The organism is Tardiphaga sp. 839_C3_N1_4, assembly GCF_051811045.1.
Lineage (GTDB): Bacteria > Pseudomonadota > Alphaproteobacteria > Rhizobiales > Xanthobacteraceae > Tardiphaga.
Map to the genome: position 1 here is coordinate 551,456 of NZ_JBPWQD010000001.1, position 905,662 is coordinate 1,457,117.

A 905,662-nucleotide genomic window follows, 5' to 3' on the forward strand; every position below is an offset into this window, starting at 1 on the left:
GCAGGATCTGCGCTTCGATCGTTTCAGGTGTGATCTTCGCCGAGAAACTATGCGCCGCGATGGCATGGGCAACGCGCTCGAGCCGCTCGGTCGTCCAGCCGAACGGGGCGAGCAGGGTCACCGCGTGTTCGGCAGCGAGGCGCGAGGCACTGGCGCGGAGCGGTGAGCTCTTCTCGACGGCGACGCAGTCGTGCAGCAGCGTCGCTGCCGCCAGGATTTCGGGATCGCCGCCCTCGACTTCCTGGATGGTGCGGACGTTGGACCAGACACGCGCTAGATGCGCGACATCATGCGAGCCGTCGTCGGTCTTGACGTGATGCAGAAGCGAAGACGCCAACGTTTCGAACGGAGCGAAGGCGGCAGCGAGGGGCATGAGATTGGTCATGGCGTCGTTGTTAGAGGGACCGGGCGAATTTGCCAACGCCACAAGCGCGCCGCAGTTCGCGATTAGTTAGCCGCCATCGTCATTTCAACAGGATGTGTGCTTCGATGGATTTCGCCCAGGTGACAACGCCAGTTCGCTTTGTTTTCCGGGAGAAGTTTATCCATGCCAGCCCACATCACTATATCCGATCTGTCTGTCGCGACGCCTGACGGCCGCTCGCTTTTCACCAACCTCAATCTCAGTTTTGGCGCCGAGCGCGCCGGCTTGGTCGGCCGTAACGGCGTCGGGAAATCCACGCTGCTGCGCGTGATGTCCGGCAATCTCGCGCCTCATCAGGGCAGTGTGAGCGTTCATGGCCGGCTGGCGGTGTTGCGGCAGGCGCTGCAACTCCGTCCTGGCGAGATGGTTGCCGATCTGTTCGGCGCAACTGATGCATTGAATCTTCTCGCTCGCGCGGAAGCCGGCACGGCTACGGCCGAAGAGCTTTTGCTGGCGGACTGGGATATCGAAACGCGTATGGCTCGGTGCCTCGGGCGGGTAAGGCTCGATGTTAGCCATGACGTGGCGCTGTCAGCGCTCTCCGGTGGCCAGCGGACACGCGCCGCACTGGCGGCGCTGGTCTTTGCCGATCCGGATTTTCTGCTGCTGGATGAGCCGACCAACAATCTGGACCGTGACGGCCGACGGGCAGTCATCGATCTGCTCGCCGGCTGGCGTGCGGGAGCCATTGTCGTCAGCCATGATCGCGAATTGCTCGACACGATGGATGCAACGATTGAGCTGACTTCGCTCGGCGCGACGCGTTACGGCGGCAACTGGACACGCTATCGCACCCGCAAGGCGCGCGAACTTGCATCCGCGCAGCGCGATCTGTCGGATGCGGAAAAGCGTATTGGTGATCTTGCACGGCGGGCACAGGCGACGGCCGAGCGTCAAGCGCGTCGGGATCGGGCAGGGCGTATCAAAAGTGCAAAAGGCGGTGCGCCCCGGATCGCGCTCGGTGGCATGAAGGACCGCAGCGAGGATACAGGCGGCGAGCACACGCGGCTGGCTGAGCGTCAGCAGTCTCGGGCGGAGGATGCGCTGGCTGCGGCGCGGGAGCACATCGAAATCCTGCAACCGTTGTCCGTTGCGGTTTCGCCGACTGGACTTCCGGCCCACAGGATGGTCCTGCAGCTCGATGGCGTGAGCTTCTGTTATCCAACGGCGGCGCCAATCATTCGCGATCTTTCGTTCTTCATCACCGGGCCTGAACGTGTGGCCGTCATTGGTCCGAACGGCTCCGGCAAGACGACGCTGCTAGGCCTCATCACCGGCGTGCTTCAACCCGTCAGCGGCGCCGTGCGAATGCTGGTCGACTTCGCCATGCTCGACCAGCAGGTCAGTCTGCTCGATCCGTCGCAGACGATCCGCGATAATTTTCGACGGCTTCATCCCCAAGCCGACGAGAATGCCTGCCGCGCCGCACTGGCGCGATTCATGTTTCGCGCCGATGCTGCGCTTCAGATCGTTGGCACGCTGAGCGGAGGGCAGATGCTGCGGGCTGGTCTCGCCTGCGTCATGGGTGGTGTGTCGCCGCCGCAACTACTGATCCTCGATGAGCCGACCAATCATCTTGATGTCGATTCCATCGAGGCCGTGGAAGCGGGCCTGCGTGCCTATGAGGGCGCGCTCGTGATCGTCAGCCACGACGAGACGTTTCTGGAGAATGTCAGGATTACACGGCGACTGGAGTTATAGCCGATGGCGCCTCAGTGTCGCGGTGGCTATCGCTTCAGCAGCTCATACACCACCGGATCGTCCGCACAGGCCTTGAAGCCGCATTCGAGCAAGGTCGAGGCGACGTTCGCGGCCGTCAGGCCGATCGCGAGCCAGACGGCAACATGCGCGATGAAACTGGGCGTCGGGTGAGCAGCGGGATCCTTCTCGAATTGCCGGTCGAACAGCAGCACCAGCGACAACAGAATAATGGCCGCGATGAAGCCGATGAGTGCCCAGGTGTAGTAGTGATAGCCGAACAGCGCGGTGCCGAAGCCGGGATCGCCGGGCATGATGTGCAGCAGCACCTGCCGCGTCGAGACGATGGCGCCGACGACGGCTGCAAGCAGCGACAGCGCATAGTGGCTGGGACCCGGGCCGAAGCGGATGTTGAGGATCGGGCCGATGGCGAGCAGCGCGAACATGATCCGCTGCAGCAGGCATAGCGGGCAGGGCAGGTCGCCGAGCAGCAGCTGTGCAGCAAAGGCGCCGGCAAGCAGCGCGGCGAGGGCGTAGAGTGCGAGGACGTTGAGGGCGATAGCGCGCTGTGAGGTCATGATGGCCTCAGAACGACAGTTTCAGCGCGTCGGTGGCGTGGTGCAGGAAGGTTGCCACGCAGGCGATTAGCACAACGGCGAACAGAGAGAATGTGAGGCTGCGGCTGCCATACCATGCAACGAGCATCGTGATGACGATCGCCAGAAAGAGGGCGGTGAATTCCATGATCGCTCCGGCGCTGAATGTGTCCGGTACCTTACGACAGATTCGCCAGCGACCTGTCGCGTATCATCCGCGTCAGTCGGCGGTCTCCGCCACAGTCGCGCCTGTCTTGCCGGTGTAGTTGGCCACGGCATCGCGAAAGGTATGGACCTCGCTGTTCAGGGCGATCAACCGTTCCGGCGTCATGCCGGCCGCGGCGAACAACGTCTCGCCAAGGCAGCGGGATTTTTCGCGCAGACCCATGCCTTTGGCGGTGAGGCTGACGACGACCTGCCGCTCATCCTCCGGATTGCGCTTGCGCGCGACGAAGCCGGCCTGTTCGAGCCGCTTCACCAGCGGCGTGACCGTGCTCGATTCCAGCGCCAGCCGGTCGGCGATGCCACCGACGCTCTGCGCGCCGCCCTCCCACAATGTGCTCAGCACGAGATATTGCGGGTAGGTGATCTCCAGCGCGTCGAGCAGCGGCTTGTAGGCGCGGCCGATGGCCATGCTGGCGCTGTAGAGCGAAAAACAGAGCTGGTGATCCAGCGGAATGTCGGCGGGCACCACGGCACTCTCCTCACGTCGATATCACAATAACGTATATCGCGATAAATAAATATGGACAAGGCGGCCTGCTCAAGCCAATAAACATATCGCGATATTAGTTATCGTAATATGTAATTTGACCGAAGTTCTTCCGCCAGCCCGGTGGAGAGCGCCAGGTCCCAGCTTCGATGGAGACCAACATGACCGTCCCACAGGGAACCGCCAGCCTGCCGGCCGTAGGGAGCGGCGACCTCGCACGTTATTACCTCGTCCGCGGCATCGTCGCGGCAGCCTGGGTGGCAGCCGCCTTCACCGTTGGCGCCTCGTCGCCCGGGGCCGCCGCCATCCTGCTGGCCAGCTATCCCGCCTGGGATGCACTTGCGAACTGGTTCGATGCCCAGGGCAGCGGGGGCTTGCTGGCCAATCCCTCGCAGGCGCTGAATGTGGGGGTGAGCCTCATTGCCGCACTGGCCGTGGCCATCGCCTTGCGCACGGGGATGAATGCCGTACTCGCGGTGTTCGGCGTCTGGGCGGCATTGGCGGGCCTCGCGCAGCTCGTGACCGGCGTTCGACGCTGGCGCGCATTTGGCGCGCAGTGGGCGATGATCCTGAGCGGCGCGCAGTCGACCGCGGCCGGCCTGTTCTTTGTCAAGCAGGCGGGCGGCGCCACAGTGCCGACAATCGTGGACGTCGCACCCTATGCCGGCTTCGGCGCCTTCTATTTCCTGCTGTCCGCGTTGTGGCTGATCTTCGCGAACCGCAGGCGCACGGCCTGAGATCTGGAGGACAAGCTGATGATGCCGGCCCCAGCATCATCGGCCGCCTCTGTGGATGATCGCGGATTTGCTGTCAGCCGCTGCTGCCTGATCTGCTAGTCAGGTCTGAACGACGATCACTCTGGCAGGCACGGCGACATCTCATGGCCATCACCATCTACGGCATCAAGAATTGCGACACGATGAAGAAGGCACGCGCCTGGCTCGATAGCCACGATGTCGCCTACAGCTTCCATGACTATAAGGCGGAGGGCATCGACAAGGCGCGGCTGCAGCGCTGGGCCAAGGAGGTCGGCTGGGAGACGCTGCTCAATCGCGCCGGCACCACGTTCCGCAAGCTCGATGACGCTGCCAAGGAAGGTCTGAACGAGAGCCGTGCGATCGCGCTGATGCTCGAGCAGCCCTCGATGATCAAGCGGCCTGTGCTCGATCTTGGCGGCAGGCTCGTGGTCGGCTTCAAGCCGGAGATTTACGCAAAAGACGTAAAATAGTGATCAGTCGATCTCGACGACGTCGCCGGCCGCGAGCCGGTGCGGCGCACGATAGGACAGGCTGCGATCGATCACTGCGCGGAGTTTCGGTACCGGCACGCTGTGATGGCCGCGCATCAGATTTTTGATTTCGAATCCACCGTCCTCGCTGATGGTCTTGAGCGATGCGATGATATGGGTGACGCCATCGCCTGATGAGAACGGCATCAGCATCCGTTCATAGGCGACAACACGACCGTTGACATCGTCGATCATTGAGACGGTGTAAGTCGGCAGTTCGCGCGCGATACATTCATGATAGGCCGGCAGCACGACAGGACCGAGGATCGGGCCGAGATAGTCGTCGAGATAGCGGCCCTTGCCGGTGGTACCATAGGCGCTCGCCATGCGGGTGCCGTTGCTGTCGATGATGAGCCGCGGCGGTGCCGTGCTGTGATCGACAATGTAGTCGACGAGATCGGGACGTTCGTCGTCCATCCGATCCGGGCGATAGTTGGCAATGTCGGGCAGGGCCTGTTGCGGCGCATAGAGCCGTAGCCAGCAGTTCAGCAAATCGCGCTGCCGAATGGACTTCACCACGGACGCGTCGGCGCTCTGGAAGTCCACGGCAACGATCCCCCTGATATCGATCGAGGGTAGTATGAGTACAGCGAGCAAATAATCAATGAACGCGGGAAGTCCCCTCGCAATACAATTAACGAGCGATTTTCAAAGCTCCTTGCGGCGCAAACAGATGGTGCGTTCTGCACGGTGGACCGGTCGCAGGCGGACTCTGCTTTCTGTATGCGCAGGGGGCTAACTGCCTACGACTAAGGGCGAAGTCAGTGCGACAGGCAGTCCACCCAATTCTGCCGCATTGCACCTTGCGTTCGCCGTCGCGTTGACGGCATATTCGCGCCACTCGATGTGGCCGCGCGGGGATGACTTTCAGTTTTCCCCGAAATGCGGCTGCGCAAAAAGTTGGCCACTGGCGGAGACACACGCCGGGAAGGTCGATGGGGGAAATTTGCTTGACCGATGAGTTCATTCTCGAAACCAACGGATTGACCAAGGAATTTGCGGGCTTTTTCGCAGTCCGCGATGTCAGTCTCAAAGTTCGCCGCGGCACCATTCACGCATTGATCGGCCCTAACGGCGCCGGCAAGACGACGTGTTTCAATCTGCTGACCAAGTTCATGCAGCCGTCCGCCGGCCAGATTTTCTACAAGGGCAAGGATATCACCGCGACGGCGCCCGCCGACGTGGCGCGCCTTGGCCTCGTACGTTCGTTCCAGATCTCCGCGGTGTTTCCGCATCTGACGGCGCTGGAGAATGTCCGTGTTGCACTGCAGCGTCAGCATGGATCGTCGTTCGACTTCTGGCGCTCCAAGAGCGTGCTGGATCAGTACAATCAACGCGCGGCCGAACTGCTCGACGATGTCGGCCTCAGCGAATTTGCCAATACGCCCGCCGTGGAAATGCCCTATGGCCGCAAGCGGGCCTTGGAGATCGCCACCACGCTGGCGCTCGACCCCGAGATGATGCTGCTCGACGAGCCGATGGCCGGCATGGGCCACGAGGATATCGACAAGATCGCCGCGCTGATCAAGCGCATCTCGGCGAAGTATACCATCCTGATGGTCGAACATAACCTCAGCGTCGTGTCCAATCTGTCGGACATCATTACCGTTCTGACTCGCGGAAAGGTTCTTGCGGAAGGCAGCTATGCCGACCTGACCAAGGACGAGCGCGTCAAGGAAGCTTATCTGGGAGCCGGGCATGGCTGAGATCACAATGGCCGCACCGGCAACGACTGCAGCAACTGGCAATCCAATTCTCAGCATCGAGAATCTCGAAGCCTGGTATGGCGAGTCGCACATTCTTCACGGCATCAATTTCAACGTGAAGCCGGGCGAAGTCGTCACGCTGCTCGGTCGCAACGGCGCCGGTAAGACCACGACGCTGAAGTCCATCATGGGCATCATCGGCAAGCGCACCGGCTCGATAAAGTTCGAAGGCAACGAGATCATCAAGACCTCGTCGGACAAGATCGCGAAGCAGGGCATCGCATTCTGTCCGGAAGAACGTGGCATCTTCTCCAGCCTCGACGTGAAGGAGAACCTGATGCTGCCGCCGACGATCCGGCCGGGCGGGTTGTCGCTTGATCAGATCTTCGAGCTGTTTCCAAACTTGAAAGAGCGTCTCAATAGCCAGGGGACAAAACTCTCCGGCGGTGAGCAGCAGATGCTGGCGATCGGCCGCATTCTGCGCACCGGCGCGCGCTTCCTGATGCTGGACGAGCCAACCGAAGGTCTCGCACCTGTCATCATCCAGCAGATCGGCCACACCATCGCGCGGCTGAAGTCGGAAGGCTTCACCATCCTGCTGGTCGAACAGAACTTCCGTTTCGCTGCCACGGTGGCGGATCGCTACTACATCGTCGAGCACGGCAAGATCATCGACGGCTTCGCCAATTCGGAGCTGTCGGCGAATATGGACAAGCTGCATACGTATCTCGGCGTCTAATATCGAATAACGGACCGAGCCAACGGTCCGACGATAGACACAATCATCAATACGGGTAGGGAAGCACAGAATGAAAAAAGCCGTTTCGACGTCGCTGCTGGGTTTTGCGCTGATGATGAGCGCAAGCTCGCTTGCGTTCGCCCAGGACAAGACCGCCAAGATCGGCGTGTTGAACGACCAGTCCGGCCTCTACGCCGACGTAACCGGTGTCGGTTCGACGCTGGCCGCGCAGATGGCCGTCGAGGATTCCGGCCTTGCCGCCAAAGGGTGGAAGATCGAGGTCGTGGTCGGCGACCACCAGAACAAGCCGGATATCGGCGTCAACATTGTGCGCCAGTGGTTCGACCGCGACAAGGTCGACGTGATCGTTGACGTGCCGACGTCCTCTGTCGGTCTCGCCGTCAACAACGTCGTCAAGGAAAAGAACGGCGTCTATCTGAACTCCGGCTCCGGCACGTCCGATCTCTCCAATGCGCAGTGCTCGCCCAACACCATTCACTGGGCCTATGACACCTATCAGCTTGCCAACGGCACCGGCTCGGCGATGGTCAAGAGCGGCGGCGATACCTGGTTCTTCCTGACCGCGGATTATGCTTTCGGCACGGCGCTTGAGCGCGACACTACCAACGCCGTGAACGCCATGGGCGGCAAGGTGCTGGGCAGCGTGCGGCCGCCGCTGAACACCGCGGACTTCTCGTCGTTCCTGTTGCAGGCGCAGACCTCGAAGGCGAAGGTCATCGGCCTGGCGAATGCCGGTGGCGACACCATCAACTCGATCAAGCAGGCCTCCGAATTCGGCATCATCAAGGGGGGCCAGAAACTCGCTGGCCTGCTGATGTTCATTTCGGACGTCCATGCCCTGGGTCTGCCGGTTGCGCAGGGACTGAGCTTCACCGAGACCTTCTACTGGGACCTCAATGACGGCACGCGGTCGTTCTCCAAGCGCTTCCAGGAGCGCATGAAGAACAAGGCCATGCCGACCACCGTGCAGGCCGGCGTGTATTCGTCGCTGATCCATTACTTCAAGACGCTGGATGCGATGGGCGGCAACTCCCATGACGGGTTGAAGATCGTCGACAAGATGAAGGCGACCCCGACCGACGACATCATCTTCGGCAAGGGCACCATTCAGCCGAACGGCCGCAAGCTGCACCCGGCCTATCTGTTCGAGGTCAAGAAGCCCGAGGAGTCGAAGGGACCCTGGGACTACTACAAGCTGGTGGCGACGATCCCTGCCGATCAGGCCTTCACGCCACTCGACAAGAGCGCTTGTCCGCTTTTGAAGAAGACCTAATTTAGAAGCCCGTCGTCCAAATCATTGAGAGGAAGTCATGAAAAACAAGATTTCAATCGCACTTCTCGGCACGGCGCTTTCGCTGGCCATGGCAGGCATCGCCATGGCGCAGGACAAAACCGTCAAGATCGGCGCACTCAGCGATCAGTCCGGTCTCTATGCCGATCTCGGCGGCCCGGGCTCAACCCTGGCTGCGCAGATGGCGGCAGAGGACTCCGGTCTGATGGCCAAGGGCTGGAAGATCGACATCATTTCCGGCGATCACCAGAACAAGCCGGATATCGGCTCCAACATCGCGCGGCAGTGGTTCGACGTCGACAAGGTCGACACCATCGTCGACGTGCCGAATTCCGGCGTGGCACTGGCGGTGAACAACATCGTCAAGGAGAAGAACGGCGTCTACATCAATTCGGGCGCCGCGACGTCGGATCTTACCAATGCGCAGTGTTCGCCGAACACCGTGCACTGGACCTACGACACCTACATGCTCGCCCATTCGACCGGGCAGGCGATGGTCAAGGCCGGCGGCGACAGCTGGTTCTTCCTCACTGCCGATTATGCCTTCGGTGCAGCGCTTGAGCGCGATACCTCGGAAGTCGTCAAATCCTCGGGCGGCAAGGTGGTCGGCGGCGTCAAGCATCCGCTCAACACCGCGGACTTCTCCTCCTTCCTGCTGCAGGCGCAGTCGTCGAAGGCCAAGGTCATCGGCCTGGCCAATGCCGGCGGCGACACCACAAACTCGATCAAGCAGGCGGCTGAATTCGGCATCTCCAAGGGCGGTCAGAAGCTCGCGGCATTGCTGCTGTTTATCACGGACGTCAAGGCGATCGGTCTCGAAACCGCGCAGGGACTGAGCTTCACCGAGACTTTCTACTGGGACCTGAACGACAAGACCCGCGACTTCTCCAAGAAGTTCGCGGCGCGCATGAAGAATGGCGCTCCGCCGTCGATGGTGCAGGCGGGCGTGTATGCGGGCCTGATCCACTACTTCAAGGCGCTGGAAGCGCTCGGCAGCAATCCGCATGATGGCGCGAAGATCGTTGCCAAGATGAAGGAATTGCCGACCGACGATCCGCTGTTCGGGCAGGGCAAGATCGAAGCCAATGGCCGCAAGATTCACCCGGGCTATCTGTTCGAAGTGAAGAAGCCGTCGGAATCGAAGGCGCCGTGGGATTTCTACAAGCTCGCCGGTACAGTGCCAGCCGATCAGGCGTTTACACCGATCGAGAAGAGCACCTGCGCGCTGCTGAAGAAATAAGATCGTTGGCCCGGCGGCGCCGCGCTGCCGGGCCAAGACTTTCCTGCGATAAAAGTTGAGAACAACATGTCGATCAATCTACAGGCCCTGTCTGCGCAATTGCTGGTCGGACTCATCAACGGCTCGTTCTATGCGCTGTTAAGTCTCGGCCTCGCCGTGATCTTCGGCATGCTGAACATCATCAATTTCGCCCATGGCGCCGTCTATATGATGGGCGCGTTTGCGGCATACTTTCTGCTCAATCTGGCCGGCATCGGCTACTGGCCGGCGCTGATCCTAGCGCCGCTGGCGGTCGGCCTGTTCGGCATGGTGATGGAACGCACCATGCTGAAATGGATCGCCAATCTCGACCATCTCTATGGCCTGCTGTTGACTTTCGGTCTGGCGCTGATCATCCAGGGCGTGTTCCAGAATTATTTCGGCTCGTCGGGCCTGCCTTACGCGATCCCGGATGCGCTGAAGGGCGGCATGAATCTCGGCTTCATGTTCCTGCCGATCTATCGCGGCTGGGTCGTTATCTTCTCGCTGGTGGTTTGTATCGCGACCTGGTTCCTGATCGAGCGTACGCGGCTCGGCGCCTACCTGCGCGCTGCCACCGAAAACCCGACGCTGGTCCGCGCCTTCGGCATCAACGTGCCGCTGATGATCACGCTGACCTACGGTCTTGGCGTCGGTCTAGCGGCACTCGCCGGCGTGTTGTCGGCGCCGATCAACCAGGTGCGCCCGCTGATGGGCGCGGACCTGATCATCGTCGTGTTCGCGGTCGTTGTGATCGGCGGCATGGGTTCGATCATGGGCTCCATCATCACCGGTTTCGCCCTCGGAATCATTGAGGGTCTGACCAAGTATTTTTACCCCGAGGCCTCCAACACCGTCGTCTTCGTGCTGATGGTGCTGGTGCTCCTTGTGAAACCTTCCGGACTGACGGGACGGGCTGCCTGATATGACAACGATCACTGAAAACGCCATTCCGTCACCCCGTCGCACCGTCAAAGACGAGATGGTCGCCTTTGCGATCATGACCGCGCTGTTGCTGGTCGTACCGCTCACCGGCGTCTATCCGTTCTTCGTGATGCAGGCGCTCTGCTTCGCGCTACTCGCCTGTGCGTTCAACCTCCTGATCGGCTATGGTGGTCTGCTGTCCTTCGGCCACGCGATGTTCCTGGGCACCGCCGGCTACTGCACGGCGCATGCGCTGAAAGTGTGGGGCCTGACGCCCGAACTCGGCATCGTCGTCGGTGTCGTCGCCGCCGCTGCGCTCAGCGTCGTCACCGGCCTGATCGCCATTCGTCGTCAGGGCATTTACTTCGCGATGATCACGCTAGCGCTGTCGCAGCTCCTGTACTTCGTCTATCTGCAGACGCCATTCACCCATGGTGAAGACGGTATCCAGGGCATTCCGCAGGGCATCCTGTTCGGCCTGTTCAATCTCTCGAAGCCGATCACGCTGTATTACGTGATCCTGGCCGGCTTCACGCTGGGCTTCCTGATCATCTACCGCGCTATCAACTCGCCGTTCGGCGAAGTGTTGAAGGCCATTCGCGAGAACGAGCCGCGCGCGGTGTCGCTCGGCTACAAGACCGACCAGTATAAGCTCCTGGCCTATATCCTGTCCGGCACGCTGGCGGGCTTCGCCGGCGCGCTGAAGGTGTTCGTGGCACAGAACGCCTCGCTCACCGACGTGCACTGGAGCATGTCCGGTGAAATCGTGCTGATCACTCTCGTCGGCGGTCTCGGCACGCTGTTCGGGCCGGTGGTGGGCGCCTTCGTGATCATCGCCATGCAGCAATATCTCGCCGGCTTCGGCCAGTGGGTGACGGTGATCCAGGGCGTGATCTTCGTGGTCTGCGTGCTGACCTTCCGCCGCGGCGTGATTGGCGAAATCGCGCATTACTTCAAGCGGTCGCTCTAAATCCAGGCACTGCCTCAGGAAAAGCAGGCTGTCATAAAGCGGTGGATGACCGGGTCTAAAAGGTGCGCGATTGCCCGCCTTGACCGGAAATGCTTTATGACATCCGTGTGACACAGGGCCGCCCGGCGGTGGCCCCGCGGGACCATGTCCGCCATCTGGCGGTCCGGTCGCTGCGTTTTCCTGACAGTTGGATGAGATGATGCTGCGCTGGTTCCGGTCCTTTCTGCCCCGGGAGGAAAGGTTTTTCGACCTGTTCGCCCGCCATTCAGTGACCGTGGTCGAGGGCTCCAAGGCGCTTGCGGGGATGCTGGAAGGCGGCGACGAGACGCCGGTCTACTGCCAGCGCGTCAACCAGTTCGAGAACGACGCCGACGCCATCACCCGCGAGGTGCTGACCGCCGTTCGCCGCACTTTCATCACGCCGTTCGACCGCGTCGACATTAAGAACCTGATCACCGCGATGGACGACTCCATCGACCAGATGCAGCAGACGGCCAAGGCCGTGATGCTGTTCGAGGTGCGCCAGTTCGAACCGCCGATGCGCGAAATCGGCACGCTGCTGGTGGAGTGTGCCAACCTTGTCGGTCGCGCCGTGCCGCTGATGAGCGCCATCGGCGACAATGTCGGCCTGCTCACCGCGATCACCGAGGAAGTCGGCAAGCTCGAAGGCCGCGTCGACGATCTGCACGACATCGGGCTCAAGGAGCTCTTTCTCAAGCATCGCGACGCCAACACCATGGATTTCGTGGTCGGCGCCGAGATCTACAAGCACCTTGAAAAGGTGGCCGACCGCTTCGACGACGTCGCGAACGAGATCAACAGCATCGTCATCGAACAAGTATAAGGCAGGGCCATCAGGTGGACGCCACGCTCGCCTTTCCGGTGCTGATCGGCCTCATCGCCATCGCATTGCTGTTCGACTTTCTCAACGGCCTGCATGACGCTGCCAATTCGATCGCGACGATCGTCTCGACGCGCGTGCTGCGGCCGCAATATGCGGTGCTGTGGGCGGCATTCTTCAACTTCATCGCCTTCCTGGTGTTCGGCCTGCATGTCGCCAACACCATCGGCACCGGGATCATCGAGCCGAGCGTCATCGATCCCGCCGTGATCTTTGCGGCCCTGATGGGCGCCATCGTCTGGAACGTGATCACCTGGGGCCTCGGCATTCCCTCGAGCTCGTCGCATGCGCTGATTGGTGGCTTGCTCGGGGCAGGCGTCGCCAAGGCAGGACTCTCGGCAGCCTTGTGGACCGGACTGTCCAAGGCGCTGCTGGCGATCGTGCTGTCGCCGCTGGTGGGATTCCTGCTAGCGCTGGTGCTGGTGGCCATCGTGTCATGGGCCTCGGTGCGCTCGACACCCTTCGCCGTGGACCGCGCCTTCCGCATTCTGCAGTTCGTCTCGGCCTCGCTCTATTCGCTCGGCCATGGCGGCAACGACGCGCAGAAAACCATGGGCATCATCGCGGTGCTGCTGTACTCGCAGGGCCACCTCGGCACCGAGTTCTCGGTGCCGTTCTGGGTCGTGCTGTCGTGTCAGGCGGCGATGGCCCTGGGCACGCTGATGGGCGGCTGGCGCATCGTCCGCACCATGGGCCTGCGCATCACCAAACTCACGCCGATGCAGGGCTTCTGCGCGGAAACCGGCGGCGCGGCGACGCTATTCGCAGCGACATTCCTCGGCGTGCCAGTCTCCACGACCCACACCATCACCGGCGCGATCGTCGGCGTCGGTGCTGCACGTCGTGTGTCAGCGGTGCGCTGGAACGTGGCGAGTTCGATCGTCTATGCCTGGGTGATCACGATCCCGGCCGCGGCGATCGTCGCCGCCGCGACCTGGTGGATCGTGAAGCTGCTGCATCTGAGCTTTATCTGACGCAGGTCATGACACCAGCTTCAGCCCGGCAATGCCCGCCACGATCAGCCCGATACAGGTGATCCGCGCCACCGTCGCTGGGTCGCCGAACAGGTACATGCCCAGCGCTGCGGTGCCGACCGCGCCGATGCCGGTCCACACCGCATAGGCGGTTCCCATCGGCAGTTCCTTGAGGGCGAGTGCGAGCATGCCGACGGACGCAGTCATGCTGATCAAGGTAAGGACGGAGGGGACGAGGCGGGTGAAGCCTTCGGTATATTTGAGCCCGACGGCCCAGCCGACTTCGAGCAAACCCGCGATGAACAGCAACAACCAAGCCATGGAACGGCCTCCTGATGAAAGTACAGGGCCGTCCCTGCAAGCAAAGGTTTCCCTTTGCCGGATGATGATGATTTGGAGGTCGTCCTCGCAGGGGTTATATGGGACCCACGCAGCCGGATCGCAACGCGGCCGATGGTCGCCACTTCGGCCAGTTTCCCGCCCAAAATCCCTTGATTGCGCCCGTTTTCCCTGCCACAGGCACGTTTATGTCCGATATCGCCCTTTCCGCCGACTCAGCCGCGCGTTCCCCGCTTGCCACTGAGGTCGCCCGCCGCCGCACTTTCGCGATCATCTCGCATCCTGACGCCGGCAAGACCACGCTGACCGAAAAGCTGCTGCTGTTCGGCGGCGCCATCAATCTCGCCGGCCAGGTCAAGGCCAAGGGCGAGCGCCGCAACACGCGTTCTGACTGGATGAAGATCGAGCGCGACCGCGGCATCTCCGTCGTCACCTCGGTGATGACCTTCGAATTCCAGGGCCACGTCTTCAACCTGCTCGACACGCCGGGCCATGAAGACTTCTCGGAGGACACCTATCGCACGCTCACCGCGGTCGACTCTGCCGTGATGGTGATCGACGCCGCGAAGGGCATCGAGGCGCGGACGCTGAAGCTGATCGAGGTTTGTCGTCTCCGCGACATCCCGATCATCACCTTCGTCAACAAGATGGACCGCGAGAGCCGCGATGTGTTCGATCTCCTGGACGAGATCGAGAAGACGCTGGCGCTCGACACCACGCCGATCAACTGGCCGGTCGGCCGCGGCCGCGATTTCATGGGCACTTATGATATCGAGACCGGTGGCATCCGCCTGTTAGAGGGCGGCGGCGCCAAGACCGGCGCAGCCGAGAAGATTGCGATTGCCGATCTCGCCGGGCGCAATGCCAATCTCGATGTCAACGAGATCACCGAAGAACTGTCGCTGGTGAAGGAAGCCTCGAAACCGTTCGATCTGCAGTCGTTCCGCGAGGGCCATATGACGCCGGTCTATTTCGGCAGTGCGCTGCGCAATTTCGGCGTCGGCGATCTGCTCGAAGGTCTCGGACGGTTTGCGCCATCGCCGCGCGCGCAGGAATCTAATTTGCGCAAGGTCGAGGCCGACGAGCTCCGGATGTCTGCCTTCGTGTTCAAGATCCAGGCGAACATGGATCCCAACCATCGCGATCGCATTGCGTTTGCGCGGCTGTGCTCCGGCAAGCTCACGCGCGGCATGAAAGCCAAGCTGGTGCGCACCGGCAAGAACATGTCGTTGTCGTCGCCGCAGTTCTTCTTCGCCCAGGACCGCGCCATTGCAGACGAGGCCTATGCCGGCGACGTGGTCGGCATTCCCAATCACGGCACGCTGCGGATCGGCGACACGCTGACCGATGGCGAGGACATCACCTTCATCGGCGTGCCGTCCTTCGCGCCTGAAATCGTGAGACGTGTGCGTCTCGGCGATGCGATGAAGGCGAAGAAGCTGAAGGAAGCTTTGCAGCAGATGTCGGAAGAGGGCGTCGTCCAGGTGTTCCGCCCGCGCGACGGCGCGCCGGCTTTGGTCGGTGTCGTCGGCCCGCTGCAGCTCGACGTGCTGAAGGCGCGGCTCGATGCGGAATATCAGTTGCCCGTGAGTTTTGAAGTCTCGGAATTCTCGCTGGCGCGCTGGATCTCGTCGGAGGACAAGAAGAAGCTTGAGGCCTTCATGTCCAACAACAACTCCGGCGTCGCGGATGACGTCGACGGCGATCCGGTGTTCCTGGCGAAGAACGACTTCTATCTGAACTATACGAAGGAGCGCGCCGAAGGGATTGTGTTCTCGGACATCAAGGACGTGAAGAAGCAGGGGTGAGGGACGACGCGTTGGACCTCGGCCTTTCGTAGGCCGATGCAGCTGTCTCCCGACAGAGCCAGGACGATCCGCCGGGTCGCTCCGGCGGATCTTGACCTGCTAGCGGTACGCAATACATGAACCGCTTGAGTGAACCGTATCGCTGAACTCTTAAAGAAAGATTCCTGCGCGCTAGGCGTGTCAGCAAATCTTGTGGGATGAAGCAACCCAATCGGTCGCTGCCCCAACATAGTTGTTTTGAAGTGGATATGAAGTTTGTGCGGCCTTCAGGCCGCAGCCTCAGGTGCCGAATTCCACGATCCTCTTGATATTCGCCAGCCCCAACTCCGCTTCCTCATCGATCCGCGCAATCATCTCCGCGGTCGGTGCCTTCGGCCGTGCCGGATTGCGTACCGTGCGGGTGAACTTCGTCCCGCCATCCACCACATCGCACACATATTGCACGACGATTGGGCCGGTGACGCTCATATGCGTCAGGCCGATCCAGAGTCGCGGACGCTCGCAGGCGATTACCAGCCAGTCCAGCGCGACCGGGCCCGACCGCGTCGACCAGTGTTCGTGAAACGTGTCGCCGAAGCGCATCGGGCGATCCTCGCACTCGATGTCGTGCGAGGAGGGCAGCCATTGCGGCCATGATTTCGGATTGGTGACGTAATCGAACACGGCTTCGGGCGCAGCCGCGATCACAATAGAATGGCTGCGCTCGAACGGATGCGTCGGTGTCTTGGGTGTGGTCATGGCTGGCAGTTCCTCCGCGGTTTGTTCGTGCAGTTGTGAACGGTCTTGTTTTGATGAGCGCGCAACGGCGCTGCTTATTGTGTGTTGAGGCTTTGTCGGGGAAGATGGGTACGCGGGTCAAGCCCGCGTATGACGTATGAATTGAGCGATAAACTCTCTCCACGTCTTGGCCTCGCGAAGCGCGGCTTCGCGAGATGACCCGGGCATCCATCTTCCCTTGTGAGCCAGGCGGCTGACGATGCATTCGCGGCGTCTGACGTCGGGGCGTGAGGAACCCCGTTCCCGTCAATCGACTCGCATTTGAGGCATTTCCGGTCAAATTTGATAGTGTTCTTTGGCTACGAGGCACTGATGCCCGGGTCGTGCATCACGACGGCCTGGCCTATTGGAAAGTTTGAGCGAGATGGATGGGGTCATCGTCAAGACTACGCTCCAACTGATAACACCGGGAATATTGTTCGTCTTCGGAGCTGCCTTCGTCTGCGCGTGGCTCGTCGAGAAGAAGCGCAACTACCTGCTGTTGCTGGCCGGCGCGTGCGTCCTGTTTGCCCTCGGTGCGATGTCGCAGATTTTGAGTTGGCCGCCCGGCGCGGGGCCCAACGCCATCGTCTCGGGCGCGCTTTACACGTCAGCGGTGATCGCCGCCGTGGAGGGCATCCTGCTGCGTTCGGGCAAGCCGTTCGGCCCAATCATCGATATGGCGATCCTGGCCGTCTTCGTCCTGCTATTCGCCTATTTCTTTTATATCGACCGTAATCTCGTCGCCCGGGTCTACATCCAGAATTTCGGCTACGGCCTCCTGATGGTGATCGCAGCGTGGCGGCTCACCGCTTTGGCGCGCGGGCGGACTGTCGACCGGGCTCTGTTCTGGGTGCTGTTGCTGTTTGGGGTGCACTTTTTTCCGCGAACCCTGCTCACGGTCGGATTTTCCATGCCGGTCGACAGAACCGCTTTCGCCAATTCGATGTTCTGGCAAGCACTCCAGCTTTCGCTCGCCGTGCTCGGCGCCGGCCTGGCGCTGGCCATCCTCGCCGCGGCGGTGTCCGACATGATCGACGATCTCCGTCGCGAACGCGATCTCGATCTGTTGACCGGCATTCTGAACCGGCGCGGCTTTCAGGAACGGGTATCCGCCCATCTGCGCAAACACGGACCGAGCCGTGCTGCGCTCGCCTTGTGCGACATCGACAACTTCAAGAGCATCAACGACACCCTCGGTCATGACGTCGGAGACGATGTCCTTGGGGAGGTGGGGCGCATGCTGCGCAACGCGTCGCGCAAACGCGACATCGTCGGGCGGCTGGGCGGCGAGGAATTTGCGGTATTCCTTCCGGATACGGACGAACAGGAAGCGGTTGATTATGCCGAACGGTTGAGGATCGCGATCGAGCAGAACAGCTTTGCGGTCCCGGGGGGAGCGAGGCAGGTCACTGCGAGCTTCGGCGTGGGGACGCTGCGGCCGGGAGATAGCTGGCAGAGCCTGTACAAGCGGGTCGATGGGCGACTTTACGAAGCGAAGCGGACCGGCCGCAACCGCACGATCTCCCATGCGCTATCGAGCGCCTCCGCCGACGCGCCTGTCGCCGGATCCGGATACGCGCTCCCGCAGTTGCAGAGCCAGGACAGTGCCCGCCTCTGACGTCGAGTTCGGTTCGGCAAAGATAGGGTGGGGTTATCCAGCTTTGCGTCAGACGATTCAGTTGCGATGTATTCCATGGGCCGTGCGAGGCGGCCGCTATGTCGGCAACGACTCGCCGCTCTGCTCACGCACGATATAGTCGGCATACCAGTCCGGCCAGTTCTCGTCATGCTGGCCGCCAGTGCGCTTCTCGTGCTCACCATGCGCGGCCGCCGCCCGTCGCAAGGCGGCTGCAAGGTCAGCAGAGGAGTTGAACGTCGTGGCACTCGCATCGACACGGCCGGGCAGTCGCGCGGTGATCTCCTGAAACAGCCAGCCGTTGCCGTCCGGGTCGCTGAATGATGAGAAGGAGCGATAGCTGGTGCGCGCGGGATCCGGGCCATTCACCCGAAGTCGCCCGAACAAATAGGGCTCATCCGGCCCGACATTGACATCTCCGGCGTGGAACGCGTCGCTCACCTTGACGCCGCGGCCGAGCAGGTCCGCACGGGCCGCGTCGATGTCGGAGACGATCAGATACAGACCCTGCGCCGAACCGGGCGTTGCGGCAGTGACGTTCTTGCCGAAGATGACCGAGCAACCCGACCCCGGCGGCGTGAACTGGATCACGCGATAGTCGTCGCCGACCACGAAGTCGGCGTCGAGCCTCCAGCCGAGGTTTGCGTAAAAACTCTTGGCCGTATCGACATTCGACACGGGAATGACGACGATTTCGAGCTTCATGGTGACGGAAGTATCACGATGCACCTGGGGACTGCTCATGTCGGTCTCCTGAGGTTGGGGTGTGATGATGACGACGTGTGGTGCCGGGCTGCGCGCAGGCACAACAATGTCTGCAATCGGTCGTTCGGCCGGCGTTCCGTTTGTTGGTGTGCTCGTGCGGTTGTGACCCATCCCGATCTTGATGACGCCACACGCCTGTATCATTTCAGGTGAGGGCGCATTTGCAAGGGTGTCCGAATGACACGGAACCTCACGTTGCTGTTGATCGCCGGCGTTCTGGTGGCATTCGCCGGCCAGGCGGAGGCGCGGCGGCTCCGCGCCGGTGATGCAGTGCCTTTTTCGCATAGGCCGTGCAGCGTGCTCGATGGCGAGCCATGCACACCGTCAACCTGCAGCGTGTTCGATCATGGGCCGTGCATTCCCGAAATCGATTATCCGATCGGCCAAAACCTGCAGGTCACGGTGCTAAGCGTGCCGCCGGGCGATCAGCAAGCTCTCTACCGCCGGCCCGATCACGATCTCGATACGATCGGCGACCTGTTCGCAGCCTTGCGGTCGTGCTGGTCGCCGCCCGCGACGGACGTTGCGCGTGAGGGCATGCAGATGTCGGTGATGTTCTCGTTCAACACGGCGGGCAGGCCGATTGCGCCGCCGCGCGTAACATTCGCGAGCAAGGATGCGCCGCAGGACGCGCGCGGCACCTATCTCAAGGCCATCGACGGTTCGCTCGATGGCTGCCTGCCGCTTAAGCTGACCAAGGGCCTCGGCGGCGCGATCGCCGGCCGGCCGATCATGATCCGCTATGTCGATAACCGGGAGCTGCAGAAGCAGTCTGGGAAGTAGCGTATGGCGTGAACCGCTGCGTCTGTCGCCGCGACGAAGGGGAAACCACTTCGGAGGCGGCGATGTTTGGACGCAGGTTCGTATTGATTGCGACGATTGTTGGCGCCGTCGGTGCGCTCACCGGCGGCAGCGCGCTGTTGTTCTGGCCCGAGCCCGACAACTGGACCGAGGAAGCCAAGGCCTGCGTCGGCGACAAGTATGTCGGGTTCTGGCAGGACAACGGCAAGTATTCGTTCAAGATGGATTTCGAGAACAACTGCGCCCGCAAGATCGCCTGCGGCATCGACGTCACGGTCACCAACGCCAAGGGCTCGGTGAAGGACCACGGCACGGTGATCATCCCCGCACGCGGCCAAACGCCGAGCGAGGCGAGCTACAGCCTTCCGACCTCGTCGTCGTCCGGTATGGCGCAAACCGCGCGAAACTGCCGGTTCGTGTGAGGGTCTTTCTTACCTCGCCCCGCCTAGCGAAGCTTGGCTTCGCGCGGGGCGGGGAGAGGTTAGGACGTCCCTCAATCGATCCTGATCTTCGCCGCCTTGATGACCTCCGCCCACAGTGCCTTCTCGTCGGCCATGCGCTTGCGGAGCTGATCCGGCGTGGTCGGTGACGGCGTGATGAGCTGCAGCTTCAGCTTCTCGATCACGGCCGGCTCGGCCAGTGTCTGCGTCACTTCGGCATTGATCGTCGCCACCACATCCTTCGACAGCCCGCCCGGACCGACCAGCGCATTCCACGCGTCGGACTGCACGTCGATGCCGCTCTCGGTGAGCGTCGGCACATCCGGCAGGAACGGCGAACGCTTCGCGGTGGTGACGGCGAGGATCTTCACGGCGCCGGTGGCGAGCTGCGGCGTCACGCCGATGGCGGGGAGGCACGCGACCTGCACATCGCCGCGGATCAGCGCGGTGGTTGCTGCGGGGGACGACGGGTAGGGGATGTGCACCATGTTGGCGCCGGCCTTCTGCGCGATCGCTTCCATGCAGAGCTGCGACAGCGTGCCGACGCCGATGGAGCCGTAGCCGAGGCCCTTCGGATCGGCTTTGGCCTTGGCGAGGAATTCCGCGACCGTATTGACGCCGAGGCTGGTCGGCACCGCGAGCACGCTCGGGAGCTGCGTCAGCAAAGTGATCGGCGCGATGTCGGTGTCGGGATTGTAGGACAGCTTGGCAAACAGCAGCGTGTTGATGGCGAGCGGGCCGCCGAGCGAGATGCCGATGGTCGAACCGTCAGGCGTGGATTTGGCGATGGCGTCGGTGCCGATATTGCCGGAGGCGCCGGGCTTATTCTCCACCACGAAATTGGTGCCGGGATGCCGCGCCTGCAGACTGTCGGCGAGCACGCGGCCGACGATGTCCGGGCTCGCGCCGGCGCCGAATGGCACGATGATGCGCACCAGCTTGGGCGGCCAGACGGGTGTCTGCGCGTGCGCTGCGAAGGGCAGCGTTGCGAACAACAGCGCTGCGAGCGCAAGGCGAAAGCGGTCAGATGTCGTGTCGTTTCGCAGCATTGCGTGCGTCCCCTGAAAAGTGATACCCGGAAGCCGTCTGACCGGCGCCAAAGGCGGCTAAAATCCGCTGGCCGGGCGGGACCATAGTGGGAATTTCAGGGCGGGCAACCCATCCGGCACGCAACCGCCCGGGCGAGAGGACTGGACATCATGGGACTGATCGTGATGATCCTCGGCCTCGTGCTGTTTCTCGGCATTCACCTGTTCATCATCAGGCGCGAGGCGCGCGCGCAGTTGATCGCGCGTCTGGGCGAGAGCGTCTACAAGCTCGGCTTTGCGCTGATCTCCGCCGTCGGCCTCGCGCTGATCATCTGGGGCTTCGCGCAATATCGCGCGACTGGCTGGATCAATGTCTGGACGCCGCCGCTGGCGATGAAGCACATCACCGTCGCGCTGATGCTGCCGGCGGTTATCATGGTCACCGCGTCCTATATCCGCGGCCGCATCTACACCACGCTGAAACATCCGATGCTCGCCGGCATCAAGCTGTGGGCCGCCGCACATCTGCTCGCCAATGGTGATCTCGGCTCGATCATCCTGTTCGGATCGTTCCTGGCCTGGGCGGTGATTGATCGCATTTCGCTGAAGCATCGCGCCGATGCCGGCGGTCCGCCGATCCCGGTGGGCGGTCCGATGAATGACGCGATTGCGGTCGCGGTCGGCATCGTCGCCTATATCGCTTTGGGTTTCGCCTTCCATCCGGTGGTGATCGGCGTTCCCGTGTTCGGAGCTTAAGTTCATGTCAGTTCAGTCGGCCATCAAGCGCAAGACGGCACCAGATATTCTCGCGCGCAAGAACGGCGAGCCGATCGTGATGCTCACCTCGTATCATGCGCATACGGCCTCATTGGTTGATCGCTATTGCGACGTGATCCTCGTCGGCGACTCGCTCGGCAATGTCATGCACGGTTTTGAGACCACGATCCCCGTGACGCTCGACATGATGATCCTGCAGGGCCACGCGGTGATGCGCGGCTCCAAGCAGTCGCTGGTCGTCGTCGACATGCCGTTCGGCTCCTATGAAGCGTCGAAAGAGCAGGCGTTTCATTCCGCCGCGCGCATTCTGAAAGAGACCCATTGCGGCGCCGTGAAGCTTGAGGGCGGCGCCCGCATGGCCGAGACCATTGCGTTCCTCACCGAGCGCGGCATCCCCGTGATGGCGCATATCGGCCTGACGCCGCAGTCGATCGCAGCGCTCGGTTCGTTCCGCTCGCAGGGCAAGGAAGAGGCCGAAGCGATTGCGCGCGGTGAGAACGTGCCGGGGCCGATCCAGAACGATGCGATTGCTATCGCGCAAGCCGGCGCGTTCTCCGTCGTCATCGAAGCGGTCGCCGAACCACTTGCGCGAAAGATCACCGAGACGATTCCGATCCCGACCATCGGCATCGGCGCGAGCCCGGCTTGCGACGGTCAGGTATTGGTGCTCGAAGACATGCTCGGCTTGTCGGCACGGGTGCCTAAATTCGTCAAGCGCTATGGCAATCTCGGACCGATGATCGAGGCGGCCATCGAGGGCTATGCAACCGATGTGCGTTCGCGGGCGTTTCCGGGGCCCGAACATGTCTATGGCGGCAAGCCGAAGGGCTGACGCAGGTTTGACGCAAGACGGACGCAGGATTTCGGCGGGAATTTTGCGGCCCGGCCGGGGTTGAAAGAGCAGGGGCAATGCGAAGGATGTTGATGATGAAGGCCTTGAAGTTGCTGAGCTTTGTCGCCGTTTTGGCGTTGCTTCCCGCGGTTTCCCACGCCGATCCGGCCAAAAAGGAGCGGAAGCCCCATTATCGTGTCGAGGAGCCGCGTCCGGTCGCAAACCCGCTTAACGACACCCGCGGCAATGCGGCGCTGGGCGGTAACAATGCCAATTCGGCCTTCGGCGATAACAGCGCCGGGGCCAATGCCAATGGGCGCACCAGCGGCGGCGCCGGCGGCATGAACTGACGGGCCTAAAAGGCATCGTTCGAAATTAAGCATTTCGGGATAACGCTTTGATCGCGCTGGCTTTGCCTTGCCAGCGCCATAACGCTAGGGTATCGCCGCCGCCATGCCGGAGCGTATATGCCCGGCGCCGCTCGGGGTGAGCGCGGCCCATCGGGGACAGGATACCTTTAAGTGTCTGAATTATTTAATGAAGTCGACGAAGACCTGCGTCGCGAGCAGCTCAAGAAGATCTGGGAGAAGTATTCGCTCCTGATCATCGCAGTCGCGATTCTGATCGTGGTCGGCGTCGGTGGCTGGCGTGGCTACAGCTATCTTGAGGCCAAGAAGGCCGCCGTGGCCGGTGCGGCGTTCGACCGCGCGGTCGAGCTGGCCGAGCAGAACAAGCATGCCGAGGCGGAAGCCGCCTTCACCAAGCTCGCCGCCGAGGCGCCGTCCGGCTACCGCACGCTGGCGCGTCTGCGCGCCGCTGCTGAGGCTGCTTCGCGCGACCCGCAGGCCGCAGTGAAGCTCTATGACGACATTGTCGCAGACCGCACCGTTCCAGCACCTGAGCAGGATCTCGCGCGTATTCGCGCCGGCAGCCTGCTGTTGGAGACCACGCCCTATGAGGCGATGCAGACCCGCCTGGAGCCAGCGACGACCAATACTAGCACCTATCGCCATTCGGCGCGCGAGCTGCTGGCGCTGTCGGCATGGAAGGCCAACAACGCCGTGGCGACGCGGCAGTGGCTGGACATGATGTCCAACGACGCGGAGACGCCGGCGAGCCTGCGCACCCGCGCCGAAGCGTTGCAGGCGCTGCTGCCGCCCGCAGCAAAAAGCTGAGCAAGACAAGAGCCGAATTAAAGCTGACCTGAAGCCGATCGTTCAGATCACGAGTTGAGTGAGAAGTCGTCCATGCGCCCGATGCAACGCCTCGTTTCCGCCGCCGTCCTGATCGCGCTGTCCAGCGCGCTCTCGGGCTGCGGCAGCATGACCGGCTGGGACCCGTCCGACATGCTCGACTTCCTCGACACCAAGAAGAAGCTGCCCGGCGACCGCAAGCCGGTGTTCCCCGACGGCGTCCCCGGTCTTGAGCAGGGCGTGCCGCGCGATCTCTACAAGGAGAATGTCGAGCGCCAGCGCGCGCAGGAGGCTGCGCCCGTCGCAGCCGCCCCACTGCAGCCGCCGCCGGGCGCGCCAGAGCCGAAGGGCCGCAAGGCGAAGAGCCGTGGCTCTGTTCAGGTCGGCACCGTCCGTCAGGACAGCGCAGCTCCCGCCGATCCGGATGCCGCGCCGACAGAGGAAGGCAGCACGGCTGCCGCGCCGCCGCCGCCGCAAGGCAAGAAGGTCGCTCGCCGCCGCAGCACCACCGCGCCGCCGCCGGACGAGCCGGCAGCAGCCACCACGGCCGCGCCGGCCCAGCAGGCCACCACACCATTCCCGGCACCAGTGCCGTCGGGTAGTTTCTCGCGCTGAGTTCGCGCGCCCTCTCATTGACAGGCTGTCCGTAAAGGGCGCACGGATCACCTATGTCCTATACCATTGCCATCATCGGCCGACCCAATGTCGGCAAGTCCACGCTGTTCAACCGTCTGGTCGGGCAGAAGCTTGCGCTGGTCGATGACACCCCCGGTGTCACCCGCGACCGCCGCGAGGGCGAGGGCAAGCTTGGTGATCTCGAATTCACGCTGGTCGACACCGCCGGTCTCGATGAAGGCCCGAAGGGCTCGCTGACCGCGCGCATGCAGGAGCAGACCGAGACGGCGATTGCGCTGGCAGACGCGCTGTTCTTCGTCATCGATGCGCGCATGGGTCTGACGCCGAACGACCGCGCCTTTGCGGATTTCGCGCGCCGCGCCAACAAGCCGGTGCTGCTGCTCGCCAACAAGAGCGAGGGCAAGCACGGCGAGGTCGGCGCGATGGAATCCTATGCGCTGGGTCTCGGCGATCCGATCCAGATCTCGGCCGAACACGGTGAAGGCTTGGGCGAACTCTATGACGCGCTGCGCGTGCTGATGCCGGAGCCGGTCGAAGAGCCGGAAGAATTCGACGATGACGACGTCATCATTCCCGAAGAAGAAATCGAGACGCGGCCGATCCGCGTTGCTATCGTCGGCCGCCCCAATGCCGGCAAGTCGACGACCATCAACTATCTGCTCGGCGAAGAGCGCCTGCTGACCTCGCCGGAGGCCGGCACCACCCGCGACAGCATCTCGGTCGAGCTCAACTACAAGGGCCGCGACTTCCGCATCTTCGATACCGCCGGTTTGCGCCGTCGTTCACGCATCGAGGAGAAGCTGGAGAAGCTCTCCGTCGCCGACACGCTGCGCGCGGTGCGCTTCGCCGAAGTCGTCGTGCTGATGATGGACTCGCAGAACAGGTTCGAGGAACAGGATCTGCGCATTGCCGATCTGGTTGAGCGCGAGGGACGCGCGCTGGTGATAGCGGTCAACAAATGGGATCTCGTCGAAAAGCAAGGCGGCCTGATTGGAGCGCTGCGCACCGATGCCGATCACTTGTTGCCGCAGATCAGGGGGGTGCCGGTCGTAGCGATCTCCGGGCTGATGGGCGAGGGCGTCGAACGGCTGATGAAGGCGATACAGGATTCCTACGCGGTCTGGAATCGCCGCATTCCCACCGCAGGCCTCAATCGCTGGTTCGAGGATGCGATCGACAAGAATCCGCCGCCGTCGGTATCGGGTCGCCGGCTTAAGCTGAACTACGTCACCCAGGCGAAAGCACGTCCACCGAGCTTCATCGTGTTCTGCTCGCGCGCCGATGCGGTGCCGACGAGCTATCTGCGCTATCTCACCAATACGCTGCGCGAGGCCTTCAACCTGCCGGGCACGCCGATCCGCATCACGTTGCGCGAGAAGGCGAACCCGTTCGCGCATAAGCGCAAGCGGCCGAACTGATCGACCAGCAAGAAAAAAACCGCCGGATCGCGGTGCACGCGATCCGGCGTTTCCATTTTGTGTCCTATCGCTCGCCGCTGAGCCCGAACGGATTGGCGTGCCTCTGCGCAGGCGGACGCTCTGATTTGCGCCATGGCAGGATCATCGACACCCGATCGCGGTAGCGGCGATAGTCGTCGCCGAACAACTCGACCAGATCGCGTTCTTCCAGAAAGATCCCGCCGAAGATGTAGGCGGTGGTGACGGCCGCGAACAACAGATGCCCGACCGTCATCATCGGTGTCGCCCAGAAGGCGATGATGAAGCCGAGATAGATCGGGTGGCGCACAAGCTTGTAGTAAAGCGGTGTGCGAAACACCGGCGCTGACGGCTTCTGATCAGACAGATTCTGCACCACCTGCTGCACTCCGAACAACTCGAAATGGTTGATCAGGAAGGTGCTGGTGAAGACGAGAACCCATCCGAACAGGGAAAGCCCTGTCATGGCCATGGCCAGTTGCGGATTGTTGATCTGCCAGACGATCGCCGGCATCGGGCGCCACTGCCAGAACAGCAGCAGAAGGCTCAGACTGGCGAACAGCACATAGGTGCTACGCTCGACCGAAGCCGGGACATATTGCGTCCACCAGTGTTTGAACGACTTCCGCGCCATGACGCTGTGCTGGATTGCAAACAGCGACATCAGGGCGAGATTGACGAGCACAGCTTCCAGCCACGGAACTTGCGTTCCGGCATTGATGTCTTTTGGTACCATCATTCCGTCGACGAAACCGATGGCGTAAAGGATCGTGATAAAGAAGATCGCGTAGGACACGAGCCCGTAGATGAGTGCAATGTAGCGGGTCATGGAACTATCCTTTGCTGGTTGTCTTGTCGATTTGAACCAAGCGTAAGCGTTGTCTCAGCCGGCCCGTCCTGGAGGACCCGCGCGCGCTTCGGGTTGCCTGGCGCGCGGCTGCCTGGGGAGGAGGGATGCCTCGGCCACGCGCTCGCTCGACGGCATGATCGGCGATAGACGAATGAGATTCGGCCGCAGCTGACAGCGCGCGGGGTGATTACGGCGGACTTGTGCCGCATCGTGATTGGGCAGGCTGCCGGAGCAGGCACTCAGGGCGCCGACGGCGACGAGCACGCCGGCCGTCAGGATTCGCATGCGGAAGCTCGCCATTTGTCGGATCGCACGCATGATGGTTTCCCGGTGCAGCGTACCAATCTGCGCGCGATGGTTGTCGAAGGCGATCGAGTCATCTGAGGGACAATGAATCGGATCCGGTTGAGCCAGCGAGACTTGAATCGACGCGCGTGCGGTATCGACGTCTTGCACATCGTGCTGCGCATGCTTGCTACTGAAGAAGCGGTGCGGGTCGGTTCGAAGCGGACTCTCGAGGAACTCGGCCACCGCGGCACGTGATAATCCTGCCTTGGATAGCGATCTGTCGTCGATGTTGATCAGCCGCGCAATGGCGCGCCGCATCAACAGTGCTGCAATCAAGCGGAAGCTACGATCGGCGGCTTTGGATAGCCGTTTCTTGATCATCATCGTCTCCATCGGATACAATGCGCCACATGCCGCGCATGGTTGGGGCAGCGGACGATGGTCGGAGGTTCAGGACCTCGCATGATCGAGACACCGCCATCATTTGCAGCGACGCCGGATATTGATCGCGGTGGGGATTTGCTCGCAGATATGCTGCGGTCGATCCGGCTCAGCGGATCGGTATTTCTGAACGCCAGCCTGACCGAGCCCTTCGGCCTCATTAGCCCGAAACATTTCGACGAACGCACTCCGATGGCGCATTTGCGCCATGTCAGCATTTTTCATTTGATCGCGGCGGGCGAATGCACCGTTGAACTCGCCAGTGGCGAGCGAGGCACCATTGCCGCGGGCGACATTCTGCTGATGCCGTTTGCCGACACGCACAGGTTCTACAGCGGCGACGGTGCGGAGTTGTGTTCCGCGATGGAACTGGTGCGGGCCGGTCCACTATCCGGCATGTGGACGATCGAGCATGGCGGCGGAGGGCGGGAGACCCGCATGGTCTGCGGCTTCATCGAATCGTCGGAGCTGCTGCATTCTCCGGTCTTTCGGACCTTGCCGCCGATGCTGATCGATCGCGCCGGCGACGACAAGGTGAGTGCGGTTCTCGCCACGACGGTGCGCGAAATTCTCTCACTGACCGAAGATGCGACGCCCGGCAGTGAGATCATGCTAGGCCGGCTGATGGAGCTGCTGTTCGTCGAGGTGCTGCGTCGCTACGCCGCGGGATTGCCGCCAAGTGCACACGGCTGGTTCGCCGCGCTGAACGATCCCGTGCTCGGGCGTGCGATGTGGCATGTCCACGGAAATCCCGGTCATCGCTGGACGGTCGACGATCTGGCCCGCGAATGTGGTACGTCGCGCACGGTGCTCGCCGAGCGCTTCAACGAGGTGTTGGGCCAGGCTCCGATCGAATATGTGACCAGCTGGCGGATGCAGTTGGCAGCGGAGCGCATGCGAACGGGTAGCGACAGTCTTGCTGTCATCGCCAGCGATGTCGGCTACGACTCCGAAGCGGCCTTCAATCGCGCGTTCAAGCGCGTGACCGGAATAGCGCCGGGTCGCTGGCGTGACGGCGCGAAGTCGGCGAAGCCGTATCCCAGCCCCATGCGCAGGGGGTGACCTCGACTTGAACCGGCTATTCCTCGCGAAATGATCGTGCAATCTGGTCGCCGATGGGCTTGACCAGAAAAGAGAGGACTGTGCGTTCGCCGGTCTGAATGAAGGCTTCCGCAGGCATCCCCGGAACCAAAGCGAGTTTACCGAGGCGCGCCAGTTGCTGCGGCGGGATGGTGATCCGCACGATGTAATGGGAAAGCCCGGACTTCTGATCCAGCGTCAGGTCGGCGGCGATGCGGCTGACGCTGCCGTTCAGTTCGGGAGTGGTACGCTGGTTGAAGGCCGACATGCGCAGCACGGCTGGCTGGCCGAGCCGTATCTGGTCGATGTCCTGCGGGTTGATCTGTACTTCAAGTGCCAGCCTGTCGCTGTCGGGTACGATCAGCATGACCGTGTCGGCCGGCGAAATCACGCCGCCAACGGTGTGAACCGCGAGCTCGTGGACCAGTCCGCTTTGCGGCGCGACAATATCGATCCGCTTGAGCTGATCTTCTGCAGTCACCTTCCGTTCGACATATTCCGCCGTCTGGCCCTCGATGTCGCGCAGGCTGCTGGCGACTTCGCTGCGGAGATCCTGGTCGACCTGAATCATCTGCAGCTGTGTTTCGGAAATCTTGCCGCCGGATTGCGCCTGCGCTTCGACGAGCCGGCCGCGTTCGCCGTCAAGGTTTGCCGCTTCGCGTTCCAGCGCCATCATCCGCTGAATGGGTACCAGCCCTTTCTCCCAGAGTTCGCGCACGCCTCTCAGTTCGCGTTGGATCAGACCGATGCCGCGAATTTTCGCTTCCTCCTGAGCCACGAGGCCGCGCACTTCCTTGCCGTATTGAAGCGCGCGTTCGCGAAGCTGCGCCTTCTGGCCCAGGCGGGCATCGCGGCGCAGTTCGAACAGCCTGTTCTCGCCTGCCATGAGCTGCGCGATCTCCGGATCGGAGGCGCGCGATCTGATCTCGTCGGGGAAGGCGATGACGCCGGCCTCGTCGCGCTCGGCGCGGAGCCGCGCCCGTCGCACTGCGAATTCGTCGAGCCGTTTGGTTACGATGGCGAGATTGGCGCGCGTCTGCGTCGCGTCGAGGCGCATTACAATGTCGCCTGCAATCACGCGCTGTCCTTCGCGGACCAGAATCTCACCGACCACGCCGCCGGTCGGGTGCTGGACCTTCTTGACGTTGGTATCCACGACGAAGTGTCCTGCGGCGACGACTGCGCCGGCCAGATTGGTCGCCGCAGCCCATCCGCCGATGCCGCCCACCAGCACAACACCTGCCAGCGTGGCGATGCCGAGGTGACGTAGGATCGAGTGGGAGACCGCCGAGACATTTCTATCGGGCATCGCGATCTCCCATATCGTCTTGAGGATGTGTGCTCATTCCCGGCTTGTCGGCGGGATTGGCGATCACCCTCAGCGGCGCCAGAGACCGCGCGGTGGCCGTATGGCTGGTCGTCGTGCCGCTGCCGTGTACTGCGGGGGCGGGAGCCTTCAGCGCTTTGCTGAGAACGTCCGCGCGCGGACCGAATGCCTTGGCACGACCGCCCTCCATCACCAAGACGAGGTCAACGGCGCCGATCGCACTCGGACGATGAGCGATGACGATGGCAATGCCCTTGCGCTCACGTATGGCGGCGATAGCACGGATGACTGCTGCTTCGCCCTCGACGTCGAGATTGGCATTGGGCTCGTCGAGCACGACCAGAAATGGATCGCCATAGAGCGCGCGTGCCAGCCCGATGCGCTGGCGCTGGCCGGCGGACAGGGCAGAGCCGGCTTCGCCGATCCGCGTCTGGTAGCCGTTGTCCAGGCGCAGGATGAGATCGTGCACGCCAGCAGCCTTGGCGGCAGCGACGATGGCCTCGGAGTCCGGGTCGTCTTCGAAGCGGGAGATGTTCTCGGCAATGGTGCCATCGAACAGTTCGACGCCCTGCGGCAGGTAACCGATATCGCGACCGAGCATCTCGCGGTCCCACTGGTCGAAGCTGGCGCCGTCGATGCGCACCTTGCCGCTGGCCGGGCGCCAGGCCCCGACCAGTGCGCGTGCCAGTGTGGACTTGCCGCTGCCACTATGGCCGATGATGCCAAGAGCGCTTCCGGCGGAAACGGTAAAGCTCAGCCCCGTGACCGTCGGCCGTTTCTCTCCGGGCGGCGCGATGGTCATCGCCTCGACGCGCAGATCGACATGGGCGCGTGGCAGCGCCATCGCCTTCGGGGCTTCCGGCAGGCGCGTCAGCAATTCATCGAGTCGTGCCCAACTTTGCCGCGCCATCAGGAACGGCTTCCATGTCGAGATAGCCAGATCCACGGGAGCAAGCGCGCGGCCCATCATGATCGAACTCGCTACCATCACGCCGGCGCTGGCTTCCTGCCTGATCACGAGATAGGCGCCGACGCCGAGCATGGTCGACTGCAGCAGCGCACGCAGCGCGCGGGCGACGCCACCGAGGCCTCCCGCCACATCGCCAGCCCGCCGATTGGCCGCCAGATAATCCGAGTTGGTGCGATGCCAGCGCGCGGCCATCCGGCCGCCGAGGCCCATCGCGCGCACCACTTCGGCATTGCGACGGCTGGCCTCCATCAGGGCGTTGCGAAACATGCCGTGTTGCACTGTCTCGCGGGCAGCTCCCCTGGAGCGGGCATTGGTGAGAAGGGTGAGGGATACGAGGATGACGGCGCCCACGAGCGCCGTGATGCCGATCCAGACATGAAACACGAAACAGATGGCGAGGTAGAACGGCATCCACGGCAGGTCGAAAAAGGCGGTTGGGCCGGGGCCGGACAGGAAGCCGCGCACATTGTCGAGATCGCGCAATGGCTGCAGGCCATCGCCAGGCAAAGGCATCTCAAGCGGCAGGCCGACAACGGCATCATGCACGCGGCCGGAGAGCTGGTGATCGAAGCGCTCGCCGATGCGCAGCAGAATGCGCGATCGAATGATGTCGAAAAGGGACTGAAAGGCGTAGAGCGTGGCCGCCAGCACACCGAGGCCGATCAGCGTCGAAACGCTGCGGCTGGCCAGCACGCGGTCATAGACCTGCAGCATGAACAGCGGCGCGGTCAGCGCGAGCACGTTCACGATGCCGCTGATCACGGCGATCCCCGCGACGGCGGACTTGAATGGCGAGACAACCGCCGCAGCCAATGGCTGCGACGGACGTCGCTGCGGAGCTTTCACCACGACGGCTCTGCTCAGACGGTGAAGTGGCCGTCCAGGATCAGACCAAGCATGTCTGTCCCGACATAGCCATCGAGCTGGATCGAGTTGGCGCCATCGGTAATGGTGAGCACGTTGCTCTGATCCCACCAGTTGCTGTGGTTGAAGAACAGATCGACATAGTTCGAGATGTTGGTCACGCTCTGCAGGTCGAGGACATCGAAATCGCCCGCGGTCGCGTGAAAATCCAGCACGACGTCATTGGCCCATCCGTCGGCGAAAACGAGCGTATCGTTGCCAATATCGCCAGTGAAGCTGTCATTGCCACCGAAGCTCAGCATGACATCGTCGCCGGCCGTGCCGGTCTGGATGGTGCCCTGTTCGGCAAAGTAGCCGTAAAGACTGTTCAGGCTGCCATTCTGCGACAAGTCGGTGATCGCGGCATCGAAGGCCGGCGTCAGCGTTGCGCCGCTGAATCCGATCGACAGACCGGGATCCTGGACCCACAGATCGGTCGATGAGACATAAGCCAGATTGCTGCCGAGTGTCAGGTTGGTGACCGTGCCATCGACGACGCCCGGGGTATAAGAGAAGTCATCACCGCTCACGATGATCGACGACTTGTCGTTATCGCCGCCGCCGACGATGCGTGTGCCGGCATACCATTGGTCGGTGGTGTTCTTCACGGCGTTGAAATTTCCGGTACCGCGATATTCGAAATTGTCGATCCAGTTGTCCAGATAAGCGGGCAGGTTGCTGCTTGCTTCGCTGTAGGTGATGGTCAGTGCCATTGTCGTTCCTCTGAATTTGAGTTGTCGGGACGTCGTGATCCGGCGGCGCGTCGTGATCAGCTTGCGGGTGATCCCGATGCAACGAGCTGACGCGACATCAGCGTCGCGTCAGCAGGTTGGGTGGCCGCCAGTTCGCAGCGAAGCCTGTTAGGCGAAGGCGATATCGCTCCAGTCCAGCGTGCCGCCGCCGTCGAAGTTCACCGTGATGGTGCTGGTCAGCCCGTTCGTCGCGTCGGCATAGGTGATGACATTGCCGGACAGGCTGCCGCCTGCAGTCTGGAATGCCGCGGCATTTGCCCAGCCGAAACCTGTGAACTGAATCTGGTCGGCGTCGTCGAAGAAGTCGGTAATGACGTCGTTGCCCCAGCCCTGTGCAGCGGTGCCCGCGGCAGTATCGTAATAATCAGCGCTCCAGCGGAATGTATCGACCGATGGAGCGCCGTTTCCGCTCAGCACGTCGTTGCCCGCGAAGCTGAGGAGGACGTCGTTGCCGGTCGTGCCGGTCTGGCCCGTGCCCTGTTCGGCGAAGTAGTCGGTCAGACCCGCGAATGACTGACCGAAGAACGTCCCACCATCGACCAGCCCACCATGCGATAGCGAATAGATCGCCTGATTGAAGGTGGTGGTAACGGGCATGTAGCCACTGCTATTGGTGATGATCAGTTCCTGATCTTGCACCCACAGATCCGTGGCCGGCACATATTCAAGATTATGCCCGAGCGTGAGCGATTCCACGTCACCGTTGAATGTACCGGGCGTATAGCTGTAGTCATGGATGTTCATGATGACGGACGGCAGATTGTTGTCGGTGCCTTCGGTATCGACACCTGCCGACCATTGATCCTGGCCGGTGAACGAGGTGGAGAACCAGCCGTTCCCGTTGTAGGTGAAGTTGGCGTCGTACGACGCCAGATAAACCGCCAGATTGCTGCTCGCAGCCGTGAGCTGAATATTTAAGGTCATTCTGAATACCCTTCTCTGCTTGTTTTGCCCGCCATGTGGCGGGCCACCCATCCCCGGCGATGGAGCGGGGAATTACTAGAACTTGTAGTTCAGCGACACCGTCGCGGTGCGACCCGGCGCGGCGTAGAAATTGGCGCCGACCGCCGGCGCATAGGCGAGGTCGGTGACGTTGTTCACGGCGAAGCGGAGCTTGGTCGCTTCGTCGAAGCTATAGGATCCGTAGATGTCGTAGACGCGATAGCCCGGCATCTCGTAGCCGCTGCGCAGCGAGCCCAGGGCAGGGACAGTCTTCGAGACGTCGACGACGCGCGTTCCCAGCGTCAGCTTCTCGTCGAATAGCCGGATGCCGGCATCGAGTGTCACGCGCAGTTTCGGCTGCTCGAAGATGACGGCGGCGCCAAGGCCGCTGTTGATCGGCGTGTCCCGTCCTGTCGGGCTGGTGAAACTGTCGGCGAAATCCGTGTCGATGCGCGTCACCGTGCCGCCGATATAGAGGAACCGCGCGTCGTAGTTGGCCTCGATCTCGACGCCCTTCATGCGGGTGACGCCGTTGAGATTGACATAGCTGTCGTATTGTTTGGCGGCCTCCGCGTTTCGGATTTTTCCGAAGCTGATATAATCCGTGATCTCGCGATAGAAGCCGACGGCCTTGAAGCGGACGGTGTCGCGCTCGGTCAGGATGCCGTTGGCGAGGACATTGAACCCGGCTTCGTAGGTGTCGCCGCGTTCCGGACGCAGGAACGGGTTCGGCGCGTAGCCATTGATTTCATTTGCATCGTGGCCGCCGTTCAGGAAGGACTCCATGACAGTAGGGGGCCGATAGCTCTTGGAATATTTGGCGAAGGGCTGCAGCCAGTCGACCGGCTGAAAGGCAACCGTGAAGTTTGGCAGCCACGCGCCGCCGGATTTGTCGATCTCTACATCATAGCTCGGATAGACGTCGGGACCGTTTATCGGCAGATATTTCGGCGGAACGGCGTCCGAGCAGCCGCGCCTATTGCAGACGGCCGGTTTGCCGGGATCGATCATCCGCTGCCCGATGATGGTGGGCTGGGGGGTGCCATAGATCGTCGCATTGCCAGCGATATGATACCAGTCGTAGCGCACGCTGCCGATCAGGGTCACCCATTCCGCCGGCTTGAGAGTCGCCGTGCCGAAACCGCTGGCGACGTCGCGATCTCCGCTCGGCGTGCCGCCGGTCAGCGTGCTGGAATAGTCGATGCCGTTGGTTGGCGCGATAAAGCCGCGCTGCAGCGTCGTCTTGCCGGTGTCGCTGAACGCTTCGAGGCCGTAGTTGAGCGCCAGCGCGCCGATGCCCGTCTCGAAACGGCTGGTGTTCTCAACGCTACCGCCCAGCGTCGAGAACACGAAATTCGATGGTCCGGTCAGTGCAAACGCGCCGTCGGAGACCGTGTCGTTCTTGAGGTGGTTGTAATAGAGCTTGGCCTTCAGATCGACGATGTCATTGCCGGGATTCCAGTCGAGCGCTGAGGTGAACGTGTCGTTGGCGACCTGCTCGCTGGACTTCAGGATGCCGCCGCGTGCGATCGTGTTATCGTAGTTTCCGGTATTGTACCGGGAATCGTTATGCAGCCAGCCGATCGTGATCTTCACGTCCTCGGTCGTCAGCGCCTCTGCCTTCAGGATGGTGGAAAAGACCTCCTGGCCGGAAAACAACAGGACGTCGCCGGTACCGGTATAGGTATTCGCGGTCGGGATGGTGCCGTTCTTGCCGACGTCATAGGCGCCGATGTTCTTGTAGCTCACGCCGCCGAGCACCGAGAAGCGTTCGGACACGCGGACGGCGGCTGCCGTGGAGCCGTCGAAATTATAGGCGTTGGTACCCGTAGTGGCATTCACCACGCCGCCATATTGATTGCCGGGCTTGATCAGGTCGTCGGCGATGAAGGTGCGGAAATTGACAAGGCCGCCGAGTGCGCCGGCGCTTCCAACGCCCGACGTCGTACTTTTCTCCACGTCGATCTGGCGCAGGAAGGCGGTGTCGACATAGGTCCGTTGCGTCGCACCGTGGCCGCTGCGCTGGAAGTTCTGCCGCGCGCCGTCGATCATGGTGGCAATGCGGTCCTGGTCCTGCAGGCCGCGGATATTGACGCTGATGCCGGGGTTCTGCGCCGCCGAGCGATTGGCATAGACGCCGGCCACATTGTCCAAGAGATCGCGCGCGTTGCGCGTCGGGCTGCTCTCGATCGCCTCGCGGGAAATCACGCTGACCGCGGCCGGTCGCTGATAGACCCAGTCCGGCGTTCCCTGATAGCCGGAGCCCGTCGTATTATCGCTCCTGGCCGCATCGACGACGATCGTATCGAGCTGGACGCCGTCGCCGGAAGGAACGGGGCCCGCGCGGCTCTGCGACGGATCGATCAGCAACGCGGCTTTCGGGCCGGTGATGCGATACGTAATTCCTGTGCCGGCCAGCAGTTGTCCCAGCGCTTGCGCTACCGTGTAATTGCCGTTCAACGGTTGGCTGCGGATGTCTGGCACGAGCTGGATCGTGTAGAGGATGCGCCATCCGCTGCTGGCGCCGAGATCGGCAATTGCCGCTGCAAGAGGTTTGGCGGGAATGTTGAGCGGGTAGGTCGCAGGGGTGGTCGCTGTTGCGTCGACATTGTTTTGGCCAAAGGCCGGTACTGTCGTGATCAACGGCAATATGCCGATCAGCCCGCCCGCCACATGGCGAGCGACGCCCCGTCTACCCCCGAACCGCATTACGCACGAACTCCGCTATCTCGTTGTTTGCTGTGCGCCGCCCCAGCGCCGCGAAGAGCTTCTGCTCTTCATCCAGTTCAACGAGTCACGAAATCAAACCCACATCAGGTCTGTGGGTGTTGCGGTTTAGAATTCCGGTAAACAGCGCAGGAGTTCAGTAGATGACAGTCACCCAAGGGGTGATCTGGGCGATGTTGCCCTCGACCATGCCGGCAATGGCTGTGAGGCTTTCATCGACATTCGTGGTCGGAAACGTGCCGGAGACGAGCAGATCGCTGAAGCGGCCGCGGATGACGATGCGGCTTGATGTTTGGCGCTGCAGCGTTTCGACGACCCGACGCAGCGGAACGCGGTCGAAGACCAGGCGGCCGGATATCCACGCCAGCCTGGCGTCGATGTCTCCGGCTTCCACGGTGCCGAGTTTTCCGCCGGACACGCGCACGTGCTGGTTTGCCGATAGCTTGACGGTCGTATCGCGATCCTCGCCAGCGACTGACACCAGTCCGCGCTGAACTGTCACCTCGACACCATCAGCCGTCCGGTCGATATTGAAGGCAGTCCCGAGCACGCGGATTTCGCCAGCGCCACTATCAACCGTAAAGGCCGTCTGATCGGGCTTTACATCGAAAAAGGCCTGGCCACGGCGCAGAACGACCCGGCGTCGACCATCCTTGAAGTCCAGGTCCAGGGCAGTGTCGGCACCGATGTTCAGGCGGGAGCCGTCCGGCAGGTCGCGGGCGATCACTTGGCCGCGCGCCGTGACGATATCTGCCTGCCAGTTCTCGACCATCGATGGCTTGACGAACCAGATGACGCAGGCTGCAGCGATCGCTGCGGGCAATGCCGGCCACCATCTCATCCGGCGCCGGGCAGCGATGTTGCCGCGACGATGATCGCGTGCAGCCAGCCGAATGGCCGGCTCCTCAAGCTGCTGCCAGATCGTCCCTGCTTCACGATAGGCAAGTTGATGACGATGATCCTCAGCGAGCCATTGCCGAAAGGACGCTTCGTCGGCCTCAGTCGTCGTCCCGTCGCGTCGGATGAGCCAGAGATCAGCGGCGGCGCACTGTGCTTTCGTTGGCCGGTCGCCAGGTTTCATCAGCAATTCCTTCGATCGATCGAAAAGGCGACGCGGGAATGCTCCTGCCGTTAGAAGCGTTCCAGCTACTCCTACCTTTACAACGAGCGACGAGAAAGAACCCACATCCATTTTAGCGGAAATCTTTGCTGGCGAGGTTGAGATGATCGTCCACGGCGGCGCGGCAGTGCTGCATGGCGCGTAGCAGATGTTTTTCGACGGCACTCACGGAAATGCCGAACCGCTGTGCGATCTCGGCATTGGACTCGCCATTGACACGTCGGCGAACGAAGATCTCGCGGGTTCGGGCGGAGAGCTGCGCGAGCGCGCGATCCAGTGCGGCAACGGCTTCGCGCGCCTGCAATGCTGCATCTTCCGATGGCTGTCCGGGACTGAGCTGTTCAGGCAGTACATCGGCGAGCATATGATGCCGCCGCGATGCCGTCAGGTTATGATCGATTGCAGCGTTCCGGGCTGCAGCATAGAGAACGCGCTTGTTGTCCTCGTCCGAGCCATTGGTACCGGCGGCAAGCACCCGGGCGAAGACATCCTGGACGATCTCCGAAGCCACTTCACGATCGCGGACCCGGCGACGCACCAGCGTTTCGAGATGAGCGCGATGTGACGTAAAGAGCCTCGCGATCGTGCTCTTCCAGAGGGTCATGATGTCACGCGTTCGAACAAGACGGGCTTCGATGCGTTGCGGTGATCATTGAGAACGGGGCAATAGCTGATCGATACAGACGATAGGTTGTCTGTATGAGGAGATCGTCGACCATGTCACCGACGGCGCCAATGTCGCTATCGGAAATCTCGCTCATCACCGGTTCCTGCGGTCAGGATGCTCCTGATCTTCCGGCAGAGATAGACGGTACCAGCGTCCAGCTCAAGTTATTGATGAACACTTGATATAGAACGGTTCGAAACTCACGGAAGCCTAGCCACGCGAAGTGTCGGAGCGGGATATTCCGACACTCAGGCCACAGCCACGATCACGTGCGCCTGAATCTTGGCAGCAATCTCGCCATTGCCATGTCTGCGCGCAATTTCAGAGGCGGCGTAGTCGGTTGCAGCTTCCAGTTTTCCTGCGTCTCTGGCCTCGATTTCGTTGCGCAGAACAGTTCCCTGACAATAGGCCACGGCCGGAAGGCGCGCCGAAGATGCACGGCTTTGTTCGGCTCTCGTCTCGATCATCACATGGGAGAAACCTGCGTCCTCCAGCTCGCGATGGATCAGTGCCGTTTCGTGGTAGCCGTGTGGCGTGCGCGCCAGAAAGCGCGGCGGGTCGTCCGGAAAGATCTTTGCGAGAGCATTCGTCACATCGTCAGCAAATACATTGTCCTCGATGCGATCCCATACATTGAATAGAAGATGCCCTCCGGGCTTCAGAACTCGCTTCGCTTCGCGATAGGCGGCTGAGCGGTCGGGAAAGAACATCGCACCGAACTGACAACACACGAGATCGAAGGCGGCATTTTCAAACGGGAGCGCCAGAGCATCCGCTTGTCGCCATGTGATGCGATCGTCGGGAGCTTGTCGCGATGCGGCGTAGTCGAGCATCGGCTGGTTGAGGTCGGTTGCAATATAGCTTGCGCCGGGAGACAGTTTTGGTGCCAACGTGCGGGTGACAACCCCGGTGCCCGCGGCGATTTCCAGAACGGTGCCTGGCGAGAAAGACGCTGCGCGTTGTGCAAGATCTGCGGCGTACGGCTCGAAAATCAACGGCACCATATAGCGGTCGTAGTTTTCCGGAATCGAGCCAGCGAACAACTTGTCGGTTTCCAGCATTGCTATCACCCGTCGTCCGTTTGATGGCGCGCGAGACTAGCATGGATTGTCGGCTTCGTCCCGAAGGGCGAGAGCCGGGCCAGGGCCATTGCGTTTGGCTGAACGTCAGTGATTCAAACTCCCAAACCGGGAGCGCGAACAATGCGGCTGTCCAGATGATGATGGGCAGCTCCATTGTTCGCATGCATCAGCATGGGGCACGCATCATCGGGACCAGAAACAGACGATCTGGCTATATAACTTGTAGCGAAAACTACTTCAGCGCATCCGAGACCAGCTTGAATTTCTGGATGCGCTTACCGGTGTCGACTTCGGCCGTGTAGACATTGCCCTTGGCATCGACAGCCATGGCGTGAATCCAGTGGAACTGGCCGGCTTGGCGGCCATTACGGCCGAAGGTGCCGACGACCTTGCCGTCGTCGCGATTGATGACGCGGATCTCGTTGTTCTCGCCGTCGGCGGTCAAGAGCCAGCTCTGTTTCGGGTCGGGCCACACAGCGAGATCCCACACCGCGCCATTTCCAAGCGTGGCCTTCTCGTAGAACCACTCCTTCACGAAGCTGCCGTCTTTCTTGAACACCTGCACGCGGTTGTTGATGCGGTCACAGACATAGACAAGGCCGTCATTGGCCAGCTTCACGCAATGCACGGGATTGCCGAACTGCTGTGCCACCGGCGCGTTCGGGTCGTAAGCCGCCTGCTTGTCGTCATTCGGCTTGTTGCCATAGGCGCCCCAGTGCCGCTTGTAGGCGCCGGTGGTGGCGTCGAATACGATGACGCGGCGATTGCCGTAGCCGTCGGCGACATAGATCTCGTTGGCATCCTTGTCGATGGCGGTCTCGGCGGGCTTGCCGAGCTGCGTGGTGTCGTTGCTGCCCTTGCTCGGCGCGATCTTGCCGATCTGCATCACGAACTTGCCGTCAGTGGTGAATTTCAGGATCGCATTGTCGTTGTCGAGATTGCCACCGACCCAGACGAAGCCATCGTCGCTGACCTCGATGCCATGCTCGCGGCCGACCCATTCGTAACCTTCGCCAGGCCCGCCCCATGAGCGCAACAGATTGCCGGCGGCATCGAACTCCAATACGGGCGGCGCGGAGACGCAGCACTTCGAACGCGGCGGGTTGAGTGCAGCGCCTTTCTCGTCATCGGTCAGCGAGCGCGGGCGATGGATCACCCAGACATGGCCGTCCTTGTCGGTCGTGATGCCGCCGACCTGGCCGAGGATCCAGTTGTTCGGCAGCGGCTTCGGCCAGGATGCGTCGACCTCGAAGCGGGGGATATCGGCGGCGCGAGAGGAGGGAGGTGCGAGGGACAGCGCGGCGAAAGCGATGGCTGCTGCTGCAAGTGCACGCAGTGACCGCGCGCGATGAGTTGGCGATGCCATAACGACCTCCCTGATTGTCGGTGCGGGTTGTCCCGCTTGGGAGGGAGTGAAGGCTTGAGATTGGGAAGAGTCAATCCTGTGCACTCTCGGTCGTCATGCCCGGACTTGTTCCGGGCATCCACGCCTTGGCCGCAACGTTAGACGTGGATGGCCGGGACATCTAGCGAAGCCGCGCTTCGCGCTTTGCCCGGCCATGACGGAGTGAGGGGCGTTCTACGAAATCGTCACGACGGCGCGTGGAAGCCCATCACCTTGCCGGTCTTGTAGTCGACGAACTTCCCGGTCTCCGTCCAGGATGGCAGACACAACGGCACGATGTGCTCTGCGACCTGCGCCGGTGTATCGAGTGTCTCGGGATCTTCGCCGGGCATCACGATGGCGCGCATATGCGTGCGCACGGGACCGGGATTGAACAGGTTGACGCGGATATTCGTGGTCACGGTTTCATTGGCCCAGACGCGCACCAATGTTTCCAGCGCGGCCTTGGAGACGGCATAGGGGCCGCGATAGGCGGAGGCCTTGCTGGCGGTGCCGGATGTGAGGAACACGGCGCGGCCCGCGTTGGACTGCTGCAGCAGCGGCTCCATGCAGCGGATGAGCTGGAAGTTCGCGGTGAGGTTGGTGGCCATGGTGTCGTTCCAGGCCTTCAGCTCGATATGGCCGAGCGGCGACGACGGGCCGGCGACGCCGGCATTGCCGACCAGAATATCGAGCTTGCCATGACGCTCATGCAAAGCGGCGCCGAGGCGCGACAGGCCGTCGAGGTCGGTGATGTTCAGCGGAACCAGCGTGGCGCTGCCGCCACCCTCGGCGCGGATCGCGTCGTCGAGTTCCTCGAGGCCGCCCTGGGTGCGCGCCACGGCGACGATGTGCGCGCCGGCCTTGGCCAGCGCCAGCGCGGTGGCGTAGCCGATGCCGCGCGAGGCGCCGGTGACGAGGGCGATGCGGGAGGCGAGGGGAAGGGTCATGGCGCGGCTCATAAATCTCAGGCGTCATCCCCGCGAAGGCGGGGATCCATACACGGGAGGGTTATGATGCGGAAAGGTGGTCGTGTCTAATCCAGAGCCAAACAAATTAGATCGTGGCTATGGATCCCCGCTTTCGCGGGGATGACACCCGATAAGACTGCGCTCAGCTCGCTTCCGCCAGCAGCGAGAGCTGCCGCGGGGCATCGATCTCGCTCATATCGGTGAGCGGGGTCGGATAGTCGCCGGTGAAGCAGTGGTCGGCGAATTTCGGATGGGCGGGATCGCGGCCGGGTTCGCCCATGGCGCGGTAGATGCCGTCGACCGAGACGAAGGCCAGTGAATCCGCGCCGATGAGGTCGCGCATTTCTTCCAGCGTGTGCGTGGCGGCCAACAGGCCGGCGCGGTCCGGCGTGTCGATGCCGTAATAGTCGGGATGGGTGATCGGCGGCGAGGCGATGCGGAAGTGGACTTCCCTGGCGCCGGCGTCGCGCATCATCTTGACGATCTTCTTCGAAGTGGTGCCGCGCACCAGACTGTCGTCGATCAGCACGATGCGCTTGCCTTCGATGGCAGCGCGGTTGGCCGAATGTTTCATGCGCACGCCGAGTTCGCGCACGCTCTGGGTCGGCTGGATGAAGGTACGGCCGACATAGTGATTGCGGATGATGCCGAGTTCGAACGGCACGCCCGAGGCGCGGGAATAGCCGATCGCGGCAGGCACGCCGGAGTCCGGCACCGGCACGATCACGTCGGCTTCCACATGGGTCTCGCGGGCGAGCTGTTCGCCCATCGCCTTGCGGGTGTCGTAAACCGAGCGTCCGCCGACGATCGAGTCCGGACGTGCGAAGTAGATATATTCGAAGATGCAGGGGCGCGGCGCTTGCGGCGCGAACGGCTTGTGGCTCTGCGCGCCGTTCTCATCGAACACGATGACTTCGCCAGGCTCGATGTCGCGGATGTACTTGGCGCCGATGATGTCGAGCGCGCAGGTTTCCGAGGCGAGGATCGGCGAGCCGTCAAGTTCACCCAGCACCAGCGGGCGGATGCCGAGCGGATCACGGGCGCCGACCAGCTTCTTGTTGGTCAGCGACACCAGCGCATAGGCGCCTTCGATGGCGCGCAGGGCTTCGATGTAGCGGTCGATGAAACGGTTGCGCTTGGAATGCGCGACGAGGTGCAGGATCACCTCGGTATCGGTGGTCGACTGCATCATCGCGCCGTTCTTCACGAGCTCGCGGCGCAGGGTCAGACCGTTGGTGAGGTTGCCGTTATGGGCCACTGCAAAACCGCCGGCATTGAGTTCGGCGAATAGCGGCTGGACGTTGCGGAGAATGGTTTCGCCCGTGGTGGAGTAGCGGGTGTGGCCGACGGCGGCGGTGCCAGGCAGACGCTCGATCACTTCGCGGCGGGAGAAGGTGTCGCCGACGAGGCCGAGGCGACGTTCGGAATGGAAACGCTTGCCGTCGAAGGCGACGATGCCGGCCGCTTCCTGGCCACGATGCTGGAGGGCGTGGAGACCGAGCGCGGTGATCGCCGCCGCATCGGGATGGCCGTAGATACCAAATACACCGCATTTTTCGCGGAGCATGTCGCCGTCAAGATCGGGATTTCGCATGGTGGTGCTCGCGTCGTCGGAAGGGCTCTGCATCGGATCCATCGCGCCTTTCAGGTGTCGCGAGAAACTAAGAACGCCTAGCGTCCCGCCGGTTTGCCATCGATCAGCTTTTTCAGGCTGTCGCGGGCAGGTTTGGAATAGCCATCCGCGGCGCCGGGCGCTGCGGGCTCGGCGTCGGTCGTATCCTCATCGGGTTTGTTTTTCTTGAACCTCTTCAAGATGGTGTTTTCAGGGTCATCCGGCAAGAGTGCCATTAGCCAATCGCCGGTTCCTTGCAGAACGACGCGCGATTTTGCACCCGTGACCCAGTCCGGACGCTGCTTGTCCGGTACCAGCCAGGAGAAGAACAGGAAGGCGACGACCACGATCAGGAGGCCGCGGGCGAGGCCGAACAGGAAGCCCAGCGTGCGGTCCAGCGCGCCGATGCGCGAATCCAGGATCATATCGGAGATGCGGACGGTGATGATCGAGACCACGATCAGCGTGCCGATGAACACGCCGGCCACCACCACGATGCTGGCGACGGTATCGTTGTTGAAATAAGTTTTAGCGGTCGGGAGCAGCTTCTGGAAAGCAAACAGCGTGACCAGCGCCGCCGCGCCCCAGGCCGCGATCGACAGGATTTCGCGCATGAAGCCGCGGACCATGGCCAGCAGGCCGGAGATCAGCATGACGCCGAGCAGGACAAGGTCGAGAATCGTGATCGGCATCGGCTGGTCAGGTCCGCTCGTGAATCAGAAACCGCGAATCGGCACAGGCTGCCGCTTCAGGTGACGGTGATATGGCACGTCTCGCAAGGCCGGAAAACCGCTATCGGCCGCAAGAGCACACCTGATCACACCATTGTTCCGCTTTCGGCAGAGTGCCTTAACGGAGCGTGTTGCACATCTGCGCAGTCTGTCGCGCGCGCATTCTATAGCGGCCGCAGCAGCACAGGTCACGTCGCTGTCAGCCGTCCTGGCGCTTGAATCGCGCCGGTACGGTATTTTTCTCGGCATCTGTGCTTTTGCTGTTGTCGCGCGTGGGTTTGACGCCGCGGGCAGCGATATCGGCGACCAGCGAGGTCAGGCCGCCGATGGTATTGAGGGACAGTCCGGCATCGCCGCCGGGATCGCCGCGCGCCGATTCCGGCAGCACTGCGCGGCCGAAGCCGAGTTTTGCCGCCTCTTTCAGCCGCGCCGATGTCTGCGCCACCGGGCGCACCGCGCCGGACAGCGAGATTTCGCCGAAATAGACCGCGTCGGTGGGCAGCGGGGCGTTGCACAGCGACGACACCAGTGCTGCGGCCGCGGCCATGTCGGCGGCGGGCTCGTTGATGCGCAATCCGCCGGCGACGTTGAAATAGACGTCGTAGCCCGACAGCTTGACCCCGCAATGGGCCTCCAGCACGGCCAGCACCATGGACAGCCGGGAGGAATCCCAACCCACCACGGCGCGGCGCGGCGTGCCCAAAGTCGTCGGCGCAACCAGAGCCTGCAGTTCCACCAGCACCGGACGGGTGCCCTCCATGCCGGCGAAGACGGCGGTGCCCGGCGAGCCGAGATCGCGATCGGACAGGAACAGCTCGGAGGGGTTGGAGACCTCGCGCAGGCCGAGCCCCGTCATCTCGAACACGCCGATCTCGTCGGTCGGGCCGAAGCGGTTCTTCACCGCGCGCAGGATGCGGAACTGCTGCGAGCCTTCGCCCTCGAACGACATCACGGCATCGACCATGTGCTCGACGACACGAGGCCCGGCGATCTGGCCGTCCTTGGTGACATGGCCGACCAGGATGATAGTGGCCCCGGATTTCTTGGCGAAGCGAATGAGCGCCTGCGCCGAGGCGCGGACCTGGGTGACGGTGCCGGGCGCGGATTCCACCGTGTCGGTCCACATGGTTTGGATCGAGTCGATCACGATCAGCCGCGGTACCGTGCCTTCGGACAGCGTGGCGACGATATCTTCGACCGAGGTTTCGGACGCGAGCTGTACCGAGGCGTCCGCGAGGCCCAAACGCGACGCGCGCAGCCGCACTTGCGCCACGGCTTCTTCGCCGGAGATATAGACGACGCGATGGCCGGCGCGCGCCATCAGGCTGGTGGCCTGGGTCAGCAAGGTCGATTTACCGATGCCGGGATCGCCGCCGATCAAGAGCACCGAGCCGCGCACGAAACCGCCGCCGGTGACGCGGTCGAGCTCGCCCATCCCCGAGGCTATGCGCGGCGCATCGTTGCTCTGGCCAGTCAGGCTTTCGAGATTGAAGGTGCGCCCCTTGCGCTTGGAGCGCGCGCTGACCGGAATCGTGGTGACGCCGGTGGTGTCCTCCTCGGCCAGCGAATTCCACTCGCCGCAGGCGTCGCACTTGCCCTGCCACTTGTTATAGGCGGCGCCGCAATTCTGGCAGACGAAGGAGAGGAGGTTCTTGGCCATTGGCGGAAGGAATCGCGGCTGTGGTTGTTTTTGGTTTGTTCTCTTGGTCTACGCGGTTGAACGGGGCATTTGCAAGTTTCTTCTCGAAGGGGTCGCCAGCCTCGCCGGGGGGACGCATCGACCGGCACATGGGCAAGGTCTATTCGGTTGCCAAAAATTCCGACGCGCGAGAGCTGGTCGGCAATGTCGGCCTGGATCGCCTTTGCCGCGGCGATGCCGGAGGTGCAGCCTCTGCAACGGTCCTTCTTCAGCTTGGCGATTGCTTACGCTCGGTAGACGCGCCGAGAGCAGAATCCAGATGCAAGCACTGGTAAGGAATCGAGGCTGCTCGACCAACCAGCTGAGCCGCAGTCCAGCGCTTCACGAGTCTAATTCATTCCGTGCAGGAGCACGCGTGGAACTGCCATGCGACGAATCCTTCATTAACCTCCGCTCGATAGCCTCACCGCAGTGACGTCAGCGTGAGGTGTGCCGTGCGTATTTTGATGATCGTGCTGGGTGCGGCGACGCTGGCGACGCCGGTACTTGCCTCTGACTACCGCGATGCGCGCTATCGCGCCGGCACGGCGCGCTATCCCATCACAATGGATACCGGCATTCGCGCGCCGCCGCCGCTTTACTATGTGGAAGCGCCGCCGCGTTATGTGCGGGATTTGAGAACGGGCGAACCGGGCCAATGGGTGGTTCGCCAACCGAGTGTGTTCGAGCACCTCTTCGGGCTGCCTCGCGACGGCTATTAGGTTGGCTGCAGAGGCCGATTGATCTCACGTCGCGCTCTGCGGTGAATCCAGGCGCAGTGCAGCTGTGCCTGCCTTGGCATCCTCATATGTTGCCGTCATCAAATCTTAAGCACGTTCATCAAGGTAAATATCAGGACCGCGTTGACCGGTGGTGGTGCTTGGCTAAGTGTCGCGCATCAAAGCGATACGAACCCATTTCAAACAAGCTCGCCACGGGGTCTCATCATGACAAAATTGATTGCTGCTGCGATGTTCGCCACTGTCGCCGGAATGGCGATGCCCAATGCGGCCTCGGCGGGTTGCTATAACTGCTACACACCGCCGCCGTGCCAGACTTGCTATCAGCAGCAGGTGGTGCCGCCGCAGTATCGCACTGTCGAAGAGACGGTGATGGTGGCTCCCGGCCGCACCGTCGCGCGCCGCACGCCGGCGCAGTACGAGACGGTGATGGTGCCGAAGACCGTGATGGTTGCGCCTGCGCGCGTCGATTACGAGCGCATCCCGGCACAATATGCCACGCAGCAGCGCGTCCAGATGGTCGCTCCGGCGCAGGTCTATTACGCACCGGTGCAGCAGGGCTGCTCGACCTGCAATCGCGGCTTCAGCTTCGGCTCAAGCTACGGATACGGCCACTAAGCCGCGGTAGCTCAGATTTTCAGGACTGCGATTGGCCGCCTCAGGGCGGCCGATTTGCGTTTGGGGGAGGGCAGTCGCGGCAGTCAGGACAAATCGCTCTTGGCTTTCACGTATGTCGAGAATATATGTTTCATATACGAATCATATATCGAGGTCCCTGTGGGCGTTGTGAACATCGATGACGATCTGCACGATCAGGTGCGCAAAGCGAGCACAGTCTCGTTGCGTTCGATCAACGCGCAGGCCGCCTATTGGATCAAGATCGGCATGTTGTGCGAGACCAATCCGACGCTCAGTTTCAACGAGATCATGGCGCGTGAACTCAGCTCCGCAGGCGTTTCGGCTCAGCCGCTGGCTGTTAGCGCAGCATGACGAAGCGGCCCGAGGAACTGGCGTTGCTGGCCGAATCCGGGCGGCTGCTGGCGTCCGTCTTCGGGCTGTTGGATCGTAGCTCGCTCGCCGGCCTCTCGACGCTTCAGGTCAATGAAATGGTCGAGCGGTTCATCGTCGACGATCTCCAGGCCCGACCCGCAAGCAAGGGCCAATATGGCTACGGTTTCGTGTTGAATGCGTCGGTGAACGATGTGGTCTGCCATGGCGTTCCATCGCAATCGCACGTGCTTCGCGGCGGCGACATCGTCAATTTCGACATCACGCTCGAGAAGAACGGTTACATCGCGGACTCCAGCAAGACCTATCTCGTTGGTGAAGTGAAGCCGGCCGCCAGAAGGCTGGTCGAGACCACCTATGAGGCCATGTGGATGGGCATCCGGGCGGTTCGTCCGGGTGCGCGGCTCGGAGACATCGGCTGGGCGATCGAACGACATGCCAGGCGCAACGGCTATTCCGTGGTGCGTGAATATTGCGGTCACGGCATCGGCCGGGAGATGCATGAGGACCCGCAGGTTAGGCATTTCGGAAAGCCAGGGACGGGCCTCGCGCTGCGTGAGGGGATGGTTTTCACGATCGAGCCGATGCTCAATCGCGGCCGGCGGAGTGTGAGAACCATGGATGACGGTTGGAGTGTTGTGACCAGAGATGGGTCGCTGTCCGCGCAATTCGAGCACACCGTTGCCGTGACAGCTTCCGGCGTGTCGGTGCTGACGCTGCGTCCCGACGAACCAGGGCGTGGACTCATAAGCGCGTAGCCAAATCCGAATGGCGCTTCCGGAGCTGTGGCCGATGTCGCGCTTCGTTGCAGCAGCGGCGTGGCCTACTTGATCGCCGTTTGAAACGCGGCGGTCATCTCCCTGCGGTGATGACCTCTGCGCACAATTCGCCGTCAGCAGCACCATTTCCAAATGAAACTGCCGCATCGAGGTCGAATTCGGAGAGCGGGACGGGCCGACCGAACAGAAAGCCCTGGACGAGGTCTACGCCTGCAGCCTGCAGATATTCAAATTGCTCTTCGGTCTCGACACCCTCGGCCGTCGTTGCGATGCCAAGACCACGGGCCAGCGCAAGCACCGAGGACACCACCGCTGCGCAATCGCGACGATTGGGAGCGCCTTGTGCGAAGGATTTGTCGATCTTGATCCTGTCGAACGGGAAATTGGTCAAATAACTCGCCGTTGAATAACCAGTGCCAAAATCATCGAGCGCGATGGAGATACCGAGATTCTTCAGCTGCCGTATCGTCCCCAGATGCGCCGTCGCGTTCTCAAGAAGAGCCGTCTCCGTAATTTCCAACTCCAGCCGTTCAGGCGAAAGACCCGTCTCCATTAGAGTATCCAGCATGACGTCGAGCAGCTTTCCCTTACTGACTTGAACCGCAGAGATGTTGACCATGATCTTGAGGTGAGCCGGCCACGACGCTGCATCTGTGCAAGCCTGGTGCAGGATCCACTCGCCAAGAGGAAGGATCAGCCCCGTCGCTTCCGCGAGCGGAATAAATTGATCGGGAGCGATGAGCCCTTTCGACGGATGCCGCCAGCGGACCAGCGCCTCAGCACCGCGGATCTGCCGCGTCTTGGCGTCAACCACCGGCTGGTAGTGCACCTCGAATTCATTTCTCGCGATCGCGTCCCGCAGTTCGTTTGCCAATATCTTCTGCGAGTGGGCAGCCTCGATCATTTCGGACTGGAACAGGCGGAAATCGTTTCGCCCGCCCGTCTTGGCGTCGTAGAGCGCGAGATCTGCTTTTCTCAACAGGTCCTCGGGATCGACGCCCTGTTCCGGAGCGAGGGCAATTCCAATGCTGATCCCGATGCTGGCCTGGTGGCCGTTGAGATCAAATGGCTGAGCAATGGCATCGATGATCCTGAGGGCAAGCACGATTGCACCTTCCTGCGGATTGGGGCCTCCGTCCTGGATGATCGCAAACTCGTCACCCCCAAGGCGGGCCAGCACATCGGTTTCGCGAGTCGATGATTTCAGCCGTTGAGCGAACTCAACAAGCAAGCGATCCCCAGCGGGATGTCCCAGCGTGTCGTTGACGGTCTTGAATCTATCGAGGTCGAGCATGACCACGGCAAAGCCATCGTCATGGCGGCCAAGACGCTGGCTCGCCTCCTCAAGTTTCTCGGTAAACAGTGTTCGATTGGCAAGTCCCGTGAGCGCATCGTGACGCGCCAGATGAACGATCTCGGCCTCTGCGCGCCTCCGTTCGGTGATATCCTCATGCGTTGCAACCCAACCGCCGTCTTTCATTGGCTGTCGGGTGACGAGTATCAATCGCCCATCCGCAAGTTCATCGACCCTGGCCGAGCTTGAATCTGTCGAATGCTGGCCCAATTCAGCTATTTTTTTCCTGATGGCTGGTTCGCTCGTCCCGCCCTTGAGAATGCCACGAGAGACGCGATCGGCGATGATAGCCTCATGTGGCGTCCCGACTTTCAACAAAGCCGCAGGCAACTGGTACAATTCCGCATAACGATCATTCCAGACAACGAGCCGTTTTGCTCCGTCGAACATGCAGAGACCCTGCGACATGTTGGTCAGTGCAATGTCGAAGCGTTCGTTCGTCTGCTCCAGCTCCACGGCTTTCGCGGCCAGCAATTGCTCCCTGTGTTTTTGCGCCGTGACATCCTCATGAGTCGCCAGCCAACCCTCGTTCGGCATCAGATGGCGCGTCATCGAAATGAGGCGCCCATCGACAAGCTCTTGAACTTCTTTCTCCAGTTTCAGTTTGGCGTCGACAAGGACGTCCGCAGCCATTTCGCAATTTGTTCTATTCGCCCGGCGATATTCAATGATTTGCCGCAGCGTTGTCCCTGGCTTCACCTGTTCCTCGCTGAGGTGATAGATTTCCGCATAACGCGCATTTGAAAGAATGATCCTCTGCTCTCCATCAAACAGCGAAAGACCCTGCGACATGTTGTTCATCGCGGCGTCGAAGCGCATGTTGATCCGCTCGAGTTCAGCAGCTTTATCAGTCAATAATCGCTGTGCGCGTTTCTGCTCGGTGATGTCTTCATGGGTTGCGACCCATCCGCCATCCGCAATCGGCCTGCGTTGAATTAAAATCACGCGACCGTCGGCAGACATAAAAATCTGCTTTTGCTTCGTCGGAATCTCCTCAACGTCCCCCTCGATGGACAAATCGTGCTTTCCGCGATCTTTGAGGGCCTGCAGCATGAGAGACAAGGGTGTTCCGGGCCTGACGAGTTCTTCCGGGAAACCATACATCTCGCGGAAGCGGCCATTCGAAACCACCAGATTCTTGTTCGCGTCAAACAGGCAGAGCCCTAGCGACATGTTGCTCAAGGCGGCATCGAACTGCATGTTCGTTCGTTCCAGAATCCTAGTTTTCACGGCGAGACTATTCGTCTGGCGCAAAATCCTAAACGTGCCGAACAAGATGACGGCAACGATCATGGCGACGAGCGGGCCTACCAGGTAAAGATGCTGGCGCCACGGTCCCAGCACCTCGCTGCGGGCATATGTGATGACCAAGACCAGCGGCAGTCCGGGCACAGCCTTGTATCCCGCGAGGCGCGCGATGCCGTCGATAACGCCTATCGTCTCGTAGGAGCCCGCTTCCGATTTTGGCAGATATTCGGAGACGAGCGGGCTATCCGCGAAAGATTTTCCGATGGCTCCTTTTCTCGCGGGCTCTCGCGCAAGAACCCGCCCCGTGCCCGCGCGATGCAGCAACAGCACGGATCCGCCCCTGCCGACATCGATCGCGCGATAGACCTGCGTGAAATGGGTCGGGTCGAGTGGTGCAGTTACAACTCCTGCGAAGCTGCCGTCGGCGTTGCTTAACCGGCGCGACGCCGCCGTCAACCATTTGTCGGTGACAGCCGAGGGATAGGGGGGCGCAATAAACAGCCGGCCATCGGCCTGATCGCGTTGAGCGGTGAAGTGCAACATGTCGGAGATATTGCTTCGCGGCGGCGTGCGATCGTAGGAATGCGCCAGAAGGTTACCGGCGGCATCTGTCCAGCCGACAGCAACGACGATCGATGAGGCCTTCTTGAGAAGACGCAAGGCGGTATTTGCGGCTTCGGGCGTTGCATACTTTCCCGAGAGACTATCTTCGCGAATTCTCTCGGCCTCGAGCAGTGTTCGATCGATACTCTCAAAGGTCAGCGCCGTGTGTTCGGCGAGAATCTCGGCGATGTTCAGTGCCGCTTTTTTTGCCTCAGCGAGGGCCGCATGATGGCGCGCCTGCAGATCCACCAAAAACACAACGATGATCGACGTCGCAAAGAAGACGCCGAGCACCACCAATGAAAATCCTGGCAGCCGGGCCAGTCTTCCATAGAACGCGCGCATGAAGCGTCCACGTAGTCGTTACAAATGAAACAAATGAAATTCCGGATTTTAGCGTGGATGACGAACCTTAATAATAGGTTGGAAATGTTGGCATTACTGTACGTGGCGAGGCAAAGGATTATGTTGCACTGCGCACGTTGGAAATGCGGACTCGCGAGATACTAATACCTGTTGCTGGTTGATCGCCATCTATGAACATCAGTTGCACGTGCTTCTAAGTAATAGATACAACTTTAAACAGCGCAGCATCCAACGGCCTGCTGTCCGGCTTGAGCCTGCAACTCGCGGGGTAGCGGACATACTTACCGCGATTTGTGAGTACACGCCCTAGATCAGCGCCATGCCCGACAGCACCATGCTTGCGCCCGCCAGAAGCATGATCCCGTCCATGACCAGGCGGAACGTCTCGACGCTCAGTTTCAGTACGTAGCGTTTGGCGATGAACGCGCCGGCCATCAGCGAGGCGCCGGCGATCAGGCCTTTCACAAGCACGTCGAGATCGAGCGCGCCAAACCGTTGGAAGGTGACAGACTTGCTGAGATACAGGCCGAGCGAACTCGCGGCTTCGCTGGCGAGGAAGGCGCCCTTGGCGAGGCCGTAAAACAGAAACAGCGGCACGCTGAGTGGACCGCTGGAGACGACGATGCCGGTTAGATAGCCAATGATCGCGCCGCCAAGCGCGAGTTGCCACAGGCTGATAGTGAAGGAGCGCCGCGCCAGCCAGTGGCGCAGCGGCACCATGGCAATGAAGAACAGTCCGATGGTGAGATCGACCACATGCGACGGCAGCACCAGCAGCGTGCGTGCGCCCAGGGCTGCAGCTGGAATGCCGGTGAGCGAATAGGCGGCGGTGGCGCGCCAGTCGACCTCACGCCACCAGGCGAGGATGCGCGACAGGTTGGCCATTACGGCGGCGACCGCCATGATCGGCACGGCTTCCTTCGGGCCGAACTGCCAGACCAGCACCGGCATCAGCATGATCGATGAGCCGGTGCCGACGATCCCGGAAATGGTGCCGGCGATGAGGCCGACCGTGCAGACGAAGATGAAGTTCAAGGCGCGACTCTCCAAGCGCGGGACGTTACAAGAGCGCTCCAGTCGTGTAGGTGCAACCGATCCGATGGGGAGAGGGCGATGCCAGTCACAAGAATTGTCACCGGAGAATGGGCGCGGGGCCGCGAGATCGAGATCATCGAGGCCGTGCAGTCGGCGATGCTGGCGGCGCTCAAAATTCCCGACTGGGACCGCGACGTGACAGTAGACACCTATAGCGACACGCAGCGCATCGTGCCGACCGGGCGTTCGCAGCGTTTCACGCGGGTCGAGATCACGATGTTTGCCGGCCGCTCCATCGAGGCCAAGCGCAGCGTCTACAAGACGATCGTGCAGAACCTTGCGGCGCTCGGCGTGCCCGAACTCGAGATCAAGATCGTGTTGAACGAGCAGCCTTTGGAGAACTGGGGCGTGCGCGGCGGCCTGCCGGCCTCCGAGATCGAACTCAGCTTCAAAGTCGACGTCTAGGACGCGGCAGCGTGTACGGGGACGGCACTGTCGCCGCCCTTGTAGACGCGCAGGTAACGGCGGCCGAGGCTGGTCAGCACCTCATAGGCGATGGTGCCGTAGTGATGCGCGAGTTCGTCGACAGTGATGCCGTCGCCGATCAGTGTGGCCAGATGGCCGCGGCGGGCGGCGTTGTGGGGCAGGTCGGTGATATCCACCGCGAGCAGATCCATGGAGATGCGGCCGGCGATCTGGCAGCGCTGGCCGGCGATGATGACCTCGGCGCCGCGGGTGCCGTCGCTGCTGCCCGCCGCGCGGAAATAACCATCGGCATAACCGGCCGCGATGATTGCGAGCTTGGTCGGACGCCGCGCCACCCAGGTGGCACCGTAGCCGACGCTGTCGCCGCGCTCGACACTGCGGGTCTGCAGGATGCGCACCTTGAGATCGACCACGGATGCCATCGGGTTGTCGGCTTCCGGCGTCGGATTGACGCCGTAGAGCGCAGCACCCGGACGCATCAGATCGAACTGATAGGCTGCGCCGAGATAGATGCCCGACGAATTCGCGAGGGATGCAGGCACGCCGGAGAACAGCGAGGAAGCCTCGCGGAAACTGGAATATTGCCGGGCGTTCATCGGATTGTGCAGTTGTTCGGCGCAAGCGAGGTGGCTCATCACCAGCGTGAAGCCGTGATCGCCCGAGCCGAGGCGCGGGATCAGGCCCTGGACGTCGACCAGGCCGAGGCCGAGCCGGTTCATGCCGGTGTCAATATGCACGGCCGCGCCACCCTTCCAGCCGGTACGGCGGCAGAACATGTCCCATTCGGCAAGTTCGTTGAGATCGCCGATCACGGGCTGCACATTGATGGCGGCCAACGCATCGCCGGAATTCGGCGGAAAACCGTTCAGCAGATAGATCGCGGCTTCGGGCGCGGCCGCGCGGGCGGCGCGAGCTTCGTCGAAGGTCGCGACAAAGAAGGTCTTGCAGCCCGCCTTCGCCAGCGCGCGCACCACGGGGATGATGCCGCAGCCATAGGCGTCTGCCTTCACCGCCGCGCCGCATTCGGCAGGCACGCCGTGTTTTTCGAGCTTGCGCCAATTGGCGACTATGGCGTCGAGGTCGATGGTCAGCATGCCGCTGGCGTCTGCCGGCAACTCCATGTCGGCGGGAGTTGTTGGTTTCGGGTCGGAGACGCTGTTCATCGAAATGTCCTGGCACAGGGATCGTGTGATGGGATCACACGATCGAATTCTGCGCCGCACAATATGCGCGCGTCAGAGACGGTTCAACCGCACGCGCGTCATTCCTGCGGGGCGCGGAACTGGGCGCCACCGGCGAGATCGCTGAAGCGGGTGAACTGGCCTTCGAACTGCAGGTCGACGGTGCCTGTGGGGCCGTGACGCTGCTTGGCGATGATGACTTCGGCCTTGCCGTGCGCAAGATCCATCTCGAGCTGCCATTTCTCGTGTTCGGGAGTGCCGAGTCGCGGCTCCTTGGCCTGCAGATAGTATTCCTCGCGATACACGAAGACCACCACGTCGGCGTCCTGCTCGATCGACCCGGATTCACGCAAGTCGGACAGCTGCGGATGCTTGTCTTCACGATTTTCGACCTGACGCGAGAGCTGCGACAGCGCCACTACCGGGCAGTTCAATTCCTTCGCCAGCGCCTTGAGGCTGGTGGTGATCTCGGTGACTTCCTGCACGCGGTTGTCGGAGCGTTTGCCCGAGCCCTGCAACAGCTGGATGTAGTCCACCATGATGACGTCGAGGCCCTTTTGCCGCTTCAGGCGGCGGGCGCGGGCGGTGAGCTGCGAGATCGACAGGCCGCCGGTTTCGTCGACGTAAAGCGGCAGGTTCTGCAGCTTGATGGTGTAGTCGCGGATCTTGTCGAATTCGGCTTGGGTGATGCCGCCGCGGCGGATCGCGCTGGAGGAAATCTCGGTCTGCTCGGCGAGAATACGCGTGGCGAGCTGTTCGGCGGACATTTCGCAGGAGAAGAAGCCGACGACGCCGCCATTGATGGTCTTCATGCTGCCGTCGGGCTGCACTTCGGACTGATAGGCGGCGGCGATGTTGTAGGCGATGTTGGTGGCGAGCGAGGTCTTGCCCATGCCAGGACGTCCGGCGAGCACGATCAAGTCGGAGCGCTGCAATCCGCCCATGCGGGCGTCGAGGTCGCGCAATCCGCTGGAGATGCCCGACAGTTTGCCGTCACGCTGATAGGCGTTGGCGGCCATGTCGAGCGCGGTGGTCATCGCCTGGGAGAAGCGCTGGAAGCCGCCGTCATAGCGGCCAGCTTCGGCCAGCTCATACAGCCGGCGCTCGGCGTCCTCGATCTGGGCGCGGGGAGCGAAGTCCACCGGCGCGTCATAGGCGACGTTGACCATGTCCTCGCCGACATTGATCAGCTGGCGGCGGATCGCCAGTTCATAGATCGTGCGGCCGTAATCCTGCGCATTGATGATGGTGGTGGCTTCGGCGGCCAGGCGGGCGAGATACTGGCCTACAGTCATGCCGCCGAGATCGGTGTCGGTCGGCAAGAAGGTCTTCAGCGTCACGGGTGTGGCGATCTTGCCGGCGCGCACGATGGCAGCGGCCGTTTCGAAGATGGTCTGGTGGATCGGCTCGAAGAAATGCTCGGCCTTGAGGAAGTCCGAGACCCGGTAGAAGGCGTCGTTATTAACCAGGATCGCGCCCAGCACGCCCTGTTCCGCCTCGATATTGTGCGGGGCCGACCGATAGGCCGGGGTGCCGGCCTCGGGGGTGAGCTTGAGAACGTTCGAATCGAATGCGGCCATGGTCTCTATTGGGTCTTCCGAATTGGGCGGATGAACGGCGTGGTCACGCGGGCGTCGGCGACTAAGCGCCTGACGGTCTCCGAGTGGAAGGACGAAGCGGCCTTATGCACGATTCACACATCAAGGCGGGGGAATTCCGGCCGGTCGCGCGCATTGCGCTTGACGCTTTGGTTGCAGCAAGGGGAGGGGTCTGAATCATTGCTTAAGGAACCCGGAAAAATTGCGCCCCGCGCCTGAACCGGATGGCGATCTCTCGCACTTATAAGAGAGCCAGCCGCTGGCAGGCACGGCAGTGCCGGAACGCCACGGGGAGCCGGGCGTTGGCTTCAAAAGAAGAAGAGGCGAAGGATAGATCCATGGGCCAGCGTCACCAGCATCCCGATGCCGGAACTCAGGCTGCCGGAACCGACGGTTCTGCGTGGTTGTCCACGCTGATCGACACGTTCGAGCGCACCGCGCAGCTCGAAAATGTCCCATGCGATACGAAAGCGCTCTCCGCCGTCAAAGCGCGCCTCCAGCGCCCCGCCATTTTGCGGCCACGGCCTGTCTTGCGCCGCCGGCAGGCGACGCTCCTATTCCAGCACTAAATCAGCCTATTCGCCGGCAATCTGCAGACGCGGTTGCTGGGTCCGTTCCTTGGCTCGAAGCCGATCTTCCTCCCGCCCGATATAATCGCGCGTGAACGGCACCACGTCCTGACGTTTGGTCAGCTGGATCTGGAAGTTCATCACGTTCTGCATGCGAAACGACATTTCGGACGCCGCCAGATAGAACTCCCACATCCGCGCAAAGCGCTCGTCATAGAGCCGCACGGCTTCCTCGCGTCGTGCCATGAAGCGCTCGCGCCATGCCTTGAGCGTCTCGGCATAATGCAGCCGCAGGATTTCGATGTCCGAGACCAGTAACCCGGCCCGTTCGATCGCCGGGAGAACTTCCGACAGAGCAGGGATGTAGCCCCCGGGGAAAATGTACTTGGCGACCCATGGATTGGTGATGCCGGGTCCCTCAGGGCGACCGATGGAGTGCAGCACCATGACACCGTCCTCGGTCAGGAGTTCTGCGCATCGCTTGAAGTAGGTGTCGTAATGGTCGACGCCGACATGTTCGAACATGCCGACGGAGACGATGCGGTGGAATGGACCGGGGATGTCGCGATAGTCCTCGAGCAGGAATTTCGCGCGGTCTTTGAGGTTTTTCTCGCCGGCCCGGGCATTGGCGACCTGCAGCTGTTCGGTGGACAGCGTAACGCCGGTGACATTGGCGCCGGTCATCTCTGCCAGATAGAGCCCAAGCCCACCCCAGCCGGAGCCGATGTCGAGTACGCGCTGACCTTTTTCGATGAGCATCTTGGCCGCGAGGTGGCGCTTCTTGGCGAGCTGGGCGTCGTCCAGGGTCGCGTCCGGTCCTTCGAAATAGGCACAGCTATATTGCTTGTCGGCATCCAGAAATAATGAGTAGAGCCGGGCGTCCAGATCGTAGTGATGGGCAACGTTGTTGCGGGAGCGCTTGCGGGGATTGAACTGCTGGGCGTGGCGCAGGACGTAGCGGAGCCACCATTGCAGCTTGGCCCAGCGGGGCGCCAGGTCGGGCTGGTTCAGGGCGATGGCGAGCAGGTCGGCAATGGTGCCACGCTCCATAACAAGGAGCCCGTCCATGAATATCTCGCCGAGTGCCAGTTCGGGATCGAGAAGTAGTCGGCGTTGGGCGGCTTTAGTGACGAAGCGGGCAGAGACGGGAGGCCCGGAGCCATCACCGAAGGTGAATTGTTGGCCGGAGGCGGTGGTGAAGGTTATTGCCCCTCGGCGAATGTACTGACTCAGGAAGAATCGTAACAGACGGTCCATCGAAATCACCCCAATGATCCGATCACGCGCGAGCCGAAGCAGCAGCGTATCTTCCCGCCGTGCACGAGATCAACTGTCTCCCTAGCTCTTGAGTAGAAGATAGTAGTGGTGCACCGCATGTGCCAATGCGCACGCTGCAATGCCGCTATCCCGATTGTTCCGATCACATCGTTGCGATATGTCGATGCTTCCATTCACGTCACAATCGGATACAAGGTGATCCGCGTGATTAAGCTAGCCACATCAGGAGATTGAAATGTTGAGCCGAGCGCTCAGTTTAGCGACGGTGATGCTCCTGATTAGCTTCGCGGCAGTCCCGGCACAGGCCCAAAATCTCGAAGCCGGAAAGTCACCCTCCCAGATTTTCGCGGGCGGCTGTGCCGTCTGCCATAAAAGTCCGCGCGGGCTGCTGAAGACGGTGGCGCCCGGTCAGTTGCCTGCCTTCCTGCGCCAGCACTACACCACAAGTACAGATATGGCGGCGTCGATGGCCGCTTATGTCGTGTCCAACGGGGCGGCCGACCGCCGCCCGGCCGGGGATAACCTGACGCGTCAGGGCCGTGAACTCACGACCGAGCAGAAGCCGGCCCCGGCCGATGCCAAGCCCAGTGCAGCGCCGCCGCCCGAGGCTCCGCCGCCGGGCCGCCGGCTCCGTCCGCAGGAGGCCGCCAAGCCCGATGCGGATGTTGCACCAGCGCAGGCCGAGCCCGGCACGCGCCAGGGCCGCAATGCGCGGCGACAGGCCCGCCCGGCGACAGACAATCCCGAAGCGAAGCCCGATGCGGCCAAGCCCGTAGACGCACAGTCGCCGGCTGCCGCCGAAGCAGAGCGTCCCGCGCAGAAGCAGAAGCTTGGCAAGAAGGGACGCCGCCATCAGGAAGAGCCGCCGAAGGCCGAACCTGTGAAGGACGAGCCCAAGGTCGAACCCAAGTCTGAGCCGAAGGCTGAACCCAAGTCTGAGCCGAAGGCTGAGCCCCGGCCGGAGCCGGCCAAGACCGAGCCTGCGAAGCCCGCGGAAGAGAGCAAGCCTGAGGCGAAGCCAGAAGCCAAGCCTGAGACGCCGGCACTTCGTCCAGATCCCGTTCCGTCGGTCACGCCGGCACCGAAGGCGCCTGAAGGGGAAAGCCGTCCGGCGCCAGCCGAGCCGGTGCCTCCTGCGCCGGCAGCCCCTGCGTCTCCGCCCGCAGCAACGCCGGCCCCGGCACCCGTGGCTCCAGCGCCTCCGCCAGCCGCAGCTCCGCCGCCAGCGGTCGTGCCTCCCGCAACTCCGCCAGCGCCCGCGCCGACTTCTGTGGCCCCAGCCGCGCCTTCGCCGACACCGGCCGCGCCGCCACCACCGCCTCCGGCGTCGGCTGCATCACCGGCGCCTCCGGCCTCGTCAGGCTCGCCGGTGCCGCCGATCTCGCAGTAGTAGATCAGCCGTCGTTTGAGTGACGATACAAAAAAGCCCGGCCAATCTGGCCGGGCTTTTCTCGTTTGAGCAGAAGCGTCGTGTGGACTTAGCCGTTGTCTTCTTCGGCGTTGCCCTGTGCGTCCGGATCGAAGAACTCGCCGGCGGCGGCGAGTGCTTCGGCGGCTGCGTCCTGATCTTCCTGACGGCTCGAGATGTCTTCGCCGCGGTTGATGCGCTCGGCTTCGTCGGCCGAACGGGCAACGGTGACGCTGACGCTGACTTCGACTTCAGGATGCACGGCGATCGAGATCTTGTGCTGGCCGATGGTCTTGATCGGCGCGTCGAGCAGTACCTGGCTGCGGGCGAAGGTGACGCCGTCAGCCTCGAAGGTGGCGATGATGTCGCGCACCGACACCGAGCCGAACAGCTGACCGGTTTCCGATGCCTGACGGATGATGACGACGTTGCGGCCGTCGATCTTCTCAGCAACCGTGGTGGCTTCCGCCTTGGCCTTGATGTTGTTGGCTTCGAGGTCAGCCTTCATGCCGTCGTACTTGGCGCGGTTGTCGGCGGTGGCGCGCAGCGCCTTGCCACGCTTCAGCAGAAAGTTGCGGCCGTAGCCGTCCTTGACGCGGACGACTTCGCCCATCTGGCCGAGCTTGGCGACGCGTTCGAGCAAAATGACTTCCATGATCGTTCTCCTTTAAGTGTTGAGCAGGTGTTGAGTTGAGGTGAGTGGGTCAGGCCACCGTCGAAGAAGGTGGCTTGCGTGCGAGAAAACGTTGGCGAAATCCGAAGAAGGCATCGGCGAGGCCGAGGCCAACCATGGTGAGGATGGGCCAGCCGAGGACGAGCACCATGGCGTAGGTCAGGCCCAGCACCATCACGCGGCTTTTCATGCCCATGGTCAGCGTATGCAGCGCGGCGAAGCCGGTGAGGGCATAGGCCATCATCAGCGCCGAGGTGACAATCTGCGAAAAGATGCCGACGATGCCGCCTATGAAAGACAGCGCGATGGCCAGACACAGCGCGACCATCGTCATCGGCGGCAGTGCTGCGGATTTCAGCTCCGGCCACGGCCGATTCAGCCGGCCCGATGTCACGATGATGCGGCCGGCGAGCCAGAGATTGAGCGTCAGTGTCATGATCGCGACGATGGCGGCAGCAGCCGGCGCGATCGTCACCAGCGCATTGATGACCTGTTCGGAGTCGCCAGCGCCGCCGCGCGATCCCAGGATGCGGGTCAGAGCGCGGCGCAGCGCCGAGACGATAGTGTCGCCATCGGTGCCGAGGGTCAGCAGCGCGCCCATGGTTGTGAATGCGGCGAAACCCGCTGTCCATAGCAGCATACGGCCGACCGGATACCATTCGACCACGGGCGGTGTCGCGGCCGCGCCATTCACGCCCGGCACTTCTGCAGTCACTGGACGGCCGAGCAATGCGAGATGGCCGAGCCACCAGGCGGGCAGGGCCACGGTGAAGACGAAGGCGGCAAGATAGGGCATGCCGAACAGCAGGCCGAGCGAGGTGCCGGCTGCGATGCCGCCGATGGCAGCAGTCACCGGACCCCAGCCGAGAGCGGCCACCATCAAGGGCAGCGGCGCGAGATAGAACAGCAAAAGGGAGATCAACGCGCCCGAAATGATCGAGGCGAACATCAGCGCTGAGGCAGCGCCGGCGGCAAACGCGATGAGAAGACTTGCGATCATCAGCTGTCCCGCCCCCTTTGAGCGGTTAGAGGCACTTGCCCCAACCATCGGCGACCGGACGACCCGGAAGCCTTATGAGAAATAGAAGCGACCGGCGGCACGAGGCCGCCGGTCGAAAACCGCCTTAGCGGATAACGTAGGGCAGCAGACCGAGGAAACGCGAGCGCTTGATGGCGCGGGCGAGTTCACGCTGCTTCTTGGCGGAGACGGCAGTGATGCGGCTCGGCACGATCTTGCCGCGCTCGGAGACGTAACGCATCAGCAGCTTGGAATCCTTGTAGTCGATCTTCGGCGCGTTCGGACCTGTGAACGGGCAGGTCTTGCGACGGCGGAAAAACGGACGACGTGCACCAGCTTCAGCCATTATTCTTACTCCTCAACCGATGCTGCTTCGTCGTCGCGCGGACGACGCGGACCACGATCACCACGGAAGCCACCGCCTTCACGGTCGCCACGGAAACCGCCGCCTTCGCGGTCGCCACGGAAGCCACCGCCACGGTCGTCGCGCTCACGATCACGATCAGCCTTGCGCATCATCGCGCTCGGGCCTTCCTCGTGCTCTTCGACGCGGACGGTCAGATAACGGATGACGTCTTCACTGATCCGCTCCTGGCGCTCGATCTCGGTGACCGCCGCGGACGGGGCATCGAGATTCATCAGCACGAAGTGCGCCTTGCGATTCTTGTTCATGCGATAGGTCAGGGAGCGCACGCCCCAGTTTTCCATCTTCACGACCTTGCCGCCGAGACCTTCGACGATGCCGGTCATCTGGGTGGTGAGGTCTTCGACCTGCTGTGCGCTCGCATCCTGACGTGCGAGAAATACATGCTCATAAAGAGGCATGGCTGTCCTTTCCAAGGTTAGCGCGTTTCCCGGCGGCAAGCCCTTCGAACCCTTATGGAAAGGACTCGATATTGCTCAGAAGGCGGGAGCACGGGACGACGGACCAACTGGCCCTATCGCAACAAACCTGTGTGTGATTTTGCTGTGACCGTCCGTTCAGCTCCCGGCCGGGATCTGCGGATCGGGGCGTTATACGGATTTTCCCAGTAATGGCAAGCGAAACAGGGGCCAAATGAGCGGATTCCGGGAGCGGGCGGGAACCCGGATCGTGGTGCATCCTGGGCGCTGCGGCTTGACATTCCCCGTCGTGCCAGTGTCTTACGGCGCACGTTTGAACGAGTTTAAGCCAAAAAACATGACGGGGCGTCGATGACCGCAGCATTTACCTTTCCGGGGCAGGGTTCCCAGGCGGTCGGCATGGGCAAGGCGCTGGCGGAGGCATTTCCCGCCGCCAAGGCCGTATTCGACGAGGTTGATTCGGCACTCAGCGAGAAGCTGACCGGCATTATCTGGGATGGCCCGGCCGAAACCCTCCAATTGACCGAAAACGCCCAGCCGGCGCTGATGGCGGTGTCGCTGGCGACCATGCGGGTGCTCGAGGCCGAGGCCGGCATCTCGCTGGCCAGGGACGCCGCTTTCGTGGCCGGCCACTCGCTCGGCGAATATTCGGCGCTGGCAGCGGCGGGAAGCCTCTCCGTCACGGATGCGGCCCGCCTGCTGCGGACCCGCGGTCTGGCCATGCAGAAAGCCGTGCCGGTGGGCGTCGGCGCCATGGCGGCGTTGCTCGGCCTCGATTACGAGACCGCCGTGGCCGTGGCTGAAGAAGCTGCGCAGGGCGAAGTGTGCCACGCAGCCAACGACAATGGCGGCGGTCAGGTGGTGGTGTCCGGCAACAAGGCTGCGGTCGAACGCGCGCTGGAGATCGCCAAGACCAAGGGCGCCAAGCGTGCGATGTTGCTGCCGGTGTCGGCGCCGTTCCATTGCAGCCTGATGCAGCCCGCTGCGGATGTAATGGCGGACGCGCTGGCCAAGGTCACGATCAACAAGCCGGTGGTGCCGCTGGTATCCAACGTGCTGGCCGCGCCGATCTCGGATCCCGATGAAATCCGCCGCCGCCTGGTCGAGCAGGTCACCGGCACCGTGCGCTGGCGTGAATGCGTGTCCTATATGGCAGGCCAGGGCGTCACGCGTTTCCTTGAGGTCGGCTCCGGCAAGGTGCTGAGCGGGCTCGTCAAACGCATTGCCGAAGGCGCCGTAGGCGTCGCCGTCGGTGGACCCAATGACATTACCGCCGCCAAGGATGCGCTCGCAGCAGCGCGTTCGGCGTAAGCGGCCAGAGGAGAAGACAAGATGTTCGATTTGACAGGCAAGACGGCGCTCGTGACCGGCGCGACCGGTGGCATCGGCGAAGCCATCGCCACGGCTTTGCATGCGCAGGGCGCGACGGTGGCGCTGTCCGGAACGCGCAAGGCGGTTCTCGAAACGCTGGCCGCGAAGCTCGGCGATCGCACGCATGTGCTGCCGTGCAATCTTTCCAACGCCGCTGAGGTCGAAGAGTTGGTGCCGTCAGCCGAGAAAGCCATGGGCCAGCTCGACATCCTCGTCAGCAATGCCGGCATCACCCGCGATAATCTGTTCGTCCAGTTGAAGGACGAAGACTGGGATGACGTGATCAACGTCAATCTGACCGCGACCTTCCGCCTCGCACGCGCCGCGACCAAGCTGATGATGCGCAAGCGCTTCGGTCGCATCATCGCCATCACTTCGGTGGTCGGCGTGACCGGAAATCCCGGGCAGGGGAATTACACCGCGGCGAAAGCCGGCCTGATCGGCATGATGAAGACACTGGGTGCGGAATACGCCAAGCGCAACGTGACGGCCAATTGCATTGCACCCGGTTTCATCGCAACGCCGATGACCGATGTGCTCAATGACAAGCAGCGCGAAACGATTCTGACCAAGGTGCCGGCAGGGCGTCTCGGCTCGCCGGAAGATATTGCGGCAGCTGCGGTCTATCTGAGCTCAAATGAGGCGGCTTACGTCACCGGACAGACGATTCATGTCAATGGCGGCATGGCGATGATCTAAGCGTCGGGGAACCCCAACGTCGTGATTTAATTGAGGTTTGGACAGTCACCGGGCTATGTGGCCAAGCCAAATGAAGTATGGTAACCGAACCTCCAACGGTGGGGCAAAGAAGGCCATTGCAGGAATTTGAAACCCTGTATATTGGCGGGGACGAGCCTGCCGTTTTCGCGAGGCTCCGTCCGGGACGACGGGGTCAATCCAGAGACGCGCAACTGCGCAAGGTTTAACGAGTTAAACGCTCCACGATGGCTCGTATCGTCTGCGGACGGGCCCAATGTAACAAGCACGAGGTTGATATGAGCGAGATTGGCGAGCGAGTGAAGAAGATCGTGGTTGAACACCTTGGTGTTGAACCCGAGAAGGTGGTCGATGCCGCGAGCTTCATCGATGATCTCGGCGCTGACAGCCTCGACACGGTCGAGCTCGTGATGGCGTTCGAAGAAGAGTTCGGCTGCGAAATTCCGGACGATGCGGCCGAGACGATTCTGACCGTCGGCGACGCAACCAAGTTTCTCGAGAAGAACGCAAAGAGCTGACACCTTCGCGCGACACATTTTGAAGCCGGCCGGATCGCGTTTGTGCGATCCACCGGCTTCTTGCTGTGACGCGTAGGCATTGCTCAAAGGCATTGGCTCAAGGATGGGCCATGGAGGTACGACAATGAGGCGGGTGGTCGTCACAGGCCTTGGCATGGTGTCGCCACTTGGCTGCGGCGTCGAGCCGACCTGGAAGCGCATCCTCAACGGTGAGAGCGGCGCAAAGCGGATCGATACGTTCGATGTATCCGATCTCACCAGCCAGATCGCCTGTGTGATTCCACGCGGCGACGGCACGGGCGGTACCTTCAATCCCGACCAGTGGATGGAGCCGAAAGACCAGCGCAAGGTCGACGACTTCATCATCTATGCGATGTGCGCCGCCAAGCAGGCGCTCGACGATGCCAACTGGCACCCCGACAATGAAGACGATCGCTGCGCCACCGGCGTGATGATCGGCTCCGGCATCGGCGGCCTGTCCGGCATTGCCGATACTGCATTGCTTCTGAAAGAGCGCGGCCCGCGCAAAGTGTCGCCGTTCTTCATTCCCGGCCGCCTGATCAATCTCGCTTCGGGCTATGTCTCGATCGAGCACGGCCTCAAGGGCCCCAATCATTCCGTCGTCACCGCATGTTCGACCGGCGCGCACGCGATCGGCGATGCCAGCCGTCTGATCGCGCTCGGCGATGCCGATGTCATGGTCGCCGGCGGCACCGAGTCGCCGATCAGCCGTTTGGCGATGGCCGGCTTCGCGGCAGCACGCGCGCTGTCGACCAATTTCAACGAAGCGCCGGAGAAAGCGTCGCGGCCTTACGACAAGGATCGCGATGGTTTCGTCATGGGCGAGGGCGCCGGCGTCGTCGTGCTCGAAGAGTATGAACATGCCAAGGCGCGGGGCGCACGCATCTATGCCGAGATCATCGGCTACGGCATGTCGGGTGATGCCTATCACATCACCTCACCGACGCCCGATGGCGATGGTGCGTTCCGCAGCATGAACGCTGCGATGAAGCGCGCCGGCATTGCTGCGGCCGACATCGACTACATCAATGCGCACGGCACTTCGACGCCGCTCGGCGACGAGATCGAACTCGGTGCAGTTCAGCGGCTGCTCGGCAATGCCGCGTCGAAAGTGTCGATGTCATCGACAAAGTCGTCGATCGGCCATCTGCTCGGAGCGGCCGGTGCGGTCGAGGCCATCTTCTGTGTGCTTGCGATTCGGGATAACATCGCGCCGCCGACGATCAATCTCGACAATCCGTCGGTGGAAACCGCGATCGATCTCGTCGCATTGACCCCGCGCAAGCGCGAGATCAACATTGCCTTGTCGAATTCATTCGGTTTCGGCGGTACTAATGCGTCCGTGATCCTACAGCGCGTGGCTGGTTAGAGAACCTCCACCGTTTCGCCGTATTCCGCGCTAATTCCTACACTGGGCGTATGTTATTGACGGGGATCGTGTTTGTCCCCGTCACGATTGAACCGACAGGATCAGGTACTATCGATGAGTGAGAGGCCGCCCATTTCGCCGAGGAGTCCGCGTGCCGCGCTGGAGCCGGAGCAGGTTCCGCCGCCGCCGAAGCGTTCCGATCATGCGCGTAATCCGCTCGTGGTTGCCGGTAATGCCATCATCACTATCATTATCGTCGCGATGCTCGGTGCAGGTGGCGCGTATGTCTATGGTCGCCAGGCGCTGGAAGCGCCGGGACCGCTGCAGGAAGAAAAGGTCGTCAATATCCCCGCGCGTGCGGGCAAAGGCGACATCGCCGAAGCGTTGCTGCGCGAAGGCGTGATCTCCGCCAATCGCTGGGTTTTCATCGGCGCCGTGTTTGCGCTGAAGGCCAGCTCGGAGCTGAAACCCGGCGAATATCTGTTCCAGAAGAACGCCAATCTGCGCGATGTCATCGGCACCATCGTCGAAGGCAAGGTCGTGCAACACTCCATCACGATTCCGGAGGGTCTGACCTCCGAGCAGATCGTCGCGCGTTTGACCGATAACGACATCTTCACCGGCTCGATCCGTGAAATGCCGCGTGAAGGCACGTTGTTGCCCGAGACCTACAAATTCCCCCGTGGCACGCCGCGCGACCAGGTGATCCAGCGCATGCAGCAATTGCAGAAGCGCGTGCTGGCCGAAGTCTGGGAACGCCGTAACGCTGACATTCCGGCGAAGACGCCTGAACAACTGGTGACGCTCGCCTCGATCGTCGAGAAGGAAACCGGCCGCGCCGATGAGCGCAGCCGTGTGGCCGCCGTGTTCGCCAACCGTCTGCGCCAGAAGATGAAGCTGCAGTCCGATCCGACGATCATCTATGGCATTGTTGGCGGCAAGGGCACGTTGGGCCGTCCGATCAAGCGCAGCGAGATCCAGCAGCCGTCGCCATACAATACCTATGTGGTGGAAGGCTTGCCGCCGGGCCCGATCGCCAATCCGGGCCGTGCGTCGCTTGAGGCGACTGCCAATCCGGCACGCACCCGCGACCTGTTCTTCGTTGCCGATGGCACCGGTGGTCACGCCTTCACCGAAACCTACGACGCACACCAGAAGAACGTCAGCAAGCTGCGCGCGCTCGAGAAGGCCGTCCAGAACGACGCCGTCGAGCCGCCGGAAGAGGCTGCTGCGCCCGCTGGAGCTCCCGCGGATCCCGCTGCTGCGACCGGTACAAGCCCGGCTAGACCCGCACCGGCCAAGCAGCGCGCCCGCACGGCTCCTGCGCCAGCCGCGCCGGCCCGTCAGGGCGCTGCGCAGTCGACGGGTACACCGCCGGTTGTTCAGCAATAGGCCGTACTACCAAGCCTGCGCTGGCTTCTGCTTCGAATTCCCCTTGGCCTGAAAAGGCCCTAACCTGAGCCGGTTCGCACCTTGCGAATCTTACTCGTATTCTTTGGAGACGTTCCGCGATGGCGTTGTCGAGCATGACCGGCTTTGCGCGAAGCCACGGCACCAGCGGGCCTTACAGCTTCGAGTGGGAGCTGAAATCCGTCAACGCCAAGGGCTTCGACCTACGCTTCCGGATGCCCCCGGGCTTCGACGAAGTCGAGGCGGTCGCCCGCAAGCGCGCCACTGAAGTGCTGTCGCGCGGCACGGTTTACGCGAACCTCACCGTTAAGCGCAGCAACGCGGCCTCGACAGTGCGGATCAACGAAGAGGTGCTGAATTCGGTGCTGCGTATTGCCGCCGAATTGGCCAGCAAGATCGACGCCGTCGCGCCGAGCGTCGATGGCCTGATGAATATCAAGGGCGTGATCGAAGTGGTCGAACCCGAGACGGATGAGGCCGAGGACAAGGCGGCGAAGGCTGCCGTGGCCGCGGCATTCGAAGAAGCGCTGACTGCGCTGGTCGCGATGCGCAAGCGTGAGGGCACGACGCTCGGCGAACTCCTGTCCCAGCGCCTGAACGAGATCGAGGCATTGTCGCACAAGGCCGAGGCCGCACCGGGCCGCAAGCCGGACGCCATTCGCGCGCGCCTTGCCGAACAGATCGCGACGTTGCTCGAGGCGACGGATCGTTTCGATTCCGATCGGCTGAGCCAGGAAGCGCTGATGATGGCAACCAAGGCCGACATCCGCGAAGAGCTCGACCGCATCGCGTCGCACATTTCACAGTCGCGCGAGATGATCAAGAAAGGCGGTCCGGTGGGGCGGCGGCTGGATTTCCTGTCGCAGGAGTTCAACCGCGAGGTCAACACCTGCTGCTCGAAATCCAACGATCTGGAATTGACCAGCACCGGCCTCGAGATGAAGAACGTGGTCGAGCAATTCCGTGAACAGGTACAAAATCTGGAGTGACCATGTCCGGGGGCAGCCGAAATTCTCAAGAAGCTGGCTTTGACGGAGTCGAACGGCGCGGGCTGATGTTCGTGCTGTCATCGCCATCCGGTGCCGGCAAGACGACGCTGACGCGACTGCTGATCGACCGGATGCCGGGGCTGCAACTGTCGGTCTCGGCCACGACGCGCCCGATGCGGCCTGGCGAGGTTGACGGCAAGGACTACATCTTCGTCGACAAGCCGCGCTTCGAGAAAATGGCCAAGGGCAATGAACTGCTCGAATGGGCCACGGTGTTCGATAACCGCTACGGCACGCCGCGTGCGCCGGTGGAAGCCGCGCTCTCAGCCGGCAATGACGTGCTGTTCGATATCGACTGGCAGGGTACGCAGCAACTGCGTGAGAAAGCCCGGGCCGACGTCGTCAGCGTCTTCATCCTGCCGCCCTCGGCGGCCGACCTCGAAAAGCGTCTTCATACCCGCGCGCAGGATTCCGACGAAGTGATCCGCGGGCGCATGAGCCGTGCCAGCCACGAGATGAGCCACTGGGCCGAATACGACTACATTGTCATCAACCACAATGTGGAGGAGGCCTATAGCGAGGTGCAGTCGATCCTCAAGGCCGAGCGTCTGAAGCGCGAACGCCGCACCGGCCTGACATCTTTCGTGCGCGGATTGCAGCAAGAACTCGAAGGCTAATACCATGCAGGCATTGTTCTGGAATGAGCGCACGCAGCAGCTCAACGATGGTGCACGGCTGTTCGATCCGCTCGCGCTGACATGGCGTGATGATGCGGTGGAGCAGGGCGGTGAAGCTGTGACGGCTTCCGAGGCGCTGCTGCGGCTCGCAGCGACGCGCAAGCTGCGCCGTGTGCCGATCGGCATCATCGGGCCGCGAGATGCGACGCAGGCGCAATACGATCTCGCCGAGCAGATGGGCGCGGCATTGGCGCGCCATGGCCTGCAACTGTTGTGCGGCGGCAAGAACGGCGTGATGGAAGCGGCGTGCAAGGGCCATGCACAGGAGGGCGGCATGCCTGTTGGTCTGCTGCCCGATGAGGAATGGGGCGCAGCCAATCCGTATGTGGCCATTCCCATCGCAACGGGCATCGGTCCGGCACGCAATGCCATTATCGCGCGCGCATGTCTCGTGCTGGTCGCGATTGGCGGAGGTGTCGGGACACTCTCGGAGATGGCGCTGGGACTACAGTTCAATCGTCTGGTGCTGGCGATGGCCGATGCGCCAGAGGTGAATACGGTCGAGCGCGTCGCTGATGTCGACGGCGTCATCGCTCGCATCGCAACACGCCTTCTCGCAAATGCATAACTTTGCCGCTCTGTCATAAAACTGATATGCCGCCGTTATACTGAGGCGCAGACTTCAGCATCACATTTGACAGGGGACATGGCTCGTGCCGTTCGTCGCGATCGCCTATCTGATTTTTCTCGCGGCGCCAGTCCTGTTGTTGTTCGTCGGCTCTTTTGGAGAAGTCTGGAGCGGCACGCTGCTGCCGTCAGGTTTCACCTGGCGCTGGTATCAGGAAGTCGCCGGCGATCCCAGCTTTCGCCGCGCTTTCACCACCAGCCTGAAGATTGTTGCGACCACCTGCATCCTCAACATCCTGATTGGACTTCCGCTCGCTTACGCCATTCATGCCGGCGCGCGGGGTGGTGTGCGGCTCGCGGCGCGGATCGTCACGCTGATGCCGATTGCCGTGCCCGAACTGGTCCTCGCTTTCGGCTTCATCCTCGTCTTCTCGTCGGATGCATTGCCGTGGCTTGGCAGTTTCTGGCTGCTGGCTGCGGGGCACCTCGTATTGACGCTGCCCTATACGGTGACGGCTCTTGTTGCCGATATGGATCAGCTCGGGCTCGCCGAATATGAGCACGCGGCCGCAACGCTTGGCGCATCGTTTCCGGCACGTATGTGGGACGTCACACTGCCGCAGCTGCATACGAGTCTGCTGTCCTGCATGCTGACAGTGGCCGCGCTGTCGATCGGTGAATTTCAATTATCCAATCTGGTCTCTGGCTTTCTGTCGCGCACCTATCCTGTGGTGCTGCTGCAGGCGTTCTATGGCGCGACGGGCTTTGCCTGCGCGGCCACCGTCGTACTGCTTGGGCTTGCGATGATCGCATCGCTGACCAGCGGGCTGACGGCGCGGGTCACCGGCCGACGTAAAGTGGGGGCAGGCGCGTGACGCTGCGATACGATCAAGTGAGCTACAGCTATCCCGGCACGAGCACTGGTGTGTTCGACATTGCTCTGGAGATCGGCCGCGGCGAATTGCTGGCGATCATCGGGGCGTCGGGGTCGGGCAAGTCGACGATTTTGAAATTGCTGGCGGGCTTCCTCAAGCCCGACACCGGGCGCATCCTGATCGATGGCAAGGACGTCGGCGCGTCACTGCCCGAGGCGCGTCGTCTGGGTGTCGTGTTTCAGAACTATGCGTTGTTCCCGCATATGCGACTTTGGGAAAACATCGCCTATCCGCTGAAGGTGCGCGGTATCGCCAAACAGGATCGGCGCGCACGTGCCATCGAGATGCTCGGACGTGTCGGCATGGGCAAGCGCGCGGAAGACTATCCAGCGGAATTGTCGGGCGGCCAGCAGCAGCGCGTCGCGCTGGCCCGTGCGCTGGTGTTCGAGCCGCAGGGACTGCTGCTCGACGAGCCGCTGTCGGCGCTCGATGCGGGATTGCGGCTGGAAATGCGCGACGAAATTCTGCGCGTGCAGCGTCAGGCCGGCATTGCGACGCTGCTGGTGACGCATGATCAGGAAGAGGCGCTATCGATTGCCGACAAGGTCGTGATGATGCGCGATGGCCGCATCGTGCAGATCGGCACGCCGCGCGAATTATACGAGACACCCGCCGATGCCAGTGTCGCGGCATTTGTCGGTCAATCCAACCTGTGGTCCGGCAGCGTCTCCGGCGATGGCATGGTGACAACGCCGATTGGTGCGCTGGCCTGCGATACGCAGGGCAAGAGCGTTGGCGCGAAGGTTACCGTATTCGTGCGTCCCGAGCGCGTCGAGCCCATCACCGGGCCGGTCGATGCGAGCAATCCCTGCTGCTTCGCGGGCAGCATGTCGGCCGACCGCTATCTTGGTCCCGTCAGGCGGATCGATATGGCCGTCGCCGGCGGCGCCATTCGCCTCGAAACCCATCTGCGCGGGCCGATCACCGGCGTGACCATCCCGCACGATGCCATCCGCCTTCTTCCCCCGACCTCATAAAGGAGATCGACATGAACCGACGCAAGTTTCTGAGCGGCGTTGCCGCAGCTTCCCTCGCCATTGCCATCAGCCCGGCCGCATGGGCCTTCGAAGGCGCCGAACTCTATGCCGGTGAAAAGGCGCTGTACGAAGCCGCGCGCAAGGAAGGCCTCGTCGTGTCGTTCGATACCGGACCGACCTGGGCCAACTGGGCCAATCAGTTCAAGGCGTTCCAGAAGCGCTATCCTGGCGTCGAGATGGTCTATAACGACCTTGGTTCGGCGGCGACCGTCGTCGCCCTCGACAAGGCGCGCAATCGTCCGCAGGCCGATACGGCCTATTACTTTGCAGCGTCCGCTTTGGACGCAGCAAAGGCCGGCGTGGTCGACGGCTTCAAACCAGTGAATTTCGACAAGCTTGCTGATCCGCTGCGCGAGACCGAAGGCCGCTGGTTCACCATCCACACGCTGAGCGTAGCGTTTCTCGTCAACGCCAAGCTGGTCAAGACCGTGCCGCAGAGCTGGGCTGATCTTCTGAAGCCGGAATACAAGAACGCCATTGTGTATCAGGACCCGCGCTCGACGGGGCAGGGCCAGGTGGTGGCCTTCGCCGCGGCCTTCGGCAATGGCGGCAGCATGGATAATGTCACGCCGGGTATCGACTATCTGGGCAAGCTGACCAAGGCCGGCAATGTGCTGCGCACCGTCGGCACCACGCCTTACGCGCAGTTCCTGAAGGGCGAGATCCCGATCTGGATCGGTTACGAGAACGATGGCTTGAAGGCCAAGTTCACCGACGGTCTCGGCGATGGCGTGTCCGTCGTCATTCCGAAAGAAGCTTCAGCCGCCGCGCCTTATGCGATCTCGCTTGTGAAGAACGGCCCGAACCCGAATGCCGGCAAGCTCTGGCTCAACTTCATCATGAGCGATGAAGGCCAGAAGATCTTCGCCGAGGGCTATGTGCGCCCGGCCGTGTCCGGTGTCGCCCTGCCGCCGAGCGTTGCCGACAAGATGCCGGCCGCGCCGCAGGTGCAGGCGATGGATATCGCCAAGGCCACCGCGAAGAAGGCCGAGATCGATGCCGGCTGGGCCAAGGCCGTCCTCGGTCAGTAAGCTGAACTCACACCGGCGATCCTCACGATGGTGTGGGGATCGCTTCTTCGTCACTCTGCAACAAGGATCACGATGAGCGCTCGCGTCCCGACATCCATGCTTGCTGCCTTTGCCGTACCCGGCAGCGTGGTGCTGGGACTGTTCTTCCTGATCCCTGTTTGCGCGGTGCTGGTCGGTGCTTTCGCGGATGGCGGCAGTGCTTTCGGTCGTCTCGCCAGCGATCCTGTGTTCTGGAACGGTCTGCGCGGTACGATGGTGCTGGGCACCGTCGCACCGCTGTTCTCGCTCGTTGTCGGCTTCTGCGTGGCGCTCGCACTGGCACGTTTTGCGCCGGGCCTGCGCACCGCAGCGCTGATTGCGATTTCGCTGCCGCTGACATTTTCCGGGTTGATCGTCGCCTATGGTTTTATCTTGCTGCTTGGCCGCGCCGGCTTCGTGACGCTGTTGCTTGCCAAACTAGGCTTCGATCCTGCTGTCATCGGTGGCTTCATCTTCTCGCCGGTAGGACTGGGACTGGCCTATTCTTATTATCTCGTGCCACGCGTCGTGTTGATCGTGCTGCCGGCGATCAGCAATTTCGATCGCAACCAGATGCTCGCCTCGCGCTCGCTCGGTGCGGGGAGTTTCCGAACGCTCATTGAAGTGATGCTGCCGCAGATCCTGCCGAGCCTGATCGCGGCCTATTGCCTGACGGCCGCAGTTGCCGTCGGCGCTTATGGTACGGCGCTGGCACTGGCCGGCACGCAGGTGAATATCCTGCCGCTGGTGCTCTACAGCAAGATCTCGGAGACGGGGACCGATCTGCCGGCCGCATCCGCTGCCTCGATCGTGCTGGTGGCGATCTGCGCGGTCGTGGTGGCGATCGGCGAAGCGATGCGTCCGCAGCGCAAGTCGTAGTCGCTGCCGCAGATCATTGCTTGCTGGCCGTCCAGCGGCCGGTGCAGCCATTCGACATTTGCATCGAGCCGCCGCCACCGCGGCCGGACAGGCGGCCGGTCATGACCGCGCTCACGCTGCCGCTGCTGCCGACACCTTGCAATACGCCGCTCGGACTGATGCTGCCGCCTCCGCCGACGCTCCCACCGGAGATCGTCAATGTGCTGCTGGCGGTTTTGCCCGCACACACCGACGATTGACCGATGAATGCGATCAGCCAGGTGCCATCGAAACTGGCGGCGCTGCCGCCGCCGTCACCAGAGCCGCGGCGGGCTGGAGCTCCACGCTGCTCGGATCGCGGCGGGCGGGCTGGCTTGGCGGCACGCGGCTCGGAGGATGAGCCGGACAACGACTTACTGTCATTGCCGAGGCTGCCGCCGGTGGCGCCCTGACTCCATGCATCGCTGCCGCCGAGTGCGGTGATCAGCAGACCGGGGAGGATGACGGATTTCGTGATGACCTGCGCGATTGCCATGGGCGGTTACTGCTTGCTTGCGACCCAGCGGCCCGAGCATCCATCGGATCGCTGGAAAACTCCCGAGCCGGTACGGCCGGAGAGGCGACCCTGGCTGGTGACGCGGATACCGCTGTAGTTTCCGCTTCCGCGCACTGTCCCGTTGGCGCTGACCGGGGCGCTGCCGTCTTTGCCGATCATCCTTCCGTTGGACACGACGAAGCTTTCCGTGAACGTGTCGGAACAGCCGGAGGTGCCTACGCTCGATATCGACCAGGCGCCGTCGAAATTTCCGGAGCCTCCCGCGCCCTCGCCACGGTTTCGCGACGTGGTTTGACGGCGCGGCGCGCGGCGCTCGGAGCTTTCGCGTTGGGCAGGCGCCGCCGATCGGGATTCGGGGGAGGAGCCCGACAGCGTCTTGCTGTCATTGCCAAGGCTGCCATCGGTTGCGCCCTGTGCCAGAGCTGCGTCTCCCGTAAATGTCAGAATGGCCAAACCAATCAGAAGTCCAGATCGAAAAATCATGTTCAATAACTTTCAAAAAAAGATCGAACTTACAATTTCGCGTCAGGCCCCATCGTGGCGTTGGCGCAGATGGCGCCGACGATCGGACATGATTTTCCTGTCTTGGTGCATTGATCGATGGCCGCATCGCGCGCTTGCGCAAGCGTGGGCCGCGCGACAAGCGACCAGTTGCCGCCGAGAGCTGCGAAGGCGCCGCAATTCGCTCCGTAAAACGACAGTTCGAGCGGGCAGGGAGCCGTGCCGCATTGGGCGCGTGCCTTGGTCACGGCTGACTTGCGGGACGGCTGATCCCACGACATGCCCCATTTCTTGTTCTTGATGTCGTAGACGATCGAACCCCATTGCTTCTGGTCGCTCGCGCTGCGCAAACGCTGCAGCAGGCCCTCGGTCGCCTCTCCCGTTGGCGGCATGCCGCCCTTGACCTGGAAATCGCGGATCGCAACCGCGATGCCATTCTTGCTATTCAGCGGTTCGGGATCGAAATTCAGCTCATAAAGCCGGTCGCTGATTTCCGTAAGCTTGATTGGATCCGTGATCGGCAATTTGTCGAAGTCGATCCGCGGTGCATCGGGCAGGCGTGCTTCCTGCACAGGCTTCTGCGGCACGACGAGCGGCACGGTGGCGGTTGGTGCCACGAAGTAAAACGTGCCGTCGATCGGCGACGACGATACCCATGGCTGTTGCGAGCCGCCGGTGGCGCGCTTCACGGCAAGGCCGACCTGATTGAAGGTCTGGAAAATATCGAGCCCGGCCTGACGGACAGTACTCGCCAGTGCCTTGGTATAGGGGCTGTTACCATCGCTGCCGTCCTGCGCCACGCTGCCGGGCTGGGTCGCATAGGAGATCAGCGTGCCTTCCGGTGCGCGCATCTGGGCGAGGCCGCCCTCGGAGGCGCGCAGGCCACGCGACCCGAACGGATTGTTCCGGCAGGCATCGAGGATGACCATGTTGAGGCGCGTGCCGGAGCCCTGCATCTGGCGCAGCACCAGATTGATATCGACCATCTGGAAATCGACATCCGCCTCGCGGGTCGGATTGGCGTTCACCGGCACGAGGTAATTGGAGCCGCTGACCTGCACGCCGTGGCCTGCGTAATAGAATAGAGCAACGTCAGCGCCCTGAACCTGTCGGCCGAAATTCTGCACGGCGAGATCAAGTGCGCTTTTGTCCAGGTCTAATTGCGCAGTGCCGCCGATCAGCGTGAAGCCGAGACCGCTCAGCGTCTCCGCCATCAGCTTGGCGTCGTTCTTCGGATTATCGAGCCGGGTGATGTTCTGGTAGCCGGAGTTGCCGACCACAAGCGCGATGCGCTTCTCGGCCAATGCAGCGCTGACCGAGAGCAGCAAAGTCAGGGCGATCAGCGCGGCAATTCGCGCAAGCGACCTGACCGGTTGGACGAAATGGTCCATGAATCCCATCCTGCAATGGGACATATCCTAGCCCGGATCGCATGAAGCGCAATCCGGGCCAGAGCCTGAGTGCAGTCTAATTCAGTTGGTCAGCATGATCCGGCCGACGACCTTGCCGGCGCGCAGTTCATCGATCCACTTCTGGGCATCGCCCATGGGCTCCGGCTTCATCGGCGTCGGCTTGAGCTTGCCGGCGCGGGCCAGCGCCATCAGCTCTTTGGCTTCCTCAAGCGTGCCGACCATGAAGCCCTCGATGGTCATGCGCTTATAGATCCATTGCACCATGGGCAGGCTAAATTCGCCGCCCATCAGGCCGGACACCACGATCTTGCCGCCGCGCGCCACCGTGGCCACCGCGAAGTTCATGGATTTGTCGTTGCCGGCAAAGTCGACCACGCCATCGAAGCCGCCGTCATTTTCCTTCACCATGCGCCTGGCGACATCGGGCTCGGAAGGGTCATAGGCGAAGGCAGCGCCGTTCTTCAGCGCGGCTTCGCGTGCCGCCGGATTGAGATCGGCCACCGAGATCGGCTGCTTGAACATCGCCTGTGCCAGCGCGAGACCGGCCATGCCGACGCCGCCGAGACCTACCAGCAGCAGGTTGCGTTGCCGCGGCCGATCGACGAGACGCTTGAGCGCGCCATAGGCGGTGATGCCCGAGCACATCAGCGTCGCCGCCATGTTGATCGGTAGCGGATCGTAATCGAGCAGATACTTCTCGTCCGGCACCAGCACATGCGTCGCGAAACCGCCGTCGAGCGCTACCCCGAGGAAGCGGTTCTTGGTGCAAAGGTTCTCATCGCCGGCGAGACAATCGCGGCACTTGCCGCAGCCGATCCACGGGAAGACGGCTTTCTTCGTACCGATCAGCGATCGATCGCCATCGGGGCCGACTTCATCGACAACGCCGGCGATTTCGTGGCCGAGTGTGAAGGGCAGCGTCATGCCGCGGGTGGTGTCGAGCTTCTTGCCGCTGCCGAGATCTGCATAGCCGTCCTGGATATGCAGGTCGGAATGACACAGCCCGCAGCATTCGATGCGGACCAGCACTTCCTTGCCCTGCGGCTTCGGCGTGTCGACGATGGTTTCGCAAAGCGGAGCGTCGAATTTCACCAGTGACTGGCGTTTCATAAGAGCCATTTTTGTTTTCCCTAGACTTCGTTGCATCCTAGCAATCACAGGACGGGGGCGAGTTCAAGGGCGCGAAAGAGCGCCAGGTTTGCACCTTCTTGCCCACGTCGCGGTCGTCTTGAGAGGCTCATGTCGCGCGCATGCGGGCCCGGGCTGCACGACGAATGCTGAGCTTTCTAAGGCGCGACCAAGCGGGGGAGACTTGTTCTGGCGCGGGCTCGACCACCGCCTGCAGCAGCCGTGCATAGTCGAGGATCAGGCCGGGCGTCCATGCCATTGCTTCGGCGCGGCGTCGTAATACGCTTGCAACCCACAATTCGGGCGTGGCCACGGCCTGGAAAAATGCGCGCCAAGGCCGATCGGTGCGTCCAAGCACACCTTCGAGGCCTGCATCGAGCGCGTGCGCCACAGCGGTCGAGCAATTGCGGCTGGTGAGGTTGTAGGTCGTATCAACGCGGTAGGTGCGCCAGAAGTGACGGACGCGGACGCGGTCGATGCGCGTGAAGCGGATATGTTCGGTTGCCTCGCACCATCCGGCTGCTTCCTCGGCGTAGCTCGGCTGAAAACGACCCGGAAGATCGTTCTCGACACCGGCACGCAGCACCCGGCCGAACTCGTCCGGTGCCCGGTCGATTTCGACGGCTGGATAATGGCTGACATAAACATTGGGCGCGAGCTCAAGTGCCGCATGGCCGGTAGAAACAATCCCATTGGCGTCGACAGCCGCAATGTAGCGATCCACCAGCGGACGGCGCCGCGCGCTGCGGCCGGGCCCTGTGGGTGTCCAGACATGCACGACGAGATCGTCCTTGCCGGCATCATCCGGCGTGGCGGGCACCCACAATGCGGTCGGAAACGAGCCGCCCACCAGCATCGAGATCGGTGCATCCGGTGGCAATCGCCGCAAGCGATTAGCCAGCAACGTCGTGCTCAACCCCGACACGATCAGGAGCGCGCCGATGTTAAAGCCGATCGTGCCCTCGTACCAGGTCGGCCACGGCTCCAGTGTCGTGGCGGCGAGCATCACCTCGACAGTGCCGGCACCGATTGCCATCCGCCAGTTGTCGAAGCGCACCAGCCAGGCGCTGACAATGCGTGCGCTGCCGTCGAGCAGCAGCACGCCGCCCAGTAGCATCGCAATCAGCAGGTTGGAATGGCGCGGCTGTGCGATGATGATGATCGCTGGCACGAGCAGGATAACGGCCTTGGCGAACTGATACGGTCGGCGCGTGATGGCAAGCAGGGCAGCCATCAGGCTGACAATGCCTTCCAGCAGCAGCAGGTAGCCGAAATAGTGAGGGCGCACGATCGTGCTGCCATCGCACGCGTCGATCACGATAGCGAGGCCCAGGGTGGCCCACAGCACGCCGATCGCGAGCAGCAACCGCCAGCGCCGTTGCACCACTTCCGCGCCCAGCAGGAGTAGCAGCAGTCGTATCATCGGTTGCCCATGATCCCGGTTTCCAGGTCCAGATATAGCCAGCGGATGATTAATGTTTTTATGCGAGGAGCTCTGCGTTCATCGTGGGGGCACGCATGCAGTCTTCAGCCAGTTCCGCATCCGGTTCCACGCTCTGGTCGCGCGCCGCGGTGATCATGGCTGCAATGATCTTCGGGCTGACTTATAGCCTCAGCGCGGCGCTGATTGCGCTGGATCTGGCAGAACGCGGCTCGTCCGACACATTCATCGGGGCGAATGCCGCGATGCATGCGGTCGGTGTGCTGGCTATGGCATTTGTGTTGCCAGGGTTTGCCGCGCGCGTCGGCATGCGGCGTACGGTGATCGCTGCGCTGGCGGTCGCTGCCGTGGTACTTGCGCTGTTCCCGGCGGTGCCGTCGATCTGGCTGTGGTTTCCGCTGCGCATCGTGCTTGGCGCTGCGTCCGAAACCCTGTTCGTGATGTCGGAAACCTGGCTGAACAGCCTGAGCACCGACGCGACGCGGGCCCGCGCCATGGCCGCCTATACTGCCGCGCTCTCGGTAGGCTTCGCGCTCGGTCCGCTTACGCTGTCTCTTGTGGGGACGCAGGGCGGGACCGCCTATTGGATCGGCGCGGGCTTCTCCATTCTGGCCCTGATGTGTCTAGCGACGCCAGGAATTACACAGCCGGTGTTCGATGAACCTGCGGATGGCAATCCGCTGCGCTTCATCATACTGGCGCCAATCGCGATGGCGGCAACGGTTCTGCATGCCGCAGTGGAAAGTGCCGGACTGTCGTTCCTCGCGCTCTACGCGGTGAAGCTTGGCTGGCTCGAGACGGAAGCGACGCAGTTGATGTCGTGCGTGATGGTGGGCGCCATCGTGCTGCAACTGCCGATCGGCTGGCTCGGCGACAAGCTCGACCGCCGTCGCATGATCATTGCCCTGGCGGGACTGGCAGTGATCGGTGCGCTCGTGTGGCCATGGGCGCTGCTGTCGCCATGGACCACCTATCCCTTGCTGTTCGTGTGGGGCGGGGTGTTCGTCGGGATCTACACGATCATGCTGACGATTGTCGGTAGCCGCTTCAGCGGCAGCCAGCTGGTTGGTATCTATGCTGCGATGGGACTAATGTGGGGTGCAGGTGCGCTGATCGGTCCGGTCTTCGCCGGCGTGGCGATGCAGGGGCTGACGCACGGACTACCAATGTTCGTGGCGTTCGTTTGCGCCTGCTTCATGTGCGCGGCGATCTGCAGTCCTGCACGGGACGTCAGGGCGCTGGCATGATGCTCTTTGTCTTCCTGATCTCTGACAATTCGCGCGCCATCGCGACAAAACCCGACACCGGGACAGTCTCTGCGCGCCGCGTAACGTCGACATTGGCGGCGGCGGCCAGCCGTTCCGGATCGGTGCCGAGCGACTTCAGGCTCTGCCGCAGCATCTTGCGGCGTTGGTTGAAGGCTGCGGCCGCCACCTGCTCTAGCAGGCGTCGTTCGCAGGCCTCGGGCTCCGTACGGGGAGTGAGGCGCACGACCGATGACGTCACCTTCGGGGGCGGCGTGAAGGCGGCCGGCGAGATGTCGAACAGGATCTTGGTTTCGGCGCGCCAGTTCGACAGCACACCGAGCCGGCCATAGGCCTCGTCATCTTCGATGGCGACGATCCGTTCGGCGACCTCGCGCTGGAACATCAGCACCATCATGTCGTACCAGGGCGGCCACGGCTCCGTGCACAGCCAGTCGATCAGCAGCTGCGTGCCGATATTATAGGGCAGGTTGGCGACGATCTTGGCGCGCTCGCCTGATAGCATCGGGCGGGGATCGAAGGTCTGTGCGTCGCCGATCACGATCTCGAGCCGGCCAGGATAGTGCGCGGCGATTTCCTTGAGCGGGCCGAGCGCGCGCTCGTCACGCTCGACGGCGATGACGCGTTTGGCGCCCGTCGCCAGCAATGCACGGGTGAGGCCGCCGGGGCCGGGGCCGACTTCGATAACCGTGCAATCTTCCAGCGGGCCGGCGGCGCGTGCGATGCGTGCGGTGAGATTGAGATCGAGCAGAAAATTCTGGCCGAGCGATTTGCGCGCCTGCAGATCGAAACGTTTGATGACGTCACGCAGCGGCGGCAGATCGTCGATCCCGCTCATGCGGATTGCGTCGCAGCCATGCGGGCCGCCAGTTTCAGCGCCGCAATAAGGCTCGACGGATTTGCGCGCCCGGTGCCGGCGATGTCGAATGCGGTGCCGTGATCAGGCGAGGTGCGGATGAAGGGCAGGCCGAGCGTGACGTTGACGCCCTCATCGAAGGCGATGGTCTTGATCGGGATCAAGGCCTGATCGTGATACATGCAGATCGCACAGTCATAGGTCGCGCGGGCCGCGGGATGGAACATGGTGTCGGAGGGCAAAGGCCCGCGTGCGTCGATGCCTTCGTTCTGCAACACGGTGACGGCGTGCATGATGAAGGCCTGCTCCTCGTCGCCCATCGAACCATCTTCGCCGGCATGCGGATTGAGGCCAGCAATGGCCAGTCGCGGCCGCTTGATGCCGAAACGGGTCTTCATGTCGTTGACCACGATGCGCGCGGTGGCAGTGATCAGCGGGCCGCTCAGTTGGGCAATGGCATCGCGCAGCGAGACATGGATCGTGACCGGCACCACGGCCAGCTCGGGCGACCACAACAGCATCACCGGCAGCGGGACCTTTCCGTCGCGAGCGGCCAGCTCGGCGAGAAATTCGGTGTGACCGGGGTGAGTGAAACCTGCGCGATAGAGCACGCTCTTGGCGATCGGATTGGTTACGACGGCGCTGGCACGGCCGGCTTCCACATCCGCGACAGCCTGACGGATCGAGGCGACGGCTGCGGGCGCGCTGGAGGCGTCGGGACGGCGCGGAGGCGCGGTGATCGTCTGTCCGATCGACACCACTGGTAACGCGTCAGCAAACGTCTCAGCAGCACCGGCGGGCGTTGCATCGGCCAGCCTGACGTCGAGGCCGAGCGTCTTGGCACGTTCCGTCATGAAGTCACGGTCGCCAAGCAAATAGAACGGGGGCAGGTCGAGTTCGTGCCGACGCAGCCAGGCAGCGATGGCAATGTCCGGGCCGATGCCGGCAGGTTCGCCCAATGTAAGCGCTAGAGGTTTGGTCATGGTGCCGCCCTAAGCCAGTCGCGGCCTAAGCCGGATCGGAAATTACCGATATTCGATCATCGCCGCTTTGCGCACTTCCTGCAGGTAGGATTTCGACTTCGCTTCGAATTTGTCGGCAAACATCTTATCGCGGACTTCCCGCTTCTTCGGGGTATCGACCTTGGTCGGCTTGCGCGCGCATAGAGCGACCATTTCGACACCCTGGCGGGTCACTTCCGGAGGCGTGAGACGTCCGATCGGGGTCTTGTCGAGCAGTTCTCGCAGCGACGGCGGCAGATCGGCAGAGGTCTTGACGACCGTATCGCGGATGGTCGCATTCTGCATCGACTTGAAGGTACGGTTGGCGTCTTCGCAGCTCTGGATACGCTCGCGCAGCCCTTCGGCTTCCTTGTGCCGCGCTTCCATCATGCCGGACGCCGCACCGCGGGGGACGACCAGCACAACCGGTCGCATCTGATATTCGAACGCTTCGGTCATGGCATCGCCACCGGCGCTCTGGACGGCTGCATCGACTTCCTTTTCGCCGACCTGCAGGCTCTGCTTGAAGCGCCCGCGGACGATCGCGTTCCAGACCATGTCGGCTTTCAAGCGGCTTTTCAGCGTGTCCGGGCGGATTCCTTTGGATGCTAGCGATTGCACGAGCTGATCCGGTGTGAGGCGCATGCGCGAGCTCATGTTCTGGAACGCACCATCGACTTCCGAGGCACCGGGATCAACGCTGTATTTCTTGCCTTCCTTGATCTTCACCTTTTCGCTGATCAACTCCTCGATCACGTCCTGGCGGCTGTTCGTCTTCGCGCCGGACAGTGCATTCAACTTGGTGCGCTGCTCGATATCGAAATTGGTGATGGGCTCGCCATTGACCATGACGGCGACGGACTGGGCCCGAGCCGGTGATCCCGCGCAAATGAGAAGGGTAACTGCCGTCGCCAAAGTGGCTTGCAGAACGCGTCCGGAAATCATCGTACCCATCATTGTCAAAACCGCGGTGTCAAAGCTCTCTTGAAAGCAGAATTCGCATACATCGCGACGGAAAACGGAGATTTCACGGCACAAAGGACCGATATTAGTAAGTGCCGCCGGTTCCGCTCGCAGACGTGGTATTGCCAATTGTCCGCAGGCCAATCTGGAACATGAATGTATGGCTCAGAACGGGCGGTGTGCTCAGGTTACTCACGTAGTTGTAGGACGTGACATAATTGACGCCGAGCACGAAGCAGTCGTCCACATAGCCGGCGCCGATCGTGTACTGGTTGATCTTGTTGGCCTCAAGGTCCCAGCGTGCGCCACCGGTGACCACCCAGTTAGACGCCAGTTTGATCGAACCGGTACCAAGGAGGCCTTCGCGGCGAGTGAGGTAGCCCAATTCCGCCTGCGGTGCGTAGTTGCCATACATCAGGCTGACTGACCAACGGTCGAAGCTCGCGCGACCCTCCGCCTCAAAGCGCGAGATATTGCCGGTCGCCTCGTCGATTCGAGCACGGGTACTGACCGTATAGGTGCGGTTCGGCGAATAGGCGAGGCTGGCGACGTAGTCTGACCGCGAGGTGGCCAGTCCGGAGTTCACGCCAGTATTGGTCGTATCGGCGACTGCGAACGAGTTCAAGCCGAAGAGTTGATAGGACTGACCGAACAAGACTTTGACGGAACCGCCACGATCGAACTGCGTGGTGGCCTGCACGCCTACGTTGGCGCGGCCGCCGCCTTCGACACGGTCGTAACCGGAGAACTTGTTGACGCTGAACAGATTGCTCGCGTCGAAGCTCATGCTCTGCGCGTCTTCGTTCGGCAACTTACCGGCGTAGGTTTCGTTCGGACGAATGATCACCTGAGCGATGGGTTCGAGTGTCGTGGTGCCCCACGGCTGAACGTTGATGAACGGATAGCGATATTCGACGCCCACGGTCGGCATCACCCGCAGCGCGGTCGTGTCGCCGGTCGGCAGGAAGTTGGACACGCCGGGCTGGTTCGAGATCGAGGCATCGATCGCATCGACGCGCAGGATCGCGAACGGCGTGAAGATCTGGCCGAACGAGTCCGTATAAGACCGGCGCCACTGAGCTTCACCGGTCACGCGGGTATAGGTGCCGGGAACGCCATTCATCAGGCAGTTTGTTGGCGTCCGTGAGGCCGTGTCCGCTGAGAGAATATTGCAAGGGCTCAAGCCGGTCAGTGGATCAATCTTACTGTTGATTGCAGTGAACGCAGCCTGATCACGGCTCAGGCTGGTCATGTTGAACTTGTAGCTGAACTCGCCGCCCAGAATGTTCTGGTTAAGGACGTTGTTGTAATCGATCACCGGATGAATCACCGGGACCTGGCTCTGATTACCGGAGAAGCTCAGATAGTAGATCGTGCGTGCATCGAAGAAGCTACGCTTGCCGACGCCTGTTAGATATAGCTGTGAAACGGCTTCGGTCTGCAGATTCAAAAACGAGGCATAGGGATCCCGGTACATCGACAGCCGGTAGTCTTGCAGGAAGTTGTAATCGCTGAGTGCGACCGCGTCCCAGCCCCACACCCATTTGTCGTTCAGTGCGAACTGGCCTTTGGACTCCACGCCGCCGCGCCAGTCCTTGTCACCGACCGTGTTGGCGTATGCATTCCGATCCTGCTGGTTAATGCCATAGGCGCGGATCTGATAAGCGCCGTCCATTAGCCGCTGGCGGAATTCGCCCTGCACCAACAAGCCCTGCTTGCTGGTGTAGCGCGGCGAGAACGTCGCGTCGTAGTCGGGGGCGATTGCCCAATAGAACGGGGTTTCGACACCGAAACCGTAATTGGAGTTTTGCGAAGGCGAAGGCATCAGGAAGCCGGTCTTGCGCTTCACCGTCGGATCGGGCGTCGAAAAATACGGGATATAGGCGAGGGGAACGCCGAAAAACTCGATCCGGGCGTCCTCGAAATACATCATCTTTTCGGTCTGGTCGTGGATGACGCGGGCACCCTTGACCTGCCACAGCGGCGGTTTCTTCGGATCTTCCTTACAGGCGGCGCAGGCCGTGTAGACACCGTTCTGGAACACGGTGTAGTTGCCGGCGGTGCGCTCGGCACGCGTCGCCGCCATGCGGGTCGCATCCGCGGTATCGACGCGCAGCGAATCCACGAAACCGTCGCGGTAGTCGTCGCTGAGATCGAGCAGGTTGGCATAGGTGATCTTGCCGTCGGCGTCCGTCATGCGGACATTGCCTTCGGCGTGCAGGCGCTTGGTTTTCTGGTCGTAGATGACCTTGTCGGCCTCGACCGAGGTGCCGTTGTAATACATCTGCACGCTGCCGACTGCGGCGACGCGCGAGTTGTTATAGTCGTAATTGACCTCGGTCGCCTGGACCAGCATCTGCCCGGTCTGGGCGGCAGGCGGCGGCTTCGGCCGGGTGGCGGGGCGATTGTAGGTGAAACTCTGGGCAGCCGCCGGCGTTGTCGTCGCGACGCCAAATGCAGTCGCGAGACCCAAAACGGTTGCGAGCACCGGGGCCAGTACGCCAGACGTGAAAAACCGGTCGCCGCGCGTGGTCATGCGCAGCTTCCAATCAAATGCCTGCTCACGGAGGGCGGCAAACACAGCCACTATCCGTCCTCCTGGTACAGCAAGGCCAAAAAGCCGGTGAGGCCGCCCACACACACAGGCAGCCACGCCGCAGCAATCGGATGCATCAACTCAGCCTTGCTCAAATCTTCCGTAACTTTCGACAGGACGTAGAGCAGAAAGCCTGCGCCCACGCCACTCAAAACCATCTTCTGGACACCGCCCATCCGAAAGAACCTCAGGCTCACGGAAGCAGCCAGCATCACCATCGCAACCAGCAAAAACGGCTGTGCGATAAGCTTATGATACTGCAAGCGATACCCCGCCGTCGCGAAACCCGAACTCTCGGAGGATTTGATATACGAAGGAAGTTGCCAAAATGACACTGTTTCGGGGGTCGAAAAACTGTTTCTGACCTGCAGCGGGGTCAGGGTCGTGGCCAGGTACATGCTGTCCTGCTCAACCACGGGCGAATCGAGGGTGTAGCGTCGCACCCCTTTGAACAGCCAGCGGCCGGGCTCCAGCGATGCCTCGCGAGCTTCGATCCGTTCCTTGAACTGGGATTCGGTGTCGAACCGGAACACGGTCAGGCCGGTCAGGCGGACGCCCTGCTGCTCGCTGCGGGCGGCATTGATGATGGATTGGCCCTCGCGATTGACCTGGTTGATCCAGAAGCCGGAGGCGTCCTGGACGCCGCCGCCCGGCGCATCGCCGAACATCTGGGCTTCCATCCGCTTCGATTCCTCGCGCAGGTTGGCCGACAGGGGATTGTAGCCCACGGTCGCGAGCACGCCCAGGACGAGGGCGCTGGCCAGTGCAGGGGAAATAAACTGCCAGGCCGAGACGCCGGCGGCGCGAGCGACCACCAGCTCGAGCCGCCGCGACAGCGCGAGATAACAGGTCATGGCGCCGATCAGGATGCAAAACGGCATCATCTTCTCGAGCAACTGGGGCACCCGGTACAGCGACGTCTGCGCCACCATCAGAGCAGAGGCCGAGGCCAGCCCGGACGTTCGCCTGACCATCTCGATGTAATCGACCAGCACCAGCAGCATGAAGATACTGGTGAACACGCCCAAGGCGGCCACCAGGAAGCGACCGGCGAAATACCTGCCGATGGTGTTGGTGATCATGCTCATGCGGCGGCTGGCCGTCGGAAGAGGCGCAACAACCGCTCGTTGGATCTGTTGATTGCTTCCACCAGCTTCGCCGGCGGCTCCACCACAATCCCGGCTGAGATGATCCAGAAGCTGACGCCGATCGCTGTCACCAGCAGGGCATATTGAAGCGGTGCGGCGAAGTCCGATTTCGCTGCCACGACGGAGCAGGCGAAGCCCGCCATGCGTAGGCCGAACACCGCGGCAATTGCGCTGCCCATCGAGAAGTTGCGGCTCTGCCGCGTCGTCCGTGGCGAGCCCAGGAATGCAAAGGTCAAGGCGGCAAAGGCAAGCGGATAGATCGGCGCCATCAAGCGGTCGTGCATCTCGGCGCTGAACTGCCGCGGCACCTGCTTGTAAAGCGGGTCATCCACTGGCGGCACCATCAATTCCCAGAGATATCGTTCACGAATTCCGTAGGTGACGTCCTGGCTGCGATTGGAGAACTTCGACATATCGAAAGCGTAGCGGCCGAACGCCACCATGGCGGGGTCGGTCTTGCCCGTCTCGAAACGCTGCAGATTGCCGTCTTCCAGAATCAGAAACGAACCATCCTTGTTCTTCAGCACCGTGCCATGGTCGGCAATGATGGTGACGCGCTCTTTGGGATCGCGACGATCATCTACAAAAATCCCGACCAGTAATCCGCCGGGCTGACGCTCCCGGACGCGGATAGTCAGGTTCTGGTCGAGCTGAGCGAAGCGGCCAGGCTGCAGGATGTTCGCCAGAACGTCGGCCGTGATCTCGGCGTCCCAGCGCTTTAGCCGGCGCATACCATCCGGTGCCAGATATGAGCCAATGAAAGCCACGAGCAACGATACGACCATTGTCGCGAACAGGAAGGGACGAAACAGCCGTCGCGGCGACAGGCCGGCGGCATTCATCACGATGATTTCGGAGTCGGTCGCGAGCTTGGTCAGGGTGTGGGACACCGCGATCATGAGGGCGATTGGAGCAATGATCAGAACGAGAACGGGAATCGCCAAGCTGGTGACGCCGAGGAAGGTCAGGATGGTCTGACCCTGGCTCGTCATCAGGTCGATTCCGCGCAACGCTTGCGTGATCCAGATCACGCCCGTCAGGCTGACCAGAACCACCGCAAACGACGCCAGCGTCGTGCGGAAAATATACCTGTCGATAGACCCCATCGGTCCGATCAATCCCCATTCCGGCCATTAAAGCCGCCCGCATATCCAATCCCGCAAGGGGACCCCCAAAAGGACATGCCGCGATCCTCACAAGCCCATCATCTCACTTAGCATCCCTTTGATTGGTCAACAAAATGGCCGGGGGATGGCTCGCTCAAGATATGGTTAATTATGTGCCCGATGTGTCCCTTGGGCCACTGAAATGCTTCGCAACTTACTTGGCGGCGAGGAACCGGGTTCGTCGGTAGGGCCCGTTTGTTGGCAAGACCGTCACCTAAGGTCAGAGTCGACACATTCGGACACAGGCAATGCCCGAATCGTGGGTTACGCGCGGTTGGGTTTCCCTCGGGGGAAACACAAGAAACTATCGATCCTTGGCGGTTTCGGTCAGAACCTGTCTTGACGGTTCACGCTGCGACGACAACAAAACACTTGAACCCCGCCGCACTGACCGGATTCCGCGCCGACCCCTGCGACAGCCCTGATCTTCTGGAGGAATTTGCCATGTCCGACGCCGTCAAGGTCGGCTTCGTCCCGTTTGCTAATGCTGCGCGCGGTGCTCTTGTGGTGTTCTGCGACGAAACGTTGAAATTCGGTCCTGCCGCGACCAAGGCCCTCGGGGACGCCGCAGCAACTGTGAAGCGCGCGGCTACAACCAGCAAGTTCAAGGGCAAGAGCGCATCGACGCTCGACATCCTGGCCCCGGACGGCATCAAGGCGTCGCGTCTCATCGTGATCGGCACCGGCAAGCCGGCCGATCTGAAGGAGACCGATCTGCTGAAATTTGGCGGCGTGCTCGCCGGCAAGGTCGGCGGCAGCAATGAGGCGGTGACCGTCATCGCGGAGCTGGCTTCGGGTGCAATGATGCCGGAGCAGGCGGCATCGGTCGCCTCCGGCGTATTGCTGCGCGCTTACAAATTCGATCGTTACAAAACCAAGAAGAAGGAAGCCGATGAGACGCCCGGCAGCGTCGCGGTTTCGCTGGCCGTGAGCGACGTCGCCGCAGCCAAGAGGGCCTTTGCGCCGGGCAATCATATCGTGAACGGTGTCGTGCTGGCCCGCGAGCTCGTGAATGAGCCGCCGAATGTGCTGTTTCCCGCCGAATTTGCGCGCCGCGCAGGTGAGTTAAAGAAGCTCGGCGTCACGGTCGAAGTGCTCGACGTCAAGGCGATGACCAAGCTTGGCATGGGCGCGCTGCTCGGCGTATCCCAGGGATCTGTGCGTCCCGGCCGCATGGTGGTGATGCGCTGGAACGGTGGCAAGAAGGGTGAGCAGCCTGTCGCCTTCATCGGCAAGGGCGTGACCTTCGATACCGGCGGCATCTCCATCAAGCCGGCCGGCAGCATGGAAGACATGAAGGGCGATATGGGCGGCGCAGCCTGCGTCGTTGGCCTGATGCATGCACTCGCGGGCCGCAAGGCCAAGGTCAATGTCGTCGGCGCCATCGGCATCGTCGAAAACATGCCGGATGGCAACGCGCAGCGTCCGGGCGACATCGTGACGTCGATGTCCGGTCAGACCATCGAAATCATCAACACCGATGCTGAAGGCCGTCTCGTACTGGCCGATGTGCTCTGGTATGTGGCGAAGAAGTTCAAGCCGAAATTCATGGTCGATCTGGCGACGCTGACCGGTGCGATCATGGTCGCGCTCGGTACCGAATATGCCGGCATGTTCTCCAACAATGATGAACTCGCTGAGCGTCTGTCCACCGTCGGACAGACCACCGGCGAACGTGTCTGGCGGATGCCGCTCGGTCCGGAATACGACAAGCAGATCGACTCGCAATTCGCCGACATGAAGAACACCGGCACGCGCAATGGCGGCTCGATCACTGCGGCGCAGTTCCTGCAGCGTTTCGTCGACGATACGCCGTGGGCGCATCTCGATATCGCCGGCACCGCCATGGGCGCGCCGAAGACCGAGATCAATCAGAGCTGGGGCTCGGGTTACGGCGTGCGGCTGCTGGATCGGCTTGTTGCTGATTATTACGAGGCGAAGAAGTAGTCCGACACGATGACCGAGGTCCTGTTCTATCACCTGCAGAACATGACGCTGGAGAGCGTGCTGCCGCCGCTGCTCGAGAAGTCACTCGAGCGCGGCTGGCGTGTCGTCGTGCAATCCACATCAGAAGAGCGCGCCGATGCGCTCGATGCGCATTTGTGGACCTATCGTGATGATTCATTTCTGCCGCACGCGACCTGGCGTGTGGCAGACGCGGCGGATCAGCCGATCATTCTCGCGATCGAAGAGGGCAATCCCAATCGTGCCCAGGTCCGGTTCCTTGTGGACAGCGCGGCGGTGCCGGCCGATGCCGACGGCTATGAGCGCATGGTGCTGGTATTTAACGGCGACGATGCCGATGCACTCGCTGCAGCGCGAGCAGCCTGGACTGATTGTAAGGCGAGGGGCTTTACCGCCACTTACTGGCAGACCGATGAACGTGGCCGGTGGCAGCGCAAGAATTAGCTGGCGATTGGCGATCTGCTGCAATTAATGATAATTGTAGATTTCCTCACCGGTATCTACCGCTGTGTCATGGTAGTGCCGCAAATGAATGATGTTACAGGCGCTTATCGCCTGTCTTGGGGTTGCGTAATCGTGCGACAAGAAAAGCTTCATCGAAACGGTCTGCTCGTGCTGCTGCTTGCTGCGCCATTGCTTGCTGGCTGCGCCGGCGTGGGCGGTGACGCATTCTCCACGGATCTGCTGTCCAAGGATGCCGACTGGTTCTCCAAGCCAGGTCGCGTATTCATCAAGAATGTTTCGATCGAGACGCCGCCGCTGTCGCCTGAGCAGGCCGTCAGTCCGCAGGATCTCATCAGCGCTGACGGTGCGTGCCCGGGCATGGCGCCGCGTGATGCCAACGCGCTTGCCGATGGTACCGCAGGTGCGCCGGTTCAAACTGGCGTCGTGGCGCTCGGCCATACCGAATGCGACGTGGCGCGTGGTGCAGGCGCGCCCGACCATGTCAGCCTCTCGACCAGCCCGCGCGGCGATCGCGTTGCCGTGCTGACCTATCTGCGCGGTCCGCGTGCTGGCATCTATACGTTTACCGCCGGTCGTCTGACCGTGGTCGAACGCGGTCCGGAAGTTGAGCAGCCGAAGACCGCGCGTCCGAAGGCCAAGAAGCGCGCCGCGACCTGATCCTTTCGTGATGATGTCGAAGTAAGCGACGGCTGCGTTTCAGCCGTTCGCTTCTTCATGCAGAGAACTCGCGCTCAGCCATTGCTCTTCGGCGCGTTGCAATGCGTCCGCCGCAGCGGCGCGGGCTTTGGTGAGTTGCGTGGCCTGCTTCGGATCCTTCTTGAACAGGTCGGGCAATGCGAGCGCAGTATCGATCTTGGCGATGATGGCGGTGATCCGCTCCATCTCGGATTCTGCTTCGGCGACCTGCTGCTTGAGCGGGACTTTCTTTTCTTTAGGCTTCGCCAGTTTTTCGCGGTCCGTGTTTGCGCGGTCGCGCGTCGGCGCGCGCATGCCGCGGGCTTGCATGACGACTTTGCGATAGTCGTCGAGATCGCCGTCGAAATTGGTGACGGTGCGGTCGGCCACAACCCAGAGCTGGTCTGCGCAGGCCTCGATCAGATAGCGATCATGGGAGACCATGATCACCGCGCCGGGGAATTCGTTGATCGCCTCGGCCAGCGCTGCGCGGCTGTCGATATCGAGATGGTTGGTCGGTTCGTCCAGGATGATCATGTTCGGACCGTAGAAAGTCGCGAGCCCCAGCAGTAGCCGCGCCTTTTCGCCGCCGGACAGGCTTTTTACGATCGTATCCGCGGCCTTGCCGGAAAAGCCGATATTGCCGGCACGCGCGCGGATTTTCGATTCCGGCATGTCGGGCATCAGCTTGCGGACGTGATCATAGACGGAGTTGTCCATCACCAGCTCGTCGAGCTGATGCTGGGCAAAGTAAGCGATCGACAGTTTGTCGGCGCGGGTGATCGATCCTGAAAATGGTTTCAGCTTGTTCGCCAGCAGCTTGACGAGCGTTGACTTGCCATTACCGTTGGAGCCGAGCAGGGCAATGCGATCCTCGGTATCGATGCGGAGTGTCACCTGATTGAGTACCGGCTTGCCGGGCTCATAGCCGACCGACACATTGTCCACCGCGAGAATCGGCGGCGACAGGATCTTCTCGGGCGCAGGGAAGACGATCTCGCGCACGTCTTGCGTTACCAGCGCTGAGATTGGCTTCATGCGCTCAAGCATCTTTACGCGCGATTGTGCCTGACGTGCCTTGGAGGCCTTGGCCTTGAAGCGATCGACGAAGTCCTGCAGCCGCTTGCGCTCGGCTTCCTGACGCTTGACGTTCTTGGCGTCGAGCGCCTCCTTGTTGGCGCGGAACTCTTCGTAATTTGAGTAAGTCCCGCGATAATGCACGAGCTTGCCGCGGTCGAGATGCAGGATCTCGTTCACCGACGTATCGAGCAGGTCGCGGTCATGGCTGATGACGATGACCGTGCGCGGATAGTTGGCGAGATGATCCTCGAGCCACAGCGTGCCTTCGAGATCGAGATAGTTGGTCGGTTCGTCTAGCAACAACAGGTCCGGCGCCGAAAACAGCGTCGCTGCAAGTGCCACACGCATGCGCCAGCCACCGGAGAATTCGGAACAGGAGCGCAACTGGGCTTCAGCTGAGAAGCCAAGGCCGCTCAGAATCGCTGCGGCGCGAGCGGGCGCGGAATGCGCATCGATATCGACAAGGCGGGTCTGGATGTCGGAAATGCGCTCCGGATCGGAGGCAGTCTCGGCTTCCTTCAGCAGCGCGTCGCGCTCGAGATCGGCTTTCAAGACGACGGAGATCAAGCTTTCGGGGCCGTCTGGCGCCTCCTGGGCGAGGCTGCCAATACGCCAGCGGGGCGGGATCGAGATACTCCCGGTTTCTGTGGCCAGATCGCCGCGAATGGCGTGAAAAAGTGTCGATTTACCGACGCCGTTGCGGCCGACGAAACCCACGCGGGCTCCCGGCGCAATCTGTACCGTGCTCTCGTCAATGAGCAGGCGTCCGGCGATCCGGATCGAAATGTCTGTGATGGAAAGCATGCGGGGTTGTCACCGCTGCGACGCACAAAGGCAACCCCGATTTGGTCGCCAACGGTGCGTGGAAGATCAATTCTGCTGTTAACGGCTGCCGGTGTTTTCATCCTGCTGCCGCATCCGGTCGATCAGCATCTGCAGATGGGAGGGCAGGGCATCGTCCGGGCCGACATCCCGGCGCAGCCGTTCGCCGATGGCATTGCAAATCGCCACGCTGGTGGTGCGGTCGATGTGCTCTTCGCCATTATTGATGAACTGGTTCTGCATTGTCTTCCCGGCGCTCGTGGCAGTTGAATGACACTAAGGCAAGTCGCGCGGGCCGAAATTGTTTCAAGATTTATGGATTTGAGGCTGTTTGAGTCAAAATTCCATGAATCGTCTATGGATCTGCCAAGAAAAAGCCCGACCGAGGGAACGGCCGGGCGGTATTTTACTGTTAGTGGAGCGTCAGTAGCAGCGATTGACCAGTCGCCAACGCGGTCCCCACGGGGTCGGAACGACCCGGCGGACGAGACATCCGCCGCCGCCATAGCCGTAAACCGGCCCGCCGACGAAGCGTGGTCCGCCCCAGCCGCGATGCCAGCCGCCGCCATGCCAGCCACCGCCGTGCCATCCGCCGTGGCCTCCCCAGGCGGAGGCCGAGGTGGGAGCCAGCGCCGCGGCGCCCAATGAGGCCGCTGCAACCAAAGTCAGTGCGATCTTGCGGAACATTCTCATCTCCTCTGGTACGGCGCGTGTTGCGCCTGCTGTGAACATGGCGCCGGGGGCAAATGCCGTTGGCCGGGGTCATTGCAGGCAGTCTAGGAGGAGAAAGCTGAACCGGATCGCGCCAGCCCTGTCAGGAATGGTTCATGTGGATGACATCTAGGTAATTTCGAGCGCCGGATCTGCCAAAATGGGGCCTGCGACATTTGGACGGATCGCTTGCCGTTCCCGGATAGCGTCGATATAAGCCGCCATCTTCCAGCGACTGTTATTCAAGGATAAATCATGGCTATCGAGCGTACCTTTTCGATTCTGAAGCCCGACGCGACCGAGCGCAATCTGACCGGTGCGATCAACGCGCTGATCGAAAAGGCCGGCCTGCGGATCGTCGCGCAGAAGCGCATCCGTATGACCCGCGAACAGGCCGGCACTTTCTACGCCGTTCACAAGGAACGCCCGTTCTTCGGCGAACTGGTGGACTTCATGACCTCGGGTCCTGTTGTCGTGCAGGTGCTGGAAGGCGAGAACGCCGTCCTCAAGCATCGCGATGTGATGGGCGCAACCGACCCGTCGAAGGCCGCTGACGGCACCATCCGCAAGCTTCACGCCAAGTCGATCGGCGAGAACTCGGTGCACGGTTCGGACGCTCCGGAAACTGCAGCGATCGAGATCGCACAGTTCTTCTCGGGCAACGAGATCGTCGGCTAAACTTCCAGCCGAATTGACGACCGGTCGGCGCGCGGGGGCGCGCCGGCCTTTCCAATCAAAACGAACAAACAAAGGGGCGCGCTGTGGACTGGTTGCTGCATATTCTCGATCCGGCGACGATCAAGTCGGTTTTCGTTCAGTTTCAGGTCGAAATGCAGCAGCCCGCATTCTGGGTAGCCGTCGGCAAGATCATCTGGATCAACGTTCTGCTGTCCGGCGACAACGCCCTCGTGATCGCGCTGGCCTGCCGCGGCCTCGAGCCGAAGCAGCGCATGTGGGGCATGATCCTTGGTGCCGCTGCGGCCGTCATCCTGCGTATCATTTTCACCGGCATCGTCGCCACATTGATGGAACTGCCCTACCTCAAGCTGGTGGGCGGTCTCGCGCTGATCGTGATCGCGGCCAAACTGCTGGTTCCCGAGCAGGAAGAAGAGGACGGCGTCAAGGCTGCCTCGCATCTGTGGGCCGCTGTGCAGATCGTCGTCGTCGCCGATATCGTGATGAGCCTCGACAACGTCATTGCAGTTGCTGCCGCTGCCAATGGCAGCGTGCCGCTGCTGATCCTCGGCCTGGCCATCAGCGTCCCGCTGATCGTCGCCGGCGCGGCGCTGATCATGGCGCTGCTGACCCGTCTGCCCGTTTTGGTCTGGCTCGGTGCGGCCCTGCTGGGCTGGGTCGCCGGCGAAGTGATCGCGACGGATCCTGCGGTCCTGCCGCTGATGCACAGCTTCTTCAGCGGTTCGGTCGGAACTGGCCTCGACAGCCTGATGTCATCGCTGGGCCTTGGCGTTCGTTTCACCAATGGGGGGCATGGTGGCGAGATCGTCTGCGGCCTGATTGGTGTCGCTGTGGTGCTCGCCGTCGGAACGCTGTGGCGTCGTCGCAGCATGGCAGGGCATGCCGAGCAGGCGGCCTAACTCAATAAAAACGCAAAGCGGGCGAGGGGCATTTGCCTTTCGCCCGCTTTTTTGTTTCTGGAATCCGATGGTTTCTAGAACTTGAATTCGACGCCCAGCGTTCCCTGGTGGGACTGCGAATAGGCGCGGAACTTGCCGTCATAATTGAGATAGAGACGCGCGGTGTTGCTGAGGCTCAGCGACGCCGATGCGCCGGCATCCGCGCCGTACTGGCTTTCGCCGATCCCCTGAACGGTGATGCTCTCGGAACCCAGGCTAACCGTGACGTTGCTAAAGCGCTGATGCACGTTGTCGACGAATTTCGCATAGCCCGACAGATCCAGAATCTTCTGATCGAAGATCCAGTAACGCCCAACTTCGGCACCCATCAGGATGCGCGCGCGCTCGGCTGATGCGCCGCTTGCGTTGACAGGATTGAGGCCGCCAAGCTCCTGCATCGCGCCGGTTGTCGCGCGGGTGTATTCGAAGGCAGCCTTGGGCACGATCCGTGCCTGTTCGTAACTCCAGTAATAGCTCAGCTCGGTGAGTGCGCCGTCGATCCGCGCATTGTAGCCGGCGCTCGCGAGCCCGAGGCCGGTGTCGCGGCGCGAGTTGATGTCGCCGAAGCCGTGCACCAATGCGATTGCCCAGGTCCAGGCGCCTTGGTCGACCGAAGCGTTGACTCCGATTTGCGTGAGGTCGAGCGTCGCTGATTGCAGCGCCAGCGGTACATCGATCGTGGTGTGGCTCTGGTCCACCGACAGCCCGACATTGACTCCCGGCATCAGCAGCGCGCCGATCCCGGCGACGCCGCCGATGGTTCGGCGCTTGTCGCCGACGAAATCCCCGATTGTGCTGGTATGCGCGCCAACGCCGTAGAATTCGGCCCAGCTTCGGAAGCGGGGTGTCTCGGTGGTCTCCGACGCACCGCCGCCGCCGGGATTGGTGCGCGACGCCCTGCTGAAGCCGTAGCTGGCCTGGTCGCCGAGGCGCCGCAGGAACTGGCTACCGAGATCGCCAATGGCAATGCCTGCGGATTGCCCGGCATTGAAGTCGGTCGATGATGGCACCGGTGCGGCTGGCAGCGGCGGTGTCGGCGGAGGTGTGATAGGGGGCGGCGTGGTAGGCGGCGGCGCGACCTGGGCGGATGCAAGCGAAGGCGCAACGACAAGCGCGACGGCAAGGCCGAGTACAATGGTCCGGCGTTGCCGACTGGCAGCCTGGCTCCTGTCCGTTCGGGCGTATCGCGATGGATCGCGCATTGTCACTCGTTTCGAAATTGTCGCTGCAGTGCCGTTCGACTGCGGCAGAGCATACGCGATCCCTTCAGCATTGCCGCTGCGCATTGAGCGCCTCCGGTGGCGATTGACGCGCATTGTTGTGCGATTGCCACAGCGGATTCGTGTCGCTTTTCATCACGTTATGACCATTCACGCAGGGCGGGCCGACGATGTTTCAATCCGGCACGTCTGCTCATGGATCCGGTCAGCGGCTTTCGATAGGCACGCTTGAACGCGGGCGATGTTGCGCCCGTGGTATCAAAACCTCAGCCGCGAAAAGCCAAAGACTTGCGTAGCCAAAATTTTCATGTTGGAATTCTTCCGCAATCGGATTGAGGCCGTTCGACTGTGCGTTTTGTGAGCAGGACATTCAGCAGACACCGGGAAGCCCGCTTGTGGCGTGGTACGCATGATGCGTGACCGCGTCTTTTTTGTATCTAGATTAGGAGACAGACGATGCAGAAGGGCACCGTCAAATGGTTCAACCCCACCAAGGGTTATGGCTTCATCAAGCCGACTGTCGGCGACAAGGATGTCTTCGTGCACATCTCCGCCGTCGAGCGCGCGGGCCTCAGCACCCTTAATGAAAATCAGACCATCGAATACGACCTGGTGGAAAATCGCGGTAAGGCGTCTGCCGAGAACCTCAAGGTCTCATAACCGAGTTTTGACCTGTCGGCCCTGACATATGGGCCGGCCGACTGATGTAACTCCGGTGCAAGCCGGGCCTTTTGTAGCTCCGGTGCGGATCGCGCCGAGCGGGCGAGGCTATGCCTGCATCATCGCTTCTTTGGCTTCTTCGCCTTTTTGGCCGTTTTCTTGGCGGGGACAGCCTTCTTGGGGGCCTTGTCCTTCTCGGCGTTCTGAGCCTTCATCGCTTGCGCTGCTTCTGCGATCTGAAGTGCTTCAACGGCCTTACGCATCGATCGCGCATAGCTATCGGCGGCATTATCGGCGGACATCTGAAGGCGCTTGGCGGCGGCCATGCCTTGCTCCGTCGCGTCCTTCGCCAGTTGCTTGAAACGGTCCTTGGCGGTCTTGTCCTTGGCCTTGGCGGCCAGGCCCGCATAGCGATCGCGTTGTGCCTTGACGGCTGCCATCAGTGTCTTGTTTTGCTGCTTAGCAGTCTGCCGGATGATCACACCCAGATCGGCGCCCGTCATTCTTCATTTCCTTAAGTGACAGCCAGAATAGTCAATTGTTTCAATTATGCAGTTGCCATTAAGGCATTGCAATCGTCGCAGCTCGTGGCGCTTGCCGACGTACTTGACGAGGTGAGCTCATTGTCCGATGTCGTAAGCACGGATCGGGTTTCTTTACCGTAAAGATACTCGGCAATTGCGCTTGCGTGGCGGAATCATGATACCGCGAGACGTCCCGTCCGGCGCAGCTAGGTCTGGCCTGTCGATATGCGGTGCCAGATTGGCTGGCGTGTGGAGCATCCTGCGATGACGGTGCCGGCGAGATCGCGTTTCCGGATTGGCTTTAGGACGTCGATCATTGCCTTGTTCGTCGGCGTCGTCCTGACGGTCGGTCTTGCGCTGGTTTATCTCAGCTTCAGCCGGGTGAATACGATCATCCGGACGGCGGCTTCATCGTATCTCAGTGTGGTCGCGCAATCGGCGACCGATCGCATCGATGCGCAGCTCAAGAGCGTTCACGACAATCTGGATATCCTGCGCGGTATCACATCGGTCCAGTTCGCGGAGCTCAAGAATAACCCGCGGCTGAACATCCTGCTGGCGTCGATGCTCCGCAACAACAAGCAGCTCTTCAGCCTGTATATGGGGTATGAGGACGGCTCGTTCCTGGAAATGGACCTCATCGACCGAACGGGAGCTGGGGTGAAAGCGCGCTTCGGGGCGCCGGACGGGGCCAGATTTCGCCTGTTCACGATCGTGAAAGCAGGCGATTTTGGACCGCTTCAGACCACGACCTCCTATCTCGACGATGCGCTGCAGCCTTTGGCAAGTCTGCCCGGACCGGTCGATTTCGATCCGCGCGTTCGGCCGTGGTATCGCGGCGCCTTCGAGCCCAATGCTAGTCTGCTGACCGAGCCCTATATTTTCTATCAGACCGGTGACATCGGCTACACGCTGCGGATGCCCATTGTGGAGGGGCAGCGGGGTGTTGTGGCCGGCGATATCCTGCTCAGTGAAGCCGAGGCCATGCTGCGCAAGCAGCAGCTCGGGCATTCGGGCGTGGCCTACCTGTTTGATGATGCCGACCGGGTGCTGGCGCATCCCGAGATGTCCCGCTGGCTTGAAGCCACGAGCGTGCCGAACAAACTGTCCGAGCTGCCGCGACTGAGCGATGTCGATACGATCGGCGCTACTGCGGCCATCAAGGCGTGGCGCCAGACCGGCGTTGAGCAACAGTTCTTCGATGACGGAACCGGGCGTGCCTATGCGGCGGCATTCAGGCCCGTAGAGATGGCTGGATCGGCCAATCTTCGTGTTGGCTTCTTCGCTCCGCTCGATGAGTTCTATGCCGAGATCGAGCAAGAAAAGCGCACGCTCTTCATTCTCGCATTTTGTTTCGTGCTCGCGGCCATACCGATTGCATTCTGGATCGGCAACAAGCTGTCGCTCTCCCTACGGATTTTGGCGCGCGAGGTCGACCGGATCCAGAACTTCCGTTTCTCGTCGATGCCGCAGCTGCGTTCGCCGATCCGCGAAATCGACGATCTCGGGCGATCGGTCTTCACCATGCGCACATTAGTGCAGACATTCTCGAATTTCGTCCCCAAGCGTCTGGTTCAGCAACTGGTGGAAACCGGCACGGCCATGCAATTGGGCGGCGAGCGCCGCGAAGCGACCATCCTGTTCACGGATGTCGAGAATTTTACAGGCATGACCGAGAACGAGGATCCGACGCGGGTGATGCTCTATACGTCGCGCTACTTCGCTGCGATTTCGGACGTCATTGCTACGCATCAGGGCACGGTCGATAAATATATCGGCGATGCCGTGATGGGACTTTGGAACGCGCCGATCGAACATTCGAACCATGTGGCACAGGCTTGTGCCGCCGTGCTCGATTCCGTCGAAGCCAATCGGAAGCTCAATGAGGAATTCGAGCGCGAGGGCTGGCCTGTCTACAAGACCCGGTTTGGCCTGCATGTGGGCGATGTCATGGTCGGCAATATCGGGTCACCTGATCGCATGAACTACACGGCGCTCGGAGCCACGGTGAATCTCGCGTCGCGGCTGGAAACCCTGAACAAGGACTACGGAACGAGCGTCCTGGTCAGCGAAGCCGTCAAAGAGCGGGTGGACTCATTGTTTCTTTTCCGCAGTGTCGCCCGGATCAAGCCGAAAGGCTTTGCCGCCGAAGTGCAGATCTATGAGCTGCTCGGCGCGCGAGACCAACATTCCGTCGCCGCGTCTGATCGCCACGCCAATTTCCCTGTTTGATCTATGGGGGCCGCGCTATAGTGAACGCATGGCAGCCGACAGAGAAATATTGCGACGATGACCGACGTGACCCCGGTGCGGCGAGGTCGTCCTCGATCGGTCGAGACCGAGGATGCGATCCTGGACAGCGCCTATCGCATGATGGCGGCTGAGGGGCTCGCTGCGACGACCATCGATGCGATTGCGCGGGATTCCGGCGTCTCCAAGATGACGATCTATAAATGGTGGTCGTCGCGCGAAGCGGTGCTGATCGACGCGTTTCTGCGGCAGGCGTCGACCATGCTGCCGCTTTCCGAGAGCGGCGATCCGTTTACCCGCATCACGAAACATGCCGCCGCCTATGCCCTGGCGCTGAACAGCGATTTCGGCAAGGTACAGCTCGCTGTCATTGCCGAATGCATCTCGCGGACCGGTTCAGCGAAAATCTTCTCCGAACGCTATCTCGGTATCCGCCGGGATATATCGCTGGCGATTATCAAGGACGGCCAGAAGGACGGCAGCATCGTTGCTTCGGAGCCGGCCGGCGATCTTTATGATCGGATCTATGGCACGCTATTTTATGAGTATGTCTTTGGATTTCGGCCGCTGACGGCCGACTATGCGCGCAAGCTCGTCAAATCCGTATTGTCGGCGCAATAGTCAGATGCTGCCTTGCCGCGCGCGACGAAACCAGCGCCAGGTTTCGCGTGTGACGGCCCGGTAACCCCAACCGCGATGCGTGATGCGCTCGTCGATGATGGCATTGAGCTTCGGCAATGCGTGGAAGGGCACCGACGGATAGGCGTGATGCTCGACATGGAATGGCATGTTCCAGGTGAACCATTTCGTCAGCGCGTCGGTATAGGTCGTGCGGGTGTTCTCATAGGCGCTGCGGGTACGCTCGCAGCCGGTGTGTTCGGCATAGAGATAGGGCCGCAGGAAGAGCTGGCCGACATAGAGCGGGACGAGCCAGCACCACAGCAGCATCGTGCTAGAGAGCGCGATAGAAGCGATCAGCAGCGCCAGATAGACGAGGGCATAGATGCGGGCTTCGCGCACCACCATGCCCTGCTTGGATTCCGGGATCCACGGCGCCACAGCTTGTCCGGTCAGAGCACGGCGGACCAGCAGACGGATCCGATTGGTCAGTTGCACGATGCCGGTATAGGCGATGGCGAGTCTGGTGTCGGACGAGGGGATTGTTGCGGTGACGAGTTCAGGATCGCGGTCGGGATCCTGCGTGAAGCGGTGATGGTCCCAGTGAAATAGCGCATAGTGTTCATAGGGTAGAACGATCATCAGCGACGAGACATGGCCGAGGGCCTCGTTCAGCCGCCGGCTGGTGAACACAGTCTTGTGCGCGGCCTCGTGCACGGCCATGAACAGGAAGGCGATGAGATAGCCCTGGATGATGATCAGCGGGATCGCCCACACCACGCCGTAGCGGGTGGCAACCTGCCAGATCAGTGTTCCAACCAAAGCGATCAAGGCATAATGGCTGATCGAGCGAATGAGCCCCGGAAGATTGGCGCGAACCGACAGGTCCTTCAACTGTGCGGGCGTTAGGGCGCGGGTTTCGATCTTGCCATGGCCAACTGCATCCATCGTCATCGGTTTCGTTCCGTTTCTCGGTTCAGGCGTCGGCGGCGAGCAGCGCGGAGACCTTCGTGTTGATGAAGGCTGCGTCGGTTGGAATCTTGATGGGATTGCCGGCGCGGTGTCCGTGCAGCGAGGGGATCGGACACAGTTTTGCTGCGTGCGCGTTGATCAGCAACGGGAGTTCGTCTTCGTTGTCGCCAACCTGAAAATAGTTGTCAGTTTGTCCGGGCATCAGCAGAACGCGCGCCTTGATAGCAGCCATGGCTTTCCGGAAGTCGCCACGGAATTCATCGCAGCGGCTGATATCGCCATTCTGCCAGGTCCAGAGTTGAGCGAGCAGATTGTTGGCGTCACGATGCGTAAAGGCAACATCCCATGATCGTGTCAGATAGTCTTCCAGTGAGGTGAAACCGGCCTCACGCCAGAGCTCATCGCGGTAAAAGCCATGCGACATCGCCCAGCCTGCATAGACGCGTCCCATGGCGCGAAGGCCGGCTGATGGTTTCGAAACAAAGCGGCCATCGACAAAGGCAGGATCGGTGGTCAAAGCGGCCCGCACGCTTTCGAGAAACACGGCGTTGAACGGCGAACAACGGGCGCTGCCGCAGACCACTGCCGCGCGTGCCACCATGTCCGGATAGCGGGCGGCCCAGTGATAGGCCTGCATGCCACCCATCGACCAGCCATAGACGAGTGCCAGACGCGCGACGCCGAATTGCTCGGTCAGCAGGCGATGCTGGATCGAAATAGCGTCGTGATAGCTGATGTTCGGATAGGGGGCGCCAGCCAGAGCTTCCAGCGAATTCGATGGCGATGACGACAGCCCGTTTCCGAACAGATTGGGGATGACGATGAAGTAGCGCTCCGGATCGAGCGCGGCGCCCGGCGCAATCAGCCACTCGGTGTCGTAGTGTTGTGCGCCGAACGACGTCGGATAGAGGATGACGTTATCTTTGGCAGCATTGATTGTACCGTAGGTCTTGTAGGCAAGCTGCAGGCGAGGGGGCCGCTGGCCGGATTGCAGCGGCACGTCACCCACCTCGAAGATCTGGTAGTCGCTCGGCGTATTCATGCTGCAGCTCCGGAAGGTCCGTTGACGCTTGCCGAGGGTGCGACAAGCGATCCGCTCGACAAGATTTAATAACTGTACTATTGGTATATTAATTGGCGAAGAGCGCAATGCCGAAATTTCAGCATTGCCGCCTGAATAGCGTGCAGCTGATCGCCGCCCGTCGGCGGCTCGGCGACATGCTGGTTTTGTATTCGAAACGTACAAGAGACTTGTGTCCCGTTAGTCTATTCACTGGCCTGTCATCGGCGCAGAGGCGGAAAACGGCCAGGTTGTCCGCATAAGCCGCTGTGAATTCGAAGTCGCGCTTGCCCGCAACCCGCTCAAAGGAATCTGGATCATGGGAACCATCACCACCAAAGACGGCACCGAGATTTTCTACAAGGATTGGGGCACCGGACAGCCGATCGTGTTTCATCACGGCTGGCCGCTGAGTGCGGACGACTGGGATAACCAGATGATGTTCTTCCTCAATCAGGGCTATCGCGTCATTGCGCACGACCGCCGTGGCCATGGCCGCTCCAGCCAGACCGCGACCGGCAACGAGATGGACACTTATGCCGCCGACGTCGCTGAACTCACCGACAAACTGGATCTGAAGGATGCCGTCCATATCGGCCATTCAACCGGTGGCGGTGAAGTCGCGCGTTACGTCGCGCGGGCCAAGAAGGGGCGCGTCGCCAAGGCGGTGCTGGTTAGCGCGGTGCCGCCGATCATGCTCAAGACCGAGAGTAACCCGGGCGGCCTGCCGCTCGAAGTGTTTGACGGTTTCCGTGCTGCTCTGGTTGCCAACCGTGCGCAGTTCTACGTCGATGTCCCGGCCGGTCCGTTTTACGGTTTCAATCGGCCGGGCGCGAAGGTCTATCAGGGCGTGATCGACAACTGGTGGCGGCAGGGCATGATCGGCGGCGCCAAGGCGCACTATGATTGCATCAAGGCGTTCTCGGAAACCGACTTCACCGAAGACCTGAAGGCGATCGATGTGCCTGTGCTCGTCTTGCACGGCGATGATGACCAGATCGTGCCTTATGCCGACTCTGCACCGCTGACGGTGAAGCTGCTCAAGAACGGGACGCTGAAGACCTATCCGGGCTTCCCGCACGGCATGCTGACCACTCATGCGGATGTGATCAACCCGGATCTGCTGGCGTTCATCAAGAGCTGATGCACGTACCAGAAGCCCGGCAAGGCAATGCCTTGCCGGGCTTCTTTATTTTTGTACGCCTTCGACCTATCCCGCACACACGCGCCTCATCGCTCCCACGGATTCATAGTCTCCTGCGCACACGCTGGAAGCTCTGGCAAAAAAAAGGCAGCGCGATCCGTTGTACAAGCGACTCTGCCTGCGGTCCGGCGGACCATACGTCGCATCATCAAACTGTTGCCCAGAAGCACTTCTTACGCCAGAATGCAACCTTTGATTGATGTTTGGATTGGGCCGCAATGGCTTGGTGTCGGCGTAATGCGCCTGATGCGCAGCCAGTCGTGGCGAAAGTCATTGGGAGGGGACGTTGGATCGCGACGATTTGGAATCTCGCAAAGACATCGTCTCTACGACGTCGCAGGCGCTGTCCACCCAGCTCGAAAAAATCATCACGCGCAAGGACTCGAGTTTAGTGCCGCCTGCCAGCCGTGCGCGCCGAAGTGCACGGGCGCGGTCGGACAAGCGGTTCGAGATGCGAAAGGAATTGCTGGAGGCTCCGCGCAGCGATCCGAATGCGTTCGAGCGCATGATTGGCGAAAGCGATCTGCTCTCCATCAACTTTCTGGATCGGGGCAGGCGGGCGGCCGATGCGGTATGCCGCATCAAGGTCCCGAGTAACGGTGGCGCCTGGTACGGCACAGGTTTTCTGGTAGGTCCTCGACTGCTGCTCACCAATCATCACGTCCTAGGAGACGCGGATGAGGCCAGTCAGTGCGAAGCCGAGTTCGGCTATGAGCACGACCTCGATGGCGTCCTGCGCGAAGGCGTCAGTTTCAACCTGCGGCCTCACGAGATTTTCTACACCAACTCCGAACTGGACATCACCTTCGTTGCCGTGACGCCACTCTCTGACAGCGGCGTGCCGATCGAGCGCTATGGCCGGCTTCCTCTGCTTCCGCTATCGGGCAAAGTGGTGGATGGCGAGTGGGTTACCATCATCCAGCATCCTGGCAGTGAGCCGAAACAGATCGCGATCCGGTCGAGCCAGATCGTCAAGCTGGATGCGAAAACGTCGGCCGGGATCGACATAAACAAATTCATCCATTACTCGACCGATACCGAGCCAGGCTCATCTGGGGCGCCGGTCCTCAATGATCAGTGGCAGGTCCTCGCTTTGCATCACAAGGCGGTCCCCGCGCCGACGAAGCTGCGAAATCCCGCCAAAGAGCCGGTCTGGATTGCCAACGAAGGTATTCGGGTCAGCGCCATCTATGTACAGCTCGAGCGCGAACGTTTCGAGATTGCGCAGGCTGGACTGGTGCTCGATAGACTCGAGAAGGCATTGGGTCTGCCACCGATGTCGCAGAGCATGGCGCCGGGCGAAACCATGCTGGAAGCCGACCGCAAGCCGTTGCCGGCAAAGCGGTGGACGAATGTCAAAGGCTACGACGAGGAATTCCTGACCGAGAAGGTCGCGCTGTCGCGAATTTACGCTCCGCTCCTCGCCAAGAAGCTGGTTGCGCCGCTGCTCGGTAGGTCGGCGGGCTATGAACTCGACTACCATCATTTTTCCACGGTGATTCACGCCAAGCGAAAATTTCCGCTGATCACCGCCGTGAATATCGACGGCAATAAGCTCGTTCATCCGGGACCGCGCAAGGATACCTGGCGACGCGACGGGCGGATTGCTGACGAATATCAGCCTGCCGGCAATTTCTACGAGAAGGCCAAAGGCGACGACGCAGTCCAGTTCAGCCGGGGCCATCAGGTTCGTTTACTGGACCCTTGCTGGAGCGCGGCACCCAAGGCGGCTGCTGCCTTGGCCGAGTCGAAACTCGCATCCGAAGACACGTTCCACTACACCAACGCGGCACCGCAGGTGCAGAAGTACAACGACATCGACTGGGGCAATCTGGAGGACTATCTCCTCAACAAGGCGCAGACGTCCGAGAAGAAGCTGACGATCTTCACCGGCCCGATCTATCGGCCCGACGATCCTGTTTACGGCAAGAGCCGCGAGAGCGGACCCTGGCAAATTCCGCTGTCGTTCTGGAAGGTCGCGGTTTTGCAGAAAACCGACAGCAGGATCGCGGCTGCCGCCTTTGTGGTAGGGCAGACGGAATACGTGCAAGCCCTGTACGAAGCCAAGGTATTCTCCGGATTGAAGCCCTACACTCTTGATGAGATGCGGAAACGGCGGATCCAGACCACCATCACGGCGATCGAAAACGAAACTGGTCTGGATTTTTCGGCGGTGAAGGATTTCGACGCGCACGGGTCGCTCGAGGCGACCCGCCAGACACGCTGGATCAACGATCTCGGCGATATCATTATCTGACGGAGCACGATGCAAGGTCACGGCAAGGTCTTTGGCGACCAATGAGATGGCTGCGGCGATGCGATTGCAGCGCCGCGCTCGCGCTTAAAGGCGCGTCAGATCACGGTTGGCGAAATCAGCGTGTCGTCGCGGCTGGCGCTGGCGCCGGTACTAGTGGTACAGGTGTCGCCGGTGATAGCGACGCTGTTGGTGGCCAACAGCCGTAATGCCTGCGGATAGATCTTGTGCTCGATGTCGAGCACGCGCGCGGCGAGGGTGTCGGGGGTGTCATCATCGGCTACCGCCACGGCTCCCTGCATCACGATCGGGCCGGCATCGGTCTCCGGAATGACGAAATGCACCGTGGCGCCGGAAATCTTGACGCCGGCATGCAACGCCTGGCCGTGCGGATCGAGGCCGGGGAAGGACGGCAGCAGCGACGGGTGGATGTTCAGCATCCGGCCGTACCAGTGTCGCACGAATTCCGCCGTGAACAGGCGCATGAAGCCGCCGAGGCAGATCAGCTCGATCTTGTGCTCGTCGAGGGCCGCCTGCAGCAGCTTCTCGAAGCCGGCGCGATCCTTGCCGAACGGCTTGCTCTCGATCACCAGCGTCTTGACGCCATTGGCCTGCGCAGTGGCGAGGCCGGGAGCATCAACCCTGTTGGAAATCACCAGCACAATCTCGGCCGGGAAGCCATCTGCGGCAGCGGCCTCGATCAGCGCCGTCATGTTCGACCCGCGGCCGGAAATCAGGATGGCGACGCGACGCATCACGGCCTCACAGGTTGAGTTCGAGATGTCCGTCATAAACGACGCGCTCGTCGCCTGTGGCCTCGATGACGTCGCCGAGCAGCGACACGGTCTCGCCGCCCTCGCGCAGGATGTCCATCACCTGCTGCACAGCTTCGCGCTTGACGATGGCGATCATGCCGACGCCGCAATTGAAGGTGCGCAGCAGCTCAAGTTCGGCGATATCGCCTTCCTTTGCTAGCCACTTGAACACCGGCAGGACGGTGAGGGAGGGCAGGTCGATGCGAACGCCGAGGTTCTTTGGCAGCACGCGCGGGATGTTGTCCGTGAAGCCGCCGCCAGTGATATGCGCGAGGCCCTTCACGGCGCCGGTCTCCCGGATCGCGCGCAAGCAGGATTTCACATAGAGCCGGGTCGGGGTCAGCAGCGCACCGCCAAGCGTCATCACAGGCGAGAACGGCGCTTTGTCGGCGTAAGAGAGGCCCGTGCGCTCGACAATCTTGCGGACCAGCGAGAAGCCGTTGGAGTGGACGCCAGACGAGGCCATGCCGATGACGGCATCGCCCACGCCGATATCCTTGGTCGGCAGCAGCGTGCCGCGCTCCGCAGCACCCACCGAGAATCCGGCGAGGTCGTAGTCGCCGTCCTTGTAGAGGCCGGGCATCTCGGCGGTCTCGCCGCCGATCAGCGCGCAGCCGGATTCACGGCAGCCCTCTGCGATGCCAGCGACGATTGAGGCGGTGGCTTCTGGGTCGAGCTTGCCGCAGGCGAAGTAGTCGAGAAAGAACAGCGGCTCGGCGCCCTGGACCACGAGGTCGTTGACTGACATGGCGACGAGATCGATGCCGATGCCGTTATGGATGCCGGCTTCGATAGCGATCTTGACCTTGGTGCCAACGCCGTCGGTGGCGGCGACGAGAACCGGATCCTTGAAGCCGGCGGCCTTGAGGTCGAACAGTCCGCCGAAGCCGCCGATCTCGGCGTCAGCGCCGGCACGGGCGGTTGCGCGAACCATCGGCTTGATGAGGTCCACCAGACGGTTGCCGGCATCGATATCGACGCCCGCGTCCGCGTAAGTGAGGCCTTTTTTCTGGTCGGTCATGCCGGGTATCCTGCCGGAGCTGCGAAACTGTGTATTTTCGGCTGGTTACGTCGGAATCCCCGCCTGCGCAATGGCTCGTAAACGCTATCCCGATTACTATGTAGGCGGTAAGCCGGTCGGAGCCCCCAAGCTCGGATTGCGAAACAGGCCGGAGCCGGGAAACGCCGCGTGAGTATCCCCAATTTAATCACCCTCGGGCGCATCCTGCTGGTGCCCGTGATCGTCTGGGCGATTGCCTCGAACCAGATGGAAATCGCCTTTGCAATCTTTGTGATTGCGGGGGTCAGCGATGCCGTGGACGGCTTTCTCGCCAAGCGTTTCAACATGGCCAGCGAACTCGGTGCGCTGCTCGACCCCTTGGCCGATAAGGCGCTGCTGGTCTCGATCTATGTCTCCCTGGGGATATGGGGGGCAGTTCCGCGCTGGATCGTGATTCTCGTGGTGTCGCGGGATATCATGATCGTGGGCGCCGTGATTGTGTCATGGTTGTTCGGCAAGCCGATCCCGATGAAGCCGCTGATGGTGTCGAAGCTCAATACGGTGGCGCAGGTGGCGTTCGCAGCCTTGGTCCTTGCTGCTCTCGGATTTGGTTTCAAATCCTCGCCTTACGATTTGATTTTAATGGGCTTTGTGACCGTCTTGACGCTGCTCTCTGTGTCCTTCTATCTCGTCGAGTGGATGCGACACATGAGCACCATCGAACCCGGTCAAGAGCCCCGGTAAACCGGTATTCGTGACGTTCGCCGGCGGAGCCGGCAGGAGTATTTGCGTGGTCGCCCGCGTCCAACCCCGTCAATTGGCGTTCGCGCTGCCCCATGCGGAGAGTCTGTCCCGCGACAACTTCCTTGAGGGCCCGGCCAATGCCGAGGCGCTGGGACTGATCGACTGCTGGCCGGACTGGCCGAACCGGGTCATGCTGCTTGTCGGCCCGGAGGGGTCCGGCAAGAGCCATCTGGCGGCGATCTGGGCCGAGGAGGCCGGCGCACGCTCCACCATGGCGCACAGCCTGACGGCTGCGACGGTTCCGGCTGAGTTGGTGACCAACGCACTGGTGGTGGAGGATCTCAATGCCGGGGCCTTCGACGAGCGGGCGCTGTTCCACCTTCTTAATCTGGCACGTCAGGACAACGCCTATGTGCTGATCACGGCACGGGTCCCCCCCGCCGCGATGGAGGTCGAGTTGCGCGATCTGCGGTCGCGGCTCCGTGCGATTCCGGTGGTCAATCTGCTGCCCCCGGATGACGGGTTGTTTCGGGCGCTGATCGTGAAGTTTTGTGCCGATCGCCAGCTCAGCATCGACGAGAGCGTGGTCAGCTATGTGGCCAGCCGCATCGAGCGGTCATTCGCCGCCGCCCGCCATACGGTGGAATTGCTGGATAGCGAGGCGCTCCGGCTTGGGCGGCCGGTGACCCGTGCATTGGCCGCGGAACTGCTGCGCGACGCCTGACTTAGCCTTGGACGTCAAACGCGGCGCGTCAAACCGTGCCTTGACGACGCAGCAGGCAGGTTCCTCAATGTCATCGAAGCGTCACGCAACTGACGCAATGTCCGCTGTGATTTGCCGGCGCTATAGCGCTGCTTGAACTGGATGGATTGCTGCCTCATGGACTCCGCAGAAGAGATTGTTATTGAAGAGAAAAAGGGCGAAGCGAAGCCGGCAGAGGCGGTCGCGTCGGGTCCCGAGCGCTTCATCAATCGCGAGCTGTCCTGGCTGCATTTCAATCGCCGCGTCCTTGAGGAGTCCGTTAACCCGGGCCATCCGGCGCTGGAACGCGTTCGCTTCCTGTCGATTTCCGCAAACAACCTTGATGAATTCTTCATGGTCCGCGTGGCCGGTATCAAGGCGCAGGTCCGTGAGGGAATCACCGAGCGCAGCCCGGACGGCCTGACCCCCGCCGAGCAGCTGGTGCTGATCAACAGCGCCGTCTCCAAGCTAGGCAGCGACCAGCAGGCGATCTGGCGCGACCAGCGCGGCATGCTGGCCGATGTCGGCATCGTGCTGCTCGACGGCAAGGAAGTCAGCAAGGCAGATCGAACCTGGATCGAGGATCATTTCCTCCACAACATTTTCCCGCTGCTGACGCCGCTGGCGATCGATCCGGCGCACCCGTTCCCGTTCATTCCGAGCCTCGGTTTCACCATCGCGCTGCACTTGTCACGGGTGTCCGATGGCAAGACGATGAACGCACTGATCCGCATGCCCGGCAAGATCGATCGCTTCATCCGCCTGCCGACCCCTGGCAAGGACGGCGCGGTCCGTCTGATCACGCTGGAACAGGCCACCGGCCTGTTCATCGCGCGTCTGTTCCCGGGCTACACCGTGCAGGGGCAGGGTGCCTTCCGCATCATCCGCGACAGTGAACTCGAAGTCGAAGAAGAGGCTGAGGATCTGGTCCGGCTGTTCGAGACTGCGCTGAAGCGTCGCCGCAGAGGGTCGGTGATTCGCCTAGAAATCGAAGCCAGCATGCCGGCAGAACTCCGTGCCTTCGTGCAGCGCGCGCTGGCGACCTCGGATGACGAAATCCTGCTGGTCGACGGCATCCTCGCCATGAACGAGGTCTCGCAGCTCACGCGACTCGATCGGCCAGATCTCGAATTCGTGCCTTATGTGCCGCGTCATCCGGAACGTGTCCGCGATCATGGCGGCGACATCTTTGCAGCGATCCGTCAGAAGGACCTGATTGTCCACCATCCCTATGAATCCTTCGACGTCGTCGTGCAGTTCCTGCAGCAGGCCGCACGCGATCCGGATGTGGTGGCGATCAAGCAGACCCTGTATCGCACTTCCAACAACTCGCCGATCGTCCGCACGCTGGTCGAGGCCGCCGAAGCCGGCAAGTCGGTGACGGCACTGGTTGAGTTACGTGCGCGGTTCGACGAAGAGGCCAATATCCGCTGGGCGCGCGATCTCGAACGCGCCGGTGTCCAGGTAGTCTATGGCTTCCTGGAATTGAAGACCCACGCCAAGCTGTCGCTGGTGGTGCGCCGCGAGGGCGGCTCGCTCACGACCTATGTGCACACCGGGACCGGAAACTATCATCCGGTCACAGCGCGCATCTACACCGATCTGTCATATTTCACATCCGACCCCATCATCGGTCGCGATGCCGCACGCGTCTTCAACTATATCACCGGCTATGCCGAGCCGAGCGACATCGAGAAGATGGCCGTGTCGCCGCTGACCTTGCGCGGACGCATGCTCGAACACATCCGCGGCGAAGCGGCATTCGCCCGCAGCGGCAAGCCGGGTGCGATCTGGCTCAAGATGAATTCGCTGGTCGATCCGGAAATCATCGATGCGCTCTATGAGGCGTCGAATGCCGGTGTATCCATTGAACTGATCGTGCGTGGCATCTGCTGCCTGCGGCCGGGCGTGCCCGGCCTGTCCGAAAACATTCGCGTCAAGTCGATCATCGGCCGCTTCCTTGAACATGGTCGAATCTATTGCTTCGGTATGGGCAACGGCCTGCCGAGCCCGAAGGCTGCGATATACATATCGTCGGCTGACATGATGCCACGCAATCTGGATCGCCGTGTCGAGGTTCTGTGTCCGCTGCAGAACCCCACGGTGCACACGCAGGTGCTCGAGCAGATCATGGTGGCCAATCTCAAGGACACGGAACAGAGCTGGCAATTGTTGCCGGATGGGTCGTCAACGCGTATGAAGGCAGCGAAGGGCGAGGAACCCTTCAATGTGCACAATTACTTCATGACGAATCCGAGTCTGTCTGGCCGTGGAAAGTCGCTTGAGAAATCATCCCCGCGCCGGCTCACCCGCCGTTCGGAGCGTCACCAATCCTCGTAAGGAACCAGCAGCGTGGTAGCGCGTGCCAATCAACGCGCGACCAGCGTCGCCGTCATCGATATTGGCTCCAACTCGGTGCGTCTCGTGGTCTACGAGACGCTGACGCGAAGCCTTGTCACGCTCTTCAATGAAAAGGCGCTGTGCGGTCTCGGCCGCGAAGTGCAGAGCACTGGACTGCTGGCCAAGGACGCCGTCGACAAGGCGCTGACGGCGCTTCGGCGCTTCCGTGCGCTGTGCAGGGTCATGAAGGTCGGTCGCGTCTACGCGATCGCGACCGCTGCGGCGCGCGATGCGAGCAATGGACCTGCCTTCATCGCAGCAGCCGAGAAAATCTGCGGCTGCGAGATCCAGATCATATCGGGGCCGCGCGAAGCGAAGCTCTCGGCGCTGGGCGTAATTTCAGGCGTGCACAAGCCGGATGGCCTGGTTGGCGATCTCGGCGGCGGTTCGCTCGAATTGATCGATGTCAAAGGCAATGCGGTCCGGCAGGGCGTGACGCTGCCGCTCGGTAGTCTCGCATTGCAGGACGCCTCACAAAAATCGCCGAAGAAGGCCGAACGCATCGTCAAGCTGGCGCTGGCTGACGTCGCGCAACTCAAGGCGGGCGTGGGTCGCAATTTCTATGCGGTTGGCGGCACCTGGCGTGCTCTTGCCCGGCTGCACATCATCCAGAGCGGCTATCCGCTACGCGTGATGCATGGTTATTCGATCCCGGCCAACGAAGCGCTCGATTTCGTGCGCCGCTTGCGCCGGCTGGCGACGGCCAACATTCTTGCCAACATCGAAGCCATCGCCGAACAGCGCCAGCCGCTGCTGGTCTACGCGGCGCTCGTGCTTGAATATGTTATTCGCACCGCCAAGCCGAAGACTATCGTGTTCTCGACCTATGGCGTCCGCGAAGGCTTGCTGTACGAAATGCTGCCGCAAGCGCAACGCATGCAAGATGGTCTGGTCGGTGCCGCGCAGACAATGAACGAGTTGCTGTCGCGTTCGGCCCGCCACGCGCAGGAGCTGAGCGACTGGAGTGATCGGTTCGCCCGTGTCGCCAAGCTCAAAGAGACCGATGAGGATCGTCGGCTGCGCCGAGTGGCGTGTCTGTTGTCCGATATCGGTTGGCGCGTCCATCCGGATCATCGCGGCGAGCAGACGCTTAGTCTGATCACGAACGGCAATTTCGGCTCGGTCGATCATCACGGCCGCGCATTCCTCGCGCTCTGTGTGTACTACCGCTACGCAGGATTCGGCGCCGAGAACGAGCCCCCGGAGCTGGTCCGCGCGCTGGTCTCGCCGGCACAGGTCGAACGCGCCCGTTTGCTCGGCGCGCTGTTCAGGGTCGCGCATCTCATTTCGGCGGCGCGCCCAGGCGTACTGCCCGCCACGCATTTCGCCACCAAGGATCGCAAGATGATGCTCGTCTTCGAGCATCGCATGGTCGATCTCGTCGCCGACCGCGTTGGTAGCCGCTTCAAGCAACTGGCGCGACTGGTCGGGAAGTCCGGTTCGATCGTCAGGCGATAGCCACCGCCGGTCATTCCGAATGATACTACTGATTGCAGCGCGGCGTGACTCTCGGTTTCCGTGCGTATACTCTTTTCCGGTGCGGCCGTTTTGGTCCACGCGGCAAGTACATACGATTTCCGGACCGGGAGAATCGAAATTTCAGCCCTTCTCATGAACCTTATAGTTCAATTGATTGGCGGTGCGATTGGCGGAAATGTCGCCGGTGGTGCATCCAAGTCTGTCGATCTCGGCACAATCGGCAACACGATCGCGGGTGCAATAGGTGGCGGCGTTGGCGGTCAAATTCTCGGAATGCTGATTCCTATGCTTTCAAACGCATCGACGACCACCGATATCGGTTCGCTGATCGGTCAGGTGGCCGGAGGCGGTGTTGCAGGTGCGGTGCTGACGGCAATCGTCGGAGCCATCAAGAACAGATCGGCGGCGTAAAGCGATCGTCATTGCGTCTCGCGGGGCGGGATGCTGTACGCCTCGCCCTGCGGCAGGCAATCAGAGCGCTACCTTGGACGACGCAGCCTACGCGCGATCCACCCGGATCACCCGGCCTTTTTCCATCGCCAATGCAAGGCGGCCATGCTTGAGCGCCAGGGCTGCCTCGCCGAACAACTCACGCCGCCAGCCGTGCAGGGCGCCGACATCGGCATTGTCATCGGTGGCGATCTGCTCGAGATCGTCGACGGTGGCGATGACCTTGCTGGCGACGGCGTGACGTTCCGACGTCATGCGCAGCAGCACTTTCAGCAGTTCGACGGTTGCTGCGCCGTTGGAATTGCCGCGTGGTTTCTCGATCTTCGGCAATGTGCTGGGATCGCGGGCGATGCCACGCTGGACGGCGGCGACAATGTCGCTGCCCCACTTGGAGCGATCAAAGCCCTTCGGCAGCGAACGCAGATTGGCAAGCTTCTCCAGTGAGGTCGGCGCGTGGGTCGCGATATCGCCGACGGCATCGTCCTTCAGCACGCGCGAGCGCGGTACATCGCGGCTCTGTGCTTCCTGTTCGCGCCAGGCAGCGACTTCCATCAGCACTGCGAGCTCTTTCGGCTTGCGGACGCGGGTCTTCAGCCGTTCCCAGGCGCGCTCGGGATGGAAATCATAGGTCTTTGGTGACGTGAGAATTTCCATTTCCTCGCTGACCCAGTCGCTGCGGTCGCGCTTCTTCAGATCGGCATCGAGCTTGGCGAACACATCGCGTAGATGGGTGACGTCGGAGACGGCGTAGTGCAACTGCTCTTCGGTCAGCGGACGGCGCGACCAATCGGTAAAGCGGTGGGTCTTGTCGGGGCGGTGGCCGGTAACGCGTTCGACGAGCTGGTCATAGGCAATGCTGTCGCCGTAGCCGAGCACCATGGCTGCGACCTGGGTGTCGAAGATCGGATGCGGCACCACGCCGGCGCGGTGCACGATGATTTCGATGTCCTGCCGCGCGGCATGGAAGACCTTCAGCACGGCCTCGTTGGCCATCAGGTCGAAGAACGACGTGAGGTCGATGCCCTCGGCAAGCGTGTCGATCACCACCGCGTCTTCCGCGCTGGCCATCTGGACCACGCAGAGCAGCGGGTAATAAGTGGTCTCGCGGAGGAATTCCGTATCGACCGTAATGACGGGGTGCTTGGCAAGTCGCTCGCAGGCGGCGGTCAGCTGGGCAGTGGTCGTGATCAGTTCCATGGACGGTCCATAACGCTTTTGCCAAGGCGTTCGGCCGAAAAACCTGTTGAGTCAAGGTGTTTCGGGCAGATTGGAGGTCTACTCCGACAGAATGAGGGTGTTTAGGTGCCGCAGAAGGTCTTCAGTACGCGCTGATCCGGCTCCGGCGGTTCGGCGTAATCCGCCATCTCCGGTTGATCTTCATAAGGTTTCGCCAGCACGGCCAGCAATTTCTCGAACGGCGCGTAGTCGTCGGCCAGCGCCGCCTGGATCACCGCCTCGACGCGATGATTGCGGGGGATGAAGGCCGGATTGATCGTCTGCATGGCCTGATGACGGGTATCGGCGTCCTGCGACTCCTGGCCGAGTCGCAGCCGCCAGTTCACAGCCCAGGCGTCGAAGGCGGTTGGATCGATGAACAGGCCGCGCACGGCTTCGTCATTGCTAGCGTCCAGCGCGGCGGCGCCGAGGCGGCGGAAGGTCAGGGTGAAATCGGCCTGATTGGCGGTCATGGCGGTCAGCAGATCCTGCGCCAATGCGGCATCGTCCGGCTGGCTGGTGAATAGCCCGAGCTTCCGGCGGAGACCGGCCTGATAGGCCGTGTCGAAAATATCAGAGAATTCGCCCAATGCGGCCTGCGCAATCTCGATGGCGGTCTTCTCATCGCTGTCGATCAGCGGCAGCAGCGTCTCGGCGAAGCGCGTGAGATTCCACAGCGCGATGCGCGGCTGGTTCGCATAAGCGTAGCGACCCATCTCGTCGATCGAGCTGTATACTGTCGCGGGATCGTAGGCGTCCATGAAGGCGCAGGGGCCGTAATCGATGGTCTCACCGGATACCGAGCAGTTATCGGTGTTCATCACGCCGTGGATGAAGCCGATATGGAGCCAGCGGGCGACAAGTTCGGCCTGACGGCGGATCACCGCATCGAGCAAGGCGCGAATGGGATGTTCGGCTTCGGCTGCGTCGGGATAGTGCCTGTTGATCACATGATCGGCGAGTTGTTTGACGCCGGCGATATCCTCGCGCGCAGCGAGAAACTGAAACGTGCCGACGCGAATATGGCTTGAGGCGACGCGAGTCAGCACGGCGCCCGGCAGCATCGTCTCACGCTGAACCCGTTCGCCCGTGAGGACGGCGGCGAGTGAGCGCGTTGTGGGAATGCCCAGGGCCGCCATGGCTTCGCTGACGATATATTCCCGGATCACTGGACCAAGCGCAGCACGGCCATCGCCGCGGCGCGAGAAAGGCGTTGGACCGGAGCCTTTAAGCTGGATGTCGCGGCGCACGCCGTCGCGGTCGATGACCTCGCCAAGCAGGATTGCGCGGCCGTCGCCGAGCTGCGCCACGAAATGTCCGAACTGATGTCCGGCATAGGCCATCGCGAGGGGATCGGCGCCATCGGGCACGCGTTTGCCGGCGAGGACCTCGACGCCTTCGGGACTGGCCAGCCAGTCAGGATCGATGCGGAGTTGGTCGGCCAGTGCGCGGTTCAGCTTGATCAGCCGCGGCGCTGTCACCGGCGTCGGTGCAACACGGGCGAAGAAATTCGCGGGCAGGGCGGCATAGCTGTTGTCGAACGGGAAGCGGACTGTCATGGCCCCAAGATGGGGGGCCACGACGTGTTAGGCAACCGCTGAAAGTGGTCTCAGGCGGCGCGAACCGTGTCGAGGAACCGGTCGACTTCGCTCTTCAGGCGATTGCTTTCGAGCGATAGCGACTGCGCCGCGGCCAGCACCTGCGTGGAGGCTGAACCGGTCTCGCTGGCGCCGCGATTGACCTCGGTGACTTCGCTGGCAACCTGGGTGCTGAGCTGGGCCGACTGCTGGACATTGCGCGCGATTTCCTGCGTCGCCGCGCCCTGTTCCTCGACCGCCGCCGCGATGGCCGACGAGACTTCGGAAATCAGTGTGATGGTCGAGCCGATCTCCTTGATGGTCTCGACGGTTTCTGCACTAGCTGCCTGCATGCCGGCGATCTGCATGCTGATTTCGTCGGTGGCCTTGGCGGTCTGCGACGCCAACGCCTTCACTTCGGCGGCGACGACAGCGAAACCGCGGCCGGCCTCACCAGCGCGCGCGGCCTCGATGGTGGCGTTGAGCGCGAGCAAGTTGGTCTGTTCGGCGACAGCCGTGATGAGCTTCACGACGTCGTCGATCCGCGCGGTGGCCTGCGAGAGCTTGGCGATGCTCTCGTTGGTCTTTTCGGCCTGCAGCACGGCGGTCGAGGCGATGCGGTTGGACTCGTGAACCTGACGCCCGATCTCGTTCACCGACGAGGTGATTTCCTCGGTGGCGGCAGCAACCGACTGAACGTTGTTCGACACAACGTGCGATGCGGATGCGGCCGACCCCGAGAGGCTCATGGTGATATCCGACGTACGCGTCAGTGTGGTGGCGGAGGCTTCGAGTTCGGTCGAGGCCGATGACAAGGAGCCCACCAGTTCGCTGATCATCGACTCGAAGTTGCTGGTCGCCTTCGTGATGGTTTCCGCACGGGCGGCCTTGATGGCGGCTTCGGCACCGGCAGCCTGATCCGCAGCACGCTTGGCGATGAGGGCGTCCTTGAAGATCTGCAACGCGCTGGCGATACGGCCGATCTCGGTGCTTTCGCCCTGATGCGGAATGACGGCCTCCAACTGACCATCGGTCAGCTGGCCCATTGGCTTCAGGATCGAGGCGATGCCGCCGGAAATGTCGCGCACCAGATACATGGCAGCGCCGAGACCGAGCACGACCGAGGCGCCGAGAATGATAACCATCATCCAGATCGCGTTGGCATAGGTTGCGTTCGCATTGCTGCCGGCCACTTCGGCGCCCTTGTCGTTCAACTCGACTAGCTTGGCCAATGTGCCGTCCATGGCGCGGCCGGTCGGGACGACCTTCTTGGCATTGATCTCTTTGGCTGCCGTTACGTCGCCCTTGTTGGCGAGGGCCTGGACGTCGTTGCCCGCGGTGATGAAGGCCTTCCATTCCGCGTCAAGCTTGTCGGCCAGTTCGCGTTCGGCTGGCGACGATACCAGCGGGGCGTAGGCCTTCGCGGCCTTGTCGAAGTCAGACTTGCGGGCGGCGAGGTTCTTGTCGACATCAGGACGGTCGGCGTCGGCCACGATCAGGTGGTCGCGCAGCACAGCGCGATACCGCGCCGACTGAACGCGCATCTCACCGATCCAGCGGACGCTGGGGAGCCACTGCGTCTGGATATCCTGGGTTGCTGCGTTGATGGCTCGCATCTGCATGAAGGCGAGGGTGCCGATGCCCGCGATCACGACGAAAAGAAAAGCAACAATGACAAACAGCTTGGTACTGATCGAATATCTGGCGAGCACGAACATATTCCTCGGCGGTTCTAAGGCTGCGACGCCGGTCAGCCGAAATGGCGGCTGCCTTGAGTTGCGGCAGGGCAAGAAGCAGCAAGTTCCAGTTGAATCACCTGCCTTCAAAACGGGCTGGGTTCACGGCAAGACAGTGAATGGTGGTCGTCAACGTTCAGTAAATTTTGACACAAATACCGCTTTAAGTAATTGAATCTGGTGCTGAAATACCGATGCGGCGTATCCGGGTGCCGATGGCGCGTGATCTGAGGTAACGGATTATTGCGTGTGCAATCATGTAGTTCCCGCGTTGCGGGAGGTTTTCCGATCGCTCGATTGCATTTCGAAATGGTAGTCCGAAATTCATCGGTTGGAGGCCTGCGGTGATGCAGTCGCGGCCCGCAAATTCGGGCGATCTGATCGCCGAGCTTTGGTTGCCGCGTCGGGTGCGGTCGGGTAAACCCTGCGCTTCGCGCTTGATCGCGATCCCGATTCCGCCCTCTGACGTATTTCCAGGATACCCATGCATCGCTACCGGTCTCACACCTGCGGCGCGCTCCGCGACAGCCATATCGACCAGACCGTTCGCCTGTCGGGGTGGTGCCATCGTATCCGCGACCACGGCGGCGTGCTGTTCATCGATTTGCGTGACCATTACGGCTTGACGCAATGCGTCGCCGACCCGGACTCGCCGGCATTCAAGGTCGCTGAGACGCTGCGTTCGGAATGGGTTGTGAAGATCGACGGCAAGGTGCGTCGTCGTCCCGGCGGCACCGAGAATGCCGAACTGCCCACTGGCGATGTCGAGATCTATATCGATGCCATCGAGGTGCTCGGCCCCGCAGCCGAACTGCCGCTGCCGGTGTTTGGTGATCAGGACTATCCGGAAGACATCCGGCTGAAATATCGCTTCCTCGACCTGCGCCGCGAGAAGCTGCACCAGAACATCATGACCCGCGGCGCCATCGTCGACTCGATGCGTAAGCGGATGAAGGAGCAGGGCTTCTTCGAATTCCAGACGCCGATCCTCACCGCGTCGTCGCCGGAAGGCGCACGCGACTTCCTGGTGCCGTCGCGCATCCATCCCGGCAAGTTCTACGCGCTGCCGCAGGCACCGCAGCAGTACAAGCAGCTGCTGATGATGTCGGGCTTCGACCGTTACTTCCAGATCGCGCCATGTTTCCGCGACGAGGATCCGCGCGCCGATCGTCTGCCGGGCGAATTCTACCAGCTCGATCTCGAGATGAGCTTTGTCGAACAGGAAGACGTGTTCGCGGCGGTGCAGCCGGTGATCACCGGCGTGTTCGAGGAGTTCGCCAAGGGCAAGCCGGTCAACAAGGACTGGCCGAAGATTCCTTACGCAGAGTCGCTCCGCAAATACGGCACCGACAAGCCGGATCTGCGCAACCCGATCGAGATGCAGAACACGGCAGAGCACTTCCGCGGCTCCGGCTTCAAGGTGTTCGCGCGCATGCTCGAAGACGACAAGAACCAGGTTTGGGCGATCCCCGGTCCCGGCGGCGGCAGCCGTGCATTTTGCGACCGCATGAATTCCTGGGCGCAGGGCGAAGGCCAGCCGGGCCTCGGCTACATCATGTGGCGCGAGGGCGGTGAGGGTGCAGGCCCGCTCGCCAATAACATCGGACCGGAGCGTACCGAAGCGATCCGTCAGCAGCTCGGCCTGAAGGCCGGCGACGCCGCGTTCTTCGTCGCGGGCGATCCCGAGAAATTCTACAAGTTCGCCGGTCTCGCACGCACCAAGGTCGGCGAAGAGCTGAACCTGATCGACAAGGAGCGCTTTGCGCTGGCCTGGATCGTCGATTTCCCGATGTACGAGTACAACGAGGACGACAAAAAGGTCGACTTCTCGCACAACCCGTTCTCGATGCCGCAAGGTGGCATGGATGCGCTGGTCGGGCAGGATCCGCTGACCATCAAGGCGTTCCAGTATGACATCACCTGCAACGGCTATGAGATCGCGTCGGGCGGCATCCGTAATCACAAGCCGGAAGCCATGGTGAAGGCATTCGAGATCGCCGGCTACGGCGAGGAGACGGTGGTCGAGCGCTTCGGCGGCATGTATCGCGCCTTCCAGTATGGCGCGCCGCCCCATGGCGGTATGGCGGCAGGCGTCGATCGTATCGTGATGCTGCTCTGCGGTACGAACAACCTGCGCGAGATCTCACTCTTCCCGATGAATCAGCGTGCTGAAGATCTGTTGATGGGCGCGCCGTCAGAGGCTTCGCCGAAGCAGTTGCGTGAAGCGCATATCCGTCTCAATCTGCAGGACAAGTAGTCCAGCAAACCAACAAGAAGAAACGCCCTTCTACCTAACTTTTGTTTTATGACGCGCGGGAGCACGCATGTCTTCTTCATCCTCCGACGATCTTTCGCGCGCGGCGCTTGCCTATCACCGCCTTCCCAAGCCGGGTAAGCTCGAAATCCAGGCTACCAAGCCGCTCGCCAACCAGCGCGATCTGGCGCTGGCCTATTCGCCGGGCGTGGCGGCGCCGTGTCTCGCGATTGCTGCCGACCCCAATGAAGCGGCGTCGCTGACCTCGCGCGCCAATCTCGTGGCTGTCGTCTCCAATGGCACGGCCGTGCTTGGTCTCGGCAATATCGGCCCGCTGGCGTCGAAGCCGGTAATGGAAGGCAAGGCGGTTCTGTTCAAGAAATTCGCCGGCATCGACGTGTTCGACATCGAGATCGCAGCCGACACCATCGAGCGAGTGGTTGAGGTCGTCGCGGCGTTGGAGCCGACCTTCGGTGGCATCAACCTTGAAGACATCAAGGGACCGGAGTGTTTCGAGATCGAAACGCAGCTCAAGGAGCGCATGAAGATCCCGGTGTTTCACGACGATCAGCATGGCACCGCCATCATCGTCGGCGCCGCGATCAAGAACGCGCTGCTGCTGAACGGCAAGAACATCAAGAACGTCAAGATCGTCTGCTCCGGCGCTGGCGCTGCGGCGATCGCCTGTCTCAATCTTCTGGTGTCGCTGGGCGCGCAGAAGAAGAACATCTGGGTCTGCGATATCGACGGCGTGGTGCATGAGGGCCGCAACACCCTGATGGATCGCTGGAAGGCGGTCTATGCGCAGAAGACCGATGCGCGCGTGCTCGGCGATGTCATCGCCGGCGCCGATATTTTCTTGGGCGTCTCCGCTCCGGGCGTGCTGAAGCCCGAGATGGTCAAGGCGATGGCCGACAAGCCGCTGGTGATGGCGCTGGCCAATCCGACGCCGGAGATCATGCCGGACGAAGCGCGCAAGGCACGCCCGGATGCGATGATCTGCACCGGCCGGTCGGACTTCCCGAACCAGGTCAACAACGTCCTCTGTTTCCCCTTTATCTTCCGCGGCGCGCTGGATTGTGGTGCCACCGCGATCAACGAGGCGATGAAGATCGCTGCCGTGGATGCCATCGCACAGCTTGCGCAGGATCCGCCGTCCGATGCGGTGACTGCCGGCTTCGAGACCGAAACCCAGGGCTTCGGTCCGGGGTCGCTGATCCCGAGCCCGTTCGATCCGCGCCTGATCCTGCGCATCGCGCCGGCCGTCGCCAAGGCGGCGATGGAATCCGGCGTGGCCTCGCGCCCGATCGCCAATTTCGAGGAATACGCCGCAGGTCTCGAGCGTTTCGCATTCCGCTCCGGTCTGGTGATGAAGCCGGTCTTCGCGAAGGCAAAGACCCAGCCGGTGCGCGTGATCTATGCCGAAGGCGAAGACGAGCGCGTGCTGCGCGCCGTGCAGGTGGTGCTGGAAGAGAAGCTGGCGCGCCCGATCCTCGTTGGCCGTCCGTCGGTCGTCGAAGCCCGCATCAAGCGGTTCGGTCTGGCGATCCAGGCCGGCCAGGATTTCGACCTGATCAATCCCGAGGACGATCCGCGTTATCGCTCTTACGTGCAGTCCTATATCGATGTGGCCGGCCGTCGCGGCGTGACGCCGGATGCGGCGCGCACGGTCGTCCGCACCAATGCGACGGTGATCGCCGCGCTCGCCGTGATCCGCGGCGAGGCGGATGCAATGATCTGCGGCGTCGAAGGCCGCTACATGAGCCATCTGCGCCATGTGCGCGAGATCATCGGCTTCCTGCCGGGCGTCAGCGATTTTGCAGCGCTGTCGCTGATGATCACTAGCAAGGGTGCGCACTTCATCGCTGATACGCAGGTGCGTCCGAATCCGAGCGCGGAAGAACTCGCGGAAATCGCGGCGCTCGCTGCGAACCACGTGCAGCGCTTCGCCATGAAGCCGAAGATCGCTTTCGTGTCGCATTCTGACTTTGGCAGCTACGATACGGACTCTTCGCGCAAGATGCGCCGCGCCGCAGCATTGCTGCGTGAGAAGCATCCGGAAATCGAGTCCGATGGCGAAATGCAGGGCGACACCGCGCTGTCGGAAGCGGCCCGCAAGATCGTGCTGCCGCATTCGAAGCTCGAAGGCTCGGCGAATGTCCTCATCATGCCGACGCTCGATGCCGCCAATGTCGCCTATCAGATGATCAAGACACTGGCCGATGCGCTCCCGGTCGGCCCGATCTTGATCGGCCCGGCGCGTCCGGCGCATATCCTGACGCCGGGGGTGACAGCGCGTGGTATCCTCAACATGACGGCGGTTGCCGCCGTTGAGGCGCAGGAGCGGGCAGGACGTCCGCAGGCGAGCCTGTTCGGCTGATTTATACTCGGTCATTCCGGGGCGCGAACGACGCCAAAGGCATCGAGGCGCGAACCTCAGCCACTCCAAGTGGAGTGGCGGGGAATCCCGATGTGTTCATCGCTTGGGAAGACGCTGTAAGAAAAAAGTGCTCATCATTTCCAGATTCCGGGTTCATGCCGGGTCGTTGCGCGATCCGACATGCTCCGGAATGACGATGTTCGTTTGAAAAATGTGATGGAATGATCATACTTGTCACGTATTTCGACAAGTATTCACTGCAGTCCAGCGAGGCCGACCAATGCCAGCGTTTATTACTTTCGGGCGCATTCTCTTTGCCGTGATCTTCATCGCGTCCGGCGCATCCAAGTTTCTCGACCTCAGCGCAACGGCAGATGCGATCGCGAACAAGGTTATCCCGACGATCCCTGCGGTCGTGACGCCGTATGCGACGCAGCTCGAAGGGCTGGCGGGCATGGAATTGAAGCAGATCCTCGCAATCGCCGTTGCAACACTGGAACTGGTCGGCGGTATCCTCGTCGCGCTGAACCTGGGTGCGCGCTTCTTCGCTCTGGTGCTGGTCCTGTTCGTGATGGCCGCAACGTTCTACTTTCACGATTTCTGGAACCTGACCGGTCCTGAGGCCAAGAACCAGATGATCCACGCGCTGAAGAACCTGTCGCTGATCGGTGGCCTCTTCATGATCGCCGGTATCGGTCGCAGCGCGCGGCTACCGGGCGGCTACAACGAAGTGTAGTTCTCGTTCAGGACACCCGCCGCCAAGCCGTCACAGTGACTTCATGTGTGGTGTCGAGGATCTGAACCTCGCTCGCCTGCAAGCCGTGACGGGAGAGAATGTCCTGCGGCGATCGTTCGGGGACGCCAGGGAAGCATCCTTCGCCGCCGGGCAGGTGGACATGCGGCGCCTGCGACAGCCAAAACACGTCGATGCGGTCAAAGAACATCTCGAATACGCTGGGGCCGCCGATGATGGCGACGGTGCCGGCATGAACGCCCGCATGCGCGCAAGCGTCTTCAAAAGATGCGCCGGCCGGATTCCACAGCGTGGCTTTGTTGTTTTCGGGATCGGGGCCTATGGCAGCAATGCTACGGCTGACGATGATGCGCTTGCGCTTCGGTGAGTTTGGCTGATCCTCGAACGAATGTTTGCCGTGCACGATCAGATCGGCGCGGTCGAGACCTGCGGTGAAAAAGGCGAGGTCGCCGGGAAATTTGAGCGTATCGGGCATCACACCACTGGCGTCGGCGAGCATGCCGTCCGCCGAGACGATGACGTAGCCGTTGAAACGAAATGCGGGCATCAGGGGCGTCGACGCGTCCTCATTATTCAGAGATCGTCTGGACGACGCTGTTCACCGGGCGTGAGCTCACGGTCGGCAGCTTGGCGTCCTTGACGATGGCTTCGTCATAGGAGGCGATGGTCTGCACGGGCGCCTTGGCACGCATATGCACGACCTTGTAGCCACCGGCCTTGAGTTTGCGCAGCAGCGTCGGCAGCGCTTCGGCGGTGTGCTTCTGGAAGTCGTGCATCAGGATGATACCCTTGCCGAGCTTGTCGAGCTTGGTCATCACATTGGTGATGACCTGTTCGGATTTGCGCGTCTTGAAGTCGAACGAGTCGATGTCGCAGGAGAAGATCGCCATGTTGCGCGTGCCGAGATAGGTGACGATTTCCGGCGGGTGCTGCAACGCCGGAGCGCGGAAGAACGGTGCGGGGGCTGAGCCGAGTGCCCACTTCACCGCGCTGAAGCCTTTCTCGATTTCATCGATACGCTGCTGCTGGGTCAGTTTCTTGTTAGTCAGCGCGATATGAGCCCAGGTGTGTCCGCCGATGGTATGGCCGGCTGCCGCGACCTGCTTGAGCACTTCCGGATAATAGGTGGCGTGCTTGCCGATCGGGAAGAAGACTGCCTTGACGCATTCGTCGGCCAGCGTCTTCAACACGGTCGGCGTTGTGGTCTGCCACGGGCCGTCGTCGAAGGTCAGCACCACTTCCTTGTCGCGCAGGAAGTCGAGCTGCTTGAAATGTTCGAAGCCGAAGCCCGGACCGCCCGTCGTGTCGATCTCGACCACACGGCTGACGCCGAGCGCATCGGGATTGGCGCAGGTCGATTTGGCGGGAGCAGGTGGAGCCGCGGGCGCTGGTGGCGGCGCGGGCGTTGCCGCGGGGGCGGGCGCTGGGGCACCGGCTTTGGGCGCCTGCGCCTGTGCGCCCGCTGCCCACAATGAGACTGCGCCCGCCAAGATCAAACCTGCCGAACTGCGCATGGTGTCCTCCCGAAACGCAGGTCAGCCGCAATGCCGGCCGACCAAACATGAAATCGAGTGGAAGTTTAGCCCGATTTCAGGCTGTTCCACCATGGGGTTGGACCTTATCCCCAGCGCACGCTGACGGCCGAACCCGGCACCGGTTGCGCGCAACCAGACAAGGGGGGCCGGTTTGCGGGTGTCTTGCGGATTCAACTGTCAAACAGCCACTGCTCTTCAGACATGCGTCATCGCCCCCATTGTTTGCGGCGCGGGGGCGCCGTCGTCGCTTGCATTCCCACCCTCCCTTGAGAGGGCGTGCGGAACGCCAGGTGCCCGTTGCACCCTTGGGCCTGATGCGAATGCGGTCTTCCGCAAGTGAGTGTGCATCAGGACTTTCGGAGGCGCCGAGCCAGTGCCCGACGTTCCGCATACGGTGTTTTTTCAGCCTGCTTGCACTTTGCCTTGGCGAACGGTCCGATCACCAAAATGATGGTCCCACGGCGGAGGGACAGGGAGCCTCAAGCGAGTAAGCCGGACGCGTTTTGACTTGGTCGTCCGTCACACTGTCCAGGGGTTTGTCCATCCCAAGGCCGGCCGTCTCCTTGCCAGTGGCAGTGCTGGCGCAGATCCGTCCTGCCCGAAGACAGACGTCACCCCATGAACCGCGTAACGCCGCATCTCCGGCGTCCACCGCATCCCACCCCGCGAACGTGACGATCGCGATCGCCCCTCTCGGTGGGGCAGGACATGGGGAATATAATCAATATAGGGATGTTGTCAATGGAGAATAGGAAAAAATGTTTGGGCGCTGTCTTGCCGTCCCACACTGTCATTCCCCGGCAAACCAATTGGTTTGCCTGAGGGCGCGGGCGCGCCTTCGCGCACGCGAACCCGGAATCCCGGCATCGGAGTCTCCGATCGCACAAAACACACTGGGATTCCCCGCCACTCCGAGTGGAGTGGCTGAGGTTCGCACTTCGCGGCTTCGCCGCTTTCGTGCGCCGCGGAATGACAGCGAGAAGCAAAACGCATCGTGATCGCGGGCCCATGCCAGCTGCGATGCGGCCGTCCTGCGCCGGAGTGACACTGCAGACGTCGCTATGAGGCCGTGCTCAACGCCCGTCCGACGGCGGTCTTGATGCGTGTGTCGGTCGGTTCGAATTCGGAGGCAAAGGAGTCGGTGAGGTAGCCATCGCGTCCGACCAGATATTTGTGAAAATTCCAACGCGGCAGGTCGCGCGGGCGGGCTTCTGCCGCCCATTTGTAGAACGGGTGTGCGTTCGGTCCCTTCACGACGGTCTTGGCGGCCATCGGGAAGCCAATGCCGAAATGTCCCTCGGCAATGTCGGCGATCTCCTTGGCCCCGCCCGGCTCCTGTCCGCCGAAGTCATTGGAGGGCACGCCGATAATCATCAAGCCGCGCTCGCGGAACTCGGTCCATAGCGTCTGAAGCCCAGCATATTGCGGGGTGAAGCCACACTGCGATGCGGTATTGACCACCATGATCGGCCGGCCGGCATAGTCGGCAAGCTTGATGTCGCCGCCCTTGAGACCGGGAAACGAAAAACCGTAGGCGGTGATGCGGCTCACGGCGCCTTGCGCCGATGCGTAACGCGACAGTGCGGCAGTACTTGCCGCGCCCAATACCGTTGTCAGTATCTGCCTGCGATTGATCATCGCCATTCGTCGTAGCCCAGCCTGTTTCGCGAGCAGAGTAGCGTCATCTCCGAGATGACGCACTCAACAAGCTGTTACAGGGCCGGAGTGGACGAGGCTAGCGCAGCGGCACCACGAATTCGGTGCCTTGGCCGGTTTCGCCGCCGGCGGCAATGCCCTGATCGGACACCACGATGGAGCCGCCGCTCGCGAGCGCTTCGGTGATCTGGGCCATGGCATCCGCCGGGATGCTCAGGCGGTCGAGCGCTTCTGCGGCACTGTTTGGCAGCGGCCGGGTTTTCACTTCAACCGCACCGGTGGACTTGCGGCGACGCGAAACATTGTCGTCCTCGTCGGCGCGACGCGGGACGGCAGGCAGCGAGACTGCGGTCCAATGAAATGCCTTGGCATCATCCTTGTCGGTGCGGGCGGTAAAGATGTGAGTGCCGAGTGGGCGATCGCTGGGCTTGATGGCGATCGGCGTCTCGAACAGCGGCGCGAAATTCTGCCGCACATAGAGCTTGCCGTCCTTGCCGCTGACCAGCACGGCAATCTGGCCGGACCGCTTTGGCGTCGCATCGGCGGCAGGCGCCGCAGGCATCTCGGCCTTGGCTGAATCGGTGGGGCGCGTTTCGTCCTTCTTGACGTCAGGCACACTGGCGGCGATTGGCGTGACGTCAGCTTTTGCGATTTCCGCCTTTGGGGCTTCCGTCTTGGCAGGCTCAAGCTTGGCCGGCGCTTCCGCGACGGTCTCTGCCGATTTAACCTCGGGTGTCGGCAGTTCGACGACTTTGGCAATGGCGGCGTCGAGATCGCGGCGCGTCATGATCTCGGGCTCGGCGGCTTTAACGGCGGTTTCGACCTTTGCAGGTGTGGCGTCCGACATCACAGTCGCAGGAGCCGGTTTTGTCATCGCATTGCTGGCATCGGCGGTCTGGGTCTTGTCCTGAGTCTTGGTGCGGTCGGCGGCGGATGGCCTCAGACCGAGGTCTTGGGGCTTCGCATCTGCCGATGGCTTATCAGCCTTTGGCGACGCCTGGACGTCTTGAGGCGCCGCTGCCGCAACCGGACCCGGCGCGGCCTTCTGAGCGGCGAGCAGAGGATGCGAAATTTCCGCAGGAGAGATCTCGCCGGGCGCGATGATCACGCGGGCGCCCATGCGCGTCCAGCCCCAGATCTTGGTCGCAAAGGCCATCGGCATGCGGATGCAGCCATGGGACGCCGGATAACCTGGCAGCGCGCCGGCATGCAGAGCAATGCCCGACCAGGTGATACGCTGCATGTAGGGCATCGGCGCTCCGCTATAGATGTTGGAGCGGTGCCATTTGTTCTTCTGGATGATGCTGAACACGCCCATGGGCGTCGAATGGCCGCGCATGCCGGTGGAGACCGGCGTTTCCGCGAACAGGCCGTTGGCGTCGAACACCCGCAGGGACTGTCGCTCGATCGAGATGGCGATCACCAGCGGGCCGACGGGCTTCGCGTGTTCCTTGACCTGTTTCTCGAGTTTGGCGCCGAGGCGCTTCAGCTTCTTCTGGCGCTGCTGCGGTTGCGGCGCCGGCGGTTCGATCTCCCGCATGATCATCGGGTTTTCGTCGGTCCAGAACACCGCCGCATCGGCAGGCACCGCCACGGTCATGCCGGCCATGGCGACCAGCGCGATCCGCAGGAGGCTGCCGGAAAAAATCGTGCTGTTCAGAAAACGGCTTTTGTCTCCTGGTTCACGCGACAACTGAATTGCACCCACGTCCAATATCCTCGAATCCATCTGAAAACATTAGTCTCGCAGGCGCGAGATGGGTTCACCAGCATGAGTGGTCTGGCTACCGCCGAGTCGGGATCAGCCTAGCAAAAAAGCCTCACATTGAATTAACAGAGGGGCGTCCTGGCTTCCGAATCCGATTGGAATGCCTACATATTATGGATCGGTCACGGAGAGTTGCATGACGTTTAATGGATCTGGCGGACTCACCAAGATGCTGCGGCGCGGCGTCCTGGCGCTTTCGGCATTCGCGGCGTTGGCAATTGTCCCGGCACAGGCTGCAGACGAGCCGGATCTGATTTTCCGGCGCTCCACCGTGTTCAAATGGCTCAGCCCGAACGACAAGCTGGCGACCTATGGCGTCGATGACCCTGAAGTCGAGGGCGTCGCCTGCCACTTCACGGTGCCTGAAAAGGGTGGCTTCAAGGGCTGGCTCGGTCTCGCCGAAGAAGTCTCGGACATCTCGCTGGCCTGCCGACAAATCGGCCCGATCACATTCAAGGCCAAGAGCGATCAGGGCGAGGATATGTTCCGGCAGCGCCGGTCACTCTTCTTCAAGAAGATGCAGATCGTCCGCGGCTGCGACGCCAAGCGAAACGTGCTGGTTTACATGGTCTATTCGGACCGGATCATCGAGGGCTCGCCGAAGAACTCGACGTCATCAGTTCCGATCATGCCCTGGGGGCAGTCAGACGTTGCCGTCCAGAAATGCGGCGACTTCATCAAATAAGCGATCTATCGGCCGCTAGAACTTAGCCGTGCTTCGCTATTCAGCGGAGTGGGTGACGACGCGTTTCGTGCGCAAGCGGTCCCATGACTGCTGCGGCTGCGGATCACGATAGCCTACGAGCTGGACCAGCTGCTGCGGATAGCACTCGTTGCCGTGCGAGCCATAGCCCTGCTGCGACATGGCGCCTTGGCATTTGGCGCGCGAGTGTACCGTGGAGATCAGTGGCCGTCCGGGGGCGCTGATCGGGGTATCCTTGCCAACGTCGTTGTTGCCGGTTCCCACGACTGCATTCCTTCTCTTCGAGGTGAACAGAAACGCGCAGTCGCCTGAAAAGGTTGCATACGCTCTCCTGAAGTCGCTTTAGCCGCGTTTCGGTTCAGTTTTGTTAAGGGCGTGCGACAGCCGGACGAACTTTCGAGACATCCTTTCCAAGGCGTTCTTTCTAAGCCGTTCGCAGATTTGCCGCCCGGATTGTGTCGTCGGCATGGGCGCCACGAAACAATTCGACGGGGGACGAAACCATTTTCCTCTTGGGCCGCAGACGTGCCGAAACCCGCATTGGCTATCCATTTGCCAACGACGCGGCGGGCAGCGCTGCCGAACTGGAGACGTCAGATGCGCACCATCAGCTTCATCCTCGCTTTCGCCTTCATCCTGGCCGGCCCGTCGATGGCCGGTTCCACTGATGTTAACCTGCCCGGTATCGGTACGTTCGCCTTTACCGGTTCGTCGGTGATCAGCGCTGCTGCGCCGATGGTTGTGGCTTACGCACGCTGAGTTCGATCGCGGGCGGACAACCTGAGAAACAACAAGAAAAGTTTTGAAATGACCCGACCACGTGTTCTGACCGCCATTATCGTAGCTGCCACCCTTGCAAGTTCCATCACGGGAAGTGCAGCGCAGGCGCAGGTCTGGTCGTGGCGGAAGTTGCCGGACCAGCGTGGGGAGTTCGTTCGTTTGTGCTCGCCGCATATGGTCGGGCGCTGGGCGCATCCGGAAGAAGTGTGCGGCTGCCTGCATGACCACGCCGTGGCAACGGTGGAAGACGCCGATTTGCGCGAGGCACTGCTGCGGGGCATTAGCGAGCGCGGCGTGCCTACCATCGAGAAGGACTGGATCCCGGCATCCAAGCAGTCGATGATCAGCGCGACCTTCACGCAGATCGCGAAGCCGACCCTGCAATGCATGTATGATCCGGCGCCGCTGGATTGAACCACTCAGTTAGTTAGCGTGATCTTTTTGCGCTGCGTCGTCGCGCCAAAATGATAGCGGATTTCTGTCTTTCCCTCTCGTCATCCCGTTACGGCCGATGATAGCGTTTTGCTACACCACCGTTAGGTGGGTGGATTCGCTACTAATTGAATTGGTGGGAACCGAGGGATTTTTATGCGATTTGTTTCGATCGGCTTGACGTGTGTCTCGATATTTCTGACCGGCGCGGCGTTAGCTGCAGATGCCAGCACCCAGGAAGCCAACAAGAAAGCCGTCGTTGAATTCTATGAGAAGGGCCTCAACCAAAAGGACTTCGAGGCGGCATCCAAATATTTCGGTCCGCGTTATGTTCAGCACAATCCCAACGCGGCTGATGGTGTCGAGGGCTTCAAAGGTTTTATCGGTTTCCTGCGGGAGAAATTCCCGGACTCGCATAGCGAGATCAAGCAGGTCTTCGCCGACGGCGATTATGTGATCCTGCATGTCCATGCCGTGCGCGAAAAGGGCACGCGCGGCAGTGCGATCATCGACATCTTCAAGCTTGAGAACGGCAAGATCGTCGAACATTGGGATGCCGTTCAGCCGATCCCGGAAAAGTCCGCCAACAGCAACGGCATGTTCTGATGGATATGGCCCGGCCCCAGCGTGACGATCGATTGAAAGGCAAGGTCGCCATTATCACCGGAGCGGGTTCCCGCGGCGATGGCATCGGCAACGGGCGCGCCGCGGCGGTGCTGCTTGCACGGCACGGTGCGCGTGTCGCTCTGGTCGATACCGACGTAGACGCTGCCGAAGAAACAGCGCGATTGATCGCTGGGGAGGGCGGCATCACGCAGATCTATGACGGCGATGTCAGTGATCGCGCGTCATGCGAGGCGATCGTCGAACGCACTGTCGAAGGCTTCGGCCGGCTGGACATTCTCGTCAACAATGTCGGCCTCACGGGGCCGCGCGGCGACGCCATCGAGGTCGACGATCGCGCCTGGGACAGTGCCATGCGCATCAACGTTGCCTCAATGATGCTGATGGCGAAGTATGCGATTCCGGAAATGATGAAATCCGGCGGCGGCTCGATCATCAACCTGACGTCAATCGCCGGCCTGCGTGGTGGCCATCCGAGCTTGTTGTATCCAACGTCGAAATCGGCGGTGATCGGCCTCACCAGAGCGATGGCGGCGCATCACGGTCGCGACGGCATTCGCGTCAACTGCATCGCTCCCGGCACGGTTTATACGCCGATGGTGGCGTCGCGTGGCATGAGCGACGAGATGCGCAAGGCGCGCGCAGCGGGCACACTGCTGGGCACCGAAGGGACCGGCTGGGATATCGGCTATGGTGTTCTGTTTCTTGCCAGCGACGAGGCGCGCTGGATCACGGGGATTACGCTAGCGATCGATGGCGGTGCAAGTGTGGGCCAGACCGGTTCACCGGTGCCGCCAAGCGAGCCACTGCGGCATTGATGAGCATGTCTTGGACTAGCGCGTCTTGGTGCCCGCGCGGGGAACGCATTTACGAACACGCGTCACACCGGACGTGCTCAGCGTCGTGCCGGACACTTCCTTGATCTGGCCGGTGGGGCAAGAGCCGTCATCGACCAGAATGCGCTGGCCGAGGCGGACATCAACGATGTCCTGTTCGCGACTGACCTGATCGATCGCCAGCGCCGGCGTTGCCAACGCAAGCGAAGCCAGAATTCCTGATAGCCAGATTGCCGAGCGCATTGTGCGACCTTTGTTACTTGTTCTGAATCTTGAGGCCGTCGGGGCCGACATTGATCTGCAGCCCGCTGGGTTCTTTCTTGGTCTGGTAGAGATTGTAGCCGAGCACGCCGATGCCGACGATCAGCGCGCCGATGATCAGATAGAGCACGTTGCGATTGCCGGACATGAGGTCTCCGTTGGGGGGCAGATCTGCCTGCCGGGCATTCTGTCTGCCTGGATTGTAGGGATGCGCATCCGATTCTAGAAGCGCAGTGGTCGCCGACATTGAGTGCCAGCCTGCCTTAAGTTTTAGCCCCCCGCGCGTGTTCCACGCGTCTTTGCCGCAGGCTTGCGGTGCGCGCGCAAACTCGCGGCTGAGGCTTTCGCCAGTCTTTCCGCCGATGTGACAAGCTCACGAATGGGATGGCCGGCGAAGCCGAGCACGAAGCCCGGGGCAGGGCGGGCGCGCAGATAAGTGTCAGCCAGCAACCAGCCCTCGACGCCGGCTGCGGCCTTGGCCTCTGCGGCGATCTCAAGCGATGTCGCGGGCGCGAACTTTGCCACCAGATGCAGGCCCTGTGACGGCACCGGAACCGTCAGTTGCCCGTCCGACGCATCCGTCAACGTCGCCGCCAGAGCGTCGCGCGCTTCGCGATAGATGTTCCGCATCTTGCGCAGGTTGGCTGCGAAGGCGCCGGAGTTCAACATGTCGGCGACGGCGCCTTCCATCAATGTGCCGGGAAAGCGGTCCATCGCCGCGCGCGCCGTCGTGACCGGGCCAATCAGGCGTTCGGGCAGGGCGCAGTAGCCGATGCGCAGACCGGGAAACAGAGTCTTGGCAAACGTGCCCATATAGATCACGCGTTGCAGGTGATCGATCCCGGCGAGCGACAGCAACGGCGCGCCGTCATAGCGAAACTCGCTGTCGTAATCGTCTTCGAATATCCATGCGCCGGCGTCCTTCGCCCAGTCGAGCAATTCAAGACGCCGCGGCATCGCCATTTGCACGCCGAGTGGAAATTGATGCGAGGGCGTGACATAGGCCGCGCGCGCAGATGGCGCCGTGGCACGCCCCCTGGCGACGATCAGGCCGAAGTCATCGACCGGCACCGACACCGGCCGGGCGCCGCAATGTTCGATCGATTTTCGTGCGGCGGGGTAACCGGGGTCCTCGCACCAGATCTGTTCGCCTGGCTTGAGAATGGCTGACAGCACGATGCGCAGCCCGTGCTGTGTGCCCGATGTCAGCATGATCTGATCGGGATCGCAGCGCAGCCCGCGCGCTGACAGAAGATGATTGGCGATGGCGGTGCGTAGTTCATGACTGCCGCGGGGATCGCCGTAGTGCAGATGCTCGGCGCCGAAAGCGCGCAGGCGGCGGCCGGCGAAAGCGCGAAAACGGCGCAGCGCCTGTTCGTCGATATCGGTACAGCCGAGAGCGAGCGTGCCCCGCTGCGGCGCGTCGATGGCGATGGCCTTGGCTGGCTTGCTGTTGGTCCGCGTCGGAATCCGCGCGGCGACGAAGGTGCCGGAGCCGACGTGTGCGACGGCAAAGCCATCGGCGATTAGACGCTCATAGGCATTGGTGACGGCATTGCGTTGAAAACCGGTTTGCTTCGCAAGGATACGCGATGGCGGCAGAGCTTCGCCGGGCTTGGCGACGCCGCCGGTGATGGCATGACACAGCGCCTGATAGAGCCGATCCTGCGAGGACGATCCTTCGGTGATATGCGCGCCCGTGAGATCGAGCGGCAGCTCGGGCTTCGAAATTGGCTTCGCCGAATTGGTCGGAATTTTTCGCATGGAATTGGCACTATCGCAGACCAAATGTGGCGGTACAACACATTCGAACGCTTCCAATTGACGGGGAATTGCCGTGACCACAGCCGAACTGAAGACCGATGAACCGACGAACGCAGACATCGCGTCATATCCGCTCACGGCGCGCAATCGCGTGAAGCGACGCCATGACCGCGGCTTCTATGACCACGAGACCGTGCATAAAATTCTGGACGCATCGATGATGTGCCATGTGTCCTACGTGATCGACGGGCAGCCCTATTGCACGCCGACCTTCTTCTGGCGCGAAGGCACGAAACTGTACTGGCACGGCAGTAGCGCGAGCCGCATGCTGAAGAACCAGACCGCGCAGCAACGCGTCTGTCTCACGGTGGCCTTTCTCGACAGCCTCGTGCTGGCACGTTGCGGCTTCAATCATTCGGCGGACTATCGTGCGGTGATGGCATTCGGAAACGCCTATCTCGTCACCGATCCCCACGAGAAGGAACAGGCCGGCATCGCGATGGTTGATCGTTTCTTTCCGGATCGTACGGCCAGTCTGCGCGAGACCACGGCACAGGAGATGAAGGCGACGTCCTTTATCGCCATGGAGATCGAGGACGCCTCGGCAAAAATTCGCGCCAAGGGCGTGGCTGACGATGACGAGGATTACGAACTGCCGATCTATGCCGAGCGCATTCCGGTGAGGACGGTGATCGGTGCGCCGGAACCGTGTCCGCGGCTCTTGCCCGGTGTCGAACGACCGGCCTCCTTGCAAGCATATTCGGAAGGGCGGCTGCTCGAAGATGCGCTGACAGATGCCTATTTTCTGCAGTACCCGGAGAGGTAAGGGCGAGCATCTCAGGATGACGGCGTCGGTGCTCGTGCCGGTTACGGCCACAGCGCCGCGACGATCGCGTCGAGTCCGTCCGTCAACGCTGCTGGTCCTGGCTGCAGGGTCAGCGGCGATTTGATCTCATAGATGCGATTGTCGCGCACCGCAGGAATCGCGTTCCAGCCCGGTCGCTGCCGGATTTTATCGGGCACGACCTTCTTGCCGCACCAGGAGGCGAGGATCACATCGGGTGCCACTGCAATCACATCGTCCGGCGTGACGATGCGATCCTTCGCTGCCTTCTGATGTCGAAGCTGCGGAAAAGCTTCTTCGCCGCCGGCGATCTCGATCAGTTCGGACACCCACCCGATCCCGGTAATCAGCGGATCATCCCATTCCTCGAAATAGACGCGTGGCTTCGTCTTCCGCAAGTCTGCCGCAGCTTTGACGCTGGAAAGTCGCAGCTCCAGCTGCGTTGCGAGCTGATTTGCGCGCTCACCTGCGCCGACCATGGCGCCGAGCGTGCGGATCATCGCCAGAATGCCGGCGATGTCGCGCTGGTTGAATACATGAACGGCGATGCCGGCGCGCGTCAGGTCTGCGGCGATTTCAGCCTGCAGATCGGAGAAGCACAGCACCAGGTCAGGATCGAGTGCGAGGATCTTCGGTACATCGGCCGAGATGAATGCGGACACCCGCGGCTTTTCGCGCCGCACCTGCGGCGGCCGCACCGCATAGCCGGAGACGCCGACGATGCGGTCCTGTTCGCCGAGCAGATACAGCGTCTCCACGGTCTCTTCTGTAAGGCAGACGATCCGGCGTGGCGGGAAGTGGCGCATGACGTCGATATGCCTGTTAACAAAGAGCTTGTCACGGCATGGTGTTGTGTCGTGAAATTTCATCAAGCCCGCACGACGATGGGCGAGACAGGTTGCAGGGAGACGATGCCAGCATGACGCCACTCGACAAGATCCTCAGCCTCGCGATGCCGTTCTCCGTATCGATGGGCGTGACCTTCACCGACGCCGACCTGGAGCGCGTCGTTGCCACGATGTTGGTGCGCGAGGACCTGTGCACACTCGGCCATACGATCCATGGCGGCGCGGTGATGGCGCTCGCCGATGCGGTTGGTGCGGCGGCGACGGTCATCAATCTGCCGGAGGGCGCCAAGGGAACGACGACCATCGAGAGCAAGACCAATTTCACAGGTGGCGCAAAAGCCGGAAGCACCGTCCGCGCGATCGCAACGCCAGTTCATCGGGGCCGCAGAACGCAGGTGTGGCAGACCCGAATCGAGACGGAGGAGGGCAAGCTGGTGGGCGTCGTGACGCAGACCCAATTGGTGCTGTAGAGCGGCGCGTTGCGCTTTAAGGTTTTGTTAATGCTGGATAATTGCATGGCTCACCTGCGGTGGACGCTGGCAGGTGCGGCATCTGAGCCCTTGTATTTCATGGTGCGGCGCACAATATAGGGTGTCTAGGGAATCGACGCTGTCCTCGAGGGCAACTTGAGGATTTTGACCATGTTAGACGCCGCCACCACCATCGCCATTTCGACCCGGGCTCCGGCCCGCGGACATGTGCGTGTCCTTGCAGCCCGCGAGCTGCCGCTGTTCCGCGAACATCTCTTGAGACTGGATCGCGAAAGCCGCCGTGATCGTTTCAACGGTTCGCTCGACGACGAATGGGTCGCACGTTACGCCGAGAAGTCCGTCAATACCGGCACCGTCATTCTCGTTTACTTCGAGGATGGCATCGTGCGCGGCGCCGCTGAGCTGCATCAGGCCGATCTGTCGACGGACTCGCTGCCCGAGATTGCCTTCAGCGTTGAAGCCATCGTGCGCCGCAAGGGCGTCGGCAGCATCCTGTTCACCAAGCTGATCGCGAAGGCGCAGTCGATGGGCTATACGAAGCTGCGCATCACCACCGGCGCGCAGAACGATGCGATGCGTGCGCTGGCCAACAAGTTCGGTGCGCACCTGTCATTCCGCCATGGCGAATCCACGGGAACGATAGACCTGCGCGATCCCATGGGCGCAGGCGTCGCGCCGCAGCCAAAGACCTCGGCGCTCGATGTGGCGCGCGCGGTGGCCGACTATAACCGGGCTTATTGGGGTCTGTGGTTGAAGCTCGCCGGCTGGGGCAAATCGTCCTGAGCCTGGAACTATCGCGACAAATGAAAAAGGCCTCGTGGTGAACGAGGCCTTTTTTGCGTCTGCGGGGAGGGCTGTGAGCGCCCTCAAAATCAGATGCGCTTGTCGTTACCGAATTTGCGTGTCACGCGACGTTCCACGACCACCGAACGCTGAGCGCCTTGCTCGCCTGCGATGACGCGGGTCACGCGCAGCGTGCCGGTCGAGCGATTGGCTTTCTTCACTTCGGCCTGCACGGCATCGAACGGCATGCCCATCAGCGATGCCGCGATCTCTGCCTGCTGATCGAGATCCTCGGTGATACCCATCGCGGCGAAGATGGCTTCTTCCAGGGTCGGGGGATCGCGCCGTACACGCCGCGTTCCGTATTTCGTGTTCCAGTCTTCGCTCATCGCTCGCCTCAGTGTTGATTTGCGATACCTAAGGGAGCGGTTGTTGCATTGCAATATGGAATTACCGCGACAAAGCAGCCATGCAAACTTGTTCCCGGAAAACGAGAAAGAGTTTGGTCAGTAGCTTTACGACAAAGCGGACGGCGGGGCGGTATCCCGCTGAGGCTGCGGCCAGCGTTTCAGCGCCGCGTGGCCGGCGTCGGTCAATGCGTAGGTGCCGCGCGCCGGACTTTCGAACCAGCCATAGACATTGCGATGCAGGATCTTTTGCGCATCCGGATATTCTGGCGTCAGCTCGCGCACTTTGCGCGGACCAACGACAAGCATCGCTGCGCAGGCCAGCGCCTGCTGGCGATAGGCCGTCATGATCGGCGCGCGGGTGCTGCCGCCTAGCGCAGGATCGCCTTGGCGCTTCTTGTGCTCGGTGATCAGGCGTGAGCGCTTCTTCGGATTGCGTCGGGGGGCGACAGTGGCAGGCGCGACGAGAACCTCGACACCGCCGGCTTCCGTAATTCCGAGCATGCCGAAACCGAGTCTGCGGCACAGGTTGCGGTAGCGCGCATCGCTTTCACGGCCTTTGCCCCTGATCGAAAGCTTGGCCGCCACCCAGACTTCATCGCTAGCGCCGGCACGATCGACGGCCTGCAGGATCAGTTCGAGATTGAAGCTGAGTTTGAGCTCGCCGATCACCACGATTGGCGGATCGTCGCCACTCAACGCCACGAGATCGCAGCCTGATATCTCGCCTTTGACTGTAAAGCCAAGGCCTTCGAGGAAGCGTTTCACCGGGAGGTAGAGCGAGGTTTCCAAAAATCGAACGTCCTAGTCGAGGTCCATGAGACGATGCGCCGCTGCAACCGCGACTCACCGGCCGAGTTTATCCGGGTTGGCCCGCGGCGACACCCGAGGCGCCTTAATCCCTTGTGCGATCGGAGACCCGCGGTGAAGACCCTTCTGGAAATGTCGGACAGCTTTCGTCTGTTGCCGCATCTGATCGCTATGTCGATCGCCTATGTTCTGGCGCTGCCCATCGGCTGGAATCGCGAGCGCGCCGAGCGCAGCGCCGGGCTGCGGACTTTTCCGCTGGTGGCGCTTGCCACCTGCGGCATCGTTCAGGCGACCGAGGGGGTTCTGAGCGGTCATCCCGAAGGCACGGCGCGCATCATCGAAGGTCTGATGACCGGTATGGGCTTCATCGGCGGCGGCGCCATTCTGAAGAACAACGGCTCGGTGCGTGGTACCGCCACGGCAGCCAGTCTGTGGGCCACCGGCGCAACCGGCGCTGCCGTGGGCCTCGGCGCCTATGACGTGGCGGTCGTCATCTCGCTGTTCACCTTCCTGACTCTGTGGCTCCTGGTGCCGTTCAAGCAGGAGGGGCCAAAGACCGAAGAGGGCACGACGACGCCTCACAGCGAAATATGAGCCACAAAATACCGGTGCTGGCGCAATTCTGTGAGGGTTAACCTCAATTCGCCCGATTTTGCAGGCGCATGGCAGCAATGATTGGCCTTTTGCTGCGAAGCAGCGTAAAGCTCCGCCGATCCCGATACGCACCGGACTCCTGGACCCGACGTGACCGCCAACTGAAGGGCGGCAGATTCGTTTCCGTTTGGTCCCAAGTATTGATCCCGTGGATCCCCATGAGTCCGACCGCGACGCGGTCCGCTGCAAGCAAGGTTTACATCTGTGTCATTTCTCTCGACTGGTCCGTCGCTCGCCCGCGCGTTGGCTGAGCGCAACTACAATGAATCCACCCCCGTCCAGGCCGCCGTCCTCGCCGACGATGCTGTCGGTCGCGATCTTCTCGTGTCTGCGCAGACCGGCTCCGGCAAGACCGTCGCTTATGGTCTGGCGATTGCCGACAATCTGCTCGAAGGCGCGGAGAAGCTGCCGAAGGCGGGATCGCCGCTGGCGCTGATCGTCGCGCCGACGCGCGAGCTTGCGCTGCAGGTACATGGCGAGCTGACCTGGCTCTATCAATATGCGGGCGCGCGTGTCGTTTCCTGCGTCGGTGGCATGGATCCGCGCAAGGAACAGCGCGAGTTGGCCGCAGGCGCGCATATCGTTGTCGGTACGCCCGGACGTCTATGCGATCATCTGCGTCGCAATCGCCTCGACGTCTCCGAACTGAAGGCCGTGGTGCTCGATGAAGCCGACGAAATGCTCGACATGGGCTTTCGCGAGGACATGGAGTTCATTCTCAAGACCACGCCGGCATCCCGCCGCACGCTGCTGTTCTCGGCAACGCTGCCGCGCGGCATTGCCAATCTGGCCAAGCAGTATCAGCAGCAAGCGTTCCGCGTCGAAGTCGCCGGCACCGAAGGTGGCCACTCCGATATCGAATATCGCGCGATCCGGATTTCGCCGAACGATGTCGAGCACGCCGTCGTCAACGTGCTGCGCTATTTTGAATCGCCGAGCAGCATCGTGTTCTGCAACACGCGCAACGCGGTGAACCACCTGCAGACCGTCCTGCTGGAGCGCGGCTTCTCGGTTGTCGCTCTGTCCGGCGAACTGTCGCAGAACGAGCGCACCCATGCGCTGCAAGCGCTGCGCGACGGTCGCGCACGGGTTTGCGTTGCCACCGACGTGGCTGCGCGCGGTATCGATTTGCCCAATCTCGGCCTCGTCATTCACTCCGATCTGCCGAACGATCCCGAAGTGATGCAGCATCGCTCGGGTCGTACTGGCCGCGCCGGCCGCAAGGGCGTCAGTGTTCTCCTGGTGCCGCCGTCGCGCCGTCGCCGCGCCGAGATGCTGCTTAATCTCGCCGGCACCGACGCGGTCTGGGGATCGGCGCCGACCGTCGAGGAAATCCGCGTGCTCGATCAGCAGCGCATGCTGCAGGATACGCTGTTCACTGAAGAGTCTACCGAGGACGATCTGACGCTTGCGCGCGCGATGCTCGCCGAGCGTTCGGCCGAGGAGATCGCAGCGGCGCTGGCGCGGCTGTATCGCTCGCGTCTGCCGTCGCCTGAAGATGTGCAGGATCCCGGCACGTTCCGCGGTCGCGAGGATCGCCCTGGCAGCCGTCGCCGGGACGAAGAAGGCGCGCCGGTCCGCAAGACGCCGAAGAAGAGCGAACCGATGGGAGAGGGCGCCAAGTGGTTCCGCGTTGCCATCGGCCGGCAGAAGAATGCCGAAGCGCGTTGGTTGCTGCCGATGATCTGCCGTCGCGGCGGCATCGAGAAGGCCGATATCGGCGCGATCAAGATCTATGACGGCAATTCGGAATTCGAGATTTCGGCAGCCGCGGCCGAGAAGTTCGCGACCATGATCAAGCGTCCGGACAAGGAAGACAATATCCACATCGAGCCGCTGGCTAACGGTCCGGAAGGCGCGGTCGCATCGAGCCGCACGGCGCCGGAAGATCGCGACTATTCCAACAAGCGTCCGCGCAAGCCCAGCTTCAAATCCGATGGCGACCGTCCGGACTTCAAGGACAAGGGTGCCTATAAGGAGAAATCCTGGAAGGACAAGCCGAAGAGCGACAAGCCTTATCAGGGCGACAAGCCGCGCTACGAGGGCAAACCGCGTTTCGACGACAAGCCGAAGTATGACGGTAAGCCGAAATACGATCCGGTGCGCGCCGACAAGCCGGCTTACAGCAAGCCTCGCGGTGAAGACACGCGTTATGAAGGCAAGCCGAAGTTCGAAAAGAAGTTCGACAAGCCGCGCGCAGAGAAGGCGCCTTACGTTGCCAAGGCGAAGCGTGACGGAGCTTCGTCCGCTGCCAAGCCGGCTTTCGGGAAGAAGAAAAAGGTCTGGGGCAACGCCGGGTAGTCTGGGCTCCGACCTCATGGTGAGGAGCGCGCTACTTTAGCGCGCGTCTCGAACCATGAGTTGGTGATATGCAATCATCCTTCGAGACGCGGCCAAGCGGCCACTCCTCAGGACGAGGGCGGAGCGTGGGAAAAATAGTGGCTAAACCCATCCGCTTACCGGCAGCAGCGCGCCGGTCACCGCACTCGCCGCATCGCTCGCCAGGAACAGGATCACGCTGGCGAGTTCGTCCGGCGTGACCCACTTTGAAAAATCGGCATTGGGCATATCGCGGCGGTTCGCGGCTGTGTCGATCGTCGACGGCAGCACGGCGTTGACGGTGATTTTCCCCTTCAGCTCGGCGGCGAGCGATTCCGTCAACCGATGGACGCCAGCCTTGGAGGCCGAATAAGGGCCCATACCGGCGCCAGCCTGGATAGCGCCCATGGCGCCGATATTGATGATCCGCCCGGCTTTCGATGCCTTGAGATGCGGGATTGCCGCGCGCGATGCATTCAGCGCCGTGAGCAGGTTGAGCCGGTGCATCGTCTCCCAGCTCTTGTTGTTGCCGTCAGAGATATTCTCGAAGGCGAACGCGCCTGCGATGTTGATCAGCACATCGATCTTGCTGAATTGTTTGACCACCGCAGCGATGGCGGCGTCAGCCTGCGTCGCATCGGAGAGGTCGACGCCGCCGATCTGTAAACGATCTGGCGTTGAGGCCGGCGTCTTGGCGGAATGGTCGATGGCGGCAATGATTGCTCCGCTCGCAACGGCGCGTTCGAGCACGACCTGACCCAGCGCACCGGACGCTCCGGTGATGACGACGATCTTTCCGTTCATGGGAAACTCCTGTTACGCGCGATGATCCTGCCCGGAATTGGCCTTGGGTAATAGCCACAGATAGATCGCGCCGGCGGCGAGCGCCATGCCGGCCATCAGGCCGGTCATCACCAGCGCCGGATGCCCGAACGGTTCGAACACCGCGATCATGGCGCTGGCGAAGGCGCCCATGACCATCTGCATACATCGCATCACGCCGGCTGCCGCGCCTGCCACATGCGGCAGGTTCTGCAAGGCTTCGTGATTGGTGCTCGGTGCGAGCAGGCCAAAGGAAAAGATCGTGAGCGCCATCAGCGGCATTAACGACAGCGTCGTGACGGCGCTTGCTGGCACCAGAGCGACTGCTGCAACGGCGCTGGCGATCATCATCAGCAGACCGGCCATGATGATCTTGCGTGAGGCCACATGGCGGCGGCCCAGGCTCCCGCTGATCAGCGAGGCAACCAGCACGCCGCAGGAGGTCAGCCCGAACAGCAGCGCAAACATCGTTGTGGAGAGGCCGAGGCTGCCGATCAATACCGACGGTGCGCCCGAGATGAAGGCGAACATGCAGGCAAAGGCGAAGGCGTAGAGCAGGGAGAAGCCGACGAAGATGCGATCGGACAGCACCATGCGGTAGCTCTCGATCAGTTGCTTAGGGTTGAGCGAGCGGCGTTTCTCGACCGGCTGGGATTCCTCGAGGCTGATGGCGCCGACGATCAACAGGATCAGGCCGACGGCGGCCTGCGCGGCATAGATGGTGCGCCAGTCGCTAACGGTCATCACCCAGCCGCCCAGTACCGGCGCGATCATCGGAGCGATGCCGAGTACCGCGGCGATCTGCGACAGCTTGTGGCGCGCGGTGCCGTGTTCGAACAGGTCGCGCACGATGGCGAAGGGCAGGATGGCACAGGCGCCTGCAGCGAGACCTTGCAGCAATCGAAACGCGAGCAGCACGGTGAAGGATGGCGCGAGCGCGCAGGCGCCGGCCGCGATCGAGAACAGCAGCAGCCCATCCAACAGGGTCGCACGACGACCGAAGCGATCAGCAAGGGGGCCACAGATTAGCGGTGAAATCGCAAAGCCCGTCAGGAACAGGCTGAGCGTCAGCGGCCCGCGTCCTGCGGCGTCGGCGAAACTCGCCTCGATCGCCGGAAGGCCCGGCAATCCCATGTCGATCGAAAGCGGTGGCAATGCTGTCAATGTGCCCAGAAAGGCGGTGAAGGCGAAGCTGTCGCGCCTGAGGGCCAAAATCGATTCCTTGAAAATGCGAAAAAGTGTTTATGCGATCGCGGCGCTATTCTGCCGGACTGATTTGCGCCGGCAAGATCCGGCGGTCAATGAGACTGCTCAGCGTGAGCCCAAGCCCGACCATGGCAACGAGCGCTGCGAGCAGCGGAAGCTGCGCATAATGCATGCCGGCATTCAGCGCCACGCCGCCGATCCATGCGCCGGTGGCATTGCCGAGATTGAACGCGCCCTGGTTCAGGGTCGAGGCGAGGTTCGGCGCATCCGTGGCGGCATCGACCACCCAGATCTGCAGCGGCGAGACCAGCGCGAAGGCGATACCGCCCCACAGGATCAGCAGCACCAGCGTCGGGAGCGCCATGTGTACGACCAGTGCGAGCGCTGCGAGCACAATGACGAGACAGATGAATGCGCCAATGATGGTCGAGAGCAGGTTACGGTCGGCGAGGCGGCCGCCGATCAAATTGCCGATGGTGAGGCCGACGCCGATCGCCAGCAGTGCGCCGGTGACGCCATGCGGCGTGAGGCCGGTGACCTCTTCGAGCAGCGGCGTGATGTAGGTGAACAGGCTGAACATGCTGACTGAAGCCATGGTCGAGATCAGCATCGGCAGCAGCACCGGCCAGCGGCCCAAGGCGCGAAACTCTTTCGCCAGTCCGCCGCGCGTGCCCGGCATGCCCGATGGAACGAAACGCGTGATCGCGAGGAGCGCAACGATACCGATCACCACGACCGCCCAGAACGCAACGCGCCAACCGGCGGCCTGTCCCAGCGCGGTGCCGAATGGCACGCCCAGCACATTGGCGAGTGTGAGTCCCGCAAACATCAGCGATACGGCCTGGGTGCGCTGCTCACGCGGCACCAGATTGCTGGCAACAACGGCGCCAATTCCGAAGAACGCGCCATGGGCAAACGCAGTGACCACACGTGCGGTCATCAGCAGCCAGTAGTCCGGCGCAAGGGCGCAGCCGATATTGCCGATCGTGAACAGTGCCATCAGCGCGAGCAGCGCCGTTTTGCGGGGAATGCCCGCGGTGGCCATCGCCACGATAGGCGCTCCTATCACGACGCCCAATGCATAACCCGACACGAGATAGCCGGCTTGCGGGATGGTCACCGACAGGCTGCGCGCGACGTCGGGCAGCAGGCCCATGATGACGAACTCGGTCGTGCCGATGCCGAAAGATGCCGCAGCCAATGCGAGAATAGGAAGGGATAGTCGGATGGGTATTCTCCTGAGCGGAAATATTGCGATGCAATATCAGGAGATGTGCCACGACCTCAGCGATTTGGCGACCGCCTCGCGGGGGAGGCAGCATTGCGCCCCTCGGTCATCAAACTGTCGAGAGGCGTTTCGATAGAGTGGCTGTCAGCGGACAATAGGCCGGCTGTGCGACTTCAGCGCGAATGCAGGCAGACGGCTCAGACCGGAGGCCAGCTGCGCATGGCCATGTCGGCGAGTTTTCGCAATTGCTCGCGCGGTGCGCCGCCTGCCGCTTGCACGGCCATGCCCTGCAGGATGGCCGACACGTAGCGCGCGAGATCGCCGGCATCCGCGTCGGCTGGCAAATCGCCTTCGGCGAGGGCGCGTGTGAAGCGAAGGCGCAGATCGCCCTCGCTCTTCGAGCGGCGCGCCATCAGTTCCTGCTTGATCGTCTCTGCGGCATCGCCGCAGCAGAGCGCGCCTTGGACCGCGAGACAGCCGGGATTCTTGGGATCAGTCACCGCCTCGACGGATTCGTAGAGGATATGCTCAACCGCTTCGCGGGCCGTGGGTTTCTCCAGGCCGGTGCGGAAATAGCCGCCGGGGCCATCGACGTAGCGATCCAGCGCCTTGCGGAACAGATCTTCCTTGTTGCCAAACGCCGCATAGAGACTGGGTTTGGTGATGCCCATGGCTTCGGTGAGGTCGGCCATCGACGCGCCTTCGTAACCTTTGCGCCAGAACACATGCAGCGCGAGGTCGAGGGCCGTGTCGGTATCGAATTCACGAGGACGTCCCAGTGCCACGACGGGCCCTCCAAAGTTTTCTACCGTTCAGTAGATAAGTCTCTTGACAGTGGATGTCGATAGTCCATCTATACCGGACGTTACGAATGTGTGCGTTGCAGCGAGAGGCCCGGCGGGACCGGCCAGACGCGCAATGTACAGCTTAGCTACTGAAATGACAGGGCTTTACAAGGCCCACGCAGATTAAATGGGGTTCACAATGGCACATAATCTCCCTCGCAAGATCGCTTTTGGCGCCGGAATCGCGTTGGTGGCGGTCGCCGTTGGCGGCGGTGCGGCGCTGATGAATCTGTCCAGCGTGGCAGCTCAAGCCGAGTCCGGCGCGGTTGTTCCCGCGGCCGTTCAGGCCTCGGTTGCCCTGGTGGAAGCCAAGGCCACGGCGCCTTCGGACGAGTTCTCGGGCCGCCTTGAGGCCATCGAGCGGGTCGAGATCCGCTCCCGCGTTGCTGGCGCCGTCCAGGAGATCCACTTTCGCGAGGGCGCGCTGGTCAAGAAGGACGACCTTCTGGTGCTAATCGATCCGGCGCTCTACGCCGCCGACGTTGATCGCGCCCAAGGGCAGGTGTCCGCATCGCGGGCGCGCCTGATCCTCACCAAGGCCGATTTCGACCGCGGTCAGCAACTGACCAGCTCCAGCATCACCCAGCGCGACCTCGACAATCGTATCAATGCGTATCGTGAGGCCGAAGCCAACCTCAAGGCTGCAGAAGCCGCGCTCAAGACCGCCGAGCTCAATCTCAGCTACACCGAAGTGCGCGCGCCGGTCGCGGGCCGTGTCGGCAAGGTGGAAATCACCGTCGGCAACCTGATTTCGGCCGGCCCGTCCGCGCCGCTGCTGACGACGCTGGTCTCGGTCAATCCGATCTATGCAAGCTTCAATGCCGACGAACAGGTGGTGTCGCGCGCGTTGAAGACGCTGGCAGACGAGAAGACGCCGGGCGATATCGACCGCATCCCTGTTCACATGACCACCGTCACTGATAGCGCACCGGTGAAGGGCCGCATGCAGTTCATCGATAATCAGGTCGATCCGCGCAGCGGCACCGTGCGGGTGCGCGCCATGTTCGACAATGCCGATGGTCGCTTGATGCCCGGCCAGTTCGCGCGGCTCACAATGGGCCAACCGAAGGCAGAACAGACGCTGCTGATTAGCGAGCGGGCAGTTGGCACCGACCAAAACAAGAAGTTCGTCATGGTGGTCGATGCCAAGGACAAGGCGCAATATCGCGAAGTGATCCTGGGGCCCTCGGTGGATGGCATGCGCGTAATCCTCAACGGCCTGAAAGCCGGTGAACGGATCGTCGTCAACGGACTGCAGCGGGTGCGGCCGGGTGTGACCATCAAGCCGGAGATGGTGGCGATGAACGCCGCATCTCTCGCCTCGGTCAAGGCCGTCGCGCAGAACTGACAACGACCGCCCTGTCCGCAAGCGGGCAGGGCGCACTTCCCAATACACAGCACGTCATCGAGGTCGAGCGATCGGCCGCGCAGAGCCCTTGCACCCTGCAGGTCTGGATCATCACGGAATAGCGCCATGAACTTTTCAAAATTCTTTATTGATCGCCCGATCTTTGCCGGCGTGTTGTCGACGGTGATTTTTCTCGCCGGCCTGCTGTCGATGCCGGTGCTGCCGATCTCCGAATATCCGGAAGTCGCGCCGCCGACCGTGGTGGTGACAGCGAATTATCCCGGCGCCAATCCGAAGGTGATTGCGGAAACGGTCTCGACGCCGATCGAAGAGCAGATCAATGGTGTCGAGAACATGCTCTATATGAGCAGCCAGGCGACCACTGACGGCAGGATGACTCTTAACGTCACTTTCCGCCTCGGCACCGATCCCGACAAGGCCCAGCAGCTGGTGCAGAACCGCGTTTCGCAGGCCGAGCCGCGTCTCCCTGCGGAAGTCCGTGCGCTAGGCGTGACCACAATCAAGAGCGCGCCTGACCTCACCATGGTCGTTCACTTGCTGTCGCCGAACGACCGCTATGACATGACCTATCTACGCAATTACGCCGTGCTCAACGTCAAGGATCGCCTCGCGCGCATCGAGGGCGTCGGCCAGGTGCAGCTGTTCGGCTCGGGCGATTATTCCATGCGCGTCTGGCTCGACCCGCAGAAGGTCGCCGAGCGCGGTCTGTCGCCCGGCGATGTGGTGCGTGAGATCCGTGCGCAGAACGTGCAGGCGGCAGCGGGACAGGTAGGCGGTTCGCCCAATGAGCCGGGCCTCGACCTCCAGCTCTCCATCAATGCGCAGGGGCGCCTGCAGAGTGAGGAAGAGTTTGGCGAGATCATCGTCAAGAACGGCGACAACGGCGAAGTGGTGCGGTTGCGCGACATCGCGCGCATCGAGCTCGGTGCCGCGGATTATGCACTGCGCTCGCTGCTGAACAACAAGTCCGCAGTGGCGGTTCCGATCTTCCAGTCGCCGGGCTCCAATGCGATCCAGATCTCCGACAATGTCCGCAAGACCATGAAGGAGCTGAAGGAGAATATGCCGGACGGTGTCACCTACGACATCGTCTACGACCCCACGCAATTCGTTCGCGCCTCGATCGAGGCGGTGATCCATACACTGCTTGAAGCCATCGCACTGGTGGTGCTCGTCGTCATCCTGTTCCTGCAGACATGGCGCGCCTCGATCATCCCGCTGATCGCTGTGCCGGTATCGGTGGTCGGCACCTTCGCCGTGATGCATGTGTTCGGCTTTTCGGTGAATGCGCTGACACTGTTCGGCCTCGTGCTGGCCATCGGCATCGTCGTCGACGACGCCATCGTCGTGGTGGAGAATGTCGAGCGCAATATCGAGCGCGGGCTCGATCCGAAGAGCGCGGCCTATCAGGCCATGCGCGAAGTGACCGGCCCGATCATCGCGATTGCGCTGGTGCTGGTCGCTGTGTTCGTGCCGCTCGCCTTCATCACCGGCCTGACCGGGCAGTTCTACAAGCAGTTCGCGCTGACGGTGGCAATCTCGACGGTGATTTCGGCCTTCAACTCGCTGACGCTATCGCCGGCGTTGGCTGCGCTGCTGCTAAAGGGCCATGACGCGCCGAAGGATGCGTTGACGCGCTTCATGGACAAGACGCTTGGCTGGTTCTTCGTCCGCTTCAACCGCTTCTTTGCCAGAAGCTCCGACGCCTATAGCGGCGGCGTGAAGCGCGTCGTCTCGCGCCGCGCGGCGGTGATGGGAATCTACGTTCTGCTGATTGGTGTCACCGGTTATCTGTTCCACGCAGTCCCGGGCGGTTTCGTGCCCGGTCAGGACAAGCAGTATCTGGTCGGCTTTGCGCAGCTCCCCGACGGCGCCACGCTGGATCGTACCGAAGAGGTGATCCGTCGCATGGGCGAGATTGCGCAGAAAGAGCCCGGCGTCGAGAATTCGATCCAGTTTCCGGGCCTGTCGATCAACGGCTTCACCAATTCGTCCAACTCCGGCATCGTCTTCATCGGCCTGGATGCGTTTGACAAACGCAAGGATCCGAGCCTGAGCGGAAATGCCATTGCGTTGTCGCTGAACAAGAAGTTTGCCGGCATTCAAGACGCCTTCATTGCCATGTTCCCACCGCCGCCGGTGTCGGGTCTTGGTACGATCGGCGGCTTCAAGCTGCAGATCGAGGATCGCGCCGGTCTTGGCTATGAGGCACTGAACGACGCCACTAAGGCTTTCATCGGCAAGGCAATGCAGCAGAAGGAGCTGGCCGGCCTGTTCTCAAGCTATCAGATCAATGTGCCGCAGCTCTATGCCGATGTCGATCGCACCAAGGCGCGGCAACTCAACGTGCCGGTCACCTCGGTGTTCGACACGATGCAGATCTATCTCGGCTCGCTCTACGTGAACGACTTCAACAAATTCGGTCGTACCTATTCGGTGCGCGTCCAGGCTGACGCCAAATTCCGGGCGCGGGCCGATGACATTGGCCAGTTGAAAGTTCGCTCTGACAGCAACGAGATGATCCCGCTCTCGACGCTGCTGCGCGTCAAGGAAAGTGCAGGGCCGGAGCGCGCCATGCGCTACAACGGTTTCCTGTCGGCCGACATCAATGGCGGCGCGGCGCCCGGCTATTCCACCGGCCAGGCGCAGGACGCCGTGGCGCGTGTTGCCAAGGAGACGCTGCCCAAGGGCATCGACTTCGAATGGACTGAACTGACCTATCAGGAAATCATCGCCGGCAATTCGTCGCTGATCGTGTTCCCGGTGGCGATGCTGCTGGTGTTCCTGGTGCTTGCCGCGCAATACGAAAGCCTGACACTGCCATTGTCGATCATCATGATCGTGCCGATGGGCTTGCTGGCGGCGATGTTCGGCGTCTGGTTGACCAAAGGCGACAACAACGTCTTCACCCAAATTGGTTTGATTGTCCTGGTGGGTCTGTCGGCGAAGAACGCCATCCTGATCGTGGAGTTTGCCCGCGAGCTGGAATTTGCCGGGCGGACACCGATCCAGGCCGCGATCGAGGCCAGCCGTCTGCGGTTGCGGCCGATCCTGATGACGTCGCTGGCCTTCATCATGGGCGTCGTGCCGCTGGTGACATCCACCGGCGCGGGCTCGGAGATGCGTCATGCCATGGGTGTCGCGGTGTTCGCCGGCATGATCGGCGTCACGGCCTTCGGCATCTTCTTCACGCCGATGTTCTATGTGCTGCTGCGTGCCATGGCAGGCAACCGTCCGCTGACCCAGCATGGCGAAGCGACGGTCGATCAGGCAGCGCCGCTGGCCCCGGGATCGCACGAAGCAGAATCGCGCCCGCATGCCACGTCGCATTCGTAACGCCCGGGACGGGTAAGGAGACGCCTGAGGAGGGCTGCTGGTCCGCGGATGCGCCGTTTCGACCCATTCCAGGGCGAATTGCGTAGCCGGTGCCCAAGACTGTTGGAATCGCACCCAACTGGCCGGGTGCGCTTTCCTCCACTGCACATCTTCCGCTACAATGCGAAAGGCGCTGCAGGGGAATGACGGGTTGCGGACAGGTTTCTACAAATGCGAATACCGGGTTGATGAGGCGGTTGGTCGCAGCGTGATGTTTGTCGAGCATGGCAGCATGCTCGGCGGCAATTCCGCTTTTGCCCATATCGGCAGCTATGAGCTCCGGGGTGACGAGGTGGTGGCGGAGATCGAGAGCCGCCGCCACATGAACGATCCCAATTATCCCTCGCTGCTCGGCCAGGATGTGGCGACCATCAGCGTCACCGGCCGACCCTATGGCGACACCTATCGTTTTCAGGGCGTGTCGCCGCAGATGCCGGGCGCGAAATTCGAGTCCGTCATGACGACGATCGATGACGGCGAGATGCCTCCGGCCGGACCGATCGGTGCGGGTGGCATCGCCAACGGGCTGTATTCGATCCATCTGCGCACACTCGACGGCATCGATGGCGGGCTCAACGGCGTGATGCTGCTGCATGACGGCCGCATCCTCGGCGGAGATGCGTTCTTCTACTATCTCGGCGCCTATTCCTCCGCGGACGGACGCTGGAAGGGCGAGATGCTCAATCAGGAGCATACGCCGGCAAAGGGCGAGAACCCGGTCTTCGGCGGCTATGAAATCGGCATCGGCTTTTCCGGCACTTGCGACGAAGCCGGCGCCGAACTGGAAGCCACGGCGTTGGCCGGCAAACGGAGCCTGCGGTTACAGGCAGTGCTGAAGCTGATCCGCAAGGCCGTGTAAGTTCCAGGCTGGTGCGCGGCTTGATGGGTTGCGCGCCTGTCCCTAATGTCGCCGGCGAATGACACAGATGGCGACGAAAACCATGACACAGCGTATCGGCGCGATGCCTCTGATCTGCTTGCTCGGCGTCGCCGCTGGACTGGCTGTGCTGTCCGCGCCGTCGCGTGTGCAGGCCCAGTCCGCCGATCTGGTTCTGTGCGATCGCCTCGCGGCCGATCCTGCCGATCCCGACAAGCCTGCCGATGTGAAGGGCGTGGCCGATATTGCCAAAGCCGATATTGCCACCGCCATCAAATTCTGCCGGACCGCGTCCGGCGGGTCGCGCCGCGCGATGTTCCAGCTTGGACGTGCTTACGCGGCAAATGCACAAGTTGCGGAGGCGCTCGCAGCATGGCGCAAGGCGGCGGACAAGGGCAGTACCTCCGCCATGGTCGAACTCGGCGTCGCCTATGGCAACGGAACCGGCGTGGCGCGCGACGAGGCGCAGGCGCGCAAACTGTTCGAGCGCGCGGCCGAAGCTGGCAATCCGCGCGGCGTCAGCAATCTTGCGGCACTATCCGGAGGCGCAGGCGCGGGTTCAGACCCGGTGCGCGCACGGCAATTGTTGGCGAAATCTGCAGAGACGAATGCCGAGGCCCAGTATCAGCTCGGCATGATGCTGTCGGAAGGCATCGGCGGCGCGAAGGACGATGTTGCGGCACGCGGCCTGTTCGAAAAGGCGGCAGCACAGAACCATGCGGGCGCGTTGGAGCGCATGGGCGCGTTCGCGCAAAGCGGCCGCGGTGGTGCGTCGGATAAGGATGCCGCGAAGGCCTATTACGAGAAGGCCGCAGCGCTGGGCGACGACGATGCGAAGAAAGCGCTGGAACGCATCAAGTGCCCTTATGTGCTCAAGGACAAACGGGGCAACGTCGTCAGCAATATGTGCTTCTGATCAGCCTGGCTGACTACGGCTTGTCGCAGACATGTGCGTTCATCCCCGGGGCGAATGTGCGCCGGTCATTCACCGAGGGATCGACAAAATAGGTGATGGCGTTGAATGGCACCGTGACGCGTGACTTGATCCCCTTGAACCACAGGTCGACGCTGAAGCGATCCGCGGTGACGTTCAGTCGCTCGAACTGGTGCTGCAGCACGAACGTCATGTCTTCGGGATATCTGGCGCGCTGGGCATCGGGCACGATGACGCCGTCGAACGAGGTCCTGAACGTGATCTCGTAATAGTGCCGGCCGCGCAGACCGCGTCTGGCGACGTCGGCGAGCGTGGATCGCACCTCGGCATATTGGGCGAGCGGGTCGGTGGTGCAGGGCCGCTGTGCTGCCGCATGCGACGTGAGTGCGGCCAGCATGATCATGGTGGCGACGAATGGTGTGAAGAATGTGCGCAGGCGGCGAGCCAGGGAAGGTGTCATGATCCTTTGTCGCGGCGGGAGTGAGCGGGTTCATGACGCTCGATCATGACAGCGATTTTCTGCCGCATGCTTCCGCAACCATTTGTTTGAAATTGGCCGCCTAAACTCCCGGCTCTGAGTCGCCTTTTGCGTTTTCCTGGAGCCGCCTGTGAACGAGAGCCTGATCGCCATCTGCCAGTTGTTTCTGGTGCCGCTGACCATCATGTTTGCCGCGGTAGGCGTGGCCAATGCGCGCTTCGTCAAACTGCTGGTGTGCTTATTGGGCGTCGGTCTCGCCGGCCTATGGCTCTATCGCATCTATCTCTGGACCGGCCTGTCGGTGATCGATCGGCGCACGGCCTACGGGCTCGCGGGAGCCTTCGCGCTATGCTGGGTGTTGACGCTGTTGCATCAGATCAAGAGCAGCTTCGGCGGCGGATACGATCGCTAGGCTCAGGCAAATCTGAATCAGGCCAGCCCGAGCGAGAAGGCGAGCGTGCCGATCGCGGCATGCGACAGGATCACCGGCCAGATGTTCCGCATCCGCAGATAGGCAAGGCCCCAGACGATGCCGACCAGAAACGTGTTGAGCATCAGGATGCTGTCGCCATAGGCGACATGGATCAGCGAGAACACCGCCGAGGAATAGATCACATAGGTCCATGGCCTGACCTGCAACCGGTCGGTCATCAGTTTCGGAATCGATCGGCACACGACTTCCTGGCAGGGGCTGGAGACCAGGACATAGAAGGGCGCGAAGCTGAGCCAGACCGGCGGTTTGTGGTCGAAGGTCAGAAAGCGAGTCTGCGCCACCATGATTGCCGCGATGCCTGCCGTGATTGCGGCACAGAACAGCCAGTGGCTGATGTCAGAGGGACGGCTGAGACCGAGTTCCGCGACAGAGAAGCCGGCCAGCAGGCACAGCGCGATACACAGCACCGAGACCAGCAGCAACGCGGGGATGCGATATTCGAACGGCAGAAAGCCCCAGTGAATGGCGAGGCCAGGTGCGAGCAGCAGCGCGGCAAATCCCGGCAGCGGAGCGATCAATCGCCATTGGAATCGTTTCTGTCGTAAAACCGTCATGATGTTCTATAGCTGAAATCATGTGGTGGTTTAAGGGCGGAGTGGCCACGCAGGGTGCGAGCGACGAAAGCGTGATCGTCGATATGTCAGGAGTCCGTGTTGGCATTCCCGTCTGACAGTCCGCTCGGCCGATTGCTGGCCGCTCCGATGCGACCCGGGCGGGTGACGTGGCTCGGCCTGCGACCAGCGCGCCGGGCCACAATGCTCACGCCGTCGTCGGTGGGGTTGATCGCGCAACGCGGCATCAGCGGCGACCGGTACGACTCGACTCATGATGGGCCGCGACAGGTCACGCTGATCGCAGCGGAGGACCTCGCAGCCATCGCAGCGTTTCTCGGCCAGACCGGGATTGCGCCGGATCTGCTGCGCCGGAATGTCGTGACGTCGGGGATCAATCTGCTGGCGCTGAAAGACCGCCGCTTTCGCCTCGGCGCAGCCCTGCTCGAAACCTCCGGCGATTGCGCACCGTGCAGCCGCATGGAGGAGGTGCTGGGCCCCGGCGGTTACAACGCCGTGCGCGGCCATGGCGGCGTCACGGCGCGGATCATCGAGGGCGGTGAAGTGGCGATCGGTGATCCCGTCGAACGTGCCGACTGATGTTGTGTCTCACACATCCGTCCATGACGTGAACAGCGCCGCCTGACCGCGTCGCTCTCCGTTCTCGTCTCTCAGTTCCCAGACGATGCCGCCTTCGATCCAGAAGCGCCGACCGGATTTTGCGATCCGCAACCCGCGATAATTGTCGATGAAGCCGTTGTGCGCGACCGCGTCGAGCAGGCGTTGGCGTTCGTCGCGGTTCGGTGCTTCGGCTGACAAGCGCGACGGAATGGTGATGAATTCCTCCCAGCCATATTCGAAGCAGCGCTGTGCGGTTCTATTGGCATAGACGAAGACCGGATCGGCGGCAGTACTATGTGCGAGCACCGCGAATGGTGCGTCGCTGTAGAGCCACGCTGCATCTTGCGCAGGCGCCAACAGGGGCTTCCCGACGGTGCGGAGATAGCTCCCGCTGAGGAGCTTGAAGAAGGATGCATCGAGAGCGAAAGCAGGCGGCGTCGGAGCGGTCACGGGACTCTCTCAGGGATGGGGTATGAGGACATAGCCTGCATGACCCTATACGACATCGGCAGCGAAAGCGGTGCTGACTCATCCGGAATGCATGGAGCAGGCGCTGTCGGACGGCAGGAAGGATCAGGTCGTAATCAACCCGTTCTCGAACGCCACGGCGCATTGATTCAGCGAGAGGGCAGCGTCCCGGTCGTCGATTGCGCGTCCCGTGTAATCCGATAGCTGCCCGGCTTATTTAGTCGTCGCATCGGCTGGGCTCTTGTTTTAGCCTCTCCCGAAAATGTCGTTCCAGGCGAAAGCCCAATGGAGCGGCGCAAAGGGAGAAAACGTGAGCAACAACAAGAAGGGGCGATGGTTTGCTGTCGCCGCGGTCCTTGCAGCATCGCTGTTGGCCGTCGCGCCGGGGCAGGCGCAGCAATATCCCGATCGCAACATCACGATGGTCGTGCCATTTCCGCCCGGCGGAACGACCGACATCGTCGCGCGCATCCTCACTGAACAGCTCGGCACCGAACTCGGCAAACAGGTGGTGATTGAGAACCGCGGCGGCGCCAGCACGTCGATCGGTGCACAAGTCGTGGCGGGTGCCGACAAGGATGGTTATACGCTGCTATTCGCCAGCGCGACGACCTTCACGACCAACCCGCATCTGCTGGCCTCCATCAAATACAGACTGGAGGATTTCGCACCGGTTGCGATGGTGGTGAAGGTGCCGTTTGCCTTCGTCGTGAAGAAGGACTTTCCGGCCGCCGACGTCGCGGCGTTTCGTGCCTATGCGCTGGCCAATCCGAGCAAGGTCAACAACGCCACCAACGGGCCGGGCAGCACCGTGCACCTGATGGGCGAGATCGTGGCCCGCGGGCTCGGCGTGAAGCTGCAGCATGTACACTATCGCGGTGCGGCGCCGGCGATGAACGACATGCTCGCGGGCATCGTCGACAGCAATGTGGAAGCGCTGACCAATACGGTGCCGAACCACAAGGCCGGCATGTATCGCGCGCTGGCCGTCCTGTCCGAGGAGCGCTTGCCGCAATTGCCCGACGTGCCAACGTTCAAGGAGCTCGGATTCCCTTCGATCGTCGGCGCGACATGGTTCGCGGTCTTCGCGCCCGCGGGTACGCCGCAGCCAGCACTGGACTGGTTGAGCGTCGCCATCACCCGCATCGTCAAGACGCCGGAATTTGCAAAGAAGATGGAGCCGATCGGCAATCAACCATGGCCGATGACGCCGGCGGAACTCGAGACCCATGTGAAGAGCGAGCGCGACCGCCTGGGCAAACTCATTCGCGAAGCCAACATCACGGTCGACTGACCGAGTGAACAAGATCAAGGGAGAACATCAATGAATGCAGCTGTCAGCTCACCCGCCGTGAAAGTCGTCCGTTCGGTGCAGGATCAGGTCAGCCCCGAGGAATGGCAGTCGCGCGTCAATCTCGCGGCCTGTTATCGTCTCACGGCGATGTATGGCATGACCGAGATGATCGCCAACCACATCTCCTGCCGCGTTCCGGGAACGGAAGACCAGTTCCTGATCAATCCCTATGGCATGCTCTATGAAGAGATCGATGCGTCGAGCCTCGTCAAGATCGACCTCGACGGCAACACGCTGTTCAACGCGTCGGACTACGCCGTGAATGCCGCGGGCTTCGTGATCCACAGTGCCATCCACATGGCACGTCACGATGTCGATTGCGTCGCGCATACCCATACGGTGGCCGGCATGGCTGTGTCGGCTATGGAATGTGGGTTGCTGCCGGTGGCGCAGACCTGCATGCGCTTCCTTCATGTCGCCTATCATGACTTCGAGGGTATCGCCGACAATCCCGAGGAGCGCGAACGGCTGATTGCGCATCTCGGCAATCACGAGGCGATGGTGCTGCGCAATCACGGCCTGCTGGTGGTCGGGAAGACCATCGCCGCGGCTTTCAACGTGCTGTTCCGGATGGAGCGGGCCTGTCAGGTTCAGGTGGCAGCGCTATCGTGCAACACCAAGCTCATCACGCCGCCGCAGAAGGTCCTGCAGGACACCTATGATCGCATGAAGCCGCGCGACAATGTTCCGGGCCTCAGCGGCGAACTCGCCTGGCCGGCGCTGCTCCGCAAGCTCGATCGGGTCGATCCGTCCTATCGCAACTGAGCTTGCGCTGGAGTCTGATCCATCTTCGATGGATCAGACTCCAGCTATTTTCTCTATGAGAGCATGATCTTGTCCGAAAACCGGTGTCCACTTTTCGGGATCATGCTCTAGCAGGCTCGGCGCTTGCCGGGCTCGCAGACGTGGCATCCACCTGATGAACAGAAGGGATGCGCGGCATCAAGAATGCGGCGCATCATAGGTTCGGCAGTCAGATGCCGCGACCGCAGGTCCGCCTACGGCTTGAAGAACGATACCGGCGTCATCAACTGGTTTTCCTGGCTGATGAGATAGGCGGCCTCGGCGCTGATCTTCAGGTAGTCGGCCCAGGCCGGGTCCTTCTGCAGCGCCTGGCGCTTGGCCTCGCGATCGGCCGCGCTCTCATAAACCCAGATGTGCATGTAGCTGTTGACGTTGCCTGTCTCGGTTTGCGCGTAGGCGAGCGGCTTGCCCAGATGGCGGCTCTGGATCTCGTAGCCGTGCTCGGCATACAGCGCCAAGTGTTTCTTGATCGTGCCGGGGCGGCAGGTGTAGGTGCGAACGTCAAGCAGCATGGGGTTTCCTCGAGCGGTGGCGGATCAATAGGGTCATTCGGCGGTGGCGCCGGACTGCGCGACAAGCACGGCCCAGTGCGCCACCTCGTCGTTCACGTATTTCTGGAATGTCGCCCGATCGTCGCCGACGGGGTCGGCGCCGATCCCTTTTAGCCGCTCCTGGACGGCGGGGTCGGCCACGCTCTGAACGATGACCAGTGAAAGCTTCTCGACGATAGCGGGGGGCGTGCCGGCCGGTACGAACAGGCCGAACCACGAGCGCGCGTTCATGCCGGGATACGACGTTTCTGAGAAAGCTGGCACGTCGGGCAAGGCGGCGTGGCGCGCGCTGCCAGTCACCGCAAGCGCCTTGAGCTTGCCGCTCTGCACCAGAGAGAGAACTTCGGGCAGATTGGCGAACATGATCTGCACCTGGCCGCCGATCAAATCATTGAGCGCCTGCGCCCCGCCTTTGTAAGCCACGTGCGTTATCTTCGCACCCGCCAGTGTGCTGAACTGCTCGCCGGACAAGTGGGACGCGGTGCCAACGCCGCCCGACGCATAGTTAATGCGCGCGGCATTGGCCTTGGCATAAACGGCGAGCTCGCTCACCGAATTGACCGGCACCGACGGATGTACCACCAGCAGCAGGGGCACCGACGCCAGGTTCGACAAGGCCACGAAGTCGCGCGTGAGGCTGTAGCTGAGCTTCTGGTAGAGCGATGCATTGATCGCGTGGCTCGATGTGGCCATCAGCAGCGTATAGCCATCGGGCTCCGAGCGCGCAGCCGCGGCGCCGCCGATGTTGCCGTTGGCGCCGGCCTTGTTTTCCACCACGATCGACTGACCGAGCCGGACCGACATGGCTTGCGCCACCGTGCGCGCGATTACGTCGGTGGCACCACCGGCGGCGAATGGCACGATAACGCGCAAGGGACGATCCGGGTAATCGGCCATCGCGCTGACTGAAGTGAGGGCCAATGCTGCGGCCACGACGAGGCTCCGCAACGGAATGATTGCTTTGTACATTTTGTTTCCTCTGCCTCGTTTTTATATCCTGCCGACGGCGCGCTCCGCAGATGCGGGGCGGTCGTGGCGGTGGGCGTCTTGCCATGCCGACATGCGCATACGAACGCGCAAGTGGCGATAGCTGCGCCCGGTCAGGCGTCCATGCCGAACACTTTATGCAGCCGTGCGGCGGCGGCGCTAGGACAGATCAGACGTTGTGTTGGACTTTTTCGCGTATCAGTCCAGCGGACGGCAATGCTTCCGCCGGAAGTCGCCCGGCGTGAGGCCGGTCTGCTTCTTGAAGAAGCGCGCGAAGTAGGCCGGATCCTCGATATTGAGGCGGAACGCGATCTCGGCGATACCCGTTTCAGTGTTGCTGAGCCAGCGCTTGGCTTCGAGCATCACGCGTTCCTGCACCACCTGACTGGCTGTGCGCGCCACAGTTCGCTTGACCGCATCGTTGAGCTGGCGCTCGCTCACGCCAAGCGCCTCGGCGTACTGGCCGATGGTTCCGAAGCGCAGGTAGTGCGTTTCCACCAGCATCGCGAAACGGCGCGCGAGCGCTTGGTGTGGACCAACGCCACCGGCGGGCTCGTTGTCGGGGCACAGACGACTCAGGCGCGTGAGCAGGATCAGCAGGCAGGCCCGCACCACATCGGGGAATCCCGGCTGGCGATCGCGTGCCTCGCATTCCATCTCGCGGAGCAGCGGCAGCATGTCGTCATGCTGGGCCTGCGTGAGATAGAGCACGCTGTTGCCGCGCGCAGGTTGGAAGAAAGGAAGTTTCGCGACATCGTCGGCGCGCGGAAACATCCGCGCGAAGAAGTCGGTGCTGAAGTTCAGCACGTAGCCGTGAGGCTTGACCGATGACGTCCAGGCATGGACCTGGCCCGGCGAAAGAAAGAACACTGAGTGGTCGCGCACGTCGAAATGCGCGAAGTCGAGTGTGTGCGTGCCGCTCGCGCGGGTCATCCAGAGCAGATGGTAGTAGTTGTGCCGGTGCAGGAAACCGCGCGGGATGTCGTCGCGGTCCTCCAGTCGTACGAGGTCGAAGTAGAACGAGCCTTCGCCCGCGAAATCCGAGGTTTCAAAGGTCGGAAACTCGCCGGAGCGGGCGGAGAGGAGAGCTTCGGGCAAGTGAAGGTGTCCTTGCGGTTTCGGGGCACGGTTATCAGCGTCATCCTATCGCAAAAAGCCGGAGAGTACCGGGTGTTGGCGAATGCGACGCTGGACGGTCTCTCCGAGGAGTTCGACAGCTCTATAAGAATTCTGGGTGCCGCTCCATCGCACCCGGGAAGTTGCGTCGGGGGATGCTCCTGCAGGCATTTTATGGCGTTCGCTCGGAAGGGGACCTGGAACGGACGCAGACGGCGGGTCGTCGCAACTGAGTTTGCGCTGGATCAATTGCAGAACGGATTTCGGGCGATGGCGGTTGCCGAGCTGGCCGCCGTCGCCTACATCAGGGCGCATGACGCAGACCTCCGGCTTCACCAGCTTCCAGCCCTCCTTGAATGAAGAAAATATCGCGCTTCTGGTGCAGACCTTTTACGGCCGCGCACGCGAGGATGATTTGCTGGGGCCGATTTTCAACGGCGCGGTGACCGATTGGGATCATCACATCGCGCAGATCAGCGATTTCTGGTCGTCGATGATGCTGAAGACCGGTCGCTACAATGGCCGGCCGATGCGTCCACATCTCGTGCTGCCGCTGACGGGCGAACATTTCGATCGCTGGCTTTTGTTGTTCGAACAGACCGCGCGCGAGATATTTCCGGCTGAAGTCACTGAGGCCTTCATGACGCGCGCGCGCCGTATCGCTGACAGTTTCGAGATGGGTGTAGCCTCGGTGCGCGGCGAGATCGTCAAGCCGCGGCATAGCGTTTAAAGCGGTAAGTATGTGATGCATAGCCGGTCTTGCGAGAGCCGGTGGTTGCGCTAGGCTGCGGCTCCAACAAACCGGGAGTCGGTCCATGAAACGTCTATCTGTTCTCGTCCTCTTGAGCCTGTTCAGTGCTGCGCCCGCAATGGCGCAATCCTGCAACGCCGTCAGCGGCGACGGCAAGCCGCTCGCAGGCGCCGCCAAGAAAAGCTTCATGAAGAAGTGCTGCGAGGACAACGCCAAGAGTGCCGAGGGCAAGCCACTGGCCGGCGCCGCCAAGACCTCATCGGTCAACAAGTGCATGAAGGGCTGAGGCTGCGGCCTCACGCATCCAGACGTGCAAAAGCCCCGCTCGCGCAGGGCTTTTCGATTCCGGGACGAAGCGATATCAATTCGTGGCCTGCGCCTCAGCTCTGCGCTTCGAGCTTGTCCTGCGTCTTCGTGTCGAAGTCGCTGGCGTCATGGCGTTCGCGCAACTGGCCGGCCGGGTCGCCCGAGGTGCGATTGACCATGCGACCGCGCTTCACGGCAGGTCGTGCCGCGATGGTCCTGGTCCAGCGCTGCAGGTTCTTGTAGCTCTGCACGTCGAGGAACGTGCCGGCATCGCCATAGATCGCGCTCTCCGCGAGGCCGCCATACCAGGGGAAAATCGCCATGTCGGCGATGCTGTAGTCCTTGCCGGCGATGAACTCGTTGTTGGCGAGTTGGCGATCGAGCACGTCGAGCTGGCGCTTGGTTTCCATCGCATAGCGGTCGATGGCGTATTCGATCTTGGTCGGTGCATAGGCATAGAAATGGCCGAAGCCGCCGCCGAGAAACGGCGCGCTGCCCATCTGCCAGAACAGCCAGGACAGGGTTTCGGCGCGCGCCTCGCCGCCCTTTGGAAGGAAGGCGCCGAATTTTTCGGCGAGATGCACCAGGATCGCGCCGGATTCGAACACGCGAAACGGCTTGTCGCCGCTGCGGTCGATCAGAGCTGGAATCTTGGAATTAGGGTTCACATCGACGAAACCCGAACCGAACTGGTTGCCGTCGATCCGGATCAGCCACGCATCGTATTCCGCGCCTGTATGGCCGGCAGCGAGCAGTTCCTCGAACATGATCGTGACCTTCTGGCCGTTCGGCGTCGCCAGCGAATAGAGCTGGAACGGATGTTTGCCGGTCGGGAGCTCCTTCTCATGGGTGGGGCCGGCGATGGGCCGGTTGGTCGAGGCAAATTTGCCGCCGTTTTCCTTGTCCCAGGTCCAGACTTTGGGAGGCGTGTAGGGGGCGTCGGTCATGTCAGGCTGGCTCCGGAAAAAGGGGAGGATTGTAATGGTCGGGGACAGGTAGGGTTGAATGCATCTGCATGCAAGGCTGCGATGCGCCTTATGGGGGAGGCCTGCCTTGCACCTGGCGATAACATGCGATGTAACGATTCAGCACCGCCGTCGCTCCCGATGGCGGGCTTCTCATGCATGCGAAGATTCCCTCCCGATGAGCGACTCCCCAGCGCAGACCGTCGGCGCACCGCCCGCCAAACGATCCTTCGCAGCGCTGCATCACCCGGGCTTTCGCGCCCAGTTCATCACCTATGTGCTGGCCATGATGGCCGACAATATAGAGCATGTGATCAGCTACTGGGTGGTGTTTCAGAAATTCCAGTCGCCCGCGCTCGGCGGTTTCGCCATCGTCTCGCACTGGCTGCCGTTCCTGTTGTTCTCGGTTACCTCAGGCGCGCTGGCGGAGCGGTTCGACCCGCGGCGCGTGATCCAGTGCGGCATGGCGCTGTTCATTCTGGCATCGCTGGGCTGGGGCTATTTCTTCGTCACCGATACCCTGCAGATGTGGCAGGCCATGGTGCTGCTGGTGATCCATGGCTGTGCCGGCGTGCTGTGGCAGACGCCGAACCAGATGCTGCTCTACGACGTCGTCGGCCCGGCGGACCTGCCGAGCGCGGTGCGTCTGAACGCCATGGCGCGCTATCTCGGCGTCATGGTCGGCCCTGCGGTCGGCGGCGTGATCCTGCTCGCGCTGGGGCCGGCCTATGGCATCATGCTCAACACCATCTTCTATCTGCCGCTGGTGCTGTGGCTGATCAATGCGCCCTATGGTCCGCGCTTTCGCACCGGCGCGCCGGCTCCGCAACGCCCCGTGCGTGGCTTTGCGGACATCGTCCAGACCATGCGTGACGTTCGCCATCGGCCGGTGATCGTGTCCATGATCGCGCTGGCCGGCGCGGCATCGTTCTTCGTCGGCAACGCATACAGCTCGCAGATGCCGAGCTTCGCCCACGATCTCGGCCACGGCGATCCCGGCATGTCCTACAGCATGCTGCTGGCGGCTGACGCAGCCGGTGGCCTGCTTGCCGGCCTCGCGCTTGAGGGCAGGCAATTGCTGGCGCCGAAGCCGCGTACAGCGATCGTTCTGGCGCTGCTCTGGTGCGGGGCGCTGGCGATCTTCGCGCTAACCGGTCACTACGCCATTGCGCTGGTGTTCCTGTTTGCGGCGGGATTCCTCGAACTGTCGTTCAACGCCATGGCGCAGAGCCTCGTGCAGCTCGATGCACCCCTCGACAAGCGCGGCCGCGTCATCGGCCTGTTCAATATGGCAAGCCTGGGTCTGCGCGCCTTCAGCGGCATCTCGGTCGGCGTCGTCGGCAGCATGATCGGTATCCACTGGTCGCTCGCGCTGTCGGCGCTGGCGACCATGATTGTTGCTGGAGGCCTGCTGGCGCTGCCCTAGCGAGGGAAAACCTCGGCTCCTACCAGTCGACGAGGCGGTCGTCGCCGCCGAATGCAGCCGGCATTGTGGCATAGTGTGGGAGGCCATCGCGAACCGGAGCGATTGCCTCGCTGCAATTGATGTGCAGGCTCGGCTTGAACGCGTCTCCGAGCAGATAGCCGTTGATGCTGCGCATGCCGATCCCGTCGAGTTCGATAATCAGCCGCGTGGCGCATTTCGCGCAACTGAGGCGCGGGGTCGTCCTCAGTGCGAACGACGTTGTATCGCCCTCAATGACTTCGACACCGTCGGCCGGATAGACGGCCTCTGCCACATAGGCCGCGCCGTGGACGGTCTGGCAGTCGGCGCAGTGGCACCAGAAATGCGCGATGGGATCGGCTGAAATCCTGAGTTTCACGGCGTTGCAGTGGCAAGCGAGTTCCATGGGCGCACCTCATCTGATGCGCAAAACTACCAGCCGACCGCAATCGCCGACAACCGCCGCGGCTTGCGACAAATCGCTCGCCGCGGCGGGTAGTCGCTATTTGCTTGTCTGCAGCGCCGCCGTCTGCCTGGCGAGCTGCTTGTCGAAATCCTGTTCGAGCGTTGCAGCGTAAGTGGCGAGCTCGCCGGGTTTAACGAAGGGGTTTGGCGCGCCGTCCTTCATCGCTGCGCGCTTGGCCTGCATGCCATAGACTTCCGGATGCGGGCCGAGCAGCACGTCGATTTTCATGGCCTTGGCCTTGGCATAGGTCGACCGATAATCGTCGACGATGCCGGCATGGGTTGGATTGCCGACTAGCCGGTTCAGCGCCACGGTGCCGCTGCAGAAGAACAGGACCTCACGGTTTTCGCTGCCGTCCTTCACAGTCATCTCCCAACTCGTACAGCCGGGCGAATGGCCGGGCGTCGCATGCGCCGTCAGCGTGGTGCCGCCGAGCGTGACCTTGTCGCCTTCGGTGACGCTGCGATCCACCTTGACTGGCGGAAAGCCGATATCGGTGTTCTTTTCATCGCCCGGATAGGTGCCACTTTCGAGCAGCGGCTTGTCCCGTAGGCCTGCGATCAGTTGCGCACCGGTGTCCTTCTTGATCTCCGCAAAACCGCCGGTATGATCGAAATGGGCGTGGCTGTTGAGGATGATCTTGATATCGATTTCCTTGAAACCGAGCTTTGCGATGTGCTCCTTGATCATCCCGGTCGATTGCGGGACGCCCGTATCCATCAAGATCAGGCCGTCGGATGTCTTGATGATATAGACCGCGATGCCATCGGTGCCGACGTAATAGATGTTGTCGATCAGCTGAAACGGCTCGAAGGGCGCGGTCCACTTGACCATGACTTGCGCCAGAAAATCCTTGACGGTCTGTGCCTGCGCGTTGCCTGCAAATAGTGCCAGAGCGCAGATGGCTCCTGCGAGCGTCTTCATGATGGCCTCCCGGTCTGATTTTATTGGTTCTTCTGAACGCCAGGATTGAAGCGCGATTTGGGCAGATCTCTCAAGCGGCATTCCTGCATGCCGGCATCGCGCATGACAGGCACGACCGGGCGAATGTTGCGTGCGCCGTTGAACCATCCCCGCCGTTTTGGGTTAGAGTTCACCCATGAAACAACTGATCTGCCCCAATTGCCAGACGCGCGTCTTCTTCGAGCAGAGCGATTGCGTGCAATGCGGCGAGGCGCTGATCTTCGACACCGCGCGGTCCAATGTCGTCAGCGCTGCGTCGGCGATGTCCTGTGCCAACCGCAATCTGATCGCCTGCAACTGGGCCACGGATGGCAGCGATCCGTTCTGTCCGTCCTGCCGGCTTACGCGGACGATTCCCAATCTGGTGTCCGATCGCAATGTCGCGCTTTGGAAGCGGGTCGAGCAGGCCAAGCGACGTCTGACCTACGATCTGATGCGGCTCAGACTGCCCCTTGCCGTGTCGAGCGGCGCGCATATCGCGTTCGACATTCTCTCGGACGAGACTGCCGGACATCCGATCATGACCGGGCATTTGTCGGGGCTGATTACGATGAACCTCTCGGAAGCTGACGATGCCGAGCGCGAGGCGCGGCGCGCGGCGTTTCGCGAACCGTATCGGACGCTGCTCGGCCATTTCCGCCACGAGGTCGGGCATTTCTACTGGGAAGCGCTGGTCGATCAGTCGCAGCTTATCAGCCCGTTCCGTCTGATCTTTGGCGATGAAACCCGCGACTATGGCGAAGCACTCGCGGCCTATCACAATCGCGCCGATCGCTTGTGGAACAGCGACGCCTTCATCAGCGAATATGCGACATCGCATCCGTGGGAAGACTGGGCCGAGACCTTTGCGCATTTCCTGCACATCGTCTCGACGCTGGACACCGCGTCGTCGCTGCCGCTGTCACTGGACGAACGCTCGCGTCATACGCTGGACGATCCCTATCTGGAGCGCGACTTCGAAGCGTTGCTGTCGCTGTGGGATGCTGTGTCCTACAGCATGAACGAACTCAATCGTTCGATGGGTATGAGCGACGCTTATCCGTTTCACCTGACGCAAGCGGTGAGGGGAAAGCTGCATTTCGTGCATCTGGCGATTTTGAAGGCCAGAAGCGAGGCTGCGTGAACCACGCCCGATTGTTTGTCTGCTATCGCGCGTATTGATAGCAGGTAATCAACTTCCAGGTCCGAAGGCCCAGTAAAGACCGAGGCCGATCAGCATGGCGGCAAAACACCAAATCAGCAGGCCCGTCGAAATCGCCTTGGCTTCCGCAGGCGTATGATTGTTGGTCGACATCTCGGTTTTCCTTGCGCTGAGGCTGCATTGTGAAGCCTGCCAAGGAAACGTGTGGAGGGCGCGGGTGTTCCAGCGCCGCTTTTGTCGTTCCCCGACACTCGAATTGGTGTGCCGGGGAACGACAAGCACTTACTGCTCCATCTTGATCCCGGCGTCCGTGATCACCTTTTTCCAGCGCGCGATTTCGTCGGTGACGAAGGCGCGGAATTCATCCGGGGTGGTGCCCATGGGGACGATGCCCTGATCGTCGAGCTTCTTCTTCAGGTCGGGATCGGTGAGGGCTTTCTTTGCCTCCGCCGCCACGCGATCCACGATCTCCTTCGGTGTGCCCGCCGGCGCGATGATGCCGGACCAGGTGCCGGAGACGAAATCCGGCACGCCGGCCTCCGCCATGGTCGGCACATCGCCGGCCGCCGGGACGCGCTCCTTGGCGGCGACGGCGAGCGCCTTGGCATTGCCGGACTTCACCTGCGACATCAGCGGGCCGATGACGTCGAACATCACATTGATCTGGCCACCGACCGTATCCTGCAGCGCGCCGGACGTGCCCTTGTAGGGGATGTGCTGCAGATTGATGCCTTCGCGGCTCTTCAGCATTTCCATGGTCAGATGCGCCGCCGAGCCGATGCCTGACGAGGCGAAATTCAGCGAGCCGGGCTTCGCCTTGGCGAGCGCGATGAACTCCTTCATGTCCTTGGCCGGCAGTGACGGCGTCGCAATCAAAATCAGCGGCGCGACCGAGGTCAGCGACACGTAAGTGAAGTCCTTCATCGCATCATAGGGAAGCTTCGGATTGAGTGTCGGATTCACTGAATGCGCCGCGATCACGGTGCCGAAGGTGTAGCCGTCGGGGGCTGCCTTGGCGACGGCGTCGGTGCCGATGGCGGCATTCGCGCCCGGCTTGTTCTCGATGACGATGGGCTGGCCCAGCGCCGCCGACATCTTTTCGGAAACGAGGCGCGCCATCAGGTCGGTATAGCCGCCCGGTGTATAGGGCACGACCATGCGGATCGGCCGGTTCGGCCAGCTCTGCGCAAAGGCAGTCTCGGCGCTGCCGGCGCAGGCGGCCATAACGGCGATCACGCTCGCGGCGCGGACGAAGCTCTTCATCATTTCATTTCCTCGACTGCCGGCGCGCTCCAAGGCGGCGGGAGCGCCAAAGCGCCTGCCTCGGATCGCAGACCGTTCTTCTTGTTGTCTGCCCGTTCTGCGCCGTGACGGATGTCGCGGGATGCAGAGTCCCGCATGCAGGCTACCGCATCGCATGGTAACGGGGAAAGTAGACGAAAGGCCGCTAACGTCTGCTGCCGCAGCGTGGAATTTGTCGATGTGAGACGCGGATGCTTGTGGCCAAGGTGCATGTGACCTCCCGTGATGACGTTGTCGATCGTTGTGATGGAGGTGAGGGGATGGGCGTGCGCCGTCCTTGCCCGCGCCTGAGCGCGTGAGTGGCAGTCCCGGTGCTCTCCCTCGAAAATGAGGGAGATGAAGCGCCGAAAGGCGCGACTTGGTAACAGTGCCGCAGCGTAGTGTCCGGATCGCCGGACAGCAGAGGCCGCGGAAACGCCTTTCGACGCTCCATCGTGGCGATTTCTGTCCCCGGGACCGTTCTTCCGGGCAAAGGCGCAGACTTCCGCAGTCCGCTTATCCCGACGGTTTCCCGCCGTTCACCAATGCCACGTCCAGCCAGCATGAGTGGCAGACCCCCGTAGTGGGGCCGGACGGTGACCCAAGGCCTCCCGAGTGCGTGAGGAAACGTCTCCCTCCCGCCCGCAGGCGCCACATCCCGCCCCGCGCCAGTCGGCGTCCCGGTAACGCTCCCTCAAGTGGAGCGGGATGGATGGGAATATATACTAGAGGGAAAATGCGTCAAGGATTATTTTCATGATCTCATGGGGCAGGTACATGGCGTAGCGTATGCACGTCGTCATGAGAATGTGATGGGAATTGTCGGGCGACTCTTCGCGATGTGATCGGTTGCGAGCTTTGTTGTTCGCGGCATCAGACCGGATGGTCACAGTTGATCGCTAGAATGGCGCGCGACGTCGACGCGTCGGCGCACTCCGACCTTGGTGCGTGCGCATCCTCAAGCCAATGAGCCCGCGATGCCGATCCAATTCCGCAAGACCTCAATCAGATCTCGCAAGCGAACACTGGGATTGGCCGCGCTTGGCCTGATCGTGGACGCGATTGTCAGCCATCCCCGCGTCGATGTGCCGGCGATGGTGAATGTTGCGATGATGTCGCGCTTTGCCGCTGCGCCTCTGATGGCGTCGCTCGGCAGTTTCTCATGGACGACCGGCACAGGTTCGAGCAACACCCTCGTGCCGACGCCGGTGATGAGCGCGGATGACGTAGCGTGGATGTGCCCGCGGGCGCATGGCAGCGCAAGTTGATCGGCAACCGGATCTCTTAAACAACAACGGCCCGGATGAAGCAGGCGCTTCATCCGGGCCGTGTTGGATCAGACGACGTGTCGGATCAGGCGACGCGCTTGATGGCGTCGCTCAGGATCGAGACGATCTCGTCGATATGGTTCTTCTCGACGGTCAGCGGCGGCGACATTGCGAAGGCATCGCCGCTCTGGCGCAGATAGAGGCCGGTGTTGAAGCAATCGACCATGACCTCGTAGCCGCGGGCACCCGGCGCGTCCTTGCGCGGGGCGAGCTCGACGGCGCCCATCAGGCCGCAATTGCGGATGTCGATCACGTTTGGCAGATCACGCAGCGCGTGCAGGCTGTCGCGCCAGTATTCGGCCATCGACGCGCCGCGGGTCAGCAGGCCTTCGTTCTTATAGATGTCGAGCGTAGCGATGCCAGCGGCGCAGGCGACCGGATGTGCCGAATAGGTGTAGCCGTGGAACAGCTCGATCTGGCCTTCCGGGCCGTTCATCAGCCCATCATAGATCTTGCGGCTGGCGAATACTGCGCCGCAGGGCACGGTGCCGTTGGTGATGCCCTTGGCGGTGGTCATGATATCCGGCGTCACGCCGAAGAATTGCGATGCGAATGGCGCGCCGAGGCGGCCGAAGCCCGTGATGACTTCGTCGAAGATCAACAGGATGCCGTGCTTGGTGCACAACTCGCGCAGGCGCTGCAGATAGCCCTTCGGCGGCGGCAGCACGCCTGTAGAGCCGGGGACCGGCTCGATGATAACGGCGGCGATGGTGTCGGCGCCATGCAGCGCGACCAGACGTTCGACGTCGTCAGCAAATTCGGCTCCGTGATCCGGCAGGTCCTTCGAGAAGGCGTTGCGTGCGAGATCGTGGGTATGGCGGATGTGGTCGACGCCCGGCAGCTGGGCCGACGAGAAGGCGCGGCGGTTATTGACCATGCCGCCGACCGACGTGCCGCCGAAGCCGACGCCGTGATAGCCGCGCTCCCGACCGATCAGGCGCGTGCGGGCGGCCTGGCCGTTGGCGCGATGATAGGCGAGTGCAATCTTCAGCGCGGTGTCGCCGGATTCAGAGCCCGAGTTCGTGAAGAAGATGCGGTCGAGGCCTTCCGGGGCGATCTCGGCGAGGCGGTTGGCAAATTCGAAGGCCAGCGGGTGGCCCATCTGGAAGGCCGGGGCGAAATCGAGGGTGGAGAGCTGCTTCTCCACGGCGCTGGCGATCTCGCGGCGGCCGTGGCCTGCATTGGTGCACCAGAGGCCGGCGGAGCCGTCGATCACCTTGCGGCCGTCTTCGGTGGTGTAATACATGCCCTGGGCCGACGCGAACATGCGCGGCGCCGCCTTGAACTGACGGTTCGCCGTAAACGGCATCCAGAACGTGTCGAGCTGCAGGCTGTTCGGAATCTGATGGACGGTCACGTCGCGCTCCCAAGGATGATGTTCAGGCTGATTTTCGCATCTGGATCATGTTCGTAACATTGCAACAAGTCCTTTTCTTGAGCTGATTAAGCTGTTGATTTTGCTGAGTGGACCGAGCCATATTTGTTCGATCCAGAACACTCGCAACAGGATTTGGGCGTGAGCATCGATCTCGGCGAACGGCTGCGCTTCGTGCGCGGGCGTCACAAGCTGTCGCAGCGTGAACTGGCCAAGCGCGCGGGCGTGACTAATTCGACGATCTCGCTGATCGAGTCCAACCAGATGAACCCGTCGGTCGGCGCGCTCAAGCGCATCCTCGACGGCATTCCCATGGGACTCGCCGAATTCTTCGCCATCGAGCCGGACCGGCCGCGCAAGGCGTTCTACCGCTCGGATGAGCTGACCGAGATCGGCAAAAAACCAATCTCCTATCGCCAGGTCGGCGACAACCTGTTCGGCCGCGCTTTGCAGATCCTGAAGGAGTGTTACGAGCCGGGCAGCGATACCGGGCGCGTGCCGCTGGTGCATGACGGCGAGGAGGGCGGCATAGTGATTTCAGGCCGGCTGGAAGTCATCGTCGATGACGAGCGCCGCATCCTCGATCCCGGCGATGCCTATTATTTCGAAAGCCGTCGCCCGCATCGCTTCCGCTGCGTCGGCAACAAAGCCTGCGAAGTCATCAGCGCCTGTACGCCACCCACGTTTTGAGGATCCAAGCCACGCTAACGGGACGTATCGATCCCTCTCATCAGCAGGTCGATACTGGCATCGGTGAAGACCGCAACGTCGATCTGCCTTCGCGTTCCAAACAACAGGGACCACACGGTCAACAGCAGCGCCGGGCTCATCACGATTTCGGTGAATGTGCTGGCCTGCGACGGGCGGAATTCGCCCGCCGCGACTCCCGCGTCGATCACCCTTCGGAACTGGTCGATGACCGGCCGCATGAACTCGTCATAATGCCGGTCGACGAGGTCGGGGAAGCGGGAGCCGTCGGCGATCAGGAAGCGGAGTGTTTCGCGGAAAGGTCTGTCTTCGGCAATCTTGCGATACACGAAGACCATGAGTGCGCGCAGGCGTGCATTGTATGATCCTTCCAGCGTCGCGGCATAGCTTTCCAGTTCGGGAAAGAACGCCTGGGACTTGTATCGGATCATCTCGTCGAACACGCGCTCCTTGGTTTCGAAATAGAAATAGATCGTGCCCTTGGTGACGGAGGCGCGGGCGGCGACATCCTCCAGCCGGGTCGCCGCATAGCCGTTTTTGGCGAACTCCTCGAAGGCCGCGTCGAGGATCTCGATCGGTCGTTCTGCTTTTCGTCGGGCGCGCTTCTTCAGCTCAGCATTCATGGGGGCAGGATAATCGATCCCCGGCAGGGCTGCTATTGACTTTTGAGTCAGTCAATAATAGTGAGTGATTGCTCACTTAACACGCGCGGTCAAATGCATAGTGCTTTCAAAATGATGTCTCCGTCGCCAGCCGATGCGGCCGGCACCGCAGATCGGCGACGCAAGCTGATCGAAACCGTGGCCACAGCGAAAGCGAAACTGATTGCCCATCAGGCGCCTGACCGGGCGAGGGCTGCATGATGAATGCGGATAGTGACGCATCGCCGCCGCGACTGTTCCGCGGTGCCCGTGTCCGGATGAGCGTTCTCGGTCGTGAGCGGCATCCCAAATACGGCGATCGCCAGGGAGTCATCGTGGGCCGCGGCTCGCCGAGCAGTTGGCGGGTCAAGTTCGACGAGCGCACGACCGTCCAGGCGATCCACCGGGACTACCTCGAACTCGTCGCCCAACCCGCGGCGGCATCCCTTCAGGTCGTCCAGCGACGCGGTTCTCTGGGCGGGGCGTCGAACCCGTGAGCGCTCTCCTGACCGAACATGTCATGCATAGCCCCCGTTGGCGGCCGTCGGTCTCGTTGCTTGTCGTTGCGGCGCTGAGCCTTCTGGTCGCCGGATGTTCGTCATTGCCACGGACGCCGTATGGCGTCGCGGATGCATCCAGTGCGCGCGTCCTCGATCTCACGGACCTGCGCCGTTATGCGGACGAACCGGCCTCGACGTTCCGAAGTGGTCAGAACCAGGTCGCGTTGCGAGGGCCTCGAACCTATCTGGCGCTGTCGGGAGGCGGGGCGGACGGCGCCTATGGCGCCGGCGTGCTCAACGGCTGGACCGAGGCAGGGACGCGCCCGTCATTCTCGATGGTATCCGGTGTGAGCACCGGCGCACTGATCGCGCCCTTCGCATTTCTCGGTCCCGACTATGACGCGACCTTGCGTGACGTCTACACCAGCGGCGTCGCCGCGAGCTTGCTCGATGCACCCAATCCGTTCAATGCGATCTTCGGTTCGGGCCTGTTCGGCAACACGCGGCTACGCGAGCTGGTGGCGAAGTATATCGACGAGACCTTCGTCGCGGCTGTTGCAGCCGAACACGCGAAGGGGCGGATGCTGTTCGTCGTCACGACCAACCTGGACTCCCAGCGCACCGCCATCTGGGACATGGGCCGGATCGCCTCGCTGCGTACGCCCGAAGCACTGAACCTGTTCCGGGATGTTGTCGCGGCTTCGGCGAGTCTGCCCGTGGTGTTTCCGCCGATGCTGGTGACCGCGGAGGCGAACGGCAAGCGCTTTGAGGAGATGCATGTCGACGGCGGCGTCACCGCGCCTGTCCTGACATTGCCGGAGGCTTTCCTGCTGCGCGATGCCACATTCGCCAGCGCAGGGAAGCTGCAACTCTACGTCCTGATCAACAACAAGATCGAACGGGAATTTCAGGTCATTCCCAATTCCACCATCGAAATCGCTGCGCGGGCGTCATCGACCGTGACGAAGATTCAGACACGCTCCATCCTCTACAGCACCTATGCCTTCGCCCGCCGCAACAAGTTCGGATTCAATCTGACCTATATCGAGGGCGATCGACCGCCATCGCCGATGTCCGGCTTCGATACCGCCTATATGCGCGCGCTGTTCCAGTACGGTTATGAGAGGGCGCGGGGCAATCGTCTCTGGTCGAAATCCCCGCCCTCCGACGATCAGGATTCCGTGGCGGCGTCACACACAGCAATCACGCGGCAGGTCGCAAGCGGCAACTGATGTGCGATGCGACTTTCAAACCCGGCACATGCGTGCTGACACAGGAGTGACCTCATGAGATTGTCCATGCTTCGCAACATCGTTTCACCGCGCCGGCTCGCGCTGGTGTCGATCCTGCTCGTCGCCGCCTCGGGTTCGGCGGCGGCGCAGTCGTTGCCGTTCACAGGCCTTACCGGATCCTGGGCAGGCGCGGGAGCGATCTCGCTGTCCGACGGATCCAAGGAGCGGCTTCGCTGCAAGGCGACATACCAGGTCAGCAATGGCGAAAGGCGGCTTCTGCAGAGCTTGCGTTGCGCGAGCGACAGCTACCGCTTCGATCTCAACAGCGACGTGGTCAGCCAGGATGGCACCATCGCCGGGACATGGAGCGAAACCAGTCGCGGAATCAGCGGCAGCATCGCGGGCAGGGAGTCCGGCGGCCTCATCTCGGCCGTCATCGACGCGCCGGGTTTCTCGGCCAGCCTGTCGCTCTCGACGCGCGGCAACAAGCAGTCTTTCTCGATATCGTCCGAAGGCGACATCCGGAACGTCACCATCAACATGAGCCGAAACTGATCCGGATCGCTGCTCCGCCATCGCAGGTGCTTCACAGGGGCACCTTGCGAGGCGAGGTGGCGTGCAAGTGCCAATGGCTCGCGGGAGGTGAGCGTCGACGAAGAACGACGCATTCTCGACCTTGGCGATGCCATTTGTTCGAAGGCCGATGTTGGCACCCGTCCGGTGCGTTGGCCCGAAACCCTGTGAGGTGATCAGAGACTGCATGCCGCCGACATTTCGAGGGCTGCCGCGCGATCGGTTAGCAGCCCTTACAAACGTTTCCGATCATCTGTTTTATTTTTCTCTCACTCTCTTCGTAAGTCCGCCCAGGTGGCCGCGCTCCAAACCGGACAGGCAACTGGATCTTTTGCAGGGCCTCGTCGTCGGCTGAAACTATCGGGAATGGTTGCAGCTTCGCCAGCCACTCCAGCAAATCCTGATCGACCTTCGGAATGCCCGTTCCCTTTTCGACTCTCGGGTTCAACAGTTTACCATCATGGTCGAGTGAGAATTTTAAGAGCACATCGATGGGCAGACGCTCACTTCGTAATTCTGTCGGGAAACCGATCGGGTGTGCAGCCACGTATGTGATGAGTTGTTTCTGGAAGAATGTTGGCTCCTTCGCCAATGCCTGCGTTCCGAGAAAGCCGATCGCCAACAGACAGCAGAACAAAAATCGCATCACGGTCTTCCAGATTTGGGGCGGGGTCCGTCGCGCTTCACGATCAGCTCGGCAGTGAATGCGGCTCGCCCTGCAGATGTGGCGGCCACGTCTCGATGCGTTCCAGAATATCGGCGAGGGTGTTGGTTTTCATGGTGTGAGGGTATCACGGCGGAGACACAACGCCACAGGATAGCCTGAAGAATCCATCCGCCCCGCTTGAATTTGAATGGCTGTCCGCGCGCCAAATCTCTATGCTGTTGGCATGTCGCGATTCATGTGTCTATCGATTGCTCTCGTCCTGTCGCTTACCTCTGCCGCTGCGCTGGCGGCGCCGGTCAAGAAGAAGCCGCAGCAATGGAAGGGCTACGGCTTCCTGCCGGGCTATCACCAGCCACTGAACAACAGCGTTCCGCTGTTCATGCAGAAGCGCGCGGACCTGCGCATGGCCAAACGCGACCGACGCCATTGGTATATCGACCGTACCCCGGTCTATTACCGCTGGTCCGACGGCGAGAAATATTATTTCGGCCGGCCCGGCTTCTATCGCGGCCAGTACAATGGCGGCAGCATGGGCCCATGCTGGACGCGAACCCCGATCGGACCGATCTGGAATTGCGGCTAGGCGAGGCGGCGCATCTCGCAGCGCCGATTCTCGTGAAAGCTTTCGGTCGACGTCGTCGCGCCCTTCGTTAAATCATCGCAGCGACTATCTGTTGCTCCGGTTCGATCGCGGCGGAGTTCAAAAGCGCCGTGAAATCAAAATCAACGAAAGCACATTTCGAGTTCCGGCCACTATCTTCGCCTGACAGGGCTTTGGTTTAGGGGCGGAGATATCAGTGGCTAAGATTTCACGACGTGACGTGTTGGCAGGTGGCGCGGCCATGCTTGGGTCGCTAGGTGCATCCGGGGGGACGTTCGGCCAGCAGCCCACTGAGAATTTCGATCTGGTGATCCGGGGCGGCGAGGTCATCGACCCCAGCCAGAATCTGCGGGGCATTCGCGATATCGGCATTCGCTTCGGGCAGGTCGCCGCCGTCGAGCCGAGCATTCCTGCGGAGCGGGCGAAACAAAGCATTGATGCCAAAGGCAAACTGGTGACGCCCGGCCTCGTTGATCTTCACACCCATGTCTATCCCTATGGTTCGGCGATCGGCATTCCGCCGGATGAGCTGGTGCCGTTCTCGGCGACGACAACCTATGTCAGCGCCGGAGATGCTGGCGCCAACACGTTCGCCGGATTCAAGCGCGACGTGGTCGGACATTCGCGCAGCCGGCTGTTTGCCTTCGTGCACATCTCGACCATCGGCCTTGCGGGCTTTCCCGTCGGCGAATTGCTGAACATCGACTATGCGAATGTCGACGCCGCGGCGCGCACCATTGCCGAAAATCCCGATCTCGTGCTCGGCGCCAAGGTGCGCGAGACGCTGGCTTTCGTCGGCAATAACGGCATCGAACCGCTGAAGCGCGCCATTCTGGCGGTCGAACGCTCGGGCACCAAGGGGCGGGTGATGTGCCATATCGGCAATGCACCGGGCGATCTGTCGGTGCTCGTCGATACGCTGCGTCCGGGCGATATCCTGACGCATCCCTACAGCGCACTCGGCAACAACACGGTGCAGAACGGCAAGGTGCTTCCTGCGCTGTTGGAAGCCAAGAAGCGCGGCGTCATCATCGATGTCGGTCATGGCGCCGGCAGCTTCGATTACGACATTGCCGAGGAGGCGATTCAGCAGGGGCTACTGTTCGATACGATTTCCAGCGACGTCCATGTGGCCGCGGCGAACACGCCCAGCCGTCCATATCTGCCCTGGGTGCTCAGCAAGTTTCTCGCGCTCGGCTTCTCGCTCGACCAGGTGATCGCGGCCGCCACGATTAAGCCGGCCAATGTCATCAACCGTGTGCCCAAGCTTGGCACGCTGCAGGTCGGCGCGCCCGCCGACGTCGCCATTCTCGAACTCGTCGAAGGTCCGGTCGAACTGCTCGACACCTCCAACAAGCCGCGCACCGGCAAAGCCTATCTGAAGGCGGTCCAGACCGTGCGCGGCGGGGTCCCGTTCGGACGGCCGTATTCTTTGCCGTTCTCGGCGAACTGACGAGGGCGGCGCGTAGCCCGGTGAGCGAAGCGTCACCCGGGGCTATGGTGGCCCGGCCATGGTGCCGCACGGCGACGTCCTGCTGGAATTTACCGCCGGCGGGGAGGGTGACGGCAATCGCCATCCGGCACGCTGGTCTGCCCTGCGTCTGCCGCGCGCTCAAGACACCTGCCACGGCTTCCGAAAAAACCGCCATCCGGTCTAGGCTCGCACCAACCGAATCTCGAATTGGACGTGCGACATGACATTGGCGATGAGCTGGGACGAATGGGCCAAACACGACGCAGTGGCGCTGGCCGCGCGCGTGCGCAAGGGCGACCTGACGCCGGCCGATCTGGCGGCGCAGGCCGCCGCAGGCATCGCCAGCACCAATCCCGCACTCGATGCGGTCGTCGAAGTGTTCGACGACGTCATCGCCGATCCTGCCAGGGACGGTATGAATGCCGAGGGCGCGTTCGCTGGCGTTCCTTACCTGATGAAGGACCTCGGCCCGACCCTGAAGGGACGGCTGCAGGAATTCGGCTCCATGATCATGCAGGGGCATCGCCCCGCGCAGGACAGCTTCCTGACCGGCAAGATCCGGGGCGCCGGGCTCAACATCATTGGCCGCAGCACCACGCCGGAATTCGGCGTCTGCAGTTCTGCCGAGAACAAGCTCTATGTTACCCGCAATCCCTGGGACACCGACTACACCACCTGTGGCTCCTCCGCCGGCTCTGCGGCGATGGTCGCGGCCGGCGTACTGCCGATCTCCCATGCCACGGATGGCGGTGGTTCGATCCGCATTCCCGCAGGTGTGAACGGCCTGATCGGCCTGAAGGTCTCGCGCGGCGTCTATTCGCTGGCGCCCGCGCTGTCGGACCTGTCGGGGCTTGTCTCGATCCAGGGCTGCGTGAGCCGCAGCGTGCGCGACACCGCAGCCTTCGTCGACAATTGCCGCGGCGGCGCACCCGGGGAATTCATGCCGTTCTGGTCGCCGGCCGAACCCTATAGCGATCTCATCAAGCGCGATCCTGGCAGACTGCGCATCGCGCTGTCGCATGAGTGGGGCGACTACAAAGCGCCGCCGCATTTCGTTGCAGAGCTGGAGCGTGTCGGCAAAATGCTCGAAGGGCTCGGCCATCACGTGGAATGGGCACTGCCGGAGGTGGATTTCCGCAACGCGTTCGCTGCGCAGACGACCTGCTACATCAGCAATTTCGCGCAGGTGATCGCCGGTCATCTTGCGCGGCTCGGTTTGGATAAACCGACCACCGATCTGCTGGAGCCGATCAACATCAAGATCTGGGAGAGCGGACTGAACACCTCCTATACCGAGCGCAATGCGATGCAGGCGGTGTTCAACACGACGTCGCGCGCTTTCGGCGCGTTCTTCGAGCGCTACGACATCATCCTGACGCCGATCACCGCCAAGCCGACGCCGAAGGTCGGCACATCTGAATATCTCACCACCAGCACCAATCCGTCGGTGCACGACTGGTTCGCCAACCTGTGGAAGAATTTCGCCTATACACCGCTCGCCAATCTGTGCGGCATCCCCGGCATCTCGCTGCCGCTGGCGGCGCAGGAGAACGGGCTGCCGCTCGGCATTCAGGCGCAGACGCGTCAGGCCAATGACGGCCTGCTGCTGCAACTGGCCGCGCAGATCGAACGGGCGATCGATGGTAAGTGGAATGGCGGTAAGCTGCCGGCAAAGCATGTGAGCCGGCAATAGGCGCGTCGGCAGACACTGTCTTCGTCACGCCAAAGTTCCGTGACGCAACGGATATCGAATGGATCGAACATGGTTTCAAGCTTACCGGCTCCCGTGTCCCAGTCGGTCGCTGCCAGGCTGACGCGAGCGGCGATATTCCTGGTCGTGACGATCAATCCCGGACCGGCGCCCGAGAAGGCGGTTCGTGGCTTGTGTGGCGACCTGTCCAGCCTGTTGCGCGGCGTGGGCTTCCGCAATCTCAACGGGCAGTTGTCCTGCATCATGGGGTTCGGCTCCGATGCCTGGAGTCGGCTGTTCGGAGCGCCGAGTCCGAAAGACCTGCATCCGTTTCGCGAAATTCGCGGCGTGCATACCGCCGTTTCGACGCCCGGCGACATCCTCTTTCACATCCGCGCGGCGAGCATGGACCTCTGTTTCGAGCTGGCGACGCACATCATGTCGCGGCTCGCCGGCGCGGTTTCGGCCGTGGATGAGGTGCATGGCTTCAAATTCTTCGACGACCGCGATCTGATCGGCTTTGTTGACGGAACTGAAAACCCTGTCGGTCAGGCCGCTGACGCGGCCACCCTTGTCGGCGATGAAGATCCCGGCTTTGCCGGGGGCAGCTACGTGATCGTGCAAAAATATCTGCACGACATCGCGCGATGGAACAAGGTGCCTGTCGAGGAACAGGAGAACATCATCGGCCGGCACAAGCTGTCCGATATCGAACAGCGCGATTCCGAGAAGAAGCCGTATGCGCATAACGTGCTGACGTCGATTGAAGAGAACGGGGAGCAGCTTCAGATCCTGCGCGACAACATGCCGTTCGGCGAGGTAGGCAAAGGCGAGTTCGGCACCTACTTCATCGGTTACGCCCGTTCGCCGCAGCGCATTGAGAAGATGCTGGAGAACATGTTCATCGGTAACCCGCCGGGCACTTACGACCGTCTGCTGGATTTCAGCCGCGCGGTGACGGGGACGCTGTTCTTCGTTCCCACAGCGACGTTCCTGGACGATGTCGATCCCGAGGCGTAATCGTGTCGGCTTATCTGTTCCCCACCTGCTGAAACAGGAGATTGTGCATGGGCGTCGATCTCTTGAATATCAAGGGGCTCAAAGGGATGGAGCATCAGGGCCCAATCGTCATGGTCAATCTGATGCGATTCCGCGAGCAATCGCTCGACGGCGACGGATCGGGCTGGGACGCCTATCTGCGTTATAGCGCGCTGACCGTGCCGATGATCAAGGCACGCGGTGGCACCTTGCTGTGGACCGGTGACGCCAAGGCCGTCGCGCTCGGCGAACCGGATCACCAACAGTGGGACTATCTGGCGCTGGTGTATTATCCCTCCGTTGCAGCCTTCATCGAGATGATGACGTCACCGGACTATGAAAATCTCTGCGACCCGCATCGAACCAATGGCTGTGCCGAGCATGTGATCATTTGCACGAGCGAGGCCTACAGCAAGTTCAAGATCGACTGAGGGGGATCCCACCGGCTTCCGGCTTATTCGAGCCACCAAACCTCATATCAGCCGGGTGGCGATGAGAACCGATATCGCGAGCAGCACCACGACGATGACCACGACGAAGGGGAGCATCGCGCGATAGGCGTCCCGCTCGTGGCCGGGGGTGCCGGCGAGATTGCAGACGATCGACATCCGCACCGGCGAGACCATGTTGAGCGATAGTGCTGCGGCATGCTGAAGCGCGACGACGGCGGCGACGTCGAGGCCGGCCTCGGTGGCGAGGCTGAGCTGCGACGGCATGAACAATCCGTTGGCAGCGTTCCCGCTATTGGCCAGCGCGCCGAACACGGCCGAGATCATCGGCGTCGCCGTCACCGACCAGACCCCGAACGTGTCGTACATGCCGCGGGCGAGGCCGCCGGCGATGCCCGAGCGCGACAGCAGTTCGGCCATCATCGAGAACACGATCACTGTGAGGACGGCGAGCCGGCCGGTCTTCCAGGCGGCTGCGATCTCCGCAGGGAAGGCCCGCTGATGGCCGTGCAGCAGGGCCGTCAGCACGGCCGCCGTGACCAGCCATGTGCCGGCGTGAAACAACGGCGCCCAGACGGGCGCGCCGGCGAAGGGTTGCATGCTCCAAGTAGTCTGGAGCAGTTGGTTGAGCGGAGGCACGAGGCGCGTCAGCGCGAGCCAGCCGATCAGCAGTGTGAATGGCAGCATGCGCCGTGCCGCAGCGGCGATCGCCGCGCGGTCCGGCTTTTCGTCGATGAGATAACGCAGCACGATGGCCGGCCCGAACGCTGCCAGCATCGCCGGCTCCGGCCCGAGAAACGCCGTCGCGACGATGGCGAGGCCGAGACTGCCGAGCAGCCAGAGCGCCTCGCTGGCCCGCTCGCGCCAGTCGGCATGGATGCCGGCGCGCTCCGCCATGCGCCAGTAGATCGGCAGCCACAGAATGTTGAACACGAGGTAGATGAGGCTGGTGCGCAGCGCGAGCGCCGTGGGATCGGTGCGCGCAAACGCGGCGCCGACCACCGCGCCGCTGCCCATGGCACCCCACACGATCATGGTCTGGCTGATCAGCGAGAAGGCGAGGAGCTCGATCGGCTTCAGGCCGAGGCGGCGGATCAGCACCATCGTTCCCATGATGCCGATGCCGAAGCCCGTCGCGGATTCGGCGAAGGGGCCGATCAGATAGCAGGCGGTGAACAGCAGGCGCCGCCGCGCTCGCGCATCCGGCAGTGACGTCTCGACCGGCATGGCTGCGTCGCCGGGGCGGATCGCCATTTGCCAGAACAGCAACCCGCCGAGAATGTAGGGCACGACGATCCAGCCGATCCATGCGCCGCGCAACAGCGCCGTTCCAGCGTCAGCGATCCCGAACAGTTGCGGGGCGGTGGCCAGCGCGACCGCAAGCGCCGTGGCGAGGCCGATGAGCGAGGCGGGGAGCGTGCCGGCCAGACCGCTGGCGATAGCGCCGATCACCGCCAGCGCGGGCAGCGCCCAGATCAGGTAAAGCACGTTCCGCCCCCAAGTTTCTCGTTGGGGGCTGGATGCGCGGGAAAGGCAGGGACGTCAACCGCGCTGCGCGCATAGGGCGCGTGCAACGTCGATCCGCTCAGCGCTTGCTGAACCGCAACGCGTTTTGCCCGACCAACCCATGGCGAGCGCTATCGAGACGCGGCCTCGCTCAATCAGCCCCGGGAGAATGGACGTGACGTCGAAAGCATTGGTGATCGCGCTGGCATTCCTGGCGTCTCCGGCATTCGCCGCCTGCAACGAGCCGGGGACCGGTACTAAAGACACGCCGATCTTTTCGCCGCCGCTCGGCGCCGTCGTCACCGGTACGGGGCGCCTGCAATTCTATTCGGCGCCAAGCGCGCATTGCGCGATGGCCGGTGTGTTTGTCGTCCCCAGGGATGATCTGGTCGCTTATGCTGAAACGCGCGACGGGTGGACCTCGGTGATGTATGCGCGTGCGACGGGCGGCGGCGTCACAGGCTGGGTCAGATCGTCCCGCCTGAGGCATACCGGCACAGTCGGACCGCAATAGGCGACGCGTCAGTTGTCGAAGCCGACGAACACCGTGGCTTCCTCGACCGACTTGCGTTCGGACACCACCGCATTGGCGGGAAAGCTGTCATCGGGCCATCCGAGCGCAATGCTTTTCATGATGACCTGATCGTCCGCAATCCCGGCATGCTCGCGCACCACCGGCGACTGCATGATGCCCTGGCTGTTGATCACCGCGCCAAGGCCGCGCGACCAGGCGGCATTGACGAGGGCGGTGGCCACGGCTCCGCAGTCGAACGGCGTATCGTCGCTGCCGTCCAGCACGCGGTCATAGGTCACGATCACGCAGACCGGCGCGTCGAACTGACGGAAGCCGCGCAGCACCCAGTCCTGCCGCATCTCCTTGTCGTCCCTGGCGATCCCCATGGCCGAGAACAACTGCTTGGCGACGCCGACCTGCCGGTCGCGGTGATGACCTGCAAACGCGTGACCGGTGCGGAATTCGCGCGATTGCGGGATGCCTGCGATCATCCGTTCGGTATTGCCGGCGCGGATCCTGTCGAGCGGTTCGCCAGTGACGACATAGAAATTCCACGGCTGGGTGTTCATCGACGACGGCGCGCGCATCGCCAGATTGATGATTTCCTCGATCAGCTTCTTGGGGACCGGATCGGGTTTGTAGCCGCGGATGCTGCGGCGACCGAGAATGACGTCATCGAACTTCATAGGTGTGGTGGCTCCCTGGGGCGTTTTTGAATTGGGCCGGATATTCCCGGTTTCCTGACCCGTGTGCAAGATTGACGTGAGGGGCAGAAGGCGGTCGCCGCTCAGTTGCAGGGCGGAATAGCGAAGCGTATTCCGCCGCGCAAACATCTCGATGGCGGCGGATTACGCTTCGCTAATCCGCCCTGCGATTGCTAGTGTCGTTGTTCAATCCCATCATGCCGGGCCGAGGGCGATGAACACACGCAGCGATCATCTTGAGAAGCCAATGACGTTCGACGGCGTGACGCTCACGCCGCAGAAGGAGGTGGTCCGTGCCTTCTACAAGGATATGTGGGACCATGCCGACGTGACTTTGATCCCGCAAATTTTCCATGAGGATTTCACCTTCAGGGGATCGCTCGGACCGGTGCTGGTCGGACATGCTCAGTTCGCCGACTATGTCCGCTGGGTCACCGGCGCGCTGCAGAATTACACGACGGACATTCTCCTGATGATCGAGGAGGGCAATCGCGTTTCCGGCAAGGTCTACTTCCATGGCCTTCAACGCGAAGCGATGTTCGGCAATCCGCCGACAGGAAAGCTCGTTGGTTGGCTTGGAGCGCCGATCTTTTCGTTCGACGGGCCGAAGGTGCGCGACCTCTGGGTGCTCGGTGACATCTACGGCCTGCTCGGACAGATCAGGGCAGACGGCATGCAGGGCAACGAATTTTCCACGTCTCGTTGAGATTGGCCGAAGCGAGCCCAACCCATCCGATTGAGTTCCTCGTCCCGCAGTGACGCCCCGCGATCATGACCACGTGGCCAGACGTCGCGCTTGCCACATTTGCGATCTGGTTGCTCGTTAACGTGGTAACACGCGGGCAATAGGTACCCTGCGCATAACCATGCGTTGTTATATTGTTGCGCATCGACATGAATCGCCGATCCGTGCTACCTCGCTCGCAGAGTTTGAAAGAGAAGCTGAAAGTGACGATTTTCGCCCGCATCTTCCGCCATGGCCTGCTGCGCATCTCGCGCAAGGCGTTGGTGATGGTCGTGCTGGCGACGTATATCTTCGCCGGTGCCATGCACGGTCTATGCGAACTCGATGTGACCAATCCGTCCGGAGCGACGACCGTCTCGCTTGCGGAGAAGGCGATCGGCCATTCCGACAAGGGAGTTGTCGCGGACAATCACTGCCACGGCTGCTTCTCCATGACAGCACAGCCGCTTGTCTTTGCGGCGATGCCCGTCTCCATCGAGACCCGTACTGCGGTTTTCCATGATGTCGAGCGTCGCAGCCTGCCGCGCGGGATCGATCCTCCCCCACCCAAATTCCTGACCTGACCGTCATCGCCGGGCGCATCGCGCCCAGACTCCGTCATTCGTCAGGTTTCCATCATGTTCTCGAAGATCGCCACGCGTATTGCGTGCGCGGCTGTGCTGTTCGTCAGTTCGTCGCTGACGGGGGTAGCTCATTCGCAAACCCTCACCATGGGGGCTGCGCTTCAACGCGCGCTCGCCACCAGTCCGCGTCTGACAGCCGCCGAACGTGACGTCGGGATCGCGCGCGGTCAGCGCATCCAGTCCGGCGCGCTGATCAATCCGGAGATTTCGTACGAGCAGGACAATTCGTTCGGTTCGGGCGCCTACAAGGGAACCCGCTCGGCGGAGACCACGCTGCAGGTCAGCCAGATGTTCGAGCTGTGGGGCAAGCGCGATGCGCGCATTGCCGCCGGTCAGGCGGGCCTCGACGCCGCGGGCATCGGACGCTTGGCCGTCCGCCTCGAAGTGCTGTCAGAGACCGCGATCGCCTTCGTGAGCGTGCTCGGCCTGCAGCGGCGGATCCAGATCCTCGACGAACAGATCGAGGCGATAGACAAGATCTCGCCGCTGTTGCAGCGGCGCGTCGAAGCTGGCGCCTCATCCATCGCAGAGACCGGACGCGCCGAGGTCGCATCGGCACTGGTCAAGGCTGACCGTGAGCGCACCAGGTCGTCTCTCGCGAGCGCGCGCCGTGAACTGGCGATCCTGATGGGCGATAGCGCGCCGAAATTCGCGGCTGTCTCCGGACGGCTGGAAGCGACCGGCAAGCCGCCGACCTTCCAGTCCGTCGTCGCGGCGATCGATGCCAACCCACAGCTCGTCCGCTGGAAGGCGATCTACTCGCAGCGCAACGCCGAACTGCTGCTCGCCCGGTTGAAGCCCTATCCGGACGTCACGGTATCCGCCGGATGGCGCCGCTTTAGTGAGACCGGCGACAACGCGGTTCGGCTTTCACTGTCGGTGCCGATCCCGGTATTCGACCAGAACCAGGGCAACATCCTCTCCGCGCAGGAAAGCCTCGCCAAGACCGCCGCCGAACGCCAGGGCAACCGCAACATGCTGATCGTGGTGGCGGGCCGCGCCTACGACTCGCTGCAGGGCTCGCTGCGCGAACTCACCATCCTGCGCGAGACCGCGATTCCCAAGTCCAGGGACGCGGCAGACGCGATTTCCGAAGGCTACGGGCAGGGACGTTACTCGCTGCTCGAAGTGCTCGACGCGCAGGCCAGTGTCGCGCAGGCGCGCCTGCGCGAACAGGAAGCCCAGCAGAATTTCCACGTCGCCGTCGCCACCATCGAGGGGCTGGTCGGCAATCCGTTTGCACTGGCGCGGGGGAGCGCACGATGAACAAGCCAATCATGGTCCTGGTGAGTGCCGCCGCGATCTTCGCGCTCGGCGCCGGCGTCTATGCCACCGCCCCGAGCAAGTCCGACACGCAGACCGCGGCCGCCTCCAAGGCCGCCAGGCAGGGCGTCAAGGCCAAGGGCGAAAAGGGCCACGACGAGAAAGGCCACGGTGAAGAGGGCGTCGTGGAAATGAGTGACGCGCGCGTCGCCTCGTCGAACATCGAAATCCTCTCCGCCAGAAACGAGACGCTGCACGACTCTCTGGTGCTGAACGGCATCCTTCAGCCCAATCAGGAAACGCTGGTGCAGGTGACCCCGCGCTTTCCAGGCGTCGTGCGCGAGATCAAGAAGCGCATTGGCGATACCGTCGAGAAGGGCGAACTCCTCGCGAAGATCGAGAGCAACCAGAGCCTGAGCGTCTATGAGATGCGGGCGCCGATCTCCGGGACGGTGATCGACCGCCAGATCTCGCTCGGCGAATATGCCTCCGAGCAGAAGCCGGCCTTCATCGTCGCCGACATCTCGACGGTCTGGGTGGATCTGTCCGTCTACCGCCGCAACCTGCCGCGTGTCCGGATCGGCGACAAGATCCTGATCGATGTCGGCGATGGCGGAAAGCTGATCGAGGCCAGCCTGTCCTACATCTCACCCGTTGGCAGCAGCGACACGCAGAGCGCACTCGCGCGCGCCGTTGTGCCGAATATCGACATGCGCCTGCGCACGGGCCTGTTCGTCTCGGCACGCCTGATCCTGTCAGCCAAGCCGGTCGCGATCGCCGTTCGGGCGTCGGCGATTCAGACGGTCGAGAACCGCAGCGTCGTGTTCGTCCGCAGCGGCGACAAGTTCGAGGCGCGTGACGTCGAACTCGGTGCGCGCGATTCCGACAATGTCGAGATCCTGTTCGGACTGCTCGATGGCGACAAATACGCGGCGAAGAACAGCTTCATCGTGAAAGCGGAGCTCGGAAAGGGATCGGCGTCCCATGAACATTGAGTTCGCTCAGATGCGGCGGGACCGCGTCCCCTCATGTCTCCAGCGGTCCCCGTCAGGGATCGTCATGTCGGGAATTAGGTCATGATCGACAGGCTTCTTGCGTTCTCCGTGCATCAGCGCTGGCTGGTCATGATCGCCGTGCTGATGATGGGCGCCTTCGGCGTCTGGAACTTCACACGCCTGCCGATCGATGCCGTTCCTGACATCACGAATGTCCAGGTTCAGATCAACACCAACGCGCCGGGCTTCTCGCCGCTGGAGGTCGAGCAGCGCATTACGTTCCCGATCGAGACGGGGATGGCCGGCCTGCCGAACCTCGTGAACACGCGCTCGCTGTCGCGCTACGGCCTCAGCCAGGTCACCGTCGTGTTCAAGGACGGCACCGACATCTACTTCGCGCGTCAGCTCGTCAACGAACGCGTCCAGCGGGTAAAGGACTCGCTGCCGACCGGCATCGAGACGGCGATGGGACCGGTCTCTACCGGCCTAGGCGAGATCTACATGTACACGGTCGAGGCGAAGGAGGGGGCGAAGAACGCCGAAGGCAAGCCCTACACACCGAGCGATCTGCGGACCGTGCAGGACTGGATCATCAAGCCCCAGCTTCGCAACGTGCAGGGGGTCAACGAGGTCAACACCATCGGCGGCTTCGAGAAGCAGTTCCACGTGCTTCCGGATCCGGCCAGGCTGATGGCCTACCGTCTGAGCTTCCGCGACGTGATGACGTCGCTCGCCAACAACAACGCCAATGTCGGCGCCGGCTACATCGAGAAGAACGGCGAGCAGTATCTGGTGCGCACGCCCGGACAGGTCGCCGATGTCGAGGAGATCCGGCAGATCGTCATTGGCTCCCGCAACGGCGTCCCGGTCCGCATCCTCGACATCGCGGAGGTCAAGGAAGGCACCGACCTGCGAACCGGCGCAGCGACCGTCGACGGGAAGGAAGTCGTGCTCGGCACGGCGATGCTGCTGATTGGCGAGAACGGCCGGACCGTCGCGCAGCGTGTCGGGCAAAAGCTGGAGCAGATTCAGAAGTCGCTGCCGGAGGGCATCTCTCTGCGCGCGATCTACGACCGCACCCATCTGATCGATGCGACCATCGCGACCGTCGAGAAGAACCTGGTCGAGGGCGCGTTGCTCGTCATCGCGATCCTGTTCCTCATCCTCGGGAACTTCAAGGCGGCCTTCGCCACCGCGCTCGTCATTCCGCTGTCGATGCTGTTCACCATCACGGGCATGTTCGAGAACAAGGTCAGCGCCAACCTGATGAGTCTCGGCGCCATCGACTTCGGCATTATCATCGATGGTGCCGTCATCATCGTGGAGAACTGCCTGCGTCTGCTTGCCCATGAGCAGGCGAAGCGGGGGTGCCTGTTGACCCGCGAGGAGCGCTTCGAGACGATCATCGAAGCGTCGCGCGAGGTCATCAAGCCCAGCCTGTTCGGCACGCTGATCATCGCCGTGGTCTATCTGCCGGTGCTCACGCTGACCGGCGTCGAAGGCAAGATGTTCACGCCGATGGCGCTGACCGTGCTGATGGCGTTGCTGGGCGCCAGCATCCTGTCGATGACCTTCGTTCCGGCCGCTGTCGCGCTGTTCGTGACCGGCAAGGTCTCCGAGAAGGAGAACTGGTTCATGCGCGCCGCGCGTCGGACCTACGTGCCGTTGCTCGATATCGCGATCCGTCTGCGCGTCATCGTGGCGGCCGCGGCCGTGGCGCTCATCGTCGTGAGCGGATACGCCGCGACGCGGATGGGCGGCGAGTTCATCCCGAGCCTCGACGAGGGCGACGTCGCGATCCAGGCGATGCGCATCCCCGGAACCAGCCTCACGCAATCGCTCGAGATGCAGATGGCGCTCGAGCGGCGGCTGGCCAGGATTCCAGAGGTGAAGGAATCCTTCGCACGTACCGGTACCGCGGAGGTGGCGACAGATCCCATGCCGCCGTCGATCTCGGACGGCTATGTCATGCTCAAGCCGCGCGATCAGTGGCCCGATCCGAAGAAGTCGAAGCTCGATCTGATGAAGGAGATCGAGGCCGCATCCGAGGAGGTCGCAGGCAGCCTGTACGAACTCTCGCAGCCGATTCAGCTTCGCTTCAACGAACTGATCTCGGGCGTGCGCAGTGACGTCGGCGTCAAGATCTTCGGCGACGACCTTGGCGTGCTCGCAGGGATCGCGGGGCAGGTGCAGTCGGCGCTACAGAACATCCAGGGCGCCGCGGACGTGAAGACGGAGCAGGTCGCAGGGCTTCCGGTGCTGACGGTCAAGCTGGATCGCAAGGCGCTGGCGCGCTTCGGTATCAGCGTGTCGGATGTGCAGAACCTGGTCGAGATCGCCGTGGGCGGCAAGACCGCCGGCCTGGTGTTCGAGGGCGACCGCCGCTTCGATCTCGTTGTGCGCCTTCCGGACGAACTCCGGACGGATATCGAGGCGATCAAGGCGCTGCCGATCCCGCTGCCGCCGCTGGAGGGGCAGCCCAGCCAGAACAAGGCGATGCCCGCGGCGTTCGGGACCTCGCCGCTGGCCCAGATGCGCTACGCGCCGCTGTCGGAACTGGCGGAGATCTCGGTCGCGCCGGGACCGAACCAGATCAGCCGCGAGGACGGCAAGCGCCGTATCGTCGTCTCCGCTAATGTGCGCGGACGCGATCTCGGCTCCTTCGTCGGCGAGGCGCAGCAGCAGATCGCGCAGAAGGTCAAACTGCCCGCAGGCTACTGGATCGGCTGGGGCGGCCAGTTCGAGCAGCTCGTCTCGGCGACGCAGCGCCTGACCATCGTGGTCCCCATCGCGCTGTTGCTGATCTTCCTGCTGCTGTTCATCAGCCTCGGCTCCGTGGCCGACGCTTTGCTGGTCTTCAGCGGCGTGCCGCTGGCGCTCACGGGCGGCATCTTCGCGCTGCTGTTGCGTGACATTCCGCTGTCGATCAGTGCGGGCATCGGCTTTGTCGCGCTCTCGGGTGTGGCGGTGCTCAACGGTCTCGTCATCATCACCTTCATCGCGCGGCTTCGCCTCGAAGGGAAAAAGGTGGTGGAGGCCGTGCGCGAAGGCGCGCTGACTCGGTTGCGGCCTGTGTTGATGACGGCGCTGGTGGCATCGCTCGGCTTCGTGCCGATGGCGATCGCGACGGGGGCGGGCGCCGAGGTGCAGCGCCCGCTCGCGACGGTCGTCATCGGCGGCATCGTCTCGTCGACCATCCTCACGCTGCTCGTTCTTCCCGCGCTCTATATCCTGTTCCGCCGGGAATCGTCGCCTGCCCATGTGGAGGCGAAGCCCGTCCATGCTATCCACGGAGACCATTGATGAAGACAATCCTGCTCGTCCTATCCGCGCTGTTGCTGGCGGTGCCGGCGATGGCGCAGCACGCGCATCAGAAGGGGCCGAATGGCGGACCCATGGAGGATGTCGCCGGCGTGCATGTCGAGATGATCGCTGCGGGGAAGGTGCTGACCTTCAACATCCTCGACGAGGCCAACAGACCGCTCCCGGCCAGCGGCTATTCCGGCGCCGTGCTGCTGACATCCGGAAGCGACCGCGAGACGCTGCCGCTCGTCACCTCCGGGACTGCATTGAAGGCCGAAGCGAAAGGCGACATCGCCAAGGGCACTTCGGTAAGCGTCACGTTGAAAACGGCCCACGGCAAGTCTGGCCAGGCCAGGTTCAAGAACTGAGGGGATCAACCCCGGATGACGCAAGAGCTTCATCCCGGCTGCGCTTGATCGACCCAAACTACGCGCTATTTATCGCTATCGGATGCCATCAGCAGGAACTTGCGCTTCAGCGCGTTGACCCTGGAGACGTAACCCGCAACGGAATGGTCGCCGCATCGCTCATTGGCCGTCATCTGGAAGCGACGGCGTGCATAAGCGGTGGCGGGTCCTCCACCGCACAGATGGATGAAGGCGGCGAGATCCTGCACCTGTTGTGGGGTCGGCGCCACGCCGCCGGTGCGCGCGAGGACCGCGGCGACATTGCGGTCCAGATAGATCGATGCGAGCTCGGTGGCATGGCTCGGGATGGCACGAATATAGGGGCCGAAGCCGCAGCCCGTATCCTGAACCGCGTTCGCCCGGATGCAGAAGCGCGAAACTTCGGCATAGGCCGGATCGGTCATTTGAAAGAGACCGACGGCGCTGGATGCGGGCCGATAGATCGCGAACGGATTGAAGCTGAACCGCCAGCGCCAATAGGTACGGTCCAGGGGATTGCCGGAACTCTCGACCTGCGCCAGCGCAGCGAGCAATTCTGGCGTGATCGACCGCGTCGAAAAGGCGCGAAACAGCGGCCCGTAATGCCGCCACGTCTCGGCCGGCTCCTTGTCCAGCCTGTGGCCGACAAAGAAGAACAACTCGGTCGGCTTGTGGATCACGTGATAGATGAGGTTGGACAGCACGAGGGTGACAAGCACGATTGCGACGGCGCCAGTGATTTGAATGGCGCGCGGCAGTTTCGCGAGCGTCCGTTGCGCCGAGCGCAGGCTGCGCCGCCAGCGACGACGGCATTTGGCGCTGAAGATGAACGGGACCTTCGTCATGGCTGATGGCAGCGCGCTAATCCGCCTGCGGCTGGCTGATGCCGAGCTTCTTGACGCGGGTGCGGACGGATAGCGGTGACCGCTTCAACCGGATCGCGATCTCGTTGACGCTGCGACCGACCGACAATTGCCGGCGCAATTCTTCGTCCTGCTGCGAGGTCCAGACAGCGTCGGATTTCTGGCTTAGTTTCATGAGGACTTATAATAGTCTGTAGCCCGGATGAAGCCAACGGGTCGCGCGTCGCGCGCCCGATGATAAACTCCGCGTAATCCAGGCTACGCTTGCTTTCGCGATACGCAGTCGCCCCGCTTCACAGCGCTGGACGGCGAGCGGCCGGGTTTCGTGACGCGCGGGTCGCGATGGTTTCGCCGGCAGCAGACGTCTCGACGTTGGTGCATCCGACTACTGGTTCTGGATGGAGACGCTCATTCCGCTCAGGTCGAAATCGAACTGGAGGCCCAGTTGCTCGCCTTCCAGCGTCAGGACGACGCCCTTGGCGTTGCGCATCTGGATGGCGCGCCTGCCTGCGCCGACCGCCACACCTGCACCGAGCGCCGTATAAATGCCTTCGATGTCCGAAGCCTGATGCATATTTTGCGCCGCGCCGACCAGATCGGTCGAGGAGCCCCCAAACGTCAGGCCCGCGCTCACGCCGCCGATGCGAAACGGATACATCTCACCACGGAAGCTGAGGATTCCGCTCCCTGCCTGCGCTCCGATGAACCATCCGGCCTTGAAGAACTTGAAGCGGACTTTGCCGGTGTCCGCGTGAGCGGGCAGCGACAGTGCGGCGGACAGCAGAGTTGCGACGGTGAGACGCGTGAGGCAGCGAGCTATTTGAAAGCGCATATTGATATTCCGGTCATCGGGCTGCCGCGTGACGGCCCCGCGGCAACTAGATAGAGCATCGCAGGACTCGTCAATAACGGAGGTCGACGCGCGGTCGCCTCCCAACGGGCGCAACGTCCGACGTCAACGCGTGGGGCAATAGCGAAGCGTATTGCGCCGATACGACGATGGCGGATTACGCAGTGCTCATCCGGCCACCGCTTGCCGATGGACATGCGACCAAAATTGGCCATTATATCGCCAGAATATCATCGCCACCCTGAAGACACTGACGTGACGACGATACAGACCAATCTGCCTAACCTGCGGCACTCATTCGCATTCGAAAGAACACGATGACAGGTCTCTCGCGTAGGACGACGCTGGTGAAGGCGACAACTGCAGATAGGGCGCCGGACGTTTCAGAGCGCACCATGATCGCACGCCGCGAGCTGTTACGTTTTTTCGCCGCCAGTCCTCTTCTCACGGCGAGTTCTCTCGGTGCGATCACCACCCTGTTGACGGCTAACACGCATCAAGCGCTCGCGCAGAGCTATGACGTGCTGCGCGGCTCGCGAAGAGCGTTCGGCCCGGACGGCATCATCACCGCTCCGGCCGATGCGCTGGACGTGTTTGAGTTCGAGCCGGCGGCGAAGAAGGCCGTGCTCAGCCAGGACGCGCCGGCGCACTGGGGCTACCTCCAGAGCGGCGTCGACGGCGACGTGACGCGCGACGCCAACCACACGGCCTTCGCGAAGTACAACATCCGCGTTCAGCGTCTCATCGATGCGCGGAAGATCGACACCAGCGTGAAGATCTTCGGTGAAACCTGGGCCAGCCCCATCTTCATGTGCCCGGTCAGCAGCCTCGGCGCCTACGATCCCGAGGCGGGGGTCACCGTGGCGCGTGCCGCTGCCAAGCGCAACCATCAGATGATGCTCTCGACGGTCGATAATGCGAGCATCGTCGACGTCAACAAGGCGCACGGCCGGCCCGCCTGGTTCATGTTGTATCCGACCGATGACTGGAACGTGACGCGGGCGCTGGTGCAGCGCGCCGAGAGTGCGGGCTCTCCGGCGATCGTTCTCACGGTCGATCGCCAGGGTGGCCGCAATACCGAGACCCTGTTCCGCGAGCGGCGCCAGGATCTGCGCGAGTGCTCGGGCTGTCACACACCGGGCTTCACCAACGAGGTCAGCCGCAAGGCCAACTTCGCGGACATCGACGTTTCCAAAGTCACCAACCTCTACGGCACCGGGATGACGTGGGAATTCGTCGATCGCCTGCGCGGGATCGTCAAGGGCAAGCTCGTGCTGAAGGGCATCATGACGGGTGAGGACGCCAAGGAGGCGCTGCGCCACGGCGTGGACGGCCTGATCGTCTCCAACCACGGTGGGCGCGCGGAAGAGAGCGGGCAGTCGACGATCGGCGTGCTGGCAGAAGTCGTGGATTCGGTGGGCGGCCGCATCCCGGTGCTCATCGACGGGGGCGTGCGCCGCGGCACCGATGTCCTGAAGGCGCTCGCCTTGGGCGCCACGGCCGTCGGCATTGGGCGGCCTTACGTGTGGGGCCTGGCGTCGTTCGGCGAGGCCGGTGTGGACCGGGTGCTGCAGATCCTGGACGATGAGTTCGTCACGATCATGCGGCAGGTGGGTGCGCTGGACATCAACCACATCACGCGGCGCTGCGTCACCAACGCCTAGCCGCGCCCGACCTCCGATGAATGAACAGCGCCTCATGCCTGGACTACGGCTGTCGGCGGCGTGACTGCACACTGCAAGACTCCAAGGGACTAGGGAAAACGCAGCGAGTAGGGCGCAAGTGCGAAGCGTATTGCGCCGATAGGACGATGGTGGGTTACGCTGCGCTAATCCGTTCTGCGCTTGCTGCGATTCTGATGGTTTGGCGCAGCAAGTTTATCCATCGACGGACGAAGTTCGGACGAATAGATCAAGGCAATTTTGCTTCGTCTATTGCTTCGATAATGCAGGCGGATTTGAAGCAGTAAGAAATACCCGAATGACTGCCGTGCATATCATCTCGTCCCCGCAAATGCCCAGCATTTACGCCAACAAGAAGAAGGTCGCGGAAATAGCCGCCGGACAGTCCTTGGCCAGCTTTCCACCCCTTCGCGAGCGCGAATACAGGGCTTCCCGAGGAACCGGCAGAGGAGAATGCCTCATAAGCAATTCGTCGTGCGGGTGACATGTCAATATCTTGGTAATTGCTTTCCGGGTCGCTCGCGATGGTGCCCATGCGCATTATGGGCCTTTCGCCATTCCGGTCGTAGAAGTCTGGATATCCGGGCAGCGCCACCATGTCGCAAATGCTTAAGCTCGCGAGCTGTTTTTCATCCGCAATGCTGTCATAGCTTATATAATTGACCCGCATTTCGTGCTCAGGCGGCTCCGTTGCGAAGCGAACGTTAGTTAGATTGATAGCCGCCACGTCTTCATCGACATTCTCAGGGAAGCCGATAGAAATGTCATCAGCCAATCTCGCGTGCAAATACTTGCCGCCAAAATACCCAGATAGCTCTAGAGAATCGGGCCGATAGCCGGCGTATTTTTCGGCTTTCATTACGGCGTCCACATTGTGGCGGTTTGTGATGAGATACATCTCCGAACCGCGAGTGATGTAAAACGCTGTGCCGACGATTTTGATTGAGTGGCCGTTCGGATGGACGTGCTCTACTGCGAGTTTGTACGCGGTGTATAGCAGGTGCTTGGCTGGACTGTGAAACAACCGCTTCTCTCCCTCTAGTGATATCGAACCTATCAGTTCCGCAATTCCAGAAGGCGAACGTAAAAAAAAAGAGGCCGCTCTTTGAGCGGCCTCTTTGCAACAACAATTCGTTTTATTACGAGCAGCCCGTTGTGCTACCGCACGTATCGCACTTCATGCATGTGCCATTCCGCACCAGCGTGAAGTTCGAGCACTCCCCGCACATGTCGCCCTCATAGCCCTTGGCTTTCGCTTCGGCACGGCGTTCGGCCTTGCTGGGCGCGGCGGCTGCGGCGCTTCCCGCTTTGCTCCAGGCTTGCGCCTCAAGCTTTTCGGTCGGCGAGAGCTGGTGCTCGGGCTCGGCGGTCTTGAGGGCCACCGCGGCATCTCCGCTGCCGTGGCGGGCGGTGGCGCCCGATGCGTTCAGCGAGGTGACGTTGCCGCTCGCACGGGCGTCGGTGGTGTCGACCGGGGCCGGCGCGCGCATGACGACGAGGTTGTCGGTGCGTGAGCGGGTCAGACCCTTGGAGACATACTTGTTCTGGTCGACCGGCGCCTTGCCTTCGTCCTCGCCCTTGCCGAGCGCATCGAAACCCGCTTCCGAGACATCCACATGTCCGAGATCGAAGCGCGACATGTAGGACACCGCGAGTTCGCGGAACACATAGTCGAGGATCGAGGTCGCGAACTTGATGGAGTCGTTGCCCTGCACCGGACCCGCGGGCTCAAAACGGGTGAAGGTGAAGGCGTCGACATATTCCTCCAGCGGCACGCCGTACTGGAGACCCAGCGAGACGGCGATGGCGAAGTTGTTGATGAAGGAGCGAAGTGCCGCGCCTTCCTTGTGCATGTCGATGAAGATCTCGCCGAGGCGGCCGTCATCGTATTCGCCGGTGCGCAAGTACACTTTGTGACCGCCGACGACGGCCTTCTGGGTGTAGCCCTTGCGGCGATCCGGCATCTTCTCGCGGTCGCGCATCACCACGATGCGCTCGACCAGACGCTCGACCACCTTCTCGGAGATTGCGGCGGTGCGGGCCGCCATCGGCTTCTCCATCAGGTTCTCCAGCGCATCCTCGTCCTCGTCCTCATCAGAGATGAGCTGCGAGTTGAGCGGCTGCGAGAGCTTGGAGCCATCGCGATACAGCGCGTTGGCCTTCAGCGCGAGCTTCCACGAGAGGAGGTAAGCGGACTTGCAGTCCTCCACTGTGGCGTCGTTCGGCATGTTGATGGTCTTGGAGATCGCACCCGAGATGAAGGGCTGCGACGCCGCCATCATGCGGATGTGGCTCTCCACCGAGAGATAGCGCTTGCCGATCTTGCCGCAGGGATTGGCGCAATCGAACACGCTGTAATGCTCGGCCTTGAGGTGCGGGGCAGCTTCCACCGTCATCGCGCCGCAGATGTGCACGTTGGCGGCTTCGATCTCGCGCTTGGTGAAGCCGAGCGCGGCGAGCAGGTCGAAGCCCGGAGCGGCAATGGCTTCGGCCTCGATCTTCAGGGTGTCGCGCAGGAAGTCCTCGCCGAAGGTCCACTTGTTGAAGGCGAACTTGATGTCGAAGGCGGTCGGCAAGGCTGCCTCGGCCTTCTTCAGCGCTTCATCGGTGAAGCCCTTGGCCTTCAGCGTCGAGGCATTGATGCCCGGCGCGTTGGACAGCGAGCCGTGACCGACGGCATAGGCCTCGATCTCGGCGATCTCGCTTTCGCGATAGCCGAGCTTACGGAGTGCGGCCGGGACGGCGCGGTTGATGATCTTCCAGTAGCCGCCACCGGCGAGCTTCTTGAATTTCACCAGCGCGAAGTCAGGCTCGATACCGGTGGTGTCGCAATCCATGACCAGGCCGATCGTGCCGGTCGGCGCCACGACGGTGGTCTGGGCGTTGCGATAGCCGTGGAGTTCGCCGAGTTCGAGGGCGAGATCCCAGGCGATCTTGGCGCGGGTGACGATGTCAGCCTGCGGGCAGGAGGCATGGTCGAGCGCGACGGGGGCGACGGCGAGGCCTTCATAGCCGCGGGTTTCGCCATGGGCCGCACGGCGGTGGTTGCGGATGACACGCAGCATATGGGCCGCGTTCTTCTTGTAGCCGGGGAACGGGCCGAGCTCCTTGGCCATCTCGGCCGAGGTCGCGTAGCTGACGCCGGTCATGACAGCGGTGAGGGCGCCGCACAGCGCGCGGCCTTCCTTGCTGTCGTAGGACAGACCCATGGTCATCAGCAGGCCGCCGATGTTCGCATAGCCGAGGCCGAGGGTGCGGAACTCGTAGGAGAGTTCGGCGATCGGCTTCGACGGGAACTGCGCCATCATCACCGAGATTTCGAGCACCATGGTCCACAGACGGCAGAGATGCTCGTAGGCGTGGATGTCGAAGGTGGCGGCGGCGGTGTCGTAGAAGGTCAGCAGGTTGGCCGAGGCGAGGTTACACGCCGTGTCGTCCAGGAACATGTATTCCGAGCACGGATTGGACGCGCGGATATCGCCCGACGACTTGCAGGTGTGCCAGTCGTTCATGGTGGTGTTGAAGTGCAGGCCGGGATCGGCCGACGCCCAGGCGGCGTAGCCGATCTTCTCCCACAGGTCGCGGGCCTTGATGGTCTTCATGACCTTGCCGTCCTTGCGGGCGATCAAGTCCCAGGTGCCGTCGGTTTCGACGGCGCGCAGGAAATCGTCCTTCAGCGAGACGGAGTTGTTGGAGTTCTGGCCGGCGACGGTGAGATAGGCTTCGCTATCCCAATCGGTGTCATAGATGTCGAAGGCGATGTCCTTGTAGCCCTGCTTGGCGAACTGGATCACGCGCTTGATCATGTTGTCGGTGACCAGCGAACGGCGGGCGAGCTTGATCTCGCGGCGCAGCGCCGGGTTCTTCTCGGGATCGAAGCAGTCGTCGCCCGAACCTTCACAGTTCACGCAGGCCTTCATGATGGCCTTGAGGTGCTTCTGGTTCATCTTCGACCCGGTGACGAGGGCCGCGACCTTCTGCTCTTCCTTCACCTTCCAGTCGATATAGGTCTCGATATCCGGATGGTCGGCATCGACCACCACCATCTTGGCCGCACGGCGCGTGGTGCCGCCCGACTTGATGGCGCCGGCTGCGCGATCGCCAATCTTGAGGAACGACATCAGGCCGCTTGAGCGTCCGCCGCCCGACAGCTTCTCGCCTTCGCCGCGCAGCTTCGAGAAATTCGAGCCGGTGCCCGAGCCGTATTTGAACAAGCGGGCTTCACGCACCCACAGGTCCATGATGCCGCCTTCATTGACCAGATCGTCCTCGACGCCCTGGATGAAACAGGCATGCGGCTGCGGATGTTCGTAAGCCGACTTCGACTTGGTCAGCTTGCCGGTCTTCCAGTCGACGTAATAGTGGCCCTGGCCGGGACCATCGACGCCGTAGGCCCAGTGCAGGCCGGTGTTGAACCACTGCGGCGAGTTCGGCGCGACCATCTGTTTGGCGAGCATGAAGCGCAGCTCGTCATGGAAAGCGTGGGCGTCGGCTTCAGAGGTGAAGTAGCCGCCCTTCCAGCCCCAATAGGTCCAGCAGCCGGCGAGCCGGTCGAACACCTGCTTGGATGAGAGCTCAGAGACGAAGCGCTCTTTCTCGGGCAGGGCGGCGAGGGCCTCGGTGTCCGGCACCGAGCGCCACAGCCACGACGGCACGGTCTCTTCCTCGACCTTCTTCAGCTTCGCGGCGACGCCGGCCTTGCGGAAATACTTCTGGGCCAGCACGTCGGAGGCGACCTGCGACCATGAGTCGGGCACTTCAACGCCTTCAAGCTTGAACACCACGGAGCCATCCGGATTGCGGATCTCGGACGTGGTGTGGCGGAAGTCGATCCCGGCATAGGGCGACTGTCCTTCGGTGGTGTAGCGGCGTTGAATCTGCATCGTGGTCGTGCCCCGTCTTAAGCCCGACACCCCATCTGGCGGCATCGGAGATTTCTGTTAGCGACGTCCGGGTTGCCCCAAATTCGCCGCAGCTTGGCCGGGTGAACCGGTCCTGTTTATCTCTGTGGAGCATGTGCTGGCCGTTATCTCGGCCACCCGGGACTGCCGGGGTCATGCTTCCCGGATCTGGCTTTCCTTGCAACTGCAGGTCGACCCGATCCTAACGCCTCACCACGCTGTTTGAGCCGGTTTCCGGCCCGTTTTTTAGTGCTCCAAACGCCGACTTTCCGGCCCGGATTCCAGGACGCAAATCCCCGATCCCGTAGCCTCGACTGGAGGACGGAGCGGTCAATCTGGAACCCGTTTGGGAGCGTCCGGCGGGACAAAAAACGACCCGCGCCGAACAGTTCGAAAACTAGGCCAAACCGATCTCACCCGTCAAGGAGTAGTCGGGGTTCCTGAATCAAATACTAAATATGGTGGAAAGGGTGGATAACCAAGGGGTCGGAGCGCGCCTCGATTGAGGTCAAGTATCAGTGAGTCCTCATGGATTCGGAAGTCAAAAATATTTCTAAAACTGTCCGGAATCCGAGCTGCGCCCACTGTTCACAGCCCAACTTTATTTTGTCATCCAGGGATTGCGTTTGGGGGGACTCAGGCGCAGCGGCTGTTGCCGGTCAGGTTCCCTCCACCGGCAGTGGTCAGACCCTCCAACTGCGCGCATGGTCTCGTCGATTCCTCAGCCGGTTTTCCCCATGACACTGCAAAGTCCGCCCGGGTCGCGCCCGCGAATCGCTCCGCTTGGTCTGCTCTTCCTGGCGCTCACATCCATCGGATGGGGGCTGATCTGGCCGGCCACGAAACTGCTGCTCAGCGAGTGGCCGGTAATGCACTGAGTGGTACTAGTATGGTTGGTTCTGTGCCGATGAATGGCCTCGCACTCGCCCGCAGTGAGAGCCCGGATGAGCCTATGCGGGATCATGGCGGGGGCGGCGTGACAGATCGCAAGATCAACGCCCATCGCGCCGCGGGACTGCTGCTGCCTTGATCTGGCTGGGAGTGCCCGGCCACATGCGCTGCAGTTCGGGATGGCCGTCCCAGAACTGATGTTTCAGCGCGGCGGCGATGTGCAGGCCGACCAGCGCATAGAGCGCATAGGACAGCCACACGTGAATGCCGCCGAAGATGTCGTGCAGGCGTTCCTTGAAGGCCGGCTCGATCGACATGATCCAGCCAATGCGTGGCCACTGGAACAGGCCGAACAGATACATCGGAATTTCGCCAGCCGCCTTCCAGGCGGAATCGTGCATCCAGCCGGACAGCGGCAATCCGATCATCAGCACATAGAGCGCGAGATGCGCGCCATGTGCGGCGGCCCTCTCGGCGGGCGGATAGGTCTCGGGCAGATCGGGCGGCCTGTTCGCCGTGCGCCACAGCAGGCGCATCAGTACGAGGCCGAGCACGGTGATGCCGAACGACTTATGTGCATCGATGACGAAGCGGATGTCGTCCTCGGGAATGAGGTCCACGCTCCAGATCAGCGCGACATTGAGTGTGATCAGAACGGCAATCAGCCAATGCAGGATCATGGCGATGCGGCTGTAACGTTGAATCGGCATTTTCTGTGCGTGCATGGAATAAGTTTAAACAGGATTTGTCCTTTGAGGCATGACGACTTTGTGTGTTCGTCGTGACCGCAATCACGCGCTATTTGACCGCGGCTCCGCAACCCGATCACGATTCACGCGTAGCTGTCGCAGGACCGGTTTGCTCGAACGCGCGATTGAATTGACGGCATGACAATATCCCTTCAGGCGGCCTTCGCCGCCGCATCGCCGCGTATCACACCGCGCCGGATGCCGTTCATCAGCCTGCTGATCTATCTCGCCGTACTCGCGCTCTGGGCGCTGCTGTTCGGCCGGGCGTTCTTCCTCACCAGCATCTGGGCGTGGTCGGCGGGCATGGTCTATATCGCCTATGACACCTTGCTGATGCTCTATGTGGTGTGGCAGACGCTGCCGCTGGCAGTGTCCGCGCGTGGTCCATCTGCGGCGGTTGCCGGGCAATCGCGTCCATCGGTGGGAATCCTGATAGCCGCGCATAACGAGGCGATGAATCTGCCGGAGGCGCTGGCGGCCATCGCGCGGCAATCCGATGCGCCGGATCTGATCCTGATCGCGGATGACGGCTCGCGCGATGCAACCGACACGCTTCTCCGTGACCGTTACGGTCTCGCCATTCCGGCGGTCGGTCAGAGCAGCATCGGCCAGTTCGGCAGTTCCAGGCTGCAATGGCTGCGCCTGCCGCATCAGGGCAAGGCGCGGGCGCTGAACACGGCGATCCTCAAGGCCGATACCGACATCGTCATCACGCTGGATGCCGATACGTTTCTGGCTGATGATGCCATCGCCGAAATGCGTTCGGCCTTTGCAGCGGATCCCGCACTGGTCGCGGCCGGCGGCATCCTCGTGCCGGTCTGCGACGACAGTGCCAGCGGCCGCGTGATGCAGTGGTTCCAGACCTACGAATATATCCGCAACATCATCTCGCGCTTCGCCTGGATGCGCGGCAACAGCCTGCTGTTGATCTCCGGCGCCTTTGCCGGCTTCCGCAGGGAGGCGCTGGTGACCGTCGGTGGCTTCGATGCGGAGTGTCTTGTCGAGGACTATGAGCTGACCCACCGCATGCATCGCCATGCCGTCGATCACGGATTGGATTGGCAGTTGCAGATGGTTGGCACGTCGCTGGCGCGCACTGAAGCGCCGTCTCACGTCATGACATTTCTGCGGCAGCGCCGGCGCTGGTTCGCGGGCTTCCTGCAGACGCAGTACTGGAATCGCGACATGACCGGCAATCGCCGCTATGGCCGGCTCGGCCTGCGCATGCTGCCGATCAAGGCGCTGGATACGCTGCAGCCGATCTACGGCCTCACGGCCTTCGCATTGCTGCTGGCTTTGCTGGTTACCGGCAAGACTGCCATCGCCGTGCCGGTGTTCGGTCTGATCACCGCGAAGATCGTCGCGGATTTCCTGGTCTATCTCTGGACCGTGCATCTCTATCAGCGCCTGACAGGCGGCCGCACACGCACGAGTTTTGCCGCAGCGGTGTTCGCGGCGATCCTCGAACCGTTCAGTTTTCAGTTGCTGCGTCACGCCGGTGCGGCGTGGGGCTGGGTCGCGTTCCTGCGCGGCAACAACGAGTGGGGCTTTGTGCCCGCCGCATCGCCCCGGCGTCAGGCACCTAACGCGGGCGAGTAGTCGCTAGGCCTGGTTCGCCGCCAACGGCACTTTCACAGTGAAATGCGAACCGTGGGTGAGGTCAGACTTTACCTCGATCACATGGCCGAGCGCTTCGGCCGTGCGCCGCACGATCGACAGGCCGAGGCCAAGGCCCTCGCTGGCCGGATTGATCTGGTGGAAGGCATCGAAGATCGCGGTGAGCTGTTCGGCGGGAATGCCCGTGCCGGAGTCCAGCACCTCGATGGTCACCGCGTTGGCGTGCTTGCGACAGCCAACCAGCACACGACCGCGCTCGGTATATTTGATGGCATTGCCGACGAGATTGCCCAGGATCGCGCGCAACATGCCGGGATCGCTGACGACTTGCGCCTTGCTGGGGATCACGACGAGGTCGAGGCCTTTGGCGTCGGCATGCAGGCGCCAGTTGGCGATGATCGACTCGAACACGTCGGAGATCGGGAACGATCGCAGGTTCGGAATCCCAAAGCCGGCATCCATCACCGAGGTTTCGGCAAGACGGTCGAGCTCTTCCGCCATCCGCATGCCGGCATCGATGGCGTAGCCGAGCCGCTCGCGGTCCCTCTCGTCGGTCAGCTTGTTGCGGATGCGGTCGATTGCCATGATCATGACCTGCAATGGCTGCTTCAGGTCGTGGCCTGCCACCGCCATCAGCCGGCTGATATTGCGCTGAAGCCGATCCGACAGATGTAGCGCCCGGCGGAATTCCATCTGCGCCATGACCTGGCGGGCGAGGGCGGCCAGCACCTCGCGCTGTTCGACTGACAGCACGCGCGGCTTGTCGTCGAGCACGCAGACGGTGCCAAGCGGCAGGCCGTCCGGTGTGCGCAGCAGTGCGCCGGCATAGAAGCGCACATGTGGCTCGCCGGTCACCAGCGGATTGCAGTCGAACCTTGGATCCTTGGTGACGTCCTCGACTTCGAGAAAACTGTGTTCGAGGATCGCATGAGCGCAGATCGACTGATCCATCGGCGTCTGCCGCACGCCAAGACCGATCTCCGACTTGAACCACTGCCGGCCGTCATCGACCAGACTGATGATCGAGATCGGCGTCTGGCAGACATAGCTGGCGATCTTGGTGATGTCGTCGAAGGATGGCTCAAAGGCAGTGTCGAGAATGCCGTAGGAGCGCAGCGCCTTGAGGCGTTCGGCTTCGTTGGGATGGAGCCTGGCGATCTTCGGCTTGTCTGACGCGTCCACTGAACCTGCTCACACCCGACGTCGTCGACCCATCGAACCGGTAGATAGGTCCACATGTCCATCAACACTACGCGCGAGTTCCCTGAATGTCCCCCGCCTGCTGCATCCACGTTCTTAGACCTTGAGACGGCAGGCGCAAACCAGAAACGACAAAAGACGATGCCGCGAGGCACCGTCTTTTGCCTAACGCTTAGATCGTCGTGTTACGGGCAGGCGTGACGCAGGCCGTCATAACCGAGATAGGTGCCAGTGCGGACATTGTACGACTTGTAGGTGCGGATGCAGTAGTCAACGTCGCCGCCGCCGGTGTCGGGAGCGACTTCGACCACATCCGGCGCGTCGTCATAATAACTGCTGCCGTAATACGGGCTGCCGCCATAGTAGCCGTAGGAATTCCCGTAATAGCTGCTGGCGGCCAGACCGCTGCCAATGATGGCACCCGCTGCGAAGCCCGGGCCGTAACCGCCGCCACGCCAGCCACCACCGCGCCAGCCGCCGCCGTGATTCCAGCCACCGCCGCCAGGGCGCTGGCCGCCATGCCAGCCGCCACCTCCGCCACCAAAGCGCTGACCGCCGCCAGAGAACGTGCCGATCGTGCGCGCACCGCCGGGGCCAACGCCCACGACCTTGGTGTTTTGTGCGTAGCTTGGGGTCACCGCGAAGGCGGGGATGGCCACAGCGACGGCTGCTGCGACACTCAAGATTTTCAAATTCGTCATTGTTTGCTCCTGTCTGGGATGCATCTTCAACCCCCTGAAGGGACTGCCGTTCCCTGCCGCCACGCGGTTATTGCGCAACGACAGAATGATCGTCCGGAACTGTATGCGGCATGAATGGATTGCGCCGTTTCTGCGACTGCAGGTACTTTGGAGGTAGGGTTCCGGGGAGGCCGATACGAGGCTTGTCACGATCAGTTGCAGGCGGCGATCGGTCGCGGTGGTAACTGGACATTTGGCGGTCCGGATGGCATCAACAACCCGACGAAAACCTCCGAACGGTTCAAAATATGAAACAGTTTCTGCTGAAATTCTTCACGTGGTGGAGCGGGACGACCTTCGGGACGAACCTGTGGACGTCGCGATTCGGCGAACTGGTCGGAACCGACGAGCAGGGCAACACATATTACCGCACCAAGGGTGGCAAGATCGACCCGACACTGGGCTTCGAGCGCCGCTGGGTGATTTACAATGGCTATGCCGAAGCCACCAAGATCCCGCCAGCCTGGCATGGCTGGATGCACCACACGGTGGACGTGCCGCCGACTGAAGAGACCTACACGCCGCGCGAATGGCAGAAGCCGCATCAGCCGAACCTGACGGGTTCGCCAGCGGCCTATCGTCCGTCAGGCTCGACACTGGCCAGCGGCCGCCGCCCCAAGGCGACCGGCGACTACCAGGCTTGGACGCCGGGCTCGTAACAACTCACCCGTTCTGGACGACCGGTTGTGCGGGCCGCTCTGCGGCGCGCGCGGCCTTGCATTTTTTCCAGCCGCCGGTTCTGCGGTGAGACCGGCAAGCACGTCCGGCGTGCCGCCTTGGATGAGCCCGCCTTGTAGGGCGGCGCCGGATTGTACTCGATCGACTGGGTTAGGGCGGATACGATATAGCCGTAACATGTGAGTTCGAGATGTTAGATTTCGAAAGCTCACTGGGCATGATCGGGGACGAGGACGGCTGACGAGATTATTCGTCTGTTCACAGCGACAACTCAGGAAAATCCGACATGACCAACGACACGCGCAGTGAGCACGATCTGTTGGGCAACCGCGATGTCCCGGCCGACGCCTATTACGGCGTTCATACGCTGAGGGCCGTCGAAAATTTTCCGATCACCGGGATTCCGATTTCCATCTATCCCGAACTCATCAGCGCGCTCGCTGCGATCAAGCAGGCGGCAGCACTGTCGAATATGGAGCTGGGGCTGCTCGACAAGATACGCGGCGATGCGATCATCGCTGCCTGCGAGGAAATTCGCGCCGGTCGCCTGCATGACCAGTTCGTGGTGGACGTCATCCAGGGCGGCGCCGGCACCTCCACCAACATGAATGCGAACGAGGTGATCGCCAATCGTGCGCTGGAAATTCTCGGTCATGGCAAAGGCGATTACGGGTACCTGCACCCGAACGAACAGGTCAATATGAGCCAGAGCACCAACGACGTGTATCCCACGGCGTTGAAGATAGCGACCTATCACGGCGTGTTTCACCTGATCGATGCGATGGCCGTGTTGCGCCAGGGTTTCGAACGCAAGGCCGAAGAGTTCAAGGATGTCCTGAAAATGGGCCGCACCCAGTTGCAGGATGCAGTGCCCATGACGCTCGGTCAGGAGTTCAGCACTTATGGCGTCATGATTGGCGAGGACGAGGATCGCTTGCGGGAGGCGGCCTTGCTGATCTGTGAGATTAATATGGGAGCGACCGCCATCGGCACCGGAATCGCGTCGCATCCGGACTATGCGCGGCTGGTCTGCAAGCATCTCGTCGCCATCACGGGAATGCCGCTGGTTACCGCTGTAAACCTGATCGAAGCCACGCAGGATTGCGGTGCGTTCGTGCAGTTGTCCGGCGTGCTCAAGCGTGTGGCCGTCAAGATTTCCAAGATCTGCAATGACCTCCGGCTGCTGTCCAGCGGTCCGCGCGCTGGTCTCAACGAGATCAATCTTCCGGCCGTGCAGGCGGGCTCTTCGATCATGCCGGGCAAGGTGAACCCCGTTATTCCCGAGGTCGTGAACCAGGTCGCGTTCGAGGTGATCGGCAACGATCTCACGGTGACCTTTGCGGCCGAGGCCGGCCAGCTTCAGCTCAACGCGTTCGAGCCGATCATCGCGCACAGCCTGTTCAAGAGCGTCAGCCATATGCGGGAGGCTTGCCTGACGCTGGAGAAGCGTTGTGTCTCGGGCATCACGGCGAACACCGAACGCCTCCGCGCCTATGTCGAGAATTCGATCGGTCTCGTCACCGCGCTCAATCCCTATATTGGCTACGCCAATGCCACCGCCGTTGCGGTCGAGGCCCATGAAACCGGCCGCAGCGTCTACGATCTGGTGCTGGAAAAAGGTCTGCTGCCTGCAACGACCCTTGCCGCCATTCTCCACCCCGACGTACTCACCAAGCCCCAGAGCATGTTGATCCGCGAATGAGGGCCGTATCGGCCCGGCGCGATCAACGCGTGGGCATTTGCGCGACCGCCAGCATCGCTGCGACATAGCCGTACGGTCCGAGACCGCAGATCACAGCGGTGGCAGCCTGCGAGAGCACAGAATGGCGATGATACTTGTCGCGCGCGTGGATGTTCGAAATGTGCAGCTCCACGATCGGTCCCTCGAACGCTTTCATCGCGTCGAGCATGGCGATCGAGGTGAACGAATAGCCCGCGGGATTGATGATGATAGCGTCGGCATCCTGACGGGCCGACTGGATGAGGTCGACCAGAATGCCCTCGTGGTTCGACTGGTGAAACGCCAGCGTCAATTTGAGTTTGACCGCCTGTTCCTCGCAGCTGGCCTTGATCTGGTCGAGCGTGGTGGTTCCGTAGATATGCGGCTCCCGCACGCCGAGCAGGTTGAGGTTGGGACCGTTGAGGATCATCACGCGTTTCATTATCGAACTTCCTTCTAGCCGCCGAGCCACTTCGCCGGCACCATCACGAGCGACGGGAACAGCGTCAGTAGCGCCAGCACCACCAATTGTGCGATCATGAACGGCCAGACGCCGCGCATGATCTCGTCCATGCTCACCTTCGCCACGCCGCACACCACATTGAGCACCACGCCGACGGGTGGCGTGATTAGTCCGATCGCGTTGTTGATGATGAACAGCACGCCGAAATAGACCGGGTCGATGCCGGCTTCGCGCACGATCGGCATCAGCACCGGCGTCAGGATCAAAATGGTCGGCGTCATGTCGAGCGCCGTACCCACGATGACGACGATGATCATCAGCACGATCATCAGCAGCGTCTGGTTGCCCATGAAGGGTTTCGCTAGCTCGACGATCTGGCCGGAGATTTCTGCGACCGTGATCAACCACGACGACACCAGAGCAGCCGCCACCAGGAACATCACGACGGCTGTGATCTGGGCTGAGCTGATCAGGATGTTCGTCAACTGCGCCAGCGTCAGTTCGCGGTAAACGAAGGTGGCGACGATGAAGGAATAGACCGCAACGACCACGGCAGCCTCGGTCGGCGTAAAGATGCCAAAGCGCAGCCCGACGATGATGATCATTGGCAGCATCAAGGCCCAAAAGCCATCGATCAGCGCCCGGAAGATCTGCGCAAAACTCTGGCGAGGCGGGCTTACCGAGTTCTCGTTGCGCGCAACCCACCACCAGGCGAGGCACAGGCTGCCGCCGAGCATCAGGCCCGGCACGACACCGGCGAGAAACAGTTTTGAGATGGAAACTCCAGCGGCCACGCCGAAGATCACGAATCCGATCGAAGGAGGGATCACCGGCGCGATGATGCCACCAGCGGCGACGAGGCCGGCTGCGGAGGCGCGGTTATGCCCGGCCGCAACCATCATCGGGACCAGCAATGCGCCGAGGGCGGCGGCGTCGGCAACGGCAGACCCGGACAGCGATGCCAGAATGCAGGATGTCAGGATCGCGACATAGCCGAGCCCGCCGCGCAGATGGCCGACAAGGGCGATGGCGAAGTTCAGGATGCGGCGGGCGAGGCCACCGGTGTTCATGATCTCGCCGGCCAGGATGAAAAACGGCACCGCCATCAGCGGGAAGGAATCGACGCCATTGATGACGTTCTGCGCGATGATCTGGGAGTCGAAGATATCCAGATAGGTCATCAGCGCGACGCCGCAGATGATCAGGGCGAATGCGATCGGCATGCCGATGGCCATCGCGCCGAGCAGCGAGAAGGTGAAGATGCTGATGGTCATCGGCGGTCGTTCCCGTTGGCAGGGACGGGCGCCGCAGGGACGTGCTCCTCGGATTCGCTGATGGCGATCAGCTCCGATGTGGCGAGCTGGCCGGTGAGCAGGCGATAGAGGTCATGCAGCAGGATCGGGATTGAGGCGACGCCGAAGACGAGACCTGCGGCGTAGAACAGGCCGACGGAGAGACCGGAGGCGGGCGCTGTCGTGTCCCAGTTCAGCACTGTCTGTTTCCATGAGCCTTCGGTGAGCAACACAGAGGCGTAGAGCATCAGCACGTGGCTGAGCGCGTAGCAGATCTTGCGGCCCGTCGGCGACAGCAGCTTCACGAAACTGTCGACGCCGAGATGGGCGCGTTCGCGGAGGCCGACGATGGCGCCGAGAAACACCATCCAGACAAACAGCCAGCGCGACAGCTCTTCGGAGATGGCGATGCCGGAGTTAAAGACGTAACGTAGAACCACATTGCCGAACACCAGGACCACCATGGCGGCAAGCAACACCGCCATGATGACCTTGATCGACGAGTAATAGGCTTCGACGATCCTGCTTGTCGCAGTAGTTGATGAAGCGGACATGGATGCTTTCGCAGTGAGCGTGGGATCGTCGCGTAGTGACGGTTGGTGATGCGCGCGCCTCAGTCCTTGTGAACGCGCTCAAGTTCGCTGTTGAACAGCTTGACGATGTCCTGATCGTAGTCGGCGGAGAATTTGGCTGCGATCGGCTTGGTCTTGTCGCGCATCTTGGCAAGCTCGGCCGGAGGGATGGCGTTCACTTCCATGCCCTTGGTCTTCAGCTCCTCGATCGCCGCGGTGGCCTGTTCGCGGCTGACCTTGCGCTGATAGTCGCGCGCTTCATTGGCGGCATCCTGCAGGATCTTCTGCTCGTCCTTGGACAACTTGTCCCAGAACACCTTGCTAACCAGGATGATGTTGGTCGAATAGGTGTGGTTGGTGACGCTGAGATACTTCTGCACCTCATAGAACTTGTTCGACAGGATCACCGAGAACGGATTTTCCTGGCCGTCCACCGTGCGTGTTTCCAGCGCGGTGTAGAGTTCGGAGAAGCTCATCGGCACCGGATTGGCGTTGAATGCCTTGAAGGTCTCGAGATAGACCGGGTTCGGGATCACGCGGATCTTGATGCCGTCGAGATCCTCGCCCTTGGTGACCGGGCGGCGGCTGTTGGTGACGTTGCGGAAGCCGAGATCCCAGTAGCCCAGACCGATCAGACCCTTCTCCGGCAGCTTGGCAAGCAGGGCCGAGCCGAGCGGGCCGTCCAGCAGCGCGTCGGCCTGCTTCGGCGTCGACACGATGAACGGGAAATCGATCAGCCCGTAATCCTTGACGATGCCGACCAGCGAGGTCGTGGCGGGCGACTGCATTTCCTGCGTGCCGGCGCGCAATGCCGACTGCTGCTGCATCTCCGAGCCGAGCTGGTTGGCGGGATATTCGCGCACCTTCATCTTGCCACCGCTCTTGGCCGCGACGAGTTCGGTGAACTTCTGCACGCCCTTGCTGACGGGATGATCGGTGTTGTTGAGGTGACCCCAGCGGATCGTGCGCTCCTGTACCTGCGCGGATGCAGGGCCGCCGGCGATGGCGAGGGTGGCGGCGATGGCGGCAAGCCAGACGGCGGACTTCGGGTGTACGGACATGTTGAGGCTCCCTTGGATGGTATTTTTACTTCTTGGCGTCACCGTCATCTACGACAAAACAAAAATCAACCGATATTTTACGTTATCTATGATGATTTGTGTCTGAGGCGCGGGGTGATGTATGGTGGCGCAGCGCGACCATTCCTCGTCACCAGGACCTTTCATGCTGGATACCCTCATTGCGGACCGGGCCTCAGAAACCGTTGGCGACAGCGCCTATCGGCGCATCCGCAACGACGTGATTTTCGGCACTCTTGAGCCCGGCCAGAAGCTGAAGCTGGAGAAGATGAGCGTTGCCTATGGCACCAGCGTCTCGACGCTGCGCGAGACGCTGAACCGTTTGTGTTCGGAAGGCTTTGTCGTCGCAGAGGGCCAGCGCGGCTTCGAGGTCACGTCGATCTCGGCCACGGAATTCCAGCAGATCGCCGAATTGCGCGAACTGCTGGAAGGTCATGCCATCGAGCAGTCTTTCAAATCAGGCGATCTCGACTGGGAGGCGCTGGTGGTCTCCGCCCATCACAAACTGTCCGCCATGGAAAAGGCCATGCTGGCCGGCGACAAGTCGAAGACCGAGGCCTGGAAACAGTGTGACTGGCAATTTCACCGCGCGCTGATCGCGGCCTGCGGCTCACAGGTGCTGCTCGATGCGCTGTCCGCGGCTTACGACAAGTATCTGCGCTATCAGATGCTGGCTGTGGTGTTTCGCGGCGAGGTGGCCGCGGTCGAGCACCGCGAATTGATGAATGCTGCGCTGGCACGGGATTCCGCGAAGGCGCGAAAACTGCTGCACACCCACATCCATGACTGCGTGAAACATGCGCTTGGCAATTCGGACTGGCTGAGACCGGCTCATGCTCCGTCGCGGCAGCAAACCGTCCAGCAGCGCAGGAAACTGAAAACCTAGAACGGTTCGTCGTTTGGAGTCCGTTTCTTCTTTCGTCCTGGACGCTCCCAGACGACACCCGGAAAACCCTTAAGCGGGACCAGCGGCTCGCCAGTGTAGGTCCACTCCTGCAACTCCTCGATGCCGATATGATAAAGCGGCTGCCGGCCGGTTCGGCTGCCGAACAATGCGCGGGGAATGTTGACCATGTGCGGCGAGCGGGCACGTTCGTAGAACAGCGGCGTGCCGCATCGCGCGCAGAAGCTTCGGGTGGTTCCCGACGCCTTGTCTTCAAAGCGCGTGATCTCCGCTTCGCCTGCAGTGACGCGGAAACGCTTGCGCCAGCTGCCGACATAGGTGGCGTAGGCGGCGCCATGCGCCTGCCGTGTTGCGCGGGAATGATCGTGCCACGCCCAGCGCGCCGGAAAATCGATTTCGAACTGAACCGTGCCACATAGGCAACGGCCCCTGGCCGGACCGCCGGGTGCGATCTTCTCCGGCTTCTTCATTGCGATTGCTCCCGGGACGCCGCCAGCGCGCTAGCCCAACCCTTTAAGCCATTCCCCCATCTCATGGAGCGCGGTGTTTGCCTTGGGCAGGATCTTGCCCATGGTGATGAAGCCGTGAAACTGGCCGGGATAGGTCTTGTAGGTCACGGCCACGCCGGCCTCTGATAGGCGTCTGGCATATTCGTCGCCTTCGTCACGCAGCGGATCGGCGCCGGCGGTCAGCACATAGGTTGGCGGCAGGCCTGTCAGATTGTCCATCCGGGCAGGTGAGGCCCGCCAGTTATCAACGTCGGACTTGCTGGCGAGATAGTGATCGGCGAACCAGCGGATGACGTTATGTGTCAACAGGCAGCTCGTCTCCGGTTCGCTGTGCGAGGGATGGCTCATGCGAAAATCAGTGGCGGGATAGATCAGCAACTGGCCGGCGAGCTTGGGTCCGCCATTGTCGCGTGCATCGATCGTCACGATGGCCGCGAGATTGCCGCCAGCGCTGTCGCCGCCGACGCTGATCTGCTTCGCATCCACATTGAGCTGCACGGCATTGTCGGAAATCCAGCGCGTCGCAGCGATGGCGTCGTCGATGGCTGCCGGAAACTTGTTCTCCGGCGCGAGGCGATAGTCGACCGAGATCACGATCATCTCGCCTTCATGCGCGAGGATGCGACACACCACATCGTGGCTATCGAGATCGCCGATCACCCAGCCGCCGCCGTGGAAGAACACCAGGCACGGCGACATGCCGTCCTTTTTCCGTAGGGTCTTTGGTGTGTAGAGGCGCACGGGAATGGCGCCGGCCGGGCCGGGCACCGTCATGGATGTCACCGACGCCAGTTCCGGCGGTTCGGGATTGGCGACCGGGCGCGCTTTCAAATACCACTCGCGCGCTTCCTGCGGCGAGATCGTCTCATAGGGTGGACGGCCGGCATCGCGAAAGACGTTGAGAACGGCAGCGGCATCGGGATCGAGAACAACGGGCATGTGATCTGCTCTTGGTTTTCTTGATGTTTAAGCGGAGGTGCGGCCGCCATCGACGGTGTAAGCGGAGCCGGTGACGTAGCTCGCATCGTCGGAGGCGAGGAAGGCCACGATTGGCGCGACTTCCCGGGCGAGGCCGAGCCGGCGCTGCGGCACGCGATCGACGACCTTCTCGACCGGGGCAGGCGCGCCGCGGCCGACGCGGGCATCCACAATCGCACTCAGCATGCGGCTGTCGATCAGGCCGGGGCAAACGCAGTTCACTCGAACATTGGTGCCGGTGCATTCCTGCGCCGCGCTCTTGGTGAGGCCGATCACTGCGTGTTTGCTGGCGCTGTAGACGGCGACTTCGGCCGAGCCGATGACGCCGGCGATGGACGCGGTGTTGATGATCGAGCCCTTGTTGGCCTTCAGCATCACCGGCAGCACGTGCTTCATGCCGAGAAAGACGCCGACCACATTGACGTCGAGCACTCGCCGGAAGTCGGTGAGCGACATCTTCACGATGGGCGTGATCGTGCCCTCGATGCCGGCGTTGTTGTAGAAAATGTCGATGGTGCCGAAGCGTTTCACGGCGGCGGCGACATAGCCGATGACGTCTTCCTCGCTGGTGACGTCGGCGGTGAGTGCCGATGCTTCGGCGGAAGCGGGGAGTTGTTCGACCGCGCGCTGCAATGCGCCGGCATCGCGATCCACTGCGACGATTCTGGCGCCGCGCGCCGCCAGCAACTGGATGGTCTCGGTGCCGATCACCCCGGCCGCGCCGGTAACGACGGCTACCCTGCCGTCCAGACGGATTCCGTCAGCCATATTGAACGCTCTCCCCATGCTCCGGTTTGTTCCGGATTGATGGCCGGTCGCGCATCGCGCGCCTGCCTGATGTGGACTATTTCACGGGGAGAATGACCTGACCAGCCGGGCGGTATGGGGAGCAGGGTGCCCTTTCGCCGCCGCATTCGGCGTGTTAACCGGAGGCGATTACGCGGCCATTCTCCTACAATGTCGCGAGCCTGATTCTCGATTGAGCCGCGCCGCATGTTGCGAACCCTGACCATTGCCGGATTTGCGGCCCTTCTGGCCGCCACCTCACTGTCGCCTGCACCTGTGCAGGCGCAGTTCGGTCCGCTGTTCGGCGACACGCCGCCACGGCCGCCGGGGGCGGTGCCGCGTGGCCAGCAACCCCCGCCGCCCATGGACGACGAGGAAGAGGTGCCGGAACTGCCGCAGGGCCGTCTGTTGCCGACCCGTCCCGGCATGGGCGCACCGCCGCCCGGCGCCGTGCAGTCGCAGCCGCTGGCGCCGCCGCCCGGCAGCAACACCACCATCGTTCCGCAGAACCCGCCGGGGCAGGGACAGGCCCAGCAGCCGGCCGCGCCAGGGCAGCAACAGCCCGGCGTGGCCAACGCGCCACCTGCCGCCACTCCCGGTGGCCGTCAGCCGCCGAAGGTGGCGCCGCCGACGCCTGCCACGCTGCAACCCGGCGACGAAGTCGTCACCGAGCCGCCGGCGCAGAAGATCGTCAACAAGAAGGCCAGCTTCTCGGGCCTCGACAAGATCACCGGCCGCATCATCAATTTCGACGCCGATATCGGCGAGACCGTGCAGTTCGGCGCGCTCCGCGTGAAGACCGATGCCTGCTACACGCGTCCGGCGACCGAGGCGGCGAATACCGACGCTTTCGTCGAGGTCGACGAAATCACGCTGCAGGGCGAAGTGAAGCGCATCTTCTCAGGCTGGATGTTTGCGGCCAGTCCGGGCCTGCACGGCGTCGAGCACCCGATCTACGACATCTGGCTGACCGACTGTAAGCAGCCGGAAGCCACGGTTGCGACGACACAGCCCGACGCACCGCGTGCGCCGCCGCCGGCCCAGAAGCGCGCGCCGCCGAAACAGCAGCCGCGCGCCCAGCAGCAGCCCCTGCAGCCACCGCCGGGCTTCCCGGCGTTCCGGCAGTAAGCACTACGGCGCGTCTACTACGGCGCGTCTTAAGAGGCGCCGTTCCGTCCCGCGATGATGTCCAGCACCGTCGCGCCCTTGAGCGGGAAATCCATCGGCAGTCTGTCGAATTCCGCAATGCCGTCGAGCGATGCGTCGAGCAGCTTGCGATAACGCGCGCGCGGCACTTCCTGTGCGCCGAAGCTCAGCAGATGATCGGTGACATATTGGGTGTCGAGCAGCTTGAAATCGCCGGCGATCAGCCGCGCGACCAGATGCACGAGTGCCACCTTCGAGGCATCGCGTGCATGGTGAAACATGCTCTCGCCGAAGAAGGCACGGCCGAGCGATACGCCATAGAGCCCACCGGCCAGCGTGTCGTCCTGCCAGATCTCGACGCTGTGGGCGTGGCCCATCTCATGGAGCTCGCCATAGAGGTCGCGGATACGCGTGTTGATCCAGGTGTCCTCGCGGCCCGGCTTTGGCGCGGCGCATTCGGCCATCACGCGCTTGAAGGCGGTGTTGACGGTCACGGTGAATACGTCGGAGCGCACGGTGCGGGCGAGGCGCGAGCTGATGCGAAACCGATCCAGCGGAATGACGCCGCGCATCTCGGGCTCGACCCAGAACAGGCCGGGATCGTCGGCGCTTTCCGACATCGGGAAGATGCCGCAGGCATAGGCACGCAGCAGCAGTTCGGGCGTGACCTCGGAAGAGGCGGAGTCGCGTGAGCTCATGCGGCCAGCATAGCAGGCCGAGGCGGCCTGGGCGACGGTCTCTGCGCTCGACAGGTGCTGAGCGGATTGAGGGTGCCTCGGAGGATCGGAACCACGAACCAACCAATGCTTATGCCCGGTATTTGGCTTACTTATTGGATCAGTCCTGGCGGCGCAGGGCACACTGATGCCAACGCGGGCTGATCAATCTGGAACCGCTCAACAACCGGCCTGGTGCGCCCGATTGTTGCTTGATTGTTCGGATGGCGGGCATAGCTACCAGGATGCAGGCAGGGAGCCTGTTCACCATGACGAATATCGTGACAATCGACGGCAAGGCATCGACCAGAACGACAACACCTCATCGCGTGGTCGTTGTTGGCGCCGGCTTCGGCGGGCTGGAGACCGTGTATCGGCTGACCGGTGCCGATGTCAGCATCACCATTGTCGATCGCCGCAATCATCATCTGTTTCAGCCGCTGCTGTATCAGGTCGCTACCGCGTCGCTGGCGACGTCGGAGATCGCCTGGCCGATCCGTTATCTGTTGCGTGGACGCAAGGATGTGACGACATTGCTCGGCACCGTGACGGGCGTGGATGCGGCGGCGCGCCGGGTGCTGCTCGATGACGGGCAGACGCTGCCCTATGACACACTGGTGCTCGCCACGGGTGCCGGCCACGCCTATTTCGGCCATGATGAATGGGAGCCGTTCGCGCCGGGCCTCAAGACGCTGGAAGATGCGACCACGCTGCGCCGCCGTATTCTCACGGCCTTTGAGCGTGCCGAACGCGAGAGCGATCCCGTCAAGCGTGCGGCACTGCTGACCTTCGTGATTATCGGCGCCGGACCGACTGGTGTCGAACTCGCCGGCACCATCGCGGAGCTCGCGCGGGTGACGCTGCCGGAAGATTTTCGCAATATCAATACGCGCGAGACGCGCGTGGTGCTGATCGAGGCGGGGACACGCGTGCTCGCTGGATTTCCGGAGGACCTGTCGGCCTATGCGCAACGCTCGCTGGAGAAGCTCGGCGTCGAAGTCGCGCTCGGACATGCCGTGTCGGATTGCAACATCGATGGCGTTGTCTATGGCGACAGGGCCCTCGGCGCCAGGACGATCATCTGGGCGGCAGGCGTGCGCGCGTCGCCGGCTGCCGAATGGTTGGGCGTTGCCGCTGATCGCGCCGGGCGTCTGCAGGTCAATCCGGATCTCACAGTGCCGGGGCATCCCGAGATATTCGCTGTCGGTGATACCGTGAGCGTTGCTGCCCCTGATGGCAAGCCGGTACCTGGCATTGCCCCGGCAGCAAAGCAGGAAGGGCGCTATGTGGCGTCAGCAATCAAACAACGTTTGCGCGACGAGACGCCCGCACCGTTTCGCTATTCGCACGACGGCAGTCTCGCACAGATCGGCAAGAAGCTCGCCGTGATCGACTTCGGCCGCGTCAGACTGCGCGGCGCGCTGGCGTGGTGGATCTGGGGCATCGCCCATATCTACTTCCTGATCGGGCTGCGTAATCGTCTTGCGGTTGCGATCAACTGGCTGTGGATCCACACGCTGGATCAGCGCGGCGCGCGGCTGATCACGCAGGGGCGTGCCGTGGTCGACAGCCAATCCGTGCCGTCGCATAGCGGCGAGGAAAAGCGCGTTAGTTCGGCGCGCTGACATCCCGGGACGGTTGCCAGGGCGGCTTGGCAAGAATAGAGGCCATGGATGTCCCCAATCGTGGTGGCGGCTGATCCAGCCTGAGAGTGTCGCCTGACTGTACGCACCGGCGAGCTACGCACACGCAATGTGCCGATGACCGGCTGTAGCAGCTTTCACGCATGACCTGTCGTCGGCTTGCTCCCCATGCGGTGAAGAAACCCATCCGATAGACGAGCATTTCCTGCCGCTCCATGTCGCGTGCGGGGCTGCCGGCGCAACGCCGCGCGTGGCCCGGCTGCATGCCAGCGCGACGTATGTTGCGGATGCGAAAGGAAAGAGAGGCGCGCTCTAAGATGGTGATACATGCAGCGCAGATCGCGTTGGCGGTTGCTCGCCGGGCAACAACTGGTGTTACGTTGCCGGACGTATTGTCGCAGGTACGGCAGGTCGGTTTGTCGGGGGAGAAGCTGTGTCGCTGAGCTGGAAGAAGATTGCACCTCTCGCTGTCTGGCTGGTGCTGTACGTCATCCCAATTCCGGCAGGGCTTGTCGCTAATCAGTGGCATTATTTTGCCGTTTTCGCTGCGGTGATTACCGGCCTGATCCTGGAATCCATGCCTGTTGGCGCGGTTGGTCTGATCGGTCTGACCTTTGCGGGCGTGATGGGATATGTCGAACACGATCCCAACAAGTCGCTGCGCTGGATGCTGAGCGGATTCTCCGAAAGCACGGTATGGCTGATCGTCGGCGCCTTCGTGTTCTCGATCGGTTATCGCAAGAGCGGCCTTGGCAGGCGTCTGGCATTGCTGCTGGTTCGCGGCCTCGGGCGCAACACGGTGGGACTGGGTTACGCCGTTGCGCTGTCCGATCTTGTTCTCGCGCCGGCGACGCCATCGAACACCGCGCGTAGCGGCGGCACGGTCTATCCGATTGTCAGCAACATCCCGAAGATCTACGGATCGGAGCCGGGTCCGACAGCCGGCAGGATCGGAACCTACGTGATGTGGACCGCCTTCGCGGCGACCGCGGTGACGAGTTCGATGTTCCTCACCGCGCTTGCGCCCAATGCGGCGGCGCTGAGCATCGCCAAGAAGATCGTGAGCGTGGACGTCGGCTGGTCACAGTGGTTCATCGGCTTCGCGCCGCTCGGCGTGCCGCTGATTTTGCTTCTGCCACTGCTGAGCTACGCAATTTGCCGACCGGAGGTGAAAGAAAGCCCGGAGATCGTGGCGTGGAGCGCGAGCGAACTCGCGTCGATGGGGGCGTTGTCGCGCAGTGAATGGATCATGGCTGGACTGGTCGTGCTTGCGATGTTCCTGTGGATCACCGGATCCAATCCCGACATCTCGCTACCTGGCCTCGGTTCGAACTTCATCAATGCGACCATGGTGGTGTTCGTTGTGATCTCGCTGATGCTCGTCACCGGCGTCATCACGTTTTCCGACATCATCGCCGAGAAAGCAGCGTGGGAGGTGTTTTTCTACTTCACATCGCTGCTGACGTTGTCATCCGGCCTCAACGACATCGGCTTCATCAAATGGGCTGCCGCCGGCCTGGCGGCTCCGCTCGCCACATTCAGCCCGACCATCGCGATGATCCTGCTGGTCTCGATCTTCTTCTGGATCCACTATTTTTTCTCGAGCATTACGGCGCACGCGGCGGCGATGCTGCCTGTCGTGCTGGCGGTGGGGTCGAGCATTCCCGGAATCCCGATGTCGACTCTGACATTGCTCTGCATCTATTCGCTTGGCCTGATGGGCGTGATCTCGCCCTATGCCACCGGACCGGCACCGATGTATTTTGGCAGCGGCTATATCGGCAAGGCCGACTTCTGGAAGTTCGGCCTGATCTTCGGGTTGATCTATTTCGCCGGCTTGCTGCTGGTCGTAATGCCCTGGCTGCTGATGATCAACTGAGCCACAGTCCAAGGAAGTGTCGCGTGGCGGGAGGCGCCCGCGTGTCGGTGCACCTCGCTACCTGGTGCCGTAAGCACGGTCACCAGCGTCACCGAGACCCGGCTCGATATAGGCGTGCTCGTTCAGCCGGTCGTCGATCGCCGCGGTCCAGATCGGGACGTCCGGATGATAGCCGCGCAGACGTTCAATGCCTTCCGGCGCTGCCAGCAGGCAAACGAAGCGGATATCCTTGGCGCCGCGTTCCTTGATGCGATCGATGGCAGCCACCGCCGTATTCGCCGTTGCCAGCATCGGATCGATCACGATCACCAGGCGCTCGTCGAGATTGGTCGGGGCCTTGAAGAAGTATTCCACGGCCACAAATGTTTCGGGATCGCGATAGAGACCGATATGCGCGATACGCGCTGACGGGACGAGGCCGATCATGCCTTCGACGAAAGAGAGGCCTGCGCGAAGGATCGGCGCAAATACAAGTTTCTTGCCGGCGATTTCCTTGCCGGTCATTTTCATGATCGGCGTTTCGATCTCGAGATCGGTGAGCGGAAGGTCGCGCGTCACCTCGTAGCACAGAAGCATGCCGATTTCGTTGAGCAGTTCGCGAAAGCCCTTGGTCGAGCGGTTCTTGTCGCGGATCAGCGTCAGCTTGTGCTGCACCAGCGGGTGATTAACGATCGTGACGCCGTCCATGAACCTCATCCGTTGCGAGAGTGTAAAACCGTCTTTGATCTAGAAAACCGTGCCGTCGCTGATGACCTTCACCGGCGGCGAATGATCCTCGCGGCGCTCGCGCGCCAGAATGCGGCCGGCGGCCCATGTGCCACCTTCGAGCACCTTGGCCAACGGCAGCGACGTCGCGTCGAGCTTCAGTCTTTGTCGCAGGCCGCCGGCGACGCGGTCAAGTAGCGCCACGGTCAGTGCCCGCCATTCCACCACCAGCGGCGACGATACGTCGTGCTCACGCGTGGCGTCAGCGGGATCGCGGAATTTCAGGACGCCACCGTCAACGAAAAGGCCACCATTGCGATATTCGGCCAGTCCCGTGAGGCCGTCGATATCGGTCACATCGACGCCTGCGGTCTGCAGTGGCTCGATCAGCGAATAGGCCAGCCATTGCGACAGCTTGTGCAGGGGCACAAGGCCGCTCGTCGCATCCGAGGTCGTCATCGCTGGATGCTTCCAGCAATCACCGAGCGCGATGCCGTCGAGCGTCAGCCGTGACGGCCAGATTGGGCCGAGCTGCAGCAGCAGTTCCGAGAGGATGGTGGGGGCGGGCAGGCGGCCATTGTCAGCCAGCGATGCCAGGCGGTCGAACAATCCGCCGGGCCGCGGCGTATCCTTCGTGCCGAACACATCGGGCTTCGACGCTACGTGTTCGCCAAGCCGGCGCAGCAGATCGGCGCGGCCGTCGATGCCAACCATTGGATTGGTGTCGGAGACCTGCATGCCACGCTTGAGATCGCTGACGTCGAGCTCTGCGAGCTTGCTGGCATCGGCGCGCAGTGGCTGTGCGGGATCGGCAGAGAACGTGCCGCCAGCGAACATCGCGAGGCTCGCGAGACCGAGACCTTCGGAGCGGCCGATAGCCGCGCCGGTTTGGGGATCGGTATAGCGCCAGGTTGGACCAGCCCCGGCATCGAGGAACACGCTGGTGATGGCGAGATCGAATTCCGCGCGCCCGCGTGCTGCGCGATCAGGCCATGAAATACCGTCCGCGATATCGGCCCAGCGATTGTCGCCGGCATTGACGAAGTGACGCCAGCGCGAATGGAACGGGACATCGAGCGACGGATAGGAGGCGCGCGTCGTATCCAGCACCAGGTTGATCACGTCGTCCATGCGCGTGAGATCGATGCGGAAGTTCGGCAGTTTGTCGTCGAGGCCGAGGGTCAGCATGCGCTGCGCACGGGTGCGTACGGCGTGGGCTGACAGCAAGGAGAGGGCGGCAGAGGATTCCGGGGTCTGGGGATTCACTGCTGATATCTCAATACTTCTCAAGCCCGCGACCGACGGAGTCGATCAGGTCCTGCGGCGTCACCGGGTCCGGTGTGAAGTAGCCGGCCGCTTTCTTGGCGGCGATCTCCACATGCGCATCGGCTGGGATCATGTCGTCGGGGATCGGCACGCGCTCGACGATCTCGACGCCCTGACTGGTCAACGCGTCATGCTTCATGTCGCTCATGGAAATGAAGCGATCGATGCGCTTGAGGCCGAGCCAGTGCACCACATCCGGCATCAACTGCTGGAAGCGCGCATCCTGCACGCCGGCAACGCATTCGGTGCGTTCGAAATACTGCGCAGCGGCGTCGCCGCCCTCCTGGCGTTTGCGTGCGTTGTAGACGAGGAATTTGGTGACCTCGCCGAGCGCGCGGCCTTCCTTGCGGTTGTAGATGATGATGCCGAGCCCGCCGGACTGACCGGCGCGCGCGCATTCCTCGATGCCGTGAATGAGATAGGGGCGGCAGGTGCAGATATCGGAGCCGAATACGTCGGAGCCGTTGCACTCGTCATGGACGCGGCAGGTGATCTTGGTGGTGTGATCCGGCAGCTTGCTGACGTCGCCGAACAGATAGGCGGTAGTCCCGCCGATCGGCGGCAGGAACACCTGCAGGTCAGGCCGCGTCACCAGTTCGGGAAACATGCCGGCGGTCTGTTCGAACAGCTGGCGGCGCAGATTATTCTCGCTGGTATCAAAACGCTTGGCGAGACCGGGCAGATACCACACGGGATCGATAGCGATCTTGACCACGGAGACGCTGCCATTGGCATGCACGACCTCGCCGTCGTGTTTGAGGCGACCGCCAGCGATCGCGGCCTGCAGCTCGGGCAGATCGAGCCGCGCCTTGGTGATCGCAATGCTCGGGCGGATATCGATCCCTTCGGCGATCTCGGGCGCAAAGTTCTCGGCAACGAGATGACCCCAGGGATCGAGCGATACGATCTTCTCGGGATCGGTCCATTGTCCGAAAGGCCCGACGACAGCAGCGGGATGGGTGTTTGTGAGGTCGGGGCGCTTCAGCGGATCAAGTGCGCCGGATGAAACCGCGAGCGCGCGATAGACCGAATAGGAGCCGCCATGGGTGCCGATGACGTTGCGGTCCTGCGGGCGGGAGACGGTGCCGATGACCGGCCCGCGTTCGCGTGCGGAGGGTGCGCCCCACTGGATCGGGAAGTGATGCTTGGCGCCCGGCGCAGGATGCGACGTCAGGCGAATATGATCGATCCGGTTGGAACGGCTCATCGCAAAGGCCCCCTAAAATGGCAACGGCCCGCCTGACAGGACGGGCCTTATTGCTAAGGAAGCAACTAACTATAACTATCTCCCGAATAAATGCAACAGGGAGAAAGACGCGGTAGCCGGCACGGGATGTCTCGCAAGCTCCGGCCCACCCAATATGCGCCGGTTGCCGACAATTTCAGCGTGTTCGGGCCTTGTGTCACGCGATCGTCACGGCGAGCATACGCTTTATCAACCATGTTGGAGTGCCTGATATGCGCGCCGTTCTGGATCATTGCAGCGATGGCGTGAAGCACCGCGTTGCAGCGGGCGATACGATCATCCGGGAAGGACAGACCAGCGGGCATTTGTTCGTGCTGATTGAAGGGCAGCTCGATGTCGTCAAGGGCGACACGGTGGTTGCGAGTTTGACCGAACCCGGTGCTGTGGTCGGTGAAATGTCGGTGCTCCTCGAACAGCCGCATACCGCGACCGTGCGCGCCGCGATGGAGACGCAAGTCTATGAATTCGAGAATGCGACGGATTTCTTGCGGGATCACCCGACCGTCGCGCTGATGATCGCGCGGCTGCTGGCGCAGCGGCTCAATGTGGCGACGAGCTATCTTGCCGATATCAAGCAGCAATATGCCGGCCATGGTACGCATCTGTCGATGGTCGGCGAGCTCTTGGACAACATGGTCAACCTGTCGCCAACGAAGGTGTCACCAGGTTCGGATCGGGGCTCGGATCGACAAAACGATCCACGGATGTGAGCCATGCGGGCGCGGTCTTGATCGGCAACGCCGGACGCTGCAGTGGAGCGTTCAGGTCTATATGGTCAGCGCCTTCCGCCGATAGCCAGAATGCTGTGCCGTCATCGAGGTCGAGCACGATGTAAGTCGGCGGCCGACCGAACTGGCGACCTGCATTGAACACCCAGGTCTCGCCAATCCGGTCGTACCATGAGCCGTCTTTGACAAACGGAGATTCATGCACATGGCCGGAGATCACCATCGCGGGCCGATGCGCCTCGATCCATTGCACCAGTTCGACATCGCCGAAGTAACGCTTGCCGCCCCAGCTTGTGGGTGAATTGGTCGGCGGCGCATGATGGACCCAGATCCAGCGTTTTGCGTTTTGTGCGGATGCTTCGTTGAGTTGCTGCGCGATGCGCTGCTGAACCAGCGGACCGTCCCACCACGGGCAGACCGTAAATAACGTATCGCTGATGGCGAGGCTGTCACCATCGCAGGCAATGCCGAGTTGTCTGACATCGCCAACCCATCGCGCGATCTTCTCGCCTTCATCGTTGCGTTCGTCGAGATCGTGATTGCCAGAGCACAGGATCACCTTGGTGCGTTGGGCAAGCAGGCCGAGATACTTCTTCACTACCAGGATCTGCGCACGGACGTCCACGACCGATGCGACGTCGAGCGCGTCACCGGCGAAGATCACGAGGTCGAATTGCGAGGCAACGCTCAACAACCAGTCGAACTGGGGCAGCGAATAGTGGAGATCGGCTACGACAAGGCAGCGCATATGAAATCCGAGGTCCGGAAAGGAAGGAAAATATCAGCAGCTGAAAGGTGCAGTCTAGGCACGTGATGGAGCCGCGCAAGGCGAACGGGCGCGGCATATTTGTGCAGGTTGGGAGTGTTTAAGGCGCGGCCGCAGCGCAGGCAGGCCTAGCCGGCAGAGCTCACAGGCGGCTTGGCCGCGGGCTTGGTGACGGCGCAGAACCGCAGCACGATACGCGTGCCGGTATGGTCGGGATCGCGTTCGACGGAAGCTTCGAGCTTGCTGGCCATGGCATTGACGATGCGCTGGCCCATGCCGGTGGAGCGCGGGTCGACTTTCACGTTGAGGCCGACGCCATCGTCAGTGATCGACAGTTCGAGCTGGTCGCCCTGCGCGGTGAGCACGACATGGATCGGGCCGGCTCCGTCGGGATAGGCGTATTTGACGGCGTTCATCACCAGCTCGTTGACGATGATGCCGATGGCTACGGCGCGGTCCGGATCGATCTCGACAGATTCGGCTTTCAGCGTCAGGCGCGACATCCGGTTGCCCTCGGCCGAGCGGCGGAGATCTTCCAGCAGGGCTTCGAGATACTGATTGAGCAGCACGCTGTTGAGGTCGTGCGAGGTGTACAGCCGGCGATGGACCTGCGCCACGGCGGCGACCCGGCCCATGGCGTTGGTCAGCGCCACCTTGACGTGATCTTCGTTGGTTGAGTTGGCCTGCAGATGCAGCAGTGAGGCGATGATCTGCAGCGAGTTGCCGACGCGGTGATTGACCTCGCGCAGCAACACTTCGCGCTCGGCCGCGAGGGCTGCATAACGATCGCGCGACGCGTGGACTTCGGCTTCGGCGTCGTCGCGTGCCTTTGATATCAGGGCTTGTTTGATGGCGGTCGTGCAGGCGACATGCAGCAGCGGCAGGAAGTCGCCCTGGGTGTCCTTCACCAGATAGTCGGCGGCACCCGCCTTGAGGGCGGTGACGGCGATCTTGCTGTCCTGCGACGCCGTGACGAACACCACCGGGGGCGGCGAGGGCAGCTTCTGGATCTGCTCAAGCGTTTCTAACCCATCGAGGCCCGGCATGTACTGATCGAGCGCGATGACGTCGATGCCACCCTGCTTGATCCGTTCGATCCCGGCTTCGCCATTGTCGCAATGCTCGACGCCAAAGCCCTGCCGCGTCAGGCCGCGCGACACCAGCCGCGCAAGACCTGCGTCGTCATCGATATACAGCAGCGTTGGCGTCGTCGCAGATATCATGTGGACGCTTGCGGAACCTGAATGACGGAGAAAAACAGACCGAGTTGGCGGATCGCGTTGGCGAAGCTCTCGTAGTTCACGGGCTTGGTGATGTAGACGTTACAGCCCAATTCGTAGCAGCGCTTGATTTCCTGCGCGTCGTCGGTGGTGGTGAGGACCACGACGGGCGCGCATTTGAGAAATTCGTTCTCTTTGACACGCTTCAGGATATCGATCCCGGTCATGTCGGGCAGGTTGAGGTCGAGCAGGATAAGCAGGGCTTCGCCCTTGTGATCGAGGCCAGTGCTATCCTTGCCGAACAGATAGTTGACGGCGTCTGTACCGTTGGTGAACGGGATGATCTCATTATTGACACCCGAGCGCCTGATATTGCGTTCGATCAGACGGGCGTGACCCTCGTCGTCCTCGATCATAATGATGGTGACTGGCTTACTCATGTTTGTTTATCCCGGTTATGCCCCGTCCATCTGGCCGGCAGCGTGACGGTGAAGTTGCTGCCGTTGCCGAGTTCCGATGACACCGACATGGTGCCGCCCATTCGTCGCACCAAAGCGCGCACATGGGCCAGTCCGATGCCCTGGCCGGGCTTGTCCTGTGTACCCGCACGGCGGAAAAGATCAAAGATGCGTTGATGATCTCGGGGATCGATGCCGCGGCCGTTGTCGATGATCTCGAAGATCGCAAAGCCCATCTTGGTGCGGCCCTTGACGAGAATGTCGCCAGGGGTGCCGGGCTTCAGATATTTCAGCGCATTGTCGATCAGGTTGCCGAAGATCTGTTCCATTGCGAGACGATCGCTCTCGATGTCAGGCAATGGCTCGATGCGGATCTGGGTTTCGGTCTCGGCTGCCTGATGCGCTACGGTGGAAGCGATGCCTTCGATGAGTTCGCGGGTGTCGATCTTGACGGGCTTGAATTCGCGCCGGCCCTCGCGGGTCAGATTGAGGATGGCACTGATCAGGCGGTCCATCTTGCCGATCGACGATTTGATGAAGCCGAGCGCTTCGGTGAAATCGGCGGAGAGTTGCTTGTCCTGTTCGGGCAGCGCCGGCTCCGGCAATTCGCCGTTCACATCGGCCACGACCGGCTCTGCATTGGCGAGCGTCGCGATGCGCCTGAAGATGTCGCCGCGCAGCTCCTCGAGCTCGCTCGTGAAGCCCATGATGTTAACCAGCGGCGAGCGCAGGTCGTGGCTGACGATATAGGAGAAGCGCTGCAGCTCGTCGTTGGCCTCGCGCAAGTCGGCGGTGCGCTCCTCAACGGCGGCTTCGAGGTCGATGTTGCTGTCGCGCAACCTGGCCTCCGCCTCATCGCGGGCGTTTGACGAGCGGCGCACGAGGAAGATCGACAGCGCCGCCAGGAGCACTACCAGGCCGGAGCCTGCCACGGTGACCCACGAGGCCCATTGCTGGCTCTGGTCTGCTGTTCGGGTCCGTTCGACGAACAGGCGGCCTTCTTCGGCGCGCATCGCGCGGGTGATATTGGCGATGTCCTGAACGGCCTGATTGGCATCGCCGCGGCGCAGGATATCGATGCTCGACTGGACGTCGTTGTTCTTGATGCGGTCGATACCCCTGGCGAATTCCGCCAGTCGCTGCTCGACGGCTGCGCGCAGTTTGACGGTGTTGGCGACCTGGGCCGGATTGTCGTTGGCCAGGCTGACCAGTCTGTCGACGGCTGGCAGGATGGCCGCCGCCGAGGTTTCGTATTCAGACAGAAACTGCGGACCGGTGGATAGCAGATAGGCCCGCGTGGCGCTTTCGGCGCGGCGGATTTCCAGCAGCAGGTTCGATATCTGGTTCTGGACTTCGACGGTGTGGACCACCCATCTGGAATCGTCACGTGCCTGGTTTACCAGGATGACGGAGGCGGCGCTGATGGCGGCAAGCACCAGCAATCCCGCCAAGAGCAGCAGGATTTGCCAGAGCGCTCGCCTGCGGGCGGCGTCAGCGGTCACGTAATACTCGCTTGGATTGCAGACTGAACTTCAATATGGCCCCCGCCGCCGGACGGCTCCCGGCAGCACTGAAACGCGGATGGAGGCGATTGGTTCCAGCCTGCTGCCAAATACTTCAGGTCTTGGGAGGCTTGCCCGCGAGATACTGTTCCAGCCAGTGGATGTGGTAGTCGCCCTCGATAATGTCGCTTTCCCGGGCCAGGGCCCGGAACAGCGGCAGGGTCGTCTCGACGCCGTCCACTACGATCTCGTCCAGGGCCCGGCGCAGCCGCATCAGGCATTCCGGCCGGTTCTTGCCGTGGACGATCAGCTTGCCCACCAGCGAGTCGTAATAGGGCGGGATCTTGTAGCCCTGATAGACCGCGGAATCGATGCGGACACCGAGGCCGCCGGGGGCGTGATACTGGGTGATCGTGCCGGGCGAGGGCCGGAAGGTCTCCGGGTTCTCGGCATTGATACGGCACTCGATAGAATGGCCGATGATGTTGACCTCTTCCTGGGTGCAAGGCAGGTCGCCGCCGGCAGCGATGCGGATCTGCTCGAGCACGAGATCGATGTCGGTGATCATCTCGGTGACGGGATGCTCGACCTGGATGCGGGTGTTCATTTCGATGAAATAGAACTCGCCGTCCTCGTAGAGGAATTCGATGGTGCCGACGCCGAGATACTGCATGTCCTGCATCGCCTTGGCGCAGATGCCGCCGATCCTGGCGCGCGCTTCCGGTGACAGGATCGGCGAGGGGCCTTCCTCCCAGACCTTCTGGTGCCGGCGCTGCAGCGAGCAGTCGCGTTCGCCGAGATGCAGCGCGCCGCCGCGGCCATCGCCCAGCACCTGGATTTCGATGTGGCGCGGCCTGGTCAGATACTTTTCGAGATAGACCGACGCGTCGCCGAACGCGGCCTTGGCCTCGTTCGAGGCAGTGGACAGCGCCATCAGCAGATCGGCTTCGGTCTGCGCGACCTTCATGCCGCGGCCGCCGCCGCCGGCCGCTGCCTTGACGAGGACCGGGAAGCCGATCTCGCGGGCGATGGCTATGGCATCGTCTTCGGGGCCGACGCCGCCGTCGGAGCCGGGCACCACGGGAATGCCAAGCCGCTTGGCGGTCTTCTTGGCTTCGATCTTGTCGCCCATCAGGCGGATGTGCTCGGCCTTGGGGCCAATGAACTTCAGATTATGGTCGGCGAGGATCTCGGCGAAGCGCGCATTCTCGGACAGGAAGCCGTAACCGGGATGCACCGCATCGGCGCCGGTGATCTCGCAGGCGGCGAGCAGCGACGGGATGTTGAGGTAGCTGTCTTTCGACGCCGGCGGGCCGATGCAGACGCTCTCGTCGGCGAGGCGCACATGCATGGCGTCGGCATCCGCAGTCGAATGCACGGCCACGGTCGCGATGCCGAGCTCCTTGCAGGCCCGCAGGATGCGCAATGCGATCTCGCCGCGGTTGGCGATCAGGATTTTCTCGAACATGGCGTTCCGAAGTCAGAGGACGTTGTGGTGTTACTCGATGATGACCAGCGCTTCACCGTATTCGACCGGCGAGCCGTCTTCGATCAGGATCTGCGTTACGGTACCGGCTCGCGGCGCCGGGATCTGGTTCATGGTCTTCATCGCCTCGATAATGACCAGAGTCTGTCCGGCAGCAACCTTGGTGCCGACTTCGATGAAGGCCGGCTTGCCGGGCTCCGGGGCACGGTAGACCGTGCCGACCATCGGCGAGGGCACAGCGCCGGGATGCTTGGTCATGTCGGCGGCGGCCGGTGCGGCAGCAGCTGCGGCGACAGGCGCGGGTGCAGCAGCCGGTGCGGGCGCATAAGCGGGCACAGCGGCAGCAACGCTGATATTCCGCGCGACGCGCACGCGCAGACCGGCGCGCTCGACCTCGATCTCCGTGAGGTTGGTTTCATCCAGCAGCAGCGCCAGTTCGCGGATCATGCCGCTATCGTTGCTGGCTTGCGGCGTGGCGGTCTGTGTGTCGTCAGGCTTGCGGGCCATGGGAAATCCAATGTCTGAAGTGAAAGACGAATAAAGAGCGAAGCGGGCGCGTCACGCGATGGCGTTGGCACCGATTTTTGCGGCAAGGCCGCTGATGGCAAGGCGATAGCCTTCGATGCCGAAGCCGCAGAGGCTGGCAAAGGCTGCCTTGGCGATGAAGGAATGGTGGCGGAAGCTTTCGCGGGTGTAGACGTTGCTGACATGCACTTCCACGGTGGGAATGCGCACGCCGACAATGGCGTCATGCAACGCGATCGAGGTGTGCGAGTAAGCGCCGCCATTGATCACGATGCCGGCCACGTGTTTCTCGCGGGCCTGATGGATATAGCCGATAAGCTCGCTCTCGCTATTGGACTGCCGGCAATCCGCGGTCAGGCCATATTGCGCGGCGGCGGCTGCGCAGAGCTTCTCGACATCAGCCAGAGTTGCATGCCCATAGGTGTCCGGCTCGCGGATTCCGAGCAGGTTGAGGTTGGGGCCGTTGAGCACGTAGATGGTGTTGGTCGTGGTATTGGCCATCGGACATCCCGGGCAATCGCAATGGGCGCGGGTGGGCGCCGTTCTGCCCGGGGTTATAGGTAACCAAACCGCGGAGGGGAAGCCTCTAGAGCCCCGGTTCCCCCAGCCAAATACCTCACCTAATTCATAAAAAGCCCGGTGGAACCTATGGAAAAAGCTTATTAACCAAGGTTAAAGCCGCTGGCGCCATTTCCGGCAATCTGCCGGCTCACGACAGGGGCGGAGCGTGCCGGATAGCAAACGGGCGGACCCTTTCGAGCCCGCCCGGGTGTTGCATCAGATGCGCCGCCTTAGGCATCGAGGACTGCGACGATCTCGAGTGTTCGCGGGTTCACGACGATGATCTCATCGCGCACCAGGAAGAACTCGTAGCCGCGCCAATCCGGATAGACGGTGATGATCTCAGCCGGAAGCGGGTGGAAGCGGACCTCGCGCGGCACACGGGTGCCGACCGAGATCGAGAAGTTCACATTGGTCACGGGCTGGATGTTCTGCTGTTTGATGACCGTGGTGACCTTGGTGCGCTGCTCGGTGGTAAGCTTGGCGCCTGCGCCGGCCTGACCGGTAGTGGTGGTCGACTTGGTCTCGGTCGATGTCGACTTCGTGTCTGCACCCGCCTTGGTATCGCCAGCCTTGGTATCGGCCTTCATGTCCTTGCCGGCTTTTCCGCCGTCATGGGTCGAATCGGTCGCACGCTTGTCGTCACGCTGCATCTTGTCGTCGGACTGCGTCGACTTCACCGCCGGCTTCTGCTCGGACTTGTTGGTGGTGTCGGTCGCTTCGTCCTTGTTGACGGGTGCGTTGCGTTCGGCCGGCGCAGCACGATCAGCAGCCGCGCCGCCTGCGGGCGCACTTGTTGCGCCGCTACGCGCAGCACCGCCCGCCGGTGCGTCACGGGTCATTCCGGCAGCGCCACCACCCGACGTTGCGGCTCCTGCGCCGCCGGGATTTTGCGCGCTAGCGAAACCCGAACCCGCAATCAGTGCAGCAGCGGCGACGCTCATCAATAAACGGTTGTTCATCTTGGTTCTCCTCGCGATGCATTGCCCGCCGTACAACGGCACTGATAGAGGGATGTTCCTGAGAAAGTATAGTTCCATTGCTTTTGTTATGAGCATAGGTCACGCCGCGTCAGGGCTTGATCTTCGTCTTGTAGACTTCATCGCCGTTGTCATCGATGACGACGACCTTCCGGTCACTGTCGCCTGCGATATCAACTGCGATTTGATGAGCAATATTCTTGGCCACATCCCTGGCTTGCGTGTCGTCGCTACAATCCAGACCTACGGGGTCCTCCAGTCGGAAACCATCGACAATCTCGAAATGATATTTTGGCATTGCTCGTTCTCCTCCTCCGTAAAGGGCAATCCACCACCGTTGGGGATGTTCCTAAGTCGGAAATGGAATGAAGAAGTCTCAGCCGGAACCAAATGGCAGCACGTATATTGCACCATCGAATAACGAAAATGGCGATGCCAGCCTTTGTGGAGATGATCATTCAGACGATCGCGAAAGCGGCGCCGATCGAGAATTCGGTCTCCGATTTCGTCGCCGAGGTACTGGAAAATACGGCAAACAAGCTGTCGCTGCTTTGAGCAGCGCCCGGATGACGGCGAGACGACAGTCGACGGCATCGCGTAACTATCGCTGTGATATTGATCGATTTCAAAGAGGCCGGCTGTTACGCAGCCGGCCTCTTTACTATGCGTTCGACATGGACAGGGCGGGCTCAACGACTAACATCAGGTCATGTCAGTCGGGATCTGCGGAGCTGTGCTTCGATGAGGAATTGGATTGGAGGAATCCTGGCGCTCGTAGTCCTGTCGGTAGCACCTGCTCTCGGATGGGAGCATTGGGGCGGCGACCGCGGCGGCTCGCGCTTCGCGCCACTGGATCAGATCACCCCCGACAATGTCGTCCGCCTGATAGAGGCTTGGCGCTTCCAGACCGGTGATCTCCTGCGTCGCACACCTGCGCAGATGGCGCACACCAAATTCGAAGCAACACCGCTCCTGGTTGAAGACAGTCTCGTCTTCTGTACGCCATTCAACGAGGTGATTGCGCTCGATCCTGCCAGCGGCCGGCAGAAGTGGCGTTTCGATGCGCGGGTCGCAGCGGATGTGCGTCCGGCCAATCGATGGGTGTGCCGCGGCGTCGCCTATTGGCGTGACGATCGCGCGGGAACCGGCGCGACCTGTCGCAGCCGCATCTTCATGGGCAGCAACGATGCCCGTGTCATTGCGCTGGATGCGGCAACGGGATTGCCCTGTGCTGACTTCGGCGCACAGGGCGAGGTCAAGCTCGATCCGGGAATGCCGCTCGATGGCCCCGGCGAATTCCAGATTACATCGCCGCCGGTGGTGGGCCGTGACGTCGTCGTGGTCGGTTCTTCATTGGCCGATAATCGGCGCGTCAACGCACCGAAGGGCACTGTCCGTGCGTTCGATACGCGCAGCGGCGCGCTGCGATGGTCGTGGGACCCGCTGATCCATGCGGGCATCGAGGCCGGTCACGCCAATGTCTGGGCGCCGATGTCGGCGGATGACGAACGCGGATTGCTGTTTCTGCCCACATCGTCGCCCAGTCCCGATTTCTGGGGCGGCAAGCGGCTCGGCAACAATGCGCACGCCAATTCGGTCGTTGCGCTGAAGATCGACACGGGCGAATTGGTCTGGTCGTTCCAGATTGTGCATCACGATGTTTGGGATTACGACGTGCCGGCGCAGCCGACGCTGGCCCGCATCGATCTTGCAAGCGGTTCGCGCGACGTCGTCATCCAGGCCACCAAGCAGGGCTTTCTGTTCGTGCTGGATCGCACCACCGGCGAGCCGATCTGGCCGGTGGAGGAGAGGGCCGTTCCGCAAGGCGGCGTCGCCGGCGAAGCGCTGTCGCCGACGCAGCCCTTTCCCACGCATCTTCCGATACTGCTGCCACAACGCGTGACGCCGGATGAGGCGTTCGGCGTGACATTCTGGGATCGCGGCAAGTGCCGGGATGAACTGGCCGGTGGACGCAACGAAGGCCTCTACACGCCACCCGCGACGGGCGCCGGGACGCTGCTGTTTCCGATGACCGGCGGCGGCGTCAATTGGGGCGGTGTTGCCTTCGATCCCGTCAGCCAGCTGCTCTATGCCAATACGAGCCGCGCTGTGCATCGGGTTACGCTGATCCCACGCGCCGAGGCGCAGAACTACAGGCCGCCGGCCGGTACCGATTTCGGCGCGCAGCGCGGTGCGCCCTTTGCCATGACGCGGGCGCTTGTAGCGTCGCCGCTCGGTATGCCCTGCAACAAGCCGCCCTGGGGCGCGATGGTCGCGGTGGACCTCAAGGCGGGCAAGGTGCTGTGGGAGTCGAAGGTCGGCACCACCGAGGACATCGCGCCACTGGGTCTCGCACTGGCCACCGGCACACCGCTGGTCAACGGCCTCCTGGCCACGCGCGGCGGCGTGATCTTCACCGGCGCGATGGATGCCTACCTGCGTGCGTATGATGCGAAGACCGGCGCTGAACTCTGGCAGGGAAGATTGCCGGTGCCGGGTGTCGCCAATCCCATGACTTACGCCATCGGTGGAGAGCAGTATGTGGTCATCGCCGCCGGTGGCCATTCCGAATCCGGCACCTCGATCGGCGACAGCGTCCTGGCGTTTCGTCTTGCGCGCGACGGAGAGGCGCCATCGCTGCGCTCGCTCTACATCGATCGTCCCGGTGGTCGGCTCCGCGCCGGCGCGATCGCGTTTGGCGCGGTGCTTGTCCTTCTCCTTGCCGGCGGTGTTACCTGGCGTGCAAGGAGTAAAGCGCTGATGTGACTTACACCCAGCGCTTGTCGGCGGTGAAATCGACCGTCAGCCAGTAACCCGGGCTGAGGCCGCCCATCGCCAGTGCGATCTCGGCACGGATGGCATCAAGTTCGGCGAACGTCTTGCTGATCTCGCCCGATGGCGCGACCAGCCCGATCTCGATGAATTGCTGGCGGCCGGAGCGCATCACATGTGAGCTGTAGTCGCTGAAGCCATGCTTATGCGCGATCGATTGGGCGAGTTCGCGAACCTCTTCGTCGAGGTCGCTCGGTGCGACCTGCAGGATGTCGCGCCCGGCGTTCCAGATCGTCGAGAGCGGAAACGGCAGCAGGCAGATCGCAACCACCAGCAGGATCAGCGGATCGACCAGCGGTGCATAGGCCGCTGCTGGAGTCTTCGCCATCACCGCTCCGAGCAGGAAGCTGATGCAGACCGCCAGACTGAGTACACCGCCCATCAGCCAGGCACGGGCATCGATGTCGAGCAGTTGCGAGCCGCGTTCGCCGGCCGAGCGGCGGATATAGATGCTCATGCCGAAGCTGATGGCGCCCGCCACCGCAGCGAAGATGGCGCCGGGGCCGAATTCGATGGCGCGCCCGCCGGTGATCAGTCCGTTAAGGCCGTCGATGAAGGCATAGGCGCAGGCGAAGCTGAGCACCGTGCCGTTGATCAGCGCAAGGATCGGTTCAAGGTGCCAGTAGCCATACTGGAAGCGGTCGTCTTCGCCTCTGCTGATCAGTCGTGCGGTCAGCAATGCAACGCCGGTCATGGCTGCGTCGATCAACGTGTAAAAACCGTCGAAGGCGATAGCACGCGAACTGATGGCGAGCCCGAAAGCGATGCTGGCAAATGAAATGAGAAGCGTGACGTAAATCGAGATTTTCAGGAGCCGCTGCTCCTGTTTGGTATCGGTCAACATTGGGAACTTAAGCGGGGTGCCCGCTGCATCCTTTTTTCCGGTGAGTATGAGTTATTTTATCACAGATGGCGTTCAGCCGCTTTGACCGCCACCGAAAGATAAATAAAAAACCGGCTGCAATGCAGCCGGTTTGTCATATTTCCGCGATGTTCGTCTTAAATCAGGCGGAGGTATCAATCGACCTCGCCGGTTTTGGTACTTACGAACAGATCGCTTTGCCGCAGCGCGCCTGATTGATCTTTTCCTTCAGCGCTTCCGCGCCGACGGCGCCGATCACGACCTGCTTGCCGATGACGTAGCTCGGCGTGCCGTTCATGCCCATGGATTCCGCGAGCTTGAAGTTCTCTTCGATGGTCGCGCGCACTTCCGGACTGGCCATGTCCTTCTCCAGTCTGGCGACGTCAAGACCTGCTTCCTTAGCCGCTGCCATCGCGCGGGCCTTATCGGCCTGGCCGCGGCCGCTCAGCAGCTTCTGGTGGAAGTCGAGATACTTCTTGCCGGTCGGATCCTGCATGCGCACGGCGACGGCAACCTGGGCGGCTTCAACCGAGCCGGGCCCGAGCACCGGGAATTCCTTCAGCACGACCTTGAGTTTCGGATCACTCTTCATGATGCCGACCATGTCATCCATGGCGCGCTTGCAGTAGCCGCAATTGTAATCGAAGAACTCGACGAAGGTGACGTCACCATCCTTGTTGCCGACGACGACGCCGCGTGGCGAGTTGAAGATGGTGTTTGCGTTCGCGGCGATTGCGGCCTGATGCTTCTCGGCTTCAGCCTGGGCCTGACGCTTGGTCAGTTCGGCAGAGACCTCTTCGAGGATCTCCGGATGGGTGATCAGGTAGTCCTTGATGATCTTCTGGATCTCGCCGCGCTGGGCGTCATTGAATGTCTGCGCCGATGCGACCGCGGGCGCGCCACACAGCGCAAGAGCCACGGCGGCGGAGGCGAGAAAACGGAACGAAGGCATGGGCAAATTATCCTTTGGAAAAGGCCGAGTCAGAAAGCCGCGTGTTATTCGGGAAGCTGCTTAGCATTTTGAGGGCGAAATACGCGTTATTTGTGAAGGCGGTCACGCGCAATTCATCATGGTGCCGCAGGTCTCAGAAGCCGGAATGGTGGTGATCCGGCCCGGTCATTGCAGTGAGGGCATGCGGTGCCGGCAATGGAGCGCTTCCGATCTCGTCATCGAAGATCGGTGCCAGCGGCGGTGCAGGCTCATAGAGCACGACCCGGTTCTTGCCGCTGTGTTTGGCCTGATACAGGGCGTGATCGGCGGCCGCCATCAGCCGTTCGGGGGAGGCGATGAGGTCGGAGGACCACTGCGCGACGCCGATGGAGGCGGATAGAGTTCTCACTTTGTGTCCGGCATTGCCAAATTGTCGCGGGCAGGCCGCCAGCACGCGCCGCGCGATCTCGCCGGCCTGCTGCAGGTCAGTGTCGGGCAGCACGATGCAGAACTCGTCACCGCCGCATCGGGCCAGCGTATCGCCGGGGCGCAACTGATCTTGCGCCGCTTGGGCGAATTGCCTCAGGCAGTCATCGCCGGCGCTGTGACCGAAGCCATCATTGACCGCCTTGAAGCCGTCGAGGTCGATCGCCAGCAGTGCGTATGGCCGTGCGGTCCGCCGCGCCATCGCACATTCCTCGTCCATCCGCTGCAACAGGCGGCGGCGATTGCCGGCGCCGGTCAGATCGTCGATCAGCGCCAGTTCGGCTGCGTCGCCACGCAGGCGGTCGATCGCCATCATCAGCAGTCCGTAATTCCATGTCATGGCGAGGAATGCCGCCACGAGCATGAAGCCGGCCTGTACCGCATCGACCGTCACCATGGTCGTCTCGCTGCCGCCCAGATGGAGCAGCGCGGCGATCGCGCGGCAGGCAAAAGCAACAAGCAGGAGAATCGAGAGGTAGCCGGCCATCCGTGCGCCGTGATTGCTGCGCCGATGATCACGCGACAGTAGCAGCGGTAGCGTCAGCGCCACGGGAATGCCCTGGCTCAGCGAGTAGACGACAACGCGCATCGCATATTCGTCGATGACCAGTCTGAAGAACATGAAGCCGGCCAGACTCGCGGAAATCACCAGAGCGGTGGCGATCCAGGATGTAGGCCTGTCGTAAAAGCGGCGGATGCCGACCTCTGACAGACAGAAAGCGAGAACTGTCATCTGCGCGGCGAACAGCAGGCCGATGGGATTGGGAAACAGCAGGCCGAGAGCAGAGCCGGCCGACGCGCTCAATGAGGCGGCGCTCCAGTAGCGGGCCGGGACGAAGTTCGGATAGCAGCGTGCGACATAGGCCCAGACGAGACCTGACGACAGGAAGTTGGCGAGCGTGAACCAGAAGATGGTCATTGTGCTCATTGCCGTCGGTCCCACGTGCGTGTGACGCCGCTGTGTGCGGTTTCGTGATCCGATGGCTGCATTGGTCTCCCCGCCGGACGCGATGAGCGCATCCATTTTCACTAAATGCAGCGAGTTCCGTTAACGGAACCTGACCGCTGCCGGCGAGAAGCTTAGGGTGGTTGTAAAAGGATGAAGATCATAGCGGCGTGCACGGCAGGGCTCGGTGAGGCCGCGCGTCGGTTTGCTGGCGGGCAACCTTTGCCATCGGCCCGTGTCAGCCCGCCCTTGGACGATCTGATATACCCTCCCGTCGGCTGTGCCGGTGGGAGGGACCATGAACGCCAGGCTTGAACGGAAACTAAGGGTCCTCACGACGATTATAGCCGCTGGCGGCGCCGCCGGCGTGGCGTTCAGTGCCACTCACGATCTGCCCATTCTGCCCGGGCTCGTCATCGGATTGGTGATCAGCACGGTTTTGGGCGGCTTCGAAATCATGGTGGCCGATGGTCCGATCCGGATCTGGTTGAGCGGTCGCTCGTTCACCGCCAACCTCCTGATCAAGAGCGCGTTCTACGCCGTCGTGATTTTGGCCGTGCAATGGTTTCGGCTTGCGGATGTGCTGATCGGGCGGACGCTCGAGATCGCGGAGGATACGTTCTGGTCGAGCCTGGTCTATTCGGTCGTCGTCTCCATCGTCGTCAATCTCGCTTTGGCAATCACCAATCTCGTCGGCGGACGCGCGTTGTTGAACTTCTTCACCGGGCGCTATCACACGCCGGTCGAGGAAGAGCGTTTCGTCCTGTTCGTGGATATTGCGGGCTCAACCAGCCTGGCCGAGCAACTCGGTGGCGTCGGTATCCACCGTTTCCTCGATCGGACCTTTCGCCTGCTATCGCTTCCGGTCGTCGACCATCGTGGCGAGGTGCTCGCCTATGTCGGCGACGAGATGATCGTGACCTGGACGAAGCGGGACGGTGCGATCGATTGCCGTCCGTTGCGCTGCTTCCTGGTCATGCGTGACGAACTGGCGCGCAAAGCGAGGCAGTTTGAGCGCGAGTTTGGCACAGCGCCCCGCATTCGCGGCAGCCTGCATTTCGGGCCGGTGATCATCGGCGAAATCGGCGACGTCAAACGTGCGATCGTCTTCAATGGCGACGTCATGAACACCGCCTCGCGGCTGGAAGAGCTCAGTCGTGGTGTAGAGGGCGGTTTTGTCGCATCGAAGGCGGCGATGGATTGCTTTGCCTCGGCACCGCCCTTCACGGTCAGTGCACTCGGTCATCTTCCCATTCGTGGACGTGTGGACGGAATTGTCGCATTCGGTTTGCAGCCGCCGCACGAAACACAATGAAATAAACGCGCAAACAAATGGCAAATCAGTCGTGCAAGAGTTTTCGGACATGGAAACCCGCATGGCCCAGTTTTCAAGATTCACTTTGATCGTTGCAGAGCTCGCGTGATGCCTCGCGCGACGCTTCCCATTATTTGCACGGCGCTGCTGCTGTCGGCCTGTGCGTCGCTGCCGCGCGCTCCGCTGATCGCAAGCGCGCGAGCGACGACCCCGCAGATTCCGTTGGCCAGGATATCGCCCGACGAAGGCTATCGCATCTTTGCGGGATCGCGGCGCGGTGCTGCACCGCTCACCATTCTTGCCTTGTCCGGCGGCGGCGCTGACGGTTCCTATGGCGCAGGATTTCTGAAAGGCTGGTCCGACTCCGGGCTGCGCCCCGATTTCGATATCGTCACCGGCTCCAGCGTTGGCGCCCTTATTGCGCCATTCGCGTTTCTTGGCCCGGGCTATGACGGCCGTCTTGAAGCGATCTTCACCAGCGGCGCCACCGAAAATCTGATGCGTATCGCGGGGATCAACGCCGTTGTTGGATCGGGCGTCTTCAAGGCGGGGCCGATGAAAGACCTTATCTCGAAATATGCCGATGATCGGATCATCGATGCGGTCGGCGCGCGGTATCGTAGGGGCAAGATGCTCATCGTGGCCACCACGAACCTCGACACCCAAGGGACGACGCTCTGGAATATGGGGGAGATCGCAAGCAACGATAGTCCTGGTCGCTATGAGCTATTCCGGAATGTTCTCGCTGCGTCGGCCGCTATCCCCGGGATTTTCCCGCCGGCCCTGATCGCCGTCGAGGCCGGCGGAAACATGTATTCCGAGATGCATGTCGATGGCGGCGTGACGTCGAATATTCTGGCTGTGCCGGAAAGCGTATTGACGGCCCATGCTGGATCGCTGGCTACGAAGTCTCGGGTCTTCGTGATCGTTAACGGCAAGCTGTCGCCCGACGCCTCCTATACGTCGGATCTGACGCTTCCGATCGTGGCGCGCTCGTTTCAGACCTCGGTGAAGGCCAATACGCGCAATGCGATGATCGCGACATACGATTTCTGCAAACGCAACAACTGGGATTTCAAAGCAACGGCCATCGACGCGGGCAAGCTCACCATGAGCGATCCAACCAATTTCGATACTGATTATATGAAAGAGCTCTACGCCTACGGTCGTGCCAAGGGCGGTTCGGCCAGTGGATTTCAATCCAACCTGGAAGGGTTGAGGGGGCAGGGTAGCTAGATGTGTCGCATCGCTCCAACAGCGTCTTTGGAACGGTCCCGAATACGGATATCCGTTCGGCGCCTCTGGTCTCGTACAAAAGACATCGCGTTCCTGAGCGTGGAGGTTGCGTATTATCCGTTGCTCGTCTTTGGGATCGCGATGATCTTGTGGTCCGGCTGAACAGGGGCTGCTTGCCAAGGATTGTTCTCCCGCGATCGTCTGCAGCGGCGACCGTGTGGTCGCATGGCGAGCGCGTCGTTCAGGCTGCGACCGATGATACGTTCGCGATATCGATCTCAATGGAAAGCGTCTGCCTTAACCCGTGAGGTTGCCGGTTCTCGATCTCGAGCGTGCCTCCCTGTCGTTCGACAATTTCCTTGGCGATGGCCAGGCCGAGCCCGGCGCCGGGGATTGACTGGCGGCGGGCCGGATCGGCGCGAAAGAACGGTTCGAAGGCACTTGCCAGGAATTGTTCGGGAATGCCGGGACCGTTGTCGTCGATCAGGACGACAGCGCGGCGATCGTGAACGCGCAGGCTTACGATGGCGCCGCCGCCATGGGTCGCAGCATTGATGATGAGATTGCGTAGGGCGCGCTTGAGTGCGAGCGGTGAGATCTTGACGCTGCTGTGATCGAGTCCGGCAATTGTCACCCGCATCTTGATCAGGGTGAGTTCGGCACAAACGTCCCCGACGAGCTCGTCGAGTCTGACGTGTTCGGTGCCTTTTCCGACGGTCTCTTCCCGAACGAGCTGGATGGCGCTGTCGGCAATGTGATCCATTTCATCGAGGTCATGCAGCCACTCCTCACGCTCTCGTTCGTTGAGAAATTCGGCGCGCAGACGCATGCGTGTCATGGGTGTCCGCAAATCGTGCCCTGCGGCAGCCACAAGTCTGATCTTGCTGTCCATCGCTTTTTTCAGACTTGCGCCCATCATGTTCAGTGCCTGAGCGGTTGCCTTGATTTCGATAGACCCTTCTTCTTTGAGCACGGGCAGCACGCCGTCCTTGCCAACGGACATCGCCATGCTCTGCAGCAATTTAAGCTGGTTCGTCGTCTGATGGGCGACCGTAAGAGCAACCCCGATGACGCCAACCGTGATCAGTACCATCCAGCCGGCGAGGCCCCACCACACTTCAGGAGGCGGCGCGTGCTCGCGTATGGGCCAGCTCAGCCAGCCGGGGCCCATCTTGATGGACGCCCATCGTTGGCCATCCGGCGTTTGCTTGACGAAAATGTCGAAATTGGCTTGCGATTTTTGAAATGCTTCCTGCAGAAGCTTGGTCGGCGCTTCCAGAAGCTTTCCCTCGATGGGCGCCGGCTGAAGATGAAAGACTGCATCGTTTCCGCGAAAGGTGATGCTGTTGGAAAATGCAGCGACGCGAGACGTCAATCCGTCACGAAAATCCTTTTCGACCAGCCCGAGTATCATTTGCGACATCACGGCGCTGGCTAGGATCACCACACAAAGGACCGAGCCCACGAGCATCAAGGAAAATCGAATGCGTATGGAGTTCATGTGTCTGCGCCAATGGTTTCAACGCGTGCCGAGAAAATGTAGCCGCCGTTACGCACGGTTTTGATCAACTGGAAATCATCATTGTCGCCAAGCTTCTTGCGCAACCGGCTCATCAACACGTCGATCGAGCGATCGAACACGTCGTCGGAACTGCGGTTCGTCAGTTCGATCAGTTGATCCCGGGAGAGCAGGCGGCCCGGTCGTCTGACCAGCACGAGCAACAGTTCGAATTCAGCTGTCGTGAGATCGAACGGCTGCCCGTTTTCGTCCAGCAACTGCCGTGCGCCGGGATGGAGTTTAAATCTGCCGAAGTGATGTTCGAGCACCTGGGAGAGCTGGATGTCCTGCGTCACCTTGCGACGAAGCACCGCGCGGATGCGGGCGAGCAATTCGCGCGGATTGAACGGCTTGCCGAGATAGTCGTCCGCGCCGATTTCGAGGCCGATGATCCGGTCGACGTCCTCCTTCAGCGCCGTCAACAGGATGACGGGTATCTCGGAGCCCTCCCGCCGAAGATCGCGGCAGATATCGAGCCCCGACCCATCGGGGAGCAGGACATCGAGAACGATCAGGCTGACCTCGTTGGTCTGCAGCGCTTCCTTCATCGTTCGCTGGTCGGAGGCGATGGATACGCGGTAGCCTTGTTCGGTCAGATAGCGTCCCAGCAGTTTTCGTATTGCAAGATCGTCATCGACGATGAGGATGTGAGACATGGTCTGCATTGGGCGGCATCCGGCTCCAGGCGGTTGTTCGTTCAACGTGACTGCTAATGTCGTAGCATAGCTGTCTTGGGCGGAGGGACGGTAATCACTGTCATGCATGTCCGGTCATTCCGTCACCGGCATCGCGTCGTCGTTCCACTCTGGAGGTGCTCCCATTTTCCCGCCGATGAAGGCGGAAACGCCGGTGCGCCCGAAAGCATCACAGGCGGCGTATTTGGGCTTGCCCCCAAAGGCCGAATTCACGCGCTGCATACTGGGCGTCGACAGCTTCTTGTCGAACGGATTTTCACCGGTAATGAGGAGCTTGCTGAAATCTGCGCCGAACTCGCCCGCCAGATCGTAGGCATCGCCGGATGCCGCAACGCGCGGCGTGCTCGTCAACATGTCAGCATCGCGGGCCCAGACGAATGCCGCTTTCTGCTGGCCTCGTACGTCGCGAGCTTCCGCTTCGACCGACAGGCCGCCCATGCCGTACGGGATCCGGGGGACGACGATAGGAAAGCCTGCACTGATGAACATCGGTGCGGCGGAGGCAACCTTAGCGGCTCCAGCGACATTCGGATCGGTGACGGTCACACGCGTCACGGTAACATGCACCGTTAGGTCGGCGGGTTGCCCGGATGGGACCACGTTGAAGCGGTCGCTCAGTCCGATACAGACGGAACGGTCGACAGCATTCGCGATGACGCGACGTTGCTTGTCGGTGAGGGCGGCTCGAGATGCGGCATGAGAGAACGACGTGGGTATGATGCTGACGCTCCTGGCCGCCAGGACCCCGGCCTTGTCGACGCGCATCTTGGATTTGGTAGTGATGCCGTCGGCGGGCGCGAGGTCGTTATACGAGGCGAGAGACCCTGATGTCTCCAGTTGGGCCGTGGCGCATCCAGCGACAGTTGCTGTCAGAGCGTGCAGGCATATCAGTTTCAACACGTGGTTGATGGCGTTCGCGCGCATAGAGATGTCCCCCAATAGTCACGGACACTGCGTACGGAGACAAATTGTCAGCCACATTGCGAAAGATTACGGATCAGCCGCCATTTGTTGCAGAACATTGCAGAGGGAGGCGCGCTAGTTCTTGCCCGGCATTTTTGCAGCGATGATGTCATCGGCCTTCACCCAGCCGGGCGTACCCACGGCAAACCGCGCCTTGGCGCGCGACGCAAGGTCACGGGCGGTCTTGTTGTCGCCGCGCAGGAAGGCGGCCTGGGCCGAGGCCAGGTCGGCCTCTGCGAGTTCGCCCTTGCGGCCATAGGCCATGGCGAGCTGCATATAACCGGCGGGTGCTTCGCTCTCGCGCGCCACAGCAGTGCGCAGGATGCGGATAGCTTCGTCGGTATAGGCCTTGTTGTCGGAGGCGACGAGCGCCTGGCCGAGCATCATCTCGATCAGTGGCGCGTTGTTGGAGAGCTGCACCGCGCGGCGCAGCGGCGCGATGGCCTCATTGGGCTTGCCGCCTTCCAGCAGTGCCTGGCCCCGCAGCTCGTAGAAATACGGATTGTTCGGCTGCGCCTTGATCAGCGCATCGATCTGCTCGACGGCTACGCGCAGATCGCCATGGCGATAGGTGGCGATGGCGCGGGCATATTGCGCGGGCAGACTGGTGTCGGATGGCGGATAGCGCCGCAGCACCGTGTCTCGCTGCTCCATGAAGCCGGCGGTCTTGGCGCGCATCAGCTCGTGGCGCAACATCAGGGTGGGATCGTCCTTCTTGTCCCAATAGGGACTCGACTTCGCAAGCTCCTCAAGGGCGGCAACGCGCTCTTGGGGCATCGGATGCGACATCATATACGGGTCGCTTCCGCGCGCTGCGAACAGGCTGTCGGTGCCGAAGCGCTGGAACGTCTCGTACATGCCTTTGGACGACTGGCCGGTCTGGTTCAGGAATTTGACACCGGCGCGGTCGGCATTTTCTTCCTGCTGCCGCTGATAGGACAGCATCGTATTCATCATCATCGCTTGCGGCGCGGCGACCGCTGCAGCACCAATATTGCCGGCAGCACCATTGGAGTTGCCGCCGCGCGCTCCGGCCGCCATGGCGCCGACGCCGAGCAGCATCGCCACGATCATCTGGGTTTGTGCCTGCGCCATGCGCTCGCGCAGCTTTGACAGATGGCCGCCGGCGAGATGGCCGGTCTCGTGGGCGAGCACGCCGATCAGCTGGTTCGGCGTCTGTGACTGCATCAGCGCGCCGTGATTGACGAAGATGCGGCGACCGTCAGCCACAAAGGCATTGAAGCTGGCATTGTTGATGATGACGACCTGGATGTTTTGCTTTTCGAGGCCCGCGGCACGCAGGATCGGGCGCGTATAGTCACGCAGCAGCTGTTCGATCTCGGCGTCGCGCAGCAGGCGCGGGGCACCGCCTTGCTGCGCATGGGCCGCCATTGGCGTCAGCGTCAATGCCGCCGCGGTCAGCAGCGTGGTCAGCTTCGAGAACAATCGATATGCAGCCCTTCTAGGCTGCAGCTGCAGGTCTTTCATCATTGGCCGAGGTTCGGATTCGATATAAGCCCTAATAAGTCAAATATTGCGGCGGGAGCGCGGCGTTGTTCCCATGCCGTAACGTGCATAACGCCGCGCAGATAGCAGATTTTTATGCCAGATACGATCCTCAAAGCCCGGGCACACAGCCTTCTTGCAGCCTCCGCCCGCAGCAACGTTCCCTCGTTCATGGTGATGGATGTGATGGCCGCCGCGGCGCGGATCGAGGCCGCTGGCGGGCACGTGATTCACATGGAAGTCGGGCAGCCGGCAGCGCCCGCGCCACAGGTGGCCATTGATGCCGCGCAGGCCGCACTGGCGCACGGGCGGATTGAATATACCGCCGCGCTCGGCACCCCGTCGCTGCGCGCGCGGATCTCCAGGCATTATCGCGACGTCTATGGCTGCACGGTCGATCCGGAGCAGATCGTGGTGACCACCGGCTCCTCCGGCGCGTTCATCCTGTCCTTCCTGGCCCTGTTCGAGCCCGGCGACCGCGTCGCCGTCACCGTGCCCGGCTATCCGCCGTATCGGCATATTCTGACTGCGCTAGGCTGCGAGCCGGTGCTGATCGAAACCCATGCCGACAAGCGCCATGCCTTGACCGCCGAGGATCTGCTCGCCGCGCATCGCGAAAAACCGCTGAAGGGCGTGCTGGTCGCGAGCCCGGCCAATCCTACAGGCACCATGATGTCGCGCGAAGCGCTCACCAGCCTGATCCACGCGGCCGATGATGCGGGCATCCGCTTCATCTCCGACGAAATCTATCATGGCCTCGATTACGCATTCCCGGCAGTGACCGCGGCCGAGCTATCGCCGAACGCGCTGGTCATCAATTCGTTCTCGAAATACTTTTGCATGACCGGCTGGCGCGTCGGCTGGATGGTCGTGCCGAAACCACTGGTGCGGTCCATGGAACGGCTCCAGCAGAACCTGTCGATCTCGGTGCCGACGCTGTCGCAGATTGCGGCAGAAGCTGCGTTCGACGGTCATGTACAGATGGAAGACATCAAGCATGGGTATCAGGAGAACCGCCGCATCCTGACCGCAGGATTGCCGCAAGCCGGTCTCACGGACTTCCTGCCGGCCGATGGCGCCTTCTATCTCTATGCAGACGTGTCGAAATTCACGTCGGACAGCTTCGATTTTGCCAAGCAGCTGCTGGAACAGGCGCACGTCGCCGCAACACCCGGCAGCGACTTCGATCCGATCCACGGCAAATCCTATATTCGCTTCTCCTATGCGAGCTCGACCGAAGACATGCATGAGGCGGTCGCGCGGATCAGCAAATGGCTCGGGCAGGGCGGCCCGAAGTGAGAGAGCCTGTCTTGTCGATGGATTCATCCGTCTCGAATCTGCCCCACGTCTCGATCGCCAGTGTGTGGTGGCCAAGCCGCGGTGAGGGCCTTGCCGCTGCGCGCCGTGCCGTGGTGCTGGCAGCGTTTGGCGTCGCGTTGTTGGCGGTTTCGGCGAAGATCAATCTGCCATTGCCATATGTGCCGATGACCCTGCAGACGCTGGTTGTTTTGATGATCGGCGCCGTCTATGGCTGGCGCCTCGGCACGTTGACGATCATCGCCTATCTCGCCGTCGGTGCATTGGGATTGCCGGTGTTCGCTGGGCCCGTTGGTGGCCTCAAGCCGCTCGCAGGGGCGACGGCCGGCTTCCTGTCCGGCTTCGTCGTTGCTGCGTTCATCACGGGCTGGTTCAGCGAACGCGGATGGGATCGCTCGATGGTCCGCCTGTTCGTTGCCATGGCCATCGGCCACATCGTGATCATGGCCATGGGCTTTGCGTGGCTGGCTTACGGTATGAAGCTCGGTGCCGAGAAAGCCTGGTTGGTCGGCGTGATGCCGTTCCTGGCGGGGGCATTAGTGAAGAACACATTGGGCGCGATCCTGGTACCCGTCCTGCGCGGAATGGTTGATCGCCGGTATCGCTGAACGCTCGGCGCGATATTTGTTCGTTAATCGCCCAAGTAATTCCGCGTGGCGGCTTGCAAGAGGCCGCCCATGTGACTAATGACCGCGGCAGTAAAAATGCTCAGGGAGTTGAAGCGGAATGTCTGCGGTAACGGCAACGGCGGGTCCGGGAGCGGCCGCTCCGGTCAAAAAGCCCTGGTACAAGGTTCTCTATATTCAGGTGCTGATCGCTATCGTGATCGGTGTGCTGGTCGGGTGGCTGGAGCCTCAGTTCGCCACCAATGAATGGATCAAGGCGCTCGGCGATGGCTTCATCAAGCTGATCAAGATGGTGATCGCGCCGATCATCTTCTGCACCGTGGTGTCTGGCATTGCCCATATTCAGGACGCCAAGAAGGTCGGCCGCGTCGGCATCAAGGCGCTGGTCTATTTCGAGATCGTCTCGACCTTCGCGCTGATCCTTGGTCTTGTGATGGGCAACCTGTTCCAGGTCGGCCATGGCTTGGTGACCAAGACTGAAGGCAGCGCGGGCGCAGTCGCCAACTACGTCAAGCAGGCCGAAGCGACGAAGTCGGTCGATTTCGTGCTCAACATCATCCCCGACAGCGTCGTCGGCGCTTTTGCCAAGGGCGACATCCTGCAGGTGCTGTTGTTTGCGATCCTGTTCGGTTTCGCGCTGATGGCGCTGGGCGAGCGTGGCCACAGGTTGCGCGACATGATTGATGAGACGTCGCATGCCGTGTTCGGCGTGATCGCCATTGTCATGAAGGCGGCCCCCCTCGGAGCATTCGGCGCGATGGCCTACACCATTGGCAAGTTCGGCCCGGCAGCGCTCACCAACCTGCTGAGCCTGATCGTGCTGTTCTACGCGACTGCAGCACTGTTCGTGGTGGTCGTGCTCGGCATCATTGCCCGCATCGTCGGCTTCAACATCTTCAAGTTCATCGTCTACATCAAGGATGAGCTTTTGATCGTGCTCGGTACTTCTTCGTCGGAAAGCGCGTTGCCGCAGCTGATGGAGAAGCTGCAGCGTCTGGGCTGTTCGAAGTCGGTCGTCGGCCTCGTGGTGCCGACCGGCTATTCGTTCAACCTCGACGGCACCAACATCTACATGACCCTGGCGACCTTGTTCATCGCCCAGGCGCTTGGTGTGGATCTGTCGTTCGGCCAGCAGGTGACTATCCTGATCGTGGCGATGCTGACCTCCAAAGGCGCTTCGGGCGTCACCGGTGCCGGCTTCATCACGCTGGCAGCCACGCTGTCGGTGGTCGATCCGCGTCTGGTGCCCGGCATGGCGATCGTGTTCTCGATCGACAAATTCATGAGCGAGGTGCGCGCGCTTACCAACATCACGGGCAACGGCATTGCTACGGTGTTCGTGTCGTGGTGGGAAGGCGAGCTTGATCACGACACGATGCACGCCAATCTCAACAAGACCATCGATCCGTCGGATGTGGACTGATTCGCAGTAGATCGCAGCACTAAAAAAAGCCGCCCGGTTTTGCCGGGCGGCTTTTTCGTTGTTGCGTTGGAAGGCGCTTAGTCGCTGCCGAGGACGCGTGACCACCAGCCAGCTTTGCGCGGCTGGGCTTCGGCTGCTGGCGCTGCGGCCACAGGAGCAGGTGTCGGCTCCGGTGTAGTGGCCACAGGCGCTGCAGCGGGCTGCGGCTCCGGAGACGTCGAACCGAAGTTGACCTTCTCGCGCACCGTCGAGCGACGGCGTGCTGCAGCCTTGTCATCTTCCTGCGGTGCCGCAGCTTCCTGCACGGGGGAAGGTGCTGCGACAGGAGCAGGGGCAGCCGGCGCCGGCTCAGGCGCTGCCGGAGCGAACATCGGCACGGCGTCGTGACGGCTCTGTTCGGCCTCTGGCTGTGGTGCGGCATAGGACGTCACGGCGTCCGGAGCTGCGTGCTGGCGCGTGTCCTGACCTTCGAGATCGGCCACAGCATCGCTGGCTTCCGAGCTCTGCGTCGGTCCGAGTTCATCGGAAATCGATCCGGCCAGACCTTCGTCGTTACCACCACGCCGACGACGACCGCCACGACGACCGCGGCGACGCGGACGTCGCTCGCCATCGGCCGGCTGGTCGGTACGGGCTTCACGGGGCTGATCGTCGGTCTCGTCGTCTTCGCCTTCGCTGTCGCTGTCGTCGCCAACGGTTTCGACGTTACCTTCAACCGCGCCTTCAGCGGCGTTCTGGAACTCGCCGCCCTCGCGACCGGGGGCGCCGCCCTCGCGGGCTTCGCCCGAGCGACCACGACGGCGCCGACGACGCTTGCGCTTGCGCCCATCACCGTCTGCATCGCCAGCGGCGCTTTCACCCGAGGTCTCGTCGTCGGTGAGACCTTCGGTCTCCTCGGTCTCGATCTCGGCTTCCGTCTCGAACAGGTCTTCGTCGTCGAAGGGTTCTTCTTCCAGCGGCGGCGGGAAGGCCGCAACCTGCGCCGCGAGCAGCGCCTTGGCGGCTTCAAGCGTATGCACCTGTTCGCCGCGGTCGATCACGAAGGACTGCTGACCGCTGACATTCGGATCGGCGATGACGGCGAGCGTCACCTTGAAGCTGTTTTCGAGATCGCGCAGATGGCCACGTTTGTGGTTCAGCACATAGAGTGCGACATCGGTGCGGGTGCGCACAATCAGGTTATGCGTGGCGCCCTTCATCAGGGTCTCTTCGAGGCCGCGCAGCAACTGCAGGGCTACTGACGAGACCGAGCGGACATGACCGCTGCCGCCGCAATGCGGGCAGATATCGGTGGAGCTCTCCAGCACGCTGGCGCGAATGCGCTGGCGCGACATTTCCAGCAGGCCGAAATGCGAGATGCGGCCGACCTGGATGCGCGCGCGATCCTGCCGCAGGCAGTCGCTCATCTTGCGTTCGACAGCGCGGTTGTTGCGCTTCTCGTCCATGTCGATGAAGTCGATCACGATCAGGCCGGCGAGATCGCGCAGGCGGAGCTGACGCGCGACTTCCTCGGCGGCTTCGAGATTGGTCTTCAGCGCGGTGTCTTCGATGTGGTGCTCGCGGGTCGAACGACCCGAGTTCACGTCGATCGAGACCAGCGCTTCGGTCTGGTTGATGACGATGTAGCCACCTGAGCGGAGCTGCACGGTCGGCGAGAACATCGCGTCCAACTGGCTCTCGACGCCCATGCGCGAGAACAGCGGCTGGCCGTCGCGATACTGCTTCACCGCGCGCACATTGCTCGGCATCAGCATGTGCATGAAGTCGCGCGCTTCCTGATAGCCGGCTTCGCCCGCAACCTGGATTTCGTCGATTTCCTTGTTGTAGAGGTCGCGCAGCGAACGCTTGATCAGCGAGCCTTCCTCGTAGACGAGGGTCGGGGCCTGCGACTTCAGCGTCATGTCGCGGACGGTTTCCCACATCCGGATCAGGTATTCGAAATCGCGCTTGATTTCCGGCTTGGTGCGCGAGGCACCGGCGGTGCGCAGGATGATCCCCATGCCTTCCGGCACGTCGAGGTCCGACACCACTTCCTTGAGACGCGAACGATCCTGTGCCGAGGTGATCTTGCGCGAGATGCCGCCACCGCGTGCGGTGTTCGGCATCAGCACGGCGTAACGGCCGGCGAGCGACAGGTAGGTGGTTAGCGCGGCGCCCTTGTTGCCGCGCTCTTCCTTGACGACCTGCACCAGCATGACCTGGCGACGCTTGATGACTTCCTGGATCTTGTACTGGCGACGCGGACGGAAGGCGCGCTCGGGGACTTCCTCGAGAACGTCGTCACCGCCGACGGATTCGACCTGATCCTCTTCGGCTTCTTCCTCGCCGTCTTCTTCGTCTTCCTCGTCGTCGTGTTCGTCGCTGTCAGCGGCAGCGGTGTGCTCACCCTCGGCACGCTCTTCGTGGTGAACGTCCTCGGCATGCGCCGCGTTCTCTTCGGCGTGAGCGGCCTGAATCTGTTCGTCATGCGCGTGATCATCATGCGCTTCGGCGGCAACTGGCGCCGGCGTCTCCGCAACGACTTCAACCGGGGCAGGCGAGAAGCCTGCCGAAACAGGCTGTTCGGTCACAGGCTCGGATGCAACGACCTCGGACACGACGACCTCGGGAGCCGCAGCTTCGGCAGCGACGCTCTCGGACGCGATCGGTGCGGCGGCGTGATCGTGGTGATCATGGTCGTGCGCATGATCGCCTTCGGCGTGCTCATGCGCGTGGGTGTGCTCGTGACCGTCATGGTCATGATGGTCGTGATCGGCAGCGTGGTGCCCGTCATCATGGGTATGGCTGTGGACCTCGAAGGCCGGATCGCGCGGCTGTTCGGCCTGCGACGGATCGACCGCTGTCGTATCGACGACATCGCTCCGCACCCGCTCGCCACGGTCGCGGCGACGGGAGTTGCGATGACGCGAGCGCTTACGGTTGGAGCGGTTTTCGGTCTCTTCTTCAGCTTCGCGATGGGCCCGTTCATCCGCCTCGATCAGCGCCTGACGGTCGGCGACCGGGATCTGGTAATAGTCCGGATGGATTTCGCTGAAAGCTAGAAAGCCGTGGCGGTTGCCACCGTATTCGATGAAGGCGGCCTGCAGCGACGGTTCGACGCGCGTGACCTTGGCGAGATAGATATTGCCGCGGAGCTGCTTGCGCTGCGCAGTCTCGAAATCAAACTCTTCGACGCGATTGCCGCGAACCACGACGACCCGGGTCTCTTCCGGGTGGGTCGCATCGATCAACATTTTGTTTGGCATTTGGAAGCTCATGGAGGCGGACGGCATGCGTGGCGGCAAGCGCGTGTCGCGCAGCCGGGTGACGCAACGGTCCACCTGATTCGGGGGTGAGGGGAAGGCCGAAACACAGCCCTGAACGCCGTGCCGATCGCGAGGTCAGTGCGGGGCGACGCGCGAGGCTTGGGCCTCGCATCGGCATAGTTCCCACCTGGGTCTCGGTCGGCATCACAGTCTGGCGCATCAAGCGTCGGCCCGTCTGAACATCTTGGCGGCAAAGGCGCCGCCTTTTGCTGACGTCCGGCGCGCCGCAGAACGCGGTCACCGGCTGTCGCATACTCCGCCCGTAAGGCCGGAATAATCGGTCATGAAGTGTCTAAAGCCGCCCCGGGAGCGAGAAAGGACCTGGGACCGGACACCGCCTGGGCTAGGACCGCCTCTCTGGGCAACCGCGCGCTGCGCTGGTTGTAGAGAGGAGGCCGGAAAACGCTGGATCCACCGAGTGATAGTCGGGGGAACGAGCGCTGCACCGGGAGGCTGAACGCGACACAACCGGGAGTTAAACCGTCAGCTCTTCGTACATACGAGGAATGGGGGGCGCATGCAAGGGAAGCGTCACAAGGCTGCAACACTCAGGCTTATTCGATACGGCGACTTAAGCTCCGGTTAACCCTGCAATCCTATTGGGTTAATGAGGGGCTGCTTCGGAGGCAGTGGATTCGTTGACGAGCCGCACAAACCACATCGTCGGGCTGGCCACGGTGCTCTTCAGTGCCGGTTTTGGGCTGTTTTGGTGCCCGAACTCCGCCCAGGCCGCTGGCGAGACGCCACGCGCGGAAGTCGAGGGTGTGTTCCCGATCGCCTCCGACGTGCGGATCGCTGGCGACGAGAAACAGACCCGTTTCATCCTTGATCTCGACAGGAAGATCCCGCTGCGTGCCTTTGCGCTGGCTGACCCATATCGGGTGGTCATCGATCTTCCCCAGGTCAATTTCCATCTCGATCCCGGCGCCGGGACGGTCTCCCGCGGCCTGATCAAGGCGTTTCGCTACGGTTTGGTAATGCCGGGCGGGTCGCGCATGGTGTTTGACCTGACCGGACCAGCCAAGATCAAGAATTCCTACGCGCTCGATCCCGCCAACGGGCAGCCGGCGCGGATGGTGATCGAACTCGAATCGGTCGATCGCACGACATTCGTACAGGCGCTGGCGGTTGAGAATCGTCCGGATCTGCGACCGGCCGTCGGAACGACTGCTGTGGCATCTCCGGCTGCCACTAAGATGGTCGCCAGCGCCGTGCCCGATGCCGCGCCGGACGCCCGTCCAGTCATCGTGATCGATCCCGGTCATGGCGGCATCGACAACGGCACCCAGGCCGGCGGCGAGAGCGAGAAGGGGATCGTGCTGGGTTTCGGTTTGGCCCTGCGTGACCGTCTGGAGAAGCTCGGCAAATACCGCATCGTGATGACCCGCGCCGACGATACGTTCATTCCCTTGGATGAACGGGTGAAGGTGGCGCGCAACCAGTCGGCCGCTTTGTTCGTCTCCATCCATGCTGACGCATTGCCGCGCGGCGAGGGGGATGCGCAGGGCGCCACCGTCTACACGCTGTCCGACAAGGCCTCCGATGCGGAGGCGGAGCGGCTGGCAGACTCGGAAAACAAGGCGGACGCCATTGCCGGCGTCAATCTGACGGAAGAGCCAACCGACGTTGCCGACATCCTGATCGACTTGGCGCAGCGCGAAACCCGGACCTTCTCAAACCGCTTTGCCCGGCTTGTGGTGGGCGAGATGAAGACCACGGCGCGGATGCACAAGCATCCCCTCAAGTCGGCAGGTTTCCGCGTGCTCAAGGCCCCGGACGTCCCCTCGGTGCTGATCGAACTGGGTTACGTGTCCAACAAGGACGATCTCCAGCAGCTGATGTCCGAGAACTGGCGCTCTAAGACTGTCGGGGCGGTCGCCAAGGCGATCGACGGCTTCTTCTCCAAGCGGATGGTCTCTGCCGGTCCGGGAAACTGACGACCGGAACTGAAAATGACAAATCTTTCAGTACGAAAGCCCCGGCCTTCAGTATGAAAGCCCTAGTTTGGCCACAGCCGGAGCTCTATAAAAATTTCCGTGTGGCTGTCAGAATCGGTCAAGACTGACGGCCATTTCGGGTTGTCTCCTTGCTGATTTTTGCCGCGGGACTTGTTGCTGACTTCGCGCCCATGGGGGCCGCCGTATGCTATATTGCGGCACAGCGATTGAAACGGATCGTCGATAATGCGTCTGCTGGTGCGGTTTCTGGGTTTCTTGTTCGCTGCAGGAACCGTGGTGTTCCTGGTGGGCGTCGCCGCCGCAGCCGGGCTGATCTGGCATTATTCCAAGGACTTACCGGACTATTCGCAGCTTCAGGATTATGAGCCGCCGGTCATGACACGCGTCCACGCGGCGGACGGCGCGTTGCTCGGTGAATACTCCAAGGAGCGCCGGCTCTATCTGCCGATTCAGGCCGTGCCGAAGCTGGTGATCAACGCGTTCCTCGCGGCCGAAGACAAGAATTTCTACGAGCATGGCGGCCTCGATTATTCGGGCATGGCGCGTGCGATGGTGCTGTATGCGCAGAACCTCGGCTCCAACCGCCGGCCGCAGGGCGCATCGACGATCACGCAGCAGGTTGCGAAGAACTTCCTTCTGACCAACGAGGTCTCCTTCACCCGCAAGATCAAGGAAGCCTTGCTGGCGATGCGCATCGAGCGCACCTATTCGAAGGACAAGATCCTCGAATTGTATCTCAACGAAATCTATCTCGGCCTCGGTGCCTATGGCATCGCCGCTGCGTCGCTGGTCTATTTCGACAAGTCGGTGAACGAACTGACCGTGTCGGAAGCGGCGTATCTCGCAGCTTTGCCGAAGGCGCCGTCGTCGCTGCATCCGATCAAGAACCGCGACCGTGCTATCGAACGCCGCAACTATGTGGTTGATCGTCTGCTGGAGAACGGCTGGATCAAGCAGGCCGATGCCGACAAGGCGCGCAAGGAGACGCTGAGCGTCACCGGCCGCAACAGTTCGGGTCACATTTTTGCTGGCGAGTATTTTGCCGAGGAAGTGCGCCGCGACATCCTGGAACGCTACGGCGAAAAGAAGCTCTATGAGGGCGGCCTGTCGGTCCGCACCACACTGGATCCCAAGCTGCAGGTGATGGCCCGCAAGACCATGACCAATGGTCTAATCAATTTCGACGAGATTCGTGGCTGGCGCGGTGCAACCAACAAGATCGATATCTCCGGTGACTGGGGCGTGAAACTTGCCGAAGTGAAGGCACTGTCCGACATCGCGCCGTGGAAGCTCGCCGTCGTGCTGGATGTCAGCGATCAGTCGGCGCGGATCGGCTTCCAGCCGGGCCGTGAACTCGGCGGTGCCGTGCTCAAGGATCGCCAGACCGGCATCCTCACGCTGGACGGCGTACGCTGGGCCAAACCCGCCGCCGGCCCGACAAAGGGCAAAACACCGACGGCCGTGTCGCAGGTTTTGGCCGCGGGCGACGTGATCTATGTCGATCCGCTCACAAACAAGGACGGCTCGGTCGTCGAAGGCCAGTTCCGGCTGCGGCAGTATCCGGAAGTGTCCGGTGCCATGGTTGCGATGGATCCTTTGACCGGACGTGTACTCGCCATGGTCGGCGGCTTCTCGTTCGACCAGAGCCAGTTCAACCGCGCCACGCAGGCCTATCGTCAGCCCGGCTCATCCTTCAAGCCGCTGGTCTATTCGGCAGCGATGGACAATGGCTACACGCCGTCCACCGTCGTGGTCGACGCGCCGATCGAGATCGATCAGGGGCAGGGCGCCGGGGTGTGGCGTCCGGAAAACTATTCGACCGGTAAGTATTACGGCCCGGTGACGCTGCGTAATGCATTGATGCGCTCGCTGAACACCGTGACGGTGCGACTGGCGCAGGACGTCGGCATGCCGCTGATCGGCGAATATGCTAAGCGATTCGGCGTCTATGATGAATTGCCGAATTATCTCTCCTATGCGCTCGGCGCCGGTGAAACGACCGTCATGCGGATGGTGACGGCTTATTCGATGTTCGCCAATGGCGGCCGCCGCGTGAAGTCGACGTTGATCGACCGTATTCAGGACCGTTACGGGCATACGATCTTCAAGCATGACCAGCGCGAATGCCGCGGCTGCGACGCGCCGGAGGGTTGGAAGAACCAGGCCGAGCCGCAGCTCGTCGATCGCCGCGAGCAGGTGCTCGACGCCATGACCGCCTACCAGATCACCTCGATGATGGAAGGCGTCGTGCAGGGCGGCACCGCGACCGTGCTCCGCGAAGTCGGCAAGCCGATCGCTGGCAAGACCGGCACGACCAATGATGAGAAGGATGCCTGGTTCATCGGTTTCTCGCCTGACGTCGTCGTTGGTATCTATGTCGGTTACGACAAGCCCCGGAACCTCGGCAACAAGGCCACCGGCGGTGCGCTGGCTGCGCCGATTGCGAAGGACTTCATGAAGCTTGCGCTCGCCGACAAGCCGGCCGTACCGTTCCGCGTGCCTGCCGGCATCAAGCTGATCCGCGTCGACGCCAAGTCGGGCATGCGCGCCGGACCGGGCGATGGCGGCCGCACCATCCTCGAGGCCTTCAAGCCGGGCACCGCGCCGCCGGACAACTACTCTGTGATCGGTGTCGCCGATGCGGATGGTCGTTCGCTCTCGGTGTCGCCGGAAACCGACCGCAGTTTCATGCGACCGGGAACGGGCGGCCTGTATTGAGGTTCATCTGACCTACAGCAGATCCTTGCGGATTGCGCTTTGCCGCGCACGCCGCTACATCCCGATCACCATTCGTATTGCGGCTGATGCCGCCAGATCAGAGTTTCCATGCGCGCTGAAATCGAACGCCTCGTAGAAGAGATCAAGCAGTCAGTCGGGCTGCTGAGGAGGCATCTTTGACGTCGATGCATCCACGGCACGACTGGCTGAGCTGAACGCTCTCGCCGAAGACCCCAATCTCTGGAACGACCCCCAAAAGGCCCAGCGCCTGATGCAGGAGCGCACCTCGCTTGAGGACTCGCTTCAAGGCATCGGCAAGGTCACGCGTGAACTCGACGATAACGTCGAGATGATCGAACTCGGCGAGGCCGAGGGCGACCAGAGCGTCGTGACGGAAGCCGAGAGTGCGCTCAAGGCGCTGAAGAAAGAGGTCGCGCGCCGCGAGCTGGAAGCGCTGCTCTCTGGCGAGGCCGATCGCTTCGACACCTATCTGGAAGTCCATGCTGGCGCCGGCGGCACCGAGAGCCAGGACTGGGCCTCGATGCTGCTGCGCATGTATACGCGCTGGGCTGAAAAGCACGGTTTCAAGATCGAATATCTCGAAGAGACGCAGGGTGAAGAAGCCGGCATCAAATCGGCGACCATCCAGATCTCCGGCCACAATGCCTATGGCTGGCTGAAGACCGAAGGCGGCGTGCATCGTCTGGTGCGTATCTCGCCTTACGACTCAAACGCCCGTCGGCACACGTCGTTCTCGAGCGTCGCGATCTTCCCGGTCGTGGACGACAGCATCAAGATCGACATCAACGAGTCCGATGTACGCGTCGATACGATGCGTTCGGGCGGCGCGGGCGGTCAGCACGTCAACAAGACAGAATCCGCCGTACGTCTGACGCATATTCCGAGCGGCGTGGCCGTGGTCTGTCAGGCCGGCCGTTCGCAGCACAAGAACAAGGCACAGGCCTGGGACATGCTGCGCGCGCGACTCTACGAAATCGAGCTGAAGAAGCGCGAAGAGAAGGCCGCCGCCGATCAGGCTGCCAAGACCGATATCGGCTGGGGTCACCAGATCCGCTCTTACGTGTTGCAGCCCTATCAGATGGTGAAGGATCTGCGTACCGGCGTGCAGACGTCGGACACCTCTGGTGTGCTCGATGGCGACCTTGACGAGTTCATGGCGGCGACGCTGGCGCAGCGCGCCTTCGGCACCTCGCCAGGCGCAATCGACGACGTAGACTAACCCATGCCCCATGTTGCGTTCATCGGTTTGGGACGCATGGGGCACGGCATGGCCGGCCGCTATCTCGAAGCCGGTTTCAGCGTTGCCGTCTGGAATCGGAGCAGGGCGAAAGCAGAAGATCTGATCGCACGTGGCGCACGCTGGGCGACGTCGCCGGCGGATGCCGCAGTAGGCGCCGACGCTATCGTCACGATGGTCGCCGATGACGAGGCTTCACAGACTGTGTGGCTCGGCACCGATGGTGCCGGGCAAACCGCGAAGGCGGGCGCGTTCGCGATCGAATGTTCGACAGTGTCGCACCAGCACGCGCTCGACCTTGCCAGGGCGCTGCAGGATCGCGGCCTGATCTATATAGATAGTCCGGTCACCGGTCTGCCGGATGCGGCTGCAAGCGGCAAACTCACGCTGCTCGTCGGCGCGGATACTGCGGACCTCGACAAGGCCCGGCCGTTCCTGGCGCCGATCGGATCGACGATCCGGCATTTCGGCCCCGTCGGATCGGGGACGGTTTACAAGCTGATCAACAACCTGATGGGCGCAATCCATATCGCTGGGCTCGCCGAAGGTCTGGCGATCGCCGAACATGCCGGGCTGGACATGAAGCTGGTGCTGGAGTCCATCGCGAGCGGCGTTGCGGCAAGCCCACAGGTGCTGCGACATGCGCCGCGGATGGTGGCCCGCGATTATTCAGGTGCATCCTTCACCGCTGCACTGCGCCATAAGGATGCGGCCTATGCTGTGAGATTGGCGGAGCAGCTTTTGCAGGCCAGGCCCCTGGTCGGCGCGGCGGCTGTTGAAGCCTATGAAAGGGCGAAGGCTTTCGCGCCCGACGATGACGAAGCCAAAATGATCGAGCTCATCTCGCAACCGAGAGACGGCTGAGCAAGCTAACCGCCCGCCAAAGTCTGCGGCGTCTTGAAACAGTCGCGTCGCTGCGCGGCCGCTTCCGTTCTTCCTGTCACCCGATATCATCCCCATGCCGGAACTCAATATCCGGCGCTGGCTTATCCCGACGCCGCATATCGCGGTGTCACGAATTCAACGGGGTGTGGGGCATGAACAAGATCATTCCAATTCTTGCTGTTGGCGTTGCATTGATGCTGGGCGGCTGCGGCCGCGATCCCGGACCGGCAGGTCCGAAGGGCGAGACCGGCGCGCAGGGGCCGGCCGGTCCGCAGGGTGCGCAAGGCGTTCAGGGCATTCCCGGCGCGCAGGGACAGGCGGGTGCACAGGGACCGCAAGGTCCGCAGGGCACGCCTGGCGCCAAGGGTGACAAGGGCGATGCGGCACCGGTCAGCTTCCGTGCGGTGCAGGCAGATGGCGCGATTAGCTGCGAGGCGACGGAGACGCTGGTGTCCGTTGTCTGCCCGAGTGGCGGCGCACCGGATGGCACCAAGTGCACCACGACACCAACCGTTGGTCTCTGCCTGAAGAAGTAATTGTGTGGCAGATTGAAATCGGCTGATAGCGAACCGGCCCCTCGCTCGCAGGTGAGCGAGGGGCCTTCAAACTTGCGGACGCGTGCTAGGCCTTGCCGTCGCTGCGTCGTCCGTAACTAGGAGGCACCGAAATCACGAGATAGTATTCACACCGGCGCGCAGTTTTGTTCTCGAACCAGTGCTCGACGTCGACTTCGAAATAGAGCGAGTCACCTTCGTCCAGAACCGTCTCGGTATCCTTGGTTCTCACGGTGACGCGTCCGTGCGTGGCAAGGACATGTTTGGATGTGCCCTGCGGGTAGGCGGGCAATTTGCCGGTCGAGGTTTTCGGGGGCAGGTGATGCAGAACGACTTCGACTGCCATACCGGCCATGACGGGCGACAGCAGGAAGCGCTCGAAGCCCGTCTTTGAATCGCGAAAGATCTGGCGTTGATCCTTGCGCACCACAGCGAAGGCGCGGCGCGGCGCGTCGTCGTCGCCCATCAGCGTCGAGAACGATGTCTCCAGAGCCAGCGCGATACGTCGCGCGACCCCGATCGTAGGGCTCTTCTCGCCACGCTCGACCTTCGACAGCATCGCCCGACTGACACCGGACTGCTTGGAGAACTGCTCCAGGGTCAGGTTGGCCTGTTCACGCAATATGCGAACCCGATCGCCGAATGCGCGACTGACGGGGTCTTCACGAACGACCTTCCGCGTCGCCGGTTTCGCCATATCGGGTGCTGCTCCAATGTTATTCGCGGATGTAATCCGCTGGTGATTCCATCTTAGGCGCCGTTGCCCGCCATGTCACATCCTGCTGCGGCAGATGACCGCGCGCGTCTTCTAAAGAATAAATAGTCCGGATGATCAGCTTGCAAAAATCTTCTATCGAAGATAGGTGTATCTTTAGAAGATGCCGGCGATCCGTGTCGCCGGACAAACAGACATATCAGGAGGAAGAATGCACCTTGTTACTTTCCTGCATGAGGGCCGGGCCACGGTCGGCATTGCAGATCAGGCGCTCACTCAGGTCTCGCCGCTGCCGCGCGACGTTGCCCCCGATATGATTGCGCTAATTGCCAATTTCGATAGCCTGAAGGATGCGCTTACCGCTTCAGCGGGCGCGCCCCTTCCTATCGCCAGCGTCGAGCTTCTTGCGCCAATCCCGCGCCCGGCACGCAATGTGTTTTGCGTCGGCAAGAACTACCATGAGCACGCGAAGGAATTCGCGGGCAGCGGTTTCGACTCCTCGGCAAAGGAAGTCGTGCCGGAAGCGCCAGTCATCTTCACGAAGCCGTCGAGCACGGTGATCGGTTCCGGCAAGTCGATTCCGAATTATCTCGATCCGACCGACAGCACCGACTACGAGGGCGAGCTGACGGTCGTCATCGGACGTGGCGGCCGCGGCATCAAGAAGCAGGACGCGCTGGCGCATGTGTTCGGTTACACGATCATCAATGACGTCACGGCACGCACGCTGCAGCACAAGCATCGCCAGTGGTTCATCGGCAAGGGCATCGACGGTTTCTGCCCGATGGGGCCGGCGATCCTGACCGCTGACGAGATGCCCGACCCGACGAAAATGCGACTGACGACATCCGTAAACGGCGAAAGGCGCCAGGATGCGTCGGTGACCGATCTCATCTTCGACATTCCGACGCTGATCGAGACGCTCTCGGCAGGGATCACGCTGGAGCCGGGCGATCTGATCGCGACCGGAACGCCGGCTGGCGTCGGCCTCGGCTTCACGCCGCCGCGCTTCCTGAAGAAGGGCGACGTGGTTACGATCGAGGTCAGCGGCATCGGCAAACTTGAAAACCCGGTCGGCTGATTAAGCCTTCATAGGTTGCGGTTTTGATGAGGAGGCGCGGGGCATCATCTGCCCCACGCTCAGTTCTGCGAGCTTCAACAACTTAGAGCTTTGAGAGAGCTCCAGGGCGCCCAGGCGCTGTCTCCCGAGATGGCGCGTCGTCCCCTGGATGCGACTGAAACCAATGCGTTGCTCAAAAACAAAACGGGAGACAAGTATGAAACGTCGTGACTTCATTGCAGGCCTCGGGGGTCTGTCGACGCTCGCTTTGACCGGTCAGGGTGTACGCGCGCAGGAAGCCTGGCCGAGCCGCAACATCACCATGGTCGTGCCATTCCCGGCCGGCGGGCAGGCCGACATCGCCGCGCGTCCGGTCGCGAGCTATATGCAGAAGGTCCTCGGCAAGCCGGTCATCATCGACAACCGCAGCGGCGCCGGCGGCTCGCTCGGCAACGCGACCGTTGCCCGCGCCCAGCCTGACGGGCATACGCTGCTGATGACGCTGTCGTCGCTTGCGGTGCTGCCTGAGTCGGATCGCATCTACGATCGGCCGGTGGCCTATGAAGTCGATCAACTGCAGCCTGTCGCGCGCGTGCTCGCGGATCCGACTCTGTTCGCGGTACCGGCCAGTGCGCCGTGGAAGACGATTCAGGAATTCGTCGCTGACGCCAAGGCGCGTCCCGGAGCGATATCATACGGATCGTCGGGCCCGTTCGGTACGTTGCACGTCTCGATGGAGATGTTTGCGATCGCCGCCGGCATCAAGCTGCTTCACGTGCCGTATCGTGGCGCAACGCCTGCGATCAGCGATCTCCTGGGCGGCCAAATCCAGGCGCTGGCCTCGGCGCCGGGCACACTCAAGCAACATGTGGATGCCGGGACATTGCGTGTTCTCGCAAACTTCGGCGGCGAACGCCTCGCTGCCTTCCCGAATCTGCCGACGTTCAAGGAATTGGGCTATCCCGATGTCGAGTTCTACATCTGGGCCGGCCTGTTCGCGCCGAAGGGAATGCCTGCACCGGTCGTGACCAAATTGCGCGAGACAATGAAGCAGGCGATGAGCGATCCGGAAGTTACGAAGACGTTCGAGGCTGCCGGTAACATGCCCGCCTATCAGGACTCGGAAGAGTTCGCGGCGTTCGTGGCCAGGGATAGTGCGCGTCTGGTTGCCGTCGCAAGGAAGATCGGCAAGGTCTAACTGCGGCTGCGTGTCCACTCCGACAGCCAGGCCGTGAAGCGGCCGCTGTCGCGGGTGCCGCCATGCCAGGCGGCAGTCACCTGACCGTCGTTTGCGACCATCAGCACCACGTCGAGACCCGCCGAACGGCGCAGGGTCTCGACGGCCTGCGGCGGCGTCTGTGCGATCGGGCCAGCGACGTTGAATGAGGTATTCACCGACAACTCGACACCGATATGGCGACCGAGCGCCTTGAGATAGGCATGAGTGAGCGGATCATCCTCGGCGCGGACGATCTGGATACGTCCGGTGCCGTCGGCATGGATCACGGCCGGAATTCTCTCCCGTGCATGCGGTTTTGATTGCGCCGTCAGCACCATGTAATTGTAGGCGTTGTAGTTCGCGTCGGATGCGCCCTTCAGCAAATCGAAATACTCGTGCGCCGCGTCAAGCGTCGCCATCGGCGCCAACGGGCGGATCGCCTCGCGATATTTCACGCGTTCATTGAGCCGTTCGCGCGTGCCGGCGTCGCAGGGGTTGGCGAGGATCGACCGATGACCGAGCGCGCGTGGACCGGTTTCTGCCGCGCCCTGATAAAGCGCGATGATGCCGTTCTGCGTGACCATGAAGGCCATCAGGTCGGCAATTGCATCGCAACCCTCAGGCGTTGAGATATTGCCGATCGTCAGTGTCTTGATGTCGTCAGCCTGCAATGCCGCGGTGATGTCGCTCTGTGTCGGCGCATCGCCGCAATAGAAAGCGTGCGTCATCGCGGCGCCGCGTGGCGCGCCGATGAGATGCGCGAACATCCAGGCCGCGCCGATGGTCACACCGGGATCACCGGGCGTCGGCGGGATCCAGAGATGTAGGCGCGCTTTGCGGCCTTGTTCGCGCTCGAACCATACCTCGTCGAAATGTTCGAGCAGCCGCATATTGCCAAGCGCGTTCAGCGCCACGCCGCCGGTGAGGACCAGCCGATGCGCGCCGGTGGTGCGCAGCAGGCCGCCGACGACGTGGATCATCGCATCCTCGAACACGAGCTGAGTGGCAGCGGCCTTGTCGAGGCGATCCTGCGTATCCGGTTGGTGCTGGATGTCCTCGACGCGCAGCACGGAGTCGGGATTCCAGAGTTGATCCGGCGTCAGCGGCTCTCCAAGAATATCGATCAGTGTTTGCTTGTAGGGCGCTTCGAACGGATCGCAGTACCAGTTGCCCATGGCGCGATTGAGCCGGACCTCGCCATCGGTGCTGAAGTCGAGCACCTCGCGCAACCTCGCGTAGTACGGATTGCTGACTCGATCCATATCGCCCCAGGCGGCAGCGCCCATATAGCGGCCTTCGCTGGAAAGCCATGTCCAGCCACCCTGAGTGGAGGAGATGACGCTGTAGAAGGCACCGAGGGAGTCGAAGACGCTGTTGTTGCAATAGAGCTGCCGCATCTCGCCGCTCTCGGCCGCATAGAGCGAGATCGAGCCCTGATCACCGGTGCCGTCGAGGACGGCGATAGCGACTGGCTCATTGCTGTCTTCGAATGGCGACGCTGCAAATGAGAACCAGGCGTGGTTGTCGTGGTGCGGCATCATCAGCAGCGGGACACGCGCAGGCAGGCCGAATTGCTTCCGGAGCAGCTTCGGGGTCCGCGTCATTTGCTCGAGGCGTCGTGCGTCGAAGCTGACGGAGTTCTTGGTGCGCAGCAGCTTCAATCCGTCGGGAAGTTCTTCGACGATGCTTCGCACCAGCGTGCCGAGCAGATCGGGATAGTCCCAGGTCGTCAGCCATGCATCGATATCGGCGACGTCACGGCCCATGGCGCGCAGCGTGACGCGCATCGCATCGAGTGCTGCGCGCGGATATTGCGTGGTGTGCTTGTCGCCCGAGAAGCGCTCTTCTTCGTTGTTGATGACGAGGCGCGGGCCGTGAGCCTGCGTGACTTCGACCAGCGCCACGCCCGAATTGTGCGTGCCGGGCAGTCCGAGGCCGGCGAGCAGAATCGTTTCGCCGCGCGCCAGCTTGGCGCGGAGCTCCGAGATGCGACGGACCGTGAAATGGGAGTCGTTGGCGTGAAAACCTGCCAGCGTCATCGCCCAGGTCGCGACCCGTCGTGTGGCGCGGAAACAGAACCGGCCGAGACGGGGGAAACGGGGACCGATGTGTCGGGGGGATTTCAACGGGCTGCCTCGGATTGACGGAGACCCGCTTCAATCACATCAGGGGCAGGGCAACAATGCCCCACATCCAGTTCAGCCTGCGTTGAGGCGAACGCCGGCGCGGAGAAATTTCTGCGGATCGACAGCTTCGCCATCGATACGGGTTTCATAATGCAGATGCGGGCCGGTGGAGCGACCGGTCGAGCCCACCAGGCCGATCACCTGGCCGATCTTGATGATATCGCCAACCTTGACGTTGATCGCGGACATATGGCCGTAGCGGGTCGACAGGCCGTTGCCATGGTCAATCTCGACCATGCGGCCGTAGCCGCCGGCATAGGCCGCGGAGACGACGCGGCCGTTGGCCGTGGCGCGGATCGGGTCGCCCGTGGCGCCGCGGAAATCGAGGCCCGTATGCATTGCGGGGCGGCCCAGGAACGGATCGCTGCGCACGCCGAAGCCCGAGGTGAATTCGACTTCGCCGACGACGGGCTTGCGATAGGGCACCAGAGCCATGGTCCGGTTGAGCTTGTCCATCTGCGCACGGGTCACGTGGATGCGGTAGAGCTGGCGTTCGAACGGATCCGCGCTCGATGACAGTTTGACCGGCACAAACGGGCCGCCCATTGGCGCGCGCGGTGTGGCGGATTCGAGTTTCGCCATATTGAGCCCGAGGTCCGAGATCGCGCCACGCATGCGACGAACCTTGGAGTCCATGGATTCTTCAGCCGCGGCGAGTGTCGCAATCTGGCGGCTCTCGACCTGATCGAGCGAGGCCTGCAAACGACCGATCACATTGTCGACGCCGCCGAGTTTGGCGAACTGGTTCGGTTGCTGGGCGGTGAGAGCAGGGGTGCGGGACTCAAGCCGCGCTTCGCGGTCCGGCGGCGCTACGAAGGTCACCGTGTCGCTGATCGGCGACGGCTTGGGAATCGATGTCGTCGGCTCGATCGCGGCGCCGCGGGCCGGTGGCTTGCCGATCGAGCCTGTGATTGACAGATCGGGCATGGCGCCGAGCGCCGTGGCGCGCGATTCCAGCGTGGTCTGCCGGCGCATGACCTGATCGAGCTTCTGGTCGAACTGCTCCTGGTCCAGCATCTGGCGGCTGGTGGCGCGGTCGATCTTGGCGCGGAGTTCGGCGATGCGATCTTCGTAGGCATATTGCATGTCCGCCTGGCGCGCGATGAGCTTGGTGAGCACGTCGTCGCGAAAGGCAAAGTAAGTGGCTGTGGCCGCAGACCACGCTCCCAGCACGGTTACCGTGCCGACGACGATCCAGAACACGACAGGTCCGATGCGAACCTGCTTGCCACGATGGGCGATCGTGTAATCGCTTTGATTGGCTTTCGGGGGCGGCGCCTTGACCGGCCCGACGCGGCGAGCCTGTGGCCGTCCATGGTCGTGTGCGTGGTGCTGAGGGTACTCGGCATATTGGGTAGGGCGGTTCGACATCAGCACTCCTGATGCCAGCCGGAGACTCGTCGGCTGGCTCAACGGAGGCGATTTGAGCCCTTCATGGTTAATTTTGAGCAAATGACATTGATCAAATCCGACGTGCTTCTTCGAGCACCGCGTCTGCGTGTCCGTCCACTTTGACGCCGCGCCAGATCTTCGCGACGTTGCCTTTTGCGTCGATTAAAACCGTCGTGCGAAGAACGCCTTCGAAGGTTTTGCCGTACATCGATTTCTCGCCCCAGGCGCCATAGGCTTTAAGCATCGATTGCGTCGCGTCCGACAGCAGCGGAACTCCCAGCGCGAACTTGTCGCGGAACGACTCCTGAGCCTTCAGCGGGTCGGCCGAGACGCCAAGCACGGCGGCGTTGGCTGCCTGAAAGTCGGCGGACAGGCGGGTGAAGTCGATGGCCTCTTTGGTACAGCCCGGCGTGCTGGCGCGGGGGTAGAAGAAGATCACCAGCTTCTGGCCGGCATAGTCCGACAGCGAGACCGTGGCGCCGCCATCGCGCGGCAACTGGAAGGCCGGAGCCTTGGCCCCCTCGGCTGCAACACTAGGCGCCGGTGCGATTTTCTCGGGAGTTGCTTTCGGTGCCGCCACGGAGGGCGGCGCAGGCTTCGCAACTGCTTTGGGCGACGCCTTCGCGGCGATCGTCTTAGTCGCTGGAGCCTTTTTGGCGACAGGAGCCTTCGCGACCTTGGCGGCTGGCTTGGCTAGCGCCTTGGACACGGCTTTCGCCACAGGCTTGGCTTGCTTGGCGGCAGCCTTTTTGGCTGGGGACTTTGCCGCAGCCTTGGCAGGCTTCTTCGCCTTCGAGAGAGAAGCAGTCTTGGCCGTTTTCTTGGCGGCGGCCTTTGCGGGTTTCTTGCTGGCTTTCTTGGCCATGGATGTTCCTTTCTTCGCGTTCAGCGGTTCAATTGGGCGGCGCGCCCGACGAGGCGCTTGGCCGCAGTTTCCAGCGTCAGTCCGGCTTTCGCGCCTGATGCGTTTTCTGCCACTGTACAGATGGCCCGTTTCGAGGGATTCTTGCGCGATTTCTTGGACATACGCCTTCCTTTCGTCGCTTTCGGCGGCTCAGTGTGATGACATTGCAAAGCGCCGGCGACCGGGTGGCAGCACGTTGCAGTGCAAATGCGCTGGCCCAAATATGCTGGTCTCGGAGTATGGTTACAAAGGATTCGACGCAACACACGTTCCGTGCGCCATAGGGGCGCCGCAACGACCGCACGACGAGTGATAATTCAAACCGAGGATTGGCAGCGATGCCGGCAGAAGAGCGCTCGTCGGTTGTCGATGCGCGAAGGGCCGGTGACGATCATTCTCATAGTCAGCGCCAGCACCGAGAGGCAATGGCCAGAAATAAGCCGCCACAAGCGTATCGATCGCACGCCGATGACGAGTCCTTGCAATGGGATGATGCCGATTGGGATCATCAGCATGACGAGGCCGGGCATCACCGTGCGCGCCGCTTGCTGTCCAAGAAAGATAGTGGCTGGCACCGTTTCGGCGATCGGCTGGTTGCGATTCGCGATTGGCTGTCCGGCGGTCGATGGGTCAAGCGGATCGCGGCTGTCGTCGGCATCCTTCTGATTATTTTTGGCGTTTGCTTTGGCGCCTTGTGGGTCCGGCTGGGTGCAGGCCCGATCAATTTCGACATGGCCACCCCTTGGCTGGTCGAGGCGATCCAGGACAATATCGGGCAGGGTAATACGGTCGAAGTTGGCGGCACGCAGATCGAACGCGCCGGGCGGGTCCGGATGGCTGTACGAATCCGCGACATCGTCGTCCGCGATCGTGATCACGCCGTCGTGGCCAGTGCTCCGAAAGCCGAAGTCCGGCTCTCCGCTGCTGCCATGATGATGGGCCGCTTGCGCGCCGAAAGCCTCAACCTGGTCGATGTCGTGCTGGCTGTGCGCATTACGCCGGATGGGCAGGTGACCGTGTCGACTGGCGAAAATGCTCGCCCGATCGCGACGGGTGTCGCATCGCCGCGCACACCAGGGTCGTGGCTCGGTCCGGGCCGACAACCGGAACTCACTTTCCCGCGGCAGCCGCAGCCGCCGGTGGTCCAGATTCCGCAGCCCCCTTCTGACAAGCGCGAGGCATCCACCGGCTTGCTTGCGGGTCTCGATTGGCTCGACAGCCTGACCCTGTCGGGCCTCGACGGACAGAACCTCAACGAGATCGGTCTGAAGAACGGCAAGCTGGTGGTTGATGACCAGCAGCGCGGCAATACGTGGGACTTCGACAATATCAGCCTGACCCTGCGCCGACCGAGCGGCGGCGGCGTCATGATGACAGTGGGCGAAGGCGGCAAGGCCCCATGGACACTCGGCGTCACAATCGGCGCGCCAGCCAATGGCGTGCGTGCGGTCAGTCTGCGGGCCGACAAGGTCTCGACCCGGAATATCCTGCTCGCGCTGCGCATGAAGGATCTGACTTACAGCGCCGATCTGCCGCTGACCGGTGAGTTGAGGGGCGAAATCGGGCGCGACGGCCTCCCGACCTATTTCCGCGGCAAGCTCACTGCAGGTGCCGGCAACATCATCGATAACGACACGCCGGATTATCCGATGCCGATCGATCAGGCGGAGCTGAGCGTCGAGTGGGATGCCGGCCGCCGTGTGCTGCTGGCGCCGTTCAAGTTCGTGTCCGGTGAGAACCGCGTCACTTCGCTTGTCCATGTCGAGCCACCCAATGGCGCGACCGACTCGTGGCAGGCAGGGATCAGCGGCGGCACCATCGTATTGGGTGGAGGTCCGGGTGAAGCGCCGCTGATCTTCAACAGCATCGACATCGGCTTGCGTTTCGATTCCGACAACCGCCGGGTTTTGCTGACGCGGGCGAATATCAGCAACGGCGAGATCGGCGTCGCCGGCACAGGCAGCATTGACTACGCGGGCGAGCCGCGCATGACCCTCGGCTTTGCGGGAACGCCGATGTCGGCCTCGGCGCTCAAGCGCATGTGGCCGATCCTGATCGTGCCTGAAGTGCGCGAATGGGTTACCGAACGCATCGAGGGCGGGCAGCTTCAGAGCATCGAGATCGGGGTCAATTCGCCAACGAAGAACCTGACACGGCGCGGGCCGCCAATCCCCGATGAGGGGCTGTCGGTGAAGATCCTCGCCAATGGCGTGGCATTGCGTCCGGTGGATGGCATGCCGGTGATCCGCGACGGCGATTTGCGCGCGCGCGTCACAGGACGGACCGCGACCGTGACCATCGGTCAGGCGAACTCCGAGACCGCGGGCGGACGAAAGCTCAATCTCAGCGATATCGTGTTCGAAGTTCCGGACATGGCGCCGAAGCCATCGCCAGCTCGCGTGCGTTTCAAACTGGAGGGACCGGTGGCGGCCGTGGCCGATGTCCTCAACTCCAACCGTCTGAGCGAAGTCACCGGCAACATGCTCGACCCGGCGACCACCAAGGGCAATGTGACCGCTCAGGTCACCATGGGCATGCCGATCCAGCACGAACTGACCAAGGCCGATACGACCTACAACATTACCGCGGATCTGACGGCATTTTCCGCCGACAAGCTGGTGATGAACCAGAAGCTCGAAGCCAATTCGCTGAAGGTCACAGCGAACAATCAGGGCTATCAGGTCAAAGGTGACGTCAAGATCAACGGGCAGGCGGCATCGCTCGACTATCGCAAGCCGACCGATGGCGATGCCGATGTGCGTCTCAACGCGACGCTCGACGATGCAAGCCGCGCGCGACTCGGTGTGGACCTCGGACCGGCGGTGGTCGGCAATCTCCCGATCAAGGTTGTCGGCAAGATCGGCTCCGGGGACCGTGACAGCAAGCTCGGGGTCGACGCCGATCTGACGCAGTTGAAGCTCGATAACATCCTGCCGGGCTGGATGAAGCTGCCCGGCAAGAGCGCTCGCGCTGTCTTCAACGTCGTGAAGAAGGGCGACACAACCCGTCTGGAAGACATCGTCGTCGATGGCGGTGGGGCTTCGATCAAGGGCTCTGTCGAAGTCGATCAGAACGGTGACCTCGTAGGTGTGAACTTCCCGACTTATTCACCGTCCGAGGGCGACAAGACGTCGTTGAAAGCTGACCGTGGTTCGGATGGCGTATTGAAAGTCACGATGCGTGGCGACGTGTTCGACGGTCGCGGCTTCCTGAAATCGGCGATTTCCGGCAAGGATGGGGATCCCAAGAGCAAAACCAAATCGGTCGACTTCGATATTGATGTGAAGCTCGGTGCTGTTGCCGGTTACTACGGCGAGGCGGTTCGCAGCGTCGATGCCAAGATTTCACGGCGCAACGGTACGATCCAGAAATTCTCCCTGAGCGGAAAGCTCGGACGCGACACACCGCTGACAGGCGATATGCGCGGGCGCTCCCAAGGTGCCGGCCGTGACGTCATCTATATCGAGACCAACGATGCCGGCGCTTTCCTGCGCGCGACCGACACCTATTCCAAGATGTCGGGAGGCCAGCTCGCACTGGCGATGGACCCGCCGTCGTCGGATACCCGCGCCAAGGAAGGCCTGATCAACATCCGCGACTTCAACGTCAAGGGCGAGGCGCAACTGGCCAGTGTTGCCGGAGGCGGGCAGAACGCGGCGCAGAGCAGCGTCGCCTTCTCGCGGTTGCGTGCCGAGTTCACGCGGCAGAACGGCCAGCTCACCATTCGGGACGGCGTCGTCAAAGGCCCGACCGTCGGCGCGACCATCGAAGGCAGCATCGATTATCCGCTCAACCAGGTTCGGATGAGCGGCACCTTCGTGCCGATGTATGGGCTGAACAACATGTTCGGCCAGATTCCGATCGTCGGACTGTTTCTCGGTGGCGGCAGCAATGAAGGCCTGATCGGCGTCACTTACGAAGTCGTCGGTACGCCCGGTGCGCCAGTGCTGCGCGTCAATCCGATTTCGGCCATGGCACCGGGGGTGTTCCGCAAGATCTTCGAATTCGGCACCGGCAAGCAGAATAATTCGGTCGAATTCCCGAACCAGAATAATAACAGCAACTAACGACGTCTGTGGCTCAAGTGCAGCGCTCGCCGCATTGGGCGGGGCTTAGCTTGACGCCAGTTCGGATGCGAATCTCTGTATCAGCTTCTGGATGATGGCGGCCGTTTCGGGACGCCGCGTCAGGCAGCGCGACGTCGGACCGGCAACCACCAGCGACAACCGGCGATGTTGCACCGGCAAGGGCACGGCGACACCCGCGAGGTCGGCGATATATTCCGATGAACTCTGCTGATAACCGCGCTCGGCGGCCTCTCTGAGTTCGTCTTCGATCGCTTCTTCCGTTGTCGGCGTGGTGTGGGAGAAGGCTTCGAACTTGATCTTGCGGTAGATCGCCTTGCGTTCCTCGGGCGAATGCTGCTCGAGAATGGCGCGGCCCACCGAACTCGCATGGATCGGAACGCGGTCGCCGATCTGGGCGAAGTAGCGCACCGAATGCGCGGACTCGACGACATCCAGGAAGATCGCGGACGTTCCGGCGAGGGCGGCGATGGCCGTCGTCTCGCCGGTTCGGTCGGCAATCTCGGTGACCAGTGCATGGGCCGCGTCGGGGAGCGGCTCGGCATCCGCAACGGTGCGGGCGAGGGTGAGCCAGCGAGGACTGGGATAGTAGCCGTTGCGCACACGGGGCTCATAGAGCCAGCCCTTCTCGGCGATAGTGCCGACGAGATTGAACGTGCTGGAGCGCGGCCAGCCGAGGTCGTCCGAAATTTCGGCCAGCGTCGCGGGGCGTTTACGTCGGGCGAAATACTCCATCAATTCCAGGACGTTGGCAGCTTGTCTGACCAGCATTGAAATTCTCGTTCTTCCCTCTGGGGCGCGCCACGAATGGCGAACTGCCCGCGTGTCCGCACGGTCTGGTTGGTCTCTGTATCGCTGAAATGGCTTTGAAAGCCATCCACATCACCAACACTGGTCTTGACTTATAATTCACGTATAGGTCTTATAAATTCATAAACAAGAATTATTCGCGTGATCGCCGGCAGGCACGTTGCCGGGGGTGAAGCACGGAATTCGTCAGGGGAGGAATAGATGACCATTCGCAATGCTGTTGCCGTGTCCGCCGTGGCGCTGTCGCTCGGGCTGTTGTCCGCGCCGATGGCGTCGGCGCAGACGCCGGTGAAACTCGGCGTTCTCGCCGATATGTCCGGCATCTTCTCGGATATCGGCGGCATGGGCTCGTTCGATGCCACCAAGATGGCTGTCGAGGACTTCAACAAGCTCCCGGGCGCGGACAAGTTCAAAGTCGAAGTGATCCAGGGCGATCCGCAGAACAAGCCGGACATCGCGCGCAACATTGCTCGCAAGTGGTACGAGACCGAAGGGGTCGATGTTCTGGTGGACATTCCGACCAGCGCCACGTCGCTGGCTGTCGCGCCGCTGACGGCCGAACTCAACAAGGTTGCGTTGTTCACGGCATCCGGCACCTCCGATCTGACCGGAAAGTCCTGCACCCCGAACTCGGTGCACTGGACCTACGATACCTGGGCGCTGGCGCACGGCACGGCCGATGCCATGACCAAGGCCGGTGGCAAGAGCTGGTTCTTCCTCACCGTCGATTTCGCGCTCGGCGCTTCGCTGGAGCGCGATGCCACCGCCGTGATCAATGCCAATGGCGGCAAGGTGCTCGGTAGCATCAAGCATCCGACAGACTCGAACGATTTCGCGTCCTATCTGCTGCAGGCGCAGGCATCGAAGGCCGACATCATCGCGCTGGCGAATGCTGGCGGTGATACCATCAAGGCGATCAAGCAGGCCTCAGAGTTCGGCATCGTACAGGCCGGTCAGAAGCTCGCCGGCATGCTGATGTTCATTTCGGATATCCACTCTCTCGGTCTCAACACGGCGCAGGGCCTGCAGCTCACCGAGGGCTTCTATTGGGATTTGAACGAGCAGACCCGCACCTTTGGCGAGCGGTTCGCCAAGCGCAACAACGGCCGCTATCCCAGCATGAACCAGGCCGGCGCCTATTCGGCGTCGCTCACCTATCTGAAGGCGGTCGCCAAGGTCGGCTCGCCGAAGGATGGCGCGGCGGTCGTGAAGGCGATCCGCGAGATGGGTACGTTCGACGATCCGCTGTTCGGTAAGACCACGCTGCGTGAAGACGGCCGCGTGTTGCACGACATGTATCTGTTGCAGGTCAAGAAGCCCGCTGAGTCGAAGAAGCCGTACGATTACTACAATGTTCTGGCGACGATCCCGGCCGATACCGCATTCCGTCCGCTCAAGGACGGCGGCTGCCCGCTGATCAAGTAACGGCTGCATAACGAACGACGAGAGCGCGCAGATGTCGGTGACCCCGCACTGCGCGTTTTTCATTGTCTGAACTGCAATTTCAAAACCATCACAAGGACAACAGAATGCGTCTAGCAAATAAACTCGCCGCCGTCACCGCTGCTGCATCGGGCATGGGACGCGCCGGCGTCGAACTGTTCCTCAAGGAAGGCGCCAAGGTCGCCGCCATTGACGTCAATGCGGACGCGCTCGCGCAGCTCAAATCCGACATGAAGAAGCTGGGTTATGAGCTCACCATCATCCAGGCCGATCTGTCGAAGATCGAACAGATGAAGAGTTCAATCAACGACGCGGCTGCCGCGCTTGGTGGTATCGATATCCTCTGGGCCCATGCCGGCACACCGGGGCCGGCCGGGGTCGAGAATCTCGATCTCGCGGCTTACGAATTCGCGATGGCGCTCAATGTCACCTCCGCCACGCTGGCGGCCGGCGAAGTCATCAAGCACATGCGCAAGCGTGGCGGCGGTTCGGTGATTTTCACCTCATCGGTGTCGGGCATCGTCGGCTCGATGATGAGCCCGATCTATTCGGCTGCTAAATTCGCGGTAGTCGGCCTCACCAAGTCGCTGGCGCAGGCATTCGCTTCCGATCAAGTCCGCGTCAACGTGATCTGCCCGGGTCTTGCGGATACGCCGATGAAGCTCGGCTTCACCGGCCGCTCGGGCGTCGCAGCGGAAGCAGCGGCCAACGAGGCCAAACTCTTGGCAGCCGTGCCCATGGGCCGCCTCTGCAAGGCAGAGGACGTTGCACATGCCGCACTGTGGCTCGCCTCCGACGACGCCTCCTTCATCACCGGCGTCGCGTTGCCGGTGGATGGCGGCTTCACCGCGCGCTGATCGGCGGCAAAGGGCGCGGTCCCTGCTGACCGCGCCCTTCGTGCTTGAGGGATATCTGCGTCAAGCGGCGCGAACGCCGGCGAGGAAGGTTTTGACTTCGCCGGACAGTTGCTCAGCCTGTTTCGACAGGCCGGTTGCCGCACTCAGCACCATGCCCGCAGCGTTGCCGGTCTCGTGCGCTGCCGAGCTGACACCGCCGATATTGGTGGTGACGTTCTGGGTCGCTTGCGCCGTCTGCGTCACGTTGCGAGCAATTTCCGCAGTCGCCGTACCTTGCTCCTCGATGGCAGAGCCGATCGTGGTGGCGATGGCGCTGACTTCTTCGATCGTGGCGGTGATGCCCTGGATCGCGTCGACCGCTTCCCTGGTTGCACTCTGGATCTGCGCGATGCGGGTGCTGATTTCCTTGGTGGCATCGGCGGTCTGCCCGGCGAGGCTCTTCACTTCGGTGGCGACCACCGCGAAGCCGCGGCCAGCATCGCCAGCGCGTGCAGCTTCGATGGTGGCGTTCAGAGCGAGGAGGTTGGTCTGGGCCGCGATGGTTTGGATCAGCTCGACAACATGTTCGATCTGCTGCGCGCCATCCGCCAGCGCGCGCACGATGGTGTCGGTGCGGCGTGCACTATCCACGGCGTGCGACGTGATCTTGGCGGACTGGGCCATCTGGCGGGCGATCTCGGTGATCGACGACGATAGTTCTTCGGCGGCAGATGCGACTGTCTGAACGCGCGTGCTGGCTTCGGTCGCAGCCGAGCTGACCATGGTGGCCTGCTGGTTGGTGCGATCGGCTGTGCCCGTCATGGACTGTGCGGTGGCTTCGAGCTCGGTCGACCCCGATGCCATCAGTCCGACAAGCTGGCCGACGGATGCGTCGAAACGATTGGCGAGAGCGATCAGGGCCTCGCGTTTCTCGGCTTCGCTCATCTGCTTGAGCTTGGCCTGCTCGGCTTCGAGAGACCGCGCCGTCAGCGATGTCTGGCGCAGCATCTCCAGCGTTTCCGCCATGCGGCCGATTTCGTCGCCGCGATCAGTCTCCTCAACCTTGGCGTCGAGCGCGCCGTTGGCGATGTCATGCATGCGTGACTGCAACCGGCGAAGTGCGCCCAGAATGTCGCTGGAAATCAGCCAGGACAGCAGCGCCATCACGGCGAGCACACCGGCGCCGACAGAACCAAGGCGAACAAGCAGGGCATTCACGTCGGCGTCGAGGTCATCAACATAGAGCCCGATGCTGAAGGTGACGTCCCAAGGTGCATAGTAGCGCGCGAAGACCATCTTTGGGACAGGTTCTGTCTGACCTGGTCGCGGATAGTAATAATAGGTGCTGCCGCCGGTCGGCGTCTGACGCGCGGCTTCGATGACAGCCTTGGACATCATGACGCCATTCGAATCCTTGGCACCCGTGTTCTTGTCTTCGAGCTTTGGGTTACCGCCATTCACAAACTGGACGCCATCAGGTCTGTAGGCGAGGAGATAGCCTTGCTTGTTGCCGAAGTTCATGTTGCGGGCCAACTGACGGTAGCGCAGCTGGGCATCGGTGAGGCCCGTCTTTCCGGCGGTGACATCTTCCTGCACGGCATCTGCCAGTGTCACCATCAGTTCGGCCGCGGTCTTGAGCTGCTCCATACGGTCCTGCTGCATGCGCTTCTGGCTGAGCGAAGCGGCGACGGCAACAACGGCGCAGACCGAAGCGACGGACACCAGCACCATACTGGTGAGCTTGGTGCGGATGGTGAAGTAACTGAGCAGACTCATCTGGACCTCTGAATGTAGCTTGCCGGACAATAGTACCGCAAATCTGCTTACCAATGGTGAATCACGGATTGCGAAGCGCATCTTAAAGAGGGGCAGTGAGTGTCACTTGGCGGCAGGCGCTTAAGGCAGAAAGGCGCGGTCATCGCTGACCGCGCCTTTCATACAAGGATGTAGCTGCGTTTTAGGCAGCCCGCACGCCGGCGAGGAACGTCGTGACTTCGCCAGACAATTGCTCGGCCTGCTTCGATAGGCCGGAAGCGGCGTTGAGCACCATACCGGCAGCGTCGCCGGTCTCATGCGCGGCAGCGCTGACGCCGCCAATATTGGTGGTGACGTCCTGTGTAGCTTGCGCCGTCTGGGTCACGTTGCGGGCAATCTCCGCTGTCGCGGCACCTTGCTCCTCAATGGCGGAGCCGATCGTGGTGGCGATGGCGCTGACCTCCTCGATGGTGGCAGTGATGCCCTGAATCGCATCGACCGCTTCCCTGGTTGCACTCTGGATTTGCGCGATGCGGGTGCTAATTTCCTTGGTGGCGTCGGCGGTCTGACCGGCGAGGCTCTTCACTTCGGTCGCCACGACGGCGAAGCCGCGGCCTGCGTCGCCCGCACGGGCTGCTTCGATCGTGGCGTTGAGTGCGAGCAAGTTGGTCTGGCCGGCGATGGTGGAGATCAGTTCGACCACGTGCTCGATCTGCTGCGCGCCGTCAGCAAGGGCACGAACGATAGTGTCGGTGCGGCGGGCGCTATCAACGGCGTGGGTCGTGATCTTGGCCGACTGCGCCATTTGACGCGCGATCTCGGCGATAGATGATGACAGCTCCTCGGCGGCGGCGGCGACCGTCTGCACGCGGGTGCTGGCTTGCAAGGCGGCAGTGTTGACGATGCCGGCCTGGTCATTGGTGCGGGCGGCGGTGCCGCTCATCGACTGAGCGGTGGCTTCGAGTTCGGTGGAACCGGACGCCATCAGGCCGACCAACTGACCGACAGATGAGTCGAAACGATCGGCGAGGGCAATCAGCGCGTCGCGCTTCTCGGCTTCACTCATCTGTTTCAACTTGGCCTGCTCGGCTTCGAGGGAGCGGGCGGTCAGCGAGGTCTGGCGGAGCATTTCCAGCGTTTCGGCCATGCGGCCGATTTCGTCGCCGCGGTCCGTTTCGCCGACATTCTCATCAAGCGCGCCATTGGCAATCGCGTGCATACGAGCCTGCAGCCGGCGGAGTGCGCTCAGGATGTCGCTGGCCATCAGAAAGGACAGCAGTGCCATCACAGCGAGGACGCCGGCGCCGAGCGAGCCAAGGCGGACGAGGAGAGCATTAACGTCGGCGTCGAGGTCATCGATATAAAGGCCGGTGCTAAACGTGATATCCCATGGGGCATAGTAGCGAGCAAAGACCATTTTGGCGGTCGGCTCGGTTTGGCCGGGACGCGGATAGAGATAGTAAGTGCTGCCGCCATTGGCGGTCTGGCGTGCGGCGTCGATGATTGCTCTGGAAATCAGGATGCCATTGGAATCCTTGGCGCCCGTATTCTTGTCTTCCAGCTTCGGGTTGCCGGCATTCACCAGGAGAACGCCATCAGGTTTGTAGGCGACGAGATAGCCTTGCTTGTTGCCGAAGGTCATGTTGCGAGCCAGTTGGCGGTAGCGCATCTGGGCGTCGGCCAAGGTGATCTTTCCGGCCGCGATTTCTTCCTGCATGCTGTCGGCCATGCCGACCATCAGATCGACCGCAGTGTGAAGCTGCTCCATGCGGTCCTGCTGCATGCGCTTCTGGCTCAGCGAAGCGGCCACCGCAATGATGGCGCAAATAGACGCAGCAGAGACCAGCACCATGCTGGTGAGCTTGGTGCGAATGGTGAAACGGCTAAGCAAACTCATGTCGACCTCTGATCGGAGCACTACTGGCAAAGAGATACCAGCGAGTCGCTTACCAATCGTGAAAGCTGACAAACTCAATGAGTTCGCTGTGCGAACTTGCGTGTAGCGATTTAGCGGCGCAAGGCAGGGACGACGAGAAACGGGATCATGCCGATCACGACGCTAATCAAGGCAAAGGCGAGCAGCGAGTTGTAGCTCTGGGTCCAGTCATGCAGCAGGCCGCCGGTCCATGAACCGAGCGCGGATCCAAGCCCGCTGCCGAAGGTGATTGTCCCATAGATCGTGCCGACCCGCTTGCCGCGAAAGATCTTCATCGCGGTCGCGGTCAGCAGCGGGCCGCGCGAGCCGATCATGCTGCCGAAGCAGACGACGAAGCCAGTAAGCAGCGCATAGCTCGGATACCATTGCAGCAGCCAGAGCATGACGATGCCGAGGAGCGACAGGCTGTAGCTGAACAGAATGGACGGCCGTCGACCGATCACGCCGTCCAGCCAGCTGACACCGAGCATGCCGAACAGCAGCACCACACCGCTGAAGCCCCAAGCGGTCGCCGCCTGCAGCGGCGGGAAACCGACATCGATCAGATAGGCGACAACCTGCGGCGAGATCGCATACATGCCGATGGCCGTGAAGAAGAATGTCCCGAACAGTGCCCAGAACGCGTGATGGCGCATGGCGCCGATCAGCGTCCAGCCTTCGTCGATGAGTGTCTCGCTTGTCTGCGGCTTCCCGAGATGCGGTGAGCCCGCGCCGAACCTGCTCCACGGCAAGAACAGCAAGGGCACCAGCAGCGCAAGGACGCCAAAGCCGAAGATGCGATAGGCGCCACGCCATTCGACGTGATCAATCAGCAACTGGGCGATAGGTAGCATCAACAACACGCCGGCGCCGGTTGCCGAATACACGACGGACATCGCGGTCGGCAGCCGCTTGCCGAACCAGCGTCCGAGCAGCAGCGAGTTCGGCACATTGCCGATACAGGCTATTGCGAAACCCAGGCAGAGACCGAGCGCGAGCTGAAATTGCCAGAGTTTCTCTGCATAGGCTGCCGCGAGCAGTGAGCCACCAAGCAGGGCGATGCCGGTCAGGAACACGGTGCGCGGACCGGAACGGTCGAACAGCCGTCCGACCAGCGGTCCCGCAAGGCCGACGCAGAGCGCGATGAGTGAGTAGATCGAGACGACCTCGGCCCGGTCCCACCCGAAGGATTGCGAGATCGGGAGCAGAAAGACAGTGAAGCTTTCCTGCAGACCGCGTCCCAGCACGGACAGTGTGAAACAGACACCGAGAACAGTCAGTCCGGTGCGTTGGGACGTCTTCAAATCCATCTGGCTCTTCTTCACGGCGTTTGCGGCAGCTGCGCCATGGAGCGCGTTTCGCAGTGCATGAACAAGTGCGCTAGACGAATGTGGCTATGCAGGCTTGAGCAGGATGTGCCGCTTCTTCCCGAGTGAGAGCTTGATGACGCCTTCCGTCAGCAGCGCGGGGGTCAGCATCATCTTCTCGTCGGTCACCGCAACATCATTGACGCGCAAGCCGCCGCCCTTGATCTGCCGCCGCGCTTCGCCGTTCGACGCGACGAAACCGGCATTGACGAAGGCCGCGAGGACACCGACGCCTGCTTCAAGTTCAGCTTGGGGAATATTGACGGTCGGCAAGCTGTCGGCGAGCGCGCCTTCCTCGAAGGTCTTGCGTGCCGTCTCCGCAGCGGCATTTGCTGCATCGCGGCCGTGCACCACGGCCGTCGCTTCGGTGGCGAGAATCTTCTTCGCCTCGTTGATCTCCGAACCGCCCAAGGCCGCGAGCTTGGCGATTTCGTCGAGCGGCAGGCGCGTGAAGACCTTGAGGAAACGGCCGACGTCTGCATCTTCGGTGTTGCGGAAGTACTGCCAGAAGTCATAGGGGCTGAAGAGATCGCCATTGAGCCAGACGGCGCCGGAGGCCGACTTTCCCATCTTCTCGCCGGACGACTTCGTCAGCAGCGGTGTGGTCAGCGCGTAGAGCTGCGGGCCGCCCATGCGGTGGCTGAGATCGACGCCGTTGATGATGTTGCCCCACTGGTCGGAGCCGCCCATCTGCAGCAGCGTGCCGTAGCGGCGGTTGAGCTCGACGAAGTCGTAGCCCTGCATGATCATGTAGTTGAATTCGAGGAAGGACAGCGACTGGTCGCGGTCGAGGCGCAGCTTCACGCTGTCGAAGGACAGCATGCGGTTGACCGAGAAGTGGCGGCCGACGTCGCGCAGGAATTCGACATAGTTCAGCTTCAGGAGCCAATCGGCATTGTTGACCATCATGGCGTCGGTCGGGCCGTTGCCATAGGTCAGCATCTTGCCGAAGATCTTCTTGATGCCTTCGATGTTCTCCGCGATCTTCTCGACTGTCAGCAATTGCCGCTGGTCGTCCCGGAACGACGGGTCGCCGACCATCGAGGTGCCGCCACCCATCAGCGTGATCGGGCGATGGCCAGTCTGCTGAAACCAGTACAGCATGGTCACCGAGATCAGATTGCCGATATGCAGACTGGTCGCCGTGGCGTCATAGCCCACATAAGCCGTGACCGGTCCCTTGCAGCAGGCGGCGTCCAGCGCCTCGGCATCGGAGACCTGATGGATCAGGCCGCGGCTCTGCAGGACGTTGAGAAAATCGGACTTGTAGCTGGTCATCGGTTTACGGCTCGGTTCGGATAATTTTACGCTGTCTCAATGGATTGGCGGCAAGGTGGGGCGTGCTGGCCGTCCCAAAGTGCCTGTGGCATTATAAGATTGGGCGCTTCGACACAAGTTTTGACCGGAAATGAGGGCTTTGCCGCGTGCCTGATATGCTGACCGCGATCGGACTAATGAGCGGAACCTCGCTGGACGGCGTCGATGTCGCCCTGATCGAGACCGATGGCGAACGGGTCGGGTCGTTCGGCCCGTCGGGGTATCGGCCATATAGCGAGGCTGAGCGTGCCGTGTTGCGCCAGGCGCTGGCTGAGGCCGTGCAACTGAGCCGGCGCGATATCAGGCCGGGCAGTCTGGCCGAGGCGGAGCGGGTGGTGACATCGGCTCATGCCGAGGCCGTCGAGGCGTTTCTGACTGATCATGGCATCGCACGTGACAGCATCGACATCGTCGGCTTTCACGGACAGACCGTACTGCATCGTCCCGCTGATCGACTTACCGTGCAGATTGGCGACGGGGCGAGTCTTGCCGGGATGCTCGGCCTGTCGGTGATCCACGACCTGCGCGCGGCTGACGTGGCTGCGGGCGGGCAGGGAGCGCCGCTGGTGCCGGTCTATCACCGTGCCTTGGCGCAGGGACTGCATCGCGACGGGCCCATTGCCGTGGTCAATATCGGCGGCGTGTCCAATGTGACTTACATTGATGGCGATATCGCATTTATTGCCTGCGACACCGGCCCGGGCAATGCGCTGCTCGATGACTTCGTGTCGCGCGCAACGGGGCAGCCCTTCGATGCGGATGGCGCACTGGCGGCGCAGGGACGCGTCGATGATGCGTGGATCGCGAAGGGATTGCAGAATCCGTTCTTTGCAGCAGCGCCGCCAAAATCGCTAGATCGTAATCATTTTGCGGCACTCGTGCTGGGAGACGTTACGCCAGCGGATGGCGCAGCGACCTTAACGGCGTTCACCGCTGCGACTATCGCCAGCATTGCGCCGCTGTTGCCCAAGCCACCGCTTAGCTGGATCATTACCGGCGGCGGCGCACGCAATCCGACGATGCTGCAAATGCTGCGGCAGCGATTGCCCGCTGCGACAGTCGAGAGCGTAGATGTGCTGGGTTGGTCCGCCGATGCGATGGAGGCGCAGGCTTTTGCATTTCTGGCAGTGCGTTCGCTCGCGGGCTTGCCGTTGAGCTATCCGGCGACGACCGGTGTGCCCGAGCCAATGACGGGCGGTGTGAAAGCGGACTATCTCGCGAGCTAGTGCGAAGTTCGCCGTAGTCAGGGTGATTCGACTCACCCAACGAATCAGGCTGATCGCGTACAACGGGGTCTATGTCTGTTGTAGTCGGCAAGCTGCCGCAGACACGGATGCGTGATGGCATCACCAAATCTCGTGATGAGTTCGGTACGGAAATGCCGCGGCTTGCCGATTATGTTGCCGAAAGCACACAGCCGGAAAATGATGCTGCGACAATCGACCGCGCGCATTGTTTCGCAACATGATCTTCCACAACTCTGCCTCATGAATGGCACGCCCGGGGCAATCGCGCGTGCCGATACCATCGGTCTGGAGGCAACATGACCATGATGAAGCAAATGATACTTGGTTCCGCAGCAGCGTTGCTGGCAGCGAGAACTGCCCAGGCGGCGGACCTTCCGGTGAAGGCCAAGGCTGTCGAATATGTGAAGATCTGCTCGATCTATGGTGCCGGCTTCTACTACATCCCGGGCACCGACACTTGCATCAAGATCGGCGGCGCGATCCGCCTCGATACGACTTTTAACGGTGGCCCGTACGACGCGCCGTTCTGGCAGGGCGGCGCCGGCGGCAACAATCTCTGGACCAAGGATAACTTCCTCACACGCGAACGTATCAACATCACGACCGATACGCGCACGGCGTCCGAATACGGTGTGGTGCGTACCTATGCGAATATGCAGCTCGACTTCACGCAGAACCGCGACAGCATCGCCGGCGGCTTCACGGAAGTGGATTTCGCATTCATCCAGTTCGCCGGATTCACCTTTGGTAAGGCTGTCTCGAACTTCGATCCACAATGGGCGCTGACCAAGCCCTGGATTTCGTCGGGCTTCCTCGCGGGTTCGAGCAATACGACCGGCATTCCGCAGATCGCTTACACAGCCGAATTCGGCAACGGCTTCTCGGGCACCATCGCGCTTGAGAATGCATCGCCCTATCGCAATGCCGGCCTCTACAACACCGCGACCTTCATCGTCGCACCGGGCGCGGGGTCGTTCACCGGTGCCTTCTACGGCACCAATTCGAACACGTTCTTCGGCAACGCCACGGGCGGCAACCATATTCCTGATGTCGTCGGCAACCTTCGTCTCGATCAGAAGTGGGGCTCGCTGCATTTCGCTGCGGCCATGCACACGTCGACGGCCGGCTTCTACGGGGCAAATGAGTCCTTCGGGCATCCTGACGATGTCTACGGCTTTGCCGTCAGCGGCGCGGTGGAATTCAAGGTCCTGCCCACCGGTGCAAACGATAGCCTGAAGATCGAAGCGTCTTATGCCAAGGGCGCTGCGCGTTACGCCTTCACCGGCGGTTCGCTCGAAACGTCCGGCGGCGGTCGTTTTGCCAAATTCGATGGCAACACGGTGGGCTTCGGCTACGTGCTCGACGGCGTGTATTCGCCCGGAAGCTCGATCCAGCAGAGCGATGCCTGGGAAGTCAGTGCCTTCTATGAGCACTATTGGAACACGGCATGGCGCACCTCGCTGTTCGGCAACTACAGCCATATTTCCTATGGCGATGCCGGCAACGCGATGCTCGCCGCGGCATTCAGTCCGGCCGGCGGCCGCCTGGGAACGAGCAGTTCGTCCAACCCGGGTTCTACGGCTGGCAGCATTACTGGCACGACCAACAACTTTGACTTCGGGATAGCTCAGGTCGGTACGCGAACTGCCTGGACCCCCGTCAAGAACCTGACCCTGTCGGCTGAGTTCACCTATACCCGGCTCGATCAGAACCTCGACGGCACATATACGGGCACGGCGACCGGCAAGCCCAATCAGGCCTATCAGATCAAGGATCAGAATCTTTACAACGGCTCGGTCCAGATCCTGCGCTCGTTCTGATCCCGATCAGGACCCAAAACTGAAACTGAAAAGCCCTCGGCCGATCCGGCCGAGGGCTTTTTGTTAGGTTGGCATGAAGTGACCGGCGCGAGGCCGATCGACGCCTCAGCGCACGTTGGCGAGACGCATGTCGAGATAGCCCGTGACCGATTCCATCAGCGGCTCGAGCTTGTTATCGAAGAAGTGATTGGCACCCGGAATGATGTGCTGATCGATCACGATGCCTTTCTGGGTCTTCAGCTTCTCGACCAGCGTGTTGACGTCCTTCGGCGGCACGACCGCGTCCTTCTCGCCATGCACGATCAGACCCGAGGACGGGCAGGGTGCAAGGAACGAGAAATCATAGAGATTAGCCGGCGGCGCGATCGAGATGAAGCCTTCGACTTCGGGGCGACGCATCAGGAGCTGCATGCCGATCCAGGCGCCAAACGAGAAACCGGCGACCCAGCAGGCGCGTGCTTCGGGATTGATGGTCTGCGCCCAGTCGAGCGCTGCAGCCGCATCCGACAACTCGCCGGTGCCGTGGTCGAATGAGCCCTGACTGCGGCCGACGCCGCGGAAGTTGAAGCGCAGCACCGAGAAGCCGCGATGCACGAAGGCGTAATAGCACTGATAAACGATCTGGTGGTTCATCGTGCCCGCGAATTGCGGATGCGGATGCAGCACCATGGCGATCGGCGCGTTCTTCTGCTTGGCCGGATGATAGCGGCCTTCAATACGGCCTGCGGGACCGGTAAAAATAACTTCGGGCATAGTGATCCTTAGGTCCCGTTCTTGGCGTGATCAGCCGGTTTCGCGCAGGGCTCGGCGAGAATGGCTCGGAGGGGACCCTGCGAGAAAAGGGCGATCGGGCACCGTCAGGTTGATGGCGGGCGGCACCGGGTGAAGTTGAGGCCGCGTTCTACCATGAGCGCAGGGGCGAAAAGCAAGCATATTGAACGTGTCGGCGGCCGTGACATGCGGTTGCCGCGGGCGCATTTGGTGAGCAATTGGGCTAAGAGAGACGGCGCGCGGCACCGGACGACGTCCGATGCGGCTGTCGAGGCTTCAAGTCCTTCAAGGTAAAACAGAATTGACCAAAGACCGGGTCTATCTCGACTGGAATGCGACGACACCGCTGCGTCCGGAAGCGCGGGCGGCGATGGTGGCCGCTTGGGATTTGGCTGGTAACCCGTCATCGGTCCATGCCGAGGGCCGTCAGGCCCGCCGGATCGTTGAGGACGCCCGTGCGGCGGTCGCAGGCGCCTTGGGCGCAGATTCGCGAAACGTCATATTCACCTCGGGCGGAACTGAAGCCAATGTAGTGGCGCTGACGCCTGGATTGGTGCGCAATCCGGGCACGCCCGTGCGGCGGCTGATCGTATCCGCGGTGGAGCACGCCTCGGTGCTGGCGGGAGGCCGCTTCGCCGCGGGAGACCTCCAGGTGCTGGGCGTGGACCGCGATGGCGTCGTGAAACCGGATGAGTTGCGGGTGCTGCTGGCCGATGGGAAGTCCGCGCTGGTTTCCGTAATGCTGGCCAACAATGAAACCGGCGCCCTTCAACCGATTCCTGAGCTTGCCGGCATCGTGCATGACGCGGGTGGCTTGCTACACGTCGATGCGGTGCAGGCGTTCGGAAAGATATCTATCAAGATCAGTGAATTGCGAGCTGATCTTCTATCAATCTCTGCGCACAAGATTGGCGGTCCCAAGGGTGTCGGCGCGCTGGTCCTGGCCAATGGTGTTGCCGGGCTTGATCCACTGCTTCGCGGCGGTGGGCAGGAACTGGGGCGTCGGGCGGGAACCGAGAATGTACCTGGAATCGCCGGCTTCGGCGCTGCCGTGACGGCCGCCATGGCGTCGCTTGATGACATGAAACGGGTCGAAAAACTGCGTCAGCGGCTTGAGGGGGGCTTGCGGCAATCCAGCAACGGACTTGTGTTCGCCCAAGATGTGCCGCGTCTGCCCAATACGGTCCTGTTCGGCGCCCCCGGATTGCGCGCCGAGACCGCCGTGATTGGATTTGATCTCGAAGGTATTGCGGTATCGTCCGGTTCCGCCTGTTCGTCTGGTAAGGTGCAGCCATCCCACGTGCTGGAAGCCATGGGTTTCGGGCCGGAGCTGACCCGGGGTGCCGTGCGTCTCAGTCTGGGCTGGTCGACCACCGAAGCGGACGTTGATCGATGCCTGGAGGCTTGGCGAAAGCTCTCGGGTACACTACTTAAACATAGCGACGAAACACAGCTTGAACGGTTCTAAGAGGGGTGATTTTCCCGCGGGAACATCGTAAAGAACCCCGACAAGCTTTGAGTTTCACGTTTCTGGATTGATCCACCGCGGTCCTTGAAACCGCGAGCGGAGGATAAAATGGCTGCCGTACAAGAGACCGTTGATCGGGTTCGCCAGATCGACGTTGATCAATATCGTTATGGATTCGAGACTGTCATCGAATCCGAGAAGGCGCCGAAGGGCCTTTCCGAAGATACCGTCCGCTACATCTCCGCCAAGAAGAACGAGCCAGCCTGGATGCTGGAATGGCGCCTTGAGGCGTATCGCCGCTGGCTGACCATGGAAGAGCCGAAGTGGGCGCGGGTCGAGTATCCGAAGATCGACTTCCAGGACATCTATTATTATTCGGCGCCGAAGCCGAAGAAGACCATCGGCTCGATCGACGAGATCGATCCCGAGATCCTCGAGACCTACAAGAAGCTCGGCATTCCGCTCCGTGAGATCGAGGCGCTGGAAGGCGTCGTGCGTCCCGAGGGAGAGCGCAGGATCGCCGTCGACGCAGTGTTCGACTCGGTATCGGTCGCAACCACATTCCAGAAAGAGCTGAAGCAGGCCGGCGTCATCTTCATGCCGATCTCGGAAGCCATCCGTGAACATCCCGATCTGGTAAAGCAGTATCTCGGCACGGTCGTACCGACCTCCGACAACTTTTACGCCACGCTGAACTCCGCGGTGTTCTCCGACGGCTCGTTCGTCTATGTGCCGCCGGGCGTGCGTTGCCCGATGGAGCTGTCGACCTATTTCCGCATCAATGAGCGCAATACCGGCCAGTTCGAACGAACGCTGATCATTGCCGACAAGGGCGCTTATGTCAGCTATCTCGAAGGCTGCACGGCGCCACAGCGCGACGAGAACCAGCTCCATGCGGCTGTCGTTGAGCTCGTCACCCATGACGATGCCGAGATCAAGTATTCGACGGTGCAGAACTGGTACCCCGGCAATTCCGAAGGCAAGGGCGGCATCTACAATTTCGTCACCAAGCGTGGTGACTGCCGCGGCGACCGCTCGAAGATTTCCTGGACCCAGGTCGAGACCGGCTCCGCCATCACCTGGAAATATCCGAGCTGCATCCTGCGCGGCGACAATTCGCGGGGCGAGTTCTATTCGATCGCGATTTCGAACGGCTATCAGCAGGTCGATAGCGGCACCAAGATGATCCATCTCGGCAAGAACACGACGAGCCGGATCATCTCCAAGGGTATCGCTGCCGGTAAATCACAAAACACCTATCGTGGCCTCGTCACCGCACATCGCAAGGCGACGAACGCGCGTAACTTCACGGCCTGTGACTCGCTGCTGATCGGCGACCAGTGCGGCGCGCATACGGTGCCGTATATCGAGGCGAAGAACGCCTCGACGCTGTTCGAGCACGAGGCGACCACCTCGAAGATCTCCGAAGACGTGCTGTTCTATTGCGTCCAGCGTGGCCTGTCGCAGGAAGAAGCCGTCGGCCTCGTGGTCAATGGTTTTGTGAAGGACGTGTTGCAGCAACTGCCGATGGAATTTGCAGTGGAAGCGCAAAAGCTGATTTCGATCTCGCTTGAGGGATCGGTGGGCTAAGTCCCGCCATCGCGGATGCCCGCACAGCGGCGCTTCCAGGATGTCGGCAAAATTGAAAGCCATCCTTAGGGGCTCGCCACGATTGGCGAGCACTCCTGCCTGAACCCGAATGCGTTCAGGCGAGGGTGACGATGATGATCAAAGGATAAAGACTGATGACCGCATTGCTTGAAGTGAAGGACCTGCAGGTTCGTGTTGAGGATCGCGAGATTCTCCATGGGCTGACGATGACCGTGAATGGCGGCGAAGTGCATGCCATCATGGGACCGAACGGTTCGGGTAAATCCACGCTCAGTCACGTCATCGCCGGCAAGCCCGGTTATGAGGTGACCGGCGGCGAGATCCTGTTCAAGGGCGAAGACCTGCTGGAGATGGAGCCCGACGAGCGCGCCGCCAAGGGCGTGTTCCTGGCGTTCCAGTATCCCGTGGAAATTCCCGGCGTGACGACGATGAACTTCCTGCGCACTGCGGTGAATGCGCAGCGCAAGGCTCGCGGCGAATCCGAATATCTGGTGCCGGACTTCCTCAGGAAGGTCCGTGAAGTTGCTGCTTCGCTGAACATTCCGATGGATATGCTGAAGCGCGGCGTCAATGTCGGCTTCTCCGGCGGTGAGAAGAAGCGCAACGAAGTGCTGCAGATGGCGCTGTTCCAGCCGAGCCTGTGCATCCTCGACGAGATGGACTCCGGTCTGGACATCGACGCGCTGCGCATCGCCGCCGACGGCGTCAATGCGTTGCGTTCGCCGGACCGCGCCATGGTGGTGATCACCCATTACCAGCGCTTGCTGAACTACATCATACCGGACCACGTCCATGTGATGTCGAAGGGCCGCGTCGTGAAGAGCGGCGGCAAGGAACTGGCGCTGGAACTCGAAGAGTCCGGTTACGCGCAGTATGAAGACGCGGCGGCCTGAGTGAGACAATCATGAATGTAGCTCTCGCAAAGACAACAACGGGCGCAGTGCTGGACGGCACATTCGCCGCTGCGCGCGGCCGGTTGCCGGGCGTCGGCACGGTGGCGGAAACGCGCCAGCAGGCGTTCGACGATTTCGCGCGTACCGGTCTGCCGACCCGGCGCATCGAAGAATGGAAATATACCGACCTGCGCAATCTGCTGCGCGACGTGGCACCGCTCGCGCCGACGCCGGATCAGGCCGCGCTGGCCCAGGCGGGCAGACTGGTCGAGGCGCTTAGCACGGGCGATACGCAGAAGCTCGTCATCGTTGATGGCGTGTTCGCGGCAGGTCTTTCCGATCTGACGTCGGGCGGCGGCGTGACGGTGCATGCGCTCAGTGCCATGCTCGACGATGCCACCAGCGCGACGCGGGCTGACCTGCTGCGCTCGCGTATTGTCGATCCGATGATCGCGCTGAATGCCGCCTTTGCGACCGATGGCATGCTGATCGATATCGCGGACGATGCTGCTCCGGCTAGGCCGCTGCACATCGTCCATGTCGCGACACGTCCGAGCGTGGCCGCATTCACACGGTCGCTGGTGCGTATCGGCAATCGCGCGCGTGTGACGCTGGTCGAAAGCTTCATCGCGACAGAATCCGCGAAGGCGTATCAGGCCCATGATACCGTAGTGATCTGGATCGGCGACGATTCCGATCTGCAACATGTGCGCGTGATGGAAGATGCCGGCGATGCAGCGAATATCGCAACGGCCATCGTCACGGTCGGTGCGCGCACCAAGTTCAACACCTTCAGCCTGACCACCGGCGGTGGCGTTAGCCGCTATCAGAGCTTCATCACGCTGGCTGGTGTGGATTCGGAGCTGTCGACCAACAGCGTTCATCTGCTGCGCGACAAGCAGCATGGCGACTGTACCTTCGTGATCGAGCATGCGGCGCCGAATTGCCTCAGCCGTGAGCTGTTCCGCGCCGTGCTCGACGATCGCGCTCATTCGGTATTCCAGGGTCGCATCAACGTCCATCAGATCGCGCAGAAGACCGACGGCAAGATGATGTCACGGGCACTGCTACTGTCCGACGAGGCCGAAATCGACAACAAGCCCGAGCTCGAGATCTTCGCTGACGACGTGCAGTGCGGCCACGGCGCGACCATTGGCGCGCTGGATGATAGCCTGCTGTTCTATCTGCGGGCTCGCGGCCTGCCGGAGAAGGCGGCACAGGCGCTGCTGATCCAGGCATTCGTGGGTGAAGCGCTGGAGTCGATCGTGAATGACGATCTGCGTGACGTCGCGATATCGGCTGCAGAGCGTTGGCTGGAGACGCGCGCATGACATTGCATCCCGCGGTCTCGAACGGGTCGTACGACGTCGCTCGCGTCCGCGAGGATTTTCCGGCGCTCGAGATGAAGGTCTATGGCAAGCCGCTGGTCTATCTCGACAACGCGGCATCGGCGCAGAAGCCCTATGCCGTGCTCGACCGCATGACCGAGGCCTACAAGTCCGAATATGCCAATGTGCATCGCGGACTGCATTACCTCGCCAATGCGGCGACTGAGGCCTATGAGGGCGCGCGCATCAAGGTGCAGCATTTCCTCAATGCCAGGCGCCCCGAGGAAATCATCTTCACCCGCAACGCCACCGATGCGCTGAACACTGTCGCGGCGGCGTGGGGCGGCGAGAACATCAAGCCGGGCGATGAAATCGTGCTCTCGATCATGGAGCACCATTCCAACATCGTGCCGTGGCATTTCCTGCGCGAGCGCCATGGCGCCGTTATCAAGTGGGCACCGGTCGATGACGAAGGCAACTTCCTGATCGACGAGTTCGAGAAGCTGCTGACCGACCGCACCAAGATCGTTGCCATCACCCAGATGTCCAATGCGCTGGGCACGCTGGTTCCGGTCAAGGACGTGGTGAAGCTCGCGCATGCGCGCGGCATTCCCGTCGTGGTTGACGGCAGCCAGGCGGCCGTGCACATGCCGGTTGACGTGCAGGACATCGACGCCGATTTCTACATCTTCACCGGCCACAAGCTGTACGGACCGACCGGCATCGGCGTGCTGTATGGCAAATATGACCGCCTGGTCGCGATGCGGCCCTATGCCGGCGGCGGCGAGATGATCCGCGAAGTGGCGAAGGAGTGGGTCACCTATGGTGATCCGCCGCACAAGTTTGAGGCCGGTACGCCCGCCATCGTCGAAGCTATCGGCCTCGGCGCTGCGATCGATTACGTCAATTCGATCGGCAAGGAGCGGATTGCCGCCCATGAGCACGACCTCCTGGCCTATGCACAGGACCGGCTGCGCGAGATCAATTCGCTGCGTATTATCGGAACTGCCAAGAACAAGGGCCCGGTGATTTCGTTCGAGATGAAGGGCGCTCACGCCCATGACGTGGCGACCGTGATCGACCGGCAGGGCGTTGCAGTTCGCGCGGGAACCCACTGCGTGATGCCGCTTCTGGAGCGATTCAATGTGACGGCCACGTGCCGTGCATCATTCGGAATGTATAATACCCGCGAGGAGGTCGACCACCTCGCACAGGCGCTGATCAAGGCACGGGAGTTGTTTGCATGAGTGACATTGCAGAAGCCAAGACGCCGGACACCACCCCCGAGACTGAGAAGCCCGCTCACATGCAGACCACCTCGGCGCTCGATCCCGCCGAAACCGAACGCTTGGGCACTGAAATCGTCGCCGCGCTGAAGACCGTGTTCGACCCGGAAATTCCGGCTGACATCTACGAGCTCGGCCTGATCTACAAGGTGGACATCAAGGACGATCGCTCCGTCCAGGTCGAGATGACGCTGACAACGCCGAACTGTCCGGCGGCCGAAGAACTTCCGACCATGGTCGAGAACGCCGTGGCCAGCGTGCCCGGAGTCGGCCTGGTCAAAGTCGAGATTGTCTGGGAGCCGACCTGGACGCCGGACCGGATGACCGACGAGGCCCGTCTCGTTCTGAATATGTGGTGAGTTGCGTCCGGTTTGCTGAATACGCCGATGGCGGCCTTGAACCGCCGAAGGGACTGAACACATGACTGAGATGACACCGAACCCGACGATACCGGCTGCCAAGCCGAAGCCGCGTCCCCGTCCACAGGTGATGCGCCTGACCGATGCCGCTGCAACGCGGATCCGGGAGCTGACGGAGCGTGCGGATTCCGAGATCGTCGGCTTGCGCGTCGGCATCAAGAATGGCGGCTGCGCCGGCCAGTCCTACACCGTTGAATATGCCCATGACATCAAGCCAACCGACGAAATCGTCGAGGACAAGGGCGTGAAGATCCTGGTCGATCCCAAGGCCGTGCTGTTCCTGCTCGGCACCGAGATGGACTACAAGACCGACCGCATGCAGGCCCAGTTCGTGTTCAACAACCCGAATCAGATCTCGGCCTGCGGCTGCGGCGAGTCCGTGCAACTGACGCCGGCGAAGATCGATGGCTGAGGCTGCGGTCGTCAGGCTCTTAAGAAGCAACACCCTTCAAGTTGAAACGCTGTCATATCCGGACCTAATCCGGGCATCCGTTTTTCTGCAGCCCTTCAAAAAGTAAGGTAGATGGCCGGATCAGGCCGGCCATGACGTGGGGAGAGCGAGCGGGTTGGGCGCTTCCGCAATCGCGCGGCTCATCCTACACTTCCTCCATGGACCGTGATTTCCTCAGTGAACTTTTCGCCGGCTTTGGCCCGGTGACGATCCGCCGGATGTTTTCCGGCTTCGGCATTTCCGCCGACGGCATCAACTTCGCGCTGGTGCTGCGCGGCGCGGTCTATCTTCGCGCCGATGAAAACTCGATCCCGCGTTTCGAGAGCGAAGGCACACAGTGCTTTCAGTACGAGATGCGCGGCAAGCTGCGGATGATCGGATCCTACTGGCAGCTGCCGGAGCGACTCTATGACGATCCCGATGAAGTCACCGAATGGGCGAGGGTCGCGCATGCCGCAGCGATCCGAGCGTCGCTGGCAAAAGCAGGCAAGAAGCGGGCAACGAAGAAAGCGACGACCGCGAAGGTCGTGAAGAAAACCGCGGCGAAAAAGAAGGTCGCCGAGAAGCCTGCGGTCAAGAAGATCGCCAGCAAGAAAGCCAGTAAAGCCGCAAAGAAGCGCAAATCCTCATCCTGAGGAGCCGTGCGCTTGCGCGGCGTCTCCCTGCGAATGGTGAAGCCATTCGCAGGGAGACGGTTACAGGAACCGGCGCGCGAGCTCATGGTTCGAGACGTGCGAAGACGCGTTCCTCGCTATGAGGACGGAGTGCGGGGCGTCACGCCACTTGAAACTGCAGCTCCGCCGAATATTCCGGATCGACTTCGCAGATCACGCGGTTGCGGCCGCTGCGCTTCGCGGCATAGAGACAGGCGTCGGCACGGCCGATGAGCGATTCCATATCGTCGCCGATCTGCAGCATCGAGACGCCGACGGAAATCGTGACGCGTCCCAGGATCTCGCCAGTCGATTTTTTCTTCAGCTCCTTTGACATCACGGCGCGGCGGATGTGATCGGCCACCGTGAGCGCCTGACGCAGTGGCGTGTTCGGCAGCACCACGGCGAATTCCTCGCCGCCATAGCGCGCGGTGATATCCTGGCCCTTGATGGTCTGCTTCAGCGACTGGCCGACAAGACGCAGCACCTGGTCGCCGGTGAGATGGCCGTAATTGTCGTTGAAGGACTTGAAGTGATCAATGTCGAGCATCAGGAGCGACAACGGTTCGCCGCGCTTCACCGCGGTATCGATTGCTGTCATCAGCGCACGGTCGAAATATTTGCGGTTGCCGAGCGCCGTGAGGGGATCGGTCAGGCTCTCGGCGCGGATCGCCTCGAGGCTCTGTTGCAGCGTGTAGACCTCGCTCTTCGAGGACAGTAGCCGTTCTTCCAGCGCCTTGTTCGTGTCGTGCACCTCACGGGTAGATTTGACGAGACTCTCGATCACGGCTTTCACCGCAGCAGGATCGTGCGCCCGCGACAAATCCTTGCTGGCACCATCCAGACTGGCATTGAAATTCGTAGTCATGCCCAGAGCATCGGTGATGAGCGCCATCACGTCGTCGATCTCGCCGATGACGCGGGCGCCCACCTGATCGATGCGATCGGTGGTTCGAATCTGTGAGAGATAAGTATCGTGGATCAGATCGAGATCGGCTTCGGTCAGGCGGCCATTGCGGGCCAGCGTTTCATTGATGACCTTGTTGAGCGCCGAATTGTAGCCAGTCGCGTAGACGTACCAGATCTCGTAGTTGCGCGGAATCGCCGTCTGGCGCAGCGATCGGATTTGGCCCAGCGCGACTTCGGCAAAGGCCAAAGTCCGCTCTTGTTCGTCCAGGATTCCGGTCACGTTCTGTGCCCTCGCGGACGGCGGGTATACGCCGTCCTCTGAAATGCAAATTTGTTAAAATATCGCATTCAGATTAGGGGACGAGAGTGAACGGCAAGTAAACGTTCCCGGCGCCATACTACCTATGCGCGTGCTCTGACCGGACGCAACAGGAAGGCCGGCAGGTGCGAATGATCTGCCGGCTCGTTGTCCTCGCGGCGTGGGCGCGGGGCTTCGGCACGGCCGATCGAGGGCGGACGTTGCGGCTGCGGAGCGGCGGCCACCGGTGCTGCGAAAGCGGCCTCCGCGGGTTGCGGCTGCGGGCTGCGCTCGCCGCCTTCCGAACGACCACCTTCACGGCGCGGGCCACGCTCACGGCGCGGCTTGCGATCACGTCCGCCTTCGCGGGGCTGATCGTTGCGGCTGCCGCGCGGATGTTCGGCATTGGCTTCGCGATTGCCGGTGCGGTTGCGCGACTGGCGCGACGCCTCGGCGGTTTCGCCTTCGACAGGCTCGGAGATCGCTATGGAGGTTTCGACCTTGGGGATCGACTGGCCAATCAGTTTTTCGATCGCCAGCATGGATTTCTGGTCGGATGGGCACACCAGCGAGATCGCGGAGCCGGTGCGGCCGGCGCGGCCGGTACGGCCGATGCGGTGCACGTAGTCGTCGGAATGATGCGGCACGTCGAAATTATAGACGTGGCTGACGGCAGGAATATCGAGGCCGCGGGCGGCGACGTCGGAAGCCACCAGGATCGGCAGCTCGCCCTTGCGGAACTGGTCCAGCGCGGCCGTGCGGGCCGACTGCTCCATGTCGCCATGCAGGGCGCCGACACTGAAACCGTGCTTCTGGAGCGACTTGGCGAGCAACGCGACTTCACGCTTGCGGTTGCAAAAGATGATCGCATTCTTGAGGTCGGTGGCTTCGCGAAGAAGGGCCCGGAGCACTTCGCGCTTCTCGTGCGGCTCGCGGCCGACGGCCACTTGCGACTGGGTCACGGTGACAGCGGTGGAGGCGGGCTTGGAGACTTCGATCTTCACCGGATTATGCAGGAAGGTCTCGGTGACGCGGCGGATTTCGGCGGGCATGGTCGCCGTAAAAAAGAGGGTCTGACGGGTGAACGGCACCAGCTTGCAGATGCGTTCGATGTCGGGGATGAAGCCCATGTCCAGCATGCGGTCGGCTTCGTCGATGACCAGCAATTCGACGCCGGTGAGAAGCAGTCCACCACGTTCGGTATGGTCGAGCAGGCGCCCCGGCGTGGCGATCAAGACGTCAACGCCGCGGGTCAATTTGGTATCCTGGTCGCCGAACGAGACGCCGCCGATGAGCAGGGCCACATTGAGCTTCTGGCCGACGCCGTATTTGTCGAACTGCTCTTTGACCTGTGCGGCGAGTTCGCGGGTCGGTTCGAGAATGAGCGTGCGGGGCATGCGGGCGCGGGCTCGGCCCTTTTCCAGCATGGTCATCATCGGGAGAACGAAGGCAGCGGTTTTGCCGGTGCCGGTCTGGGCGATGCCGAGCACGTCTTTACGCGCCAGCACATGAGGAATCGCCTGTTCCTGAATGGGGGTTGGGGTGGTGTAACCGGTGGCCGCAACGGCGGCGAGAACCTTGTCGGACAGGCCGAGATTGGAAAAGGACATTGAGCCTCTGTATGGGGGCATGATCTGATCCGGTATCCGGATGATCACAGTTCGGAATCACGCCTCAGGTGGAAACCGCCGCTTGGATTCTCGGAGAATACTGCAGCGCTTATCCCCGGAGCGGCACGCAAACATGCACGGAGATCGCTGGGCGCTGACAGGCGGCTTACTCAAGATATCGCGCTTCGATACCGGGCCGCGTCGAGCCGGAACATAGGCCGGAATCGGCCAAAGTCAATCCGCCACACCCTGGAACATCCCAAAAAGCTTAATGTTTTAGCGGAAAAGGGCCAAAACCGGGATATTGGCGGGGGCTTGGGGCCCCGCCGGACGGCCGCTACCCGACGTCGCGTGTGACGTCGATGCAACGCTGACCGCTAGTCGACCGGCCTGCGTTCGCGGCCGGGTGGACCGGCAATGGCGATGAGCGCGCTGCTCAGCAACAGCGCGGTCGAGATCACCGTGAACATCGCGATCGCACCGTAGCTGCCGAGCAGCGGCAGCAGCGCGATCGGTACCAGCGCCGATACGACGCGGCCGAGGCCCCATGCGCCAGCGGTGGCCGAGGCGCGCAGATGCGTCGGCAGCAGTTCGACAGCGTAGAGGCTAAGCACGGCGCTGTAGACGGCACTGGCGAGGTTGAACACGATTCCGGTGACGATGAGCGGCGTCAGCACCGTGCTGACAGCGAAAGTCAGCCCGGTTGCGATCATCACCACGGCACAGGCGACCAGAGCGAGGCGCCGCGGGATACGATCGACGAAGGCCGATGCCGCCGCGATGCCGATCGATGGACCGAACATTGTGAGTCCAGCGAACAGCAGGGACTCGCTGACATGAAATCCCTTCTGCACCATTACAGCGGCGCTGAGCAGCGGGAAACCGATCGTGGCCCAGGGTCCGAGTACATAGAGCGCGGCAAGGAGTGCTGTGCGCCGCAGGCTGATCTGATCGCGGGCGAGCGCTCGGAAGCCGCTGGATCTGGTCGCAATAGTTTCAGGAGCGGAGATCGCTGGCGGTGATGGCTGACGCGCGGATGCCTCGAAGCGACGGCAGGCGGCATCGGCCTCGGCGTCGCGTCCGACCGATGCGAGCCAGCGCGGCGATTCCGGCACCAGGAAGAACAACAGGGCTGTCAGGGTCGAGCACGCGCTGCCGAAGATCAAAGCCCAGCGCCAGCCTTCGATGCCCCATGGCGCGATGGGCGTCAGCCAGCGGATCATCAGGATGATCGCCGGTGCGCCGAGAAAGGCGAGCGCGCCGCACAGCATCATCAGGAGGCCGCGGCGCCGGGGCGGCAGCAGGTCTGACAGATAGGCTGATGTCAAAGGCGGATAGCCGCCGATGGCGAGGCCGGAGATGAAGCGGAAGGCCGTCATGGTTGCCACATCGCGACTGGCGGCGACGGCGAGCGAACTTAGCGCCAGGACGGCAAGCGCGCTCTGCAGCGCGATCTGGCGGCCATAGCGATCCGCAATCCAGCCGAACACAGGCGCACCAACGGCGCCGCCGGCAAACACCGATGCCAATAACAGCGAGAGCTCGCCGCGCGAGATGCTGTAAGGCGGTGCGAGGAAGATGCCGGAAAAGGCGTTGCTGAGCGCCACTTCGGCAATGTCAGCGAACAGGCCGAAGGCACAGAGCGCGAATATGCCGAGGTGAAGCGGTGAGACCGGCAGCCCGTCCAGGCGTGCCGCAATAGTCGGCACGGCTGCGCTCGCTGGCGCCCCGTGCGTCCGCACCTGGTCGTTCATCTGAAGCCCCGCATCTCACAGCGGCAACGCGATGCGCGTCATCCGCAGCCCGCGCGGACCATATGTCGATGCAACGCGATGAGTCGAGAGGAGGGTATGTGGCGGCGAACCGCAGCGCCTCAGATCTGCGTCGGCGTTGCCGCGCAGCCATACAGGATCATCTCGCAGGTCTGGCGATAGCGCGCCGAGAAGTCATTCGCTGCGATCGGAGGGAGTGCCTGGTTGACAGCCCGTCCGCCGTCGGCCAGCGCTTGCGCGATCTGTGCGGCCGTAAAACGGCCGGTCAGGATCAGCAGCTTGTTATAGTGGAAATCGACGATCAGCTTTTCCAGCTCGGCCTGGAAGGTGATGGCGGACTCGATCATGAGATCGCGACAGCGCCGAAAGGCTTCCGCATTGAGTTCGACGGTATGCGGTGAGAAGGTCAGCATCCGGCGGGTCTCGCCGTAGCGCAGATCGACGATCGTGGCCAGAATGTCGAGTGCGCTGCCGCCACTTTCGCGGACCTTCTTGCCGGCTTCCAGCGCCTGCGCGACTGCAACCTCGTTTCGATGGGCGACCCCGGCACGAAACGCTTCTTCCTTGTTGCTGAAATAGTAATAGAGCGCGCGCTGCGTGAAGCCGCACTCTCTCGCGAGACCGACCATCGACAGGCCGGCATAGCCGTGGTCGAGAAATGCCTTGTTGACCCGAAGCAGCAACTCGTGCCCGGGCGTAATCATCTTCTTTGCCATTGGTCGTCAGGTATCCAGTCGTAGCAGGCTTCGGGCGGGTGATTAAAACTGCCTGAAATCTTACAGTCTAAAAAATCCCATCCTCAAATCGCCAAGCTACGAGGAACGCAAAGTTCCTGAAGCGCGCTTCCTGACGTTGGTTGCCTGTAGCAGGAGTAGCGGTTTGACCAGCTAGCTCCCCGGATCTAGTCCGAACCTTGATATGTCGCTTAGCATAGTTCAGGGCAAACATGTCGAGGATTTGCCCTGAATCCTTTATCCACAGGACTTCGCGAGATTTAGTGCGCCGTCACTTAGCTCGTTGGTGCGCTCGCCAGCCACGGTTGGCGCATGTCCGTACAAGTTTACCGAATCAGGCCTATCGGCCGGCGTCCGAGGAGATTGTACCAGCGCTGGATCACTTGCCGTAGGTGCCAAGTTGCATGCCGAGATTCTGCATCACGAAAGCATTCATGCGCAGATGCACCTCGCTACCGCTCTGTAGGCGGGCGTCGATCTCATAGGTCGCGGGGTCGACCTGGCGAATAGCGATGATCTGGGTAATGGCCAACACGTCCGGTGTGGTCTGCGCCGGTTTGGCGGCCACCGGTGCGTGTTTTGGTTTGGCGGTCGGTGCAGGCTTGGCTGCAGGAGCGGGGGCTGCATCCTGGGCGAGTGCGATGGTAGGAAGCAGCAGTGCGGCTGCGAGGATCAGTGACTTCACGTCGATCTCCTGACTTTGATTTGGCTCGGGCTAATGGAGATTAAGGCAGAATTTGTGGCAGCGGCTCCGCAATGTGAGGGCAGATGATCTGCTTGTGTGGGCAAGACAAAATTACCTGTAACGGCTAGACCTCGGTTTGAACCGGCCGCCGTTTTGCCTCGACCAAGGCAGACAATCACGCGGTCGAGCCAGCATAGAGATAAATGCGCTGGCGGGGCGGGGATAGAACAATGCGACGGCTTTTGATCCTGCTGGCGGCGCTGGCGGCGGCAGCACTTTCGGCGGCGCCGGCTTTTGCTGGGAAACGCGTGGCACTGGTGATCGGCAACAACGACTACCGCAACGTGCCGAAGCTGCAGAAGGCTGTGAACGATGCCCGCAGCATGGGCGATGCCCTCAAGAGTCTCGGCTTCAGCGTCATGGTGGCCGAGAACCAGACCCGGCAGGCCTTTAGTCAGTCGTTGCTCGCTTTCGATTCGACGGTCGAAAAAGGCGACACAGCCTTTTTCTTTTTTGCTGGCCACGGCTTCGAGATCGCCGGCCAGAATTTCCTGCTGCCGACGGACGTTCCTGCCGCCACCGAGGGTCAGGAAGAATTGGTGCGTGACTCCGCAATCCTTGCCGACCGTATCGTGACGCGCCTGCAGATGCGCGGCGCGCGGACGTCGATTCTGGTGTTCGATGCCTGTCGCAACAATCCATTCGAGCGCGCTGGCACACGTGCGGTGGCCGGCAGCGGCGGCCTCGCCCCGATGACGACGCTCCCGGAAGGCGTCTTCTCGATCTTCTCTGCAGGACCGCGGCAGACCGCGCTGGATCGTTTGTCGAACAACGACACCGATCCGAATTCGGTTTTCACACGCACGTTCATCAAGGAGTTGCAGGAGCCATCGCTGAACCTCGTGCAGGTCGCGCAGCGCACCCGGCGGACCGTCAGCGAGATGGCAGAGACCGTGAAGCACCGTCAGGTGCCTGTGTATTTCGACCAGATGGTCGATGACGTCTTTCTCAATGGTGTGGCGCTCAAGCAGGCCGATGCGCGGCCGGCCGAACCGCTGCAGCAGGTCGCTGCGCTGCCGCCTGTCAACGTTCCGCAACTGCCGCCGGCCAACGATGCGGTGAATGCGCCGATCGCCAGCTTCTCGCGTCACAATGGTGGCTGGACCGTGATGTTCTCGATCGCCGATCCGACGCTGGGCATCTCCTGGCGGATGGGCGAGGCAGGTAGCTTCCGCGAGACCGGCTTCATGGACACGCTCGATCCGCGCACGCGCAAGCGGATGCCGAATCCGGCGATCCAGCTCGATGCTGATGCGGCGGCGGCGACAATCTATCTGCGTTACATCGACGCGAACGGCGAGATGCAGGGGCCGTTTCCGATCCGCTTCGATCCGGAGGCTGCGCTGGTTCGTGATCAGCGCAAGATTCTCGACATGACGGCGGGGAGCTGGCTTGCTTTCGGCGGCTACAACACACCGTTGATGTACTATACGCACCTGATGTCGTATCGCTGTGCCATCCGCGAAGCCCGTGTAGGTATTGACAGTGCCATGCCGGACAAGGTTCTGAAATTCCCGCCTTGCGATCTGCACGACCCGATCGCGACACCATCTGGCGCGGAACCCTACCTCAAGATCCCTGCGACCACGAAGTTTGTTTCAGTCGAACTGACTTTCCGCGACGGCAGCGTATCGGAAATCAAGAGCTTTCGACGCTCTGGAAATCGATGAGCATGATCGATACCGCCCTGCGAACCACGGCATTTCGACTATCGCGAGCTCGCATTCCTTGATCAAAAAATCCGGCTCGCCGGAGGAGAAGCGAATGACGACAGGCGCGAACGAGAGCTCTCTGACCACGCGCTGCTGCATCGTTGGCGGCGGCCCTGCCGGGATGATGCTCGGCTATCTGCTCGGCCGCGCCGGCATCGACACGATTGTCCTTGAGAAACACGCGGATTTCTTTCGCGATTTCCGCGGCGACACCGTGCATCCATCGACGCTCCAGGTGATGGACGAGCTTGGCCTGATCGACGACTTCCTGAAGATCAAGCACGACCGTATCCAGAAAATGGACGGGTTCTTCGGAACGCATAAGCTACGTATCGCCGACATCAGCCGCACCAGCGCGAAATATCCGTTCATCGCCTTCATGCCGCAGTGGGATTTCCTCAATTTCCTGCGCGACAAGGCACAACGCTATCCGCATCTCAAGGTGATGATGAACACCGAGGCAACCGATCTCATCTGGTCGGGCGCGCAGGTGGCCGGCGTCAAGGCCATCACGGAGCAGGGCCCGGTCGAGATCCATGCCGATCTGACCGTGGCCTGCGATGGCCGACATTCGATCGTGCGACCGGCGGCGAAGCTGGAGGTCGAAGACATCGGTGCGCCGATGGACATCTTGTGGTTTCGCGTCGGCAAGGGCCCGGAGACCGAAAGCGTGTTCGCGCGGCTTGAGCCCGGCAAGATGATGGTGACCATCGATCGCGGCGACTACTGGCAATGCGCTTACGTGATCGCCAAGGGGCGCTATGAGGAGATCAAGGCGCGCGGACTAGAGGCTTTTCGTGCCGAGACGTCACGTCTGGCGCCGACCCTGGGCGCGCATATCGGTGACCTCACGAGCTGGGATGACGTCAAGCTCCTGACCGTGGCGATCAATCGGCTGACGCGTTGGACCCGGCCGGGGCTGTTGTGCATTGGCGACGCCGCGCATGCGATGTCGCCGGTTGGCGGCGTCGGTGTGAACATTGCGGTTCAGGATGCCGTCGCGACTGCCAACCTGCTGGCGGCGAAGCTTGCAAAGGGACCAGTGACCGAGGACGATCTCGACGCCGTACGGCGCCGCCGCGAATTCCCAATGCGCGCGACACAGGGCATGCAGGTCGTGATGCAGAACAACATTATCAGCCGGGCGCTGGCTCCCGGCGGTCAGCCGCTGACGCCGCCGCTGATCATGCGTCTCGTCAGTGCGTTTCCGCCGCTGCAGGGATTGACCGCGCGCTTCCTGGCCATTGGCGTACGACCGGAGCACGTACAGTCGCCGGAAGCGTAGGAGAGGCTATCCCTGCACCGAGAAGCCGCCGTCCACGGGGATTGCCGTTCCGGTGACGAAGTCCGACGCGCGCGACGACAGGAACACCGCAATGCCCGCGAAATCACCTGATGCGCCCCAGCGGCCGGCGGGTGTTCGTGCCAGGACCTTGTCATGCAGGCCGTCGATTTCACGGCGCGCATTCTGCGTCAGTTCGGTATCGATCCAGCCCGGCAGAACGGCGTTGCACTGAATATTGTGAGGCGCCCAGGCGACGGCGCAGGAGCGGGTGAACTGCACTATGCCGCCTTTGCTGGCGGCATAGGCCGGCGCGAAAGACGCGCCGAAGATCGACAGCATCGAGCCGATATTGATGATCTTGCCGCCGCCCGCGGCCTTCATCGCCGGATGCGCCGCTTGCGAGCAGACGAAGGCGCTGGTGAGATTGGTCTTGATCACGCTGTCCCATTCGTCGAGCGCGATTTCGTGTGGCGGCTTGCGGATGTTGATGCCGGCATTGTTGATGAGGATATCGATGCGCCCGAGTTCTTTCAGCACGCCGGCGATCATTCCCTCGACAGCGGCCTTGTCGGTCACATCGGCTGCAATCGCGACGGCTTTTGCGCCGCTCGCGGTTAGTTCCGCCACAGCGTCCTTGGATTTGGTCTGGTTACGCCCGACCACGGCGATGGTGGCGCCAGCCTGCGCCAGACCCCGCGCCATGCCGAGTCCGATGCCGCCATTGCCGCCGGTGACGATGGCCACTTTGCCAGAGAGATCGAACAGTCCTGCGGTCATGGTGTTGTCCTCATTGCATCAGCCTTGAACTGAAAAACCGCCATCGACCGTGAGCGCGGCGCCATTGACGAAGTCGGAAGCCCGGCTGGCCAGGAACACGGCCGCGCCCGCAAGATCATCAGGCCTGCCCCATCGCTGCGCCGGTACACGCCCGAGAATGCGATCGTGCAGTTCGGGCCGGATGTCCCTGGCGCGTTTGGTCAGGTCGGTATCGATCCAGCCAGGCAGAATGGCGTTGGACTGGATGTTGTCCGCAGCCCAGGCAGTCGCCAGCGCGCGGGTGAATTGCAGGATGCCGCCTTTGCTTGATGCGTAGTTCGCCGCGCCGCCGGCGCCGAGCGTGGCCAACACTGAGGCGATATTGATGATCTTGCCGCGGCCTGCGGCTTTCATCGCCGGGTAGACAGCCTGCGCGCAGATCAAAGGCGCGGTCATGTTGACGTCGATGACCTTCTGCCAGTCGGCCAGCGCCATGTCTTCGATCGGCGCGGAGATGCTGATGCCGGCATTGTTGACGAGGATGTCAATGCGGCCGAACGCGTTCAACGTTGCGGACACCATCTGTGCGACAGACTTGGCGTCGGTGACGTCAATCGTCAGCGCGAGTACGGAATGTCCGGACTTCTCGAGTTCGGCTTTTGCCTGCGCGGCATTATCGCTGTTGCGATCAGCGATCGCGAGGGTGGCACCGGCATTCGCGAGCCCGCGCGCCATACCGAGGCCAATGCCGGTATTGCCGCCGGTGACTATGGCGACCCTGCCGGTGAGATCGAAGGGATTGCTGGTCAAGATGTCCGCCCCGCATGATTGTTCCTGACGCGTTCTGTGGCGCGTCTGGGATGGATCATCGCAAGACTGGCGGGAAGATGGAAGAGGGCGTCAGCGCCGCGCGAGACCGAGTCCTATCAGGCCGACGCCGACCGCGGCGAGAGCTGCGCCGTAATAGACCCACTGCATCTGGCTGATCATGAAGCTGGATTTCGGCCAGTTCACGAACCCGGTGCCCTGGCCGATCCAGAGGGTGCCGATGAGGAATGCGAGAATGCCGAGGGTGAGGAATGGTGCGCGCATGGGATAGATACAATGAACGGAGCCAAAGGTTTCAAGCGCCAGCTGCGGCGGTGACGAGCCAACTGTTGGCTCGTCGCCGCTGTTCATTCTCGATAGGCGCGATCAGAAGCGCTCGCCAACCATTTCCTCACTCTTGGCCCATAGCGCCTTGGCGCGTTCGGCATCGAGCGCGTAAGCGCGCACGCCTTCGCTGGCCGGATTGATCAGCCCGTCGACGATCTCCGAGACGTGGCAGTTCTCGCAATAGCGGCCGCCGATCTCGTCCGCGCTGGCGACCACGCCGGCCCACACCGAAGTTGCAGCGCCTTGCGGAATGGTCTTCCATTGAAACAGCGGTTTACCCTCGGCAGCAAGCTCAGCATTGATGCCGTCGAGCATGGCATCGATCGTTGCTTCGCCCATATGGCGGCCGAGTTCTGTCTTGATGCCGCCGGGATGCAGTGCGGTGGCACGCACGCCACGTGCCCGGTGCCGCCGGTCGAACTCGACGGCGAACAGGATGTTGGCGGTTTTCGAACGGCCGTAGCCGATGAACGGCTCGTAGGAGCCCTTGGTGAAGTTGGGATCATCGAGATCGACGTCGGCGAAGCGATGGCCGGACGAGGCGACGTTGACCAATCGCGCGGTAGGCGACAGCAGTGACGCGATACGGTTGACCAATACGAAGTGACCGAGATGGTTCGTGCCGAACTGGGTCTCGAAGCCGTCCACGGTGAGGCCGAATGGCGGCGCCATCACGCCGGCATTGGCGATCACCAGGTCGAATGGGCGGCCCGCCGCGACCAGCGCGTCGGCGCAGGCGCGGACACTGGCCAGCGAGCCGAGATCGAGTGCGATCAGTTCGAGGCCACCACCGGCGGCGGCATCGGCGCGCACTTGTGCGGTCGCAGCTTCCGCCTTGGCGAGATCGCGGGCTGCTCCAACCACCTGCGCGCCCCTGGCAGCAAGGCTGCGCGCCGTCTCGACGCCGAGCCCGGCCGAGACGCCGGTGACCAGAATGCGCTTGCCGCGGAGATCGACGCCGGCAAGGACATCGTCGGTGGTGGAAGTGGCATTGAAAGGTGCAGCCATGGAGAACTCCTTATGTTGGGCACGACGCGCCTCCGAGCCGATCGAGCCTTGTCGAACCGCGCTTTGAGAGTATAAGTGGAGGCCGCCTCCGTTTAAATACGGAGGCTCCCTCCGCTTATCAAGGAGTGACCGTAAAATGGCACAGGAGGCCAAACCGAAAGCCGTTCGCGGACCCCGGATCGACGCCCAGCGCAACCGTCAACGATTGCTGGAAACGGCAAAGGCGACATTCGCTGAAAAGGGGGAGGCCGCCGGTCTTGAGGAGATCGCGCGGCTCGCGGGCGTTGGAATCGGGACGTTGTATCGCCACTTCCCGACCCGTGACGCGCTGGTCGAGGCGGTCTACCGCGACGAGACCCAGCGACTTGCCGAAGCCGCCGCAGAACTTGCCGCCACCCATCCCCCGGTGGAAGCCTTGCGCGCCTGGATGCGAATCTTCGTCGATCACATAGCGACCAAGCAATTGATGGCGGGCGTGCTGGGCTCGATTGTCGGCGGCACGTCGGACCTCTATGCGGATGCTGGCGCGCAGATCAAAACTGCGATGGCCATGCTGGTCGACCGCGCCGTTGCCGATGGCTACATCCGCCTTGATCTCGATCCGCTCGACATGTTGCGGGCGCTGGCCGGCGTGGCCAATGTCAGCGCCGGCCCGAACTGGGAAGCCAGCGCGAAGCGGCTGGTCGATATCCTGATCGCTGGCGTACGCACGCCGAGCCGCGAGGGACGGTGACTACGCAGGGAATAAAAGATCGCTCCCGGCACGCGCCGGATGATTTCTGAAGCGTGAGCGCGTCCGAGAAACGAGCTCTTAGACGTCCAGCAATTCCTCGTTGGCGAATTCGGCCTTATCCGAAATGAACGCAAAGCGCGCTTCCGCCTTGGTGCCCATCAGGCGCTCAACGGAGTCGGCAGTGCCGTCGCGGTCTTCCGGCAGCAGCTGCACGCGCAGCAAAGTGCGGCGCGCCGGGTCCATGGTGGTTTCCTTCAGCTGCGCCGGCATCATTTCGCCGAGGCCTTTGAAGCGGCCGACGTCGACCTTGGCATTGGCGTTGAATTCGCTTTTCAGCAACGCATCCTTGTGTGCGTCGTCGCGCGCATAGACGGTCTTGCTGCCATGGGTGAGGCGGTAGAGCGGCGGCACCGCGAGATAGAGATGCCCTTCATCGATCATCTTCGGCATCTGCCGGTAGAAGAAGGTGATCAGCAATGACGCGATGTGAGCGCCGTCGACATCGGCATCGGTCATGATGATGATGCGTGAATAGCGCAGGTCTTCTTCGCGGTAATGCGCGCCGGTGCCGGCGCCGATTGCCTGCATCAGGTCTGATATCTGCGCGTTGGCCGTCAGCTTTTCCTTGGTCGCCGAGGCGACGTTGAGGATCTTGCCGCGGAGCGGCAGGATCGCCTGCGTCTTGCGATCGCGCGCCTGCTTGGCGCTGCCACCTGCCGAGTCGCCCTCGACGATGAACAGTTCGGAGCCCTCGGTGGCCGTGTTGGTGCAGTCGGCGAGCTTGCCGGGCAAGCGCAGCTTCTTCACCGCGGTCTTGCGCGAGGTTTCCTTTTCGGCGCGGCGGCGCAGACGCTCGTCGGCGCGCTCGAGCACGAATTCGAGCAGCTTGTTGGCCTGCACGGGATTGCCGGACAGCCAGTGGTCGAACGGATCCTTGATGGCCTGTTCGACGATCTTCTGGGCTTCGGCGGTGGCGAGACGATCTTTGGTCTGGCCCTGGAATTCCGGCTCGCGCACGAATACCGAGAGCATCACGGCGGCGCCGACCATCACGTCTTCCGAGGTGATGGTGCCGGCGCGCTTGCCCTGGCCGACGCGCTCGGCGTGGTCCTTCAACCCGCGCAGCATGGCGCTGCGCATGCCGGCTTCATGGGTGCCGCCATCGGGCGTCGGCACGGTGTTGGTATAGGACGACATGAAGCCGTCGGCGTCCGCGGTCCACGCCACAGCCCATTCGCAGGCGCCATGGGCGCCGTTGCGGCCAGACTTGCCGGAGAAGATTTCCGGGTGCACCAGCGTATCGGCATGGATCGCCGCGGCAAGATAGTCCTTGAGGCCGCCGGGGAAGTGGAATTCGTCCTCGGCCGGAGTGTCCTCGAGGCCCTTGAGCAGTTCCGGATCGCACTTCCAGCGGATCTTCACGCCGCCGAACAGATAGGCCTTGGAGCGTGCCATCTTGAACAGGCGCTGCGGCTTGAAGGCTGCCTTGGCGCCGAAGATGTCGGTATCCGGCTTGAAGCGCACGCGGGTGCCGCGGCGGTTATGAACCTTGCCGAGATCCTCAAGCTTGCCCTGTGGAATGCCGCGGGCGAACGTCATCTTGTAGAGCTGCTGGTTGCGCGCGACCTCGACCTCGAGCAGCGAGGAGAGGGCGTTGACCACGGAGACACCGACGCCGTGCAGACCGCCTGATGTCTCGTAGACCTTGGAGTCGAATTTGCCGCCGGCATGCAGCGTGCACATGATGACTTCGAGGGCAGACTTCTTCGGATGTTTCGGATGCGGATCGACCGGGATGCCGCGGCCGTTGTCCGACACCGACAGGAAGCCGTCGGCGGTGAGTTCCACCTCGATGAAGGTCGCATGGCCGGCCAGCGCCTCGTCCATCGAGTTGTCGATCACTTCGGCGAACAGGTGATGCAGCGCCTTTTCATCGGTGCCGCCGATATACATGCCCGGGCGACGCCGGACCGGCTCGAGGCCTTCGAGGACCTCGATGTCCGCGGCCGTATAGCCGTCTTCGGCATTAGCGGAGCGGGTGGACGCCTTCGGTGCCGCAGCCGATTTTGGCGCGCTGGCGCTACCAAAAAGATCAGCTTTTACGTTTGATTTCTGTGCCTTGGCCATATGTCTTAAAGTTTTGTCTCGGTTGGCGCCGCGCAAAGCGCGGCGAATCATTGCTGTGACTATGCCACGTTCAGGTTGGCAATGTGGCTGCGACCTCGGGGCTCATGCGGCCGTGCCAGAGCGCTCGGTGCGTAGCACAATCACCACGAACAGGGCCATGGCCGCGAGCATGATCAGTGAACCGATGATTGGAATAGCGATATAGGCGTGGTTGGCGAGCAGGGTGATGCCGATGCCGACGGGGAACATGATGCCGCCGACGATGTGCGTCGTGCCCTGGACCTTGGCCAGTAGCGAGCGTCCGGCCGCGGGAATCAGGCGGTAATACAACCCGAACAGGAACAGCAGCACACCGCCAACGAGGTTGAGATGCGCATGCGCGGGGCTCAGCAGGAAGTCCTGGCGAATGCCCATTACGATGCCGGCGACCATGCCGATCAGCAATACCAGCGCACTCACGCACATCATAAGCGATCCGATCATCTTCAGTCCTTCGCGTTCTTGATTTTGACAGCCGGGCGGGAAGTCAGCCCAATGGCGGTACGGAGTTACTATTGGGTAGGCCGGTCTCCGACTTTGGACGCAGAGGCCAGGAAAAGGTTCAAATTTACCGGTGAGCACCCGTACTCCGGCTATCGGCCCTCAGATGTTGTGACTTGATGTGATCGGTGCCGCCGGATTACCTGTCGCGGGCGTTTGAAGGTTAAAGCGGTTCGCGGCCAATCAGGCCGGGCCAGAGCCGTAAAGGGACACTCTCCATATGGAAGGCTGGATGCACGGGCTGATCGAATTCGTGCGCCAGAACCAGGTCTGGGCGGCGCCGATCGTCCTGCTGCTGGCCTTCGGGGAATCGCTCGCTTTCATCTCCCTGCTGCTGCCAGCCTGGGGCGCGCTGGTGGCCATCGGCGCACTGGTCGGCGCGAGCGGCATCAGCTTCTGGCCGGTGTTGATTGCCGGCGCTCTCGGCGCGGCACTCGGCGACTGGCTCTCCTATTGGTTCGGCTTCAAGTACAAGGACCAGGTCGCCCAGATATGGCCGCTGTCCAAATTCCCTGAGTTGCTTCCGCGCGGCGAAGCCTTCGTCCAGAAATGGGGCGTGCCCAGCATTTATATCGGCCGCTTCTTCGGCCCATTGCGGGCCTCGGTGCCGCTGGCCGCCGGCATTTTCGAAATGCCGTATTGGCGTTTCCAAGTCGCCAACTTCACCTCGGCCTTTATCTGGGCGGGCGTACTTCTGCTGTTCGGCGACGGCCTGTCGATGACCGTGGAATGGCTCTGGAGGCTGAAGTAGTTCGACGGGGAATAACCGCTGTGTCCGGGTGTTCAACGGGCTGACATGTCGCGGTGTCTGCATGCCGCGACATCTCGCAGAAGTCATCGAACGCTGGTAGATAGTTCCGCCAGCCCCCGCCTGTCACTGCTTCACCCCGGAGAACATCATGGACCTGTCACGCCGCCACGCCCTTGCCGGAGCCGCTGCGCTCGCCGCATCTCCATTGCTCACCACAAGCTCTACCAAAGCCTCCGCTCCGCCGGCCGACAAGCAGGCGCCGAGCTTCTATCGCTACAAGGTCGGCGATGCGCAGGTGAACGCGATTTCCGACGGCGCCAACACCTTTCCGCTGGCTGACACTTTCGTGCTCAACGCCAAGAAGGATGAGGTCAACGCCGCGCTCGACAAGGCCTTCCTGCCGAAGGACAAGATGACCATCCACTTTGCGCCGCTGGTCATCAACACTGGCGGCAAGCTGGTGGTGATCGATACGGGCAACGGCCCCGGAGCCCTCGCTGCGACCAAGGGCAATGTCGGCCAGTTCGCCAACAACATGGTCGCCGCCGGCATCGACGCCAAGAACGTCGATATGGTCATCATCTCGCATTTCCACGGCGATCATGTGAATGGGCTTCTAGCCGCCGATGGCACGCCGGCTTTTCCGAATGCCGAAGTCCTCGTCCCGGCAGCCGAGTGGAAGTACTGGAACGACGATGGCGAGATGGCCAAGGCTGCCAATGACCGCATGAAGGGGCTGTTCGCCAGCAACCGCAAGCTCTTCAACGATGGGCTGAAGAAGAAGGTCACGCCCTATGAGTGGGGCAAGGACGTCGCGCCGGGCCTGCTCGCCGTGGAGTCGGTCGGCCATACGCCGGGCCACACGTCGTTCGTGCTGTCGTCCGGCAGCGACAAGCTGTTCATTCAGTCCGACGTCACCAACCATCCGTCGCTGTTCGTCACCAATCCCGGCTGGCATCTGATGTTCGACCAGGACCCGGCGCAGGCGGAAACCACGCGCCGCAAGGTCTATGACATGCTGGTGGCCGAGAAGATGCGTGTGCAGGGCTTCCACTATCCATTCCCGGCCAACGGTTTCGTCGAGAAGGATGGCAACGGTTATCGGCTGGTGCCGGCCCCATGGAGCCCGGTGATCTAAACGAAGCCTGGCAAAATTCCCGGCCAGCGCTGCGGTGCAGGCCGGCTGGCCTCGTAAAGACCCGTCGCCTCCGTCGGTGCGTCGTGCCAGTCTCTGCGCCGGAGTCGCGCCAACAGCGACCATGCAAAGCGGGGGGAGAAGACTTATGGATTTGTCACGACGAAACGCACTGGCGGGCGCCGCCGCGCTCGCAGCGACGCCACTGCTTTCATCGGCCCCGGCAAAGGCATCCGCACCGCCGGCCGATAAGCAGGCGCCGAGTTTCTATCGCTACAAGGTCGGTGATATCCAGGTGAACGCCATCTCCGATGGTGCGGCGACGTTTCCGCTGGCCGATACCTATATTTCCAACGCCAAACGCGATGATATCAATGACGCGCTCGCCAGGTCATTTCTGCCGAAAGATCAGATCACCAACTTCTATGCGCCACTGGTGATCAACACCGGTGGCAAGCTGGTGGTGATCGACACGGGCAACGGGCCGGGCGCCTATGCCAGTAGCAAGGGCAATGTCGGTCAGTTCATTACCAACATGACGGCGGCAGGGATCGATCCAAAGATGATAGACATGGTCGTGATCTCGCACTTCCATGGCGATCATGTGAACGGCCTGCTGACGGCGGACGGCGCGCTGGCGTTTCCCAATGCCGAAGTGCTGGTGCCGGCAGCGGAGTGGAAGTTCTGGATGGACGACGGTGAGATGAGCCGTGCCACCGGCGATCGCATGACCGGTCTGTTCAAGAACAATCGGCGGGTGTTCGAGGCCGGGTTGAAGAAGAAGGTTACGCCCTATGAATGGGGCAAGGACGTCGCGCCGGGGCTGCTGGCTGTCGCCTCGATCGGGCACACGCCGGGTCATACGTCCTATGTGCTGTCGTCCGGATCGGACAAGGTCTTCATCCAGTCGGACGTCACCAACCTTCCGGCGCTATTCGCCGCCAATCCCGGCTGGCACGTGAATTTCGACCAGGATCCGGTGCAGGCCGAAGCCACCCGCCGCAAGGTCTATGACATGTTGGTCGCCGACAGGATGCGGGTGCAAGGCTTCCACTATCCGTTCCCGGCCAACGGTTTCGTCGAGAAGGATGGCAACGGCTACCGCGTCGTGCCGGCGCCGTGGAGCCCAGTTCTCTGAGGTCGTGCTCTGGTGATCTTGACGGATCGCGGGCGCGGCCCTATGACCGCGCCCATGATCAACCTTGCGACCAGCATCATCGCCCGCCGCCGCCGCATTCTCGCGGCAGGTGGAGATATGCGCGCATAAGCGTTTCGATCTCTCACTGCCGCCGGATATGGTCCGCGGCAGTCTTTCTCCCAAACAGCAGCGCGACCCATCCGGCGGCCTTCACTCAGGAAGGAGCCCGTCATGTATACGCCGCCCAAATTTCAGACCGACCGGACCGACGCACTTGCGTTTGCGGACGTGCGCGGCTTCGGCACGGTCTGCGCCTTCGATGGTAGGAAGCCGATTGCCTCCGCGGTGCCTTTCTGCCTCGACTACGGCAATGACGGCACGCCGCGTCTGGCCTTTCACCTTGTGCGACAAAATCCGCTACTCAAGCTCGCAGACGGCGTGACGCCATGGGCCATGGCCATCCTGGGCGCTGATGCCTATGTGTCGGCCGACTGGTACGTATCGCCCGATCAGGTGCCGACCTGGCTCTATCAGGCGGTCCATCTCACCGGACCGGTGCGCATTCTGTCGGGTGGTGAACTGGGCCCGCATCTTGACGCGCTGAGCGCAAGGTTCGAAACACGACTGGCGCCGAAGAAGCCCTGGACCTCCGATAAGATGGCGGCGGGGCGGCTTGAGGCGATGAAAAAGGCGATCGTCGGTGTGGTGATGACAGTGGACGAGGTGGAGGGTAGCTCCAAGCTCAACCAGCACAAGTCAGATGCCGATCATCTGGCTGTCATGAGCGCACTGGCGCTGCGGCCGGAGCCTGCCGCGTTCGAGATTTCAAATGCGATGCGCAAATTGCGGCCGCATTTGTTTGCGGAAGAGACGACACAATTGACTGCTATGGCTGAGGCCGAAGGATTTATGGGATGAGCACGAAGAGGAAAATCGGCATTCTCGGTGCGTCCGGTTACACCGGCGCCGAACTGGTGCGACTGCTGCTGCGTCATCCCAAGGTCGAGCTCGTGCTGCTGACGGCCGACCGGCGCGCCGGGCAGGCGATGGGCGATGTGTTCCCGCAATTCGCACCCTATGAGCTGCCGACGCTTGTGAGCATCGACTCGGTCGACTGGACGACCATTGGCCTCGACCTGGTGTTCTGCGCGCTGCCGCATGCGACGACGCAGAAGGTGCTGCAGGATCTTCTGGCCAAGGCGCCCGAGACCAAGGTGGTGGATCTCTCTGCCGATTTCCGGCTTGAGGATGCGGCAGCCTATGCCAAGTGGTACGGCCACGAGCATCATGCGCTGGAGCTGCAGAAGGAAGCCGTCTACGGCCTCGTCGAGATCTATCGGCGCGACATCAAGAAGGCGCGGCTCATCGCCAATCCCGGCTGCTACACATCATGCGCGATCCTGCCTTTGGTGCCGCTGTTGAAGGCGCGCGCCATCGAGACCGACGAGATCGTGATCGATGCCAAGTCCGGCATGACCGGAGCAGGGCGTTCCGCCAAGGAAGAGATGCTGTTCTCGGAAGTGTCCGAAGGCTTCAACGCCTATGGCGTCGGCCATCACCGGCACATGGCGGAGCTCGATCAGGAGTTCTCGAAGGCTGCCGGCAAGGAGGTTGTTGTCAGCTTCACGCCACATCTCTTGCCGCAGAACCGCGGCATTCTCTCGACCATCTATGTGCGAGGCCGACGCGGCAAGACGGCGCAGGATCTCCACGAGGTGCTGGTGAAGCAGTATGAGAAGGAGCCGTTCGTGCACATCCTGCCATTCGGCAAGACGCCGCATTCGCGGCATGTGCGCGGCTCCAACATGACCTTCATCGGCGTTGCCGCTGACCGTATCCCGGGCCGCGCCATCATCGTCTCGACGCTCGACAATCTTACCAAGGGCGCATCGGGGCAGGCGGTGCAGAACATGAATCTGGTGCTTGGCTTTGCCGAGACGCTGGGCATCGATCAGCCGGCGATGTTCCCGTAAAGAGCGCGCATACACCTCGGCCCGCATTACAGGCCGGGTGACGACAGCGAGAGACAACAGAAAAGGCCCGAATTTGCGTTCGGGCCTTTTTTCTATGCTCTTGTCACTTCGCCGATCCCGGCCTTTGTGCGCGCTCCTTGAACAGCTCACTCAGTGTCTGCGCCGCCTCAATGGCGCGCGGGAAACCCGCATGGACGGTCGTCAGATAGACGATCTCCTTCAGCTCGTCCTCTTTCACGCCGGCGTTGAGCGCGTAGTTCGCATGGATCTTCATGAACGGCCGATGCCCCAGCGCCGCGAAAGCGGCGACGGCTGCGAGTTGTCGCGTGCGCGCGTCGAGAACCGGCCGGGCCCAGACGTCGCCGAGTGCGTAGCCCGTGATCGCATCGGCGAGAAAGGGAAATTCGGCGCGCAGGCCTTCGAGGGTCGGCTGGCTGCTGCCGGCATTGAGCGATCGAACAACCTCGTCGCCGCGTCGCAGGCGTTCTTCCGTCGTCTCTGCGCGAAGGCTTGCCGTGGATGCCAGCACGCAGAAAGCCGCAACGAAAGCGGTCGTTCGATATGACATGATCGCTTCTCCCTGTTTTTCTCGCCGCGTGAATGTTGCGACAGCAGATAAGCATTGGGGCATGTCGCACGCCCGGCGTTAGACCGATCCTGCCGATCTCTTGTCCAATCCTCTAAGGCGGCGAAAGGACGCAGGGGCCAAACAAAACGGCCCGAACTTGCGTTCGGGCCGTTCGTTTTCGATCTGTAAGTGACGCTTACGCGGCAGCCGACTTGGCGGTCGGGACTTCCGAGATGGTCTTCAGGATCTGCGAAGCGATCTGGTAGGGGTCGCCCTGGGAGTTCGGGCGACGGTCTTCCAGATAGCCCTTGTACTCATTCTTGACGAAGGAGTGCGGGACGCGGATCGAGGCGCCGCGGTCCGCGATGCCGTAGCTGAACTTGTTCCACGGAGCCGTCTCGTGCTTGCCGGTCAGACGCTTGTCGTTGTCCGGGCCGTACACGTTGATGTGGTCCATCAGGTTCTTGTCGAACTGGGCCATCAAAGCTTCGAAGTAAGCCTTGCCGCCGACCGTACGCATATATTCGGTCGAGAAGTTGGCGTGCATGCCCGAGCCATTCCAGTCGGTATCGCCGAGCGGCTTGCAGTGGAATTCGATGTCGATGCCGTACTTCTCCGTCAGACGGAGCAGCAGGTAACGCGCGATCCACATTTCGTCAGCGGCCTTCTTGGAGCCCTTGCCGAAGATCTGGAATTCCCACTGGCCCTTCGCCACTTCGGCGTTGATGCCTTCGTGGTTGATGCCGGCTTCGAGGCAGAGGTCGAGATGTTCTTCGACGATCTCGCGGGCAATTGAGCCGACGTTCTTGAAGCCGACGCCGGTGTAGTAGGGGCCCTGCGGCGCGGGATAGCCATCCTCGGGGAAACCGAGCGGACGGCCATTCTCGTAGAAGAAGTATTCCTGTTCGAAACCGAACCAAGCGCCGGCATCGTCGAGAATGGTGGCGCGCTTGTTGGTCGAGTGCGGGGTGACGCCATCCGGCATCATGACTTCGCACATCACCAAGGCGCCGTTCTCACGGGCCGCATCCGGATAGATCGCAACCGGCTTCAGCACGCAATCGGAGCTGTGGCCTTCGGCCTGCATGGTCGACGAACCGTCGAAGCCCCACAGCGGGAGCTGTTCGAGGGTCGGGAAATCTTCGAATTCCTTGATCTGCGTCTTGCCACGCAGGTTCGGAACCGGCGTGTAACCGTCGAGCCAAATATACTCGAGCTTATACTTTGTCATGCGGGTCTCTCATGAGTTGGCGATGCGTAGGGCGTGAGCCCTGAGCTTGCCGGCGGGCGGACGCAAAATCCGCCCCCAGCGGCGCTGCATATAAAGCACGTAGTATGCCAACTTGTCGCGGTGCAACGCTTTTGTGACGAAAAGTGCGGCGCGTCCCCAACGGGGCTGTCATTCGCTGTCTGGAGAGGGCGTCGGAGGCCGGGAATCGGTCCGGATTCGTGGATTTTTCCGAAGAATTCGGCCGCGCGCGAAAATACCGGCTGCCCAATTCCCTTGCAGGCTATTTTCGACCGGAACTTTTCTGCCTTTCAGACGCTCAAATGAGAGGTCAGGCGCTGCTTAGGCGGCTTCAAAACCTGCGCGCCCAAAGCGCATGTCCATCGAGTGCGCATATTGTAGCCATTTGGATGCTTCTTACGAGGCAGTCGGCACAAAAGAAGGGCGCCTCTGTTACAATGATGATCCGAAAGGAAAAAATAGATCAGAGGAAGGAAGAGAAGCGATGCCGACATCTCAAACGCATCACCCCCATACCGCTAAAATCTACCAATTCCCGGTTGGTGGCCGTGCATCGGTTGGCCCGCGGGGACGGCTCAGCAAGCCGTTGGACCTGCGTGCCTCAACCGTGAAAACCGTGGCCGACTATGACAGCTGGTACCACGAGGCTGCCATCCAGGAAGCCAACCGGACCTACGAACATTGACGGTGCCTGGTCGAAAGCAAGGTTCGCCGCCCCAGGCGCGGTTTATCGACGACGATCAAGGGCTGAAACGCGATGTTTCAGCCCTTTTTCATGACCGGAAACCGGTTGGCGTCAGACGCCGAAGATCGACCAGCCGAGCCGTTTCGTGAGCGCCTCGAGTGCAATGCGGCCGAGATGCGAATTGCCGTGCTTGTCGAGACCCGGCGCCCAGACTGCGATCGACGCCTTGCCGGGCGCGACCGCGATAATGCCCCCGCCGACGCCGCTCTTGCCGGGCAGGCCGACGCGATAGGCGAACTCACCCGAACCGTCATAATGGCCGCACATCAGCATCAGCGCGTTGATACGACGCGCGCGCTCCGACGACACCACCGAGAGTCCGGTCGACGGATTGCGGCCCGAATAAGCGAGGTAGCGCGTCGCCATGGCCAACTGCCGACACGACATCGCGATCGCGCAGTGGTGGAAATAGACGCCGAGCGTGAAGTCGACGGGGTTTTCGACCACGCCAAACGACTTCATGTAATTGGCGAGCGCGGTGTTACGAAAGCCGGTGCGTTTCTCGGACACGGCAACGGTTTCATCGATCACGATGGAGCTGTCGCCGGACAGAAACTGCATGAAACGCAGGATTTCGCCAATGGCCTCGCGCGGCTGATGGCCGGACAGGATGACGTCGGTGACGGCGATGGCGCCGGCATTGATGAAGGGATTGCGCGGCACGCCGCGCTCGCGTTCGAGCTGGACGATGGAGTTGAACGGATTACCCGACGGCTCGCGGCCGACATGTTTCCAGAGCCGGTCGCCGACCATGCCGAGTGCCAGCGTCAGCGTGAAGACTTTCGAGATGCTCTGGATCGAGAACGGCACATCGGCATCGCCGCCGGCTGCAACCTGGCCATCGGCATCGATGACCACAAGACCGAACTGGTTGGGATCGACACCCGCCAGTTCCGGAATATAGCTCGCGACGTCGCCGCGGTCCGTTCGCTGCGCCATCTCGTCGACAATTTCCTTGACGACGAGATCAAGACTTGGGGCAGCGTGGTTCATTGCAGATCAATCTGGCGAGAAGAAGCGTTAGTACGGAATCCGCAGGATCGCGACGGCGAGGATCGCCTGGGCGATGAAGCCGACCACGAAGGCCAGCGTGCGGAAAATCGGCAGGCCGAGCGTGTAGACGATCAGATGCACCACGCGCGACCAAAAATAAACCGCGCAGGCCAGAACAGTGGTCGGGGTCGAGACATCGGCGGCATTCAGGATCAGCACCAGCGGCGCGAAGATGATGAGATTCTCGACGGCGTTGTCATGGGCGAACATCATCCGGTTAGCCCATTCAGCCTGCGGCCTGTCGGTACGCGTCGGATTGGCCATGACGCCGGTGACACCGCGGACCATGATGCGGTTCAGCATATAAGGCACCCAGAGCAGGCCGGTGAGAATCACGGTCAGCGTCAGCCAGAACAATTCGCGCGTCATCCGGGTATCCTTTCAATCGAAATTCCCGCGGAAAACGCGGAGATGGTCATGCAAAACACACGCGCCGCAAGCGGATGCGACGCGTCCCGGCTGAAATCATAGACGTTTGCTGTGACGACGCCAAGCAAGCGCGGGGGAGGCGGGTCGTTACGCCCGCACCCGCACATAACTGCCGGGGGCGTCTTCCAGCGCGGGGAATGCGTCGGTGCCGACATGGCGGGCAGGAATTTCCTCACCATCGATGCCGGAGAGCCATTCACGCCAGTTCGGCCACCACGAGCCAGCATGTTCCTGCGCGGTCTTCATCCAGTCGGCGAGATCGGTGGCGTGGGCGTTGTCGTTGGTCCAGTACTGGTACTTGCCGGAGGCTGGTGGATTGACCACGCCAGCGATATGGCCGGAGCCGGACAACACGTATTTCACCGGGCCGCCGAAGAATTGCGAGCCGTAGAGCACCGATTGTGCCGGCGCGATGTGGTCCTCGCGGGTGGCGAGATTGTAGACGGGCACCTTGACCTTGGAGAGATCGAGCCGGGTGTTGTCGAGGATCATGTTGCCGGTCGAGAGCTTGTTCTCGAGATAGCAGTTGCGCAGATAGAACGAATGGTTCGCCGCCGGCATCCGCGTCGCATCGGAATTCCAGTGCAGCAGATCGAAGGCCGAAGGCGGCTTGCCCTTGAGGTAGTTGTTGACCACGTAGGACCAGATCAGGTCGTTGGAGCGCAGCATGTTGAAGGCCATGGCCATCTTGCTGCCTTCCAGCACGCCTGCCGCCTGCATGTCCTTTTCCAGCGCCGAGATCTGATCCTCGTCGACGAACACCATAAGGTCGCCGGCATGGGTGAAATCCACCTGTGCTGCGAGGAACGTCGCCGACGCCACGCGGACACGGCGCTTCTCGGCGAGCCAGGCCAGCGTCGAGGCTAGCAGGGTGCCGCCGACGCAATAGCCGATGGTATGCATGGTCATCTCGCCGGTGACCTGCTCGATCACGTCCATCGCGGTCAGCGGGCCTTCCTTCATATAGTCGTCGAAGGTCTTTGCGCCGAGGCGCTTGTCGGGGTTGACCCAGGAAATCACGAACACCGAGACGCCCTGATCGACGGCCCACTTGATGAAGGATTTCTCGGGCTTGAGATCGAGGATATAAAACTTGTTGATCCAGGGCGGCACGATCAGCAGCGGCGTGCGCAGCACGTTCTCGGTTGCCGGCTGATACTGGATCAGCTGCATCACCTCGTTCTGGAAAATCACCTTGCCCGGCGTCGTCGCCATGTTGACGCCGACTTCGAGATTCTTTGGATCGGACTGGCGAATGCGCAGCGAGCCTTTGCCGGCCTCGATATCCTCGGCAAGCATGGTCATGCCGCGCATCAGATTGCTGCCGTTCGACATCACGGTCTCGCGCAGCACTTCCGGATTGGTCAGCACGAAGTTCGACGGCGCCAGCGCATTAGTGATCTGCTGGACGTAGAACTCCGCCTTCTTGCGGGTATGTGCATCGAGCCCCTCGGCATTCTTGACGAGGTCGTGGGCCCATTGGGTGGTGAGCAGATAGGCCTGCATGACGAAATCGAAGAACTGGTTCGATTTCCACTCGGGATCGCTGAAGCGCTTGTCGCGCGGCGGTGCCTCGATAGCGGGCAAGCCGGCTTCGCCGACCATCCGGCGCATCGCCGAGCCCCAGAGGTCGAGATAGGCTTTGCCGAGTTTCATCTGCAATTCGGCGGCGCGCTTGTCGTCGGACAGCCAGTAATTGGCGACGATGCTGAAGGTCTTGATCAGCTCTGTCAGCTCGCTTGGCGGCTTGTCGCCGGTCTCGCCGGTCTGGCGCGGCTGCAGATAGGCGGCCAGCGCCTTGCCGCCATTCTCCATCGCCTTGGCTATGTTGAGCGCAAAAGCTTCGGGATTGAACGGCTTATCGGTCTTGTCGCCCGAGGTCTTGTTTTCAGCAGCCTTGGCGTCGGTGGCAACTTCGGTCATGGCGCAACAACAGCTTCATTCCAGTCGGGCAACGGTACGTCGCCACGCAAATCGATGATGGCACAGTTCGCGGATTGCCGCAGGATTCGATGTGCTGCACCGCGTCAAAGGTCTTGCTTCCGTCATATTGAAGATCCAAGCCTACATCCTGTTCTCCCGGCGTTAATCGTTTGTGACCAGATTGGTTGGATGGTGCGCTGCGATAGGGATAAAATCGATTCTAATGCGATGTAGGGTTGTGGTGTGACGCGTAGAGGCACATTCATCGATGGTCGCGGCGCACGGGCAGTGGCAACCGCCGCCCTGTTGGCGCTGGGCCTTGGCTTTCCTCTTGGCGGCTGCGCCTCGACCATCGCCGACATGCCCATGGTGGGCACACCCGCAGGCGCTCCGGCGCGTCCGGCCGAGGTGGGCACCTATTTGCCGGTTCACGACCTCCCGACCACCCGCGAAGGCACCGCCATGGCGCCGGCGGACCAGGCCAAGATGCAGGCCGAACTGACTGCCGCCCGCGATCGCCAGGCCGTCGTGCTGCCGGCCAAACCGGCCGCCAAATAGTCAAAACTGCCCGTCGTGACTGGTGTCACCGGGCTTCCGTGATAAAAAGAAACGATTCAACCGCATGCTGAAGCGGTTCTGGAGCCCGATCCCATGGAAGAATTCTACCGCATCCGCCGATTGCCGCCCTATGTGTTCGAACAGGTCAACCGGGCCAAGGCCGCTGCGCGGAACGCTGGCGCCGATATCATCGACCTCGGCATGGGCAATCCGGATCTGGCGACCCCGCCACATGTGATCGAGAAGCTCAAGGAGACCCTGGGCAAGCCGCGCACCGACCGCTATTCGGCTTCGAAGGGCATCACCGGCCTGCGCAAGGCCCAGGCCGGCTATTACGAGCGCCGCTTTGGCGTGAAGCTAAATCCCGACACTCAGGTGGTGGCGACGCTGGGCTCCAAGGAAGGCTTCGCCAACGTCGCCCAGGCGATCACCGCGCCCGGCGACGTCGTGCTGTGCCCGAATCCAAGCTACCCCATCCATGCCTTCGGCTTCCTGATGGCCGGCGGCGTGATCCGCTCGGTGCCGTCGGAGCCGACGCCGGATTTCTTCGCTGCCGTCGAGCGCGCCATCATCCATTCGATCCCGAAGCCGATCGCGCTGATCGTCTGCTATCCGTCGAACCCGACGGCGCAGGTGGCGAGCCTCGATTTCTACAAGGACCTCGTGGCCTTCGCGAAGAAGCACGAGATCTACATCCTCTCGGATCTCGCTTATGCCGAGGTCTATTTCGACGACAAGAACCCGCCGCCCTCGGTGCTGCAGGTACCGGGCGCGATGGACGTCACCGTCGAATTCACCTCGATGTCGAAGACCTTCTCGATGGCCGGCTGGCGCATGGGCTTTGCGGTCGGCAACGAGCGCATCATTGCCGCGCTGACCCGGGTGAAATCCTATCTCGACTACGGCGCCTTCACGCCCGTGCAGGTCGCGGCCACTGCGGCGCTGAACGGCCCCGACGACTGCATTCGCGAGATGCGCGACGTCTATCGCAAACGTCGCGACGCGATGGTGGAGTCTTTCGGCCGCGCCGGTTGGGACATTCCGCCGCCCTCGGCATCGATGTTCGCCTGGGCGCCGCTCCCGGAGAAATTCCGCGAAGTCGGCAGCATGCAGTTTGCAACGCTTCTCGTTGAAAAGTCCGGCGTGGTGGTATCTCCCGGCGTCGCCTTCGGCGAGCATGGCGAGGGTTACGTCCGCATCGCGATGGTCGAGAATGAGCAGCGCATTCGCCAGGCTGCCCGCGGCATTCGCCGCTTCCTTGAAAGCGGTCTCGAAACGTTGCACAACGTGGTTCCTCTCGTCAACCGGCGATAGGCGTGATCCCGAAAACCGGCAACCGGTTTTCGGACCGGTCATCGCTCAACAAGAATTCCGACAGGTCTGAAGCTTAATGATCGCACCCCTCAAAGTGGGTATCGCGGGACTCGGCACCGTTGGTGCCGAAGTTGTCCGTCTCATCGAACAGCAGAACTCGATTTTGGCCGCGCGCTGCGGTCGTGGCGTCAAAGTAGTTGCTGTCACCGCGCGCTCCAAGACCAAGAAGCGCGGCGTCGATCTGCGCGGCATCGATTGGATGAAGGATCCGCTCGCGGTTGCGCAGCATCCGGAAGTCGAGTGTTTCGTTGAATTGATGGGCGGTGTCGGCGATCCCGCGCTGTCGTCGATCGAGGCGGCGCTGCGCGCTGGCAAGTCGGTCGTGACCGCGAACAAGGCACTGATCGCCAAGCATGGTTTGAAGCTCGCGGCATCGGCCGAGAAGAACGGCGGCGCGCTGAACTACGAGGCCGCCGTCGCTGGCGCCATTCCCATCATCAAGACCATCCGCGAAGGTCTCGTCGGCACCGATATCAATCGCGTCTACGGTATTCTCAACGGCACCTGTAACTACATCCTGTCACGGATGGAGCTGGAGGGCCTGTCCTTCGAGGAATGCCTTAAAGACGCGCAGCGGCTTGGCTACGCCGAGGCCGAGCCGTCCTTCGACGTCGATGGCCACGACACGGCGCAGAAGCTGGCCATTCTCGCCAGCCTCGCATTCGGGACCAAGGTCGCGCAGAGCGCAGTGTCAGTCGAGGGCATTTCGTCCATCGCGGCTGAAGATCTGCGTGCTGCTGCAGAGCTTGGCTATCGTGTGAAGCTGCTGGGCGTTGCCATGCGCACCGCAACTGGCATCGAACAACGCGTGCATCCGACCATGGTGCCGCTGTCATCCTCCATTGCGCAGGTCATGGGCGTCACCAACGCTGTCACGGTTGACGGCGCAGGCATTGCGCCGATCACGCTGGTCGGTCCCGGCGCTGGCGGCGCCGCGACGGCGTCTGCAGTTCTTGCCGATATCGCCGATGTCGCACGTAATGTGCGCGCGCTGCCGTTCGGTCGGCCGGTTGAGAAGCTCAAGACCACCACCAAGGCTCCGATGGAGCGCCATGAAGGTGGTTATTACATCCGCTTGATGGCGCGCGATCTTGCCGGCACGGCCGCACGCATCGCAACGCGTCTGGCCGAGCAGAAGATCTCGCTGGAGTCGATCGTGCAGCGCCATCCGAATGGCCGCATCGAGCCGGTTGGCAAGAGCACGAAATCGTCACCGGTGCCTGTTATCCTGATCACCTATGCCACCACCGAGGACGCGATGCGCCGCGCCCTCCAGGCCGTACAGAGCGACAAGGTGATATCGGGCAAGCCGCAGGTTATCCGGATCGAGAAGAACTAAATCCACGCGTTGAGAGTTGTACGGGGACATTCGTCCCACCGTAGAAGGAGCCCGCCAATGTCGACCCATATTACCGTCCCGCCGCAGCAACTGCTCGAGCGCATTCTGACGCTGGAGATCGTTCGTGTGACCGAGCGCGCGGCGGTGTCGGCTGCGCGGCTGCGTGGTCATGGGCAGGAGAAGGCGGCCGATCAGGCAGCGGTCGATGCGATGCGCCGCGAGCTCAACAAGATGCCGATCGACGGCACCATCGTGATCGGCGAGGGCGAGCGCGACGAAGCGCCGATGCTCTATATCGGCGAAAAGGTCGGCATCAATGCCGGCCCGAAGGTCGATATTGCCGTCGACCCGCTGGAAGGTACGACACTGTGCGCCAAGGACATGCCGGGCTCGATCGCCACCATGGCGATGGCCGACGGCGGCACACTGCTGCACGCGCCCGACGTCTATATGGACAAGATCGCGATTGGTCCGGGTTACGCCAAGAACGTGATCGACATCGACGCATCGCCGGAAGAGAACATCAAGCGCCTCGCCAAGGCCAAGGGCGTGCCGGTGTCGGCGATCACCGCCCTCGTGCTTGAGCGGCCGCGGCACGAAGCATTGATTGCAGCGATCCGCTCGACCGGAGCGGCACTGCGTCTCATTCCGGACGGCGACGTCGCCGGTGTCATCCACACCACCGATCCCGCCAAATCTGGCATCGACATCTATCTTGGCATTGGCGGAGCACCGGAAGGCGTGCTGGCGGCCGCAGCACTGCGCTGCATCGGCGGCCAGATGCAGACCCGATTGATCCTCGATACCGATGAGAAGCGCGAGCGTGCGCTGAAGATGGGTGTCACCGATCCGAAGATGATCTATGGCATCGAGGACATGGCGAAGGGCGACTGCCTGTTTGCCGCCACTGGTGTCACCGACGGCGCATTGCTGTCGGGCGTCAAGTTCCGCGGCGACGTCATCGAGACCGAGACCATCGTGATGCGTTCGGTGACCGGCACCGTGCGTATCATCAAGGGCGAGCATCGCCAGCTCGAAAAATTCCACCTGGATTGAGTTCGGTCACATGGCGAAGGCGAATGTTGACATCCGCCCGGTCGGCCCCGATGAACGGGCTGCCTGGGAACCTCTGTGGCAGGGCTATCTGACGTTCTACAAGGCGACGCTGCCACAGGCCGCGACCGATACCGCGTGGAAGCGTTTCCATGACGCCAACGAGCAGATGTTCCTGCTCGGCGCCTATGTGGACGGCAAGCTCACCGGCATCGTGCAGTTCCTGTATCACCGCTCATCCTGGACGCCCGGCAATTACTGCTATTTGCAGGACCTGTTCGTCGACAATGGCGCGCGGGGACTTGGCGTCGGCCGCGCTCTGATCGAAGCGGTTTATGCAAAGGCCAAGGCTGACGGCTGCAGCCGCGTGCATTGGTTGACCCAGAACGAGAATGCGCAGGCCAGAATTCTCTACGATCAGGTCGCGGACAATTCCGGATTTATGCAGTACCGGAAGATACTCTGATTAAAGGCAATCCGAGCGCGCCAACATGCGCTCGGATTAATCGAACCAAAAACCAAGAAAACAAAATGGGGATGAGACCATGAGCGAGACCGATAACGTCAAGGCTCTGGTGTTCGACGTGTTCGGCACCGTGGTTGACTGGCGTTCCAGCCTGATTGCTGACTGTACCGCGTTCGGCAAAGCGCGCGGCATCACCGCAGACTGGACTGCGCTCGTCGATGCCTGGCGGCAGGCCTATATGCCGTCGATGGACGTGGTGCGCCATCATCCCGAGCGCGGTTTCGTCAAACTCGATACGCTGCATCGGCAGTCACTCGATGTGCTGGTCGCCAAGTTCGGCATCAACGGGCTCTCGGACAACGATCTGCATTATATGACACTCGGCTGGCACCGGCTGCATCCGTGGGCGGATTCGGTGAGCGGCCTGACCAGGCTGAAGACAAAATATGTCATCAGCCCGTTGTCGAACGGCAATGTCGCGCTGCTCACCAACATGGCGAAATTCGCGGGCCTGCCATGGGACCTGATCATGAGCGCGGAACTGTTCGAACACTACAAGCCCGATCCGCAGGCCTATCTCGGCGCGGCCGCGCTGCTCAATCTCAAGCCTGCGGAAGTCATGATGGTCGCCGCTCATAACAGCGATCTCGATGCCGCGCACAAACTCGGCCTCAAGACCGCCTTCGTGCCGCGCGTCACTGAATATGGTCCGCATCAGAACCGCGACTTCAAGGCCGAGGGCCCGTGGGACGTGGTGGCTGATGATTTCAACGATCTGGCGAAGCGGATGGGCTGCTGACGGCCTGAGATTTGCCGAAAGCGGCTGCGCGGCCTATTGCTGATCCCATGACGTCACCGACCATAATTCCCGTCGAATCCCAGCAGGCCTTTCTCGGCGTCACCGAATCCGCCACCGGGCGGATCTGGCGTGACCGGGTGGACCAGCGCGGGGCGGCGCGGGCGCTGGCCATGGTGCAGCGTTTTCAATTGCCGGAAATGTTGGCGCGGGTCATCGCCGGCCGCAATATCGAGCTCGACGCGGTCGAAGACTTTCTCGATCCCACCATCCGCAAGCTGATGCCGGATCCGTTCACCATCACGCAGATGGAAGCGGCGGCAAAGCGCATTGCGGATGCGGCGCAGCGCGGGGAGAAGGTGGCGATCTTCGGCGACTACGACGTCGACGGCGCGACGTCGTCTGCACTGCTGGCCTGGCATCTCCGCCATTGCGGGCTCGATCCGCAGATTCACATTCCCGATCGCATCTTCGAGGGCTACGGCCCCAATGTGGATGCCATCAGGGCGCTGGCCGGCAAGGGCGCCACGCTGCTCGTGACTGTCGATTGCGGCACGACGAGCTTCGAACCGCTGGCCGAGGCCAAGAAATTCGGTATGTCCGTGGTCGTCATCGATCACCATCAGACCGGCGAGGAGCTGCCTGACGTCGATGCCGTGGTGAATCCGAACCGGCTCGACGATATTTCCGGTCTCGGTCATCTCGCCGCCGTGGGTCTCGTGCTGATTACGCTGGTCGCTGTCAATCGCGAATTGCGCAAGCGCGGCTTCTGGACCGCCGAGATGCCGGAGCCGGATCTTTTGGGCATGCTGCATCACGTGGCCCTGGGCACTGTTGCCGACGTGGCTCCACTGATCGGCCTGAACCGCGCCTTTGTCGCCAAAGGTCTCATCGCATTGCGTCGCCGCGATCACATCGGGCACACCGCGCTGATGGATGTGGCGCGTTTGAACGGTCCGCCGGAAGCATGGCATCTCGGTTTCATGCTGGGGCCACGCATCAACGCCGGCGGCCGGATCGGGCGCGCCGATCTCGGCGTGCGGCTGTTGCTCGAAGGCGATATTTCCGAGGCCGCTAAGATCGCTGCCGAACTCGATCGGCTGAACATCGAACGCCGCGTGATCGAACAGGCTGCGGAAGCGCAAGCCGAGGCCGAGGCTCTGGCGTCACTGGGGCTCGAAGACAAAGGCTCCGTGATCGTGACGGCCAGCGAAGGCTGGCATCCCGGCGTAGTTGGCCTTGTCGCATCGCGCTTGAAGGAAAAGTTCGCGCGCCCGGCGTTCGCCATTGCACTGGAGCCCGGCGGCATCGGCACCGGCTCCGGTCGTTCGATCTCCGGCGTCGATCTCGGCAAAGCCGTGCGGCAAGCTGTTGCCGATGGGCTTCTGATGAAAGGTGGCGGCCACGCCATGGCCGCGGGCATCACGCTACGCAAGGAACGGCTCGGCGAATTCCGCGCTTATATCGAAAGCGCGCTGGCAGCCGATGTCGGCAAGTCACGCAACGAGAAAGAACTGTTCATCGATGGCGCTGTCACTGCGCGCGGCGTCACGACGGATCTTGTGAACACGCTCAATCGCGCCGGCCCGTTCGGGCAGGCCAATCCCGAGCCGGTGATTGCGCTGCCGGCGCATCAGCTCGCTTATGTCGATGAAGTCGGGCAGGCGCATCTGCGGCTGCGCTTCAAGGCGTCGGACGGCGCCATGGTCAACGGCATCGCGTTTCGCTCGGTCGGACAGAAGCTCGGCAATGCATTGCAGGAGCTGCGCGGTCAGCCCGTGCATGTAGCGGGCTCACTGACCGTCGATCGCTGGCAGGGTGCCGAGCGCGTGCAGATGCGGGTGATCGACGTGGCGGCGCCGGATCCTGGGCCGAAGATGATCAGGTAGTCTCATCGCTCTTAACCTGTCGTCTCCCGGCTTGACCGGCGCACTCATCCATTTGTGTCCTGCCGGCGGAGCAGTCTGGTCGAATACCGATACCGATCTGCCGGATGAATGCTGAGCGAGACCTCAGCCAGCTCGTTTGAGGCGAACAGATACTGCCGCCGAATCGACAGCGCATGCGCGCCAGTCATTGCCTTCAGTGGCTCCGCCATCACGTCCGAGACGCCAACCGCAGAAATGTCCTGCCGGATCTCGACGAAGCGTCGTCCCGAGATTTTCTCGACGAGCATACCGAAGATCTCGTGATGCCCGCCCATCTTCGCGCGCACCTCATCGGCGAAGGCGCCGTCGATATACACGTCCGTCCAGCAGATCGGCGTCTGTGTGACGTCGCCTGGAATTGTGCGCAGACTTGAGATGCACAGCCAGCGGCGGCCGGGTTGGCATCCGAGCTGGCTTGCCAGCTCGCTGTCCGCGACGATGTCGGTGACACGCTGTACGTGTCGCTCGGTCTCGGTGCCGAACTGCTGCACCGCCTCGATCGTATTGAGTGCCTGCGTAAAGCCATCGCCGCCCTTGGCCGGAGAGGTCGCTTCGACGCGCGTCCCGGCATTGCGCTTCCGGCTGACAAGGCCGGACGCCTGAAGCTCCTGCATCGCCGCGCGCACAGTCGACCGGCTCACGGCGAACTGGTCCGCCAGCTCGAACTCTGTCGGCAGCACGGACCCGACCGGATGCCGTCCGTCGGCGATGGCCTCGGTCAGTGCTCGGGCCACGAACGCGTAACGCTTTTCCACCGTTGTCCCTCGACCCCTAAGTCCCTGATCGCACGATGGAAGCCTGATTGGCGGCCATCTCGTCAAGGAAGGAGATTGACACATGGTTTATGTTCGGACAATTTAATATGTACGAACATAATAAGAGGAAGCGTTATGGGCAGCACGGTTTTCGATTCGATCCTGTTTCGGGACATGTTCGGCACCGCGGAAATGCGGGCGGTCTTCGCCGACGAAGCCCTGGTGGGCCGCTACATCGAGGCCGAAGTCGCGCTGGCCCACGCCCAGGCCCGTCTCGGCGTCGTGCCAAAGGAAGCCGCGCAGGCCATCGAGGCTGCCGCCAAATCGATCCGGATCGATTTCGACAAGCTCCGCGCTGAGACCGAAATCGTCGGCTACCCGATCCTGCCGCTGGTCCATCAGCTCTCCGAGGCCGCCGGAGAGGCGGGCCGCTACGTCCATTGGGGTGCGACCACCCAGGACATCATGGACACCGCCAACGTCCTGCAGATCCGCGCGGCGCTGCAGATCGTTGCACGTGATCTGCGCGAGGTCCGCGACATCCTCGCTGCCATGGCAAAAAAATATCGCGACACGCCGATGGCCGGGCGCACCCATCTGCAGCAGGCCCTGCCGGTTACCTTCGGCTACAAGGCCGCCGTCTGGCTCTCTTCCATCGATCGTCACATCGAACGCGTCGATCAGGCACTGCCGCGCATCCTGCTCGGCGAATTCTCCGGCGCCGCGGGGACGCTCGCGTCGGTGGGCGAGGGCGGCCTGGAGATGCAAAAGCTGTTCTGCGAGGAACTCGGCCTGCATCAGCCCTCGATCACCTGGCATGTCGCCCGCGACGGCATCGCCGAGGCGGTCACGCTGCTCGGCCTGATCACCGGTACGCTCGGCAAGATCGCCACCGACGTGATGCTGTTGTCATCGTCCGAATTCGGCGAAGTGTCCGAACCTTTCGTGCCCGGTCGCGGTGCGTCATCGACGATGCCGCAGAAGCGTAACGCGATTTCAAGCGAACTGATGCTCGCCGCTGCCAAGGCGGTGCGCCAGCACGTCGCGACCATGCTCGACGGCATGATCCATGACCTGGAACGTGCAACGGGGCCGTGGCACCTCGAATGGGTGTCGTTGCCGGAGAGCTTCCTGCTCACCGCCTCGTCGCTGGCCAATGCCAAATTCATGCTGGCCGGACTCGTGGTTCACGAGAAACGGATGCTGGAGAATCTGGATCTGACACGCGGTCTTATCGTCGCCGAAGCGGTGATGATGGCAGCCGCGCCGAAACTCGGCCGCCAGCATGCGCATGACGTTGTCTACGACGCCTGCCGCAAGGCGATCGAAGGTGGCGGACAGCTCGCGGACATTCTCGCCGAGGTTCCGGAAATCACCGAAGCGCTTGGCGGCAAGGATGCCATCCGTCGTCACTGCGACCCGGCCAACTATCTCGGCCTGTGCGGTCCGATGGTCGATCGCGCGCTGAGTATGAGCGGACGCTGAAACAACAGACAAAACAGGGGAGGAATTTCGATGACGAAGAACATTTTGACGACCGCATTCGTGCTCGCCGGTGCGCTGCTGGCCGGCCCAAGCCTCGCGCAGGATTATCCGATCCGTACCATCACCATGAACATGCCGTATTCGGCAGGTGGCCCCGGTGACACCATCGCGCGGCTGCTGGCCCAGGGCATGAGCGGGCCGCTGAAGCAGCAGGTCATCGTCGAGAACACGACGGGCGCCGGCGGCTCCATCGGCAGCGCCAAGGTCGCGGCCTCGCCGCCGGATGGCTACAATCTGCTGCTGATCCATATCAGCCACGCGACCAATCCGGCGCTGTATCCCAAGCTCAAATACGATCCGATCAAGGACTACGAGCCGATCGGTCTCGCTGTCGATCTGCCATCAGTGTTCGTGGCACGCAAGGATCTCCCGGCCGCCAATCTCGCCGAGCTGATCGCCTGGATGAAGACGAACAAGGAGAAAGTGAACTACGCGCATGCCGGCATCGGATCGGCCTCGCATCTGTGCGGCTTGCTGCTCAATACAGCGACCGGTACGCAGCCGACCCAGATCGCCTATCGCGGCGCTGGTCCGGCGATGAACGACATGATGAGTGGGCAGGTCGACGTCATGTGCGACCAGATCGTCAACGTGGTCGGTAATGTCGATGGCGGCACGATCAAGGGCTACGCTGTCACCAGCACCGAGAAGGCGCCAGCGCTGCCAAAACTGCCCACGACAGCCGAAGCCGGTCTGCCGGGCTTTACCTACACCGTCTGGTACGGTCTGTTCGCGCCGAAGGGCACGCCCAAGCCGATCATCGACAAACTCGTTGCTGCATTGAACGTCGCGCTGAAGGACGAGACCGTGAAGAGCCGGCTTGCCGGGCTCGGCGTGCAGCCTGTGGCGCCGGAACGGGCCACCCCCGATGCGCTGGCCGCGCATCTGAAATCTGAGATCGACAAGTGGACGCCCATCATCAAGGCGGCGGGCGTTGTCGGCGCGCAGTGAGCAAGAGTCGTGAGTGACGCTCGCATGGAACACGACTCCTTCGGCACCATCGCGGTGCTAAAGGATCGCTATTGGGGCGCGCAGACCCAACGCGCGCTTGAGGTCTTCCAGGTCAGCGATGAGCGTTTCCCGGTCGCGCTTATCCGTGCATTCGCTCTGCAGAAGATCGCGGCCGTTCGCGCCAATCTGCAACTCGGGATAATCGCGCCGGAGATCGCGGCGCCGATCGAAACAGCGGCACTCGAACTTCAGCAGGGCCGTTTCGACGATCATTTCCCGTTGCCGATCTGGCAGACCGGCTCCGGCACCCAGACCAACATGAACGCCAATGAGGTGATCGCGAACCGCGCCAATGAATTGCTGGGCCAGCCGCTCGGGACCAAATCGCCCGTTCATCCCAACGATCACGTCAATTGTTCGCAGTCGTCGAATGACAGCTTTCCGACCGTGATGCATGTGGCAACGGCGCTGGAGTTGCGCGGGCGCTTGCTCCCGGCCTTGCAGACGCTGCGCGATGATCTCCGCGCCAAGGCGGACGCGTTCTCTGACGTCCTGAAGATCGGACGCACGCATTTGATGGATGCGGTGCCGATGACAATGGGCCAGGCGTTCGATGCCTTCGCCCGCCAGGTCGATCATGCCATCGACCGCATCGAAGCAGTGTTTCCGCGTCTGCTGATGCTGCCCCAGGGCGGCACGGCCGTCGGCTCGGGGCTCAATGCGCCAAAGGGATTCGACAGCGCCTTTTGCGAGCACCTGAACGCATTGACCGGCGTTGCGTTCGTCCCGAATCCGAGCAAGTTCGAAGGCATGGGCGCGCATGACGCGCTTGTCGAAGTGTCCGGCACGCTCAACGGCTTGGCTGTGACGCTGCTGAAGATTGCGAACGACGTGCGCTTCCTCGGCTCGGGTCCGCGCTGCGGGTTCGGTGAACTCGTCATCCCGCATGACGGACTGACGTCGTCGATCATGCCCGGCAAGCGCAATCCCACCATCGCCGAAATGCTTGCGCAGGTGTGTTTTCAGGTGACGGGCAACAACGCCGTCGTCACCGCAGCCAGCTCATCCGGCAATTTCGAGCTCAACGTTGCCAAGCCGGTGATCATCTACAACGTCTTGCAGTCGATCCGCATTCTCGCCGATGGCATCGATGTCTTCACGTCCCGATTGATCCGAGATCTCGACGTCGATCGGCGACAGCTCGCTGCGAATGTCGCCAATGCGCCGCTGCTCGCGACAGCCCTCAATCCGGTGATCGGTTACGACAAGGTCGCACTCATCACAGCCAAGGCGCTGGACGAAACCATCACACCGCGCGAAGCCGCGATCGCGCTGGGACTGCTCTCGGGTGAAGACTATGATCGTTATGTCGATCCGCAGCGCATGGCGGGGATTTGACGGAGCGGCTCAGCCGCCTTGCCGCAACCGCGCGAGGACCTTCAGCCCGCCATAGCCATCCGCCGGCAGCAGACCCATCTTCGTCTGATAGTCCTTCACCGCCTTCATCGTGTCGTTGCCGACGCGGCCATCGGTGCCGCCGGTGTCGAAGCCGGCACGAGTGAGGCGGGTCTGCACTTCCTGCACTTCGGCGAGCGTCAGCGCGCGTTCCGAGCCGGGGAACGGCTGGAGGAAAGGCGGCGCGCCGAGAATGCGATCGCCGAGATGGCAGATCGCCAGCGCATAGTTCATCGACGGATTGTAGCTGCGCACCGCATAGAAGCCCTGACCGAGCAGGAAGGCCGGGCCGCCCTGCACAGGCACCCAGAGCTTGGCATTGGCATTCGGCTGCGGGAAAGGCTGGCCGTCGGCACGCGTGACGCCTGCCGAAGACCATGCTGCAAAGCTGCGATTGCTATCCGATGAGGCGGCGCCGTTGGCGCGGACCTCGTAGCCCCAATGTTCGCCGCGTGGATATTTGCCGCGATTGACGAGGAAGCGTGCGCTGGAGCCGAGTGCATCATCGGGCTTGCCGAACGGCGAGACGCGGCCGTCGCGGTCATAGTCGATTCCGACATTGAGCCACACCTCAGGCATCCATTGCGTATGCCCCATCGCGCCGGCCCATGAGCCGCGCATCTCGTCCGGCGTGCCCCAGCCCTTGTCGACGATCTTCAGCGCGTTGATGAGTTCGGTTTCCCAATACGCGCGGCGGCGCGGTTCGTTCCACGCCAGTGCGGCGAGCGACGGAAATACCGGCCGCATATGGTTCTGTTGCACGATGGGATCGCCATAGGCGGACTCGACGCCCCAAAGCGCCAGCAGCGTGCCGCGCTCGACGCCGAAGTCGCGCTCGATGCGGTCGAACACGGCTTCGTTCTTGCGCAGCGCCTCCTTGCCGGCGGCGATGCGCCAGTCGGAGGCGCGGCGATTGATGTATTGCCAGAGCTGCTCGTGAAATTCCGGCTGCTTCTGCATCTTGGTGAACACGGACATGTCCGGCTCGGTGCGGCCCATCACGCGCGAATAGGTCGCGTCGGAGACGCCTTTGGCAATTGCCTTTGCACGAAAGCCGTCGCGCCACGCGTCGAAGCCCGCGGGCGCCGCAAAGGCGGTCTTGGGCAGCGCCAACAGCGCGCCGGCACCCAGGCCGGAACGGAGCAGGCGGCGTCGGTCGATCAGGGAATCGCGCGTGGTCATACCCCATTGTAGCCGCATGACTTGCGCGGCGGCAGGGGCAATGCGTCGCGGCGCGGGGAGGCAGCCAACGTACTGAAGTCACGCATGAAAAAGACCGCCGACAGCCCTTTTGGGCTTCCGGCGGTCTAGCGAAAAAGCTGCGGCAATCCTGCGACGGTCGGGAGCTTTTAGTCCTTGGCGCGTTCGATGTAGGAGCCGTCCTCGATCAGCACCACGATGCGGGTGCCGGTGCCGACATGCGGCGGCACGTTGGTGCGGACGCCGTTGGACAGCATCGCGGGCTTGTAGGACGACGATGCGGTCTGGCCCTTGGTCACCGGCTCGGTATCGACGACTTCGAGGGTCGCGCGCTGCGGCATCTGGATCGCCACCGGAACCAGACCATGCAGCGACAGCTTCACGGTCATGTTCTCCTGCAGATAAGGCTCGGCATCACCGATGACGTCTTTCTGCACCTGAACCTGGTCGTAATTGTCGTTGTTCATGAAGTGGAAGCCGTCGGCATCCTTGTAAAGGTAATTGAAATTCTGGTCTTCAATCGTCGCCTTTTCCACCTGGTCAGTGGTCTTGTAGCGCTCCGAGATCTTCACACCGTCGCTGATTCGGCGCATTTCGATCTGACTGACAGGAGTTCCCTTGCCGGGGTGGATGTTCTCCGCGGACAGAACCACGTAGAGCTTGCCTTCCTGCTCGATGACGTTGCCCTTGCGAATAGAACTGGCGATGACTTTCACAGATATATTTCCTAGATTTCAGGCCCGGGACCGATCCGGACGTGTGTGTCCCGTGGCCAGCGAAGCGGTTTCGGGGGGCAACATACTGATTTCACGCGGCGATGCCAGCGTTTTGCAACCCAAAAGGGCCGTTTGCTGATGACTGGAACTAACCGTCCGTCGCCCTGGTGGAGCCCGGCGCGGCACCAGGACCGCCGGGGCTTCCTGCTGGCGCGGGGTGCGATCACGAAGAGTATCCGTGCGTGGTTCGAGGCTCAGGGCTTCCTGGAGGTCGAGACTGGCGTCCTGCAGGTCTCACCGGGCAATGAGACCCATCTGCATGCGCCAAAGACGACATTGATCGACCGCGACGGCGAGCGGCTCTTGCGGTATCTGCGGACATCGCCGGAATTCGCCTGCAAGAAACTGCTGGCGGCCGGCGAGGCCAGGATCTTCGAATTCGCCCGGGTGTTTCGCGACCGGGAGCGCGGCGACAAGCACCTGCCTGAATTCACGATGCTGGAATGGTATCGTGCCGAAGAGAGCTATGAGGCCGTGATCGCCGATTGCGTGGCGATCATTGCATGCGCCGCGCAGGCGACAGGCACCAAGCAGTTCACGTTTCGCGGTCAGGTTGCCGATCCATTTGCGGAGCCGGAGATGCTGACCGTGGCAGCGGCGTTCACGCGTTTTGCGGATATCGATCTGCTCGCAAGCATTGATGGTGCCGAGGGTGATCGCGCTAAGCTGGCGGCTGCGGCAACTGGCAAGGTGCGGATCAGCGACGACGATACCTGGTCGGATATTTTCAGCAAGATTCTGGTCGAGCATGTCGAGCCGCATCTCGGGCAGGGGCGAATGACGGTATTGTTCGAATATCCGTCACCGGAGGCGGCATTGGCGCGCGCAAAAGCGGGTGATCCACGCATCGCCGAACGCTTTGAGGTCTATGCCTGCGGCGTCGAACTCGCCAATGGCTTCGGCGAGCTGACCGATGCTGACGAACAGCGCCGCCGCTTCACGGAAGCGATGGATGAAAAGGAGCGTCGCTATGGCGAGCGCTATCCGCTCGATGAGGAGTTTCTTGAAGCCGTGGCGGCAATGCCGGCAGCATCTGGCGTAGCACTCGGCTTCGACCGGCTGGTGATGCTGGCGTCCCGCGCGACGCGGATCGATCTGGTGGTGTGGACGCCGCCCGCAGGTGCGTCATGAACCGTCACGTGAAAGTTGCAACAACCCTGCGACAACCCGGCGAGCTCATTGCAAACGGTCTCGCGCCGGCGTCGACGTTGGCTGATCTGGAGAAAGTCGCCGCGCGTTATGCCGTTGCGGTGACGCCGGCCGTAGCCGCACTGATCGACAGCAGCGATCCCAACGATCCGATCGCGCGTCAGTACATTCCGAGTGTGGATGAACTGAACGCGCAGCCTGAAGAGAACGCTGATCCGATCGGTGATCACGCCCACGCGCCAATCGACGGCATCGTGCATCGCTATCCCGACCGTGTGCTGTTCAAGCTGGTACATGTCTGCGCGGTGTATTGCCGGTTCTGTTTCCGCCGCGAGATGGTGGGGCCGGGCAAGGAGACCGCGCTGTCACCCGACGCCTATTCAGCCGCGCTGGATTACATTCGCAGCCATGACGAGATCTGGGAGGTAATCCTCACCGGCGGCGATCCCCTCATGCTGTCGCCGCGACGATTGAGCGAGATCATGGCGGATCTCGCTGATATCCCGCATGTAAAGATCATTCGATTGCATACGCGGGTCCCCGTGGCCGATCCCGGCCGCGTGAGCGCGGAGATGGTGGAGGCATTGAAGGTCACGGGTGCCAGCACATGGGTGGCGCTGCATGCCAATCATCCGCGCGAGCTGACGGATGCTGCACGTGCGGCCTGCGCGCTGATGGTGGATGCCGGCATTCCCATGGTGAGCCAGTCGGTATTGCTGCGCGGCGTCAATGACGATGCGGCGACGCTGACGGCACTGATGCGCGGCTTCGTCGAATGCCGCATCAAGCCCTATTATCTGCATCATGGCGACCTCGCGCCCGGCACCGCACATTTGCGCACCAGCATCGCGGAGGGACAGGCCTTGATGCGCGCCATTCGAGGCAATGTTTCCGGATTGTGCCAGCCGGATTATGTGCTCGATATTCCCGGCGGTTATGGCAAGGCGCCGATCGGTCCCGAATATTTGTCTGAGAATTCTTCAATCAGCCTCAAGCCTGACGGTGAAGCTTCTGCGGAATCGGTCTATCGTGTTGTGGATTACTGCGGCGACGTTCATATCTATCCACCGAAGCCGTAGCGATCGGCTTACACGCGCCACCTGGTGTCGGAGACAAAAAATGAAAACATTGTTCGTGATGACGGCAGGCCTGTTCGTTCTCGGCCATTCGCTGGCTCTGGCGCAGGATTCGTCCCGCAACCTGCCACCCAAGGGCCTGCGCTCGCAGCCGACCACACAGACCAACAGCGGCGGCGCTCTGCCAGAGGCTCCCGTCGGCCATCGCCAGCCACGCCCGGGTGATCTGCCGCCCGAGACCGGCAAGAACGATCCGTCCCGCATTGACGCGCAGGATCGCGAACTTGATCGCATGATCAAGAATATCTGCAAGGGCTGCTGAGCCCCTGCAGACAGTTGGCGGGGTCAGGCCTTCTTGCGGGCGGCCATCGCCAAGCCGATCAGCGAAGCGCCGCCGATCACCAGATTGATGCCGACCATCAAGCCGATGGCCCAGGCTGCCGTGCCGGGCAGGCCCGAGATGATGATGAAGGCGATCACGATATCCATCAGGCCGGAGAAGGCCATCCAGCTCCAGCGCTCCGACAATTCCTTGCGATGCTGGAGCGCGTACATGATGGTCGCTACGCCCTCGGCGAGGAAATAGACGCCAACCACGAATGTCAGTGTCAGCGTGCTTTCGGCCGGGCGCGTAAGCAGAATGATGCCGGCGCCGATGCCGAGGATTGCTGAAATCAGCGACCAGATGAAGCCTGGTGTCTGACGGGCCCAGAAAGTCATCAGCAGCGCTGCAACGCCCGAGATGAAGAACATCCAGCCAAGCATGACGGTAACGGCGATACTGGCCACCTGCGGCACGATCATCGCGGCGAAGCCGAGGATCACCAGCACGATGCCCTCGATCAGAAATGCCTTCCAATGTGCGCGCACGGCGGCGCTCATCTTCGATTGCAACTCGGCGAGGTTGGGCGGCATGGTCATGGCGGCGATGTCCCGATCTGGCCGGCAGCATGCTGGCCGTGCCTCGCATTTATCCGCTCACACGCGGAAGCGTGCAAGTTTGTTGATCGGGTATAACTCGAATGTCGCGCGAGGTCTTGAACGTTACGACTGCATGGTCATGGCCGGTGCGGCCGTGCGCATGCGGTTGCGACCGAGAATATAGGCCGTCGTCGTCAGCACCAGCAGCACTGCCCCGATGGCGATCGATGCCAGACCGAGTGGGATCAGCACCATGGTGACGTTGCGCGCCGGGTTCGTAAACCAGTGATGAATCGAGGTCAGCAAAAAGGCTGTGCCGGCAAAGCCCGCGCCGCCGCCGGCGACCAGCAGCGCCCACATGCCGCGCAACTGGCTGAGCCGCTCGCGTGACACCTCGGTATGTGGCGCATGATGCGCGCCGATCCGCCTGACCAGCCGCGCCGCCAGCGCAATGGTGCCGAAGCCAATCACCACGCCGGCGGCCTCGAGCACGCGGCGCATCACGCCGACGATCTCCGGATGTCGCTGCAGCGTCAGCAAAGGAAGATCGAAACAGGCATGCAGCGTCACCGGCGCGAGAACAATGAGCATGGGTGTGCGAATGAAAGCCCAGCCGTCGCGGCGATGGGCGCCGAGCGCGCGGCCGGAGCGGGTGATGGCGATATAGGCGCCGGCGATGACGCCGAGCGCGCCGTGAAACGGCACGGTCAGTACGCTGCGCAGCACCGCGAGCGTCCGCCACATCTCGGGATATTGCAGGAGATAGACGAGATTCTCGTAGGCGGCGAAGCCGAGGCCGGCGGCGGCGCCGTAAACCACCGTGTCCATTGGATCGGCCGTCCGGGCGCGCTGGGTGGACACCGCGATGATGACGAAGATCTTCACGATCTCCTCCGGCGCGGCGACGCCAAACACGGCGTGGAGCACCATGGCCAGGGTCGGGTTGTCCGTAAGACCCGGAATTGCCGCGAACAGCGCGCGAGCATAGCCGAGCAGGGAGATGCTGGCGGCCCCCAGCAGGAATGACGCCCAGACCAACCCGGGCGGTCCCGGCCGTTCATCGGCAGCAATCACCAGCCACAGCAACAGCAGAGCTGGTGCCACGGCGGCGATACCGATCACGGTGGGGAGCGATTCGAGCAGGTTCATGGAACTTAATTATAGACGGCCGGGCAGACCGGAAAGAGTGACTCTTGCGGGAGCCGCCTGCGACAAAAGAGAAGCTAGCGGGCCCGGGCCAGGGCCGGAACCAATCAGTGTTCGGTCGATTGGGCTGACACAGCTCATACTGCACGGGAAATGACCATGGCCGACGACGCAAAGACCCCCCCCTACATCTACGAAGGCGTCGAGCCCGTGCCTGAGGCCAGGTCGACAATCACAGAAACGATCACGGATGTGAAAGAGGCGGTGACCGAGACCGCGCACCGTATCGGCGGTGCCATCGAGTCCGGCAAGAAGCCAGGGATGCCGTTGAGCATCCTGGCCAATGTCGCACGCGAAGCGCCGCTGGGGTCGCTGCTGGTTGCTTTTCTGCTCGGCGTCGCCGTGGCGCGCCGGCGCTAGGCGTCAACGAATCCGGGCCGGCACCAGATTGACCGGCTTCGTGGTCCGTAGCGATGCCGGCTGATAGGCCGACGCAGGCGCAAAGACCGACTTGCAGCCATCGCTTAGCTGAGACTTGTTGCGGATCATGCAAGCCGTGACGCGATCGACATCCGGGATTTCCGAACTGCACAGTCGCATCGCATCGCCCGTGCAAAGCTGTTCCTGTTCGGCGCTGTAGGCGTGGCAGACGGTGGTCAGCATGCCGAATGCAAGAACGGTGGCGGCGGCGAGCTTCGCGGTGGTGAATGTCATCGTGTGTCCCTCGATCTTGTGTCCATCCGTGCGCCGATCGGCGCGTCGTTGGAGCGATGGGATAGAGGGCGTTCGCTTCAGGCGGTTTGCGCGGAGGCGAGGAAACGGTTTCTTCGACCGCGGTTTTGTTTCATTGCTGGTGATGGACGAAACACAGCGCGCCGGTTCGGAATCTCCTCCCTGATGGACATTATTCAGAAAATCTCGGCGCTAATCGCCGCGCAAGCCGATTGGGCTGGACCGCTTGGCTTCGTCATCGCCTTCTTCGGATGTCTGGTCGGCTCCAGTTTCGTGGTGCCGGCCGCCGCCATCGTGACGGCGACAGGGGTGCTGATCGGCGCCGGCGTGGTGTCCTGGACTTTCGTCCTTTGGGCCATCGGCGGCGCGGTGCTCGGCATGAGCGTGTCCTATGAGCTCGGCAAACGGTGCGGGCCGAGGCTGCTGGAGATGCGGATGCTCCAATCGCGTCAGCAACTGGTGGCGCGGGTACGCGGGCTATTCGAGCGCTACGGCATCGCGGCGATCATGGTCGGCTACCATATCGGGCCGGCGCGCGCACTGGTCACCAGCGTCGCGGGCATCGCCGGCATGCCGCGTCTGAAGTTCGAAACCGCCAGTATCGTGTCCGCAATGGTCTGGATCGTCGATCATGCCTTGATCGGCGTCATTCCCGGCACACTCATCGACGCCGACAGTCCGTGGCTGCTGCCGGTGACATTGGGAGCGCCGGTCGTCGTGATCGTTCTGACCGTGATGTTGCTGCGCAAGGCGTTCTAGCCACAGCGCCAACGCGTCGCATCACGCCGCCTTCGAGATCTTCTTCTTGAGATGTCCGGTGTCGTGATCGCGGCGGAGCTGACTGAGCGACGTGTCGTTGAGCTTCGGCAGCACTTCACTGAGGGTGAGCGTGTCGGGGTGCCCGGCTGCGAAGAACTTGCCGTAGATCTTGCGGAGTGTTGCCAGTGTGGTGCTGCCGTATTTCTCGGTCATCGCGCTGTCGTGCGCGTGAAGGTGATCGCCGCCGTCATGCTTCATGTCTCGCTCCCTGCCGGTATCGCATGATCTCGCACCTTGAGCAGTGCAGATTGCGTTCGGCCAGACAGACTAGGCGGGGTGCTGCGGAGAGTACAAGCAGTTCACGTGTGCTCGGGAGCAATCGCGCGGGATGGCTTAGCCGCGCGCCCCGGGGCGCTTGCGCTGCACAACGATCTTCATCTTCTGACGGCCCTTGCTTGCGGCAGCGCGGGAGCGTGAGCGGCGCGGCTGCTCTCGCGCGGCAGGCTTGTCGTCAGTCGCCGAGGTGCTGGCAAAAGACTGCCGGAGAGTGTCGAGCGTGGAGGTGAGGGCGCCGACCTGCTCGTTGAGCTTGCGCGCTTCGTTCTGCTGCGCTGTCATCAGACGCTGCATGGTCTGCAACTGATCCTGCACGACCTGAAGCTGATCGATCGACTGCTGCTGCGTGGCCTCGATGCCTTTGGTCTTTTCGATCAGCTGTTCGGACGCCTGCGCCACACGGGCCTGTTGCAAGCGCGATGCGGTGAGCCGCTCCGGCTCCGGCGTTGCGCCGCTATAGCTGCGCCACGTGAAGATGCCGCCGATGCCGATCACGACCAGAAACAGGGCCGCAGCCGCAACCATGATCGGCTGCTGGCTAATGCGCCAGGTGTGACTGGGCTCGGACGCGTAACTGTGCTGGGAAGCGCTCGGCATGATTTCGACCATGAAACTCGAAGTCCTATGGCGTGTGATCGTTCCAATCCGCGACAAAACCATCCAGAACGCGTGAATTTCGGGAGGTTCGCGGCCAAGTTCAACGAAAATAAGGCTCGGGTGGCAATAACGTGGCCTAACCCAGGGCAGTGCGCGAATGGCGCTCCCTAGCGGAATCGAACCGCTCTCTCCACCGTGAAAGGGTGGCGTCCTAACCGATAGACGAAGGGAGCAAAAAACCCCGGCCGATCCAGCGGCCCGAAATCAGGCCAAGGATACCGCGGTTCTGCACGGCTATTTCTAAAATCGCCGCAACATCAAAGCTTTAGGGCTGATCTATCGCGGGCGGCACCGACCGAAAGCAAATCAGTTTGGTGCCAGCGGCCGAACGTATAGTGACGTTTGTTCGGGTCGGCAAGTGGGCGGTGAGGGATCAGGTGGATGATCCCCATGCGCGGCGCACGGACCTTGTGCACAGGACATTTCGAACTCTTCTGCACCTCTCAACGGTTCTTAAAGCATGCAGGCTTAAGGCTCTCTCCCGGGGGCGTGGAGTGATGCGATGGCAGTGACGAAAAAACGCGACACACGCCGGTCCGTACACCAGGCCGCATGGATCACGCTGGACGGTGGATTCGCGGCCCGGCAATGCAATGTGCTGGATCTCTCGACCTCCGGCGCGAAGGTCGTCGTCGACGATCCCACGTCGGTCCCCAACAAGATGAAGCTGGCCTTCTCGCGCGACGCACGCACCGGGCGTATGTGTGAAGTGGTCTGGCGCCGCGGCAAGACGCTGGGCGTTCGCTTCATCGCGTAGGGCCCCACGATCGTGCGCCCCGATATCGTCATTCCCGTATTGATGGGCTGCGCGCTGCTGTGGTGGATCGGCCGCGGCATGAACTGGACCATGCGCCTGGTCGTGGCCGCGATCACGCTGGTGGTGATCATGGGCATCCTGCTGCTTGAACGTTCGCTGAACTAACGTTCGAACGAACGCCTGCGTTCAGGAGAGGGGCGGCGCGACATAGGTCTGGAAGCCCGGCCGTGCCGAGATCACCTGATACCAGCGTTGCAGATGCGGAAGTGCAGGGCGCGTGACACCCACGACGCCGAACCAGCGCCGTGCGTAGCAACCGATGGCGATATCGGCGAGGCTGAAATCGTCGCCTTCCATCCAGGTCTGATGGGAAAGTTGCCGGTCGACCATCTCCCACAGTGCCGCATTGGCGTCCGCAGCCTTCTGCAGCGCGGCCATGTCGCGGTCGGCGACGGGCGTCCGCACCAGTCCCCAGAACAACGGGCGCTCGGCCGGCTGCAGTGTCGTCAGTGTCCAGTCGAGCCAACGTTCCATCCCGGCGCGCACCTTTGGCGTGGATGGGTAGAGGCGCGATGTAGCGCCATAGGCCAGGGCGACATAGCGCATGATGGAATTGGATTCCCACAGCACGAAATCGCCTTGCACCAAGGTGGGCACGCGGCCGTTGGGATTCATCGCCAGATAGTCGGCCTCGCTGTTACGGCCAAATTGCATGCCGGCATCGATGCGCTCATAGGCGACGTCGAGTTCATGGCAGCACCACAGAACCTTTTGCACATTGACCGAATTGGCGCGGCCCCAGATCTGCAGGGATGGAGTGGGAGTCTGTGACACGATGAACCTCGCTGGCGAATAAGCGCCGCAGGTTTAGCCAGCAACGCGCCGCCATCGCAAGGCCGGTCTCGTGCTGACCTCTCACAAAGGAGCGAGCCCGCAAACGAAACAGGCCCCGCGTGAGCGAGGCCTGTTCATGGGTTCAGCTTGGGAGGCGTCAGCGACCGAAGAAGAGCCACAGCAGAATGATCACCGGAATCGGTACACCCAGCAGCCAGAGCAGAATTCCACGTCCCATTGTCTCAGCCTCCATGAAATCAGTATCGCATCAACAACGCGGCACTGCTCATGGCGTTCCACCGCGGCACCTGCAGCGATGCGTTTTGTGAGTTACCAATGTCCGGTGTTGGGCATTGACGACCATGGCTCCTGCGGCGGCAGTGCGTCGCCTTTCTGCAGAAGCTCGATGGAATGCAGATCGGGCGATCGCACGAAGGCCATCTGGCCATCGCGCGGCGGACGATTGATGGTGATACCGAGCTTCATCAACCGGTCGCAGGTCGCGTAGATGTCGTCGACCTCATAAGCGAGATGACCGAAATAGCGATCCTCGCCATATTTCTCTTCGTCCCAGTTGTAAGTGAGTTCGACCAGCGGCGCGCCGCGGCCCTTGGTGTTGGCCAGCAGCGCCTCGTCTTCGGCGGCGCACAAGAACACCAGAGTGAATTTCGCCTTGTCGTTGTCGACCCGGCGGACTTCCTTGAGCCCGAGCGCATCGGCATAGAATTTCAGGGCCGCATCCAGATTGCGGACGCGCAGCATGGTGTGAAGGTAGCGCATTGGATTGTCTCCATGGTCGACGCAGGCCTGCAACTGCAAAGGCAGCGGTGCTTGCCATAGCAGCTTAATACGACAAATGGCAGGTATCGTAGCGGCAACGACGGGACATCTGCGGGATTGCGAGGTTAGCTGGCTTTTAAGCGCTCACATCGACAATGGCTGGCGTATCGATCTCCCGCTTTTGCCAGACAGTCAAATCCTTGCGCGGCTTTCCCCACACATATTCGTCACCGCTTTGCCGAAGATGCTGAATAGCCGCCACATGTGCGTCGTCGGCGCTCTTGGCCTCGACAACAATCTCCACGGATTCCTCGACGGAGCGAACGACGACGACGCTAAAAAATTTCTTTGCCATGCGAGTATAACGGGTAGCGTAAGGCTACGTTCCCGCAGGCAACGAGCCGTCGGCTCCCTTGTCGTTTTGCCGGCGATTTTGTCGTGAAGCGGGCAGCCCAAAGGTCAGAATTAGGTTGGAGCGATGCTGAGGTTATAGTCCTCGATCTTCTCCTGCGTGATGTCGACGATGGCGCCGGGAAACCGAACCGCCTTGCCTGACGAATCGAGCGTGCACTTGCCGCGCGCATAGACCCAATGCGTGTCGCCGTGAGAGACGACGCGATATTCACGGGAGAACACCTGACCGGTCGTCAGTGAGCGATTGATGGCGGCGGTGACATCATTGATATCGTCCGGATGAATGGCATCCAGCCAGTCTTGTAATGGCGTGCCCCGCGAGGCCAAATCTGCATTGACGCCGAACAGGCGGGCGAATTTGCTGTCTGCATAGACGCGGTCATTGGCGATGTCCCAGTCCCAGATGCCAACCAATCGATCCTGGATACTGGAATCGCCTTCATGATGACGCACGCCGCTCTGGGCGGCTTCGAGCGAAGCCATCCGCAGGATCTGCGCGAGAACTGTCTGATGGCTCGCCTGCGCCGAGATGGCAAGCTCCCTGCATATCTCCGAGATGGGCCGACCGACAATCATCACCGCTCCCGGAACTTATTGGCCAATTAATCGTAATATTACGTATATTGATGGGCATTCAATTCAACGTACAGGGAAAAGGTTCCGAAACCTTTCTGTACAACTTGGGAGTGTTACTCGTGTGGCGGTTTGGAAGGGCTTCGGACGAGGAGGCCTTAAAAATGGTTGTGACTTACCTCACCATTAACGAGCCGGAGCGCCGTCGCGAAATATTCGAACTCGCTGAGAAGTATGCGAAGGAGACCTGCGCTCCCCCGATCTCGCAGGACAACGTCGATAAGAAGTAACACGCCGAGGAAGTAACGACCGGGCGGGGTCGCTTTACGATGCGGTTCTGTAGTTTAGTTTGATCGCGGGATCGCCGAAAATTAACAGTCCACAACGGCTTCGTTAAAATCCGCTCAGCCAAGCAACCTTCATCGGTTAGGTTAAAACCAGAGTATGATTGCGCGGAAATAAGAGTGAGCTATTCATTTCCCATCGAGGGAGTGACCATGTCCGCTTCGTTTCACAATGCCGACAAGCCGACGCATCGACGGGTGATGCTGGTAGGATTTCTGTTCTGCGCAGCCTTTGTCGCCGTGAGCTTCTTCGCCCGGCCGCAGCTGGCAACGGACCATGTCCTGCTGAAAGCCGACAAGCTCACTCGTACCGCCGGCCAGCCTGTGGCTGCCAACTAGCCAAGCAAGGCGTCAACGCTGGCTCGGCGTTGTGTTCGGGCTAAAGGGCATGATCACGCGCACCGGCTCTTGCGACACAGGTCGCTCATGGGCGACACGCTGGGTGTTTTTGCTTGCAACAGCGGGTGTCGGCTCGAGGAGCCACGGTACGAAGGCGATCATTCCGCAGACAAGCGCGACCGCGCTGAGCAGCAATACGCCATTATCTTCTTCTCTCGGTCCCATGCCATGGAAACACCGCACTGCGGCATTCGTTCCAATGAGCTATACGACCGCATACAAGCGGCGAGGGAAGACCATGAGAATTATCGTTGGACTGCTGATCGCTGTCATCCCGCTGCAGGCCTTTGCTGCGGCGTCGAAGAAGCCAGTGGCAACGAAGCAGAGCATGACGCCGGCACCACGAAAAGCAGATCCGTGTAAGCAATACGGCGCCGGCTTCGTCCAGGTTGAGGGGACGTCGACCTGCATCAGGGTCGGCGGGAGCGTCGGCATTGGTGGGGGTGTTTCGCACTAGAGCGTGGATCGCCGCGGACTGCTGGCTACCTCAGACCTTCTTGTCGAGCTCGACCGGCGCCTCCGGCGGCTCATGATGGTCGTCATAGGCCCGTTTCGCCTGCAACTGGTCCCATGCCCCCGTGCGCAATGACAGCCGACCGTAAGGCGGCGGGTTCGGCCTCAGTTCGACGGTTTGAACGACAAGGGCTGTGGACATCATCTCCCATAATGCCGCGGGTGCGATTGGGTTCTCCGAGCTCTGGAAGTGCAGTTAAAGCCGGGTTGGCGGAATCTCCGGCATTTGAACAATTGCTTGTGTGGCAGGTGAGCGGCGCCCGGAACAAGTCACAGTCGTGCATGTTTTGCACTCACCAAACGGCATATGGGACACCTTGCGTGGACGAAGAATTCAATGACGCCGGCGAGCAACTCGCCACTTACATCAACCAGTTGATTGAAGAGGCCGACGACGATGAACGACCTGAAGAACAAGGGTCAACCGGATCGCAGCAAGATCAACATGCACGAGGCGCATGAGGTGAAATACTGGACCCACCAGCTCGGCGTGTCCCGCGAGAAGTTGCAGGCAACAGTAGAGAAAGTCGGCAATGCGGCTGCGGCCGTGCGCAAGGAACTGGCGCGCTAGAGCCGATACATCGGACTGGGCAAACAAGAACGGCACCCGATCGGGTGCCGTTCCGCTGTGTGGTATATCCCGGGCGTCAGATGCCCATGGGAACGCCGTAGTAATCGTTCACCGCGCGGGCCCGCGATGTGTCAGCCCAATTCCAACTATTGTCATTGCCGTATTTCGGGGCGTTCTCCAGCTGCTGCTGTGTCACGCCGGTGCGATAGCCGCCGAGTGCGGTGTCATATTTCAGCGACTGCCAAGGGAGAGGATAGTGATCGTCGCCGATGCCGAGAAAGCCGCCGAAGCTGAGCACAGCGTAGGACACCCGGCCACTCTTCTTGTCGATCATCACGCGTTCGATCGATCCGATCTTCTGGTCGTCGGCGCCGAACACCGCGGTGCCTTCGACCTTGTCGCTGCCAATGAGGTTGCCTTGTTCACTTGCTTCGATGGGCATAAGCCGTCTCCCTTCTGGTTGTGTCTCGCCAACCGGTGAAAGGGAGAAACGTTCCTGCGTCGTTGCCGCGCGGACGTTTTGGGCACGTCGTGCCGTCAGCGGCTGGCGACTAGGCGCAGACGTGGCTTGAGCGTGTCCTGCAGATCCTCGGCAAGCTTGAGGACCCGCGGATCGCTGGAGCGGGCCGCGCAGGTTGAGAACTGATTGACGGAGCGGACAAGAGCCTTGCGCTCTTCGCGCGTGCGTGTGACATGCGGACTCGACAGGCGCAGAACCATCTGGCCGAGGCCGACGAGCAATTCGTCGAGCGCTTTGTCGATCTTCGCGATCTGTTCAATCATCGCCATTACTCCACTGCTCGCACGCGTGTCCGTGCGACACCGCGTACATTCATGGAGAGGAAAGCGTCGGCTTTGCGAGCCGTTCCGATAACCGGCCCCTCATGGTGAATGAAACGTGAAGCCGGTGTGGGGCGCGTTAAGGCTTCATCCGGAGCTAATCGGCGCCTTGTCGCGGGGGAGCGTAGCGAAGCGACGCGTATAGGGTGACGGTTTCATTTTGCGATGCGTCACGGGAATCATCTTGTCGCGTCCGTTGTGCTCATCGAAAGCGCGAAGCCGCTCTCTGATGAATTCGGGGTGCGCCGCGTGAAAGGCCTGAAGCTGGCGTGCGAGCTGCGCACGGCCATAGCGAATGGGCATCATGACACACTTCCGGTCTGGAACCCGAGCGGTGAAATCTTACAGGCCCTGAAACCAACAAAAAAGCTTGGCGTTATTTGGCCGGTGGTGAACAGAAAGGGTATCACATGAAAAAGGCAGCATTGATCCTGGCCACTGTCGCAGCCATCGGCACGACCGCCATGACGGCGCCGGCTGAAGCGCGCGGATGGGGTAGAGGTTGGGGACCGGGTCCCGCAATCGGCTTTGGTATTGCCGCAGGTGCACTGGCCGCGGGGGCCTATGGCGGCGCGTACGGACCGTACGGATATGGATATGGCCCACGCTATTATGGCTACGGTCCCGGCTACGGCTATTATCGACCGCGCTATTACCGTCCGGCTTATTATGGCGGTTACTATGGTCCCGGCCCCTATGCCTATGGCCCGCGTTACTATCGCAGCTATGGTTATTGGTAGGGCCCAACACGGCCCGGCGGAGCATTGCTTCGGGCCTATTGAGCTGCACGCGCAGTGACTCGCATTCAATAAAAAGCCCGCCAGATAATGGCGGGCTTTTTATTGAATGCTGCTGCGAGCAGATCGTAGCTAGTGCCGCACGCGGCGCTCCTGACGGGGTGTCACGAACTCGTTCCAGTCGGTGGCCCGTACCTTTTCGATCGTGGTCTCGTAATAGTCTTCGCGTTCGCGCTGAAACTTCGCCTGCTTCTCGCGAAATTCTGCCACCCGGCGTTCCATGTCGGCGCGTGCCGCTGAAATTCTTTCTTCGTTCATTCTCTTCTCTTCGTTTCGCTCCCCAAGGAGAGCATCGATGCCGAATGCGGCATCAATCCGATCTTTGCAAGGCGACCGGTGGATAAGTCGCAGCGCGCGACGCTTACGCAAGCTGAGATCTCCCGCACCGAATCACCGGCAAAACAAAACCTCGCATCACCGCGGTGAAGCGAGGTTGGATGTTCCAGCGCAGACGTAACGCCGCCGACGCCAAAGGGTTCCGTTATTCAACACTCTCCAATGCGAGCGCCTGTTCGAAATCCCGCATCCGCGCGTTGACCCAGTCTTCGTCCTGACAACTCAACAGCAGCATTTCTCGTTCTGCCTTGCGGCAGAATTCCGGATCCGGATCGATGCTTTTCCAAAGGTCGATACGTGCCTGCAAATCCATGTCAGTCTCCCTGTTTTCCAGCCGCGTATGCCCCGCCAACCCGGCGATTCCTGTGACGTCGCGATAAAACATTGGCGAATGATGTTCGCTATTTGTTCTAGTTCAGGTCATCAGTTCTGTCCATCGGGATATCGCTGCGGCCGATTGGAATGCACGGAAATTCTGCAGGGGAATGGTGCGATCAGGGGGGCGATTCTGATCGCGATGGAGAGTGTCATTGTCATCAGCTATAAGGCCGCTCGATCGGGGCCTTTTGCTTCGGCGTCTGTCAGGAGAGCTGCATGAGCAAGCAGGCAATGCGCGAAGAGGCCGAGCGTCTGATCCGCGAGACTATGGAGCGCAAGGCGCTGGTGGTGAAGCAGGGCGACACACGGATTATGACGACCTGCGGCAAGTGCGGCGCGGCGAACAAGGTTTCGGCGCCAAAGGGCGTCGCGCGGGTGTCTTTCACCTGCAAGGAGTGCGGTCACGAGCAGGTCACGCTCTGACCCTATACTGAAACCGGAAATCGGCGCGAAAATTACTTTGTGTTTCGCGGTGGTCCGGGGCAATAATTGCGGTAACGGCTCGGGGAGAGCTGACTGCAAAAATTGAAGGGCGTGAACGATTACCCTTGGACCGGTGCGTATTTGCTGCGTTGGGGACGACCATGCGTTTTTGGGTTTTGGGGACTTTTGGAATTTCTCTGGTGGCGTTGGCCACACCTTCCGCCGCTCAGTCCATTCGGACAGCTGAACCGCTCATCCTGGCGCCTTACGAGAGCGCGCTGGTCCAGGACGGGTCATGTGCGGCCGGCAAGATCTTGAAGGTCACCGGCGCCATTCGCGGCCTGCGCCGCAAGAAGCTGTGCATCCCGCTCAATGAGATCCAGGCCTCGCTGGGCTCGGTGGTTCAGTAACCGCTCGCGGCAAGGCTTGCTTTGGCTGGGCGGCTTTCCGAGATTGCATCAATCGCCTGTTAACGTTGGAGCGAGCGCTCGCTTGGGCTGTATGGGCGACGTGTTACCCTGCCAGCATGATCAGTCTCGTGCCAGTCGCCGCCGTCCTGGCGTCCGAACGCGGCGTCCGGCCGGCGCCGGTGATCGATTCCAGTGATGCTTCCCAACGCGACTACTGGGCCTATCGGCTGAGCGTCTCGCCGACCGAATTGAACGCCGCGATCGAAAAGGTCGGCTCGTCGGTTGCCGCCGTGCGGCGACACCTCGGCAAATAACCCGGACCGACAGGTCGTCCCCCTCAAACAGATCGGCTCTCGAGTAGAAGCCCCAAGGCGAAAGCCCCGCCGGGGGAGGACGGGGCTTTCTAAAAACAGAGCATCGGGGAAGCTGCTCCGGCTTTACAACCGGTCGCGCCCGGAATCGTTCCGCAGCGTTGTTCGGATACGCGTCTGCATGGCTTCGTAGTAGACGTCGCGCTCGTGGATCATCTGGGCCTGGCGAGCCTTGAACGACGCAACGCGCTTGAGGATCTCGGCCCGTTCAGATGGGCCCGAATAGAGCGGATCTTTCCGGACAGGAGATGCCGTGTTGGTTGGACCTGCAACAGGAACGTCCTGCGAACTACGCTCCGAGGTTTCAATTGCCGCGTTCGCCGCATGTACAATCAATGCAGGGGCCGTCAAGCGATCGACGTCCGTGATGGCAGGCGAGGTGACGGTTTCCGTTGAATCGGACGCGTACGACGGTGCGTGGCTCGGCGGTTGCCAGATGTTCAGTCGCTGGGCCGCGACCGGATGCGCCGCGGCGACTTCCTGTACGAATGCGAGCGTCTGCGCGACCAGCCGGTCACGCTCTTCTTTCCAGGATGCCATGACGCGTTTCCTCAATCCCGCATGCATTGTCTGCGAAGCAAGAGCTCGACGTCAATTGAATTGCATCCATCATGATGTCTTCGGTGGATGATCGCGCTGCCGCGCTTGCGGCGCATGGATGTTACCGCTAGTTCCGAACAAACGGAGATTTCCATGGCCAAGATCGATCTGGACTCACTGAGCATCGAGGAACTTGCGGCACTGCGTGATCATGCATCCGACAAGCTGGCGGAAAAAGTTGCTGCACGTCAGGCTGAGCTCGAAGCCGAACTCGATAAGCTCGCGCAGTACGGCAAGTCCGTGAAGAAGTCTCAGGCAACGCCGGTAGCAAAGCCGAAGAAGGACGATCTGCCGAAGAGCGAGCTCTCCACCGACGTTTCGCGGGCTGCATAAAGATTTCGCAGATCGGTATTTGAATACTTGAGGGCGGAGCGCATTTCAGCTTCGTCCCGATATTTCATTCAGATGCGGTGTTTTGACACCGCCTACATTTTATTTAATTGACGCACGCTGGCGCATATTTTGCGCGCCTTGGGGAAGGAGTGCGGACGTATTTAATCGGAGCTTATTTATGCCGACCCTTGATATCAAATCTCTTTCGGTTCCCGAACTCCTCGCATTGCGGGAGGACATCGACAAGCAACTGCAGGCCCACCGTGCCGAATTGCAGGCGCAACTCGCACAGATCAGAAGCGTCGATGGTAAAACCAGCCACGTCAAAGGCATCAAGGTTCCACCGAAGTATCGCCATCCCAAGACGGGAGAGACCTGGACCGGGCGCGGCGGTGTCGCGGGGTGGCTCGCGAAGGAGATCGCCGCCGGTCGCAAGCGGGAAGACTTTTTGATCGACAAGCCCGCCAGGAATGGACGCGCCAAAGCGAAATAGATCCAGGAAACGTGGCGACGAAGCGAAACATGCGTTGATCCCGGCATGGCACCGGATCCCGGTCTGCGGCATTGTCGTCGCATCACTTCCTCTCGGACCTTCCAATGATTGCAACCGACATTCGCACTGGCGTGGATCGTCTTGGTGAGATGATCGCCGAGGCCAGAACCATCGTGCCGTTCACCGGTGCGGGGATCTCGACCGAATCGGGCATTCCCGACTTTCGTTCGCCTGGCGGGTTGTGGACCCGTAACCGGCCAATTCCGTTCGACGAGTTCGTCGCCAGTCAGGATGCACGGGATGAAGCTTGGCGCCGGCGCTTTGCGATGGAAGAGACCTTCGCCGCGGCCAAGCCCGGTCGGGGGCATCGTGCGCTCGCCTCACTCTACAAGGCCGGCAAGATTCCCGCTGTGATTACCCAGAACATCGACAACCTGCATCAAGCGTCCGGCTTCAAGGCTGACGCTGTGATCGAGCTGCACGGCAATACGACCTATGCGCGCTGCATTGGTTGCGCGAGGCGCTATGAGCTCGATTGGGTGAAGAGCAGATTCGATTCCGAAAGACAGGCGCCAGACTGCACGGTATGCGGCGAGCCCGTGAAGGCTGCGACGATCTCATTCGGTCAGGCGATGCCTGAAGATGAGATGCGTCGCGCAGCTGAGCTATCGCAGAACTGCGATCTGTTCATTGCGATTGGATCGTCACTCGTCGTGTGGCCCGCAGCGGGATTCCCGATGATGGCGAAACATGCCGGTGCACGTCTTGTCATCATCAACAATGAGGCGACCGAGCAGGACGATCACGCAGACCTTGTCATTCGCCATGATATCGGCGAAACGCTCGGACCATTCGTCGGAAATTGATGCGCATCTGATTCGTTTGAGCGCAAGCTGTTCATAGCTGTCACTGTGTTCGTTTTTTGTCTTTGCTGATCAGGCGACAGTGTTATCTTCGAATCGAAAGATTCGCACCGCGCCATCGTGAATTAGCTTCGATGGGGCATGTGAGATGGCGCTGACAGGGCTGACAGCGCAAATGATAGTGGGATCCGGGGCCATGGGGTCGGACGCATTTGAGTCCAAGCGGTTGGGGGGACTGATTCCCGGAGCGGGTGGTCCGCGACCAGGGAATGAGCTTTCAGGCAACGCAAGCCGCGACGCACTCGACCCCTTTGCGGGTGTCGGCGAAGGCAACGCAGTCGATCTCGTCGAGATCAACGGTGTCATCAAGTGGTTCGATGCCTCCAAGGGTTATGGCTTCATCATTCCTGACAATGGCGCAGCCGACGTGCTCTTACATGTGACCGTGCTTCGCCGCGACGGCTACCAGACGGCCTATGAAGGTGCCCGTGTGGTCGTTGAATGCACCCAGCGGTCCAAGGGCTATCAGGCTTTCCGCGTTGTCTCGATGGACGAGTCGACTGCCATCCATCCCGCGCAGATGCTGCCGCCGCGCACCCATGTCAGCGTGACGCCTACCAGTGGCCTCGAGCGGGCGCAGGTGAAGTGGTTCAACCGGCTGCGTGGCTTCGGCTTCCTCAGCTGCGGCGAAGGCACGCCGGATATCTTCGTCCATATGGAAACCCTGCGCCGCTTCGGCATGACCGAGCTGCGTCCCGGCCAGTATGTGCTGGTGCGCTTCGGGCCCGGGTCCAAGGGCATGATGGCTGCCGAGATCCAGCCCGAAGGCGGTACGCCGGGTCTTTCGTCGCACTAAGCCGTCCATGGTTTTCCAAGTTTCTTGCGGGTTTCATGCCAGCCTTGCCGTCGAGGGCTATCACGCGGCTGTGCATCATGACTGTCTGGCGCTGGCACGCGTCGTCAGGCTAGGGTCGCGCCGCCCGGCATCCTGACCGGGCTCTTCGCGTGGATTGCCCTTCATGAGTCTGTTTCGCTTCGCCGCCCGTTGCCGCCTCTCGATGCTGGCGGTGATCGCCGCTCTGGCCCTTGTCGGCCCTTACAAGCCAGCCGCAGCCGCCGAATTCCAGCCGCTCGAAATCGTCACCAAGTCAGGTGTGCGGATGTTCTCAGTCGAAATCGCCAAGACCGACGAGGAGCGGGCGACCGGTCTGATGTATCGCAAGGAGCTCGCGGATGGCCGCGGTATGCTGTTCGACTTCACCCCCGAGCAGCAGATCTCCATGTGGATGAAGAACACCTTTGTTTCACTCGACATGATCTTCATCGGCGGTGATGGCCGGGTGCTCCGGATCGCGGAGAATACCGAGCCACAATCCCTCAAGATCATTTCATCGGGCGGCCCGGCACGGGCTGTTCTCGAAGTGGTCGCAGGCACCGCCAAAAAATACGGAATCGCGCCCGGGGACCAGGTGGTCCATCCGCTGTTCAAGAAGCGGTAAGTCATTGAATATAATGGGGGATGGTCGGGGCACTAGGATTCGAACCTAGGACCTGCGGTACCCAAAACCGCCGCGCTACCAGGCTGCGCTATACCCCGACGATGCGGTGTCGATACACGCTTAGGCGGGGGGCAGCAAGACACCTGCCGGCGATTTCTCGCCTGTCCCGCACCATGTTCGACAACGGGCCTATTCTGCGGCTTTCGATGGCGATGCCTGCTGTTCTGACGCTGTGGGAGCAGCCGGCTTCGGCAACGGCTTGTCCTGCTTCTTCGACCACGAGATGTAATAGGCTACGCAGGTCATGATGCCGATGCCGGCGGCGCTGACGAATATTTGCGCCAGCAGCGAGCCCGACGACATCATCAGCTGGAAGTGGCCGACGAAGGACAGGAACACGCCGACGCAGAATACGGCGAGCGACTGCTGGCCGCATTTGATCAGCGGTTGGAACACCGGCCACTCCAGGCCTTTCCATTCCTTCGGCACGAAGCGAGTGACGAAGAAGGCGATGATCACGAAGTGCAGCACGCGATAGGGCGCGAGGTTGGTTTTGTCGTTCGGATTGAACGCGTCGAATAACCAGTCCGGCATGATCATGTGGCCGGTGTCCGGGAAGCGGCCGGCCATGGTCATGACAAGCGAGAACAAGAGATAGGCGATACCGAAATACAGTAGCACCTTGGAACGGATCACCGAGCGTGACTCGAGCGCGCCGCCGAGCGCGAACCAGGCGCCGAACACAAACAGTAATTGCCAGGTGAACGGGTTGAAGTACCAGACGCCGTAGGGATAGGCGGGCAGATTCCAGCCGAACTGGCGTGCCGCGAAATACAGCGCCAGCGACGCCAGCATCGTCAGATCCGGCTTGCGCAGCATCATCCACAGCACCGGCGGGAACAGACCCATCAGCACAATATAGAGTGGCAGCACGTCGAGATTGAGCGGCTTGAACTTAAGCAGCAGACCTTGCGTCAGCGTCTGGATCGGATTGTCGACCAGACCGGCAACGTTGAACTCGTTGATGATGTCGGGGTCGTTATAGCGCTGCGCCACATAGCCGATGGCGGCGATGTAGATCACGAACAGGATAACGTGGGCGACATAGAGCTGCCAGACCCGCTTGGTGAGGCGCGTAGCGCCGACGATGAAGCCGCGCTCCAGCATCATCTTGGCGTAGACGAAGGACGCCGTGTAGCCGGAGATGAAGACGAACAGATCGGCCGCGTCGGAGAAGCCATAGTTCCGGGTCGTGACCCAGTTCACCACATTGTCGGGGATGTGATCGAGGTAGATCGCCCAGTTGGCGATACCGCGGAACAGGTCCAGCCGAAGGTCTCGGCCTTTGGGGGGAAGGATGGCGTGAATATCCATGGGTGCCGCTTCAGGAGCCCTTCGTGATGCCGAATTGCGAGATCAGATAGACCGCTTCGTGCCCCGATTGTCACGACGCCGCGGAACGAATATACACAATAACGAAGCCGCCAAACGACGGAATCACGGATCAAATTCGTGACAATTGGATATACCAGCCCCGCCGTTTTCACCAATTTGTCGCAGTGTCGCAGCTGACCAAGGCCGATCCCGAGACGCTAATCCCGAGACGAAGGCCCATCCTTAAAAGGCTATCGCATTCCATGACCGCACGTATCTTCAAAGCCCCCAAGAATGCCATGCAGGCAGGCCTCGCCAAGACCAAGGACTGGCAGCTCGATTATGAGCCGGAGCAGGCGCGGGTGATCGAGCCCCTGATGGGCTGGACGTCGTCCAGTGACATGAAGCAGCAGCTGTCCATCCACTTCGACAGTAAGGAAGAGGCGGTCGCCTATTGCGAGCGCGAAGGCATTGCCTATCAGGTGATCGAGCCCAAGGTGCGCGCGCCCCGGACCATCGCCTATGCCGACAATTTTGCGTTCCGCCGCTCGGAGCCGTGGTCGCACTGACGACCGGTTTGCGGGCAAATCAGCCCCCGTAACGCTTCAAATCTCACCCTGACCAGCACCGAAAGTTAGGGTTGCGTCCCGCCACGACGGGATGACACCATCATGGCAGGTCCGTTGCCGGGCCGCCGTGCAAACAAGAAACAGACCCTGCAGGAAACGGAAGCCGATGTCGCTTCGCTCCACGATCGATCCCACCTCGGCCGAGTTCAAACGCAATGTCGATGTGATGAAAGCGCAGGTCGCCGAGCTCAAGGACAAGCTCGGTGCGGTCGCCGGCGGCGGCGGCAAAGCGTCCCGCGCCAAGCACACCGCGCGCGGCAAGATGCTGGCGCGCGAACGTGTCGATCTGCTGATCGATCCCGGCACGGCCTTCCTCGAACTCTCGCCGCTGGCCGCCAACGGCCTCTATGGCGGCGACGTCCATTCCGCCAGCGTCATCACTGGTGTTGGCCGCGTGTCGGGCAGGGAGTGCATGATCGTCGCCAATGATGCGACTATCAAGGGCGGCACTTACTATCCGATGACGGTGAAGAAGCATCTGCGCGCGCAGGACATCGCGCGGCAGAACAATCTGCCGTGCATCTATATGGTAGACTCCGGCGGTGCGTTCTTGCCGCAGCAGGACGACATCTTTCCGGATGAGCGCCATTTCGGCCGCATCTTCTACAATCAGGCGCAGATGTCGGCGCAGGGCATTCCGCAGATTGCTGTCGTGATGGGCTCGTGCACTGCCGGCGGCGCATATATGCCGGCGATGTCCGACGAGAGCATCATCGTGCGCAATCAGGGCACGATCTTCCTTGGTGGTCCGCCGCTGGTGAAGGCCGCAACCGGGGAGGTGGTGACCGCGGAAGAGCTCGGCGGTGCCGACGTCCATTCGCGGCAATCGGGCGTCACCGATCACTACGCACAGAACGATGGCCACGCCATCGGCATCGCGCGAAAAATCGTCGCGACGCTGAAGCCACCACAGCGGGCCACACTGAACATGCAGGCGCCCCGCGATCCCTTATATGCCGCTGAAGAACTCTACGGTGTCATTCCTGCCGACGCGCGCAAGCCGTTCGACATGCACGACATCATCGCGCGCATCGTCGACGGCTCCGAATTCGACGAATTCAAGAAGCTCTACGGCACGACTCTAATCTGCGGCTTCGCGCATATCTGGGGCTTCCCGGTCGGCATCATCGCTAACAACGGCATCCTGTTCAGCGAGAGCTCGCTGAAGGGCGCGCATTTCATCGAGCTCTGCTGCCAGCGCAACATCCCGCTGGTGTTCTTGCAGAACATCACCGGCTTTATGGTCGGCAAGAAATACGAAGCCGGCGGCATTGCGCGCGATGGCGCCAAGCTGGTGACAGCTGTCGCCACGGCCAACGTCCCGAAATTCACCGTGGTGGTCGGCGGTTCCTACGGCGCCGGCAATTACGGCATGTGCGGCCGCGCCTACAGCCCGCGCTTTCTGTGGATGTGGCCCAATGCCCGGATCTCGGTGATGGGCGGCGAGCAGGCCGCGATGGTGCTGAGTCAGCTGCGCCGCGACAATATCGAAGCCAAGGGCGGTACCTGGTCGACCGAAGAGGAGGAAGCGTTTCGCAAGCCGACACGCGACCAGTTCGAGACCCAGGGCAGCCCGTATTACGCGACGGCGCGCCTCTGGGATGATGGCGTGATTGATCCCGCAGATACGCGCCTGGTGCTCGGACTTGGTTTGTCAGCGTCGGCCAATGCGCCGATCGAGCCGACGCGCTTCGGCCTGTTCAGGATGTGATGATGGCCAAAGCCGAAATTTCAAAAGCTTTATATCGCCGCTTTCGCACGCTCCTGATCGCCAATCGCGGCGAGATAGCCTGCCGCGTCATCCGCACGGCGCGCGCCATGGGCTTGCGCACCGTCGCGGTCTATTCTGAGGCAGATGCCAATGCGCTGCATGTGGCGGAAGCCGACGAGGCCGTGTTGATCGGCCCGGCGCGTGCGCGCGACAGCTATCTCAATATCGAGCGCATTCTCGAAGCTGCAAAGAAGACCGGCGCCGAGGCGATCCACCCCGGCTACGGCTTTCTCTCCGAGAGCGCCGAGTTCGCGCAGGCTTGTGCCGATGCCGGCCTGATCTTCGTCGGACCCACTGCGGAGATGATCACCGCGATGGGCTCAAAGTCGGGCTCCAAGGCGCTGATGGAGAAGGCTGGCGTGCCGCTGGTGCCGGGATTCCACGGCGAAGCGCAGGACGACGCGACGCTGGCCAAGGCGGCCGACAAGATCGGCTTCCCGGTTCTGGTGAAGGCTTCCGCCGGCGGCGGCGGGCGTGGCATGCGCGTGGTGCGTTCGGCGGCCGAACTGGCTCCGGCCATCGTCAGCGCCAAGCGCGAAGCCAAAGCAGCGTTCGGCGACGACCGCATGCTGATCGAAAAGTATGTCGACAATCCCCGTCACATCGAAGTGCAGATCGTCGGCGACAGTCATGGCAATCTCGTCTCGCTGTTCGAGCGCGAATGCACGTTGCAGCGACGGCATCAGAAGGTGATCGAAGAGGCGCCCTCGCCGACGTTGAACGGCGCGCAGCGTGAGGCGGTTTGCGCGGCTGCACGCAAGGCCGCAGGCGCGGTGAACTATGTCGGCGCCGGCACTATCGAATTCGTCTCCGACGGCAAGGACGTGTTCTTCATCGAGATGAACACGCGCCTGCAGGTCGAGCATCCGGTCACCGAACTGATCACCGGCGTTGATCTGGTCGAATGGCAACTCCGCGTGGCGTTCGGCGAAAAGCTGCCGCTGACGCAAAGCGAGATCAAGCTCAACGGCCACGCCATCGAGGCGCGGGTTTACGCCGAGAATCCGCACAAGAATTTCATGCCTTCGGTTGGTAAGATTCGCACCTGGCGGACGCCCGCTGAGACGAACGGCTTGCGCATCGATGCTGGCTATCGCGAGGGTGACGCGGTGTCGCCGAATTACGATGCCATGCTCGCGAAGGTGATTGCCTGGGCACCGACGCGCGATGCGGCGATCAACCGGCTCAACCGCGGGCTGGAAGAAACCGATATTCGCGGCATTGTCACCAATACGCCGTTCCTGTCGGCGCTTGTGACGCATCCGGATGTGCGCGCGAACACCATCGACACCGGCTTTATCGAGCGTGAATTGAAAGTGTTGACGCCGGACTCGGCGGCGCCTGGCGATCTCGAACTATGCGCGGCTGTCGCCGCCATCGTCGCGAGCGAAGAGCAGGCAGCACGGGCCGCCGGTACCTCGCCCTGGCTGACGGCTGGCTGGATGCCGGTCGGGCGTCGCCAGCGGGTGTTCAAATTCAAGTATGGTTCGGACGAACAGCGCGTGACGTTGAATTACGGCAGCGGTCCTGCAACGATTTCGATCGGCACTCGCGAACTGGGGTTTGAGGCGGCTACGGCCGATGACGGGCATTTCGATCTGACTCTGGACGGAGCGCGCTCGCACATCGTTTCGGTGATCGAGGGCCACGAACTCTATCTGCGCACGCGTCACGGCCGTTTCGACATCCATTGGGTCGATCCGTTCGGCGGCGAGGATGAAGAGCAGGTCGGCGAGGACAAGATCGTTGCGCCGCTGCCGGGCACCGTGGTGGCGCTGCTGGCCGAGGAGGGCGCAATCCTTGAGAAGGGCGCTGCCATTCTGACCTTGGAAGTCATGAAGATGGAGCAGACCCTGCGCGCGCCGTTTGCCGGCGTGCTCAAGCGCATCAAGTGCAAGGTCGGCGATATCGTTGGAGAAGGTGTCGAGCTCGCGGAAGTCGAGCCGAGCGCCTGATCTTCTGAGAGACGTGTGAGATTGAAACAAGCATGAGTAATCAGATTCGTATCGTCGAAGTCGGCCCGCGCGACGGTTTGCAGAATGAAAAGACGCCGGTCTCGGTCGAGGACCGCATCGCCTTTGTGAAGGCGCTGGTCGGGGCTGGCCTGCATACGGTTGAGGTCGGCTCGTTCGTGTCGCCAAAGGCGATCCCGAAAATGATGGGTTCGGATCAGGTATTTCTCGGCGTGCGCGATTTGCCCGGTGAATTCCATGTGCTGGTGCCGAACGAGAAGGGCTACGAGGGCGCGAAGGCGGTCGGCGCGAAAGTCATCGCGGTGTTCGCCTCGGCCTCGGAAGGCTTTTCGCGTGCAAACATCAATTGCTCGGTCGCCGAATCCATCGAGCGCTTCAAGCCGGTGATCGAGCGCGCCAGGGCCGACGGCATCCGCGTGCGCGGTTACGTGTCCTGCGTCCTCGGTTGCCCCTATGACGGCGACGTCGCGCCGCAGGCGGTCGTCGATGTCTCAAAGACGCTGTTTGATCTCGGCTGCTACGAAGTCTCGCTCGGCGACACGATCGGTGTCGGGACGCCGTCGAAGGCGCGGCAGATGCTGCGCGCCGTTGCGGGCTCGGTTCCCATGCCGAAGCTCGCGATGCACTTCCACGACACCTACGGTCAGGCGCTGGCCAACCTCTATGCCGGGATGGAAGAAGGCTGCCGTGTCGTAGACAGCGCTGCCGGCGGTCTCGGCGGCTGTCCCTATGCGCCTGGTGCGACCGGCAATGTCGGCACCGAAGATGTGGTTTACATGCTGGAAGGCATGGGGATTGCCACGGGCGTCGATATGAACAAGCTGCTCGCTGCGACCAACACCATCAGCGCTCTGATCGGTCGCCCGCCGGTCAGCCGTGTCGCTTCGGCACTCAACGCGAAGACGCGCTGAGAGCCACCTGGCGGGCGACAGGATACTTCAGGCCGGGACGTCCAGCGCGAGCTTGAGGAGATTCGCGGTGAGCGGCGTCTTGGCGACGTAGTCCTTCCATGCCGTATCGCGCGCGATATCGCGCCACTTGCCGACGGTCGCAGCGTCGAGCGCGCTGACCGTGGCGCCGGCCTTCTCATAGACCCTGGACACTTCGACATCGTCTTGCTGCGCGCCCGCCTTGCCGAAGGCTTCCATCTCGGTGCCGACCGAGACCAGAATATCTTGGTGTGCTTTTGGCAACTTGTCGAACACCGCCTTAGACATCATCAGAGGCTCAAGCATGAACCAGTAGGACGCTCCCGCGCCGGAGGTCAGATGCGTGGCGACTTCGCTCAGCTTGAATGAGATGAGGCTGGTCGATGACGTGATGCCGGCATCGCAGGCGCCGCTCTTCATCGCTGCGTAAATTTCGTTGGACGGCATTGAGAGCACGCGCGCGCCGGCAGTCTGCAACATCATGTTCATCTCGCGCGAGCCGCCGCGTACCGTGAGCCCCTTGGCGTCCTCAGGAACAACCAGCGGGCGCGAGCGGCTAGCTACACCGCCGGCCTGCCAGACCCAAGTCAGCAGCATGATGCCCTTGTCGGCGAGAATGTCGCTCAGTGCCTTGCCGATCGGCAGGTTCTTCCAGCGCAGGCCCTGATCGTAGGTCGAGACCAGACCAGGCATCAGGCCGATATTCGCTTCTGGCAATTCATTGCCGGCATAGGGCAAAGGATAAAGGCTGAGATCGAGAGTCCCTTTGCGCATGGCGGAAAATTGCGCATCCGCCTTGATCAGCGACGAATCCGGATAAACCTCGGCAACAAGGTCGCCGCCACTCTGCTTGGCAATGGCGGCTGCGAAAGTGCGGACCAGACGGTCGCGGAAGTCGCCGTTGTCGATGGTGCCGCCGGGAAACTGGTGCGAGATCTTCAGTGTAGTCGCTGCCAGCGCCGTACCGATACCGCAACGAAGGATCGCAGGCACGGCGAGGGCCGATCCAAGGATGTGGCGGCGAGTCAGCATGCGTAACTCCTGAAAGGGGTCGTCTGGTGCCGGGCGGGACAAAATGCGCCCGCGTCCTGTTGCTCCGTCACCGCGCGCCCCTTCGTTTATACATTCCGAACCGGCGGGCAAGTGATGTTGCGTCGCACGCAATGGCTATCGGATGGATCATCAAGACTTTTTTGATGCGACGTAACAAAACGCGATGTCCGTACGTCTGGTTCATAGCGACAGACGTCGCGCTTCAGAAATGGATCCGAGGAAAAACATCATGACCATCTCCACCAGGTTTGCGCTCGGCGTGTCCGCCGCGCTCGTCTCGCTCAGCCTCGCGCTGGCACCTGCCGCGTTCGCTCAGGACAAGATGAGCAAGGATGACGGCATGAAAAAGGACACCATGTCGAAGGGCGACGGTATGAAGAAGGATGCCATGTCTCACGATGGTATGAAGAAGGACGATGGCATGAAGAAAGACGGCATGATGAAGAAGGAAGACGGAATGATGAAGAAGTAACGTCTTCACCCGCATCGCCGTGACGGGCCCGTCCGTGCGACGGGCTTGTCATGTTGCGCTGCTCGTTGCTGGACCTGAAAACTCGGCATAGCCTCCGCGCACAAGAAAATCCCTGGGGAGGCCACGATGAACAAAGAACGACGCATCGTCGTTGCGGCGACTTGTCTGATCGCAGCAACGACGTTTCCAAGCGTGACGACATGGAGCGCCACCGATGAGATGGGCTTTGTGCGCATCAATCAGGGCGAGGAAGTCTGGAAGAACCCGTTCGGTGTTGGCGTCGAAGTCGCGACACTTTACGGAGATCCCTCAAAGCAGGGCATCTATGTGCTGCGGATCAAATGGCCGCCCGGCATCATGAGCAAGCCGCACAAGCATCCGGAAGATCGTCACGTCGTGGTGCTGTCGGGCACCTGGTACACCGGCACGGGCGAAGCCTTCGTGCCCGAGAAGTCGATCCCGATGAAGACCGGCGGCTACATGGTGCATCCCGCCGGTGCGGTGCATTGGGATGGCACACGGGAAGAGGGCGCGGTGATTCAGATCACCGGCTATGGACCTAGCGGCAACAATTTCGTCAAACCCGACGAGCCGCAATTTGGCAAAACGAACTGACCTCGGACAATCAATTCAGGCAGCGTGCCATCGGATGATGGCACGCTGATCTCGTGTTTATTTGCGCTTCTTGCGGGCGGCGTAGCGGGCGTCGCGGGCAGCTTTCTGCTGAGCTTCCAGCGCGGCCTGGGCAAGCGCGGCTTCTTCCTTCGCGCGCGCAGCCTGGACTAGAGCAGCGGCGGCTTCCTCGGCTTCGCGGGCCTTCTGGACGGCCTTCTCAGCGTCGCGGATGGCCTTGGCTTCCGCGCGTGCGACGGCAGCGGCTTCGCGCTCGGCGGCGCGCGCCTTCACGGCAGGATCATCGGGGCCCGGTGCTGCCTTGAATTTGTTCAGAATGTTCTTCCTGGCTTCGATCGCAGCCTTCTGACGATCTGCGAAGCTGGGTTCCTTAAATGACATGAACGAGGCCTTGTCGCTTTCTTTGGTTTGGGGTGGGGCATTGTCGGGTGCGGCAGCCGGGCAAACATCCAGGCATGGCCGAAACTCCGCTGCGGTTTACAGCCGACAGCGCGGCAACGCATCAACTATCTGCGATTTACGGCAATCTTACGCATGATTTGCCGGCAAGGAGGCCTGCGCGAGGCTGGGGCGGAGCTTGCGCAGGGTGATCCGCGTATATCCGCAAATCTCGGGAATCGGGCATGTTTTGGTCATCCGGCGATTTGGAGCGCGCGGAACAGGCCGCCTGTGCGGCGCGAGGACCGATATGGATGCCCAGAAGACAGCCGTCGATGCCGTGGTCGTTCTGACCGGTTGTGATCGCGACATGGTGACCCACTTCATTCGCGGCCTGTATCTGGCGGGCGTTCGCGACCCCAACCGACTGACTTTCAAAGGGCTGCAATTCGCAGCAGAAGCAGGCGCTTAGCAACATTTGTAGCCAAAATGGCCATGTTACGGCTTTGCAGCGGCCGTGCTGCTGCCTTGAACCTGCGGTGCCCTCCGGCTGACTGATCAGGAACTTTCCGCGAAACGCGGAGTTCCTGTCGCCATCGGGAGTTATCCATGCAAGCAGCCATCGATCGCGTCATCCGCTCGTTCAGCTTCAAACATCCGGCCTCGCTCGCAGAGCCGATGTCGGACAGTCGCTCAATCCAGGCAAGAGATGAGGCGACAGAGTTGGCGACCCGGTTGCTTGAAAATTACAAGGGTCAGCTGGCCCGACGCAGCTCGAAGCCTGACTGAGGGCGGATTCAAGCATCCTCATTGCGATTTCCATGGATCGCGGCTTCGGGATTCGGCATTGCCAGGACTTGCGTTGCGGTGCGATGAGGGGGCATGACTGCGCCGCTCGCAGACCCAACCATCCAGGAGACATGATGCGAAACTCCCAGCGTGCCGTTAGAGCCACGGCCGTCGCGCTCAGTGCGGCCATGATCGTGGCCGTTTCCGACGTCTCCCTTTCTTCCGCCATGGCGCAAGCGCCTCAAAAACAAGCGCCGCAGAAAATGGCGCCAGCCGCAGGAAAAACCATGACCACAGCTTCAGGCCTCAAGATCGAAGACACCACCGTTGGCACCGGCGCCACGCCGGCCAAGGGACAGACCTGCGTGATGCATTACACCGGCTGGCTTTATGAGAACGGTGTCAAGGGCAAGAAATTCGACTCGTCGGTCGATCGCAACGAGCCGTTCGAATTCCCGATCGGCATGTCGCGTGTCATCAAGGGCTGGGACGAAGGCGTCGCCACCATGAAGGTCGGTGGCAAGCGCACGCTGATCATTCCGCCGGATCTCGGCTATGGCGCGCGTGGTGCTGGCGGCGTGATCCCGCCAAATGCGACGTTGATCTTCGACGTCGAACTGCTCGGCGTCAAATAAGCCCGATCAAATGAACCTATGCCTGCGCGATCCTGCGCAGCAACGTCCGTGACGCTTCCTCGCCGGCATAGATGTCGGCGAGGGGCGCTGCCTTTGCGATGAAGGGTGCCTTGTCCGGCTTGACGAATGTCACGCCCATCGCTTCGACCTGCAGGCGCGTTTGCGCCTCGAATGCGGTCCAGAGCTCGTTCATGCGACGATAGGACAGGGCAGCGGCTTCGCGGATGATCTCCCGCTGTTTCGGCGTCATGCTGTTGAGCCGGCCGGCGCCTACCAGCAGCACGTCCGGAATCATGGTGTGTTCGTCGAACGAGTAGTGAGTCGCGACTTCAGCATGCTTGCCGACAATCAGCGCAGCCACGCTGTTCTCTGCACCATCGACCAATCCCGACTTCAGCGCGACATAGACATTGCTCCATGACAGCTCGATGCCTTCGGCGCCGAACAGCTGCATCAGCTTGACCATGGTCTCCGATGGTTGGATGCGGATCTTCATGCCCTTGAGATCGTCGGGATGAAGGATCGGCTTCCGCCCATAGAAGCTGCGCGCGCCCGCGTCGTAAAAGGTCAGGCCGGTGAGGCCGGCCGAAGTGGTCGAGGCCAGAATGTCGTTGCCAACCTCGTTGCTCGTCACTTTCAGCCAGTGCGCGCGATCGCGGAACGTGAAAGGCAGGTTGAGAACCTTGTAGGCCGGATGGACGCGTTCGAGCACGCTGGCGCTGACTTTCAGAAAATCCAGCTTGCTGGCCTGTACCTGCGACAGCAGGTCGACTTCCTGACCGAGCTGCCCGTCCGCAAACAGCGCGATGTCGAGTTCGCCCTGCGAACGCTCGCGCGCCAGGTCGGCAAAGTGCTGCATGGCCGGGTGGACGGGATGGGTGGTCGGCAGACTATGGGCGAGACGCATCTTCAGCGGTTCGGCGCGCAGGACTGCGGGGCAGGCGACGGCCAGTCCTGCAGTCAGCAAAAGGCGGCGCCGTGAAAGCATGGTCTGACCCGTGGTTCTGGCTGGAAAGATGATGCACGCATCGGCGCGTTCTCTGCGCCGGACGCCATGTTACGTCGGAACCGGAGAAGTTTAAAGTCTGCCGCCAGCTACTTTGGGGCGATTGGCTTGGAGCAGGGCGATATAGCGGTTCTTGGCATCGGGCGCGACGGCACCGCGGCTGGCCAGATGATGCACACAATTCAGCGCCAGATCGAACGAGCCGTAGCAATGATGCGCGATCAGCGCGAGGTGCTTGAGCTGCTCGCTATCCATCGCCTCCGCCTGGATGAAATCCCGGACATAGACGACGTCGGCCTCGACGAGTTGATTGATGGCAGCAGCAGGGTGGGGGCCCATCATCGGCGCAATCATCTTCTTGTTGATGGCCGCGAACATGTGCGGAATGAAGCCGAGGCTGCGCAGTTCGAGATCGATGTCGCCGAACACCGGCTGCTTCTCATAGAGCGGCACGAAGGAGACTTCGGTCTGAATGGCGACAGCCTTGGCCAGTTTGCTGTGACCGTTCCTGAACACCGACAGTTCGCCACCCTGAATGTCGATCTTCAAGAGATCGACGTGCTCGATCTCGGCGATATCGTCGAGCCGCCGTGTATCGAGCGGGAGCCTGTCGACGACACGTCCGAGCTCGGTAAAATTCGGAAAGTGCGTGAGTGTTTTGGGTTCAGGCTGCAGCAGGCTGGCAAAGCCGATGCCGCGGCAGATGTTCAGGGTATGGCTGCCGCCATCGCCGACGGCATAAGGAAGATAGGTCTCAAACGCGCCCTTGCGTGCCTGCAGTTGCGCCAATGCCTGCGGATGCGGATCGAAACCGGTCACGCGGCAAAGTCCGCTTTGCAGCATCGGCTTGTAGGGCGGGTCACCGTCAATGGGATTGGCACCGATATCGACGACAGCGGTCGGCCGCGCAGGCTGGAGCAGTGCGGATAGTCCATCATCGTTGCGTCGAATCGCGCCCTGCCGCATGCGTACCTTTCTTGCGAATGGTGCGACAATGCGTGCTTCAGTGGGCGCAGGCAGCGTGTCAGAGTGTCGCGCGACAATTCGAGCGATTGAGGTATTTGGCGCCGGAATGGAGGACGAATGAAAGACGAACAGAGAGACGACGCCGCGCGCCGCCGCCCCATCCATCATTCGCCGCTGTTCTGGATCGGTGTTGTTCTGTGTCTGGCTGCGATCGTCATCTATGTGATGTCCTACGACCTGTCATGGCCGGTCCCCAGATAACGACGCTCACGCTTTCTTTGGCTTCTTCCTGGTTGACGTGTTCAGCGCCGCCGCGGCGCAGATGAGCGCCTTCAGCGCCTTTTCGTTGATCTTGTCGCCTTCATGAATATCGATGGCGCGGCGGGTGTTGCCGTCGAGGCTGGAGTTGAACAGGCCTGACGGGTCATCGAGCGATGCGCCCTTCGCGAAGGTCATCTTCACGACCGCCTTGTAGGTCTCGCCGGTGCAGATGATGCCCGCGTGTTCCCAGACCGGAACGCCGCGCCACTTCCATTCCTCGACCACGTCGGGGACGGCCTGCCTGATGATCTTTCGGACGGAAGCGAGCATCTCACCGCGCCAGTCACCCAGCTCCTTGATCTTCGTGTCGATCAGCGCGGACGGAGAACCTGCCTCGTTGATCTCCGTCGATGTGCTGGGCGTCTTTTTTGCCATGCGCTCCCCTTTCGACGCCCGGAGCCATACAGCTCTGTTAGTGGTGCTTACCTACGTGTCGTGAAAATAACCCGGCCTGTTTCGAGCGTCCAGCCTTCCGCTACAGGCGAACGAAAAACCGCTACGCGCTGCGTATTCCGGATCGCGAACCAATTCCGGTGTCACGCAATTGCGTGTAGCCTTGAACCACCAGCGCATGGCGTGATTCGTAGCGTTTTTCTTATCCAGTTCAGTCGCATTCGAGAGCATTCCGCCCGTCACGGCGTGTTTGCTTTCATCAACTATGTCGCGACGATTCTGCTGAATGGCAAAAGCAGATTTTTAAGATGTGCTGCGCTAGTCGTGACAGTAGCAATCGCCAAGATGACTCGGAGGAGTCCGGATATGACGTATCGCCACGCTGTCGCCCTTGCGGCTGTCCTGTTGGGGGGCGTCAGCGCCGTCTATGCCCAGACCCTGCCATCCTACATGGCGCCGATTTCCGGGTTGACTGCGACAACGCCTGCCGAGACCGCCACCAAGGACATGCTCGCGCTCAATACCGGCATGTTCGAGCTCTATGGCGATGCAGCGAAAGTCTTCCGCGCCAATATCCTCGCCAAACATCCCGTGATCCTCGGTCTGTTCTCCGGCGCCGGCGGCAAGTTCACGTTGTACCAGCCCGGCAAGCCGCCGGTCGATGCGCCTTCGGTGCCAATGGTCTATCAACTGCTCAAGTCGGTCGGCCACAGCACCATGGCACTGGCCGAGGTGGTCGGCCCCTATGTGAACAATCCCGATAACAAATCCTGGCTCGGTTCGATGAAGGCCTATCGCAGCCGCATGCAGTCGGCGCTGGATGGCCTCGATCTCACGCCGATGCAGGCCGATTGGCGCGACAACAATCGCACCATTCTGCAGAACAATCTGGCTTTCATGGACGAATGCATCGCCAAGGGCGTCATTCCCTTCGATGTGCTGGAGGCGTTCGGCAAGAAGCAGGCGCCTTATCTGGCCAAGAACGTTGCCTGGGCGGCGCAGATCCAGGTCAATCACTGGATGACGGTGCTGGGCGACTGGAAGAAGATGCTGGGTCCCGATTGGGACAAGGCCTATGCCGCCAGCAATACGATTTATGTGGCACGCCAGAACAACGTGCTGTTCAGCGTGCTGGCGCAGTTCTTCCCGCCGGAGGCCATCAACGATCGCCTGCTGTTGATCGAGACCGTGTCCTTCACCACCACGCAGGCCGATATGCTGGAGTCGCTGACCCGCATTATCGCCGATCGCTCGGTGGGCTCGCTGTTCTTCGGCAACTATCACCTGATGGATTATGAATTGATGGGGGGCGACGCCCGCGCAGCTATCATCGCCGAGAGCGCCAAGCGCGGCATGACGCCGTTCCTGCCGCCGGTGGTGCCGTTCGGCTCGAACCAGTGGCCGACGCTGATCACCACTGGACCGGGGCCGGCCACCATCGCCGATCTCAAGTAATCGGCGCAGCGGCGGACGGCTGTCGATCAGGGGTGGAAGCATGCGGACTTCGCGTCGCGAGTTCATGAAATGGGTATCGGCGGGCGGTATTTCGCTCAGCCTGTCGCATCTGGCTGTGGCGGAGCCGGTGGCGTTCCCGGCACGCGAGACACTGCCGGGGCGGGGCAAGTTGAATCCCGCTATCGGCGGTGCCGGTCGTGTCGATGGCGTCGCCAAGGTCACCGGCTCGAAACTCTATGCGTCGGATTTCCGGGCGAATGACCTGCCGGGCTGGCCCGAGAAAACCTCGCACGCCATTCTGGTGCGCGCGCCCGATGCCACCCATGTCTATCTTGGCATGGATCTCGCGCGGCTGAGCGGCGCGCTGAAGCCTACGGTGATCGTCACCGCAGCGGATCTCGCTGGGATCAATGCCCGCGTGCCCGCCTTCTATGAGGGCGATCTGTTCTGTCCGGTCGGCAAGACGCCGCTCTATATGGGCCAGCCCGTTGCGCTGCTGATTTTCGAGACGTTCGACAGCTATGACCGCGCTCGGATCGCCTTGCGCGACGGCACCTTCGTGCAGTTCGGCGAAGAGACCGGCCCGATCGAAATGCCGAATTATGCGGCCTATCGTTTCACCCGCGTCGCCGGCGCTACGCCCGATGCGCCCGATGTCTATTCGCCGGTCCTGGCCGGTTGGGTCACGCCCGGCCGCACCCAGGCATCCGCGCTGCCGGTGTGGTCATCGACCGCGCATAAGAACGAGGCCGGTTACGAGAAGGCTGCGGTCTATGGCGACCGGATCCGTGCCGAGATTGCCGCGAGCGAAAAATCCGCTCTGGTGCTGGATCGCACCTTCGATACGCAGTCCGTCGATCCGATGTTTCTGGAGCCGGAATGCGGACTCGGCTGGTACAGCGCAAAAGACAAGGCACTTGAACTGGTCCTTGGCGTGCAGTCGCCCTACGAGGCGGCGGAATCAATTGCGTTTCTGCTCGGCGAGGCGAAAGCGCCGTTCAAGCCGGGCGAGATCAACGCCCAATTCGCCTATGTCGGCGGCGGCTTTGGCGGCCGCGACCATACACCCTTCATTCTGTATGTAACGCTGGCGGCGATCTTCTTCCCGGACCGTCCGGTGCGGCTGGCGCATGATCGCTATCAGCAGTTTCAGGCTGGTATCAAACGCCACGCCATCAAGATGCGCTCGCGCATGTCTGTCGATCGGGCGTCCGGCAAGATCACGGCGTTCGCCGCCGATCACGTGCTCGATGGCGGCGGTCTTGCCAATTTCTCGGCCAATGTCGCCACCTGCGCCGCGACGGCCGCGATCGGCATCTATGACGTGCCCAAGGTCGATGTCACCACAGTGGCGCAGCATACCCGCGGCGTGACCGCGGGCTCGATGCGTGGCTACGGCTCGCTGCAGACCATGACCGCGCTGGAAGTTCTGATCGACGAGGCGGCGCATGCGCTAAAGCTCGATCCCATCGACTTCCGGCGACGCAATGCCCTGAAGCAGGATGGCCGCACCATGACCGGCAATCCCTATATCGTCTCGGTGCGGAGCTTAGAGGTTCTGGACAAGCTCGAGCAGCACCCGATCTGGCAACAGCGTGCGGCGGAGAAGGCGCGTGCCGCGAGCGGCGTGCTGGTCGGAACGGGCGTGGCCTGCGTGACCAAGGATTACGGCACCGGCGGTGATAGTTCGAACGGTCGCGTCGAGCTCAGCCCCGACGGCAGGATCGCGATCTTCTGCGACCATGTGGAGATGGGCAACGGCATCGGCACGGCGCTGGCCAATCGCGTCGCATTGCATCTCGGCAGCATCGCCGACGAGGTGGCGGTGTCGCAGGTCGGCGTGTTCGATGCGCTGGAGCTGGTGACCTCCGGCGATTGCTACACCATGGATCAGAAGACCCAGGACAAGGCCGAGAAGGATCCGCGCTGGGTGCCGTCGATCAGTTCAGCCACCTCAGCCTCGATCGGCGCCCATGTCGGAACGCATGCGGCGGCAGAAGCAGCGCGGGTGATCTTCCGCTTCGGTCTGTGGCCGGCGGCGCTGGCGCTCTGGAATATCGGCCCGCGCGATCCCCGCGCCAGGGATTTTGCCAAGGCGCAGTGGAAGGACGGGCTGCTCACAATGGTGGGCCTGCCGTCGCTGCCCCTGGCGAAACTCGCCGCGACGGCGCATGCGCGCAATCTCGTCACTGGCGCCGTGGCGCACGGGTTCTCGCGCTGGGCGTGGTCACGCGCGCGTTTCCCAATCAATGGTGAGCAGTATCGCGCCGAGATCGACGGGCTCGCGCTGCGTCGTGGCGCTGGCAAGTTCACGCGCATCAACCGCACCAGCGTGCTGTTTCCGCCGACCGACAACAACCGGATGGGTACGGCCTATACATCGGCATGCGGCGCAACGGTGCGTGTCGAGATCGAGAAAGCGACCGGCGCGCTGCGCATCGCCAAAGCCTATACCGCATTCGAATGCGGGCAGGCGCTGGTGCCGGAGGTTGTGCTTGGCCAGGCACAGGGCGGCTTCGCTATGGGCGTCGGCTACGCGCTGCTGGAAACGCTGCCGCCGTTCGAGGGCGGGCCCGGTAACGGACAATGGAATCTCGGCCAGTATCTCGTGGCGCGAGGTTCCGATCTGTCGCTGCGCGACGTCGAGATCGAGCTGATGCCGCCGCTGACGCCGGACGAATTGCCGAAGGGCATGGCCGAGGTGGTGATGATCCCCATCGTGCCAGCATTACTCAACGCCATCCATGACGCCACCGGCAAGCGCTTTCCTGCGCTGCCGGTGACACAGGCCATGCTCAAGGGAGCGCTCGCGTGACGACACTGGGCATCACCATCAACGGACAGGTCCATGCGCCCACCGAGGTGCGCGACGATCTCTCCATGAACGACTTCCTGCGCGAATATCTGGGCATGACCGGCACCAAGTTCGGCTGCGGCGCCGCGCAGTGCCTGAGCTGTGTCGTGATCGTCGACGAGCCCGATGGCAGCTGCCACACCAATCCGACCTGCGTGACCTCGGCGGCAAGCTTCCATGGCAAGGCCATTCGCACGGTCGAGGGCCACGCCAAGAACGGCGAACTGTCGCCGTTGCAGAAGGCCTTCATCAGGCATTTCGCGTTCCAGTGTGGCTATTGCACCGCCGGCTTCCTCAATGAGGGGCAGGTGCTGCTCGAGCAGATGGCCAAGACGCCTGTGCCGCGCGCGGGCCTTGAAGAACGTATCGCCGAAGCGCTCGACGGGCATCTGTGTCGTTGCACCGGCTACGTCAAATATCATGAGGCCGTGCTGGACGTGATCCTCAGCGATGCGAAGCGCTATCTCACGCAGGAGCCGCGCGGATGAGAGCCGAGACGCGTGTCAAAACGCTGGTTGTCGTCGCGACGCTTGGGATGAGCATGCTCACGGCCTATGCGGCCGGGCAGGGCGCGTCGAAAGGGCTGGCGAGCCCGGAGAGTTTCAATGGCATCGCCGATACCAATGCGCGCTCGGCGGCGATCTTCACCGAACTCGGCAAGGTGCTGACGCATCCGCGCTGCGTGAACTGCCATCCCGCCGGCGACGTGCCGCGGCAGGGCGATGCGCGCCGTCTGCATCAGCCGCCGGTCGCTCGCGGAGCCGACGGTCACGGCACTGCGGCGATGCGCTGCAACTCCTGTCACAAGGATGCCAATTTCGAACCCGGCCGCATCCCCGGTCATCACGAATGGCACCTCGCGCCGCGCGAGATGGCATGGGAAGGCAAGACCGTCGCCGAGATATGCGCGCAGATCAAAGACCCCGCGCGCAATGGCGGCCGCAAGGTCGATGATCTCATCGATCATATCGGCAAGGATACGCTGGTCGGCTGGGCCTGGGCGCCGGGCTACGGGCGCGCGCCCGCGCCGGGCACGCAGGCGGAGGCGGGCGCTCTCGTGGAAGCCTGGGCAAAGACGGGCGCAGCCTGTCCAGGCTGATGCCACGACGTCATTTCGCTGGAAATGATGGCGATCCCAGCAGGATTCGAACCTGCAATCCACAGAGTAGAAATCCGCTGTGCTAACGGCACAATCGTAGAGATGCGGTGACCGTTTACTACTGCGCGCAGAGCAGTCGCTCCTTGTCTTACCGATAAGTAGTTTCGCCAGCATTCGCTGCTCTTGCGGCAGCGCTGCCTTAGCGTAGCACCGCTTCAGCATTGGATGCGCAATCCTCTTCGGTACTACAATGTGTCCAGTTACCGCTCGTCCTCGTTCTCGCGCGATTTAGACCGTTCAGAAAGGAAAACAAGGAACTGAAGGACGCACCGTAAGTTTGAAGACCGCTTTTGAAAGTTGGTCATTTTATTCATACGGAGTAACGCTATGTCGAAAAGCGCATTGCTTGCTTGTGCGATTATCTGCTTTGCATCACAGGCTGAAGCCCGCAAGGGAAGTCATCACCGAGCGCGCGCGTGGTGTGGGACCTATCTCAGCAAATACCTTCATCAATCCGATCGACGTCTTGCTCTTGCTCGCGAATGGGCGCGCGTTGGTTCGAGCGCCGGGGGGCCGGGCATTGGAGTAGTAGTGGTCTGGCCACATCATGTCGGCATCATAACGGGGCAAGCTGCCAACGGCGAATGGATAGTACACAGTGGCAACGATGGCGGCGCGGTAAGAACTCGTCCTCGATCAGTTTCGCGCGCTATCGCTTTCCGTCGCGTTTAACGACATGGTCAGCGTTGTTACGCGTTCTTAGCTATTCCCGGTAAGTGGGGTTCTCTTCAGCATTCACCGGCAAAGCGCAGAGCGGCAGTAGTACGCCGTTAAACGACGTGCAGCCGTTGGTGAATGCTGGAGAGCTATCGGACATTTGCTGCCGTTTCAAACGCGAGGCGCGCTAAGAACACGCGATGCCTTCGTGGTGCTTACAAAAGAAAGCATCAAGCAACTTGTACTGTCGACAGTGTTGCGACGGTCGCAGCTTCGTCGCGATGCCATGTGCGATCCGACCGCATTACGTACGCCAGCATGCCTGAGGCGGCCTCGGCTATCGTCGTTTCGAGAAATGGTTCTGGAATATCGTGTTGCGTCCGTCTTGCGCGCACTCGTCGGGACCAAACTGGACAGCTGTAATTTGAATCAGAGAAAACGAGTCACAGCAGATCAAGCCTGACGCGGACGCCGATCAGAGGCCTTGAAAGCACGCCGCGAATCCCGCCATTCGCCCGGTCTGTCCAAGCCATACCGACGATGGTATGACGACGCGCCGGTCCCATAGCTCAACTGGATAGAGTAACGGATTTCTACTCCGTGGGTTGCAGGTTCGAATCCTGCTGGGATCGCCAGTATTTTCTCACAAAATCAAATATTTGGCGCCGTATCGCATTCGCTTTGCATACGGTCAGTGCTGCTGCGTGCCACCCCACCAGTCTGGCCTTTCTCTTGCTGATTGAGCGGCGAACCCGCGATTTCAGCCAGAAAGTGTGCCGACTTGATCCGCTTTTCGTCCCAAAACCGAACGTCCGTCTGTGCCTTTGACGCCGTTTCAGTTCCTGTCCCGTTCGGGGATGCCCGCGCACCTTCGGGGCTGGCAGATTGGCGGGCCCTAAGGCTCCGACGGCGGGGGCCGCGATGGTGGTTTGCCGTCCTTGCCATTGTCACTGGAGATGCCGCGCTGGCCGGGATCGCCTGGCTGGCCGTCGACGTCATCCTCAAATAGCTGCTCCGGGAAGCCGTATTGCCTCGTCACGAAACGGCCGGCCATATAGGAGATCTGACACGCGATCAGACATCCCGTCGTGACCGCCACACCGCCCAGCGCCGAAAATCCCTGACCCCATGTCACGACGGCGGACAGGACAGCGACCAGCACGGTCGTCACGACAATGACCCATACGGGGCCGACGAGTCCGACGGCGAGGCCCGCCAGTGAACTTGTCGCCAAGAGAAGTTCGATCATGATGCGATGCGCCCAGAAGGACCGAACGGTCGGGCGATCGCCATGATCATCCGATGCCGCAAGGCGCACCCATCTGACCGCAGCTGGAAGACTTGGGTACCCGTGATCTCCGATCGTCCCCAGGAGGCTGTTTTTAGTCTTAACGTGTCGCGTTTGATTAAAACGCGTGGGGCGATGACGGGCCGGGCCGGCCGTACATGCACGTATGACCGGTTGTAAAACTGTCACGAAAATCGTCAGAGCGCGCTCGAACCGTTTCTCGCACAGGGGCGACCAATCGGCGGTGACGTGGCTTTGCTTTCGGCATGGCCCGCCGCCATGATGCCCGCGGCTTGCGCGTGGGGCTGCGATTTGAGTTACCCGGGTTCGTCACATGATGTTGCCAGCAATCGTCGTGTCTCGCGTTGCGCCGGTCGAGAGACTCGCGAACAAGCTGGCCATGAGTCCGTCACCGTTTTTACGCACATTTGAATCCAGGCGGCATTCGTCCGTGCAGGGGAGTTGTCCATGATTGGTCTGGTTCGCGCCGTCACTGTCTGCGCCACGCTGGCGTTCGGCCTCGTCTCGGCTCACGCGGCCGACAAGGCTTTCCGACGGGATGACCTGGCGGATTCCGCGATCAAGCTCGAGGCGCAGATCAAGAGCGAGGCGGGGCCTGTCGCCAAGAGCGCGGCAACTTTGCGCACCGACGCGGACGCGGCCTTCAAACGCTCCGATTTCCGCGCTGGTCTGCAGACGCTGGGTCAGATCGTGGCGATTGCGCCCGACGACAGCGCCAACTGGCTGCGGCTTGCCAAGACGATCTTCCAGATCCGCCCGGCAACCTCCTCGGAAACGACGTTCCTGCGCGAGCGCGCCGCGACCGCGGCCTATATCGCCTATCAGCGCGCCGGCAATGCCGGCGAGGAGGCCGAGGCGCTGGCCGTGCTTGGCCGGGCCATGGAAGAACGCAAGCTGTGGCGCCCGGCACTGGACGCGCTGCGCCTGTCGCTCGAGATGCGCGAAGTCGCCGATGTGCGCGGTCAATACGAGAAGCTGCGCGATGATCACGGCTTCCGGTTGCTCGATTACACCGTGGACTCCGATTCCGCCTCGCCGCGGGCCTGTTTCCAGTTCTCGGAAGAACTCGCCAAGCGGGTCGATTTCGCGCCGTTCCTGGCGCTCGCCGGCAGTGACAAGCCGGCACTGACCTCCGACGAGAAGCAGCTCTGCGTCGAAGGCCTCAAGCATGGCGAGCGCTACAACATCAACCTGCGCGCCGGTCTGCCCTCGACGGTGAAGGAGAGCCTGCCGAAGTCGGCCGAGTTCAACATCTATGTGCGCGATCGCAAGCCGTTCGTGCGTTTCACCGGCCGCGCCTATGTGCTGCCGCGCACCGGCCAGCAGGGCGTCCCCGTGGTCTCGGTCAACACCCAGGCGGTCACCGTCAATGTGTTCCGGATCGGCGATCGCAATCTGATCAACACCGTCATCGGCAGCGACTTCCAGACGGCACTGAGCAAGTACCAGCTTGAGAGCCTCGGCGACGAGCGCGGCATGAAGGTCTGGACCGGCGAGCTGGCCACGGCGTCGACGCTCAATGCTGACGTCACCACGGCATTCCCCGTCGATCAGGCCATTGGCGAGCTGCAGCCCGGCGTCTATGTGATGACCGCGGCGGCCAAGGGGCCGGGCTCGGGCGGTGGCGACGTCGACGGCTCGCTGGCGACCCAGTGGTTCATTGTGTCGGATCTTGGTCTCACGGCCTTCTCGGGCAATGATGGCATCCACGTCTTCGTCAATTCGCTCGCTTCGACCGATCCGATGGCCAAGGCCGATGTCCGGCTGGTCGCGCGCAACAACGAGATTCTGGCGAGCAGGAAGACCGACGACTCCGGCCATGTACTGTTCGAGGCGGGGCTCGCCAAGGGCGAGGGCGGTCTGTCGCCGGCATTGCTGACGGTGACATCAGACAAGAACGACTATGCATTCCTGAGTCTGAAATCGAACGCGTTCGACCTGTCGGATCGCGGCGTCTCCGGCCGCGCGGTTCCCGCCGGGGCCGATGCCTTCGTCTATGCCGAGCGGGGCGTCTATCGCTCCGGTGAGACCGTCTATCTCACCGCGCTGTTGCGCGACGGACAGGGCAATGCCGTGACCTCTGGGCCGATGACGCTCGTGGTCGAGCGCCCGGATGGCGTCGAGTTTCGCCGCGCTGTCCTGCAGGACCAGGGCGCAGGCGGTCGCAGCCTGACACTGCCACTGAATTCGGCGGTTCCAACGGGCACATGGCGCGTTCGTGCCTTCACCGATCCCAAGGCGCCGTCGATCGGCGAGACTACCTTCATGGTCGAGGATTACGTCCCGGATCGGATTGAATTTGATATATCTTCCAAGGACAAGCTGATTAAAGCTGATGCTCCTGTAGAACTTAAGGTGGATGGGCGCTTCCTCTATGGCGCGCCCGCGTCGGGCCTGCAGCTCGAAGGCGATCTGCTTGTCAGCCCTGCCGCGAACCGCCCAGGATTCGCCGGCTACCAGTTCGGCGTTGCCGACGAGGAAAGCGCCAGCAACGAACGCACGCCGATCGAAGGACTGCCGGAAGCCGATGCCAATGGCGTCGCGACGTTCCCGGTCAGCCTCGCCAAGCCGCCGTCCTCGACCCGTCCGCTGGAAGCCCAGATATTCATTCGCATGACCGAAGCCGGCGGCCGTGCCGTCGAGCGCAAGTTCGTACTGCCGGTTGCGCCCAACGCGCCGATGATCGGCGTGAAGCCGCTGTTCAAGGACAAGAACGTCGCCGAGGGGGACAGCGCCGCTTTCGACGTCGTGGTCGTGTCGCCGGAGGGAACCTCGCTGGCCCGCAGCGGACTGCGTTACGAATTGCTCAAGATGGAATCCCGCTACCAGTGGTATCGGCAGAATTCGTCCTGGGATTACGAGCCGGTCAAATCGACGAAGCGTGTGGCCGATGGCGATCTTACCATCGCCGCCAATGCGCCCGCGCGCATCTCGCTGCAGCCGCAGCCCGGCCGCTATCGTCTCGACGTTAAATCGAACGAAGCCGACGGCCCGATTACCTCGGTGCAATTCGATGTCGGCTGGTATTCCGACGGCAGCGCCGATACGCCGGACCTGCTGGAGACCTCCATCGACAAGCCGGAATATCTGTCGGGCGACACCATGATCGTTTCGGTCAATGCCCGCACCGCCGGCCTGTTGACCATCAATGTGCTGGGCGATCGCCTGCTGACCACCCAGAGCATCGCCGTAAAGGAAGGCCAGTCGCAGATCAAAATCCCAGTCGGCAAGGACTGGGGAACGGGCGCTTATGTGGTGGCCACGCTGCGCCGACCTCTCGATGCCGCCGCCAAGCGGATGCCGGGCCGTGCCATCGGGTTGAAGTGGTTCGGTATCGACAAAAAAGCACGCACGCTCGACGTGGCACTGTCGCCACCCGCGCTGATCCGGCCCAGCACGACGCTGAAGCTGCCGGTGAAACTCGGCGGGCTCAATCCCGGTGAGGACGCCAAGATCGTCGTTGCCGCGGTCGATGTCGGTATTCTCAACCTGACCAGTTACAAGCCACCGGCGCCGGATGACTATTATCTCGGCCAGCGCCGCATGACGTCTGAAATTCGCGACATCTATGGGCAGTTGATCGACGGCATGCAGGGCACCCGCGGCCAGTTGCGCACCGGCGGCGATAGCGCCGGCGCGCAGATCGAGGGCTCGCCGCCGACCCAGAAGCCGATGGCGCTGTATTCCGGCATCGTCACAGTGGCTGCCGATGGCACCGCGCAGATCGACTTCGAAATTCCCGAATTCGCTGGCACCGCGCGCGTGATGGCCGTGGCCTGGACCGCGACCAAACTGGGCCGCGCCACCGTGGACGTCACGGTGCGCGATCCCGTGGTCCTGACGGCGACGCTGCCGCGGTTCCTGTTGTCCGGCGACAAGGGCACCATGAGCTTTGACCTCGACAATGTCGAAGGTGCCCCCGGCGACTACACTATTGCTGTAAAGACCTCCGGCCCCGTCAAGGTGACCGGCAATCCGGCGACGACGATCAAGCTCGCGGCCAAACAGCGGACCTCGATGGCGCTGGCCATCGATGCATCCGGTGCGGGCACGGCTCAGTTCGATGTCGATATCAAGGGACCGAACGGGCTGACGCTGGCACGGCACTATGTGCTCGACGTCAAGGCGGCAACCCAGGTCCTGGCGCGGCGCTCGATCCGCACGCTGGCAAAGGGCGAGAGTCTGACGCTGACGTCCGACATGTTCTCCGATCTCGTGGCGGGCACGGGCGGCGTCTCGCTATCGGTCAGCCTGTCCACCGCATTGGATGCCGCAACGATCCTGAAGGCACTGGATCGCTATCCCTATGGCTGCTCCGAGCAGATCACCAGCCGCGCGATGCCGCTCCTCTATGTGAACGATCTCGCGGCCGGCGCGCATCTGGCGATGGATACCGGTGTCGATCAGCGCATCAAGGACTCCATCGATCGTCTGCTCGCGCGTCAGGGCTCGAACGGTTCGTTCGGTCTGTGGTCGGCGGGTGGCGACGATGCGTGGCTGGACGCTTACGTGACGGACTTCCTGACCCGCGCCCGCGAAAAAGGTTTTGTGGTGCCGGACGTGCTGTTCCGTGCCGCGCTCGACCGTGTACGCAACTCGGTCGTCAATGCCGATGAGCCGGAGAAGGATGGCGGCCGCGATCTCGCTTACGGCCTCTACGTGCTAGCCAAGAACGGCACCGCTCCGATCGGCGACCTGCGCTATCTCGCGGATACCAAGCTGAAGAACCTGGCGACGCCTATCGCCAAGTCGCAACTGGCCGCGGCACTGGCGCTGGTCGGTGACCGTGCCCGTGCAGAACGTGTCTATGCGGCGGCCGTCGAAAGCCTCGCTCCGAAGCCGGCCATCGAATTTGGGCGCGTCGATTACGGCTCAGCGCTCCGCGACGCGGCGGCGCTGGTCTCGCTGGCCAGCGAAGGCAATGCTCCGCGGGCAACGCTGACGCAGGCCGTCCAGCGTGTCGAGGCCGCACGCGGCCTGACGCCGTTCACCTCCACGCAGGAGAATGCGTGGTTGGTGCTGGCGTCGCGTGCGCTCGCCAAGGAAGCGAATACGCTGGCGCTAGACGTCAACGGTTCGCCGGTGAAGACCGCACTCTATCGCAGCTACAAGGCTGCGGAGATGTCCGGGCAGCCGATCAAGATCACCAACACCGGCGATACGCCGGTGCAGGCGGTCGTCTCGGTATCCGGTTCGCCGATCACGCCAGAGCCGGCCGCATCCAACGGCTTCAAGATCGAGCGCAATTACTTCACGCTCGACGGTAAGCCTGCCGACGTCGCCAAGGCGAAACAAAATGATCGCCTCGCCGTCGTGCTGAAGATCACGGAAGCCAAACCGGAATACGGGCACATCATGGTGGCCGACTATCTCCCGGCCGGTTTCGAGATCGACAATCCGCATCTGGTGTCGTCGGGTGACAGCGGCACGCTGGACTGGATCGAGGATGGCGAAGAACCCGAGAACACCGAATTCCGCGATGACCGCTTCACCGCGGCCATCGACCGTAAGAGCGACGACAAGGCGGTGTTCATCGTCGCCTACATCGTCCGCGCCGTGTCGCCCGGGAAGTACGTGCTGCCGCAGGCCTATGTGGAGGACATGTACAATCCGTCGCGCTACGGACGGACGGGGACAGGCAGTGTCGAGGTCGCGAAGGCGAAATGAGCGAGGGCACGTCCACACCACACACTCCGTCATCCCCAGGCTTGTCCCGGGGATCCACGTCTTCTTGTGTGGATCGTGGCCAAGGCGTGGATGGCCGGGACAAGCCCGGCCACGACGTGGGGAAGGGTTGGGGGCTTATCCGAAAGGCCGTCGCCGCTGCCGCCGTAACTGTAGCCCTGAGTGGTGCAGCCATCGCCGCGTGGGTGGCGTCGCTTGGTGCGCTTCCGCTCGAACAGGCCCGCAAGATCTCGACCACCGTCATTGACCGCAACGGCAAACTCTTGCGCGCCTATGCGATGGCGGACGGTCGTTGGCGGCTTCCGGTTGATGCCAGGACCTCAGTCGATCCCGGTTATCTCAACATACTGCTTGGCTATGAGGACAAGCGCTTCTACAGCCATCGTGGCGTCGATCCACTGGCGCTCGGCCGCGCCGCGCTGCAGCTCGTCACCCGCGGCGAGATCGTGTCGGGTGGCTCGACCATCACCATGCAACTCGCACGGCTGATCGAGCCGCGGCAGCAACGCTCGATATCGGCTAAAATCAGACAGGCCGTCCGTGCGCTGCAGATCGAGCGGCAGATGAGCAAGGATCAGATCCTCGATCTCTATCTGGCGCTGGCGCCGTTCGGCGGCAATCTCGAAGGTCTTCGCGCCGCTTCGATCGCCTATTTCGGCAAGGAGCCCAAACGGCTGTCGTTGGCGGAATCTGCATTGCTCGTAGCGCTGCCGCAATCGCCGGAACACCGCCGGCTTGATCGCCATCCCGGCAATGCCCGTGTGGCGCGCGACCGCGTGCTCGAACGTATGGTCGGCGAGGGCAGGGTGTCGGCGGCCGATGCCATGCAGGCGAAATCCGTCAGCGTGCCAAAGCTGCGCAAGCCGATGCCGATCCTGGCGCCGCATTCGGCGGATCAGGCGACATCACTGCACAAGGATCGCTCGATTATCAGGCTCGCGCTCGATGCCGGCATTCAGCGTGCGCTTGAAGGCCTCGCGCGTGATCGCGCGGCGACGCTGGGCAACAATATCTCCATCGGTCTGATCGCAGTCGACAACGAGAGTGGCGACGTGCTCGCCCATGTCGGCTCGCCCGACTATTTCGACGATCGCCGCGCCGGGCAGGTCGATATGACCCGCGCGGTGCGCTCGCCCGGCTCGACATTGAAGCCGTTCATCTACGGCCTCGCCTTTGAAGATGGCTTCGTGCATCCGGAAAGCCTGATCGAGGATCGGCCGGTGCGCTTCGGCAGTTACGCGCCAGAGAATTTCGACATGAGCTTCCAAGGCACCGTGCCGGTGCGCAAGGCGCTGCAGCTCTCACTGAATGTGCCGGCCATTGCGCTGCTGGATCGTGTCGGTGCCTCACGACTGTCCTCGCGGCTCAAGCAAGCGGGCGGCAATCTGGTGCTGCCGCCGGGCGAGGCGCCGGGTCTCGCCATGGGTCTCGGCGGCGTCGGCATTACGCTGCAGGACCTCGTCCAACTCTATACGGGCGTGGCGCGGCTCGGCAGTTCGAAGCCGCTGCGGGAGATCATGCAGGCCAATGGCGGCGACGATCGCGAGCCCTTGCGGCTGATGGACCCGGTCGCAGCTTGGCAGGTCGGCAATGTCTTGATCGGCACGCCGCCGCCGGAGAATGCCGCGCATAACCGGATCGCCTTCAAGACCGGCACCAGCTACGGCTATCGCGACGCCTGGTCGGTCGGTTTCGACGGACGGATGACCATCGGCGTCTGGGTCGGCCGGCCCGATGGCGCGCCGGTGCCCGGCCTGGTCGGTCGCACGGCCGCGGCTCCGATCCTGTTCGATGCCTTTGCCCGGACCGGCAAGCTGCCGGCTCCGTTGCCGAAGGCGCCCAAGGGCGTGCTGATGGCCAGTAATGCAAAATTGCCGCTGCCGCTGCGTCGGTTCCGCCCAGTCGGCGAGTTGATCCGGACCGGCAGCGATCAGGCCCTGCACATCCAGTTCCCGCTGAACGGTTCCCGGATCGATGCCAGTGGCGGCGAGGGGCAGCTTTCGGCAGTGCCGGTCAAGGTAGCCGGCGGGGTGTTGCCCATGACCGTCCTGATCAATGGCATGGCCGCCGGGGAACTCGACAGCCGGCGCCAACGGCTGGTCGATCCGCCCGGTCCGGGTTTCGTCCGGTTGACGGTCATGGACGCCATGGGCACCGCAGACACAGTTGTGGTCAGAATCCAATAAGCGCGGGCTAACTGGTTGTCCGGTCGGTGGTTTCAGCGTATGCGACAGGCATGGCCGAGACCTATCCAAGACCCCGATTTGGCGCCCCGCGCGAGCCGAAAACCCGTGTCGATCCAGGCAGCAGACTGGTGCGCGTGCTTGATTTCGTCAGCTCCGGCCATGCCCGCGCGGTCGCGTTCCTGACCATTTGCGGGTTCCTGTTCTTCCTGCCTGGCTTCTTCACCATCCCGCCGATCGACCGCGACGAAGCGCGCTTTGCGCAGGCGACCAAGCAGATGGTCGAGACCGGCGATTTCGTCGACATCCGGTTCCAGGACGAGGTCCGCTACAAGAAGCCGGTTGGCATCTACTGGATGCAGGCGGCCGTGGTCGAGACCGCCGAGGCTCTGGGTCTCCAGAATGCCGAAGTTCGAATCTGGCTCTATCGGGTGCCGTCTCTGATAGGCGCCATTGGCGCAGTGTTGCTGACCTACTGGACCGCGCTGGCTTTCCTGACGCGGCGTGGTGCCGTGCTGGCTGCGTTGATCATGTGCAGTTCGGTCTTGCTCAACGTCGAAGCCCGGCTCGCCAAGACCGACGCCATGCTGCTGCTGACCGTCATTGCCGTGATGGGCGCGATGGCGCGGATTTACCTGGCGTGGCAGCGTGGCGAGGAAGCCGACAAGGCCCGCTGGCAGGAGCCGGCGGTATTCTGGACGGCCATGGCAATCAGCATTCTCGTCAAGGGGCCGCTGATCCTGATGTTCGTCGGGCTGACGGTCATTGCACTGGCGATCATGGATCGCTCGGTCGCGTGGCTGTGGCGATTACGGCCGCTGGTCGGCGTCGTCTGGATGCTGTTGCTGGTGCTACCGTGGTTCGTCGCGATCTTCCTGAAGTCGGGACAAGCGTTCTTCTCCAACTCGCTCGGCGGCGACATGCTGAGCAAACTGGCAGCGCAGGAATCCCACGGCGCGCCTCCGGGCATGTATTTCCTGTTGTTCTGGATCACCTTCTGGCCCGGAGCACCGCTGGCCGGGATGGCCACGCCGGCGATCTGGCGCGCGCGACGCGAGCCCGGCGCACAATATCTGCTGGCCTGGCTGATCCCATCATGGATCGTGTTCGAAGTCGTGATGACCAAGCTGCCGCATTACGTGCTGCCGCTCTATCCGGCGATCGCCATTCTCGTCATCGGTGCGCTTGAGCGCCAGGTGCTGGCGCGCAATTGGCTGGCGCGCGGCGCGGCTTGGTGGTTCGCGATCCCGGCGCTAACCGCTGTGGTCGCCGAGATCGGTGCCGTCGCGATCGTCCGCCATCCGGTGTTTCTGGCCTGGCCATTTGCCGCCGCAGCACTGGTCTTCGGCCTGTTTGCCTGGTGGCTGTATGATAACGCCCGCGCAGAACGCTCGTTGCTGAATGCGGTTGTGGCCTCATTGTTTATGAGCGCCGCCTTTTATGGCGTGCTGCTGCCGTCGCTCCGACCGCTGTTTCCAAGCGTGCAGATCGCACGTGCGCTGCGTAACGTGGTTTGCGTCGGTCCCAAGGCTGCGGCAGCGGGATATCACGAGCCGAGCCTGGTGTTCATGACTGGCACATCCACACAACTCACTGATGGCGCCGGCGCGGCGGATTTCCTCGGGCAGGGCAGCTGTCGCTTCGCGCTTGTCGAACTGCGTTCAGAACGCCAGTTCGCGATGCGCGCCGAGGCCATCGGCCTGCGCTACAACATGGCGACCCGTATCGACGGCTATAACTTCTCGCAGGGCAAAGCGATTTCGGTGGCGATCTATCGCTCCGAAGGGACCGAGTGATGGTAGCCCCGGACAAGTCGCAGCCACAAACCTATCTGTCGCAACTCGTTGCGCTGGTCTGGCAGTCGTTCGCACAGCTCGTTCGCGCACCGTCGCATTCCCGGCGGGCCGAAGCTGCTCGTTATTGGGCGCGCCGTTCGCTGGCGCTTGGCGCCGTGACAGCCGTGATCATCATCGCACTGATGTTCATCGTCGATGCCACCGAGATCGGACTGATGCCGGCGCGGGGCACGGCTGGCCTGTGGCCGCTGCGTATCTTCACTGACTTCGGCAAGGACGAATATGTCCTGCTGGCGTTGTTCGCGTTTATGATCGTTCTGGCCCTGCTGGCGCCGCTGCGGCACGGCACGTCGCGCGCCGTACTTGTCAGCTTCGGCACGCGCATTCAGTACATCTTCCTGTCGGTCGCGCTGTCGGTCTTCGTGGCTGAAATCATCAAAGGCATGCTCGGCCGTGGCCGGCCTTTCGTCAGTGGCACAGCGGATCCTTTCCACTTTTCGCATTTCGCCTGGACGCCGGCCTATGCCAGTTTCCCGTCGGGTCATGCGACCACCAGTTTCGCATTGGCCTTCGCGGTCGCCGCGCTTTGGCCGCGGCTGCGCACGGTGATGATCGTCTATGCGGTCGCCATCTGTGCCAGTCGGCTCGTCCTGCTGGCGCATCATGCCAGTGACGTGGTCGGCGGCGGGCTGGTCGGCTGGATTGGCGCCATGACGGTGCGATACTGGTTTGCGGCCCGACATCTGGCGTTCACCATTCAGCAGGACGGCACGATCGACCCGCTGCCAGGGCCGTCCGCAGGCCATCTCAAAAGGGTTGCCCGCGGGACCGCGGCCCCATAATAAGCGGTCTTCGCCGGGCCGGCTGCGACAAGTTCCCGCAGGACCGCCCTCCAACCATGAGCCCCGATTTGTCCGCTCCCGAAGCTGCCCCCGTCGACGTCTCCATTGTCGTGCCCGTGCGCAACGAGCAGGACAATGTCGCGCCTTTGATCGCCGAGATCACCGCCGCGCTCGACGGCCGTTGGCCCTATGAGATTATCTACGTCAATGACGGCTCGACCGACGCCACGCCGGCTCGGCTGGCCGAGCTGATGCAGACGCGCAGCAATCTGCGCCGCATCGACCACGCCGCATCGTCGGGCCAGTCGGCCGCCGTGCGAACCGGCGTGCGCAACGCCCGCGGCGCCATCGTGGCCACGCTGGATGGCGATGGTCAGAACAATCCGGCATTCCTGCCCAACCTGATTTCGGCCATTCAGGATGGCGGCGGCCGTGTTGGTCTCGCCGCCGGGCAGCGCGTTGGCCGCAAGGATACCGGCTTCAAGAAAGCCCAATCGAAGATCGCCAATGCCGTCCGCAACGCGATCCTGAAGGACGGCACCCGCGATACCGGCTGTGGTCTGAAGGCATTCCGCCGCGATGTATTCTTGTCGATGCCTTATTTCGATGGTTTGCATCGCTTCCTTCCGGCGCTGGTGCGTCGCGAGGGCTTCGACATCGCCTATGTCGATGTCACCGATCGGCCGCGCCATTCCGGCGTGTCCAATTACGGATTTTTCGATCGGCTCTGGATCGGCATCATGGATCTCGCCGGCGTCTGGTGGCTGATCCGCCGCAAGCGTACGTCGCCGGTCGCAACCGAGTTCAAATAAATGCTGATTCAATACGGTCAGGCGCTTGGCGACTACATCTACGACGTCTTCGTCGCGAAGTTCGATTTCTGGCTCGCCTTTGGCCTGATCGCGCAGCTGCTGTTTACCGCGCGCTTCCTCGTGCAGTGGATTTCCAGCGAACGCGCCGGACAGAGCGTGGTGCCAATGGCCTTCTGGTTCTTCTCCATGGCCGGCGGGTTTATGACGCTGATCTACGGCATCGCCAAGCGCGAGCCGGTGATCATCCTCGGCCAGGCTTTCGCCACCGTGATCTATGTCCGCAACATCATGCTGATCATCAAGAATCGCGGTAGCGGATCAAAGACGCTCGATAGCTGAGCGTCTTTGTCTGGCGACCCCGCCGATTAGAGCGCCGCGTTGAACGCCGCCAAGCCGCGCTCCAGATCAGCCGTCAGATCATCTACGCTTTCCAGGCCGATATGAAACCGCAGTGCGGGGCCGCCGGGCGCCCACTTAGTCGCGGTGCGGTAGTCCGAGCAGTCGAACGGGATGACGAGGCTCTCGAAGCCGCCCCAAGAATAGCCCATTCCGAATAGCTTGACGGTGTCGAGCAGGGCATCGACCGCTTTTTGCGGCGAGGGCTTCAGGATGATGCTGAACAGGCCGGATGCGCCCGTGAAGTCGCGCTTCCAGATGGCGTGGCCGGGATGGCTGGGCAAAGCAGGGTGTAATACTTTCAGCACTTCGGGGCGGGTCTCCAGCCACCGGGCCATCTCCAGCGCCGAGCGCTGGTGATGTGCGAGCCGCACCGACATTGTGCGTAGTCCGCGCAGCGCGAGGAAGACGTCGTCCGGGCCTGCGCATGTCCCGAGCAGCCTGATGCCTTCGCTGATCAGCGGCCACGCTGCGTCATTGGCGGAGATGGTGCCGAACATGATGTCCGAGTGGCCGCCGATATATTTGGTCGCCGCCTGGATGCTGATATCGACGCCCTGTTCGAGCGAGCGATGATAGAGCGGCGTGGCCCAGGTGTTATCGTCGAGCACCAGCGCGCCGCGCGCATGCGCGATGCCGGCAATGAGAGGCACATCCGGCATTTCGAATGATTGCGAGCCCGGCGCTTCGACCAGGACGGCGCGAGTATTCGGCTTGAATAGCGCTTCGATGCCGGCGCCGATCAGCGGGTCGAAATAGATAGTCTCGATGCCGTAGCGTGCCAGCATGCCGTTGCAGAAATTGCGTGTCGGCCGATAGGCGCTGTCGCTGACCAGGAGATGATCGCCTGCCTTCAGCACCGAGAGCAGGGCGGTCGAGATCGCGGCGAGGCCCGATGGCACGAGCCCCACGCCGGCACATTTCGAGCCTTCCAGCGCTATCAGCGCTTCCTGCAATGCCTTGGTGGTCGGCGTGCCGTGGCGCCCATACTGAAACTCGCCGCGATGCGCGTGGAGGTCGTCGGCGGTCGGATAAAGCACCGTGGAGCCGCGCACGACCGGCGGATTGACGAAGCCCCTCTGCGATTTGGTGTCGCGGCCGGCGGTGACGATCACGGTGTCCGTGTCGAGCGAGGTGGTGCCGTGATTGTCGTTCGAAGCTGTCATAATGGGGCCGCCGGTCTGCAGGTGTTGCAAGGCCATTGGCATCTCGGTTGCCGAATGGCTGGTTCCGTCACTAAGAGGACATGGAAGATGGCCGTCAACCCCTTGACCCGGCTGGCTGATCGTTCTCTGTTGCGGACCTCGTCGATCCCCGCGGCACGTTGAGGGGCCTGCTGCGAAATCTGCGATTTCCTGCTGATTCGTACGGTCTGTTAGATCGTCTCTGCTGTAGTTCGGCTTTCCGGTCGGGCCATTCACGGCTATGGAACTGATCCGTAGGCTCGTCATTCAATTCTTTGCGTCGACCGAGCGTCCTGACGTCCCCAAAGAGGCCTTACATGAAACGCGCAACCTTGATGTTTTCTCTCGCTCTTGCCGCCAGTCTAACCGCGCAAGGCGCATCTGCGCAGACGCTCAAGACCGTGAAGGACCGCGGCATGCTGTCCTGCGGCGTCACCCAGGGCCTGCCGGGTTTCTCGGCGCCGGATGACAAGGGCAACTGGGTCGGCTTCGACGTCGACCTGTGCCGTGGCATTGCGGCGGCGATCTTCAACGATGCCACCAAGGTGAAATATGTGCCGCTCTCGGCGAAGGATCGCTTTACTGCCTTGCAGTCCGGCGAGATCGACGTGTTGTCGCGCAATACGACCTGGACGCTATCGCGCGATACGTCGCTTGGCGTGAACTTCGCCGGCATCAATTACTATGACGGCCAGGGCTTTCTGGTTCGCAAAGCGCTCAAGGTGAACTCGGCGCTCGAACTCAACAGTGCTTCGATCTGCCTGCAGACCGGCACCACCAACGAGCAGAATGTTGCCGACTACTTCAAGGGCAACAATATGAAGTATGAAGTCATCGCGTTCTCGACCGCCGACGAAACCATCAAGGCCTATGAGTCGGGCCGCTGCGACGTTTTCACCGCTGATCTCTCGCAACTTTATGCGGAACGCCTGAAGCTCACCGTGCCTGCCGATCATGCCGTTCTGCCTGAGGTGATTTCCAAGGAGCCGCTTGGCCCATTGGTGCGTCATGGCGATGATCAGTGGCTCGATGTGGTGCGCTGGACGCTGTTCGCCATGATCAATGCGGAGGAGCTCGGCATCACGCAGAAGAACGTCGATGACCAGGCAAAATCCGACAAGCCGGAGCTGAAACGTATCTTCGGCACCGACGGCAATCTCGGCGAAACGCTGGGCCTCACCAAGGACTGGTTCGCACGCATCATCAAGGCGACCGGCAATTACGGCGAGGTGTTCGATCGCAATGTCGGCGCGGGCTCCAAGCTAGGGATCTCGCGCGGACTGAACCAGCTCTGGAACAAGGGCGGCATCCAATACGCACCGCCGATCCGCTGAGCGCATCATCGCCCGTGGCGACGTCGACCGAAGCCAGAAAACCGCCGCTGCAGCTCGTTGCGAAATTGCGACGCGTGCTGGGCGGGCAGGCGGGCTGGAGCGGCTTTGTGCTCCAGATCGTGTTTGTCGCTGCCCTTGTCTGGATCGGCTATGAGATCGTCGAGAATGCGCGCAGCAATCTGGCCGCGCAGAAGATCGCATCCGGCTTCGGTTTCCTGTCAAATACTGCGGGCTTCGCCGTCAGTCAGGCGCTGATCCCGTATTCGGAATCGGATACCTATCTGCAGGTGTTCTTCGTCGGCCTCGTGAATACGCTGGTCGTGTCGCTGATCGGCATCTTCTTCGCGACCATCATAGGCTTCATCGTCGGGCTCGGCCGGATGTCGCCGAACTGGCTGCTGGCGCGCATCGCCGGCGGCTATGTCGAACTGATCCGTAACCTGCCGCTGCTGTTCCAGATCCTGTTCTGGTATCTCGCCGTGCTCGCCACGCTGCCGCAGCCGCGGCAGAGCATCTCGCTGCTGGACAGTTTCTTTCTCAGCAATCGCGGCTTTGGATTGCCGAAGCCGATCGGCACGGAGGCTTTCACGGCGTTCGCGGTCGCTGTGATCGTTGCGATCATCGCCGCGCTGGTGTTGCGCGTCTATGCGCGACAGCAGCTCTTCGCCAAGGGGCGTGTGATAGCCGTCTGGCCAGCGACCCTGGGCTTGCTGGTCGGCTTGCCACTTCTGACGGCGCTCGTGCTCGGCACGCCCGTGACATTCGAGTATCCAGTATTGAGAGGTTTTAATTTTTCGGGCGGCCTGCGTGTGCTGCCGGAGTTCGTCGCGCTGACACTGGCGCTCTCGACCTACACCGCCGCCTTCATCGCCGAGATCGTTCGCGCGGGAGTCCAGTCGGTGCACAAGGGACAGAGCGAAGCCGGCGCATCGCTCGGACTCAGCCGGGGTGCAACGCTGCGACTGATCGTGGTGCCGCAGGCGATGCGCGTGATCCTGCCGCCGCTGACCAACCAGTATCTCAACCTCACCAAGAACTCGTCGCTGGCCGTCGCCATCGGCTATCCCGATCTCGTCTCGGTCTTTGCCGGGACGACAATGAGCCAGACCGGGCAGGCCATCGAGATCATCGCCATCACCATGGCGGTCTATCTCGTGATCTCGCTGGTCACGAGCGCCATCATGAGCGCCTATGGCTGGCGGATCTCGCGGAGCATGGGCGCATGAGCAATACCAGCTTCGTTGCAAGAGAACTGGTTGCAGAGCGCGCCGCACCCGTGCGCAGCACGGGTTTCGTCGGTTTTGTGCAGACACGGCTGCTGAATTCACCGACCAATATTCTGCTGACTGTCGTCAGCCTGTTGCTGCTCTGGTTCACCATTGCCCCCACGGTCAAATTCCTGCTGATCGACGCCGTTTGGCAGGGGCAGGACCGCACGGCGTGCCTGCCGGAAAACGTTGGCCACGCCGTTGGCGCCTGCTGGCCATTCGTGCAGGCCAAATTCACGCAGTTCATCTACGGCTTTTATCCGGAGCCCGAGCGCTGGCGCGTCAATCTCACTTTCCTGCTCGGTGCTCTATTACTTCTGCCGCTGCTGATCCCGCGTCTGCCGGCGAAGAGCGTGAATGCCGGACTGTTCTTCCTTGCCTTCCCCGTCGTGGCGTTTTTCCTGCTGTATGGCGGTGGCATCAATGGCTTCGGAATCAGTTGGGCCGCGGATTTTCTGTCGACCGTTGCGGTCCACATCACGGAGATCGGTCGCAGGCTCAGGAGTATGGGCCTTCTGTCCGATATTGCTGTCTTTGGCGATCTGCTCAGGTTAATCGGCAACGGCATCGTGGCATTCGGCGATGGCCTGCAACTCGTCGCGCTGCCGTTCGACTGGCTGCGCAACGAAGGCGTCAACCGGGGTGAACCCGTCTGGTTCGAACTGGCGGCAACAACGATTACCGTTTCGCTTCTTGTCTTCTTATCGAATGGCCATGTCCGCAACGGCTGGCGCGCGCTCGCAAGCACGATTTTCATCTTTATTGGCGTCGCCGCCGTCATCGCCTTGCTGCGGCTCGATCGCGGCGGATTGCCGATCGTCGATACGCGGCTGTGGGGCGGCTTGCTGGTGACGCTGGTGGTGTCGATCACCGGCATCGTCACGTCGATGCCCGTTGGCATCGCGCTGGCACTTGGCCGACGCTCGACCATTCCGTTGATCCGGCTGTTCTCGATTGCCTTCATCGAATTCTGGCGCGGCGTGCCGCTGATCACCGTGCTGTTCTTTGCGACTTATATGCTGCCGCTGTTCCTGCCTGGCAATTTCACTGTCGATGGGCTGGTGCGTGCGCTGATCGGCATTGCGCTGTTTGCCGGCGCCTACAATGCCGAGGTGATCCGCGGCGGACTGCAGGCGATCCCGCGCGGTCAGGCGGAGGCGGCAAGTGCGCTGGGCCTGTCCTGGTGGAAGACCACGCGTCTGGTGGTGATGCCGCAAGCGCTGCGCCATGTCATTCCCGGCCTCGTCAACAGCTTCATCGCGCTTTTGAAGGATACATCGCTGGTGTCCATCGTCGCGCTATTCGATCTGCTCGGTCAGCTCCGCGCATCCTTTGCCGATCCGAACTGGTCGACTCCGACGACCTTGTTCACCGGTTTTGCCTTTACCGGCATCATGTATTTCGTGATGTGCTTCGGCATCTCGCGCTATTCGCTATTCGTCGAGCACCGGCTCAATGTGCATCGACGGAGTTGAGGTAACATGTCCGTATCCGTGAATCCCATCGTCTCGGTTGCCGGCCTCAACAAATGGTTTGGCGATTTCCACGTACTGCGCGACATCGATCTTGCGGTCGGCCGCAGCGAGCGCATCGTGATCTGCGGGCCATCGGGCTCAGGCAAATCGACGCTGATCCGCTGCATCAATGCGCTGGAGGAGTTTCAGGAAGGCCGCATCACGGTTGACGGCATCGAACTCGGTCCCAACCTGCGCCGCGTCGACGATATCAGGCGTGACGTCGGGATGGTTTTTCAGAGCTTCAATCTGTTTCCGCATCTGACCGTGCTTGAAAACTGCACGTTGGCGCCGATCTGGGTACGGCATATGCCGAAGAAGGACGCCGATGCTGCGGCGATGAAGTATCTGGAGCGGGTGCGCATTCCGGACAAGGCCAATGCCTATCCTGGTCAGCTCTCCGGTGGCCAGCAGCAGCGTGTGGCGATCGCGCGGGCGCTGACGATGACGCCGAAGGTCATGCTGTTCGACGAGCCGACATCGGCGCTGGACCCGGAAATGGTCAAGGAAGTGCTGGATACGATGGTCGATCTCGCCGGCGAGGGCATGACCATGCTGGTGGTCACGCACGAGATGGGCTTTGCCAGGGAAGTCGCCAGCCGCGTCGTATTCATGGATGCCGGGCAAATCATCGAGGCGAATACACCGGACAAGTTCTTCGCCAATCCACAGCATGCGCGGACGAAGCTGTTTCTGAGCCAGATTCTCCGCTGAGGCTTTGCCTCAGACTTTCTCGAACGGCACCGAGATATTGTTCTTCGTCTCCAGCCATGCCGGCACCGGCAGGTTCTTGCTGCGCATAAAGTCGGGATTGAACAGCTTCGACTGATAGCGGCCGCCGGAGTCACAGAGAAGGGTGACGATGGTCTTGCCCGGGCCTAACTCCTTCGCGAGACGGATCGCGCCGGCGATGTTGATGCCGGTGGAGCCGCCGAGGCAGAGGCCTTCGTGCTGGAGCAGGTCATAGATGACGGCGACGGCTTCCTCGTCAGGGATCAGGAAGGCGGTATCGACTTTCGCGGTCTCGATGACCGGCGTCACGCGGCCAATCCCGATGCCTTCCGTGATGGAATCGCCGGGCGTGGACTTGGCTTCGCCATGCTTGAACCAGTTATACATCGCAAAGCCATTTGGATCGGCGCAGGCCGTAACGATGTTGTTGTTCTTTTCCTTCAGGTAGCGGGTCGTGCCGGCCAGCGTGCCGCCGGTGCCGACTGCCGAGATGAAGCCGTCCACCTTGCCGCCAGTCTGCTCCCAGATCTCGGGGCCCGTCGATTCGTAATGGGCTTTGGCGTTGTCGAGATTGTTCCACTGGTCGGCAAATAGAACGCCGTTCGGCTCGGTCTTGCGCAGCTGATCTGCGAGCCGTCGTCCGACATGCTGATAGTTGTTCGGATTGGCGAACGGCAGCGCCGGCACTTCAATCAGTTCGGCGCCGTTGAGCCGCAGCATATCTTTCTTTTCCTGGCTCTGCGTCTCCGGGATCACGATCAGCGTGCGATAGCCGCGCGCGCTCGCCACCACGGCAAGACCGATACCGGTATTGCCCGCGGTCGACTCGACAATGAGACCGCCGGGCTTGAGATCGCCACGCTTCTCGGCTTCAAGGATCATCCATTTGCCGGCGCGGTCCTTCACCGACTGGCCTGGATTCATGAATTCGGCCTTGCCGAGAATGGTGCAGCCAGTCAGTTCGGATGCGCGCTTCAGCTTGATCAGAGGCGTGTTGCCAATGGCTTCGACGACGTCTTTGTTGAAGGTCATGATGCTGAAATCTTCGCTCGGGTTGTCGGTCTGGCGCGACCCTAGTGGAGGCCGCAGGGCCATACAAGGGAGCGTTCGCCTCGCCCATTTGGTGCCGCAGTGCGGAAATTCCAGAGTGCGATCAAGGGGCTTTTGCGAATACGACTTGGCGAACGTCGATATTCCCCGACAGGAAACCGGCCTCGCAATAGGCCAGGTAGTATTCCCACAACCGCCGGAACCGGTCGTCGAAACCGAGGGGCGTCAGGCTTGGCCAGGCCGCGCGGAAACTATCTCTCCAGGTTGCCAGCGTCTTGGCATAATCCAGTCCGAATATGCGCTCCTTGATGACAGGAACGCCGTATCTGGCCCCGAGGGATTTCAGGATTTCCGGCGACGGCAGCATGCCGCCGGGAAAGACGTAGCGCTGAATAAAGTCGACCTCGCGCCGATAGGTCTGGAAGAACTTGTCCTGGATCGTGATGGCTTGGATACCGATCAATCCGCCCGGCAGCAGACGGTCGCGCAATTGTGAGAAATACTGCGGCCAGAACTGTTCACCGACAGCCTCGATCATCTCGATCGAAGCGATGCGGTCATACTGGCCGCGTTCGTCGCGATAGTCCTGAAACTTGATTTCGACCTGATCGCCGAGGCCCGCGTCCTGCATCCGCTTGCGTGCGAAATCGCGCTGCTCGGTCGAGATGGTGAGACCGGTGACATGCGCGCCGTAGTTCTTCGCGGCATATTCGGCAAAGCCACCCCAGCCGCAGCCGATCTCCAACACCTTCTGGCCGGGCTTCAGATCGATCGCTTCTGCAAGCCGGCGATATTTGTTGTTTTGCGCGGCGGTGAGATCCTGCGTACCGTCTTCGAAAATCGCAGACGAATAGGTCATGCTCGGATCGAGCCACGCGGAATAGAACGCGTTGCCGATGTCGTAATGCGCGTAGATGTTCTTGCGAGCTTGCCGCTTGGTGTTGCGGTTGAACCAGTGGCGAACAATCTGCACGAAGCGCATCAGCGGATTGTTGCCGAGCATCGCCTGAATGAGATCGTGATTGACGCAGAACAGATACAGGAATTGCGTGAGATCCGGCGTGTCCCATTCGCCGTGCAGATAGGCTTCCGCGATGCCGATATCACCGCCATTGAGTAAGCGCGACGCGAAAGCGTAACTGGTGATCGTCATCTCCGCGGCGGGACCGGGTTCCATGCCGCCGAGGCGGACACGCCGGCCATCGGGCAAAGTCACGTCGAGAGTGCCGCGCCGCAGACGCGAACCGAAGCCCAATGCCAGCCGGACGATGCGCGGCAGATCCGGCAGCATCTTGTCGACATTTTCCGGAGTGAGAACGATCAGGTCAGACATGCGCAGATCCAGGGGAGTTCGTGGTTCTGTGTCCGCATTCAAGTCGCAGGATTGATGTGGCCGCCGCTCTTTTGTCGGACAGGATCGTCTTTGTGCGTTGCGAAATCCAATCACAGCGCGGACGATTTTGTGGGAGTATAAGCGCGGCTTTGCTTGCTCGCCAAGCCGGTATTTCTTGCAGAGCTTGCTTCATGCGGCACAAATCGGGCGCCCTTGATCCACAGGCGCATCGCCTCCCAATGGATGGCGGCCATAATCTTAACGGTCACCAGCGGAAGCGCGAAGAACGAGCGCAATAGCGCGCCCGAAGTCAGCGCGCGCCGCTTGCCATTGAAGGTCGCGGCGAGGATCGGCCCCTCCGGGTCGGTCTCCAGGATGCGCAACTTCACGTCATCGCCAGGAGGTGAGACACGGAAGTGATAGCGCATCGGCATATCGATAAAGGGGGAGACGTAAAACAGCTTGTCCTGCTCCTGCCGGATACCAGCGTCTGTTTGTTCGCCTGGCTGAATCGGCAGGACGTAGGAGTGGATGTCGCCAAAGGTGTTGCGGACCTCGTAGATGATCAGAGCAAGCTCGCCATCGGCGCGGCTGCAGAAATAGGTCGAGAGCGGATTAAACGTGTAACCGAGCAGGCGAGGGTAACACAGCAATTCCACGCGTCCGCCGGTCAGGTCGATGCCACGCTCCCGCGCACAGCGCTGCGCAAACGCAAGCAGTGACGAGCCATGGCGATCGCCATGATCGGACTCGCGAAAGCTGTACAGCGCGGCACGATTGACGCCGAATAGCGGTGATATCCTGTCCGCGTCATCCAGACGGTCGAGATTGATCAACATGCTCATCACGCGGTAGCTGAAGCGATGGCCCATCGGCTTGAGCCGCGCATGCATCACATTCCCAAAATACAGCGCCGCCGCTGCATCTACTGGGCCCGATTTCGCTGTTGTGCTGGTCACGACGTTACGCATCGTTACTCCGCGGCTTCGGCGAGTTCCGGCGGCGGCGCCCGCCATGGCACGGTTGCACCTAACGCTTCGGCCACGGCCAGACCGGAGCGCAATCCGTCCTCGTGAAAACCATAGCCGGTCCATGCACCGCAGAACCAAGTGTGGCGCTTACCCTGGATCTCGTCGAGGCGCTTCTGCGCCGCAAACGCCTTGGCATTGTATTGCGGATGCTCGCACATATAACGCCCGAAGGTCAGATCGGGATCCGGTGTGAACGGCGGATTGAGGCTGACGAACAGCGGTTTGTCGTCGGCAATGCCTTGCAGCCGGTTCATGCAGTAGGTCACTGCGACGTCGTTGACGTGGCTTCCTTCGCGCTGCCAGCGCAGGAAGTTCCAGGATGCCCAGGCATTCTGGCGCTTTGGCATCAAACGAGCATCGCGATGCAGGTAGACGATGTTCGGCGCATACCCGATGTCGCCGAGAATGGCGCTCTCGTCGGCGCTCGGGTCTGACAACATCGCCAGCGCCTGGTCGCTATGCGCGGCGACGACGACATGGTCGTAGGTCTCGCGGCGACCGTGGCTGTCGTGGACCACAACCCCATGCGCGGTGCGCTCGATCGCGGTCACCGCGCAGCCGAGGCGCAGGTGATCGCCGAATGCGGCCGTGAGCTTCTCGACGTAAGTCTTGCTGCCGCCTTTGACCGCGCGCCAAACCGGGCGATCATATTGCAGCAGGCGGTGATTGCTGAAAAAGGCGATGAAGTTCTCTACCGGAAAATCCAGAATCTCGTCGGCTGGTGCGGACCAGATCGCGGCACCCATTGGCCCCAGGTAGTCGGTCAACAGACGCGGCGCGAATTTGCGCCAGCGGAAATACTGGCCGAGCGACATATCGCCGAGCAGGCCTTCGGCACGATCCTTCACGCTCTGCTCGTTGAAGATCAGAATATCCTTGAGCATCCGCAGATAGGAGGGCGAGAACAGATTGCTCGGCTGTGCGAACAGACCTTTGGCCGTATCCGCCCATGTATCGCCGCCGCCCTTCCATTCGAACCGCCCGCCATCGGCGGTGACCGCGAAACTCATGCAGCTTTCCACGGTCTCGACGCCAAGATGGTCGAACATCGCGGTGAGGTCGGGGTAATTGAGCTCGTTATAGACAATGAACCCGATATCGACGGCGACCTGGGTGCCGTCATAATCGACGCTCACGGTGTGGCTGTGGCCGCCCGGGCGGAGTTCGCGGTCGTAGACCGTGACGGGATAGCGCTTTGACAGTGCCCATGCGGCGGCATTGCCGGCAATTCCCGTTCCGATGACTGCGACGCGCATTCCAAGTCCCCTGTGGCCAATTCGTGACCAAGTTACGGTTGGTATTCCCGGCAGGTTTCAAAATGGCGCAGGGGAGCGCGAACTTGGCGTTAGCAACAAATGAACACATGAAATCTTCGTAAGCCTGACCTGTCGAGCGCTTCTGTCAGCGGCCAAAAAGCTCGATAAAATCGGGGGAATCTGTGCAAATCCGCTCATTCGCGGGTATGTCGCATCTATGCCGCTTGCACGTTGCGACACGTAAGAACACTGTCCGCAGGATGATTGGGCCGCTACAATGCGGGCTCGTTTCATTGACCAAGCATCACCCGGTGAACGTGTCTCAGGCTGCATACCTCAACGCCCCGAATCTCGGCGCAAAGCGCGCTCGGCGGAGCCTTGTCCGGATGTTCGTGCGGTGAATCTTGTGTTCGCGAAAAAGATCGGGCGTTCGGTCGTCGCCTTTGCCGTTGTTGCCAGTTCGGCAGGCTGCATTTTGACCAAGGATCTGCCTGATCCGGCCCTCGATATTCCCGAGGGCTACAAGGCGGCACGGCTGGCCAATCCGAACGGCGCCACGCCGACACTGGACTGGTGGCGCGGCTTTCGTTCCAGGGAACTGACGCAGCTGATGGAGGAGGCCCAGACAGTCAACCTCGATATCGCTGCGGCAACATCGCGAATCATGCAGGCCGATGCGCAGGCCCGAATCACCGGCGCCGCGCTGCTGCCCAGCGTGAGCGGCGGTGGGCAGGAAACCTATTCGCGGACTTCGGGCTCCAGTTCCAGCGGCCTGACCAATGGCGGCCGCGAGGTGGTGACCTATTCGGCCTCGCTCTCGGCTAGTTACGAGATCGATTTCTGGGGCAAGAACCGTGACGCGGCGCTGGCTGCGGAAGAAACCTCGACTGCCAATCGCTTCGACCGCGACGTGGTGGCGCTGACCACCATGGCGGCCGTCGCCAATGCCTATTTCCAGGTGCTGACCTCGCAGGACCGCATTCGTACGGCGGAGCGCAACATCGCCAGCGCGCAGCGCATCCTCGATGCGATCAAACAGCGCTTCAGTGCCGGCACCGGCACCGATCTTGATGTCGCGCAGCAGGAAAGCGTGCTGGCCAATCAGCGCGCCGCGGTGCCGCCGCTGCGGACCACGCTGGCGCAGAACATCAATGCGCTCGCCACGCTGGTGTCCCGGCCCCCTGAGAGCGTGCGCGTGGCCGGCGGCTCGCTGAACACTATCGCAGCCCCGCGCGTCACGCCCGGTCTCCCGTCAGAGCTATTGACCCAGCGGCCGGATATCCGCCGGCAGGAAGCGCAGTTGGCCTCGGCCACGGCCAATGTCGGCAGCGCCCGGGCGCAGTTCTTCCCCTCGATCCAGCTCACCGGCTCGGGAGGCTATCAGAGCGCTGCGCTGGCCTCGCTGTTTCAGCCCAATGCCGCCTTCTTCAGCCTCGTCGGCGGCCTGACCCAGCCGATTTTCGATGGCGGGCGCATTCAGGGCAATTTCGAGCTGACCCAGGCGCGGCAGGACGAGCTGCTGCAGACCTATCGCAAGACGGTCGTGCAGTCCTTTGCCGACGTCGATAACGCGCTGGTCGCGATCCGCCAGACCACCGAGCGGCTGCGGCTACAGCGCGAGGTGGTCCGGGCGTCGAAGCGGGCCTTCGAGCTGTCCGAGCAGCAATTGCGCGCTGGAACCGCTGACATCGTAACTGTGCTAAACACCCAGCTGACGCTGTTCCAGGCGGAAGATGTCCTGTCGCAGGCGCAACTGGCGCGGCTACAGGCGATCATCAGCCTCTATCAGGCGCTGGGGGGCGGCTGGGAGCCGAAAATGGAAAGACCGGTCAATGCTCTTTAAGCCGGAGTTGAAAGAGGCCGCGAAAGCGACGGGCGACGGTGTTGCCAAGGTCGCCGGCAAGGCGCGCCGCCGTACTGTGTCGATCGCCGTGACCCTGCTGATCCTCGGCGGGCTCGGTTATATCGGCTGGAATGCGTTCCAGCAGCGGCAGACGGCCGGCCGCAGCGGCTTCAGGCCGGACATGATGACCGTACCGGTGCTGGCAGCGACGCCGAAGATCCAGGACGTGCCGGTCTATCTCGATGGTGTCGGTTCGGTAAAGGCGTTGAACAACGTCACCGTGCGCGCGCAGGTCGACGGCAAGCTGATCAAGGTCAATTTCAAGGAAGGCCAGGACGTCAAGGCCGGCGACGTGCTCGGCGAGATCGATCCGGTACTCTACAAGGCACTGTACGATCAGGCCGTCGCCAAGAAGGCGCAGGACGAGGCGACGCTGGCCAATGCGCGGCTCGACCTGATCCGCTACCAGCAGCTTGCAACGTCAAACGCTGGCTCCAAGCAGCAGGCCGATACCCAGAAGTCGCTCGTCGCCCAGCAGGAAGCGCTGGTGAATGCCGATCAGGCGGCAATCGACAATGCCGCCGCAACGCTGAGCTACACCAAAATCATCGCGCCGCTCTCCGGCCGCGCCGGTCTGCGACAGGTCGATCAGGGCAACATCATCCACGCCTCCGATACCACGGGCCTCGTGGTGATCACGCAGCTGCAGCCCATCGCCGTACTGTTCAGCCTGCCGCAGCAGCAGATCGTCCGCGCCAATGCCGCTGCTGCCAAGGGCACGCTGATGGTCGACGTGTTCGGCAATGACGGCGTCACCGTCATCGACACCGGTACGCTCACCGGCATCGACAATCAGGTCGATACCACCACGGGCACCGTAAAGCTGAAGGCCGAATTCCCGAACCCGAATTATCAGCTCTGGCCCGGTCAGTTCGTCAATGTGCGGCTGAAAGTCGAGACGCTGAAGGATGCGATGGTGGTGCCGACCTCGGCCGTGCAACGCGGTCCCGCCGGCACGTTCAGTTACGTGATCGAGGAGGGCGACATCGTCAAAGCGGTGCCGGTCACCGTGACGCAACAGAACGAGACCACGGCCGTCATCGCCAAGGGCCTTTCGGCGACCGAGCGTGTTGTCACTACGGGCTTTGCCAATCTCGCAGAAGGATCGAAGGTTTCTGTCGGCACCAACGATCAGGAGCCGACCGCAGATCTCGCGCCGCGCAAGCGGGGAGGTAGCAAGGGCAACGATGCTGGCGAGCGTCGTGGCAAGCGCGGCCAGAATTCGGGTGGAGCGGGTGGCCAGGGCAATCCGCAGGCGCCGATTGGCCAGACGCCGCCTCCAGCCAGCCCGAGCGCTGCGCCATCGGGAGCGAAGTAGCCATGATGTTCGCACGATCGATCGCTTGAGTTGATGATTTCGATACCAAAGAGCGCACAGTCATGAGCGTCTCGGAACCCTTCATCCGCCGGCCCATCGCGACGTCGCTGCTCGGCATCGCGTTGTTGATCGGTGGCGCGCTTGGCTACTTCGGGCTTCCGGTATCGGCGCTGCCGCAGGTCGATTTCCCGACCGTGCAGGTATCGACGCAATTGCCGGGCGCGAGCCCCGAAGTGACCGCGTCGCTGATCACTGCGCCTCTGGAGCGTCAGCTCGGACAGATTCCGTCGCTGTCATCGATGACCTCGACGAGCTCGTTCGGCGTCAGCCAGATCTCACTGCAATTCGATCTCAACCGCGATATCGATGGCGCGACCCAGGACGTACAGGCGGCGATCAATGCGGCCGCCGGTGTGCTGCCGAAAAACCTGCCATATCCGCCGGTTTACGCGAAGGTCAATCCGGCTGATGCACCTGTGATGACGCTGGCGCTGACCTCGGACACCATCTCGCTGCGATCGATGAGCGATCTGTCCGATACATTGCTGGCGCAGCGGCTTAGCCAGATCTCGGGTGTCGGCCGCGTTGCCGTGTTGGGCGGCTTGAAGCCGGCGGTGCGGGTGCAGGCGGATCTGGCGCGGCTCGCTGCCTATGGCATCGCGATGGAAGACCTCCGTACGGCGATTGCCGGCGCCAATGTGTCGGGCCCCAAGGGCTCGCTCGACGGAGCGCAGCAAGCCTACACGATTGCGGCTAACGATCAGATCGTTGCCGCGGATGCGTACAGGCCGATCATCATCGCTTACCGCAACGGATCGCCCGTCACCATCGGTGACATCGCGCAGATCGTCGATGGGCTGGAAAACGACCGCACTGGCGGCTGGTATCAAGGCACGCCTGCCGTCATTATCGAGATCCAGCGTCAGCCCGGTGCAAATGTCATCGAGGTCGTTCGCCAGATCCGCGAGGAAATTCCGAAGGTACAGCGCTCGATGCCGGCCGGCGTCAAGCTGACCATCGTGAGCGACCGCACCGTGACCATTCGCGCCTCGGTCCATGACGTGCAATTCACGCTGGTGCTGTCCGTCATCCTCGTGACTTTGGTGGTGCTGCTGTTCCTGCGATCGCTGCGGGCAACGCTGATTGCCGGCGTGGCGCTGCCGTTGTCGCTGATCACGTCCTTCGGCGTGATGTATTTCGCCGGCTTCAGCCTCGACAATCTCAGCCTGATGGCGCTGACCATCGGCACCGGCTTCGTGGTCGACGACGCCATCGTGATGATCGAAAACATCGTCCGTCACATGGAAGAGGGCGAGAGCCCGATGCAGGCAGCTTTGGCTGGCGCCAGCGAAATCGGCTTTACGGTGATCTCGCTGACGGTGTCGCTGATCGCTGTCTTCATCCCGCTGTTGTTCATGTCCGGTCTTGTGGGCCGCATGTTCCGTGAATTCGCGATGACGCTGACCATCGCCGTTGTCATGTCCGCCGTGGTCTCGCTGACTCTGACGCCGATGATGTGCTCGCGGCTTTTGAAGCACACCAAGGATGAATGGCAGGTGCCCGGCTTGGGCGCCGTCAGCCGCTTCATCGATCGTATGGTGGCATTCTATCACCGCACGCTGTTGTGGGTGTTGCAGCATCAGCCGGCGACGCTGGTCGTCACGTTCCTGACCATCGTCGCGACGCTCGGCCTCTATGTCATCGCCCCCAAGGGCTTCCTGCCGCTGCAGGACACCGCCTCGATCACGGCCGTGACGGAGGCTGGCGCCGACGTGTCTTTCACGGAAATGCAGAGCCGGCAGAGCGCGGCGGCGGCGGCGATCCAGGCCGATCCGGATGTGACAGGAATCATCTCGGTGATCGGCGGCGGCTCGGTCAATCCAACCACCAATGTCGGTCGGCTGGTGATGACCCTGAAGCCGCGCGGCGAGCGCAAGGATGACATGAATGCTGTGATCGCGCGACTCAAGGATCGCGTTGCGGCGATCCCAGGCATGACCGTATATTTCCAGCCCGTGCAGGATATCCAGATCAGCACGCAAGCGAGCCGCTCGCAGTATCAATATACGCTGACAGGGACCGACGCTGCGCAGGTGACCGAATGGTCGCAGAAGCTGGTCACCGAATTGCGCCGCGATCCGATGTTCCGCGATGTGTCCTCGGAAGCGCAGACCGGCGGATTGCGGGCCTCGCTCGATATCAACCGGCAGCGCGCCGGTCAGCTCGGCGTCAATTTGCAGGGCGTCACCGACACGCTGAATGACGCCTTCGCGCAGCGCCAGATTTCGACCATCTACGGACAGGCTAATCAGTACCGCGTTGTGCTGGAGGCATTGCCGTCACAGCAGCGCGATCCCGATGTGCTGTCGAAACTGTATCTGCCGGGTGTGGCCGGCGCGCAGGTGCCGCTGTCTGCCGTAGCTACATTGACGCGTACCACGGCGCCACTGGCGATCTCGCATCAGGCGCAATTCCCTGCCATCTCGCTCAGCTTCAACCTCGGACCTAACGAGGCGCTCGGCGATGCGGTCGACAAAGTGAAGAAGATCGAGACCCGGATCGGCATGCCGACCAGCATTGTCGGGATGTTCTCCGGCGATGCTGCGGAATTCTCCAAGTCGCTGTCAGGGCAGCCCTGGCTGATCCTCGCGGCGCTGGTGACGATCTATATTGTGCTCGGTGTGCTCTATGAGAGCTACATTCATCCGATTACGATTCTCTCGACGCTGCCATCGGCGGGCGTCGGTGCGATCCTCGCACTGATGCTGACCGGACAGGACCTGTCCGTCATTGGCTTGATAGGCATCATCCTGCTGATGGGCATCGTCAAGAAGAACGCGATCATGATGATCGACTTTGCGCTGGATGCCGAACGCAATCGCGGCACGGCACCGGAAGCGGCGATCGTCGAAGCCTGTCTGCTGCGGTTCCGGCCCATCATGATGACGACGCTGGCGGCATTGTTTGGTGCGTTGCCGCTGGCGATCGAAAGCGGCACCGGCGCAGAGCTGCGCTTCCCGCTCGGTGTGTCGATCATCGGCGGTCTGCTGCTCAGCCAGATACTGACACTCTACACCACGCCGGTGATCTATCTGGCGCTGGATCGCATCAATCGCCGGTTCGAGAAGAGTGCACCGCCCGTCGCAGGTGCAGCCGGAACGGCGGGAGCAGGGGGGCCGCCCTAGTGGCTTCCATCTCCATCTCAGCGCCATTCATCATGCGGCCGGTCGGCACTACGTTGCTGGCGATCGGACTGTTTCTTCTCGGCGTCGTCGCTTATCACTTCCTGCCGGTCGCAGCGACGCCCAATGTCGATTTCCCGATGATCCGTGTGCAGGCGTCGCGTCCCGGCGCCGATCCGTCGATCATGGCGGCGACCGTTGCCGCGCCGCTGGAACGACGTCTGGGCATCATCGCCGGCCTCGATCAGATCACCTCAACGAGTTCGCTGGGCTCGACCAGTATCCAGTTGCAATTCGCCATCGGCCGCGATGTCGATCGCGCCGCGCGTGACGTGCAGGCCGCGATCAACGCGTCCATGGCGGATCTGCCGACCGATCTTCCGACGCTACCCACGTTCCGCAAGGCGAATCCGTCAGCGGCACCTGTCTTCATTCTCGCTTTGACGTCGCCAACGATGTCCGCGTCCGCGATCTACGACGTCGCCGACACCGTGATCGTACAGCGGCTGTCGCAAGTGCCGGGGGTCGGCGAAGTCACTGCCAGCGGCGCCGATCAGCCCGCAGTGCGCATCCAGCTCAATCCGGTCGCGCTGTCGAATGCCGGGATTGCCACCGACGACGTGCGCACCGCCATCGTCAATGCCAATCCGCTTGGTCCTGTCGGTATCTTCCAGGGATCGCGGCAGAGCGAGACGATCTCGATGAATCCTCAGATGCGCACGGCGGAAGAGTTTCGCGAGATCATCGTCAAGAGTTCGAACGGCAATTATCTGCGGTTGTCTGATGTCGCCGATGTTCAGGATGCGACGCGCAACAGCCGCTCGGTTGCCTGGTTCAACAAGCAGCCGGCGGTGCTGATCCAGATCACCAAGCAGGGCGACGCCAACGTCATCGACACCGTCGATCGCGTGAAAGCGCTGATCCCCGATCTGAAACAATGGATTCCTGCCGGGATCGAGATTTCGGTTCTGACCGACCGCACCGGTACCATTCGCGCCTCGGTCGAGGACATGGAGTGGACGCTGTTTGCCACGGCCGTACTGGTGATGGCCGTGGTGTTCCTGTTCCTGCGTCGTGGCACGCCGACCATCGCAGCCGGCGTCTCGGTGCCGCTGGCGCTGGCGGGCACCTGCGTTGGCATGTGGCTGGCCGGCTTCTCGATCAACAATCTGTCGCTGATGGCGCTGGCGATCTCTGTCGGCTTTGTGGTCGACGACGCCATCGTCATGATCGAGAACATGTACCGCAATCTCGAAGAGGGCATGGCGCCGATGCAGGCGGCGCTCGCCGGCGCCAGGCAGATCGGCTTCACGGTGCTGTCGATCAGCCTGTCGTTGATTGCCGCCTTCATCCCGCTGATCTTCATGGACGGTCTGGTCGGCCGATTGCTGCGCGAATTCTCGTTGACGCTGACATTCTCGATTATCGTCTCGACGCTGGTGTCGCTGACGGTGACACCGATGATCTGCGCGCAATATATCAAGAGCGGTCTGTCGAGCACCGAAAACCGTTTCGACCGCATTGTCGAAGGCACGCTATCGCGCATCGTGGCGTTCTATGAGCGCACGCTGCATGTGGTGCTGGGTTTTCCATTCCTGACGCTGGTGGTGTTCTTCGCCACCATCGCGCTGACGGTCACACTCTATATCAAGACGCCGAAAGGTTTTTTCCCGAACGACGACAGTGGCTTCGTCATCGGTGCAACGCGCGCATCGGCCGACGTCTCGTTTCAGGCGATGCTCGGATTGCAGCAGCACATGGCTGATCTCGTGCTGGCCGATCCGGGCGTGGCCAGTGTTGGCTCGTCGCTTGGCGGCACTGGCGGCCCGGGCGGCGGCGGCGCCAACCGCGGCACGATGTTTATCGCCTTGAAACCACCAGAGGAGCGCAATGGAGCATCGACTGAAGACGTCATCAACCGCTTGCGTCCGAAGCTCAGCGCGGTCCCGGGTATCCGTCTCTTCATGTTCGCGGCGCAGGATCTGCGTGCCGGCGGGCGCCAGAGCGATTCCAATTATCAATACACGCTGACCTCGACCAATCTCGATCTCCTGCAGAAATGGGCACCGCTGGTGGGCAAACGGCTGGAGAGCGTCGAGGGCATCACCGACGTGTCGAGCGACCGCGATCCCGGCGGATTGCAATTGACGCTGACCATAGACCGCAAGATGGCATCGAGCCTCGGCGTCAAGGTGCAGGACATCGATAACGCGCTCAACAACGCGTTCTCGCAGCGACAGATCTCGACGATCTACACCCAGCGCAACCAGTATAAGGTGGTGCTGGAAATCGATCCGAAATTCCAGAACGATCCGTCCGATCTCGATCGTATCTATGTCGCAGGCCTGAATGGGTCGCAGGTGCCGCTGTCGGCGGTTGTGCGCATGTCGCGCACATTGTCGGCGCTGGCGGTGTTCCACTCGCAGGGGTTCCCGTCCACGACGGTGTCGTTCAACACGCTGCCCGGCGTGCAGCTCGATGCCGTGACAGGCAACATCCAGCGCGCGGTCGACGAATTGCATATGCCGGAAGGCATCCGCGGCGGCTTCGACGGCAATGCCGGTGACTTCAGCAAGACGACGGGGCGGCAGCCGCTGTTGATCCTCGGCGCACTCATCGCGATGTATATCGTGCTGGGCGTGCTCTATGAGAGCCTGGTGCATCCTCTGACCATCATCTCGACGCTGCCCTCGGCGGGACTTGGCGCGTTGCTGGCGTTGCAGATCACCAACACGCCGCTGACCGTGATCGCCTTCGTCGGCATCATTCTACTCATCGGCATCGTCAAGAAGAACGGAATCATGATGGTCGATTTCGCCATCGAGGCGGAGCGGCATCGTGGATTGTCGCCCGCCGAGGCGATCTTCGAGGCCTGCACCGTGCGTTTCCGCCCGATCCTGATGACGTCATTGGCCGCGGTGTTCGCCGCGATCCCGCTGGTAGTCGCGACCGGGCCGGGCACGGAACTGCGCCGCCCGCTGGGCATCACCATCATCGGCGGGTTGTTCGTCTCGCAGGTGCTGACGCTTTACACGACGCCGGTGATCTATCTCCTGATCGACCGGTTGCGTAACCGCTTCCGCCCGGCGCCGGTGCCGGCCCCGGCTGAATAGCCAGATCCGGGCGTTACGGCGGTTGAAGCCTCGGGCCGCGCGGCGTATAGCGGGCAATGTCCAAGAAATCAGATCTGCAAGCCGCCGAGGTCGCCGAGGCGATCCCGGAATGTCCGCATTGCCAAAAGCCGATGCCGCTGTGCATCTGCGACAGCATCACGCCCATCGACAACAAGATTGAACTCCTGATCCTGCAGCATCCGCAGGAGCAGGACAGGGCGCTGGCCACCGCCCGCGTCGCAGCGCTACATTTCAAGAAGGCCACGGTCAAGATCGGCCTGTCCTGGCCGAGCCTCGCCAAGGCGCTGGGCAAGCCGGTCGCCGATCCCGCCCGCTGGGCGATCCTGTATCTCGGCTCGGCCAAGGTCTCCGACTTCGAGACCGACCGGGATATTCTGGCCATCGACCGCAAGGGTCAGGCCGAGGAAAACCAGCGCGCATTGCTGAAAGACATCCAGGGTATCGTGCTGCTCGACGGCACCTGGAGCCAGGCCAAGGCGCTGTGGTGGCGGAATGCCTGGATGCTGAAATGCCAGCGCGTCATTCTTGGACCGGCCAAACCATCGCTCTACGGCAAGCTGCGCCGCGAACCACGCAAGGACGGCCTGTCGACCATCGAAGCCGCGGGGATGCTGCTGGCTAGCCTCGAACGGAAGCCGGATATCGAAGCGACGCTGAACGAGGCTTTCGAGCGAATGTTGGCGAAATATCGCGAAGCCCAGACCGTCATGCCGGAACTGGCGCCAAAGCCCAAACCCAAGCGCGACTGGCGGCGTAAGAAGCACGCCTGATCGCGTTCGGTTTTGATTGATCCCGGCCTATCGGCTGCCGGGCGGTGGACCGACACCGGCTTCACGCTCGTCACTCGATGATGACGGTCTCACGAGCGACGGGAACGGGTTGCGGAACAGTCCCCCGCGCGCTTCTTCCGCGACGGGTGCGGGAGGCGGTGCCGGGGCTGCGGCCTGCGGCGGCACCACCGGAACCGGCAACTTCTCGCACTTCATGGAATAGACCAACTGGCCGTCGGCGGTCCGGCCAATCGGCGCGCAAGGATCGGTGCGGACCGGAACGGGCGGTTTGGCCTGGGCCCAGCCTGGCGAGGTCATCAGCAACGTGGCGATCAAGACCCGGATGTTCATCGTGCCCCCTAGGGTTGGCAGGATGCTACGATCAATACTCCAATCGTGCCAAGCGAAGTGTTGCAGCGCACCACTCATAGCAGTCGCGCCCCGATCGCGGGTCTGGCAGGCTAATTTATTGATTGGATTGATGGAGGCCACGTCGGGAATCGAACCCGAATAAACGGTTTTGCAGACCGGCGCGTAACCATTCCGCCACATGGCCCCATAGCGGGTTAGTTACAGACCGTTCGCCATTTAGGCAATGCCCGGCTGAAATCTTTCATGGGGTCCGACATACCGACACAAGATCAGCAGGAGGCCTGCCAGCCATCCGGAAACGGGATCAGCGGCCAGGGGCCGTCATTGTCGTTCGCAGCGGTCGGAATCGGGGCGAAGAACATTTCCTGGCTGCGCAGATCGTCCCGCACATCGGCCTCGATTTCGGCCCGGACGGTCTCCAGCAGATAGTCAAATTCGGCTTCGCTCATCTTTTAGCTCCCTGTCTTGGGAGCAATCTGACGCAAAGCCTTTGTTGGGCTGTTGAATGGATCGTTCAAATTGTACCGATCCACACGTCAGACCCGTCATGGTTACCGCGGCGTTTACCTCATTGAATCAGGTGTGGGGTTTCCCGGCACTGACCAGATGGTGCGCGGTAACATCAAACTGTTTGCTCGGTAACGGGTGTGTCGGTCTCCAGCAGCGTATCCAGCATCTTGCGGCCCCTGGTGCTGGCCTGCATCAGGGGATCCGCCTTGAAGGTCGACTTCAGGAAGCTCGATACCGCGCGGATGCGCGGCACGAATTGCAGATCGTTATGGACGTTGATCCACAGCTCGCGCGTGGTCGACAGCTTGTCGTGCAGCACCGGGATCAGGTCAGGACGGCGCGCCGTGGCAAAACTCGGCAGCAGCACGAGCCCGACACCGCCGGCCGCAGCGTTCATCTGCGCGCACATGCTGTTGGAATGGAACGAGACCGGCGGGCTCTTGATGATGTCATCGAGCCAGCGCACCGAGTCGAGCTGGATCTGGTCGTCGATATAGGTGACGAAGCTGTGCTCCGTGAGCTCGGATGCGCTCTTGGGCATGCCGTGTGCGTCCAGGTAACTCTGCGACGCATAGAGCCCAAGTTGGAAGCAGCCGATACGCTCCGAGACCATGCCCTGACCGGTCGGGCGGAAGAAGCTCAGAAACAGATCGGCCTCGCGACGATTCACTGAGACGCTCTGCGGTGACGTCAGTAGTTCGACGGTCAGGTCGGGATGCTGTTTGCGCAATTCGACGAAACGGTAGGCGAGGTAGAGCGAGGCGATGCCCTCCATCGTGGCAAGGCGGACCCGGCCAGCCATACGGCTGCCGCCGCATTGCACGTCTTCCCGCATGGCGATCACGGCGCTCTCGATGCGCTCGGCATGGCAGAGCAGGCGGTCGCCGGTCTCGTTGACCTTCAATCCGGACGGCAATCGCTCGAACAACGCCACGCCCAAGGTGCTCTCGAGATGCGCGATCCGGCGGCTGATGGTGGATTGATCAACCCGAAGGCGCTTGGCCGCATTGCCCAGGCTGCCGCCGCGGGCTGCGTGAATGAAGACCTTGAGGTCATCCCAATCGAGAGCTTTGAAATTTTCCATCCAAGACAATCAGCAAGAGCTGTGCCAGCAAACCATACCCGGGACGCGATGTCGCGGTGGAAAAACCAGTCTGCAAGGCCCTTTGCAGGATTGTCTATACCCCGCGCGATCCGAAGCAACCTAGCCTGACGGGAACAAAGAACGATCCGTTCTCTCTCACTTTGCGGACGCGACGCTGCCGGTATTTCGGGTTCAGCGAGTGACCATGAATGAGGCTCCTGCGATGATCTCGCAGGCACCGCGAGAGCCACGGCGGCATCCCGTTCAAGAAACTCAACTTCGCCGGGGCCAGCCCCATCGCAGCTCACCGGCCAATGGCGGCGGTGATCGAACCAGAAGGGTGTGTCATGCAGTTTGACCGTCGACAGCTTTTGCTCGGAGGAGTCGGCACTGCCGCTGGCCTTATGCTTCCAGGCAGCGCGTTCGCACAATCGCCGGCCACTATCGGTACTTTCCCGGAAGGCGTCACGGCGGATTCGGTGTTCGTCGGTCTGACCATCCCGCTCACCGGCGTCTTTTCGGGTGACGGCGGCGACCTTAAGCTCGGTTATGAACTGGCTATCGCGCAGATCAATGCCGGCGGTGATATCGCGCAGAAGTGGGGCCTCAAGGGCAAGGGCGTGCTCGGGCGGCAGATCAAGTACAAGGTCTCCGACACCGAAGGTAAACCCAACCTTGACGTGCAGAGCGCCACGCAATTCATCCAGCGCGACAAGGCGATCATGGTGTCAGGCTCGGTGTCATCAGCCAGCGCCATTGCGCTCGAAGAACTCGGGTCGCGCGAGAAGGTGCTGTACATGGTCGGCATCGCCGGCTCCAACGACATCACCGGCAAGAACTGCCAGCGCTACGGCTTCCGCTCGCAGCAGAATGCTTACATGGCTGCGAAGGCGATGGCGCCGGTCGTCGCCAAGGCGCTCGGCAAGAATGTGAAGTCCGCCTTCCTGGTGCCCGACTACACCTATGGCCACACCGTGTATGACAGCTTCGCCAAGTTCTCGGCGGAGCAGGGCTGGAAGCAGGTCGCCAAGGAAGTCGTGCCGCTTGGCACCACCGACTATTCGTCGGCGCTCCTGAACATCGCCAACAGCGGCGCGGACGTTTTCGTCAACATCGCTTTCGGCGGCGACGCGGTTGCCTCCACTAAACAAGCCGAACAGTTCGGCGTGCTGAAGCGCATGAAGCTTGTGGTGCCGAACCTTTCCTCGTTCCAGGACAAGGAGCTCGGCGCCGAGCTGATGCAGGGCGTCTATGGCAGCTGCGATTTCTGGTGGGGGCTGCAGGACACCTATCCGCTCGCCAAGACCTTCGTCGAAAGCTTCTTGGCGCAGAACAAGTACTATCCGCGCTGGGGCGCGCATATCGGCTACATGCAGACCTATCTGTGGGCGATGTCGGTCGAACGCGCCGGCACGTTCAATCCGGTCGATGTGATCAAGGCGATGGAGAGCTCCAAGGCGCAGCCTTACGAGACGACCATAGGCAAGGTCTATTTCCGTGCCGAAGATCATCAGATGGTGCGGCCGATCCCGATCCTGCGCGGCAAGAAGCCGTCCGAGATGAAGAACAAGGAAGACTTCTACGAGATCGTCGATATCGCCGACGGCGAAAGCGTGATGAACGCACCGGACTTCTTCGGCTGCAAGCTCGGCCCCTACACCTAAGGATCACCATGCCAAGCTGGCCCGTCCTCATCTCGCAGGCCTTCAACGGCCTGGCCCTCGGCACGCTGCTGGCGCTCGTCAGCAGTGGTCTGACGATCATCCTGGGCACGCTTGGCGTCCTCAACTTCGCTCACGGCGCGCTGTTCGCCGTGGGCGCCTATGCCGCTTTCGTGCTGCTGCAATACACATCGTCCTTCGTGCTCGCGATCGTCGTCGGCTGCGGCTTCATGCTGGTGCTCGGCTTCTTGCTGGAACGCATCATCATCCGTTATTTCTACGACCGGCCGCATGAGGATCAGATCCTTGTCACTTACGGCGTGGGCATCGTGCTCGTCGAATGCGTGCGTGCAGCCTTCGGCGGCAATGCACAGCGTGTGCCGGTGCCGTCCTGGGGGCAGGGCGCCACCCAGATGGGCTTCCTGATCTATCCGACTTATCGCCTGCAACTGATCGCCATCATCGCCGGGCTGCTGCTCAGTCTCTATCTCGTGCTCTATCGCACCTCGATGGGCCTCGTGGTTCGCGCCGGCATCGAGAATCCCGGCATGGTCGGCATTCTCGGCATCAATGTGCGCCGCGCCTTCCTGCTGGTCTTCGCCATCGGCGTTGTCGCCGTCGGTCTTGCCGGCATGCTCTATGCGCCGGTCGTGGCCGTGACGCCGGACATGGGCGCCAATTTCATGGCGCAGTCTTTCGTGGTCATCGTGCTGGGCGGCCTTGGTTCGTTTCCCGGTGCCGTCATCGGCGGCTTGATCGCCGGCGAGATCATCAGCCTGACCAGCGCTTTCAATTCGTCCTATTCGGAAGTGATGCTCTACGCGCTGATGGCGGTACTGCTGATCATGCGCCCGCAGGGCCTGTTCGGTTCGGAAGGCCGCGCATGATGCGTCCTCGTTCCGGCGGCTTGCGGGGCTGGCTTCCCGAACTCGCGGTGCTGTGCACGCTGATCGTGGCACCCATCGGGTTCCCGCATCTCGGTTTCTCGACCGATCTACTGACACGTGTGTTGAACTGGGGCCTGATCGGCCTCGGCTTCGACATCCTGTTCGGACTGACTGGCCTGCTGTCCTTTGGACAGGCCGCATTTTTCGGCGTTGGCGGTTTTGTCAGTGCCTATCTGCTGGTGTCCCACACCATCGACAGCGTCTGGCTGGCGTTGGCGATCGGCACCGTCGCAGCCGGCCTGTTCGGCCTCCTGGTCGGCTGGTTCGCCGTGCGCCGGGTCGGCATCTATTTCACGATGATCACGCTGGCCTTCGGCCAGATGGCCTATTTCATCGAGAATTCCCCGCTGTCGGACTACACCGGCGGCGAGAACGGTATCCCCGGCGTGCCGGTGCCGGTGCTCGGCTTCGGCGCCAGTGCGATCCGCATCAGCGCGGGCATGCCGATGTATATCCTGTTCGCGGTGATCTTCTTCCTCGGCTACGTGCTGGCGCGCCGCATCGTGGGCTCGCCGGTCGGCGCGATCCTGCTGGCGATCAAGGAGAACACCGGCCGCGTTGCGATGCTCGGCCACAACGTGCCGGCCTACAAGCTGACGGCCTTCGTCATCGCCGCGCTCTATGCGGGCCTTGCCGGCGGTCTGCTCGGTTCGTTCCAGAGCTACATGCCGCCGGATGCGTTCTCGCTGGAGACGTCGGGACAGCTCGTCGTTCAGACCATTGTCGGCGGTGCCGGCACGCTGATCGGTCCGCTGGTCGGCGCGGCTGTCTGGCTCTGGCTGCGCGACAATCTGCAGCTCATTCCGGGCTTTGCGATCCTGTGGAAGCTGGTGCTCGGCATCGCCTTCATCATTCTGGTGATCGGGCTGCGCCGCGGCATCTGCGGCGAGATCTCCCATTGGTGGAATGAACGCCGTAACCTGGCTGCCGCACGAGCCGCCGAGGCCAAAACCGAAGCCATCGAGGCGCATAATATCGACGTCGCCACCAATCCCGTCGCGCCGCCCAAGGAGGTCAGGCTGACACTTGCCGAACCTGCGACGGGTGATAGCGACATTGCACTCGAAGCCAAATCTCTGGCGCGGCATTATGGCGGTCTCAAAGCCGTCGATGGCGTCTCCTTCAAGGTCCGCCGCGGTTCGATCCATGCGGTGATCGGCCCGAATGGCGCCGGCAAGAGCACGCTGTTCAAGATGCTGCTCGACGAAGTCAGCCCGTCCTCCGGTGAAGTCCTGTTGTTCGGCGAGAAAATCACGGGCGTCGGCGTCAGCCGCGCGGCGCAGCTCGGCATCGCCAAGAGCAATCAGCTCAATCAGCTGTTTCCCAACCTGTCGGTGCGCAAGAACCTGCGTATCGCGGCACTGGCGCGTCGTCGCGGCCCTATGCGCTTTGATCTGTTGCGTGGAGCCGGCAGTATTCCCGACGTCGAAGAGCAGATCGCCTCGATCCTCAGCCTGCTCAATCTCGTCGAGCGCGCCGATACGCCGGCACATATTTTGGCCTACGGCGAAAAGCGCCGGCTCGAAATCGGGATGGCGCTGGCGACCAGCCCGAATGTGCTGCTGCTGGACGAGCCGCTGGCCGGCATGAGCCCGGCTGAGCGAGTCGCCACCTGCGCCTTCATTCGCGATATCGGGCGCTCGCGCACCGTCGTCATCGTCGAACACGATCTCGACGCCATTTTCGAACTCGCCGAGCGCATCACCGTGCTCTATGAGGGCCGGCTGCTGGCGGACGGCACCGCCGACGAGATCCGGCGCAATCCGGCCGTGCAAGACGCCTATCTGGGAGGGCTGCACGCGCATGAGCCTGCTTGAAGTCGACAAGATCAATACGCTGTATGGCGATTCCCACGTGCTGTTCGACCTGTCTATCCGGGTCGAGCAGGGCGAGGTCGTGGCACTGCTCGGCCGCAACGGCGCCGGCAAGACCACGACGCTGCGCTCGATCATGGGCGTGCTGTCACCGCGCAGCGGCCATATCCGTCTCGACGGCAAATCCATCGAGGGCCTGCCGCCCTCGGCGATCGCCGGCATGGGCGTCCAGCTTGTACCCGAAGAGCGCGCCATTTTTGGCGGCCTGACGGTCGAGGAAAACCTGCGCATCGCGGCGCTGACGGCACCGAACGCGTGGTCCTACGATCGCATCTACGACGTGTTTCCGCGCCTCAAGGAGCGCCGCAAATCGGCCGGACGCACACTATCTGGCGGCGAACAGCAGATGCTGGCGATTGCCCGCGCGCTGATGCGTGACGCGCGCATTATCCTGCTGGACGAGCCGTTCGAGGGGCTGGCGCCGCTGATCGTGCGCGATCTCGTCGAGGTCTCGCGCAATCTCGCCGCCGAGGGCCGTACCATGATTGTGGTCGAGCAGAATGTTGCGGCGGCATTGAGTTTCGCCAACCGCGTTTATGGGCTCAATAACGGCCACGTGGTGTTCGAAGGCACGCCGGCCGACCTCAACGCCAGCCCCGACCTGATGCGAGACTTCCTCGGCGTCGGAATTTGATTCCCGGAATCTCATCTCCCGAGACGAGGTCCCCGGCTGCCTGATCCCCTAGATTTCGATCGGCACCGCGAGGCGCCCGATCAGGAGCGCCACCTCGTCGAGGTGATCGCTGTCATGCGCCTCGACGGCTTCGGCGAGCCGGGTGACGCATTCGTCATCACTGATAAAGGGCAGGGAGTTGAGGTCGGTCGGAAGCGCGCGGTCGGTGTGCATGGCTGGCATCGGTCACCTCGTTCGATTCGGAACTTGTTCAACGTCGCGAAGAGCAGTCTTGCGGTGCAATAAGACTAAATAGCGACACGGTTGGAAAGATTATTCTTCGCTCATATGCGACATCGTTCCGGCTGGAACGGGCCGAGCATCAAGAAGATCCCGTAACATCAGGCTTTTTCTGAGTTTTCCCCGATTGGCGGCCTCTGTGGGAAGAGGTGCATTTCCTGCTTTCCAAGCGCGGATCGCTTTGTTATACGCTGCGGCCTGCGAACAAGCTTCGCACGTTCCCTGGTAGCTCAGCGGTAGAGCATTCGACTGTTAATCGAATGGTCGCTGGTTCGAATCCAGCCCGGGGAGCCAAACATCCTTCCGCAAAAATGGCTGCCAGAAACCGCGCTCGGGACTGCCTCGATAGCGCGTTGGCTGCTGTGTTTTTACGAACCTTGCATCCCGCTGTGCGCTGCCGTAATTCCTGCAAAAGGAACTTCCAGCCGTTTGCAAGGGATCGCTCATGTCCGACTTTTCGACCGCACGCCAGAAGATGGTTGATGGTCAGGTGCGTCCCAGCGACGTCACCGATTTGCGCATCATCGACGCCATGCTTGCGGTGCCGCGCGAGGAATTCGTTCCTGCCAGCCAGCGCGCCATGGCCTATCTCGATCTCGACCTCGAAGTCGCCCCGAATCGCTTTCTGATCAAGCCGGTGGTGCTGGCGCGGATGCTGCAGGCCTCCGACGTGAAGGCGACCGACAAGGTTCTGGTGGTCGGTTGCCCCACGGGCTATGCGGCCGCCGTGATCGCCCAGTTTGCCGGGCAGGTCACCAGCGCGGCCGGCATGCCGGCCGATGGCGATGCCGCGAACGGCCCCTATGATCTGATCGTTCTGGCCGGCGCGACGGAAATCGTCCCGACGAGGCTCTACAAGCAGCTGGCCGCCGGTGGCCAACTGGTGGGCGTGTTCGCCCTGACCAAGCCCGCCCGCGCCGTTCTCGTGACCCATTCCCACGAGGATTTTGGCTCCCGCCCCCTGTTCGATGCTACCGCACCGGTTCTGCCGGGCATGGAAAAGCTCCCGGCATTCGTTTTCTAGGGCTGACTGTCCGCCTTATCGGGCATCGGGGCACCGCTAATATCGCCAGCGGTAATTACAAGTGTGGCTTGGATGTCCCATTCGCCAAGTTTTCACTGTCAAGTTTCCACGAGAGGTTCCGTCGCGCCGATGCGCGGAATATGGTGAGTGGAGACTCGCTAACGGACATCATCTGTTCGGTCGCCATAAGTGTGCGCCCGGATCAGTGAACGGCATGAATGGATTACCAAGAATGGGCGGCGTAAAAGCTCTCACCGGTGCTGCAGCTGCGGCCCTTTTGCTGGCATTTGCCGGAGCGTCACCCGTTCTGGCTGACACGATCGAAGCGGCGTTGGTTCGCGCTTATCAGAACAATCCTCAATTGAATGCCCAGCGCGCTTCGGTGCGCGTCACTGACGAGAACGTGCCGCAGGCTTTGTCGGGTTATCGGCCGAGGGTCGCGATCACCGCAAGCGGCGGCTATCAATACACGGACACAGTCACCAGCATCGCGGGTAATTCGACCGCGCTTCACGGCGTGCAGATTCCGCGCGCTGTCGGCGCGACCATCACCCAGAATGTGTACAACGGCCAGCAGACGGCGAACCGCACACGCGCCGCCGAGGGGCAGGTTTCGGCTGCGCGCGAAGGTCTGCGCGTGCTCGAACAGTCAGTGATGCTCTCCGCCGCGACCATCTACATGGACTATCTGCGCGACTCGGCCGTGGTCGAGGTGCAGAAGAGCAACGTGCGTGTGCTCGAGCAGACGCTGAAGCAGACCCGCGATCGCTTCAATGTCGGCGAAGTCACCCGTACCGACGTGGCGCAGTCCGAAGCCCAGCTCGCTGCCGGCCGCACCCAGTTGCTGACCGCCGAGTCGAATCTCACCACCACGCGCTCGAACTTCCGCCGTATCATCGGCAACGAGCCGAGCAATCTGCAGGCGGGTTCGCCCGTCGATCGGTTCCTTCCGAATACGCTGCCTGGCGCCGTCGATCTCGGCCTCGTCGAAAACCCCAACGTCACCGCGGCAATGTTCGGTATCGATGTCAGCTTCCTCAATGTGAAGGTCAACGAAGGCGCGCTGTTCCCGACCGTGACCTTGCAAGCCAATATCCAGCAGGGCTGGGACCAGTCGATCACGCAGCCGCGCGGTTTGACTGCAGCAGGCATCGCTCAGGTGTCGATCCCGGTTTACCAGGGTGGCGGCGAATACTCGCTGATCCGTCAGTCCAAGGAAACGCTGGCCCAGCAGCGTCTGGCCCTGGAGCAGGTGCGCGATCAGACCCGCGCGAGCGTCGTGCAGGCCTGGGGGCAGTTGCTGGCGGGCAGGGCGCAGGTCTCGTCCGCGCAGGCGCAGGTGCAGGCTTCCGAAATCGCGCTGAACGGCGTTCGCGAAGAAGCCAAGGCCGGCCAGCGCACCACGCTCGACGTGTTGAACGCCCAGCAGGCGCTGGTGAACGCGCGCGTCGCGCTTGTCACCGCCCAGCATGATCGTGTGGTGGCATCATACTCGGTGCTTAACGCGGTCGGTCGTCTGTCACCGACGGTGATGAAGCTGAACACCAATGTGTATGACCCCAGCGTGCACTATCATCAGGTGCGCGATAGCTGGGTCGGCGTGCGTACGCCCGACGGGCGCTAACGCGCTCAGATATCACCTGATATCGTATCGAAAGGGCCGCTTGTGCGGCCCTTTGCTTGCAATCAATTTGTCCGATGACGTACCGTTTGCATTGCTGGCTTAGCGATTCGGAATGCCTCTCCTAATTCCTTGGGCATTTTCCGCGCGACAGTTGGTGGTCAGGCGTCGCTTGATCTTGGGGACAAGTCAGGCTTGCGCGCTGAATCGAACGGTCGTCAAAACGACAACCCGCAAATTCAGCCTCGTCTGGTGTAAAATATTGACGAGAGCGTTGATGATGCGGAGTCGGACATGACGCAACCTGCAAAGGTCCAGGAGCCCTCGATGGAGGAGATTCTGGCGTCGATCCGACGTATCATCGCCGACGACGAAGCGAAGCCGGCCGTCGCCGAAGTTGCTCCTCCGCCGCCGCCCAAGCCAGCTCCTGCACCCAAGCCTGCTGCGATGACAGACATCCCGCCGTCGGCGATTCCAGCCGCGCAGGCTGCTGCCGCCAAAGTACCGCCGCCAGCCCCGAAGCCCGCGCCACCGCCGCCGGAGCCTGCTGCCTCCAACAGCCAGGACGACATCGACGCGATGTTGGCCAGCTTGGAAGCCGCGACCACCGAGGAAGAGGTGCGCCCGGCGCAGCCCGACGGTGATGTGTTCGAACTGACCGACGAGATGGTGGTCGCCGACCCCGAGCCGGAACCCGCATTCCAGCATGTCGAGCCGGATGACGACCTCGAATTCGCCGAAGCTGTCGCTGCCAGCAGCCAACGACCCGCACCGCGCTTCGACCCGCCGTCCTATGATCCGCCGCCCGTCGCACCACAGCAGCAGATCCTGTCGCACAGCACCGTGTCGTCCGTGGAGTCGGCCTTCAATGCGCTGGCCAATACGGTCCTGAGCAACAACGCGCGGACCCTCGAGGATCTCGTCAAGGAGATGCTGCGTCCGATGCTGAAGTCCTGGCTGGACGACAACCTGCCGGGCCTCGTCGAGCGCATCGTCAAGGCCGAGATCGAGCGCGTCTCACGCGGCGGCGGCCGCTAGGCCCGCGAGACAAGCAACGACGGCCTTTCGGGGCCTTCGTTTGGCCCTCCGGGGTGGCTAAACAGCCCTATATGTTGACTTGAGCCGCGCTGGCGGGTTTCTAGCGCCGTCGGCTTCCTGCGTTCGCCCCAGGCCTCAAAACCGTAGCCAAAAACCCCTGATTTGATTGAATTGTCATGATCGAAAAGACCTATCAGCCCGCCGATATCGAGACCCGCATCGCCGCTGCCTGGGAAGCCGAAGGCGCGTTCAAGGCTGGCCGAGCGGACCGGGTGGATGCCGAGCCCTATACGATCGTGATCCCGCCGCCGAACGTCACCGGCTCGCTGCATATGGGCCACGCCCTGAACAACACGCTGCAGGACGTGCTCTGTCGCTTCGAGCGCATGCGCGGCCGTGACGTGCTGTGGCAGCCCGGCACCGACCATGCGGGCATTGCGACCCAGATGGTGGTCGAGCGCCAGTTGATGGAGCGTCAGGAGCCCGGTCGCCGCGACATGGGACGCGAGGCATTTCTCGAACGCGTCTGGAAGTGGAAGGCTGAGAGCGGCGGCGTCATTGTCAATCAGTTGAAGCGCCTTGGCGCCTCCTGCGACTGGTCGCGCGAGCGCTTCACCATGGACGAGGGCCTGTCCGAGGCCGTCATCAAGGTGTTCGTGCAGCTGCACCGCGAGGGCCTGATCTACAAGGACAAGCGCCTTGTGAACTGGGATCCGAAACTGCTCACGGCGATTTCCGATCTCGAAGTCCAGCAGGTCGAGGTCAAGGGTAACCTCTGGCATCTGCGCTATCCGCTCGAAGGCAAGAGTTTCGATCCGGAAGATCCGACCTCGTTCATCACCGTTGCGACCACGCGTCCCGAGACGATGCTCGGCGACAGCGGCGTCGCCGTGAATCCGGATGACGAACGCTACACCCATCTGATCGGCAAGAACGTGGTTCTGCCGCTGGTCGGCCGTCTGATCCCGATCGTCGCCGACGAATATTCCGACCCGGAGAAGGGGTCTGGCGCGGTGAAGATCACACCGGCGCACGACTTCAACGACTTCGAAGTCGGCAACCGCCACGGCCTTGCACGCATCAGCATCCTCGATATCGAAGGCAAGCTCGCACTTGCCGACAACGAGGACTATCTGCGCGGACTGCCCGTAGCAGCGTCGGAGCTGGTCGAAGAATTGCACGGGATGGAGCGCTTCAAGGCGCGCAAGACCATCGTGCAGCGGCTGGAAGATTTCGGCTTCCTGGAGAAGATCGAGCCCAACACGCATATGGTGCCGCATGGCGACCGCTCCGGCGTCGTCATCGAGCCCTATCTGACCGACCAGTGGTACGTCGACGCCAAGACCATGGCACAGCCAGCGATCGCCGCCGTGCGCACCGGCGCGACCGAGTTCGTGCCGAAGAACTGGGAAAAGACCTATTACGAGTGGATGGAGAACATCCAGCCATGGTGCATCTCGCGCCAGCTGTGGTGGGGCCATCAGATCCCGGCCTGGTACGGTCCGGACGGCAAGGTGTTCGTCGCCGAGACCGAGGAAGAAGCGGTCGGCAACGCACTTGGCTATTATGTCGAGCAGGAAGTGATCACGGAAGAGCAGGGCCACGAGATGGCGCTCGATCCGGCGAAGCGCGAGGGCTTCATCACGCGCGATGAAGACGTGCTCGACACCTGGTTCTCGTCAGCGCTCTGGCCGTTCTCGACGCTGGGCTGGCCGCAGAGCTCGGTCGATGTCGATCGCTACTATCCGACCAATGTGCTGGTCACCGGGTTCGACATCATCTTCTTCTGGGTCGCCCGGATGATGATGATGGGCATGCACTTCAAGAAGGACGTGCCGTTCCCGACCGTCTACATCCACGCTCTCGTCCGCGACGAGAAGGGCGCCAAGATGTCGAAGTCGAAGGGCAACGTCATCGATCCCCTGAACCTGATCGACCAGTACGGCGCCGACGCGCTACGCTTTACGCTGGCTGCGATGGCCGCACAGGGCCGCGACATCAAGCTCGCGACCCAGCGCGTCGAGGGCTATCGCAATTTCGCGACCAAGCTCTGGAACGCCTGTCGCTTCGCCGAAATGAACGAGTGCGTGCTGCCGGCGGGCTTCGATCCGACCAAAGCCAAGGAAGTGCTCAACCGCTGGATCGCGCATGAGACCGTGAAGGCGACGCGCGAAGTCACCGAAGCCATCGAAGCCTATCGCTTCAACGATGCGGCGGGCGCCGCCTACCGCTTCGTCTGGAATGTGTATTGCGACTGGTATCTCGAACTCGCCAAGCCCTTCATGATGGGCGAGGACGGCCCGGCCAAGACCGAAACCCGCGCGATGGTCGCCTGGGCCCGCGACGAGATCCTGAAGCTGCTGCATCCGTTCATGCCTTTCATCACGGAAGAACTCTGGGCTGTGACGGCGCCGCGCGACGGTCTGCTGGCGCTGGCGCCGTGGTCGCGCAAGGCGAGCGGCCTGACGCGCGAGCAGGAAGCGCTGATCATCGCGACCGCCGCGAGCGATCCGATCGTCGCGCCGATCCTGATGGGCGATCCCGAACCGGTCGCCGACTTCAAGGATGACGCCGCCGAAGCCGAGATCGGCTGGGTCATCGATCTGGTCACGGAGGTCCGTTCGGTGCGTGCCGAGATGAACATCGTGCCAGCGACATTGACGCCACTGGTGCTAGCCGGTGCCTCTGCGGAGACGCAGGCCCGTGCCCAGCGCTGGAGCGATGTCGTGAAGCGCCTCGCGCGTCTCGGCGACATATCCTTCGCCGATGTCGCCCCGCAGGGTGCCGTGCAGCTCCTGATCCGCGGTGAAGTCGCAGCGCTGCCGTTGAAGGGGGTGATTGATTTCGGCGCCGAGAAGACGCGTCTCGACAAGGAACTGGTGAAAGCCGAAGCTGACATCAAGCGCGCTGACGCCAAGCTCTCCAACGAGAAATTCGTCGCCAACGCGGCGGAAGAGATCGTCGAGGAAGAGCGCGAGAAGCGCGAGGCGGCCGAGGCCCGCAAGGCCAAGACGCTGGAAGCGCTGGAGCGGCTCAAGAACGCGGTGTGAGCGATGCTTCTTCGAAGGGCGTTATAGCTACCTCGCAAACGGCTTGCTGAGATAACGCGAGCCTCTCACCCCATAGCGCCACGGCAGCTCGACTGCCTTGGTGATGCCGATGCGGATGCCGGCGACGATGTCCGGCACTTCGGTGCGGGCATGAATCGCAATCGGCGGCTTGTCCAAAGCCAGCCCGTTATGCGCGATACTGATGCCGAGCGCTTGGCAGACCTTGCCGGGTCCCGAGCACAGCATGCGCTCATCCTGCAGCCCGCGCCGCAGCTGCATCTCGCCAATCCCGAAGGTCGGCTGCAGTGCCCGGATCAGCACCGCGCTGGCCGATCCCTCGGCCTCGCAGACGAAGTTCACGCACCAGTGGATGCCGTAGGAGCGGTAGACATAGGCAAAGCCGGGCGGCCCGAACATGATCTGGTTGCGCGGCGTCTGCCCGTTGAAGGAATGGGCCGCGGGCTCGGTGTGATGATAGGCCTCGACCTCGACGATCTCGCCGCCGATGCCATCCACCAGAAGCGTCGCACCAATCAGTTCGGGGGCCACATCGTGCACGCTCCGCGCGAAAAAGCTGCGTTTGAGTGCCTTGCCGAGCTTTTGGGGGATTTGGTGAGGTTTTGGAGCCATTCTGCCTGCTATGTTACGATGCAGGGCCGGGCAAGGCGAGGGCGGGTTGCAGGATAGGGCCCGGCGGATTACCTAAGGCTTCACTCAGAACGGACAGTTCATGGTCGTCGTCCTCGATACCGTTTCCACCACACCGCTCCGCCCGCGTCACCCTGAAAAAGTGAATCGCCCGGATTCGTTCTCGCCGCCGAAGCCGGATTGGATCCGGGTCCGTGCGCCGACCAGCCGTGGCTATGGCGACACCCGCAAGATCGTCAAGGAGAACGGCCTCGTTACCGTGTGCGAGGAAGCTGGCTGCCCGAATATCGGCGAGTGCTGGCAGAAGAAGCACGCCACCTTCATGATCATGGGTGACACCTGCACCCGCGCCTGTGCGTTCTGTAACGTCAAAACCGGCATGCCTAACGCGCTCGACGGCATGGAGCCCGAGCATGTGGCCGAAGCCGTGCGCAAGCTCGGCCTGCATCACGTGGTCATCACCTCGGTGGACCGCGACGATCTCGCCGATGGCGGCGCCGAACATTTTGCGCAGACGATTCGCGCCATTCGCGCGGCATGTCCCACGACCACCATCGAAATCCTGACGCCTGACTTCCTGCGCAAGCCGGGCGCCCTCGAAGTCGTCGTCGCGGCGAAGCCCGACGTGTTTAACCACAATCTCGAAACCGTGCCGTCGCGCTATCTGACAGTGCGACCGGGCGCGCGCTATTTCCATTCGCTGCGCCTGCTGCAGAAGGTCAAGGAACTCGACCCGACCATCTTCACCAAATCCGGCATCATGGTCGGCCTCGGCGAGGAGCGCCACGAGGTGCTGCAGGTGATGGACGACATGCGTTCCGCCGATATCGACTTCCTCACGATCGGCCAGTATCTGCAGCCGACGCGCAAGCATCACGTGGTGTCGCGCTACGTCACGCCGGATGAATTCGCGGGCTATGAGAAGGTCGCCTACACCAAGGGCTTCCTGATGGTGTCGGCGAGCCCGCTGACGCGCTCGTCGCATCATGCCGGCGAGGATTTTGCCAAGCTGCAGGCTGCGCGCGCCGCTCTCGCGCGCTGAGAACGCGACAATGCCGAGATTTGCCAACAAGCGCCGCGTGCGTCACAGCGCCTCCCAGATGTTCGATCTGGTCGCTGATGTCGAGCGCTATCCGGAATTCGTACCGCTGTGCAAGTCGCTGAAGATTCGCCAGCGTACGCCGCAGGAGAATGGCACCGAGGTCATCGTTGCCGACATGACTGTGTCGTTCAAGCTGGTGCAGGAATCCTTCACCAGCCGCGTGACGCTGGATCGGCCGAACCTGAAGATCATGGTCGAATATCTGCGCGGTCCGTTCAGCAATCTCGAAAACCGCTGGACCTTCGAGCCGAAGGCAGATGACGGGGAATGCGACGTCGGCTTCTTCATCAATTACGAGTTCAAGAGCCGCATGCTGGCGATGCTGATGGGAACGATGTTCGATGCTGCATTCCAGCGCTTTGCCGTAGCCTTCGAGAAGCGCGCGGACGAAGTTTATCGCAGCCCGCGCGTCTCGAGCGTTCCGTCTACTTCTTAGTCGTCGGCTTTTTTAGCGGCGCGGTCGGCCTGCGTCGTTTGACGGCGGTCCGTCGCGGCGAACGCGCCACGCGCGGGCGCGCCAGACTCGCTGCTTCGCGCTTCTTGGCCGGCGGCTGTGGCCCACGAGCCAATTCCATCAGCATCCGCAGAGCTTCAAGCACGGAACGCTGACGCACCGCGCTACGGCCGATGGCGCCGAACCGGCATTCCTTGTTGACGATGCGGCCGTCACGCGCCGCTACGGCAAAATGCACGAGGCCGACCGGCTTGCCCGGCGTTGCACCTCCGGGGCCAGCGATTCCCGTGATCGAGACCGCGAGATCGACATCCGCTTCTTCGAGCGCGCCGACCGCCATCTGGATCGCCGTCTCCTTGCTGACCGCACCAAAGCTGTCGAGCGTCGCCGTCTTGACGCCGAGCATCGCGTGTTTGGCGGCATTGGAATAGGTGACGAAGCCGCGATCGATCACGTCGGACGAGCCGGGAATTTCGGTCAGTGCGCCAGCGACAAGGCCGCCGGTGCAGGACTCGGCGGTCGCGATCGTCAGCTTGCGGCTGCGGCAGAGATCGAGCAGCGCGCGGGAGAGGGCTCGTGCGTCGCTCGCTGCCATGTCAGTCCATCCAGGGAAGGCGAATGGTAGCAGCCGCAGTCGCGGCGATACCTTCTTCACGGCCGGTGAAGCCGAGACGTTCGCTGGTGGTCGCCTTCACCGCGACGCGCGATAGCGCCACGCCGGAGATCTCGCTGATCTTCTCGCGCATCGCATCGCGCAGCGGGCCGATTTTGGGCCGCTCGCAGATCAGCGTCACTTCGAGATTGGCGATACGGCCACCGCGTGCGGTGACGCGATCGACGGCGTATTTCAGGAATTTGTCAGACGCCGCGCCCTTCCACTGGGGATCGCTCGGCGGGAAGTGCGAACCGATATCACCATCAGCCAGCGCGCCCAGGATCGCATCTACCAATGCATGCAGGCCGACGTCGCCATCGGAATGCGCGAGAAAGCCCCGCGTATGCGGGACGCGGACGCCGCAGATCATCAGATGATCGCCGTCGCCGAAGGCGTGCACGTCATAGCCCGTGCCCATACGGATATCGCCGAGCGAGGCGGCGAGACGCGCTTCTTCGCGAATGAAATCTTCGGGAGTCGTGAGCTTCATATTTGCAAGATCGCCTTCAAAGGTTGCCACGGTCAATCCCGCCCATTCGGCGAGCGCGGCATCATCGGTGAAATCATCGCGGCCTTCCTTTGCAGCACGACGATGCGCTTCAAGGATGACATCAAAACGAAATGCCTGTGGCGTTTGCGCGCTGCGCAAGCGTGCACGGTCCGGCGTCGCTTCCACGTGTCCGGCCTCGTTGACCTGTTTGATCGTATCGGTAACGGCGACGCCGGGCACCGCAGCGCCAGTGATCTGTGCCGCGGCGATCGCGCGCTCGATCAAAGCAGGGGTCACGAACGGGCGGGCTGCATCGTGAATCAGCACGATGTCCGGCGCGTGATCTGCCAGTGCTTCCAGTCCGGCATGCACCGACGCCTGACGCGTCGCACCGCCATTGGCAGGAACATGATACCTCAGATCGCTGACCGCCTCGTTGAAGATCGCGATGTCGTCGGGATTTGTAATCGGCTGGACCGCAAAGACCTGGGGATGGTTGCAGAACGGCTCCATAGCCCGCGAGATAACGCTGCGGCCTCCGATCATGCGATATTGCTTCGGTCCACCGGCGCCAGCGCGGAGGCCGCGGCCGGCGGCAACGATAATGGCGGCTGTCTTCAAACCGGCAGGATTAGGTGATTTTGTCATCAGGGTCAGGTGATTAAGGGGTAAGCGGTGATCGCACAGCCCTTAGCACGGCCGCGGGCAAAAACAGTATGATTACATTCTCGTGGCTGCATAAGAGTGCATTGCTGCACTGCACTTGCAAAATGAGCGCATCTGTCTAATGTGTAGGCATGACGGTTGACTGCACAACAAATGTGCGCATTATGCGCCCTATGCCCGCAATGCAGCGGACGAGACAACGACGAGCAGGTCTGTGACCACCCCGGACTCAGTATACAGCAAGCCGTTACAAATCGGTGGCATCGAGATCGCCAACCGGGTCGTTCTGGCGCCGATGTCGGGTATCACCGATGCGCCGTTCCGGCGGCTCACCGCCGAACTCGGGGCCGGCCTCGTCGTGTCAGAAATGACCGCCAGCGATGATCTCGTCAATGGTCGTCCCATGTCGGTATTGCGCTGCGAAGCGACCGGGATTGGCCCACATGTGGTCCAGCTGGCCGGCTGTGAGACCCACTGGATGACCGAGGGGGCCCGTGTGGCCGAAGCCGCCGGCGCCGACATCATCGATATCAACATGGGCTGCCCGGCGCGGCACGTCACAGGTGGCCAGTCGGGCTCGGCGCTGATGCGCGACCTCGACCACGCATTGAAGCTGATCGAAGCGACCATCGCTGCCGTGAAAGTGCCTGTGACTCTCAAAATGCGACTGGGCTGGGACGATCGCACGCTGAATGCGCCCGAGCTTGCGAAGCGCGCGGAAGAGGCGGGTGTGCAGCTCATCACCGTGCACGGCCGCACCCGTTGCCAGTTCTACAAGGGCGAAGCCGACTGGAGCGCTGTGCGCCCGGTGAAGGACGCGGTGAGCATCCCAGTGATCGTCAATGGTGACATCACCTCCTACGACAAGGCGGTGAGTGCGCTGAAGATGTCCGGCGCCGATGCCGTGATGATGGGGCGGGGCGCGCAGGGCATGCCGTGGCTGCCCGGCCAGATTGGCCGACGTCTTGAAACCGGCATCGCGGAAGCCGTGCCGTCGCTGCAGCAGCAGCTCGCTTATATCTGCGCCCTCTACGACGATGTGGTCCGTCACTACGGCCTGCGCATCGGCCTGCGCCACGCGCGCAAACATCTCGGCTGGGCGCTCGATGCGGCCGCGGCTACGAGCTGCGCGCCGGCTGAGACCCTGAAGACCTGGCGACAGAAGATCCTTACATCCGAAGATCCCTCCGGTGTGCAGCGATCTCTGAATGACGCTTTTGATGATTTCGCATGGAGTGCTGCCGCATGAACGCCGCAGAGCACCGTCGCCCTGTCCCGACCGACAGTGAGGCCATTCTCAACGCACTACCGAATCCGGTGATCCTGATCGCGCCCGACGGCAAGATCGTCGACGCCAATATGGCTGCAGAATCCTTTTTCGAGATTTCTACGCAGTTCCTGCGCAGGCAGTCTCTGAAAGAGTTGGTGCCATTCGGCAGCCCGCTGCTGGCGCTGATCGATCAGGTTCGCGCCGCCGGTTCGCCGGTGAACGAATACAAGGTGGATCTGGGCACGCCCCGCATCGGCGGCGACCGTCAGGTCGATCTGCATGTCGCGCCGCTCACAGAGCGTCCCGGACATATTGTGGTGATGCTGCAGGAGCGCACCATCGCCGACAAGATGGATCGGCAGCTCACCCATCGCAGCGCGGCCCGGTCGGTGATCGCACTGGCGGCCATGCTGGCGCATGAGATCAAGAATCCGCTATCGGGCATTCGTGGCGCCGCGCAGTTGCTGGAACAGTCCGCATCCTCCGAAGACCGCATGCTGACGCGGCTGATCATGGACGAGGCCGATCGTATCGTGACGCTGGTCGATCGGATGGAAGTGTTCGGCGATGATCGTCCGGTAGCACGTGGTCCGGTCAATATTCACTCTGTTTTGGATCACGTGAAGCGCCTCGCGCAGTCCGGTTTCGCCCGCAACATCCGCTTCATCGAGGATTACGACCCGTCGTTGCCGCCGGTTCTGGCCAATCAGGATCAGCTCATTCAGGTGTTCCTGAATCTCGTGAAGAACGCGGCGGAAGCCATCGTCGATCTCGGCTCCGATGGCGAGATCCAGCTCACCACCGCGTTCCGGCCGGGCGTGCGCCTGTCAGTGCCAGGCAAGAAATCGCGCGTCTCGCTGCCGCTGGAATTCTGCGTCAAGGACAACGGACCCGGCGTTCCCGAAGATCTGCTGCCCAACCTGTTCGATCCCTTCGTCACCACCAAGCCGACCGGAAGCGGCCTGGGTCTTGCATTGGTTGCAAAGATTGTCGGCGATCACGGTGGGATCATCGAATGTGAATCTCAGCCACGAAAGACGACGTTTCGCGTGCTGTTGCCGATGTTCAACCCCGCCAAGAAATTGGACGACAAGACCCTTGATCCGAGCAGCGCCGATGCCTCCGCGGCCTCGACGCACACCTCACAGACGTAAGACGAGGACTAACGATGGCTGCAGGTAGCATTCTGGTTGCGGACGATGATACGGCGATCCGCACCGTCCTCAATCAGGCGCTATCGCGCGCCGGATATGAGGTTCGCCTGACCGGGAACGCAGCCACGTTGTGGCGTTGGGTCAGCCAGGGCGAGGGGGACCTTGTGATCACCGACGTGGTGATGCCCGACGAGAACGCGTTCGATCTGCTGCCGCGTATCAAGAAGATGCGCCCCAATCTGCCAGTTATCGTGATGAGCGCGCAGAACACCTTCATGACCGCGATCCGCGCATCGGAACGCGGTGCGTATGAGTATCTGCCGAAGCCGTTCGATCTGAAGGAACTGATCGCGATTGTCGGCCGCGCTTTGGCGGAGCCGAAGGAGCGTGTCGCCAGCCACGCCGATGACGGTGAGTTCGACTCGATCCCGCTGGTCGGCCGCTCGCCGGCGATGCAGGAAATCTACCGCGTCCTCGCCCGCCTGATGCAGACCGATCTGACGGTGATGATCTCCGGCGAGTCCGGCACCGGCAAGGAACTGGTGGCCCGCGCGCTGCACGACTACGGCAAGCGCCGCAACGGCCCGTTCGTTGCGGTCAACATGGCGGCGATCCCGCGCGATCTTATCGAATCCGAATTGTTCGGCCATGAGCGCGGCGCCTTCACCGGCGCCAATGCCCGCGCCACCGGCCGCTTCGAGCAGGCCGAAGGGGGCACTCTGTTTCTGGACGAAATCGGTGACATGCCGATGGAAGCCCAGACACGTTTGTTGCGCGTGCTGCAGCAGGGCGAATACACGACCGTTGGCGGCCGCACGCCGATCAAGACCGACGTGCGGATCGTCGCCGCCTCCAACAAGGATCTGCGTATCCTGATCCAGCAGGGCCTGTTCCGCGAAGATCTGTTCTTCCGCCTCAACGTCGTGCCGCTGCGTCTGCCGCCGCTGCGCGAGCGCATCGAGGATCTGCCCGATCTGATCCGCCACTTCTTCGCACTCGCGGAGAAGGATGGCCTGCCGCCGAAGAAGCTCGACGCCTTGGCGCTCGAGCGCATGAAGCAGCATCGCTGGCCTGGCAACGTCCGCGAACTGGAAAACCTCGCACGCCGCCTAGCAGCGCTATATCCGCAGGACGTCATCACCGGTTCGGTGATCGACGGCGAACTGGCGCCGCCCGCTGTGGCCTCGGGTGGTAGCGCGCCGACCGGCGTGGATAATCTCGGTGGGGCCGTCGAGGTCTATCTGTCCTCGCACTTCTCTGGCTTCCCGAACGGCGTGCCGCCGCCGGGTCTCTATCACCGCATTCTCCGCGAGATCGAGGTACCGCTGCTGACCGCAGCACTGGCCGCGACCCGAGGCAACCAGATCCGCGCTGCGGATCTGCTCGGCCTCAACCGCAACACCCTGCGGAAGAAGATTCGCGACCTCGACATTCAGGTCTATCGAACCGGCGGCTGATCTCGGCGGTGAGATCGAGCAATTCCAGGGTTTGAGACGCAAAAACAAACGAAAACGCAGGGTATGCGTTTTCGTTGGCTAGTCTGTGCCGTGGATTTGTCGTAATTGGGCAACATTGTTGTATGATTGCATCAGTGCGGTCCGGGCTGTCTCCGGCAGCCGCACGGCGTCCACGCTCACCACATTGTCGGAATGACCAGCGCAGACACGTCGGCTACAGCCTATGAACCGTCGATGGCGGAGCCGCGCAGGTGGACCCTGCGACGGCTGTTCGTGCCATTGGCCGTCGGCCTGGCACTCCTGTCGTCATGCCTGACCTTCCTCGTCCTGAACGGCCTTACGCCAATCGCGCCGACCCATCAGGTCGTCGTCACCTTCCTTCTGATCAATGCCGCCAGCGTCCTCCTGCTGGTCCTGATCATTGCGCGGGAGATCTGGAAGGTTGTCCAGGCGCGTCGCAGGGGCAGGGCGGCGGCCCGGCTGCATGTGCAGATCGTCAGCCTGTTCTCGGTGATTGCGGTGCTGCCGGCGGTGCTGGTCTCGATCGTCGCCAATGTGACCCTCGACCGCGGCCTCGACCGGCTGTTCTCCGGCCCAACCAAGGCGGTCATCAACAATTCGCTCGTGATTGCCAGTGCCTATCTGCACGAGCACGGCCAGTTGATTGGCGGTGATATCCTCGGCATGGCCGACGATCTCGCGCGCATCCAGCCGCTTTTCTATCAGGACCGCGGTACGTTCCGTTCGTTGATGCTGGCAAATGCAACCGCGCGGAATCTGCCGGGCGCCATGTTGATCGACAAGGATCGCAACGTCATCGAACCTGACCAGCCCGGCATCAAACAGGAATTCTCGCCGCCGCCGGCAGACTTCCTCGTCAATGTCAGCGCATCCGAGCCGGCCATCGCTGTGATCCCCGAGGGAAACTACGTCGCCGCCGTGATCCGATTGCGAGCGTTCGACAATATGTTCCTCTATGTCGCCCGCAAGCTCGATCCGCGCGTGGTCGCGCAGATGAACCAGAGCCAGGCGGGTGCGGCCGAATATGCCGAACTGGAATCGCGCAGACTCGGCATTCAGGTCGCCTTCGCGCTGATGTTCACCGTGATCGCACTGACGGTGCTGATGTCCGCCGTGCTGATCGGGCTGAATTTCGCCAACTGGCTGGTGGCGCCGATCCGCCGCCTGATGGGCGCTGCGAACATGGTTTCGACCGGTGATCTTCATGTCCAGGTGCCGGTGATCCAGTCGGAGGGCGATCTCGCCCATCTCGGCGAGACTTTCAACAAGATGACGCAGGAGCTGCGTACCCAGCGTGACGAACTGGTCAGCGCCAGCGACGTCATCGACAGCCGCCGCCGTTTCATCGAGGCGGTGTTATCATCGGCCAGCGCCGGCATCATCGGCGTCGACGGCTCGAACATGATCGGCATTCTCAACCGCTCGGCCGAGAAGCTTGTCGGACATTCGGAGTCCGAGACGCTGGGCCATCCGCTGCACGAGATCATTCCCGAGCTCGACGAATTGATGCAGACCGCACGCGAGGGATCGCAGCGGCTGGTGCAAGGACAGGTGACGATCACCCGCGACGGGCAGGAGCGCAATCTGTCGGTGCGCGTCAGCGCCGAACAGACCAGCCAGTCGCGCGACAGCTACATCATCACCCTCGACGACATCACCGAACTCGTCTCGGCACAGCGCACCTCGGCCTGGGCCGATGTGGCGCGCCGCATCGCGCATGAGATCAAAAATCCGCTGACGCCGATCCAGCTCTCTGCCGAGCGCATCAAGCGCAAGTTCGGCAAGGTGATCGTCGACGACAAGGCGATCTTCGAACAATGCACCGATACCATCGTCCGGCAGGTCGATGACATCCGGCGCATGGTCGACGAATTTTCGCGCTTTGCGCGCATGCCCAAACCCGTGATCGAGGGTGAGGATGTCGCCGACACTGTGCGTCAGGCCGTATTCCTGATGCGGGTCGGTCACCCCGACCTCGACATCTCCGCCGAGATCAAGGAAGAGCCGATGCGCGCGCGGTTCGACCGCCGGCTGATCTCGCAGGCGCTCACCAATATCATCAAGAATGCGACAGAGGCGATCGAGGCCGTGCCGCCAGAGGAACTTGGCAAAGGTCGTATTGACGTCACAGCGTCGCGCGAGAACGACATGATCTTGATCGACGTGATCGACAACGGCATCGGTCTGCCGACCGTCAACAGGTCGCGTTTGCTCGAACCCTATGTCACGACTCGCGAGAAGGGCACTGGCCTCGGCCTCGCGATCGTCGGCAAGGTGCTCGAGGATCATGGTGGAGGCATCGAACTTGGTGACGCATCGAGCGTTCGTCCAGGACAGCGCGGTGCCTGGATGCGACTGCGGTTTTCTATCTCCGGTCAGAAGGCTGACGCGGACAAGAGTGAACCAGAAGCCCCACCTGATGACGAACCGAAGATCAAAACTGCTACCGGCAACTGACAAGAATAAACGTGACCAGGATATTTTGACCCATGGCAAATGACATTCTGATCGTCGACGACGAAGCCGATATTCGCGATCTTGTTGCGGGCATTCTGGACGATGAGGGCTTCACCACCCGCACCGCACGAGACAGCGATTCCGCGCTCGCGGAAATCGCCAATCGCCGCCCCAACATGGTGTTTCTCGACATCTGGCTGCAGGGCAGCAAGCTCGACGGCCTGCAATTGCTCGAGCAGGTCAAACGCGACAATCCCGAATTGCCTGTGGTGATGATCTCAGGCCACGGCAATATCGAAACCGCGGTCGCGGCGATCAAGCGCGGCGCCTACGACTTCATCGAAAAGCCGTTCAAGGCTGACCGGCTGATCCTTGTCGCGACGCGCGCGCTGGAAACCTCGCGGCTGAAACGCGAGGTCAAGGAACTGAAGCAACTCGCGCCGGTCGCCAATTCGCTGACGGGGCGCTCGGCCGCCATGAACCAGCTGCGCCAGACCATCGATCGCGCCGCCAAGGCCAATAGCCGTATTCTCATCGTCGGCCCGTCGGGCGCCGGCAAGGAGCTCGCCGCGCGTACGCTGCACACGGCCTCTGCTCGCTCCACGGGGCCGTTCGTCGTCATCAACGCCGCAGCGATTACGCCGGAGCGCATGGAAGTCGAACTGTTCGGCATCGAACAGTCCAATGGCGAACAGGCGCGCAAGGCTGGAGCCCTGGAAGAGGCTCATGGCGGCACGCTATTCATCGATGAGATCGGCGATCTGCCCCGCGAGACCCAGAACAAGATCCTGCGCGTGCTGGTCGATCAGACTTTCATGCGGGCAGGGGGCACCACCAAGGTCAATGTCGACGTCCGCATCATTTCGTCGACGGCGCGCAATCTCGAAGAGGAAATCGCTGAAGGTCGTTTCCGTGAGGATCTCTATCATCGCCTCTCGGTAGTGCCGATCCGCGTGCCGCCGCTGTCCGAGCATCGCGAGGATATTCCGGAGCTCATCGAATATTTCATGGAGCAGATCTCCATCGCGACGGGCCTGCCGAAGCGGCAGATCGGCGAGGATGCCATGGCCGTCCTGCAGTCCCATGTCTGGCCGGGCAATATCCGCCAGCTTCGCAACAACGTCGAACGCGTCATGATCCTGGCCGGCGGCGGGCCGGAAGTGATCATCACCGCCGACATGCTGCCCCAGGACGTCGGCTCCATGGTGCCGTCGATGCCCACCAGCAACAATGGCGAGCACATCATGGGCCTGCCGCTGCGCGAAGCCCGCGAAGTGTTCGAACGCGATTATCTGATTGCGCAGATCAGCCGTTTTTCGGGTAATATCTCGCGCACCGCTGAATTCGTCGGCATGGAGCGCTCCGCTTTGCACCGCAAGCTCAAAGCGCTCGGTGTCGGCTAAATCACTCATCTCACCTCAAGCTTCAACTCAAGCCTCGGAACGAACATGTCGCGCATCGCCTATGTGAATGGTCAATACGTCAACCTGCGCGATGCCGCCGTGAACGTCGAGGACCGCGGCTATCAATTCGCTGATGGCATTTACGAGGTCTGCGAGATCATCGGCGGCAAGATGGTCGACTTTCCCCGCCATATTGCGCGCATGCAGAGATCATTGCGGGAGCTGCGCATCGCCGAGGCCATGTCGCTGACATCGCTCAAGGTGGTGATGCAGGAAGTCATTCGCCGCAATCGCATCAATTACGGCATTGTCTATCTGCAGATCAGCCGCGGCGTCGCCCATCGCGATCATGGATTTCCGTCGCCGGATGTGAAGCCCAGCGTGGTCGTGACGGCGAAATCGCTCAACTTCGCCAAGAACCAGGCGACTGCTGCCAAGGGCGTGAAGGTCATCACCATGGCCGAGAATCGCTGGCCGCGCGTTGACATCAAGACTGTCGGCCTGCTGCCCAACGTGTTGGCGCGACAGGAAGCCCGCGACAAGGGCGCCTATGAAGCCTGGTATGTCGACGCCAACGGTTTCGTCACCGAGGGGGCGTCGTGCAACGCCTGGATCGTCACCAAGGACGGCAAGGTGGTGACGCGCACGGCCGTATCAGGCATTCTCGCAGGCATCACCCGCGCCGTACTGATCGAGGTCCTGGCCTCGATGCAGCTCAAGCTGGAAGAGCGGAACTTCACACCGGCAGAGGCTTATGACGCCGCGGAAGCCTTCGTCTCGTCGGCGAGTCAGATCGTGATGCCGGTCATCAATATCGATGGCAAACCGATCGGTGACGGCAAGCCTGGTGGTATCGCGACGCGCCTGAGGCAGGAATTCCATAAATTCGCAGCAATTTCATAAAATTTGCCGCGCTTTTAGGCACCAATTCCGCGTTCCGGCTTGCCTAAAAAGCGCGCCTGCCGTCTAATCACGTCGTCGCGCTCCCGGAGGGGGATCTCAGGGGAAAGTGCGGCAGCTTGGTAAGGCCCCGGAGAGGGCTGCGCCGGGTTCAAAAAAAGCAACAAAACAGACTGCGGGATTAAAAAAAATGGCGGCAGACCGCGCACAAAATCTACAGGACACCTTCCTCAACCACGTACGCAAGACCAAGACTCCGCTCACGATCTTTCTGGTGAACGGCGTCAAATTGCAGGGCATTGTCACCTGGTTCGATAATTTCTGTCTTCTGCTCCGGCGCGACGGACACTCGCAGCTGGTGTATAAGCATGCGATCTCGACCATCATGCCGGGCGCACCGATTCAGCTTTTTGAGGGTGGCGAGGATCCGGCTTGAGCGAACTCCTGAGAGACGCTTGATTGGAATTTCGTAGCTTCGAAGGCAATGCTGCCGACCGACCCTCGGCCAGCAGCGAATCGACCGGCCGCGTTCTCGTGGTCGGTCCTTATCTGCGCGAACGGCGGGGCGACGCCGACGCGCAAGCCTATTCTCATGTCCGCGATACGGAAGCCCGGCTCGAAGAGGCGGTCGGTCTCGCACGCGCGATCGACCTCACCGTGGTCGAGGCCGTCGCCGCGCCGCTGAGCCAGATCCGCCCGGCCACCTATCTCGGTAAGGGCAAGGTCGAGGAGATCGCCGGCCTGATCGCGGCGAACGAGATTGGCATCGTGGTGATGGACTGCGCGCTGTCGCCAATCCAGCAGCGCAATCTCGAAAAGGAATTGAAGGCCAAGGTGCTCGACCGCACCGGCCTCATCCTCGAAATCTTCGGCCGCCGCGCCAAGACCAAGGAAGGCACGCTGCAGGTCGAGCTCGCGCATCTCAATTATCAGCGCAGCCGTCTCGTCCGCTCATGGACCCATCTGGAGCGCCAGCGCGGCGGCTTCGGCTTCATGGGTGGCCCCGGCGAAACCCAGATCGAGGCGGATCGCCGCATGATCGGCGACCGCATCGCGCGGTTAGAGGCCGACCTCAGGAAAGTGCAGGCGACGCGCCGACTCCACCGCGCCGGTCGCCAGCGCGTGCCGTATCGCGTCGTTGCGCTGGTCGGTTACACCAATGCCGGCAAGTCGACGCTGTTCAACCGCCTGACCCGCGCCGACGTGCAGGCCGAGGACATGCTGTTCGCGACCCTCGATCCGACGCTGCGTGCGCTGACGCTGCCCCATGGCGGCAAGGCGATGCTGTCCGACACCGTGGGCTTCATCTCCAACCTGCCGACGCAGCTCGTCGCTGCGTTTCGCGCGACTCTGGAAGAGGTTCTGGAAGCCGACATCATCCTGCATGTTCGTGACATCTCGCACGAAGACGCGGACGCGCAGCAGAGCGACGTCGACAAGGTCTTGCGCCAGCTCGGCATCGATACCGATGCATCGGCACGCATCCTCGAAGTCTGGAACAAGATCGATCGTTTCTCGCCGGACGAGCGCGAGAACCTCGCCAATATCGCTGCCCGCCGTCCGCCCGAGAAGCCGTGCTTCATGGTCTCGGCGGAAACCGGCGAGGGCATCGATGCGCTGCTCAACGCCATCGAGGAGCGGCTTGCCGCGGCACGCGTGACGCTGGATCTGCAAATCGATGCCGCCGATGGCGCAGGCGTGAGCTGGCTACATCGCAATGCCGAGATTCTCGTGAAGGAGCTTCACGACGGGCATTTCGACATGGTGGTCCGCGTCGATGAGACGAAGCGTGATGTGGTGATCAGCAAATACGGCGCGGTGTTGCATCCCGTGGACTACTGACGGCTACTCCGCGCCCTTGGCCTCGTTCCACAGCGCATCCATTTGTTCGAGCGACGCCTCCTGCAGCGAGCTTCCCTTCGCCGCGAGCGCCCGTTCGATATAGCCGAAGCGCCGTTCGAATTTCGCATTGGTGCCGCGGAGCGCCAGTTCCGGATCGGCCTTCACATGCCGTGCGAGATTGACCAGCGCGAACATCAGATCGCCGGTCTCGGCTGCCACTTCGCTCTGATCGCCGCGATCGAGCGCTGCTTCGATCTCGTCGGCTTCCTCGCGGATTTTCGCCAGCACCGCGCGTGGGTCGTTCCAGTCGAAGCCGACGCTGGAGGCTTTTGTCTGCAGCTCCATGGCCTGGCTCAACGCGGGTTGCCCGGCCTTGACGCTGGCCAGGAATGAGGAGGGCGGCGGAACGTCCACGCCGCGCCGCGCAGCGCGCTCGGCTTTTTCCTCGGCCTTTATGCGGCCCCACGTGCCCTTCACATCGGTCGGTGCGATCTTGCCATCCTTGCCGGGAAACACATGCGGATGCCGGCGGATCATCTTGCGGGTGATCGCCTCCACGACGTCGCCGAACGCGAAGGCGTTCTGCTCTTCGGCCATCCGGGCGTGGAACACCACCTGCAGCAGGAGATCGCCGAGTTCGTCGCAGAGGTCATGGAGATCGTGCCGGACGATGGCATCGGCGACCTCATAGGCTTCCTCGATCGTATAGGGCGCGATACTCGCGAAATCCTGCTCCAGATCCCATGGGCAGCCCGTCACGGGCGTGCGCAACTGGGCCATGATCTCGATCAGGCCGGCGATATCGCGGGAAGGGGTCATAAGGCACCACAGGTCACAGCAGGAGCTTCTGCTATGCCGCAGGATGACGCGATGGCCCAGCGGAAATGCCCGGTTTTGCCTGTCTTTCACACAGGCCTGCAGAGTGCTATCTGCAGCCCATGAGCGACACTTTTCCAGATCAAACCGCGCTGGTGCTGTTTTCCGGCGGCCAGGATTCCGCAACCTGTCTGGCCTGGGCGCTGGCGCGTTTCAGGCGCGTCGAGATGCTCGGCTTCGCTTACGGCCAGCGCCATGCCATCGAGCTCGACAGCCGCGACAAGCTGCTGGCCGGCGTGAGGGCCTTGAATGCCGACTGGGCCGCCAAACTCGGCGACAGCCACACGCTGGATATCCCGACCCTATCAGCCATCTCCGATACCGCGCTGACGCGTGATGTCGCCATTGAGATGGGTGCCGACGGTCTGCCCAACACTTTCGTGCCTGGCCGCAATCTGGTGTTCCTGACTTTCGCGGCCGCGCTGGCCTATCGACGCGGCATCACCCACATCATCGGCGGCATGTGCGAGACCGACTATTCCGGTTATCCCGACTGCCGCGACGACACCATCAAGGCGCTGCAGCAGGCGCTCAATCTCGGCATGGCCAAGAACTTCACGCTGCACACGCCGCTGATGTGGCGCGACAAGGCGGCGACCTGGGCGCTGGCGCATGAGCTTGGCGGGCAGGGCCTCGTCGACCTGATCCGCGAACATTCGCACACCTGCTATCTCGGTGAGCGCGGCGCGTTACACGACTGGGGCTATGGCTGCGGCAAATGCCCGGCCTGCGAACTACGCGCCAAAGGCTGGCGCGCGTTCGCAGCCACGGCTGTCTAGACGGACAGCGACTCGCGCACCTTGGCCGCTTCAGCAGCGCCGAGGCCCGTCAGCGGCGGCCGTACCCGCAGCCAATTGTCATTGTTATCGCGCTTCGCCAGCAGCACCTTCAGCGAGGGAAGCTGCGCATAGCTGGACACCGCATTGCGCGCCGCGACGATGCGCTCCTGCGCAGTCGCAACCTCGGCCGCCTTGGCCGGATCCTTGTAACCATTGAACACCGTGGCGAGCTCGCGGCTCACGAGGTTGGAGGTCGCCGTGATACAGCCGGCGCCGCCCATCGGCAGTAGCTTGAGCATCAGGGGATCGGCGCCAACCAGCACCGAGAAACCCGGGAAGCGATCGACGATGGCGCTCATATTGGCGAACTCGCCCGCGGAATCCTTGATGCCGACTACGATTTCCGGGAAGCGCTTGCGCAACCGATCGATGACGTCGAGCGAGATCGGCACCGCCGACATCTGCGGGATGTGATAGAGCACGACGCGCAGGCGCGGATCGGCGACGCGCTCGATCACAGCCGTATAGGCATCGACGATGCCATCATCGGACACGCCCTTGTAGTAGAACGGCGGCAGCATCACGACAGCGCCGACGCCATTGGCAACCGCGTGTTTCGTGAGCTCGACCGTTTCCATGATCGACGCAACGCCGGTGCCCGGCAGCAGCTTCGACGGCGCGATCCCCGACTTCACCACGGCGTCCAGCAGCGCCATGCGCTCGCGGGACGACAGCGAATTGGCTTCGCCAGTCGTGCCGAGCATGGCGATGCCGGTGCAGCCGTCATCGAGCAGGCGCTGGCAGTGGGAGGTGAACAGGCGCTGATCCACTGACAGGTCGGCATTGAAGGGTGTGGTCGCGGCGCAGTAGACGCCGGTCGGGAAGGGAGCTGTCATCGTTGTGCTCTTTCGGGTGCGTGTTGCAGGAGTTCTTCTAACGAAGCGCTGGTGTTTCCCTCGCCCCGCTTGCGGGGAGAGGGTGGCGCGGACGAAGTCCGCGACGGGTGAGGGGGACTCTCAGCTTCACTCGCAGACTCCCCCTCACCCGAGGCCTTCATGCTTCGCATGCTGGCCTCGACCTCTCCCCGCGAGCGGGGAGAGGTTAGAACCTCACGGCATGATCTGCCCGCCATTCACCTCGATGACCTGGCCGGTAATGTAGCTGCTCATGGTCTCGTCGGCGAGGAACTGATAGGCGCCGACGCAATCCTCCGGCGTGCCGATCCGGCCCAGCGGGATGCCCTGGCGGGCGCCTTCAAGCTGCTCCGCGGTCGAATAGCGCTGGTGGAACGGCGTCATGATCACGCCCGGTGCCACCGCATTGGCGCGCACGTTGAACGGAGCCAGCTCCTTCGCCAGCACACGCGTGATGGTCGAGACAAAACCCTTGGCCGAGCCATAGAGACCGGCGCCGCCGCTGCCGCCATTGCGGGCCGCAACCGACGTCGTGTTGATGATCGAGCCTGAACGCTGCGTCTCCATGATCTTCGCTACCTTGCGGCAGGCGAAAAACACCGAGCCGATATTGAGATCAACCACGTCGTCATACTGTTCGTCGGTGGCATTGGCGATCGAAGTGCGGCCGAACATGGCGCCGGCATTGTTGATCAGCACGTCGATGCGGCCGAGTTTGGCATGGGCCTCCTCGATCACGCGCGCAGCTTCAGCGCGCTCCGACACGTCGCCGCGGAGCAGGTCGGCCGTGCCACCGCTCGCACGGATATTCGCGACCACTTCCTCGGCGCCTTCCGGATTGCCGTTGTAGTGCACGATCAGCCTGGCACCGAGGGCGCCGAATTTCTTCGCCACGGCAGCGCCGATGCCGGAGCTTGCGCCGATGATCACGATAGCCTTGCCGTTCAGTCCGTTGGTCACGCCTGGTCCTTTCCGATTGAGCGAGCGTTCGACCACGATTTCAGCAACCTGACAAGTTGCCAGCGATTGTGCGATGCAGCACGGTATTTGATTAGATCATGCGATTTAACCTCTACATATCAATGCAATAGAACCGCGGTAGCCCATCCGCTCGACATTGACATGTTGACAAGTTTGCCGCCGCCTCTCATGGTCGCCGAAATTTTTGGGCGAGGAAGTGTTTCCATGCGACAGCGCTCCCGAGCGATCGGACTGTCACACGAAACCTCCGCCGCCATCCCTGTAAGCTGCGGTTTGACCGATCATGAAGCCGATTGATCCCTCTGAATTGCCTGAAGTGCCGCGTCCGCGCGGTGCTGCCGCACGCGGTGCCGCCGGTTCGCTCGTCGACAAGGTCTATGGCGAACTCGCGCAGCGCATCGCCAATGGCGACTACGCACCGGACCAGAAGCTGCCCGGCGAGCACGAACTCGCTGATATGTTCGATGTCTCTCGCCCGGTACTGCGCGAAGCCCTTGGCCGATTGCGCGAGGACGGCCTGATCACGTCCCGACAGGGCGCGGGCAGTTTCGTGCAGATGCGTGCGCAGCAACAACCGCTCGGCTTCGCACGGGTCGAGACTATCGCCGATATCCAGCGCTGCTTCGAATTCCGCATCACCATGGAATCCGATGCCGCGCATTTCGCGGCGCGCCGACGCAGCGACGACAATCTCGGCAAGATGGAAGCAGCACTCGGCCTGCTGCGCGAGGCGACGAAGAAGCGCAAGCATCGCGAAGACGCTGACTATGCTTTCCATCTCGCCGTGTCCGAGGCGACCAATAACCACTATTTCGCGACCTCGTTGAACGCTCTCAAGGACCACGTCGCTGTCGGCATGAAGCTGCACGGCCTGTCGCTGATGGGCCCGCGGCCCGGCCTTGAGCAGGTGTTCGAGGAACACAGCAGTATTTTTGAAGCGATCCGTGATCGCGACGCCGAAGCGGCGCGCACGGCCATGCGTCTCCATCTCGAAAGCTCGCGCGATCGCCTGTTCGAAGGCCGATTGCTCGACCTCTCGTTCCGGTGAGGGAGAGTGAATTGACCGACCATACTGCATTCCTTGCAACACTCGCCCGCATTGTCGGTGACCCCCGTCACGTCATCGGCCCCGGCGGCGATTTCGAACCTTATGTGGTGGACTGGCGCGGCCGCTATCACGGCAAGGCGCTGGCCGTCGTGAAGCCCGGCTCGACGCAGGAAGTCTCCGACGTGGTCAAGGCCTGCGCGGCCGCCGGCATCGCTATCGTACCGCAGGGCGGCAATACCGGCATGTGCGGCGCGGCGACCCCGCTCGGCAAGCGCGACATGATCGTGTTGCGTCTCGATCGCCTCAACAAGATCCGCAGCGTCAGCCGTCTCGGTGACTCCATCGCCGTCGACGCCGGCTGCATCCTCGCCGACATCCAGAAGGCTGCCGACGATATCGACCGCCTGTTTCCGCTCAGCCTTGGCGCTGAAGGTTCGTGCCAGATCGGCGGCAATCTCTCCACCAATGCCGGCGGCACCGCCGTGTTGCGCTACGGTACCACACGCGAACTCGCGCTAGGCCTCGAAGTCGTGCTGCCCGATGGCGAGATCCTCGACGGCATGACGGCCTTGCGAAAGGACTCCACGGGCTTCGACACCAAGCAGCTCTTCATCGGTGCCGAAGGTACGCTCGGCATTATCACAGGCGCGGTGCTGAAGCTGTTTCCGAAGCCGCGGGCGAGGGCAGTGTCCTTTGCCAAGCTGAACAGCATCGACGCGGTACTCGACCTGCTCGCGCAGGCACGTACCGAACTCGGTGACCGCATCGGCGCCTTCGAGGTGATGTCGCGCGGCCAGATCGAGGTGATCGCCGAGAATCTGCCGCTGGTGAATATCCCGTTCGAGCTGGATACGCCGTGGTATGTGCTGATCGAACTCGTCGATACGCTGGTGTCGGTGGATCTGAATGCAGCGCTCGAAGCGTTGCTTAGCGGTGCCTATGAGCGCGAGCTGATCACCGATGCGCTTGTGGCCTCCAGCGAGACCCAGGCCGCAGCGTTCTGGAAAATCCGCCACAGCGTGTCGGAAGGCAGCAAGAAGGCCGGTTACGTCATCTCGCACGACAGCGCTGTGCCCCTGTCGCAGCAGGCGACGTTCGTCACGCAGGTGGAGAAGCGCATCGCCGCCTATCGGCCTGATGCCCGCATCGTGATGCACGGCCATATCGGCGACGGCAACATCCACATTCTCGCGATCATTCCAGGCCTCGAGCAGAACCAGAAGGATCAGATCCAGGACACGATCCGCGGCATCAACACCATCGTCGATGAAGAGACCGTCGCGCTCGGCGGCAGCATCAGTGCCGAGCACGGCATCGGCATCGCCAATCGCGAGCGGCTGGCACGCGTCACCAAGCCCACCGAGCTGCGACTCTTGCGCAGCGTCAAGCAGATGCTCGATCCGAACGACATCATGAATCCCGGAAAAGTGCTGCCTGCGCAATAAGCGCGGCTGCAAGCATTCATCAGAATACCCATTCGAGAAGAGGAACACGCATGAAGATCAAATCCATCCTCATGGCCGCCTGCGTCGCCTTTGGCGCCGTCGGACAGGCGAGCGCGCAAGATGCGAAATACCCCACCAAGCCGATCACCATCGTCGTGCCCTTCGCGGCGGGTGGCACGGTGGACATCATCGCGCGCATGGTGTCGGAGAACCTGCAGAAGAAGCTCGGCGCCACCGTGCTGGTCGAAAATATGGGCGGCGCCGGTGGCAATATCGGCGTCAACCGTGTCGCCAAGGCTCAGCCCGATGGCTATACGATCGGCCTCGCTAGCACCTCGCCGCTGGCGATCGCGCCCTCGCTCTATGGCAGCAAGCTTCAGTTCCAGCCGGATAAGGATTTGGTGGCCTTCGCGCAAGTGAGCATCGTGCCCAACGTGCTGGTCGTGAATCCCGATCGCATCAAGGCCCGCACTGTGCCGGAGCTGATCGAATACATGAAGGCCAATCCAGACAAAGTGACGTTCGGCTCGGCCGGACCGGGCACGTCGCAGCATCTTGCCGGCGAGCTGTTCCAGCAGATGACCGGCACCAAGATGGTCCATGTGCCCTATAAGGGTTCGAGCCAGATGGTCACCGACCTGATCTCGGGTCAGATCGACATCGCCTTCGACAACGTTCCGCTGCTGCTGCCGCATGTGGCCGGCGGCAAGCTGGCGATGCTCGCCACGGCAACGCCGAAGCGCGCCGAGTTCGACGCGAATGTGCCGGCCGTCGCCGAATTCCTGCCGGGCTTCGAGGCTGTCGCATGGCACGGCTTCATCGCGCCGGCGGCAACGCCGAAGCCGATCGTCGACAAGCTCTCGGCGGAAATCCGCGAATTCATGAGCCTGCCGGAAACCAAGAAGAAGATGGCCGAACTCGGCGCAGTTGCCGTGGCGATCCCGCAGGATGAGTTCACCAAATACATCGCCAGCGAGACGCAGCGCTGGAAGGGTGTGATGGAGAAGGCCAACGTTACGATGAACTAGGCGACCGCGCAGGTGGTGACGACGTCACGTTCGTCACCACCCCCAATATCGAGCGTCCACCAAAGGACGCCGACGATCAAAATAGAAAAACACATGGAGGAATGTTCAATGAGACTTCGGTCAATCCTGATGGCTGCCTGCCTGACGCTCGGCACGCTCACGCAAGCGACGGCCCAGGACGCGAATTACCCGAGCCGCCCGATCACCAGCATCGTTCCGTTTGCCGCCGGCGGCACCGCCGATATCTTTGCGCGCATGGTGTCGGAGCATCTGCAGAAGAAGATGAGCGCGACGGTCATCATCGAGAATGTCGGCGGCGCCGGCAGCATCATCGGCGTCACCCGCGTCGCGCGCGCTGCGCCCGATGGCTACACGATCGGCCTTGCCAGCACCTCGGCGCTGTCGATCAATCCGACGCTGTATGGCGCAAAACTGTCCTACAATCCCGAAAAGGATCTCGTGCCGATCGCGCAGATCAGCATGGTGCCGAATGTGCTGGTGGTGAACCCGACCAGGATCGCGGCGCGCACGGTGCCGCACCTGATCGCCTATATCAAAGCCAATCCCGACAAGGTGACATTCGGCTCGGCCGGCGTCGGTACCACGCAGCACCTTGCCGGCGAACTGTTCCAGCAGATGACCGGCACCAAGATGGTGCACGTGCCCTACAAGGGCTCGAGCCAAATGGTCACGGACTTGCTGAGCGGCCAGATCGATCTCGCCTTCGACAACGTACCACTGCTGCTGCCGCATGCGGCGGCCGGCAAGCTCGCGATGCTGGCGACGGCCTCGCCGAAGCGCGCCGAGTTCGATCCGAACCTGCCGGCAGTGTCCGAATTCCTGCCGGGTTTTGAAGCCGTCGCCTGGCACGGCTTCATGGCACCGGCCGGCACGCCAAAGGCCATCACCGACAAGCTCTCTGTCTCGATCCGCGAATTCATGCAGCAGCCGGAGACGAAGAAGAAAATGTCCGAGCTCGGCGCCGTCGCCGTGGCGGTCCCGCCGGATGAATTCGCCAAATACATCACCAGCGAAACGCAGCGCTGGAAGGGCGTGATCGAGAAGGCCAACATCACGATGAACTGAGCTGTGCCGTAGGGTGGATCAGCTTCGCTCATTCACCCTACGGCTGCGTCTCCTTCACCGATGCCAGATAGCGCGACAACCGATCCGCATCCGGCGCGTGGTGGCTATGGCGGTCGCGAAGTTCGGCCGGGGCGCTCCAGCCGGGCTCGATCCCGGTCATGTCCGGCAATTCATGCGCGATGCCCTTGTGGCAATCGATACAGGTGCGCTCGCCGGTGACGAGGAACTTGGCATGGATCGCCGCCGCGCGCGGCGCCTGTTTGGTGAAATCCATCGCGATCGCCGAGTGGCAGTTGCGACATTCAAGCGAGTCATTGGCCTTCAGGCGCGACCATTCATGTTTCGCAAGCTCCAGACGCATGTCGAGGAACTTCTCGCGCGTCGAGATCGTGCCGAAGATCTTGCCCCACACTTCCTTCGACGCCTGCATCTTGCGCGCGATCTTGTCGGTCCAGTTATGCGGCACATGGCAATCAGGACAGGTGGCACGCACGCCGGATCGATTGGCGAAATGCGGGGTTCGCTGCAGCTCTTGATACACGTTGTCACGCATCTCGTGGCAGCCGGTGCAGAATTTCTCGGTATTGGTGACTTCCAGCGCCGTATTGAAGCCGCCCCAGAAGATCACGCCACCGAGGAAGCCGCCCAGCGCCAGGACGCCGAGACTGATATGCGTGGCCGGTCGGCTGGCGATGCGCCAGAACCACAGAAACTTGGATATCAACCACTTCATGGCGTTCACCTGCCGGATGCCTTCATGTCGGTGAAGGTGTTCGGAACGAGCGGACGCGCATCGGTTTGCGGCACGTGACAGGCCGTGCAGAAATAGCGTCGCGGTGTCACATCGGCGAGCATCTGGCCATCGCGATCCATGAAATGCGTAATGCTGATCATTGGCGCGCCGGAGCCTTCGGTATATTCGCGGCGATGGCACTCAAGACAGCGATTGGCCCGCAACGTGAGCTGATAGTTCTCGATCGAATGCGGAATGACCGGAGGCTGCTCCGGATAGTTCCGCATCACGCGCTTGTCGTCGGTGACGGGCCGCGGGAAGGGAGGCGCAGGAACGTCGCCCATCGGCTGCGCTGCGCCGGTGACGCGCGGAACGATCTGCGGCGTAGTCTGGACGGACTGCGCATAGATCGCACCGGACACCAGCACCATGGCGCCGGCGATGATTGCCGCGATGACCGTCTTCATCGCGCTTAAACGGAAACGATCTTGACCGCGCATTTCTTGAAGTCCGCCTGTTTGGAGATCGGGTCGGTTGCATCCAGCGTGACCTTGTTGATCAGCTGGCTGGCATCGAACCACGGCACGAACACCACGCCGCGGGGCATGCGGTTGCGTCCGGTCGTGTCGACGCGCGTGCGGATCTCGCCGCGCCGCGACATCAGCCGGATTTCGGCGCCCTGGTTCAAGCCGCGTGCGCGCGCGTCTTCGGCATGCATGAAACAGCGCGCGCCGGGAAACGCCTTGTAGAGCTCAGGCACGCGCATGGTCATCGAGCCGGAGTGCCAGTGTTCCAGCACGCGGCCGGTCACCAGCCAGAGATCGAACTCAGCATCGGGCGACTCGGCCGGCGGCTCATAGGGCACCGCGATGATGCGCGCGCGTCCGTCCGGATTGCCGTAGAATTCGACCTTCTTGCCCGGCTTGACGTAGGGATCGAGACCTTCGCGGTAGCGCCACTTGGTCTCCTTGCCGTTGACCACAGGCCAGCGAAGGCCGCGCACCTCGTGATAGGTGTCCCAGGGCGCAAGGTCGTGGCCGTGACCGCGGCCGAACGTGGCATATTCCTCGAACAGCCCTTTCTGCACATAGAAACCGAAGTCCTTGGACTCGTGGTTTCCATAGTCAGCAGGGATTTCGCTAACGGGAAATTTGTCGACCTCACCATTACGATACAGCACGTCGAACAGCGTCTTGCCCTTGTAGTTCGGATTGGCGTCGAGGAGGGCGGCAGGCCACACTTCGTCCGTCGTGAACCGCTTCGAGAATTCCATCAGCTGCCAGAGATCCGAGCGCGCCTGGCCGGGCGCATCGACCAACTGGCGCCAGACATGGGTGCGCCGTTCGGCATTGCCGTAGGCGCCTTCCTTCTCGACCCACATCGCCGCCGGCAGCACGCAGTCGGCGGACATCGCCGTCACCGTCGGATAGGCATCCGACACGACGATGAAGTTGGCGGGGTTGCGGTAACCCGGATAGGTTTCGCCCGAACTGTTGGGCGCCGCCTGCACATTGTTGTTCACCTGAACCCAATAGAAGTTCAGCTTGCCGTCATGCAGCATGCGGTCCTGCTCGACGGCGTGATAACCGATCTTGTCGGGCAGGAGGCCATGCGGCACGCGCCAGATTTCTTCAGCGTGCTTGCGGTGCTCCGGATTGGTCACCACCATGTCGGCGGGGAGGCGGTGTGCGAAGGTGCCGACCTCGCGCGCCGTGCCGCAGGCCGATGGCTGGCCCGTCAGCGAGAACGGCGAGTTGCCGGGTTCGGAGATTTTGCCGGTCAGCAGATGGATGTTGTAGACGAGCTGATTGGCCCAGACGCCGCGGACATGCTGGTTGAAACCCATGGTCCAGAGCGACATCACCTTGCGCTTCGGATCGGCATAGAGCTCAGCGAGATCCAGCAGGAAGCCGGGCTCGACACCGGTCAGCTTCGACACCTTCTCGAGCGAATAGTCCTTCACGAATTCGGCGTAGGCCGCGAAATCGATCGGTGTCGTCGCTGCAGCCGTGGCTGCACCCTTGGCTTTCTTCTCCAGCGGATGTTCGGGACGCAGCCCGTAGCCGATATCCGTCGTGCCCTTCACGAAAGTCGTGTGGCTGTTGACGAATTCGGTGTTCACGCGACCGGTCGAGATGATGTGGTTGGCGATGAAGTTGAGAATGGCCAGATCGGTGCCCGGCTTGAACACGATCGGGATGTCGGCGAGGTCGGAGCTGCGATGCGTGAAGGTCGAGAGCACCGCGACTTTCACATGCGGATGACCAAGGCGGCGATCGGTGAGGCGCGTCCACAGGATCGGATGCATCTCGGCCATATTCGAGCCCCATAGCACGAAGGCATCGGCGGCCTCGAAGTCATCATAGCAGCCCATCGGCTCGTCCATGCCGAAGGTGCGCATGAAGGCCACGGCCGCAGACGCCATGCAATGCCGCGCATTGGGATCGAGATTGTTGGAGCGGAAGCCCGCGCGCATGAGCTTGGTCGCGGCATAACCTTCGAGGATCGTCCACTGGCCCGATCCGAACATGCCGATCGCAGTCGGTCCCTTTTCTTTCAGCGTCGCCTTGGCGCGCTGCGCCATGGTGTCGAACGCTTCGTCCCAGCTCACCGGCGTGAGTTCGCCGTTCTTGTCGAACACGCCGTTCTTCTTGCGGAGGAGGGGCGTGGTCAGGCGGTCGGCGCCATACATGATCTTGGAGAGGAAGTAGCCCTTGATACAGTTCAGGCCGCGATTCACTTCCGCCAGCGTGTCGCCATGGGAGGCGACGACCTTGTTGTCCTTGACACCGACCATGACGCCGCAACCGGTACCGCAGAAGCGGCACGGCGCCTTCGACCATTTGATGGACAGCGACCCGACGCCGCCGGCAATCGACTGAGCGGCTGCCGGAACGTTGATGCCAGCCGCCACTGCAGCGACAGCCGCTGCCTGGGCTTTAAGTAGATCACGCCGCGAAAGGGGCATTTCGTCGTTCTCCTAGTCGAGACGCTGTTCGAAGACCATGTTGGCCGAGAGCACACCCGGCCATGATGAGATGTCAGCGAGCATCGCACCCAATGCGCCGCTGCCTGGCCCTTCGAGGACCGCAACCAGCTTGGAGTCCGTCCGGTGATGGATCTCGACGCCAGGAAGGCTCGACAACCGCGCAGATACCGCGTCGATATGGGCCGGAAGCACCGACACGACGGCGCTGGAAATGTGCTCATTGTCGTGCGCGGACGCGCCGGCGGTCGCGCCGGTCAACAGAGCGCGTCTGGTGAGTCTGTCTGTCATGTGAAAGTCCTAGTGAAGCAGAGGCGGGCCGGGCGGGCCGAAAATCAGCTGGTACATCCAGACCAGAAAGCCGTAACCGCCGACCACGCCCACCGCGACGACGGGCCAGATGAGAACGACGATCGTGAGAAAGACGAGCAACTCCGACATACGGCTGTTGCGTCTTTGAGCCTCTGCAGGCCGAGCGATATTCTGGTCCGTCACCATACGCTCCCCCTTCGGTTTGCGGCCATATGCCTGGAGAAGAGGCGAGATTCGCCTAGAGCAAAGGCAATATGCCTGCTGCAGCGCCCACCTTCTTTGCGCTGGATCAAACAACAAACTCTGCGGAGGATTTATTTGATATCGTTGCTCTGATCGCGATGTCGTCGTGCAGAGCCGCCCGCATCAGAATCTTTGATGACAGTTTTATTTGATTGCGACAGCTGCTCGGCGAAATCGCTCGTTCCGGAAGGCGAGCAATGGATCGTGAGATGTGCAAGTCGTTTGGTCAAACGCCGTTTTTTTGCGGGCCTGGACGAGGGCGCACGCGGCATCATCATGGTGAGTGCGTTCCGATCGAACTGAGAATCTCGCGCCAGGAACTGGCCGAACTCAGCGACACCACGCAGTTCACGGTCAGCCGTACCGTTTCGGCCTGGGACCGGATGCTGATCCTGAAAGCCGGTCGCGGCCGGTTGACCGTTATCGATCCCGCCAGACTCGCGGGCCTGGCGGGCGACGCGCGGGCGCACTGAGGCAATTAAGCCGGATCGAGATATGGCTCGAACGCCTCAACCGACACTTTCAGCGTCGGATCGCCATCGGGTCCCCACAGTTCGGCACCGTCGAACACGACGGTGTAAAGCCACTGCGGATTTTCGCCTTGGTCATGCGCCGCAGTGTCGGGATAGACATGCGCGCCGTGTATGCGCTCGATCACGCCGACATGACCGCGGACATAGCGCGGCAAGCGCGTATGCGTGGCCGGATGAATGTTCTTCATCCGCACGCGGTTGCCGATCGCGAATGCGGCAGGCGCCGAAGCAGGGCGCGTGAATGAACCACGGGTCAGCACGCGCTCGACACTATCAACGGTGAAGTTGCCGCGCTTCAGCGGTTTCGGCGGCACGGATGCGTGGCCGGCCTTGACCTCATCCGCCGCGAGGAAGCCGCGTTCGACCAGCATATCCTCAAGGCCGAGAAACCATTTCTTGTAGTAGCTGCTGGAGAGATAGACCTCCGGCGGCAGCGTTTCGCGGTAGAAGCGCGAGGCGTCGATGTTGAAGGCGCCTGCCGCGCCCATGGCGCGCACCATGGCCAGCACGCGAGATTCCCATTCAGCATGAAACATCGGCTCGTTCGGCTCCGGCTCGACCTTGCCGAAACCGTCCATGCCGCCCATGTCGTGGACGCCGTTCATGATGGCGCTCCCGGCGTTCGAACGAGACCCGTCCCGATCATGGAGTCGCGCGTGACGATGTCGGCGAGCTGCGCTTCGCTCCAGCCCTCGGTGCCTGCAGGTCGCATCGGCAACACCAGGAAACGGGTTTCAGCGGTCGAATCCCAGACACGGATTTCAGTGTCGTTCGGAATCGAAAAGCCGAAGTCGGCCAGCACGCCGCGCGGATCCTTGACGGCGCGGGAACGATAGGGCGCCGCCTTGTACCAGACCGGGGGCAGGCCGAGCATTTCCCAGGGGTAACAGGAGCACAGCGTGCACACGATCATGTTGTGGCGCTCGGGCGTGTTTTCGACCACCACGAGATGATCGCCGGTGCGACTGACATGGCCGAGGGTGCTGACCGCCGCTGAGCCATCGGCCAGCAGCGCTTTCTTGAAGGCAGGATCGGTCCAGGCTTTCGCAACCACCAGGGCGCCGTTGTGCGGACCGATCTTGGTCTCATAGGCCTGGATCATCGCGTCCAGCGCCGCCGGATCGATATAGCCCTTCTCGGTCAGAATGGTCTCGAGTGCACGGACGCGCAGCTCGGTATCCGACAATTCGGAATGGTCGTGATCGTGGTCATGATGATGGTGTTCGGTCATGCCATCAGGATAAGCGACGCGCGATTGTTCTGTCGAGGATTTCGGGACTCAGCTAGTCCTGCGACATGGCTGCTCCTCATTATCGCGCGCTGACGCTGTTCGGCTTCGTTCTGGTCGCGCTACTGGCGGCTTCGGGCCATGCGGAGGCGGCCAATGGCGCCTATGCGGTCGATGCGGCTGACATTTCGGACCTCGGCTCCTGCAAGGTCGAGAGCTGGTACTCGATGGCCACCAACAGTGACTTCGCAGCGGTGGCCAATCCGTCCTGCGTGGTGGAGATAACCCGTCCGGTCGAACTCAGCGTGCTCACCAATCACAGCCGCTCCGACGGCGAGTTCAGCACGACGCTGGCGCCAAAGGCGAAGATCAACATCGAACCGACGGGCATCGGAAAATTCGGCGTCTCGGCGCTGGCCAGCGGCACATTCGACGCCATGACCGGCCAGAACACAGCGGTGTTTGCGGAAATTCCGGCGACCTATCGCTTTTCCGAAACCACACGCATCAATCTCAATGCCGGCTGGCTGTGGGACCGTGTGCTCGATCGCCATTACTTCACCTATGGCGTCGGCTTCGACTGGAAATTCACCGACGTGCTGGAATACACGGTGGAATTATACGGGCAGGCGGGCCGCGCCGAATTCGCCAGCGTGATCCAGCCGCGCGTCCAGACCGGCGTGCGCTATCGGCCCAACGACATCTTCTCGGTCGACCTGATTTACGGCCGCAACATCACCGGCGAGAATTCGAACTGGATCACTTTGGGCACCACGATCCGGTTTCCGCCGCCGGGAAGCGTGAGCAAACCCGGCGCGCATTTGTGATCCACACAAGGCCATCGATCGCGGTAAAACCGCGATATCGGCAAATTGCGTGATTTTCCGACAAGTATCTGAAATATCTCGGTGTTAGCGTTCGACCGTGTTCCAGCCCGCTTGCGGAAATCCAGTGTCAATCTTGCGACGATCTTGCGACTTCCTGTCCGTCCTCACCATCGCCGCAGCGCTGGTCACGCCCGCATTGGCAGGCACCAGCCTGCTGACCGACAAGCCTGATCTCAGCAGCTTTTCCCAGGACGGCCTGAACCGCGTCTCTGAAATGCTCGACCGCGAAGTCGGTCAGGGCCATCTCGCCGGCGCGATCATGCTGATCCAGCACCGCGGCAAGCCCGTCTATTATGAGGGCTTTGGCGTCCGCGATCCCGTGACCATGGCGCCGATGACGGCCGACACGATCTTCCGGCTGTATTCAATGTCCAAGCCGGTGACATCGGTCGCGGCGATGATCCTGGTGGAGCAGGGCAAGCTCAAGCTGGACGATCCCGTCGCCAAATACATTCCGGCCTATGCGCATCCGCAGGTCGCGACCGAACGCACGGATGCCAGCGGCAAGCCCTATCTCGACTTCACACCGGCGCTGAAGCCGATCACCGTGCTCGACCTGATGCGGCAGTCATCCGGCATCAGTTCGGCCTTCACCAATCTCGGGCTGATCACGCAGCTTTATCTCGATGCAGGCCTGTTCGACGGCGATTTCGAAAATGCCGATTTCGCGGCGCGGCTTGCGAAACTGCCGCTGGCCTATCAGCCAGCCACGGTATGGGACTACGGCCATTCAACCGATCTTCTCGGCCGCGTCATCGAGATCGCATCGGGCCAATCGCTGTACGATTTTCAGAAGCAGTATCTATTCGATCCGCTGGGTATGACCGACACCGGCTACTACGTGCTCGATCCCGCCAAGGCGCCGCGCATTGCGCAGCCGATGCCAACCGACCGCATCATCGGCAACGAGACCATCAGCAATCCCACACTGAAGCGAAAATGGGAATCCGGAGGAGGCGGCCTCAATGCCACCACGGGCGACTACGCGCGCTTCCTGCAGATGCTGATCAATGGCGGCACGCTCGACGGCGTCCGAATCCTCAAGCCCGAGTCGGTCCAATTGATGCGCCAGAACCAGGTCGCACCGGCCAGCGATGTGAAGCCCTGGGCCTATTACTATCCCGGCGCTGGCTTCGGTTACGGCCTCGGCTTCGGCGTCCGCACCGGACCCGGCGACGACGGCGTTCCCGGTTTTGTCGGCGAGATGGCCTGGGGCGGCGCCGCCGGGACTTACTTCTGGACCTATCCGGATCAGGACATGGTGATGATCCTGATGGTGCAGACGCCGACCCAGCGCGGCCGCATCCAGCCGATCCTGAAGACGCTGGTCTACGACGCGATCAAGAAGTAGCGGGAGCGTGGCCGGGGTCGTGGCTTTAAGAGAACTGTAGATCCCCACATAAGATCGACAAGATAACCGAAATTCCTCAATGTTTTCGGGGGATTGTCCCCACATAAGACAACGCCAATCCCCTCATAAGACCGACATAGTTCGCACTTTCCCCACATAAGATCGACACGGCTCGTGCGGAAATTTCCTCGGACCGTTTCGGCGAGGGATTCGCTGACCTCAGGTTGTAGGCAAGAATGACGTGTTGACCCGGACACGGACCTTATGACCGACCTGCCGCGACTCCTGCAGGTTTGCGCCGGTGATTGCGGACCCTCACCCTTTCTGAGGGGACCACCGAGGATCGGCCATCGAATGAGTGCAAGTTCAGATTACCAGCAGACTGATATGGACTTGGAGTATGGCCGAGAGGAAACGGCCAATGCCAGGGCACACGTCACGCCGTCAGATGAGCAAGCCAAAGCGATCCTGATCGAGTGGGGGAGGGAACGCCGGGAATTATTCCGAAGCTTTCAACCACTGCACATAATGGCCACTTCATCAGCCGATGAAGCCGTGGTGCGCGCCCGGAATTTCATCACGGATTACAAGGTCGAGGATACGCGCCTGAAGCTGTTGCGACAGTCCGTCGAGATCGGAGCGGTTAGGCAACTGCGCGCCAGAATCGCTAACTGGCATGCGTTTCTGTCGGCGTCACCACGTGAGGACGTCAGATCAGAACTGCTCGCACTTCATACAACTTTGGTTTCAATGTCGAAGATAGAAGATCAATCCAATAAGGTAGATTTCGACAAGCAGCCATTTGCCCGGATAGAATTTCTTCTTGAGCTTCTTACCGTGGCCTATGAGATCGGACGACCGGCCAACGTGGCGTTTTACATTCGACGCATCGGTGAGACCCTGATCGGCCCGATGGACGCAGCGCTTCACAATAAACTGGCGGCGGCGAATGAATGGCTACACTGGGCCACAAAGTACGAAGAAATCAACGGGAGTGACAGCCTTCTGAATCGCAATCATCCCGTCTACATAAGGGTTCAAAAGACCCCTCAGTGGCCTAAACAAGATCAAATACTGTAACCCGCGCCTGGATGCTGCGCCATGATTGCGTTCACGAGCACCTGCAAGTCTCCGATTGAATGGGCAGCGGTCGCCCCGTAGCGAAGAAGCTCGCCCCAAAGGCAATCGTTTTCCTCATTTCCGAGCAATACGAGCGATTCATCGTCCGGCGTCAGCACAAGGTACGGCATGAACGGATCCGCTCGAAGATCGAGGGCCAATTCCTCTACTTCGTCCGCTTCGTCACCTGCTGCCAGCGCGGCAGCCAGAGTCGCGAAAAGGCGTTTGAGGAACCGGCCATTTCGCGATCGTCCAACCCAGTATTTTTTGCCGTCAACAAGAACCGGCGCGGCCCTCTCGCCTGCTTCAAGGTAGATGAAAGCCATCGAAAATTCTTCCCGGTTTTATTGGCCTCTATGAGGTCAAAATTACGATTCGCCTAGCGGATGGATCCCACACATTTTTTGTACATCGTTCGACATAGACCCCGCATACATCTCCATTGTCCACATCTCGGCGTGACCGAGGATCGCCTGAACCGCACTCAAATCGGCACCGTTCTTCAGCAGATGCGCGCCAAAGGCATGGCGCAGCGCTTTCGGTGAGATTTTCTCGGCGTCTGCAAGGTTGGCAGTTGCCGCGATCTCCCTGATTTCCAGCCATGCTGACCCTCGGCTCATATGCCGATCGACATGCTTGAGTGAGTGAAACACCCATTCGGATGTCGGAAGACCGGCCATCGTGGCCATCCGTTTCCAATTGATGATGCTCTCGATCGCCTTCGCATTCAGCGGTACCCATCGGCGCTTGCCACTACGACCAACGATCACGACGCCACAGCCGTCCGCCTGGATGGCATCGGCAGGTAGGGCGACCGCTTCACTGACCCTCATTCCGGAAGCGTACATCGTCTCGAGCAGGGCTGCGCGACGCATGAACCCTGCCTGTCGGAGCATTCCAAAGCGGGTCTCGGCTGTCAGAGCGTGGGCGGCATCCAAAATGCGTTCGACGTCGGACATCGACATGAGATATGGCGTCATGGCTAAGCGCGGCAATCGCTCGAACCCCTTTGTGGGGTCAGCATCGGAATGGCCCTCGGCCACCAAGAATGAATGAACTTGTCTGATCGTCGTTCTGAGACGCCTCAGCGTGGATTCTGCCGAGCCATTGCGCTCCAGAGAGTCGAGGAATTCGACAACGTCGGGTTCCTCGACCGTGGCAAGCGTCAGTTTCCGGCATGTCAACCATCCCAGATATTTCTCAAGGTCCGCCCCGTAGGCGGCCATGGTGTTGGTTGAAAGTCCCTTTTCTACGAACAACACGTCGAGCCACGATTTGGCCAACGTCTGGTCGTCCATCATGGACGCCCTCATCACAGCGTGCTCGCAATGGGATGTGCTGCAAATCGCATCTGACGAAAAGCACCGCGCCTCACGTCGAACTTCCGCTCTGCGTTCGCCAGCACAAGATCGCTGATTTCGCTCGGGTAGTTCTCCGGCCTCAGGAAGGAGAACCAATGACCGTACCAGCCATACGCGGTATGCATTTTCGCGACGCCGTTGTGGCCAGACCGTAGAAACTGGTCATAGACGTTGTCGAGCAAGCCATCGAGGCGTCGATGCTTTAGGATTTCGAAGCCCCGCGCTCGCACCTGGACCTCGGGCATATCCAACTCGCGTGCCTCGACCCAGTGGTCGCGATATCCTCCGATATCGAGGGCGCCGATCTGCCCAATGGTGTCGATCGCTTGTTTCAACGGCATCTTGTCGAGAACGGGAAGGTCGACCGTTTTCCCGACGCCAAGTCGGCCGAGCGCCCAGCGATCCATCTCAATGACATCCGGGCTTCCGGAAGACGGGATAACGACGGCGACAGTGCCGCCTGCGCAGCGGACGCAACGTTCAACGCTGACATCTTGCCAGGAAAGGGGGCTCCCGCAGGCACATGTCGAGATCAGACCCACCTCGTGTTTGGGACATGTGGTGATGAATTCGAGGTCGAACCAGAACCGCTGATGCGGCCCTTCGGCGATGCAATGCGGACACAAACGGCGTGCGGAAACCCTAAAGTCGCAATAGCGCCCGAGACGCTCGCCGCGAACCACAAGATGATCTCGCATATCCGCAACAGGGGTCGATCCCATGAATGCCGCGGGTTCGCATCCAAGAATGGAGGCGAGCCGCAACGCGCCGTTGCCTTCGCGCAGGCGAGACGGCGTCAAGTCGGTCATGGACGGGATAAGGCCGGGCATTAGAATTCCGTTACGCTCGGCGAGGCGGAGGAGAATTCCGTGGGCGGGTTCGTCCTCGGCGGGGACGACGACAAGTGGGAGAATGCGTGCGGCCATTGTCAAGCCAGCTTCTTGCTGAGAGTGTTTCGTTTACGCGCCGCTCGTTCGTTCTGCCCCCTGGCAGCCTCATTTAGCTGCGTGCGGCGACGCTCCGCCTTGGCGGCACGGAAGCCCTGAATGTCGAGGGTCTGGTTCTCGAACGGATTTTCCCAAGTCGGCGCATTGGTTTTTCGTGCATAAGCAGTCGCCAGATGCTCCATCGTCATCATGTCGGCACCGCTATCGATCGTGACTTCGGCCGCTTTGGTGACGAATTTCGTCAAGGTGCCGACATAGCCGTCGGACGCCTTGAAGAGACCCATCGCCACCGCGTCGTCATCGAATGCCAGCTTTCGGTCGAAGGGCATCCAATCCGAAAGCGCCGCGAGGAAATCCATGTATTCGCTTTCCCCTCCGAGATCGAGGTCGAACGGTCGCATGGGGTGGTTCTCGTCCTTCAGGGACTCCAGTTCGTCGTTGACGAGCGGAAGATCGCCGGCATGGAGTACTCCCATGCAAGCGACCTGAACACGCGCCTGTTTGATCAGGCACTTGATTACGTTGGCCGCATGAAGAGCCTTCGTCATGTCTCCTTCGGCGATATGATGGCAGTCGTCGAAAATGATCAGACGAATGTCCTGTTCATTGATCTGGTGACGAGCGATTGCCATCATCTGGCCGAAGGTCGTACGGCTGCCGACCCTGATGCCGATGGCAAGGAGAACGTCCCTGAACAAATCTCGACGGGTGCTTGCCTGTACTTCAACTTTAAGGACCGGGCGGACAAGGCCGTGACCGGGCTTCTCGAAGGTCACGCTCATCGTGTGCGAATAGTCTTGATTATCCGCAATCTTTAGATCGTCGCCGTTCTTCAGCGTGCCACGGTACTCTTCGCGGATATCCTCCAGAAAGTCGTTTGCGACCGTGGATTTTCCAGCCCCGGTTCTCCCGACGATGAATGCGCAACCTGCCTGCTGCGAGACGCGGAAATTGCGATACAAGCGCTGAAGGACCGCCTTGGCGTCCAACAGGTTCGAGGTTTGTGCGACGAACCGCCCAATGTGGGTCAGGCGATCATGGGTCGATTTTTCATTCCAAGTCATTCGTCTTCCTTCCTTAATCCAGATGGCTGCGCGGCCTCACGGCAAGCTTCGGCCGTGACTTGTTCTCCATAGGAGGCGGCGAAGTGGGACGCGTCGGCGTGACGGCGCGGGCGGTTTCGTTGAAGGCAGCAGGATCGAGCCGGGTCAGGTTGGGTTCGATCTGTGTGGGGCCGGACGGGACGGACGGGACGGGCGGGCGACCGCGGAACGGACCCCGTTCGTCGGGGGGAGGCGACAGGAGCTTGGGATCTTGGTGATCGTGATACCCGATGGTATTGGTGCTTTCGTCGGGCGCGAGGCGGGATCCGCGGACGTGTTCGCCCGCGTTGCGGCCGTCGGTCATCAAACGGGCGAGCTTGGAGGGCATCTTCTTCGTGGGTCGCAGCTTGCTTTTCACGAGATGAGACATCTCCCGACTTGATCTGGCCTGCTTGAGATGCGTGTCCTTGTCATATGCCGGACGTGCATTGCGCTCGCACTCGAGATAGTGCTCGTACTGATAAAGCGTCATGCCCGCGATATTGGGGTCATCGGTTTCCAGCTCCCCTTGGATCCATGCATCGCGTTCCCCGATGCGAGTTTCGTCCAGGATGTAGATGAAATTCAGATCCATGGGATCGATCCGGACGGTCACTTCGATCGAGCGCTTCCCTTCGAAATGCTTTGACCGACCGATGAGCACCGACCATGCATTCGATTGCCATCGCAGGTGTTTGTAGAAGATGCCGTTGGGAGACAGTTTGCGCCGGATGACCTTGCCCGTGAGCGGAACAAGAAGTTCGTCGGGAGGCGCGGCCGGTTGTCCGTGTTCGCGAATTCCGCGCTCCCACATCACCAAAGGCGCTTCGCCGGTTTCCGAGTGCTCCGTGGAGTGGTGGTGGTCCACGATGAATTTAGTGATGAGCCAATTCGCGTCGTTAAGACTCAACTCGACGTGCTTCATCGGCTTGTAGTTGCGCAGGGCTCTCGGGTTCGACTTCGTCGTTCCCGGCAACAGATGTACAAGCCCTGTGTTCAGCGAGTGGAACCATCGCTCGATCCGGCCCTTGAGCCATCCAGCGGCACGGGGAAGGTCGATGATCTGCATGTTGATCGCGCGCTCGGTTTCCTTCATGGAAGCCGAGCGAAACTCCGGACCGTTGTCGCAAAATAGCCGTTCAATCGAGCCGAAGCACGGATAGGTGAATTCGAAGGCGGCGTCTTTTCCGATGGCGCGGCAGACCGACTCGAGCAAGTGTTCCTTCGGCTGAAGCGCGATGCGCAAAGCCTCCATGACGCTGACCCATGAGGGTGGGGTGAAGGTAAGAGAAAAACCGAGGATCATGCGTGAATAGCGGTCGATAATGACCGTGAGCCAGGGGCGCCCCAGAATGCGTCCTTCGTTGTCGCAAACCAGAAGATCGAGCTGAGTATGGTCGACCTCGGCTTCCTCAAGTGGTCTTGTGACGATGGGACCGACGCGATTTGCCTTGGCCAGTTTGGCGGCTTCCTGAGGACCGTGACGTTTCGCCGTCAGCTCGTACTGGTCCATGCCGTTGATGGTGCGAGAAACCAGATGCTTTCCGATGAGCTTCTTCGCGCCGAGCGTCGGCAATGCCGAACCGACCTCGTTGTTATGGAGTTCGATGATGAAGCGCGCTTCCTTCAGGGCGGCCGCCATCGTTCCCGGCGGACAGCCATTTTCCGGCGCATACTTGTCGGCGATCGCGAGGTGAACGGCGTGCCGCACCTTCGGATCGACGCGGTCCGTCCTGTAGCCTTTTCGACTGTGGTTGTCGATGAGCGCGCGGATGTCACGTCCGGCGGCGATCCAGCGTTTGTACCAATCGCTCACAAGCCTTGCGCGCGGCGTCCCGTCGTAGGGGTATTGACGAGTCCCATTCTCTTCGACGCATTCGATAACTTTATCGATATGTTTGCTTTTGTTTCGCCACGGTTCCGGAAGTGCATGTAGCTCTTTGACGTACGGCTGCTTCTGCAAAGCCGAAGTCCGCTCGATGTCAGAGAATGAACCCCAATCAACCTGGAGGTTCTCCATCACGTTTGCATTGAGGGCGCGATAGGCCGCGTCCGTCGTGATCCGGCCCGTCTTGACCATGTCCAGAAGACCATGACTGGCAAGGAGCATCTCCTTGCCGGTCTCTTTCTCCGTGAAGATCCTGTACTGTTCGCGCTCCGAACCGACGATGTACTGCCGGGCGTCGATCCGGATGACATCGCCGATATGGAAGCGAACGGGGACGATACCGCGCATGTGCAATGTCCTCCCGCTCAAGTCTTCACGAAGTTGGACGTACGGCTGAACCGCGATTTGCGATCGAGTACCACGCGTCCAAGCCAGTCGAGACGCAAAGCCACGACGAAAGCGTCGATCCTGGCGCCCAGCAATTCCTGCAAAGCCGGAACCGAAGATTTCTTCGGCAACTCCTGCAAAGCCTCGATGCCTACCCATTCATCGTGATCGGTCCGGTAGGGGGCGAGGTGACGGCGCATCATCCGCGCGTTCCAGAAACGCGGCTCGACATAGACCTGCTCCTCCGTGGCGAGGCGGAAGCCGTACCCGGCGAGGTGTGCGGCGGATTTGACCGCATCGACGTAGTCGCGGCGGTAGGCACCCTGTTCGGGAGTTTTCCCGTGCAGCCATCCGACCGTGCGCACGATCGCAAGTTCCCGGTACCCGTCCTTGTGATCGAGCATGTACTGGGTCTGACCGAGCTTCACATCGCCGCGCACGTTCACCGCAAGCGGCTCGGGATCCGCGACGATGTCGGTGATGTCGTGCGAGAACGCGTCGACGACCGTGAGGAAGTTGAGGGCGAGCATCGAGTGTGCTCCGACCAGTTTTCGTCCAATTCGCATCATTGGTGTCTCTCCAACGTAATGGTCTTCCTGCCCGGACCGGATTTTCCCGGGCTGGGTGCCGACGCGACGACCGCGCCGTTTGTCGCTGGCTTGCGGCTTTGCGCGCGCAGGTTCGCTGTCCTCCGGAAGGTGCGGAGGTAGCTCGTCATCGTGGTCTGGCTTGGCAGGCGCGGCTCGACGTTGTCGCACTTCGAGGCGCGACTTGCGTGGAAGAGGGGTGGTTTCGTCCGCCTCCCGGCTGGCAACAGGACGCGTGGCGTCCTCGGTGTTTCCGGAATGCGCCGGATCGACCGTTAGCCCGCTATGTGGCAGCTCCTGGAGATGTCAGGGCCGAGAGCACCGAACATGGTTGCGCTATCGCCGCAGGGCGCGGCGTTTTCGGCATCGATGGTGGTGTTGAAGATCGACTTCTTCTTGACTTCGTTCGTCATTGCACACGACTCCTCATCTCAACGCCTGCAAAGCGTTGAGCGTCTTTGTCGTTGCCGGATTTCCGGCACGTGTCAGCGGTGCGAAAGGGTCTCCGCGGGTTTGAGGTTGAACGCTGACATTGAAGACTTCGAGGATTGGATCATCGGGCGCGAAAGAGAGAACGAGTTGATGAGTGTTTGCATCGCGTTTCTCCTTCAGTTGCGACCGTGACTTGTGGGTCGTGGTTGAATTCCCCGCCGGAATGACGAGGACCCGAGCTGAACAGGATTTCGTCCTGCCAAGCGGGCGTCAACAAAGCAGATCTCCAACCGCAGATCCAGATCCTCGAAGGATCGAATCCATCGTGAACTTGCGCGACGGTTACCGAGCGGTTCTTCGATAGTTCAAAAAATCATGACAACTTGTTCGCATCGAACAGCCCTTCGATCTCTGCAGCGCTGATTGTCCCTCGCTCCTGAAGAATTCGCGCAACGCCGCCGAAGAATTCCGAATGCTTCGCGATCACGTCCTTCGCGCGCTGCAGGCAAGCATCCAGCACGCCAGCAACCTGACGACGGAGGTTTGGATCGAGGCGAATTCTTGAAAACACTTGATCCGGCTTGCTCGCCGCAACGTAGACGAGATCGTCCCCAAGGCCGTAGGAGACTTGCATCGCTGCGGCGATCAGCGTGGCGTGCCTGAGGTCGCTGGCATCACCGCCTCCGCCGCTGTCACCGTATTCGTCGTAAACGTGAACCTCGGCCGCGATGCCCGAAAGAAGCACCGTGATCTGCGCGAGGTACGCCTTTTTGGTGAAATTGGCGCTGGGGATTTGATGGAAGACGGTCCAGCCTCCGTCGCCGTTTTGAGATACTTCCCGGAACGCACGAGCTTCGACCACGGTCCGGCGCGTTTCCGCAGCCAGAAGAGTACCGACGACCACATGGCCCGCCTCATGGACGCACGCCTTGCGGAAGGCATCCTCTGATAGCCGGACGCGTGGGGGAAGCCCATGCTCGAGATCGGCAGTCGTCAGCGGACGGCGCTCCGCCCGAGCCTTCCGGCGGGCATCGCGCACGGTCTGCTCGATCACGGCGCCGGACGCTCCTTCGAGACGGATGGCGATGTCCATCAGGCCGCTGAGATGCCGATCCTCGCGCAGATGATGTCTCAGGATGCCAAGCCTTGCCGTCGCGTCCGGAAGCCCGATGCGGATGTGTTTGCCGAGACGACCGGGACGCAGGATTGCGCTGTCGATCTTGTCCGGCATGTTCGTAGCGCCGACGGCCACGACGCCCTCGCGTCCATCGACACCGTCGAGACACTCCAGGAAGGCGTTGATGACCTCGCGCTCGTAAGTCTCATTCTTTCCATTCAGTGTTTCACGATCCCCGAAGCTGTCCAGCTCGTCGATGAACAGGATGCAGGGAGCATCTCGGCGTGCAGCATCGAATGCCCCGCGCATCGCCTTCAAGAGGTCGTTCAGGTACCCTTTGGCCTGCCAGCGGGCGAGCGAATGGATGTGAATGGGCACGTCGCATGTGCGGGCCAATGCCTGCGCGAAAGTCGTCTTCCCCGTTCCCGTGGGACCGCTGAGGAGGACGCCCCGGTCGACGTCCACCCAAGGCAGGTCTCCAGTCAGATAGGCACTCAGGTCCTTAGCAAGTTCGAGCCCCCAGATTGCCGCATCGCCGAGCCCATGCAGGTCCTCGAGACGCGTCTCATTGGGCGGATCGGCCTTCAGGCTTTTCTCGGAGGCATTCTTCAGTTGCTCGAGGCTGCGAACGACAAGATTCGAGTTGCGCCCCTGCCTGATCACCGCACCAAGCAAGGAAAGGGGAACCTCTACGACTCCCTGAAGGAGGTCCGTCGAGATACCATGGAAGCCCACGGCACGACTTGCCGCCAGAATGGCGCTCATGTCGGTCGCCGGGATCGTCACGATACCATCGGCTGCGAGCCTGAAGGTTGCAGGGAAAGCGTCGATGTCGGTCGTAACCCCAAAGACGTGGCTGTTCGCCGCGATATTTTCTGCGGTATCCGCTTCGTCGTCGCGGGAACGATTTGGTTTGCCGCTGTCGGTCCATTGCAGGACCTTGTACCCGTGGACGGAGGTCTCGCGGTGCATCCTCTGCAACATCAATCGACCAACCTTGGCCACGATTTCAATATCACTGGGATTCTTGACGACGATCCCGACAACAAATGGGGCGCCGGTGATGGCGTGATGCATGCCGCCGTGACGGAGAGCGCGAACAAGCAAACACCGGGCGATGGCAATTCCGACGTCCAGAATGGGACGCTTCATGACCCGCCGTCTCGATTTCCTGTTCATCCGTGACATAGACATGCTCCGTCGCCTTCGGCCACGCATCGCGTCGCCGGCGAACCTCTAATTTGAAAGGGAGAGGGCGATCAGCCTCGGAAGGCGGACACTCTGGTGTCGGGGCCGATACGGGCCTCGTCGAGGTCCATCTCGATGAACCGGCGCAGGACCAGCGCGGCGACGACGCCTATGGCGTCGTGTCCATTCCGGACGACTTGAAGACAGGTTGAGAGCGGCACGGAGCCATATTCCTCCAGCAGACCGAGAATCCGGACTCGGTCACCGAGGGATGCTCTGTAGGCGGCGTACTGGACGAGATCGCGTGCGTTCTCGAGTCTGACGTCGCCACGCAAGTCAGCTTCACGACGGGTTTCATAGCCGTAGCCGAGAGCCTGGGCGGCTGAGCTCGCCCATTCAGGAGGAATACGGCTGCGCAGGTTCGGGATCACATCGATCAGGCTTTGGCCTGTAGCCCGTGTGACCACGAAGTCTGGAACGTGCCTTTGAGTTCGATGGCTCAGCACGAGAGGAAGGCACGACCAGGAAGTGACCGCCGGATCGAAATCGAGGAGGACGCCGACGTCGCGCGCAGCCTGCGTCCGGAAGACCGGATAGGCCGCGCACCGAACGACATTCCTCGGCGGGAAGGAAAGGGCGGACGCTTCCTCTCTAATGCTTGTCAGCAACTTCGAGGTGGAGTCTTGCCGATCAAGATTACGCTGGGCTTTGGGCATGAATACGCTCGTCCCGAAGCGGATGAAATCATCCGGGAATCCTTGGAATGCTAAGGTCTAAGGAGTCAGCGTATGCGTATGAGCGATGCACGCGTTTCCGCGGTGCGCAGAAGGCGCATCCAAACGGTCCGGAAGTGGGAGATCACGCTCATCATGAAAAGAACAAATAGCGAACTTTTCCGTCGAGTCAACTCAAAAAATGCGGTCGGGGTCTCTCCAATTTACCTGTCTCATGCTGCATTGTCGGTATGCAACAGATGTGCCCAGCATTCATGCGGGTTTGAGACCTTCAAAGATAGAGCGCCAACGCTCTTCCATAGAGAAGCGCCCAACCAAAAAAATCGAAGGGTGCTGAGTTTGGGGCATAGGCCGTTGCCGTACCGGACATGCCAGGCCGAAGCGCAGTTGGCTCAATGTCCTTCGGACGATTAATGAGAGCGGGATACTCTGACGTCATCGGCAGGGAGGTTACCTTGGTCATCGCTCCCGACGCTGCGATCTGTCCTTCGCCGACGCCGCTTACGACGTCGCCGATCGTTGTGCTGTAAAGGTGCCCAGGATTATTCGAGAGCGCGAACTGGACTCGGACGCCAGGCTTAATGGTCTGATACCCATTTTGTGAGAAGATGCCGATGAGCTGGATGGCATCCGAAACGACGAAAGACAGCGCGGCCTTTGAAGAAGTGGCACGGTCGCCTTTGCTCAGTGCAAGGCTCGCGACATAGCCGTCGGCAGGCGCCCTAATCGTCGTTTGATCGAGATCGTATTTCGCCTTGTCGAGTTGAGCTTTTAGTTGATCGACCTCCGATTGGCGCTCCTCGACGTCAAACGCTCGGCCCGCACTTCCTGCTTGTAACTGCTTCATCTGGGCAAGTCGGAGATCTTGAAAACCGAGTTGGGCCTCTATGAGGCGAACTTGAGCCTCAAAGGGCGTAGGATCGATCTTGAAGAGCACCGCATCGGCCTTGACCAGTTCATTTGCCTTGACAGGAACGTCTACGATTGGCCCGGAGACGTTGGGGGTGACTTCAACCACGCGGCTGATGACAACGACCCGGGCAGTCGGAGCTAGGTAGCTTAGAAATCCCGCGAATATAGCGCAAACGACGATGCCAATCAGCACCGTGACGATCCCGGCGCCCCATCCCCATCGCAGCCACTTGAGCTTCACGAAGAGCAACCAGACGACTAGCACGTAAAGGATAGCGACGATGCCCATCAGCACCCCCAATGTTCAGATGTCAGTCTTGGTCGTTATCCAAATACGGGAAAAGTCGCACCGCTGATCAGAGCGATCAACATCACGCATGTTCTCACTATCATCACGTGATTCCGATTCTGACTATGCTGCCTTTGCAGAGCGTTCGATAGATAGGCGCCCTCCGAGGAGGCCAAACTACGTGTGCCATCGAAGACATCAAAATTTCGATCTGACCGTTCCGGCGCGAACATTCGCGTCCATCGCTATGGGCAGCGATACCGTGAAAAATCCCGCTGTGCCTTCCATCCGATTCTCTGCCGCAAATTCGCGGAAGACCTTGAGGCGCGTTGAAATGGGAAGCTTGCCGACTTCAAATGTATAGCCAAGCGCCCCGCCCAGAGCGACGACGCGCCCTTCAAAAGATCCAAGGCGAGCGCCGCTTCCGGAATCGGCGGTCAATTGCTGATAATAATAGCCGACCAGGCCAAGTGTGAATTCCTTGGTAATGTACTTCGTGGCCGCCCATTCAAGGTGAAATTCGTCGCCGCTCTTGTAGTCCGTAGCGGTGTTGGTCTGATTGAACGTGAAGCCCGCGCTCGCGGATAGATCCCAACCCAGTGTCGGATCGAGCCACGTCAGCGCCGTGAAGACGTCAATCGCAGGGCGGTTCAGCGACGCGTTCGAGAGCTGCCCGGGGACGTAAGTCCCGGACGGGATGACACCGCCGACGCCGACTTGCCAGTGAAAATTTCCGGAACGCCAGCCGACGAAGGAGTTGATGAAAAAATCGCTGAGAGCGAGTTCGGAATCTACTGCGTTGACGCCGATCGGTCCGAAGCGCGGCGAATTCACCAAGAGATTTGCGTTTACGCGTGGCTCTCCGAACGGCGTGGTCAACGAGAATGCCAGGTCACCACCAAAGATCTTGGCGGGCGTCACCCAGATCGTTGTCGGGAGGTTGATCCAAGTCTGCTGCGACACATTTGCGACAAGCAGGCCGCCCGTGGGCAAGGTTCTGCCTCCGCCCAGTTTTCCGCTGTAGAAGTATGTGTCGTCCTGAAAATATACGCCTGGTGGGGGAGTAATTCCGGCGCCAGGCCCTCGTGTCCCCAGCAAATAGGCGCCTGTCGCTCCTTCAGCGGCTCTCGCTGAACGTGGGGTACTCGAGATCGCTATTAACACAAGAGCCGCCGCACCGATTTCACGTCTCACCTGTCACCTCACAGCATGATGGAAACGCCCGCTTCATTGGCAATCGAATGGGCAATATGTAGTCACAGCTTCTGCGCTCTTACAACAGGGTCCAGTTTCCCGAAATGACCAATGATCTGTTCCATCCTCGCAATAGAACGCGCCCAGTTGAATAAAACTGACTACGCATTCGCGCGTGCTTCAAAGGTGCGGCGCGACATGCGGCCTCACGAAATGAAGCGTATTTCCACGATTGACGTCCGAGATAATATGCGCAGACTGGGGCAAATCCGAAGATGACTGCGTCCGGTTGCGGACAAAAGCGATATCCCGAGATAGCTCTCCTGAAGTGTGCTGCATCTTGAAAGGGGTCGAAAATGCATTCGTTCGTGATGGACTCTATCCACCTTATCGGTCGTCCGCCGAAATTTTTCGGTAGATCAACATGCGCAGTCGCGATTGTTTGCGCCTGCGTTGTGTGGAATACTGCACCCGCATCTGCATTCAGCTCAGACACCGGCCTCCAACAGCAAGTTCGCAATGACAGTGACGTAACGCAGGTGCGTGCGCGCGGAGGCGTTGCGGTGCGTACGAGAACGGCGGTCGGCCCAAGAGGCGGCGTGTATCACAGTAGAACGGTTGTTCGCCGAGGAGCCGTGGTGCGTCCCGGGTATGCCGGGGGCGGCGTTCGATGGGCTCGTCCCTACGGCTGGCCGAGGGGCGGTGCAATAGCGGCAGGAGCGGCGATTGGAGTCGTGACGGCCGCCACTGCTGCGGCCTGGGCGGGCACTCCTCCGGCACCCGGGATGTGCTGGTACTACACGGACCCATCGCGCACCCAAGGTTTCTGGGACTATTGCCGATAGATGCCGGGAGCAGCCTGTCATGACACTGTCGGACGCCCCTCCGGAACAGATTGAACGGCCGGTGGACATCTCGGACATGGTCCGGATTCCGGGCGGCATATTCCGAATGGGATCCGATGACCATTACCCGGAGGAAGCACCTGTTCACCGAGTAAAGGTCGAGGGCTTCCGGATCGACCGCACGCCCGTGACGAACCGTCAGTTCAAAGCGTTTGTCAGGGCGACGGGCTACAAGACCTTTGCCGAAATTCCGCCGGACCCGAAGGACTATCCGGGTGCGTTGCCGAACATGCTGTACGCCGGTTCATTGGTGTTTGCGCCGCAGCAGAGTGTGACCAATCTGCGCGACTGGAGCCAGTGGTGGCAATTCATGAAGGGGGCCGATTGGCGTCATCCTTACGGACCGAAGAGCAACATCAACGTCCTCGATCATCATCCGGTCGTGCATGTGTCGTTCGCCGATGCCTTGGCCTACGCGCAGTGGGCAGGCAAAGATCTGCCGACCGAGGCCGAATGGGAATTCGCGGCGCGCGGCGGTCTCGAGGGTGCTGAATTCGCATGGGGCGACGAGTTCACGCCGGACGGCGTCCATATGGCCAACACCTGGCAAGGTGAGTTCCCCCGTCAGAACGTGAACACGGACGGATATGAGCGCACTTCGCCGGTGACGGCATTCCCGCCGAATGGCTATGGCGCTCACGACCTGATCGGCAACGTTTGGGAATGGACGACAGACTGGTATGCGCCAAAGCATGATGCTGATGCGCCCAAGGCCTGCTGTATTCCGGAAAACCCGCGCGGCGCTCGGGAAGAGGGCAGCTACGACCCGGCCCAGCCTAACATCAGGATTCCGCGCAAGGTCATCAAGGGCGGGTCGCATCTGTGCGCGCCGAACTATTGCCGCCGCTACCGGCCAGCGGCGCGGCATGCGGAGCAGGTGGACACATCAACCAGCCATCTGGGATTTCGCTGTGTCGTGCGGGGCATGACATGACGGCTGCTCCTACTTCAGCGTTCGCGCGCCTCCTGACGTCCGCCGCGATCGTGCTGTCCGTCGTCCTCCTGTTGCTCGGCGCCTACCGATACGGGTGGTCGATGGAAATCCACCGTCGGTTCTGGGTGGACATCTTCGAGCGCCTCCACGGACCGATGACGTTCCGCTTCTATCTGCAGCCGACGATGGCGCTGCTGGCGGCACTCCCCGACGGCATCCGGGATGCACGGCTCGGCCACCGCTCGTTCTTCTGGTCGGTTTGGTGGGACCGTAACGCCTCCACGGGGCGGCTGCGGGAAGGTGTAACATCCGTCGCGCGCATCGTGCTGCTCGGCATCAGCATGGACGTGATCTACCAATTCAAAGTGCTCGACCGTTTCTACCCGGTGGAAGCGTTGATGATGGCGATCATGCTCGCTGTCATTCCATATTTCGTCTTCCGATGGATCGTCGAGTTGATTGCTCGTTGGTGGTTCGCGCGAACGGGCACGGGCACGGCTATGTAACACAAGGACGTTCGATGATCGAAAGCGTGTCCTCCAAGTCCCCCGCCGACCAGATATCGGTCGAACTGTCGTCGCGTCGGACCGGGATGTCGTTTCAAAGGACGCGCATGAGCGCGGACCGCACCCTAATGTCGGTGATCCGGACGTCGCTGTCACTGATCTCGTTCGGCTTCACGATCTCCCAGGTGTTCGAAAAGCTGCGCGACCAGAACGTGATCACACACGGCGCCCCCGCTCGAAATTTCGGCGTGACGCTGGTGGCGCTCGGCATCCTGATGCTGATCGGCGGCCTGATCTATCACTTGCAGTTCATGGTGCAACTGCGTGAAGAGAGGAAGATGATGGCTGCCGACGGGCTGATCCACGCCCAGAGCGGCTTTCCGGTGTCGCTGACACTGATCACCGCGGTAATCCTGCTGTTCATCGGCATCGCCGCCATCGTCAGCATGATGTTCCAGGTCGGGCCGTTCGGTTGAAAAGAGGAGCGCCGACGCGTCCCGTCGAGACGACAATCAGTTTGAGACCAGAAGCGACCTCGAATTCGACAGATGTAAGAATGGGAGTTGATCGAATGGCCAAAAGCAGCAAGCCGAACATCATCATGATCATGGCCGACGACGTCGGCATCTGGAACATCAGCGCCTATCACCGGGGCATGATGGGTGGCAGCACTCCGAACCTCGACCGTATCGCGCGCGAGGGCGCGCTCTTCACCGACTACTACGGACAGCAGTCATGCACTGCGGGACGCGCGGCATTCATCACGGGGCAGACGCCGTTCCGGACGGGACTATTGAAAGTCGGATTGCCAGCGGCGAAACAGGGCCTGCAGGATTCCGATCCGACCATCGCCGAATTCCTCAAGCCGCTTGGCTATGCGACAGCGCAGATCGGCAAGAACCATCTGGGGGATCGCAACGAATACCTGCCGACGGTCCATGGCTTCGACGAGTTTCACGGTATCCTCTACCACTTGAATGCAATGGAAGAACCCTACTACCCGGATTATCCGAAAGACGAGAAATTCCACTCAAAGTTTGGCCCGCGTAACATTATCAGTACTGTTGCCACAGACGTCGATGATGCAACGGAGGATCCGCGTTGGGGCCGCGTCGGCAAACAGAAGATCACCGACGCCGGTCCACTGCCGCCGCATCCCGGCATGGATCCGGCCGCAAAGGTGAGCATGGAAGACATCGACGCCGATCTGGTGAAGCGCTCATGCGACTTCATCGAGCGCTCGGTGAAGGCCGAGAAGCCGTTTTTCCTCTGGCACAACTCTACGCGCTGCCATTCCTGGACGCATCTGTCCAAGCAATGGGACGGCAAAACCGGCTATGGCTTGTTTGCCGACGCAATGGCCGAGTTGGACTGGGTCGTAGGCGAACTGCTCGCCAAGCTGGACGAACTCGGCATCGCCGACGATACGATCGTGATGTTCACCAGCGACAATGGCGCGGAAATCTTCAGTTGGCCCGATGGCGGCAATCATCCGTTCCGCGGCGAGAAAGGCACTGTCTACGAAGGGGGGTTCCGGGTCCCCATGCTCGTCAAGTGGCCTGGGGTCATCAAGCCGGGCACCATTATCAACGAAATCGTGTCGGCCGAAGACTGGATGCCGACCCTCGTCGCGGCTGCCGGCGGCGATCCAGATCTGAAGCAGAAGCTGCTCACTGGCTACAAGGCGGGAACGAAAACCTTCAAAAACCATCTCGACGGCTACAACTTCATGCCGTTCTTCCAAGGCAAGGTCACCGAGAGTCCGCGAAGGGAGTTTTTCTATTTCAGCGACAACGCCGACCTGATGGCGGTGCGTTATAACCAGTGGAAAATCACCTTTAAGACCATTGTCGGCAACTTATTCAGCGGCAAGGAGGACTCTACCAACGTCCCGCTTGTAACCAACCTGCGCGTTGACCCGTGGGAGCGATACCAGACCGAGTCGACGTCCTACGGCGAATGGTGGGGGAAGGCACTGTGGGTCATGATGCCCGCCATGGGTATCATGGGTCAGTTCCTAGCTACCTTCAAAGATTATCCGCCCAGCCAAGCTTCCGGATCACTCAGCATTGAGAAGGCATTGCAGGCGTTGCAGGAGGGGGGCCGGAAGAACTGAACAGCGCGCAGCAATCGTGGAGCGACAGCGGACGATGACGGCATAGACATCGTCCGCTCGAAACCGGTCGGGGCGACGTTCAGTCCGAAGCGGGAATGAAGATGCATGAAAGAGTGGCTGATCTATGCGACCGAGAACGCCATCGTCGTCATTGATGCGCTGGCGCTCGTCATCATCGTCGTGGGCACGGTGGAGGCCTTCTTCAGCGGCATGCGTGCGATGCTGGGGTCGCCGTCCGGGCATGAGCGGCGCGACGTCTGGCTGCGCTATGCACGCTGGCTGGTGGCGGGGCTGACGTTCCAGCTTGCCGCTGACATCGTCGAGACTTCGATCACGACCGATTGGAACGCGACAGGGCGGATCGCCGCGGTCGCGCTGATCCGTACCTTCCTCAACTACTTCCTCGATCGCGATCTGGAGGAAGTGCGCGGGCGGCAGCGCGAGACAGGCGCAGCGCCGGCGAAGCCGGTAGGAGGGAATTGACGATGCCCACCAGACGACGCCTGCTGGCGCTCCTGTTCGCGGTCTCGGTTATCGACTTGGCGGCGGCGCAGCCGTCACCGGATCCGTTGCCGTCGTGGAACGAGGGGGCGGTCAAGAAGTCCATCACAGACTTCGTCTCTCGCGTGACGGCCGAGGGCAGTCCGGATTTCGTGCCGGCGACCGAGCGTATCGCCACCTTCGATAACGACGGTACGCTATGGTCCGAACAGCCCGCTTATTTCCAGGCCGCCTTTGCGATCGACCGCGTCAAGGCGATGGCCCCGCAGCATCCGGAATGGAAGACACAGCAGCCGTTCAAGGCATTGCTGGAAAGCGACGGGAAGGCGCTGGCCGCTTCGGGGCAACGGGGCATGTTGCAGATCGTCGCCGCCGCCCACAGCGGCATGACTACGGATGAATTTTCGAACTCGGTCGTCGAATGGATCGCGACCGCGCGGCATCCGCGCTTCGGCCGTCCCTACACGCAGCTTGTCTACCAGCCGATGCTGGAGCTTTTGGCCTATCTTCGGGCCAATGGGTTCAAGACCTTCGTCGTTTCGGGCGGCGGCGTCGAATTCATGCGGCCATGGATGGAAAAAGTCTACGGCATTCCGCCTGAACAGGTGATCGGCTCCAGTGGCGTCGTCAAATTCGAGATGGGCGCGGATGGGAAACCGTCGCTGCGCAAGACACCCAAAATCGAGTTCGTAGACGACAATCAAGGAAAGCCTGTCGGCATCAACCGCTTCATAGGCCGCCGTCCGATCTTTGCGTTCGGGAATTCCGATGGTGATCTCCAGATGCTGCAATGGACGGCGGCCGGTAAAGGCGCGCGCTTCATGGGGATCGTGCACCATACCGACGCCGAGCGAGAGTACGCGTATGATCGTCAGTCGAAGGTCGGCAAGCTCGACAAGGCGCTGGATGAAGGCATCGCGAAAGGCTGGACAGTGGTCAACATGAAGCAGGACTGGAAGACGATTTTTCCTTGATCTCAAAGGCGCAACCCGAGGAGCAAACGAATGTACAGACCGATGCTTGCTGCTATCGTATGCCTTGTCTCTTTTGCCGCGACAGCAGAGGAAGACTCGAAACCTGCGATCAAGAAATGGCGGGCCTGTGCCGACGCCACAGCAACCCGATACGCAAAAAGTACGGAAAGCGCTCTCGTTGTCTCGCGCTTGGCAATATTGTCGTGCCGCGCTGAGAAACAAGCAGCTTGGCAAGCGATGTCACAGGAAAGCGGGGCACACTTTGCGGACGATTACGTCGAAACGGTCGAGCGTCGTTACACCGATTTGCTTGCAATCGATGTCATAGAAATGCGGCTGAAACATTGAATTGACGCGCAAAGCATCTATGAAAACGCCGGAGGCGGGTGTTCCGTACACCATGCGGAATGTGCCTCCACACGACCGTTCTGACGGCATCGTGCGGATGCGGCGCAGTCTGCTTGCGAGGTTTCACGCGAGCAATAAAACGCTCGAATCGGACCGAACTCCGGGGCAAATCGGCGTATTGAGGATTTCCCCTTGAAGGCCACCACCAGACGTTGAAAGTCCCCCTCGAATTTGCGAGACAAGCGTCGGGGAAACGCTTGGGGACTCGGCGCATGGCGCTCAACGACGCCCGTTACATTCTAAATCTGTCGGACGAAGACCTTGAAGCACTCGTCAAGAAGTGGCTCGCACGTCTCAGAAATGACTACGTAGATTTCGAGCAAGTCTCCCGATCTGCAGATATGGGACGAGATGCTGTCGGGTTTCTGTCCAAAGCGCGCTATGACGGCGAGTGGCACAATTATCAGTGTAAGCAACTTGCCGTGTCTCTAGGGATCGGCAAGTTCGTTCTGGAGCTCGGAAAGATCTTTCATCACCACTGCGAGGGTGCTTTCACGATGCCCACCAAATACGTCTTCGTCGCGCCGAACGGCGGGGTAGGGCCGGTGAAGAAATTGATCGCTCGCCCCTCGACCATCGGTCCTCATCTGGTCGCGAACTGGGAAAAGTACTGCTTGAACGGCATTTCGGAATCGTCTCCGTCCCCACTGACGAACGAGATTCGGCAGGCGATCACGGCGTATGATTTCACCAAGGTGGAGCTTTGGAAAGCCAGCGAGCTGGTTGAAAAGCCCCATATGTCCGGCGTGATGTCGCAGCACATCGACATGGATCCCGGTGCAGCGCCGACCGTGAGTGATGCAGAAGTGCCTACCGAGGCGGAGGAGCATGAACACGCTTACATAGCCCAACTCGTCGCCGTATTCGGTGAGCGACGAGGTTCCAGCTTCGCCGACCTCGCGGAAATCGCATCCGATCAACTATTCGGTCCGCAGATGACGACCGCACGCCGACGCTACCTTGAGCATCGCGCGTTCGGCCTCCACTTTCGCGATAGCCTGTCCGCAGATCATGTCCGACAAGTCGATAAGGATGTCTACGACACGGTGGTTGATCACTATCATCAAATGGCCGCGGGTCCGAAGTACGACCGCTTGGCGAAACTGATGAGCGAAGCGTCGGCGGCTGTTGTCTCCGGCCCGCTCGGCAAGCACAATCGGGTCACGGTGAGCGTGCGGCAAGGTGCGTGCCACCACTTTGCGAACACCGGAAAGTTGCCCTGGTGATGAACGTGAGAGGGCAATCCCCGCAACTCTTTAACAGTCCGCTGGAAGCGGGGCTGAGGGCCGTCATCATCCTCGATGCATTTTCGCCCGAGGCCTTCGACCTGAAGACCCTTTGCTTGCTCGACTATTTCCTCGTCCACACGGGCGACGCCGACGGTCCGGAGAGCATTCATCCGGACCTTGAGGCGAGGGAAGGCGAATACTTTATCCGACGGCGTTTGGTTGAGGAGGGAATCGCGCTGATGGTGCGCGGCTTCTTGATCGACCGTTTACATAAGGAGAACGGAATTTCGTTCCGCGCCCGTGACACCGCAGGTGCCATGGTCGATCTCATGAATACGCCTTACAACAATCGACTGAAGACGGCGGCGCAATGGATTGCCGACAGAGCGAGCGAAAGCAGCCTTGAACGGCTCCTCGAAGGAATGAAAACGAGCATCGACCGATGGACGCTAGAGGTCATTGGGGAGCCGCGCCAGTGAGCCGCAAAGCCTCCCACATCCGCATCGATCGCATGGCGATGACCGGTCCCGACAAGCAAACCGTTGATGTTCGCTTCGTCGATGGCTTGAACATTGTCTGGGGTGCATCGAACGCTGGAAAATCGTTCGTCCGGAAATCCATCGACTATGTTTTCGGCGGCGAAAAGGTCGATATCCCGAAAGAGGGCATCGGCTACGACAACTTCATTGTCTGGCTCACCGTTCCGGAAGCTGGTCAGGTGTCTCTGCGGCGGTCAGTGCATGGCGGTGACATCTATCTCGCCCGCGAGCATTCGGAGTCCGTCGATCCAAAATCCCCCGGCTATGAGGGACTGAAGGGAACGCACGTTCAGTCCGCGAACGTCTCGAAGTTCATCCTTCAGGAGAGCGGCTTCCGAGAGGCGCGACTGCTCAAGAATGAGAGGGCCGAGAAAGCGCCGTTCTCCCTGCGTCTCCTCATCCGGTATCTGATCGTCGATGAAACGAGGATGATCGACCAGAAGAGCATCCTGCTTCACCACCACGTCACTGTGACGTCCGAAGACAAAGGACTCATCAAGTTCCTGTTGACGGGGATCGACGGATCGTCCGTCGAACAGGTCAGGTCCGGCGGTGAACTCAAAGCGGCCATGGATGGCAAGATCGAACTTCTCTCCAAACTGGCGGAACGGGTGCGATTCAGGATCAATGGCGAGCGGTCCGACGACGAAGTGGAAAAAGCGCTCTCGGTCAGCAAACAGGAGCGTGACAGCCTACAATCGGTCCTGAACGAGAGACAAGAATCTCTCGACGCGTTGACAGCGAGCGTCAATGCGGAGACGTCCGCACTCCTCACGGAAGAGACCGAAATCTCGGATATCTCGGCCATGATCGTTCGCTTCGAAGAACTGGCAAGCATCTTTGCATCGGACCTGAACCGACTTTCCGGGCTGGAAGAGGGCGGATTCCTGTTGCAGAAATTCGCAAAGATGAACTGTCCCGTCTGCGGGGCCGCTCCAGAACACCAACATCACGATCACGATCTGGGCGACATGGAGCTTCATAGGATCGCAGCCGAAGCCGAGATTGCCAAGATTCGGCGCGATCGAAGCGAACTTACCTATACAATCGTCGATGCGGAAGCCGAGCGGAAACTCCGTCTTGTAGGGGTCGATGCCATACTAACTCGGCGGTCTGAGGCGCAGCGGCTTCTGGATGAAGCAAAGCTCCTCGAAACCAGCGCCCGCTCCGTGTTCTCGGTGGCGGTTTCACGCGTTCAGGAATTGGAAGCGGAGGCGAACAATCGACGACTGCTGGCGTCATACGATGCGGAGATTTCGGAAATCTCCAATCAACCCGTTCAATCACGCCAGCGCGCAGCCGGTCTCGATCTCAATTTGAACCTTACTCCAAGCGAAGCAAACGAACTCTGCAAGTTAATCAAGCAAATCCTGAAAGCCTGGAATTATCCGGGCGGAGAGGCGGTTCACTTCGATCCGCAAGAGCAAGACATCGTCGTTGATGGCAATCACAGGCGCAACAACGGGGCTGGCATCCGGGCAATCCTGCACGCGGCTTTCAAGGTCGCGCTCCTCGTGTATTGCAAGGACACCGGCCGACCTCATCCTGGATTCCTCGTGCTCGACTCGCCGCTGCTTGCCTATCGCCCCGCCGACGAAACCAACACACTTGGCGAGTTGACCGAGGAGGAATTGGCCATCCAGAAAGCCGACCTCGCGAGCCATTTTTACGCTCATCTCCATGGGCTGCGTGACCGTGCGCAGTTCATCGTGATCGAGAACCACAAATCTGACCAACAGGTCGTGGAGCCTTACCCAAACACCCGATTTACCCGAAACCCAGATCTCGGTCGGGTCGGTTTTTTCGGATAGCCCGTCAGACTTCTTCGCTCGGCAGTTGGTTGCGCGTCAATTCATCGAAGGTGAGGGCGCCTCACCCGTTTCGTTTTCCAGACGTTCCCGGCACCGATCTCGCCACTCTTTAGCCATCGAGTTATCCGTCGGCGACAGAATGTCGAGGATACGCTCCGGACAGAAATCGGCATACGGACCTTCGGTTTCGGGCAACGCATCGACCTGGTAGTAATCGGCCCCGACTTCGGGCTTCGGCCTGACAACGACGATTACGCCCTCCACGACGGCTTGGCCCCGGATTTCCGTCTGGACGGCTGCCGCCACGCAACGGTCTCCCAGATGGTTCTCGTAGATTTCGAGATCCAAGACCTCGTCCGTGGTGTCCACGGTCAGATAGGATTTGATCGTCTCCGCGAGATCGCCGGAGATCGCGAGAGTTTGCGCGCCGTCGTATGCACCGTTCATTGCTGGGCTCCTTCTTTCGGAACCTTAGGCAGGCGTGAAGCAAGGGACGAGGCGCGATCCGAGCTGATTGTCAGATTCGTACCGAGCACCATCTAAAGTTGATGCAGGCGATCCGCAGAGGATCATTTCGTGCCGGTCTTATGTGGGGACTGCGTCGGTCTTATGGGGTCGGCGCCGATCTTATGTGGGAGTCGACAAGAACTGAAACTGGGACCACACACGCCACATCTCGGATTCGCATAAGATATATTATGGAATATATTATCCCATAGTGATCCCAGAGACTTAGCTCAAATTGTTGCGATATCCGGTTGACCGAGCAGCCATTCGAACCAATTTATGGCCCCACGTCATTACGCGCATATATGGCCTCAGCCGCCGAAATATCTGACGTGATCGAGGTCCGAGATCAATCCTGACTGCGTTGGTCGCCACCCCAGCTGCTGTTGTGTCCAGTCGCTGGATGCCGGCGCATCCATCGAGGCGAAGCCTGCGAACCAGCCGAAGTGATCGGCGGCTTCGGCCGGCGATTTCGAGACGACTGGCAGGTTCAGGTGCCGACCGATGACCTCGGCAATCTCACGGAATACGACGCCTTGTTCGGCGCTGGCGTGATACCGAATGTCGGCGGAACCGCGCTCGAGGACGAGCCTATAGAGGCGGGCGACGTCCAGCCGGTGTGCGGCAGGCCAGCGGTTGAGACCGTCGCCGAAGTAGGCCGAGGCGCCCTTCTCCCGCGCGATATTGATCAGCATCGGCACGAAGCCATGATCTCCATCGCCATGGACCGATGGCGGCAGCCGGACCGACGAACTACGCACGCCGCGTGCCGCCAGACGTTCGGCGACCTGCTCCGACAAGCGCGGGCTTGGCGACGCGCTCGACGGGCCCATGTCTTCGGTCGCCAGACGTCCGGGCGCGATGAAGGCCATGCCGGACGTCACGATCAAGGGCCGCTCGGAGCCCGCCAGCACATCGCCAAGCGTCTCGATGGCACGCGCGTCGATCGCGCAGTTTTCCTTGAACCTCGAGAAGTCGTGGATGAAGGCCGTATGGATCACGCCGTCTGAATTGGCAGCCCCGGACCGAAGGCTGTCCAGATCTTCCAGATCGCCGCGATGGATCTGCGCACCCACTTCGGCCAGCGCCTTGGCGGATGCGTCCGAGCGCGCGAGACCGAGCACCTGATGACCGGCGCCGATCAGTTCCTGAACGATGGCAGATCCGACAAAGCCCGAAGCGCCGGTAACGAAAACACGCATGTGATATTCCTCTCGTGACTGCGCGGATGTATCGGTCCTGCGCTACACTGCGTGAAGCCGTGACGTTATACGGGTATCGCGACTAACAGGCTGAACATGACGATTGCCGAAACATCTCAGAGCCCAAGCGCCAATCCGCTGGGCGCCTATCTCAGGGATCGTCGCGCCAAGCTCGATCCCGTGGCGTTCGGTTTTTCGTCGGAGCGACGCCGCACGCCAGGGCTGCGGCGCGAGGAAGTCGCGCAGCGCGCCAATGTCAGCGCCACCTGGTACACATGGCTCGAACAAGGCCGCGGCGGCGCGCCATCGGCCGATGTGCTGAACCGCATCTCACGCGCGCTGGAACTATCGGCAGTCGAGCGCGAGCATCTGTTTCTGCTGGCGCAGCACAGGCTGCCGGAAGTCCACTACGAGCCGTCCGATATCGTCACGCCGACGCTGCAGCGCGTGCTGGATTCGATGGAGTTCAGCGCTGCAGTCGTCCGCAACGCAACCTGGGACATCGTGGCCTGGAATCGTCCGGCGCTGGCCGTGCTTGGCGACTATCCGAACATAGCGCCCGAAGACCGTAACGTCCTGCGCATCCTGTTCTGTCGTCCGAATGTCCGCGCCAAGATGCCGGACTGGGAGAATGATGCTCGTTTCGCCGTGGCAGCATTTCGCGCCGACATCACGCGCAGCGGCGCATCACAACGCGCCCAGACATTGATCGACGAACTGTGCCGGATCAGCCCCGACTTCGCGGCCATGTGGCAGGACAACGATGTCGGTAGCTATGGCGAAGGCAAGAAGCATGTGAATCATCCGATCGTAGGACCATTCACGATGAGCTATTCGACATTTTCGGTCGATGGCCAGCCGAATTTGGGCATGGTGGTGTACACGCCGGCGACGGCTGCAGATGCCGAAGGCGCTGATCGCGGCGAAGGCGGGCGGCTAGGCCTAGGTCAAAACAACACGCGTCATTCCGGGGCGCTCGCGCATCTTTGCGCGGGCGAACCTCAGCCACTTCAATTGAAGTGGCGGGGAATCTTGCAGTGTGACACACATCAGGATTCCGGGTTCGCGACCGCCTAACGGCGGTCACGCCCCGGAATGACGAGTTTCTTGCTACGGATATTTCGGCAGCAACCCGTGTGCGGCAAAGCCGCCATCGACATTGAGAACGTGACCCGTCACGAAGCTCGACTTGTTGTCATCCAGCAGGAACATCGCAGCACCCGCAACCTCCTCCGGTTCGGCGTAACGCCGCTGCGGCACCACCTGCATCCAGCCTTCCCGCGTCGCCGCCGTGTGCATCTCCTGCACCATGGGCGTCTCGAACGGGCCCGGCGCAATGGCGTTGACGCGGATCTTCAGCGGCGCCAGTTCGCAGGCCATCACCTGGGTCAGCGTCACGACGCCACCTTTGGATGCGCCGTAGGCCGAGCGCTCGATATTGCCGCGCAGCCCCGACACCGACGCCACGTTGACAATGGCGCCGCCGCCATGAGCCTTCATCAGCCGCGCAGCTTCCTTGGCAACGGCAAAGGTACCAACCAGATTGATGTCGAGGATCTCGCGAAACAGTTTCACCGAGGTCTCGAAGAACGGCACCTGACGGCCGATACCCGCAGAATTCACCAGGCCGCGCACCGGGCCGAAACCGGCTTCGCAATCCTTCAGTCCGGCAATCACGGCGTCTTCATTGGCGACATCCATCACGACGGTTTTGGTCACGCCGGCTTTGATGGCGTCGACCTGGGCCTTGGCGGCATCCAGAGCAGGCTGGGTGAGGTCAGCGAGCAGCACTTTCCAGCCCTCGCCCACGGCCGCCTTGGCGATCGCCAAACCGATTCCCGATGCGCCGCCGGTGATGATCGCTACGCCGTGATCCCTATTCATATGCTGTCCTTGCGTTTCCTCCACCGGTCCTGGCTGCCGGCGGCTTCAGTCGCGCGATGCTTCCCACAAATTCGCGCGGTGCAAAAGCCGTGCGCGGGCGTCCTCTATTGGGTCTTGGCCTTTGGTCGCACGGCGAAAAGGCTTGACCGGGCAGCCCGGGCATGATGACCAGACGGCAAGGGCCCTTGGGCCTCACAAAGGCAAACAAAGAAGTGGTTGGGAGAAACAAAATGACGATTTCACGCCGGACTCTGTTGAAGGCATCGGCCGCTGCGACCGCATTTGGCGGCGTCAGCATGCCGTTCATCGCGCGCGCGCAGCAGGCGGAATACGTCTACAAATACGCGAATAACCTGCCCGATACGCATCCGATGAACATCCGCGCCCGCGAGATGTCGGCGGCGATTAAGACCGAGACCAACGGCAAGGTCGACCTGCAGGTATTCCCCAACAACCAGCTCGGCTCCGACACCGACATGCTGAGCCAGATCCGCTCCGGCGGCGTCGAGTTCTTCACGCTGTCCGGCCTGATCCTGGCGACCTTGGTCCCTGCTGCCTCAATCAACGGCATCGGTTTCGCCTTCCCGAATTACGACACGGTCTGGAAGGCTATGGACGGCGATCTCGGCGCCTATATCCGCAGGGAGATCACCAAGGCCAATCTCGTGGTCATGGACAAGATCTGGGATAACGGTTTTCGCGAAATCACCTCGTCCACGAAGCCGATCAAGAGCCCGGACGATCTGAAGGGCTTCAAGATCCGCGTGCCGGTGTCGCCGCTATGGACCTCGATGTTCAAGGCGTTCGACAGTGCGCCCGCCTCGATCAATATCAGCGAAGTCTATTCGGCCATGCAGACCAAGGTCGTCGAAGGCCAGGAGAACCCGCTGGCGATCATCTCGACGGCGAAGTTCTATGAAGTGCAGAAGTTCTGCTCGCTGACCAACCACATGTGGGACGGCTACTGGTTCCTGGCCAATCGTCGTGCCTGGGAGAAGCTGCCGGCTGACCTGCGTGACATCGTCGCCAAGAACATCAATGCCGCCGGCATGAAGGAGCGCGAGGACGTCGCCAAGCTCAACGCCAATCTGCGCGGCGAGCTGGAATCAAAGGGACTGGCCTTCAATGAGCTCGAGCCCGGCCCGTTCCGTGACAAGCTGAAGTCGGCCGGCTTCTACAAGGAATGGCAGGGCAAGTATGGCGACGAAGCCTGGGCCATCCTTGAGAAGGCCGTCGGCAAGCTCGGCTGATCGGAACCATTATGGCCGTGCATGACATCTCCGCCCTCGAAAGCGGGGCGTCCAGCGTGGAGAGGGTGCCCCTCTCCCGCCGCGACGCGATCCTGACATCCATCGACCGCGCGCTCGGCCATCTGGTCGAGATTCCCGCGGCGCTGCTGGTGGTGGCGGAGGTGATCATCCTGTTCATCGGCGTGGTGGCCCGTTACGGCTTCCACCGCCCGCTGATCTGGTCGGACGAATTGTCCTCGATCCTGTTCCTGTGGCTCGCCATGCTCGGTTCCGCCGTTGCGTTCCGGCGCGGCGAGCATATGCGGATGACCGCGCTGGTAGCGTCGGTCGGTCCCCGGATGTGGGCCTTTCTCGACGTCGTCGGGACCTCTGCGGCGCTCGCGTTTCTCCTGATGATCGTCGCTCCCTCCTTCGAATACGCCTATGAGGAAAGCTACATCACGACACCGGCGCTGCAGATCGCCAACAGCTTTCGCGCGGCGGCGCTGCCGGTCGGCATCTCGCTGATGATCGTCTTCGCGCTGCTGCGGCTGCTGCGCTACGGCCAGGTTCGCACCGTGCTGACGGCGCTCGGCACCGTCGTGGCGATCATCGGCCTGTTCTGGCTTGCCGAGCCGCTGCTGCGGACCCTCGGCAATCTCAACCTGATCATCTTCTTCGTCGGCGTCGTGGCGCTGTGCGTATTCGCCGGCGTGCCGATTGCCTTCGGTTTTGGCCTCGCGATCTTCGGCTATATGGCGCTGACCACACACACCCCGATGATGGTGCTGGTCGGCCGCATGGACGAGGGCATGAGCCATCTCATCCTGCTGTCGGTGCCGTTGTTTGTGTTCCTGGGCTTGCTGATCGAGATGACCGGCATGGCACGCGCCATGGTGGCGTTCCTCGCCAGCCTGCTCGGCCATGTCCGCGGCGGCCTGCATTACGTGCTGATCGGCGCGATGTATCTCGTCTCCGGCATTTCCGGCTCCAAGGCTGCTGACATGGCGGCGGTAGCGCCAGTGCTGTTCCCGGAAATGAAGGCGCGCGGCGCCAAGCCGGGCGATCTCGTCGCCCTGCTCTCGGCGACCGGTGCGCAGACCGAAACCATTCCGCCAAGCCTGGTGCTCATCACCATCGGCTCGGTCACCGGCGTGTCGATCTCGGCGCTGTTCACCGGCGGCTTGCTGCCGGGCGTCGTGCTGGCGATCACACTCGGCGCATTGGTGTGGTGGCGCTATCGCGGCGAGGACCTCAGCCACGTCAAACGGGCTTCCGGGCGCGACATCTTCAAGGCTTTCATAATCTCGGTGCCGGCCATCGCGCTGCCCTTCGTGATCCGCGCTGCCGTGGTCGAGGGTGTGGCGACCGCCACGGAGGTCTCCACCATCGGCATCGTCTATGCCGTGCTGGCGGGCCTGTTGATCTATCGCCAGTTCGACTGGAACCGGCTGAAGCCGATGCTGGTCGATACGGCCTGCCTCTCCGGTGCAATCCTGCTGATCATCGGAACCGCGACCGGCATGGCCTGGGGCCTGACCCAGTCCGGCTTCTCGCGCTCGCTGGCGGCGGCCATGACGGGCCTGCCGGGCGGCGGTGCGACCTTCATCGCGGTGTCCATCGTCGCCTTCGTGATCCTCGGCAGCGTGCTGGAAGGCATCCCCGCCATCGTGCTGTTCGGGCCGCTGCTGTTCCCGATCGCGCGGCTGGTCGGCGTCCACGAGGTCCACTATGCGATGGTCGTCATCCTCGCCATGGGCATCGGACTGTTCGCGCCGCCCTTCGGCGTGGGCTACTATGCCGCCTGCGCCATCGGCCGTGTTGATCCCGCGGAAGGCATCCGGCCAATCCTCGGCTATCTGCTGGCGCTGCTGATCGGCTTGATCATCGTGGCAATCTTCCCATGGATATCGATCGGATTCCTTTAAGAGACAATCTTTCAGAAGGTTATGATCATTACCTCGCGTAATTTTGGAAGATCATTTCTGTGATAATCTGATAGATGAAATATCCGATATAACTTGCTGAATTGAATATAGGAGTCTCAAAAATGATCCCAGATCAAGGCGCCTATAGCATCGGTCTCGACCAGACTCCGGCCAACTTCGTGCCACTGTCGCCGCTGAGCTTCCTCAAGCGCAGCGCGGCGGTTTATCCGGACCTTACCAGCGCGGTCTATGAGGGCCGCCGCTTCACCTGGGCACAAACCTATGAGCGCTGCCGGCGCTTCGCCTCGTTCCTGACCGGCCGCGGCATCGGGCGCGGCGACACCGTCGCGGCGATGCTGCCGAACCTGCCGGCGATGAACGAAGCACACTTCGCGGTGCCCATGGCCGGCGCCGTCCTCAACGCCCTGAACATCCGGCTCGACGCTGCGGCCATCGCGTTCCAGCTCGACCATGGCGGCGCCAAGCTGCTGCTGGTCGATCCGGAATTCTCCGGCGTAATCACCGAGGCCCTCGGTCTCATGACCGGCCCGAAGCCGACCGTGATCGATGTCGACGACGCCTCCTTCGCCGGCGGTCAGCGGATCGGGGAACTGGAATATGAAGCCGCCCTCGCCGAAGGCAGCCCCGATTTCACCAGCGCCTTCCCGCTCGACGAATGGGACGCCATCGCGCTTGGCTATACCTCGGGGACCACAGGCAATCCGAAGGGCGTGGTGACGCATCATCGCGGTGCCTATCTCAACGCGGTCTCCAACATTCTCGCAGCCGGTCTCGGCCAGCACCCGGTCTATCTCTGGACCCTGCCGATGTTCCACTGCAACGGCTGGTGCTTCCCCTGGACCGTGGCGGCGAGCGCCGGCGTCAATGTCTGCCTGCGCAAGGTCGACCCGACCAAGATCTTCGCGCTGATGCGCGAGCACGGCGTGACCCACATGTCCGGCGCGCCGATCGTTTACAACACGCTGATCAATGCGCCCGATGCGCCGGTATATTCCGGCGGGCCTCTCGTGCAGGGCTCGATCGCCGGCGCGCCGCCGCCGATGGCCGTGCTGTCGGGCGCCGAGAAGATCGGCATCAAGCTGACTCACGTGTACGGCCTGACCGAAGTCTATGGCCCCGCCTCGGTCTGCGCAGAACAGCCCGGCTGGGACGCCCTGCCCGCCGATGAGCGCGCCAACCTGAAGCGCCGCCAGGGCGTGCCCTATCACCTGCAGGAAGCCGTCACCGTCATCGATCCCGAAACGATGCAGGAAGTGCCGCGCGATGGCGAAACCATCGGCGAGGTCATGTTCCGCGGCAATATCGTGATGAAGGGCTATCTGAAGAACGAGAAGGCCACCAAGGAGGCGTTCGAAGGCGGCTGGTTCCACACCGGCGATCTCGGCGTGCTCGACGCTGCCGGCTATGTGACCATCAAGGATCGCTCCAAGGACATCATCATCTCCGGCGGCGAGAACATCTCGTCGGTGGAGGTCGAGGACGTGCTCTACAAACACCCGGCCGTACTATTCGCGGCAGTGGTCGCCAAGCCCGATGCCAAATGGGGCGAAGTGCCCTGTGCTTTCGTGGAGCTAAAGACTAATGCCGAGGCGACGGAAGCAGACATCATCGCGTTCTGTCGCGCGCAGATGCCCGGCTTCAAGACGCCGAAGGCCGTTGTGTTTGGCGTGATCCCGAAAACGTCGACAGGCAAGATCCAGAAATTCATGCTGCGGGATCGGGTGAAATCGACGGCGTCGTTTACGGGATGAGGCCCCACATTCGCGATGCTCCCTGTCGCGCCCTCACCTAATCAGAGGTCTATTCATGGAGCAGAACTTCGCCGCAATTGTCCTTGGCGGGACCGGGCAGGTCGGTGGTGCAGCCGTCGCGGAGCTGCTGGCAATTCCTCAATGCCGGGAAGTGGTGATGATCACCAGGAAGCCCATTGCCGCGCGATCGCGCGTGCGCAACATCGTTCTTGATACCGGCGCTGCTGACTTTGCTGAGCACACTGCCGCCCTTGCCCGTGAAGTTTTAAGCCAGGGTCCCGTCAGCGCCGTGAGCTGCGTGGGTGTCGGTTCCGGATCGATGCGCTGGAGCGAAGAGGAACTGAAACAACTTGAACTCGGCGTCGTCGGTGCCTTTGCGCGTGGCTGCCGTGACGCCGGAATCGCGCAGTTTTGCCTGCTGTCTGCGGTAGGGAGCACAGCCCGAAGCCGGTTTCGCTATGTCCGCGTCATGGGCATGAAGGAAGACAATCTGCGCAAGGTCGGTTTCGCCCGCCTCGCCATCTTTCGCCCTGGCATTATCGTCGGCAACGCCCATACTCCGGCATGGGTGGAGTGGCTGGGACAACTCGTGCCGGGCCGGTTCGGCAATGTCGATCAGCGTGACATCGGCCGTTCAATCGCTGCCGAGATCGCCTTGCATCACCGCGAGACCGGCGTCGTGATCCTTGAGAACGCCGCCATGAAAGCGCTCGCCGCGCAGGCTATTCCACCGTCAGTCTGATCCCGTCATAGGCGGGGATCACACTCTCCGGCAGTATCGCCTTTACCGCCTCGTAATCCACATCCGCCGTCATATTGGTGATCACCGTCCGCTTCGGCTTGAAGCGGTCGCGCCAATGCAGCGCATCACTGATGCTGAAATGGCTGGGATGCTGCGTGTAGCGCAGCCCATCGACGATCCAGAGATCGAGACCTTCGAGCGCCAGCCAGCTCTCTTCCGGGATGTCGTTGAGATCGGGCGTATAGGCCGTGTTGCCGATCCGGTAGCCCAGCGCCGGGATGTTGCCGTGCTGGACCAGGAACGGTGTCAGTGTCAGGTCGCCGCCCTTCCCGGTGATGGTTCGGCTCTCGCCGGCCTCGATGCTGAGGCGATCGAGGATCGGCGGATAGTCGCTGCCGGGAGGCGACTGAAAGCAGTAGCCGAAGCGCAGCATGATATCAGTCGCCGTCGAGGCGTTCATATAGACCGGGATACGCTTGCGACGCTTCAGCACGACCGAGCGCAGGTCGTCCATGCCGTGGGTCTGGTCCGCATGCTCGTGCGTCAGGAAGACCGCATCGATGTCATCGACATCAGCGTCGATGAGCTGCTCGCGCAGGTCCGGCGAGGTGTCGATCACCACACGCGTGACGCCCTCGGGCCCGATCCGCTCCGCCATCATCGAACAACGACGGCGACGATTCCTGGGATTGGCGGGATCGCAGGCGCCCCAGCCCAGCGCCGGGCGCGGCACACCCGCCGAGGATCCCGAGCCGAGAATGGTGAGCACGAGCGTCATGCCGGCACGCCAGTGCCAGACGCGCTCTCGGCGGATGCCTTGCTGAACAGGCGGAAGAAGTTCTCTGTGGTCTGCTGCGACAGCTCTTCGAGCGACACGCCTCGGGTTTCCGCGAGGACCTTTGCTGTTTCGACCACATAAGACGGCTCGTTGCGCTTGCCGCGCCATTTGCCGGGCGCCAGATACGGCGCGTCGGTTTCGACCATGATGCGGTCGGCGGGAAGCTCAGCCGCGAGATCGCGCAGCTCCTGTGACTTCTTGAAGGTGATGATGCCGGTGAAGGAGATCGACAGACCCATGTCGATGGCCTTCATCGCCAGCTCCCGTCCGCCGGTGTAGCAATGCAGCACGGCCTTGAACGCGCCCTTCGCCATCTCGTCTGCGAGAATGGCGCCGCACTGTTCATCCGCTTCGCGGGTATGGATCACCAGCGGCAATCCGGTCGCGCGGGCGGCGGCGATATGGGCGCGAAAGCCGCGCTCCTGCGCGCCTGATGAGCCGTGTTCGTAGAAGTTATCAAGACCCGCTTCGCCGAGCGCGATGACCTTCGGATGTTCTGTCAGTTCGATCAGCTCATCCGCGGAGATACCGTCTTCCTCGTCGGCATTGTGCGGATGGGTGCCGACCGAGCAATAGACATTCGGAAAGCGATCGGCGATTGCGAGCAGCGCCGGCAGCCGGCGCACCCGCGTCGAGATGGTCACGAGCGTGCCGACGCCTGCGGCTTCGGCACGCGCGACGATGCCGTCGAGGTCCTCGGCGAAATCGGGAAAGTCCAGATGGCAGTGGCTATCGACCAGCATCACGTCAACTCAGCTCGCCGCCGGCGGCTCGACATAGCGCGGGAATATGCCGGTCGGTGTCGGCAGTTGCGTGCCAGACTTTATGCGGGTCGCAATTGCCGTGAAGTCGCGCTCGCCCTCGGGAATGCCGAGCACGTCGAGCAGCTTCGCACATGACGCTGGCATCACCGGCTGTGCCAGGATCGCGACCTGCCGCACGACTTCGGCGGTCACGTAGAGCACCGTGGCCTGCTTCTTCGGATCGGTCTTGGCGAGCGCCCACGGCGCCTCGCCCGCGAAATAGCGGTTGGCTTCGGCAACTACAGCCCAGATCGCATTCAGCGCCTGATGGATCTGCTGCGTTGCCATCGCGGTGCGTGCGAGCTCCAGCATGCCATCGGCCTGCGCCATGATGGCCTTGTCGTTGTCGCTGAAATCGCCGGGCTCCGGCAGCACGCCGCCATATTGCTTGGCGATCATCGACAGCGAGCGCTGCGCGAGATTGCCGAGATCGTTGGCGAGGTCGGCATTGGTCCGATTGACGATGGCTTCGTGATTATAGCTGCCGTCCTGCCCGAACGAGACTTCGCGCATGAAGAAATAGCGCATCTGGTCGACGCCATATTGCTGCGCCATGCCGATCGGATCGACCACGTTGCCGACCGACTTCGACATCTTCTCACCACGGTTGAGAAGAAATCCATGACTGAAGACGCGATGCGGGACCTCGACACCTGCAGCCATCAGGAATGCAGGCCAGTACACCGCGTGGAAGCGAACAATATCCTTGCCAATCACATGCAGATTGGCAGGCCAGAACCGCTTGAAGTCGTCGCCATCGACATCCGGATAGCCGGCTGCCGTGATGTAGTTGGTGAGCGCGTCGATCCAGACATACATCACATGACCGGGCGCCTCCGGCACCTTGATGCCCCAGTCGAACGTGGTCCGCGAAATCGACAGATCCTGCAGGCCGCCCTTCACGAAGCTCGTTACTTCATTGAGGCGCTCGCGCGGCAATACGAAATCCGGAACACGCGCATACAGATCGAGCAGCTTGTCCTGATAAGCGGATAAACGGAAGAAATAGGTCTCCTCCTCGGTCCACTCAACCGGCGAGCCCAGCGGCTCACGCCGGACACCATCGTCGCCGAGCGTCGTTTCCGCTTCGTCGAAATAGGCTTCCTGGCGAACCGAATACCAGCCGGCATATTTGTCGAGATAGATCGCGCCGGCCTTCTCGAGCGCGACCCACAGCGCCTGAACGGAGCGCTCATGGCGCTTCTCGGTGGTGCGAATGTAGTCGTCATAGGAAATGTTGAGCGCGGTATCCATCTCGCGAAAACGCGCAGAATTCCGGTCTGCCAGTTCGAGCGGTGTCAGGCCTTCCTTGACGGCGGTCTGCTGCATCTTCAGACCATGCTCATCCGTTCCGGTCAGGAAACGAACATCGTAACCGTCGAGCCTCTGGAAGCGGGCAATCGTGTCGGTCGCCATGACCGTATAGGCATGACCGATATGCGGCACGCCATTGGGATAGAAGATCGGCGTTGTCAGAAAATACGCCGGTCGGGTTGCATCGGTTGCAGATGTCATGGCTGACTTTACGGACCTTGAATAAGACGATCTTGGTGAAGCGCGGATCGGCTGAAACCAGTCTCGCAGCGATCAGCGCATTGCTTCCGCGAGCAGTCCAAACACCGAGAAAACCAGCGGTTTTCGCTCGAGATTGTAGGATTCGGTCTCGCGCGCGGCTCGGTTGATCTTTTCCCATACCTCCGCCAGCCGCGCAAGGCGGGGCAGATTGGCGTTGGCATTGGCGTCATCGGCCCGCATGCGCTCGCCGATCCAGCGGTCGACACTGTCGACAAAGGCGCCGAGCGCGACACGGTCACTGGTCCCCAGCGCATCACCCAGCGCATGCAGCTCGCGTGGGTCGACATGGGGCAGCGTATTCAGCAGCGAGGCGGTGCGCTGGTGCAGTTTCAGCGCACCGCCGCCGAGCAGATTGAGAGCACGGGAAACACTACCCTCTGAGGCTTCCGCGACCTCTTTGAGCAAGGGATCGCTGGTTTCGATCTCGGCGGCCTGCGACGTGGCGCGGGTAACGTCGGCGACGGAAAGCGGACGCAGCGCCAGCTTGCGACAGCGCGACTGGATGGTCGGCAACACGCGCGCCTGCGCATGTGTCACCAGCAGGAACAGCGAGCGCAACGGCGGCTCTTCAAGCACCTTCAGCAGCGCGTTGGCAGCATTGGCGTTCAGCTCATCGACGGTGTCGACGATGCAGACGCGCCAGCCGTCGACGGCGGCGGTCGAGCCGAAGAACGACACGGTCTGCCGGGTCTCATCGACGGTGATGACCGTGCGCATCACGCCCTTGTCGTTGAGCGAGCGTTCCAGCGTCAGCAGCCCGCCATGGGATTCGGCGGCGACCTGGCGCACGATCGGATGCATCGGATCGAGACCGAGCAATGTTGCGGATTGCACTTGCGGTGATGCGGGATCGCGATGCGCCAGCACGAAACGCGCCATGCGATAGGCCAAAGTCGCCTTGCCGATGCCCTGCGGGCCGCCAATCAGCCAGGCATGCGGAATGCGGCCGCCGCGATAGGCGTTGAGCAGCGTGGCCTCGGCATCCTGATGACCGAACAGCGCGGTCGTCTCGCGCGGATGCGGAACCGAGATCGTTTGCTCGGACGACTTTGCGCTCATGCCGAAGTGACCTCGTAGTTCGACGGCGTTAGAAGGCGTCGGCGCAACACGCCCCAGATATTGTTCGATACGATCTTTGAATCTGCATTGGCGTCGATCAGTACGCAGCGTTGCGGTTCATCGGCTGCGATCTGCCTGAACGCGTCACGCAGCCCCTGATGAAAGGCGATGCCCTCGGCCTCGAATCTATCGGGCACATCATTGCCACGCCGCGCTGCTGCGCGTCGCATGCCGATCGACACCGGGATATCGAGAATGACGGTGAGATCCGGTTTGAGCCGTCCGATGGTGACGCGCTCCATCGCATTGAGCAGTTCCGGCGAGACATGCCCAAGTCGGCCCTGATAGGCCCGCGTCGAATCCGAGAAACGGTCGCACAGCACCCAGATGCCCTGCTCCAGCGCCGGCGCAATCACCGCATGGACATGGTCGTCGCGCGCGGCGGCAAACAGCAGCGTCTCGGCTTCGGGGCCGAGCAGCTTGCCCATGCCGGACAGCACCACATGACGGATGATCTCGGCACCGGGCGAACCGCCGGGCTCGCGGGTGACGATGACGCGCTTGCCTTCGGCCTCTAGCCGGTCGGCCAGAATCTTGATCTGCGTTGATTTGCCGGCGCCCTCGCCGCCCTCAAAACTGACGAAGCGGCCGCGCGGCGGCGATGTCGTGTGCGTATCCGCCATCTCAGAGCTTCTCGGCGCCGGCGCGGAACAGCCCGATCACCAGTTCACCGGCGCCATCGACCGCGCGCCGCATGGTCGATCCGGTGCCGACGGCCGCCGCCGTATAGAGCGGCGTCTCGACAGCGATGTTGGCGCCGCGCCAGACCTTGATGACGCCGACCGGCTGACCGGGCTCGATGGGTGCACGCACAGGGCCCTTATAGACGACGCGGGCGATCAGCTTGTCGGTGCCGTTCTTCTGCACCATCACCTTGACCGGCTCCTTGGCCGAGAGCGCGACCGAACGGCTCTCGCCTCCGAACACCTTGGCGAAGCCGACGGTCTGGTCGGCCGCGAACAGCGTACGCGCCTCGAAATTCCTGAAACCCCACTCCAGCAGCTTCTTCGCTTCAGTCGCACGATCGTCCGGATCGTCCAGACCGTTGATCACCACGATCAGCCGCATGCCGTCGCGAATGGCCGAACCGACCATCCCGTAGCCGCCGTCCTTGGTGTAACCGGTCTTGAAACCGTCAGCGCCGTCCAGCGTCGCCAGCAACGGATTGCGGTTCTGCTGGCGGATCTTGTTCCAGGTGAATTCGCGCTCGCCGAACAGCTTGTAGAATTCAGGATAGGTGCGGACGATGTGGCGGGCGAGAACACCGAGCTCGCGCACCGTCATCTTGTTGCCGGGGTCCGGCAAACCGTTGGAATTGGCGAAGGTGGATTTCGGCATGCCCAGCGCCCGCGCCCGTGCCGTCATCTTCTCGGCAAAGGCCGCCTCGCCGCCTGCAATGCCCTCCGCCAGGATCATGCAAGAGTCGTTGCCGCTCTGGATGATGGCCCCGCGCAAGAGATCGGCGACCGGCACACGGCTGTTGATCGCGGCGAACATGGTCGATGCGCCGGCCGGCGCGCCGCCCTTGCGCCAGGAATTCTCGCTGACGCGGTATTCGTCCGTGAGCTTGATATCACCGCGGGTCAGCGCGTCGAACACCAGTTCGACGGTCATCAGCTTCATCATGCTGGAGGGCGCGCGGAGCTCGTCGGCATTCTTCTCGAACAGCACGCTGCCGGAGCCGGCCTCGATCAGGATCGCGGTCGGCGCATCGGTGTCGTAACCGCCGTCCTCGACGACCTTCTTGGCGCCCTGCACGCTCTGGTTCGCAGCCTGCGCTGTTGGGCCGAAGGCGACGCCAAACGTCACCAGGGCAGCCAGAAGCGTCCGCCAGCTCCGCGCGGCGAATTGCGGTCGTTTCAAGGGGATGGAGCCAGATGCCATGTGCTGTCCTGAGTGCTCAGGTCTTAACAGGATCACCGATGGCAAACAACGCGAAGGTGCAACGCAGATCAGGACGCCATGCTGCGCCCGTCTGGTGTCTGTCGTGAACGACGAACCGGTTTAGTAGAGACCGCGGCCGGACAGGATCGCCTGGGCGCCGCGCGCATCGACCGTGCCGTCATCCGGCTCGGCAGGCGCAGCATAAGCGGCGTTGCTCTCATATGACACCGCGCGATGGTTCTCGGTCATCCGCGGCGCCGATGCCGTGCGCATGCGACTGGACGCCGACATTTCCGACGTCGAACGGATCGACGCCATATCGGCCGAGGTATTGCCGAGCGAATACGGGCGGCCCTCCGGCAGAGGAATATCGCGGGAGACGACGCGACCACCCTGCATGTCGGGCACGAAGGAGCGCGCCGAGGCGACACGCACCAGCGACGGCGACGGTGCCGGCTCACCGGTGCGCAGCGTGGCAACGAGCTGGCGATCGTCCGACCCTTCCAGCGGCGCGCGGCCGACATATTCGACGCGGACCTTGGCGGTGCCGTTGCCTTTGAATTCGAGCAGTTCGGCGGCCTTGTTCGAGACGTCGATCAGGCGGTTGCCGTGATACGGGCCGCGATCGTTGACGCGAACGATCAGCGACTTGCCGTTATAGACGTTGGTTACGCGGGCATAGCTCGGGATCGGCAGCGTCGGATGGGCCGCGGTGAGCGAGGCCATGTCGAACACTTCGCCATTGGCGGTCAGACGGCCATGGAACGCGTCGCCATACCAGGAGGCGATGCCCTCAGCGCGGTAATTGATGTTTTCTTCCGGCACATAGAGCTTGCCGGCGACGGTGTAGGGCTTGCCGACACGGTAGGTGCCGCCGCCCTTGGGAACCGGCTCGCCCATCCCGACGACCCGAGGACTGCTCGAGACGCCATATTTCGGATCGAGGCGGCTGAAGCTAGTGGTGGAGGAGGAACAATTAGCCAGCGCCAGACAGGCGCTGATGGCCGCTGCTGCCTGAACAGCCTGGCCGAGTCGGTTTGACCCACGAATCCCCATACGCCCCAATACCATTCCAACGGCCGCCTGCCCATCTCCGGGCATCCCCACGGCCAAAATCCCCGATGCGAACCACTTCCGCATCAAGTGGTGAATATATCGCAGCCGGATCGCGGCGGAAATGGGGAGAGCCCCGGTATGGTAAACAGAGGATGTCGTATTTTGGCCCGTACAACGGGTGATCATCTCGCGCTGCACACACCGCGCGTAAGGGTTTGCGCTGTCCGGTGAAATGCCACCGTAACTGTGCCTAACTACTTCCGGGAAAAGCTATTTTTTGCGGGATCGGGACGTACGTATTTACCCAGGATTCAGACGGGGCCTATAGCGTCCGTTCACTATGAAAAACCTCATCAAGCGATTTATCGCAGACGAATCCGGCGCCACGGCCATCGAATATGGACTGATCGCTGCCGGCATTGCCCTGGCCATCATAGCCGTCGTCAACGGCATGGGCACCAAGCTCAATGGCAAGTTCACGTCGATCAACTCGTCACTGAAGTGACGACCTGACGATCCATCATCACTCCCCGCGCCGCCACGGCGCGCGGAGTTCTCCCCCAAATTACGTCTCGCACGATCAATCGTACCACTCGCGGCGGATATACGGGCCGTACAGCACGTCCTGACGCCAGCGATAGACCTGCACCAGCAGGCCGCCGACACCGGCAACAACACTCAGCAACAACAAGGTCTCGATCACCACAAAGCCCCCGGCATTCTCGTTGGGCACAGCAATACATGATGATTTTTAAGATCCCCGCTGCGGTTTGTTTTGAATTTGCGGCCCGCCGCTAACGGAGATTAATTTCCGCAACTCGCCCCCCCCGTCTGTTTCAACTATTTGTTAGTTGAACGATCGCGCACGATCTTGATCTGATAGCAGAATGCGCTGACGCGATTCCTGGCGGGACTCTTGCGGCGGGATGTTGGGGATGGAGATGGACGTTTCAAGGACGGACTGCGGTGGGATCACCGGTGCGGGAGAGTACAGGTTTCGCGATGGCCACCTGATCGTGACGCTCTACCAGATCGCGATCTGGGCCGAACATCCACAAGCGATCTTCACCGTGGTCACATCGCGCTTCCACAACAGCATGAAGCTCTATGTGCTCGGGTCCTGGCGCCTGCCGAATGCTGCAACGTCGAGTGAGCAGCCACCTGCTCCCACTAGTGCGGAAGGAATGTCGCTGCATTGATCACGGTGACGACCGCGAAAGCCATCACCCATAGCGGCCAGACGGGCGCCTGCGCCCGCGGGCGGAACTGTCGGGGAACGCCGAAATTGCGTGCCATTGCCTGCTCCATTGCATCGACCGAACGACACTGAATGTGAGCATGCATTCTGTTAAAATTGCGTCGTGGCTTCGGCTATAATTTGTGCGTCCACGGCAAGCATAGCCTCGGCGCGCGGCGCTTCGTAATGACGCGGAGTGAGCGGCAGCCAAGCTGGACCCCATCGCATCGTGACGATGGATACCTGCCGACGATCAGACGCACATGCTGCCGGTAAGGTTGATTGGTTAGGTTAAACCGGTAATTGCATTGACCGCATCTGCAGCCTTGCTCAATTGCCGGCATGATCGACGATGACGACAGCTATGAGTTGAATGACCAGGGCATCCGGGTGCTGATCGGGCTGACCGTGGAAGAGACTGCGGAATTCACCCGCCTCGACGGCACCATCGGTCACGGCCGCCCGCCTGGAATCTCGCTAGAACAATGGGCCCATGCCGAAGACCGGCGCTGGCTCGAACTCTATCAGAAACACGAAAATGCGCGGCAGCCGTTCCTACAGACCGGCAAGACCAGGCACTGAGCGCACGGAAGCGCCATTCTCCGACACCGCAAACTAGAAGCCTAGGCAAATTAAAAGCCGCGCCAACCCGAAGGTTGACGCGGCCATGGCCGTTCTGTTGCAAGGTGGACCTACCCCGAACGGTTACGCCGCGAGGCGCACTTCGTTCATGCGAACGTTATCGTTTGCATTTAGGTTTTGACCCGATAACGGCGGTATCATGCCGAGCACAATTCACAACTTCTTCGCGGCCATCGATCCTGTTTCGCCCCCGCCTGAGCAGCCCGTGCATTTCACCATCCGGCGAAATCGACCTCACCTGGATGAGATCGCGAGCTGCTGAGGTGGAGGCGCCGGGTACTGCCCCCGGGTCTGCCCGCAGTCCATTGAGAGGTTCAGCGCCATCGTCTTGCGACGAACCAGATATAGGCGCGATCTCAGGCGAAATCTAGGCTCGGTCCGCCCTGCTTTCCGGGCGGAATGCCGCTGGCCGCTAGTCCTTCTTGGTGGAACTCTTTTTGGTGGCGGTCTTTTTGGCAGCGCCCTTGGCCGCCTCTGCCTTGGCCGGCTTTTCTTTAGGTGCCTTGATCTTTGCAGGTTTGGCTTCGGCAACCGGAGCTTCGACCGGCGCCACATCCGCAGCCTGAGGCCCTGACCCCTGCGTCTCGACCGCCAGAACCTCGATAGCCGGCTTCCCGGCAGCCCCCTTCTTCGCCGCAGGCGCGGGCTTGCTCTCCGCGAGCGCGGCGGCCTTGCTGGCCTCCTTGATCAGCCGCTGCGCGGCTTCGAATTTGGCCTCGCGCATCGCACGCAAGGCGTCGGCGCGCGGTGTCGGGTTTGCCATGATGGTCTCCGTCCTCAGAATCGTCAGGCTTTGCTTAGCACGCCCGGCGCCCGGCACCGACCGGCCCAAGGGAATCCCCGCACCGATGATTTCAGCCCCGGACAGCCGCCCCGCCGCAATCCTCTCTTTCCCTCGGCAGGCCGCTTTGCTAAGCGCTGTCCCACGACGGAAAGGTGGCCGAGTGGTTTAAGGCAGCGGTCTTGAAAACCGCCGTGCCTGCAAGGGTACCGTGGGTTCGAATCCCACCCTTTCCGCCAATCGCCATTACAACCTATTGAAATAACAACATTATTACAATCTGTTGTCCACCACCCCACATATTACCCCACGTTTATTTGTTGTCGTCACTTTTGTCCAAAGTGTTGAGAAAACGGGCGGTTCTCACGGGATCGATGCGATCGGCCTGCGCAAGTGCCCAATTCGCCCAGCGTTCAGTCTCCGCCACTGAAATCGAGTTGGTGTCGCCCATTACGATGCTCTTCACCGCCTCAACATAGGCACGAATGTCCATCGACTGTCGCAGCGAGGCAGCCTCATTGAGTAGACGATCAATTTTTGCCTGTTCGAGCTGTTGCTGCCGCTCTCGCTCTTCGTGCTCAATCTGCAGTTGACGATTCCGACGGTCCTGTTCGATCTGGGCCTTGCGGCTCACCCGCCATTCAAATTGCCTGATACAGCTTTCTCGGTAGCTGACCTCAGCTGAGGTGACGACCTCAATTGCCATCTCCTGAATGAGGCTCTCCAGGCGACCCCGCTCATCGTCCTGCCAGGCCGCCCGCTCCTGTTCACCGCCGTATCCGACCAGGATGGCAAAGCGCAGCGGGTCCGATCGGCCGGCGCCCTTACCCACGTCTTTGCCGCGTCCCTTGGGCGGCCGGTCGAGCGAAACGGCGAGATTGGTCTGATGGATGGCAATGAGGACGTCGCGGGCCTCGCGGCCCCTCACCTCCGCTTTACCACCACATCTGGCTACTGCCAGGAAGAGCGTGTTGAGAAGCCGCAACCGACGCTGCTCCAACGGACTATCGAAAAGCGGGGTTTCCCAGGAGAAGGTGTAGGTGCTGGCCGCCTGCTTCTGCCGACGGACGTCATCCTGCGCAATTAGCCGCGCGATGGCCGGATGCGGTGCGGAAAGCGCCTTGGGGACGCTAACCCTGCCGATGATCTTTCTGGCACGGTCGCGAACCAGCGCGAGGTCTTCTGGAAATGAAGGCGGCTCCGGAAGCGGGCCGAGAATCTCCTCTTCGGTAAGCTGGCCGTAGCCGTAGCGATTGCGGCCACCAACGACGATCTGATCATCCATTCCGGCAGCCCTGACCGGCAACGAAACCTGGGTAGTCGGCTTGCCCGCCTGGCGTCTCGCCCAATAGCCCCGCTCCGGGACCGGGATATCGAATTTCGCGCAGGTCTTTTTCAGGCCGACGTCGGAAATGCCGAATTGTGGGGCGAGCGAGCCCAAAGGCATCGACCAGACAGCGTCGTAAAGCTCGGTTCGTTTCATTCTTTTGGGCATCACCGGCACCGCTCAAAGCAACTCTAATTAACTCAAGCCCGATTGTTGGCGGGGCTTTTGCAAGCCGTGATTGCGACGCTGCCCGAATAGTGCCATCTTTCGCTATGGACTGCCAGAATCGTCGTCGTTAGCGATGGGCGACGGCAACAAAACAGCAGACAAGCTGTCTCGTGATTTTGGGGTGGGGCGTTATTGAGTATTCAGTTGGGGAATGCGACTGGCGGGCCGAACGGTGTCGCTGTCGAGAAACAAAAACAGGAAGCCGCGGAGTTGATCCGTCGGTATCGATCAGACATTCGTCCTTTTTTCGAACAGCACGCCGGCGAGCAACTTGCGGCGCTAGATAATGACGCGGAACGGATCGATCGACTCCTACATCTGCCCTACACGGTCACTGCTTGCTTTTTGGGTCACTCGGGCATCGGGAAAAGTACTCTTCTCAATGCCCTGGCGGCCGGGCGAGACCATATCTTGCCGTCTGGTGGCATCGGTCCGCTCACAGCCCTCGCAACGGAAGTTAAATATAGCGCTACTCCTCAATTCTCAGTCCGCTATCACAAGCGCGCCAAGCTCTGGCAGCTCGTATTTGGACTTGAGCGGTCTCATCAATCGACCATAGGCGATCACGGTTCGGCAGTGCCCGTGGGAGAGCTGGATGAGGAGTTACAGAGTGACGTCCAGACCGAGCTCGATGCCGACGCAGAGGGCGATAAATCCGAATCCCGTGCTTCGAGCCTGGTCAAGCAAGCCCAACAAATCGTTACGGGCGATCAATTCAAGACGCGGGGCATTCCCTATCTGATCGATGCCCTGAGAACCGCTTGCGGCTATAAACCACAATGGGCGACCGACTTTACGTCCGACGACGCCGATCGAATCCGACGGGTGCAGAACGCGCTCGAGCTGGCCGAGACCGGCAGACCCTATGAACGTTCCGCTCAGGATGGAAAGCCATTTCAGTCCGAACTATGGGACCACGCAGCTGGCTTCCTCGCTCCTCTCGTGGAGCAGGTTGAAGTTGGGTGGCCCTCGGACCTCCTGAATGCCGGTGTCATCCTTGTGGACTTGCCAGGCGTAGGCATCGCCCGAGATTCGTATCGCCAGATCACTCAAAAATTCATTCGTGATAAAGCGCGTGCGGTCATTTTGACCGTTGATCGAGCAGGCCCTACGGGCGAAACAGTCGAGCTCTTACGATCGAGTGGTTATTGGGATCGTCTCGTCGGCGCAGCCGACGATCCGAACAGCGATCCTTGCAAGCTTGTGATTGCGGTTACTAAGGTCGATGACGTTGCATCGGAAGAATATCGCAACACTCAAGATGTTTCGCCGCGTCCGAAGCGGAGAGATATCTACGCTCGGCTGGTCGCTGACTTTAAATTGCGAATGAAGGCGCAAATCACAGAGCAGCTGGCAAGTTTGACCGGCTCGACGAATCAAGCCCTCGAACAAGCCCGTTCAAAAGCGCGGGAAACGCTCTTGAGCGATCTCGAAATTCATCCGGTCTCTGCCCCCGAATACCGAAAGCTGCTGTTGGATGATGACGAGGATCGAGCATTTCTCCGTTCTGATCAAGAAACCGGAATACCCGATTTGCGGGCTCGACTGGAAGGGATAGCTCAAACTGAGCGGTGGGCACTTTACAATAGCATCAATGGTGTTGCGGATCGTCTCCGCGAAGCCATTAGCGGAGAATTGAAGCGACTTGAAACGTTATGGACGGACCGAGCCCGTGCGGCCGCAATAACGGAAGCTCTTGAAAAGGAACTCCAGGATTTCGTCCAAGAGAAAAGGAGGGAGCGCGACCTTCGGGTTGGCGCATTTCGGGAGTTCCTTGAAACCACCTCCCAAACCCAAATTAAGTATCTTGTTGCAGAAGCCAGAGATGCCGCCGAACAAGACGTAAGGGTTTTTCTCAGAAGACTAAAGACCGCCCACTGGGCAACCCTGCGGGCTGCGGTACGTCGTGGCGGAGCGTTTATTGGGACGCGCCCAATAAATCTGCCTGAGGATATTGCCGGTCGATTTCAGGAGCCGATGGCTGGCGTTTGGAGTACCAAGCTTCTTACGGAAGTTAGAAAGCGCACAGCTCAGTTCGCCAGCGACGAAGTGAAAATCGTCGAAGAGTTCTGCGAATGGGCGAACAGCAAGACCGCGAACTCCCAGGCCGAAGAACTAAATCAACTGAAGCAGCGAATTGCGCGTAACGCGGCTCAGATGACGCAGGCAGGCAAGGAAGCGGTCGGGGATCTGCGCCAACTTGTTAAGACTAGGATTATGGACGTTGTTCGGCCGCCCATTAAGAGAGAATGTGAGAAGTTCGTTGCGAACGGCGACGACATCGGGCGGGGTGTCAAAGATCGTATCCTGAACTTGTTCGAGGAACTCGCAAGGCAGGCAACCAAGTCAGCCGAAAAGCCCGCGGTAAGAATACTCGAAGACAATTTCGCGATCGTTCGATCAGATATCAAATCTGCTTTTGACGGACTAGGAGATCCACTGATCCAAACGGCAGACTTGATACTACAGCGTGAAAAACAAGAGATCGAACAAAAGAGTGAAAGAGAAAGAGAGGCGATCCTAACGAAACTCGCATCCCTAATGCGCTCCCTACCCCAATCTGGCAATGCCGGCCAATCTGCCGACGCCCATGCGCAGTAGCCAGCTTCTAGCAACTTACAACGGGCAACTCCGCGGCGTTATCCGAGAAATCGACGATTTTGGATTTAAAGCCTTTGACCTCGCTGCTCCTCCCCGGAGGCTGCTTGGCTCCGATAGCGCTGTCCCGTTGGTCGAGTCGGGAGTAGATGGGCGACGTGTAGAGTCCGTTCTCTCGCCCGCCGAGTTATTGTTGGCGGGTCCAAAAGAAGAAAGCTGGCTCGGTCTCACGCAAAGAACATTGGCGCGGATGGTCGCCACTTTCCTTGCGGCCGAAGATCCCCAACGCCGTCTAGACGCCAGAAAAGCGGCGACCCTCATGCACCAGGTTAGCTTGGTGCAGCATGTCCTCGAGGACGCGAACCTTCGTCGCGTACTTATTGCAGACGAAGTCGGCCTCGGTAAGACAATTGAGGCGGGCCTCATCATCAAGCGTTTGACGGAGGAGCGACCGCTGTTGCGGATACTCTATCTTGCCCCTGCCCGCCTGGTCCAAAATGTTGCGTCAGAATTTCGGGACAAGCTTGACCTCGATGCGAGAATTTGGGTCGCAGGCTCCGCTTCGGACGCACGTTTGGGCACTGATCGCGTCATCGTCGCCAGCATTCACAAAGCGGTTTTTGGCGAAAATGCACGTCGAATAGTGGAAGCCGGCCCCTGGGACGTCCTCGTCGTAGACGAGTGCCATCATCTTTCCGATTGGGGAATTGGCGGCGGCAAGCCAACGCAATCATTTAGGCTCGTGGACCAGCTCTCGCAAAGCCTTCCCCCTGACGGCCGATTGATACTGATGAGCGGCACCCCCCATCAGGGCAGCGAAGCTCGCTTTAAGAATTTGCTTCGATTGTTGGCTGATGAAAAGCACGACATTCAATCGGCACGTGGGCGGGTCATTTTTCGTTCCAAAGATATGGTCCGCGATTGGAAGGGACGTCCGCTCTTTCCGGTAAGGCAAATCAGGGCGCCGACAGTTGTGCAGCTCGGTTCCGACTATAATGGTTGGTACAACAGTGTTGGCAATCTCTACGACGCTTCAATTGTGCCAGGAGCGCGCGGTCGGGCCGGAGGATGGGCGAAAGGTCAAGCGTTGCAATGGGCCGCGTCGAGCGTCCAAGCGGGTCTCGGATTTCTGGTTCGTCTAGCGATACGGCGCCTCACTTGGGATTTGGCTAGCCCAATTCTCCAATCAGCAATTGCAGCGCTCAGGCCGTATCGTGGTGGCGCGATCAACGAATCTTTGGATTCGCTTTATCTCCGCCTGCGAAAGCAGATAGGCATTTCGAAGGAGGAGGATCCCCTTGACGATGAGGAGGAGCCCGCCACTGACGACTGGATCCCGAATAGCGCGGCTCTCGAGGAACTCTTGAAGCAGGGAGTCGAACTACTTCGAAGCTCTGCTGCAAATGAAAAGTGGAACGCTGTCGCGTCGATCATTGACCAATCCGAAGGCGAAAAGATCGTTCTGTTTGCCCAACCAGTTGAAACGATTGCCGTTGTCGCTGATTTCTTAAGACAGCGGTACGGCGAGAATCCGAGCGTCATTATAGGCGACCAATCGGATGAAGAGCGCCGCCGGCAGGTAGCATCTTTCCAATCCGACAATGGACCGCGATTTTTGGTTTCATCCCGTGCAGGCGGCGAAGGGCTCAATATGCAGAGAGCCCGACGCCTTATCCATCTGGATGTCCCCTGGAATCCGATGGAGCTCGAACAACGCATCGGCCGCGTTCATCGCTTCGGATCGAGAAAAACCATTTTGGTTGACACCGTGGTGGCCTCCGGCAGTCGTGAAATGGAGATGTATCGGATCGCTCGAGATAAGCTTCACCTCATCGCGCGACAACTGGACCCCGAACAGTTCGAGACCCTGTTTAGTCGGGTGATGTCGCTCGTAGCACCAAAGGAACTTGAGGGGGTCATGACCGACCTAGGCGCAGGACCGGTCCCCGCTTCCGCCTCGGCCGAGATCGGTGAACTAGTCCAGAATGGATACAAAGCCTGGCAGACTTTCGACAAGGAATATCGTGCTAACGCCGACAAAATCCAAAATACAGGGGGCGGAGAAGCTTGCTGGGCTGATGTTGAGGCGTTCTTAACTCGGCAAACTGATGCATCACCGGGACCCCAGACGAGCTTGGTTAGCTTTGAGCAGGAGAATGATGAGATCGTTGCGCGGAGCCAGTTCATCGGTACACTCCGCTATAACAACCAATTGTACGTTTGCAGCGATAGCGGCGGATTACTTCCCGATCCGGTAAACGGCGAAATAGTTCATCAGTTAGGCCTCAACCTTCCAACGGTCGCGGCAACGATTCGCAGTGTATTTCTACCTGACCAGGTATGTGGAGCGGGATACCTCAATAGACCGAGCGGATTGGAGCGCGATTTCGGTACTTCGCGCTTCGGCATACTTTGTTTTCTTCGGCAAACTATTCGCTTTGAACAGGCGCGCGCAGCAGAAGAGAAGCTATCCCTCCATAGTTTTTTAATTACGCTGGAAGACGCTACGGAGTTAAGCCCCAGTGCTCAAGCCAGCTTAATCCGCGAGCTCGCGACTGCCGTGCGTGTCAAAGATCCAGTTTGCGGTGATATCGAGCCCATGATGACATCGTTTGAGCGCGATCTCGCTCTTCGGCTTCGTACACCTTCGGAAGCAGACGTAGCTAACCGTGTTCGGCACGTTGTGTGGCCGGTCGGTGCGCTGGTGGTCGTCTAAGCTCCCAAACGGCTAAACCGAAAGCGATCATCTAATGTCAACGTTCTATTCAAGACTTAGGGCTCATCGACAAGACAACGATGAACTTGCTGCCTGCGTTGAGCGCGTCATCAACCAATTGGATGAAACGCGAACGACCTCCGATCGTCCCGGAATGCTCCTAGGCAAAATTCAATCAGGAAAGACGCGCGGTTTCCTGGGAGTCATCGCGCGCGCATTCGACCGCGGCTATGATATCGCCATTGTTTTGACCAAGGGGACCAAGACTCTATCCGCCCAGACAGTCGCCCGCATTACGTCAGATTTCGCAGACTTTGTGAATGATGACGAAGTCGCGGTTTTCGACATCATGAAGATGCCGCCCCGGCTCACGAAATCAGAGCGAACCCGAAAGATAATCATCGTCGCAAAGAAGCAAGCGCAAAATCTTTCGCGACTATTGGCGCTTTTTGCAGAGACTTACCCCGATCTGAGGGATCGCAGAACGCTGCTTATTGATGACGAGGCGGATCTAGCAAGTGTCCGGTTTGTTAAAAACAAAGAAACCGATGAGGTAGAACAGGGACGGATTGCGGAAAAAATGGATGCGCTACGGCGTGTGACGAAGCAAATCGCATTCCTTCAAGTGACCGCAACGCCTTACGCACTTTACTTGCAACCTGATGAGTATGAGACAAGCGAAGGACAGAACTTTGTCTTTTTGCCAAAGCGGCCAGCATTCACAGAATTGCTGCCCATCCACTCGGGCTATGTGGGCGGAAGCGACTTTTTTGGTGACTTCGAGGATATGGACCCCCGGGCCTACATCTACGTGGAAGTAACCATTGAGGAGCAGGATATTCTTCGGCACCAGGACGGCCGTTCTGCACGCGATGACCGATTGCTGACAGGAAATTCGCTAACCCGCTTGCGGTTGGCGATACTCACATTCTTAATTTCAGTATGCGTGCGGAGATGGCAGCAAAAGGATGCCGGCGAAAGATTGAAGAAGTATGCGCTGATCATCCACAACGACACGCGCAAGCAGGCACATGCGTGGCAGATTGAAGTGGTCCAAAAGCTTCAGGATACATTCGCTCAAGCCGCGAAGTCGAAACTTCCAGCACTCCTCGAACAGTTTCGAGATAGCTATCTGGACATCAGTCGTTCCGTCTCTGCGGATCATGGCCGCCTGCCTTCGTTAGAGGCAACGTTCGACATGATGTGCGACGCGCTAGAGAGCGAAGAAGTGGTTCTCATACCGGTCAATTCGGATACCGATGTTGCCGCCCTTCTTGACGACAAGGCAGAGCTAAGACTTCGAACCGCATTCAATGTATTTGTCGGTGGAAATATTCTGGATCGCGGCATCACGATCCCCAACATGATTGGGTTTTATTACGGTCGAAACCCGCGACGTATGCAAGCCGACACGGTCTTGCAACATTCCCGCATGTACGGGGCCCGGGACCGTCGGGATCTGGCGGTAACGAGATTCTATACGTCCCGGCCGGTTTATGATCGGTTACGACGGATCGATGAACTTGAGGTCGCTTTACGGGAGGCGTTCGAGAAAGGGGCTCACGACCGGGGCGTGGCGTTTATTTCGCGGGATGAAACGAACTCAGTGATCCCGTGCGCACCCAACAAACTAATGCTTTCGGACGTGATTGCCGTTCGGCCTGGAGGCCGCCTTCTCCCTGTTGGCTTTCAATCGAAAGCGAAGACGCACATTCAAGCGACCATTGGGCGGATCGACGGGATCATCGGAGCGGAATGGTTCAACACTGAGCGACCGCATCAGATACCCATTTCCACCGTCAATTTGCTGATCGATCTCGTCGAGCAAAGCCTGGACATCAGCAGCATAGCTTGGGACTGGAGAGGATTCCGCGCTGCATTCGAATATTTCTCAAAAACCAGTTCAACAAAGGAGGATGTCGGGAGCAGCTGGCTCCTGGCGGTAACCGGCCGTTCTATTATTCGTATTCGTGAAGGCGGCCGGTTTTCGAACGCCCCCGACACGAAGCAACAACGCGATATCGGGGAGGCTTACGCTCGCACACTGCCGATGTTGATGATGTTTCGGATGGACGGAAGCAAGGGCAATGGTTGGGGCGGTTATCCCTTTTGGTGGCCAGTTCTGGTCGCGCCGCATGATGCCGCACCCGTTGTCTATGCTTCCGTTGACGCAGTTGATGGTGGCGAATGACACAGTATCCACTTCGTCACCTTTCGGTCCGCGTTCCGTGGCACGACGCCGGATGGGCGGGTGTTGTGTGTAATGCGCCACAACTAAACGGTGCCTGTGCAAAATTGAAGCGCATTGCTGGCTCCAAGAAGGACGCCGCCGAGATACCCGTAGCAGGGCGGAGACTCGATGAGATCGCAAGTGCACAGTGGCCTCCCTGTGTTGACGAGCGTGCCACGTTCATGGCGCCATTTGAGATGGAGCAGGTAAAGCGTCACGCCCTGGCAGAAAATAGTCCCCAGCATTACGGTCACTTTCGGCCGACGCCTCAGCGGTATCCGGCTTATTCCGCGGGCGTCGTTCCCTTCTTTTGGATGATGAAAACCAATTTGGATGCGCTAGAGTCGGAGCTTGAACTTGGTGTGGACGTTTCGCGGGAGCCAGAGCTCGGCTACGAGTCCCAGTGGGTGCACGAGGCAAAAAATCAAACAGCATTGCTCGAAGGATTTGCGGCCCACCTGCGCGGTGACGATTCTATTTGTCTGTTTTACGCCAAGCACGTTCCGTTCATTGAAGGGACTGGACGGATTCTTGTAGGCGCGGGGCGCATTAAGGAGATCGGTCCGCTAACGGAATATAACCGCAGCGGCGACGGAATGCGCGGCATGCTGTGGGAGCGGCCGATCCAGCACTCGATCAGACCAAAGGGACAGGACGGGTTCCTGATGCCCTATTTGGAGCTTTTGCGGCTCGCTGAAGCAGATCCTTCCATTGATCACTCATTGTACACTGCTAACGCACCAGCCGAACATTGGAATGAGTTTTCCTACGGGAGTGAACTAGTCACACATGATGGGGCTATCTCGGCGCTTCTTTCGATGGAGCTGGCGCTCAATCGCATGGAACGGGACCTCGGGATTGCGACCGGCTGGCAACGGCAGTGGGTTCACGATGAGCTTGTGCGACTTTGGAAAGTACGAGGCCCCTTCCCCGGCCTCGGGGCCGTTTTACGCGCGTTCGGTCTCTCACGTGGGCTCTTTGTTGCTCACGCATTGCAGCAAATAGCGGGAGACAACTGTGATCCGTGGCCTTTTGTAAGTAAGGCGTTTAGTGATCCAACAGGTACGTTGCCAAAAGACCTCCGCTTGGACATTCAGGAGTTGGCACCTACCTGGAATGGTATGTCGGCCCAACGCCGCGCACTGCTCCGATTGTTGAGTCGATTCGAGCTTACCGTGGAGCAAGCCCAACATTTGTATGATGACGACACCCGACGGAAGCAGGGTTGGTTCGCTACTGACAAGGAGCTGCTCGAAAATCCGTATCGGATATATGAATGCAGTCGAAGTGATCCCGATGGCGTTCAGCTTATGGCGGTTGATCGAGGTGTCTTTCCAGAAGACACAGTGCGGCTTTTGCACCCGCTCGATGCACCGACACGATTGGAGTCCGCGATTGACGTACGTCGCGTTCGAGCTTTCGCTGTACATGCTTTGGAAGAAGCTGCCACAGAAGGCCATACGCTACATTTTTCTGGGAGCCTCGCCGAAGCTATACGCGAAACTGCTGTTTCGCCGGAGTGTCCTGTTACCACGGACATACTCCGTGGCGGAGCGGCTGCTATGGACTCCGAGGTCGTTTCGATTGAGCTGGGCGGGCAGCTTGCCTTACAGCTCCAAAGGTATCGGGCGATTGGCGAGATTATTCGGAAGCAGGTCAATGGCCGAGTGAGCGGTCAGCGCCATAAGGTTGAGAGCAATTGGTCTGCTCTTCTCGCGGAAAAATTTGGTGGATCAATAGACCCAGATGAACTCCGCGCCCGGCACGAAAAGGCTCTCGCGCTGGCCGAACTAGCTGAATCGCGATTTACAGTTCTCGCAGGGCCGGCCGGCGCCGGAAAGACCTCCGTGCTCGGAGTTCTCTGCGCCCAGCCAGAAATTGAGCGGGACGGCCTTTTGCTTTTGGCGCCCACTGGGAAAGCGCGAGTGCGGATGCAACAACTCGCTGCGGGAACCGGGACACTTGCGCTTACCATCGCGCAATTTCTCCATCGAAATGGTCGGTATGAGGGTCGCTCTGGCGCATACCATCTAAGTGACCGGCCCAAGGCATCTGGCTTCGGGACTGTGATTGTGGACGAAGCTTCGATGCTGACTGAGGATATGCTCGGCGCATTGCTCGATGCATTGCAGGGCGTCAAGAGGCTTATCCTAGTAGGCGATCCTGCCCAATTGCCCCCGATTGGCGCCGGTCGTCCGTTTGTTGATATTATCGCGCAACTGAGACCGTCTGACTACGAGAACCGCTTTCCCCGCGTTGCGGCAGGATATGCCGAACTGACCATCGAACGTCGCCAGATTGGCTCAGAGCGTCCAGATTTACGCTTGGCCCGCTGGTTTAGCTCGACGCCGCCATCAGGTGGTGACGACGATATTTTCTGCGTGAACAATGAGGCGCACTCCACGCTTCGCTTTGTTTCTTGGCAGAAGTCCGAGGACTTCCAGGAAAAGCTGATCGACGTCATTACCCAAGAATTGGCGTTGGCGGGTGCGAACGATCAACGCGGATTCAATCAGGCGCTGGGCGCAACACCGACCGGGGAATACGATTACTTCAATGCCACCCGCAATGGAAAGGAGGGCGCGGTAAAGTCAGTGGAAGCATGGCAGATCCTGAGCCCTCTCCGCGGTATGCCGTTCGGCGTAGGTGATATCAATCGTCAACTCCACGAACGTTTCCGCGTTGGATTTGTCGAACTTGCGTCAAGGCACCGGCGATCGATTCCAAAGCCAATGGGGGCCGAGCGCATCGTATACGGCGACAAAGTCATCAACCTGGGCAATCACCGCCGGGATGGACGCAAAGTCTATCCGCAGGAAGGTGCGCTCGGATATCTCGCCAACGGCGAGACAGGAATTATCGTTGGACAGTGGAAGTCCAATGGATTTCCGAAAATTCTGAAAGTTGAGTTTTCGTCGCAAGTCGGATTTACCTACGACTTCTATGGAAATGACTTTCGTGAGGAAGGAGACGCAGCACTTGAGCTCGCATATGCGCTCACTGTCCACAAGGCACAGGGCAGTCAGTTCGGCCTTGTGATCGTGGTGCTGCCCGAAGATCATCCGATACTGTCGCGAGAGCTAATTTATACGGCCCTGACACGCCATCAAAATCGGGTCGTGGTGATGCATCAGGGGCAGTTGAGCCATCTAAAGGCGTTTACCTCGCCCAATCGAAGTGAAACGGCGCGCCGGCGCACAAATTTGTTGGCCGATTGCCAAATGCTGGAATTTCCTCTGCCCAAGGGCAGTGTCTTTATGCAGCAGGGTCTCATCCATCGGACGAGTAAGGGACTAGCGGTACGTTCCAAGTCCGAGCTCATCCTGGCGGAGGCATTCCTATCGGCGGGCGTGTCATTTGAGTATGAGAAGCCGCTCACTCTTGGCGGGAAGACCCGCTATCCCGACTTCACAATCGAAGACGAGATTTCCGGCCGGACGTTCTATTGGGAGCATTTGGGTATGCTTGCCCGTGAAGACTACCGTCAAAGTTGGGAGAAAAAGCTGGCTTGGTATCGCGCAAACGGCGTCCTTCCTCTAGGTGAAGCAAAATCAGGAGCCCCTGTATTGGTGACAACGACCGACTCAGTCGAGAGTGGGCTCGACCTGATGCAGGTTAAGAAGATCATCGCAACAGTCTGTGGTGTTTAGAATGGTCGCTTAGCGACCGCCCTTGCCGTTCCGCCCGCCTCATGAGATGGACCCATGTCTGAGCCATTCTTCGACCACCCCATTCTAAACTCGCCCTACGCCTACCCCGTTAGGCACTGGGAGCTCGACGATTCAGGCCAGCCAACGCAGAAAGTCATTGAGACCCGGCGCAGGGCAAAATTCATCACGCCGATCCCGAAGCCCAAGAAGCGGACGGCCGCTTCGCAGAAGGGCTTTGTGTTTGATGAAGGCAAGGGGCTCTCGACCAAGGAACAGCAATACGACCCGACTTCGATCATTAACGAGGTTCGTGGATATGTTGACACATGGCGGACCCTTCCCAATCCGAACCAATGGCAAGTCACACCTGAGACAGCGCGTTTATTGCAGCATTGGCGATCGGACAAATTTGGCGATGTCCGTCCTTTCTTCTGTCAGGTGGAAGCAGCCGAAACGGCCATTTGGCTGACCGAAGTTGCGCCTCAGTCCACGGTCGGCAAACGGATCCTCGAAAATCTAGCGGCGGCCAACAAGGACGCCAATCCTCAGTTGATGCGTCTTGCGCTCAAACTTGCGACGGGCGCCGGCAAGACCACGGTGATGGCGATGTTGATCGCGTGGCAAACGATTAATGCGGTGCGTCGGCCGGGCAGCAAGCATTTTACGCGAGGCTTCTTGATCTGTGCGCCCGGCCTGACGATCAAGGATCGGCTGCGGGTTCTCCAACCGAACGATCCCGACAGCTATTATGCAAGCCGCGAGCTGGTTCCCGGCGACATGCTCGACGACGTCAATCGTGCCAAGATCGTCATCACCAATTATCATGCTTTCAAACTTCGGGAGCGCATCGACCTGTCGAAGGGCGGCCGCCAGCTGCTTCAAGGACGTCTTGGCGACGAATTGAACACGCAGGAAACCGAAGGCCAGATGCTTCAGCGTGTCATGCCGGACCTGATGGGCATGAAGAACATCCTCGCCATCAACGATGAGGCGCACCACTGCTATCGAGAGAAGCCAAAGGACGCCGATGACGAGGATCTGAAGGGCGATGACCGAAAAGAGGCGGAGAAGAACAACGAGGCTGCGCGGCTCTGGATTTCCGGGCTGGAAGCCGTCAATCGCAAGCTCGGCCTTAACAAGGTCATCGACCTGTCCGCGACCCCATTTTTTCTCCGCGGCTCCGGCTATGCCGAGGGCACGCTGTTTCCGTGGACGATGAGTGACTTCTCGCTGATGGACGCGATCGAATGCGGGATCGTCAAATTGCCCCGCGTTCCAGTGGCGGAGAACATTCCCGGCAACGAGATGCCGATGTTCCGCGACCTATGGGAGAACATCCGCAAGGACATGCCCAAGAAGGGGCGTGGCGGGGGCGAGGAGCTCGATCCGCTCAAGCTTCCGATCCGCTTGCAGACTGCCCTGGAAGCCCTCTACGGCCATTATGAGAAGACATTCGAGCTCTGGGAATGCAAGGGCATTAAGGTCCCTCCCTGCTTCATCGTTGTTTGCCAGAACACGGCGATCTCAAAACTGGTTTACGATTTCGTCTCCGGCTTCCACCGGAAGAATGATGACGGCTCGACGACCCTGCAAAATGGCCGCCACAAGCTTTTTCGCAATTTCGATGAAACCACCGGCAATCCCCTGCCCCGGCCGAACACGCTTCTGATCGACAGCGAGCAGCTCGAAGCCGGCGATGCCCTGGACGACAATTTCCGCGGGATGGCAGCTGACGAGATCGAGCGTTTCCGTCGCGAGATCGTCGAGCGCAGCGGCGACGCCCGCGCCGGCGACAATATCACCGACCAGGAATTGCTCCGCGAAGTGATGAATACGGTCGGTAAGCCCGGTCAGCTCGGCGGCTCGATTCGCTGTGTCGTCTCGGTGTCGATGCTCACCGAAGGATGGGATGCCAACACCGTCACCCACGTCCTGGGGATCCGCGCCTTCGGCACTCAGTTGCTGTGCGAGCAGGTGATCGGGCGCGCCCTGCGCCGCCAGTCTTACGATCTCAACGAAGAAGGTCTGTTCAATGTCGAATATGCCGACGTGTTCGGCATTCCCTTTGACTTTGCCGCGAAACCGACGATTGCGCCGCCGCAGCCGCCGCGCGAGACTGTGCAGGTCAAGGCGATACGTCCGGAGCGGGACGTCCTCGAAATCCGTTTTCCCCGGGTCGAAGGCTATCGTGTCGAATTACCCGAAGAGCGGTTGACGGCCGACTTCAACGACGACTCCATCCTGGTGCTAAGCCCGGACATCGTTGGGCCTTCGATCACACGCAATTCCGGCATCATCGGCGAGGGTGTCGACCTCAGCCTGAAGCACCTCGGCGACATGCGTCCTTCGTCCCTGGTCTTCAATGTTACCCAGCGCCTGCTTTATACGAAATGGCGCGATCCTGGCGAGGAGCCAAAACTCTATCTGTTCGGGCAGCTCAAGCGTATCACCAAGCAGTGGCTGGACACCTGCCTGGTCTGCAAGGGCGGCACCTACCCTGCCCAACTGATGTATCAGGAGCTGGCGGACATGGCCTGCAACCGCATCACCGCAGCGATCACAAGGCAATTCCTCGGCGAGCGGCCAATCAAGGCGCTACTCGACGCTTACAACCCGACCGGCTCCACAAGCCGGGTTAGGTTCAACACGTCGCGGACCGATCGTTGGGACACCAGCGGACCGCCGCCCAAGAACCAGGTCAATTGGGTCATCCTCGACAGCGATTGGGAGGCTGAATTCTGCCGCGTCGCCGAAGCCCATCCGAAGGTGACCGCCTATACCAAGAACCACAACCTTGGCCTGGAAGTGCCCTATCGCTATGGCTCAGGCATGCGAAAATATCTGCCGGATTTCATCGTGCTGGTCGATGACGGCCGCGGCCCCGCTGACCCGCTGCATTTGATCGTCGAAATCAAGGGTTATCGAGGCGAGGATGCCAAAGAGAAGAAGTCGACGATGGAAACCTATTGGGTGCCCGGCGTGAATCATCTTGGCAGCTTCGGCCGCTGGGCATTCGCTGAGTTTACCGACGTTTATGAAATCGAGTCCGATTTCGAGGCCAAGATCAAACGCGAGTTCGACAAGATGATTGCGTCCGCCATGGCGCAGTCGGCGACCAGGAGCAATTAGTCATGGCCAAGAAACCCGCAGCTTCAAAGTCCATCGAAGTGCTCAAGCACGACGAAGCCAAGAGGAAGAACATCCCGACGGCGGAGTTTCAATCCGTCCTCGAGAAAGAGCAGCAGAATCCGAAGAAGGTGCATTACCCCCGCAACACCGATCTCGATCCGCAACTGGTCTGGCGAGGCAAGGATGAGCAGGACTGGAGCGATCTGATCGTTCATGCCCCGCCACTCTATATCCAGGAAAAGGTCCATCCCAAATTTCTGATCAACGACCTGCTGCGCACCACCAGGGAGCGCGAGCATGAGGCCGGCGAGCAGACGCCGGACCTGTTCGCTGACTTCAACGGTATCCCGAAAGATGCCGACAAGACCGACTTCTACCAGCACGACCAGAACTGGTCGAACCGGATGATCCTCGGCGACTCGCTTCAGGTGATGGCGAGCCTAGCCGAACGCGAGGGGCTACGCGGCAAGGTCCAGTGCATCTATTTCGATCCGCCCTACGGGATCAAATTCAACAGCAATTTCCAATGGTCAACGTCCGACAAATCCGGCACAGGCACTGATGCGCGCGATAAGATTAGTCGTGAACCGGAGCAAGTCAGGGCGTTTCGCGACACATGGCGCGACGGCATCCATAGCTACCTCACATACCTTCGCGACCGACTCACCGTTTCGCGCGACCTCCTCAGTGATTCTGGTTCGATTTTTGTTCAAATTGGCGACGAAAACGTTCACATAGTCCGCGCAATCTTAGACGAAATTTTTGGAAGCAAGAATTTCGTCTGTATGATCACCGCTCAGAAGACAACAGGGGCGGGCAGCTTTGCAGGCGGCACAGATGTACTCGCGTCATTGAATGATTACGTACTTTGGTATTGCCGCTCCTTAGAGGCTGTAAAGTATCGCCAACTTTTCATTGAAAAGGCGATTGGAGGACTGGGCGCGACGCTTTACACCCAGGTTGCGCTGCCAGACGGCACCGTGCGTCCGATGTCGAAGTTGGAACGACGCGGGATAATCGACCTGCCTCCAGGAACCCGCCCATTTGGTGTAGATAATCTCACCAGCCAAACGACCCGTGTCGGTCAAACAACCGTTTTTCCAGTCGAAGTTAGTGGATCATCGTTTCTACCAAGAAGTGGTGGCTGGAAAACTAATCGCACAGGAATGGCTCGCCTACAGCTAGCAAACCGCATCGCGAAGGGGGGCAACTCGATTGGATATGTAAGGTATGTCGATGATTTTCCCGCATTCCCTTTGGCAAATAACTGGACGGACACCGTAGGTCAAAATCAATATGGCGGGGACAAAGTGTACGTCGTGCAGACCGCGACGAAGATCGTTGAGCGCTGTATCCTTATGGCCACCGACCCTGGAGACCTTGTACTCGATCCAACTTGTGGATCAGGCACAACGGCCATGGTCGCTGAACAGTGGGGGCGTCGCTGGATTACTGTAGACACCTCGCGTGTTGCGCTAGCCCTGGCTCGGGTTCGCATCATGGGGGCACGCTATCCATTTTACCTGCTGGCAGATTCTCGCGAAGGGCAATTGAAGGAAGGAGAAGTCACCCGTATCGCTCCAAGTTCGCAACCGGTGCATGGGAATATCCGGCAAGGCTTTGTGAATGATCGCATTCCTCACATCACGCTCAAAGCGATTGCTAACAACGCCGAGATCGACGTTATTTGGGAAAAATGGCAGGCTACGCTCGAACCGTTACGCGAAAATTTGAATGCGGCTCTACAAAAGAACTGGAAAGAGTGGGAAGTACCTCGCCAAGTGGACAACGCATGGCCCAAACTGATCAAGGATCTCCACACCGGCTGGTGGAACGGTCACATTGCTCGTCAGAAAGAGATCGACACCTCGATCGCTGCTAAGGCTGATTTCGAGCATCTTTATGACAAGCCTTATGAGGACAAGAAGAAGGTCCGCGTTGCCGGCCCCTTCACCGTCGAGAGCCTCAGCCCCCATCGAGTGCTCGGCGTCGATGAGAACGACGACTTGATCGACGGTTTTCGGGATGATGGCGCCGACTACAGCACCAAGAAGTCGTTTCCCGAAATGATCCTTGAAAACCTCAAGATCGCAGGCGTGCAGCAGGCGCACAAAGAGGATCGAATCTCCTTCACTGCGCTGGCGCCATGGCCCGGCGATCTGGTCTGCGCCGAAGGCCGCTATATGGAAGGCGACACCGAGAAGCGTGCTGCCATCTTCATTGGCCCCGAATTCGGCACCGTGCAGCGTGCCGACCTCGTTGCTGCCGCCCGCGAGGCCGGCGACGCGGCGTTCGACGTGCTGATCGCCTGTGCTTTCAACTACGAGGCCCACACCACAGAGTTCAGCAAGCTCGGCCGTATACCCGTGCTGAAAGCCCGGATGAACGCCGACCTCCACATGGCCAAAGACCTCAAGAATACCGGCAAGGGCAACTTGTTCGTCATCTTCGGCGAGCCGGACATCGACCTGATCAGCGAGGCCGACGGCAAGCTCCGGGTGAAGGTGAACGGCGTCGACGTCTTCAAGCCACAGACCGGCGAAGTCATCAGCGACGGCGCCGACGGCATCGCCTGTTGGTTTATCGACACCGACTACAACGAAGAAAGCTTCTTCGTCCGCCACGCCTACTTCCTCGGCGCGAACGATCCCTATAGCGCACTGAAGACGACCTTGAAGGCCGAGATCGACCCTGAAGCTTGGGCAACTCTTAATAGCGACACCTCACGTCCCTTTGACAAACCGAAGAAGGGCCGTATCGCGGTGAAGGTCATCAACCACCTCGGGGACGAGGTCATGAAGGTTTTTAAGGTGAGCTGATGCCTCCAAGGCCGGAAACGTTCGAAACTCTGAATATCGATATCCCAGAATGGAAGGGCCATAATCCTTTCTGCAAAGATAAAACTCCAAAATTCTACCAGGAGATCAAGGATACGGCTGAAGGAAAGACGGCGCGCACTTCTTTTTTTGAAAAGAACTTAGTCGGTTTGTACTGGGCGTTAGGTCGGCCGGTTCCTTATGCATTTCGCACGAAGGATGGCACGGTCAGGTCGCTGGATGCTGGATGCGTGAAGTTTCTTTTTAATCGTCGCAAGCCTGAACTGGAGCTAATCCGCGATGTGGAGGGCTACATAGTTGCAGTAAAACCCCTTGACCTCCTGCTAGACCGATTTAGGCCAGCACTTAACTCCGTGACTGCCCCTTACGCATCCGTGGCTGCAACACTGGACCTACCATTTGATATCTCAAGCCCAGCTGATGAACGCCGCCGTGTCTTGTCTGAGCAGGTCAGACGGGATGGAACAGCAGGGTTTCGTAACGCTGTGTATCACGCTTGGGCTGGTCGGTGTGCCATTTCGCGCGTAAGCGTCAGCCAGGTCCTAGAGGCCGCGCATATTTTTCCCTACCTCGGCAGCGCGACCAACGATCTTAGAAATGGAATTTTGTTGAAGAGTGATCTCCACATCCTGTTTGACGAACATCTTTTGTCTCTAGAGTATGTCGACGGAGCGTTGACGGTTCGTACGTCGAAGCGGTTGAGCGGCTCTCCTTACGCCAAATATCAAGATAAGGTTATTACGTTACCCCATGATCGAATCCATCGACCCGCTCCCGCGGTTATCCTGCAACACTTTGAGAACTTTCGGGAAGCCGAGGCAATTGGGGCGATCGAGACGCCCCCAAATCAGATCACATAGGGTCATTCGCACAAGAGCGATCGAAGTTGAGACGAGGAAAAGCAGTGGCACCACTTTCTAAGCAATTTGACGACGCGCTAGTTATGCGGCCAGTCTGCACCGCAACCAGGCTAGAAAAGGAAGCGGCATACCCTACCCCGCTCCCTCCTGCTCGACTATCTTTCCCGAGGTAAGCGTCACTGAAACTCACCCCACAGCTATACTCGTGGCACTAGGGAGGGATTCGTGGGTGTCTCACTTTAGAGAGCTCTCTACGGATCTGACGCTTGGCAGCAAGCCGGACCATGAAAGACGCGCTGATCTCTGCGATCTCGGCCCGAGAAGGCTTCGGGGGTCGCTGGAAACGAGACCTGATTGAAGACCGTTATTCCAGCGAGCAAGACCCTTCCGCCCATTGGCTTGCCCCCGTTCATTATTTTTGGCCGACGTAGCTATTGGAATTTTACCTATGCCGCTAACATCAACTGTTTTGTTCGGAGTGCCACAGCAGGAAATATCAAACCTATTGATGGATCGTATTATCAACTCTTCGACAACGAGTATCGTTAGCGGATTTGTGACGCCGGGTGGTCTGGCAGCTATATCAGGCCCTATCAAGACGCGCCCCCGATGCCTGAAGACCCTCGTTATCGGCGCAGCGACTTATCCCGGCTTTAGAGCCTTGGACGAACTGATTGCTGCCGGCGTGCCGGTAAACCACTTGCACGTTCACTTGGGACACAGTGCCGAAACGGGCGGAAGAAAAAATCCTTTTGCGCGCTACCATCCAATGTTGCACAGCAAAATCTACTACATGGAGTTTCGCGATGGGAAAGCATCAGCGTTTATCGGCTCGCACAATATGACTTCGTTCGCGTTGACGGGGCTCAACGGAGAAGCTGCGGTCATGCTGGAAGGTCCGACGAACTCGCCAGAATTTAGGAAGGTTCGGGACCACATCGACGCAGCTCGGAGCCAGGCCGTTACCTATTCCCCAGGGATGAAGGAGGCATATGCCTGGTGGGCGCGAGAATTTATCGACGGGTTGAGGGCAGAGATTCATCTTCCACAGGACTGGACCGTAATTCGGACCATTTTGCTTTTTGTAAGCGCGGCCAGATCGAACCGGCCTAAGCCTGGTGACCATATCTATTTCGAAATCCCCGCAGGCATCGAGCAGATCGAGTCGCTCAAGACAGAGACGCATTTGTTTCTTTTTGATAATCTGCCAAGTGATCCGTGGGAAGCCATCCATGATGCACGCTCTGCAGTGGCCCAATACAACTGCAAGACTCTTGGTGCCGAAAATAGACAGGGAAATCGCGAGCTCACTGCTCATTGGCGTATCGAGGCTACGCCAAATCCTGTTCTTAAGTCTGTTCCCTCTGCGATCTATCGCCCGAGAACACCAAACGGGATGCAGCAGGTGCGCGTCGAGGTAAGCGCCGCTAACGTTGAGGTATTCGAGTATCAATTCGAGCGCGAAGCGAAGGGGTGGGATCCGGACTATTCACACGACCATAAGGTTTTTCCATCTCAAGAGATTGAGAATGAGGTCGCTTTGCTGGAAGCGCAAGGTGATCCAAAATCGCCCCGTGCGTGGAAGCTGGTGAAGGGGCTCATCCCAAGACAAGGCTCAGCCAAGGAAAAGGATGAAGCGGCGCTCATGCTCGCGTCCCCCGATTCAGGCTCCTTTATCCTGGTGTCCCTTCGCAGACGCCGGAAAGACCTGTTTCCTCAAGAAAACGACTCCTGATGGATTTCCGCATCTCCTATACATTCACTGACAGTCTCGCTCGCCTGACGGGGGACGAGCAGAAGGCTGTCAAGACGACGGCGTTCGACTTGCAGATTAATCCTACAAATCCTGGGATGAGCTTCCACAAGCTAGACAAGGCGAAAGACAAGAATTTCTGGTCCGTGCGGGTCAACCGCGACATCAGACTGATCGTTCATAAGAGCGATTCGAGCCTCCTGCTCTGCTACGTGGGACATCATGATGTCGCCTATGACTGGGCGGAGCGCCGGAAACTGGAGACGCATCCCAAAACTGGCGCGGCGCAACTGGTGGAAATTCGTGAGACAGTCAAACAAGTCTTTGTCCCGGTTTACATGCAAACCGAGCCGGCGTTGGCCTCATCCGCAGAAAGGCAGCCTCTGTTTGCTGCCATCTCTGATGATGAATTACTCGGTTACGGCGTCCCGGCCGAGTGGCTCAATGACGTCCAGAAGGCTAATGTGGATACCCTCCTCGTCCTGACGGACCACCTGCCGGCCGAAGCCGCGGAAGCCCTGCTCGAACTTGCGACTGGTGGTAAGCCTCGCATGGTTCAGCCGGACGCAGCGGAGGTGGATCCTTTCGATCATCCCGATGCCCAGCGTCGCTTTCGGGTTATGACGAATGTGGAGGAGTTGCAGCGGGCTCTTGACTACCCGTGGGAAAAGTGGACTATTTTCTTACACCCAGAGCAGAAGCAGTGGGTGGAGCGCGGCTACGCCGGCGCCGTCCGGGTTTCCGGTTCCGCGGGTACCGGTAAGACCATTGTGGCGCTGCATCGTGCCGTGCATCTGGCGCGAACGAACTCTGACGGTCGCGTCCTGTTGACAACGTTATCGGACACGCTGGCGAACGCACTCCGTACGAAATTGAACCGACTTCTCGGCAACGACCCCCGGCTGGCGGAGCGAATTGACGTTCAATCTCTAAATGCCATAGGTCTTCGACTATATAAAGCGCACGTCGGTCCGGCCTCAATTGCTACGGCTGATGTCATTCGAGCGCTGTTGAAGGATGCAGCCATTGCCGTCGAGGGCCACAAATTTGGTCTGCACTTCATTCTCACAGAATGGAACCATGTTGTGGATGCGTGGCAGCTGGAGAGCTGGGAAGCGTACCGTGATGTAGCACGACTCGGGAGAAAGACTAGGCTTCCGGAAGCTCAAAGAAGGATACTGTGGTCGATCTACGATCGAGTTCGCGCAGACCTGAAATCCCGGAAATTAATCACGTTTGCGGGCCTGTTCACATCACTTGCAGCCGAGCTATCAAGGTCCAAGAAGGTGGTTTTCGACTTCGCTGTCGTGGATGAAGCGCAAGACATTGGCGTCGCTCACCTCCGATTCTTTGCCGCCCTTGGCGAAATGCGACCAAACGCCCTATTCTTCGCCGGCGATCTCGGCCAACGTATTTTCCAGCAACCGTTCTCATGGAAGGCTTTGGGGGTTGATATCCGCGGGCGTTCCCGGACGTTGCGGGTCAACTACCGCACCTCCCATCAAATCAGGGCTCAGGCGGATCGTCTGCTCGGACCTGCGGTCACCGATATCGACGGCAACAGTGAGGATCGCAGCGATACTGTCTCGGTGTTCAATGGTCCGCCGCCTACAATTGGCTCATTGGAGAGTGAAAGCGACGAGATCAAGACCGTAAGTGCCTGGATTGCAAACCTGGCAAAGGCCGGCGTCATGGCGCACGAATTTGGAGTATTCGTCCGTTCGGAATCCGAAATAGACCGGGCGAAAGCAGCTGCAACGGAAGCTGGCTTGCCGTCCAAGGTTCTCGATGAAAAGGTTGAGACTGCAAGCGGCTACCTGTCGATCTGCACTATGCACCTGGCTAAAGGTCTGGAGTTTCGAGCCGTTGTGGTGATGGCTTGCGACGATGAGATAATCCCGCTGCAAGAGCGCATCGAGGCAGTGGGTGACGACGCTGACCTTCAAGAAGTCTACGAAACCGAACGCCACCTGTTATACGTCGCCTGCACCCGCGCTCGGGACCATTTGCTAGTTTCGGGTGTCAGTCCAGTTTCGGAATTTTTGGATGATTTGCTTGCGAGACAACGGGCGAATTGAAGGTTACGGCAAGATCTGTAAACATCACATACCGACTGGGTGTCGATCACCGAAGTCACACGGCGGAGACGTCTGCGGACTAAATCAGATTGGGCAACAACAGCGCCGCCTGACTCGCCGACGCAGCGGCTCGCCCTCTTCAGCTCAGCCAATGAGCAACTTCGGTCTCGATCATGGCCCGGTGGTGGTCCTCAGGACCTTTGAATGTTTCCGATAACTGCTTGGCCACCGTTGCGAACGTCGACCCGTTCAATGCGGATTACTTGTGAGCCCCCATTTCGTAACCGACGCAACGTCTCTACCAAGATCGCGAAGCTTCGTGACAAGCGACTTGCCGCGGTAGCCGCCGCCAAGATATGGCGATCTCCGCCATGCCCTCCGCCGACACGGCCAAGGACGGCCATGGTGGCGGAGTGCAGGCATGCCATTTGGACCACGATGGCGCATTCGGTCTCACCCTGGGGACGCTCGCTCTCGATCAAAGCCAATGCGGCGTTCACGGCAATCTCGGAAAGTCCGCTGTTGGGCAGGCGCGCGGCGGCTTGGAGCTGGAACAGGGTGGCAGTGACGGACTCATTCGAGGCGGTGCCGAGAGCAACTTTCAGCCGGTCGAGCCATTCTTGATAATTGCCATCTGGTGGAAGCGATTGCGCGACGTCGCAGTTGATGCGCTCCAGTTTGACTCGGACCGGAGCTTCTTTCCCTACCCGCCCTGACACCTGGTTCGGCGGTACGGTGCTCATGTCTTGTCCACCCTTCCATAGGTGCGAACGATCGACCTCAGCCATTGTCGCTCCTCTTTCGCCTCCACGGTGAACTCGCCGCCCTTGTAGTTGCCGTTGCCGGCTCCCCTCGGCGCCCCCGGGCTTTTACCTCCATGAAGCCGGCACCGGGTGCGGTCGCGAATGGCGGGGCATTGGCAGGACCCGCCCGCTCTCGTTGTTGCACTACAGCGTCTCGCTCCCCTGATGTTCGTCAGCTGCGCCACGACACGTGTCTGGTTCATGGGGTTGTCTCCGAAATCTCGAGCTCCCCCGGGTGAAGTTTGATTGTCTCCACTGCGTTGCCGGCGGACCGAATATGAGTGGGAAGAGATCGGACAAACTGCTCGATTTGCCCTCCCTCAGTCCTGCCCATAGCTTCGTCAAGAACGCAGCTACCGATCGCCTGCAATTCCGCCAATTCTCGTGGCAGGCCACCATCAAATTCGGCAATCCCTGCCCGCTCGTCGAACGATACAAGCCAGTCTTCGGCGGTGAGCGCCGTTTCCGTGGGAGCCAAGATTCCGAGGATCTCCAGTTTGTGGCGGACAAGATCCTTAACAACACCGGCCGGCGGTTCAAATGAAGCGGAAAGCAATAAACCATTGCCGCTGAGTTTAATGGCGATACCGAGATCGCGCGCGGTCTGAAGGGCTTGATTGGCGGTCATATGCGCATTCTCCAAGGCTGAGGGCCGACAGGGGTTAGTGCTGCGCGCACTGCCGTCGGCCCAACGGCAGCCACCTGTTCATCCCCGGAAGTTGCGACGGCATTGTTTCCATCGTGCTCGCCTCCGGCATAGGGGGCATAGGGCGCATAGGACGGTCCCGCCGGCGTCGGTTCCTTTGCTTCGTCCCTGTGCCCCCTATGCCCTCCGTCGTCCACGTTGCTGGAGTTCTTGATCACATACGTTGCCGTACCCCACTTTCCGACGGCGGCCTGTCGTTCGAGAACAAATCCTCCGATCCGAGTGCCGGTGTGTTTTTCGAGCTGCGAAGCAACGTACTGCCGGCCCCGCCCCTGTGGATCAATTGCTTGTCTTACATCTTCGTGAAGTGCGCTGGCTGCCACCGGCTCGTCACCCTGGCGCTCGCGCCAGAGTGTGAACCAATGCGAAACTACCTGCCTGCGACTATCCCGCTGCTTCGCTTCACTCACCCGCTGAGCGGGGTCCTCGCATCCAAGGGCCAGCAACGGATCGCGAACCCAGCGACCCCATGTTTCGAAGCTGCCCAAGCGGGATCCCGCTGGCAAGTTGGTTGCCTGTCTCCCCCAGCGCCAAATGGTCAGCGCAGCAGCGAGCAGAACGGTACGCATAGCGGTTACTTCTGCACGGATGTCGCTCGCAAAGGGCCTTGCCTCCGGATCTTCGGTACGAGGGTCCAGTTCAATGGCGATGAAGCGGCGAGCCAGGTCCTCCGAAACGGTCAATCCGTTTCCCGTCAGAAGAACCAGGGCGGACGCATTGAGGGGCACCATCTGAGATTTGCCCAACAGCCGCACCCGTGCGGGCCGTTCTGTGATGACGCTCGCCAGCAGGTCAGATTTGAAGGCAGTATTGTTCAGATTGTCGATGAAAAGCGCCGGACTACCTTCCATTAACTCAGCGGCAATGCGTTTTTCCAACTCCTCCGAAGTGGCACCCGACGTAACGGCATGCGGTTCGTGTCCAAACGCAACAATGCACATGCAGCGGGCTAACAGTCCCTTTCCTGCTCCTGCGCCTGACATGGGCGCAGCTCGTAGCAGCACGCCAGGTGCAAGGTGTAGACTGGGGCGGCAGACCGCGGTCATGAAGGCTACGAGGAAACCGGATTCGTCCTTTCCTGGCGGCTTTGCGGTATCTACGACAGGTACGCCGTGCAGCCGATCTTCAACGGTCTCAGCGTCGGCAAAACAAAAGGTCTTGAATGTTTCGCGGATCAACAAGAATGAGGCTGCTGCCTGCTCTTTGGTCGGGTTAACCGGGACAAGATTACCAAGATCCGGAACCTTTTCGCACCACATTCCCGAACCGACGTCGTAGCCCTTGAAGGTATTGATCGCGCCGTGATCCGCGAGAAGGGGTGAGGACGCTATACCGTTGAGCGGGGCCAGCCGCCACTCGCCGCGCCAGCCAAGATACATTGTAGCAATGGGCCGAGGCAAACGCGCATCAACCTCCACGACCGACCCATCCGGCAATTTTTTCAACGCGTAGGGGCGGCAAACACCGTGTGCCAAGAGGACGATAGCATCCGCCGTCATCTGTAGCGCTATCACGCCGTCTTGCAACTGATCGAAAGCAAGACGTATCGGAACTACCCGTTCGTAAATGAGGTTGGTCTGAGCCGCGAGAATATCCCGCAGCGCAGCTACGGTTTCATTGGGATTACAATGATCGATCAACAGACGAGGTTTCGATCCTTCTTCCATGTCATATGCTCGAAGCACAAACTCCTTCGATTGCGCGACGACCTCCATGATGAGGCTTTCCGTCATGACGAGCGCCCCTCGATGGTAGGGGCGTCCATAAGAAGCAAGTCGTTGAAATCCTGTCCCTTCGGCGCCCGCGCGATACGTACTCGCCGTCCTTCCCGCACCCAGCGCCGGGCAGCGTATTGCGCGGCTTCTTCTCCAGGCAGGTCGCCGTCGGCTAAAACGACGACCTCTTTGACGTGCTCTGGAATTGCAAGATTGCGTAATCCCGAGGTGGAAAGCGCCGCCCACGCCGGTTGCCCGGTGGCTTGCATTGCGGCCATGCAGGTTTCGATGCCCTCGCCCACCATCAATTGGTCGTTGGCTTCGGCGAGGCGAACGGCACCGCGGCGGCATGTGCCGAGTGTCATCCTCGGCGTGTCAATCGCCGCCTTACCCTTGCCGTCAGCGGCCAAAAATGTCCGGTGCACTGCGCAAGGTCGTCGTTCCGGCCAGACAGTTACCGCAGCGATCATCGCCGGCAGCGATTGATTGCTGGGACTATGCCTGGCGAGAGACAGGAAACGTAACGTCGGCGGTATCGTCGTTACGATGCCACGGCTTCGCAGGTAGATGTCGACTAGCGACCCCTTGGCTGCAGCCGCCTGAATCCAGAGTTCGCGAGCCCTTATGCCAGCGCGCGACAATTCGAGCGGCTGGGTCTGCACGAGGCTCGACTGATTGGTACCAGCACCATGGCGCCAAATGCCGCGGCGGTGAATTGCACCTAAAACCGCATCGGTGTCCTGGCAAGCGTGGCAAAAAACCAGCGGTTGATCCGCTCCATCGCAAACGACAAACGAATCTGAATACCCGCAGGCGGGGCAAGTGCCGACGTAGCGCCGGCCGCTGCGGCGCAGTCCTAGCTGCCTCGCGATGGTCTCTGCGGAAGCGACTGAAAACGGATTGGGAGCCATTACGCGGCTCCCCGGTCGATTAGCTTCCGAATATCCTCGACGCGCCAAGCGGTAATCCGCGGACCCAATTTAACCGGCTTGGGGTAGCGGCCGGACTTAACGCCAGCCCACCAAGTCGATTTGCTGACCGGGATCGGGCCCCTTGGGGGCAAAATGCGCGGGAGACGAACAAATCCCGTCTCAGGAAGTGTGTATTCGTCGGCCAATGGACTTCTCCAAACGTTAGCGTTTGGAGAAGTCCTAAGCGGTGTGAAGGAGTGTGTGACCGAATTGGATTAGCCAAAACCGATTTACAGCTCTATTTTTCACTTCGGTTTTGACGTTGAGAGTTCTCCCGCCTCGCCGAGATATTTGCGGACGGTATCCTCATCTAGATCGATACCATTCTCGGCTAGATCGTCAGTAATGGCTTTTGTTGCGGTGTTTTTCTTTTGCGTTGGATTGTACCCGTAATTCTTCATCGCCATCCCCAAGATCAGCTTCAGCATCGAAGCCCGGACTTTTGGGGACAACGCGTCTACTGGGATCGACGGCGAGGCAGGCTGCGCAATAGCGACGAGTTCTGCGGGAGCGTCGAATCCCACTCCGATCGCCCACTCAATGAACGCTTTCGGATGATCTCTATCTTTGAATTTGCCATCGGCTTTTGCCCTTAACATTTGCTGTCGCAATCGCTCGTATCGGGTTGCGAATGGAGAGTTCTTAACGCTGCGCAGAAGAGGTGATGAAACAACCTCCGGGGCCTTACGGAGCAAGAGAGCCGTGGCCTCGTCAACACTCCAAGAATTTAGCCCGCACCACACTCGAAAATTGGCGGTAGCGCCGGGGTCATTAAAGAAGGCCACCTGATCTGAGCGCTGACCGGCGTCCTCAATTTCAATCGCTTCCTTGCGAGTCTCGTCGATCACGCGTGCGTCCAATTCTGCTGGGAGCAAGGACTCCAATTCGGCGGTATAGACTTTTACCTGCGGAAGTTCGGGCCCTAACACGCGGCGTTCTAAACCTTTCTGAAAGTCGGGAAATTTGCGTCGGACGAGCAGTTGGATTTTTTCGTGATGCTGCATTGAATGAAAAGCCTGTCGGGCGACTAAAAGAAGGATTATGCGGGTGGCCGAAGCGAAACAATGTTGTCATGGGCGGCCCAAATAAACAGTGCCCAAACTGTCATAAGTTGTCGCCGCTTCTCGAACAGGTCACCCCGGCGGTAGGCCGCCTCAGTCTTGTCCTTGACGATGTGAGCCAGCGCAGCCTCGCAAATCTCGCTCGCAAAATTGGTCCGCTCCGACGCCCAGTCCCGAAAAGCCGACCGGAAACCGTGCACAGTGTAAGCCGATTTCAGCCTCCGCATGATCATCAGCAACACCATGTTGGACATCGCCTTGTTGCCGGAGCGCCCGGGGAAGACGAAGTCGCTGCCTGCGGCCAGCCGTTTGGCCTGCGCCAGAAGCTCGATGCAGCGCGGCGCGAGCGGCACACGGTGCTCCCTGCCCGCTTTCATCCTCCAGGCCGGTATCGTCCAGGCTGCCTGCTCAAGGTTGATCTCGTCCCATCTGGCTTCCAGCACCTCGCCGGTGCGAGCTGCCGTCAGGATCAGGAACTCAAAGGCAAGATCCGGAATGGTTGCGACGTCGGCGCCTGCGAGTCCGTGCACGAACGCCGGCACCTCGATGTAGGGTATGGCTGCGTGATGCCCCTTCCGCTCTGACTGCCGCGGCAGTGCCTTGCTGATGTCCTCGACCGGATTGCTGCCGGCGCGGAAGCCGGCGGCCTTCGCCCAATCCAGCACGGTCCCGATCCGCTGCCGGACGCGGCGGGCCGTCTCCTGCTTGGTCAGCCAGATCGGCGACAGCGCCTTGAGGATTTCAGGGGTGTCAATCTGGTCGACCCGGCGATCGCCCAATGCTGGATAGGCGTAGGTCTTGAGAGTATTGATCCACTGGTCGCCATGCTTGGCGTTTTTCCACGCCTTGGCATGCTCCTTGTGGACGGTTTCGGCAGCCACTCGAAACGTCGGCACTACCTCCCGCGCCCGGCGCTTCTCGGCGAGCGGGTCTTCGTCGTTGCGTGCCATGGCGCGGTACTTCCGAGCCTGCTCACGCGCCTCGGCCAACGTCACCGCCTTGAGACCGCCGAGACCGATGTCGCAGCGCTTGCCCCGCACCACGGTGCGGAGCTCCCAGCGTTTCGCACCGGATGAGTCGACCTTGAGATAGAGACCGTTGCCATCGGCGTAACGCCCGGGCTTGTCGATCGCCCTGATGGCGAGGACGTTCAGCGCCTTGTCAGGATGTTTCCTGCGAATTCGAATCCCGGTCGTTCCGCCCATTTAGCACCCCACATTTCACCCCACAAAACATGTGGGATGTCGTGGGTTTTCGCAAGACGTCGGTGGACGAACAGGCGATCATAAGTGCCTGTTAAATGGGGATAACTGGATTTCTTAGGATTGCGCTGGACGTCAAATCGGCGGACACCCTTTCCGCCATTTGCCGCATCATCCTCTGTCGGACGACATGATCGATCAATCCGAGCCAACGACGCCCGCTGAAACACTCGGCGCTCTCAAGCCGCCGCGCTGCGCGATGTGCCGGGCGCGAATGGCGTTGCTGCGAAGCGAGCCGCATCCCGGCGGCGGCGACAAGTGCACCTTCACCTGCCCGAAATGCGAATTCGTGAAGACCAAGATCGTCGGCGGTCCGCCCGATCTCAGCCGTCACAGGCCGCCTAAAAAAACACGACGGCCCCAGACGCGTTAGGCCGCTTAAGGGATCACCGCGGCGGCTGTGCCGCTGCCGGGAGCGGAGCGCCGCCGACCGAGATGGCACCGGCGGGACGATCGGCGGGTCGCTTGCGCGGCGCCGTGGGTGCCGGGCGCGCGGCCATTGGCGCAGCCGGAGCTGCGGCCATGGGCGCTGGCGCCGCAGCGGCTGGAGCCGGAGCTGCGAGAACGCCCCTGCCCTGTAGCGTGTCGATCTTGGCGGTTAGTCCAACGACCTGGGTCGTGAGGCCCTGGATCTGATCCGACAGGCGCTTCAACTCTGTCTGCTGTGCCGTCAGCAGTTCGGTAGCAGCCTGGATCGAACTTCCGGTCTGCTGCTGGAACGCCGCGAAATCAGTCGCGCTGACGCCGCCCTCCGCCGCGCTGGCCAATACCGGGGCGCTATCTCTGGGGCCAGTGCTTCCTGTCACGGCCTGTGCCATGTCGGTCAGTGCGTCGTGGTAGTTCAGCCAGAGATATCCACCGCCGCCAGCGAGGATCAACAGCACGGCGACAACTCCGAACGGGCCGAACGACCTGCGCTTGCGCAGCGGCACAGGGGGCGGCCCGACATTGATCTCGTTATTGAACGTATCGGCCACTGGAGATCCTCACTTGCGACGTTCGATCCTGCGGCTCGGGGAGCGAGACAACCGGCGCGATTCCTTGAAGCGTATGTAAGCAAAAAATCCACTGAGGTGAACTGCTGCGACTCGGTCATCCCCCATGTCGCCTCATCATGCCCGCGCAGATACGCCTTCAGCGCCCGTTAACCCTGCGCCGGGCTGGCGTCGCCTCGCCGGCGCCGCATTGTCATCGCCGTTGCGCCGCGATCACTCCGCGCAACCGCGTAAAATGTTGCAACGACGCATCACTACAGCTCCGAATGAAAAGCGGACCGCGAATCTCTTTGACTGTGCGGCCCCCCGTGCCGTCTGTAGTTCGCGGGGGAATAAGGACCACCACGATGATTGAGACCGTCACTGCACTCTTCGGCTTTCTCAGCGCCGGCATTCTGGCCGCTCACGCCTATGACGGTTACCGCGCCCGCTTCTAAGCGCGCGACGATTTCGCGACGCCGCCGCTCAGCCATCTCGCAACTCAGCTAGTTGGTGCGCCTGCAGCCACTGCGCTGCTCTGATCGAGAGACCGGGCTTCGATGAAAGCTGTCTCCGACGAAACAAGACTGAAACACGATTCTCCAGAACCGCTTTGAACGCGCCCGACGAGGGTAGCGACTGATGGGCAGGGACACAGCAAAGCGCTCGCGCGCCCACCCAATGGAGAAGATCTATGTTTCGCAAAGTAACCCTCGGACTGATCGCTGCAGCCTCGCTCGGTGCAGCCGCCCTCGCCCCCAGCGCTGCATCGGCCCACGGCTGGCATGTCGGTGGCTGGCACGGTGGATGGGGTGGCTACGGTCACCACGCCTTCTATGGCGGGCCCACCTTCTATGTCGGCGGCCTGACCGATGGCTGCCTGCAGCGCCGCGTGGTGGAAACCCGCCGTGGGCCGCGCGTCCGGACCGTCAACATCTGCGCCTACTGATCACATCAAGTTACGGAAAGCCCGGCCGCCCAACGGCCGGGCTTTTTGCTGCCGTACTCAGGTATTGTTCTGCTTCTGTTGCCCACCGGTGACAGCCAAGGTCAGCGTTTCCAGCTAAAGCTTGTGTCGAATTCGCTCAATATCTTCAGAGCGATGGAAGGTCCTGGATGCGAACCCTTTGGCTGGCCGCGATCATCGCAGCGTCGGGCGCGGTGAATGCCGCTGCCGCCGACCTGCAGTCGCGCGTCTGGACCAAGACGCCCGCGACGACCGAAGCAGGCTATAGCTGGGGCGGCTGGTATGTCGGCGGCAACGCCGGTGGTTCCTGGGGGCAGAGCAACGTCTCCAATGCTTTCGTCAATGGCACCGCGCCGATCGCAAACCAGCAGGCGATTGCGGCTGCCTCGCCGCGGCTCAATCCCGATGGCTTCACCGGCGGCGGTCAGGTCGGCTACAATCATCAGGTGGACCGCTGGTTGTTTGGCGTCGAGGCCGACGCGAACTATTTCGGCCTGAAGCAGTCGCGCGGTTTCACCGCGCCTTTCCCGGCCGGCGGTTCGTTCACCACCACAAATTCCGTCACGAGTGATTGGCTGGTCACGCTGCGCCCGCGCGTTGGTTACACGGTCGATCGTACGCTTTTCTACGCAACCGGCGGCCTCGCGCTCACCGAGTTGAACTTCGCATCCTCGCTAATCGACACGACTGGCCAGAACGAAACCGCGTCACTGTCAAAGACCGTGGCAGGTTGGACCATCGGCGCCGGTATCGAACACGCGTTCACCAAAAACTGGTCGGCGAAGGTCGAATATCTCCATACCGATTTCAGCAAGCAATCGGTCTCGGCGCCGACCTTCACCGGACCAGGCGCTGCAACCGGTATCATTGCCCACGATATCGACCTGAAGACCAATACGGTACGCGGCGGACTGAACTATCATTTCGGCGGCCCGTCGGTCGCGCGCTACTGATCGCTGCAGAACACATCCAAACAAAAAGCCCTCGCTAGCGAGGGCTTTTTGTTTGGATGTACGACGGTCAGCCGGTCATCGCCAAAACGCGGCTTTCGACCGGATACGGCTCCACGGTGATCGTCCAGCGCAGTGGCCAGCAGGTCAGATCCGGACGAACGGCGTGCACATAGCCGTTGACGAAAACGCTGTCGGCATCGTCGCTGAATCGCTCATCGATCAACTCGCCATGAAGATGCGCCATCCGGCAACGGCGCATCTGCGCGTATTTCGTCGTTTCGTATTTGGCCAAATCGGGCCTCCCCAACGTCGCAATATCCCCATCGGGAACTCTGGGCGACTCGCGGTTAACAAAGCCTCAAGCGGATCCGCGACGGTATCGGGCTGGAGTGCGCGTATCAAAAATGCGCAAAGCCCCCGACTTTCGTCGATTCGATTCACGGCTGCTTCAAGAATGCAGAACAGTGTGGCGCCAATATTATTGGAGCGTCCCATGTTCATGATCGCGAGCATTCTGACGGTCGCTGCCGGTGTGTTTTACGCAGCGAGTATCAACAACAGCAGATGGGCGATGCAGGTGTGCCACTACGGCGATATATTCTGCATGAACCCGTCATGGCTTGTCATCGCCGCCGTCCTGTCCATCATCTGGGCGTTCTTTTTGCGCGTCGACCGACTGTAGTCGTTCGATCAGCAGACGACCTGGTCCGCAACGAGTTCAGCGGGCTTGAGGTTTTGCCGGCGTGGCGCCAAACGCAGCGATTTCGACGCGGCACAATGTGGACAGCCAAAGGTGCGAATTTCACCGCCCTCGTCGTCCGACTCGATCTTGATCAAATAAACTTGGGTCCTGCAGCCCGAACATTTCAGATGTTCGGTGCGAATGTTATCGTTCAGATGAACTCTGCGGGTGCCGGGCATCTGCAGTCTCCGAAAACCGATGACAGCTTGCCCAGCCTATCGCGTTTTCACGCGTGCCGAGCTCCGAAACAGACAACCTGTAATTGCTTAAAAGAAACCCCACGCCCCCTAAGGAATCGGCGGCGTATTGGACTACCTTGTTCCAACCTTATTATCCAGATTTCCCCAAGCCTATATACGTCTTTTCACGGAACTTGGAACTAATCCAAGTCTTTGATTGCAGTCCGGCGGTACACAACTGTAAATTTTGACGACTGCCCATTTCTACGACTCGGACGTGTCGCAATGCACAAGCGATATCAGCCGCTCAATATCCCCATCGAGATCGTCCGCACCGTGGTGGCGATCGCGGAGACCGGCAGCCTGACCAAGGCAGCCGAACGCCTGGGCCTGAGCCAGCCCGCCGTCAGTTCCCAGATCAAGCGCATGCAGGCCATGGTGGGAGGCAACCTCTTCACCAAAACGGTCAACGGCACGACCGCTACCCAGCTCGGCAAGCTGGTGCTGCATCAGGCGAGACGGATTCTGGAAGCCAACGACCAGATGTTGCGGATTGGCGGCGTGGCCAATCTTCCGCAGCCGATCCGGTTTGGATTGAGCACACTGTTCGTGCAGGATTTCTTCAGCCATCAGACCTCCCAAAGCCTGGCCGATCTGGTCATTCACACTGACAACTCGGTGGGCATCACCAAAGGCCTGATCGACGGCTATATCGATATCGCGTACATTCTCGAAAATCCCGAAATGAGCAGCGAGATATCGCACCTGATCGTCAACGAGGCCGATGAGGAGTTCGTGTGGGTGCGCGCAAAGGACTTCGTCCTCAGTTCGGGCGCGCCGATCCCCATCCTGACATGGCCGGGCGACGATCTGATGATCCGGACCCTGACGCGCCACGGTCTGTCATACAAGATCGTATTCAACAGTCCCGACTATCACGCCAAGCTGGCGGCTGTGGAAAGCGGCATCGGCATCACCGCAATCCCGAAGCGGATGATTCCACCTACACTTGTCTGGGCACAGGAATATTACCTGCCGCACCTGCCGCCCGTCAAAGCATTGCTGTGCGCGCGCTCGAACCTGGAGACGATGCAGAGCACGGAATTGCTCAACCAGATTTCGTCACGCTTTTTCAAATCACCGGCCATGGTGAACCTGTAGTTCGGCAGTCAGCGTGGCACGAGATAGTGTTCGTCCCATTCGCTACGCGGCACTTCAGTGCCGAGCTGATAGGCAAAGGATTTGACGTCGAGCCCGTCAGGGCTGGTCTCGCAGACATAGGACAGTCTGTACCACTTGCCGCCGCTGCGAATGGCGCCACCCGGCGCTTTGATCTCGTTGCCTCGAATGACCGGATCGGCAAACGCGTAGGCAACGAACTCGTCCGGCTTGTATCCCTTGTGCTCGCGGCCCACGGAGCCCATCGCACGCGCATCGCAACGCTGCTCCAGACGGGTTTCCGGTGACAGTTTGAGCATCTGATCGGTCCGGGACGACGCTGCATATACGGGAGATTGGGCAGCGATGCCGATAAAGGCAATAGCTGCGAACACTAGTTTTCTCATTGCCTTAGGCCAGTTACCTTATTTGACTTGAGAGGAGTTTGTGGCGCGAACCTACCATGTTCGCACGTGCAAAAAACCCCGCTCGTGTTACCGGCGGGGTTCCAAATTCGGGAGCGTCAGCCGATCCGTTTGAACGTCAGCAGCTGATGAAATTCCGAGGGCGAGAACCGGCGGCCGCCAAGGCCTGAGATACTCACCCGCCAACCCGCATCGTTCAGCGTGCGGGCTTGCGCGACGGCGACGTCCGGAATGATCCGATGCGTCACCATGCTCTGGTCATTGCGCGTCGCGTGGATGGTGAAGATATCGCCCCGCCGCGAAGCCGCAGGGATATCGGCTGCTTCTAGATCGCTGTCAGAGAACACGGTCGCCAACGCCAGCCTCCATCGTCACCAGTCAAAGCCCGATGTGATTGTGCAGCGCACGTGGTTAATCAATCGTTACGTCGGTGCGCGGTCAGGATTTGAAAACACCCGTGATCTTGTTCCAGAGCGATGAGTTACCCTCGTCGTTATCGTGTTTCGACCGGTCAGGCTGCGTCACACTTACAGGATCCGAAGCCGGGAAACTGTCCTTCAGGCCGGTCTTGAGTTCTTCAGACGTCTTGCGATCGGCGCGCGCTGCTTCCTTCACGCCAACGGCATATTTGTCGTGGGGTGCGGGATCGAATTTCTCAGCCATGATCGTCTCCTTACATCTGATGAAGGAAAAACGTCCCCGTGGCCAAGAGGTTCCTCTCTGCGGCGATTAGTCGAGACCGCGCTCGCGGCTGAGGCCGACCATCTCCTGAATGAACAGTGCCTTCTGCTTGTCATCCAGCGTGGCGAATAGCGGCTCCGCGGCATCGGCAACGGCGCGCTGATCGACCGCACGGTCGTTGAGGAACTGGGCCTCGTTGCGCATCTGCTCAATGATGTCATCCGGCGGATCGCGCTTGGCGCGGGCAATACGCAGTTTCAGGCGCTCCGCACCGTTATTGCCGAGCGTATGCATGGCGTTGCTAAAACCGGCCCAGTTCTTTTCCTGCTCCGGCGTCAGGTTGAGCGACGTCTTGATACGGCTAGTGTTGGCGTCGCTACTCGCGACGATCTGCTCGGCGGTCAGTTCCGGCTCCGCCGCGGGTTGAGCGCCCTTCTTGCCCTTCTTGGCCGCCTTGGTTTGTTTGGCACTCGACTGCCCGCCCACGGGACCGCGAACATTGCTGTTCGAAGGCACACCCAGGACACCGCCGACAACGCCCACGACGCCGCCGATCGCCCCGCCGAGAACGCCACCGATCGGCCCAGCCGCACGATTGCCGCTTCTTGCACCCTGCTGCACGCCCTGCACCAGCCCCTGCGCGTGGACCGCTGCCGAATTTCCGAGCAGCAGAACGCCGGCGACGCACAGCACATGGCGCAGCGGTCGATGCGTGCGCCTGGGCAAATTCATTTTCGTCATCACCGTCTCCCTCAGCGCAATTTCGCGGCGCAGCAAATCACTTGCGATCATCAGCAACCATAGTGGCTTCAACACGGCCAAGTCCACACGCCGCGTCTCCACCAATGGTAGACCTCATCGAGCCAAGCCTGTTAGATAACGCCCGCGGCCATTGGCAGGTCCGCAACAACGTAGAATACTTCAAGGGGTGGAAATGGCGACCAACAAGAAGAAACTTCTGATCACCGAGTCGATGTCGACCCAGGGAATGGACCTGTTCAACGCACGCGATGACATCGAAGTGGTCAAGTTCAGCAATCTGATTTCCGCTGCCGACTACATCAAGCTGATCGAGCAACACGCACCAGTGCACGGCACCGCACTCGGCGCCACGCGGTTCGGCGAGTCCGAACTCGAAGCCTGCATGGACATGAAAGTGGTGGCGCGCATCGGCGTCGGCTACGACGCGGTCGATGTGCCGGCGCTGTCCAAGCGCAAGGTGCCGCTGATGATCGCTGGCACCGCCAACTCACCCTCGGTTGCGGAACAGGCGCTGTTCATGATGCTGACGCTCGCCAAGCGCGCAGTCGAACTCCACGCCATGGTCAAGGAGGGCAAATGGGCGTCGCGCTTTGGAGCGCTGCCATTCGACCTGTTCGGCAAAACCGTGCTGGTGGTCGGCTTCGGCCGTATCGGCACCCGCACCGCCAAGCGCTGCCAGGCGATGGAAATGAACGTGCTGGTCTATGACCCCTATGTCTCGGCCGATACAATCAAGGCTGCCGGCTGCGAGCCTGTCAGCGATCTCGACGCGGCCCTGCCCCGTGCGGACTTTGTCAGCCTGCATTGCCCGAAGACTCCGGAGACGACCGGCCTGTTCAACGCTGCGCGGATCGCCCGCATGAAGCCGTCGGCCTATCTCATCAACACCGCGCGTGGCGGCATCATCGTCGAGGCCGCGCTGCATGATGCTCTGGTCTCGGGCAAGCTCGCCGGTGCCGGCCTCGACGTGTTCGAAGCCGAACCGCCACCGCTCGGTCATGCGCTGTTCGAACTGCCGAACGTGATCATCGCGCCGCATGTCGCCGGCGTGACTCGCGAGGCACTCGACCGCATGGGCGCGCAGACCGCGCGCAACATGCTGAGCGTGCTCGACGGCGAGCCGATCAAGCAGAATGCCGTCAACGCGGACGTGTTCGGCTGAACCGGCGATAGCTGGCGCGGATAATTGATCCGCGCTAGCACTGCTGCAGTCCTCACCAGAGTACCCCGCGATGGCATTCAAGGAATACGGCGATCACGACGCGCTCGGCCTTGCCGGGCTGGTGCGCAGCAGACAGGTCAGCCCGCGCGAACTGCTCGATGAGGCGGTGGCGCGCACCGAGCGCGTCAATCCCCGGATCAACGCTGTCGTGGTGTGCCATGAGGACTATGCGCAGCGCCAGATCGACAGGGGCTTGCCCGACGGGCCGTTCACCGGCGTGCCATTCCTGCTGAAGGATCTCGAACTCCTCGACGGCACGCGCACGACCTTCGGGGCCAGTCTCTACAAGGACTTCGTTGCCGATCACAACACGACCCTTGCCCAGCGCTTCCTCAATGCCGGCCTCACGATGTTCGGGAAAAGCGCAAGCCCCGAATTCGGATTGATGCCGACGACGGAATGCCGGCTGCACGGACCGACGCGCAATCCGTGGAATCCCGATCATGCATCGGGCGGCTCGTCCGGCGGCGCGGCAGCTGCCGTGGCCGCACGGATCCTGCCGGTCGCCCATGCCAGCGATGGCGGCGGTTCGATCCGTATTCCAGCCTCGGCCTGCGGCGTGTTCGGTCTGAAGCCGACCCGCGCTCGCAATCCGACGGGGCCTGACAAGGCCGAAGGCTGGGGCGGCTTTTCCTGCGGCCACGTCGTCAGCATCAGCGTGCGCGACAGCGCCGCGATGCTCGATGCTGTTCACGGGCCTGAACTGACCAGCCCCTATATGGCGCCCGCACCGGAACGTCCCTTCCTCGATGAAGTCAGCCGTGGTCCCGGCAGGCTGCGCATCTTCTTCACCGACAAGTCGCCCTATGGCGACGCGATCGATCCCGAAGTCGCCGCTGCCATCCGCGATGTCGCCAGGTTGCTCGCAGCACAGGGTCATCATGTCGAAGAACGCGCGCCGGTGCTGCCGCTCGACCCTGCGCAAGTGATTGCGGCAATCGTGTCGGCCAATACGGCGGTTACCGTGCAGTTCGCGGAGAAGAAGTTCGGCCGCCCGATGACCTCGGATGATTTCGAGAAACTCACACTCGGCAGCGCACACAATGCCCGCAAGGCAAGCGCCGTTGACTACGTGACAGCACTGCAGAACGCATTCCAGATCTCCCGCAGCGTCACCGAATTCTTTACCGGCTGCGATATCTTCCTGTCGCCGACGCTCTGCACGCCGCCGATCAGGATCGGCGAGATCGACACGATGTCGGACGATCTCGGCCATGTCGCGCCTTTGCTGCGCCGCTACATGCCAGGCACCAGCATGGCCAATATGACCGGCCAGCCGTCCATGTCGGTGCCCCTCGCTTGGAGCAGCAAAGGCCTGCCGATCGGTATGATGTTCACGGCGCATTTCGGCGACGAGGCCATGCTGTTCCGTCTGGCCGGGCAACTCGAGCAGATCCGGCCCTGGAAAGACAGGTGTCCGCCGATCTCTGCCTAAAAACAGCCACAGCGATTACCAAAATGAAACCACAGCCGATTACATATCGGCCTATGTGGACGTTGCGTAATTGCGGGGAGGCGCATTTCAATGACCCAGAACGATCCGACCGATCACGCCCTCGCGGCCATTGCGAGCATTCTCGACCGCAAGGAAGCGGAATCGCAGGTGGCCGAACACGGCGACACCGAGCCCGCTTCGATCACCGTCGTCACTGAAACCGTGGTCACCGAGACTGTATCCGTCATGGTCGCCGCCGAGCCCGAAGCGCCGCTCGTCGAACACGAGTCGCCATCCACGGTTCCAGAGGCCCTTGAGGTCGATGGCTACTCTCGTCTCGGTCCGGGTCCGCTCGATGCCATCCGCTTTCGCTGGACCGCACGCCGCGACGACGATGGCCAGTATTTCGTCGATGAAACCATCGGCAGCTCACGGCCGATTTCGTCAGGCCCGATGCCGCGTGACGAAATCATCGATTTCATCGATGGGCGCGAGCGCGCCGCTCGCGATCGTTTCGAGACGCTGAAGAGCCAGATGACCGTGGGCAGCAGCGCCCCGCGTTACAGCGACTACTGACGAAAGCCAGGCTTCAGGCGACGCCGCCATCCAGCGGCGGCGTTTGGGCCTGTCAGGCTGCCTCAAACAGCAAATGTCCGGCGCATGATTGAACCACTTCTTCAGTCGGCGCCACACACCAAAGCAATTGCAATTCCCCCTGAGTGACGCGGATCACGGTGTTCGGGCGCATCTGCGGCTCGGTTCAGGGTCAGGATTTCAACCGCTTTGGAGGACACATGAAGCCGCTCTTCGCCCTCGCCGCCATCCTGCTGACCAGCACCGCTGCTCAGGCCGGCGACAGCTATTCCTTCGACATCGGCGGCCGCACCATAATTATCGAAGCGCCAAGCGACTGCAATTCGACGGACTGCATCTCGGTTTCCATTCCCGGCGTTTACGAATATGGCACCAAGCGCAGCAAGCGCGAGCGTGACCGCGAGACGCACGAGCAGGCCCCCAACACTCCGCGATCCGAACAGACGGCCAAGCCTGTGGAGACGCAGAAGCCCGTTGTCGCCCCAAAGGAGGCGGCAGCTCCGGCGACACCCACCACGCCATCCGTCGCGGTAGCCCCGCAGCCTGCCCCGGCTCCCGCGCCTGCCGAGAAATCTGCGCCCTCTACGGTCATCGCCAACGCACCGCCCACAGATCCAGTCAACAAGCAGGATGCGCCCGCACCGGTTACGCCTGCCGCCGCGGCAACGCCGCTCGGCATCTGGATGACCGAGAAGAAGGAAGGCAAGGTTCGCATCGAACAATGCGGCGCCAATCTGTGCGGCTATTCGATGAATGCCAAGACCGAAGCCAATGGGGAGAAGGTGCTGATCAACATGAAGCCCGGCAACAACAAATGGGCCGGCAAGATCTTCGATCCGAACAGCGGCAGCACCTACGAATCGACCATCGCCCTGAAGGGCAGTGACACGCTGCGTGTTCAGGGCTGCGCCTTCGGCGGCATGTTCTGCGGCGGCCAGACCTGGACGCGGGTGAACTGATCGCAGCAGACGCACTCGTCGATTGAAAGGTCCGACATCCCCTGTAAGCTGATCGTAACGCGGTGCGCCCCTGAACGGTGCGCTCCGCGATACAAACGGGGGAGACGTCATGATCCGGATCACCGCCGCCTGGCTGGCAGCCTGCCTGCTGTTCGCGGCGCCCTTGCAGGCACAGACGCCGGCCCCTGCGCCCTCACCGTCCCGCCTCGACAATATCATTGCCCGGGGGACGCTCCGTGTCGGATTGACCGGCGACTACATGCCGTTCAGCGCGTTCGATCCTGTCACGACATCGTTCAAGGGCTTCGACGTCGAGATGGCGCAGGCGCTTGGAAAAGCACTCGGCGTCAAGGTCGACTATGTGAAGACCAGCTGGCCAAAACTGTCAGCGGACTTTGCGGCAGACCAGTTCGACATGGTGATGGGCGGCGTGTCGATTACCCTCGACCGGCAGAAGAAGGGTGTGTTCTCGATACCCATCATGCGCGAGGGCAAGACGCCGATCGCGCGCTGTGCTGATACCGGGAAATTCGGCACGCTCGCGGAGATCGATCGGCCCGGCGTCAAGGTGATCGTGAATCCCGGCGGCACCAACGAGCGCTTTGCACGGACGCATATCAAATCGGCCGAGATCACCGTCTTCAACGACAACACCCGTATCTTCGACGAGATCGCACAGGGCCGTGCCGACCTGATGATGACTGATGCGTCAGAGACCCGCTATCAGCAGAAGCTGCATCACGGTGTACTCTGCGCCGTGCATCCCGACACGCCGTTCGACTTCGCCGAGAAGGCCTATTGGCTCCAGCGCGATGTGGCGCTGAAGGCCTTCGTCGATCAGTGGCTGCACATCATGCAGGAAGACGGCAGTTTCCGTGCGACCGTCAACCGCTGGTTCGAGTGACCGAAGACAATCGGCGCGCCGGACACCAAGCCGGCGCACGCGATGTGACGGCACTATCCATTACGGAACGCGTAGCCATATCCATTCAGCGCCGGCGCGCCGCCGAGATGTGCATAGAGCACCTTGGATCCTTCAGGGAAGTAACCCTTCTGCACGAGGTCGATCATCCCCTGCATCGATTTCCCTTCATAGACAGGGTCGGTGATCATCCCCTCAAGGCGCGCGCAGAGACGGATGGCGTCCTTGGTCTCTTCCGATGGCACGCCATAAACGGGATAGGCGTAGTCCTCGATCAGCACCACATCATCCTCGACGAGGTCTTTGCCTAATTTGACCAGCTTGGCAGTGTTCTGCGCGATCTCAAGTACCTGCGCCTTGGTCTGAGCCGGTGTGAAAGATGCGTCGATACCAATCACCCTGCGCTGGCGGTCGTCCTTGGCGAAGCCCACCAGCATGCCTGCATGGGTAGAGCCGGTCACGGTGCAGACGACAATGTAGTCGAACGCGAAGCCGAGTTCCTTCTCTTGCGCCCGGACTTCTTCGGCAAAGCCGACATAACCGAGACCGCCGAATTTGTGCACGGACGCACCGGCCGGAATGGCGTAGGGTTTACCGCCCTTGGCCTTCACATCCTCGATCGCCTCTTCCCAGCTATGGCGGATGCCAATGTCAAAGCCTTCGTCGACGAGCTGCACATCCGCGCCCATGATCCGGCTGAGCATGATATTGCCGACACGGTCGTAGACGGCGTCCTCATGCGGCACCCAGCTCTCCTGTACCAGCCGGCACTTCATGCCGATCTTGGCCGCAACGGCCGCGACCATGCGTGTATGATTGGACTGTACGCCGCCGATCGACACCAGTGTGTCGGCGTTCGAGGCGATGGCATCGGGGATGATGTATTCGAGCTTGCGCAGCTTGTTGCCGCCATAGGCCAGCCCGGAATTGCAGTCCTCGCGCTTGGCGTAGAGTTCGACCTTGCCGCCGAGATGGGCCGAGAGCTTCTCCAGCTTCTCGATATAGGTGGGTCCAAAGGTGAGCGGGTAGCGTTCGAAGCCTTCGAGCATGTGACACCTGTTGTCGTGAAAACTGGCGGTACAGCTAGCATTTTCGGTGCGGAAGGTGCTTTCAAAGATATGGCTGTGATCTGACATATATCGTACTATATCCATCCAAACTGGAAGTAAGGCGCATTAAACTCCAAAAATTCGGAAGATTCTTTCATGGCAGAAAATCTGGATAAAATCGGACTTCGCATGCTGCATTTGCTGCAGAAAGACGGGCGCCTGAGCAATGCCGATCTGGCCGCGAAGGTAAATGTCAGTCCCGCCACCTGTCATCGCCGCACGCAGCAGCTGTTTGACGAAGGCTATATCAGGAACACACGTGCCATCATTGCGCCCGAGAAGGTCAACCGCGGCGCGCTGGTCATGGTCGGTGTCGTGCTCGATCGCTCGACGCCGGAAAGCTTTGCAGTGTTTGAAAAGGCGGTGGCCAAACTGAAATTCGTTCTCGATTGCCACCTGGTCGCCGGCGACTTCGACTATTTCCTAAAAATCCGCGTCGGCGACATGGCCGATTTCAATCGTATCCACGGCACGCAGCTCATCGCGCTGCCCGGCGTCCGTCAGACCCGAACCTTTTTCGTTATGAAAGAGGTGGTGGACAATGCGCCGCTGGACTTTTGAACCCAGCGCTCGTCCCCGTACCCGGCGATACCTGGCCGTCCTAGCCGACCGGCTTCGCATATTGTTCGTCGCTGACCTTCTCCATCCAGTCTGCGGTCTTGCCGTCGAGCGCTTCCTGCATCGCGATATGGGTCATGCCGGTGGTCGGTGCTGCGCCGTGCCAGTGCTTCTCGCCCGGTGGAATCCAGACGGTGTCGCCCGGCTTGATCTCAACGACTGGCTGGCCTTCGGTCTGGAAGCGCCCGACACCTGCGATCACGTAGAGCGTCTGCCCGAACGGGTGGGTGTGCCAGGCTGTGCGCGCGCCCGGCTCAAAGCTGACGCGGAAGGTCACCAGCCGCGCCGGCGCTTCGGCGACAATGACCGGGTCCTGCCAGACCGTGCCCGTGAAGTATTCCTCTGGCGCCCTGTTGGTCGGGCGCGAACCCGCGGGGAAAAGCTTCATGGCACCGTCTCCAATCTCTGGCCCTCATGGTGAGGAGGCGCGCAGCGCCGTCTCGAACCATGAGGGATGAACACTCCCTCGCCCTTCGAGACGCGGCCAAGCGGCCGCTCCTCAGGACGAGGGTATTTGAGTTGGTTGGTTACTTCTTCGACGCGGCGTAACGCGCCTTGGTCTCGGCATTCATCGGATACAGGCCGGGCAGCGTGGCGCCGTTGTTCACTTCGTTGACGATCCAGGCTTCCATGCGCTCCTGCTCGGCGCCTTCGGCCAGGATGAGATCGAGGAAGGCCTTCGGGATCACGACAGCGCCGTCCTGATCGGCGACGATGACGTCGTCCGGGAAGATGGCAACGCCGCCGCAACCGATCGGTTCACCCCAGCCGACAAAGGTCAGGCCGGCAACCGACGGCGGAGCGGCATAGCCGTCGCACCAGACCGGCAGATTGGTGCCGAGCACGCCTTCGATGTCACGCACCACGCCGTCGGTGATCAGCGCAGCGACGCCGCGCTTCTGCATGCGGGCGCAGAGGATGTCGCCGAAGATGCCGGCATCGGTGATGCCCATGGCATCGACCACAGCAATGCAACCTTCCGGCATGGCTTCGATGGCGGTACGGGTCGAGATCGGCGACGACCACGATTCCGGAGTGGCGAGATCCTCGCGCGCCGGCACAAAACGGAGGGTGAAGGCCGGACCGACGAGACGGGGCTGACCGGGGCGCAGCGGCTGGGCGCCGCGCAGCCAGACATTGCGCAGGCCCTTCTTCAGGAGAACGGTGGTGATGGTCGCGGTGGTGACCTTCGACAGGGTGGCAATGGCTTCGGGTGTCAGGGACATACGCAGGGCTCTTCAGGTCAGAGGATGCAGGACGTTGGACTTACGGCGGCGCATCTTGCGGTGGAATGCCAGCGCGTCAAGGGCTGCTGCTTCAAAGCGCCATGCAATGTGATGAAACCTCTGCGATCAGTACGGCTTATCGCCAACATGCGTATTAATTTATTGAAGATGCACGGCTATTTTCAGATTGCGAATTCCACTCGCTGGTAAAACGCGCTATGCATGGTTGTCCAATACTGACGTTGTGAGGCCATGGTCGCAGCTCTCTCCCCGCCCCGCATTCTGCCGTCAGGCGATGCTGCCATCACCGTCGAATTCAGCCGGACCATCGACGAGGAAGCCAACCGCCGCGTGCTGGCGCTCGACAAACTCGTCGCGTCGGCCGGCCTTGCTGCCGTCACCGAAACCGTGCCGACCTATCGCTCCCTTCTGGTGCATTACGATCCGCTGCAGATCGGCTTCGACGCTTTGGGTGAGAAGCTGACCGAACTGGCACTCCAGCCGCTCCCCGAAGCCAAGGCGGCCCGGCGCTGGCGCATCCCCGTCGCCTATGGCGGCGAGAACGGCATTGATCTCGAAGACGTCGCCAAGGCACTGAACATCACACCGGACGAAGTCGTCGCGCGCCATGTGGGCGGCGACTACAAAGTGGCGATGATCGGCTTCACCCCGGGCTGGTCCTATCTCAGCGGGCTGCCGAGTTCGATGCAGATGTCACGCCGGCAGAATCCCCGGCTGCTGACACCGCCCGGAACGATCTCCATCGGCGGCATCCAGACCGGCGTGCAATGCCTCGCCGGCCCCAGCGGCTGGCATCTGCTCGGACGGACCGCCGTGCGCACCTATCAGCTCAGCCGCGATCCCATCTTCCTGCTTGAACCCGGCGACGCAATCACCTTCGCGGCTGTCGATGAGAAGACCTTTGCCGAACAGGACCGCGCGGCCGAAGCCGGTGCATTCGTCGCGGAGCTGATCGCGTCATGAGCAAGCTCATCGTCACTTCCGTGAGCCCCGGCACGTCCGTGCAGGATGTCGGCCGGTTCGGCGCCCAGCGCTACGGCCTGGTGCCATCGGGCGCCGTCGATCGACTGGCGATGGCCGCCGCCAATGCCCTGCTGGGCAACACGCTGTTCGCAGCCACCATCGAACTCGGCCCGCTCAATTCGGTCTTCACCGCCAAAGGCGGCGCTGTTCGGATTTCGCTCACCGGTGCAACGCGGCCGGCCGATATCGCCGGCACGCCCTTCAACGTCAACACATCCGTCACGCTGGCCGATGGCGAGAGCCTCAATCTCGGCGTCGCCCGCGCCGGCACCTTCGGCTATCTCGCCATCGAGGGCGGGATCCGCGGCGAGCCAATGTTCGGCAGCCTGGCCGTGAATGCCCGCGCCGGTCTCGGCAGTCCCTATCCGCGACCGCTGCAGGCCGGCGACGAATTGCCGGTGGCGACGGCCAGCAGCGCCAACGAGAAGCGCATCGACCTGCCCGCGCCGGTCGAGGGTCCAATCCGCGTGGTGCTTGGGCCTCAGGACGACGAATTCGGTGACGCCAAGGATCTGTTCCTGAATAGCGACTGGAAGATTTCGGCGACCAGCGATCGCATGGGCTATCGCCTCGAAGGCCCCGTGATCAAACATCTGCACGGCCACAACATCGTCTCCGACGGCACCGTGAACGGCTCGATCCAGGTACCCGGCAACGGCCAGCCCATCGTGCTGATGCCCGACCGTGGCACATCAGGCGGCTATCCGAAAATCGCGACCGTGATCTCGACCGATCTCGGCCGCTTCGGCCAGACCCAGCCGGGCCGTGCTTTCCGCTTCAAGGCCATCTCCATGGCCGAAGCGCAGGCTGAATACCGCGCCTTCGCCGAACTGCTGCAGAGCCTGCCCGGCCGTGTCCATGATTCCAACATCCTGATGCTGGACATCAAGGCGCTGCTGTCGGCCAATGTCGCTGGCACCGCAGTCAGCGCGATCGACGTCGAGACGTGGCAGGCGCCGCAGCCGGCAGACGCGCAAGACTGATTTCGAACCCTATTTACGAAAGAGCACGACCATGGCGACCATCGATCTCAACTGCGACCTCGGCGAAAGCTTCGGCATGTGGGAGATGGGCAATGACGCCGCGATGATCGAGCTCGCAAGCTCGGTGAACATCGCCTGCGGTTATCACGCCGGCGACGCCGATGTAATGCGCAAGACCGTGCAACTCGCCAAGGCACGCAATGTCAGGATCGGTGCCCATCCCGGCTATCGCGATCTGCACGGCTTCGGCCGCCGCCCCATCGTCGGCCTCACCGCGCTCGAGATCGAAAACCTGATCGCCTACCAGATCGGCGCCTTGCAGGCGATCGCCGCCATGGAAGGCTACAAGGTCACCCACGTGAAGGCGCACGGCGCGATCTCCAACGTCGCCTGCGAGGACGACATGACCGCGCGCGCCATCGCCGCCGGCATCAAAGCCGTCGACCGCAATCTGACCTTCGTGGTGCTGGCGAATTCCAAGCTCGTGACCGCAGGCGAAGCCGCCGGACTCCCGTTGGCACATGAAGTGTTCGCCGACCGCGCCTATGAGGACAACGGCAATCTCGTCTCGCGCAAGAAGCCCGGCGCGGTGCTACACGATCCCGTCATGGTCGCTGATCGCGTGGTGAAGATGGCACAGACCGGCGAAGTCATCTCGATCACCGGCAAGGTGATCAAGATGAAGATGGACACCGTGTGCATTCACGGCGACACGCCGGGAGCCGTGGAGCTCGGCCGCCATGTGCGCGATGGATTGAAAAAGGCGGGCATCGACGTGGCGCCGTTCAAGACGGTACTTTGAAATGAACTGTCATTCCGGGGCGCGGCCGGCTCTTGCTGGACGCGAACCCGGAATCCCGAAATGGAAGTCACCTCTCTGCCGCCCGGTACGTCGAGATGATGAACATGCCCAGATTCCGGGTTCGTCCGCGCAAGGTGCGCGGCCGCCCCGGAATGACGAGGTTGGACTACCTGTCGTTCAACATCCCCTCATGCGGCAGTCCCTCGATCGGGCATTCCTCGACACCGACCGTCGTCCGCGTGAAGGCCTCGACATTCTCGCGCGCCTTGTCGGGATTGTTGACCCAGTTCGCATAGAAATCGAACGGACACGCTGCGACACCCTTGTTGCTTTCGCCGGAATTGATCGTGCCGGTGTAGCCGCGATGCAGCAGCTTGAAGAGATGGTTCTCCGACTGCCCGGTGCGGCGCGCGTCGCGGATCAGCGATTTCGACAGTGCCGCATATTGAATGCCGTAATCTTCCTCGCCGCATTCGCCGAGCGTGCGGCCATCGAAACCGATGATCGCCGAATGGCCGAAATACGAATAGACGCCGTCGAAGCCTGAGGCATTGGCAACGGCAACATAAGTGTTGTTGGCCCAGGCCATCGCCTTGGCCATCAGCACCTGCTGATCCTTGGCCGGATACATGTAGCCCTGGCAGCGCACGATCAGCTCGGCACCCTTCATGGCGCAGTCGCGCCAGATTTCGGGATAGTTGCCGTCGTCACAGATGATCAGCGAGACCTTGAGGCCCTTCGGTCCTTCGGAGACATAAGTGCAGTTGCCGGGATACCAGCCCTCGATGGGTACCCACGGCATGATCTTGCGATATTTCTGAACGATCTCACCCTTGTCGTTCATCAGGATCAACGTGTTGTACGGCGCCTTGTGCGGATGCTGCTCGTGCCGCTCGCCGGTCAGCGAGAACACGCCCCAGACTTTTGCCTTGCGGCACGCCTCGGCAAAGATCTCCGTCTCGTCGCCGGGCACCAGAGATGCGGTCTCATACATCTCCTTCTCGTCATACATGATGCCCTGGGTCGAATATTCCGGGAACACCACCAGATCCATGCCGGGCAGACCGATCTTCATGCCAACGATCATGTCGGCGATCTTCTGCGCATTGGCCAACACCTCAGCCTTCGTGTGAAGCCGCGGCATCTTGTAATTCACGACGGCGACGCCGACCGCGTCCTTGCTGGATGAAATATCGCCGTGATGCATCTGCGCTGGTCTCCGTTGCCGGGCGATGGTGGGCCGACGGAGGGAGACCGGGAATACGTGGATTTACGGATGTGAGAAGCGCTGGCCCCTCAGCACGTCGTCCCCGCGAAGGCGGGGACGACGGTCGAGAGTGCAGAGGGATGCTACAACCCCGCACCCTTCCCAATCGCATCGTTGAACGACCGGTCCACCAGTACGGCGGCGTCGAGCTTCTGCTTGATCAGACCGCTGCGCAGATAGAGATCGATCGTCTTCTGCTCATCGGCGACGACGCCATCATCGACCGGCGCGATCCTGATCTTGGCGCGTGTCAGCCAGTTCAGCGGCACCGACGGCGCCACGTTCATCAGCTTGCCCCAGGTCTGCGCGTAGGCGTCCGCGTTGTTCAGCGCCCAGGCGCGGGCTGCGGTGAGGCGGCGGAGATAGTCCTCGAGCTCAGCATGCTTGTCGCGGATCGCATTCGGCGTCGCCACCACGAAGCTCAGCCCCGATGTCAGGCCCTCGGCATTGAGCAGAACGCGCGACTGGAACAGCACCTCTTCCTGGCTCACATAGGGCTCCCAGGTCGACCACGCATCGACCGAGCCGCGGGTATAAGCGACCTTGGCGTCCGACGGAGCGAGGAACACAATCTGCACATCGTTCGCCGTCCAGCCCTTCTGCTCCAGCGCGGCGAGAATGAGCTGATGCCCGATCGAGCCGCGGCCGGTGGCGATCTTCTTGCCCTTCAGATCGTCGAAGCTCTTGATCGTCGAGTCCTTCGGCACCAGCACGGCGAGACCGTCGCCGGTCTGCCGGATCGCGCCGATGGCCTTGACCGGCACATTGGCCGCCGCGGCAAACGTAAAGGGCGCATCGCCGACCAGCCCGCTATCGAGCGCACCGGCGCCAAGCGCCTCCAGCAGCGGTGCTGCCGCCGCGAACTCCTTCCACTCGATCTTGTAAGGCACGTCCTTCAGCACGCCGGATGCTTCCATCACGGCGCGCGCATTTCCCTTCTGGTCGCCGACGATCAGCGTCGTCTCGGCATGCGCCGAAGATGCGAAGGCCGCGAGGATCAGGCCGGCGGCGAGGATGAGCCGTTTCATGCTGCGACAACTCCCTTGGCGGCGTCACGCGCGGCAATCAGTTCGCGGGTGCGCGGGATCAGTTCACGGCCGTAATCGATGGCGTCGATCAAGGGATCGAAACCGCGGATCAGGAAATGGCTGACGCCGAGATCGTAGTAGTCGGCGAACACTTCGGCGACCTGTTCGGGCGTTCCGACCAGCGCGGTGGTGTTGCTGTTCGCGCCGGTGAGCGCCGCCATTTCCGTCCACAGCCGCTTGTCGATGCGGGTGCCCTGCTCGGCCAGCGCCAGCAGACGCTTCGCGCCGGCGGTGGCATGGCCATCGGCCGGCTTGCGATAGCCGGTCTTGTCCTGCAGCGCGGTGGCGCGGGCGAGAATGTCATCGGCCTTGGCCCAGGCTTTTTCCTCGGTGTCGGCGATGATCGGGCGCACCGACAGGCTGAAGCGCGGCGCCGGCCGCCCATATTTGGCGGCGGCGGCGCGCACGCGGCCGGTGACGTCACGCACCTGCGCGTAGGATTCACCCCACAGCGCGAAGGTGTCGGCGTGCTTGCCCGACACGTCGATGGCCGCGTCCGACGCGCCGCCAACGAAGACGTGGATCGGCACGGTCGGCTTCACCTGCGAGAAGCCGCCCTCAACCTGATAATATTTGCCGGCATAGTCGAATGGTTTCTCGCTCGTCCATTCCTGCTTGATGATGTCGAGCCACTCGCCGGTGCGGGCATAACGCTCGTCCTTGTCGTCAAGCGTATTGCCGTCCTGCCGCAGCTCCTTGGCATTGCCGCCGGTGATGACATGCAGCGAGACGCGGCCGTTGTGGAAATTCTCGATGGTGGCGAGCTGGCGTGCGATGACGGTTGGTGCGGTAAAGCCTGGACGCTGTGCGATCATCACCTTCAGCTTCTCGGTCACGCCGAGCGCATGCTGCGCGACCTGCAGACCGTCCGGCGAGGTCGAATGGAAGGCGAGCAGCGCGCGGTCGAAGCCCGCGAGCTCATGCGCCTTCGCAACGGTCTCGATATAGGCGGGATCGAGGATCGGACCGGAGCGGACGCGGGTTTCGGATGCGTCATTATTGGTGATGAAGCCGATGAATTCGACGGACATGGGTCTCTCCACTTCCTGCTGTTGTTCAGATGCCGAGCGCGATGCGTCCGGCGGAAATCTTGGTGCTGTCGTCTTGCGGCGTGTGCACGCGGCCGCACAGAACGTCGCGATAATGCCGCTCTAGCGGATTGGCGCGGGTCAGTCCGTGATTGCTGGTCAGCGACAGCGCGTCCTCAACGACGGCGACGGCATTGTTGGTGACGGTGAGCTTGAGGATGTTTGCCTCAACTGGCGTCAGCGTAACACCGTCATCGATATCCCGTGCGAAGGTCTCGAGCAGCCGCGCATTCACCGCGAGCTTCGCCTCGATGCCGCCGACGATCTCCTGCGCCCGCGGCAGCGTTGCGAGCGGCGCGCCGAGACTCGATGGCGTGCGGGTCTTGAGAAAGTCGATCAGCCAGTCACGCGCCGCCCGCGCCACGCCGTCATAGACCGCACCGACGAGCACGGCCTGGGTGGTCGCCTGCGACACATCCGGCGCGCCCCACTCGCCGGGACGGCGCAGATCCACCTCGTTGTCGAGCGGAACGAGCACGTCGTCGAACACGACGTCATGGCTGCCGCTGGCGCGGAGGCCAAGATGATCCCAGGTCTCGACGATCTCCGTGCCCGGCAGACCCGCCGGCACCAGAAAGACGCCGACCCGCACGTCGGGCTCGTCCGTCTTCGCCCATACAGTGTACCATTTGAGGATCGGCGACCCGGTCGAATAGATCTTGCGGCCGGTAATGCGCCAGCCGTCGGCGGTGCGCTTCGCTGTGGTTTGAGGCAGACCGCCCCGCGATGGCGATCCCTGATCGGGCTCGACGCGCAATGCGTTGATCAGCGCCAAGCCATTCACGGCGTCGCGCGACACGCGCTGCGCCAGATGCGCAGGCCAATTGCCATTTCGCGTGATGACCAGATGGTGGATATAGTGCATCGCCAATACAAGCGCGGTCGCGGCATCGGCCTTGCCGACTGCGTTCACGACGCGCACAGCCTCGCGCACCCCGGCGCCCGCGCCGCCCAGGGCCTTTGGCACCGGCAGCGCCAGCAGGCCCGCCCCGGACAGTTCCTGAAAATTCTCGAATGGAAAACTTGCCGCACGATCATGCAATGGCGCACGTTCCGCAAAGCCCGGAACGAGCAAATTAACTCTGTCGATAATGCTGGGAACCGCGTCCATATCGTATTGCTTTCGGCTTCTCTAACCCTAGAGAATGCCGTTCGGCAGGCGTTACAAGCGGTACTCGGAAATAACGACAGCGGGACTGATGGGCCTAAGACCCACAGGTGAAAATTCTCTCCGGTGACCTCAGGCGAGAATTTTATTCGCGCGATTTTGAAGCCAGATTCAGGAATCTGCCGCCTTGCCCCGACTGCCGGCGATATGGCTGGTGAGCTTCTGAGTGACCTCGCGCCGCAACGCGTTGAATTCGGGCGATGCGACGTCGCGCGGGCGCGGAAGGTCGACCTCGATCTCGCAATCGATCCGGCCCGGCCCCGCCGACATCACGATGACGCGATCCGCCAACATCACGGCCTCCTCAACCGAATGCGTCACGAAGATCACGGTAAGGCCGGTGGTGCGCCAGATCTCGACGAGTTCCTCCTGCAGCTTGCTGCGGGTCAGCGCATCCAGCGCGCCGAACGGCTCGTCCATCAGCAGCACGTCGGTGTCGTTGCTGAGCACGCGCGCGATGGCGACGCGTTGTTTCATGCCGCCGGAGAGCTGGTGCGGATAGCGATCGGCAAAGGCGGTCAGTCCGACCATGGCCATGAACTTGTCGGTGAGTTCGTTCACGAGTTTGGTGGCAAGACGACGATGCTTGGGGCCGAAGCCGATATTGTCGCGCACGGTCAGCCACGGAAACAACGCGTAATCCTGAAACACCATGCCGCGATCCGGGCCCGGCTTGTCGACCGGAAAGCCGTACATGGTGACCGAGCCCTCAGTCGCTTTCTCGAAACCGGCGACGATGCGCAGCAATGTGGATTTGCCGCAGCCGGACGCGCCGAGCAGGCAAACGAATTCGCCCTTGCGGATCGTGAGGTTGACGCCGCGCAATGCTTCGACCGGGCCGTTGGAGGCCTGGTAGAATTTCTGCACGTTGCTCACTGCGAGGATATCAGGCGCGATTGTGGTCGGTCGATCAAGCATGGTGCTGCGGGCTCCACCGGAGGAAGTAGTTGCTGAGCATCAGCAGGATACGATCCGACACGAAGCCGGTGATGCCGATAATGATCATGCCGGTGATCACGAGATCGGTGCGCGACAGCGTGCGGCCATCCATGATGACCGCGCCGAGGCCTTCGGGCACGCCGGTCATCTCGCCTACGACAATGAGGATCCAGGCAAAGCCGGCACCGAGACGCAGGCCGTTGAAGATGCTCGGCAGCGCTGCCGGTAAGACGACGGAGCGGAACTGCTGCGCGCCGCTGCAGCCGAGCATCTCCGCCGCTTCGAACAACCTGATATCGACGGAGCGCACGCCGAACACTGTATTGAGCAGGATCGGGAAGAACGCGCCGAGGAACACCAGGAAGATTGCCGCGCGTGGACCTAGGCCGAAGAAGATCATCGACAGCGGCAGCCATGCCGTCACCGGGATTGGTCGCAGCAGCGACAGCGTAGGGTCAAGCAGTTTGCGCAGCAACGGCATGCGCCCGATCATCAGGCCGAGCGGAATGCCGATCGCCGCCGCACAGAGAAAGCCGCCATAGACACGCTGCACGCTTTTCCAGAAATGGATCGGCAGGCTGGCGCTGTAGGCGTCGTCATAGATTCCGCCGAAAGCGAAATCCCACATCATCACGGCGACGCCATAGGGCGACGGCACCAGTCGCGTGCCGGTCCAGCGCACCATGACGTCCCAAATCACCATCAGGCAGACCGGCACGATCAGCGCGAGCGCGACTGTGCGCGCACGCTGCACGCCCTTCCCGGCCGCAGGCACCGGCGGGGTCTCCGCTGCCGGCACAAGCTGTACCCTGTTGGACGTATCGTCCATCATGCTTTGCAGGCTCACGACGCGCTCACGTAGCCGCCAGCGCCTTCACGAAGCTGGCGTCGATGAAGGTCTTGTAGTCCGGCAACTGCCGGATCTGCTTCTTCGACAGCATCTGGCCGCCGTAATATTCCGCCTGCTTCATGAACTGGTCGTCGATATTCCAGGTCAGCTCCACATTGGGGGCGGCCTTCTCGATCGACGGCTTCTGCTGGCCGAGCTTCTGCATGGCGATGGCGATAAAGGCCTCGCGGTCCTTCATGGCATATTCGCTGGCCAGGCGGTGGGTCTTGAGCAGCGCCTTGATGAGTTCGGGGTCTTTCTCGATCAGTTCGCGGCGCGTCGCCAGCACCATGTTCAGCGAACCGGTCGGCGTGGTGTAGGGATATTCAACGATCTGACCGACGCCATTGGCGAGGCTGATGCCCGGGCCGGGCTCGGCGCCCACATAGGCGTCGATGTCGCCGCGGGCGAGCGCCGGCGCCATGTCGCTGAACGACAGACGCACCGATTCCACGTCCTTCACCGTCATGCCTTCGGCGGAGAGCCGGTCGAGGATCACGACTTCCTGGGTCGAGCCCGGCAGGATCGCGACTTTCTTGCCCTTCAGATCCTTGATCGTATTGATCCCGGAATCCTTCTTGGCGACGACCGCCATGCCGCGATTGCAGGCAGACGCGATCACGACGACCGGCTCGCCATTGGCGCCGCCGAGCGTCGCCGCAGCAAAACCGAAGATGCCGAAATCGACGGTGCCGGTGACCACGGCGTTCTTGCCGTCAGTCGGGGTTTCGAACGGGATCACCTCGAATTTGACGCCATCCGGCGCGAATTTTTCGTAGAAATACGGCGTGACGCCGTGAATGAGCTTCAGCGTTCCGATCTTGACCACGCGGTCGGCGGCGAAGGCCTTGATGCTGGTCGTGGACAGCGCCGCGGCAATGGCCGTCAGGCGGATGAAATCACGTCGGTTGGTGCTGTACATGTCGTTCCCTTGGGCTGAACCGTGTGTCAGCCCAAAAGGAATGCAATAATCATGCCTCGTATACAGCTATCGGTGGAGCGTACCTTCGCCCGCAACGGACCATATTCGGGAGGAGCTCACCACGTCGCATCCAGCCCGAGCAGCCCCAGAATCTGTCGTCGCAGCTCGGCGAGATGCGGATCGCCGCGATGGCGCGGATAGGGCCGGTCGACCGTGATATCCGCCGTTACCCGCGCGGGACGATCGCTGAACACGATGACGCGGTTGGCGAGAAACAATGCCTCCTCCACGTCATGGGTCACTAGCAGCGCTGTGAAACCGTTGCGTTGCCAGAGCGACACCAGCTCGGCTTGCATGGTGATGCGTGTCAGCGAGTCGAGTTTGCCGAGTGGCTCATCGAGCACAAGGATGCGCGGATCGTTCACCAGCGCGCGCGCCAGTGCCACGCGCTGCGCCATGCCGCCCGAGAGCTGATGCGGATAGGCTTTCTTGAATGCGCCGAGACCGACGAGATCGATCGCCGCATCGACGCGGTGACGCTGCGTCTTGAGAACGCCCTGCGCCTCCAGCCCGAGCGCGACATTGTCCGACACCGTTCGCCAAGGAAACAGCGTCGGGTCCTGAAACACGACAACGCGGGACGGATACGGGCCGGTGATGGCAACGCCATCTTCTTCCAGCGTGCCGGCACGCGGCGGCTCGAGACCCGCCACCAATCGGAGCAGCGTGGACTTGCCGCAGCCGGAGGGGCCGAGCAGCGCGACAAACTCGCCGGGCGCGACGGATATGCTGACGTCGTCGAGCACCGGCAGCACGTTGCCATCGATATCGAAGGCATGGCTGACGCCTTTGACATCCAGCGACGCGCCGGTCGCCGCTGGCTTGAATGCTGTCGCTAGCGCTACCATTTGACGACACCTTTCTGCCAGACCAGCAGGCGGTCGCGCACTTTGAACAGCAGCGTGATCGCGCCCGAGCACAGCAGCGACATCACGATCAGCGCCGCATACATGTTGTTGTAGGACGCCCAGCCCTGCGCCCATTGCAGATAGAAGCCAAGGCCCGCCTTCACGCCGATCATCTCGGCCACGACCAGCACCGCGAAGGATGCGCCCAGCCCCATGAACAGGCCGACGAACACATACGGCAAGGCTGCGGGGATTGCGACCTTGGTCACCAGGAACGACGGCCTGGCACCGAGCGTTCGTGCGACATCGTAATAGGCGGTGCTGACGCTGGCCACGCCCGACCACGTGAGCACCGTCACCGGAAAGCCGGTGGCCAGCGCGATCAGGAACGTGCTGGCGCTCCAGGCGGACGGGAACGTGAAGAACGCAATCGGCAGCCAGGCCGTCGCCGGCAACGGTCCGATGAAGCGCAGGATCGGATGCACCCAGTAACCCGCGAGCCGCGACCAGCCGATGGAGACGCCGGTGAGGAAGCCGACGACCGCGCCGATGAAGTAGCCGCCAAGCTGCAGCTTCACCGAGGCGAAAGCGCTATCGAGCAGCTTCGGCAGGTCGTCAGTATAGACCTCGACGATCGACTGTGGTGGCGGAAAGAACGGCAGCGGCAGCCAGCCGAATTTCGCCGTCGCAAGCTCCCACAGCGTCAGGAACGCTCCCAAGGCAAACAGCCAGGGCGCGCGCCGCTGCACGCCATCGCCGAATTTGCCGAGCGCTGCCTGCGCCGTGGTCGCAATCGCGATGCCGCCAGCAATCGCGAATGCCGTATAGGCCACAGCCTCGGTGCGTGGCCAGTCGCCGATATCCGGCCATCGCAGGCACGACAGGCCGAAGGCCAGCCAGGCGAGCCCTGCCCCGATCCCCGTGATGCTGAAACGAAGCTTGCTGACGAATTGAAGTCCGCCATCGCCAGCAATGAGCGCCGTCTCGCGGTCACCGCCAAGCGGTGCGATCTCAGACGCGGAATACGTCGGCATAGATGCGCTCCGCGAATTTGGTGGTGTCGGTCGACGGTTTGAACACCGAGACCGTCTTGAGATCGTCGGCGTAGGATTTCAGCTCGCGCTTCAGCGCATCGCCCACGGGGTGATGATGATGGGTGTGATACTTCACCATGCCCAGCAGGTCTTCGATGGTCGCGTTCTTCGGCGCATAGGGCTGGAATGACTTCGCCGCCTTTTCGGGATTCTGTGACGCGAACATCGCGGCATCGAGCAATGCCTGCGTCAGGCCGCGTGCGACCAGTGGATCGTCACGCAACAGGCTGCCGCGCACGCCGACGATGCAGCAACTGATATCCTTGTAGGGACCATCGAGATTGGAGCCGACTTCCTTCAGCTCGCCATCCTTGAGCCAGAGATAGGCCAGCGGATCGGACGCCAGCCCGATCTGTGCCTCGCCCTTCTCCACGGCGAGCCGCACGAGGTTGCCGGGATATTGCCGCCACTCGACGTCCTTATCCGGGTTGAGTCCGGCTTTCGCGAGCTGGATCGAGAAGAAGTTCTTGTCGGGACCAGCCATATCGCCGACGGCGATGGTCTTGCCCTTGAAATCCGCAACGCTCTTCACTTCCGATTTCGCCGGCGCCAGCGCGCGCAGGCAGCCGCCATGGGTGCCGGCGACGATCTTGACGTCGAAGCCCTGCTCCAGCGGCTTCAGCCAGCGCAGCGCCATACCCAGACCCGCATCGGATTTGCCGGTGGCGATGGCCTCGAGAAGCTGATCGGTCGAGCCGCTATAGTTCACCAGTTCGACGTCAAGGTTCTGCTTCTGGAAGAAGCCATGATCGATGGCGACCGGCAGCGGCGCAAGGCAGACCGCGCCGGCATTCCAGGAGAGCTTCAATTTGCGCGGTGCACCGGTGAGCGCAGGCGCCTCCGATGCGGTCCTGCAGATCGGAAAATCGGAAAAATCAATGGGTGACGCCTGCCGGAACGGAAACGCCTGCGCGCCCCATACGCCGAGTGGCGCCGCCAATGCGGCTGCTGCGCCGCCGCGCAACAGCGACCGGCGATCCATCAGCGGCTTGCGGTTGTGATCATCGTTCGACATCTGGTCTCCTTGCGATCGGCACAGCGCTGCCCATGGCCGCAACGCATGGTGTTGCGGCTTGCGCTGATGCGATGGTCAATGTGTTGAGTGGAAGCTCAGCCGTGAGAGTCCGCCGACTCCCGCCCCTGTGATTTCGATGGTACGAGGATGCGCAGCGCGGCGGCTTCGGTCAATAAAATGGAATTTTGAATGTCGCGCAGGATGGAGAGATTATCTCCAATGAGAGCAGCGCCGGGAGAGAACGCAATTTATCGCTGAGGAAGCGTTCTACTGATGACGCAGTTGAAGCAAAACAGTTCTCTCGCAAACGCGCGCTCCCTCATGGTGAGGAGGCGCGAAGCGCCGTCTCGAACCATGAGATGCCGGCGCTCCGAGTCTGCGGCCATCCTTCGAGACGCCCGCCAATGGCGGGCTCCTCAGGATGAGGGGTAGAGATATCAATATACGTCGAGCTGAAACCGCCCCTTCTTCTTCAGCTCACTGACGAACATCACCGCTTCATCAGTCGAACGCGCGCCATGCTGGGCGGCGATGTCGACCAGAGCCCGCTCCACATCCTTGGCCATGCGCTTGGCATCGCCGCAGACATAGACATGGGCGCCTTCCGCGAGCCAGGTCCAGACGTCGCGGCCGACCTCGCGCATGCGATCCTGCACGTAGAACTTCTCGCCGGCGTCGCGCGACCAGGCCAGCGACAACCGTGTGAGGAAGCCTTCGGTCTTCATGCCATTGAGTTCGTCGGCATAGAAGAAATCCGACCCGCTGCGCTGATGGCCGAAGAACAGCCAGTTCTTGCCCGACGCCTTGGTGGCCTTGCGATCGTGCAGGAACGCCCTGAACGGCGCGATTCCGGTGCCCGGCCCCACCATGATGATCGGCGTCTCGGGATTTTCCGGCAGCGCAAAACCATGAGCCTTCTGAACATAGACCTTGAGCTCATCGCCGGGCTGGATGCGATCGGCGAGGAAGCTTGAGGCGAGACCATGTCGCTTCCGCTTGCCCACCATGTAACGAACGATATCGACGGTGAGAGACAGTTTGCCCGGCGTCGCATTGTGCGATGACGAGATTGAGTAGAGCCGCGGCTGCAGTGGCTCCAGCGCTTCGATAAAAGCCTCCGGATGCGGCCGCACGCCAGAGAATTTCTGCAGCGCCGCCATCACATCGAGCGTCGCGGCATCGCCATCGGGGTCCTCGCCCTGCGCCAGTGCGCGTGCCTTGGCGCGCTGCACCCCGCCGGTGAGATAGGACATCAGTTCGAACAGCGAGTCCGGTGCCGGGGCCAGCGAGACGTCGTATTGCAGCACCTCACGCAGCGTCTTGCCACGCACTTCCGTCGTATGCGACGCGCCGAGCAGAGCGATGATCTGGTCGACGTGACCGAGATCGTTCGACGCAAAGATACCGAAACTGTCGCCGACGACGTAATCGAGGCCACAGCCCGACAGATCGAAATCGATATGCCAGGTTTCCTTCTCAGAGCCCTTGCCGTTGAGCAGGCGGCGGCCGAGAAACACCGCGGGTGCGGGATTGTCGCGCGAGCGGCCGAGCGTCGACGGATCCGGCGCAGCAACTTCGGCCGGCTCCGCAGCAGCAGTCGTCGCTGCTGCCGCGGGCGCAGCACCCGCCGGTGCCTTGTCGAGCTCTTCATAGAGCGACTTCAGCATCCGCGCGGTCTCCTTGCCGCCCGGCACGCAGAGATTCAGCCGCGCCTCCGCTTTCGAGGCAATCGCGTCGGAATAGTCGTTGCAGTTATAGCCGCACTGGCCGCAATCCTGCTGCGCCATCGCCGCCATCATCTTGCGACGAACCGGCTTGCCTTCGGCGAGCTTCATGCGATCGGCGATCGGCATGGTCTGGTCATGCCAAGGCGCGCCGTCGTCTTCTTCCATGATGGCGGCGCCCTGCTCCGCAGAGAGCGGCGTCGCCGGCGCATCGGACAGCAGGCCGGCGAAGAAGCCGTTCAGCCAGGAGCGTTGCGCTTCCGAGAACGGCGCAGACGCAGGAATGATTTCGAGTTTGGGCGGCGGCGTCATCTGGTTCATGCGGACACCTGTTCATCAGCGAGCTTACGCAACGAAGCCGCGTCGTGACGGCGCGAGAATGTGAGGAAGGTCTCGTCTGGCGACGCGCGGTGGGCGAGATAGGCTTTCAGCAGCCGCTCGACGACAACAGGCGCGTCCGCGGACTTGACGTTCTGATAGACCTCCTGCCCGACATCGGCCAGTGGGCCGAAGCCGCCGCCGGTGAAGATGTGGAAGCCGTCCACGGTGTCGTCGCTATCGTCCAGCGCCACGCGCGCGCCGATCATGCCGATATCGCTGATGTAATGCTGCGCACAGGAATGATGGCAGCCGGTGAGATGGATGTTGATCGGCGTGTCGACCTCGACGCGCGTATCGCACCATTCGGCGACGTTCGTTGCCGTGCGCTTGGTATCCGCATTGCCGAACTTGCAACCGGCGCGGCCGGTGCAGGCGATCAGGCCGGCGCGGATCTCGGTGGTCTTGATGGCAAGGCCGAGGGCTTCGATGGCCGCAGTCGCCAGCGCGACATTCGCGTCTTTCACACCGGGGATGAGCAGGTTCTGCCATACTGTGAGGCGGATATCGCCGTCGCCGAGATCGGCTGCAATCTTCGAAAGCCCCCGCATCTGATCGGTCGTCACCTTGCCCAGCGGCAACACGACGCCGATCCAGTTCAGACCATCCTGCTTCTGCCTGTGCACGCCGATATGCGCCGTGCGGTCGAAGCCCGGGCGCGGCAGCAACGCTTCCGCCGGAACGCGCGTAAACGACGTGCCGAGCTTCTCCTCGACGAGGGTGAGGAACTTCTCCATGCCCATGCCGTCGATCACGTATTTCAGCCGCGCCTTGAGGCGGTTGGTGCGGTCGCCGAGATCGATGAAGACACGCACGATGGCGTCGGAGACCTTGGTGGAGTCCTCCGGTTTCACGATGATGCCGGTATCGGTGGCAAAATCCTTGTGGCCGGTGATGCCGCCGATGCCGAGCTTGAACCAGACGCCAGGCGCGACGCCGAAGCCATCCTTCACTTCGACTGCCTGGAAGGCGATGTCGTTGGTGTCTTCCAGCACGGCGATCTTGCCGGCGCCGTCGAAGGCGACGTTGAACTTGCGCGGCAGGCCGGTCAGCGTGCGGTCATTGAGAATGTGATAGTGCCATTCGCGCGCATAGGGTCGCGTATCCAGCAGTTCCTGCGGGTCGATGCCCGCGGTCGGCGTGCCCGTGACGTTGCGGATGTTGTCGGCCCCGGAGCCGCGTGAGCACAGACCGAGATCCTGGATACCCTCGATCAGCTTCACGGCATTTTTCGGCGGAATCTCGCGCACCTGCAGATTGGCGCGCGTTGTCACATGCGAGAACGGACCGCACAGCTCGTCACTGAGATCGGCAAGACCCGCAAGCTGCCAGTGCTTCATGATGCCGTTCGGGATCCGAAGCCGGCACATATAGGAGTCCTGCGTTGGACCCACATAGAAGATACCGTAATAGCGCCAGCGAAAATTGTCGGCCGGCGATGGCCGCGCATCGATCGCGGCCTGATCGCGCAGCCGCGGATAGGCGTCGAACGGGTGTTCCTCGCGCTTCCATTTCTCCTGCTCGACTAGCTTCTTGCCCGACGCAATGGTGCGGTCCTGCGCCTTGATATGCGGCGCATCCGGTCCGGTCGGCTCCGCATTGGCTTTGGCTGACGCGCCGCCGCCGAGACCCTTGCCGACACGGCTGATCTGCAGCCCGGTCGAGAAGCCTTCGAGGTAGCGCTTCTGTTCGTCAGTAAAGTCGATGGAGAGCGTTTCAATTTTCATGCGGGACGAAGCTCCTGCGGGCCACAGCGTGGCTTCAACGGGGATAAGGATTGCGGACCGCGCAGGCTCAAGTCAGCGCGTCGCGCCGGCTTGAATTCTGGAAGCGATCCGATCAGCCTCGTTGCTGCGGAAATCCATCTGAACTGGCCGGCGAGCATCAGCGAACGCCGGTTGACTAGAGACATTCAAGTCTCGTGCCAGATCGTCCTCGGAGGAAAAACGTCAAGAAATCAGGTGATTATGGTTGAGGCCGGGCGGAACCCGTCTGTTCGGTGCCAGCGTTTGTGCACCGCGCTCAATAAATAGACGGCGGGCACCAACAACAGCTGTCGTTGCTAGGAGCCTGCGCGACGAAGCCATCCAGCCTTGGCTCATGGCTTTTCGGATCGCCGCCTTGGTAAGAGGAAAGCTGGCGAACCAGCTTTCCTTGACCTCATCATGAGGTGCCAAAGTGAGCGCGGGCCTAAGCCGTTAGACCGCCTCGAACGCCGCCAGATCAGCGGCTCCGTCGTCCAGCACTTGCGTCTGCCGCAGCATGTCCTCGATGCCATCTATCGCGCGACCCACATCGACCGTCGACGTGTCGATCCGCAGCTCGACCGTCTCCGGCGCCTGATAGTCGTTGGCGATACCGGTGAAGCCCGGCAGGTCGCCGGCACGGGCCTTGGCGTAATGCCCCTTGGGATCGCGCTGCTCGCAGATCTCCGCCGGCGTCGCGACATAGATCTCGCGAAATGCAGTATCGACCGCGCTGCGGGCCTCGGCGCGGTCGCCGCGCGAGGGCGACACAGCCGCGACGATCGCGATATGACCGTTGCGGGCGAGATGGCCGGCCATTTCCGCCAGTCGCCTGACATTCTCGCTGCGATCGGCGGCGGAGAAGCCGAGGTCGCGATTGAGTCCGGCGCGCAGCGTGTCGCCGTCGAGCAGGATCGGCGAACCGCCTTTGGCGAACAGACGGTGCTCCAGCGCCCGCGCCAACGTCGACTTGCCCGATCCCGGCAATCCCGTGAACCACACCACCGCGCCTTGATGGCGATAGCGCGCCGAACGTTCCTCAGGCCGCAGTGCCGACTGCACCGGCACGATGTCCGACGACGCCGCGCGTTGGGCAGCATCAAAGGAGAGCACGAGACCGCCACCGGCAATCCGGCCACCGACCTCGATCACGAGACGTCCGGTGCGCGGATTGTCGACATAGCGATCAGCGGCGACCGGTTGCGACAGTGCGATCTCGATTTCACCAACGTGATTGCGGGCGATCTGTTTGGTCTCGACACTGGCCAGTTCGCCGGGATCGATCGCCTTCTCGATCGCGACCACACGGCCGCGCACTTCGCGCACGCCGAGCCGCACCAGGATCGACGAGCCCGCTGTCAGCGGCTGGTCGTGCAGCCAGAAAATCCGCGCCCGCAGTCGTCGTGTATCCGACGGCACCGCGCCAGCATGCGCGATCACGTCGCCGCGCTCGACGAACAGTTCGCGGTCGAGCGTGATACCGACGGATCGCCCTGCCCCGTACTCGCCTTCCAGCGGCATCGCCGACCAGCGCTCCACGCTCTTGATCTTCGCTCGCTTGCCAGCGGGCATGATCACCACGTCGTCGCCGACAGCCAGATGACCGGCCTCGATACGCCCGGCCACGATGCGCCGGTCGTCGAACTTGTAGATCGCCTGTACCGGTAGCCGCAGCGGCAATTCATCAAGCGCGAGTGCCGGCTTCAGCGCATCGAGCGCACCCACGACTGTCGGCCCGCGATACCAGCCGATACGGTCGGTATGGGTGGCCACGCCATCGCCATCCCGCGCCGAAATCGGAATCACCGCGGCGGGCGTGACGCCGAGTTCGATGAGATGCGCCGAAATTTCGTCGCTGATCGCCTGAAAGCGCGCAGCGCTGAAATCGACGCGGTCCATCTTGTTGACGACGACGGCGACCTGCTTCACGCCCAACAGATGCAGCAGATAGGCATGGCGCCGGGTCTGATCGCGAACGCCCTCCAGCGCATCGACAATCAGCACGGCGCCATCGGCCTGCGATGCACCGGTGATCATGTTACGCAGAAACTCGGCGTGGCCGGGCGCGTCGATCAGAATGACGTCGCGCAATTTGGTGCGGAAGCGGATCTGCGTGGTATCGATGGTGATGCCCTGGTCACGCTCGGTCTGCAGCGCATCGAGCAGGAACGACCATTCGAATGGCATGCCGCGCCGGGCGCTCACCGCTTTCAGCATCTCCAGCTTGCCATCCGGCAAGCCGCCGGTCTCGTGCAGCAGGCGACCGACCAGCGTCGACTTGCCATGATCCACATGGCCGACGATGACGATGCGCAGTTGTGGGCGCGTGGTGCCGTTGGGCATTCCGAGCGAGGTCGGATTGACGGGTTTGGTCATGGCATCACCTCTACAGATAGCCGGCGACGCGCAGTCGCTCGAAGGCGTCTTCGGTCTCATGATCGAGTGCGCGGCCGGCGCGCTCGGGAATCGTGGTGCCGTCGAGCTCGACCAGGATTTCGGCAATCGTGCTGGCGGTGGATGCGACGGGATTGGTGATGTCGGCATCGCCGAGCGAGCGGTAGCGCTTGCCGTCTTTGGCCAGATAGAGCGGGATGATCGGGATGTTTTCGCGCGCCGTGTAGGCCCAGATGTCCGCTTCGGTCCAATGCAGGATCGGATGAATGCGCAGATGGGCACCGGGCGGCGGCGAGGCGTTGAACTGATCCCAGAATTCCGGTGGCTGGTCGCGCACGTCCCATCCACCCTCGACACCGCGCGGCGAGAACACGCGCTCCTTGGCACGGGTCGCCTCTTCGTCCCGCCGAATACCAGCGATCAATCCGTCGAAGCCGTGCTTCGCCAGCGCAAGCTTGAGACCTTCGGTCTTGCGCGCCGCCGAACGCGCCGCCGGCGGCAGTGTGGGATCGACGCTATCGATCGATGGGCAGTATTCGACGGTGAGGTCGAGGCCCCACTCCTTCGAATAATGATCGCGAAATGCGTACATCTCCGGAAACTTCTTGCCGGTATCGACATGCAGGGCGGGGAACGGTACGTGGCCGAAGAACGCTTTGCGCGCCAGCCAGATCATGACATTGGAGTCCTTGCCGAGCGACCAAAGCAGGGCCAGCTTCTTCAGCCGCGCGAAGCCCTCGCGCAGGATGTAGATGCTCTGTGCTTCCAGTTGATCGAGATGGTCCATCGATACCACGTCCGGTCGGACGCGTTCGAGATTGGTCGACGTCATACGCCTTCTCCAGGTCCTCAAAACCGCCGTGAGATTCGCCGTTGCTCACGAAGCGGATACGCTCGGAGAAAGTGCATCTCTGGAACTCGATTTATGGGGTCAAAAAATCTAAACTGCGCTTCTCAAATAGAAAGAATATTTTTCTATTAAGTGGCGACAAACAACTGATATATAGAATCTTATTCCAGTCAAGCTGGATGTGTTGAGGAGTTCGAGATGTTGTCGCCCGGAGCCGTCGCAAGTGCTGTCCAATACGATCAAGCGCTGCAATCCGCCTCGCCCGCCGAGGTAATTGCCGCGGCGCTTGATCTCGTGGGCCGCGATAGCCTGGCGCTGGTATCGTCGTTTGGCACGGAGTCCGCGGCGTTGCTGAAGGTGATGGCCGATGTCGATCCCGCCATCCCCGTGTTGTTTCTCGATACCGGATGGTTGTTCGAAGAGACGCTCGCCTATCGCGACCAGCTGATCCGGACACTGGGCCTGCGCGACGTCCGAACGATCCGTCCTGCAGCAGAAGTGCTTGCCGCTGACGACGCCGATGGAGACCTGTGGTCGTCAGATCCCGACACCTGCTGCCGGATCCGGAAGGTCGAACCGCTGGCGCAGGCACTGGCGCCGTTCAGCGCATGGATCAACGGCCGCAAGCGATTTCAGGGCGCGTCGCGCGCGGCAATTCCTGTCGTTGAAACCGATGGCGGCAAGCTGAAATTCAATCCATTCGCCAATGTCACGCCGGACGAGATCGGGCTGATCTACGCGTCGGCGAAGCTGCCGCCGCATCCGCTCATAGCCTCAGGCTTTGCGTCGGTCGGCTGCATGCCCTGCACATCCCGCACCGCGCCTGGCGAGGACCCCCGCGCCGGCCGTTGGCGCGGCCGCGCCAAAACGGAATGCGGCATCCACACATCTGCGAGCTGAGCCGCCGTTACGACTTCATATGCGCGATCTCGAACGCCGCCAGATGGGCAGCGATGTTGCTCGGATCGAATGGCGGACCGGCAAAAGCGCCAACCGCGTCGGGCACATCAGTCGGAGCGCTGCCGGTGATACCGAGCGCGGCATCGTAGAGATCAGGCCTGAAGACCGCTTCGGCGGTCTTCAGCGCCTCGGGGCTGATCGCGGCCTGTCCCCAGCGCACCATCTGGGCATAGAGCCAGGCGGCCTGAACGGGATCGGGACGCCCGGCTCCTTCGCGGCCGACCAGCAGATAGCGCCCGCTCTCGCGCATGGTGCCATCCGGCGCAATCTTCAGTCGGCCATCGAGCGTCCGCAGCAGGACCTCCGGCGAGACGCCGATATATTGGGGCTTGGCGAGAATCGCCGCGATCTCGTTGCGGTTCTCCGGGGCCTCGATAAAGGCAGCCGCACTCACATGCGCCCGCGTGAGTGCTGCCACGGTGTCCGGGTTCTTCTCCGCCCAGCTCTGCCTCATCGCCAGCACCTTCTCGGCAGCGCGCAGCAGGATGTCGGAGACGAAATGCAGAATATGGCCGACGCCGAGATCGACCGCGACAGAATTCCAGGGCGCGCCGACACAGAACGCATCGACGTGACCGTTGGCGAGGCTGTCGACCATGTAAGGCGGCGGCAGCACCACGAGACGGACGTCCTCATCGGGATCGACGCCGCCGGCCGCCATCCAGAAACGGAGCTGGTAATTATGCGTCGAGAACGGAAACGTCATGCCGAAGGTCAGGGGATCGGCGCCGGCACGGGCACGCGCGACGACCACGCGGCGCAGCGCCTGCGCGGTGGCCATCGGATCGGTCGGGTCACCGTCGAGTTCAGACATCAGCGCCGCATGTAGCGCCGGCGAAACGGTAATGGCATTGCCGTTGATACCGAGATTGAACGACGCCACGATCGGCACTTTCACGTGCCCGAGCCCGAGGCTGGACGCGATGGCAACGGGCGCCAGCAGATGCGCCGCTTCGAACAGGCCGATATTCAGCTTGTCGCGGACGTTCGACCACGACACTTCCCGGACCAGTTCGACGTTCAGCCCCTCGGCCTTCGTGAACCCCTTGTCGACCGCGACAATCAGGGCGGCAGCGTCGGCCAGCGGAATGAAGCCGATGCGAAGCGGTTGGTCGATCATTTCAGCAACTCCGCTGCGGTGATGATCGACTGCGCGATCTCGCCGATTTTCTTCTTTTCACGCATCGCCGTGGATCGCAGCAATACGTAAGCCTCTTCTTCATTGAGGCCCTTGAGCTTCATCACGATGCCCTTGGCGCGGTCGATGATTTTGCGCTCCTCCAGCGCCGACTTGGTGCGCTCGAGCTCGTCCTGCAGTTTGGAAAAGGCATTGAAACGGGAGATGCAGAGATCGAGGATCGGCTTGATCCGCTCCTTCTTCAGCCCGTCCACGATGTATGAGGATACCCCCGCCTCGACCGAAGCCCGCGCCGACTCGGCGTCGCTCTGGTCGACGAACATGGCGACCGGCCGGCGCACCGCGCGGGACACCTGGAACATTTGTTCCAACACGTCGCGGCTGGGATTTTCGAGATCGATGACGATAACGTCCGGATCCAGCGCATAAATCCGGGCCAGCAGGTTATGCATCTCCCGGATATGCTGGACGTCCACATAGCCAGCCTCCCGCAGCCCTTCCTCAAGGATCGCGGCCCGGATCGGGCTTTCGTCGACAATGACAATTTTGGGCGACTGGTCGGCAGGCATCGGGCACTCACATGGATGCAGCATACCCATAGCACGCCCGCGCACGGCTTAAAGCCTTGTAATTATGGGCAAATGGGACTACCTGCTGCCTCTCAATCAGGCAGATCGAACATGCAACAGGCCGCCGCGCCGAAAATCTCCTTTGTCTCGCTGGGATGCCCGAAGGCCCTGGTGGATTCCGAGCGCATCATCACGCGCCTGCGGGCCGAAGGTTACGAACTCGCCCGCAAGCACGACGGCGCCGACATCGTCATCGTCAACACCTGCGGTTTCCTCGACAGCGCCAAGGCGGAGTCGCTGGGCGCCATCGGCGAAGCCATGGCGCAGAATGGCAAAGTCATCGTCACCGGCTGCATGGGCGCCGAGCCCGAGCAGATCGAGGCCGCCTATCCCAACCTGCTGTCGATCACCGGCCCGCAGCAATATGAGAGCGTGCTCGACGCCGTGCACCGCGCGCTGCCGCCGGTGCACAATCCGCATATCGATCTCGTGCCGCCACAGGGTATCAAGCTGACGCCGCGGCACTACGCCTATCTGAAGATTTCCGAAGGCTGCAACAACCGCTGCACCTTCTGCATCATTCCGAAGCTGCGCGGCGATCTGGTCTCGCGTCCGGCCAACGAAGTGCTGTTAGAGGCTGAGAAGCTGGTGAAGGCCGGCGTCAAGGAACTGCTGGTAGTGTCGCAGGACACCTCGGCTTACGGCGTCGATATCAAATATGCGACGAGCCCGTGGAAGGATCGCGAGGTCCGCGCCAAGTTCTATGATCTCGCCAAAGAGCTCGGCGAACTCGGCGCCTGGGTGCGGCTGCAATATGTTTACCCGTATCCGCATGTCGACGAAGTCATCGGCCTGATGAATGCCGGCAGCAATGTGCTGCCCTATCTCGACATCCCGTTCCAGCACGCGGCCCCGGAAGTATTGAAGGCGATGAAGCGCCCCGCCGCGCAGGACAAGACGCTCGCCCGCATCAAGAAGTGGCGCGAGGAATGTCCCGATCTGACATTGCGCTCGACCTTCATCGTCGGCTTCCCCGGCGAGACCGAAAGCGATTTCCAGTATCTCTTGGACTGGCTCGAAGAAGCGCAGATCGACCGCGTCGGCGCGTTCAAATACGAGTCCGTGGCAGGCGCGACCTCCAATGCCATCGCCAATGCAGTGCCCGAAGAAATCAAGCAGCAGCGCTGGAATGCGCTGATGGAGCGTCAGCAGAAGATTTCCGCGCGCCGCTTGAAGCGCAAGGTCGGCACGCGCCAGCAAATCATCATCGACGAAGTCGGCCCGACCGTGTCGAAGGGACGCTCGAAGGCGGACGCACCTGACATCGACGGCTCGGTCTACGTCACCGCACGCCGGCCGCTAAAGGTCGGCGAGATCGTCACGGCGAAGATCGAGCGCGCGGATGCGTATGATCTGCACGGGACGGTGGCGGGGTTCTAGCTAGAACGCCGATGGCCATGGCATCCCTCCCCCTTGTGGGGAGGGTCGGCCGATAGGCCGGGGTGGGGGTGCCACAAGCGACGCTCTCACGTGTTGCGCCACCCCACCCGTCTCGACCGCTGCGCGGTCGATCCACCCTCCCGCTGCGCGGCTTCGCCGCTTGAGGGAGGGAGAAGAAAGAACCTCACACCTTCAAAATCACCGCGCCGGTCGTCTTGCGTGCTTCCAGGTCCACATGCGCCTTGGCCGCATCCTTCAGCGCATAAGCGTGATTGATCGGCACATGCAGCTTGCCGTCGATCACAGCCGAGAACAGCGTGTCGGCGCCTTCCAGCAATTCTGAGCGCTTGGCGACATAGTCGTTCAGCTTCGGGCGCGTCGCGAATAGCGAGCCGTGATTGTTGAGTTCGGCGATGGCGAATGGCGGCACCGGGCCTGACGCGTTGCCGAACGACACCCACATGCCACGTGGCTTCAGGCATGACAGCGATCCCGGATAGGTGGTCTTGCCCACACCGTCATAGACCACATCGCAGAGTTCGTTCCGGCTGATCTGCTTCACGCGATCGACGAAGTTCTCTTCGTTGTAATAGATGACGTGATCGCAGCCATTGGCCAGCGCCAATTCGCCCTTCTCTTTCGAGCCGACGGTGCCGATCACATGCGCACCCATGGCTTTGGCCCACTGGCAGGCGAGCAGACCGATGCCGCCCGCTGCAGCATGGATCAACACGCGGTGATGCGGCTCGACCTTGAAAGTCTTGTGCAGCAGATACCAGACCGTGAGGCCCTTCAGCATCAGCACGGCGCCCTGCTCGTGGGTGATGCGATCCGGCAGTTTCACCAGCCGGTCGGCGGCAAACACGCGCTCGGTGGCATAGCTGCCGAGCGCCGAATAATAGGCGACGCGATCACCGGGATGAAAACCTGTGACGCCCGGACCGACTTCGATCACTTCGCCCGAGGCCTCATTACCGGCGATGAACGGCAGCTGCGGCGCCTTGTAGAGGCCGCTGCGGAAGTACGTATCGATAAAATTGACACCGATGGCATGCTGGCGGATGCGCACCTCGCCCGCGGCCGGTGCCGGGACCTGCACGTCTTCATAAGTGAGGACTTCGGGTCCACCGATCTCGTGGACGCGGACGGCTTTGGTCATCGTTCAATCTCCCTGAATGACTTTGGTCTCAAGCGATAACCAACACCCGCGTGATGTCAACCGGTGCCCGGCAGGGCCCGCTTTCGGCGGTTGCGCTTCGCCAGCACGTTGAACAGCTCGACCGCCGCCGAGAACAGGATGGCGAAATAGATGTAACCGCGCGGGATGTGGAATTTGAATCCATCCGCCATCAGCGAGACGCCGATCAGCACCAGGAAGGCGAGCGCCAGCATCTTGGTGGTCGGATATTGCGCTACGAAGCGTGCTACGGGTCCGGACGATACATACATCACCGCACAGGCGATGATGACGGCGGCCACCATGATCTCGATGTCCTGCGCCATGCCGATCGCAGTGATGATGGAGTCGAGCGAGAAAACGAGATCAACGACGATAACCTGCAGGATCACCCAGGCAAAGGCGTTCGGTGCCGGCTTCTCGTTGCCGGGTCCCTCGCGCGCCTCGACCTCGGCATGAATCTCGTGCGTTGCCTTGGCGATCAGGAACAGACCGCCACCGATGAGGATCAGATCACGCCAGGAGAATGCGAGGCCTCTCACCGTGATGACGGGTTCGGTCAGGCCGATCAGCCAGACGAGGACACTCAGCAGGATGATGCGGAACACCAGCGCCAGCGCGAGACCGATCTGGCGTGCGCGGGTGGCCTGCGGCTCCGGTAGCCGCGACACCAGCACCGACAGGAAAATCACATTGTCGATACCAAGTACGATTTCAAGCGCGGTCAGCGTCAACAGCGCGGCCCAGGCTTCGGGGCTGGAAAACAGTTCGATCATGATTTGGAGGGCCTCATGAGGCGGATGACGGCGTCACCGCAGACAATGTAAAAAGCGATTGCGCAGAGAGCGACCGTAATAGGCAAAGCAACAGCGAAGTTCTGTATCAGCGTGATGACGGCCAGCACAGCCCAGATCGCCATCAGCGACAGATTCAACCGGCGCAGGCGCGTCACGCGAACGGGATGCAGCACATGCACCGGCACAAAGGTCAGGACGATCAAGGCCAGAATCGCAAGGCTCGCGATGACGGGTGATGGTTGCAGCAAGAACAGATAGAACGCTGCCCCGTTCCACAGCGCCGGAAAACCGCGAAAGTGGTTGTCGTCGGTCTTCATGCGTTTGTCGGCAAAATAGAGTGCGCTGGTGATGACGATCCCGGCACCGAGCAGCACCGCCGTCCACGGCACCAACAGGCCGGAGGCAGCGATCGCATAGGCCGGCACGAACACGTAAGTGAGGAAGTCGACCACAAAATCAAGCGCGTCGCCCGACCAATCCGGCAACACGCGGCCCACGTCGAAGTGTCGGGCGATCGGGCCATCGAGCCCGTCGATGATCAGCGCCAAACCGAGCCAGCCGAACATCACAGCCCATTCGCCGCGCACGGCGCTCATCATGGCAATGAGTGCCACGCCGGCACCGAGCGCAGTAAAGATGTGAACCGAGAACGCCGCCGCGCGCGCGGATCGTGACGACGACGGGAGTTGGTCCGGACTCGAAGCGGTCATATGCCGGGAATTGCTAGCAGGAATCCGCCCGATTTGCACAGGCGCCGATGCGGCCTTCGGCCGCCCGATGACGCGGGAACGATTCCGCAGCGCGTAACGGCTTGAAAATGCCGGGCCAAAAGCCGATGGTCCGCCCATGACCGAGACCTCTGCTTCCACCTCCATTTATGATGTCGCCGTTGTCGGCGGCGGCCCTGCCGGCCTTGCTGCCGCCCTTGCGCTGGCCGAGACCGGCGCCCGTACCGCCCTCGTCGCCCGCCGCGTCCCCTATGGCGACAACCGCACCACCGCGCTGCTGGGCGGCTCCGTCGCGTTTCTGGAAAACCTCGATGTCTGGCACCGCTGCGCCGACAAGGCTGCCGCGCTGACGACCATGCGGCTGGTGGATGACACGGGCCGTCTGATCCGCGCGCCCGAAGTCAAATTCGTCTGCGGCGAGATCGGCCTCGAGACCTTCGGCTACAATATCGAGAACCGCGAATTGATGATCGCGCTCGAAGCGCGCGCCGCGGAATTGACCAATCTCATTCGCATCGATGACGAGGCCGATACGGTCACGCCGGACGAGATGCAAGTTCAGGTGCGCACGCGGCAAGGCCAGGTCCTGGTGGCGCGGCTGATCGTTGGCGCCGATGGCCGCCAGTCCCTGTGCCGCGAAGCCGCGGGCATTTCAGTCAAGCGACGCGCGCTTGAGCAGACGGCCGTCACCTTCAACATCGCGCATAGCCGGCCGCACAAGAACATGTCGACGGAGTTTCACACACCCGCCGGTCCCTGCGTGTTCGTGCCCCTGCCCGGCAATCGCTCCAGCATCGTCTGGGTCAACAAGCCCCGTGATGCCGAGCGCCTGATGGCATTGAGCGACGAGGCATTGTCGGACGCCGCCGAGAAACAATCGCATTCGATCCTCGGCCGGGTTCAGGTCGAGCCGGGTCGACACACGTTCCCGCTGGCAATCGAGCAGCCCGCGCAGCTGGCGAAGAACCGCATCGTGCTGGTCGGCGAAGCCGCCCATGTGGTGCCGCCGATCGGTGCGCAGGGTCTAAATCTTGGCCTGCGCGACGCCGGCGATATCGCTGACGTCGTGCGCGATGCCGGCATGAATGGCGCGGATATCGGGGCAGCGCCGGTGCTGGCGCGTTTCGAGAAGATCCGCCGCAGCGACATCTCCTCGCGTACCTTCGCCATCGACATGGCGAACCGTTCGCTGCTCAGCGATCTCCTGCCGATGCAGGTGATCCGCGCGGCCGGCATGCATGCGATGGGGTCCATAGGCCCGTTGCGCCGTCTTGCGATGCGCGAGGGCCTGTCGCCATCGTGGCGCAAGAGCGCTTCCTAGAGATCTCGCGCGTCCTAAGGAAACGCGATCTGGCCGCTCTTCAGGAAATACATCACCGAGGTGAGCGTCAGCACCGACACGAACGTGCCGAGCAGTACTGCGACAGAAGCCGGTTCGACCCAGCTATCGTACTGCCGCGCGATCACGAACACGTTCAGTGCCGGCGGCAATGACGCGAGCAGCACGGCCGTCGCGGCCCATACCGGCGGGAACGGCCCGAACAACAGCATCAGGCCGAACACGATTAGCGGGTGAATGAGCAGCTTGATGAAGATCAGACCAGGCACTTCCCACGGCACGCGCCCCAGCGGCCGCAAGGCAACCGTCACGCCGAGCGCGAACAGCGCAACGGGCGCAGCAGAATTCTGCAGGAACAGCAGCATGCCGTCGATGGCGACCGGCATCTGGATGTGAAACGCCGCGACGAAAGCGCCGAGATAGGCCGCCACGATCAAGGGGTGCAGCACGATGTGCTTGATGACGATGAAGATCGTCGGCAGCAGCGGACGCTTGTCGCCCGAGGTCAGCGCCATCATCAGCGGCGCGATCGAGAACAGGAAGATGCTGTCGAAACAGAACACCAGTGCAGTCGGAACTGCCGCCTTGGGGCCAAGCACCGCCAGCGCCAGCCCCGGTCCCATATAGCCGATATTACCATAGCCGCCGGCAAGCCCGGCCATTCCGGCCTCGCGCATGGTCAGCCGTCCCAGGAATTTACCGGTGCCGACCGACAGAAAGAACGCCGTTGCAGTCGCCAGCGTGGTGCCGATCACGAAGGGCAGATTGTTGAGTTCCTCGAACGGCGTCTTGGCCATGATGCGGAAGAACAGCGCGGGCAGCGACACATAAAGGAGGAAAAAATTCATCCAGGCGAGGCCCGTTTCGGGCAGATTCTTCACCTTGCCGCAGGCGAAGCCGATGAAGATCAGCCCGAAATACGGCAGTGCAAGATTGAGGACGTCCATCATGTCGAGCGTGTTTTTCTTGGTTCTTGGCCCTACGGGCGGGATAGCGGGGAGCGGCGTCTGTATGTCGTAAATCCGTCGTTTGCCTCTAGCATCGGCCACAATCCTGGTCTATTCGACCAGAATGATCAAAGCGCGGACCGCCAAATTCCAGATTGGACAGATCGTCCGCCACCGGATCTTTTCGTTCCGGGGGGTGGTGTTCGACATCGATCCGGAATTCAACAACACCGAAGAATGGTGGCTGTCGATCCCCGAAGACGTCCGTCCGAACAAGGACCAGCCATTTTACCATCTGCTGGCCGAGAATTCTGAGTCGGAATACGTCGCTTACGTCTCCGAGCAGAACCTGCTTCCCGATGAATCCGGCGAGCCGATCCGACACTCCCAGGTCGCCGAGATCTTCATCAAGGACAAGTCCGGCAGCTACCGACCGCGCAATCCGTCGCTGAACTGACGCCGCTTCACCGTTTTGCAGTTTGACTGTCGCTATCTGCTGACGGTCGATCGACGCATCAGACACTCGTCGCTTCGGCAGCGGCGCTGTGTCTATTTTTTGGGCAACGATTCTGCCTGTTTAATTTCCTTGCACTCGTTTTCGTGATCGTGGAGTCTTGGGGCAGCGAGTAGAAGCGGTCTGAGCGTAGCTCTGGACATTGCTCGGCGATGACACATCAAGGTCCGCCGCATGCTCTGCAAATCTGCCCCAGACGTCCCAATCCGAGCGCAACCACGAGCACTGCTTGCGATGGCTGCCCGAGCCATCGTCTGCTGGCACGCCATTTGCGTTGATCGGCCTGATCGCTCAACCGAAGGATCCCGCATGACCCGTCGCATCTCCAGCGCGTCGTTGGCACTTGTCTTTGGAGTCGTCGCATTTGGCCAGATGGCCGCGCCCGCGCACGCAGCCGACAAAGTCGTCTTTCAAACTCGACTGGCTTCCGGGTGGCGACAAGGCGCCGATCTATGTCTGCATCAATCAGGGCTTCTGCCGCGACGCCGGTCTTGACGTCACCATCGCGTCCGGTCGCGGATCGACCGATGCCATTTCGCGATTGGCCGCCGGTTCGTCGGATATCGGCATGTCCGATATCGGCGCGCTGCTAGCCGCGCGCGCAAATGAAAACGTCAAAGTCACCGGAGTGCTGTCGGTGTTCAACCGGGGACCGCACGCGTTCTACGTTGTCAAGGGCGGCAAGATCGCCAGCGTCGAGGATGTGAAGACAAAGACCATCGCGACCTCGCCCTTCACCTCGTCGAATTTTTATCTGCCGTTGGTGCTGAAGGACAAGGGCTTCGACGTCGCCGACATCAAACTGATCAAGGCCGAGCCCGGCTCGCTCGGGCCGATGCTAATGGCCGGCAATGTCGACGGCATCATCGCCTGGATGACCGACCTGACGCGCTACAAGAACCAAGGCAAGGAAGCCGGCAAGGACATCATCGCCCTGCCTTGGTCAGCTGCCGGTCTTGAACTGTACTCGGCCTCGCTAATCGCCAATGACGATTTCCTGGCCAGACGGCCCGATGTCGCCAAACGCTTCGTCGAAGCCTTCAAGAAGTCGATCGAATTCACCAAGAGCCATCCGGACAAGGCTGCGGCGTCGGTGATCGCCATCGTGTCCGAACTTGGCTCGGAAGACGTGAAGGGTTCGATCGGCGACACCAATCCGCTGATCTTCAACGAGGTGACCGACAAAGACGGCCTCGGCGTATTCGAACCCGCGCGCCTCGCCGAAACATGGCGGCGCGTATCGGCCGCGCAAAACATAGCACCCAGCAAGCTCGATCCCGAAACCGCCATCACCCGCAAATTCATTCCAGCGAAATAGCCATGGTCGCGCCTGCCATTCGCTTTACCCAGCTTGGCCAAGTCTTCCACACCCGCTCGGGCGAGACCGAGGCTTTGCGCGATGTCAGCTTCGACATCGCGCAGCACGAATTCCTGGCGGTCTTGGGCCCCTCAGGCTGCGGCAAGTCGACCTTGCTGCGGCTGATCGCGGGGCTATTGCCGCCGACGTCCGGTACGGTCGAGGTATTCGGCCTGCCGGTGACGGAGCCGCGTGACGACATCGGCATCGTATTTCAAAAACCGACGCTGCTGCCATGGGCCAGCGTCGAGGACAATGTACTGTTTCCGATCCGTCACAAGCGTGGACGGGTCAGCGCCGAAGACCGCGCGCGCGCCGCGGATCTCTTGCACATGGTCGGCCTCGATGGTTTCGCCAACCGGCTGCCTGACGAGTTGTCCGGCGGCATGCAACAGCGCGTCGGCATCGCTCGGGCGCTGTTGCTCGACCCCGACATCCTGTTGATGGACGAACCGTTTTCGGCGCTGGACGCGCTGACCCGCGAGGTGATGGGTTTCGACCTGCTGCGGATTTTCTCCGAGCGGCCGAAGACCGTCGTGTTCATTACCCATTCGGTAAACGAAGCCGCGCTGCTGGCAGACCGCGTGCTGGTGATGACCGGCCGGCCTGGCTCGGTTCTCACCGATATCGTGGTGCCGGTCGGTCGCCCGCGCGGACCCGAGACAGCCAATGAGAGAGCGATCCATGACCTCAGTGCTCACCTACGCGGCCTCCTCCTCCAAAGAGCCGCAGCCTGAAGCCCCGGCGCCGCGCGCCCGCATGGTCGCGAAACGGCGGCTGCTGCGTCTGGCCACCGCGCCCGGATTTGCAACGGCCGGCTCGCTGATCGCGGTACTGGTATTCTGGGAGATTATCGCGAGCGGCCTCGCGATTCCGTCATACCTGTTGCCAACCCCCTCCTCGATCTTGCAGTCGTTTTCCTCGATCGGTGCCGACCGCTGGATGGTTCACGTCTGGGCCACGCTGCGCGTCGCACTGATCGGTTACGTGCTGTCGATCGTGATCGCGATCCCGCTCGCAATCGTCATGATGCGTTCGCCGTTTCTGTCGAAGACGCTGTATCCGTTGCTGGTCATCGTGCAGTCGACGCCGGTGGTGGCCGTGGCGCCAGTCATCATCGTCGCGCTCGGCGCCGGCGATGCACCACGGGTCGTCATCACCTGCCTGATCACCTTCTTTCCCCTCGTGGTATCGACCGCTACCGGCCTCGCTGCGACGCCGCCTGAGCTAATCGAGCTGTCGCGAAGCCTGCGCGCGCCGCCCTGGCGCGAGATCACGCAGATACGGTTGCCCTTCGCGGTGCCCTATATTTTTTCCGCGCTCAAGATTTCCATCACGCTGGCCGTGATCGGCGCCGTCGTCGCCGAGTTCTGCGCATCCGACGCCGGCATCGGTTACTTCATACAGTTCTCGACCTCGATGTTTCGCCTACCGCAGGCCTGGGCCGGCCTGCTTGTGCTCGCTGCGATGTCGCTCCTGCTGTTCCAGCTCGTCCTGTTCACGCAACAGCGACTGTTTCCATGGAGTGTACCGAAGAAGGACTGACGAATTGGCGAGGTATTTGGCCTTGCCTGCTCCGGAGTAGAAGCGGTCGGGCCATGCCCGGACATTGCTCCTCAACCGCCGACCACGTCGGCTTTCTCAGGAAGACCTACCATGAGTGACTACGCCCTCGCCGAGCTAAATAAAGAGACCCGAATCGGTGGCATCGGCACCACTGTCGAGCGCGAGATTCCGGTGATCGATCTGGCGGATTTCGACAACCGCAAACACGAGATCGCAGATGCGTTGTGGAACGCGTCCACCGAGATCGGCTTCTTTCAGGTCTATAATCACGGCATTCCCCAATCCGATATCGACGCCGCCTTTGCTGCCGCATGGCGGTTCTTCGAGCTGCCGATGGATGTGAAGGCCAAGTATCCGATGCCGAAAGGCACCAATGCCGGCTGGGAGTTCAAGGCCCAGGTGCGGCCCTCGACGGGCACGCCGGACAACAAGGAAAGTTATCAGATCACTCAACCCAGCATGTCCGGGTTGTGGCCGAACGAGGACGAACTGCCAAATTTCAAGGCGGAGATGTTGAAGTTCGAGCGCCAGAATTGGGCACTCGGCATGCGCATCCTATCCTGTTTTGCGCTCAAAATGGGCTTCGTGCACGACTTCTTCACCAAGGCCCACGATCCGGACTCGCAGCACTACCAATCGACGCAGCGGCTGATCCACTACATGTCGATGGAAGATGCCAAGCCGCAAGATTTCGAGGCCTGGCGCGCGGGTGCGCATTCCGATTTCGACTGTCTGACAATCCTGCACCAGAAGGAAGGCGAAGGCGGCTTGCAGGTATGCCCGGGCAAGGAGGCCGCAGCCGGCGAATGGACGGATGTGCCGCCGCGACAGGGTTACATCACCTGCAATATCGGCGATATGCTGATGCGATGGTCCGACGACCAGCTGCAATCCACGCTGCATCGCGTGCGAATGCCGCGGCCGGGCGAATATCTTGGCCGCCGCTTGTCGCTGCCGTTCTTCTGCCAAGCCAATCGCGACGCCGTGATGCAGGGGCCGCTTGGCAAATACGAACCCATAACGGCGGGCGACTATCTCACCATGCGGATCAACGCGAATTTCGCGGCAATCCGCGACAAGTAACCTCGCGCACATTCTCGATGAAATGAGCCCTTGCGACGAAGCAATCCAGCATCTCTGTCCCCGCTGGATTGCTTCCCGGCAGCACAGTTGCCCCATGATCCGGAGCGCTCACCATGGATCTTTCGCCGCGACACATCAGCCCAGACCACTTTTCCGGTCGCGGTCGCCTGGTGCTGCGCAACGCCAGATGCCCCGCAGCGCTGTTCGCCGAAACTCTGCCGCCCGTCCTGTCGTGCGACGCCGATGGCGCCGTGCTGGTCGATCTCGTACTGGATGGCGACGTCGTCGCAGCTGTCGTGCCGACGGGCAGCGGTATGGCAGATCGTATCCTCGATCTGGACGGGCGGCATATCTGGCCTCTGCTCGTCGATGCGCATACGCATCTCGACAAGGGGCATATCATCGGTCGCGCACCGGACTCCGGCGGTACGCATGCCGGCGCCCGCGACGCCACGGATACCGATCGGCGCACGCACTGGCAGCGTGACGATCTTTTGCGTCGCATGGAGTTCGGTCTCGGCTGCGCCGAGTCGCATGGCGTCGCTGCGATCCGCACTCATCTCGACAGTCATGAAGGTCAGGCCGAAACAAGCTGGGCCGCGTTTGCCGATCTGCGCGATCGCTGGGCGAATCGCATCGCGTTGCAGGGCGTAGCATTGGTGCCGCTCGACTGTTACCGCGGCGACTACGGAAGGCAGCTCGCCGATCTCGTGGCCAGCCACGGCGGCCTGCTGGGTGGAGTCACGCGCGCATCCGGCGGCGAGCACGGCCAAGGGCTCGACGACCTCGACGCATTGCTCGACACGCTGTTCCGCCTGGCCGGGGAGCGTGACCTCGACGTCGATCTTCATGTCGATGAAGCCGCACGCTCCGGCGCGCTGTTGCACGTCGCCGACGCGACACTGCGCCATGGCTTCGAAGGCCGGGTGGCCTGCGGCCATTGCTGTTCGCTGTCGTTGCTATCCGAGGACGAAGCGGCAAACGTGATCGCCTGCGTGGCCTCCGCCGGCATCGCGATCATCTCGCTGCCGACCGTGAACATGTATTTGCAGGATCGCGCCGATGCTGTGACGCCGCGTTGGCGCGGCGTCACAGCGGTCAAGGAGCTACAGGCAGCTGGCATCCGTGTCGCGGTAGCAGGCGACAACTGCCGCGATCCGTTCTACGCCTATGGCGACCACGACATGCTCGACACTTGGCGCCAGGCCGTGCGCATTTTGCACCTCGATCATCCCTATGGCGACGCCGCCGGGCTGGCAGGGCCGGTGCCGGCTGGGATCATGGGGCTCGAAGCCGGTGCGATCGGGCCCGGCCGCCAGGCCGATCTGATGATCCTTGAGGCATGGACGCTCGACCAGGTGATCGCCCGTCCGCATGCGGACCGCCTGATCATCCGGGCCGGCCGCGCCGCCGCGCATCGGCCGCCGTCGTACCGGGCGCTCGGCATCGAATTCAGATGATGATCCTAAACTGAAGAAGGCGCCCGTTGCGGGGCGCCTTCTGATCGGTGATGCAAGAACGTCGTTTATGATGAAATCACAATCGGGACACTCCGCACTTACTTCGCGGCCGGATTGGCCGGAGCCGCCGGTGCTGCACCAGCTGCCGGTTGCTGGGCCTCGAGCTTGGCTCGGGCTTCCGCAGCGCGCTTCTGCAGCTCTTCCTGCAGCTTCTTCTGGGTTTCCTCGAACACCTTCGGATCGGTCGGCGGGCCGTCATAGGCCTTGGCGAATTCGGCCAGCGGCAGCGGCAGCGTCAGCGGTGCGCCATTGGAATTGATCGCCTGCACGATCAGGTTCTGGCCCTTCTTCAGATTGGCCAGCAGCTCCGGAGTGACTTCGTAATCGGACATACAGCCGTTGGCGAAGCAGATCACATAGGGGCTCTGCGCCGGGGCATTGCTGTCCACGATCACGCGGGTGCCGTGCACGAGCTGCATGCCGAGCGGCAGCGTCACGCGCAGGATCTTCTTCGGTTCACCTTCCGGCTCGATGATGACGGCCGCGATGACGGGCTGGCCCGACTCGATGCGGCCGTCCTTGCCGGTGAAGCAGACCTGCTTGGCATTGGCGTCCTGGCCCTTGAGGCAGAACTTGGTCCACGGCGCATAAATCAGCTGAACCTGCTGATCGGCCGGTGGCGCGCCTGCGGCTGGCGCCTGGGCGGCGGGAGCGGCCGGGGTAGCAGCCTTCGGCGCAGCTTTCGGCGCGGCCTTGGGCGCAGGCGCAGCAGCCTTCGGCGCCGCGGCCGGCGGCGCAGCAGGCGCGGGAGCCTGTGCATGCGCAACCGGAGCGATCATCGTGGCGGTCAAGGCCGTCGCCGCCAGAAGCGCGAAGCCCCGCCCGCGCGGCAGAACCGACGCAGCCAAGAGACGGAAATTCATTTCGGAAAACCCTTTCTGAACGGAGGCGCTCATATCCCGGAGGCGGCGCTGACAGTCACCCGTTGGCGGGTGTCTCGGTGCCAATTACGGCCGTTACGTGACAGGCCGCGCCGTCCTCGTCAATTGTCCGCTTTCAATACAGCGGCGGACGAAAAGATCAATGGCGCCAGCCCTATTTGATCCATGGCACAGGTTCGGGGCGGGCAGCCATGGTAAAGTTCCTCTGTGAACAGTTCCGAATCAAATCGCACAAATGCACGGGGTCTTTCGACCCTGTCCAAACTGATCGCGGCGCTGGCCTGCTGGACAGCTCTGGCCGGCCCAGTGGTGGATTCCGCACAGGCCGATCCCAGCCACGCGATCGCCATGCACGGCGCCCCGGCCCTGCCACCCGATTTCAGGCAGATGCCCTATGCCAATCCCGACGCGCCGAAAGGCGGCCGCATGGTCCAGGGCGTTCTCGGCACCTTCGACAGCCTCAATCCCTTCATCGTCCGGGGCATCGCGGTGCCGCAGATGCGCGGCTATGTCATCGAAAGCCTGATGGCCCGTGGCCAGGACGAGGCGTTCACGCTCTATGGCCTGCTTGCCGAGAGCGTCGAGACCGATGACGCGAGAAGCTTCGTCACTTTCCGGATCAACCCCAAGGCGACGTTCTCCGACGGCAAGCCCGTCCTGGCCGCCGACGTGCTGTTCGCCTGGCAGTTGCTGCGCGACAAGGGCCGGCCCAATCACCGGCAGTATTATTCGAAGGTAGCCAAGGCCGAGGCGCTGGACGAGCGCACGGTGCGCTTTGACTTCGGCGGCCAGGCGGATCGCGAATTGCCGCTGATCCTCGGCCTGATGCCGGTGCTGCCGAAACACGCCGTCAATCCCGACCCGTTCGAGGAAACCTCGATGGCGCCGCCGCTGGGCTCCGGGCCTTATACGGTGACGAACGTAAAACCCGGCGCCGCGGTGACGCTCACCCGCAATCCCGCTTATTGGGGCCGCGATCTGCCGATCAATCGCGGCCTATGGAATTTCGACGAGATCCGCCTCGATTACTATCGCGAGGCCAACACCCATTTCGAAGCCTTCAAGCGCGGCCTCTACGACTTCCGCGTCGAGAACGAGCCGCTGCGCTGGCACGACGGCTACACATTCCCCGCCGCCACGTCCGGCGAAGTAATCCGCGACAGCATCAAGACCGGCCTGCCGAAGCCGTCGGAATTTCTGGTGTTCAACACGCGGCGACCGATGTTCGCAGATATTCGCGTGAGACAGGCGCTGACGCTGCTGTTCGATTTCGAATGGATCAACCGCACCTATTTCTTCGGCCTCTATGCCCGCTCGGCCGGCTTCTACGCGGGCTCGGATCTCTCCGCCTATATGCGCGCCGCGGATGATCGCGAACGGACGCTGCTGCAGCCCTACGCCTCAAATATAGCCGCCAATATTCTCGATGGCAGCTACCGCCTGCCGGTCAGCGACGGCTCGGGCCGTGACCGTCCCGCGCTGCGCACTGCGCTGGCACTGCTCAAAGACGCGGGCTACGAACTTGTAAACAACGTGCTGCGGCGGCAGTCGGACAAAACGCCCCTCGCCTTCGAGATCCTCGTCACCACCCGCGATCAGGAACGCATCGCGCTGGCCTATGCGCGCGATCTCAAGCGCGCGGGCATCATTGCCAATATTCGCTCCATCGATGCCGTGCAGTTCGACCAGCGCCGCATCAATTTCGAATTCGACATGATCCAGAACCGCTGGGACCAGTCGCTGTCGCCGGGCAACGAGCAGTCGTTCTACTGGGGCTCGGAAGCCGCCGACAATCCCGGCACCCGCAACTACATGGGCGCGAAGAATACCGCCGTCGACGCCATGATCTCCGCCATGCTGGAGGCCCGCGACCACGGTCCCTTCGTCGATGCCGTCCGTGCCATGGACCGCGCACTGATCGCCGGTTTCTACGCTATCCCGCTCTACTATGTCGGCGAGCAATGGATTGCGCGATGGAATCGGATAGAACGACCTTCGACCATCGCGCTCTCAGGCTATTTGCCGGAGACCTGGTGGGCCAGAACGCTGCCAGCTTCGCCGCCGAACCGGAAGTGACACCGTGACCTCACCCACGCCGAATGCCTCGCCCACCCTCGACGGCCTGTTTCGCCGCATCCTCAGCCGGCAGCCGCAGGCGCTGGCGCTGGTCGATCCCGCCGACAAGCTGCGCATCACGGCGACGGAACCGCAGCGGCTGACCTTTGCGGATGCCGACCGGGCGATCTCGGCACTGACGGCGCATTTCATGGAGGCCGGCCTCCCTGCCAATTCGGTCATCGCCGTCCAGCTGCCGAACACCGTGGAGTTCGTACTGACCGTGCTGGCTGCGCATCGCGCCGGCCTCGTCGTCGCGCTGCTGCCGCAGCTCTGGCGCCAGGCCGACCTGACCATGGCACTGAATCGCTGCAGTGCGCGTGCACTGGTGACGTCGAGCAAGATCGACGGCGTCAGCCATGCCGACCTGATCATGAACGCTGCGGCTGAAGCCTTCTCGATCCGCTATGTCGGCGGCTTCGGCAGCGACCTGCCGGAAGGCATGACCCCGCTCGACGCTGTGTTGTCCAGCGAGTTCGTGGAGCCCGCGCCCGTGACGCAGGACGCCCGCCGCGCGGCCATCGTCTCCTTCGATGTGATCTCCGACGGCTTCCGCACGGTGCCGCGCACGCATCTCAACCTGATCTCCGGTGGCCTCGCGGTCTTCCTGGAAAGCGACATGCCGCAGGGCGCCACGATCATGTCGGCGATGGTGCCATCGTCTTTCGCAAGCATCGCCTCGTCGCTGGTGACCTGGCTGCTCTCCGGCGGCGTACTCGCTTTGCATCATCCGTTCGACAATGCGGTGCTGGAACGTAGCATCGCTGCCAATGCCTGCGACGTGCTGGTGGCGCCCGCGCCGCTGGCGCAGCGCCTCGCCGAAGGCGGGTTGCTCGATCGGTCTCCCGTGCTGCGTTACGTGCTCGGCCTCTGGCGCGCGCCTGAACAGGTCGCCGCCTCGCCTGCATGGCCGGGCTCGCAGGCCTCGTTCACCGACGTCTATCTGTTCGGCGAAGCCGGCCTGTTCGGCGCCATTCGCGGCGACGACGGCATGCCCGTCGCCATCATGCCGGGCCCGCACGGCGCACCACGCGCCCAGCAAGGCTCCTCCATTGCCGGCGATATCATGCTGACGCCCAGGGGCACGCTGGGCCTCCGCGGCCCCATGGTGCCGGTGCTGGCCTATACGGCCCAGGCCGACGCCAGCAACGCGCTGATCCCCGCCAAGCCGCTCGATTATGTCGATACCGGCTATATGGCCCGGCTCGACCGTGTGACGGGCGCGATCAACATCACCGCGCCGCCCTCGGGCATCATGGCCGTCGGCGGCTATCGCTTCCTGGCGCAGGACCTCAACGAATGGGCCAAGCGTCTCGGCGAGAACGCGATGCTGACAGCGCTACCGGATCGTCTCAGCGGCTACCGCCTCGCGGGCCGCGCCAGCAATAACGGCCGCGCTCGCGACGCCCTGACCGAACTCGGCCTCAATCCGCTGATGGTCGAAGCCTTCCGCGACCGTGCTGCAGCCGACTGAGCGAGCAAAAGCGATCCTGAAAATGCAACGGATCTCATTGACTCTGCATTAAGGACGTCGGGCTAGCCTGCCGCGATCAGTTTCGCGTAGAGGTTCAGCTCAAGCATGTCCGACCAGGCCACGATCGTCGCCGTCTCCAACCAGCAGCCGGCCGCGTTTGCGACAGCCCTGGCGGAGAGCAACATCTTCCCGGTGGTCGATGCGACATGGGCCGAGGCGCTGGATGCGGTGGCACGGGTGCAGCCGGCTGCCGTGATCGTGTCGGCTTCCGCTGACGACATGCCGACCTTCCAGGCGCTGGCCAAGCGCCTTGGCGCCAAGCAGCCTTACGTGCCGCTGATTGCGATCGATCCCGCCACGGACTTGCCCGGCCATGCGATCCCGCTCACACAGACCGCCGGCAATTTCGATCGGCTCAGCGCGCGGCTGCGTAACGCGCTTCGCCTTCGCACGCTGCACGCCACGGTCATGCGACGCTTGACCGCCGAAAACCTGCATCGCATGTCCCTGCAGTCGGACCCGCTGGACGATGCGACGGTGATGCTGATCGGCCGCGGCGGTGGCTACCCCGCGCTGTCGGTTGCGCTCGGCGAACGCATCGGCGTGGTCGGCGCGCTCAGCATCGAGGCTGCCGCCAAGCATCTCAATGCGCGCGATCTCGACGGCATCGTCATCGGCCAGGGCTTCAGCACGCGCGTCGTTGACGCGTTTCTCACTGTCCTCACCGAGGACGCACGCTTCCGCAATCTGCCCGTTGTCGTCACCGTACCCGGCCTAACGCCGAGCTACGATCTCGCCAATCTCGAAATGGTCGTCGGAGACGCCGACACCGTCGCAGCCACGGCGCTGCCGCTACTGCGCCAGCACGCCTTCGAGGCGCGTCTCGGCCGCACCTTGAAGTCGATCGAATCCGACGGACTGCTCGATCCCGCCACCGGCCTGCTGACGACAGCAGCTTTCGAACGCGACATCGCGACCGCCGTCTATCACACGCAAACCCGCGGCGGCGGATTGTCGATGGCCCGGTTCTCATTCGACAATATCCCGCTACGCGCGCAGCGCGACGCTGCGCGGATCATCAGCCGGCTGATGCGGCGGATGGATTTCGGCACGCTGCAGAACGACGGCTCCATCGTGGTCGCCTTCGCCGAAACCGACCAGCGCAACGCCCATATGATCGCCAGGCGGCTCTCCAGCGTGATGAAGCACACCATGCACGGACCCAAGCGCGATGCGCGCAACGATCCCCACGTCACCGTCATCACGATGGAGCCAGCGGATACCGCGAAGTCGCTGCTGGCACGCCTGCATGGCGCGGACGCGCAGCGCGCAGCGTCTTAGTTCCAGAAATAAAATCAGGAACGAAGTATCGATCGTCGCATTGTAGGTGCATCTGCAATGGAGACAACGATAATGAAAAAGCTTGCACTGATCACCGCTTCCCTCGCCCTTCTCGCCACGCCGGTTCTCGCGCAGTCGACAGTCACGACAGGCGCCGCACCTGCCGAAGCGAAATTCTCGACCGTCTCCAAGGAGGAGATGTTCTCGTCCAAGCTCAAGGGCCTGAACATCACCAACCAGAAGGATGAGACGATCGGCGAGATCAGCGATCTCGCAATCAAGAACAACCAGGTCGACGCGCTGATCCTGTCGGTTGGTGGCTTCCTGGGCATGGGCGAACACTACGTCGCCGTCTCTCCTGCTTCGGTGAAGGTGAGCCTCAACAAGGACAACAAGTGGGTGGCGTCGATGAACACCACCAAGGAAGCGCTGAAGGCCGCTCCGGAATTCAAGTATCCGAAGTAAGCGTCGCGTAATTTGACGAACGGCCGCCGGCAGCGATGCTGGCGGCTGTTTTGTTTTCGATGGCTTTAATGAGGAAATACCGTCATGGCCGGGCTTGTCCCGGCCATCCACGTCTTCACTTGTGGCCAAGACGTGGATACCCGGCATTCGCCGGGCATGACGAACATTGATAGCGGAGCTACGCCGCCTTCTTGCTCTCCGCGAGACCCGCCAGCGCGCGCAGGATTTCTGTTGCGCCTTCGAGACGTTCCTCCGGCGTTCCCCAATCCTGCAGGAACACCACCTTCATGTCCGGACGAACCTTCGCCGCCTGACCATATTGCCGGATGAAGAACACAAGTTTTTCCGGCTGTGCGAACGAGTTGTCGCGGAACGAGATGACAACGCCCTTCGGACCGGCATCGACCTTCTCGACATTGGCGCGGCGGCAATAGGCCTTGATGGCTGCGATCTTGAACAGATAGCGGACCTCGTCCGGCAGCACGCCGAAACGGTCGCGCAGTTCGGCGGCGAAGGCAGCGATCTCGTCATCGGTCTCGAGATCAGCGAGCCGACGATACAGCGACAGACGGACCGCAAGATCGGCGACGAAGTCGTCGGGGATCATCACCGGCATGCCGAGCGTAATGGTCGGCGACCACCTGTCGGCGACCGGCTCGGAAATACCCGACTTGAGCGCCAGGATCGCCTCTTCCAGCATCGACTGATAGAGCTCGAAGCCAACTTCCTTGATATGGCCGGACTGTTCTTCGCCGAGCAGATTGCCGGCGCCGCGAATATCCAGATCGTGTGAGGCGAGCTGGAAGCCGGCGCCGAGGTTTTCCAGGGACTGCAGCACTTTCAAACGGCGCTCCGCCTGACCCGTGATCTTGTGTGTCGACGGCAGCGTGAACAGCGCATAGGCGCGCAGCTTGGACCGACCGACACGGCCACGGAGCTGATAGAGCTGCGCGAGGCCGAACATGTCGGCGCGGTGGATGATCAGCGTGTTCGCATTCGGAATATCAAGGCCCGATTCCACGATCGTCGTGGACAGCAGGATGTCGTATTTGCCGTCATAGAAGGCCGACATGATGTCCTCGATGACCGTCGGCGCCATCTGGCCATGGGCCACAGCGACCTTCATCTCAGGCACATGCTTGTCCAAAAAGCTTTTCACCTCAGCAAGATCGTCGATCCGCGGCACCACATAGAATGCCTGCCCGCCGCGATAGCGCTCGCGCAGCAGCGCTTCGCGGATCATCAAGGGATCATGCGGCGCCACGAAGGTACGCACCGCCAGACGATCGACGGGCGCCGAGGCGATGATCGACAGATCGCGGACGCCAGTGAGTGCGAGCTGCAGCGTGCGCGGGATCGGCGTGGCCGACAGCGTCAGCACATGGACATTGGCCCGGAGCTGCTTCAGCCGTTCCTTGTGCGTCACGCCAAAGTGCTGCTCCTCGTCAACCACGACGAGGCCGAGGTCCTTGAACTTGATCGACTTGCCGAGCAGCGCATGGGTGCCGACGACGATGTCGATGGAGCCGTCCGCAAGGCCCTTCTTGGTCGCCGCCAGCTCTTTCGGCGCGACCAGCCTTGAGGCCTGCGCGACATTCACCGGAAAGCCCTTGAAGCGCTCGGTGAAGTTCTTGGCGTGCTGCCGCGCAAGCAGCGTGGTTGGCACCACCACGGCGACCTGCTTGCCTTCCATGGCGACGGCGAAGGTGGCGCGCATGGCCACTTCCGTTTTGCCGAAGCCGACATCGCCGCAGATCAGGCGATCCATCGGCTTGCCATGTTCGAGATCGTGCAGCGCGGCGTTGATCGCGGTCTGCTGGTCCTCGGTTTCCTCATAGGGAAAGCGCGCACAGAATTCGTCATACTGCTCGCGCGGTACGACGATCCGCTCGGTCTCGCGCAGATGACGTTCGGCAGCAATCTTGATGAGTTCGCCGGCGATTTCCTGAATGCGGTTCTTGAGCTTGGCCTTGCGGGCCTGCCAGCCCGAGCCGCCGAGCTTGTCGAGTTCGACATTGGCCGCGTCGGAGCCGTAGCGCGACAGCAGTTCGATATTCTCGACGGGGAGAAACAGCTTGGTCTCGTTGGCGTAGCGCAGTTCGAGACAGTCATGCGGCGCGCCGCCGACTTCCAGCGTCTGCAGTCCGACGAACCGGCCGATGCCGTGTTCGACATGGACCACGATGTCGCCGGCCGCGAGGCTCGTGACTTCCGAGATGAAGTTGTCGAGCTTGCGGCTCGCCTTTCGCGGCCGCACCAGACGGTCGCCGAGGATGTCCTGTTCGCTGATGACGGCGATCTGATCGGTCTCGAACCCGGATTCCATGCCGACCACGGCCAGCATGGTCTCGTTGCGCGGCGTCGCCTGCACCACGCGCCAGGAATTCACCATCTGCTGATTGAGCAGCTTGTGGTCCTTCAGCATGCTCGCCATGCGGTCGCGCGAGCCTTCGCTCCACAGCGTGACGACGACCTTCTTGCGCTCTGCCTGCAACGCCTGGATATGCGCGACCACGCGCTCGAACACATTGACGTTGGCGTCGGCGCGCTCCGGCGCGAAATTGCGGCCTGCCCGTGCGCCGGCATCGACGGCACCTGCCGTGCCTTCAGGCAGCGCAAAAGGCGACAACCGCGCCATTGCGAGATCTTCCAGCCGCTTGTGCCATTCGCTGTCGGTCAGATAGAGCCGGTCCGGCGGCAGCGGCTTGTAGATCGCGCCGCCGCCCGGGATGCCCATGGCCTCGCGGCGCGCTTCGTAGTAGTCGCCGATCTGCTTGAAGCGCTCGGTCGCGGCATCTTCGCCCTGCGGCTCGATGGCAACCGGCGTGCCCGGCAGATAATCGAACAGCGTGTCCATCCGGTCCTGGAACAGCGGCAGCCAGTGCTCCATGCCGGGATGACGGCGGCCTTCGCTCACCGCTTCATAGAGCTGGTCGTCGCGCTCCGGCGCGCCGAACTGCGCGACATAGCCCATGCGGAAGCGGCGGATCGTCTCGGTGATGAGCTGGAATTCCGAAACCGGCACGAGATCGAGCGCGCGCATGTCGAGCAGCGTGCGCTGGGTCTCCGCGTCGAAGGTCCGGATCGATTCCAGACTGTCGCCGAAGAAGTCGAAACGCACGGGCTGGTCGAGGCCCGCCGGAAACAGATCGAGGATGCCGCCGCGCACGGCATATTCGCCGGGCTCCCGCACCGTGCCGGAGCGGGTGTAGCCGTTGTGTTCGAGCCAGGCGACGATGGAGTCCATCGGCACCACATGGCCGGGCGCGACCGACAGCGCCTGCGCCGCGACGATCTCGCGCGCCGGCACGCGTTGCACGACGGCATTCACCGTGGTCAGCACGATCATCGGCTTGTCGCTGCCGGTGAGGCGCGACAGCCGCGCCAGCGTGGTCATACGATGCGCGAGAATGCCCCCATGAGGCGAGACGCGGTCGTAGGGCTGGCAGTCCCAGGCCGGGAATTGCAGCACCGGCAGATCCGGCGCGAAGAATTCCAGCGAGCGCGCGAGCTGCTGCATCCGCGGCCCGTCACGGCAGATCACGGTGAGGCTCACCGCCGGCGGCTTCGGCTTGGCCGCAACGGCGCGTGCCAGATCGGCAACGATCAGGCCTTCGGCACCCTCGGCGACATTGGCAAAGGTCAGCGCACGGCCGGGTGCAAGCTGTGCGGCCGGCGAGGCAACGGGGGATTTCATAGAGGCTTGTCCAGATTCCGGAACAGCTTGATGCGCTCGAACAGCGGCGTGCGGTACTGCTCGTCCAATTGGGTATCGCCGACGAAGGCCGGATAAAGCTCGGGGTCTTCGAGGCCGATCAGGTCTTCGAGCTGCTTGAGTTCGAGGTCCGCCAGAATGCCGATCTCGGCATCCGCAAAGCGGCCCAGAATGAGATCCATCTCGCGCGTCCCGCGATGCCAGCAGCGGAACAGCAGCCGCTTGCGGCGGTCATCCAAGCCATTGCTCGATCGTGTCGTTCCCGTCATCTGTCCATCCCGCCCAAAGCCCGCAAACGCAGAAAGCCCGGACGTGCCGGGCAGGCTCATATAGCCTCCGCTTCCGCCCCTGTCAGCACCTCATAACGCATTGCTTTCGCCTTGAAATGCATCCAACTCTCGCAAATACCGTAGCTCTCTCGCCGTGCTGGCCACCTGAGTCGTCCTGATGCGCCCTGAAGTGCTCAATCCCCTGTTCGTCCCGGTCACCAGCATGTCCGGCATCGGGCCGAAGCAGGACAAGCTGCTGCGCTTCCTGCTGGACCGCGCCGAGACGCCGCGCATCGTCGATCTCTTGCTGCATCTGCCGGTCAGCGTGATCGACCGCCGCGACAGGCCGAAGATCAACGAGGCCGAGATCGGCGCCATGGTGACCCTCGAAGTCACCGTCGATCGCCATCGCGAGCCGCCGCCCGGCCGCTCTCGCGCGCCGCATCTGGTCTATGCCCATGACGACACCGGCACGGTGATCCTGACCTATTTCCGGACCTATCCGGGCCAGATCGAAAAGCTGCTGCCGGTCGGCGAGAAGCGTTATGTGTCCGGCACGACGCAGCTGTTCGACGGCATGCTGCAGATCACCCATCCCGACCGCGTGGTCGACGAGGAAGGCTTCGCCAAGCTCACGGGCATCGACGCGGTCTATCCGCTGACCCAGGGCCTCGCGATCACCTCGCTGCGCAAGGCCATCGCGCAGGCGCTGACCAAGCTGCCGGCGCTGCCGGAATGGATCAGCCCGGAAGTGATCCGGCGCTGCAAGTTCCCATCGCTGGCGGAGGCATTGCAGCGCGTCCATGTGCCGGTCGAGATCACCGATGTCCTGCCGGAAGGCCCGTTCTGGTCGCGTCTCGCTTTCGACGAACTGCTCGCCGGCCAGCTGGCGCTGGCGCTGGTGCGCGCGCAACTCCGCCGTCCCGCCGGCGATCGCAATGCCGGCGATGGTCACATCCGCCGCAAGATCATCGACGCCCTGCCCTACGCGCTGACGCAATCGCAGCAGCAGGCGACCGCGGCCATTGCCGATGATCTCACCAAGCCGCTGCGCATGCTGCGGCTGCTGCAGGGCGATGTCGGCTCGGGCAAGACCGTCGTGGCGCTGCAGGCCGCCGCAGCTGTTGCGGAAGTCGGCAAGCAGGCCGCATTGATGGCCCCCACCGAAATCCTCGCGCGCCAGCATATCAAGACCATCGCGCCGCTGGCCGAACGCGCAGGCCTGCGCGTCGCCATCCTCACCGGCCGCGAGAAAGGCCGGGAGCGCAAGGATATCCTCGCGCGGCTTGCCGCCGGCGAGATCGATTTCATCGTCGGCACCCACGCGCTGATCCAGGACGACGTGGAGTTCAAGGCGCTCGCGCTGGCCGTGGTCGATGAGCAGCATCGCTTCGGCGTCCGCGAACGCCTCACGCTGACCAACAAGGGCAGCGCCGTCGACGTGCTGGTGCTGTCGGCGACGCCGATCCCGCGCACGCTGGTGCTGACCTATTTCGGCGACATGGACATCTCGGAGCTGCGCGAAAAACCTGCGGGCCGTCAGCCGATCGAGACCCGCACCATGTCGGCGAGCCGGCTGCAGGAAGTCATCGACGGCATCGGCCGCGCGGTGGACAACGGCAAGCTGATCTACTGGATCGTGCCGCTGGTCGAAGAGTCCGAAATGGACGGCCCGAAACTCACCAATGCCGAGGAGCGTTTCGAAAGCCTGCAGCAGCGGTTCGGCGACAAGGTTGGCATCGTGCATGGCCGGATGAAAGGCGCCGAAAAGGATGCGGCAATGGCGCGCTTCGCTGCCGGCGAAACGCAGATCCTCGTCGCCACGACCGTGGTCGAAGTCGGCGTAGACGTCCCCGCCGCAACGATCATGGTGATCGAAAATGCCGAGCGCTTCGGCCTCGCGCAGTTGCATCAGCTCCGCGGCCGCATCGGACGTGGCTCGGAGGCGTCGACATGCCTCCTGCTCTATCGCGAGCCGCTCGGCGAGATCGCCACCAAACGCCTCAAGGTGATCAAGGACTCCACCGACGGCTTCCGGATTGCCGAAGAAGACCTCAAGCTGCGCGGCGAAGGTGACGTGCTCGGCACACGGCAATCAGGCATGCCCGGCTTCCGCATCGCGCGCTCCGAAGTCCATGCACAACTGATCACGCAAGCCCGCGACGAAGCGCTGCGGATCCTGCAGGACAATCCAAAGCTCACGGGCGAGCGCGGCGCGGCGCTGCGCTGCCTGCTGTATCTCTATGAACGCGATGAGGCGATCCCGCTGATCGGTGCGGGATAGCAAAGCGCTTTCTTGTCATTCCAGGGCGCGCGTCGCCGGCGAAGCCGGCAGAGCGCGAACCTCGATCCACACTTGTCATTCCAGGGCGCATGAAAGCGGCGAAGCCGCTGCAATGCGAACCCGGAATCTCGAAGTGTTTTGCTGAACATTCTGAGATTCCGGGTTCGCGTGCGCGAAGGCGCGCCCTCTCACAAGGGGGCGGGAATGCAAGCGACGACGGCGCCCCCGCGCCGCAAATAATGGGGGCGATGACGCATGTCTGAAGAGCAGTGGCTGTTTGACAGTTGAATCGGAAATCACGTGACGCGCGCGCTCACAACAAACTCCACGTCATGCACAAGCAAGACGTGGATGGCCGGAACAAGTCCGGCCATGACGACTGATGGAGTTGAGCGTGTGCAGGATGGGGTGAGCGCAGGCGCATCCGCTTAAGCGAAACCCATCATCTACCGGCACACGAAGGCAACGGGGCTTCGCGAAGACGCTCACCCCATACTATAAGCCGTGACGCCTCAATCCACCCTGGCCGGCTGCTTCGCTGGCGGCGCATTCGCTACCCGCGCCGCATTCGCCATCTCGGCCAAAGCCGCGATCTTCTTCTGCGAATCGGAGCCCGGCTGTACGACGCCCGCCGACATGATCAGCGTGGCGGCATCCTCGGCGGACATGTCGATGTCGATGATCTTGCTCTTCGGCACATAAAAGAAAAAGCCGGTGGTCGGATTCGGCGCGCAGGGCAGGAACACCGAGATGTGCTCCTCCTGCCCCGGCAGGCTCTTCGCTACTTCGGTGCTTGGTGGCTGCGAGATCAGCACGATCGACCACATGCCCGGCGACGGGAATTCGACGAGACCGACTTTACGGAAACTCGATCCCGAACCCGAGAACAATGTCTCGAACACCTGCTTCAGCCCGCGATAGATCGCGCGCACCACCGGCATGCGGCCGAGCAGGTTTTCGCCGAGATCGACCAGCGAACGACCGATCAGGTTGGCGGTGAGGAAACCCAGCAGCGTCAGCGCCACGAAGGCGACGATCAGGCCGGAACCCGGAATGCCATAAGGCAGGTATTGTTCGGGCCGATAGGCCTCCGGTACCAGCGGTCGCACGATCGCATCAACCCAGGTGACGAACCACCAGGTGAGGTAAAAGGTAATCGCGACCGGACCGGCAACGATCAGGCCGGTGAGGAAATAGTTGCGGATCCGGGCCATGAAGCCGCGCGGCGCCTCGGGTGGCGGGTCGCCAGCGGGCGGGGTCAACGGCAAATCGGGGCGTTCCATCAGCGTTTCAAATCCATCTGGCGCGGCGCGTGAAACCGCGCCGTCAGTCCTTATGGGTATCCTAGCAGGATTTCGCCAGTGCGGGGGAAGCCACTTGTGCGGCGCCGGCGGCCAAACCGGCCGCCTGCGACAATCTTGCCGCTTGCCGGCCTATTCTACCGTGACCGACTTCGCCAGATTGCGGGGCTGGTCGACGTCGGTGCCCATCACGACGGCGGTGTGATAGGCGAGCAACTGCACCGGCACGGCATAGACCAGCGGCGTGAATGCTGCGTCCATGTCCGGCATCACAATGGTCACCATGGAGTCCACCGTGGCCTCCTCCGCGCCCTTCGCGTCGGTCATCAGAATGATGTTGCCACCGCGCGCCGCGACCTCCTGCATGTTCGACACAGTCTTGTCGAACACCCGGTCATAGGGCGCGATGACGACCACCGGCATGGTCTCGTCGATCAGCGCGATGGGACCGTGCTTGAGTTCGCCGGCAGCGTAACCTTCGGCGTGGATGTAGGAGATTTCCTTCAGCTTCAGCGCGCCCTCCAGCGCCAGCGGATAGCTGGTGCCGCGGCCGAGATAGAGCACGTCCTTCGACTTGGCGATGTCGCGCGCCAGCTTCTCGATCGCCGCTTCGTGCGTCAGCGCGTCGGTCATCAGACGGGGGACCTTGACGAGACCGTGAACCAGTTTGGCTTCGTCGGCGTCGGACAGCTCGCCGCGGGCCTTGCCGGCTGCGATCGCAAGCGTCGCCAGCGCCATCAGCTGGCAGGTGAAAGCCTTGGTCGAGGCCACGCCGATTTCCGGACCGGCCAGCGTCGGCATCACGGTCTCGCTCTCGCGCGCGATCGTCGAGGTCGTGACGTTGACGACAGCGAGCGTGTGCATGCCCTGCTCTTTGGCGTAACGCAGCGCTGCCAGCGTATCGGCCGTCTCGCCGGACTGTGAGATGAAGATCGCCAGATCGCCCTTGCGTACCGGGGCTTCACGATAGCGGAATTCAGATGCCACATCGACTTCGACCGGCACGCGCGCAAAGCGTTCGAACCAGTATTTAGCGATAAAACCCGCGTAGCTCGCAGTGCCGCAGGCGGTGATCGAAATGCGCTGGATGTCCTTGAAGTCGAACGGCAGCGTCATCGGCAGCGCAACGCGCTCGTTCGCCAGATCGACATAACGCGCCAGCGTGTGACCGACGACTTCGGGTTGCTCGTGAATTTCCTTGGCCATGAAGTGGCGATAGTTAGCCTTGTCGACCATGAAGGCCGACGCGCCGGATTTCAGCACGTCGCGCTTCACGACCTTGCCGGATTCATCGTGGATCTCGCAGCCCTTGCGGGTCAGCACCACCCAGTCACCGTCCTCGAGATAGCTGATGTCGTCGGTGAACGGCGCCAGCGCAATCGCGTCGGAGCCAAGATACATCTCGCCGTCACCATAGCCGACCGCGAGCGGCGAGCCTTTGCGGGCACCGATCATCAGGTTGTCGTGATCCTTGAACACGAAAGCCAATGCGAACGCACCCCTGAGCCGCGGCAGCGCCTGCTTCACGGCATCGACCGGCGATGCGCCCTTCTGCAGATAGAAACTGACGAGGTGCGCGACGACTTCGGTGTCGGTCTCGCTGGCGAATTTAGCGCCGCTCTTTTCGAGCTCGAGACGCAATTCGCGGAAATTCTCGATGATGCCGTTATGCACGACCGCAACGCCTTCGGCGGCGTGCGGATGCGCATTGGCTTCGGTCGGCTTGCCATGCGTCGCCCAGCGCGTGTGACCGATGCCGATATGACCTGCGAGCGGCGACTTGCCGAGCTTGGCTTCGAGATTCTTCAGCTTGCCTTCGGCGCGGCGGCGATCGATATGCGCGCCTTCCAGCGTGGCAACGCCTGCGGAATCGTAGCCGCGATATTCGAGGCGCTTCAGCGAGTCCACGATCTGGTCAGCAACCGGACCGCGTCCCAAAATTCCGACGATGCCGCACATGCGGTGAATCTCTCCAAGTGGTATCAAATTGCCCAGAAATACTGGAACTCTCTTAGCGAGAATCGCAAATCGACTGTTACTCAATAATTATTGCCGATTGAGACAAGTTACCGCGGTTGTAGGGGCATTTTGCGCGACGCGTTTAACAAACCATCAACGTGTTTACGGAAGCATCTACGCCTGACCGGAGTAGACGTCCATGTGGGAGGAGCGAGACCCAAGAGCCCCCCGATCGATCGCCGGATCACGGCTGCGACATGTCGAGATGTCGCAGAGCAAACTGGCGCATTGGCCGCCGCCGCAGCGCGATATTGCGGTGAAACCGCATGTCGCCGAGCCCCATACGCCGCAGGAAGAAATTGTCGCCAAGCGTCCGATCCGCCGCGGCTGGCACCTGAAGACCCCGGTGACCTGACGTCACCCCGAACACCGCGCGCTCACCTCGGCTTCTTATTCGCCGCGTTCTTGTCGCGGAAGCGCTTGCCCCAGCCTTCCTTCATCGACACTTCGTTGCGCTCTACCGCAAGCGCATCGTCCGGCACGTCGCGGGTGATCACTGAGCCCGAACCGATATAAGCGCCGGCACCGATCTTCACCGGTGCGACCAGCGACGAATTCGAACCGACAAAGGCGCCGGCGCCGATGACTGTCTTGTGCTTGTTGAAGCCGTCGTAATTGCAGGTGATGGTGCCCGCGCCGATATTGGCGCCGGCACCGATATGCGTGTCGCCGACATAGGTCAGGTGGTTGACCTTCACACCCGCTTCCAGAATGGCCGCCTTGGCTTCAACGAAGTTGCCGATGCGCGCGCCCTCGCCGACCGACGTTCCCGGCCGGATGCGCGCGTAAGGACCGATCGAGGCCTTCTTGCCGATGGCAGCCTGCACGATGTGCGAGAAGGCGTGAATGACAGCGCCGTCAGCGATACTGACGCCGGGCCCGATCACGACATACTGCTCGATGGTGACGTCGTTGCCGAACGTCGTATCGGCCGCGAGATGCACGGTCTCCGGCGCGACGATGGTCACGCCCGCGTCGAGCGCGGCCTTACGCAGCCGCGCCTGCATGATCGCTTCGGCTTCGGCGAGCTGCGCCTTGGTGTTGATGCCGCGGACTTCATCCTCACTCGTCTCGATCACGCTTGCCCGCAAGCCCATGCTGCGCACGATCTCGACGGCATCGGTGAGATAGTATTCGCCCTTGCTATTGGACGTGCCGATCTGCTCGATGATGGCAAGCGCCGTCTTGCCGGCGAATGCCATCACGCCGGCATTGCAGAGATCCACCTTGCGTTCGGCCGGTGTGGCATCCGCATGTTCACGGATCGCGACCAGTTGATCGCCTTCGACCAGGAGCCGGCCATAACCGGTCGGATCGGCCGCGCGAAAGCCGAGCACGGTCAGCGCAGCGCCAGCCTTCAGCGGCGCACGCAAACGCTCGAACGTCTCGGCCGAAATCAGCGGCGTGTCGCCAAAGGCAATCAGCAGATCGTCCGCGCCTTTTGCAATGGCGTCCTTTGCCGCCAGCACGGCATGGGCGGTGCCAAGACGCTCGTGCTGAACGAATGTTGCGGCATCGGGCCGCACCCGCCTTGCTTCATCCGCCACATCTTGGCGATCGGGACCGACAACGACAGCCAGCGCAGAGCCTGCGCCATGAGGCGCTGCCGCGAGCACATGGCCCAGCAGCGACTGGCTGGCGACCTGATGCAGCACTTTCGGCGTCGAGGACCGCATCCGCGTTCCCTCGCCGGCCGCGAGCACGATGGTGAGGCTGGTTCTGCCCGTCATCCGAATCCCCGTTGTGGCGGCGCTTATGCGCCGCGGCCGTCTTAAATGGTTTTGGGCCAATCTGGAAACCGGTTTGGCGCGCCGTGTGGCCCGACAACCTCAGGTTCCCGCCGGTTTCCTGATAATGTTGAACTGTGATTCGCAGGGGCGATGGGGCGACGCAGACGTCGAATGGCGGATAAGCACGACAAGTGGGCCGATACTCTCTCAGCCGAGCATAGCGGCTGGCTGACCGGATTTCTGGCTGAGGAAGACAAGGTCGACCGCCGCTTGATGTGGCGGCTGGGCTCCTGGGGCGTTGCCGCCGTGGGCGCGGTGGTGGTTGCCATTCTGGCCAGCCAGTCGCAGGTCCAGTTGCGCCGCGATCAGGTCACGACATCGGAGGCATTTGCGCGGCAATCGCAGCAGATCCAGTTCGTTGCCAAGGAGACCCAGGCCGAGGCCCGGCGCCTGACGCTGGCCATCGAGACGCTGAACAGCGACCGTGACCGGCTCTATGCCCGCGTCACCTCGGTCGAACAAGGGCTGGATTCAGTCACCGGATCGATCAAGCGCCAGACCATTCCAACACCGACAGCCGCCACAACGACGCCAGCGCCGCAGCCACCTGTCACCGCATCCGTCGTTGCCCCGCCCGCAGCCACCGAGCCAAAGCCGGCGGCAGAGCTTCCGAGCATTCCGTCGACGCCGGTCATCGGTCCCGTGGCTGTCATCGCGCCGCCTGCCGAAACGACACCCGCCAAACCGGCGCAAGCAGCGGCTTCATCGACAATCAATCCACCAGCCTCTACGCCGCTCGTTGCATGGAAATCGATGACGGCACCGCCCGATGCTGCGGCCGCCAAATTGAGCGAACCGGCATCGACCATCGAAGCTTCTCCGGCCGTTCCGGAGACAACGGCATCGGTTCAACCGGCCGCGCCCGAGCCCGCCCCCGCAGCCGTCGAAGCTGTGGCGACGCCGGTCGCCCGCACGGAGTTCGGCGTTGATATCGGCGGCGCGAATTCGGTGGACGGCCTGCGCGCAATCTGGCGCGGCATGTCCAAGTCTCGCGCGCTGAACGGACTGCGCCCGATCATGATGGTGAAGGAACGCCCGACCGGACTCGGCATGCAACTGCGCCTTGTTGCCGGTCCGCTCAGCGATGCTGCAGCCGCCGCGAAGATCTGCGCCGCGCTGACCGAGAGCAGCCGGCCCTGCGAGACGTCAATCTTTGATGGCCAACGCCTTGCTGCGAAAGCCGAGACGGCACCCGCGGAAGCTGCGCCCGTACCAGTCAGGCCGGCGCCACGCAGGCGCGCCGCGCCCAAGCCACAGGAACGCACCGAACAAGCGCCGCCGCCCAAGCCCGTTGAAGAAGTTGCGCCGCCCAAGCCGCAATCGTCGCTGACCTCGTTACTGGGTCTGCGTTAAAGACCAAAAGATCAGATTTTCAATCTCTTGGCGTGCGCGGCTAAAGTGTTATCTAGGTCCGATCTCTCACCGCGACCGCATGCCGGGTTGTTCCGCACCGCGTTTTGAACCATGGTTTCCGCATGAAAAAAGATCCGTTCAAGCTCACCGCCCGTCAGGTGCAATGGCTTCTCATCGTCGGCTTCCTGTCCGTCGGCTACGCCATCTATCTGCGTTATCTGGCCATCGAATTGTCGACGACCGCGCTCGCCTGCGACGCAGGCCTGCAGAGCACCCTGTGCAAGAGCCGGCTGGTGATGACCTATCTGTTCAAGAATTCGGTGTTCGGCATCGCCGCGATCGTCATTGCGACGCTGAATCTTCTGCGGCCATCGATCGTGCTGATCACCGTCGCGCTGATCGCAGCCGGTTTCGGGATCGTGCTCTACAATGTCGCCCTGTCGGGCATCGCGATCGGCCTGCTCATTCTGGGCTTTGCACGGCCCGCGCCCGCCACAGCGTGATGCCGAACAGCAAATAGATCGCGCAGGTCCACAGCGACTGCCAGTTATCCGGCCCTTCGTTGAAGCCGATATACACAGCCGACAGCACGAGCACTCCGGCGAACACCGACTCGGCGATCGGCCGTACGCCTTCCTGCGGACGGTTGACGGCCATCAGTCCGGCAAACGGCACGACCGCCATGGTCAGCGCGGCGAACGGAAAGTCGCGGTAACGCGGATCGAACACGAAACCGAGCGCGGTCTCGGCGCCGATCAGCGCCGCCACAGCCAAGGTCAGCCCGAGCAGGACGGTCGACCACGAACGGGCCAGGAACCGGCTCGGCCCGACGAGTTCGAGGAAGGTTGGCAGCGAGCGACCGGACATCGTCGCGTAGGCGCACAGCAGCGGCGACGCGACACCGGCGGCCATTAGCGCGCTCCACTGGATCCAGCGGCCGACGCCATAGCTTTCATAGATCAGCTTGTCTGCGGCAACGCCCAGCAGGACGCCGGCCACCGTGGCCGATACGGCAACGGTCAGCCAGGCCGACAGACGCGGCGACCATGGCCGTCGACGGAGCGTCAACATGCCCGTCACGAAAACCAGGAAGCTCAAGCCCATGCCGAGCCCCATCTGCAGCTTCCACGACGGATAATTGGTAATCGGAACGCCCGGTGGATACTTCAATTCACGCGGCTCATCGTAGATCAGGCCCCAATAGCCGCCGACTGTACCTTCAAGGTCGCGCTTCCACGGCTGGTCATAGGCTTCGATCAGATTGACACGGAATCCCTCACGCTTGGCCAGATCGAGGATTTCGGACACGACCCGTGCCTGGTTGGTGCGCGACGGCAACGCGCCATCGCGCATCCGCCCGGCGCTCGGCCAGCCTGTTTCGCCGATCAGGATTTCCTTGGATGGAAACGCCACGGCGAGACGCTTGCGGATCGAGTCCACATGGGCGGCGGCGCTCTTCGCGCGAATCGGGAAGTCCTCCCAATAGGGCAGGATGTGGATCGTGACGAAATCGACCGCGTCATAGATCTCGCGATTCTTCAGCCAGAACTCCCAGACATCGGCATAGGTCACGGGGATCTTGCCGACCTGCGCCTTCACCGAGCGGATATTGCCGACGAGATCGGCAGCCGTCATCTCGCCGCGCAACAGCACCTCGTTGCCGACGACCACGCTGCTGATCACGTTCGGAAAGCGCTTGGTGAGGTCCACGACGCCGGCGATCTGCGCCAGGTTCTTGAGCCGGTTGCTCCCGAGCCAGACGCCCTGAATGACCTTCAGTCCGACCTTGCCGGCCAGTTCCGGCACCTGGTCGAGACCGTTGTCGATCGAGTAGGTCCGCACGCATTTGGTGATCTGCGCCAGTTGCGCCATGTCGGCGGCAATCTGGCTCGCCGGAATGATGGCGGTCGAGTTCAGCGGCGTTTGCTCGCCGCGGAACGGCGCATAGGAGACGCACTCCAGTTTGGCGGCGGGATCAATCGGCGCGCGCACCAGCGTGACCGGCGTGGCGAGCCACCACCAAACCGCTGCGATCGTACCAAGGGAAAGGATGAGAAGCGCCAGCGGCGTGCGGGTGGAAATTGGTTCCGTCCTCCAAAGTCGTCCGTCGATTAGCCGGTCATCGCCAATCTGCCAAGTGCATCATGCCGGCAATCACGGACTTGTCGGCCCGAGACGCCACGAAAATCAGACAAACTTCCGGCGTTGCTGGACAAAATCAAAAATGTCCGTCATGGGATTCAGCCGTGGTCGCCGCCGTATTGGGGGCCCATTTAAACGGCATCTGGCGAGGGCGTCAGAACTGCCTGGCAGCCAACTTATCGGGGACTTTATGCGTCGACTGGTGTTCGGGTTCCAATCTGCGGTTCTGCGTTGTCTCGCCGTTCCAGGCCTTGCTCTGCTGCTGGGCGTTGGCTGCGCGTTGGCCCAGAGCGGCCCAGTTCGCGCACAGGATCAGAAGCCTGCGGCAAATGCGCCCGTGACGCCTGCCGACGTTGCCCGTGAAAGCCAGAAGAAATCCGACGAATTCGTCGAGGCGACCCAGGCGATCAATGGTCCTGCTGGCAATCCGGAATGCGTCTGGCTTGGCCGCCGCGTCGTGGTGCTGATGTGGCGCGACGATCTCGACACCGCGTTCCGTCACCTCGATCTCTACGACCGATTCGGCTGCCCCGGCGGTCATGTGCAGGCGACGTTCCGCTGTCTGGTCAAATTCGGACCTCTGATTGATCCGAAAATTGCGGACAGCCTGAACAGCCGCGTCCACGGCTGCTGGATCAATCCGAATGCGCAGCCGCAGCCTGCCGCGCTGAACCAGCCGGCAACGCCTGCACCTGCCGGCGGCGGCGCAGCAGCGCCGGCGGCCGCTCCGCAGCCGGACGCCAAACCGCCTGCTGAAGCGCCGAAGTAATGTGGCGGGCCCTGTTCAGACAGCATTCAGCTGGCGGTGCCTAATCGTGTCTGAATAAGCTGCCGCCCTCAAAAGGCCACGGCAGCGTATGAGTTGTTAATTCGTGTGGCGGATATAGTCTCCGTTACCGTTGTACTGGTCGGACCTCGGGGACGGGTCCGCTTCCCCGGCCACGCTCGCCCCGTTATGGTTCAGTTGCGATGCGCGCTGTCGTCGCCGTTTTATTGTTCGTGACCGCCGTTCATGCCGCCCTGTGGGGCGTATTGCGCGAGAAGCAGGAAGCTCCCGATTTCAAGGGCATGATTCCCAGCCTCTCCTACGCGCCGTTCGAGGGCACGGCGCATCCCGACGTGGACAACATTCCGACCGTCGAGAAGATTCGCGCCGACCTCAAGAAGCTGTCGACCATCACCCGCGCCATCCGTCTGTATTCGTCGACCGGCGGTGTGGAAATGGTGCCCGCCATCGCCAACGAGTTCGGCCTCAAGGTCACCGTCGGCGCCTGGATCGACAAGAACGCGGATCGCAACGAGCGTGAAATTGCCTCCGCCGTTGAGCTGGCGAAAAAGAACCCGAATGTCATCGGCATCGTCGTCGGCAACGAAACGCTGTATCGCGATGAACTCAAGCTTGAGGACCTCGTCGAATATATCCGCCGGGTAAAGCGCCAGGTCACGGTTCCCGTCACGACCGGGGAAATCTGGAACATCTGGCGCGACAATCCGCAGCTCGCCTCGTCGGTCGACTTCATCGCGGCGCACATCCTGCCCTATTGGGAAAACTTCACCGACACCCAGGCCGTCGATCAGGCCGTCCATCTCTATGGCGTTCTGCGCGAGACCTTTCCCGGCAAGCGCATCGTGATCGCCGAATTCGGCTGGCCAAGCGAGGGCTATAATCTGCGCAGGGCCATACCCGGCCCGTTCAAGCAGGCCGTCGTGCTGCGCAACTTCGTGACCCGCGCCGAAGCGATCGGCATGGACTACAACATCGTCGAAGCCATCGATCAGCCATGGAAGTTCTTCGAGGGCGGCGTCGGTCCCTATTGGGGCGTTCTCAACGCGTCGCGGGAACCGAAATTCCCCTGGACCGGTCCGATCGTGAATCCGGACCACTGGAAGAACGCCAGCATCGCACTTCTGGTTGGCATTCTGCTGTCGCTGCCGATCCTGCAGATCGTTGGCGCGACGGCGCTACAGGCGCTCGTGCTCTCGGCCGCAGCCAATGCCGTTGGCGCCTGGGCGGCAACCATCTTCGCCTATCAGCAGACCCACTATTTCGTCTGGGGATCGGCCTTCGCCCTCTCACTCGGCTGCATCCTGCTGATCCCGCTGCTCCTGATCGCGTTAGCGCGCATCGAGGAGATCGCGGCTATCGCCTTCGGCCGGAAGCCATTGCGGCTGCTGACAGCTGAACGCAGCGAAAAGCTACGTGCCGCTGCAGACGCCGAACAGAAATACCCGAAGGTGTCGATCCACATTCCGGCCTATCGCGAACAGCCGGACATGCTGAAGCTGACATTGGACGCGGTCGCCCGGCTCGACTATCCGAATTTCGAATGCGTGGTGATCATCAACAACACGCCGGATCCGGCCTATTGGCAGCCGATCCAGGATCATTGCCGCATGCTCGGCGAACGCTTCATCTTCATCAATGCGGAGAAGGTCGAGGGCTTCAAGGCCGGTGCCCTGCGCATCGCCATGGATCGCACCGCGGCGGATGCCGAGGTGATCGGCATCATCGACGCCGACTATGTGGTGGAGCCGAACTGGCTGAAGGATCTCGTCCCAGCCTTCAACGATCCGCGCGTCGGCCTCGTGCAGGCGCCGCAGGACCACCGCGACGGCGACCGTTCGCTGATGCACTACATCATGAACGGCGAATATGCCGGGTTCTTCGACATCGGCATGGTCCAGCGCAACGAAGCCAATGCGATCATCGTCCATGGCACTATGTGCCTGATCCGTCGCTCCGCGATGGACATGGCGGGCGGCTGGGCCGGCGACACCATCTGCGAGGACTCGGATCTCGGCCTCGCCATCATGCAGCATGGCTGGCTGACGCATTACACCAAGGAACGTTACGGCTACGGCGTGCTGCCGGACACCTATGAGGCGTTCAAGAAGCAGCGCCATCGCTGGGCCTATGGCGGCTTCCAGATCATCAAGAAGCACTGGCGCCGTTTCATGCCCGGCGCGAGCCGCATGACCCAGGACCAGAAGCGCGAATTCGGCATGGGCTGGCTGAACTGGCTCGGCGCCGAAAGCCTCGGCGTCGTGGTTGCGATCCTCAACATCATCTGGGTGCCGATCATCGCCTTTGCCGATATCGCCATCCCCGACAAGATCCTGACGCTGCCGATCATCGCCTCCTTCGTGATCTCGCTGGCGCACTTCATCGTCCTGTACCGGCTGCGCGTGAAGATCGGCCTGTGGCAGATGCTGGGCGCGATGATCGCCGCCATGTCGGTGCAGTGGACGGTATCGCGCGCCGTCGCCGATGGCCTGATCAAGGATCACCTGCCCTTCACCGTGACCTCCAAGGGTGGCAAGTCGACTATGTCGATCGAATTCCAGGCCTTCTGGGAGGCCGTGATCGGTGTGCTTCTGCTGATCAGCTGTGGCGTGCTGGTGTTCTCCAACAACTCCAAGCAGGTCACCGAGATCTACATCTTCGCCGGCGTGCTGGTGCTGCAGAGCCTGCCGTTCCTGTCGGCGGTGATGATTGCCATCCTGGAGAATTCGCGCGCCAATGACTTCCAGTGGTGGCGCAACACGACGGTACGCACGGCCGAGCTGATCGGCCTTCGCCCGGTAGCGATGCCGCCGATCGACGTGTCCCGTCCCGAGGCCCAGCGCGAAGCAAGCTGAACCGCGCCAATGGGGCGCGGTTCATGTCCATAACATCAAGCCCTGCCCTTGACCCCGGCGGACCCGCCTTTTACACAGCCGGTCACGCGATACGCTGCATTGCGGGCGCCATCGCGGCCGTGGCTGATCGGCCTCACCGCGCCCCGCAAGGGTCGGTTTCCTCCGTTTAGCTTCGTCAATACGGCACTTTAGGGCGGGTAGCTCAGTGGTAGAGCATTCGACTTTTAATCGACTGGTCGAGGGTTCGATCCCCTCCCCGCCCACCATCGCCGCAATGAACCGCGCCGGAACTTCCGGTTTTCACACCATTCTCAGCCTCTGAACACCGGATAATCGAACATGCGGATTACCCTCGTCGGCTCCAAACACTTCGGCGTCACGACCCTCGATATGCTGAAGACTCACAACGTCGAGATCGCGTCCGTGGTGGTTGCAGATGCGGAGGACCGTCTCGCCGCAGCCGCCAAGGCTGCCGGCATCCCGGTGACAGTCCAGGCCAATCCGAAGCTCGTCGTGGCCTCCGAGATCGCCGAGGGCACCGAGCTGATCATCACGGCGCACAGCCACGCCCGCATCGGCAAAGATGCACTCGCCGCAGCCAGCCTTGGCGGTATTGGCTACCATCCGTCACTGTTGCCCCGTCACCGTGGCATCGCTGCCGTGGAATGGACCATCAAGGAAGGCGACCCGATTGCCGGCGGCACCATCTATCACCTTGCCGATGTCATGGACGGTGGCGCCATCGCCGCGCAGGAATGGTGCTTCGTGAAAAAAGGCGAAACCGCTCGCGAACTTTGGGAGCGCGCGTTGGCGCCGCTGGGCCTCAAGTTGCTCGGCGAGGTTGTGGACTTCGCGACTGTCCACAAGCGTTTGCCCGCAACCTATCAGGACGAGCAATTTGCGACCAATGCGCCAAAACTGACCTAGAAGCCTCCAAAACTGGTTAAAAAGGCGCCGGAACCCGCCCGAATCAACCAAATCTGTCAATAAAGGGAACCAATTTGCCCGTCGCGGCTTGCATCCCGTGAGTTGTTTTGAGCCTATGCGGCAACGCAGCAAATTTTGGACACATTACCCCCCAATAAGGTGGCCATCACAACATCGAGGATTTGATTCAATGCGTTTTGACCGCATCCGTTCCGCCTTGTCCGCTTCGCTGATTGCCAGCGCAGCGTTGGTTTCGGCAGCTCCAGCTTTCGCAGCTGCCGACAATGCCTATGACGGGCTCTGGAACGTGACCATTGTTACCAAGACCGGCAGCTGCGAGCCGACGGCTCGCTATCCGTTGACCGTCACCGAAGGCCGCATCACTGCGCCTGGCGCCGACGTCAACGGCAAGGTTGGCCGCGAAGGCACCGTGCGCGTGTCGATCGGGCCTGCTTTCGCCAACGGCCAGCTGTCCGGCAACACCGGATCGGGCAAGTGGAACGGCGCTTCGGGCGGCGTCCCCTGCAGCGGCCGGTGGGAAGCTTCGCGTCAGTAATCCCCAACCAGGAATGCTCCCCATGATGCCTAACTCGACCTCTCCGCGTTCGCTCGTTCGGACCGCGGTGCTCTGCGCGGCGCTCGGTCTGACGTCTGCGTCGGCATATGCCCAGTCAGCGCCGTTCGCCGGTATGGCCGGTGTATGGTCGGGCAACGGGACGATCTCGCTCGAGGACGGCTCCAAAGAGCGCATTCGCTGCAAGGCGACCTATGCCGTGAGCGGCGACGGCACGGGGCTGAACCAGTCCCTGCTCTGCGCCAGCGACAGCTACAAGTTCGAGCTGAAGAGCGACGTGAAGGCTAAAGGCGGCGAGCTGTCTGGCAGCTGGGCTGAGACGACCCGCGGCGTGACAGGATCGCTTGAGGGCCGGGCAACCGCTGGCAAGTTCAATGTTGACGTTTCATCGCCAGCCTTCAGCGCGAAGCTGATCCTGACGACGACCGGCAACAAGCAGCAGGTCTCGATCACCTCCGAAGGCCAGTTCAAGGGCGCCAGCATTTCGCTCAGCCGCAGCTGATCGTTCCGCACGTTTGGAATTCGAACCCCGGTTGTTTCAAACAGCCGGGGTTTTGTTTTGCCTCTATGCGCTACGCCGAAGAGCGTCCGGAACCATCCGCCCGCAACGCAGCCCCACCGGATTCGTCCGTTGCAAAGCCCGGCGATGTCGCCGATAGAGCCTGTCCGTAAAGCTACACCGCTGCGTGAATCGTTGCAGCGCAAGAAACTGGTTCTCAGGGATTATGGATCGCCCCCCGTCGAAGGCCCGGGCCGCGCTGTGGATGTCCGGCTGGCTGCTTCTGATGCTGTTCGTCGCCATCGGCGGTCGCGAGACGCTGCGCGAACTCAATGTCTTCCAGGTGATGGAGATCCGATCCGTCTTCGGCTTCGTCATGCTGTTGCCGATCCTGTATTTCAACGGCGGCTTTCGCGCCATGCGAACCACGCGCCCGCTGGCGCATGTATCGCGCAACCTCGTGCATTACGGCGCGCAGCTCGGCTGGTTCTACGCACTCACGCTCATTCCGCTGAGCCAGCTCGTCTCCATCGAGTTCACCATGCCGATCTGGATCGCGATCATGGCGGCGTTCTTTCTCGGCGAGCGCATGACGCTCTGGAAGATCGTCGCCATCGTGCTCGGCCTGATCGGCGTGATCGTCATCGTTCGCCCGACCACCGGCGCCGTCAATCCCGGTCAGCTGATCGCGCTGGCCGCCGCGTTCGGCTTCGGCATATCGATCACATTGATCAAGTCGCTGACGCGGACGGACAGCGCGCTGAAGATCATCTTCTGGATGATCGTGGTGCAGTCGGTGGCCGGCGTTTTCCCCGCGCTCTATGCCTGGCAATGGCCGTCGGCCTATGTCTGGGGCTGGCTTGTCGTGGTCGCCCTCTGCGGCACGTTTTCCCACTTCTGCATGGCGCGCGCGATGCTCTACGCCGATGCGACGGTGGTCGTGCCGATGGACTTCCTGCGCGTACCACTCAGTGCCACCATCGGATGGTTACTCTATTCTGAACGGCTCGACATGTTCACGCTACTGGGCGCGGCGCTGATCCTCGCCGGGAACACACTGAATCTGCTCAGCACCGATCGTCCGCCAATTCGTGCGACTGCCTGACGCATCGGGGTCCATTTCTCGATTTTATTCTCCGAGTGCGTGTCTCGACATTTTGGCGCACGCCCGCAATTGGTACTTTTCCCAATGTGTCTAGGGTCGAATGACCGGATTCGTGGGGGAGATCGTATCGTGCGCCATTTCGCTTTTGCCCTGTCTGCGCTGTCCATCCTGTTCAGCGCGGATGCAGCGCTCGCCGACAAGCGCGTCGCTTTCGTCGTTGGCAATGGCAGCTACAAGAATGTCGATCCGTTGCCGAACCCGCCGATCGACGCGAAGGCGATGGCGAGCGCGCTGCGCAATGTCGGCTTCGACGTCATCGAAGGATCGAACCTGACGCGCGACGGCATGACGGAAAAGCTGCTCGATTTCGGACGCAAGGCGCAAGGCGCCGATGTCGCGGTGTTCTTCTATGCCGGCCACGGCATCTCGGTGAACAACATCAACTACCTACTGCCGACCGATGCCAATCTGAAATCCGAGATGGACGTCAAGCTCGGCGCGGCGATCAATGTCGAGACTACCCTCGATCAGACCATGGGCGACGCCAAGGTGAAGCTGGTGTTCCTCGATGCCTGCCGCGACAATCCGTTTGCCGCCAAAATCCGCTCCAGCGGATCTGCCACGCGCAGCGTCGCTGTGTCGTCCGGCCTCGCGGAGATGAAGTCCGGCGAAGGCACGCTGATCGCATTCGCCACCAGCCCCGGCCAGACCGCCCTAGACGGCAAGAGCGGAAGCAACAGCCCGTTCACCCGCGCGCTGCTCAACAACATCACCACGCCCGGCGCCGAGATCCAGCAGGCCATGACCAAAGTGCGTGCGCAGGTACAGGAAGAAACCAACAAGGGCCAGCTGCCCTGGGGCCACACCAACCTGATCGGTGCGGTCTATCTCAATCCGGACGTGCAGGCGCAGGTCGCCGTTGCGGCGGCCAGCCCCACCGCCACCATGCCAGCAGCCGCCACCGCCGGCTCCGATGTCGAGCTTGAGTTCTGGCGCTCGATCAAGGACTCGAACCGGCCGGAGGAACTGAACGCCTACATCTCCATGTACCCGAACGGCCAATTCAAGCCGCTCGCCCTCGCCCGTATTGCCGCGCTGCAGGAAGCCGCCACCGCGCCGCGTACCGCCGCTCCGGGCGTCGACAAGGCCGTGTTTACCGAGGAAGCCAACCAGCTCACCGAGGACAAGATCGGCCTCGACAAGGTCAAGCGCCGCGACGTGCAACGTCGTCTCAACGGCCTCGGTTTCGACACCAAGGCGACCGGCGCGTTCGACGCGCCAACCCGCGTGGTGATTCAGCGCTGGCAGGCGGCACGCGGTTACCCGACGTCGGGCTATCTCAACAAGGTGCAGCACGCCGCTCTACTCACCGAGGCCGTGACCCTGACCGAGGAACCGGCGCCCGCACCGAAGCCAGCGCAGCCGGTGCGCCGTCAGGTGCAACAGCAAGCTTATGAGGAAGCTCCGCCCGTGCGGCGTAGCGCCCCCGCCCAGCAAGCGGCGCCTGCTGTCGATCCAGCCCTGCCCGGCCGCTTCATCGGCGGTGTCGTCGGCGGCTTCCTCAATCGCTGAGGGCCTGCCTCCCCCCGTCCGGACGCGATGCAGCGCTCAGCGCTACGTCGCCGGGAGGGAGAGGCTCCGGCTGCCCGGGGTTACTTCCCTGCCGCCTTGCGCAGCGCGTCGTTCATGCGGTCCTGCCAGCCCGGCCCGTCCTGCTGGAAATATTCCAGCACATCTTGATCGATCCGCAGCGACACCAGTTCGCGCACGCCGGGAACGGCGGCCTTGGTAACCGGCGCCTCGACCGGCTTCGTGGTCGTCTTCTTGAACGCCGCCTCCGCCTCGGTACGGGCATCCTGGAGCGTGCGCGGGCGTCGCGGGGGCTGTGACATCGGGGTCAGATTCCTTCCAACGTTTCCATCGAGAGATAGCGCCAGCTGAGCGGCTGCACAATCGCTTGCACGGTGTCGCCGAAGATGCGTCCGCACCAAGGGTGCGATGTGGCAGCTACTCGCCTCTGCTGTACGACCGGCAATGTCAGCAAATTTTACAAATGTCATTCATCGTAACCGACGCATTCTTCGTGACGCACGTGGCATCGCACAAAGGTGACCGCGCTGCGGCACAAACATGCGCGACTTAAAAAACTTCAAAGCAACGCATTTGTGTTGCGACACGGTCAAACAAATCGGATTAGGATCGTGTCATGTCCGATGAGACGACGAAGGAGGTCACGATGTCAGCATCAGCTGAAGTCCGTACGACCAAAACGTCCCATCCCGCGCCGCGTGGCAGCGATCTTCCCACCTGCCCGGTTTGTGCGGACTCGATGATTGCTGCCGAGGCGTCGGCCTTTCTCACCGACGACGTCGTCAGCTATCTCTGGACCTGCGATACATGCGGCTATGGCTTTGTGACCAAGCATGCATTTCGCCGGACGGTCTGCAACTAGCGCTGTTCGCGTGGACCCCGCGTAAACCGATCTTGGATTGCTCCGCGATCCGAGGGAGACGCCGATCGCGACTATCACATTCTCCGCTCCTCTGCTTGCCCGTCCAGGTCTGCTTTCCACGCGAATGGCACAACCAATACGCCCAGTAAGGCGAACGCTGCCAGCATCGCCCATGCGTCATTGACGCTCCACAAAAGCAGCCGCTCGCACCGAAGCTAGCCAGCATATCGTTGCGACGGGCGTCGGCGCAGCATTGGCAAGCGTTAAGGCCAGCAATCCGCGCAAACGATTTCTGCACCGTCACGCGTGCACCAAGTAACGACCACGCCGCAGTCACACCTTCGCCATTTCTGATGTTCCCAAGCCGTGCTAACCAGCTGTCGGGTCTACAGCGGAGAAGCCGTCTCTCGGGTCGAGGGGATACCCGCACTGGAGTCGGTCATGACCGGTCAAATTCCCTTCTTCGTGCCTAAGCGCACGATCACCGCTAGTGAGGTCGCAGGCATCGCGGGCTTACTTTTTGTTACAAAAGATTTCCTCATTTCGGCTGGAGCAGCGCTAGAGACAGCGCGCCGCGGCGAGCTCAGCTATATGGACAATCACAAGTATCTTGAGGCCTTGAGGCAGACGAATGCGGGCGCTTGTCTCGTCTCCCCGCGCTTCAGCGCGTCCGTTCCAAAGGAGACCTACTCTTTTGTGACACCTCAGCCGTATTTGATTTACTCGAGAATCCTCGCCCTGCTCTATCCAGGGGCGGCTATCCCGGGGTCACTTTTCGAGACCGACGGCATTTCTCCGAACGCCACGATTCATGCTTCGGCCATCATCGATGCCGGGGCTACCATCGATCCCGGCGCAGTGATCGGTCCCCGGGCCAGGATCGGTGAACGTACTTATATCGGGTCAAACGCCGTGATCGGTCCAGACGTCGCCATCGGGAGCCATAGCTCGGTCGGCGCCGGCGCTATCATTGCGCACGCAACTGTCGGCAATCACGTCATTGTCCATCCAGGCGTATCGATCGGGCAGGACGGCTTCGGATTTGTGCCCGACAAAGGCGGACATATCAAAATTCTTCAGGTCGGAGGCGTCATTATTGAGGACTGCGTCGAAATAGGCGCAAACACGACCATCGATCGCGGGTCGACCCGTAACACGTCTATCGGCGAAGGGACGAAGCTCGATAACCTCGTACAGGTCGCCCACAACGTGACGATTGGCAGACACTGCCTCATCGCCGCGCAAGTCGGAATTGCCGGGTCCGCAACTCTCGGGAGTTTTGTTGCAATAGGCGGCCAGACTGGAATTGCTCCTCATCTGACGATCGGCGACGGCGCACAGATAGCCGGAGCAAGCGGCGTCACGCGCGACGTGCCCGCAGGAGAGCGGTGGGCAGGATTCCCGGCCCGGCCCAGCCGCAGGTTTTTCCGGCAATACAAGGCTATGGAAATGCTTGCGGCCGGTTACCGCGAGACAAACGATCGATGAACCTGACAGGTTGATGGACAGGTTAGTGTTTTCTCCACACGCGACGAGCGGTTACCGCGGCGGAATGTCGCCGCGAGCCCAGCCCTCACGCGTATGCGCCCGAAACTCTTCGAACGTTCCGGCCTCGATGGCTGCGCGGATACCTTGCATCAGGCTCTGGTAATAGGCGATGTTGATTTCCGACAGCAGCATCGCGCCCAGCGTTTCGCCGGAGCGCACGAGGTGATGCAGATAGGCGCGCGAATAGTCTCGCGCGGCCGGCCAGGTGCTCTCTTCATCCAGCGGACGCGGATCGTCCTGATGCCGGGCGTTGCGCATATTGATCTGGCCGTGGCGGGTGAAGGCCATACCGTGGCGGCCGTTACGCGTCGGCATCACGCAGTCGAACATGTCGACGCCGCGCGCCACCGCTTCCAGCATATCATCCGGCGTGCCGACGCCCATCAGATAGCGCGGCCGGTCCGAGGGGAGGATCGGAACCACCTCCTCGATCATCGCCAGCATCACTGCCTGCGGTTCGCCCACGGCAAGACCGCCGATCGCATAGCCGTGAAAGCCGATGTCGATGAGTCCCTGCGCGCTGGCACGGCGCAGTGCTGGTACGTCGCCGCCCTGCGCAATGCCGAACAGCATGTAGCCGTCCGGCGCCGTCTCGAAGGCGCGCTTGCAGCGTTCGGCCCAGCGCAGCGACAGCTGCATGGCGCGGTCGATGTCGGCGTGTTCGGCGGGCAGCCGCACGCATTCGTCGAGCTGCATCGCGATGTCCGAATTCAGCAGCCGCTGGATTTCGATGGCCCGTTCCGGCGTCAGTTCGAACTTCGCGCCGTCGATGTGCGACCGGAAGGTGACGCCCTGCTCGGTCACCTTGCGCAGCTGTGCCAGCGACATCACCTGGAAACCGCCGGAGTCGGTCAGCATCGGACCGTTCCAGGTCGTGAATTTCTGCAGGCCGCCGAACGACGCGATGCGTTCGGCCCCTGGACGCAGCATCAGGTGATAGGTGTTGCCCAGCACGATATCGGCGCCGGCATCGCGCACATCGCGCCAGTGCAAGCTCTTCATCGCGCCGAGGGTGCCCACCGGCATGAAGGCCGGTGTGCGGACCACGCCATGCGGCGTCGTCAGCTGGCCCCTGCGTGCCGTGCCGTCCGTGCGCAGCAGTTCGAAATGATTGGCGACGGTCATTGATTGCTTGTGTCCCGAAACAGCAGACTGGCGTCGCCGTATGAATAGAAACGATAGCCGGTTGCGATGGCATGGGCATAGGCCTGCTTCATCGTATCCATGCCGGCAAAGGCAGAGACCAGCATGAACAGCGTCGAACGCGGCAGATGGAAATTCGTGAGCATGATATCGACGGCGCGGAAGCAATAGCCGGGCGTGATGAAGATCGCAGTCTCGTCGGCGAACGGATGAATAACGCCGTCCTTGGACGTCGCGCTTTCCAGCAGACGCATCGAGGTCGTGCCGACGGCAACCACGCGTCCGCCGGCCGCATGCGCTGCGTTCAACGCATCCGCCGTGGCGCGCGAGATCGTGCCCCATTCGGAATGCATCTTGTGTTCGGCTGTGTCGTCGACCTTTACCGGCAGGAACGTCCCGGCTCCGACATGCAGCGTGATGCGATGCAGGCCGACGCCGCGCGCCTTCAGAGCGGCTTCCAGTGCCGGCGTAAAATGCAGTCCCGCCGTCGGTGCGGCGACGGCGCCGTCATTGGCGGCGAACATGGTTTGATAGTCGGCGGTGTCGCGCTCGTCCGGAGCGCGTTTTCCGGCGATGTAAGGCGGCAGCGGCGGCGCGCCGAGTTCGGCAATCGCCTGATCCAGCGCCGGGCCGTGAAACGAGAAAGAGAAGATGATCTCGCCGGCATCGCCCTTGTGTTCGACTTGGGCGTCGAGGTGCCCAAGCAGGCAGACGCGGCCTTCATTGCCGAAGCGCACCATATCGCCTTCGACGAGCTTCTTGGCTGGGCGCACCAGCGCCTGCCAGCGCGAACCGTCGAGGCGCTTGATCAGCGTTGCGTCAATCTTCGGTTCGGTGTCACGGCCGATGCGGCGGCCGCTGAGCTGCGCCGAGATAACCCTGGTGTCGTTGACGACGAGCTGATCGCCGGGCTTCAGCCAGGTCGGCAGATCCGAGACGACATGATCCTGCACGCCGATACCCGGCTGAACGACAAGTAGCCGCGCGGCGTCGCGCGGGCTGGCAGGCCGCAGCGCGATGTTCTCGGCCGGAAGTTCGAAGTCGAAGAGGTCGGTACGCATGGGTTTGTAGTTATTCCCACTCCGTCATGGCCGGGCTTATCCCGGCCATCCACGCCTTGGTGTTGATGCCTATAAAACGTGGATGCCCGGGACAAGCCCGGGCATGACGAACGTGAGGGAGGAGCTTAACTTAGGCAGCCGCGTCGGCAGCCATATGCGCCTTGACGATCTTGTCCGGGTTCTGCACCGGCTCGCCGCGCTTGATCTTGTCGACGTTCTCCATGCCCTCGGTGACCTTGCCCCAGACAGTGTACTGCTTGTTGAGGAAGGACGCGTCGTCGAAGCAGATGAAGAACTGGCTGTCGCCGGAATCCGGGCTGGCCGCGCGGGCCATCGACAACGTGCCGCGCACATGCGGCTCGTTATTGAATTCGGCCTTCAGCTTCTTGCCCGAACCGCCGGTGCCGGTGCCCTGCGGACAGCCGGTCTGCGCCATGAAGCCGTCGATAACGCGATGGAAGACGATACCGTCGTAGAAGCCTTCGCGCACGAGCTCCTTGATACGGGCGACATGGCCAGGTGCCAGATCCGGACGCATCTCGATGGTGACGGGACCCTGGGTGGTTTCAAGGATCAAAGTATTCTCGGTAACAGCCATGCTCGTCTCTCTACTGGTTTGGGTTGGTTTCGACGGTCGTCAAACCGCACTCGGAAGGGGCGTCCAGCGACCGCGTCGCCCAGGCCCCCGGTAAATGGCATCGGCGTGCAATGTTGCAATGTCTCCATCACAGCCGTTCGGTAGGCAACGCTGTCGGCCTCGGAGGCATCCGGCGTCTCGAAGGTAATTCGCGGCCTTCCGAGAAGTTCACCGGATCGTTTGAAGCTGAACAGCACCGTGATCTCCATGCCCGGATGGCCTCGCGGCAAGGCGGGCGGATGCCAGCACGCTTTCAGCCTTCCGAACATGCCCTCCAGCGTGCTCACGCCTTCAGACTGCGCCGATGCCGGATGCGCCTGAAGGACGCCGGACAGCAATAATGCCGCGAGCAGAGCAATCACCCTGCATCGCGGCATCATGATGCTCACTTGATGTCGGAAGCGACCTGAACCTTGACCATCTTGTCAGGGTCGGTCACGGCACCACTGGCCGAGCCGGGAGGCGCCTTCTTGAGCTTGTCCACCACGTCCATGCCGGCGACGACGTCGCCCACCACGGTGTATTTGCCGTTCAGCGACGAACCTTCGGCGAACATGATGAAGAACTGCGAATTCGCCGAATCCGGATCGCCGGCACGTGCCATGCCGACGACGCCGCGCTTGTACGGCACCTGCGAGAATTCGGCCTTCAGGTTCGGATACTTCGATCCGCCGGTGCCGTTGAAGTTCTTGCCGTCACCGGTCTGCGCCATGAAGCCGTCCATCACGCGGTGGAACGGTACGTTGTTGTAGTAGCCTTCGCGGGCGAGCAGCTTGATACGCTCGGCGTGCTGCGGGGCGATATCGGTGCGCAGCTTGATGATGATCCGGCCCTTGGTCGTGTCGATCACGACCGAATTGGCCTTGTCGAGGCCAGCCGGAAGGGCTGCCGGAGCCTGCGCGAAAGCGGGAGCCGCGAACATCAGCGCGGCAGCAAGTGCGACTATACGGATCATGGAAACTCCGGATCAGAGAAAGCCGGTTAGCCGGCGTTTGTTTAAGCGGCGAATTTGGACTTGAGGCTCTTGGCAACCGCGTCCGGGACGAAAGCCGAAACGTCGCCGCCCATCGCGGCGATTTGCCGGACCAGTGTGGCGGTGATCGGGCGGACACTGACCGAGGCCGGAAGAAAGACCGTCTGCACATCCGGCGCCATGGTCTCGTTCATGCCGACGATCTGCATCTCGTAATCGAGATCGGTGCCGTCGCGCAGCCCGCGGATCATAATGGTAGCGCCGATCTGCTGCGCCAGTGTGGTGGTGAGATTGTCATAGGTCGTGCAGTCGAATTCGCAGCCGGCGGCCGAGGCCAGCGGTCCGAACACCTGCTTCACCATGTCCAGCCGCTCGTCCGTCGAGAACAGCGGCTTCTTGCCAGGGTGGACGCCGATCGCGACCACGAGCTTGTCGCACAGGCCAACGGCATGGCGGACCACATCGAGATGGCCATTGGTGACGGGATCGAATGAACCGGGATAAAGCGCGATACGGGGCATTCCCCCTCCTACCCCGCCCCCGTTCGAGCCGCAAGCCGACTTGGTTCAGCCCACCGGGGTCAAATAACCGGTGTTTATTTTTGCTCCGGATTCGAACCCGAAGGCAGGTCAGCGCGTCTACTGGGTAAGCAGCGACGATACTGAAAACATTGGGCTTTCCAGCCTCATATGTCGTCAGGCGCTACGGACGAAACACAAACCGGGCCGGATGAAACCACTTTGCCCGGACACGACAACTTCCTGAAACCGGGTCTGATTAATCAGGCAAGCACAGGAAGCGACAAACAAACCGGGCCAAAACGGCCCGAATGACAGGGGACCGTCATGATCAAGACTCTCTCAGCAGTTGCCGTCGCAGCTTTCATCGCAGCCGCCCTCACCGTTTTGCCGGGCTTCGCCCCGAAGGTCGAGGCGTCGGTGCCGGTGGCCCTCGCCAAGGCCGACCGCCTGGACATCCACACGGTAGGTCGCAACTGCTCCGAGCAGGCCTGGCCGAACTTCGAGGCCTCCTGCCTGCGTAACGCAGCCAGCAAGACGGTCACTGTCCGCGAAGTCCGCCTCGTGACCACCGAGCGTCGCTAAGCGGCAAAGGATACCGCGCCCCGGCCACTACCGGGGTGTACTGATACTTCATCGGGGCAATCGAACTACACTCCCCCACCGTGCGCGATGCCTAGTTCAGTGAAATTCTCGCGACGCCTGCTTCAACTAATTTCATAGCAATTCGCGACGCAACGTCGCAGACTGCTGGTCAAGCGCGATCGTGAAAGCGCGAGTCCCGTGAGGGCTGCCAGTGACCGCCATCCCAGCCGCATCGCCAGGCCACTCTGGCGGACTTCCTCTCACGGCAACGATCGGCGCGCTCGGCGTCGTCTATGGCGATATCGGCACCAGCCCCCTTTATGCACTCAAGGAAGCCGTGAAGGCAGCGGCCCATGGCGGGCCTCTCACGCCCGAAGCAACGCTCGGCGTGGTATCGTTGATCCTCTGGGCGTTGATCCTGATTATCTCTCTGAAATACGCGCTTCTGATTCTGCGCGCCGACAATCGCGGCGAAGGCGGCATCGTCGCGCTACTGGCACTGCTCCACGCGCGTAACGCAGAGCCGGGCACGTGGCGCATACATCTCCTGGTCGTCGGTCTCGTCGGCGCCGCCCTGCTCTATGGTGACGGCGCCATCACACCGGCGATCTCCGTGCTGTCAGCGATTGAAGGCCTCAAGGTCGATGCACCATCACTTGCGCCGGCCGTGGTGCCGCTCACCGTCATCATTCTGATCGGGCTGTTTCTGATGCAGAGCAAAGGTACCGGTTTCATCGGCGGCATCTTCGGGCCGGTGATGCTGGGCTGGTTCGCCGTGCTCGCGCTGCTTGGCATCCATGGCATCGTGCAATCGCCCGGCGTGCTTGCTGCCGTCAGTCCGCTCTATGCCTTCGAATTCCTGATCCATCAGGACTTCCACATCAGCTTTGCCATTCTCGGCGCCGCCTTCCTTGCCGTGACCGGCGGTGAGGCGATGTATGCCGATATGGGCCATTTCGGACGGATTCCCATCCGGCTTGCATGGTTTGCCATCGCCCTGCCAGCGCTCGTGCTGAACTATTTCGGCCAGGCGGGACTGCTGATCGCCGACCCCACCGCCGTCAACAACCCGTTCTATCAACTGGCGCCTGACTGGCTGCACTATCCGTTGGTGGCCTTTGCCACTGTCGCGACGGTGATCGCCTCGCAAGCCATCATCTCCGGTGTGTTCTCGCTGACACAGCAATCGATCCAGCTCGGCTTCCTGCCGCGGATGCAGATCCGGCACACCACCAGCCACGCCATGGGCCAGATCTATGTGCCGCTGGTGAACTGGTTGCTGGCGGCGGCGACGCTGGCCGCCGTACTCAGCTTCGGCACATCGGACGCGCTGGCAGGCGCCTATGGCATCGCCGTATCGCTGCTGATGGCGATCACCACACTGCTCGCGGCATTGGTCGCGCTGCAATGGGGCTATCCGCCGCTTCTCGTCGTGTCGGTGAACGGCTTCTTCTTCATCATCGATTGCATCTTCTTCGCCGCCAATTCCACGAAGCTGTTCGAAGGCGGCTGGTTTCCGCTAATCCTGGCGGCGGCTGTGGCGTTCCTGATGCTGACATGGCGCAGCGGTGTCAAACTCGTCGAAAGCGCCCGAGCCAAGCTGCGTCAGCCCGAAGAAGACCTGATCGAGACAGCCGTCAGTCGGTGCCATGCGCGGCTCAATGGCACCGCGGCGTTCCTTGCATCCACGCCGAATGGCGTGCCACTGGCTCTAACGCAATTCGTCAAGCACAACCACGTTCTGCATCAGCGCGTCATTCTGGTGACTGTGCAGATCTCCGAAGTGCCGCGCGTCCCGGATGCCGATCGCGCCGAGATCATCGAAGTGATCGAAGGGATCACGCGCGTCATCCTGCATTACGGCTTCATACAATATCCGACGATTTCCGACGGACTGAGTCTGGCGTGCGAACAGGGCAAGTTACCCGGCATCGACCTCGCCGACATCACCTATTACATTGGCCGCGAGACCATCATCCCCAGCGACAAGGTCGCCGGCATGGCGGTGTGGCGCGAAACCGTATTCGCGTTCCTGCAGCGGAACGCCGAACGCTCCGCTGCTTTCTTCGACGTACCGACCAGACAGGTCGTCGAATTCGGCACCGAAATCGAGATTTAATAAGCCGCGCGCGACTTAAGCCTCGGCCGGTCCCTGCGCACCATCCGTTTGATTCGTGCGTTAGTGACCGACATCCGCAGGGCGCGGGGCCTTTTCAAAACACGCGATCAGCATTTCGGTAAGAACCCGCACCTTCCGTGCGGGATGCTGACTTGGCGGGCGGATGACATAGACACCTGCCGGCGGTGGTGGATAGCGTGTCATGACCGCAACCAGCGCGCCGGAGGCGATGTAGTCGTCGGTGATGCCGCCCGGGAGCCAGGCGATACCGAGTCCTGCCAATGCGGCGGCGACAAGAGCTGCGCCGTTGTCGGCCTTGAAGCGCCCTTGCGGGCGCACCGTGATTGTCTTGTCGCCATCCATGAATTGCCAGGCTTCGGTGCCCTGCATGAGAGCCTGATGGTCGACGAGTTCGTCCGGCGTCTCGGGTGAGCCATGCGCTTTGATATAGTCCGGGCTCGCGACTAACTTTCCATAAATGGGCCCGACGTGCCGCGCGATCAGGTTCGAGTCCTGAAGATAGCCAAACCGGATCGCACAATCGAAACCTTCGGCGATGAGATCGACGAAGCGATCACTGTAGACGCTATGGACGTGGAGCTGCGGATGACGTCGCGCCAAGTCCGCGAGCACAGGCGCCAGGTGCGTTGGGCCGAAAGTCAGAGGCGCCGCAATGCGCAAGCGGCCGCAAAGCTCGCCATCAGGCAGGAGCAGTTCCCTGGCCGCGTCGATCTCGGCGCAAGCTCGCGCTGCATGGTCGCGAAACGCGACTCCCGCTTCGGTGAGCGCAGCGCCGCGCGTGGTTCGTGCGAGAAGCTGCACGCCAAGTTCCGCTTCAATGCGAGCAAGCTGCCGACTGACGATCGACTTGGAAACGCCGAGCCGGCGCGCGGCGGGGGAAACGCCTCCGGCATCGGCAATTTCCACGAATGTCCGCAGCTCTTCTATGTCCATTCAGCGTTCCCCGTTTCGCGACACAGCTTGGCACGGAAGGGCACTACCCCATCGCGCATGAGAACGGCAATACCGCATCCAGGGAGTGCCGCTGTCGTCGCATATCTCCCGGCAGACCAACCTCACACATAACGGCAGCAGAGGATGTATTCATGACCTTTCGTAATGGCCTTGCGTCGCTCCTTCGTCCCGAAGACTCGGTCCTCGTTCTGATCGACCACCAGCCCTACCAGCTCGCGAACGTGAACAGCCACGAACCGCAGATGGTGATCAACAATACGGCGGGCCTAGCGAAGGCCGCCAAGGCGTTCGGCGTCCCCACCATCCTGACCAGCGTGCTCGCCGAGCGCGGCGGTCTGCTGTTCCCTCAGATCACCGATGTTTTTCCCGGCCAGGAAGTGATCGACCGGACCTTCATCAACACCTGGGAAGACCCGAAGGCGGTGGATGCCGTCAAGGCAACGGGCCGCAAGCAGCTGATCATCGCGGGCCTGTGGACCGAGATCTGCGTCGCGATGCCGACGATCCAGGCCCTCGGCGAGGGCTGGGACGTAACGGTCGTCACCGATGCCTCGGGCGCCGTTTCGGTCGAGGCCCATCAGGTCGCCATCCAGCGCATGATCGCAGCCGGCGCAAACATGATGACCTGGCTGGCCGTGGCCGCCGAATGGCAGCGCGACTGGGCGCGGACTGAGAGTGCTGCCAAGCTCACGGACGTGATGACGCAGCATGCCGGCGGCAGCGGCATTGCGTATCTGTGGGAGCAGCAGCTGCTCAACACGCCAGTGCCGAAGAGCGCAGGCGCATAGCGCCGAAAAGCCCTTTCGACCGGGCAAGCGCGAGGTGTTGGGTTTTCGCTTCGCTCAACCCATCCCGCACATCACATGCATAAAAGAAAAACCCGCGGCATGACCGCGGGTTTTTATCAACGTGTCAGCCGCTGCAGAGAGCCTCAGCCCTCCGCCACCGGCGCACCATTGCCGTTCTCGCCCTCTTCGCCCTCGCCCGCCTCGCCGATATGTTCGACCGACACGACGTGCTCGTCGTCAGCCGTGTTGAACACGATGACGCCCTGGGTCGAACGGCCCGCAATGCGGATACCTTCCACCGGGCAGCGGATGAGCTGGCCCTTGTCGGTGACAAGCATGATCTGGTCGCTGTCCTCGACCGGGAACGAAGCAATCAGCTTGCCATTCCGGTTGTTGACCGACATCGCGACGATGCCCTTGCCGCCGCGTCCGGTGGTCCGGTACTCGAACGATGACGTCCGCTTGCCATAGCCGTTTTCGCTGATGGTCAGCACGAATTGCTCGGACGCCGACATCTCGACATAGCGCTGCTCGCCGAGTTCGATGGCACCCGTCGCCTCCTCGGTCTCCACGGCAGCGGCCGCTTCGTCCGCGACATCAGCACGCTCCTCCGCACCGCCGCGGCGCACCGCATTGGCACGGCGCAGATAGGCCGCACGCTCGTCGGAATTGGCCTCCAGGTGGCGCAGGATCGTCAGCGAGATCAGCTTGTCGCCGTCCGCCAGAGAGATACCGCGCACGCCCATGGAGCTGCGGCCCTGGAACACGCGGACATCAGTCACCGGGAAACGGATGCACTGGCCACCGGCGGCGGTCAGCAGCACGTCATCATGTTCGGTGGCGATCTGCACATCGACGATCGCTTCGCCCTCATCGAGCTTCATTGCGATGATGCCGGAGCGCCTGACATCGACGAAGTCAGAGAGCTTGTTGCGGCGGACATTGCCGCCAGTGGTCGCGAACATCACGTCAAGATCGTTCCACGTCGCCTCATCCTCGGGCAGCGGCATGATCGTGGTGATGCGTTCGCCCTGCTCCAGCGGCAGGATGTTGATCATCGCCTTACCACGGCCGTTTGGCGGAGCGATCGGCAGGCGCCAGACCTTTTCCTTATAGACCTGGCCGCGCGACGAGAAGAACAGCACGGGCGTATGGGTCGAGGCCACGAACAGGCGCGAGACGAAATCCTCGTCGCGTGTCGCCATGCCCGAGCGCCCTTTGCCGCCGCGGCGCTGCGCCCGATAGGTCGAAAGCGGCACGCGCTTGACGTAGCCATGATGCGATACCGTCACCACCATGTCTTCGCGCTGGATCAGGTCTTCGTCTTCGACCTCGCCCTCTTGCTCCATGATGACGGTCTTGCGCGGCGTCGCGAATTCCAACTTCACCGCGCCGAGCTCGTCCTTGATGATGCCCTGCACGCGCGCGCGCGAACGCAGGATCTCCAGATAGTCCGCAATCTCGACAGCGAGCTTGTCCAGCTCGTCGGAGATTTCTTCGCGGCCCAGAGCTGTCAAGCGAGCCAGGCGCAGATCGAGAATGGCCTTGGCCTGTTCGAAGGACAGCCGTGCAGTGCCGTCTTCCTCGAGGCGATGACGCGGATCGTCGATCAGCATCATCATCGTCGCCACGTCCTGCGCGGGCCAATGACGCTCCATCAGGATGTCACGCGCGGTGGCAGGATCCGGCGAGGTCCGGATCACACGAATGACCTCGTCGATATTCGCCACCGCAATGGCCAGGCCGACGAGGATATGCGCGCGGTCGCGCGCCTTGTTGAGCAGGAACTTGGTACGGCGCGTGACGACCTGTTCGCGGAACGCGACGAAGATCGTCAGCAGGTCCTTCAGATTCATCAGCAACGGACGACCGGTGTCGAGCGCCACCATATTGGCGCCGAAATTGGTCTGCAGCGGCGTGAACTTGTAAAGCTGGTTGAGCACCACCTCCGGCACCGCGTCCCGCTTCAACTCGACGACGACGCGAAAACCGTCGCGGTCAGATTCGTCGCGCAGATCGGAGATGCCTTCGATCTTCTTGTCGCGCACCAGTTCGGCGATGCGCTCGACCATGGTGGCCTTGTTCACCTGGTACGGAATTTCCGAGACGATGATCGCTTCGCGATCCTTGCGCGTCGGCTCGATCGAGACCTTGCCGCGCATCACGATGGAGCCGCGGCCGGTGTGATAGGCCGTACGAATTCCGGCGCGACCGAGAATGATGCCACCCGTCGGGAAATCCGGACCCGGGATGATCTTGTTCAGATCGTCAATGGTGAGTGACGGATCATCGATCAGCGCGACGCAGGCGTCGATGACTTCACCGAGATTGTGCGGCGGGATGTTGGTGGCCATGCCGACGGCAATGCCGCCGCCGCCATTCACCAGCAGATTCGGGAACTTCGCCGGCAGCACGCGTGGCTCACGGAACGAGCCGTCGTAGTTGTCCTGATAGTCGACGGTGTCCTTGTCGAGATCGTCGAGCAGCGACTGCGCGATCTTGGTCAGGCGCGATTCCGTGTATCGCATCGCGGCGGCCTGATCGCCATCCACCGAGCCGAAATTGCCCTGACCGTCGATCAGCGGCACACGCATCGAGAAGTCCTGCGCCATGCGGACCATAGCGTCATAGACCGACTGGTCGCCGTGCGGATGATACTTACCGATGACGTCGCCGACGGTTCGCGCCGACTTGCGATACGGCTTGTTCCACTCGAAGCCGTTCTCATACATTGCATAGAGAATGCGGCGATGCACCGGCTTCAAGCCGTCACGCGCATCCGGCAGCGCACGCGCCACGATCACGCTCATGGCGTAATCGAGATACGAACGCTTCATCTCATCGAGGATGGATACGGGACGAATATCCGAGGGGGCTGGTGGCTCCCCAGGCTTCTGGTCTTCAGTGTCGGACAAGGATGATTTCCGGTCAGGTTTTGCTGGGAATCATATAGCGCATCGCGCGGCTTCAAGCCACCCCGCAGACAACGCCCGTGGCTCTATTTTCCTGCTGATTTTTCAAATGCTTACGGGAGCTGTACAGGGCTTGTGAACTGGCCCCGAATAAGCCAGCCCGAACCCGCCGAATCTTGCGAAAATCATGCGGCCGTCTTGCGGCAATCTAGCGACCGAACACCACGGTGTGCATGACCCGGCCGGGCACGAGGGTGAACACACCGGCGATCACCAGAGCGCCAGCGAAGATCGAAATCATGGTGATGGCATGCGCCCTGACACGGTGCCGGCGCGCCGCGATCACGCCGAGCACGAGCATCACCGGCGCCATGATCGACAGGAGATGGATCGGGCTCCAGTCCCGCCACAGCCGGTAGCTGTGGCCATGGATCCCAAACGAACTGATCGCGACAGTGGCGAGCAGGATCACCCAGATCCAGCCGAGCGTCCTGTGTGGCAGCGTGCCCTTGGGTGCTATCAATTGAACAACACCGAGCACGAATGCGACCATGGCCGCAAAAGCATGCAGCGGGATCGGAGCGGCGGCATCAAGCAACGGCTGCAGCGACATGGTGGCCCTCGTGTTCAGGAGGCAGCGTCAGCTCACCATCGCATAAATCTTTCCATTGTAAAGATAATGCTGCCCACCAAGTTGCCGCAGCTAACCGCCCCGCAAAAAGCAAAACGCGCTGCAAGCAATCAGCTCACAGCGCGCGATGCAGAAGTTCAGGACGTCCTGGACGTGATGCGTGAGGCGGTCGAGGAGCGCGCCGGTGACCGAGGCTGGATTCCCGGATATCTCCAGGTCGCGCCTGGCGGACGGCTGCACCTTGTTTCGTGCGCGCCTCACGGGCTGATCGTGGCTGAATGGTTGGTTTCGGACGCAAGGCTCTCCGAGACAGGGGACCGCGCTAGTCGAGGCGACCCAAAGTATCCATGCCTCGCTCCGGGCGGACCGGGGCTCGACCACGCAATGATTCAAATCGTGAGCGAGCGTCAGATGCTGCCACCAGGCCCCCGTGCGAAATGTTGAGATCCATCAAGTTCATAGTTGCCAGCTAATCCAGTGGTTTGGCTTTTATCGCCTTGGTCACCCAGGGCGGTCTCATTGATATGCTCTCCCAGGACTCGCGTGATGACCTTATCGAAATTGAGGGGGTCGGCACCGTTGACTTGTATCAAGGACCATCCGTCCCGGCGCAAGCACTCGCCGATCTCCCTTGAGATATTGGCCTGCTTCAAGCCCCTGTCCACGCCGAGTTCGAACAGGAGGACTTCGATGAGCGGCTGGTGCGCATGCCGATCCGTAAGACGGCGGCGCAACGTTTCCTGCGGCGCATCGAGCTGGACAAGCAGGTCCGGTCGCGGCAGGAACGCTAGGCAGTCACGAACCACGTCAATGCTTGGAGTTCGCGCCAGCAAAACCAGCGCACACAATGCCTGGATCAGGCCTTCTTCAAAAATGAAGTAACCTTCCGATTCCTGCGCTTTACGCCAAGATTCGCACAGTAGAGCGATGTCGACCTTCATGCGCCATGACCATGTGCGGCTTCGTAGCGGGATTGATGCTAGAAGCCGCGCCGCGACACCGTCCTTCGGCAGGGTCGATAGCAAGACAGGACCGGAGGTGGCAATCTTTCTGCCAATACGCCCAATGCCATGGCGCGTCTCCGGGCCGTCATCCTGGGCCGACGCATATTCAATCAGGCGATAACCGTTCACTGTCTTCAGGTTGATGCCTTCTTGCGCCAGCCCCCGGCAGAGGCCGCGAAGAAGTGTGGTCTTGCCTGCACCAGGCGGCCCAAATAACTCGATGATCATGGTGGAATGCCCAGCGCCTCGGAACAAGCTGTCATTTACCTGCAGGTCAGAGCTTAGCCGGATTACAAACCACACCAACGTTCATTTGAATGACTGTTCGGATCCGCGGACCCCTCCGAACGGCCAGGCCTCGTTGGCCTTCCCGAGCGATCATCGCTCCGTTCCGGCATCGTGCGAATGCATGAAGACGTCGTCCCGACATCGAGGTTAGCGTCGGCGGACTCGAGGGACATATCCTTATGCTCAACGGAGACACGTTCAGCTATCGCGCGAGCCACCAGTCGGTTGATGTCGTTGCCGACTACGTCAGCACCTTCGAGGTGGGCCATTGCGCGGCATTGTGGCGGGACGTCGAACAGCCCTTGCTCGAAAGCATTCTGCGCCGGCTCGGAGGGCCACAGCGAACAAGCCTCGACTTCGCCTGCGGAACCGGACGCATTGCGAAGGTCGCCGCTCGGTTGTTCGGCTCGGTTGTCGGGGTCGATGTGTCAGAAGCGATGCTTTCGGCAGCTTCGGTGCCAGACAACGTGACGCTGCTATGCGTCGACGTCACCAAGGTTCCTCTCGAACAGACATTTGACGTTGCCACCGCATTTCGGTTCTTCTTGAATGCAGAAGACACGCTTAGGCGCGACGCATTGCGGGCGATCTATCGGCATCTTCACAACGACGGCGTATTGGTGTGCAATATCCAGCTCAATGCAACGTCACCCATCGGGTCGTTCAGTCGTGTCCTGAACTGGGCATATCCGAGCAGACCTCGAAACACCCTGACTTTGTATCAATTTTCAAGCCTGCTGTCGGATGAGGGATTTGAGGTCGTGGAGAGCACGTATTACGGCTATCTCCCGCGACCGGGCCGGTTGTTTCCACATCTCTGCGAGGCGCTGATCGAGCCATTCGAAAAGGCGTGCCGGAGGCTCAAGGTGCCGGGATTATTGGCGGAGAGTTTTATTGTCGCGGCGCGAAAGCGGGAACGCCTGTTTCCTCAGGTGCAGGACCCTCGGCGAATCGTGCAGGCACCAACAACCTCTTGAGGTTCGGGAGCATGATCATCGAGTTCTTTGGCCCGGCAGCCGCAGGAAAGACCACCTTCGCCCACGCGCTGTGCAAGCGGCTCAACGAGCGCGGCCATCATGCGAATGTTGTGCTCAGCTATTCGGAGCCACCACCTCTCGCGTCACCGACGCATCACGCCCTCCCACGGCAGGTGAGCGTGCAAGACGAAGCGAGTTCACGAGATCGACGGTTTCCTCCTGCGTCAGTAGATCGCCGGTCTCCAGCCGCTCGATCAGGCTGCCCCCGCGCAATGCGGCCCACTCTTCGGTCGCCGCGATCGAGCGAAGCACCTTCAACATCGTGTTGATCGATCCGGCTTTGCTCCTGAGGAATACGGCGCTGTAGCGAGTAGCCTAAGGGTCCGGCAGCCCGCTCTCCCTGTCCAAGAGAAGCCCAAACCTCTCGCCGCCCTCCATTACAACGGGCTTTACGCGAAATCGGCTGGCAATGCGTTGATTTATCAAACGAAAGCCCCCTTTGTTTACACAAGCGGGCCCCACAGAATCTGATTCGAGTCTCGTCGGCGATCAGGAAGTGCGCAAACAGCTAAACCATTGAAATTTCAATGAAACCGCTTTGCAATTTACACACCGCCTCAACCAACCCTCAGAATGGGATGTCGTCATCCATGTCGCTGCCGCGGCCGCCACCGCCGGCCGGTGCCGCAACACGGCGCTGCGGCGGAGCGCTCGACTGGCCGCCGCCGAAGCTGTCGCCCATGTCATCGCCGCCGTAACCGCCGCCGCCACCCGCGCCGCCGCCCTTGCCGTCGAGCATGGTCAGTGTCGAATTGAAGCCCTGCAGCACGATCTCGGTGGAGTATTTCTCGACACCCTGCGGATCGGTCCATTTGCGGGTCTGCAGCGCGCCTTCGATATAAACCTTGGCGCCCTTCTTCAGATACTGCTCGGCGACCTTGGCGAGACCTTCGCTGAAGATCACGACACGATGCCACTCGGTCTTTTCCTTGCGCTCGCCGGTGCCCTTGTCGCGCCAGGTATCCGAGGTCGCGACGGTCAGGTTGACGACCGGATTGCCGTTCTGCATCCGGCGGACTTCTGGATCCTTGCCGAGATTGCCGACCAAAATCACCTTGTTGACGCTACCCGCCATGCCACTCTCCTACGCTCGAACCTGAATTTGCTGATTGGGCGCCGGCGCAGGCCCTGGCCCGCGCGCAAACGCCGCTGATGATGGGACCCTATACGGTCCGCGCTCCCGCGCAGGCCCCCGCGACCGGGTTATCCACGATCTCTTATATGATCGTCCTCCCATATAGCATGTTCCATTTTTGTTCTCAAGGACACCCCTTGGCGAACTGTTGGGCGACAACGAAGTACCGAGTCGTCGCTGTCGCGTCTGAGTCGAGCAATAGTGGAACCCGAAGGGAACCGCGCCCCGCCAAAATTCATATACCTTTCATTAACTTAGAAACGGCCAAACATCGAAGACGAGTGTGCTATTTGGGTGACGGACTTTTTGGCAGACTTGCGTATATTTCGATCACTGAATTGCATTTGGCGCTTGCGCCGGGACACGAGGCTTCGCCGACGCGAAGCAATTTTGGGGAGAATTCAAATGAAGAACTTTCTGTTGGGCACGGTTGCTCTGATCGCTCTGGGCGCTTCGGTTCCGGCAATGGCCGCTGACCTGGCTGCTCGTCCCTACACCAAGGCTCCGGCCTACGTTCCTGCCCCGATCTACAACTGGACCGGCTTCTACATCGGCGGTCACGTCGGCGGCGCGTTCAACGGTTCGAACGGCTTCGGCGGCACCTCCGACAATTCGGATGGTCGTTTCCTCGGCGGTGTGCAGATCGGCTATGACTACCAGTTCGCTCCGAACTGGGTGTTCGGCATCGAAGGTCAGTACAGCTGGGTTGGTTCGAACAACACCAACGTCGCTTTCGTTCCGGCTGGCGTCACCTACAACCTGAACCAGAAGGGCCTCGCCTCGGTCACCGGTCGCATCGGTTACACCTGGGGTCCGGCACTGCTCTACGTGAAGGGCGGCTACGCTTACTCCGACTACAGCGAATCGCTGGTCACCACTGTTGGCGCAGTTCCGGTTGCCTTCGCAGCTGGCACCAAGCATGACGGTTACACCGTCGGCGCCGGCCTCGAATACCTGTTCACCCAGAACTGGTCGGGCAAGGTCGAGTACCAGTACTATGACTTCGGCAAGACCACTTTCGCTGCTCCGTCGCCGGTTGGCATCATTGGCCTGTCGTCCCGCAACGACGAGCACACCGTCAAGGCTGGCCTGAACTACCGCTTCAACTGGGGTGGCCCGGTCGTCGCGAAGTACTGAGCTTCGCGCCTGATATAGGCTCGTGACTACGGAAAGGCCGGCGGAAACGCCGGCCTTTTTCGTTTGGCTGGAAGCCCGGATTCCGGAGAGATAAGAGCTCGCCAATCTACTGCGGTCGAATACTACCCACGACTGTAGCGCGTGAATTTTCGCGCAACCATTACGTTTGTTTTTCTCCGTTGCAAGGAAGGCACAGCCTGATCGCCTGAATCGCGCTAGAGTTGAAACACTCACAAGGGGAGCATGCCATGAAGAAAATTCTGCTCGCATCCGCCGCCCTCGCTGTTCTCGGCTCGGCAACGTCCGCTTCTGCGGCCGATCTCGCAGCACGGCCCTACACCAAGGCGCCTCCGATCATTGCCGCCGTCTATGACTGGACCGGCTTCTATATCGGCGGCAACGGCGGTTGGGGAACGAGCCGCAAATGCTGGGACACGACCCAGGTTCTCGGCGTCGCGCTGGCCTTCAACGAAGGCTGCCATGACGCAAGCGGCGGCACGGCAGGCGGCCAGATCGGCTATCGCTGGCAGAGCGCTGCTTGGGTGTTCGGTCTGGAAGCACAAGGCAACTGGGCAGACTTCAAGGGCTCGAATGTCAGCCAGCTCGTACTCGGTACGACCGGCAACCGGTCCAAGATCGAAGCCTTCGGTCTGTTCACCGGCCAGATCGGTTATGCTTGGAACAACACCCTTCTTTACGTGAAGGGCGGCGCCGCCGTGACGAGCGACAAGTATCAGGGCTACACCGTGCCCGGCAATGTCGTGTTCGACAACGCCAGCGAAACCCGCTGGGGCGGCACGGTCGGCGTCGGCCTGGAATATGGCTTCACGCCAAACTGGTCCTTCGCGGTCGAATACGACCATCTGTTCATGGAGACCAGCAGCAACAGCTTCACCGCTGTGGCACTTCCTGTGACCTCGCGCATCGATCGCATCAGCCAGGACGTCGACGTGATCACCGCGCGCATCAACTACAAGTGGGGCGGTCCCGTTATCGCGAAATACTGAGAACTGCGACCACCTTCCCTCATTCCCGCAAACTTAGCCCGGCCACGCGCCGGGCTTTTTGCTGGCACCTCGCTCAGACCTGACGCGCTCCCGATTGGCAGTTCACTGGCATGAGCCCGATACCGGAAGACCTGTCCTCCGCAGGCCGTTCGATTTGCAGCGTTGCCTCGCAACCCCTCCGCCAACAAACCGTTGATCGTTGCTGCGGAGCACTGGAAATCCGTCCTCGTTCTTCCTATGTTCCGATGACAATCAATCGGCGTTGATCCCGGCCCGGCCGGCGGTGCGCGCCCGAATGAGCGCGCACCGCGCGCTGGGGAATTGCCTGTTATGGACGAGATCATCAAGGCGAAGCGGCAGCAGGCCGCCGCGAACATGCGCAGCATCACCATCCGCGGCGCCCGCGAGCACAATCTCAAGAATGTCGATCTGACCATCCCGCGCGACAAGCTGGTGGTGTTCACCGGCCTGTCCGGCTCCGGCAAATCGTCACTCGCCTTCGATACGATCTATGCCGAAGGCCAGCGCCGCTATGTGGAGTCGCTGTCGGCTTACGCCCGGCAATTCCTCGAGATGATGCAGAAGCCGGACGTCGACCAGATCGACGGCCTGTCGCCCGCCATCTCCATCGAGCAGAAAACCACCTCGAAGAATCCGCGCTCGACCGTCGGCACCGTCACCGAGATCTACGATTACATGCGCCTGCTGTGGGCGCGCGTCGGCATTCCCTATTCGCCGGCGACGGGTCTTCCGATCGAGAGCCAGACCGTCTCGATGATGGTCGACCGCGTGCTGGCGCTGCCGGAAGGCACGCGGCTCTATCTGCTGGCGCCGGTGGTGCGCGGCCGCAAAGGTGAGTACCGCAAGGAGCTCGCCGAATATCTCAAGAAGGGCTTTCAGCGCGTCAAGATCGACGGCACCTTCCATGAACTCGCCGAAGCGCCCGTACTCGACAAGAAGTTTCCACATGACATTGACGTCGTCGTCGATCGCATCGTTGTCAGGCCCGATATCGGCCAGCGCCTCGCGGAAAGTTTCGAGACCGCGCTGAAGCTCGCCGAAGGCCTCGCGGTCATCGAATACGCCGATGCGCCTGCCGCTCCCGCGGAAGAGGCCAGCACGAAGAAATCCGACAAGAAGGTCGCGAAGATTCACGACAAGACGGGTGCGGAACGCATCCTGTTTTCCGAGAAGTTCGCCTGCCCGGTCTCCGGTTTCACCATTCCGGAAATCGAGCCCAGACTCTTTTCGTTCAACAACCCTTATGGTGCCTGTCCGAAATGCGGCGGCCTCGGCGTCGAGCAGACCATCGATGCCGATCTCGTCATTCCAGACAAGGAGCTGACGCTGCGCAAGGGCGCCATCGCGCCCTGGGCGAAATCGTCGTCGCCTTATTACGTGCAGACGCTGACGGCACTCGGCAAGTTCTACAAATTCACGCTCGACACCAAGTGGAAGGACCTGCCGAAGAAGACGCAGAACGCCATCCTGCATGGCTCCGGCGATGACGAGATCAAGTTCTCCTATGAAGACGGCGTACGCTCCTATGACACCAAGAAGCCGTTCGAGGGCGTCGTCACCAATATCGACCGCCGCTTCCGCGAGACCGAAAGCGAATGGGCGCGCGAGGAGCTCGGCAAGTACTTCTCCGACGTGCCATGCGATGCCTGCGAGGGTTATCGCCTGAAGCCCGAAGCGCTGTCGGTCAAGATCGGCGGCAAGCATATCGGCAACATCTCCGAAATGTCGGTGCGCAAGGCCGGCGACTGGTTCGAGACCGTGCCAGAGCTGCTGAACAAGCAGCAGAACGAGATCGCCGTTCGCATCCTCAAGGAGATCCGCGACCGCCTCTCTTTCTTGCTCGATGTCGGCTTGAACTATCTCACCCTCGCCCGTTCGTCCGGTACGCTGTCCGGTGGCGAGAGCCAGCGCATCCGCCTGGCGTCGCAGATCGGCTCGGGTCTGACCGGCGTGCTGTATGTGCTCGACGAGCCCTCCATCGGCCTGCATCAACGCGACAATGCGCGTCTGCTGGATACGTTGCGGCGGCTGCGCGACCTCGGCAATACCGTGATCGTCGTCGAGCATGACGAGGACGCGGTGATCGCCGCCGATTACGTGGTCGATGTCGGCCCCGGCGCCGGCACCCATGGCGGCAATATCGTCGCCCAGGGCACGCCCCAGGAGGTGATGGCCAATCCGAAATCTCTGACCGGCAAATACCTCACGGGCGAGATGTCGGTGCCGGTGCGGGAGCGTCGTCCGCCGAACCATCGCCGCACCATCAAGGTCATCAATGCGCGCGGCAATAATCTGAAGAACGTCTCGGCGGAAGTGCCGCTCGGCCTGTTCACCGCCATCACCGGCGTCTCCGGCGGCGGCAAGTCGACGCTGCTGATCGACACGCTCTACAAGGCCATCGCGCGCAAACTGAATGGCGCCAGCGAAGGCGCCGCGCCGCATGATCGCATCGAGGGCCTGGAGCATATCGACAAGATCATCGACATCGACCAGTCGCCCATCGGCCGCACCCCGCGCTCCAATCCCGCGACCTATACGGGCGCCTTCACGCCGATCCGCGAATGGTTCGCCGGCCTGCCGGAATCCAAGGCGCGCGGCTACGAACCCGGGCGGTTCTCGTTCAACGTCAAGGGCGGCCGCTGCGAGGCCTGCCAGGGCGACGGCGTCATCAAGATCGAGATGCACTTCCTGCCCGACGTCTATGTCACCTGCGACACCTGCAAGGGCAAACGCTACAACCGCGAAACGCTCGAAGTCCTGTTCAAGGGCAAGTCGATCGCCGACGTGCTCGACATGACCGTGGAAGAAGCCGCCGACTTCTTCAAGGCGGTGCCGCGCGTGCGCGAGACCTTCAAGACGCTGCATCGCGTCGGTCTCGACTACATCCATGTCGGGCAGCAGGCGACGACACTATCCGGCGGCGAAGCGCAGCGCGTGAAACTCGCGAAGGAATTGAGCAAGCGCGCCACGGGTCGCACGCTCTACATCTTGGACGAGCCGACGACCGGCCTGCACTTCCACGACGTCGCAAAACTGCTCGAAGTGCTGCATGAGCTGGTCGAACAGGGCAATACGGTGGTGGTGATCGAGCACAATCTCGAAGTCATCAAGACGGCAGACTGGGTCATCGACCTCGGCCCCGAAGGCGGCGACGGCGGCGGCGAGATTGTCGCCTGGGGTCCGCCCGAAGATATCGTCAAGGCCCCAAGGAGTTATACAGGCAAATTCCTGAAGCCGGTGCTGGAAAAGGCGGGCAAGCCGAAGAAGCGGAAGGCGACAAGCGAGGCGGCAGAATGAGGCTCTTTTGAAAAATGAGCCAACTCACCCATAATTGGAAAAACTACTGGCAGATGAGATGGAGCATTTTCAGCTATAACTATGGATGGTCTGATTATGTATTCCTATTCGACGGCTGGATCGCTAAATGCTCGATGGCAGTTCCAGTCGTTGGCTACTTGATCTTATTTAATGACAGCATATCCCAACATCTTTCCTTCAACACGCTCGCGAATGAGAACATCCTAAAGTTTGGAGCATCACCTACGACACGATTGAAGCTCATATATTTTGGATTGATCTTCTTAGGCTCCGCGAACATTCTATATCGTTTGCGACGCCCGTTCGTTTTCAAAGTTGGCACTAACCAATTCGAATACGTGGAGCGTGCATTAAAGCACTTCACGGTTTCTGCTTACATCGATATTCATGGCGAAATCCGCACTGAAGGCCACCACACATTGCATGGGAAGTATTACGATTCAGAATACGATTCTTTTCTAAACCTAGCGCTAGGCGAAAAAGACGGTCGGAAGCAACGAAATGAAGCGACTGTCGACTGGTCTGGCGCCAGAAGCAAATACGAAGGCTTACTGAGATCAATGTTGATTGAAAATTTTTTCCGAAACAATATCAAGAAACGAATGTCTCTAACGATCTGCCTTATCCTCTCACTGGCCGGATACCTTCTATTGCTGGTGCCGAGCGCAGACCTTTTTGTAAAAATTCTGGTCGTTACGCTTCGCTAGTTTAGAGAACGTGCGGCTACCGCGACTGGTATTTCGCCAAGCATGTTAGGTGGCCTCCAAACCAACTAGCGCCGCCGCTGGGCGACATTTTCGTTCCTTTCACCTCAGCCCCGTCCCGTGACACCTCTGGCACTTCACCACCTTCTCGCCCTTCTTCAGCAGGCCCTTGCCTTCGCAGTTCTTGCACTTCTGCTTCTTCTTGGTGTTGGGGCCTTTCTGGTTCGGTCTATCGTCTGCCATCAAGGCCTCCTGCGCGTGATATGAAACGGGAATGACGGGCTTAGCACGCTTGCGTGCAGCTCGTGCATCGTTTCGCCGCGCGGATGTGGGTTGAAAACCGGGTCTGATGGGATCATCCTTCAGACGGGTCGCATATCGGCCACGACTCAGACGAGAACCAGCCCGTGACCGACATTGCCAAACACCCAGCCAGGACCCCGGCCACCTCCCCGCCCGCCAGCCATGCCTTATAAGCTCGCCATCTTCGATATGGACGGCACGCTGTCCGACAGCTTTTCGTGGTTCCTCAGCGTCATCAATTCCGTCGCCGACAAGCACAAGTTTCAGCGCGTCGAACGCGACCGCATCGATGAGCTGCGGAGCGTCGGTGCCGGCGAACTGATCCGGCTACTCGGTGTCGCCAAATGGCGGATCCCGCTGATCGCGCGCGACATGCGCAAGCGCAAGGCGCAGCAGATCGATCGCATCAATCTGTTTCCCGGCGTCGATCGCATGTTCTGTGAATTGAAGGCGCGCGGCATAACGATCGCCATCGTCAGTTCGGATAGCGAGGATAACGTCCGTGCCGTGCTCGGTGATCTCGACCAGCACGTCGCCTATTTCGCCTGTGGCGCCGGCCTGTTCGGCAAGACGGCGAAATTCCAGCGCATCCTTGAGCTCACCGGCATCTCTGTCGATGACACGATCAGCATCGGTGACGAGATCCGCGATATCGACGCTGCGCGCGAGGCCGGAATCGATTTTGGCGCGGTGACGTGGGGCTATACCAGTGGAGCGGCCCTGGAAGCGCGCACGCCGAATTATGTGTTTTCCCGGATCGACGAAGTGATCGCGGCGCTGGCTGTGCCAAGACGCTAACGGCCGGCGACAGACAAACGAGACCCGCCGGCCTCATGACAAGACCGGCGGGCCTGATCGCCTGTTGTCACTGCCCGTGCCGGGCCATTTCCCCATCACTCAAATCCCAGTCCTGCCACAGCTGCAGTGCTGCCAGCAGCACCACGAGACCGCCGAGGCAGGTGTGGATGAATCTGAGCATGCCGTCGCCGGAATAACCAAGAAAAAGTGGTGAGACGATCAACCACAGGCCGAGAACGATCGCGGCCACCTCCTCCCAGCGTTGCAGCGCGACATACTCAAGCTGGGCAACGCCAAATACCAGGACGCCAACCGCCACCGTGTTAATGATTATGGCGCTGGGGGTCCCCCCGGCATATTGATGACCGTTCTGCGTAGGAAACCAGGGCGACAGCGCAATCAGGACGCCAAGCGCCATGCCAAACCAGTCTTCCCACGTGCGATGTGTACCGAGAAACCGAGAGTCTGACATCGTGACCTCCTCCAAAAGAGGCATACGTCAGCGGCGGTTGGCATGACACTCCAACTGTCAAACGACCGATCCGGCCGCTTCGGGGCGTATGTCTGTAATTGACGTAGGAACCCGCTTTGCCTTTGCAAGGCCACATCAAAGCCATTTTTCATGGCGCGCAGAACGGCAGAAGGCCCCGCGCGGCGACACGGATTTCCCCTGTCAGATGAAGCATGCGGCGGCTGCATTGCCCCGGTTTGGAAATGACTGCTACCTTCTCCCGGACACCTGTGAATGGACTGAGAATGAGCAACGCGGTTTATAACAATACTTCGCTTCACCGTTTCGAACTCGCGGTCGACGGCCATATCGCTTTTTCCGAATATACCCGGACGTCCGATACCATCACTTTCGTCCACACTGTCGTGCCGCAGGAATTGAGTGGCCGAGGTATCGGCTCACAGCTTGCCCGCGGTGCGCTCGATGCCGTCCGTGCACAGGGATTGAAGGTCGTGGCGCAGTGCCCCTTCATCGCCGCATATATCGCGAAGCATGCGGACTATCAGGATTTGCTGAAAGACGCGGCATGACCGGCGTTCGCGACAACAAGGCGCTCAATCGCTTCGAGCTGGATGTCGGCGAATCCATCGCCTTTGCGAATTATCGCCGGGCCGGCGATCGCGTGATCATCACGCACACCGAAACGCCGCCTGCCCTGCGTGGCCGCGGCATCGCCTCGGAACTGGTGAAGGGCGCGCTGGCGTTGATCCGTGCGGATGGGCTGAAGGTCGTCGCGGGTTGTTCTTTCGTGGTGGATTATCTGCGCCAGCATCCGGACTATGCGGATCTGGTGAACTAGGCGGATATCCCGCCACCGTTACTGATGGCGCGCGAAGCGACAATGCCGCTGAAGCGCGAAGCCACTCCATATGGAGTGGCGGGGAAGCGAGAACCACACTCGTCAGTCCGGGCCTCCGGGTTCGTCATTCCGGGGCGGGCGAAGGCGGCAATGCCGCCGAAGCGCGAACCCGGAATCTCGGTGTGTTTTGCGCTGACTAGAGACCCCCATGTCGAGATTCCGGGTTCGCGTGCGCGAAGGCGCGCCCGCGCCCCGGAATGACGAGTGTGGAGTGGACCCGCGTTGAATGCACCCAAAACATTTTTTCCTATATATCATTGACAATATTCCACAAAGGATTATTATCCATACGTCCTGCCCCACCGAGAGGGGCGATCGCGATCGTCACGTTCGCGGGGCAGGATGCGGTGGACGCCGGAGATGCGGCGTTACGCAGTTCACGGGTGACGTCTGTCTTCGGGCAGGACGGATCTGCGCCAGCACTGCCACTGGCAAGGAGACGGCCGGCCTTGGGATGGAAAGACCCCTGGACAGTGTGACGGACGACCAAGTCAAAACGCGTCCGGCCAAGTGCTTTGCGGCTACCCTGTCCCTCCGCCCTGGGACATTAATTTTGGTGATGGGACCGTTCGCCATGGCAGATGTGCAGGCAACCGAAAAAACACCGCAGGCGGAACGTCGGGCACTTGCTCGGCGCCTCCGAAAGTCCTGATGCACTCACAATTGCGGAAGACCGCATTCGCATCAGGCCCAAGGGTGCAACGGGCACCCGGCGTTCCGCACGCCCTCTCACAAGGGGGTGGGAATGCAAAGGACGACGGCGCCCCCGCGCTGCAAATAACAGGGGTGATGACGCATGTCTGAAGCACCGTGGCTGTTTGACATTCACATCGGACGACAGCGCCTGCGCGGAAACAATCGCTCTCAAACGATCTTGATCGACATGTCCGGCAAGCCCTGGACCTTGCAGAGCAGCACGTCGCCCTTCACGACCGGGCCGACATTCTCCGGCGTGCCGGAATAGATGATGTCGCCGGCCTTCAGCTCGAAGGCGTCCGAGAGTTTCGATATCTGCTCGGCGACGCTCCAGATCATCTTGTCGAGGTCGGAGGTCTGCTTCACGGTGCCATTGACCGCGAGCGAGATCGGACCCTTGGTCATGTGCCCGGTTTTGCTGACCGGATGGATCGGGCCGATGACTGCGGCGTGGTCAAAACTCTTGCCGATCTCCCATGGCTTCTTCTCGTCGCCCATGGCGCGCTGCAGATCGCGGCGTGTCATGTCGAGTCCGACAGCATAGCCATAGACGTGGTCGAGCGCCTTATCGACGGGGATATTGGTGCCGCCGGATTTCAGCACGGCGACGAGTTCGACCTCGTAATGATAGTTCTTGGTGAGCGACGGATACGGGTGATCGGCGACCTCGCCGATCTTGACGTTCTGGATCGCGTCGGTTGGCTTCTGGAAGAAGAACGGCGGCTCGCGCGTCGGGTCCGATCCCATCTCGCGGGAATGCGCCGCGTAGTTGCGACCGATACAATAGATGCGGCGCACCGGAAACACGTCGGTCTCGCCGACGATGGGGATCGTCACCGTCGCGACCGAGAATATGCCCTTGGGACCGGCCTGCGCCTGCGCGGCCTCGCCCGCCAATGCGCTGCCAGCCAGGGCAACGGCACCGGTGGTCAGAATCGTTCTGCGGTTGATGGGGTCCATGGCGTTTCTCCTCGTATGTTTTGTCTTGTTTTCTGGTCTTGTATTTATGCGTGCTGGTATACCACAGCAAAAAGGCCCGCGCGAGCGCGGGCCTTCAGCTCCGTCCCAAAACGGAAAGTTTAGTGCTTGATGTCGGCCGGCAGCTTGCCGCCATTGGCAGCGAGCTTGGTCATCATCTGCTTGTGCAGCCAGATGTTCATGCTGGCAGAATCGCTGGTGTCGCCGGTGTAACCGAGCTCCTTGGCGAGATCCTTGCGGGCCGACAGGCTGGAGTCGATGTCAAGCGCCTTCATCAGGTCGACGATCGAGGTCTTCCATTCCAGCTTCTCGCCCTTGGCCGCCACGGCCTTGTCGAGGATCGCAGCAACGTCAACACTGTCCATCGGCGCAGCGCCTGCGGGAGCCGAACCGCCGGCAGCCGGCGCGGCATCAGGGGATGCTGCACTGGCGCTGGTGCCAAAAATCGCGCCCATGATTTTTCCGAAAATGCTCATATGTCGCTCCCAATAGCTTTCGTGACAGATTGAAGAATTCGTGCCGTGTTTGGTTCCGGCAGCACCAGCCGGTTCGTACTTGTATCCGCCCACCACTCGCTTGCCAATGCGACGCGATAGACTGCGGGGAAGAGTCGTTCCAAGCAACTGCCCAAGCCAGTTGGCAAAGTCCTCGGCACATCGTTTGACGTCGGTAGCAAGGTCCGCCTGAATTGAGGCAAAAGCCCGGCCGCTGCATTGCAGCGCTGTGAATGTCGGACGACATTTTCACCGAAGCGTGAGCCATGGCGCTAGGTGCTGACCACGCCGCAAGGCTGGCAGCTCATCATCTTCAATGGTGCAGCGACGAGTAACGTGGACCCGATAGTCTTATCTCGCCCAATGACGGCCTCTCGCAGAATTGCGCGAGAGGCCGTCATGCTGTTCTGATATCACCGCGCAAGCCTTGTTTTGGCCGCGGTTCACCGGAAGGCTCATCGCGCAATATCGTCGCGACATCATTTCACGATCGAATGAGAGCCTTGAGACCATGCGCGCCCTGCTTCGTACGTTCCTGCTTGGTACAGTCCTGATCTCACCGCTAGCGCCGGCCGTTGCTGCGCCCTCCTGCGGCACCGGCAGTTTCGATGGTTGGCTCGCCGCCTTCAAGACCGAAGCCGTCGGTAAGGGCATTTCGCAGAAGACCGTCGATGCGGCACTGACCGGCGTCACCCTCGACAACAGCGTACTGTCGCGCGACCGCGGCCAGCAGGTCTTCAAACAAAGCTTCGAGGAATTTTCCGGGCGCATGGTGCCGCCAAGGCTGCGTCGCGGCAGCGACATGCTGAAGCGTTACGGCTCGGTGCTCGGACGCATCGAACAGCAATATGGCGTGCCCGGTCCAGTGCTGGTGGCAATCTGGGGACTGGAGACCGACTATGGCGTGAACGTCGGCAAATTCCCGACCATCCGCGCCATCGCGTCGCTCGCATATGATTGTCGACGCGCCGAGATGTTTCGCGGTGAATTGCTCGATGCCCTGCGCATTGTCGACCGCGGCGACCTCGCGCCTGCCGAGATGCATGGCGCCTGGGCCGGCGAAATCGGCCAGACGCAATTCATGCCATCGTCCTACCTGAAATTCGCTGTCGACTTCGACGGCAATGGCCATCGCGACCTGCTGCGCAGCGCGCCCGACGTGCTGGCGTCAACGGCAAACTACCTCGCCAGCTATGGCTGGAAACGCGATCAGGATTTTGCGCCCGGCACTGCGAACTTCGCGGTCATTCAGCAGTGGAACAAGAGCGAGGTCTATTCGAAGACCATCGCCACTTTCGCCAGTCAGCTCGCCAAAGAACCATAGACGCGCATGGGATGATGGATGGAAGGGCCGTCCGCTCCTCAGCAAGCGGCCCCTCCCGTGATCTCTTACTTCGTCATGCCGACATGCATGGCCCTGGTCAGATGGACCGCACACGCGCGCATCTTGTTATCGAGCAACGCGGTCTGCGCATCCGTCATTTCCTTGAACGCAACCCACTTCGCATCGCCGTCCGGCATCGCTTCGACGGCGGTTTCGGTTTTCAGCAGGTTGCTGCCGCTGCAGCCTTCCATACGTGCAGCCGAAGCCGGCACCGTAGCGAACACAACAGCAGCCATGGCGGCCGCTCCCAGTAATCTTGTGATCATCTTGTTTGTCCTTCGCAACAGAACCGACGCCATTGCCGGATTCTGTAGAAGGAATTGATACGTCCAGCTGCGATCCTGGAAATAACAGCCGCAGTGAATTGAATGTGAGCCGGTTGTGATCGCCACCAAAAACACTCAGCTTTCTGGCGCTTCAGAAATCGAGAGCAACAAACTTACACAAATGTAATTCGCGCGATTTCACTGACGTCGCAGTCATCGACCTTTTGATGTGGAGGCCAACAGCAACCGCGCTTCCCTTAGGACCTCAGTTGCATATGTATTTGCCTTCACGCATGCAGTTTAGAGAAAAGTCGCCCCGCAAGCCTCGCGTAAGAATGATTTTATGTTCATTCTTAATGTTCGTATGCGAATCGCGCATAGCGAAGCCGGACGGGAACTTACAAGGAACCGCCGAGCACGGTGACTGATTGACGCCAGAAAGGCTTCATTGCGCCGGTTCGATCTCTGGCATTCGGCTGAGCTTTGGAACAGCTCCAAACGCATGATTTAACTGACTAATTAACAGCTATAACCATCGCCAAAGGTGCCTCAATACGCACCGTGCCCGCAAAATCGCCTCCGAGCGCCGAAAGGTTAATCATTCCTTGCGCGAGCTATGCAGTCTTTGACTAGCTGCATCGCAACATCTCGACTGCTGCACTGCGATATTGTCACCTATATTCACTTCAACAGCGAAGCACCTCGCAAGAGATGAATCGCCTAACGAAGGAGAACTCAAATGCTGCTTTCATTCATCCGCATGATCCAGGCGTTCCGCGACTATCAGCGCAACGTTGCCGAACTCTCCCAGCTCAGCGATCGCGAGCTTTCCGACATCGGTCTCGACCGTTCGGACATTCCGCGCGTTGCTTCTGGCGCCTATAACGGTTGATCCGTCAGGACGTTCTATCTGTCCTGCCTGACGTTTCACGGATTGCGCCCGCCTCGCGCGGGCGCAATCGTGGTTCCCTGAAGACACGATCTTCAGTGCCACACGCGTTCGAACCAAAGCGTCTTCAAAGCTTTGGCTAACCGGCAGAATTTCCGCGAAGCGAATTCCACTTCGCGCCGAAACGCGCTACATGCGGGGCCATGACAACAGCCCCAAACCCAGACGACTGCGTCCATGTGATCGGCGCGGGCCTCGCCGGCTCGGAAGCCGCCTGGCAAGTCGCCAATGTCGGCATTCCCGTGATCTTGCACGAGATGCGGCCGCACCAGATGACCGACGCCCATCGCACCGATGGCCTCGCCGAACTGGTCTGCTCCAATTCCTTCCGTTCCGACGACGCGCTCAACAACGCTGTCGGCCTGCTGCACGCCGAGATGCGCAAGCTGGGCTCGCTGATCATGCGCTGCGCCGATGCCAACCAGGTGCCCGCCGGTGGCGCGCTGGCGGTCGATCGCGACGGCTTCTCCGATGCCGTCACCAAGGCGCTGAACGATCACCCTCTCATCACCATCGACCGCGCCGAAGTCGCCGGCCTGCCGCCCGCCGACTGGCGCAATGTCATCGTCGCGACAGGGCCGCTGACTTCGGCAGCGCTCGCGGACGGCATCCGTGGCCTGACCGACGAGAACGCGCTGGCCTTCTTCGATGCCATCGCACCGATCGTGCACAAAGACTCCATCGACATGGAGATCGCCTGGTTCCAGTCGCGCTACGACAAGGTCGGCCCCGGTGGCAACGGCGCCGACTACATCAACTGCCCGATGACCCGCGAGCAGTATGACGCTTTCATCGATGCATTGCTGGCCGGCGAAAAGACCGACTTCAAGGAATGGGAAATTAACACACCCTATTTCGACGGCTGCCTGCCCATTGAGGTGATGGCCGAGCGCGGCCGCGAGACGCTGCGTCACGGCCCAATGAAGCCCGTCGGCCTCACCAACCCACGCGATCCCCTCGTGAAGCCCTACGCCATCGTACAGCTGCGCCAGGACAACAAGCTCGGCACACTCTACAACATCGTCGGTTTCCAGACGAAGTTGAAATACGGCCCGCAGCAGCAGGCGCTGCGCATGATCCCCGGCCTGCAGAATGCCGAATTCGCACGGCTCGGCGGCCTGCATCGCAACACCTTCCTGAACTCGCCGAAGCTTCTCGACGAACAGCTCCGCCTAAAGGCGCAACCGCGCCTGCGCTTCGCCGGCCAGATGACCGGCTGCGAAGGCTACGTGGAGTCCGCTAGCGTCGGCCTGATCGCCGGCCTCTATGCGGCAGCCGATGCCAAGCGCCAGTCGCTGGCGCCGCCGCCCGTCACCACGGCGCTGGGTTCGCTGCTCGGCCACATCACCGGCGGTCATATCGAAACCGTCGACGCAGGCCCGCGCTCGTTCCAGCCGATGAACATCAATTTCGGCCTGTTCCCGCCGCTGGCTCTGGCGCCGACCAAAAAGCCCGACGGCTCGCGGCTGCGCGGCAATGAGAAGACCGTTGCCAAGAAGCAGGCGATGAGCGCGCGGGCGCTGGCTGACATGGATGACTGGATTGCCGCCAGCCTGCCCGTCGCAGCCGCGGCATGACGCTAGCGATTTGAATTTCAGGATTGTTCGATGAGTTTGCCGCCACAGGACGTCGCCGCACTGTCCAAGACCTGGACCGAAGGCGTGTTACTGAAACGCGACGTGTTCTCGACCGTCGAGCGCGGTCGCTATCGCACGTCATCGGGCGAAGTCGATGCGGTGCTGCGCCGGCTCGATCAGGTGCCGTGGTGGTCGTATCTGCTGGCGCTGCATCTGTTCACGCGGGAACGCCGTGCGCTGACGCTGGCGCGCGATCTGCGCGTCGGGCCTGAATTGCTCTGGGCCGGCGACCGCGCGCTGGTGCGCGGCTTCATCGATGGCGTCGCGCTGCATCTCGCCAAGCCGCGTCACGATGCGCGCTATTTCAAATCCGCGAAGCTGGCGCTGCGCAAGCTGCATCGCATGGGCGTGTGCCACAACGATCTCGCCAAGGAGCAGAACTGGCTGCGCGGCAGCGACGGCCTAGCCTACGTCACCGACTTTCAGCTCGCGGTCTGCTTCAAGTCCCGCAGCCAGTTGTTTCGCATCGCGGCCTATGAAGACCTGCGTCATCTCCTGAAGCACAAGCGCACTTACGCGCCGGAGCTGCTGACGCCGAAGGAAAAGGCGATTCTGTCGAAGAAGTCGCTGCCGGCACGAATCTGGCTGATGACCGGCAAGAAGGTCTATCGCGCCATCACACGCGGCATCTTCAATTTCACCGACCGCGAAGGCGGCGGCAAGCGTCTGGTCAACGATGCCCCGCCGCTGCTGGAGATCATCAAGCAGAACCCGGCAGTGCGCGACGCGTCGATCGTGGCGTTCGCCGATCGCCGTACCGGCGTCGGGCTCTATGCATTCGTCGAGGCCGACGACGTCGTGTTGGAAACGAAGCTGCAAGGTGAATTGGCTGCCGCAAAGGGAGCAAAGCCGCCCGAGCATCTGCAGGTCGTTGCAGCCCTGCCCCGCGACGCCTCAGGCCGCATTCGCACCGAAGTGCTGCAGCTCGTCGCGATGAACCAGGTCGATCTGCTGGAGCCGCTGATGACCAGCGACGCTGACCGCGCGTTCCTGAAGGACATTCTGGAGTCGCGAAAGAACCTGCGCGACCGTTTCAACTTCGAGACGACGGACCAGACGCTGACATCACACTGATCGCGACGCGCGCCACAGCGTCCACAGGGTCCGCAGCCGCGATCTGACATGGAGCTCGAACGGATCGTGATCCGTCCGCGCCATCTGCGCCAGATCGTGCTTCGCCAGCGCCATCGGCAGGAACGCCGCGCGCGCAGCCGGTGCTACATCCGCAAGCATTCCCTGCGCTGTCGCGAGTTGCTCCTGCGCACCTGATATCAGCCGATCCAGCGTTGCGCGGATACCGGGCGTCATCTTGCCGGCAACCATCTGATCGGCGCTGCTGCCGTTCTGCAGCAGCATGTCCTGCGGAATGAACAACTGCCGCCGCATCGTGTCATAGGGCAGACGCGTAATGATCCGCGCGACGCCTTGGGCCAGCCCGGCATGCTCGGCGACATGAGCGCTGGCCTCAGACCCGTCGCCGAGAATCTTTGCCGATGAGAACAACAGTGTCCCGAGCGTATCGCGAAAGTGGCTCTCCAGCAGCGCGAGATCCGGCATCGGGTCGTTGTAGAGATCGAAAATGTGCACATCGATTAGCTTGGACAGCCTGTCGACGGACAGATCGTGCGCGCGGATCGCTAACAGTAATTCGGCAGCAACGGGGTTCTGTTCGACATCGCCATGACCTGCGCCGGCCAGCATGTCGGTCCACCATTGCAACCGGATCTCGCCGGGCAATGGCTGTTTCACGAGCTCGCGGACGCGGGTAATTTCCGTATTGAACGCATAGAGCGCCAGCAGCGAACGGCGCTTGTCGGCAGGCACGAACAGGGTCGCCGCGTAGCGGTCAAAGTCGTGGCTGCGCACCAACTCCGCGCAGAAAGCCGCGGAGCTCTGATCAGCACCACTCATGGCACCGCGATCAATGCAGCGGCAACGCGGCGGCGCTCGCCCATCATGACGTTATAGGTGCGGATCGCAGGACCGGTCTGCATCGCGTCGATCACTACGTGCAGATTGCGCAGGGCGTTGCGCAGGTCGTTCGGCACGATCCAGACCTCGTTGCCGGTGCCGATGATCAGCGTGTCGATGCCTGCCGCGCCTTCGAACACGCGCCGCAGCGAATGGCGGTCAATGTCGCTGGCCTTGGTGACCGACCACGCCCACACCGCATCGGGCAGGCACAGCAGCGAGCCCTGATGCGACATGGTGTCGAAGTGGAAGCCACCCTTGCCGTAGGCTTCGATGGCGGCCGAGCGCGGAAGGTGCGGCGCTTCGGGACCGACCGGCATCTCAGGGCTTCGGCTTCGCGGCGGGCTTGTCGGCGTCTTCGCGGTGTTCGCCGACGCCGAGATAGATCAGGAGCGGCGCGGCGATGAAGATCGAGGTGTAGGTGCCGACCAGCACAACGCCGAAGATCATGACGGCGGTGAAGGAGTGGATCGCCTGGCCGCCAAACGCGTAGAGCGCCAGCAACGCCAGCGTCACGGTGACGTGGGTGATGATCGAGCGCGACAGCGTCGAATTGATCGACTCGTTCAGCAGCTCCGGCATCGGCATCTTCTTGTAGCGACGCAGAATCTCGCGAATACGGTCGTAGATGACGACAGTGTCGTTGAGCGAATAGCCGAGAATGGTCAGCAGCGCCGCAATACTGGTGAGATCGAAGTCGACTTGTGTGATCGACATGAAGCCGATCGTCAGCACGATATCGTGGACGTTGGCGATCATGGCGCCCAAGGCGAACTGCCATTCGAAGCGGAACCAGAGATAGATCAGGATGCCCATGATCGCGACGATCAGGCCGAGCATGCCGTAAGCCAGCAATTCGCCGGAGACGCGCGGACCCACCACTTCGACGCGGCGATATTCGACGCTGTCACCGAGGGCTGCACGAACCTTCTGAACGGCGGCCTGCTGCGCGGCATCGCCACCCGGCTGTTCGGCCAGGCGGATCAGCACGTCGGCTGCGCCGCCGAACTGCTGCAGCTGCACGTCGCCGAGTTGCAGGGCGGCGAGCGTCGTGCGCATCGCGCTGATATCGGCCGTACCGGATTTGGCCTGGACTTCGAGCAGCGTGCCACCCTTGAAGTCGATGCCGAAATTCAACCCGTGCGTGAAGAACAGCACGATGGCAAGGATCGACAGCAGCGCCGAGATCGGGAACGAGATGCGGCGGAAGCGCGTGAAATCGAACTTCGTATCGTCAGGCACGATGCGGAGCGACGGCAACAGATCGAAGATCGCCACGATCGACAGAATGACGATCAGCGCGCCCAGGCCTGCCAGAACAATTTGTGTCGTTGTCAAAATCTGCTCCGTAAACTCAAATCGGCACGCTGGTCGGCCGCTTCCACCTGACCCAGCCGGCGACGATCAGACGGGTCACGGTGAAGGCCGTGAAAACCGTCGTGATAATGCCAATGCCAAAAGTCACGGCGAAGCCGCGGACCGGTCCGGTGCCAATGTAAAACAGCACCGCAGCCGCAATAAAGGTTGTGATATTGGAATCCAGAATGGTCGCGAGCGCGCGCTTGAAGCCCGCGTCGATCGCCGAGATCGCGGTCCGGCCGGCGCGCAATTCCTCGCGGATGCGCTCATAGATCAGCACGTTGGAGTCCACAGCGATGCCGACTGTCAGCACGATGCCGGCGATGCCGGGCAGCGTCAGCGTGGCGTTGAGAAGCGACAGGATACCGAAGATCATCAGCACGTTGATGGTCACCGCGATATTGGCGAACAGGCCGAACAGGCGGTAGGTCAACAGCATGAAGACGATGACGAGGATCGAGCCGACATAGGCAGCGAGTTCGCCCTTGGCGATCGAGTCTTGACCGAGGCCCGGACCGACGGTGCGTTCTTCGATGATCGAGAGCGGAGCCGGCAGTGCACCGGCGCGCAGCAGGATCGCCAGATCGTTGGCGCCCTGCACGGTGAAGCTGCCGGAAATCTGGCCGGAACCGCCTGTGATCGGCTCGCGAATGACCGGGGCCGACACCACTTCGTTGTCGAGCACGATGGCGAAGGGCAGATTGACGTTCTTCACCGTGGCATCGGCAAACTTGCGTGCGCCGGACGTGTTGAAGCGGAAGGAGACGATCGGCTCGTTGGTGCGCTGGTCGAAGCCCGGCTGCGCGTCAGTCAGGTCAGCGCCCGAGACCAGCACTTCCTTCTTCACGAGATACGGCGTCTTCGGCGACTGCGAGCTCATCAGGAGTTCGGAGTCCGGCGGCACCCTGCCCTGCGCCTGCTCGGCCGGGATCGAGGTGTCGACCATGCGAAAATCTAGCTTCGCCGTCTTGCCCAGCAATTCCTTGAGGCGGGTCGGGTCCTGCAGGCCCGGCACCTGTACCAGGATGCGATCGAGGCCCTGACGCTGGATCAGCGGTTCGACGGTGCCGAGTTCGTTGACGCGGCGTTCGACGATCTGAATCGACTGTTCGACCGACTGGCGGATGCGATCATTGATCGCTGCCGGCGGCACCGAAAGACGGATCAGGCCGTTGCCGGCATCCGAGACTTCCAGGCTACGCTGGCCGCTCTGCCCCATCAAGCCGCCGAGCGGCTGTGACAGTTCGCGCAGCTTGCTGAGCGCGGTCTGATATTCGGTGTCCTTGGTGATACGGACTTCGACATTGTCGCCGCGAACGCCGAGACCGGTATAAACGATCTTGGCATCACGCAGCGTGCGGCGGACGTCGTCGCGCACCTGATCGAGCTTGTCCTTCTTGACCGAATTGGCATCGACTTCGAGCAGGATGTGCGAGCCGCCCTGCAAGTCGAGGCCCAGCACCAGATGGCGCTGCGCCCATTTCGGCCAGGTTTTCACGGTGGCTTCGGGGAAGAAATTCGGAACCGCGCACAGGCAGACCACGAGCGCCGTCAGAATGACCGCCAGCGCCTTCCACCGCGTGAAATACAACATCGAGATGATCCGTCAGATTCTTGAAATGGCGACGCGCAAACGCATCAGCTCGCGGCCGCGTCGTCCTTGGCATCAGCCTTGTCCGCCTTCTCCTTGGCGGGCTCACCCTTGGTGCGCACGCCCGAGATCATCGTGCGGAGCTGACGTACGCGAACGCCTTCGGCGAGTTCGAACTCAACCTGCTCGTCATCAACCACCTTGGTGACCTTGCCGACCAAACCGCCCGAGGTGACGATGGTGTCGCCACGACGGATGTTCTTCACCATCTCGGCGTGGTCCTTCACCTTCTTCTGCTGCGGACGCAGGATCAGGAAATACATGATCACGAAGATCAGCGCGAAAGGCAGCAGCGACATCAGCATGCTGTTGGTGTCGCCGCCGGCTGCAGCCTGGGCAAACGCAGGGGTAATGAACATCGGGAAGTCCTCGTAAACGCTGGGGAATAAACCGGCGACGCGTCGGCGTTCGGCCGGTTTGGGTAAATTCGCGCGGACTATAGCGGCCGGCGTCCCAATTGCAACGCCGGTAAACCCTCTGATTTGTCTGCGATTTGTACCGCTTGCGGATGTGTTCCGGGCTCGATATGGGTGCGCGCCGAGGAAAGTCAAAAATGTCAAAAAAGCCCAATAAAACAAGCCGCCGCCCTGCCAAAAAGGCCCCTGCGACCCGCACGTCCAAGACCGTCCGCACGACCGCGGCAAAACGTCCGCGACCAGCCGCCGCCCCCCAGATCGATGAGCGGATCGCGCTCGCCCTTGAGGCCATTGCCGCCGGCATGGCTGCGGCGGCGCCGAAGTTGTCCAACGCTGATTCTCTGGGCAGCGCCGAAGCCTTTATCTGGCATCCCGACGGCCGCCTTGCGCCGGTGCCGAAGGTCTCGAGGGTCGATATCGGCCTGCTGCAGGGCATCAACCAGCAGGTCGACACCCTGATCGAGAACACCCGACGCTTCGCCAACGGCCTGCCGGCCAACAACGCGCTGCTCTGGGGCGCGCGCGGCATGGGCAAGTCATCGCTGGTCAAGGCCGCGCATGCCTCAGTCAATGCCAGCAAGTCCGTCGCTGGTCGTCTCAAGCTGGTCGAGATTCATCGCGAGGACATCGAGAGCCTGCCGGCGCTGATGGAACAGATCCGCGCCTCGGATTTTTATTTCATCGTGTTCTGCGATGATCTTTCTTTCGACGGCAACGATGCGTCCTACAAATCGCTGAAAGCCGTATTGGAAGGCGGCATCGAAGGCCGGCCGGACAACGTGATCCTCTATGCGACCTCGAACCGCCGCCATCTTCTGGCGCGCGAGATGATCGAGAACGAACGCTCGACCGCGATCAATCCCGGCGAAGCGGTCGAAGAGAAGGTGTCGCTGTCGGATCGTTTCGGCCTCTGGCTCGGCTTCCACAAATGCAGCCAGGACGAATATCTCGACATGGTGCGCGGCTATTGCAGCCACTATGGCCTCAAGACCGACGCCGCCGAGCTGGAGCGAGACGCATTGGAATGGTCGACCACCCGTGGCTCGCGCTCAGGTCGCGTGGCCTGGCAGTTCGTGCAGGAGCTCGCTGGCCGTCTCGGCGTGAAGCTGGCCACAAAGTAAAGGCAAATGCCGCCCCGTCATGACAACGGGGCGGCATTCGACTCGCCCTAGGCGAGGCTTCGCAACTCACGCGCTGCCGCGACCATATTCACGAGCGCAGGCCGCACCTCCTCCCATTTCCGGGTCTTCAGCCCGCAATCGGGATTGATCCAGAGCTGGGAGTCCGCCAGCCGCTGCCGTGCAAGCTTCAGCAGATCGAGCATGTCGCGCGTTTCAGGCACCCGCGGCGAGTGGATGTCATAGACCCCAGGACCTATCTCGTTCGGATACTTGTAGGTCCTGAACGCATCGAGCAGCTCCATCTTCGATCGTGACGTTTCGATGGAGATCACATCGGCATCCATGGCACCGATCGCATCGATGATGTCGTTGAACTCCGAGTAACACATATGAGTATGGATCTGCGTGTCATCCCGCACGCCTGACGAACAGATGCGGAAGCTCTCCACGGCCCAATCGAGATAGGACTTCCATTCCGATTTGCGCAGCGGAAGCCCTTCGCGGAGTGCCGCTTCGTCGATCTGGATCATGCCGGCGCCAGCTTTCTCCAGATCCGTCACCTCATCGCGGATCGCGAGTGCGATCTGGCGACACGCGACTTCGCGGGGAATGTCATCGCGCACGAACGACCAGTTCAGGATCGTGACGGGCCCCGTCAGCATGGCCTTCATCGGCCTCTCGGTGAGCGACTGCGAATATTGCCACCATTCGACGGTCATCGGATGCGGCCGGGACACGTCTCCGAACAGCACGGGAGGCCGCACATAGCGGGAGCCATAGGACTGCACCCAGCCATGCTTGGTGAAGGCGAAGCCGGAAAGTTGCTCGCCAAAATACTGCACCATGTCGTTGCGCTCGAACTCGCCATGCACCAGCACGTCGAGACCGATATTCTCCTGCCAGCGAACCGCCCTCGCCGTCTGGTTCTGCAGGAACGTCTTGTAGGCGGCATCGCTGAGTGTACCCCTGACATGGGCTCCGCGTGCGTTTCTCACTTCCGCGGTCTGCGGAAACGAGCCGATGGTCGTTGTCGGGAATGCCGGCAGCTTGAAGCGTCGATGCTGATCGGCCGCACGTGTGGCAAAGTCATTGCCGCGACGTCGCATGGTCGCATCAACAGCGGCGACACGCTTGGCGACAGCAAGATCGTGGATCTTCGACGATGCCAATCGCGCAGCCGCCGCGGCATCCGACGCGGCAAGCGTTGCAGCGACATCAGCGCGGCTGCCAGCCAGCGCTGCTCCAAGTGCGGCCAGCTCTTCCATCTTCTGGATCGAAAAAGCCAGCCAGCTTTTGACGTCCGGATCGAGATCAGTCTCGAGGCCCAGATCAATCGGCACATGTAGCAGCGAACAGGACGGCGCGAGCTCAACGCGATCCCTCCCCAGGAGATCGACCATGGGCTCCACCCCATCGAGCAGACTGGACAGATCGGACCGCCAGATATTGCGTCCGTCGATCACGCCGAGCGAGAGGATCAGGTCCTTCCGTGCCTTCGCAGCTACTTCGTCGAACTGCTCCGATCCACGGACCAGATCGAGATGAAGTCCGGCGACGGGAAGCGACAGGGCCAGATCGAGGTTATCGCCAAGTTCGCCAAAGTAAGTGTTTAGCATGATCCTGAGCTGCGGGACCGCTTCTGCAAAGGCAGCGTAGGTCCGCTGCAGCGCTTGCCGGGCGAGTGCATCGAGATCGAGCACGAGACACGGCTCATCCAGTTGCACCCATTCGGCCCCTTTGTCGGCCAGTTCGCCGAGTACCTCGACATAAACCGGCAGCAATCGATCGAGCAGCGTCACCGGGTCGAATGACGCATCCATACTCTTGGCCAGTTTGAGATAGGTCACAGGCCCAACCAGCACAGGTCGTGTCTGATAACCCAGCGATCTCGCCTCCTCGTACTCCTTGATCGGCTTGCGCGATGCGAGACTGAAGGTCTGATCCTGCGCCAGTTCAGGCACCATGAAATGGTAGTTGGTATCAAACCATTTGGTCATCTCCTGTGCTGGTACGCCTTGCGACGTATCATGCGTATGAGAGCCGTGCGTGCAGGCCTCGTCATGCGCATCGCCTTGTGATCCACGCGCCATGGCAAAATAGGTCGCGAAGGAAACGTCTCCTCCCTTCCAGCCATAGACCTTCGGAATGGCGCCTACCATGACGCTGGTATCGAGTACCTGATCGTAGAATGAGAAGTCGTTCGACGGCATAACCGTGATCCCGAGCGACTTCTGACGTGCCCAGTTTGCGGCACGCAGCCCGACGCCGACATCGATCAGCGCATTCTCGTCGATTGCACCGGACCAATAGCTTTCCAGCGCCATCTTGAGCTCACGCCGCGGACCGATCCGTGGCGTTCCCAACGTAGCAACAGGAAGCGAGGACGTAGATTTGGCAGAAGACTTGGAAGAAGTAGACTTTGACACAGTAGACATGGCTTAACCCCAATGATTGGGGGCAAAAGGCCAAAGTGACACGTCTGGATTCCACGACGGCAGTCGCGGAATCGCAACCGCACCACCGGGACACCCCGCCCGAGGACGTTTATGTTGTCGAGGCAGGTCTCCTGGCTCGCGGGTCAATGCTGCTGTCCGGCCTTCCCAAAACCTTTGCAGGTCTCAGTGACTTTAATGGACAGCGGCTCACCGCTTACAGTTGCGGGGGCAGCTCCGGCCTTGGCTTAACGCCTCACCGGCTTCCCTCTTAGCTTCGGGCAAACCTTCCCGAAGAACCACGACATGTCCACATATGGGCAACATCGCGCGGCAGTCAACCGAGCTTGCGTGCGCAAGCTGCCCACTCGCAGCAGCGCGTTGAAGACGCCGGAGCTGGAGTGGGCCGTAGCCCCGAGATCAAACGCATCAAGCCCGGCACGAGGCCGGGCTTGCTTAAATGCGAACTACACTTCGTGGATTGCGCTTACGCCCCGTTGAGGAACTGCAGCGGATCGACCGGCGACGAGCCCTTGCGGATCTCGAAGTGAAGCTGCGGCGAAGTAACCTCACCAGACTGGCCGGACTTGCCGATCACCTGACCGCGCTTGATGGTCTCGCCACGCTTCACCATCAGCTCACTCGCATGGGCATATGCGGTGACGTAGCCGTTGGAGTGACGAACGAGGACCAGATTGCCGTAACCCTTCAGCTCGTTGCCGGAATAGGCAACGACGCCATCTTCGGCAGCCTTGATCGGCGTGCCTTCCGGCACGGCGACGTTGATGCCGTCGTTGGACTTGCCATTGGTCTTGGCGCCATAGCCTGTGACCACGCGGCCGCGCACCGGCCAACGGAACGTCGGCAAAGCGCCGGTTGCGTCAGCGGCTTTAGTCGGCGATTCCGGCGTGGTTTCTTCAGGCGTCGTCGTGGCACTTGCGAGACGGGCCTTCTGTGCAGGTTCGGCAGAAGCAACACGGGCCACAGCAGCGGACGTGACCGCGCCAGCCGGAGCAGCCGTCACGGCTGCGACGGGCGCAGCGAGCGGCGCGGCTGCAGGAGCTGCATTGGCCGTACGCGCGCCGGGTACCGTGATCTTGGAGCCAAGCTTCAATTGGGCAGTCGGCGCCAGACCATTGGCGCGCGCGAGTTCGGCCACCGGCACGTTGTTCCGGCGCGAAATGCTCATCAGCGTATCGCCGCGATTGACGAAATGCGTGGTCGATGCGCCGACGGCAGGTTTGCTCGGAGCGGCGGCAACGGCCGGAGTTGCCGCGGCGCCCTGGCGCGGAATGATCAGCGACTGGCCGGGCGACAGAGCGCGCGGCCCCTTGTAGCCGTTGGCCTGCAGGATCGCAGCCGACGAGACGTTGTAGCGCTTCGCCAGACCATCGAGCGTATCGCTGGTGCCGACGATGATCGAGGTGCCGCCATCACGGGCAAGGCCGTTGGTCGCTGCAACCGAGCGCGGCGCCGTAGAGCCGGTGGTTTCGATCGGCGCGCGTGCGGGCGGCGGCGTATACATACCGTTGCCGCCCCCGCTGACGGGAGCAGCCGACGCAACCGGACGAGCTGTCGGATAGGACTGCGGCGCCGAGATTGGCGGCGGCAAAGCCTGGGATTGATACTGCGGCTGCGGATTATAGGCCGGGCGCTGATATTGCGGCAGTTCCTGGCGCTCGACCGGCGCGCGCGGTGCTCGCTGCGGTACCGAGCCGGTGGTTTCACCTTGCCAGCCAAAGCCACGGGACTGGCCCGAGTCAAAACTTGGATTCTGAGATAACCGTGTCTGCATGTCGGCGCTGCAGCCGGCAAAACCGATAGACATCAGCGCCAGCACCGCGACCTGCGGAGCGCGGCGCGAGTAAAGCAACTCGACAACGCTGGACATTGGTTACTCACTCATACGCAACAAACAACTGAATTGAGTAAACACGGTCTCCGTTACCAAGCCTTTAACCTTGCGACCAACACGTGACAGCCGTTCACGAACTTTTTTCAGAGTTCGCGCGCGATGCCCGGAAGTGCTGGCACAAAACGCACGTCCACGAGGTCCTTTCGCTCCAATCCATCTCCGGTTTTGCGGATCCGGACCAGGGTCTGGACGCCATTGTGAGGACCAACCGGCGCAAGGAGAATACCCCCCTCCTCAAGTCGGTCGGTCAGCGCCGCGGGCACCTCCTCCACGGCGGCGGTCACGATGATCCGGTCGAACGATCCGAGATTGGCAGCCGGATTGAGCCCATCGCCGAGCATGACCTCGATATTGTGGAGGCCGAGCGCCTCCAACCGGGTCCGGGCGGCATCGGCCAGCGTGCGATAACGCTCGATGCTCAGCACGTCGCGGACGAGCTTTGACAGGATCGCGGCCTGGTAGCCCGATCCCGTGCCGACCTCGAGCACACGGTGACCAGCATTCAACTGCAGCTGTTCGGTCATATAGGCGACCACGAAGGGCTGGCTGATGGTCTGGCCACAGGCAATGGCCAAGGCCGTATCGCGCCAGGCATGGGCACGATCGTTCGGCTCGACGAAGCGATCACGCGGAATATCCTCCATTGCGCGCAGCACCAGCCGATCGCTGATCCCACGGCGCCGCAGACCAAGCTGAAAGGTCATCTGTTCAGGCGGCTGTCCGACGGTAATCATGGAAATGCCTCACGCAGCACAGGTTAGAAACACTCTCGATCTAGCAAAGATAGATTGATGTATTTCTGCGATCGGAACCGGGATAGCCTAATGACAACTTTTATTGTTCCGCGCACGGAACCAGCAACATACCAGCCTGTTATGGGCGGGGCGCTGAAATCCTGATCTTGCTCTATCTGGTACCGAACACGCGACTGCGTCTTTGGGTCACGAAAATGGCAATGCGTCGAGATTGCGTTCAACCCGGGAATTTGCGATTTTGTTCAGAGGATTGGGGCAAGGAAACCGGCCATGACTGCAACGAACCCGCCGGGCGGCTCCGTCTTCCTGGTCGAAGACGAGGTCATGATCCGCATGATGGTCGCGGATATGCTTGAGGAACTCGGCTACAGCGTGGCCGCCGAAGCCGGTGACATCAACGAAGCAATCAAGCTGGCTGGTACTGCCAAGTTCGACATTGCGATCCTCGACGTCAACGTCAACGGCAAGGTGATTTCGCCGGTCGCCGAGGTGATCGCATCGCGCAACCGCCCGTTCATCTTCGCGACTGGCTACGGCGCGCAAGGCCTGCCGGAAGAATTTCGTGACCGTCCGACGCTGCAGAAGCCCTTCCAGATGGAAACGCTGGCGCAGGTGCTGTCGACGACGCTCAAGGGCGTCGCGGTCTAGGCGGGCACCCTCGCCTATCTCGAAATCTCAGCCGAGCGCCTTGGTCAGCGCTTCGGAGAATACGTCGTCCGTGCGATCGAGACGCAGCGGCGTGACGGAGACATAGCGCGCAGCAAGCGCTGCGAGATCGGTACCCTCCAGCGGTGCTTCCGCGGCGACGATGCGCTCGAAACCGATCCAGAAATACGGATTGTTGCGGCCATCGCGCCGCTCATCGACGCGTAGAAAGCCCTGATTGCGCTTGCCCTGCCGGGTGACGACGACACCTTTCACCTCGTCGGCCGCGCAGGCCGGGAAGTTGACGTTGATGACGGTGTTCTTCGGCACGCTCGCCTTGATGACCTTACGCAGCACGTCAGGTCCGAATTTCAGCGCGGTCTCCCATTGCGGATTGTGACGCGTTTCCATCGAGAATTCCTGGCTCAACGCCACCGACGGAATACCGAGAATGGTGCCCTCGAGCGCACCGGCGATGGTACCGGAATAGACCACGTCCTCGGCGACGTTGCGGCCCTTGTTGACGCCGGACAATACGAGATCTGGCTGCTTGTCTTTCAGGATATGACGCGCGCCCATGATGACGCAGTCGGTCGGTGTGCCGCGCACGGCATAGTGCCGGGGGCCGACTTCGCGCAGCCGCAACGGATCGTTCAGCGACAATGAATGCGACACACCGGACTGATCGAGCTCCGGCGCCACCACCCAGACGTCGTCGGACAATTCCTTGGCGATCTGCTCGATGATCTTCAGGCCGGGGGCGTGAATGCCGTCGTCATTGGTGCAGAGAATGCGCATTCGTGAGGTGCCTTTTCGATCGGGAGGGCCGCTGGCCGGCACCGGTTTTTGCCAGCATGTGCCCGCTTTTGCCACCCCCATTTTGGGCGCTGCTCGTGCGTTGCCGGGGCTGTCTCGAAGGCGATTTTTCCCGCCAGCCGGAACATTTCGACGTCGCCGGGATTTCTTATTTAGGTAGGTGAGTGCCAATCGCGTCTGAAGCATGCGCGCTCGACCCGGATGGCCTTGGTCGCAGCGCCCCATAGGGCGACGGAGATGGCGAGACAGCTCAAGCGGGTGTTGATCATCGGATTGCCGGCGATCGCGGTTGTCGCCCTGACGGGGTGGCTGTTGCTTCCCAGATTGGCCGAGACCAAGCCCGATCTCACCCTCAATACGGCGGTGATGGCGACAATGCCCGACGAGCTGAGTGAGGAGGACTTTGCCAAACCCACTCCTTCACAACTCGTCAGCGTCCCCGACGCCGCCGAGCTCAACCGTCTCAGCCTCTCCCGCCAATCGTTTCGCCGCGGTGGCCTCGGTTCCAGGGCGCTGATGACGTTCATCGTGCGCAACGCCAACGACTACCCGGTCAAGGACCTCGAAATCGCCTGCGCCTTCCGTAGCCGCGATGGACGCTACGTCACGGAGCGTCGCCGCGTCATCGCGGAGACCGTCAGCACGAAAAGCCGCAAAGCGTTTCCGATGACGCATATGGGCTTTGTCAACATAAAAGCCGAGAAAGCCAAATGCGCGCTGGTGACCGCCAGCCGCGCCTGAGCAGCTGGCAAGCGACGACGCCTAGCCGGCCTGAACCACCTTGAGCCCGCCCATATAGGGCTGCAGCACATCCGGCACGGCAATCGAGCCGTCTTCCTGCTGATAGTTTTCCATCACGGCGATCAGCGCGCGGCCGACAGCCGTGCCCGACCCGTTCAGCGTGTGCACGAAGCGCGGCTTGCCGTCCGGCCCGCGCGAGCGCGCATCCATGCGTCGCGCCTGGAAATCGCCGCAGACCGAGCAGGATGAGATCTCGCGATAAGCGCCGCCCTCGCCCTGGCCCGGCATCCAGACCTCGATGTCGTAGGTCTTCTGCGCAGCGAAGCCCATATCACCGGTGCACAGCGTCATCACGCGGTAATGCAGGCCAAGCCGGCGTAGCACTTCCTCGGCGCAGGACAGCATGCGCTCATGCTCGTTCTTGCTTTCCTCAGGCGTGGTGATCGAAACCAGTTCGACCTTGGTGAACTGGTGCTGGCGGATCATGCCACGCGTATCGCGGCCGGCAGCGCCAGCCTCGGCGCGGAAGCACGGCGTCAGCGCCGTCATCCGCAGCGGCAGCTCCTTTTCGTCGACGATGGATTCGCGCACGAGATTGGTGAGTGGGACTTCGGCGGTGGGGATGAGCCAATAGCCCTGTCCCTCATTGCCGATCGCACCGGCGGCGAATTGATCATCGCGAAACTTCGGAAGCTGCGCAGTGCCAAACATCGCATCGTCGCGAACCAAGAGCGGTGGGTTCACTTCCGTGTAGCCATGCTCATTCGTATGCAGATCGAGCATGAACTGCCCGATGGCACGCTCGAGCCGCGCGAGCCCCTTTTTCAATACGACGAAGCGCGCCCCCGACAGTTTGGCCGCCGCCTCGAAATCCATAAAGCCCATGGCTTCGCCGATGTCGTAATGCGCCTTCGGCGAAAAGGCGTAGTTGCGTTTGGCACCGAAGTGATGGCGCTCCACATTGCCGTGTTCGTCGACACCATCAGGCACTTCGTCGAGCGGCAGGTTCGGGATTTCGGCAAGCGCGACCTTGAGCTTATCCTCGGCGTCCTTCACCGCGGCCTCCATGGCCGGCATCGTGGTCTTGAGCTCGGTGACCTCGGCCATCAGCGCATTGGCGCGCGCCTCGTCCTTGGTCTTCTTGGCCTCGCCGATTTCCTTCGAGGCCGCATTGCGCCGGGCCTGTGCCTGCTCGGACGCCAGGATCGAAGTGCGGCGGCTCTCATCGATTGCCAGCAGCGATGCCGACAGCGGCGCCAGTCCCCGCCGCTTCAGCGCAGCGTCGAAAGCTTCGGGATTGTCGCGGATCGATTTGATGTCGTGCATGACGGGATTCCTGAGCGAAAGCGGCTCTGAGTACCCTGAATAGCTGACATTTGGAACATCAAATGGGCCGGCACAGGGTTTGGAAACAACCCTACTCCGCCGGCGTCACATCCGTGCCGGTCTCCGCAGCCTTGGCTGCAGCCGCCTTGGCGGCATTCTTCTCGACCATGCTGACGGCGATGATCGAACCTTCGTAGAGGATCAGCAGCGGAATCGCGAGGGAAGCCTGGCTGATCACGTCAGGCGGCGTCAGCACGGCGGCGATGACGAAAGCGATGACGATGAAGTAACGACGCTTCTCGCGCAGCTGCTTCGAGGTCAGGATGCCGATGCGGCCGAGCAGTGTCAGGATCACCGGCAACTGGAAGGCGATGCCGAAGGCGAAGATCAGCGACATCATCAGCGAGAGATATTCGCCGACTTTGGGCAGCAACGCGATCTGCGCGGTCTCGGCACCGCCGGCCTGCTGCATGCCCAGCGAGAACCGGATCAGCATCGGGAGCACGAGGAAATAGACCAGCAGCGAGCCCAGCGCGAAAAAGATCGGCGTCGCGATCAGATACGGCAGGAACGCGCCCTTCTCGTGCTTGTAGAGGCCAGGCGCCACGAACATGTAGATCTGCGCGGCAATCACCGGAAACGAGATGAAGCCGGCGCCGAACATCGCGAGCTTGAGCTGGGTCAGGAAGTATTCCAGCAGTGCCGTGTAGATGAATTTCGAGTTCTCGGGGCCGGCGACCCAGACGAACGGCCAGACCAGCACGTTGTAGATCTGCTTGGCGAAGAAGAAGCAGAAGATGAAGGCCACCGCGAATGCGAGCAGCGCCTTGATCAGCCGCGACCGCAGCTCGATCAGGTGATCCATCAAGGGAGCCTTGGAGGCTTCGATATCTTCGGCACTCATGACGCTTTGGCGTCCTTCAGAACGTCGGGACTGGCCGCGTCGGGCGCTGTTGCGCCATCATTGGCGGCAGCGTGGGTTTCGACTGGCGACGGCTGAACTTCCCGGGTAATGGCCAGTGGCTCGTTGACCGCGGCAGTTTCCTGCGCATGCGTTTCGGCCTCAACGAAGGTCTCCGGTGTCGGCAGCTCAGGCGTGGTGGGCACGGCCGGAGGCGTATCGAGATTGTCGGCCTTGTCGATGGCCATGGCGTCGCTGACGTCCTTGGTCAGCGAGGTCATGATATTATTGGTGGTGAAGCCGGAGGCGGCGTCCTTAACGTCGTCGAAAGCCTTCTTGACGTCGGCCATTTCGGCTTCGCGCATCGCCTCGTTGAACTGGCCCTGGAATTCCGAGGCCATCTTGCGGGCCTTGCCCATCCACTGCCCGACCATGCGCAGCACGCCGGGCAATTCCTTCGGGCCGATGGCGATCAGCGCGACGACCGCGATGACGACCAGTTCACTCCACCCGATATCGAACATGAAAAAATCCGCTCACGCGGGGCTGGACAAGCCCGCGTCTCCTTCAATGGCCGCCACGATCCCTCAGGACAATCCCTTCGGAACCTCAGACAACCTTGCTGCCGACGTCCGTACGGTTGGCGGTCGGCGCCGGCGGGGTCTGGTCGATGGTGCGGACCGGCTCGGTCGGCTTGTCTGCCGGCTTGTCGTCGTCCGCCATGCCCTTCTTGAAGGCCTTGATACCCTGCGCAACGTCGCCCATCAGGTCGGAAATCTTGCCGCGCCCGAACAACAGCAGGACCACTCCGATCACGACGATCCAGTGCCAAATGCTGAGTGAACCCATCCTGCTAACCCTCCAAACACGCGGCCAGTCGCCCGGCCTGATCTGACCGGAACGTAGGCTGCGGGGGTGTCAAAAACAAGGACTTAACCCTCGTGGAATCGCGGATGTCGCGGCGCAATGCCGCGAGCGTTAATGCCGCGATCAATGCTTGCGGTCGTCGTCCCGGTCGGTTGCGTCCGGCTCAGCGTCATCCGGCTCATCTTCGTCCTGATCGTCCTCGTCAAGCTCGTCGTCCGAATCGTCTTCATCGTCGTCGAGTTCGGCGGTCTCGGGCTCTGCGGCCTCGGCCGCTTCCGCTCCGGTCTCTGCCTCGATCACGTCGAGATCACCGGTTTCGAGTTCCGCGACGTCGGCAACTTCGCTCACTGGCTCCACGACATCGGCCGTTTCGGTGAATTCGGCCTTCGCCTCGGCAAAATCCTCCGCGTCACCAGCAAATTCGACGGTGCCGGTCTCCGGCTCCTTGAGCTGCAATTCGGGGAATTCCGGATCGGGCGCTGACAGCGCCAGTTCCAGTTCGCCGCCCTCCAGGGGATCTTCGTCCTCGCGGAGCGTCGGATCGTCGGACGGATTGGGAACGCTAAAGCCGGACGGCAGCCGCGAATCCAAGAGGCCGGTGCCCTTCAATTCCTCGAGGCCGGGCAGATCGCCGAGTGCCTCCAGGCTGAATTGCGACAGGAAGCTTTCGGTGGTGCCGAAGGTCAGCGGCCGGCCCGGCGTCTTGCGACGGCCACGTGGCTTGATCCAGCCGGTTTCCAGCAGAACGTCGAGTGTCCCCTTGGACGTGATGACGCCGCGAATGTCTTCGATTTCGGCGCGCGTCACCGGCTGATGATAAGCGACGATCGCGAGCACTTCGATCGCCGCACGCGACAGCTTGCGGGTTTCGGTCGTCTCGCGGGTCATCAGCCAGGACAGGTCACCGGCAGTACGGAACGTCCACTTGTTGGCGACGCGAACCAGATTGACGCCGCGCATGGCGTAATCGGCCTGCAACTGCGCCAGTGCCGCCTTGATATCGACGCCATCCGGCATGCGCTTGGCCAGCGCGGACTGGTCGAGCGGCTCGGTGGATGCGAACAACAGCGCTTCGAGCAGGCGTAATTCTTCGGGGCGCGCCTCCGACTGGACCTCGGATTGTCCCTCGGTGTGCACGATCTGATCCTCGACATCGTCGATGCGTTTCTCGGCGAGGCTTGCCATGTCTGGATCTCCTTCTTCCACTTACTCGGCCGGAACTTCCGGCTCCACCTGCACAGGCTGGGCGATGTGCTTGCGGAAATACAAAGGCGCGAATGCTTCTTTCTGGCTGAGGTCGAGCGTGCCCTCACGGACCAGTTCAAGCGCAGCTGCAAAACTCGAGGCCATCACCGTCGCGCGCTGCGCGGGGTCGGCGACATAGGCCAGCAGGTATTCGTCGAGACGGCTCCAGTCCTCTGCCATGCCGACCAACCGTTCCAGCGAGGCGCGCGCTTCACTCAGCGACCAAACGGTGCGCTTGGCGAGATGGACGCGCGTCAGCACGCGAGCCTGGCGCTGGGTCGCATAGGCCGACAGCAGGTCGTAAAGCGTCGCCGTAAAGCGCGGATGCTTCACCTCGGCGATCGACTCGGGAACGCCGCGCGGAAAGATGTCGCGGTTGAGCTGCGGCCGGGTCATCAGCCTGTTCGAGGCTTCGCGGATGGCTTCGAGGCGGCGCAGCCGGTTGGCCAGCGCGGTCGCCATATCCTCGGCGCTCGGGCCTTCGCCCGGCACCGTCGTATCCGGCAGCAGCAGGCGCGACTTCAGGAACGCCAGCCACGCCGCCATCACCAGATAGTCGGCAGCCAGTTCCAGACGGATCTTCCGCGCGGCTTCGATGAACAGCAGATACTGGTCGGCCAGCGCGAGAATCGAAATTTTGTGCAGGTCAACCTTCTGCTGACGTGCGAGCGCAAGCAACAGGTCGAGCGGGCCTTCGTAGCCTTCGACGTCGACGACCAGCGCCGGCTCGTCGTCGGGAACGACCTCAGCCGGCAGTCCGGTCTCAAACGACAAAATCTCAGCGCTCATGCACTTGCTCCTGCTCGAGCGATCAAGGCGTCCAGTTCCGCGCGTCCGGCGGCGCGGTCGAACGGCTGCGGCTGACGGCGGGCGGCGACGGCCGCCCTGGCGCGCTCCAGCGCCTTCCCGGTGAGAACCGGGGTTTCGCTGACGACGTCACGCATCTCGTCCAGCTTGCCGTTGCAATGCAGGACCATGTCGCACCCGGCGTTGACGATCGCCCGCGTGCGTTCCGCGATCGATCCCGCCAGAGCATTCATGGACACGTCATCACTCATCAACAAACCCTGGAACCCGATACTGCCGCGAATCACCTGTTCGATGATTGTCGCAGAAGTCGTGGCCGGTTGGGTGGCATCCAGAGCGCTAAACACAACATGTGCAGTCATCGCCATCGGCAAATCGGCCAGTGGACGAAATGCCTCGAAATCAGAGGCTTCGAGCTCACTCTTCGCGTTATCTACGATCGGCAATTTGAAATGGGTGTCGGCCGTAGCCCGACCATGGCCGGGAATGTGTTTGAGGACCGGTAGAATGCCACCTTGCGACAGACCATCGGTCACGGCGCGGGCAATAATCGCGACCTTGCGGGGCTCGGTGCCGTAGGCGCGATTGCCGATCACGGCATCAGCGCCCTCCACGGGGACGTCTGCTAGCGGCAGGCAATCAACGGTGATGCCGAGATCCACAAGATCACTCGCAATGAGCCGTGAGCTGAGCCAGGCCGCCCTGAGGCCCGCTTCCGGCTCGGCATCGTAGAGAACACTGAACACTGCGCCAGGCGGATAGACCGGCCAATGCGGCGGCCCCAAACGCTGCACACGGCCGCCTTCCTGATCGATCAGGACCGGCGCATCCAGATCACCGGTCGCGCCGCGAAATTCCTCCACAAGTCGAGTAACTTGGGCAGGATTATCAACATTACGCTTGAAGAGAATGAAGCCCCACGGCCGTTCCGCACGCAGAAATGCACGCTCTTCAGCGGTCAATTCCAGACCAGATACACCGGTGATGAATGCGCGTGTGCTCATGGGGCCGATTAGCCCCCATCAACGCCCAGGGTCAAGGAAACGGCCGTTAATTCCTTTGGACGACGCACTGTCCGCCGGCAGATTTCAGGTTCCCGCAGACCTGCGAGGCCTCGTCCTGCGAACTGAACGGTCCGACCATGGCCCGATAATAGGTCCCCTTGTCGCCAAGGTCGGCCTTCTTGATCAGCGGAGCTCGCGATCCCAGTACCGAGGGGAACTTGGTCTGCAGGGCGCGGAACGACGCCTGGGCATCGCCCTCCGACCGCTGGGACGATACCTGGACCACATAGCCGCCGCCGGAGGCGACCGGGGCCGCCTGCTGGGTCGGGTTGGTCGAAGCCATACGTGGTGAGGGCGCCGGAGGAGCGGCTGCAGCCGGAGGCGCGGCCTGCGGCGACAGCGACATCGGGGCATTGGCCGATGCGTTGGCATTGGTCGCGCGCGGTGCCGCAGCGGGCGCGGCTGCAGGAACCGCTGCCGGAGCGGCGATGCGGGCCGGCGCCTGTCGCGCAGCCGGTGTGGCCCCGGCGTCGGACTGGTCACCCTTGACGGCAAATGTACGGATCTTGCGAGGCTCATCGCCGCCCTGCATCGCGCCATTGCCCACCATCGGCTTGTTGGATGGCGACACGCTGGCCGTCGATGGCGGGTTAGCGTTCTGGTTCAGCGGCGGGAACACCACGCGCGGACCAGCCTTGGTGGCGTCCTGCACGTTGACGGGCTGCTCTTCGCGCGACACCAGCCGCTCGGGGGCTGCGCCGCCAAGACGATCCTGGATGGGCTTGCCGTCGGCCGCGGCTGTCGCCGACGGCGGGACGATCTTGTTCGGACCGGGCTCGGCCTTGATCACCGGCGGTTCGCCGGTGCGCGCGGATCCCATAAACGTCCGATAGCCGAAGGCAGCCCCGGTACCCACTACGGCCAGCGCCAGCACGATGGCGACGGTCGCCATGCCACCGCGACGCTTCGGCGCCTCTTCCTGCTCGGCATAGCCGTCCTGATAGGCGTAAGGATCGTCCTGGTACTGATCGTCGTGCGGATGCTGGGCCCGTGCGCCATCGGCGTGGCCATACAGCGCATCGTCATAACGATTGGGATCATGCGGCACGTGAGCCTGGTCGTACTGGCCCTGATAATCCTGCGCCTGATGATCCGTATGCGCGGCAAATGCCGGCGCCTGATGATAATCGGCCTCCGGCTGCAGATGCTGCGGCTCCTGATGCTGAGCGCCGTAACGCTGCACCGGATGAAGATTCTCGAATTCCTGCTGCTGCGGCTCATGGGCTGCCGCACGCTGCATCCACGGCGGCGGGCCGGGCTGCGCGGGTTCTTCCTGATATTCCGGCTCGTCCTGATAGGCCGGTTCAGCCTGGCGCGGCGCGGGCGCCGGGCGGCCGTTGCTCGCGAACGGGTCGGTCTGCCCGATCAGCCGCGCGAGCTCGGCGAGCGGATCGCCCTCGCCCTTCGTCCGCGATTGAGCGTCGCGGCCGTAATCGTCATCCGCTGGGAAAGGTCGGTTCTGGTATCGATTAGCCATTGTGATGTCGCATCCCCTTCGGGAAAGCCGCCAACCCGCTTTTCAAACGAAACAGCTGCTATCAAGAACCACCCACAGATCCCCATGTGAGCGGCCGTCCCCTGTCTACCGCATCTCGTCCGGTGCGGTGACGCCGAGAACGGCGAGGCCCGAAGCCAGGACTGAGACGACGCTCTGGACGAGTGCCAATCGCGCTTTGGTAAGTTCTGCATCATTAGTGATAATGAAGCGTAAATGAGGCATATCGCGTCCGCGCGTCCAGAGCGCATGAAATTCGCTGGCGAGATCATACAGATAGAAAGCGATGCGGTGCGGCTCGTGCGCCGCGGCCGCAGATTCTATCATCCGTGGGTACAATGCTAACTGCCGCATGAGGCCCAGCTCGGCGATATCGTCGAGCCGCTCCATCACCGCGTCTTTCAGATAGGCAATGCGCGGCTCGGTTTCCAGAGGCAGGTCGGCCAGCATCTCCCGCGCATTGCGGAAGATCGAATGGCCTCGAGCATGCCCGTACTGGACATAGAAAACCGGATTGTCCTTGGATTGCTCGATCACCTTGGCGAGGTCAAAATCGAGCACCGCGTCGTTCTTGCGGAACAGCATCATGAAGCGCACGGCGTCGGAGCCGACTTCGTCGACCACTTCGCGCAAGGTAACAAAATCGCCAGAGCGTTTCGACATCTTCACCGGCTCGCCGTTGCGCAGCAGCTTCACAAGCTGCACGATCTTGACGTCGAGCTCGGCCTTCCCTGCCGTCACCGCCTTGATCGCCGCCTGCACACGCTTGATGTAGCCGCCGTGATCGGCGCCCCAGACGTCGACCATGTTGAGGAAGCCACGGTCGAACTTGGTCTTGTGATAGGCGATATCGGACGCAAAATACGTGTAGCCGCCATCCGACTTCAGCAGCGGGCGGTCGACATCGTCGCCATAGGCGGTGGCGCGGAACAGGGTCTGCTCGCGGTCTTCGTAATCGTCGATCGGCTTGCCCTTTGGCGGCGGCAACCGGCCCTCATAGACATCGCCCTTGGCGCGCAGGAAATCGATGGTCGCGCCGACCATATCGGTGCTGCCTGCGATCAGCGAGCGCTCGGAGAAGAACACTTCGTGGGAGATGTTCAGCGCGGCGAGATCGCCCTTGATCATCTCCATCATCATGGAAATGGCCTTGGCGCGCGTGATCGGCAGCCACTTGTCCTCGGGCACTTGATTCAGCGCAGCGCCGTGCTCGGCCGCGAGAGCCTGCCCCACCGGCACTAGATAGTCGCCGGGATAGAGGCCTTCCGGAATGTCACCGATGGCTTCGCCGAGCGCCTCGCGGTAACGCAGATGTGCCGAGCGCGCGAGCACGTCGACCTGCGCACCGGCGTCGTTGATGTAATATTCGCGGGTGACGTCATAACCGGCGCAATCGAGCAGGCTCGCCAGCGCATCGCCAAACACGGCACCGCGGCAATGGCCAACATGCATCGGTCCCGTCGGATTGGCCGACACGTATTCGACATTGACCTTCTCACCGGCTCCAACCGCGCTCCGGCCATACGAGGCACCGTCGCGCAACACCGCGCGTACCGCATCGGCCCAGGCGGACGACTTCAGCGTGAGATTGATGAAGCCGGGTCCGGCGACATCGACCCACGTCACCAGATCGTCTTCGCGCAGCTTCGCGGCAATAGCATCAGCCAGATCGCGCGGCTTGGCTTTCGCTTCTTTCGCCAGCACCATCGCGGCATTGCTCGCCATGTCGCCATGCGACGCATCCTTGGTCGGCTCGACGACGACGCGCGACAGATCGATGCCGGCCGGCAGCACGCCTTCACCGACGAGGGCGTTACAAATCGCATGAACGCGCGCGAGCACGTTGGCAAACAGATGCGGGGACGGAGCGGTGGTGGCCATGGCGGTACGGGAACCAGAACTTGCGCCGGATCATTCCGGCTGGATTTGTATCAGGAGGATGGATAGCGGTTTGGTTTGCGTTCCGCTGCATTTTGTTTGAATTCAAGCAAATGCAAGGCAACGGAAATTACAAATATTTAAGCCCTGAAAGGCACTTAGACGTGTCGCCTAACGCAATTCGGGTGTCGAGTCAAAGAGCCGGATATGTTCCGTGATGGCAAAACGGTCGGTCATCCCGGCAATGAAATTGCCGATCCGGCGCGCCTGTTCGCCCTCCGATTCCGGCTCGGCGCCCTGAGGGGGCAGCCATTCAGGCGGCAGATCCTCGGGCGCGCGCTGATAGCGTGCGAACAGGTCGGTAACCAGACATTCCGCCTCGACCATCACCCGCATGACACGCTCATGGCGATACATGTGCTGCCAGAGGAAGGCCTTGATCCCAGCCTCGGCTTCTGCCGCGTCGGCACGAAACGCGACGAGCTTGCGCCCGCAGCGGCGAATGTCCTCCGCGGACTTCGGCAGCACCACGCCGAGTCGTTGCTCCGTCTCACCGACGACCGCACCGATCAGATAGGAAATCAGCTCGCGCACCAGTTCGGCGCCGCGGCGGCTCTCGTCGAGACCGGGATAGCGCGTGTCGATCTCGGCGATCATGCCTTGCGTGAGCGGCATCGCCTTGAGGTCATCGACGGTGAACAGCCCTGCGCGCAGCCCGTCATCGATGTCATGAGCGTCATAGGCGATATCATCGGCAATCGCCGCAACCTGAGCCTCCATTGACGCGAAGCTCGACAGTTCCAGATCGAAGGTCCGGTCGTATTCGGTGATCCCGAACGGCACGCCGTGGGTCGCATAGCGCCCGACAGGCGCGCCTGACGCGTCGGTCAGCGGCCCGTTGTGTTTGACGATGCCTTCGAGGGTCTCCCAGGTCAGATTGAGGCCGTCGAATTCCGGATAGCGATGCTCCAGCGACGTCACGAGGCGCAGGGTCTGAGCGTTGTGATCGAAGCCGCCATGGGCCTCGAGACAAGCGTCCAGCGCCCGCTCGCCAGCATGACCAAACGGCGGGTGGCCGATGTCATGGGCCAGCGCCAGCGTCTCGGTCAGATCTTCGTCGAGGCCCAGTTGCCGGGCCACGGCGCGGGCAATCTGCGCCACTTCCAACGTGTGGGTGAGTCGGGTCCGGTAATGATCGCCCTCATGGAACACAAAGACCTGGGTCTTGTGCTTGAGGCGCCGAAACGCGGTCGAATGGATGACCCGGTCGCAATCCCGGCGAAACGCGCTGCGGGTCCGGCTCGGAGCCCCGGAAAACAGCCGTCCGCGGCTGCGATCGGGGTCGCAGGCATAGGGCGCGCGGGGAGCAGCCATTCCAACCGACACGGCGTGTTTATCCTTGATCCAATTGATTCCTGAGCCTGCCGCACTTAACTATGGGGGAGCGGCAGATTCAAATGGTTCGAATCCTGCCCGGAGAGCCAGATATGACCGACACTGCAGTCACCGAGGCCCCCCTCACCGTCAGCGCGCGTGCTGCGCGCCGGATCGGCGAGATCCTCAAGACCGAAGGCAACGGCGCCATGCTCCGCGTGTCGGTCGAAGGCGGCGGCTGCTCCGGCTTCCAGTACAAGTTCGACGTCGAGCGCGCCAAGGCAGACGACGACATCCTGATCGAACGCGACAGCGCCGTGGTGCTGGTCGACCCTTCGTCAGCACCGTTCCTGGCCGGCTCCGAACTCGACTTCGTCGACGACCTGATCGGCGCATCGTTCCGCGTCGTCAATCCGAACGCGACGGCGTCCTGCGGCTGCGGGACCAGCTTCTCGATCTGACCTCTATTCGGCTCATTTAGATCGGTCTATTTCTCGGCGAACAGCGCCCGCGCATTGCCGTGTGCGATCTGTTTGGCGACCGCCGGCGGCAGTTGCGCCAGCCAGGCGCGGTAACCATCCATGATATCGCCATAGCTCGCCCAGCGTTCCGGCACCCAGGTGTCAGAGCCCAGCAGGAAGCGATCGGGGTAGCGTTCAAACAGCACGCGCCACTGCGGCGTCAACTTGCCTGATCCATCCACGATGCCGCTGCGATAGGATAACTCACCCCAGAGCTTCGGATATTTTACCAGCATCGCCGCGACACGATCCGGCGCGAGGCTGAAGCCGGTATGCGCCCAGATGATCTGCGCGCGCGGATTATGCCGCATCAGAATCTCGACCGCTTCGTCGTCGGCATGGGCGTGCAGATAGAGATTGTTGGCGACGGCGAAGTCGACGGTCTTCTTGACCATCTCGGTATCGGCCGCCTTGCCGGTCAGATGGAATTCTCCGACACCGCGATAATAGCCGCGCTTGAATTCCTCCTGCACGAGATCAAAGATAACGGGATCATTGAACCAGCTGCCGATATCGGCACGCACGCGATACGGCCGGATGAACGGCACGACCTGCAGACCGCCCGCCTTGCCCTTCGCCTTGTCGTCCATCAGCTCATGAGTGCCGGTGTTCGGGCGGCTGGTGGCGAGAATGCCAGTGACGCGGTTCTTCTTGAAGACCTCAAGTACCTCGTCGGGCTGGTAATACGGCTTCGGCTCCCAGTTGTAATGCATATGGGCGTCGAAGATTTCGATCCGGTCATCTGCGAAGACAGGCGCAACAACGAGTGCGGCCAGCAAAGCGGCCGCAGCGAGTGTTCTCACCGGCATTGAAGACATCCTTATTCCGCTGCTACGACGCGCGGACGATCGTCGTGGTCTTCTTCGTCGAGCTGCGGCTGCAGCTTGCGCTTCAGCTTGCGGTCGATGCGGTCGAGATAGATGTAGATGACCGGCGTGATGAACAGCGTCAACAATTGCGAAACACACAGACCGCCGACCACGGCAACGCCGAGCGGCTGGCGTAGTTCGGCACCGGCGCCTGCACCAAGCGCAATTGGCAGGGTGCCGAAGATGGCCGCAAAAGTCGTCATCATGATCGGACGGAAACGCAACAGCGCTGCCTCGCGGATCGCATGTTCGGCCGAGAGGCCGACGCGGCGCCGCTCGAGCGCGAAGTCGACCATCATGATGGCGTTCTTCTTGACGATGCCGACCAGCATGACAATGCCGATCATGGCAATGACCGACATCTCCATCTTGAACAGCATCAAGGTCAGGATCGCGCCGATACCCGCCGATGGCAGGCCGGAGATGATCGTGATCGGATGGATGAAGCTCTCATAGAGAATGCCGAGGATCACGAAGGCCGCGAACACAGCGGCGAGGATCAGCACGCCCTGCCCGCGCAATGAATCCTGGAACACCTGCGCCGTGCCGGAGAAGCCGGTGGCGATGGTCACCGGCAGCTTGGAGTCCGCCTCGATTTGCGTGATCTGGTCGACCGCATAGCCCAGCGAATAGCCGGGCACGAGGTTGAACGAGATCGTCACGGCCGGCTGCTGGCCCTGATGGTTGATCTGCAGCGGCCCGACCGTGGGCACCAGACGCGCGACCGCGCTCAGCGGAATGGTCTGGTTGTTCGACGTCTTCATATAGAGCTTGGAGAGATCGCTCGGATCGATCCGGAACTGCGGCTGTGCTTCCAGAATGATCTGATAGTCGTTGGTCGGCATATAGATGGTACCGACCTGGCGCGAACCGAACGCATTATAGAGCTGGTTACGAACCTGATCGACGGTGACGCCGTAAACGGCCGCCTTTTCGCGGTCGATATCGACCGTCATCTGCGGGTTCTTGATGTAGAGGTCGGTGGTCACATCGAGCAGGCCCGGCACCTTGGCGATACGGTCACGCATCTCCGGCGACACGCGATACAGCGTGTCGGTGTCGCTGCCCTGAAGCACGTATTGATACTGGCTCTTCGACGGCCGGCCGCCGATGTTCAGATTCTGGATGCTCTGGAAGAAGGCCTGCAGGCCCGGAACGGCCAACGACTTCTGCCGCAGCCGCGCCATCACCACCTGTGCTGGATCACGATCCTTGCGCGGTTTCAGCGCGACGAACAGACGACCGTAATTCGCCGTCGCATTCGGACCGCCCGAGCCCACGGTGCTGTTGATGTATTCGACGGCAGGATCGGATTTCAGCAGATCGGCGAGCGCCTGCTGCCGCGCACTCATCGCTTCGAAGGACGTATCGGTTGCGGCTTCGGTCGTACCGGTCAGGAACCCGGTATCCTCCTGCGGAAAGAAGCCCTTCGGTACGATGTTGTAGAGATAGACGGTGCCACCGAGGGTCGCGAGCGTCACCACCAGCATGATGCCCTTGTGTGCGAGCACGCGATCGAGCGCCCATTCGTAGCCGCGCAGCCAAGCCGCAAATATGCGCTCGAAACCGCGCAGGATGAAATTCTCCTTGTGCTCGGGATTGTGCGCCTTGAGCACGCGCGCGCAGAGCATGGGCGTCAGCGTCAGCGACACGAAGCCGGAGACGATGATCGCCACCGCAATCGTCACCGCGAATTCACGAAACACGCGGCCGACAATACCGCCCATCAGCAGCACGGGAATGAATACCGCGATCAGCGAGAAGGTGATCGAGACGATGGTGAAACCGATTTCGCGCGCGCCCTTCAGGGCCGCGTCGAACGGCTTCATGCCAAGTTCGATGTGCCGGACGATGTTCTCCAGCATGACGATGGCGTCGTCGACCACGAAGCCCACGGAAAGGGTTAACGCCAGCAGCGTCATGTTGTTGATGGAGTAGTCCAGCATATACATCGCGGCGCATGTGCCGAAGATCGAGATCGGCACCGCCAGCGCGGGAATCAAGGTCGCGGAGGCTGAGCGCAGGAACAGGAAGATCACGAAGATCACCAGCACAACGGCGATCAGCAATGTCTCCTCGACGTCAGCGACGGCTTCGCGGACCGAGATCGAGCGGTCCATCATCATATTGACTTCGACCGATGGCGGCAATTGCGCGCGCAGCGACGGCAGCTTGGCGCGGACGCCGTCGACCACGGCGACTGTGTTGGCATCGGGCTGCTTCTGGATCGCCAGCACGATGGCACGCTCGCCATTCAACCAGGTCGCGACCTTGTCGTTTTCGACGGCGTCATAGATCTTGGCGACTTCGTTCAGCTTGACCGGCGAGCCGTTGCGCCAGGCAACAACGACCTGGCCATAGTCGGCGGCCTTGGACATCTGTCCGGATGCCTGCAGCGAGATGTCCTGCTTCGGTCCGTTCAGAGTTCCGACCGGCGTCGAGGAGTTCGCGCGTGACACCGCCGTACGGATATCTTCAAGCGACAACCCGCGAGCCGCCGCAGCTTCGGGATCGGCCTGGACGCGAATGGCGAATTTCTGCGTGCCATAAATCAGCACCTGCGCCACACCGGGGATCTGCGACAGCGCCTGTCCGATGGTGATATCGCCGAATTCATTAACGGCCGAGAGCGGCAGCGTCGATGAACTCAGCGCAATGAACAGCACCGGGAAATCGCCGGGGTTCACCTTGCGGAAACTCGGCGGGATCGTCATTTCGATCGGCAACCGGCGCTGTGCGATCGTCAGGGCAGTCTGCACGTCCAGCGCCGCCGCATCGATATTGCGGTTGAGATCGAACTGAATGATGATCTGGGTCGTTCCCTGCGACGAGCTCGACGACATCGAAGAGATGCCAGCGATGGTCGAGAGCTGACGCTCAATGATGCCGGCGACCGAGGCCGCCATCGTGTCGGCGCTGGCGCCCGGCAGCGTCGCCGTCACCGCGATGGTCGGAAAATCCACTTTCGGAAGCGCCGACACCGGCAGCAGTCGGAAACCGAAAATGCCAAACGCGATGATCGTCGCCGTGATGAGCGTGGTCATCACAGGGCGACGGATGCAGAGCTCCGAGAGGGTCATGTTTTATGCCCCGGCCTTGCGGGCTCGGGCTTCGACCCGTGTGCCTTGTGTCAGCAAGAGCTGGCCGTCGACAACGACGTCCTCATCCCCTTTTAAACCTGACGTGATCACCGAAATCCCCTGAAAGGTGCGATCGACTTCGACGGGTTGAACACGGGCGACGCCGTCCTTCACCGTGAACACGAAGTTCCCGGTCTGGCTGCGTTGCACAGCCACGGTGGGCACAACAACGCCATCCTCAGTGCGCACGATCAGCTTGGTCTGTACCAGAATGCCCGGCCACAGGGTTTCGTTCGGATTGCTCATGATGCCGCGCACGGTGACCATGCCGGTGGTGGAATCCACTGTGTTTTCCACCATCGCCACCTTGCCGGTTTCAGAACGGCCGCTGTTCGGGATGGTCGCAATGACCGACGTCGATCCCGCCGCCATCGCTTCGCGCAGGTCGCCAAGCACACGCTGCGGAATGGCGAAGGACACATAGACCGGAGCCATCTGATTGATGGTGGCGAGCGGCGCCGTATCGGCCGGGCGCACGAAATTGCCGACCTTCACATTGGCTGCACTAATCCGGCCGGAGAACGGCGCGCGGATGATGGTATAGCTCTTCTGGACCTTGAGATTGTCGAGCGCCGACTGATCGGCCCGGATGGTTCCGGCCAGGATGTCGGATTGGGTCTTGGCATTGTCGACGCTGACCTGCGTGGTCGCGCCCTTGCCGATCAGATCGGTAAAGCGCCGCACGTCGCGTTCCGCACCGGCCAGTTGGGCCTGATCGCGGGCCAGCGTGCCTTCGGCCTGCTCGATCTGGGCATCGATCTGCCGCGAATCGAGGGTGAACAGCAGATCACCTTCCTTGACCTTGGCGCCGTCTTCAAAATGCACCGAGGTGATGGTGGTTTCCACCCGCGACTTGAGTGCGACACTCGAAATCGGCGTTACTGTACCGATCGAATCGACATCGACCGGAACCGGTTTGCGTTCCGCCTTGGCAATCTCGACCGCAACGATCCGCGCGCGCTGCGGGGCCTGTGCATTGGTGTTGCCACCGGTCCACGAGGAGCGCGTCGTGTAGGCCGCAACTGCGGCAGCGCCGACGAGAACGAGTAGAGCGATCGATGTGCGTTTCTTCATATGGTCCATGTCACCTGGTACAGAAGATCGGGTCGCCCCCGTTTCCCGCCCATGGCAGCTTTAAAGACAGCGTCTGTGCGCTTTAGGCTTAAAGCTTATCATGTTGGCGGGGATGATGGTATGCCACGTTGACGTATTTTTGCCATTGTTGTTACCGGAATCCCAGCAGATGAGAATTGCGACGTGGAATGTGAATTCTGTCCGCCAGCGGCTGGACCATCTGGTGACGTGGCTGCGCGACTGCGCGCCGGACATCGTCTGCCTGCAGGAAATCAAATGTGTCGATGAGGCATTTCCGCGAGAGGCCATCGAGGCGCTCGGCTACAATGTCGTCACCCACGGCCAGAAGACCTTCAACGGCGTCGCCCTGCTCTCGAAATATCCGCTGGAGGAAGCCACGCCCCGGCTGGCAGGCGACGACGAGGATCTCCATGCGCGCTTCATCGAAGGTGTGGTGTCGCTGAAATCCGGGGTGGTCCGGGTTGCCTGCCTGTATCTGCCGAACGGCAATCCGGTCGATACCGAGAAGTATCCCTACAAGCTGAAATGGATGTCGCGACTACAGGAATTCACGAAGCTGCGGCTGAAGACGGAAGAGCCGTTGATTCTCGCCGGAGACTTCAACGTCATCCCGGCGGCAGCAGACGCCTATAATCCGGCGGCCTGGATCAACGACGCGCTGTTCAAGCCGGAAACCCGCGCGAGCTTCCAGACCCTGCTCGGATTGGGGATGACCGACGCCCTGCGCGCCGTCACCGATGAGCCCGGCCAGTACACGTTCTGGGACTATCAGGCTGGCGCCTGGCAAAAGAACTGGGGCATCCGCATCGATCATCTGCTGCTGTCACCACAGGCCAGCGACAAGCTCATCGACGTCGGCATCGACAAGTATGTGCGCGCCTGGGAGAAGCCGAGCGATCACGTGCCGGTGTGGGTCGATCTGGATCTTGAAGCGGCGTAAGCGCTGCGACGCCAAGCCCTAAACATAGACTGTCATCGCCCGGCTTGACCGGGGATCCAGTAGACGCGGGCGTCAATGGCCTAAGGCGCGGCCTGGCGCGAGCGCTCGTCGAAAGTGATGAAGGCTGGTGATTATTGGGTCACCCGGTCAAGCCGGGTGACGACAAACTGAGCGCAGCGCGAGGGCTTCCGTGGCCGGAAGAAATCCTCGTTCCATCCTCAGTCCCGTTTGCCGGACACCCAGTGCTCGAGCATCTGCAGCGCCATGGCGCGGTCGTCTTCGGAGGCCTTGGCGATGGCCTTGTTGTAGCTGTCGCGGATCCAGGTGTCGTCCGGGCCGGCATTGTCGCGGGCTAGCGTCAGCCACATCAGGCCGCGCGCCATCTGCCGCGGCAGCGATTCACCGTTGAACAGCATCTGGCCGAGCAGCGCCTGCGCCTGGTGCTGGCCCTTCTGCGCGGCAAGGCCCAGCCAGCGGGCACCGTATTTAGTGTCGCGCGGGGTGCCGATGCCCTTCAGATACAGCCGCGCCAGATCGTACTGGGCGTCGGCATTGCCGAAATAGGACGCTGCATAGGAGAACATCTCACGCGCGCGTTCGGTGTCGGCCTTGATCTTCGAATTCGGGATACCGTCGAGGTAGTAGCGACCGAGCGCTACGAAGGCGTTGGCGACGATGGTCGCCTGCGGCGCGGACGGCGAGTCCTCGGCATGGGCATTCGCGATGCGGCTGAAATATTCGAAGGCGCGCAGGTCGTCCTGCGCCACGCCGTTGCCGTCGGCATACATCCGGCCGAGTTTCCACTGGGCGATCGGATGACCGCCTTCGGCGGCATACTGAAGGGCGGTCAGCGACGTATCGGGCTTGGCGGACTTCTTCAAGACCGGCGCAGCACCGGGAATGGTCGTTACAACCGGCAGGGCTGCGTCGCTGCTGCCAACGGGCGCGCCATCAAAGGCAAAGGCCGGCGCGGCCACAGACGCGGCACCCAAAGCAAAAACGCTGAAAATGATACGCTCAACTATCCGCATAACAGTATTTCTCGTGGGCCCGGCCAGTTTGGGTCACGGCGCAACCGATGGCCGATCCAACCTGCTGGGCATATGTCCACAGCGTCCCTGACATATGGTTAGTCGCGCGACGCTTCCGTTTGGTCGGGTGCGCGGCCAATTCTTTGTCAGTCAATTTTACGTTAAAGGCACCCGCGACGGCACCGCCCCGGACGGGAGCGCCGTCTTCCGAATCGACGATGTCGAAAGCCAGATTCCCCTTCGATCCGACTGCGTCACCGCCAATGGCGATCGGCTTGTCGGCAGAACGAATGACGTCCCGATGGGAATTCCGCGTCACGGGCTTCATTTTCTCCGCGATCATCTGCCCCGTCGCAGTGAGGCACGCTCCCCGCGACCGGCTGTGATCGAGCAATGTCATCTTCAGCAACGGTATGTCAGCAACTTCCAATATGTCTTTGGCGACATAACGGCTCAGTCGCTTCAAATCGGTGCGATATGGTGTCTTTTTGAAGATTTCGACAGCACGAGATTCTTCCGCGCGCAGCGCTTGGCCGGCAACGGGCTGTTTGCCTTGTGACATAGCCAGACTCATCGCGGACGGGAGCGCGCCACGCAACGCCAGCTCCCGGCCCTCCGTCACATGACGGCTCGGCAAATGCGACTTGATGTTCGTCTTGACGTCCATCGCGAACCTGGTTTCTCAGGCCGCTTCGGCGATCCGGGACAGTCCCACTGACATCCCGTCGATCTTCGAAGCGCTCCAGCCTTCTGGCTGTCAAGAAATGATTTCACGAAGGCGTGTGGCCAAATAGCGGCGGTTGCAATACCCACAGTGGGACAGGGTTAAATCTTGAGGGACTGTTGCCGCCGCGACACATTCGTTGCACCCCGGCAACCCTTTAGAGTTGGACCAAAGTTGAAAGACGCGGCTGACAACGAAAACGCCGCCTTTTCGAGGCGGCGTTCAATGTCAGGATCGTGCGAAGCAGCTCAGGTGTTCAGCACCCGGCCATAGGCGTCCAGCACGGCTTCCTTCATCGTCTCCGAGATGGTCGGATGCGGGAAGACCGTGTGGAACAGCTCTTCCTCGGTCGTCTCCAAGTTCATGGCGACCACAAACCCCTGGATCATCTCGACGACTTCAGCGCCGACCATATGGGCGCCGAGCAGCTGACCGGTCTTCTTGTCGAAGATCACCTTCACCATGCCCTGGTCCTCGCCCTGGGCGATCGCCTTGCCATTGGCGACAAAGGGGAAGCGGCCGACGCGGACGTCCTTGCCGGCTTCCTTGGCCTTGGCTTCGGTGAGGCCGACCGAGGCCACCTGCGGATGGCAATAGGTGCAGCCCGGGATCAGCGACTTGTCCATTGCATGCGGGTTCATCCCCTTGATCGCCTCGACGCAGATCACGCCCTCATGCTCGGCCTTGTGGGCGAGCATCGGCGGGCCGGCGACGTCGCCGATGGCATAGATGCCGGGCACGTTGGTCTTGCCGTATTTGTCGATCACGATACAGCCGCGCTCGGTCTTCACGCCGAGCTTCTCGAGGCCAAAGCCTTCGATATTGCCGACCACGCCGACCGCCGAGATGACACGATCGACGGTGAGCTGCTGGGTAGCCCCCTTGCCATCCTCGATGGTCACGGTGACCGAATCCGACTTCTTGTCGAGTTTTGTCACTTTAGCGCCGGACATGATCTTGATGCCCTGCTTCTCAAACTGCTTGCGGGCAAAGCCGGCGATCTCGGCGTCTTCCACCGGCAGGATCTGCGGCAGCACTTCCACCACGGTCACGTCGGCGCCCATGGTCTTGTAGAACGACGCGAATTCGATGCCGATGGCGCCGGAGCCGACCACCAGCAGCGACTTCGGCATCTTGTCGGGATTCATCGCCTCGAAATAAGTCCAGACCAGCTTCTTGTCGGGCTCGAGACCCGGCAGCACGCGCGGCCGAGCGCCGGTGGCGACGATGATATGCTTGGCGGTATAGCTGCCTGCCCCGAGCGCGCCCTTAGGCGCTGCGGCTTCGGTCTTCTTGACGGTGAACTTGCCCGGCGCATCCAGGGTCGCGTCGCCCCAGATGATCGAGATCTTGTTCTTGTTCATCAGATATTCGACGCCGCCGCTGAGGCGCTTCACGACGCCGCGCGAGCGAGCGATCACGGCCTTGATGTCGAACGAGATATTGTCCGCCGACAGGCCATAATCCTTGGCATGCTGCATGTAGTGATAGATCTCCGCAGAGCGCAGCAGCGCCTTGGTCGGAATACAGCCCCAGTTGTTGCAGATACCGCCGAGATAGGCCTTCTCGACGATCGCCGTCTTGAAGCCGAGCTGCGCGGCCCGAATGGCCGTCACATAGCCGCCGGGACCGGAGCCGATGACGACGACGTCGAAGGATGTATCAGCCATGGGTCACTCCACTCGCCAATCGGCGCTGTCTTGAAATCAGAAATTTTCGGATGCCGAATTCGATCAATCCCAGCGCTGCAAGGATGCCCAGCGCGCAATAGATCAAAAACTGTCCCAGGCTGCGCGCCAGTTGTTCACCTGAATGAAACGCATTGTCGATGATCCCATATCCAACGGGATTCAGCGCGGCGACGGCGGCGGTCAATAGCGAGAGCCAGGGCCATGACGTTTTGACTTTCATGAGCCACCGGACCTGAGCCTTACACCACCATCATCACCGGATTTTCGATGAGCTTCTTGAACGCCGTGATCAGTTCCGCGCCCAGCGCACCATCGATGGCGCGGTGATCGCAGGACAGCGTCACGCTCATGATGGTTGCAGCGACGATCTGGCCGTTGCGCACCATGGCCCGCTCTTCACCTGTGCCTACCGCGAGGATCGACGACTGCGGCGGATTGATCACCGCCGTGAAGTCCTTGATGCCGAACATGCCGAGATTGGACACGGATGACGCGCCGCCCTGGTATTCGTTGGGCTTGAGCTTCTTGGCCTTGGCGCGCGCGGCAAGTTCCTTCATCTCGTTGGAGATCGCCGAAATGGACTTGATCTCGGCCTGGCGGATGATCGGCGTGATCAGGCCGAACGGCAGCGCCACTGCGACGCCGATGTCGGAATGCTTATGACGGAGCATCGCTGCTTCCGTCCACGACACGTTCGCTTCTGGAATCTTCTGCAGCGCGATGGCCATCGCCTTGATGACGAAATCGTTGACCGAGAGCTTGTAAAGCGGCTTGCCGTCCTTGTCCTTGCCGGCCGCAGCGTTGATCTCCTCGCGCGCGGAAGAGAGCTTGCCGAGATCGCAATCGACGGTGAGATAGAAGGTTGGCATCGAGTTGGTCGCGGCGGTGAGACGCTGCGCAATCGTGCGGCGCATCGAGTCATGCGGCACGCTCTCGTAAGCGCCCTGCTCGTACAGCCCGAGAATCTGCTGATCGGACATTGCAGGCGCACCGATCGCTCCAGTTGCACCTGCGGGAGCGCCGGCAGCCACGGCTGCTGGTTTGAGGCCCTGACCGGACTTCGCCTTCTCGACATCCGCGGCGACCACACGGCCATGCGGACCCGAGCCGTTGATACGACCGAGTTCGATGCCGGCGTCCTTGGCGAGACGACGCGCCAGCGGAGACGAAAAGACGCGCGCGCCATTGCTTTGTGCGGCGGCAGGCTGCGGAGCCGGCGCAGCAGCCGGCGCAGGTGCTGCGGCAGCAGGCTTCGGTGCGGGAGCCTCGGCAGCGGGCGCGGACTTCGGCTTGTCGGTCCCTGCCCCCGAACCTGCGGCCTTCACATCCTCGCCGTCGGCCGCGAGCACCGCGATGACGGCATTCACCGCAACATCCTGCGTACCTTCCGCCACCAGAATCTTGGCGATAGTGCCTTCGTCGACGGCTTCGACTTCCATCGTCGCCTTGTCGGTCTCGATCTCCGCGATCACGTCGCCGGACTTGACCTTGTCGCCCTCCTTCTTGAGCCACTTGGCAAGGTTGCCCTTTTCCATCGTGGGCGACAGCGCAGGCATCAGAATGTTGATTGGCATTGTCAGTGACCTTGTTGCGACCGCGGCGTGGTGTTGCCCATGTCAGTCGGACGCGCGATTTCAGCTTCGAACATTTCGACGATGCGGTTCAGCGCCTCGTCCTCGGAATAGTTGGCCTCACGCGCATAGGCGCGTGCGGCATGGCGCGCGATGTCGACCAGCAGGAGCCCCCACATGTCGGGCTCCTCGAAGGCGCGCATGAAGGCGATGGACAGCCCGCCGTCGAGCACGAACGCGCGCAACACCTCGGTGGCGTCCTCGCGATCCATGACATCCGGCGGCAGCGGCTGTTCCTTCGGACCTGCCATGGTTCACCGATAGCAAACGGCTTTGGCCGCAGCCACGACGTCGGCCACCGACGGCAGCGCCAGCTTTTCAAGATTGGCGGCGTAAGGCATCGGCACGTCCTTGCCCGACACGCGCGCCACCGGCGCATCGAGATAGTCGAAGGCGTGTTCCATGATCCGTGCGGCGATTTCGGCGCCCACACCCGACTGTTGCCAGCCTTCTTCCACCGTCACGGCGCGCGAGGTCTTCTTCACGGACTCGATGATGGTGTCGGTATCGAGCGGACGCAGCGTGCGCAGGTCGATGACCTCCGCCTCGATGCCTTCCTTGGCGAGTTCTTCGGCAGCCTTCAGGGCGTAGGTCATGCCGTTCGACCACGAGATCAGCGTCACATCCTTGCCGACACGTGCGACCTTGGCCTTGCCGATCGGCACGATGTAGTCGTCGAGCTTCGGCACCTCGCCGGAATGCCCGTAGAGCATTTCGTTTTCGAGGAAGATCACCGGGTTCGGATCGCGGATCGCAGCCTTGAGCAGGCCCTTGTAGTCGGCGGCGCTATAGGGCGCGACGACCTTGAGGCCCGGGATCTGCGAGTACCAGGCCGAATAGTCCTGGCTGTGCTGAGCGCCGACGCGCGCCGCAGCGCCGTTCGGGCCGCGAAATACGATCTGACAGGTCATCTGGCCGCCGGACATGTAGAGCGTCTTGGCAGCGGAGTTGATGATCTGGTCGATCGCCTGCATGGCGAAGTTGAAGGTCATGAATTCGACGATCGGCTTCAGACCGGACATAGCCGCGCCGACGCCGACGCCAGCAAAGCCGTGCTCGGTGATTGGCGTATCGATCACGCGGCGGGCGCCGAATTCCTGCAGCAGGTTCTGGGTCACCTTGTAGGCGCCCTGATATTCGGCGACTTCCTCGCCCATGATGAAGACGTCTTCATCCCGGCGCATTTCCTCGGCCATCGCGTCGCGCAGCGCTTCGCGGATGGTCATGGTCACCATCTCGGTGCCTTCAGGAATTTCGGGATCGGGCTGGATCGCAGTCGTCGGAGCTGCCGGCGCAGCAGCCTCTTCCTTCGGAGCCGCAGCGGATTTGGCTTCCGCGGCAGGCGGCGCGGATTCTGCGGCCTTCTCCTGCTTCGCGGGTGCCGGTGCGCTCGCTGCAGCGGATGCATCTTCGCCGTCGGCGAGGATGGTCGCGATCGGCGTGTTGACCGCGACGTCGTTGGTCCCTTCCGGGATCAGGATCTTGCCGAGCGTCCCTTCATCGGTCGCTTCGACTTCCATCGTCGCCTTGTCGGTTTCGATTTCGGCAATCACATCGCCGGACTTGATCGTGTCGCCTTCCTTTTTGAGCCATTTGGAGAGGTTGCCTTTCTCCATGGTCGGGGACAGCGCGGGCATCAGAACTTGAATGGCCATTATAACTCCAGATCGGTCTTTAAGCCGCGCGCTTAGCGGTACACATCGGTGTAAAGTTCGGATGCATCGGGCTCAGGGTCCTGCTGCGCGAAATCCGCCGATGCGTTGACGATGTCACGCACCTCGGCATCGATCGCCTTGAGGTCCTGCTCGGTCACGTCAGCGGCCAGCAGACGGTTGCGCACCTGCTCGATCGGGTCCTGATCGTGGCGGACCTTGTCCACTTCCTCGCGGGTCCGGTACTTGGCCGGATCGGACATCGAGTGGCCACGATAGCGATAGGTCTGCATTTCGAGAATGAACGGACCCTTGCCGGCACGGCACCATGCGACCGCACGGTCACCGGCGGCCTTCACGGCGCGGACGTCCATGCCGTCGACCTGCTCACCCGGAATGTTGAAGGAGATACCGCGCTTGGAGAAGTCGGTCTGCGCCGAGGAGCGCGTCACCGAGGTGCCCATGGCGTAGCGGTTGTTCTCGATGATGTAGATCACCGGGAGCTTCCACAGCTCCGCCATGTTGAAGCTCTCATAGACCTGGCCCTGGTTCGACGCGCCGTCGCCGAAGTAAGCGAGGCTGACGAGATCATTGCCGCGGTAACGGTTGGCGAAAGCGAGACCCGTTCCGAGCGAGACCTGCGCACCGACGATGCCATGGCCGCCGTAGAAGTTCTTCTCGCGGCTGAACATGTGCATGGAGCCACCCTTGCCCTTGGAGTAGCCGCCCTTGCGCCCCGTCAATTCGGCCATGACGCCCTTGGCGTCCATGCCACAAGCCAGCATGTGACCATGGTCGCGATAGCCGGTGATGACCTGATCGCCGTCCTTCAATGCCATCTGCATGCCGACGACGATGGCTTCCTGGCCGATATAGAGATGGCAGAAACCGCCAATCGCGCCCATGCCGTAGAGCTGGCCAGCCTTCTCCTCAAAACGTCGGATCAGCAGCATGTCGCGAAGCGCGTGCATCTCCTGATCGCGGGTGAAATCTGGCGGCGATGACGGGGTTGCGCCATTGCTCGTTGCCTGCCCTGCGGGAGCGACGCTTTTCTTCGGTGCGGCCATGAAAATTCCGGATGCGAGAGTGAATGGCCCTTCCTACTCCAAGTGCTTGCGGCTTGAAAGGGATTGCGTCGCGCGGAATGCCACACGGTTGTTTCGCACTGCAGCGAAGGCGCGAAACTTTCGAAATCGAATTGGATCGGTTTTGTAATTTGAGGAATGAAAGTGCGTGTCGTGGTCACGTTGCCGTCACGACGAGCAGGCGCGAGCTATCTATAGCTTTGATGCAAAGCTGTGTTGCTTCATGCGAGGACGACTCGCCGCCGAAGAGAGAATCTCAGTTTGAGTTGTTGACCTTCACGAGGTCGCGCGGATGCGCGTAGTCGAGCTGGTAGCGCGCGCGCTCGTCGAGCATGTCGGGATCGAGTCCACCAGATCGCAGGAGCGCCACGCGCTGCTCGGCCTTGGTGCGTTCCTTCTTCAACTGCACCAGTTCGGAGGTCAGCGCGACGATCTCCTGGTCGAGCTCCTGCCGGGCATTGAGGCCATATTTACCGGTATAGGCATTGACCCCGAAATAGCTGATCATCATCGCCGCCAGTGCATAGAGCACGAGCCCGGTGAGGATCGATTTGAGGCGGGTATGCTTGACCATTCCCGAAAATGCGACGGCCCGGTTAAGGCGAACCTAACAACCGGGCCGCAACCTGAATTTGCGTGGCTTATTTCTTCAGCTTGTCGACCCAGGCGGCGAAGGCGTCGATATAGGCCTGCAGCACCGGACGGATCGATTCCTTGACGATCTCGCCCTGTTCGCTGAACGCATCGCCGATGGCATTCAGATAGATTTCAGGCTGTTGCATGATGGGACCGACAATCCCCGGCAGGGTCTGGCGCAGGCTAAGGGCTGCACCCAGGCCACCGATCGGACCGGGCGAGCTAACCACGATGCCGGTGGGCTTGCCGAGGAACGAACTCTTGCCATAGGGCCGCGAACCGACGTCGATGGCGTTTTTCAGAACACCCGAAACTGAGCGGTTATATTCCGGAGAGACGAACAGTACCGCATCCGAGGCCTGGATCGCTTCCCGGAACTTGACCCAGTCGGCCGGCGGCGCGGCTTCTAGGTCCTGATTGAAGAATGACAGCTCGTTCAGCGTGATGACGTTCAGCTTCAGCGACGGCGGCGCCAGCTGGGCGAGTGCATTCGCAACCTTGAGTGAGAATGACTGTTTGCGGAGGCTGCCGACAATGACGGCAACGCTGTAGGTAGCCATGAGATATCCCCTGAATAACTGCTTCCAAAAAAGCGCGGAGCGCATCTGGAACCTGTCACCTATCCCGGCAAAAGATGCAAGTGCATGGATTGTATTTGACGGCCGCAATCGGGCCAAACCGGCACGTCCGCCTCGCCCGCCCAAACACATCTTCGTTATGCTGATATCGCTCAAATGGATGACGCACGGAACGCCGCCGCGATCGAACCTGCGGAGCGCACTGCGCGACAAACCACGTGAGACAAACCACGCAAGCCAGTCCCGACTGATCTGCGACGTCTGGCCAGGCTGCTCGAATTCGACCGTCGCAATTGCGGGGCTTCCGATGCGCAACCTTGGTCTTGTGGCTTCCGTAGTCTTCGCCTTGAGCTTGCTCAGCCAGTCGGCCTTCGCCGACAAACGCGTCGCACTGGTGATCGGCAACTCGGCTTACCAGAACGTGGTCAAGCTCGCCAACCCGGCCAACGACGCCGCGGCGATGACCGAGACCTTGAAGACCGCGAATTTCGACATCGTCGAAGCCAGACGGGATCTCAAGGCGACCGAGATGCGCCGGGCCTTGCGCGATTTCGCGGACAAGGCGCGCGATGCGGACGTCGCGCTGGTCTATTTCGCCGGCCACGGCATCGAGGTTGATGGCACCAATTACCTGATTCCGACCGACGCGCTGCTGGAGCGCGACACCGACGTCTATGACGAAGCGTTCTCGCTGGAGCGCATCCTCGCAACCATCGAGCCGGCCAGGAAGCTGCGGCTGGTGATCCTCGATGCCTGCCGCGACAACCCCTTCGTCAAGAACATGAAGCGCACCACCGCGTCGCGCGCGATCCCCCGCGGCCTCGCCAAGGTGGAACCGGCCAGCCCCAACACGCTGATCGCCTACTCGGCCAAGGCCGGTTCGACGGCGCTGGATGGCGACAGCAAGAACAGCCCCTTCACGGCCGCGCTGGTCCGCCATATCGCGACGCCCGGCCTCGACCTGCGCAAGGCCTTCGGCTTCGTCCGTGACGACGTCATGAAGAACACCAGCAACCGCCAGGAACCCTATGTCTACGGTTCGCTCGGCGGCGACGACGTGCCGCTGGTCCCGGTGGCTGCCGTCGCGACATCCCCCGCCGTCAGCGCCCAGGCAGAAACTCGCCGCGATTACGAGCTGGCTTTGCAGCTCGCGACCAGGGACGGCTGGAACGCGTTCCTGGCCCAGCATCCGGATGGCTTCTATGCGTCGCTGGCAAAATCCCAGCTGGCGAAGCTCGCCGCCGAGGACGCCCATTTCACCGCCGTAGAGAAAGCCCGCCTCGCCACTGAAGAGAAAGCCCGTCTGGCCGTCGAAGGCGCCAGGAAGGCCGAACAGACCAAGGCAGCGGCCGATGCCAAAGCCGCCGAGGATGCCCGGATCGCCGCTGAGAAACTCAAGACCGCCGAGCAGGAACGCGCTGCCGCCGGCGAGCGCGCCCGCGCGGAAGCGGAAGCCAAAGTCGATGCCGGCAAGCCGGACACGCCTGCCGCCGGACCGCAGTTGGCGACACTCCCTGCCCCCACGGCCGATGTGTCACGAATGCCCGCGCCAGCCGATCTGCCCCGTCAGGTCCAGGTCGAGCTTCAGCGGGTGGGCTGCCTGCAGGGATCAGTCGACAACACATGGACTGCGGCTTCCCGCAAGTCGCTCGAACGCTTCAATCGCTACGCCTCGACGAAGTTCGATGCCAAGGCGGCCAGCACCGATGCGCTCGACGCGATCAAGGCCAAGTCTGCACGCGTCTGCCCGCTGGTCTGTGCGCATGGTTCGGAGGCGGACGGCGACCGCTGCGTGAAAATCGTATGCCGCGCTGGCACCTTACTGAACGACGACAATGAATGTGAGAAGAAGCGCAGCCGCAACGAGGCCAAGCGCAACGTGCCGCGCCGCGAGCGCGATGAGCTTGATCGCCCGCAAATTCAGGCCCGCGCGCCGCGTGCGCAGCCGTCCGGCCAGATCGTCTGCGACAATGCCGGCTGCCGTCCGGTGCGCCCCGGCTGCCGGCTGGTGTCACGCGACATGCGGATCGGGCTCACCAATGTCGAGGTCTGCAACTGACGACGTGCTTGCCTGACAGGATCGCAAGCGACATTCTGACGATCCAAGTTTGCAAGCCGGAGCCATCATCGTGACCATCGAATTTCTCATCACCTCGCTGATCGTGGTGGCATCGCCGGGCACTGGCGCCCTTTACACACTAGCAACCGGCTTTTCTCGCGGAGGCCGCAGCAGTGTCGTCGCCGCGTTCGGTTGCACGCTCGGCATCGTTCCGCATATGGCCGCTGCGATCCTTGGTCTCGCAGCACTGCTGCACACCAGCGCGCTGGCGTTTCAGGTGTTTAAATATGTCGGCGTCGCCTACCTGCTCTATATGGCCTGGAAGACGCTGCAGGAGCATGGCACGCTGAAGGTCGAGACTGACGACAGCGCGCAGTCCGCGCTGCAGGTCACGACCACGGCGATCCTGATCAACATCCTCAATCCGAAACTGTCGATCTTCTTCCTCGCCTTCCTGCCGCAGTTCATCAGCGCCGACGAGGCACATCCGCTGTCGCAGATGCTGCTGCTCAGCGCGGTGTTCATGCTGATGACCTTCGGGGTGTTTGCGCTTTATGGCCTGTTCGCCGCATCAATCCGCAACCACGTCATCACGCGGCCAAGGGTGCTGACCTGGATGCGACGCACTTTTGCCGGCGCGTTTGCCGCGCTCGGTGCAAAACTGGCCGTTGCCGAGCGCTGACGCGCCTATTCCAGCCGCTCGACATTGCGCAGCGTCGGGAACAACCGCATCCACAGCAGCGCAATGGCAACGGTGCCGAGGCCGCCGATCAATGCAGCCGGTACGGTGCCGAACAGCGCCGCGGTGACGCCGCTTTCGAACTGGCCGAGCTGGTTTGAGGTATTGATGAACAAGTAGTTCACCGCACCGACGCGGCCGCGCATGTCGTCGGGAGTCGCGAGCTGCACCAGCGAGAAGCGGATCACCACGCTGACCGTATCGGCGGCGCCGAGTACCGCGAGCGCAGCGACCGACAACCACAGCCATTGCGACACCGCGAACACCGCTGTCGCAAGGCCGAAGATGATGACGGCCTGGAACATCCGCATGCCCACCCGGCGATTGATCGACCAGCGCGTCAGCACGATGGTCGTCAGCAGCGCGCCGACGGCCGGGGCCGCGCGCATGAGGCCGAGGCCCCACGGACCGGTCTGCAGGATGTCGCGCGCATAGATCGGTAGGAGCGCGGTGGCGCCGCCGAGCAGCACCGCAAACAAATCGAGCGAGATGGTGCCAAGGATCGCCGGATTGCTGCGCACGAAGCCGACGCCGGCAAACAAAGTCCGCAGCGACGGCGGATCCTTCACCGCCACCTCGCGCGCCAGTGTGATGGCGCTGTTGAGCAGACCGCCGATCAGCCAGAATGCTGCCATCAGCACATAGGGCGTCGACGGCGATAGCGCATAGGCAATGCCGCCAAGCGCGGGGCCACAGATCATCGCCACCTGAAACACGCCTGTCGAGAGCGCGGTCGCCTTCTGCAAATGGCCTTCGGGCACGACGCCCGGCAGCAGCGCCGAACCGGCCGGCGCCTCGAACGCGGTCGCCGCGCCGATCACCACCAGCGCCACGAAAATCTGCGGCACGGTGATCCAGCCGGCATAAGTGCCCCAGGCCAGCAGGATCGCCGTCAGCCCCTGCAGCATCTGGCAGATTTGCACCACGCGGCGGCGGTCGTAGCGGTCGGCGATATGGCCCGCGACGAAGACCAGCGCCAGCATCGGCACGAATTGCGCGAGGCCAACCATGCCAAGCTGGAACGCGCTGCCGGTGAGATCGTAGATCTGCCAGCCGACCGCGACCGCGGCAATCTGCGAGGCGAAGCGCGAGAAGCTGCGCGAGACCATGTAATACAGATACGGCGGATGGCGCAGCAAGAGCCGCGCGCCGTTCGTGACGACGCCGGCAGACTGATCGGCGAGTGTCATCCCGGCATGTTCGGATTGATCAGATACTTCTCGCCGGTGGCGCGCTTCGCATAGGCCCGGAGATTGTCGAGCTGCAACACACCTTCGAGCGAAATCACCTTGGTGTAGTGGCTGGCGAAGGTGGTCTTGAGTTCGGCGACCACGCGGGCGCGGAGCCTGGCGGCATCGGCGGCGCCGATCTTCTGCAAGAACGGAAACAGCAGCCAGCCGCCCATGCCCCAGGCCATGCCGGCAGGGACGAATTCGATCGGGCGTAGATCCAGCCGGCCATAGACGTAGACCTGCTTGTGGGTCGTCGAGCCATAGCGGCTGTAGACCTTCATCGCTTTGATGGCGGCGACTTCCATCGCCTGCAGGATCTGGCCCTGCAGCTTGCCGCCACCAGTGGCGTCGAAGGCCAGCGTGGCATTGGTGGCAATCAATGCGGCAGTCAGGTCTTCCATGAAACTCGGCGACGTCGAGTTGCAGACATATTTCGCGCCGATCTCGCGCAGCAGTTTCTCCTGCTCCTCGCTGCGAACGATGTTGACGAGATCGATACCGTCCTTCTGGCAGATCTTGTTGAGCATCTGGCCGAGATTGGACGCGGCGGCCGTATGCACCAGCGCCGTGTGCCCTTCCCGCTTCATGGTCTCGACCATGCCGAGCGAGGTCAGCGGATTAACGAAGCAGGATGCGCCCTCGGTGGCCGTCGTGCCCTCGGGCAGCGGCAGGCATTCCTTGGCCTTGATGACACGATACTGCGCATACATGGCACCGCCGATCATCGCGACGGTCTTGCCAAGCAACGCCTGCGCGGCCTCGGACGATCCGGCCTTCACCACCGTGCCGGCGCCCTCGTTGCCGACCGCCATCGACTCGTCGAGACGGCCGCCCATCGCTTTCATATTGGCCTGCGGGACGGTTGCTGTGACGATCGAAGATGCGCCAGAGCCTGAGGCTTTCGCGCTGGCCGGATCGGCCGCGCCGAGCAGGAGACCGAGATCGGACGGATTGATCGGCGCAGCCTCGATGCGCACCACGACTTCGTCGGGGCCCGGCGCCGGGATCGCCACCTGCTGCAGCGAGATTTCAAGTTCTCCGCTGCTTTTAACGAGCGAACGCAGTTCAAGTCCGGATGTGATGTCAGTCATGGTCGTTTCCCCTCAATGTATCCGGCGGTCTGGTGCCGCGTCAGTAGATGCCCGGAATGATACGCTTGGTTTCACGCATATAGGCCCGGTAGTCGTCGCCAAATGCCTCGATCAGCATCCGCTCTTCATAGTCGATGCGGGTGAAGAACAGGATCGCAATCGCGACCAGTCCGCCCAGCGCAGCCATGGCATTCGGCAGCAGGAACGCCTGCGCCAATGCCCACAACCAGAACGAGGCATACATCGGATGGCGGATGCTGCGATAGACGCCGGCACGCACGATCTGGTGAGCCTCACGGATTTCCAGGCTGGCCGACCATTGCCGACCGAGATCCTTGTGCGACCGGCGAAACAGCCAGAGCGACAGCACATAGAGCGCGCCGCCGACCACGACCGCCGCATAATTCAGCTGATAGTTCAGCGCGGCCGGCCAACCGGTCACCAGCCAGATCAGCGGTACCACGAACAGGCCGACGGTGGCGATCGCGAGCAGGATGCGTTCACGGCTCCAGCCGACCGCGCGCAACGTGGCCGTACGGCGGGCCTTGCGCGCATAGGGGTAGCGAATGATGAACCATGCGATCAGGCCGATCGCCCAGACATATATTCCAAGAAGTGACGCGGTCATTGTCGTCCGATCAGGCCATCATGCGGCATTCACGGATGCCCCGGCTTGCGAATGAGAGGATGTGATCTTGAACAGCGGCATATCCAGCAGCGCGCCATCCGCGCCAAAGCGTTTGAGGCCGCCTTCGCCCGCGGTGATCTCGTCAAACGGCAGAGGACCGCAGATCACCATGCAATAGTCGTAGGGCGCGCGGCACTGGTTGCCCATCACCATCTGGTAATGGATGCGCATGAAGCTGAAGCGATAGCGCTTGAACTGCTCCATGCCCATCATGGCATGCATCTGGACGCGGCGGATGTTCGGCCTGCCCTCGTCGCGATCGCGGCTGCGGCGTTTCAAGGTCACCGGATCGAAGCGGTAGAAACTAATCACGTCGTCGCGGGCATGATATTCGGTCCAGCGGATCGCCGGCGTGTCGGCGACGAGGCGCGTTGCTGCGCGTACGCTCTTGCCGGCCGGATGGAGCGCGAATTTTGGGATGGTCGCGCTCACCGTCATCACGCAGATAGTCGGGCCGTGTTGGGTCAGATCCGGGTCGAGCGCGAGTGCGCGGGCCACCGCCTCCATCACCAATGCCGCACCAAGGCAATGCCCGACGATGACGATCTCGTCGACATCGGCCTTCTGCGCGCGTGCCACGATTATCCTGGCGAATTCATCGACGCGTGCCGTCATCTTCGGGCGCTGGCCATGAACATACTGCCGCGAGAAAATCCAGTCGTCGAACACATGATTGATCGGCTTGCGCCAGCCGTAATGGTGCAACAGCGCCGTGAAGACGGCAGCAGCGATAATTGCGCCGGCGATCCATGCGGCGGCACCATGCATGCCAAGCAGCCAGGTCAGCCCATAGCCTACCGCTGCGCCAGATGCAGCAAAGCCCGCGATCCACAGATAGGAGAACAGGAAGAAGCCGGCATATTTCCAGCTCGCATAGAAGAAGCGGAACAGGGTTCCCGTCACCAGCCAGTCGCCCAGCGTAACGAAGGCAGCGCCCAATCGCGACAGCATGCTTCGGGTGTGATCCTGCAGGATCAGGTCATCCCAGCGCAGCATTTCGTAGGTGGTTTCTGTCTTCCAATTCGGTCCGGAGGTCTCGGCCCGCCAGGATGCGCTCACATCCGTAGCGTCAAGCACGCCGGACGCCTTCGCGGACACGCTCCACGTCTTCTCGAAACTCGACAGCGAACGGCGGAACCGCTCGAGCTGCGTATCCGGCAGAATCGGGTCGTAGCCGCCAATGTGAAAGACATGTCGCCGCGCGATCATCGTCCGTTCGCTCCCGAGTGCATCACGCACCGTTCTGATCCGGTGCATAGCAAATTCGCCTGCGCCGACAAACCTGCCTATGCCCAAAACGGAAGCGTCCGGCAGGATTTTGTCGCCCTCAGGTCACACAGCTGCTCTTTCGCAACCCCCTTCATCACAATTCCGGGAATCGAGGCAGGACTGTGATTGACGGCAGGGCCTTATGTCTGAACATGTCGCGGGTTTTTTCGAAGAAAGAAAGCACTATGTCGATTGCTCTCAAGGGCTCCAAACGGCCGTCGTGGACCTCTCCGGCGGCCGTTTTGCTGATTCTGTCGTCGCTCTTTGTGGCCTCGCTCGCCAGTTCGGGGGATGCCGACGCCGCACCCGGGCGCCGCCCCGGCCATGTCTATCTGTATCGCGGCCTCATGAACGTGTTCTCGCTCGGCATGGACCAGCTGGCCTATAAGCTCGAGGCTGCTGGCGTCGCCTCCTCCGTCAGCAATCATACGCTGTGGAGCGGTCAGGCGGACGATATGATCGCCAGGTACAAGGCCGGGAACCGTGAACCGATCATCCTGATGGGCCATTCGGCCGGCGCCGATGCGACCATTTCGGTCGCCCGCAAGCTCGCGCAGTACAATGTTCCGGTGGCGCTGATCGTGAACTTCGATCCGGTGGCGCCCGATGCCGTCCCCAACAACGTGAAGCAGATCGTGAACTATTACGTACCCGCCGGCTGGGGTCGTGCGGTCGCCGCCGATCCGCGCTTCAAGGGCAAGCTCGCCAACGTCAACGAGAACGCCACCACCAACCACTTCTCGATCGACAAGGACGACAGCCTGCAGCGTCAGGCCATTGCCCGTGTCATGGCCGTGACCGGCGGCAGTATTCGCCGCAAGCCGGCGGCGCCGAAGCCTGCACAGGTCTCGGCTGCTCCGCAATAATACGCAGCCAATATCGAAACGCATTCAGCCGAGGTGATCGTCACCTCGGCTGAATTGTTTTAGCCATCCGGAATCCTCAGACGATCAGCACGTCATGATGTGACGGAGGCGTGGCCGGCGCGAGCGCGGCATCAGGAACGCCGAGCGCGTCGTGCGCCGCCAGCGCAGCCTCGACAGGATGGCTGGACGCCGTCAGAACCTGAGCAAGAGCGACCTCCGCAGCGCCCCCGCCCTGCGCACTATTCTGCACCTCCGTGTGCCCGGACGTCATGTGCCCGGACGGCTGACTGAAAGCAAAGTTCTCACTGCCAGTGCTGGTCGCAAGTGCTTGTGCAAGCGTATCGACGGCAATACTGGCATTCGCGAATTTCAGAAACTCCGTATTGGTCAGATAGTCAGTACCATCGCGACCGGCGATACTGTCAGTGACGATCGTCTGAGCGCCACTGCGGCTAATGCCGTAGTCGGCCACATTGCCGGAGAATACCGCGGTGTCGGTGCCGTTGCCGCCATTGATGATGTCGTTGCCGACCCCACCAGCGATGTAGTCATCGCCATCACCACCGCGAACGACGTCGTTGTCGCTTGAGGCGCCAAAGAACCAGTCCTGATGCTTGGCCGTGTCGAACTGGATGCTGCGGACATAGAGATCGAACGAGCCGGGTGAACTGGCATTGGTGCCGTCGGCTGGCACCAGATCGACGCCATTCATGGCAATGTCCTTGAAATGCAGCGCGCGCCCGGGCTCGGAATTTGCGAGATTGATCGCGACACTGGAGATGCTGGCGGGATTGTCGAAAGTGACCGTGTAGGTCTGGTAGCCCGACGGATCGCTCGCAGGCGTGAATTCAAGTACGCCCGAAACCGGCTGGCCATTGACCAGAACCTGCGCCTGCGCGCCGACGCCGTTCACGACAGAGCCATAGCCCGTCAGCGTGATGGTGGTCGTGGTGAGCTTGCCGGCTACGCTTGGACCGGCGACAATCGTGTCATTGCCGGCCCCGCCATAGATCTCGTCATGACCGAGCCCACCGGTGATTACGTCGTTACCGCCTCCAAGATCGATCGTATCGCCGATCGATGAGCCCGTGACGGTGATGCCCGGCGTCACCCCGCTTCCCTGGAAATACTGCGCCACCACATCCTGCGCTGGCTTGTCCATGACCGAATAGCCGGTCTCGGAGTAGAAGTTGTTGAGGTCCCACTGCCAGAACTCGGCGCCTTTCAGCCAGCTGCCGCCATGCGCGCTCCAGACCTGAAAGAATGCATTATAGGCATCGGCTTGCTCGGCGAGATCCGCAGGCGCCTTGGATGATCCGCCGCCCGGATTGATCGCGGTGCCATCGATGCTGCGATAGCCGACCTCGGTCATCAGCACCGGTTTGCCGTAATCCATCGACAGCGAATGAAAGAAATCGACGGGTGACTGGTAGCCGAAAGCCTTGGCGTAATACGGATTATACGGCACCTCGTTCCAGGCATGCACGAGATCGACCACCGTCGGCGTGGTGCTGGCCGTCAAGGGCGGATAGGCGTTGATGCCGATCGTGTCGACTTGGTCCCAGAAGCTGACCTTGGATGCTTCGTCGGTTGCCGCCGCGTAAGTAACTTCGCCATGATAGACGCCGCGCACGGCTCCGATGATATCAGTCCAGTAACTGCGATAGGCGTCGCCCGACAGGCTGCTCATCTCATTGCCGATGGCGAAACTGGCGACATCGCCTTGCTCTGCAATTTCAGCCAGGTGAACGATCTCGGCCTTGTAGGACGCGAAGAAGGCATCGACGTCCGAAGGCGCCAGACTGTGCGAGATCGTGCCGTCGAGACCTGTTATGCCCGGCTTGAAAACAACATCCAGCCCCGCGGCATGCGCCTTCTGAAAACCAACCAGCAGGCTTGCATCGCTTTCGGTCTTGGCCGGCACGGCGAGCACGTCATTGCCGGTCCGACTGTCAGTCCATATCCGCGTCGTCAGCGCGATCGAATTTGATCCCAGTGACGCCATGGCCTGAAACGCCTGATCGGCCGATGCACTGGAGAACTGTCCATTCCACTCCGACAGTGCACCGAAACCTTGGACCTTAAAGATGTTGGGCATTCGCGTTCTCCGTCGGCATTGCCTGGAGAAGGCTGAACCCGCAACGTGATACCTTCGCGACCGCAATGGGGTATCATGGTGACGTCTACAAATTGAACCTCGTTGTCGGCTTACGCGGTCAGTGTCATTCAATGAAAACCGCCGCCCGCTATTTCAGCGAACGGCGTTGATCGCGTAGTTCTTGCTCGGCCTGGACGGCCGCGCTCGCGCTTTACGCGAGAGCTTTCAGTGCAGCCTTGCCGGCATATTTCGCCTGGGTGCCGAGCTGCTGCTCGATGCGCAGCAGCTGGTTGTACTTGGCGGTGCGGTCGGCGCGGGCCAGCGAACCGGTCTTGATCTGTCCGCAATTGGTGGCGACGGCGAGATCGGCAATCGTGGAGTCTTCAGTCTCACCCGAACGGTGCGACATCACCGCGGTGTAGCCAGCCTTGTAGGCCATCTCGACGGCGCTCAGCGTTTCAGTCAGCGAGCCGATCTGGTTGACCTTGATCAGGATCGAATTGGCGCGGCCGTTCTTGATGCCATCGGCAAGACGCGTGACGTTGGTGACGAACAGGTCGTCGCCAACCAGTTGGCACTTCGAACCGATCAGATCGGTCAGCTGCTTCCAGCCGTCCATGTCATCTTCCGACATGCCGTCCTCGATGGAGACGATCGGGTAATTGGCAACGAGCTGCGCGAGATACTTGGCCTGTTCGGAAATGTTGCGGGTCTTGTTCTCGCCGCCATAGACGTAAGCGCCGTCCTTGAAGAACTCGGTGGCGGCGCAATCCATCGCCAGCATCACGTCCTTGCCGGCGGAGTAGCCGGCCTTGGTGATGGCGGCCATGACGAAATCCAGTGCCGCTTCGGCCGAACCGATATTGGGTGCGAAACCGCCTTCGTCGCCCACGTTCGTGTTGTGGCCGGCCTTCTTCAGCTCGCTCTTCAGCGTGTGGAAAATCTCGGCGCCGCAGCGCAGGCCTTCGGCGAAGGAGGACGCGCCGACCGGCATGATCATGAATTCCTGGAAGTCGATGGGATTGTCGGCATGCATGCCACCATTGATGATGTTCATCATCGGCACCGGCAGTGTGCGGGCCGAGGTACCGCCCACATAGCGATACAGCGGCATGTCGAAGGATTCCGCGGCCGCCTTGGCGGCGGCCAGCGAGACACCGAGGATCGCATTGGCGCCCAGGCGCGACTTGTTCGGGGTACCGTCGAGTTCGATCATGATCTCGTCGAGCTGGACCTGGTTCTCGACATCCATGCCGCCGATGGCGTCGAAGATTTCGCCATTGATGGCATCGACGGCCTTCTGCACACCCTTGCCGAGATAGCGGGACTTGTCGCCGTCGCGCAGCTCGACCGCCTCATGGGCGCCCGTGGAAGCCCCCGACGGAACCGCGGCGCGGCCCATCGACCCGTCTTCGAGGACGACGTCGACTTCAACCGTGGGATTGCCGCGGCTATCGAGAATTTCGCGGCCGATGATGTCGACGATGGCGGTCATGGATGCCCTCTTTGTGCTGGGGGTGGGTCGTTGGCGCCGCTTCTACAGCAAGCCTCCCGGCGGGAAAACCCCGCTTGGCGTGACGACGGGCCCGGGATTGGCTATGAACCGCCGCAACGGAGATATTTATGTCAAAAACACCCCCCAAATCCCCCAAATTGCCTGCTGACTTGCAGCTCGGCCGCGCTGTGGAATGGCCGACCTCCCCGGAGCAGGCCAAACTCGACCGTGTACCGAACCCGCAGAAAGACACCAATTACGTGGTGCGCTTCACCGCGCCGGAATTCACCTCGCTGTGCCCGATCACCGGCCAGCCGGATTTCGCCCATCTGATGATCGACTATGTGCCCGGCCAGTGGCTGGTCGAGTCGAAGTCGCTGAAACTGTATCTTGCCTCGTTCCGCAACCACGGCGCCTTTCATGAGGATTGCACCGTCGAGATCGGCAAGCGCGTCGCCTCGGCCATCAAGCCGAAATGGCTGCGCATCGGCGGCTACTGGTATCCGCGCGGCGGCATCCCCATCGACGTGTTCTGGCAAACCGGGACGCTGCCCAAGGGCGTGTGGGTGCCCGAGCAAGGCGTCGCTCCGTATCGCGGGCGGGGATGAAACCTCAGCCCGAAAGGGAAACAACGGAAGATCCAAGCATGCGCCAGCGCAAATCCGCGCGCCTGCTCGTCATCGACAACGACGGGCGCGTTTTGCTCTTCCGTTTTATTCACAAATCAGGTGCCCTCGCCGGCCAGGATTATTGGGCAACACCGGGCGGAGGTTTAGAGGAAGGTGAGACCTTCCATGACGCTGCCATTCGCGAACTCCGGGAAGAAACGGGCTTGATCCGCGATACAGTCGGTGAGCCTGTGGCGAACCGAGAGTTCAATCTACAAATGCCCGATGGCGAGTTTGTCAGCGCGTTCGAGAAATATTACCTCGTAACATCGCACGATGCCACGCTGTCCCGTCTCGGATGGCCCCCGGATGAGTCGGAAGTGATCGCCGATCACCACTGGTGGTCGCGAGATGAATTGACGCACACGACCGAGATCATCTGGCCTGAACAAATACTGCAGATGCTGGCGACCGCTGCACCACGCTAGCCCGACGTCAAGCGCTTCCCGCATCCGCCGGCTTGGTCGATTTCAGCAGCTTCGCAGCCGCAAACCCCAGCGCAAAGACGATAGCGGCTGACAGCAGCAGCGTTGGCATCTTGCCGGCGTGCGCCAGACCGAAGCCATAGGCGATTGGGCCGACCGACTGTCCCATGAAGAAGCAGAAGGCGTGCAGCGACATGGCGCTGGCGCGGGCTTCCTGCGAGAGCTCCGTAGAGAATATCTGCAACGAGCCGTGCAGCATGTAGAAACCCCAGCCCATCAGCAGCAGGCTCAGTGCCTGGATCTGCCAGTTCGGGCTGAAGGCGGTGGCGGCGAGCTGGATCGCGATCACGATGCCGCCATAGATCATCATGCCGTTGATGCCGAGCCGCGCCAGCATGCGCGACACGGTCGCCGTGTAGAACAGGCCCCCGACGGCAAAGCAGGCGATCACCAGGCCCGCGATCGACAGACTGGTGACGCCTCGGTCGAAGAGGAACGAAGAGATATAGGGAAATAGGCCGAGGATGCAGCAGCCCTCGACGAACACGGCGCTGTAGACGATCAGCGTGTTCGGGTTGCGGAAGATCACCTTGTAGCCCCGCGCCAGCTTGCGCAGATCGGCCTTGGCAGTCGGCTTGACCAGCGCAGCGCCCTTGAACCCAAGCGCGACCGCAACCGACGCGGCAATGGCGAGGCTGCCGAGGATCACCAGCACGCCGCGCCAGCCGAAGAAATCGCCGATGATGCCGGATGCGGTGGAACCCAGCAGGTTGCCGGTCATGGCGCCGGCCATCACGCGGCTCAGCGCCACCTGGCGCAGCTTCGGCCCGACCAGATCGCTGGTCAGCGAGAGCGTCACCGGAAACACCCCGCCTGCTCCGATGCCCGCCAGCACGCGTGTCGCCAGCAGCAGCGGATAGGAGGTGGTGAGCGCGCCGAGAATGCTGGCAAGGCCGAGCAGCACCAGGCAGACGATCATCAGCCGCGCCTTGCCGAACATGTCGGCTGCGGCGCCGAGCACCGGTTGTACGATGGCGAAAGTGAAGGCGAGCGCGGATGACAGACCTGCGGCGACGGCGACCGTCACGAGCAGATCGTCTGCCACATGCGGCAGCACCGGATCGAGCGCACGCTGCGATAGCGCGGCAGCAAACGAGGCCAGCGCAATGATTTTGATGACCGGCGGCAGCATCAGCGCGCCGCCGCGGGCCGATGTGACATGGTCACGCCTTCGCCGTCGCTTTGGCCAGCGCGTCGAACGCCATCAGGTTCTTCACCAGCGCCTCGAAGTCGCGCAGCGGCACCATGTTCGGGCCGTCGGACGGCGCATTGTCCGGATCGGGATGGGTCTCGATGAACACACCGGCGACGCCGACGGCCACGGCCGCACGCGCCAGCACCGGCACGAATTCGCGCTCGCCGCCCGAGGACGTGCCCTTGCCGCCCGGCTGCTGCACCGAATGGGTTGCGTCGAAGATGACAGGCGCGCCGGTGGTACGCGCCAGGATCGGCAGCGCGCGCATGTCGGAGACCAGCGTATTGTAACCGAAGGATGCACCGCGCTCGGTGACCAGCACCTTGTCATTGCCTGACGATGTCAGCTTGCTGACGACATTGGCCATGTCCCAGGGAGCCAGGAACTGGCCCTTCTTCACATTGACCACCTTGCCGGTGGCAGCCGCCGCGAGCAGCAGATCCGTCTGCCGGCACAGGAAGGCCGGGATCTGCAGCACGTCCACCGCCTCGGCTGCACGGGCGCATTGATCGTTCTCGTGCACGTCCGTGAGAACAGGCAGGCCCAGCGTCTCGCGTATCTCGGCAAAGATGGGCAGAGCATCGTCGAGGCCGATGCCGCGCGCGGCGGAGGCGCTGGTCCGGTTGGCCTTGTCGAACGAGGTCTTGAAGACGAGACCGATCTTGAGCCGGGTCGCGATCTCCTTCAGCGCCGATGCCACTTCGAGCGCATGCGCCCGGCTCTCCAGCTGGCATGGCCCGGCGATCACCGAGATCGGCAGAGCATTGCCGAAGCGGACGGTGCCGAGTGCGACGACGGGCGCGGCTGTGGACGATGCGGTCAAAATGGTCTCCTTATTCTGGCGACCATGACCGCAGGACCGGGCGGGATGCAAGCCGGATCAGGCCCATCCCGCCGCTCGGAATATCAGGGTTGCAGCGGGCGGCACCGCCAACCTGACCGATGCGGCTATCCCGCAGCGGTCTGATCGGCCTGCGCCCGGGCCGCGCTTACTTGAGCGCCGAAAACGCAGTCGGGGCCAGGAGCTGGCTGACAATATTGCCGACGATCTGGCCATCCTCCTCGGACTTGGCGCGCGCCGACATCCACTCCGGGTCGGTCATGAACGCGGTCCACACCTTCTCGCGCTCGGCGAGCGATTCCCATTTGAGGATGTAAGTGAGCTCCTGGTTGGATTCGCCGATCACAGTGGTGAAGAAACCGGACTGCCGGATCCCGTGCTTCTCCCACAGCTTCAATGTGACAGATTCAAATCGCTTGATCAGCGCCGGCAAACGTCCCGGCAAACAGCGATACACACGCAATTCATAGATCATCGACTTTGGTTCCTTCCCTTTTTGTCGGCCTCGAATGGCGCTCGCCCATGGCTTATTGCGGCATCGTCCCTTGCCTGCGCAACGTCAGGCTTACATCATGCGGCCTGTGACGCAACCGACTTGGATCCACGATGCAAAAGCCCCTTTTGTCGCTAGTCGCCCTGATGACACTGACCGTGTCTGCCACCGCTCAACAGCCCGGCAAGATCACGTCGGGCGCGACCGGCGTGATGGTCGATGGCAAGCCGGCGGCACGCGTTGGTGACACCACCACCGACGGCAAGATCATCGAGGGTGCGAAGGGCGTCTACATCAACGGCAAGCCTGCGGCCGTCGTCGGCGGCAGCACCGAATGCGGCGGCAAGACCATCTCGGGCAGCACCGGGGTGTTCATCAACGGCAAGCCGATGGCCCGTGCCGGAGACAGCACATCGGGCTGCAAGTGAAATTGGCCGACCATCTCCTCCGGCATCGGAGTGGATCGCATCAACGAGGCGTTCCGCGTTGTTGCAAGCCCGTGACGGCCTTCGAGAGCTGAGCCAGTCCAGCGCATAGGGCAGATGAGCGAAGCGTAATCCGCCCCATGCACCACTCAGGCTACGTTTGCTTGAAGCCGGTCAGGAACGCATCGAGGCAGTCCTGTATCGCATCGATGCCGTATCCGCCCTCCTGGACGACGAGCGTCGGCAGACCCAGCGATTGCATTTTGGTCCCGACACTTCCGAAGTCCTTGGCGTCAAGCTTCAGGATGCCGATGGGATCATCGCGATGGGCATCGAAACCGAGCGCCACCACAAGGGCATCGGCACCAAATGCGCGAACGCGTGCGATCGCCGTATCGAGGGCTGCATTCATCTCGGCGCCGCCGGCGCCGGGTTGAAGCGGCAGGTTGAGATCGAAGCCCTCGCCGGCACCATGTCCGGTCTCGCTTGCATAGCCCGTATAGAACGGCACGAAATTCGTGGGGTCGCCGTGGACCGAAATCGTCAGCACATCCGGACGATTGTAGAAAATCTGCTGCGTGCCATCGCCGTGGTGAACATCGACATCGATGATCGCCACCTTGCCGAAGCGACTGCGCAATCGCTGCGCGGCAATCGCGCTGTTGTTCAGATAGCAGAAGCCGGTGCCGCGATCGGCGCGGGCGTGATGGCCGGACGGCCGGCAGAGCGCGTAGGCGGCGCGGTCTCCGCCGAGAATGGCGTCGGCGCCAGTGACCGCCGTTTCTGACGAGCGCAGGATGGAACGCCAGCTATCGGGGCCCATCGGCACCGACAGGTCGCCGAGATACCATCCCACCTGCGCGATAAATCCGGTCGACGGGCAATCCCGCCGCACAGCCTCTTCCGGGCGCCCGCTCCAATATGGGAAATATTGCGGCCAGACTTCCGGTCCGTGGTCGGGCAGTTGCGCCCAGTTCTCCCATGCAGTCTCCAGGAAGCGGACGTAAGCCGGCGTGTGAACCGTCAGCGCGGGCGCGGTGCCGTATTCGGCCGGCTTTTCAGGCGTGATCCCGTGCCGCGCCAACGCGCCGATCAGTCGCTCCGTACGAACAGGCGAATCCTTGATGGGCACGAAGCGGCCGTAGCGCATGAATTGCTGCGGCGAATGAATTGCCTGATCCGGGTGATAGAAAGCGCGCATGGATCATCCTTCCGTAACCAGGTCTCTTGGGGTAGCTCGCATGATTGGCTTGCCAATCGCGCCACGCAACCTTGGCCGGCGGATTACACCAGCCGGCTCTGCGCCGCCGCAGCCTTAATGAAGCTTGCAAACAGCGGGTGCGGTTCGAACGGGCGTGACTTCAGCTCGGGGTGATACTGCACGCCGATGAACCACGGATGATTCTCGTATTCGACGATTTCCGGCAGCACGCCATCCGGCGACAGGCCGGAGAACTTCAGCCCGTGCTTTTCAAGGCGGTCCTTGTAGGCGGTGTTGACCTCGTAGCGATGGCGATGGCGTTCGGAGATTTCCGTGGCGCCGCCATAGACGTCCGAGACCTTGCTGCCCTTGGTCAGTGTCGCTGGATAGGCGCCGAGCCGCATGGTGCCGCCGAGATCGCCGGCATTGTGGCGCTTCTCGAGTTCATTGCCACGCAGCCATTCGGTCATCAGGCCGACCACCGGCTCCTTCGTCTCGCCGAACTCTGTGGAGTTGGCGTCCTTGATGCCGCCGAGATTGCGCGCCGCTTCGATGACAGCCATCTGCATGCCGAAGCAGATGCCGAAATACGGCACGTTGCGCTCGCGCGCGAACTGCGCCGCGCGAATCTTGCCCTCGGCGCCGCGCTGGCCGAAGCCGCCAGGCACGAGGATGCCGTTGACGTGTTCGAGGAACGGCGCCGGATCCTCGTTCTCGAAGACTTCGCTCTCGATCCAGTCGAGATTGACCTTCACCTTGTTGGCGATACCGCCATGGGACAGCGCCTCGGTCAGCGACTTATAGGCGTCCTTCATGCCGGTATATTTGCCGACAATCGCGATGGTCACCGCGCCTTCCGGATGGCGGATACGCTCGTTGATGGTGTTCCAGGTCTTCAGCTCGGGCAGCGCCTTCGGCGTCATGCCGAATGCCGCCAGCACTTCGTCGTCGAGCCCGGCGACGTGGTAGGCCTCGGGCACCGCATAGATGTTGTCGACGTCGCGCGCCTCGATCACGGCGCTTTCGCGCACGTTACAGAACAGCCCGAGCTTACGACGCTCTTCCTTCGGAATATCGCGGTCGCAACGGCACAAAAGGATGTCGGGCTGGATGCCGATCGAACGCAGCTCCTTGACGGAGTGCTGGGTCGGCTTGGTTTTCAACTCGCCGGCGCTCGGAATGTAAGGCAGCAGCGTCAGATGCACGAACACAGTGTCGCCGCGCGGCAGGTCGTTGCGCAACTGGCGGATCGCTTCGAAGAACGGCAGGCCTTCGATGTCGCCGACGGTGCCGCCGATCTCGACCAGCACGAAGTCGTAGCCGTCGTTATCCGACAGGACGAAGTCCTTGATGGCGTTGGTGACGTGCGGGATCACCTGGATGGTGGCGCCGAGATAATCGCCGCGGCGTTCCTTGGTAAGGATGTCCTGATAGATTCGGCCGGTGGTGATGTTGTCCTGCTTGGTCGCAGGCCGCCCGGTGAAGCGCTCGTAATGGCCGAGATCGAGATCGGTCTCGGCGCCATCATCGGTCACGAACACCTCGCCGTGCTGATACGGCGACATCGTCCCGGGATCGAGGTTGAGATAGGGGTCGAGCTTGCGAAGCCGGACCTTGTAGCCACGCGCCTGCAACAGCGCGCCTAACGCCGCTGATGCCAGACCTTTACCGAGCGAGGAAACCACGCCGCCGGTGATGAAAATGTACCGCGCCATGGGACTTAACCTTTAAGGCTCCGAAACCGATTCGCCAAAACGAATCGCAGCCGTCAGCCGAGAATCGGTGAGGCTGTGGGTGACTTGAAAAACGAAATGATTGCAGCCCCTTGATGGGATCTGCTGATGCAGGACGGTAGTCCCCGTCCTGCATGGCGCCTCTGCTTTATTGCGAGCGTGGCGGTGCCGGCGCCGCAGGAGCCTGCTGTTCGTCGGATTTCTTCAGCGTATCCAGCAGGCCGCCCGAGGTTGGCGGAGCCAGCGGCGAGCCCGGCTGCGACACCGGTGCGGTCGAGCCCGGCAAGATCGAAGTCGGCTTGCGCTCATAGGTCGCCAGCCAGGACAGGAACAGGCTGGTCAGGAAGAAGCCCACCGCAAGGACGCCGGTGGTGCGGGTCAGGAGGTTCGCCGTGCCGCGGCTGGACATGAAGCCGCCACCGCCGCCGCCACCGACGCCCAAGCCGCCGCCTTCGGACTTCTGCAGCAGCACCGTCCCGATCAGGGCCGCGACGATCATGAGGTGGATAACGATAATGACGCTTTGCATCGTGTCCTTCCATCGCAAGCACGCAGCGCCGATCGCCGGCTGCAGTCATGGCTTGCGGGGTTTGAATCCAGCGGTGTCTACACGATCGACCGGGGGATTGTCACCCCCGCGCCGACCGGTCTGGACCGCAAATTCCAGCATTCCGTGGGAGTTAGGGACAGCCCGCCGCAATCGCAAGGAAATCGGCCGCCTTCAGGCTGGCGCCGCCCACCAGCGCACCGTTCACATGAGGAACCGCCATCAACTCCCTGGCGTTGGATGGCTTGACCGAACCGCCATACAGGATGCGGATCGAGGCCCCCTCGTTCTTAAAGCGTTCGATCAAACGATCCCGGATAAACTTATGAACTTGCTCGACATCCTGGGCTGTCGGCGTCAATCCTGTGCCGATCGCCCAGACCGGTTCATAGGCCACGACCAAGTTACCCGATGTCGCGTCATCCGGCAGCGAGCCCTGGAGCTGGGTGCCGCAGACGTCGAGCGTCTTGCCGGCATCACGTTCGGCCTGGGTCTCGCCGATGCAGACGATCGCCTTGAGCCCGGCGCGCCAGGCGGCCAGCGCCTTTTCGCGAACCACGGCATCGGTCTCGCCGTGATCGGCGCGACGCTCGGAATGTCCAACGATAACAGCGGTCGCGCCGGCATCAGCCAGCATTTCGGGCGCGATATCGCCGGTATGCGCGCCTGAGACTTTCTTGTGACAATCTTGCGCCCCAACCGTGACGACATGGCTTCCCTCCTGACCGAAGCTCAATGCCTTTGACGCAAACGTCGCCAATAGCGTGACCGGCGGACAGACCAGCAGATCGGCCTTGTCCAGCACATCCGGCGCACCGCGCAGCATCGCTTCGAACTCGGTCATCGACGCCTTGAGGCCGTTCATTTTCCAGTTGCCCGCGATCAGCGGCCGAACGGCATCAGTCATGAGGATATCCTGTCATTTGAAAGAGGTTATCTGAGCTAACAGAGGCGATCCGCCAGCTCAAGCCGACTGGGCGTTCAGGCAGGTTTGGAGTTCAGGCAGGTTTGGTGACCCGCAAGCCGCGCTCTTGCTTGATCTGCTCAGCCGTGAGGTCCGGGGCCGAAGGATCGAACTTGCTCCAGCCCGTTGCGCCCAGATCGCTGCGGCGCTTGGCGATATCGACCGAGGATGGATGCAGCAGCGCCTCCAGCCGGTCTTTGTCGGCCACCTCGACCTTGGTACTGACGAGGCTGCCGCCGCGGCGGATGCTCTCGGCATAGACCTCGGCATCATTCACGGCCACACCGGCTTCGGCCAGCATCCCGATCACGCCACCAGCGGCGCCCGCGGCCACGGCGCCCGCTGCGGCCGCTGCCAGCCATCCGGCAGCCACGACCGGTCCGAGACCGGGAATCGCCAGCAGTCCGAGGCCAGCCAATAGTCCGCCGACACCGCCAAAACCGGCACCGATCGCGGCGCCCTTGCCGGCGCCCGCGGCATAGTCAGGCGCGTACCATTTGTCGGCATTGTTCGCGATGATGCTGATGTCGTCCTCGGCCACGCCGGCCTCACGAAGGTTGATGACGGCCTTCTGCGCGTCGGCGTAATCGTCGAACAGCCGGGAGATCGTCACCTTGCTCATCGCGCTATCCCCCACGGTCATTCCGGATTCGCCGAGACGTTGCCCTTGTAGTCGACGCTGACATGGACCTTCTTGGATCCGTTCATGGCAGTGCCACGCCAGATGCCCTGGCTATCGTTCACCAGCGGCGATACGTCGACATAGCCTTGTGACTCCAACGACTTGCGAGCCTGACCTTCGGTGAAACTATTGGCGCCGGGAAGTGGCGGCGTTTCTGTTTTCGGCTGCGAATTCGTCGACTCCGTCACCGTGGGCTTCTGCATCGCCGGATTTGGCTGCGCGCCTGCCGGCGTCAGCGCCATCCAGATGCCGCAGGCGGCAACTCCCGATCGCCAACCGATCTGCATGATGTCTCCCGGCAGGCCTGAACGCCCCGCTCAACAAAGCGGCAGCGGGCCGGAAAGTTCCATGTGCCGCTAATGCCTCGCGGTAGCGCCGGAAACCGCTTCAATCCGCCCCGCCCCAGCCGGTTGCGACCCGGCTTTTGCCACTTTATGATGCGCCTCCTATTTGGCGACGCCCCCCGGCCCCATGGGCTGCTGGTGCGAGCCGATTCCCCTCCTGACAGATAAGAAGACCCTATGCTTCGAGGAATGCGCAAAGCCTCATCCAACTGGATTGGCAAGACGATTATGGCCGTCGTGATGGGCGTGCTGATTGTCAGCTTCGGCATCTGGGGTATCGCCGACGCGTTCAAGGGCTATGGGCAATCCAAGCTCGCCACCATCGGCTCGACCGAGATCACGACCGAGCAGTTCCGCCAGCTCTATAACGACAAGCTGCAGCAGATCGGCCGCCAGTTCGGCCGCCCGCTGACCTCCGATCAGGCCCGTGCCTTCGGGCTCGACCGCCAGGTCTTGCAGCAGGTCGTTGCCGAAGCGGCCCTGGATGAAGACGCGCGTCGCAAGGGTCTCGGTGTCGGCGACGCCGAGGTGATGCGGCAGATCATTGCGGATCCGAACTTCCAGAGCCCGACCGGCGGCTTCGATGCGCCGCGCTTCCAGCAGCTGATCCGCTCGCTGGGCTTCACGGAGCAGCGCTACATTGCCGAACAGCGCAAGGTGTCGCTGCGCCGCCAGATCGCCGGCACCGTCACGTCAGGCGTCGAGCCGCCGAAGACGATGATCGAGGCGCTGAGCCGCTACCAGAACGAGACCCGCACCGTCGACTACGTGAAGCTGGATGCTGCGCAGGCCGGGACCATTGAGGCGCCCTCGCCCGAAGCCCTCGCCGCCTATTTCGACGAGCGCAAGACTCAGTTCCGCGCCCCTGAATATCGCAAGATTGCCTTCCTCGCCTTGACGCCCGATGAAATGGCGAAGTGGTCGACGGTGTCCGACGACGACGCCAGGAAGGTGTTCGAGGAACGCAAGGACAAGCTCTCCATACCGGAACAGCGCCAGATCTCGCAGATCGTCTTCCCGAACGTGGCGGACGCCGAAGCGGGTCGCGCCAAGCTGAACGATACGTTCAAGTTCGAGGACCTCGCCAAGGAACGCGGCCTGTCCGCCTCCGACATCGATCTCGGCATGGTTGCCAAAGCGGGCATCATCGATCCCTCCGTCGCCAATGCTGCCTTCTCGCTGGCACCCGACGGTATCAGCCAGCCGATCACCGGACGGTTTGGCGTAACGCTGGTCAAGGTCGGCAAGGTTCAGGCCGGCACGACGCCGAGCTATGACAGCGTTGCCGCCAACCTGAAGCGCGATATTGCCATCGAGCGCGCCCGCGCCGTCGTGTCCGACATGCATAACAAGATCGAGGACGAACGCGGTGGCGGAGCCAATGTCGTCGATACCGCCAAGAAGCTCGGCCTCACCGCCGTCACCATCGAGGCGGTCGATCGCTCCGGCCGTGCGCCGGACGGCCAGCCCGTTGCCGGCCTGCCCACGGGTGTGGACGTCGTGACCCAGGCCTTCAACAGCGATGTCGGTGTCGACAACGATGCCTTGCAGGCCGGTGGCGGTTACATCTGGTACGATGTGCTCGGTGTTACGCCGGCGCGCGACCGCACGCTCGACGAAGTGAAGCCGCAGGTCGAGGCACGTTGGCGCGAAGAGCAGATCACCACCCGCCTGCGCGACAAGGCTGTCGACATGGCGAAGAAGCTCGAAAGCGGCGCCAAGCTCGCCGACGAAGCCGCCGCAGCCGGACTCAAGGTCGTGACCTCCGCGCCATTCAAGCGCGACGCGAGCGATCCGGCTCTCTCGGCCGGCGTCATCCAGTCCGTGTTCCGCGGCGTCAAGGATTCGGCCGGACAGGCCCAGGGTGCCACGCCGTCGGAATGGATTGTCTACCGGATCACCGATGTCACCGCGCCTGCGGTCGATATGGCCTCCGAAGATGCCAAGAAGCTGAAGGAGACGCTGCAGCGCGGGCTGACAGACGAACAGGTCGCGCAATATGTCACCAGGCTCGAGACGCAGATCGGCACCAAGATCAACGCGGAAGCCGTTGCGATCGCCACCGGCGCCGCGAACAGCAACACCAATTAGGAAACCCACGTCGTCATTGCGGGCGCAGCGAAGCCATCCAGAAGCAACAAGCAAAGGCTGGATGGCTTCGTCGCAGATGTCGCCTGCAATGACATGTGCATCACTCTGAAAGCATCCGATGGACAATCTCAGGGCAATCATTGCCAAGGTCGCGACCGGCGCCTCCCTCTCGCGTGAGGAAGCCTCGGCGGCCTTCGACAGCATGATGTCGGGCGAAGCCACGCCTTCGCAGATGGGCGGCCTGCTGATGGCGCTGCGCGTGCGCGGCGAGACCGTGGACGAAATCACCGGCGCGGTTGAGGTGATGCGCGCCAAGATGCTGCGGGTCGATGCACCGGCGGGCGCTGTCGACGTGGTCGGTACCGGCGGCGACGGCTCCGGCTCCGTGAATGTCTCGACCTGCGCCTCCTTCATCGTCGCCGGTTGCGGTGTGCCGGTGGCCAAGCATGGCAATCGTGCGCTGTCGTCGCGCTCCGGCGCGGCCGACGTGCTGGCCGCCCTTGGCGTCAAGATCGACCTCACGCCCGACGACGTCAGCCGCTGTCTCAAGGAAACCGGCATCGGCTTCATGTTCGCGCCGGCGCATCATCCGGCCATGAAGAATGTCGGCCCGACCCGTGTCGAGCTTGCGACCCGCACGATTTTCAATCTGCTTGGGCCGCTGTCCAATCCCGCCGGCGTCACCCGGCAGATGGTTGGCGTGTTCTCGCGGCAGTGGGTGCTGCCGCTGGCACAGGTGCTGAAGAATCTCGGCTCCGAATCCGCCTGGGTGGTGCACGGCTCGGACGGCCTCGATGAGATCACCATCACGGGCCCGACCTTCGTGGCAGCGCTGGAGAACGGCAATATCCGCAGCTTCGAGATTTCCCCCGAGGATGCGGGCCTGCCGCGCACCGGTCCGGATTCCCTGAAGGGCGGCGACGCCCAGGAAAATGCGGCCTCGCTGCAGTCCGTGCTCGATGGCAAGCCGAGCGCCTTCCGCGACGTTGCGCTGCTCAATGCTGCCGCGGCATTGATCGTGGCGGGCAAGGTCAAGGACCTGAAGGAAGGCGTGGCACTCGGCCAGAAGTCGCTCGACAGCGGCGCTGCACTGGAGAAGCTGAAGCGACTGGTCACCGTCTCCAACGCCAACCTGTGAGACAACGATGTCCGACATCCTGACCAAGATCGAAGCGTATAAGCGCGAAGAAATCGCGGCCGCCAAGCGCGCGCATCCGCTCGCCTCCGTCGAAGCGCTAGCCAAGACTGCACCGGCGCCGCGCGGCTTCATGACCGCGATCCACAAGAAGCTCGACAAGAACGAATTCGCGCTGATCGCCGAAATCAAGAAAGCCTCGCCGTCCAAGGGGCTCATTCGCGAGGACTTCGACCCGCCAACGCTGGCCAAGGCTTACGAGGCCGGCGGCGCCGCATGCCTCTCGGTCCTGACCGATACGCCGTCCTTCCAGGGCCATCTCGACTTCATGGTCGCCGCCCGCGCCGCCGTCAAACTGCCGGTGTTGCGCAAGGACTTCATGTTCGACACCTATCAGGTCGTCGAGGCGCGCGCCCATGGCGCCGACTGCATCCTGATCATCATGGCGGCACTCGACGATGCCCAGGCGCGTGACATCGAGGACGCCGCCATCGACCACGGCATGGACGTGCTGATCGAAATCCATGACCAGCCGGAGCTGGAGCGGGCACTGAACCTGCGCTCGCCGATGATCGGCATCAACAACCGCAACCTGCGCACCTTCGAGACCACGCTGACCGCCAGCGAAACGCTGGCGCCGATGATACCGAAGGATCGTCTCAAGGTCGGCGAGAGCGGCATCTTCACGCCGGACGACCTCGCGCGCCTCGAACGCGTCGGCATTTCCGCCTTCCTGGTCGGCGAAAGCCTGATGCGGCAGGCGGACGTGACGGCGGCAACGCAGACGCTGCTCAAGCGCGCGAACGGAACGCGTTGATCATGGCCGGCAAGACGAAAAAATCGAAGCAGGCCCCGGCCCTCACCCACATCGATTCCTCGGGCGAGGCCCGCATGGTCGATGTGTCCGAGAAACCTGCGACCGAACGCATCGCGGTCGCCGAAGGTCTGGTGATCATGAGCAAGGCGACGCTCGACATGATCGTCTCCGGCAACGCCAAGAAGGGCGACGTGCTCGGCACGGCGCGTATCGCCGGCATCATGGCGGCAAAGCGCACATCGGATCTGATCCCCCTGTGCCATCCGCTGGCGCTATCCAAAGTCACCCTGGACATCACGCCCGACAAGAAACTGCCGGGCTGCCGCGTACGTGCGTCGGTCAAGGTCACGGGCCCCACTGGCGTCGAGATGGAAGCGCTGACGGCCGTCTCCGTCGCATCCCTGACGATCTACGACATGATCAAGGCCGTCGAGCGCGGTGTCCGCATCGAGGGCATCCACCTCGTCGAGAAAAAGGGTGGCAAGTCCGGGCACTATCTGGTGACGGACAACGCCGCGAATTGAAGACCCCGCGGTCGCCCGGCGTCAGCCGCAGACATACACGCGCCGCCATCGCCAACCGTGATAAGTCCGCACCCGTATAACGTCATAGCAGTTGTCGTAATACGGATAGCCCGCATAGGCGTAGGACGAACCGAATCCGATCACAAACGGGGCGAAATTCCGGAAGTGGCGATTGTGGTGACCGAAGTGATGGAAGCCTCGATTGGACATGCCGGCGAAGCGTGCTCCGCCGGGCATGGCGGCGAAACGAGTTGCACCGAACCCGCCGCCGCGCAGGCCGCCCATGGCCATACCGCCGCCGTGGAAGCCACCCCCGTGAAAACCACCACCACCGTGGAAACCACCACCGTGGCCGCCGCCGCGCGCGGAAGCATCCATCGGCACGGACGTCATGCCGATGGCCGCAATTGTGGCAAGTCCGATCAACATTTTCCTGAGCATGGCACACTCCTGTCGCAGGTGTGGGCCCCCATCCTCAGAACACCAGTTGCCGCAAATAATTCCCGATGATCGCCAGCGACATCGAACAAGTGGCCGTCACTTGATCATCGGACAACCGCTCTCGGCCATCGACCGCAATGCTGCGACAGCACGCTTCGACGAAATCGCGAACTGTTCGAGATCGCGCAGGCGCTCCTCGAGCTGCTGTCGCTGCGCAACCATCTTTGCGGCCAGCACGACGCGCAATTTCTCATGAAGGTCCCAGAGCGCGTCATCACTGCGAAATCGCGATCCTGCGCCGTCATCGATCTTGTTTACGAACAATAACCGGGACCGCGCGCGACATGGGGGGTGTTTGGCGGCGGTCCCGGGCCACATCAAGCGACCAACCGGACGGATGAGACATCCAGGCTGGGGCTCGTGGCAGGATCAGCACTACCAAGCAGGACGAGGTCAAGTGTGAATGCGCACTACTTAGTTACGCGCGCGCATTGTAAGTTTTGCGGTAACCTGAATAAGGGCGGATTTCAGCGATCGCTGTCATCACGGTGCTCGCGCACGAGACGCCGCCGGCTGCGCTGCGGCTTCATCTCGCTGACGATCCACGGCCCGATCTGCGCATCGAGATGACGCTCATATCGTTTGACCAGCAGCCACGCAGCAGGCGGCAGCAGCAAGACCATCAATCCAACCACAATCGACATTCCAGATCCTTTAAATCAAAGGGTTTCGATGTCATTAGGTACGTGGAATAGCCTTTTAGGTTTGAAATAGCCCGCATGTATTTTCTGCGAAGCAGCAAGTCACCTACCGATCCGCCAATTCCCGCAACTGACCCCACATCGATACCGGGAACGACTGACGTTGCCGGTATCGATGCGCGATAGGCTACTTGATCATCGGACAACCGCCCTCGGCCATCGGCCGGAACGCCTTTTCGGCAGGGATGGTCGAGAGCAGCTTGTAATAGTCATACGGCCCCTTCGACTCTGCCGGCTTCTTGATCTCGAACAGGTAGATCGGGTGAATGACACGGCCATCGGCACGGATCGTGACCTCACCGAACAGCTTGTCCTTGCCCTTGAAGGTCTTCATCTGCGGTACGACGACACTGGCATCGTCGCTGCCCTTGGCGGCCACGGCATTGAGATAGGCCAGCGTGGAGGCATAGACGCCCGCCTGATTGGCGCTCGGCATCTTGCCGTTCATGCCCGGCCGCGCCGCAAAGCGTTTGCCAAAGGCGCGGGTATCGTCATCCATGTCCCAGTAGAAGGATTCCGTCAGCAACAGGCCCTGCGCGGTCTTCAGGCCCATGCCGTGAACGTCATTGATGAAGATCAGGAACGCGACCAGCTTCTGCGGGCCGTCCTGCATGCCGAACTCGCCGGCCTGCTTCACCGCATTGATGGCATCGGCGCCGGCATTAGCCAGGCCGATCACCTTGGCCTTGGAGCTCTGCGCCTGCAGCAAGAGCGAGGCGAAATCGGAGGTGCCGAGCGGGTGCTTCGATGACCCCAGCACCTTGCCGCCGTTCTTCGCGATGTAATTGGTGGCTTCGGCCTCAATGCCCTGCCCCAGCGCATAGTTCACCGTGAGAAAGTACCAGTCATCACCGCCCCGTTGCATCATCGCCGTCGCGGTGGTGTTGCCGGTGGCCCAGGCGTCGTTGACCCACTGGATGGTGTTCGGCGAACAATCCTTGCCGGTGAGATCCGAGGTCGCCGTGGACGACGCCAGGAACGTCATCTTTGTGTTGCGAGCGATATTGTTGATGGCGAGACCGACCGACGAATTCGGCACGTCGACGATGGCGTCGACCTTCTCGACATCGAGCCATTTGCGCGCGATGGCGGAGCCCACATCCGCCTTGTTCTGATGGTCGGCATAGACGATCTCGACCTTGATATTCTTGCCGCCGCCGTTGAAGTCCTCGGCGGCCATCCGCGCGGCTTCCACCGAGCCCATGCCGTTGGTGTCCTGGAACACGCCGGAAATGTCGTTGAGCACACCGACCCGCACCACATCGTCAGACACCTGCGCCTGCACCGCCGTCGCCATCACGCAGGATGCCGCTGCGGCAAAAAACGTCTTCAAGCCCTTCATTTCGCCTCTCCCCTCTACCTTGATTACGCGGGTCCGGACGTTGCCGGTCGCGGTCTTGCTTGCGAGTTACACCTGTCGCTCCGGCAGCCGGAGCACGAGGCCATCGAGCGCCTCGGTGATCTTGATCTGGCACGACAGCCGACTGTTCGGCAGCCGCTCGCTGGCGACGCCCTCCAGCAACTCATCCTCGTCGGCACCGACTGTGCCAACTTTGCCCAGCCAGCTGTCGTCGACATAGACGTGGCAGGTGGCGCAGACCGCGCCTCCGCCGCATTCGCCCGTAATGCCGTCGATGCCATGCAGCAGCGCCGTATACATGGCGCTATCGCCGTCATTGGCGCTGACTGTCTCGGCACGGTCGTCGTGATGAATGAACGTAATGCTCGGCATGGAATCCTCAGGCAGGCGTGAAGGTGACCGGCAGGCTTTCGAGCCCGCGCAGCGTGTTGTTGTAACGGCGCTTGACCTCGCCGGTGATCTCGATCGCCGCGACCTTGCGCGCCAGTGCGGAGAGCATGACCTCGCCCTCAAGCCGCGCCACGAGCTGGCCGACGCACATGTGGATGCCGGAGCCGAAGCCGACATGGCCGGACGTCTTGCGGGTGATGTCGTAGCGTTCGGGATCGGCCCAGCGGCGCGGATCGCGGTTGGCGGCGGCCAGGAACATCAGCACCTTCTCGCCCTCACCGACACGGCAACCGCTGATCTCGACATCGCGTGTCGTGGTGCGGAAGAAGGTCTGCACCGGACTTTCGTAACGCACGGCCTCCTCGAAAGCATTGCGCGCCAGCGGCAGATCGCTGCGCAGATGCGCGAATTCTTGCGGGTAGCGCGCCAGGCAATAAACGGCAGCGCCGATACCGTTCACCGTCGTGTCCAGCCCTGCGGACAGCAATGAGCGCACCAGCAGCGGCGCCTCGTCGGCAGTGATGTCGCCCGTGTCGACCCGCGCATGGATGCAGGCGCCGAAACCGCCCGGCGCGAGATTGTCGCGCTGGCATTGCGCGGCGACATAGGCCTGATGAGGCGCCGAGCGTTCGATGGCGTCCTGGCGCAGCTGGTTCGGCGGACCGAAGGCGTTGAAGACAAGACCGGCATAAGGCAGCAGGTTTTCGCGGCCCTCCTTCTGCAGTCCCATCGCATCGGGGAACACCGATAGTGGATAGGCTTCGGCAAGATCCGCGACCGCGTCGAAACTGCGCCGCTCCAGCAGTTCATCGACCTTGGCATCGGCTGCCGCGGCGAAGCCGTCACGCAGTTGCTTCATCACCGCGGGCGACAGGACCTTGTTGAGTACCGCGCGCGTGCGCGTATGCGCTGGCGGATCGGCTTCAAGGATGAGGCTCTGCGGACGCCACGGTTTTTCCCTGGCAAAGTCGCTAAGACCCACGCCGCGGCTCGAGCAGAACGTCGCGGGATCGTTCAGGACTGCATGAACTTCGGCATAGCGCGCGACCGCGTAGACGTTCCATTTGTCGAGATACACCACGGGCCCGGCTTCACGCAGCACCTCGTGGGTGGGGTGAGGATCGGCGAAGAAGTCCATGGCGAAGGGATCGACGTCGAGGTGGACGACGGGCTGAGACGATGCGTCGTTCGGCAGGGCTCCGCCAAAGGACAGCACCGGCGGGGTGTGGGGCGATGCCGTCGTGACCGTGGCAACCATGTGAATCTCCCATATTTTCTTGTTGGCAATTGTGGCTGCGTGTCTCTATTCCTCAGGACCATGTGATCTCGCCGATTTCGACGACGTCACGCTGGCAGGCAGGATCGTGGTGCATGAGCAAGAATGGATCGGGAAAAACGGTTCGAAAGCCCGCCAAGACGAAAGTGACAAAGGTCAATGTCAGGACTGTCGCCGCGAGAGCGCCCGCTTCGAAAGGCGGGCAGTTGCTCGATCTTGAGCGCTATGTACCGGCCTTCATCACCTTCATTGCAAACAAGCTCTCGCGCAACGCGACCGCGCTCTATCAGAAGCGCTTTGGCGTGAATGTTACCGAGTGGCGCATCATGTCGCTGCTGGCGATCGAGCCCGGCATTCCCGCCTCGCGCATCTGCCACGTCATCGGCTTCGACAAGGGACCGGTCAGCCGCACGCTTGCCATGCTGGAAGAGCGCGGCCTGGTCGCCATCAATGCCGACCCGGACGACGCGCGCACCCATTCGATTACGCTGACCACGAAGGGTCGCACGACCCATGACGCCGTTATCGTGACCGCGCTGGAACGCGAGCGAAAGCTGCTGTCCTGTCTGGATGAAAGCGAACGCGAAGTGCTGATCGACTTGCTGCGACGCATTCACGGCAATCTCGGCGCGGTAACCGGCTAGGCCACCACGCGTTACTCGCGCGTCATCAATCGCTGTCCCGCACAAGCGGTCCACCATCGTTTCTCTCCCTGCAGGGCCCGGCAGTTGACTGCTCTCGCATGCGCCCTCTTTGGAAAGGCTCTCACGAATTAGTTGCCTAGGCAACATAAATATCGGGACGGTTTGTCAGGAGAGGACAAGGATTTTCTGCCACGATCGCAAACGTGCACTGCGGCACGCCCGTTGCCGGATTTCACAGAGATTGTTAGAGGAAACCGATGACCTTGCCCCTCGCGCCCCATTCCGCCGACGCGCTGCTGTTCGATCTCGGCCGTGTCGTCATTGATTTCGATATCGAGCGAACGGTGGCCGCATGGGCCGAACGCGCCGGGTGCAAGCCGGCGGATATGCTGGCGCGCTTCGTTCGCGACGAGACGTTCTGGCGTTATGAGACCGGCCTGATCAGTGACGAAGAATTCTTCTCATTGCTGCGGAAATCGCTGGGCGTCACGCTCTCTGACGCAGAGCTTCTTGCAGGCTGGAATGCCACGTTTATTGGCGAAATGCCCGGCATCGCACCGCTGCTCACGCGGGCTGCGGCGCGCTTGCCGCTCTACGCCTTCTCAAACACCAACACCGCCCATGTCGCGCATTTCTCACAGCACTACGCCGAGGTGCTCTCGCATTTCCGTGAGATATTCCTCTCGTCGACAATCAAGCTGCGCAAACCTCATGCGGATGCCTACCAGCACGTGATCTCGGCCATCGGCGTCCCCGCTGAGCGCATCGTCTTCTTCGATGACCTGAAAGAAAATATCGAGGGCGCTCGCGCCTGCGGATTGCAGGCGGTGCATGTGACCTCGCCGACATCGGTCGCCGAGGCGCTCAAGGCACTCGGGCTTTAGGTCCGCGAGATGCGCTGGAAGGCGATGCTGGTGAGCACGCCGAGCAGTGCCCAGAACAGCAGGCTGGTCAGGACCGCCGCAACCACGAAACTGTGCGACAGCGCTTCGGGGACATCCGTATGGCCAGCCGGTGCCTGCGGGGCTCCGATCAGATGCGGCAGCACGATCAGGCCGAGGCCGAGAATGGCGGCCCATGACGCCTTGCGGAACACCAGCAGGCCGAGCCCGGCTGCGGTGGCGCAGGCGGTGCCGATCCACCAAGTCTGACGCAGTGTGAGGTCGGCGACAGGCATTCCAGGCAGCTCCGGCGGCAGGCCGAGGCCGGGCGCCGCCGTGAAGACAACGAAACCGCCGAGACCCCAGAACAGCCCTTCCCGCCAGCTCACGGCCCGGCCGCGCAGCGCGAAGATGCCGGCCAGCAGCAACGCGAAGCCGATGGCCGTCAGGATATTGGCGCCCGTAGTGAAGGCATTGCGCTGCAAGCCCTCGGCAGGCTCCCATTCGGCCTCATGACTATAGGCGGCGGCGCCATGGTCGTGCATATGGGCGGGCTGCGCGGCAGCCGTCGGCGCAGAAGCAGCAGGAGCTTCCGCCTTGCGCTCATAAACTTCGCTTTTCTGGATCAGGGGAATGGTCCCGACCATCTGGGCGCCGGTGATGGCAGCGCCAGTGATCACGCCAGCCAGCGCTGCCGAGAAAACGATCGACCTGAAAACGGACATGTCTCAGTGGCAGGGGAATGCGTTGGCGTGGCGCGTGTCGTGGGCCGCATTGTGGACGGCGCTGATATGCGAGAAGCCGACCACACCGACGATGAACAGACCGAGCGCCATGGCCAGAACGGCCTGCACGACGACATTGACGTCGGTGGTAACGGCGGAGATCTGGGCGGTCTGGGTCTGTTGCATCGGAATCCTCACGAAATAGAGGGGCAATTTAGCCGAGTTGCCCACGCGGCGCGACCGTTAATTTTGCATCGCGCGGGCGAGATCGCGGCTGGTCAGATGAAAATTCGCATCCGCCGCCACCGAGGCCTGCGCGAGTTTGACACTGGCCGCCGCCTGGAACACCGCTCTGTGGTCTTGAAAATAGGCCGCGCAGTCCTCCGGCGACGGGTAGCGTCGGAGCAGCGTCCGGAACGCATGACGGTGCACCATGCACAGCCCGCGATGGCTGGACGGCCGGAATGCCAGCGCATCGACATCGGCCCGCCAGACGGGCGCTTCATCGTCGGTTGCGGCGTGGTTGTCGGTCATGATCGCCAATGTCTATCGTGTTTCCCTGCCCTGCCAAAGCGGCTCTGGTTTTGCGTCCGCTCCCGCTCTCCGCTATGACGGGCGCCCACACTGCCGGAGATCCCCGCGATGGCCCTGATGCCGGTTACCGATGCCATGGCCGCGATTCTCGCGAGCGCCGATGCGCTGCCTGAGGAGATGGTGCCGCTGGAAGACGCGTTCCACCGCGTGCTTGCCCGCGACATCGCTTCGCTGCGCACGCAGCCACCGGAGCCGATGTCAGCGATGGACGGCTATGCGGTGCGCGCCGCCGATGCGACTTTGGGCGCCAAGCTCCGCGTGATCGGCGAGATCGCCGCAGGCAAGCCGTTCGACCGTCCGCTGCAGACCGGCGAAGTCCTGCGGATCTTCACCGGCGGCGTGTTGCCCGCTGGCGCCGACGCCGTGGTGATCCAGGAAGACACCGCGCGGGATGGCGATATCGTCGGGATCAACGAGGCCGCGATTTCCGGCAAGCATATCCGCCCGGCCGGCGTCGATTTCAACGAAGGTGATGTCCTGCTCCGCGCCGGCACCCGCCTCACCGACCGCGATCTGGCGCTTGCCGCCGGCATGAACCATCCGTCACTGCCCGTGCGGCGACGGCCGGTCGTTGCCGTGCTCGCCACCGGCGACGAACTGGTCATGCCCGGTGCGGTCCCCGGCCCCGGCCAGATCGTGCTCTCCAATGGCTTCGCGCTGCGTGCGCTGGCCCGGGCCGAAGGCGCCGAGGTGATCGATCTCGGTATCGCCATCGACACGCTGGAGGCGACCATGTCAGCCATTCAGCACGCGATCGATCTGAACGCCGACCTGCTGATCACCACCGGCGGCGCGTCAGTCGGTGATCATGACCTCGTGCAGCAATCCCTGATCAATGCCGGCGTCGAGATGGCGTTCTGGCGCATCGCCATGCGGCCCGGCAAACCGATGATGCACGGACGCCGCCAGGGCATGCGCGTCATCGGCCTGCCCGGCAATCCCGTCTCGTCCTATGTCTGCGGCTTCCTGTTCATGGTGCCGCTGCTGCGCGCGCTATCCGGCCGAAACGAGGTCGCTCACACGCTCGAACCCGCGGTGCTCGGCCGCGACCTCGCCGCCAACGACCAGCGCGAGGATTACCTGCGCACGCGTCTGGAAACCCGTGGCGACGGCACCGTTGTGGCGACGCCAGTGATGAAACAGGACTCGTCGCTGCTGGGAAATCTGGCTGTTGCCGAAGGACTTCTGATCCGCAAGCCATTCGCGCCGGCCGCGGCTGCCGGCGATTCATGCGCCATCATTCGACTGCCAACCTAGCGGCGCCCCCTCATAGAACGACGCCGCGTTCGGAACTCTCACCTGCGGCATGCTTCCAAACCTTTTTCCTGACTGAGATACCTCAACGCGGTTTCAGTCACTGAATTGTCACGTAACGCAGCGAGAGATCGCAGCGAAACAAGATCGGTGGACAAATGGACTATTTCAAACGCTTCAATTTCCTGTTTGCGATGCCAACATTCGACGCCGACGATCTTGAGGGCATTCGCCTCAATCAGATCGTCGATGAGATCGAGCGTTCCGGCTTCGAGGTCGTCAAGGCGCGCAAACTCGAAGACGCCACGATCGCGGTCCAGACCGACGCAGCGATCGGCTGCATGGTGGTCGACTGGGGCAAGAAGGGCCTCGAAGGCAAGACCGCGGCGCTGATCAACCTGATGCGTAAACGCGGCCTCGATTTCCCCATCATCCTGCTGATCCGTCGCAAGCGGTTTGAAGACGTGCCGGTCGAGGTGCTCGATTTCATCGACGGCTATGTGTTCCTCTCAGAAGAAACCCCGCCCTTCATCGCCAAGAACCTGATCAGCCGGTTGAAGCAATATGCCGAGACGCTGAAGACGCCCTTCTTCGGCGCACTGGTCGACTATGCCGAAGAAGGCAACCAGCTCTGGACCTGCCCCGGGCACAATGGCGGCGTGTTCTACAGCCGCAGCCCGATCGGCCGCGTGTTCATGGAACATCTCGGCGAAGCGGTGTTCCGCGACGACCTCGACAATTCGGTGCTCGATCTCGGCGATCTGCTGACCCATGAAGGCCCTGCTTTGCAGGCGCAGAAGGAAGCCGCGCAGATTTTTGGCGCGGAGAAAACCTACTTCGTGCTCAACGGCACCTCGACCTCCAACAAGGTCGCGCTATCGGCTTTGGTCACCGATGGCGACCTCGTGCTGTTCGATCGCAACAACCACAAGGCGGCTTTGCACGGCGCATTGATGATTTCAGGCGGTGTGCCGATCTATGTGCCGACGACGCGCAATCCCTGGGGCCTGATCGGGCCGATGAACTGGGATGCGCTCGACGAGGACGCGCTGCGCGAGTGCATCCGCATCAATCCGCTGGTCACCGACAAAGATGCCTGGAAGCGCGAGCGTCCGTTTCGCGTGGCAGTGATCGAACAATGCACCTATGACGGCACCATCTACAGCGCCGAGATGATCATCGCGCGCATCGGCCATCTCTGCGATTACATCCTGTTTGACGAAGCGTGGGCGGGTTTCATGAAATTCCACCCGCTCTATGCCGGCCGCTTCGCCATGGGGCTCAAGGAGCTCGGCCCGGATTCGCCGGGCATCATCGCGACGCAGTCGACCCACAAGCAGCTCGCGAGCTTCTCGCAGGCGTCGCAGATCCACATGAAGGACCGGCATATCCGCGGGCAGAAGCGCCGTGTCGAGCATCGGCGCTTCAACGAAAGCTTCATGCAGCACGCCTCGACCTCGCCCTTCTACCCGCTGTTCGCATCATTGGATGTCGGCGCGCAGATGATGAAGGGCCGCTCCGGCGAAGTGTTGTGGGACGACACGATCCGGCTTGGCATCGAGCTGCGCAAGAAGATGCGCGCCGTCCGCCGCGAATTCGAGGAGAAGGAAACCCGCACTGAGCGCCGCTGGTTCTTCGAACCCTTCGTGCCCGAGCGCGTCGCTATTCCAGACGCATCCAGCGAAGGCGCTGTTCACAACGTGCCATGGGAAAGCGTCGGCACGGACCAGCTCGCCACCAATCCGTCCTATTGGCAGCTTGCACCTGACGCCGCCTGGCATGGCTTCCCCGGTATGGAAGCCGGTTTCACCATGACCGATCCCAACAAGCTGACGGTGCTGACACCCGGCTTCGATCGCACCACCGGCGCCTATGCCGATCACGGTATCCCTGCTCCGGTGGTGGCCCAGTTCCTGCGCGAGAACCGCATCGTGCCCGAGAAGAACGATCTCAACTCGCTGCTCTTCCTGCTGACGCCCGGCGTGGAAGCCAGCAAGGCCGGCACGCTGATCAGCGGTCTCGTGGCGTTCAAGAAGCTACACGACGACAACGCGCTGCTGGAAGACGTCATCCCGGAATTCGCGCGGCGCAGGCCGGCGCGTTATGCGGGCATACGCCTGCGGGATCTGTGCGGCGACATGCACCGGTTCTTCCGCGAGGCCAATGTGAGCGAACTCCAGACCAAACAGTTCGCCGCCGATCACTTGCCGGAGATCGCCATGTCGCCCCATGATGCCGCGCGCTGTCTGGTGCGCAACGACGTCGACTACCTCCCTATCGATGAGATCTTCGGGCGGGTCGCGACGACGCCGTTCGTGGTCTATCCGCCCGGCATCGCCACGATCGTGCCGGGCGAGCGGCTCACCGAACGCTCCAAGCCGATGATCGATTACCTCAAGATGTTTGAGACCTGCTTCAACACCTTCCCGGGCTTCGACGTCGAAATCCAGGGCATCTACCGCAAGGTCGACGCCAATGGCCGGATCCGACTTTACACTTATGTGGTCTCCGAATAGGGAGCACGTAAGGAGCCTGATTTGCAAACGGAACTCGAACAGCCGGTCGTCATACGACCCTCGCGCGACACCGACGTCGATGCCATGCTGGCGATCTATCGCCGGCACATCCGGCAAGGCGTCGAGGAAGGCGTCAGCGACGCCGACACGCCGCAGCCCGACGATCTCAGAGACCGGCGCAAGAATCTGCGCAGCAAGCGATTTCCGCACCTCGTCGCCACGCAAGGCGGCGAGGTCGTGGGCTACGCCTATGTGGTGCTGTTCCGCAAGCGACCGGCCTATCGCTACACGGTCAAGCATTCGATCTACATCCACCACGGACATGTCGGCCGAGGCATCGGCCGCCTGTTGATGCGCGAACTGATCGACGTCTGCGCGGCGGCCGGCTTCCGGCAGATCATCGGCTATATCGATGCCGACAACACGGCCTCCCTCGGCCTTCATGAGAGCTTCGGCTTTGCCCGCGTCGGCTTGCTGCCCGGCGTCGCCTATCGCTCCGGCCGCTGGGCCGACACGATCATGGTTCAGCGCTCGCTGGCGACCGGCTCCACGACACCGCCGCCGCCCGTTGGGCGCATGACGTCTGCGTAGCCCAGGCGACCGGGAAGCATTTTCCGTATCCGTCGAGGATCGACGACTGGTGAGGAACAACCTCCTCAAACCTCCCTCAACGTGCGTTCTGTTGACGGCAAATTAAGCATTGCAGAACACATATGGAACATATAGTGTTCGTTCATGATTTGTTTCGAGATTCTGTGGCTTTGAGTAGTTTGAGAGTGCCCGAACTCGCGCAACCGATCTTCGAACGATCGTCTCTGGATTGAGGCTCACTGTTCGAAGGCCCTTTGAAACGCACGCGGCGGCCGACACCGTCAACTGAGGATGGCTTCAGATGCTCACGCGCAAACAATACGAACTCCTGCGATTCATCGATCAACGGTTGAAGGAAGCCGGCGTCCCGCCCTCCTTCGACGAGATGAAGGATGCGCTCGACCTGCGCTCGAAGTCCGGCATCCATCGTCTGATCACAGCGCTGGAAGAACGCGGCTTCATACGCCGTCTACCCAATCGCGCCCGTGCCATCGAAGTCATCAAGCTGCCAGAGCTCGGCGCGCCGGTCACCGGCGGTACCGGACGCCGCGGCTTTACGCCCAGCGTCATCGAAGGCACGCTTGGCAAGGTGCGTTCGGCCGCCAGCATCGCTAGCCACAGCGGCGATGATGACAACGGCCGCACGGTTGCTATCCCGGTCATGGGCCGGATCGCGGCCGGTACGCCGATCGAGGCGCTGCAGACCCGCAGCCACACCATCAGCATGCCCGCCGACATGCTCGGCTCCGGCGAACATTATGCGCTCGAAGTGCGCGGCGATTCCATGCAGGACGCCGGCATTCTCGACGGCGATACCGTGTTGATCCAGCGCAACGAAAGCGCCGACACCGGCGACATCGTGGTGGCCCTGATCGACGATGAGGAAGCCACGTTGAAGCGCTTCCGCCGCCGCGGCGCGTCGATCGCGCTGGAGCCCGCCAACGATGCTTACGAAGTCCGCATCCTGCCGCCCAACCGGGTGCGCATTCAGGGCAAGCTGATTGGCCTGTATCGGCGTTACTGAGGCTATCGCCTCGGCGGATTACTGATCTTCGGATTGAAGATCGGTTTCCGCCGGCGTCGCATCCACCGGCCGGTTTTGCGGTGGACGACCGGTCTGGATCAGATCGTGCTGGGGCTCATCGGGAATTGCGCGCGACCACGGACGGTCCAGGCCCCGTGGCCGCACGGCATCGATGGTAAAGCCGTTCGCGGTTCGCTGCAGGCTCACCGCACCATTTCGTTGCAAGCGATCCTGATCGATCACCAGCGCCCTGCAATCCCTCGGCGGCTGTCGCGTCGTGACGATGAGCGCCGCTTTCTCGCAATCGTCGGTGAACGCGTCAGGCTGTAGAACCAGCGCCACCAGAGCGCCATCGGCCAGCGGCGTGATGCACCCGTCGCGGTCGCAGGACACACCGTGGCTGACGGAGGCATCGGTCGGCAGACGCGCATCGGCATCGCCGGCGAGCCACTCTTTCAGCAAAAATGTATCCTTGGCGCCGCGCATCACATGCAGGTGCCCGTCCCTGCCCCGTACCGCGACGCTGCGACCGTCCCCCGAGATCAATACATCCGGCTGCTTGACCAGCAACGCCCAGACAATCGAGAGTGCAAGCACACCAAGCCCTGCGAGGCGCAACGGCGTGCGCAGCAATCCCAGCACGATGATGCCGATACTGGCTGATATCAGCGGTCCGGTGCCGAACACCGGCATTCGGCCGATGGCGCCGGGCAAGGCTGCCACCCATTGCGTGACCACGATCATCCACTGAATGCCGACATCCATCAGCCGCCAGAACACACCGTCAAAGCCGAACGGCATGGCCACCAAACCGAGAATGCCCGCCGGCATCACCAGCGCCGAGACCACCGGCATCGCGAGGAGATTGGCGAGAACGCCGTAAGGCGTGACGCGATGAAAGTGAAACGCCGCGTATGGCGTGGTGGCAAGGCCCGCGACCAGTGAGGCCAGCACGAGCATCACGATCTCGCGTCCGCCCCACAGCGCCACACGCGCGGTCGCGGAATGATCCGGCGAGGCAAACAGCGCGGGCATGCCGATCTGCACCAATGCGACCAGCCCCAGCGTCGCCGCGAATGACATCTGAAAACTCGGATGCATCAGCGCTTCCGGTGCGACGATCAGCACGACCATTGCCGCCACCGCCAGCGTGCGGAACGTCACCGCCCGGCGATCGACCATGACAGCGATCAGCACGACGGCCGTCATGAAGAACGAACGCTGCGTGGCGACCTCGGCGCCGGACAGCAGCAGATAGAACAGCGCCGCGAGCAATGCCGCAGCAGCAGCGACTTTCTTGATCGGGAACGTCACCGTCAGGACAGGGATCAGTGCCAGCAGCGCGCGGATCGCAAAGAACACCACTCCGGCCACGACCGCCATGTGATAGCCGGAGATCGACAGCACATGACCGAGGCCGGAGATGAACATCGCATCATTGATGTCAGCCGAAATCGCATCGCGGCGGCCTGTGAGCAGCGCCGTGGCAATGGCGCGGCTATCGCCCGAGAGCACAGTGCGGATCCGCGCATCGATGGCGTCGCGTAGCCCCTGCATGGTCGCCGAATAGCGTAGCGCCACACTCGGCAGTATCGGCGGATCGACTGCCTTGATGCCGCCCATCACGAAGCCAGATGCGCCGATCCCTTGAAAGTACAGATCGCGTCCGAAATCGTAACTCCCCGGCCGGAGCGGCGACAACGGCGGCTGCAGCCTTGCCTTCAATTCGACGAAGCTGCCGACGACAGGCGCCGTGCCCTTCTCACCGACAGCCGCACACGGGCGAGCTTCGGTGCGACGCGCGGGCTGTCCATTGTGGCAACGCGCAGCACGAAGCGATCCGTGCGCTCCCGTTCCTCGTGAGTTTCGACGAAGCCGGTAAGCGCGACGGAATAGAGCGGCTTCGCCAGAACCTCATGAGCCACACGCGCGGTTTTCATGGCAGCCATCGCGAAGCCGGCCGCGATGGCCGCAATGAGCAAAATCAAGGGAAACCATCGCTGCCGCCGCAGCAAAAACGCAGCCAAGCAAAGAAGGCCTGCCGTCGCCGCGGCAACCCAGGCCATCGGCTCATGCTCAGCGGCAAAATACAGCGCGATGCCGGTGCCGAAAGCGATCGGCACCCAAGGCAGCAAGCGACCGGGACCAGCTTCGGCCCGCACCCACGTCCGGAGCGTGCCCAAGCCCGACGTTGACGACGTCGCTGACGGGACAGCGACGCCTGCCGTGGCCGGCGGCGGCCATGTGGTCGCCGTGCCGGATCGGCCCCGCCGCTGTTGCTGATCCCCGCCCGCCATCGAACGCCCGCACGCCACGCTTGCCCTTCCGAATGCTATCGGAAGGGCAAACGGCGACTAGCGGAACGGATGCAGAATACGAAAACTAATCCCGGGGGTTGCTCAGGCGAGCTTGGCGTAGCTGTCGCGCAGACCGACGGTGCGGTTGAAGACCAGCTTGCCCGGCGCTGAATCCTTGTCGCGACAGAAGTAGCCCTGACGCTCGAACTGCACGACATCGCTTGTGTTGTCGCTCGCCAGCTCCGGCTCCAGCATCGCGCCGGTCAGCGTCTCCAGCGAGTCTGGATTGAGCTGTGATGCGAACTCGGTCGCATTGGGCTGCGGATCGGCGAACAGCTGATTGTACACGCGTACTTCCGCCTGCACGGCATCTGCGGCGCTCACCCAATGGATCGTCGCCTTGACCTTGCGGCCGTCCGGCGCATTGCCGCCCCGGGTTTCCGGATCATAGGTGCAGCGCAGTTCGATCACCTCGCCGGCAGCGTTCTTGATGACGTCCTTGCAGGTGATGAAATAGCCGTAGCGCAAACGGACCTCGCGGCCCGGCGCCATGCGGAAGAATTTCTTGGGTGGCTCTTCCATGAAATCGTCATGTTCGATGTAGAGCTCACGCCCGAACGGTATCTGCCGCGTGCCGAGCGTTTCATCATCGGGATGATTGACCGCTTCGAGCTGTTCGGTCTGCCCTTCCGGGTAGTTCTCGATCACCACCTTGAGCGGCTTCAGCACCGCCATGCGACGCTGCGCCGTCCGGTTCAGTGTCTCGCGCACGGCGAAGTCGAACATCGAGATATCGACAGTCGAGTTGGCCTTGGCGACGCCGATGCGCTTGACGAATTCGCGCAGCGCTTCAGCGGGAATGCCGCGGCGCTGCAGGCCCGCGAGCGTCGGCATGCGTGGATCGTCCCAGCCGGTGACATGGCCACCGCGGACAAGTTCGGTCAGCACGCGCTTCGACAGCAGCGTGTAGGTCATGTTGAGGCGCGCGAATTCATACTGATGCGGCCGCGACGGCACCGGCAGGTTTTCCAGGCACCAGTCGTAAAGCGGCCGGTGATCCTCGAATTCGAGCGTACAGATCGAATGCGTCACGTGTTCGATGGCATCCGACTGGCCGTGCGCGAAGTCGTAGCTCGGATAGATGCTCCAAGCGGTGCCCGTGCGCGGATGATGCGCATGCAGGATGCGATAGATCACGGGATCGCGCAGGTTGATGTTGCCCGACGACATGTCGATCTTGGCGCGCAGCACGCGGGCGCCGTTCGGAAACTCGCCGGCACGCATCCGGGCGAACAGATCGAGGTTCTCGTCGACCAGGCGATCGCGGAACGGGCTGTTCTGGCCGGGCTCCGTCAGGGTGCCACGCTTAAAGCGGATTTCTTCCTGCGACTGGTCATCGACATAGGCCTTGCCCGCGCGGATCAGATGTACCGCCCAGTCATAGAGCTGCTCGAAATAGTCCGAGGCGTAATGCAGGTTGCCCTCGCCCCAGTCGAAGCCGAGCCAGCGTACGTCGCGCTGGATGGCGTCGATATATTCCTGCTCTTCCTTGGTCGGATTGGTGTCGTCGAAACGCAGGTTGCAGTGGCCGCCGAACTCCTCGGCAACGCCGAAATTCAGGCAGATCGACTTGGCATGCCCGAGATGCAGGTAACCGTTGGGCTCCGGCGGAAAGCGCGTCACCACGCTCTTGTGTTTGCCGGATTGCAGGTCCGCCGCAACGATGTCGCGGATGAAGTCACGGCCTGCGTCGGATACCGATTCGTCTGTCATTTGCTGCCTTTCAAGCTGCGCCCTATGTGCCAAATCCGGAAGGCCGCGCCAAGGCCGGATCAGGGGCCGGGTCCCGCGAAAGGGCCTTTTCCGATGCGGTTCCGGCCCCAAATCCGCGTTTATTCGCCGTGAGACAGCGCCCTGTCGTTGTGATAAACGCCGGCCAACAGTCACACCGAAATCGATCGAACCCTCTGATATGACCACTCCCGTCGTTACCCGTTTCGCCCCCTCGCCGACCGGCTTCCTCCATATCGGCGGTGGACGCACCGCGCTGTTCAACTGGCTCTATGCCAAGAAGACCGGTGGCAAGATGCTGCTGCGGATCGAGGATACGGACCGCGAACGCTCCACCGATGCCGCGATCGACGCCATTATCGACGGGTTGAAGTGGCTGGGCATCGAATGGGATGGCGACACCGTCTTCCAGTTCGCCCGTGCCGGCCGGCACCGCGAAGTCGCCGAGCAACTGCTCGCCGAGGGCAAGGCGTATTATTGCTATGCCAGCGCCGAGGAACTGCAACAGATGCGCGAGACGGCCCGCGCCGAGGGCAAGTCCAAGCTCTATAACGGGCTGTGGCGCGACCGTGATCCGTCGGATCCGCGCCCCGACGTCAAGCCGACGATCCGCCTGAAGGCGCCGCTCACCGGCGAGACCGTGATCGAGGATCAGGTGCAGGGCCGTGTGGTCTGGCAGAACGAAAATCTCGACGACCTCGTGCTGCTGCGCGGCGACGGCAATCCGACCTACATGCTGGCCGTGGTGGTGGACGACCATGACATGGGCGTGACGCATGTGATCCGCGGCGACGACCATCTGATCAACGCCGCCCGCCAGAAGCAGATCTACGACGCGCTCGGCTGGACCGTGCCCAGCATGTCGCATATTCCGCTGATCCACGGACCCGATGGCTCGAAACTCTCAAAGCGCCACGGCGCGCTCGGCGTCGAGGCCTATCGCGCGCTGGGTTACGTGCCCGCCGCCCTGCGGAATTATCTGGTGCGGCTCGGCTGGAGCCATGGCGATCAGGAAATCTTCTCGACCCAGGAAATGATCGACGCCTTCGACCTGTCGGGGATCGGCCGTTCCGCCGCGCGCTTCGATTTCGCCAAGCTCGAAAATCTCAACGGTCACTACATCCGTCACACCGACGATCAATCCCTCGTGACCATGTTCGAGGACGTGCTGAATTACGTGCCCGGCGGCACCGAACTGAAGGCGAAGCTCAACGACACCACGCGCGCCCAGCTGTTGCGCGCCATGCCCGGCCTGAAGGAACGCGCCAAGACGCTGATCGAACTGATCGACGGCGCCAACTTCATCTTTGCCGATCGCCCACTGACGATGGAGCCGAAGGCGCAAGCCGCGCTGACGCCGGAAACCCGTGTGTTGATCGGCAAGTTGCGCACGGCACTGGAGGCCGTCACCGACTGGACCGCAGCAAATGCCGAAGCCGCGACCCGCGCCTTTGCCGAGGAAGCTGGCATCAAGCTTGGCGGGGTCGCGCAACCGCTTCGCGTGGCGCTGACCGGCAAGACCACGTCGCCCGGCATTTTCGATGTTCTGGCGGTATTGGGACGGCAGGAATGCCTGGATCGGCTCGCCGATCAGGCATCTATTTAGCATAGCTGTAGGCTGCTTTTGCCCGCCTTGCAGCGCACACAGCAATACGCTACGCATTCTGGCGAATGCTCTGGAATTCCCGGCTAGCCTCCCCATTTCTCCTGAAATGTCGGTGGCTTGCCGGCCCCTCAACGATCTCATCGGGGACCACGCGATGGACGCAAAAACCAATACCAAATCCGCAACGCTGACAGTCGACGGCAAGAGCTTCGAACTGCCGATCCACAGCGGGACCGTCGGCCCTGATGTCATCGACATCGGCAAGCTCTACGCCCAGTCCGGGATGTTCACCTACGATCCCGGCTTCACCTCGACGGGCAGCTGCCAGTCCAAGATCACCTATATCGATGGCGATGCCGGTATCCTCGAATACCGCGGCTACCCCATCGAGCAGCTCGCCGAGAAGGGGGACTTCCTCGAGACCTGCTATCTGCTGCTGTACGGGGAACTCCCGACCAAGGCGCAGAAGGCAAAGTTCGACGCATTGGTCACGAACCACACCATGGTTCACGACCAGATGAGCCGCTTTTTCCAGGGCTTCCGCCGCGACGCGCATCCGATGGCCGTGATGGTCGCGTCGGTTGGCGCCCTCGCCGCTTTCTACCACGACTCAACTGATATCAACGATCCGAAGCAGCGCGACATCGCGTCAATCCGCATGATCGCCAAGATCCCGACGCTCGCGGCGATGGCCTACAAGTACACGATCGGCCAGCCCTTCGTGTATCCGACCAACTCGCTCGACTTCGCAGCGAACTTCATGAAGATGTGCTTCGCCGTGCCGTGCGAGGAGTACAAGGTCAATCCGGTGCTCGCCAAGGCGCTGGACAAGATCTTCACGCTGCACGCCGACCATGAGCAGAACGCATCGACCTCGACGGTCCGCATCGCCGGCTCGTCGGGCGCCAATCCGTTCGCCTGCATCGCCGCCGGCATCGCCTGCCTGTGGGGTCCGGCGCATGGCGGCGCCAACGAAGCCGCATTGCAGATGCTCGCCGAGATCGGCACCGTCGACAAGATTCCGGAATTCATCGCCAAGGTGAAAGACAAGAATTCCAGCGTCCGCCTGATGGGCTTCGGTCACCGCGTCTACAAGAACTACGATCCGCGCGCCAAGCTGATGCAGCAGGCCTGCCACGAAGTTCTCAAGGAAACCGGACACGGCGGCGACGAGATGCTCGCCGTTGCCATGGAACTCGAGAAGATCGCGCTGTCGGACCAATACTTCATCGACCGCAAGCTGTACCCGAATGTCGATTTCTATTCGGGCATCACGCTGAAGGCGATGGGCTTCCCGACCTCGATGTTCACCGTGCTGTTCGCGGTCGCCCGCACCGTCGGCTGGATCAGCCAGTGGAGCGAGATGATCGGCGATCCGCAGCAGAAGATCGGCCGTCCGCGTCAGCTCTACACGGGCGCTGCGCGCCGCGACTACGTGGATATCGCCAAGCGCGACTAAGACATCGTTTCGCAGAGTGCAAAAATCAGAACGGCGGATCGCAAGATCCGCCGTTTTTTGTTTCGCTGCAATCTCTTGAATTAGGGCCTTCAACTCTTCCGCATGGTGGCCAGCACGACATTGGCCGCACCGACGCTCGGCGACGCCTCGCCCGTCGCCATGATCCCGTCGAGCCGCGCCAGGGCTTCAATCTGACGGCGCCGAATGGGTGTGTCTGCCAGCACCTCTTGCAACGACGCTGCAAGCTTCTCCGGCGTGCAGTCTTCCTGGATGAACTCCGGAATGACGTTCTCGCCGATCACCAGATTGGCGAGGATCACCGACGACGAGGTGATGCGGCGGCGGATGATCCAGGCCTCGACGCTGCCGGCCTTGTAGGCGGTGACCATCGGCACGCCTGACAATGCAAGCTCCAGCGTCACCGTCCCCGATTTGGCAAAGGCCGCATGCGCGATACGGAACGCGGCGCGCTTCTCTGTTTCGCCCACAACGATCCGCGGCTGCACCGGCCATGCCTTGAGCGCTTCGGCGATGACCTCAACGAGATGCGGCATGGTTGGCAGGATCAATTCGAACTGCATTCCCTGCTTCTTCAGCAGATCCAGCGTAGCGCCGAACGTTGCCATGTGATGACGGATCTCGCTGCGACGGCTGCCCGGTAGCACCAGCAGTACCGGCGGCTTCGTTTCGCGACACGCCTGCTCTTCCGCATTGGGACGCAGCGCATCGCTCTGCTCGATCAAGGGATGACCGACATAAGTGCATGGCGGTCCGCCGAGCTGCCGATGGGCCTCCGGCTCGAACGGCAGCAGCGCCAGCACATGGTCGACATAGGTGCGCATCGCCTTCGCGCGCCCCGGCCGCCACGCCCACACCGTTGGCGACACATAGTTGACGACGGGAATGGAGGGATCGCGCTGACGGACGCGCTTCGCGACGCGATGGGTGAAGTCCGGGCTATCGATGATCACCAGCACGTCGGGCTTGGCGCGCAGGACGTCCTCGGTCGCGCGCGTGATGAGCTTCAGGATCGACGGCAATTTCCGGACGACCGCGGCAAGGCCGATGATGGAAAGCTCTTCGATAGGAAACAGCGAATGCAGTCCTTCCCGCGCCATCGACGAACCGCCGACGCCTTCGAAGCGCACATCGTCGCCGAGCCGCTGGCGCAGCACCTTCATCAGCGCGGAGCCGAGACGGTCGCCGGATTCCTCGGTGGCGATGAGATAGATCGTCTTCGTCACGTCGGTAGTCCCGTCACGAAAAGACCTGCGGCATCGGCGGCGACAATCATCTGCTGCGGTTCGGCGACAATCGTATTGCCTGCGACAATGGCGACGCCGGCGAGCTTCGCGGCCGCAGCACGCTCGATGGTCCGCGGCCCCAATGTCGGCAGATCGAAACGCAGATCCTGACCGCTCTTTGGCGCCTTCACCAATACACCCCGTCCTGCCTTGGCGCGAATACGTCCCTGCTCACGCAGAAGCGCCACGCGGGCCAACAACCCATCGGTGCCTTCGATATCCTCGATCCCCACCACATGACCGTCGATCACGACGGTCGCCTGGCCGATATCGAACGGGCTCAAGGCGCGCAGGACTTCGCGCCCACGTGCGATATCGGCCTCAGCATCTTGATCCGGTACGGCACGTGTTACGTTGCCCGCCGGCATCAGCACATCCGGGGCGACGTCCTTGATCCCCAGCAGACGAAAACCTTCATGCTCGAACAGGCGGCTGACGCTCGTCAGCAAGTGATCGTCACCACCGCGAAACGCGCGAAACACTTTCGGCATCACGCGAAGCGTTGCCCAGTCCAGCCTGATCTCGGAGATTGCGGGCCGTACCAGCGTGCCGATGAAAGTGAGGTCCCGACAGTTCTCGCTGCGCATCAGCTTCAGCAAACGGCCAAACTGGCCAATGGGAATCCAGTGGTGCTGAAATCGCGCCACCAGCGCCGGATCACAGAACCCCTTCAGCGCAAACAACACCGGCTTGATGCCGCGCGCCTGCAGCGAATCCGCAACAGCGAAGGGCAGCGAGCCGCCGCCGGCGATGATCCCGAACGGCGAGCCTATCGGCAGATGTCGTTGCAGATCCTGCGCTTGAGCTTGGTCGATCATGGTTCGCCCCGCGATACCCGAACTCAAGAGTTGTTCTTGCTATCCTCGGGCAGACACAGCGCGCGGTGTTTGGCGCCTGCGATAAACGTCAGGATTTCTGCAATCGCCGGATCGTCATTTGCCAAAGGCTGCACGCGCTCAAGCCGCTCGGCGAAGACACCCGCGCCATGAAACAGCTTTTGATAGAACGAGCGCACGGCGGCAACGCGCTCCTTCGTGAATTTGCGGCGCTTCATCCCGATGATGTTGAGGCCTTCCAGCGCCGCATACTGGCCATTCACGAGCCCGAACGGGATGATGTCGCCCCGCACGCCGCAGATGCCGCCGACCATGACCTGCGAGCCGATGCGGGTGAACTGGTGCACGGCCGACAGCCCGCCCATGAAAACGAAATCGCCGATCTCGCAATGACCGCCAAGCGTCGCCGAGGTCGCGAAGATCACGTCATTGCCGACGTGACAGTCATGGCCAACATGGGCGCAGTTCATGAAGTAGCCGCGATCGCCCACCGACGTGATGCCGCCGCCGGCGACAGTACCCGCATTCATGGTCACGGACTCGCGGATGGTACAGCCATTGCCGATGGTCAGTCTGGTCAGTTCGCCCTTGTAGCTGAGCGACTGCGGGGGCGTGCCTAATGACGCGAACGGATAGATCGTGCAGTTCTCGCCGATGGTCGTCTGCGCCGTCACGTTGACATGCGACAGCAGCTTCGTGCCTGCACCGATCGTGACATGCGGTCCGATGATGCAGAAGGGTCCGATTTCGGCGCCCTCGCCAATGACAGCACCGTCCTCGATCCGCGCCGTCGGGTCGATCTTGCTCATCGAAAAAGTCCAATCCCGGTCATCAAGTTGCCTACAAATATCTAGGTTTTTCCGTTGGTTAACGTGGGCTCCCGAGCCTGTCCAGTGACGTCTGATTGCGATCTGTTACGACACGTCTCTTACCATGACTTACAAACGCATGATGCCATCGAGGTCTTCGATGGCATCATGCGCGTTCAGGTAGGTGCCAATCAGTCTGTCAGCATCGCGCCGACATCGGCCTCGGCGACGACCTTGCCATTTACCTTGGCGTCGCCATGGAACCACCACATCGCCTTTTTCCGGCCGATCAGGTGCAGATGATATTCGATCGTATCGCCAGGCATCACCGGCTTACGAAACTTGCACTTGTCGATGGTGAGGAAATACACCGCACGCGGCTTCTCGGTGCCTTCGACGGACGAGATGCCGATCACGCCCGCTGTCTGCGCCATGCCTTCGATCATCAACACGCCGGGATAGACCGGGCGATCAGGGAAATGCCCGAGGAATGCCGGCTCGTTGATCGTGACGTTCTTGATACCAATGCCGCTGAAGTCCTTGCGGATGTTGACGACACGATCGATCAGAAGAAACGGATAGCGATGCGGAAGGGTCTTGAGGATGGTGTTGATGTCGACCGTCTCGATGATGATCGGCGATGCGCCATCGCTTGGTAAATCCTGGCTCATTCCCGCCCCTCGTCTTTCGTATCCTGCGTCGCCGCATCCGTTCCCGGCATGCTCTCGCGGGCGAGTTTCTCAACCGCGAGGATCTCGCGGAACCATTGCTTGGTCGGCCGGGCAAAGATGCCACCCCACCGCGCGCGCGGCGGAATGCTGTCTTTCACTCCGGCCATTGCCGCGACCTGCGCGCCGTCGCCAATCGTAATGTGATTGTTGAGGCCCACCATGGCGCCCAGCGCGACGTTGTCGCCGATGGTCAGGCTGCCTGCAAGGCCACATTTCGCAGCGATCACACAGTGCCGTCCAATTGTCACATTGTGGCCGATCTGGACCTGATTGTCGATTTTGGTCCCCTCGCCAATCACGGTATCGCGCAGGCTGCCGCGGTCGATGGTGGTGCCGGCGCCGATCTCGACGTCGTTCTGAATCAGGACACGACCGGTCTGCGGGACCTTGATGTGCTTGTCCCGGCCGAATACGAAGCCAAAGCCGTCCTGGCCGAACTTGCAGCCGGGATGAACGAGTACGTTGTTGCCGATCAGTGTGAACTGCAGCGTGCTGCCAGCGCCGATATTGCAGTCGCGGCCGATCTTGACCCCGGCGGCGATCACCGCGCCAGAGCCGATGATGGTGCCGGAACCGATCTCCACATCCGGGCCGATCACGGCCAGCGGATCTACCGTAACGTCATCCTCGAGCTGAGCAGAGGGATGGATGACGGCGGATGCGGCGATGCCGGTAATGTCAAAGCCGGAGACCGGACGCAGCGTGTCCGCGTGCAGCTCGCGCGCCAATTCCACGAAAGCCGCAAATGGCCGCTTGGCGCGCAGCACCGTTACGTGAGCCGGAATATCGCCCTTGAAGCTCTCGCTGACCAGGCACGCACCGGCCTTGGTGTGGGTGAGCTGGTCGATATAACGGAGATTTTCGAAGAAGGTCAGGTGATGGGGGCCAGCCTCGTCGAGCGAGGCTACGCCAGTCACGACCTGGTCGGCCCGCGTCGGGTCGACCAGTCGTGCCTTCGTTGACGCGGCTATTTCAGCCAGCGTCAACGACGGCGATTGCTTGAAGAACGTCGGCAGAACCATTCCACCCGTCGCGGTCCGGCCGGAGATCAAACTCAGAACGAAGTTCCGCCGCCGAACTTGAACTGCTGCACGCGATCATAGGCACCCTTGGTGATCGGCACTGCGTAGTCGAAGCGCAGCGGACCAAACGGCGACTGCCAGATCAGGCCCACACCGACCGACGACCGGACGACATTGCCGTCGTCATAGGTCATGCCGGCGCAATTACCGACCGAAGTCCGGCTCGCAGGCACACAGCCGGCGGCATTGATTTCGCCAGTCTGAGCCCAGCTGGTCGGTCCCTTATAATCCCAGAGACCGCCGGCATCGGCATAAACCGCGCCCTTGATTCCAACTTCCTTCGGCAGGAACCAGAATGGCATCTGCAATTCGGCCGAAGCGCCCCAATACTTGGTGCCGCCGAGCGCGTCACCGTAGGATCCCAGCGCAACGTAGCTGATGTCACGCGGACCGATGCCGTTCTGCGCGAAACCACGTACCAGGTTCGGACCCATCTGGAAGTGATCCAGCATGCGGATGTCTTCGCCGACCTTGTTCAGCATACCACCCTGGACACGCAGCAAACCAACGATGTCGGCCACCAGCGGAGTGTAGTACTTCGCGTCGATCGTGGTCTTCAGGTAGGTCACGTCGCCGCCGACGCCGGCGTAGTCCTGCTTGAACTCCAAGAACAGACCGTCGGTCGGGTTCTTGTTATTGTCGAGCGTGTTGTAGTTCAGCGTGTAGCCGAGCGCCGAGGTCAGCGTCTTGCCGCTGGCCAGTTCGCGGCGAACTGGCAGAGACGACTCGCCATCGGCGTAACAACCCCACGTGTTGGCATTGGCTGGGTCAACAGAACCCGGGAACAGTGAATTCAAATAACCGGGAGTGTTGGTCGCAGTTGGGCTGCCTGGCAGGTTGTTACAGTTGCTCAACGTCGCCGGGAGCGAAATCTGCTGCTGATAGACAGAGTAGCGGAGCTGCAGCGCGAGGTCTTCACGCAGCTGGAAACCGAGGCGCGGGCTGAAGCCGAGCGTCTTGGTGTTGTACGAGATGTAGCTATTGGACAGCTGCTCGCGCTGATAAAAATCCAGGCCGAGCGCCACGCGGTAGTCGAGCAGGTAAGGCTCGACGAAGGACAGCGAGTAGCCACGGGCATACTGGCCGTACTGAACCGATGCCTTCGCAAACAGGCCACGACCGAGGAAGTTACGTTCCGAGACGCTGACTTCGCCGAGCGCACCGTCGGTGGTCGAGTAGCCGCCCGAGACCGAGAAGTCGCCGGTGGATTTTTCTTCCAGATCGACCACCAGGATCACACGATCGCTGGATGAGCCGGGCTCGGTCGTCACCTTCACGCTCTTGAAGAAGTCGAGGTTCTTCAGGCGGCGTTCGGCACGATCAACCAGCGCGCGGTTATAGGCGTCGCCTTCGGCGAGATCGAATTCGCGGCGGATGACATAGTCACGGGTACGCGTGTTGCCGCGCACATTGATGCGCTCGATATAGACGCGCGGACCCTCTTCCACCGAGAAGCCGATGGTGACGGTGTGAGATTCGAAATTGCGATCGCCACGCGGACGCACGACGGCAAAGGCGTAGCCGCGGCGGGACATTTCGATCTGCATTTCCTCGACCGACTTCTCCAGCGCTTCCGCGTTGTAAAGCGAGCCGACGCCGACGCGCGAGAAGCTGCGCAGCGAGTTGGGATCGAACTGCGGGATGGTGGACGAGAAGTCGACCGACGACACGCGGTACTGCTGGCCTTCTTCGATCTTGAAGGTGACCAGGAAGCCCTTCTGGTTCGGGTCGTATTCGGTGAGCGCGGCAACGACCTGAACGTCGGCGAAGCCGTTCTTCAGGTAATAGCGGCGGATCAGGTCGCGATCGGCTTCGATGCGGTCCGGATCATAGATATCGCCCGAAGCCAGGAAGCTCAGGAGGTTCGATTCACGGGTCTTGATGACGTCCTTGAGACGGTAGGACGAGTAATAGTTGTTGCCGATGAACTGGATCGACTTCACGCCGGTCTTCGCGCCTTCGTTGATCGTGAAGATCAGGTCGACGCGGTTGTTCGGCTGCTCGATGAATTCCGGAACGACGCTGACGTCATAACGGCCGGAGCGACGATAGATTTCGGAGATGCGCTGGGCGTCGGCCTGCACCATCGGGCGCGACAACGTCCCGCGCGGCTTCGACTGCACTTCGGCGTTCAGCTGGTCGTCCTTGACCTTCTTGTTACCTTCGAAGGCGATACGGCCAATGACAGGGTTTTCGACGACGCTGACGACCAGACGGCCACCGGCCTGATTGATCTTCACATCCTGGAACAGCCCGGTCTCGATGAGCGACTTGAGGCCGTCATCGATGGTGCCCTGATCCAGCCGGCCGCTCGGGCCGGGACGGAAATAGGAGCGGATGGTCTCCACATCCACGCGACGATTGCCTTCAACAACAATCGAAGCGGCGGTCTGAGCCACGGCAGTCGAAGAAACGAGCGCAGCAGTCGCCGTAACGGCGACCGGCATGGCGACCAAGATCGAAGCAGCAAGAAGGCCGCCCCGGAAACCCCGCAAACCAAAAATCATGCGCAAAGCGCCCTTATCATTCCATCGCCAGCCCGCACCCCTACGGTCTGACAGAATCCCTTTAGTGGCCCAGCTTGTAGCCAATTTTACCTGACTGGCAAACGACCTTTCGCGCTGCAATTCTAATTTCATTCCAAGACGTTGCCCATCGGCCACGTTACCCCCAGCCTCGATCATGACGAAGCCAGATGAAGAATGTCGTTATAGGTCGCAAATACCATCAACATCAGCACTAAACCGAGGCCAATGCGGAAGCCCATCTCCTGCGCGCGCTCCGACAGCGGACGCCCGCGAACGGCTTCGACGGCATAGAACAAAAGATGACCGCCATCGAGAAGTGGCACTGGAAACAGGTTGAGAAGGCCGATCGAGATTGACAGAACCGCCGCCAGGTGAATCAGGGCGGTCAGGCCGATTGTCGCCACCTGCCCCGAGATCTGGGCGATTCGCATCGGACCACCGATCTGGTCGGCCGCCTCGCGTCCGGTGAACACACCGCCGATATAGGCGATGGTGCGGTCCACGACGAACCAGGTTTCCTTGACGCCCAGTACGAAAGCGGTCGCCGGATTGACCCGCTCGGTGGTCGCTTCGCCAACCGCTGTCGCGCGGGTAATGCCGAGGACGCCGAGACGATGGACGTTACCGAAGCTGTCTTTGACTTCGCGAAGTTCTGGCGTGCCCTTCAGCTCGACCGTGGCTTCGCCGCGCTTGACGCTGAAGGCCAGCTGCTCGCCGGCCTTGGTGCCGACGATGCGCTGCATGTCGGAGAAACTGCCAATGACCTTGCCATCGATGGCCTTGATGATGTCGCCCGACTGGAACCCGGCCTTCTCGGCCGCGCTGCCCGCCTGAATGCTGTCGACCTTGGCGGTCGTGCTCGGTTTGCCAAAGAACGTGAACAGGCAGGTGAAAATGACGATCGCCAGGATGAAATTGGCGATCGGACCGGCAGCGACGATGGCCGCACGCTGGCCAACCCGCTTGTGATGGAAGCTGCCCTTGCGCTCATCCGCCGTCATGCCTTCCAGCGCGGCGCTTGAGGGGGTCGAGGCTTCGCTCTCGTCGCCGAAGAACTTCACGTAGCCGCCAAGCGGAATCGCGGAAATCTTCCAGCGCGTGCCATGGCGATCGTTGAAGCCGGCGAGTTCAGGACCGAAGCCGAGCGAGAACGTCAGGACCTTAACGCCGTTCCAGCGGGCGACCAGGAAGTGGCCGAGTTCGTGGAAGAACACCACGATCGTCAGGACAAACAGAAAGGGGATGATATAGCCGATAAAGCCGTGGCTTAACGTATTGAAACTATGTTGGAAAAACTCAAGCATCCCGATCCCCTAACGCGAGGCCAAAGGCCCCGTCCCCAATGCTCTAGGATGCCTTTGCGGCAATTTGAGGCAAGAGGGTGGCAGCCATTTTTCTCGCTTTATGGTCAACAGCGATGGCGTCATCCGCCGATGACAACGGCGCCAAATTCCCTGCCCGCACCCATTCATTCATGGTGGCTTCGACCAGCCTTGCAATGGCGCCAAAGCGGATCTTCTGGGCGGTGAAGGCAGCTACGGCAATCTCGTTGGCCGCGTTGTAGACGGTGGTTGCGCCGCTGCCGGTGCGCAGCGCGTCATAGGCCAGCTTCAGGCCAGGAAAGCGCGTGTAATCCGGTGCCTCGAAGGTCAGCGACCCGATCTTGGCGAGATCGAGCGGCGCCGCCCGGCCCGGAATGCGGTCCGGCCAACCCAGGCAATGCGCGATCGGCGTGCGCATGTCGGGCGAACCGAGCTGCGCCATGACAGAATAATCGCGGAACTCGACCATTCCGTGGATGATCGACTGCGGATGCACCAATACGTCGATTTCGTCCGGCGCCAGCGCGAACAGATAGGACGCCTCGATCACTTCGAGACCCTTGTTCATCATCGATGCGGAATCGATGGTAATCTTCTGCCCCATCGACCAGTTCGGATGTTTCAGCGCCTGCGCCAGCGTTGCCTGCTCAATATCGGCGGCAGCCCAGGTACGGAACGGTCCGCCCGAGGCGGTGATGATCACGCGGGTCAGTTCCTCGCGGCTGCCGGAGGCCAGCGCCTGGAACAGAGCATTGTGCTCACTGTCCGCCGGCAGGATGCAAGCGCCCGCCTTGGCGGCGCGATCCATGAAGAAATCGCCGGCGCACACGAGGCATTCCTTGTTGGCCAGTGCAACCGTTGCACCGCGATCAACGGCGGCGAGCGCAGGCTTCAAGCCGGCGGCGCCTGACACGGCGGCCATCAGCCAGTCGGCGGGACGCTCCGCAGCCTCGACGATGGCGCTATCCCCTGCCCCGCTGGCGATGCCGGTGCCGGCGAGTGCCGATCGGAGTTCGTCCAGCTTGGATTCATCAGCGACGGCCACAAAGCGCGCGTTGAATTCCTTGGCCAGCTTGACCACGCCCTCAACGTTCCCGTTGGCCGTGAGTGCCTCCACCTGGTACCGCTCGGGCGAGGCTCGCAGCAGATCCATGGTGCTGTCGCCGATCGAACCGGTCGCACCGAGGACAGTGATGCTGCGCAGACTAGACGCGGCGGGCTTGTTATTTCGCAGGGGAACAGCGCTCATCAAATCACCAAACCATAAGACCGCGGCCGACGCCATCTGCACCGCCGCGTAAAAGACCGATCACCGCGGCAGCAACCACCGCGAATACATAGCCGTCGAGGCGATCCAGCAGACCGCCATGGCCCGGAATGATCTGGCCGGAATCCTTGACGCCGAATTTGCGCTTCACTGCGGACTCGAAGAGATCACCAAGTTGCGACAGCACCGTCAGCACGGTTGCGATCATGAGCAGCGGCAGCAGGCTGCCCAAACCATTCATGGCAAAACCGGCAGCCACAGCGAGGCTGAGAACAAAACCGCCGATAGCGCCGGCCCATGTCTTCTTCGGACTGACGCGTGGCCACAGTTTCGGGCCGCCGATGCCGCGCCCGGCGAAATAGCCGCCGATATCGGTCATCCAGACCACCAACAGAATGAACATCAGGGCCGAGAAGCCCCAGACGGGATCGAGGCGCACGACAATGGACGCCGCAAACGCAGCCAAGGCGTAGACGAAGCCAAGCCCGATCCAGCCGACATGATTGCCGACAATGGCCCGCCATTCCAGGAAGAGACCCACCGACACCAGCGTCACGAGGCCGAACCACAGCCAGCCACCGGCATAGGCGGCGAAAATCGCAACGGGGATCAGCACCAGCGCGGCCAGGATACGCATCAATAGATTGCGCAGCCCCCGGTCATCCGCCTGCTTCGGCGTACTGTCGTCCTGGGTCACGCCGGTCACGAACCGGTTTTCGCGGCGAGACCGCCGAAGCGCCGCTCGCGGCGGGCATATTCGGCAATGGCGCTTTCCAGCGCGGCCTTGTCGAAATCCGGCCAGTGGATCGGCACGAAGACGAACTCGCTATAGGCAGCCTGCCACATCAGGAAGTTCGACAGCCGCTGTTCACCCGACGTGCGGATGATCAGGTCCGGGTCCGGAATATCAGGCGCGTCGAGATACTGGCCGAGCGTATCGACATTGATGCTTTCGGGCGTCCGCTTGCCCTCGGCAACCTCGCGCGCAAGGCGCTGCGCTGCCGTGGCGATCTCGTGCCGCGAGCCGTAGTTGAAGGCGACCACGAGATTGAGCTGGGTGTTGCCCCGCGTCAGGTCCTCGGCCTCTTTCAGCAATGACGCGATATCGGAATCGAGACCCTGGCGCTCTCCGATCACGCGTACGCGCACGCCGTCACGATGCAGCGTGGCAAGATCGTTGCGGATGAAGCGACGCAGTAGGCCAAATAGATCGCTGATCTCGGATGCGGGCCGCGACCAGTTCTCGGAGCTGAACGAGAAGATCGTCAAATATTGGATGCCGAGTTCGTTGGATGCCCGCACCACACGGCGAAGTGCCTCGACGCCGCGGCGATGGCCCTCGGCGCGCGGAAGCCCCCGCGCTGCAGCCCAGCGCCCATTGCCGTCCATGATGATCGCGACATGCAAAGGCGTGGATCGGTCCGATCCATCATTTGCGGGCGCGGCGGCATTCGACATCGATTAAAATCCCCAGCCTATGGTCCGGCACATATGTGACCAATTTGCGGACCATACGCTTTTCAACAGCTTAAAAGCGGCTTCTGACGCTTAAACCGTCATGATTTCCTTTTCCTTAGCCGCCAGCAACTGATCGATTTCAGCGATTATGCTGTCCGTGACCTTCTGCACTTCGGTATCGTGGCGCTTCTGGTCGTCTTCGGAAATCTCGTGAGCCTTCTCGAGCTTCTTGATGATGTCGAGACCGTCGCGGCGGACGTGGCGCACGGCGACCTTGGCTGCCTCGGCATATTTATGCGCGACCTTCACGAGTTCCTTGCGGCGCTCGGTGTTCAATTCGGGAATGCGTAGCCGCAGAATCTGGCCTTCGGTTGCCGGGCTAAGGCCGAGATTGGAATCGACGATCGCCTTTTCCACCGCCTTGACCATCGACTTGTCCCAAACCTGCACCGACAGCAGGCGCGGCTCGGGAACGCTGACGGTCGCAACCTGGTTCAGCGGCATGTGGCTGCCATAGGCTTCCACCTGGACCGGCTCCAGCATCGAGGCTGCCGCACGTCCGGTGCGCAAGCCGCCAAGCTCATGCTTCAGCGACTGGGTCGAGCCCTGCATACGGCGCTTGAGGTCGTTGATGTCGAATGGGGCCATGGTGGCCATGCAGCTCTCCCTTGTATCCTGCTGGTGCGAAGCGGGTATGGCGCTCCGAACCCGTCTAAAATCAGCCCGCGACGATGGTGCCGCGGCCAGTACCAGTCAAAATGGCGCCGATCGAACCCGGTTCGGCGATCGAGAACACAATGATAGGCAGCGAGGTCTCGCGGGCAAGCGCGAAAGCCGTCGCATCCATGACTTTGTAGTTCCCCTCCACCGCCTGCGAATGGCTGAGACGCTCGAAGCGCGTCGCGTTAGGATCCTTCTTTGGATCGGCGCTGTACACGCCGTCCACATTGGTCGCCTTCAGCACGGCCGATGCGCCGATCTCGGCAGCGCGCAACACTGCGGTCGTGTCGGTGGTGAAGAACGGATTGCCGGTACCGCCGGCCAGCAGCACGATCCGGCCCTCGGACAGGTATTTGTGTGCGGCAGCACGTGTGAAGAGTTCGCAGACCTGCGGCATCACCATCGCCGACAGCGTGCGGGCCGGCACGGCGTGGCGCTCGATCGCAGCTTCCAGTGCCAGGCAGTTCATAACGGTAGCGAGCATGCCCATGCTATCGCCGGTCGGGCGCGACACACCACGCGAGGAGACTTCGACGCCGCGGAAAATATTGCCGCCACCGACGACGACCGCGACTTCGACACCAAGTTTCTGGGCTGCAATGAGATCGACGGCGATGCGGTCGATGGTCGGCTGATCGATACCGAATGACTGGCCTCCGGCGAAAGACTCACCCGAGACCTTGATCACGACGCGACGATAGAGCGGCTCACCCATGATGCGATCGCTTCCTTTCGAGGCGGCAGCTCCCGGCGTAGATCGCCGGGAGGTATTCCAATTCGTCTTATTTCTGGCCGCTGGCGGCGGCAACTTCGGCAGCGAAGTCCGAAGTCTGCTTCTCGATGCCTTCGCCGAGCGCGTAGCGCACGAAGCCAGCGAGCTTGATCGGCGCGCCAACCTTGCCTTCGGCTTCCTTGACGGCCTGCGCCACCGACTTACCGGTGTCGTGGATGAAGGCCTGATCCAGCAGGCAGACTTCCTTGTAATAGGTCTTCAGGCCGTTCTCGACGATCTTCTCAATCATCGCATCCGGCTTGCCCTGCTGGCGATACTTGTCCGCCATCACTTCCTTCTCGCGAGCAACGACGGCCGGATCGAGGCCGGCGGAGTCCAGCGCCTGCGGATTGGCAGCAGCGACATGCATCGCGATCTGTTTGCCGAGGGTGGCGAGCTCGTCAGCCTTGCCGGTGGATTCCAGCGCGACGATGATGCCCATCTTGCCGAGACCTTCGATCACGGCGTTATGCACGTAGCTCGACACGACGCCGGCCGAGACTTCCAGCGTCGCGGCGCGGCGCAGGGTCATGTTTTCGCCGATGGTGGCGATGGCCTCGGTGATCGCGGTCTCGACAGTGACGTCGCCAACCTTGTGCGCCTTGATGGCCTCAACATCGGAGCCGACCTTGAGCGCGACCTGGGCGATCATCTTGACCAGGCCCTGGAACTGATCGTTGCGCGCGACGAAGTCGGTCTCAGAATTGACTTCGACCACGACGCCCTTGTTGCCGGCAGTGAGAACGCCGATCAGGCCTTCGGCCGCGACGCGGTCAGCCTTCTTGGCGGCCTTGGACAGGCCCTTCGCGCGCAGCCAGTCGATTGACGCCTGCATGTCGCCGTCATTGGCAGCCAGTGCGTTCTTGCAATCCATCATGCCGACGCCGGTGGTTTCGCGGAGGTCCTTGACCATCGCTGCAGTAATCGTTGCCATCGTTGAACCCTTTGCCTGTCAGGGCGCCTGCGAGCCAGCCGGTGCTGGTCAATCGCGTTACGCCGCAGGAACTATCATCGAGAGAAGTGTAGAGATGGAAAGTGCGGCCGGGATGACGGCCGCACAATAGTTTCTTGGCTGTCGCATCGGCATGATTTTGTCCGGAACCGGGACACCGGTTCCGGGATCACGCCTGCGCGTTACTCAGCTTCCGCCGTCAGACCCTTGGCCTGGGCGACCCAGCCGTCGGCACGGGCCGGAAGACCAACTTCTTCGCCAATCTTGTGGGCGGTGTCGTGATCGAGTTCGGCCAGCTGCCAGTAGTGGAAGATGCCGAGGTCGTTGAACTTCTTCTCAATCGCACCGGACACGCCGGTGAGCTTCTTGAGATCGTCGGCGGTGCCGCGCGGACCGGCCAGGCCCTGGAAGCCTGCCTCCGGAGCCGGGATGGCCTCAGCCACCGGGGCAGCCGATGCACCGATATCGAAGCCCGAGTCGCCCTGGGCGCGCGAGATGCCGTCGATGACAGCGCGTGCGATCAGGTCGCAATACAGCGACAGCGCACGGCCGGCGTCGTCGTTGCCCGGGACCACATAGGTGATGCCCTTCGGATCCGAGTTGGTGTCGACGATCGCCGCGACAGGGATACCCAGACGCTGGGCTTCCTGGATCGCGATGTCTTCCTTATTGGTGTCGATCACGAAGATCAGGTCGGGCAGACCGCCCATGTCCTTGATGCCGCCCAGCGAGCGATCGAGCTTGTCGCGCTCGCGCTGCAGCGTCAGACGCTCCTTCTTGGTGTAGGCCGACGCGTCGCCGGAGTTCAGCACTTCGTCGAGGTGGCGCAGACGCTTGATCGAACCGGAGATGGTCTTCCAGTTGGTCAGCGTGCCGCCGAGCCAGCGCGAATTGACGAAGTACATCGCCGAACGCTTCGCAGCTTCGGCAACGACGTCCTGCGCCTGGCGCTTGGTGCCGACGAACAGGATGCGGCCACCCTTGGCGACGGTGTCGCTCACAGCCTTCAGCGCGGTGTGCAGCAACGGCACGGTCTGCGCGAGGTCGATGATGTGGATGTTGTTGCGTGCGCCGAAGATGTAATTCGCCATCTTCGGATTCCAGCGGTGCGACTGGTGGCCAAAGTGGACGCCAGCTTCGAGCAGTTGACGCATAGAAAATTCGGGTAGTGCCATAGTATCAATTCTCCGGTTGTTTCCTCCGGAAGCGTGTGAGCAAACGAGCGTTCGGGCAGAGGATTCTGCCGTGCAGCCCGGATGCCACCGGACGGCGATTAAGCCATGCTTCCGTGTGAGATGGGCCGGCTTATAGCCGGATTCCCGGGATAAGCAAGGCAAAACGGACCATCTGGTAGTCGTTGCAGCTCGTATCGACGGGTAGGCAGCCACCTGAGGATAGCCGTAAGCACCTCGGGGTCACCCGACGTCGTCGTGACGGCAATACGACCTTGACGAGCATATCTGTCGAAAACACTATCACAGGATGCGTTTCGAGATTTTGGGCCAGATCACCGAAATTGAGACGATCGCCGTCGGGTCCGGCATTCGTGAGATCGCCCGGCTTCGTAGGGCGTACGGCCGCGGGCGCTGGCGTAAACGCAAGGGGATGGGCAGCGTTCGACTGCCCGATGGCCAACTCCGTCTGGCTGAAATACACTGGTACGAGGCGACTGGCATCGGTCGCCGGGAATATAAGATCAAGCAGCTGCTCTGAGCGCAGGTATCATGGCAAAGACACCATCCACACAGCTGGTTGTATGCCTCGACAATGAGGGCTACGCCGCCTCGCTCGAACGGCGAAAGATCTACGTCACCCTCCCCGACCCTGAGGCCGAGAAGAACGGCTTGCTTCGGATCATCGACGAATCTGGCGAAGACTATCTTTACCCCAAAGCCTCGTTTCGCGCGATTACGCTGCCGGAAGCGCTCAGAAAGGCTGTATTGGCGGCCTAGTCACGGCGGATCAAAGCGTTTCGACCATTTCAACCCCGGAAACCGCCTTGATGGCGCCGGCGATCTGCGGGGACACCTGGAACCGGCCTTCGAGCTTGAATTCGACCTCGGTTTGCAGGTCGAGGCGCAGGATCAGCGAGACGTCGCCTCCGCCGGCGGCATTGCTCGGCTGCGGTTGGAGGCGTTTTACCAGCGAATCCAGTGCCTTGGTGTCCTTCATGGTCACCCTGAGCCCCTTCTGCGTCTTGGCAGCGGCGGCATCCAGAGGTTCCGCGTGGAGAACCCGGGCCCGAACGTCCTCGCCCTGCAGTTCGGCGCCGAGTTGCAGCAGCACCGCGGTACCCGGTTCCAGCACGTCGCGGTATTGGGCCAGCCCTTCGGAGAACAGCACCGCCTCGAAATGGCCGGTCGGGTCGGACAGGCCCATGATGCCCATCTTGTTGCCGGTTTTGGTCCTCCGCTCCATGCGGGACACGACGGTAGCCGCCACCCTGCCCGCCGTAGCGCCGGTTTTGACCGCGCGGCAGAACTCGGCCCAGCTCTGCACCCGCAGTCGCTTCAGGGCGGTCGCATAGTCATCGAGCGGATGGCCGGACAGGAAGAAGCCAATAGCGTCGTATTCCTTGCGCAGCTTCTCCGCCGCCAGCCAGTTGTCGATCTGCGGCAGCATGATGGTCGGCGCATCGGCCGCGCCGCCAAACATGTTTCCCTGACCGATCGTCGTATCCACGTGGGCGCTCTGGCAGGCGGCCAAAATAGCATCCGCGCCGCCATGCACGCGGGCACGATGTGGATCGAGCGTATCGAAGGCGCCGGCCGCAGCGAGCGTTTCGATGATGCGCTTGTTAACGGCGCGTGGGCTTACGCGCGACGCAAAATCGGCAAGCGACGTGAACAAACCGTTCTTGTTGCGCTCGGCGACGATCTGCTCAACGGCGCCAGCGCCGACGCCTTTCAACGCCGCCAGCGCATAATAGATCGTGTTGTCGCTGACTTCGAAGGTGACGCCCGAACGATTGATGTTCGGCGCCTCGACCTTGATACCGAGCCGCTGTGCCTCGGCACGGAATTCCGACAGCTTGTCGGTGTTGCCCATGTCGAGCGTCATCGACGCCGCAATGAACTCCACCGGATAATGCGCCTTCATATAGGCGGTGTGATACGACACCAGCGCATAGGCCGCCGCGTGGCTCTTGTTGAAGCCATAGTCGGCGAATTTTGCCAGCAGATCGAAGATCGTATCGGCCTGCCCCTTCGGCACGCCGTTCTTGACAGAGCCTGCAACGAAGATCTCGCGCTGCTTTTCCATTTCGGCGCGGATCTTCTTGCCCATCGCGCGGCGCAGCAGGTCGGCGTCACCGAGCGAATAGCCGGCCATGACCTGTGCGATCTGCATCACCTGTTCCTGATAGATGATGACGCCGAAAGTTTCCTTCAGGATCGGCTCGATGATCGGATGCAGATATTCCGGCTCTTCATCGCCATGCTTGCGCGCGCAATAGGTCGGGATGTTCGCCATCGGGCCCGGACGATACAACGCGACGAGCGCGATGATGTCCTCGAAACGGTCAGGGCGCATGTCCACAAGCGCGCGCCGCATGCCCTGGCTTTCCACCTGGAACACGCCGACCACTTCACCGCGCGCCAGCATTTCGTAGCTCTTGGGATCGGTGATCGGCGTGGTCGCAAGATTGACGTCAATATTACGCTGCTTGAGCAGCTTCACGGCGACGTCAAGCACCGTCAACGTCTTCAGGCCGAGGAAGTCGAACTTCACGAGACCTGCTGGCTCAACCCATTTCATGTTGAACTGGGTGACCGGCATGTCCGATTTCGGATCGCGATACATCGGCACGAGTTGCGACAGCGGCCGGTCGCCGATCACGATGCCTGCTGCGTGGGTCGAAGCGTGGCGTGTCAGGCCCTCGAGACGCTGCGCAATATCGAAGGCTTTTGCGACGATCGGATCCTCGTCGCGGAGCGCCTGGAGTTTCGGCTCGCCCTCGATCGCGGCTGCAAGTGTCACCGGTGCGGCGGGATTTTGCGGCACCAGCTTGGTCAGCTTGTCGACCTGGCCATAGGGCATCTGCAGCACCCGGCCGACGTCGCGCAACACGCCGCGCGCCTGCAGCGTACCGAAGGTGATGATCTGCGCGACCTGATCGCGACCGTAACGCTGCTGCACATAGGAGATCACCTCACCGCGGCGATCCTGGCAGAAGTCGATGTCGAAGTCCGGCATCGAGACGCGTTCCGGATTGAGGAAGCGTTCGAACAGAAGGTTGAACTGCAAGGGATCGAGATCGGTGATGGTCAGCACCCAGGCGACCAGCGAGCCCGCGCCCGAACCGCGGCCCGGCCCCACCGGAATGCCCTGCGCCTTCGCCCATTTGATGAAGTCCGACACGATCAGAAAGTAACCCGCATAGTTCATGCGGGAGATGACGTTCAGTTCGAAGTCGAGCCGAGCGTGGTATTCCTCCTCGCTCTTGCCCTGTGACACGCCGTGGATCTCGAGACGCTTGCGCAGCCCCTCCTCGGCCTGACGGCGCAACTCGTCGGATTCCTCCTGGGCCGCGCCTTCGGCGTTACTGCCGGCGCCCACCGTGAAGCGCGGCAGGATCGGCTTGCGCGTCTTTGGCCGGAACGAGCAGCGCTCGGCGATTTCGACGGTTGATGCCAATGCCTCAGGGATGTCGGCAAACAGCACCGCCATTTCGGCGCGGGTCTTGAAGCGATGATCGGTGGTAAGCTGCTCGCGGTCCGTCTCGGCAATGATCCTGCCACCGGCGATGCATAGCAGCGCATCATGGGCCTCATAGTCATCCGCGGCAGCAAAATACGGCTCGTTCGTTGCCACCAGTGGCAGGCCCTTGGCGTAAGCCAGATCGATCAGCCCCGCTTCGGCACGGCGTTCCTTCTCGGCGCCATGACGCTGCAGTTCGATATAGAGCCGATCGCCGAACAGCGATGCGAGCCGGTCGCAACGCAAAGCGGCAAGCGCGGATTGATCGGCGAGCAGCGCCTGATTGATCGGACCGTCAGGACCGCCGCTCAACGCGATCAGGTCTTCTGTTTCCTCCAGCAGCCATTCCAGCTTGATATGGGGCGCATGATTGACCGGGGTTTCCAGAAACGCGCGCGAGTTGAGTTTCATCAGGCTCTGATAGCCGCGCTCTTTGGCGGCCAGCAGCACAATGCGCGGCATCACGGCGTTCAGCGCGTTACGGGCGTTGGGATCCTGGTCGCCGAAATCGATCGCGACCTCGCAGCCGGTAATCGGCTGGATGCCATAGCCCACCAGCTTTTCGGAGAATTCCAGCGCGCCAAACATGTTGTCGCTGTCGGTCAGCGCCAGCGCCGGTTGATGGTCGGCCTTGGCCAGTTCCGCCAGCTTCTGGATCTTGATCGAGCCCTTCAGCAGCGAATAGGCCGAATGCACGTGGAGATGGACAAATCCGGCATTCGACGCGGCGGCGGGCTTCTGACTCATGGCGTGGGACAATCCGGACTTTGCAGCGCCCGATCTGGGCAGTCATCGACACTGGGGATCGCGGCAGCCTGTTCAGGCCGACTCGCTGCCCCATGGTGATGCCTGCCCCCGGCCAAGTCCATGTGAAACCCGCTCGGGCCCGGAAGCGTCCCCGCATTCCCTAGGGAATGCTCGTCATTCTCCGGGAGCGTTCCCATATCCTCCGGCGAGCGCTTCCCCGGTGTTCCGGCGCCAGCTTCGCAGCCGGCGTCCCGGAGCAGGATCAGAGCTGGGGGATCAGTTGCGCCCAGACCGCAATCATGCCCACGAACAGAACGATCGATGCCAGTGCAGCGGCTTCTTCAACAAAGGTCTTCAACATGGTGGCCTCCGTGACTCTCTGGAACATATGAAGAACATTGTTCTCATTCTGTTCCTGGAGTCAAGCAGCCGATCCGGACGTGTCGCGCCTCATATTCCGAATGGTTAAGACCGCGAGCCGGCACGCTTTGCGCCCAGTCAACCGACTCTCTCCCTCGCCGGGAATCATCTGCGCCGTATTGCCTCGCATGTGCCGAACAAGCCCTGTTACGGCATGTTTCCGGCGCCAGATGCGGAGCGGAATCCGGCTTTGTGAGTTGACGAATACCTCTCGGACCGGCTTTGTGCCGGTCAGAGATCACATGCAGCCGGCCATCTGAGTCGGCAGGAGAATTCGATGCGCGCAGCCCTGCTTGCTCTGGTCGCCCTCGGCGCCGTTTCGGCCCTTACCGTCACGCCCGCCGCGGCCCAGCCCGTCGATCCCGGCCCGTTCTCCTTCTACACCCCGAGCGGCTACCCGTTCTGCATGCGCTCGCTCTATGACGACGATGACTGCAGCTACCGCACCTATGCGCAGTGCGCAGCAACGGCATCGGGCATCGGCCTGACCTGCTTTGCCAATCCGGCTTACGCCTATGCGCAGGGCGTCGCGCCGCAGCAGCCGCGCGTGAAGCGCAAGCGTAAGAGCAGCTACTGAACGACGGCGCCGTTCGCGGCGCCTCGCCTATGTCTTGAATGAGATAAGTGGCGGGGTCAGTCGAGTTCGACGACCTTGCCGTTTTCCAGCGACACCCGCCGGTCCATGCGGCCGGCCAGTTCCATGTTGTGGGTCGCGATCAGCATCGCCACCTTGGTCGCCTTTACCAGCTGCATCAGCGCCTTAAAGACGTGATCCGCGGTATGCGGATCGAGATTTCCCGTCGGCTCGTCCGCAAATAGCACGCGCGGTGCATTGGCTACCGCGCGGGCAATCGCAACGCGCTGCTGCTCGCCACCCGACAGCTCCGCGGGGCGATGTGTGATGCGTTCGGCCAGACCCAGATAGGCCAGGATTTCCTTGGCGCGGGCAACCGTCTCGGAGCGCTTCAGGCCGCGGATCATCTGCGGCAGCATGACATTTTCCAGCGCGGTGAATTCCGGCAGCAGCCGATGTGACTGGTAGACGAACCCGATATCGGTGCGGCGGATCTGGGTGCGCTCGGTGTCCGACAGGCCCGAGGTCGCAGTACCGCCGACATAGACCTCGCCGTCATCCGGGCTCTCGAGCAGGCCGGCAATATGCAGCAGCGTCGACTTGCCCGAGCCAGACGGCGCCACCAGCGCGACCGACTGCCCCGCCCACAATGCCAGCTTGGCATTGTCGAGAATGGTCAGAACGCTTTCGCCCTGGGTGTATTGCCGCTTGATGTCGTGGAGATAGACCACCGGTACATCATCTGCCCCTTGCGCCATATCAGTCACTCACTCGTATCTTAGCGCATCGACGGGATCGAGGCGCGCGGCGCGCCACGACGGATAGAGGGTCGCCAGGAACGACAGCGTCAGCGCCATGATGACCACCGCGCTGGTTTCGCCGATGTCGACCTCGGCCGGCAGCTTGGACAGGAAATACAGTTCCGGCGAGAACAGCTCCGTGGATGTCATCCACGAGATGAATTGCCGGATTGTCTCGATGTTGAAGCAGACCAGTAGTCCAACGAAGAAGCCGACCAGCGTGCCGACCACGCCGATCGCAGCACCCGTGATCAGGAACACCCGCATGATCGAGCCTTGGGAGGCGCCCATGGTGCGCAGGATCGCGATGTCGCTGCCCTTGTCCTTCACCAGCATGATCAGGCCGGAGACAATGTTCAGCGCCGCCACGAGCACGATCAGCGTCAGGATCAGGAACATGACGTTGCGCTCGACCTGCAGCGCATTGAAGAAGGTCGAGTTGCGCTGCCGCCAATCGACGATGAAGATCGGCCGCCCGGCCGCCTCGGTCACGAGCTTGCGATACTCGTCGATCCTGTCGGGATTGTTGGTGTAGACCTCGATCGAGGTCACGTCAGAAGGGCGATTGAAGTAAGTCTGCGCCTCGGCCAATGGCATGAAGACGAAGGTCGAGTCATATTCGGACATGCCGATCTCGAAGACAGCAGCGACCTTGTAGGGCTTGATGCGCGGCGTTGTGCCCATCGGGGTCACCGCCCCCTTCGGCGAGATCAACGTGATCATGTCGCCGGCATGGATCGAGAGCTGATCTGCCAGCCGCCGACCGATCGCCACACCCTGCCCGTCATCGAAGCCTTCGAGCGTGCCCTGCTTGATGTTCTTGGCGATCGACGTCAGGTTATTGAGGTCGCCAGAGCGGATACCGCGGATAAAAATGCCCGCAGCCCCAAACGCGGATGATCCCAGTCCCTGGCCATCCACGACCGGCGCCGCGAGACGAATGCCATTCACGCCGCTGATACGGTCGGCGACATCCTTCCAGTCGGTCAGAGGACTTTCCAGCGGCTGCACCAGCAGATGCCCGTTGAGACCCAGGATCTTGTCGAGCAGCTCCTTGCGGAAGCCGTTCATCACGGCCATCACAATGATCAGCGTGGCGACGCCGAGCATGATGCCGAGGAACGAGAAGCCGGCAATGACGGAGATGAATCCCTCTTTACGGCGCGCGCGGAGATAGCGTCCGGACAGCAGCCATTCGAAGGCGGCGAAGGGTGGGGTTCGAACTGGCTCGCTCATGGCATCATCCATCGCCCGACTCCCATACGAATCGGGCTTATTCTAGCCGCATCGTGAGTGATGCGGCGACCACACAGTGGATAAGTCGTCAGGACGTCAGCTTTGCGACGACCTCGGCGGCACTGATATTCTCACGCGAACCGTCATCGCGCCGCTTCAGCTCGACCTTGCCTTCGGCCAGCCCCTTCGGGCCGACGAGGATCTGCCAGGGCACACCGATCAGGTCAGCGGTGGCAAACTTGCCGCCGGCGCGCTGGTCGGTGTCGTCATAGAGCACATCGACGCCCTTGGCCGAGAGCTCCTTGTAGAGCGCCTCGCAGGCCGCATCCGTATCGGCCGAACCCTGCTTCAGGTTGAGGATGGCGGCGCGGAACGGCGCCACTTCCTCGGGCCACTTGATGCCGTTCTCGTCGTGGCAGGCCTCAATGATCGCGCCCAGGAGCCGCGATACGCCGACGCCGTAGGAGCCACCATGGATCGGCGTCTCCGCGCCATCGGCGCCGGCGACGGTCGCCTTCATCGCGTCGGAATATTTGGTGCCGAAATAGAAGATCTGGCCGACTTCGATACCGCGGGTGTTGAGCCTCCGCTCGGCGGGCACTTCGCTCTCGAACCGCGCGGCGTCGTGAACGTCTTCGGTGGCCGCATAGATCGAGGTCCACTGATTGATGATGCCCGTGAGATCACCGCTATAATCGACATCGGCCGGCGGGATCGGCAGATCGAGCACGTTCTTGTCGCAGAACACGCCGGACTCGCCGGTCTCGGCGAGCACGATGAATTCGTGGGAGTGATCGCCGCCGATCGGTCCGGTCTCGGCGCGCATCGGGATCGCTTTGAGGCCCATGCGGGCGAAGGTGCGCAAGTAAGCGACGAACATCTGATTGTAGGAATGTTTCGCCGCAGCCTCATCGATGTCGAATGAATAGCCATCCTTCATCAGGAATTCGCGGCCGCGCATCACGCCGAAACGCGGACGCTGCTCGTCGCGGAATTTCCACTGGATGTGGTACAGGTTCAGCGGCAGGCTCTTGTAGGACTTCACGTAGCCGCGGAAGATCTCGGTGATCATCTCCTCGTTGGTCGGCCCGTAGAGAAGCTCCCGCTTATGGCGGTCCACGATGCGCAGCATCTCCGGACCATAGGCGTCGTAGCGCCCACTTTCGCGCCAGAGATCGGCCAGCTGAAGCGTCGGCATCAGGAGCTCGATGGCGCCCGCCCGGTTCTGCTCCTCGCGGACGATCTGCTCGATCTTCTTCAGCACCCGCAGGCCCAGCGGCAACCAGGCATAGATGCCGGCGGCCTCCTGACGGATCATGCCTGCGCGCAGCATCAGCCGGTGCGAGACGATCTCGGCTTCCTTCGGCGTTTCCTTGAGAATGGGCAGAAAATAGCGCGACAATCGCATGGTTAGGCCTGGGAATCGGAGGGACACGGGAGAACGCGAGTGAAACCGGATCGGCCGCCAAAATACAAGGGCAACCGGCCCGTTGCCGGATACTGCGCGACTTGAAGCCGGCAATCGGGGCTTAATTCCGTTCGCCTGGCGAATTGCTTCCCAGGCGGTCAAATATCGCCATTTCCGATGTCGGCCCGAGGACCCCAGCGTGACCGGAAATAGCGTCAAAGGCTGCGTTTCTACCCTTGGCCTAAATTTTGAACACACATTGCCGAAATTGGTGACAAACAAAAAAAGTTGAGCTACGACTCATAGCTCAGGCGGTTCGTAAGGACAGAGTCTGGTGGTCCAAGTCTCGGGAGGAGCCCTGACGCGCTCAAGCAGCGTCAACCCGCTAAGCAAGGATAAAATCCAAAGTTTGGGGTAATAGGGTCGACACAATTTTCCGAGCAGGGCTGCGGCCCTGCTCTTTTTTTTCGGCAGATTCCCGACAACGACAGCGACGCTTCATATCGTCCGAGACGAAAAAAAAGGCCGGCATCAATGCCGGCCTTTTTTCGGAGATGCAACGCGCTGCGTATTACAGCGCACCACCCTTCGGCTTGATACCCGACAGCCACGAACAGACCAGGCCCTGTACCGCGCCGACGATCCCGAATGTAAGAATCTGGCGCAGCGGAATCGACACCGACGTCCAGATCAACATCATCCCGATACTCACGACGTAGCCAGTCAACGCCGAAGTCAGCACCTTCGGCCACAGCCGCATCTTGTCTTCGAGGAACCAGTCCTCAAGCCACATGATCAAGGACGGGATGAGGCCAAACCAATAAGCGAAAGGCAATCCCATGATGAAGCCGGGAAAGCCGCCGATGATCCTGCCGCTGGCAATTTCGCGCAGCTCGAAAACCGCAAAGCCGACAGCCGGCCCAAGCAACAGAAAAAGCAGAAAGCGCTTCATGCGTCAGCTCCGTATCGACACCTGAAAGGACAGACTCCGCAGGTCATAGATTGCTCTCAGATCGGCACGCCCATCAGCTTCGAGAGCCTCTCGATATTGAAGTAGTCCATGCGATACGCATACATGCCGGCGGCGAACAGCACTGCGGAAATCACCGTGGTCCAGATCAGCTTGCGCCCCATCCGTGCCAGCACAGGCGCACCGGGATCGGTGCCGTCGGTGCCCTCGCCGTCCTCATGCTGGCTGCGCACGCCGAATGGCAGCGTCAGGAACAACGTGATCCACCAGATGACGAAATAGACCGCGAGCGACGTCGAGATCGTATAGGCCATCGTGTCCTCAGGACTGTTCGATTTCGACGAGCGCGCCCGAGAAATCCTTGGGATGCAGGAACAGCACAGGCTTGCCGTGGGCGCCGATCTTCGGCTGGCCGTCGCCAAGCACGCGCGCGCCTTCCTTGATCAGGTTGTCGCGTGCCGCGATGATATCCGGCACTTCGTAACAGATGTGATGAATGCCACCGTCAGGATTGCGCTCGACGAATTTGGCGATCGGCGAATCCGCGCCCAGCGGCTGGATGAATTCGATCTTGGTATTCGGCAGCGTCGCGAACACCGTGATCACGCCATGCTCCGGCAGCGGCACGGTCGCGGAAATCTCGGCGCCGAAGGCGGTGCCGTAGATCTTCGCAGCTTTCTCCGCATCGGCGACGGCAATCGCCACATGATTGAGCCGGCCCAGCATGGTGTCCTCCGTAGTCTTTGTTTCTTTGCTTTTAGTCTTCGACCTGCAGGATGTGAACGTAACACATCGTCTTCTTGCCCCATTGATCGGCGAGTGACGAGCGGACAGCGCGTCGCACCGACTCCGCCATCGCATCGGGATCGCGCTTGCGCGCCTTGGGCAGGTTCTCGACGATGTTGACGACGATGTCGAACACGACATCCTCCATCACCTCGCCCTTGAGGTTCTTTTCGGGAATGCCGATCAGGTCGACCGCAGGGTCATCGACCAGTTCGCCCTTCATGGTCACGGCCAATGCCACGAACGCACAGCCGGCAAAGGACAGCCGGCGCCGCTCGCTTACGGCGCGGGACTTGGAATCCTCGAGAATGAGGCCATCCTTGAACATGCGGCCCGACGGCAATTCGTCGATGACGGCGGCATCGCCGGGCGCCAAGCGCACCAGGTCGCCGTTCTTGACGATCATGGTCCGCGGCACGCCGCAGGCGCGCGCGAGCTTGGCATGCTCATGAAGATGCAGCGCCTCGCCATGGACGGGGATCAGCAATTGCGGACGCACCCAGGAGATCATGTCGCGCAACTCGTCGCGGCGCGGATGGCCGGACACATGCACCAGCGCATCGCGATCGGTGATCACCTCGATGCCCTGCGTGACAAGACCGTTGATGATGGTGCCGACCGCCTTCTCGTTGCCCGGAATGGTCCGCGACGAGAAAATCACCGTATCGCCCTTGTTGAGGGTGACCATCGGATGATCGTCGCTGGCGATACGCGCCAGCGCCGCGCGCGCTTCACCCTGGCTGCCCGTGCACAGCGCCACCACCTTGTCCGGCGGGAAATGGCCGTAATAGTCGGCGTTGCGGAACGCCGGCAGTCCATCGAGATAGCCGCATTCGCGGGCCACCTGCACGACGCGCTCCATGGCGCGGCCGACCAGCACCACTTCGCGGCCCGCGGCCTGCGCCGCTTCGGCAACGGCCCGCAACCGCGCCACGTTCGATGCGAAGGTCGTAACGGCGACGCGGCCCTTGGCAGCCTTCACCAGTTTGGTGAGCGTCGCGGCAACCTCCGTTTCGGACGGTGAGCGGCCATCGCGCACCGCATTCGTGGAGTCGCCGATGATGGCCAGTACGCCGGCATCACCGAGTTCGCGCAGCCGCTTTTCGTCGGTTGGCAGGCCGATGATCGGTGTCGGGTCAATCTTCCAGTCACCGGTATGCAGCACGGTGCCGAGCGGCGTGTGCAGCGCGATCGCATGGGATTCCGGAATCGAATGCGCAACCGGAATGAACTCGATATCGAACGGGCCGAGATTGATGCGGCCGCCCGACGGCACCACGGTGACGGGAATCTTCGGCGGATTGCGCTCGCTGGCGCATTTGGCTTCGAACAGCGCGGCGCTGAACTGCGTCGCATAGATCGGGCATTTCAGTTTCGGCCACAGGTCGATGATGGCGCCGAAATGGTCCTCATGGGCGTGGGTGAGCACGAGACCAACGAGATTCTTCTTTTCCTTTTCCAGGAACCGCACGTCGGGCATCACCAGGTCGATGCCGGGCAGATGTTCCTCGTCACCGAAATAGACGCCGAGGTCGATCGCCAGCCACTTCCCGGCCAGGCCATAGATCGACAGGTTCATGCCAATCTGGCCGACGCCTCCCAGCGGTGCGAAGGTCAATTCGTTGGGTCGCGTCATTTGCGTGCTGTCCTTGTCGACGCGGCCGATCCGAAATGAACGTCGCCGGCGGTAATAGGGATTCGCCGGCGATCCGCTGTCGCGACAATCATACAACCGGCCTCATCAATGGTGTCGAAAATTCCCGAAATCGTCTGTACCCCGTTGTCCACGGACACCGGCTGACCGATCCCTGCTGCACGCTCCAGCCACTGTCGCCGGATCTCGGCAAACCCGCGGCCGGAATCCCAGATGCCGCGCATCTCCTGCCAGGTGTCCGAAAGCGCCGCAAACAGGTCTTCGGCGCTGGCGCTGACGCCCATCGCATGCAGGCAAGCAACCGGATAAGGCATATTGTCGGGGGCCGCCACCACATTGGTGCCGATGCCGACGACAACAGCAAGCTGACCGTTCGGCGCTGCCTCCGCCTCCAGGTTCATGCCGACCAGCTTGTGTCCACCCGCCAGAACGTCGTTCGGCCATTTCAGCCGATAGTCATTCGCGGCCGACTGCGGCGCCCGCATCGCGGCTTCGACGCTGATCTGTCGGAGCGCCTTCTCAACGGCGACACCAGCCGCAAAGCCCAGCGTCGCCGCAACTGAGGGCGTCACATCAAGAACTTCGAGAACCGAACTGGCGAGGTTCCCGCGGGGAGCGACCCACGGCCGATGCCGTCGCCCACGTCCCGCGATCTGTTCCGTTGTGACAAACCACATCGGACCGCGCTCGCCTGCGCGCGCACGGTCCATGGCTTCCGTATTGGTCGAACCGGTTGTGTCGAATGCGGCGAGCTTCGTGCCCGCCGCAAGGGCTCGGGGACCGAGCGAAAATACCATCTAGAACAGCGACTTCGCTGCGAATGCCGCCGCGCTGACCAGAGGCGCCGGATAGACGAAGAACAGCACGTTGAAGAGACCAGCCACAGCCAGCACCGTGCGCAGTTCAACACGCATCGGATCGAGCTTCCCGACCGGCTCGTCGAAATACATGAGCTTCACGATGGACAGGTAGTAGAACGCGCCCACTACGCTGGCCAACACACCGACCACGGCCAGTACGAACAGGCCCGACTTGATGGCCGCCATGAAGACGTAGAACTTGCCGAAGAAGCCGGCCAGCGGCGGCACGCCTGCCAGCGAGAACAGGAACATCGCGAAGAAGAAGGCGATGATCGGATTGGTGCGCGACAGGCCAGCGAAATCCTTGATCGTCTCAACGGGCTGACCGTTGCGCTTCATGGTCAGGATGATGGCGAAGGTGCCGAGGGTCATCGCGACATAGATCGCGATATAGACCAGCACGCCCTGCGCACCCTCCTGCGTGCCGGCGGCAAGGCCGACCAGCGCGAAGCCCATGTGGCCGATCGACGAATAGGCCATCAGGCGCTTGATGTTGGTCTGGCCGATGGCCGCGAACGAGCCAAGTACCATCGAGGCCAGCGACACGAACACCACGACCTGCTGCCATTGCACCACAATGCCCGGGAACGCCGTCAGCGTGACGCGGGTGAACACGGCGAGCGCTGCAACCTTCGGGGCCGAGGCAAAGAAGGCCGTGACGGGCGTCGGTGCGCCCTCATAGACATCGGGCGTCCACATGTGGAACGGCACGGCCGAAACCTTGAAACAGAGGCCGGCGAGCAGAAACACCAAGCCGAACACCAGGCCGATATTGCCGGTCTTGGCTTCGGCGGCGATGCCGGCGAAGGACACCGTGCCGGTAAAGCCGTAGATCATGGAAGCGCCGTACAGCAGCATGCCGGACGACAGCGCGCCCAGCACGAAATACTTCAAACCGGCTTCGGTCGACTTTGCATTGTCGCGGTTGGAGGCTGCGACGACATAGAGCGCAAGACTCATCAGTTCGAGGCCGAGATACAGCATGATCAGGTCGCCGGCCGAGATCAGCACCATCATGCCGAGCGTCGAGAGCAGCACCAGGATGGCGTATTCGAAAATGCGACGGGACTGGTCCGCGAGGAATTCACGCGACAGGATCAGCGTCACGGCCGACGCGATGATCGCCAGCACCTTCAGGAAGCGCGCATAGTCATCGACGATGAAGCTGCCGCCGAAAGTGACATGCTTGCCGGCGGGCAGCATGATTTCAGCCGCGCCGACCACCACCAGCAGACAGACGGCGAGCGTGGTGACCAGGCCCGTGATCTTCGGTCCGTTGAAGGCACCGATCATCAGCAGCGCCATGGCGCCAACCGCGAGCATCAGCTCCGGCAGTACGGGCAGCAGGGAATATCCGGCGGTCGTAATCGTCATTGCGCGTTATCCTGATCTGCTGCGGTCATTGCAGCAGCGCGGCTGCCTTCACGGCAGACGTTGCAGCAGCGTAATTGTTAACGAGGAGCTGGATCGAAGCCGCCGACATGTCGAGCACCGGCTTCGGATAGACTCCGAACAGAATGGTGAGAATGACCAGCGGCACCAGCACCAGGCCTTCCCGGAACGTGATGTCCTTGATCCCCTGCAGCGCAGGCTTGGTCAGTTCACCGAACACGACCTTGCGGTACAGCCATAGTGCATAGGCCGCCGACAGGATCACGCCGATGCTGGCGAATGTCGCCGTCGGGATCGAAACCTTGAAGGTGCCGATCAGCGTCAGGAATTCACCGACGAAGCCGGAGGTGCCGGGCAGACCGACATTGGCCATGGTGAACACCATGAACAGCGCCGCATAGATCGGCATCCGATTGACGAGGCCGCCATAGGCCGCGATCTCACGGGTATGCAGCCGGTCGTAGACGACGCCGACGCAGAGGAACAGCGCGCCCGACACGATGCCGTGCGACACCATCTGGAACACCGCGCCCGAGACGCCCTGCGTCGTGCCGGCGAAGATGCCCATGGTCACATAGCCCATATGCGCGACCGACGAGTAGGCGATCAGCTTCTTGATGTCTTCCTGCATCAGCGCGACCAGCGACGTGTAGACGATCGCGATCACGGAGAGCGTCCAGACCATCGGCGCGAAATAGAGAGAGGCATCCGGGAACATCGGCAGCGAGAAGCGCAGGAAGCCGTAACCGCCCATCTTCAGCATGATCGCGGCCAGCACGACCGAACCCGCCGTCGGCGCTTCCACGTGTGCGTCAGGCAGCCAGGTGTGCACTGGCCACATCGGCATCTTGACCGCGAAGGATGCGAAGAATGCCAGCCACGCCCATGTCTGCAGGCTGCGCGGCACGGCCGTGTGCATCAGCGTCGGGATGTCGGTCGTACCCGCATTCCAGTACAGCGCCATGATGGCCAGCAGCATCAGCACCGAGCCGAGGAACGTGTAGAGGAAGAACTTGAACGAGGCGTAGACGCGGCGCGGGCCGCCCCAGATGCCGATGATCAGAAACATCGGGATCAGGCCGCCTTCGAAGAACAGATAGAACAGCACCAGATCCAGCGCCGAGAAGGTGCCGATCATCAGCGTTTCCAGGAACAGGAACGCGATCATGTATTCGCGAACGCGCTTGGTGACCGACTTCCAGCTGCACAGAATGCAGAACGGCATCAGGGCCGTGGTCAGGATCACGAAGGGCAGCGAAATGCCGTCCACACCCATGTGGTAGTTGATGGTTGCGGCCAGCCACGGCGCCTTTTCGACGAACTGGAAGTCGCCGTTCGACGGATCGAAGCGCATCACCAGGATCAGCGAGACCGCAAAAGTGATCAGCGTGGTCCAGAGCGCGATCCAGCGGGCATTGCCCTGCGCAGCCTCGTCATCGCCGCGGCTGAGATAGATCAGGATCGCGCCGACAATCGGCAGGAAGGTGACGACCGAAAGAATCGGCCATGTCATGACGGACGCCATTGTTACTGGCCCCCCAGGCCGAAGATAAACCAGGTGATCAACCCGGCGACGCCGATCAGCATCGCGAAGGCATAGTGATAGAGGTAACCGGTCTGCAGCTTCACCGCACCGCGCGTGATATCGAGCACGCGGGACGAGACACCATCAGGCCCGAGGCCGTCGATGATCATGCCGTCGCCCTTCTTCCAGAGGAAGTGGCCGATCCACTTGGCCGGGCGAACGAAGATGATCTCGTAAAGCTCGTCGAAGTACCACTTGTTGAGCAGGAACTTGTAGAGCAGCGGATGCTGGTTCGCGAGCTCGACAGGCAAATACGGCTTGCGAACATAGAACAGATACGAAATCAGGAAACCGAGCACCATCATCACGGTCGGCACATAGGGCACCCAGCCCGGGATGTGATGCATCTCCTCGATGATATGCGGGTTCATCTTCAGCGATTCCCGGAAGAACTCGCCGACGTGATGACCAGCAAAGAGCTCCTTGAACGGGAAGCCTGCGGCGAACGATCCGATGCCCAGCACGGCCAGCGGGACCAGCATCCACAGCGGCGCTTCATGTGCTGCATCGTAATGTTTCTGGTCATGCGGCACGCCATGGAACGTCTTGAACACCAGACGCCACGAATAGAACGAGGTCAGCAAGGCCGCGACCACGGTCATCAGGAAGCCGTAGAAGGCGAACTGGGTGTGCGAGGCGTAAGCCGCTTCGATGATCGCGTCCTTCGAGAAGTAGCCGGCCGTGAACGGGAAGCCGGTCAGCGCCAGCGTACCGATGGTCATCATCGCATAAGTGAACGGGATCTTGTTCCACAGGCCACCCATCTTGCGGATGTCCTGCTCGTGATGCATCGCGTAGATCACCGAGCCCGAGCCCAGGAACAGCAGCGCCTTGAAGAAGGCGTGCGTGAACAGGTGGAACATGGCGACCGAGTAAGCCCCCGTCCCCAGCGCCACGAACATGTAGCCGAGCTGCGAACAGGTCGAGTAAGCGACGATACGCTTGATGTCGTTCTGCACCAGACCGATGGTCGCGGCGAAGAATGCAGTGGTCGCGCCGACCAGCATCACGACGGCCTGCGCATTCGGCGCGAGCTCGAACAGCGGTGACATACGCGCCACCATGAACACGCCCGCGGTGACCATGGTCGCCGCGTGGATCAGCGCCGACACAGGCGTCGGGCCTTCCATCGCGTCCGGCAACCAGGTGTGCAGCAGGAACTGGGCCGACTTGCCCATCGCGCCGACGAACAGCAGCAGACAGGTCAGTGTCAGCGCATCGGCGTGCCAGCCGAAGAAGTTGATCGTCTTGCCGGTCAGGCCGGGCGCGCTGGCGAAGATCGTGTCGAGATCGGTCGAGCCAACCAGCATGAATAGCGCGAAGATGCCGAGCAGGAAGCCGAAGTCGCCGACGCGGTTGACCACGAAGGCCTTGATCGCCGCCGCATTGGCCGAGGGCTTCTTGAACCAGAAACCGATCAGCAGGTAACTGGCCAGACCCACGCCTTCCCAGCCGAAGAACAGCTGCAGCAGGTTATCCGCGGTCACCAGCATCAGCATCATGAAAGTGAACAGCGACAGATACGCCATGAAGCGCGGCCGGTTCGGATCGTCTTCCATATAGCCGAGCGAATAGATGTGCACGAGCGACGACACCGTGGTGACGACGACGAGCATCACGGCGGTCAGCGTATCGACGCGGAGCGTCCAGGACAGCTGCAGATCGCCTGAATTGATCCAGTTCAGCAGCACGATACGGGCATCGTGATGCATGAAGGCGACATCGACGAAGGTCATCCAGGACAGCACCGCCGACACCACCAGAAGACCGGCGGTGATCAGCTCGGCCGCACGCGAGCCGAGCGCGGCCGGCTCGGCAACGTGGTGATGGTCGTCGTGATCATCGTGACCATGATCGTCATGCCCATGCGCAGCATGTGCATGCGCGCTGGCATCGCCGTGACCGTGATCGTCATGCGCATGGTCCATCTCGTCGCCGCTCGGGTTACGCCCATGCGCACCCAGAATGGCGATGAAGCCTGCGATCAGCGCGCCGATCAGCGGCAGGAATACAAGAGCCTGGATCATAACTGGCTCAGCCCTTCATCAGATTGACGTCTTCAACCGCGATCGAACCGCGGTTGCGGAAATAGACCACCAGCACGGCGAGACCGATCGCTGCTTCCGCAGCGGCCACGGTCAGCACAAGCAGCGCGAACACCTGCCCGACGATGTCGCCGAGGAAGGTCGAGAACGCCACCATGTTGATGTTGACGGCGAGCAGGATCAGCTCGATCGACATCAGGATGACGATGATGTTCTTGCGGTTCAGGAAGATGCCGAGAATGCCCAGCGTGAACAGGATCGCTGCGACCGCCAGATAGTGTCCGAGACCGATCGTCATTTGACCCAGCTCCCCGCGTCGGCGTCCTGCAGGCCCTGCCCGGTCGCGACCTTGCGCACTTCCATCGCCAGTTCCGGATTGCGCGCGTTCTGAACATTGATGTCCTGGCGCCGGACTTTGACCTTGTGACGCAGCGTCAGCACGATCGCGCCGATCATCGCCACCAGCAGCACCATACCGGCCAACTGGAAGTAATGGATGTACTTCGTATAGAGCACGAGGCCGAGCGCCTCGGTATTGCTCACATTCGTCGGGATGGCCGCCGTGATCGACTTGGTGACGTTCGGGTTCATCACCCAGCCACCTGCGACCAGCAGCAATTCGGCAAGGAAGATCGCGCCGATCACGAGACCAAACGGCAGATACTGGATGAAGCCTTCGCGCAGCTGCGTGAAGTCGACGTCGAGCATCATGATGACGAACAGGAACAGTACCGCGACGGCGCCGACATAGACGACGATCAGCAGCATCGCCAGGAATTCCGCGCCCATCAGCACGAACAGGCCCGAGGCGTTGACGAAGGCCAGGATCAGGAACAGCACGGAATGCACGGGATTGCGCGAGGCAATCACCATGACCGCGGAAGCCACGCAGATGCTGGCGAACAGATAGAAGAACAGTGCGGGAAGGATCATCTGGTCACCTTACCGGTACGGCGCGTCGAGTTCGATTGACTTCGCAATCTCGCGCTCCCAGCGGTCGCCGTTGGCGAGCAATTTCGCCTTGTCATAATAGAGTTCCTCACGCGTCTCGGTGGCGAACTCAAAGTTCGGTCCCTCGACGATCGCATCCACCGGACAGGCCTCCTGGCACAGTCCGCAATAGATGCATTTCACCATGTCGATGTCGTAGCGCACGGTACGGCGCGTCCCATCGTTGCGGCGCGGGCCGGCTTCGATGGTGATGGCCTGTGCCGGACACACCGCTTCGCAGAGCTTGCAGGCGATGCAGCGCTCTTCACCGTTCGGATAGCGGCGCAGCGCATGCTCACCGCGGAAACGCGGCGAGATCGGCCCCTTCTCGAACGGATAATTCAGCGTCGGCTTCGGCTTGAAGAAATACCGCATGGCGAGGACGAACGCCGAAACGAACTCCGCCAGCAGAAGCGAATGAGCTGTTGCCCTGATATTCATAGTGACCTCATTTCGGAGCAAGGCCCCCGAATTGCAGCACGGCAGCGACGATGATGACGTACGCCAACGACAGCGGCAGAAACACCTTCCAGCCCAGACGCATCAGCTGGTCGTAGCGGTAGCGCGGCACGATCGCCTTCGCCATCGCAATCAGGAAGAACATGAACATCACCTTGATGGCGAACCAGATGATGCCTGGCACCCAGGTGAATGGCGCGAACGGGATCGGCGACAGCCAGCCACCAAGGAACAGGATCGTTGCCAGCGCACACATGGTGACGATGGCAACATACTCGCCGAGCATGAACAGCAGATACGGGGTGGAGCCGTATTCGGTCATGAAGCCCGCGACCAGTTCCGATTCCGCTTCGACGAGGTCGAAGGGCGGACGGTTGGTTTCAGCCAGCGCCGAGACGTAGAAGATCACGAACATCGGGAACAGCGGGATCCAGTACCAGCCGAGAATGCCCCACTTCGAATCCTGCGCGGCGACGATGGCCGTCAGGTTCAACGAACCGACGCAGAGCAAGACGGTGATGATGACGAAGCCGATCGAGACTTCGTAGGACACCATCTGCGCGGCGGCGCGCAGCGCCGACAGGAACGGATATTTCGAGTTCGACGACCAGCCGGCCATGATGATGCCGTAGACCGACAGCGACGAGATCGCGAAAATATAGAGCACACCGACATTGATGTCGGAGATCACCCAGCCGAGATCCATCGGGATCACCGCCCAGGCCGCCAGCGCGAGCACGCAGGACACCAGCGGCGCCAGCAGGAACACGCCCTTGTTGGAGCTGGAAGGAACAACCGGCTCCTTCAATACGAATTTCAGCAAGTCCGCGAAGGATTGCAGCAGGCCGAATGGCCCGACCACGTTGGGGCCACGGCGGATCTGTACCGCTGCCCAGATCTTGCGGTCAGCCAGCAGGATGTAGGCAATCGCAATCAAGAGCACCACGAGCACAAGGAGGCTCTGCGCGACCATGATGATCAGCGGCCACAGGGTGCTTGTCCAGAATTCAGCCATCGGTTTACTCCGCCGCCGTCAGCATCTGGCCGGAAGCCAGGCGGGAGCATTCCGCCATGATGGCTGACGCACGCGCGATCGGGTTGGTCAGGTAGAAGTCCTCAACGGAGGCCTTGAACGGTGTCTTGTCGACGGTGCCGCCCTTGCCCGCAAGGGTCTTGATCGCACCGGCGTCGCCGGCCTCGATCTGATCGATGCGCATCAGGTGCGGTGCAGCCTTGAAGATCGCCTGCCGCAGCGCAGCCAGCGAGTCGTAAGGCAGCTTGTGGCCGAGCACGTCGGACAGCGCGCGGATCACCGCCCAGTCCTCGCGGGCATCGCCCGGCGGGAAGCCGGCGCGCTCCGCCATCTGCACGCGGCCTTCGGTGTTGACGAAGATGCCGGACTTCTCGGTATAGGCCGCACCCGGCAGGATCACGTCGGCGCGATGCGCGCCGCGATCACCATGGGTGCCGATATAGACGACGAAGGTGCCGTCGGCGACTTTCACGTCGTCGGCGCCGAGCGAGAACAGCACGTCGAGCGAACCGGCCGACGTCATCTGCGCGAGGCTCAGGCTGCCTGCCGTCGGCGCGAAGCCGATATCGAGCGCGCCGACCGTCGAGGCCGCCGTCTGCAGCACCGCAAAGCCGTTCCAGCCGTCCTTGATGACGCCGAAGTCCGAAGCGAGCTTGGCAGCCGCCGCCAGTACCGCAGCGCCATCGGCACGTGCGGCTACACCGGCGCCAACCAGCACGATCGGATGCTTGGCGTTCTTCAGCACATCGGCGAAGGCGTTCTTGCCGGCGGCGAGTTCGGCCAGCGAGTCCGTGCCGGCGCCGAGATAGTCGTAGCGATAGGTCAGATCGGCCTTCTCGCCGATCACGCCGACCTTCAACGCACCGGTGCGCCACGCCTTGCGAATGCGCGCGTTGAGAACGGCGGCTTCCTTGCGCGGGTTGGCGCCCACGATCAGCAGCGCATCGGCCTGCTCGATGCCGGCGATGGTCGGGTTGAAGATGTAGGACGCACGGCCAGTGGCCGTATCGAACGCGCCCGCGCTCTGGGTCGCCAGATTGGCAGAACCCATGCTTGCGAGCAGTTGCTTCAGCGCGAACATCTCCTCGACGGCGGCGAGATCGCCGGCGATGGCGCCAATCTTCTTGCTGCCGGCAACCTTCGCAGCGATGGCACTGAACGCTTCAGCCCAGGTCGCAGCGCGCAGCTTGCCGTTGTCGCGGATATACGGGCGATCGAGGCGCTGCGTACGCAGGCCATCGACGATGTGGCGCGTCTTGTCGGAGATCCATTCCTCGTTCACGGCCTCGTTGACGCGCGGCAGAATGCGCATCACTTCGCGGCCACGGGTATCGACGCGGATCGCCGAACCGACGGCGTCCATGACGTCGATGGACTGGGTCTTGCCGAGCTCCCACGGACGCGCGGCGAAAGCGTAAGGCTTCGAGGTCAGCGCACCGACCGGGCAGATATCGACGAGGTTGCCCTGCAGCTCCGAGGTCAGCGCCGTTTCGAGGAACGAGGTGATTTCCATGTCCTCGCCGCGACCGGTCGCGCCCATTTCCGGCACGCCGCAGATTTCGGCGGCGAAACGAACGCAGCGCGTGCACTGGATGCAGCGGTTCATCGAGGTCTTGACCAGCGCGCCGAGATACTTGTCCTCGACGGCGCGCTTGTTTTCGGCAAAGCGCGACGTGTCGACACCGTAACCCATCGCCTGGTCCTGAAGATCGCACTCGCCGCCCTGATCGCAGATCGGGCAATCCAGCGGGTGGTTGATCAGCAGAAATTCCATCACGCCTTCGCGTGCCTTCTTGACCATCGGCGAACGGGTCGAGATTTCCGGCGGTTCTCCCTTGGGACCAGGCCGGCAATCGCGCACGCCCCAGGCGCAGCTCGCGACCGGCTTCGGTCCGCCCTTCACCTCGACGAGGCACATGCGGCAGTTGCCGGCGATCGACAGGCGCTCATGGTAGCAGAAGCGCGGAATTTCGGCGCCGGCGGCTTCACACGCCTGCAGCAGCGTGTATTCCGCGGGGACCTCGATCTCTTTGCCGTCGATGATCAGTTTCGTCATAGCCATGCGCCCTACTCCGCCGCGACCAGATGCGCGGGATCGAGGATGCCCTGATCGTCGAGCGTCGCCTTGCGGCTGAACTCTTCGATGCGGCGTTCGATCTCCGGGCGGAAGGCGCGGATCAGGCCCTGCACCGGCCACGCGGCGGCATCGCCGAGTGCGCAGATGGTGTGGCCTTCAACCTGCTTGGTGACTTCGAGCAGCATGTCGATCTCGCGCTTGTGGGCGCGGCCTTCGACCATGCGGCTCAGCACGCGCCACATCCAGCCGGTGCCTTCGCGGCACGGCGTGCACTGGCCGCAGCTCTCATGCTTGAAGAAGTAGCTGATGCGGGCAATCGCCGCGACCACGTCGGTGGACTTGTCCATGACGATGACGCCTGCGGTGCCGAATGACGACTTCACCGCGCGGGTGCCGTCGAAATCCATGATGAGTTCTTCGCAATCCGCAGCCGGGATCAACGGGCACGATGCGCCGCCCGGGATGATCGCGAGCAGATTGTCCCAACCGCCACGAATGCCGCCGCCGTGTTTCTCGATCAGTTCACGGAACGGAATGCTCATGGCGTCTTCAACGACGCAGGGCGTGTTGACGTGGCCGGAGATGCCGTAAAGCTTGGTGCCGACATTGTTCGGACGGCCGATCGAGGCGAACCATGCCGCGCCGCGGCGCAGAATGTCCGGCGCGACTGCGATCGACTCGACGTTGTTCACCGTGGTCGGGCAGCCGTAGAGACCGACATTGGCCGGGAACGGCGGCTTCAGGCGCGGCTGGCCCTTCTTGCCTTCGAGGCTTTCGAGCAGCGCCGTCTCTTCGCCGCAGATATAGGCGCCAGCACCGTGCGCGACATAGAGGTCGAACGGGAAGCCGTGAATGTTGTTCTTGCCGATCAGATTGGCCTCATAGGCCTGATCGATCGCCGCCTGCAGATGCTCGCGCTCCCGAATGAATTCGCCGCGCACATAGATGTAACCGACATGGGCGCCCATGGCGCAGCCGGCGATCAGGCAGCCTTCGACCAGCGTATGCGGATCGTGCCGCATGATCTCGCGGTCCTTGCAGGTGCCGGGCTCGGACTCGTCGGCATTGACCACGAGATAGCTCGGGCGGCCGTCAGCATTGTCCTTGGGCATGAAGGACCACTTCATGCCGGTCGGGAAACCTGCACCGCCGCGGCCGCGCAGACCCGACGCCTTCATCTCGTTGACGATCCAGTCGCGGCCCTTGTCGATGATGGCCTTGGTGCCATCCCAGCCGCCGCGGCGGCGTGCGCCGGCGAGACCCCAGTCGTCGAGGCCGTAGAGATTGCGGAAGATGCGGTCGTTGTCGTCGAGCATGGCTTCCTCGATCAGCGATTGGATTGCTTGTAGGCGAGCATCGCGGCGCAACCGCCGAACACAACGGCCCACAACAGACTGGATTCAAGCGTGGCGTTCAAAAAGAAACGCTGCAGCGAGAAAATGAACGCAGCTGCAACCATCGTATGCAGTGCGATGTAGAGCCACTTGTTCATTGCCGCGTCCCCCGACTGCGTTGCAAATTTCATCGACAGCGCGCGCGTCATTTCTTCGGCTCCTTGGGAGCACCACCCTTCGGCGGATTAGCCTTGGTCGCGTCGGCCGCCGGCGGCTTCGGCGCCGGGCGCTCCTGCACATTGGCCGACTCGGTCTGCTTCTTCGGCTCGGCATCGGCGAGCGCGGGTTCCTTCGGCATATCCAGAACCTTCGTGTATGTGGCGGCGCCGCCGCTCGTCATCACGCGCGCGCCGCCTTCGGGCGCAGCAAACTGACGGCCGATCTGCGAACCCGGCTTCGGCGGCGTGCCGGCAGCGAAACCGTCGATCAGCTTGTTCATGCTCTCTTTGGTGAGATCTTCGTAGGTGTCGCTCCAAATCATCGCCATCGGGGCGTTGACGCAGGCGCCGAGGCACTCGACCTCTTCCCAGCTGAAATCGCCATCTGCAGACAGATGGAACGGATCGTGATGGATGCGGTGCTGACAGACGTCGATCAGATCGCCGGCGCCGCGCAGCATGCAAGGCGTGGTGCCGCAGACCTGAATGTGAGCCTTCTTGCCGACCGGCTGCAGTTGGAACTGGGTGTAGAAGGTCGCGACCTCGAGCACGCGGATATAGGGCATCTCCAGCATGTCGGCGACGACGCGGATCGCTGCTTCCGATACCCAGCCGGCCTGCTGCTCCTGTGCGCGCCACAGGATCGCGATCACGGCCGATGCCTGACGGCCGGGCGGATAATGCGTGATCTGCTCTTTCGCCCACGCCAGATTCTCGGGCGTGAATTCAAACGAAGCGGGCTGAACTTCTTTCGGAGCCAAACGGCGGACGGACATGTCTAGTCTCTCAATGAGTGCGGCGCGCCGCGCTCGCATTCAGGCTGTTGATGCGGTCGAGCCAGAACGCACTCGATGTGCCAAACACGTTGTAGCCAACATGTGTGGACACCTTGATGCGATCGAGGATCGACAACTCGGTCACGGTTTCGAAACGGTTGGTGGCGGGATCATGCACGATCAGCTTGAGCGGCGTTTGATCCAGGATAAAGCGTGAGACGGTGTGATGCGGGTCATTGCCGTGCTCTTCGCACATGATGACCGAGTCGCCCTGCAGCAATCGCGCGCCGCCCTTGATAGCCTCGATCTCGACGCCTTCGACGTCGAGCTTGATCAGATATTTGCCCGACATCGACACCTTGCCGTCGTCGAGCAGATTGTCGAGCGAGATCACCGGCACTTCCTCGCCGCCAGCATTGGGATCGCCGGCGATGCTGAAAGCTTCGTGCTTGGTGCCCGACAGATGCGCTGTGCCACGCTGCGAGCCGATCGCGCATTTGATGACGTCGAACCGGTCACCATTGATCCTGGCGTTATTGGCGAGCTTGGCGAAATTGTCGAACGAGGGCTCGATGGCGATCGCCTTGTGCGAGCCGAACGGCGCGCTCGACACCAGCACCGACCAGTATCCGTAATTCGCGCCGCAATCGAGCAGCGTGTAATCGACATCGATCGAGTTCCGGAACAACACCTCAAGCTCGTCCTCATAGGAGAACGTGCGGTTGAGCAACTTGCTCCAGTAGCCATCGCCGAACGGGAACGCGAACAGCGCATCCGCATTCAGCTTCACCACGAGATCGCGCGCCGGCAGCACAGTCCTGCGCATCAGATTGGCGCACATGTTGTAGCCGCGATGCGAGAACGACGACGAGATCTTCGAGCCAACCACCAGCGCACAGGCCATCGCACGTTCCCAGAGATTCACGCTCTGGAGAACGCCGGACGCCCGGTCAAACTGGATGGGAGGTGCCAGCGTCACCGATCGACCTCACCAAACACGATGTCGAGCGAACCGAGAATAGCCGAGACGTCGGCGAGCAGATGGCCGCGACACATGAAGTCCATGGCCTGCAGATGCGCAAAGCCCGGCGCGCGAATCTTGCACTTGTAGGGCTTATTGGTGCCGTCGGAGACCAGATAGACGCCGAACTCGCCCTTCGGCGCTTCGACGGCGGCATAGACTTCGCCTTCCGGCACGCGAAAACCTTCGGTGTAGAGTTTGAAGTGATGGATCAGCGATTCCATCGAACGCTTCATCTCGCCGCGACGCGGCGGGAAAATCTTGTTGTCTTCGACAGCAACGGCGCCCTGCCCGTCCGGCGCGCGCATCTTGGCGATGCACTGCTTCATGATCTTGGTCGACTGCCGCATCTCTTCGACGCGAATACAGTAGCGATCGTAGCAGTCGCCGTTCTTGCCGATCGGAACGTCGAAATCCATTTCGGCGTAGCATTCATAAGGCTGCGACTTGCGCAGATCCCAGGCAGCGCCCGAGCCACGCACCATCACGCCGGAGAAGCCCCACTTCCAGGCGTCTTCCAGCGAGACCACGCCAATATCGACGTTGCGCTGCTTGAAGATGCGGTTGCCGGTGAGCAGCGTTTCGAGATCGTCGAGCACCTGCGGGAAGGCATCACACCAGGCGTCGATATCGTTGATCAACTTGGGCGGCAGATCCTGATGCACGCCGCCGATACGGAAGAACGCGGCATGCATGCGCGAGCCCGAGGCACGCTCATAGAACACCATCAGTTTTTCGCGCTCTTCGAAGCCCCACAGCGGCGGGGTCAGCGCGCCGACGTCCATCGCCTGCGTGGTGATGTTGAGAAGATGCGACAGGATACGGCCGATTTCGGAATATAGCACACGGATCAACTGGCCGCGGCGCGGCACGGTGATGCCCAGCAGCTTTTCGGCGGCCAGACAGAATGCGTGTTCCTGGTTCATCGGCGCGACGTAATCGAGCCGGTCGAAATACGGGATCGCCTGCAGATAGGTCTTCTGCTCGATCAGCTTCTCGGTGCCGCGGTGAAGCAGGCCGATATGCGGATCGACGCGCTCGACGACTTCACCGTCGAGCTCCAGCACCAGGCGCAGCACGCCGTGGGCCGCCGGATGCTGCGGTCCGAAGTTGATCGTGAAATTGCGAACGTTGGGTTGTTCGGTCATGGCTTGACCTCTGCCTTCTCGTCACCGGGCAGCACGGGATAATCCGCGCCTTCCCAGGGCGAGAGGAAATCGAATTTGCGGAATTCCTGATTGAGCCGGACCGGCTCGTACACCACCCGCTTCTCCTGGTCGTCGTAACGGACCTCGACGAAGCCGGTGAGCGGGAAGTCCTTGCGCAGCGGATGGCCGTCGAAACCGTAATCGGTCAGCAGACGGCGCATGTCAGGATGACCGACAAAGATCACGCCATAGAGGTCGTAGGCTTCGCGCTCGAACCAGTCGGCGCCGGGAAACACCGAAATGATCGACGGCACCTGAGTTGTTTCGGATGCGAGCGCCTTCACGCGGATGCGCGTATTCAGCGTCGGCGACATCAGGTGATAGACGACGTCGAAGCGCTTCTCGCGGCCGGGGTAATCGACCGCCGTCGCATCGGTGAAGTTGACGAAGCGGCAGCGCGGATCGTCACGCAAGAACTGCGCGACCTCGACGATCTTCGATGTTTCCACCGCGATCGTCAGCTGGCCGAACGCCACCTCATGCGCGAGCGCGGCACCCGGCAGGGCGCCGACAATCGTCTGACCCAGTGTGTCGAGCCTCACATCGTCCATGACAAAGCCTTAAGCGTTCGCGAGTCTTAGCGTTCAATCGTGCCGGTGCGGCGGATCTTCTTCTGCAGCAGCAGCACGCCATAGAGCAGCGCTTCTGCGGTGGGCGGGCAGCCCGGCACATAGATATCGATCGGCACGATACGGTCGCAGCCACGGACCACCGAATACGAATAGTGGTAGTAGCCGCCGCCATTGGCGCAGGAGCCCATCGAGATGACGTAACGTGGCTCCGGCATCTGGTCATAAACCTTGCGCAGCGCCGGGGCCATCTTGTTGGTCAGCGTGCCGGCGACGATCATCACGTCGGACTGACGCGGCGACGCGCGCGGCGCGAAGCCGAAGCGCTCGACGTCGTAACGCGGCATCGACACCTGCATCATCTCAACCGCGCAGCAGGCGAGACCGAAGGTCATCCACATCAGCGAGCCGGTGCGCGCCCAGGTGATCAGATCGTCGGTCGCAGCAACGAAGAAGCCCTTGTCGGACAGCTCGGCATTGACCTCGAGGAAATACGGGTCGTTCGCGCCGACCGGCTTGCCGGTGGACGGATCGATAATGCCTTTTGGCGCCTGCGCGATGGCGGGAGCCGAGGCTATGACTGGGCTCAATCCCATTCGAGCGCGCCTTTCTTCCATTCGTAGGCGAAACCGATGGTGAGCACGCCGAGAAACACGATCATCGACCAGAAGCCGGTTGCGCCAAGCTTGCCGAAGGCCACTGCCCACGGAAACAGAAAGGCGACTTCCAGATCGAAGATGATGAAGAGAATCGCCACCAGATAGAACCGCACATCGAACTTCATGCGCGCATCGTCAAAAGCGTTGAATCCGCATTCATAGGCGGACAGCTTTTCCGGATCTGGCTGCTGGTAGGCGACGAGAAATGGCGCGATCAGCAAGGCCAGACCGATGACGGATGCGATGCCGATAAAGACCACAAGGGGGAGATAATTCTGCAAGATGCCGTTCATCGGCGAGCCTTACTCCTGCGGCCCTGACTTTGCCACAGATTCGAACATTGGAATGGTTCTGAGGCTTAGCGCAGCGCAACAAGCCATGCAAGACAAGGGATGTTGACAGTTTCATGCTCTGCCATGCGCGACGCGACGATTGAAACGCAACCTTGCCGATGCATCACCGGCTGCGACAAACCTCCCGCAAATTCTCAAAAATCCGGCATGACTTCTCAACGGCCGGGACCGTCAAACCTCGCCTGTCGGCGGGTCGGACTTGGCGCTCCTTCCCGGCAGCATCAAGCCCTCCAGCTCCGCGCGCTTACGCACCAGCAGCAACTCCGCGGCGGCGTTGTCCATGCCCGCCTGTCGCAACAGGCGGATCGCCGCACCGAGCTCGGCGATCTGCGCCCGCAATGTGATGATCCTGAGCTGCGGCGGCTCGCTCACGCCGGACATGCCAGCGTCTCACGTTCCGCAATGAGCGCCAGCAGGTCGGCCTGCATCCGCCGCAGGCGCATGGAGGCATTGGCACAGTCCAGCCCGGCATTGGTCAGCAGCCGGATATCCGACTGCACCCCCTTCATCTGGTAGCGCAGCCGGGCGATTCTGAAATTCAGGTTGGCGAGCTTGGTCATTTGCGATATAGAACAAAAAGAGAACAAATTGACAAGCCATTGTTTCGACCCAGATCGGATTTTTGGAGGTTCCCATGACGCTTGCTTTAAAGACCCTGGCTTTGAAGACCCCGGCTTTGAACACCCGCGGTGAGATCGTCGTCCCCGCGATTGCTGCATCGGTATCGTCGTATGAGAGCCTGCCCGATCGCCTCTCCGGGCCGATGACCCGCGGCCAGGCGCTGACGCTGAAATCGCTGGCGATCGAGGCCTATCAGCCCAAACAATTCGAAAAGGACCTGACGCGCGCTGAAGCCGCGCGGCGAATCGAGGCGCTCAAGCAGGAAATCGCGCTCGCAGATTCGTTCTGAGCGCTGGCACGTCAAATGCCGCGCGAGACGTCTACAACTCTATAGTTCTCTTGAGGAAACTTGTGGGGACGACCGCGGATGGACCTGAATCCCGCCATTCCCGATGGAATGGCGCGAGAGACGGGACTCGAACCCGCGACCTCTGCCGTGACAGGGCAGCGCTCTAACCAACTGAGCTACTCCCGCGTGGATCGTCTGCAATCCCGCAGTGGGGCTGGACATAAAGGGACGTCCTTTTGAAGTCAAGGACGTTGCAGAACCATTCCGGAGGACATCACAAGAAGGCGTCGTTGCAGGCTTTGCGAGAAGGCCGTTTTAAGGCCGAAAATGCAAATAAGCCCCTGTTTGCAGGCAAAACAGCGGGGCGGCATCGCTCCGAATCGTTTAAGCCCTGCTGCGTCACAGGTTTAAGACAGACCACCAACGAGAAGGGCCAGATTCATGGCAAAAGCTGCAACCACCACCGCCGCGAAAGCGGCCACTCCTCCCACCATCACGCTGAAGCATCTCGCCGCGGCCCTGGCTGAAGATCACGAGCTGTCGAAGAAGAAGGCCGAAGAAATCCTCGGTGACATGGTGGAGCGCATCACCAACCACCTCAAGAATGGCGAACGTATCCGCATCGTCGGCCTTGGCATCCTTCAGGTCCGCAAGCGCGCCGCCCGCATGGGTCGCAACCCGGCGACCGGCGAGCAGATCGAGATCGCAGCCAGCAAGAAGGTCGCGTTCCGGCCGGCCAAGGAACTCAAGGAAGCTGTCTGATCGACCGCTTGAACTGATCTCATTCCGGGCCGCGTCCTCGTGACGGCCCGGAATGAAACTTCTAAGCTGTGAGGACTTCTGCAATCAGATGGTGACCTTTGACAGCAACTCCCCCCTTCGATTTCGCCCATGACGTGACTGCGTGCTTCCTGCGCTATGTAGTGATCGACACTCAGTCCGACCCTACCTCCCCCACCTGCCCATCGACCGAAAAGCAGAAGGATCTCGGCCGCGTGCTCGCGCAGGAGCTGCGGGACCTGGGGCTCAGGGACGCGCATCTCGACGAGCATGGCTATGTCTATGCGACGATCCCCGCGACATCGGACAAGAAGGTGCCGGTGATATGTTTCTGCTCGCATATGGACACCTCGCCCGACTGCAGCGGCAAGGATGTCAAACCGCAGATCGTCAAGAACTATCGGGGCGGCGATATCGTGCTGCCGGTGGATACAACGCAGGTCATCCGCGTCGCCGACAATCCGGCGCTGAAGGACCAGATCGGCCACGACATCATCACCACCGATGGCACCACGTTGCTGGGCGCCGACAACAAGGCTGGCCTTGCCGAGATCATGGACGCGGCACGTTTCCTGGTTGCCAATCCACAGATCAGGCACGGCACCATCAAGATCCTGTTCACGCCCGATGAAGAGATCGGCCGCGGCGTCGACAAGGTCGACCTGACAAAGCTGGGCGCCGACTTCGCCTACACCATGGATGGCGAGACCGCCGGCTATGTCGAAGACGAGACTTTCTCGGCCGACGGTGCCGTCATTACCATCGAAGGCGTCAGCGCGCATCCCGGCTTTGCCAAGGGTAAGATGGAGCACGCCATCAAGATCGCCGCCGCGATCGTCGAGCGACTGCCGAAAGACACCTGTTCGCCTGAGACCACCGATGGCAAGCAAGGCTTTCTGCATCCGATCGGCATTTCCGGCGCGCTTGAAAAAGCGACGCTCAGTCTGATCGTGCGCGACTTCACGGATGACGGCCTTGCGGAGAAGGAAGTGCTGCTGCAATCCATCGTCGACGACGTGATGACGGCCTATCCGCATTCCACGGCAACGCTCGAGATCAAGCAGCAATACCGCAACATGAAGCAGGTGATCGACCGCTATCCGCAGATGGTCGAATACGCCGTGGAAGCGATCCAGCGCGCCGGGCTCAAACCCGTCCGCAGCAGCATCCGCGGCGGCACCGACGGATCGCGGCTGTCCTTCATGGGTCTGCCCTGCCCCAACATCTTCGCCGGCGAACACGCCTTCCATGGCCGTACCGAATGGGTCAGCGTCCAGGACATGGAAAAAGCCGTGCAGACCATCGTGCATCTGGCGATGATTTGGGAAGAAAGGGCGTAGTGGTAACAAAGAACCATTCGCTGCACAAAGCAGCGATGGACGGCCGTTCCGGCAGTCACGGAACGGTGTATAGTTGTGGTGTCAATCGAATGGCGAATTGCGCGCCGTGACGGCGACGATATCCTCCCCAGTACATTTATAAATTATAACAAGAATTATTTCCCAAAAACATAGCTCCATTTCAGCTGATATGCAGGCGCGCCATGGGGTCATTCAAAGGCAAGCATTTTCAGACCGCACTGTCGGCCATCGAAAGTATTGCCAATGCCGCCTCCATGTCTGCGGTTGGCGATATCGTGGCCGCTACGGCCAAATCGTTCGGCTACAATCACATCTGCTTTCTGGCCTCGACCGGCGTCAACCAACCGTTCGAAGATCGCGTGCTGTTGAAAGTATGGCCCAAAGCATGGGCCGAACAATATAGCGCGTCCAATTTCTATGCCTCGGATCCCGTTGCGCCGCGGATCCGCCGGCAACCCGAGCTGTTCACCTGGTCGGACATCCGGCTCGACGAGGTCAGCCCGATATCACGGAGCATCATGGAGATCGCGTCCGTCGATTACGGATTGAAGTTCGGCCTCTGCGCGCCGGTGCATGGCATGAACGGCTATCAGGCCGGCTTGTCACTCGCTGGCTACGAAGTCGAAGACACCGAGGACGCGCACGGCGCCATCGAACTCGTCACCATGTATGCGTTCAATCGCTTTGCAACGCTTCGCTCTCATCAGCGTGCGAAGTTGATCGCCCTCACCTTGCGGGAGCGCGAGGTCGTCAGCTGGGTCGCTGCCGGAAAGACCGCCTGGGATACGAGCGTCATTCTCGGCATCTCCGAAGATACGGTGAACAAGACCGTCACCGCCGCCATGCACAAGTTGAATGCGCATACGCGCGCGCAGGCCGTGGCCGAAGCGATCACACAAGGACTGATCGCTTTCTGAATTGTCAATCCCCTGCCCACGGAATATCGCGACCAAACTCATCATGAGACCCCTCCACGCAGACGAGCGTGGAGAGCTTTTTATGATCGAGGTCATTCACAGCGGTAATGCTGGGCAGTTCGGCGATCTCCTGGACAAGCAGTTTCGGTTACGGCACGAGGTCTTTGTCGGAGAGCGCGGCTGGACCGCCTTCGATGTCGATGGCGAGTACGAGAAAGACCAGTATGACGATGATGCTGCTGTCTATCTGGTCGCGGCCGATGACGCAGGCACTGTCGCAGGCGGCTTCCGACTCTATCCAACCGTATTGCCTCACATGCTCAGCGAGCATTTTGCGCAGCTTGTCGATGGCGCGCTGATCCAGCGCCGCGATGTACTGGAGCTGACGCGCTTTGCCATGCGCAAATCCGAACGCCGCAGCCATCACTATTTCGAACTGCTGCTCGCGATTCAGGAATATGGCCTGATGGAAGGCCTGTCCGGTTTCACCTCGGTCATCAATCCCTTGCGCATCCCGATTCTTCAGGGCTTCGGACTGGAGATCGAGCCGCTGGGGTTGCCAGCCATGATCGATGGCGAGGCCACCATCGCCGTGCTGTTTCATGTCAGTGAAAAGTGTCTCGCCCGCGTTAGCAAGAGTGTCGCCATCGAAGACAGTGTCTTTGCGTTGCCTCAGACCTCCCGGCGGATCGCCTGATGCCGATGTCCCCCAATCAGTTCCAGGTCATTCAGGGCGGCAAAGACGCCGACGAGCTAATTGTCACGATGCTGCAAGCTTTGCGGCTGGCAAACGCATGCGGGTCCGAGACGACCTATGATCTGCTGCGCATGGCGCTGTTGAACGAAGGCGTTCAGCTCGCCAAGGTGCTGGCGGCGCGCTAGGCGAAACACTCAGATGACATGGGGTTTAGGGAGGTGGTAGGCGGCGAGAGATTCGAACTCCCGACCCTCTCGGTGTAAACGAGAGCATCGTTTAGAGAGCCATTGATATTCTTCGACTTTCTGCCGAAGTTTGTTTGAGTTTTTCGCGGTCTGTTCACGGGCATTCATTGCCAACCGTTGCCGTGAGCCGTGTTCGTTCTTGCTCGTCTGCCACCAAGACGGCGGCGCCTCGCTTGATGACAGCGAGCGACGAACGAGGGCCTGCAAGCGAAACCGTTCCTCGCGGATAGAGAGTAGAACCGCCGTCCCAAGCACGGCTTGTTCCCCGCATCGGCCGGCTGCCGACATTCCCAATACAAAGCAAATGAATCAGAAAACTGACTGCACGAAATCTCAGTCTGCGCATCTGCGCCGGACAGCTTCATGGCGCCGGTCAATAGCCGCCAAATATCCCGGTGACCCGCGCAACCTCCGAGCCGCCGAAGCACTAGACGACCTCGCCACGGCCATCATGGACCTATCCGACGCGGAGTGGTTCCAGCTTGAAGCGCATTACTCTTGGGCGTCCGAAAGGTGGGCCGTTGCCGTAAATGACGCCAGCCGCCTTGTCGGCTTCCGGCCAAACACCGCAACAGTCGCTGGCCTAGTCGCGACCATTGCCGGACTGCTTCGTGTCGAGGTCGCTGCTTGATGAATGCCAAGAAAAAGCCCGAAGACAAAACCCACGACAACGATAATCTTTCAAAGGCGGAAATGCGCGAAGCCGCGCTTCGGCACGTCTTCGCCGGATGGGCGCACAGTGACAGCCTAGCGGATGCGCACATGGTGGCGTTTGAGCTAGGAGCGCTTGTCGGTAATAACGTTTCGGACTACGAACGAGCCAAGAGGGTTCAGGAGTTTCACCTTCGGATACGCAACGTCAGCGAAGATCACTGGCGTGACATCCATCTGTCGTTTTCGGCCGGTCGCGCAACGAACATCGGTCGCGATAATCTTACGCGTCGCTATCAAGCTAAGGGCGCAAGCAAGAACCCAACCATCAAGGCTACGCCGTTCGTCTACGTGGACCCCAAGGCCATCCCAAAGCGGGAATGCCTCTATGGTGGCCACCTGTACCGCAAGTACATGTCCACGACATTTGGCGCGGGCGGCTCTGGAAAATCGACCGTAAAGATAGTCGAAGCCCTCGCGATGGCGACGGGCAAGCCGTTGCTCGGCCATCTACCCGAGAAGCCGTTACGGGTCTGGATAGTCAACCTGGAAGACCCATTAGAAGAGACGCAACGCAAGCTCGTCGCCGCCATGAAGCACTTCGGCATTAAACCCGAAGAGCTTGGCGACAGGCTCCTTGTCGATTCCGGCCGTGACCAATCGTTTGTCGTTCTCAAAAACGACGGCAGAGGGACGACCATCGTCGAACCCGTCGTGTCGGCGATAATCAACGAAATGATCGACAAGGAGATAGACGTTCTTTTCCTTGATCCCTTCATCAGTACCCACGCCGTTGAAGAGAACGACAACGGCAAGATACAACAGGTCGCAGAACAATGGGTGCGTGTCGCCAACGCCACCAACGCCGCCGTCGAGCTTGTTCATCACGTCAACAAGAGCGCCGGCGATGGCAGGGCCGAAGTAACCGCCGAGTCCGGTCGTGGCGCCGGTGCTCTCAAGGACAAAGCGCGCAGCGTACACACGATAAACGGCATGACCGCGCAGGAAGCGGAGAAAGCCGGAATTGATGCGAACGACCGATTTGACTACTTCCGCGTGAATAACGGTAAGTCGAATCTGGCACGACGTACCGGACACGCCGATTGGCGTCGGCTGGTATCGGTCGATCTGGGCAACGGCGGCAACTTCTACACTCCGGGAGATAGCGTAGGCGTTGCCACGCCGTGGCGTTGGCCCTCCGAGGCTGTCACAGACGTACCGGCCGAACAGCTTGCCGAGATCAAGCGGCGCATTTCCGCCGGCCAGTTCAAAGCGCATTGGCTTGCCGCCGATTGGGCGGGGTTCGTCTTCGCGGCGGTCATGGGCATCGAACTGCGCGACAACGCGGGCAAACGCCGACTGGATGGCACCATTCAGCGGTTAATTAGCGACGGCCATTTCAGGATCGTGCATCGCGCTGACAAGACACGGCACGAAAAGCCGTATCTGGAAGTTGCGGCGCCAGTATCAGAAGACACTGACGCAGAGTAACGCACTGGCGCACGCGTGCGGCGGTGGTAGTGTCCCCCCTTTAGGGGACACTACCCACCAACGCACGCAAGTTTGAAATGCTCTGACCTGCAGCGCACGGCACAACTACGTTTCGCAACCTACAATCGATCACGCCAAATTGGCACCAACCGAACAAATAACGTGAACAAAGTGGCGCGCCCGGCCAGCTTTCGGTAAACGTTTCGACACGAGAAGTCATTGTAACGCGCTGGCGAGAGCGCCGGCTCTTTGTTAAGCATCTGACCATCGCACAATTCGCTGTAGTGAAGTAGCGGAGAAGCCGGGTTGCTGATACTTGACTGATCGTCGCAGAACTCAGTCTGACAGAGTTGCCGTCACGCACTGTCATCGGTTAAGTAGATCACGATCAACCGAGCGCGTCGCGTGTCAGTTGAATAATGCCACGTCCATTCATCGCAGCACGAACCGATTCAGCCCGCATATATGCGGGCTATTTTTTTATCTGCACCAACACAACGCGCGGGAACGACGTTCCCGACGAAGGGACAGTCATGGACGATTACGAACAGAGATTCGACAACGACAACGGCATCACGGACTTGCACGAAGGCGATCATAGCCACCGCATCAAGGGCAACGCGGCTCTGCGAAAGCGATATGGCCGGACGGTGGACGATGCGGCAACGGAACGCGAAACGGACGCCAACCTGCTTGCCGACGTATTTGACTCAGCGACGATGCCCGAGACGGAGGAAAGCGATAGCTTGCCGCGTCTGGTTGACGACAAAAGGCGCAAGGAAATGGATGGCGCAAAGCTCGCAGCGGCATGGAGCAGCTTCGATAAGTCCCAACTGGACGCCATGTACGCGACACCGCCCGAATTGCCAGTCGCCGCGAACGATAATGCACGCACCAAATTCAAGCATACGGAACCGTGGCACCTCGAAGAAAACATCAGGCGCGACGGCAGGCTGGAATATCTAGCAACGGCATGTGTTGTTCGAGACGGTTACGATATCGCCTATGGCGATCCGATGGCCGGCGCGATTCACCGTCCCGGCAAGGAATCAACACCTGACTTCGGTGTGCAGCGTACTGCAAGCGGCGAAGTCGCATACGAGCATGATCGAACCCTCGACCGAAAAAAGAGGATATACGACGGCAAGGTGTTGAAAAGCGGCAAGCGCAGGCCGACTACTTCGCGGGACGGCGAACGTGATGCGATACGGCACGACGGCTTTGCTCGAAGGGTAAAGAAGCCGATCGTTGACGCACCATTCAACGCCGTGCACGACGATTTCCTTCCCGAACGTAGAATTGACGCTCAAAAAGATCTGGACGCCATCCGCGCCGCCGTTGGTCCACTGTGGCAGCCGTTAATCGACGCCTGCTGCCACAACCTGACCTTCAAGCAGATCGCTGAAACTCGCGGGCGCAAGCTACCCGGCGAAGGCTCGATTCTTGTGTGGGAAGCACTGATTGCTGCCCATCAAGCGATCAAAGCAAGGCGTGCCACCGATGGGTATCGCGATTTCGTAAGCACAGGTCGTACCACTTCGTTGGCAGCGTAACGGCCTAGCGGCAGGAGACCCGGTTGGGCTTCCTGCCGTGGCATATATGCCAAGTCTTCCGTGGTGGGTGGTAGTTGAGAGGACAATTTCGTCCCTTTACAGACCAAGAAAGTATCCGCCGAATGAAATCAGCCATCGACGTTACAACGGCTGTCGCGTTGAACACCGGCGTTCCACTAAAAGACGTTTCAGCAATCACGCATTCGCTTATGAAATCCGGTGCATGGTATGAAATCGAACACCCGCTGGCCTACTTGCTATTGGCCATCGCGGCCGAAGCGACGCCAAAGACCGCAACGTCTGTCGCACGACATTATTATCATCTGCCAGACGACGACGGAAACCTTGTCGGCGACTTGATCGAGTCCATGATCGAAGTCTTCGTTCGCAAAGAGCGCCGACCGCTGTCGGTCTATGCGTATTGGTCGCGCATCGAGGTCTTCACGAGCGTTCCAGCCGTGCGCATCCATACCAAGTGTCAAGAAGGCGATTTCGAAAAGCTGTATTGTCGCGACGGCTGGGACGACAGCGGCACGCATCGATATTCGATACTTGCCGGCTCAACATTGTTCGACATTGTTGCGTATCTATCGTTGGGCACTGCCGTTGCCTAACAGCCGCTTCTCTCTTCCCCTAGCGGTCAAGTTTTCGAATTCGACCGATGCCGGCCAGTTTGTCGCATACGCGTCTACGTTCGGCGGGCCACCGGACTCCTATGGTGACATCGTTTCACCCGGCGCATTCAAGGCAACCATTGCGCAACACCGCGCCGATGGCACGGCACCCGCTCTGCTGTGGTCACATGATCCCGGCATGCCCTGTGGCGCTATCACACAGATGCAGGAAGACAAGAAAGGACTCCGAATTGAAGGCCAATTAGCCCTCGACGTTGAAAAGGGGCGTGACGCTTACGCGCTTCTGAAACTCGGCGGCCTGTCACTATCAATTGGCTACATGATCGATGCGTCGTCACCGAACGGCAAGCGCGGCCGCGTGCTCAAGGCCGTGAAACTATTAGAAGTCAGCGTGGTGGCGATCCCGGTCAATCCCCACGCGCAATTTGTGTCGGTCAAATCGCCCGACCGCAGCACGCTTACTCAAGAGATCATGGCCGCATCGCGGCTGATCGCAGATTCCGTCATTTAAGGAACATCACTTTATGCCATTGCAGGCAATTGAAGATACGGACTTCGGCGTCTCTGACGCTCTCGACACCCTTACCGAAACAACCGCAACCGCGCTCAAATCGATGGCTGATCGCATCGATAAAATAGAAGCCAAGTCGCGACGACCCGCAGCCGTAAACGACAACATCGCGTTCAAGACCGCCGCTGCGAATGACAATAACCACCCGCTTGTCGCAGAAAAGAAGGCGCTCGCCGACTTCGTCCGCCACAACGTCGAAATCAAAATGTCGGCGAATATCGATCCCGACGGTGGCTATGGAGTTACGCCGCAGTTGAGCGCCGACATTGTTCGCCGACTCTATGACCAGTCACCGATCCGTCAGATCAGCCGTGTGGTCAACGTTGGCTCTTTCGACTCCTATCAAGAGCCCTATCAGGTCGGCGACACTGGCGCTCAGTGGGTTTCGGAAAAGCAGGATCGTCCCGGCCTGACTACGCCATCACTCGGCATGATCGATATTCCCGTCAACGAAATCTATTCGACCCAGCCCGTGACTCAGCGCCTACTGGACGACAGCCGCTTCGATATGGCGTCCTTCGTTATTGAGCGGGTTGCCAACAAGTTTTCACGCGCCGAAGGGACCGCTTTTGTCTCCGGCACTGGCCTGAACCAGCCGCGCGGCTTTCTCACTTACACGACCGACCCCGCCGCTGACTTCACGCGTGATCGCGGCAAGCTACAGCACGTCGTGACGGCAGGTTCGGGGACGGTGACGGTGGACGATGTGAAGAGCCTCTTCTGGTCGCTTCGCGGACCGCATCGGACAAACGCCGCGTTCGTCATGTCCTCGGCGACGGCCAGTGTTCTCGACTCGCTTAAGGACGGAAACGGTCGTTATATCTGGCGGGAAAGCGCGGCTCTTGGCTTGCCACCTACATTGCTCGGTAAGCCTGTCTACTTCGCCGAAGACATGCCGAGCATTGCGGCCAACGCGCTGCCAATTGCCTTTGGAAACTTTCAGGCCGGATATGTGATCGCCGAGAAGGAAGGGAATAGATTCCTACGCGATCCCTATTCGTCCAAACCGAATGTTCTCTTCTATGCGTATCGCCGTGTTGGCGGCGGCGTGGCGGATTTTGACGCGATCAAGCTGCTGAAGATCAAACCGTAACGACTATGACGGGCGTCTTTCTTTGGGTTAAGGCGCCCGTTCAGCACGGCAACGGGCGTCCCGCCGTTGCCGTGCGTCCGCCATAGCGACGGCCACCGTTACGTGATAGCGAAGTAACAGGTTTTGCGATCAAAGTCTGATTTGGGGACGTCATCGTGCCAAAGGGATTTTTATTTCCAATTCTTGTTCTCTCCATCTCGATCGTAATTACTCACCTCTCGCTTCGGTGGCGGGGCTTGAGGCCGTCCAAACGCGTCGGTCTTTGGGAGTGGATGTCTTGGGACGTATTTCCGAAAGATAAACAGACGGAAAACTACGTCGTGCAACGACTATGGACGACTATTCTTGTAATGCCCACGACTGCCGCAATCCTTTGGTATTTTTGGGAACAGTAAGCCGCCCAGGTGGGGGGCATTACATCCTCCCAAGTTTGAGACCAATAGCCGGCGGGGAGTAAAAATCACACGCGTCCAACCCCGGTTCGATTTAGATTTTCGGAATTTCAATGACAGTCACAAAGCCACCGGCCCATCTGCGGCCTGAAACAGCCAAGTGGTTCGCGTCCGTGGTCGCCGACTACGACCTAGACAGCCATCACTTGAAGCTGCTGGCGCTCGCCAGCGAGGCTTGGGACCGCTGTACCCAAGCGCGTGAAGCCATCGCGCAGCACGGTATGACCTACACGGACCGCTTCGACGCGCCACGCGCGAGACCGGAGGTTGCAATTGAACGGGACTCGCGAACCGGTTTTGCGCGCATAGTGCGTGAACTTGGCTTGGACGTGTCGCCGCCTTCCGAAACACGCCCCCCAGCGCTTAGGGCGAACCGCTGATGCCTGTAAGGAAGAGAGCCGACAAGCGACGTGCGGTGTTAGACGACGACCAAGAAGCATGGTTGCGCGGAGAGAATCATTGCGGCTTTGTCGAATTCTTGACCGAACGGCAATTACGCGAGCTTTGGGAGCGGTATGGGGACCATGACGCGTTTGAATGGGCGGAAGGTATGGCGCGGCCTCGCCAGAAAGACTTTGGGTAGTCATTTCGACTGCAACATGCTTCCGGCTTGCGCCCGTGAACTGTACAGATTTTTTCCCGAAGTGGATGTTTACAAGCTTGCTGAATGATAGCGTGCCTGCGCGGGGACATGCTTCAAGACCGGTAGTTATTTCTCTTGTAACAGACGCCATGCCCTCATGGCTTCCTGTAGTTGTTTGATTTCGTTCCGCTGTTCGACGGGCGCTTCTCTGCGGACGATCTCTAATCTTGCGTCCCATGTGTCCAGCATATGCAACATAAAGCGGCGCTGTTCGCCGGACGCCGTTTTCAACTCTTCTACCACTTCGGCGAACCGATTTCTGAAAGCCTGCACGTATTCACCGGCTGAAGTGCCCGTACTAGGTCCCGCGACAAGATGGTGTCCGATTAGCTTCGCTTGACGGCTGTGCTTCTTAATTTGTTCTGCAATGACTTGGAGTTCTAGCAGCAACGACGACAGTGAATTACGGAGCTTCTCATGGTGCGAAGCCGGAAAGCGGTCGCTTAAATTGCTAAAGCCGATAGCGGTTATATGTGCGGCAACGGTTTGATCGGCGAAGGACAACGGTTCCCAAGAATGAGCAAACGCATTTCGAATTTTTCGTAGTCGGTCCAGATCGGCGTGTTGGCTGGCCGTTATCAAGCCAAGCGAGAACGCCATCTTGATGCGCGCGGAGAAGGTGCCGAGGGGGGCGTTGAAACCTTCAAGCAATTGCTTTGCGGCATCGCCGGGGATCAAGAACGCGCCGATGAGATTGCCAAGGGCGCCTTCCGCAAATGCAGCCAGAGAAAGCACAAGCCCACGGTCGTCTAAAGTGTCCAGCATTCTGTTCAGGCGGTTCAAATCACCGAAGACGCTGTCCTTCGGGTATTCGTCGGCGCCACCGCTGCCCAAGCCACTTCGGGGCATTACTTCGCCGCTTCCTCTTTGGCCAAGACGCGAAGCATTTCCATGCCGCACCGTCCGTCCCTCGGCGTATCGATAAATTTGATCTCTTCGTCGCTTCGTTGAAGGTCATCCGCGAGTTTAAGCGCTTCGACCGCTGTTTCCCGCATCGCCGTTGAAACCTCTTTCTTGTTTCGTTGGCCGTATCCAATTGTGAAAGTCATTCAGGCAATCCCCGGTTTGCAGTGACCGCATCTTCCCGTGTCGTCGAAGTTCGGAAATGCGTCTGCCATATACGCCACTGCGTCCTCAAACGTCGCCAGCGGCTTCGACCAACCGGTATGTCCCGAATTGGTCCGTTCTTGGTTCTCTTGCCCTTGGCCATCGCGGCAGTGGGGACACGATCCTTTGTGGATGCGCGCCCGTTTAATTGGAGTCATATGAGAAACGTAGAACAATGTCGGCTCTCTCTCGTCTGGCGCGAAGCGCAGCACGGCAACAGGTGGCGTAGACGGATTGTCCGGTCTTAAGCGTATTTAACTTTCCCGGTCTGGCCGCATTGCGGGCATTTGGGGGACAGGTTCACCAAAAGCGCTTTCGTATCCTTGCAATATGGAGCGAAGGTTTCCGTGCCACCATCGAACCCTTCGAAACTATATTCCTCCCAAGGACGGCTGAAAGGGGCGTCGTTCTCCCGGCAACGCAGCCGTCCTTTATGGCCGCATTCACAGACAAGGGCTTCATACGTGCTGCTGGTCATGCCGCTCTCGACAATAGGCGCCGCCTCTACGACATCGCGGCGCAGCGCTTAAGATTTATCCTTGGCAACCAAACGTTCAACCTCGGCATTCACGGCTTCGTTCAGTCTGTCGAGCATGAAGCTCTCTAGGTTTCCGCCTGCCGCTTTGACGACACTGGCTTCGTGGATGCCAGCGGCTTTCGCTGCCTCCCGGCATTGGAACGCGAGTTGGTCGGCTGTGCCTTTGTCATCAAAGACAGTCGCGTGAACGTTCTCTCGCGCCCAGCCATCCAAGAACTCCCATGGATTCGCCATTCACATTCCTCCCGCTTATCTGGCCGTCTACCGCAACGGTTAAGTTGGTGCGACCCCGCGTTAAAGTAGATCGAATTGCAACTGTTACAAGTGGGATAAGGGCAGATCGCGGCGAGTATTCCGCGCCTGGCAACGGCGTTAGATATCGGCCGCAAGCCGCACGCCGACGCCTTTGCCGTTCCGGGCGGCGATAAATTCGACTCCGGCATCAACATAAGCCCGATAAATGGTGTTCAGGTTCGCCGGTGTTGTAGCCCGCAGCCCGCTTTCAAAATTTTTGACGGTCGAAAGTCCAAGGGACGCCGCTTGGGCTATGTCGGCCAGCGTCCAGTTTAACAGACCGCGTGCAGCGCGGGATTGTGCGGGGGAGATCGGCATTTGCCCCAAGCTTGCAAGAACCAAGCAGAAAAAACAAGCTGTGACCAAAAGGTTCAAGTGGACTCTTTAGACAAAATCCAGTTTATTCCGATCACGTTGACGGCCTCTAATGACAACGTTGGGCCAGATGACCCTTTACGGCTTGCAGACGCTGTCCGCTACGCATTCCCGCATGGCGGCGTGACCGTCAACACACTTCGGTCCGAAGCCAAACGCGGGAATTTGGTGATTACGCGATTGCGCAATGCGGATTTCACGACGTTGCGCCACATTGAGGGGATGAAAGAGAAATGCCGCGTCAAGCCAAGCCAGCCCGACTTTGGCTCCGGCCAAAGAGCGCTGACCGCGAAGCCACTTGGGTCATCCTTCATAGGGGAAGGCAAATCGCAACTGGATGCGGCAAGAGCGCTGTTGCGGAGGCCAACCGAGCGCTCCACGACTACCTTACCCAGCAGACACTGACAGCGCCTAAGACGAAGCAGCGGGCCGCAGAAGAGGTCTATATCGCCGAGGTCGTCGCAACGTATTACACGGCGAAGCAAAACACAGTCGCGCGTTCGATGGCGCTGAAACAGCGGCTGAATGTGCTTCTTGACCATTGGGGCGAGCGCTCGCTGGCGGAGATCACGACCGCAACCTGCAACGAATACGTAAAGTCACGAAGATCGGAGTCAGCGGCGCGCCGAGAGCTTGAGGACCTGCGTTCGGCCGTTAACATGGCTGTGGCTGACGGAATTTGCCGGCACAGCATCAAGGTTACGATCCCGCCGCCGCCAGCGCGTCGCACAGCGTTCTTCGAACCGGCAACATTAGCCAAGCTCTTATGGGCAGCCCATCGGGCTACGGGCGTCTACAAGGGTAAATCCACAGGAAGGCGAACGTTGAGACACGTTGCCCGCTATATCATCTGCGCCACGTACACGGGTAGCCGGGCAGCCCGTATCTGGCGATCATCGTTCATTAAAAAGGAGGGGTACCCCTACGTTGATGTTGTGAACGGGCTTTGGTACCGCACTTGGGAAGGCGAGAATGTCCCCAAGAACAAGCGGGCGCCTGTCCAACGCATCCCGCCTCGGTTGCTGGCACACTTGCGACGGTGGCGGCGCATGGGTGCAACGTATGTCTGCGAGTATCAGGGACGGCCTGCCGATTCGAAGAAGGCATTTGCGAAGCTGGTCAGGTCGGTATTCCCTGACGATAATGAAGGCTTCGTCAGGCACACGTTTCGGCATACGTCGGCTACATGGCTCATGCAGCGCGGAGCGGACAAGTTCGAAGCCGCCGGCTATCTCGGAATGTCGCAGAAAACGCTGGAAAGTGTTTACGGCCATCATCACCCCGACCACCAATCCACCGTGGCCGACGCATTTTCTAAGAGAAGGAAAACGGCCTAATCAAAGCGTATCGTTGCCGGTATCGTTGCCGTCGCTTCGATACGCTTTCGCTAAGGTATTGAAATAGTTGGTAGGCGGCGAGAGATTCGAACTCCCGACCCTCTCGGTGTAAACGAGATGCTCTAACCAGCTGAGCTAGCCGCCCTCACGGCCTCTCTTTAACGCCGGGACTTCCCCGCGGCAAGGCGTTCTGCGTGGATCATCTCGCCCCTATGGATCGTTCGATCCCCTTGGCCGCGCTGGCAGTTCCGCAAGATCATGAATCCAGGGCGCGGCTGACCGGCACCAGATCTGACGTCGTGGCGGCAGCTCGGCGCGCTGGCGGATACTGCCCCAGCGAATGCCCCACTCGTTATCCTCAGTCGCCTCGCCACTGGCGAATATCGGCGAGCCGCATTCACCGCAAAAATGTTGCAGCCGGTTGAGACCGTTGTCGCCGCGCTTGACATAGACCTTCGGTGCACCGCCCGTCATCTCGACCGTGTCGGCCGGTGTCAGCACTGTGACGCGATAGGGCGAGCCGGTCATGGCCTGGCAATCCGTGCAATGGCAGATCGACACCCGCTGCGGATCGATTGTCGCGCGATAGCTGATGAAACCGCAGTGGCATTGGCCGTCGATCTGCATCGTGCCGTCCCCCGAACGATCTCCAAGCAACTACGATCTTGCCACAAAAAACGGCGCCCCGAAGGGCGCCGCTGATTGTTGTCGAGGATATCAGCCTTAGTGGGCCGTCAGGCCGCTGCCGGCCTCTTCTGCGCCGTCGGCCTTCACCGGCAGCTTGGTGTCCTCTTCCCAGACGATCGCCTTGGGCGCCCGCACCAGGGCGTTGGCGATCACCTCGTCCATCCGGGCGACCGGGATGATGTTCAGCCCGCCCTTGATGGCGTCGGAGATCTCGGTGAGATCCTTGGCATTGTCCTCGGGGATCAGCACCGTCTTGATGCCGCCGCGGGCCGCTGCCAACAGCTTCTCCTTCAGACCACCGATCGGCAGGATCCTGCCGCGCAGCGTGATCTCGCCGGTCATGGCGACATCGTGCCGGATCGGAATGCCCGTGAGCACGGACACGATCGTCGTCGCCATCGCCACGCCTGCGGACGGACCGTCCTTCGGCGTTGCACCCTCGGGCACGTGGACGTGGATGTCGCGCCGCTCGAACAGCGGCGGCTCAATCCCGAAGTTGATCGCGCGCGAGCGGACGTAGGATGCCGCCGCCGAGATCGATTCCTTCATCACGTCACGCAGGTTGCCGGTGACGGTCATGCGGCCCTTGCCGGGCATCATGACGCCTTCAATGGTGAGCAATTCACCACCGACATCCGTCCATGCCAGACCGGTAACGACACCGACCTGATCGTCGCTCTCGATCTCGCCGTAGCGATACTTGGGCACGCCCAGGAACTCTTCGAGATTCTTCTCGGTGACCTTCACCACCTTCTTCTTCGAGAGCATCAGCTCCTTCACGGCCTTGCGGGCCAGTGTGGAGAGCTCGCGCTCCAGATTACGCACGCCCGCTTCGCGGGTGTAGCGGCGGATCATCAAGAGCAAGGCGTCGTCGTCGATCGACCATTCCTTGGCATCCAGACCGTGCTTGGAGAGCGCGATCGGAATGAGATGCTTGCGGGCGATCTCGACCTTCTCGTTCTCCGTGTAGCCGGCGATCCGGATGATCTCCATACGATCCATCAGCGGGCCCGGAATATTCAGGGTGTTCGCCGTGGTGATGAACATCACGTTCGACAGATCGTAGTCGACCTCCAGATAGTGATCGGCAAAGGTGCCGTTCTGCTCGGGGTCGAGGACCTCAAGCAGAGCCGACGACGGATCGCCGCGGAAGTCGGCGCCCATCTTGTCGATCTCGTCCAGCAGGAAGAGCGGATTCGTCGTCTTGGCCTTGCGCATCGACTGGATGATCTTGCCGGGCATCGAACCGATATAGGTCCGGCGATGTCCGCGGATCTCCGCCTCGTCGCGCACGCCGCCGAGCGACACGCGCACGAACTCACGTCCGGTCGCCTTCGCGATCGACTTGCCGAGCGAGGTCTTGCCGACGCCGGGAGGTCCGACGAGGCACAGGATCGGCCCGCTCAGCTTGTTGGCGCGCGTCTGCACCGCGAGGTACTCGACGATGCGGTCCTTGACCTTCTCGAGCCCGTAGTGATCGTCGTCCAGCACGGCCTGCGCCGCGGCGAGGTCCTTCTTGACCTTGGACTTCTTGCCCCACGGAATCGACAGCAGCCAATCGAGATAGTTGCGCACTACGGTCGCTTCCGCGGACATCGGCGACATCTGACGCAGCTTCTTCAGCTCATGCTGCGCCTTCTCGCGGGCTTCCTTCGACAGCTTGGTCTTGGCGATCTTCTCTTCGATGTCGGCCAGCTCGTCACGACCTTCGTCGTCGCCGAGCTCCTTCTGGATCGCCTTCATCTGTTCGTTGAGATAGTACTCGCGCTGGGTCTTCTCCATCTGGCGCTTGACGCGCGAGCGGATGCGCTTCTCGACCTGCAGCACCGAGATCTCGCTCTCCATCAGGCCGAGCACCTTCTCCAGGCGCGCGGTGACGGACAGCGTTTCCAGGATTCCCTGGCGATCCGCGATCTTGACGGCGAGATGCGACGCGACCGTATCGCCGAGCTTGGCGAAGTCAGTGATCGCCTGCACGACGCCGACGACTTCGGCGGAGATCTTCTTGTTGAGCTTCACATAGCTCTCGAAGTCCGAGACAACCGAACGCGACAGCGCTTCCGCCTCGACGCTCTTGGCATCGGTATCGGCCAGCGCGACAGCGGTCGCTTCGTAATATTCGGTGCGATCTGAATACTTCTCGACCTTGGCGCGCTCGAGCCCTTCCACCAGCACCTTCACGGTGCCGTCGGGAAGCTTCAAAAGCTGCAGCACGCTGGCAAGCGTACCGATCTCGTAAATCGAGTCCGGCGATGGATCATCGTCCGACGCATTCTTCTGCGTGGCGAGCATGATGAGCGCATCGTTCTTCATCACCTCTTCGAGCGCGCGGATCGATTTCTCGCGGCCGACGAAGAGAGGCACGATCATGTGCGGGAAGACGACGATGTCGCGCAGCGGCAACACCGGATAGGAGTGGCTTTCGCCGTGAACAATGGTTGGCCGGGGTTTGGAGGCAGTCATGGCCCATTCCTTTTGCTGTGCCCCCTTGCAAGCAGTCCGCCCGATGGCGCAACCGCACAAGGTGCCGATTTTCCGTCTTTGCTCGGCCGTCTCAGGCTCTACGTGTCCGGATCGTTATGGCGAATCTTGAGGGAGATTTTGTGTTCGCCGAGAGCATTAGGTGGCTATGGCCCGGGGGGGTGTCAAGTCGCGGAAATACGCATGAACAAGGGCGGTTTACAGAGCGTAGCAGCAATAAAATAGGCGGCTGCCGATCACCGGCAGCCGCCTATTGAACTTAAGTCGATGGGCCCGAAAGCCGCCCTATCAGGCGCTTGCGCTGCTCTCGGCGGTCCGATCCGAACGGTCGGCGTAGATATAGAGCGGGCGAGCCGTCCCATCCACAACCTCCTTGGAGATGACGACTTCCTCGACACCTTCCAGACCAGGCAGATCGAACATGGTTTCGAGCAGGATGCTCTCCAGGATTGACCGCAGCCCACGTGCACCGGTCTTGCGCTCGATGGCCCGGCGGGCGACCGCGCCCAACGCCTCGTCGGCGAAGGTCAGCTCGATGTTCTCCATCTCGAACAGGCGCTGGTACTGCTTGACCAGCGCGTTCTTCGGCTCGACCAGGATCTTCTTCAGCGAGGTCTCGTCGAGATCCTCGAGTGTCGCGACCACTGGCAGACGGCCGACGAATTCGGGGATCAGGCCGTACTTCAGCAGATCTTCCGGCTCGACATGGCGGAAGATCTCACCGGTGCGGCGATCTTCGGGTGCCAGAACCTGCGCTGCGAAGCCGATCGAGGTGGTCCGTCCGCGCGACGAAATGATCTTCTCAAGGCCCGAGAACGCACCGCCGCAGATGAACAGGATGTTCGTCGTATCCACCTGCAGGAATTCCTGCTGCGGATGCTTGCGGCCACCCTGCGGAGGCACGGAGGCAACGGTGCCTTCCATGATCTTCAGCAGAGCCTGCTGCACGCCCTCACCCGACACGTCACGGGTTATCGACGGATTATCCGACTTGCGCGAGATCTTGTCGATTTCGTCGATATAGACGATGCCACGCTGCGCACGCTCGACATTGTAGTCGGCTGCCTGCAGCAGCTTGAGGATGATGTTCTCGACGTCCTCACCGACATAACCGGCTTCGGTCAGCGTCGTCGCATCGGCCATCGTGAACGGCACATCCAGAATGCGGGCGAGCGTCTGCGCGAGCAGCGTCTTGCCCGAACCAGTGGGACCGATCAGCAGGATGTTCGACTTCGCGAGTTCGACGTCGTTGTGCTTGGTCTGGTGGTTGAGGCGCTTGTAGTGGTTATGCACCGCGACCGAGAGAACCTTCTTCGCATGGAACTGACCGATGACGTAGTCATCGAGCACCTTGCAGATTTCCTTCGGCGTCGGAATGCCGTCGCGCGACTTGACCAGCGAGGACTTGTTCTCCTCGCGGATGATGTCCATGCAGAGTTCAACGCATTCGTCGCAGATGAAGACGGTAGGACCCGCGATCAGTTTGCGAACTTCGTGCTGGCTCTTGCCGCAGAACGAACAATACAGCGTGTTCTTGGAGTCGCTGGTACCGACCTTACTCATTCCTATCTCCGTCCGCCGTTCGATCTTTGTCTGCCGGTCGCCCAGTTACGGGACATATCCCGTAGATAGAGCAAAATCCGTACCAAAAAAGACCTCGTTCCAGAATGCCGCTCGAATCACGGCTCACTCGAATCCCCGCGATACTAACCGATCCGCATCAGCGAACCATGCTGACAGCCGATGATCAAGAATTCGCTAATCGGCTCCATCGCCTGGAGCGTGACAATAGCGTGATTTGCGGCATTTGCGCGGGAGAACCCCGAAAATTGGGGAACGTTGCGTGAATGACACCACCCGACCAGCACGAAAGCGGAACTCTCGCGTCTGCTGGCGTCGGCACATAGTACCAATTCGGGAATAACTTGATCGATATGGCTGCCTTGGGACAGGCGGCGCGCGGGCGCCGTCTGTCTCGGTCTCGATATGTTCGCCGAAACGGCGTCGTTTAGGCCGGCTTCGCCGGGGTCGATTCTTCAGCGCGCTTGTCGATGACCTTGTCGATCAGCCCGAAATCCTTCGCCTGATCCGCGGTCATGAAGTTATCGCGCTCGAGCGCGTTGTGAATGTCCTCGTAAGCACGTCCCGTGTGCTTCACATAGATCTCGTTGAGCCGGCGCTTCAGGCTCTCGACTTCCTTGGCATGGATCAGGATGTCCGTTGCTTGGCCCTGGAAGCCGCCTGACGGCTGATGAACCATGATGCGGGCGTTCGGCAGCGCGAAGCGCATGTCCTTTGCGCCAGCCGTCAGCAACAGCGAGCCCATCGACGCGGCCTGACCGACGCACAGCGTCGACACCGGCGGACGGATGAACTGCATCGTGTCGTAGATCGCCAGACCCGACGTCACCACGCCACCAGGCGAGTTGATGTACATCGAGATTTCCTTCTTCGGATTCTCGGCTTCGAGAAACAGAAGCTGGGCAACGGTCAGCGTCGACATGCCATCTTCGACCGGACCGGTCACGAAGATGATGCGCTCCTTCAGAAGGCGCGAAAAGATATCGTAAGCCCGTTCACCGCGGTTGGTCTGTTCGACCACCATCGGGACGAGGTTCATGTAGGTTTCTACCGGATCGCGCATTGATCACCCGAAAGGTTGGAGGAGACACACGTCCATCGGCAAGACTGGAACCGGTTACGGTTTGCCGGGAGAGGACGAACGTCCCGTGATGCAGGAACAACAAACAGAGCCCACAGATATGGACCAATCGAGCGGCAACAAGACCACCGGTCCACATGCCGCCCTGAACCTCAGTTCAAGCCGATTCGGACGGCCACCGCAAAGCACTGGAGCCCTTTTGGAACCTGTTTCGGGCGGTATCCTTAACGTCAAAACGCCGGCTGGAGGACCCGGCCGGCGTTTCTTTTAACGTCTTCTAAGAAGCTGCGGCTCAGGCCGCAGTCTTCTCGTCCTCGTCCTTGTAGAGGTCGTCCTTGGACACCTTCTTCTCGGTCACATTGGCGAGCTCGAGGATGAAGTCGACGACCTTGTCCTCGTAGATCGGTGCACGAAGCTGGGCCAGCGCGTTGGGATTGCTGCGGTAAAAGTCCCACACTTCCTTCTCGCGGCCCGGCATCGAGCGGGCGCGCTCGATCACGGCACGGCTGACCTCGTCATCGCTGACGGTGATCTTGTTCTTCTCGCCGATCTCCGAGAGCACGAGACCGAGGCGCACGCGGCGGTCGGCGATCTTGCGGTACTCTTCCTGAGCGGCTTCTTCGGTGGTGTCCTCGTCGGCGAAGGTCTTGCCCGACGATGCCATCTCCTGCTGGATCGAATTCCACATCAGCTTGAACTCTTCGTCGACCAGCGACGGAGGCGCATCGAACTTGTGGGTCTCGTCGAGACGGTCGAGCAGCAGGCGCTTGACGCGCTGGCGGGTCGCACCGGCGAATTCGGCAACCAGACGCTCGCGCGCGGCTTCCTTCAGCTTGTCGAGGGACTCGAGGCCGAGGGTCTTGGCGAACTCGTCGTCGATCACGGTGTCGACCGGCGATTCCACCTTGGCCGCAGTGGTCTCGAACTCAGCGGCCTTACCGGCCAGCGTCTCGCTCGCATAGTTGACCGGGAACGACACCTTGAGGGTGCGGGTCTCGCCGGCGGCGATGCCGATCAGCTGATCCTCGAAGCCGGGGATGAAGGTGTTGGAGCCGATCGCAACCGGGATCTCCTCGCCGGTACCGCCCTCGAAGGCGACGCCGTCGATGGTGCCCTTGAAGTTGACCGTAACGCGGTCGCCTGACTCGGCCTTGCCGGTCTTCTCGGTGAACGAACGGTTCTGGTCGGCGACGCGCTTGATGGCCTCATCGACGTCCGCGTCGGTCACTTCGGCCACCGGCTTCTCGACGGTAAAGCTCTTGAAGTCGGCGAGCGCGATCGGCGGCACCACTTCGATGGCGACGGTGTAATTGAGGTCCGACTTGCCCGACAGGATGTCTTCGACTTCCTTCTGCTCGGTCGGCATCGTGATCTTCGGCTCGGAAGCGAGCTTGAAGCCACGCTCGTTGAAGATCTGCGTGTTGGTGTCGCGGATCAATTCATCGACGGTCTCGGCGGCAACCGAGCGACCATAGAGACGCTTCAGGTGACCGACGGGAACCTTGCCCGGGCGGAAGCCGTTGAGCTTGACCTTGCCCTTCATGTCATCGAGGCGCGCATCGACCTTGGCTTCGATGTCGGCAGCCGGCACGTTGACCGAGAATTCGCGTTTCAATCCCTCGGAGAGGGTTTCATTCACCTGCATGGCGTCAATCTTCTTCCCGCTTGGTCCGGCCCAATGGCCCGGACATTGTAAATCTGTGCGGCATCAGGCCAGAGCCTGCGCCGGTGGTGCGAACTGTCTCTGCAAGGCCAACCTTGCGGAAACACGTCCGAAAATCGTCATGGTCAAACGCTATGTGCGCTTGGTGCGGGCGGAGGGACTCGAACCCCCACAACTTTCGTCACTGGAACCTAAATCCAGCGCGTCTACCAATTCCGCCACGCCCGCGAAAAACATCATGTCCGGCCGCGATGTCGCGAGCGGCGGGCTTATAACATGGGGACCGTGGTTCGCAGCAAAAAAATGGTCACATAGCGGCTTACTTGCCGCAGCCCCGGCAACTGGACTTTGGCGCGGCAAAATGGTCGGGATTTGGGCATGACGAACCGCTTTCTCCCCCTCACGCGCCGGACCCTGCTTGCAGGCGCCGGGAGCGCGCTGATCGGCCCGATTCTGCCCCGGGTTAGCCTCGCGCAAGCCGTCGCCGCGCTGGAGCTACAGGCCAAGGCTGATCCCTTCCCGGTGAAGCCCGGCGCCTCCGCCGAGGCCTGGACGCTTCATTCGGCCCAGAAGGGGCCGCTGCGCTTCAACCGCGGCGACGAAATCACAGTTCAACTCGCCAATCAGCTGCCGGTCCCTATCGTCTTGAACTGCCGAGGCATTAGCGGCTCGTCCGGGATCGGGCCGCTGCTCGACCGCAAGCCGGTCGCGGCCGGGGCCAAGGACGCGTTCAAGCTGCAGATGCGCAGCGCCGGAACGTCCTATCTGGACATGCGCCTGCTCGGCGACGGTCAGGCGCTGCCGTCCCAGGTCCGCAGTCTGGTCGTCCAGGAGAGCGATCCGGTGGAGGTGGACCGCGACGAGGTGCTGCTGATCGAGGACTTCCGCCTCAGGCCGGACGGCAGTCTGCTCGCCCCCGCCAGTGATCCGAAAGACACCGCCGCGCTGTTCCTGATCAACCGGAAATCCACGCTGGAGCTATCGGCACGCGTCAACGAACGGCTCAGGCTCCGTCTCATCAATGGCTGCCAACGCAATGTGGTTGCTCTGAAATTCGACGATCACGAGGTCCGCGTCATGGCCATCGACGGCCAGCCCTCGGAGCCGTTCCCTGCCCGTAATAATCAGGTGGTGCTGGCGCCCGGAACCCGGGTCGACGTCTTCCTCGACGCCGTCAGGCCGGCGGGATCGACCTCGGCGATCCTGCTCCATGACGGCAAGACAGCCCGGCCGATCGGCCAGATCAAGACGTCCAACGATCCGCCGCTACGGGCCACGCCCCTGGCGGCCGCACCGCCGCTGCCCTCCAACGGTTTGCCCGCTCAGCTCGACCTCAAGGGCGCCCTGCGCGTCGATATGGCCCTGAGCGCCGTCAGTCCCGAATGGGTGAAGCCGGTCGATCTGTCCGCCAGCACACCGCCGGCATTCCGGACCAAGCCTGGCCGCACCGTGGTGCTTGCGCTGACCAACCGGGCCACCAGCCCGATGGTGTTCCAGATCCACGGTCATCATGTCCGCCTGCTCGACAGACTCGATGACGGCTGGAAGCCGTTCTGGCTCGACACCCTGGCGCTGGACGCCGGCCAGACCCAGCGCATCGCCTTTGCCGCCAACAATGTCGGGCGCTGGCTGATGGAAGCCTTCGTCGCCGACTGGGCCGCCCCGCGGCAGGTCCGCTGGTACAGCGTCGATTAGACCTTTTCAGTATTGGATACCGAGCTGGTCGTAGAGCCGGCGGAACACCGCCGGCAGCACCTCGGTCAGATCCTCGGCGATCAGCCCGGGGCCGGCTTCGCTGCCCGCCTCGCTATGCATCCAGACGCCGATACAGGCGGCCTCATAGGCCGGAACCCCTTGCGCCAGCAGCGCGCCGATAATGCCGGCCAGCACATCGCCGGAACCGGCAGTCGCCAGCCATGGCCGCGCATTGGCTGATATGGCGGCCCGGCCATCCGGCGACGCCACGACCGTATCCGGCCCCTTCAACAGCACGATAGCACCCGACTCTTGCGCCGCCAGACGAACCCGCTCCAATTTAGATACTGCTGGATGTTCCCCGTCCACCTTGCTGAAGATGCGCGAAAATTCGCCTTCATGAGGCGTCAACACGACGCCGGTTTCCGGGCTGGCCTTGATCAGACCAAACAGCTGTTCGGGCGCCCCCGCGAAGCTGGTCAGCGCATCGGCGTCGAACACCGCATGTCGCTTCGTGGCCAGGATGGCCTCCACAAACATGCGCGTCCGTTCGCCAACACCGGCCCCCGGCCCGATCACGCAGGCTGATACTTTGCCGCCGATCAGCGCGGCGAACTCTGCCGACGTATCCACCGGCCGCACCATCACCGCCGTCAGCGCGGCGGCATTGACCGCCAGCGCATCGCGCGGCGACGCCACCGTCACCAGGCCTGCCCCGCCTCGCAAGGCGGCGCGGGCGGACAGCCGGGCAGCGCCCGTGGACGCGATGTCGCCGGAGACAACCACGGCATGGCCGCGTGAGAATTTGTGGCTGTTGATTTTCGGCACCGGAAACGCGTCGGCCCACAGGTCCGGATTGTTCTCGGAGGTCTGCGGGCGAATTTCCGGCAGCACATTCTCGTCGATGCCAATGTCGATCACCCGCAGTCGGCCACAATGTACCCGGCCCGGCACCAGCAGATGGCCCGGCTTGGGCCTGAAGAACGTCACCGTCTCGGTCGCCGTGATAGCGCCGCCCATCACGGCGCCTGAATCGCTGTTGATACCGCTTGGCAGATCGACAGCCAGCACGGGCACGCCGGCCGCGTTGATGGCGTCGATCATGATCAGCGGGTCGCCCTTGACCGGACGATTGAGTCCGGCGCCGAACAACGCATCGATGATCAAAGCCGGCTGCCCGATCAGCGAGGGATCGCAGGGCAGCACCTCGCCTTTCCATCCCTTGGCAGCCAATGCCGCGTCGCCCTTCAGCGTCGCTCGGTCGCACAGCAGGATCACCGCAACATCCCGCCCCTGCGCCGCGAGCTCGGCCGCCGCGACGAAGCCGTCGCCGCCATTGTTGCCACGACCGGCAACGACCAGGATCGCCCCCTCCTCGGCCAGTTCGCCCGCCACATCCGCCACCGCCCGTCCAGCGGCGCGCATGAGTTTGAAGCCTGGCGTGCCCGCCGCAATCGTGAGTTGATCGGCGCGCGCCATCTCGTCGGTCGTTAGAATATCCATCTCGCTTCTCACTACGCCTTTTTGGAAGGCACTCGCGTCACACGCGAACGCAGCAGAGTAAAACTGCACATCGCGCAATCACTTTGATCACTATGTAGGCAAAAGTAGTCGAATACTCTTGATGCGAACCTCGTCAGGTGCGATGTAATAACCTGATAATGCTTCAAAAATAGCCGAGGAGCGAACTTGGCACGGACCCTGCTTTTAGGGAAGCCAGCTTCGGGTCCGTCGCGCTCACCGGCAAATGTTGAAAGACACCTGTTCAAAAGACAGGGGGTGGCCGACCGTCGACCGCATCGGGCGAGATTTCGTCGGTGCGGCGTGGCGGCAGCGCAATAACGCCCGAAATTGGGTATCGAACAGTGTGCGCAAAACGCGCAATGGTCAAAGCTACTTGAGGCAAATAACTTGCGGCCTGATTGGAAGTGCCGGGGAGACGTTCAGTGAAAAAGATCGAAGCCATCATCAAGCCCTTCAAGCTGGACGAGGTGAAAGAGGCTCTTCAGGAAGTCGGGTTGCAAGGCATTACCGTCACGGAAGCCAAGGGCTTCGGCCGCCAGAAGGGCCACGCCGAACTTTATCGCGGCGCTGAATACATCGTCGACTTTCTACCCAAGGTGAAGATCGAGATCGTGATTGGCGACGACCTCGTCGAAAAGGCGATCGATGCCATCCGTCGCGCCGCACAAACCGGCCGCATCGGCGACGGCAAGATCTTTGTGTCGAACATCGAGGAAGCCGTGCGCATCCGTACCGGCGAGTCCGGACTCGACGCGATCTGACGGACTGGACGCTCTCCAAGCCGGGTGCTATCCGACATCAACGCTTCAAGGCGTCACCAAAAAGGCTGCTTCGGCAGCCTTCTGTTGTTGACGGTTTGTCTTGTTGAAAACATGCCGTTGTGACCTGATCGTCACGACAGATTGTTACGTCCCGGAAATCGGCCCGCAAATAAAGGTAGGGAGCCCCATGACGACCGCCAAAGAAGTCCTGCAGTCCATCAAGGACAATGACGTCAAATACGTCGACCTGCGTTTCACCGATCCCCGCGGCAAGTGGCAGCACGTGACCTTCGACGTCTCGATGGTCGATGAAGAAATGTTTGCCGAAGGCACCATGTTCGACGGTTCCTCGATCGCCGGCTGGAAGGCGATCAACGAGTCCGACATGATGCTGATGCTGGATCCGGCAACGGCGACGATCGATCCGTTCTTCGCAGAGACCACCATGGTCATCACCTGCGACATTCTCGAGCCCTCCACCGGCGAGCCCTATAACCGCGACCCGCGCGGCATCGCCAAGAAGGCCGAAGCCATGGTCAAGTCCATGGGCATCGGCGACACCGTGTTCGTCGGTCCGGAAGCCGAATTCTTCGTGTTCGACGACGTCCGCTTCTCGAGCGACCCGTACAACACCGGCTTCAAGCTCGACTCGTCCGAATTGCCGACCAACTCCGGCACCGAATATGAAGGCGGCAATCTCGGTCACCGCATCCGCACCAAGGGCGGTTACTTCCCCGTCCCGCCGCAGGACTCGGTGCAGGACATGCGCTCGGAAATGCTCGGCGCGATGGCGCGCATGGGCGTCAAGGTCGAGAAGCATCACCACGAAGTGGCGTCCGCCCAGCACGAACTCGGTATGAAGTTCGACACGCTGACCTACATGGCCGACCAGATGCAGATCTATAAGTATTGCATCCATCAGGTCGCGCACATCTACGGCAAGACCGCCACCTTCATGCCCAAACCCGTTTTTGGCGACAACGGCTCGGGCATGCATGTGCACCAGTCGATCTGGAAGGACGGCAAGCCGACCTTCGCCGGCAACAAATATGCCGATCTCTCCGAGACCTGCCTCCACTATATCGGCGGCATCATCAAGCACGCCAAGGCGATCAACGCCTTCACCAATCCGTCGACCAACTCCTACAAGCGTCTGGTCCCCGGCTACGAAGCCCCGGTGCTGCTCGCCTACTCCGCGCGCAACCGTTCGGCGTCCTGCCGCATCCCCTACACCACCAACCCGAAGGCCAAGCGCGTCGAAGTCCGCTTCCCGGATCCGATGGCCAATCCGTATCTCGCTTTCGCCGCGATGCTGATGGCCGGTCTCGACGGCATCAAGAACAAGATCGATCCGGGTCCGGCCATGGACAAGGACCTCTACGATCTGCCGAAGGAAGAGCTGAAGTCGATCCCGACGGTGTGCGGTTCGCTCCGCGAAGCCCTCGAGAACCTCGACAAGGACCGCGGCTTCCTCAAGAACGGCGGCGTGTTCGATGACGACTTCATCGACTCCTATATCGAACTTAAGATGACCGAAGTGATGCGTTACGAAATGACGCCGCACCCGGTCGAATTCGACATGTACTACTCGCTGTAATTCCCTCCGGGATTACATCGAAACGATCGAGGCGCTCCGGAAACGGGGCGCCTTTTTCGTTGCGCCTCTCCTGGCGCCTATTTCCGGGCGAGAGCCATCGCGGGCTCAAGCGCGTTCGGGAAGCCTATCGCCGCAAGCGCCTTGGCTGCCTCCCCTTCGCTGCCCGCCCACGGCAGCTTCGCGGTGACACCGCGCGTGACGGGTTCGCCGAGCCCCCCGCCGAAATCGATCGGCCACAGACCATTCGGCACTGCCTCGACCGTGACGCTGCGCAGGCGTGTGCCAGTGCCTAGCGATGACAGGTCGTCGGGCTGCAGCCGCCGCGCCGTCGATGCATCCCGGAGATCTGTGAAACTGGCCAGCACCGGCATCAATTCGCCGGTGACCGGAACGGCGCCGGTCTGGCTGCTGACGTCGCGGAAGGCGATCTTGCGCCCCGCCGCCTGATAGGCGCGCATCGCCACGAAGTTGGCGCCGTCGAAATCGGCGCTGCCCTTGTCGTCATGCAACATCAGCGCGGCAAGGTTCGTGCCGCCGCCGAGATCGACGACCACGGCATCGCCCCGTGACGTCACCTTGCCCGACGGTTGGTAGCCCCGATACGGATGCACGGAGACGACATTCGAGGCCGACTTCAGGCCATCCGGCGTTTCGATCTCCACGGTCAGCCGATATTTGTGCGCGGGCCGGTTGATCCGGATCTGGTCCCCGATCACCAGGGCAGCGAGCAGTCCGAGCGGACCGACCCATTTCAGCATGTTCATTATTATTGGCCTCCCCTATCGGCCATGCACGATCGCGACGGAGACGTCAAAGCGGCGATATGTCTTGATCCCCGATGCAATTGACGGAACAGTGAAAGTCCAATCAATGCGAAGGATCCACCGTGCCCGCAGAAGCCAATGTCCAGACGCGTAGTGATCTTGCCTGGGCGATCACGGCGGGCGGCATCGCCACGGTGTCCTTTGCGATCCTCATAGGCTTCGCCTGGTACTTCTCGGGAACGCTATTCCTGATCTTCGCAGGCGTCCTGCTTGGCGTAGCGCTCAATGCGCTGACGGAATTATTCGGGCGCTTCATGGGCGGCCCGCATCCGATGCGGCTCGCAATGATCTGCATCGTGCTCGCCGCGATGCTAGTGGGCGTGATGTATCTGGGCGGGTCGACCATCGCCAATCAGGCCAAGACGCTGTCCGGCACCCTCAAGTCACAGGTCGTCAACGTAAAGACCTATCTCGAGCAGCACGGCGTCGATACCAGCTATTTCGATTTCAACAGCATCACGTCGGATACGCCCGCCGAGCCCGGCACGTCACCTGCCACCTCAACGCCGAAGTCCAGCGGCGGCCTGCCGAGTGCCGGCACCATCGCATCATCAGGTGGCGCCATCGTCAGCCAGACACTGAAAATCCTGCTCGGCACCGTCGGCGCTGTCGGCAACTTCTTCATCGTGCTGTTTCTGGGATTGTCGTTTGCCGCACAGCCCAGCGTCTATCGTAAAGGGCTGTTGCATCTCACGCCGGCGAAGCATCGCGCGCCGATGACGGTCATCGTTGATCGCATCAGCGACACGCTGCAGCGCTGGCTGATCGCGCAGATGCTCACCATGGTGGTGGTCGGCGCCATCACCTGGATCGGGCTGAAGCTGATCGGGATTCCCAGCGCGTTCATTCTCGGCGTTCAGGCCGGCCTGCTCGCCTTCATTCCCACCGTCGGCGCCCTGCTCGGCGGGTTGATCGTCGTGCTGGCCAGCCTCGCCTCGGGCTGGGTTGCCGCCGCGTCAGCCTTTGCGCTGTTCATGGGCGTGCATGCGCTGGAGAGCTACATCCTGACGCCAATCCTGCAGCGGCAGGCGCTGGATATTCCGCCTGCCACGCTGTTCGCGTTCCAGATCCTGCTCGGCGTCGTCTTCGGCGTCTGGGGTCTCGCACTGGCATTGCCGGTGCTGGCGATCGTGAAAGTCGTCATCGACTTCATGCGCGAAGAGGACGAAGCCTCTGCGCAGGATAAGGCGATGGCGGCGTAAAATGAACTCCGTCATGGCCGGCCTTGTGCCGGCCATCCACGTCTCACTTTGCGCGAGATATAAGGCGTGGATGCCCGGGACAAGCCCGGGCATGACGAGCATAACTCAGGTGGTCAGCACGGTCTCGGTGTGCTCGACATAAGGCGGCGTTTCGAAATATGGGCCGACCAGCGCACGCCATTCAGCGAAATCGGGCGAACCACGGAAATCGACGGTGTGGTTTTCGAGAGTTTCCCACTTGGCGACGAGACGGTAGCGCGACGGCATCTCGACCGACTTGTGCAGCTCAAAACCCTTGCCGCCCTTGGCGCGGAGGAACAGCGGCTTCGCCTTGGCGACGGCCGCCTCGAAATCCTTCTCGGTGCCCGGCTTGACGTCGATCTGTGCGATTTCAGTGATCATGGTTTCCCGACCCTTTGTTTTGCGGTCGGTGTCTTTACCGCAAAGTCGGGGTTCGGTGAAGGCGGCGCGGAAACGCGATCAGGCGAACAGCAGAACCGTGCCGACGACCATGACGCAGCAGCCGATGAAAGCGATGACCGGCAGTTTGCCGTGCTGCGCGCCGTAGCGCCCCTGCGCACGACGTTCGGTGATCAGCGCGGTCTCGTATTCGTCCGAGCTCGAGAACATGCAGGCAAAGCCGGCACGGGCCGAAGCGGCAGCCGCTTCGAGCGACATCAAAGCAGTATTGGAAGTCGAGTCAGGCGAGGTCATCATGCGATGACCATAGGGATCGAATGGTAAACGGATCCTTTATCGCATGCCGCTTGCGGTCATCGTGACCGCAGCCCGCACGACGCTCGGCTTCGCCGCTTGCCCGACCGCCGCAGCGCGGCGCCCCTGCTCCAGCGACAGCGGTTCTTCTTCCGCGGCCTGCACGCGGTTACGTCCGCTGCGCTTGGCCTGGTAGAGCGCAGTGTCCGCAGCAGCCAGCAGGACGTCGAGTTCAGTGCCGGCCGGTCCACCGGCGACGCCGATACTCACGGTGGTCGCGACCGGGGCGTCATCGACCTGGATGCCGCAGGTCGCAAACGCCTCACGCACGCGCTCGGCCGCCTGCATCGCCTCGTCCAGGCTGCAGGGCAACATCGCCGCAAACTCCTCGCCGCCGATGCGGCCCGACAGATCGGTAATCCGCAGCGTATGCGTGATAACCGTGGCGAACAGTTTCAGCACCTCGTCGCCTGCGGGATGGCCGAAGCGATCGTTGATCGACTTGAAGTGATCGATGTCGAAGATCATGACTGTGACCGGGCGGCCGGCCTTCGCCTCGCGCTCGATCATCCGCGCCGTGGCCTCGGAGAAGCCGCGGCGGTTGAACAGGCCGGTGAGCGGATCGCAGGATGCCGCGACCTTATGCGCCGTGACCGCACGCTCGGACACCAGCATGAAGATCAGGAACACCGTGCCGACCGCATAGAGCACGAGCTCGATAGCGAAGGCCGTGACCCAGATGCTGCTGCCGAAACTACTGTGATCCGGATGCAGGAAATCGCCGAGCAGGATCGGCAGCATCAGGACGAAACCATGCAGCATCGGCACCAAAATGGTCGGCCAGCGCCGTTGCACCGCCTTGCGGCGCTCGTTCCACAATTCATGCGCCGTCAACATCGCATAAAGCGCGACGATGCCGGCGCCGATGGTCATGCGCAGCGACGCGGCCTCAGCCGGCAGGGTGAAGATCACCGCGATCCAGGCGATGGCGCCGAGAAACAGGCCGGCCCAGCTCGGGCTGCGGCCATGGAACACGCGCGCAGCGTTCCACACCATGCCGCAGGCCACAAAGCCCACGGCATTGAATGCCAGCGACAGCACGTCACCCAGGAGCGACGCGGCAAGTGTCCACAATGCGACCGACACGGCGCCGAGCAGGTAAGCCAGCCCCCACCAGTTGAGGGCCGCGATCTTTTCCTGTCGTCCGAAGAACAGCAGCATCCCGCCCAACATCGCCGCAACCAGGGTTGCCACCAAATAGAGCGTGGAAGAATCGAGCGACATATTTGAGCACCGGCAATTGTTGCGAGATTTCCGAACCATCATGATTCGGACTGGCCTCTTCGCCATCATCGAACATACGAGTGTACCGATTGGAAATCCGTTTGCGCGCCAGGACAAGTTTTCACGAAAAACTGCATCAATCTGTCGGTATCCGGAATGTCCCGGAACGCAAAAAGGGCGCCCGAAGGCGCCCTTTCAAAATTGTATTCACCGCATTTGCAGCAAATTTTATCGAAGCAGAAATTAGCGCTTCGAGAACTGGAAGGACTTGCGGGCTTTCGCCTTGCCGTACTTCTTGCGCTCGACGACACGCGAGTCGCGGGTCAGGAAGCCGCCCTTCTTGAGGACGCCGCGCAGATCCGGCTCGAAGTTGGTCAGAGCCTTGGAGATGCCGTGACGCACGGCACCGGCCTGGCCCGACAGACCGCCACCGGCAACGGTGCAGATCACGTCGTACTGGCCAGCGCGGGCTGCAGCGACCAGCGGCTGCTGAATCAGCATGCGCAGCACCGGGCGAGCGAAGTACACTTCGACTTCACGGGTGTTGACGACGACCTTGCCGGCGCCCGGCTTGATCCAAACGCGGGCGACAGCGTCCTTACGCTTGCCGGTCGCATAGGCGCGGCCCTGCTTGTCGACCTTCTTCACATACTTCGGCGCGTCGGGCGACGACACCTTCAGCGCCGACAGCTGATCGAGAGACTGCATGGTATCGGACATTATGCGGCCCTCTTGTTCTTGCGGTTCATCGCGCCAACGTCGAGCGCTTCTGGTTGCTGGGCCTCGTGCGGGTGCTCTGCACCGGCATAAACACGCAGATTGCCGAACTGGACGCGACCGAGCGGGCCGCGCGGGATCATGCGCTCAACAGCCTTCTCGACAACGCGCTCCGGGAAACGACCTTCGAGGATCGACTTCGCAGTACGTTCCTTGATGCCGCCGATGAAGCCGGTGTGATGATAGTAGACCTTGTCGTCGCGCTTGCGGCCGGTGAAAACCACCTTGTCCGCGTTGACGATGATGACATGGTCGCCGCAATCAACATGCGGGGTGTAGGTCGGGAGATGCTTGCCGCGCAGCCGCATTGCGACCAGCGTGGCCAGCCGGCCCACCACGAGACCAGTGGCGTCGATGACGATCCACTTCTTCGTGATCTCGGCGGGCTTTGCCGAAAACGTCTTCATTGTGAATATCCATGAAAAGGGGATATCGGCGGTGATCCGCCGAACTGAGCGCGTTTCTAGATAGACAACCGGATTCCGTCAATGCCAAATATGGAAAAATTCGCCTATTAAATCATGGCGTTACAATTATGGTTCTATAATACCTTATAAATTACCCAACGTTCGGAATGGAATAGGTCGAGGTCACATGGGCGATCGGATCGGCCGAAGTGCCTGATAACAGGGTCACTTCACCCACCGCGAGGCGTTTTCCGAGCTTCAGCAGCTTGGCGGCTGCCAGTACATCCTGCCCCGGCAAGCCCTTGCGCAGGAAATTGATGTTCAGGCTGGTGGTCACCGCGAGGCCCACAGGACCGATCGCCGACAGCAGCACGACGTACATGGCAAAATCAGCCAAGGCCATCAGGGTCGGACCCGATACCGTGCCACCCGGCCGCAGCATGCGTTCGCCATAGGTCTGGCGCAGCAGGCAAGTGGTACCATCGGCGCTTTCAATCGCGATATCGCCGGCGCCAAAGGCCTGCGGGAACTCGCGCTTCAGAAACGCCTCGAGTTCAGCCACGCTCATTTTCGCAGTCGCCATGTCTCTACCCTGCTCTCGCTTGTGCCGTCCTGTTACAATATGGTGACGGTCCTGCCCAGCGATGGAATCTCAAGTCATGGTTCAACCAGCACGCGCGGAAACAGCGCGGCCATCCATTCTCCTGCATGAAACGATCGGCAGCATCGGCGTGTTGACCCTGAATCGTCCGGCCGCCCGCAACAGCCTCTCCGAAGGACTGATCGGCGAATTGCACGCCGCCCTCGATGACATGGCCAGCGACAAGACCGTGCGCGCCGTGGTGATCGCCGCCAACGGCTCGGTGTTCTCCGCCGGACATGACCTGAAAGAACTTACCGCGCGCCGCACCGACGCCGATCGCGGCCGCGCTTACTTCGCGCATATGATGACGATTTGCAGCGCCATGATGCAGGCCATCGTGCGGCTGCCGAAGCCGGTGATCGCAGCCGTGCAAGGCGTCGCCACTGCCGCGGGCTGCCAACTCATCGCGAGCTGCGATCTCGCGATCGCCTCCGAACAGGCAAAGTTCGCGACGCCCGGCGTCGATATCGGCCTGTTCTGTTCGACGCCCATGGTGGCGCTGTCGCGCAACGTCCCGCGCAAGCAGGCGATGGAAATGCTGCTCACCGGCGAGCCCATCTCCGCCACCCGCGCGCGCGAGATCGGCCTGGTCAACCGCGTAGTACCTGCCGGCACCGAACGCGATGCCGCGATCGCGCTGGCAGAGCTAATTGCGCGCAAATCGGCGCATACGGTCAGGATCGGCAAGGAAGCCTTCTATCGCCAGGCCGAGATGAGCCTCGCGGATGCCTATCGCTTCGCCGCTGAGGTGATGACCGAGAATATGATGGCCCGCGACGCCGAAGAAGGCATCGGCGCGTTCATCGCAAAGCGCGAGCCGAAGTGGGAAGACCGGTAATTGAAATGAACCACGACAGCTATAACGACGCCTATATCCGCGAGATCCTCAACACCGTCAAAACCGTCGCGATGGTTGGCGCCTCCCCGCAAAACGTGCGGCCGAGCTATTTCGTGTTCAAGTATCTCGCCGAACGCGGCTACGACATGATCCCGATCAATCCGGGCCAGGTCGGCAAGAGCCTGCTGGGCAAGCCTTTCGTCGCCTCGCTGCAGGAGATTGGTCGCCCGATCGACATGATCGACATCTTCCGCAGCGCCGAGCATGTCATGCCGATCGTCGAACTCGCGCTGACGCTCAATCCGCTGCCCAAGGTGGTCTGGATGCAGCTCGGCGTGCGCCATGATGAGGCCGCCGCCAAGCTTGAAGCCGCAGGCATCAAGGTGGTGATGAACCGCTGCCCCAAGATCGAATATGGCCGACTGTCGTCGGAGATCCAGTGGATGGGTGTCAATTCGCGCACGCTCAGCTCCAAGCGCGCACCGATTCCAACCCAGGGCATGCGGCTGTCGCTCAATCGCAGCAGCGTCGGCGGTGGCAGCACCGCTGCGGCCGATCGCGTGGCGCAGCTCAATAACAAGGACAAGAACGACACCGCCTGACGGTGCGTTTCGCGATTTTATTTCCTTTGAAATGACACAGCGCAGCACGAGTGTTGCGAAGTCACGGCAAAATGCCGCCTCGCCTTGACGGCAGCGCCGCGCCCGATCAGGTTGGCGCCAACAAACTGACTAGTCCATAGGGAGTGATGATGAACGATCGTATTCCAGGCTTCGCCACCCTCGCCGTCCATGCCGGCGCGCAGCCCGACCCGACCACCGGCGCACGCGCGACGCCGATCTATCAGACCACTTCGTTCGTCTTCAACGACGCGGATCACGCCGCCTCGCTGTTCGGCCTGCAATCCTTCGGCAACATCTATACGCGCATCACCAACCCGACCACGGCCGTGCTCGAAGAGCGTGTCGCAGCACTGGAAGGCGGCACCGCGGCGCTCGCCGTCGCATCCGGCCATGCCGCGCAGCTGGTGGTGTTTCAACAGTTGCTGCAGCCCGGCGACGAATTCATCGCCTCGCGCAAACTCTATGGCGGGTCGATCAACCAGTTCAGCCACGCCTTCAAGAGCTTTGGCTGGAACGTGGTGTGGGCCGATCCCGATGACATCCCCTCGTTCGAGCGCGCGGTGACCGACAAGACCAAGGCGATCTTCATCGAGTCGATCGCCAATCCTGCGGGCTCGATCACCGACATCGAGGCGGTCGCGGCCGTCGCCCGCAAGGCCGGCGTCCCCTTGATCGTCGACAACACGCTGGCGACGCCCTACCTGATCAAGCCGATCGATCACGGTGCCGACATCGTCGTGCATTCGCTGACCAAGTTTCTCGGCGGCCATGGCAATTCGCTCGGCGGCATCATCGTGGACGCGGGCACCTTCGACTGGTCGAAAGGCAACAAATACCCGGTGCTGTCTGAGCCGCGCCCGGAATATCACGGCATCAAGCTGCAGGAGACGTTCGGCAACTTCGCTTTCGCCATCGCCTGCCGCGTGCTCGGGTTGCGCGATCTCGGTCCGGCACTGTCGCCGTTCAATGCATTCCTGATCCAGACCGGCATCGAAACGCTGCCGCTGCGCATGCAGCGCCACAGCGACAATGCCAAGGCGGTCGCCGAATGGCTGTCGGCACATCCGAAAGTGGCGGCGGTGAATTATTCGGGATTGTCGGATAACCGCTATCACACCCTTGCCCGCAAATATGCGCCGAAGGGCGCGGGCGCTGTGTTCACCTTCAGCCTGAAGGGCGGTTATGACGCCGGTGTCAGCCTGGTATCGAACTTGAAACTGTTCTCGCATCTCGCCAATGTCGGCGACACCCGCTCGCTGGTGATCCACCCGGCTTCGACCACCCACAGCCAGCTCGACGACGACGCCAAGACGCGCTCCGGCGCCGGACCCGACGTTGTCAGGCTGTCTGTCGGCATCGAGGACAAGGAAGATCTGATCGCGGATCTCGAACAGGCGCTGAACGCGTAAGTTCTTCCCTCGCCCCGCTAGGCGAAGCAAAGCTTCGCTAGGCGGGGAGAGGGTGGCGCGGACGCAGTCCGCGTCGGGTGAGGGGGAGCCAGTGCTTCACTCGCTGGCTCCCCCTCACCCGGATTACTCGCTTCGCTCCTAATCCGACCTCTCCCCGCAAGCGGGGCGAGGTTAAGAAGCGCTAGGCCTGACCGCGCATCGCCTTCGCTTCGCGGATCAAGCGTGCGTTGCGCTGGAACACCGAATAGGTCGCCAGCGCGAACAGCACCACCAGCAGCTGGATCGACAGCGCTTCCAGCGTCGGATTGAATCCGATTGCCGTCAGGAATGCGCTGCCCGGCGCGTCGGTCACCGGGATCATCGCCTGTTCCTGGAATTCCTGGATCGCCTCGCCGATGAACTTGATGCCCATCACGAACAGGAAGGCCGAGGTGATGATGAACAGCGGCCGCAGCGGGATGCGCTGGGCAATCATGTTGATGAAGTAAAACAGCACGAAGAGACCGGCCGTCGCCGCTGCCAAACCGCCGAACAGTCCGACGCTCCAGCCACCTTCGGTGGTCGCGAGCGTGTTGATGAACAGCACCGTCTCTGCGCCCTCACGAAACACCGCGAGAAATGCCAGCATCGCGACGGCGAGACCCGTATCCTGCGCGAGCGCCTGATCCGCCTTCGCCGCCAGATAATCCTGCCAGCCGCGCGGGTCCTGCTTCACCATCAGCCAGCCGCTGACGTAGAGCATCAGGCCTGCAGCAAACAGGATAACGATGGCCTCGAAGACATCGCTGTGATCACCGGAATTGAACACCGCAAAGACCCAGGCCGCGATCAGGCTGGCGAGGATCGCCGCCAGCGCGCCCATGTAGAGCGCGGTCACGCGATGGCCACCGCCGGATTTCCTGAGATAGCCGGCCAGTGCCGCGATCACGAGTATGGCCTCGAGGCCCTCGCGCAGCAGAATGACGGCAGCCTGAATGAATACGGACGACATGACCCAATCCCGTGTGATGGTACGTCGTATCTATTGCGCGATGCGCATGAGCGAAAGCCGCACAGCCACACGACTGCGTCAACTCCGTTACAATCGTTCTAGTCGGTAACGCGCAACAGCTAGGCGGCCTTGCCGACCGCGAGGTCGAGCTGACGTTCCGTCAGTGCCGCCCCGCGCGGCTTCATCCGCTCCACCTGCAGGATCGCCAGCGTGAGCACCACGATCGCCACCGCCTGATGGGTCAGCGCCAGATCGATCGGCACCTGATGCAGCAGCGTGAGAATGCCGAGTGCAGCCTGCACCGCGATCGATGCCGCCAGCCACAGCGCGCCGTTGACAACCGGTGTCCCTGCCCGCGCGCGGATCGCATCAACCACATGCCAGATCGCCAGTGCGAACAGCGCATAGGCGGTCATGCGATGCTGGAACTGAACCGTCAGCGTGTTGTCGAACATGTTGCGCCACCACGGGTCCTCGAAGAACAGCCGCGACGCAGACGGGATCAGCGCGCCGTCGATCTCCGGCCAGGTGTTGAACACGCGGCCGGCGCGAAGGCCTGCGACCAGCGCGCCGAAATAGATCTGCAGGAAGGTCAGCCCCAACAGGACCCAACTGGTGACGCGCAGGCGACTTGCCGCCAGCACCGGCGCGCGGTCGCCGAGGCGACGCAGCGTCCAGACGATGGCGGCGAAGATGATCAATGCCAGCATCAGATGCGCCGCCAGCCGATATTGCGAGACTTCCACGCGCTTGGTCAGACCCGACGCCACCATCCACCAGCCCACCGCGCCCTGCAGGCCGCCGAGCCCGAAGATCACCCATAGCCGCTTCTTCAGTTCCGAGGTGAGAACGCCGCGCCACAGAAACCAGAGGAACGGCAGCAGGAACACCACGCCGATGACGCGGCCGAGCAGACGATGGCTCCATTCCCACCAGAAGATGATCTTGAACTCATGGAGCGTCATGCCGCTATTCAGTTCGCGATATTGCGGAATCTGCTTATAGGCCTCGAAGGCCGCGATCCAGTGCGATTCATCCAGCGGCGGAATGGCGCCGGTCACCGGCTTCCATTCGACAATCGACAGGCCGGACTCGGTGAGCCGTGTCGCGCCGCCGACCAGGACCATCGCCACGATCATCGCGGCGACGGCAATCAGCCACCAGCGCACCGGGCGTAATTCCTTGGGGCGGGTTTGGGACGGAGCGGTCATCGCAGGGGTCTCGGGAACAGCCGCAAAATCAGCGCCAAAATCAGCGCCTTGAATGAAATTTCGAGCCCCTTATAGTCCGCCCGCGAAGGCCTGCAAAGTTGGGCACTTTGCCTAACCGATCTCAGACCGACTTTGGACCGCACATTTCCGTCATGACCATCCGCACGCGCAAATTCCTCGGAACCATCTTTCTACTGATCCTCGTGGTGGTGTGGTCGCTGCTCGGCATGACCGTGGCGCAGACCCCCTGGCTGGCCAATAACGGCTGGCTGCAGGCAGCCTTCTATGTCATCGCCGGCCTCGGCTGGGTGCTGCCGGCGATGCCGATCATCAGCTGGATGAGCAAAGCCGATCCCGTGGATCCCGAAGTCGGCTAGCGCTGTGCGCCCGCGCCGAGCATCACGCCGGATACCATCACCCGCAACGCACGCAACGATTGTCGGCGGCCGTCCCAGGCCAGCCGCGGCAGCGCATGCAGATCCGATCCACCATTGGCCTCGACGACGCCGGGCAGCGAGGTCACGGCGCTGGCAAAGCCGGCCTGCGCCACCATCGCCACGTGCCGCTTGTCGAACGAGGCTTTATCGCCGAACGGATAGGCGAAATGTCGTGGCTCATAGGGCAGCGCGGCCTGCGCCACGGCCCGCCCCATGGCGATCTCGCGCGACGCCGCGCTATCGCCGAGATTGGCGAGCGCCGGATAGTTGACCGTGCTGCTGCCGATCGTCGCCCGCGGATTCCCCGCGAACGTGGCCACATCGTCCCAATGCATCGCCGCATGGTGTGACAGGGTCGCATTATCGACCGAATAGCGTTTGCAGAGATCATCTGTCGCAACGGCCAGTTCGTGCGGCGGCAGCGTCCACATCCAGCTATCGAGATAATAGTAGGCGCGATATTTGTCAGCGACCGACGCCGTTTCGAAATGCCGCTGCCGGTGATCGATGATCAGGCTGATGCGATCATGCGTTGCGATCGCCTGCTCCAGCGCCAGCCACCACATGGCGCCGAGCCCATCGGCAAAGGCGCTCGGCAGATAGAGCGTGAACGGCACCTCATGCGCCGCCAGCAGCGGATAGGCGAAATCGACGAAGTCACGGGTGCCGCCATCGAAGGTCAGCGCAACGAAACGTCGTTCCATGCGGGGTGAGCTGGCGCGGCGGCACACCTCGTCCATCCCAACGATATCGACGGGCCAGTGCTTCAGCGCGCGGATCGTGCGGTCGAGAAACCATGGCGTGATCTCGTGGGTTTTCAGCGGCTGGAATGCATCCTGCCGCGGCGGTCGCACGCGTTCGAATTTGAGGATGATACCGGCACCGCCGCGGCCGCGTTCCAGCAGACGGCGCATGCCGCTGAGATAAGTCAGCTCCAAGCTTAGCGCAGAGCACCAACCGATCTTGTATGACACCGCAGATTCCCCCAAGCGGCGTCATGCCTCTCGCCAGTCGGCTATTGTCATTACTGTTTGTTGACATTTCTTTGCAAAGGTCGGCCCAAACCTGAAAATCTAAACAAAATCTGAAACAGGCTCGCGATGACCATGGCTGCTGTGATGGAAACACCTGTGGCGATGGCAACTGCGAGCCGCATCGCACGCGTCGACGTCATCAGCGATTTTAGCGCCGCCGAAGCCATCTGGCGCAACCTTGAGACCTCCGAACAGCTCTCCACGCCCTATCAGCGCTTCGACTTCCAGTCGGCCTGGCAGACCCATATCGGCGTCCAGGAAGGCCTGAAGCCCTTCATCATCATCGCCTATGACGCCGCGCAGCAGCCGCTGATGTTGTTGCCGCTCGCCGTCAGCCGCGAAAACGGCATGCGCGTCGCCGGCTATCTCGGCGGCAAACACGTCACCTTCAACATGCCGCTATTCCGCCGCGACTTCGCGGTGCAGGCAACAAAGGCAGATATCGACGCCCTGCTGCGGGGAATTCAAAAGCACACCGAGACGGTCGACGTCCTCGCGCTGGTCCGCCAGCCCAAAAGCTGGATCGGCATCGACAATCCACTCGCGCTGCTGCCAAGCCAGGCCTCGACCAATGATTGCCCGGTGCTGAAGATGGTGCCCGGCGAAGCGGCGACCGATCGGATCAGCAATTCGTTCCGCAAGCGCCTGAAGACCAAGGAAGGCAAGTATCGAAATCTTGCCGGCTATCGTTACATGCACGCGAAGACGGAGGCCGAGGTCAAGCGCGTGCTCGACGCCTTCTTCGCCATCAAGCCGCTGCGCATGGCCGAACAGAACCTGCCCAACGTCTTCGCCGAGCCCGGCGTCGAAGCCTTCATCCGCCAGGCCTGCACGACGCCCCGCGCGGATGGTTACACCATCGATATCCACGCGCTGGTCTGCGACGACGAAATGATCGCGATGTTCGCCGGTGTCGCCGACGACAACCGCTTCTCGATGATGTTCAACACCTACACCATGTCGGAGAATGCGAAATACAGCCCCGGCCTGATCCTGATGCGCACTATCATCGATGCCTATGCCGAGCGCGGTGTGACCTCGCTGGATCTCGGTATCGGCGGCGACGACTATAAGCGGATGTTCTGCAAGGATGACGAGCCGATCTTCGACAGTTTCGTGCCACTCACCACGCGCGGCAGACTCGGCGCCGTGGGCCTGTCGTCCTTCGCCCATGCCAAGCGGATCGTGAAGAAGACACCAGCCTTGCTGCAGATGGCGCAGATGCTGCGCCACGCGTTTCAGCGGTAGGAGGCTCGGCCTTCCTTACCTCTCCCCGCAAGCGGGGAGAGGTCGAAACCAGAGCGAAGCGAAGGTTTCGGGTGAGGGGCGGCCAGTGAACCTCACGAACTCCCCCTCACCCGGATTACTCGCTACGTTCGCAATCCGACCTCTCCCCGCCCGGCGAAGCGAAGCTTCGCTAGGCGGGGCGAGGTAAGTGAGCATTACGCCGCAAACACGCGGCCGCCGGGTCCGACCGGGTCGTTGGCGGGCGGCGTTGAGCGCAGCATCTTCACATCCGCAAAGCCCACGGCCTTGAGCTGTTCGGCCATCAGCTCGCGCGCATCCATGCTCATGGTGACTTCCGGCACCACCACGGCGCGGGCCTGATCGGTCAGAAGTCCCGCCGGCAGATCGGCCGCGGTGCCGGCATCCAGCAGCACGTGGTCATAGACGCGCAGCAGCGCATCGAGCGCCATGGTCAGGCGCGGTGACTGCAACAGCGAGCGATCGGCGCCGGCGCGGCCAGCCGCCACTATATGCAGGCCCGACATCCGGTCCTTGGTAATGATCTGGCCGAACGAGGCCTCGCCCAGCATCAGTTCCGCCAATCCGGGCGCACGCGGATCGTTCGACACGGCTTCCAGCGTCGGCGACGACGAGGCCAGATCGACCAGCACGACTTTCGCGTCACGCGACAGGATGCGCGAGAGCGTCAGCGCGGTGAGCGCAATGTTGTCGTTATGGCCGGTGCCGAGGATCGTGATCTTGCGCGCCGATTTTCCAGCCGCACGAAATTCCTGCGCAAGCTGCTCGATCTCGCTCACGCCAGCCGCCAACTCGGGATGGGTGTCGCGCACCACGGGCTGCGGCGCGGCAACCGGAGCCGGCTCAGGCACGATGGGCGGTGCAACGACAGTTTCCGGCTCACGCACGGCAGCAGGCACCTGATCCACGAACGGCTTGAACGCCGGCTCGGTGACGCGGGCCTGCGCGACCGGCGCCATTGGTGCAGCACCGCGCGGTGCGGTCATGCGCAGCAGCTCGCTCGTGACGATGCCGCCCGCCGTGAGCATCAGCGTCGCCAGCGTCGCGATCAACACGATCGGGAGTTTCTTCGGATAGGCCGGCGTGTTGGAGACGATGGCGCGGGAGATGATGCGACCATCGGTCGGTGCCGCCTCGATATTCTCACGCGTGGATGCTTCGCGGTATTTCGCCAGATAGGATTCGAGCAGATCGCGCTGCGCCCTCGCCTCGCGCTCCAGCGCCCGCAACTGCACATCCTGTCCGTTGCTGGATGTTGCCTGGCGCTTCAGCTGTTCGAGATTGTTGGTGAGGCCATCGACGCGGCCGCTGGCAATGCGCGCATCGTTCTCGAAGATGCGCGACAGTTTGGCGGCCTCGTCACGCAATTGCTTGTCGAGATCGCCGAGCTGCGCCCGCAATTCCTTGATGCGCGGGTGATTGTCGAGCAGCGTCGAGGACTGTTCGGCAAGCTGCGCACGCAGCGTCACGCGCTGCTCGGAGAGCCGGCGGATCAGGTCGGAATTCAGCACTTCCGAGAATTCGATCGGCTTGCCGGTCTGCAGCATGTCCTTGATGAGCCGCGCCTTGGACTCGGCGTCGGACTTCAGCGAGCGCGCATTGTTGAGCTGGCTGTTGATTTCGCCGAGCTGCTGGTTCGAGAGCGACGTATTGTTGGTGCCGATGAACAGGCTGGACTTGGAGCGAAATTCTTCCGCGCGCGCTTCCGCCTCGACGACCTTCTTGCGCAGGTCATCGATCTCGCCGGACAGCCATTGCCCGGCCGATCGCGCCTGATTCTGCCGCGCGTTCTGCTGCATCACCAGATAACCGTCGGCGATGGAATTGGCGACGCGCGCGGCAAGTTCAGGGTCACGCGACTGAAATTCGACGACCATGACGCGCGACTTGTCGACCGCATAGGCCGTCAGACGCTCGTAATAGGCATCGAGCACGCGCTCTTCGGGCGTCATCGAGAACGGATCGCGGCCAATGCCCATCAGGCCGAGCAGCGACCGCCAAGGCTGTGCGCCCTGCAACACCGGATCGAATTCCGGGCGTTCCGCGAGCTTGTTCTTCTTGATGATCTCCCGGGCAAGATCGCGCGACAGCAACAGCTGCACCTGGCTGGTCACGGCTTCCGCATCGAGCGCGGTGCGCTCTTCGTTGCGCTCGCCGCTCGGCCGCAGGAAAACGTTTTCACGCCCGTCGATCAGGATGCGCGCTTCGGACTTGAAGCGCGGCGTGATCAGGTTGACGATCACGAGCGAGCCTATCAGCGCCATCAGCGTCGGAACGAGTATCCACATCTTGCGGCGGACAAGCGCCTGCCACAGCGCGCGCAGATCGAGGTCGCCGAGATCGGGCGCCGGCGCAGCGTTCACACGCTTTGCTTTCTTCTCGGTATTTTTGCGTGAAACCGGGTTTGGCATGGTTGGCGCCTTGATGGCCCGTTCGACCGACGCATCGCCCTTGCCTGCACGCCAGAATGCCAAACGCATCGCCTACCCCACCCAAACGCCACAGCGTCTACTCAACGGAATCGATTAAAGACGATTAAGGTTGCCGTGCGGTTAATTGGCAGGCTGATACCAGGACGTTGCAGCGGAAGCCTGAATCCACACGTTTTTTTAACGACGAAGCCTCTTATTGGATTCAATTGCTTCAGGGATTTTCCGATGTGCGTTCCAGCTCCCGGCGACGCCCTCCTCGTCAGCGAATGCCGATTCTGATCATGAGCGCACCTTCGGACAAGCCGCTTCGCATCCTGCACGCTGTCCGCGCGCCGGTCGGCGGCATCTTTCGCCACATCATCGATGTCGCCAACGGCCAGGCCGATCGCGGCCATGAAGTCGGCATCGTCGCCGACAGCCTGACCGGCGGCGACCGCGCCCGCGATGCACTGGCCGAGATCGCCCCGCGCCTGAAGCTGGGCACCTATCGCCTGCCGATCCACCGCGAGCCACATCCGGGCGACGTGCTGGTCTGGATGCAGTTCATGCGCCTCGTCAGCCGGCTGAAGCCCGACGTGCTGCATGGCCACGGCGCCAAGGCCGGCGCCTTCGTGCGCCTGAAGGCAAAGTCGAACAGCGTCATCCGCATCTACACGCCGCATGGCGGTTCGCTGCATTATCCGCAAAATACGGCGAAAGGCGCCTTCTACAGCCGTCTCGAACGCGCTTTGATGAACCGCACCGAACTGTTCCTGTTCGAGAGCGCCTTCGCCCGCGACACCTATCAGCGCATGATCGGCACGCCGTCAGGCCTCGTGAAATGCGTGTTCAACGGCGTGACATCGGGCGAATTCGATCCCGTCGAGCCCGCCGATGACGCCACCGATATCTGCTATGTCGGCGAGTTCCGCCGCATCAAAGGCGCGGATCTGCTGGTCGATGCCGTCGCGCGCCTGCGTGCCGATGGTCAGCCCGTCACCCTGACGCTGGGCGGCGACGGCGAAGAGACCAACGCATTGAAGGCTCAGATTGCGCGCCTCGGTCTCACCGACGCCGTACGCTTCATCGGCCACGTCAAACCGCGTTACGGCTTTTCGAAAGGACGCCTGCTGGTGGTTCCATCGCGCGGCGACTCGATGCCCTATGTCGTGATCGAGGCCGCCGCCGCCGGCGTTCCGATGATCGCCGCCAATGTCGGCGGCATTCCGGAAATTTTCGGATCGCACACCTCCGCCTTGTTCCAGTCGAACAATGTCGACGCCATGGCCACCGCGATCAAAACTGCTCTCGATGACATAGCCGCTGCGCGCGCCCGTGCACAATTGCTCCGTGAGCGCATCGCGGAACATTTCTCGCAGGATGCGATGGTCGAGGGCGTCATCGAAGGCTATCGCAGCGCATTTGCGAAACGTTAACTCTCCTTAACCTGTAACCAAATCTTCCGATTTGTCCGGTAATTCTCACGAAAAGCGGTAGGCTTGACGTGTGACATCGCACGCCAGCGCAACAACGGACATTTCACCTTGGACCCGATCAACGCACGCTCAATGATCGACGCGGCCGCGACGGACGCGCCCGGCGAACGCCGGTTTGAACGTCGTCGCAGACTGACGCCTGCCGCGCTCGCCGTCGCCGATCAGAAGGTGCGCGCCGCCTATTCACCGGTCGTGATCACCGGCGTCGTGCGCGTGGTCGATTTCCTGATGCTCAGCATCATCGGCATTGCGCTCAACCTGCTCTATGTCGCGCCAGAAGCTGGTTTCAGATGGGAATACTTCGCCGCGATCGTCGCGATGGCTGCTGCTGCTGTGGTGTGTTTCCAGTCTGCCGATATCTATCAGGTGCAGGTGTTCCGCGGCCACATCAAGCAGCTCACGCGCATGATGTCGGCATGGGCCTTCGTGTTCCTGCTATTCATCGGCGTCTCGTTCTTCGCCAAGGTCGGCGGCGCGGTGTCGCGCGTCTGGCTGTCTTCGTTCTTCTTCGTCGGCCTGTTCGCCCTGATCGCGGAACGTGCCGTCGTGCGCGCGCTGATCAAGCGCTGGGCGCATCAGGGCCGTCTCGACCGCCGCACCATCATCGTCGGCGCCGATTCCAATGGCGAGACGCTGATCAGGGACCTCAACGCCCAGGAAGATTCCGACATCCAGATCCTCGGCGTGTTCGACGACCGTAACGACAAGCGCTCGATGGACACGATCTCGGGCGCGCCAAAGCTCGGCAAGGTCGATGACATCATCGAATTCGCGCGGCGCACCCGCGTCGATCTCGTGCTGTTCGCGCTGCCGATCTCGGCCGAGACGCGCATTCTGGAAATGCTGAAGAAGCTGTGGGTGCTGCCGGTGGATATCCGCCTCTCGGCGCATACCAACAAGCTGCGCTTCCGCCCCCGCTCCTATTCCTATCTCGGCAAGGTGCCGACCCTCGACGTATTCGAGGCGCCGATCACCGACTGGGATCTGGTGATGAAGTGGCTGTTCGACCATATCGTCGGCGGCCTGATCCTGCTCGCTGCATTGCCCTTCATGGCGCTGGTGGCCATCGCCATCAAGCTCGACAGCCCGGGCCCGGTGCTGTTCCGGCAGAAGCGCTTCGGCTTCAACAACGAGCGCATCGATGTCTTTAAGTTCCGCTCGCTCTATCACGACCAGGCCGACCCGCTGGCCAAGACGGTCGTCACCAAGGGCGACAAGCGCGTCACCCGCGTCGGCCGCTTCATCCGCAAATCCTCCATCGACGAATTGCCGCAGCTCTTCAACGTGGTGTTCAAGAACAACCTGTCGCTGGTCGGCCCACGCCCCCACGCCGTTCAGCAGAGGGTGCAGAGCCAGCTGCTGGACGAGGCCGTCGACGGCTATTTCGCTCGTCACCGCGTCAAGCCCGGCATCACGGGCTGGGCGCAGGTCAATGGCTGGCGCGGCGAAGTCGACAGCGAGGAGAAACTGCAGAAGCGCGTCGAGTTCGATCTCTACTACATCGAGAACTGGTCAGTGCTGTTCGACGTCTACATCATGCTGAAGACGCCGGTTTCAATGCTGACCAAGAACGAGAACGCGTACTGAGGCTAATCTGCAGCCTCTGCCCTACACCTCTCGTCAACCCTGCCTGCGTAGAGTGATGCCGCCATGAGCACTCACGCGACTGCCGATCATTACATCGCCTCGCCCGCGGCGCCTCCCGCCGTGGTGACGCTGCAGCGTGCGCTGCTGTGGGCGATGGGTTTTGGCGGCGCCATCGTGTTCATCGAGCCGAGCCCCTTTGAGATCGCCACCCTGACGGCGATGGTCGTATTCTTTGCGTCGGGCTTGCGCATGCGGCTGGTGTTCATGCCGCTGCTGCTCATGCTGTTCCTGGTCAATCTTGGCTACACGATCTGCGCGGCCTATCTGCTCGACAAAGCGCCGATCGTGAACTGGATCCTGACCTCCTGGTACATGGCCATCATGGCGATCTTCGTCGCGCTGGTGATGTCCGAGGACACGCTGGCGCGCATCGATCTGTTGCGCCGCGGCCTGATCGTCGGCGCACTGGTGGCATCGCTGGCCGGCATACTCGGCTATCTGCATCTGATCCCCGGCGCGGAGATGTTCACGCTTTACGGCCGGGCCGCCGGCACGTTCAAGGATCCCAACGTGCTGGGTGCGTTCCTGGTCTTGCCGGCGCTGTTCTGCCTGCAGAGCGTCGTCAGCGACGGCTTCGGTCGCTCGCTTCGCAGCGCCATTGCGCTCGGCATCATCGCGCTGGCCGTCCTGCTCGCTTTCTCCCGCGCCGCCTGGGGCCTGCTGGCGATCACCTCGGCCTTCATGCTGATGCTGATGGTGCTGACCAGCCAGTCCAACAAACAGCGCTCGCGCATCATCATCATGGCGCTGGCGGCCGTCGCCGTCGTGGCGGTGGTGATCGTGATCCTGCTGCAGTTCGACTTCATCGCCGACATGTTCAAGCAGCGGGCCTCGTTCGATCAGAAATATGACGAAGGTCGTTTCGGCCGTTTCGGCCGGCATGTACTCGGCGCGCAGATGGCACTCGATCTGCCCTTCGGCATCGGCCCGCTGCAATTCACGCGCTTCTTTCCGGAAGACACCCACAACTCCTATCTCAACGCCTTCATGTCCGGCGGCTGGATTTCAGGGGTGTGCTATCCCGCGCTGGTGTTCATCACGGCCTTGCTCGGCTTTCGCTACATTTTCGTGCGCGTGCCGTGGCAGCGCGCTTATCTCGCGGTGTTCGCTGCGTATCTCGGCACGGTCGGCGAGGCCTTCATCATCGACACCGATCACTGGCGCCATTTCTGGATGATGCTCGGGATCATGTGGGGCATGTTCGTCGCCACGCAGCAACATATGGCCACGGCGCAATTGCGTGCGGCGTCCGGGCAGCCAGGCAGCGTCTGACAAGCTCACAAACGAAAACAGCCCCGCTTGCGCGAGGCTGCTTCGTTCAAACCATTTACGTCCGTTAGCGAACGATCACAGTCTTGGTACGCGAACCGCCGCGATCCCAGCCGTGATGGCGGTGACCGTAGTCGCGACGACCGTAGTCGCGGCGGACGTAGGCGCGGCTCTGGCGATAGCCATGGCCGCGATGATAGCCACGATCCTGATGGTGATAACCACCGCCGCCGATCTGCACATTGATGCCCTGCGCAGACGCGGGGCCTGCAGGTGCTGCGACATAGAGAACGGCCGCAGCCGCCAGCAAAGCCAGTTTCTTGATCATGACAATTTATTCCTTCCTTTAAAAGTATCGCGGGACAAGCCATTACCGCCCGGAAGGTTCCGCACGAAATGAGCACATCGACACAGGGCCCGCGCGTGTTCGAGCCGTGCCCGATTCTCTTGTGATTTGCGATGGACATCCATCATCACAGGGAACATGCGAGGAACTGAGCTGTTCTCTTCGCATGACACAGCAAACAAAGAATCGCGCCTTCGACAAGCAGCCGAAGTCCGATCAGAAGATTTCGCCGGCTGGCCCGCACGACAAGCCGGAACTGACCGACGAGGCAAGACGCCTGGCAGCGGCGTCATGCCCGATAAGGATCACAAGGAAGTCGAAGGCCCAACGGGATGACCGAGATCGGTCATCATGCCGTCACGCACCATCGTTAGACATTTATTAACCTTCTCGACTCACTGTGGAGTCAAGGAAGCGCAGACCGGATGTACGTCTGCGTTTGATGGCTCGGAGTTCGCTCCGGGCCATTATCTTTTTCTGGACCCGCATAAGCTGCGAGATGATCGACGATGCATGCGCATCTCGCTTTGGGTTGAAACGCGTAACGCTGAACGCCGCTCGCTGATCGAGCGACATCATTCGTTCCCCCATCGCGGCAAAATTTGTGGTCGATATGCCATGAATTGGAACTGAACCTTCAAAACACCGACACGTTGACTTCCCGACACGAAGGAGAAGCAGCATGAAGAAGACAGCACTTATTCTTGCCACCGTCGCTGCCGTCGGCGCGGCGTCGATCGCATCGAAACCTGCAGAGGCCCGTGGCGGCCGCGGCGCCGCGATCGGTCTTGGCATCGCTGCCGGCGCATTGGCGGCCGGTGCCTATGGCGGTTACGGTCCCGGTTACGGATATGGTTATGGCCCGCGCCATTACGGCCCGCGTTATGCCTACGGTCCGCGCTATGGTTACGGCGACGGCTACTATGGCCGTCCCCGCTACTATCGCAGCTACGGCTACTACTAACCGCAGCTAGCTGAATCGAAAAAGGCCCGGAGCATTGCTCCGGGCCTTTTTTCGTCACCATCATTCAGCACTCGCGCGCATCGCTGCTGCGTCGTCACTCACCGCAAGTGCTTTAGCTGCGCAGTGGCCTAGATACCAAACAGCCAAACAGCCGTGATGGTCGCCACCACCGCTAACCCGCTGATGGTCCAACCACCGTAGTAGCCGATATCATCGTCATGCCTGACCTCCGACGGACCATCTGCGGTATGCCAGTGACTTGCCATGCGAGCCTCCTGTTTTCAGGATAATCGGCCCGATGACCAAGAGTTCCATTGGCGCAAAAAAGACACGTCGGCGCCACCTGCCTGGCCGCCCTTAGGCGACATCGGATTCGTGGCCACCGGCCATCTGTGGCCAAAGGGTCACGACGGCAAGGATTCATTAAGCAGTGCGCCCAGGGCAATTGACGGAACCCGGAGCCGGGAGAAGTCTCATGTTTTCAGCGTAGAGTAGATATTATGTTAGAGATTATTGTCCTCGGCTTCCTCGTTTGTGCAACAGCTTATGTCGGGCTTCTCTGGTTCGCCGGACGGAAAGACGATGTGATTCACGGTGATTTCGTCGAACCGAATTCATAAGGTCTGCGTCGCGAGAGCTTGATCGAGGCCGCCCAATCGAGGCGGCGACGCTCGCAAGCGAGACTTCTAATATCTTGGAATCATTTGGAAAAATGGTCGGAGCGAGAGGATTCGAACCTCCGACCCCTAGTCTCCCAGACTAGTGCGCTAACCGGGCTGCGCTACGCTCCGATGGGGCATCGTGTAGCTTCGATCCGTCCGAGGCGCAAGAAGGCTGAGCGGATTGAAACGGATTGGTTGTGGGGCGGCAACTAGCCGTCCTTCATCGCCGTATCGAGCGCCCGGCGCGCCGCCAGCAGCTCCTCGAGCACGGCTTCGAGCCGTTCGCGCTCCAGCCGGCGCTGCGGGCTCGGCCTTGGGCTCGGGACCGCAGCCGGTCTTGCGCTCTGCACCGGAGCCGACATTGCCGGTTCGGGCCGTGCCGCAACAGGATTTGCCAATACGGGATTTGCCCGCGACGGCGGCCGCGGCAGCTGTGGCTCCACGCGTGGCGACGCCGACGTCATCGGGGGGGCGCGGCGGGCGGCGACGGGAGCAGCAGCTTCCTCCTCGTCTTCTTCCTCCTCAGCCTCTTCGTCCTCACCCTCTTCGCCGCCGTCCTCGTCGCCCTCTTCTTCCTCGTCCTCGGCGCCTTCGGCGTCAGCTTCCTCTTCGGCTTCTTCCTCGATCTCCTCGTCGCGTTCTACTTCGTCCTCGGCCTCTTCTTCCTCATGATCCTCTTCGATCACGGGACGCTTTGCCTGGACGCGCGGCGCGATGGCGGCAGACGTCGGCGCGAAGCTCGGCGCAGCGTGGCCGTCGACCAGCCCCTGCACCGACTTGATACCGTTCTCTTTCAGGATTCGTTGCACGCCGCGGATGGTATAGCCTTCGCCGTAGAGCAACCGGCGGATGCCGCGCAGCAGATCGACATCGTCCGGGCGATAATATCGCCGACCGCCGGATCGCTTCATCGGTTTGATTTGAGTGAACCGCGTTTCCCAGAACCGCAGAACATGCTGCGGTATATCGAGATCGTCAGCGACCTCGCTTATGGTTCGAAACGCATCCGGCGCTTTGTCCAAGTGCAGGATCCCTGTGGTTCGCCCTGTGGTTTCTACTCGTCGTGATCTTTACCGTTGCCAACTGCGGTACTGTCGCCATTGATCCGCTGTTTCAGGATCGCCGACGGCTTGAATACCATCACCCGCCGCGGCGAGATCGGTACTTCTGTGCCCGTCTTCGGATTGCGGCCGATGCGCTCGCCTTTTTTGCGCACCATGAATGAGCCGAACGACGACAGCTTCACTGTCTCGCCCTTCTCCAGACAATCCGTAATTTCTTTCAAAACCAGTTCAACAAACGCGGACGACTCCGTGCGCGAGAGACCTACCTTTTGGTAGACCGCTTCGCACAGATCAACGCGTGTGACTGTTTTTCCCGTGCCCGTCATCGCCTGCCCCAACTACTCTCGGCGAACCAAATTCGCGTCAGAAATTAGGAGGTTAACGCGCTCCGGTCAACAGTCACCATCGATGCAAAGGCATGGAAAATCATGACAATTTGAGATGTTGTCGATCTGCACCATCACCAGCGAATGAGCGCAGAGCCCCAGGTGAAGCCGCCGCCCATGGCTTCGAGCAGCACGAGGTCGCCCTTCTTGATGCGGCCGTCATTGACCGCCACCGACAATGCGAGCGGAATCGACGCCGCCGACGTGTTGCCGTGAAGGTCCACGGTCAGCACCACCTTTTGCGGTGCAATATGCAGTTTATGCGCCGACGCGTCGATAATGCGCTTGTTGGCCTGATGCGGCACGAACCAGTCGATGGTTTCGGCGCTGGCGCCGGTAGCTTTGAATGCATCGACGATCACGTCGGTGATCATGCCGACCGCATGTTTGAAGACCTCACGGCCTTCCATGCGCAGGTAACCCACCGTCTGCGTCGAGGACGGGCCGCCATCGACGAACAGCTTTTCCTTGTGCCGGCCGTCCGAGCGCAGATGCGTGGTCAGCACGCCGCGATCGCTGGCTTCGCCGGGCTGGGTCTGTGCTTCCAGCACCACCGCACCGGCGCCATCGCCGAACAGCACACAGGTTCCGCGATCGGTCCAGTCGAGAATGCGCGAGAAAGTTTCCGCGCCGATCACCAGCGCGCGCTTGCCGGCGCCGGTGCGCAGCAGGCTGTCGGCAGTGGTCAGTCCAAAGATGAAGCCGGAACACACAGCCTGCAGGTCGAACGCCGCGCCGTGCGTGATGCCGAGCGCGTTCTGCACCGCAACGGCGGTCGCGGGGAACGTATTGTCCGGGGTCGAGGTCGCCAGCACGATCAGGTCGATCGACTGCGCGTCGACGCCGGCATTGGCCAGCGCCGCCTGCGCGGCCTTGATCGCCAGATGCGAGGTGAACTCGCCGTCGGCAGCGATATGGCGCTGCTTGATACCGGTGCGCTGGACGATCCACTCGTCCGACGTGTCAACCTTGGATGCCAGTTCGGCATTGGTCAGGATCCGCTCCGGCAGGTAAGAGCCGCAGCCGAGCACGACCGAACGTATCGCAGTCACGAGACAGCCTCCTGCGCAGCCGGGCTCGCAGGGAGCGCTTGGCCGTCGCGGTTGAGCATTTGATTGATCTTGGTGAGAAGGTCGTAGCGGACCATGTCGTAACCGACATCCACCGCATAGGCGAAACCGTCGGCATTGGTGCCACCGTGGCTCTTCACCACGATGCCGCGCAGGCCGAGAAACACCGCGCCGTTGGACTTGTTGGGATCGACCTTGTCGCGCACCGCCTTGAAGGCGTTCTTGGCGAACAGATAGCCGATACGCGAGCGCCAGGTGCGGGCCATGGCATTGCGCAGATATTCGGCGAACTGGCGCGCGGTGCCCTCCGCCGCCTTGAGCGCGATATTGCCGCTGAAACCTTCGGTGACGATCACGTCGGCATCGCCGCGGCCGATGCCGTCGCCCTCGACGAAACCGATGAATTCGAGCTGCGGCAGATTGGCCGTGCGCAGCAGTTCGGCGGCATCGCGGATTTCGTCGCCGCCCTTGATTTCCTCGACGCCGATATTGAGCAGACCGACCGTCGGCCGCGCCAGATCGAACAGCGCGCTGGCCATGGCGCTGCCCATCACGGCGAGCGTCTTCAGATGGTTGGCGTCGCCGCCGATGGTGGCGCCGAGATCGAGCACCACCGAGTCGCCGCGCGTGGTCGGCCAGATCGCGGCGAGGCCCGGACGTTCGATACCGTCGAGCATGCGCAGGCAAAAGCGCGCCATCGCCATCAGTGCGCCAGTGTTGCCGGCGGAGATCGCGACATCGGCCTCATCCTTCTTCACCGCCTCGATCGCCAGCCACATCGACGAGACCTTGCGGCCACGGCGCAGCGCCTGGCTCGGCTTGTCATGCATGCTGACGGCAACGTCGGTATGGATCACCTTCGATACGGCCTTCAGTGCCGGATGATTGGCGAGTTCTTTCTCGATCAGTGCGCTGTCACCGAACAGCAGGAACTCACTGTCAGGATGCCGGGTCAACGAAATCGCGGCGCCGGGAATGACCACCGATGCGCCGATGTCGCCACCCATGGCGTCTAGCGCGATGCGAACCTTTTTCGGCATGGACGTTCCGGAAACCTGTCTCTTGCGGCCTGTGACGCTCGTGGCCGCGGACGAAGTCTGCCGCATTTGGCAGCAGACGGCGAAGTTATGGCATTAACCCGATTTCGGCCGGGGACAATAGCGTTTCCGTGACCCGATACAACATCTTGACCGGGCGCTTTTGTCCCGTCAGCCGCACCGGGCGTGGAATCGGACCCCGGTCTCAGCCCTTCCCGGGCTTTTTGGATTGGGGCGTCTCAGGGGCGGTTTTCAGCGCTTTCAGGGCCGCAAACGGATGCTCTTCCGGGTCCGGAACCTCCACCAGCGGCTCGAATACGGCATCTGGCTTACGGGGATACGGGTCCAGCCCCAGAAACAGCGCGTCGGTCGCCAGTTTGCCGAGGTCGATCAAACCGTTTTCGATCGGCTCCGGCGGATCCGGGGTCTCCTCGTCGCTCTCCACGTCCTCGTCCACCGATTCGGCGAGTTCGCGAATCTGCGATGGCGGCGCGAAAATCACGTCGATCTCTTCCTCGAAATCGGCCGGCAACGGGTCCAGCGTCACCACGCAGGTCTGCTCGACCTTGCCCCAGATGCGACCGGTGACATGCACCGTACCGCCCTTGACGGGGTTCAGCAGGAGTTCGCCTTTCACGGCGCCCACGCTGACGAGGCCACCGAGTTCGGCGATCCGCTTGCGCTCCTCGGGCGTGGCCTCGATGTCGCGCGCCAGCCCCGTTTCCGGGATCTGGATCACGGCGATGGGCACGCTCCAGGGCGGCGTGAGATCCACGGTGCGGTCGGGTTTGTTCATGTCGTTACCAAGGTCTCCGCAGGCGACGGGAAATGCCACGCGCCTGATGTCAGTGTCGTTGCATCCAGCGTGCCCAGACGGGCATTCGCCGCTTCGACATAAACAGCGAGACGCCGGGCGTTCTCGATGTCCATGCCACTATAGATATTCTTCGACAGCGCCGCCGCCAGAGGCTCCCTGCCCGCGCCAAGCGCTGCGTCATAGGCGCCTGTCCGGCCGTAAAACGCATCGCCGAATTCCCGCATTTTCTTCGGCACCTTCATATCGCTGGTGCCGAGTTCGCGCAGGTTATCGTCCATATCGCTGCAGAACCTGTCGAAAAGTCCCTGCGACGACTCATCCTTCGGGTTCAGCCGGCGCAGCACCAGCCACAGGTGCAGCAGCAACATATCGAAACGCCCGTTTACCGTATCCGGTGCTCCCAAGTCCCGATAAAACAAGGGTTCTCGCGCCTGCGCCACGATCATGCCATAGATGGCTTCAATGGTGCCGCGCAACGGCGCCGGGGGCTTTCTGAAGTGACTGAACGGCCAGACCATCTTGGGTTCCTCAGGCGGGCCCCTCGGGCACGCGCATGTTGCATTCAGAGGTTCTGCCCGGTACGTCAACGCCTTCCGGGATGCAAGTCTTTCGGAAGCAAGGCCTTCCCGAGAATCAAGAGGATGGGACCCCCTCCGCTATGACAATTTCGACCTCCATCAGCGCGAAGGCGCGGCTGACACGTGGCTGGCGCGGCATGCGCGCCGCACTCGCGGTCGCGGCCCTGTGCGTTACGCTGGGCGCCTGTGCCGAGCAATTCCAGAAGGGCTACATCCTGCCCCCCGGCGCGCTGGAGCAGATCCCGATCGGCGCCAGCCAGGATCAGGTCCTGATCGTGATGGGCACGCCATCCACTGTCGCCACGCTATCAGGCGAAGTGTTCTATTACATCTCGCAGCGCGCCGAACGCGCCGTCGCGTTCATGCCGCAGAAGGTCACCGACCAGCGCGTCATCGCGATCTATTTCGACAAGAACCGCAAGGTGATCCGGCTCGCCAATTACGGCCTGCAGGACGGCAAGATCTTCGACTTCATCAGCCGCACCACGCCGACCTCCGGTCAGGAAATGAGCTACCTCACGCCGCTGTTCAAGCTGATCAGTTTCCGCTAGGCGGAACTATCAAATCGCTGAATTGCAAGAGCCCCGCAGCACACGCTGCGGGGCTTTTCTTTACGCTGTGGCCAACGTCGGCTTGCCCGCCACCATCTGCCTCATTACGATTTCAGCAAGATCAAAAACCAAAACGACACCATCGAGGGAAGAAGCTATGACCAATCTGGTTACCCGTCGCCGGGTACTCACCGGCGCCGCCGCGATCACCAGCGCCGCGATCCTGCCGCGCGCGAGTCTCGGCGCCGGCGAATGGAAGCCCACCGAAACTGTCCGCGTCATCGTGCCCGCTGCAGCCGGCGGCTCCACCGACGTGATGGGCCGTATGCTCGCAGCGCATCTGCAGCCGGTCTGGGGCCAGTCGGTGGTGGTGGAAAATCGCTCGGGCGGCGGCGGCACCATCGGCACCGCCGAAGTCGCGCGCCTCAAGGGTGATGGCCACACCATCCTGGTCGGCAATCCCGGCCCTAACGCCATCGCCTACAGCATCTTCAAGAACCTGACCTACAAGAGCGATCAGTTGCAGGCAGTCTCCAACATGATCAAGATTCCGAACATCGTCTGCGCGCATCCGAGCGTGCCGATCAAGACGATCCCGGAGCTGATCGCCTATATCAAGGCCAATCCGGACAAGCTGAACTATGGCTCGTCGGGCGTCGGCCAGAGCCCGCATCTCACCGGCGCATGGTGGTTGCAGCTCACCGGATTGAAGATGCAGCACGTGCCGTTCCGCGGCGCGGGTCCTGCGCTGCAGGCGGCCCTCGCTGGCGACATCCAGATCCTGTTCGACAATCTCTATCCGTCACTGCCCCAGGTGCTCGACGGCAAGCTCACCGGCCTTGCCGTCACCACGCAGCAGCGCAATGCCCAGTGCCCGAACGTTCCGGCGATGCGCGAGACCGCGCCCGAGCTGGAGAAGTTCGACGTCGCGTCATGGTTCGGCGTATTTTATCCGAAGAGCACACCGACCGAAGCCGTGACCTCGCTCAATGAGCAGATCAAGGTTCTGCTCGGCACGGATGCGACCAAGAAGACCATCGCGGCCATGGGCGCCGTGTCGGACTACGGCACGCCCCAACAATTCCAGACCTTCGTCGAGGCTGAGACGGCCAAGTTCAAGACCATCATCGACAAGGAAGGCCTGCAGATGGAGGTGAAGTGAGGCGCGTCTCACCTCGCTCCATCTGAGTGATCCGAACGAAAACCCCGCGGTTCACACCGCGGGGTTTTTCCGTCTTACTTCTCTTCTTCCATGGCAAAGGCGACGTCGCCATTGGCCGAGAGCCGCACCTTGTCGCCCTCAACCTCGGCGACCAGAGCGCCATCGATGAAGTGATGGTGACCCTTGTGGCTGCCCTCGCCGCTGTCCTTCTTGGTCAGCTTGATGCGGTTGCCCTCGACCTTGTCGACCGTGCCGACGTGCACGCCGTCCGCGCCGATGACTTCCATATGTTCTTTGATCTTGCTGAGCGCGCTCATGTCGTATCCTCTGATGTGGGGAATACTGAACGTGCGGCTGCGCAATAGGTTTCAATCGCGATCCGGTGAGGTCGGCGTCCCGATCATGCGCCCTTGTTCATCTTCTTGATCTTGGCGTCCTGCGCCTCGATCGCCAGTGTCAATTCCATGATCGCCTTGGACAAAAGCTCGGTGGCCTCCTTCTGGTCCTGCGACTTGGCGGCGCGCAGCGCGTAGTTCTTGGCGGATGACAGCGACATTTGACGTTCCTCGTGATGATCCCGGGGGCGAATTAGCCGAAGGCGTCATTCGCCGCAATCGGGTCGAAATGGGGGATTATGCAGCAGTCAACGGCGCTCTGCGTTCGCGCTGATGACCGCGAATATCTCGTCGGCGGATGCCGGCGGCGTGACGCCGAAGGTCTCGTCGAGAACCTGCTGCAACTCCGCAGCGCTGCCGAGCACGCGTTCCGACACCGGTTCGCCGTCAGGTCCCTCCGTGATCAGGTGGCGATTGACCAGTTTATGACGCCGGCCGTTGCTGACGCGCTCCATCACCAGCGTCGAGGTGAAGGGCACGAAGGGACTGGTCGATGTGTACCAGTTGCCGAGCTCGTAATCCGACGGCAGTTGCGGCGCGAGGTCAAACACATACATCGTCCGCCAGCCATCCGCCCGCTTCACACTCAGCGACAACAGGCCATCGGCTTCAATCAGCCGATAGGTCCCCATCGCCGTTTGCTGCTCGGTCCCCACGAGGAGCCGTAGAGGTGTATCGAGTATGCAGGCGCCAAAGCCGGTATCGGCCAGATAAGATCCGTCCGGAAGATCGACCTTCAGGAGCATATGCGTCCTGGGGCCAAGCGGACTGTCCGGCGGCGCATTCCAGCGCACCCTAGCGCCGAGGCTCGTGACCTTGAAGCCGATCGTCTCGAGCGCGGCCCGCAGCATCGCATTCAGCTCATAGCAATAGCCACCACGTCGGCTATCAAGGAGCTTGTGCTGCAACGACGCCATGTCCAGCTTGACCGGCAGGCCCAGCAACGGATTGAGACCCTCGAACGGCAGCGCATTGACGTGAGCGATATGAATGGCCGTCAGCGTCGCCAGATCCGGCGCAAGCGGTCCGTCAAAGCCGATCCGCGTGAGATAGCGATCCAGCCGAAAAACATCTGTCATCATGGTTGCCTCTTCATCATCTCGCTCTGACATAGCCCATCCGACAGCAGCGGGCGACCAAGCATCACCCACTTTGTCATTCCGGGCCGGACTGAGCTCGGAATCTTGATCCAAGCTCGTCATTCCGGGGCGCACGAAGCGGCGCAGCCGCGTAGTGCGAACCCGGAATCTCGAAGTGTTTGGCGCTGACCAGAGACTCCCATGCTGAGATTCCGGGTTCGCGTGCGCGAAGGCGCGCCCGCGCCCCGGAATGACGAGTGTGGGGCGGCAACACGGCACCTAAACATTTTTTCCTATCCTCCGTTGACGACATCCCTATAAGGTTTATATTCTCCTCTGTCCTGCCCCACCGAGAGGGGCGATCGCGATCGTCACGTTCGCGGGGTGGGATGCGGTGGACGCCGGAGATGCGGCGTTACGCGGTTTGGGGGTGACGTCTGTCTTCGGGCAGGACGGATCTGCGCCAGCACTGCCACTGGCAAGGAGACGGCCGACCTTGGGATGGAAAGACACTCTGGACAGTGTGACGGACGACCAAAGTCAAAACGTGTCCGGCCTATTCGCTTGAGGCTCCCTTCCCATCGCCTTGGGACTTTAATTCGGTGATCGGATCGTTCGCTGAGGCAAAGTGCAAGCAACCGAAAAAACACCGCAGGCGGAACGCTGGGCAATCGCTCGGCGCCTCCGAAAGTCCTGATGCATTCTAAATTGCGGAAGACCGCATTCGCGTCAGGCCCAAGGGTGCAACGGGCACCCGGCGTTCCGCACGCCCTCTCAAAGGGGGGCGGGAATGCGAAACACGACGGCGCCCCCGCGCCGCAAACAATGGGGGCGATAACGCATGTCCGAAGAGCACTGGCTGTTTGATAGTTGAATCTGCAACGACGCGCCGAAGCGCGAAGTATCCCTCCCCCTTGCGGGGTCTGGCGGACGAATTCGTCCGCCATGGTCGGCCGATAGGCCGGGGTGGGGGTGCCACGAGCGACGCTCTCACGTGGGGCACCCCACCCGTCACGTTTGTTCGCTTCGCTCTCAAACGCGCCACCCTCCCCGCTCGCTACGCTCGGAGGAGGGAAAAGGAAGAGCGCCGCTGCTTTACAACATCACGCCGCCACGACCTCGCGCGGCTGAGTGATCGCGATATGCTGGCAATGCGCCACGGGCGTCGTACCGTTGGCCACGATGAGCGCATCGAGCTCGACGAAGCGATGCCCCTTCTTCTCATAATTGGCGGTCACCTTCGCCCGCGCGATCAACTCGTCATCGGTGTTCGCGGTCGCCAATAACTGCATTCTGCTGCCGACGTGAATCCACGGCCCGAGCAGCGCATTGTCCACCAGCACCTTGTTCATGATCCGCTGCAGCACGCCGGGATGCACGATGCCCTCGCGCAGATACCGATCATCGGCCTCGCGAACCTCGCCCAGATATTCGGCAAGTCCATCTTCCGGCCAGACCCGCGGCGCGGTGCCGAGCCACTTGTCCAGCGCGTAGGATTCGGCATTGACCGGAAGCCGCCTGGCGACCGCCGCCGTGTCCGGAAAATCCTGCAGCGAAGGCACCACCGGGAAAGCCGTCAGCGACGCCGTGCCGGTCGCGCGAATCTCGCCGCCGCCCTCAACACTCAGCGCGAGCCCCTCGCCGACTTCCTCGGCGACCACCTCGACTGTCTCGCCGTCATAGACCGGCTTGGTGAAACGGGCCTCGATCAGGCCACGCTCCAGAAAGTCCCGTCCCCAGTGCTGCACCGGCGGATGGATCATATAGGCCAGCACGTCGACGCCAGGCACCAACCCGCCGCTGAAGCCGAATTTCCGGGCGACAGAATCGTCATGCATCTTGTTTTCGGACTGTTTGGCGGTGTTAAACGCCTCAACACGGTACGGTTCGAGCCGTTTGGTCATGATTCCTCCCGAAAACTGCGCGAAATTGAGTGTTCGCCTTGGCAGGAGATGATACCCGTCACCATGTTCGAGGCAAGGCGACGGGCGGGGAACTGTCCCGCGTCAGCGCCACATCGCCCACCCGCAAATGACTGCCTTTTCGTGGAACTTGTGCTCCCTTGACCACACGCATCTATATCGACGCCGACGCCTGCCCGGTCAAAGACGAGATTTACCGCGTCGCCGCCCGCTTCAGCCTGCCTGTTACCGTTGTGGCCGGGAACTTCATCCGGGTGCCCGACGATCCCCTGATCGAGCGGATTGCCGCAGGTTCGGGCATGGATGCGGCCGATGACTGGATTGCGGAACGCGCTCAGAAGGGCGATATCGTGGTCACAGCCGATATTCCGCTGGCCAGCCGCTGCGTCAAAGCGGGCGCCGCGGTGATCGCGCCCAACGGCAAGCCGTTCACAGAACAATCCATCGGGATGACGCTCGCGGTACGCAACCTGATGACCGACTTGCGGTCATCGGGCGAAATCACCGGTGGTCCCAAATCATTCGCGCCGCGCGACCGCTCGGCGTTCCTGTCGGCGTTGGATCAAACCATCCGCCGCATCCAGCGCGACCCGGCCTTTGCGCCCGCGCCGAAACAAAGTTGAACTGATCTTATGGCTCCTCCGCTTATCCAGCTCAAAGACATCTTCCTGACCTTCGGCGGCACGCCGCTCCTGAATGGCGTCGAACTCTCGGTCAGCCAAGGCGAGCGCGTCTGTCTCATCGGCCGCAACGGCTCCGGCAAATCGACGCTGTTGAAAATCGTTGCCGGCATCGTCGACAACGACAAGGGCAGCCGCTTCGTGCAGCCCGGCGCTACCGTACAGTATCTGCCGCAGGAGCCGGACTTCTCCGGCTATCCGACGACACTCGCTTACGTCGAAGCCGGCATGGGCGACGGCCACAATATCTATCAGGCGCAGTATCTGCTCGAGCAGCTCGGCCTCACCGGCCACGAGAACCCGGAAAACCTCTCCGGCGGTGAAGCGCGCCGCACGGCGCTCGCCCGCGTGCTGGCGCCCGAGCCCGACATCCTGTTGCTGGACGAGCCGACCAACCATCTCGATCTCACCACCATCGAATGGCTCGAAGGCGAACTGGCCAGTCGCAGATGTGCGCTGGTGTTGATCAGCCATGACCGCCGCTTCCTCAGCAATTTGTCGCGCGCGACCGCCTGGCTCGACCGCGGCCAGATCCGCCAGATCGACAAGGGCTTCAGCGCGTTCGAGGAATGGCGCGACGACGTGCTCGCCGAAGAAGAACGTGACCAGCACAAGCTCGACCGCAAGATCGTCAATGAAGAACACTGGCTGCGCCACGGCGTCTCCGGCCGCCGCAAGCGCAACGTCAAGCGCCTTGCCGGCCTGCACGAACTACGCGCGCAGCGCCGCGACTATCGCGGCGCCACCGGCAACGCGTCGCTCGCCGCCGCCGAAGCCGAGAAATCCGGCAAGCTGATCTTCGAGGCCAAGAATATCTCGCGCACTTACGGTGACCGCAAGATCGTCGACGACTTCTCGATCCGCGTGCAGCGTGGCGACCGCATCGGCGTGGTCGGCCCCAACGGCGCCGGCAAGACCACGATGATCAACATGCTGACCGGCACCGAGCCGCCGGATTCCGGCACCGTCCGGTTCGGCGCCAATATCGAGATGGCGACGCTCGACCAGCATCGCGAAAGCCTCAACCCGAAGACCACGCTGGCGGAAGCGCTGACGGGTGGACGTGGCGACCACGTGATGGTCAACGGCCAGCCCAAGCATGTGGTCGGCTACATGAAGGACTTCCTGTTCGGGCAGGAGCAGATGCGCACGCCGCTGGAAGTGCTGTCCGGCGGTGAACGCGGCCGGCTCATGCTGGCGCGCGCGCTGGCCAAGCCGTCCAATGTGCTGGTGCTGGACGAACCGACCAACGACCTCGATCTCGAAACCCTCGACGTGCTCGAGGAAATGCTGAGCGATTATCCGGGCACCGTGATCCTGATCAGCCATGACCGCGACTTCCTCGATCGCGTGGTGACATCGGTGATCGTACCGGAAGGCAACGGCAAGTGGATGGAATATGCCGGCGGCTACACCGACATGCTGGCGCAGCGAGGCGCCGATTTGAAGCGCGAGGCGAAGACCGAGGCCGTTGCCGCCAGAGGCAATGGCAAGTCGGACTCGTCCAAGCCTGCCGCGAAGCGCAAGCTGAACTTCAAGGACAAGCACGCGCTGGACACCCTGCCGAAGGCGATGGACAATTTGCGCTCCGAAATCGCCAAGCAGCAGCGCCATCTCGACGATCCCAATCTCTACAAGAAGGATCGCAAGAAGTTCGACACCGCAACCGCTGCGCTCTCAAAGGCGCAGAAGGAATTGCAGGACTCCGAAGAGCAATGGCTGGAGCTGGAAATGCTCCGCGAAGAGATCGAGAACGCGTAGCGCGTGTTCCGCAAAAGTGGGCACCGGTTTTGCGAACAGAACACGCGCAGGAGACTAACGAAATGACCACATCGCTTGCAGCCAAGATCGCCAACGAATACGGCACGCCCGCCCTCGTCATCGACATGGATCGCGTCGAGCGCAACATCGCGCGCATCCAGAAGGTCTGCGATGATGTCGGCGTCGCCAACCGGCCGCATATCAAGACGCATAAGAGCCCGGTCATCGCGAAGATGCAGATCGCAGCCGGCGCCAAAGGCATCACCTGCCAGAAGCTCGGCGAAGCCGAGATCATGGCCGATGCCGGGATCGACGACATCCTGATCAGCTACAACCTGCTCGGCGACGAGAAGATGGCGCGGCTCGGCGCGCTGCAGGCGAAAGCGAAAGTCACCGTGGCCGCCGACAACTCGGTCGTCATCGGCGATCTGCCGAAAGCCGCGGCAATCTCCGGCCGCAATCTCAACGTCGTCGTCGAATGCGATACCGGCCGCAAGCGCGCCGGCGTCGAGACGCCCGCCGAGGCGATTGCGCTGGCCAAGGAGATCGCCGCCTCGAAGGGCCTGACCTTCGCCGGCTTCATGCTGTATCCGACCGAAACCGGCTGGACCGACGCGCAGAAATTCTACGACGAAGCGCTGGCCGGCGTTCGCGCGCTCGGTCTTGAGCCGACAATCGTCTCGACAGGCGGCACGCCGAACCTGAAGAATGTCGGCTCGCTCAAGGGTGCCACCGAACATCGCTTCGGTACCTATATCTACAACGACCGCATGCAGGTCGCCGCAGGTTCTGCCACCTGGGACGACTGCGCGCTCAATGTCTATTCGACCGTGGTCAGCCGCGCCGGTCCGGAACGCGGCATCCTCGATGCCGGCTCGAAGACGCTGACGCCGGACACCGGCGGTCTCGATGGCTATGGCCTGATCCTCGAACACCCGGAAGCCAAGATCGCGCGCTTCGCCGAGGAGCATGGCTTCCTCGACCTCGGGCGCAGCAATACGCGTCCCAATGTCGGCGACGTCGTCCGCATCGTGCCGAACCATGTCTGCGTGGTCGTCAACATGTTCGATGAAGTGGTGATGGTCCGCGGTGACGAGATCATCGGCACGCTGCCAGTGGCGGCGCGTGGTAAGCTGCGCTAGCGCGAGAGAAAACGCAGCGTGCCCTCACCGGCCGCTGCGCCCGTCGCAAAGGACGCTTGCAGTAGATAACCGCCGGTTGGCGCTTCCCAGTCGAGCATCTCGCCGGCGACGAACGTGCCGGGCATGCGCTTCAACATGAAGGCATCGTCGATCTCGTCGAACGAGATGCCGCCCGCCGTCGAAATCGCGCGCGTGATCGACGCGACGCCGTTCAGCATCACCGGAACGGCGTTGATCAAGGCAGCCAGCTTCTCCGGCCGCAATGACGCCAGTTGAATTCCCTCCGCGATGGCGACTTCCTGCAACAGCCCAATGGCCACCGGCGACAGATGGATCGCCTTGCGCAGGAAGTTGGAAAACGACTGCTTGCCGCGTGATGCTGCGAGCTTCGTCGTTAGTTCACCTGCGTCGAGATCAGGTCGCAGAGCAATCTTCAACGTCGCCTTGCCATCCGCGATAACAGCCTCACGCAACACCGACGACAGCGCATAGATGCCGCCGCCCTCGATACCCGCACGTGTCACCATCGCTTCGCCGCGCACACTGTGCGCACCGAACGACAGCGCAACGCCCTTCAGCGGCTGGCCTTCAAAGCGATCCTTGAATATCTCAGACCACGCAACCGTAAAGCCGGAATTGGCCGGGCGCAGCGGCGCGATACTCACGCCCTTTGCCGCCAGCACATCGACCCATGCGCCGTCCGAGCCAAGCCGCGGCCAGCTCGCGCCGCCGAGCGCGAGAACCACGCTCTTGCAGGCGATCGCACGCGAGCCGTCCGATGTTTGGAATATCAAACGCCCCTCGCCGTCCCATCCGGTCCACCGATGCCGAAACGCGAATTGAACGCCACTCTCGTCCAGCCGCCGCAGCCACGCGCGCAGCAATGGCGATGCCTTGAAGGCCTGCGGAAACACCCGGCCGCTGGAGCCGACGAATGTCGGCTGCCCCAGCGCCTCGCTCCAGTCGCGCAGCGCCTGCGGCGTGAAGGCCGAGACCGACGGCGCGAGCCGCGCTTCCGCCGCGCCATAGCGCTTCAGAAATTCCGGCAGCGGTTCGCTATGAGTGAGATTGAGCCCGCCGCGCCCGGCCATCAGGAACTTGCGGCCGGCCGACGGCATCGCGTCATAGACCGTGACGGCAGCGCCGCCACGGCTCAGCACTTCGGCCGCCATCAGCCCCGCAGGACCCGCGCCAATGACCGCAACTTGGTTCTTCACTGGCTCGGTCACGGTCTCACGCAGTGGCGAAGCCGCCGGTCAGATCTTCACGCCCAAGCGAATGGCGGCCTGCTCGACATACTTCTGGGTCTGATGGAACGCGCCTTCCAGCGCCTTGGCCTTCGACATATCACTAATGTCAGCGAAATGCGCGGCAATCGTGTCCGGGCTCCAGTCAGCTTCAGCGAAATTGACACCTTCGCTTTCCAGAATCTTGATCACCGCAAAGGAGCCTGCACCGGCGCCCATGATGGTCTTGGTCGGCGCATTCTCGCTCAGTAGATATTCGACTGCCGGCGTGATCGCTTCGGGCTTCATCAGCTGCAGCGCCTGCGCTGGCAACAGTTCCTCGGTCATCCGCGTGGCTGCCGTCGGGGACACGATATTGACGCGGATGTCGGTCTTGCGGCCTTCCTCGGCGAGCACATTCATCAGGCCGACCATGCCAGTCTTGGCAGCACCGTAATTGGCCTGCCCGAAGTTGCCATACAGACCAGACGACGAGGTGGTGAGCACGATGCGCCCATAGTTGCGCGCGCGCATACCGGCCCACACGGCCTTGCAGCAATAGAAAGTGCCGGTGAGATGCACGTCGAGCACCTTGGCGAAATCGGCAAGCTCCATCTTGGCGAACGACTTGTCGCGGAGGATTCCGGCATTGGCGCACATCAGGTCGACGCTGCCCCACTCCTTGGTGGCCTTGTCGACCATCGCCTTGACCTGCTCGAAGTTGGAGACATCAGCGCCATCGGGCATCGCCGTGCCGCCGGCTGCGCGGATTTCCTCGACCACGGTTTCCGCCGCCGTCAGCGAACCGCCGGTACCATCGCGCGCGCCGCCGAAATCGTTGACGACGACCTTGGCGCCGAGCTTCGCAAGGCCCAGCGCATGGGCGCGGCCCAGTCCATTGCCGGCGCCTGTGACGATGGCGACGCGGCCGTCAAATCGAATGGTCATTTGGAACTCTCCTCAATTGAAATAGACAAGGCCGAGCCAGTCGGCGACCAGCGCCGGCTTGTCCTCGCCTTCGATCTCGACACTCACGCTGGTGCGCGTGAACAATTCCTTGGGCTTGCGCAACGTCGCTTCGGTCAGCGTGAAGCGGCCGCGAATGCGCGTACCGGCTTTAACCGGCGACACGAAGCGCACTTTGTCGGTGCCGTAGTTCACGCCCATGGCGACGTCGGCGAGTTGCGGCAGAGCCTCATAGGAGAACACCGAGAGCATCGACATGGTCAGAAAGCCATGTGCAATGGTCGAGCCGAACGGCGTTTCGCGGGCACGCGCGGAATCGACATGGATAAACTGAAAATCCTCCGTCGCCGCGGCGAACGCATCGATGCGCTTCTGGTCCATGACATGCCAGGGCGACACGCCGACTTCCTTGCCCACCATGGCGATATAGGCATCACGTTCAATCATCGCGCTCATTCAGTCTCAGTCCTCAAAATCCAGTTGCGTTGCGGGCGCAGATTCCACAGCGCACACCCCGACGCCAAGCGAAATTGCGCGCTGCAGCCATGCAAAGGGCGACAAATTACCGCTCGCCCTCTTGCGATCCCGCCGCGCGGAGTGCTTGCAATTCAGGGAAATCCTCTTCTCGAAACTCGACGCCGCGAAGAGGATCGCTGCGATCGTCGGCATGTTCGAGCCGACGCAGATGGACCCTGCGAATCTTGCCCGAAATCGTCTTCGGCAGCTCGGTCACGAACTCGATCCGACGTATACGTTTGAACGGCGCCAGACGCACATGCAGATGCTGATAGATCGACAACGCCGTCGCCTTTGACGGCGCGGTATCGCCGATCAGCAACACATAGGCCTTGGGGATGGCGAGCCGGATCGGATCGGGACTCGGCACGATGGCGGCCTCAGCCACGGCATCGTGTTCGAGCAGAATGCTCTCCAGTTCGAACGGGCTGATGCGATAGTCCGACGATTTGAACACATCGTCGGAGCGACCGACGAAAGTCAGATAGCCGTCGTCATCGACGAACACGACATCACCACTGCGATAGACGTCGCCGCTTGCACCGCTGACGCTACCGTCTTCGGCCTGATACCCCTGCATCAGTCCTGCCGGGCGATCGATGCCAAGCACGAGACTGACCTCGCCCTCCTTCGCCGGATTGCCATCGGCATCGACAACGCGGACCTTGTAGCCCGGCAGCGGACGGCCCATGGAGCCGACCTTGACGATCTGGCCCGGCGAATTGCCAGCCAGCGCCGTTGTCTCGGTCTGGCCATAGCCGTCGCGAATGGTGAGACGCCAGGCCGCCTTGACCTGATCGATGACTTCCGGATTGAGCGGCTCGCCGGCGCCGCAGACCTCGCGCAGCGCGACCTTGAACGTCGCAAGCTTCTCCTGAATGAACAGCCGCCACACCGTCGGCGGCGCGCACAGCGTCGTCACACCGCAGCGTCCGATGGTGGCGAGCAGGCCCTTGGCGTCGAAGCGCGGCTGGTTGACCACGAACACCGTGGCGCCGGCATTCCATGGCGCAAAGAAGCAGCTCCAGGCATGCTTGGCCCAGCCCGGAGAGGAGATATTGAGATGCACATCGCCCGGCTGCAGTCCGATCCAGAACATCGTCGAAAGTCCGCCGACGGGATAGCTGCGCTGACTGTGCCGCACGAGCTTCGGCTTCGCGGTCGTGCCCGAGGTGAAATAGAGCAACATCGGATCGTCGGCTTTGGTCGGACCATCCGGTGTGAATGTATCGGGGAAATCCGCGGAGCTTTCGAAGGCGAGCCAGCCGTCATGTGGCGACGTGGCGTTGACGACGATCTGGCCGATGCCGTCAGTCTTCAGGCTGCCGAACTTGGCGACCTGATCCTCTGCCGCCACCACGAGCCTGGCGCGGCCGCGATCGAGCCGGTCCTGCAATTCATCCGGCGTCAGCAGCGTGGTGGCGGGAATGATGACGACGCCGAGCTTGATCGCCGCCAGCATGGTCTCCCACAGCGGCACCACATTGCCGAGCAGCAACAACAGATGATCGCCGCGCTTCAGCCCCTGCGCGCGCAGGAAATTGGCAACCTGATTGGAGCGCCGTGACAGCACCTCGAACGACAACTTCGTCTCGCGGCTGGCGGCCGCATCGACGATCCAGAGCGCGGTCCGGTGCTTGCCGACGGGATCATGGGCGAGTTCGGCGTCGAACCAGTCGAGCGCCCAGTTGAAGTCGACCGGATCGGGCCAGCGAAAGCCGGCAACGGCTGTGTCGTAGTCGGTGCGGTGTTCGAGAAGGAAGGCTCGGGCCTGCTTGAACGTGGTCATGCCGACGTTCTCGCTATTTCGGCATCAAATGCCTGAGGTGATGAATGATCCCCGAGAAGTCATCACCGCCGTGACCTTCCTTCTCGTAGGTCTCGTAGATGCTCTCGGCATGGGCGCCGAGCGGCGTCCGGGCGCCGGCCGCTTTCGCGGCCTCCTGCGACAGCCTGAGATCCTTGAGCATCAGCGCCGCGGCGAAGCCGGGCTTATATTCGTTATTGGCTGGTGATGTCGGCACCGGTCCCGGCACCGGGCAATAGGTCGTCAGCGACCAGCACTGGCCCGACGAGGTCGACGCCACATCGAACAGCGCCTGATGCGACAGACCCAGCTTCTCGGCGAGCACGAAGGCTTCACTGACGCCGATCATGGAAATGCCAAGGATCATGTTGTTGCAGATCTTGGCCGCCTGCCCCGCGCCGGCATCGCCGCAATGGACGATCTTCTTGCCCATGGCTTCCAGGATCGGCTTGGCCGACGCGAACGCCGTGGCATCGCCGCCGGCCATGAAGGTCAGTGTCGCGCCCTTGGCGCCGCCGGTGCCACCCGAGACCGGCGCATCGACCGATGGCAGCTTCTGCGCAGCCGCCAGTTCATGCGCCTTGCGTGCGCTTTCCACATCGATGGTCGAGCAATCGATCATCAGCGCGCCTTTGGCGGCTGCGGGAATGACCTCGCTCCAGACCGACACCACATGTTTGCCGGCGGGCAACATGGTAATGATGACCTCGGCTCCCTTCACGGCATCAACCGCCTTGTCGGCGATGGTCACGCCATCGGCCTTGGCTTGCGCGCGGGACGCCTCAACGAGGTCGAAACCGGTGACCTTGTGGCCTGCCTTGACCAGATTGGCGGCCATCGGGCCACCCATATTGCCGAGACCGATGAATGCAATGCTGGTCATGTCCTGCCCTCGTGATCGTTTGTTTGTTTTTAAAGCCTGATGAAAACGACGAAATCCAACTTTCGTTCAGAACGCTCGACCTTCAGAAGGTCAGCTCAACATCCCGTTTGGCCAGATAGCGCGCCACGATCTCCGGCGTCACGCTCCTGAGATCCGGCGGCTGCCATGTTGGATTACGATCCTTGTCGATGATGGCAGCGCGCACGCCCTCGACGAAGTCGGCGCTATCGAACACCTCGAGCGCCGCGAGATATTCGCGCGACAGACATTCCTCGAGTGACTTCGATGCACGCGCGAGCCGCAGCAGCTTCAGGGTAACCTTGAGCCCCCGCGGTGACTTGTCGGACATGGCCTTGAGTGTCGCCAGCGCGAAATCTGAACCGTCCTGCTCAAGCGCAGCCACGATCTCCTCGACGCTGTCATGGGCGAAAGCGCGATCGATCAGCGCACGCTGCGCCGTAACTGGACCGGTTTGTTCCGGAGCTGCAAACTTCTTGAGTGCCGTCATCACCGACGCTGCATCGGCCCCCGCCGACAGCTTTGTCAGCGCCTCGCGCAATGCCGGCCAATTGACGGTGTCGATCAGGACGTCCGCCATATGTGCAGCAAGCGCATCGGCACCATTTGCTGTCAGTCCGGTCAGACCGAAATACGTCCCGAGTTCGCCCGGCGCGCGCGACAACAGCCATGTACCGCCGACGTCCGGGAAGAAGCCGAGGCCCACTTCCGGCATCGCCATCCTGGTCTTCTCGGTAACGATGCGGTGGCTGGCATGGCCGGCCAGACCGACGCCGCCGCCCATCACGAAACCATCCATGTAGGCGACATAAGGCTTCGGGTACTTCGAAATCCTCGCGTTGACGATATATTCCTCGCGCCAGAAGATCTTGCCGAGATCGCCTTTGACCTTGGCGCTCTCATAGAGACCGCGGATATCACCCCCGGCACACAATCCCCGTTCGCCCGCACCTTCCAGAATGATCAGCGCAACCTTCGGATCGGCCTCAAACATATCGAGCGCCGTCGCGATCTCACGCGTCATCTCCAGCGTCAGCGCATTCAGCGCCTTCGGCCGGTTCAGGCGGATCACACCGGCCGCGCCTGCGCGCTCGACGATGAGGTCGCCGGCTTCGGTCACAACGTCGGAGTTCATCGCGCGCCCTCGATCAACTTGCGCGACACAATCAGCCGCATGATTTCATTGGTGCCTTCGAGGATCTGGTGCACCCGCAAATCGCGCACGATCTTCTCGATGCCGTATTCGGCGAGATAACCATAGCCGCCATGCAGCTGCAGCGCGTCGTTGGCGACCTCGAAACCGATATCGGTGCCGAAGCGCTTGGCCATAGCACAGAGCATGCCGGCATCGGCATCCTTGCGGTCCAGCGCCGCCGCCGCTCGCCACAGGAAGGTGCGTGCGGCTTCCAGCTCGGTCGCCATGTCGGCGATACGAAACTGCAGCGCCTGGAATTCGTCGAGTCGCTTGCCGAACGCCTTCCGCTCCTTCATGTAGCTCAGCGACTTGTCGAGCGCAGACTGCGCGCCACCAAGCGAGCACGCAGCGATGTTGAGACGACCACCGTCGAGGCCGGCCATGGCGATCTTGAAGCCGATGCCCTCGTCACCCAGCCGGTTGGCAATCGGCACGCGGCAATTTTCGAAGATCACCGCGCGTGTGGACTGCGCGTTCCAGCCCATCTTGCGTTCGTTGTTGCCGAACGACAGACCGGGCGTGCCGGCTTCTACCACGATGGTCGAGACGCCGCCCGCTCCCTCGCCGCCGGTGCGCACCATCACGACATAGACGTCGGTGTCGCCAGCGCCGGAAATGAATTGCTTCTGCCCTTTAAGAACATAGTGATCGCCGTCCACGACAGCGCGGGTGCGCAGCGCCGCCGCATCCGATCCCGAGCCTGGCTCAGTCAGGCAGTAGCTCGCCAGTAGCTCCATGGTGCAGAGACGCGGCAGCCACTTCTGGCGCTGCGCTTCGCTGCCATATGAATCGATCATCCACGACGCCATGTTGTGGATCGAAATGAAGGCCGAGGTGGTCGGACAGCCGGTCGCCAGCGCTTCAAAGATCAGCGCGGCGTCGAAACGCGTCAGTGCGGAGCCGCCGACATCGTCACGGATGTAGATGCCGCCCATGCCGAGCAGCGCGGCTTCGCGCATCACCTCTTTCGGGAAATGCTTGTCTTCATCCCATTTGAGCGCAAAGGGAGCGATCTTTTCCGCAGCAAATTCGCGCGCCATGTCGCGAACGGCGGTCTGTTCCTCATCGAGAGCGAATTGCATCACGCCCTTCTTGTTGATTGTTGATCAGCCGGGAAAATGAAACGGCCCGGTGCACCACCTTTGGGAGCGCCGGGCCGCTTGCGTGTTCTTACTTCATCAACGGGATCGAGAACTCGGCGCCTTCCTTGACACCCGATGGCCAGCGCGCGGTGACCGTCTTGGTCTTGGTGTAGAAGCGGATCGAATCCGGACCATGCTGGTTGAGATCGCCGAAGCCGGACTTCTTCCAGCCACCGAAGGTGTAATAGGCAATCGGCACCGGGATCGGCACGTTGATGCCGACCATGCCGACATTGACCTTGGCCGCGAAGTCGCGCGCAGCGTCACCGTCACGGGTGAAGATCGCAACGCCGTTGCCGTAGTCATGATCCGACGGCAGCGCGAGAGCTTCTTCGTAATCGTGGGCACGCACCACCGACAGCACGGGCCCGAAGATCTCTTCCTTGTAGATACGCATGTCCTTGGTGACGTTGTCGAACAGACAGCCACCCATATAGAAGCCGTTCTCGTAGCCCTGCATCTTGAAGCCACGGCCATCGACGGCGAGCGTGGCGCCTTCCTTGATGCCGATATCGACATAGTTCTTGACGCGGTCGACGGCTTCCCTGGTCACCAGCGGACCGAAATCGGCCGACGGATCCACGGAGGTGCCGATCTTCAGGCTCTCGACGCGCGGGATGAGTTTTTCCATCAGGCGGTCGGCCGTGGTCTTGCCAACAGGTACCGCCACCGAGATCGCCATGCAGCGCTCACCGGCGGAGCCGTAGCCGGCGCCGATCAGCGCATCGACGGTCTGGTCCATATCCGCATCGGGCATGATGATGGCGTGGTTCTTGGCGCCGCCGAAGCATTGAGCGCGCTTGCCGGTCGCCGCAGCGCGCTCATAGATATACTGGGCGATCGGCGACGAGCCGACGAAGCCGACAGCCTTGATGTCTTCGTCGTCGAGGATTGCGTCGACGGCTTCCTTGTCGCCGTTGACGACATTGAGGATGCCCGGCGGCAGACCGGCTTCGATCATCAGTGCGGCGAGCATCATCGGCACGCCGGGATCGCGCTCCGAGGGCTTCAGGATGAAGGCGTTGCCGCAGGCGATTGCCGGGCCGAATTTCCACATGGGGATCATCGCCGGGAAGTTGAACGGCGTGATGCCCGCGACGACGCCGAGCGCCTGCCGCATCGAATAAATGTCAATGCCCGGACCGGCGCCTTCGGTGTATTCGCCCTTCATCAGATGCGGAATGCCGCAGGCGAATTCGATCACTTCGAGGCCGCGCTGAATGTCGCCCTTGGCGTCCGGCACGGTCTTGCCATGCTCACGCGCCAGGCAATCGGCCAGCTTGTCGTAGTCGCGATTGGCGAGTTCGAGGAACTTCATCAGCACACGCGCGCGGCGCTGCGGGTTGGTGTTGCCCCAGGCGACCTGCGCCTCGGCGGCATTGAGCACCGCGGCGCGCATCTCGGCCTTGCTGGCCAGCGCAACCTTGGCCTGAACCTCGCCGGTCATCGGCTCGAAAACGTCGGCGAAACGCCCCGACTTGCCCTTGACCTCGCGGCCGCCGATGAAATGTCCGATCGTGCGCATGCGTTCCTCCTGGGAGCCAAATTTGGCCCGATGTTGATCAGGCTTTAAGGCGTTTGGAAAGGCCCTGCACGCGCGACGGATTTGCGAAATTGCAGGCTCGCTGCAGTTTCGCCCTGTCAGAATGTCACCGCCGCGACAATGTCGCAGGCAGTGCGCCGATTATCAGTTCTTGGCGGGAGACATAGCCTTGGTCGCCGCCTTTTTCGCGGTCGGCTTTCTAGCCGCGCTCTTGGGAGCCTCAGCCTTGGACGCCGCAGGCTTCGGCGCTGCAGCACGCCCCAGCACGGCCTCGCGGCCAGCGCTCAAAAGCTCTTCGGACAACTCGCCATTGCCGGCGGCGCGGGCGAGCACGATGGTGCCCATCATGGTTGCAAGCGCCGCCATCGCCTGTTTGCGCGCCGGTTTACTCGGTCCGCCGTGAAACTGCTCGGACATCATCTCGATCATCTGATCGAGCTTGGTGGCAAACACCTTACGCGTCTTGGGGCTCTCGCGCGCGATCTCCGCGCCCAAGGCGGGAACGGCGCAGCCGTGGCCGGGATTGTCGCGGTGCTGCGACGACAGGTAGAAGTCCACGAACGTGGCCAGACGCTGGTCCGGTGGTGCCTGCCCGGCCAGCTGACGCCAGCGGTCGGTCGAGCGGTCCATCGCATAGGCAAAAGCTTCGATCACCAGCGCCTCGCGCGAATCGAAATGCGCGTAGAAGCCGCCATGGGTGAGACCCGCGTCCTTCATGAGGTCAGCCACGCCGATGCCATGCGCGCCCTTTTCGCGCAAACGCACCGAAGCCTTCTTCACGATCCGCGCATGCGTCTCGAGCTTGTGTTCCTTGGAATAGCGCATCAGCGGTCCATTCAAGACAAATAGATGATGTCGATCATATTACCCGCACCGCCTCGCGCGCGCAACGCGCGCTTGGCCGCAGGCCTTGACAACAACGCAGTTTGACGGGGAATTGATAGGACAAGACCGGCGATCCGCGCCGGCCCAAAGGAATACCAAGGGACGAAACGATTTCATGCATATGCTCAATCCCCATTGCGGCGTCGAACGTGACCCGCGAGGTATAGTTCGGCTGACGATCTGCAACGCCGGCTCACTCAATATTCTCAATTCAGCCGCAATCAAGGGCGTTCGCGAAGGCATCGAGGTATTGGCCACGGAACGCGCCATTCGCGCGCTTGTCATCGCCGGCCAGAGCGAAAAGAGCATGATTGGCGGCGCCGACATCAAGGAAATGGCGACGCTGGATCAGGCCTCCGCCGAGAAGTTCATTTCCGGCTTGCGCGATCTCTGCGAGGCTGCGCGGGCGTTTCCTGCACCCGTGATTGCCCGCATCCCGGGCTGGTGCTTGGGCGGCGGCCTCGAATTCGCTGCCGCCTGCGATTTCCGGATCGCTTCGCACGATTCCAAATATGCCATGCCCGAGGTCAGGGTCGGTATTCCCTCGGTGATTCACGCTGCCCTCTTGCCGCGCCTGATCGGTTGGGGCCGTGCGCGCTGGCTGATCATGACCGCCGCCACCATCGATGCACCGACCGCGCTCAATTGGGGTCTGGTCGATGTGGTTGCGGCCGAAGGCGCGCTCGATGCCGAAGTCGAAAAGACGATTGAAGCCATACTCGAGTGTGGACCCGAGGCCATGCGGTCGCAAAAAGCCCTGCTGAAACAGTGGGAAGAGCTGCCGCTGAAGGAATCCGTCAATCTCAGCGTCGGCGTGTTCGGCGAGGCCTATCTGACCGGCGAGCCGCAGCGACTGATGCAGGGTTTCATCAACCGCAAGCGCTAGCAGCTCGACCTCACGAGAATTTTGCACAGGCCGGCATTGCGTATCTTGCAGCGCATCATATGATGAGTGTCATCCAAATGACCCGCGCTTGCGCGAAGGAGCCTCCATCATGTCCGCAGCTTCAGATCCGGTCGTCATCGTCTCGGCCACTCGCACCCCGCTCGGCCGCTTCCAGGGCGAACTATCGCCCTTCTCCGGCCACAAGCTCGGCAGCCACGTCATCGGTGCCGCCGTGGCACGCGCAAAACTGACACCCGAGCGCATCGACGAAGTCTTCATGGGCTGCGTGCTTCCCGCAGGCCAGGGTCAGGCGCCTGCCCGTCAGGCCGCCCGAGGCGCCAAGCTGCCGGATGCCACAGGGGCCACCACGATCAACAAGGTCTGCGGCTCCGGCATGAAGGCGACCATGCTTGCCCACGACATCATCCATGCCGGTTCGGCCGAGATCGTCGTCTCCGGCGGCATGGAGAGCATGACCAATGCGCCCTATTTGCTGCAGAAGGCACGCGGCGGTTACCGCGTCGGCCATGATCGCATCATCGATCACATGCTGATGGATGGGCTTGAGGATGCCTATGAGGTCGGTCGCTCGATGGGTGACTTCGGCGAAGCCACCGCTGAGGCCTATCAGTTCACGCGTGGAGATCAGGATGCCTATGCGATCGAAACGCTGACGCGCGCGCGCAAGGCGGTGGAGAGCGGCGCCTTCAAGGCAGAGATCACGCCACTGACCATCGTTGAGAAGTCCGGACCGCGCGAGATCGCCAATGACGAACATCCGCTGAAGGTCGATCCTGCCAAGATCCCGAACCTCAAACCAGCCTTCCGCAGCAACGGCACCATCACGCCCGCCGCTTCGTCCGCCAATGCCGATGGCGCTGCTGCCCTGGTGCTGGCCAAACGTTCCCTCGTGGATCGTGAGGGCCTGCCCGCGCTGGCCGTGATCCATGGCCACGCCACGCACAGCCAGGAACCGCAATGGTTCACGACTGCCCCCATTCCGGCAATCCGCAAATTGCTCGACAAGGTCGGCTGGAGCGTCGGCGATGTGGATCTGTTCGAGATCAACGAAGCCTTCGCCGTGGTGCCGATGGCCGCGCAACGCGACCTTGGCATCCCTCGTGAGAAGCTCAACGTCAATGGCGGCGCTTGCGCACTGGGCCATCCCATCGGCGCCACCGGCGCGCGGCTGATCGTGACGCTGCTGCATGCACTGGAAGCCAGAGGGCTGAAACGCGGCGTCGCGGCGCTGTGCATCGGCGGCGGTGAAGCCACCGCGATCGCCATCGAACGCATCGTTCACTGACACGCTTTTCCCAGATATGATCGTCGCGGCGATGGTCGTCGCGACGCCTATTCTCGTTGATTGCAGGATTACCGATGATTTCCGGATGGCTCTCGACTGCCCTCGCCCGCCGCAACATTCACTATGGATGGGCGATGATCGCCGTGACCTTCGTGACGGCGCTGGTCAGCGCCGCGGCGGTTGGCGCGCCTGGTGTATTCATCGTGCCGCTGCAGAAGGAATTCGGCTGGAGCACCGCGGAGATTTCCTCGGCCATGTCGATCCGTTTCGTGCTGTTCGGCCTTATGGCGCCGTTCGCTGCCGCGCTGATGAACCGTTATGGCTTGCGTAACGTCACGCTGATTGCCCTGCTCGTCGTTGCGGCAAGCCTCATCTTGTCGCTCGGGATGACGCAGGTCTGGCAGCTCATGGCGCTCTGGGGCGTCGCCGTTGGTATTGGCACCGGCATGACCGCGCTGGTGCTCGGCGCCACCGTCGCAGCGCGCTGGTTCAGCGCACGCCGTGGCCTCGTCGTGGGTATCCTCACTGCGAGCGCGGCCACCGGCCAGCTGATCTTTCTGCCGATCCTCGCCAGCATTACCGAGCATTCGAGTTGGCGCTGGGCACTGGCGCTGATGTGCGTGATGCTGGCTGTTGCCGCCCTCGGCGTGCTGCTCGTGATGCGGGACCGTCCCAGCGACATCGGCATTCGCCCCTATGGCGACACCAGCACCGAACCGCTGGCCGTCCCGCCACCGAACACCTCGCCGATCATGGCGGCCGCGCTCGGTGCCCTGCGCGATGCTGCCCAGACCAAGGTATTCTGGATCCTGTTTGCAACCTTCTTCATCTGCGGCGCCAGCACCAACGGGTTGGTCCAGGTTCACCTGATCCCGATGTGCCTCGACTTCGGCATCCCGCAGATTCAGGCGGCCGGACTGCTTGCGGCCATGGGCGTGTTCGATTTCGTCGGTACCATCGCGTCAGGCTGGCTGTCTGACCGGTATGACAATCGCTACCTGCTGTTCTGGTATTACGGCCTGCGCGGCCTGTCGCTGCTGGCATTGCCGTTTACCGACTTCTCGTTCTATGGCCTGTCGCTGTTCGCGTTGTTCTATGGTCTGGACTGGATTGCCACCGTGCCGCCGACGGTGCGCCTCACCGCATCCAAGTTCGGCCCCGAACGCGCGGGTCTGGTGTTCGGCTGGATCTTCGCCGGCCATCAGTTAGGCGCAGCAACGGCGGCATTCGGCGCTGGCCTGTCGCGCACGGTACTGCTCAGCTATCTGCCTGCCTTTTTCGCGGCAGGTGCGCTATGTATTATTGCAGCGCTGATCGTGCTGGCGATTTCAAAAGACAAGAAGGTCGCGACCGCCTGATCCCCGCAGGATTCAGGCTGCTCGCCCATTATATCAGAACGGGAATACATCATGCGCCGCGTTGTAATTACGGGGATGGGAGCGGTGTCGCCGCTCGGTTGCGGCGTCGAGATCAACTGGTCCCGGTTGCTCGCGGGTCAATCCGGTATCCGCCTGTTACCGGAGGCCATGACTGCCGACCTTGCTGCCAAGGTCGGCGGCCAGGTACCCGACATCGCGAACGACCCGGAAGGCGGTTTCGATCCTGACAAGGCGGCGCCGCGCAAGGATCAGAAGAAGATGGATCGCTTCATCCTGTTTGCGCTGATGGCTGCCGATGAAGCCATCGCGCAGGCCGGCTGGCTGCCGAAGGATGCGCAAGACCGCCAGCGCACAGCCACGATCATCGCCTCAGGTATCGGCGGCTTTCCGGCCATTGCCGATGCCGTCCGTACCACCGACACCAAGGGCATCCGCCGGCTGTCGCCGTTCACCGTGCCCTCGTTCCTGGTCAATCTCGGGGCCGGCCACATCTCGATCCGCTACGGCTTCGAGGGCGCGCTTGGCGCCCCCGTGACAGCCTGCGCCGCCGGCGTGCAGGCGATCGGCGATGCAGCGCGTCTCATTCGCTCCGGCGAAGCGGATGTCGCCATCGCCGGGGGTGCCGAGGCCTGCATCGACCGCGTCAGCCTCGGCGGCTTCGCCGCCGCTCGCGCGCTCTCCACCGACTTCGTCGCCAATCCGGAGCGCGCCTCGCGGCCGTTCGATCGCGACCGTGACGGCTTTGTCATGGGCGAAGGCGCCGGCATCGTGGTGCTTGAGGAACTGGATCATGCACTGGCACGCGGTGCCAAGCCGATCGCTGAACTGATCGGTTACGGCACGACGTCCGATGCGTTCCATATGACCGCCGGTCGCGAAGACGGCGACGGCGCCAAACGCGCGATGGAGATCGCACTGGCGCAAGCCAACATCACGCCTGCCGATGTCCAGCATCTGAACGCCCACGCAACATCGACGCCGGTCGGCGATCATGGCGAGCTTGAAGCGATCAAGTCGATCTTCGGAACGAACGGCGGGGTCGCCGTGAGTTCGACCAAGTCAGCCACGGGTCACCTGCTCGGTGCAGCCGGAGGGCTTGAGGCGGTCTACGCGATCCTCGCGCTGCGTGACCAGATCGCTCCGGCCACGCTCAATCTCGAAAATCCAGATCCGTCTGCCGACGGCATCGATCTAATCCGCGGCAAGGCGCGGCCGATGGCCATTGAGCACGTGCTCTCGAATGGCTTCGGCTTCGGCGGCGTCAATGCCAGCGTGGTGCTGCGGCGAATATAGCTTACGGCCGCATCGCCAGCCGTGACGGGCCTGCATTGCGGAGCGGTTCGGCAAGACGTGCAAACTCACACAGCAGCGAGCGCGTCTTCGTGGGGTTGATGACTTCCTCGACCCAGAACTTCTCGGCCGAACGGAACGGCGAGCGCAGCTTGTTGAGGCGCTCCTCAATCTCCTGCTGCTTGAGCTTTGGATCGTCCGCCGCGTCGATCTCGGCGCGATAGGCCGCCTCGATGCCACCTTCCAGCGGCAGCGAGCCCCAATAGGCCGAAGGCCATGCGTAACGCATCGAGAACCGGTTGGCCGGCTGATGCACCACGCCAGCGACGCCGAACGCATTGCGGATGATGATCGTGCACCACGGCACCGTGGTCTGATTGACCGCGGCCATGGCGCGCACGCCGTGACGGATGGTCGCTGCCTTCTCCGCATCGAGCCCGATCATGAAGCCCGGGCAATCCATGAGATAGACGACGGGCAGATGGAAGGTTTCGGCCAGATCGACGAAGCGCACCACCTTCTGGCAGGCCTCCGCGGTCCACGAGCCGCCGTAATGAAACGGATCGCTGGCAAGCAGCAGTACCGCACGGCCTTCGAGACGCGCAAAACCGGTGATGATCGGCCGACCGAAATTCGCCGCCATCTCGAAAAACGAGCCTTTGTCGACGACGGCGTCGATGATCGGGCGCATCTTGTAGACCTGCCGGCGATTGCGCGGCACGGCGTTCAGCAGAGATTCTTCCGCACGTTCGGGATCGTCATTGCAGGCGATCGTCGGCGGCAAGTCATAGACAGACGATGGCAGATAGGACAGGAAGCGCCGCGCGCAGGCGAAGGCCTCCTCTTCTGTCTCCACGGCGTGATCGACGCCGCCAGCGCGCGTCTGGATATCGGCGCCGCCGAGCTCCTTCTTCTCAAGCGACTGGCCAAGGCGCGCGACAACGGGAGGCCCGGCGACGAACATCGCGGAATTCTTCGTCATCACCGAATAATGGCTGGCTGCGAGCCGCGCAGCGCCGAGGCCGGCGACTGAACCAAGGCCAAGGCCGACGACCGGCACCTGCGCCAGATTGGACGTCGTGTACCAGTACCAGCGGGTGCCGCCGACACCACCCGGCAGATTGGCGGCGCCCTTGGTCTCGATGGTCTTGACCGAACCGCCGCCGCCAGAACCTTCGATCACGCGAATGATCGGCAGCCGGAAGTCGTGCGCCATTTCCTCGGCCATCAGCGGCTTGGCCGAGATCGACGCATCGGCCGAACCGCCGCGCACGGTGAAGTCGTCGCCAACAACGACAACAGGCCGGCCGTCGATCTTACCGCGACCGAACACGCAATTCGCCGGCGTCAGATGCTTCAGTTCGCCAGACGCATCGTATTCACCGATGCCGGAGACTGCCCCGACTTCGTGAAAGCTTTTTGCATCTATCAGTCTGTCGATACGTTCACGAACTGTGAGCCGGCCCTGGTCATGCTGTCGCTTGACCTTGTCAGCGCCCCCCATCTCCCGCGCGAAGGCTTCGCGCCGGGCGAGGTCGTCGAGTTCCGGCTTCCAGTTCATTCATTCCCTCCGGGAGCATTTTTTTCTGAGCTGTTGGCGCGGGAGGCGCATCTGGAACGGGCGCACTGGTCAGGCCGCTATCTGCATTCTGAACCATCATGCTGATCGTGCCGCTGAGTTGACGCAGGATCGGAGCGATCTCGTCCTGCAGGCGCTGCTCGTCATACATGGCGGCAAGCAGACCGATGGTGACGACCACATAGGTTTGATACTGCGGCGACCAGATCGGCGTCGCAATTCCGGTGATATGCGGTGACCAAAGGCCACCTGCGAGCACGTAGCCGTTGTCATGCAGACATTCGCGATTCCCAGCGATCTTGCCGCGCAGGATCTTGGCGTCCTCGGGCATTTCGCGCGCGATATCGTTGATCAGAGCATTGCCGACGTCTTCGTCGAGCGCTGCGGTGTAGGCATGACCGGCTGCAGTCCGGCCCATGGCAATGCGGCTGCCGGTGGTCGAATGCAATCCGAGCGCGTGATCGGCGCGGGCATATTCGAGATAGACCATGTGGAAACGATCGGGAATCGTGAAGCCGATCGTGCCAGGTACCTGCTCCGCCACTTCCTGCAAACGCAGGCGGATCAGGTTGCGCACCTGAAGTCCCCGCATCATCGAAGCACTCATCGCGACCGCACTCGATCCGATGCGGTACTTCTGGTCTGCAGGCAGATAGGCGAGCTGGCCCATGCGCGTCAGCGTATGCGTCAGGCGCGATACGGTGGAGCGCGGCAGGCCGCAGCGATTGGAAATTTCGAGATTACCCAGCCGGGCATCATGGCCCTCGAAGCAGCGAAGAATATCAAAGGCGCGCGAGACCACCTGGATCACATCGCCGTCGCCTGCCAGATCGCTGGCGAGCATGCCTTGTTTGCTGAGCCGTTCCGAACGTCGTCCCATGATGCGTTTCCCTTAAAACGACGCATCTCGCGGGGAGCCAATCCGTTGGATTGCCCCGATGTGCGCCGCCGTCCCGTTCCACTGTGCGGAATTATATTCCACTTGCGGGCTACGCTACCTCAGGCAATCTGCGGCGACAACACCAAGCTGCTCGTTTCTTCTCATTCTTAGGAATTGTCCGGTCGCGTCGGCGCTACACCTATAGCGAGCAGCCGCCCGCGTGATCGCGGAGAACACCATGCCAGAGATCAAGATCCTCAGCGAAGTCGCCGGCCGCATCTGCTCACTGCCGCTCGCAACCGGCGATTCCGTGAACGAAGGCGACGAAGTGGCATTTGTCGAAGCCATGAAGATGGAAATTCCGGTCGCCTCTCCTGCCGCAGGTAAGATCAAATCGATGATCGTCGCGGTCGACGACGTGGTCGCGGAAGGACAGTTGCTCGGCACAGTCGAGACGTGAGCAGACATGCAGTGACGACCTCGACTGCCTTACCAATGTGCTGCGGCATTCTGTCTGAGATGGTGACTGTTCCCATCATCCAGCGAACTGCCTCAGGACATTGCCAGCGCCTGACGGCGATGACATGATCGCCGAACAATAAAAAGCAATTCGCAAAGCGAATGCATCTGGAGGGGAAAATGCTTCACCGGCTCATCACGCTGGCGTCCGTTGCCGTGCTCAGTTCGACCGGCGCTGTATGCGCACAGGATATCAAGCTTCCACCAACCATGGCGGTCACCGCCTATGACACCGGCACTGCCGGCTTCAACATCGCCGTCGCCGTCGGCAAGATGATGAAGGACAAATATTCCACCGATGTGCGTGTGCTGCCTGCCGGCAATGACGTCGCGCGGCTGGCGCCATTGCGCGCCGGTCGCGCAACGATCGCCTGGATGGGCTCGGGCATCTACTTCGCGCAGGAAGGCGTGTTCGAATTCGGCGTCAAGGAATGGGGTCCGCAGCCAGCGCAGGTCACGCTGTCGACCATCGACTGCAATGGCGCCTCGCTCGGCGTCGCTCGTGATATCGGCGTGAAGGAGATCAAGGATCTACGCGGCAAACGCGTCGGCTTCGTCGTCGGTTCACCTGCCCTGAACCAGAACTCACTTGCGATCATGGCATTCGGCGGTCTCACAAAGGCAGACATCAAGCCGATCGAGTTCGCAAGCTACGGCGCAATGTGGAAAGGCATGGTGAACAACGACGTCGATGCCGCCTTTGCTACCACCATCACTGGCCCGGCCAAGGAAGTCGAGACATCGCCGCGCGGCATCATCTGGCCGCCCCTCCCCGCTGAAGACAAGGCCGGTTGGGAGCGCGTCAAGCGGGTGGCACCGTTCTTCAATCCGCATATCGCGACCTGCGGCGCAGGCATCACGGCATCAGCGCCCGTCAACATGAGCACCTACCCCTACCCCGTCGCGACCGTCTACGGCGCACAGGCGGAAGATCAGATCTACGCGATCACCAAGGCGATGATCGTCAACTTTGACGCTTACAAGGACAACGCACCAGGCGCGTTAGGCCTCGCCGTAAAAGCGCAGTCCATGAAATGGGTCGTTCCGTTTCATCCCGGTGCCGTGAAAGCCCTCAAGGAAGCCGGCAACTGGACGCCAGAAGACCAGACACACAATGACGGACTATTGAAGCGGCAGGACGTCTTGAAGGCGGCATGGAGCGAGTACGCCAAGGCCAGTGCATCAGCCGGCGAAAAGGAGTTTCTCGACGGCTGGATGAACGCCCGTGCGGCTGCACTGAAGAAGGCTGGCATGCCGAACGGCTTCGAATAACATCGCCATTTCCAGCTTTACCCGCGAACACTGATCGGGGCCATCATGTCAGTTTCGTCACCCGATCATGCGCGGCCCGCATCCGACATTCCCGTAAAAATGGAACTCGACGATCCCCATGGAGTCGCCGACCTCCAGGAGTCCGAGGTCTCGCGCGTTCGCGCCTTGCACGGCGTGTGGCGCTGGGCGCTCATACTGGCCACCCTCGCGACCATCCTGCTCTGCATCAACCAGCAATTTTCGCTGCGCTTCTTCGTCGATGTCACGCAACTCAACACCGAATATTTCTATCTGCTGATCGCACTGATGCTGCCGTTCACGTTCCTGATCTTTCCGGGAACATCAAAAGCCGATCTCGACCGTGTGCCGTGGTACGACGTCGTATTATTCCTCGCCACTTTCGCAGCGGCGATCTTCTTGATGATGAACATCCGCAAGGCCGCCCAATTCGGCTGGGAATTCGACGGCGCACCTAAGCCGGTGATCGCCGCAGGCCTCGTGATGTGGTTTGTGCTGATGGAGGCGCTGCGCCGCACCGGCGGCTGGAGCCTGTTGCTCAGCGTCTTCCCATTCACGCTGTATCCGCTGTTTGCCGACGCCAAATGGCTTGGACCGTTCCGCGGCACCCAGTCGACGTTGGAGCAGACCACGGCCTATCACGTGCTGTCGGGCGAGAGCCTGCTCGGCATTCCGATCCAGGCCTTCGCCGATACCGTGATCGGCTTCCTGGTGTTTGGCACTGCGCTGATGATGACCGGCGCCGGCAAATTCTTCATCAACATTGCCTTCGCGATGTGCGGTACCTTCCGTGGTGGCGCGGCAAAGGTGTGCATCTTTGCATCCGGCCTGCTCGGCACCGTCGGCGGCAGCATCGTATCCAATGTGCTCACCGCTGGAACGATGACGATCCCCGCGATGAAGAAAACCGGCTTCACGCCGTCCTATTCAGGAGCGATCGAAGCCTGCGCGTCCACCGGCGCCGTGCTGGCACCGCCGGTCCTGGGCGCGACAGCCTTCGTCATGGCGCAGTTCATGAACACGAGCTATGCCGACGTCGCCCTAGCCGCCACCATTCCGTCGATCCTGTATTACTTCGGCCTGTTCGCGCAGGTCGATAGCTACGCCGCGCGCCACAAGCTCGAAGGCATCCCCCGCGAGGAACTGCCCCGCTTCATGGATGCGCTCAAGGAGGGCTGGTACTATCTCTTTGTCATCGCGATCCTTGTCGTGATGCTGCTGTACTTCAAACGCGAGAGCCATGCGCCGTTCTACGCCACCGCTTTGCTGGTTATCCTGCATCAATGGTCAGGCCCGGCACCGTGGAAGAAGGACAACACCGCCGTCCTGGCGCTCTCGATTGTGCTGACCGGATTGATGGTCTGGCTCGATCTGCAAAACGCCTATCTATGGGGAATGTGCATCCTCGCTGCACTCAATGAATTCTTCCCTGGCAAGAATTGGGGCAGTGCCCGCTGGATCCATTTCCTCGAACTCAACGGCAAGACCTTCGTCGAGCTGATCGCGATCCTCGCCGGCTGTGGCCTGCTGATCGGTGCCTTCTCGCTCACCGGCGTAATCTCGAGCCTGGCCAACGACCTTCTGGCGATCGCCGGCGGCAACGTCTTCCTGCTGCTGATCATGTGCGCCTTCACGAGCCTGATCCTCGGCCTCGGCCTGACGACGACGTCCTGCTACATCTTCCTCGCTATCCTTGTCGCACCGGCGCTGGAGAAGCTCGGCCTCAACAAGATGGCCGTGCACATGTTCATCTTCTACTGGGGCATGCTGTCGTCGATCACGCCACCGGTCGCCATCGCATCCTTTGCCGCCGCCGGCATTGCCGGCGCACCGGCGATGAAGACCGGCTGGGAGTCGATGTGGGTGGGCAGCATCATCTATTTCATCCCGTTCTTCTTCGTGCTGAATCCGGCGCTGCTGCTGCAGGGCGATAACCCCTATCTTGAAGCCTTCGGCCTTACCGGCCTCGCCTGTCTCGGCATCGTATTCATCTGCGGCGGCATCCAGGGCTATCAGGCCTATGTCGGCGACCTCAGGCAGGCGAGCGCGATGGAATGGCCGCTGCGCGTCCTGCTGGTGATTGGCGGCTTCGTGCTGGCGACACCCGGCGGCGGCATTAATCCGCTGTCGCAGTGGCAGATCATTGCCCTCGCCACCGGCATTCTCGCGCCGACGGTGCTGATCGCGCTGGCGCTGATCCGGCGCGGCGATGCGCGGCTCGCGGTGTCATGATCGCGAAGGCATTCAGATCGATTGAAGATTGAAAGCTAGAAAAACTCTTCCGGGCAGGGATCGACGATCTTCCAGAGATCCATGCCGTTCTTGATCTTCTTCATTTCCGGCGTGAGACCGCCGTTACGCGCAAGCCAGTCTTTCACCGGCGGCGGATAATAGGCCATCAGGTCCGAGGTGCCCTCGTAGCTGATCACCTTCATGCCGAAGGTGAAAGCCTTGTCGTAATAGGCTTGGTGGAAGCCAAGACTGGCGCGCGGAGTCACGCAGACCTTGTTCATCGGCACGATGCCGAACACCAGGGTGCAGGCCGAATTGCAGATGCCATCGATGATCACCCGCTCCTTGCGGTCGCGGATGCGCTCATACTTGGCCTTGTATTCCTCGACATAGCCGCCGTGGTCGCGGGTGATGCGCAAATCTGCCTTGGCCGGAGCCACGGACAGCACCAGCAGGGACATTAGGACAAGCAGCAGCGAAAGACGCATCGCGTGATGAAACCGGTAAGGGACCCCAAGCCAACGCCCTTTTCCGGCATCAGCACACGGCCCGACTCTGGCCGGACAGTGCTAGTATTCCGTTAAGCATCGCCTTTGAGCGAAAAAAAGGCAGAAATCGGCCCTGCCTCACTCTCTGCCCTTACCCGGCCTAGCCGTTCAGGAACATCCGATAGACCGGATTTTGCGTTTCGTCCTCATAGGGATAGCCGAGGGAGGTCAGCCGCTGCGTCAGGGTCGGCCGGTCGGCCTGCGGGACTTCAATCCCAACGAGCACACGGCCGTAATCCGCACCGTGGTTACGGTAGTGGAACAGCGTGATGTTCCAGTCCGCGCCCATCTGGTCGAGGAATTTCAGCAAGGCGCCCGGACGCTCCGGGAACTCGAAGCGCAGGATAACCTCGTCCCGCAAAGCCGGCGGTGCTCGCCCGCCAACCATATAGCGGATGTGCAACTTGGCGGTCTCGTCCGCGCTGATGTCCAGCACCTTATAACCGAGCGCCTGCAACTGCCCGATCAGCTCGCCCTTGTCGTTCTTCGCGCCACTCAGCTTCAGGCCGACGAAGACATTGGCTTCCTTGGCATCGGCATAGCGATAGTTGAACTCGGTGATGTTGTGATTGCCGATGGTCTGGATGAAGCGCCGATAGCTGCCGGGCTGCTCCGGAATGGTCACGCCCAGCAGAATCTCGCGGGCCTCACCGACCTCGGCACGCTCTGCGACGTGGCGCAGGCGATCGAAGTTCATGTTGGCGCCGCTGTTGATTGCAACCAGCGCGCCGGTGCGCGTGGAATTGTTCGCGGCATAGCTCTTCAATCCCGCCAGCGCCAAGGCGCCGGCCGGCTCCGCGATCACGCGCATATCCTCGAAAATATCCTTGATGGCAGCGCACATCTCGTCGGTGTCCGCCGTGATCACGTCATCGAGCAATTCGCGGCAGAGACGGAATGTTTCGACGCCGGCCTGGCGCACGGCGACGCCGTCGGCAAACAAACCTACGCGATTGAGGACGACGCGCTCGCCGGCATCAATTGCGGCTTTCATCGATGCGGCATCGACGGGCTCGACACCGATGACCTTGGTCTCGGGGCGCAGAAATTTGATGAAGGACGCAACGCCGGCCGCAAGCCCGCCGCCGCCGATCGGCACGAACACCGCCTCGATGGGATCGGGATGCTGCTGCAGGATTTCCATGCCGATGGTGCCCTGGCCCGCGATCACGTCGGGATCGTCATAGGGATGCACGAAGGTCAGCTTCTGCTCGGCCTCGAGCTTGCGCGCATGCGCCGCTGCTTCGTCGAACGTGTCGCCGAACAGCACGGCATTGCCGCCCCAATATCTGACAGCATCGATCTTGATCGGCGGCGTGGTCACCGGCATCACGATGGTTGCCTTGATCCCGAGCCGCTGCGCCGACAGCGCCACGCCTTGCGCGTGATTGCCAGCCGAGGCGCAAATCACGCCGGCAGCGCGCTGCTCCGCGGACAGCCCCGCAATGCGGTTGTACGCACCGCGAATCTTGAACGAGAACACCGGCTGCAAATCCTCGCGCTTGAGCAGCACGGAGCTCCCCATGCGCGCGGTCAGCCGAACCATCGGGTCCAGCGGCGTCTGGATCGCGACGTCGTAGACGCGGCTGTCCAGGATTTTGCGAACGTAGTCAGTCACGAGAGGTCCTTGAACGTGTCGGCGTACCAATGGAGCACAGAACTGCTTGCCGGCAGCTTGTCGGGGCAGATGGGCACCGAAATGACCGAGAAATCAAGCCCCGTTTGCGCCTAAACACCTGTGCGGCTGGGCACGATTTCCCATATCGGCGTTAACGATGGCGTACGGCTCTCGGCCGTATATTGGCTTGCTGATCCAGATCATCAAAACCAGCGGCGCCCACGATGCAACTATCACCAATCGAACAGGCAGCAACATCAGCCCCCCGAAGCGATCACACGCGCCAGGTCTGGATCGATTTCGCACGCGGTATAGGCGTCATTCTCGTGGTCTATGGCCACGTACTCGGCGGCCTGATACCGCCGCATCTGTTTCCTGACGGACCGCTCGCGCAGTGGATGAGCTACACGCTCTATACGTTCCACATGCCGCTGTTCTTCTTTCTCGCGGGCCTGAACGTACAGCACAGCCTCACACGCGGCACTCGACCGTTCCTTGCCAGCAAGACATGGACGATCGCCTACCCTTACGTGCTGTGGTCGCTGATCCAGGGCGGCGTGATCATGCTGATATCGCGCAATGCCAATATTCCCATCACAGCCAGCGACCTTGTGGCGATCTGGTATCGGCCGATGGCGCAATTCTGGTTTCTATACGCCCTGATGATTTGCCACATATTGGCGGCGCTCATTCCCAATCGCACCATCATGATTGTCGTTGCGATCGTCGGCTTGATCGCATTCATGCTGTTGCCGATCCGCCCCGATCTTGCGCTCACCATGCACCACCTGCCGTTCTATGTCGCAGGTCACTATGCAACCCGCATCGTGATGGCGTGGCAGCCTCATGGGCGAACTGGCTGGACCATGTTGACCGTGATCGCCGCCGCTTTCACTGCTGCGGTTGCCGTTGGAGGACAGCTCTCCGGCTTCGACGCAAATGGCATAGCATCGCTTCCAGCATGTATTCTCGGCATCACCAGCGTGGTGCTGCTTTGCAAATTGCTGAACGAGACGCGGCACCGCTGGCTGGCGCTGGTCGGCGTGATGTCCATGACGATCTATGTACTGCACATCATGGCGGGGGCGGGAACGCGGATCATCATGCAGATGCTGCACGTGCCGCCAATGCCGTGGGTCTATCTCCTCGCAGGCACCGCGGCCGGTGTGATCTTGCCCATGGTAACCCATGTCGTGTTACAGCGGCTGAACCTGCTGGCACCACTCGGGCTTGCGCCACTGCCGAGGCGCAAATCTGTACCCGCTCCGCTTGTCAGCCAGGCGGCCCGATCAGACTAAACTCTGCCGGTTCGGATTCCGGCCTGCGCCTGCTTCAGGGGCATCGCGGCATCCTCGGCAGGTCTGACAGTCTGGTCGTGCGGACAGGCCATCGCGAAGATCATCCAGAACAGAGCGGATATCTCACCTGACGAGATACTGGTCAGGGGCAAGTGAATCAGGATACCGCCGAGCGACAGAGCGCCGAGCACCACGCCTTCTTTGGTCGGCATCCGCCATGCCGCAGACGTGCTCCAGACCCCGACCCAGATATAGGCTGCCAAACAGAGCAGTCCGACGGGAATGCCGAGCGTCAGCCAGCTCGCAATGATCTGGCCATCGACCGGCATGGTGCCCGCGACACCGATATCGGTGAAGCTGAAGCCAGATCCCATCACCATGCTGTCGGGCGTATTCCACAGCGTCACGAATTCTTCGAGACGTTCGTTGCCGCTGCCATCCTCGGAACCGCTGCCAAGCGACTGAAGCCGCTCGGTGATCACTTCGCCAAACGGTGTGAACAGGACCGCGGCCATGGCTGCGCCGACGATGCCAAGCCCGGTCGCAAGCGCCCGCCGCCGCGTGGATTGAAACACCATGCAGAACGCCACGGCCAGCGCGAGCGCGATCCAGCCGGTCCGATACAGCGACAGCAACAGGCCCAGTGCCGCAGGCGCCAGCGCAATCAGAGACTGCCATCCCGGTCTCAGGAAGCCCAACAACAGCAACCCCGTTGCGGTGAAGGTCGCGTAAGTGGCGGGCCCGTTCATCGTGCTGAAGACGCGCACCATATAGGGCAGCGGATATCCTGCCGACAGGATCGAGGCGTAGTTCATCCAGAACCGATCCCAACTCGGCGGATCGACATATTGCCAGATGCCGTAGAGACCCGTCAGCGGCAGCACCACCAGAAAGATGCGCGCCATGGCATTGACGAGTTCGCCATCGGACTTCGCCCGCTGCTGCAGAGCGATGCCGTAAAGCACAGGAGCCGCCCACTTCAACGCACCTGTCGCCGCGCTCATCCAGTCATTCTGAAAAACCGACAGCATGGCGCCGTAAGCGATGCAGGCCAGCACGATAGCGGGCGCGATCAGCCAAGGATCGCGCAACTGGTCGCGGGACGACAGCAGTGTCCACAGACTGGGTAGCGGCGTCAGGATAAACAGCAGCGGCCCGATCAGCATGATGCTGGCCGCGTCGTAGCCCACCGATACATCGACCACGCGCCGCACGAATGGCGCGAAGGCAAACAGCAGGATGGCCGACTGGATATGGGCCGCGGTGCTCCGTTGCCACGCCAGCCAGCCAGCGACCGCACAGCCAACGACGAAGAGCGGACGCGACAGGCCGCCCAGCGCGGGACCGACCACCAAGGTCACGATCAGAAGCAGCGCAGTCGGTAGCCACCCGGACAGAACGAAATCCACCGGACCGGATTTGAGTCGGCCTTGATTCATAAAGGCAGACTATAGCGTTCTCCGGTCGCAAAGAAGCAGCACGAACGCGCCACAATATTCATGAGAGTTCGAACGAGCGATGACCTCACCGCTTTCAAGGCCATCATGCCAATGGCACTATTGATATCGTGGCTGGTTCCGTCCGGCGGTCTCGCCTAGGCGCCGCCGGAGCACCAATGCATGTCAGCCGACGACCTTGGCCAAATCGCGTGATGGCAATTGCGTGTCCTGTATTGCCGGCTCGGTCTCACCCCACCAGAGCTTCATTGACCTTGTCGAGAACGTGCGCGGGCGGAAGGCGAGAATGTCGCGGTCCGCTTGGCAGACGACCTGATTCGAGCGACGGCTTTGGCGGCGGCGATTTGGGACCCCGTTCCCGGCGCGTCCTGAAAGACCGCTAATAAACCGCTGTTTCAAAAGAGTTTTTGATGGTGCACTCGGAGCGATTCGAACGCCCGACCCTCGGAATCGAAATCCGATGCTCTATCCAGCTGAGCTACGAGTGCGACGGCGGCACCATAGCGGCGAAAGTCGCAAAAGCCAGCCCCTCGGCACGGGTGCCCATCGGTTTCGAGGGTACCAAATCTCTCCGGTAACACCCGGCCAGCGATCAACGCGCGACAGGCATTTACCAGCCGTTACCACCATCCAATTTAAAATCCCGGCGCCAAGGAAGCGTCGATGACCCCTGAAAAACCAAATGCTGGCCGCGTCGCGTTCGAGCGCGGTTTCCCTGTCTGGCTCATGGCCATTGACGGCACATGGCGCCGCAGCTGCCGCATCATGGACGTGTCCGAGACGGGCGCACGCCTTATCGTCGAGAGTTCGATCGAGGGTATCAATCTCAAGGAATTCTTCCTGCTGCTGTCGTCCACAGGACTGGCGTTCCGTCGCTGCGAGCTGGCCTGGGTCAATGGCGAGGAGATCGGCGCGACATTCCTGCGACAGGGCGCCAAGAAGAAAGCCACCCGGCCGGCTGACACCGAAACCTGACCTCCCTGCGACCATTACTGGAACTTGGCGCCGACACGCGGCAGCCGACGCCGCTGCGCGGATCTGCCCAACTTTGCGGCAGGAACGTTCGCGCACGCCAACTCTTGTCCCGTTGACAGTTGAGTGCGTTTATCCGTTTAAACCCCGGAGCCGCCGTGAAAAACTTTTCCCATGCCGCGTTTCCGCCAGACACGATCTCAGTGATGAAACAGGCGCTGGACGGGGCTGTTTCCACGCTGCCGCATCCCGTCAACTCCGCTCACGTGCAATCCATCGCCGAAAGCATCCTGCGCACCACAAGCGAGGGCGAACGCGATCCCACGATGCTCCAGACCATGGCGCTGCTGGAATTGCAGATTACCCAGCGGGACTGACAGCCGACCGATCATCACGACCTCGTGGGTAACGAAAGTCGGGCTTGCTGCAGTGCAACCAGATACCATATTCCGCGTTATCGCCTCATCACGGAGGTTGCCGCATGCCCTACGCACTGTTTTCAAATTCGGTCAAAGTCAGTAAGGCCTTCCCCAGCAAATCCGATGTCTGGCGGCATGCCGTCGAGAGTGGCTTGGTGATGGAAGTCGGCCTGGGCGAGGAAGATCCGCCGCGTCGTCTTCTCGATATCGGCTATGCGATCCACGCATGTGCTGCCGATCCAGTCGAAAAATCGGATGCTGATGCTACAGGCATGAGCGAGCACGACATCAGCCAGATGATTGCCGCCTGTCAGCTCAATCAGCGGTCCGCAGCCGCCGCATCGTAAATTCAATGTTGCCGTCCGGCAGCTCGCGCCAGTGCTCTACTTCGCTCATGTAGGCTTGCTTCGGGAAACGATCCAGAAACGCCCGTACCGTCTTGCGGGCGTTTTCACGTGGCTGCGTGAAGCTCTCGCGCACATAGCCATCATCGCTGGCACGCCGCTGCTGGCGCGCTGCCATTCTCTCCGCCAGATCGCGCGGTGTTCCCACCATTGCTGCTACTCCGGACACAAGCAACGACTCGCAGATTGTCACGGATAACCGCCAGATCAAGCGCCATACTCTTGGCCTGACGAGTTTCGAGGTCAGAAGAAAGGGCGCACCGATCGCTCGGCGCGCCCTTTCCCTGTTCTCGCTGAACCAAGGCGCCGAGGGCGCCCTTGCGAAGCTCAAAGAGTGAGCCTAGCGGGCGGCCTCAGCGAGGTGACAGCGCTTGGAATTAGACACTGGACCACCTCCTTTCATTGTTCGTGACACTCTGAGTATAGGAAAGATTCGCGCCGTGTTAAGAGCCGCGATCCAGACGAGCCATGCAATCTCGCACAGGCCGCGCGAGCCAGCCGCTGTTGTGAAGGCTTGGCCGTGCATGCATCATCTTTGTCCGCTGTTGCTGCTCGCATCACCTGAGCGAGCAGCGGTAAAATCAATCAAGGACGGAAGCGACCATTGGGCTTGTCCCCCCTTGCCCATTAGGTCCCTTCCCCGATGTCCAGCAATCTCGACGCCCGGCCGAAAGGCGTGATGACGCGTCGCGCTGCCATTATTTTTCAGATCGTAACGCTCGGCACTGTCGCCATGTTCGCCAGCGCGCCGACGCCACTCTACCGGATCTATCAGGACCACTGGCATCTCTCGCCGGTTATGGTCACGACGGTGTTCTCCGCCTATGCGCTCAGTCTGCTGGTGGCACTGCTGACGGTCGGGGGATTGTCGGATTATATCGGTCGCCGGCCCGTGATGTTCTCGGCGCTGATCCTGAATGTCGTGGCACTGCTGGTTTTCATTACCGCAGATTCCGTCGTGGCACTGATCACTGCCCGCACCATTCAGGGATTTGCAACCGGCATTGCCTTCGGCACCATCGGTGCTGCTATGCTCGATCTGAATCGCGCGCACGGATCGCTGATGAACAGCCTGACGCCCGTAACGGGCACAGGGATCGGCGCGTTGCTATCCGGCGTACTCGTCAGCTACGCGCCAATGCCGACCCAACTGGTCTATCTGCTGCTCCTCGCAGCAACGCTTATACAAGCCATTCTGCTGTGGTGGATGCCGGAAACGGTGGCCCGTCGATCCGGCGCATGGGCGTCGCTCCGACCGATCGTGACCGTACCGGCTCACGTGCGACAACCCTTGACCTTGGTCTCGCCGGGCAACGTTGCCGTCTGGGCGTTGGGCGGGTTCTATTTGTCGCTGATGCCCTCGCTACTCCGGCTCATCACCGGATCGAATTCGCCTCTCCTTGGCGGACTCGCCGTGACAGCGCTGACCTTGAGCGGCGCTGCCTCGATGCTGGTGGCGCGCAAATGGCCTGGCACCATCATTCTGATCCGCAGCATGGCGTGTCTTATTCTCGGCGTGCTGATCACGCTGGGTGGGGTCTATACACAAAGCATCCCGCAACTATTGGTCGGCACCGTCATTGCCGGCTTTGGCTTCGGCGCCGGCTTCTTCGGCAGCATCCGGACCGTTGTGCCACTTGTCCCCGCGCATGAACGCGCTGGATTGCTCTCCGTGATCTTCATCATCTGCTATCTCGCCTTCAGCCTGCCGACTATCGTCGCAGGCTTGGCAATCCCGACGCTCGGCCTGCCGCTCACGCTCGATATCTATGGCGCAGTGGTCATTGTCCTCGCGACGATCTCGCTGATCGCCGCGCTCGCATCAGTCCGCCGGGCGTCGTGACCAGCTACGTCATGCTACCTGGCATGAAACAACGGATCACTGTGCCGGACGAACCCTGTATCGGCCACACCATGGTGCGACCGACGCGGTTCGGCACCGTGATGACAGCTTCGTCAGGTACATCGAGCCACGCCCCGTCGATCCGCACCTTGTAGTGCCCGCTATTGGATTCCCAATCCACATCGCTGACCGCACTGCCATCGGCATCGGAACAACACGGCCCCTTGCCGCTGCGCAGACTATCGAACCAGGCTTTCAGATCGGGGCTGGTGTTGGCGAATTGTCCGCGATCGCGCGCAGCGACCGATTGCATCAGCGGCACTGATAACAGAGCCGCAACACACAAGGTCGGCGCTCCCAGCTTCAGCCAGCCTGCACGACGCCGGACGCGTCGATCGTGAGAGATAGTAGTTAGCGAACACGGCGCGTCGGCGCCGGAAGTCATCCAGTCGCTCATTTGCTTGCTCCAGCCCCCGGCCGGCACAATGATGTTCAGGTTTGTCGCGGGCGAGACCCGCCTCTTCCGTAGTCACTCACGCAAAGCGCATCATACGACTATCGAAGAACGGCTGCGCTTCAACTTAGCGACAGACGCCCGATCAAACGATAGGCGATTCTCCACCAGCACCCGCAGGCTCTCTTCGCACTGCAGCGAATTTGTGGTGATAACTTCAATGGCAGAGGTATTTAAGAACGCCCTCGTCGCGAAGTGCCAAGGCGGCAAGCGAGCGCGCCTGCGTCACTCGGTCTTTCGCTCGTGCACCAACAGCGCCCGCGAATGCGTTGACGTTGGTATGCGGTCTTTGCAATACTTCTGATTGCGCAACCAAGGGACGGGTTCGCGCCATCGGGCTACTATGAAGAATGGACTCTATTCGATCCATGTCGAGCTTCTCGACGGGCGTTCAGGCAAGGGCAGCGGTGTTGTAACCTTTCGCGAAGGCGAACTGCTCGGCGGCGACGCGTACCTGTTCTATGTCGGTACCTATGTGCTCAACAAGGAAGCCGGCACCTTCAAGGGCGAGGTTTCTGTCATGCAGCATACGCCCAGTCCTGACATGAGCCCGCTCTTCGGCGGCCAGAGCCAACCGGTCGGCATCGGTCTGTCGGGTACTTTCACGGATACGTCGGCGACGATGAACGGCACAGCGCTCGTCGGCAAGCACAGCCAGATATTTCGCGCGACACTGCGCAAGCTTGCGGAATTTCAGCAGTAGCAGCGTCCGCTACTCTGCTGCCATCTCCAGCGGCGCAACGCGCGGCAGGATGATCTGGATGCGCGTTCCCTGCCCCGGGTCGGACTGCAGATGCAGACGACCACCGAGGCGGCTGGTGACGATGCTGTAGACGATGTGCAGACCTAGGCCCGTGCCACCCTGATCCCGGCGCGTCGTGAAGAACGGGTCGAAAGCACGCCGCCGGACCTCCGGGCTCATGCCGACGCCGTTATCCGCAAAAAGAATTTCCACATGATCGTTGCCGGCTTCCTGCACCTTGATCTCGACCGAGCCACCATTGCCATCAGGGAATGCATGAGCGACGGAATTGAGGAACAGATTGGTTAGCACCTGACCATACGGACCCGGATAGCTGTTCATCGTCAGTCCCGGCTTGCAGTCGACCGAAAGCGCCAGCTTCTGTTTTCGTAATCCCGGCTTCAAACTCATCACCACCTGTTCTGTGAGATCGGCGAGATCAAAGACGCGCTGGTCGGAATAATTTCGGTCGGCGGAAACCTGCTTGAATGACTGGATCAGCTCAGCCGCGCGATTAAGATTGGCGACCAATTGTGCCGCCGCATCGCGGTTGGACTCGATGAATTCGGTCAGGGTCGAGCGGCGCAGCTCGCCGCGCGCAACCTCCTCGCCGAACAGCGCGATCTTGCGTTCCAGCGATGATGCCACGGTCAGGCTGATGCCCACGGGATTATTGACCTCATGAGCCACGCCGGCAACCAGCCGCCCAAGCGCCGCAAGCTTCTCCGCCTCAATCAAGGAATTCTGCGTCTCACGCAGATTGCGTAGCGCCGTCTCAGCGGCATCCTTGGCCTTGAGCATCTCCTGCTCGCTGCGCTTGCGCTGGCCGATATCGAGCGCCACGGTCACGATGTTCTGGATATCACCATCGGCCGTCAGCAAAGGCAGCTTGTTGACCAGCCACTGCCGCATCACGCCGGCAGCATCCTTGTATTCCTCTTCGTAGAAACCGAGCCCCTTCCTGGTCGCCAGCACCATCTTGTCAGGCGAGTCGGTTTTTGACGCACCAAAGCGCATCATCAACTCGCCAGTGGTTTTCCCGATCGCCTCACCGGGGTCTATGCCGAAAATTCCCGCCATATAGCGGTTCATCAGGACATATCGCAGATCGGTGTCTTTTACGTTGATGACGGCAGGAACGGTATCGATGACCTGCTGCAGCAACCTGCGGCCTTCCCTGATCGCGGCTTCGGCATGTTTCTGGTTGGTGATGTCACGGACTGTTCCCTCATAGCGCACAACCTCGCCATTCTCGTCGCGCACCGCCGTGGCGCTGTCGGACAGCCAGAGGACCGTGTCGTGCCGTTGACGGACCTGATACTCGAATTCGCGCACCATGCCGTCGCTTTCCATGCGCTGTTGATACTCGGCGCGTGCCGCGGGATCGACATAGATGTTGCGCGAGATATCGAGCGTGGCGCGGATCAGATCTTCCGGTGAATCATACCCCATCATCCGCGCCAGTGCCGGATTGGCATTGAGTAGCGCGCCTGCCGGCGTCGTCACATAGATGCCGTCGACGGATCCTTCAAACAGCTTGCGATAACTTTCTTCCGCCAGCCTCTGCTCGGCCAGCGCATGCAAGGCCGCCTCGCGCGCGGCATCGGCATCGACCAGCGTCTTGCGGAACACCTCCGCGGCGCGCGCGATGTCACCGATTTCATTCTCCAGATCCATGGCCGGGATCGGCGTGTGCTTGGCGCCGCCGGCCAGCGCACGGATCGACTTGGCAATCGCCTTCAGCGGCTTCACGATCCGCCGCACCACGAAAAGTGCCGCCAGGAGCCCGACCAGAACGCCCGCCGTGCCAAGGATGATGCTTTGCCATCTTGCCTCGGTCAGCGTGCGCGCGAACTCGCGCGACAGCACCCGGCCACGACGGGCGCTGAGCTCCCGCAACAATTCGGTCACCCGGCCGATCAATCGGCCTTCGGCGCCAAGCACATCCCTGTCGAGATCGGCGATCTCGCTCTCGGTTTCCGAGATCGAAATGATTGCATCGGTGTAGGCATCGGCCGCCGCACGAAGTGCGGGCGTGCTGATCGGCAGCGCACGCATGCGCTGTGCGGCCTGCTCGGCTCCGATCGGATCGCGTGCCAGCAAAGCCGCCGCGATCTCGTTCTGCGCCCGGAACATGGCCTTGGCGGCATTTGAATTCGTCACATCCGGAACGGCGTTCTCGAATTGCTCGCGGAGCGGCGGGAGCGTCGCCAGCATAGCGGAGCGACGTGCGATCAGCGATGAGACGCGCTCGATCCCTTCGCGATACTTGGTCAGCCGCGCATCGACACCGTCGATCATGTCGCGCTGCTCGGGCGCAAGCTCGATCCGGGTCTTCTTGAGGAGATCGCCGAGCGCCGTGGCAGCCTGCGAGACCTTTTCCGGCTGTGCGTCGGGATCGGTGACGAAATCGCGTGCAGCCAGCCGCAGGCTGATGAGGCGGCGGTCGATGTTTTCGGCCAGATCGCCGACGCTCTGCAGCCGCTCAAGCTCGGCGAAGGTATTGTCAATATGACGGATCGCAACCACGCTGGCGATGCTGGTGATGAGGATCACCGTCAACACCAGCAGGAACCCGCTGAAGGTCAGCTGGCCGATCGAGAGCGAGGACGATCGGACCCGCTGAAAGAATGCCGTAATGGCAGAGGACATGGTTGTGGGACCGGACTTCAGAGCGTCCCAATATATCCCGACTTCAGCCGCGGGGGGAACATGCTGGACGGCCCGATCGGGCCGAACCGTCCAGCATGGTGTCTATTTTGGCCGTATCGCGTCGGCGGTGCCCTGGATGAAGGCCTGGATCTTGACCACATCCGCTTCCGTGAGCTTGCCGGTAAAATCAGGCATGCCCTTGTCCTTGAATGGCCCGTTGAAGACGATGTCCTTCAGGTTGGTGATGGTCTCGGTGGAGACATAGCCCAGGTTGGGCACATTGCCGCCCTTGTCCACGCCCGGCACACCGTGGCAGGTCGCGCAGGCGTTGACATAGATCGAGGTGCCCTCCGGGACGTGAGCGGGATCGTATTTGACCCCGGTCAGCAGATTGCCGATCTGGTACTTGGTGAAAGCTGGCAACGGCGCCTTGCCGCCAATGGCAAAGGTATAGACCGTGCCGGGCGCCTCACGATCCGTCGCGCGCTGGGTGATGCCGAACACGCCCCCCCACCCGACCGCCACCGAGACGTATTGCACGCCATCGACCATATAGGTCGCAGGTGCGGCCACCACGCCGGTGCCGACCGGCGTCTCCCAAAGCTTCTCACCTGTCCTGGCGTTATAGGCGATGAAGCGGCCGTCCGCGGTCCCTTGGAACACGAGATTGCCGGCCGTCGTGAGCGTGCCGCCATTCCAGGGGGCGATATACTCAGCGCGCCATGCTTCTTTCTGCTTCACCGGATCCCACGCGATCAGGCGACCGAATGGCGGGTTCTTCGGCGGCTCGGCATTGAGCGAGAAGCCGACATTCCAGCCCGTGGTGCCGCCGAACTTGTTCGAGCCCGGCGCATTCTGCACCAGTGTCCTCTCACCCGTGAGGTTCAAAGGCACGCCCTGCGCCGGCAGATAGACCAGCCCGGTTTGCGGATTGAACGACATCGGATGCCAGTTGTGAGCACCGAACGGTCCGGGAATGCTGTCGAAGGATTTGTCCGGCGAGCGGGCTTCCGGCACCTCGATCGGTCTTCCGCTGGCGTCGTAGCCGGTGGCCCAGTTTACATCGACAAAGTTCTTGGCGGAGATGAACTTGCCGTTGGTGCGGTCGATGACGAAGAAGAAGCCGTTCTTCGGCGCATGCAGCACCACCTTGCGCGGCGCGCCGTCGATCGTGAGATCGGCGAGGATCATCGGCTGCGTCGAGGTGTAGTCCCAGTTGTCGCCGGGCGTTTCCTGATAGTGCCAGAGATATTTCCCGGTATCGGCATTCAGCGCGACAATTGAGCCGAGATAGAGATTATCGCCGCCTCCCGGACTGCGCAGATTGCGATTCCAGGGCGAGCCGTTGCCGGTGCCGATATAGACCATGTTCAGGTCGGGATCGAAGGTGATCGTATCCCAGGCCGAGCCGCCACCGCCATTGACCCAGTATTTGCCTGCAGGATCCCACGTCTTGGCAGCCGCAGCCATCGATTCGTCCTCGAACGGCTTGGCGGGATCGCCGGGCACCGTGAACCAGCGCCATGCCTGATTGCCGGTCTCAGCGTCATAGGCCGTGACATAGCCACGCACGCCATATTCGGCGCCACCATTGCCGATCACCACCTTGCCGTTGAACACGCGCGGCGCGCCGGTGATCGTGTAGGACATCTTGCGGTCGATGACGGTGTCCTTCTCCCAGACCTTGTTGCCCGTCGCGGCATCCAGCGCGACCAGCCTGCCGTCATAGGAGCCTACGAACACTTTGCCCTTGTAGAGCGCGACGCCGCGATTCACGACATCGCAGCAGCCGCGATAGCCCTTCTCGCGATCTACTCCCGGATCGAAGGTCCATAGCCGCTTGCCGGTGCGGGTATCGACTGCATGCACGACGCTCCAAGGCGCAGATACATACATGATACCGTCGACGACCAGCGGCGTCGCCTCGACGCCGCGGATGGATTCCAGATTATAGGTCCACATCAGGCCGATATCTTTGACATTCTCGGCCGTGATCTGATTGAGTTTGCTGAAGCGCGTCTCGGCGTAATCGAGGCCGTAAGTCGGCCAGTCCTTGGACGTCGCCGTGTTGGCCGTGATCGCCGCACTATCGATTGCCGATGTAACCGCCTTGATATGGTCCGGTGTGCCCTTGGTCTGTGCGTTGGCGGCACCGCCCAACAACGTTGCACCAAATGCGACTGCGATGGATGTTCGGAGCCAACGGTGCAGCATTATATGTGAGTTGAGTGTCCCGTTGAAAAATGGACGCAAGGGCGCGCCCCGACGAGCAAGCTGTCTCATGCATTTCACTCCCAATGGCCTCTGGCGGGCCTGTCGCGATGTTACGCGCAAGAGTTGAATCGTCAACAGATGAGAACAGTTCCAGATTTTTCTCTGACGCGTTTTGCATCGCAAAGCTCGCGCAAATCCTTTGAACCATCTGGTGAGATATAAGCGATCGGCTACGCTTGCCCGCCCCTCACCCATCGCTATGATCGCGCCACAGAGATGCACGCAGCATCCGCAATACCGAGGGGAACGCCATGAACATTACGCAGGGCCTGCGCCGTGCGCTGCAAACCAGCCCGCAGACAATAGCCACCATCGACGGCGATCGCCGCCGAACATGGCGCGAGGTTGGAGACCGCGTCGCGCGTCTTGCAGGTGCGCTGCAAAAGCTTGGCGTCAAGCACGGCGACCGCGTGGCGGTGCTGATGCTGAACTCCGACCGCTATCTCGAACTCTATCTGGGTATCGCCTGGGGCGGCGCTGTGATCGTGCCCACCAATGTGCGGTGGAGCCAGGCCGAAATTCTCGACTCCCTGCTCGACTGCCGCGCCACGGCACTTGTTGTCGACAGCGCCTTCGCCGCCACGGGCGTCGAACTCGCCAAAGCGATGCCACTCACGTTGGTCTATGCGGACGACGATCAAGGTCCGGTCGAAGCGCACAATTACGATGAACTCGTTAAGTCGTCAGAGCCGGTGCCGGATGCGATGCGGACACGCGAGGATCTCGCAGGTATCTTTTACACCGGCGGCACCACAGGACGTTCCAAGGGCGTGATGCTGAGTCACGGCAACATCATGAGCAACTCGCTGCACATGATGAGCGAAGGCCTGCTGCCCCATGGTTCGATCTATCTCAATGCCGCGCCGATGTTTCACGTCGCCAACGGCGGCGTGATGTTCACCTCGCTGGCCTCTGGCGGCACCAATGTCATCGTGCGGATGTTCAATCCGGAGCTGGTGATGCAGACCATCGCCCGCGAGAAAGTATCGGCGACATTGATCGTCCCGACCATGATCCAGATGCTGGTCGACCACCCCGCTTTCGCGACCGCCGATCTGTCATCGCTGAAAATCATGATGTATGGGGCCTCGCCGATCAACGATGCACTGCTGAAACGCGCGATGGCCGGCATGCCCGGCACCGAATTCCACCAGCTCTACGGCATGACCGAACTGTCGCCGCTGGCCACGCATCTGCCGTGGGATCAGCATATCGGTGAGGAAGCCACTGCCAAGAACCGTCAACGCGCTTGCGGCCGTGCGGCAATCGGCTGCGAGGCCCGCATCGTCGACGCCAATCGCAAGCCCGTGCCGAATGGCGAGGTCGGCGAAGTCGCCGTGCGCGGCCAGAACGTGATGATGGGCTATTGGGAAAGACCGGAAGAGACCGCGAAAGCCGTCATCGATGGCTGGATGCACACAGGCGACGGCGGCTACATGGACGACGAAGGGTATATCTATCTCGTCGACCGGATGAAGGACATGATCATCTCTGGCGGCGAGAACGTCTACTCCACCGAGGTCGAGAATGTCGTCGCACAACATCCGGCCGTGGCGCAGTGCGCCGTAATCGGCATTCCCGACTCGCAATGGGGCGAGACCGTGCATGCCTTCGTCATTCCGAAGCCCGGAGCGAGTGTCAATGCCGCCGAGATCATCGCCTTCTGCAAGGAGAAGATCGCCGGCTACAAGTGCCCGCGCAGTGTGGACGTGCGCAACGAGCCCTTCCCGCTGTCGGGTGCCGGCAAGGTGCTGAAACGCGAGCTGCGGCGGCCATTCTGGGAGAATGCAGCGGCGATGCAGGTGAAAGCGGGATGAGTTAACACTCCGTCATGGCCGGACTTGTTCCGGCCATCCACGCCTGTCCTTTGTTGCCAAAGACGTGGATGCCCGGGACAAGCCCGGGCATGACGGAGAGAGATGCGTTAAACTTGCCGCTACGGCGCTCCGGTGAGTTCGAACACCTCGCCGTCATAGCCAGCCTCGATTGGAATCCGCAGCTGGCGCTTGTCGCCATCCCGCGTGACGATGGGCGTGACACTGACAATGGTGCTGCGTGTCGCATCGTCGAGCGCTGCGGCAACACTCTCCTGCTTGCCGAGCTTGATCAGATTGCGTGTGGTCGGGAACGGCAGCGTGAAACGGCCCGATGCGCCGCCGTCCAGCGCTTCGCGTGGCGACAGCCAGATCGAGTCCGTGGACTCCTTGCCGTCATGCATGCCGACCTGTTCAGGGGGCGCCTCGGCGAGGAAGAACCAGGTGTCGAACCGCTTCTTCATGCCTTCCGGCGTGATCCAGTGTGCGTAGGGCACGAGCAGATCGAGCGCGAGCTCCAGATCGTTCTCGGCAATGATGTCGGCGAATTTGACCTTGCCCTCGTTCAGCGCATCGCGATGCTGATCGGCGATAGCGCTCGCCTTCGTCGCAGCAATCAGGTCTTTCGATCCGCGCGGCCGTGCCAGCAGGATGCGGCTTTCTTCAAAGGTCTCGCGGATCGCAGCGATCTTGAATGCCAGCATTTCGGGATCGAGACGCTCGCCGCCGCTATAGAGTTTCGGCTGTGTGCCGATCTCGCGATCTCCGGCATCGACGCTGCCGCCCGGAAACACCAGCGCACCAGATGCGAATTCGATCTGATAGTGCCGCACCATCATGAAGACGTCGATGGCGTCGGTTGCACCCTTGCGCAGCAGGAGAATGGTGGAAGCAGGACGCACAACGCCGGGCTCGCTTGGCATTCAGTTTCTCCCTGATCGGCATTCTTTGATGCCGTGTTTCTTGTTGTTGACCTCTCGGTCGTCATGGCCGGGCTTGTCCCGGCCATCCACGTCTTGGCCGGCGAAGACGTGGATGCCCGGCACAAGGCCGGGCATGACGAACTTCGACGGCTCTCTTGCTACCTAACCCGCAGCACTCGACTGCGGTGCGATGTTCGCGCGCTTGTCGTAGCGCGCGACGCGCGAGAGGAGATAATCGACCTCCGCCTTCGCCTGCGCCGTGATCGCCACGCCCGGCTTGCGCTGCGCGCTTGATGCAATAACGCCGCGCTTCTGCAGCACATATTTCCGGACCGCCAGACCAATGCCGAGCTGCTGCTCGTAGCGGATCAGCGGCAGATGAGCATCGAACAGATCATGCGCCTTGTCGCGCTCGCCCTTCTTCTGGAGATTGACGACGTCGATCAGCAGCTCAGGGAAGGCATAACCCGTCATCGCGCCATCAGCGCCGCGTTCCATTTCGAAATCCAGGAACACGCCGCCATTGCCGGTGAGGATCGAGGTTTCGCGCAAGCTGCCGTCCTTCTGGAAGTTGCGCAGCGCGGTGATCTTCTCCAGGCCCGGCCAGTCCTCATGCTTGAGCATCACGCAGGACTTCGAGTCCATGATGATCTTGCGGATCACAGCAGGTGTCATCACCACGGTGAGGGTCAGCGGATAATCCTGCAGCACCCACGGCACGTCGTCGCCGATAGCCTCGACCGCACCCTTGAAATAGTTGGTGATCTGGTCGTCGGTGCGCAGATGCGGCGGCGGGGCGATCATGACGCCGGCAGCGCCGGCATCCATCGACTTCAGCGCCAGCGAACGCATGGCGGCAAAGCCCGGTGCGGAAACGCCGACGATGATCTGCATTTTATCGCCGGCGCGCTTGATGAAGCGGGTGGCCACGGCCTCGGACTCGGCCCCCTCCAGCTTCGGCGCCTCGCCCATGATGCCGAGCACGGTCACGCCGTTGCAGCCGACCTCCGCATAGAAATCCGTCAGGCCGTCGATCGATTTGTCGTCGATGCGGCCGTCGTCGAGGAACGGGGTCGGTGCGATGGCGAAGGTGCCGGCGGCTTTGGCGGTCAGTTTCATGGTTACTCTCTGGATATTGGCGCTTGGAACGGACATTCTGGCCGGACACTATCATCCATCAACAAGGCTTCAAAGTGCGAGAGACAGCTTCGGAATGCATCGCCCCGGTATCGAGCCGGACGCGACCGTTCCCGCATCCACCGCACCCTCACGGCGGTAAAACCCGGCTGCGCCCGGATCAGCCTCGATGATCATGACCACGGCACCCACTTCGCGCGCTGCTGACTTTGCCCAGTCCAGCAGGATGCGCCCTGCTCCCGATCGCAGTTGATCCGGCTCGACGAACAGTCTGTCGAGCTGGGCGACTTCGCCCGCGATCCCGACCTGAACCATGCCGATCACGCGTCCATCGCGGACGGCGACCTGAAGTAGCGAGCTGCCAAAAGTCTCAGGCGTCAGCGTGAGTTCATCACGGCACGCCGCCATGAAGGCAGCGTCATAGCCCCAGATGGCCTTGGAGCGCAGGCAGAGCTCGGTCAACGCTGCAGCTTCGTCAGGATGCGCCGCGCGCAGCGTGAGCATCCCGGATACCATTTACCCAGAGCCATCGCGCGGGCCGCCGAGATCGTTGACCACCACGGATGCGCCCTCGCGCGCGAACAGTTTGGCGTAGGCTTCACCGAGACCGCCACCGGCGCCTGTGATGATGGCAACCTTGCCGTCGAGAAGACCCATGGCACGCTCCCTGTATTTTTATGATTTTGTTTTTTGTTTCGCTCCGTCATGGCCGGGCTTGACCCGGCCATCCACGTCTTACGTTTTGACCAAGACGTGGATGCCCGGCACAAGGCCGGGCATGACGTCGAGAGGATTGAGGTCTACGCCAGCACCGTCCTGCCGCTCTTGATCACGGTGACGCCGCGTTCCTTCACCTTGGCCTCAAAACTCACCACGTTGCCGTCCTTCCACAAATCCATGCTGACAGTCTCGCCCGGAAACACCGGCGACGAGAACCGCACCGCATGCTGCTTGAAGGCCGAGGGATCGTAATCGGCATAGGTCTGCAGCACGCCGCGGCAGGTGATGCCGTAGGTGCACATGCCGTGCAGGATCGGCCGCGGGAAGCCGGCGCGCTTGGCGAATTCGGGATCGCTATGCAGCGGGTTGCGGTCGCCGCACAGGCGATAGATCAGCGCCTGGTCGGGCCGCGTCGTGATGTCGACGGTCTTGTCCGGCGCGCGCTTCGGCATCGCATGCGGCTCGGGCTGGCCTTCGGACTTGCCGCCGAAGCCGCCATCGCCGCGGGCGAAACGCGACGCCACGAGAGTCGCCAGCGCCTCCCCGGCTTCATCGCGCAGGATGGTCTGATGCAGGATTACGGCGCCCTTGTCGGCGCCCTTGTCGAACACGCCAAGCACGCTTGAGTCCGCGGTGATCTTCGCAGCCACCGGCAGCGGCTTGTGAAAGGTGATGTCGCGCTCGCCATCGACCACCAGCAGCTTGTTGAGACCCATCTCGCCCGGGCCCGAGCCCCATGCGGCAACCGATGCATAGGTCGGCACGACTTTCAGCGGACGCGGCGTATAGGTGCCTTCGTTGACAAAAGCGAGTTCACGCTCGTCCATCGGATCGGCGCCCATGCCGATGCCATAGGCGTAGAGCATCACTTCGCGATCGGTCCAAGCATACTTCTGGCCGATGTTCTTCATCGCCATCAGGGCTTCGTAGTTGATGGGCATTCGGTCGCTCCCGATTTTCTTGTTTGTTGCTGTTTCTCTCTCACTGTCATCGCCCGGCAGCGCGAAGCGAGCTTCGCTAGATGACCGGGCGATCCAGTACACACAGGCCTTTCGGCGTTTACTGGATCACCCGCTTACGCGGGTGATGACAGCCTGTGTGCGTTGCTTATGCCGGCGTGAAGAACGGCAGCGGTGCGCCGTCGGTCGGCTTCCACACCAGTTTCACCTTCTGGCCGATCTTCAGACTGCCCGGATCGCAGTCGACGATGTTGGTCTGCACCGAGGGGCCTTCCTTCAGCGTCACATAGGCGATCACGTACGGACCGGTCGCCGACTTGCGCATGTGGCTGTAGGTGTAGATCTCGCCCTCGCCCGAGCTCTGTTCCCACTCGGTCTTGTCGGAGAAACAGAACGGGCAGATCGCGCGCGGGAAGAAGTGCGCTTCGCCGCAGGTCGTGCAGCGCTTGATCATGAACTTGCCGTCCTTGGCCGCATCCCAGAACGCCTGCGATTCAGGATTGCCGGCCGGCGTCGGATACTTCTTGGCTTCAGTCATTACACGCGCTCCAGAATAGCGGTCGATGCGGCGTGACGTACGCCGAGCAGGCCTCCGGTGCCGTGCGCGATCGCCAGATCGCAATTCGGCACCTGCACCTTGGGATGGGCTTCGCCGCGCAGCTGGCGCACGGCTTCGAGAATCTTGGTCATGCCGCCGCGATTGACGGGATGATTGCTGCACAGACCACCGCCATCGGTGTTGAACGGCAATTTGCCGACGCCCGAGATCAGGTTGCCGTCGGACACGAACTTGCCGCCGTCGCCCTTCTTGCAGAAGCCGAGGTCTTCGAGCTGCATCAAAACCGTGATGGTGAAGCTGTCATAAATCGACGCGTATTTCATGTCCTGCGGCGTCACGCCCGCTTCCTCGAAAGCGCGCGGACCGGACCACACACCGGCCGAATAAGTGAGGTCGAGATCCTTGCCGCCGCGCGGACCCTTCATGGCTTCGCCGTGGCCGATCAGGCGCACCAGCGGCTTCTTCAGGCTCTTGGCGATCTCGGGCGTGGTGACGATCATCGCGCCACCGCCGTCACTGACGACGCAGCAATCCATGCGGTGCAGCGGATCGGAGATCATCGGCGAGTTCAGCACGTCCTCGACGGTGACGACGTCCTTGAGCATCGCATGCGGGTTGTACTGCGCGTGATGCGAGGCCGCGACCTTGATCCAGGCGAGTTGTTCGCTGGTCGTACCGTAGTCGTGCATGTGACGCATGGCACACATGCCATAGGCATTGTGCGTGGTGGCACCATAAGCAGTCTCGAAATCGGCTTCGGCGCCCTGCAGACGCGGTGGCATTACGCCGGTGCGCGGCTTGCCGGCCAATGTGACGAGTGCGATCGAGCACTTGCCCGCGGCGATCGCCTGCGCGGCATGGCCGAGATGGATGATGTAGGAGCAGCCGCCGGTCTCGGTGGAATCGACGTGACGCGGCTTGAGGCCGAGATAGTCGACCATCGGCCACAGGCCCCCTTGCGCATCGCCTGCACAGAAATAGCCGTCGACATCCTTGTGCGTGAGGCCGGCATCCTCGAGCGCCCCCTTGGCGACTTCGGCATGCAACTGCGCAATGGATTTATCCGGCGCATGCCGGGTCGGGTGTTCGTAGATGCCGGCGATATATGCCTTGCCCTTGATGCTCAAACGTCTCTCCGATTGGTGTTTCGTCCCAGTTCAGTTTTTTGTGACCTTTCACGGCAGCCTTGGCAAGCGACAACATTTCACGCTGCGGACGTGAATTTCACAGAGCGGAATGGATGGAGCGGGATCGCCGCGGTTTTTGCTGATGCGGTAGCGACTTCGTGGTGACGGCCTGTGAGCTCTCACAAAAGCGGAGGTCAGGATTTCCGGAAGTGGTGGGCTGGGCGGTGCTACGACAACGGCTTGCGCTACGCGCAGGCCGCGACATCCGACATGGTTTCAACTCAGGCAGCCCCTGCTCTTCAGACATGCGTCATCACCCCCATTGTTTGCGGCGCGGGGGCGCCGTCGTCTCTTGCATTCCCGCCCCCTTGTGAGAGGGCGTGCGGAACGCCGGGTGCCCGTTGCACCCTTGGGCCTGATGCGATGCGGTCTTCCGCAATTTTGAGTGCATCAGGACTTTCGGAGGCGCCGAGCGAGTGCCCGACGTTCCGCATACGGTGTTTTTTCAGCCTGCTTGCACTTTGCCTTGGCGAACGGTCCGATCACCAAAATGATGGTCCCACGGCGGAGGGACAGGGAGCCTCAAGCGAGTAAGCCGGACGCGTTTCGATTTGGTCGTCCGTCACACTGTCCAGAGGTTCTTTCCATCCGAAGGTCGGCCGTCTCCTTGCCAGTGGCAGTGCTGGCGCAGATCCGTCCTGCCCGAAGACAGACGTCACCCATGAACCGCGTAACGCCGCATCTCCGGCGTCCACCGCATCCTGCCCCGCGAACGTGACGATCGCGATCGCCCCTCTCGGTGGGGCAGGACGAAGGGGAATATAGTCCATGGAGGGATATTGTCAATGAGAGATAGGAAAAAATGTTTGGTCGCCCCCAACTGTCATTCCGGGGCGCGGCCGGCACTTGCCGGACGCGAACCCGGAATCTCAACATGGGAGGCTCCGATCGCGCCAAACACTCTGAGATTCCGGGTTCGCGCTCTGCCGGCTTCGCCGGCGACGCGCGCCCCGGAATGACGAGCGTGTGGGGTGGAATGACGAGCGAGCCCTGCCCTACAGCAGTCCCAGTTCCCGCAGCTCGCGCCGCATCGGCTCCGGCATCGCTTCGATACTCGCTGCGGCCTTGCCGAGATCCGGCGGGGCGTCCTTGTCGGTGAGATAGCGCCAGCCCTGGAACGGGCGCAGCGGACGCGGCGCGACCGTGACCGGCTTCGGCTGCATCACCAGGCGGCAGCGATTGATACCGTCGCTGTCGCGAAACGGTTCGATCGCAAGAATCTTTTCGCGCAGCGCGATCTCGCCCTTGATCACCCAGTAGAGCGAGCCGCCGTCGAGCAGTTCGACATCGCGTTTCGGCACCATGCGGGTGATGTGGATGTGATGCTGAGGTGCGCCGCGCGCTTTCGCTGCGCGCATCCGTTCGGAGAGATAGCTTTTGAAATCCGCGATGGATTCGCAGCCGACGGCGAGCTTGATGAGATGCAGGGGCATGGGTCAGAAATCGGCAGTGCGACGCGGTTTTACAAGGCGTTATCCACCGCTCAGTTATCGGCCGGCGGGGCCTCCGGTGCAAGCTGCACGGGCGCTGGGGCGGCAGGCGCCTGTGGACGAGCGGCGGTCTTCGGTGCGGGTTGCTTCTTCGCGGCCGCAGGTGGCGGCGTTGCCGTGGCTGGGCGCGGCGCAGGCGCCTGCGCATTGGCCGCCGCCGGTGGCTTCACGGGCGTTTCCGTCATGATCGAGATGGGCGGGATCGAGGATGATGACGGGAAATCGGCCGTGGTCGGCTTGCCGGTCGGAACCGAGGCCGGCAATCCGGCCAGCGCGCCCGTCGCAGCGGCTGCAGCCGCAGGCGGCGCATTCCAGCCCGGCGCATAGCGCGTCACGAGGCCTTCATAGGTCCGCTCTTCCATATTCGCGGCAATCTTCTTGTGATCGGTCAGCGCGGCATAGGCAGCGCAGCTCTCCGGCATGCAGCGATCGCGCGATTGCAGCACATAGGCGATCAGGCCGTAGCGATCGCGTTCGATCGCGCGGCGCAGCCCCGCCAGTTCGGGTGTCATGGATTTATTCGCTGCGGCGACATCGCCATACGACGTCAAACGATTGATCTGCGCAGCCGAGGCCGATACGGCAGCCGCCACCGAATCCGCCGAGCCGAACAACACCTTCTCGCAGCCCGCGAGCACCATATCGCCGGCGAGATCGTCGAGGCAGGACAGCGCCGGCAGCGAGGCATTCACCTGAGGCGCCGCAACGGCGGCGTGCGAGGCGTCCTGCCCTGCGGTTTCGGATTTGCGCAGCGTCGCTGCAGCGGCAACGCCGATCGCCAGCAGCGTGATCACGGTCAGCGCGCCATTGGCGACGGACTTCTCGGCGCGCAGCAGCGTCGCCAGCACGATCAGGGCGAAGAAGACGGAGGCAGCCAGCGCAAGCCACATCGGAAGCGTCGGCGCGCGCCAGATTTGATCGAGCGAATTCGCCCATACCCCGTTCATCGAGTCGTCCCCGCAGATGTGGAAGCCAATTTTCCAAAGAAAGCCCTGCTTCCGAAGAAAATGCTTCCAAAGAAAGTCGGGCTGCCATGAACCCGCAATATGCGGTTGTTATGGCACGGCCCCGGTCATGACGAAATCGTGGCGGCGCGACCCGGGGCCCGTTCCGACCGAAACGTTTCAGTCATCCTCGAAGCGCGGAATGACAATGGTTTCCGCGAGACCCTCATCGGTCCATTGCCGGAACGCCGGCAGCGCCTGCATCGTATCCATATACGCACGGGCTTCCGGCGTGACATCGATGTCGTAGGTCAGGAACCGGTGCACCACCGGCGCATACATGGCATCCGCGCCGCTGAAGGCGCCGAACAGATACGGCCCATATTTGCCATAACGCGCGCGGCAATCGGCCCAGATCTGCTGGATGCGCCGGATATTGGCCTTGGCATCGTGGGACAGCGCCTTCGCCCGGACCGGCCGGTGCAGGTTCATACCGCATTCGTTGCGCAGCGGCATGAAGCCGGAATGCATCTCGGCAGACACCGAACGCGCATGGGCGCGCGCAGCCCGGTCTTCCGGCCACAGCTTTGCATCCGGAAAAAGCTCGGCGGCATATTCGATGATCGCCAGCGAATCCCACACCGTGATCTCGCCATCGACGAGCGCCGGCACCTTGCCGGACGGGGTCACATCGAGAATGCGCTGCTTGTCGGCGGCATCCGTGTACAGCGGCACAAACACCTCCGCGAAGGGGATGCCGCAGGCCTTCAGCGCAACCCATGGCCGCATCGACCACGACGAATAATTCTTGTTACCGATCACCAGCGTCAGCGACATCAACCACTCCTTGCGAGACCGGTAAATTGCCACGCATGCGCCGCTGCAAGCAAGCCGCGTGCACAGGCTTGTTGCTGCATCACGGCATGCGTGGCAGAAGTGCCAATCGATACGATGGGTGCTTCATGATCAACTATTCCTGGGTCGACGTCTTCGCGCTGGGCTTCTTCATCCTGGAGTGGACGACCTATGCGATCACGCTGGAGCACACCAAATACGGCCGCGACAGCCTGTCGGCGCGCATGCACGCCTATCGTGAGGTCTGGATGCGCCGTCTGCTGGAGCGCGAGGCGCGCATCGTCGATACCCACATCATGACGTCGCTGCAGAACGGCACCGCGTGGTTCGCCTCGACCACGCTGATCGCCATCGGCGGCTCGCTGGCGCTGCTGCGCGCCACCAACGAAGTGATGCCGATGATGCAGAACCTGCCGCTCGGCTTCAACACGACGCCCGGCATGTGGGAGATCAAGTGCTTCGGGCTGATTCTGATTTTCGTCTATGCGTTCTTCAAATTCGCCTGGTCGTACCGGCTGTTCAACTATGTTGCGATCCTGATCGGCGCGATGCCGCTGGCCTCGAAGCGCGACACGCCAGAAGCCGAAGCCCATGTGGTGCGCACGACCAGGATGTTTGGCGCAGCGGCCCGGCATTTCAACCGCGGGCAGCGCGCCTTCTTCTTCGCGCTCGGCTATCTCGGCTGGTTCGTCAGCCCCTGGGTGTTTCTGGTCTCGACCGCTGCCGTGGTGATCGTGACCTGGCGCCGGCAGTTCGCCTCCAATGCCTGGCAGGCCATGGCGCCCGACGCCGAAATCAGGGTTACCCCGCGAAATCCTGCGGCGTAAAATCGAGATCGAGCACTTTCCACTCGTCGTATTTGTCGGCCGGCAGCATCGCATAAGGCTGGCAGGCTTCCAGCGCCTGCTTGGCTGCCTGCATCAGCAGCGCCGCCTTGGCCGGCCGCCGGACCTCGATCACCGTGGGCTCGGCAACCAGCCGGCCGTCCGGCGAGAACACGGCGCGCAGCTTGACCTTGGCGTCATCGCCGCGCGCGACGGTGGTGGGCAATTTCGAACAGGTTTTGAGATGCCGCCGGAAAGCGGCGATATCCAGCTTCGACAGATCCGCCTGCTCCGACGCGGCCCCGCCGCCGAAGCCTTCAGGCAGCCCCAGCATGACGCCGTATTTCACGGTGATATCGGCCTCGGGCTGTGGCGGCGCCTGCTGTGGGCCCGGCTGCGGCGCCGGCGGCTGAGCCTGCAAGGCGGCCTGCTGCTGCAACGGCGGCTGCGCGGCCGGTGGCGGTGACGGAGGCGGCGTTGCGGGAGTGGCCTGCGGCTGCTGGGCCTGTTGCTGCTGAGGCGGCGGCGGTTGCTGGGCCGCCTGTTGCTGCGGTGACGGTGCGGGTTGCTGCGGCGACGTCTTCTGTGGCTGCGGCGGGGTGTTCTGCGCCGATGACTGCGGTTTGGCGGCGACGGCCTGCGTCTTCTGCTCTTCCAGGGTCGGCTTGTTGGTCAGGTCGGGCAGCCGAAATTCCGGTTTTTCCAGTTCGGGCTTTTTCTCGGGCTCCGGCGGCGTCTCCTCGGCCTTCTTCTGCGCCTCGGCTAGCTGCTGCGGCGTTACCAGATCGACGGCAACGCTCTCCTCATGCTGCTCCATCGGACGCGCATCGGCGAAATAGACCCCGGCCGCCAAAGCGAGATGGCCGACCACCGAGACGGCAATCGCTGCGCGGATGAGGTGCCTTGGTTCCATGGGGCTAATGAGACTTCTATACGCCGACTGGCCCGATCATAGCGTCGTGCCCTCCCCCGCGCCATGACCGCCATGCCACAGCTTGCGTCGCGCGGTGCGATCGGTCATGGCAGTGCATGGCCAAATCCCCTCCGAAGACCCCGAAGCCGTCAGCCGCCAAGCTGGCCCCGAAACCGAAGCCCTTGCCGCTCGACGAGGCGATCCTCGACGCGCTCACCCGCAACGGCGCGGGCACGCTGAGCCCGCCTGAGATCGCCCATGTGATCGAGCCCGAGGGCGACTGGCACGCGCTCCTGATGCCGATCCGCCGCGCCGCCGTGGCGCTCGCTCTGGACGGCCGCCTCGTGATCTATCGCAAGGGCAAGCCGGTCGAGGATCCCAACGACTTCCGCGGCGTGTACCGTTTGGGACTGCCGAAGGTGGAGTGACGCATCACCGCTTCTTCGGCGCCGGCAGCAACTCGCTGCTGCGGCCGGCGAGCCAATAGGTGATCAACCCGACCCATTCGTGAACCGCGATGTCGCTCCGGCCGAGGCCGGCGCTGGCGGAATCGAATGTCTCGGTGGCATCGATCCAGCCGCGCGTGCGCCAGTCCACCGGATAGGCGTCGACATCGAATCCGACCCTGCGGAACGCGCCGATCGCGCGCGGCATATGCCAGGCGGACGTCACCAGCAGCCAGCGCTCGCCGGGCTTCGGCGACACCAGACCTGCCGTGAAGGCGGCATTTTCGTCCGTGGTGCGGGAGGCGGTTTCAAGCGTGACGCGTTCGGGGGCCACGCCGAAACGCCGCAGCAGCTCGCCAGCGACGGGCGCTTCGGACAGCGACTTTTCAATCAGGCTGCCGGCGCCGCCGGTGAAGACGATACGCGCCTGCGGATAGCGGCGCGCCAGCTCCAGCATCGCCGTTATCCGCTCGCCAGCCGAATTGATCTCCAGCGAGCCACGGGCCGCGGACGAATCCGAATCGATGGCGCCGCCGAGCACGATGATGCCGTCGGGTGCACGGCCATCGTCCTGCCATTTCGGAAAACGCTCGGTCAGCGACAGCATCAGCACATTGCCAACAGGCGAATAGCCGAACAGCAGCAGCAACAGGATGCCAAAGGTCACCAGCAATGTTCCGACACGCTGGCGCTGCAGCAGCACCAGCACAATGCCGATGACGCAGATGATGGCGATCGCATTGGACGGCTCCGTGAAGAAACCGAGCATCTTGGAGAACGTGAAGAACATGAGGCCCTTGGCTTGCCGGACGGTGTCACTGCATGAGCCATCCCGTCCACAAGATCAATGCGGCAAATGCCGGCTGGCCTGATGGATCAATCCCATTTCGGCGCGAAGCCGTAGTCGGTCAGCCGCCCCTTCGGATGCGCCAGATGCGAAATCCTGGACATCTCGGTTTCGGACAGCATGAAATCGAACACATCGATATTCTCCGACAGACGCTCGACCTTGGAGGTGCGCGGGATCGCCACCGCGCCCTGCTGGACCAGCCAGCGCAGGCACACTTGTGCTGCGCTCTTCCCATGTGCCTTGCCGATGTCGGAAAGCGTTTCATCGCCGCGGACATTGCCCTGGGCGATGGGGCTGTAGGCGACCATGGCCAGACCATTCTGCCGGCAGGCGCCCTGCACCTTCGCCTGATCGAGATAGGGATGGTACTCGACCTGATCGCAGACCAGCGGCACGGGACATGCGGCCACCGCCTGTTCGATCAGCGCCACCGTGAAATTCGACAGGCCGATATGCCGGGTCAGGCCCATCTGCCTGGCGTGCGCCAGCGCGCCGAGGGTTTCCTCCAGCGGCACCTGCGGATTCGGCCAGTGCAGCAAGAGCAGATCAACCTCGGTCATCCGCAGCCTGGTCAGGCTCTCCTTCACGGAGCGTTCGAGATTGTGAGGCGCGAAATGCGTGGTCCAGACCTTGGTCGTCACGAACATCTCGTCACGGCGAATGTGCGACGCGTGGATGCCCTCGCCGACATCGCGCTCGTTCTCATAGACCTGTGCGGTGTCGATGTGGCGATAGCCGAGCCGGATCGCCTGCTCGACGACACGCGCACAAATGCGGCCACGCAGTTCCCATGTCCCAAGGCCAATGGCCGGGATGCGGGCGCCGTTTGCTTCCACGAACTGCATCATCTTCTCCTCTGACGGAGCAACGATACGAACGCCGACAAGCTTGTCCCGGACATGACCGGCGCGTCAGCGCAGGCGATAATCCACAACGATCGTTCAGGCGTCCGCAGCAACCGGTGCAAGCGCCGCGAACACCGTCTCCGGCGCGTGTGCGATCACCGTCAGCAAGGCACGGGCCGGACCGCGCGGCATGCGCTTGCCCTGCTCCCAATTACGGATCGTCTCGACGGGAACGCCAAGACGCGCGGCAAATTCCATCTGGGTCAGCTGCGCACGGCGGCGCAGATTGCGAACTTCCGCTTCGCCGGGTCGCACCGCGACCGGCTCCGGCACAACAGGCATATCGGGCACCAGCGGCACTTCGTGCCCGTCCCGCAATTCGACGATCCGTCCGTCAGCCTTCAACCGCAAGCGCATGTTCGACCTCATTGCGCGCGATGGTCGACTATTACCGTTAAGGAGCGGTGAATGTTCCGTACCGGCATGGCGAGAAGGTGCGAAGGAGACTCCGTGATGGAAAACGACGTATTGGCGCTGCCGACTGAAGCACCGATGGATTGGGTCAACTTATCGTTCTTCGTTCAGGGTCAACCGATCCCATCGGGGACGATGAATTCGTTGCGCTATCGAAACAGCCCTCCATGCATCCGGCAACAGTATTCCGGTCTAGCGTTGGCCCCCAAAAGTGCAAGCTTCTCGCTATCCATCTAGCCGCGATAGCTTCGCTTTCCTCACAAAACGAATTTCAATTGACACTACTATTATCCGGATCGTTGAATGCAACGGGACGGTTGAGCTGGGGCAAAGAAAAAATGAAGCTATCGGCGGGGATGCTAGTCGCCGTGCTCGTGCTTGGTGGCGTAGGAGCTGGTCACGCAACGGTCCGCATTACCGATGATCAGGGTGGACGAATAGGAGATTACCTCGACAAGTATCAACGTTTGCGTGACGCAGGCGAATTGATCGTTGTCGATGGGGTTTGCTTGGGCGCCTGCACAATTATGCTTGCGACAATGCAACGCGACAGAATCTGCCTAACCTCAAACGCAAAATTCGGCTTCAGAGCTGCTTGGGACATCGGCTCCAATGGCCAACGTGTCACCAACCACCAGGCAACGGAGCTCCTCTATTCAATGTTTCCTCTTGAGATAAAGCACTGGATCGCGCAGCAGGGAGGCCTGACCCCAGAAACCATAATCCTTCAAGGCGATGAACTCCAGAGGCTGTATCGACTTTGCCCTGGCGATGCTCATGTAATCGATTTGGGCGACCATCACGGCTAGCGTGTAACGGGGAAACAGGAATCGGAACGAGACCTCAATGAATGGTGTGCAGTCCCATCAATCGCATGAAGCTCCTCGCCTTACAGCTAGAGCAGCAGCGACAATCATTGTTTGCGCTTTTGGCGCTCATTGGATTCTCGGTATTTTGGTTACTGGGGTGGGTTTGCGCTTGGATTTACGAAAGACTAGCGCGATGCATCGCAAGATATTGATTGCGGATGTGGGGCCAAGATGAAGCGTTCTGGGATCATCTTGAAAGCCAAGAATTTGGCGGCATCGCTTTTCGCGGCGCTATTCCATTCGAGTTATCGTGAGCACAGAATTGCATTTTCCGATCGCGTTTTCATGCGCGTGTCAGACGAAAAGGTAGTGCTCGTAGCAATCTCGATTGACAATATTCAATCAATGAAAATTACAGTACAGCAAGCGAAGCAAGTCATTCGTTCGATTGCGCGCGCTTGTGATCTGAAGGGAGTTGAAGAGATCAATACAGGCGATCTGTCTTGGAAGACCGATGCGCGCGTTCAAAAAAGCGCGCCGGATAAGGTCTATATCCAATTCAACGGACCATCTGGACTTGTGCGCGCCGTCTCAAGTCGAGACGACGTAATTTCCGCCGTCGACGAGTTCACTAAGAAATTCGATTCAACTGAGCATTATTTCGCTTAAGCGAGCTTATGAGCGGAGATCCGATGGCTTGGGTCAACTTATCGTTCTTCGTTCAGGGTCAACCGATCCCATCGGGGACGATGAATTCGTTGCGCTATCGAAACAGCCCCTCATGCATCCGGCAACAGCGTTCCCATCTCGGGTTCAGTCCCATCAGCCACGAGTCATCAGGAATTGCGCGACACCTTGATCATTTGGTCTTGGCGATCTTGTCAGTCAGATACTCATTCAGATCGCGAAAGTCCTTAACCGTCCATGCGAACGGAGGCAATTTGACGCCGTTTTCCCGCAAGGTCCTTGGAATAAGATCGCCGTTGGGACGGAGTATCACAGACGATACAATGACGCCGGGATAATCAAGTAGGCGCTTCTTGAACGCGGGTGTCGTGAGATTGGGTGCAGGCGGATTGCTTTTGTCAGCCAAAGGCCCTGTGCCCTTAACGTCATTTCCGTGGCACATGGCGCAACGGCTTAGAAAAATCCGTTCCCCATTCCTGCTATCTGCAAGAGACATCGACGGCATACAAAGCACTATCGCTAATGTAGAAGCAACGCCCCCCTTCGTAGCCACAATAACGCTCTGCCTCCGATACTGCTTCGCAAAATCCATCATCAGGTGCATTGAAAGCGATGGGTTTCGCTGCGCCTTATCCATTATACGGACTGCGGACTACTTCAGCCCGAACCACAGCGTCGCGATCCCCAAGAAAGCGAAGAAGCCGACCACATCGGTCACCGTGGTCACGAATGTCCCGGAGGCCACGGCCGGATCGGCCTTGACGCGTTCGAGCACCATCGGAATCAGGATGCCGCCGAGCGCGCCGGCGATCAGATTGCAGATCATTGCAAGGCCGATGACGATGCCGAGACCGGGCGTCCTGAACCAGGCATAGGCTGCGACGCCGGTGATCACCGCAAAGGCCAGTCCGTTGATCAGGCCGACAAGGCCTTCGCGGATCACGATGCGCATCGCGTTATTGGGGTTGAGCTGCCGCGTCGCCAATGCGCGCACCGCGACCGTCATGGTCTGGGTTGCGGCATTGCCGCCCTGGCTGGCGACAATGGGCGCCAGCACCGCCAGCGCCACCATCTGCTGCAACTGGTCCTCGAACAGGCCCAGCACCGACGACGCGATGAAGGCCGTGGCGAGATTGATCAGCAGCCACGTAAAGCGGCCCTTGGCGATGGTCCAGAAATTGTCCGACAGTTCTTCGTCTGACGTGACGCCGCCGAGCGCCTTGAGGTCCTCGTCGGCCTCCTCCTCGATGACGTCGACGACGTCGTCGATGGTGATGACGCCGACCAGCCGGTCATCGGTATCGACCACGGGCGCGGCGACAAGATTGTACTTGCCGAACATCCGCGCCACTTCCTCCTGATCGTCCAATACCGAGACGCGGCGGCGGTCCTCGTCGATCAGATCGGCCAGCAGCACCGGACGGCGCGCGCGCAGCAGCGCGTCCAGCGACACTGCGCCCTGCCAGCGCTGATCGGCGCCGACGGAATAGATCTCGTAGAACCGATCCGGCAGGTCCGGCGTTTCGCGCATATAGTCAATGACCTGACCGACATTCCAGTCCGGCGGGACCGCAATGAATTCGGTCTGCATCCGCCGGCCAGCGGAGTTTTCCGGGTAAGTGAGGCTGTGCTCAAGCGCCACGCGCTCGGACAGCGGCAGCTTCTCGAGGATCTCGTCCTGGACCTCCTCGTCGACGCCTTCCAGCAGTTCGACGGCATCGTCGGAATCGAGTTCGCGAACGCCCTCGGCCACGGTCTCCGGCTCGAGTTCCTCAAGCAGTTCCTCGCGGACGGTGTCGTCGACTTCGTTGAGCGCCGAGAAGTCGAAATCCGTGCCGGTCAGCTCGATGAGGCTGACGCGTTCATCGGCATCGAGCGCTTCGATCAGATCGCCGAGATCGGCCTCGTGCAGCTCGCCGACGATCTCCTTGAGAAATGCGGTATCGGCAACCTGAACCGCGTGCGAGATCGCCTCGACAAATTCGGGGCGAATGTCGCCTTCGGCATCGCGCATCGGCATCTTGTCGAGCGCCGACAATTCCTCGGGAGCGACCGATTGGGCGAGATCGACGTCATCGGCCATGCCGCACCTCGCCTGCTTGTTTGGGGGGTGACGGAGCTAGCGCTATCCTGTCGGAAATGCGCTAATCCATCTGTGAACGGAAGCTCGCCTCAGGCATTACCCAATGCGCAATGCCTGATGCAATCGGAAAAATGCGGCGCGCGAAATCAGCGGCCGGGAAAGTGTCGTGATCGTGTTGAAGGCCGCCATCTTTGCCTTGATTGCATCGACCGTCGTCGCACATGCCGAAGACTGCCCGCGCAAGGATACGCTCGGTACCGCACGCATTCTCACCGTGGATCCGAAGACCTATCCACGCGTCGGCACCCAGAGCTTTCCGGATACGCTGCCGCTGGAAGACCGCGAGGTTGTGCTGACCTTCGACGATGGTCCGAACGCGCCGACCACGACGAAAATTCTCACGGCGCTGTCGCGCGAATGTGTCCGCGCGACCTTCTTCCTGATCGGCAACAGCGCGACGGCCAATGCGCCGCTGGTGAAGCGCATGGCCGCCGAGGGCCATACCATCGGCCATCACACCCTCGCCCATGCCGATCTCAAGAAGATCAGCACTGCGGCCGCCGTCGAACAGATCGACCGCGGCATCAGCGCCGACGAAATGGCCCTGAACGGCAAGGCCACCACCGTGCCGACCACACCGTTCTTTCGGTTTCCCTATTTCGAATCGACACCGGCTTTGCTGGACATGCTGCAGTCCCGCCGGATTGCGGTGTTCGGCGCGGATTTCTGGGCCAGCGACTGGAATCCCATGACCCCGCAGCAGCAACTGGAGCTGATTACCGGCCGGCTGAAGGCCGCCGGGCGGGGAATCATCCTGTTTCACGACACCAAGGCGCAGACTGCCGCGATGCTGCCCGATTTCCTGCGCTATCTCCGGGAGAACCGCTACCGCGTCGTGCATATCGTGCCGCCGGCCGCAGGGTCCTCTGCCCGCTCAAGTTCCCAGTAGAACGCGCGATCATCAGGATGCGGAAAATACCGTCGGCGGGCGGACATGATTAACATTGCGTTCACAGCCGCCCCGGTAACTTCACGGCCGACATCAAAGCGAGTGACGGATCGACCAATGAACAAGGCGACGACTGACCGGGCACAACGCCTTCTGTGCCTGAGCCTGCTCACCGGCCTGACCCTGTTCACCGCCGCCGCAGCCTCCACCACCAGCGCTCTGTCGGCCGAGGCGTGCCCGGGCAATCCCGGCGCGCTCGGCACCTCGCGCACCATCGTGGTCGATCCCCGCGAACATCCCAAGATCGGCACCATGCAATATGCCGAGACGCTGCCGCTGCAGGACAAGGAGGTCGTGCTGACCTTCGACGACGGCCCGATCCCGAAACACTCGAATGCGATCCTCGATATCCTGGCCTCCGAGTGCGTGAAGGCGACGTTCTTCATCATCGGCCGGATGGCGAAGGAGCATCCCGAAGGCGTGCGCAAGCTGATCACGCTCGGCCACACCGTCGGCACCCACAGCCAGAACCATCCGCTCAGCATGAACCGCATGCCGATCGAGAAGGCGCAGCAGGAAATCGACGAAGGCATCGCCAACACCACGGCGGCGCTCGGCGATCCCGCGCTGCTGTCGCCGTTCTTCCGCATCCCCGGCTTGCTGCGCGCCAGTGTGGTCGAGGATTATCTGGCCTCGCGCGGGATCCAGACCTGGAGCGCCGATTTCCCGGCCGACGACTGGCGCCATGTGTCGTCGCAGAAGGTCCATGACCTCGCGATCTCGCGCATCGCCGCCAAGGGCAAGGGCATCCTGTTGCTGCACGATATCCAGCCGCGCACCGTCGCCGCCCTGCCCGGCATCCTGCGCGACCTCAAGGCCGGCGGCTATCGCATCGTCCATGTCGAGGCAGCCACGCCCGACAAGCCGAAGACGCCCACGGAGCCGCAGCAGTGGCAGTTGCATCCGGTGTCGGAGACCGTGGCCGTCACGCGCTGGCACAAGGTGCCGACATTCGCCTTCGCCCATGACGACATGCTGCCCGCGCCGGCGATCTCGGCCTCCGACCAGATGCTGTCGCTGAGCAGGAATTTCGATCGGCGGCGGGGCGCCGTGCCATTGCCTGAACAGGCGCCGTGGCCGCGCGCCGCGACGCTGCATGCGATGACGAACACTGCGTCGTTGCCGGTACCGGCACAGGACCTGTTCGAGATCACCGAGCGCCACAGCAAGCCCGTCAATGCGCTGGTCCGGCTGCCGCATCACGCGCAGCAGACGGTGCCCGTCCGCGGCTCAGCTTCAGATGCGATCGGGCAATTGATCTCGCTCGACGCCAGTGCTGCCAAACGCACCATCCCCGGCGCCATTCCGCCGGGCCTGCATCCGAGGGCAGTTGCCGCCCCACGCTGAGCGCCCCGGGATCAGCTGACAATCTTGGCGATACACAGCACCACGATGATGCCAAGGAACAGCAGGTCGATATAGGACTTCATCTCGCCGGCCTGGCGCTGCTCAACCACGTCCTTCACAACCATCTTCCGTGTTGCCACGGCAGCCGGGCCTTCACCGGACAGGCCGCCGAGCCGGCGTGCTTCGAGTTCGAGCTTCTCGATCGCCTTGAAGAAGATGAAGGTGCGCAGCGCCGAGATCGCCCGCATCCCCGCATAGGCCAGCACCAGGGCCGCCACGATGGCGCGCTGCTGGTAGGTGCCGACGAAATTCAGGCTGAAATAGACCAGCGCCAGGAAGGCAAAGTTGGAGATGAAACGATAGGCATAGCTCAGATATTTCATGTCCGCTCCGGAAGATCGACGCTACCGGCCATGTCTAGCTGCCGGACGGCGGCGTTGCTACTGGCAAGTCGTTACCCGAGCGCTAAAGGATGATGACAACTACAATGCATCTGGAGATTTACCCGCAACGCGCCAACGGACTTTTGTCAAACGACGGCGTGGCACCGACCGGCCGAACGAAGAGCGACATGTTCGGGCGCCGTGCCTAAGCGCGATCGTGCGGCAGCGCTTCCCGCACTATACAACCTTGACAGCGGAACCTGCTTCGCCGTAACCAGCCGCTTGCAGGGTGTCTCCCCGCCGTAAGCGTTAACGTCACTCAACGTGCTCAGCTCCGGACAGCCCCAGTGTGGCTGGCCGCCTCGAAAGCACGTCGACATGAATCAGAACGCTCCCCCCAAAGCTGCGTCCAAGCTTGCACCGCTCAGCCGCGACGACCGCAAGAGCCTGATCAAGCAGGTGCTGATCGTCTTTTTCGGCTTCCTCTCGGTCGGTTTGCCGCTGCCGCCGATCTCGCTCTACATCCATGACCAGCTCGGTTTCTCGGCCGGCGTGATCGGCTTCGCCATCGGCATCCAGTCGGTGGTGACCGTGCTGACACGTCACCGCGCCGGCACGCTGAGCGACCATCACGGCGCGCGCTACGCGATCCGGCTCGGCCTGCCGCTGTCAGCGCTGGCCGGCCTGTTCTATCTGCTCGCGGCCGTGGCGCCGCTGCCGGCCGAAGGCAAGCTCACGCTGCTGCTGATCGGCCGCGTCGCGCTCGGCTTCGGCGAAAGCCTGTTCATCACCGGCGCCATGAGCTGGTGCATCGGACGGCTCGGCCCGCACCGCACCGGTCTCGTGATGTCGTGGCAGGGCATCGCCATGTATTCGGCGATTGGATTGGGCGCACCGATCGGCCTCGCGGTCTACGCTTCGATCGGCTTTGCCGGCGTCGGCGTGCTTGCGGCCATCTCGCCACTGATCGCGCTGGGGATCGCCTACGCCATCCCCGACGTGCCTGTGTCGGGCAGCACCGAACGCACGCCATTCTACAAGGTGATCGGACTGATCTGGCGTTCCGGCACGGTCCTGTTTCTGGCCACCATTCCCTTCGCAGGGATCACCGGCTTTCTGGCCCTGACCTATGTCGAACGCGGCTGGTCCGGCGCAGGCATCGCGCTTGCCGCCTTCTCGACCGGCTTCATTGTCGTGCGCCTGGTCGGCAGCCACCTGCCCGACCAGTTCGGCGGCGCCCGCGTGGCCATGACATCGCTAACCATCGAGGCGCTCGGCCAGGCGCTGATCTGGCTGTCCACGAGCCCGATGCTCGCACTGCTCGGCGCACTCGTCACCGGCATCGGCTTCTCGCTGATTTTCCCGTCGATGGGCGTCGAGGCCACGCGCCGCGTGCCGATCGAACAACGCGGCCGCGCGGTGGCGAATTTCATCGCCTTCTTCGATCTCGCTATTGGTTTGACGGCGCCAGCTGTCGGCTATGCGGCAGGATTGTTCGGCTATGGCACGACGTTTGTGATCGGGGTTGTGGCGGCACTCTGCGCGCTGGCGCTGGCAGCGAGCGGGTGAGCCCGCATAGCCGCGCCCCGGAGATCACCCCGTTTCGCAACTTCTTCCGCCAAATCATTGGATTTATTGAGGTCTGTGGTGCGCTCGGAGGGACTCGAACCCCCACCCTGTTACGGACTGCCACCTCAAGGCAGCGCGTCTACCAATTCCGCCACGAGCGCTAAAGAAATCCGGCGAGGGCAAATCGCCCGGCCGGATCAACCGGCGCCGATGTAACAAACCAATGATGGGGAGACAAGGCCTCTTGGCCTCTCCCGGCCACCTATCTGTGGTCAGGCGACCGCGGCAGCATCTGCTTGACCTCGACCGCAATCCGGTTGCGATCGACCATCACCACGCCACTGGCGACAGGCAGGTTATTGGCGAGGATTTTGACCTCGTCCTGCTCTGTGGCATCCAGTTCGATGATGGCGCCGCGGCTCAGCCGCATCACCTGATGGACAGGCATGGACGTGGTGCCGAGAACCACCATGATATCGACGGTAATTTTATCGAGGGTTGGCACGTCGGCCTCAAATTCCCAGATGCAGGATCGCACAGACGCAAGATTGCGGTGCCTGCGAGATCAACATGTTATGGTTAGCCAATGGTTAATGACCGCCAAACCCTCGATTTGACACCATTTTCTCGAGGCCTCGCCGGCCGGCCGGTGGAATGGCGGGTGTCCGATGCCCCGATTCCCTATCCGGACGCCGTGGCCGAGATGGAAGCCCGGGCCGCCGCCATTGCCGAGGGCACGGCGCCGGAACTGGTCTGGCTGCTGGAACACCCCCCGCTCTACACGTCCGGCACCTCAGGCAAGTCGGACGACCTGCTGGATGCCCGATATCCGGTGTTCGAGACCGGCCGCGGCGGCCAGGTGACCTATCACGGCCCCGGCCAGCGGGTGGCCTATGTGATGCTCGACCTGAAGGCGCGCCGGCCGGACGTGCGGGCCTATGTGGCGGCGCTGGAAGACCTGATCATCCGGACGCTGGCCGCCTTCAACGTGAAGGGCGAGCGGCGCGAGGACCGCGTTGGCGTCTGGATCGCCCGGCCCGACAAGGGCGCAGGATATGAGGACAAGATCGCCGCCATCGGTGTGCGGTTGCGGCGCTGGGTCTCCTTCCACGGCATCGCCATCAATGTGGAACCGGATCTGGCGCATTTCGATGCCATCGTGCCCTGCGGCGTGGTCGATCCGCGCTATGGCGTCACCAGCCTGGTCGATCTCGGCCTGCCCGTCAGCATGACCGACGTAGACGTGGCGCTGCGGCAGGCGTTCGGAGAGGTGTTCGGCGAGGCCGAGCAGTTCGCAGCGGAAACAACGGTCTGAGCGACGCGATCGAAATTACAGCGTCGGCAATTGCGAAAAAACCTCGCCGTTGACGCGCAGGGCAAGCATGTCTGGCGTGGCATCGCTCGTCACGACGCTATCGACACGCGCGGCCGTCGGACCACGACGACACGCCTCGATCATGTCAGTGACAATGTCGGCCGGCCCCGCAAACACAGCCTCGACGCTGCCATCGCGGCGGTTGCGCACCCAGCCTTCGAGGCCGAGCAACGAGGCTTGTTGGCCGGTCCAGTAGCGATAGCCAACGCCCTGCACGCGGCCGAGGATCATCACGTGACGGATCACGTCGCTCATCTATTTCTTGAGTCCCAGGAAATCGATGCCGCGCTGTTTCACGACGGCACCGCGGGTGACGCTTTCCATCAACTCGCTTGAGGCAAGATTCTTCAGCTCCTTCGGCCCCGCACCTTCGCGTACCGCCTTAAGAGTCGCATGAACGGCGGCGGTCGCCGCGGAGATCGGCGCATGGCCCTGAATGGCGATGCGCACGCGCTGGGCGCTGAGGAAATCCCAATCCATGTCATCGGTGGGGTTGCCGAGCACGATCGGCAGCGTCGTCGCAGCAGCTGCCGCCTGCAGCTCGGCGCGGCTCTTGAGGCCGGTGAACATCAGCGCGTCGACGCCGGCGGCTTCATAGGATTTGGCACGCGCAATCGCGTCATCAACGGATGTGATCGACGCGGCGCCGGTGCGACCGACGATGACGAGCGCCGGGTCCTGTCGCGCATTCAGTGCAGCCTTGACCTTGCCGAGCCCCTCTTCCGGAGAGATCAGCTGCGCCTTGGCTTCGCCAAAGGCGGCGGGCAGCAGCGTGTCCTCGATGGTCAGACCTGCGGCGCCGGCGGCTTCCAGCTCCTCCACCGTGCGGCGGACATTGAGCGCATTGCCATAGCCGTGATCGGCATCGACCAGCACCGGCAGCGATCCGGCGCGTGACATGCGCCGCATCTGCTCGGTGAGTTCGGACAGCGTGACTAGCGCGATGTCGGGATCGCCGAGAATGGCGAGCGACGCCGCCGAGCCGCCGAACATGCCGACCTCGAAGCCGAGGTCTTCGGCAATGCGCACCGAGATCGCGTCATAGACCGATCCCGGACGCATGCAGCGATCGCCGGACAGGATCGCCCGGAGGCCGTAGCGGCGTTGCCGGGACGTCGTCACGCGAATTCAAGAATGAGCGCATCCACCGCCAGCGTTGCGCCGGCAGCGGCATGGATTTTCTTGACGGTGCCGTCACGTTCGGCGCGCAGCACGTTCTGCATCTTCATCGCCTCCACCACCGCGAGGGTTTCGCCGGCTTTGATGTCCTGACCTTCGGTCACAGCAATCGACACAACCAAACCCGGCATCGGGCACAGCAGCTTCTTGCCGGTATCGGCCTTGACGCCAACCGGCATCAGGCGCGCAGCAGCCGCCTCGGCCTCGGTGAAGACATTGACCGCGACCTCGTAGCCCTGATGCGCGATGCGGATGCCGGACGCCATCGGGCGCACCTGCATGGCCACGTTGTGGCCATCGATGGTGCCTTCCCAGACCGGCACACCGGGCTTCCAGGACGACGACAGCTTGTGCGGCGTACCGGTCTTGCCGTCGGCGCCGACGAAGGCCACGGTGACGACATCGCCATCGCGGGCCACATCGAGCGCGATCTCCTCACGCTCCAGCCATACGGCGCGGCGACCGGCACGGGTCACCGGCCGGCCGATCATCTGGCCAGAAATCTGCCGCTTGCGCTCGCCGTAGATCGAGTCGACGGCAGCCGCCACCGCAGCGATACGGCGGGCGACTTCGCCCTCCGGCGCCCTGGCGGCGAAGCCCTTCGGGAATTCCTCAGCGATGAAGCCGGTGGAGAGATTGCCCTCGCGCCAGCGCGGATGGCTCATCAGCGCCGACAGGAACGGAATGTTGTGTCTGATACCGTCGATATAGAAGGCGTCGAGCGCATGAGACTGCGCCTCGATGGCGGCGGCGCGCGACGGGGCGTGGGTGACAAGCTTGGCGATCATCGGATCGTAATAGATCGAGATCTCGCCGCCCTCCTGCACGCCGGTGTCGTTGCGCACGGTGATGTTGTCGGACTTGCTCTCGGCCGGCGGACGATACTTCACGAGGCGGCCGATGGACGGCAGAAAGTTGCGGAACGGATCTTCCGCATAGACGCGGGACTCCACGGCCCAGCCGGTCAGCGTGACGTCCTTCTGGGCAAGCTGCAGCTTCTCGCCGGCAGCGACGCGGATCATCTGCTCGACGAGGTCGACGCCGGTGACGAGTTCGGTCACGGGATGTTCGACCTGCAGACGGGTGTTCATTTCGAGGAAGTAGAAGCTCTTGTCCTGACCGGCGACGAATTCCACGGTGCCGGCGGAGTCGTAATTCACCGCCTTGGCCAGCGCCACGGCCTGCTCGCCCATCTTGCGGCGCGTGGTCTCGTCGAGCAGCGGCGACGGCGCCTCCTCGATGACCTTCTGGTTGCGACGCTGGATCGAGCATTCGCGCTCGCCGAGATAGATCACGTTGCCGTGCTTGTCGCCGAGCACCTGGATTTCGATGTGGCGGGGATCGACGATGAACTTCTCGATGAAGACACGGTCGTCGCCGAACGACGACTTCGCCTCGGCCTTGGCGAGGTTGAAACCCTCGACCACTTCCGAAGTCGAATGCGCGATGCGCATGCCCTTGCCGCCGCCGCCAGCCGAGGCCTTGATCATCACGGGATAGCCGATCTCGTCGGCGATCTTCACGGCATGCTTGTCGTCCGTGATGACGCCGAGGAAACCCGGCACCGTGGAAACGTTGGCCTTGGCTGCCGCCTTCTTGGATTCGATCTTGTCGCCCATGGCGGCGATGGCGCCGGGATTGGGGCCGATGAACACGATACCGGCGGCCTCCAGCGCGCGCGGGAGCGCCTCGCGCTCGGACAGGAAGCCATAGCCGGGATGCACCGCCTCAGCGCCGGTCTGCTTGCAGGCCTCGACGATCTTCTCGATCAGGAGATAGCTCTCGGCCGCGGCCGGAGGTCCAATGAACACGGCCTCGTCGGCCATCTCAACATGCAGCGCATCGCGATCGGCTTCAGAATAGACGGCGACGGTCTTGATACCCATCTTGCGGGCGGACTTGATGACCCGGCAGGCGATCTCGCCGCGATTGGCGATCAGAATTTTTTTGAACATGAGCTGTCTTACTTGCAACCTTGAGGCGGGATCGGAAAGATGGGGTCGACGGTACAATGTGGCATGGCGCCGCAGTCGTAACAATTCTGTCGCGGACAAAAACTAGAGAAGACGTCTGGACCGGATCGGCCGAGTTCTTTCGAAGCGAGGTTTCTCATGCGCTGCGCCACCATCCTCTCCCTCAGTCTTACTCTTATATCCGCAACAACGGCTTTCGCCCAAAACAGCCCTCCCCGCAACCTCATTTTGTTCGTACCTGATGGGCTTCGGGCGCTGAAAGTGACGCCGGAAACGGCTCCCGCGATGTCCGCAGTGCGGGATAAAGGCGTCAATTTCCAGAACTCGCATTCGCTGTTTCCGACCTTCACCATGGCCAATGCGTCGGGCATGGCGTCCGGCCATTATCTCGGCGATACCGGCGTGTTCTCGAACTCGATCTATACCGGCCACCCGACCCCGGTGCAGAACAACAGCCCGATCCCCTTCATCGAACATGATCAGGTGCTCGGCGATCTCGACGAGCAGTTCAACGGCGATTACCTCAATGAAGAGACGCTGCTGAAGGCCGCGCGCAAGGCCGGCTATTCCACCGCCGCAATCGGCAAGGTCGGCCCAACGCTGATGTTCGATCATACCGAGCGCACCGGCAAGGAGACCATCACCATCGACGACCACACCGGCGGCGTCGACAAAGCAGGCAAGCTGCTCGGCATTCCCCTATCTGACGAGATGAAGGACGCCCTGGCGAAGGCTGGCCTCGCGGTGGAAACACCCGGCCGCGGCGACAACGGCAAGGCTGGCGACGCCAAGACGCCGGGCACCACGGAAGCCAATATCAAGCAGCAGGCCTATATGGCCGATGTCGCGAGCAAAGTGGTGCTGCCGATGTTCAAGGCACGCAACAAGCCGTTCGTGCTGATCTTCTGGTCGCGCGATCCCGACGGCACCCAGCACAACCAGGGCGACAGCCTCAACAAGGTGACGCCCGGTATCAACGGCCCCTCCTCGCTCGCCTCGATCAAAAATGCCGACGACAACCTCGCGCAACTGCGCAAGACGCTGGACGATCTCGGCCTCGCTGCCAATACCAACATCATGATCTCGGCGGATCACGGCTTCTCGACGATCTCCAAGGAGAGCAAGACCTCGGCGACCATCAAGGGCACCTATGCCGACACCCCGGAAGGCTTCCTGCCGCTGGGCTTCCTGGCCATCGATCTCGCCAAGTCGCTCGACCTGCCGCTGTTCGATCCCAATGACAAGTTCGCCGCGGTCGCCGACAACGCCTATCCGAAGGCCGGCAACGCCTATATCGGCAAGGACAAAGACAAGCCCGAGCTGATCATCGCCACCAATGGCGGCTCCGACCTGATCTATCTGCCGACCGGCGACAAGGACCTCGCCGGCCGCACGGTGAAGGCGCTGCTGAAGCAGGATTACATCAGCGGCATCTTCGTCGACGATACGCTCGGCTCCTTCCCCGGCGCGCTGCCACTGTCGTCGATCAACCTGTCGGGCAAGGCGGTCACCCCGCATCCCGCGATCGTCGTCTCATTCCGCTCCTATTCGGAGGGCTGCGAAGAGCCGGCGGCGTGCCAGGTCGAGGTCGCCGACACCGTGCTGCGTCAGGGCCAGGGCATGCATGGTTCGTTCGGACGTGGCGATACCCACAACTTCATGGCGGCGATCGGACCGGACTTCAAAGCCGGCTTCGTCGATCCCCTGCCGGTCAGCAATGCCGATACCGGCATGACCGCCGCGCATCTGCTTGGCCTGAAGCGCGACGCCAAGGGCAGCCTGATCGGCCGCGTGATGAGTGAAGCGACGGTGACTGGCGAGACGCCGACGGCAACGACCGACGTGATGCGTTCGGCGCCCGACGATCAGGGTCTGATCACGGTGCTGCAACTGCAGAAGGTCGGCGAGCACAAATATTTCGATGTCGCCGGTTTCCCGGGCCGGACTGTCGGACTCGACGGGAAGTAAGGGGCGGCCCAAACAAAAAACGGCGGAGCCACGCTCCGCCGTTTTCCTATTCTGATGATCTGCGACCGGCTTACATGCCGATGTCGAACACGTTCGGCAGTTGCAGCGTCGCGGCGCCGACCACGGTCGTGACCAGCGTCATGATGGCGGCATTGCTGACGCGCTTGGCGCGCATCTGCGACGCGATCCATTCCAGCACTTCGATATTCACGCCGACGGCCTTGGTCGGCGCCCAGGTCTCGATGGCCACATCGGGCGACAGTGCAATGGTACGCGATGGCACCGGCAGTCCAGACGCGGAGGCGGCGTGATGCACGACAGCCTTGGCGAACAGGTCGTCGAAACGTCCGTCATCGCTGCGCTCGGCTGCAGCTTCGTTGATCGCAAACAGTGCCTCGGCCTCGTCGCGGCTGACCGGCTGGCTGGCCAGTGCCGACGCACCCAGGATGCGCTCACACCAGGCAGCGTCATCGGCATCGAGCGCACGGGAGAAATGGATACGGCCACGGGTGGTCGGACCTTCGCCGGTGATGACGCCGTCGCGCACGATGGCGAGCGCCTGCGCCGCGGCGCGATGGTTGTTGATGGTGGAGGTTTCGATGGCGCCGAACAGGTCGGCAGCGGCAGCGGATGACATTTCAAGCTCTTCTGTTTGCAGCATATTTCTCAACATAGCCCAGCAATTCCATGGGCGACTTAACGCTCGGTTAAGAGATGGACAGGAGTTCTTCTTATCCCTAACCGTTGCATTTCAGTCGCGCCGAGACGCTGCTGGGTTCGATCTGATGTGGCGATGCGGTCAGGCGGGATTGCGCCGGACGGGCGGCAACATCGCGGCATACGATAACATCATGTTGCGTGGGTATTTTGCCGCAGGCGCCTTGCGTGAAACTGCATGCCAGCGCGCGCCGAATTTGAAGAAAGTTCTTGTCCTTTTTGCCGGACAGTTCCATTTACCAGCGTGCGCCTTTATAATCGGCCCACAAAATTCATCTGTAATCAGAATGACATGAGGTCCATCATGACGCTCCAGATCAACGCCGTCGCCCCCGATTTCGAGGCCGAAACCACGGCTGGCCGCATCAAGTTCCACGACTGGATCGGCGATAGCTGGGCTCTTTTATTCTCGCATCCGAAGGACTTCACCCCGGTCTGCACCACCGAGCTCGGCGCCCTCGCCAAGCTGCAGCCGGAGTTCGACAAGCGCGGCGTCAAGCTGATCGGCCTCAGCGTCGACCCCGTGCACAAGCACGCGCTGTGGGTCGACGACATTAACGAAACCCAGGGCGCCCGCCCGACCTTCCCGATGATCGGCGACACCGACCTCAAGGTCTCGAAGCTTTACAACATGCTCCCGGCCGACGTGGCGGGCGATGCCGACAGCCGCACCGCCGCGGACAACGCCACCGTGCGCAACGTCTTCATCATCGGACCGGACAAGAAGGTCAAGCTGGTGCTGGTCTATCCGATGACCACCGGCCGCAACTTCCAAGAAATCCTGCGCGTGATCGATTCACTGCAGATGACCGCCAAGCATCGCGTCGCAACACCGGCCGACTGGCGGCAGGGCGAAGACGTGATCATCGCCGGCTCCGTCACCAATGACGAAGCCAAGACGATCTATCCGAACGGCTGGAAAGAGCCGAAGCCCTATATCCGCATCGTCCCGCAGCCCAAGTAACGCTGCAGCCGACTGAAATACAAAAGAGGCGCCGCGATGATGTCGTGGCGCCTCTTTCTTTTTGAGACCTGTTCGCAACGAGCGCTCAGACTTTCGGCGCCAGCCAGTTGGCAATCAGCAGACCCAATGTCGATGCCGTCGCCGTGACGAAGGTACCCCAGGCGATGTCGACGACGACCACCGGCCAGGTCCAGTGCTTGAGCAGCGACAGCGAGGTCAGCTCAAAGGTCGCGTAGCAAAAGAAGCCGAACTGCGCGCCATAGAGCAAGGTCGAGCGCCAGGTCGTGTCGGGTGAGCCACTGACGAAGATCAGCATCCCCGCGATGTACAGACAGTAGAACAGGATCGCCGGCGCGATACGCACCTCGCCGAGCATGTCGCCCACTTGCGAGGTGAAGAAGCCTTTCGCGACGATGCCGAGGAAGAGCAGATCCAGCGGCAGCATGACGACGAACGTCGTCACATAGAGAATCGCGTATCGCTTCAAAACCGCCTCCGGTACCAATTCGGTAATAAATATCCTGATACTACGCGCCAACGAGCGCAAGGTTGCAAAGCCTCGCGGTATTCGAGGCCGGATCGATCACTCGACATCCGTGTTAGATGAAGTGATGACCGATCAATCTTCGACCTCAACACCGACGCAGGCACCTATCGTCGTCTGGTTTCGCGACGACCTTCGTCTTTCCGATCACCCTGCCCTTCATGCCGCAGCCAAGCGCAATGCGCCGGTGATCTGTCTCTACATCCTCGATGAACAGAGCAAGCCACCGCAGGCGCGGCCGATGGGCGGCGCGACACGATGGTGGCTGGCGCAGTCGCTGCGCGCACTCAGCGCAAGCCTCGACGCCATCGGCGGCACGCTGGTGCTGCGCAAGGGCGCTGCGGCCGACGTCATTGTCGATGTGGCGCGCGCAGTCCATGCCAGCCACGTCTTCTGGAACGAGATCGCGCAGGCGCCGCATCTCGCGGTCGCCGATGGCGTTACCGAAGCGCTTGCCGACCTCGATATCGGCACGCAGAGCTTTCCGGGCGACCTCCTGGCGCATCCTGCGACAATCCGCGCCAAGGAGACTGCCACCAAGGAGAGTCGCGGCCTGCGCGTGTTCACACCTTTCTGGCGGCGCGTTCAGGCGATGGGCGAACCGGCGAAGCCGCTTCCGGCGCCGAAGAAACTAATACCCGCACCGAAAGTGAAGAGCGACAAGCTCGCCGACTGGGCGCTAGAGCCATCGAAGCCCGACTGGGCCGGCGGTCTCCGCGAGACGTGGACGCCAGGCGAAGCCGCCGCGCAGAAGCACTTGAAGCGCTTCCTCAGGGAGATCGCGGGCTATAGCAGCGATCGCGATCGGCCCGACCGCGAGATCACATCGCGCCTATCGCCGCATCTTCGCTTCGGCGAGATCAGTCCGCGTCAGATCTGGACCGCTGCGCATTTCGCAGCTGCAGAACATCCGACGCACAGCAGCGACATCGCAAAGTTCATGAGCGAAGTCGGTTGGCGCGAGTTCTGTCGCCATCTGCTGTTCGATGTTCCCGATTTGGCCACGCGCAATCTGCAATCATCCTTCGATGAGTTCCCGTGGAAGACAGATCGGACGGCGTTGCACGCGTGGCAACGCGGTCTGACCGGCTATCCAATCGTCGATGCGGGCATGCGCGAGCTCTGGCACACCGGTGTAATGCACAATCGCGTACGCATGGTGGTCGCATCTTTCCTCGTCAAACATCTGCTCATCGACTGGCGCGAAGGCGAGAAGTGGTTCTGGGATACGCTTGTCGACGCCGATGCGGGCAGCAATCCCGCCAACTGGCAGTGGGTCGCAGGCTCCGGCGCGGATGCAGCACCCTACTTCCGCGTCTTCAATCCGATCCTGCAGGGTGAGAAGTTCGATCCCGGTGGTGTCTATGTCAGGCGCTGGATACCCGAACTGACAGAACTATCCACAAAACATATTCATCAGCCTTGGACAGCGTCACCGCTCGAACTCAAAAACGCGGGAATCACTTTAGGCAAAGACTATCCGTCGCCGATCGTCGATCACAAAGTCGGTCGCGAGCGCGCATTAAAGGCGTACACAACGATACGAAATAGTTGACTGTCGATGACACACTCTTCAACACGCGCCCGAATCGGACTAACGTGAAAAAGTCGACAATGTTGGGGGATGCTATGAACGACGACACTCCAGTCCTGGAGCAAGTGACGGACGCGCTTAGCAGCGCAGCCGACGCGACTAAGGAAGTCGCCACCTCGGTGGCGAAGAAGGTCAAGAAGGCCGCAAAGAAAGTCGCAAAGAAAGTGACCCCGGCTAAGAAGACGAAGAAGTCCACCAAGAAAACTTCTGCGAAGAAATCTTCAAAGAAGAAAACCCAGAAAGCGAGACCAATGGCTAAGAAAGCAGTGAAGAAGACCGTCAAGAAGGCCGCCAAGAAGACCGTGAAGAAGGCTGCCAAGAAGACCGTGAAGAAGGCCGCCAAGAAGGCCGCTCCGAAGAAGGCCAAGAAGGCCAAGAAGGCTGCCAAGAAGAAGTAAGCTTCTTCGCAGATGTGAAAGCCTCCGGGTCCAAGCCCGGAGGCTTTTTCATGTCCGGGGTCTGGATTGACGCAGCATGGCGTCAGGCCCTGGCGCGGTTGACCAGCAACACCGCAGCGCCGCAGGCAATCATGCCGATGATGGCGACGGCATCCAGCTTTTCGCCGAACAGGATAAAGGCCATCAGCGCCGTCACAGCCGGCACCAGATAGAACAGACTCGCCACCTGACTCGAGGCCTGGCGCCGCAGCAGCCAATACAGCAGCCCGACAGTGCCGATCGACAGCACCACCGCGAGCCACACCACCGACAGCACGAACTCCGCCGACCAGTGGATCACATTGGTCTCAAGGGCCAGCGCGCCGATGCCGAGCATGACCATTGCTGCGAGTTGCTGAATGAAGCTGCCGGTGCGCCAGTCGATGCCGCCGCAATAGCGCTTCTGATAGAGCGTGCCGACGGTGATCGTGATCAGCGAAACGCCGGACGCAAACCATCCCCAGCCCGCTTCGCCGCTCATCGGGCGACCATGCATGATGAGCAACATACCGGCGAGACCAAGCCCGAGCCCGCCCCATTGCAGCGGCGTGACGCGCTCGCCGAGAAAGCGGCTCGCCAGAATGGAGGTGAGGATCGGCTGCAGGCCCGGGATCAGTGCCGACAGGCCAACCGGGACCTTGTGCGCCACCGCAAACACAGTGCCGGCAAGATAGAGCCCCTGCACCAGCAGCCCGGCGACGATGCTGTGGCCGATACCCGCGCGATCCGGCCATGCCGGTCGCACCCATGCGACGACCACCGCCATGATCGCGACCACCAGCATCATGCGCACAGTGAGATAGGTCAGCGGCTCGGCGCCATTCAACACATATTTGGTGCCGATGAAACCGGTGCTCCACAGCAGCACGAAGACGATGGGTGCGGCGCGTCCGATCAGGATTTCAAGATCGCTTTTCTGAACCTGTTTCATGGGCTGCTCACTGCCCCATCATGTGCTAAGCGGCAATGGCTGTTTGCGCGGACCTGCCGCCTGACATCACGACACCGAGACCATTATCGAAGGAATTTGCCATGGACGTTCGCGCCGCCGTTGCCATCAGTGCCGGCAAGCCGCTGGAGATCACCACCGTTCAGCTCGAAGGCCCGCGCGACGGCGAAGTGCTGATCGAGATCAAGGCCACCGGCATCTGCCACACCGACGAGTTCACGCTGTCCGGCGCCGATCCCGAAGGTCTGTTTCCGGCGATCCTCGGCCATGAAGGCGCCGGCGTCGTCGTCGATGTCGGCCGCGGCGTCACCTCCGTGAAGAAGGGTGACCATGTCATCCCGCTCTACACGCCGGAATGCCGCCAGTGCCCGTCATGCCTGTCGCGCAAGACCAATCTCTGCACGTCCATTCGCGCGACGCAGGGCCAGGGCTTGATGCCCGACGGCACCTCGCGCTTCTCGCTTGAGGGCAAGCCTGTTCACCACTATATGGGGACCTCGACCTTCGCCAATTACACGGTGCTGCCGGAGATCGCGGTGGCGAAAATCCGCGAGGACGCGCCGTTCGACAAGGTCTGCTATATCGGCTGCGGCGTCACCACCGGCATCGGTGCGGTGTTCAACACCGCCAAGGTCGAGCAAGGCGCCAAGGCCATCGTGTTCGGGCTCGGCGGCATCGGCCTCAACGTGCTGCAGGGCCTGCGCCTTGCCGGCGCCGACATGATCATCGGCGTCGACATCAACAATGACCGCAAGGCCTGGGGCGAACGCTTCGGCATGACGCACTTCGTCAATCCGAAGGAGCTCGGCAAGGATCTGGTCCCGCATCTCATCGACATGACCAAACGCGGTGCAGACCAGATCGGCGGCGCCGATTACACCTTCGACTGCACCGGCAACGTCACGGTGATGCGTCAGGCGCTGGAAGCCTGCCACCGTGGCTGGGGCGAATCCATCGTCATCGGCGTGGCGCCTGCCGGCGCGGAGATTTCGACGCGTCCGTTCCAGCTCGTGACCGGCCGCGTCTGGCGCGGCTCGGCATTCGGCGGCGCCCGCGGCCGCACCGACGTGCCGAAGATCGTCGACTGGTACATGCAGGGCAAGATCCAGATCGACCCGATGATCACCCACGTGATGCCGCTCGCGGACATCAACAAGGGGTTTGATCTGATGAAGCGCGGGGAGTCGATCCGCGGCGTGGTGACGTTCTAGGCTACAAGCGCCTAGACCGCAGGATGGGTTTCGCGAAGACGCTCAACCCATCCTGCGGCACGGCGTTTTGGGTCACTCCCCCTTGAACACCACGCTCAGGTCGAAGTCCTGTCGAAGAACGGTACAAGGCGGCCGGTGAATCGCCGATAGACGGCTTTTACCTTGTCGCCGATGACGAGATCGTTGGCGCCGTGGGCCATCATGCGGAAGCCTTCGGCGGTGTCGATAAGCAGAATATTGTAGGGCACGTGCTCGCGCGCTTCCGGCGTTCCGGCGCGCAGCACGAGCGAACTCGCATAGACGGTGCCCTCGCCGCTCGCGATTTTGTCCTCGAGATCGGGCGACCCGCAGGCCGCGCAAAAACTGCGGCGGAAATACTGGATCGACTGGCAGGCACGGCAGCTCTGATAACCAATCGCTTCAGTGCCGGTGGTCCAGTCGACGGCAGGCTTGAGCTCGCTCATGACACGCGCTCCAGGAACATACTGACATGGGACGACAGCACGCCCCCGTCGCCATGCAGCAGCGCGACGGACGCATCCTTGACCTGGCGATTGCCTGCCCGGCCCGTCATCTGCAGATGTGTCTCGACCAGATGCGCCATGGCACCACCGACGCCGCAATGACCGTAGCTGAGAAGACCGCCATGGGTGTTGAGCGGCATCGCGCCATGCTGACTGAAATGACCGGCGCGTACCCGTGCCGCCGCCTCGCCGCGGCCGGCAAGGCCGAGATCTTCGAGCAGCATCGCCAGTGTAATGGTGAAGCTGTCATAGACCGCGGCGTAACGGACGTCGGAGATGTCGATGCCCGTCGCCTGTTTCGCGCGAGCAATGGCGATCTCGGCGCCGAGTTCGGACAACGCCGGTGCCGCGGTGATGTGCTGATGGGTATGCGCCTGCGCGGCGCCGCGGACGCGGATTTTCGTCGGGCTCGTCGGCTCATAGCTGACGACGAAGGCCGCCCCGCCGTCGGACACCGGGCAGCAGTCGAGCAGCTTCAGCGGTGTCGCGATGGTCTTCGAGGCCATCACATCGGCAACGGTGATCGGATCGTGAAACTGCGCGCCGGGATGGGTCAGCGCATGTTTGCGCATCAGCACGGCGAATTCGGCAAGGTCTTCCTGCGTCACGCCGTATTCATGCATGTATCTGTTAGCAACGAGGCCGTAATAGGCCGGGATGGTCGGGCCGAGCGGCACTTCGTAGGTGGGATGGCCAACCTGTGACAGCGCCTGGATCGAGGCATCGCGGCTCTGGCCGGTGAGCCGGTTCTCGCCGCCAACGACGAGGACATGTCTGGCAACACCGCCCTCGACCAGTTGATGCGCCAGCATCGCCATCGCCATGCCGGTGGCGCCGCCGACCTGGATCGCATGAGCATAGGATGGCGTGATGCCGAAATGCTCGGCGAACACGGTGGCCAGCATGATGTGCGGCATGGTGGTGGAATAGCCGCACAGGAAGCCGTCGATGTCGCCACGCTTGAGGCCGGCATCAGCGAGCGCCAGCTCGGCGGCGCGGCTCATCAGGTCGATGGTCGATGAGCCCTCGTGCTTGCCGTAAGGGAGAAGACCGACGCCGGTGATGTAGCTCATGCAGCAAACTCCGGCAGCAGTGCTCCCCTCCCCCCAAGCGAAGCGAAGCTTCGCAAGGCGGCGACGGGTCGGGGGCGGGGGTAGCCGCGGATGACGTCGCCTGTGGTTACCCCCCTCCCTGACCCTCCCCCGCAAGGGGGGAGGGAAATGAGAGGCCGGTGTTGCGACGCGACCACTATCGTCATCATCAATACGACTTCGGCAAACCGAGCGCCTTCTCGGCGATGAAGCTCAGGATCAGTTCGCGGCTGATCGGGGCGATGCGCGGGATCAATGACTCCCTGAGGTATCGCTCCACATGATATTCCTTGGCATAGCCAAACCCGCCATGGGTCATCACCGCCTGCTCGCAGGCATGATAGCCGGCTTCGCCTGCGAGATACTTTGCCGAATTCGCCGCAGGACCACAGGGCAGTCCCTGATCATATTGCCAGCCGGCCGACAGCACCATCAGCCAGGCAGCCTCAAGCTCCATCCAGTTCTTCGCCAGGGGATGCTGGATCGCCTGGTTCTGGCCGATCGGACGGTTGAACACGTTGCGCACCTTGGCATAGTCAGCCGCCTTCCTCAGTGCAGCCTTGCCGAGACCGACGGCTTCCGCGGCGATCAGGATGCGCTCGGGGTTCATGCCGTGCAGGATATATTCGAAGCCGTGGCCCTCCTCGCCGATGCGATCCTCCAGCGGAATCTCGAAATCGGCAATGAACAGCTCATTGGAGTCGACGGCCTTGCGGCCGAGCTTCTCGATCTCGTGCACGGCGATCTTGGACCGATCGAGATCCGTGTAGAACAGGCTAAGCCCATGCGTCGGGCTCTTGACGTCTTCCAGCGGCGTGGTGCGCGCCAGCAACAGGATTTTTTCGGCGACCTGCGCGGTGGAGATCCAGACTTTCTGACCATTGACGATGTAGCGATCGCCCTTGCGCACGGCGCGGGTCTTGAGCTGTGTGGTGTTGAGGCCCGTGTTCGGCTCGGTCACCGCGAAGCAGGATTTCTCGGTGCCGTCCACGATCGGCGGCAGCATGCGCGCACACTGTTCGGGCGTGCCGAACACCACGACGGGGTTGAGGCCGAACACATTCATATGCACGGCTGACGCACCCGACATGCCCGCGCCAGATTCGGAAATCGCCCGCATCATGATCGCCGCCTCGGTGATCCCCAAGCCCGAGCCGCCATATTCCTCGGGAATACAGATGCCGAGCCAGCCGGCATCGGCCATCGCCTTGTGGAAGTCGATGGGGAAACCGCCCTCCTTGTCCTTCTTGAGCCAATAGGCATCGTCGAAGCGCGCGCAAATCTTCTCGATAGCGTCGCGGATGGATTCCTGGTTGGCGTCGAGGGCGAAGTCCATGCGTTATAGCTCCGACGTATCCGGGATGGCGGCCTGTTTGAGCACGCCGTCCTTGTGCATTTTCTCGATCTGATCGGGCGTATAGCCAACCTCGGCCAGCACCTCGGCATTCTGCTCGCCGAGATGCGAGGCAAGACGCGACAGATCGACCGGCGTCTTCGACCAGGTGGCGGCGACCTTCATGTTGCGCACCGCGCCTTCGGTCGGATGCTCGACCTGCTGGAAGAAGTCGGTCGCCAGCATATGCGGATCCTGCATCATGCTTTCGAGCGTATGCATTGGCGTCGACGGCACGTCGGCCTCGTCGAGCAGCTTCGCCCACTCCGCCGTCGTCCTAGTCTTGAAGATGCGCGACAGTTCAGCGTTCACCGTGTCGATATGCTGGATGCGCTGCGGGAAGGTCGCAAAGCGCGGATCGTCGAACAGTTCCTCGCGGCCGACATGCCTGAGGAAGCTCTTCCACTGCTTGTCGTTATAAACCATGGCGCAGATATAGCCGTCCGAGGTCTGATACGGCCGCCGGTCCGGCGACAGGTGGCGACCATAGCCGCCTCTGTCGAGCGGCGGATCGAAGGTGAGACCGCCCATGTGGTCGCCCATCATGAAGCCCGCCATGGTCTCGAACATCGGAATATCGACGCGCTGGCCCTCGCCGGTGCGGTCGCGATGCACGATGCTGGCGAGGATGGCGCCGAGCGCATTGAGGCCGACAATACGATCGACCAGCGCATTCGGCACATAGCGCGGCACACCGTCGGGGCTGATCCGCGCATTCAGGGCTGCGAGCGCGGTGGCCCCTTGGATCAGGTCGTCATAAGCGGGCTTGGCGGCATAGGGGCCGGCCTGGCTAAAGCCGAACACGCCGGCATAGATCAGGCGCGGATTGATCTTCGACACCACGTCATAGCCGAGATTGAGCCGCACCATCGCCGCCGGGCGGACATTGTAGACCAGCACATCGGCCGTCGCGACCAGCTTCAGTAGCGCCTCACGGCCTTCTTCCTTCTTGAGGTCGATGCAGACGCAGCGCTTGTTGCGGTTGGTGTTGAGGAAGATCGGCCCCATGCCGGGATTGCGCATCGGCCCGATTGCGCGGACCACATCGCCATCGGGAGACTCCACCTTGATCACATCGGCGCCGTAGTCACCCAGCGTCTGGGTGCAGTAAGGCCCCATCATCACCGAAGTCATATCGATGATCCTGATCCCGTGAAGTGGTCCCGTCAAAGTCGTTTGCTCCCGAAAAACGTGGTGAGGCGCTGATCTGCGCCGCTATTGCCTTCGTCTTAGCGGGAGGCGTTCGGCGGGCGCAAGGGCGCCAGACGCGGAGCCGTATGCGTGGGATGCCGGTACGCGTCAAAGTGGTAACAGCTAGCCGGCCCGCGCCGGCGCCGAAGCGCGCATCATCTCCCGCAGGTCGGTCTTGAGCACCTTGCCGTAATTGTTCTTCGGCAGCGCATCCAGATAGACGTAGCGCTTGGGGCGTTTGAAACGGGCGATATTGGCGAGGCAATGCGCGTCGAGTGCCGCATCGTCGGCCGATGCGCCGGGCTCCAGCACCACACAGGCCACTACGACCTCGCCCCAGTCAGGCTCGGGCGCGCCGATGGCCGAGACTTCCCGCACGGCGGGATGCGTCAGCAGCGCCTCCTCGACCTCGCGCGGATAGATATTGGTACCGCCGGAAATGATGACGTCCTTGGAGCGGTCGGACAGCGTAAGGAAACCATCCTCGTCGAGCCGGCCAACATCGCCGGTGCGGAGCCAACCGTCCTTCAATGTCTCGGCATTGGCCTTATCGTTGTTCCAGTAGCCGAGCATCACCGCCGGGCCCTTGGCTTCGACCTCGCCGGTTTCGCCCACCGGCAAAGGCTTGCCATCGGCATCGGTGATCCGCACCGACATCATGCTCTGCGCCGGGCCGACCGAAGCGAGACGTTCGAGATAGCGCGGGTGTTCGGTATCGGCATGGAAGGCGTGCGGCAGCGAGGTGATCGTCATCGGCGATTCACCCTGGCCGTAAATCTGCACGAAGCGCTGCCCCATGGTTGCAATGGCGTCGCGAATGTCGGCCAGATACATCGGGCCGCCGCCATAGACGATGGTGCGGATGCCCTCGCCGCTCTCGCCGCGCTTCTTCGCCGCATCGACCAGACGACGCACCATGGTTGGTGCCGCAAACATCGCGACATCGCCAAGCTGCTTACCGAGATCGAGCACCTCGTCGGGCTCGAAGCCCTGGCTTTCGGGCACGACGTGCCGCGCAGCCATACGGATATGGATGAAATTATAGAGACCGGCGCCATGCGAGATCGGCGCGGCATAGAGGATAGCGTCCTTCTGGTGGACCTGATCGACATCGGCGAGATAGCACATGGACATGGCCACCAGATTGCCATGGCTGAGCATCACGCCCTTCGGCCGCCCGGTGGTGCCGGAGGTGTAGAACAGCCACGCGAGATCGTTGTCTTCGCGGGACAGCGGCACCATCCCGACCGGTTCGCCATGCTGCAATTCGCGATAGGTCTCGCTGTCGATGGACAGCATCTGCATGCCGGTCGGCAGGTCTTCCTCGACCTGAACAAGCGCGCCCCGGCTGTCGTCGTCGACAAAGGCCAGCCTCGCGCCAGCATTGTCGCAAATCCATGCCGCCTCGCGGCCATGCAGCTTGGCATTGATGGGGATCACCACCGCGCCGATCCACCACACCGCATACAGACATTCGAGATATTGCGTGGTGTTCGACATGAACAGCGCGACGCGGTCGCCGGGCTGAATGCCGTAATCGCGCACGAGGCCAGCGCCGATGGCCGCGGCACGATGCGCGAATGTGGCGTAGTCAGCCTGGACCGTGGTGCCGGTCAGCAGCGCCGGCGCATCTGGATGCAGACGCGCAGACGCTGCCAGCCATTGGGCGACGTTCATGGGCGCTTACTTCGCCGGCTCCAGGATGGAGACGTAATTCGCCACTGCGGCGCCACCCATGTTGAAGATGCCGGCGAGTTTTGCATTTTTGATCTGCATGCCCTCGGGCGCCTGACCCAGCAATTGCATCGCGCTGAGCACATGCATCGACACACCGGTGGCACCGATCGGATGGCCCTTGGCCTTGAGACCACCGGACGGATTGATCGGCAGCTTGCCGTCCTTCTGAGTCCAGCCTTCCTTGATGGCGCGCGCACCCTGCCCGCGCGGCGTCAGGCCCATGGCTTCGTATTCGATCAGCTCAGCGACCGTGAAGCAGTCATGGGTTTCGACGAAAGAGAGATCGCCGATCTCGACGCCGGCAGATGTCAGCGCCTTCTGCCAGGCCACGGTGCAGCCCTCGAATTGAAGGATGTCGCGCTTCGACATCGGCAGGAAATCCTGCGCATGGCCGGTGGCCTTGATGTTGACCGCCTTGCCCATGGTCTTGGCGGTCTCGGAATCCGTCAGCACCAATGCCGCGGCGCCGTCGGATACCAGCGAGCAGTCGGTGCGCTTCAAGGGGCCCGCGACGAACGGGTTCTTGTCGCTTTCGGAGCGACAGAATTCGAAGCCGACATCCTTGCGCATCTGCGCATAGGGATTGTGAACGCCATTGGCGTGGTTCTTGGCGGCGATCATGGCCAGCGCGTCGGACTGGTCGCCATATTTCTGGAAGTATTTTTGCGCGATGCCGCCGAACACGCCGGCGAAGCCCGCAGGCGTCTCGCCGTCTTCCGGCAAGTAAGAAGCGCGGAGCAGATTCTTGCCGATCTCGGGACCCGGCGTGCGGGTCATCTGTTCGACACCGACGACGAGGACGATCTTGGCAGCACCGGCGGCGATCGACTTGATGCCCTGATGCACGGCGGCGGAGCCGGTGGCGCAGGCATTCTCGACACGCGTGGCGGGCTTGAAGCGCAGCGCCGGATCGGCCTGCAGCACCAATGATGCCGTAAAATCCTGCGGCGAGAAGCCGGCGTTGAAATGGCCGAGCACGATTTCATCGACGTCAGATGCGGAGATGCCAGCATCGGCCATGGCTTCGGTCGCGACGCGAACCACCATGCTCTCGACAGTCTCGGCGTCGAATTTTCCGAAAGGCATATGCGCCCAACCAACGATGCTGGCAGTCATGGTCGTCTCCCTGATCGATTTCAAATATTTGGTCCGTTATAGCCCGGCTTCATGGCGCTTGCAGGGTTTTCATGGTCCGCGCGCACATGGCCGTTATGCCTGCCCAATCGCCGGAACGTACCATTGACGACGGGCAGATCCAGGAACCGCCCACCGCCAGAACCATCGGCTCGCTGAGCCAGCTCGCCGCATTGGCCTCGCCGACCCCGCCCGTGGGGCAGAATTTCACGTCAGGAAATGGCCCGCTCCATGCCCGTAGCATCGCGATGCCACCGGTCTGCTCGGCGGGGAAAAATTTGAGTGTGTCGAAACCGCGCTCGCGCGCGAGCATCAGTTCCGAGGCGGTGGCGACGCCCGGCAGGAACGGCAGATCGCTGGACGCAGCGATGTCCAGCAATTCGCGCGTCGCGCCGGGACTGACCGTGAAGCGTGCCCCGATGGCATAGGCCTTCTGGAAATCCGCCGGCGTCAGCACCGTGCCGATGCCAACAATGGCCTCCGGCACCTCGGCAATGACGGCCTTCGCCGCCTCCACCGCGGCCTCGGTGCGCAAGGTGATCTCCAGCGTGCGGATACCGCCGGTGACCAACGCCCGCGCAAGCGGTACGGCGTCGGAGACACGTTCGATCGTGAGCACGGGAACAACGAATGCTGCCTTCAGCAGCTTTCGCAGATGATCCTGACGCTGACCGATATCGAGAGGCTTGTTCATGCGGATGGTCCTCTCATGAGGGTGTGTCGAACGCGATCATATCGGGCATCGCCTCGCGCGGGATGATCGCGCCGGGATGGCAGACGACCGTGCCGGCGAGATAGTGACCTGCCTTTGCCGC

861 protein-coding genes, 14 tRNA genes, 1 other RNA gene, 5 pseudogenes and 1 riboswitch (2 of these 882 cut by a window edge) are annotated in these 905,662 nt (G+C 61.7%); of the genes and pseudogenes, 403 read left to right on the plus strand and 478 right to left on the minus strand.

Translation table 11 applies throughout. The features are described 5' to 3' along the window. Positions 1–385 carry the 5' portion of an HD domain-containing protein gene (locus AB8A38_RS02940; protein ID WP_439084925.1) on the minus strand. The gene continues 278 nt to the left of window position 1, outside the view, so 385 of the gene's 663 nt are visible here — the first part of the coding sequence; it begins with the start codon at positions 383–385; the stop codon falls past the left edge of the window. 162 nt (positions 386–547) lie between these two features. Between AB8A38_RS02940 and AB8A38_RS02945 the strand changes: the two genes are divergently transcribed. Continuing rightward, complete coding sequence (locus AB8A38_RS02945) at positions 548–2,125, plus strand: ABC-F family ATP-binding cassette domain-containing protein (protein ID WP_439084926.1); 1,578 nt, start codon at positions 548–550, stop codon at positions 2,123–2,125. Positions 2,126–2,151: 26 nt separating this feature from the next. Here the strand turns inward: AB8A38_RS02945 and AB8A38_RS02950 are convergent, their stop codons facing one another. The 3 genes from AB8A38_RS02950 to AB8A38_RS02960 form a co-directional block, all read right to left on the minus strand. Continuing rightward, positions 2,152–2,700, minus strand: a complete 549-nt coding sequence (locus AB8A38_RS02950) for a disulfide bond formation protein B (protein ID WP_439084927.1) — start codon at positions 2,698–2,700, stop codon at positions 2,152–2,154. Positions 2,701–2,707: 7 nt separating this feature from the next. Further along, positions 2,708–2,866 carry a DUF5993 family protein gene (locus tag AB8A38_RS02955; RefSeq protein WP_439084928.1) on the minus strand — a complete coding sequence of 53 codons (159 nt, stop codon included), beginning with the start codon at positions 2,864–2,866 and terminating at the stop codon, positions 2,708–2,710. A gap of 72 nt (positions 2,867–2,938) precedes the next feature. Further along, entirely contained in the window at positions 2,939–3,412 is a 474-nt protein-coding gene (locus AB8A38_RS02960) for a MarR family winged helix-turn-helix transcriptional regulator (protein WP_439084929.1), read from the minus strand. A gap of 179 nt (positions 3,413–3,591) precedes the next feature. On the opposite strand from AB8A38_RS02960, the gene AB8A38_RS02965 reads away from it, so the two are divergent. After that, the gene (locus AB8A38_RS02965) at positions 3,592–4,167 is read left to right on the plus strand and encodes a DUF308 domain-containing protein (protein WP_439084930.1); all 576 of its coding nucleotides are present in this window, start codon (positions 3,592–3,594) and stop codon (positions 4,165–4,167) included. A gap of 143 nt (positions 4,168–4,310) precedes the next feature. Continuing rightward, on the plus strand, positions 4,311–4,658 hold the full coding sequence (locus AB8A38_RS02970; RefSeq protein WP_439084931.1) for an ArsC family reductase: 348 nt from the start codon (positions 4,311–4,313) through the stop codon (positions 4,656–4,658). A 3-nt stretch (positions 4,659–4,661) separates the two neighbouring features. On the opposite strand, the gene AB8A38_RS02975 is transcribed toward AB8A38_RS02970, so the two are convergent. Then, positions 4,662–5,264, minus strand: a complete 603-nt coding sequence (locus AB8A38_RS02975; RefSeq protein WP_439084932.1) for a hypothetical protein — start codon at positions 5,262–5,264, stop codon at positions 4,662–4,664. 404 nt (positions 5,265–5,668) lie between these two features. On the opposite strand from AB8A38_RS02975, the gene AB8A38_RS02980 reads away from it, so the two are divergent. The 8 genes from AB8A38_RS02980 to AB8A38_RS03015 all read left to right on the plus strand — a co-directional run bounded on the left by AB8A38_RS02980 (position 5,669) and on the right by AB8A38_RS03015 (position 13,502). Continuing rightward, a complete protein-coding gene (locus AB8A38_RS02980; protein ID WP_089263895.1) occupies positions 5,669–6,424 on the plus strand; it encodes an ABC transporter ATP-binding protein in 756 nt (251 codons plus the stop codon). Further along, entirely contained in the window at positions 6,417–7,163 is a 747-nt protein-coding gene (locus tag AB8A38_RS02985; RefSeq protein WP_089263896.1) for an ABC transporter ATP-binding protein, read from the plus strand. The genes AB8A38_RS02980 and AB8A38_RS02985 overlap by 8 nt, the downstream gene beginning before the upstream one ends. A gap of 70 nt (positions 7,164–7,233) precedes the next feature. Next, entirely contained in the window at positions 7,234–8,457 is a 1,224-nt protein-coding gene (locus AB8A38_RS02990; protein WP_439084933.1) for an ABC transporter substrate-binding protein, read from the plus strand. Positions 8,458–8,494: 37 nt separating this feature from the next. Continuing rightward, entirely contained in the window at positions 8,495–9,715 is a 1,221-nt protein-coding gene (locus tag AB8A38_RS02995; RefSeq protein ID WP_439084934.1) for an ABC transporter substrate-binding protein, read from the plus strand. 66 nt (positions 9,716–9,781) lie between these two features. Further along, positions 9,782–10,657 carry a branched-chain amino acid ABC transporter permease gene (locus AB8A38_RS03000; protein WP_089263899.1) on the plus strand — a complete coding sequence of 292 codons (876 nt, stop codon included), beginning with the start codon at positions 9,782–9,784 and terminating at the stop codon, positions 10,655–10,657. A gap of 1 nt (position 10,658) precedes the next feature. Further along, complete coding sequence (locus AB8A38_RS03005; protein ID WP_439084935.1) at positions 10,659–11,627, plus strand: branched-chain amino acid ABC transporter permease; 969 nt, start codon at positions 10,659–10,661, stop codon at positions 11,625–11,627. A gap of 199 nt (positions 11,628–11,826) precedes the next feature. Then, positions 11,827–12,471 carry a DUF47 domain-containing protein gene (locus AB8A38_RS03010; protein ID WP_089264630.1) on the plus strand — a complete coding sequence of 215 codons (645 nt, stop codon included), beginning with the start codon at positions 11,827–11,829 and terminating at the stop codon, positions 12,469–12,471. Positions 12,472–12,485: 14 nt separating this feature from the next. Continuing rightward, complete coding sequence (locus AB8A38_RS03015) at positions 12,486–13,502, plus strand: inorganic phosphate transporter (protein ID WP_089263901.1); 1,017 nt, start codon at positions 12,486–12,488, stop codon at positions 13,500–13,502. Between the two features lie 6 nt (positions 13,503–13,508). On the opposite strand, the gene sugE is transcribed toward AB8A38_RS03015, so the two are convergent. Further along, a complete protein-coding gene (gene sugE, locus AB8A38_RS03020) occupies positions 13,509–13,823 on the minus strand; it encodes a quaternary ammonium compound efflux SMR transporter SugE (RefSeq protein WP_068731015.1) in 315 nt (104 codons plus the stop codon). Between the two features lie 206 nt (positions 13,824–14,029). Between sugE and AB8A38_RS03025 the strand changes: the two genes are divergently transcribed. Continuing rightward, positions 14,030–15,649: a peptide chain release factor 3 gene (locus tag AB8A38_RS03025; RefSeq protein ID WP_439084936.1), complete on the plus strand. Its 1,620-nt coding sequence runs from the start codon at positions 14,030–14,032 to the stop codon at positions 15,647–15,649. 279 nt (positions 15,650–15,928) lie between these two features. Here the strand turns inward: AB8A38_RS03025 and AB8A38_RS03030 are convergent, their stop codons facing one another. After that, positions 15,929–16,387, minus strand: coding sequence for an SRPBCC family protein (locus AB8A38_RS03030; protein ID WP_439084937.1), 459 nt, complete (start codon positions 16,385–16,387; stop codon positions 15,929–15,931). A 403-nt stretch (positions 16,388–16,790) separates the two neighbouring features. On the opposite strand from AB8A38_RS03030, the gene AB8A38_RS03035 reads away from it, so the two are divergent. Next, positions 16,791–18,026, plus strand: coding sequence for a GGDEF domain-containing protein (locus AB8A38_RS03035; RefSeq protein WP_439084938.1), 1,236 nt, complete (start codon positions 16,791–16,793; stop codon positions 18,024–18,026). Positions 18,027–18,122: 96 nt separating this feature from the next. On the opposite strand, the gene AB8A38_RS03040 is transcribed toward AB8A38_RS03035, so the two are convergent. Beyond that, entirely contained in the window at positions 18,123–18,788 is a 666-nt protein-coding gene (locus AB8A38_RS03040) for a VOC family protein (protein ID WP_439084939.1), read from the minus strand. A 198-nt stretch (positions 18,789–18,986) separates the two neighbouring features. On the opposite strand from AB8A38_RS03040, the gene AB8A38_RS03045 reads away from it, so the two are divergent. Together AB8A38_RS03045 and AB8A38_RS03050 are read left to right on the plus strand one after the other, a co-directional pair. Beyond that, positions 18,987–19,592 (plus strand): hypothetical protein, encoded by a 606-nt coding sequence (locus tag AB8A38_RS03045; RefSeq protein WP_439084940.1) that lies wholly within the window; start codon positions 18,987–18,989, stop codon positions 19,590–19,592. 62 nt (positions 19,593–19,654) lie between these two features. Next, positions 19,655–20,032: a hypothetical protein gene (locus AB8A38_RS03050; protein WP_439084941.1), complete on the plus strand. Its 378-nt coding sequence runs from the start codon at positions 19,655–19,657 to the stop codon at positions 20,030–20,032. Between the two features lie 71 nt (positions 20,033–20,103). On the opposite strand, the gene AB8A38_RS03055 is transcribed toward AB8A38_RS03050, so the two are convergent. Then, positions 20,104–21,099, minus strand: coding sequence for a Bug family tripartite tricarboxylate transporter substrate binding protein (locus AB8A38_RS03055; RefSeq protein WP_439084942.1), 996 nt, complete (start codon positions 21,097–21,099; stop codon positions 20,104–20,106). A 150-nt stretch (positions 21,100–21,249) separates the two neighbouring features. Between AB8A38_RS03055 and AB8A38_RS03060 the strand changes: the two genes are divergently transcribed. The 6 genes from AB8A38_RS03060 (at position 21,250) to der (ending at position 25,934) form a co-directional block, all read left to right on the plus strand. Then, positions 21,250–21,834: an NnrU family protein gene (locus AB8A38_RS03060; protein ID WP_315842516.1), complete on the plus strand. Its 585-nt coding sequence runs from the start codon at positions 21,250–21,252 to the stop codon at positions 21,832–21,834. A gap of 4 nt (positions 21,835–21,838) precedes the next feature. Beyond that, complete coding sequence (gene panB / locus AB8A38_RS03065; protein WP_439084943.1) at positions 21,839–22,687, plus strand: 3-methyl-2-oxobutanoate hydroxymethyltransferase; 849 nt, start codon at positions 21,839–21,841, stop codon at positions 22,685–22,687. Between the two features lie 86 nt (positions 22,688–22,773). Continuing rightward, complete coding sequence (locus AB8A38_RS03070) at positions 22,774–23,037, plus strand: hypothetical protein (protein ID WP_439084944.1); 264 nt, start codon at positions 22,774–22,776, stop codon at positions 23,035–23,037. A 171-nt stretch (positions 23,038–23,208) separates the two neighbouring features. Next, positions 23,209–23,862, plus strand: coding sequence for a tetratricopeptide repeat protein (locus AB8A38_RS03075; protein WP_315842513.1), 654 nt, complete (start codon positions 23,209–23,211; stop codon positions 23,860–23,862). Positions 23,863–23,934: 72 nt separating this feature from the next. Further along, positions 23,935–24,495 carry a hypothetical protein gene (locus AB8A38_RS03080; RefSeq protein WP_439084945.1) on the plus strand — a complete coding sequence of 187 codons (561 nt, stop codon included), beginning with the start codon at positions 23,935–23,937 and terminating at the stop codon, positions 24,493–24,495. A 53-nt stretch (positions 24,496–24,548) separates the two neighbouring features. Further along, positions 24,549–25,934, plus strand: coding sequence for a ribosome biogenesis GTPase Der (gene der / locus AB8A38_RS03085; RefSeq protein WP_315842512.1), 1,386 nt, complete (start codon positions 24,549–24,551; stop codon positions 25,932–25,934). A gap of 64 nt (positions 25,935–25,998) precedes the next feature. On the opposite strand, the gene mddA is transcribed toward der, so the two are convergent. Next, positions 25,999–26,781 carry a methanethiol S-methyltransferase gene (gene mddA / locus AB8A38_RS03090; protein WP_439084946.1) on the minus strand — a complete coding sequence of 261 codons (783 nt, stop codon included), beginning with the start codon at positions 26,779–26,781 and terminating at the stop codon, positions 25,999–26,001. A 54-nt stretch (positions 26,782–26,835) separates the two neighbouring features. After that, the gene (locus AB8A38_RS03095) at positions 26,836–27,471 is read right to left on the minus strand and encodes a hypothetical protein (protein WP_439084947.1); all 636 of its coding nucleotides are present in this window, start codon (positions 27,469–27,471) and stop codon (positions 26,836–26,838) included. An 81-nt stretch (positions 27,472–27,552) separates the two neighbouring features. Here AB8A38_RS03095 and AB8A38_RS03100 point away from each other — a divergent pair, with 81 nt between their 5' ends. After that, positions 27,553–28,593, plus strand: coding sequence for an AraC family transcriptional regulator (locus tag AB8A38_RS03100; protein WP_439084948.1), 1,041 nt, complete (start codon positions 27,553–27,555; stop codon positions 28,591–28,593). A 16-nt stretch (positions 28,594–28,609) separates the two neighbouring features. On the opposite strand, the gene AB8A38_RS03105 is transcribed toward AB8A38_RS03100, so the two are convergent. The 13 genes from AB8A38_RS03105 to radA all read right to left on the minus strand — a co-directional run bounded on the left by AB8A38_RS03105 (position 28,610) and on the right by radA (position 45,459). Next, complete coding sequence (locus AB8A38_RS03105; protein WP_439084949.1) at positions 28,610–29,920, minus strand: HlyD family type I secretion periplasmic adaptor subunit; 1,311 nt, start codon at positions 29,918–29,920, stop codon at positions 28,610–28,612. Beyond that, positions 29,910–31,757, minus strand: coding sequence for a type I secretion system permease/ATPase (locus tag AB8A38_RS03110; RefSeq protein ID WP_439084950.1), 1,848 nt, complete (start codon positions 31,755–31,757; stop codon positions 29,910–29,912). Before AB8A38_RS03110 ends, AB8A38_RS03105 begins: the two co-directional genes overlap by 11 nt. A gap of 11 nt (positions 31,758–31,768) precedes the next feature. Then, positions 31,769–32,524: a hypothetical protein gene (locus tag AB8A38_RS03115; RefSeq protein WP_439084951.1), complete on the minus strand. Its 756-nt coding sequence runs from the start codon at positions 32,522–32,524 to the stop codon at positions 31,769–31,771. A 147-nt stretch (positions 32,525–32,671) separates the two neighbouring features. After that, on the minus strand, positions 32,672–33,487 hold the full coding sequence (locus AB8A38_RS03120) for a hypothetical protein (RefSeq protein ID WP_439084952.1): 816 nt from the start codon (positions 33,485–33,487) through the stop codon (positions 32,672–32,674). Positions 33,488–33,562: 75 nt separating this feature from the next. Then, the gene (locus AB8A38_RS03125; protein ID WP_439084953.1) at positions 33,563–36,148 is read right to left on the minus strand and encodes a TonB-dependent hemoglobin/transferrin/lactoferrin family receptor; all 2,586 of its coding nucleotides are present in this window, start codon (positions 36,146–36,148) and stop codon (positions 33,563–33,565) included. Between the two features lie 220 nt (positions 36,149–36,368). Continuing rightward, a complete protein-coding gene (locus AB8A38_RS03130) occupies positions 36,369–37,313 on the minus strand; it encodes a FecR family protein (RefSeq protein ID WP_439084954.1) in 945 nt (314 codons plus the stop codon). A 112-nt stretch (positions 37,314–37,425) separates the two neighbouring features. After that, complete coding sequence (locus AB8A38_RS03135; RefSeq protein WP_439084955.1) at positions 37,426–37,956, minus strand: RNA polymerase sigma factor; 531 nt, start codon at positions 37,954–37,956, stop codon at positions 37,426–37,428. A 311-nt stretch (positions 37,957–38,267) separates the two neighbouring features. Continuing rightward, the gene (locus tag AB8A38_RS03140) at positions 38,268–39,080 is read right to left on the minus strand and encodes a class I SAM-dependent methyltransferase (RefSeq protein ID WP_439084956.1); all 813 of its coding nucleotides are present in this window, start codon (positions 39,078–39,080) and stop codon (positions 38,268–38,270) included. A 253-nt stretch (positions 39,081–39,333) separates the two neighbouring features. Continuing rightward, on the minus strand, positions 39,334–40,467 hold the full coding sequence (locus AB8A38_RS03145; RefSeq protein ID WP_439084957.1) for a hypothetical protein: 1,134 nt from the start codon (positions 40,465–40,467) through the stop codon (positions 39,334–39,336). Positions 40,468–40,691: 224 nt separating this feature from the next. Beyond that, positions 40,692–41,435, minus strand: coding sequence for an SDR family NAD(P)-dependent oxidoreductase (locus AB8A38_RS03150; protein WP_439084958.1), 744 nt, complete (start codon positions 41,433–41,435; stop codon positions 40,692–40,694). A 163-nt stretch (positions 41,436–41,598) separates the two neighbouring features. After that, positions 41,599–43,092 (minus strand): amidophosphoribosyltransferase, encoded by a 1,494-nt coding sequence (purF, locus tag AB8A38_RS03155; protein ID WP_081421779.1) that lies wholly within the window; start codon positions 43,090–43,092, stop codon positions 41,599–41,601. 35 nt (positions 43,093–43,127) lie between these two features. Next, positions 43,128–43,760 carry a CvpA family protein gene (locus tag AB8A38_RS03160; RefSeq protein ID WP_068731040.1) on the minus strand — a complete coding sequence of 211 codons (633 nt, stop codon included), beginning with the start codon at positions 43,758–43,760 and terminating at the stop codon, positions 43,128–43,130. Positions 43,761–43,998: 238 nt separating this feature from the next. Then, a complete protein-coding gene (gene radA, locus AB8A38_RS03165; protein ID WP_439084959.1) occupies positions 43,999–45,459 on the minus strand; it encodes a DNA repair protein RadA in 1,461 nt (486 codons plus the stop codon). Between the two features lie 473 nt (positions 45,460–45,932). On the opposite strand from radA, the gene AB8A38_RS03170 reads away from it, so the two are divergent. From AB8A38_RS03170 to map, 4 genes are all read left to right on the plus strand, one after another. Further along, positions 45,933–46,199, plus strand: a complete 267-nt coding sequence (locus AB8A38_RS03170) for a hypothetical protein (protein WP_315842495.1) — start codon at positions 45,933–45,935, stop codon at positions 46,197–46,199. Positions 46,200–46,475: 276 nt separating this feature from the next. Continuing rightward, on the plus strand, positions 46,476–46,835 hold the full coding sequence (locus AB8A38_RS03175; protein ID WP_315844165.1) for a hypothetical protein: 360 nt from the start codon (positions 46,476–46,478) through the stop codon (positions 46,833–46,835). 159 nt (positions 46,836–46,994) lie between these two features. Beyond that, positions 46,995–47,207, plus strand: a complete 213-nt coding sequence (locus AB8A38_RS03180) for a ParD-like family protein (protein ID WP_439084960.1) — start codon at positions 46,995–46,997, stop codon at positions 47,205–47,207. Beyond that, a complete protein-coding gene (gene map, locus AB8A38_RS03185; RefSeq protein ID WP_315842493.1) occupies positions 47,204–47,983 on the plus strand; it encodes a type I methionyl aminopeptidase in 780 nt (259 codons plus the stop codon). The genes AB8A38_RS03180 and map overlap by 4 nt, the downstream gene beginning before the upstream one ends. A 94-nt stretch (positions 47,984–48,077) precedes the next feature. Here map and AB8A38_RS03190 read toward each other — a convergent pair whose 3' ends face one another. Both AB8A38_RS03190 and AB8A38_RS03195 read right to left on the minus strand, forming a co-directional pair. Next, on the minus strand, positions 48,078–51,554 hold the full coding sequence (locus AB8A38_RS03190) for a bifunctional diguanylate cyclase/phosphodiesterase (protein WP_439084961.1): 3,477 nt from the start codon (positions 51,552–51,554) through the stop codon (positions 48,078–48,080). A gap of 327 nt (positions 51,555–51,881) precedes the next feature. Further along, positions 51,882–52,610 carry a sulfite exporter TauE/SafE family protein gene (locus AB8A38_RS03195; protein WP_439084962.1) on the minus strand — a complete coding sequence of 243 codons (729 nt, stop codon included), beginning with the start codon at positions 52,608–52,610 and terminating at the stop codon, positions 51,882–51,884. Between the two features lie 78 nt (positions 52,611–52,688). Between AB8A38_RS03195 and AB8A38_RS03200 the strand changes: the two genes are divergently transcribed. Beyond that, a complete protein-coding gene (locus AB8A38_RS03200; protein WP_439084963.1) occupies positions 52,689–53,075 on the plus strand; it encodes a tautomerase family protein in 387 nt (128 codons plus the stop codon). Here the strand turns inward: AB8A38_RS03200 and alr are convergent. Next, positions 53,072–54,259: an alanine racemase gene (gene alr, locus AB8A38_RS03205; protein WP_439084964.1), complete on the minus strand. Its 1,188-nt coding sequence runs from the start codon at positions 54,257–54,259 to the stop codon at positions 53,072–53,074. The two genes, AB8A38_RS03200 and alr, sit on opposite strands and share 4 nt — an antisense overlap. A gap of 98 nt (positions 54,260–54,357) precedes the next feature. Next, complete coding sequence (locus AB8A38_RS03210) at positions 54,358–55,857, minus strand: replicative DNA helicase (protein WP_068731048.1); 1,500 nt, start codon at positions 55,855–55,857, stop codon at positions 54,358–54,360. A gap of 320 nt (positions 55,858–56,177) precedes the next feature. Here AB8A38_RS03210 and AB8A38_RS03215 point away from each other — a divergent pair, with 320 nt between their 5' ends. Beyond that, complete coding sequence (locus tag AB8A38_RS03215; protein WP_439084965.1) at positions 56,178–56,444, plus strand: hypothetical protein; 267 nt, start codon at positions 56,178–56,180, stop codon at positions 56,442–56,444. Positions 56,445–56,450: 6 nt separating this feature from the next. Here AB8A38_RS03215 and AB8A38_RS03220 read toward each other — a convergent pair whose 3' ends face one another. Continuing rightward, positions 56,451–57,701 carry a cyclopropane-fatty-acyl-phospholipid synthase family protein gene (locus tag AB8A38_RS03220; protein WP_315842487.1) on the minus strand — a complete coding sequence of 417 codons (1,251 nt, stop codon included), beginning with the start codon at positions 57,699–57,701 and terminating at the stop codon, positions 56,451–56,453. 289 nt (positions 57,702–57,990) lie between these two features. On the opposite strand from AB8A38_RS03220, the gene AB8A38_RS03225 reads away from it, so the two are divergent. After that, the gene (locus AB8A38_RS03225) at positions 57,991–59,112 is read left to right on the plus strand and encodes a hypothetical protein (protein ID WP_439084966.1); all 1,122 of its coding nucleotides are present in this window, start codon (positions 57,991–57,993) and stop codon (positions 59,110–59,112) included. 88 nt (positions 59,113–59,200) lie between these two features. On the opposite strand, the gene rplI is transcribed toward AB8A38_RS03225, so the two are convergent. The 4 genes from rplI to rpsF all read right to left on the minus strand — a co-directional run bounded on the left by rplI (position 59,201) and on the right by rpsF (position 61,646). Further along, complete coding sequence (rplI, locus tag AB8A38_RS03230; protein WP_089263933.1) at positions 59,201–59,785, minus strand: 50S ribosomal protein L9; 585 nt, start codon at positions 59,783–59,785, stop codon at positions 59,201–59,203. A gap of 49 nt (positions 59,786–59,834) precedes the next feature. After that, positions 59,835–60,803 (minus strand): hypothetical protein, encoded by a 969-nt coding sequence (locus tag AB8A38_RS03235; protein WP_315842485.1) that lies wholly within the window; start codon positions 60,801–60,803, stop codon positions 59,835–59,837. A gap of 124 nt (positions 60,804–60,927) precedes the next feature. Further along, complete coding sequence (gene rpsR, locus AB8A38_RS03240; protein WP_002711478.1) at positions 60,928–61,167, minus strand: 30S ribosomal protein S18; 240 nt, start codon at positions 61,165–61,167, stop codon at positions 60,928–60,930. Between the two features lie 5 nt (positions 61,168–61,172). Continuing rightward, a complete protein-coding gene (rpsF, locus tag AB8A38_RS03245) occupies positions 61,173–61,646 on the minus strand; it encodes a 30S ribosomal protein S6 (protein WP_068731054.1) in 474 nt (157 codons plus the stop codon). Between the two features lie 369 nt (positions 61,647–62,015). On the opposite strand from rpsF, the gene fabD reads away from it, so the two are divergent. The 12 genes from fabD to AB8A38_RS03305 all read left to right on the plus strand — a co-directional run bounded on the left by fabD (position 62,016) and on the right by AB8A38_RS03305 (position 73,263). Beyond that, the gene (gene fabD / locus AB8A38_RS03250) at positions 62,016–62,975 is read left to right on the plus strand and encodes an ACP S-malonyltransferase (protein ID WP_439084967.1); all 960 of its coding nucleotides are present in this window, start codon (positions 62,016–62,018) and stop codon (positions 62,973–62,975) included. 21 nt (positions 62,976–62,996) lie between these two features. Next, positions 62,997–63,734 carry a 3-oxoacyl-[acyl-carrier-protein] reductase gene (gene fabG / locus AB8A38_RS03255; protein WP_089263936.1) on the plus strand — a complete coding sequence of 246 codons (738 nt, stop codon included), beginning with the start codon at positions 62,997–62,999 and terminating at the stop codon, positions 63,732–63,734. 296 nt (positions 63,735–64,030) lie between these two features. Beyond that, on the plus strand, positions 64,031–64,270 hold the full coding sequence (locus AB8A38_RS03260) for an acyl carrier protein (RefSeq protein WP_006020277.1): 240 nt from the start codon (positions 64,031–64,033) through the stop codon (positions 64,268–64,270). A 124-nt stretch (positions 64,271–64,394) separates the two neighbouring features. Then, positions 64,395–65,660, plus strand: a complete 1,266-nt coding sequence (fabF, locus tag AB8A38_RS03265) for a beta-ketoacyl-ACP synthase II (protein ID WP_315842482.1) — start codon at positions 64,395–64,397, stop codon at positions 65,658–65,660. A gap of 114 nt (positions 65,661–65,774) precedes the next feature. Then, positions 65,775–67,052 carry an endolytic transglycosylase MltG gene (gene mltG / locus AB8A38_RS03270; protein ID WP_315842481.1) on the plus strand — a complete coding sequence of 426 codons (1,278 nt, stop codon included), beginning with the start codon at positions 65,775–65,777 and terminating at the stop codon, positions 67,050–67,052. Positions 67,053–67,171: 119 nt separating this feature from the next. Next, the gene (locus AB8A38_RS03275; RefSeq protein ID WP_315842480.1) at positions 67,172–68,059 is read left to right on the plus strand and encodes a YicC/YloC family endoribonuclease; all 888 of its coding nucleotides are present in this window, start codon (positions 67,172–67,174) and stop codon (positions 68,057–68,059) included. A gap of 2 nt (positions 68,060–68,061) precedes the next feature. After that, the gene (gene gmk / locus AB8A38_RS03280; RefSeq protein WP_093758293.1) at positions 68,062–68,736 is read left to right on the plus strand and encodes a guanylate kinase; all 675 of its coding nucleotides are present in this window, start codon (positions 68,062–68,064) and stop codon (positions 68,734–68,736) included. 4 nt (positions 68,737–68,740) lie between these two features. Beyond that, positions 68,741–69,364, plus strand: a complete 624-nt coding sequence (locus AB8A38_RS03285) for a TIGR00725 family protein (protein ID WP_315842479.1) — start codon at positions 68,741–68,743, stop codon at positions 69,362–69,364. An 85-nt stretch (positions 69,365–69,449) separates the two neighbouring features. Continuing rightward, a complete protein-coding gene (locus AB8A38_RS03290; RefSeq protein WP_116662420.1) occupies positions 69,450–70,238 on the plus strand; it encodes an ABC transporter permease in 789 nt (262 codons plus the stop codon). After that, positions 70,235–71,275, plus strand: coding sequence for an ABC transporter ATP-binding protein (locus AB8A38_RS03295; RefSeq protein WP_315842478.1), 1,041 nt, complete (start codon positions 70,235–70,237; stop codon positions 71,273–71,275). The genes AB8A38_RS03290 and AB8A38_RS03295 overlap by 4 nt, the downstream gene beginning before the upstream one ends. Positions 71,276–71,286: 11 nt before the next feature. Beyond that, positions 71,287–72,366, plus strand: coding sequence for an extracellular solute-binding protein (locus AB8A38_RS03300; protein ID WP_315842477.1), 1,080 nt, complete (start codon positions 71,287–71,289; stop codon positions 72,364–72,366). Between the two features lie 72 nt (positions 72,367–72,438). After that, complete coding sequence (locus tag AB8A38_RS03305) at positions 72,439–73,263, plus strand: ABC transporter permease (RefSeq protein WP_315842476.1); 825 nt, start codon at positions 72,439–72,441, stop codon at positions 73,261–73,263. A gap of 13 nt (positions 73,264–73,276) precedes the next feature. Here the strand turns inward: AB8A38_RS03305 and AB8A38_RS03310 are convergent, their stop codons facing one another. The 5 genes from AB8A38_RS03310 to AB8A38_RS03330 all read right to left on the minus strand — a co-directional run bounded on the left by AB8A38_RS03310 (position 73,277) and on the right by AB8A38_RS03330 (position 78,262). Continuing rightward, positions 73,277–73,777 carry a hypothetical protein gene (locus AB8A38_RS03310; protein ID WP_315842475.1) on the minus strand — a complete coding sequence of 167 codons (501 nt, stop codon included), beginning with the start codon at positions 73,775–73,777 and terminating at the stop codon, positions 73,277–73,279. A gap of 6 nt (positions 73,778–73,783) precedes the next feature. Beyond that, on the minus strand, positions 73,784–74,251 hold the full coding sequence (locus tag AB8A38_RS03315; protein WP_439084968.1) for a hypothetical protein: 468 nt from the start codon (positions 74,249–74,251) through the stop codon (positions 73,784–73,786). A 59-nt stretch (positions 74,252–74,310) separates the two neighbouring features. Next, positions 74,311–75,690 (minus strand): caspase family protein, encoded by a 1,380-nt coding sequence (locus tag AB8A38_RS03320; RefSeq protein WP_439077388.1) that lies wholly within the window; start codon positions 75,688–75,690, stop codon positions 74,311–74,313. Between the two features lie 81 nt (positions 75,691–75,771). Beyond that, positions 75,772–76,830, minus strand: coding sequence for an alcohol dehydrogenase (locus tag AB8A38_RS03325; RefSeq protein ID WP_439084969.1), 1,059 nt, complete (start codon positions 76,828–76,830; stop codon positions 75,772–75,774). Positions 76,831–76,948: 118 nt separating this feature from the next. Further along, on the minus strand, positions 76,949–78,262 hold the full coding sequence (locus AB8A38_RS03330; RefSeq protein ID WP_439084970.1) for an HdeD family acid-resistance protein: 1,314 nt from the start codon (positions 78,260–78,262) through the stop codon (positions 76,949–76,951). A 95-nt stretch (positions 78,263–78,357) separates the two neighbouring features. Between AB8A38_RS03330 and AB8A38_RS03335 the strand changes: the two genes are divergently transcribed. Further along, positions 78,358–79,527: an MFS transporter gene (locus tag AB8A38_RS03335; protein WP_439084971.1), complete on the plus strand. Its 1,170-nt coding sequence runs from the start codon at positions 78,358–78,360 to the stop codon at positions 79,525–79,527. On the opposite strand, the gene rsmA is transcribed toward AB8A38_RS03335, so the two are convergent. The 6 genes from rsmA to lptF form a co-directional block, all read right to left on the minus strand. Beyond that, positions 79,511–80,383, minus strand: a complete 873-nt coding sequence (rsmA, locus tag AB8A38_RS03340) for a 16S rRNA (adenine(1518)-N(6)/adenine(1519)-N(6))-dimethyltransferase RsmA (RefSeq protein WP_439084972.1) — start codon at positions 80,381–80,383, stop codon at positions 79,511–79,513. The genes AB8A38_RS03335 and rsmA overlap by 17 nt on opposite strands. Further along, entirely contained in the window at positions 80,380–81,384 is a 1,005-nt protein-coding gene (gene pdxA / locus AB8A38_RS03345; RefSeq protein WP_439084973.1) for a 4-hydroxythreonine-4-phosphate dehydrogenase PdxA, read from the minus strand. Before pdxA ends, rsmA begins: the two co-directional genes overlap by 4 nt. A gap of 42 nt (positions 81,385–81,426) precedes the next feature. After that, the gene (locus AB8A38_RS03350) at positions 81,427–82,356 is read right to left on the minus strand and encodes a SurA N-terminal domain-containing protein (protein WP_420878646.1); all 930 of its coding nucleotides are present in this window, start codon (positions 82,354–82,356) and stop codon (positions 81,427–81,429) included. 94 nt (positions 82,357–82,450) lie between these two features. Beyond that, complete coding sequence (locus tag AB8A38_RS03355) at positions 82,451–84,901, minus strand: LPS-assembly protein LptD (RefSeq protein WP_439084974.1); 2,451 nt, start codon at positions 84,899–84,901, stop codon at positions 82,451–82,453. A gap of 50 nt (positions 84,902–84,951) precedes the next feature. Then, positions 84,952–86,049, minus strand: coding sequence for an LPS export ABC transporter permease LptG (gene lptG, locus AB8A38_RS03360; protein ID WP_231080480.1), 1,098 nt, complete (start codon positions 86,047–86,049; stop codon positions 84,952–84,954). Continuing rightward, a complete protein-coding gene (gene lptF, locus AB8A38_RS03365; RefSeq protein ID WP_439088452.1) occupies positions 86,046–87,215 on the minus strand; it encodes an LPS export ABC transporter permease LptF in 1,170 nt (389 codons plus the stop codon). Before lptF ends, lptG begins: the two co-directional genes overlap by 4 nt. Positions 87,216–87,719: 504 nt before the next feature. On the opposite strand from lptF, the gene AB8A38_RS03370 reads away from it, so the two are divergent. The 3 genes from AB8A38_RS03370 (at position 87,720) to AB8A38_RS03380 (ending at position 90,362) form a co-directional block, all read left to right on the plus strand. Beyond that, on the plus strand, positions 87,720–89,222 hold the full coding sequence (locus tag AB8A38_RS03370; RefSeq protein WP_315842465.1) for a leucyl aminopeptidase: 1,503 nt from the start codon (positions 87,720–87,722) through the stop codon (positions 89,220–89,222). Positions 89,223–89,231: 9 nt separating this feature from the next. Further along, positions 89,232–89,684 carry a DNA polymerase III subunit chi gene (locus tag AB8A38_RS03375; RefSeq protein WP_093758304.1) on the plus strand — a complete coding sequence of 151 codons (453 nt, stop codon included), beginning with the start codon at positions 89,232–89,234 and terminating at the stop codon, positions 89,682–89,684. 84 nt (positions 89,685–89,768) lie between these two features. Then, positions 89,769–90,362, plus strand: coding sequence for a hypothetical protein (locus AB8A38_RS03380; protein ID WP_439084975.1), 594 nt, complete (start codon positions 89,769–89,771; stop codon positions 90,360–90,362). A gap of 39 nt (positions 90,363–90,401) precedes the next feature. Here AB8A38_RS03380 and AB8A38_RS03385 read toward each other — a convergent pair whose 3' ends face one another. The 3 genes from AB8A38_RS03385 to AB8A38_RS03395 form a co-directional block, all read right to left on the minus strand. After that, a complete protein-coding gene (locus tag AB8A38_RS03385; RefSeq protein ID WP_315842464.1) occupies positions 90,402–92,264 on the minus strand; it encodes an ABC-F family ATP-binding cassette domain-containing protein in 1,863 nt (620 codons plus the stop codon). Between the two features lie 78 nt (positions 92,265–92,342). Next, on the minus strand, positions 92,343–92,525 hold the full coding sequence (locus AB8A38_RS03390) for a hypothetical protein (protein WP_439084976.1): 183 nt from the start codon (positions 92,523–92,525) through the stop codon (positions 92,343–92,345). 180 nt (positions 92,526–92,705) lie between these two features. Beyond that, on the minus strand, positions 92,706–92,969 hold the full coding sequence (locus AB8A38_RS03395) for a sulfur globule protein precursor (RefSeq protein WP_068731077.1): 264 nt from the start codon (positions 92,967–92,969) through the stop codon (positions 92,706–92,708). Between the two features lie 279 nt (positions 92,970–93,248). Between AB8A38_RS03395 and ndk the strand changes: the two genes are divergently transcribed. Both ndk and AB8A38_RS03405 read left to right on the plus strand, forming a co-directional pair. After that, positions 93,249–93,671, plus strand: coding sequence for a nucleoside-diphosphate kinase (ndk, locus tag AB8A38_RS03400; RefSeq protein ID WP_068731078.1), 423 nt, complete (start codon positions 93,249–93,251; stop codon positions 93,669–93,671). A gap of 83 nt (positions 93,672–93,754) precedes the next feature. Continuing rightward, positions 93,755–94,588 carry a TerC family protein gene (locus AB8A38_RS03405; RefSeq protein ID WP_093758307.1) on the plus strand — a complete coding sequence of 278 codons (834 nt, stop codon included), beginning with the start codon at positions 93,755–93,757 and terminating at the stop codon, positions 94,586–94,588. Positions 94,589–94,662: 74 nt separating this feature from the next. Here the strand turns inward: AB8A38_RS03405 and AB8A38_RS03410 are convergent, their stop codons facing one another. After that, positions 94,663–95,829, minus strand: coding sequence for an autotransporter outer membrane beta-barrel domain-containing protein (locus tag AB8A38_RS03410; RefSeq protein ID WP_439084977.1), 1,167 nt, complete (start codon positions 95,827–95,829; stop codon positions 94,663–94,665). A 474-nt stretch (positions 95,830–96,303) separates the two neighbouring features. On the opposite strand from AB8A38_RS03410, the gene AB8A38_RS03415 reads away from it, so the two are divergent. Then, positions 96,304–96,507 carry a cold-shock protein gene (locus AB8A38_RS03415; RefSeq protein ID WP_089263958.1) on the plus strand — a complete coding sequence of 68 codons (204 nt, stop codon included), beginning with the start codon at positions 96,304–96,306 and terminating at the stop codon, positions 96,505–96,507. A 119-nt stretch (positions 96,508–96,626) separates the two neighbouring features. Here AB8A38_RS03415 and AB8A38_RS03420 read toward each other — a convergent pair whose 3' ends face one another. Further along, complete coding sequence (locus tag AB8A38_RS03420; RefSeq protein WP_439058603.1) at positions 96,627–97,010, minus strand: hypothetical protein; 384 nt, start codon at positions 97,008–97,010, stop codon at positions 96,627–96,629. A gap of 285 nt (positions 97,011–97,295) precedes the next feature. Here AB8A38_RS03420 and AB8A38_RS03425 point away from each other — a divergent pair, with 285 nt between their 5' ends. Both AB8A38_RS03425 and AB8A38_RS03430 read left to right on the plus strand, forming a co-directional pair. Further along, a complete protein-coding gene (locus tag AB8A38_RS03425) occupies positions 97,296–99,263 on the plus strand; it encodes an adenylate/guanylate cyclase domain-containing protein (protein WP_439084978.1) in 1,968 nt (655 codons plus the stop codon). A 57-nt stretch (positions 99,264–99,320) separates the two neighbouring features. Continuing rightward, complete coding sequence (locus tag AB8A38_RS03430; protein ID WP_439084979.1) at positions 99,321–99,902, plus strand: TetR/AcrR family transcriptional regulator; 582 nt, start codon at positions 99,321–99,323, stop codon at positions 99,900–99,902. On the opposite strand, the gene AB8A38_RS03435 is transcribed toward AB8A38_RS03430, so the two are convergent. Together AB8A38_RS03435 and AB8A38_RS03440 are read right to left on the minus strand one after the other, a co-directional pair. Next, positions 99,903–100,853, minus strand: a complete 951-nt coding sequence (locus AB8A38_RS03435) for a fatty acid desaturase (RefSeq protein WP_439084980.1) — start codon at positions 100,851–100,853, stop codon at positions 99,903–99,905. It lies immediately after the preceding gene. A gap of 22 nt (positions 100,854–100,875) precedes the next feature. Then, positions 100,876–101,913: an alpha/beta fold hydrolase gene (locus AB8A38_RS03440; RefSeq protein WP_439084981.1), complete on the minus strand. Its 1,038-nt coding sequence runs from the start codon at positions 101,911–101,913 to the stop codon at positions 100,876–100,878. 337 nt (positions 101,914–102,250) lie between these two features. Between AB8A38_RS03440 and AB8A38_RS03445 the strand changes: the two genes are divergently transcribed. Both AB8A38_RS03445 and AB8A38_RS03450 read left to right on the plus strand, forming a co-directional pair. After that, positions 102,251–103,075 carry an alpha/beta fold hydrolase gene (locus AB8A38_RS03445; protein WP_439084982.1) on the plus strand — a complete coding sequence of 275 codons (825 nt, stop codon included), beginning with the start codon at positions 102,251–102,253 and terminating at the stop codon, positions 103,073–103,075. A 346-nt stretch (positions 103,076–103,421) separates the two neighbouring features. Continuing rightward, on the plus strand, positions 103,422–105,392 hold the full coding sequence (locus tag AB8A38_RS03450; protein ID WP_439084983.1) for a DNA/RNA non-specific endonuclease: 1,971 nt from the start codon (positions 103,422–103,424) through the stop codon (positions 105,390–105,392). 95 nt (positions 105,393–105,487) lie between these two features. On the opposite strand, the gene purN is transcribed toward AB8A38_RS03450, so the two are convergent. Then, complete coding sequence (gene purN / locus AB8A38_RS03455; protein ID WP_439084984.1) at positions 105,488–106,180, minus strand: phosphoribosylglycinamide formyltransferase; 693 nt, start codon at positions 106,178–106,180, stop codon at positions 105,488–105,490. Next, positions 106,152–107,225 carry a phosphoribosylformylglycinamidine cyclo-ligase gene (gene purM, locus AB8A38_RS03460; RefSeq protein ID WP_120292381.1) on the minus strand — a complete coding sequence of 358 codons (1,074 nt, stop codon included), beginning with the start codon at positions 107,223–107,225 and terminating at the stop codon, positions 106,152–106,154. Before purM ends, purN begins: the two co-directional genes overlap by 29 nt. 168 nt (positions 107,226–107,393) lie before the next feature. Here purM and AB8A38_RS03465 point away from each other — a divergent pair, with 168 nt between their 5' ends. From AB8A38_RS03465 to AB8A38_RS03485, 5 genes are all read left to right on the plus strand, one after another. After that, a complete protein-coding gene (locus tag AB8A38_RS03465) occupies positions 107,394–107,948 on the plus strand; it encodes a CDP-alcohol phosphatidyltransferase family protein (protein WP_068731090.1) in 555 nt (184 codons plus the stop codon). Positions 107,949–107,994: 46 nt separating this feature from the next. Next, positions 107,995–108,672, plus strand: a complete 678-nt coding sequence (locus tag AB8A38_RS03470) for a chromosomal replication initiator DnaA (protein ID WP_439084985.1) — start codon at positions 107,995–107,997, stop codon at positions 108,670–108,672. A 156-nt stretch (positions 108,673–108,828) separates the two neighbouring features. Further along, on the plus strand, positions 108,829–111,030 hold the full coding sequence (locus tag AB8A38_RS03475) for an RNA degradosome polyphosphate kinase (protein ID WP_439084986.1): 2,202 nt from the start codon (positions 108,829–108,831) through the stop codon (positions 111,028–111,030). Positions 111,031–111,042: 12 nt separating this feature from the next. Next, entirely contained in the window at positions 111,043–112,548 is a 1,506-nt protein-coding gene (gene ppx, locus AB8A38_RS03480; protein WP_315842450.1) for an exopolyphosphatase, read from the plus strand. A gap of 153 nt (positions 112,549–112,701) precedes the next feature. Then, positions 112,702–112,980: a hypothetical protein gene (locus tag AB8A38_RS03485; protein WP_439088453.1), complete on the plus strand. Its 279-nt coding sequence runs from the start codon at positions 112,702–112,704 to the stop codon at positions 112,978–112,980. An 87-nt stretch (positions 112,981–113,067) separates the two neighbouring features. On the opposite strand, the gene rnd is transcribed toward AB8A38_RS03485, so the two are convergent. The 3 genes from rnd to AB8A38_RS03500 form a co-directional block, all read right to left on the minus strand. Beyond that, complete coding sequence (gene rnd, locus AB8A38_RS03490) at positions 113,068–114,216, minus strand: ribonuclease D (RefSeq protein ID WP_439084987.1); 1,149 nt, start codon at positions 114,214–114,216, stop codon at positions 113,068–113,070. A 101-nt stretch (positions 114,217–114,317) separates the two neighbouring features. Continuing rightward, a complete protein-coding gene (locus AB8A38_RS03495; protein ID WP_439084988.1) occupies positions 114,318–115,793 on the minus strand; it encodes a protein adenylyltransferase SelO in 1,476 nt (491 codons plus the stop codon). Between the two features lie 50 nt (positions 115,794–115,843). Continuing rightward, on the minus strand, positions 115,844–117,523 hold the full coding sequence (locus tag AB8A38_RS03500; RefSeq protein ID WP_315842446.1) for a methyl-accepting chemotaxis protein: 1,680 nt from the start codon (positions 117,521–117,523) through the stop codon (positions 115,844–115,846). Here AB8A38_RS03500 and AB8A38_RS03505 point away from each other — a divergent pair. The 4 genes from AB8A38_RS03505 to AB8A38_RS03520 all read left to right on the plus strand — a co-directional run bounded on the left by AB8A38_RS03505 (position 117,495) and on the right by AB8A38_RS03520 (position 122,917). Beyond that, the gene (locus AB8A38_RS03505; protein WP_439084989.1) at positions 117,495–117,722 is read left to right on the plus strand and encodes a hypothetical protein; all 228 of its coding nucleotides are present in this window, start codon (positions 117,495–117,497) and stop codon (positions 117,720–117,722) included. The two genes, AB8A38_RS03500 and AB8A38_RS03505, sit on opposite strands and share 29 nt — an antisense overlap. 309 nt (positions 117,723–118,031) lie before the next feature. Continuing rightward, complete coding sequence (gene aspS, locus AB8A38_RS03510; RefSeq protein ID WP_149532421.1) at positions 118,032–119,804, plus strand: aspartate--tRNA ligase; 1,773 nt, start codon at positions 118,032–118,034, stop codon at positions 119,802–119,804. 67 nt (positions 119,805–119,871) lie between these two features. Next, the gene (locus AB8A38_RS03515) at positions 119,872–122,181 is read left to right on the plus strand and encodes an NADP-dependent malic enzyme (protein WP_439084990.1); all 2,310 of its coding nucleotides are present in this window, start codon (positions 119,872–119,874) and stop codon (positions 122,179–122,181) included. A 280-nt stretch (positions 122,182–122,461) separates the two neighbouring features. Next, entirely contained in the window at positions 122,462–122,917 is a 456-nt protein-coding gene (locus tag AB8A38_RS03520; protein WP_089263975.1) for a DoxX family protein, read from the plus strand. Positions 122,918–122,924: 7 nt separating this feature from the next. Here the strand turns inward: AB8A38_RS03520 and AB8A38_RS03525 are convergent, their stop codons facing one another. From AB8A38_RS03525 to AB8A38_RS03540, 4 genes are all read right to left on the minus strand, one after another. Continuing rightward, entirely contained in the window at positions 122,925–123,482 is a 558-nt protein-coding gene (locus AB8A38_RS03525) for a dihydrofolate reductase family protein (protein ID WP_315842444.1), read from the minus strand. Between the two features lie 22 nt (positions 123,483–123,504). Beyond that, on the minus strand, positions 123,505–124,449 hold the full coding sequence (locus tag AB8A38_RS03530; RefSeq protein WP_439084991.1) for a polysaccharide deacetylase family protein: 945 nt from the start codon (positions 124,447–124,449) through the stop codon (positions 123,505–123,507). Between the two features lie 1,080 nt (positions 124,450–125,529). Next, positions 125,530–126,108: a glutathione peroxidase gene (locus AB8A38_RS03535; RefSeq protein WP_439088454.1), complete on the minus strand. Its 579-nt coding sequence runs from the start codon at positions 126,106–126,108 to the stop codon at positions 125,530–125,532. Positions 126,109–126,205: 97 nt separating this feature from the next. Next, positions 126,206–127,855, minus strand: a complete 1,650-nt coding sequence (locus AB8A38_RS03540) for a L,D-transpeptidase (protein WP_439084992.1) — start codon at positions 127,853–127,855, stop codon at positions 126,206–126,208. A 208-nt stretch (positions 127,856–128,063) separates the two neighbouring features. Here AB8A38_RS03540 and AB8A38_RS03545 point away from each other — a divergent pair, with 208 nt between their 5' ends. Next, positions 128,064–128,579 (plus strand): CreA family protein, encoded by a 516-nt coding sequence (locus AB8A38_RS03545; RefSeq protein ID WP_439088455.1) that lies wholly within the window; start codon positions 128,064–128,066, stop codon positions 128,577–128,579. 36 nt (positions 128,580–128,615) lie between these two features. On the opposite strand, the gene AB8A38_RS03550 is transcribed toward AB8A38_RS03545, so the two are convergent. Next, positions 128,616–128,861, minus strand: a complete 246-nt coding sequence (locus AB8A38_RS03550; RefSeq protein WP_439084993.1) for a hypothetical protein — start codon at positions 128,859–128,861, stop codon at positions 128,616–128,618. 333 nt (positions 128,862–129,194) lie between these two features. Here AB8A38_RS03550 and AB8A38_RS03555 point away from each other — a divergent pair, with 333 nt between their 5' ends. The 4 genes from AB8A38_RS03555 (at position 129,195) to AB8A38_RS03570 (ending at position 131,251) form a co-directional block, all read left to right on the plus strand. Beyond that, positions 129,195–129,356 carry a hypothetical protein gene (locus AB8A38_RS03555; RefSeq protein WP_439084994.1) on the plus strand — a complete coding sequence of 54 codons (162 nt, stop codon included), beginning with the start codon at positions 129,195–129,197 and terminating at the stop codon, positions 129,354–129,356. Between the two features lie 48 nt (positions 129,357–129,404). Next, positions 129,405–129,791, plus strand: coding sequence for a hypothetical protein (locus AB8A38_RS03560; RefSeq protein ID WP_439084995.1), 387 nt, complete (start codon positions 129,405–129,407; stop codon positions 129,789–129,791). Positions 129,792–129,965: 174 nt separating this feature from the next. Then, positions 129,966–130,415: a nuclear transport factor 2 family protein gene (locus AB8A38_RS03565; protein ID WP_315842438.1), complete on the plus strand. Its 450-nt coding sequence runs from the start codon at positions 129,966–129,968 to the stop codon at positions 130,413–130,415. After that, positions 130,415–131,251: an SDR family NAD(P)-dependent oxidoreductase gene (locus AB8A38_RS03570; protein ID WP_439084996.1), complete on the plus strand. Its 837-nt coding sequence runs from the start codon at positions 130,415–130,417 to the stop codon at positions 131,249–131,251. Before AB8A38_RS03565 ends, AB8A38_RS03570 begins: the two co-directional genes overlap by 1 nt. 15 nt (positions 131,252–131,266) lie before the next feature. On the opposite strand, the gene AB8A38_RS03575 is transcribed toward AB8A38_RS03570, so the two are convergent. From AB8A38_RS03575 to AB8A38_RS03585, 3 genes are all read right to left on the minus strand, one after another. Continuing rightward, on the minus strand, positions 131,267–131,512 hold the full coding sequence (locus AB8A38_RS03575; protein WP_315842436.1) for a DUF6719 family protein: 246 nt from the start codon (positions 131,510–131,512) through the stop codon (positions 131,267–131,269). 13 nt (positions 131,513–131,525) lie between these two features. Beyond that, complete coding sequence (locus AB8A38_RS03580; RefSeq protein WP_165826841.1) at positions 131,526–131,678, minus strand: hypothetical protein; 153 nt, start codon at positions 131,676–131,678, stop codon at positions 131,526–131,528. Positions 131,679–131,800: 122 nt separating this feature from the next. Then, positions 131,801–133,294, minus strand: coding sequence for a PLP-dependent aminotransferase family protein (locus AB8A38_RS03585; RefSeq protein ID WP_439084997.1), 1,494 nt, complete (start codon positions 133,292–133,294; stop codon positions 131,801–131,803). Between the two features lie 118 nt (positions 133,295–133,412). On the opposite strand from AB8A38_RS03585, the gene AB8A38_RS03590 reads away from it, so the two are divergent. Beyond that, on the plus strand, positions 133,413–134,120 hold the full coding sequence (locus tag AB8A38_RS03590; RefSeq protein WP_315844161.1) for a pyridoxamine 5'-phosphate oxidase family protein: 708 nt from the start codon (positions 133,413–133,415) through the stop codon (positions 134,118–134,120). A 41-nt stretch (positions 134,121–134,161) separates the two neighbouring features. On the opposite strand, the gene AB8A38_RS03595 is transcribed toward AB8A38_RS03590, so the two are convergent. Next, positions 134,162–134,944: a cobalamin-binding protein gene (locus AB8A38_RS03595; protein ID WP_439088456.1), complete on the minus strand. Its 783-nt coding sequence runs from the start codon at positions 134,942–134,944 to the stop codon at positions 134,162–134,164. A gap of 113 nt (positions 134,945–135,057) precedes the next feature. Here AB8A38_RS03595 and AB8A38_RS03600 point away from each other — a divergent pair, with 113 nt between their 5' ends. Continuing rightward, positions 135,058–135,456 carry a PaaI family thioesterase gene (locus AB8A38_RS03600; protein WP_439084998.1) on the plus strand — a complete coding sequence of 133 codons (399 nt, stop codon included), beginning with the start codon at positions 135,058–135,060 and terminating at the stop codon, positions 135,454–135,456. Positions 135,457–135,627: 171 nt separating this feature from the next. Then, positions 135,628–136,260: a GNAT family N-acetyltransferase gene (locus AB8A38_RS03605; RefSeq protein ID WP_315842433.1), complete on the plus strand. Its 633-nt coding sequence runs from the start codon at positions 135,628–135,630 to the stop codon at positions 136,258–136,260. Positions 136,261–136,349: 89 nt separating this feature from the next. Here AB8A38_RS03605 and AB8A38_RS03610 read toward each other — a convergent pair whose 3' ends face one another. Both AB8A38_RS03610 and AB8A38_RS03615 read right to left on the minus strand, forming a co-directional pair. Next, positions 136,350–136,649 carry a hypothetical protein gene (locus AB8A38_RS03610; RefSeq protein ID WP_089263988.1) on the minus strand — a complete coding sequence of 100 codons (300 nt, stop codon included), beginning with the start codon at positions 136,647–136,649 and terminating at the stop codon, positions 136,350–136,352. Positions 136,650–136,775: 126 nt separating this feature from the next. After that, positions 136,776–137,459, minus strand: a complete 684-nt coding sequence (locus AB8A38_RS03615; RefSeq protein ID WP_439084999.1) for a DUF2161 domain-containing phosphodiesterase — start codon at positions 137,457–137,459, stop codon at positions 136,776–136,778. Between the two features lie 132 nt (positions 137,460–137,591). Here AB8A38_RS03615 and AB8A38_RS03620 point away from each other — a divergent pair, with 132 nt between their 5' ends. Then, positions 137,592–138,071, plus strand: a complete 480-nt coding sequence (locus AB8A38_RS03620) for an MgtC/SapB family protein (RefSeq protein ID WP_439085000.1) — start codon at positions 137,592–137,594, stop codon at positions 138,069–138,071. A 264-nt stretch (positions 138,072–138,335) separates the two neighbouring features. After that, positions 138,336–140,432 carry a DEAD/DEAH box helicase gene (locus AB8A38_RS03625; RefSeq protein WP_439085001.1) on the plus strand — a complete coding sequence of 699 codons (2,097 nt, stop codon included), beginning with the start codon at positions 138,336–138,338 and terminating at the stop codon, positions 140,430–140,432. Between the two features lie 141 nt (positions 140,433–140,573). Here AB8A38_RS03625 and fabG (AB8A38_RS03630) read toward each other — a convergent pair whose 3' ends face one another. The 4 genes from fabG (AB8A38_RS03630) to AB8A38_RS03645 all read right to left on the minus strand — a co-directional run bounded on the left by fabG (AB8A38_RS03630) (position 140,574) and on the right by AB8A38_RS03645 (position 144,491). Next, entirely contained in the window at positions 140,574–141,254 is a 681-nt protein-coding gene (gene fabG / locus AB8A38_RS03630) for a 3-oxoacyl-ACP reductase FabG (RefSeq protein WP_439085002.1), read from the minus strand. Positions 141,255–141,266: 12 nt separating this feature from the next. After that, positions 141,267–142,484, minus strand: coding sequence for a multidrug effflux MFS transporter (locus AB8A38_RS03635; RefSeq protein ID WP_439085003.1), 1,218 nt, complete (start codon positions 142,482–142,484; stop codon positions 141,267–141,269). 46 nt (positions 142,485–142,530) lie between these two features. Further along, entirely contained in the window at positions 142,531–143,679 is a 1,149-nt protein-coding gene (locus AB8A38_RS03640) for an MFS transporter (RefSeq protein WP_439085004.1), read from the minus strand. A gap of 224 nt (positions 143,680–143,903) precedes the next feature. Beyond that, positions 143,904–144,491, minus strand: coding sequence for a TetR/AcrR family transcriptional regulator (locus AB8A38_RS03645; RefSeq protein ID WP_439085005.1), 588 nt, complete (start codon positions 144,489–144,491; stop codon positions 143,904–143,906). Positions 144,492–144,690: 199 nt separating this feature from the next. On the opposite strand from AB8A38_RS03645, the gene AB8A38_RS03650 reads away from it, so the two are divergent. The 4 genes from AB8A38_RS03650 to AB8A38_RS03665 all read left to right on the plus strand — a co-directional run bounded on the left by AB8A38_RS03650 (position 144,691) and on the right by AB8A38_RS03665 (position 151,088). After that, positions 144,691–145,899, plus strand: a complete 1,209-nt coding sequence (locus tag AB8A38_RS03650) for an efflux RND transporter periplasmic adaptor subunit (RefSeq protein WP_439085006.1) — start codon at positions 144,691–144,693, stop codon at positions 145,897–145,899. A gap of 126 nt (positions 145,900–146,025) precedes the next feature. Next, entirely contained in the window at positions 146,026–149,256 is a 3,231-nt protein-coding gene (locus AB8A38_RS03655) for an efflux RND transporter permease subunit (protein ID WP_439085007.1), read from the plus strand. A gap of 190 nt (positions 149,257–149,446) precedes the next feature. After that, positions 149,447–150,154, plus strand: a complete 708-nt coding sequence (locus tag AB8A38_RS03660) for a GrlR family regulatory protein (protein WP_439085008.1) — start codon at positions 149,447–149,449, stop codon at positions 150,152–150,154. An 82-nt stretch (positions 150,155–150,236) separates the two neighbouring features. Then, complete coding sequence (locus tag AB8A38_RS03665; RefSeq protein ID WP_439085009.1) at positions 150,237–151,088, plus strand: tetratricopeptide repeat protein; 852 nt, start codon at positions 150,237–150,239, stop codon at positions 151,086–151,088. Between the two features lie 13 nt (positions 151,089–151,101). Here the strand turns inward: AB8A38_RS03665 and AB8A38_RS03670 are convergent, their stop codons facing one another. Further along, complete coding sequence (locus AB8A38_RS03670; RefSeq protein WP_439085010.1) at positions 151,102–151,566, minus strand: ClpXP protease specificity-enhancing factor SspB; 465 nt, start codon at positions 151,564–151,566, stop codon at positions 151,102–151,104. Between the two features lie 148 nt (positions 151,567–151,714). On the opposite strand from AB8A38_RS03670, the gene AB8A38_RS03675 reads away from it, so the two are divergent. Further along, positions 151,715–151,996 carry a hypothetical protein gene (locus AB8A38_RS03675; RefSeq protein ID WP_439085011.1) on the plus strand — a complete coding sequence of 94 codons (282 nt, stop codon included), beginning with the start codon at positions 151,715–151,717 and terminating at the stop codon, positions 151,994–151,996. 17 nt (positions 151,997–152,013) lie between these two features. Here the strand turns inward: AB8A38_RS03675 and AB8A38_RS03680 are convergent, their stop codons facing one another. Beyond that, the gene (locus AB8A38_RS03680) at positions 152,014–152,595 is read right to left on the minus strand and encodes a lysostaphin resistance A-like protein (protein WP_439085012.1); all 582 of its coding nucleotides are present in this window, start codon (positions 152,593–152,595) and stop codon (positions 152,014–152,016) included. Positions 152,596–152,727: 132 nt separating this feature from the next. On the opposite strand from AB8A38_RS03680, the gene AB8A38_RS03685 reads away from it, so the two are divergent. Next, positions 152,728–153,228, plus strand: coding sequence for an MOSC domain-containing protein (locus AB8A38_RS03685; RefSeq protein ID WP_439085013.1), 501 nt, complete (start codon positions 152,728–152,730; stop codon positions 153,226–153,228). 9 nt (positions 153,229–153,237) lie between these two features. Here the strand turns inward: AB8A38_RS03685 and AB8A38_RS03690 are convergent, their stop codons facing one another. Next, positions 153,238–153,699, minus strand: coding sequence for an MEKHLA domain-containing protein (locus AB8A38_RS03690; RefSeq protein ID WP_439085014.1), 462 nt, complete (start codon positions 153,697–153,699; stop codon positions 153,238–153,240). A gap of 328 nt (positions 153,700–154,027) precedes the next feature. Here AB8A38_RS03690 and AB8A38_RS03695 point away from each other — a divergent pair, with 328 nt between their 5' ends. After that, entirely contained in the window at positions 154,028–155,011 is a 984-nt protein-coding gene (locus AB8A38_RS03695) for a Bug family tripartite tricarboxylate transporter substrate binding protein (protein ID WP_439085015.1), read from the plus strand. A gap of 30 nt (positions 155,012–155,041) precedes the next feature. Beyond that, positions 155,042–155,836 (plus strand): class II aldolase/adducin family protein, encoded by a 795-nt coding sequence (locus AB8A38_RS03700; protein ID WP_068736808.1) that lies wholly within the window; start codon positions 155,042–155,044, stop codon positions 155,834–155,836. A 233-nt stretch (positions 155,837–156,069) separates the two neighbouring features. Here AB8A38_RS03700 and AB8A38_RS03705 read toward each other — a convergent pair whose 3' ends face one another. From AB8A38_RS03705 to AB8A38_RS03715, 3 genes are all read right to left on the minus strand, one after another. Beyond that, entirely contained in the window at positions 156,070–156,387 is a 318-nt protein-coding gene (locus AB8A38_RS03705; RefSeq protein ID WP_439085016.1) for an NIPSNAP family protein, read from the minus strand. Positions 156,388–156,420: 33 nt separating this feature from the next. Next, positions 156,421–157,395 (minus strand): Bug family tripartite tricarboxylate transporter substrate binding protein, encoded by a 975-nt coding sequence (locus AB8A38_RS03710; RefSeq protein WP_439085017.1) that lies wholly within the window; start codon positions 157,393–157,395, stop codon positions 156,421–156,423. A gap of 216 nt (positions 157,396–157,611) precedes the next feature. After that, positions 157,612–158,511: a helix-turn-helix domain-containing protein gene (locus AB8A38_RS03715; RefSeq protein WP_439085018.1), complete on the minus strand. Its 900-nt coding sequence runs from the start codon at positions 158,509–158,511 to the stop codon at positions 157,612–157,614. Between the two features lie 69 nt (positions 158,512–158,580). On the opposite strand from AB8A38_RS03715, the pseudogene AB8A38_RS03720 reads away from it, so the two are divergent. The 3 genes and pseudogenes from AB8A38_RS03720 to AB8A38_RS03730 all read left to right on the plus strand — a co-directional run. Beyond that, positions 158,581–158,729 (plus strand): annotated as a pseudogene (locus AB8A38_RS03720) (IS5/IS1182 family transposase); the annotation flags it as partial. A gap of 113 nt (positions 158,730–158,842) precedes the next feature. Then, complete coding sequence (locus AB8A38_RS03725) at positions 158,843–159,259, plus strand: group III truncated hemoglobin (protein WP_439085019.1); 417 nt, start codon at positions 158,843–158,845, stop codon at positions 159,257–159,259. Positions 159,260–159,344: 85 nt separating this feature from the next. After that, a complete protein-coding gene (locus tag AB8A38_RS03730; protein ID WP_093758344.1) occupies positions 159,345–159,566 on the plus strand; it encodes a hypothetical protein in 222 nt (73 codons plus the stop codon). 94 nt (positions 159,567–159,660) lie between these two features. Here AB8A38_RS03730 and yghU read toward each other — a convergent pair whose 3' ends face one another. After that, a complete protein-coding gene (gene yghU / locus AB8A38_RS03735) occupies positions 159,661–160,533 on the minus strand; it encodes a glutathione-dependent disulfide-bond oxidoreductase (RefSeq protein WP_439085020.1) in 873 nt (290 codons plus the stop codon). A gap of 196 nt (positions 160,534–160,729) precedes the next feature. Here yghU and AB8A38_RS03740 point away from each other — a divergent pair, with 196 nt between their 5' ends. Continuing rightward, entirely contained in the window at positions 160,730–161,977 is a 1,248-nt protein-coding gene (locus AB8A38_RS03740; RefSeq protein ID WP_439085021.1) for an MFS transporter, read from the plus strand. 19 nt (positions 161,978–161,996) lie between these two features. Here the strand turns inward: AB8A38_RS03740 and AB8A38_RS03745 are convergent, their stop codons facing one another. Then, the gene (locus AB8A38_RS03745; protein WP_439085022.1) at positions 161,997–162,401 is read right to left on the minus strand and encodes a GFA family protein; all 405 of its coding nucleotides are present in this window, start codon (positions 162,399–162,401) and stop codon (positions 161,997–161,999) included. A 96-nt stretch (positions 162,402–162,497) separates the two neighbouring features. After that, entirely contained in the window at positions 162,498–163,385 is an 888-nt protein-coding gene (gene blaBJP, locus AB8A38_RS03750; RefSeq protein WP_439085023.1) for a BJP family subclass B3 metallo-beta-lactamase, read from the minus strand. Between the two features lie 175 nt (positions 163,386–163,560). On the opposite strand from blaBJP, the gene AB8A38_RS03755 reads away from it, so the two are divergent. Further along, positions 163,561–164,547 carry a zinc-binding metallopeptidase family protein gene (locus AB8A38_RS03755; protein WP_439085024.1) on the plus strand — a complete coding sequence of 329 codons (987 nt, stop codon included), beginning with the start codon at positions 163,561–163,563 and terminating at the stop codon, positions 164,545–164,547. A 48-nt stretch (positions 164,548–164,595) separates the two neighbouring features. On the opposite strand, the gene AB8A38_RS03760 is transcribed toward AB8A38_RS03755, so the two are convergent. Together AB8A38_RS03760 and AB8A38_RS03765 are read right to left on the minus strand one after the other, a co-directional pair. Further along, on the minus strand, positions 164,596–164,718 hold the full coding sequence (locus AB8A38_RS03760) for a hypothetical protein (RefSeq protein WP_439085025.1): 123 nt from the start codon (positions 164,716–164,718) through the stop codon (positions 164,596–164,598). A 129-nt stretch (positions 164,719–164,847) separates the two neighbouring features. After that, positions 164,848–165,828, minus strand: coding sequence for a Bug family tripartite tricarboxylate transporter substrate binding protein (locus AB8A38_RS03765; protein WP_231080515.1), 981 nt, complete (start codon positions 165,826–165,828; stop codon positions 164,848–164,850). 995 nt (positions 165,829–166,823) lie between these two features. Between AB8A38_RS03765 and AB8A38_RS03770 the strand changes: the two genes are divergently transcribed. Next, positions 166,824–167,114, plus strand: coding sequence for a hypothetical protein (locus AB8A38_RS03770; RefSeq protein ID WP_439085026.1), 291 nt, complete (start codon positions 166,824–166,826; stop codon positions 167,112–167,114). Between the two features lie 85 nt (positions 167,115–167,199). Here AB8A38_RS03770 and AB8A38_RS03775 read toward each other — a convergent pair whose 3' ends face one another. Continuing rightward, positions 167,200–168,531, minus strand: coding sequence for an aspartate aminotransferase family protein (locus AB8A38_RS03775; RefSeq protein ID WP_439085027.1), 1,332 nt, complete (start codon positions 168,529–168,531; stop codon positions 167,200–167,202). Between the two features lie 159 nt (positions 168,532–168,690). Here AB8A38_RS03775 and AB8A38_RS03780 point away from each other — a divergent pair, with 159 nt between their 5' ends. Then, positions 168,691–169,239, plus strand: coding sequence for a cupin domain-containing protein (locus AB8A38_RS03780; RefSeq protein WP_092143706.1), 549 nt, complete (start codon positions 168,691–168,693; stop codon positions 169,237–169,239). 14 nt (positions 169,240–169,253) lie between these two features. Here AB8A38_RS03780 and AB8A38_RS03785 read toward each other — a convergent pair whose 3' ends face one another. Next, the gene (locus tag AB8A38_RS03785; protein WP_439085028.1) at positions 169,254–169,880 is read right to left on the minus strand and encodes a TetR/AcrR family transcriptional regulator; all 627 of its coding nucleotides are present in this window, start codon (positions 169,878–169,880) and stop codon (positions 169,254–169,256) included. Positions 169,881–170,116: 236 nt separating this feature from the next. Between AB8A38_RS03785 and AB8A38_RS03790 the strand changes: the two genes are divergently transcribed. Genes AB8A38_RS03790 through AB8A38_RS03800 form a run of 3 tightly spaced genes read left to right on the plus strand, consistent with a single transcriptional unit; the run spans position 170,117 to position 172,185 of the window. Further along, positions 170,117–170,395 carry a hypothetical protein gene (locus AB8A38_RS03790; RefSeq protein WP_439085029.1) on the plus strand — a complete coding sequence of 93 codons (279 nt, stop codon included), beginning with the start codon at positions 170,117–170,119 and terminating at the stop codon, positions 170,393–170,395. Between the two features lie 23 nt (positions 170,396–170,418). Then, complete coding sequence (locus AB8A38_RS03795) at positions 170,419–171,630, plus strand: patatin-like phospholipase family protein (RefSeq protein ID WP_439085030.1); 1,212 nt, start codon at positions 170,419–170,421, stop codon at positions 171,628–171,630. Positions 171,631–171,684: 54 nt separating this feature from the next. Beyond that, the gene (locus tag AB8A38_RS03800) at positions 171,685–172,185 is read left to right on the plus strand and encodes a hypothetical protein (protein ID WP_315842402.1); all 501 of its coding nucleotides are present in this window, start codon (positions 171,685–171,687) and stop codon (positions 172,183–172,185) included. Between the two features lie 241 nt (positions 172,186–172,426). Here AB8A38_RS03800 and AB8A38_RS03805 read toward each other — a convergent pair whose 3' ends face one another. Continuing rightward, positions 172,427–172,849 (minus strand): energy transducer TonB family protein, encoded by a 423-nt coding sequence (locus tag AB8A38_RS03805; RefSeq protein WP_439085031.1) that lies wholly within the window; start codon positions 172,847–172,849, stop codon positions 172,427–172,429. 244 nt (positions 172,850–173,093) lie between these two features. Here AB8A38_RS03805 and AB8A38_RS03810 point away from each other — a divergent pair, with 244 nt between their 5' ends. From AB8A38_RS03810 to AB8A38_RS03830, 5 genes are all read left to right on the plus strand, one after another. Next, the gene (locus AB8A38_RS03810) at positions 173,094–173,453 is read left to right on the plus strand and encodes a hypothetical protein (RefSeq protein WP_089264657.1); all 360 of its coding nucleotides are present in this window, start codon (positions 173,094–173,096) and stop codon (positions 173,451–173,453) included. 214 nt (positions 173,454–173,667) lie between these two features. Further along, on the plus strand, positions 173,668–174,924 hold the full coding sequence (locus AB8A38_RS03815; protein WP_439085032.1) for an amidohydrolase family protein: 1,257 nt from the start codon (positions 173,668–173,670) through the stop codon (positions 174,922–174,924). Positions 174,925–175,165: 241 nt separating this feature from the next. Further along, positions 175,166–176,638: an amidase gene (locus AB8A38_RS03820; protein ID WP_439085033.1), complete on the plus strand. Its 1,473-nt coding sequence runs from the start codon at positions 175,166–175,168 to the stop codon at positions 176,636–176,638. Positions 176,639–176,707: 69 nt separating this feature from the next. Continuing rightward, a complete protein-coding gene (locus AB8A38_RS03825; protein ID WP_439085034.1) occupies positions 176,708–177,655 on the plus strand; it encodes a Dyp-type peroxidase in 948 nt (315 codons plus the stop codon). A 47-nt stretch (positions 177,656–177,702) separates the two neighbouring features. Continuing rightward, entirely contained in the window at positions 177,703–178,104 is a 402-nt protein-coding gene (locus AB8A38_RS03830) for a DUF1330 domain-containing protein (RefSeq protein WP_439085035.1), read from the plus strand. Between the two features lie 42 nt (positions 178,105–178,146). Here the strand turns inward: AB8A38_RS03830 and AB8A38_RS03835 are convergent, their stop codons facing one another. Next, positions 178,147–179,610, minus strand: coding sequence for an L-lactate permease (locus AB8A38_RS03835; protein ID WP_439085036.1), 1,464 nt, complete (start codon positions 179,608–179,610; stop codon positions 178,147–178,149). A 193-nt stretch (positions 179,611–179,803) separates the two neighbouring features. Between AB8A38_RS03835 and AB8A38_RS03840 the strand changes: the two genes are divergently transcribed. Beyond that, positions 179,804–180,142 (plus strand): hypothetical protein, encoded by a 339-nt coding sequence (locus AB8A38_RS03840; protein WP_439085037.1) that lies wholly within the window; start codon positions 179,804–179,806, stop codon positions 180,140–180,142. Between the two features lie 8 nt (positions 180,143–180,150). On the opposite strand, the gene AB8A38_RS03845 is transcribed toward AB8A38_RS03840, so the two are convergent. Next, positions 180,151–180,828, minus strand: coding sequence for a nitroreductase (locus AB8A38_RS03845; protein ID WP_093758363.1), 678 nt, complete (start codon positions 180,826–180,828; stop codon positions 180,151–180,153). Positions 180,829–181,093: 265 nt separating this feature from the next. Here AB8A38_RS03845 and AB8A38_RS03850 point away from each other — a divergent pair, with 265 nt between their 5' ends. From AB8A38_RS03850 to AB8A38_RS03875, 6 genes are all read left to right on the plus strand, one after another. Beyond that, the gene (locus AB8A38_RS03850; RefSeq protein ID WP_439085038.1) at positions 181,094–181,552 is read left to right on the plus strand and encodes an ester cyclase; all 459 of its coding nucleotides are present in this window, start codon (positions 181,094–181,096) and stop codon (positions 181,550–181,552) included. A gap of 242 nt (positions 181,553–181,794) precedes the next feature. Further along, entirely contained in the window at positions 181,795–182,154 is a 360-nt protein-coding gene (locus tag AB8A38_RS03855; protein WP_439085039.1) for a hypothetical protein, read from the plus strand. Between the two features lie 54 nt (positions 182,155–182,208). Then, the gene (gene ihpA, locus AB8A38_RS03860) at positions 182,209–183,480 is read left to right on the plus strand and encodes a divalent metal ion exporter subunit IhpA (RefSeq protein ID WP_439085040.1); all 1,272 of its coding nucleotides are present in this window, start codon (positions 182,209–182,211) and stop codon (positions 183,478–183,480) included. Beyond that, positions 183,477–184,472: a divalent metal ion exporter adaptor subunit IhpB gene (ihpB, locus tag AB8A38_RS03865; RefSeq protein ID WP_439085041.1), complete on the plus strand. Its 996-nt coding sequence runs from the start codon at positions 183,477–183,479 to the stop codon at positions 184,470–184,472. The genes ihpA and ihpB overlap by 4 nt, the downstream gene beginning before the upstream one ends. Before the next feature lie 81 nt (positions 184,473–184,553). Then, complete coding sequence (locus AB8A38_RS03870; protein ID WP_439085042.1) at positions 184,554–187,775, plus strand: efflux RND transporter permease subunit; 3,222 nt, start codon at positions 184,554–184,556, stop codon at positions 187,773–187,775. Then, positions 187,775–188,143: a hypothetical protein gene (locus AB8A38_RS03875; RefSeq protein ID WP_439085043.1), complete on the plus strand. Its 369-nt coding sequence runs from the start codon at positions 187,775–187,777 to the stop codon at positions 188,141–188,143. The genes AB8A38_RS03870 and AB8A38_RS03875 overlap by 1 nt, the downstream gene beginning before the upstream one ends. A 65-nt stretch (positions 188,144–188,208) precedes the next feature. Here the strand turns inward: AB8A38_RS03875 and AB8A38_RS03880 are convergent, their stop codons facing one another. From AB8A38_RS03880 to AB8A38_RS03890, 3 genes are all read right to left on the minus strand, one after another. Next, positions 188,209–189,006: a lytic transglycosylase domain-containing protein gene (locus AB8A38_RS03880; protein WP_439085044.1), complete on the minus strand. Its 798-nt coding sequence runs from the start codon at positions 189,004–189,006 to the stop codon at positions 188,209–188,211. A 16-nt stretch (positions 189,007–189,022) separates the two neighbouring features. Further along, positions 189,023–189,199, minus strand: coding sequence for a hypothetical protein (locus AB8A38_RS03885; protein ID WP_158005736.1), 177 nt, complete (start codon positions 189,197–189,199; stop codon positions 189,023–189,025). A 210-nt stretch (positions 189,200–189,409) separates the two neighbouring features. Continuing rightward, positions 189,410–189,961 carry a hypothetical protein gene (locus tag AB8A38_RS03890; RefSeq protein WP_439058540.1) on the minus strand — a complete coding sequence of 184 codons (552 nt, stop codon included), beginning with the start codon at positions 189,959–189,961 and terminating at the stop codon, positions 189,410–189,412. Between the two features lie 308 nt (positions 189,962–190,269). On the opposite strand from AB8A38_RS03890, the gene AB8A38_RS03895 reads away from it, so the two are divergent. Then, positions 190,270–191,538: an alpha-hydroxy acid oxidase gene (locus tag AB8A38_RS03895; RefSeq protein ID WP_439085045.1), complete on the plus strand. Its 1,269-nt coding sequence runs from the start codon at positions 190,270–190,272 to the stop codon at positions 191,536–191,538. 247 nt (positions 191,539–191,785) lie between these two features. On the opposite strand, the gene AB8A38_RS03900 is transcribed toward AB8A38_RS03895, so the two are convergent. From AB8A38_RS03900 to AB8A38_RS03910, 3 genes are all read right to left on the minus strand, one after another. Beyond that, complete coding sequence (locus AB8A38_RS03900) at positions 191,786–192,580, minus strand: hypothetical protein (RefSeq protein ID WP_439085046.1); 795 nt, start codon at positions 192,578–192,580, stop codon at positions 191,786–191,788. A 115-nt stretch (positions 192,581–192,695) separates the two neighbouring features. Beyond that, on the minus strand, positions 192,696–196,439 hold the full coding sequence (locus tag AB8A38_RS03905; RefSeq protein ID WP_439085047.1) for a vitamin B12-dependent ribonucleotide reductase: 3,744 nt from the start codon (positions 196,437–196,439) through the stop codon (positions 192,696–192,698). A 1,010-nt stretch (positions 196,440–197,449) separates the two neighbouring features. Continuing rightward, complete coding sequence (locus AB8A38_RS03910; RefSeq protein ID WP_439085048.1) at positions 197,450–198,058, minus strand: cytochrome b; 609 nt, start codon at positions 198,056–198,058, stop codon at positions 197,450–197,452. 177 nt (positions 198,059–198,235) lie between these two features. On the opposite strand from AB8A38_RS03910, the gene AB8A38_RS03915 reads away from it, so the two are divergent. Beyond that, entirely contained in the window at positions 198,236–199,696 is a 1,461-nt protein-coding gene (locus AB8A38_RS03915; RefSeq protein ID WP_439085049.1) for a glycosyltransferase family 2 protein, read from the plus strand. A 3-nt stretch (positions 199,697–199,699) separates the two neighbouring features. On the opposite strand, the gene AB8A38_RS03920 is transcribed toward AB8A38_RS03915, so the two are convergent. Together AB8A38_RS03920 and AB8A38_RS03925 are read right to left on the minus strand one after the other, a co-directional pair. Next, on the minus strand, positions 199,700–200,896 hold the full coding sequence (locus AB8A38_RS03920; protein WP_439085050.1) for a GAF domain-containing sensor histidine kinase: 1,197 nt from the start codon (positions 200,894–200,896) through the stop codon (positions 199,700–199,702). Positions 200,897–201,099: 203 nt separating this feature from the next. Continuing rightward, positions 201,100–201,615, minus strand: coding sequence for a BA14K family protein (locus tag AB8A38_RS03925; RefSeq protein WP_093758378.1), 516 nt, complete (start codon positions 201,613–201,615; stop codon positions 201,100–201,102). A 287-nt stretch (positions 201,616–201,902) separates the two neighbouring features. On the opposite strand from AB8A38_RS03925, the gene AB8A38_RS03930 reads away from it, so the two are divergent. After that, positions 201,903–202,313 carry an NADH:ubiquinone oxidoreductase subunit NDUFA12 gene (locus AB8A38_RS03930; RefSeq protein ID WP_184517027.1) on the plus strand — a complete coding sequence of 137 codons (411 nt, stop codon included), beginning with the start codon at positions 201,903–201,905 and terminating at the stop codon, positions 202,311–202,313. A gap of 305 nt (positions 202,314–202,618) precedes the next feature. Next, positions 202,619–204,034 carry an aspartate ammonia-lyase gene (gene aspA / locus AB8A38_RS03935; RefSeq protein WP_439085051.1) on the plus strand — a complete coding sequence of 472 codons (1,416 nt, stop codon included), beginning with the start codon at positions 202,619–202,621 and terminating at the stop codon, positions 204,032–204,034. A gap of 22 nt (positions 204,035–204,056) precedes the next feature. On the opposite strand, the gene aroQ (AB8A38_RS03940) is transcribed toward aspA, so the two are convergent. Genes aroQ (AB8A38_RS03940) through AB8A38_RS03955 form a run of 4 tightly spaced genes read right to left on the minus strand, consistent with a single transcriptional unit; the run spans position 204,057 to position 207,440 of the window. Further along, positions 204,057–204,494: a type II 3-dehydroquinate dehydratase gene (aroQ, locus tag AB8A38_RS03940; RefSeq protein WP_439085052.1), complete on the minus strand. Its 438-nt coding sequence runs from the start codon at positions 204,492–204,494 to the stop codon at positions 204,057–204,059. A gap of 14 nt (positions 204,495–204,508) precedes the next feature. Then, on the minus strand, positions 204,509–205,789 hold the full coding sequence (locus AB8A38_RS03945; RefSeq protein WP_439085053.1) for a TRAP transporter large permease: 1,281 nt from the start codon (positions 205,787–205,789) through the stop codon (positions 204,509–204,511). Next, a complete protein-coding gene (locus AB8A38_RS03950; RefSeq protein WP_439085054.1) occupies positions 205,786–206,361 on the minus strand; it encodes a TRAP transporter small permease in 576 nt (191 codons plus the stop codon). Before AB8A38_RS03950 ends, AB8A38_RS03945 begins: the two co-directional genes overlap by 4 nt. 59 nt (positions 206,362–206,420) lie before the next feature. Beyond that, a complete protein-coding gene (locus tag AB8A38_RS03955) occupies positions 206,421–207,440 on the minus strand; it encodes a TRAP transporter substrate-binding protein (protein WP_439085055.1) in 1,020 nt (339 codons plus the stop codon). Positions 207,441–207,603: 163 nt separating this feature from the next. On the opposite strand from AB8A38_RS03955, the gene AB8A38_RS03960 reads away from it, so the two are divergent. Beyond that, positions 207,604–208,344 carry a GntR family transcriptional regulator gene (locus tag AB8A38_RS03960; RefSeq protein WP_315842371.1) on the plus strand — a complete coding sequence of 247 codons (741 nt, stop codon included), beginning with the start codon at positions 207,604–207,606 and terminating at the stop codon, positions 208,342–208,344. On the opposite strand, the gene AB8A38_RS03965 is transcribed toward AB8A38_RS03960, so the two are convergent. The 3 genes from AB8A38_RS03965 to AB8A38_RS03975 are packed head-to-tail and all read right to left on the minus strand — an operon-like array spanning position 208,341 to position 210,617. Then, complete coding sequence (locus AB8A38_RS03965; RefSeq protein ID WP_439085056.1) at positions 208,341–208,832, minus strand: GFA family protein; 492 nt, start codon at positions 208,830–208,832, stop codon at positions 208,341–208,343. The genes AB8A38_RS03960 and AB8A38_RS03965 overlap by 4 nt on opposite strands. 30 nt (positions 208,833–208,862) lie before the next feature. Continuing rightward, positions 208,863–209,810: an alpha/beta hydrolase gene (locus AB8A38_RS03970; RefSeq protein ID WP_439085057.1), complete on the minus strand. Its 948-nt coding sequence runs from the start codon at positions 209,808–209,810 to the stop codon at positions 208,863–208,865. A gap of 27 nt (positions 209,811–209,837) precedes the next feature. Further along, positions 209,838–210,617, minus strand: a complete 780-nt coding sequence (locus tag AB8A38_RS03975; protein ID WP_315842368.1) for an SDR family NAD(P)-dependent oxidoreductase — start codon at positions 210,615–210,617, stop codon at positions 209,838–209,840. A 225-nt stretch (positions 210,618–210,842) separates the two neighbouring features. Here AB8A38_RS03975 and AB8A38_RS03980 point away from each other — a divergent pair, with 225 nt between their 5' ends. Next, positions 210,843–211,763: a DUF2155 domain-containing protein gene (locus AB8A38_RS03980; protein ID WP_093758384.1), complete on the plus strand. Its 921-nt coding sequence runs from the start codon at positions 210,843–210,845 to the stop codon at positions 211,761–211,763. A gap of 29 nt (positions 211,764–211,792) precedes the next feature. Here AB8A38_RS03980 and aat read toward each other — a convergent pair whose 3' ends face one another. Continuing rightward, positions 211,793–212,479 (minus strand): leucyl/phenylalanyl-tRNA--protein transferase, encoded by a 687-nt coding sequence (gene aat / locus AB8A38_RS03985; protein WP_439085058.1) that lies wholly within the window; start codon positions 212,477–212,479, stop codon positions 211,793–211,795. A 287-nt stretch (positions 212,480–212,766) separates the two neighbouring features. On the opposite strand from aat, the gene AB8A38_RS03990 reads away from it, so the two are divergent. After that, positions 212,767–214,122: an NAD(P)/FAD-dependent oxidoreductase gene (locus AB8A38_RS03990; RefSeq protein ID WP_315842366.1), complete on the plus strand. Its 1,356-nt coding sequence runs from the start codon at positions 212,767–212,769 to the stop codon at positions 214,120–214,122. A 451-nt stretch (positions 214,123–214,573) separates the two neighbouring features. Further along, a complete protein-coding gene (locus tag AB8A38_RS03995) occupies positions 214,574–216,019 on the plus strand; it encodes a DASS family sodium-coupled anion symporter (protein ID WP_092143575.1) in 1,446 nt (481 codons plus the stop codon). 57 nt (positions 216,020–216,076) lie between these two features. Here AB8A38_RS03995 and upp read toward each other — a convergent pair whose 3' ends face one another. The 3 genes from upp to AB8A38_RS04010 are packed head-to-tail and all read right to left on the minus strand — an operon-like array spanning position 216,077 to position 219,257. Next, positions 216,077–216,706 carry a uracil phosphoribosyltransferase gene (upp, locus tag AB8A38_RS04000; protein WP_439085059.1) on the minus strand — a complete coding sequence of 210 codons (630 nt, stop codon included), beginning with the start codon at positions 216,704–216,706 and terminating at the stop codon, positions 216,077–216,079. A 39-nt stretch (positions 216,707–216,745) separates the two neighbouring features. Then, entirely contained in the window at positions 216,746–217,990 is a 1,245-nt protein-coding gene (locus tag AB8A38_RS04005) for a URC4/urg3 family protein (RefSeq protein ID WP_439085060.1), read from the minus strand. Positions 217,991–218,000: 10 nt separating this feature from the next. Next, positions 218,001–219,257: a GTP cyclohydrolase II gene (locus AB8A38_RS04010; RefSeq protein WP_315842365.1), complete on the minus strand. Its 1,257-nt coding sequence runs from the start codon at positions 219,255–219,257 to the stop codon at positions 218,001–218,003. Positions 219,258–219,508: 251 nt separating this feature from the next. Here AB8A38_RS04010 and AB8A38_RS04015 point away from each other — a divergent pair, with 251 nt between their 5' ends. Beyond that, positions 219,509–220,006, plus strand: a complete 498-nt coding sequence (locus AB8A38_RS04015; protein WP_315842364.1) for a Crp/Fnr family transcriptional regulator — start codon at positions 219,509–219,511, stop codon at positions 220,004–220,006. Here AB8A38_RS04015 and AB8A38_RS04020 read toward each other — a convergent pair. From AB8A38_RS04020 to AB8A38_RS04060, 9 genes are all read right to left on the minus strand, one after another. Then, the gene (locus AB8A38_RS04020) at positions 219,933–220,772 is read right to left on the minus strand and encodes a metallophosphoesterase family protein (RefSeq protein WP_439085061.1); all 840 of its coding nucleotides are present in this window, start codon (positions 220,770–220,772) and stop codon (positions 219,933–219,935) included. The genes AB8A38_RS04015 and AB8A38_RS04020 overlap by 74 nt on opposite strands. Positions 220,773–220,918: 146 nt before the next feature. Continuing rightward, positions 220,919–222,013, minus strand: coding sequence for a response regulator (locus AB8A38_RS04025; protein WP_439085062.1), 1,095 nt, complete (start codon positions 222,011–222,013; stop codon positions 220,919–220,921). Further along, on the minus strand, positions 222,010–222,450 hold the full coding sequence (locus tag AB8A38_RS04030) for a response regulator (RefSeq protein ID WP_089264105.1): 441 nt from the start codon (positions 222,448–222,450) through the stop codon (positions 222,010–222,012). Before AB8A38_RS04030 ends, AB8A38_RS04025 begins: the two co-directional genes overlap by 4 nt. Beyond that, the gene (locus tag AB8A38_RS04035) at positions 222,447–223,970 is read right to left on the minus strand and encodes a sensor histidine kinase (protein WP_315842362.1); all 1,524 of its coding nucleotides are present in this window, start codon (positions 223,968–223,970) and stop codon (positions 222,447–222,449) included. Before AB8A38_RS04035 ends, AB8A38_RS04030 begins: the two co-directional genes overlap by 4 nt. A gap of 115 nt (positions 223,971–224,085) precedes the next feature. After that, the gene (gene accC, locus AB8A38_RS04040) at positions 224,086–225,438 is read right to left on the minus strand and encodes an acetyl-CoA carboxylase biotin carboxylase subunit (RefSeq protein ID WP_184516990.1); all 1,353 of its coding nucleotides are present in this window, start codon (positions 225,436–225,438) and stop codon (positions 224,086–224,088) included. Positions 225,439–225,468: 30 nt separating this feature from the next. Further along, positions 225,469–225,963 (minus strand): acetyl-CoA carboxylase biotin carboxyl carrier protein, encoded by a 495-nt coding sequence (accB, locus tag AB8A38_RS04045; protein WP_315842361.1) that lies wholly within the window; start codon positions 225,961–225,963, stop codon positions 225,469–225,471. Positions 225,964–226,014: 51 nt separating this feature from the next. After that, entirely contained in the window at positions 226,015–226,482 is a 468-nt protein-coding gene (aroQ, locus tag AB8A38_RS04050; protein WP_315842360.1) for a type II 3-dehydroquinate dehydratase, read from the minus strand. A 290-nt stretch (positions 226,483–226,772) separates the two neighbouring features. Beyond that, positions 226,773–227,504, minus strand: coding sequence for a DUF1236 domain-containing protein (locus tag AB8A38_RS04055; RefSeq protein ID WP_315842359.1), 732 nt, complete (start codon positions 227,502–227,504; stop codon positions 226,773–226,775). 109 nt (positions 227,505–227,613) lie between these two features. Then, entirely contained in the window at positions 227,614–227,820 is a 207-nt protein-coding gene (locus AB8A38_RS04060; protein WP_315842358.1) for a DUF6894 family protein, read from the minus strand. Between the two features lie 128 nt (positions 227,821–227,948). Between AB8A38_RS04060 and AB8A38_RS04065 the strand changes: the two genes are divergently transcribed. Both AB8A38_RS04065 and AB8A38_RS04070 read left to right on the plus strand, forming a co-directional pair. Continuing rightward, positions 227,949–228,077 (plus strand): hypothetical protein, encoded by a 129-nt coding sequence (locus AB8A38_RS04065; RefSeq protein WP_315842357.1) that lies wholly within the window; start codon positions 227,949–227,951, stop codon positions 228,075–228,077. A 186-nt stretch (positions 228,078–228,263) separates the two neighbouring features. Continuing rightward, complete coding sequence (locus AB8A38_RS04070) at positions 228,264–230,288, plus strand: pyrroloquinoline quinone-dependent dehydrogenase (protein ID WP_439085063.1); 2,025 nt, start codon at positions 228,264–228,266, stop codon at positions 230,286–230,288. A 1-nt stretch (position 230,289) separates the two neighbouring features. On the opposite strand, the gene AB8A38_RS04075 is transcribed toward AB8A38_RS04070, so the two are convergent. The 3 genes from AB8A38_RS04075 to AB8A38_RS04085 all read right to left on the minus strand — a co-directional run bounded on the left by AB8A38_RS04075 (position 230,290) and on the right by AB8A38_RS04085 (position 233,561). Continuing rightward, a complete protein-coding gene (locus AB8A38_RS04075; protein ID WP_439085064.1) occupies positions 230,290–231,198 on the minus strand; it encodes a cation diffusion facilitator family transporter in 909 nt (302 codons plus the stop codon). A 199-nt stretch (positions 231,199–231,397) separates the two neighbouring features. After that, on the minus strand, positions 231,398–232,168 hold the full coding sequence (locus AB8A38_RS04080) for a DsbA family protein (protein ID WP_439085065.1): 771 nt from the start codon (positions 232,166–232,168) through the stop codon (positions 231,398–231,400). Positions 232,169–232,301: 133 nt separating this feature from the next. Further along, positions 232,302–233,561, minus strand: coding sequence for a GGDEF domain-containing protein (locus tag AB8A38_RS04085; protein WP_439085066.1), 1,260 nt, complete (start codon positions 233,559–233,561; stop codon positions 232,302–232,304). 316 nt (positions 233,562–233,877) lie between these two features. Here AB8A38_RS04085 and AB8A38_RS04090 point away from each other — a divergent pair, with 316 nt between their 5' ends. Further along, positions 233,878–234,894 carry an adenylate/guanylate cyclase domain-containing protein gene (locus tag AB8A38_RS04090; protein WP_439085067.1) on the plus strand — a complete coding sequence of 339 codons (1,017 nt, stop codon included), beginning with the start codon at positions 233,878–233,880 and terminating at the stop codon, positions 234,892–234,894. Positions 234,895–235,002: 108 nt separating this feature from the next. Further along, positions 235,003–236,130, plus strand: a complete 1,128-nt coding sequence (locus AB8A38_RS04095) for a patatin-like phospholipase family protein (RefSeq protein WP_439085068.1) — start codon at positions 235,003–235,005, stop codon at positions 236,128–236,130. A gap of 241 nt (positions 236,131–236,371) precedes the next feature. Here AB8A38_RS04095 and AB8A38_RS04100 read toward each other — a convergent pair whose 3' ends face one another. The 4 genes from AB8A38_RS04100 to AB8A38_RS04115 form a co-directional block, all read right to left on the minus strand. After that, positions 236,372–237,631, minus strand: a complete 1,260-nt coding sequence (locus tag AB8A38_RS04100; RefSeq protein WP_120289370.1) for an ATP-binding protein — start codon at positions 237,629–237,631, stop codon at positions 236,372–236,374. Beyond that, on the minus strand, positions 237,628–238,353 hold the full coding sequence (locus AB8A38_RS04105) for a response regulator (protein ID WP_089264118.1): 726 nt from the start codon (positions 238,351–238,353) through the stop codon (positions 237,628–237,630). The genes AB8A38_RS04100 and AB8A38_RS04105 overlap by 4 nt, the downstream gene beginning before the upstream one ends. Before the next feature lie 105 nt (positions 238,354–238,458). Then, positions 238,459–239,307 carry a DUF3313 family protein gene (locus tag AB8A38_RS04110; RefSeq protein ID WP_439085069.1) on the minus strand — a complete coding sequence of 283 codons (849 nt, stop codon included), beginning with the start codon at positions 239,305–239,307 and terminating at the stop codon, positions 238,459–238,461. Positions 239,308–239,421: 114 nt separating this feature from the next. After that, complete coding sequence (locus tag AB8A38_RS04115; RefSeq protein ID WP_439085070.1) at positions 239,422–240,837, minus strand: M48 family metalloprotease; 1,416 nt, start codon at positions 240,835–240,837, stop codon at positions 239,422–239,424. Between the two features lie 111 nt (positions 240,838–240,948). Here AB8A38_RS04115 and AB8A38_RS04120 point away from each other — a divergent pair, with 111 nt between their 5' ends. The 3 genes from AB8A38_RS04120 (at position 240,949) to AB8A38_RS04130 (ending at position 244,218) form a co-directional block, all read left to right on the plus strand. Next, positions 240,949–242,151 carry a pyridoxal phosphate-dependent aminotransferase gene (locus tag AB8A38_RS04120; protein ID WP_439085071.1) on the plus strand — a complete coding sequence of 401 codons (1,203 nt, stop codon included), beginning with the start codon at positions 240,949–240,951 and terminating at the stop codon, positions 242,149–242,151. 17 nt (positions 242,152–242,168) lie between these two features. Beyond that, positions 242,169–242,777, plus strand: a complete 609-nt coding sequence (locus AB8A38_RS04125) for a biotin transporter BioY (RefSeq protein ID WP_439085072.1) — start codon at positions 242,169–242,171, stop codon at positions 242,775–242,777. A gap of 118 nt (positions 242,778–242,895) precedes the next feature. Further along, positions 242,896–244,218, plus strand: a complete 1,323-nt coding sequence (locus AB8A38_RS04130; protein WP_439085073.1) for a dicarboxylate/amino acid:cation symporter — start codon at positions 242,896–242,898, stop codon at positions 244,216–244,218. Between the two features lie 77 nt (positions 244,219–244,295). On the opposite strand, the gene AB8A38_RS04135 is transcribed toward AB8A38_RS04130, so the two are convergent. Next, positions 244,296–247,463 carry an Rne/Rng family ribonuclease gene (locus AB8A38_RS04135; protein WP_439085074.1) on the minus strand — a complete coding sequence of 1,056 codons (3,168 nt, stop codon included), beginning with the start codon at positions 247,461–247,463 and terminating at the stop codon, positions 244,296–244,298. A gap of 698 nt (positions 247,464–248,161) precedes the next feature. On the opposite strand from AB8A38_RS04135, the gene AB8A38_RS04140 reads away from it, so the two are divergent. The 5 genes from AB8A38_RS04140 to AB8A38_RS04160 all read left to right on the plus strand — a co-directional run bounded on the left by AB8A38_RS04140 (position 248,162) and on the right by AB8A38_RS04160 (position 254,878). Then, positions 248,162–249,460, plus strand: a complete 1,299-nt coding sequence (locus tag AB8A38_RS04140; protein ID WP_439085075.1) for an N-acetylmuramoyl-L-alanine amidase — start codon at positions 248,162–248,164, stop codon at positions 249,458–249,460. Positions 249,461–249,706: 246 nt separating this feature from the next. Further along, positions 249,707–252,199: a penicillin-binding protein 1A gene (locus AB8A38_RS04145; RefSeq protein WP_315842343.1), complete on the plus strand. Its 2,493-nt coding sequence runs from the start codon at positions 249,707–249,709 to the stop codon at positions 252,197–252,199. A 108-nt stretch (positions 252,200–252,307) separates the two neighbouring features. Continuing rightward, positions 252,308–253,439, plus strand: a protein-coding gene (prfB, locus tag AB8A38_RS04150) for a peptide chain release factor 2 (RefSeq protein ID WP_439085076.1) whose coding sequence is annotated in 2 segments (ribosomal slippage) — positions 252,308–252,376 and positions 252,378–253,439 — 1,131 coding nt in all. Because the reading frame shifts where the segments join, the coding sequence is not laid out codon by codon here. 3 nt (positions 253,440–253,442) lie between these two features. Beyond that, positions 253,443–254,321, plus strand: a complete 879-nt coding sequence (locus AB8A38_RS04155) for an NAD(P)-dependent oxidoreductase (protein WP_439085077.1) — start codon at positions 253,443–253,445, stop codon at positions 254,319–254,321. 173 nt (positions 254,322–254,494) lie between these two features. After that, complete coding sequence (locus AB8A38_RS04160; protein ID WP_068736651.1) at positions 254,495–254,878, plus strand: hypothetical protein; 384 nt, start codon at positions 254,495–254,497, stop codon at positions 254,876–254,878. 85 nt (positions 254,879–254,963) lie between these two features. Here the strand turns inward: AB8A38_RS04160 and AB8A38_RS04165 are convergent, their stop codons facing one another. Next, entirely contained in the window at positions 254,964–255,593 is a 630-nt protein-coding gene (locus tag AB8A38_RS04165) for a helix-turn-helix domain-containing protein (protein WP_089264128.1), read from the minus strand. A 229-nt stretch (positions 255,594–255,822) separates the two neighbouring features. Between AB8A38_RS04165 and AB8A38_RS04170 the strand changes: the two genes are divergently transcribed. Beyond that, on the plus strand, positions 255,823–256,692 hold the full coding sequence (locus tag AB8A38_RS04170) for a fumarylacetoacetate hydrolase family protein (RefSeq protein ID WP_439085078.1): 870 nt from the start codon (positions 255,823–255,825) through the stop codon (positions 256,690–256,692). Positions 256,693–256,888: 196 nt separating this feature from the next. Further along, positions 256,889–257,869: a tripartite tricarboxylate transporter substrate binding protein gene (locus AB8A38_RS04175; RefSeq protein ID WP_439085079.1), complete on the plus strand. Its 981-nt coding sequence runs from the start codon at positions 256,889–256,891 to the stop codon at positions 257,867–257,869. On the opposite strand, the gene AB8A38_RS04180 is transcribed toward AB8A38_RS04175, so the two are convergent. The 5 genes from AB8A38_RS04180 to AB8A38_RS04200 all read right to left on the minus strand — a co-directional run bounded on the left by AB8A38_RS04180 (position 257,866) and on the right by AB8A38_RS04200 (position 263,250). Next, positions 257,866–259,929 carry a carbamoyltransferase C-terminal domain-containing protein gene (locus AB8A38_RS04180; RefSeq protein WP_439085080.1) on the minus strand — a complete coding sequence of 688 codons (2,064 nt, stop codon included), beginning with the start codon at positions 259,927–259,929 and terminating at the stop codon, positions 257,866–257,868. The two genes, AB8A38_RS04175 and AB8A38_RS04180, sit on opposite strands and share 4 nt — an antisense overlap. A 159-nt stretch (positions 259,930–260,088) precedes the next feature. Beyond that, positions 260,089–261,447 carry a M23 family metallopeptidase gene (locus tag AB8A38_RS04185; RefSeq protein ID WP_439085081.1) on the minus strand — a complete coding sequence of 453 codons (1,359 nt, stop codon included), beginning with the start codon at positions 261,445–261,447 and terminating at the stop codon, positions 260,089–260,091. 91 nt (positions 261,448–261,538) lie between these two features. Beyond that, positions 261,539–262,333, minus strand: coding sequence for a peroxiredoxin (locus tag AB8A38_RS04190; protein ID WP_315842335.1), 795 nt, complete (start codon positions 262,331–262,333; stop codon positions 261,539–261,541). Positions 262,334–262,353: 20 nt separating this feature from the next. Beyond that, complete coding sequence (locus tag AB8A38_RS04195; RefSeq protein WP_158005733.1) at positions 262,354–262,494, minus strand: hypothetical protein; 141 nt, start codon at positions 262,492–262,494, stop codon at positions 262,354–262,356. 195 nt (positions 262,495–262,689) lie between these two features. Next, positions 262,690–263,250: a hypothetical protein gene (locus AB8A38_RS04200; protein ID WP_439085082.1), complete on the minus strand. Its 561-nt coding sequence runs from the start codon at positions 263,248–263,250 to the stop codon at positions 262,690–262,692. Between AB8A38_RS04200 and AB8A38_RS04205 the strand changes: the two genes are divergently transcribed. After that, a complete protein-coding gene (locus AB8A38_RS04205; RefSeq protein WP_439085083.1) occupies positions 263,206–266,439 on the plus strand; it encodes a YhdP family protein in 3,234 nt (1,077 codons plus the stop codon). The two genes, AB8A38_RS04200 and AB8A38_RS04205, sit on opposite strands and share 45 nt — an antisense overlap. A 45-nt stretch (positions 266,440–266,484) precedes the next feature. On the opposite strand, the gene AB8A38_RS04210 is transcribed toward AB8A38_RS04205, so the two are convergent. Next, positions 266,485–267,228 carry an IclR family transcriptional regulator gene (locus AB8A38_RS04210; protein ID WP_439085084.1) on the minus strand — a complete coding sequence of 248 codons (744 nt, stop codon included), beginning with the start codon at positions 267,226–267,228 and terminating at the stop codon, positions 266,485–266,487. A 240-nt stretch (positions 267,229–267,468) separates the two neighbouring features. Here AB8A38_RS04210 and AB8A38_RS04215 point away from each other — a divergent pair, with 240 nt between their 5' ends. Both AB8A38_RS04215 and AB8A38_RS04220 read left to right on the plus strand, forming a co-directional pair. Beyond that, positions 267,469–268,692: an ABC transporter substrate-binding protein gene (locus AB8A38_RS04215; protein WP_315842331.1), complete on the plus strand. Its 1,224-nt coding sequence runs from the start codon at positions 267,469–267,471 to the stop codon at positions 268,690–268,692. Between the two features lie 104 nt (positions 268,693–268,796). After that, positions 268,797–269,567, plus strand: coding sequence for an SDR family NAD(P)-dependent oxidoreductase (locus AB8A38_RS04220; RefSeq protein ID WP_439085085.1), 771 nt, complete (start codon positions 268,797–268,799; stop codon positions 269,565–269,567). 60 nt (positions 269,568–269,627) lie between these two features. Here AB8A38_RS04220 and AB8A38_RS04225 read toward each other — a convergent pair whose 3' ends face one another. From AB8A38_RS04225 to tyrS, 4 genes are all read right to left on the minus strand, one after another. Beyond that, on the minus strand, positions 269,628–271,322 hold the full coding sequence (locus tag AB8A38_RS04225; RefSeq protein WP_439085086.1) for a methyl-accepting chemotaxis protein: 1,695 nt from the start codon (positions 271,320–271,322) through the stop codon (positions 269,628–269,630). Between the two features lie 181 nt (positions 271,323–271,503). Next, on the minus strand, positions 271,504–273,198 hold the full coding sequence (locus AB8A38_RS04230; RefSeq protein ID WP_439085087.1) for a methyl-accepting chemotaxis protein: 1,695 nt from the start codon (positions 273,196–273,198) through the stop codon (positions 271,504–271,506). Between the two features lie 110 nt (positions 273,199–273,308). Beyond that, on the minus strand, positions 273,309–274,526 hold the full coding sequence (locus AB8A38_RS04235) for an MFS transporter (protein WP_315842327.1): 1,218 nt from the start codon (positions 274,524–274,526) through the stop codon (positions 273,309–273,311). Positions 274,527–274,610: 84 nt separating this feature from the next. Then, a complete protein-coding gene (gene tyrS, locus AB8A38_RS04240; RefSeq protein WP_439085088.1) occupies positions 274,611–275,861 on the minus strand; it encodes a tyrosine--tRNA ligase in 1,251 nt (416 codons plus the stop codon). 155 nt (positions 275,862–276,016) lie between these two features. On the opposite strand from tyrS, the gene AB8A38_RS04245 reads away from it, so the two are divergent. The 3 genes from AB8A38_RS04245 (at position 276,017) to AB8A38_RS04255 (ending at position 278,967) form a co-directional block, all read left to right on the plus strand. After that, positions 276,017–277,126 (plus strand): anhydro-N-acetylmuramic acid kinase, encoded by a 1,110-nt coding sequence (locus AB8A38_RS04245; protein WP_439088457.1) that lies wholly within the window; start codon positions 276,017–276,019, stop codon positions 277,124–277,126. Between the two features lie 107 nt (positions 277,127–277,233). Next, entirely contained in the window at positions 277,234–277,368 is a 135-nt protein-coding gene (locus AB8A38_RS04250) for a hypothetical protein (RefSeq protein WP_315842325.1), read from the plus strand. 75 nt (positions 277,369–277,443) lie between these two features. Then, positions 277,444–278,967, plus strand: a complete 1,524-nt coding sequence (locus tag AB8A38_RS04255) for a porin (RefSeq protein ID WP_439085089.1) — start codon at positions 277,444–277,446, stop codon at positions 278,965–278,967. Between the two features lie 105 nt (positions 278,968–279,072). Here the strand turns inward: AB8A38_RS04255 and AB8A38_RS04260 are convergent, their stop codons facing one another. Then, entirely contained in the window at positions 279,073–279,720 is a 648-nt protein-coding gene (locus AB8A38_RS04260; protein WP_068736626.1) for an alpha/beta hydrolase, read from the minus strand. Between the two features lie 277 nt (positions 279,721–279,997). On the opposite strand from AB8A38_RS04260, the gene AB8A38_RS04265 reads away from it, so the two are divergent. The 8 genes from AB8A38_RS04265 (at position 279,998) to AB8A38_RS04300 (ending at position 287,829) form a co-directional block, all read left to right on the plus strand. Next, the gene (locus tag AB8A38_RS04265) at positions 279,998–281,206 is read left to right on the plus strand and encodes a cysteine desulfurase family protein (RefSeq protein WP_439085090.1); all 1,209 of its coding nucleotides are present in this window, start codon (positions 279,998–280,000) and stop codon (positions 281,204–281,206) included. Between the two features lie 108 nt (positions 281,207–281,314). Beyond that, positions 281,315–282,796, plus strand: coding sequence for a Fe-S cluster assembly protein SufB (gene sufB, locus AB8A38_RS04270; RefSeq protein ID WP_315842322.1), 1,482 nt, complete (start codon positions 281,315–281,317; stop codon positions 282,794–282,796). A gap of 155 nt (positions 282,797–282,951) precedes the next feature. After that, complete coding sequence (sufC, locus tag AB8A38_RS04275; protein ID WP_439085091.1) at positions 282,952–283,710, plus strand: Fe-S cluster assembly ATPase SufC; 759 nt, start codon at positions 282,952–282,954, stop codon at positions 283,708–283,710. Between the two features lie 11 nt (positions 283,711–283,721). Next, positions 283,722–285,041: a Fe-S cluster assembly protein SufD gene (sufD, locus tag AB8A38_RS04280; RefSeq protein ID WP_439085092.1), complete on the plus strand. Its 1,320-nt coding sequence runs from the start codon at positions 283,722–283,724 to the stop codon at positions 285,039–285,041. Further along, positions 285,038–286,285, plus strand: coding sequence for a cysteine desulfurase (locus AB8A38_RS04285; RefSeq protein ID WP_439085093.1), 1,248 nt, complete (start codon positions 285,038–285,040; stop codon positions 286,283–286,285). Before sufD ends, AB8A38_RS04285 begins: the two co-directional genes overlap by 4 nt. After that, positions 286,282–286,683, plus strand: coding sequence for an SUF system Fe-S cluster assembly protein (locus AB8A38_RS04290; RefSeq protein ID WP_410001801.1), 402 nt, complete (start codon positions 286,282–286,284; stop codon positions 286,681–286,683). Before AB8A38_RS04285 ends, AB8A38_RS04290 begins: the two co-directional genes overlap by 4 nt. A gap of 61 nt (positions 286,684–286,744) precedes the next feature. Then, positions 286,745–287,155 carry a HesB/IscA family protein gene (locus AB8A38_RS04295; RefSeq protein ID WP_120289422.1) on the plus strand — a complete coding sequence of 137 codons (411 nt, stop codon included), beginning with the start codon at positions 286,745–286,747 and terminating at the stop codon, positions 287,153–287,155. A 197-nt stretch (positions 287,156–287,352) separates the two neighbouring features. Next, the gene (locus AB8A38_RS04300) at positions 287,353–287,829 is read left to right on the plus strand and encodes a TfoX/Sxy family protein (protein ID WP_439085094.1); all 477 of its coding nucleotides are present in this window, start codon (positions 287,353–287,355) and stop codon (positions 287,827–287,829) included. A 139-nt stretch (positions 287,830–287,968) separates the two neighbouring features. Here AB8A38_RS04300 and AB8A38_RS04305 read toward each other — a convergent pair whose 3' ends face one another. The 5 genes from AB8A38_RS04305 to AB8A38_RS04325 all read right to left on the minus strand — a co-directional run bounded on the left by AB8A38_RS04305 (position 287,969) and on the right by AB8A38_RS04325 (position 293,855). After that, complete coding sequence (locus tag AB8A38_RS04305) at positions 287,969–289,036, minus strand: GGDEF domain-containing protein (RefSeq protein ID WP_184516910.1); 1,068 nt, start codon at positions 289,034–289,036, stop codon at positions 287,969–287,971. Positions 289,037–289,158: 122 nt separating this feature from the next. Next, positions 289,159–290,664 (minus strand): DEAD/DEAH box helicase, encoded by a 1,506-nt coding sequence (locus AB8A38_RS04310; RefSeq protein WP_439085095.1) that lies wholly within the window; start codon positions 290,662–290,664, stop codon positions 289,159–289,161. A gap of 377 nt (positions 290,665–291,041) precedes the next feature. Next, on the minus strand, positions 291,042–292,418 hold the full coding sequence (locus AB8A38_RS04315) for an MFS transporter (RefSeq protein WP_439085096.1): 1,377 nt from the start codon (positions 292,416–292,418) through the stop codon (positions 291,042–291,044). Between the two features lie 119 nt (positions 292,419–292,537). Further along, positions 292,538–293,152: a TetR/AcrR family transcriptional regulator gene (locus AB8A38_RS04320; RefSeq protein WP_315842314.1), complete on the minus strand. Its 615-nt coding sequence runs from the start codon at positions 293,150–293,152 to the stop codon at positions 292,538–292,540. A 397-nt stretch (positions 293,153–293,549) separates the two neighbouring features. Next, a complete protein-coding gene (locus AB8A38_RS04325; RefSeq protein ID WP_315842313.1) occupies positions 293,550–293,855 on the minus strand; it encodes a hypothetical protein in 306 nt (101 codons plus the stop codon). Positions 293,856–294,085: 230 nt separating this feature from the next. Here AB8A38_RS04325 and AB8A38_RS04330 point away from each other — a divergent pair, with 230 nt between their 5' ends. Both AB8A38_RS04330 and AB8A38_RS04335 read left to right on the plus strand, forming a co-directional pair. Next, complete coding sequence (locus AB8A38_RS04330; RefSeq protein WP_315842312.1) at positions 294,086–295,585, plus strand: caspase family protein; 1,500 nt, start codon at positions 294,086–294,088, stop codon at positions 295,583–295,585. A 94-nt stretch (positions 295,586–295,679) separates the two neighbouring features. Continuing rightward, positions 295,680–296,912 carry an FAD-dependent oxidoreductase gene (locus AB8A38_RS04335; RefSeq protein ID WP_315842311.1) on the plus strand — a complete coding sequence of 411 codons (1,233 nt, stop codon included), beginning with the start codon at positions 295,680–295,682 and terminating at the stop codon, positions 296,910–296,912. Positions 296,913–296,918: 6 nt separating this feature from the next. On the opposite strand, the gene AB8A38_RS04340 is transcribed toward AB8A38_RS04335, so the two are convergent. The 4 genes from AB8A38_RS04340 to AB8A38_RS04355 form a co-directional block, all read right to left on the minus strand. Next, positions 296,919–297,689 carry an SDR family NAD(P)-dependent oxidoreductase gene (locus AB8A38_RS04340; protein ID WP_315842310.1) on the minus strand — a complete coding sequence of 257 codons (771 nt, stop codon included), beginning with the start codon at positions 297,687–297,689 and terminating at the stop codon, positions 296,919–296,921. A gap of 18 nt (positions 297,690–297,707) precedes the next feature. Beyond that, positions 297,708–298,478 carry an SDR family NAD(P)-dependent oxidoreductase gene (locus AB8A38_RS04345; protein ID WP_315842309.1) on the minus strand — a complete coding sequence of 257 codons (771 nt, stop codon included), beginning with the start codon at positions 298,476–298,478 and terminating at the stop codon, positions 297,708–297,710. Positions 298,479–298,568: 90 nt separating this feature from the next. After that, positions 298,569–298,760 (minus strand): hypothetical protein, encoded by a 192-nt coding sequence (locus AB8A38_RS04350; RefSeq protein WP_315842308.1) that lies wholly within the window; start codon positions 298,758–298,760, stop codon positions 298,569–298,571. Positions 298,761–298,862: 102 nt separating this feature from the next. Next, the gene (locus AB8A38_RS04355) at positions 298,863–299,831 is read right to left on the minus strand and encodes an SDR family NAD(P)-dependent oxidoreductase (RefSeq protein WP_315842307.1); all 969 of its coding nucleotides are present in this window, start codon (positions 299,829–299,831) and stop codon (positions 298,863–298,865) included. Positions 299,832–299,967: 136 nt separating this feature from the next. Between AB8A38_RS04355 and AB8A38_RS04360 the strand changes: the two genes are divergently transcribed. Further along, on the plus strand, positions 299,968–300,564 hold the full coding sequence (locus AB8A38_RS04360) for a TetR/AcrR family transcriptional regulator (protein ID WP_439085097.1): 597 nt from the start codon (positions 299,968–299,970) through the stop codon (positions 300,562–300,564). A 78-nt stretch (positions 300,565–300,642) separates the two neighbouring features. On the opposite strand, the gene parE is transcribed toward AB8A38_RS04360, so the two are convergent. Together parE and AB8A38_RS04370 are read right to left on the minus strand one after the other, a co-directional pair. Further along, on the minus strand, positions 300,643–302,691 hold the full coding sequence (gene parE / locus AB8A38_RS04365) for a DNA topoisomerase IV subunit B (RefSeq protein WP_439085099.1): 2,049 nt from the start codon (positions 302,689–302,691) through the stop codon (positions 300,643–300,645). 102 nt (positions 302,692–302,793) lie between these two features. Next, the gene (locus tag AB8A38_RS04370) at positions 302,794–303,174 is read right to left on the minus strand and encodes a hypothetical protein (RefSeq protein ID WP_439085100.1); all 381 of its coding nucleotides are present in this window, start codon (positions 303,172–303,174) and stop codon (positions 302,794–302,796) included. A gap of 277 nt (positions 303,175–303,451) precedes the next feature. On the opposite strand from AB8A38_RS04370, the gene AB8A38_RS04375 reads away from it, so the two are divergent. From AB8A38_RS04375 to argC, 5 genes are all read left to right on the plus strand, one after another. Continuing rightward, a complete protein-coding gene (locus AB8A38_RS04375) occupies positions 303,452–303,982 on the plus strand; it encodes a DedA family protein (RefSeq protein ID WP_439085101.1) in 531 nt (176 codons plus the stop codon). Positions 303,983–304,130: 148 nt separating this feature from the next. Then, positions 304,131–305,120, plus strand: a complete 990-nt coding sequence (locus AB8A38_RS04380) for an MBL fold metallo-hydrolase (RefSeq protein ID WP_439085102.1) — start codon at positions 304,131–304,133, stop codon at positions 305,118–305,120. A 145-nt stretch (positions 305,121–305,265) separates the two neighbouring features. Beyond that, the gene (locus tag AB8A38_RS04385; RefSeq protein WP_439085104.1) at positions 305,266–306,255 is read left to right on the plus strand and encodes an MBL fold metallo-hydrolase; all 990 of its coding nucleotides are present in this window, start codon (positions 305,266–305,268) and stop codon (positions 306,253–306,255) included. A 231-nt stretch (positions 306,256–306,486) separates the two neighbouring features. Continuing rightward, positions 306,487–307,173, plus strand: a complete 687-nt coding sequence (locus tag AB8A38_RS04390; protein WP_439085106.1) for an FMN-binding negative transcriptional regulator — start codon at positions 306,487–306,489, stop codon at positions 307,171–307,173. Beyond that, positions 307,170–308,228, plus strand: a complete 1,059-nt coding sequence (gene argC, locus AB8A38_RS04395) for an N-acetyl-gamma-glutamyl-phosphate reductase (RefSeq protein ID WP_439085107.1) — start codon at positions 307,170–307,172, stop codon at positions 308,226–308,228. The genes AB8A38_RS04390 and argC overlap by 4 nt, the downstream gene beginning before the upstream one ends. 103 nt (positions 308,229–308,331) lie before the next feature. Here argC and AB8A38_RS04400 read toward each other — a convergent pair whose 3' ends face one another. Further along, positions 308,332–308,796, minus strand: coding sequence for a carboxymuconolactone decarboxylase family protein (locus AB8A38_RS04400; protein ID WP_439085108.1), 465 nt, complete (start codon positions 308,794–308,796; stop codon positions 308,332–308,334). 196 nt (positions 308,797–308,992) lie between these two features. Continuing rightward, the gene (locus AB8A38_RS04405) at positions 308,993–310,027 is read right to left on the minus strand and encodes a glutamine synthetase beta-grasp domain-containing protein (protein WP_089264165.1); all 1,035 of its coding nucleotides are present in this window, start codon (positions 310,025–310,027) and stop codon (positions 308,993–308,995) included. 502 nt (positions 310,028–310,529) lie between these two features. On the opposite strand from AB8A38_RS04405, the gene AB8A38_RS04410 reads away from it, so the two are divergent. After that, a complete protein-coding gene (locus tag AB8A38_RS04410) occupies positions 310,530–310,730 on the plus strand; it encodes a DUF2735 domain-containing protein (RefSeq protein ID WP_089264166.1) in 201 nt (66 codons plus the stop codon). Between the two features lie 111 nt (positions 310,731–310,841). On the opposite strand, the gene AB8A38_RS04415 is transcribed toward AB8A38_RS04410, so the two are convergent. The 3 genes from AB8A38_RS04415 to AB8A38_RS04425 form a co-directional block, all read right to left on the minus strand. Next, entirely contained in the window at positions 310,842–311,783 is a 942-nt protein-coding gene (locus AB8A38_RS04415) for a glutaminase (RefSeq protein WP_439085109.1), read from the minus strand. Between the two features lie 27 nt (positions 311,784–311,810). Next, complete coding sequence (locus tag AB8A38_RS04420) at positions 311,811–312,212, minus strand: MAPEG family protein (protein WP_439085110.1); 402 nt, start codon at positions 312,210–312,212, stop codon at positions 311,811–311,813. Between the two features lie 147 nt (positions 312,213–312,359). Beyond that, positions 312,360–314,195: a PHA/PHB synthase family protein gene (locus tag AB8A38_RS04425; protein WP_439085111.1), complete on the minus strand. Its 1,836-nt coding sequence runs from the start codon at positions 314,193–314,195 to the stop codon at positions 312,360–312,362. 243 nt (positions 314,196–314,438) lie between these two features. Between AB8A38_RS04425 and AB8A38_RS04430 the strand changes: the two genes are divergently transcribed. From AB8A38_RS04430 to recJ, 7 genes are all read left to right on the plus strand, one after another. Then, positions 314,439–314,753 (plus strand): hypothetical protein, encoded by a 315-nt coding sequence (locus tag AB8A38_RS04430; protein WP_439085112.1) that lies wholly within the window; start codon positions 314,439–314,441, stop codon positions 314,751–314,753. 93 nt (positions 314,754–314,846) lie between these two features. After that, entirely contained in the window at positions 314,847–316,067 is a 1,221-nt protein-coding gene (locus AB8A38_RS04435) for an LL-diaminopimelate aminotransferase (RefSeq protein ID WP_439085113.1), read from the plus strand. 76 nt (positions 316,068–316,143) lie between these two features. Beyond that, a complete protein-coding gene (locus tag AB8A38_RS04440; protein ID WP_439085115.1) occupies positions 316,144–317,466 on the plus strand; it encodes a homoserine dehydrogenase in 1,323 nt (440 codons plus the stop codon). Positions 317,467–317,523: 57 nt separating this feature from the next. Then, entirely contained in the window at positions 317,524–318,522 is a 999-nt protein-coding gene (glpX, locus tag AB8A38_RS04445) for a class II fructose-bisphosphatase (protein WP_068736567.1), read from the plus strand. A gap of 10 nt (positions 318,523–318,532) precedes the next feature. Continuing rightward, entirely contained in the window at positions 318,533–318,985 is a 453-nt protein-coding gene (locus AB8A38_RS04450) for a GNAT family N-acetyltransferase (protein ID WP_439085116.1), read from the plus strand. Between the two features lie 79 nt (positions 318,986–319,064). Further along, positions 319,065–319,784, plus strand: a complete 720-nt coding sequence (locus AB8A38_RS04455; protein ID WP_439085117.1) for a haloacid dehalogenase type II — start codon at positions 319,065–319,067, stop codon at positions 319,782–319,784. A 47-nt stretch (positions 319,785–319,831) separates the two neighbouring features. Continuing rightward, positions 319,832–321,670, plus strand: coding sequence for a single-stranded-DNA-specific exonuclease RecJ (recJ, locus tag AB8A38_RS04460; RefSeq protein ID WP_439085118.1), 1,839 nt, complete (start codon positions 319,832–319,834; stop codon positions 321,668–321,670). A 44-nt stretch (positions 321,671–321,714) separates the two neighbouring features. On the opposite strand, the gene AB8A38_RS04465 is transcribed toward recJ, so the two are convergent. Beyond that, on the minus strand, positions 321,715–322,464 hold the full coding sequence (locus AB8A38_RS04465) for a GntR family transcriptional regulator (protein ID WP_439085119.1): 750 nt from the start codon (positions 322,462–322,464) through the stop codon (positions 321,715–321,717). Between the two features lie 135 nt (positions 322,465–322,599). Between AB8A38_RS04465 and AB8A38_RS04470 the strand changes: the two genes are divergently transcribed. Genes AB8A38_RS04470 through AB8A38_RS04480 form a run of 3 tightly spaced genes read left to right on the plus strand, consistent with a single transcriptional unit; the run spans position 322,600 to position 326,358 of the window. Further along, positions 322,600–323,949: a class-II fumarase/aspartase family protein gene (locus AB8A38_RS04470; RefSeq protein ID WP_439085120.1), complete on the plus strand. Its 1,350-nt coding sequence runs from the start codon at positions 322,600–322,602 to the stop codon at positions 323,947–323,949. Between the two features lie 24 nt (positions 323,950–323,973). Continuing rightward, on the plus strand, positions 323,974–324,960 hold the full coding sequence (locus AB8A38_RS04475) for a tripartite tricarboxylate transporter substrate-binding protein (protein WP_439088458.1): 987 nt from the start codon (positions 323,974–323,976) through the stop codon (positions 324,958–324,960). A gap of 9 nt (positions 324,961–324,969) precedes the next feature. Then, positions 324,970–326,358 (plus strand): class II fumarate hydratase, encoded by a 1,389-nt coding sequence (locus tag AB8A38_RS04480; RefSeq protein ID WP_439085121.1) that lies wholly within the window; start codon positions 324,970–324,972, stop codon positions 326,356–326,358. Positions 326,359–326,367: 9 nt separating this feature from the next. Here AB8A38_RS04480 and AB8A38_RS04485 read toward each other — a convergent pair whose 3' ends face one another. Together AB8A38_RS04485 and efp are read right to left on the minus strand one after the other, a co-directional pair. Then, entirely contained in the window at positions 326,368–327,597 is a 1,230-nt protein-coding gene (locus AB8A38_RS04485) for a lytic murein transglycosylase (protein ID WP_315842264.1), read from the minus strand. A gap of 167 nt (positions 327,598–327,764) precedes the next feature. After that, positions 327,765–328,331: an elongation factor P gene (gene efp / locus AB8A38_RS04490; protein WP_068736546.1), complete on the minus strand. Its 567-nt coding sequence runs from the start codon at positions 328,329–328,331 to the stop codon at positions 327,765–327,767. 138 nt (positions 328,332–328,469) lie between these two features. On the opposite strand from efp, the gene epmA reads away from it, so the two are divergent. From epmA to AB8A38_RS04505, 3 genes are read left to right on the plus strand one after another with little or no spacing between them, the layout of a single operon-like run. Continuing rightward, positions 328,470–329,522, plus strand: a complete 1,053-nt coding sequence (gene epmA / locus AB8A38_RS04495) for an EF-P lysine aminoacylase EpmA (RefSeq protein WP_439085122.1) — start codon at positions 328,470–328,472, stop codon at positions 329,520–329,522. Further along, positions 329,519–330,619 (plus strand): lysine-2,3-aminomutase-like protein, encoded by a 1,101-nt coding sequence (locus AB8A38_RS04500; RefSeq protein WP_439085123.1) that lies wholly within the window; start codon positions 329,519–329,521, stop codon positions 330,617–330,619. Before epmA ends, AB8A38_RS04500 begins: the two co-directional genes overlap by 4 nt. A 40-nt stretch (positions 330,620–330,659) precedes the next feature. Next, a complete protein-coding gene (locus AB8A38_RS04505; protein ID WP_081422013.1) occupies positions 330,660–330,938 on the plus strand; it encodes a hypothetical protein in 279 nt (92 codons plus the stop codon). Between the two features lie 23 nt (positions 330,939–330,961). Here AB8A38_RS04505 and AB8A38_RS04510 read toward each other — a convergent pair whose 3' ends face one another. After that, a complete protein-coding gene (locus AB8A38_RS04510) occupies positions 330,962–331,537 on the minus strand; it encodes an HdeD family acid-resistance protein (protein ID WP_309946144.1) in 576 nt (191 codons plus the stop codon). A 123-nt stretch (positions 331,538–331,660) separates the two neighbouring features. Continuing rightward, positions 331,661–332,686, minus strand: coding sequence for a PrsW family glutamic-type intramembrane protease (locus tag AB8A38_RS04515; RefSeq protein WP_315842261.1), 1,026 nt, complete (start codon positions 332,684–332,686; stop codon positions 331,661–331,663). A gap of 156 nt (positions 332,687–332,842) precedes the next feature. On the opposite strand from AB8A38_RS04515, the gene AB8A38_RS04520 reads away from it, so the two are divergent. Then, complete coding sequence (locus AB8A38_RS04520; protein WP_068736902.1) at positions 332,843–333,103, plus strand: hypothetical protein; 261 nt, start codon at positions 332,843–332,845, stop codon at positions 333,101–333,103. 3 nt (positions 333,104–333,106) lie between these two features. Here the strand turns inward: AB8A38_RS04520 and AB8A38_RS04525 are convergent, their stop codons facing one another. Beyond that, positions 333,107–333,397, minus strand: a complete 291-nt coding sequence (locus AB8A38_RS04525; protein WP_175368942.1) for a hypothetical protein — start codon at positions 333,395–333,397, stop codon at positions 333,107–333,109. A 183-nt stretch (positions 333,398–333,580) separates the two neighbouring features. Here AB8A38_RS04525 and AB8A38_RS04530 point away from each other — a divergent pair, with 183 nt between their 5' ends. After that, positions 333,581–334,174, plus strand: a complete 594-nt coding sequence (locus AB8A38_RS04530) for a DedA family protein (protein WP_439085124.1) — start codon at positions 333,581–333,583, stop codon at positions 334,172–334,174. Positions 334,175–334,195: 21 nt separating this feature from the next. On the opposite strand, the gene AB8A38_RS04535 is transcribed toward AB8A38_RS04530, so the two are convergent. The 3 genes from AB8A38_RS04535 to AB8A38_RS04545 form a co-directional block, all read right to left on the minus strand. Then, a complete protein-coding gene (locus AB8A38_RS04535) occupies positions 334,196–334,432 on the minus strand; it encodes a hypothetical protein (RefSeq protein WP_068736536.1) in 237 nt (78 codons plus the stop codon). 135 nt (positions 334,433–334,567) lie between these two features. Then, positions 334,568–335,107: a hypothetical protein gene (locus AB8A38_RS04540; protein WP_120290300.1), complete on the minus strand. Its 540-nt coding sequence runs from the start codon at positions 335,105–335,107 to the stop codon at positions 334,568–334,570. A 158-nt stretch (positions 335,108–335,265) separates the two neighbouring features. Then, positions 335,266–335,340, minus strand: a tRNA-Glu gene (locus tag AB8A38_RS04545). 329 nt (positions 335,341–335,669) lie between these two features. On the opposite strand from AB8A38_RS04545, the gene AB8A38_RS04550 reads away from it, so the two are divergent. Together AB8A38_RS04550 and AB8A38_RS04555 are read left to right on the plus strand one after the other, a co-directional pair. Next, positions 335,670–335,924, plus strand: coding sequence for a PilZ domain-containing protein (locus AB8A38_RS04550; RefSeq protein WP_068736534.1), 255 nt, complete (start codon positions 335,670–335,672; stop codon positions 335,922–335,924). A gap of 12 nt (positions 335,925–335,936) precedes the next feature. Then, positions 335,937–336,089: a hypothetical protein gene (locus tag AB8A38_RS04555; protein WP_158005731.1), complete on the plus strand. Its 153-nt coding sequence runs from the start codon at positions 335,937–335,939 to the stop codon at positions 336,087–336,089. Positions 336,090–336,110: 21 nt separating this feature from the next. Here AB8A38_RS04555 and AB8A38_RS04560 read toward each other — a convergent pair whose 3' ends face one another. From AB8A38_RS04560 to AB8A38_RS04575, 4 genes are all read right to left on the minus strand, one after another. After that, positions 336,111–336,758, minus strand: a complete 648-nt coding sequence (locus AB8A38_RS04560) for a glutathione S-transferase family protein (RefSeq protein ID WP_315842191.1) — start codon at positions 336,756–336,758, stop codon at positions 336,111–336,113. 330 nt (positions 336,759–337,088) lie between these two features. Next, entirely contained in the window at positions 337,089–337,538 is a 450-nt protein-coding gene (locus tag AB8A38_RS04565) for a VOC family protein (RefSeq protein WP_439085125.1), read from the minus strand. A gap of 136 nt (positions 337,539–337,674) precedes the next feature. Further along, positions 337,675–337,893, minus strand: a complete 219-nt coding sequence (locus AB8A38_RS04570) for a hypothetical protein (RefSeq protein ID WP_315842189.1) — start codon at positions 337,891–337,893, stop codon at positions 337,675–337,677. Between the two features lie 110 nt (positions 337,894–338,003). Then, positions 338,004–338,435: a PAS domain-containing protein gene (locus tag AB8A38_RS04575; RefSeq protein WP_439085126.1), complete on the minus strand. Its 432-nt coding sequence runs from the start codon at positions 338,433–338,435 to the stop codon at positions 338,004–338,006. Positions 338,436–338,689: 254 nt separating this feature from the next. Between AB8A38_RS04575 and AB8A38_RS04580 the strand changes: the two genes are divergently transcribed. From AB8A38_RS04580 to AB8A38_RS04590, 3 genes are all read left to right on the plus strand, one after another. After that, a complete protein-coding gene (locus AB8A38_RS04580; RefSeq protein ID WP_283805494.1) occupies positions 338,690–338,815 on the plus strand; it encodes a hypothetical protein in 126 nt (41 codons plus the stop codon). 207 nt (positions 338,816–339,022) lie between these two features. Continuing rightward, on the plus strand, positions 339,023–339,208 hold the full coding sequence (locus tag AB8A38_RS04585) for a hypothetical protein (protein ID WP_315842187.1): 186 nt from the start codon (positions 339,023–339,025) through the stop codon (positions 339,206–339,208). Positions 339,209–339,506: 298 nt separating this feature from the next. Next, entirely contained in the window at positions 339,507–339,725 is a 219-nt protein-coding gene (locus AB8A38_RS04590) for a hypothetical protein (protein WP_439085127.1), read from the plus strand. Between the two features lie 30 nt (positions 339,726–339,755). Here AB8A38_RS04590 and AB8A38_RS04595 read toward each other — a convergent pair whose 3' ends face one another. Continuing rightward, on the minus strand, positions 339,756–339,923 hold the full coding sequence (locus AB8A38_RS04595) for a hypothetical protein (protein ID WP_170849665.1): 168 nt from the start codon (positions 339,921–339,923) through the stop codon (positions 339,756–339,758). A 255-nt stretch (positions 339,924–340,178) separates the two neighbouring features. Between AB8A38_RS04595 and AB8A38_RS04600 the strand changes: the two genes are divergently transcribed. Beyond that, entirely contained in the window at positions 340,179–340,352 is a 174-nt protein-coding gene (locus tag AB8A38_RS04600) for a DUF3606 domain-containing protein (RefSeq protein WP_439085128.1), read from the plus strand. A gap of 76 nt (positions 340,353–340,428) precedes the next feature. Here the strand turns inward: AB8A38_RS04600 and AB8A38_RS04605 are convergent, their stop codons facing one another. Next, positions 340,429–340,794: a PRC-barrel domain-containing protein gene (locus tag AB8A38_RS04605; protein ID WP_089264240.1), complete on the minus strand. Its 366-nt coding sequence runs from the start codon at positions 340,792–340,794 to the stop codon at positions 340,429–340,431. Between the two features lie 95 nt (positions 340,795–340,889). Continuing rightward, positions 340,890–341,135 carry a hypothetical protein gene (locus AB8A38_RS04610; protein WP_315842184.1) on the minus strand — a complete coding sequence of 82 codons (246 nt, stop codon included), beginning with the start codon at positions 341,133–341,135 and terminating at the stop codon, positions 340,890–340,892. Positions 341,136–341,602: 467 nt separating this feature from the next. On the opposite strand from AB8A38_RS04610, the gene AB8A38_RS04615 reads away from it, so the two are divergent. Further along, positions 341,603–341,932: a hypothetical protein gene (locus AB8A38_RS04615; RefSeq protein ID WP_315842183.1), complete on the plus strand. Its 330-nt coding sequence runs from the start codon at positions 341,603–341,605 to the stop codon at positions 341,930–341,932. A gap of 129 nt (positions 341,933–342,061) precedes the next feature. Here the strand turns inward: AB8A38_RS04615 and AB8A38_RS04620 are convergent, their stop codons facing one another. Further along, positions 342,062–342,247 (minus strand): hypothetical protein, encoded by a 186-nt coding sequence (locus AB8A38_RS04620; protein ID WP_139069921.1) that lies wholly within the window; start codon positions 342,245–342,247, stop codon positions 342,062–342,064. Between the two features lie 223 nt (positions 342,248–342,470). Continuing rightward, positions 342,471–342,638, minus strand: coding sequence for a hypothetical protein (locus AB8A38_RS04625; RefSeq protein WP_439085130.1), 168 nt, complete (start codon positions 342,636–342,638; stop codon positions 342,471–342,473). A 281-nt stretch (positions 342,639–342,919) separates the two neighbouring features. On the opposite strand from AB8A38_RS04625, the gene AB8A38_RS04630 reads away from it, so the two are divergent. The 3 genes from AB8A38_RS04630 to AB8A38_RS04640 all read left to right on the plus strand — a co-directional run bounded on the left by AB8A38_RS04630 (position 342,920) and on the right by AB8A38_RS04640 (position 343,850). Beyond that, positions 342,920–343,126, plus strand: coding sequence for a hypothetical protein (locus AB8A38_RS04630; protein WP_089264246.1), 207 nt, complete (start codon positions 342,920–342,922; stop codon positions 343,124–343,126). A 200-nt stretch (positions 343,127–343,326) separates the two neighbouring features. Beyond that, positions 343,327–343,536: a hypothetical protein gene (locus AB8A38_RS04635; RefSeq protein ID WP_093758512.1), complete on the plus strand. Its 210-nt coding sequence runs from the start codon at positions 343,327–343,329 to the stop codon at positions 343,534–343,536. 128 nt (positions 343,537–343,664) lie between these two features. Next, positions 343,665–343,850, plus strand: coding sequence for a DUF3606 domain-containing protein (locus AB8A38_RS04640; RefSeq protein WP_315842180.1), 186 nt, complete (start codon positions 343,665–343,667; stop codon positions 343,848–343,850). Between the two features lie 123 nt (positions 343,851–343,973). On the opposite strand, the gene AB8A38_RS04645 is transcribed toward AB8A38_RS04640, so the two are convergent. Further along, the gene (locus AB8A38_RS04645; RefSeq protein WP_315842179.1) at positions 343,974–344,447 is read right to left on the minus strand and encodes a hypothetical protein; all 474 of its coding nucleotides are present in this window, start codon (positions 344,445–344,447) and stop codon (positions 343,974–343,976) included. Between the two features lie 153 nt (positions 344,448–344,600). Between AB8A38_RS04645 and AB8A38_RS04650 the strand changes: the two genes are divergently transcribed. The 5 genes from AB8A38_RS04650 to AB8A38_RS04670 all read left to right on the plus strand — a co-directional run bounded on the left by AB8A38_RS04650 (position 344,601) and on the right by AB8A38_RS04670 (position 347,695). Beyond that, positions 344,601–344,840, plus strand: coding sequence for a hypothetical protein (locus tag AB8A38_RS04650; protein ID WP_315842178.1), 240 nt, complete (start codon positions 344,601–344,603; stop codon positions 344,838–344,840). Positions 344,841–345,018: 178 nt separating this feature from the next. Then, complete coding sequence (locus AB8A38_RS04655; RefSeq protein WP_315842177.1) at positions 345,019–345,333, plus strand: H-NS histone family protein; 315 nt, start codon at positions 345,019–345,021, stop codon at positions 345,331–345,333. A gap of 104 nt (positions 345,334–345,437) precedes the next feature. Further along, the gene (locus AB8A38_RS04660) at positions 345,438–346,199 is read left to right on the plus strand and encodes an SIR2 family NAD-dependent protein deacylase (RefSeq protein WP_439085132.1); all 762 of its coding nucleotides are present in this window, start codon (positions 345,438–345,440) and stop codon (positions 346,197–346,199) included. A 193-nt stretch (positions 346,200–346,392) separates the two neighbouring features. Continuing rightward, positions 346,393–347,052: a cold-shock protein gene (locus AB8A38_RS04665; protein WP_315842175.1), complete on the plus strand. Its 660-nt coding sequence runs from the start codon at positions 346,393–346,395 to the stop codon at positions 347,050–347,052. Between the two features lie 202 nt (positions 347,053–347,254). Continuing rightward, on the plus strand, positions 347,255–347,695 hold the full coding sequence (locus AB8A38_RS04670) for a DUF192 domain-containing protein (protein WP_315844150.1): 441 nt from the start codon (positions 347,255–347,257) through the stop codon (positions 347,693–347,695). Between the two features lie 21 nt (positions 347,696–347,716). On the opposite strand, the gene AB8A38_RS04675 is transcribed toward AB8A38_RS04670, so the two are convergent. After that, positions 347,717–347,793: transfer RNA gene (locus AB8A38_RS04675), tRNA-Pro, on the minus strand. Between the two features lie 91 nt (positions 347,794–347,884). After that, positions 347,885–349,069 carry an OpgC domain-containing protein gene (locus tag AB8A38_RS04680; RefSeq protein WP_315842174.1) on the minus strand — a complete coding sequence of 395 codons (1,185 nt, stop codon included), beginning with the start codon at positions 349,067–349,069 and terminating at the stop codon, positions 347,885–347,887. A 263-nt stretch (positions 349,070–349,332) separates the two neighbouring features. Here AB8A38_RS04680 and AB8A38_RS04685 point away from each other — a divergent pair, with 263 nt between their 5' ends. The 4 genes from AB8A38_RS04685 (at position 349,333) to AB8A38_RS04700 (ending at position 354,353) form a co-directional block, all read left to right on the plus strand. Further along, positions 349,333–349,638, plus strand: coding sequence for an ETC complex I subunit (locus AB8A38_RS04685; RefSeq protein WP_315842173.1), 306 nt, complete (start codon positions 349,333–349,335; stop codon positions 349,636–349,638). 166 nt (positions 349,639–349,804) lie between these two features. Next, positions 349,805–351,409, plus strand: a complete 1,605-nt coding sequence (locus AB8A38_RS04690) for a carboxyl transferase domain-containing protein (RefSeq protein WP_439085133.1) — start codon at positions 349,805–349,807, stop codon at positions 351,407–351,409. A gap of 2 nt (positions 351,410–351,411) precedes the next feature. Next, the gene (locus AB8A38_RS04695; protein WP_439085134.1) at positions 351,412–353,424 is read left to right on the plus strand and encodes an acetyl/propionyl/methylcrotonyl-CoA carboxylase subunit alpha; all 2,013 of its coding nucleotides are present in this window, start codon (positions 351,412–351,414) and stop codon (positions 353,422–353,424) included. A gap of 32 nt (positions 353,425–353,456) precedes the next feature. Continuing rightward, positions 353,457–354,353: a hydroxymethylglutaryl-CoA lyase gene (locus tag AB8A38_RS04700; protein ID WP_439085135.1), complete on the plus strand. Its 897-nt coding sequence runs from the start codon at positions 353,457–353,459 to the stop codon at positions 354,351–354,353. Between the two features lie 27 nt (positions 354,354–354,380). Here the strand turns inward: AB8A38_RS04700 and dctP are convergent, their stop codons facing one another. Continuing rightward, positions 354,381–355,403, minus strand: coding sequence for a TRAP transporter substrate-binding protein DctP (gene dctP / locus AB8A38_RS04705; RefSeq protein WP_439085136.1), 1,023 nt, complete (start codon positions 355,401–355,403; stop codon positions 354,381–354,383). A gap of 250 nt (positions 355,404–355,653) precedes the next feature. Here dctP and AB8A38_RS04710 point away from each other — a divergent pair, with 250 nt between their 5' ends. Together AB8A38_RS04710 and AB8A38_RS04715 are read left to right on the plus strand one after the other, a co-directional pair. Then, positions 355,654–355,896, plus strand: coding sequence for a pentapeptide MXKDX repeat protein (locus tag AB8A38_RS04710; RefSeq protein WP_309946173.1), 243 nt, complete (start codon positions 355,654–355,656; stop codon positions 355,894–355,896). Between the two features lie 126 nt (positions 355,897–356,022). Next, positions 356,023–356,511, plus strand: a complete 489-nt coding sequence (locus AB8A38_RS04715; RefSeq protein ID WP_439085137.1) for a cupin domain-containing protein — start codon at positions 356,023–356,025, stop codon at positions 356,509–356,511. Positions 356,512–356,568: 57 nt separating this feature from the next. On the opposite strand, the gene AB8A38_RS04720 is transcribed toward AB8A38_RS04715, so the two are convergent. Beyond that, a complete protein-coding gene (locus AB8A38_RS04720; RefSeq protein ID WP_315842167.1) occupies positions 356,569–356,910 on the minus strand; it encodes a DUF6481 family protein in 342 nt (113 codons plus the stop codon). A 307-nt stretch (positions 356,911–357,217) separates the two neighbouring features. On the opposite strand from AB8A38_RS04720, the gene AB8A38_RS04725 reads away from it, so the two are divergent. From AB8A38_RS04725 to AB8A38_RS04735, 3 genes are all read left to right on the plus strand, one after another. Beyond that, positions 357,218–357,379 (plus strand): hypothetical protein, encoded by a 162-nt coding sequence (locus AB8A38_RS04725; protein ID WP_439085138.1) that lies wholly within the window; start codon positions 357,218–357,220, stop codon positions 357,377–357,379. A 137-nt stretch (positions 357,380–357,516) separates the two neighbouring features. Then, on the plus strand, positions 357,517–357,696 hold the full coding sequence (locus AB8A38_RS04730) for a hypothetical protein (protein ID WP_439085139.1): 180 nt from the start codon (positions 357,517–357,519) through the stop codon (positions 357,694–357,696). 134 nt (positions 357,697–357,830) lie between these two features. Then, positions 357,831–358,331 carry an FKBP-type peptidyl-prolyl cis-trans isomerase gene (locus AB8A38_RS04735; RefSeq protein ID WP_309946178.1) on the plus strand — a complete coding sequence of 167 codons (501 nt, stop codon included), beginning with the start codon at positions 357,831–357,833 and terminating at the stop codon, positions 358,329–358,331. 16 nt (positions 358,332–358,347) lie between these two features. Here AB8A38_RS04735 and AB8A38_RS04740 read toward each other — a convergent pair whose 3' ends face one another. Continuing rightward, the gene (locus AB8A38_RS04740) at positions 358,348–359,319 is read right to left on the minus strand and encodes a TRAP transporter substrate-binding protein (protein WP_439085140.1); all 972 of its coding nucleotides are present in this window, start codon (positions 359,317–359,319) and stop codon (positions 358,348–358,350) included. 90 nt (positions 359,320–359,409) lie between these two features. After that, a complete protein-coding gene (locus AB8A38_RS04745; protein WP_439085141.1) occupies positions 359,410–360,303 on the minus strand; it encodes an FkbM family methyltransferase in 894 nt (297 codons plus the stop codon). A 117-nt stretch (positions 360,304–360,420) separates the two neighbouring features. Between AB8A38_RS04745 and AB8A38_RS04750 the strand changes: the two genes are divergently transcribed. Beyond that, on the plus strand, positions 360,421–360,564 hold the full coding sequence (locus AB8A38_RS04750) for a hypothetical protein (protein ID WP_439085142.1): 144 nt from the start codon (positions 360,421–360,423) through the stop codon (positions 360,562–360,564). 6 nt (positions 360,565–360,570) lie between these two features. On the opposite strand, the gene AB8A38_RS04755 is transcribed toward AB8A38_RS04750, so the two are convergent. Then, a complete protein-coding gene (locus AB8A38_RS04755) occupies positions 360,571–360,999 on the minus strand; it encodes a DUF1801 domain-containing protein (protein WP_315842160.1) in 429 nt (142 codons plus the stop codon). Between the two features lie 384 nt (positions 361,000–361,383). Between AB8A38_RS04755 and AB8A38_RS04760 the strand changes: the two genes are divergently transcribed. The 4 genes from AB8A38_RS04760 to AB8A38_RS04775 are packed head-to-tail and all read left to right on the plus strand — an operon-like array spanning position 361,384 to position 366,425. Beyond that, complete coding sequence (locus AB8A38_RS04760; protein WP_439085143.1) at positions 361,384–362,472, plus strand: hypothetical protein; 1,089 nt, start codon at positions 361,384–361,386, stop codon at positions 362,470–362,472. Positions 362,473–362,512: 40 nt separating this feature from the next. After that, positions 362,513–365,287: a xanthine dehydrogenase family protein molybdopterin-binding subunit gene (locus AB8A38_RS04765; RefSeq protein ID WP_439085144.1), complete on the plus strand. Its 2,775-nt coding sequence runs from the start codon at positions 362,513–362,515 to the stop codon at positions 365,285–365,287. Continuing rightward, positions 365,284–365,814 carry a (2Fe-2S)-binding protein gene (locus tag AB8A38_RS04770; RefSeq protein ID WP_439085145.1) on the plus strand — a complete coding sequence of 177 codons (531 nt, stop codon included), beginning with the start codon at positions 365,284–365,286 and terminating at the stop codon, positions 365,812–365,814. Before AB8A38_RS04765 ends, AB8A38_RS04770 begins: the two co-directional genes overlap by 4 nt. Positions 365,815–365,861: 47 nt before the next feature. After that, positions 365,862–366,425, plus strand: a complete 564-nt coding sequence (locus AB8A38_RS04775) for an Isoquinoline 1-oxidoreductase subunit (RefSeq protein WP_439088459.1) — start codon at positions 365,862–365,864, stop codon at positions 366,423–366,425. 28 nt (positions 366,426–366,453) lie between these two features. Here the strand turns inward: AB8A38_RS04775 and AB8A38_RS04780 are convergent. Next, positions 366,454–366,520 (minus strand) — tRNA-Arg (locus AB8A38_RS04780). Positions 366,521–367,700: 1,180 nt separating this feature from the next. On the opposite strand from AB8A38_RS04780, the gene AB8A38_RS04785 reads away from it, so the two are divergent. Beyond that, a tRNA-Arg gene (locus AB8A38_RS04785) sits at positions 367,701–367,777 on the plus strand. Between the two features lie 260 nt (positions 367,778–368,037). On the opposite strand, the gene AB8A38_RS04790 is transcribed toward AB8A38_RS04785, so the two are convergent. Further along, positions 368,038–368,391 (minus strand): hypothetical protein, encoded by a 354-nt coding sequence (locus tag AB8A38_RS04790; RefSeq protein WP_439085146.1) that lies wholly within the window; start codon positions 368,389–368,391, stop codon positions 368,038–368,040. A gap of 507 nt (positions 368,392–368,898) precedes the next feature. Between AB8A38_RS04790 and AB8A38_RS04795 the strand changes: the two genes are divergently transcribed. From AB8A38_RS04795 to AB8A38_RS04820, 6 genes are all read left to right on the plus strand, one after another. Beyond that, on the plus strand, positions 368,899–374,118 hold the full coding sequence (locus AB8A38_RS04795; protein WP_439085147.1) for an alpha-2-macroglobulin family protein: 5,220 nt from the start codon (positions 368,899–368,901) through the stop codon (positions 374,116–374,118). 86 nt (positions 374,119–374,204) lie between these two features. Beyond that, complete coding sequence (gene pbpC / locus AB8A38_RS04800; protein ID WP_439085148.1) at positions 374,205–376,322, plus strand: penicillin-binding protein 1C; 2,118 nt, start codon at positions 374,205–374,207, stop codon at positions 376,320–376,322. 50 nt (positions 376,323–376,372) lie between these two features. Then, positions 376,373–378,115: an ArnT family glycosyltransferase gene (locus AB8A38_RS04805; RefSeq protein ID WP_439085149.1), complete on the plus strand. Its 1,743-nt coding sequence runs from the start codon at positions 376,373–376,375 to the stop codon at positions 378,113–378,115. Next, positions 378,115–378,957, plus strand: coding sequence for a phosphatase PAP2 family protein (locus tag AB8A38_RS04810; RefSeq protein WP_439085151.1), 843 nt, complete (start codon positions 378,115–378,117; stop codon positions 378,955–378,957). The genes AB8A38_RS04805 and AB8A38_RS04810 overlap by 1 nt, the downstream gene beginning before the upstream one ends. A gap of 56 nt (positions 378,958–379,013) precedes the next feature. Then, positions 379,014–379,769, plus strand: a complete 756-nt coding sequence (locus tag AB8A38_RS04815; protein WP_439085152.1) for a glycosyltransferase family 2 protein — start codon at positions 379,014–379,016, stop codon at positions 379,767–379,769. Beyond that, the gene (locus AB8A38_RS04820) at positions 379,770–380,108 is read left to right on the plus strand and encodes a lipid-A-disaccharide synthase N-terminal domain-containing protein (protein WP_068736456.1); all 339 of its coding nucleotides are present in this window, start codon (positions 379,770–379,772) and stop codon (positions 380,106–380,108) included. Positions 380,109–380,134: 26 nt separating this feature from the next. On the opposite strand, the gene metC is transcribed toward AB8A38_RS04820, so the two are convergent. Beyond that, on the minus strand, positions 380,135–381,331 hold the full coding sequence (metC, locus tag AB8A38_RS04825; RefSeq protein ID WP_439088460.1) for a cystathionine beta-lyase: 1,197 nt from the start codon (positions 381,329–381,331) through the stop codon (positions 380,135–380,137). A 335-nt stretch (positions 381,332–381,666) separates the two neighbouring features. Here metC and AB8A38_RS04830 point away from each other — a divergent pair, with 335 nt between their 5' ends. From AB8A38_RS04830 to AB8A38_RS04845, 4 genes are read left to right on the plus strand one after another with little or no spacing between them, the layout of a single operon-like run. Further along, the gene (locus tag AB8A38_RS04830) at positions 381,667–382,683 is read left to right on the plus strand and encodes an amino acid ABC transporter substrate-binding protein (RefSeq protein ID WP_089264281.1); all 1,017 of its coding nucleotides are present in this window, start codon (positions 381,667–381,669) and stop codon (positions 382,681–382,683) included. A 14-nt stretch (positions 382,684–382,697) separates the two neighbouring features. Beyond that, positions 382,698–383,909: an amino acid ABC transporter permease gene (locus AB8A38_RS04835; protein ID WP_315842150.1), complete on the plus strand. Its 1,212-nt coding sequence runs from the start codon at positions 382,698–382,700 to the stop codon at positions 383,907–383,909. Next, positions 383,906–385,426 carry an amino acid ABC transporter permease gene (locus tag AB8A38_RS04840; RefSeq protein ID WP_315842149.1) on the plus strand — a complete coding sequence of 507 codons (1,521 nt, stop codon included), beginning with the start codon at positions 383,906–383,908 and terminating at the stop codon, positions 385,424–385,426. The genes AB8A38_RS04835 and AB8A38_RS04840 overlap by 4 nt, the downstream gene beginning before the upstream one ends. Before the next feature lie 6 nt (positions 385,427–385,432). After that, positions 385,433–386,179 (plus strand): amino acid ABC transporter ATP-binding protein, encoded by a 747-nt coding sequence (locus tag AB8A38_RS04845; RefSeq protein WP_120289657.1) that lies wholly within the window; start codon positions 385,433–385,435, stop codon positions 386,177–386,179. A gap of 9 nt (positions 386,180–386,188) precedes the next feature. Here the strand turns inward: AB8A38_RS04845 and AB8A38_RS04850 are convergent, their stop codons facing one another. The 4 genes from AB8A38_RS04850 to AB8A38_RS04865 all read right to left on the minus strand — a co-directional run bounded on the left by AB8A38_RS04850 (position 386,189) and on the right by AB8A38_RS04865 (position 390,867). After that, on the minus strand, positions 386,189–387,229 hold the full coding sequence (locus AB8A38_RS04850) for a cysteine synthase A (protein ID WP_089264285.1): 1,041 nt from the start codon (positions 387,227–387,229) through the stop codon (positions 386,189–386,191). A gap of 121 nt (positions 387,230–387,350) precedes the next feature. Then, positions 387,351–388,580: a class I SAM-dependent methyltransferase gene (locus AB8A38_RS04855; protein WP_439085153.1), complete on the minus strand. Its 1,230-nt coding sequence runs from the start codon at positions 388,578–388,580 to the stop codon at positions 387,351–387,353. A 110-nt stretch (positions 388,581–388,690) separates the two neighbouring features. Continuing rightward, the gene (locus tag AB8A38_RS04860; RefSeq protein ID WP_439085154.1) at positions 388,691–389,551 is read right to left on the minus strand and encodes a DUF1365 domain-containing protein; all 861 of its coding nucleotides are present in this window, start codon (positions 389,549–389,551) and stop codon (positions 388,691–388,693) included. A gap of 2 nt (positions 389,552–389,553) precedes the next feature. Then, a complete protein-coding gene (locus AB8A38_RS04865; protein ID WP_439085155.1) occupies positions 389,554–390,867 on the minus strand; it encodes an NAD(P)/FAD-dependent oxidoreductase in 1,314 nt (437 codons plus the stop codon). A gap of 406 nt (positions 390,868–391,273) precedes the next feature. Between AB8A38_RS04865 and AB8A38_RS04870 the strand changes: the two genes are divergently transcribed. The 5 genes from AB8A38_RS04870 to AB8A38_RS04890 all read left to right on the plus strand — a co-directional run bounded on the left by AB8A38_RS04870 (position 391,274) and on the right by AB8A38_RS04890 (position 401,174). Further along, positions 391,274–392,710, plus strand: a complete 1,437-nt coding sequence (locus AB8A38_RS04870) for an efflux transporter outer membrane subunit (protein ID WP_439088461.1) — start codon at positions 391,274–391,276, stop codon at positions 392,708–392,710. Further along, entirely contained in the window at positions 392,700–394,088 is a 1,389-nt protein-coding gene (locus AB8A38_RS04875; RefSeq protein WP_439085157.1) for an efflux RND transporter periplasmic adaptor subunit, read from the plus strand. The genes AB8A38_RS04870 and AB8A38_RS04875 overlap by 11 nt, the downstream gene beginning before the upstream one ends. A gap of 62 nt (positions 394,089–394,150) precedes the next feature. Next, a complete protein-coding gene (locus AB8A38_RS04880; RefSeq protein ID WP_439085158.1) occupies positions 394,151–397,273 on the plus strand; it encodes an efflux RND transporter permease subunit in 3,123 nt (1,040 codons plus the stop codon). A gap of 32 nt (positions 397,274–397,305) precedes the next feature. Further along, a complete protein-coding gene (locus AB8A38_RS04885) occupies positions 397,306–400,383 on the plus strand; it encodes an efflux RND transporter permease subunit (RefSeq protein WP_439088462.1) in 3,078 nt (1,025 codons plus the stop codon). Positions 400,384–400,439: 56 nt separating this feature from the next. Continuing rightward, positions 400,440–401,174, plus strand: a complete 735-nt coding sequence (locus tag AB8A38_RS04890) for a tRNA-uridine aminocarboxypropyltransferase (RefSeq protein WP_439085159.1) — start codon at positions 400,440–400,442, stop codon at positions 401,172–401,174. 27 nt (positions 401,175–401,201) lie between these two features. On the opposite strand, the gene AB8A38_RS04895 is transcribed toward AB8A38_RS04890, so the two are convergent. The 4 genes from AB8A38_RS04895 to AB8A38_RS04910 all read right to left on the minus strand — a co-directional run bounded on the left by AB8A38_RS04895 (position 401,202) and on the right by AB8A38_RS04910 (position 403,140). Continuing rightward, on the minus strand, positions 401,202–401,525 hold the full coding sequence (locus AB8A38_RS04895; protein ID WP_315842141.1) for a hypothetical protein: 324 nt from the start codon (positions 401,523–401,525) through the stop codon (positions 401,202–401,204). A gap of 131 nt (positions 401,526–401,656) precedes the next feature. Next, positions 401,657–401,730 (minus strand) — tRNA-Cys (locus tag AB8A38_RS04900). Between the two features lie 85 nt (positions 401,731–401,815). Further along, positions 401,816–401,995 (minus strand): hypothetical protein, encoded by a 180-nt coding sequence (locus AB8A38_RS04905; protein ID WP_068736432.1) that lies wholly within the window; start codon positions 401,993–401,995, stop codon positions 401,816–401,818. A gap of 173 nt (positions 401,996–402,168) precedes the next feature. After that, a complete protein-coding gene (locus AB8A38_RS04910) occupies positions 402,169–403,140 on the minus strand; it encodes a LysR family transcriptional regulator (RefSeq protein ID WP_315842066.1) in 972 nt (323 codons plus the stop codon). A gap of 347 nt (positions 403,141–403,487) precedes the next feature. On the opposite strand from AB8A38_RS04910, the gene AB8A38_RS04915 reads away from it, so the two are divergent. The 4 genes from AB8A38_RS04915 to AB8A38_RS04930 are packed head-to-tail and all read left to right on the plus strand — an operon-like array spanning position 403,488 to position 408,256. Beyond that, on the plus strand, positions 403,488–404,804 hold the full coding sequence (locus AB8A38_RS04915; RefSeq protein WP_315842065.1) for an ABC transporter substrate-binding protein: 1,317 nt from the start codon (positions 403,488–403,490) through the stop codon (positions 404,802–404,804). An 8-nt stretch (positions 404,805–404,812) separates the two neighbouring features. After that, on the plus strand, positions 404,813–405,688 hold the full coding sequence (locus AB8A38_RS04920; protein ID WP_175368999.1) for a branched-chain amino acid ABC transporter permease: 876 nt from the start codon (positions 404,813–404,815) through the stop codon (positions 405,686–405,688). After that, complete coding sequence (locus AB8A38_RS04925; RefSeq protein ID WP_410001796.1) at positions 405,685–407,565, plus strand: branched-chain amino acid ABC transporter ATP-binding protein/permease; 1,881 nt, start codon at positions 405,685–405,687, stop codon at positions 407,563–407,565. The genes AB8A38_RS04920 and AB8A38_RS04925 overlap by 4 nt, the downstream gene beginning before the upstream one ends. Further along, positions 407,552–408,256, plus strand: a complete 705-nt coding sequence (locus AB8A38_RS04930) for an ABC transporter ATP-binding protein (protein ID WP_439085161.1) — start codon at positions 407,552–407,554, stop codon at positions 408,254–408,256. Before AB8A38_RS04925 ends, AB8A38_RS04930 begins: the two co-directional genes overlap by 14 nt. 48 nt (positions 408,257–408,304) lie before the next feature. Here AB8A38_RS04930 and AB8A38_RS04935 read toward each other — a convergent pair whose 3' ends face one another. Beyond that, positions 408,305–408,478 carry a hypothetical protein gene (locus AB8A38_RS04935; protein WP_439085162.1) on the minus strand — a complete coding sequence of 58 codons (174 nt, stop codon included), beginning with the start codon at positions 408,476–408,478 and terminating at the stop codon, positions 408,305–408,307. A 276-nt stretch (positions 408,479–408,754) separates the two neighbouring features. Here AB8A38_RS04935 and AB8A38_RS04940 point away from each other — a divergent pair. The 5 genes from AB8A38_RS04940 to AB8A38_RS04960 all read left to right on the plus strand — a co-directional run bounded on the left by AB8A38_RS04940 (position 408,755) and on the right by AB8A38_RS04960 (position 415,268). Next, positions 408,755–408,829 (plus strand) — tRNA-Asn (locus AB8A38_RS04940). A gap of 151 nt (positions 408,830–408,980) precedes the next feature. Further along, on the plus strand, positions 408,981–409,559 hold the full coding sequence (locus AB8A38_RS04945; RefSeq protein WP_439085163.1) for a protein-L-isoaspartate O-methyltransferase family protein: 579 nt from the start codon (positions 408,981–408,983) through the stop codon (positions 409,557–409,559). Positions 409,560–409,791: 232 nt separating this feature from the next. Further along, positions 409,792–411,183 carry a TolC family outer membrane protein gene (locus AB8A38_RS04950; protein ID WP_439085164.1) on the plus strand — a complete coding sequence of 464 codons (1,392 nt, stop codon included), beginning with the start codon at positions 409,792–409,794 and terminating at the stop codon, positions 411,181–411,183. A gap of 291 nt (positions 411,184–411,474) precedes the next feature. Then, positions 411,475–412,218, plus strand: coding sequence for a PopZ family protein (locus AB8A38_RS04955; protein ID WP_315842060.1), 744 nt, complete (start codon positions 411,475–411,477; stop codon positions 412,216–412,218). Between the two features lie 176 nt (positions 412,219–412,394). Further along, positions 412,395–415,268, plus strand: a complete 2,874-nt coding sequence (locus tag AB8A38_RS04960; protein ID WP_439085165.1) for a valine--tRNA ligase — start codon at positions 412,395–412,397, stop codon at positions 415,266–415,268. A 27-nt stretch (positions 415,269–415,295) separates the two neighbouring features. Here the strand turns inward: AB8A38_RS04960 and AB8A38_RS04965 are convergent, their stop codons facing one another. Beyond that, positions 415,296–415,898, minus strand: coding sequence for a DNA-3-methyladenine glycosylase (locus AB8A38_RS04965; protein WP_315842058.1), 603 nt, complete (start codon positions 415,896–415,898; stop codon positions 415,296–415,298). Positions 415,899–415,998: 100 nt separating this feature from the next. On the opposite strand from AB8A38_RS04965, the gene lipA reads away from it, so the two are divergent. Next, on the plus strand, positions 415,999–416,958 hold the full coding sequence (gene lipA / locus AB8A38_RS04970) for a lipoyl synthase (protein WP_093758556.1): 960 nt from the start codon (positions 415,999–416,001) through the stop codon (positions 416,956–416,958). A 10-nt stretch (positions 416,959–416,968) separates the two neighbouring features. Continuing rightward, on the plus strand, positions 416,969–417,454 hold the full coding sequence (locus AB8A38_RS04975) for a type II toxin-antitoxin system RatA family toxin (RefSeq protein ID WP_439085166.1): 486 nt from the start codon (positions 416,969–416,971) through the stop codon (positions 417,452–417,454). Here the strand turns inward: AB8A38_RS04975 and AB8A38_RS04980 are convergent. Together AB8A38_RS04980 and AB8A38_RS04985 are read right to left on the minus strand one after the other, a co-directional pair. Beyond that, positions 417,444–418,067: a CinA family protein gene (locus tag AB8A38_RS04980; protein ID WP_315842056.1), complete on the minus strand. Its 624-nt coding sequence runs from the start codon at positions 418,065–418,067 to the stop codon at positions 417,444–417,446. The genes AB8A38_RS04975 and AB8A38_RS04980 overlap by 11 nt on opposite strands. A gap of 1 nt (position 418,068) precedes the next feature. After that, a complete protein-coding gene (locus AB8A38_RS04985) occupies positions 418,069–419,265 on the minus strand; it encodes a bifunctional 2-C-methyl-D-erythritol 4-phosphate cytidylyltransferase/2-C-methyl-D-erythritol 2,4-cyclodiphosphate synthase (RefSeq protein ID WP_439085167.1) in 1,197 nt (398 codons plus the stop codon). Between the two features lie 232 nt (positions 419,266–419,497). Here AB8A38_RS04985 and dusB point away from each other — a divergent pair, with 232 nt between their 5' ends. From dusB to hflX, 8 genes are all read left to right on the plus strand, one after another. Next, the gene (dusB, locus tag AB8A38_RS04990) at positions 419,498–420,532 is read left to right on the plus strand and encodes a tRNA dihydrouridine synthase DusB (protein WP_439085169.1); all 1,035 of its coding nucleotides are present in this window, start codon (positions 419,498–419,500) and stop codon (positions 420,530–420,532) included. Next, positions 420,529–421,707 carry a two-component system sensor histidine kinase NtrB gene (locus tag AB8A38_RS04995; protein WP_439085170.1) on the plus strand — a complete coding sequence of 393 codons (1,179 nt, stop codon included), beginning with the start codon at positions 420,529–420,531 and terminating at the stop codon, positions 421,705–421,707. The genes dusB and AB8A38_RS04995 overlap by 4 nt, the downstream gene beginning before the upstream one ends. Positions 421,708–421,721: 14 nt before the next feature. Then, on the plus strand, positions 421,722–423,164 hold the full coding sequence (ntrC, locus tag AB8A38_RS05000; RefSeq protein WP_315842053.1) for a nitrogen regulation protein NR(I): 1,443 nt from the start codon (positions 421,722–421,724) through the stop codon (positions 423,162–423,164). A gap of 192 nt (positions 423,165–423,356) precedes the next feature. Continuing rightward, positions 423,357–425,642: a sensor histidine kinase NtrY-like gene (locus AB8A38_RS05005; protein WP_089264304.1), complete on the plus strand. Its 2,286-nt coding sequence runs from the start codon at positions 423,357–423,359 to the stop codon at positions 425,640–425,642. Between the two features lie 32 nt (positions 425,643–425,674). Further along, a complete protein-coding gene (ntrX, locus tag AB8A38_RS05010; RefSeq protein ID WP_089264305.1) occupies positions 425,675–427,045 on the plus strand; it encodes a nitrogen assimilation response regulator NtrX in 1,371 nt (456 codons plus the stop codon). A 45-nt stretch (positions 427,046–427,090) separates the two neighbouring features. Beyond that, positions 427,091–427,948 carry a D-amino-acid transaminase gene (locus AB8A38_RS05015; protein ID WP_439085171.1) on the plus strand — a complete coding sequence of 286 codons (858 nt, stop codon included), beginning with the start codon at positions 427,091–427,093 and terminating at the stop codon, positions 427,946–427,948. Positions 427,949–428,135: 187 nt separating this feature from the next. Beyond that, the gene (hfq, locus tag AB8A38_RS05020; RefSeq protein WP_068731834.1) at positions 428,136–428,381 is read left to right on the plus strand and encodes an RNA chaperone Hfq; all 246 of its coding nucleotides are present in this window, start codon (positions 428,136–428,138) and stop codon (positions 428,379–428,381) included. A gap of 23 nt (positions 428,382–428,404) precedes the next feature. After that, entirely contained in the window at positions 428,405–429,787 is a 1,383-nt protein-coding gene (gene hflX / locus AB8A38_RS05025; protein ID WP_315842051.1) for a GTPase HflX, read from the plus strand. A gap of 3 nt (positions 429,788–429,790) precedes the next feature. Here hflX and mazG read toward each other — a convergent pair whose 3' ends face one another. Then, on the minus strand, positions 429,791–430,606 hold the full coding sequence (gene mazG, locus AB8A38_RS05030) for a nucleoside triphosphate pyrophosphohydrolase (RefSeq protein ID WP_439085173.1): 816 nt from the start codon (positions 430,604–430,606) through the stop codon (positions 429,791–429,793). Positions 430,607–430,725: 119 nt separating this feature from the next. Here mazG and queC point away from each other — a divergent pair, with 119 nt between their 5' ends. Further along, entirely contained in the window at positions 430,726–431,442 is a 717-nt protein-coding gene (gene queC, locus AB8A38_RS05035; RefSeq protein WP_439085174.1) for a 7-cyano-7-deazaguanine synthase QueC, read from the plus strand. On the opposite strand, the gene AB8A38_RS05040 is transcribed toward queC, so the two are convergent. Next, the gene (locus tag AB8A38_RS05040) at positions 431,439–432,338 is read right to left on the minus strand and encodes a dihydrodipicolinate synthase family protein (protein WP_439085175.1); all 900 of its coding nucleotides are present in this window, start codon (positions 432,336–432,338) and stop codon (positions 431,439–431,441) included. The two genes, queC and AB8A38_RS05040, sit on opposite strands and share 4 nt — an antisense overlap. A 213-nt stretch (positions 432,339–432,551) precedes the next feature. Next, on the minus strand, positions 432,552–433,316 hold the full coding sequence (locus tag AB8A38_RS05045; RefSeq protein ID WP_315842047.1) for an SDR family NAD(P)-dependent oxidoreductase: 765 nt from the start codon (positions 433,314–433,316) through the stop codon (positions 432,552–432,554). A gap of 304 nt (positions 433,317–433,620) precedes the next feature. Between AB8A38_RS05045 and AB8A38_RS05050 the strand changes: the two genes are divergently transcribed. The 4 genes from AB8A38_RS05050 to AB8A38_RS05065 all read left to right on the plus strand — a co-directional run bounded on the left by AB8A38_RS05050 (position 433,621) and on the right by AB8A38_RS05065 (position 437,944). Further along, positions 433,621–434,385, plus strand: coding sequence for a FadR/GntR family transcriptional regulator (locus AB8A38_RS05050; RefSeq protein ID WP_439085177.1), 765 nt, complete (start codon positions 433,621–433,623; stop codon positions 434,383–434,385). 11 nt (positions 434,386–434,396) lie between these two features. After that, entirely contained in the window at positions 434,397–435,830 is a 1,434-nt protein-coding gene (locus AB8A38_RS05055) for an FAD-binding oxidoreductase (protein ID WP_315842045.1), read from the plus strand. Between the two features lie 50 nt (positions 435,831–435,880). Beyond that, positions 435,881–436,858: a Bug family tripartite tricarboxylate transporter substrate binding protein gene (locus AB8A38_RS05060; RefSeq protein WP_315842044.1), complete on the plus strand. Its 978-nt coding sequence runs from the start codon at positions 435,881–435,883 to the stop codon at positions 436,856–436,858. A 108-nt stretch (positions 436,859–436,966) separates the two neighbouring features. Then, positions 436,967–437,944, plus strand: coding sequence for a Bug family tripartite tricarboxylate transporter substrate binding protein (locus AB8A38_RS05065; protein ID WP_439085178.1), 978 nt, complete (start codon positions 436,967–436,969; stop codon positions 437,942–437,944). Positions 437,945–437,981: 37 nt separating this feature from the next. Here AB8A38_RS05065 and AB8A38_RS05070 read toward each other — a convergent pair whose 3' ends face one another. The 5 genes from AB8A38_RS05070 to AB8A38_RS05090 are packed head-to-tail and all read right to left on the minus strand — an operon-like array spanning position 437,982 to position 442,158. Beyond that, positions 437,982–438,677 (minus strand): NapC/NirT family cytochrome c, encoded by a 696-nt coding sequence (locus tag AB8A38_RS05070; protein WP_439085179.1) that lies wholly within the window; start codon positions 438,675–438,677, stop codon positions 437,982–437,984. A gap of 5 nt (positions 438,678–438,682) precedes the next feature. Next, complete coding sequence (locus AB8A38_RS05075) at positions 438,683–439,177, minus strand: nitrate reductase cytochrome c-type subunit (RefSeq protein WP_439085180.1); 495 nt, start codon at positions 439,175–439,177, stop codon at positions 438,683–438,685. Further along, positions 439,150–441,645 carry a periplasmic nitrate reductase subunit alpha gene (gene napA / locus AB8A38_RS05080; RefSeq protein ID WP_439085181.1) on the minus strand — a complete coding sequence of 832 codons (2,496 nt, stop codon included), beginning with the start codon at positions 441,643–441,645 and terminating at the stop codon, positions 439,150–439,152. Before napA ends, AB8A38_RS05075 begins: the two co-directional genes overlap by 28 nt. 12 nt (positions 441,646–441,657) lie before the next feature. Next, complete coding sequence (locus AB8A38_RS05085; RefSeq protein WP_315842039.1) at positions 441,658–441,954, minus strand: chaperone NapD; 297 nt, start codon at positions 441,952–441,954, stop codon at positions 441,658–441,660. 9 nt (positions 441,955–441,963) lie between these two features. Beyond that, complete coding sequence (locus AB8A38_RS05090) at positions 441,964–442,158, minus strand: hypothetical protein (RefSeq protein ID WP_439085183.1); 195 nt, start codon at positions 442,156–442,158, stop codon at positions 441,964–441,966. Between the two features lie 71 nt (positions 442,159–442,229). Here AB8A38_RS05090 and AB8A38_RS05095 point away from each other — a divergent pair, with 71 nt between their 5' ends. Then, positions 442,230–442,370: a hypothetical protein gene (locus tag AB8A38_RS05095; protein ID WP_439085185.1), complete on the plus strand. Its 141-nt coding sequence runs from the start codon at positions 442,230–442,232 to the stop codon at positions 442,368–442,370. 45 nt (positions 442,371–442,415) lie between these two features. Further along, the gene (locus tag AB8A38_RS05100; protein ID WP_439085186.1) at positions 442,416–442,691 is read left to right on the plus strand and encodes a helix-turn-helix domain-containing protein; all 276 of its coding nucleotides are present in this window, start codon (positions 442,416–442,418) and stop codon (positions 442,689–442,691) included. Positions 442,692–442,696: 5 nt separating this feature from the next. Here AB8A38_RS05100 and nthB read toward each other — a convergent pair whose 3' ends face one another. Then, positions 442,697–443,356 carry a nitrile hydratase subunit beta gene (nthB, locus tag AB8A38_RS05105; RefSeq protein ID WP_439085188.1) on the minus strand — a complete coding sequence of 220 codons (660 nt, stop codon included), beginning with the start codon at positions 443,354–443,356 and terminating at the stop codon, positions 442,697–442,699. After that, complete coding sequence (gene nthA / locus AB8A38_RS05110) at positions 443,353–443,982, minus strand: nitrile hydratase subunit alpha (RefSeq protein ID WP_439085189.1); 630 nt, start codon at positions 443,980–443,982, stop codon at positions 443,353–443,355. The genes nthB and nthA overlap by 4 nt, the downstream gene beginning before the upstream one ends. Positions 443,983–444,047: 65 nt before the next feature. Between nthA and AB8A38_RS05115 the strand changes: the two genes are divergently transcribed. The 3 genes from AB8A38_RS05115 to AB8A38_RS05125 all read left to right on the plus strand — a co-directional run bounded on the left by AB8A38_RS05115 (position 444,048) and on the right by AB8A38_RS05125 (position 447,297). Beyond that, positions 444,048–444,806, plus strand: a complete 759-nt coding sequence (locus AB8A38_RS05115) for a hypothetical protein (protein WP_439085190.1) — start codon at positions 444,048–444,050, stop codon at positions 444,804–444,806. A gap of 133 nt (positions 444,807–444,939) precedes the next feature. Further along, positions 444,940–446,217, plus strand: a complete 1,278-nt coding sequence (locus AB8A38_RS05120) for a serine hydrolase domain-containing protein (protein ID WP_439085191.1) — start codon at positions 444,940–444,942, stop codon at positions 446,215–446,217. A 354-nt stretch (positions 446,218–446,571) separates the two neighbouring features. After that, positions 446,572–447,297, plus strand: a complete 726-nt coding sequence (locus tag AB8A38_RS05125) for a hypothetical protein (RefSeq protein ID WP_439085192.1) — start codon at positions 446,572–446,574, stop codon at positions 447,295–447,297. On the opposite strand, the gene AB8A38_RS05130 is transcribed toward AB8A38_RS05125, so the two are convergent. From AB8A38_RS05130 to AB8A38_RS05180, 11 genes are all read right to left on the minus strand, one after another. After that, positions 447,285–447,662 carry a hypothetical protein gene (locus AB8A38_RS05130; protein WP_439085193.1) on the minus strand — a complete coding sequence of 126 codons (378 nt, stop codon included), beginning with the start codon at positions 447,660–447,662 and terminating at the stop codon, positions 447,285–447,287. The two genes, AB8A38_RS05125 and AB8A38_RS05130, sit on opposite strands and share 13 nt — an antisense overlap. A gap of 42 nt (positions 447,663–447,704) precedes the next feature. Continuing rightward, a complete protein-coding gene (locus AB8A38_RS05135; RefSeq protein ID WP_439085194.1) occupies positions 447,705–448,637 on the minus strand; it encodes a tyrosine-type recombinase/integrase in 933 nt (310 codons plus the stop codon). Between the two features lie 11 nt (positions 448,638–448,648). After that, complete coding sequence (locus AB8A38_RS05140; protein ID WP_439085195.1) at positions 448,649–449,623, minus strand: TniQ family protein; 975 nt, start codon at positions 449,621–449,623, stop codon at positions 448,649–448,651. Between the two features lie 2 nt (positions 449,624–449,625). After that, the gene (locus AB8A38_RS05145) at positions 449,626–450,708 is read right to left on the minus strand and encodes an ATP-binding protein (RefSeq protein WP_439085196.1); all 1,083 of its coding nucleotides are present in this window, start codon (positions 450,706–450,708) and stop codon (positions 449,626–449,628) included. A 13-nt stretch (positions 450,709–450,721) separates the two neighbouring features. Next, positions 450,722–452,962 (minus strand): integrase catalytic domain-containing protein, encoded by a 2,241-nt coding sequence (locus tag AB8A38_RS05150; RefSeq protein ID WP_439085197.1) that lies wholly within the window; start codon positions 452,960–452,962, stop codon positions 450,722–450,724. A gap of 17 nt (positions 452,963–452,979) precedes the next feature. Beyond that, on the minus strand, positions 452,980–453,531 hold the full coding sequence (locus AB8A38_RS05155) for a hypothetical protein (protein ID WP_439085198.1): 552 nt from the start codon (positions 453,529–453,531) through the stop codon (positions 452,980–452,982). Positions 453,532–453,863: 332 nt separating this feature from the next. Continuing rightward, positions 453,864–454,001 carry a hypothetical protein gene (locus AB8A38_RS05160; protein ID WP_439085199.1) on the minus strand — a complete coding sequence of 46 codons (138 nt, stop codon included), beginning with the start codon at positions 453,999–454,001 and terminating at the stop codon, positions 453,864–453,866. A gap of 392 nt (positions 454,002–454,393) precedes the next feature. After that, the gene (locus AB8A38_RS05165) at positions 454,394–456,289 is read right to left on the minus strand and encodes an AAA family ATPase (protein WP_439085201.1); all 1,896 of its coding nucleotides are present in this window, start codon (positions 456,287–456,289) and stop codon (positions 454,394–454,396) included. Between the two features lie 107 nt (positions 456,290–456,396). Continuing rightward, positions 456,397–457,041, minus strand: coding sequence for a hypothetical protein (locus AB8A38_RS05170; RefSeq protein ID WP_439085203.1), 645 nt, complete (start codon positions 457,039–457,041; stop codon positions 456,397–456,399). Between the two features lie 289 nt (positions 457,042–457,330). Continuing rightward, positions 457,331–458,260: an HlyD family secretion protein gene (locus AB8A38_RS05175; RefSeq protein WP_439085205.1), complete on the minus strand. Its 930-nt coding sequence runs from the start codon at positions 458,258–458,260 to the stop codon at positions 457,331–457,333. A 198-nt stretch (positions 458,261–458,458) separates the two neighbouring features. Further along, positions 458,459–459,253, minus strand: coding sequence for a SphA family protein (locus tag AB8A38_RS05180; protein ID WP_439085207.1), 795 nt, complete (start codon positions 459,251–459,253; stop codon positions 458,459–458,461). A 1,065-nt stretch (positions 459,254–460,318) separates the two neighbouring features. Between AB8A38_RS05180 and AB8A38_RS05185 the strand changes: the two genes are divergently transcribed. The 10 genes from AB8A38_RS05185 to AB8A38_RS05230 all read left to right on the plus strand — a co-directional run bounded on the left by AB8A38_RS05185 (position 460,319) and on the right by AB8A38_RS05230 (position 469,377). Continuing rightward, on the plus strand, positions 460,319–461,293 hold the full coding sequence (locus AB8A38_RS05185) for a formylglycine-generating enzyme family protein (RefSeq protein WP_439085209.1): 975 nt from the start codon (positions 460,319–460,321) through the stop codon (positions 461,291–461,293). Beyond that, positions 461,290–461,799, plus strand: a complete 510-nt coding sequence (locus tag AB8A38_RS05190) for a hypothetical protein (protein ID WP_439085211.1) — start codon at positions 461,290–461,292, stop codon at positions 461,797–461,799. Before AB8A38_RS05185 ends, AB8A38_RS05190 begins: the two co-directional genes overlap by 4 nt. Before the next feature lie 14 nt (positions 461,800–461,813). Beyond that, positions 461,814–462,275, plus strand: coding sequence for a YidH family protein (locus AB8A38_RS05195; RefSeq protein WP_439058295.1), 462 nt, complete (start codon positions 461,814–461,816; stop codon positions 462,273–462,275). Between the two features lie 95 nt (positions 462,276–462,370). Beyond that, positions 462,371–463,915, plus strand: coding sequence for an arylsulfatase (locus AB8A38_RS05200; RefSeq protein ID WP_439085213.1), 1,545 nt, complete (start codon positions 462,371–462,373; stop codon positions 463,913–463,915). Positions 463,916–464,020: 105 nt separating this feature from the next. Then, positions 464,021–464,398 (plus strand): DUF1622 domain-containing protein, encoded by a 378-nt coding sequence (locus AB8A38_RS05205; RefSeq protein ID WP_439065972.1) that lies wholly within the window; start codon positions 464,021–464,023, stop codon positions 464,396–464,398. A gap of 2 nt (positions 464,399–464,400) precedes the next feature. After that, positions 464,401–465,390, plus strand: a complete 990-nt coding sequence (locus AB8A38_RS05210; protein WP_439085215.1) for an HAD family hydrolase — start codon at positions 464,401–464,403, stop codon at positions 465,388–465,390. Between the two features lie 30 nt (positions 465,391–465,420). Next, on the plus strand, positions 465,421–465,738 hold the full coding sequence (locus tag AB8A38_RS05215; protein WP_439085217.1) for a hypothetical protein: 318 nt from the start codon (positions 465,421–465,423) through the stop codon (positions 465,736–465,738). Positions 465,739–466,010: 272 nt separating this feature from the next. Beyond that, positions 466,011–467,024 (plus strand): ABC-three component system protein, encoded by a 1,014-nt coding sequence (locus AB8A38_RS05220; RefSeq protein ID WP_439085219.1) that lies wholly within the window; start codon positions 466,011–466,013, stop codon positions 467,022–467,024. Beyond that, the gene (locus AB8A38_RS05225; protein WP_439088463.1) at positions 467,024–467,506 is read left to right on the plus strand and encodes an ABC-three component system middle component 2; all 483 of its coding nucleotides are present in this window, start codon (positions 467,024–467,026) and stop codon (positions 467,504–467,506) included. Before AB8A38_RS05220 ends, AB8A38_RS05225 begins: the two co-directional genes overlap by 1 nt. Next, complete coding sequence (locus AB8A38_RS05230; RefSeq protein WP_439085221.1) at positions 467,503–469,377, plus strand: hypothetical protein; 1,875 nt, start codon at positions 467,503–467,505, stop codon at positions 469,375–469,377. The genes AB8A38_RS05225 and AB8A38_RS05230 overlap by 4 nt, the downstream gene beginning before the upstream one ends. Before the next feature lie 36 nt (positions 469,378–469,413). On the opposite strand, the gene AB8A38_RS05235 is transcribed toward AB8A38_RS05230, so the two are convergent. Both AB8A38_RS05235 and AB8A38_RS05240 read right to left on the minus strand, forming a co-directional pair. After that, positions 469,414–469,824, minus strand: a complete 411-nt coding sequence (locus tag AB8A38_RS05235; protein ID WP_439085223.1) for a hypothetical protein — start codon at positions 469,822–469,824, stop codon at positions 469,414–469,416. 371 nt (positions 469,825–470,195) lie between these two features. Then, complete coding sequence (locus AB8A38_RS05240; RefSeq protein WP_439085224.1) at positions 470,196–471,086, minus strand: SDR family oxidoreductase; 891 nt, start codon at positions 471,084–471,086, stop codon at positions 470,196–470,198. A 96-nt stretch (positions 471,087–471,182) separates the two neighbouring features. On the opposite strand from AB8A38_RS05240, the pseudogene AB8A38_RS05245 reads away from it, so the two are divergent. Then, a pseudogene (locus tag AB8A38_RS05245) lies at positions 471,183–471,992 on the plus strand (helix-turn-helix transcriptional regulator); the annotation flags it as partial. Positions 471,993–472,196: 204 nt separating this feature from the next. Here AB8A38_RS05245 and AB8A38_RS05250 read toward each other — a convergent pair. Continuing rightward, positions 472,197–472,970 carry an SDR family NAD(P)-dependent oxidoreductase gene (locus AB8A38_RS05250; RefSeq protein ID WP_439085225.1) on the minus strand — a complete coding sequence of 258 codons (774 nt, stop codon included), beginning with the start codon at positions 472,968–472,970 and terminating at the stop codon, positions 472,197–472,199. 230 nt (positions 472,971–473,200) lie between these two features. Here AB8A38_RS05250 and AB8A38_RS05255 point away from each other — a divergent pair, with 230 nt between their 5' ends. The 4 genes from AB8A38_RS05255 to AB8A38_RS05270 all read left to right on the plus strand — a co-directional run bounded on the left by AB8A38_RS05255 (position 473,201) and on the right by AB8A38_RS05270 (position 478,641). After that, the gene (locus tag AB8A38_RS05255) at positions 473,201–474,220 is read left to right on the plus strand and encodes a TRAP transporter substrate-binding protein (RefSeq protein ID WP_439085227.1); all 1,020 of its coding nucleotides are present in this window, start codon (positions 473,201–473,203) and stop codon (positions 474,218–474,220) included. A gap of 11 nt (positions 474,221–474,231) precedes the next feature. After that, positions 474,232–476,127: a TRAP transporter large permease gene (locus tag AB8A38_RS05260; protein ID WP_439085229.1), complete on the plus strand. Its 1,896-nt coding sequence runs from the start codon at positions 474,232–474,234 to the stop codon at positions 476,125–476,127. A gap of 122 nt (positions 476,128–476,249) precedes the next feature. Then, a complete protein-coding gene (locus AB8A38_RS05265; RefSeq protein WP_439085231.1) occupies positions 476,250–477,899 on the plus strand; it encodes an acyl-CoA synthetase in 1,650 nt (549 codons plus the stop codon). A gap of 55 nt (positions 477,900–477,954) precedes the next feature. Beyond that, positions 477,955–478,641 carry a hypothetical protein gene (locus AB8A38_RS05270; RefSeq protein ID WP_439085233.1) on the plus strand — a complete coding sequence of 229 codons (687 nt, stop codon included), beginning with the start codon at positions 477,955–477,957 and terminating at the stop codon, positions 478,639–478,641. Here AB8A38_RS05270 and AB8A38_RS05275 read toward each other — a convergent pair. From AB8A38_RS05275 to AB8A38_RS05305, 7 genes are all read right to left on the minus strand, one after another. Next, on the minus strand, positions 478,622–479,419 hold the full coding sequence (locus tag AB8A38_RS05275; RefSeq protein WP_439085235.1) for an MBL fold metallo-hydrolase: 798 nt from the start codon (positions 479,417–479,419) through the stop codon (positions 478,622–478,624). The two genes, AB8A38_RS05270 and AB8A38_RS05275, sit on opposite strands and share 20 nt — an antisense overlap. Then, positions 479,416–480,222, minus strand: a complete 807-nt coding sequence (locus AB8A38_RS05280) for a TatD family hydrolase (protein WP_439085237.1) — start codon at positions 480,220–480,222, stop codon at positions 479,416–479,418. The genes AB8A38_RS05275 and AB8A38_RS05280 overlap by 4 nt, the downstream gene beginning before the upstream one ends. Before the next feature lie 9 nt (positions 480,223–480,231). Next, positions 480,232–481,797 (minus strand): methionine--tRNA ligase, encoded by a 1,566-nt coding sequence (gene metG / locus AB8A38_RS05285; protein ID WP_439085238.1) that lies wholly within the window; start codon positions 481,795–481,797, stop codon positions 480,232–480,234. Positions 481,798–481,869: 72 nt separating this feature from the next. Continuing rightward, the gene (locus tag AB8A38_RS05290) at positions 481,870–482,916 is read right to left on the minus strand and encodes a DNA polymerase III subunit delta' (RefSeq protein WP_439085239.1); all 1,047 of its coding nucleotides are present in this window, start codon (positions 482,914–482,916) and stop codon (positions 481,870–481,872) included. After that, positions 482,913–483,599, minus strand: coding sequence for a dTMP kinase (gene tmk, locus AB8A38_RS05295; RefSeq protein ID WP_439085240.1), 687 nt, complete (start codon positions 483,597–483,599; stop codon positions 482,913–482,915). Before tmk ends, AB8A38_RS05290 begins: the two co-directional genes overlap by 4 nt. 1 nt (position 483,600) lies before the next feature. Further along, positions 483,601–484,860 (minus strand): D-alanyl-D-alanine carboxypeptidase family protein, encoded by a 1,260-nt coding sequence (locus AB8A38_RS05300; RefSeq protein WP_439085241.1) that lies wholly within the window; start codon positions 484,858–484,860, stop codon positions 483,601–483,603. A gap of 120 nt (positions 484,861–484,980) precedes the next feature. Continuing rightward, positions 484,981–485,916, minus strand: a complete 936-nt coding sequence (locus tag AB8A38_RS05305) for a septal ring lytic transglycosylase RlpA family protein (protein WP_315844142.1) — start codon at positions 485,914–485,916, stop codon at positions 484,981–484,983. Positions 485,917–486,256: 340 nt separating this feature from the next. On the opposite strand from AB8A38_RS05305, the gene AB8A38_RS05310 reads away from it, so the two are divergent. Continuing rightward, entirely contained in the window at positions 486,257–486,421 is a 165-nt protein-coding gene (locus tag AB8A38_RS05310) for a Flp family type IVb pilin (protein WP_439085242.1), read from the plus strand. A 75-nt stretch (positions 486,422–486,496) separates the two neighbouring features. Here the strand turns inward: AB8A38_RS05310 and AB8A38_RS05315 are convergent, their stop codons facing one another. After that, positions 486,497–486,649: a hypothetical protein gene (locus tag AB8A38_RS05315; RefSeq protein ID WP_158596799.1), complete on the minus strand. Its 153-nt coding sequence runs from the start codon at positions 486,647–486,649 to the stop codon at positions 486,497–486,499. 208 nt (positions 486,650–486,857) lie between these two features. Between AB8A38_RS05315 and AB8A38_RS05320 the strand changes: the two genes are divergently transcribed. Further along, positions 486,858–487,115 (plus strand): hypothetical protein, encoded by a 258-nt coding sequence (locus tag AB8A38_RS05320; protein ID WP_439085243.1) that lies wholly within the window; start codon positions 486,858–486,860, stop codon positions 487,113–487,115. 380 nt (positions 487,116–487,495) lie between these two features. Beyond that, the gene (locus tag AB8A38_RS05325; protein ID WP_120289751.1) at positions 487,496–487,735 is read left to right on the plus strand and encodes a hypothetical protein; all 240 of its coding nucleotides are present in this window, start codon (positions 487,496–487,498) and stop codon (positions 487,733–487,735) included. An 81-nt stretch (positions 487,736–487,816) separates the two neighbouring features. Here the strand turns inward: AB8A38_RS05325 and ssrA are convergent. Then, positions 487,817–488,169, minus strand: a transfer-messenger RNA (tmRNA) gene (gene ssrA / locus AB8A38_RS05330). A gap of 38 nt (positions 488,170–488,207) precedes the next feature. Then, positions 488,208–488,558, minus strand: a complete 351-nt coding sequence (locus tag AB8A38_RS05335) for a hypothetical protein (RefSeq protein WP_439085244.1) — start codon at positions 488,556–488,558, stop codon at positions 488,208–488,210. Positions 488,559–488,725: 167 nt separating this feature from the next. On the opposite strand from AB8A38_RS05335, the gene AB8A38_RS05340 reads away from it, so the two are divergent. After that, a tRNA-Ser gene (locus AB8A38_RS05340) sits at positions 488,726–488,815 on the plus strand. Positions 488,816–488,889: 74 nt separating this feature from the next. Here AB8A38_RS05340 and AB8A38_RS05345 read toward each other — a convergent pair. Further along, on the minus strand, positions 488,890–490,071 hold the full coding sequence (locus AB8A38_RS05345; protein WP_439085245.1) for a hypothetical protein: 1,182 nt from the start codon (positions 490,069–490,071) through the stop codon (positions 488,890–488,892). A gap of 192 nt (positions 490,072–490,263) precedes the next feature. On the opposite strand from AB8A38_RS05345, the gene AB8A38_RS05350 reads away from it, so the two are divergent. From AB8A38_RS05350 to AB8A38_RS05390, 9 genes are all read left to right on the plus strand, one after another. After that, positions 490,264–492,732 (plus strand): dynamin family protein, encoded by a 2,469-nt coding sequence (locus tag AB8A38_RS05350; protein WP_439085246.1) that lies wholly within the window; start codon positions 490,264–490,266, stop codon positions 492,730–492,732. Then, positions 492,722–495,445, plus strand: a complete 2,724-nt coding sequence (locus tag AB8A38_RS05355) for a DEAD/DEAH box helicase (RefSeq protein WP_439085247.1) — start codon at positions 492,722–492,724, stop codon at positions 495,443–495,445. Before AB8A38_RS05350 ends, AB8A38_RS05355 begins: the two co-directional genes overlap by 11 nt. 34 nt (positions 495,446–495,479) lie before the next feature. Then, positions 495,480–497,636, plus strand: coding sequence for a Z1 domain-containing protein (locus AB8A38_RS05360; RefSeq protein WP_439085248.1), 2,157 nt, complete (start codon positions 495,480–495,482; stop codon positions 497,634–497,636). 221 nt (positions 497,637–497,857) lie between these two features. Next, positions 497,858–501,325: an AAA family ATPase gene (locus AB8A38_RS05365; protein ID WP_439085249.1), complete on the plus strand. Its 3,468-nt coding sequence runs from the start codon at positions 497,858–497,860 to the stop codon at positions 501,323–501,325. Positions 501,326–501,379: 54 nt separating this feature from the next. Next, positions 501,380–504,454: a BPTD_3080 family restriction endonuclease gene (locus AB8A38_RS05370; protein WP_439085251.1), complete on the plus strand. Its 3,075-nt coding sequence runs from the start codon at positions 501,380–501,382 to the stop codon at positions 504,452–504,454. Between the two features lie 2 nt (positions 504,455–504,456). Further along, positions 504,457–507,273: a site-specific DNA-methyltransferase gene (locus AB8A38_RS05375; RefSeq protein WP_439085252.1), complete on the plus strand. Its 2,817-nt coding sequence runs from the start codon at positions 504,457–504,459 to the stop codon at positions 507,271–507,273. Beyond that, the gene (locus tag AB8A38_RS05380; protein ID WP_439085253.1) at positions 507,273–508,151 is read left to right on the plus strand and encodes an HNH endonuclease; all 879 of its coding nucleotides are present in this window, start codon (positions 507,273–507,275) and stop codon (positions 508,149–508,151) included. The genes AB8A38_RS05375 and AB8A38_RS05380 overlap by 1 nt, the downstream gene beginning before the upstream one ends. Positions 508,152–508,599: 448 nt before the next feature. Next, positions 508,600–509,886, plus strand: a complete 1,287-nt coding sequence (locus tag AB8A38_RS05385) for a hypothetical protein (RefSeq protein ID WP_439085254.1) — start codon at positions 508,600–508,602, stop codon at positions 509,884–509,886. After that, positions 509,886–511,982, plus strand: coding sequence for a 3'-5' exonuclease (locus AB8A38_RS05390; protein ID WP_439085255.1), 2,097 nt, complete (start codon positions 509,886–509,888; stop codon positions 511,980–511,982). The genes AB8A38_RS05385 and AB8A38_RS05390 overlap by 1 nt, the downstream gene beginning before the upstream one ends. Before the next feature lie 191 nt (positions 511,983–512,173). Here AB8A38_RS05390 and AB8A38_RS05395 read toward each other — a convergent pair whose 3' ends face one another. From AB8A38_RS05395 to AB8A38_RS05430, 8 genes are all read right to left on the minus strand, one after another. Next, positions 512,174–512,770, minus strand: coding sequence for a hypothetical protein (locus AB8A38_RS05395; RefSeq protein WP_439088631.1), 597 nt, complete (start codon positions 512,768–512,770; stop codon positions 512,174–512,176). Then, the gene (locus AB8A38_RS05400) at positions 512,722–512,988 is read right to left on the minus strand and encodes an HGGxSTG domain-containing protein (RefSeq protein ID WP_439085257.1); all 267 of its coding nucleotides are present in this window, start codon (positions 512,986–512,988) and stop codon (positions 512,722–512,724) included. The genes AB8A38_RS05395 and AB8A38_RS05400 overlap by 49 nt, the downstream gene beginning before the upstream one ends. Next, entirely contained in the window at positions 512,985–513,413 is a 429-nt protein-coding gene (locus AB8A38_RS05405) for a hypothetical protein (protein ID WP_439085258.1), read from the minus strand. Before AB8A38_RS05405 ends, AB8A38_RS05400 begins: the two co-directional genes overlap by 4 nt. Beyond that, positions 513,410–515,224 carry a hypothetical protein gene (locus AB8A38_RS05410; protein WP_439085259.1) on the minus strand — a complete coding sequence of 605 codons (1,815 nt, stop codon included), beginning with the start codon at positions 515,222–515,224 and terminating at the stop codon, positions 513,410–513,412. Before AB8A38_RS05410 ends, AB8A38_RS05405 begins: the two co-directional genes overlap by 4 nt. After that, positions 515,221–516,117: a DUF7146 domain-containing protein gene (locus AB8A38_RS05415; RefSeq protein ID WP_439085260.1), complete on the minus strand. Its 897-nt coding sequence runs from the start codon at positions 516,115–516,117 to the stop codon at positions 515,221–515,223. Before AB8A38_RS05415 ends, AB8A38_RS05410 begins: the two co-directional genes overlap by 4 nt. A gap of 305 nt (positions 516,118–516,422) precedes the next feature. Then, a complete protein-coding gene (locus AB8A38_RS05420) occupies positions 516,423–517,181 on the minus strand; it encodes a hypothetical protein (protein ID WP_439085261.1) in 759 nt (252 codons plus the stop codon). A gap of 35 nt (positions 517,182–517,216) precedes the next feature. After that, positions 517,217–518,443: a tyrosine-type recombinase/integrase gene (locus AB8A38_RS05425; protein WP_439085262.1), complete on the minus strand. Its 1,227-nt coding sequence runs from the start codon at positions 518,441–518,443 to the stop codon at positions 517,217–517,219. 443 nt (positions 518,444–518,886) lie between these two features. Then, entirely contained in the window at positions 518,887–519,477 is a 591-nt protein-coding gene (locus AB8A38_RS05430; RefSeq protein WP_439085264.1) for a hypothetical protein, read from the minus strand. A 691-nt stretch (positions 519,478–520,168) separates the two neighbouring features. Between AB8A38_RS05430 and AB8A38_RS05435 the strand changes: the two genes are divergently transcribed. Continuing rightward, a complete protein-coding gene (locus tag AB8A38_RS05435; RefSeq protein WP_439085265.1) occupies positions 520,169–520,423 on the plus strand; it encodes a hypothetical protein in 255 nt (84 codons plus the stop codon). A gap of 167 nt (positions 520,424–520,590) precedes the next feature. After that, the gene (locus AB8A38_RS05440) at positions 520,591–521,394 is read left to right on the plus strand and encodes an outer membrane protein (RefSeq protein WP_439085266.1); all 804 of its coding nucleotides are present in this window, start codon (positions 520,591–520,593) and stop codon (positions 521,392–521,394) included. 67 nt (positions 521,395–521,461) lie between these two features. On the opposite strand, the gene AB8A38_RS05445 is transcribed toward AB8A38_RS05440, so the two are convergent. Then, a complete protein-coding gene (locus tag AB8A38_RS05445; RefSeq protein WP_068731744.1) occupies positions 521,462–521,686 on the minus strand; it encodes a hypothetical protein in 225 nt (74 codons plus the stop codon). Between the two features lie 201 nt (positions 521,687–521,887). On the opposite strand from AB8A38_RS05445, the gene AB8A38_RS05450 reads away from it, so the two are divergent. Continuing rightward, complete coding sequence (locus tag AB8A38_RS05450) at positions 521,888–522,076, plus strand: hypothetical protein (RefSeq protein ID WP_092142869.1); 189 nt, start codon at positions 521,888–521,890, stop codon at positions 522,074–522,076. Between the two features lie 8 nt (positions 522,077–522,084). Here the strand turns inward: AB8A38_RS05450 and AB8A38_RS05455 are convergent, their stop codons facing one another. Beyond that, positions 522,085–522,315, minus strand: a complete 231-nt coding sequence (locus tag AB8A38_RS05455; protein ID WP_315842013.1) for a hypothetical protein — start codon at positions 522,313–522,315, stop codon at positions 522,085–522,087. Between the two features lie 336 nt (positions 522,316–522,651). On the opposite strand from AB8A38_RS05455, the gene AB8A38_RS05460 reads away from it, so the two are divergent. Next, positions 522,652–523,476, plus strand: a complete 825-nt coding sequence (locus AB8A38_RS05460; RefSeq protein WP_439085267.1) for a LysR family transcriptional regulator — start codon at positions 522,652–522,654, stop codon at positions 523,474–523,476. 8 nt (positions 523,477–523,484) lie between these two features. On the opposite strand, the gene AB8A38_RS05465 is transcribed toward AB8A38_RS05460, so the two are convergent. From AB8A38_RS05465 to AB8A38_RS05480, 4 genes are all read right to left on the minus strand, one after another. After that, the gene (locus AB8A38_RS05465; RefSeq protein WP_439085269.1) at positions 523,485–523,793 is read right to left on the minus strand and encodes a DUF930 domain-containing protein; all 309 of its coding nucleotides are present in this window, start codon (positions 523,791–523,793) and stop codon (positions 523,485–523,487) included. 203 nt (positions 523,794–523,996) lie between these two features. Further along, positions 523,997–524,254, minus strand: coding sequence for a hypothetical protein (locus AB8A38_RS05470; protein ID WP_089264353.1), 258 nt, complete (start codon positions 524,252–524,254; stop codon positions 523,997–523,999). An 82-nt stretch (positions 524,255–524,336) separates the two neighbouring features. After that, complete coding sequence (locus AB8A38_RS05475; RefSeq protein ID WP_315842009.1) at positions 524,337–524,561, minus strand: hypothetical protein; 225 nt, start codon at positions 524,559–524,561, stop codon at positions 524,337–524,339. 66 nt (positions 524,562–524,627) lie between these two features. Next, on the minus strand, positions 524,628–525,311 hold the full coding sequence (locus AB8A38_RS05480) for a Spy/CpxP family protein refolding chaperone (protein WP_439088464.1): 684 nt from the start codon (positions 525,309–525,311) through the stop codon (positions 524,628–524,630). A gap of 202 nt (positions 525,312–525,513) precedes the next feature. Here AB8A38_RS05480 and AB8A38_RS05485 point away from each other — a divergent pair, with 202 nt between their 5' ends. From AB8A38_RS05485 to AB8A38_RS05505, 5 genes are all read left to right on the plus strand, one after another. Next, the gene (locus AB8A38_RS05485; protein WP_439085270.1) at positions 525,514–526,503 is read left to right on the plus strand and encodes a hydroxyacid dehydrogenase; all 990 of its coding nucleotides are present in this window, start codon (positions 525,514–525,516) and stop codon (positions 526,501–526,503) included. Positions 526,504–526,573: 70 nt separating this feature from the next. Then, complete coding sequence (locus tag AB8A38_RS05490; RefSeq protein WP_439085271.1) at positions 526,574–527,998, plus strand: amidase; 1,425 nt, start codon at positions 526,574–526,576, stop codon at positions 527,996–527,998. 90 nt (positions 527,999–528,088) lie between these two features. Further along, the gene (locus AB8A38_RS05495) at positions 528,089–528,574 is read left to right on the plus strand and encodes a hypothetical protein (RefSeq protein WP_439085273.1); all 486 of its coding nucleotides are present in this window, start codon (positions 528,089–528,091) and stop codon (positions 528,572–528,574) included. A gap of 218 nt (positions 528,575–528,792) precedes the next feature. After that, entirely contained in the window at positions 528,793–529,551 is a 759-nt protein-coding gene (locus tag AB8A38_RS05500) for a DUF2147 domain-containing protein (protein ID WP_439085274.1), read from the plus strand. 109 nt (positions 529,552–529,660) lie between these two features. Beyond that, positions 529,661–530,455: a transporter substrate-binding domain-containing protein gene (locus AB8A38_RS05505; RefSeq protein ID WP_439085275.1), complete on the plus strand. Its 795-nt coding sequence runs from the start codon at positions 529,661–529,663 to the stop codon at positions 530,453–530,455. Between the two features lie 53 nt (positions 530,456–530,508). Here the strand turns inward: AB8A38_RS05505 and AB8A38_RS05510 are convergent, their stop codons facing one another. Then, entirely contained in the window at positions 530,509–531,522 is a 1,014-nt protein-coding gene (locus tag AB8A38_RS05510; protein ID WP_068731723.1) for a 1-aminocyclopropane-1-carboxylate deaminase, read from the minus strand. Positions 531,523–531,678: 156 nt separating this feature from the next. Between AB8A38_RS05510 and AB8A38_RS05515 the strand changes: the two genes are divergently transcribed. Further along, a complete protein-coding gene (locus AB8A38_RS05515) occupies positions 531,679–532,143 on the plus strand; it encodes an Lrp/AsnC family transcriptional regulator (protein ID WP_089264361.1) in 465 nt (154 codons plus the stop codon). 40 nt (positions 532,144–532,183) lie between these two features. Here AB8A38_RS05515 and AB8A38_RS05520 read toward each other — a convergent pair whose 3' ends face one another. Together AB8A38_RS05520 and AB8A38_RS05525 are read right to left on the minus strand one after the other, a co-directional pair. Further along, complete coding sequence (locus AB8A38_RS05520; protein ID WP_439085276.1) at positions 532,184–532,588, minus strand: (R)-mandelonitrile lyase; 405 nt, start codon at positions 532,586–532,588, stop codon at positions 532,184–532,186. A gap of 139 nt (positions 532,589–532,727) precedes the next feature. Further along, positions 532,728–533,426, minus strand: coding sequence for a ribonuclease activity regulator RraA (locus tag AB8A38_RS05525; protein ID WP_439085277.1), 699 nt, complete (start codon positions 533,424–533,426; stop codon positions 532,728–532,730). Between the two features lie 252 nt (positions 533,427–533,678). Here AB8A38_RS05525 and pxpB point away from each other — a divergent pair, with 252 nt between their 5' ends. Genes pxpB through AB8A38_RS05540 form a run of 3 tightly spaced genes read left to right on the plus strand, consistent with a single transcriptional unit; the run spans position 533,679 to position 536,255 of the window. Continuing rightward, entirely contained in the window at positions 533,679–534,410 is a 732-nt protein-coding gene (pxpB, locus tag AB8A38_RS05530; protein WP_315842002.1) for a 5-oxoprolinase subunit PxpB, read from the plus strand. Next, on the plus strand, positions 534,407–535,453 hold the full coding sequence (locus tag AB8A38_RS05535) for a biotin-dependent carboxyltransferase family protein (RefSeq protein ID WP_315842001.1): 1,047 nt from the start codon (positions 534,407–534,409) through the stop codon (positions 535,451–535,453). Before pxpB ends, AB8A38_RS05535 begins: the two co-directional genes overlap by 4 nt. A gap of 31 nt (positions 535,454–535,484) precedes the next feature. Continuing rightward, positions 535,485–536,255, plus strand: a complete 771-nt coding sequence (locus tag AB8A38_RS05540) for a LamB/YcsF family protein (RefSeq protein WP_315842000.1) — start codon at positions 535,485–535,487, stop codon at positions 536,253–536,255. 166 nt (positions 536,256–536,421) lie between these two features. Here the strand turns inward: AB8A38_RS05540 and AB8A38_RS05545 are convergent, their stop codons facing one another. The 14 genes from AB8A38_RS05545 to cysD all read right to left on the minus strand — a co-directional run bounded on the left by AB8A38_RS05545 (position 536,422) and on the right by cysD (position 553,706). Next, the gene (locus AB8A38_RS05545) at positions 536,422–537,462 is read right to left on the minus strand and encodes an aliphatic amidase (protein ID WP_315841999.1); all 1,041 of its coding nucleotides are present in this window, start codon (positions 537,460–537,462) and stop codon (positions 536,422–536,424) included. Positions 537,463–537,605: 143 nt separating this feature from the next. Continuing rightward, positions 537,606–538,550: an ABC transporter substrate-binding protein gene (locus AB8A38_RS05550; RefSeq protein ID WP_315841998.1), complete on the minus strand. Its 945-nt coding sequence runs from the start codon at positions 538,548–538,550 to the stop codon at positions 537,606–537,608. After that, complete coding sequence (locus AB8A38_RS05555) at positions 538,547–539,641, minus strand: LLM class flavin-dependent oxidoreductase (RefSeq protein ID WP_315841997.1); 1,095 nt, start codon at positions 539,639–539,641, stop codon at positions 538,547–538,549. Before AB8A38_RS05555 ends, AB8A38_RS05550 begins: the two co-directional genes overlap by 4 nt. Before the next feature lie 25 nt (positions 539,642–539,666). Then, positions 539,667–540,809, minus strand: a complete 1,143-nt coding sequence (locus AB8A38_RS05560; protein WP_439085278.1) for an acyl-CoA dehydrogenase family protein — start codon at positions 540,807–540,809, stop codon at positions 539,667–539,669. 168 nt (positions 540,810–540,977) lie between these two features. Then, positions 540,978–541,784 (minus strand): ABC transporter ATP-binding protein, encoded by an 807-nt coding sequence (locus AB8A38_RS05565; protein ID WP_439085280.1) that lies wholly within the window; start codon positions 541,782–541,784, stop codon positions 540,978–540,980. Continuing rightward, positions 541,777–542,634 carry an ABC transporter permease gene (locus tag AB8A38_RS05570; protein WP_439088465.1) on the minus strand — a complete coding sequence of 286 codons (858 nt, stop codon included), beginning with the start codon at positions 542,632–542,634 and terminating at the stop codon, positions 541,777–541,779. The genes AB8A38_RS05565 and AB8A38_RS05570 overlap by 8 nt, the downstream gene beginning before the upstream one ends. Before the next feature lie 25 nt (positions 542,635–542,659). After that, entirely contained in the window at positions 542,660–543,616 is a 957-nt protein-coding gene (locus AB8A38_RS05575) for an ABC transporter substrate-binding protein (RefSeq protein WP_175369094.1), read from the minus strand. 116 nt (positions 543,617–543,732) lie between these two features. Then, positions 543,733–544,524 carry an ABC transporter ATP-binding protein gene (locus tag AB8A38_RS05580; protein WP_439085281.1) on the minus strand — a complete coding sequence of 264 codons (792 nt, stop codon included), beginning with the start codon at positions 544,522–544,524 and terminating at the stop codon, positions 543,733–543,735. Continuing rightward, positions 544,518–545,558 (minus strand): ABC transporter permease, encoded by a 1,041-nt coding sequence (locus AB8A38_RS05585; RefSeq protein WP_439085282.1) that lies wholly within the window; start codon positions 545,556–545,558, stop codon positions 544,518–544,520. Before AB8A38_RS05585 ends, AB8A38_RS05580 begins: the two co-directional genes overlap by 7 nt. Further along, positions 545,536–546,633: an ABC transporter substrate-binding protein gene (locus AB8A38_RS05590; protein WP_439085284.1), complete on the minus strand. Its 1,098-nt coding sequence runs from the start codon at positions 546,631–546,633 to the stop codon at positions 545,536–545,538. Before AB8A38_RS05590 ends, AB8A38_RS05585 begins: the two co-directional genes overlap by 23 nt. A gap of 437 nt (positions 546,634–547,070) precedes the next feature. Continuing rightward, complete coding sequence (locus AB8A38_RS05595; RefSeq protein WP_439085285.1) at positions 547,071–548,678, minus strand: sulfite reductase subunit alpha; 1,608 nt, start codon at positions 548,676–548,678, stop codon at positions 547,071–547,073. Continuing rightward, on the minus strand, positions 548,675–550,462 hold the full coding sequence (locus AB8A38_RS05600; RefSeq protein WP_439085286.1) for a NirA family protein: 1,788 nt from the start codon (positions 550,460–550,462) through the stop codon (positions 548,675–548,677). Before AB8A38_RS05600 ends, AB8A38_RS05595 begins: the two co-directional genes overlap by 4 nt. 471 nt (positions 550,463–550,933) lie before the next feature. Continuing rightward, positions 550,934–552,856 carry an adenylyl-sulfate kinase gene (gene cysC, locus AB8A38_RS05605; RefSeq protein WP_439085287.1) on the minus strand — a complete coding sequence of 641 codons (1,923 nt, stop codon included), beginning with the start codon at positions 552,854–552,856 and terminating at the stop codon, positions 550,934–550,936. A gap of 10 nt (positions 552,857–552,866) precedes the next feature. Continuing rightward, positions 552,867–553,706 (minus strand): sulfate adenylyltransferase subunit CysD, encoded by an 840-nt coding sequence (cysD, locus tag AB8A38_RS05610; RefSeq protein WP_439085288.1) that lies wholly within the window; start codon positions 553,704–553,706, stop codon positions 552,867–552,869. A 216-nt stretch (positions 553,707–553,922) separates the two neighbouring features. Here cysD and AB8A38_RS05615 point away from each other — a divergent pair, with 216 nt between their 5' ends. Beyond that, entirely contained in the window at positions 553,923–554,624 is a 702-nt protein-coding gene (locus tag AB8A38_RS05615) for a phosphoadenylyl-sulfate reductase (RefSeq protein WP_439085289.1), read from the plus strand. Positions 554,625–554,631: 7 nt separating this feature from the next. Here the strand turns inward: AB8A38_RS05615 and AB8A38_RS05620 are convergent, their stop codons facing one another. Then, positions 554,632–555,801: a CmpA/NrtA family ABC transporter substrate-binding protein gene (locus AB8A38_RS05620; protein ID WP_439088466.1), complete on the minus strand. Its 1,170-nt coding sequence runs from the start codon at positions 555,799–555,801 to the stop codon at positions 554,632–554,634. Next, positions 555,801–556,391, minus strand: coding sequence for an ANTAR domain-containing response regulator (locus tag AB8A38_RS05625; protein WP_089264382.1), 591 nt, complete (start codon positions 556,389–556,391; stop codon positions 555,801–555,803). The genes AB8A38_RS05620 and AB8A38_RS05625 overlap by 1 nt, the downstream gene beginning before the upstream one ends. Before the next feature lie 111 nt (positions 556,392–556,502). Between AB8A38_RS05625 and rimO the strand changes: the two genes are divergently transcribed. Further along, entirely contained in the window at positions 556,503–557,831 is a 1,329-nt protein-coding gene (rimO, locus tag AB8A38_RS05630) for a 30S ribosomal protein S12 methylthiotransferase RimO (protein ID WP_439085290.1), read from the plus strand. Positions 557,832–558,015: 184 nt separating this feature from the next. Here rimO and AB8A38_RS05635 read toward each other — a convergent pair whose 3' ends face one another. The 3 genes from AB8A38_RS05635 to pcsA are packed head-to-tail and all read right to left on the minus strand — an operon-like array spanning position 558,016 to position 560,515. Further along, on the minus strand, positions 558,016–558,990 hold the full coding sequence (locus AB8A38_RS05635; protein ID WP_068731670.1) for a quinone oxidoreductase family protein: 975 nt from the start codon (positions 558,988–558,990) through the stop codon (positions 558,016–558,018). A 56-nt stretch (positions 558,991–559,046) separates the two neighbouring features. Then, positions 559,047–559,784 carry a TerC family protein gene (locus tag AB8A38_RS05640; protein ID WP_315841981.1) on the minus strand — a complete coding sequence of 246 codons (738 nt, stop codon included), beginning with the start codon at positions 559,782–559,784 and terminating at the stop codon, positions 559,047–559,049. After that, positions 559,781–560,515, minus strand: a complete 735-nt coding sequence (gene pcsA / locus AB8A38_RS05645) for a phosphatidylcholine synthase (RefSeq protein WP_439085291.1) — start codon at positions 560,513–560,515, stop codon at positions 559,781–559,783. The genes AB8A38_RS05640 and pcsA overlap by 4 nt, the downstream gene beginning before the upstream one ends. Positions 560,516–560,651: 136 nt before the next feature. On the opposite strand from pcsA, the gene AB8A38_RS05650 reads away from it, so the two are divergent. Continuing rightward, positions 560,652–561,854, plus strand: coding sequence for a UbiH/UbiF family hydroxylase (locus AB8A38_RS05650; RefSeq protein WP_439085293.1), 1,203 nt, complete (start codon positions 560,652–560,654; stop codon positions 561,852–561,854). A gap of 14 nt (positions 561,855–561,868) precedes the next feature. On the opposite strand, the gene AB8A38_RS05655 is transcribed toward AB8A38_RS05650, so the two are convergent. Next, a complete protein-coding gene (locus AB8A38_RS05655) occupies positions 561,869–562,822 on the minus strand; it encodes an AEC family transporter (protein WP_439085295.1) in 954 nt (317 codons plus the stop codon). 121 nt (positions 562,823–562,943) lie between these two features. Here AB8A38_RS05655 and hspQ point away from each other — a divergent pair, with 121 nt between their 5' ends. The 6 genes and pseudogenes from hspQ to AB8A38_RS05685 all read left to right on the plus strand — a co-directional run bounded on the left by hspQ (position 562,944) and on the right by AB8A38_RS05685 (position 568,799). Next, the gene (gene hspQ, locus AB8A38_RS05660; protein ID WP_089264388.1) at positions 562,944–563,276 is read left to right on the plus strand and encodes a heat shock protein HspQ; all 333 of its coding nucleotides are present in this window, start codon (positions 562,944–562,946) and stop codon (positions 563,274–563,276) included. A 429-nt stretch (positions 563,277–563,705) separates the two neighbouring features. Next, positions 563,706–564,651: pseudogene (locus tag AB8A38_RS05665) on the plus strand (ABC transporter substrate-binding protein). A gap of 2 nt (positions 564,652–564,653) precedes the next feature. After that, a complete protein-coding gene (locus AB8A38_RS05670; RefSeq protein WP_439085297.1) occupies positions 564,654–565,427 on the plus strand; it encodes an ABC transporter ATP-binding protein in 774 nt (257 codons plus the stop codon). A 22-nt stretch (positions 565,428–565,449) separates the two neighbouring features. Then, complete coding sequence (locus tag AB8A38_RS05675) at positions 565,450–566,235, plus strand: ABC transporter permease (protein ID WP_439088467.1); 786 nt, start codon at positions 565,450–565,452, stop codon at positions 566,233–566,235. A 111-nt stretch (positions 566,236–566,346) separates the two neighbouring features. Then, positions 566,347–567,339 carry an isopenicillin N synthase family dioxygenase gene (locus tag AB8A38_RS05680; RefSeq protein ID WP_439085299.1) on the plus strand — a complete coding sequence of 331 codons (993 nt, stop codon included), beginning with the start codon at positions 566,347–566,349 and terminating at the stop codon, positions 567,337–567,339. A 113-nt stretch (positions 567,340–567,452) separates the two neighbouring features. Further along, positions 567,453–568,799, plus strand: a complete 1,347-nt coding sequence (locus AB8A38_RS05685) for a cytosine deaminase (protein ID WP_439085301.1) — start codon at positions 567,453–567,455, stop codon at positions 568,797–568,799. Between the two features lie 98 nt (positions 568,800–568,897). Here AB8A38_RS05685 and AB8A38_RS05690 read toward each other — a convergent pair whose 3' ends face one another. Further along, complete coding sequence (locus AB8A38_RS05690) at positions 568,898–569,722, minus strand: invasion associated locus B family protein (RefSeq protein ID WP_315841977.1); 825 nt, start codon at positions 569,720–569,722, stop codon at positions 568,898–568,900. 366 nt (positions 569,723–570,088) lie between these two features. On the opposite strand from AB8A38_RS05690, the gene AB8A38_RS05695 reads away from it, so the two are divergent. From AB8A38_RS05695 to AB8A38_RS05710, 4 genes are all read left to right on the plus strand, one after another. After that, positions 570,089–571,816, plus strand: a complete 1,728-nt coding sequence (locus AB8A38_RS05695) for an extracellular solute-binding protein (protein WP_439088468.1) — start codon at positions 570,089–570,091, stop codon at positions 571,814–571,816. Between the two features lie 4 nt (positions 571,817–571,820). Further along, complete coding sequence (locus AB8A38_RS05700; RefSeq protein ID WP_439085303.1) at positions 571,821–573,329, plus strand: AMP-binding protein; 1,509 nt, start codon at positions 571,821–571,823, stop codon at positions 573,327–573,329. Between the two features lie 105 nt (positions 573,330–573,434). After that, positions 573,435–574,670, plus strand: coding sequence for a GGDEF domain-containing protein (locus tag AB8A38_RS05705; RefSeq protein WP_439085304.1), 1,236 nt, complete (start codon positions 573,435–573,437; stop codon positions 574,668–574,670). A 72-nt stretch (positions 574,671–574,742) separates the two neighbouring features. Beyond that, positions 574,743–575,135: a PRC-barrel domain-containing protein gene (locus AB8A38_RS05710; RefSeq protein ID WP_093758623.1), complete on the plus strand. Its 393-nt coding sequence runs from the start codon at positions 574,743–574,745 to the stop codon at positions 575,133–575,135. 178 nt (positions 575,136–575,313) lie between these two features. Here the strand turns inward: AB8A38_RS05710 and mfd are convergent, their stop codons facing one another. Both mfd and AB8A38_RS05720 read right to left on the minus strand, forming a co-directional pair. Next, entirely contained in the window at positions 575,314–578,832 is a 3,519-nt protein-coding gene (mfd, locus tag AB8A38_RS05715) for a transcription-repair coupling factor (protein WP_439085305.1), read from the minus strand. Then, positions 578,829–579,119, minus strand: coding sequence for a succinate dehydrogenase assembly factor 2 (locus AB8A38_RS05720; RefSeq protein WP_089264393.1), 291 nt, complete (start codon positions 579,117–579,119; stop codon positions 578,829–578,831). The genes mfd and AB8A38_RS05720 overlap by 4 nt, the downstream gene beginning before the upstream one ends. A gap of 178 nt (positions 579,120–579,297) precedes the next feature. Here AB8A38_RS05720 and recG point away from each other — a divergent pair, with 178 nt between their 5' ends. Beyond that, positions 579,298–581,403, plus strand: coding sequence for an ATP-dependent DNA helicase RecG (gene recG, locus AB8A38_RS05725; protein WP_439085306.1), 2,106 nt, complete (start codon positions 579,298–579,300; stop codon positions 581,401–581,403). Positions 581,404–581,915: 512 nt separating this feature from the next. On the opposite strand, the gene AB8A38_RS05730 is transcribed toward recG, so the two are convergent. Together AB8A38_RS05730 and glmS are read right to left on the minus strand one after the other, a co-directional pair. Next, entirely contained in the window at positions 581,916–582,689 is a 774-nt protein-coding gene (locus tag AB8A38_RS05730; RefSeq protein ID WP_410001865.1) for a DUF502 domain-containing protein, read from the minus strand. A 147-nt stretch (positions 582,690–582,836) separates the two neighbouring features. Then, on the minus strand, positions 582,837–584,663 hold the full coding sequence (glmS, locus tag AB8A38_RS05735) for a glutamine--fructose-6-phosphate transaminase (isomerizing) (protein ID WP_439085307.1): 1,827 nt from the start codon (positions 584,661–584,663) through the stop codon (positions 582,837–582,839). Positions 584,664–584,928: 265 nt separating this feature from the next. Here glmS and AB8A38_RS05740 point away from each other — a divergent pair, with 265 nt between their 5' ends. Continuing rightward, complete coding sequence (locus AB8A38_RS05740) at positions 584,929–585,078, plus strand: hypothetical protein (protein WP_158550328.1); 150 nt, start codon at positions 584,929–584,931, stop codon at positions 585,076–585,078. Between the two features lie 22 nt (positions 585,079–585,100). Here AB8A38_RS05740 and glmU read toward each other — a convergent pair whose 3' ends face one another. Then, the gene (gene glmU / locus AB8A38_RS05745; protein WP_439085308.1) at positions 585,101–586,453 is read right to left on the minus strand and encodes a bifunctional UDP-N-acetylglucosamine diphosphorylase/glucosamine-1-phosphate N-acetyltransferase GlmU; all 1,353 of its coding nucleotides are present in this window, start codon (positions 586,451–586,453) and stop codon (positions 585,101–585,103) included. Positions 586,454–586,624: 171 nt separating this feature from the next. Here glmU and AB8A38_RS05750 point away from each other — a divergent pair, with 171 nt between their 5' ends. Further along, the gene (locus AB8A38_RS05750; RefSeq protein WP_439085309.1) at positions 586,625–587,866 is read left to right on the plus strand and encodes a hypothetical protein; all 1,242 of its coding nucleotides are present in this window, start codon (positions 586,625–586,627) and stop codon (positions 587,864–587,866) included. 122 nt (positions 587,867–587,988) lie between these two features. Further along, positions 587,989–588,369, plus strand: a complete 381-nt coding sequence (locus AB8A38_RS05755; protein ID WP_068730752.1) for a hypothetical protein — start codon at positions 587,989–587,991, stop codon at positions 588,367–588,369. Here the strand turns inward: AB8A38_RS05755 and AB8A38_RS05760 are convergent. Next, the gene (locus tag AB8A38_RS05760) at positions 588,329–589,996 is read right to left on the minus strand and encodes a beta-(1-6) glucans synthase (protein WP_439088469.1); all 1,668 of its coding nucleotides are present in this window, start codon (positions 589,994–589,996) and stop codon (positions 588,329–588,331) included. The two genes, AB8A38_RS05755 and AB8A38_RS05760, sit on opposite strands and share 41 nt — an antisense overlap. A 202-nt stretch (positions 589,997–590,198) precedes the next feature. Between AB8A38_RS05760 and AB8A38_RS05765 the strand changes: the two genes are divergently transcribed. The 8 genes from AB8A38_RS05765 (at position 590,199) to AB8A38_RS05800 (ending at position 598,324) form a co-directional block, all read left to right on the plus strand. After that, positions 590,199–590,777, plus strand: coding sequence for a beta-1-3, beta-1-6-glucan biosynthesis protein (locus AB8A38_RS05765; RefSeq protein ID WP_439085310.1), 579 nt, complete (start codon positions 590,199–590,201; stop codon positions 590,775–590,777). A 200-nt stretch (positions 590,778–590,977) separates the two neighbouring features. Further along, on the plus strand, positions 590,978–593,647 hold the full coding sequence (locus tag AB8A38_RS05770) for a glycosyltransferase (protein WP_439085311.1): 2,670 nt from the start codon (positions 590,978–590,980) through the stop codon (positions 593,645–593,647). 191 nt (positions 593,648–593,838) lie between these two features. Then, a tRNA-Lys gene (locus AB8A38_RS05775) sits at positions 593,839–593,913 on the plus strand. A 73-nt stretch (positions 593,914–593,986) separates the two neighbouring features. After that, positions 593,987–594,574, plus strand: coding sequence for a formyltransferase family protein (locus AB8A38_RS05780; protein WP_315841964.1), 588 nt, complete (start codon positions 593,987–593,989; stop codon positions 594,572–594,574). A 190-nt stretch (positions 594,575–594,764) separates the two neighbouring features. Continuing rightward, positions 594,765–595,130 (plus strand): hypothetical protein, encoded by a 366-nt coding sequence (locus AB8A38_RS05785; protein WP_315841963.1) that lies wholly within the window; start codon positions 594,765–594,767, stop codon positions 595,128–595,130. 22 nt (positions 595,131–595,152) lie between these two features. Then, positions 595,153–595,650 (plus strand): hypothetical protein, encoded by a 498-nt coding sequence (locus AB8A38_RS05790; RefSeq protein ID WP_439085313.1) that lies wholly within the window; start codon positions 595,153–595,155, stop codon positions 595,648–595,650. A 223-nt stretch (positions 595,651–595,873) separates the two neighbouring features. Further along, positions 595,874–596,752, plus strand: a complete 879-nt coding sequence (locus AB8A38_RS05795; protein ID WP_439085315.1) for a DMT family transporter — start codon at positions 595,874–595,876, stop codon at positions 596,750–596,752. Positions 596,753–596,881: 129 nt separating this feature from the next. Next, entirely contained in the window at positions 596,882–598,324 is a 1,443-nt protein-coding gene (locus tag AB8A38_RS05800) for a caspase family protein (RefSeq protein WP_439085316.1), read from the plus strand. An 80-nt stretch (positions 598,325–598,404) separates the two neighbouring features. On the opposite strand, the gene AB8A38_RS05805 is transcribed toward AB8A38_RS05800, so the two are convergent. Then, a complete protein-coding gene (locus AB8A38_RS05805; RefSeq protein WP_315841959.1) occupies positions 598,405–598,644 on the minus strand; it encodes a BrnA antitoxin family protein in 240 nt (79 codons plus the stop codon). 344 nt (positions 598,645–598,988) lie between these two features. Between AB8A38_RS05805 and AB8A38_RS05810 the strand changes: the two genes are divergently transcribed. Both AB8A38_RS05810 and lpxD (AB8A38_RS05815) read left to right on the plus strand, forming a co-directional pair. Beyond that, the gene (locus tag AB8A38_RS05810; RefSeq protein WP_068730943.1) at positions 598,989–599,204 is read left to right on the plus strand and encodes a hypothetical protein; all 216 of its coding nucleotides are present in this window, start codon (positions 598,989–598,991) and stop codon (positions 599,202–599,204) included. A 441-nt stretch (positions 599,205–599,645) separates the two neighbouring features. Further along, complete coding sequence (gene lpxD / locus AB8A38_RS05815) at positions 599,646–600,692, plus strand: UDP-3-O-(3-hydroxymyristoyl)glucosamine N-acyltransferase (protein ID WP_439085317.1); 1,047 nt, start codon at positions 599,646–599,648, stop codon at positions 600,690–600,692. A 51-nt stretch (positions 600,693–600,743) separates the two neighbouring features. Here lpxD (AB8A38_RS05815) and tgt read toward each other — a convergent pair whose 3' ends face one another. The 6 genes from tgt to coaD all read right to left on the minus strand — a co-directional run bounded on the left by tgt (position 600,744) and on the right by coaD (position 605,087). Next, positions 600,744–601,877 carry a tRNA guanosine(34) transglycosylase Tgt gene (gene tgt, locus AB8A38_RS05820; protein WP_439085319.1) on the minus strand — a complete coding sequence of 378 codons (1,134 nt, stop codon included), beginning with the start codon at positions 601,875–601,877 and terminating at the stop codon, positions 600,744–600,746. Then, entirely contained in the window at positions 601,874–602,956 is a 1,083-nt protein-coding gene (queA, locus tag AB8A38_RS05825; protein WP_439085321.1) for a tRNA preQ1(34) S-adenosylmethionine ribosyltransferase-isomerase QueA, read from the minus strand. The genes tgt and queA overlap by 4 nt, the downstream gene beginning before the upstream one ends. Before the next feature lie 130 nt (positions 602,957–603,086). Further along, the gene (locus AB8A38_RS05830; RefSeq protein WP_089264447.1) at positions 603,087–603,554 is read right to left on the minus strand and encodes a peptidylprolyl isomerase; all 468 of its coding nucleotides are present in this window, start codon (positions 603,552–603,554) and stop codon (positions 603,087–603,089) included. Continuing rightward, positions 603,530–603,973, minus strand: a complete 444-nt coding sequence (locus AB8A38_RS05835) for a hypothetical protein (protein WP_149534553.1) — start codon at positions 603,971–603,973, stop codon at positions 603,530–603,532. The genes AB8A38_RS05830 and AB8A38_RS05835 overlap by 25 nt, the downstream gene beginning before the upstream one ends. 5 nt (positions 603,974–603,978) lie before the next feature. Then, positions 603,979–604,548, minus strand: coding sequence for a peptidylprolyl isomerase (locus AB8A38_RS05840; protein WP_089264448.1), 570 nt, complete (start codon positions 604,546–604,548; stop codon positions 603,979–603,981). A 41-nt stretch (positions 604,549–604,589) separates the two neighbouring features. Further along, the gene (gene coaD / locus AB8A38_RS05845) at positions 604,590–605,087 is read right to left on the minus strand and encodes a pantetheine-phosphate adenylyltransferase (RefSeq protein WP_439085322.1); all 498 of its coding nucleotides are present in this window, start codon (positions 605,085–605,087) and stop codon (positions 604,590–604,592) included. Positions 605,088–605,411: 324 nt separating this feature from the next. On the opposite strand from coaD, the gene AB8A38_RS05850 reads away from it, so the two are divergent. Further along, a complete protein-coding gene (locus AB8A38_RS05850) occupies positions 605,412–605,669 on the plus strand; it encodes a hypothetical protein (protein ID WP_315841952.1) in 258 nt (85 codons plus the stop codon). 211 nt (positions 605,670–605,880) lie between these two features. Further along, a complete protein-coding gene (locus tag AB8A38_RS05855) occupies positions 605,881–607,788 on the plus strand; it encodes a potassium transporter Kup (protein WP_439085323.1) in 1,908 nt (635 codons plus the stop codon). 60 nt (positions 607,789–607,848) lie between these two features. Here the strand turns inward: AB8A38_RS05855 and AB8A38_RS05860 are convergent, their stop codons facing one another. Next, on the minus strand, positions 607,849–608,742 hold the full coding sequence (locus AB8A38_RS05860) for a LysR family transcriptional regulator (RefSeq protein WP_439085324.1): 894 nt from the start codon (positions 608,740–608,742) through the stop codon (positions 607,849–607,851). Positions 608,743–608,894: 152 nt separating this feature from the next. On the opposite strand from AB8A38_RS05860, the gene AB8A38_RS05865 reads away from it, so the two are divergent. Beyond that, the gene (locus AB8A38_RS05865; protein ID WP_439085325.1) at positions 608,895–609,551 is read left to right on the plus strand and encodes a hydrolase; all 657 of its coding nucleotides are present in this window, start codon (positions 608,895–608,897) and stop codon (positions 609,549–609,551) included. A 143-nt stretch (positions 609,552–609,694) separates the two neighbouring features. Here the strand turns inward: AB8A38_RS05865 and gyrA are convergent, their stop codons facing one another. The 3 genes from gyrA to AB8A38_RS05880 form a co-directional block, all read right to left on the minus strand. Then, positions 609,695–612,466 carry a DNA gyrase subunit A gene (gene gyrA, locus AB8A38_RS05870; RefSeq protein ID WP_439085326.1) on the minus strand — a complete coding sequence of 924 codons (2,772 nt, stop codon included), beginning with the start codon at positions 612,464–612,466 and terminating at the stop codon, positions 609,695–609,697. Between the two features lie 205 nt (positions 612,467–612,671). Continuing rightward, positions 612,672–613,076: a DUF2306 domain-containing protein gene (locus AB8A38_RS05875; protein ID WP_439085327.1), complete on the minus strand. Its 405-nt coding sequence runs from the start codon at positions 613,074–613,076 to the stop codon at positions 612,672–612,674. A gap of 425 nt (positions 613,077–613,501) precedes the next feature. Next, complete coding sequence (locus tag AB8A38_RS05880) at positions 613,502–614,326, minus strand: AAA family ATPase (RefSeq protein WP_439063817.1); 825 nt, start codon at positions 614,324–614,326, stop codon at positions 613,502–613,504. Between the two features lie 239 nt (positions 614,327–614,565). Here AB8A38_RS05880 and AB8A38_RS05885 point away from each other — a divergent pair, with 239 nt between their 5' ends. Further along, positions 614,566–615,363: a class I SAM-dependent methyltransferase gene (locus tag AB8A38_RS05885; protein WP_439085328.1), complete on the plus strand. Its 798-nt coding sequence runs from the start codon at positions 614,566–614,568 to the stop codon at positions 615,361–615,363. A 114-nt stretch (positions 615,364–615,477) separates the two neighbouring features. Here the strand turns inward: AB8A38_RS05885 and AB8A38_RS05890 are convergent, their stop codons facing one another. Continuing rightward, on the minus strand, positions 615,478–615,684 hold the full coding sequence (locus tag AB8A38_RS05890) for a hypothetical protein (RefSeq protein ID WP_439085329.1): 207 nt from the start codon (positions 615,682–615,684) through the stop codon (positions 615,478–615,480). Positions 615,685–615,991: 307 nt separating this feature from the next. Next, positions 615,992–616,498 carry a single-stranded DNA-binding protein gene (locus AB8A38_RS05895; protein WP_089264456.1) on the minus strand — a complete coding sequence of 169 codons (507 nt, stop codon included), beginning with the start codon at positions 616,496–616,498 and terminating at the stop codon, positions 615,992–615,994. Positions 616,499–616,963: 465 nt separating this feature from the next. Here AB8A38_RS05895 and AB8A38_RS05900 point away from each other — a divergent pair, with 465 nt between their 5' ends. The 4 genes from AB8A38_RS05900 to AB8A38_RS05915 all read left to right on the plus strand — a co-directional run bounded on the left by AB8A38_RS05900 (position 616,964) and on the right by AB8A38_RS05915 (position 622,748). Next, the gene (locus tag AB8A38_RS05900; RefSeq protein WP_439085331.1) at positions 616,964–617,695 is read left to right on the plus strand and encodes an outer membrane protein; all 732 of its coding nucleotides are present in this window, start codon (positions 616,964–616,966) and stop codon (positions 617,693–617,695) included. A 248-nt stretch (positions 617,696–617,943) separates the two neighbouring features. Then, positions 617,944–618,702 carry an outer membrane protein gene (locus AB8A38_RS05905; RefSeq protein WP_439085333.1) on the plus strand — a complete coding sequence of 253 codons (759 nt, stop codon included), beginning with the start codon at positions 617,944–617,946 and terminating at the stop codon, positions 618,700–618,702. A 330-nt stretch (positions 618,703–619,032) separates the two neighbouring features. After that, a complete protein-coding gene (gene uvrA / locus AB8A38_RS05910) occupies positions 619,033–622,020 on the plus strand; it encodes an excinuclease ABC subunit UvrA (RefSeq protein WP_439085334.1) in 2,988 nt (995 codons plus the stop codon). Positions 622,021–622,034: 14 nt separating this feature from the next. Then, positions 622,035–622,748, plus strand: a complete 714-nt coding sequence (locus AB8A38_RS05915; protein WP_439085336.1) for a hypothetical protein — start codon at positions 622,035–622,037, stop codon at positions 622,746–622,748. 99 nt (positions 622,749–622,847) lie between these two features. Here the strand turns inward: AB8A38_RS05915 and AB8A38_RS05920 are convergent, their stop codons facing one another. After that, positions 622,848–622,988, minus strand: coding sequence for a hypothetical protein (locus tag AB8A38_RS05920; protein ID WP_165826921.1), 141 nt, complete (start codon positions 622,986–622,988; stop codon positions 622,848–622,850). Positions 622,989–623,210: 222 nt separating this feature from the next. Between AB8A38_RS05920 and AB8A38_RS05925 the strand changes: the two genes are divergently transcribed. Beyond that, the gene (locus AB8A38_RS05925; RefSeq protein WP_439085338.1) at positions 623,211–623,846 is read left to right on the plus strand and encodes an HAD-IA family hydrolase; all 636 of its coding nucleotides are present in this window, start codon (positions 623,211–623,213) and stop codon (positions 623,844–623,846) included. A gap of 67 nt (positions 623,847–623,913) precedes the next feature. On the opposite strand, the gene AB8A38_RS05930 is transcribed toward AB8A38_RS05925, so the two are convergent. Continuing rightward, entirely contained in the window at positions 623,914–624,318 is a 405-nt protein-coding gene (locus AB8A38_RS05930; protein WP_439085339.1) for an SPW repeat domain-containing protein, read from the minus strand. Between the two features lie 284 nt (positions 624,319–624,602). Here AB8A38_RS05930 and AB8A38_RS05935 point away from each other — a divergent pair, with 284 nt between their 5' ends. Beyond that, a complete protein-coding gene (locus tag AB8A38_RS05935) occupies positions 624,603–624,887 on the plus strand; it encodes a GNAT family N-acetyltransferase (protein WP_439085340.1) in 285 nt (94 codons plus the stop codon). After that, positions 624,884–625,156, plus strand: coding sequence for a GNAT family N-acetyltransferase (locus AB8A38_RS05940; RefSeq protein ID WP_439085341.1), 273 nt, complete (start codon positions 624,884–624,886; stop codon positions 625,154–625,156). Before AB8A38_RS05935 ends, AB8A38_RS05940 begins: the two co-directional genes overlap by 4 nt. Before the next feature lie 924 nt (positions 625,157–626,080). On the opposite strand, the gene AB8A38_RS05945 is transcribed toward AB8A38_RS05940, so the two are convergent. Together AB8A38_RS05945 and AB8A38_RS05950 are read right to left on the minus strand one after the other, a co-directional pair. Further along, positions 626,081–626,872, minus strand: coding sequence for a fumarylacetoacetate hydrolase family protein (locus AB8A38_RS05945; RefSeq protein WP_439085342.1), 792 nt, complete (start codon positions 626,870–626,872; stop codon positions 626,081–626,083). Between the two features lie 119 nt (positions 626,873–626,991). Beyond that, a complete protein-coding gene (locus tag AB8A38_RS05950; protein WP_089264465.1) occupies positions 626,992–627,366 on the minus strand; it encodes a DUF3597 domain-containing protein in 375 nt (124 codons plus the stop codon). 529 nt (positions 627,367–627,895) lie between these two features. Here AB8A38_RS05950 and AB8A38_RS05955 point away from each other — a divergent pair. Then, positions 627,896–628,708 carry a lytic murein transglycosylase gene (locus AB8A38_RS05955; protein WP_439085343.1) on the plus strand — a complete coding sequence of 271 codons (813 nt, stop codon included), beginning with the start codon at positions 627,896–627,898 and terminating at the stop codon, positions 628,706–628,708. A gap of 65 nt (positions 628,709–628,773) precedes the next feature. Here AB8A38_RS05955 and AB8A38_RS05960 read toward each other — a convergent pair whose 3' ends face one another. Further along, a complete protein-coding gene (locus AB8A38_RS05960; RefSeq protein ID WP_439077081.1) occupies positions 628,774–629,034 on the minus strand; it encodes a hypothetical protein in 261 nt (86 codons plus the stop codon). A 739-nt stretch (positions 629,035–629,773) separates the two neighbouring features. Between AB8A38_RS05960 and AB8A38_RS05965 the strand changes: the two genes are divergently transcribed. The 3 genes from AB8A38_RS05965 (at position 629,774) to AB8A38_RS05975 (ending at position 632,694) form a co-directional block, all read left to right on the plus strand. Continuing rightward, positions 629,774–629,926, plus strand: a complete 153-nt coding sequence (locus tag AB8A38_RS05965; RefSeq protein ID WP_081421766.1) for a DUF1127 domain-containing protein — start codon at positions 629,774–629,776, stop codon at positions 629,924–629,926. A gap of 200 nt (positions 629,927–630,126) precedes the next feature. Beyond that, positions 630,127–631,560, plus strand: a complete 1,434-nt coding sequence (gene trmFO, locus AB8A38_RS05970) for a methylenetetrahydrofolate--tRNA-(uracil(54)-C(5))-methyltransferase (FADH(2)-oxidizing) TrmFO (protein WP_439085345.1) — start codon at positions 630,127–630,129, stop codon at positions 631,558–631,560. A gap of 30 nt (positions 631,561–631,590) precedes the next feature. Further along, the gene (locus AB8A38_RS05975) at positions 631,591–632,694 is read left to right on the plus strand and encodes a serine/threonine protein kinase (RefSeq protein ID WP_439085346.1); all 1,104 of its coding nucleotides are present in this window, start codon (positions 631,591–631,593) and stop codon (positions 632,692–632,694) included. Here AB8A38_RS05975 and AB8A38_RS05980 read toward each other — a convergent pair. Genes AB8A38_RS05980 through yajC form a run of 5 tightly spaced genes read right to left on the minus strand, consistent with a single transcriptional unit; the run spans position 632,686 to position 636,960 of the window. Further along, complete coding sequence (locus AB8A38_RS05980; protein WP_439085347.1) at positions 632,686–633,531, minus strand: phytoene/squalene synthase family protein; 846 nt, start codon at positions 633,529–633,531, stop codon at positions 632,686–632,688. The genes AB8A38_RS05975 and AB8A38_RS05980 overlap by 9 nt on opposite strands. After that, a complete protein-coding gene (locus AB8A38_RS05985) occupies positions 633,528–633,911 on the minus strand; it encodes an Mth938-like domain-containing protein (RefSeq protein ID WP_439085348.1) in 384 nt (127 codons plus the stop codon). Before AB8A38_RS05985 ends, AB8A38_RS05980 begins: the two co-directional genes overlap by 4 nt. A gap of 1 nt (position 633,912) precedes the next feature. After that, positions 633,913–634,929, minus strand: coding sequence for a protein translocase subunit SecF (gene secF, locus AB8A38_RS05990; protein WP_439085349.1), 1,017 nt, complete (start codon positions 634,927–634,929; stop codon positions 633,913–633,915). A gap of 16 nt (positions 634,930–634,945) precedes the next feature. Continuing rightward, positions 634,946–636,544, minus strand: a complete 1,599-nt coding sequence (gene secD, locus AB8A38_RS05995) for a protein translocase subunit SecD (RefSeq protein WP_439085351.1) — start codon at positions 636,542–636,544, stop codon at positions 634,946–634,948. 44 nt (positions 636,545–636,588) lie between these two features. After that, on the minus strand, positions 636,589–636,960 hold the full coding sequence (gene yajC, locus AB8A38_RS06000) for a preprotein translocase subunit YajC (protein WP_093758697.1): 372 nt from the start codon (positions 636,958–636,960) through the stop codon (positions 636,589–636,591). Positions 636,961–637,154: 194 nt separating this feature from the next. Between yajC and AB8A38_RS06005 the strand changes: the two genes are divergently transcribed. Continuing rightward, the gene (locus tag AB8A38_RS06005; protein WP_439085352.1) at positions 637,155–638,138 is read left to right on the plus strand and encodes an ATP-binding protein; all 984 of its coding nucleotides are present in this window, start codon (positions 637,155–637,157) and stop codon (positions 638,136–638,138) included. A gap of 47 nt (positions 638,139–638,185) precedes the next feature. Here the strand turns inward: AB8A38_RS06005 and metE are convergent, their stop codons facing one another. From metE to AB8A38_RS06020, 3 genes are all read right to left on the minus strand, one after another. Next, the gene (gene metE, locus AB8A38_RS06010; RefSeq protein WP_439085353.1) at positions 638,186–640,573 is read right to left on the minus strand and encodes a 5-methyltetrahydropteroyltriglutamate--homocysteine S-methyltransferase; all 2,388 of its coding nucleotides are present in this window, start codon (positions 640,571–640,573) and stop codon (positions 638,186–638,188) included. 104 nt (positions 640,574–640,677) lie between these two features. Then, a riboswitch (cobalamin riboswitch) is annotated at positions 640,678–640,889 on the minus strand. Between the two features lie 168 nt (positions 640,890–641,057). Beyond that, entirely contained in the window at positions 641,058–642,461 is a 1,404-nt protein-coding gene (locus tag AB8A38_RS06015; RefSeq protein ID WP_439085355.1) for a peptidoglycan DD-metalloendopeptidase family protein, read from the minus strand. A 107-nt stretch (positions 642,462–642,568) separates the two neighbouring features. Then, a complete protein-coding gene (locus AB8A38_RS06020; RefSeq protein ID WP_315841925.1) occupies positions 642,569–643,219 on the minus strand; it encodes a protein-L-isoaspartate(D-aspartate) O-methyltransferase in 651 nt (216 codons plus the stop codon). A gap of 291 nt (positions 643,220–643,510) precedes the next feature. Here AB8A38_RS06020 and AB8A38_RS06025 point away from each other — a divergent pair, with 291 nt between their 5' ends. After that, positions 643,511–643,888 (plus strand): response regulator, encoded by a 378-nt coding sequence (locus tag AB8A38_RS06025; RefSeq protein WP_089264477.1) that lies wholly within the window; start codon positions 643,511–643,513, stop codon positions 643,886–643,888. Between the two features lie 27 nt (positions 643,889–643,915). Here AB8A38_RS06025 and surE read toward each other — a convergent pair whose 3' ends face one another. Beyond that, on the minus strand, positions 643,916–644,683 hold the full coding sequence (surE, locus tag AB8A38_RS06030) for a 5'/3'-nucleotidase SurE (protein WP_089264478.1): 768 nt from the start codon (positions 644,681–644,683) through the stop codon (positions 643,916–643,918). A 279-nt stretch (positions 644,684–644,962) separates the two neighbouring features. Here surE and AB8A38_RS06035 point away from each other — a divergent pair, with 279 nt between their 5' ends. Next, positions 644,963–645,442 carry a hypothetical protein gene (locus tag AB8A38_RS06035; RefSeq protein WP_439085356.1) on the plus strand — a complete coding sequence of 160 codons (480 nt, stop codon included), beginning with the start codon at positions 644,963–644,965 and terminating at the stop codon, positions 645,440–645,442. A gap of 21 nt (positions 645,443–645,463) precedes the next feature. Here the strand turns inward: AB8A38_RS06035 and serS are convergent, their stop codons facing one another. From serS to AB8A38_RS06085, 10 genes are all read right to left on the minus strand, one after another. Further along, positions 645,464–646,768: a serine--tRNA ligase gene (serS, locus tag AB8A38_RS06040; RefSeq protein WP_439085357.1), complete on the minus strand. Its 1,305-nt coding sequence runs from the start codon at positions 646,766–646,768 to the stop codon at positions 645,464–645,466. 91 nt (positions 646,769–646,859) lie between these two features. Next, positions 646,860–647,672 carry a twin-arginine translocase subunit TatC gene (gene tatC, locus AB8A38_RS06045; RefSeq protein WP_315841923.1) on the minus strand — a complete coding sequence of 271 codons (813 nt, stop codon included), beginning with the start codon at positions 647,670–647,672 and terminating at the stop codon, positions 646,860–646,862. Continuing rightward, positions 647,669–648,193: a Sec-independent protein translocase protein TatB gene (gene tatB / locus AB8A38_RS06050; RefSeq protein ID WP_315841922.1), complete on the minus strand. Its 525-nt coding sequence runs from the start codon at positions 648,191–648,193 to the stop codon at positions 647,669–647,671. The genes tatC and tatB overlap by 4 nt, the downstream gene beginning before the upstream one ends. 85 nt (positions 648,194–648,278) lie before the next feature. Further along, positions 648,279–648,518, minus strand: coding sequence for a twin-arginine translocase TatA/TatE family subunit (locus AB8A38_RS06055; protein WP_068730798.1), 240 nt, complete (start codon positions 648,516–648,518; stop codon positions 648,279–648,281). Positions 648,519–648,659: 141 nt separating this feature from the next. Continuing rightward, positions 648,660–649,721, minus strand: a complete 1,062-nt coding sequence (gene scpB, locus AB8A38_RS06060) for an SMC-Scp complex subunit ScpB (protein ID WP_315841921.1) — start codon at positions 649,719–649,721, stop codon at positions 648,660–648,662. Positions 649,722–649,742: 21 nt separating this feature from the next. Next, positions 649,743–650,570, minus strand: a complete 828-nt coding sequence (locus AB8A38_RS06065; protein ID WP_089264484.1) for a segregation and condensation protein A — start codon at positions 650,568–650,570, stop codon at positions 649,743–649,745. Further along, on the minus strand, positions 650,567–651,592 hold the full coding sequence (gene nagZ / locus AB8A38_RS06070; RefSeq protein WP_439085358.1) for a beta-N-acetylhexosaminidase: 1,026 nt from the start codon (positions 651,590–651,592) through the stop codon (positions 650,567–650,569). Before nagZ ends, AB8A38_RS06065 begins: the two co-directional genes overlap by 4 nt. 46 nt (positions 651,593–651,638) lie before the next feature. Further along, on the minus strand, positions 651,639–653,129 hold the full coding sequence (locus AB8A38_RS06075) for an SPOR domain-containing protein (RefSeq protein WP_315841918.1): 1,491 nt from the start codon (positions 653,127–653,129) through the stop codon (positions 651,639–651,641). A 105-nt stretch (positions 653,130–653,234) separates the two neighbouring features. Next, a complete protein-coding gene (gene argS, locus AB8A38_RS06080; protein ID WP_439085359.1) occupies positions 653,235–655,028 on the minus strand; it encodes an arginine--tRNA ligase in 1,794 nt (597 codons plus the stop codon). A gap of 168 nt (positions 655,029–655,196) precedes the next feature. Next, positions 655,197–656,411 carry a deoxyguanosinetriphosphate triphosphohydrolase gene (locus tag AB8A38_RS06085; RefSeq protein ID WP_439085361.1) on the minus strand — a complete coding sequence of 405 codons (1,215 nt, stop codon included), beginning with the start codon at positions 656,409–656,411 and terminating at the stop codon, positions 655,197–655,199. A 101-nt stretch (positions 656,412–656,512) separates the two neighbouring features. On the opposite strand from AB8A38_RS06085, the gene erpA reads away from it, so the two are divergent. Continuing rightward, positions 656,513–656,860: an iron-sulfur cluster insertion protein ErpA gene (gene erpA, locus AB8A38_RS06090; RefSeq protein ID WP_093758714.1), complete on the plus strand. Its 348-nt coding sequence runs from the start codon at positions 656,513–656,515 to the stop codon at positions 656,858–656,860. A gap of 26 nt (positions 656,861–656,886) precedes the next feature. Here the strand turns inward: erpA and AB8A38_RS06095 are convergent, their stop codons facing one another. From AB8A38_RS06095 to AB8A38_RS06105, 3 genes are read right to left on the minus strand one after another with little or no spacing between them, the layout of a single operon-like run. Beyond that, a complete protein-coding gene (locus AB8A38_RS06095) occupies positions 656,887–657,729 on the minus strand; it encodes an amidohydrolase family protein (RefSeq protein WP_439085362.1) in 843 nt (280 codons plus the stop codon). Positions 657,730–657,740: 11 nt separating this feature from the next. Then, entirely contained in the window at positions 657,741–660,869 is a 3,129-nt protein-coding gene (locus AB8A38_RS06100) for an efflux RND transporter permease subunit (protein WP_439085363.1), read from the minus strand. A gap of 3 nt (positions 660,870–660,872) precedes the next feature. Beyond that, on the minus strand, positions 660,873–662,003 hold the full coding sequence (locus AB8A38_RS06105) for an efflux RND transporter periplasmic adaptor subunit (protein ID WP_315841913.1): 1,131 nt from the start codon (positions 662,001–662,003) through the stop codon (positions 660,873–660,875). Positions 662,004–662,172: 169 nt separating this feature from the next. Between AB8A38_RS06105 and xth the strand changes: the two genes are divergently transcribed. Beyond that, positions 662,173–662,964 (plus strand): exodeoxyribonuclease III, encoded by a 792-nt coding sequence (gene xth, locus AB8A38_RS06110; protein ID WP_315841912.1) that lies wholly within the window; start codon positions 662,173–662,175, stop codon positions 662,962–662,964. Positions 662,965–663,182: 218 nt separating this feature from the next. On the opposite strand, the gene AB8A38_RS06115 is transcribed toward xth, so the two are convergent. The 10 genes from AB8A38_RS06115 to AB8A38_RS06160 all read right to left on the minus strand — a co-directional run bounded on the left by AB8A38_RS06115 (position 663,183) and on the right by AB8A38_RS06160 (position 671,974). After that, positions 663,183–663,995: a tetratricopeptide repeat protein gene (locus tag AB8A38_RS06115; RefSeq protein WP_315841911.1), complete on the minus strand. Its 813-nt coding sequence runs from the start codon at positions 663,993–663,995 to the stop codon at positions 663,183–663,185. After that, positions 663,982–664,662, minus strand: a complete 681-nt coding sequence (locus AB8A38_RS06120) for a hypothetical protein (protein ID WP_439085365.1) — start codon at positions 664,660–664,662, stop codon at positions 663,982–663,984. Before AB8A38_RS06120 ends, AB8A38_RS06115 begins: the two co-directional genes overlap by 14 nt. 305 nt (positions 664,663–664,967) lie before the next feature. Next, complete coding sequence (gene lpdA / locus AB8A38_RS06125) at positions 664,968–666,389, minus strand: dihydrolipoyl dehydrogenase (protein WP_439085367.1); 1,422 nt, start codon at positions 666,387–666,389, stop codon at positions 664,968–664,970. Further along, complete coding sequence (locus AB8A38_RS06130) at positions 666,382–666,594, minus strand: hypothetical protein (RefSeq protein ID WP_315841908.1); 213 nt, start codon at positions 666,592–666,594, stop codon at positions 666,382–666,384. Before AB8A38_RS06130 ends, lpdA begins: the two co-directional genes overlap by 8 nt. Positions 666,595–666,649: 55 nt before the next feature. Further along, entirely contained in the window at positions 666,650–667,984 is a 1,335-nt protein-coding gene (locus AB8A38_RS06135; protein WP_439085369.1) for a pyruvate dehydrogenase complex dihydrolipoamide acetyltransferase, read from the minus strand. Positions 667,985–667,986: 2 nt separating this feature from the next. Further along, positions 667,987–668,292 carry a DUF5076 domain-containing protein gene (locus AB8A38_RS06140; RefSeq protein ID WP_068730814.1) on the minus strand — a complete coding sequence of 102 codons (306 nt, stop codon included), beginning with the start codon at positions 668,290–668,292 and terminating at the stop codon, positions 667,987–667,989. A gap of 3 nt (positions 668,293–668,295) precedes the next feature. After that, positions 668,296–669,696: a pyruvate dehydrogenase complex E1 component subunit beta gene (locus AB8A38_RS06145; RefSeq protein WP_439085371.1), complete on the minus strand. Its 1,401-nt coding sequence runs from the start codon at positions 669,694–669,696 to the stop codon at positions 668,296–668,298. Between the two features lie 32 nt (positions 669,697–669,728). Then, positions 669,729–670,760 (minus strand): pyruvate dehydrogenase (acetyl-transferring) E1 component subunit alpha, encoded by a 1,032-nt coding sequence (gene pdhA, locus AB8A38_RS06150; RefSeq protein WP_068730816.1) that lies wholly within the window; start codon positions 670,758–670,760, stop codon positions 669,729–669,731. A 274-nt stretch (positions 670,761–671,034) separates the two neighbouring features. Then, complete coding sequence (locus tag AB8A38_RS06155; protein ID WP_439085372.1) at positions 671,035–671,352, minus strand: FtsB family cell division protein; 318 nt, start codon at positions 671,350–671,352, stop codon at positions 671,035–671,037. A 67-nt stretch (positions 671,353–671,419) separates the two neighbouring features. Further along, the gene (locus AB8A38_RS06160) at positions 671,420–671,974 is read right to left on the minus strand and encodes an NADPH-dependent FMN reductase (protein ID WP_439085373.1); all 555 of its coding nucleotides are present in this window, start codon (positions 671,972–671,974) and stop codon (positions 671,420–671,422) included. A gap of 325 nt (positions 671,975–672,299) precedes the next feature. Between AB8A38_RS06160 and AB8A38_RS06165 the strand changes: the two genes are divergently transcribed. Then, positions 672,300–674,051, plus strand: coding sequence for a caspase family protein (locus AB8A38_RS06165; RefSeq protein ID WP_439085375.1), 1,752 nt, complete (start codon positions 672,300–672,302; stop codon positions 674,049–674,051). Positions 674,052–674,121: 70 nt separating this feature from the next. Then, positions 674,122–674,733 (plus strand): LysE family translocator, encoded by a 612-nt coding sequence (locus AB8A38_RS06170; RefSeq protein WP_439085377.1) that lies wholly within the window; start codon positions 674,122–674,124, stop codon positions 674,731–674,733. Positions 674,734–674,738: 5 nt separating this feature from the next. Here AB8A38_RS06170 and AB8A38_RS06175 read toward each other — a convergent pair whose 3' ends face one another. The 4 genes from AB8A38_RS06175 to AB8A38_RS06190 are packed head-to-tail and all read right to left on the minus strand — an operon-like array spanning position 674,739 to position 679,040. Next, positions 674,739–675,980 (minus strand): MFS transporter, encoded by a 1,242-nt coding sequence (locus tag AB8A38_RS06175; RefSeq protein WP_439085379.1) that lies wholly within the window; start codon positions 675,978–675,980, stop codon positions 674,739–674,741. Further along, positions 675,977–677,113 (minus strand): zinc-binding dehydrogenase, encoded by a 1,137-nt coding sequence (locus tag AB8A38_RS06180; RefSeq protein ID WP_439085380.1) that lies wholly within the window; start codon positions 677,111–677,113, stop codon positions 675,977–675,979. Before AB8A38_RS06180 ends, AB8A38_RS06175 begins: the two co-directional genes overlap by 4 nt. 40 nt (positions 677,114–677,153) lie before the next feature. Further along, positions 677,154–677,741, minus strand: coding sequence for a protein-S-isoprenylcysteine O-methyltransferase (locus AB8A38_RS06185; RefSeq protein ID WP_439085382.1), 588 nt, complete (start codon positions 677,739–677,741; stop codon positions 677,154–677,156). An 18-nt stretch (positions 677,742–677,759) separates the two neighbouring features. After that, positions 677,760–679,040, minus strand: coding sequence for a hypothetical protein (locus AB8A38_RS06190; protein WP_439085384.1), 1,281 nt, complete (start codon positions 679,038–679,040; stop codon positions 677,760–677,762). Positions 679,041–679,255: 215 nt separating this feature from the next. On the opposite strand from AB8A38_RS06190, the gene AB8A38_RS06195 reads away from it, so the two are divergent. Further along, complete coding sequence (locus AB8A38_RS06195; protein ID WP_439085386.1) at positions 679,256–679,936, plus strand: hypothetical protein; 681 nt, start codon at positions 679,256–679,258, stop codon at positions 679,934–679,936. A gap of 76 nt (positions 679,937–680,012) precedes the next feature. Here AB8A38_RS06195 and AB8A38_RS06200 read toward each other — a convergent pair whose 3' ends face one another. Together AB8A38_RS06200 and eno are read right to left on the minus strand one after the other, a co-directional pair. Continuing rightward, complete coding sequence (locus AB8A38_RS06200; protein ID WP_439085388.1) at positions 680,013–682,034, minus strand: glycoside hydrolase family 113; 2,022 nt, start codon at positions 682,032–682,034, stop codon at positions 680,013–680,015. A gap of 211 nt (positions 682,035–682,245) precedes the next feature. Then, positions 682,246–683,529, minus strand: coding sequence for a phosphopyruvate hydratase (eno, locus tag AB8A38_RS06205; RefSeq protein ID WP_439085390.1), 1,284 nt, complete (start codon positions 683,527–683,529; stop codon positions 682,246–682,248). Positions 683,530–683,657: 128 nt separating this feature from the next. On the opposite strand from eno, the gene queF reads away from it, so the two are divergent. Both queF and AB8A38_RS06215 read left to right on the plus strand, forming a co-directional pair. After that, complete coding sequence (queF, locus tag AB8A38_RS06210) at positions 683,658–684,137, plus strand: preQ(1) synthase (protein ID WP_315841895.1); 480 nt, start codon at positions 683,658–683,660, stop codon at positions 684,135–684,137. A 38-nt stretch (positions 684,138–684,175) separates the two neighbouring features. Beyond that, on the plus strand, positions 684,176–684,625 hold the full coding sequence (locus tag AB8A38_RS06215) for an NUDIX hydrolase (protein WP_315841894.1): 450 nt from the start codon (positions 684,176–684,178) through the stop codon (positions 684,623–684,625). Between the two features lie 7 nt (positions 684,626–684,632). Here the strand turns inward: AB8A38_RS06215 and AB8A38_RS06220 are convergent, their stop codons facing one another. The 3 genes from AB8A38_RS06220 to AB8A38_RS06230 all read right to left on the minus strand — a co-directional run bounded on the left by AB8A38_RS06220 (position 684,633) and on the right by AB8A38_RS06230 (position 687,193). Further along, positions 684,633–685,814: an MFS transporter gene (locus tag AB8A38_RS06220; protein ID WP_315841893.1), complete on the minus strand. Its 1,182-nt coding sequence runs from the start codon at positions 685,812–685,814 to the stop codon at positions 684,633–684,635. A gap of 31 nt (positions 685,815–685,845) precedes the next feature. Next, on the minus strand, positions 685,846–686,700 hold the full coding sequence (gene kdsA, locus AB8A38_RS06225) for a 3-deoxy-8-phosphooctulonate synthase (RefSeq protein ID WP_439085393.1): 855 nt from the start codon (positions 686,698–686,700) through the stop codon (positions 685,846–685,848). Between the two features lie 166 nt (positions 686,701–686,866). After that, on the minus strand, positions 686,867–687,193 hold the full coding sequence (locus tag AB8A38_RS06230) for an NIPSNAP family protein (RefSeq protein WP_116663548.1): 327 nt from the start codon (positions 687,191–687,193) through the stop codon (positions 686,867–686,869). 131 nt (positions 687,194–687,324) lie between these two features. Between AB8A38_RS06230 and AB8A38_RS06235 the strand changes: the two genes are divergently transcribed. After that, positions 687,325–687,639, plus strand: a complete 315-nt coding sequence (locus AB8A38_RS06235) for a PAAR domain-containing protein (RefSeq protein WP_068730830.1) — start codon at positions 687,325–687,327, stop codon at positions 687,637–687,639. 151 nt (positions 687,640–687,790) lie between these two features. Here the strand turns inward: AB8A38_RS06235 and AB8A38_RS06240 are convergent, their stop codons facing one another. From AB8A38_RS06240 to AB8A38_RS06265, 6 genes are all read right to left on the minus strand, one after another. Further along, positions 687,791–688,837, minus strand: coding sequence for a histone deacetylase family protein (locus tag AB8A38_RS06240; protein WP_315841890.1), 1,047 nt, complete (start codon positions 688,835–688,837; stop codon positions 687,791–687,793). 83 nt (positions 688,838–688,920) lie between these two features. Then, positions 688,921–690,552, minus strand: a complete 1,632-nt coding sequence (locus AB8A38_RS06245) for a CTP synthase (protein ID WP_068730833.1) — start codon at positions 690,550–690,552, stop codon at positions 688,921–688,923. A gap of 166 nt (positions 690,553–690,718) precedes the next feature. After that, entirely contained in the window at positions 690,719–691,099 is a 381-nt protein-coding gene (gene secG, locus AB8A38_RS06250; protein WP_089264515.1) for a preprotein translocase subunit SecG, read from the minus strand. Positions 691,100–691,250: 151 nt separating this feature from the next. After that, positions 691,251–692,024, minus strand: coding sequence for a triose-phosphate isomerase (gene tpiA, locus AB8A38_RS06255; RefSeq protein WP_439085395.1), 774 nt, complete (start codon positions 692,022–692,024; stop codon positions 691,251–691,253). A 91-nt stretch (positions 692,025–692,115) separates the two neighbouring features. Continuing rightward, a complete protein-coding gene (locus tag AB8A38_RS06260; protein ID WP_439085397.1) occupies positions 692,116–692,703 on the minus strand; it encodes a general stress protein in 588 nt (195 codons plus the stop codon). 17 nt (positions 692,704–692,720) lie between these two features. After that, positions 692,721–693,050, minus strand: a complete 330-nt coding sequence (locus AB8A38_RS06265) for a hypothetical protein (RefSeq protein ID WP_315841887.1) — start codon at positions 693,048–693,050, stop codon at positions 692,721–692,723. 234 nt (positions 693,051–693,284) lie between these two features. On the opposite strand from AB8A38_RS06265, the gene AB8A38_RS06270 reads away from it, so the two are divergent. The 4 genes from AB8A38_RS06270 (at position 693,285) to moaC (ending at position 697,674) form a co-directional block, all read left to right on the plus strand. Beyond that, entirely contained in the window at positions 693,285–695,198 is a 1,914-nt protein-coding gene (locus tag AB8A38_RS06270) for a SurA N-terminal domain-containing protein (RefSeq protein WP_439085400.1), read from the plus strand. Between the two features lie 118 nt (positions 695,199–695,316). Continuing rightward, entirely contained in the window at positions 695,317–696,336 is a 1,020-nt protein-coding gene (gene trpD / locus AB8A38_RS06275; protein ID WP_439085402.1) for an anthranilate phosphoribosyltransferase, read from the plus strand. A 7-nt stretch (positions 696,337–696,343) separates the two neighbouring features. Further along, the gene (trpC, locus tag AB8A38_RS06280; protein WP_439085404.1) at positions 696,344–697,150 is read left to right on the plus strand and encodes an indole-3-glycerol phosphate synthase TrpC; all 807 of its coding nucleotides are present in this window, start codon (positions 696,344–696,346) and stop codon (positions 697,148–697,150) included. 2 nt (positions 697,151–697,152) lie between these two features. After that, positions 697,153–697,674: a cyclic pyranopterin monophosphate synthase MoaC gene (gene moaC, locus AB8A38_RS06285; protein WP_439085406.1), complete on the plus strand. Its 522-nt coding sequence runs from the start codon at positions 697,153–697,155 to the stop codon at positions 697,672–697,674. Positions 697,675–697,695: 21 nt separating this feature from the next. Here the strand turns inward: moaC and AB8A38_RS06290 are convergent, their stop codons facing one another. The 6 genes from AB8A38_RS06290 to AB8A38_RS06315 form a co-directional block, all read right to left on the minus strand. After that, the gene (locus AB8A38_RS06290; protein ID WP_439085408.1) at positions 697,696–698,115 is read right to left on the minus strand and encodes a hypothetical protein; all 420 of its coding nucleotides are present in this window, start codon (positions 698,113–698,115) and stop codon (positions 697,696–697,698) included. A gap of 96 nt (positions 698,116–698,211) precedes the next feature. Beyond that, a complete protein-coding gene (locus AB8A38_RS06295) occupies positions 698,212–698,439 on the minus strand; it encodes a hypothetical protein (protein WP_439085410.1) in 228 nt (75 codons plus the stop codon). Positions 698,440–698,642: 203 nt separating this feature from the next. Next, positions 698,643–698,819 (minus strand): hypothetical protein, encoded by a 177-nt coding sequence (locus tag AB8A38_RS06300; RefSeq protein ID WP_315841881.1) that lies wholly within the window; start codon positions 698,817–698,819, stop codon positions 698,643–698,645. 184 nt (positions 698,820–699,003) lie between these two features. Beyond that, positions 699,004–700,218: an ABC transporter substrate-binding protein gene (locus tag AB8A38_RS06305; RefSeq protein ID WP_439085412.1), complete on the minus strand. Its 1,215-nt coding sequence runs from the start codon at positions 700,216–700,218 to the stop codon at positions 699,004–699,006. A gap of 66 nt (positions 700,219–700,284) precedes the next feature. Beyond that, on the minus strand, positions 700,285–700,608 hold the full coding sequence (locus AB8A38_RS06310) for a 2Fe-2S iron-sulfur cluster-binding protein (protein WP_092142387.1): 324 nt from the start codon (positions 700,606–700,608) through the stop codon (positions 700,285–700,287). A 7-nt stretch (positions 700,609–700,615) separates the two neighbouring features. Beyond that, entirely contained in the window at positions 700,616–701,764 is a 1,149-nt protein-coding gene (locus AB8A38_RS06315; protein WP_439088470.1) for a cytochrome P450, read from the minus strand. A 233-nt stretch (positions 701,765–701,997) separates the two neighbouring features. Here AB8A38_RS06315 and AB8A38_RS06320 point away from each other — a divergent pair, with 233 nt between their 5' ends. Both AB8A38_RS06320 and AB8A38_RS06325 read left to right on the plus strand, forming a co-directional pair. Continuing rightward, positions 701,998–702,546, plus strand: coding sequence for a MarR family winged helix-turn-helix transcriptional regulator (locus AB8A38_RS06320; RefSeq protein WP_439085414.1), 549 nt, complete (start codon positions 701,998–702,000; stop codon positions 702,544–702,546). Between the two features lie 257 nt (positions 702,547–702,803). After that, positions 702,804–703,430, plus strand: coding sequence for an HAD-IA family hydrolase (locus AB8A38_RS06325; protein WP_439085416.1), 627 nt, complete (start codon positions 702,804–702,806; stop codon positions 703,428–703,430). Here the strand turns inward: AB8A38_RS06325 and AB8A38_RS06330 are convergent. Genes AB8A38_RS06330 through AB8A38_RS06340 form a run of 3 tightly spaced genes read right to left on the minus strand, consistent with a single transcriptional unit; the run spans position 703,427 to position 704,695 of the window. Beyond that, on the minus strand, positions 703,427–704,152 hold the full coding sequence (locus AB8A38_RS06330) for a CbtA family protein (protein WP_439085418.1): 726 nt from the start codon (positions 704,150–704,152) through the stop codon (positions 703,427–703,429). The two genes, AB8A38_RS06325 and AB8A38_RS06330, sit on opposite strands and share 4 nt — an antisense overlap. Positions 704,153–704,155: 3 nt before the next feature. Next, on the minus strand, positions 704,156–704,338 hold the full coding sequence (locus tag AB8A38_RS06335) for a CbtB domain-containing protein (protein ID WP_089264725.1): 183 nt from the start codon (positions 704,336–704,338) through the stop codon (positions 704,156–704,158). 57 nt (positions 704,339–704,395) lie between these two features. Beyond that, positions 704,396–704,695, minus strand: a complete 300-nt coding sequence (locus AB8A38_RS06340) for a hypothetical protein (RefSeq protein ID WP_439085420.1) — start codon at positions 704,693–704,695, stop codon at positions 704,396–704,398. 99 nt (positions 704,696–704,794) lie between these two features. Between AB8A38_RS06340 and AB8A38_RS06345 the strand changes: the two genes are divergently transcribed. The 4 genes from AB8A38_RS06345 to lexA all read left to right on the plus strand — a co-directional run bounded on the left by AB8A38_RS06345 (position 704,795) and on the right by lexA (position 710,131). Then, positions 704,795–706,003 carry a molybdopterin molybdotransferase MoeA gene (locus AB8A38_RS06345; protein ID WP_439085422.1) on the plus strand — a complete coding sequence of 403 codons (1,209 nt, stop codon included), beginning with the start codon at positions 704,795–704,797 and terminating at the stop codon, positions 706,001–706,003. A 155-nt stretch (positions 706,004–706,158) separates the two neighbouring features. Continuing rightward, a complete protein-coding gene (locus AB8A38_RS06350; protein ID WP_439085423.1) occupies positions 706,159–708,516 on the plus strand; it encodes an Orn/Lys/Arg decarboxylase N-terminal domain-containing protein in 2,358 nt (785 codons plus the stop codon). A gap of 21 nt (positions 708,517–708,537) precedes the next feature. Beyond that, positions 708,538–709,107 (plus strand): GNAT family N-acetyltransferase, encoded by a 570-nt coding sequence (locus AB8A38_RS06355; protein ID WP_439085424.1) that lies wholly within the window; start codon positions 708,538–708,540, stop codon positions 709,105–709,107. Between the two features lie 301 nt (positions 709,108–709,408). Further along, the gene (gene lexA / locus AB8A38_RS06360; RefSeq protein ID WP_315841873.1) at positions 709,409–710,131 is read left to right on the plus strand and encodes a transcriptional repressor LexA; all 723 of its coding nucleotides are present in this window, start codon (positions 709,409–709,411) and stop codon (positions 710,129–710,131) included. An 18-nt stretch (positions 710,132–710,149) separates the two neighbouring features. Here lexA and AB8A38_RS06365 read toward each other — a convergent pair. Both AB8A38_RS06365 and AB8A38_RS06370 read right to left on the minus strand, forming a co-directional pair. Continuing rightward, positions 710,150–712,428 (minus strand): annotated as a pseudogene (locus AB8A38_RS06365) (ComEC/Rec2 family competence protein). A gap of 102 nt (positions 712,429–712,530) precedes the next feature. After that, entirely contained in the window at positions 712,531–714,201 is a 1,671-nt protein-coding gene (locus tag AB8A38_RS06370; protein WP_439085425.1) for a glutamine--tRNA ligase/YqeY domain fusion protein, read from the minus strand. A 199-nt stretch (positions 714,202–714,400) separates the two neighbouring features. On the opposite strand from AB8A38_RS06370, the gene gltX reads away from it, so the two are divergent. Both gltX and gltA read left to right on the plus strand, forming a co-directional pair. Further along, positions 714,401–715,825: a glutamate--tRNA ligase gene (gltX, locus tag AB8A38_RS06375; protein WP_315841871.1), complete on the plus strand. Its 1,425-nt coding sequence runs from the start codon at positions 714,401–714,403 to the stop codon at positions 715,823–715,825. 154 nt (positions 715,826–715,979) lie between these two features. Then, entirely contained in the window at positions 715,980–717,284 is a 1,305-nt protein-coding gene (gltA, locus tag AB8A38_RS06380; protein WP_439085426.1) for a citrate synthase, read from the plus strand. Between the two features lie 89 nt (positions 717,285–717,373). Here the strand turns inward: gltA and lpxB are convergent, their stop codons facing one another. The 14 genes from lpxB to AB8A38_RS06450 all read right to left on the minus strand — a co-directional run bounded on the left by lpxB (position 717,374) and on the right by AB8A38_RS06450 (position 732,240). Continuing rightward, positions 717,374–718,528, minus strand: a complete 1,155-nt coding sequence (gene lpxB, locus AB8A38_RS06385; protein ID WP_439085427.1) for a lipid-A-disaccharide synthase — start codon at positions 718,526–718,528, stop codon at positions 717,374–717,376. Next, positions 718,525–719,406, minus strand: coding sequence for an LpxI family protein (locus AB8A38_RS06390; protein WP_439085428.1), 882 nt, complete (start codon positions 719,404–719,406; stop codon positions 718,525–718,527). Before AB8A38_RS06390 ends, lpxB begins: the two co-directional genes overlap by 4 nt. A 23-nt stretch (positions 719,407–719,429) precedes the next feature. Next, on the minus strand, positions 719,430–720,233 hold the full coding sequence (gene lpxA / locus AB8A38_RS06395; protein WP_315841868.1) for an acyl-ACP--UDP-N-acetylglucosamine O-acyltransferase: 804 nt from the start codon (positions 720,231–720,233) through the stop codon (positions 719,430–719,432). A gap of 191 nt (positions 720,234–720,424) precedes the next feature. After that, a complete protein-coding gene (gene fabZ / locus AB8A38_RS06400) occupies positions 720,425–720,904 on the minus strand; it encodes a 3-hydroxyacyl-ACP dehydratase FabZ (RefSeq protein ID WP_068730861.1) in 480 nt (159 codons plus the stop codon). Then, positions 720,901–721,986, minus strand: coding sequence for a UDP-3-O-(3-hydroxymyristoyl)glucosamine N-acyltransferase (lpxD, locus tag AB8A38_RS06405; RefSeq protein WP_439085429.1), 1,086 nt, complete (start codon positions 721,984–721,986; stop codon positions 720,901–720,903). Before lpxD (AB8A38_RS06405) ends, fabZ begins: the two co-directional genes overlap by 4 nt. 32 nt (positions 721,987–722,018) lie before the next feature. Continuing rightward, positions 722,019–724,553 (minus strand): outer membrane protein assembly factor BamA, encoded by a 2,535-nt coding sequence (gene bamA / locus AB8A38_RS06410; RefSeq protein ID WP_315841866.1) that lies wholly within the window; start codon positions 724,551–724,553, stop codon positions 722,019–722,021. Positions 724,554–724,726: 173 nt separating this feature from the next. Continuing rightward, the gene (rseP, locus tag AB8A38_RS06415) at positions 724,727–725,878 is read right to left on the minus strand and encodes an RIP metalloprotease RseP (protein WP_089264545.1); all 1,152 of its coding nucleotides are present in this window, start codon (positions 725,876–725,878) and stop codon (positions 724,727–724,729) included. A 43-nt stretch (positions 725,879–725,921) separates the two neighbouring features. Beyond that, positions 725,922–727,145, minus strand: a complete 1,224-nt coding sequence (dxr, locus tag AB8A38_RS06420; RefSeq protein ID WP_439085430.1) for a 1-deoxy-D-xylulose-5-phosphate reductoisomerase — start codon at positions 727,143–727,145, stop codon at positions 725,922–725,924. A gap of 4 nt (positions 727,146–727,149) precedes the next feature. Continuing rightward, positions 727,150–727,860 carry a phosphatidate cytidylyltransferase gene (locus AB8A38_RS06425; RefSeq protein ID WP_439079918.1) on the minus strand — a complete coding sequence of 237 codons (711 nt, stop codon included), beginning with the start codon at positions 727,858–727,860 and terminating at the stop codon, positions 727,150–727,152. Positions 727,861–727,865: 5 nt separating this feature from the next. Then, positions 727,866–728,621, minus strand: a complete 756-nt coding sequence (locus AB8A38_RS06430; RefSeq protein ID WP_068730865.1) for an isoprenyl transferase — start codon at positions 728,619–728,621, stop codon at positions 727,866–727,868. Positions 728,622–728,711: 90 nt separating this feature from the next. Next, a complete protein-coding gene (gene frr / locus AB8A38_RS06435; RefSeq protein ID WP_374725665.1) occupies positions 728,712–729,269 on the minus strand; it encodes a ribosome recycling factor in 558 nt (185 codons plus the stop codon). Positions 729,270–729,339: 70 nt separating this feature from the next. Further along, complete coding sequence (gene pyrH, locus AB8A38_RS06440) at positions 729,340–730,056, minus strand: UMP kinase (RefSeq protein ID WP_068730867.1); 717 nt, start codon at positions 730,054–730,056, stop codon at positions 729,340–729,342. 67 nt (positions 730,057–730,123) lie between these two features. Then, positions 730,124–731,047: a translation elongation factor Ts gene (gene tsf, locus AB8A38_RS06445; RefSeq protein WP_093758766.1), complete on the minus strand. Its 924-nt coding sequence runs from the start codon at positions 731,045–731,047 to the stop codon at positions 730,124–730,126. A 200-nt stretch (positions 731,048–731,247) separates the two neighbouring features. Next, entirely contained in the window at positions 731,248–732,240 is a 993-nt protein-coding gene (locus AB8A38_RS06450) for a 30S ribosomal protein S2 (RefSeq protein ID WP_068730869.1), read from the minus strand. Positions 732,241–732,547: 307 nt separating this feature from the next. Here AB8A38_RS06450 and AB8A38_RS06455 point away from each other — a divergent pair, with 307 nt between their 5' ends. Next, on the plus strand, positions 732,548–732,778 hold the full coding sequence (locus AB8A38_RS06455; protein ID WP_439085431.1) for a hypothetical protein: 231 nt from the start codon (positions 732,548–732,550) through the stop codon (positions 732,776–732,778). A gap of 11 nt (positions 732,779–732,789) precedes the next feature. Then, entirely contained in the window at positions 732,790–733,017 is a 228-nt protein-coding gene (locus tag AB8A38_RS06460) for a hypothetical protein (protein ID WP_439085432.1), read from the plus strand. Positions 733,018–733,027: 10 nt separating this feature from the next. Here the strand turns inward: AB8A38_RS06460 and dnaE are convergent, their stop codons facing one another. Continuing rightward, entirely contained in the window at positions 733,028–736,510 is a 3,483-nt protein-coding gene (gene dnaE, locus AB8A38_RS06465; protein WP_439085433.1) for a DNA polymerase III subunit alpha, read from the minus strand. A gap of 697 nt (positions 736,511–737,207) precedes the next feature. On the opposite strand from dnaE, the gene AB8A38_RS06470 reads away from it, so the two are divergent. Further along, positions 737,208–737,507 (plus strand): DUF3551 domain-containing protein, encoded by a 300-nt coding sequence (locus AB8A38_RS06470; protein ID WP_439085434.1) that lies wholly within the window; start codon positions 737,208–737,210, stop codon positions 737,505–737,507. Positions 737,508–737,563: 56 nt separating this feature from the next. Here the strand turns inward: AB8A38_RS06470 and AB8A38_RS06475 are convergent, their stop codons facing one another. The 26 genes from AB8A38_RS06475 to AB8A38_RS06600 all read right to left on the minus strand — a co-directional run bounded on the left by AB8A38_RS06475 (position 737,564) and on the right by AB8A38_RS06600 (position 761,497). After that, positions 737,564–738,262, minus strand: coding sequence for an ABC transporter ATP-binding protein (locus tag AB8A38_RS06475; protein WP_068730961.1), 699 nt, complete (start codon positions 738,260–738,262; stop codon positions 737,564–737,566). A gap of 9 nt (positions 738,263–738,271) precedes the next feature. Further along, a complete protein-coding gene (locus AB8A38_RS06480) occupies positions 738,272–739,552 on the minus strand; it encodes a lipoprotein-releasing ABC transporter permease subunit (protein ID WP_315841861.1) in 1,281 nt (426 codons plus the stop codon). 76 nt (positions 739,553–739,628) lie between these two features. Next, entirely contained in the window at positions 739,629–740,948 is a 1,320-nt protein-coding gene (proS, locus tag AB8A38_RS06485; protein WP_315841860.1) for a proline--tRNA ligase, read from the minus strand. 571 nt (positions 740,949–741,519) lie between these two features. Next, positions 741,520–741,900, minus strand: a complete 381-nt coding sequence (locus AB8A38_RS06490; RefSeq protein WP_315841859.1) for a hypothetical protein — start codon at positions 741,898–741,900, stop codon at positions 741,520–741,522. 56 nt (positions 741,901–741,956) lie between these two features. Then, on the minus strand, positions 741,957–742,232 hold the full coding sequence (locus AB8A38_RS06495) for a DUF1467 family protein (protein WP_315841858.1): 276 nt from the start codon (positions 742,230–742,232) through the stop codon (positions 741,957–741,959). 7 nt (positions 742,233–742,239) lie between these two features. After that, positions 742,240–742,644: a methylmalonyl-CoA epimerase gene (gene mce, locus AB8A38_RS06500; RefSeq protein WP_315841857.1), complete on the minus strand. Its 405-nt coding sequence runs from the start codon at positions 742,642–742,644 to the stop codon at positions 742,240–742,242. A gap of 31 nt (positions 742,645–742,675) precedes the next feature. Further along, a complete protein-coding gene (locus AB8A38_RS06505; protein ID WP_089264553.1) occupies positions 742,676–744,340 on the minus strand; it encodes a ribonuclease J in 1,665 nt (554 codons plus the stop codon). Then, entirely contained in the window at positions 744,337–745,155 is an 819-nt protein-coding gene (locus AB8A38_RS06510; RefSeq protein ID WP_439085435.1) for a biotin--[acetyl-CoA-carboxylase] ligase, read from the minus strand. The genes AB8A38_RS06505 and AB8A38_RS06510 overlap by 4 nt, the downstream gene beginning before the upstream one ends. Continuing rightward, a complete protein-coding gene (gene nuoN, locus AB8A38_RS06515) occupies positions 745,156–746,592 on the minus strand; it encodes an NADH-quinone oxidoreductase subunit NuoN (protein ID WP_439085436.1) in 1,437 nt (478 codons plus the stop codon). 25 nt (positions 746,593–746,617) lie between these two features. Further along, on the minus strand, positions 746,618–748,123 hold the full coding sequence (locus AB8A38_RS06520) for an NADH-quinone oxidoreductase subunit M (protein WP_410001794.1): 1,506 nt from the start codon (positions 748,121–748,123) through the stop codon (positions 746,618–746,620). Between the two features lie 14 nt (positions 748,124–748,137). Continuing rightward, on the minus strand, positions 748,138–750,222 hold the full coding sequence (gene nuoL / locus AB8A38_RS06525) for an NADH-quinone oxidoreductase subunit L (RefSeq protein ID WP_439085437.1): 2,085 nt from the start codon (positions 750,220–750,222) through the stop codon (positions 748,138–748,140). Positions 750,223–750,229: 7 nt separating this feature from the next. Continuing rightward, positions 750,230–750,538, minus strand: a complete 309-nt coding sequence (gene nuoK / locus AB8A38_RS06530; protein ID WP_068730883.1) for an NADH-quinone oxidoreductase subunit NuoK — start codon at positions 750,536–750,538, stop codon at positions 750,230–750,232. After that, entirely contained in the window at positions 750,535–751,173 is a 639-nt protein-coding gene (locus tag AB8A38_RS06535; protein ID WP_068730884.1) for an NADH-quinone oxidoreductase subunit J, read from the minus strand. The genes nuoK and AB8A38_RS06535 overlap by 4 nt, the downstream gene beginning before the upstream one ends. A gap of 9 nt (positions 751,174–751,182) precedes the next feature. Continuing rightward, on the minus strand, positions 751,183–751,671 hold the full coding sequence (gene nuoI, locus AB8A38_RS06540; RefSeq protein ID WP_089264557.1) for an NADH-quinone oxidoreductase subunit NuoI: 489 nt from the start codon (positions 751,669–751,671) through the stop codon (positions 751,183–751,185). A gap of 7 nt (positions 751,672–751,678) precedes the next feature. Continuing rightward, complete coding sequence (gene nuoH, locus AB8A38_RS06545; RefSeq protein WP_089264558.1) at positions 751,679–752,704, minus strand: NADH-quinone oxidoreductase subunit NuoH; 1,026 nt, start codon at positions 752,702–752,704, stop codon at positions 751,679–751,681. Positions 752,705–752,708: 4 nt separating this feature from the next. Further along, positions 752,709–754,778 (minus strand): NADH-quinone oxidoreductase subunit NuoG, encoded by a 2,070-nt coding sequence (nuoG, locus tag AB8A38_RS06550; protein WP_309946206.1) that lies wholly within the window; start codon positions 754,776–754,778, stop codon positions 752,709–752,711. An 11-nt stretch (positions 754,779–754,789) separates the two neighbouring features. Continuing rightward, positions 754,790–756,115 (minus strand): NADH-quinone oxidoreductase subunit NuoF, encoded by a 1,326-nt coding sequence (nuoF, locus tag AB8A38_RS06555; RefSeq protein ID WP_068730888.1) that lies wholly within the window; start codon positions 756,113–756,115, stop codon positions 754,790–754,792. Between the two features lie 11 nt (positions 756,116–756,126). Then, positions 756,127–756,342 (minus strand): hypothetical protein, encoded by a 216-nt coding sequence (locus AB8A38_RS06560; RefSeq protein WP_439063761.1) that lies wholly within the window; start codon positions 756,340–756,342, stop codon positions 756,127–756,129. Further along, positions 756,339–757,127 (minus strand): NADH-quinone oxidoreductase subunit NuoE, encoded by a 789-nt coding sequence (gene nuoE / locus AB8A38_RS06565; protein WP_439085438.1) that lies wholly within the window; start codon positions 757,125–757,127, stop codon positions 756,339–756,341. Before nuoE ends, AB8A38_RS06560 begins: the two co-directional genes overlap by 4 nt. 10 nt (positions 757,128–757,137) lie before the next feature. Next, a complete protein-coding gene (locus AB8A38_RS06570) occupies positions 757,138–758,106 on the minus strand; it encodes an FkbM family methyltransferase (protein ID WP_439085439.1) in 969 nt (322 codons plus the stop codon). Continuing rightward, a complete protein-coding gene (locus AB8A38_RS06575; RefSeq protein ID WP_439085440.1) occupies positions 758,103–759,296 on the minus strand; it encodes an NADH-quinone oxidoreductase subunit D in 1,194 nt (397 codons plus the stop codon). Before AB8A38_RS06575 ends, AB8A38_RS06570 begins: the two co-directional genes overlap by 4 nt. Beyond that, on the minus strand, positions 759,293–759,907 hold the full coding sequence (locus AB8A38_RS06580) for an NADH-quinone oxidoreductase subunit C (protein ID WP_068730892.1): 615 nt from the start codon (positions 759,905–759,907) through the stop codon (positions 759,293–759,295). Before AB8A38_RS06580 ends, AB8A38_RS06575 begins: the two co-directional genes overlap by 4 nt. Before the next feature lie 26 nt (positions 759,908–759,933). Then, positions 759,934–760,521 (minus strand): NuoB/complex I 20 kDa subunit family protein, encoded by a 588-nt coding sequence (locus AB8A38_RS06585; RefSeq protein ID WP_089264564.1) that lies wholly within the window; start codon positions 760,519–760,521, stop codon positions 759,934–759,936. Then, positions 760,512–760,877, minus strand: a complete 366-nt coding sequence (locus AB8A38_RS06590; protein ID WP_092142237.1) for an NADH-quinone oxidoreductase subunit A — start codon at positions 760,875–760,877, stop codon at positions 760,512–760,514. Before AB8A38_RS06590 ends, AB8A38_RS06585 begins: the two co-directional genes overlap by 10 nt. 231 nt (positions 760,878–761,108) lie before the next feature. Continuing rightward, complete coding sequence (locus tag AB8A38_RS06595) at positions 761,109–761,318, minus strand: hypothetical protein (RefSeq protein WP_309944108.1); 210 nt, start codon at positions 761,316–761,318, stop codon at positions 761,109–761,111. Beyond that, positions 761,306–761,497 (minus strand): hypothetical protein, encoded by a 192-nt coding sequence (locus AB8A38_RS06600; RefSeq protein ID WP_439085441.1) that lies wholly within the window; start codon positions 761,495–761,497, stop codon positions 761,306–761,308. The genes AB8A38_RS06595 and AB8A38_RS06600 overlap by 13 nt, the downstream gene beginning before the upstream one ends. A gap of 74 nt (positions 761,498–761,571) precedes the next feature. Here AB8A38_RS06600 and AB8A38_RS06605 point away from each other — a divergent pair, with 74 nt between their 5' ends. Then, the gene (locus AB8A38_RS06605; RefSeq protein ID WP_439085442.1) at positions 761,572–761,847 is read left to right on the plus strand and encodes a DUF3072 domain-containing protein; all 276 of its coding nucleotides are present in this window, start codon (positions 761,572–761,574) and stop codon (positions 761,845–761,847) included. Positions 761,848–761,956: 109 nt separating this feature from the next. Here the strand turns inward: AB8A38_RS06605 and AB8A38_RS06610 are convergent. After that, positions 761,957–762,033 (minus strand) — tRNA-Asp (locus AB8A38_RS06610). A 255-nt stretch (positions 762,034–762,288) separates the two neighbouring features. On the opposite strand from AB8A38_RS06610, the gene AB8A38_RS06615 reads away from it, so the two are divergent. The 11 genes from AB8A38_RS06615 (at position 762,289) to AB8A38_RS06665 (ending at position 772,673) form a co-directional block, all read left to right on the plus strand. Then, a complete protein-coding gene (locus AB8A38_RS06615) occupies positions 762,289–762,609 on the plus strand; it encodes an HU family DNA-binding protein (protein ID WP_068730898.1) in 321 nt (106 codons plus the stop codon). Positions 762,610–762,707: 98 nt separating this feature from the next. Continuing rightward, a complete protein-coding gene (gene pepT, locus AB8A38_RS06620; RefSeq protein ID WP_439085443.1) occupies positions 762,708–763,967 on the plus strand; it encodes a peptidase T in 1,260 nt (419 codons plus the stop codon). A 203-nt stretch (positions 763,968–764,170) separates the two neighbouring features. Next, positions 764,171–764,905, plus strand: a complete 735-nt coding sequence (locus AB8A38_RS06625) for a LuxR family transcriptional regulator (RefSeq protein ID WP_439085444.1) — start codon at positions 764,171–764,173, stop codon at positions 764,903–764,905. A gap of 82 nt (positions 764,906–764,987) precedes the next feature. Beyond that, entirely contained in the window at positions 764,988–765,602 is a 615-nt protein-coding gene (locus tag AB8A38_RS06630) for an acyl-homoserine-lactone synthase (protein ID WP_439085445.1), read from the plus strand. After that, positions 765,602–765,787 carry a hypothetical protein gene (locus AB8A38_RS06635; protein ID WP_315841841.1) on the plus strand — a complete coding sequence of 62 codons (186 nt, stop codon included), beginning with the start codon at positions 765,602–765,604 and terminating at the stop codon, positions 765,785–765,787. Before AB8A38_RS06630 ends, AB8A38_RS06635 begins: the two co-directional genes overlap by 1 nt. Before the next feature lie 690 nt (positions 765,788–766,477). Beyond that, positions 766,478–767,989, plus strand: coding sequence for an AAA family ATPase (locus AB8A38_RS06640; RefSeq protein ID WP_439085446.1), 1,512 nt, complete (start codon positions 766,478–766,480; stop codon positions 767,987–767,989). A 533-nt stretch (positions 767,990–768,522) separates the two neighbouring features. After that, positions 768,523–769,542, plus strand: a complete 1,020-nt coding sequence (locus AB8A38_RS06645; protein WP_439085447.1) for a hypothetical protein — start codon at positions 768,523–768,525, stop codon at positions 769,540–769,542. Positions 769,543–769,664: 122 nt separating this feature from the next. Continuing rightward, positions 769,665–770,156, plus strand: coding sequence for a hypothetical protein (locus tag AB8A38_RS06650; protein ID WP_439085448.1), 492 nt, complete (start codon positions 769,665–769,667; stop codon positions 770,154–770,156). After that, positions 770,119–770,688: an HK97 family phage prohead protease gene (locus tag AB8A38_RS06655; protein WP_439085449.1), complete on the plus strand. Its 570-nt coding sequence runs from the start codon at positions 770,119–770,121 to the stop codon at positions 770,686–770,688. Before AB8A38_RS06650 ends, AB8A38_RS06655 begins: the two co-directional genes overlap by 38 nt. A 13-nt stretch (positions 770,689–770,701) precedes the next feature. After that, positions 770,702–771,841 carry a phage major capsid protein gene (locus AB8A38_RS06660; protein ID WP_439085450.1) on the plus strand — a complete coding sequence of 380 codons (1,140 nt, stop codon included), beginning with the start codon at positions 770,702–770,704 and terminating at the stop codon, positions 771,839–771,841. A 505-nt stretch (positions 771,842–772,346) separates the two neighbouring features. Beyond that, positions 772,347–772,673 carry a P27 family phage terminase small subunit gene (locus tag AB8A38_RS06665; RefSeq protein ID WP_439085451.1) on the plus strand — a complete coding sequence of 109 codons (327 nt, stop codon included), beginning with the start codon at positions 772,347–772,349 and terminating at the stop codon, positions 772,671–772,673. Positions 772,674–773,002: 329 nt separating this feature from the next. Here the strand turns inward: AB8A38_RS06665 and AB8A38_RS06670 are convergent, their stop codons facing one another. The 4 genes from AB8A38_RS06670 to AB8A38_RS06685 form a co-directional block, all read right to left on the minus strand. Beyond that, complete coding sequence (locus AB8A38_RS06670; protein ID WP_439085452.1) at positions 773,003–773,785, minus strand: MltR family transcriptional regulator; 783 nt, start codon at positions 773,783–773,785, stop codon at positions 773,003–773,005. Next, entirely contained in the window at positions 773,785–773,985 is a 201-nt protein-coding gene (locus AB8A38_RS06675) for a hypothetical protein (RefSeq protein WP_439085453.1), read from the minus strand. Before AB8A38_RS06675 ends, AB8A38_RS06670 begins: the two co-directional genes overlap by 1 nt. 584 nt (positions 773,986–774,569) lie before the next feature. Further along, the gene (locus AB8A38_RS06680) at positions 774,570–774,815 is read right to left on the minus strand and encodes a hypothetical protein (protein WP_439085454.1); all 246 of its coding nucleotides are present in this window, start codon (positions 774,813–774,815) and stop codon (positions 774,570–774,572) included. Positions 774,816–774,953: 138 nt separating this feature from the next. Further along, entirely contained in the window at positions 774,954–775,250 is a 297-nt protein-coding gene (locus AB8A38_RS06685) for a transcriptional regulator (protein WP_439085455.1), read from the minus strand. Positions 775,251–775,483: 233 nt separating this feature from the next. On the opposite strand from AB8A38_RS06685, the gene AB8A38_RS06690 reads away from it, so the two are divergent. Continuing rightward, positions 775,484–776,587, plus strand: a complete 1,104-nt coding sequence (locus tag AB8A38_RS06690; RefSeq protein WP_439085456.1) for an integrase — start codon at positions 775,484–775,486, stop codon at positions 776,585–776,587. A gap of 68 nt (positions 776,588–776,655) precedes the next feature. Here the strand turns inward: AB8A38_RS06690 and AB8A38_RS06695 are convergent. From AB8A38_RS06695 to AB8A38_RS06725, 7 genes are all read right to left on the minus strand, one after another. Continuing rightward, positions 776,656–776,732 (minus strand) — tRNA-Val (locus tag AB8A38_RS06695). A gap of 65 nt (positions 776,733–776,797) precedes the next feature. Further along, complete coding sequence (locus tag AB8A38_RS06700; RefSeq protein ID WP_439085457.1) at positions 776,798–777,214, minus strand: GFA family protein; 417 nt, start codon at positions 777,212–777,214, stop codon at positions 776,798–776,800. A gap of 96 nt (positions 777,215–777,310) precedes the next feature. Then, complete coding sequence (gene lon, locus AB8A38_RS06705; protein WP_093758782.1) at positions 777,311–779,737, minus strand: endopeptidase La; 2,427 nt, start codon at positions 779,735–779,737, stop codon at positions 777,311–777,313. 306 nt (positions 779,738–780,043) lie between these two features. After that, positions 780,044–781,318 carry an ATP-dependent Clp protease ATP-binding subunit ClpX gene (gene clpX / locus AB8A38_RS06710; protein WP_149530612.1) on the minus strand — a complete coding sequence of 425 codons (1,275 nt, stop codon included), beginning with the start codon at positions 781,316–781,318 and terminating at the stop codon, positions 780,044–780,046. A 445-nt stretch (positions 781,319–781,763) separates the two neighbouring features. Next, complete coding sequence (locus AB8A38_RS06715) at positions 781,764–782,399, minus strand: ATP-dependent Clp protease proteolytic subunit (RefSeq protein WP_089264576.1); 636 nt, start codon at positions 782,397–782,399, stop codon at positions 781,764–781,766. Between the two features lie 310 nt (positions 782,400–782,709). Next, a complete protein-coding gene (gene tig, locus AB8A38_RS06720) occupies positions 782,710–784,062 on the minus strand; it encodes a trigger factor (RefSeq protein ID WP_439085458.1) in 1,353 nt (450 codons plus the stop codon). Between the two features lie 161 nt (positions 784,063–784,223). Next, a tRNA-Leu gene (locus AB8A38_RS06725) sits at positions 784,224–784,308 on the minus strand. Positions 784,309–784,458: 150 nt separating this feature from the next. Between AB8A38_RS06725 and AB8A38_RS06730 the strand changes: the two genes are divergently transcribed. Further along, positions 784,459–785,775 (plus strand): multicopper oxidase family protein, encoded by a 1,317-nt coding sequence (locus tag AB8A38_RS06730; protein ID WP_439085459.1) that lies wholly within the window; start codon positions 784,459–784,461, stop codon positions 785,773–785,775. Positions 785,776–785,781: 6 nt separating this feature from the next. Here the strand turns inward: AB8A38_RS06730 and AB8A38_RS06735 are convergent, their stop codons facing one another. Next, positions 785,782–787,278 carry an NAD(P)H-hydrate dehydratase gene (locus tag AB8A38_RS06735; RefSeq protein WP_439088471.1) on the minus strand — a complete coding sequence of 499 codons (1,497 nt, stop codon included), beginning with the start codon at positions 787,276–787,278 and terminating at the stop codon, positions 785,782–785,784. Between the two features lie 443 nt (positions 787,279–787,721). Here AB8A38_RS06735 and AB8A38_RS06740 point away from each other — a divergent pair, with 443 nt between their 5' ends. Both AB8A38_RS06740 and glnA read left to right on the plus strand, forming a co-directional pair. Continuing rightward, entirely contained in the window at positions 787,722–788,060 is a 339-nt protein-coding gene (locus AB8A38_RS06740) for a P-II family nitrogen regulator (protein WP_068730910.1), read from the plus strand. A 187-nt stretch (positions 788,061–788,247) separates the two neighbouring features. Next, on the plus strand, positions 788,248–789,657 hold the full coding sequence (glnA, locus tag AB8A38_RS06745) for a type I glutamate--ammonia ligase (protein WP_068730911.1): 1,410 nt from the start codon (positions 788,248–788,250) through the stop codon (positions 789,655–789,657). Positions 789,658–789,734: 77 nt separating this feature from the next. Here the strand turns inward: glnA and AB8A38_RS06750 are convergent, their stop codons facing one another. After that, on the minus strand, positions 789,735–790,421 hold the full coding sequence (locus tag AB8A38_RS06750; RefSeq protein ID WP_439085460.1) for a hypothetical protein: 687 nt from the start codon (positions 790,419–790,421) through the stop codon (positions 789,735–789,737). Positions 790,422–790,543: 122 nt separating this feature from the next. Between AB8A38_RS06750 and AB8A38_RS06755 the strand changes: the two genes are divergently transcribed. Beyond that, on the plus strand, positions 790,544–791,683 hold the full coding sequence (locus tag AB8A38_RS06755) for an AI-2E family transporter (RefSeq protein WP_439085461.1): 1,140 nt from the start codon (positions 790,544–790,546) through the stop codon (positions 791,681–791,683). 105 nt (positions 791,684–791,788) lie between these two features. Here AB8A38_RS06755 and AB8A38_RS06760 read toward each other — a convergent pair whose 3' ends face one another. The 6 genes from AB8A38_RS06760 to AB8A38_RS06785 form a co-directional block, all read right to left on the minus strand. Further along, complete coding sequence (locus AB8A38_RS06760) at positions 791,789–792,085, minus strand: antibiotic biosynthesis monooxygenase family protein (RefSeq protein ID WP_092142187.1); 297 nt, start codon at positions 792,083–792,085, stop codon at positions 791,789–791,791. Positions 792,086–792,163: 78 nt separating this feature from the next. After that, complete coding sequence (locus tag AB8A38_RS06765) at positions 792,164–792,397, minus strand: hypothetical protein (RefSeq protein ID WP_374725642.1); 234 nt, start codon at positions 792,395–792,397, stop codon at positions 792,164–792,166. Positions 792,398–792,436: 39 nt separating this feature from the next. Beyond that, on the minus strand, positions 792,437–793,681 hold the full coding sequence (locus AB8A38_RS06770) for a GGDEF domain-containing protein (protein ID WP_315841834.1): 1,245 nt from the start codon (positions 793,679–793,681) through the stop codon (positions 792,437–792,439). Between the two features lie 243 nt (positions 793,682–793,924). Further along, positions 793,925–794,401 (minus strand): 30S ribosomal protein S9, encoded by a 477-nt coding sequence (rpsI, locus tag AB8A38_RS06775; RefSeq protein ID WP_315841833.1) that lies wholly within the window; start codon positions 794,399–794,401, stop codon positions 793,925–793,927. Next, entirely contained in the window at positions 794,401–794,865 is a 465-nt protein-coding gene (gene rplM, locus AB8A38_RS06780) for a 50S ribosomal protein L13 (protein ID WP_315841832.1), read from the minus strand. The genes rpsI and rplM overlap by 1 nt, the downstream gene beginning before the upstream one ends. Positions 794,866–795,016: 151 nt before the next feature. Further along, positions 795,017–795,448 (minus strand): PaaI family thioesterase, encoded by a 432-nt coding sequence (locus AB8A38_RS06785; RefSeq protein WP_068730919.1) that lies wholly within the window; start codon positions 795,446–795,448, stop codon positions 795,017–795,019. A gap of 76 nt (positions 795,449–795,524) precedes the next feature. On the opposite strand from AB8A38_RS06785, the gene AB8A38_RS06790 reads away from it, so the two are divergent. The 3 genes from AB8A38_RS06790 (at position 795,525) to AB8A38_RS06800 (ending at position 798,378) form a co-directional block, all read left to right on the plus strand. After that, positions 795,525–796,346 carry an enoyl-CoA hydratase gene (locus AB8A38_RS06790; protein ID WP_439085462.1) on the plus strand — a complete coding sequence of 274 codons (822 nt, stop codon included), beginning with the start codon at positions 795,525–795,527 and terminating at the stop codon, positions 796,344–796,346. A 5-nt stretch (positions 796,347–796,351) separates the two neighbouring features. After that, positions 796,352–796,948 carry a CoA-binding protein gene (locus AB8A38_RS06795; RefSeq protein ID WP_315841830.1) on the plus strand — a complete coding sequence of 199 codons (597 nt, stop codon included), beginning with the start codon at positions 796,352–796,354 and terminating at the stop codon, positions 796,946–796,948. Between the two features lie 149 nt (positions 796,949–797,097). Beyond that, positions 797,098–798,378, plus strand: a complete 1,281-nt coding sequence (locus tag AB8A38_RS06800) for an O-acetylhomoserine aminocarboxypropyltransferase (protein ID WP_439085463.1) — start codon at positions 797,098–797,100, stop codon at positions 798,376–798,378. Positions 798,379–798,559: 181 nt separating this feature from the next. Here the strand turns inward: AB8A38_RS06800 and AB8A38_RS06805 are convergent, their stop codons facing one another. Then, positions 798,560–799,369, minus strand: a complete 810-nt coding sequence (locus tag AB8A38_RS06805) for an FTR1 family iron permease (RefSeq protein WP_439085464.1) — start codon at positions 799,367–799,369, stop codon at positions 798,560–798,562. Between the two features lie 119 nt (positions 799,370–799,488). Then, positions 799,489–800,580 carry a COX15/CtaA family protein gene (locus tag AB8A38_RS06810; protein ID WP_439085465.1) on the minus strand — a complete coding sequence of 364 codons (1,092 nt, stop codon included), beginning with the start codon at positions 800,578–800,580 and terminating at the stop codon, positions 799,489–799,491. Positions 800,581–800,732: 152 nt separating this feature from the next. On the opposite strand from AB8A38_RS06810, the gene AB8A38_RS06815 reads away from it, so the two are divergent. Continuing rightward, complete coding sequence (locus AB8A38_RS06815; RefSeq protein ID WP_439085466.1) at positions 800,733–800,957, plus strand: DUF2842 domain-containing protein; 225 nt, start codon at positions 800,733–800,735, stop codon at positions 800,955–800,957. Here the strand turns inward: AB8A38_RS06815 and AB8A38_RS06820 are convergent. Next, complete coding sequence (locus AB8A38_RS06820; protein WP_439085467.1) at positions 800,954–801,991, minus strand: polysaccharide deacetylase family protein; 1,038 nt, start codon at positions 801,989–801,991, stop codon at positions 800,954–800,956. The genes AB8A38_RS06815 and AB8A38_RS06820 overlap by 4 nt on opposite strands. A gap of 126 nt (positions 801,992–802,117) precedes the next feature. Between AB8A38_RS06820 and AB8A38_RS06825 the strand changes: the two genes are divergently transcribed. Continuing rightward, positions 802,118–803,299 carry a GNAT family N-acetyltransferase gene (locus AB8A38_RS06825; RefSeq protein ID WP_439085468.1) on the plus strand — a complete coding sequence of 394 codons (1,182 nt, stop codon included), beginning with the start codon at positions 802,118–802,120 and terminating at the stop codon, positions 803,297–803,299. Between the two features lie 194 nt (positions 803,300–803,493). Here the strand turns inward: AB8A38_RS06825 and AB8A38_RS06830 are convergent, their stop codons facing one another. After that, the gene (locus AB8A38_RS06830) at positions 803,494–805,797 is read right to left on the minus strand and encodes a GumC family protein (RefSeq protein WP_439085469.1); all 2,304 of its coding nucleotides are present in this window, start codon (positions 805,795–805,797) and stop codon (positions 803,494–803,496) included. 233 nt (positions 805,798–806,030) lie between these two features. On the opposite strand from AB8A38_RS06830, the gene AB8A38_RS06835 reads away from it, so the two are divergent. The 3 genes from AB8A38_RS06835 (at position 806,031) to AB8A38_RS06845 (ending at position 810,143) form a co-directional block, all read left to right on the plus strand. Further along, positions 806,031–807,164, plus strand: a complete 1,134-nt coding sequence (locus AB8A38_RS06835) for a glycosyltransferase family 4 protein (protein WP_439085470.1) — start codon at positions 806,031–806,033, stop codon at positions 807,162–807,164. 108 nt (positions 807,165–807,272) lie between these two features. Continuing rightward, a complete protein-coding gene (locus tag AB8A38_RS06840; RefSeq protein ID WP_439085471.1) occupies positions 807,273–808,811 on the plus strand; it encodes an undecaprenyl-phosphate glucose phosphotransferase in 1,539 nt (512 codons plus the stop codon). 63 nt (positions 808,812–808,874) lie between these two features. Continuing rightward, a complete protein-coding gene (locus tag AB8A38_RS06845) occupies positions 808,875–810,143 on the plus strand; it encodes an O-antigen ligase family protein (RefSeq protein WP_439085472.1) in 1,269 nt (422 codons plus the stop codon). Positions 810,144–810,207: 64 nt separating this feature from the next. Here AB8A38_RS06845 and AB8A38_RS06850 read toward each other — a convergent pair whose 3' ends face one another. Further along, complete coding sequence (locus AB8A38_RS06850) at positions 810,208–810,468, minus strand: hypothetical protein (protein WP_315841819.1); 261 nt, start codon at positions 810,466–810,468, stop codon at positions 810,208–810,210. A gap of 700 nt (positions 810,469–811,168) precedes the next feature. On the opposite strand from AB8A38_RS06850, the gene AB8A38_RS06855 reads away from it, so the two are divergent. Further along, positions 811,169–811,450 (plus strand): hypothetical protein, encoded by a 282-nt coding sequence (locus tag AB8A38_RS06855; RefSeq protein WP_439085473.1) that lies wholly within the window; start codon positions 811,169–811,171, stop codon positions 811,448–811,450. Positions 811,451–811,578: 128 nt separating this feature from the next. Here AB8A38_RS06855 and AB8A38_RS06860 read toward each other — a convergent pair whose 3' ends face one another. From AB8A38_RS06860 to AB8A38_RS06895, 8 genes are all read right to left on the minus strand, one after another. Further along, the gene (locus AB8A38_RS06860; protein WP_158596804.1) at positions 811,579–811,716 is read right to left on the minus strand and encodes a hypothetical protein; all 138 of its coding nucleotides are present in this window, start codon (positions 811,714–811,716) and stop codon (positions 811,579–811,581) included. 447 nt (positions 811,717–812,163) lie between these two features. Further along, a tRNA-Pro gene (locus tag AB8A38_RS06865) sits at positions 812,164–812,241 on the minus strand. 80 nt (positions 812,242–812,321) lie between these two features. After that, on the minus strand, positions 812,322–813,134 hold the full coding sequence (locus tag AB8A38_RS06870) for a MerR family transcriptional regulator (protein ID WP_439085474.1): 813 nt from the start codon (positions 813,132–813,134) through the stop codon (positions 812,322–812,324). 32 nt (positions 813,135–813,166) lie between these two features. After that, positions 813,167–813,502 (minus strand): integration host factor subunit alpha, encoded by a 336-nt coding sequence (locus AB8A38_RS06875; RefSeq protein WP_120290178.1) that lies wholly within the window; start codon positions 813,500–813,502, stop codon positions 813,167–813,169. Positions 813,503–813,636: 134 nt separating this feature from the next. Beyond that, positions 813,637–814,614 (minus strand): beta-ketoacyl-ACP synthase III, encoded by a 978-nt coding sequence (locus tag AB8A38_RS06880; protein ID WP_068730934.1) that lies wholly within the window; start codon positions 814,612–814,614, stop codon positions 813,637–813,639. Then, the gene (plsX, locus tag AB8A38_RS06885; protein WP_120290180.1) at positions 814,611–815,672 is read right to left on the minus strand and encodes a phosphate acyltransferase PlsX; all 1,062 of its coding nucleotides are present in this window, start codon (positions 815,670–815,672) and stop codon (positions 814,611–814,613) included. The genes AB8A38_RS06880 and plsX overlap by 4 nt, the downstream gene beginning before the upstream one ends. Before the next feature lie 202 nt (positions 815,673–815,874). Further along, positions 815,875–816,465 (minus strand): YceD family protein, encoded by a 591-nt coding sequence (locus tag AB8A38_RS06890; protein ID WP_439085475.1) that lies wholly within the window; start codon positions 816,463–816,465, stop codon positions 815,875–815,877. Next, positions 816,462–817,004, minus strand: coding sequence for a ubiquinol-cytochrome C chaperone family protein (locus tag AB8A38_RS06895; RefSeq protein ID WP_439085476.1), 543 nt, complete (start codon positions 817,002–817,004; stop codon positions 816,462–816,464). The genes AB8A38_RS06890 and AB8A38_RS06895 overlap by 4 nt, the downstream gene beginning before the upstream one ends. Before the next feature lie 140 nt (positions 817,005–817,144). Between AB8A38_RS06895 and AB8A38_RS06900 the strand changes: the two genes are divergently transcribed. Further along, complete coding sequence (locus tag AB8A38_RS06900; RefSeq protein ID WP_374725644.1) at positions 817,145–817,615, plus strand: outer membrane protein assembly factor BamE; 471 nt, start codon at positions 817,145–817,147, stop codon at positions 817,613–817,615. Positions 817,616–817,772: 157 nt separating this feature from the next. After that, the gene (locus tag AB8A38_RS06905) at positions 817,773–818,777 is read left to right on the plus strand and encodes a Bug family tripartite tricarboxylate transporter substrate binding protein (RefSeq protein ID WP_120290184.1); all 1,005 of its coding nucleotides are present in this window, start codon (positions 817,773–817,775) and stop codon (positions 818,775–818,777) included. 74 nt (positions 818,778–818,851) lie between these two features. Here AB8A38_RS06905 and AB8A38_RS06910 read toward each other — a convergent pair whose 3' ends face one another. The 4 genes from AB8A38_RS06910 to AB8A38_RS06925 all read right to left on the minus strand — a co-directional run bounded on the left by AB8A38_RS06910 (position 818,852) and on the right by AB8A38_RS06925 (position 822,155). After that, positions 818,852–819,094, minus strand: a complete 243-nt coding sequence (locus AB8A38_RS06910) for a DUF2171 domain-containing protein (RefSeq protein ID WP_439085477.1) — start codon at positions 819,092–819,094, stop codon at positions 818,852–818,854. A gap of 83 nt (positions 819,095–819,177) precedes the next feature. Further along, complete coding sequence (locus AB8A38_RS06915) at positions 819,178–819,333, minus strand: hypothetical protein (RefSeq protein ID WP_165826963.1); 156 nt, start codon at positions 819,331–819,333, stop codon at positions 819,178–819,180. An 87-nt stretch (positions 819,334–819,420) separates the two neighbouring features. After that, on the minus strand, positions 819,421–820,254 hold the full coding sequence (locus AB8A38_RS06920; protein ID WP_439085478.1) for an arylamine N-acetyltransferase family protein: 834 nt from the start codon (positions 820,252–820,254) through the stop codon (positions 819,421–819,423). 1,100 nt (positions 820,255–821,354) lie between these two features. Next, on the minus strand, positions 821,355–822,155 hold the full coding sequence (locus AB8A38_RS06925; RefSeq protein WP_439085479.1) for a hypothetical protein: 801 nt from the start codon (positions 822,153–822,155) through the stop codon (positions 821,355–821,357). A 158-nt stretch (positions 822,156–822,313) separates the two neighbouring features. Between AB8A38_RS06925 and AB8A38_RS06930 the strand changes: the two genes are divergently transcribed. The 3 genes from AB8A38_RS06930 to AB8A38_RS06940 all read left to right on the plus strand — a co-directional run bounded on the left by AB8A38_RS06930 (position 822,314) and on the right by AB8A38_RS06940 (position 825,756). Continuing rightward, positions 822,314–822,796, plus strand: a complete 483-nt coding sequence (locus AB8A38_RS06930) for a YaiI/YqxD family protein (RefSeq protein ID WP_439085480.1) — start codon at positions 822,314–822,316, stop codon at positions 822,794–822,796. Between the two features lie 9 nt (positions 822,797–822,805). After that, entirely contained in the window at positions 822,806–824,614 is a 1,809-nt protein-coding gene (locus AB8A38_RS06935) for an ABC-F family ATP-binding cassette domain-containing protein (RefSeq protein WP_439085481.1), read from the plus strand. A 62-nt stretch (positions 824,615–824,676) separates the two neighbouring features. Beyond that, on the plus strand, positions 824,677–825,756 hold the full coding sequence (locus AB8A38_RS06940; protein WP_439085482.1) for a D-TA family PLP-dependent enzyme: 1,080 nt from the start codon (positions 824,677–824,679) through the stop codon (positions 825,754–825,756). Here AB8A38_RS06940 and AB8A38_RS06945 read toward each other — a convergent pair. The 9 genes from AB8A38_RS06945 to AB8A38_RS06985 all read right to left on the minus strand — a co-directional run bounded on the left by AB8A38_RS06945 (position 825,753) and on the right by AB8A38_RS06985 (position 835,877). Continuing rightward, on the minus strand, positions 825,753–826,928 hold the full coding sequence (locus AB8A38_RS06945) for an NAD(P)/FAD-dependent oxidoreductase (RefSeq protein WP_439088472.1): 1,176 nt from the start codon (positions 826,926–826,928) through the stop codon (positions 825,753–825,755). The two genes, AB8A38_RS06940 and AB8A38_RS06945, sit on opposite strands and share 4 nt — an antisense overlap. An 84-nt stretch (positions 826,929–827,012) precedes the next feature. Next, positions 827,013–827,930: an SDR family NAD(P)-dependent oxidoreductase gene (locus AB8A38_RS06950; protein ID WP_439085483.1), complete on the minus strand. Its 918-nt coding sequence runs from the start codon at positions 827,928–827,930 to the stop codon at positions 827,013–827,015. Positions 827,931–827,942: 12 nt separating this feature from the next. Next, positions 827,943–828,404: a MaoC family dehydratase gene (locus AB8A38_RS06955; RefSeq protein WP_315841759.1), complete on the minus strand. Its 462-nt coding sequence runs from the start codon at positions 828,402–828,404 to the stop codon at positions 827,943–827,945. 106 nt (positions 828,405–828,510) lie between these two features. Next, a complete protein-coding gene (locus tag AB8A38_RS06960; RefSeq protein ID WP_439085484.1) occupies positions 828,511–830,253 on the minus strand; it encodes an AMP-binding protein in 1,743 nt (580 codons plus the stop codon). Positions 830,254–830,266: 13 nt separating this feature from the next. Then, positions 830,267–831,154: a 3-hydroxyisobutyrate dehydrogenase gene (gene mmsB / locus AB8A38_RS06965; protein WP_315841757.1), complete on the minus strand. Its 888-nt coding sequence runs from the start codon at positions 831,152–831,154 to the stop codon at positions 830,267–830,269. A gap of 82 nt (positions 831,155–831,236) precedes the next feature. After that, positions 831,237–832,307 (minus strand): enoyl-CoA hydratase/isomerase family protein, encoded by a 1,071-nt coding sequence (locus AB8A38_RS06970; RefSeq protein WP_315841756.1) that lies wholly within the window; start codon positions 832,305–832,307, stop codon positions 831,237–831,239. Beyond that, on the minus strand, positions 832,304–833,449 hold the full coding sequence (locus AB8A38_RS06975; protein WP_439085485.1) for an isobutyryl-CoA dehydrogenase: 1,146 nt from the start codon (positions 833,447–833,449) through the stop codon (positions 832,304–832,306). Before AB8A38_RS06975 ends, AB8A38_RS06970 begins: the two co-directional genes overlap by 4 nt. Before the next feature lie 88 nt (positions 833,450–833,537). Next, a complete protein-coding gene (locus AB8A38_RS06980) occupies positions 833,538–835,034 on the minus strand; it encodes a CoA-acylating methylmalonate-semialdehyde dehydrogenase (protein WP_439085486.1) in 1,497 nt (498 codons plus the stop codon). A 162-nt stretch (positions 835,035–835,196) separates the two neighbouring features. After that, positions 835,197–835,877 carry a TetR/AcrR family transcriptional regulator gene (locus AB8A38_RS06985; RefSeq protein ID WP_439085487.1) on the minus strand — a complete coding sequence of 227 codons (681 nt, stop codon included), beginning with the start codon at positions 835,875–835,877 and terminating at the stop codon, positions 835,197–835,199. Between the two features lie 175 nt (positions 835,878–836,052). Between AB8A38_RS06985 and AB8A38_RS06990 the strand changes: the two genes are divergently transcribed. The 4 genes from AB8A38_RS06990 to fabF (AB8A38_RS07005) all read left to right on the plus strand — a co-directional run bounded on the left by AB8A38_RS06990 (position 836,053) and on the right by fabF (AB8A38_RS07005) (position 840,801). After that, on the plus strand, positions 836,053–836,823 hold the full coding sequence (locus AB8A38_RS06990; protein WP_089267272.1) for an enoyl-CoA hydratase: 771 nt from the start codon (positions 836,053–836,055) through the stop codon (positions 836,821–836,823). Between the two features lie 109 nt (positions 836,824–836,932). Continuing rightward, on the plus strand, positions 836,933–838,129 hold the full coding sequence (locus AB8A38_RS06995; RefSeq protein WP_439085488.1) for an acetyl-CoA C-acyltransferase: 1,197 nt from the start codon (positions 836,933–836,935) through the stop codon (positions 838,127–838,129). Positions 838,130–838,203: 74 nt separating this feature from the next. Further along, on the plus strand, positions 838,204–839,487 hold the full coding sequence (locus AB8A38_RS07000; protein WP_439085489.1) for an MFS transporter: 1,284 nt from the start codon (positions 838,204–838,206) through the stop codon (positions 839,485–839,487). A 51-nt stretch (positions 839,488–839,538) separates the two neighbouring features. Further along, complete coding sequence (gene fabF, locus AB8A38_RS07005) at positions 839,539–840,801, plus strand: beta-ketoacyl-ACP synthase II (RefSeq protein ID WP_439085490.1); 1,263 nt, start codon at positions 839,539–839,541, stop codon at positions 840,799–840,801. A gap of 1 nt (position 840,802) precedes the next feature. Here fabF (AB8A38_RS07005) and AB8A38_RS07010 read toward each other — a convergent pair whose 3' ends face one another. Together AB8A38_RS07010 and AB8A38_RS07015 are read right to left on the minus strand one after the other, a co-directional pair. Then, positions 840,803–842,359 carry an acyl-CoA carboxylase subunit beta gene (locus tag AB8A38_RS07010; RefSeq protein WP_439085491.1) on the minus strand — a complete coding sequence of 519 codons (1,557 nt, stop codon included), beginning with the start codon at positions 842,357–842,359 and terminating at the stop codon, positions 840,803–840,805. Further along, positions 842,289–843,257, minus strand: coding sequence for an IclR family transcriptional regulator (locus AB8A38_RS07015; protein WP_439085492.1), 969 nt, complete (start codon positions 843,255–843,257; stop codon positions 842,289–842,291). Before AB8A38_RS07015 ends, AB8A38_RS07010 begins: the two co-directional genes overlap by 71 nt. Positions 843,258–843,495: 238 nt before the next feature. Between AB8A38_RS07015 and AB8A38_RS07020 the strand changes: the two genes are divergently transcribed. The 3 genes from AB8A38_RS07020 (at position 843,496) to AB8A38_RS07030 (ending at position 847,298) form a co-directional block, all read left to right on the plus strand. Beyond that, positions 843,496–843,717 (plus strand): acetyl-CoA carboxylase biotin carboxyl carrier protein subunit, encoded by a 222-nt coding sequence (locus AB8A38_RS07020; protein WP_068730696.1) that lies wholly within the window; start codon positions 843,496–843,498, stop codon positions 843,715–843,717. A gap of 179 nt (positions 843,718–843,896) precedes the next feature. After that, on the plus strand, positions 843,897–845,048 hold the full coding sequence (locus tag AB8A38_RS07025; RefSeq protein WP_439085493.1) for a TAXI family TRAP transporter solute-binding subunit: 1,152 nt from the start codon (positions 843,897–843,899) through the stop codon (positions 845,046–845,048). A gap of 45 nt (positions 845,049–845,093) precedes the next feature. Continuing rightward, positions 845,094–847,298: a TRAP transporter permease gene (locus AB8A38_RS07030; protein ID WP_439085494.1), complete on the plus strand. Its 2,205-nt coding sequence runs from the start codon at positions 845,094–845,096 to the stop codon at positions 847,296–847,298. A gap of 35 nt (positions 847,299–847,333) precedes the next feature. On the opposite strand, the gene AB8A38_RS07035 is transcribed toward AB8A38_RS07030, so the two are convergent. Next, positions 847,334–847,786 (minus strand): hypothetical protein, encoded by a 453-nt coding sequence (locus tag AB8A38_RS07035; protein ID WP_439085495.1) that lies wholly within the window; start codon positions 847,784–847,786, stop codon positions 847,334–847,336. A 160-nt stretch (positions 847,787–847,946) separates the two neighbouring features. Continuing rightward, positions 847,947–849,464, minus strand: a complete 1,518-nt coding sequence (gene ilvA, locus AB8A38_RS07040) for a threonine ammonia-lyase, biosynthetic (RefSeq protein WP_439085496.1) — start codon at positions 849,462–849,464, stop codon at positions 847,947–847,949. Positions 849,465–849,688: 224 nt separating this feature from the next. Between ilvA and AB8A38_RS07045 the strand changes: the two genes are divergently transcribed. Continuing rightward, a complete protein-coding gene (locus tag AB8A38_RS07045) occupies positions 849,689–850,762 on the plus strand; it encodes an acyltransferase family protein (protein WP_439085497.1) in 1,074 nt (357 codons plus the stop codon). Here AB8A38_RS07045 and AB8A38_RS07050 read toward each other — a convergent pair. Next, positions 850,759–852,201: an O-antigen ligase domain-containing protein gene (locus AB8A38_RS07050; protein WP_439085498.1), complete on the minus strand. Its 1,443-nt coding sequence runs from the start codon at positions 852,199–852,201 to the stop codon at positions 850,759–850,761. The two genes, AB8A38_RS07045 and AB8A38_RS07050, sit on opposite strands and share 4 nt — an antisense overlap. A gap of 429 nt (positions 852,202–852,630) precedes the next feature. Next, positions 852,631–852,707: transfer RNA gene (locus AB8A38_RS07055), tRNA-Arg, on the minus strand. Positions 852,708–852,882: 175 nt separating this feature from the next. Here AB8A38_RS07055 and AB8A38_RS07060 point away from each other — a divergent pair. From AB8A38_RS07060 to AB8A38_RS07070, 3 genes are all read left to right on the plus strand, one after another. After that, positions 852,883–853,194 carry a PilZ domain-containing protein gene (locus AB8A38_RS07060; protein ID WP_439085499.1) on the plus strand — a complete coding sequence of 104 codons (312 nt, stop codon included), beginning with the start codon at positions 852,883–852,885 and terminating at the stop codon, positions 853,192–853,194. A 203-nt stretch (positions 853,195–853,397) separates the two neighbouring features. Beyond that, positions 853,398–853,568, plus strand: a complete 171-nt coding sequence (locus tag AB8A38_RS07065) for a hypothetical protein (protein WP_410001792.1) — start codon at positions 853,398–853,400, stop codon at positions 853,566–853,568. Positions 853,569–853,672: 104 nt separating this feature from the next. Further along, on the plus strand, positions 853,673–853,957 hold the full coding sequence (locus AB8A38_RS07070) for a hypothetical protein (protein ID WP_439085500.1): 285 nt from the start codon (positions 853,673–853,675) through the stop codon (positions 853,955–853,957). On the opposite strand, the gene AB8A38_RS07075 is transcribed toward AB8A38_RS07070, so the two are convergent. Next, positions 853,926–854,165 (minus strand): hypothetical protein, encoded by a 240-nt coding sequence (locus AB8A38_RS07075; RefSeq protein WP_439085501.1) that lies wholly within the window; start codon positions 854,163–854,165, stop codon positions 853,926–853,928. The two genes, AB8A38_RS07070 and AB8A38_RS07075, sit on opposite strands and share 32 nt — an antisense overlap. A 492-nt stretch (positions 854,166–854,657) precedes the next feature. Between AB8A38_RS07075 and AB8A38_RS07080 the strand changes: the two genes are divergently transcribed. After that, the gene (locus tag AB8A38_RS07080; RefSeq protein WP_439085502.1) at positions 854,658–855,857 is read left to right on the plus strand and encodes an MFS transporter; all 1,200 of its coding nucleotides are present in this window, start codon (positions 854,658–854,660) and stop codon (positions 855,855–855,857) included. A gap of 4 nt (positions 855,858–855,861) precedes the next feature. On the opposite strand, the gene AB8A38_RS07085 is transcribed toward AB8A38_RS07080, so the two are convergent. Next, on the minus strand, positions 855,862–856,314 hold the full coding sequence (locus AB8A38_RS07085; RefSeq protein WP_439085503.1) for a hypothetical protein: 453 nt from the start codon (positions 856,312–856,314) through the stop codon (positions 855,862–855,864). 400 nt (positions 856,315–856,714) lie between these two features. Here AB8A38_RS07085 and AB8A38_RS07090 point away from each other — a divergent pair, with 400 nt between their 5' ends. Further along, a complete protein-coding gene (locus tag AB8A38_RS07090; RefSeq protein WP_089267259.1) occupies positions 856,715–857,074 on the plus strand; it encodes a GrlR family regulatory protein in 360 nt (119 codons plus the stop codon). 9 nt (positions 857,075–857,083) lie between these two features. On the opposite strand, the gene AB8A38_RS07095 is transcribed toward AB8A38_RS07090, so the two are convergent. Both AB8A38_RS07095 and AB8A38_RS07100 read right to left on the minus strand, forming a co-directional pair. Then, on the minus strand, positions 857,084–859,765 hold the full coding sequence (locus tag AB8A38_RS07095) for a PAS domain S-box protein (RefSeq protein ID WP_439085504.1): 2,682 nt from the start codon (positions 859,763–859,765) through the stop codon (positions 857,084–857,086). Between the two features lie 102 nt (positions 859,766–859,867). After that, a complete protein-coding gene (locus AB8A38_RS07100; protein WP_439085505.1) occupies positions 859,868–861,979 on the minus strand; it encodes a PQQ-dependent dehydrogenase, methanol/ethanol family in 2,112 nt (703 codons plus the stop codon). 311 nt (positions 861,980–862,290) lie between these two features. Between AB8A38_RS07100 and AB8A38_RS07105 the strand changes: the two genes are divergently transcribed. After that, positions 862,291–863,856: a long-chain-fatty-acid--CoA ligase gene (locus tag AB8A38_RS07105; protein ID WP_439085506.1), complete on the plus strand. Its 1,566-nt coding sequence runs from the start codon at positions 862,291–862,293 to the stop codon at positions 863,854–863,856. Positions 863,857–863,975: 119 nt separating this feature from the next. Here the strand turns inward: AB8A38_RS07105 and AB8A38_RS07110 are convergent, their stop codons facing one another. The 10 genes and pseudogenes from AB8A38_RS07110 to AB8A38_RS07155 form a co-directional block, all read right to left on the minus strand. Continuing rightward, entirely contained in the window at positions 863,976–864,776 is an 801-nt protein-coding gene (locus AB8A38_RS07110; protein ID WP_439085507.1) for an NUDIX hydrolase, read from the minus strand. A 162-nt stretch (positions 864,777–864,938) separates the two neighbouring features. Further along, positions 864,939–865,895 (minus strand): dihydrodipicolinate synthase family protein, encoded by a 957-nt coding sequence (locus AB8A38_RS07115; RefSeq protein WP_439085508.1) that lies wholly within the window; start codon positions 865,893–865,895, stop codon positions 864,939–864,941. 69 nt (positions 865,896–865,964) lie between these two features. After that, positions 865,965–866,417: a GNAT family N-acetyltransferase gene (locus AB8A38_RS07120; RefSeq protein WP_439085509.1), complete on the minus strand. Its 453-nt coding sequence runs from the start codon at positions 866,415–866,417 to the stop codon at positions 865,965–865,967. Between the two features lie 15 nt (positions 866,418–866,432). Then, positions 866,433–866,570 (minus strand): annotated as a pseudogene (locus tag AB8A38_RS07125) (SDR family NAD(P)-dependent oxidoreductase); the annotation flags it as partial. A gap of 143 nt (positions 866,571–866,713) precedes the next feature. Further along, complete coding sequence (locus AB8A38_RS07130; protein ID WP_439085510.1) at positions 866,714–867,574, minus strand: MaoC/PaaZ C-terminal domain-containing protein; 861 nt, start codon at positions 867,572–867,574, stop codon at positions 866,714–866,716. Between the two features lie 166 nt (positions 867,575–867,740). Continuing rightward, positions 867,741–868,130 carry a Zn-ribbon domain-containing OB-fold protein gene (locus AB8A38_RS07135; RefSeq protein ID WP_439085511.1) on the minus strand — a complete coding sequence of 130 codons (390 nt, stop codon included), beginning with the start codon at positions 868,128–868,130 and terminating at the stop codon, positions 867,741–867,743. Next, on the minus strand, positions 868,130–869,278 hold the full coding sequence (locus tag AB8A38_RS07140) for a thiolase domain-containing protein (protein ID WP_068730675.1): 1,149 nt from the start codon (positions 869,276–869,278) through the stop codon (positions 868,130–868,132). Before AB8A38_RS07140 ends, AB8A38_RS07135 begins: the two co-directional genes overlap by 1 nt. A 1,055-nt stretch (positions 869,279–870,333) precedes the next feature. Continuing rightward, complete coding sequence (locus AB8A38_RS07145) at positions 870,334–870,771, minus strand: DUF1489 family protein (protein WP_068730674.1); 438 nt, start codon at positions 870,769–870,771, stop codon at positions 870,334–870,336. 50 nt (positions 870,772–870,821) lie between these two features. Further along, on the minus strand, positions 870,822–871,775 hold the full coding sequence (locus AB8A38_RS07150) for a hypothetical protein (RefSeq protein ID WP_439085512.1): 954 nt from the start codon (positions 871,773–871,775) through the stop codon (positions 870,822–870,824). Positions 871,776–871,952: 177 nt separating this feature from the next. Continuing rightward, the gene (locus AB8A38_RS07155; RefSeq protein ID WP_439085513.1) at positions 871,953–872,609 is read right to left on the minus strand and encodes a glutathione S-transferase family protein; all 657 of its coding nucleotides are present in this window, start codon (positions 872,607–872,609) and stop codon (positions 871,953–871,955) included. 128 nt (positions 872,610–872,737) lie between these two features. Here AB8A38_RS07155 and AB8A38_RS07160 point away from each other — a divergent pair, with 128 nt between their 5' ends. Further along, positions 872,738–873,454, plus strand: a complete 717-nt coding sequence (locus AB8A38_RS07160; RefSeq protein WP_081421764.1) for a DUF599 domain-containing protein — start codon at positions 872,738–872,740, stop codon at positions 873,452–873,454. Here the strand turns inward: AB8A38_RS07160 and AB8A38_RS07165 are convergent. Then, the gene (locus AB8A38_RS07165) at positions 873,429–874,364 is read right to left on the minus strand and encodes a hypothetical protein (protein ID WP_439085514.1); all 936 of its coding nucleotides are present in this window, start codon (positions 874,362–874,364) and stop codon (positions 873,429–873,431) included. The genes AB8A38_RS07160 and AB8A38_RS07165 overlap by 26 nt on opposite strands. Positions 874,365–874,480: 116 nt before the next feature. Here AB8A38_RS07165 and AB8A38_RS07170 point away from each other — a divergent pair, with 116 nt between their 5' ends. After that, entirely contained in the window at positions 874,481–874,792 is a 312-nt protein-coding gene (locus AB8A38_RS07170) for a DUF3253 domain-containing protein (protein ID WP_439085515.1), read from the plus strand. 4 nt (positions 874,793–874,796) lie between these two features. On the opposite strand, the gene AB8A38_RS07175 is transcribed toward AB8A38_RS07170, so the two are convergent. The 3 genes from AB8A38_RS07175 to AB8A38_RS07185 form a co-directional block, all read right to left on the minus strand. Next, positions 874,797–875,600 (minus strand): YdcF family protein, encoded by an 804-nt coding sequence (locus AB8A38_RS07175; protein WP_439085516.1) that lies wholly within the window; start codon positions 875,598–875,600, stop codon positions 874,797–874,799. A gap of 86 nt (positions 875,601–875,686) precedes the next feature. Continuing rightward, complete coding sequence (locus AB8A38_RS07180) at positions 875,687–876,505, minus strand: aldo/keto reductase (protein WP_439085517.1); 819 nt, start codon at positions 876,503–876,505, stop codon at positions 875,687–875,689. A 96-nt stretch (positions 876,506–876,601) separates the two neighbouring features. Beyond that, the gene (locus AB8A38_RS07185) at positions 876,602–876,922 is read right to left on the minus strand and encodes a helix-turn-helix domain-containing protein (protein WP_439085518.1); all 321 of its coding nucleotides are present in this window, start codon (positions 876,920–876,922) and stop codon (positions 876,602–876,604) included. Between the two features lie 332 nt (positions 876,923–877,254). Here AB8A38_RS07185 and AB8A38_RS07190 point away from each other — a divergent pair, with 332 nt between their 5' ends. Together AB8A38_RS07190 and AB8A38_RS07195 are read left to right on the plus strand one after the other, a co-directional pair. After that, positions 877,255–877,788 (plus strand): hypothetical protein, encoded by a 534-nt coding sequence (locus AB8A38_RS07190; protein WP_439085519.1) that lies wholly within the window; start codon positions 877,255–877,257, stop codon positions 877,786–877,788. A gap of 231 nt (positions 877,789–878,019) precedes the next feature. Beyond that, positions 878,020–878,457: a hypothetical protein gene (locus tag AB8A38_RS07195; protein ID WP_439085520.1), complete on the plus strand. Its 438-nt coding sequence runs from the start codon at positions 878,020–878,022 to the stop codon at positions 878,455–878,457. 190 nt (positions 878,458–878,647) lie between these two features. Here the strand turns inward: AB8A38_RS07195 and AB8A38_RS07200 are convergent, their stop codons facing one another. After that, complete coding sequence (locus AB8A38_RS07200; protein WP_439085521.1) at positions 878,648–879,112, minus strand: cytochrome c; 465 nt, start codon at positions 879,110–879,112, stop codon at positions 878,648–878,650. Between the two features lie 15 nt (positions 879,113–879,127). Beyond that, complete coding sequence (gene mgtE / locus AB8A38_RS07205; protein WP_439085522.1) at positions 879,128–880,558, minus strand: magnesium transporter; 1,431 nt, start codon at positions 880,556–880,558, stop codon at positions 879,128–879,130. A 172-nt stretch (positions 880,559–880,730) separates the two neighbouring features. On the opposite strand from mgtE, the gene AB8A38_RS07210 reads away from it, so the two are divergent. Together AB8A38_RS07210 and AB8A38_RS07215 are read left to right on the plus strand one after the other, a co-directional pair. Continuing rightward, entirely contained in the window at positions 880,731–881,507 is a 777-nt protein-coding gene (locus AB8A38_RS07210) for a polysaccharide deacetylase family protein (protein WP_439088473.1), read from the plus strand. A gap of 117 nt (positions 881,508–881,624) precedes the next feature. Next, entirely contained in the window at positions 881,625–882,914 is a 1,290-nt protein-coding gene (locus AB8A38_RS07215) for a polysaccharide deacetylase family protein (protein WP_439085523.1), read from the plus strand. An 11-nt stretch (positions 882,915–882,925) separates the two neighbouring features. On the opposite strand, the gene AB8A38_RS07220 is transcribed toward AB8A38_RS07215, so the two are convergent. Then, a complete protein-coding gene (locus tag AB8A38_RS07220) occupies positions 882,926–883,297 on the minus strand; it encodes a hypothetical protein (RefSeq protein ID WP_092151266.1) in 372 nt (123 codons plus the stop codon). Between the two features lie 378 nt (positions 883,298–883,675). On the opposite strand from AB8A38_RS07220, the gene AB8A38_RS07225 reads away from it, so the two are divergent. Continuing rightward, a complete protein-coding gene (locus AB8A38_RS07225) occupies positions 883,676–884,866 on the plus strand; it encodes an MFS transporter (protein ID WP_439085524.1) in 1,191 nt (396 codons plus the stop codon). Between the two features lie 76 nt (positions 884,867–884,942). On the opposite strand, the gene AB8A38_RS07230 is transcribed toward AB8A38_RS07225, so the two are convergent. Together AB8A38_RS07230 and AB8A38_RS07235 are read right to left on the minus strand one after the other, a co-directional pair. Beyond that, positions 884,943–885,027 (minus strand) — tRNA-Leu (locus AB8A38_RS07230). A 101-nt stretch (positions 885,028–885,128) separates the two neighbouring features. After that, positions 885,129–885,371, minus strand: a complete 243-nt coding sequence (locus AB8A38_RS07235; protein WP_068730739.1) for a FliM/FliN family flagellar motor switch protein — start codon at positions 885,369–885,371, stop codon at positions 885,129–885,131. A gap of 81 nt (positions 885,372–885,452) precedes the next feature. On the opposite strand from AB8A38_RS07235, the gene lipB reads away from it, so the two are divergent. Beyond that, complete coding sequence (lipB, locus tag AB8A38_RS07240; protein WP_439085525.1) at positions 885,453–886,181, plus strand: lipoyl(octanoyl) transferase LipB; 729 nt, start codon at positions 885,453–885,455, stop codon at positions 886,179–886,181. 15 nt (positions 886,182–886,196) lie between these two features. On the opposite strand, the gene AB8A38_RS07245 is transcribed toward lipB, so the two are convergent. From AB8A38_RS07245 to AB8A38_RS07255, 3 genes are read right to left on the minus strand one after another with little or no spacing between them, the layout of a single operon-like run. Beyond that, positions 886,197–886,496 carry an acylphosphatase gene (locus AB8A38_RS07245; RefSeq protein WP_315841719.1) on the minus strand — a complete coding sequence of 100 codons (300 nt, stop codon included), beginning with the start codon at positions 886,494–886,496 and terminating at the stop codon, positions 886,197–886,199. Then, positions 886,497–887,303, minus strand: a complete 807-nt coding sequence (locus tag AB8A38_RS07250; RefSeq protein WP_439088474.1) for an isocitrate lyase/PEP mutase family protein — start codon at positions 887,301–887,303, stop codon at positions 886,497–886,499. It abuts the gene before it with no gap. A 56-nt stretch (positions 887,304–887,359) separates the two neighbouring features. Next, entirely contained in the window at positions 887,360–889,375 is a 2,016-nt protein-coding gene (locus AB8A38_RS07255; protein WP_439085526.1) for an acetyl-CoA carboxylase biotin carboxylase subunit, read from the minus strand. A 156-nt stretch (positions 889,376–889,531) separates the two neighbouring features. Here AB8A38_RS07255 and AB8A38_RS07260 point away from each other — a divergent pair, with 156 nt between their 5' ends. Next, positions 889,532–891,361 carry an alkaline phosphatase family protein gene (locus AB8A38_RS07260; RefSeq protein ID WP_439085527.1) on the plus strand — a complete coding sequence of 610 codons (1,830 nt, stop codon included), beginning with the start codon at positions 889,532–889,534 and terminating at the stop codon, positions 891,359–891,361. A 70-nt stretch (positions 891,362–891,431) separates the two neighbouring features. Here AB8A38_RS07260 and AB8A38_RS07265 read toward each other — a convergent pair whose 3' ends face one another. Both AB8A38_RS07265 and AB8A38_RS07270 read right to left on the minus strand, forming a co-directional pair. Further along, positions 891,432–891,998 (minus strand): hypothetical protein, encoded by a 567-nt coding sequence (locus AB8A38_RS07265; RefSeq protein ID WP_439085528.1) that lies wholly within the window; start codon positions 891,996–891,998, stop codon positions 891,432–891,434. Positions 891,999–892,098: 100 nt separating this feature from the next. Beyond that, entirely contained in the window at positions 892,099–892,314 is a 216-nt protein-coding gene (locus AB8A38_RS07270; RefSeq protein ID WP_439085529.1) for a hypothetical protein, read from the minus strand. Positions 892,315–892,382: 68 nt separating this feature from the next. On the opposite strand from AB8A38_RS07270, the gene AB8A38_RS07275 reads away from it, so the two are divergent. Continuing rightward, on the plus strand, positions 892,383–893,042 hold the full coding sequence (locus AB8A38_RS07275) for a peroxiredoxin (protein ID WP_439085530.1): 660 nt from the start codon (positions 892,383–892,385) through the stop codon (positions 893,040–893,042). Positions 893,043–893,127: 85 nt separating this feature from the next. Here AB8A38_RS07275 and AB8A38_RS07280 read toward each other — a convergent pair whose 3' ends face one another. Then, positions 893,128–893,529, minus strand: a complete 402-nt coding sequence (locus AB8A38_RS07280) for a DUF2177 family protein (protein WP_439085531.1) — start codon at positions 893,527–893,529, stop codon at positions 893,128–893,130. A 124-nt stretch (positions 893,530–893,653) separates the two neighbouring features. Between AB8A38_RS07280 and AB8A38_RS07285 the strand changes: the two genes are divergently transcribed. Both AB8A38_RS07285 and AB8A38_RS07290 read left to right on the plus strand, forming a co-directional pair. Beyond that, entirely contained in the window at positions 893,654–895,141 is a 1,488-nt protein-coding gene (locus AB8A38_RS07285) for a cryptochrome/photolyase family protein (protein WP_439085532.1), read from the plus strand. A 74-nt stretch (positions 895,142–895,215) separates the two neighbouring features. Beyond that, positions 895,216–895,578, plus strand: a complete 363-nt coding sequence (locus AB8A38_RS07290) for a hypothetical protein (protein WP_068730647.1) — start codon at positions 895,216–895,218, stop codon at positions 895,576–895,578. Positions 895,579–895,660: 82 nt separating this feature from the next. Here AB8A38_RS07290 and AB8A38_RS07295 read toward each other — a convergent pair whose 3' ends face one another. Continuing rightward, a complete protein-coding gene (locus AB8A38_RS07295) occupies positions 895,661–896,548 on the minus strand; it encodes a DMT family transporter (RefSeq protein WP_439085533.1) in 888 nt (295 codons plus the stop codon). 101 nt (positions 896,549–896,649) lie between these two features. On the opposite strand from AB8A38_RS07295, the gene AB8A38_RS07300 reads away from it, so the two are divergent. After that, positions 896,650–897,777, plus strand: a complete 1,128-nt coding sequence (locus AB8A38_RS07300) for an S-(hydroxymethyl)glutathione dehydrogenase/class III alcohol dehydrogenase (RefSeq protein ID WP_089267214.1) — start codon at positions 896,650–896,652, stop codon at positions 897,775–897,777. A gap of 95 nt (positions 897,778–897,872) precedes the next feature. Here AB8A38_RS07300 and AB8A38_RS07305 read toward each other — a convergent pair whose 3' ends face one another. From AB8A38_RS07305 to AB8A38_RS07340, 8 genes are all read right to left on the minus strand, one after another. Further along, positions 897,873–898,241, minus strand: coding sequence for a Zn-ribbon domain-containing OB-fold protein (locus AB8A38_RS07305; protein ID WP_439085534.1), 369 nt, complete (start codon positions 898,239–898,241; stop codon positions 897,873–897,875). Beyond that, the gene (locus tag AB8A38_RS07310; RefSeq protein ID WP_439085535.1) at positions 898,238–899,374 is read right to left on the minus strand and encodes a thiolase family protein; all 1,137 of its coding nucleotides are present in this window, start codon (positions 899,372–899,374) and stop codon (positions 898,238–898,240) included. The genes AB8A38_RS07305 and AB8A38_RS07310 overlap by 4 nt, the downstream gene beginning before the upstream one ends. A 187-nt stretch (positions 899,375–899,561) precedes the next feature. Beyond that, positions 899,562–900,728, minus strand: a complete 1,167-nt coding sequence (locus AB8A38_RS07315; RefSeq protein ID WP_120291106.1) for an acyl-CoA dehydrogenase family protein — start codon at positions 900,726–900,728, stop codon at positions 899,562–899,564. Positions 900,729–900,731: 3 nt separating this feature from the next. Further along, positions 900,732–901,955, minus strand: a complete 1,224-nt coding sequence (locus AB8A38_RS07320) for a CaiB/BaiF CoA transferase family protein (protein WP_439085536.1) — start codon at positions 901,953–901,955, stop codon at positions 900,732–900,734. Positions 901,956–902,099: 144 nt separating this feature from the next. Further along, the gene (locus AB8A38_RS07325; RefSeq protein ID WP_439085537.1) at positions 902,100–903,653 is read right to left on the minus strand and encodes a class I adenylate-forming enzyme family protein; all 1,554 of its coding nucleotides are present in this window, start codon (positions 903,651–903,653) and stop codon (positions 902,100–902,102) included. 6 nt (positions 903,654–903,659) lie between these two features. Beyond that, positions 903,660–904,829 carry an acetyl-CoA acetyltransferase gene (locus AB8A38_RS07330; protein WP_089267207.1) on the minus strand — a complete coding sequence of 390 codons (1,170 nt, stop codon included), beginning with the start codon at positions 904,827–904,829 and terminating at the stop codon, positions 903,660–903,662. Positions 904,830–904,878: 49 nt separating this feature from the next. Beyond that, on the minus strand, positions 904,879–905,541 hold the full coding sequence (eda, locus tag AB8A38_RS07335; protein WP_439085538.1) for a bifunctional 4-hydroxy-2-oxoglutarate aldolase/2-dehydro-3-deoxy-phosphogluconate aldolase: 663 nt from the start codon (positions 905,539–905,541) through the stop codon (positions 904,879–904,881). A 13-nt stretch (positions 905,542–905,554) separates the two neighbouring features. Next, a protein-coding gene (locus tag AB8A38_RS07340; RefSeq protein WP_439085539.1) for a sugar kinase crosses the window boundary here: on the minus strand, positions 905,555–905,662 show its final stretch. The gene runs 816 nt beyond the window's last position; 108 of the gene's 924 nt are visible here — the last part of the coding sequence; its start codon lies beyond the right edge, outside the window; its stop codon occupies positions 905,555–905,557.

Bases quoted from the DNA above. Each gene is read 5' to 3' on its own strand.
- AB8A38_RS02945 (WP_439084926.1), top strand. From the start codon at position 548: ATGCCAGCCCACATCACTATATCCGATCTGTCTGTCGCGACGCCTGAC.
- AB8A38_RS02950 (WP_439084927.1), bottom strand. From the start codon at position 2,700: ATGACCTCACAGCGCGCTATCGCCCTCAACGTCCTCGCACTCTACGCC.
- AB8A38_RS02955 (WP_439084928.1), bottom strand. From the start codon at position 2,866: ATGGAATTCACCGCCCTCTTTCTGGCGATCGTCATCACGATGCTCGTT.
- AB8A38_RS02965 (WP_439084930.1), top strand. From the start codon at position 3,592: ATGACCGTCCCACAGGGAACCGCCAGCCTGCCGGCCGTAGGGAGCGGC.
- AB8A38_RS02970 (WP_439084931.1), top strand. From the start codon at position 4,311: ATGGCCATCACCATCTACGGCATCAAGAATTGCGACACGATGAAGAAG.
- AB8A38_RS02985 (WP_089263896.1), top strand. From the start codon at position 6,417: ATGGCTGAGATCACAATGGCCGCACCGGCAACGACTGCAGCAACTGGC.
- AB8A38_RS02990 (WP_439084933.1), top strand. From the start codon at position 7,234: ATGAAAAAAGCCGTTTCGACGTCGCTGCTGGGTTTTGCGCTGATGATG.
- AB8A38_RS02995 (WP_439084934.1), top strand. From the start codon at position 8,495: ATGAAAAACAAGATTTCAATCGCACTTCTCGGCACGGCGCTTTCGCTG.
- AB8A38_RS03000 (WP_089263899.1), top strand. From the start codon at position 9,782: ATGTCGATCAATCTACAGGCCCTGTCTGCGCAATTGCTGGTCGGACTC.
- AB8A38_RS03005 (WP_439084935.1), top strand. From the start codon at position 10,659: ATGACAACGATCACTGAAAACGCCATTCCGTCACCCCGTCGCACCGTC.
- AB8A38_RS03010 (WP_089264630.1), top strand. From the start codon at position 11,827: ATGCTGCGCTGGTTCCGGTCCTTTCTGCCCCGGGAGGAAAGGTTTTTC.
- sugE (WP_068731015.1), bottom strand. From the start codon at position 13,823: ATGGCTTGGTTGTTGCTGTTCATCGCGGGTTTGCTCGAAGTCGGCTGG.
- AB8A38_RS03025 (WP_439084936.1), top strand. From the start codon at position 14,030: ATGTCCGATATCGCCCTTTCCGCCGACTCAGCCGCGCGTTCCCCGCTT.
- AB8A38_RS03030 (WP_439084937.1), bottom strand. From the start codon at position 16,387: ATGACCACACCCAAGACACCGACGCATCCGTTCGAGCGCAGCCATTCT.
- AB8A38_RS03035 (WP_439084938.1), top strand. From the start codon at position 16,791: ATGGATGGGGTCATCGTCAAGACTACGCTCCAACTGATAACACCGGGA.
- AB8A38_RS03040 (WP_439084939.1), bottom strand. From the start codon at position 18,788: ATGAGCAGTCCCCAGGTGCATCGTGATACTTCCGTCACCATGAAGCTC.
- AB8A38_RS03045 (WP_439084940.1), top strand. From the start codon at position 18,987: ATGACACGGAACCTCACGTTGCTGTTGATCGCCGGCGTTCTGGTGGCA.
- AB8A38_RS03050 (WP_439084941.1), top strand. From the start codon at position 19,655: ATGTTTGGACGCAGGTTCGTATTGATTGCGACGATTGTTGGCGCCGTC.
- AB8A38_RS03055 (WP_439084942.1), bottom strand. From the start codon at position 21,099: ATGCTGCGAAACGACACGACATCTGACCGCTTTCGCCTTGCGCTCGCA.
- AB8A38_RS03060 (WP_315842516.1), top strand. From the start codon at position 21,250: ATGGGACTGATCGTGATGATCCTCGGCCTCGTGCTGTTTCTCGGCATT.
- panB (WP_439084943.1), top strand. From the start codon at position 21,839: ATGTCAGTTCAGTCGGCCATCAAGCGCAAGACGGCACCAGATATTCTC.
- AB8A38_RS03070 (WP_439084944.1), top strand. From the start codon at position 22,774: ATGTTGATGATGAAGGCCTTGAAGTTGCTGAGCTTTGTCGCCGTTTTG.
- AB8A38_RS03080 (WP_439084945.1), top strand. From the start codon at position 23,935: ATGCGCCCGATGCAACGCCTCGTTTCCGCCGCCGTCCTGATCGCGCTG.
- der (WP_315842512.1), top strand. From the start codon at position 24,549: ATGTCCTATACCATTGCCATCATCGGCCGACCCAATGTCGGCAAGTCC.
- mddA (WP_439084946.1), bottom strand. From the start codon at position 26,781: ATGACCCGCTACATTGCACTCATCTACGGGCTCGTGTCCTACGCGATC.
- AB8A38_RS03095 (WP_439084947.1), bottom strand. From the start codon at position 27,471: ATGATCAAGAAACGGCTATCCAAAGCCGCCGATCGTAGCTTCCGCTTG.
- AB8A38_RS03100 (WP_439084948.1), top strand. From the start codon at position 27,553: ATGATCGAGACACCGCCATCATTTGCAGCGACGCCGGATATTGATCGC.
- AB8A38_RS03105 (WP_439084949.1), bottom strand. From the start codon at position 29,920: ATGCCCGATAGAAATGTCTCGGCGGTCTCCCACTCGATCCTACGTCAC.
- AB8A38_RS03115 (WP_439084951.1), bottom strand. From the start codon at position 32,524: ATGGCACTGACCATCACCTACAGCGAAGCAAGCAGCAACCTGCCCGCT.
- AB8A38_RS03120 (WP_439084952.1), bottom strand. From the start codon at position 33,487: ATGACCTTAAATATTCAGCTCACGGCTGCGAGCAGCAATCTGGCGGTT.
- AB8A38_RS03130 (WP_439084954.1), bottom strand. From the start codon at position 37,313: ATGAAACCTGGCGACCGGCCAACGAAAGCACAGTGCGCCGCCGCTGAT.
- AB8A38_RS03135 (WP_439084955.1), bottom strand. From the start codon at position 37,956: ATGACCCTCTGGAAGAGCACGATCGCGAGGCTCTTTACGTCACATCGC.
- AB8A38_RS03140 (WP_439084956.1), bottom strand. From the start codon at position 39,080: ATGCTGGAAACCGACAAGTTGTTCGCTGGCTCGATTCCGGAAAACTAC.
- AB8A38_RS03145 (WP_439084957.1), bottom strand. From the start codon at position 40,467: ATGGCATCGCCAACTCATCGCGCGCGGTCACTGCGTGCACTTGCAGCA.
- AB8A38_RS03150 (WP_439084958.1), bottom strand. From the start codon at position 41,435: ATGACCCTTCCCCTCGCCTCCCGCATCGCCCTCGTCACCGGCGCCTCG.
- purF (WP_081421779.1), bottom strand. From the start codon at position 43,092: ATGGATCCGATGCAGAGCCCTTCCGACGACGCGAGCACCACCATGCGA.
- AB8A38_RS03160 (WP_068731040.1), bottom strand. From the start codon at position 43,760: ATGCCGATCACGATTCTCGACCTTGTCCTGCTCGGCGTCATGCTGATC.
- radA (WP_439084959.1), bottom strand. From the start codon at position 45,459: ATGGCCAAGAACCTCCTCTCCTTCGTCTGCCAGAATTGCGGCGCCGCC.
- AB8A38_RS03175 (WP_315844165.1), top strand. From the start codon at position 46,476: ATGCCCAATGCGGCCTCGGCGGGTTGCTATAACTGCTACACACCGCCG.
- map (WP_315842493.1), top strand. From the start codon at position 47,204: ATGACGAAGCGGCCCGAGGAACTGGCGTTGCTGGCCGAATCCGGGCGG.
- AB8A38_RS03190 (WP_439084961.1), bottom strand. From the start codon at position 51,554: ATGCGCGCGTTCTATGGAAGACTGGCCCGGCTGCCAGGATTTTCATTG.
- AB8A38_RS03200 (WP_439084963.1), top strand. From the start codon at position 52,689: ATGCCAGTCACAAGAATTGTCACCGGAGAATGGGCGCGGGGCCGCGAG.
- alr (WP_439084964.1), bottom strand. From the start codon at position 54,259: ATGAACAGCGTCTCCGACCCGAAACCAACAACTCCCGCCGACATGGAG.
- AB8A38_RS03210 (WP_068731048.1), bottom strand. From the start codon at position 55,857: ATGGCCGCATTCGATTCGAACGTTCTCAAGCTCACCCCCGAGGCCGGC.
- AB8A38_RS03220 (WP_315842487.1), bottom strand. From the start codon at position 57,701: ATGGACCGTCTGTTACGATTCTTCCTGAGTCAGTACATTCGCCGAGGG.
- AB8A38_RS03225 (WP_439084966.1), top strand. From the start codon at position 57,991: ATGCTCCTGATTAGCTTCGCGGCAGTCCCGGCACAGGCCCAAAATCTC.
- rplI (WP_089263933.1), bottom strand. From the start codon at position 59,785: ATGGAAGTCATTTTGCTCGAACGCGTCGCCAAGCTCGGCCAGATGGGC.
- AB8A38_RS03235 (WP_315842485.1), bottom strand. From the start codon at position 60,803: ATGATCGCAAGTCTTCTCATCGCGTTTGCCGCCGGCGCTGCCTCAGCG.
- rpsR (WP_002711478.1), bottom strand. From the start codon at position 61,167: ATGGCTGAAGCTGGTGCACGTCGTCCGTTTTTCCGCCGTCGCAAGACC.
- rpsF (WP_068731054.1), bottom strand. From the start codon at position 61,646: ATGCCTCTTTATGAGCATGTATTTCTCGCACGTCAGGATGCGAGCGCA.
- fabD (WP_439084967.1), top strand. From the start codon at position 62,016: ATGACCGCAGCATTTACCTTTCCGGGGCAGGGTTCCCAGGCGGTCGGC.
- fabG (WP_089263936.1), top strand. From the start codon at position 62,997: ATGTTCGATTTGACAGGCAAGACGGCGCTCGTGACCGGCGCGACCGGT.
- AB8A38_RS03260 (WP_006020277.1), top strand. From the start codon at position 64,031: ATGAGCGAGATTGGCGAGCGAGTGAAGAAGATCGTGGTTGAACACCTT.
- fabF (WP_315842482.1), top strand. From the start codon at position 64,395: ATGAGGCGGGTGGTCGTCACAGGCCTTGGCATGGTGTCGCCACTTGGC.
- mltG (WP_315842481.1), top strand. From the start codon at position 65,775: ATGAGTGAGAGGCCGCCCATTTCGCCGAGGAGTCCGCGTGCCGCGCTG.
- AB8A38_RS03275 (WP_315842480.1), top strand. From the start codon at position 67,172: ATGGCGTTGTCGAGCATGACCGGCTTTGCGCGAAGCCACGGCACCAGC.
- gmk (WP_093758293.1), top strand. From the start codon at position 68,062: ATGTCCGGGGGCAGCCGAAATTCTCAAGAAGCTGGCTTTGACGGAGTC.
- AB8A38_RS03285 (WP_315842479.1), top strand. From the start codon at position 68,741: ATGCAGGCATTGTTCTGGAATGAGCGCACGCAGCAGCTCAACGATGGT.
- AB8A38_RS03300 (WP_315842477.1), top strand. From the start codon at position 71,287: ATGAACCGACGCAAGTTTCTGAGCGGCGTTGCCGCAGCTTCCCTCGCC.
- AB8A38_RS03305 (WP_315842476.1), top strand. From the start codon at position 72,439: ATGAGCGCTCGCGTCCCGACATCCATGCTTGCTGCCTTTGCCGTACCC.
- AB8A38_RS03310 (WP_315842475.1), bottom strand. From the start codon at position 73,777: ATGGCAATCGCGCAGGTCATCACGAAATCCGTCATCCTCCCCGGTCTG.
- AB8A38_RS03320 (WP_439077388.1), bottom strand. From the start codon at position 75,690: ATGGACCATTTCGTCCAACCGGTCAGGTCGCTTGCGCGAATTGCCGCG.
- AB8A38_RS03325 (WP_439084969.1), bottom strand. From the start codon at position 76,830: ATGGCTCTTATGAAACGCCAGTCACTGGTGAAATTCGACGCTCCGCTT.
- AB8A38_RS03330 (WP_439084970.1), bottom strand. From the start codon at position 78,262: ATGATACGACTGCTGCTACTCCTGCTGGGCGCGGAAGTGGTGCAACGG.
- AB8A38_RS03335 (WP_439084971.1), top strand. From the start codon at position 78,358: ATGCAGTCTTCAGCCAGTTCCGCATCCGGTTCCACGCTCTGGTCGCGC.
- rsmA (WP_439084972.1), bottom strand. From the start codon at position 80,383: ATGAGCGGGATCGACGATCTGCCGCCGCTGCGTGACGTCATCAAACGT.
- pdxA (WP_439084973.1), bottom strand. From the start codon at position 81,384: ATGACCAAACCTCTAGCGCTTACATTGGGCGAACCTGCCGGCATCGGC.
- AB8A38_RS03350 (WP_420878646.1), bottom strand. From the start codon at position 82,356: ATGGGTACGATGATTTCCGGACGCGTTCTGCAAGCCACTTTGGCGACG.
- AB8A38_RS03355 (WP_439084974.1), bottom strand. From the start codon at position 84,901: ATGACCACGCGCGGCGACCGGTTTTTCACGTCTGGCGTACTGGCCCCG.
- lptG (WP_231080480.1), bottom strand. From the start codon at position 86,049: ATGAGCATGATCACCAACACCATCGGCAGGTATTTCGCCGGTCGCTTC.
- lptF (WP_439088452.1), bottom strand. From the start codon at position 87,215: ATGGGGTCTATCGACAGGTATATTTTCCGCACGACGCTGGCGTCGTTT.
- AB8A38_RS03370 (WP_315842465.1), top strand. From the start codon at position 87,720: ATGTCCGACGCCGTCAAGGTCGGCTTCGTCCCGTTTGCTAATGCTGCG.
- AB8A38_RS03375 (WP_093758304.1), top strand. From the start codon at position 89,232: ATGACCGAGGTCCTGTTCTATCACCTGCAGAACATGACGCTGGAGAGC.
- AB8A38_RS03380 (WP_439084975.1), top strand. From the start codon at position 89,769: ATGAATGATGTTACAGGCGCTTATCGCCTGTCTTGGGGTTGCGTAATC.
- AB8A38_RS03385 (WP_315842464.1), bottom strand. From the start codon at position 92,264: ATGCTTTCCATCACAGACATTTCGATCCGGATCGCCGGACGCCTGCTC.
- AB8A38_RS03390 (WP_439084976.1), bottom strand. From the start codon at position 92,525: ATGCAGAACCAGTTCATCAATAATGGCGAAGAGCACATCGACCGCACC.
- AB8A38_RS03395 (WP_068731077.1), bottom strand. From the start codon at position 92,969: ATGTTCCGCAAGATCGCACTGACTTTGGTTGCAGCGGCCTCATTGGGC.
- ndk (WP_068731078.1), top strand. From the start codon at position 93,249: ATGGCTATCGAGCGTACCTTTTCGATTCTGAAGCCCGACGCGACCGAG.
- AB8A38_RS03410 (WP_439084977.1), bottom strand. From the start codon at position 95,829: ATGCGCGATCCATCGCGATACGCCCGAACGGACAGGAGCCAGGCTGCC.
- AB8A38_RS03415 (WP_089263958.1), top strand. From the start codon at position 96,304: ATGCAGAAGGGCACCGTCAAATGGTTCAACCCCACCAAGGGTTATGGC.
- AB8A38_RS03420 (WP_439058603.1), bottom strand. From the start codon at position 97,010: ATGACGGGCGCCGATCTGGGTGTGATCATCCGGCAGACTGCTAAGCAG.
- AB8A38_RS03425 (WP_439084978.1), top strand. From the start codon at position 97,296: ATGACGGTGCCGGCGAGATCGCGTTTCCGGATTGGCTTTAGGACGTCG.
- AB8A38_RS03430 (WP_439084979.1), top strand. From the start codon at position 99,321: ATGACCGACGTGACCCCGGTGCGGCGAGGTCGTCCTCGATCGGTCGAG.
- AB8A38_RS03435 (WP_439084980.1), bottom strand. From the start codon at position 100,853: ATGACGATGGATGCAGTTGGCCATGGCAAGATCGAAACCCGCGCCCTA.
- AB8A38_RS03440 (WP_439084981.1), bottom strand. From the start codon at position 101,913: ATGAATACGCCGAGCGACTACCAGATCTTCGAGGTGGGTGACGTGCCG.
- AB8A38_RS03445 (WP_439084982.1), top strand. From the start codon at position 102,251: ATGGGAACCATCACCACCAAAGACGGCACCGAGATTTTCTACAAGGAT.
- purN (WP_439084984.1), bottom strand. From the start codon at position 106,180: ATGACGGACATCTCGAACTCAACCTGTGAGGCCGTGATGCGTCGCGTC.
- purM (WP_120292381.1), bottom strand. From the start codon at position 107,225: ATGACCGACCAGAAAAAAGGCCTCACTTACGCGGACGCGGGCGTCGAT.
- AB8A38_RS03475 (WP_439084986.1), top strand. From the start codon at position 108,829: ATGGACTCCGCAGAAGAGATTGTTATTGAAGAGAAAAAGGGCGAAGCG.
- AB8A38_RS03485 (WP_439088453.1), top strand. From the start codon at position 112,702: ATGAACCTTATAGTTCAATTGATTGGCGGTGCGATTGGCGGAAATGTC.
- rnd (WP_439084987.1), bottom strand. From the start codon at position 114,216: ATGGAACTGATCACGACCACTGCCCAGCTGACCGCCGCCTGCGAGCGA.
- AB8A38_RS03495 (WP_439084988.1), bottom strand. From the start codon at position 115,793: ATGACAGTCCGCTTCCCGTTCGACAACAGCTATGCCGCCCTGCCCGCG.
- aspS (WP_149532421.1), top strand. From the start codon at position 118,032: ATGCATCGCTACCGGTCTCACACCTGCGGCGCGCTCCGCGACAGCCAT.
- AB8A38_RS03515 (WP_439084990.1), top strand. From the start codon at position 119,872: ATGTCTTCTTCATCCTCCGACGATCTTTCGCGCGCGGCGCTTGCCTAT.
- AB8A38_RS03520 (WP_089263975.1), top strand. From the start codon at position 122,462: ATGCCAGCGTTTATTACTTTCGGGCGCATTCTCTTTGCCGTGATCTTC.
- AB8A38_RS03525 (WP_315842444.1), bottom strand. From the start codon at position 123,482: ATGCCCGCATTTCGTTTCAACGGCTACGTCATCGTCTCGGCGGACGGC.
- AB8A38_RS03530 (WP_439084991.1), bottom strand. From the start codon at position 124,449: ATGCGCAGTTCGGCAGGTTTGATCTTGGCGGGCGCAGTCTCATTGTGG.
- AB8A38_RS03535 (WP_439088454.1), bottom strand. From the start codon at position 126,108: ATGATCAATCGCAGGCAGATACTGACAACGGTATTGGGCGCGGCAAGT.
- AB8A38_RS03540 (WP_439084992.1), bottom strand. From the start codon at position 127,855: ATGGATTCGAGGATATTGGACGTGGGTGCAATTCAGTTGTCGCGTGAA.
- AB8A38_RS03545 (WP_439088455.1), top strand. From the start codon at position 128,064: ATGCTGCGGCGCGGCGTCCTGGCGCTTTCGGCATTCGCGGCGTTGGCA.
- AB8A38_RS03555 (WP_439084994.1), top strand. From the start codon at position 129,195: ATGCGCACCATCAGCTTCATCCTCGCTTTCGCCTTCATCCTGGCCGGC.
- AB8A38_RS03560 (WP_439084995.1), top strand. From the start codon at position 129,405: ATGACCCGACCACGTGTTCTGACCGCCATTATCGTAGCTGCCACCCTT.
- AB8A38_RS03565 (WP_315842438.1), top strand. From the start codon at position 129,966: ATGCGATTTGTTTCGATCGGCTTGACGTGTGTCTCGATATTTCTGACC.
- AB8A38_RS03570 (WP_439084996.1), top strand. From the start codon at position 130,415: ATGGATATGGCCCGGCCCCAGCGTGACGATCGATTGAAAGGCAAGGTC.
- AB8A38_RS03575 (WP_315842436.1), bottom strand. From the start codon at position 131,512: ATGCGCTCGGCAATCTGGCTATCAGGAATTCTGGCTTCGCTTGCGTTG.
- AB8A38_RS03580 (WP_165826841.1), bottom strand. From the start codon at position 131,678: ATGTCCGGCAATCGCAACGTGCTCTATCTGATCATCGGCGCGCTGATC.
- AB8A38_RS03585 (WP_439084997.1), bottom strand. From the start codon at position 133,294: ATGCGAAAAATTCCGACCAATTCGGCGAAGCCAATTTCGAAGCCCGAG.
- AB8A38_RS03595 (WP_439088456.1), bottom strand. From the start codon at position 134,944: ATGCGCCACTTCCCGCCACGCCGGATCGTCTGCCTTACAGAAGAGACC.
- AB8A38_RS03600 (WP_439084998.1), top strand. From the start codon at position 135,058: ATGACGCCACTCGACAAGATCCTCAGCCTCGCGATGCCGTTCTCCGTA.
- AB8A38_RS03605 (WP_315842433.1), top strand. From the start codon at position 135,628: ATGTTAGACGCCGCCACCACCATCGCCATTTCGACCCGGGCTCCGGCC.
- AB8A38_RS03610 (WP_089263988.1), bottom strand. From the start codon at position 136,649: ATGAGCGAAGACTGGAACACGAAATACGGAACGCGGCGTGTACGGCGC.
- fabG (WP_439085002.1), bottom strand. From the start codon at position 141,254: ATGAACGGAAAGATCGTCGTCATCACCGGAGCGTCCGGTGCGCTGGGT.
- AB8A38_RS03650 (WP_439085006.1), top strand. From the start codon at position 144,691: ATGGCACATAATCTCCCTCGCAAGATCGCTTTTGGCGCCGGAATCGCG.
- AB8A38_RS03655 (WP_439085007.1), top strand. From the start codon at position 146,026: ATGAACTTTTCAAAATTCTTTATTGATCGCCCGATCTTTGCCGGCGTG.
- AB8A38_RS03665 (WP_439085009.1), top strand. From the start codon at position 150,237: ATGACACAGCGTATCGGCGCGATGCCTCTGATCTGCTTGCTCGGCGTC.
- AB8A38_RS03670 (WP_439085010.1), bottom strand. From the start codon at position 151,566: ATGACACCTTCCCTGGCTCGCCGCCTGCGCACATTCTTCACACCATTC.
- AB8A38_RS03700 (WP_068736808.1), top strand. From the start codon at position 155,042: ATGAATGCAGCTGTCAGCTCACCCGCCGTGAAAGTCGTCCGTTCGGTG.
- AB8A38_RS03705 (WP_439085016.1), bottom strand. From the start codon at position 156,387: ATGCTGCTTGACGTTCGCACCTACACCTGCCGCCCCGGCACGATCAAG.
- AB8A38_RS03710 (WP_439085017.1), bottom strand. From the start codon at position 157,395: ATGTACAAAGCAATCATTCCGTTGCGGAGCCTCGTCGTGGCCGCAGCA.
- AB8A38_RS03725 (WP_439085019.1), top strand. From the start codon at position 158,843: ATGACGCAGACCTCCGGCTTCACCAGCTTCCAGCCCTCCTTGAATGAA.
- AB8A38_RS03730 (WP_093758344.1), top strand. From the start codon at position 159,345: ATGAAACGTCTATCTGTTCTCGTCCTCTTGAGCCTGTTCAGTGCTGCG.
- yghU (WP_439085020.1), bottom strand. From the start codon at position 160,533: ATGACCGACGCCCCCTACACGCCTCCCAAAGTCTGGACCTGGGACAAG.
- AB8A38_RS03740 (WP_439085021.1), top strand. From the start codon at position 160,730: ATGAGCGACTCCCCAGCGCAGACCGTCGGCGCACCGCCCGCCAAACGA.
- AB8A38_RS03745 (WP_439085022.1), bottom strand. From the start codon at position 162,401: ATGGAACTCGCTTGCCACTGCAACGCCGTGAAACTCAGGATTTCAGCC.
- blaBJP (WP_439085023.1), bottom strand. From the start codon at position 163,385: ATGAAGACGCTCGCAGGAGCCATCTGCGCTCTGGCACTATTTGCAGGC.
- AB8A38_RS03755 (WP_439085024.1), top strand. From the start codon at position 163,561: ATGAAACAACTGATCTGCCCCAATTGCCAGACGCGCGTCTTCTTCGAG.
- AB8A38_RS03760 (WP_439085025.1), bottom strand. From the start codon at position 164,718: ATGTCGACCAACAATCATACGCCTGCGGAAGCCAAGGCGATTTCGACG.
- AB8A38_RS03765 (WP_231080515.1), bottom strand. From the start codon at position 165,828: ATGAAGAGCTTCGTCCGCGCCGCGAGCGTGATCGCCGTTATGGCCGCC.
- AB8A38_RS03770 (WP_439085026.1), top strand. From the start codon at position 166,824: ATGCCGATCCAATTCCGCAAGACCTCAATCAGATCTCGCAAGCGAACA.
- AB8A38_RS03785 (WP_439085028.1), bottom strand. From the start codon at position 169,880: ATGAATGCTGAGCTGAAGAAGCGCGCCCGACGAAAAGCAGAACGACCG.
- AB8A38_RS03790 (WP_439085029.1), top strand. From the start codon at position 170,117: ATGATGAATGCGGATAGTGACGCATCGCCGCCGCGACTGTTCCGCGGT.
- AB8A38_RS03795 (WP_439085030.1), top strand. From the start codon at position 170,419: ATGCATAGCCCCCGTTGGCGGCCGTCGGTCTCGTTGCTTGTCGTTGCG.
- AB8A38_RS03800 (WP_315842402.1), top strand. From the start codon at position 171,685: ATGAGATTGTCCATGCTTCGCAACATCGTTTCACCGCGCCGGCTCGCG.
- AB8A38_RS03805 (WP_439085031.1), bottom strand. From the start codon at position 172,849: ATGCGATTTTTGTTCTGCTGTCTGTTGGCGATCGGCTTTCTCGGAACG.
- AB8A38_RS03810 (WP_089264657.1), top strand. From the start codon at position 173,094: ATGTCGCGATTCATGTGTCTATCGATTGCTCTCGTCCTGTCGCTTACC.
- AB8A38_RS03820 (WP_439085033.1), top strand. From the start codon at position 175,166: ATGACATTGGCGATGAGCTGGGACGAATGGGCCAAACACGACGCAGTG.
- AB8A38_RS03825 (WP_439085034.1), top strand. From the start codon at position 176,708: ATGGTTTCAAGCTTACCGGCTCCCGTGTCCCAGTCGGTCGCTGCCAGG.
- AB8A38_RS03830 (WP_439085035.1), top strand. From the start codon at position 177,703: ATGGGCGTCGATCTCTTGAATATCAAGGGGCTCAAAGGGATGGAGCAT.
- AB8A38_RS03845 (WP_093758363.1), bottom strand. From the start codon at position 180,828: ATGAAGTTCGATGACGTCATTCTCGGTCGCCGCAGCATCCGCGGCTAC.
- AB8A38_RS03850 (WP_439085038.1), top strand. From the start codon at position 181,094: ATGACGTTCGACGGCGTGACGCTCACGCCGCAGAAGGAGGTGGTCCGT.
- ihpA (WP_439085040.1), top strand. From the start codon at position 182,209: ATGTTCTCGAAGATCGCCACGCGTATTGCGTGCGCGGCTGTGCTGTTC.
- ihpB (WP_439085041.1), top strand. From the start codon at position 183,477: ATGAACAAGCCAATCATGGTCCTGGTGAGTGCCGCCGCGATCTTCGCG.
- AB8A38_RS03870 (WP_439085042.1), top strand. From the start codon at position 184,554: ATGATCGACAGGCTTCTTGCGTTCTCCGTGCATCAGCGCTGGCTGGTC.
- AB8A38_RS03875 (WP_439085043.1), top strand. From the start codon at position 187,775: ATGAAGACAATCCTGCTCGTCCTATCCGCGCTGTTGCTGGCGGTGCCG.
- AB8A38_RS03880 (WP_439085044.1), bottom strand. From the start codon at position 189,006: ATGACGAAGGTCCCGTTCATCTTCAGCGCCAAATGCCGTCGTCGCTGG.
- AB8A38_RS03885 (WP_158005736.1), bottom strand. From the start codon at position 189,199: ATGAAACTAAGCCAGAAATCCGACGCTGTCTGGACCTCGCAGCAGGAC.
- AB8A38_RS03895 (WP_439085045.1), top strand. From the start codon at position 190,270: ATGATCGCACGCCGCGAGCTGTTACGTTTTTTCGCCGCCAGTCCTCTT.
- AB8A38_RS03905 (WP_439085047.1), bottom strand. From the start codon at position 196,439: ATGCAGATTCAACGCCGCTACACCACCGAAGGACAGTCGCCCTATGCC.
- AB8A38_RS03910 (WP_439085048.1), bottom strand. From the start codon at position 198,058: ATGCCGATTCAACGTTACAGCCGCATCGCCATGATCCTGCATTGGCTG.
- AB8A38_RS03915 (WP_439085049.1), top strand. From the start codon at position 198,236: ATGACAATATCCCTTCAGGCGGCCTTCGCCGCCGCATCGCCGCGTATC.
- AB8A38_RS03925 (WP_093758378.1), bottom strand. From the start codon at position 201,615: ATGACGAATTTGAAAATCTTGAGTGTCGCAGCAGCCGTCGCTGTGGCC.
- AB8A38_RS03930 (WP_184517027.1), top strand. From the start codon at position 201,903: ATGAAACAGTTTCTGCTGAAATTCTTCACGTGGTGGAGCGGGACGACC.
- aspA (WP_439085051.1), top strand. From the start codon at position 202,619: ATGACCAACGACACGCGCAGTGAGCACGATCTGTTGGGCAACCGCGAT.
- aroQ (WP_439085052.1), bottom strand. From the start codon at position 204,494: ATGAAACGCGTGATGATCCTCAACGGTCCCAACCTCAACCTGCTCGGC.
- AB8A38_RS03945 (WP_439085053.1), bottom strand. From the start codon at position 205,789: ATGACCATCAGCATCTTCACCTTCTCGCTGCTCGGCGCGATGGCCATC.
- AB8A38_RS03950 (WP_439085054.1), bottom strand. From the start codon at position 206,361: ATGTCCGCTTCATCAACTACTGCGACAAGCAGGATCGTCGAAGCCTAT.
- AB8A38_RS03955 (WP_439085055.1), bottom strand. From the start codon at position 207,440: ATGTCCGTACACCCGAAGTCCGCCGTCTGGCTTGCCGCCATCGCCGCC.
- AB8A38_RS03960 (WP_315842371.1), top strand. From the start codon at position 207,604: ATGCTGGATACCCTCATTGCGGACCGGGCCTCAGAAACCGTTGGCGAC.
- AB8A38_RS03965 (WP_439085056.1), bottom strand. From the start codon at position 208,832: ATGAAGAAGCCGGAGAAGATCGCACCCGGCGGTCCGGCCAGGGGCCGT.
- AB8A38_RS03970 (WP_439085057.1), bottom strand. From the start codon at position 209,810: ATGCCCGTTGTTCTCGATCCCGATGCCGCTGCCGTTCTCAACGTCTTT.
- AB8A38_RS03975 (WP_315842368.1), bottom strand. From the start codon at position 210,617: ATGGCTGACGGAATCCGTCTGGACGGCAGGGTAGCCGTCGTTACCGGC.
- AB8A38_RS03980 (WP_093758384.1), top strand. From the start codon at position 210,843: ATGTTGCGAACCCTGACCATTGCCGGATTTGCGGCCCTTCTGGCCGCC.
- aat (WP_439085058.1), bottom strand. From the start codon at position 212,479: ATGAGCTCACGCGACTCCGCCTCTTCCGAGGTCACGCCCGAACTGCTG.
- AB8A38_RS03990 (WP_315842366.1), top strand. From the start codon at position 212,767: ATGACGAATATCGTGACAATCGACGGCAAGGCATCGACCAGAACGACA.
- upp (WP_439085059.1), bottom strand. From the start codon at position 216,706: ATGGACGGCGTCACGATCGTTAATCACCCGCTGGTGCAGCACAAGCTG.
- AB8A38_RS04010 (WP_315842365.1), bottom strand. From the start codon at position 219,257: ATGAGCCGTTCCAACCGGATCGATCATATTCGCCTGACGTCGCATCCT.
- AB8A38_RS04015 (WP_315842364.1), top strand. From the start codon at position 219,509: ATGCGCGCCGTTCTGGATCATTGCAGCGATGGCGTGAAGCACCGCGTT.
- AB8A38_RS04020 (WP_439085061.1), bottom strand. From the start codon at position 220,772: ATGCGCTGCCTTGTCGTAGCCGATCTCCACTATTCGCTGCCCCAGTTC.
- AB8A38_RS04025 (WP_439085062.1), bottom strand. From the start codon at position 222,013: ATGATATCTGCGACGACGCCAACGCTGCTGTATATCGATGACGACGCA.
- AB8A38_RS04030 (WP_089264105.1), bottom strand. From the start codon at position 222,450: ATGAGTAAGCCAGTCACCATCATTATGATCGAGGACGACGAGGGTCAC.
- accC (WP_184516990.1), bottom strand. From the start codon at position 225,438: ATGTTCGAGAAAATCCTGATCGCCAACCGCGGCGAGATCGCATTGCGC.
- accB (WP_315842361.1), bottom strand. From the start codon at position 225,963: ATGGCCCGCAAGCCTGACGACACACAGACCGCCACGCCGCAAGCCAGC.
- aroQ (WP_315842360.1), bottom strand. From the start codon at position 226,482: ATGGCCAATACCACGACCAACACCATCTACGTGCTCAACGGCCCCAAC.
- AB8A38_RS04055 (WP_315842359.1), bottom strand. From the start codon at position 227,504: ATGAACAACCGTTTATTGATGAGCGTCGCCGCTGCTGCACTGATTGCG.
- AB8A38_RS04060 (WP_315842358.1), bottom strand. From the start codon at position 227,820: ATGCCAAAATATCATTTCGAGATTGTCGATGGTTTCCGACTGGAGGAC.
- AB8A38_RS04065 (WP_315842357.1), top strand. From the start codon at position 227,949: ATGGCGATGCCAGCCTTTGTGGAGATGATCATTCAGACGATCGCGAAA.
- AB8A38_RS04070 (WP_439085063.1), top strand. From the start codon at position 228,264: ATGAGGAATTGGATTGGAGGAATCCTGGCGCTCGTAGTCCTGTCGGTA.
- AB8A38_RS04075 (WP_439085064.1), bottom strand. From the start codon at position 231,198: ATGTTGACCGATACCAAACAGGAGCAGCGGCTCCTGAAAATCTCGATT.
- AB8A38_RS04080 (WP_439085065.1), bottom strand. From the start codon at position 232,168: ATGCCTTCGTTCCGTTTTCTCGCCTCCGCCGCCGTGGCTCTTGCGCTG.
- AB8A38_RS04085 (WP_439085066.1), bottom strand. From the start codon at position 233,561: ATGAGCACAATGACCATCTTCTGGTTCACGCTCGCCAACTTCCTGTCG.
- AB8A38_RS04090 (WP_439085067.1), top strand. From the start codon at position 233,878: ATGAACGCCAGGCTTGAACGGAAACTAAGGGTCCTCACGACGATTATA.
- AB8A38_RS04095 (WP_439085068.1), top strand. From the start codon at position 235,003: ATGCCTCGCGCGACGCTTCCCATTATTTGCACGGCGCTGCTGCTGTCG.
- AB8A38_RS04100 (WP_120289370.1), bottom strand. From the start codon at position 237,631: ATGAACTCCATACGCATTCGATTTTCCTTGATGCTCGTGGGCTCGGTC.
- AB8A38_RS04105 (WP_089264118.1), bottom strand. From the start codon at position 238,353: ATGCAGACCATGTCTCACATCCTCATCGTCGATGACGATCTTGCAATA.
- AB8A38_RS04110 (WP_439085069.1), bottom strand. From the start codon at position 239,307: ATGCGCGCGAACGCCATCAACCACGTGTTGAAACTGATATGCCTGCAC.
- AB8A38_RS04115 (WP_439085070.1), bottom strand. From the start codon at position 240,837: ATGATGAAAGACCTGCAGCTGCAGCCTAGAAGGGCTGCATATCGATTG.
- AB8A38_RS04120 (WP_439085071.1), top strand. From the start codon at position 240,949: ATGCCAGATACGATCCTCAAAGCCCGGGCACACAGCCTTCTTGCAGCC.
- AB8A38_RS04125 (WP_439085072.1), top strand. From the start codon at position 242,169: ATGGATTCATCCGTCTCGAATCTGCCCCACGTCTCGATCGCCAGTGTG.
- AB8A38_RS04130 (WP_439085073.1), top strand. From the start codon at position 242,896: ATGTCTGCGGTAACGGCAACGGCGGGTCCGGGAGCGGCCGCTCCGGTC.
- AB8A38_RS04135 (WP_439085074.1), bottom strand. From the start codon at position 247,463: ATGCCAAACAAAATGTTGATCGATGCGACCCACCCGGAAGAGACCCGG.
- AB8A38_RS04145 (WP_315842343.1), top strand. From the start codon at position 249,707: ATGCGTCTGCTGGTGCGGTTTCTGGGTTTCTTGTTCGCTGCAGGAACC.
- AB8A38_RS04155 (WP_439085077.1), top strand. From the start codon at position 253,443: ATGCCCCATGTTGCGTTCATCGGTTTGGGACGCATGGGGCACGGCATG.
- AB8A38_RS04160 (WP_068736651.1), top strand. From the start codon at position 254,495: ATGAACAAGATCATTCCAATTCTTGCTGTTGGCGTTGCATTGATGCTG.
- AB8A38_RS04165 (WP_089264128.1), bottom strand. From the start codon at position 255,593: ATGGCGAAACCGGCGACGCGGAAGGTCGTTCGTGAAGACCCCGTCAGT.
- AB8A38_RS04170 (WP_439085078.1), top strand. From the start codon at position 255,823: ATGCACCTTGTTACTTTCCTGCATGAGGGCCGGGCCACGGTCGGCATT.
- AB8A38_RS04175 (WP_439085079.1), top strand. From the start codon at position 256,889: ATGAAACGTCGTGACTTCATTGCAGGCCTCGGGGGTCTGTCGACGCTC.
- AB8A38_RS04180 (WP_439085080.1), bottom strand. From the start codon at position 259,929: ATGACGCTGGCAGGTTTTCACGCCAACGACTCCCATTTCACGGTCCGT.
- AB8A38_RS04185 (WP_439085081.1), bottom strand. From the start codon at position 261,447: ATGTCGAACCGCCCTACCCAATATGCCGAGTACCCTCAGCACCACGCA.
- AB8A38_RS04190 (WP_315842335.1), bottom strand. From the start codon at position 262,333: ATGGCCAAGAAAGCCAGCAAGAAACCCGCAAAGGCCGCCGCCAAGAAA.
- AB8A38_RS04195 (WP_158005733.1), bottom strand. From the start codon at position 262,494: ATGTCCAAGAAATCGCGCAAGAATCCCTCGAAACGGGCCATCTGTACA.
- AB8A38_RS04205 (WP_439085083.1), top strand. From the start codon at position 263,206: ATGGCTGTACGAATCCGCGACATCGTCGTCCGCGATCGTGATCACGCC.
- AB8A38_RS04210 (WP_439085084.1), bottom strand. From the start codon at position 267,228: ATGCTGGTCAGACAAGCTGCCAACGTCCTGGAATTGATGGAGTATTTC.
- AB8A38_RS04215 (WP_315842331.1), top strand. From the start codon at position 267,469: ATGACCATTCGCAATGCTGTTGCCGTGTCCGCCGTGGCGCTGTCGCTC.
- AB8A38_RS04220 (WP_439085085.1), top strand. From the start codon at position 268,797: ATGCGTCTAGCAAATAAACTCGCCGCCGTCACCGCTGCTGCATCGGGC.
- AB8A38_RS04225 (WP_439085086.1), bottom strand. From the start codon at position 271,322: ATGAGTCTGCTCAGTTACTTCACCATCCGCACCAAGCTCACCAGTATG.
- AB8A38_RS04230 (WP_439085087.1), bottom strand. From the start codon at position 273,198: ATGAGTTTGCTTAGCCGTTTCACCATTCGCACCAAGCTCACCAGCATG.
- AB8A38_RS04235 (WP_315842327.1), bottom strand. From the start codon at position 274,526: ATGGATTTGAAGACGTCCCAACGCACCGGACTGACTGTTCTCGGTGTC.
- tyrS (WP_439085088.1), bottom strand. From the start codon at position 275,861: ATGACCAGCTACAAGTCCGATTTTCTCAACGTCCTGCAGAGCCGCGGC.
- AB8A38_RS04245 (WP_439088457.1), top strand. From the start codon at position 276,017: ATGCTGACCGCGATCGGACTAATGAGCGGAACCTCGCTGGACGGCGTC.
- AB8A38_RS04250 (WP_315842325.1), top strand. From the start codon at position 277,234: ATGCGTGATGGCATCACCAAATCTCGTGATGAGTTCGGTACGGAAATG.
- AB8A38_RS04255 (WP_439085089.1), top strand. From the start codon at position 277,444: ATGACCATGATGAAGCAAATGATACTTGGTTCCGCAGCAGCGTTGCTG.
- AB8A38_RS04260 (WP_068736626.1), bottom strand. From the start codon at position 279,720: ATGCCCGAAGTTATTTTTACCGGTCCCGCAGGCCGTATTGAAGGCCGC.
- AB8A38_RS04265 (WP_439085090.1), top strand. From the start codon at position 279,998: ATGCGGCTGTCGAGGCTTCAAGTCCTTCAAGGTAAAACAGAATTGACC.
- sufB (WP_315842322.1), top strand. From the start codon at position 281,315: ATGGCTGCCGTACAAGAGACCGTTGATCGGGTTCGCCAGATCGACGTT.
- sufC (WP_439085091.1), top strand. From the start codon at position 282,952: ATGACCGCATTGCTTGAAGTGAAGGACCTGCAGGTTCGTGTTGAGGAT.
- sufD (WP_439085092.1), top strand. From the start codon at position 283,722: ATGAATGTAGCTCTCGCAAAGACAACAACGGGCGCAGTGCTGGACGGC.
- AB8A38_RS04285 (WP_439085093.1), top strand. From the start codon at position 285,038: ATGACATTGCATCCCGCGGTCTCGAACGGGTCGTACGACGTCGCTCGC.
- AB8A38_RS04290 (WP_410001801.1), top strand. From the start codon at position 286,282: ATGAGTGACATTGCAGAAGCCAAGACGCCGGACACCACCCCCGAGACT.
- AB8A38_RS04295 (WP_120289422.1), top strand. From the start codon at position 286,745: ATGACTGAGATGACACCGAACCCGACGATACCGGCTGCCAAGCCGAAG.
- AB8A38_RS04300 (WP_439085094.1), top strand. From the start codon at position 287,353: ATGGACCGTGATTTCCTCAGTGAACTTTTCGCCGGCTTTGGCCCGGTG.
- AB8A38_RS04310 (WP_439085095.1), bottom strand. From the start codon at position 290,664: ATGTCCTTTTCCAATCTCGGCCTGTCCGACAAGGTTCTCGCCGCCGTT.
- AB8A38_RS04315 (WP_439085096.1), bottom strand. From the start codon at position 292,418: ATGAACGACCAGGTGCGGACGCACGGGGCGCCAGCGAGCGCAGCCGTG.
- AB8A38_RS04320 (WP_315842314.1), bottom strand. From the start codon at position 293,152: ATGGCAAAGAAGATGATTACGCCCGGGCACGAGTTGCTGCTTCGGGTC.
- AB8A38_RS04330 (WP_315842312.1), top strand. From the start codon at position 294,086: ATGCGACGGCTTTTGATCCTGCTGGCGGCGCTGGCGGCGGCAGCACTT.
- AB8A38_RS04335 (WP_315842311.1), top strand. From the start codon at position 295,680: ATGACGACAGGCGCGAACGAGAGCTCTCTGACCACGCGCTGCTGCATC.
- AB8A38_RS04340 (WP_315842310.1), bottom strand. From the start codon at position 297,689: ATGACCGCAGGACTGTTCGATCTCTCTGGCAAAGTGGCCATCGTCACC.
- AB8A38_RS04350 (WP_315842308.1), bottom strand. From the start codon at position 298,760: ATGCGCGCACCATTCCTCACCCTCGGCATTCTCGCATTCCTCATCGGC.
- AB8A38_RS04355 (WP_315842307.1), bottom strand. From the start codon at position 299,831: ATGGCTGCACCTTTCAATGCCACTTCCACCACCGACGATGTCCTTGCC.
- AB8A38_RS04360 (WP_439085097.1), top strand. From the start codon at position 299,968: ATGGCACAGGAGGCCAAACCGAAAGCCGTTCGCGGACCCCGGATCGAC.
- parE (WP_439085099.1), bottom strand. From the start codon at position 302,691: ATGGCCAAGGCACAGAAATCAAACGTAAAAGCTGATCTTTTTGGTAGC.
- AB8A38_RS04370 (WP_439085100.1), bottom strand. From the start codon at position 303,174: ATGATCGGATCGCTTATGATGTGCGTGAGTGCGCTGGTATTGCTGATC.
- AB8A38_RS04375 (WP_439085101.1), top strand. From the start codon at position 303,452: ATGGAAGGCTGGATGCACGGGCTGATCGAATTCGTGCGCCAGAACCAG.
- AB8A38_RS04380 (WP_439085102.1), top strand. From the start codon at position 304,131: ATGGACCTGTCACGCCGCCACGCCCTTGCCGGAGCCGCTGCGCTCGCC.
- AB8A38_RS04385 (WP_439085104.1), top strand. From the start codon at position 305,266: ATGGATTTGTCACGACGAAACGCACTGGCGGGCGCCGCCGCGCTCGCA.
- AB8A38_RS04390 (WP_439085106.1), top strand. From the start codon at position 306,487: ATGTATACGCCGCCCAAATTTCAGACCGACCGGACCGACGCACTTGCG.
- argC (WP_439085107.1), top strand. From the start codon at position 307,170: ATGAGCACGAAGAGGAAAATCGGCATTCTCGGTGCGTCCGGTTACACC.
- AB8A38_RS04400 (WP_439085108.1), bottom strand. From the start codon at position 308,796: ATGTCATATCGAACGACCGCTTTCGTTGCGGCTTTCTGCGTGCTGGCA.
- AB8A38_RS04405 (WP_089264165.1), bottom strand. From the start codon at position 310,027: ATGACAAAGTATAAGCTCGAGTATATTTGGCTCGACGGTTACACGCCG.
- AB8A38_RS04410 (WP_089264166.1), top strand. From the start codon at position 310,530: ATGCCGACATCTCAAACGCATCACCCCCATACCGCTAAAATCTACCAA.
- AB8A38_RS04415 (WP_439085109.1), bottom strand. From the start codon at position 311,783: ATGAACCACGCTGCCCCAAGTCTTGATCTCGTCGTCAAGGAAATTGTC.
- AB8A38_RS04420 (WP_439085110.1), bottom strand. From the start codon at position 312,212: ATGACGCGCGAATTGTTCTGGCTGACGCTGACCGTGATTCTCACCGGC.
- AB8A38_RS04425 (WP_439085111.1), bottom strand. From the start codon at position 314,195: ATGACCGAAGTTGCCACCGACGCCAAGGCTGCTGAAAACAAGACCTCG.
- AB8A38_RS04435 (WP_439085113.1), top strand. From the start codon at position 314,847: ATGGAAGAATTCTACCGCATCCGCCGATTGCCGCCCTATGTGTTCGAA.
- AB8A38_RS04440 (WP_439085115.1), top strand. From the start codon at position 316,144: ATGATCGCACCCCTCAAAGTGGGTATCGCGGGACTCGGCACCGTTGGT.
- glpX (WP_068736567.1), top strand. From the start codon at position 317,524: ATGTCGACCCATATTACCGTCCCGCCGCAGCAACTGCTCGAGCGCATT.
- AB8A38_RS04450 (WP_439085116.1), top strand. From the start codon at position 318,533: ATGGCGAAGGCGAATGTTGACATCCGCCCGGTCGGCCCCGATGAACGG.
- AB8A38_RS04455 (WP_439085117.1), top strand. From the start codon at position 319,065: ATGAGCGAGACCGATAACGTCAAGGCTCTGGTGTTCGACGTGTTCGGC.
- recJ (WP_439085118.1), top strand. From the start codon at position 319,832: ATGACGTCACCGACCATAATTCCCGTCGAATCCCAGCAGGCCTTTCTC.
- AB8A38_RS04470 (WP_439085120.1), top strand. From the start codon at position 322,600: ATGGGCAGCACGGTTTTCGATTCGATCCTGTTTCGGGACATGTTCGGC.
- AB8A38_RS04485 (WP_315842264.1), bottom strand. From the start codon at position 327,597: ATGACCACGCGCGATTCCCTGATCGACCGACGCCGCCTGCTCCGTTCC.
- epmA (WP_439085122.1), top strand. From the start codon at position 328,470: ATGACTGGAACTAACCGTCCGTCGCCCTGGTGGAGCCCGGCGCGGCAC.
- AB8A38_RS04500 (WP_439085123.1), top strand. From the start codon at position 329,519: ATGAACCGTCACGTGAAAGTTGCAACAACCCTGCGACAACCCGGCGAG.
- AB8A38_RS04505 (WP_081422013.1), top strand. From the start codon at position 330,660: ATGAAAACATTGTTCGTGATGACGGCAGGCCTGTTCGTTCTCGGCCAT.
- AB8A38_RS04510 (WP_309946144.1), bottom strand. From the start codon at position 331,537: ATGACCATGCCGCCCAACCTCGCCGAGTTGCAATCGAAGATGAGCGCC.
- AB8A38_RS04515 (WP_315842261.1), bottom strand. From the start codon at position 332,686: ATGAACCTGCTCGAATCGCTCCCCACCGTGATCGGTATCGCCGCCGTG.
- AB8A38_RS04520 (WP_068736902.1), top strand. From the start codon at position 332,843: ATGGCCGACGACGCAAAGACCCCCCCCTACATCTACGAAGGCGTCGAG.
- AB8A38_RS04525 (WP_175368942.1), bottom strand. From the start codon at position 333,397: ATGACATTCACCACCGCGAAGCTCGCCGCCGCCACCGTTCTTGCATTC.
- AB8A38_RS04530 (WP_439085124.1), top strand. From the start codon at position 333,581: ATGGACATTATTCAGAAAATCTCGGCGCTAATCGCCGCGCAAGCCGAT.
- AB8A38_RS04535 (WP_068736536.1), bottom strand. From the start codon at position 334,432: ATGAAGCATGACGGCGGCGATCACCTTCACGCGCACGACAGCGCGATG.
- AB8A38_RS04540 (WP_120290300.1), bottom strand. From the start codon at position 335,107: ATGCCGAGCGCTTCCCAGCACAGTTACGCGTCCGAGCCCAGTCACACC.
- AB8A38_RS04550 (WP_068736534.1), top strand. From the start codon at position 335,670: ATGGCAGTGACGAAAAAACGCGACACACGCCGGTCCGTACACCAGGCC.
- AB8A38_RS04565 (WP_439085125.1), bottom strand. From the start codon at position 337,538: ATGCGCTACCTTCACACCATGCTGCGCGTCCGCAATCTGGATGCGGCC.
- AB8A38_RS04570 (WP_315842189.1), bottom strand. From the start codon at position 337,893: ATGGCAAAGAAATTTTTTAGCGTCGTCGTCGTTCGCTCCGTCGAGGAA.
- AB8A38_RS04575 (WP_439085126.1), bottom strand. From the start codon at position 338,435: ATGGCTTCGCTCGAAGCCGCCCAGAGCGGCGTGCGTCATCATGAAGGC.
- AB8A38_RS04580 (WP_283805494.1), top strand. From the start codon at position 338,690: ATGGTTGTGACTTACCTCACCATTAACGAGCCGGAGCGCCGTCGCGAA.
- AB8A38_RS04585 (WP_315842187.1), top strand. From the start codon at position 339,023: ATGTCCGCTTCGTTTCACAATGCCGACAAGCCGACGCATCGACGGGTG.
- AB8A38_RS04590 (WP_439085127.1), top strand. From the start codon at position 339,507: ATGAGAATTATCGTTGGACTGCTGATCGCTGTCATCCCGCTGCAGGCC.
- AB8A38_RS04595 (WP_170849665.1), bottom strand. From the start codon at position 339,923: ATGTCCACAGCCCTTGTCGTTCAAACCGTCGAACTGAGGCCGAACCCG.
- AB8A38_RS04600 (WP_439085128.1), top strand. From the start codon at position 340,179: ATGAACGACCTGAAGAACAAGGGTCAACCGGATCGCAGCAAGATCAAC.
- AB8A38_RS04605 (WP_089264240.1), bottom strand. From the start codon at position 340,794: ATGCCCATCGAAGCAAGTGAACAAGGCAACCTCATTGGCAGCGACAAG.
- AB8A38_RS04610 (WP_315842184.1), bottom strand. From the start codon at position 341,135: ATGATTGAACAGATCGCGAAGATCGACAAAGCGCTCGACGAATTGCTC.
- AB8A38_RS04615 (WP_315842183.1), top strand. From the start codon at position 341,603: ATGAAAAAGGCAGCATTGATCCTGGCCACTGTCGCAGCCATCGGCACG.
- AB8A38_RS04620 (WP_139069921.1), bottom strand. From the start codon at position 342,247: ATGAACGAAGAAAGAATTTCAGCGGCACGCGCCGACATGGAACGCCGG.
- AB8A38_RS04625 (WP_439085130.1), bottom strand. From the start codon at position 342,638: ATGGATTTGCAGGCACGTATCGACCTTTGGAAAAGCATCGATCCGGAT.
- AB8A38_RS04630 (WP_089264246.1), top strand. From the start codon at position 342,920: ATGAGCAAGCAGGCAATGCGCGAAGAGGCCGAGCGTCTGATCCGCGAG.
- AB8A38_RS04645 (WP_315842179.1), bottom strand. From the start codon at position 344,447: ATGGCATCCTGGAAAGAAGAGCGTGACCGGCTGGTCGCGCAGACGCTC.
- AB8A38_RS04650 (WP_315842178.1), top strand. From the start codon at position 344,601: ATGGCCAAGATCGATCTGGACTCACTGAGCATCGAGGAACTTGCGGCA.
- AB8A38_RS04655 (WP_315842177.1), top strand. From the start codon at position 345,019: ATGCCGACCCTTGATATCAAATCTCTTTCGGTTCCCGAACTCCTCGCA.
- AB8A38_RS04660 (WP_439085132.1), top strand. From the start codon at position 345,438: ATGATTGCAACCGACATTCGCACTGGCGTGGATCGTCTTGGTGAGATG.
- AB8A38_RS04665 (WP_315842175.1), top strand. From the start codon at position 346,393: ATGGGGTCGGACGCATTTGAGTCCAAGCGGTTGGGGGGACTGATTCCC.
- AB8A38_RS04670 (WP_315844150.1), top strand. From the start codon at position 347,255: ATGCTGGCGGTGATCGCCGCTCTGGCCCTTGTCGGCCCTTACAAGCCA.
- AB8A38_RS04680 (WP_315842174.1), bottom strand. From the start codon at position 349,069: ATGGATATTCACGCCATCCTTCCCCCCAAAGGCCGAGACCTTCGGCTG.
- AB8A38_RS04685 (WP_315842173.1), top strand. From the start codon at position 349,333: ATGACCGCACGTATCTTCAAAGCCCCCAAGAATGCCATGCAGGCAGGC.
- AB8A38_RS04690 (WP_439085133.1), top strand. From the start codon at position 349,805: ATGTCGCTTCGCTCCACGATCGATCCCACCTCGGCCGAGTTCAAACGC.
- AB8A38_RS04695 (WP_439085134.1), top strand. From the start codon at position 351,412: ATGGCCAAAGCCGAAATTTCAAAAGCTTTATATCGCCGCTTTCGCACG.
- AB8A38_RS04700 (WP_439085135.1), top strand. From the start codon at position 353,457: ATGAGTAATCAGATTCGTATCGTCGAAGTCGGCCCGCGCGACGGTTTG.
- dctP (WP_439085136.1), bottom strand. From the start codon at position 355,403: ATGCTGACTCGCCGCCACATCCTTGGATCGGCCCTCGCCGTGCCTGCG.
- AB8A38_RS04710 (WP_309946173.1), top strand. From the start codon at position 355,654: ATGACCATCTCCACCAGGTTTGCGCTCGGCGTGTCCGCCGCGCTCGTC.
- AB8A38_RS04715 (WP_439085137.1), top strand. From the start codon at position 356,023: ATGAACAAAGAACGACGCATCGTCGTTGCGGCGACTTGTCTGATCGCA.
- AB8A38_RS04720 (WP_315842167.1), bottom strand. From the start codon at position 356,910: ATGTCATTTAAGGAACCCAGCTTCGCAGATCGTCAGAAGGCTGCGATC.
- AB8A38_RS04725 (WP_439085138.1), top strand. From the start codon at position 357,218: ATGGATGCCCAGAAGACAGCCGTCGATGCCGTGGTCGTTCTGACCGGT.
- AB8A38_RS04730 (WP_439085139.1), top strand. From the start codon at position 357,517: ATGCAAGCAGCCATCGATCGCGTCATCCGCTCGTTCAGCTTCAAACAT.
- AB8A38_RS04735 (WP_309946178.1), top strand. From the start codon at position 357,831: ATGCGAAACTCCCAGCGTGCCGTTAGAGCCACGGCCGTCGCGCTCAGT.
- AB8A38_RS04740 (WP_439085140.1), bottom strand. From the start codon at position 359,319: ATGCTTTCACGGCGCCGCCTTTTGCTGACTGCAGGACTGGCCGTCGCC.
- AB8A38_RS04745 (WP_439085141.1), bottom strand. From the start codon at position 360,303: ATGCGGCAGGGCGCGATTCGACGCAACGATGATGGACTATCCGCACTG.
- AB8A38_RS04750 (WP_439085142.1), top strand. From the start codon at position 360,421: ATGAAAGACGAACAGAGAGACGACGCCGCGCGCCGCCGCCCCATCCAT.
- AB8A38_RS04755 (WP_315842160.1), bottom strand. From the start codon at position 360,999: ATGGCAAAAAAGACGCCCAGCACATCGACGGAGATCAACGAGGCAGGT.
- AB8A38_RS04760 (WP_439085143.1), top strand. From the start codon at position 361,384: ATGACGTATCGCCACGCTGTCGCCCTTGCGGCTGTCCTGTTGGGGGGC.
- AB8A38_RS04765 (WP_439085144.1), top strand. From the start codon at position 362,513: ATGCGGACTTCGCGTCGCGAGTTCATGAAATGGGTATCGGCGGGCGGT.
- AB8A38_RS04775 (WP_439088459.1), top strand. From the start codon at position 365,862: ATGAGCATGCTCACGGCCTATGCGGCCGGGCAGGGCGCGTCGAAAGGG.
- AB8A38_RS04790 (WP_439085146.1), bottom strand. From the start codon at position 368,391: ATGATCGAACTTCTCTTGGCGACAAGTTCACTGGCGGGCCTCGCCGTC.
- AB8A38_RS04795 (WP_439085147.1), top strand. From the start codon at position 368,899: ATGATTGGTCTGGTTCGCGCCGTCACTGTCTGCGCCACGCTGGCGTTC.
- AB8A38_RS04805 (WP_439085149.1), top strand. From the start codon at position 376,373: ATGGCCGAGACCTATCCAAGACCCCGATTTGGCGCCCCGCGCGAGCCG.
- AB8A38_RS04810 (WP_439085151.1), top strand. From the start codon at position 378,115: ATGGTAGCCCCGGACAAGTCGCAGCCACAAACCTATCTGTCGCAACTC.
- AB8A38_RS04815 (WP_439085152.1), top strand. From the start codon at position 379,014: ATGAGCCCCGATTTGTCCGCTCCCGAAGCTGCCCCCGTCGACGTCTCC.
- AB8A38_RS04820 (WP_068736456.1), top strand. From the start codon at position 379,770: ATGCTGATTCAATACGGTCAGGCGCTTGGCGACTACATCTACGACGTC.
- metC (WP_439088460.1), bottom strand. From the start codon at position 381,331: ATGACAGCTTCGAACGACAATCACGGCACCACCTCGCTCGACACGGAC.
- AB8A38_RS04830 (WP_089264281.1), top strand. From the start codon at position 381,667: ATGAAACGCGCAACCTTGATGTTTTCTCTCGCTCTTGCCGCCAGTCTA.
- AB8A38_RS04840 (WP_315842149.1), top strand. From the start codon at position 383,906: ATGAGCAATACCAGCTTCGTTGCAAGAGAACTGGTTGCAGAGCGCGCC.
- AB8A38_RS04845 (WP_120289657.1), top strand. From the start codon at position 385,433: ATGTCCGTATCCGTGAATCCCATCGTCTCGGTTGCCGGCCTCAACAAA.
- AB8A38_RS04850 (WP_089264285.1), bottom strand. From the start codon at position 387,229: ATGACCTTCAACAAAGACGTCGTCGAAGCCATTGGCAACACGCCTCTG.
- AB8A38_RS04855 (WP_439085153.1), bottom strand. From the start codon at position 388,580: ATGTCTGACCTGATCGTTCTCACTCCGGAAAATGTCGACAAGATGCTG.
- AB8A38_RS04860 (WP_439085154.1), bottom strand. From the start codon at position 389,551: ATGCGTAACGTCGTGACCAGCACAACAGCGAAATCGGGCCCAGTAGAT.
- AB8A38_RS04865 (WP_439085155.1), bottom strand. From the start codon at position 390,867: ATGCGCGTCGCAGTCATCGGAACGGGAATTGCCGGCAATGCCGCCGCA.
- AB8A38_RS04875 (WP_439085157.1), top strand. From the start codon at position 392,700: ATGCTCTTTAAGCCGGAGTTGAAAGAGGCCGCGAAAGCGACGGGCGAC.
- AB8A38_RS04880 (WP_439085158.1), top strand. From the start codon at position 394,151: ATGAGCGTCTCGGAACCCTTCATCCGCCGGCCCATCGCGACGTCGCTG.
- AB8A38_RS04885 (WP_439088462.1), top strand. From the start codon at position 397,306: ATGCGGCCGGTCGGCACTACGTTGCTGGCGATCGGACTGTTTCTTCTC.
- AB8A38_RS04890 (WP_439085159.1), top strand. From the start codon at position 400,440: ATGTCCAAGAAATCAGATCTGCAAGCCGCCGAGGTCGCCGAGGCGATC.
- AB8A38_RS04895 (WP_315842141.1), bottom strand. From the start codon at position 401,525: ATGAACATCCGGGTCTTGATCGCCACGTTGCTGATGACCTCGCCAGGC.
- AB8A38_RS04905 (WP_068736432.1), bottom strand. From the start codon at position 401,995: ATGAGCGAAGCCGAATTTGACTATCTGCTGGAGACCGTCCGGGCCGAA.
- AB8A38_RS04910 (WP_315842066.1), bottom strand. From the start codon at position 403,140: ATGGAAAATTTCAAAGCTCTCGATTGGGATGACCTCAAGGTCTTCATT.
- AB8A38_RS04915 (WP_315842065.1), top strand. From the start codon at position 403,488: ATGCAGTTTGACCGTCGACAGCTTTTGCTCGGAGGAGTCGGCACTGCC.
- AB8A38_RS04920 (WP_175368999.1), top strand. From the start codon at position 404,813: ATGCCAAGCTGGCCCGTCCTCATCTCGCAGGCCTTCAACGGCCTGGCC.
- AB8A38_RS04925 (WP_410001796.1), top strand. From the start codon at position 405,685: ATGATGCGTCCTCGTTCCGGCGGCTTGCGGGGCTGGCTTCCCGAACTC.
- AB8A38_RS04930 (WP_439085161.1), top strand. From the start codon at position 407,552: ATGAGCCTGCTTGAAGTCGACAAGATCAATACGCTGTATGGCGATTCC.
- AB8A38_RS04935 (WP_439085162.1), bottom strand. From the start codon at position 408,478: ATGCCAGCCATGCACACCGACCGCGCGCTTCCGACCGACCTCAACTCC.
- AB8A38_RS04945 (WP_439085163.1), top strand. From the start codon at position 408,981: ATGTCCGACTTTTCGACCGCACGCCAGAAGATGGTTGATGGTCAGGTG.
- AB8A38_RS04950 (WP_439085164.1), top strand. From the start codon at position 409,792: ATGGGCGGCGTAAAAGCTCTCACCGGTGCTGCAGCTGCGGCCCTTTTG.
- AB8A38_RS04955 (WP_315842060.1), top strand. From the start codon at position 411,475: ATGACGCAACCTGCAAAGGTCCAGGAGCCCTCGATGGAGGAGATTCTG.
- AB8A38_RS04960 (WP_439085165.1), top strand. From the start codon at position 412,395: ATGATCGAAAAGACCTATCAGCCCGCCGATATCGAGACCCGCATCGCC.
- AB8A38_RS04965 (WP_315842058.1), bottom strand. From the start codon at position 415,898: ATGGCTCCAAAACCTCACCAAATCCCCCAAAAGCTCGGCAAGGCACTC.
- lipA (WP_093758556.1), top strand. From the start codon at position 415,999: ATGGTCGTCGTCCTCGATACCGTTTCCACCACACCGCTCCGCCCGCGT.
- AB8A38_RS04975 (WP_439085166.1), top strand. From the start codon at position 416,969: ATGCCGAGATTTGCCAACAAGCGCCGCGTGCGTCACAGCGCCTCCCAG.
- AB8A38_RS04980 (WP_315842056.1), bottom strand. From the start codon at position 418,067: ATGGCAGCGAGCGACGCACGAGCCCTCTCCCGCGCGCTGCTCGATCTC.
- AB8A38_RS04985 (WP_439085167.1), bottom strand. From the start codon at position 419,265: ATGACAAAATCACCTAATCCTGCCGGTTTGAAGACAGCCGCCATTATC.
- AB8A38_RS04995 (WP_439085170.1), top strand. From the start codon at position 420,529: ATGAACGCCGCAGAGCACCGTCGCCCTGTCCCGACCGACAGTGAGGCC.
- ntrC (WP_315842053.1), top strand. From the start codon at position 421,722: ATGGCTGCAGGTAGCATTCTGGTTGCGGACGATGATACGGCGATCCGC.
- AB8A38_RS05005 (WP_089264304.1), top strand. From the start codon at position 423,357: ATGACCAGCGCAGACACGTCGGCTACAGCCTATGAACCGTCGATGGCG.
- ntrX (WP_089264305.1), top strand. From the start codon at position 425,675: ATGGCAAATGACATTCTGATCGTCGACGACGAAGCCGATATTCGCGAT.
- AB8A38_RS05015 (WP_439085171.1), top strand. From the start codon at position 427,091: ATGTCGCGCATCGCCTATGTGAATGGTCAATACGTCAACCTGCGCGAT.
- hfq (WP_068731834.1), top strand. From the start codon at position 428,136: ATGGCGGCAGACCGCGCACAAAATCTACAGGACACCTTCCTCAACCAC.
- mazG (WP_439085173.1), bottom strand. From the start codon at position 430,606: ATGACCCCTTCCCGCGATATCGCCGGCCTGATCGAGATCATGGCCCAG.
- queC (WP_439085174.1), top strand. From the start codon at position 430,726: ATGAGCGACACTTTTCCAGATCAAACCGCGCTGGTGCTGTTTTCCGGC.
- AB8A38_RS05040 (WP_439085175.1), bottom strand. From the start codon at position 432,338: ATGACAGCTCCCTTCCCGACCGGCGTCTACTGCGCCGCGACCACACCC.
- AB8A38_RS05050 (WP_439085177.1), top strand. From the start codon at position 433,621: ATGAAGCCGATTGATCCCTCTGAATTGCCTGAAGTGCCGCGTCCGCGC.
- AB8A38_RS05060 (WP_315842044.1), top strand. From the start codon at position 435,881: ATGAAGATCAAATCCATCCTCATGGCCGCCTGCGTCGCCTTTGGCGCC.
- AB8A38_RS05065 (WP_439085178.1), top strand. From the start codon at position 436,967: ATGAGACTTCGGTCAATCCTGATGGCTGCCTGCCTGACGCTCGGCACG.
- AB8A38_RS05070 (WP_439085179.1), bottom strand. From the start codon at position 438,677: ATGAAGTGGTTGATATCCAAGTTTCTGTGGTTCTGGCGCATCGCCAGC.
- AB8A38_RS05075 (WP_439085180.1), bottom strand. From the start codon at position 439,177: ATGCGCGGTCAAGATCGTTTCCGTTTAAGCGCGATGAAGACGGTCATC.
- napA (WP_439085181.1), bottom strand. From the start codon at position 441,645: ATGCCCCTTTCGCGGCGTGATCTACTTAAAGCCCAGGCAGCGGCTGTC.
- AB8A38_RS05085 (WP_315842039.1), bottom strand. From the start codon at position 441,954: ATGACAGACAGACTCACCAGACGCGCTCTGTTGACCGGCGCGACCGCC.
- AB8A38_RS05095 (WP_439085185.1), top strand. From the start codon at position 442,230: ATGCCTGCTGCAGCGCCCACCTTCTTTGCGCTGGATCAAACAACAAAC.
- AB8A38_RS05100 (WP_439085186.1), top strand. From the start codon at position 442,416: ATGGATCGTGAGATGTGCAAGTCGTTTGGTCAAACGCCGTTTTTTTGC.
- nthB (WP_439085188.1), bottom strand. From the start codon at position 443,356: ATGAACGGCGTCCACGACATGGGCGGCATGGACGGTTTCGGCAAGGTC.
- nthA (WP_439085189.1), bottom strand. From the start codon at position 443,982: ATGACCGAACACCATCATCATGACCACGATCACGACCATTCCGAATTG.
- AB8A38_RS05115 (WP_439085190.1), top strand. From the start codon at position 444,048: ATGGCTGCTCCTCATTATCGCGCGCTGACGCTGTTCGGCTTCGTTCTG.
- AB8A38_RS05125 (WP_439085192.1), top strand. From the start codon at position 446,572: ATGAGTGCAAGTTCAGATTACCAGCAGACTGATATGGACTTGGAGTAT.
- AB8A38_RS05130 (WP_439085193.1), bottom strand. From the start codon at position 447,662: ATGGCTTTCATCTACCTTGAAGCAGGCGAGAGGGCCGCGCCGGTTCTT.
- AB8A38_RS05135 (WP_439085194.1), bottom strand. From the start codon at position 448,637: ATGATGGACGACCAGACGTTGGCCAAATCGTGGCTCGACGTGTTGTTC.
- AB8A38_RS05140 (WP_439085195.1), bottom strand. From the start codon at position 449,623: ATGGCCGCACGCATTCTCCCACTTGTCGTCGTCCCCGCCGAGGACGAA.
- AB8A38_RS05145 (WP_439085196.1), bottom strand. From the start codon at position 450,708: ATGACTTGGAATGAAAAATCGACCCATGATCGCCTGACCCACATTGGG.
- AB8A38_RS05150 (WP_439085197.1), bottom strand. From the start codon at position 452,962: ATGCGCGGTATCGTCCCCGTTCGCTTCCATATCGGCGATGTCATCCGG.
- AB8A38_RS05155 (WP_439085198.1), bottom strand. From the start codon at position 453,531: ATGCTCGCCCTCAACTTCCTCACGGTCGTCGACGCGTTCTCGCACGAC.
- AB8A38_RS05160 (WP_439085199.1), bottom strand. From the start codon at position 454,001: ATGACGAACGAAGTCAAGAAGAAGTCGATCTTCAACACCACCATCGAT.
- AB8A38_RS05165 (WP_439085201.1), bottom strand. From the start codon at position 456,289: ATGAAGCGTCCCATTCTGGACGTCGGAATTGCCATCGCCCGGTGTTTG.
- AB8A38_RS05170 (WP_439085203.1), bottom strand. From the start codon at position 457,041: ATGCCCAAAGCCCAGCGTAATCTTGATCGGCAAGACTCCACCTCGAAG.
- AB8A38_RS05175 (WP_439085205.1), bottom strand. From the start codon at position 458,260: ATGGGCATCGTCGCTATCCTTTACGTGCTAGTCGTCTGGTTGCTCTTC.
- AB8A38_RS05185 (WP_439085209.1), top strand. From the start codon at position 460,319: ATGACACTGTCGGACGCCCCTCCGGAACAGATTGAACGGCCGGTGGAC.
- AB8A38_RS05190 (WP_439085211.1), top strand. From the start codon at position 461,290: ATGACGGCTGCTCCTACTTCAGCGTTCGCGCGCCTCCTGACGTCCGCC.
- AB8A38_RS05195 (WP_439058295.1), top strand. From the start codon at position 461,814: ATGATCGAAAGCGTGTCCTCCAAGTCCCCCGCCGACCAGATATCGGTC.
- AB8A38_RS05200 (WP_439085213.1), top strand. From the start codon at position 462,371: ATGGCCAAAAGCAGCAAGCCGAACATCATCATGATCATGGCCGACGAC.
- AB8A38_RS05205 (WP_439065972.1), top strand. From the start codon at position 464,021: ATGAAAGAGTGGCTGATCTATGCGACCGAGAACGCCATCGTCGTCATT.
- AB8A38_RS05210 (WP_439085215.1), top strand. From the start codon at position 464,401: ATGCCCACCAGACGACGCCTGCTGGCGCTCCTGTTCGCGGTCTCGGTT.
- AB8A38_RS05215 (WP_439085217.1), top strand. From the start codon at position 465,421: ATGTACAGACCGATGCTTGCTGCTATCGTATGCCTTGTCTCTTTTGCC.
- AB8A38_RS05220 (WP_439085219.1), top strand. From the start codon at position 466,011: ATGGCGCTCAACGACGCCCGTTACATTCTAAATCTGTCGGACGAAGAC.
- AB8A38_RS05225 (WP_439088463.1), top strand. From the start codon at position 467,024: ATGAACGTGAGAGGGCAATCCCCGCAACTCTTTAACAGTCCGCTGGAA.
- AB8A38_RS05235 (WP_439085223.1), bottom strand. From the start codon at position 469,824: ATGAACGGTGCATACGACGGCGCGCAAACTCTCGCGATCTCCGGCGAT.
- AB8A38_RS05240 (WP_439085224.1), bottom strand. From the start codon at position 471,086: ATGCGTGTTTTCGTTACCGGCGCTTCGGGCTTTGTCGGATCTGCCATC.
- AB8A38_RS05250 (WP_439085225.1), bottom strand. From the start codon at position 472,970: ATGAATAGGGATCACGGCGTAGCGATCATCACCGGCGGCGCATCGGGA.
- AB8A38_RS05255 (WP_439085227.1), top strand. From the start codon at position 473,201: ATGACGATTTCACGCCGGACTCTGTTGAAGGCATCGGCCGCTGCGACC.
- AB8A38_RS05260 (WP_439085229.1), top strand. From the start codon at position 474,232: ATGGCCGTGCATGACATCTCCGCCCTCGAAAGCGGGGCGTCCAGCGTG.
- AB8A38_RS05265 (WP_439085231.1), top strand. From the start codon at position 476,250: ATGATCCCAGATCAAGGCGCCTATAGCATCGGTCTCGACCAGACTCCG.
- AB8A38_RS05270 (WP_439085233.1), top strand. From the start codon at position 477,955: ATGGAGCAGAACTTCGCCGCAATTGTCCTTGGCGGGACCGGGCAGGTC.
- AB8A38_RS05275 (WP_439085235.1), bottom strand. From the start codon at position 479,419: ATGACGCTCGTGCTCACCATTCTCGGCTCGGGATCCTCGGCGGGTGTG.
- AB8A38_RS05280 (WP_439085237.1), bottom strand. From the start codon at position 480,222: ATGCTGGTCGATAGCCACTGCCATCTGGACTTTCCCGATTTCGCCGAG.
- metG (WP_439085238.1), bottom strand. From the start codon at position 481,797: ATGACATCTGCAACCGATGCAACCCGACCGGCGTATTTTCTGACAACG.
- AB8A38_RS05290 (WP_439085239.1), bottom strand. From the start codon at position 482,916: ATGAGCGCAAAGTCGTCCGAGCAAACGATCTCGGTTCCGCATCCGCGC.
- tmk (WP_439085240.1), bottom strand. From the start codon at position 483,599: ATGGCGGATACGCACACGACATCGCCGCCGCGCGGCCGCTTCGTCAGT.
- AB8A38_RS05300 (WP_439085241.1), bottom strand. From the start codon at position 484,860: ATGGCATCTGGCTCCATCCCCTTGAAACGACCGCAATTCGCCGCGCGG.
- AB8A38_RS05305 (WP_315844142.1), bottom strand. From the start codon at position 485,916: ATGGGGATTCGTGGGTCAAACCGACTCGGCCAGGCTGTTCAGGCAGCA.
- AB8A38_RS05310 (WP_439085242.1), top strand. From the start codon at position 486,257: ATGAAAAACCTCATCAAGCGATTTATCGCAGACGAATCCGGCGCCACG.
- AB8A38_RS05320 (WP_439085243.1), top strand. From the start codon at position 486,858: ATGGACGTTTCAAGGACGGACTGCGGTGGGATCACCGGTGCGGGAGAG.
- AB8A38_RS05325 (WP_120289751.1), top strand. From the start codon at position 487,496: ATGATCGACGATGACGACAGCTATGAGTTGAATGACCAGGGCATCCGG.
- AB8A38_RS05335 (WP_439085244.1), bottom strand. From the start codon at position 488,558: ATGGCAAACCCGACACCGCGCGCCGACGCCTTGCGTGCGATGCGCGAG.
- AB8A38_RS05345 (WP_439085245.1), bottom strand. From the start codon at position 490,071: ATGCCCAAAAGAATGAAACGAACCGAGCTTTACGACGCTGTCTGGTCG.
- AB8A38_RS05355 (WP_439085247.1), top strand. From the start codon at position 492,722: ATGCGCAGTAGCCAGCTTCTAGCAACTTACAACGGGCAACTCCGCGGC.
- AB8A38_RS05360 (WP_439085248.1), top strand. From the start codon at position 495,480: ATGTCAACGTTCTATTCAAGACTTAGGGCTCATCGACAAGACAACGAT.
- AB8A38_RS05365 (WP_439085249.1), top strand. From the start codon at position 497,858: ATGGCGCCATTTGAGATGGAGCAGGTAAAGCGTCACGCCCTGGCAGAA.
- AB8A38_RS05370 (WP_439085251.1), top strand. From the start codon at position 501,380: ATGTCTGAGCCATTCTTCGACCACCCCATTCTAAACTCGCCCTACGCC.
- AB8A38_RS05375 (WP_439085252.1), top strand. From the start codon at position 504,457: ATGGCCAAGAAACCCGCAGCTTCAAAGTCCATCGAAGTGCTCAAGCAC.
- AB8A38_RS05380 (WP_439085253.1), top strand. From the start codon at position 507,273: ATGCCTCCAAGGCCGGAAACGTTCGAAACTCTGAATATCGATATCCCA.
- AB8A38_RS05385 (WP_439085254.1), top strand. From the start codon at position 508,600: ATGCCGCTAACATCAACTGTTTTGTTCGGAGTGCCACAGCAGGAAATA.
- AB8A38_RS05390 (WP_439085255.1), top strand. From the start codon at position 509,886: ATGGATTTCCGCATCTCCTATACATTCACTGACAGTCTCGCTCGCCTG.
- AB8A38_RS05395 (WP_439088631.1), bottom strand. From the start codon at position 512,770: ATGGCTGAGGTCGATCGTTCGCACCTATGGAAGGGTGGACAAGACATG.
- AB8A38_RS05400 (WP_439085257.1), bottom strand. From the start codon at position 512,988: ATGAACCAGACACGTGTCGTGGCGCAGCTGACGAACATCAGGGGAGCG.
- AB8A38_RS05405 (WP_439085258.1), bottom strand. From the start codon at position 513,413: ATGACCGCCAATCAAGCCCTTCAGACCGCGCGCGATCTCGGTATCGCC.
- AB8A38_RS05410 (WP_439085259.1), bottom strand. From the start codon at position 515,224: ATGACGGAAAGCCTCATCATGGAGGTCGTCGCGCAATCGAAGGAGTTT.
- AB8A38_RS05415 (WP_439085260.1), bottom strand. From the start codon at position 516,117: ATGGCTCCCAATCCGTTTTCAGTCGCTTCCGCAGAGACCATCGCGAGG.
- AB8A38_RS05420 (WP_439085261.1), bottom strand. From the start codon at position 517,181: ATGCAGCATCACGAAAAAATCCAACTGCTCGTCCGACGCAAATTTCCC.
- AB8A38_RS05425 (WP_439085262.1), bottom strand. From the start codon at position 518,443: ATGGGCGGAACGACCGGGATTCGAATTCGCAGGAAACATCCTGACAAG.
- AB8A38_RS05435 (WP_439085265.1), top strand. From the start codon at position 520,169: ATGTTTCGCAAAGTAACCCTCGGACTGATCGCTGCAGCCTCGCTCGGT.
- AB8A38_RS05440 (WP_439085266.1), top strand. From the start codon at position 520,591: ATGCGAACCCTTTGGCTGGCCGCGATCATCGCAGCGTCGGGCGCGGTG.
- AB8A38_RS05450 (WP_092142869.1), top strand. From the start codon at position 521,888: ATGTTCATGATCGCGAGCATTCTGACGGTCGCTGCCGGTGTGTTTTAC.
- AB8A38_RS05455 (WP_315842013.1), bottom strand. From the start codon at position 522,315: ATGCCCGGCACCCGCAGAGTTCATCTGAACGATAACATTCGCACCGAA.
- AB8A38_RS05465 (WP_439085269.1), bottom strand. From the start codon at position 523,793: ATGCTCAAACTGTCACCGGAAACCCGTCTGGAGCAGCGTTGCGATGCG.
- AB8A38_RS05475 (WP_315842009.1), bottom strand. From the start codon at position 524,561: ATGGCTGAGAAATTCGATCCCGCACCCCACGACAAATATGCCGTTGGC.
- AB8A38_RS05480 (WP_439088464.1), bottom strand. From the start codon at position 525,311: ATGAATTTGCCCAGGCGCACGCATCGACCGCTGCGCCATGTGCTGTGC.
- AB8A38_RS05485 (WP_439085270.1), top strand. From the start codon at position 525,514: ATGGCGACCAACAAGAAGAAACTTCTGATCACCGAGTCGATGTCGACC.
- AB8A38_RS05490 (WP_439085271.1), top strand. From the start codon at position 526,574: ATGGCATTCAAGGAATACGGCGATCACGACGCGCTCGGCCTTGCCGGG.
- AB8A38_RS05495 (WP_439085273.1), top strand. From the start codon at position 528,089: ATGACCCAGAACGATCCGACCGATCACGCCCTCGCGGCCATTGCGAGC.
- AB8A38_RS05500 (WP_439085274.1), top strand. From the start codon at position 528,793: ATGAAGCCGCTCTTCGCCCTCGCCGCCATCCTGCTGACCAGCACCGCT.
- AB8A38_RS05505 (WP_439085275.1), top strand. From the start codon at position 529,661: ATGATCCGGATCACCGCCGCCTGGCTGGCAGCCTGCCTGCTGTTCGCG.
- AB8A38_RS05510 (WP_068731723.1), bottom strand. From the start codon at position 531,522: ATGCTCGAAGGCTTCGAACGCTACCCGCTCACCTTTGGACCCACCTAT.
- AB8A38_RS05515 (WP_089264361.1), top strand. From the start codon at position 531,679: ATGGCAGAAAATCTGGATAAAATCGGACTTCGCATGCTGCATTTGCTG.
- AB8A38_RS05520 (WP_439085276.1), bottom strand. From the start codon at position 532,588: ATGAAGCTTTTCCCCGCGGGTTCGCGCCCGACCAACAGGGCGCCAGAG.
- AB8A38_RS05525 (WP_439085277.1), bottom strand. From the start codon at position 533,426: ATGTCCCTGACACCCGAAGCCATTGCCACCCTGTCGAAGGTCACCACC.
- pxpB (WP_315842002.1), top strand. From the start codon at position 533,679: ATGGTCGCAGCTCTCTCCCCGCCCCGCATTCTGCCGTCAGGCGATGCT.
- AB8A38_RS05535 (WP_315842001.1), top strand. From the start codon at position 534,407: ATGAGCAAGCTCATCGTCACTTCCGTGAGCCCCGGCACGTCCGTGCAG.
- AB8A38_RS05540 (WP_315842000.1), top strand. From the start codon at position 535,485: ATGGCGACCATCGATCTCAACTGCGACCTCGGCGAAAGCTTCGGCATG.
- AB8A38_RS05545 (WP_315841999.1), bottom strand. From the start codon at position 537,462: ATGCATCACGGCGATATTTCATCCAGCAAGGACGCGGTCGGCGTCGCC.
- AB8A38_RS05550 (WP_315841998.1), bottom strand. From the start codon at position 538,550: ATGAAACGGCTCATCCTCGCCGCCGGCCTGATCCTCGCGGCCTTCGCA.
- AB8A38_RS05555 (WP_315841997.1), bottom strand. From the start codon at position 539,641: ATGTCCGTCGAATTCATCGGCTTCATCACCAATAATGACGCATCCGAA.
- AB8A38_RS05560 (WP_439085278.1), bottom strand. From the start codon at position 540,809: ATGGACGCGGTTCCCAGCATTATCGACAGAGTTAATTTGCTCGTTCCG.
- AB8A38_RS05565 (WP_439085280.1), bottom strand. From the start codon at position 541,784: ATGCTTGATCGACCGACCACAATCGCGCCTGATATCCTCGCAGTGAGC.
- AB8A38_RS05570 (WP_439088465.1), bottom strand. From the start codon at position 542,634: ATGGACGATACGTCCAACAGGGTACAGCTTGTGCCGGCAGCGGAGACC.
- AB8A38_RS05575 (WP_175369094.1), bottom strand. From the start codon at position 543,616: ATGTACAGCACCAACCGACGTGATTTCATCCGCCTGACGGCCATTGCC.
- AB8A38_RS05580 (WP_439085281.1), bottom strand. From the start codon at position 544,524: ATGGTAGCGCTAGCGACAGCATTCAAGCCAGCGGCGACCGGCGCGTCG.
- AB8A38_RS05585 (WP_439085282.1), bottom strand. From the start codon at position 545,558: ATGCCGACGTATTCCGCGTCTGAGATCGCACCGCTTGGCGGTGACCGC.
- AB8A38_RS05590 (WP_439085284.1), bottom strand. From the start codon at position 546,633: ATGTCGAACGATGATCACAACCGCAAGCCGCTGATGGATCGCCGGTCG.
- AB8A38_RS05595 (WP_439085285.1), bottom strand. From the start codon at position 548,678: ATGAACCAGATGACGCCGCCGCCCAAACTCGAAATCATTCCTGCGTCT.
- AB8A38_RS05600 (WP_439085286.1), bottom strand. From the start codon at position 550,462: ATGAAAATTGAAACGCTCTCCATCGACTTTACTGACGAACAGAAGCGC.
- cysC (WP_439085287.1), bottom strand. From the start codon at position 552,856: ATGACCAAACCCGTCAATCCGACCTCGCTCGGAATGCCCAACGGCACC.
- cysD (WP_439085288.1), bottom strand. From the start codon at position 553,706: ATGACGTCGACCAATCTCGAACGCGTCCGACCGGACGTGGTATCGATG.
- AB8A38_RS05615 (WP_439085289.1), top strand. From the start codon at position 553,923: ATGTTGTCGCCCGGAGCCGTCGCAAGTGCTGTCCAATACGATCAAGCG.
- AB8A38_RS05625 (WP_089264382.1), bottom strand. From the start codon at position 556,391: ATGCCTGCCGACCAGTCGCCCAAAATTGTCATTGTCGACGAAAGCCCG.
- rimO (WP_439085290.1), top strand. From the start codon at position 556,503: ATGCAACAGGCCGCCGCGCCGAAAATCTCCTTTGTCTCGCTGGGATGC.
- AB8A38_RS05635 (WP_068731670.1), bottom strand. From the start codon at position 558,990: ATGACCAAAGCCGTCCGCGTCCACGAGATCGGTGGACCCGAAGTCCTC.
- AB8A38_RS05640 (WP_315841981.1), bottom strand. From the start codon at position 559,784: ATGATCGAACTGTTTTCCAGCCCCGAAGCCTGGGCCGCGCTGTTGACG.
- pcsA (WP_439085291.1), bottom strand. From the start codon at position 560,515: ATGACCGCTTCGAGTCCGGACCAACTCCCGTCGTCGTCACGATCCGCG.
- AB8A38_RS05650 (WP_439085293.1), top strand. From the start codon at position 560,652: ATGACCGAGACCTCTGCTTCCACCTCCATTTATGATGTCGCCGTTGTC.
- AB8A38_RS05655 (WP_439085295.1), bottom strand. From the start codon at position 562,822: ATGATGGACGTCCTCAATCTTGCACTGCCGTATTTCGGGCTGATCTTC.
- hspQ (WP_089264388.1), top strand. From the start codon at position 562,944: ATGATCAAAGCGCGGACCGCCAAATTCCAGATTGGACAGATCGTCCGC.
- AB8A38_RS05670 (WP_439085297.1), top strand. From the start codon at position 564,654: ATGGTCGCGCCTGCCATTCGCTTTACCCAGCTTGGCCAAGTCTTCCAC.
- AB8A38_RS05675 (WP_439088467.1), top strand. From the start codon at position 565,450: ATGGTCGCGAAACGGCGGCTGCTGCGTCTGGCCACCGCGCCCGGATTT.
- AB8A38_RS05680 (WP_439085299.1), top strand. From the start codon at position 566,347: ATGAGTGACTACGCCCTCGCCGAGCTAAATAAAGAGACCCGAATCGGT.
- AB8A38_RS05685 (WP_439085301.1), top strand. From the start codon at position 567,453: ATGGATCTTTCGCCGCGACACATCAGCCCAGACCACTTTTCCGGTCGC.
- AB8A38_RS05690 (WP_315841977.1), bottom strand. From the start codon at position 569,722: ATGAATTTCCGTCTCTTGGCTGCGTCGGTTCTGCCGCGCGGGCGGGGC.
- AB8A38_RS05695 (WP_439088468.1), top strand. From the start codon at position 570,089: ATGCACGGCGCCCCGGCCCTGCCACCCGATTTCAGGCAGATGCCCTAT.
- AB8A38_RS05705 (WP_439085304.1), top strand. From the start codon at position 573,435: ATGTCCGACCAGGCCACGATCGTCGCCGTCTCCAACCAGCAGCCGGCC.
- AB8A38_RS05710 (WP_093758623.1), top strand. From the start codon at position 574,743: ATGAAAAAGCTTGCACTGATCACCGCTTCCCTCGCCCTTCTCGCCACG.
- mfd (WP_439085305.1), bottom strand. From the start codon at position 578,832: ATGAAATCCCCCGTTGCCTCGCCGGCCGCACAGCTTGCACCCGGCCGT.
- AB8A38_RS05720 (WP_089264393.1), bottom strand. From the start codon at position 579,119: ATGACGGGAACGACACGATCGAGCAATGGCTTGGATGACCGCCGCAAG.
- recG (WP_439085306.1), top strand. From the start codon at position 579,298: ATGCGCCCTGAAGTGCTCAATCCCCTGTTCGTCCCGGTCACCAGCATG.
- glmS (WP_439085307.1), bottom strand. From the start codon at position 584,663: ATGTGCGGCATCGTCGGAATTTTGGGACGCGGTCCGGTTGCTGACCAG.
- AB8A38_RS05740 (WP_158550328.1), top strand. From the start codon at position 584,929: ATGTCGCAGAGCAAACTGGCGCATTGGCCGCCGCCGCAGCGCGATATT.
- glmU (WP_439085308.1), bottom strand. From the start codon at position 586,453: ATGACGGGCAGAACCAGCCTCACCATCGTGCTCGCGGCCGGCGAGGGA.
- AB8A38_RS05750 (WP_439085309.1), top strand. From the start codon at position 586,625: ATGGCGGATAAGCACGACAAGTGGGCCGATACTCTCTCAGCCGAGCAT.
- AB8A38_RS05755 (WP_068730752.1), top strand. From the start codon at position 587,989: ATGAAAAAAGATCCGTTCAAGCTCACCGCCCGTCAGGTGCAATGGCTT.
- AB8A38_RS05765 (WP_439085310.1), top strand. From the start codon at position 590,199: ATGCGTCGACTGGTGTTCGGGTTCCAATCTGCGGTTCTGCGTTGTCTC.
- AB8A38_RS05770 (WP_439085311.1), top strand. From the start codon at position 590,978: ATGCGCGCTGTCGTCGCCGTTTTATTGTTCGTGACCGCCGTTCATGCC.
- AB8A38_RS05780 (WP_315841964.1), top strand. From the start codon at position 593,987: ATGCGGATTACCCTCGTCGGCTCCAAACACTTCGGCGTCACGACCCTC.
- AB8A38_RS05785 (WP_315841963.1), top strand. From the start codon at position 594,765: ATGCGTTTTGACCGCATCCGTTCCGCCTTGTCCGCTTCGCTGATTGCC.
- AB8A38_RS05790 (WP_439085313.1), top strand. From the start codon at position 595,153: ATGATGCCTAACTCGACCTCTCCGCGTTCGCTCGTTCGGACCGCGGTG.
- AB8A38_RS05795 (WP_439085315.1), top strand. From the start codon at position 595,874: ATGGATCGCCCCCCGTCGAAGGCCCGGGCCGCGCTGTGGATGTCCGGC.
- AB8A38_RS05805 (WP_315841959.1), bottom strand. From the start codon at position 598,644: ATGTCACAGCCCCCGCGACGCCCGCGCACGCTCCAGGATGCCCGTACC.
- AB8A38_RS05810 (WP_068730943.1), top strand. From the start codon at position 598,989: ATGTCAGCATCAGCTGAAGTCCGTACGACCAAAACGTCCCATCCCGCG.
- lpxD (WP_439085317.1), top strand. From the start codon at position 599,646: ATGACCGGTCAAATTCCCTTCTTCGTGCCTAAGCGCACGATCACCGCT.
- tgt (WP_439085319.1), bottom strand. From the start codon at position 601,877: ATGACCGTCGCCAATCATTTCGAACTGCTGCGCACGGACGGCACGGCA.
- queA (WP_439085321.1), bottom strand. From the start codon at position 602,956: ATGCGTACCGACCTCTTCGACTTCGAACTTCCGGCCGAGAACATCGCG.
- AB8A38_RS05830 (WP_089264447.1), bottom strand. From the start codon at position 603,554: ATGGCTGTTACCGAGAATACTTTGATCCTTGAAACCACCCAGGGTCCC.
- AB8A38_RS05835 (WP_149534553.1), bottom strand. From the start codon at position 603,973: ATGATGCCGCGATGCAGGGTGATTGCTCTGCTCGCGGCATTATTGCTG.
- AB8A38_RS05840 (WP_089264448.1), bottom strand. From the start codon at position 604,548: ATGATCCGTATAGTCGCACTTGCTGCCGCGCTGATGTTCGCGGCTCCC.
- coaD (WP_439085322.1), bottom strand. From the start codon at position 605,087: ATGCCCCGTATCGCGCTTTATCCCGGTTCATTCGATCCCGTCACCAAT.
- AB8A38_RS05850 (WP_315841952.1), top strand. From the start codon at position 605,412: ATGATCAAGACTCTCTCAGCAGTTGCCGTCGCAGCTTTCATCGCAGCC.
- AB8A38_RS05860 (WP_439085324.1), bottom strand. From the start codon at position 608,742: ATGGACATAGAAGAGCTGCGGACATTCGTGGAAATTGCCGATGCCGGA.
- AB8A38_RS05865 (WP_439085325.1), top strand. From the start codon at position 608,895: ATGACCTTTCGTAATGGCCTTGCGTCGCTCCTTCGTCCCGAAGACTCG.
- AB8A38_RS05875 (WP_439085327.1), bottom strand. From the start codon at position 613,076: ATGTCGCTGCAGCCGTTGCTTGATGCCGCCGCTCCGATCCCGCTGCAT.
- AB8A38_RS05880 (WP_439063817.1), bottom strand. From the start codon at position 614,326: ATGATCATCGAGTTATTTGGGCCGCCTGGTGCAGGCAAGACCACACTT.
- AB8A38_RS05885 (WP_439085328.1), top strand. From the start codon at position 614,566: ATGCTCAACGGAGACACGTTCAGCTATCGCGCGAGCCACCAGTCGGTT.
- AB8A38_RS05890 (WP_439085329.1), bottom strand. From the start codon at position 615,684: ATGTTGAAGGTGCTTCGCTCGATCGCGGCGACCGAAGAGTGGGCCGCA.
- AB8A38_RS05895 (WP_089264456.1), bottom strand. From the start codon at position 616,498: ATGGCGGGTAGCGTCAACAAGGTGATTTTGGTCGGCAATCTCGGCAAG.
- AB8A38_RS05900 (WP_439085331.1), top strand. From the start codon at position 616,964: ATGAAGAACTTTCTGTTGGGCACGGTTGCTCTGATCGCTCTGGGCGCT.
- AB8A38_RS05905 (WP_439085333.1), top strand. From the start codon at position 617,944: ATGAAGAAAATTCTGCTCGCATCCGCCGCCCTCGCTGTTCTCGGCTCG.
- uvrA (WP_439085334.1), top strand. From the start codon at position 619,033: ATGGACGAGATCATCAAGGCGAAGCGGCAGCAGGCCGCCGCGAACATG.
- AB8A38_RS05915 (WP_439085336.1), top strand. From the start codon at position 622,035: ATGAGCCAACTCACCCATAATTGGAAAAACTACTGGCAGATGAGATGG.
- AB8A38_RS05920 (WP_165826921.1), bottom strand. From the start codon at position 622,988: ATGGCAGACGATAGACCGAACCAGAAAGGCCCCAACACCAAGAAGAAG.
- AB8A38_RS05925 (WP_439085338.1), top strand. From the start codon at position 623,211: ATGCCTTATAAGCTCGCCATCTTCGATATGGACGGCACGCTGTCCGAC.
- AB8A38_RS05930 (WP_439085339.1), bottom strand. From the start codon at position 624,318: ATGTCAGACTCTCGGTTTCTCGGTACACATCGCACGTGGGAAGACTGG.
- AB8A38_RS05935 (WP_439085340.1), top strand. From the start codon at position 624,603: ATGAGCAACGCGGTTTATAACAATACTTCGCTTCACCGTTTCGAACTC.
- AB8A38_RS05940 (WP_439085341.1), top strand. From the start codon at position 624,884: ATGACCGGCGTTCGCGACAACAAGGCGCTCAATCGCTTCGAGCTGGAT.
- AB8A38_RS05945 (WP_439085342.1), bottom strand. From the start codon at position 626,872: ATGGACCCCATCAACCGCAGAACGATTCTGACCACCGGTGCCGTTGCC.
- AB8A38_RS05950 (WP_089264465.1), bottom strand. From the start codon at position 627,366: ATGAGCATTTTCGGAAAAATCATGGGCGCGATTTTTGGCACCAGCGCC.
- AB8A38_RS05955 (WP_439085343.1), top strand. From the start codon at position 627,896: ATGCGCGCCCTGCTTCGTACGTTCCTGCTTGGTACAGTCCTGATCTCA.
- AB8A38_RS05960 (WP_439077081.1), bottom strand. From the start codon at position 629,034: ATGATCACAAGATTACTGGGAGCGGCCGCCATGGCTGCTGTTGTGTTC.
- AB8A38_RS05965 (WP_081421766.1), top strand. From the start codon at position 629,774: ATGCTGCTTTCATTCATCCGCATGATCCAGGCGTTCCGCGACTATCAG.
- trmFO (WP_439085345.1), top strand. From the start codon at position 630,127: ATGACAACAGCCCCAAACCCAGACGACTGCGTCCATGTGATCGGCGCG.
- AB8A38_RS05975 (WP_439085346.1), top strand. From the start codon at position 631,591: ATGAGTTTGCCGCCACAGGACGTCGCCGCACTGTCCAAGACCTGGACC.
- AB8A38_RS05980 (WP_439085347.1), bottom strand. From the start codon at position 633,531: ATGAGTGGTGCTGATCAGAGCTCCGCGGCTTTCTGCGCGGAGTTGGTG.
- AB8A38_RS05985 (WP_439085348.1), bottom strand. From the start codon at position 633,911: ATGCCGGTCGGTCCCGAAGCGCCGCACCTTCCGCGCTCGGCCGCCATC.
- secD (WP_439085351.1), bottom strand. From the start codon at position 636,544: ATGTTGTATTTCACGCGGTGGAAGGCGCTGGCGGTCATTCTGACGGCG.
- yajC (WP_093758697.1), bottom strand. From the start codon at position 636,960: ATGTTCATTACCCCTGCGTTTGCCCAGGCTGCAGCCGGCGGCGACACC.
- AB8A38_RS06005 (WP_439085352.1), top strand. From the start codon at position 637,155: ATGTCAAAAAAGCCCAATAAAACAAGCCGCCGCCCTGCCAAAAAGGCC.
- metE (WP_439085353.1), bottom strand. From the start codon at position 640,573: ATGTCTACTGTGTCAAAGTCTACTTCTTCCAAGTCTTCTGCCAAATCT.
- AB8A38_RS06015 (WP_439085355.1), bottom strand. From the start codon at position 642,461: ATGTCCAGCGTTGTCGAGTTGCTTTACTCGCGCCGCGCTCCGCAGGTC.
- AB8A38_RS06020 (WP_315841925.1), bottom strand. From the start codon at position 643,219: ATGATTACCGTCGGACAGCCGCCTGAACAGATGACCTTTCAGCTTGGT.
- AB8A38_RS06025 (WP_089264477.1), top strand. From the start codon at position 643,511: ATGACTGCAACGAACCCGCCGGGCGGCTCCGTCTTCCTGGTCGAAGAC.
- surE (WP_089264478.1), bottom strand. From the start codon at position 644,683: ATGCGCATTCTCTGCACCAATGACGACGGCATTCACGCCCCCGGCCTG.
- serS (WP_439085357.1), bottom strand. From the start codon at position 646,768: ATGCACGACATCAAATCGATCCGCGACAATCCCGAAGCTTTCGACGCT.
- tatC (WP_315841923.1), bottom strand. From the start codon at position 647,672: ATGAGTGCCGAAGATATCGAAGCCTCCAAGGCTCCCTTGATGGATCAC.
- tatB (WP_315841922.1), bottom strand. From the start codon at position 648,193: ATGTTCGATATCGGGTGGAGTGAACTGGTCGTCATCGCGGTCGTCGCG.
- AB8A38_RS06055 (WP_068730798.1), bottom strand. From the start codon at position 648,518: ATGGGTTCACTCAGCATTTGGCACTGGATCGTCGTGATCGGAGTGGTC.
- scpB (WP_315841921.1), bottom strand. From the start codon at position 649,721: ATGGCAAGCCTCGCCGAGAAACGCATCGACGATGTCGAGGATCAGATC.
- AB8A38_RS06065 (WP_089264484.1), bottom strand. From the start codon at position 650,570: ATGAGCGCTGAGATTTTGTCGTTTGAGACCGGACTGCCGGCTGAGGTC.
- nagZ (WP_439085358.1), bottom strand. From the start codon at position 651,592: ATGAGCACACGCGCATTCATCACCGGTGTATCTGGTCTGGAATTGACC.
- AB8A38_RS06075 (WP_315841918.1), bottom strand. From the start codon at position 653,129: ATGGCTAATCGATACCAGAACCGACCTTTCCCAGCGGATGACGATTAC.
- argS (WP_439085359.1), bottom strand. From the start codon at position 655,028: ATGGCCACCACCGCTCCGTCCCCGCATCTGTTTGCCAACGTGCTCGCG.
- erpA (WP_093758714.1), top strand. From the start codon at position 656,513: ATGACCGACACTGCAGTCACCGAGGCCCCCCTCACCGTCAGCGCGCGT.
- AB8A38_RS06095 (WP_439085362.1), bottom strand. From the start codon at position 657,729: ATGCCGGTGAGAACACTCGCTGCGGCCGCTTTGCTGGCCGCACTCGTT.
- AB8A38_RS06100 (WP_439085363.1), bottom strand. From the start codon at position 660,869: ATGACCCTCTCGGAGCTCTGCATCCGTCGCCCTGTGATGACCACGCTC.
- AB8A38_RS06105 (WP_315841913.1), bottom strand. From the start codon at position 662,003: ATGAAGAAACGCACATCGATCGCTCTACTCGTTCTCGTCGGCGCTGCC.
- xth (WP_315841912.1), top strand. From the start codon at position 662,173: ATGAGAATTGCGACGTGGAATGTGAATTCTGTCCGCCAGCGGCTGGAC.
- AB8A38_RS06115 (WP_315841911.1), bottom strand. From the start codon at position 663,995: ATGCGGATAGTTGAGCGTATCATTTTCAGCGTTTTTGCTTTGGGTGCC.
- AB8A38_RS06120 (WP_439085365.1), bottom strand. From the start codon at position 664,662: ATGGACGTCAAGACGAACATCAAGTCGCATTTGCCGAGCCGTCATGTG.
- lpdA (WP_439085367.1), bottom strand. From the start codon at position 666,389: ATGGCTGATACATCCTTCGACGTCGTCGTCATCGGCTCCGGTCCCGGC.
- AB8A38_RS06135 (WP_439085369.1), bottom strand. From the start codon at position 667,984: ATGCCAATCAACATTCTGATGCCTGCGCTGTCGCCCACGATGGAAAAG.
- AB8A38_RS06140 (WP_068730814.1), bottom strand. From the start codon at position 668,292: ATGGCAGGTCCGAAGGAACAGCCGCTGCCGCCGGATGTCATGGATCGC.
- AB8A38_RS06145 (WP_439085371.1), bottom strand. From the start codon at position 669,696: ATGGCCATTCAAGTTCTGATGCCCGCGCTGTCCCCGACCATGGAGAAA.
- pdhA (WP_068730816.1), bottom strand. From the start codon at position 670,760: ATGGCCGCACCGAAGAAAAGCGTCGCTCCCGCAGGGCAGGCAACGAGC.
- AB8A38_RS06155 (WP_439085372.1), bottom strand. From the start codon at position 671,352: ATGGTCAAGCATACCCGCCTCAAATCGATCCTCACCGGGCTCGTGCTC.
- AB8A38_RS06160 (WP_439085373.1), bottom strand. From the start codon at position 671,974: ATGGCTACCTACAGCGTTGCCGTCATTGTCGGCAGCCTCCGCAAACAG.
- AB8A38_RS06165 (WP_439085375.1), top strand. From the start codon at position 672,300: ATGCGCAACCTTGGTCTTGTGGCTTCCGTAGTCTTCGCCTTGAGCTTG.
- AB8A38_RS06175 (WP_439085379.1), bottom strand. From the start codon at position 675,980: ATGACACTCGCCGATCAGTCTGCCGGCGTCGTCACGAACGGCGCGCGG.
- AB8A38_RS06180 (WP_439085380.1), bottom strand. From the start codon at position 677,113: ATGACTGACATCACATCCGGACTTGAACTGCGTTCGCTCGTTAAAAGC.
- AB8A38_RS06185 (WP_439085382.1), bottom strand. From the start codon at position 677,741: ATGACCGCGTCACTTCTTGGAATATATGTCTGGGCGATCGGCCTGATC.
- AB8A38_RS06195 (WP_439085386.1), top strand. From the start codon at position 679,256: ATGTCGATTGCTCTCAAGGGCTCCAAACGGCCGTCGTGGACCTCTCCG.
- AB8A38_RS06200 (WP_439085388.1), bottom strand. From the start codon at position 682,034: ATGCCCAACATCTTTAAGGTCCAAGGTTTCGGTGCACTGTCGGAGTGG.
- eno (WP_439085390.1), bottom strand. From the start codon at position 683,529: ATGACCGCCATCGTCGACATCATCGGCCGCGAAATTCTCGATAGCCGC.
- queF (WP_315841895.1), top strand. From the start codon at position 683,658: ATGTCAAAAACACCCCCCAAATCCCCCAAATTGCCTGCTGACTTGCAG.
- AB8A38_RS06215 (WP_315841894.1), top strand. From the start codon at position 684,176: ATGCGCCAGCGCAAATCCGCGCGCCTGCTCGTCATCGACAACGACGGG.
- AB8A38_RS06220 (WP_315841893.1), bottom strand. From the start codon at position 685,814: ATGCTGCCGCCGGTCATCAAAATCATTGCGCTGGCCTCGTTTGCTGCC.
- AB8A38_RS06230 (WP_116663548.1), bottom strand. From the start codon at position 687,193: ATGATCTATGAATTGCGTGTGTATCGCTGTTTGCCGGGACGTTTGCCG.
- AB8A38_RS06235 (WP_068730830.1), top strand. From the start codon at position 687,325: ATGCAAAAGCCCCTTTTGTCGCTAGTCGCCCTGATGACACTGACCGTG.
- AB8A38_RS06240 (WP_315841890.1), bottom strand. From the start codon at position 688,837: ATGCGCGCTTTCTATCACCCGGATCAGGCAATTCATTCGCCGCAGCAA.
- AB8A38_RS06245 (WP_068730833.1), bottom strand. From the start codon at position 690,552: ATGGCGCGGTACATTTTCATCACCGGCGGCGTGGTTTCCTCGCTCGGT.
- secG (WP_089264515.1), bottom strand. From the start codon at position 691,099: ATGCAAAGCGTCATTATCGTTATCCACCTCATGATCGTCGCGGCCCTG.
- tpiA (WP_439085395.1), bottom strand. From the start codon at position 692,024: ATGACTGATGCCGTTCGGCCGCTGATCGCGGGCAACTGGAAAATGAAC.
- AB8A38_RS06260 (WP_439085397.1), bottom strand. From the start codon at position 692,703: ATGAGCAAGGTGACGATCTCCCGGCTGTTCGACGATTACGCCGACGCG.
- AB8A38_RS06265 (WP_315841887.1), bottom strand. From the start codon at position 693,050: ATGCAGATCGGTTGGCGATCGGGAGTTGCCGCCTGCGGCATCTGGATG.
- AB8A38_RS06270 (WP_439085400.1), top strand. From the start codon at position 693,285: ATGCTTCGAGGAATGCGCAAAGCCTCATCCAACTGGATTGGCAAGACG.
- trpD (WP_439085402.1), top strand. From the start codon at position 695,317: ATGGACAATCTCAGGGCAATCATTGCCAAGGTCGCGACCGGCGCCTCC.
- trpC (WP_439085404.1), top strand. From the start codon at position 696,344: ATGTCCGACATCCTGACCAAGATCGAAGCGTATAAGCGCGAAGAAATC.
- moaC (WP_439085406.1), top strand. From the start codon at position 697,153: ATGGCCGGCAAGACGAAAAAATCGAAGCAGGCCCCGGCCCTCACCCAC.
- AB8A38_RS06290 (WP_439085408.1), bottom strand. From the start codon at position 698,115: ATGCTCAGGAAAATGTTGATCGGACTTGCCACAATTGCGGCCATCGGC.
- AB8A38_RS06300 (WP_315841881.1), bottom strand. From the start codon at position 698,819: ATGTCGATTGTGGTTGGATTGATGGTCTTGCTGCTGCCGCCTGCTGCG.
- AB8A38_RS06305 (WP_439085412.1), bottom strand. From the start codon at position 700,218: ATGAAGGGCTTGAAGACGTTTTTTGCCGCAGCGGCATCCTGCGTGATG.
- AB8A38_RS06310 (WP_092142387.1), bottom strand. From the start codon at position 700,608: ATGCCGAGCATTACGTTCATTCATCACGACGACCGTGCCGAGACAGTC.
- AB8A38_RS06315 (WP_439088470.1), bottom strand. From the start codon at position 701,764: ATGGACTTCTTCGCCGATCCTCACCCCACCCACGAGGTGCTGCGTGAA.
- AB8A38_RS06320 (WP_439085414.1), top strand. From the start codon at position 701,998: ATGAGCAAGAATGGATCGGGAAAAACGGTTCGAAAGCCCGCCAAGACG.
- AB8A38_RS06325 (WP_439085416.1), top strand. From the start codon at position 702,804: ATGACCTTGCCCCTCGCGCCCCATTCCGCCGACGCGCTGCTGTTCGAT.
- AB8A38_RS06330 (WP_439085418.1), bottom strand. From the start codon at position 704,152: ATGTCCGTTTTCAGGTCGATCGTTTTCTCGGCAGCGCTGGCTGGCGTG.
- AB8A38_RS06335 (WP_089264725.1), bottom strand. From the start codon at position 704,338: ATGCAACAGACCCAGACCGCCCAGATCTCCGCCGTTACCACCGACGTC.
- AB8A38_RS06345 (WP_439085422.1), top strand. From the start codon at position 704,795: ATGGCCCTGATGCCGGTTACCGATGCCATGGCCGCGATTCTCGCGAGC.
- AB8A38_RS06350 (WP_439085423.1), top strand. From the start codon at position 706,159: ATGGACTATTTCAAACGCTTCAATTTCCTGTTTGCGATGCCAACATTC.
- lexA (WP_315841873.1), top strand. From the start codon at position 709,409: ATGCTCACGCGCAAACAATACGAACTCCTGCGATTCATCGATCAACGG.
- AB8A38_RS06370 (WP_439085425.1), bottom strand. From the start codon at position 714,201: ATGACAGACGAATCGGTATCCGACGCAGGCCGTGACTTCATCCGCGAC.
- gltX (WP_315841871.1), top strand. From the start codon at position 714,401: ATGACCACTCCCGTCGTTACCCGTTTCGCCCCCTCGCCGACCGGCTTC.
- gltA (WP_439085426.1), top strand. From the start codon at position 715,980: ATGGACGCAAAAACCAATACCAAATCCGCAACGCTGACAGTCGACGGC.
- AB8A38_RS06390 (WP_439085428.1), bottom strand. From the start codon at position 719,406: ATGATCGACCAAGCTCAAGCGCAGGATCTGCAACGACATCTGCCGATA.
- lpxA (WP_315841868.1), bottom strand. From the start codon at position 720,233: ATGAGCAAGATCGACCCGACGGCGCGGATCGAGGACGGTGCTGTCATT.
- fabZ (WP_068730861.1), bottom strand. From the start codon at position 720,904: ATGAGCCAGGATTTACCAAGCGATGGCGCATCGCCGATCATCATCGAG.
- lpxD (WP_439085429.1), bottom strand. From the start codon at position 721,986: ATGGTTCTGCCGACGTTCTTCAAGCAATCGCCGTCGTTGACGCTGGCT.
- bamA (WP_315841866.1), bottom strand. From the start codon at position 724,553: ATGATTTTTGGTTTGCGGGGTTTCCGGGGCGGCCTTCTTGCTGCTTCG.
- rseP (WP_089264545.1), bottom strand. From the start codon at position 725,878: ATGCTTGAGTTTTTCCAACATAGTTTCAATACGTTAAGCCACGGCTTT.
- dxr (WP_439085430.1), bottom strand. From the start codon at position 727,145: ATGAGCGCTGTTCCCCTGCGAAATAACAAGCCCGCCGCGTCTAGTCTG.
- AB8A38_RS06430 (WP_068730865.1), bottom strand. From the start codon at position 728,621: ATGTCGAATGCCGCCGCGCCCGCAAATGATGGATCGGACCGATCCACG.
- frr (WP_374725665.1), bottom strand. From the start codon at position 729,269: ATGGCCCCATTCGACATCAACGACCTCAAGCGCCGTATGCAGGGCTCG.
- pyrH (WP_068730867.1), bottom strand. From the start codon at position 730,056: ATGGGTGAGCCGCTCTATCGTCGCGTCGTGATCAAGGTCTCGGGTGAG.
- tsf (WP_093758766.1), bottom strand. From the start codon at position 731,047: ATGGCAACGATTACTGCAGCGATGGTCAAGGACCTCCGCGAAACCACC.
- AB8A38_RS06450 (WP_068730869.1), bottom strand. From the start codon at position 732,240: ATGGCACTACCCGAATTTTCTATGCGTCAACTGCTCGAAGCTGGCGTC.
- AB8A38_RS06455 (WP_439085431.1), top strand. From the start codon at position 732,548: ATGCGTTTCGAGATTTTGGGCCAGATCACCGAAATTGAGACGATCGCC.
- AB8A38_RS06460 (WP_439085432.1), top strand. From the start codon at position 732,790: ATGGCAAAGACACCATCCACACAGCTGGTTGTATGCCTCGACAATGAG.
- dnaE (WP_439085433.1), bottom strand. From the start codon at position 736,510: ATGAGTCAGAAGCCCGCCGCCGCGTCGAATGCCGGATTTGTCCATCTC.
- AB8A38_RS06470 (WP_439085434.1), top strand. From the start codon at position 737,208: ATGCGCGCAGCCCTGCTTGCTCTGGTCGCCCTCGGCGCCGTTTCGGCC.
- AB8A38_RS06475 (WP_068730961.1), bottom strand. From the start codon at position 738,262: ATGGCGCAAGGGGCAGATGATGTACCGGTGGTCTATCTCCACGACATC.
- AB8A38_RS06480 (WP_315841861.1), bottom strand. From the start codon at position 739,552: ATGGATGATGCCATGAGCGAGCCAGTTCGAACCCCACCCTTCGCCGCC.
- proS (WP_315841860.1), bottom strand. From the start codon at position 740,948: ATGCGATTGTCGCGCTATTTTCTGCCCATTCTCAAGGAAACGCCGAAG.
- AB8A38_RS06490 (WP_315841859.1), bottom strand. From the start codon at position 741,900: ATGAAGCGCTTTCTGCTTTTTCTGTTGCTTGGGCCGGCTGTCGGCTTT.
- AB8A38_RS06495 (WP_315841858.1), bottom strand. From the start codon at position 742,232: ATGGCCTATACGATCTCGACGTCGCTCGCGGTCTATTTCGTCATCTGG.
- mce (WP_315841857.1), bottom strand. From the start codon at position 742,644: ATGCTGGGCCGGCTCAATCATGTGGCGATTGCCGTCGCCGATGCGGAG.
- AB8A38_RS06505 (WP_089264553.1), bottom strand. From the start codon at position 744,340: ATGACGCGACCCAACGAATTGACCTTCGCACCGCTGGGAGGCGTCGGC.
- AB8A38_RS06510 (WP_439085435.1), bottom strand. From the start codon at position 745,155: ATGGTATTTTCGCTCGGTCCCCGAGCCCTTGCGGCGGGCACGAAGCTC.
- nuoN (WP_439085436.1), bottom strand. From the start codon at position 746,592: ATGACGATTACGACCGCCGGATATTCCCTGCTGCCCGTACTGCCGGAG.
- AB8A38_RS06520 (WP_410001794.1), bottom strand. From the start codon at position 748,123: ATGACATGGCCGATTCTTTCGGTCGTCACCTTCCTGCCGATTGTCGGC.
- nuoL (WP_439085437.1), bottom strand. From the start codon at position 750,222: ATGATCCAGGCTCTTGTATTCCTGCCGCTGATCGGCGCGCTGATCGCA.
- nuoK (WP_068730883.1), bottom strand. From the start codon at position 750,538: ATGACGATCGGTCTCGGACACTATCTGGCGGTCGCAGCGATCCTGTTC.
- AB8A38_RS06535 (WP_068730884.1), bottom strand. From the start codon at position 751,173: ATGATCCTTCCCGCACTGTTCTTCTATCTGTTCGCCAGCATCTGCGTG.
- nuoI (WP_089264557.1), bottom strand. From the start codon at position 751,671: ATGAATATCAGGGCAACAGCTCATTCGCTTCTGCTGGCGGAGTTCGTT.
- nuoH (WP_089264558.1), bottom strand. From the start codon at position 752,704: ATGGCTGAATTCTGGACAAGCACCCTGTGGCCGCTGATCATCATGGTC.
- nuoG (WP_309946206.1), bottom strand. From the start codon at position 754,778: ATGACGAAACTGATCATCGACGGCAAAGAGATCGAGGTCCCCGCGGAA.
- nuoF (WP_068730888.1), bottom strand. From the start codon at position 756,115: ATGCTCGACGACAACGACCGCATCTTCCGCAATCTCTACGGCCTCGAC.
- AB8A38_RS06560 (WP_439063761.1), bottom strand. From the start codon at position 756,342: ATGACGCGCGCGCTGTCGATGAAATTTGCAACGCAGTCGGGGGACGCG.
- nuoE (WP_439085438.1), bottom strand. From the start codon at position 757,127: ATGTCCGTCCGCCGTTTGGCTCCGAAAGAAGTTCAGCCCGCTTCGTTT.
- AB8A38_RS06575 (WP_439085440.1), bottom strand. From the start codon at position 759,296: ATGACCGAACAACCCAACGTTCGCAATTTCACGATCAACTTCGGACCG.
- AB8A38_RS06580 (WP_068730892.1), bottom strand. From the start codon at position 759,907: ATGGACGATGTGAGGCTCGACACACTGGGTCAGACGATTGTCGGCGCC.
- AB8A38_RS06585 (WP_089264564.1), bottom strand. From the start codon at position 760,521: ATGGGATTGAGCCCAGTCATAGCCTCGGCTCCCGCCATCGCGCAGGCG.
- AB8A38_RS06590 (WP_092142237.1), bottom strand. From the start codon at position 760,877: ATGAACGGCATCTTGCAGAATTATCTCCCCCTTGTGGTCTTTATCGGC.
- AB8A38_RS06595 (WP_309944108.1), bottom strand. From the start codon at position 761,318: ATGTCCGGCGTGAGCGAGCCGCCGCAGCTCAGGATCATCACATTGCGG.
- AB8A38_RS06600 (WP_439085441.1), bottom strand. From the start codon at position 761,497: ATGACCAAGCTCGCCAACCTGAATTTCAGAATCGCCCGGCTGCGCTAC.
- AB8A38_RS06605 (WP_439085442.1), top strand. From the start codon at position 761,572: ATGACGCTTGCTTTAAAGACCCTGGCTTTGAAGACCCCGGCTTTGAAC.
- AB8A38_RS06615 (WP_068730898.1), top strand. From the start codon at position 762,289: ATGGCAAAAGCTGCAACCACCACCGCCGCGAAAGCGGCCACTCCTCCC.
- AB8A38_RS06625 (WP_439085444.1), top strand. From the start codon at position 764,171: ATGGGGTCATTCAAAGGCAAGCATTTTCAGACCGCACTGTCGGCCATC.
- AB8A38_RS06630 (WP_439085445.1), top strand. From the start codon at position 764,988: ATGATCGAGGTCATTCACAGCGGTAATGCTGGGCAGTTCGGCGATCTC.
- AB8A38_RS06635 (WP_315841841.1), top strand. From the start codon at position 765,602: ATGCCGATGTCCCCCAATCAGTTCCAGGTCATTCAGGGCGGCAAAGAC.
- AB8A38_RS06640 (WP_439085446.1), top strand. From the start codon at position 766,478: ATGAATGCCAAGAAAAAGCCCGAAGACAAAACCCACGACAACGATAAT.
- AB8A38_RS06645 (WP_439085447.1), top strand. From the start codon at position 768,523: ATGGACGATTACGAACAGAGATTCGACAACGACAACGGCATCACGGAC.
- AB8A38_RS06650 (WP_439085448.1), top strand. From the start codon at position 769,665: ATGAAATCAGCCATCGACGTTACAACGGCTGTCGCGTTGAACACCGGC.
- AB8A38_RS06660 (WP_439085450.1), top strand. From the start codon at position 770,702: ATGCCATTGCAGGCAATTGAAGATACGGACTTCGGCGTCTCTGACGCT.
- AB8A38_RS06665 (WP_439085451.1), top strand. From the start codon at position 772,347: ATGACAGTCACAAAGCCACCGGCCCATCTGCGGCCTGAAACAGCCAAG.
- AB8A38_RS06670 (WP_439085452.1), bottom strand. From the start codon at position 773,785: ATGCCCCGAAGTGGCTTGGGCAGCGGTGGCGCCGACGAATACCCGAAG.
- AB8A38_RS06675 (WP_439085453.1), bottom strand. From the start codon at position 773,985: ATGACTTTCACAATTGGATACGGCCAACGAAACAAGAAAGAGGTTTCA.
- AB8A38_RS06680 (WP_439085454.1), bottom strand. From the start codon at position 774,815: ATGGCGAATCCATGGGAGTTCTTGGATGGCTGGGCGCGAGAGAACGTT.
- AB8A38_RS06690 (WP_439085456.1), top strand. From the start codon at position 775,484: ATGCCGCGTCAAGCCAAGCCAGCCCGACTTTGGCTCCGGCCAAAGAGC.
- AB8A38_RS06700 (WP_439085457.1), bottom strand. From the start codon at position 777,214: ATGCAGATCGACGGCCAATGCCACTGCGGTTTCATCAGCTATCGCGCG.
- lon (WP_093758782.1), bottom strand. From the start codon at position 779,737: ATGACTGCCTCCAAACCCCGGCCAACCATTGTTCACGGCGAAAGCCAC.
- clpX (WP_149530612.1), bottom strand. From the start codon at position 781,318: ATGAGTAAGGTCGGTACCAGCGACTCCAAGAACACGCTGTATTGTTCG.
- AB8A38_RS06715 (WP_089264576.1), bottom strand. From the start codon at position 782,399: ATGCGCGATCCGGTAGAAACCTACATGAACCTCGTCCCGATGGTGGTC.
- tig (WP_439085458.1), bottom strand. From the start codon at position 784,062: ATGCAGGTGAATGAAACCCTCTCCGAGGGATTGAAACGCGAATTCTCG.
- AB8A38_RS06730 (WP_439085459.1), top strand. From the start codon at position 784,459: ATGACGAACCGCTTTCTCCCCCTCACGCGCCGGACCCTGCTTGCAGGC.
- AB8A38_RS06735 (WP_439088471.1), bottom strand. From the start codon at position 787,278: ATGGATATTCTAACGACCGACGAGATGGCGCGCGCCGATCAACTCACG.
- glnA (WP_068730911.1), top strand. From the start codon at position 788,248: ATGACGACCGCCAAAGAAGTCCTGCAGTCCATCAAGGACAATGACGTC.
- AB8A38_RS06750 (WP_439085460.1), bottom strand. From the start codon at position 790,421: ATGAACATGCTGAAATGGGTCGGTCCGCTCGGACTGCTCGCTGCCCTG.
- AB8A38_RS06760 (WP_092142187.1), bottom strand. From the start codon at position 792,085: ATGATCACTGAAATCGCACAGATCGACGTCAAGCCGGGCACCGAGAAG.
- AB8A38_RS06765 (WP_374725642.1), bottom strand. From the start codon at position 792,397: ATGACCTCGCCTGACTCGACTTCCAATACTGCTTTGATGTCGCTCGAA.
- AB8A38_RS06770 (WP_315841834.1), bottom strand. From the start codon at position 793,681: ATGTCGCTCGATTCTTCCACGCTCTATTTGGTGGCAACCCTGGTTGCG.
- rpsI (WP_315841833.1), bottom strand. From the start codon at position 794,401: ATGTCCGATACCATGCAGTCTCTCGATCAGCTGTCGGCGCTGAAGGTG.
- rplM (WP_315841832.1), bottom strand. From the start codon at position 794,865: ATGAAGACGTTTTCGGCAAAGCCCGCCGAGATCACGAAGAAGTGGATC.
- AB8A38_RS06785 (WP_068730919.1), bottom strand. From the start codon at position 795,448: ATGGCGACTGCGAAAATGAGCGTGGCTGAACTCGAGGCGTTTCTGAAG.
- AB8A38_RS06790 (WP_439085462.1), top strand. From the start codon at position 795,525: ATGGTTCAACCAGCACGCGCGGAAACAGCGCGGCCATCCATTCTCCTG.
- AB8A38_RS06795 (WP_315841830.1), top strand. From the start codon at position 796,352: ATGAACCACGACAGCTATAACGACGCCTATATCCGCGAGATCCTCAAC.
- AB8A38_RS06800 (WP_439085463.1), top strand. From the start codon at position 797,098: ATGAACGATCGTATTCCAGGCTTCGCCACCCTCGCCGTCCATGCCGGC.
- AB8A38_RS06805 (WP_439085464.1), bottom strand. From the start codon at position 799,369: ATGTCGTCCGTATTCATTCAGGCTGCCGTCATTCTGCTGCGCGAGGGC.
- AB8A38_RS06810 (WP_439085465.1), bottom strand. From the start codon at position 800,580: ATGACCGCTCCGTCCCAAACCCGCCCCAAGGAATTACGCCCGGTGCGC.
- AB8A38_RS06815 (WP_439085466.1), top strand. From the start codon at position 800,733: ATGACCATCCGCACGCGCAAATTCCTCGGAACCATCTTTCTACTGATC.
- AB8A38_RS06825 (WP_439085468.1), top strand. From the start codon at position 802,118: ATGACCATGGCTGCTGTGATGGAAACACCTGTGGCGATGGCAACTGCG.
- AB8A38_RS06830 (WP_439085469.1), bottom strand. From the start codon at position 805,797: ATGCGTTTGGCATTCTGGCGTGCAGGCAAGGGCGATGCGTCGGTCGAA.
- AB8A38_RS06835 (WP_439085470.1), top strand. From the start codon at position 806,031: ATGAGCGCACCTTCGGACAAGCCGCTTCGCATCCTGCACGCTGTCCGC.
- AB8A38_RS06845 (WP_439085472.1), top strand. From the start codon at position 808,875: ATGAGCACTCACGCGACTGCCGATCATTACATCGCCTCGCCCGCGGCG.
- AB8A38_RS06850 (WP_315841819.1), bottom strand. From the start codon at position 810,468: ATGATCAAGAAACTGGCTTTGCTGGCGGCTGCGGCCGTTCTCTATGTC.
- AB8A38_RS06855 (WP_439085473.1), top strand. From the start codon at position 811,169: ATGAAGAAGACAGCACTTATTCTTGCCACCGTCGCTGCCGTCGGCGCG.
- AB8A38_RS06860 (WP_158596804.1), bottom strand. From the start codon at position 811,716: ATGGCAAGTCACTGGCATACCGCAGATGGTCCGTCGGAGGTCAGGCAT.
- AB8A38_RS06875 (WP_120290178.1), bottom strand. From the start codon at position 813,502: ATGACGGGCACGGGAAAAACAGTCACACGCGTTGATCTGTGCGAAGCG.
- plsX (WP_120290180.1), bottom strand. From the start codon at position 815,672: ATGCCGAAAAAGGTTCGCATCGCGCTAGACGCCATGGGTGGCGACATC.
- AB8A38_RS06890 (WP_439085475.1), bottom strand. From the start codon at position 816,465: ATGAACAAACCCGACCGCACCGTGGATCTCACGCCGCCCTGGAGCGTG.
- AB8A38_RS06895 (WP_439085476.1), bottom strand. From the start codon at position 817,004: ATGGTCTGGCCGTTCAGTCACTTCAGAAAGCCCCCGGCGCCGTTGCGC.
- AB8A38_RS06900 (WP_374725644.1), top strand. From the start codon at position 817,145: ATGACAATTTCGACCTCCATCAGCGCGAAGGCGCGGCTGACACGTGGC.
- AB8A38_RS06905 (WP_120290184.1), top strand. From the start codon at position 817,773: ATGACCAATCTGGTTACCCGTCGCCGGGTACTCACCGGCGCCGCCGCG.
- AB8A38_RS06910 (WP_439085477.1), bottom strand. From the start codon at position 819,094: ATGAGCGCGCTCAGCAAGATCAAAGAACATATGGAAGTCATCGGCGCG.
- AB8A38_RS06915 (WP_165826963.1), bottom strand. From the start codon at position 819,333: ATGTCGCTGTCATCCGCCAAGAACTACGCGCTGCGCGCCGCCAAGTCG.
- AB8A38_RS06920 (WP_439085478.1), bottom strand. From the start codon at position 820,254: ATGATGACAGATGTTTTTCGGCTGGATCGCTATCTCACGCGGATCGGC.
- AB8A38_RS06925 (WP_439085479.1), bottom strand. From the start codon at position 822,155: ATGACCAAACGGCTCGAACCGTACCGTGTTGAGGCGTTTAACACCGCC.
- AB8A38_RS06935 (WP_439085481.1), top strand. From the start codon at position 822,806: ATGGCTCCTCCGCTTATCCAGCTCAAAGACATCTTCCTGACCTTCGGC.
- AB8A38_RS06940 (WP_439085482.1), top strand. From the start codon at position 824,677: ATGACCACATCGCTTGCAGCCAAGATCGCCAACGAATACGGCACGCCC.
- AB8A38_RS06945 (WP_439088472.1), bottom strand. From the start codon at position 826,928: ATGGCGGCCGAAGTGCTGAGCCGTGGCGGCGCTGCCGTCACGGTCTAT.
- AB8A38_RS06950 (WP_439085483.1), bottom strand. From the start codon at position 827,930: ATGACCATTCGATTTGACGGCCGCGTCGCCATCGTCACAGGCGCCGGC.
- AB8A38_RS06955 (WP_315841759.1), bottom strand. From the start codon at position 828,404: ATGAGCGCGATGATTGAACGTGATGCCTATATCGCCATGGTGGGCAAG.
- AB8A38_RS06960 (WP_439085484.1), bottom strand. From the start codon at position 830,253: ATGACCACGTTCAAGCAGGCCCGAGCCTTCCTTCTCGAACACCGCACC.
- mmsB (WP_315841757.1), bottom strand. From the start codon at position 831,154: ATGACCAGCATTGCATTCATCGGTCTCGGCAATATGGGTGGCCCGATG.
- AB8A38_RS06970 (WP_315841756.1), bottom strand. From the start codon at position 832,307: ATGAACTCCGACGTTGTGACCGAAGCCGGCGACCTCATCGTCGAGCGC.
- AB8A38_RS06975 (WP_439085485.1), bottom strand. From the start codon at position 833,449: ATGCAATTCGCTCTCGATGAGGAACAGACCGCCGTTCGCGACATGGCG.
- AB8A38_RS06980 (WP_439085486.1), bottom strand. From the start codon at position 835,034: ATGCGCACGATCGGACATTTCATCGGCGGCCGCGAGGTCAAGGGCAAG.
- AB8A38_RS06985 (WP_439085487.1), bottom strand. From the start codon at position 835,877: ATGCGCTATTCCAAGGAACACAAGCTCGAGACGCATGCGCGGATCGTG.
- AB8A38_RS06990 (WP_089267272.1), top strand. From the start codon at position 836,053: ATGCATATGCTCAATCCCCATTGCGGCGTCGAACGTGACCCGCGAGGT.
- AB8A38_RS06995 (WP_439085488.1), top strand. From the start codon at position 836,933: ATGTCCGCAGCTTCAGATCCGGTCGTCATCGTCTCGGCCACTCGCACC.
- AB8A38_RS07000 (WP_439085489.1), top strand. From the start codon at position 838,204: ATGATTTCCGGATGGCTCTCGACTGCCCTCGCCCGCCGCAACATTCAC.
- fabF (WP_439085490.1), top strand. From the start codon at position 839,539: ATGCGCCGCGTTGTAATTACGGGGATGGGAGCGGTGTCGCCGCTCGGT.
- AB8A38_RS07010 (WP_439085491.1), bottom strand. From the start codon at position 842,359: ATGAACTGGAAGCCGGAACTCGACGACCTCGCCCGGCGCGAAGCCTTC.
- AB8A38_RS07015 (WP_439085492.1), bottom strand. From the start codon at position 843,257: ATGGGACGACGTTCGGAACGGCTCAGCAAACAAGGCATGCTCGCCAGC.
- AB8A38_RS07020 (WP_068730696.1), top strand. From the start codon at position 843,496: ATGCCAGAGATCAAGATCCTCAGCGAAGTCGCCGGCCGCATCTGCTCA.
- AB8A38_RS07025 (WP_439085493.1), top strand. From the start codon at position 843,897: ATGCTTCACCGGCTCATCACGCTGGCGTCCGTTGCCGTGCTCAGTTCG.
- AB8A38_RS07030 (WP_439085494.1), top strand. From the start codon at position 845,094: ATGTCAGTTTCGTCACCCGATCATGCGCGGCCCGCATCCGACATTCCC.
- AB8A38_RS07035 (WP_439085495.1), bottom strand. From the start codon at position 847,786: ATGCGTCTTTCGCTGCTGCTTGTCCTAATGTCCCTGCTGGTGCTGTCC.
- AB8A38_RS07045 (WP_439085497.1), top strand. From the start codon at position 849,689: ATGCAACTATCACCAATCGAACAGGCAGCAACATCAGCCCCCCGAAGC.
- AB8A38_RS07050 (WP_439085498.1), bottom strand. From the start codon at position 852,201: ATGAATCAAGGCCGACTCAAATCCGGTCCGGTGGATTTCGTTCTGTCC.
- AB8A38_RS07060 (WP_439085499.1), top strand. From the start codon at position 852,883: ATGACCCCTGAAAAACCAAATGCTGGCCGCGTCGCGTTCGAGCGCGGT.
- AB8A38_RS07065 (WP_410001792.1), top strand. From the start codon at position 853,398: ATGAAACAGGCGCTGGACGGGGCTGTTTCCACGCTGCCGCATCCCGTC.
- AB8A38_RS07070 (WP_439085500.1), top strand. From the start codon at position 853,673: ATGCCCTACGCACTGTTTTCAAATTCGGTCAAAGTCAGTAAGGCCTTC.
- AB8A38_RS07075 (WP_439085501.1), bottom strand. From the start codon at position 854,165: ATGGTGGGAACACCGCGCGATCTGGCGGAGAGAATGGCAGCGCGCCAG.
- AB8A38_RS07080 (WP_439085502.1), top strand. From the start codon at position 854,658: ATGTCCAGCAATCTCGACGCCCGGCCGAAAGGCGTGATGACGCGTCGC.
- AB8A38_RS07085 (WP_439085503.1), bottom strand. From the start codon at position 856,314: ATGAGCGACTGGATGACTTCCGGCGCCGACGCGCCGTGTTCGCTAACT.
- AB8A38_RS07090 (WP_089267259.1), top strand. From the start codon at position 856,715: ATGAAGAATGGACTCTATTCGATCCATGTCGAGCTTCTCGACGGGCGT.
- AB8A38_RS07095 (WP_439085504.1), bottom strand. From the start codon at position 859,765: ATGTCCTCTGCCATTACGGCATTCTTTCAGCGGGTCCGATCGTCCTCG.
- AB8A38_RS07100 (WP_439085505.1), bottom strand. From the start codon at position 861,979: ATGCTGCACCGTTGGCTCCGAACATCCATCGCAGTCGCATTTGGTGCA.
- AB8A38_RS07105 (WP_439085506.1), top strand. From the start codon at position 862,291: ATGAACATTACGCAGGGCCTGCGCCGTGCGCTGCAAACCAGCCCGCAG.
- AB8A38_RS07110 (WP_439085507.1), bottom strand. From the start codon at position 864,776: ATGCCAAGCGAGCCCGGCGTTGTGCGTCCTGCTTCCACCATTCTCCTG.
- AB8A38_RS07115 (WP_439085508.1), bottom strand. From the start codon at position 865,895: ATGAAACTGACCGCCAAAGCCGCCGGCACCTTCGCCATCGCACCGACC.
- AB8A38_RS07120 (WP_439085509.1), bottom strand. From the start codon at position 866,417: ATGCTCACGCTGCGCGCGGCGCATCCTGACGAAGCTGCAGCGTTGACC.
- AB8A38_RS07130 (WP_439085510.1), bottom strand. From the start codon at position 867,574: ATGCCCATCAACTACGAAGCCCTGATGGCGATGAAGAACATCGGCCAG.
- AB8A38_RS07135 (WP_439085511.1), bottom strand. From the start codon at position 868,130: ATGACTGAAGCCAAGAAGTATCCGACGCCGGCCGGCAATCCTGAATCG.
- AB8A38_RS07145 (WP_068730674.1), bottom strand. From the start codon at position 870,771: ATGCCCCTGCATCTCATCAAGCTCGCCGTCGGCTGCGAATCCATCGCG.
- AB8A38_RS07150 (WP_439085512.1), bottom strand. From the start codon at position 871,775: ATGAACGGGGTATGGGCGAATTCGCTCGATCAAATCTGGCGCGCGCCG.
- AB8A38_RS07155 (WP_439085513.1), bottom strand. From the start codon at position 872,609: ATGTCGCTGACGCTGGTGATCGGTAACAAGAATTATTCGTCGTGGTCG.
- AB8A38_RS07165 (WP_439085514.1), bottom strand. From the start codon at position 874,364: ATGGAACCAAGGCACCTCATCCGCGCAGCGATTGCCGTCTCGGTGGTC.
- AB8A38_RS07170 (WP_439085515.1), top strand. From the start codon at position 874,481: ATGGCCAAATCCCCTCCGAAGACCCCGAAGCCGTCAGCCGCCAAGCTG.
- AB8A38_RS07175 (WP_439085516.1), bottom strand. From the start codon at position 875,600: ATGTTCTTCACGTTCTCCAAGATGCTCGGTTTCTTCACGGAGCCGTCC.
- AB8A38_RS07180 (WP_439085517.1), bottom strand. From the start codon at position 876,505: ATGCAGTTCGTGGAAGCAAACGGCGCCCGCATCCCGGCCATTGGCCTT.
- AB8A38_RS07185 (WP_439085518.1), bottom strand. From the start codon at position 876,922: ATGCGCTTGCGGTTGAAGGCTGACGGACGGATCGTCGAATTGCGGGAC.
- AB8A38_RS07195 (WP_439085520.1), top strand. From the start codon at position 878,020: ATGAAGCGTTCTGGGATCATCTTGAAAGCCAAGAATTTGGCGGCATCG.
- AB8A38_RS07200 (WP_439085521.1), bottom strand. From the start codon at position 879,112: ATGGATAAGGCGCAGCGAAACCCATCGCTTTCAATGCACCTGATGATG.
- mgtE (WP_439085522.1), bottom strand. From the start codon at position 880,558: ATGGCCGATGACGTCGATCTCGCCCAATCGGTCGCTCCCGAGGAATTG.
- AB8A38_RS07215 (WP_439085523.1), top strand. From the start codon at position 881,625: ATGAACAAGGCGACGACTGACCGGGCACAACGCCTTCTGTGCCTGAGC.
- AB8A38_RS07220 (WP_092151266.1), bottom strand. From the start codon at position 883,297: ATGAAATATCTGAGCTATGCCTATCGTTTCATCTCCAACTTTGCCTTC.
- AB8A38_RS07225 (WP_439085524.1), top strand. From the start codon at position 883,676: ATGAATCAGAACGCTCCCCCCAAAGCTGCGTCCAAGCTTGCACCGCTC.
- lipB (WP_439085525.1), top strand. From the start codon at position 885,453: ATGGTTAATGACCGCCAAACCCTCGATTTGACACCATTTTCTCGAGGC.
- AB8A38_RS07245 (WP_315841719.1), bottom strand. From the start codon at position 886,496: ATGAGCGACGTGATCCGTCACGTGATGATCCTCGGCCGCGTGCAGGGC.
- AB8A38_RS07250 (WP_439088474.1), bottom strand. From the start codon at position 887,303: ATGCGTCCGGGATCGGTCTATGACGCGATCTCGGTGCGCATTGCCGAA.
- AB8A38_RS07255 (WP_439085526.1), bottom strand. From the start codon at position 889,375: ATGTTCAAAAAAATTCTGATCGCCAATCGCGGCGAGATCGCCTGCCGG.
- AB8A38_RS07260 (WP_439085527.1), top strand. From the start codon at position 889,532: ATGCGCTGCGCCACCATCCTCTCCCTCAGTCTTACTCTTATATCCGCA.
- AB8A38_RS07265 (WP_439085528.1), bottom strand. From the start codon at position 891,998: ATGTCATCCGCTGCCGCTGCCGACCTGTTCGGCGCCATCGAAACCTCC.
- AB8A38_RS07270 (WP_439085529.1), bottom strand. From the start codon at position 892,314: ATGGAACTGTCCGGCAAAAAGGACAAGAACTTTCTTCAAATTCGGCGC.
- AB8A38_RS07275 (WP_439085530.1), top strand. From the start codon at position 892,383: ATGACGCTCCAGATCAACGCCGTCGCCCCCGATTTCGAGGCCGAAACC.
- AB8A38_RS07285 (WP_439085532.1), top strand. From the start codon at position 893,654: ATGACCGATCAATCTTCGACCTCAACACCGACGCAGGCACCTATCGTC.
- AB8A38_RS07290 (WP_068730647.1), top strand. From the start codon at position 895,216: ATGAACGACGACACTCCAGTCCTGGAGCAAGTGACGGACGCGCTTAGC.
- AB8A38_RS07295 (WP_439085533.1), bottom strand. From the start codon at position 896,548: ATGAAACAGGTTCAGAAAAGCGATCTTGAAATCCTGATCGGACGCGCC.
- AB8A38_RS07300 (WP_089267214.1), top strand. From the start codon at position 896,650: ATGGACGTTCGCGCCGCCGTTGCCATCAGTGCCGGCAAGCCGCTGGAG.
- AB8A38_RS07305 (WP_439085534.1), bottom strand. From the start codon at position 898,241: ATGAGCGAGCTCAAGCCTGCCGTCGACTGGACCACCGGCACTGAAGCG.
- AB8A38_RS07310 (WP_439085535.1), bottom strand. From the start codon at position 899,374: ATGAGCTACATCACCGGCGTCGGTCTTCTCCCTTACGGCAAGCACGAG.
- AB8A38_RS07315 (WP_120291106.1), bottom strand. From the start codon at position 900,728: ATGGACTTCGCCCTCGACGCCAACCAGGAATCCATCCGCGACGCTATC.
- AB8A38_RS07325 (WP_439085537.1), bottom strand. From the start codon at position 903,653: ATGAACGTCGCCCAATGGCTGGCAGCGTCTGCGCGTCTGCATCCAGAT.
- AB8A38_RS07330 (WP_089267207.1), bottom strand. From the start codon at position 904,829: ATGACTGCCAGCATCGTTGGTTGGGCGCATATGCCTTTCGGAAAATTC.
- eda (WP_439085538.1), bottom strand. From the start codon at position 905,541: ATGAACAAGCCTCTCGATATCGGTCAGCGTCAGGATCATCTGCGAAAG.